Here is a 918645-nt window from a genome sequence, read left to right on the forward strand (position 1 = left end):
GCTGGCCGACTCGGTCAACCCCAAGATCGACGAGGCGATCAGCAAGGGCATCCCGGTCGTCGTCTACGACGTGAACATCAGCAACTGCAAGGCCATGTACATCTCGCAGGACGACGCCTCGATCGCCACCAAGATCCTCGACTACCTCAAGCAGGACAGCCCGAGCGGCGGCAAGATCGCCTACGTCAACGTCTCCGGGATCGCGCCGCTGGATTCGCGGGACGCTGTCTACCAGCAGTTCCTCAAGTCCAACCCGACCTTCACGCAGAGCGCGCGCTTCGGCAAGTACACCGAGTCGGTGGCGGCGGACACCGCCACCGAGGGCGCCGCCGCGCTGAAGGCCGCCCCGGGCACCACCCTGTCCTTCGCCGCCTACGACGAGCTGGCCAAGGGCACCCTGATCGCGCTGCGCCAGGACAACCTGTCGGACAAGGTCAAGCTGTACGGCGTGGACATCTCCACCGCCGACATCCAGCTGATGACCGAGCCTGCCAGCCCGTGGCGGGCCACCGCCGCAACCGACCCGGCCAACGTGGGCGCCATCGTGGCCCGCGCGGCCGTCGGGGCCGCCTCCGGGGTGACCATGCCGGAGAAGCTCACCATCCCGGCCGCGCTGATCACCCAGGACATGCTGCGCCAGCGCAACGTGACCAATATGAACGACCTGCGCGGGGCGCTGCCCGACCTGAACACGCCGAACATCCTCGGCGCCACCTGGATCCCGAAGATCCAGCCCGGTTCGTAGCCCCGTGAGTGGCGAGTGGTTCCCCGGGACCACTCGCCACTCACGACCCCTGACCAGCGGAGGGAGGCGGTCGAGGCGTGGAGACGGTGCTCGAGGTGCGGGACATCTCGAAGAGCTTCGGTCCGAACCGGGTGCTGCGCGGGGTCAGCTTCGGCGTCGAGAAGGGTGAGATCTACGGCCTGATGGGTGCCAACGGCGCCGGCAAGTCGACCCTGATCAAGATCCTCAGTGGGGCCGAGGCACCGGACGGCGGCCAGGTCCTGCTGGGTGGCCGCGAGGTCAGCTTCCCGGACCCGATCGCCGCGCACCGCCTCGGCGTGGGCACCGTGCACCAGAACCCGAACGACGGCGTGGTGCTGGACATGACGGTGGCCGAGAACCTGGCCCTGGACACCCTCACCGACGGCTCGTCACCGTTCGGGTTCAGCCGCCGGCGCACCGAGCGGCACGCGCTGGCGGTGGCCGACACGCTCGGCATGCGGCTGAGCCGGTCGGTGCTGCGGTCCCCGGTGCGCGAGCTGGGCGTGTCCGAACGGCAGCTGCTGGTGCTGGCCAGGGCGCTGTCGCGGAAACCGGAGATCCTGATCCTGGACGAGCCCACCTCGGCGCTCTCGGCGGACGAGACCCACCGGCTGTTCGAGCTGGTCGCGTCGCTGGTGGCCGGCGGGATGACGGTGCTGTTCGTGACCCACAAGCTGACCGAGTTCGACCAGCTCTGCGACCACGTCGGGGTGCTGCGGGACGGTGCGATGACCGGTGAGTTCCACCGGGAGGAGGGGCGGCTGTTCGACTGGCCGTCGGCACTGAAGGCACTGTTCGACCGGACCCCTGCCGAGCTGGGCCACGAGGAGCTGCCCGGCGGCCGGGACGTGCTGGCGCTGCGCGGCGTGCGGGTGTTCGCCGACTCCGCGCCGTTCGACCTGCGGCTGCGGCAGGGGCAGGTCACCGTGCTGCTCGGCCTGCTCGGCAGCGGCAAGACCGAGCTGCTGGAGTGGGCGTTCGGGGCCCGCGCGATCGTCGCCGGCGACCGCGAGCTGGACGGCGGCGGATTCGCGCCCGGACATCCCGGCGATGCGGTCCGCGCCGGGGTCTACCTGCTGCCGGAGTCGCGGCACGAGCAGGCCATCATCCCGGGTTGGCCGGTGTACTCACAGATGACGCTGCCGTTCCTGACGCGGTTCTCGGCGGGCACCCTGATGCGCACGCCGTCCGAGCGCAGGGCCGCGCAGACGATGATGGACGACATCGGCGTGGTCGCCCGCGACGCCTCCAGCCCGATCGAGACGCTGTCCGGCGGCAACCAGCAGAAGGTGATCATCGGGCGCTGGCTGCTCGGCACACCGAGGGTACTGCTGCTGGATGAGCCGTTCCGCGGCGTGGACATCAACGCCCGGCACGACATCGGCGAGACCGTGCGCACGCTGAGCAGTTCGGCGGCCGTGCTGGTCGCTACCTCCGACCTGGACGAGGCGCTCGAGGTCGGCGACCGGATCGTGGTGCTCAACCGCGGCGAGCTGGTCGCCGACCTGACCCGTTCGGCCGCCTCCCGGACCCGGGTGATCGAGGCGATGAGCGAGCGCCGGTCGACCCTGCTCGAGCCCGGAGAGCCCGAGCTGCCCGAGCGCCTCGAGACTGAACGTTCCGCCGCGGGAAAGGACCCGGAATGACGGCCCAGGTGGCGGTCGGGGAGCGCACCGCGTTCTCCGTCACGGATTTTGTGGTGCGCTACGGCGTGGTGCTGGTCGCCCTGGTGGTGGCGATCGTCTTCTCGTTCGTCATCCCGGGGTTCGCCACCCTGGACAACGCGGTGTCGATCCTGCAGACCCAGGCGGTGGCCGCCGTCGCGGCGCTGGGCATGACGCTGACCGCGGTGGTCGGCGACCTGGACCTGTCCGTCGGCGCGGTGGCCGGGCTCTCGGTGACGGTGGCCGCCGTGGTGATGATCCGGCTCGCGCTGACCGGGCCGAGCGCGATCGTGGCGTGCCTGTTGGCCGGCGCGCTGGTGGGCTGCGTGAACGCCGGACTGATCGTGGTGCTCAACGTGCCACCGCTGCTCGCCACGCTGGGCACCATGTTCACCGTCCAGGGGCTCAAACGCTGGCTGGTGGACGGCCAGACGCTGATCACCGGCATGACGCTGCCCAGCGGGACCACCGTCCGCGGCCGCTTCACGAGCGACTTCACCGGCATCGACGGCAACCAGGTGTTCGGGGTGCCGCTGTCGGTGTACCTGTTCGTGCTGATCGCGGTGCTGGTCTGGCTGTTCCTGGAGCGGACCCGCTACGGCCGGGTGTTCTACGCGGTCGGCGGCAACGCCGAGGCGGCCCGGCTGGCCGGCGCCCGGGTGCGCCGCTACCAGTTCGCCGCGTACGCGATCTCCGGGGTGCTCGCCGCGGTGGCCGGCATCATCCTGGCCTCGCGGCTGCGCCAGGGCGACGTCACCGCCGGCGACTCCGCGCTGCTGGACGCGGTGGCGATGACGCTCGTCGGGTACGCGGTGCTCGGCGCCAAGAAGCCGAACGCGCTCGGCACCGTGGTCGGCGCGATCTTCATCGGACTGATCCTGCAGGGGCTCACCCAGCTCGGGCTGCCCTACTACACGCAGGACCTGATCAAGGGGCTGGTATTGATCTTCGCACTGCTGATGTCGTTCTCGCTGCGCCGCCGGCGCCGGCGAGCGGGCTAGTCCGATGGCCGAACCGGTACTGACAACGGCGTCCGTGCCCGGCTACATCGCCGGGCGGGCGGCGCTGCGCGGGCTGGTCGACCCGGAGACGCTGAGCGTGTCCGAGGTGGGCGACGGGAACCTCAACCTGGTCTTCCGCTGTGCCGACGGTGCCGGCCGGCGGCTGGTGCTCAAGCAGGCGCTGCCGTACGTGCGCCTGGTCGGGCCGGACTGGCCGATGACCGAGGAGCGGGCCACCCGGGAGGCCGGCGCGATCCAGGCCCATTCCGCCGTCTCCGGCGACGTCTGCCGACTGATCGACTTCGACGCGGTGCGGCACGTACTGGCACTGGAGGACCTGTCCGACCACGAGGTGTTCCGCAACCGGCTGAACGACGGCGGCCCGCACGCCGAGATCGCCGAGCGGCTCGCCGAGTACGTGGCCGACGTGGCGTTCGGCACCTCGTTCCTGACGGTCGGCGAGGAGGAGTTCCGGCGCCGGGCCGCGGCGGCGGCGAACCCGGAGCTGTGCGCGATCACCGAGGACCTCATCCTCACCGAGCCGTACCTGGGCGCGGAGCGCAACTCGGTGCGCCCGTCGCTGGAGCCGGTGTTGGCCGCGCTACAGGCTGATGCGAGCTGGCTGGCGGCGGCGATGGCGATGAAGCGCCGGTTCCTGACCACCCAGGAGGCGCTGCTGCACGGTGATCTGCACACCGGCAGCGTGTTCGTCCGGGGTACCGGTGCCGAGCTGTCGGTGAAGGCGTTCGACTCGGAGTTCGCCTGCTACGGCCCGGTCGGCTTCGACCTGGGGCTGCTGTGGTCGAACATGCTCTTCGCCGGCGTCCGCGCCGCGGCACTGGGGGAGCCGGACCGCGCCCGGAGCCTGTTCGGCACCGTCGAGTCCAGCTGGCAGCGGTTCGTCGCGCGGAGCTGGCACCGGTGGGCGTTGCGCCGCGAGCCGGCGAAGTATCCGGACCCGTACCTGGTCGGTTGGCTGCCGGAGATCCTGCGGGACAGCTTCGGCTTCGCCGGTTGCGAGGCCGCCCGGCGGACCATCGGGTTGGCGAAGGTCAGTGACCTGGAGACGCTGGACGACGACGCCTACGAGGTCGCCGGCGCCGCGATGCTGCGGCTCAGCAGGACGTTGCTGGTCGAGCGCGGCACGCTGACCTTCGACGGTCTCTGCGAGGCCGCCCTGCGCGCGTAGTGGGGCGCGCACAGGCCCAGTGCCAACCGCACAGAGGCTGCACGGTCTGTGCGGCCCGCGGCAGCTCTGTGTCGGCGATGCATGTGCGGGTCGGACTCGGCGCGTCGCCGGGCGCGCGCTGGTCGTGGCCCCTGACCGGCGCGGCGTACCGGGCCCGGCGTGGCGTACCGGGCCCGGCGTGGCGTACCGGGGTCGGCGTGGCGTACCGGGGTCGGCGTGGCGTACCGGGCCCCGGCGCGGCGTACCGGGCCCCGGCGCGGCCGGGTGTTACCGAGCTGCACACGGTGCAGGTTTTCTACGCCGGAAACCTGCCTCCTGTGCAGCTCGGTAACAGCAGGCACCTCGTTGGGCACCTGGCGGTGCCGGTGCGGCGGCTCGGGCAGCCGGCAGTGCGGCGGCCGGGACCTGTGGTGCGGCGGTGGTGACCCGCGGCAGGTCTGTGTGGCCGGCCGGTTTGTGCTCGGCGGGCGGAGGAGGTAGGCACCGGGTTATGGATCTCGAGTTGGACGGCCGGGTGGCGCTGGTGACCGGCGGCAGCCGGGGCATCGGCTTCGCGGTGGCGCAGCGGTTGATCGACGAAGGCGCCCGGGTGGCGATCTGCGGCCGGGACGACGCCGCCGGGCGCGACGCGGCTGACCGGCTCGGCGCCGGCGCGACCTGGTTCCGGGCCGACGTCAGCGTCGACGACGAGGTGAAAGCACTGGTCGGGGCCGTGCTGGACCAGCTGGGTCGCCTCGACGTGGTGGTCAACAACGCCGGCCGTTTCACCGGCGGGCCGCTGCACGAGATCCCCGACCACGCCTGGCACGAGGGGTTCGATATCAAGACGGTCGGCGCCGAGCGACTGGTCCGCCACGCCAGGGACGCGCTGGTGGCCTCCGGGCGCGGCCGGGTGGTGAACGTCTCGGGCGTCACCGCCACGCTGGTGGTGCCCGGGGTCGCGGTGACGGCGGTGACCAACGCGGCGATGATCGCGCTGACCGCCTACCAGGCCCAGGACCTGCGCGCGCACGGTGTCACCGTCAACTGTGTGGTCCCCGGTTACACCCGGTCCGAGGTGTGGCAGGGCAGGATCGAGGCCTACGCGGAGCAGCACGGCCTCCCGGTCGAGGACGCCGCCGGGGCGGTCCTGCGCGACCGCGGCTTCGGCGAGGGCGCCCGCTGGGGCGAGGTGGACGAGCTGGCCTCGGTGATCGCGTTCCTGGTCTCCGGGCCGGCGAGCTACGTCAACGGCGCCACCCTGCGGGTGGACGGCGCGCAGCTGCAGAACATCTCCCAGCCGTGATCGCACAGCCCTGACCACCCGGCTCCGACCGAAAGCTGGACGCGCCGGATCGGGCCGGACAGGGCACGATCGCGGGATGGAGCAGCTGGTGAAGGTACGGCGGGACGGGCGTGTCCTGGTGATCGAGATGTGCCGGGAGAAGAAGCGGAACGCGGTCAACCGGGAGCTGGCCGACCAGCTGGACGTGGCCTTCAACCTGCTCGAGGACGATCCCGAGCTCTGGGCAGGCGTGCTGACCGGGTCCGCCTCGGTGTTCTCCGCCGGCAGCGACCTCACCGCGAACGGCGACTACTGGACCGACCGGGGCGGTGAGTACGCACTGATCCGGCGGCACCGGCGCAAGCCGCTGGTCGCCGCCGTCGAGGGGCCGGCCCTTGGCGGTGGGTTGGAGCTGGTGCTCGCCTGTGACCTGGTCGTCGCGTCGAGCACCGCCCGCTTCGGCCTGCCCGAGGTGAAGCGCGGCCTGGTGCCGGCCTGCGCCGGGCTGTTCCGGGGCCCGCGCGCGCTGCCGGTCAACCTGGCGCGCGAGCTGGCCCTGGTCGGCGACCCGATCGGCGCGGATCGCGGCTACGCGGCCGGCCTGGTCAACCAGGTCACCGAGGCCGGCGGTGCACTGGCCGCCGCGGTCGCGCTGGCCCAACGCATCTGCGCCAACGCCCCGGTCGCCGTGCAGTCCAGCCTGGTGGCGATGGACCGCTGGCTGGCCGACTCCGACGAGCTGGGCTGGCGGGCGACCGACGAGGCCACCGCCACGGTCCGCGCCTCCGAGGACCACCGGGAAGGCATCAACGCGTTCCTGGAGAAGCGCCCGCCCCAGTGGACCGGTAGGTGAGCGGCGACTCCCCTGGCGAGCACCCGCTGGCGACCAGGCCCGACTTGTACCCTGACCCGATGACCGGTCCGGGCGGCACGCGGCTGGGCCTGCGGGAGCGCAAGAAGCTGATGACCCGCCAGGCCATCCTGGCCGCGGCACAGGCGATGTTCGACGAGCGCGGGTACGACAACGTGACGGTCGCCGAGATCGCCGACGCGGTGAACGTCGCCGCGAAGACCGTGTTCGTCTACTTCCCGTCCAAGGAGGACCTGGTCTTCGACGGCGAGGCCGAGATGCGGGACCGGATCCTGGCCAGGATCAGGGACCGGGCACCCGGCGAGACACCGTTGCGGGCGATGGGCGCCCTGATGGCCGAACTGATGGCCGAGTCGGGTGCGGAGATCGTGGCCGACCTGGCCCGGTGGCGGCAATTGATGGGCGACAGCGCGGTGCTGCAGTCGCGGATGCGGCTGATGTGGGAGCGGTTCGAGGACGCGCTGGCCGTCCAGCTGGCCGGGGAGGCGGGCGAGGACCGGCACGCGCCCCGGCCGCGAGTGGCCGCCGCCGGGCTGATCCTGATCTTCCGGCTGGGTGCCTCGGAGGAGATCCTGCGCTACGTGCGCTCGCACCCGAAGGACTCGCAGCACGCGGCGGTGCGGGACTGGGTCGACGTCTCGCTCGGCCTGGTCGGCGAGGGCATCGGCGACTACGCCCGGCGCCCGGCCGACCCCACCGGCTCCGGCTGATCAAGCGGTGCGAATGAGCTGGTCACGTGTGGGGGACTCCGGTTCGCCCGCCTCGGCGACCTCGGTACGGTAATGGGTATGGCAACCCGGAAGGTGACGCTCTCGCTCGACTCGGTCGCGCTGGCGCTCGCCGAGCGGGCGGCCGCGCAGACCGGCCTCTCGGTGTCCGCGTGGATCTCCCGGGCGGCCCGGCGGGAGGCGGTGCGCACCGGCGTCGGACCGCTGGTCGACCAGCTGCCCGACGCACTGACCGACGAGGCGGAACTGGCCGAGGCGGAGAGGCACCTGCGTGCATCGGGGTGAGCTCTGGTCCTACGACCCGCAGAGCTCACCCCGCCAGCACATCGTCGTGATCATCTCCAGTGACGGGGTCAACCAGTCGCGCCGCCCGTGGCTGCTCGGCGCCCCGCTCGCCGAGGAGGACCCGCGCGACATCCTGGCCGTGCCGATCGAAGGCCACGGCTGGGTGTGCGCCGGCAACCTGAGCCGCTACTACCGGGGTTGGCTGCGCGAGCACGTCGGCACCCTCGACGGCCAGGCACTCGACGACCTCGATTCGGCACTGCGCGCCGCGCTCGAGCTGTAGGACGGGCTCAGAGTCCGAGCAGCAGGTGCACCTGTAGCTCGCCCACGATCGCGCCGAGAATCCCGCCGACCAGGATGAGCTTCCACTCGTCCTGCTGGAACGCCGGGCGCAGCACGCCTTCGAACTCCACCGGGGTGAGCGCGAGCATGGCGTCCACGATGGTCTTCTCCACCGCGAGCGCATCGGTCGCGTACGCCACGGCCGGCCTCATGGAGTCGCCGACCTGCTCGAAGGCCCGCACCGCGGCGTCCGTCTTCAGCTGCCGGTAGCGCTCGGTGCCGACCGTCAGCACCACCAGCGGCTTGGCCAGGCCGATCTGCCGGTCCACCACCCGCCCGATGTGCCGCTGCACCAGGGTGATCAGCCGGTCCGCCTTGGGGCCGGTGAGCATCGCGTCCAGCAGCTTGGGGACGGTCAGCACCTCCTCGGCGATCAGCTTGCCGTAGTCGGCGGCCACCTCCTTGCGCCGCTTCTGGAACATGCCCTGCCAGCGCACCCCGAGAATCCGCCGCTCCGCCCGCGGATAGAAGATCATCTTGAGTGCGATCCAGTCGGTGCTCAGCCCGATCAGGGCGCCGAACGCGGGCATGATCAGCGGCTCGTGGGTCAGCGCCCAGACGATGGCCTGCAACACCCCGATGATCAGGCCGAAGTAGAGACCGCTGCGGGCGATGAACCGCATCTCCGGGCGGGAGATGTCCCGGATCAGCCGGTTCAGCACGGCCCGGTCCCTGGTCAGGTTGGTGATCGCCATGTCGCGGACGTCGAGGTAGTTGTCCATGTCGGCCGCGAAGTCGTCCATGATCTCGGTGACTACCTTGGGCGTCTGGCCCTTGATCTGGTGCAGCACCAGGCGCTGGAGCGGCTCCGGCAGCATCTCCCAGATCTGCGGCTGGTACTTCGTCATCAGGTCGGCGCCGATCTCGCTGACCGCGCGGTTGAGCGGCTCGCGCAGTTCGGCCGCCAGCCGTTCGCTGTCCAGCCGGGCGAGAATCTGCTTCGGGTCGATCAGCCTGCCGAGCAGCAGGTCCATCGCGATGGAGGCCATCCGCCCCGCGTTGCGCGGGATGATGCCCTGCCAACCCAGCAGCGGCGGCTTGCCCTTGAACTCCACCGGCTTGAACATCATCTCGATGGCGACCAGCTTGGTGACGTAGCCGATCACCGAGGCCAGGATCGGCATGGACAGGTAGGTCAGCCAGTGATCCGCCAGGTCCTGACCCAGCTCAGCGAGCGTCACCGTTGGCCCCCGATCTCGGTGCCGGGACGACCGCGCGCCGACCGGCTGTCGAACGGCCCGCCCCAACCCCGCGACCGGCTCGATGTAACGCGCTAGCAGTATCAGATGCCAGGCGGTCCAACCACAGTCTCGAGGTGGCGCGGCGGCTCCCGGGCGTGTCGCGCCGATCGGGGGACGGTCAGCCGCCGGTGGTGAAGGGCAGCCGCTTGATGCCGTTGACGAAGAAGGAGAGCAGCCGCTCCGGCTCACCCTCGGTGCGGATCTCCGGCAGCCGGGTGTACAGCTCGCGCAGCATCACGGTGACCTCCCGGCGGGCCAGGTTGGCGCCGAGGCAGTAGTGCGGCCCGGGTCCGCCGAAGCCCAGGTGCGGGTTGGGCGAGCGGGTGATGTCGAAGCGGTCCGGGTCGGCGAAGACCGCCTCGTCGCGGTTCGCCGAGTTGTAGAACAGCAACAGCTTGTCGCCCCGGTGGAACTCCCGCCCGCCCAGCTCGCAGTCTGCGGTGACCGTGCGGCGGAACTGGATGACCGGGGTGACGTAGCGGACGATCTCCTCGATGGCCGGCCCGATCCGCCCGTCGTAGTCCGCCAACAGCAGCGCCCGCTGGTCCGGGTGCTCGGTGAACAGCCTGACGGCGTGCGCGATCACGTTCCGGGTGGTCTCGTTGCCGGCCACCAGGAGCAGGATGAAGAACGTGCCGACGTCGCGGGGGGCCAGTCGGTCACCGTCCGCGTTGGTGTTCACCAGCGCGGAGATCAGATCGTCCTGGGGGTGGCGGGTGCGCTCCTCGCCGAGGCGCCGCACCAGCCGGATGAGGTCGAGGCCGGCCCAGAGCAGCCGCGCGCTGACCGGGATGATGTGCCGCCGCCCGGGTGCGCCGTGCCGCATCAGGTAGTCCCGGCTGATCCCGGTGTACTCCGGGTCGCTGAACCCGATGATGATGTTGGTGCGCTCCAGCACGTAGTCGTACTGGTGCTCCGGGATGCCCATCATGTCGCAGATGACCTGGATGGGCAGCCGCTGCGCGACCTGGGTGACCAGGTCGCCCCGACCGACCGTGACCACGTCGTCCACGATGCGGCTGGCCCGGCGTTGCAGGTCCACCTCGAGCTTGGTGAGCAGCCGTGGGCTGAACGCCCTGGCCACCACCTTGCGGATCCGACTGTGCCTCGGGCCGTCCATATTGATCATGGAGTCGAAGAAGGGGGCGAGCCAGGGCGGCATGTCGAACACCGCGTTGGCGGTGGGCTCGCTGCTGAACAGCTTCGGGTTGCGGCTGGCCTCCGCCACGTCGGCGTGCCGGACCAGGGCGTAGACGCCGTCGTCCTTCCTCGCCAACGGCAGGTTGTTGATGAACGGTACGAAGCGCGGTTGGTCCAGCTGACGCAGCCGGGCGAACGCCGCCACCCGGTCGGCCTCCGGGCGGCCCCAGAAGGCCAGGTGGCCCAGGTCGAACTCGCCCAGCCCGGTCGGCGCGCTCACCCCGGTCATCGGGTCGGCCGGCCGACCCGGGCCAACGCCCGCCGGGCCCCGATCACTCTGGCGGCGGTGTGCTCGGCCTGCGCGTCGGGAGACATATGTCGACAATCGTCTCTCTGTGTCAGATTGGCAAGCTCGATTCGGTGAGCGAGTGGGTAGTCTGATGTGCACCATGCAGCCGCACGTCGACATCCAGGGCCGGGACGCCGAGGGGGAGGCCCCCGGAGATGACGCCGAGCGGCTGACCGCCCGGCTGCTGGACGCCGCGCTGGCCGAGTTCACCGCCTACGGGCTGAAGCGCACCAGCATGGAGAACGTGGCCGAGCGCGCCGGTCTGGCCCGCTCCACGCTGTACCGGCGGTTCAGCAGCAAGCAGGAGCTGGTCCGCGCGGTGGCACTGCGCCAGGTGCGCGCGCTGCTGGTCCACCTGGTGCACCAGGTCGAGCAGCTGCCCACGGTGGAGGAACGGCTGGTGGAGGCGTTCGTCGCCGGCGTGCAGCGGTCCCGCGCCGACGGTCTGCTCGCCAGGCTGCTGGAATCCGAGCCGGAGACCGTGCTGCCGTACTTCACCACGCACTCCGACGTGGGGCTGCAACTGGGCCGGAGCTTTCTCGCCGAGCAGCTGCGCCGCTCACCCGGGCCGAAGTCCGCCGGCGACCCGGAGGCCGCCGCCGAGGTCATCTTCCGGATCACCTCGTCGATCATGTTGTCCCCTCGGGCGCACATCCCGCTGGACACCGACGACGAGCTGCGGGCGTTCGCCAGGACCTACCTGGTCCCGCTGCTGCACCTGCCTGGCATCGGCCCGGCCTGAGCCCCCGTGGCCGAGCCGTCGTTCACGCTGGTCCAGCTGCGGTACTTCGCCGCCGCGGCCGAGCACGGCAGCATGACGAAGGCCTCCCGCGAGCTGATGGTGTCCCAGTCGGCGATCTCCACCGCGGTTGCCCAGCTGAAGAAGGAGCTCGGCGTGCAGCTGCTGCTGCGCCACCACGCGCGCGGCCTGGCGCTCACCGAGGCGGGCCGCAACTTCTACCAGGAGCTGCTCGGGTTCCTGGAGCACAGCGGCGAGCTGGCCGAGTCCGCCCGGCGCGCCGGTGCGACGGTGGTCGGCGACCTCGCGGTGGGCTGTTTCACCACGCTGGCGCCGTTCCGGCTGCCCGGCCTGCTCGCCGCATTCCGTGAGCAGCACCCCCGGGTGGGGGTCTCGGTGCTGGAGGGGGAGCACGCTCGGCTGAAGCGGGCGTTGCGGGTGCTGCGCGGCGCCGGCGTCGAGCCGGTGATCCGGCACCGCACCGCCGGCTACGAGACGGTGCGCGCGATGGTGGCGCACGGCCACGGGTTCGCGCTGCTCAACCAGCGGCCCAGCCACGAGATGACCTACGACGGGAGCCGGGTGGTGAGTCTGGCGCTGCGCGACGAGCTGGAGCCGCTGAGCGTGGTGCTGGCCTGGATGCGCGGCGCCCGGCTGACGCGGCGGGCGCAGGCGTTCTCCGCCGCCTGTCGCTCGAGGTACGCCCGACGGGCGCCCGAGCCGGGCTCGTAGGCGCGGCACCCCGCCGCCGGTGGGGAGGCCGGGCCGGTGCGCTCGGCCGGCCTGGCGGTCGTCGCCGACGTGGCCTGGCGGGTCACCGACCTGCGGGTGGACTGGCACGACGACCCGGTCGGCGAGCTGGCCCGCTGGTGGCGCTGTGGCTGCCCCAGCGCAACGACTATTTCAGCCGAGCCCTGGCACCCAGCTCGGCGCCGTCCTACGGCGTACCGGGCGACGAGTGGCCGCGCCTGCCCCGCACGGCACACACTGCCATTGCGCCGCACACAGGTCAGGTCGTGTGTGCGGCGCAACGACGCTGTGTGCCGTGCGACAACCTGGAGCCTCGGCGAACGCTGCGTCGCTTCCGGTAGCCGGAATCAACGATGGCGATCTCGCCGCCCGTTGAGTAGCTTGCCCCCGAAGGAACAACGACCGTTTCTCCTTGGAGTGGCTATGACGCCTGCCTCGACGCCGGTCAGTTTCGACTCGGTGCTGGACGCCTCCCCGCTCGGCCGCTTCCAAATCGGGGTGATCGTGCCCTGTGCGCTGGTAGCGATGATCGACGGCTTCGACACCCAGGCGATCGGGCTGGTCGCGCCGGAGATCGCGGCCGACTGGGGGGTCAAACCGGCGACGTTCGGCCTCGTGTTCGGCATCGGGTTGTTCGGCGGGCTCATCGGGGCGTTCCTGTTCGGCCTCACCAGCGACCGGTACGGGCGCAAGCCCAACCTGCTGATCGCCGTCGGGCTGTTCGCCGCGGTTACCCTGGTCACCCCGTTCGTCTCCACGGTGCCGGAGCTGTTGTTGGTCCGCTTCATCACCGGGCTCGGGCTCGGCGGTGCGTTGCCCGGCATCATCTCGATCACCTCGGAGTTCACGCCGCGGCGCATGCGGGCCACGGTCGTCGGGCTGATGTTCTGCGGTTTCCCGCTGGGTGCTGTGGTCGGCGGCGTCGTCGCGGCCAAGCTCATCCCGGTCCTCGGCTGGCAGGCCGTCTTCTACGTCGGCGGCGGCCTGCCGCTGCTCCTGCTGCCGTTGATCGCGGTCCGGCTGCCCGAGTCGGCGCAGTTCCTGGCGATGGCCGGCGACCACACCAGGCTGAGCCGGATCCTGCGGCGGATGAACAGCCCGGTGCGCGCCGAGGACATCGCGCCGGAAGTCGCGGCCACCCGCTCCCCGGTGGCCAGCCTGTTCACCGGAGGGCGGGCGACGGGCACCCTGCTGCTCTGGGTGACGATCTTCCTCAGCCTGCTGCTGGCCTACCTGCTGACCAACTGGATCCCCATCGTCGCCAGGCAGACCGGCGTCGGTGCCGCCAGTGCGATCCTCGCGGTGGCCGCGCTCAACCTCGGGGGCGTCCTCGGCTGTATCACCCTCGGCCGCCTCGCCGACCGCTCGCGGCGACCCACGGTGATCCTCGGCGTCGCGTACACCCTGGGTGGCCTCACCATCGCCTCGATCGGCCAGGCCGGTAGCTCCGCCGCCGCGTTGCTGGGTGCCTGTTTTGTGGCCGGGTTCCTGAGCATCGGCGCGCAGCTCTGCACCGTGGCGTTCATTGCCGGGTTCTACGACACCGCGCAACGCGCGACGGGCGTGGGCTGGTCGCTGGGTATCGGCAGGTTGGGCGGGATCGTCGGCCCGGTGCTGGGTGGGCTGCTGGTCGCCGCCGGGATGGGTGCACCGAGCCTCTTCCTGCTCACCGGGCTCGCCTCGGTGGGCTCCGCGGTCGCGCTGCTCACGTTGGGATGGTTGTCCCGGCGGGCCCACCAGGCCGGGTCCGTGCCCGCCGTCGCGCCCGTCGAGGCGCACTGAGCCAGGCAGCATTCCGCGCTGAGCGCGCCCCGGGCCGGTCACCGCCCGACGACTCTCGTTTCGACATGTGTCGGCAGTCGTGATAGTCGTTGGGCCGGCAGACGGGGGGACGGGCTGTGGGCGGGACAGCTGTGGTGTACCCCCTCGACGGGCCCACCACCGTGGAACGGGTGTGCACGGAGATCGGCGACTCGATCCACGCCGGGCACCTGCGGCCGGGCCAGGAGCTCTCGCTGCGTGAGGTCGCGGCGGGTGCGTCATCCGGCCCATCCACCATGCCACCCGCCGCTACCACTGCCTCGGCATCGAGGCACTGCGGCAGAACGGCGTCCAGAGCGGTGGACTGCTGCGTCACCTCGACCGGTGTCACCAGCTCATCGCGCTGATCCGGGCCCGCGACCCGCCTCGGCCAGGTCGCTCGCCCGACTGATCATCGACGACAGCGAGGTGCTCGCCCTGCGCAGCTTCGAGCTGGACGATGCCGGCACCGGCCGGCTGGTCGCTCAGCCGGCCGGCAGCTTGGCCACCAGGGTGAGCACGTCGTAGCGAGCCACCGACTCACCGTCGCCCCGGGTGACGTCGGCATCCCAGCGGACCTCGCCGTAGGCCGCTGTGTCCCGGGGGGTGATCTGCTTGGCGGTGAGGGTGACGGTCAGCTCGTCGCCGAACTTGGTGGGGGCCAGGAAGCGCAGGCTGTCCACCCCGAAGTTGGCCAGCACCGGGCCCGGGTCGGGGTCGACGAACAGGCCGGCGGCGAGGGATACGACGAGGTAGCCGTGCGCGACGCGTTCGCCGAAGAACGGGTTGGCGGCGGCGGCCTCGGCGTCCATGTGGGCGTAGAAGGTGTCGCCGGTGAACTCGGCGAAGTGCTCGACGTCCTCCTGCGTGACGGTGCGGGGCCCGGCGACGATGGTGTCGCCGATGCGCAGCTCCTCGAGGTGTTTGCGGAACGGGTGCACGTCGGTGACGTTGCGCGCCGAGCCGGTGACCCAGCGGCCGGTGATGGCGGTGAGGGTGTCCGGGTCGGCCTGGACGGCGGTGCGCCGCATGTGGTGCAGGACGCCGCGGATGCCGCCGAGCTCCTCACCGCCGCCGGCGCGCCCCGGGCCGCCGTGGACCAGCGCGGGCAGCGGTGAGCCGTGCCCGGTGGACTCGCGGGCGTCGCGGGCGTTGAGTACCAGCAGCCGGCCGTGCCACGGCGCCACCCCGAGTACCACCTGGCGGGCGAAGTCGGCGTCGGCGGTGACCACCGAGCCGACCAGGCTGCCCAGCCCCCGGGCCGCGTAGTCGATCAGCTGCTCGGTGGAGGTGTAGGGCAGCACGGTGGCGACCGGTCCGAACGCCTCCACCTCGTGCGGCTCGGCGCGCTCCGGGTCGGCGGTGAGCAGGACCGGCGAGAGGAACGCGCCGCGCCGAGGGTCCGCGCCGAGCACGTCGACCTTGTCCGGGTCGCCGAACACGATCCGCCCGGCGCCGGCCAGTGCCTTCACACTGCGCCGCACCTCCTCGCGCTGCTCCAGCGAGGCCAATGCGCCCATCCGCACACCGTCGGTCCCCGGCGCTCCGATGACGACCTTCGCCAGCTTGGCGGCGACCGCCTCGACGACCGCGTCCACCCGCTCGGCGGGGACGAAGGCGCGGCGGATCGCGGTGCACTTCTGGCCGGCCTTGGTGGTCATCTCGGTGACCAGCTGGTCGACGTAGAGCCCGAACTCGTCGGTGCCGGGGGCGGCGTCCGGGCCCAGGACGGACAAGTTGAGCGAGTCGGCCTCCGCGCTGAACCGCACCGCGCGGCGCACCACGGTGGGGTGCGCGCGCAGCTTGGCCGCGGTCGCCGCGGAGCCGGTGAACGAGACCATGTCCTGCTCGGTGAGATGGTCGAACAGGTCGCCGAGGCCGCCCGCGACGAACTGCAGCGTGCCCTCGGGCAGTACGCCGGACGCCACGACGAGCTCGACCAGCTTGGCGGTCAGGAACGCGGTGGGGCTCGCCGGCTTGACCACCGACGGCACCCCGGCGAGGAAGGCCGGCGCGAACTTCTCCAGCGGGCCCCAGACCGGGAAGTTGAACGCGTTGACCTGCACGGCGACCCCGGGCGGTGAGGTGAACACGTGCTGGGCGACGAAGCTGCCGCCCCTGCTCAGCGGCTCTAGGTCGCCGTCGATGTAGAGCGTGTCGTTGGGCAGCTCGCGGCGGCCCTTGGAGGCGTAGGCCAGCAGCGTCCCGATGCCGCCGTCCACGTCGAACTTCGAGTCACCCAGGGTGGCGCCGGTCTGCGCGGACACCGCGTAGAGCTCGTCGCGGTGCTCCCTCAGATACCCGGCCAGCGCCTTCAGCAGGCCGGCGCGCTGGTGGAAGGTCAGCTGTCGCAGTGCCGGCCCGCCGACCCGGCGGCCATGGTCGAGCACCCCGGCGAAGTCCACCCCGGTCGAGGAGATCCTGGCGATCTCGTCGCCGCTGACCGCGTCGTAGAGCGGTCGGCCCTCGTCGGTCGGAGCGTGCCAACCGCCTTGGACGTAGCTGCGCAGGGGGGCGTCGGTCATAACGATCCTCTCGGGGTCCGCTGCTCTCGGCGACGACGCATCCGCCGGAAACGTGCCCAGAAGCGAACGATCGTTCGGTCGATTCTGTCGAACGTTAGCACGGCTGGATTGCCGCGCCCAGTGCTTTGTCGACAGACAGGGAGGGTCCGCACAAGGAAGAGCCCCAGGGAGCGCCTGATGGATCATCCAGCCGGCTGCGCGGCGCCCAGATGCCGCCTCGCGGCGTTGTCGTCGCCGCCGATACAACCCCGGTGTCGGCGACTCCTCCGCCTTGCGAGGCGACATCTGGATCACCGCTCGCTGGGCATAGATCCATCAGACACTCCCTGGCGGACCGGAACGGGAGGCGTTCACCGGTCCGCCAGGGCTCGTGGTGCGGTACTGCCGATCAGATGCGCGGCCCCTGGCCGTTCGGGGCGCCGCCCGGCACGCTCGCCGCCGGGGTGGGCCCGGCGGCGGTGGTGGTGTCGGACTGGGCCCGCGCGGCCGGGACCGGGCCGGTGGCGGTGGTGGTGTCGGACTGGGCCCGCGCGGCCGGGACCGGGCCGGTGGCCGGCTCGGCGCCCGGGGTGCCGCCGGCCTGCTGGCGGGCCCGCATGCCCTCACGCTCGGCCGAGACCAGCCAGCGCTCCCAGCGCTGCCGCATCGGCACGATCAGGCCACCGCCGAGGCCGACCACGGCGATGCCGCCGACGGTGGCCAGCACGGTGATCAGTACCGGCATGGTCACGGTGACCGCGATGCCCATCTGGTTGAGGGCGGCGATCGCGGCGAGGCCGACGATGAACACCTGGGCCACCGTCGCGACGATCCGGGCGCTGCCCAGTCCGCCCATCGCGCCGCGGATCAGGTCGGCCACGGCGCCCGCGATCGCGGAACCGACCACGACGATGATCAGTGCGATGAACATCTTCGGCAGGAACCCGATGATGTCGGTGATGAGCACCGAGACCGGGTTCGGCCCGAACACGCCGAAGGCTAGTTGGAGGGTGAACAGCAGGACCGCGTAGTAGACGAGCAGCGCGGCGATGTCACTGGCGTCGTACTTGCTGCCCTGCATGGCGCGGCCGACGCCGCCGCGCTCGACCGCGCGGTCGAAGCCGACGCGTTCCAGGACCGCGTCGACCGCTTTCCGGAGCAGCTTCGCGACCAGCCACCCCACGAGCACAATGACGAGGAAGAGCACGAGGTGAGGTACAAAACTGACAACTGTGCTCACGCCGTTCTGTAACCATTGTGGCATGTCGTTAGCACCTCTCACGTGTTTGTCGACCACCGGCCGGCGGCCGTTGGTGGATCATGAGAATGGGACTACCCAGAATGAGCGGGACCGCCGCGGAATTAACTCCAAAGTGGAGCCGAGCCGCCTCGTCCCAGTTCCGCCTCAACCTCGAATCTTCATCGGAAGAGCCAACTTTCAGGTCACTGAAGTGGACTCTTGACATCCGGGATGCCCGGTCCGAATGATGAAGGGGTGTTCGTTCAGGGGCTCACCCGCCGTCGCCACCTCGATCTGGCGCGCCTGCGGTTCTGCTGTTGTCGCTGACCTGAGAACCCCTTTCCGCCCCCGTTCGCCCCGCTTGGTCGCGAACGGTCGGTAACGAACGACCCGACCATTCGAGGGACATGTCCGGGTACCGGAAGTCCGCTCGCCCCGTCGCGCTCTCTCCCGGTGAGGCGCTGACCCGGCGGCGGCACGTCGACCTGTTGCGGGTCGCGTCCAGTGGCTGTCGCTGACCACCGCGCAGCCGCCAGGCCACCCCGACCGGAAGGAACCGTCGAACAGATGACCACCACCGACCACCCGAGAACCACCGACACCCGCCACACCCCACCGAACTGGGCCGCTGCGCCGAGTCCCGCGACGCCGGCCGACTGGGTCGCCAGGGCCGGTGAGGTCGCCGAGCTGCTGGCGGTCGACGCCGCCGCCAGGGACCGTGCCGGCGACACGCCCTACGACGAGATCGCCCTGCTCAAGCAGTCCGGGCTGGTCACCCTGCTCGGGCCGAGCGCGCACGGCGGAGGCGGCCAGGAATGGCCGACCGCCTATCAGGTCGTCCGGGAGATCGCGGCCGCCGACGGCTCGATCGGCCAGCTGCTGGGCTACCACTACCTCTGGAACTGGGCGGCCCGGCTCGTCGGCACCCCGGAGCAGATCGAGGCCGTGGAGGCCGATGCGGCCCGCAACCAGTGGTTCTTCGGCGGCGCGGTCAACCCGAGGGACGCCGACGTGACCATCCGGGACGACGGTGACCGGCTGGTGTTCAACGGGCGCAAGTCGTTCTCCACCGGATCGAAGGTGTCCGACGTGACCGTGCTCGAGGGGGTGTTGGACGGCACGGACACGCACGTGTTCGCCATCGTGCCCAGCGACCAGCCCGGGATCACCTTCCACGACGACTGGGACAACTTCGGCCAGCGGCTCACCGAGAGCGGCAGCGTCACCATCGCCGAGGTCGGGGTGCCCTGGTCGGACGCCGCCGGGTTCGCCGACAAGGTGTTCCAGCCCAGGGTCTACAACACGCTCAACGTGCCGACGATCCAGCTGGTGTTCGTCAACTTCTACCTCGGCATCGCCCGGGGCGCGCTGCGTACCGCCGCCGCGTACACCCGCGAGCACACCCGGCCCTGGCTGCACGGCGGACAGCAGCGGGCCGTCGACGAGCCGTACCAGCTCGACCTCTACGGCGACCTGGCCTCGAAGCTGTGGGCGGTCGAGGCGCTGGCCGACCAGGTGGCCGAGGAGGGACTGGCGATCCACCGCGACCTGTGGAACGTCACCGAGCGCCAGCGCGGCGCGCACGAGGTCCGGGTCGCCGCGGTCAAGGCGCGGGCCACCGACGTCGCGCTGGAGGTGACCAGCCGGATCCTGGAGGGCACCGGCGCCCGGTCCACCACCTCGGAGCTGGCCTTCGACCGGTTCTGGCGCAACGTGCGCACGCACAGCCTGCACGACCCGGTGGCCTACAAACGCCGCGAGGTCGGCGCGTACCTGCTCCGCGACGAGCTCCCCGAGCCGACCTGGTACTCCTGAACCGAACCGGTGGCCGGCACCGCGTGCGCCGGCCACCGGTCCGCCATCTTGTGGCGGCAGTCACACTCATGCCATGCTCGGCCCCCTAGCCGGGGGCGGGACCACATGTCTGAGCTCGAGCCGAGGAACTTCCTGCAGCCCTGCCTGTTGCTGCTGCTGTGTGAGAACCCGGACCACGGCTACGAGCTGGCCGCGCGGCTGCGGCCGATGCACGACGGTGACGGCGACGCCGGCGGGATCTACCGGGCGCTGCGTGGGTTGGAGCGCCAGGGTCTGGTCCGCTCGGAATGGCACACCTCGCGGACCGGTCCCGCGCGGCGCACGTACCACGTGACCGGCGAGGGGATCACCGCACTGGAGTCGCAGGTCAACGGGCTCAAGAAGACCCACGCCGCACTGCACGTGTTCCTGGACCGCTACGACCGGCTGCCGCTGGCCGTCATCCCGACCCAGGACCGCGCTGACCACGGCCGCGCCGACCACGAGCGCGCCGACCACGAGCGCGCCGACCACGACCGTGCCGAACCGCGGCAAGGCTCCTTGGGCTCCTGAGCGGCTACCAGGTCTTTGTGTACCCCGTGGTCAGCTCGGGGCCCTTGGCGCGCCAGTTGGGCTCGGCGTCGACGCTGCGCAGGGTGATGTTGCGCAGCCGGCGGATCAGGCTGCCGTACGCGCTGCTCGCGGTGCCGGAGACCTTGCTGCCGGGTGGGGCGTCCATGAACGGCATGAACTTGTCCGGGAAGCCGGGCATGGTGCAGCCGATGCAGATGCCGCCCACGTTCGGGCAGCCGCCGACGCCGTTGATCCAGCCGCGCTTCGGCACGTTGCACTTGACCACGGGCCCCCAGCAGCCGAGTTTGACCAGGCAGGTGGTGTCGCCGTACTCGGCGGCGAACTCGCCCTGCTCGTAGTAGCCGCCGCGGTCACAGCCCTCGTGCACGGTGGAGCCGAACAGCCACTTCGGCCGCAGCGCCTCGTCCAGCGGGATCATCGGCGCGGCGCCGGTTGCCTGGTAGAGCAGGTACAGGATCGTTTCGGACAGGTTGTCCGGGTGGGTGGGGCAGCCGGGTACGCAGACGATCGGGATGCCGGCCTTGGACTTCCAGTTCCAGCCCAGGTAGTCGGGCACGCCCATGGCGCCGGTCGGGTTGCCCGCCATGGCGTGGATGCCGCCGTAGGTGGCGCAGGTACCGGCCGCGAGGATTGCCAGCGCCTTCGGTGCGAGCCGGTCGATCCACTCGCTCGTGGTCATCGGCTGCCCGGTGGCCGGGTCGTTGCCGAAGCCGCACCAGTAGCCCTCGGGCTTGACCGCTTCGTTGGGGATCGAGCCTTCGATGATCAGTACGAACGGTTCGAGCTCGCCGCGGTCGGCCTTGAAGAACCACTCGATGAAGTCGTTGACCCCGCCGATCGGCCCGTTGTCGAAGTCGATCAGCGGCCAGTGCAGGGCCACCTCGGGCAGGCCGGGCAGGGCGCTGAGCGCGATCTCCTCGATGCTGGGTTGGGTGGCGGCCGTCAGGGCCACCGACTCACCGTCGCAGCTCAACCCACCGTTGATCCACAAGATATGGACGACGGAGGGTGGCGCCTGGGGTTCGGTGCTCGCCGACATGGCGTCGCCCTCCTCGGCGCACTCTCGAGGACGCCGATCGCGACGGGATGGGTCACAAGTTCTAGTCACCCCGTTCAGTACGGGTAAGTGAGTCCGGTCGCTAGCGGTTGAGCACACTCAGCCCCTTGACGAAGTCGGCAACTACACCAGGCTCCAACCCTCCAGAATGTATTTGCGCGCCAAGAATTCGCCGAACAAGGCCATGATTGTCCGGTGTGCGGCCACCAGGGCCAAGAATTCGACGCCCGACACGTGCCTCGGCTGAATGCGGATCCCGCTGATCAGGATGGTGGACCGCTTGAAGTCGCCAATGAGCCCGCTCAGAGCGTCGAGACCGTCTGCGATATCCGGTGAATCGTCGTCGTTCGGAACAGGTTCCCGGAGGTAGATGCAGGTGCCCGCGGGCAGGTCGACCGCCGCGTCGAACGGTCGCTCGCCGGGCAGCAGGGTCTGGATCCCCATGAGGTTCAGCGCGGCGATGGTCATGGTGAGCCGGCTGCTGAGCATTTTCCGGTGGATTGCCTCAAACGATTCCCGGTCCAGCGGTAACCATTCGTCCACGGCGAGTGCGACGGCCGCGCGGCGAGTCTCGGCGGCAACCCGCTCCAGTTCGGTGGCCCGAACCGCCCGCCGGCATTTCTCCTCGTAGTCGTGACCGGAGGCATGCCCCGGAGTGAACAGTCCGAACACGGCATGCTCGCGGGTCGACTCATCGGCCCGGCCAGTGTCATGCCAACCGGGCGTCCAGGGAATCCAATGTCGATAAGGCATGAATGAGCCGATGCTGAGACTTGTCCGCCGATTGGGTCTAGGTGGCGGAGAACTGACTGTACCGCACGGAACCGGTGGATGCGGCGTGCTCAGCGGCCGCTCAGCCGTGGTCGGAAACTCAGCCCATCGGGGTCTTGACCTGCCCTTATCCTGACAACGTCACCCGCATCGTCGCTCCGGCGGCCCTTGTGGCGGGCCGGGGACCGGCGTATACATGGCTGCCACGGAACCTCGACGAGCCAAGGCCGGATCGGCAGAGAAGGTTCGTCCTCCCCGTCGGGGCTCCCAGCGCGAGCCACCGGGCACCCACGCCACGCACGACGCGACGAGAGTCCGCCGTGGGTCTGCCTCACCATGCGGCCGTCGCATGCTGAGGCCGAGACCGACCAACACGGCGCCTAGTGCAGCTTGGTAACCCGGGTGTTCGCGCTCGCGGGCGGTGCCTGAGATCCCCCTCCGGGCACCGCCCGCAACTATGTCCGGCCACCATTCCCCGGCTCCCCGGCGTTCCATTCCGCGGGAACCCTTTCGCTGAGCGGAAGGGCGTGCTGACGTCGGCCACGCCGCTTACGGATACTTCGCTCCACTCCGGTCGCGGGGAATTGGCGGAAGGTGGCCCCAGATGTCCACAGACTCGACGACGAGCGTGACCAACAGCCGGGAGCGCTACGCGCGATGGGTACTGCCGCTGTGTTGGTCGGCGGTGGCGCTGGAGGGGTTCGACCTGGTGGTGGTCGGCGTCGTGCTGCCGTCCCTGCTGCGGTTCCCGGCCTGGGGGCTCACCCCGAACACCGCGTCGCTGATCTCCGTGATCGGGCTGCTCGGCGTGATGGCCGGTGCACTGGCCACCGGCCCGGTCACCGACCTGATCGGCCGCCGCCGCACCATGCTGATCACGGTCGTGGCGTTCTCCGTGCTCACCCTGCTGTGCGCCGCCGCGCCGAACCCGTGGGTGTTCGCGGTGCTGCGGTTCCTCGCCGGCCTCGGCCTCGGCGGCGTGCTGCCGGTGGCGCTCGCGCTGGTGAACGAGTACGCCAAACCGGGGCGCGCCGGCGGTGCGATCACCACGATGATGACCGGCTACCACGTCGGCGCGGTGCTCACCGCGCTGCTGGGCATCGCGGTGGTGCCGACCCTGGGCTGGCGGCCGATGTTCGTGATCGGGGCGCTGCCGGCGCTGGTACTGGTCCCGGTGATGGTGCGCTACCTGCCCGAGTCGACCTGGTACCTGCGAGCCAGAGCCGCCGGTGCCCCGGCGGCCGCGGCTGGCGCGGCCGAGGTGCGCAACCCGGTCACCGCACTGTTCCGCGGCGGCTACCTGCTGCCCACGCTCGCGTTCTGGGTGACCTCGTTCATGGGGTTGCTGCTGGTCTACGGGCTGAACACCTGGCTGCCCGAGATCATGCGCTCGGCCGGGTACCAGCTCGGCGCTTCGCTGGCGCTGCTGCTGGTCCTCAACGTCGGCGCGGTGGTCGGGATGCTGATCGCCGGGCGGGTGGCGGACCGGATCGGGGTGCGGCCGGCGACCATCGCCTGGTTCGCCGCCGCGATGCTGTTCCTGGCGCTGCTCAGCATCAAGCTGCCCGGTGCCACGGTGTACCTCGGCGTGCTGTTGGCCGGGATCTTCGTCTTCAGTGCGCAGGTGCTGGTCTATGCCTTCATCAGCCAGCGCTACCCGACCTGGGTGCGCGGCACGGCGCTCGGCTCGGCCAGCGGCATCGGTCGGCTCGGTGCGATCACCGGGCCGCTGGTCGGCGGTGCGCTGCTGACCGCCGGCATCGCCTACCCGTGGGGCTTCTACATCTTCGCCGCCGTGGCGGGGGTCGGCGCGATCGCGGTGTCGGTCGTGTCCCGTCCGGAGCCTCAGCCGGCCGAGGTCTGACGACTGGTTCTCAAGCCGGGATCAGCGGTTCGACGGCTCTCAGCACGGGCGCGACCTCGTCGGCCAGCAACCGCATCATCGGCAGCTGCAGGTCGAGCCCGGTGCGGGTCGGCTGGGTCTGCACGATCAGCTCAGTGGCCCAGCGCAGCGCCGGGTCGGCCCGCCACCGGGTGAGCAGGTCGGCGCCGTGTTCGCCGGACCGGGCCACCCGGGACACGGCCACCCGGGGCCGGTCGAGGGCGGTGTCCCAGTAACGGGCCAGGTCGTCGAGCACCGTCGAGCCCTGGGCGTCGGCGGGCCGCCCGGAGATGACGCCCATCCCGTGCGCCGCCGCCGCGTCCACGCCGGCCGGTGAGCCGGTCGCCCACCACAGCCGGCGGCGCAGGTCACCGGTGGCGGGCAGGTGCTCGTCGCCGTCCAGCAGTGTGCAGAGCTCGTCGACCACCTCGGCGCAGCGGGCGTGCCGCGCCCCGTGGTCGAGCCCGAACGCGGCGGCCGCCGAGGCGTCACTGCCGGCCCCGATACCCAGCTGCAGCCGGCCGCCGGCGAGCAGGTCGGTCACGGCGGCGTCCTCGGCGAGGCGGCGCGGGTGTTCCAGCGGTGCGACGATGACCGCGGTGCCGAGCCGGATCGTCGAGGTGCGCTGGGCCACGGCGGCGAGCAGCACGAGCGGGGAGGGCAACACGCCCCGCAGTGCCCGGGTGTGGTGCTGGGCCACCCAGAACGAGCTGAACCCCAGCGCCTCGGCGGCGACCGCCATCTCGATGGTGTCGCGGTACACCTCGGCGGGCGCGCCCCAGTCCGCCACATGGGTCAGGTACCCGAGATCCACAACGCGAACGCTAGCCGGCGCGGTTGCCCTCCCCGCGGGCAGGGGCGCACCCGCTCAGCCGCGGAGTCGGGGATCCCAGCACGCCGAGGCCCTCGACACACCGCGGTAGGTGCTACCGTGAGAATCGTTCAACAATCTCCCGATAGTGGGCCGCGTGGCGAGATTGCCGGACCGGGTGTTGAGTCACCTGCTGAGCTGACCAGGAGGCCGGCGTGGACGCCGACGGGTTGGTAGCCGATCGGGCCCTGCTCGGCCGCACGAGCACGGCCGAGCGCGTCGCCGGCATCCTGCGCACCAGGGTCAGTGCCGGCTACTTCCCGCCGGGCACCCGCCTCGCCGAGGAGGACATCACCGAGGCGCTCGGGATCTCCCGCAACACGCTGCGCGAGGCGTTCCGGCTGCTCACCCACGAGCGGCTGCTGGAACACAAGCTGAACCGGGGCGTGTTCGTCCGCGTGCTGGACATGGCCGACGTGCTCGACCTGTACCGGGTCCGCAAGCACGTGGAGTGCTCGGTGGCGCGCACGGTCACCGAGCCGCCGCCGAACCTGGCGGACATCGCCGACGCCGTGCGCCAGGGCGAGCTGTCGCTGGGTGAGCAGGACTGGCGGGGGCTGGGCACCGCCAACATCCGGTTCCACCAGGAGATCGTCGCGGTGGCCGGGAGCCCTCGGCTCGACGAGCTCATGCGCGGCGTGCTGGCCGAGCTGCGGCTGGTGTTCCACGTGATGGCGAACCCGCGCTGGTTCCACGAGCCGTACCTGTCCCGCAACCGCGACATCCTGGCGGCGCTGGAGCGGGGCAACGGGGTGGAGGCTGAGCACCTGCTGGCGAAGTACCTGGACGACGCCGAGCGCCAGCTGGTCGAGGCCTACACGGCGCGCCGCCCGGCGTAGGCGCCCCCCGTCCCCCCGCCCACCATCCGCACACCCTCTTTCGGTGCCGCGCACCCACTGGAGCAGGTGTGCGGCACCGAAAGAAGGTGTAGCGGCGGCCCAGCGCTGTGTGCGGCGGACGGTTAGGCGGGGGCCGTCTGGTCGATCGCGTCCGGGTGCTCGTTCGTCAGGTCGTGGTGAGCCGTCTCCGGGGCGTACTTGAGCGCGATCAGGGTGAGCAGCAGCATGGCCACCACGTAGCAGGACACCGCGTACACGGTCCCGAACCGGGCGACCAGCGCGATCGACACGATGGGTGCGATGCCGCCGCTCAGGACGCCGGCGAGCTGGTACCCGGCCGCGCCACTGAACCGCAGCTTGGTCGAGAACAGCTCGGCGACGAACGCGGCCTGCGGGCCGTACATGATCGCGTGGGTGACCAGAGCGACGACGGTGGCCAGGATGATGACGACCACCGACCTGGTGGCCAGCAGCGGGAAGAACGCGAACGACCAGACCGCCGCGCTCACCGCGCCGATCGCGTAGATGGGCCGGCGCCCGTAGCGGTCGGACAATGACCCGAACAGCGGGATGAGGGCCAGCTGGCAGGCCGAGCCGATCAGCACCGCGTTGAGCCCGACGCTCCGGTCCATCCTCAGCGTGGTGGAGAGGTAGACCAGGATGTAGGAGGTGAAGGTGTAGAACGCGACGTCGGTGCCGATCCGCAGCCCCATCGAGACCAGCAGACCGCGCGGATGGTTCTTGATCACCTCGAGCAGTGGGAGCTTGGCCTGCTCGCCCTTGTGTTCCAGCTCGGCGAACAGCGGGCTCTCCGCGATGGTGGTGCGGATCCACAGGCCGACCAGCATCAGCCCGCCGGACAGCAGGAACCCGATCCGCCAGCCCCAGGACAGGAACGCCTGCTCGGACAGCAGCGCGTTGAGCAGCCCGAGCACGCCGGCGGCGAGCAGGTTGCCCACCGGCACGCCGATCTGCGGCCAGCTGGCGTTGAAGCCGCGCCGCTTGGGATCGCCGTGCTCGAGGGTCATCAGGACCGCGCCGCCCCACTCGCCGCCGAGCCCGATGCCCTGCACGAAGCGCAGCACGGCGAGCAGGATCGGGGCCGCGACGCCGATCGTGGCGTAGGTGGGCAGGACGCCGATCAGGAAGGTCGCGCCGCCCATCAGCAGCAGCGTGATGACCAGCACCTGCTTGCGGCCGGTCCGGTCGCCGAAGTGCCCGAAGATCATGCCGCCGAGCGGGCGGGCGATGAAGCCCACCGAGGCGGTGGTGAACGCCAGCAGGGTGCCCACCAGCGGGTCGAAGTGCGGGAAGAACAGCTTGTTGAACACCAGGGCCGAGGCGGTGGCGTAAAGGAAGAAGTCGTACCACTCCAGCGAGGTGCCGACCAGGCTGGCCACGATGACTTTGCGAGAGGCGACCTTCCGAGAGGCGGCCGTGGGCTCGTGGGCCGGGCTTGGAGCAGGGTCGGAGCTGGTCATGGCTACCTCGCTCGAACTGTGGTCGACGCTTCACCCGATGGTGGCTGTCACCGCGATGCGAGTCATGTTAGAGGATTGTTCAACGATTCATCAAGAGGTCAGTTCGGGTGGTGCCAGTCGGATGGGCCGGCGACTACAGTCGCGGCGTGACCGCGGGCTGGAGACGTTAGGTGCGCCCCGAACCCCCTGAGCCGTTGATCCCGAGCCTGGAGTCGGGCGAGCGGCTCAGCCCGCAGGTGGCGCGGCGGATCCGGGACCTGATCATGACCGGCGCTGAGCCCGGCCACGCCCGGCTGCGTACCGAGCACCTCGCCGAACGGTTCGGGGTCAGCGCGACGCCGGTCCGCGAGGCGCTGATGTCGCTGCACGGCGAGGGGCTGGTCGACTTCCAGCCCGGACGCGGTTTCAGCGTGGTGCCGATGAGCCGGCAGGACGTGCTGGACCTCTACGACGCACAGGCCTACCTCTCCGGTGAGCTCGCCGCGCGTGCCGCGGTGCGGCTGACCGACGCCGACCTGGAGACGCTCGCCGCGCTGCAGCGCGAGCTGATCACCGCGATCGAGCGCGGCGACCTGCGCGCCACCGAGAAGACCGACTTCGAGATGCACCGGCTGATCAACCGCTCGGCGGCCTCGCCCAAACTGACCTGGCTGCTCCGGCTGACGTTGAAGTACGTGCCGTTCGACCTGTACGACCAGATCCCCGGCTGGCCGGCCGCGGCGCGGGACGACCACCTGCCGATCCTGCGCGGGCTGGAACACCGCAGTGCCCGTACCGCGCGGGACGCGATGACCGCACACATCCGCAACGCCGGCGACCTGCTGGTGGAGCTCCTGGTGGAGCGCGGCGTGCTCTCCGACCCGGACACTGGGACCTCACAAACCTCGTGAGTGGCGAGTGGTCCCATGGGACCACTCGCCACTCACGGGCAACGCGCTAGTGCTGGTGGACGATGAGGCCTCGGACGTTCTTGCCGGCGAGCAGGTCGTCGTAGCCGGTGTTGACGTCCTCCAGGGTGTACCGGGTGGTGATCAGCTCGTCGAGCTTGAGGTCGCCGGTGCGGTACAGGTCGAGCAGGCGGGGGATGTCGGTCGTCGGGTTGCAGTCGCCGAACAGGCTGCCCTTGATCGTTTTCTTGTACAGGGTCGCCACCACACCGGGCAGCACCAGGGTCTGCTCGGCGAAGCCGGACATGGCGGTGAGCACGATCGTGCTCGCCTTGCCGGTCGCGTCGAAGGCCTCCCGGACCACCTCGGCGGTCATCTTGTCCACGGTCAGGATCGCCTTGTCCGCGCCGAGGCCCCTGGTCAGCTCGCGGGCCAGCTGTCCGGCCTCCGCGCCGGTGCCGACCGAGTGGGTGGCCCCCAGCCGCTCGGCCGCCTCCCGCTTGTTGGCCAGCGGGTCCACCGCGATCACGTACTTGGCGCCGGCGAACCGGGCGGCCTGTACCGCGTTCACCCCGATGCCGCCGACGCCGAAGACCAGGACGGTGTCACCGGGGCGGACGTCGGCCGCGTTCACCGCCGAGCCCCAGCCGGTGGGTACCCCGCAGCCGACCAAGGTGGCCGCGTCCAGTGGCAGGTCGGGCTCGATGCGCACCGCGGAGTTCTGCGAGATCACCCCGTACTGGCTGAACGTGCCGAGCATGCACATCGCGCCGTAGCGCCCGGCCGGCCCGGTGATCGGCCAGCGTGGCCCCGGGAGGTGCCCGCGCATGATCGCCGCACCCATGTCGCAGATCGCCTGCTGGCCGGTGGCACACCAGTGGCACGAGCCGCAGCTGGGGATGAACGAGCAGACCACGTGGTCACCCGGTGCCACCCGCGTCACCCCGGGGCCGATCTCCTCGACCACGCCGGCGCCCTCGTGCCCGAGCACCATCGGCAGCCAGCCCTCGAGGTCGCCCTGCATCACGTGCAGGTCGGAGTGGCACAGCCCGGCGTGCGTGTAGCGGATCAGCACCTCGCCCTCGGCGGGGCCGTCCAGGTCGAGCTCCTCGATCTCCAGCGGCTTGCCGATCTCGTGCAGGACGGCGGCGACGGTCTTCACGGGCTACTTCCCCTCGGGCGCGACGGCCCTCCGCGGTCTCCCCGGCCAGCCGGGTTCCATCTGGACCGGAGCATCGCGTATTCTATAGAATCCCGCAACCAGACTGGGGCCAGGCTCACGATCACGGTGGACCCGGTGGCCCGAAGTTCGCTGCGCAAGCAACGCGTTCTATAGAGAAAACCTGGGACACCGTCGTTCTGCGAAAGGCCGCGCGATGCCGACCACCGCACTGAGCTACGCCAGTGGCCCCTCCGAGACGCCGCTCATCGGCGCCACCATCGGCGGACAGCTGGAGCGCACCACCGAGGCGTTCGGCGACCGGGACGCCCTGGTCGACGTACCGAGCGGCCGGCGCTGGACCTACCGCGAGCTGACCGCGGCGGTCGACTCGCTGGCCACCGGGCTCCTCGGGCTGGGCATCGCGAAGGGCGACCGCGTCGGAATCTGGGCGCCGAACGTGCCGGAGTGGGTGCTCGTGCAGTACGCCACCGCCAAGATCGGCGCGATCCTGGTGAACATCAACCCGGCGTACCGCTCGCACGAACTGCGCTACGTGCTCAACCAGGCCGGCATCTCGGTGCTTGTCTCCGCGCCGTCGTTCAAGTCCTCGGACTACGCGGCGACGATCTCGGACGTGCGCCCGGACGCGCCGGCGCTGCGTGAGGTGGTGCTGCTCGGCTCGCCGGAGTGGGACTCACTGGCCGCCACCACCGCCGACGCGGGTGCGGTCGGCGCCCGGATGGCCACCCTGGACCGGGACGACCCGATCAACATCCAGTACACCTCGGGCACCACCGGGTTCCCCAAGGGCGCCACGCTGACCCACCACAACATCCTGAACAACGGCTTCCTGGTCACCGAGGTGCAGCGGTTCACCGAGGAGGAGCGGCTGTGTGTGCAGGTGCCCTTCTACCACTGCTTCGGCATGGTGATGGGCAACCTCGGTTCGATGGCGCACGGCTCGTGCGTGGTCATCCCGGCCCCGTCGTTCGACGCCGGGGCCACGCTGCTGGCGATCCAGGCCGAGCGTTGCACCGCGCTGTACGGCGTGCCGACGATGTTCATCGGCATCCTCGAGCACCCCGACTTCGCCGGCGCCGACCTGTCCTCGCTGCGCACCGGGATCATGTCCGGCTCGCCGTGCCCGGTGGAGTACATGAAGCGGGTCGTCTCCGAGATGCACATGGAGCAGATCACCATCAGCTACGGCATGACCGAGACCTCGCCGGTGTCCACGCACACCCGGGTGGACGCGTCCCTGGAGCGGCGCACCGCCACGGTCGGCACCCCGCAGCCGCACGTGGAGATCAAGCTGGTCGACCCGGAGACCGGGCTGACCGTGCCGCGCGGCGAGACCGGCGAGCTGTGTGCCAGGGGTTACCTGGTGATGCGCGGCTACTGGGAACAGCCGGAGAAGACCGCCGAGGCGATCGACGAGGCCGGCTGGATGCACACCGGCGACCTCGCCACCATGGACGACGAAGACTACGTCAACATCGTCGGGCGGCTCAAGGACATGGTCATCCGGGGCGGCGAGAACGTCTATCCCCGGGAGATCGAGGAGTTCCTGTACTCGCACCCGGACATCGCGGACGTGCAGGTGGTCGGCGTGCCGGACGCGAAGTACGGCGAGGAGCTGTGCGCCTGGATCCGGATGCGGGAGGGCCGCGCGCCGCTGGATGCCGCCGGGCTGCGCGAGTTCTGCACCGGCAAGCTCGCGCACTACAAGATCCCCCGCTACGTGTACCTGGCCGACGAGTTCCCGATGACGGTGACCGGCAAGATCCGCAAGGTGGCGATGCGCGAGGAGTCGGTACGCGCGCTCGGGCTCGCCGACATCGGGCCCACCGCCTGAACCGGCACCGGGCGGGACGCACGGGGCTTGCGGGGTGCACGGGGCTTGCGGGTGGGTGTTGTTACCGAGCTGCACAGGAGGCAGGTTTTCGGCGCCCACAACCTGCCTGGTGTGCAGCTCGGTAACAAGGTGCTCGGCGCACCGAAGCCTCACGCACGACTCCGCAGGAATCGCCGGCGAGTGATCAACGGGATATCACGGCTGTTCGGGGCCGCCCCTGCTCAGGTGGCCGACCAAGGGCGACTCCCTGCCAATGCCCCCGTCATCGGCCACCGAACCGGCCACCAGGCTGCCTGTGGTTACCGAGCTGCACACCAGGCAGGCCGCGGGCGCCGAAAACCTGCCTGGTGTGCAGCTCGGTAACAAGCGGTCGGCCCGGACGTCGCGCAGCCTGATCCTGCCGGCTGTGCCGAGCCCGCCGGCTGTGTCGGCGGTCCGCGCCGGCCCCGCTGGCTGAACCTGCGGTCCGCGCCGGCCCACCGCCTGAACCGGTACCGGGCGGCGATCAGTCCGGCAGCCGGGGCATCTCCAGGCCCTGGTCGCGGCCGAGCAGTACGCCCCGGGTGACCGCGGCCGACCCGAACCGCTCCCGGACGTGGTCCAGCGCGATGTCCAGTGCCATCGGCGGACCGTCGAACGGCAGCGCGAGCTGGACGGCGCCGCCGTCGTCCAGGTTGCCGACCGCGATACCGATCAGGGTCAGTCCGCGCTGCGCGACCAGCGGCCGCGCGGCGGCGTACAGCGCCCGCACCGCGCCCAGGATCGCGTCGGTCTGCGCGGTGGCGCCGGCCATGGTGTGTGACCGGGTGGCCCGGGTGAAGTCGTCGAAGCGCAGCCGCAGCATCACGGTGCGGCCCACCCGCCCGGCCGAGCGCATCCGCCTGGTCACCCGGTCGACCAGGCCGATGAGCACCGCGTCGAGCTCCTCCGGTGACCTGCGGCGCCTGCCGAGCGCGCGCTGCGAGCCGATCGAGCCCCGGCGCCGACCGGTCTCGACCCGGCGGGGATCGCGGTTGTGGGCGAGCGCGTGCAGCTGACGCCCCACGCCGCGACCGAGCAGCGACACCAGCGATGCCTCGGACAGCTCGGCAACCTGGGCGACCGTGGTGATGCCCCAGCCATGCAGCTTGTCGGCGGTCACCGCGCCGACGCCCCACAGCAGCTCCACCGGCAGCGGATGCAGGAACTCCAGCTCGCGCTCCGGCGCCACCACGAGCAGGCCGTCCGGCTTGGCGACCTGGCTGGCGACCTTGGCGAGGAACTTGGTCCGGGCCACCCCGACGGTGATCGGCAGGCCGACCTGGGCGGCCACCTCGCGGCGCAGCCGGTGCGCGATCTGCTCCGGCGGGCCGGCGATCCGGCGCAGGCCGCCGACGGCGAGAAATGCCTCGTCGATGGACAGCGGCTCCACCAGCGGCGTGGTGGAGCGGAACACCTCGAACACAGCCCGGCTCGCCTCGGTGTACGCGGCCATCCTCGGCGGCACCACGATGGCCCGAGGGCAGAGCCGCCGGGCCTGCCCACCGGGCATCGCCGTGCGCACCCCGTAGGCCTTGGCCTCGTAGCTGGCCGCCAGCACCACGCCGCCCCCGACGATCACCGGCCGGCCGCGCAGCCGGCGGTCGTCGCGCTGCTCGACGGAGGCATAGAACGCGTCGAGATCGGCGTGCAGGATGTCCGCCTCGCTCGACACGAACATATGTTCGCATCCGGGTCGGACAGTTCCCAGCTAGCCGGGGCGCCGAGCGCCGAACGGCACCGGCCGGGCAGCGGGCCCGGCCGGCGCCGACCGGTCAGGCGTCGGTGGAACTGCGCTGCTGTTGCGGCAGCTGCTGGCGCATCGGTCGAAGGGGCATCCGCTCCACCCCACCCACCGCGGGCCCACCCACCCCGGGCCCGCGAACCTCGGCTTTCACCGGGCCGGGTTCGTCAGGCTCGGGGTCGAGGACCCGCTCGCGCAGGGTGGCCAAGGTCTGGGTGAGCAGTCGGGACACGTGCATCTGGGAGATACCGAGCTGGGCCGCGATCTTGCTCTGTGTCATGTTCTCGAAGAACCGCAGCACCAGGATGGTGCGCTCGCGGGCCGGCAGTGTCTCGAGCAGCGGCCCCAGCGTCTGGTGGACCTCCACCAGCTCGAGCCCGGTGTCGTTGGTGCCGAGCAGGTTGGCGAGCGTGGCCTTGTCCTCGCCCTCCGTGAGTACCTCGTCCAGCGACTGGCTCGCGTAGCTCGCGGTCGCCTCCAACCCCTCGAGCACCTCGTCGAGACTGATGCCGAGCCTGCTGGCGATCTCGCTCGGTCGCGGGGCCCGGCCGAGGCCCTGGGCCAGTTCCTCGGTCACCCGGTTGATCGAGACGTGCAGGTCCTTGAGCCGGCGCGGGACCCGCATCGACCAGCTGTGGTCGCGGAAGTAGCGCCGCAGCTCGCCCTGGATCGTCGGGATCGCATAGGCGAGGAACTCGCGGCCGAATGCCGGGTCGAACCGGTCAACGGCGTTGATCAGCCCGAGCGTGGCGACCTGGACCAAATCCTCCAGCGGCACGCCGCGGTGGATGAAACGCCTGGCCAGGTGCTGGGCGACCGGGAGGTACCCGGTGATGAGCCGATCGCGCAGCACGCCGCGGCGTGGTTCGTCGGCGGCGAGCGCCGCGTGTTCGTGCAACAGCGGAACCAGGTGTGCGTACTCGGCGTCGCGAGGGTCCGGGACGGGCACCGCGCCGGCGCTCGCCTTGGCGGACGGGTCGCTCGGCGGTGGGGTTGGGGTGCCCCCGGAAGCGGCGCCGGTCATCCGCGCAGCGCTTTCTTGGTGAAGCGGATCCCCAACTCGGTGTGCCGCTCGCCGTCGGGCGCCGGGTCGGCCCCGGACTGGCTGACGACCTCGTCGACCAGCGTCTGGAGCACCCGCCACCCGAAGCCTCCGGTGTCGAAGACGGTGCCGGGACGGCGAGGGGGAGCGGTGACGGCGACCTGGATGCGGTCCGGGTCCACCGCGAACACGCAGCGCAGCGCACCGCCGGGGGCGGCGAGCCCGACCAGGGTCGCGCAGACCTCGTCGACCGCCATCCGGAGATCGGAGATCGAGTCGAGGTCGAAATCGGCACGGGCCGCGACCTCGGCCGCCACCGTCCGGACGATGGGAACCTGGTCAGCCTGTGCGGCGACCCGGACCTCGACCACGGTGCCGCCCGGTGCCGGGACCGGCCCCAGATCGTCGGACCGGCCCGTTGCGGTGCGGTCGGGCGGACCTGTTTCGGGGCGGTCGGGCTCTCCCGGGTCGTGGCCTCCTCGGCCGGTGGCAGGACTCACCGTCATCAGCGCGCCTCACATCGTTGAGGTGGCGCTCGGAGGCGGGGCCCGCACGGCCGTGTCCCAGGGACCCGGTCGCCGCGATGCCAGATGCACCCGAACGTCACACGAGCGATTGGCCGCAGCTGACTGTGTAACCAGGGCTACCCCAATCTTATCTAGTCCCCCCGACTCCGCGCCCGGTGAGGACCCGGCCGGCATGTCACGTCGGGAATGTCACGCCGGGAATGTCACGCCGGGAATGTCACGCCGGGAATGTCACGGCGCGTTCTCCGCCGAATGGTGCGTAGCGCGCGACCAGAACGGGTACGGCAAACCCGGGTAGCCCCGGCCGGGCTGCCGTCGGAGAGCGCGTGACCCCGAGGATGCTGAATATGGCGAGGGAGCCAGAGATCCCGTACGGCCAGCTCGGGGACCGCCAGGTGGAGCTCTGGACACAACTGGCGAGCAATGCCGTTGCCCTTGCCGCCGCCTCCGCCGCCGCCTCCGAGCGGGCGCGACTCCTCCTGGACCGGGCCACCCTGTGGGACCAACTCGCCGCCGTGAGCACACCAGCCTGCGGCCAGGTCTATCGGGACGCCGCCACCCAATGCCGGTCCGAGGTGCTCGAGGGTCGCCCCGGTGTTGATGTGGAGTCCGCGGGCTGAGCCGCGCGCCTGCCCCGGTCGGCGCCCCGGAACGGACGACCGCCCAGCTCACGCCGCGCCGAGGACCGGCCCGCTCGCGCCGATCTTCTTGGTCGTGGCCGCCTTGACCTGGTTCTTCACCGAGGCCTTCACCAGTGCGGCGACCGGCACCTTGACGGGCATCTCTGCCGGGACCGCGCCCTGGGCGGCGGTCACGGGTCGCTCGCCCGTGTAGGCCAGGTACCGCTCGACGCTGTCCCTGGCGGTGCGCAGCACTTCCTCGCGGCGCGCCCCGTCCATCATGTTGACGCCCATCGCCGCGAGGTCGGCGGCATTGGGCGTGAGCAGGGTGACCCGGGTGCCTCGGGACTCCAGACTCCCGAGCTCGCGGTGCAGCCGCTTGGTCACCGAACGCCGGAACCGCCGCTCCAGCCAGGCCAGCGGCGAGTGGGGGCTGTCCAGCTCGACCGAGGCCATCGGCGCCAACACGAACACCTCATCCAGGTCGGCGGCGGCCAGCAGATCGGCGTTGCACGGCGAGCAGACACCGCCGTCGATGTAGGGCACCGGTCCGATCCGGACCGGTGAGTACCAGGCCGGCACCGCACAGGACGCCATCACGGCCCTGGCGAGCGGCGCGGCGGGACTGTCCGGCCGACCGAACGGGACTCGAGCGCCGGTGTGGTAGTCCATCGCCACCACCCAGGTAGCGTCCGGCCACCGGTCCGAATGGCCGGCATCCTCGATCAGTTTGCCGATCCGGGTGGGCGCCCGCCGGCCTCGGGGCAGCAGCGCCGCGCACACCGCGGTCGGGCTGAACCGCAGTGGGCTCTTGGCCATCCGCGCCACCAGCGGAGCCGAGCCGAAGCCGAACTCGGGCAGCCCGGGCCAGCAGGGCTCGTCGAGCAGGTCGAAGGGCAGGCCGGCCGGGGGGCTCTCCGGCAGCGCGGTGAGCTCGTCGGTGACCTTCTCGCCGCAGTGCTGGCCGTACAGGTCGTCGATGGACACACCGGCGCGCAGCAGACCGGCGAGCACGGATCCCGCCGAGGTGCCCACCATCAGGTCGGCCTCGCGGGCATCCCACGACGTCGCCTTCTGCAGCGCCGCGAGCGCACCGAGCATCCAGGCCGCGCCCAGGAAGCCGCCGGCACCCAGAACCAGACCGCGCCGGCGGCTCATGACCCACATCCAGGCGTCCTCATGGGGCCCGAATACCCGGTGGAACGTGGGTAAAACCCGCTGGTCGTCGCCATGGCGGCCGACGGAACCCGTTGGACGTCCAACGAACTGGGCCGCTGTGTCGGCCGGCCCGAGCCGCTCAGCCGGCGCGCGGTTCGCCGGTATCGCCGACGTCCGGGATCGACGGTTCGCCGGTATCGCCGACACCGGGGATCGACGGTTCGCCGGTATCGCCGACACCGGGGATCGACGGCTCGGCGGGCTCCGCCAGTGCACGGAACCCGGTGGTGAGCACCGCCACCAGCGGCACCGCCAGCAGGGCACCCGCGATGCCCGCGACGACCACACCGCCCGCGACGGAGAGCACCACGGCGAGTGGGTGCAGCCGCACGGCCCTGCCGAGCAGCAGCGGCTGCAGCACGTTGCCCTCCATCTGCATGACCGCGATGACCACGCCGAGCGCGATGGCCGCCGTGACGGGCCCCTGTGCGACCAGCGCGATCAGCACCGCCACCGAGCCGGACAGCACCGCGCCGACGACGGGCACGAACGCGCCGAGGAACACCAGGGCGGCCAGCGGCACCACGAGCGGCACCCTGAGCAGCCAGAGCCCGACGCCGATACCCACCGCGTCGGCGACCGCGACGAACATGGTGGCCCGGGCGTAGCTGATCAGCGCAAGGAACGCCCGCTGGCCGGCGATGTCCACCCTGACCCGGTGGTGGTGCGGCACGACGCGCAGCAGGAAGGCCCAGATCCGGGCGCCGTCGTACAGGAAGAAGATCAGGACGAACAGACCGAGCAGCATCGCGGAGGCGACCTGGCTCAGCGTGGCCGCCGTGCTGAGCGCCCCGTTGACGATTGTCTCGGAGTTCCCGACCAGGGAGCGTCCCAACGCGTCCGGCAGGTCGTCCAACCGGTCCAGCGGGATGCGCAGCGGCGGGCCGGCGAGCAGCGGCTTGATGCTGAGCTGGTAGCTCTGGTCCAGCTGGCTGCGCAGGTCGGGCAGGCCGGCGAGCAGCGCGTTGACCACGAACGAGAGCAGCGCGACAAGCAGTGTGAGCCCGCCGACCAGCACGATCCCGGTGGCCAGGCCTCTGGGCAGCCGGGGTTGGGACATGGCCGTGCTGACCAGCGGGGCCAGCAGCGCGGCCAGCAGCAGCGCGATCGCCACCGGCACGACCACCAGGCGCAACTGGACGACTACGAAGACCACCGCGGCCAAGGCAGCGCCGACGAGCACGACCCGGGCGCAGAACTCGGCTGCCAGCGTCGGCCTCGTGGGAACTCCCTAGATAGAACGCCGACGGGCCGCTCCCCGAGAACGGCCCGCCGGCTCGCGGCCACTCCTCCGCTCCCCAGCGAAAAGTGGCAGGGTCCTGCCCAGGGGGTTTCCGGCCTCGTCGGGTTTGATGCGTGGGTCAGCCCAGAACCACTCGGATGGACGCCGGTGGAGCAGTCCGGCCGCCTCGGGTTCGCGGTCCGGCTGGGCGGGTATCTCCTGTTGTGCTGGCTGTCCCTCTCGCGGTGCTCGCTGCCCTGCTGAATGCCGCGGCGTCGGTGTTGCAACGGCGCGCTGGCAGCGACGAGTCCGATGATCGGGCGTTCTCCCTCCGGATGCTGCTCGACCTGCTGCGCCGACCGGTCTGGCTCTGCGGCATTCTGGCGATCTTCGCCGGCTTCGTCGCGCAGGCCGTTGCGCTGGCGGTCGGCAGCGTCGCCACCGTGCAGCCGGTGCTGGTGGCCGAGCTGCCGTTCACGATCATGCTCGCCTCGGTGGTGTTCCGGGTCCGTCCCCGCCGCTCGGAGTGGGTGGCCACGGCGCTGATGACCATCGGTCTGGTCCTGTTCGTCGTCTGCCTGGCGCCGGAAGGGGGTTCCCCGCTGGATGTCTCGCCGCTGGAGTGGGTGATCGGGCTCGCCGCCACCTTGGCGCTGGAGGCGACAGCGGTGCTGCTGGGTCGCGCCAGCAGCGGCCACCGCCGCGCGGCACTGCTGGGTATCGCGGCGGGCACCGGGTTCGGCCTGACGGCCGCGCTCACCGCCGCGGCCGGCGCCGCCTACCACGAGGGAGTGGTCGGGGTGCTGACAAGCTGGCAGACCTACGCGGTCGTGCTGATCGCGCCGCTGTCGCTGTTCCTGCTGCAGAACGCGCTGCAGGCCGGCAGCCTGGTCGCCTCGCAGCCGGGGCTGACCCTGACCAACCCGGTGGTGGCGATCATCTGGGGCATTGTGGTGTTCGGCGAGCGGGCGCGGGGCGGTGGCTGGCTCGTCGGCACCGTGTCCGGCGCGGTGCTCATCGGGGTCGGCACCATGATATTGGCGCGCTCACCGCTGCTCGCCGGCGAGCAGACCGACGCCGAGGCCACCCTCTAGGAGTTCTGCCCGGCAGCTTCCGCTCAACGCAAGGGTGGCTGACCGGTCGGCGGCCGCGAGCCGGCTGCCTGGGTCTGCGCTGTGTCGATCTGCCTGGGGTCCGTCTGCGGCGGGCGGGCCACGTCACCGCGCCAGGCGCCGGTCGCGGTGCCCTCGGACTCGATGAACCCCTTGAACCGGGCCAGATCACCCTCGGTCTGGCGGCCCAGCACCCCGAGCGCGGCACCGGCCTTTTCGATGATGCCCTCGGGCGCGAACTCCAGCTGCAGCATGATGCGGGTGCGGCGGTCGTCGAGCCGGTGGAAGGTCACCACGCCCGAGTGGTGCACACCGTCGACGGTGCGCCAGGCAATGCGCTCGTCCGGATGCTGCTCGGTGATCTCGGCGTCGAACTCGCGCTCGGCACCGGCAACCCTCGTCCGCCAGTGCGTCCTGGTCTCGGTGATCTGAGAGACCCGCTCCACGCCGAACATGAAGGCGGGGAAGCTCTCGACCTGGGTCCATTGGTTGTAGGCAGTGGTGACCGGGACGTCAACGTCGATGCTGTCCTGGATGCTCTTCAAGGCGCGATCTCTTCACGTTGTCGAGTGCGGCTACTGGCGTACCCGGCACCCGGAACCGAAAACGCGATGCCGTGCGGGCGGCGAGGCGCGGTGTGGGACTTACCGCGCGGATTACTAGTTTTCCCGAGGCCGAGTCTGGGTAGCTCTAGCGACATGTCGAACCGAGGCTGCGATGGCGGGTCGTCCGATCACCGCGCACAGCGGCGACCGGGTCGACCGGGTGAGCCGCTCGAGTCGGATCGGTGGCCTGAGGGCGAGTCCCGATTCGTCGTCCAACGCCACGGCCCGTCGAGTCTGCATTACGACCTGCGGCTCGAGGTCGATGGCGTGCTGGCCTCCTGGGCAGTGCCGAAAGGCCCGTCCTCCGACGCTGGTGACAAGCGGCTCGCGACGCGCACCGAGGACCATTCGCTGGGCTATCTGGACTTCGAGGGCCGGATGCCGCCGGGTGAGTACGGGGGCGGCACGGTGATGGTGTGGGACACCGGCACCTACCGCAATCTGGGCGACGAAGCGGTGTCCGAGGGTCTGCGGCGGGGGTACCTCAGGGTCTGGCTGGACGGCGGAAAGCTCTCCGGTTGTTATGCGTTGACCCAGATCAAGCTCCGTGGTGACCAACGTCACTGGCTGCTGGTGAAGATCGACGACGAGGCTCAGGACTCCGACCGGCACGCCAGTGGGGACCCCAGGCTCAACGGTTCGGAGCGCAACGGTTCCGGGCGCAAGGGCCGGCGCGAGTCGGTGTTAACCGGCTACGCCAACACCGGTTCCGCCAACTGGGACGGCTGAGAACCGACCGCCCGGCCCACCTGGCGCCGGCGGCCCACTTGCCGCCGGCGGTCCACTTGGCGCCGGCCGCCTACTTGGCGCCGGCGGGAGCCAGCGGAGTGGGCTTCGGCGGAGCGGGCAGGTTGCCGCCGCCACCTCCGCCGCCACCTTCCGGGCCGTGGGTCGACACCCAGATCAGGACCCGCTGGCCGGGGGACACCTGGATGCCGGGCTCGGGCCGCTGCTCGGTCACCACGCCGGCCACCGTGGGCGAATGCTCCGGATCCTGGTCCACCGCGAGCACCTGGGCGTCGAGCGCCACATCGTGAGCGGTGGCAGCGGCAAGACCCACCAGGGTCGGGACCACTGTGAACTGCTCGGATTGGGCCATGAGTAACGCGCGGTACCAGTTGCCGCACCGGGGCGGCAACGTCCGCGCTCCCTCCATCCCTGTGCTCTGCGAAGCCTGTACAGACAGGTGGAGTACCCGATCCGGGCCGTTGTTAAGGGTCGACGCGGCGATCGTCCCGCTCGCTGGGATTGCCGGTGGCGTAACCGCGGTACGGGCAGCCGGCTGGTTGACCGACTGCCCGTACCGACCCCTCGTGCTGACGCCGGGTGCCTAGACCCCCTAGACCCCCCTAGACCCTGGCGTCGACCCGGAAATCGCTGTGCCGCTCGTCGTGCTCCGGCGCGTACTCGGTAAGGGGGAGGACTCGGCTGGTCGCTGCGAGCTCCCGGGCGGAGGTCACCACCGGAGTCGGCCTGGTCACCGGAGCGGGGGCGGCAGTGGCCGGGACGGCCGCCGGCTTGCGCAGCGTCACCGCGAGCGCGATGCATGCCGCGGTGAGCACGGCGGCGGTGAGGAAGACCTCGCTGTAGGCCGCGGCCAGCACGTGCAGCTGGACCTCCTGGTAGTAGCCGGCGAGCGCGGCGCCGCCCTGCTGGACCAGCTGCTCGATCTGGGGGATCGAGGAGCTGCTCTGGACCAGGGCGCCCTGGTCCGCCGAGAGCTGCGCGGACTGGGTCGAGACCAGCGCACCCATACCGGCGAGGCCGATCGAGGACGACACCCGCTGGGCGATGTTGTTGATCGCGCTGCCGAAGCCGGTGAGCTCCGAGGGCAGCGAGTTCAGCCCGGCGGTCATGATCGGCATCATCGCCAGACCGTTGCCCACCGCGCGGACGATCGTCCACACGATCACGTCCTGGCGGGTCATGTCCACGTTGATCCCGGAGAGCAGGTAGGTGCCGTAGGCCGCGAAGGCCAGTCCGATGAGCGCCGGCCAGCGCGGGCCGAACAGGTCGTAGATCTTGCCGGCGACCGGCATCAGCACCGCCATCGCCAACGCCTGCGGCAGCATCAGCAGGCCCGCGTTCAGCGGGGTCTGTGCCTGGCCGTTCTGCAGGAACTGAGGCAGGTAGAACGACACCGCGAACAGCCCGATGGACAGCACGCTGATGATCAGCAGCGAGTTCACGAACGGCCAGTTCGCCAGCACCCGCAGGTTGATCAGCGGGTACTCGACCTCGTTCTCGATGACCGCGAAGAGCGCCAGTGAGAGCAACCCGCTGATGATTAGGATCAGGGTCGGGTAGGAGTCCCAGCCCCACTTCTGGCCCTTCGAGGTGGCCAGCAGCAGCGCGAACAGTCCGTAGCCGATGGTCAGGAAGCCCCAGCCGTCGAACGGGTGGGTCTCGCCGCGCGGCATCCTCGGCAGCAGGAAGTACGCGGCGACGGCGCCGAGCAGGCCGATCGGCACGTTGATGTAGAAGATCAGCCGCCAGTCCAGGTACTCGACGATGTAGCCGCCGAGGGTCGGGCCGATCGCCGGCGCGACGATGACGCCGAGGCCGTAGATGCCCATCGCGGAGCCGATCTTCTCCCGGGGGACGATCTTGTAGAGGATCGTCAGCGTCATCACCGGCAGGATGCCGCCGGGGATCGCCTGCAGCACCCGGAAGGCGATCATGCTGTCCAGGTTCCAGGCCAGGCCGCACAGCGCCGAGGTCAGCGCGAAACCGATCATCGAGAGCCGGTGCGCCATCGTGGCGCCGATGCGGTCGCCGAGCCAGTTGCTGATCGGCACGATCACGCCCAGCGCCAGGGTGTAGCCGGTGCTGACCCACTCGATGTCGTCGGAGGAGGCGCCGAGGTCCTTCTGCATGGTGGGGATGGCTGTGTTGACGATGCTGCTGTCCAGCACGGCCATGAAGCTGCCGATCATGAGGACGAGCATCGGAACCAGCCAGTGCATGGCCGGCGCATCGGCCCTGCGGGGAGTGGCGGTTGCGGTGGACATACTTCTACTATAAATAGAGTACAAGTCGTACTCAATTGGAAACGGTGAGTCCTTTGCCACATCTGCCCACGGCGGACCCCCGCGGTCGGCTCGGCGCCCGTCCCGCGGCACGGCCTAAACTGAGAAAGATGGCGACCTCGTCAGACTCGGCCACCGGCAGCGACGGCGCCCCCGATACCTACCGGAACAAGCCGCGCCGCCGCGGTGACGAGCTGAACGACGCCATCTACGAGGCGACCCTCGCCGAGCTGACCGAGGTCGGCTACGCGGAGCTGACCATGGAGCGGGTGGCCGCGCGGGCGAAGGCCAGCAAGGGCTCGCTGTACCGCCGGTGGCCGAGCCGCACCGAGTTGGTCGTCGACGCGATCCGTAGTCAGCAGCCGTCGCACTCCGTGCCCGACACCGGCGACCTGCGCGCCGACCTGCTCGCGTTGATGCACAAGGTCGCCGGCTACCTGGAGGGGCCGCGTGGCGAGGCGGTGCGCGGCCTGGCCGTCGAGGTCACCCGCAACCCGGAACTGCTGCGCACCCTGCGCGCCGAGGTGATGGACTCGGCGGTGCCGCCGATGCTGGAGGTGCTCCGCCACGGCGCGGTGCGCGGCACGGTGCGGCCCGGCGCGCTGACCCCGCTGGTCGCGCAGGTCGGGCCCGGCCTCATCCGGCAGCACTTCATGGCCTACGGGGCGCCGATCGCGCCGGAGTTCATCGAGGACGTGGTGGACCAGGTGATGCTGCCGCTGGTGGTCGCCCACGCCGACGGTGACGGGGCGGTCGCCCGGCCCGGTTCGGTGCGACGTTAGGTAGGAGCGCCGGTCCGGGGTGCGGCCCGGGGGCGCCGCCCGCGTTGAGTACCGCGTCAGCCGGCGGCCCGCAGCGAGGAGAGTGCGGTGCTCCAGGTGACGACCTGGTCCAGCACCGTGTTCAGGCCCTGGACGTGGTGCTCGCCGGGCTTGAACACGCTGAAGTTCTCGAAGTCGGTGAACAGTGACAGCGCCACCTGGGCCCGGACGTCGGCCAGCATCAGCTCGCCGGCGATGAGGCGCAGGTGTTCGACCGCGCGGGTGCCGCCGGCCGCGCCGTAGCTGACGAAACCGACCGCCTTGTTGTTCCACTCCTGGTAGAGGAAGTCGATGGCGTTCTTCAGTGCGCCCGAGGTGGAGTGGTTGTACTCGGGGGTGACCATCACGAAGCCGTCGAACGAGGCGATCTTCGCGGCCCACTCGTGGGTGTGTGGCTGGGCGTACTGGCCCAGCGAAGGCGGCATCGCCTCGTCGAGCAGGGGGAGCTTGTAGTCGAGCAGGTCGACGAGCTCGAACTCCGCGTCCGTGCGCCGCGCCGCGGTCTCGTAGACCCACTTGGCGACCGACTCGCCGTTACGTCCGGGGCGGGTGCTGCCGAGGATGATCCCGATCCTGGTCATCAGTGCTGGTTCTCCTTGCGGTCCGTCGTGCGCATGTACTTCCTGTGTGAAGGAAATACTGACGAAGGTACTTTGTCAAGGAAGTACTCTGTGGTTGTGACAGCCGATCCAGCACTCCCGCCGCTCAACGCCGACGAGGAGGTGTTCGTGCGGGCCTGGGGTCGCGCGTACCTGACTCTGGCGCGCTCGGTCGACGCCGACATGATCAGTGAGGCGCGGCTGACGCTGCGCGAGTACATGGTGCTGATGTATCTGTCGGAGGCTCCGGACCGGCGGCTGCGGATGAGTGAGCTGGCCGCCGTGAGCGACCTGTCGCTGAGCGGGATGACCCGGATCGTCGGGCTGCTGGAGGGCCACGGCGACGTCGAGCGGGTGAAGTGCGCCGAGGACGGGCGGGGCTGGAACGCGGTGCTCACCGACGCCGGCCTCGCTCACCTGAAAAGGGCGTACCCCACGCATCTGGCCAGCGTGCGGCGGCACCTGTTCGACCACCTCGAGGGGTTCGACGTCGGGTGCCTGGCTCGCGCGATGGAGCTCATCGCCGGCCCGGCGGGATGTGGGCCGACCGTCCGGGTCAGGGTCAACCGCGCCGGGGCCTGACGCGGGACCCTAGGGGTGCTCGCGGTGGCCGGCGGCGGACCGGTCGGGGCCCTTGGGTGGCTGGAACTGCTCGGCCAGCCGGAACATCTGGTCGGCGGTCATCGGCGGGGCGGTCAGCTCGGTGGTCGAGCCGGTGTGGCGGAACCCGTCCAGGGCGATGGCCAGATGCCGGCGCCAGGTGCCCGGCGCCACCGTCTCCGCGGCGGGGGTCACCCGGTGCATCGCGCACAACATGAGGGTGACGTCCTCGAGGTAGATGTCCGGCCGGATCGCGCCCTGACGCTGGGCACGGTCCAGTAGGTCCTGCAGGACGCGCTCGCTCTCCAGGCGGACCGCGTTGAGCGCCGGTGACTTGGCCATTCCCGCCATCATGAGGTCGGAGAGGCCGCGATCGGCGGCGCAGAACTGGGTGATCTCCTCGATGTAGGTGGCGAACGCGGTCCACGGGTCATCGATCAGGTGGGCACGCGTCGCGGCCTCGCCGACCATCCCGCCCATGTTGGCGAACACCGCCTCGTAGAGATCCTCCCGGGTGGGGAACCGCCGGTAGAGGGTGGCATTGCCTACCCCCGCACGCCGGGCGATCTCGTCCAGCGAGGCGTCCATGCCCTGCTCGCGAAGTACCTCGGTGGCCGCGTCGATGAGTAGCTGCCTGTTGCGCTGCGCGTCCCGACGCAGCCGAGGCGCGACGTCCGTGTCGGTCTGCATGACCCGCATCATAGCAATAAGTGTGGACTGCTCCCCAGTTCTGTGTGTACGGTCATGGACGTCGAACCGGGGAGAGCTCCCCGGTTTGACCGGGCACCGGATCGAACGCCGATGCGGGCAGGCAGTCAACGACTATCGACCGGGATGTGTCATGGAAGTCGTCGTTCCGAGTTCAGCGCCGACCGGGGCCTCCGGCCAGGCCCCCGGCGGCCGTTGGGTCGTGCCGCTCATCGTGTTGGTCGTCGGGATGTTCGCGACCGTGCTGGACACCACCATCGTCAACGTGGCGATCCCGGCGATCCAGAAGGACCTTGGCGCCAGCTCCGACGACGTGGAGTGGATCGTCACGGCCTACACGCTGGCCCTGGGCATGGTGGTGCCGCTGTGTGGCTGGCTGGGTGACCGCATCGGCCTGAGCAGGCTGTACGCCTTCGCGCTCGCCGGGTTCGCGGTGACGTCCGCGCTGTGCGGGCTGGCCTGGGACCTGCCCAGCCTGGTCGCGTTCCGGATCCTGCAGGCGATCCCCGGCGGCGTGCTGCCGGTGATCTCGCTGACCATGCTCTACCGGATCGTGCCGCCGGCGAAGATCGGCTCCGCGATGGGCATGTACGGGCTCGGCGTGGTGGTCGCCCCCGCGATAGGCCCGACCCTGGGTGGCTGGCTGCTCGAGCACACGACCTGGCCGGCGATCTTCTTCATCAACCTGCCGATCGGGTTGCTCGGCGCCGTCGCCGCCATGCTGGTCTTCCCGAGCATCCGGCCGACCACCTGGCCGAAGTTCGACTTCTGGGGCTTCATCACGATCGCCTACGGGCTGTTCGCCATCCTGCTGGCCAGCTCGGAGGGGCAGAGCTGGGGTTGGACCGGCTACCGGGTGCTCCTGCTGTTCGTCAGCGGCGCGCTGAGCCTGGCGCTGTTCGTGGTGATCGAGCTCGAGGTCGAGACACCGCTGCTGGACGTGCGGGTGTTCAAGTCGTGGAGCTACACCAACTCGCTGCTGCTGATCATCGTGGTGTCGATCGGGCTGAACGCGGTGCTGTTCTACCTGCCGCAGTACATGCAGGAGGGGCAGGGCCTCACCGCGCTGAACGCCGGCCTGACCCTGCTGCCCGAAGCGTTCGCGCTGGTCATCATGATGCCGATCGCCGGCAAGCTCTACGACCTGATCGGGGCGCGCTGGCCCGCGGTGGCCGGGCTGCTGATCTCGGCGTACGGCACCTACCTGCTGACCGACCTCACTCCGGCCACTACCCGGATGGAGATCATGGTGTGGACCTCGCTGCGCGCGCTCGGGGTCGCCCTGGCCATGATGCCGATCATGACGGCCGGCCTGTCCGCGCTGCCGCCGGAGTCGACGGGTGCCGGCAGTGCGTGGAGCAACGTCGGGCAGCGCGTCGCCGGCAGTCTCGGGTTGGCCGGGCTCGGCGCGCTGGTCAGCTCGCAGCAGAACCAGCTGCTGTCCGACCGGTCCGCGCTGCTGCCCGCCGGCGACACCGGTTCGGTGCCGGGCCTGCAGCAGCTGGTCGACCAGGGCGTGACCGGGCTGTACGGCCTCTACCAGCAGTTGCAGGTGCAGGTGCTCGCCTCGGCCTACGCGGACGTGTTCCTGGTCGCGACCGTGCTCACCGCCGCGGTGGTTCTGCTCGCGTTGATGTTGCCGTCGCGGACCAGCCCGGCGGTCGAGCAGCCGCCCCCGGCCAACGCCGACGTCGTGGCCACCGAGTTCAGCGAGTCGGTCGAGCCCACCGCCCTCGACACCGTCGAGCCCGCCGTCCTCGACACTCCCGCCGTCCTCGACACTGTCGAGCCGCCGGCCCGGGCCGCCGGGGAGAACAGGGCGCACGTGCCGGTCGCCGCGGGGGCCGGGCGCGGCGACTGAGGGGGGCGCCGGCCGCGACCCGAGATGGTCGCGGCCGGCGGTCCGAGGTCCATGTCAGGATGGGGTGTGACCACCTCGACACGCGAAGCCCGATCCGGTCTGGACCTGCGGTGGGTCGACGCAGACATCAAGCCGCAGGACGACCTGTTCGGACATGTCAACGGAACCTGGCTGCGCAACCACGAGATACCTGATGACCGGGCGCAGGACGGTGCGTTCCGGGACCTGCGCGACCGCGCGGAGGAGGACGTGCGAGCGATCATCGAGGAGGCCTCGGCCGCCGGCTCCCGCCGGATCGGTGATCTCTACACCTCGTTCATGGACGTCGAGCGGATCGAGTCCGCCGGCGTAGGGCCGTTGCGCCCGCTGCTGGCCGAGGTCGCCGAGGCCACCGACCGGGCCGGTCTCGCCGCGGTGCTGGGACGGCGCCAGCGGGAGGGGCTCACCGCCCTGTTCGGCGCGTCCGTGAGCACCGACGCCAAGGACTCCACCCGCTACCTGGTGCACCTGTCCCAGTCCGGGCTCGGGCTGCCCGACGAGGCCTACTACCGCGAGGACTCCTACGCCGAGATCCGCGCCGCGTACGTCACCCACCTGACCCGGCTCGCCGAGTTGGTCGGCCTGCCCGAGCCGGCCGAGCTCGCGGTCACCGTGATGGAGCTGGAGACCGCGCTGGCAGCGGTCTCCTGGGACCGGGTCACCAACCGCGACGCGGAGAAGACCTACACGCTGATGACATTGCGGGAGCTGCGGGAGCACGCACCCGACTTCGACTGGGACAGCTGGCTGACGGGCCTCGGCGTGCCGGAGAGTGCACTCGACGAGGTCGTCGTGCGGCAGCCCAGCTTCGTGGCCGATGCCGCGCGGCTGTGGACCGAACGCCCGCTGGAGCAGTGGCGGGCGTGGCTGGCCATCCGCACCGCCTCGGCCTGCGCCGACTACCTCAACGAGGCCGTCGTCGAGCAGGACTTCGACTTCTACGGCCGCACCCTGTCCGGTACGCCGGTGCTGCGCGAGCGCTGGAAGCGGGGTGTCGGGCTCGTCGAGGGTGCGCTGGGGGAGGAGGTCGGCCAGCTGTACGTGAGCCGGCATTTCCCGGCCACGTCCAAGCAGCGCATCGCCACGCTCGTCGAGAACCTGGTCGAGGCCTACCGCCAGAGCATCGGCGAACTGGACTGGATGGGCCCGGCGACCCGTGAGCGCGCGCTGGCGAAGTTGGCCCGGTTCACCCCGAAGGTCGGCTACCCGGACACCTGGAAGGACTACTCCGCGCTCGAGGTGCGGGCCGACGACCTGCTCGGCAACGTGCGCCGCGCCGGCATCTGGTCGACCGAGTTCGAGCTGGCCAAGATCGGCCAGCCGGTGGATCACGGCGAGTGGTTCATGACCCCGCAGACGGTCAACGCCTACTACCACCCCCGGCTGAACGAGATCGTCTTCCCGGCCGCGATCCTGCAGCCGCCGTTCTTCGACCCCGAGGCGGACGACGCCGCGAACTACGGCGGAATCGGCGCCGTCATCGGCCACGAGATCGGTCACGGGTTCGACGACCAGGGCTCGAAGTACGACGGCGACGGCAACATGAAGGACTGGTGGGACACGGCGGACCGGGTCGAGTTCGACCGCCGCTCGCAGGCGCTGATCGCGCAGTACAGCGCCCTGTCCCCGGCCGGTCTGCCCGGGCACAAGGTGAACGGCGCCCTCACCGTCGGCGAGAACATCGGCGACCTTGGCGGCCTGACCATCGCGCTGAAGGCCTACCGGATCGCGCTGGACGCCGAGGGGGTGGGCGAGCCGCCGGTGCTCGACGGGCTCACCGGCCTGCAGCGGGTGTTCTTCGGCTGGGCCCAGGTGTGGCGCGTCGCGACCCGGGAGGCGGAGGCGGTGCGCCGGCTGGCCACCGACCCGCACTCGCCGCCGGACCTGCGCTGCAACGCCGTCGTCACCAACCTCGACACCTTCCACGAGGCATTCGGTGTGGGCGACTCCAACGCCCTGTTCACCCCGCCGGCGGAGCGGGTCCGCATCTGGTGAGCACGCAGCGGTGACGCGCGGGGGCCGGGTGGCTCGCCACCCGACCCCCCGCGCAGCGTCGCCGGATCGGCCTACTGCGCCTTGATGACCAGGGTGTCGGCCCACTTGTCGTGCAGCGCCCGGCGCAGTGGCAGGTCGGTGAAGACGAAGATGCCGTCGACCAGTGTGAAGACGGCGACGACGAGCCCGAGCAGGTTGCCGAACACGTCGATGAACCCGAGCAGCCCGATCACCGCGGTGACACCCGGGTAGATCGCGGCCCGCTTCAACAGGGTGATCTGGTCCGGCTTGCCGCCGTCCGGCGCCACGAGCCGTGTCTTCATCACCAACTTGCCGAGCGTCTGACCGTTCCGGTAGTGGTGCATGTAGAAGTCGTAGCCCGCGTAGAGCAGGCCGGCGATCACCGTCGGCAGCGCGATGATCAGCGCCAGCCCGCCGAAGCCGAAGCTCGTGAAGAACAGCGCGGTGAAGATCGACGTCAGGATGAAGTAGGCGACCACGTAGAGCAGGCCGTCGATGATGCGGCCGACGAGGCGCTCCCACCATTCCGGGATCGGGCCGGGTGCACCGGGTGGGATCGGCAGCGGCTGCTGGCCGTACCCGGGCTGCTGGCCGTAACCGGGTTGTGGTCCGTAGCCGGGCTGCGGGCCGTAGCCGGGCGGTGCGTACCCGGGCTGCTGGCCGTAACCGGGTTGTGGTGCGTACCCGGGCTGCTGGCCGTAGCCGGGCGGGGGCTGTTGGCCGTAGCCCGGAGGGGGCTGGCCGTAGCCGGGCGGGGGTTGTTGGCCGTACCCGGCGGGAGGCTGGCCGTAGCCGGGTTGTGGTCCGTACCCCGGCGGCGGCTGTTGTCCGTAGCCGGGGGCCGGCTGCCCGGGACCCTGCTGTCCGGGACCCTGCTGCTGGCCGTATCCCGGTTGTTGCCCGTAGCCGGGTTGTTGGCCGTACCCGGGTTGTTGGCCGTACCCGGGTTGCTGGCCGTACCCCGGGGGCGGTTGCCCGTACCCGGGGGGCGGTTGCCCGTACCCCGGCGGGGGCTGTTGCCCGTAGCCCGCGGGTGGCTGCTGAGCGGGCTCTTCCGACGCCGGCGGGGCGCCGGGGCCAGGCTTTTGGCCGTGGTCCGGCGAGGGCTCCTGCCCTGGCTGTTCCTGCCCCCGCGGGTCGGAAGGTGACGTCATACGGCGCAAGGTATGGGTGTGCCGGGAGTAAAGTCCAGTGAAATCGCCAAGCCGTGATTATCGGCAATCAAGGGCGACCGATCGCCCCGCCTATTGCTTCCGCTATTCGCGAGAAGTTGGTGTTTCACGGCCGCCGACCTGTCCGCCGCCCCGCCGGGATAGCGCACATTGACCGGCCCGCCGCCGAGTTCAACCCCAGCGGCTGTTGATCATGACTGGGAGCCCGGTGTGGTTGAGCTCGGCGGAGGTGCCCGAGGGCCGCGACGGTCGTCACAGTAGGTAGGTACTTCCTTGACAAAGCAAACTCAGAACGATGTACTTCAGGCACAAAGTACTTTCGTCGACGTCGAGAGGGACCGACCGTGGCTGAAACCGAATCCCTGGTGACTACCGAGACGGCGAGACCGGGCAAGGCCTGGCACGTGACCCTCTGGGTGCTCCAGGTCCTGGTCGCCGCGATGTTCCTTCTCGCCGGCTACCTGAAGCTGGCCAGCTCGCCCGACATGGTGGCCCTGTTCGCGGGCATCGGGATCGGGCAGTGGTTCCGGTACCTCACCGGCACGCTCGAGATCCTCGGTGCGCTCGCCCTGTTCATTCCCCGGCTGCGTGCGCTCGGGGCGCTCGGGCTGGCCGGGGTGATGATCGGCGCCCTGATCACCGACCTGTTCATCGTCCACATCAGCCCGCTGTCGGCGCTGATCAACCTGGTCGTCGTGGTGGTCATCGCGTGGGGCCGCCGCCGCGAACTGGCCACCCTCCTGCCCACCAACTGACTCGCCACCCGAACCCGCCCGCCCGCCACAAGAACCTCGCCCGCTCACACAGCCCTGCCGGCCCGACACAGCCCGTCAACGGGCTGTGTCGGGCCGGTCGAGCTGTGTGAGCGGGTTTTGCCGTTGAGTTGCCCCGGTAGCTTCAGGTGGTGACGATTTCGCCCACCGGCGCGACGCCGGAGTACGAGCAATACCTGCGGCGGCTGCCGAAGGTCGAGCTGCACTGTCATGTCGAAGGCACACTGCGCCCGGGCACGGTGGTCGAGCTGGCCGCCAAGCACGGCATCGCGCTACCGACCACCCAGGTCGACGAGGTGTACCGGTATTCGACGATCTACGAGTTCCTGGAGATCTACCGGACGGTCAACTCGACGGTCATCGATCGGGAGGACTTCGCCCGGATTGCCTACGAGACGCTTCAGGACGGCGTCGAACTGGGCAACCTGAAGTACCGGGAGATGTTCTTCAACCCCACGCTGCACACGGCGCGGGGCATTCCGATGGCTACCGTGATCGACGGGTTGATCGAGGGCGCCAAAGCGGCTGAAACGGACTTCGGGGTGCGCTGTGCCTTCATTGCCGATGTCTATCGGCAGGATCCGCCGCCGGTCGCCCGCCAGATGGTGGAGGAGGTCCTCGCGCACCGTCGACCGGAGCTGATCGGGCTCGGTATGGACGCGGCGGAGGCGCCCGATCCGCCGGAGAAGTTCGTCGAGGCGTACCGGGTGGCCAAGGCCGCGGGACTCAGGCTGACCAGCCACTGCGCCGAGGACGGCCCGGCCGCGAACGTGACCACCTGCCTGGACCTGCTCGGTTGCGAGCGACTGGATCACGGCTACCACATCCTCGAGGACCCGGCGGTGGTTGCGCGGTGTCGGGACGAAGGAGTGACGTTCACGGTATGTCCCACCTCGACCGCCGTTGTGTATGGCTGGCCGGATCTCACCACTCACCCGATTACGAAGATGATCGATGCCGGGTTGCGGGTGATGCTCAACTCGGATGACCCGACGATGTTCCACACCGACATCGGCACCGAGTACGCCAAGTTCTGCGGCCAGAACAACTTCCGCCCGGAGCTCGTACGACAACTGGTAGTTCAGGGTGTCGAAGCCGCCTGGCTGGACGACATCGACAAGGCGGCCATGCGGCGGGCATTCGAAACGGAGATCGACGAGCTCGACCGGGAGTATGTCTCCTAAGGCCGCGGACGATTCACCGGCCCTCCTTCGGGATACCGCGGACGTCTGGCCCGGGTGGTTCTAAGATTTGATTCGACATTTCCATGGAATGGGCGCTAATCTTGCGCCTGAGTCGGCACGATGGCCGAATCGAAGTCCCAGTTAACATCACAGCCGTGGAGGGCCGCCGACGTGGCGCAGAAAGTCGTAGTGTCGTTGGTTGACGATCTGACTGGCAAGAAGGCGGATGAGACCGTCCAGTTCGAGTTGGACGGCAAGGGCTACGAGATTGACCTCTCGAGCAGTAACGCGAAAAAGCTGCGTGACGCGCTGGCCTCCTATGTGGAGGCCGCTCGTCGACCCGGCGGTCGCCGTCGGTCCGGGGCCGTGGCCACGGCGCGCCGGGCGTCGGTCGACCGGGAGCAGAACCAGGCGATTCGGGAGTGGGCGCGCAAGCAGGGCATGAAGGTGAATGACCGGGGGCGCATCCCGGCCGAGTTGCTCGAGGCATACCACAAAGCGAGTTGACCTCCGGTTTCACCCGCCGGAGAGGCGAGCAACGACGGGCCTTAGCGCGTAGCCGGGGCCCGTTTGTTGCGATCGCAACCAGGTCAGCGCGTATCGGCGAGTATCCCGAGGCCCTCGGGAACGTTGATCAGGGCGGCGTCGCTCGATCGCGATGGCGGCGCCGCTAGCAAACTCGGACTCGCGCAGGACGATAGGAGCAGCATTCATGGCATTGCCCACCCTTACCCCGGAGCAGCGAGCAGACGCGCTCAAGAAGGCCGCCGCCGCGCGCGCCGCCCGCAAGGAGCTGCGCGACAGGATCACCTCGGGTCAGGAGACGATCCCGGCGGTTCTGGATCGCGCGAAGTCGGACACCGTGGTCGGCAAGACGAAGGTTGTCGACCTGCTCAAGAGCCTTCCGGGATACGGTCCGGCCAAGGTCAGCGCGCTCATGGAGCAGACCGGTATTGACGTGTCCCGCCGTGCCGCGGGCCTCGGAGAGCGGCAGCGGCAGGCGTTGCTCGACGCTCTTCGCTGATCTCAGCCCGCCCGCCGCGGTCGTGCGGCGGGGCGGCGCCGCGCTCATTCGCACGTGAGCTGTGTGGTCCGCCCAGGTGGGATGGCACAGCGGTTCTCCGGCGAGCTGAATTGCTCGCCGGAGAACCGAACGCCGATATCCGGCTAATCGGAATGGCTGCCAGTCAGGTGTCGGCCGCCCGGGCTCCCTCGGTGAGCCGATCGGTGAGTCCCGGCACCAGGGCAGCCAGCCGCTGACCAGCAACTCATCCAGCGAGCGGACCGGGACGCCGGTGTCCTGGCAGCTACTCAGCCGGCCGGCATGCGCCCGGGCACGCGGTACTGTTGGGTAGAGCGGGAGCCGGCGTCGGCGGAGCACCGTCGATGCGGCCGGTGGGAGGAGTGCGCGTAGTGAGCCCCTTCACCAAGATCGCTATCGAAGCGGCGGTACTGATCATCGGGCTGATCGTGGTGGCGATTCTGCTCTCCTACCTTCTCGGCGCTTTCACGGTCAGCTGACCGGCCCGGTACCCCGGCCCGCCTCTACTCTGATCGGCGCAGCCAGTCGGGCGGTACCGCGGGAGGGCGATCCGATGCCGGGTCATGACGTGATCATCGTCGGCGCGGGCAGCGCGGGGGCGGTGCTCGCCGCGCGGCTGTCCGAGCGGGCGGACCGGCGGGTGCTGCTGCTGGAGGCGGGGCCGGAACACTGCTCGGCGGACACCCCGGCCTCGGTCGGCGGACCGTGCTTCTGGGCCGCCTGCGCGGAACCCGGTCGCACCTGGCCGGATCTTGTCGCGGTACACCGCGAGGGCCAGCAGCCGGCGGGGTACGCGCGGGGTCGCGGTGTCGGCGGCAGCTCGGCGGTGAACGCCATGGTCGGCCTGCGCGGCATCCCGGCGGATTACGACCGGTGGGCGAACGAGCTGGGCTGCGCCGGCTGGTCGTGGTCGGAGATGTTGCCGTGGTTGCGCCGGATCGAGGACGACGTGGACTTCGGCGGGGACGCTCTGCACGGCAAGGGCGGTCCACTGCCGCTCTGGCGCCCGCCGGTCGAGCAGTGGTCCGGCCTCGAGCGGGCGTTGCGGGTGGCGACCGCCGATCTGGGCTACCCCGGGTGCCCGGACACCCATGCCCCGGGTGCGACCGGCTTCGGCCCGGCGGCCCTGACCGTGCGCGACGGCCGCCGGGTGTCGACGAACGACGCCTACCTGGAGCCGGCGCGGAGCAGACCCAACCTGACGATCCTCGGTGACGTGCTGGTCGAGCGGGTGCTGTTGGAAGGTCGGCGGGCGGTGGGGGTGCGCACCGCGGCCGGCACCGAGTACCGCGCCCCCGAGGTGCTGGTGTGCGCGGGCACGATCCATTCGCCGGCGGTGCTGCTGCGCTCCGGCATCACCGACCTGTCGGTGGGCGAGAACCTCGTCGAGCACCAGCTGCTGCCGCTGGTCCTGGTGCTCAACGAGCGCGAGCGGGCCGACGCCGCCCAGGTGCGCACGGTGTCCGCCCTGCTGCGCTACAGCTCGGGGCTGGCCGACGCCGGCCCGAACGACATGCAGATGCTCGCGCTCACCCCGTTCGGTGTGCAGCCCCCGGAGTCCGGTCTCGCGGTGCTCGCGATCTGTACGACGAGGGTCTTCTCCCGCGGCAGGATCACCCTCGATCCGGCTGCCTCGGTGGCGGCGCCGCGGATCGACTTCCACATGCTCTCCGACCAGCGCGACCGGGTACGGCTGCGGGACGGGTTCCGCCGCGCGGTGGAGCTCGTGCGGCACCCCGCGGTGGCCGGGCTGGCCGACGCGGTGCTGGCCGGCCAGACTCCGCTGCCGGAGCTCGAGACGGACGCCGCGCTGGACGAGTGGATGGACAACACCGTCACGAACTACGTGCACGCGGTGGGCAGCTGCCGGATGGGCGCCGCCGACGACCCGGCCGCCGTGGTGGACACCGACTGCCGCGTGATCGGCTACCGGGGGCTGAGCGTGGTGGATGGCTCCGTGCTGCCGGACATCCCGCGCGCCAACACCCACCTCACCGTCGTCGCGGTCGCCGAACGCATCGCCGAACGCATTGCCGACCGGCTGGTGAGCGGCGCGAGCTAGCCGGGCTCCGACTCGCCCGGCGCGGGCCGGGCCACCGGCGCATCGCGGTGGACGTTCACGCGATCAGGCGCCTTGTCAGGTGACGGGGACCGCGGCAAGCTGACTAGCTGTGTCGAATCGATTCGATTCGACATGATGGCCCGCCGGCGGCGACCGATCGGGCAGGCACATCGGAGCGCGGGAGCACTCATGGACATGGACATCGGCCGGCGCCTGCGCGAGCTGCACGAGGACTACATCGTTCTGGTGAACCTCGCCGTCGAGGAGGGCCGCGAATGCGACATCGACGCGCTGGTGGCGAGCTACCCCGACGAGGCCGCGAGGTTGCTGACGGAAGCGTCGGTCAAGCCGTCGTGGACGGCGCCGCCGGGATGAGACGCTGGCCCGATGGTGATGATGGAAGCTGGGCGGCCGGCGCGGTTGGCGGGCGCCGACCTGCACCCCTTCGGTGGCCTGGATGTGTGGCAGCTGTTGTTGAACCGGGTCGCCGTGGGTGGCTCCCGCCCGTTCGTCACGTGGGCGCCGTTCGAGGGCGAGCCCCGGACCTGGACCTACGGTGAGTTGGCGCGGGACGCGGCGGCGGTGGCGGCCGGTTTGGCCGGTCGAGGTGTGCGCCGGGGCGACCGGGTGCTGATCCATCTGGAGAATTCGCCGGAGTTCGTGGTGTCGTGGTTCGCGTGTGCGGCGCTCGGGGCGGTCGCCGTCACCACGAACACCCGCTCGGTGGGTGATGAGTTGGCCTACTACGCCGGTGACTGCGGCGCGGTCGCGGCGATCACGCAGCCGAAGTTCGCGGACCTGGTGGGTGCGAGTGCGCCGGGGTTGCGGTTCGTGGTGTCCACGGACAACGACAGCGGTGCGCCGGCGGCGGTGACAGGTGATCCGTTCGCGGCGTTGGCGGGTGACCCGGACGAGTTGGCGGGGCGGGTGTGCGATCCGTTGGCGCCGATGAGTGTGCAGTACACGTCCGGGACGACGTCGCGGCCGAAGGGTGTGTTGTGGACGCAGGCGAACGCGTTGTGGGGAGCCCGGACCAACGCGGCACACGAGACCTTGCGCCCGGACGACTGTCAGCTCGTGTATCTGCCGCTGTTCCACACGAACGCGTTGGCGTACTCGATGTTGGCGACGTTGTGGGTGGGCGCCCGGTTGGTGTTGGTGCCGAAGTGGTCGAGCAGTCGGTTCTGGGACATCTCGCTGCGCCACGGGTGCACGTTCGTGTCGTTGGTGGGGTTGTCGCAGCGGTTCCTGCTCGGTTCCGAGGCTCCCGCCGGGCACCGGTATCGGCTCTTCGGCGCGGGGGTGTGTGACCTGCCCACCGATGAGCGGTACGGGGTGAAGACGATCGGTTGGTGGGGGATGACCGAGACGATCTCCACGCCGGTCATCGGTGATGCGTACCTGCCGAACCGGTCGTTGTCGATGGGTCGCCCGGCGGCGGAGTACGAGGTGCGGGTGGTCGGCGACGACGAGGTGACCCCGGTCGAGCCGGAGGGGACCGGGGCGTTGCAGGTGCGCGGGGTCCGGGGGCTGTCGCTGTTCGCGGAGTATCTGAACCAGCCGGAGGCCACCGCGGCCAGCTTCGACGAGCAGGGTTGGTTCCGGACCGGCGATCTGGTGACGGCCCACGCCGACGGGCACCTCTCGTTCGCGAACCGGGAGAAGGACATGCTGCGGGTCGGGGCGGAGAACGTCAGTGCCTCGGAGGTGGAGCGGGTCATCCTGGGGGTGCCCGGCGTGGCGGAGGCCGCGGTGGTGGGGCGCGCGGACGACAAGCTCGACGAGGTTGCGGTGGCGTTCATCCGGGCCGAGGATCCGACGGCGGCGGACCGGGTGCTGTCCGCGTGCCGGGGTCTGCTCGCGGAGTTCAAGGTGCCGCGCGCGGTGTACGTGGTTCGGGAGATGCCCCGCTCCACGTTGAGCAAGATCGACAAGAAGGAGCTGCGGACGGTCGCCCACGTTGACGGGGACCGGGAGGCCGCGCAGGCCCGGTGGATCACCAGTGCCGCCTCGGACCCCTCCGGGGACGCCGAGTAGGCCGGCCGCTACAGCAGTGTGTCGAGGGTGATGGGCAGGTCCCGGATGCGTTTGCCGGTGGCGTTGAACACCGCGTTGGCGATCGCCGCCGGCACCCCGACCATCACGAGCTCGGCCAGGCCCTTGATGCCGATCGGGTCCGCTGCCGGCTCCTCGCCGCCGAGGAAGACTGCGTCCAGCTCGGGGACGTCCGCGTTGACCGGCACCAGGTAGTCGGCCAGGTTCGCGTTGACGATGCGGCCGTCCCGGTGGTCGATCACCCCGCTCTCCAGCAGTGCCATGCCGATGCCGGCGACCATCCCACTCAGCGCCTGGCTGTGCGCGAGCTTCGGGTTGACCACCCGCCCGATGTCGTAGGCGGCGAAGATCCGTCTGATCCGCGCCAAACCGAGCATCTCGTCCACCGACACCTCGGCGAAGACCGCACCGTAGGCGTAGGAGGAGAAGCGCTTGTTCCCGTCGCCCGGCGCCCAGGACTGTTGGCTGTCCATGCCGGTGAGCCCGCGCCGGCGCAGGATCTGCTGGTAGGTCTCGGCGCGGGTCGGTGCGCCGGCCGCGGACAGCAGGCCGTTGCGCACCGACACCGCGTCCGGCCGGACCCCGTGCAGTGGTGAGGCGGGGTCGACGACGGCGGTCCGCACGACGCTGTCCCGCAGTGCGTTGCACGCGGTCAACACCGCCGAACCGACGCTGGCCAGCGTTTTCGAGCCCGAGTGCATCGGCGCCGCGGGCAGGGCGGAGTCACCGAGCGCGAAGGTGACCCGGGCGGTCGGCAGGCCCAGCGCGTCGGCGGCGATCTGGGTCATCGAGGTGTACGTGCCCGGGCCCATGTCCGCGGTGGCGCTGGCCACCACGGCGGTGCCGTCGGCGTTGATCCGGGCCATCGCGGTCGCCGAGGTGCGGTTGTTGGAGTGGGCGGCGGCCGCCATGCCCATACCGACCAGCAGGCCGTCCTCGGTGCGGGACCTCGGCGCCGCGGCGCGCCGCGACCAGCCGAACCGCTGTGCGCCCAGCTGATAGCACTCGGCGAGGCGCCGGGTGCTGAACGGCAGGTTGGTGAACTGGTTCACGGCCGGTTCGTTGCGCAGCCGCAGCTCGATCGGGTCGATACCCAGCTCGTGAGCCAGATCGTCCATCGTGGACTCGAGTGCGAAGGCGCCGGTCACCGCGCCGGGGCCGCGCATGAAGGTCGGCGCGTGCACGTCGAGCGGGACGAGCCGGTACCGCGAGCGCACGTTCGGGCACCGGTAGAGGAACTGGGACAGCTCGACGATCGAGTCCTCGTACCGGGTGTAGCGCGCGGTCTCGGTGCTGGCCTCGTGCACGATCGCGGTGACGTCGCCGGCCCGGGTGGCGGCGAGGCGGACGCGCTGGCGACTGGTCGGGCGGTAGCCGATCCCGCTGTACATCTGCCGGCGGGTGAGCACCAGCTTGACCGGCCGGCGCAGCTCACGCGCGGCGAACGCGGTCAGGATGACGTGCGGCCAGGTCCGGCCGGCGCTGCCGAACGCGCCGCCGATGAACGGGCAGATCACCCGGACGTTCCCCGCGGGTATCCCGAGCGCGGTGGCGACGTTGCGGGCGTTGCCCTGCACCCACTGTGTCTTGTCCCAGAGCGTGAGCCGGTCGCCGTCCCACTGCGCGATCGTCGACGGCAGCTCGATCGGGTTGTGGTAGTCGCGGGCGATGGTGAACGTGTGGTCGAGCACGGTGGGCGCGCCGCGCAGGGCGCCGTCGGGATCGCCCCGGTCGTAGTCGGGCGTCTCCGGCGCGGGTTGCGGCGCCGACCCCGGGGCGTCCATGTCGCTGCTGGCCGGCAGGCCCGTGTGCCGGACCTCGACCAGCGATGCGCCGTGCTGGGCCTGCTCCAGGCTGCTGGCGACGACGACCGCGAGGGGTTGGCCGAAGAAGTTGACCTGGTCCGCCGGGTAGCCCAGTTGGAACGCGCCGAAGTCGGTCAGGACCCGGAGCACACCGGGCTGCGCCATGGCCCTGTCGGTGTTGATCGTGGTGTCGCTGGCCCGGCTGACCGCGCTGCTGACGATCACCCCGTGGAGCAGGTCGGGCAGGTCGTGCTCGGCGGCGTAGGTGGCGCGGCCGGTGACCTTCAGCTGCCCGTCCACCCGGGACATCGGTTGGCCGACGGCGTTCTGGACGACAGCGTTCTGGACGACAGCGTTCTGGACGACAGCGTTCTGGCCGGCGGTGTTCTGGGGCGCCGCCGGGTCGATTATCGGGGACCCGGGCATCAGGCGGCTCCGGCGGCGACGGTGGCGAGCTGGCGGGCGACGGTGCGCTTGACGAGTTCGATCTTGAACCCGTTCCCGGTCAGGGCCTTGGCGCCGTCGGCGGCGTGTGCGGCGGCCTGGGTCCACAGTTGTCCCGACGGGGAGCCGCCGACCAGTGCGTTCTCGACCTCGGGCAGCCGCCACGGCACGGTGGCGACCCCGCCGACGGCCACCCGGGCCGCCCGGACCACCCCGGCCTGGATGTCCAGCGCCACCGCCGCCGACGACAGCGCGAACTCGTAGGACTGCCGGTCGCGGACCTTGAGGTAGCCCGAGCGGCTGGTGTGCGCCCCGGTGGGTACGTCGACGGCGACGATGAGCTCGCCGGGTCGCAGGTCGTGTTCCTGATCCGGCGTCTGGCCCGGCTGGCGGAAGAACCGCGAGATCGGGATGGACCGGTCGCCCCGGGTGGAGCGCAGCGTGACGGTGGCGTCGAGGGCGACCAGCGCGACGGCTAGGTCGGAGGGGTGGGTGGCCACGCACTCGGCGCTGGTGCCGAGCACGGCGTGGGTGCGGTTCTCGCCGCCGATCGCCGGGCAGCCCGAGCCGGGTTCGCGCCGGTTGCACGCGGCGGTGACGTCGCGGAAGTAGAGGCACCGCGGCCGTTGCATGATGTTGCCGCCGATGGCTGCCATGTTGCGCAGTTGTGCCGAGGCGCTGAGTTCGAGTGCTTCGGAGATGACCGGGAACTGGGTGCGGACCCTGGGGTCGGTGGCCAGGTCGGTCATGCGGACGAGTGCGCCGAATCGCAGTCGTTGGGGGTTGAGGTCGATGTCGCGGTAGGGCAGGGCGTTGATGTCGATGACGGTGGGTGGGCGTTCGACGGTTTCCCGCATGAGGTCGATCAGGGTGGTGCCGCCGGCGATGTAGCGCCCGCCGTTGGCACCGTCGGCCAGTGCCGCGGGTTCGTCGGCGGCCTTGGTGAATGTGAACGGGAACAAGGCTGCCCCTAGGTCTGCTGGGCGGTCTGCTCGACCGCGGTGACGATGTTGGTGTAGGCGCCGCAGCGGCAGATGTTGCCGCTCATCCACTCCCGGATCTCCGCGCGCGAGCCGCAGTGTTTCTCCGCGATGCAGCCGATGCCGGACATGATCTGGCCGGGGGTGCAGTAGCCGCACTGGAAGGCGTCCTGGTCGATGAACGCCTGTTGCAGCGGGTGCAGCCGGTCGCCGTCGGCGAGGCCTTCGATGGTGGTGAGCTCGGCGCCGTCGTGCATCACCGCTAGGGTCAGGCACGAGTTGACCCGGCGGCCGTCCAGCTGCACGGTGCACGCACCGCAGGCACCCTGGTTGCAGCCCTTCTTGGTGCCGGGCAGCTTGACCCGTTCGCGCAGCAGATCCAGCAGTGACGTGCGGTTGTCCACCTCGACGGTGCGTTCGGCGCCGTTGATCGTCAACGTCACGGTCGTCGCCGCCTCCGCCGGGGGCGCGGAACAGGACAGCAGCGACTCGGCGGCGACGATGCCACCCACCGCGGCCGACGCCCCGACGAACGTGCGCCGGTTCAGCGTGAAAGGGCCAGCATTGTGATCGGTCATCTCCTACGCTCTCCGAGTAGCTAAGCCCTCGCGGAAGGGGGATTGATGCGTCAACCCCTACCGTACGCGATCCACCCCGCCGCCGCCGCGACCTCGCCCATATCCGCTCGCCGACTCGTAGGCTGGGGACGGCGCCGCGGTGTACGCGGGGGAATGGGGTCTGCCAGGTGGGTCGCTCGCGTCCGGTACCGAACAGCTCGCACTGGGGTGCGTTCACCGCCTCCGCCGACGGCGACCGGCTGCGGATCGAGCCACACCCGCTCGACCCCGACCCGTCGCCGCTGCTGGCCAACCTGACCGACGCGGTGAGCCACCGCGCCCGGGTCGCCCGCCCGGCGGTCCGGCGCGGCTGGCTCGAGCGCGGGCCCGGCCCCGACCCGTTGCGCGGCGCCGACGAGTTCGTCGAGGTCGACTGGGACACCGCGCTGGACCTGCTCGCCGCCGAACTGGGCCGGGTGCGCGAGCGGTACGGCAACGCCGCGATCTACGGCGGCTCCTACGGCTGGGCCAGCGCGGGCCGGTTCCACCACGCGCAGAGCCAGCTGCACCGGTTCCTGAACTGCTTCGGTGGCTTCACCCGGTCGGTCAACACCTACAGCCACGGTGCGTCGGTGGTGGTGCTGCCGCACATCCTGGGCACCGCCGCGGCATGGGAGACGATCGCCGGCGGCACGTCCTGGCCGGTGATCGCCGAGCACACCGACCTGCTCGTCGCCTTCGGCGGGCTGCGCACGACCAATACCTGGGTGGCCCCCGGCGGCCGCACCCGGCACACCATCGGCGAGCACCTCGCGGCGGCCGGCCGGCGCGGGATGCGGGTGGCCAGCTTCAGCCCGCTGCGTGACGACCTGCCCCCCGACGTCGCCGGCGACTGGCACTCCACGGTCCCGGGCACGGACGTCGCCGTCATGCTGGCGCTCTGTTCGGTACTGGTGACCGAGGGGCTCGCGGACCTGGGGTTCCTGGACCGGTACACGGTGGGGGCCGAGTACTTCCTGGCCTACCTGCGCGGCGAGGTCGACGGGCAGCCCAAGGACCCGGAGTGGGCGGAGCCGCTGTGTGGCGTCGCCGCGGCTCAGCTGCGCGCGCTGGCCCGCCGGATGGCCTCGGGCCGCACGATGGTGCACGTCAGCTGGTCGCTGCAGCGCACCGAGCACGGCGAGCAGCCGGTCTGGGCGGGTATCGCGCTCGCCGCACTGCTCGGCCAGCTCGGGTTGCCCGGCGGCGGGTTCGGCCACGGGTACGGCTCGATGGCCGACGTCGGCGGCGGCCATGCCTCCTACGCGCGCCCGTCGCTGCCGCAGGGCCGCAACCCGGTGCCCGGTTTCATCCCGGTCGCCCGGGTGGCCGACATGCTGCTCGACCCGGGCGGCCCCTTCGACTACAACGGCCAGCGCCTGCGCTACCCGCACACCCGGCTGGTCTACTGGACCGGCGGCAACCCGTTCCACCACCACCAGGACCTGCAACGGCTGCGGCGCGCGTTCACCCGGCCGGACACCGTCGTGGTGCACGAGCCGTACTGGACGGCGGCCGCGCGGCACGCGGACATCGTGCTACCGGCGACCACCTCGGTGGAGCGCGACGACCTGGGTGTGGGGCGCGGCGACAGCCATCTGCTGGCCATGAAGCAGGTCCGGTCGCCGGTCGCCGAGGCCCGCGACGACTACGAGACCTTCTCCGCGCTGGCTCACCGGCTCGGGATCGCCGAGGAGTTCACCGAGGGGCGGACGTCCTCGGAATGGCTGGTCCACCTCTACGAGCGGTGGCGGGAGGGCATGACCGGGCAGGGCTACGCGGTGCCCGACTTCGCGGAGTTCTGGTCGGGCGAGACGCTCGAGCTGCCCGGGACCGACGAGGGTCGGGTCCTGCTGGCGGAGTTCCGGGCCGACCCGGTGGCGCACCGGCTGGACACCCCCAGTGGCCGCATCGAGCTGCGTTCGGAGACGGTGGCGGCCTTCGGTTACGACGACTGCCCCGGGTACCCGAGCTGGCTGGAGCCCCGGGAGTGGCTCGGCTCGCCGGCTGCCCGGCGTTTCGGGCTGCACCTGATCGCCAACCAGCCGACCTCCCGGCTGCACAGCCAGCTCGACATGGGCAAGCACAGCCAGAGCTCCAAGGTGGCCGGTCGGGAACCGGTGCGGCTGCACCCGGACGACGCCGCGGCGCGCGGCATCCGCGCCGGTGAGGTGGTCCGGGTGTGGAACGACCGGGGCAGCTGCCTGGCCGGCGCGGTGCTGACCGATGCCGTGCGGCGCGGGGTGGTCCAGCTGTCCACCGGCGCCTGGTTCGACCCGTCGTCGGAGCTGGCGACCTGCGCCCACGGCAACCCGAACGTGCTGACGGCCGACCGGGGCACCTCCCGACTCGCCCAGGGGTGCGCCGGGCAGCACGCACTGGTCGAGGTCGAGCCGGTGACCGCCGCGGTGCCCCCGGTCCGGGCCTTCGAACCGCCGCGCTTCGCCGTCCGCGCCGCCGTGGGCCGCCCGTCCGACGACGCCCGGTGAGCGGGTGTCGAACTTCCCACCCCAGCGCGACGAAGCCCGGATCACCGCCGCGAAGGCGAGCCTGAGCGGCGACTGGTGAGACCGCGCAATCCGTGAACCAGGACCCGGCCCGGTGCGCCCGGCCGGCCGAGAAGGAGCCGACGGTGACCCAGGCGATCACGCCCGACGACATCAGCAAGACCTACCAGACCATCGAGCCGTACGTCCGGCGTACGCCCGTGGTCCGCGTCGACCTCGCCGACCTGGATCCGTCGGCGCCGTCGCGGCCGGTCGGCTTCAAACTCGAGCAGCTGCAGCGCGCCGGGTCGTTCAAGGTGCGCGGCGCGTTCGCCAACCTGCTGCTGCGCGACGTACCCGAGCAGGGTGTGGTGGCGGCGTCCGGCGGCAACCACGGTGTCGCGGTCGCCTACGCCGCGCACCGGCTGGGGGTGCCGGCAAGGATCTACGTGCCGACCGTGTCCGCGCAGGCCAAGATCGACCGGATCCGTGAGCTGGGGGCGGATCTGGTGGTCGGCGGCGACCGGTACGCCGACGCGCTGGCCGCCGCCCAGGACTGGGTCGCCGACTCCGGCGCACTGAGCGTGCACGCCTTCGACCAGCGGGAGACGCTGTTGGGCCAGGGCAGCGTCGGCCTGGAGCTCGCGGGGCAGCTCGACGACCTCGACACGGTGCTGGTGCCGGTCGGCGGCGGTGGCCTGATCGGTGGGATCGCCGCCTACTTCGCCGGCCGGGTGCGGGTGGTCGGGGTGGAACCGGAGCTCGCCCCGACACTGAGTCACGCCCGCGCCGCCGGCCGGCCGGTGGACGCTCCGGCGGGCGGGATCGCCGCCGATGCGCTCGCGCCCCGCCGGGTCGGCGAGCTGGTCTTCCCCCTCACCGAGGCGTTCGTGGCCGACGTCGTGCTCGTGGCCGACGAGGCGATCCGGCAGGCCCAGCAGCGGTTGTGGCAGGCGCTGCGCACGATCGTCGAGCCGGCCGCCGCCGTCGGGCTGGCCGCGCTGCTCACCGGCGCCTACCGGCCCGAACCCGGCGAGACCGTCGCGGTCGTACTCAGCGGGGCGAACACCTCGCTCCCACCCGCCGGGCTGGCCTGACGAGCACACAGCGAGCACCGGCATTCCTGTGGGCGTTGTTCCTCGTCCTGCTCGGTCTCAGACACGACGGGCTGACCCGCTACACAGGGGGTGGGTCACCGTCGTACAGGCGTGGGTCACCGCGGCCATCCCGGCCTACCTGCTGCTCACCTATGGTGCGCTGCCGAGCGGGTCCGCAACGATCCTTGCCGTCTTCGGGGTGGTGGTCTTCGGGGCGCTCGTCCCGCTGACCAGACACCAGCCCCGCGGTGGGACGCACACTCCCAGCAAGCCGGCCGATCTGCCGGCGGTCCCGGCCAGCTGAACTCTCGTCCCATCTCGCGTTGTTCGATTCCGGCCCGGGCCAGTGCCCGGGTCGGAATCTTTTTGTGTCCTGAGCGCGTCGCGGCCCCGGTTGCGCGGGGTGCCCACCCGCGCCACACTGCGACCCGGCGCGCACTTGATCAAGGAGGCCTCGATGGCGGACCTGCGGGCGAAGGCCCCGATGTTGCTGGCCGGGCTGTTGGGCGGTGTCGGTGCACTCCACTTCGTCGCCCCGAAGGTGATGATCGAGACGATTCCGTCGTGGGTGCCGGCCAAGCGCACGGTGATCTACGCCAGCGGTGTCGTCGAGGTTGCCTGCGCGGTCGGCCTCCTCCGCCGGGAACCCTGGGCGGGCCCGGTCTCGGCGGCCACCCTGCTGGCGATCTGGCCGGCGAACATCCAGATGGCGCTGGACGCCGGCACCGGTCGCAACCCGGGCCCGGCGGACAGCAAGCTGCTCACCTGGGTCCGGGTGCCAATGCAACTGGCGCTGATCTGGGCTGCGGTGCAGGCCAAGCCGGGCAAGGCCGGCTGAGGCTGCCGAGGAACGCGCCGCGTCAGGGCCGCAGCTGCGCGGCCCTGGCGTGGACCGACTGGTACTCGAGGTAGTTCGCCAGCGCCTCGGGCCCGGCGCCGATGATCCCGGCCCGCAACGCCCGGCTACTCCTCAGGGACCTCGCGGCGCACCTCGTCCAGCCAGGCGCGGGCGGACATGTCCGACGGCGCCCGCCAGTCACCGCGCGGGGACAGCGACCCGCCCGCCGAGACCTTGGGGCCGTTCGGCAGCGCGGACCGCTTGAACTGGCTGAAGCTGTAGAACCGCTGCACGAAGACCTCCAGCCAGCCCCGGATCTCGCCCAGCGAGTAGGCGCGGCGGTGGTCCTCGGGGAAGCCGGGCGGCCAGTCGCCGCTCTTCGCGTCCCGCCAGGCGTGCCAGGCCAGGAAGGCGATCTTCGACGGCCGGAAGCCGTAGCGCAGCACGTGGAACAGCGAGAAGTCCTGCAGCGGGTACGGGCCGACCTTGGCCTCGCTGCTCTGCGCGACGCCGTCCTCGCCGATCGGCACCAGTTCCGGGGTGATCTCGGTGTCCAGCACGGACCGCAGTACGTCGCCGACCTCGTCGTCGAACTGCCTGGACGAGATCACCCAGCGGATCAGGTGCTGGATCAGGGTCTTCGGCACCCCGCCGTTCACGTTGTAGTGCGACATCTGGTCGCCCACTCCGTAGGTGGACCAGCCCAGCGCCAGCTCGGACAGGTCACCGGTGCCGGCCACGATGCCGCCGCGCTGGTTCGCCGCCCGGAACAGGTAGTCCGTGCGCAGCCCGGCCTGGACGTTCTCGAAGGTCACGTCGTAGACGGGTTCCCCGGCGGAGAACGGGTGGCCCAGCTCCTGGAGCATCAACCGCGCCGTGGGCGTGATGTCGATCTCCTCGAACGTCACACCCAGCGCGCGGCACAGCCGGATCGCGTTGCCCTTGGTGTGCTCGCCGGTGGCGAAGCCGGGCAGGGTGAACGCCAGGATGTCGCTGCGCGGGCGGCCCTGGCGGTCCATCGCGCGGGCCGCCACGATCAGCGCGTGGGTGGAGTCCAGACCGCCGGACACGCCGATGACGATCTTGGGCTGCCCGATGGCACGCAGCCGCTGCTCCAGCCCGGCGACCTGGATGCTGTACGCCTCGTAGCAGTCCTGCTCCAGCCGGTCCGGGTCGGCGGGCACGAACGGGAAGCGCTCGATCTCCCGGCGCAGGCCGATGTCGCCCGCCGGCGGGTCGAGGCGGAACTCGATCTGGCGGAAACTGTCGGTGCGCGGCGCGTGGTGGCGGCGGTTGTCGTCGAAGGTGCCCATCCGCAGCCGCTCGGAGCGCAGCAGGTCCAGGTCGACGTCGGCGACCGAGTGCCGCTCGCCCATCGGGAACCGTTCGGTCTCGGCGAGCAGCACGCCGTTCTCGTAGATCATCGTCTGGCCGTCCCAGGCCAGGTCGGTGGACGACTCACCCTCGCCGGCGGCCGCGTAGACGTACGCGGCCAGGCAGCGTGACGAGGCGGACCGGCAGAGCAGCCGGCGGTCGTCGGCACGCCCGACCGTGATCGGGCTGCCGGACAGGTTCGCCAGCACGGTGGCCCCGGCCAGCGCGGCCTCGGCGCTGGGCGGGATCGGCACCCACATGTCCTCGCAGATCTCGACGTGCAGCACGAACCCGGGCACGTCCGCCGCGGTGAACAGCAGGTCGGGTCCGAACGGCACCTCGATGCCGGCCGCACCGACACCGCCACCGACACCGCCACCGACACCGCCGCCGATCCGGATCGTGCCGCTGATGTCGTCGCCGACCGCGACCTGGCGGCGCTCGTAGAACTCCCGGTACGTCGGCAGGTACGACTTCGGGGCCACCCCGAGGACCCGGCCGCGGTGCACCACCACGGCGGTGTTGTAGATGCGGTGCCGGTACCGCAGCGGCGCGCCGACGACCAGCACCGGCAGCAGCTCGGCCGACGCCGCCACGACGTCGAGCAGCGCCCGTTGCACCTCGTCCAGCAGCGTGTCCTGTTGCAGGATGTCCTCGATGGAGTAGCCGCTGAGCGTCAGCTCGGGGAACACCGCCAACCCGACGCCCTCGTCGTGGCAGGCCCGCGCCGCGGCGATCACCGTCTCGGCGTTCGTCGCCGGGTCGGCGAGCGCGGTCCGGAGCGTGCAGGCGGCCACCCGGAGGAAGCCGTGGCGGTACGCGGAGCGGAAGTCCATGGGCCGGCGGCCATGCCTTTCTCTTCACGGGTGCTGTGACGGTACTGATCCTTCCTACAGTCTCCCGGATACCCGCGTTGGCGTGCCGCCGGAGCGTTCGGACGCGTCAGCCGCGCCGAATCGGGGTATCAGTCGGTGTGACGACGGGTGACGCGGAGGAGGGGTGCAGCGGCCTCCGGCGCGTCGTGCTCACCGATCCGGGCATCACCAGGATCCGCCGGGGACGCGGCTTCCAGTACCGGGGTGCCGACGGTGGGCCCATCGCCGGCCGGGCGGACCTGGCGCGGCTGCGGGCGCTGGCGGTGCCGCCGGCCTGGACCGAGGTCTGGATCTGCACCGCCGCCGACGGGCACATCCAGGCCGTGGGCACCGATGCGGCCGGGCGGCGGCAGTACCTCTACCACGACCGCTGGCGAGAGGCCCGGGACCGCGCCAAGTTCGACCGGGTGCTGCGACTGGCGCGGCGGTTGCCGGCGGTCCGCGAGGAGGTGGCGCGGCGGCTCGGCGCGGGCGGCGGTCTGCGGCCGGACCGGGTGCTCGCCGGCGCGCTGCGCATGCTGGAGCTGGGGGCGTTCCGGGTCGGCGGGGACCAGTACGCCCCGGACGACGACAGCGACGGCGAGGCCGAGGGCAGCTTCGGTCTGGCCACCCTGCGCCTCGAGCACGTCCGCCGGGTGCGCGGCGAGGTCCGGGTCAGCTACCCGGCCAAGGGTGGCGTGCAGCGGGAGATCGCCCTGCGGGACCCGCAGCTGCACCGGCTCGTCGGCTCGCTGCTGCGCCGCCGGGGTGCCGCGCCCGAGCAGGACCTGCTGGTCTACCGCAACGGCCGGGGGTGGCACGACGTCAGGGCCGAGGACGTCAACGGGTACCTCAAGCAGCTCGCCGGCGACGAGTTCACTGCCAAGGACCTGCGTACCTGGAACGCCACGGTGCTCGCGGCGGTCTCACTGGCCGGCGCCGACCCCGACCGGGTCCGCACGGCGCGCGGCCGCAAGCGGGTGCTCACCGCGTCCTACCGTGAGGTGGCTGAGCACCTGGGCAACACCCCGACGGTGGCCCGCCAGTCCTACGTCGACCCGAGGGTGGCCGGCGCTTTCGAGCTGGGCCGCACCGTCGAGCGCGCGGTACGCCGCGCCGCCCGCACCTCGGCAACCACCGAGGAGACCAGAGCGATCATCGAACCGGCGGTCATCCGACTGCTGCGAAGATCATCAACACGTTGAGGCGGCGGAAATGTACGGGCAGGCGCTCGGCGGCTGGCTGCGCGCTGCGAGCGGTAGCTAATTCGGGTATGGGATCGGGCCCGACCGGGTACCCCGTCATCGCTGCGGTGCCCGGGACCCCGGTGGCGTGGCCGTCCACCTAACGCAGGCCGAGTCGGGGTGCCGAAATGGTTGAGCCGGAGATCGTGGGACAACAGCCGAGGGCGGAGTTCGCGCACAAGAGCTGGCCGGCCCGACCGAAGGAGCTGGGCCCCATCCGCGCGGAGGTCCGCCGCTGGCTGGCGCCGCTCAGCCTCACCGAGAGCGCGCGGCAGGACCTGGTGCTGGCGGTGAGCGAGGCGGCGACCAACGCCATCGAGCACGCGCACACGCCGGCGGACCCGGGCGACACCGTGGAGCTGGCCTTCTGGACCGAGCCGCACTTCGTGTGCATCGAGATCGTGGATCATGGAGAGTGGCGGCCGCCGCCGGGTCGCCCGACCGGGCGGGGGCTCGGGATCCCGATCATGCAGCGGCTCGTCGAGTCCGTCGCGATCCACTACGACGCCAGGGGCACCCGGGTGCTGCTGAGCCACCCACTGCCCGGCGGAGCTCGCGTGGTTCCGTCGACCGGGGTGAACCTGCCGCTGATCTGAGCCGCATCGCCAGGTCCGTCACCGGGCCGCGTTCTTGATGAACTCGGAGGCGGCGCCCGCCGCCGGCACGGTGCCGCCGAAGTAGCTGCCCCGGACATGCCGCCGCGTTGCGCCATCGTCGGTGGCGCGCGCCGCGGCGTGCCACAGGAAGCAGTCGTGCAGGATCACGTCGCCGGCCTCGACGTAGACCGCGACCTCGCCGCGCACCTTCTCGAACCCGAGCGGCATCGGAAAGGGCGGCGGAACCTGGCTGTGGCCACCCGCCGGCCGCGCGGTCGCGGGGACCGGCACGTTGTTGATATTGCTGTACGGCGCCGGAGTGGACCACAGCTGACTGCCCGGCACGACCCGCAGGAACCCGTTCTGTGGGCTGGTGCCGTCGAGATGGAAGGTGAAGGCGGTCGCCGGCCACACGTCGAGGCTGGGACCCGCCTGCCAGTCGGAGTGCCACCCGATGCGGGTGTACCCGGACTCCTTGCCGGGGCGGGCGTCCTGGTACACGACCCCGGCGCGGTTGTCGTCGCCCAACCAGCAGCCCGGACCCAGGAGCTCGGCCATGATCGCCGTGAGTTGGGGGCTCGTGATCGCGGTACGGACGGCGTCGGACACCTCCGAGACGTGTTCCACGTAGTTCACGAAGAACTCGGCTTTTGCCGCTTCGTCGAGGAACGCGGTGGAGCCGTAGCGCTCGGACAGCCGCCCCGAGAGGACGCCTTCCTGCGCCGCGACGCATTCCTGTTCCATCTGGCCGAACAGCGCGTGGTCGAGTAGTCCGCGCACGACGACGTAGCCGTGCATCTGGTAGTACCAGCGGATGGCGTCGACGTCGGCCACGTCGAAGACACCGGTCTCGCCAAGAACGGTCATGACGGCCTCCAGTTCCAGTGCGCTACTCAGAATCGGAGTGAATCATATGGTTCAAAGCTGGTCAATGAGCGTGCTCGGAGATCTAACAGGGTGTTACCAGCGCGAAACGCCTGCGACACTCAGTCGGTCACTGCGTGATTGAACCGATCGATTCAGTCAGCTCTGAGAGGTTGCCTTGGTGGCGAGTGCCCTGGAGCAGATCGCCTCGGCGTTCGCCTGGGCGGCGAGGTGCACCCGCCGGTCGTCACCGGCGCTGAGCAGGTCCATCTGCAGGCCCCGCCACGCGGCGACCAGTTCACGGGCGAGCACCCGGGCCGGCCCCGGATCGACGCCGTCGCGCACCAGCGTTGCCGCCACATCAGCGGCGAAGTCGTCCGCCACGGTGTCCAGCCAGCCGCCGAACACCCCGGGTTGGCTCACCGCAAGACCGAATACGCTGAAGAAGAGCCGCACGAACGGGCGCGTCTCCAGTGCGGAGATTCCGTCCCAGGCGCGCAGGAGCCGTGTCTCGAGGCCGTCGTCGGAGTCGCGCAGGATGTCCGGGATCTCGGCGAACCGCGGAAACCTCAGGCGCGCGGCGCGGAGCGCATCCACGATCAGTTGCTCTTTCGAGCCGAAGTAGTACAGCAGCATGCGGTTGTTCGAGCCCGTTGCCGCGGCGATACCGCGCAGGGTCAGCCCGGCGATCCCGTTCTCCAGAATGTGGTCCACGACGAGTCCGAGCAACCGGTCCCGCTCGATGCCCCTTTCCACGCGCGCAGCATATAGCCGGTGTCTGCCGTGCTCGGCGGAGATGCGTGCGCGGCGACCAGCGGACGCCGCCCGCTCCGGACCGCGTGTCCGCTCGGGCCGTGGAACCAGAGCTCGGCCAGCGCATTGGTCCCGCTCATTCCGACGCCGAGGACATCGGCCGTCGTCCGCCGGTAGCTTTCGATCGCCTCCACGAGTTGGCGCACCCGCAACGCAAGCTGGTCCATGCCCACCTCGACGACTCCGGTGTCGGCCACGCTGCCGCGGCTGAGGGAGCGAGAGGGTATCAGATAGTGCGATCGTCGAACTAACGATGATCGGTACTCAATACGCTCAGGAGCTGACCGGGCGCCGGGCGCCGAACCAGGACCAGGCGAGCAACCAGGCGGAGCCGACCAGGAGCAGCATCGCGAGCGGGACGTGGATGTAGAGGGTCGGCCCGTGCCCGGTGAGCGCCTGGATGAAGGTGGCCACGAACACGACGGCCGCCAGGACGGTCGGCCACGGGGTGCCTCGGCTCGACCGCCAGACCCACGCGGCGGCGATCATAGTCAGCCCGGTGAGCACGTGAATCACCACGGCGCCGGCCTCGTGCAGCACCAGCCCCTCCTGGCTCTTCATCAGCAGCCGCCCGGCGCTGGCCCCTTGGCAGATCACGTTCAGGGTGCTCAGCAACGCCAGGTAGCGCAGTGCCACCAGCGGCAGGCCGGGCTTTGCGCTGTGAATGCGACTGGCTGAAACGGCGTGCGTGGACATCGTCCTCCTGTCGGTACCTCTCGCGGAGGCCCTGTCGTGTGCGAGCGCGTGAGCCGGGGACGGACCCCACCCGCGTGGACCCGTCCCAGCTGTGACACGGCGCCGCACCCGGTTCGGTTCGATCTCCGGTGCCCGAACCGGTGTGACGTGCGCCGCTGGGTTGGCATACTGGAACGGTGAGCGAGCGCTGGTCGCGCTACGAGTCGGTGATCGACGAGCAGATCCGCAAGGCTCAGGAGCGCGGGGACTTCGACAACCTCCCCGGCAAGGGTAAACCCCTGCCGGGGCTGGACGGGCCGGACGACGACCTGTGGTGGGTGCGCGGCTACATCCGCCGCGAGGGGCTCTCCGGCGATGCGCTGCTGCCCCTCACTGCAGCTGCGCAAGGAGATCGAGCGGCTGGACGACTCGGTCCGTGAGCTCACCGCCGAGCGGGCGGTCCGGGACACGGTCTCGGAGCTGAACCGGCGGATCGCGGAGTGGCTGCGGGCCCCGGTCGGTCCCGCCGTGCCGATCGGCCCGGTCAATGCCGACGATGTCGTGGCGCGGTGGCTCGCCGCCCGGTCCGTAGGGCGGGCCGGTGTGCCGCCGCCCGCCGCGGCTGCCCCGACGGAGCCCGAGAGCCCGGTCGGTCGGCGACCGTGGTGGCGCCGGCGCACCCGTCGCACACCCTGACGTCCCCGGTCACCATCCGACGGACAGTCGCGCCCAGCACCGGGCCGAGTAGGACCCGACGCGGTAACTTCTGTCCCGAGGGAAACCAAGGATCATGAACAGAGATCGATCACGCCTCGGCGGATGGGTCGGAAGGACCGGTATGGATATCGCGGGTGCATCTGCCATCGTCACCGGAGGGGCCTCGGGCCTGGGTGAGGCCACGGCTCGCCGGTTGGCGGCGAAGGGCGCGAAGGTCGTCGTGCTCGACCTGAACGAGGAGCTCGGCAAGGCTGTGGCCCAGGAGATCGGCGGTGAGTTCGCCAAGGCCGATGTCGCCGACGAGGCACAGGTCCAGGCCGCGGTGGAGGCCGCCTCGGAGATGGGGCCGCTGCGGGTCCTGGTCAACAGCGCGGGCCTTGGCAAGGCCGCCCGGATCATCGGCCGCGACCTGAGCCCGATCCCGCTGGAGCAGTTCGAGTTCGTGATCCGGGTGAACCTCGTCGGCACCTACAACTGCGCGCGGCTGGCCGCCTCCGCCATGGCGAAGACCGATCCGCTGGAGGACGGCACCTCGCGGGGCGCGATCCTGAACACCGCGTCCGCGGCCGCCTTCGACGGCCAGATCGGCCAGACCCCCTACTCGGCGTCCAAGGGGGGCGTCGTCGGCATGACGCTGCCGATGGCGCGCGACCTGGCCCGGCACGGCATCCGGGTCAACACGATCGCCCCCGGCCTGATCGACACCCCGATCTACGGCACGGGGGAGAAGGCCGACGCGTTCAAGGCCCAGCTCGGCCAGAGCGTCGTCTACCCGAACCGGCTCGGCTACGCCGACGAGTTCGCCTCGATGGCGCTGGAGGTGCTCACCAACGACTACATGAACGGCGAGACCATCCGGCTCGACGGCGCGATCCGGATGCCCCCGAAGTAGGCACCCCGCCTCCCGGGTGGGCGGCGGGGCCAGGCCCACCGGACCCCGCCGCCCGGCCCAGGTCAGGCCCGGTCCTCCTCGCCGGGGGTGCCCCGGGACAGGAAGGCCCGCAGGGTGGCCAGCCGGTGCTCCCGCGCGGCGGCCTCGACCTCAGCCGGCCCGGCGCCCGAGCCGATCAGCCGGAGCAGCTCGTCGTGCTCCGCGACCGAGTCGGCCGCGCGGCCGGGGATGAGGACGAAGCTGGAGTCCCGGATGGTGGCCATCCGGGCCCAGCCGCGCTCGACGAGCTCGGCCAGCTGGGGGTTCGGGCACGGCCCGCAGAGCACCCGGTGGAACTCGCGGTTGAGCGCGGTGAACGCCATCGGGTCGAAATCGCGCAGGCTGCCGAGAAGTCGCTGGTTGAGATCCGCGGCGCGGGCCAGCCCGACCTTGCCGAGCAGTGGCGCGGCCAATGCGGTCGCCGCGCCCTCGACGATGGCCAGTGTCTGCATGGCGTGCCGGTACTCGGTCGGGTTGACCCCGGTGACCCGGGCGCCGACGTTGCGCTCGAACTGCACGAACTGCTCCGCCTCGAGCCTGCGGACCGCCTCCCGGACCGGTACCGGCGAGACCCGCAGCTCACGGGCCAGCCGGTCGAGGACCAGTCGGTAGCCGGCGGAGTAGCTGCCGTCCACGATCCGTGACTTGATCACTTCGTAGGCGTGCTGCGACTTGCTGGGAGCCGCGGGCTCGCTCGGTGTTGTTGGTTCGCTCGCGGGCTCGCTCGGCGCTGGTGGTTCGCTCGCCGGCTCGCTCACTGCGTCCCCAGCCAATGCTGGTACCTGGCCAGCCAGCTGCCGCTGAGCGGGTAGAGCCCGTCTACCGAGGCGCCGGCGGCGACCTGCTCGGTGACGAACCGCTCCTGGCGCTCCTGCTCGACGGCGTCGGTGAGCACCTCCTCGGCGATCGCCGGTGGGATCACCACGACGCCGTCGTCGTCGCCGGCCAGGATGTCGCCGGGCAGCACCGTGGTGCCGCCGCAGGCGATGGCCACGTCGATCTCCCAGGGCACGTGCCGGCGACCCAGCACGGCCGGGTGCGCGCCGGCGTGGAACACCGGGATGTCCAGCTCCGCCACCGCCGCGGCGTCCCGCAGCCCGCCGTCGGTGACGATCGCCGCCGCCCCACGCACCTGGGCTCGCAGCGCGAGAATGTCGCCGATCGTGCCGGTGCCCCGCTCGCCCCGGGCGTCCATCACCAGTACCTCGCCAGGGCCGACCGACTCGATGGCCCGCTTCTGGGCGTTGAACCCACCGCCACGCTCGTCGAACAGGTCGGGGCGGTGCGGCAGGTAGCGCAGCGTCCGGGCGCGCCCGGTGAACCGGGAGCCCGGCCGGGCCGGGTGCACCCCGTCCACCGAGACGTCGTTCAGACCACGCCGGCGAAGCTGCGCGGACAGCGTCGCCACCGCAACCGAACCCAGCCGCGCCAGCAGTTCGTCCGGCACGGCCGAGGCCAGCACTCCGGCCGCCGGCCGAACCTCGGCGGGCACCGGGGACACCGCCCGCCCGACCGGGGCGACCGCCGTGCCCAGGGCATCCGCGCGCAGCGCCGCGTCGACCTTCGCCGGCGCGCCGACGGTGGCCAGCTTCGGGCCCTCGACGATCGTGGTGCGCAGCCGACCGGTGCTCACCGGACGCCCCGGTGCGAGGCTGTCGACCTGCACCTCGACCACTGATCCCGGGTGCACCACCGACGCCCCGGCCGGCGTGCCGGTCAGGATCACGTCGCCGCGTTCCAGGGTGGACAGCCGGGACAGGTCGGCCACCAGTTCGGCGAACGGGAACAACAGGTTCTCGGTGTCGTCGGACTGCGCCAGCTCGCCGTCGACCCAAGTGTGCAGCCGCAGCGCCATCGGGTCCACCGTGCGCGCGTCGAGCAGGGTCGGGCCGATCGGGGTGAACCCGTCGCCGCCCTTCGCGCGCAGGTTGGAGCCCCTGTCGGCGTAGCGCAGGTCGTAGAGCCCGAAGTCGTTGGCGGCGGTCACCCAACCGACGTGCGACCAGGCCAGCTCCGGTTCGACCCGGTGCGCCGGGGTGTCGATGACCAGCGCGATCTCGCCCTCGAAGACCAGCAGCTCAGTGCCGGACGGCCGCTCGATGACGCCGTCCGAGGCCGCCAGCGAGCTGCTCGGCTTCAGGAAGTAGGACCCGTGCGCCGGGGTGCGACCGCGCTGCGCGGCCCGGCTCCGATAGTTCAGATGTATCGCGATGACCTTGCCGGGACGAACACCCAGCTCGGTGCTGATCAGGTCGGTACCAGGGGACTCCACCACATAACCTCCTGGCCGACACTATATGGAATCATATACGATCCGGCCGAGAGGTGTCCGTCACGGTCCCGCACTCACCCGTGGAAGATCTGGTTCCAGCGCTTCTCGCCGGTCAGCTCCGGCAGCGCGTCGCGGTAGGTCCGGCGCAGCCGGGGGAACTCGCGGGCCAGTCGCAGGTGGTTGGCGAGCGCGGTGGACAGCAGCTTCCAGAAGACCCTCGGGTCCCGCTTACGGTACGCGACACCGCGGCCGTCCGAGGTGCCCACGGTGGCGCCGTCGAGGCGGGAGAGGAGGAACCAGCGCGCGTCCTGCGCGGCGATGTTCAGCTGCGGGCGGGAGTGGTGCTGTTCCTTGACCGGCATGAGGTTGTGCACCAGTCCGCTGACCAGGGTGGCGCCGATGGTGACGGGGTTGGTCGGCGGCTTGAGGAACCTCGCGGCGCGCACCCGGTCCATGGACGGCAGTGGCACCTGCTTGGCCGACGCCAGGACCCGGCCGTCGTCGAACTCCGACCGCTTCTTGCGCACCTCGCCCAGTGCCACCGGCAGCTGGTCGAACAGCGCCTCGGGCCCTTCGGCGAAGTCGTGCATGGCCAGTTCCTGCAGGGCGACCGTGGAGTACTCCAGCGACATCAGGTGCTTCAGGGTGTTCTTCATGCTGTCCCGGAAGAGGGCGCCGCCGTGTCGGTACGGGCTGTGCAATGCGGCGACCACGAGCCGGTTGCGCAGGTGGAAGTAGGCCTGCCAGTCGGTGGCGTCGTCCTTGTCCGACCAGGGCATGTGCCAGATGGCCACGCCGGGCAGGGTCGCCGTCGGGTGCCCGGCCTGCTGGGCGCGCAGCCCGTACTCGGTGTCGTCCCACTTGATGAACAGCGGCAGCGGCAGGCCGAGCTTCTCCACGATGACCCGGGGGATCAGGCACATCCACCAGCCGTTGTAGTCCACGTCGACGCGCCGGTGCAGGTCGAGTGACTTGGTGGCGTGCCGCAGCGGGTACTTGGCGAAGTTGTGGTCGTGCTTGACGTGCGGCGCGGGACCCCACTTGAACCTGTAGTGGTCCACCACCTCGCCCATCGTGTGCAGGTGGCTGCGGGCCTGCAGGTTCAGCATCTGGCCGCCGACGATCATCGGGTGCTCGGCGAACCGGGAGAACGCGATCGCGCGCAGCACCGAGTCCGGCTCGATCACGATGTCGTCGTCCATCAGCAGGATCTGCTCGCAGTCCGTGCTGGTCAGCGCCTCGTGCATGCCCCGGGAGAAACCACCGGAACCACCCAGGTTGGGCTGGTCGTGGATCCGCAGCCGGTCGCCAAGCACCTCGGCGGCGGCGCCGAAACCGGCCGCGTCGCGCACCTTGCGGTTGCCCTGGTCAGCAATGTTGATCACGCCGATGGCGGCCAGCACCAGCGGGTCCTCGCCGAGGGCGGTGAGTGCGGCGGCGCAGTCGTCCGGGCGGTTGAAGGTGGTGATGCCGATGGCCGCGTTCGCCCGCCCCGGCGCGTCGATGCCGGCGTACCAGCCGGCTTCGAGCATGGTCACCGGCTCGTCGTCGGTCGTGAGGTCGAACCAGTACCAGCCGCCGTCCTCGAACGGCTGCAGGTCCAGGACGAACCGACTCTGGTGCGGCCCGGCGCCGCCCGCATCGCCGAGCACGGTGCCGCGCACGTGGATGTGGCTGCCGTCGGCCTTCGACCGGTAGATGTCGATCCGGCACTCGGCGTCCACGGCCAGGCGCAGCTCGACGCTCTCCAGCCTCGTCCAGCGCCGCCAGTAGCTGGCCGGGAACGCGTTGAAGTAGCTGGCGAAGCTGATCTCGGACTGGGCCGGCAGCCGCAGCCGGGTACGGCTGTCCGCACCCGCCCGCGTCCGGTTGCCCTCGTCCTCGTCCAGATACAGCGCACGCACGTCCAGCGGGTCACCGGCGCGGGGCAGGATCACCCGCTGCAGCAGGCTGCCCGGACCGTCCCAATGGACCGGCGGTGCGGTGGTGCCGTCCGGGGTGGCGAACTCGGTCATGGTCCCTGCCCAGTCCTCTGCGGGTGTGCCCCTTCGGTGCCGTGCTCCCCGTGACGCTGATGTCGAACGCGCCACCTCGGGTTCACGGCACCGCAAACTAGCGGGCGGGCCGTCCTGTGGTGGACCTCACCCCCGGATGAGCGACGCCGCACCCTGGTTCCGCGGCGGCGGGGGCCCCTCATTCGTGTGGGCGGCACAGGTAGCCGGTGGTGAGTTCGGCGATGCTGTGGGCGGCCTGGTCGGTGTTGCCGCTGGGGCGCACGATGTGACTGAGGGCGAGTCGCACGGTGGCTTCGGCCGCCAGGGTCGTTTCGCGCGCGGACAGGTTGGGCCAGCGACTGAGGGCCGCGCCGGTCATGCGTGCGGTGGCGTAGTCGATGACCTGGGTGCCTTCGCTGGTCAGCAGCGGGAGGAAGTCTTCGCGGGAGGCGCCGGTGAGCACGGTGGACAGCACCGGGTCGACCTCGGCGGCGCGCAGCGCGGACAGTACGGCTGCCTCCCAGCCGGTGGCGAGATTGTCGGCGCTGATCAGGGCGGCCTCGACGCCGTCGAGGAAGCGTTGGGTGATGCGCAGGATGAGTGCTTCGGCCAACCGGGTCTTGTTGCCGAACTCGTAGTACAGGGTGCGCCGGCTGATGCCGACCTGGTCGGCGACGGTCTGCATCCGCAGCGAGGCCCAGCCGCCGGCGAACACCACGGCGGACGCGGCGTCGAGTACCTCGTCGCGCAGCTGGGAACGGACTCGTTCGGTGAAGGTCGCGGCCACGGTGCCAGTCTCGGACATTTGGCCCGTAGTACGCAAGTAATGCACACCGAATGGCACGGTATCCTGTGGTTGCACGAAAGCTAGTACTTGTGCAACACCGGCATGGCGTGGGACCTTATGTGCAGTGAGGTTGCTCGACGATGAGATGACGATCACTCGGGAGGACGCGGCGATGACCACCACCGACGACCAGGACACCGGCGGCTACCGGGCCGGCGGCTCCGAAGGCCAGGGCACCGGGCTGACCCAGCACTCCAGCGGCAACCCCGACCGCCCCTACGACGAGATCGACCTGTCGACCGAGGCGTTCTGGTCCGGGACGATGGACGAGCGTGAGGAGTCCTTCGCGGTGCTGCGCCGGGAGCGGCCGATCACCTGGCAGCCGCCGTTCTCCGACCAGTTGATGCCGGTCGAGGACGACTACGGGTACTGGGCGGTCACCACGCACCGGCACCTGACCGAGGTGACCAAGCGCCCGCAGGATTTCCTGTCCGGCCCGGGCATCGTGATGGACAACCTGCCGACCGAGTTCCTGGAGTCCGCGCAGTCGATCATCGCGATGGACCCGCCTCGACACACGAAGCTGCGCCGGCTGATGTCCGCCGCGTTCACCCCGAAGCAGATGCGCCGCATCGAGGACCAGATCAAGGCCAACGCCACGAAGGTGGTCGACCACCTCGTCGAGAAGGCGAAGGCCGCACCGGACGGGTGGGTCGACTTCGTCGCCGAGTGCGGCGCGCTCCTGCCGATGCACAACTTCAACGACATGATGGGCGTGCCCGACGGCGTCCGGCAGAAGACCTCGCACGAGATGTCGGTGATGATGTCCTGGGGCGATGACGAGATCACCGGGTCGACGCGGGAGGAGAAGTTCGCCGCGATCTTCAACGCGCTGACCTTCATGCACCAGCTGTCCAAGGAGACCGTCGACGAGCGGCGGGCCAACCCCACCGGCGACCTGTTCACCGCACTGGCCCAGGCCGAGGTTGACGGCGAGAAGCTCACCGATCACGAGATCGGGTCCTTCTTCGTGCTGTTGACCGTCGCCGGCAACGACACCACCCGCCAGTCCCTGGCCCACGGGCTACGCGGGCTGACCACCAACCCCGAGCAGCGCGCGTGGTTGACCGAGGACCTCGAGGGGCGCATGCAGACCTCGGTCGAGGAGCTGGTGCGTTGGGCGACACCGATCATGACCTTCCGCCGCACCGCCGCCCGGGACTGCGAGCTCGACGGCGTACAGATCGCCGAGGGCGACAAGCTGGTGATGTTCTACTCCTCGGCCAACCGGGACGAGACGGCGATCGAGCGCGCGCACGAGCTGGACCTGTCGCGCCACCCGAATCCGCACATCTCCTTCGGCGGCGGCGGCATCCACCACTGCCTGGGCAACCAGCTCGCCCGGTTCCAGATCCGCGCCCTGTTCATCGAACTGCTCACCCGCTGTCCCGACATCATCGCCGGCGAACCCGAGCTGTCCCCGGGGAACTTCTTCCACGTCGTGAAGCGGATGCCCTGCAAGCCCTTCGCCGACTAGCTCGGCTTCGGCTAGTGAAGACCGCGGTACTCGTTGTAGTGCCGGTAGGCCTGGACCACGGCCGGGATGGTGGGCGCCTTCGCGCAGAACTCCTGCTCGCTGTACTCGAGCACCGCGGGCGTGGCCGGCGCCGGCGGCGCGAGGGGCGGCACGGCGCCACTGCTCGCCGAGGTGGAGTTCGTCGATGCGGCGTCGGTGGCCGCCGGTCCGCCGCAGGCGCCGACGGACAGCGCCGCGATCACCGCGAGCGGAAGAAGGCGCGACAGCTGTGTGGTGTTGACGGTCATGACGCTCGGCCCCCTGAGTAGCGACGGATGCGGTGGCATCCGAGGACAACGGTGACCGAAGTGCCTTACGAACCGCTTGCACGCGGCTACCGGTAGGCCGGGATCCACCGGGCCGCACGGATCGCCTCGTCGACCTCCTCCTCGGTGAGCTTGGGTGCCACACCGTCCTCGACGGCCGCCCTGGCGACCGCACGGGCGACGGCGTCAGCGGCGTCGGCGAGGTGGGCCCGGTCCGGCAGCAGCGCGCCGTTCGGGTCGTCGTGGATGGTGGCGGCGGCCGCGACGGCCGCGGCGGCGACGGTGAGCATCGAGTCGGTCACCCTGGTGGCTTGCACCGCGGTCACCGCCAGCCCGATACCGGGGAAGACGTAGACGTTGTTGCACTGGGCGACCGGCATCTCGCCGCCGCCTTCGAGCCGCATCGGCGGGAACGGTGACCCGGTGGCGACCAGTGCCCGGCCGCCGGTCCAGTCCGCGAGGTCCTGCGGGCGTGCCTCGCTGCGGCTGGTCGGGTTGGACAGCGGCATGATGATCGGCCGTTCGACCTGCTCGGCCATGGCGAGCACCACTTCCTCGGTGAACGCACCGGCGGCGGTGGAAAGGCCGATCAGCGCCGTCGGCCCGACCGCCTTGACCACGTCGAGCAGCGACGCCTCGTGGCCATGGTCCGAGGTGGGCACCGCGTCCGGAGGTTGCGCGAGCCGCCGCTGCGCCGGGTCGAGGTCGGCGCGGTCGCTGGTGACCAGGCCCCTGATGTCCACCACGTAGACCCTGGCGCGGGCGTCGTCCTCGCTCAGCCCGTCGGAGACCATCGCCCGGACGATCTGTTCGCACACGCCGATGCCGGCCGAGCCGGCGCCGAGCATGACGACCTTCTGCTCGGCCACCCGCGAGCCGATCGCGGTCACCCCGGCGGTCAACGCGGCCAGTGCCACGGCGGCGGTGCCCTGGATGTCGTCGTTGAAGGTGAGCAGCTGGTCGCGGTAGCGGTCCAGGATCGGCAGCGCGTGCGGCGTGGCGAAGTCCTCCCACTGCAGCAGCACGTCCGGCAGCTCGGCCTGCACGGCGTCGACGAACTGGTCGACGAAGTGGAAGTAGTCGTCCCCGGTGACGCGGCGGTGCCGCCAACCCAGGTACATCGGGTCGTCCAGCAGCTCGGCGTTGTCGGTGCCGACGTCGAGCAGGATCGGCAGAGTGCGGTCCGGGGCGATGCCGCCGAGCGCGGTGTACAGCGAGAGCTTGCCGATCGGGATGCCCATGCCGCCGACTCCCTGGTCGCCGAGGCCGAGGATGCGCTGCCCGTCGGTGACCACGATGACGTCCACGTTCGGCCGCGGCCGGTTGCGCAGTATCTCGCCGATGCGTTCCCGGTCCGGGTAGGAGATGAACAGCCCGCGCGGGCGGCGGTAGATCTCGCTGAACCGCTGGCAGGCCAGCCCGACCGTCGGTGTGTAGACGATCGGCAGCATCTCCTCCACGTGCTCGGTCAGCAGCCGGTAGAACATTGTCTCGTTGAGGTCCTGCAGGGCGCGCAGGTTGATGTGCGCGGCGATGTCGGTGGCCTGGTCGCGGAACGCCGCGTACGCGCGGGCGACCTGCTGCTCCAAGGTCTCCACGGTGGCCGGCAGCAGGCCACGCAGGCCCAGCCGCGAGCGGTCGTCCTCGGTGAACGCGGTCCCCCGGTTGCGCACCGAATCCTCGAGGATCCGGAGGGCGGCCGCTCGCTCGTCCTTCATCGCCGCCGCGTTCCTTTCGTCCAGGGACCTGCCGGTCACCCCACTGGCGGCGGAGCACGGTCGGGCCGCCACCGTTCAACCCTGGCACGGGCGAGCTGGCGACCTCAAGATCGGCCCGGCGCGTTTCTCAGGCGATGCGGCCGCTGAGCTGGAGGTGGCGCGGGTCACCGCCCTCCTCAGTGATCACCTGGGTGGCCATGCGGAGGAACTCGGTGTAGGCCGAGGCGACCTCGGCGGGGTCGGAGGTGCCCAGGAGGGTGTGGGTGAAGGTGTCGAGCGGCCAGGTCAGCAGCTTGCCGTGGCGCGCGAGGTAGAGCCCGACCCGGCGGATCCGGTAGCGGTCCGGCGCGTCGAGCCAGGTGTAGGCGAGCAACTGCTGCAGCCAGTCCACCGTGCGTTCGTGGTTACGGGCGTGCATGACGGTCTTGACGTCGATCAGGGTGTCGCCGATGAGCAGGTCGCCGTCCGCCCAGTGCGGGACGAAGACCGGCCCGGCGATCCCCAGGGCCGCACCGGGTGCCGGGTTGCCGGCCAACTCGCGCAGCGCCCGCAGAGCCCCGCTGGTGTGCGCCCGGGTGGCGAGCGCCAGCAGCTCGTTCAGCGCGTGGGCCGGAGCGAGGTCGAGCAGCTCGGCGACGGTGTTCGCGGTGAAGTCGAGGTCGAGTCGGCGGGAGCGGTAGGCGCCCTCCCACGCGGTGAGCACCCAGCAGGCGCGCGCGAGGGTCGTCTCACCGCCGAGGCTGGCGGCCAGCTGGCCGGGCGGGGTGTGGCGGCTGAGGTAGTCGCGCAGGCGGGTCATGAACTCGGTGACGACGGCGCCTTCGCAGGGCGGGCTTGCCGGTGTGGGGCCGATGTCGAGCCATCCAGCGCGGGTGGGTCGCCAGTCACAGGCCCGCTCCTGTTGGGCCGGGGAGAGCTCGGTGTGGGTGGGGAAGCTGGCGGCGGCCCGGTGGACCTCCGGCCAGTCGGCCAGCTCGGCGGAGACGGTGCCGTAGAGCGCGTAGTACGGCGGCGCGTGCTGGGTGAGGAAGGCCAGCCGTTGGCCGAAGGCGCCGCCGATGTCGGCCCAGTGCCGGCCGTCGATGTCCTGGCCGGTGGGGCGGACCGGACGGCCCGCGCCGGTGAGTGCCTCGTCGATGCGCGCGGCCACATCGGCGGCGCCGGTCATCGTGGAGCGCATCCAGGAGCCCAGCGCACCGCTGCGCTGTTGCGACGTCAGCGACATGCTTCGGCCACCTGTGGATCACTGTGGTTCGGTTGATCACGACCCGTGACGGGTGCGGTGCACAGACACCCGCTCGCGCGTGGGGATAGCGGCAACGGTGGGGCCTCGCGGTCCTGGATGGGATGATCAGTCGACGGGGCTGAGGATGACGGCAACCTCGGTGCCGGCGACGATACCTCCCAAACCGGCCCCACGACGACTACCGGGGCACTCGGAGAGTCACAACCGCGGCCGGTGGTCGTTGCGCTAGCCTCGAAGCTCGTCGGGGCGGTAGCTCAGCTGGTCAGAGCAGCGGACTCATAATCCGTCAGGTCGTGGGTTCGAGCCCCACCCGCCCCACTCGTTTTGCCTGGTAGACGCACTGTGGGGCGATCACTGGTGATCGACTGAAGATCGAATCCTCCTCTAATCCCCCTCATCGGCAGGATCAGGGTGACGGACGCCGCTCGGCCATATGGCTAGAGCTGCACCCGAAGTTGATCATGATCTCTTAGCGTCATTCCATGATCAACTGGCTCCGCGCATTGTTTCGGCGCGGGCGCCACCATCGCGGTCGCGGTCGCGGTCGCGGTCGCGGTCGCGGTCGGCGGAACGGCATCGAGCTTCGCGGTCGGGGCGCGGTCCGCCGAGGTGGTGGGCGCCGCCGGTTGGGGTAGCCGGCGGGCCGACCATCCGTTACGCGGCGGTCCTCCACAGTGCGATCACCAACGCAGCCAGCATGCCGAACACGATGATCGCGCTGGTGTAGACCGGCATCATCAGGGTGGACGAGAGGTCCGGCGGCATCGGAACGGGTTGGTTGTGGGCGGGGAGCATCGTTGGCAGCAACATCGGGGCGTCGCTCCTGGGTTCTTAGCGGATCTTCGGGTGTGCGACACCGAGGGGCAGCCAGCCGCGATCGTCAACGACCTCGCTCCGGGGCTGACTGACCGGCGTGGGATCGGGCCGGTCAGCGGCGCGCAAGCCATCGTCTCGTTCTCCCACCCCGGGCGGTGTCGCAACGACGCCGCGTACGCCTCCCTCGCCGGAACCAGCCCGATCGAGGCCTCCAGCGGGCGCACCGTGCGCCATCGACTCAACCGCGGCGGCGACCGCGCACTCAACAAGGCCATCCACGTCATCGCCAACACCAGGATCCGCAGCGACCCCGCCACCCAGGCCTACGTGGCCCGGCGCACCACCGAAGGCAAGACCCCCAGGGAGATCCGACGCTGCATCAAGCGCTACATCACCCGCCAGCTCTACCGCACCCTCGCCACCGCGATGGCTCCCGCCACCGCCGCGCACAGCCTATGACTCATCCGGGCTGCTCACAGCGCCCGTAACCGAGCTCGGTAAGCGGTCATGTCCGGGTCGGGGGCGTGCTGGCCGGTCATAGCGGGGTAGAGCTCCTGGCTCAGTTCGTAGGCCAGCGCGTGCAAGATCGTGTGCCGGTCATGACCCTGGGCGAGAAGCCGCCGGGCGGCTTGCCACACCTCTGCCGGGGTGTCGTCCCAGAGTTGGTTGGCGATGACCCGGTGCAACACGACGTGCAGCCGAGGGTTGACGCTCGACCAACCCGTCCGACATCGGATCAGCGAGCACCGCTCGATACTCCCGATGCTCGGCGAGGATCAACAGTTCGCGCTGGTCCTCATCGGCTGGGTCAAGCTCGACTGCCTCGCCACCGTCGATGCTGGTCACGATGGTCGGGACACTGAACCGGCGACGCGCCAGCAGCTACCCCCTCACAGCGGGGTCAGCCAGCGCCGACGGGGCAACCCCCACGACGTAGCTCTCCGCGCCATCAGCGTCAACCGCAGCCGAGTCAAGGCCTTGATCGAGCCCGCGCAACCGGGGGCCGGGCTGCCGCGCGCGCTGCACCCGCCGAAGCTTCTTCCGCGAACGGTTCCCGCGACCAGCCGAGCTCACCGACCCACACTCTCAGATCCACCCCCACCATGACGAGGTCACACCCACACCGCCTCGAGATTGCTTCGGGGACTTGACATAGATAGAAGCGTCACAGTACGGCCGTACGAAACATCGAGGCTAGCGACCCATAGCGGCTCGCTCCGAAACGAAGCGAGTAGTAACCATGGTGGTAGCGGGGCCGGGGGGCCGTACGAATGTCCCGCATACGACGGCTGGTCGCCTGGGTCTCGGACACGTTTGCAGCTGGCCGGTAATCGCAGAGTGCCGCTGGCGGCCGGGCTTTGGTGGTGTCAGCGGTGAGGACATGGGCCACCTGTAAGGCAATGATGAGGGCAGTTCTTTCTGGTGTTCAGGTCGACGCCCCGCGGCGAGATGTGAGCGCCCCGGGGGAAATCTTTTCAACACGCCGGACGCCCGGCAATTCATTCGCATGACCTATACGCAGCCCACGCCGATGACGACGGATGCCGCTGAACGGCTCTGACCACATCGGCTTCTTCCTCGATGAGGCCGAGGTCATCTACTGGGGCCAGTGGCCCGACTGCTCGATATCACACGCTTCGCTATCACACCCGTGATCACAGCCTGATTCACTCACTGCCGAAAGGAACGCTATGCCTGAGGAACACCCGCCCATCGTTGAGGCCAACACGGAACCATCTGGGGGTGGTTGCCCCGTTATGAGTGGGCGCCTGAAGTACCCCGCTGAGGGTGGGAGCAACCGTGACTGGTGGCCCAACCAGCTCAATCTGAAGATCCTGCAGAAGAATCCCGCTGTGGCCAATCCGATGGGCGAGGACTTCGACTACGCCGCGGAGTTCGAGACCGTCGATCTGGATGCCCTGAAGAGCGACCTCGAGGACGTGATGACGACGTCGCAGGAGTGGTGGCCCGCCGACTACGGCCACTACGGACCCCTTTTCATCCGGATGGCGTGGCACGCCGCGGGCACGTACCGTATCAGCGACGGCCGCGGAGGTGCCGGGGCCGGCATGCAGCGGTTCGCGCCTATCAACAGCTGGCCCGACAATGCGAGCCTGGATAAGGCTCGCCGGCTGCTGTGGCCGGTCAAGAAGAAGTACGGCAGGAAGGTCTCGTGGGCCGACCTGATCGAGTTCGCCGGCACCTGTGCGCTGGAGTCGATGGGCCTCAAGACCTTCGGCTTCGGCGGCGGCCGGGTGGACCAGTGGGAGCCCGAGGGCGACGTCTACTGGGGTCCGGAGCACATGTGGCTCGGCGACGAGCGCTACACCGGCGACCGGGACCTCGAGAACCCCCTGGCCGCGGTCCAGATGGGTCTGATCTACGTGAACCCGGAGGGACCCAACGGCAACCCGGACCCGCTCGCCGCGGCCACCGACATCCGCGAGACCTTCCGCCGGATGGCGATGAACGACGTCGAGACGGTCGCGCTGATCGCCGGCGGCCACACTTTCGGCAAGACCCACGGTGCTGGCCCGGCCGACCTCGTCGGCCCCGAGCCGGAAGCCGCCCCGCTGGAGGAGCAGGGCCTGGGCTGGAAGAGTTCCTTCGGCACCGGTGTGGGCAAGGACGCGATCACCAGCGGCATCGAGGTTGTGTGGACGCCGACTCCGATCACGTGGGACAACAGCTTCCTGGAGATCCTGTACGGCTACGAGTGGGAGAAGACCAAGAGCCCCGCCGGTGCCCACCAGTGGGCCCCGAAGGACGGCGCCGGGGCGGGCACCGTGCCCGACCCCTTCGACCGGTCGGTGCGGCGCGCCCCGATGATGATGACGACGGACATCGCGTTGCGGGTGGACCCGGTCTACGAGCAGATCACCCGTCACTTCCTGGAGCACCCGGACGAGCTTGCCGACGAGTTCGCCCGGGCGTGGTTCAAGCTGACCCACCGCGACATGGGGCCCGTCGTCCGCTACCTCGGGGCGCTGGTCCCGCAGGAGGAGCTGATTTGGCAGGACCCGGTCCCCGCCGTGACGGGTGATCTCATCGGGGCCGACGACATCGCCACCCTCAAGGGACAGATCCTGTCGTCGGGGCTGACCGTCGCGCAGCTGGTCTCGACCGCGTGGGCGGCGGCGGCGTCGTTCCGCGGCAGCGACAAGCGTGGTGGTGCCAACGGCGGTCGTATCCGGCTGCAGCCCCAAAGCGGCTGGGAGGTCAACAACCCCGAAGAGCTCGCGCAGGTGGTGCGCGTCCTGGAGGGCATCCAGGAGTCCTTCCACTCCGCTCAGACCGGCAGCACACGGGTGTCGTTCGCCGATCTGGTCGTGCTCGGCGGCTGCGCCGCTGTGGAGCAGGCCGCCAAGCACGCCGGCCACGACGTCGAGGTGCCCTTCACACCGGGCCGCACGGACGCGTCGCAGGAGCAGACCGATGTGGAGTCCTTCGCCGCGCTCGAGCCGAGTGCGGACGGTTTCCGTAGCTACCTCGGGAAGGGTAACCCGCTTCCGGCCGAGTTCCTGCTGGTCGACAGGGCGAACCTGCTGACCCTCAGCGCTCCGCAGATGACGGTCCTCGTCGGTGGCTTGCGCGTCTTGGGTGCGAATCACAACCAGTCGCCGCTGGGCGTCTTCACCGAAACCTCCGAGGCGTTGACCAACGACTTCTTCGTGAACTTGCTCGACATGGGTACGAAGTGGGAGCCGGCGGACGACGGCACCTACGTGGGCAAGGATCGCGCTACCGGTGAGGTGAGGTGGACCGGCAGCCGCGTCGACTTGGTCTTCGGGTCGAACTCGCAGCTGCGTGCTGTGGCCGAGGTCTACGCCGCCGACGACGCGCGGCAGAAGTTCGTGCAGGACTTCATCTCTGCGTGGGACAAGGTGATGAACCTCGATCGGTTCGACCTCGCGTGATCACGACGCAGGAGGTCGGCCCCCGCGGGGACCGACCTCCTGCGGTACCCCGCGCCACATCCCGCGCTCCTGAATGAGTTGGATAAAGTTGGCGTCGAGCTGGTACGCCGTGGGCCACGCGTGTGCCGTCGGTGCCAACCCGAGCCACCTGCTCAGCGCTGCTGCGGCCAGTGCTGTGATAACCGGTGTCTGCCTCCTGGATCGCATGTCCGCGCCGCCTCGCGCGTCAGCTGACCGGGATGAGGGTCACGTTGAACAGATTCACCGCGACGTCGGTCGGTTTGATCTCCATTACGGAGACTCCGGCCATCAAGTACGCGGAATCGAGGACGTAATCGGTGTTGCTGTTGCCGCAGATCTCGCTGCTGCATCGCTACCACCAGCCAATGTTGTCGTTCGAAGCCAACTGCGCTCTGTAACGTCCCGGCGTGATCGCCTCGATGAGTCCGCCCTTCGGCTGCGGCCCCACCGAGTAGGCGCCGTTGGGCCCGTAGCCGGCTCCTCGTCAGGCAATGCCTGGGCCGAGGCCAGGAACGATGTCGCCAAGGCTGAAGGTGAGCGGGTGTTCAAGTTGCGCATAATCGTCGAACTCCTTGAACTCCAACGACGGCGGCACCCGCCAATCCCGGTACTGCGCCACCAGCCGCAGATGCTCGCTGCGGGTCTTCGGCCGCCGGCCGTAGTGCCGCAGCACCCCCGGATCGACGCCGAGCTGCTCAGCCAGCCGGGCCACCGCCACCGCCGGCGCGGCCGCGACGTCATCGGGCACGAACCCTTGGGGGCGTTGCTCGAGCACGACAACAGAACCGGGGCTGCGCTCGTCGCCACCCTGAACGGATGGTTCGCCTCCGGCCAAAACATGGCGCGCACGGCCTCAGATTTGCACGTCCATGTGAACACCCTCTATCAACGCTTCGACCGGATCGACCGTCTTCTCGGCCGGCACTGGCGCGAGCCGGAAGCGGGACTCCATCTCCAGCTGGCGCTCCGGCTGCATTCGCTCCGCACGGGCCAGCAGTGAGATTCTGCCGTATGGTGTTCCCGGCCGCGGTCACGGTCAGGGGTTTTGAGCTGGGACGTCGGCAGAAGCCGGTCGGCCGACCATCGCCGGAATGCTGCGTTTCTTCCCGGGTCCGCCGAGAGCGAAACCGTGTAAACGGTGTACGACTCGAGATCGCCGCGCTGATGGGGAACCAACATCGCGATGGGCTCGTCCTGCTCGAACCGGGTGGACGTGGCGCGAGTGAACTTCCAATTCATGGTGATCGGGCCCGTCCAAGGACGCTTCGGGCCGGTGCCGGTCGTTGCTCGTGCGCAGGTCCCCTGCTCACGACGGAACAGAAGCTGGAGCGGGAAATTCTGCGCAAGGCGGCCGCTCCTTGTTAACTTGTGACGACCTGCTTGATTACCTCGGACTTGGCTGAATTGTAGAGAGGGCTGGTGCTGTTGTACCTGGCCTGGATGTAATGCCAGTCGTGCGTTAATGAGTCCGTGGTGATTCGCGCGACGCCGGACTCTACGTCAACGACACCTAGCACCCTGCCGCCAGCGTTGTCGACGAATTTGACGCTTCCCGTCGCGGCACGTGGCAGGGTTGCGGTAAAGGTGACCGGTTGGCCTACCCTGGTCGTCGGAGACGAGGACTCCAGGTTGACGGTGGGAGTGACTGAGCGGCTACCGCCCGGCTCCGGTGCCGGCACCGGCGGCGGCACCGGCACTGCTTGTGTCAGCGCTCCGCCAGTCCCACCCGGTCCGGGAATGCCCTGGAGACTCGCGCAGGCTGGGCATTCCGACGCCAGGGCGGCGGTTGAGGTCGGGGCGGCCTGGGCGGTACCGCCCATCGTGAGAGCAGTCAAAGCGATCGGAACCGCCAATGTGCGCGGCATTTTGGTCATTGTGGTTCCCCTGTCGTCGTGGGCCCGGAACTATTTGTCCAGGCATTACTGTCCGCTGCCTGGCCGCTCTCCGAGGCATCGGTTTGAGTCGCCAGGTGTCGTCGACGCTGATGCTGGCCGGGGCTCGCTCCGCGTCCTAACATGTAATCTTTCTGCCAGGCGCCAGCGGCGAGATGGTGCTCGAGGAAGTGGGTCCGGTCGGCAGACCATCGCCGGTATGCTGCGTCCTCTTCCGGGTCCGCCGAGAGCGGAACCGTGTAAACGGCGTACGACTCGAGATCGCCGCGCTGCTGGGGAACCAGCATTGCGATGGGCTCGTCCTGCTCGAACCGGGTGGACGTGGCGCGAGTGAACTTCCAGTTCATCGTGATCGAGGCCGGGGTCCAGTCCGTTTCCACCAGCCCTTCCAGAGGCGAGAGCCCATCCTTGGGTGAATTCGCTGGTCCGCGGACGAGCAGGTTCACACCCGCAGGTGTACGAAACAAGTACGGAATATTGAACGTGAGGATCCCGTGTCCAAAGTGACTGGATACGCCCGTGGTGGGGGGATCGATCTGCACGCCGGCTGCGCCGTGGTCACCGTCCCAGCGGACGGTCACCGCGGACGGGCAGAGCAGTTCCCACCCGGAGGTGTTGGCCATCAGAAGAGGCAGGCAGCGGCGGGCGGACCGGCCAGGCGTGAGATTGATCCAGTCCCGCTCCCTGGCGGCCGGCCGCAGGGGCATCTCGCCCCCGAGCCGGTAGACCACCAGAGCCCGCTTCCCGGTGGCGGGGTCGGGCGCTTCTGCGGGGTCGCCTGCAGCGGAGGAGTGCTCTGGCACAGTCTTGTCTCCATTGGCGCGACAGGCGCTCGACCGGGGAAAGTTAGCAACAGAGACAAGCGCGGCTGATCTTAAGCCGCCATTCGGCGGGCACGCAATACCACCAATCGGCGCAACCGGCGACCCGCTCGGCCAGCTGGTCACTAAGGCGATCCCCGACCCGGCGAGTCTGGTCGAGCCGCGGCTGTAGAGGTCGATAGTGAGGCTGTTGTTGCAGGTAGAGGCCCTGGTCAACATTAGACGGCCGCCTTGTAGGCGGAAGGTCCTCGGTTCGACCCCGATCACCGGCTCCACGTTTCGCCAGAAGGTCATATCGAGGTGCTGGCGAGCAGGGTCGGCCCGGTGCTCTCGTGGCTCAGGCCACTTGTAGCGACCGTTTGGAGAGGCCCATCCAGAACCCGTCGATGGTGAAGTCGCGGGGTGCTTCGGGGTTCGTCGAGGCGCCGAGGGTCACGAAGAGTGGGATGAGGTGCTCGACGGTGGGGTGGGCGTAGGGCATGCCCGGTGCGCGTGTGCGGTAGTTCGCCAACTCGTCGATGTCGCCCCGGGCCAGTGTATTTGCGGCCCAGAGGTCGAAGTCCTGAGACCAGCCTGGCGTCGTTCTCCCGAGGAAGTCGTCGCGGGTCAGGAATGGCAGGCCGTGGGTGGTGAAGCCGGAGCCGATCACCAGCACTCCCTCATCGCGCAGTGATCGGACCCGCGCGCCGAGTGCCAGTAGTTGCGTTGGGTCTGAGGTCGGGAGGCTGAGCTGCAGTACCGGAATGTCTGCGTCCGGGTACATGATCTTCAGTGGTACCCAGGCGCCGTGGTCCAGCCCGCGGGTGCGGCTCTCGTGGACTTCCTCGCTGTCGCCGAGAGCGCCGAGCACCCGCTTCGCGAGCGCGGTCGCGGCGGGGGTGTCGTAGCGCATCCGGTAGTACACCGGGTCGAACCCGCCGAAGTCGTAGACCGGGGTGACGTGTGCGTCGCTGCTGGAGAGGGTCAGAGGTGCTGCTTCCCAGTGCGCCGAGACGATCAGGATCGCCTTGGGCTTGGGCATCGACCGTGCCCATGCGAACAGTTGGGCCATCCACACCGGGTCCTCGAACAATGGAGGTGCGCCGTGGCTCAGGTACAGGGCCTGTAGCGCCCCATCCTTGGGAGCCCAGTCGATGTGCTCACCCGCTTGCGCCACGTTCTTGAGGTGCAGCTCGAAGGGATGGATGGACATGAGTTCTCCGTAAGGTTGTCTGCGTCTGACGGTAGATACCGCCGCCCAGGTCGGGCAGGGCCCGGGTGGCGGCAAGAGGGCGTTGTCGGTGGGTGTCAGGCGGCGACGGTGCGGACGGCCGAGACGTCGAACTCGAGGACGATCTTCGCGCCCACGAGTACGCCACCGGTTTCGAGGGCGGCGTTCCAGCTCACGCCCAAGTCCTTGCGGTTGGGGGTTGTGGTGCCCTCGAAGCCGACCCGGGTGTTGCGTAGGGGTCGACGGCTGTGCCGGTGGATTCGAAGTCCACCGCGACGGGCTTGGTGACGCCCTTGATTGTGAGGTCACCGGTTACCCGGTAGCCCGCGTCGATGGCTTCGACGTCTGTGGATACGAAAGAGATCTCCGGGTAGGTGTCCATGTCGATGAAGTCGTTGCTGCGCAGGTGGGCGTCGCGGTCGGTGTTGCGGGTGTCGATGCTGGCCGTCTTGATGGTCACCGCGACCTTGGAGGCGGACGGGTTCTCGGCGTCAACGTAGGCGGAACCTTCGACCTCGTTGAACGAGCCGCGGACCTTGGTGACCATGGCGTCTCGGGCGACGAACCCGACCCGGGAGTGTGTGGGGTCGATCGTGCAGGTGCTGGTCGACGTGCTGGTGACGGTGGTGCTGGACATCGGGTGCTCCTCGGGGATCGCCGTGCTTGCATCAGGCGCGGTCACGATCTCTAAATCCCCATCAAGCGAAGGAGCCCGTCCGCTCAATTACACCGGATCTGCCGAACCCCACCCGCGTCTGTGGAGCCGGAGGCGATCGACACCTGTGTCAGGCCAGGCCGATTTGCTGGTAGAAGGTCTGGTTGTCCCAGAAGAGGAACTCTTCATCCATGACACGTTGGCTGTTCCAGATCCCGGTGGTGGCCATGTTGATGGCGTACTTTTTGCCGGTCGGCTGAATGAAACCGCCCTTGCCGTTCGGCATCGGACGGGTGAAGGTGCCGCGCATCACTCCGGTGGCCGCGGTCAGTTCGTTCATTGCGATCCGGATCGGGTGCACATCGATGCGGGTGTCCGGCGCCCAGACGAACAATGCGCTGAGATCGGCGATGTGCCGATCGATGCCGTCGGTGTAGTGCCCATCGGGCCAGTGAACGCGGATGTTCCGTGCGTGACTCTCACCGAGGCGCGACCAGTCCGCGTGTGAGAAGACGTCGAAATCCAGCTCGTCGAAGGTCTGCAGATGGGCCTGCTCCTCGGGGGTGAGGTTCGTGGGGAACGGCGGGTTCGGGACCGCAGTCGTGGCGGGGTCCGGATACGGCATCGGCGCGGCCAGGCCAGTGGCCGCCGAAGCCGGGTCGGTGCCACACGCGACGGCGGTGAGGGCGAGAGCTCCGAAAGCGGCGGCACCGCCGGTCTTGAGAAGCGAACGTCGGTCAATCATGGCGAATCCTTTGGTGGCGGTGGGTCAGTCGGGCACGGAAACCAGGCAGCCCACGCTGGACCGGGGCATGCACAAGCGGGACGCAGGGCCACACCGGGATGACTGCAACCGACAGTACAGTACCGATTCGAAAGCGCAAACTCACAGATAGTGCAATGCACGAGGTAGCATGGTTGCATGGAGACGCAAGGGACCGCAGCCGTCAATGCCGCCGAGGCGACGCAGGACGTGCAGCCGGCCTACGACGTCTTCGCCCGGACCTGCCCCTCGCGCCCCGCGCTGGAGCACGTGACCGGTCGGTGGGGCCTCCTCGCGCTCACCGCGCTGGACGCGGGCCCGCTGCGGTTCAACGCCCTGCACCGCCGGGTGGACGGGGTCAGCCAGAAGATGCTGGCTCAAGCCCTGCAGGCCTTGGAACGCGACGGCTTCGTCCACCGCAAGGTGCAGACCGCCTTCCCGCCGCACGTGGAGTACAGCCTCACCCCGCTGGGACGCCAGACTGCGACCAAACTGCGCGACCTCATCGAGCACCTGGAGTCGCGCATGCCCACAATCCTCGCCGCGCAGCTCAGCTACGAGCGTGGGAGCGGTGAGCCGTTGACAGCACCGAGTCCGTGAGAATGTGATTCGGACACCACCGGGGCCGGTGACGGGTGGTCCGGTGGCGGCGCCACTGGGGTCCGCCGGCCGGTGTGCCGGCTGAGCACGAACGTGGCGAAGCCTACACGACCTCAGTGGTTCAGTCCTTGGCATCACTGGCGACGACCAGCAGCCGAGGCTACAGCCACCGGCCCTGCGGGTGGCCGCCCGGCCGGCGCGCTGCAGCGTGCCCAGGATGGGTAGCAGGTGCTCTGCGGTTCAGCTGGCGGTGCTCGATCAGCACGGCGGGGGACACGGGGTCGGGCCATTCGCCGCGATCGGCTCCAGGACTCGCACCGCGTTCACCACCGCGGGCACATCGCTCGCCACGAACGCTTCCTCGCTCGTTCCACCGGCCGCGATCACGGTAACCCAACGGTTCCGCGTGGGGGTAACGACTGAGCTCGGCACCGGCGCAGCGTCATCGAAGGCTCCTGCCCGCTCTCGCCCCGGTGCGCGGCTGCCCTCCGCTTGGCTTGCATGCACAGCGTCTCGCGGGTTTGCCACTCGTGCCTGGGCAGCAGGGTGGGGCGACCGGTCAGCCGGGCTGCAGCGGAAGCTCGACGAGGATCGCGGTGCCTTCCCCCGGGGCGGCTGTCGCGCGTAGACCAAGACCCTTGTGTGAAGGGGAGGTCGAGGGCCTGATTGTGGCGGTTGCGAGGGTCGATGGTCTCGTTCGGCCGGACTCCGGCCGACATTCTCGAGCCAGTCGTCGAATTCGGGGTCATGCCACCTCGTTGTCCGCGACGGCCACGAACGGCCGGGTTGGTCTCCAATAGCGGCTCGAACAACTTGCTGTCGTGGGTGTTCGCGCCCGACAGCAGAGCGTGTAGCGGGAGCCCGTTCGCGTCGCACAGGATGTGATACTTCGAGCCGGCTTTGCCCCGGTCAGTGGGATTTGGTCCTGTTAACTCACCCCCCTTTTCGACCGCACCGACACCCCGTCGATACAGGCCCGGGACCAGTCCAACAGCTTTGCTTCGGACAGCTCATCCAGGACGAGTTGGTGTAGCCGGTCCCAAACCCCGGCGTCCTGCCACTCACGCAGCCGCCGCCATGCGGTGTGCCCAGATCCGCAGCCCAGCTGTGGTGGCAGGTCGCGCCACCGGCAGCCGGTGTCGAGCACGAACAAGATCCCCTCCCGGGCGGCCCGGTCATCGATCCGTGGTGTCCATCAGGCCCACGAGCCACTGCACGTGGCGGGATCAACGGCTCGATCAGCTCCCAGAGCCGATCCTCGACCAGCCGCTGCTGCTTCGTCCTCGCCACGACCGAAGACGATCAACTATCGGCGTCCGAAGATCACGTAGCGACACGCATAGTTTTGAGACCATGTCTAATCTAAGTACCAGACCGAGCAGGACGGCGACGGCCAGCAGGCCGTCGATCAGGGTGACGCGGCCCTCCGTGGTGAGGACCGGGTTGTCCAGCGCGGTGCCGGTGCGGGCCTTGCCGTAGGCCAGCACGAACATCACCACGGCGGTGACCCCGGTCCAGGCGATCCCGGCCGGGCTGTGGCGGGCATGGAAGCCAGCGACCAGGACCCAGCTCGACTGCGCCAGCAGATAGAGCGCCAGCGCCACGAACGCCCAGCCGATCAGCCGCATGGCTTTGCGCTGCCGGTCCTCGCCGGTGCCCGACAGCTCCCAGATCACCACGATGGAGGCCCCGATCTCGGTCAATGAGTCCAACCCGAATCCGGCCCCGCGACCGACCGCGCGATGCTCGCGGTAATGGCCAGAACCACGACCCCCACGATGTTCCAGCCCAGCGTGGCGCACTCCAGGGCGAAGCCCCGGCGAAGCAAGCGCCGACGGAAGTCTCCGCTGATCTGCACCGCATGAGTCTGACTGGCTCCCGGGCGCGCCCCTCGCGGATGCGGGCAGGCTCATCGGTCGTTCACAGCCGAGGCATAGGTAACGGCAGTTACGCTCGTTTGTGTGGTGGGACCCGGATCGGCTCGATGGGTGGTGTTGGTGGTGCGGATTCCCGCGACGCCCTCGCGGCATCGGGTGGCCGTGTGGCGCGAGTTGCGGCGGATCGGGGCGGTGCCACTGGGGCAGGGCGCGTGGGTCGTTCCGGACGTACCGGTCTTCGCCGGGGGCATCGCACGGGTGATCGAGTTGGCTGAGCGCGGCGGGGGCGAGGTGGTCGTGCTGGAGGCCACCGGGCGTGGCGAGACCGACGCGGCCCGACTGGCGCAGTTGTTCACCGCTGAGCGTCAGGACGAGTGGGCGGAGTTCCTCGGCGACTGCGCCAAGTTCGACGCCGAGATCGACAAAGAGATCGGCAAAGACAAGTTCACCATGGCGGAGCTGGAAGAAGAGGAGCACAGCCTGGAGCGGCTGCGCCGCTGGCACCGCGACCTCAAGGCCCGTGATGTGTTCGGTGCCCCCGCCGCCGCGGATGCCGATATCCAGCTCAAGCACTGCACCGAGCGGTTGGACGACTACACCCTGCGGGTGTTCGCCGCGCTGCACCAGATGTAGCCCGGCCACGGAGCCGCGTATCTGTCCGCTGTGAACCTTCCCGACATTCGATTGGACCGGTTGTGAACCCTGACCTGCAGTTACTTACTGAGATCAACGATTTCGCCCGGGCCACGCCGTGGCTGCACTCCGCGATGTTGATCCTGAGCACCTACGCCCTGGTGGTGTACGCGGTGCTCTGGGTCGGTACGTGGTGGGTCGCCCGCCAACAGACCAGCCCGCGCACGCTCGCCGCGGTCGTGTGGGCGCCGATCGGGCTCCTGGCGGCGTCAGTTGTCAGTGCGCCGATCGGCGCCGCGGTCGGCGAGAAACGTCCGTGCCGGACGCTGCCGAACCTTGAGGTGATCGGCAAATGCGGCAAGAGCTCCTCGTTCCCCAGCGATCACGCCGTCGCTGCCGGCGCAGTCATAGTCGGGCTGTTGTTGGTGACCCGCGGCCTGCTGGCCTGGGTCGGGGTACTCGCCGCGTTGCTGATCGCGTTCTCCCGGCTATACCTGGGTGTGCACTACCCGCACGACACCCTCGCCGGGCTGGCGTTGGGCGCGGGAGTAAGCCTGGCCGGCTGGCTGGTGCTACGCGGACCGCTCACCCGGATTGCCGCCCGGACCAGCGGTACGAAGAGCCCCACGCCGGTGTCGGGATAGTCGACGGTGGCTTTGGTGGCAAATCCCGCTCACCCTGGCCGGAGGACTCGTCTTGCTCTGGCTGGCGTTGCTGGTAGTGCTATGGCGCGCCAAGCCTGAGCAGGCCCGGCTTGCGGATGGGCTGCGCCTGCTGCCCGACGTGATCAGGATGCTGCGCCGCCTGGCTGCCGATCCTGAGCTGCCGCGCGGGGTGGGAGTCCGGCTCGGACTGCTGATGGCCTACCTACTGTCCCCAATCGACTTGATCCCGGACTCATCCCAGTACTGGGCTACGCCGACGACGCAATCGTCATCGCGCTCATTCTGCGCTCCGTCGCCCACCGAGCCGGGACGGATGCCCTCGGACAACACTGGTCCGGGACCCGAGAAGGGCTCGAAGCAGTCCTACGGCTCGCGGGTCTGTCCACAACCCGTGTCCGCGAGACAGCCATTCCACAACTGCCGCATCGCTGGCCACGAACTCTGGGGCGTCGCCGAAGCACATAGCTGGGAATCCCGAAACGGATCGTTTCGGACAGGACTGGGCGCGTGTCGGAAAGCGACAAACCCGGCTCAGGTGGGTCCGCTGAGCTGATCTTTAGCGGAGTAGTGCTCCGAACAGCCGGGTGCTCGGTCGAGTCAATGTGGGCGTCGGTGTTGAGCATGGGGGCGATGCCGAGGGCATCGATCGCGCACATCGCGTACACGTCGGTGCCGGTGGCGATGTGGACTCGGTGGCGGGTCGGGTGCGCGGAGAACGGATAGGCCACCTCGATCCGGCCGTGTTCGAGGCGGATCGCGTCGAGGTCATGCAACGCTGCCAGTACTTCGTCACTGGTACGCCCGGAGCCCGCGGTGGTGGCCGCCAGGTCCGCGGCTGTTGGTGGGTGCCCGGTCGTGGCGAAGTGGCGCAGGACCAGCTGGTGTACCGCCGCCTCGACCGGGTCCGGCGGCATCGCTCGCGCCCGCCACGCGCTGAGCAGGTCACCGGGCTCGTCGGTCGGAGGGTCGGAGGCGGCGGCGATGGCGTCGCGCAGTTGAGCTAGGGAGGGGACGGGTACGGGTTGGCCGTTTTCGTCGCGGTAGAGCCGACAGGCCAGCGCGCCGTCTGTGTGGTTCGCCGTGGTGAATGGGTCGGCCCCGTTGATCATCAGTGTTGGTGATCCGGTCATGCCAAACGCGGAGGCCTCCGTGGCGGTGCTGATCTCCCGAGTGGTGACCGGCAGGTCCGTGGCCTGTCCGAGCCGCTGGAGCATCGCGGTGAGGTTCGGGCACTGGGCAACGTGGAGGACTTCCAGGTTCACGATTGGTCACCGGCATGCTTCTCCAGCGCCGCCAGCAGTGAACAGCTGCGATCGGTCCGAGGCAGGCCGCACGTGCTGATGAGCTCGGTCAGGGAGTCGTGCATCCGCCGCAGGTCCGCGATCCGCGCCTCCAGGTCCGCCCGGCGGGCTTGGGCCAGTTCCCGGGCCGCGTCGCAGCCTTCTGGGCCGCCCCGGTCCAGATGCAGCAACTCCTCAACGTCGTCGAGGGTGAAACCCAGCTGCTGAGCTCGCTTGATGAACCCCAGCAGCGTCACCGCCGCTGCCGGATAATCCCGGTAGCCGCTCGCCGTGCGAGGCGGTTCGCGCAGCAGGCCACGCCGCTCGTAGTAGCGCAACGTCTCGGGGTTCACCCCGACCTGCCCGGCCAGCTCACTGGTACGCATTCCCACATGGTTAACCCCGTACCCACCTACGAGGTCAAGCCGCCGGCGCGATCACCCCACACCACATCCCAGAATCGGATTCTGGTGACTCACCTGGCGGGTCCGGGCCTGCTCGCGGACGGGTTTGTCCAGCCGGCTATGGGTAGCGGGTGTCGATGACGGTGGTGACGCGCCCGGTTTCGATGTCGTACACGTGGCCGGAGACGCCCATGTTCGGCGGGAGCAGGGGCGAGGTGAGCAGGTGCTCGACGTCGGCGCGGACGGTGACGTGCGGGTCACCGACGGCGGAGGCTTCCAGCGCGGCCTCGTCGACGCCGGTGGCCTCGGAGGCCTCGCGCCGGAAGCCGGGGTCGGCGAGGAAGCTGGTCCCGCATTGTGTGTGGTGGATGACGGCGACTTCGAAGCGGCTGTCGTCAGTGAGCTGTCCGCCGGACATGCGCTGGCCGAGGAAGGCGAGGTAGGCGATTTCCTCGATGACGGGCTGGGTGACCCGGCCCCCCGCGTTGCGCAGGACGGGGGCGTCGCCGAGCGTGAGCCCGAGGGTAATCGCGGGGTCGACCCTGTGGTCGAGGCAGGTAATGACGATCACTTGCGCGGCGGGCAGGCCGAGCGGCACGGGAGTGTAGGTGCGGGCAAACTGCTCATTGTGCTCAAGCAGCGGGATCATCCTGCTGGTCATGGTGGTTCCGTTTCTCCGTGATCCAAACTTGGTGGACGGTGTCCACCAGTTAGTGGACGCTGCCCACCTTATTTGAGTTGGTGGACGGCGTCCACTAACTTCTTGCGTGTGACGACCGACGGATCAGCGGGCGAGATACCTGAGACAACCGGGGTCAGGCGGCGGCGCCCGCGCGGCGCCGTGCGCCAGGGGCTGGTCGCCGCTGGGCTTGAGCTGGCACGGGCGGGCGGCCCAGACGCCGTCGTGCTCCGTGAGGCGGCGCGGATGGTAGGCGTGGTGCCCAACGCCGCCTACAAGCACTTCACCGACCGGGACGAGCTCCTAGCCGCGGCCTGTACGGCGGCAATGGGCGAGCTCGCCGCCCGTATGGCGGCCGGCGTCGGCCGCGTGCGTGGCAAGTACGGCGATCCCGCCGCGGCCCGACGCCGCCTGCACGCGATCGGCCGGGCGTACCTGGAGTTCGCCCGCGAGGAGCCGGGCCTGTTCGCGACCGCCTTCGCCCTACCCCAACAGCACGCCTACCGCGCCGCTGACAGCGAGACAGGGCAGCAACCGCTGCCCCTTGACCAGCTGCGCGCCGTACTCGACGAACTGGCCGACGCCGGCGTCCTCGGCCGGCGCCGTCGCGCCGGGATCGAGTACCCCATCTGGTCCACGGTGCACGGGCTGGCAGTGCTCACCGGGCAAGGTCCCCTACGTGACACCCCCGAAAGCACCCGCCATCACCTTGAGGAACTCACCCGCGCCTTCATCCAAGCCGGCCTAGCGTGAGCCAACACCTACTCGCCGCCCACGCCCAGCGACGGGCGAGCAACCATGGCCGATCCTGTCGAGCATGTCCGATTCCGCGACCGCCACCGAGACGACGACCGCGCCACCGCGCCAACCACGGTCTCGAGTTCGGGCCGTCCGCAACGGCGCTGTAATCGGCGTTTTCAGCGGCGGCTGACAGTTCTGCGCGCGGTGATAACTCAGCCCGTCGCGGACGCAGAGCAAGCCACCGGCTGATGGGCCGGAGCCGTCATCGCTGAGACAACGCCTCCGGCCCGCGCAGCCACTCTCCGCGACACTCAGAGAGAAGTGGCAGGTCAGCAGGCGCATTGTGTACCTATGCCGAGCTCAGGGCCAAGCGGCAGGCGTCCGAGGTCCGTACTTTGCTATCTGGTGGATGCGTTCTTCAGGTCACGGGTGGTGCGAGGCAGCGGAGCGGGGCTGCCGATGATCGCGTTGAGGTCCATCAGCGAGGCAACCACGTCCTGTTGAGCGGCCACCAACTGCTTGTGGAGCTGGTGTGGGTCCCGGTCGGGCGCGCTGAGGTGGTCGGTGATCCGGCGCAGGTTGCCCGCGATCTCGACCACGCGAAGCTGAGCTGGGGTCTCGATGCGTTCGCTTTTCTCCGTCACGTGGATCCATCCTGCCGCGGCTTGGGCGCCGCCGCGAAGACACCCGGGGGCCAGACGACGAACATTCCCAGCGGGTGGGACTGTGAATAACCGCGCCGGACTGTGACGGCTACCACAGCTGTGTCGCTGACGCACTGGGCGCCCCCTGAGGAGACAACACCTCTGAGCCTGTGCGACGCGCTGATGTGTGAAGCGCAGTGGCGTTTGGTGGGTGCCTATGAGTTGTCGAGTTCGATGGGGATCACCACGCCAAGGCCGGCGATTGACAAGGCCCGGTGGATGATGCTGGTTGAGCTCACCAGCACCGCGCTCAGCCCGGCTGCGTGGGTGTATAACACCCGGATTCCGACACTGGACATGAACGTCGTTTCGGTCAGATCGAGCACTACCCGCCCGTACTGGGTGGTGGCCTCGGTCAGTGCGGCGTCGAGTTGATCGAAGGTGGCGAGGTCGACATCCCCTTTGACCTGCAGGCGGACCGGTCGGGTCACTTCGAGCAAGATGATCGTCAGTTGTGGCGTCACCAGACGGACCTCCTGGGTTCCGTTCCAGCTGACCTCACGGCACCGTGCCGCGCGGGCCCCACCTTCCTGACCGCCGAGCAGCCAGGATCTGATCCGATCCTGGGTGGCAGGCTGGAGAAGGTGGCCGTCACGGCTGTGTGCTCAACCGGCGGAACACCCAACAATATTCGCCATCACCGGGGCCGCGCCCAACGAAACGATCAAATCACAGCGTCGACTTCACCGTCGGGCCACTCGCTACCAGGATGACCCGTGAGGTTGTGGGTGAGTGGCGCACCGTCGGCATCCGCGGGCCCCGGGGATCGGGGCACGGGCCCCGCGGATGCCGATGGTTAGAAATACCAGCGGCGTCCACCGACGCCGCGGCCGACTGACCCCAGCAGCAACAGCACCAGGCCGACGACGAGCAGGATGCTGCCGACGGTGTAGAGGATGGAGATGCCGGTCAGCCAACCAATGAGCAACAAGATGACGCCGAGCACGATCATCGTTTTCTCCCCAGATCGAGGTCCCGCGCGCTGCTCGCGCGAGTGAGCCAGAGGCTACAAACGCGACCCCGACCAAATGCACGGAACGGCCACGGCACGCCGATGGTGTCGCTCAGGTGAAACGGGGCATCACCGTCACTCTGATGGGCGCGTTAGATCCGTGCGGGAGTGGGCATCCCGGGGCAGCGGGCAACGAAGCTTCGCCCCACTGCATCTGGGGGGACGCGTGGTGATCACCGCGGTCCTTCAGACGGCCCTGACACACATCGACACCCTGGTGTGTGTCAGGGCTGACCCATCACACGCGGCCACCGGCGACGAGGGTCCCGATCGAACACGGCCGAGCGGATCCTCGGGAGATCACCCTATGACGGCTGATCGGCAGTGTTCGCCGCCGGAGGCGGCGCCAACGACTCGTAGCCGCGCGCCAAGCATCAGACACTCGCCACGCGCCTGGCCCAGAACGCCGCGGATATAGCCGAGGCGGAGGAACAAGCGGCAGCCGAGCTGGGCCGCCGCGCCGACGAGCTAGCCGCCCACGAGCTCACGCGGCCGAGCTGCAGAGGTCAGCAGGCCCGGGGGTCCGCGACGCACCAGCGCGCCCAGCAAGCCCACTGGCAGCGAGTCCACGACGACGCGGGGCCCGCGCAGAGCCAACCGGCGGGCGGGACTCGACCACTCCTCACATAAGAAAGGGGCCGGCCCAGCGAAATCGCCCGGGCCGGCCCACTAGAGGGGGACATCAAACTTGTCTTGACTCCGATGCACACCGAAACTCCGCGGTGACCACCTCCATCTCGACTGTTCCGCAACCTCTGGTGATCCCTTGCGAACCTAGCTTTGCACCCTGGTTTGTTCTGGCGCCTCCGCGTTGTCCGCTGACTTGCGTGGAAATTTCTAACAGCCCCCGCCGCGAGTGTCAACTCTGGGGTGATCGTCGACACAACCAGCCCTGGTTGATCATGAATCAGGGTCGTTGAACGTGCCACTCAAGCGATCAGATCACCAGGTCAGGGCGGTCAACCAGGGCGGTCCGGTCGGCGGAACGCCGCGGCCGCGCTGTGTAGGCGCGTATGACGCATGTGCACGCGGCGTCACTAGTGCCAATTCAGTCTGAAAAGGAAAGGGGGTCGGCCCCGCGAAATGGCCGGGCCGGCCCACTCAGAGGGATAAACTGCCCGAAGTCTGGCGTGCGGCGCGGAACCACCGACGACCGCCTCAATCGGACCGTTTCTCAACCTCCCACAATCCGTTGTGCACCACTGCTGTCGCGTCGCCTCGTGCGACGCTCTTCTGATGGTTCACTCTCTCTGACGGCGCATTTTTTAACAGCTGCGGCCGGCACCGTCAAGCCTCAGATTTGCGCGCATGGCGGGTCACGAGATGATCTTCGGCAGTTTGGACGGGTCGGTGGCCACCGGTCGATCGGCCGGGAAGACATAGGTGGTATCAGTCGGTGATGCCCAACGCGGCTACCGCGCTCCGGGTGGAGGTAATCACGATGATTCAAGTGTCCAGTGGGAGGCGGTCATTTCGGCCCGCCGGGCCGAGGCCTCCGCCCGGGATGGCTGCGATCGTCCTCGGTAAGGCGGAGACGGTGATTGGCAAGCACAGGGACCGCAGGACCGTCTGGTCCCGCTGGCCACTCCTGACGGTGTGGTGCTGCATAACGCCCTGGATTGCTGGTGCCGCTTCGCCGGTGGCCGCCGAGCGCGAGGCCGGCGGGAGTCGATTATCGGGAGGGTTGCATGACACAGGCCATTGAGTGGATCACCTACCTGGATGCGCGTCTCTACGACGAGGACGGGAACGTGATCGGGACGATCGAGGAGTTCCTGGTCGAGAGCGAGGACGGGACGCCTGCCTGGGCCGTCGTCGTCAGCGAAGCGGACGAGTCGACACGGTCGTATGTTCCGATGCGCGATGCCCGCGCCTCCGAGGACGGCCGGGGCCTGCAGGTCCCCGTCGACAGCGACACGCTCCGCGACGCGCCCAGGGCGCAGAGTGGCGGCGATCTGTCGCACGAGGAGGAGCGCCGGCTGTACAACCACTACGGGCAGAGCTACCCGGGTGATGAGGCCTCGGGCGAGGACGGCGGTGCGTCGGGTAAACGCGGCCTTCTCCGGCGCCTGCTACGCCGTGATCGGAGCTGACCTCACGGCCCCGGGGTGCCGTCGACACCGCCGGCCATTTCAGCCTCCGGTGTCGACGGCCTACCGCTCATTCCGGCGGTCAAGTTGTCCGTGGGCCGGAACTGTCCGGGGACGCATGTCGTACGGGGCCGGAACGTACTCGACCGACGGCCGGCGTCCCTTGGACTGGTCAGCTGCCAGCGCGATGAGCGTGCCACCGCTCATCGCTAGTGGGGGACTCGATGGCCCGAATGACGGCTTCAGAGTCGTCGATGTCGATGTAGCCGCCGAAGGGAATCCCGAAAAGGGCGCACCCTTCCCGCCGATGGATCACCGGTGATAACACGGGAGCCGTCCCGCTTCTCCAGCTGGCGCAACGCGTAGCCCCGCTGGTAGGCGAGCGCCTTCTGCTGGACCAGTGGTTGGAAGGTGGAGAAGATGAAGAAGAGCCACAGCAGGTCGAGCGGGCCCATCTGGATGTCTCCGTTCTGGCGTCAGGACGGCACCGCGGTCAGGTTCATGTCTGCTCGAGTTCTGAGGGGCTCGGTGTGATCCACCACGATATGAGGTCCGCTGGCACGTGCTCGTCGGAGCGGCCGGGGTCAGGATCGCGCCAGAAAGTCCTTTCGGTCGGCTTTCCATAGCCACGACCAGGGAAGGCTGCCTGGAAGGAGAAGAACAGACCATGTCAGGTGGCATCAATTCTTGGCCGGGGGCGCGCACCGCCCGGCTCCCGTTGCTTCCCGCGTCGGCCCCGCTGCGGCGTTGGTGGGGGGGTCTGGCGCTGATCTCCGGTCTACTACTCTGCGGCGCGGCGGGCTGCGGATCACCGACCGCCAGCCCGCCGAGCCCGGCCACACCGGCCACACCGGCCGTGCAGAGTCCACCCCCACAAGGTCGAGTCCTTCCACCACGCCCCGCGAACCTGCCCTTGACCGGCGTCAAGCCGTGCGCGCTGTTGAGCGGACCGCAGGTCAGCCGGCTGGGTGTGGCCGCCGGAGTCCCCTACGGCAACCCTGAGGAAGGAGACGCGGAATGTGTGTGGAGCACTCCCTCACCTGGCCCGACGGACACCTGGATCGCCCGCACCCTGGTTCACCAGAGCGCCGCGACCGCGCTGAGCGACCCCCACGCCCAGATCGTCCAGGTCGCCGGGTTTCCGGCGGTACAAACCAGCGACCCGACTGCCGACCCCAATCACACCTGCGAGTTGTACATCGACGTTGCCGACGGCCAAAGCCTGCTCGTCGCTAACGTCAGCGGACACGACACCCCCAACAGGCCCCCCTCCACCCGCCCGTTGGCCTGCCAGAAGGCAGCCGAGGCCGCTGACCTGATGATCCAAACGCTCAGGACCATGTCGCACTGACGCCAGACTGATCCTCGGGCATCGAACCCTGTCTGGAGGCCGGCTCGACAGATTCGCGCATACACGCTAATCAATAGAGACCCGGCGGGATCTCGCAGATCAGCGCCCGGTTATATTCCCAGCCCCACAGGATCACCGGCGCAACAAGTAGTGGCCTCCGGCCCAGAGGCATATTATCCCGATAGACGCGAACAACATATCCCACATGATCCGAGGAATCAGTGTCGCGCCGGCAAGGGCGGACGCGTCGCTGGTTCCCTGTGTGAGATAGACCGAGGACCAGTAGGCACCGCCGAACAGCATCCACCAGACCAGGCCAATGGCCACCGCTGCTTGTAGATAGGGCGAGCCGTTGAGCGCCGCCCAGCCGACGCTGAGGAAGGCGAGTGCGGTCACCAATAACGCGAGACTATTCTTGGCCTGGAATAACGCGACAAGAAGCAGGACCAGTGCCGCCCACAGCACTGACCACGCGTGCCCGTGTCGAATCACTGCGGCGCCGCCGAGCCCGAGCAATGGCGGAGCGGGATAGCCGGACAACAAAATCAATATTTCGCCGATCCCCCATCCTGTCTTGCTCAGGGTGGTTTCGCCGCCACCGCCATCTGTGAGTTCGAAGCCTTGGTGGCCGCGCCAAGTGACCATCGCCATCGCCATGTGTCCGCCCTCGTGCGCGACAGTGACCAGGGAACGAGCCCATGAGTCGGTGAACACGATGAAGATCAGCATGATGAATCCCAAGCCATAGGCCAGGGGTTGTCCGATGACCGGCACTGAGTCGACCGCGTTCACGCGCGGGAAGTTAGCAGTCCGGATAGTCAGCTGGTCGGCAATTAGGTGCGCAAAATTCTGGTGTCGCCTAAATGGATCTTCTAGGGAGATCGAAAACTAACTGATCAATGGTGTGATGGACCGTTGGCGAGCGATCGTCGTGTGACTAATGTGGTTATTGTTGTGAATGTGACAATTGCCGACCCTGTGTGCAACCCAGCTCGGCCCTAGACTAGAGCTTCGGGCCCGGGCTCACGCAGGCCGGGACCTGATAGCCGCGGCCACGGACGGTGCGCACCAGCTGTTCCGCGCCGGCAACCCGCAGCTTGCGACGGATATAGCCGACGTAGACCTCGACCACATTGGGTGCGACCGCGCACGGGGAACCCCAGACTAACTCGAGCAGCTCGGCCTTGCTCACCGCTACATCTGGGCGGCTCGCCAGTGCGTGCAGCACCGCGAACTCGCGAGGGCTCAGCTCGATCGGATAGCCCGCATAGCTGACTTCCTTGGTGAGCGGTTCGAGGATCAGGTCTCCCACCTGACACAGCCCGGGACGCAGGCGCGCCGCCTCTCGGCGGCGCAGCAGCGACCTGAGCTGAGCGACCAGCACGACGAACGAGAACGGTTTGACTAGGTAACCATCCGCGCCCAGGTCCAGCCCGTCGGCCTGGTCCACCTCGCCGTCCTTGGCCGAGATCAGCAGCACGGGAGTTCCCACGCCCTCGTCACGCAGCCGTTGGAGTACCCGGTACCCGGACAGCCCGGGAAGGATGATGTCGAGCAGGATGGCATCGAACGTGCTGGTCAGCGCTGCACCCAAGGCGGTGGGGCCATCGGCGGCGGTGACCACGTCGAAGCCCTCCGCGCGGAGACCTCGGCCAAGAGAAGCCCGGATCCGGGCGTCGTCATCGACAACCAGGACACGCTGCATAGGTAGGAACGCTACCCTAAGGCTCATCGCATCCTTGAGCTCCCCTACAATCTGTGCGCGTGACACGGAGAGGTGACACCGCGACCTGGCGTTACGTCCTCCGAGAGTGATGGGCGACCGCACAGCTTCGGTGGTTGCCTGGTCCGGCTTACCAGCTCGGTTACCGCCGCCCGTCCGGTGGTGGCCGTCGGACATGTGTTCCGTTGCGCCGGTCATACGTCAGGTGCCGTTGGCGAGCATTCTGCTGCTCGTCGTCTGGGGTATCGGTGAATGTACAGGCAGCCTTGCTCAGGTGTCGCCGCCGGCGTTCACCTCGGTGGTCGGCGCGACATTCGGCACTCAGTGGCGTCGTCGGTTGCGCCTGGGCGCCGGTGTGGCCGGCCTGATTCTCGGAGCAGAAACCTTGCTTCGTCGGAGAGGTCGGACTCGACTTAGATGCTGGACGCATCGGTAATCTCAGGCACCTTGCCCGTTCTGGCGAGCCTCGCCGGCGTACTTGCGTTTGGGTTCTTGCTGGTGCGCCCGTATCGCAACTGGTGGCGGATAGCCCTACCAGTCAGTGTGGGCGGCTCGATTCTGGCCGTTCTCATCGCCGATCTCGTTCTCGAGGTGTGGCAACCCTTTCCTGATCCGCTCCCATTTCGAGTTCTGTTCTGGGCAGGCTTCGGAGTGCTGGGGGTCGCGATGGGTGGAGCACAGTCGGTACCAGCGAATTGGCGCCGCCGCCTTGCGATAGTGCTCGCCATCATGCTCGTGATCGTGTTGTCCGCGGTGAAGATTAACGCTTTCTACGGCTACCGGCCCACCCTCAGAGCGGCGTTGGGCATCTCTGCGGAGAAGGAGGTGGACTTCGCCGCCCTCGCCGGTACTAAGCCGAGAGCGGTCACCGCTCCCGACCGTCCGCTGTCCCAGTCGTGGAGGCCACCCGTCGATATGCCACGCGCGGGCCAACTGACCCGAGTGACCATCCCGGGGACACGGTCCGGCTTCCGTGCTCGGCCCGCGTCGGTGTATCTGCCACCCGCGTACCTCGCATCCTCACGCCCACTCCTGCCCGTGCTGGTGCTCATCGCGGGGCAGCCCGGCGGCCCTCAGGACTGGCTGGTTGCTGGGACTCTGGCCAAGGTGATGGATGCGTTCGCCAACGCACACGCCGGCCTTGCGCCAATTGTGGTCGTGCCGGATGCGACCGGGTCGACGTTGGCCAATCCGATGTGTCTGGACTCTCGGCTGGGCAATGTGGAGAGTTATCTGGCCGACGATGTGCCGGGATGGGTTAGGAACAATTTGCAGATCGACCCTGATACGCGGCACTGGGCGATCGGCGGATTCTCCTACGGCGGCACCTGTTCGCTACAACTGGCGGTCCGCAGGGCTCGAACCTATCCGACGTTTCTCGACATCTCGGGCCAACGGGAGCCGACGTTGGGTAGTCGTACCAAGACGGTGCAAGCCGCGTTCGGAGGCGACGATTCGAGATTTCACGCGGTGAATCCATTGGACATCCTCATCGACGAGAAATTCCGATCGAGCGCCGGCATAGTTGCGGTGGGCGCCGACGACCGTGACTATGGGCCACAGGCTGAGCAGGTAACTGCGGCTACCCGCAACGCGGGCATCGCAATCCAACTAATGCGCCTGCCTGGTGGGCACTCCTGGACCATTGCCGCATCGGCGCTCCGCGCGGCACTGCCCTGGCTCGGGGCGCGCGGCGGACTCATACCGACGCCGTAGGGATCCTTCGATGTCTCACTGGGCTGGTGCACACCAACGGTTGCGGCCCGCAGGTTGACGCCGAGGCGTGAGGCAGAGTCATCCCGTCGGATCCGAGGTCCGGAGCGGACCAACCAAAGTCCGTGCGTGTTTTACGAGGCTGCTCTGGGCAACCTGATCTGGGCCGCCGTGATTGTGGTGCCCGAGATGGTCCCGATCACCCGAGCTTGACTGCCGACCTTGAACTGGTCTCGCGCGGCGGGGTGCTTTGTGGTTCCGAATTTGGTCGCGTCGGTAATGGTGACGGTGTACAGCTGGCCGTTTCTTGCACGCACGGTCCAGGTTGAGCCCGTTTCCGCGGTGATCTGGCCGAGGATGTGCGGTGTGGCCGTGCGGAAGGGGCGCTTCGCTCTGGCCGATGGTGTCGCGGCGTCTGGTGCCGCCGCTGGGTCGGATGCTGTCGCTGGGGCGAATGATGGCGCGGCGTCGGGGGCGGTGGGAGAGGATGAGCAGCCAGAGACGATAAGGGCGAGTGTTGCCCCAAGGACCGCCGGCCATATACATGGGCGTAAGTGGCTGAGGGCGAGCGTCGGACGTGGATGGGGGATTCGTCCCACCAGGTTCCTCCTTATCTTGCACTGCAACATATTGCTGACGGCCGAGGCGGCGATCGCCACCTGCTCACAATCCGCATCGGCTCGCCCGGGGACTTCCGGAGTGATCGCAAGCTTGGTTGCGCCTGAGCAAGGCGGTGCTCGCGGAGTGAGTCAGGCGGTCGGCCTGGACTGCGGGTGTCGGTGCCGGGACCGACGTGATCGGAGTAGCGGTGGCGGGCTGGGCGACGGGCCGGACCTCGGTGGCTGGGTTGCCGCCCCAGCGGGTGAACGGGGCGGTCTGTTCGCCCTTCATCAGGAAGGTGTCGGAGTCCAGGACGGTGCCCTCGCCCACGGTGACGCCGTAGTGCACGAAGGCGGCGACGCCCAGGACGGCCCCGGAGCCGATCACCGTGTAGTCGGACTTGAAGGTGCCGTCCTCGAGTGAGTGGCACTGGATGACGGCGCCGGCGTTGAGCACGACGTCGTCGCCGAGGGAGACCAGGGTCTTCTCCGGGATCCCGGCGCCGTCGTCGAACAGCCGCTTGCCGACCCGCACGCCGAGTAGCCGCCAGGACAGCCCACGGAACGGGGTGCCCGCGAACAGTGGCGCGGCGAGCACCTTCCAGAGCCGCTCGTGGCGCCAGAAGTAGGGGTCGTAGATGGAGACGAAGCGTGGGATCAGGCGGTGGAAGCCCATCACGGCCCGCTCGGCGAAGGCGGCGAAGAGCGCGTTGAACACCATCATCGCGAGGAGCCCGAGCGCGATGGAGAAGTTGCCGAAGCGGCGGTAGAAGCTGGCCGCCGCCGTCAGCAGCAGGAACACCGCGAAGAACTGCACCCAGCGGAACAGCAGGAACATGATCATGCTGGCGACGTTGCTGCGGGCCTTGGCCGCGAGGCGCTTGCGCAGCACCGCGGGGGCCTTGAGCTCGTCGAAGGCGGAGTCGCGGGCGACCGAGCGCGGGATCTCGAACGGCGGCGAGCCGAGCAGGCCGACGTTCTCCCGCACGGGTCCGTCGATCGGGACCATCACCTTGGTGCCGAGCAGCACGTTCTCGCCGATCCGGGCGCCGGCGGGCAGGGCGATGTTGTTGCCCATGAAGTTCCGCGCGCCGATCTCGATCCGCGACATCTTGAACGAGGTGCTCGAGAAGTCCGAGTTCATGATCTGCAGGCCGTCGGACAACATCGTGCCGGTGCCGACGGTCGTGAGCAGCGCCGAGTCGTGGGTGATCTCGGTGCCGAAGTTCGATCCGGTCTGCTCGACGACCCCGAGGCGGTAGCCGATGCCGCGTGTGTAGCCGACGGCGGCGGAGCTGTCGCCGAACATCAGCATGAAGAACCGGGAGTTGCTCAGCACGGTGATCGCCTGCGCGACGAGGTAGCGCAACCCGTAGAGCCGGTAGGTCTTGCCGGGGCGCACCAGTGGGCTGAGCAGCCGGGGCCCGATGATCATCGCGAGCAGGCTGAGCAGGCTGAACCCGAAGAACACGATCGCCGAGATCGCGGCCATCGACAGGTAGAACCGAGCCCCGGTGAGCTGCAGCTTCGTCGAGTCGAAGTAGATCGCGACCAGCGGGATCTTCGTGAGCAGGGTGACCACGACACCGGAGATGACCGGGACTCCGACCAGCGTGGCCAGCAGCTGCGCCGCGCTGAAGAAGAACCGTCGCGCGGTACGCATCCGGACCGGGTTGACCACCCGGTAGTCGGTGTCGGTCGGCTCCGCGGGCACGCCGTGCCAGGTCTCACCGGGCGGCACGACCTGGCCGGTGTGCAGCGACGAGCTGTGCCCGAGCTGCGCATCGTCGCCCATGGTGGTGCCGGTGTCGAGCACGCTCGTCTCGCCGACGAAGACGTCACGCCCCAGGGTCACCCGCCCGGTCCGCAGGTAACCGTTGACCGCGTGGTAGCCGGTGAACGAGACGCCCCGGCGGATGAGGGTGCCGGCGCCGATGGTGATCAGGTCGGTGGCCACCGGCACGGTGGTCGACAGGATGGTGGCACCGCGACCGATCTTCGCGCCGAGTGCCCGCAGGTAGAGCACGTAGATCGGGGATCCGGCGAACAGCACCAGCGGGTTGGCCCTGATCAGCGTCTTGACCGTCCAGAAGCGCAGGTAGTCCAGGCTCCACAGCCGGATGTCGCGTTCCTTCCAGCGCCCGACGAGGATCCACTTCGCCAGGATCGGCAGCACGCAGGCCAACAGGAACAGTGCGGCGGTGTAGACGCCGGACCGCTCGAACACGGCCAGTGGGGTGGCGCCGGCGGCGGCCCAGGTGAAGCCAACGTCGAGCAGCAGCGCGCCGAGGTAGGTGAAGGCCAAAAAGATCAGCAGCTGCAGCGCCCCGGTCATCAGGTACAGCGCGTTGCTGGTGCGCACCACGGTGCCAGTGCTGTTCGGGGCAGCGTGCTCGCCGGGCCGGAGGGCGGTGGTGCCGGAGACTCTGGTGCCCAGGACCGAGGCCAACTGCCGGATGCTCGGGTTCTGGTAGATCTCGCGCATCGACATCGAGCCCAGCGTGGTCTCGTTGAGCACCCGGGCCGAAAATCGGGCCATGAGCAGCGAGTTCGCACCCAGCTCCTGGAAGAAATCGCTCTCCACGGAGATCCGGTCGGCTCCGAGCGTTCGCGCCAGCGCACCGGCGAGGATCTGCTCGGTTTCGCTAGCGCAGGCGATGTAGGTCTGCTGGGGGGCAGTTCCCGGCGAGCGGGTGGTGGGTGCGGGTAGGGCCTTGCGGTCGGCTTTGTCCGAGGTGGTCATCGGGATGACGTCGAGGTGCTGTAGGTAGGCGGGCACCATGTAGGACGGCAGCCGTTCGCGCAGGTAGCCGTAGATGATCTCGGGGTCCAGCTCGGCGACCCCGGTGCGCAGGCTGTAGTAGCCGGCCAGCTCGGTGCCGTTCCCGGATCCCGGGTCCGGCTCGAACGTGTTGACCACCGCGGCGGCGATGCCCGGTACCCGCAGCAGCACCGACTCGATCTCGGTCAGCTCGATGCGGTAGCCGCGGATCTTGACCTGTAGGTCGATCCGGCCGTGGTACTCGATCTCGCCCTCGGCGTTGACCCGGCCGAGGTCACCGGTGCGGTAGATCCGGCCCGACGGGTTGTCGGCGATCCCGAGCAGGTCCGGGATGAACGCCTTCTCGGTCAGCTCGTCCCGGTTCAGGTACCCGGTGGCCAGGCCGACGCCGGCGATGCCGATCTCGCCGACCTCGCCGAAGGGCAGCACCCGGAACGGGTCGTCGCGGTCCAGCACGACGATGGCGTAGGTGGGCAGCGGGCGCCCGATCGTGACCGGCCGGTCGGGGTGCAGCACGGTCCAGGTGGCGGTCACGGTGGCCTCGGTGGGGCCGTAGACGTTGAGGAACCGGCGCCCGGGGCGGTGCCAGCGGGCGATCAGGTCCTGCGGGCAGGCCTCCCCGGAGACCAGCAGGAACCGCAGCTCCGGCAGGTCGTCCTCGATCGTGGCCAACAGCGTCGGCACCACACACATCGCGGTGATCCGCTGCTCGGTCAGGAACTGGTGCAGGTCCAACCCCAGCAGGCTCGGCCCGGCCGGCTTCGCCACCAGCGTCGCCCCGGCCATCCACGGCACCCAGATCTCCTCGACCGAGAAGTCGAACGCGATCGTCATGCCCTGATACACCCGGTCGCCGGTCTTGATGCCGTACATCTCCGCGGCCACCAGCACGAAGTTGCAGATGCTCTCGTGGCTGATCGCGACGCCCTTGGGCCGCCCGGTCGTGCCGGAGGTGTAGATCAGGTACGCCAGGTCCTCGACCGGCGGCTTCCGCTCGGCCTCGGTGAGCCGGCCGGTGTCCTGGCCACCGATGAAGTCGGCCGCCTCGTCCAGGTAGAGCACCTCGGGACCGAGCTGCTCCAGCCCCTCGACCAGGTCGCGGACATGCGAGAGCGAGAGCACGAACCGCACACCGGCGTCACTCGCGATGTAGCCGATCCGGTCGGACGGGAAGGCGACATCCAGCGGCACGTACGCGGCGTTGATCTTCAGCACCGCGAGCATGCTGATGTAGGAGTACACCGCCCGGTCGAAGAGCAGGGCGACCCGGTCGCCCGCCCCGGCCCCCTGGGTCAGCAGGTAACGGGCCAACTGGTTGGCCCGCTCGTTCAGCTCCGTGTAGGTCAGGTCGATGTCGCCGTCCTCGACGGCCAGCAGGTCCGGCGACTCGTAGGCCGCCAACCAGTCGACGAGCTCCTCGAACTCCTGATCCAGCCGCGCACCGGGCCTGGTCCGCTGCCCCTCCGGAAAGCCGGCGGCCACGAGCACGGGTGGACGATCAGCACCCGGGCCCAAAAGCAACTCAACTTCGCCAAGCAACGGGTTGATGACTCCTTGGTATAGAACAGCTGCACTTCGACGAAAGGGATGAACGCGGGCGGCGACCAGTGGCCCGGAGCCCTGGCACAGTGCTGGGGGAGAAGTCTGAGTGCGAGGACGTTTGCGTGGGGGATGGCGTCGAGCACCCGCGGGTCAGGCCACGAAATGCGTATCTCGGGATTCCGAGCCGCAACATCGCGGTTCTGGCGTGTGGCCGACCCGAGTCAGTACATTAACCCTCCCGGAGGCTCGCCGGATACATTGAGACTGCCCGAATCGGCAGTGCTGGCTCGACTAGGCGCAATCAGCATTACGCGACGCTAGGAAGTCCAACGTAAGCGCTCGACCAGCTCACGGTAATGACTTCGCAAACGCAGACGAGCGGCAACTCACAAGCGCCAACTGGTACCTCATTGGTGGCCGGTGGAGCTTCTTGGCGGATGGCTTACAGAACGTAGACCGCCGAACGGTCAACAGAACCGTCAGCGGTGGCGCCGTATCACAAACGGAGACTGTCTCCCTGACGGCGGTTCCGGCAGGTTGGTCAATAGGTTTCGGCTGTGGGCGCGGTGCGCGGCAACCATTACCCTTCCGCGTTCAGGTCCGGCCTCGGCGTGGGGAAGTGAGTCCGGCCTCCGGCGTGCTCGCTCCGACGCGGGCTCCGCCGGGAAGCCAGCACCGGAGGCGAGGCATGATCGTCACTGCGGCGAGGGCGTGCTCGACGGTGTCGAATAGTCGCAAGGTCTGCTGGAGGTGGGCGTCCAGTATTGCGCGCAGCACCTGCGTGTGGTCGTCACCGATAACAATTGCCAGTGGCCAGGGTTGGTTGGCCAACTTGACAGCCGCGTCGGCGAGTACGTCGAGTCCGGCAGGGCCTAGGAACGTTGTCTCGCGCATGTCCACGACGAGGCTGGTGGGCGGGCCCAGTAGGAGTTTGAGTCTAGACGCATCGGCCTTATTGATCGAGCCAGAAATTGTCAAAACGGTGCAGCCGTTTGCGACACGAGCCGACCACTGCATGCGATGGGCCTCCGTACCGCTTCGGGTCCTCACAACGGCTCCGGGGTGCCCGAGCCAGGGCGAGCAGCGCGCGTCGGGATCGCAGCGACGATGGCGGCATCTGTGTGGCTCGGGTGGGGATCGGATCGGGTTGCCGGCTAGGCGATCGACTGGTTGCTGTCGCCGTCGAGGAGTAGCTCGGGGATTTGGTGGAATGACCAGCCGTCGGCGGCTGGGGTCAGGACCCAGACCAGGTCGTAGCGATCGTTCGGCCAGGCTGTTGGTGGTGTGGGAGTGATGTTTTGTGGTGCGGTTGCGATGGCGGGCAGTTCGCCGTGTTGCCAGCAGATCAGCGTGGGTTCGGTACGGCCAGCTACTTCCTGGGCGAGCGCGGTTTCTGTCGTCTGCCACGAGTAAGGGCCCACCTGGGATCTAGTTTTGCCACGAGGATGGGACCAGGGGCTTGCCGGTGATGGGACCACCTGTTTGCCAGTAGTGGGACCACCCGGCGTGGCTCCCCGCCTTCCGGTCGTGCGGCCGTTGTGGTCGTCCGCATGTCCTATCGGGAGGTGTCCGTGATCGAGGTTAGAGAGATCCTTCGGCTGTGGTTGGAAGGCCGTTCGCTGCGCGCTGTGAGCACGTTGGCGGGGGTGGACCGCAAGACGGTCCGCCGGTACGTCGCTGCCGCTGAGGCGGCCGGGCTGGCCCAGGAGTGCGGCCCTGAGCAGCTGACCGATGAGCTGCTCGGGACGGTCCTGGGCGCGGTGCGACCGGACCGCCCACGCGGTGTTGGGGCGGCCCGGGAGTCCCTGGATGCCCATCGGGAGCAGATCGCGGCCTGGCTGAAACAGGGGCTGACCTTGGCCAAAGTCCATGTGCTGCTGGGCCGGCGCGGGGCGGTGGTGCCCTATCGCACGCTGCACCGCTACGCGGTCAGCGAGTTGGCCTTCGGCCGGCGCCAGCCCACGGTCCCGGTTGTCGACGGCAACCCTGGTGAGGAGCTACAGGTCGATTTCGGTCGACTCGGGCTGATCCCGGACCCAGTTCGTGGGGCACGGCGGGTCGCCCATGGGCTGATCTTCACCGCGGTGTATTCGCGGCACATGTTCCTTTACCCGACTCACCGCCAAACACTCGAAGAAGTGATCGCCGGGTTCGAGGCCGCCTGGGCGTTCTTCGGTGGCGTTTTCAAAGTCGTCATTCCCGATAATATGAAATCGATCGTCGATCAGGCCGATAACATCGAACCCCGGCTCAATGATAGTTTCCGCGAATACGCCCAAGCTCGGGGCTTCGTAGTCGACCCGGCGCGGGTCCGCCATCCTCGGGACAAACCCAGGGTCGAAAAATGTGTGCAATATGTACGGTCCAGCTTCTTCGCCGGGGAGGACTTCACCGATCTGAACGACTGCCGGGCCCGCGCCGTGTTGTGGTGCGCCCAGGTCGCCGGAACGCGTATCCATGGCACCACCTGCGCACGCCCAGCTGAGGTGTTCGACGCCGAGGAAGCACCCCTGCTGCTGGCGGCCCCCGCGCAGAGGTTCGCGATCCCGGTCTACACCAAACCCAAGGTCGCACCTGATCGGCATGTCGAGGTGGCCAGAGCGCTGTATTCGGTGCCCGGGGAGCTGATCGGGCAGCGGCTGACCGCTCGTGCTGATGGGCACACGGTCAAGCTGTTCCGCCGCGGCCAGCTGATCAAAGTTCATCTCCGGCAGGAACCGGGGCGGCGGCGCACCGACCCGGCGGATCTGCCCAGCGAGGTGTCCACCTACGCGATGCGCGACCTCGACGCGCTGGCTCGCCGCGCGACTGGCTATGGCGAGCACATCGGTGCCTACGCGGCCGCGCTGCTGGATCATCCGCTGCCCTGGACCAAGATGCGCCAGGTCTATCGGCTCCTCGGACTGGTCCGCCGCCACGGCGCTGACCGGGTCGAACAGGCCTGCAAGCGGGCCTTGGAGGTCGAGGCGGTCAACGTCGGGCTGATCGACCGGATGCTCACCCGGGGGCTGGAAGCCGACACCACCCGCGGCACCGCCACCGGCCAGCTGGCCATCCCCATCCCGGCCGCCGTTGATACCGCCGCCTCGAAGGTGGTGCCCGCCGCGCGACGGTTCGTCCGCGACGCCGGCGAGTTCGCCACCGGTGCCACCGGGCAGATGCGGCGCCCGTCGTGACCACCAACGCCCGTCCCAGCCCCGTCCCGCGCGGGTCCGTGCAGCGAGTCGAGGTATCCGGCGATCTCAAGGACCTGATGCGCCGGCTCAAACTCGGGCGGCTGCTCGACACCCTGCCCGAACGCCTCGCGTTGGCCCGCACCCAACACCTGCCGCATCACGAGTTCCTGGAGATGCTGTTCGCTGATGAGGTCACCCGCCGCGACCAACAAGCCACCCTGCTGCGCGCCCGCTCCGCGCACCTGGACCCGACCATGGTCCTGGAGGCCTGGGACGACTCCACGGCCGTCGCGTTCGACCGGACACTGTGGGCAGAGTTGTGCTCGCTGCGATTCCTCACCCAAACGAACAATGTGCTCATCATGGGACCCGTGGGAGTGGGGAAAACATTCCTGGCCAACGCCCTCGGGCATGCCGCGGTCCGCCGCAAATACACCGTGCACATCGAACGTGCCGACAAACTGTTCAAACGGCTACGCGCCGCCCGTCTCGATCACACCCACGAAGAGGAAATGCGGAAACTGCACCGGGTTGAACTATTGATACTCGACGATCTGGCATTGCACCCGCTGGGCACCGAGCAGACCAGTGATTTTTATGAGCTGATCGTGGAACGCCACCGCGAGGCCTCCACGATCATCACCTCGAACCGGGAACCCCCAGAGATGCTGACCATGATGGCCGACCCGCTGCTGGCCCAGTCCGCGATCGACCGGCTGCAGTCCGCCGCCTTCGAACTCATCGTCGAGGGCGAAAGCTACCGCCAGCGCCAACGACCACGCATCGGCCAACCCCTCGACGCCGCGCAGGAGGACAGATGACCGAGAAACGTTGACGTCAACGACGTCCCTACACGACGATCAGCACACGGCCCACGACCGCCGAAGTGGTCCCTAGCTGGTGACAAAACGGTGGTCCCTTACTCGTGGCACCTGACACTTCGTCGCCTTTGCTGAATCGGGTGTTGATGGGTATGTCGAGGCGGGCGGCGAGCGGAGTGACGGTCTGTCGCGTCCGTAGGCCTTCCCCGGCTGTGCCTCCAGCGGCGTAGATCGCGGTGGGGCGGGCCAGGCCGGGGCGGGGTAGTCCGTTTGGGGGTGCGAAGACTTCGAACAAGGCGCCGGCTCGTGTCCAGCCCCGCGCGGTCAGCGAGTGGACGTCGGGGTTGCCGGCCGCGTCAACTCCTTGTGGCAGGCCGGAGGCTGGCGGTTTCTCACCATGGCGAATGATCATGATCAGCGCGCCGCGCCCAGGCGGCGTGGGGGTCACGGTCCGTGTCGTCGGTCCCAGGCCGCACCCTTCGAGCAATGTCGCCACGGCGATGGCTCCGCCGCCGACGGTCAGGGTCCGGAGCAGGTCGCGGCGTGTTCGCCGAAATGGTTCAGTCATAGGTGAGTCCTCAGGCGGGTTGTGGTCTGCCCGAGCCGGCGGGTGACCGCGAGCGCGGCGAACCCCCTCGAGGGGCCACCCCGGTTGCAACGCCGATAGTCAGCTCACCAGTCAGCAGCCCGATCAGCACTGCCCTGCCGGCTGCGGCGAGCAGTGGCTCATCGCCCATCCCAGCCGCATCGGTGAGGCAGGCTTCTACAGGCACCGTAATATTTCTACACTAGTTGTAGATGTTAAGTGTGCAGGGGGCCGGGTAGTGGTGGAGGAGAACACCAACGGCGAGGCACAACCCACCCGCGCCGGGGTCAGTCCGCGTCGCCGCGCGCTGTGTTCGCATGTGGTGGCCGCGCTGTTTGCCGCCGCAGGGTGGGTGCGGCCTGAGGCCCGTATTTCAACGCCCTGGCGGGGCGCGGCGCGTTGTTCACCAACTCCCACGCCGTCGCCCACCCGAGCGAGCCGAACTATCTGGCGCTGTTCGCCGGGGACACTTTTGGCCTGACCAGCGACTATTGCCCGCGGACCCCTGGCTGGACCCACCCCGCCGGACTGCTCGCGGTGGACTACGAGGCGGCTATGCGGGCGAGATCGACTAAGGCGTCCAGGTCGCGGACGGTCTCGATGCTGCACACGGCGGCCAGGGCGAGCACGGTCAGGGCCAGAGCCAACAGCAGTCGCCGGCGCCGCGGCGGCGCGGTGGGCAGGGCCGCCACGCGCCGGGGCACCGGACCCATCCGGCATCGACGCGGTCAACGCACGGAACCAGATGGCTACTTTGGGGTTGAGGTCAGGTCGGGGTTGTCGTTCTCGGTGATCGGGACGCCGTCCGTCTTCGAGGTGCCTTCGACCGAGGAGACGAGGGAGTTGACGTTGGTGACCCCGCTGGCGTCACCGGATTTGAGCTTATCGAACGCGGCTTGGACGGTGTCGCCGATCTTGCCGAGCGGGGCTGCGATGGCCTTGCACAGTGTGGGGTTGGCCTTCACGTCCTGACTGGCCAAGCGGACCTCGCGCTTGATGAACAGCGCGGCCAGACCACCCTTGACGAAGGCGGTGATCCGTCCGCTGGCGCCCTTCTTAAAGGTCCCGGCCTGGTAGGGCTTGTAGAGGTAGCGGTGGAAGGCGCCGAACGCGAGGCCCGAGTGCAGAACGAACTTGGTCTTCGCGAATGCGATGGTGTTGCTGGTCGGGCAGCTCTCGTCGATCGGCGCAGCATCGGCTCCGTTGCCGGACGGGTCAGCGGGAAGTGAGCCGTCCTGCGCGGCGGAAGTGCTTGCCGGTGCCGCGGTTCCGCTGTGGGTACCCCCACCGCAGCCGGCGATTATCACCAGCGGCAGCAGCAGAACAACCAACATTCGGACAGCTCGGGTCATCGTCGTGGCCTCTTCATCTCGGGAGTTGTTTGGGTGCGTGAGTCGTGGATCCCGGGTGGCTCACCTCGTGGTCCGCGCGCTCGGGGCCGACGGCCCTTGAGTTTGCAAGTCGTTCTCAACCGTTGCCAGGGGATCAGGATGGACGCCGTGCTCCCCACGGTCACGGTTGCTTGCCGCTCTCGCGCTGGCTGTTGCGGCTCTGCGTTTGGACAGGTAACTGCTGATGAGCTGTGGTGTGAGTTCTACGGCCTGCATGAGGGTGAGGTGCGGGAGATAGGCGCGGGTGATGGCACGGCCGATCTTGGGGAGCGCAACGGGGTCGCGGTAGGCCAGGAACAGCGGTTCGTAGGTGGGGTTGAATCTGGCCTTGAAGGCAAGGAGAGATTTGAAGCCGTAGATGGGCTCGAGCACGGCCGCGAGTAGATCGAGTACTCGTTGTAGTCGGGCGGGTGGTTCGCCGCGGTCGAACCGGGCAAGGGGGGCACCGGACAAGCTCAGGACTTTCATGCCGTCTGTTTGGCAGTCCCGGGCCGCTGAGGCGATGAGGAACTCCATGATCCCGTTGAATGCCTCGGGGCGGCGGCGCATGAAGTCCAGGGTGTAACCAATGAGTTCGCCGTGTCGTCGTACCGGTAGCCAACTGGTGACCGCGTGCACGGTTCGGTCGTGATCCACGGCGATGAGGAGCTTGACCTCGTTGTCGGCGAGCTCGGCGACGCGACCGAGTGTGAACTCCATTTCGGGTACGCCTTTGCTCGCCATCCACTCCTGGGAGATGACCCGGACTTGATCGGTGATCACAGCGGGGGCTTCGGAGAACCGGCACCATTCGGCGTCAATACCAAGCTTCCGGGCGTTGTTGAACGCCGTTCGGACGTTCTGCCATCGTTTGCCGGTGAACGCCAGGTCGCCCAGGGTGAGGACGGCTTCTTCAGCTACTTGAACCGTTCGCCAACCGAGTGCTGTCGCGTGGGCGGCGACGTCGCCGCCCACGGCGTACAGGCATGGCGTCCAACTGTGATCCTGGCAGTAGCTGATGAATCCGTGCACCGCCCGCTTGTGGGAATCGTGGTCGCCGATCGGGTCACCGGTGGTGATGGCGACACCGCCGATGACCCGGTAGGCGATCGCGGCGGTCCGATCGTCGGTGAACCAATAGGAGTTCCCCGACCATGTCACCGGGTAGGACAGTGACGACCCGCCGGCGGAGAGTAGTTGGCGCACCTGGGTTTCAGACTCCGGTACCAGCGGCGGTGTTCGGGCGAAGGTGCTCAATGCGCCGGCCGCGAGCACGGCCCAGAACGCCACCCCGGTCCACTCGTAGAGCAGTGTGGTCACCGGATGTATGGGCAGGAAGATCGGATCGTTGGCGCCGAGGTAGCCCGGCGGGAGGAAGCGGGTGGGGAGGTCGGTCAGCACGTCAGTCAGGTGGGGGACCGGTTGATAGTCATCGCTCAACAACAGACTTCCGGCCACGTAGAGCGTGGAGACCGCGAGCAGGGTGTAGACGACGCGGCGGGCCCATGCCCGGTAGGTCCCGGAGGGGGCCCGGACCCTGAACTGGCCACGCGCCAGGAGCAGCAACACCACGATCAGTACTGGCTGTAGCAGGGGGAGCACGAACAACACCCAGGTGTTTAGGTGATGGCCGGGGCCGATCATCAACCGTTCACGTCGCGGGCTGGTGGCCGTGGCGACCGCCAGCACCACGCCCAGCGCGGTCAGAGCCAGGTTCAACCCGACCGCGGCGTACCAGGCGGCCCGCCGACCAAGGCGCAGTCCCTGCGCCGCGGCGAGCAACAACAGCACCGGCATCGCGGACATGAACGCGGGGCCGACGCCGTTGAGCCGCAAGAGTGCCTGCAGATGAGCGCAATCGCGGGCCATCAACGCATCCGCACAGATCTGCGCCACGGTGCCAGGGTCGGGTGGGGGTGAGGCGAAGACGAAACGCAACAATGACAGCGGCCCCACCCGCGTGTGGGCGAAGGCTGCGATCAACGGGCCGATAGCAGAGGCGGCCACGATCAATGCCACCAGCACCCGAGCCTCGGGCTTGGTGTAGTGCTGGCGAGCTTCGCGGTGGCCTCGCCATACCCACGCTCCGGCACCCAGGCCAACCACGCCGGCGCCCAGCCGCAACAGATCGCTGAGCAGTCCCGAGTACAGCGCGAGCATCGCCAGTCCTACGAGCAGCACTACCCGCAGCCGACGCTTCCACAAGGTGGAGAATGCGGCACTGGCCGCGAGCGCCAGGCCGAAGACCGCGCCCGCTGGGCCGACCGCGACCGTCCCAACAACCTGGCGACCCCAGCTGCCACCTTCTACGGCGATCAATGCGGTCAACCCCAGCCCCGCTATGACACCGATTATCTGTACGGCAACCAACAGTGCCAACGCCCGTAGGTTGCCTACTCTGCGTTCCACCGCGGGAACCACAGCGATTATCAGGAATGTCGTAGCCAGATAAGAGGGCAGCCCGCAGCACCACAACATCGAGCTCAACGGGAACCACCAATGCCCCAGCCGAACAGGGCCAAGGCCCGCACCGACCACGACGAGTAGTTCGGGTGAAGGACCGTGGGCGAGGCTGCCGCTGACCAGCGCGATGCTCCACAATGTCACCACCATGGCGACGGCCAGCGGAGCGCTTAGGGCGGCCGCGACCGTCCAGCGCAGCCAAGACTTCGGCCACCGGACGTTCGGACGGGGGTGGTCTGGGACCTTGGTGGTGGGTGACGTCGTTGTCGGGGTACTCATCACGCTCTGCAGCCAACCTCCCGCCCCGCTCGCGCGCTGTCGCCTGGTCTGCGCACGCGCACAGACTGTAGGGGAGAGGGTCCCCCCGAGCGGGCCGGGGTCGCAATGGGAATGATGAGAGACTGTCGCGCGACCGACCTGAGCGCCCAACTCCGTCGGGAGCGGCGGCAAGGCGGCCCAGTCCGAGGGCACTGCCGCGGCTACCATCGCCCCGACGGTGGGGGCTGGCCTGACTCGTCGGGAGGACGTCGGTGGCGCGCACAAGAGGATGGCTGCCCGTTGTTCTCGTCGCCGCACTGGTGGGCGCCGCCGTGATCCTCCTCGGTCTTCGGATAGTGCCCACTCCTCACACGCCCGGGCTCGGCGCAGCACCAGCACCGTCGGGAGCCGGCCACAGGGCTTGGAACGTCGTCGGGCTGGGAGACTCGATCACCTCCGGGCAAGGCTGCCCCGGCTGCGTTCCATTTGTCGACCTGTACGCGCAACAGATCACCCGAACAACCTCGTTACAGGCGACGGTGACGAACCTCGGCGTCGGCGGCTGGACGAGCAGTGACCTTCTCACATCGCTGTCGGACAGGGGCCCCAACTCGCAACACGTCCGTGACTCGGACATCATCATCGTGACGATCGGCGCGAACGACTTCTTTCCGATGCTCGACACCGCCCTGCGCGGCGATTGTGGCGGTGCGGACGGCCTATCGTGCTTCGGGTCCGCGCTCACCGGACTGCGCGACAACCTCACCGCGATCTTGCACCGCATCCAGCAGCTGCGCGCTGGCCAGCTGACCGCTGTGCGGGTCACCGGCTACTGGAATGTGTTCCTCGACGGGACTGTGGCCGCCCGAACCTATGGGCCTAGCTTTCAACGCAGCAGCTCGACGCTCACTCAGCACGTCAACGGTGTGATCCAGGAGGTGGCCCAGGAACTGGGGGCCCAGTACGTCGACCTATACACCCCGTTCAAGGGTGAGGCCGGCGACGACGACGACACCCCGTTGCTGGCCGACGACGGGGACCATCCCAACCAAGCCGGCCACCAAGAGATCGCTGACTCGTTGACGCAGGCCGGTTACGCGCCCCTGAGGATTGGCTCATGAACGAACGTGGCGTTGGGCATCCCGCGGTAGCCTCACCGCCGCGTGATGGGCCGCCCTGGTCGGGTGGTCTTCGTTCGTTAGACCGTGGCCCGGGTCCTCAGACGTGAATTGAGGGCTGGTCCGCACGGCGGGGAGGAGCCGGTTCGGCGTACATGCTGGATGCATCGATGCTCTCCGGCGTATTGCCCGGCGTCAGATCGTTGACCGGGGTGCTGGCCATGGGACTGCTGCTGATCCGCTCATCCCGCGCCTGGTGGCGTCGACCGGTGCCCGCTTGTGTGGTCGGCTCGGCGGCTGTCGTACTCGTGGCTGATCTTGGCCTGCGTCGGCGATCCCTACGACAACGCCGTCATCGAATCCTTCTGGGGCCGCATGCAGACCGAACTGCTCAATCGACAGCGCTGGAAAACCCGGATCGAATTCGCGAACGCGATCTTCGAGTACATCGAGGGCTTCCACAACCGTCGCCAACGCCACTCTGCCCTCGGCTGGATGGCACCCCTACAGTTCGAAAACACCCACCACCACCGCGCCCCAGACTCCTCACCCGTGTGTCCGTGAAACCGGGGGAACATCACCGACCTTGAGGCGGAATGACCGCCTGGGAAGGATGTCGTTGTGCCTGTAGCTCTTCCGCCGAGTTCCGGCAGCGCGCGGTCGAGCTGGCCCGGGTTCGGACCGGTTCGATCCGTGAGGTCGCCGAGAGCTTGGGGATCAGTGAGTCGTGTCTGCGTAACTGGATGTCGCGGGCCGACATCGATACCGGCAGCAAGCCGGGGTTGACCAGCGACGAGCACAAGGAGCTGGTTGAGCTGCGGCGAGAGATACGCCGGCTGGAGACCGAGAACGAGATCCTCAACGTGCCGCCGCGTGCTTCGCCCGGGAGAACGTCCTCCCAAAATGATCTACCCGGTGGTGCGGGAACTGGCCGCGGACAGTGTTCGCTCTAGTTATCGGCCCGGGCGCGCACCCTCCGTGATTCTATCTCTGGTGCGGGGGCGGGCGCCCGGGAGCTCCGAGCCGCCGGCACAACGTTCTCCGGCTGACTCCGGAGCCACTCGCTAATGATCAATCAGGTTCGTCGCTGCTGCAACGTCTTCCGCCTTGGCGGCGGCCTCATTGCGCACGGCTCGCTCAGAGGAGTCCGTCACGAGCTTCACGACGTTGGTCGGCTGATTTGCGCGGATGTCGATAGCCGACGGCGTGCGCTGGACCACATAGAACTCCCACCCGGCCCGCAATTTCGGCTTCGTGCGGCGAACGGCGTCGCTCGGGCGCGGACGCTGACACCGGCCGTGACGGGCCCTTCGTTGGGCTGCACTATCGGACCACTTCACTCAAGGGCATTACCGATGAGGACGGCCAGTCTTGTCGATCACCACGCCGCCGCGGAGGTCGGGCTCTCGCCCCAGGCTTTGCGACCCGTTGCACACTCTCTGGCGATACTACGAGTGCGCGGGCAACTATGACGCGACCGCGCACGCGCTACTGATCCACCGAAGCACGCTGCGCTACCGGCTGCGCAGGATCGCTGCCGGGCCGACTAGTTGTTGAGCGAGCCGCCCGGACCTGAACGCGGTGATCAAGCGCGGTCGTTTGATGTCGGGGCGTTCGGCGCCGCCGGCGAACAGCAGGTTGTCCAGCAGGCGGGGACCGGTCATCCCCCGCTAGGCGAGCATCGGCGTCGCGTAGGGGTTCTCGACGATTGCGCCACAGATCCAGACCTTGACGTGCGAGGTCACCATGGCGGGGACCATGGCACCTCCGAAGGTGTTCAGGTCGTACATCGAGACACAGATCTGGGGTCGGCGCAGGGCCAATTCGGTGACGCCTACCTCGAAGCGTGCCAGACAATCGATCAACGTTGTGGACGCGTCGGGCGCCGTCCAGGTCATGTCGGCGATCGCGCGAGCAGAGTCGCATCCGTTCTCGTCGAACGCCGTGGCCGACCACCTGTGCATGGCGTCGGTGACGGTCTCGGGTTCGAAGGCACCGTTCGGTGGACATGCGTCCTCGGGCTCGACCACCTGGAGGAGGGCGCCGTCGAACTGCTGTCGAGACAACACCGACGTCAGTTGCGAGATGTCGCGGACGGATCCGATGCACAGGCATTGCTCGCTCTCGTCGAGCCCGGCCGAAATGAAATCGAGCATCAGACGATATCGCTCGGACACCCCACGATAGAGTGCGCAGAGATGGTCATGGGGAAGCATTGCCTGCCCGCCAAAGGTCGCTCGGTGCTCTGGTTGTGGGCTCTCCGTCATCACACCGGCGCGCATTCTCACTCCGATCGCGGGGTCCAGGCTATCGGTCTGACCAGTGTCGTCGCTGTCGGAAATGTGGAACGCCGGGCGTCCATGAATTTCGGCAGACGGTCATCCCGGACGGTGAACGGTTGCGCGCGCAGGGAGTGAAGCGCATGGACCGGTCCGTTCCCGGACGGCCCTTCGGGGACCGGTCGCCCCGCTCGGCGCTCTCCGGTCGGAGCGGCCCGAGCGGGGCGGAAACTCAGAGGCCCGCCCTGTCACTACCCGCCCCTCGGCGCGGGACGCGGTCAAGGGCAGCTCGTTCGCCGAGGGCCAGCCGGCTGCGCGCCGAGGCGCACACGGGCCCGAGCCGGCGCCCGACCCCGTTAGAGGTGGCCGTGGCGGCCGTGGGCGAGGATCCCGAACACCGCTGACGGCACGGCCGGCGGCCCAGGGTCTGCTGGGTGTACAGCGCCGAGGATCACCTGGCCAGAACCGGCTCGGGCCGGGTGGGCAGCGCGGCCCGCAACGTCGGATAGCAGGCGAGCTCGCGGTCGAGCTCGGTGACGCGCAGGACCCGACTGACGCACCTCGATGCGGACACGATCCGGAGGCTCGTCCGGTCCGCGTGGGCTCGCTGCTGGGCGCGGTCCAGGACCCTCAGCCCGGCGGCGGACAGGAAGGTTACGCCGGAGAGGTCGAGGACCAGGGTCGAGGTGGTAGGTCACGTACCGCCCCGTGATCCCGCCGCGCTCGGTGAACCCACCGTGGTACTCGCCCGTACCCGAAAGGTGTGGCTCGGCGGTGAGGAAGAGCTGCTGGCCCTGGACCTGGCCGCGGCGGGCTGGTGGATGTGTTGTCGTCGAACGGTCGGGCAGGTAGTTCAGTACGTGTACCTGGCCGCCGCCCTCGACGGCGACCAGAGCCGGCCGCAGCGCACGCAACTCCCGCAGCGTCCGGCGACGCGGCTGAACCGGGGGAGCAGGTCGGTGCCGGTGATCCGCCAGCGGCGGACCGGCTCGTTGATCACTACAGCGGCCCAGTACACACCAGCCCGAAACCCGCGCGCCGGCCGGTTGCCCTCCACCTGCAGAGTCCAGCCCGGGTGCGGGACTTGACGCGGCGAGGACGAAGCGCACGCCGGCCGGACCGGCGACGATCGGGACAGCAGACGATTGTGGGAAGTCGTGACCGGCGCAGCCGAACCGCGCCACATTGTGATCATGCTGTATGAGCTGACGTCAGGTTGTCGGCGGAGGAGCGGTGAGGAGTGACGACGACGGTCGTGCCGGCAGTGCGAGAGACCGAGCGCAAGTACGAGGCACCGGGCGAACTGGAGCTGCCGAATCCAGCCGAGTCGCTGGGAGTCGCCGGTCGGGTCGAGGAGCTGGTGCTCATCGCGGTCTATTTCGACACCTCCGACCTGCGGCTGCTGCGAGCGGGGATCACGCTCCGGCGGCGTGAGGGCGGGTCCGACGCGGGATGGCATGTGAAGCTCCCCGCCGGCGGGGACAACCGTGACGAGCTGCGGCTGCCGTTGGGTGGTGGCCACCGGCCACCCGAGGCGCTGGTCGAGCTGACCCGGGTATACACCCGCGGCGCGGAGTTGGCGCCGGTGGCCGAGCTGACCACCCACCGACGAAGCTGGCGGCTGACCGGCGCGAACGGCGACGAACTCGTCGAACTGGTCGATGACTACGTCGTCGGACGCACGATGGGTGAGCAGACCAGGACGGAGTCCTGGCGGGAGATCGAGGTAGAGCTCGCCGACTACGGTGACGCCGGGCTGCTGGATCGCATCGAGAACTGGCTGCTCGGCCTCGGAGTGCGACGCTCGCCCTCGACGTCGAAACTCAGTCGCCTGCTCGCCGATCGGCTCCCACCGCCCCAGGGGACCGGGCACGACCGGGCACGACCGGGGTCGGCCGGAGATGTCGTGCTCGGCTACCTGCGAACCCAGGCTGAGTCGCTGCGCCGCTACGACCCGCTGGTCAGGCGGGACGCACCGGATGCGGTGCACCAGATGCGTGTCACGGCCCGACGTATGCGTAGCGCGCTGCAGGCCTTCGGACGAGTCGTCGAGCGCGACCGAACCCGGTCCCTGACCGGTGAGCTGAAGTGGATCGCGGGTGAGTTGGCCGGAGCCCGTGATTCCGAGGTGGCGGCCCAGCGGATAACGGCAACGCTCAGCCAGCTCCCCGACGAGCTGAAGCTGGGGCCGGTCCACGCCGAGATCGACCGGACGTTCGCGCGCAGACAGGCCGCTGCGCGCCAACAAGCACTTGGCGCTCTGGACAGCAGCCGCTACCTGGCCCTGCACGACGCGATCGACGTACTTCTCGCCGATCCGCCGCTGGCCGAACGTGCCCGGCGTCCGCCGAAAGTTGAGCTCCCCAGGAGCATCCGCCGGGTCTACCGCCGGGTGAGCTCACTCATGGCGCGGGCGTACACCCTGCCACCCGGGCAGGCTCGCGACATCGCCCTGCATGACACACGCAAAGCCGCCAAGCGGCTCCGGTACGCCATCGAGGCCGTTGAGCCTGCCTTGGGCAAACCGGCCAGTCGGCTACGCGAACAGCTGAAAGCGGTACAGGTCCTGCTCGGCGAGCACCAGGACACGGTGGTGGTCCGACCGGTACTGCGCGAGCTCGCCATCCAAGCGCAACTGGACGGCGGCAACGGCTTCACCTACGGCATCCTGCACGCAACAGAAGCCACTCGCGCCACCCAGATCGAGCAGTCCCTTCCCCGAGCCTGGAACCGGCTGCGCAAACGGAAGAACATCGCCTGGCTCTGCGGCCATCTCCGGTCGTAGGCGGTGAGACGTTAGACCACTGCCCGCGCCGTTCGCTGGGAGTACACGTGAATCTGACCAGTGTGTGGGTGCAGACCCTGGCCGACGGGCTGATCCGCGCCGACCTTATCGCCGGCATCCACACCCACCGCACCCCGGCCCTGGCCGGAAAGCCTCCACGCTGGCTACTCGACGTGGTGCTCTCGTCCACCACGGGCAGCGGCCAGGCAGGCAGCTGGACGGTGAGCCCCTTGCACCGCACCCTGACCCAAACCGCCGACGAACCTACCGACGCACCCCAACAGTTGGCCCGGCTACTTGCTCAACTCGAGGCCACCATCACCGCCGGAATCATCACCACCAGCACCAGCCCCGAAGCGTCCAGCCCTGATCGCACCGCCGAATCAGATACCGCGACCACCATGGTGCGATTCCGCTTCACCCCATTCGCTGCCGTCCAGGCAGGCGACCGGTACGACTCCGAATACCTCTAGCCGACGGACCGTCAGTCATGGTTGCTATCGGGATGGGGTCGCGCGGAGGTGGTCGAGGAACCAGTTCCGCGCTAAGCGAGCCACCTGTTCCAACGTCCCGGGCTCTTCGAACAGGTGCGACGCGCCCGGAATGATCTCCAGCCTTGTCTCGCCGCCCCGATGCCTAGGCCGGCGGTGGGCTCGCTCTGGGCGATCCAGTCGGTCAACGCGGTGACTCGCGCCGCGAGCAGGTCGATGTCGAACCGCGGCGCCGCGGTCGTCAAGTCGACCTGCTCCTCCCGCGGCGGGGCGCTGCTCTGGCTGTTTTCGGATCGGTCAGACCGCGAACGGATAGGTCTCGGGGACCTCACCGGTGTCCCAGAGGGCGGACCGCTCCAGCGGCTGGACGGCCCGGGTGTCATCGATGTGGATCACGGCGTCGAACTGTTCGGCTACCCGTGCCCGGAAGTAGTGGCTCTCCCGTTCAGTCTCGGGCCGGTAGATGACGCCGATCGCGCGTTCCAGGCGGGCCGCGCGAAGCAGCTCGGTCGCACGCGTGGCCCTTGCGAAGGAGAGCATGAACTCCTTGTGGCCGACCTGGTGGAACAGCTCTTCGACGCTGCCCGGCAACGCCGGGCGCACCCATTTGCGCTGCGCCTGCCCACCCCAGTCATCGGCAGCGGTGACGGTCCCGGTGTAGGTGGTGAAACCAAGATCGCGGCAGTCACCGGGGTGGCGTTCACGCACGAGCTGCCCCACGTTCAGCTCCCCCCGGGCCGACATCTCGGTTGCCCTGGCGTCGCCGAGGTGGGAGTTGTGCTCCCACACCACGATCTTCGCAGGGTCACCAAGTTGCCTGGTCAGGTGGCTCTGGACGGCGTCGAGGGTCTGTACCATGTGCCGGTCTCGCAGGTTCCACGACTGAGAGCGGCCGCTGAACATCGATCGGTAGTACTCGGCGGCGTCGCGGACGGCCAGGGCGTTCTGTTCGGCGTGGAAGGCCTCGTCCTCGCCCAGCAATCCGTCGCGCCGCGCGTACTGCACCGCGTGGCGCTGCAGGTCGGTCAGCTGCTCGATCACCTCCTTCTCACACGTCTCGCCGGCGCCCATGGCGGCGGCCAAGCCGTAGGTCTGACCGTCGTCGGTGCCGTAATGGTCGAAGCAGGCGTAGCGCTCCCGGGCCCGCTGGGCCGCCGCCGGATCCACCCGATCGAGATAGGTGATGACCTCGTCGATGGAACGGTAGAGGCTGTAGAGGTCCAGGCCGTAAAAACCGGCCTTGCGCCGCTCGTCGCCGACCCGGTCGTTGCGCTCGCGCAGCCAGCCGACGAAGTCGAGCACCGCGGCGTTGCGCCACATCCAGGCGGGGAAGCGCTGGAAGCCGCGCAGCGCCTCCTCGGCGTCGGCATCGTCGCCGCGGCCGCGGACGTAGCGGTTGACCCGGTAGGCGTCCGGCCAGTCCGCCTCGACCGCCACCGCGCAGAACCCCTTCTCCTCGATCAGCCGCCGGGTCATCTGCGCGCGGGCGGCGTAGAAGTCACCGGTGCCGTGCGAGGCCTCCCCAAGCAGCACAAAATGGGCGTCCCCGACCAGGTCGAACAGCACATCGTCGGACGGCACACCCTCGTCGGTCGCGATTGCGGTGGATCGGATCACGTCGGTGTCGCTGAGGGTCCGCTCCTCGGCCTGCGCCGGTACCGAGGTCGCCGCCGCGCGCAGCAGGTCGCGGACCTCCTCGTCGGTGACCTGGCTGAAGTCCCAGTACCAGGCGCCGACAGCGAGGAACGGCGCTGGCGTCGTCGCGCAGATGACCTCATCGACGATCGCCGACAGTTCCTCGCAGGTCGACTTCGGTGCCGCCGGCACCGCAACGACAATCCGACGCGGTTTGTGCTCGCGTAGCGCGATGATCGCCGCTTGCATGCTCGAGCCCGTCGCCAGCCCGTCATCGACCAGGATGACCGTCCTGTCCGCCAGCTCGGGCATCGGCCGCCCGTCCCGGTAGGCCTGCTGCCGCCGCAGCAGCTCCCGGCCCTCCTGCTCGGCCACCCGCTGAAGGACCTCCGAGGCAATGCCCAGACCGCGCACGACATCGTCATTGATCACGACCACACCGCCGCTGGCGATCGCGCCCATGGCCACCTCCTCCTGACCGGGCACGCCCAGCTTGCGGACCACGAAAACGTCCAGCGGGGCGCTCAACGCCCGCGTGACCTCGTAGGCAACCGGCACCCCGCCTCGCGGCAAACCCAGCACCACCACATCCGGCTGAGCCCGGTAGTGCTCGAGCAGGCCGGCCAGGGTGCGCCCGGCGTCGCGGCGGTCCCGAAACAATCTCTCCGCCATGCCAGTCCTCCAGAGGGGATTGAGCCGACCGGGGTCGGCCGATCCGGTCCGCGCCCACCGGCCCAACCGCTGTCTCGGAAACCAGCCCGAACCGCAGATCTGGCGGCCGGTCACCATGCCTGCGGCCCGAGGCCCCCCGTGCCCTAGCTGATAGCCGCGGACGCTGGTCTTGGCGAGCTCGGGTCAGTCTCACGCGCCCGGATCCCGTGATCCCCGTCCGGGAGGCCGAAATCAAAGGGCTGACTCTGCCTTGCCGGATTGAGCCGGGCCCTGGCGGGCAATCATCAGGATCCTGGCTCCCCGAGGTAGCGCCGGTCCGACAGCGAGGGCATCTTGTTCAGTGACTCGGATGCGTGCCGCAACCTCGATGCGAACCGGCGCAGGTTGAACCGTCCGGGCGATGCACTGATGGACAGGGCACCGATCGCGGTGCCGGTGTCACGATCCAGGATCGGTGCGGCGGCGCACACCAGACCCGTCCGGTACTCCTCGGACTCCATGGCCACCCCCTCGTCCTGGGCGCGCTCCAGATCGCGGCCGAGCGCTTCAGGGGTGACTCGAGTGTGTGCGGTGAATCGGCGGAGGCCGGCGGAGAGCAGGCTCGTGGTGGTCGCCTCCGCCGAGTGCGCCAGTATCGCCTTGCCGAGAGCGGTGCAGTGCGCGGGTCGCCGGGCCCCCACCGAGGTCGGGCACGGGGTCGCGCGGTGCTCGAACAGCTTCTCCAGGTACAGGATGGAGTCGTTGTCGAGGATGGCGAGATGGACCGTCTCATGCGTCTCGTGGGAGAGCTCGATCATGAACGGGATGGCGCGTTCGCGTAGCCCCCCCGGGCGGCACGCCCACAACAGGTTTCCCATTTCGAAGGTGTGTTCGGACAGGCAGTACCGGTCGCCCACCCGCTTGACGTAATGATGTGCCACCAGGGTCGCGAGAAGCCGGTGCGCGGTCGATTTGGGGATGCCCGCCACCGCGGCCAACTCGCTGACTCCGAGAATTGTCCTCGGACCGGCGAAAGCGTCCAGCAAAGCCAGCGCCCTACCCGGCGAGCTGCGCTGCCTAGCGCTCGTACTGGATATCACGACGGTGCTATCCACGGTCGTCAATCTCTCCACTGCGCGCCTCATTACGACCAGTTCAAGATCATGTAAACGACGATTTACATGACCATAGAGAGAGCCGGTCGTTGCGTCAAGGCTCGCCACGGCAAGAGCGTGGGACCGAGCCGCTCAGCCGGAGATGCTGGCCTGCAGGGCCGAGCCGAACAGCGCGATCAACCGGTCGAGCTCGTCGGCGCTCGGCGGCGCGACGTCCGGCTCGATCAGGACGCCCAACCCGAACAGCCCTACTCCCATGACCTGCGCCGCGATCAGTTTGGCGCGCAGCTGCGCGTCCGGGCCCGGCAGGACCTGCGCGAGCGGTTCGAGGAGTCGCCGGGTGAACTCGGCGGCGAACAGGACCTTGGCCTCCTCGAAGTCCAGCGAGCGAACGAGCGCGATCGCCGGGAAGTGAAAGGTGCGGTCCAGCCAGTAGGGGACCAGCATCGCGGCCAACCTTATGCCGAGTGAGTCCAGCGGCCCGTCGAGATCGGCTTTGTCGATCGTCGGGCCGCCCTCGTCGGTTGCGACCTCCCTGAAGAGCGACTCCTTGGAGCCGAAGTAGCGGACGATCAGGGGAGCGGTCACACCGACGTCGTCGGCGATGTCCTTGAGCCGGACCGCCGCGTATCCGGCCCGGGCGAACCGGTGGCCGGCGGCGAGCAGGATGTCATGGCGGGTCTGGTCGGCGTCCTTCCTGCGTCGGAACGGCGTGACTGCCCCGCCCTGTTCGGTCTCGTATCTGTCAGGTGCCGACATCGCCCCCGGCTCTCACCCTACGTAGTCGGTCGCTGCCGGCCAAGCTTAGTGCGGCTGGGTTGCGTGGACATCGACGAAGACGTCGCCGTCCCGCACCTGGGTCCGGTAGGTCGGCAGGTCGGTCGTTGCCGGATAGGTCAGTGCTTTGCCGGTCCGCAGGCAGAACCTCGCCATGTGCCACGAACACTCGACCTGTTCCCCCTCGACGTAACCATCGGCGAGTGACGACTCCGCGTGGGTGCAGGTGTCCGCGGTCGCCAGGAACTCACCGTCGACGTTGAACACCGCCACCGGCGGAACGGCCTCGACCACGACGGCCTCCCCGGGCTCGATGTCACCGACGCCGCACGCTCGTACCCACACCATGCCTATCGCCTCTCGGCATCAGCGGCGGTGTCCCCGCCGGTCGCGGTGGAACTGAGCTTCAACGGTCGGCCGTACGGTGGCCGCTCGGGGTCGGGCACCCTGTCCTGCTCGTCCAACAGAGCCGTGACCTCTCGGATGTCCTCCCCGGTCAGCTGCCACTCGGACGCGGCCACGTTCGACCGCAGCTGTTCCGGTGTGCTCACCCCGGTGATCACCGAACCGACCAGTGGGTTGGCGAGCAGCCATGCGATCGCCAGCTCGCCGACGGTGCGGCCCCGTTGCTCGGCGAACCGGATCAGCTCCGCGAGCGTGCGGTGGTTGCGCTCGGTGTCCATCACCGTGACGATCCCGCTGCCGGCCGCGCCCCGGCTGCCCGGTGGCGGTGGTTCGCCGAGGCGGTACTTGCCGGTGAGGAAGCCGCCGGCGAGTGGGTGGTAGGGGAGCAGGCTCAGCTCGTACTCGGCGCAGAACGGGAGCACCTCGGCGGTGGCCTGCCGGGCGAGCAGGTGATGGTAGTTCTGCACGGACACGAACCGGGCGGTGCCGAGCTCGCTCGCCACGTGTGCCGCCTCGGCCAAGCGCCACGCCGAGTAGTTGCACGCACCCAGTGCGCGCACCTTGCCGGCCGCGACGAGTTGGTCCAGCGCGGTCAGGATCTCCTCGGCGGGGACTCCCGGTTCGGGCAGATGCAGTTGGTACAGATCGATCCGGTCGGTGCCCAGCTGGCGCAGGCTCTGCTCGGCGTGCGCCCGGATCCGGTCACTGACCGACTCGGTGCCGACGTGGAGCAGGTTGAACTTGGTGGCGATCACCATCTCGTCGCGGCGCCGACCCAGCGCCCGGCCGATGAACTGCTCCGAGTGGCCCTGCCCGTACACATTGGCGGTGTCGACGAAGTTGACGCCGAGGTCGAGTGCCGTGTGCAGGACGCGGCGGGTCGCCGGTTCGTCGAGTCGGGGTGGGCCGAAGGTGTTGCCGCCCAGCCCGACGGCGGACACCTTCAGGTCGGAGGTGCCCAGCCGTCGGGGAGCAGTCGAGAAGTGCGTGGTCATGCCGTAGGGCCCCGGCTCCCGGTGTCACCGCCGTTGATGAACTCGATCAGTACCTGGTCGTGTTCCTCGGGCTTCTCCCACTGCGGCCAGTGCGCTGCATCGGCCATGTTGTAGAACTGTGCGCCGGGGATGAGCCCGGCCACATACTCGCCGTAGTCCGGTCCCTGGCCGGGGTTGAGCTCGGTCCAGAAGACGAGGACCTCGGGGCGGAACTTGCGCAGCTCCTCTTCCTCCCAGCGGGGCGTCAGCTGCCACTGCCGGCCGATCCAGTAGACGCGTTGCATCGACTCGTAGATGTCGGGGAACGAGTAGAGCCGCAGCCGGATGTCGACCATCTCGTCGGTCATCCGTTCCGGGCTGGCGACCAGCCACTCCATCCGCTTGCGCACCGTCTCGAAGGTCGGTTCGACCACCGATTTGACGGAGAGCTCCTGCAGCGCCGCGCCGCCGCCCGGTTGCTCGCGGAAGTCCGTCCGCTTGAGGTTCACCAGGCCGAAGCCGGTGTTGAGGATGAGCTTGCCGCACATGTGCGGGTACCTCATGCCGAACTCGAAGGTGATCATCGCGCCCATCGACTCGCCCTCGATGTGCGCCCAGCTCAGGCCGAGACCGGTCAGGAGGTCCGCGAGCGCGTCGACCTGCAGGTCCCAGCGGTGCTCGTCGCTGTAGGGCTGTTTGTCGGTGAAGCCGTGATAGAGGGCATCGACCGCGTAGACGTGGAAGCCGTGTGCCGCGAGGTTGTGCATGTTTCGCGCGTAGGTCTCGGCGTGCCCGCCGATGCCATGGATCAGGATGAGCGGCTCGCCCTCGCCACACGATCACCCGGTGCTGCCAGCGCTCGCCCTGCACGATCCGCGTCTGCGTACCGAGTAGTTCGGTGGCCACCGAACTCCACTCGGTGAGCGGCTTGCAGGTGATCGTCCGCGACAGTTCCAGCTTCTGCATGGCGGCAGACAAACGCACGCGGGCGGGGCGGCGGAACGAACCTGTTCCAGCAGGCGGAATCGTCCGGGTGGCTGACGCGGCCGCCAGTCCGGTTCCGCGAGATGGAACGCGTCGCTGGGCCGGGCCGCGTGGTTGCTCTCAGGATGAGCTGCGCCGGCGACCCGCTCCTACCGACACCGGGTCCGCATTCCCACCACTCTTCCGGCTCGTCGAGGCACAACCGCTCCACGGGCCGGATCCGGAGGACACCATGACCATTGCGACCGGGAAACTACGTCAGCTCGTGTCTCTCGAGCGCGGCGAGATCGACCGGAGCATCTTCAGCGACCCGGAGATCTTCGAGCTGGAGATGACGCAGATCTTCGGGCGCAGCTGGCTTTTCCTCTGCCACGAGTCGCAGATCCCGAAGAAGGGCGACTTCTTCGAGGCGCCGATAGGCCGCGACAACGTCCTGGTGGTGCGACAGCGCGACGGCGGCATCAAGGGCCTGCTCAACACCTGCGAACACCGGGGCAACGCCGTCTGCAGGGCGGAAGAGGGCAACGTCAAGAACTTCATGTGCACCTACCACGGGTGGACCTACGACATCGCCGGCAAGCTGGTCGGGGTCCCCGGCCTCGACGAGCTCTACCACAACGACCTGGACCTCTCCAGGAACGGACTGCGCGAGGTCGCCCAGCTGGAGGTCTACAAGGGCTTCGTGTTCGGGACCCTGGACCCGCAGGCGCCACCGCTGGCTGACTTCCTGGGCCGGACCGGTCGCGCCGGCCTGGAGTTCCTGGCCGGCCAGGGCGAGCTGGAGGCCGTGCCCGGCATCCAGAAGTTCGTCATCCCGTGCAACTGGAAGTTTGCTGTCGACAATCTCTTCGACTGGTACCACCCGCAGATCACCCACCTCTCGGCGTTCCAGACCGGGCTGCTGCCGTCGCCCCCGGACATCACCGGCAGCAAGATGAAGATCTCCGGCGTCGCCGCCCCGGACGGCTCCGAGCTGCAGATGCCCGGCGGCGTGGTCTCCGGCGACGCCGGCGACCAGCTGGTGTTCATCGATGCGTTCGGACACGCCATCGCCGGGCCCACAGTGGAGGCGTTCGGCGACTTCGGCGGCCTGATCGACCACTCCTGGCGGGACACCCCCGAGGCGCGGGCGAACCTGGGTCCCATGTCACGCAGGTCGATCGGGCACGTGAACCTCTTCCCGACCTGCTGGATCACCCCGGCGTTCAACCAGATCTCGATGCGGGTGCCGCGCGGGCCGATGGAGACCGAGATCTGGTGGTTCACCTTCGTGCCCAAGGCGGCCACCCCGGAGCAGCGGGCCACGATCATCCAGGGTGCCATCCACTCCTTCGGCCCCGCCGGGTTCCTGGAGCAGGAGGACGGCGAGAACTGGGCGCAGAGCACGATGCAGACCAGAGGGACCGCCAGCGCCAAGATCCCGCAGTTGCTCCAGATGAATCTGCGCCGGGGCAAGGTCGTGCACGACAGCGACGGGCTGGACCCGCCCTACATCGAGTGCTCGATCAACGAGCACGGCCAGTTGTGGACCTTCGCTTCGTGGGTGGAGTGGCTGACTGGCTGCGACTGGGACGAGCTGCGCGAGCGCACCACGCCGCCGGACGTGATCTGACCTCCCCCGAGCTGAGAGCAGGACAATGAGCATCGACAGAACCTTAAGGTGAGCAACGATCCGTTCACCCGGGTCGTCCGCCAGCACCAGGTGGAGCGCTTCTACAGTGACGAGGCGGCGCTGCTCGACGAGCACCGTTTCGCCGAGTGGGTTCAGCTGTTCAGCGACGACACCCACTATTTCATGCCGATCAGGCGCACCAGGCTGCGTCGGGAGTTGGCCAAGGAGTTCACCCAGCCCGGCGAGATCGCCTTTTTCGACGAGACCAAGCAGAGCCTGCTGGGGCGGGTGGCCAAGATCGCGACGGGCACCGCGTGGGCCGAGGATCCGCCGTCGCGGACCCGTCATCTCGTCACGAACGTCCGGATCACCCAGGACCGGGGCGACGAGCTGGACGCGGAGACCAACTTCATCCTCTACCGCACCCGCCTGAAGTCCGAGGAGACCACCTGGATCGGCTCCCGCCGCGACATACTGCGCCGCCACGAGGACTCGTTCCTGATCGCCAAACGGCTGATCCTGCTGGAGCAGACCGTGCTGCTCTCGCAGAACCTCAGCAACTTCTTCTGAGTGGGAGCCGGCATGGGGTGGTTGGACGGACAGGTCGCGCTGGTCACCGGCGGCGGGTCGGGGCTCGGGCGTGCGCTGGTCGAGCGATTCGTCGCGGAGGGTGCGCGCGTCGGTGTGCTAGAGCTGAACTCGGACAAGGCGAAGCAGCTCGCCGCCGTCCTCGGCGACTCGGGGGTGGTGACCGAGGGCAGCGCGACCAGCTGGGCGGACAACCGTAGGGCGGTGGCCGAGACGGTGGCCGCGTTCGGCCGGTTGGACACCTTCGTCGGCAACGCCGGGCTGTGGGACTTCGGCACCTCGCTGGAGGCGCTGCCGGCGGAGGCACTGCCCGGGGCGTTCAGTCAGCTCTTCGAGCTCAACGTGCTGGGCTACCTGCTCGGGGCGAAAGCGTCGATCGAACAGTTGCGCCGGACCAACGGCTCGATGATCTTCACCGGGTCGAACGCCGGGTTCTACCCGGGCGGCGGCGGGCCGCTCTACACCGCCTCCAAGCACGCGGTGACGGGGCTGGTGAAGCAGCTCGCCTACGAGCTGGCCCCGGAGATCCGGGTCAACGGCGTGGCACCCGGCGGGATGCCCACCGACCTGCGCGGACCGGCTGCGCTCGGGCTCGCCGACACCGCCTTCGGCAGCATGCCGGTGGACCAGCTGATGACCCGGATGGCGCCGCTGGAGCGGCCGATCAGCGCGGCCGACTACGCCGGTACCTACGTGCTGCTCGCCTCCCGGGAGAACTCCGCCACCACCACCGGCTCGGTGCACAACTGCGACGGCGGCCTCGGCGTGCGGGGCCGCAAGGCCGACGCCGCGCTCATGCAGGACCTGTTCGGTAGCTGACGCGCCTCACGAGGAGACAACCAATGAAGATCATGTCGCTGGGCTACCTGCGGGTGGAGTCCCCCGAGGCCAAGGAGTGGGCGTCGTTCGGTCCGGAGTTGCTCGGGCTGGCGCTGTCGGACGACACGTTGGACCGGCCGGACACGGTGTGCCTGACCAACGACGACCGGCCGGGCCGGTTGACGGTCAGCGCCGGCGAACGGAACCGGTTGGCGTGCGTCGGTTGGGAGGTGCCCAACGAGGAGGACCTGGCCGAGGCGGTGGCGCAGCTGGAGCGGGAGGGGGTGGCGGTCCGGCGCGGCAGTGCGCAGGAGTGCCGCGCGGCGCGGGTCCGCGAGCTCGTCGGCTTCACCGACCCGGCCGGTTTCCAACATGAGCTGTTCTACGGTCAGCTGGTGGTGCCGGGCTCCTTCCGTCCGGGCCGCGCGATGTCCGGCTTCGTCACCGGCGGCCAGGGCCTGGGGCACATCGTGCTGGTGGTGCCCGACCTGGCGGAGTCGTTGGAGTTCTACCGGCGGGTGTTGGGCCTGCGGGTCAGTGACGAGATCGACATGCATGGCAACCGCGTGGTGTTCTTCCACGTCAACGCCCGCCACCACAGCCTGGCGATCATGGGCATCCCCGGCATGCGCGGGTTGCACCACCTGATGTTGCAAGTCGACAGCGTGGACGACGTCGGCATGGCGCACGACATGTGCGCCGACCGGGGAATCCCGCTGGCAATGACACTGGGCCGGCACACCAACGACCGCATGTTCAGCTTCTACCTGCGCTCACCGAGTGGGTTCGAGATCGAGTACGGCTGGGGCGCGGAGACGGTCGACGACGAGGAGCAGTGGGTGGTGACGCACATGCAGAGCACCAGCATCTGGGGCCACCGCCCCGGCGACGCGCCGCCGCCCGGCTGCCTGGAGCCTGTCGAGGGCGGGCCGGCCTCGTGACCCCGGCGCTCGCGCGGGCGCCAGCCGTACCGGAACCACCGCCCGAGCACCCGTGGGTGCAGCAGCACCGCGTGCACCGCAAGGCCTACCTCGACGAGCAGCTCTTCGCCGAGGAGCTGACCCAGATCTTTCACCGGACCTGGATCTATGTGGGCCACGAGAGCGAGGTGGCCCGGCCGGGCGACTACAAGACGACCGTGATCGGCCGCCAGCCGGTGATCGTCACCCGGGACGGGACGGGCGGCATCCACGTGCTGATGAACCGCTGCACGCACCGCGCGGCCACGGTGTGCCAGGCGGCCAGCGGCAACTCAGCGTTCTTCCGCTGCGAGTACCACGGCTGGACGTTCCGCAACAACGGCGAGCTGGTCGCGCCCACGTTCAGCGCCGGCTACGCCCCCGCCGATTTCAGCGCGGCCGGTTTCGCACTGGCGCGGGCGCCCCGGGTGGACAGCTACCGTGGACTGATCTTCGCCAGCCTGGCGCCGGGCGGGGAGTCGCTGCGTGAACACCTCGGCCGCGCGGCCGAGTACATCGACCTGACCGTGGACCTCGCGCCGGCGGGCACCATCCGGCTAGGGGCGGGGGCCCATCGCTACAGCTACCGGGGCAACTGGAAGCTGCAGAGCGAGAACGGCGTCGACGGCTACCACCCGAACTTCGTCCATCGAGCTTTCTTCGAGACCAGCGGTCTCGGCGCGGGGTTGTTCGGGCCCGGCTCGACCGGACGGGCCGGTTCCCTCGGCCGGGGCCACGCCGTCCTCGACTTCCGCACGATGACGGCGCCGATGATGCGTGCCAGGCTGGCCACCGACGACGGGCAGCGTGCGCTGGAGCGGCTCGCCGAGCGCCTCGGCGACCGGGAACGGGCCACCGAGGTCCTGCTGGCCAACGGGACCCAGGGCTACAACCTGCTGGTCTTCCCGAACCTGCAGATCATCGGCTGTCAGCTTCGGGTGATCCACCCACGTGCGGTCGGCCTCACCGAGGTCGACCTGTACCCGTACCTGCACGACGGGGCGGGCGACGAGGAGAACACCGCCAGGCTGCGCACCCACGAGGCGTTCTACGGCCCTTCCGGCGGTGGCGGCCCGGACGACATCGAGATGTTCGACCGCGTCGTGCAGGGGCTCGCGGTCGAAGGCGTCGAGTGGCTGCCGTTGGTGCGCGGGTTGCGCCGCGAGGTCGTGGACGGCGAGGCACGGTGGGGACACATCACCGACGAACAGCCCCAGCGAGGCTTCTACCACCAGTGGTTGCAGCTGATGGGCGCGTCCCGATGACCACGACGAAACTGATGAGAAGGGCTGACGCGGAGGATTTCGTGTACGCGGAGGCGGCGCTGCTGGACGGTGGCCGGTTCGGTGAGTGGCTGGAGCTGTTCGCCGAGGACGGCATCTACTGGGTGCCGGCGAACGAGGCGGACAACGACCCTGAGCGGCACGTGTCGATCATCTACGACACCCGGGACGGGCTGGCCGACCGGATCGCGCGCTACCAGCTCGGCCGAGTCGTGCAGGAGGTGCCGTCCCGGACGCTCCACCTCGTCGGCAACGTGCGGGTGGTCGAGGACGCCGAACCGGACGTCGTCGAGGTGACCGCGGCCATGGTGCTCTACGAGGTACACGGCGCGCGCACCACGGTCCACCCGGCGCAGTGCCGCTACCTGCTCACGCCCGGCCCGGAGGGCTGGCGAATCGTGCTGAAGAAGGTTGCGTTCCTGGACAACGACCAGTACTTCCCCAACCTGGCGTACCTGTTCTGAAGAGAGGTCAACGATGGAGCACACCACGTCGGCGGTGCTCGTCGAGCCACGTCGGATCGATCTCCAGGCGTTCGCGCTGCCCAGGATCGGACCGGACGACGCGCTGCTGCGAGTTCAGGCCACCGGCATCTGCGGCAGTGACTGGGGGCCCTACACCGGCTCCTGGATGACCGATCTGCCGCCGCTCATCCTCGGCCACGAGGTGGTCGGCGAGATCGTCTCTATCGGCCAGGAGGCGGCGCGCCGCTGGTCGGTGCGGGAGGGCGACCGGGTGGTGGTGGAGGAGTCGATCCCGTGCCAACACTGCAGGCTGTGCCGGACCGGACGGGCGCATATGTGCGATCCGCTGCACACCGCCGACGGGCTGCGCTACGGCCTCACCCCGACGGGAATGGCGCCGCATCTGTGGGGTGGTTTCGGGGAGTACCTATACCTGCACCCGCGCTCGGTCGTGCACCGGATGTCGCAGTCCGTGCCGGTGGAGGTGGCGCCGCTGTTCATCCCGATCTCAAACGGCATCCGCTGGGTCGAGCGGGACGGCGGCTGCCGGGTCGGCGACACCGTCGTCATCCTCGGTCCCGGTCAGCACGGCCTCGGCTGCGTGCTCGGTGCCCGGCTGGCGGGTGCGGGCACCACGATCGTGGTCGGCACCGATCGGGACGCCCGCCGGCTGGAGGTGGCCGCCGCGCTGGGCGCCGACTACGTGGTCCGGACCGACGACGGGCCGCTCGTCGAGCAGATCTCGGCCCTGACCAACGGCGAGTTGGCCGACGTGGTGATCGACGTGACGTCCGGCGCGCCCGGCGCGCTCGCCGATGCGGTCGAGGTGGCCTCGGTAGGCGCAACGGTCGTCGTGGCCGGGGCCAGCGGGATGAGGCCGGCCTCGAACTTCGTGCCGGACAAGCTCTTCCTCAAGGAGATCACCCTCAAGGGCGTGTACGGCCACGACTGGCTCTCCGTGCGCCGGGCGATCGCGCTCATCGAATCGGGACAGCACCCGCTGGACACGCTGTGCACGCACACCTTCCCGCTCGCGGACGTCGACCTGGCGCTGCGCACGCTCGGTGGGGAGGCCGAGGACGGTGCGATCCACGTCACCGTGGTTCCCGACTGACGGCTCAAGGGCCGCCCAGCGAGCGGGCAGCCGTCCCGAATGGCGCGGTCAGCGGCCGTCGCGCGATGCCGCCCGCTCACAGTTCTCGCGAGGAAGGTGGTAGCGGTCGCACAGGGCATCGGCCACCTGCCGGCGACTGTCGCGGTTGCCCTGCCCGTCTGCCATACCGCCGCCTCGATCCGCACTCTGGGCGTCCTGCCGCTGTGGGCCCGGTTCGTCCCGCTGCCGCGGGTAGCGGTGGTCAGCGTCCGGGGGATAGAACTCCGAGCCGGACTGTGCGCGAGGTGCGGTCTCGGGGGCGGTTTGCGAGTCAGGCAGCGCTTGTTCGCTGGGGTTTGGAGCAACGTTCGGACCCGGGTCGGCGGCCTCGGTGGTTGCCTGTTTCGGGGCAGTCAAGGCTGGTGCGGGTACGGCTTCAGCGGCCGGTGGCGACGCCGGCGCGGAAGGGGCCGGCAGCGGCGGCGCGGGCGTTCCCACGCCGGCCGAGGTGAGCTGCGCCGGCTCCGAGTTGGCCGCCCGCGGCGAATGTGCGGTGAAGCGCATCGCGGTCACAATCCCGACACACAGCACGAGCACCAGAGTGGCGGTAGCGACAAGACGATAGGAGCCCATAGGAAAGCTCAACGAGCCACAGCGAGACGCGGGTACGGCGGCGGCACGTCACGGCGAGACGATTACGCGTTGCGTCAGTGGCCGCGGAACGCCTCGGCCAGCCACCAGGAGCCGCCGTCGTCGGCGAGCTTGGCGTCGATCACGAGTGGGGTGTCCCGGGGCCCGGCCAGCCAGTCGGTGAGTCCGCCCAGGTCGTCGGGGGTGCGCACGGTGAGTCCGGTACAGCCGAAGCCGGCGCCTACCGCGGCTAGGTCGGTGTCCGGGAAGCGCACGGTGGCCAGGTCGGCCTCGCTGGCCTCGGTGAAGTGGTGCACCTCGGCGCCGTAGCCCGCGTCGTTGTAGATCACCACGACCAGCGGCAGCCGCAACCGCACCGCGGTGTCCAGCTCGGCGACGCTCATCTGGAACCCGCCGTCGCCCAGCGCAGCCACCGGCAGCCGGTCGGGCCTGGCCAGCGCGGCACCGATGGCCGAGGCCAGGCCGAGCCCGATGGACTGGAACGCCTGGGTGAAGCAGAAGCCGAACTCGTCGGGTACCGACAGGTACGCGCTGGGGTAGCCCATGAAGTTGCCGGAGTCCACCGCGACGACCCGCGCGCGGGGCAGCAGCTCGTCCAGGTGCCGGCTCAGGGTGCGCGGGTCGATCCGGTCCGGGGTGCCGAGGTCGGCGTGCTCGACCTGGTTCCATTGCCCGGAAGCGGCGATCCGGGCCGCCAACGCCACGTCGCGGTAGCCCGCTTTCGGTGTGCCAGCGTCGAGCAGCGCGGCGACCTCGGTGGCGGTCTGGCCGACGTCACCGCATACGCCGAGGTCGACCGGCCGGTGCTGGCCGAGCGCCGCCTGGTCCAGGTCGACCTGGGCGACTCTGGCTTCCCGGCCGATCAGGCTGCCGTGCCGCATCGTCCACATGTTCAGCGCGCAGCCCCAGCCGACGACCAGGTCCGCGCCGGAGATCAGCTCCACGGCCAGCGGCGTAGCGAAACCGCCGGAGATGCCGAGCGCCCACGGGTCGTCGTGGAACAGCCCGTGCGCGACCGCCGACGTGGCCAGCAGCGCGCCGCACCGGCCGGCCAGCTCCCGCAGCGGCCCGGCGGCGGCCCTGGCACCTCGGCCGGCGACGAACACCGGCCGCTCGGCGGCAGCGATCAGCTCCGCGAGCGCCGAGGTCGAGGCCGGATCCGGGCGGACCAGGGCGGGGCCGGGGACCGGTTCGAGCGCCGCGTCGTCGTGCAAAGGGGCGGCTTGGGCCTGCACGTCCAGCGGCAGGTTGAGCACCACGGTGCGACGCTGCTGGTGGGCGGTGCGGTAGGCGCGCACGGTGTCAACGAGCGCGCTCTCCGGGCTGTGCACCCGCTCGGCGACCGCGCCGACGGCCGTGGCCAGGGCGTGCTGGTCGACCCGGAAGTTGGAGTGCACGGCCGAGGCGGCGGTGTCGGCGGTCAGCACGAGCAGCGGGGTGCGGCTCTTGGCGGCCTCGGCGATGCCGGTGAGGGCGTTGGTGTAGCCGCAGCCCTGGTGCGTGCTCAGCACCGCGACCTGGCCGCTCATCCGGGCGAACGCGTCGGCCATGGTCGCCGCGCCGCCCTCGTGCCGGGCCGCCACGTAGGGCACGCCGGCGGCCCGCAGCGCGGCGGTGACCGCGAAGTTCCCGCTGCCGACCACGCCGAATGCATGCCCCACACCGAGGCGGGCCAGCGTGCGGCCGACCAGCTCAGCCACGTTCACCCGCTCACCCGGCCTCTTCGACCAGCGCCAACACCCGGGCCGGGCTGCCGGAGCCGCCGACGATCGGCAGCGGGCAGACCACCAGCAGCGCCCCGGTGGCCGGCAGCTGGGCCACATTCCGCAGCTGGGTCAGCCCGCACTTGCCGGCGCCCAGGATCAGGCTGTGGCAGGGGAACGCCGGGTCCAGCTCCATTGCCCGGCCGGCGTCGGTGCCCACGGTCTCGACGCCGAGCCCGACGATCGGGGTCTGCTCGGCCAGCCAGCGCGCGCAGTCCGCCGCCACACCGGGGGTGTGCGAGCCGGTCTCGTCGACGTTCAGGAAGCGCTCCTGGTCGCCCGAGTGTTCGTCCCAGCCGGTCCGGTAGAGCAGCCAACCCCCGTCGGGCAGCGCGCCGTGCTCGGCCTCCCACGCCTGCACGTCCTCGATCCGCAGCAGGAAGTCGGGGTCCTTCGCCACCCGCTCCGAGGCGTCCAGCACCACCGCCGGCGCGACCAGCGTGCGCAGCGGCACCTGGGCAACGTCGAGGCCGTCGCGCCCGGTCACCCAATGGTTCGGGGCGTCCAGGTGGGTGCCGGTGTGCTCACCGGTGTGGATGTTGTTCCAGTACCACATCGGGCCGCGCTCGTCGTAGCGGCTGATCTCCTCCAGCTGGAAGTTGATCGTGTTCGCGAACGGCTCCGGAAGGCGCAGCACCGGCGTCGAGTCCGTCAGCGGTGCGGTCAGGTCGACCACCCGCACCGACGCGTTGGCGATGGCCGAGTTCAACTGGGCAAGCACTGACACGGGGGCCTCCTCGGTACAGCGGGGGAGTCGGATTCTGCCTCGTCCCGGTGCGCCGCGCGCGGGATCTGGCTGACCAGAGGGGACGGGGTGTGCGGCGGTCATAGGGGCGCGCGGGGCGCGTCGGCGTCCGAGGTCGTCGGCGCCGCGTCCGGGTCGGCGAGCACCGCCGTGGCGAGCGCGCCGGCGTGCAGCGCGCCGGTGCCGGCGTGGGCGAGCGCGGTGGCATTCATCTGGGCGATGGTGACCGGGGGTGAGTCAGAGCGGCGTAGCGGGTGAGATGGGTCGACGCGGTGCCGAGCTCGTGTTCGATGACGGTGAGCCGCTTGAAGTAGTGGCCGACGGCTAGTTCCTCGGTCATGCCCATGCCGCCGTGTAGCTGCACGGCGTTCTGGCCGACGAAGCGGGCGGCGCGCGCGATGGTCACCTTCGCCGCCGAGACCGCCCTGGCCCGTTCGGTGTCCTCGGCGTCCAGGGAGAACATCGCCAGATAGGTTGCCGCCGCGGCCTGCTCGACCTCCAGATACATGTCGACCATGCGATGTTGCAGCACCTGGAACCGGCTGATCGGCTGGCCGAACTGTGTCCTCTGCTTGGTGTACGACACCGTGTCGGCGAGCACCCTGCGCATGCAGCCGACGGCCTCTGCGCACACTGCCGCTGTGGCCTCGTCGACGGCCCGCTCGACAGTTGCCAGAGCGCCGTCACGGTTACCCAGCAGGGCGTCGTCGGGGAGCCGCACGCCACGCAGGACCAGGTCGGCGGCGACTCGGTCGTCGACGGTGCGGAGCGGATGGACCGTCATGCCAGGCGGGGGAGCGGTGGCGTCGAAGTCCAGTAAGAACAGCGAGATGCCGTCGCGGTCGGTGGAGCCGCCGCCGGTGCGGGCGGTCAGCAGCAGGTGGGTGGCCAGCGGCGCCGTGGTCACCACGGACTTGGCGCCGTCGAGCACCCAGCCGTCGCCGTCGCGGTGCGCCGTGGTGGCGACGTCGTCCAGGCCGGGGCCTGCCTCCATGGCCGCGAATGCGGTCAGCGCTGTGCCGGCGATGATGCGCGCGAGGACCTCGTCCGCGCGCGGTCCCCCACAGCGGTGTAGTAGGCCCGCGCCCAGCACGGCGGTGTCCACGTAGGGCTCCACCACCAGTGCGTTTCCCAGCGCCTCAGCGATGATCATCAGCTCGATGGGGCTGCCGCCCATGCCGCCGGCCTGTTCCGGCAGTGCGGCGCCGAGTAATCCGAGGTCGTCGGCGAGGGCTCGCCAGATCTCCGGCTGCCAGCCCGGTCCGGTCTTCACCGCGGCACGGCTGACGGCCAGGTCGTAGTGGTTGTGGAGGAACTTCACCAGGCCCTCGCGCAGCATTTCCTGCTCCGGGGTGAGTACGAATGAGCTCACAGCTTGAGCACCGCCTTCGCCAGGATGTTGCGCTGGATCTCGTTGCTGCCGGCGTAGATCGAGCCGGCTCGGTTGTTCAGGTAGAAGAGCGGCGCCACCGCTTGCCACTCCTGTCCGCTGAGATGGCCGTCGGGTGGCGGCGTGTAGTCCACCACCGGACCGCCCGGCGCGGTGGCGTGTGGCTGGTACACGCGCCCTTGCGGCCCGGCGGCCTCGAGCGCGAGCTCGCTGATTCGTTGGCTCAGCTCGGTGCCGAGGATCTTCAGCATCGACGACGCCGGCCCGGGGTTGCCGCCGGCCTGCAGCACCGCCAGTGCCCGGTACTCCAGCACCTCCAACACGTCGGCGCGTACCTGTGCGTCCGCGAGCCGCGCGGAGAAGGACGGATCTTCGATCAGCGGTCGCCCGCCCGGTCCCGGCTGGGTTGAGGCGTGTTCGGCGATCTCCGTCGCCTTCACCTGCAGTGCCGGGGCCACCGCGCCGCTGCCGCGCTCGAACACCAGCAGGTACTTCGCGACGGTCCAGCCGTCGTCGATCTCGCCGAGGACGTTCCCGACCGGCACCCGCACCTGTTCGAAGAACACCTGGTTCTGTACCTGCTCGCCGGAGGTCATCACCAGCGGTCGGACCGTGACGCCCGGTGTGGTCATGTCGACGAGCAGGAAGGTGATGCCGTGCTGTTTTCGATCTGACCGTGTCGTGCGCGCCAGGCAGAAGATCCAGTTCGCCTCGCCGGCGTGGGTGGTCCAGATCTTGCTGCCGTCGAGCACCAGGTCGTCACCGTCGCGTACCGCCGCCATGCTCAGCGCGGCCAGATCGGAGCCCGACTCGGGTTCGGAGTATCCCTGGCAGAAGAACACCTCGCCGGTGAGGATGCGCGGCAGGAAGAACTTCTTCTGCGCGGGCGTGCCGTAGCCGATGATCGCGTGCGCGACCATTCGGATTCCCATGGGCGACAGCGAGGGCGCTCCGGCCAGGATCGACTCGCGGCTGAAGATGTAGTGCCGGGTGAGGCTCCAGTCGCAGCCGCCGTACTCCACCGGCCATCCGGGTGCCGCCCAGCCCCGCCCGTGCAGGATGCGCTGCCAGGCCATGCTGGCCTCGTGGTCGGCGTACACGCTGGTCATCAACCGGCCCGCCCGTCGCAGCTCGGGCGTCAGCTCACGGTCGAGGAAGGCGCGCACCTCGTCCCGAAACGCCAGATCGACTGCCGACCAGCCTGTCTCCATGCGCACGCTCCTCTGGTTGGCCACAGCTGTGCACTTGATCGTTGTCACGCTGTTGTGTCTCGATGCGTGACCATGCCAGGTGCGGCGCAGAGCTGGTTCGAGTGGGTTCAGCGATGGTGCTCCGCCGGAGCCATGTGGTGTTACTGAGTGGTAGGCGCTAACTTCATAATTCGAGGTCGAGGTTCTCTGTGCCGGGAACGTAGGGATCAGGAGACATCGAGGTGTTGATGATGCGTTGGCTGCTCTTCGGGAAGGACCGCGTTCTCGGGGAACACCGGACGGTGGTGATCACGGAACTAGACCGGGGAACCGTTCGGGTTGTGTGTGGGTGCGACTGGCACAGCGAGGCGTTCGATGCCATCGGGTCGACCGGGCGGGCGGAGGCATTGGAGCGGGCCACCGAGGTGGCTGACGTTCACCAATGGGATGCCGACCTCCCGTGACCGCACCTGACGGTGCCTCGGCGGGGGTGTCCGCATTGGTCTCGGACCAGCGCTCTCAGGAGTCCCTTCGTTTCGTGGGTCATCGGGTCTATCGTGACCGGGTCCGCGACCAGCGGGATGACCGAGTGGGTCGCTCACTGGTTCGTAGCCCACGGTTGTGGTGGGGTGAGGTGATTGCGGCCGAGTACGGTCCCCGACGGCGCGGTCGGGGTGGCGCGGTTCGCGGTACGGACTCGTGACCCGGAGCTGGCCCACGAGCTGATCAGCGAGACCTACGCCCGGCACCGCCCACAGATCAGCGGGAGCAGTGACAGGTTTCGGTTCTCGCTGAGCACAGCGTTGGCGGGTCGCGTCGCCAGCGATGTCATGACGCATTCGATGAGCACCCGGGTGGCCTGCGAACCCTCGCTGCATCTCACGGTGGGGTGTCTGGCGGGCGGGTCCATGGCGATCGTTGCCGGGCGTGAGGAGCAGCGCTTCGGGCCAGGTGAGGTGTTGCTGTACCCGTACGGGACCGAGTTCGAGGCGCGGTGGAGCGGGATTGATCAGGGGGTGCTGCGTCTGGACTTCGGCAACGTCGCCCAGCTTGCCGCCCAGACGACGGGCACCGACGCGGTGGCGTTCCGCTTCCTCGGTATGCGCGCGGTCTCGCCGGCGATGGGCCAGTACTGGCGGTCGGTCGCGGCGTTGGTGCACCGAGAACTGGCCCCACGGCAGTTCACGACCATCCATCCCCTGGTGCTGGCCCAGACCGAGACCACGCTGGCCACCGCGGCGTTGACGGTGTTTCCCAACACGACCTTGACCACGGCGTTCGGAGTACCGGTGGGTCGCGTCGGGCCGGTGGCGCTGCGCCGGGCGGTGGCCTACATCGACAGCCACGCCGGCGAGGCCATCACCCTGCTCGACATCGCCGCGAGTGCCGGTGTCGGCGTGCTGGCACTGCGACACGCCTTCGCCCATCACCACGACACGACCCCGATGGGCTATCTGCGCCGGGTGCGCCTTGACCGCGCACACCGTGAGCTGCAGGCCACCGACCCAGGCGGGGACACCGTCGCCCAGATCGCGCGCAGGTGGGGGTTCGCCAATCCCGGCCGGTTCGCCGCCTTCTACCGCCGTACCTACGGCGCCAACCCTCGCTACACCCTGCGCGCCTAGATCCAGTAGCAGCTCAGTCGTGCCGGGACAGTGAGCCATGATCGCAAAGGAGCGACGCATCGGATGACCGCTGAGGTTGCCGACACGGGCACGCGGGGACGGGTTGAGTTCAGCACCACCGACCCGGACCTGGCGATCGACTACCTGCAGAGCGCGTACGGCACGAACATGACGGTCAGCGGCGCGCGAGGTGGATACGTGTACGCGCACTCGCGCCTCGACGGGGGCTCGTTCGCGATAGACGAAGCGGTGATGCCCCTGCGGTTCGACATCCGACAGGATCCGTTCAATGCTCTGGTCATCGGCACGATCCACGCCGGCAGGTTCGAACGCGAATGCGGTGGGATCACCGAACGCTTCCTGCCCGGTGATGTGTTCATCGACGCCGAGCCCACCCTGCCCGCCACCGTACGAATGCTCGACATCCGAGGTCAGACGGTGATGCTGGACCTCGCGGTCCTCGCCCAGGTCGCCGCCACCTCGCCCACCCGCACTCCTGGCCCGATCCGCTTCACCGGCTACCAACCTGTCTCTCCCGCTGTTGCCGAGCAATGGCGGCACACCGTCATCTATCTCGGCGAAATGCTCGGAAACACCGAAGCCGCGGCCCAGCCCCTCATCCGGGGAAACGCCGCCCGGCTGTTGGCGGCGACCGCGCTGACCACGTTTCCGAACACCGCCGTCACGGCTCTCACGGCGCAGGACCGCCACGACGCGACCACCGCGACCCTTCGCCGGGCTACCGCGTTCATCGAACAGCACGCGCAATCTGACATCAACGTGGCCGACATCGCCGCCGCCGCGAATGTCAGCATCCGCGCCGTCCAATGCGCCTTCCGGCGCCACCTGGACACCACACCCATGGCTCACCTGCGCGCCGTGCGTCTGGACCACGTCCACCACACCCTGCTGACCGCCGATCCCAGTCGCGGCGCAACCGTCACCGACATCGCCACCCGCTGGGGCTTCTACAACTACACCCGCTTCGCCGCCCGATACCGCCGCACCTACGGCGTCAACCCCCGCCACACCTTGCACAACCGGTGACCAGCACGCCGAGGGTCTCGGCGACGATCGCTCGGCGAATCCGTGAAGGGAACCGCTCTGTGGGCGCGGCCGGCGGGGAAGCCCTCGCGCTGGTCACCGGGCTCGGCCAGGCCGACCTGACCGGGTTGGAAGCACACACGCCGGATGTGCGCGACGGTGACGCGGTGCTGCTCGGAATCCGGGAGAACGACGAGCATGCCGACGAAGTTCGCGCGGTGGGGATCCCGGTGTGGGCCGCGCGGGAGATCATTCCTAACAGTTGACCACCCGGTTCGCACCCGCCCGCTTGGTCGCGCACCCTAAGAATCGGGCGGCTGTCAGCCAGCACCATCCGCACCCGGGGGGACCGGAATGACGACGACGCCGAGCGGAGCGGACCAGCCGTTCACCGACACGACCGCGTACGGGAACGGGCCACAGGACTCGGTGACCGACGCGACCGAGAACGCGGCGATCACCCACCACACCGTGGCCATCGGCGGCCGGGACATCCCGTACACCGCGACGGCCGGGCGCCTGGTGACGGTGGACCCGAGCAGCTCCCAACCCGCCGCGAAGATCTTCTACGTGGCGTTCACCGCCGATCAGCACGACCCCACCGAGCGGCCCGTCACGTTCTTCTACAACGGCGGGCCGGGCTCGTCCTCGGTGTACGTCATGCTCGGCTCGTTCGCGCCGATGCGGCTCAAGACGTCGATGCCCAGCTTCACCCCGCCGGCGCCCTACCGCCTCGAACCGAACCCGGACAGCCTGCTCGACCGCAGCGACCTGGTGTTCATCAACCCGGTCGGCACCGGCTACTCCGCCGCCGTCGCCCCCAAGGTCAACAAGGACTTCTGGGGCGTCGACCAGGACGCCGGCGCGCTGCGCCAGTTCATCAAGCGCTACCTGACCCGCTACGACCGGTGGAACTCGCCGAAGTTCCTGTTCGGCGAGTCCTACGGCACCGCCCGCAGCTGCGTGCTGGCCTACCAGCTGCACGAGGACGGCGTGGACCTCAACGGGATCACGCTGCAGTCCTCGATCCTTGACTACGCACAGGCCGGCAACCCGGTCGGCCTGCTGCCCACGCTCTGCGCGGACGCCTGGTACCACCAGAAGACCACCGTGACACCGCGGCCCGCCGACCTGCCGACGTTCATGGACCAGGTGGTCCCGTTCGCGCTCGGCGACTATGCCAGGGCGCTGGCGGCGTTCCCGGACGCCGACCCGGCCACCGTCACCACGCTGAGCCAGTACACCGGCATCTCCCCGGTCGTGCTGACCAGCTGGGAGGGCCTCAACGTGGCGGACTCCGACAGCCGGGGCACGCTGCATTTCCTGACCGCGCTGATGCGCGCCGAGGGCAGAGTGCTCGGCGCCTACGACGGCCGGGTGCTGGGCGTGAACACCGGCATCGCCGGGCGGCTGGACCCGCTGTCCGGCGGCAACGACGCCACCATGACCGCCGTCAACGGCGCCTACACCGCGATGTGGAACAGCTACCTCGCGGACGGGCTCAAGTTCACCTCGACCTCGGCGTTCACCGACCTGAACGACCAGGCGTTCCAGAACTGGGACTTCGCCCACACCGACCCGACCGGCGCGCAGAAGGGCAAGGACGCCGACGGGAACATCGTGCTCTACACCGCCGGCGACCTGGCCGCCACGATGGCGCTGAACGTGGACCTGAGGGTGCTCTCGGCGAACGGCTACTACGACTCGGTGACGCCGTTCTGCCAGACCCGGACCGACCTGGACCAGATGCCGCTGACCGACCCGGCGGTGCGGAAGAACCTCACGGTCAAGTACTACCCCTCTGGCCACATGATCTACCTGGACGGCGAGTCCCGCACCGCGCTCAAGGCCGACCTTGCGGCGCTGTACGACAGCGCGGTGGCCGACCGGCCGGCGGTGCACCGGATCCGGGCCCTGCAACGCCGGTGACGAGTGCCGACGACCTACGGGATAGCCACCCCCTGCTGCGTGACCGAGGCCGCCGCCGGTAGACGGTCGACCGGCGGCCTGGCCGCGCCGAGCAGGTGAAACAGCAACGGTCTGGCGCGGCGGATCTGAATCTCGCCCTGCAGATCGCGGTTGGTCACGCGGTCGCGTTGTGCAGGGTGTCGCGGGGGGTGACGCCGTAGGTGCGGCGGTAGCGCGCGGTGAACCGGCTGTTGCTGTAGAAGCCCCACCGGGCGGCGATGGTGGTGACGGTGTCGCCGCGGCTGGGGTTGGTGGTGAGCAGGTCGTGGTGGGCCCGGTCGAGGCGCACCGTGCGGAGGTAGGCCGCGGGTGTGGTGTCCAGGTGGCGGCGGAAGGCGAACTGGACGGCGCGGATGCTCACCTTCGCGGCGGCGGCGATGTCGGCCACGCTGATGTCGGTGTGGGCGCATTCTTCGATGAACGCAATCGCTCGGCGGACGGTGGCGCTGGTGGCGTCGCGGCGGTCCTGAGCGGTGGGGTCGACGAGAGCGGTGTTGGGAAACGTCGTCAGGACCGTGGCGGCGAGCAGTCGGGCGGCGTTGCCCACGATGAGCGGCTGGGTCGCGGCGCTCTCGTTTGTGAGCAGCTCGCGCAGGTAGGCAACGGTGTGACACCAGTTCTGGGCGGCCGCGGGCGAGGCGGGCTGGTAGCCGGTGATGTGAATGGGTCTGGGGATACGGGATGGTGAGGTGGCCGCGACCTGAGCGAGCATCGGCAGGTCTACCTGTACGAGCCGCAGTGCGACGTCGAATGCTCGCATGGTGGCGGGCAGATCGGGGTCGGCGTCGACGAAGATGTCGCCGGCACGGAACCGGTCGTCGTCCCCGCCGCATTCGCGCCCGAGCACGCCGGCGTCCACGTGAATGATGATCAGCGAGTTGAGAGGCTCCTGTCGAAAGCTCAGTGCCAGGGGCCACCACATGTCGTCGAGGGCGAAGGAACTGCCCTCGATACGAGAATGTCGGAACTGATCCCCGTCCCGAGCGCGACCGACCCGCAACTTCGTCAGCTTTGTCTGGTAGGCGGTGTTGATGTAGTCGATGGTCAGATCGGTGTCGCTCGTGGTGAACTCGGTCCGTTCCGCCGGTGCCAGGGCGGCTATCGGTGTGGTCATCCCTGTGTCGCTCCTTTGCGATCGTGGAGGCGCTCACCCGGAGCGCCGTGCGCACGTGCGCAGGGTGTGGCTGAGGTTGGTGCTTTAGGTGTGGCGGTAGTGGTCGGCGTCTGCCTCGCTGGGGCGTGCACCATGTGTACGCCACGAAAGGGGGAGATGCAGGTCACATTTGCTGGGTGCCGCCGGATGGTCGCTGTGCGGCGTCCAGCGGACGGCTTATGCGGTGAGAACCGCTCATTCCACCTTAGGCCGCGCGACTTGGTGACCGTCCGCACCGGGACGCCGAGCTGCGCTGGGCGCGTTGAGGCGGGTCGCGGCCAGTTCGCCGCTGAAGATGGCGGCCTCGACGCCGGCGTGGGCGAAGTAGTCGCCGGCCAGGTAGACGCCGGGCGGCATCTCGGCATGCAGTGAGTCCAGGGTGCCGTAGTGGCCGGGGTTGGCGATGGACAGCCCGCGCCGGTAGTGGAACAGCTCGACGAGGTCCGGTTCCGGTGCCGGGCCGTACACCTCGAGCACCGCGTTCAGCGCGGACGCCACGATGTCGGCGTCGCACATGCGTTCCAGCGGTGGGGTGTAGAAGTACACGCCGACGGCCTCGCCGCCCTCGGGAACCGCGCTGGGCTGGCGCTTGCTGAGTAGCACGCAGGCGCCCCAGTCCCGATCCATGTTCGCGGGCAGCGCCACGCTGGCACGGTGCTGTGGCCACGGGTTGCGCTGGTAGCAGACCTGGACGTGCGCGTAGTCGGAGTACAGGCAGTCGCGCAGTTTTTTCGTCGACTCCGGTTCGACCAGGTCTTCCAGTAGGTCGGCGGCAACCCCCGGCTCGGGCGCGACGATCACCGCATCCACCGGGTGCGGTTCGCCGCCCGCGGTGATGGTGAATCCCGCGCCGTCCTGGGTGATCTTGTCGACGGGGGTGGCCAGCCGCAGGTCCAGGCCCGGGGTGCCCTCGACGAGCCAGTCGCAGACTTGGCCGACGCCCTTCGGCGGCACCGAGAGTGCCAGCCGGTAGAACTGCTTGACCACGGCGTGGAACAGTGCGGGTGAGAGCCACCTCATCGGCACCGCGTAGAGGAAACCCATGTACGGCACGGTGATGTAGTTGGTGCCGCGCTCGCCGAGCACGCGCCGCGACCAGGTCTCCAGATTCTCGCCGCCGTCGAAGCGGGCCAGCTCGGCGCCGTCGAAGCACAGCTTCGGGCCGGGAGCGACGAGTTGCCTGGCCACCCCGGCGGCGATGCGCAGCTTGTCCCGCCAGGTCAGCACGGGCATCCGCAGGAAGCTCATCACCTGGTCGAACTTCGCGGTGTAGCGCCTGCCGTCGGCGTCGAGGATCTCGGTCTCGGCGTCCCACGGGATCAGCTCGTGGTAGCGGCCAAGCTCCTTGAGGATGGCGTTGGTGCGCGGGTAGATGCCGCCCATCAGGAACAGCGCACCCGAGCCGAGGCTGAACCCCAGCCGATCACCGAGATCGACGCAGGCTCGCCGGGACTGTCAGACGGCAGGGTGGATGATGGTGCGCTCGGTCTGAGCCGTGTCCGCCACATCAGCTCCACGAGCTCGTTCGGACCGCGGCGGAGCGGCCCCCGATCAGGCCTGTGCCTCGGCGGTCGGTGCGGTCTCGGAGGCCGACTCGCGGGACTCGGCCCGTGCTGCCTGTAGTGCTCCCCAGGACAGTGCCGCCATCCATCCGCCGAACCCGAGTAGCGGGATCCAGTACGAGATGAGTCCGTCGTAGGCGAACGGCCCGGTGTGGAAGAACAGCAGCACGTCACCGGGCGCGAGGAGCAGCGCCACCCACAGGCCGAGGTAGCCCAGCCACCGTGGGTACGCCGGTTGCGGGCTGTGGTCACCGAGGATCGCCGCCCCGGTGGCCAGTGCCTGCAGAACGAATGGAATGGCGGCCAGGAATGCCATGAACCAGCCGACGTCGTGCAGCAGCTGGGTGCTCTCAGGTGCCCGCTCCGGGCGGAACGCGGCCGCGGCGAGCAACACAATGAACAAGGTCAGCAGCACGTAGCAGGTCACCCCGGCCACCGCCTGCAGCGCCGCCATCACCGGCCGGGGTCCCTCGATGCGGTTCAGCTGGACCCATACCACCGACACCAGCGCCGCCCACCCGGCCGTGCCGACCAGCCCGATGAGGAGTCCGAGGCGGATCGTGAAGGTGCCGTCGCGGTAGAACGTAGCAATCTCGGCCGCGGTGGCGTCGGCCCTGGGCGCCGGGATATAGCCCGCGAGCAGCAGTGCGACGAGGATGAGCGCCACGCCGACGAGGCCTGCCCAGGCGCATGCGGCCTGGTTGCGAGTGTCCATGCGCGGAAACTAATGCCGGCGGCGAGCACAATCCAGATACACGATCAGGGCAGGCGGGGTGGCCCCGTCCAGGTCGAGCAGCGGACGCACAGCTTCGGGCATCTGGTGCCTGCGCGGACTTTTCGTTGCGGGCCCGGCGTGGTGGGCTGGTTGCGCTCGGTTAGGGTGCTGTTCACCCTCGGGTTGGTGGCCGGTGCGGCCAGAGCTTCGACGGGGCGGCGGATCTGGCTACCCGAGAAGATGCCGAAAGCGTAAGAGCTGGACTGAGTGATCATGCGGTCCAGCGCCCTCCGGCCCGCCGACCCGGAGGGCTCCGGCGGACCGCACAAGACGTTTGGTGGCCGTTCGACGCTCGGTGAGGAGACGCGGATGCTGGCACTGGTACTGATCGTTGCGGCGGCGGCCTGTCTTGCCGCGGCTCTTCTCTCTGGTTCGGTCCTGTTCAGCTGGATCGCGTTCGTCGTGAGTGTCGCGGGCATCGCCTTCCTCGCGGCGTGGTTGATCAAGAAGCGAACGCGGAGCTCGTCGGCCGAGGCGACCTCGCCCGAGGATGATCCCGGGCCGACCTCGCCAGAGTCCGAAACCGGGGCCGTGGAGCGGCCGACTCCCGCCGAGTCCGTGGACGAAGTTGTCCCTGTCCCCGACGCGGATGGGTTGGAGCCGGAGATCGGTCGGTCGGACACGGGTCAGGTATCGGCCACGACGCCCGAGAAATCCATGGTTCGGGTGATCCCGGGCCGCCGCCGGTTCCACGCGCAGGGATGCCGTCTTCTGGCGGGTCACCAGGCAGAAGAGATCTTCCTCGAGGAGGCACGGGACGAGGGTTTCACCCCGTGCACCGTGTGTGTCCCACGTCGCGACTCGTTGCTTCCGGCCTTGTCCTAGCCGGTTCTGCCGCCCGCTCCGATGCGAGTCAAAGATTGCGGAGCGGCGGTTCCCACTGACTGTGGCCAGCGCCGTGGTGCCGTGTCGGAGAAGACTGAGGGCAGGCTGATTGGCCAACTGAGGACCGCATCCTCGATGGTATCCAATCGTTGATAGGTATTGTGGATCTCGCTACGCGCCGACGACTTGGACCGGCCAGCCGCCGTGACGGTCGAGCAGTTGGAAGCCTGAGAGTCGCGGCCGCGCTGAGACTTGACCAGACATGCTGGGGTTCGTAGTGGGTGGCCCCCGCAGTGTCCGGCTGGTGCCGCGTACCCAGAGTGCTTGGGCCGGTTTTGTGCCGGGGGTGGTGTTTCGTCCCGTTGAACTAGTGGGCGGGTTGACTGAGCTCGCGGTCAAGGTGCTCGGCAGCGCCATCCGCCGTCCGGTGGGTTACTGGACGGCGGCGCGCGACGAGATGTACGGGGTGCTGCGGGTCTCGTGGTTCCCGATGACTCTGTCGGTGTTCACCTTCGGACTGATGGTCGGGATCCTGGGCCTGAACTTCACGTCGTTGTTGGGAGCCGCCAACCGCTACGGGCAGTACTTCTTCATCGTCAACGTCCGCGAGTTCACACCGTGGATCAACTCCATGGTGGTGGCCGGCATCGTCGGTGCGGCGGTCTGCTCGGACCTTGGTGCTCGAAAGGTCCGCGAAGAGCTGGACGCGCTCGACGTGCTCGGTGTCGATCCGGTCCGAGAACTTGTGCTGCCCAGGATCGTCTCGGTCACCATCCTGACGCCCCTGCTCATGATCGTCTCGCTGCTGATCGGCGTGGTCTGTGCGGTGGTCAGCTCGGTGACCTACGGGAACGTCCCGGCCGGCGAGTACTTCGCCACGGTGTACGCGAACCTGACCGTCGTCGAGCTTGCGGTCGCGCTGATCAAGAGCACCGTCATCGGGTTTGTCATCGGGATCGTGTGCTCCTACATGGGGCTGAACGCCTCGGGTGGCGCGTCGGGTGTGGGGCGGGCCGTGAACCGTGCGGTGGTCATCTCGTTCGCCCTGGTCTTTGTCGTCGATCTCGTCATCAATCTCATCGCGCTCGGGCTCTACCCCGAGATGCAGACCGTTCGATGAGGAAGGACCACGCCCTGACTGCCAACGAGACCGGCGAAATCCACGCTGGCGCGGATCGAGAGGGCGGCGCTCAGTCGTTCGAGGCGGTCGGCCGAGGTTTGTCCGAGAAGCTCACGAACATGGTCGAGATGATCGTGTTCTTCGGGCAGATCTTCGCCTCGATTCCGCGGACTCGGAAGTACGCCAGCGAGGTTCTCCGGCAGGCCGGAATTCTGATTCTCTCCAGCGGGCTGATCATCTGGTTCATGGAGCTGCTGATCGGTGCGGTCTTCGCGGTGGAGGGCCACTATCTGACTCGACAGTTCGGCGCCGCGGGTTATGTCGGAATCTTTCCGGCGCTGGGTGGCCTGCGGACCTGTGCGCCGGAAATGTGGGGCTGGATTCTGGCGGCTAAGGTCGGCTGCGGTCTGGTTGCCGAGATCGGTTCGGCCCGCATCTCGGATGAGATCGACGCGCTCGAGGTGATGGGTATCGAGTCGAGACCTTACCTGGTGGCTACGCGGTTGATCGCGGCGCTGATCGCTATGCCATTTCTCTACATCGTCGGTCTGGGACTGCTGTACGTGTCGTCCTGGTTCATGGTCGTGCATGTGCTGCACACGGTCTCCCAGGGCGGGTTCCTTACCGTGCTGTGGGCCTTCCAGAGCCCTCTCGACCTGCTGTTTTCGATGCTCTGGACGGTAGCGCTCGGCATCATCGTGGTGCTGGTTGGCTGTTACTACGGCTATACCGCCAAGGGTGGACCGGTCGGCGTCGGCCAGAACACGGCCAAGTCGATGGTCGTCAACATGGTTCTCGTCAGCGTGATCGGATTGCTCGCTCAGCAATTATTCTGGGGCGGTTTCCCGAATGCTCCTATTGCAAATTAGGTCCTTGTTTCTGTCCTCTCCGTCCCTCGGAGGATGCGTGAACGTGAACGTCTACCAGTGGCTCGGCCCAGATGAGTAGGAAGTTGCTCGGATTCGCGCTCGTCGCGGTCGTGGCGCTCGCCGTGGTTGCTGGGTTCGCCGTGAGCAAACTGCGTCAGGGCGATCAACTCATCGCGGTGCTGCCCAACGCGATCGGAATCGTGGAGGGTACGCCGGTCCAGCTCGATGGATTCGATGTGGGCCAGGTCACCGGGATCACCACCAAGAATAACAAGGCGATCTTGTCACTGGTGGTGGACAAGTTGCCCGAGCCGCTGCGCACCGGAACCACGGTGACCGTCGAATGGCGTTCCCTTCTCGGTGAGCGTTATGTACAGCTCCAGCCCGGCCCGACGACAAACCCCGTTCTGCCCAACGGGGCAATGATCGAGGCGGGCTCATCGCAGGTGGTCGTGGAAGACCTGCTGCAGGCGTTGGACCCGCCGACCCGCGCGCACCTGACCTCGTTCGTGCAGCAGCTCAACACGGTGATGGCCGGTCACCAGGGGGACTTCAACCAGACGCTCCAGGCCGCCGGCCCGTCGGTGCAGGCGCTCGGTGCGGTGCTCAACGCGGTCGGCTCGGACGGGCAGGCGATCAAGACCGTACTGGCCAACCTGCACCAGGTCAGCGCAGTGCTCGCGGCGCGGCGCGGCGGCCTGTCCTCGACGGTGCTGGATCTGAACCGGCTGACCAGCACGGCGGCGGTGCATCAGCAGCAGCTCAGCGATGGCTTGACGCAGCTGCCCGCGACCCTGGACTCGGCGAAGAAGGCACTGGACAAGGTGCCAGCGGCCACCGATGCGACCGTACCGCTGCTCCACGACCTTCGGCCGGCGGCGGACCGGTTGCCTGACGTGGCGCACAACCTGAGCCCGGTGCTGCGGGACCTGCAGCCCAGTCTGAAACTGCTGGGGCCGACTCTGGACGCGGCGGACCGGTTGTTGGACAGGACGCCAGACTTCCTGGACGAGGCCACCGACACGCTGCCCCAGCTGCGAAAGACCGTCGAGGGCGCGGGCCCGGCGCTGGCGTTCCTGCGGCCCTACACCCCGGAGATCATGGGCTTCGTCTCCAACTGGGGAAACTTCTTCTCCACCTACGACTCGGTCGGTCACTTCGCCTCGCCGATGGTGGTGACGGGTAAGACCGCACTGGACAACAACCCGAACGTGACCATTCCGGGCGAGAGGGCCAGGGCTCAGATGTCGCCCGGTCAGCTGGTCGATCAGCCTTGGACCGATGCGGACGGGAGTGGTCCCCGGTGACTACCCACATGGTGACAACGGTCCGCCGCCGCTGGGTTCCGGTACTCGCCGCCCTCGTCGTGCTCGCCCTGCTCGGCTGGCTGGCGACGGTGTACCTGCGCGACGACTCGCAGGCGAGCGTCACCGCGGTTTTCGTCGACTCGAGCCCGCTGGTGCCCGGCAACAAGGTGCAGCTCAACGGCGTCGAAGTGGGCACGATCAGCACCATCACACTGGTCAACGGCCAGGCGCACGTGCGGATGTCGCTGGACCGCTCGGTGCTTCCGCTGCACACCGACGCCACCGCCAAGATCCAGCCGGTGAGCCTGTTGGGGGAGCGGTTCATCGCACTGGGTCAGGGCTCGCCGTCCGCGCCGGTGCTGCCGGAACCGTTGGTGATACCGGTGACCCGGACCGGTTCATCGGTGGACCTCGACCAGCTGCTCAACACGCTGAACGACCCGACGTCGACGGCATTGGCCGCCATGGTGACCACCCTGGGTGAGGGCCTGGCCGGGCAAGGGGACAAGGCCGCGCAGGCGTTCAAGGCGCTCGCCCCGACCCTGCACCAGACCGACCGGCTGTCCACCCTGTTGGATCAGCAGAACGTGGTGCTGGACCACCTCATCGTCTCGGCGCAGCGCAACGCCACCGCGTTCGCGCAACCGCTGGACTCCCTGGTGACCGGCGCACAGCAGACACTCGGCGTGGTAGCGGCCAACCGACAGGCGATGAACGACACTCTGGTCGAGCTGCCCGGCACGCTGACCAGCGCACGGCGGACGCTGACCCAGCTGGGCAACACCGCGGACAACACCACGGACGTGCTATCCGGTATCCGGCCGTTGAGCGACAACCTGGTGCAGACAAGCCAGGAACTGAACGACTTCGCCGACTCGGCCCGCCCGGCCCTGCGTTCGTTGCCCGACCTGCTGGACAGGGTCAACCACATGCTGGACGAGGCCCGGCCGGTGGTGGACGACCTGGGCCCGGCGGCCAGCGACCTGAGCAGCGTGAGTGGATCGGTGCGCACCCTCAATGACCAGCTGTTCACCCACGCGCCCGGCGTACCCAGCGAGCTGGAGAATGTCATGACGGGGGCAGCCAACTGGGCGATGGCGACGAGCGGGTACGACGGGCTCTCCCACTACTTCCGCGCGGCGGTGGTCGTCACCCCGACGACGCTGGCGAACACCGGGCTGGGCACGCTGCCACCGATCGGCAGGCAGAACCCGGTCAACCCGGTCCCGAGGAACCCCAACGGACCGGATGTGCCCGGTTCCAAGGCACTGCCCATGATGCCGGCGTTGCCCAACCCCGACGGCGCGGACAACAGCAGCTACTCCACACCCAAGGACGCGCCCACGACAGCGCCGAAGGGCGCGGGCCAGCCGACGGATCCGCCCAGCGCCTCAGGACTGACCCCGACACAAGAGGGTGACATGTTCGATCAACTGCTGGGCGGGGGTAACTGAGGATGGCGCCCACCAAGGGCTCGGCCCGCCGTTTCCTGAGCGGACTCGGAACTCTCGCGGTGATGCTGGTGATCGGCTACGTGGCCTTCACCGCCAATCAGGGCCGGCTGCCCGGTACCCCGGTGACGACCGTACGGGCGGCCTTCGCTGACGTCGGCCAGTTGCAGGCCGGGTCCGAGGTTCGGCAGAACGGGATCACCATCGGCCAGGTCTCGGCGGTAGCGCTGGTGAACGGCCGGCCGGTTGTGACGATGGACGTGCACGGCGGGGTGTCGATGTACCGGGACGGCTATGCGGGCATCTGGGACCAGTCCGCGCTGGCCCAGAAGTTCGTCGAGCTGCGCGCCGGTGACCCCGCCAGCGGGCCGCTCGGCGATGGGACGCTGCCGGTGAGCCAGACCGAGTCCACCCACGACCTGGTCCAGGTGCTCGATGTCTTCGACCCCCCGACCAGGGCCGCGTTGGGCGACGCGCTACGCCAGCTGGGCGGTGGGCTGGCCGGTTACGGTCCCGGTCTGCACGGCTTCATCGGCACGGCGCCCGGCGTGCTGAGTGACGTGGGCCAGCTCAGCACGACGTTGGTCTCGGACCGAACGGACCTGCCGGGTCTCCTCCACACGTCGGACCGCTTGTCGAGCCGGTTCACCGGGCGCGAGTACCAATGGACCGAGCTGTTGCACCAGACCGATGAGACCCTCCGTGCGCTCGATGTGGACAACGGCCAGCCGCTGGGCGACACGGTGACCAAACTGCCCGGCACGCTGCGGGCAGTTCGCACCGCGTTGGATGACGCCGACCAGCCACTGACCGACCTCGCCTCGGCGGCCGGCGACCTACGGTCCGGAGCGCGCTCGCTCGGCCGCGCGACGCCGGACGTGCGCGGCGTGTTTCGCGAGGCGCACGCCCCGCTGGACCGGATCCCCGGCGTGTCCGATGACGCCAAGCCCGCCGTGGCCGACCTGAGCCGCACGTTCTCCGACGCCCAGTCGCTGACTCCGAAACTGGCTGACGCCTTGTCCTCGGTGGCTCCGCCGCTGAAGGTACTGGCGCCTTACGCGCCCGACTTGGGGACATTCGCGTTCGACCTCAGCAACCTGATCGTGAATCACGACGGATGGGAGCACCGGCTGCGCATCATGGCCGGCGCCCCGAGCCTTCCGACGCTGCTGGTCAACCAACTGAAGGACACGAACAACCCATACCCGACTCCCGGTCAGGCCATTCGGGATCGGGATCCCAACGGCGGCGAAATTCCGGGACGGTAGACCGTGCACACACCGAGCATTCTCATTCGCCGCCCCGTGCTGTCCGGTCTGGGCATGCTCGCGATCGCGGGCCTCGCCACCTTCCTGCTGTTCGACAAGTCGGCGATCCTCACCGCGCTGAGTCCTGGCGAGACACTGACTGTGCAGTTGGCCAGGGACTACAAGGTTGAGCCGTACGCCTCGGTGGTGAAGATCGCGGGCACGAAGGTTGGCGTCGTGCAGAGCATCGAGTCGAGCACGGACGACCCTTCGGACGGCCCGATCCGGATGCGGCTCAAGTTGCACAACGGTACCCGCGCCCTGCTGGGCACCGACCCCAGTGCCGAGATCCGGCCAACCACTGTGCTCGGTGGCACGTACTACGTGCAGCTCTATCCGGGCGGCAACAAGGGTGAGGCCGGCTCGGACACGATCCCGGTGCAGCGCACCAAGTTGCCGGTGGAGCTGGACCGGCTGCTCTCGGCGATCCCGCCGGATGCGCAGGATGGGCTGCGAGGCATGACGGAGCGGTTGGACAGCACCTTCAAGGCCGGCGTTGGCGGGCCGCTGAACCAGTTGTTGGTCGATGCCCCCGACACGCTGCGCCCGACCGGCGCGGTGGCGGACGCATTGCGCGGGGTCAACAGGGACACCGACCTGGCAACCATGGTGACGAACCTGAACACCGCGGCGCGGGTGCTGTCCGCGAAGCCCGGTCAGCTGAGCGCCGTGGTGGACTCGCTGGCCCGGACCTCGGCGGTGCTCGGCGCGAACGCGGGGCCGATAGATCAGACGCTCGCCACCCTGCCAGCCACGTTGGAGGCGACCCGGAACGGCGCCGACGACCTCTCGGTCACGCTGGACGAGTTGACCGACACCGCGCACGACGCCCGGCGCACGGTCAAGGCCCTGGATCCGCTGCTGCGCAAGCTGGAGCCGACGTTGGTCGACCTGCGCCCGGTGCTCGCCGACCTGCACCCGCTCCTGAAGGATGCCAAGCCGCTGGTCGGTGAGCTGGTACCGACTGTCAGTGCGGCCACCGATGTGCTCTCCGACCTCGACGGGCCGGTGCTGAAGCGGGTCAACGGCCCGATCCTGAACACGATCAACAGCGAATGGCACGGCTTGGCACCCAAGTACCCGCAGGGCGGTGGCGACGGCAACACGTTCTACCAGGAGCTGGGCTACATGTTCGCGCACATCGACGCCGGCGTGCAGTACCAGAGCGCCACCGCACACCTGCTCGGTTTCCAGCCGGGCGCCGGCAGCACCTCCGTCGAGGGCACCGGAGCCACCGGACAGCAGCTGCAGGACTTCTTGTCGGAGATGTACGGGCCGCCGCACCAGAAGGCACCCACGCCGATCGGGCCCGCGCTGCCGCGGGGCATCCCGCTGCCCGATCCCGGTCTGTCCGCACCGCCCCTGGCTGTCCCCGGGCTGCTCGAAGGAGCGCACAAATGAGCGCAATGCAGCGAAAGACGCTGGGTGCGCGGTGGCAGCGCCTGCGCACTGTGCCGGGCCTCGGTCGCGACGTCTCGGCGATGATCACGCTAGTGATCATCGGTGTGGTAGCGGCCGGGATCATTCTGGCCCAGATGAACCTGACCCCTCCCTGGGCGGAGCGGTTCACGTTCAAGATCGAGCTGGCCGATGCGGTCGGGGTGAGCCCCGGCAACTCCCAGGAGGTGCGCATCGCCGGGGTCAGGGTTGGGCAGATCGTGGCGAGCGCGCCCACCGACCACAACACCTCGTCGGTCACCCTGTCCATCGAGCCGGGACACCCGATCTACGACAATGCCCGCGCGGTGCTGCGATCGGTCAACCCCCTGAACCAGATGTACGTCACGCTCAATCCCGGCGGCCCGCCCGGCCACCTGCTCCCGGAGAGCGGCGTCCTGCCGGTAACTCAGACATCCCGTCCGATCCAACTCGACGAGGTGTTCAGCAAGTTCGACGACCGCAGCCGGGCAGCGCTCACGCAGCTACTGGCCGAGTCGGACAACGCTCTGGTCAACGCGCCGCAGACGCTGCCGGTGGACCTGAAGGCCGCGGACAGCTCGCTGTTGACGTTGAGGCCGGTGGTGCAGCGCCTGCAAACTCGCAGCGACAACATCCGCAAGCTGATCGGGGCGCTGTCCCAGGTCTCCTCCGCGCTGGGCGGCAACGATGCCCGGCTGACCAGCCTGGTGGACTCCACCCAACAGACCCTTGACGTGCTCGCTGCGCGGGACACCGATCTGGGCAACTCACTCCAACAGCTGCCGGGCACCACCGACGCGCTGCGCCATGCGCTCAGGAGCACCTCGGCGCTGACCCACCAGCTGAACCCCACACTCCGCGACATCCGCGCGGCGTCGGACAAGCTGCCTGACGCGCTGTCCTCACTGACCGACATGGTCGGGCCGCTGCACGACACCGTGGACGCGGCCCGTGACGTGGTGTCCAAAGCCCGGCCGCTGGTGTCCGACCTCCGCCCGATCGTCGGGGATCTACATGACTCGTTCGACGACCTGCGCCCGGTGGCCGGCTGTCTCGACGATGTGACCTCCAAGGTCGCGCCTTGGATATACGACCTGGGGGGTTTCGTCTACAACACCAACTCCCTGTTCAGCGTCACCGATCCCAACGGCGGGTGGGGACGCGGTCACGCCACCGTGGCACTGAACAGCCCGACCGGCACCCTGCGGCCCGGGGAGAAGGACACGAACACCTATCAACAGGGTGGTAGTCCGCTGGGTCCCTACCCGGCAATGGGAAGCGGTGACTGCCGGTGAACGTGCCCCGGATCTCCAGCTCGGTGTTCCGCACCGCGACACTGGTTGCGTTCGCGGTGGCCTGCGTGACGTTCGCCGGCTATCTCTACGCCCAGGCCGGTGGGACACTGCCCGGCTTCAACCGGACCTCCGGCTACACCGTCTCGTTCGACGTGGACCAGGTGGCCAACCTCGTCACCTACGCCGACGTCCAGCAGGCCGGCGTCCCGGTGGGCAAGGTGGACGCGCTGAACCGAGTTTCCCCTGATCGTGTCCGGGTCGTGCTGACACTGGAGCCGGTGGCCACCCCGATACACCAGGGCGCGACCGTGCAGATCAGCGAGAAGTCGCTGGCAGGGCAGCCGAATGTGGTTCTCGTCGACGGCACCGGCCCCGCCGTCCCGGACGGCACGGTGCTACCGGCCTCCTCGGTCAAGCCGTCGGTGCAGCTGCGCGACGTGCTGGCCAGCCTGGACAAGCCGACCCGGGACGCTCTCGGCGGCGTGGTGCGCTCGCTCGGCCAGTCCACCGACGGCCGCCAGACGGACGTGTCCTCGCTCGCCGAAGGGCTGGCCGACATCGGTGGCAACGGCGCCACCGCGCTGGACGCCATCGCCGGCCAGTCCGGCGACCTGGAACAGATCTCGCGGCAGCTCAACCAGATCTTCGACTCGCTGGACACCGGCCAGGGGCAGATCGCCCAACTGGTCTCCAGCGCCGACCGGCTCAGCGCCGCCACCGCCGGCCAGCGACCGGCGCTCGAGGCGACCGTCCGCAAGCTGCCCGGTGTGTTGGACAGCGCGACCACCGCCAGCGGCGGGATCTCACAGCTTTCCGGAGCGCTGTCCCCGGTGGCGGCCGACCTACGCCGCGCGGCGCCCGATCTCAATGATGCGTTGAACCGGCTACCCGAAAGCAGCGCCGATCTGCGTGACCTGCTGCCGACCCTGCATTCGGTGCTGGGCCACGCCCCGGCCACGCTGGACAAGGTGCCGGACTTCGGGTCCGAGGCTCGGGATTTCATCCCCCCGACCGTCTCATTGCTGCGGGACCTGAATCCGGCGCTGCGTTACCTGCGGCCGTACGGGTTGGACATTTCGCAGATCTTCACAGACTTCGGCGCGGCGTATCACCACTACGGCGAGGACGGCGGCTCCTACATCTATCTGAGGCCGTTCTTCACGACGGGCTCGGTTCGGCCCGATCCGATCAAGTACCCGGCCTTCCTGCAACCGTCCAACCCGTACCCGGCTCCGGGTGGGCTGAGGAACCTGAAGCCGTTTACCGGCCAGTACCCGAGGGTGGAGCGGGACGGCGGATGACAGCACCGCGAAAGCGAGCCCTGGCCACACGGCTGGCTGCACGCGCTTCCGGGCAGGTACTGAAAGTTGGCCGTGTCTTCCGCCCGACCCGGCGGGGCGCGGCGCTGGCGGTACTGATCGGGTTGCTCGCCGGTGGCCTCGTCGGTGGGCTGTTGCGGGTGCGGGTGGACACGGGCGCCGAGTCGTTCCTGCCGGCGAACGACCCGACGCTGGCCGCGGTCGAACAGAAGGCCCGGGACTTCGGCGGTGACCCGGTGATCGTATTGTTGCGGTTCTCGGCGTCCCGGGAGTTCCTCACCGATCACAATCAGCTGTTCGCGCTGCTCAAGACCGAGGGGCAGCTGGCCAAGTTGCCGGACGTGGCGACCGTGTACGGGCCGGCGACAGTGCTCAACCAACTCGCCGGCGCGGGCCAGGATTTCCTGGCCCAGATCGCTGGTACCCGCGACGGGATCCGCCAGGCGGCACAGCAGGCCGCCCAGAACGCAGGCAAGCCGTTGGCCGAGGTGACGGCTGCCGGCGCTGCCGCGGTAGCCCAGTTCGACCTGCGCTACGCGCCGCTGATGGTGCGTGGACTGCCGGTCGGGCTGCCCACCCTGAGCAACTCCCGGTTCGGTGCCGCGGTGATCTTCGGCCCGGACGGGCAGGCCAAGCCGGAGTGGCGGTTCATCGTGCCGAGGCCGGACACGGTGGCCGTTCTGGTTCGCCCGCGCGAGGATCTTGATCAGCGCGGCACGGCCGGGTTGGTGCAGGCGATCCGTGCCACGGTGGCCGGAGCCGGGCTGAACACCAGCGCGGTGACGGTCAGCGGGGTGCCGGTGGTGACCGAGGAGCTGACCGAGGAGATCGGTAAGGAGGGCCCGCTGATCGGCGCCCTGGTCGCGCTGGTGGTTCTGTTGCGCTTCCTGCTGGTTCCGGCACCGGGTGGGCAGTCGTGGCGGGAGTCACGGCGCGGCTGGTTGGTGGTGCGGCTGCGGCCGTTGCTGGCCTCTTTGCTGGGCGGTGCGGCGACCCTGGCGTTGTTCGGGTGGCTGGGTCATCCGCTGTCGTTCGTGGCTGTGCTGCTACTGCCGCTGCTTCTCGGTGTGGGCAGCTCGTTCCCGCTGTACCTGGCCACCGTGCCGAATCGGTGGCGGGTGGTTGTCATGTCGGCGGCCAGCGCGGCGGCCTTCCTGGCACTCGGGCTCGCACCGCTGCCATTCGTGCGTGACCTCGGCTACGCGCTGGCCGCGGGCATCCTGCTGACCGTCGGCGCGGGAGTACTGCTGGGCGCCCGCCCGACCTCTCCCGCCGCGCCGTCCACGGCGGTCCCGGCGACGCCGCCGCGCGGGCGCGGGGGGCTGTTCCGGATGGCTGCGCTCACCGCGGCGGCCGCCGTCGCCCTACTGGGCTGGGCGGTGCTGCCCAGGCTGTCGGTACAGGCGGACCCGGTGGCGCTGGCCAACGGACTGCCCGCATTGCGGGACGCAAAGTCGGTCGAGTCGGTGCTGGGCGCTTCAGGTGAGATCGGCGTCGAGCTGACCGGCCCGGACGTGGTGAGCCCAACCGCGCTGGCCTGGGCGCGCGGCGCGCGGGGCGCGCTCGCGGCCCGGCATGGCGATCAGTTGCGGCCGGTCGTCAGCTCGGCGAGCCTGCTGTCGTTCCTCGGGCCCTCGCCCACGCCGGCACAGGTCTCCTCGGCATTGCAGCTGCTGCCGCCCTACCTGAGCTCCGCGGTGATCCGGCCGGATCACCGCGTCTCCGTGCTCGTCTACGGTCTTCGGCTGCAGGACATGAGCGCGCAGCAACGTCTGCTGGCCGACGTGCGGGCAACGTTGCCGCCGCCGCCTGCCGGCTACCGGGTGGACGTGGTCGGTCTGCCGGTCGCCGCCGCACGTGGCTACCAGCTGTTGTTGGACGACAGGTACCCGGCGAACTTGGTGGGTATCGCTGTGGCCGGCCTGGTGCTGCTGCTCGGTCTGCGCCGGCGGACTGACGCCGGGCGGGCGGTGGCGGCGGCCGCGCTTGCCACCGGTTGGGGGTTGGCCGCGCTCTGGGCGTTGGGTATGCAGTTGAGCCCGCTCACGGTGGCGCTCGGCTCCCTGATTACCGTCACCGGTTGCGAGTTCGTGGTGCTGCTGACCGAGGCCGAACGGCATGCGCACCGCTGGCTGCGCCGCAGCGTCCTGTATGCCTGCGGGACATCGGTCCTCGGCTACCTCGTGCTGGTCACGTCGAAGCTGTGGCTGGTGCGCGAGTTCGGTGTGGTCCTCGCGGTCGCGGTGGTGCTGTCCTACCTGGCTGCTCGCCTGGTGGTGTGGCTCCGCCCACCGACCGCGCCGCTCGGAGGTGGTTCACCGGGCGGTGGTGCTGACGGGGCGTTGGATCGCTGGCCGGTAGCTGTGGAGGTGAACGCGTGAGAACACTTGTCACGAGGTTGTGGACCCGGCTGGTCGGACTGATTGGTTCGCTCGGAGCCTGGGTGCGCCGGCACCCGGTGATCCCCGCACACCGCCTGACTCAGGTCGCGGGACTCGCGCTGTTGGTGTTGCTGGCGATCGGCTCGGGCACCACCCTCATGCTGGACCGGATCGAGGCGATACCGGCGGGCGCGGCCTTCCGAGTTGATGGGACGCTGGTCACCGAGTCGCAGCTCTCGGACCGGGTCAAGCTGCTCGGCGCACTTTACGGGGTCACCCCGCCGACCGACCCAGCCAAGCTCGACCAGTTCCGCCGCGACAGCGCCAAGGCCGTGGTGGTCAGCGATGTGCTCGCCGACGCCTCGCGGGCCAAGGGCATCGTGATCGCCGACAAGACAGCCAACGACCAGCTGACCCAGCTGATCGAGACCACCTTCCCGCAGGGCCGCGACGTTTTCCTGCGGAAGCTGGCCGGAGTCGGGGTTACCCAGGAGGCAGTGCTGGGCGAGGTCAAGGCTCAGCTCGCCAACGCGCGGCTCTACGACCAGGTCACCAACGGCGTGCCGGTACCCACCGATCAGGACGTCGAGCACGCCTACCAGCAGCACAAGGCCGAGATGGCTGTGCCGGAGAAACGACACCTGCGCAACATCGTGGTCGCCGGCCAGGACCAAGCCACCCGGATCCGCGCCCAGCTCGCCGGTGGTGCCGATTTCGGCGCCGTCGCCGGGCAGTCGTCGATGGATGACAGCACCAAGGGCAAGGGTGGGGACCTGGGCACCGTGACCCGTGACCAACTGGACAAGAACTACGGTGACGCCGCCTTCACCGCCGCGCCGAACTCGGTGTTCGGCCCGGTGCAGACCCAGAACGGCTGGAACGTAGGCCAGGTGCTGGAGGTGACCCCAGCCGTTCCGCTGTCCCTCGGACAGGTCCGCGAGCAGTTGCGCGCGAGCGTGCTCGACCAGCGCAAGACGGACGCGTGGGACACCTGGCTGTCCGGGCAGCTGCGCACCGCACACGCGCGCTACGCCGACGCGTACCGCCCGGCGGACCCGGACTCGGCCACACCGGGACCGAACGCCGGCTCGTCATAGTCGGGGACCGATGAGCATGGTGTTGGGACTCGCCGTGGTGATGGCAATCGACTCGCTACTTCACTGAATCGCCGCTGCCGCATCAAGCTACTACCGGGTAGTATTTCGGTTCCTGGGTGCCCGGAGGCGATATGACGTTGGTGGTTGGCGCTCTCGTCCTGGCGTTGCTCATCCTTGAACGGCAGCTCATCACGACGACCGCGATGCTGTTCATCCTGGTCCTGCTGATCCCGTCGCTCGTGGTCGACCTGCTGATCCTGTTCGGTCCCGGCAACGACCAGCACCGCGACCCGATGAGCCAATACCGGTCGCGGCCGGGCCGACGCATTGCTCGGAGCCGTCCGGCACGGGGACGGCGGGCGGCCGGGCCGTTGCCCCACCTCCGGAGGCTTCGGCACGGCAACGATCAATGACGTCGCCCGGATCGGTCCGCCGGGACGGCCTGGTCAGACCCGTCGTTGTCAGCTGATAGATCAGTAACCCGGGCTTCTCCCGCCTGGCCCGTTGACCCCGCTCTGCTCAGGCCACGACCGGGGCGCCGGGCCAGCCCGCGCCCCGGTGCGCCGCGCTGACCCGGCCGGCGGCCCGGACGACGACGGCCCCCAGCTCGGCGAACAGGCCCTCGTGCACCCGGTCGTGCGGACCCCAGATGCTGAGCACCGCGAGCGGCCGTCGGGCGTGGTCGAGCACCGGCGCCGACACCCCGTACAGCGATGACTCGAGCTCGCCGGCGCAGATGCCGTAGCCGCGGGCCCTGGTCGCGGCGAGCTCGGCCGCCAGCGCCTCGGGATCGATGATGGTGGTGGCGGTGAAGGACCGCAGCTCGCCGCCGAGCACCCGGCGGGCCTGGTCGGCGGGCAGGAACGCGAGCATGGCCTTGCCGGTCGACGTCGCGTGCACCGGTACGAAGCGACCCAGCCAGCTGGCGGTCAGCACGGCGGTCGGCGTCACCTCGTCCACGTAACAGAGACCGCCGATGCCGGCCACAGCCAGCGCGGCGGTCTCCCCGGTCTCGCGGCAGGTCCGCTCCAGCTCGGGGTGGGCCGCGGCGATCAGCGCGTCGGGCCCGGCCCCGTTGCCGAGCTCTACCGTCGTCAATCCGATGGAGTACCGCCCGGTCGCCTCGTCCAGGGCCACCAGCCCCCGGGCCTGCAGCGTCTTGAGCAGCCGCCAGGCCGTTGCCCGGTTCAGCCCGCAGGCCCGGGCCAGTGCGGGGGCACTCGAGGTCTCGGGTGACGCAGCGGCCACCGCCTGCAGCAGGTCGACCGCGCGGTCCACCGACTGGATCCGAACGGAGGCAGCGGGCAGATGGTTACGTGCAGTCATTGCGCAACCTCCCAGTCACCCTATTGACGATCCGATCTGGCGTGTCTAGGTTCACATTGTTCCAAAGGAGTTCGCATCGTGCGACAACCACCACACTCCGGATACCCCCGCATTCAGGTGACCTCACGGCCGTCGCGCCGCGACGTGCTGCGGTTCGGCATGGCCGCCGCCGCCGGTTTCGCCGGGCTGACCAGCCTGTCGGCCTGCGCCGCTGTACCCGGCAAGCCGGATCCGAACAAGCCCCAGGTACGTGGTGGCAGCTACAGCCACGGGGCCACCGGCGGCGGTCTCAAGGACACCCTGGACCCGCACTTCCCGGTGACCAACCCGGACATCGCCCGTTGCCTGCAGCTCTACGAGCCGCTGCTGCGCTGGAACGCCAACTACGAGATCGAACCGTCCATCGCCGAGTCGATCACCCCGTCCCCGGACACCACACAATGGACGATCCGGCTTCGCGAGGGGGTGGAGTTCCACCACGGCAAGACCGTGACGGCCGAGGACGTGATGCACACCCTGGCTGTCGTCACCGACCCGAAGAAGACCGGGTCCGGCGGCACCGAGCTCGCCTCCATCCTCGAGTTGAAGAACTCGAAGATCGTCGATCCGAGGACGATCCTGCTGCAGCTCAACGCCCCGTACGCGGTGATCGACCAGCTACTCGCCGAGTACACGGTCGGGGTCATCCCCACCGACTTCGACGTCCACAAACCGGTCGGCACCGGCCCGTTCTCCTTCCGCCGCTTCGTGCCCGGCCAGCTCTCCCAGTTCGCCCGGTTCGACAACTACTGGGACGGCCCGGCCTGGGTAGACGAGCTGGTCATCTACGACTTCGCCGACGACGCCGCGAAGGTCAACGCGCTGCTCGCCGGCCAGGTGCAGAGCATCGACAACCTGCCCAACTACCTGGCCGGCACGATCGAGCAGCAGGGCGCCTCGCCGCTGGTCTCCGAGTCCGGCGCGTGGGTGCCGTTCACCATGCGGGTCGACGTGGCGCCGTTCTCCGACGTCCGGGTGCGCCAGGCGCTGCGCCTGGTCGTGGACCGGCAGCAGATGATCGACCAGGCGCTCAACGGCTTCGGCATCCTCGGCAACGACATGTACTCCCCGTTCGACCCGGCCTACGCCCGCGACATGCCGCAGCGCATCCAGGACATCGACCAGGCCAGGTCACTGCTGGCCCAGGCGGGCCACGCCGATCTCGACGTCGAGCTGGTCACCTCCACCGCGGTCGGCGCCGGCGCGGTCGAGTCCGCCAACCTGTTCGTCGAGCAGGCCCGCCGGGCCGGGATCACGGTCCGGCTGAACAAGGCCGACGCCAACGTCTTCTACGGCGACCGGTACCTGAGCTGGAACTTCGCCCAGGACTTCTGGAACACCCGGAACTACCTGCCGCAGGTCGCCACCTCCTCGGTGAAGTCCGGGACCTACAACGAGACCCACTGGGACGACCCCGCGTTCAACGCGTTGATCGACCGGGCCCGCCGGGAACCGGACCCGACCAGGCGCAACCAGCTGCTGCACGACGCGCAGGAGATCGAGTACCACACCGGCGGCTACATCATCTGGGGCTTCAAGCGCCAGCTCGACGCCTACTCGAACCTCGTGCAGGGTTTGACGCCGCACCGCTACCTGCCGTGCTCCGCCTTCGGGTTCAAGCACGCCTCCTTCGTCACGCCCCCAACGTGAGGCAACCATGACCGATCTGGCGACCACGGCCCCCGGCACCGAGGCGGCCACTCCGGCGCGCCCGAACCCGGCCGGCTCGGCGTGGCTCAAGTGGCTGGCCCGGCGGCTCGGCCTGGCCGTGCTGACGCTGTGGCTCTGCTCGGTGCTGGTGTTCTTCGCCACCGCCGCGCTCGGTGACCCGGTGCGCGCGATCCTCGGCAAGGACTACGCCACGAGCCCGGAGCGGGTGGCCGCGCTGACCGCCCAGCTCAAGCTCGACGAGCCGGTGATCACCCGCTACTTCCAATGGCTGGGCGGGCTGTTCACCGGCAACCTCGGGGAGTCGGTGGCCAACGGGCTGCCGGTCGGCTCGCTGGTCGGGGACCGGATCGTCAACTCGGCGGTGCTGGTGCTCGTGTCGGCGTTGGTGATGATCCCGATCGCGTTCGGCATCGCGTTGGTCTCAGCCAACTTCCGGGGCAAGCGGACCGACAGCGTCATCCAGATCATCATGATCACCGCGGCAGGGCTGCCCGAGTTCGTGGTCGGCATCCTGCTGGTCGCGATCTTCTCCACCACCCTGCTGCACGTGCTGCCCGCCGTCACCATCGCCGGCGGCGGCGCCCCGCCGTGGTCCAAACCGGCGTCCATGATCCTGCCCGTGGCCACCCTGGTAATCGCGGTCGCGCCGTACGTGGCCCGGATCGTGCGGTCCAGTCTGCTCGAGGTGCTCGACAGCGACTACGTCGAGCTGGCCCGGCTCAAGGGCGTCCCGGAGCGGGTGGTGCTGCGCAAGCACGCGCTGCTGAACGCGATCGTCCCCGGCATCCAGGTGATCGCGCTGCAGCTGGCCTGGCTGGCCGGGGGTGTGGTCATCGTGGAGTACCTGTTCTCCTACCCGGGAATCGGGGCGAGCCTGGTCGACTCGGTGCGCAACAGCGACTTCCCGATGGTGCAGGTGCTGGCCATGACGATCGCGGGTGTCTACGTGGTGGTGAACCTGATCGCGGACGTGCTGTCCATCCTGTTCACCCCGCGAGCAAGGACGGCGATCGCGTCATGAGCATGTTGACCACCGCGAACCTGCGCCGGATCGGCAGCCAGCGCCGGCTGGTCACCGGGCTCGTGATCACCGTGGTGATCGCCCTGATGGCCATCGTCGGGCCCTGGTTGGCCCCGCACGGCGAGAACGACATCGTCGGCAAGCCGTTCACCCACGAGGGCTCCTGGCTGGGCACCGACTACCTCGGCCAGGACGTGTGGAGCCGGCTGCTGGACGGCGGCGGTTCGATCCTGCTGATCTCGGTGCTGGCCACGCTGCTCGGCATGGTCGTCGGGATCATGATCGGCGTGGTGGCCGCGTACATCGGCGGCTGGCTGGACGAGACGATCATGCGGCTGAACGACGTGGCGCTGGCCTTCCCGCAGATCCTGCTCGCGCTGCTCGTGCTGACCGCCGTCGACCAGCCGTCCTGGTGGATGATCGTGCTGCTGGTCGGCATCTCGCACGCCCCCCGGGTGGCGCGGGTGTCCCGGGGCGTGGCGCTGGGCATCGTGTCCCGCGACTACGTCACCTCGGCCGAGGCGCTGGGGGAGAGCCGGCTGCGGGTAATCCTGGCCGAGGTGCTGCCGAACATGAACGCGCCGCTGCTGGCCGAGGCCGGGCTGCGGCTGACCTACTCGATCGGCATGGTCGCCGGCATCGGATTCCTCGGCTTCGCCACCAACCCCGGCGCGGCCGACTGGGGCCAGATGATCAACGAGAACCGGCTGGCGCTGCTGGTGCAGCCGTGGGGCGTGCTGGCGCCGGTGATCGTGATCGGCATCTTCACCGTCGGCACCAACCTGATGGCCGACGGCATCGCGCAGCTCGCCGGCCGGGGAGACTGACATGACGCTGACCGACGAGAACGTAGAGGCCGGCTGCACGGTCTCGGGCCTGCGGGTCGCGCTCACCGGCCGGGGGCTCGACGTCGTCGACGAGATCAACCTCGAGCTGCGGCCGGGCGAGGTGGTCGGGTTGGTGGGCGAGTCCGGGTCCGGCAAGACCACCGCCGGCACCGCGCTGCTGGCGTACGCCCGGCGCGGGGCGTTCATCGAGCGCGGCACGGTGGCGTTCGAGGGCACCGACGTGCTCGCGCTGCCCTGGGAGCAGATGCGCGAGATCCGCGGCATGAAGATCGCCTACGTGCCGCAGGACCCCGGCGCCGCACTGAACCCGGCGATCCGGATCGGCCGCCAGATCGTCGAGCTGCTCGAGCTGCACGGCATCGGCACCGCCGAGGAGCGCCTGGCCAAGGCGCGGGCGGGGCTGCTCGAGGTGGGCCTGCCCGACGACGACGAGTTCCTGGCCCGCTACCCGCACCAGCTCTCCGGCGGCCAGGTGCAGCGGGTGGCGCTGGCCATGGCGTTCCTGCCCCGGCCCAAGGTGCTGGTGCTGGACGAACCCACCACCGGCCTCGACGTGACCACCCAGGGCATGGTGCTGCAGACCGTCGGTGAGCTGTGCCGCAGCCACCGGGTGGCGGCGCTGTACGTCACCCACGACCTGGCCGTGGTGGCCACCATCGCCGACCGGGTCGCGGTCATGTACGCCGGGCGGATCATCGAGCTCGGGCCGCGCGACGCGATGTTCCGCCACCCCGCGCACCCCTACACGCGGGCGCTGCTGGACGCGATCCCGCACCTGTCCAGGGCCAGGGCGCTGACCGGCATCCCGGGCCGCACGCCAGGGCCGGGCCGCCGCCCCTCCGGGTGCCGCTTCAACGACCGCTGCGAGTACGTCGAGGACCGCTGCCGGGAGAGCGAGCCGCCCGACGTCCAGGTGGGCCCGGACCACACGGCGAAGTGCCTGCGGGTCGGCGAGATCGGCAGTTGGGACATCAACCGGGGCAACACGAACGACACCGACCCGGCGACCACCCGGGACATCATCCTGTCCGTCGAGGACCTGCGGGTGTTCTACGGGCACAAGGAGGTGGTGCACGGGGTCAGCTTCGACGTGGCCAAGGCCGAGGTGGTCGCGCTGGTCGGCGAGTCCGGCAGCGGCAAGACCACCATCTCGCGCTGCGTCGGCGGGCTGCACAAGCAGTGGACCGGCGAGCTGACCTTCGAAGGCCGCCCACTCGGCAAGGGCTCGCGGTCCCGAGTCAGCGAGGACCGCAAGCGGATCCAGTACATCTTTCAGAACCCGTACCTGTCGCTGAACCCGAGGCTGACCATCCAGCAGATCGTCTCGCGGCCGATGGAGCTGTTCGGCCTGGCCAAGGGCAGTCAGGCCCGGGACCGGGTGGTCGAGCTGCTGGAGGCCGTGGCGCTCGGGCCGACCGTGCTCAACCTGCAGACCAACCGGCTGTCCGGGGGCGAGCGGCAGCGGGTGGCCATCGCCAGGGCACTGGCGGCCGAGCCAGACCTGCTGGTCTGCGACGAGATCACCTCGGCGCTGGACGTCTCGGTGCAGGGCTCGATCGTGGCGCTGCTGGAGAACCTGCGGAAGACCCGGGGGATCAGCATGCTGTTCGTGACGCACAACCTGGCACTGGTCCGCTCGATCGCGGCCCGGGTACAGGTGCTCAACGCCGGCGAGCTCGTCGAGTCGGGATTCGTCGTCGAGGTGCTGGACACGCCGAAACACGAGTACACCAAGCGGCTGCTGAGCAACTCGCCGACGGTCGCCTGAGGTCCGAACCAGCGCTGTCGGTGAGGCGGCTGGCGTTCCCCAATCTTGACCATGCATGTCGCGCTGGACAGCTTCTTCACCCGGACACGCGACACCATCGCCGTCGATCCGGACGCGTCCCTCGCCGACTCGCTGACCGTGCAGCTGCAGGCCCTGTGCGCGCTGTTCCGGGACACCGCCTCGGGGCGGCTGATGCGGGAGCTGGCCGCATTCGCGCAGAACGATCCGGACGTACGCGACGCCCTGGAGGAGCACTGGCTGCGGCCCCGCCGCGCGGTGGCGATGCGCCTGGTGACCGAGGCCGCCGAGCGCGGTGAGCTGCGCGCGGACATCGACGTGGAGGCGGTGGTGGACCAGCTGTTCGCGCCGGTCTACCACCGCCTGCTGTTCGGGCATGCTCCGCTGCGCGAGGGGCTGGCCGCGGCCCTGGTCGGGCAGCTGCTCACCGGCTTGCGTCCGAGGAACTGAGCTTGGGGCGCGCGCGGCTGACGTGGTCGCCAGCATTCGGGGGGAGCCGCAGTGTCTCGACCACGCAGAGCAGCATGCAGGCCGCCAGGATGAAGAACGCCACCTGGTAGGCGCCGGTGCCCGAGGTGCCGGCGACCGGAACGCCGATGCGCAGCGCGAGCGCCCCGGCCGCCACCCCGAGGCCGGCCGCGAGCTGCTGCGTGGTGGAGGCCAGGGTATTGGCCGATCTGACCTCCGCGCGGTCGATGTCGGCGAACTGGATGGTGTTGTAGGCGGTGAAGCCGGTGGACCGGAAGACGCCGCTCACGCACAGCACCAGCAGGATCAGCCACAGCGGCGTGTGCGCGGTGATCAGTCCGCAGGCCACCAGGCTGGCGATGGTCCCGGCCACGCTGGCCAGCAGCGGGCCGCGGAACCCGAACCGGCGCATGAGCGGTGTGGTGAACGGCTTGATGCCGATGTTGCCGACGAACACGGCGACCACGACCAGCCCGGCACGGATCGGGCTCCAGCCGAACGCGTCCTGGAACAGCAGTGGCAGGAGGAACGGGACCGCGGTGATCATCGCGCGGAACACCGAGCCGCCGAAGGTGGACACCCGGTAGGTGCGTACCCGCAGGGTTCGCAGGTCCATCAGGGGGTGCGGGCTGCGCAACAGCTGCCAGATAGCCAGCACCCCGGCGGCCAGGCCGATGCCCAGCGCGACGGACACGGCCGCCCAGTTGATGTGCGCGTCCCCGACGTACTGGGTGCCGGCCACCAGCCCGGCCATGCTGATTCCGGTCAGCAGGAAGCCCAGCCAGTCCAGCGCGGATTGGTCGGTAGCGCGGTCGCTGGGCACCATCCGGGCGGCGAGCACCCCGGCGATCACGCCCAGCGGGATGTTCACCACGAAGATCCAGCGCCAGGACGCGTAGGCGACGACGAGGCCGCCGAGGGCCGGCGCGAGCACCGGGGCGATCAGGCCGGGCCAGGTCAGGTAGGCGATCGCCCTGACCAGGTCTCGCTTGTCGGTGGTGCGCAGCACGGCCAGCCGGCCGACCGGCACCATCATCGCGCCGCCGAGTCCCTGCAACACCCGCATCCCGATGAGCATCGGCAGGCTGGTGCTCAGGGCGCACAGTCCGGACGCGACGGTGAAGATCACGATCGCCGAGCCGAACACCGCGCGGGTGCCGAACCGACCGGCCAGCCAGCCACTCGCCGGGATGCCGACCGCGAGTGTGATCAGGTAGGCCGTCATCGTGGTGGAGATGGCAGGCGACGGCACACCGAACGAGGCCGCCATCCTGGGGGCAGCCGTAGCGATGATGGTGCCGTCCAGGTTCTCCATGAAGAACGTGCCGGCGACCAGCAGCGCGAGGCCGCGCCCGGGCCAGTTGTTCACGACTCCGTAGTTTCCGGGTCCGTCGACCTCGGCGCGCGCAGCGCGGCCCAGGCCCAGATGCCCAGGCCGATCAGCGGCAGGGCCGCGCCGAAAACGCACAGCGCCAGCCAGCCGAAGCGGTCGTACAGCAGGCCGGACACGGCCGAGGCGATCGCGCCGCTGACGAAGATGGTCGTCATGTACACGGTGTTGATTCTCGCCCGTGCGTTCGCCCGCAGTCCGTAGATCTCCCGCTGGCCGAACACCTGGTGGCCCTGCACGGCGAGGTCCAGCAGCACCCCGGCGAGGGCGAGCACAACCAGGTTGCCCACTCCGAAACCGGCCAGCAGCATCGCGCCGACCGCGAGGGCGATGGCGATACCGCTGCCGGACCGGCCCAGACCGCGGTCACCCAGCCAGCCGGCCACCGGAGCGGCGGCGGCACCGGCCGCGCCGACCAGCGCGAAGATGCCGATGCCGGTCTGGCTCAGTCCGTGCCGGCTGATCAGCTCGAAGGAGACCGACGTCCAGAACGAGCTGAACGCGCCGAACAGCAGCGCCTGGCAGGCCGCCCGGCGGCGCAGTACCGGCTCCTCGCGGACCAGCCGCAGGGTCGACGCCAGCAACTGGGGATAGGTGCTGGTGTGGTCAGGCTTCCAGCGCGGAAGCATCCGCACCAGCAGGATCGACACGCCCAGCATCAGCACGCCGGAGATCACGTAGATGGCCCGCCAACCCCAGACCGCCGCGACCAGGCTGGCCACGGTGCGGGCCAGCATGATGCCCAGCAGCAGCCCGGTCATCACGGTGCCGACGACGCGCCCGCGCTGGGCCTCCGGCGCGAGGTGGGCGGCGAGCGGGATGAGGATCTGCGCGACGACCGAGGTCACCCCGATGAGCACGGACATGGCGAGGAACAGCCCGAAGTTCGGCACCACGGCCGCCGCGCCCAGCGCGACCGCGGTCACCAGGAGGGTGCGCGCGGCGAGCGCCCGGTTTTCCAGCAGGTCACCGACGGGCAGCAGCACAAGCACGCCGAGGGCGTAACCGAACTGGGTGACCGTCACCACGAGCGCCGCGCTGCCCTGGCTGACCTTGAACGTCGTGGCGATCGGCGCGAGCAGGGGCTGCGCGTAGTAGATGTTGGCGACGGCCAGGCCACATGCTATGGCCAGGACCAGGATCACCCCGCGCAGGCCTCGCTGACCGAGAGCCGGATGTGCCTCGGTTGCCAGGGCGTCCACGTGATTTTCTCCTACCCAACGACGAGCCGATTAATGAACGACGCGTTCAGTATATGGCGCGGCCGCTGAGCTCGGGCGCTCCCGGTGAGTGGCATCACGCCGAGCCGCACCGCGAACGATCTTGTCTGGTCCGACGCGGCTACCTGTCGTTCAAGTGCTGTTTAATCGGGGCCGAAGTCATGTCAGGTACTCGGTACGTCGGGGAACAACGCCTGGCCCTTGACGAGCCACGAAATGCCGAACGCCCAACTGGCCGCGGTCTCGCAGTAGAACAACACGTGCCACTGACTGTAGAGATCGCTCCCCAGAACGAGCGGGCCCAGTCCCGCCACGATCAGTGCCACCACGATAACCAGGCCGCAGGCAACGTACACTCTGTTTCGAGACTTCTTGAGCGGTCGACCCGCAGTGGTCCCGCGAGTGAAGTAAAAGAGTGAGAGAATGGCCAGTATGCCGAAGAATAGGGCCGCGCAGACCAAATGGATCGTTGCGGTACTGAACAGGGAACGCGGCATGCCCTGCTTGGCGGTCGGAAACGTCGCGACACCAATCGCAAACGTACCGGCCGCGCTGGTCAGGATGTTGTCCGGCTGTCGGTAGTTGTAGAACCAGAGGAAGACGCCAATCGTCCAGAGTGCGCCGACGAAGATGTTTCCCGCGAAGGGTACATAGTAGTAGGCGCTGATAGATCCAAGAAACTCATGAGGCGGTAGAGCGATACCGACCACGAAGACCACAATAGGCAGAAGTAATCCGAAGTAACCGACTGCCTTTCGTAGGCCGGCGTACGAAAGCACGTAAACGTCCTCGCCGGCCGTATCGATCTCGGAGCCGCGAGGGGGCTGCTGGGGACACATGGGTATATCGAACCTACTGCGACGCACGGTGCGCAAGAGATCAGGATGTGACGGACGGCTCGCGTAAAACACCGAGGAGCGAGATCACGTTTCGGGGTGCCTCCGGAGACTGCTGATACCCGCCGGGCATCACAGACCGCGAAAAGGGTCTTGGACCACGACGGCCGACAGCCGAGACCCTGTCCTGGGAACTCAGTGCGTGGTTCTCGAGGGAAGGTGTTTCCTATGGCTTACCAAGCCCGAACTGCCCTGCTCGTGAACGGGCGGGAGGTAGTCGCCGATCACGACACCCGTACGACCCTGCTGGATTTCCTGCGCGAGGACCTCGCGTTGACCGGAGCCAAGAAGGGATGCAATCGGGGCGAGTGCGGGACCTGCACGGTGTTGGTGGATGGCCAACGGGTCAACGGCTGCATGCTGCTGCTCGCCGAGCTGGTCGGGCGACACGTCACCACCGTGGAGGGACTGGCCACAGGCAATCGACTGCACCCGGTACAGCAGGCATTCATCGATCAGGACGCATTCCAGTGCGGTTTTTGCACGCCTGGCCAGATCATGTCGGCGGTCGCTTGTGTGGCCGAAGGACACACCGGCAGCGATGACGAGATCAGGGAATGGATGAGTGGCAACATCTGCCGCTGCTCGGCCTACCCGCAAATCGTCGCCGCGGTGGCCCAAGCCGCGGCGCGGCCACCGAGGGCAGCCGAACTGACCCCACCGACCACGGAGCGGCCGGCATGATTCCCTTTCGATACTCCCGCGCCGATTCCGTCCGTGAGGCGTGCGTGGCCTCGAGCGGGCCGACGACGGCGGTGTTGGCCGGTGGCACCGAGCTGCTCAACTGGATGCGGCTCGGCGTCATCGCCCCAGCGCACCTGGTGGATATCAAGGCCGTTGCCGGGCTGTCCGACATTCGGGTTCGCGACGATGTAGTGCACATCGGCGCGCTCAACACCCTCAACGAGGTTGCCGCGCACCCCGAGGTTCGGGCTCGGTTCCCCGTCCTCACCGAGGCCATAACGCTGTCCGCGTCGGCCCAGCTGCGCAACCTCGCCACCATCGGTGGCAACCCGCTGCAGTCCACCCGCTGTCCCTACTACCGCCACGAGGGCCCGACGCCGTGCAACAAGCGCCGGCCCGGTTCGGGATGTGCCGCCCGCCGTGGCATCACCGACAACCAGGCGATCTTCGGCTGGACCGACGACTGCCTCGCCGTCCAACCGTCAGACCCGGCAACCGCGCTGGTGGCGTTGGACGCGGAGTTCCACACCGAGGCCCCGGACGGGGGTAGGCGCATCCCCGCGCGAGAGCTGCACATGTTGCCGGCCGAGGATCCGAACCGGCACCACATCCTGCGCCCCGGCGAGATCATCACCACCATCCAGATCCCAGGCAGCGCGGCATGCTCGGGGTACCTGAAGGTGCGGGAACGGGCCAGCTACGAGTTCGCCACCGTCGCGGTCGCCGCCGCGCTCGAGCTGGCCGACGGCGTGATCAGTCGGGCGCGCATCGCGCTGGGCTCGGTGGCGCTGCGACCGTGGCGCCTGGATGTCACCGAACAGCTGCTGGTCGGCCTGCGCCCGGAGTCAGCCCAGGTCGAAGCCGCTGTGGACGCCGGTTTCGCCGACGCTCGCGGCCTACCGGGTAACGAATACAAGATCATTCTTGCGCGCCACGCCACGTTGCGCGCCGTGCGAGAGGTGGCCAACCGATGAGCACGGTCGAGTTCTCTGCAGCGGAGCGAGCCGCCGGCCGAGGGCTGGGTGGTGACCTGGCCCGGCTGGACGGGCCAGCCAAGGTGACCGGAGCGGCCCGGTACGCCAGCGACCGCACGGGCGAGAACCTGCTCTGCGCGGTCCTGGTGGGCGCAACCGTGCCGTCCGGGCGGGTGGTCGGGCTGGACAAGCAACCGGCACTGGCCGTGGAGGGCGTGGTCGCGGTCATCGGCCCCGGCGAGCTGCCCCCACCCGGTCCGGGTTTCGCCGACCTCACGGTGCCCCCGTTGGCCACCCGGCACCTGCCACTGCGCGACGATGCGATCGTGTACTACGGCCAACCAGTGGCCGCGGTGATCGCCCAGACGCTGGAGGCCGCGGAGGAAGGGGCCACGCGACTCGGGGTCAGCGTGGCGGCGGCGAAGTTCGTGGTGCCTGACACGGCGCCGGACATGTCCGCCGAGGGCGGCTACGCGGGGCTGGGAGCACTGGACCTGCAGGTGGGGGCACCCGTCGAACCAGGCCCGGGATCGCACCACGTGTCGGCTACCTATGTGCAGCCCGCCCGGCACAACAACCCCATGGAGCCCTCCGCGGCGGTGGCCGAATGGGACGGTGACTGGCTCACCCTCTATGACGCCGCCCAGCACGTCTACGCCGTGCGCTCGGTGATGGCCGCCGTGTTCGACATCGACGAGGAGATGGTGCGCATCGTCTCGCCGTACACCGGCGGGGGGTTCGGGGCGAAGGCGTTCATCTGGCCGCACGAGATCCTGGCCGCGATGCTGGCCCGCCACCTCGGCCGCCCGGTCAAGCTCACGCTGACCCGCGCGCAGATGTACGACACGGTGGGCTACCAACCGTTGATGCGCCACGACGTCACGCTGACCGCCGGGGGTGACGGACGGCTGGTCGAGATCGGTCACGACGTGGTCAACACGACAGCCGTGACCGACGACTACGTCGAGTTCGGGTCGGCCACCGCGAGCGCGCTGTACGCCAGCCCGCACATCCACACCAGCCAGCGGGTGCGCCGGGGAAACGTCAACCTGCCCACCTTCATGCGGTCGCCGATCGATGGGCCGGGCACCTGGGCACTTGGGGTGGCCATGGATGAGCTGGCCCGCGCGGCGGGGCTGGATCCGCTGGAGTTGCGGCTGCGCAACTATGCCGAACGCGAGCCGTCCAGCGGCCGGCCTTGGTCGTCGAAGAAGCTGCGCGAGGCCTACGAGGAGGGCGCCCGTCGCTTCGGCTGGCACGAGCGCGCACCCGGCGGCACCACTGACGGCCGGTGGCGGATCGGATGTGGCATGGCCGACGCCACACAGGGGCAGTTCCGGTTCCCGTCCCAGGCCACGGTGAGCATCACCCCCGAGGGAAGGGTCAGCCTCTCGGTGGGCTTCACCGATATCGGCCAGGGGCCCGGCACAATCTTTCCGCAGGTCGTGGCAGGTGTGCTTGGCCTGGATCCGGCCGAGGTCGAACTGTCCTGGGGCGACAGCGCGTTGCCGTTCGCCGGCCCAACCTATGGTTCGGGCACCACGATCGGTGTGGGCGCCGCCGCCCTCGACGCGGCCACCAAGCTGCGCGACCAGCTCGCCCAACTGGCCGGCTGGCCCGCCGCACAGGTGCACTGCGACAACGGCGAGCTCCGCTACGGCGACCACCACGTCAAGCTGACCGAGCTGGCGGCCGATCTACCAGCGCCGCTCGCCGCTGAAGGTGCGTTCCGCCTGCCCGGAGACGCATGGGCCGACGCAGGCCCCGCCGAGTACGCCACCCGAACATTTGGCGCGGTGTTCGCCGAGGTCGGCGTCGACCCCGAGCTCGGACTGGTCCGGCTGCGCCGCGGCACCGGCGTCTACAGCGCCGGCCACATCGTCAACCCTCGCACCGCACGGTCCCAGATGATCGGCGGCCTCGTCTGGGGCTGGGGGATGGCCACACTCGAGGCCAGCCACTTCGAACCGACTCTGGGCCGTTGGCACTCACCCAACTTGGCGGGAGTGGCGTTGCCGGTGAACGCGGACATCCCCAGCGCCATCGATATCGCGTTCGTCGACGAATTCGACGAGCACGCCGGACCGCTCGGCGCCAAGGGCATTGGCGAACTGTCCGCCACCGGATTCGCCGCCGCGGTCACCAACGCCGTGTATGACGCGGTGAGCGTTCGGATCACCACGCTACCCATCCGACCCGCCGACATCATCAACGCCCTGCACGGACCAGCGCGCTGACAGCGTCAGACCGTGAACAAGTAGGACGGCCCATGCCAGGCACCGCGACGCTGACACCAGGACAATGGAAGAGTGACCGGCGCACAGCGTTCAGGAACGGCCCTCGCCGAGTTCCTGCGTACTAGCCGTGCGCGCGTGCAACCCCACGAGGCCGGCCTGGTCGATGACGGCCATCCGCGCCGAGTCGCTGGTCTTCGCCGCGAGGAGGTCGCGCAGCTGGCGAACATCAGCGTCGACTGTCTCGCCAGGCTCGAACAAGGCCGCGTGACCAGTGCGTCTGCCGGCGTTCTGCAAGCATTGGGCGCCGCGTTGTTGGCCGAGGTCAACGTCATGGCGCTGGCCCATGGCCCCGCCCATGTGGGTCACAGGGGCAGGATTGGCAGCGGGAGGTTACGCGAATCGGAAGGACGAAGATGCCACTCTTTACTGTCACAATGCGTGCCGGGAGAACGGCGGCAGAAAAGGATGCGATATCCGCCGCCATCCATGAGGCAAGCGTGAGTTCAGGCTATCCCGCCGATGATTTCTTCCAGAGGTTCATCTCTTTGGAGGAAGATGATCTTCGCATCAGTTCTCGCTATCCTGATCTGCGGAAGCCTCGCAGCAATCAGTTCGTGATGATCGAGGCCTTGCTCTCGTCTGGGACTGAGGAAATCAGGAAGCGCAAGCTCCTTACCGCGATGGTGTCTCGGCTGCAGGCGGCAGGAACGGACCCAGAGGACGTCATGGTCCTCTTTGGCGAGATCGACCGTTCGAACAGCTCCTTTGGCGGCGGCCGTTTTGCCCCGCCGGTCGACATACACACCACAGCGTAAGACCCATGCCGGTCTCCTCGTGGGGCCTGTGCTGCGCGCCGACGCGCCGAGCTCCTCGACCATGCGCCGGCCTAGATGTTTCCTCATCGAGCCCGCGGTGCGGGCCGGCCTGACCACCCGGGCCACCGTCGTCAGAGCCTCGATCGTGCATGCCGAGCGGGATCGGTTGGTGGCGGTGCTTTCCCCGCCCAGCGCTGTGAGCGGGCTTCCCCGACTTCTCCCGGCCCAGCGGATTTCCGGGCCTCGGAACAACGGTCGGTATGGCGGTGACCTGAGGCGCCAGACTCGGCGGCAGCTGAATCGGGCACGGGGGAGCACCCGCATGGCCAATGGTCGGCCGATCACACGGCGAAGGGACTCGGTTATGAGCGAGAATTGTCCGCACGAGGACTGGGACCCGATGGACCCGGCGGTCGGTGCCGACTACGTCGCGGCGTTCAAAGATCTCCAGAAGCGCTGCCCGGTACCGTGGAGCGACCAGTTCGGCGGCTTCTGGTCGGCCATGACCTATGCGGACATCGCCGACGTGTGCATGCACCCGGACCGGTTCCAGAACGCTGAGCAGTTCACCGTTCCGCACCTGGACCTGGGTATTCCGTGGCTGCCGCTGCAGAGCGATGCGCCGAGGCACCAGCAGTACCGTGGGGTGCTTCAGCCGAAGCTCGCGAAGCGCAGGATGCTGACGCTGGAGTCCGACATGCGGGAGTTGGCGCGCACCCTGTTGGAGCCGCTGGCCGAGCGCGGATCGTTCGACGGCGCCGCCGATCTTGCGCAACCGTTCGCCGGGCAGGCGCTCTGCCTCGCACTGAACTTCCCTCGGTCGTTCTGGAACACCTTCTTCGGCTGGAACCGGGGTATCACCAAGGCGATGCAGACCGCAGACCTCGCGCTGCTGCAGTCGGTGTTGGGCGACATCTCCGGGTACGTGGCCACCGAGGTGCGGGCCCGTAGGGACGACCCCGGCGACGACTTCCTGAGCACGCTGCTCGCCACCAGGATCGATGGCCGTGAGCTGACCGAGCAGGAGATCGTCGGCTACTACCTGCTGCTGATGAGTGCCGGGCACAACACGTCCGCGGACTCGCTGAGCCATGCGATCGTGCACCTGGCCAGGCACCCCGAGGATCGGGCTCGGCTGCGCGCCGAGCCGGAGATCCTGCCCAACGCCGTCGAGGAGATCGTCCGGTTCTACTCGCCGCTGCTCGCGCTCGGCCGCCGGGTCGGGCAGGACACCGAGCTCGGCGGGCGCGAGCTCAAGGCGGGCGACCAGGTCGCGGTGGTCTGGGCCGCGGCCAGCCACGACACCGACCACCTCGCCGACGCCGACGAGTTCCGTCTCGACCGGCCGGTGGCCAAGCACCTCAGCTTCGGTCTCGGCGCGCACTACTGTGTCGGCGCGGAGCTGGGCCGGCTGCAGTTGCGCATCGCGATCGAGGAGCTGTTGTCGCACTTCGACGCGTTCACCATCACCGGGGATCTAGTCAAGACCACTTGGCCGACCAACGGCTACCTGTCGGTGCCGCTGTCGGCGGCCCGGGCCACTGTGTCCAGCAGCCCGGCTCCCGGCGGCGGCGTGGCCGGGCGCTGAACCGTGCGCGTCGACTTTCACACCCACCTCGTGCCAGCGCTGCCGGACTTCGCCGAGCGGCACGGCGACAGTCGGTGGCCGAGCTTCGCCGTCGAGGGTCAGGTCGGCCGGCTCTCCCGGGACGGGCGGGTGGTTCGGACCGTGCCGCCCTCGTCCTGGTCGGCGGCCGCCCGGATCGAGGACATGGACGAGGCCGGGATCGACCGGCAGGTGCTCTCCCCGCTGCCGCCGCTGGTCTGCGACTGGGCGGAGCCGTCGGCGGCCGCCGAGTGGGCGGTGCGGCTCAACGACTCGCTCGCCGAGATGGTCGCCGCGCACCCGACCCGGTTCCACGGCCTGGGCACGGTGCCGCTGCACGACCCGAAGCGCGCGGTCGAGGTGCTCGAACAGGCACACGACGCCGGCCTTGCCGGCGTCGAGATCGGCACCACCGCTGGCGAGCTGGAGCTGGACCACCCTGAGCTGCGGGAGTTCTTCGCCGCCGCCGCCGAGCACGCCATGGTGGTGTTCGTGCACCCGTTGATCCTGGGCACCGAGGCCGGCTGGACCAGCCGGATCACCGGAGCCGAGGTCACCTTCGGCCTGGGCATGCCGACCGACACCGCCATCGCGGCCGCGAAGCTGGTCTTCGGCGGAGTCGTCGAACAGTCCCCGGAGCTGCGGATCTGCCTGGCGCACGGCGGGGGTGGGTTCGTCTGGGCGCTGACCAGGATCAGCCGGCTGTGGGACGCCCAGCACGACCGCCCGGTGCGCGACCTGGTGCGCAACGTCTTCGTGGACAGCGTGGTGTACGACCCGGCCAACGTGGCCTACCTGCGGGACGTGCTGGGTGCGGAACAGATCGTGTTCGGCACCGACTACCCGCTGCCCGCCCAGGACGACCTGCGCGGCGCGGTACTGGCGCGGCTGTCCGGGGACGAGGCCGAACAGGTGTGGGGCGGTAACGCCGCCCGGCTGCTCGACCGGAGTTGAAGGCCGATTCCGGTGGGCGGGATGAACGCGTTCCGGGACTCCGCGACCAGGGGATGGTGCACTGATGGCGTTGACTGAAGAGGGAATCATCCAGGTCCCGGGGCTGCACAGCCGGTGGGTGCGCCTGGCCAACGGGGAGCGTGCGCACTACATGACGGCGGGGGAGAGCGGCCCGGCCGTCGTCCTGCTGCACGGCGGCATCCCGGGCTCGTCGGGGACCGCCGGCTGGCGGCTGCTCGCGCCGGTGCTCGCCCGGGCCGGTTTCCGGGTGTACTGCCCCGACCAGCCCGGCTTCGGCCTGTCCGACCCCAGACCCGAGTACCGCCCGGTGCACGGCGTCTACTCGCACATCAACTTCCTGGAGCGGTTCGCCGAGGCGCTGTGCCTGGACCGGTTCTTCCTGGCCGGCAACTCGATGGGCTGCGCGAACACCGCGCACTACGTGGCCCGCTACCCGCACCGGGTCGAGCGGTTCGCGCTCATCGCCGGCCCGGTCGGCGACGTGATGCCGTTCCCCACGCTGGACAAGCTGCAGGTCCCGGTCGGGTGGGACGGTACCCGCGACACGATGGTCAAGATGATGAACTCGATCATCCACCACCAGGAGGCCGTCACCGACGACCTGCTGGACATGCGGATGCGCGCGGCCGACGCCCACAAGGAGGGCTGGATCGCCTGGCAGAAGGCGTTCCTGTTCGGTGAGCTGCCCGCCGACATCGCCTCGGCGTTGTCCACCAAGGGCCGGCTGGACACCTCCGAGATCCCGGGGATCTGCCTCTACGGCAGGGACGACGCGATCCTGCCGGTGGAGGACCTGGGCTTCAAGGTCGAGGACGCTCTGCCCAAGGTGCAGTTCTTCTATCCGGCGGACTGCGGGCACCAGGGCCAGACCGACCAGCCCGAGCTGTTCGCCGACGTGTTCGTCGAGTTCTTCCGCGACGGCACCGTCGGCCGGGCGACCGCGGACCGGGCCGGGGTGTCGACCCGCCGCCCGGAGATCGCCTCGCTGGTCGCTCCGGCCGAGCTCGCGTCGGCGACCAGGTGACGGCACCGGAGGGAGACAACGTGGACATCGTCAACAAGTTCGGCTACCTCGCGGTCGGCGTGAGCGACCTGGCCGAGGCCACCGAGTTCTACTCCCGCTTCGTGCGCCTCGACCTGACCGAGCAGGTTGGCGACACCGCCTTCATGACCGGCGGGCTGGAGCACCACTGGCTGCGGCTGGAGGAGGCAACGGGCAGGGCGTCAAGCGGATCGGCTACCAGGTCACCGACGAGAGCTCCTTCGCCGTGGCGCGCGAGCGGTTGCGGGACTGGGGGATCTCCTACACCGAGGGCGGCGACCCGAAGACGGAGCGGGTGCAGCGCTGGCTGCGGTTCGTCGACCCCGGCGGGTTCGAGATCGAGCTGTTCTCCGGCATGTACGAGCGGGGCGTGCCACCGGTCAGCAGCGGGGCCAACCTGCAGAAGTTCCTGCACGCCGGCTGGGAGGTGCGGGACTGGGAAACCACCACGCGCTTCTACCAGGAGGTGCTGGGCTTCAAGGCCTCGGACTGGATCGGCGACATGGCCGGGTTCTTCCGCGCCGGCGACCGGTACCATCACTCGCTGGTGCTGATCCGGGCACAGGAGCCGGCGTTCAACCACTTCTGCATCCAGGTCGAGTCGATCGACGACGTGATGCGGTTCCGGCACAACGCGGTCAAGCACGGCGTCGCGCTCAAGGACGACCTGCTGCGGCACGCCCCGTCCGGCTCGATCGGGGTCTACATCAAGGACGAGGCCCGCGGCTTCTCCGTCGAGTACTGCGTCGGCCACCCCCAGCTCGACGACGCCAGCCACAGCCCTCGGATCCTGCCGCTGGCGCCGGAGACGGTGGACATCTGGCGCTCCCCGCTGCCGGAGCTGCGCCGTCCGGCCCCGACGGTCACACCGTCTGTGCCGCCGCCCGCTCCGACGACTGTGCCGCCGTCCGTGCCGCCGTCCGTGCCGCTGCCGACCGCGGGGGACGACCTCGGCACCACCGCGTTCCTCGCCAAGGCGGCGGCGCACAGCAGCTGATTCAGGCCATCCCACCCTACGAAACGGAGGTAGTCGCGGTGCTCGATGTCCGTAGTGCCATGCGCCGGTCCGCCGGGTTCCACCAGGACCTGCCGGCCGTCGTCAGCGGCGGTCGGCAACTGACCTACGGGCAGGTGTGGCAGCGCGGGCTCCGGCTGGCCAATGCGCTGCTCGCGGCCGGCCTGCGGGCCGGTGACCGGGTGGCGGTACTGGAGGACAACTGCGTCGAGGCCGCCGACTTCTTCATCGGCGCCGCGGCGGCCGGCCTCATCCGGGTGCCGCTGTACCGGCGCAACTCCGGCGAGGCGCACCGGCACATGCTCCAGGGCACCGGTTGCAAGGTGGTCGTCGTCTCCGAGGAGTACGCGGACGAGCTGGCCGGGGTCACCGACGACATCGACGGCCTGACGGTGATCGTGCGCGACAGCGGCTACGAGGACTGGCTGGCGTCCTTCCCGGACGACGACCCAGATCCGGAGATCGGCCTGGATGACGTGTTCATCATCCGGCACTCGGCGGGCACGACCGGGCGGGCCAAGGGGATCGCGTACACCCACCGAGCCTGGCTGAACACCACGCGGGACTGGTTCTACATGCTGCCGCCGGTCGAGCTCGGCGACAAATGCCTGCACGTGGGGCCGATCAGCCATGGCTCGGGCTACCTGTTCCTGCCGGTCTGGCTGGCCGGCGGCTGCAACCTGCTGGACCGCAAGTTCGAGGCCGGCGACTTCTGCGCCCGGATCGCCCGCGACGAGATCAGCTGGTTCTTCGCGGTCCCCACGATGGTCGCGGACATCGTCGACTCGGTCGGTGGCAAGCCACAGACGCTGCCCTCGCTCAAGGCGGTGATGCTCTCCGCCGCGCCGATCAGCGCCCGCACGGCGCTCGCCGCGCATGAGGTGTTCGGCGACACCCTGTTCCAGATGTACGGCCAGACCGAGGCCGTGCCGGTGTCGTTCATGGGGCCCAAGGAGTGGTTCTCCGCCGGGCCCGACTCGCCGAGGATCCGCTCGGCCGGACGGGTCATGCCGTTCGCCGAGCTGGACATCCGGGACGGGGACAACAACTCGCTGCCGGTCGGCGAGACCGGGGAGATCGCGATCCGCTGCGACGGGCAGATGACCGGGATCTGGGGCGACGCGGAACAGAGCGAACGCCGGCTCCGGGACGGCTGGGTGCTCACCGGGGACATCGGCCGGCTCGACCGCAACGGCTACCTCTACGTGGTCGACCGCGTCGACGACATGATCGTCTCGGGCGGCTTCAACATCTGGCCGGCCGAGCTGGAGCAGGCCATCCAGAGCATCCCGGCGGTCCGGGAGGTCGTCGTGTTCGGCGTACCGCACGAGAAATGGGGCGAGGCACCGTTGGCGACGGTGGTGGTGGCCGCCGGCTGCGACCTCGACGAGGAGACCGTGATCGGCACCTGCAGACAGCTGCTCGGCTCGTACAAGAAGCCGGCCTCGGTCGCCTTCCGCACCGACCCGCTGCCGCGCAGCCCGGTCGGCAAGATCCAGCGCAAGGTGCTGCGCGAACCCTACTGGGCGGGCGAGGAGCGGCGGGTCCGTGGTGCTTGATGTCGATCTCGACGATCTGCTGTCCCCCGAGGCCATCGACCATCCGATGCGCTTCTACCGGCGGCTGCGCGAGACCGCGCCGGTCTACTGGAACCCGCGTTGGAACGGCTGGGTGGTCACCGGGCACCGCGAGGTGGCACAGGTCTTCCTGAACCACGCGAAGCTGTCCTCGGACCGGTTCGCCGGGCCCTTCGGGGCGAGCCTGAGCGGTGAGGCCTCGCAGTACCAGCAGCTGTTCTCGTTCCTGTCGAAGTTCTTCGTCTGGAAGGACCAGCCGTACCACACCAGGGTCCGGTCCCTGGTCAACAAGGCGTTCACGCCGCGCAGCGTGGAGGTGCTGCGCCCCCGCGTGCAGGAGCTGGTGAAGGAGCTCGTCGAGCCGCTGCGCGGCGGCACCGAGGTCGACTTCCTGGCCCAATTCGCCTTCACCCTGCCAGTGGTGGTGATCGCCGAGTTCCTGGGCGTGCCGCCGGAGGGGCGCTACCAGATGCGGGAGTGGTCCGACGACCTCGGCGCGGTGATCTTCGTCCGGGGCAACGACGCGGACCGGATGCGCAAGGGCGAGCAGGCGATGAACGAGCTGGTCGAGTTCCTCCGCCCGGTGGTCGCCGCGCGCCGGGCACACCCGCGGGACGACCTGCTCAGCCGCATGGTGCAGGCAGTCGACGGCGACGACGTCCTGACCGACGACGAGGTCATCGCCAACGCGATCCTGATGGTGTTCGCCGGGCACGAGACGACGATGAACCTGCTGGCGAACTCGATGGTCGTGTTCGACCGGTTCCCGGGCGAGTGGCGGCGGCTGCGCGCCGACCCGTCGCTGGCCAGGACCGCGGCGGACGAGATGCTGCGCTACGACGGCCCGATCCGGGCGATGGCACGTTGGGCCACCGAGCCGCTCGAGATCGGCGGCGAGCAGATCGCCGAGGGTGACCGGGTGCTGCTCGTGCAGGCCGCCGCGAACCACGACCCGGCCAGCTTCGCCGACCCGGAGCGGCTCGACATCGGCCGCCGGCCGAACCGGCACACCACATTCGGGCAGGGCATCCACATCTGCCTCGGTGCCCCGCTGGCGCGGCTGGAGGCGGAGGAGGCGTTCCTCGCGCTGTCGCGGGCGTTCCCCCGGTTCACCGTCCACGAGCAGGAGCTGCACTACAACCCGACCGTGGTCTCCCGCAGCCTCACCCAGCTACACATCACTTTTCACGAATGAACCCGCGCAGGAAGATGTCGCTGAACGCCCGGCCGATCTGGGCCCCGGTCATCGGCCCGTCCGGGGTGAACCAGCGGTGGGTCCAGTTCACCGCGCCGAGCACGGCGAACTTCAGCATCTGCGGGTCGACGTCGGGGCGGAACTCGCCGGAGCGCACACCTTCGCGCGCGATCTTCAGCAGTGCGTCGTCGTAGCGCCGGCTGCAGTCGCGCAGGTGCTTCTCGGCTTCGGACCCGTCGTCGGACAGCCGGCGCATGTCCTCCTGGACGTAGAGGTGGAGGTAGGGATAGTGCTGCTCATAGGACGCGGCGAGCGCTTCGATGACCCGAAGCATCCGGTCGGTCGGGGAGCCGGTCGCCTCGGCGGCGGCCTCGACGTCGGCCACGTTGGACTCGACGGCCTGGCGGACCAGTGCAAGGAAGATCTCCTCCTTGCTGGCGAAGTAGTAGTAGACGTTCGCCCGGTCGCTGCCGAGGCGCGTTGCGATGTCGCTGATGCTGGCCGCCTGGTAGCCCTTGGCGCGGAAGGCGTCGGCGGCGGCGGCCAGGATCTGCTCGCGCCGCTCCAGCCAGCTGGCGTTGCGTTCGCGGCGGGCCAGCGCCCGCCGCCGACCGATCCCGCTCGACTCGTCCGCCGCCGGCTCCGGCACGTGCTGTCCTCCAGGTGTGGCGATAGTGTCAACATGCTAGTTGACAGGTGGTCGATCTGATGCAGCGAGTATTCGTGCACGGCGCGGCGGTGAGCACCACCTGGGCCGATACCACCCGGAGTCTGCAGGACCTGATCTTCGACTGCGTCAGCGACGCGCTGCGGTCCGCCGGGATCGCCGCCGCCGACCTGGACGCGGTGGTCCTGGGCGCGCACGACCTGGTCGACGGCCGCGGTCTGACCAACATGGTCACCGCGCCCGCCGCCGCGGCCTACCTGAAGGACGAGACCCGCCTCGGCGACGACGGCGCGGCGGCCTTCGTGCTCGCCGACGCACGGGTCCGCTCCGGCTCGGCGGGCGCCTGTCTGGTGGCGGCCTGGGGCCGGGCCAGCGAAGGACCGGTCGACGAGATCTCCCACGCGCTGTTCGACCCGTTCACCACCCGTCCGCTGGCGATGACCGAGATCGGGGTCAGCGGCCTGCGCGCGACCAGGGCGCTGGTCGAGCACCCCGGCTACGCCGAGCACCGGGCCCTGGCCACCGCCCGCCGCGGCGCTCGCCCCGCCGACCCGGGCAGGACCTCGGCGCCGGCCTGGCCGCTGCGCACCGAGGAGCTGCCCTTCTGGAGCGATGTGGTCGCCGCGGTGGTGTTGCGCGCCGAGCCGTCACCGGTGGAGGTGATCGGCGTGGGGATGGGCACCGAGCCGTTCGAGCTGGGGGACCGGGACCTGCTCGGCCTGCCGGCGCTGCGGTCCGCCGCCGGCCAGGCGCTGCGTGAGGCCGGCTGCGGAGCCTCCGAGGTGGCGGTGCTGGAGCTGGACGGGCTCACGTTGTTCGACGAGGCCCTCGCCGTCGAGGCAGTGGGCGCCGCGGCCCCGGGCGGCGGCATGGCCGCGTGTGCCGGTGATCCGAGGCTGGATCCGGCCGGCGCGGCCGCGGTCGGCTACTGCGCGCCGGCCATGGGACTGGTCCGCATCGCCCGCGCCGGCCGCCGGCTGGTCGCGGAGTCGGCCCGGTACGCGCTGGCCAGCGGCTCGTCGGTGGTGGCTGCGCAGACCCAGGCCGCCGTGGTGCTGGGTGACTCCCGGCGGAGCAGAGAGGGTGACCGATGACCACGCAACCGTCGGATTCTGTCGACGAACCGGTGACCATCGACGGTCACTGGGACTTCGCCTACCGCTACTACGCCGGCGCCGCCGCCAGCCGCTTCTTCCAGGAGCTGCGGCTGAACCGGCGGATCATGGGGACGCACTGCCCGGACTGCGACCGGGTGCTGGTCCCGGCCCGGGGGTTCTGCGACGCCTGTTTCGTCGAGACCGACGACTGGCGCGAGGTCGGCAGCGAAGGGCGCCTCGACACGTTCACGATCATGACCTCGTCATTCCCCGGGCTGCCCGAGCCGCCGCTGGTGGTCGCGTACGTGACGCTGGACGGTGCGGGCACCGCGCTCCTCAACGCCGTCGAGGGGGTGGACCTGAGCGACATCGACGCGGCCGGGCAGTTCCTGCTGACGCTGCCCCGGGTTCGGGTCGTGTTCAAGGACAAGTGCCAGGGCCGGATCACCGACTTCGCATTCGAGCTCATCCCCGGGTCGACCACCGGGTCAGGTACGGCATGAGCCAGGGCGGCAACGAGCTGGCGATCATCGGGGTCGGCCAGACTCCCTACCGGCGCCGCCACGAGGGCTCGACGTCCGAGCTGGTGGGGGCGGCCGTGCGTGAGGCGCTGGCCCAGGCCGGGGTGTCCGCCCACGACGTCGACATCGTGGTCACCGGGTTCGCGCCCGACGGGCTGGCCGGGGAGAACTGCCCGGACAAGAGGTTCATGGCGGCCGCCGGTGCGATCGGCCGGTGGAGCATGCGGATCAACACCGGCGGCACCACGGGCATCGCGGCGGCGTACGCGGGCATGGATCTGTTGGAGGCGGGCCGCGGCGATATCGCGGTCATCGTCGGGGTCGAGCGGATGGCCCAGGCCCGCAGCGTGCCGGCGGTCTTCAACTCGATCTTCGATCCGATCTACGAGCGGGACACCGGGCTGTCCACGATCTCGATGTGCGCCCTGCGGGCGAGCCGGATGATGTCGCTCTGGGGGTACGACCGAGAGCTGTGGGCCGGCGTCGCGGAACGCAACTTCGCACACGCCGCGCGCAACCCGCTGGCCCAGATCCGACAGCCCTACAGCCAGGAGGAGGTGCTGGCGTCGAGGATGTTGAGCTGGCCGATCGCGCAGCTCGATGCCTGCCCGGTGTCGGAGGGCGTCTGCGCGATCGTCGTCGCGCGCGAGCAGGTGGTCACCGGGCACACCCGGGCGCGGGTCACGGGCCGCGCCTCGACCAGCGACACCTACAACATGGGGGACCGGTTCAACCGGCCGGTCGGCGACCTGGTCGAGATGGTCACGCTGAAGCGCTCGGCCCGGCGCGCCTACGACCTGGCCGGTCTGCGGTCCGGCCGGGACGCGGACGTGCTGGAGATCCACGCCCCGTTCAACAGCGCGGAGACCATGGCCTACGCGCCGCTCGGCCTGTGCACGGCCCCGGACGGCCCAGACCTGGTTCGCTCGGGCTTCGGCCGTTGGGGCGGCGACACGGTGATCAACCCTTCCGGTGGGCCACAGGCGGCGAACCCGGTCGGCGCCACCGCGCTCATCCGGCTCGCCGAGTGCGCCCAGCAGGTGATGGGCACCGCCGGCGAGCGGCAGGTGGCGGGTGCCCGGGTGGCGGTCGCGACGGGGCAGGGTGGGGCGAACCAGTTCTCCACCTGCACGGTCGTCACCGCCGCCTGATCTCGGTCTGATCCCGGCCTGATCGCGGTCCTGCCAGCCGGAACGACCGGCGGCCGGCCCCGGTGCGGGATGCCATCGTTGCCGGGTGAACGCGGGTAGCGAATACGCAGACATCGTGATCATCGGCGCCGGGCACAACGGGCTGGTCGCCGCCAACTACCTCGCGGATGCCGGCCGGGACGTCGTGGTGCTCGAGGCGGCGGCGACCGTCGGCGGCATGACGGCGTCCGGCACGGCGATACCCGAGGCTCCCGGGCACACGGTGAACTACTGCGCCGCGGACCTGCTGTTCTGGCAGAGCAGCCCGGTCCCGGCCGAGCTGCGGCTGGCGGACTACGGGCTGCGCACCATCGAGGTCGATCCGTCCTACGTCTACCTGCACCCGGACGGTGCGTCGATCGCGGTGTGGCGGGACCCGCGCAAGACGGCCGCGGAGATCCGGCGCTTCTCCGCGCGGGACGCCGAGGCCTACCTCGAGTACTCCAGGTTCCTGCACGCACTGTCCGAGCTCGCGCTGCCGGCCATGCTGATGAACCCGTCCCGGCCGGGGCTGGCCGGTCTGCGCACGGTGGCGCTGGGCGCACTGCGGCATCGCCGGGAGTTACGCCGGTTCGGGCGGTTCCTGCTGGCCTCCGGCGAGGAGACGATCGAGCAGCGCTTCGAGCACCCGGTCACCCGGGCCCTGCTCTACTGCCTCGGCGCCGGCGCGAACCCGATCGAGGCGGCCGGCACCTCGGTCACCCACCTGTTCCTCGCGTTCCTGCACCGCGGCGGCTCGACGCGCCCGGTCGGCGGCATGCAGGCCATCCCGGCGGCGCTGGCCACCCGGTTGACCTCGGTCGGCGGCCGCATCCGCACCGCCAGCCCGGTCGCCGAGATCCTCGTCCAGGGCGGCCGGGCGGTCGGGGTGCGCCTGGCGGACGGCCAGCGGGTGCGGGCCAGGCACGCCGTGCTCGCGACCTGCGACCCGCGCACCGCGCTCGGCGAGCTGCTGCCGGCGGGCACGCTGGCGCCCGAGCTGGCGAACCGGGTCCGGCACATCCCGTCCAGCAGCGCCGGCGCCGGGGCGATGAAGGCCGACCTCGCGCTGTCCGGGCGGCTGGAGCTGCGCCGGCACGAGAGGTGGCGCGGCGACGGCCTGGACCTGCGCCGCCCCGCCGCGCTGATCGGCACGCCGGACGGGATCAGGCGCGGCTACCGGCGCTCGGCCGCCGGGCTGGTGCCCGAACCGGAGGAGCTCGGCATGTGGCCGGTGCTGCTCAACGCCGTGGACCCGAGCCAATCCCCGGACGGACAGGACTCGCTCTACCTGTTCGCGACGAACCTGCCGCTGCACCCGGACGGCGGCTGGGACAACTGGGAGAAGCGGGCGGCGGACAACATGGTCAGCCGCGCCGCGGACTTCTACGACGGCATCACCGAGTTCGAGATCGGCCGCTGGGTGGAGACGCCCGAGGCGGCCGCAACCCGGACCCGCGCGACCAACGGGTCCGCGATGCACGTGGACCACCTGCTCCTGAGCCAGGGACCGCTGCGCCCGGCACTCGGGTTCGGCGGCATCGCGATGCCGGTCGATGGGTTGTTCCTCGGCGGGGCCGGTGCCCACCCGGGTGGCGGTGTGACCGGGATGCCCGGGCGGCTGTCGGCCCGGACGATCATCCGAGGGCGGCGTGGGGAGAGGTCAGCATGAGGTACAGCGCCGAGCGGACCGCGATCGTCACCGGGGCGGCGGTGGGCATCGGCAAGGCGATCGCCGCCAGGTTCGCGGACGAGGGCGTGCGGTTGGTGATCGCCGATCTGGACGCCGAGCTGATCGAGAAGACCGCGGCCGGCCTGGCCCGGGGCGGCCGGCCCGCGCCGGTGGCCCGGACCGGTGACCTGTCCGAGCGGGCCAACGCCGACGCGCTCGTCGCGGCGTGCCAGGAGGCCTACGGGCGGGTCGACATCCTGGTCAACAACGCCGGCGGCGGGGTGGTCCGGCCGACCCTGACGCACACCGAGGAGACGTTGCGCGCGACGGTGGACCGCAACCTGTGGACCACGATCTACTGCTCGCTGGCAGCCCTGCCGGTGATGAAGGCACAGGGCTACGGGCGGATCGTGAACATGGGTGCCGAGTCGGTGCGCAACGGCCTCTACTGGCACGCCGTCTACAACGCGGCGAAGGGCGGGGTGCACGGCCTGACCACCGGCCTGGCCCGGGAGTTCATCACCGACGGGATCACGGTGAACACCGTGGCGCCGTCGGCGATCCGGACCGAGGCCTACGACGCGTTCAACCGGCCGGAGGAGCTCGCCATGATCAAGAGGATGGTGGACCTCATCCCGGCGGGGCGGGCCGGCACCGTCGACGAGGTCGCCTCGATGGTGGCCTACCTGGCCTCCGACGAGGCCGGCTACGTGACCGGCCAGGTGGTCAGCGTCAACGGCGGCAGCTCGATGCTCTAGGGGCTTGCGAAGCGCGCTCTGTGACCAGTACGAACACGGGGCCCGTGTGGCACTGGGGCAGAGTTCTCTGGAGGTCTGCTGTTCCGTCCGCCCGCTCCTGCTTCTGTCGAGACGGCACGCTCACGCCTTCCGACAGGACGCGGGCCGTGACGCCCCGTCACCGACAGGGCGGTCCGGTGTCGGTCCTGCCGCGTCCATCGTCACCGAGACCAACGCCAGTTCGGTATTTTTCGCCGGGAACCAGACTCACGTCGACCTCGACGAAAGCCGCTCCCAGGTCAGCAGCCTGAGTGCCCCTAGCTGGGGTTTTGTGCTGGGAGCAGGCCCTCCAGCTCCGCCTTGATCTGCAGGGCCAGTGCCCGGGAGTACAGCCGGGACTCGTTCAGCGCGCCGCCCATGATCCAGAAGTGGTCCTGGGCGGTGCGCTTCCACATGTTCCGCATGAAGCCGTCCTCGTCGAAGCCCCAGACCGGCCCGACCTTGTCCGCCACCTCGTCGCCGAGCAGCCGGCGGATGGCCTCCTGCTGGTTCTGGTAACCGGTGGCCAGCACGACGAGGTCGGCCTCGACGGTCCGGCCGTCGCCCAGGCGCAGGCCGCCCTCGGTGAAACGGTCGATGTCCCTGGCCTGCACGACGCCGATCGCACCGTCCGTGATCAGGTCGGAGCAGCCGACGTTGATGTAGTAGCCGCCGCCCCGGCGCAGGTACTTCATGTGGAAGCCGGTGGCGTCCGGTTCGAAGTCCGTCTCGAAGCCGGCCGCGTTGAGCTTGTCCAGCAGCTCATTGTCCAGTCGGCAGGTGGTCTTGGTGATCCACTGGTAGGTGTCGCGCAGCACCGGGTAGGGGATCGCCGCCGTGATCAGGTCGATGTCCTCGTTCGGCGGGCCCTCGGAGTACAGCGAGTAGACCAGGGTGCCGCTGGGCACGAGGCTGACCACGCAGGTGGGGTTCCGCTGGACCATCGTCACCTGTGCGGCGCCGTTGCTCTGCAGTTCCTGGGCCACGTCGTGGCCGCTGTTGCCGGTGCCGACGACGATCGCGCGCCGGCCCCGGTACCGGACCCCGCTGCCGAACCGGCTCGAGTGCAGGACCTCTCCGCCGAAGTCGTCGAGCCCGGGCAGGGCGGGCCGGTTGGGTACCCCGCTGACGCTGCCGGTGGCCAGTACGAGGTGTGGGACGCGCAGCACCCTCAGGGTGCCGTCGGCCCGGGTGACCCGCGCCGTCCAGAGTTTCGCCAGGTCGTCGTAGTCGGCGCCGGCGAACTCGGTGCCGGTCCACACGTTGAGCTCCATGAACTCGGCGTAGGCCTCCAGGAAGCCGGCGAGCTTGTCCTTCGGTACGAAGGTCGGCCAGGTGGGCGGGAACGGCACATAGGGCAGGCTGTTGGCCCAGACCTCGTTGTGCAGCGTCAGCGAGTGGTACCTGGTCCGCCAGTTGTCGCCTATCCGGCCGTGCTTCTCCACGATCAGCGCGTCGACCCCGAACTGGCGCAGCCGGGCAGCCAGGATCAGGCCGGCCTGGCCACCGCCGACGACCAGCACCTCGGGGTCGCGGTCGGTGTAGGCCTGCTCCTTGACGCGCTGGTCCAGCCAGTTGTCCCCGGCGAAGTTCTCCGAGTACTCGACACCGGTCGGGCGGCGGTCGCCGATCTTCTCCTCGAAGCCGTGCAGCTCCTGCAGGCTGGTCAGCAGCAGCCACGCCCGGGACCGGTGCGGCCGCACCGGGTCGACCAGCAGCCGGACGAACCCGGTACCACGCCCCGCGGTCGTGTCGAAGTCGAAGAAGGCCTCGACGACCCGCTTGCCGGACCGCTTGAGCAGCCGAGGCGCGGTGCGGCCCTTCGCCGCGCGCACCGCCTTCGGTAGCGCCTCGGGTAGCAGGGCGGCCAGCGCGGCCGTGATGTCCGCCCGCCCGGCATAGGTGTTAAACCCCCAGGTCAACGCGAGCATGTCGCGCCAGTAGCCGTTCTCGAGGACACAGTCCGCGACCCGGGCCGGCTCGGCGAGCTCGAGTGCGGCGCCGAACTCGTCCAGCCACGCGGCGAACACCTCGTCGGCGGCGAGCGTGGGGTTGTCCAACACGGTCATGGCCGCGGGCTCCTTCTTGTGTGGGTTCGTGGAGTTTCGGTTGGTCACAGCGATCCGCCGCGGATTCGGCGCGGTTTCGGGGAGCGGAACGTTGTGCTTTAGGGCAATGTCGCATCGCGCAACCATGGCGAAAAGGGCAGAGAGGACATGTGCCGTGCCGGAGATTTTGGCGTGCAAGGTGGACGACCTACTCGATGGGCAGTCGTTGAAGGTCGACGGTGGTCCCGAGATAGCGATCCACCGGGTGGCCGGCGAGTTCTTCGCGACCGATGACTCCTGCACCCACGAGGAATGGTCGCTCGGCGAGGACGGCGACCTGGAGGGCCATGAGATCGTCTGCTGCCTGCATCTGGCCGCTTTCGATGTGCGCACGGGAGAGGCCACCCAGCTCCCGGCTACCCGACCGTTGAAGACCTATCCGGTGCGGGTTGCCGAGGGCGCGGTGTGGGTGGATCTCGGTTAGTGGCAGAACGGATGGTGGGTAGGACTACGTCCACAGATCCCGGCGGACCGTGTGGAGGTAGGGCAGCAGGAACAGCGGGCCCAGGAACGGCACGTTCACCAGCAGCCAGAATCCGAGTGCTCCGAAGTCCGAAGAGCCGAACCGGAGCGGGAAGTTCAGCAGCATGTTGGAGAGATAGATCATCCAGCAGGCGAAATACATCCAGTAGGAGATCAGGGTCCACTGCAGACCCCACTGCTTCATGCGGAGGAAACCCCACGCCGCCGCCAGCTTGATGGGCATGGCCATCAGCACCATGCAGATCTGCACGCTCTTCTCGCCGGAATCCGCGACTCCGCCGACTGCCGTGGAGTTGTAGTTGTACATGTAGCCGCCGTCGACCAGGCGCCCGTAGTCGATCCAGAGACCGCTGCCCAGTGCGGTTCCGTGTGCCGGGAAGAGATCGAGACCCCAGGCGAAGAAGTTCACGGACGTGTCGATCAGGATGAACCCACCGACGAGAGTGATCGCCCACGGCCGGATGCTCGCACCGTGGCGCTCCGCCTTCCGCAGAAGCAAGATTCCCCACAGCACGAGAACCGCGCCGATCGGGCCCAGCACCCAGGTTCCGCAGATGATGCAGCCGATGATGTACAACCGGTCGCCCTTGGCTGCGAGCGCCGCCGCATCCACCGCCGCGGCGGTTCCCGGCGGTGCCGTACTGGTTTCCGACACGGTATCAGTCACGTTGGACCATCCCATTCATCGTATTCCGTACCGAATGAACAACCACGGCACCAGGAAGGCGCCCTCGACGACCAGCCAGGCGAAGAACAGCACGTCCATGCCGACGGTGACCCGCCTGAGCGTGCTGAAACGCCGCTCCCGTTCCTTCTCGGCCGTTACCTGCTCGTCGGTGAATGTGGACTCGAACGGGGTGAGGTTGGATACCAGCAGGTACCAGAAGGCCGCCAGAGCGAGCAGCGCAAGGAGGGTCAGCCCGAGACGCCAACCGGATTCCAACACGGCATCCAGATTCATCGGTTCGTCGCCTTCATGAGTTGTTCGATATTTCCGTCGGCGCCGATCTTGTCCCGGACCGAGGGCGGCACGTGGCCTCCGTCGCCGATACCGCTGCCGTAGCCGTACTCGTGAACCTGCACGATCTGGATGACGATGGATGTCGCAATCCAGCCGCCGAGGAAAACCACGAGCAGGGCGATGGCGAGTTTCTCGCGGGCGGCCTTGTCCATTCGAACCCCTGATCGCGTCATGCCGGTACCTGTCTGCTGGTTGGGATCGTCGAGAATTCGTGGTCCGCACCCGGTGGTCGGTTGATCGACCTGAGCGTGAGTACGGTCATCACGATCAGCCAGATGAAGAACGCGATCGCCGGCAGGAAGAAGGCGAACGCCCCGTTCCAGGCGAGCGGGCCGGTCTGGAAGAAGGCCAGGGCGCCGCCGGGGACGTACAGCAGCGCGGTCCACATGCACAGGTAGGCCGACCAGCGAGGATATGCCGGCGCCGGACCGTCGTCAGCGAATATCGCCAGGCCCAGTGCCACGTTCCAGACGCAGAAGACCGCGAACGGCATGATGGAGATGACGAACCCCAGATCGCTCAGGGTCTGGATGAGCTCAGGTGAACGATCCGGGCGGAACGCCGCGACCACCCAGATCAACATCGCAATGATGACGATTGCTGTCGCCGCCACTGCACAGCCGACCTGTGTCTGCGGGAGAACTCCGCGATCGCGCTCGGTACGTCGCGGCTGGGCGGCCACGACCGCGGCCCAGGGAATCCAGAACATCGTGCCGACCATCATGATGATCGCGCCGAATCGGATCCCGGTGCGCCGCTCGGCAAAGATGTCGGCGATCACCGCCGCGTTGTCGGACGGGGACAGCGGAGGCAGGAATCCCGCGAAACCAACCCAGCCGACGGCGAATGCAATCATCGATACCGGTGCGCCCCAGGCGCAGAGGAGCTGTACCCGACGGGTCATCCCGGCCTCCGAACGGCGCATCGACTGAGGTTCACAGTCTGCGGACCGCCACTCCTGGGAAAGCCGTTTTGTACCGCTGCGTGGAACTGAAAATGCTCAGAACCCGCGGAACTGACAATGCGCGCGGTTCGGTTCTCGCCTATTCGTCGTGCTGGCCGAGTGCGCGTCGCTGCACGGGGGATCCCTCAGCGAGTGCCAGGCAGGCGTTCATCAGACCGGGCTCCACCCGCAGCCCGGTCCGCGCCCAGGTGCCGTCCGCCCTGGTGGTCGGGGTGTTCGGCGTCTCGGCGCGCATCCGCAGGTAGATCGACAGCACGTTGGCGGCGGACAGCTCGAGCGCAAGGGTGAGGAAATGGCTGCAGCCCTGGGTGCCCCCGAGGCGCTCCAACACCTGGCGCCGGTAGCCGCGCTTGAGGGTGAGCCCGCGCAGCCGCCCGAGCGGGGCCAGCGTCAGCGCGCACTGGTCGTACGGCTGCTGGTCGGAGTGCCCGGTGACCTCGGTGATGACCAGGTCGGGCAGAGTGATGGTGGCTTCCAGACGCAGGTCGTGGATCAGCTCGACGTCGGTGGAGTCGGCCACCGAGGTGCTGGTGTCGCGCAGGGTGCTGACGATCCGCAGCTCGGTGTCGGAGACGGGCACCACGGCCAGGTACTTCTCGCGGCGGGCGGTGCGCTGGTCGAGACTCGCGCGCCCCTCGGCCATCTAGAGCACCGCCACCGGGGCCACCGGGCTGCCGACCGCCTGGTGGATCGGCAGCGGCGCGACGACGAGCAGGAAGTCGTGGCGGCGCTGCTCGGCCAGCGCCGCCGCCAGGGCGTCGAGCTCCAGTAGTTCGAGGAAGTAGACGCCGTTGTCCCGGATCAGCGCGATGTGCAGCGGTGCTCCGCAGGACGGGTCGGTCGACGGCGACACCTCGACGCCGATGGTGTCCGCGCCGACCAGCGCGAAGCCGCTGTCCAGGATCCACTGCACGCAGTCGCCGTCCAACCCCGGCCAGGCCTCGGTGCCGATCGACGGGTCCGCGCGCCAGCTCGCCGGCCAGCCGGTGCGCACCAGCAGTGCGTCGCCGGGGCGGGGCTGCTCGTCACGCAGCGCCGTGCGCAGCACGTCGACCCCGATCGGGGTGCCCGGTGCGAGGGCGGCGTGCCCGGGCGGGACCGCATCCACGAGCAGGCCCCGACAGACGAACGGGCCCGCTTTGTCGATGCCGCAGCGCTTGGCGCCCTGGCTGGTGACCTCGTCGCTGCTGAAGCCTCCGTACATGACCCCGTCCCGCCAGACGTGCGCGAGGGCGTCGAGGTGGGTGGCGCCGTGACAGGCCAGCAGGATGGAGTCGTCGGCGAAGCCGAAGCCAGGCCGCTCGGGCAAGCCGGCCGCGTAGTCACCGCCGTCGCGGCTCATGAAGTGCACCGGTGGCGTGCGCATCCCGGCGATCGGGGTGTTGCCGGCGCCGATCGGCTGGGCCAGTGGGATGACTGTGCCCTGGCTGGCGCTGGCCAGCCCGCGCCGCACCGCGGGCCGGTCGACCAGGTTGAGCGCACCGCGCTCGTCACCCGGCGCGAAGCGGTTCGGCACTGGACCTCCGCGAGGTTTCGACTGTTCCGGACGCTATCAATGCACCTGTTGACAGTCAACGTACCCGCAATACGGGTATGGGTGTGCGGGATACCCCGCTGTAACTCCGGTCACCCTTTGCCAAGCTCACTGACCACGCGGAACCGCACGGTCCGCGCCGGGCGAGGTCCCCCGCGATGCGGCGGTGGTGGGCCGGAGGAGGTGCGAATGAGCGCATCCGCAGCGCTGATGTCGAATGAGCAGCTGGCGCGGGTCGTCCCCCTGGGCTCCGGTCCCCGGCGATGCGGCGCGGACGACCGCGCCAGTTCGGACGTCTCCGGCAGCACCAGCGTGCAGAAGGCGCTGGCCGTGCTCGAGGCGTTCCGGGGGCCCGGCTCAGTGCTCGGCGTCACCGAGGTCGCCCGACGCGGGGAGCTGTCCAAGAGCACCGCGCACCGGATGCTCGCGCTGCTGGTCGAGCAGGGTTACGTGGAGCGGGAGGGCAGCCGGTACGCACTCGGCCCGAAGCTGTTCGAACTGGGCAATGCGGCCTCCTACGCCAGGGCCCGCTCCTTGCGCGCGACCGCGATGCCCTACATGGTCGAGCTGCTGCAGGCCACCCATGCGACGGTGCACCTGACCGTGCTGGTGCAGGACGACCTGCTGTTCCTGGAGAAGGTGTACGGCCACCAGGGTGCGCGGGGGGTGCCCGCGGTCGGCGCCCGGGTACCGGCCGGCGGTACCGCGCCCGGCGATGCGATCCGGGCCTTCGCGTCACCGGCCGGCGTCCTCGGCCCGGTCGAGGACCGCCAGTGCGGCGAAGCGGTGAGCCGCCACGAGGCGCACCGGCTGGCCCAGGTCAGGCAGCGCGGCTTCGCCGTCCAGGACGGCGGCCTCTCCTCGTCGATCTGCCTGGCCGCACCGGTGGTGGCCCGCACCACGCGCACCGCGATCGCGGCCCTGTCCGTCGTGCTGCGCAGGAACCAGCACCGCTCACCCAGCCTCGGGGTCGAGCTGCAGAGCTGTGCCGCGCGCATCGCCGAAGTGCTCTGAACCCGATGAGGATCGTCGAGCACCGCTCGCCCGGTACCCATCGACTGCTGCACATCGAGGCCGACGGGTGCGTGGTGAACGTGACGATCGACCTGCACGACCTGAGCGGACGCCGGTTCACCTCGGTCGAGGTGGTGCCCGCCGAGCCGGACGACGACGGGGCCGTCTGGTCGCTGACCGGCCCGGCCACGATCGTCGTCCGCCGCGTCGGACGCCAGGTCCTCGCCGGGGACACGGCCCACCGCACAGCGCACGGCACGGCGCACGAGACCGCGCACGGCACGACTACCGCCGACCCCCACCACAAACTGGAGCTGTCGTGACCCTGCACCGACCGTTCATCCTCGACGACCGCGACCGCGGTCTGTTCCGGGTCCACCGCCAGGCGTTCGTGTCCGACGAGGTGCTCCGCCTGGAACGTGAGCTGATCTTCGACCGGACCTGGCTCTACGTCGGCCACGAGTCGGAGATCCCGGAGCCGAACGATTTCCACACCCGCCGGGTCGGCGGCCGGTCGATGATCTTCGTCCGGGACCGCAAGGGACAACCGAGGGTGCTGCTGAACACCTGCCGGCACCGGGGCGCCGAGGTGTGCCGGGAGCGGACCGGCAAGAAGAAGATCTTCACCTGCTTCTACCACGGCTGGGCCTACGACAACGCGGGCTCCCTGGTCAGCGTACCCGGCGGCGACTCCTACGGCCCCGGCTTCGACCGGACCGAGCTGCCGCTGCACCAGCCGAGGTGCGCGTCCTACCGGGGCTTCGTGTTCGCCACCTTCAGCGACCGGACCCCCGAGCTCGAGGAGTACCTCGCCGACGCCCGGTACCTGCTCGACCTGATCGCGGACCAGTCCTCGGACGGCATGGAGATCGTCGCCGGCACCCACAACTACTCCATGCGCGCGAACTGGAAGCTGCTCATGGAGAACAGCTGCGACGGCTACCACGGGATGACCGTGCACCAGACGTACTTCGAGATGATGATGAACCTCGGGGTGACGCCGCCGATGCCCGGTGCGAAGGGCGGGCCCGGCCGGGGCGTCGACCTCGGCAACGGGCACGCGGTGGCGGAGAGCCCCGAGCTGGGCATGCCGATCATGAACGACGAGGTGCTCGAGGCCACCCGGGCGCGGCGTCGGGACATGGTCGAGCGGTTCGGCGAGGCGCACGCCACCCAGATGCTCAACACCACCCGCAACACCATCATCTTCCCCAGCCTGGCCATCATCGACCTGAACTTCGGCATCCAGATCCGCACCATGTACCCGGTCGCGCCGGACCGCACAGAGATCACCGGCTGGCAGCTGATGCCGCGCGACGTCGCCGACCCGGTCAAGCCGTACCGGATCGACAACGCGCTGACCTTCTGGGGACCGGCCGGGCTGGCCACCCCGGACGACGTCGAAGGCCTTGAGCAGTGTCAGAGCGGGTTCTCCGCGATCAACGAGGTGGGCTGGTCGGACATCTCGCGGGGCATGAACACCGAGGAGCCCACCGTCGTCGACGAGCTGCAGATGCGGACCTTCTGGCGGCAGTGGAACGCCCAGCTGACCGGCGGCCACGCGGTGCGCGAGGGCAGCCCGTACGACGCCTCCTACCGCGTCTCGAACGCGGGCGGTGCCCGATGAGCGCGCCGGACATGGTGACCGTGCCCGCCGATGTGCTGGCCCGCATCGAGGTGGAGGACTTCCTCTACCGGGAGGCGGCGCTGCTCGACGAGTGGCGGCTGGAGGAGTGGCTGGACCTGTTCACCCTGGACTGCGTCTACGAGGTGCCGGCGACCGACCTGCCGGACGGCGACCCGGCCCGCACGTTCGCGCTGATCCACGACGGCCGCCCGATGCTCGAGCAGCGGGTGATCCGGTTGAAGAAGCCCACCGCACACGCCGAGTTCCCGCACTCGCGCACCCGGCGGCTGCTGACCAATGTCCGGCTGCTCGGCAGCACCGAGGAGGAGGTCATGGTGGGCGCCAACTTCCAGGTGATCCGGGTCCGCCGCGGCGTGCAGGTGTCCTTCGTCGGCCGCTATGAGTACGTGTTGCGACGCACCGGCGGCGGGCTGCTCATCCGGCACCGCAAGGCAATCCTCGACCAGGACACCCTGGACGCGCAGGGCAAGATCAGCATTATCCTGTGAGGCCACTGACGATGGAACTGCCCGAACAGACCCGCCCGGACGGCGCCGTCGCGGTCGTCACCGGGGCCGCCGGCGGGCTCGGCGTGGCGATCACCAGTGCGCTGTTGGCCACCGGGCTGCCGGTCGTTGCGGTCGACCTCGACGCCGGCCGGCTGGCTGAGCTGTGCGCGGCATCGCCGGCCGGGCAGGTGTACCCGCTGGTCGCTGACGTGGCCGACCCCGCGGCGGTGCGGGCCGCGGTTGCCGAGCTGACTGGGTTCGGCAACCCGCTGGTGCTGGTCAACAACGCCGGGATCACGGACAAGTCCGCGTGGCTGACCGAGCTGCCGGACGAGCTGTGGGACGCCGAGCTGGCCATCAACGCGAGCGCCCCGTTCTACTGGACCCGGGCCTGCCTGCCCGCGATGCGCGAGCAACGCTGGGGCCGGATCGTCAACATCTCCTCGATCGCCGGCCGGATGGGCGACCTCGGCCACGCGGGGTACGCCGCCGCCAAGGCCGCCGTGCTCGGGCTGACCAGGGCGACCGCGCTGGAGGGGGCACGGCTGGGCATCACCGCCAATGCTGTGCTGCCCGGGATCATCCGGACGCCTGCCTACGACAGGATCCGCCCCGACGTGCGCGAGCGGGTGGAGCGGGCGACCGCGATGAAGCGCGCCGGGCGGCCCGAGGAGGTGGCCGCGATGGTGGCCTTCCTGGCGTCGGCCGGCGCGTCGTTCACCACCGGGCAGGACTTCGCGGTGGACGGCGGGCTGGGCCTGTTCGTCTTCTGAACGTCGCGGGCGGCGGATCAGCTCGCGGTGATGAGGTCGTCGCGACCGGCCTCCGCGAGCAGCGCCCGGTAGATGGTGGACAGCGGTTCGGTCAGCGGCAACAGCTTCATCGCCTTCGCCGTCGAGCCGCTCATGCGGACCTGCCGGCGGGCCATCGCGTTCGGGAAGTTCAGCTTGCCCAGCCAGAACAGGTGGGCGTCGTCGCTGTTCATCAGCATGTCCACATTCGGCGTGGTGGCCGAGTCGGCGGCGGCGTTGTAGAACACCTTCCGGTTCGGGAAGTCCACCACGATCACGCAGTCCGGGGCGGTGTGGCCGAGCCGTACCACCAGGCCGCTGTCCTTGAGCGCCGCCTCGGCCCCGAACTCCTCGACGAACAGCTCGAACATCTGCCCGATATACGCGCACACCTCGCCGGAATCGCGGAAAAAGGCCATGCTGTGCTCCTCCGCTCCGGCCGACCGCACCGGGCCGCTGCCTCGGATGTTAGGAGCGGTTCGCGCCCGCAATCGCCGGTGGTGTCGCGGGCTGGAACAGCAAGCGGGCCGATCTTGTCGCCGGCACGGGTCAGGACGTGCCGCGCTGCGCCGCCCACGCCGCGATCTGGGTGCGGCTGGTGAACCCGAGCTTCGTCATGATCTTCTCGACGTGGCCCTCGACGGTCCGCTGCGACACGGTGAGCTCGAGGGCGATGCGCCGGTTGGTCAGGCCCTTGGCCACCAGCGCGGCGACCTCCCGCTCGCGCGGGGTCAGCGGGCTCGGCTCGTCCGTCGGGTCCTCACCGAGCGCGAAGGGCAAGGCCTGACCGAGCGACATCCGGATGCCGCGCCGGAACGCCGCCTCGAACGCGCGGCCGTTCATCCGGGAGGCAAGCTGGTGCTCGTACTCCTCGCGGAACCGGCCGAAGTCGAGGATGGAGCTGACCGTCATGCGCATCGGCGACCACAGCCGCTCGGTGGCGCCCAGCAGCGTCGCGGCGCGTTCGTCGCGGCCCTCCGCCACCTCGATCCAGGCGAGCACCTCCATGGCCAGCGTGGTGCCCAGTTGGTCCTCCAGGCCGCACTTGAGCTGCAGTGCTGCCCGTTCGAGCTCGATGGCCCGTGCGGTGTCGCCGGCACGGAGCGCGGCCAGCCCGCAGCCCCAGAGGGAGAATCCGCGCAGGTGCATCTCGTGGCGGGGTTCGGTCAGTGCCATGCAGCGCGCGTGGCAGAGCTCGGCGAGGGCGTTGTCGCCCAGCGCCGCGGCCAGCGCGACCAGCATGACCAGGGTGTAGGCCTCACCGAGGTTGTCCTGCTCGCGCTGGAACACCTCGAGCGACTGTTCGAACAGGGCACGTGCCTCGGGCAGCTGCGCGTCGGACATCTCCAGCATGCCGCCGACCATCGCCACGTAGCCGAGCTCGACCCGGTCGTCCAGTTCCTCGGCGATCGAGCGGGCCTCGGAGATCATCGGCCGGCCGCCGGACGCGCCCTGCAACGCGGTCAGGTAGGCGTTCACCCGCAGTGCTCGACAGCGGTGCAGGGTCGGCTCGGTGCCCTGTTTGAGCGCGGCGTCCAGCCAGTGCCGGCCCTCGGTCTGCCACCCCCGGATCAGCCAGTAGTGCTCCAGGGCCGACGCCATCATCAGCGCCGCGTCGGCGCCCTCGGGGGAGCCCTGGGAGGTGGTGAAGGCGGCCAGCAGGTTGCGGTAGTCGTCGCGCAGGCGGGTGACGATGGCCGGTTGCTCGGCCCCCAGCCAGCAGGCGTAGGAGTGCTCGGTCAGCGCCAGGTACCAGTCCCGGTGCCGTAGGTGCAGCTCGACGAGCTCGCCGGCCTCGGTGAGCTTCTCCTGGCCGAACTCGCGCAGGATCTCGAGCATGCGGTAGCGGACCCGCCCGGCGGTGTCCTCGCGCAGCAGGATCGACTTGTCGACCAGTGAGGCGATAGCGTCGGTGGTCTGCCCGATCGACATGCCGGAGCCGGCGCAGATGGCGGTGGCCGCGTCCAGGTCGAACCCACCGGCGAAGACGGACAGCCTGGCCCACATGGTCCGCTCCGGCGGCGAGCACAGCTCATGGCTCCACTCGACGGAGGCGCGCAGTGTGCGGTGGTGGTGTGGCAGGTTCCGGGTTGCGCCGTCGGTGAGCGAGGAGTGGTCCTTGAGGCGGCGCAGGATGGAGTCCAGCGGCAGCGACCGGACCCGGACCGCGGCCAGTTCGATGGCAAGCGGGATCCCGTCCATCTCTTGGCAGATGCGCACGACGGCCGGTGCGTTCTCCCGGGTGAGCCGGAATGTCGGGCAGCCGGCGGTGGCCCGTTCGACGAACAGGTTCACCGAGTCGAATCCAGTCAGCGCGTCCGGTGCGGTCTCGCTGTCCGCGTCCGGGAACGACAGCGGTGGTACCGGCAGGATGAACTCGCCGGTGATGCCCAGCGGCTCCCTGCTGGTGGTCAGCACGTGGAGCTGCGCGCAACGGCGGAGCAGGTCGTGGATGAGCGCGCTGCACGCCTCGATCAGGTGCTCGCAGTTGTCCAGCACCAGCAGTACCTGCCGCCCGGCCAGGTGCTCGACCAGCGCCTCGGGCAGTGGCACGTCGGGCTTGTCGCGCAGGCCCATCACGTCGGCGACCGCGTGCGGGACGGCCTCGTGGCCGTGCGTGTTGGCCAGCTCGACCCACCAGACGCCGCCGTCGGGATAGCTCTTGGTGAGGTCGCTGGCGACGCGCAGGGCCAGCCGTGTTTTGCCGACGCCGCCCGCGCCGGTGAGGGTGACGAGCCGGCTGGAGGCGAGCAGGCGGCGGGCATCCGCCACCTCCTGGCGACGGCCGATGAAACTGGTGATGTCGGCAGGGAGGTTCGTGTCGAGGGTCCGCGTCGTCGGGGATGTCACGGGAACTCCCAAGGGCTGTTCGGTGTGTGCCGCAGCCGCACCGGCCTTGATTTGACTACATTCCGCTCATGTTGTCAACGACAGTATTGACATCGGCGTTACGTTGCTCGGCTCGTGTTGCTCACATGGTCATCCGACCACACTGGCCCGCTGGGTGAGCTCGGTCAGGTGGCCGGTGGACCGGATGCCGGCACCGCCCGGCGAATCCCGGGTCGGCCCAATCCATCGGCGATGGAGCCAGCTGAGTCCGGCCACAGCGGTCCTGAGCTCGTCGCCATGCGTCCGGGCTCGCGAGCCCAGCCGACGCGGACTCGAAGTCCACGTCGGCTGGTCGACAAACCCCGATGCGCTCGTCAGTTCAGGGAGCGAGTCTTCGGTACGGCGAGTGCTCAGTCCATGCCGAGTGGTCCGGCGGACTCGCCGGAGAGGAACTGGCGGACGAACGGGTCCTCGGAGGCGAACGCTTCCTCGGCCTCGCCGTAGTGCACGACCTTGCCCTTCCAGATCAGCCCGACGTAGTCGCTGACCTTGCGCGCGGTCCGGATGTCGTGCGTCACCAACAGATACGTGCCCTTGTGCTCGGCGTGCATATCCAGAATCAGGTCGTTCAACAGGCTCGTCCGCACCGGGTCCAGACCCGAGTCCGGCTCGTCGAAGAACACGATCGAGGGGTCCATCACCAACGCACGGGCGAACCCCGCGCGCTTGCGCATACCACCGGAGACCTCGTTGGGCAGCTTCGCCCACGACTTCTCCAACCCCACCTCGGTGAGCCGCTTCATCACGATCTCGCGGATCTCGTCCTCGGACTTGTCGGTGTGCTTGCGCAACGGGAACGCCGTGTTGTCATAGACGTTCAACGACCCGAACAACGCCCCGTCCTGGAACAGCACCCCCATCCGCGTCCGCAGCTCGTAGCGCTCCTTCTCGGAGATCTGCCACAGATCCCGACCGAAGATCAACACCTCGCCGTCGTCCGGCTCCAACAACCCCACCAGATGCTTGATCAACACACTCTTACCGGTACCCGAAGGACCCAGGATCGTGGTGATCGCATCGTCCTGGAACATCAGATCCAGACCCGACAGGATCGAGGCGCTACCGAAGGACTTGTGCAGGTTGCGCACCTCCATGCTGTGCGCCGGCACGTCGATCGTGCTCACCCGGCCGCCGGTTGCTGTGTTGGTGTCCAACTGTGCTCCAGGTGTATCAAGCCTCGGGGAACGGATCCTGTGCTGACGTGATCGCGCGGGTCGTGACAACGTCTTTGCCGGGTTTGGAACGGTACATCCGCCGGGCACGCCGCTCACCTCTCCGTGGGGGTGTTTGGTTCGGCCCTGGGGGATACACCGCGCCTAGCGGACCACTCTGACTCTCCGCTCCAGGGGGACCGGCTTCACTGTGCGCGGACGTGCCTCGCTGACCAGGTCCGACAGCGGTGGATCACGCGGTCAACCGACGTGCCGAGCAGATCCACCGAAGGCGGTCCGGTAGGACTTACCCCCAGCGGGGGAGCCATCTTCCCCCTCGGGGTGCTGTGTTGTGCGTCTCCCCTCCATACCGTGAGCGCCGTCACGGACAGGATGCGTCCGTCGACGCGGAGTAACCGAGCGGCGCTGTAGCTGATGTTTCGTGAACGGCGCCGGTACGTGCTGTCGAGGAAGGCGTGATTTCGTGTCGACCAGCGCTGGGCCTGTCTCGCAGGGGAGCGAGTACGCGATCCCGAGACGTGATCAGGATCTGTGGGACCGTTCGGCCGATGTGTTCGCTCGGGTCCCCGGGCCGCTGCGTCGGGTCTTGATCCAGATCGGCCAGCTGGGCCAACTGCTCGCGAAGGTCGTGTCGTCGGGCGTTCGTCAGCCGGTCGGCTACTGGGGCGACGTCATCGAGGAGATGTACTCGATGCTCCGGTACGCGTGGATGCCGTCGGTGGTCGCAATCGGCGGGTTCGTGCTGGTCATGTCGAACTACGCGTACGCCCTCGTCACATTGGTCGGTGCGCAGAGCCGGGTGAGTACCTACCTGGTGATGGCCATCGCGCGGGAGATCGCGCCGTTCTGTACGGGGATGGCCGTCGCCGGGGTACTGGGTACCGCCTTGACCGCGGACCTGGGAGCACGGCGGGTCCGTGAGGAGCTCGACGCGCTCGAGGTCCTCGGCATCAACGTGGTCCGCTCGATCGTCCTGCCGCGGGTCGTCTCGATCACGTTCCTGGCTCTCGGCCTGGTCATCGTCGGACTCCTGATCGGGCTGGGCGCCGGCCTGGTAGCGGCAAGTGTTCTGAACAACACCTCGGTCGGCACGTTCATGGCCAACTTCCTGGCGATCATGACGACCGCTGAGCTCGTCGGCGTTGTGGTCAAGACTCTGCTGACCGGCCTGTTCATCGGAATCGTCTGCGCCCAGAAAGGGCTGGCCACCAGCGGTGGGCCCGAGGGCGTCGGCAGGGCGGTGAACCAATCCGTGGTGATCTGCTTCATCGCGGTCTTCATCATCAACTTCTGCGTCAATGCAGTGACCCTCGGGCTGAGTCCCGAGATGATGGTGAATCGGTAGGGGATAGATGGACCCGGCGGGAAGCGCGGGGCAGTCGGAATTCCGGGCTGAGAGTTCCGGTGCCGCGCGACTGTCCCGATGAATTCCCGCTTAGGCGTGCTGATTATCAGGGCTTTTTCTAACTCGCCCTAGTGCCGGCGAGAACTGCAGGAATTACTCTGAGTAGCCGCGAAGAACGCGGTGCGCAAACGGGTGAGTGTTACAGATCTGCGTCACCTGATGCAGACATTGTCGTTTAATGAGACAGAGGCTCGAAGGCCTTGCTTGAGAAGCATCGGGTTCGGATTGCTGGCGACAGAAGATTGCCGAACCGCAGTGTCGTGTGCTTGATGTGCGTCCCGAGATGATGGCGAATCGGTAGGGGTTGGTATGTCGGAGACTGATGCTCGCGTTGATGAGTCGGGTGGTGTGGAGCCTGGTGTGGCGGGTCGTCCGGTCGATCCTGAGCGCCGTCAGTTGGTTCGCGACTTCGGCGGGGCGATGATTTTGACCGGTAAGGCCTTGGGGTTGGTGCCGTTCACGCTGCGGTATTACCTGTCCGAGGTCGTCCGGCAGGCCGGGATTCTGGTGCTGTCCAGTTCGGTGGTCATCTGGATCTTGATGATGACGCTGGCCGCGGAGGGTTCGCTCGAGGGGCATTACATCCTGCGGCAGCTGGGTGCGGCGGACTACACGTCGATCTTCACCTCGACCGGTGAGTACTCGGCGCATCCGTCGTTGTTCGGTTGGGCGTTGGCCGCCAAGGTCGGTTGCGGGTTGGTGGCTGAGCTGGGCTCGATGCGTATCAGTGACGAGATTGATGCCCTCGAGGTGATGGGGATCAACTCGGTGGCGTACCTGGTCACGACCCGGATTCTGGCGATCTTGTTTGTGATGCCGTTCTGGTTGTTCGTGGCCTTCGGGCTGATGTTCCTGACCAGTCATATCTTCAGTGTGTACTTCTTTCACAGCGTATCGCCGGGTGGCTATGAGACGGTGTTCTGGACGTTCATGACGAAGCCGGACTTTTTCTCGGCGATCGGTTGCGCGATGTTGATCGGTGTCGGGATCATTTTTGTCGGGTGTTACTACGGGTTCACCGCGAGTGGTGGTCCGGTGGGTGTTGGTAACAACACCGCTAAGTCCATGGTGGTGAATCTGATCATTATCGGGATCATCGGTGTGATTGCTCAGCAGTTGTTCTTCAGTCATCTTCCTCGAGCTCCCATCGCAAACTGAGAATATCGCTCATCGAGAAGCGCGCCCGAATTGTCCGGACAAGGTGTCCGGCTACTCGGTGGCGGGCCAGCTGACTATCTGGGAATGGTCTGAATGATGAAACAACGTCGTTCTCTCGGCACGCTAGCCGCGGTAGTCGCGGTTGTCGGGCTCGGACTCTTTGCGGTGGTGACGCTGAACAGCGGCTATCACGTGAAGCTGGTGATTCCGTCGGCGGCGCAGCTGGTGGAAGGCTCGCCGGTCTGGGTGAACGGTCTACCCGCCGGCTCTGTCGAGGACATTTCCGTTCAAGATGGGAAAGCCGTCGTCGACGCGAGCATCGACAAGAGGTTCGCCCCGCTGCGAGAGGGCACGACCTCGTGGGTTGAATGGTATTCGGCGGTCGGCGAGCGCGTGATGTACCTGACGCCTGGCCCGGCGCAGAACGCGGCCATCCTCAGCGGTGATCTGTACGCACCGAAGGCGACCAAGCAGGCGGAGGTCGACCAGGTTCTCGCCGCGCTCGACCCGCCCACCCGCGTCAAACTCGACTCGCTGGTCAATGACCTGAGTGGGACCGTGGCGGGCCGGGAGGACCAACTGCGGGCGACACTGGATACTGCGGGCCCGGCAATAAATGCGCTCGGCGGGGTGCTCCAGGGACTGGGCCGGGACGGGCAGTCGATCAAGGATCTGGTATCCCAGCTGAATCAGGTCACGCAGATCGCGACCGAGCATCAGAGCGACATCGCCGCGTCCGTGCAGAACCTCACCACCCTGTCCGGTCCGGTGGCGGCTCAGCAGGCAAAGATCACCGAGGCCCTCAAGGAGCTCCCTCCGACGCTGCAGGTCGCGCAGGACACTCTCGGGGACGTGCCGAGCGCTGTGGACGCGACGGACCCGTTGTTGAAAGATCTCGAGCCGGCGGCCAGGCGACTGCCCTCGTTCTCGCGCAACCTGAACGGGGTCCTGGACAATCTGCGGCCCGCGATGGCTGACCTGCGTCCGACCCTGCACTCGCTGGACGACCTGCTCGGCAAGACCCCGGACCTGCTCGACCGGACGCATGATGTGCTGCCGCCGATCGCCCAGATCGCGCAGCGCTACTCGCCGGCCGTCGCGTTCCTGCGGCCGTACACCCCGGAGCTCGTCGGGTGGCTGCAGAACTTCGGGCAGGGCTTCTCGGGCTACGACGCACAGGGGCACTTCTGGGCGGCGACGCTGGCCGAGGCCGGTGCCAACTCGCTCGACGAGTACCCGGTCAACCCGCCCACGAGCAATCCGTCCAAGACACCTCAGCCAGGTGCGGCTGTCGGTCAGCCGTGGACCGACGCATCTGGAAGCAAGGAGAACTGATGATGAGGTGGCGCGCGTACATGTGCCTCGCCGCAGTCGTCGCGGCGCCGATTTCCGGGTGCTCATCCTCGAGTGAGGAGAACGCCAACACGATCACCGCGGTCTTCGCCGACGCGATGCCGATCGTCGCGGGCAACTACGTGCGTTTCTCCGGGGTCCAAGTCGGCGAGGTGGACGCGGTCAACCTGGTCGACGGCAAGGCACAGGTCGTGATCAAGCTCAAGGACCGGATCCCGCTGCACCGGGACGCGACGGCGAGCATCACGGCCAACAACCTGCTCGGCGAGAAGTACGTCGAGATCGACAACGGCGACGCCAGCGCACCGTTGATGCAAGAGCCCTACGTCATCCCGCTGGCTCAGACACGGACCCGCGTCGATGTCGCCGACGTGGTGAACTCGGTCGACGACCCGACGGGCAAGGCACTCGGGCTGATGCTCAGCTCCCTCGGCGAGGGTGTCGACGGCCACGGCAAGGAGGCGGCGGCCGCGATCGAACGGCTCGCGCCGTCGATGCAGCAGGTCCAGGGACTGTCGAAGGTGCTCAACGAGCACAACCAGCTGTTGGACAACCTCATCGACCACCTGCAGCCGGTAGCCGGTGCGCTCGAGGGGAACCAGGGCGCCGAGCTGGACAGGTTGGTGGACACGACCACGACCACGCTGGCCGCGGTGGCGAACCAGCGGGAGGCGACCGCGCAGACTCTGCGTGAGCTGCCCGGGACCCTGGTGCAGGCGCGGGAACGGTTGGCGCAGCTCGCCGGCGTGGCCGACCCGGCGACCGACACCCTCCGCGAGCTGCGGCCGGTGACCGACCAGGTCCGCGACATCAGCTCCGAGCTGCGGAAGTTCTCCGACGCGGCGGACCCGGCGTTGGGTTCATTGCCGCCGGTCCTCGACCGGGGCGCGGAGATGCTGAAGGAGGCCGCTCCGGTGGCGAGCGACCTCCGGGACGGCGGCGGCGGGCTGCGCGGCGTGGCGAGCGCGGCCAACGAGCTGAGCCCCAACGTGCTGGGCGACAACCTCACCCAGCTGATGGAGTTCATGAAGGGCTGGTCGCTGGCGACGTCCGACTACGACGCTGTCAGCCACTACTTCAAAGCCATCGTCCCGGAGTCCCCTCAGTCCCTGGGCCAGGGACTCATGGGCCCGGTCGGTCCGCTGCACGGAGCGAACCCCCTCGGGGGCCTACCGGTGCCCGCGCCTCCGCGCCCGGATCTACCCGGTCGCCACGGCGGCGACACCAGCGCAGGCAAGGACGCTCCCCGCGGTCCGAGCGGCAGCGCAACTGGGCTCTCCCAGGCGCAAGAAGGCGCCATGGTGGGCCAGATGCTCGGAGGGAAGTAATGGCTAAGCCCGATGCCCGTAAAGACGTACGGTCAGGCCTCGCGGGAGTCCTGGTCCTGGCCGTAGTCGCGGTGGCGATGCTGGTGACCGCGCAGGCTCAGTCCGGCCACTTCCTGCCGGTGAGAACCGTGAAGATGGCCTTCCACGACGTGCATACGCTGCAGGTCAACGACGATCTGCGCGTCTACAGCAGCCGCATCGGGCGGGTCTCGTCGATCGACTACATCGACGGCGAAGCCATCGTCACCGGTGAGCTGATCAGTGGGACGCCGGCCATCTACCGGAACGCCAGCGCGGAGGTGCTGAGCGTCTCCCCGCTGGCCCTGAAGTACGTGAACCTGGACCCGGGGACCCCGGACGCCGGCCCGCTGCCCGACGGCGAGCCCGTCCCGGCGAAACAGGACATCGACTCGTCGGACCTGCAGGATGTGCTCGAGGTCCTGGATCCGGTCACCCGCGCCGCGGCGACCAGCACCGTCCGCCAGGTCGGTCTGGGCCTGGCGGGCCACGGCCAGGATCTGAACGGGTTCGTCGGCAGCGCCCCGGCATTGCTGCAGGACCTGGCCCTGACGTCGAACACACTCGCGTCCAAGGACTTCGACCTGCCCGGCCTGATGGACAGTGTGGACCAGTTGTCGAGTCGCCTCGACGACCGGCAGGCGCAGCTGCGTTCCCTGATGGACACGGCCGGCACCACGATGGCCGCCCTCGGTGTGGACCAGGGCAAGCCACTGGAGGACACCCTGCGGACGGCCCCACCGACGCTGCGGGAGCTGAGGGGCGCGCTGGTCTCGCTCCGGTCGCCGCTGGCAGACCTGCGGACCACGATGGAGACGATCAGGCCCGGCGCCGGCGACCTCGGCCAGACGGTTCCGGATCTGCGCGGCACGTTCCGGGAGAGCGTCCCGGTGCTGGGCAAGGTTCCCGACGTCGCGGACCAGGCGAAGCCGGCAGTGGAGGACCTGACCGACACCTTCTCCGACCTGCGCCCCCTCGCTCCCAAGGTCGCGGACCTGCTGAACCACCTGGAGACACCGCTGGACGCCCTGGCGCCCTACGGCCCGGACATCGGCCAGTTCTTTTTCCGCGGCCACAGCTTCGTGTCGGAGGGACCGGCGCCGAACATCCGGTACGCGCGACTGGACGTGGTACTCGCGGCGCAGGAAGGCACCGGCGGTGTCTTCAAGTCCATGCCGTACCCCCGCGACGAGTACCCGAAGCCCGGTCAGGCCGACAAGGACCAGTCGCACAACGTGGTGCCGGCCGGCATCCTGCCCGCCTTGGGCTCCGGAGGTGGACGATGAACAGGCTCAAGAAGGTTTCCCGCGGGGTCCGGAGACGGGCGCGGGGCGCTTCGCCACTCAAGGTCGGGCTGATCGCCCTGATCGGGGTGCTCCTGTTCGGTGTGGTGGTCTTCGAGAAGGACTTCCTCATCACGAACCTGAGCTTCGGCAACACGATCAAGGCCGAGTTCCCGCACGGCTACAAGCTGCAGTCGTACCAGAGCAAGGTCAAGATCGCGGACGTCGTGGTCGGCACGGTGACCTCCTCGGAACCGACAGACCGCGACACGGCCATGGTCTCCATGAAGCTGGACAGCGGAACCCTCGACAAGCTGGGCGAGGCCCCGGCTGCGGCGATCACCGCGACGACGCTGCTCGGTGGCACCTACTACGTCGAGCTGATCCCCGGCGGCACCGGTCGTTTCAACGACACGCTCATCCCGCTGGACCGGTCGAAGACCCCGGTCGAGCTGGGCGACGTGTTGACGGCCTTCACCCCCGATGCCCTGAAGGCGGTTCCGGGCACCATCGGCCAGTTCGACGCGACACTGAAGCAGGGCGGTAGCGCCGCCATCAGGGACCTGTTGGCGGACGCCCCTTCGACGCTGGCGCCGGCCGGTGAGGTGCTCGCCGCATTCCGCGGTACGCGGCCGGACAACGACCTCACCGAGGTGGTGTCGGGCCTGCGGAACACCGCGGCGGGCATGCTCAAGAACGAGGGCCAGCTGGGCTACCTGTTCCAGGACCTGCGACGGAGCACCGGGGCGCTCGCCGCCGGGAGCCGCCCGTTCGCGGACTCCGTGCGGACCTCACCCGAGACGCTCCGGGCCACCCGCGCCGGGCTGAGCGACCTTCGGGGGACCCTGCACCGACTGACCACGACGTCGGACTCGCTGCGGCCGACGGCGCGCCAACTCGGCTCGCTGCTGGACAAGGCCGACCCGGTGCTCGACCGGGCCCGGCCGGTGGTGAGCGACCTCCGCGACGTGCTGGAGGACGCGCGACCGATGGTGGACCAGCTCAACCCGACCGCCGACAGCGCGACGGACGTGCTGGACAACATCCAGGGGCCGGTGCTCGACCGGGTCAAGGGCCCGATCGCTGACATGGTGCTCAACTCCTGGCAGGGCACCGGTGTCTACAAGGGCGGCGGCAGCCCCAACAAGTTCTACGAGGAGCTCGGCTACCTCGGCGTGAACGGCGCGCTCGCCTGGCAGACCCACGACGGGAACGGTGCGCAGGGGCGACTGGCCGCCGGCGGCGGTGCCCAGTCCGTGGGCGGTGCCGCGTTCCCGAAGACGCTGGAGGAGTACCTCGAGGCACTGGGCCTCGGTGGGCCGCCGGGGCCGCAGGCGGACCGCCCGGGTGCGAAGCCGGGCCCGTTGCCCTCCGGGATCAGCAACTCGAAGCCGCTGCCCGTGGTGCCGACCAACCCGCTGCCGCTGGAGGGGAACGCCTCCAACTCCCTACCCCTAGGACTTCCGCGATGAACACGTCCATGAGAAAGACCTGGGAGCGGATCCGAACTGTTCCCGGCCTTGGCCGCGACGTACTGGCGGTGACCGTGCTGATCGTCGGGGCCATGGTGTCGCTGGGCGTCATGTACCCGAAGATGACCACGGCGTTCCCCTGGCAGAACCGGCAGCACGTTCACGTGGAGTTCGCCCGGGTCCCGGGGGTGAACCCGGACAGCTCGCAGAAGGTCACGATGGCCGGTGTGATCGTCGGCCAGATCTCCGGCTGGGAGGTCAGCGACCACGGCACCGCAATTCTCGATCTCAACATCGACGGCACGAAAAAGGTCTACCAGAACGCGCGGGCCATCCTGCGGCCCAAGAACGTGCTCAACGACATGACCGTCGAGATCAACCCGGGTGGGCCGCCGGCGGCGCCGCTGGCCGAGGACGGCCTGATCCCGGAGACCCAGACCGACCGCCCCATCCAGGTCGACGAGATTCTCGACAACCTGGATGTCAAGACGCAGGCGGCGGTCACCAGCCTTCTGGTGCAGTCCGACGCGGCTCTGGTCCGTGCGCCCGACCAGCTGCCGGGCGGGCTGCGAGCCACCCAGGCGACGCTGGACAGCATCCGGCCGGTGATGCAGTCCCTCGACACCAGGCGGCAGAAGATCGCCACCCTGGTGACGAGCCTGGCCAGGATCTCGCAAGCTCTGGGGAGGAACGACGTGCGCGTCGCTCAGCTCATCGACTCCACCCAACAGACGTTGTCGGTTCTGGGCGACAACGACAACGACCTGCGGGACAGCCTCGACCAGCTGCCGGGGCTCAACGACTCGCTCCGCTCCGCGATGGACAAGGTCCAGCCGCTCACGACACAGGTCAACGCCACGGTCGACAATCTCGGCAACGCCTCCAAGGAACTACCGAAGTCGCTCGACCGGTTCGAGGACACCGTCGACGACCTCGACAGGACGGTGAAGTCCGCGAAGCCGTTCGTTGCGGAGGCCAAGCCCGTGATCGCGGACCTCCGCCCCTTCGTCGACGACGCGGAGCCGGCGTTCGACGACCTCGTCCCGGTGAGCAGGAGCCTGACCAAGGACAGCCAGACCCTGGTGACCTACATGAGCAACATCCAGGCGTTCGTCTACAACACGAGGTCGGTGTTCGGAGCCGGCGACGGCCCCCAGAAGGACATCATCCGAGGCCACTTCGTGTGCCGGGTGCCCGACTGCGCGGGCGTACTCCCAGGAAATGCCGGCGGGTTCGCCCCCGGCCCTCGGGACGGGACCAAGGGGATCAACCGATGAAGAGCCTCCCTGCCGGCCGGCTCAAGGCGCTGTCGATCGTGCTGTGCTTCTTCGTCCTCTGCGCCGGGATCTTCCTCTGGTTCCTCCAGGGCACCGCGACCCGCGTGCCGCTCCTGGAGAGCAAGGGGTACGTCTCGATCGTCAAGATCCGCGATGTCGACAACCTCGTACCCGCGAGCAAGATCCGCATGGCGGGTGTGGTCATCGGCGAGGTGCGCACCGTGAAGCAGCTCTCGGACGGCGTCCTGGTCGACTTCGCCATCGATCTCAAGGGCGTTGCCCCGCTGCACCAGGGTGTGAAGGTCACCGTCGGCAACAAGTCGCTGATCGGTGACACCTACCTGGACGTTGTCGACGGCACCGGTCCGGCATACCCGGACGGGGCCACGCTCCCGGACAGCGCGGCAGTGCTGAGCACCCAGCTGGACGACGTCATCCGGGACCTGAACCCCCCGACGCGGGTGGCGCTGGGCAGCATGATCAGGTCCGTCGGCGCGGCGACACAGGGCACCCAGGCCAACGTCAACCTGACCGCCACCGGCCTGGGCGGCCTCGGCGGACAGGGGCGCACCGCACTCGACGCGCTCGTGGCCCAAACCAGCGACCTGCGCGCGCTGGGTAGGAACACCGAGACGCTGATGAGGGCACTGGACACGCAGCAGGGGCAGATCGCCACACTCGTGTCCAACGCGCAGCAGATCACCAACGCCGTCGCCGGTCAGCACGAGTCGCTGGAGAGCAGCATGCGGTTGCTCCCCTCGGTCCTGCGGACGGCCCAGACGGCGTCGGGGAAGCTCTCCGAGCTGTCGGGCAATCTCGCCCCCGTCGCGGCGGGTCTGCGGGAGGCTTCCCCTGAGCTGAACACCGCCATGGTGAGGCTCAGGCCCACGACGAAGGACCTGCGTGACCTGCTTCCGGCGCTGTCCGGGACGTTGGACCGCCTGCCCGACACCTTGGACAAGATCGACACCCTGAGATCCGACGTCGGGGACATCGCCCCGGATGCCGTCGACATCCTCCGCGACGCCGATCCCATGGCACGGTACGCGGAGCCCTACGGGCCGGACCTGGCCGCGTTCTTCGCCAACTTCAACGCGGTGTTCAAGGGCAAGGACGAGGCGGGCATCCACTACGCCCGGCTGATGGTCCACATCAACGAGGCATCGTTGCAGTCGCCGCTCAAGACGTCGCTCGGCGCGGTGTACTACAACCCGATTCCCAAGGCGGGAGCCGGCTCGTTGCCCGGGCCGTTCAAGGGCCCGTACCCGCACGTGGAGCGAGACGGCAACTAGGAGCCGGTCCGAATGATTTCCTCGGGATTCACTGCGCTGATTTTCGCGGCAATCCTGTCCGCGATCGGTGTATGGGGCCGGCGTAACGCCGACAAGCTGGTCCTCTCCACCTTGTCACCCAGAGCCCAGAAAGCTAAAGAGCAGTCCATGCGGCGGGGGGCCATCGGTTGTCAATGTGGCGCCGCGGTGTTCTTCGGATTGGCGGTCATGGAGTTCGTCATCGCGTTCACGCACAGGTGAGGGGGCCGGCGGGGCGACGCGTGCGGCCGTTCGGGAGGGAGGCCCGAGGGCAGGCGCGGCGGCGAACGAAGATCGAGCGAGGCGCCGTGGTCGGTGGGCGCGGTACGGGCCGTTCTCGACCGAGATGATCCGCACAGAAGCATTGCGTCGCAGTTCAGCCGATGTTACATTTATTCATCGCTTGATGTGAGACTGTCACTAACCGTGGGGATCGCGTCACCTGGGACCACTCGCCGGCACGGCCGTGCCGGGGTATGCGGCACCGGCTCGGGTCGATCTTCCGGGAGTGCCGCGCTCACCGGGTCGCACGACGCAGGGATGACCGGCAGCCGCCGGTTTTCGGTTGATCGACAGGGAAAGTCCGCGCTACCGGAGGAGAGCGACCGACAATGGATCAGAAGACTAGCTTGAGATTCCAGCTCATAGCTACCTTGTGTGGCCCCGCTTTTCTGGTCACCTTTGTATTGTTTTGGGGCGTCCTCGGGCACAACATCCCGAACCCCTCGCCGGCGCTCAGTGCCGACGATCTGGCCGCCCGGTACGCCAACAACACCGGTCAGATTCGCCTCGGATTCATCATCTCGCTGATCACCGTGGTGCTCTACATGCCGTGGAGTTCCTATATCAGCGCCCGGATGGCCAAGATCGAGGGCTCGTACCCCGTTCTCGCCAACCTGCAGCTGCTTGGCGGGGGCCTCACAGTCATGGTTGTGTCCTTCAGCGCGACCTTCTGGGCGGTGGCCGCCTTCCGTCCCGAGCGTGACCCGGCACTGATCCAACTACTGACCGACACCGGCTGGTTGGTCATCGACCTGTGCTACGCATGCACGACCCTCCAGATGATCGCGCTCGCGCTCGCCGTGCTGTCCGACCGCAAGAACAAGGCGAATCCGCTGATGCCCAACTGGGTCTGCTACCTGACCATCTTCTGCGCGGTCAGCTTCTTCCCGGCGAGCCTGACCGGTGTCCTCAAGACCGGCCCGTTCGCCTGGAGCGGCGTCATGAGCTACTACTTCCCGTACTTCTGCTGGCTGTGCTGGGAGATCACCGCGAGCACCTTCCTCATCCGCGACGTCCGCCGTCGCATGGCAGAGGCCGAGAGCTCCCCGGTCGAGCCGGAGCAGCTGACGGCGTCACTTGCCTGATCGCTGAGCTTCCAGGGGCGTCTCCCTCCCGGATGCCGCGGCTCGGGTGGGAGGTCGCGCCCACCCGAGCCGCGGTGGCGGGTTGCTGATGGAGAGAGATCACATGAGTGTGGAGTCTGAGGTTGACCCGGTCGCGGTTCTGGAGCGGAGGCCCCGCCACCTGCCCGGGGTGGAGGGGGTCTGGGTCTTTGTCATCGCGGACATGACGGTCTTCGGTGTGCTCTTCGCCTGCTTCATGGTGGGGCGGCATCAGGACCCGGCCCTGTTCGAGGCCTCGCGGCATGCACTGAACCCGAACTTCGGCGGGGTCAACACCCTGATCCTGCTGACCAGTTCCCTGCTCGTCGTGCTGGCCCTCGACGCGGTGCGGAAGAACCGGGCACGGGTTGCCTCCCATTTCCTCGCCGGCGCGTTCTGCTGCGGAGTTGCCTTCATGGTGTCGAAGGCGATCGAGTACACCGAGAAGCTGAACGCGAACATCACGCTCCTCACGAACGACTTCTACATGTACTACTTCACGATGACCGGGATCCATCTCGCCCATGTCGTCGCCGGTAATGTCGTACTCTTCGTTCTCTGGTTCAAGGCCCGGGCGCGCACTTTCGATCCGGACAGCCCTACTGTCTTCGAATGCGGCGCGACCTACTGGCACATGGTCGACCTGCTCTGGATCATGCTCTTTCCACTCTTGTACCTGCTGAGGTAGGGAAATGGTTCACCTACGTAATCCGGCACTGATTGTCTGGGCCGCCCTGATACTGGCCACCGTTGCTTCGACGTGGTGGCTGGCGAAGGACGCATTCACCCCCACCGTGGCGACGGTGGCGATCATCCTGGTCGCGGCGCTGAAGATCAGGTTTGTCATGCGCTACTTCATGGAGCTGCGGACCGCGCCACTGCCGTGGCGGTTGGTGACCGATGCATGGTTACTGGCTGCAACCGGCGTGATCCTCGGTATCTATCTGTTCTGAGGTCCGCGCCGACCTGGGTGCGGGCGCCCAGGGCCGGTTCGGCGGTACCGGCGATCAGCCTCGGAGCCCACGTATCCCACGGCGGAACAGACCTTCGCGGCCGCTCTCGCGGCCGCGCAGCGGGTCGGTCCACCAGACGTCGTCCAACAGGTAGATGTTGCCGTCCTCGTCCCGGCGGACCTTCTCGCCGGTGAGCAGCCAGCCGTTGCTGAACGCTCGCGCGGTGTCCCGGGGCCGTTCCCAGTAGCCGGTCATCACGTTGGGCCCCCGGGCCACCAGCCCACCGGCCCGGCGGGCGACGGTCTCGCGACCGCGACCGTCGACAACCGCGAGCTCGACGCCGGGAACCGCACGGCCCATCGAGCCGGGAGCCGGCGCTTCGCCGGAACGTACCGAGCAGCCCAGTGCCGAGGTCTCAGGGGTGCCGTAACCCTCGAGCACCTCGCAGTCGAGTCTCGTGGCCAGCCGGTCGCGCACCCGGGGGGCAAGGTTCCGCCCGCCCGAGCAGAACACGGTGCGCAAGGTCGGGGGGACAGTAGCTACCGACGGCGCGTTGTCGCTGGTAGCAGCGCCGATCAGTAGGGGGAAGGTGCTGAGCACGGTCGCTTGGCTCGACTCGACGACGTGCAGCGGCGACGCGGCGTCGACGGTGGGGAGAGCCAGTGCGCAGCCTGCCGCCACCGCGGCCGTCAACCCGTAGGTCTGCCCGAGCGGCTGGCAGAGCGGGAAGTGCGTCGCCAGCGTGTCGCCGGCGGTCAATCCCAGCACTCCGGCGGCCGCCGCGGCGCTCCACGCGAGATTGTGGTGGCTGAGGACGACGCCTGTCGTCTCCTCGAGGTCGGTGGCCTTGTACGCGATCACCGCCGGGGCGTCGTCACGCACCGGTTCGGCGTCGATCTCCTCGATCTCTTCGGTCTGCTCGGCGCCCTCGGCGGCGTCGGTGAGCTCGCACAGCCTGACACCGGCGGAGGTGGCCGCCCGGAGGACCGCCGCCGGCGGACCGTGCGCCACGACGAGCAGCCGCGGCCTGGCGTCGAGGAGCCGCGCCGCGAGGACGGCACCCGGATGGGCGGGGTTCAGTGGAACCGCCACACCGCCGGCGAGCAGTGTCCCGTAGTAGGCGACCGCAAACCTCGGGATGTTCGGCATCGCAAGAGCGACCCGGTCACCGACCGTGACGCCGTCCGCGCGCAGGCGCTGACCGAACCGGCCCGCGGCGGCCAGCAGCTCACCGAAGCTGATGGCCGTCGACCCGGACCGGATGGCAGTCCGTTCCGAATGGTCACGGGCCGTGGTGCGCAACGTTGCGACGAGATTCGGCATGCTGTGGCGAGATCCTTCCCGGTCGACGGGCGACGGTGATCCCCGAATGACCGAACCCGGTGTGTGCGCAGTTTGCCATAGGATCTCGCTCGGCGTCCCACTCGGCTCGAGAGCTTCTATCCAGCGTGCCGCCGAATGATTTCGAATCCGCTCAGCTCAGGTCCGGATCAGGCCAGCATGATCATCGATTGATCGAATCGCGGTCGCCACGAGGATTAGGACCGCGATGGATGCCCGGAGTCGAAGGTGCGGTAGTGTACGGCTCATCGCAGTTCCGTGTACGCAATAGTGCGCGGCTGCTTCGGAGATTTGTCCACGCTCGGAGACCGGGTGCTGGAAATGGGTGATCCGGGTGCGACCGAGTTCGTGCTGATTGCCGCGGGAGCGGTGCGGAGCGCGGTTGCGGCGGTCTCGTGGCGTTGTCGGAGGGAGTAGCCGCATGCCTAGCTCACGCAGGCCCCCGGTCCGGATCGACCGGGGCTTCCTGGCACGAGGTGCGTCAGCCGGTTTCACCGCGCTGTTTCTCGGCGGTTGGCTGGCTCCGATCGTCGCCGGGTTCGTCCCCGCTCTCGGTGTGTCCTGGCTGGTACTGGTCGGGTTGGTCGGCTCCGCGCTGGCGGGGCGCCAGATCGGGGTGGCGGACTCGCCGGCGGTGCACGGAGCGGCCGCGGCGGTCCTCGGCTTCCTGCTGATGATCCCGGCCATCCTGGTCGTCGATCACGGAGTCGGACTGACGCAGCTCGCGTTGCCGATCCCGGGCGCGGCGGCGGTGGGCGCCGCGGCCGGCTGGCTGGCGTCGCGCGCGCGGGACGACGAGCACCGGGCTGTGACGCGGTGAGGCGCCCCGGTCTCCGGTTCCCACCGCCGCGGCGGTGGGCGACCTCGCCGCGGCTGCCGTCACCGGGCCCCAGGCGCCGGACGGCGGTGCTGACCGCACTCCTGCTGGTCGCCGTCGCCCTGGCGGCCCTCACCGGGTTGCTGCGGCTGAGCACCGACACCAGCGCCGAGTCCTTCCTCCCGGCCGGCGACGAGACCCTGCGGACGATGGAGGACGCGGCACGCTCGTTCGGTGGTGACCCGGTGATCGTGCTGCTCGAGTCGGCCCAGCCCCGCCAGCTCCTCGGGCCGGACAAGTTGTCGCTCCTGTTGGAGTTGGAGGGCCGGCTCTCGAAGACACCGGACGTGGCCGCTGTCTACGGGCCGGCGACGGTACTGAACCAGATCGCCAGGTCGGCGAAGGACCTGATGGCGACGCTGGCCGGCCGCCGGGACGGCGTCCGCATCCAGGCCGAGCAGCAGGCCGTCGCCGAGGGCAAGCCACCCGGGAACAGCAAGGCCGCCGGAGATGCCGCGGTGGCCGAGTTCGACCGGCGCTACGCGGCGTTGCTGGTGCAGGCACTGCCGGCCGGCCTGCCGACCCTGCGCAACCCGGGGTTCGTCAACACGGTGATCTTCGGAGGCGGGGGCGACCCGCAGCCGCGGTGGCAGTTCGTCGTTCCGTCGCAGGACGCGGTGGCGATCCTGGTGCGTCCCCGCGAAGACCTGGACCAGGCGGGTACCGAGCGGCTGGTGGACACGGTTCGCGCCGAGGTCCAGGACAGTCGGCTGAACCCGGAGCGGGTCACCGTCAGCGGCGCACCCGCGGTGGCCGCGGCGCTCGGCGCCCAGGTCCGGCGGGAGATTCTCCTGCTGGGCGGCCTTGCCATCGCACTGATCGTGCTCTGCTACCTGCTGTTGCCCTGGCACGGGCGCAAGAGCTACCGGCTGTTGCCGGTAGCCGCCACCCTGTGCTCGACAGCGCTGGTACTGGCCGGGTTCGGCTGGCTGGGGCGGCCGGTCTCGCTCGGCGTGGTGGCGTTCCTGCCGATTCTGATCGGGATCGGCAGCGATTTCCCGGCATATCTGATGCAGCGCGCCGAGCGCCGGCGGATCCTGGTGGCGTCAGTGGGCAGTGCAGCCGGGTTCGCGTCCCTGGCGGTCTCGCCACTGCCGTTCGTGCGCGACCTGGGACTGGCGCTGGCGGCCGGGGTGCTCCTCGCGGTCGTGGTCGCGCTCGCGTTCGGGCGGTTCCTGATCCGGGGCCTGGGCGAGACCGGACCTGACGAGGGCGGACCTGACGAGGGCACGGTCGCACCGGCAACGCGGATACCTGGGACGAGGCGGGCCGTCGGCCTGCTGCTGATCGCCGCCGTCGCGGGCTCCGGGTGGGCCGCGCTGTCAGAGCTGCACGTCGAGGCCCGGCCGGAACGCCTCGCGGCGGGCCTGCCGGCGGTGAACGACATCGAGCACGTCGAGCAGGTGATCAACACTTCGGGCGAGATCCAGGTGATGCTGAGCGGGCCGAACGTCCTCACCCCGGAGGCGCTGGGCTGGATGAGGCGAGCCGAGCAGACCGTCGTGGAGAGGGAGGGCGATGCGCTGCGCCCCATCGTCAGCGTGCCGGACCTGCTGCGGTTCCTCGGGCCGTCGCCCACCCAGGAGCAGATCAACGCCGCCATGGGGCTGCTGCCGGACTACCTGACCGGAGCGGTCGTGCGGTTCGACGCGCTGCGGTCGGTGCTGAGCTTCGGGTTGAAGCTGCAGGGGCTCGATGCGCAGCGGCAGCTCCTCGACGAGCTCCGCGCGGTGCTGCCGGAGCCTCCGCCCGGCTACCAGGTGGAGGTCGGCGGGATTCCGGTTGCGGCCGCGCGGGCCTACGCGCTGATCTCCGGTGACAGCTACCTGACGAACCTGCTCGGGATCATCGCGGCAGGCCTGGTGCTGCTGATCGGGCTGCCCCGCCGCTTCGATGCGCTGCGGGCGGTGCTCGCGGCATTGCTGGCCACCGGCTGGGGGCTCGCGGGGATCTGGCTGCTGGAAGCCTCGCTGACACCGTTGACCGTCGCGCTCGGTTCGCTCACCACGGTCACGGCCTGCGAGTTCACCGTCCTGCTGACCGACCGCTCCCGGCGCGGGTCGGCGCGGCTCGGTCGGACCGTCGCCGTGGCCGCGCTCGCCGCCGCGCTCGGCTACCTGGCCCTGACGGTGTCCGGCCTCGCGGTGATCCGGGAGTTCGGCCTGTTGCTGGCCGCTAGCGTGGCCCTCTCCTTCCTGGCCGCGCATGCCGTGGTCCGGCTGCTCCCCGACCGCGACGAGACCCCGGTGGGGCAGACGCCGGCCGTGCCCGACACCAGCGCCGAGGAGGTCCGGGTATGAACGTGCGTGGGCTCGGATGGGCGCAGCGCGTCGCCCTCGGCATCGCTGCCACGCTCCTGCTGCCCGTGGTCACAGTCGGGCTGCTCGTGCTGGTCGTCACCCGGCTCACCGACCTGCCCGAGGGGGTCGCCCTCCGAGTGGGGCACACCGACGTGAGCGAGCAGGAACTGCGCCAGCGGATGGACGCGTTCGAGGCCCTGTACGGAATCAAGGCGCCGAGTGGTGGGCCGGTCAGGGACGGCTTCATCCGGGAGTCCGCCAAGGCGGTCGCGGTGAGCATCGTGATCGACCAGGCCGCCAAGCAGCGCGGCATCGTCATCTCGGACGAGGCGGCGCGGGACGCCGTGGACCAGCTGATCGCGCGGAAGTTCGGTCCCGGCGGCCACGATGCCTTCGTCACGTTGCTCGGTGAGGTCGGGGCGTCCATGCGGAACGTCCTCGACGAGATCAAGCGGCAGCAGAGCTTCAACCAGTTGGTCAGCCAGGTCACCGGCGGTGTGTCCGAGCCGACCGAGGCGGACGCGCGGGCGCTCTACCGAGCCGACCCGACCGCCATGGCCCTTCCCGCACAGCGGCGGTTGACGAACATCGTGGTGAGCTCCGAGTCCGACGCCCAGATGGTCCTGCGGCGGGCCCGCTTAGGAACGGACTTCGGCACCCTGGCCAAGGCCCTCTCGCTCGACCGGGCAAGCCGCGATGCAGCGGGCGACCTGGGCTATGTGACGCGCGAGCAGTTGGAGGACCCGTACGGGCAGGCGGCGTTCGCGGCGCCGGCCGGTGCGTTGTTCGGGCCGGTGCGAACGAAGTCCGGTTGGAACGTCGGCAAGGTGGCGGAGATCCGCCCGGAGATCCCGCTGGCCTTCGAGCAGGTCCAGGAGCAGCTGCGGGACGGACTGCGCGGAGAGCGGCAGACGAAAGCCTGGAACGACTGGCTCGGCCGACAGCTCAGGGAAGCCGACGTGACCTACGCCGACAACTACCGACCGGTCGACCCGGACGGTGCCCCGACGCTGAGTCCGGCCGGTGCAGCCGCGGCAGGCCAGCTCGCGGAGCACCGGTGAGCCCGCCGGGTGGAGGCCGCTGTCCTAGCCCTCGCCGTAGTCGCGGAGGCGCTCCGCATACGTCTTGATGAACTCGGCGTAGCGCTCTCGTAGCTCGGTGCCCGGCCAGTCGGCCGGGAGAAGCTCCGACGGCAGGTAGGGATCCAGGAGGAGGTGTCGGAGGACCTCCGCCGTCGCCATGAACCCGTCGACCAGGGTGTCCGCCTTCTCGAGTGCTGTGCACAGGCGACGCGCCTCGGCGGCCCAGGCCGGTAGGTCCCACAGCTGCGCGACCAGCTCGGCCGAGTCCTTGTACTGGCTGACGAAGAACATGCACTGGTCGGCAACCGCGCCGTCGAACTCGCGGAGAAGGTTGTCCGGGCGGGTCCAGATGCCCTCGCGGAGCTCCGCCAGCCGGTAGGAGACCATGCTCTTGCGCAGCGAGACCCGCTCCGCGAGCGTCCGGGCCGGCGCCGTGACCACCGCCATCTCCCAGCTCCCGCTCCAGTTCCGGGACTGGGGTGAACCACTCTCGTCCTGCTGGACCTGACGCCGCACCAACCGTTCGGTCAGGCGGTACACACCGTTCTCGGCAACGACGTCGCCGTCGCGGACCATGCGCGTCAGCGCTACTCGGGTGGTGCGCTCGGCGATGCCGAAGAGTCCGCCGACTCTGACGAGTGCACTGACCGGCAGCGCGGGCGGGTGGTAGCCGAGCAGCGTGCTGAGCGCCACGGACCGGGCGGTGAGCGGCTTGATCGCGGGCAGGAGGCGCTCTTGCACCGCCCGAACATACCCGCCGCACTCGGTCCGTACCGGAGCGTAGCGGCCTCCGGCGCGTCATGATACATTCATGCATCACGCGATGCGTAGATGTGTCAGTCCTGGTCAGTGGAGACGAGGACGGTGCCACGAGCAGCTAGCTTCCAGGGAGGCTTGTTCACCGGTGAACGTCTCTGCCCCGCACCACACCACGATTGATCAGGCGCTGGCACAACAGAGCCTGCCGTCAGCGTTCCTGCTGCGTGCGGCCGCCCGTCCCGACCAGGTCGCGCTGCGCGCGTTCGGGTCGGAGCAGTACCTCACCCTCGGCTCCTGGTCCGCGCGCGCCCGTGCGTTCGCCGGTGGCCTGGCCGGGCTCGGGATCCGGCGGGGTGACACGGTCGCACTGCTGCTGACCTCCCGCGTCGAGTTTCACATCGCGGACATGGGCGCGCTGCTCCTCGGCGCCGTGCCCTTCTCGCTGTACGCGGCGTCGCCGGTCAGCCAGCTCAAGGAGATCGTCGAGAATGCCCGGCCCCGGGTGCTGGTCGTCGAGGCATCCCTGGCCGACAAGGCGCGCGAGCTGCGGGCCGCGTACCCGGCGCTGCGACACCTGGTCGTCGTCGAGGAGGACGCGACACTCGACGGCGAGCTCAGCCTCCAGGCGCTCGAAGCGAGCTGCCCCGCCGACTTCGACGTCCACCCGATTGCGGCGGCCGCCCGGCGCGAGGACATCTGCACCCTCGTTTACACCTCCGGCACCACCGGGCCGCCGAAAGGTGTGCAGTTCCGACACGGGGCGATGCTCGCCTGCCTGGACTCGATCCGGCAGCGCTTCGAGACCTCCGAGCGGGACCGGGCGATCTCGTACCTGCCGATGGCACACATCGCCGAACGGGTGTTCGGGCACTATGCGGCGTTCGTCTACGGCTACGAGGTCACCTCCCTGGGCGACCCCGCTCGCCTCGCGGCGGCGCTGCGGGAGATCCGGCCGACCCGGTTCTTCGGAGTTCCGCGCATCTACGAGAAGCTGCTCGCGGGGCTGCACCGCGCGATATCCGAGTCGGCTGACCGGGACCGCCTCCGCGCGGCGCTGTCGACCCGACTGGCGCGGGTGCGGTCCAGGCAGGAAGAGCTGCGTTGCGGGGAGGACCGGCCCGGAGCCGGGCCGGAGCCGGCAGAGGACCGGCACGCGGCGGCGCTGCTGCGGCCGCTCGCCGAGCTGACCGGCCTGGACCGGGCACATTTCCTCGCGGTGGCCGGCGCCCCGAGCTCACTGGGCATGCTCGAGGAGCTCACCGCGTTCGGCCTGCCGATCAACGAGTTCTACGGCTCCTCCGAGACGATCATCATCACGTCCAGCCCGCCGGAGCGGATCCGCCTGGGTACGGCGGGGCTGCCGTTCGCCGGCGTGCGAATGCGGCTGGCCGAGGACGGCGAGATCCTGGTCACCGGGCCGACCGTCACCCCCGGCTATCTCCGCGACCCGGAGCGCACCGCCGAGGCTCTCGACACCGAGGGCTGGTTCCATACCGGCGACATCGGGGAGCTGAGCCGCGACGGCTACCTGCGGATCGTCGACCGCAAGAAGGCCTTGATCATCAACAGTGCCGGGAAGAACATGTCGCCGGCCAACATCGAGCAGGCCATCAAGGGTGGGCAACCGCTGATCTCCCAGGCCTTCGCGGTCGGTGACCGTCGGCCGTACAACGTCGGACTGATCGTTTTGGACCGGGACGGCGTCGCCGGCTTCGCGCGGGAGCACAACCTGGGCGAGCAGACCTTCGAGCAGCTCAGCCGGCACCAGGAGGTACTGGACGCGGTGGCGCTGGCCGTCGAGTCCGGTAACCGGCGGCTCGCCCGGGTCGAGCAGATCAAGCGGTTCACCGTTCTCGACCACGACTGGCCGGTCGGCAGCGCCTACCTGACACCGACGGCCAAGCTCAAGCGCAAGGAGATCGAAATGCACTACCGGGATGTCATCGAGGCGCTCTATGTCTGAGTCGCGGCCCCGCCCGCCGTCGGCCCTGCGGCCAACCGACGACCTCCGGCACCGGCCCGCCGACGGGAGCAAGGGCCGGGACAGCCTGTACTTCAACCTGATGCTGCCGGAGCTGGAGCTCGGCATCTTCATTTACACCTGGGTCGACCAGAAGGGGACCGCGGGCAGGTTGGTCACCGCGTGGGGCCCTGACGAGAAGCCGGTCGCCTTCGAGATCGCCCACGGCATCTACATGGGCGATACCGATTTCGACGACTGGAACATCGCCGGGCTCGGGCTGCGTCACCCCGAGCCGCTGCGGACCGCCGAGGTGCGGTTCACCAGCGAACCGATCGACCTCACCTACGACTTCGAGGGCACCCACGAGGCGTTCGACTTCACTCGGAACCCCGGGGGTTGCCCGCAGTGGATGGCGGTGAACCGGTTCGAGCAGACCGGCCGTGCGCGCGGCGAGGTGCGCATCGGCGACCGGGTCATCCACTTCGACCAGCCGGCACACCGGGACCATTCCTGGGGGCGCCGCAACTGGAAGATGCCGCAACACTGGAAGTGGATCGTGGCCCAGACGCCATCCGGGAACGGGCTCAACCTGTTCCAGTGGGTGGTGCGCGGCGAGATCGGGACCAACGGCTACGTCCTGCGCGACGGCGAACCGGTCGGGCTGGTGGACGCGCGCTGCCGCGCCGTCTACGACGACGACATGACCAGCCGCGCCCTGCACGCGACCCTGGTCGACGAAGGGGGCGGCGAGACCGAACTGGTCCTGGAACGCTACGGCAACGTCGCCCTGCCAGTCGGATCGAACACCGTGCTCAACGAGGCCGCCTGCCGGGGCAGCATCAACGGTGAGGCCGGCTGGGGGCAGTTCGAGACCCAGTGGCCCGCCTCGTACGTCGAGAGCCTGGTCAGGACCGAGGCATGACGGGCGACATCGTGCCGTTCGACATCGCGGCCCTGGAGCGGTGGCTGAGCGCGGAAGGCCTCGGCGCCGGGCCGGTGCGGCCGCGGCGGATCGGTGACGGTCACTCGAACCTCACCTACGCCGTCGCTACCGGTGACCGGACCCTTGTCCTGCGTCGGCCGCCGCCACCGCCGATTCCGAGGGGCGCGCACGACATGGGGCGCGAGGCGAGGATCCTGCGGGCGCTCGCGGGTACCGCAGTCCCGGTGCCCCGGGTGCTCGCCGCGACCGAGGCCGGTGAGGTCATGGACGTGCCCTGCTACGTCATGGAGCACCTCGACGGTGCTGTCGCGACCGACACCCTGCCGGCCGGGCTGGACACCCCCGAGGACCGGCGCGCGGTGGCCCACGCATTCATCGACGTCCTCGCCGCGCTGCACACCGTGGACTGGCGCGGTTGCGGACTGGCCGACCTCGGGCGCCCCGAGGGTTTCCTCGACCGGCAACTTGACCGGCTGCCCCGCCTGATCGCCGACGAAGACGGAGCTCTCGCCGCGCCGTTCGGCGAGCTCAGGGATGAGCTGCGCGGCACGGTGCCGACCTCGGGCGAGCCCGCCCTGCTGCACGGCGACTTCCGGTTCGGCAACGTCATGCTCGCTACCGACCGCCCGGCCCGGCTGCTCGGAGTGCTCGACTGGGAGCTGGCCGGGATCGGTGACCCGCTGGCCGACCTCGGGTACACCCTCGCCACCTACGCGGTGCGGACCGAACCCCCCCATGCACTGACCGCGATGTCCGCGGTGACCCTCGGCGACGGCTTTCCCGACCGGGACGAGCTCGCCGCCCGGTACGCCGCGGCCACCGGGCGTGAGCTGTCGCGCCTGTCCTGGTACCAGGCGTTCCAGCTGTTCAAGCTCGCGGTTCTGTTCGAGTACAACCGGCGCAGGACCGGCCGCGGCGGAGGCGACCCCTACTACGGCGACCCGGCGCTGGTCGACGGGTTGTTGGGTGCCTGCCGCGGCGCCCTCGATCGGGACGTCCCGGCCGAGCTCACCACCTGTCCGAACCACCGGGAGCCGCACCGCGACGGCTCGAAATATCAAGGCTCAAGACAGTAAGGAACACCGATGTCGAAGGTTCTCTACGAGAAGCGTGACCAGATCGCCTACATCACCCTCAACCGGCCGGACAAGCGCAACGCCATCGACACCGAGACCGACGAGCTGCTGTTCGAGGCGTGGACCGAGTTCCAGGAGGACCCGGACGTTCGGCTGGCCATCCTCACCGGTACCGGTGACAAGGCGTTCTGCGCCGGCGCCGACCTGGCCGGTCACGTCGACGGCTGGCTGGACGGCGGTCCGGGGCTCGGGCGCGGCCTGCTCGCGCGCGGCTTCGCCGGCGGCATCACCCGGGGCCTGCACCACACCAACAAGCCGATCATCGCCGCTCTCAACGGCTGGGTCATCGGCGGCGGCATCGAGCTGGCGCTCGCCTGCGACATCCGGGTGGCCGCCGACGACATCCAGTTCGGCTTCTTTCACATGCAGCGCGGCATGCACTTCGGTGACGGCGGGATCGTCCGGCTGGTCAACACCTGCGGCGTCGGCATCGCCATGGAGCTGGAGCTGATGGGCGAACCGATCACCGCCCAGCGGGCCAAGGAGATCCACCTGGTCAACCGGGTCGTGCCGAGGGCGGACCTGATGGCGACGGTCGAGGACATGGCGGCCAAGATCCTGCGCAACCCCCGGGTCGCCGTCGAGTCCGCCAAGGAGACGATCCTGGAGGTCGTCGGCCGGCCACTGGACGACCAGCTGCGGTTGGAGTGCCTCTACAGCTACTCCACCATGGGCGATCCCGAGATCGTGGATCGCAAGGACGCCTTCCTGCAACGGCGCGACCGCGTGGGGCGGGGCTGAGGTGGCCACCGCGAGTGTCGCGGACGGGGTGCGGTTCGGTGTCAACCTGATGCCACAGCTGTGGGTCGACGGACCGGTGAGGTCCGGCCGGGCTCTGCTGGCGTACCGCTCACGCCTGTTCGACCGGATGACCGAGGCCGGTATCGACCACATCATGGTGGGTGACCACGTCATGTTCCACGGCGGAGTGGGCAACGACGGCCTGACCGATGCGGCCTCGGTGGTGACCGCGACCGAGGAGCTCGACGTCTACCTCGCCGTCTACCTGATGGTGCTTCGGCACCCACTGCTGGTCGCCCGCCAGATCCTGACGGTCGCCCAGCTCGCCCCCGGGCGGCTCTCCCTCGGCCTGGGCATCGGTGGTGACGACCGCCGCGAGGTCGCCGCCTGCGGGGTCGACCCGAGGAGCCGAGGCCGGCGGATGGACGAGTCGCTCGCCCTGGTCCGCCGTCTCCTCGACGGGGAGACCGTCACCCACGAAGGTGAGTTCTTCTCCCTGGCGGAGGCGCGGCTGCGCCCCACGCCGGAGCAGCCGATCCCGCTGGTGGTGGGCGGGCGCTCCGACGCCGCGCTCCGCCGCGCCGGCCGGCTCGGCGACGGGTGGCTCGGAATCTGGACCTCGCCGGCCCGGTGCGCCGAAGCAATCCGGGCCGTTGAACAGCACGGCGCGGAGGCCGGGCGGACCGACGTGGGGTGGCGCCACGGCATGACCTTCTGGTGCGGCTTCGGCACCGACCGCGCTGAAGCGCGCGGCAGGGTTGCGCCGGCCATGGAGGGCCTGTACCGGACCCCGTTCGACGACTTCGAGCGCTACATCCCGCATGGCACTGCCCAGGACGTGGCGGAGTTCGTCGCCCCCTTCGTCGATGCCGGCTGCACCACGCTCAACTTCATCCCGTTCGCCGGGAGCGACGAGGAGAGCATCGACGCGGTGGCGGAGACACGCAAGTTGCTCCGGAGCGGTTCATGACGGGTGCAACCGAGAACGCGGACGACCACACCGACCCGACGACGGGGGCATTCCTTTGCTGACCGACCGCCCGGTGTACGACGACGACCAGCGGCTGTTCCGCCAGTCCGTCCGCCGCTTCGTCGCACACGAGATCGCACCGCACTTCGAACGGTGGGAGGCCGAGGGCATCGTCGACCGCGACCTGTGGCGCAGGGCCGGCAGCTCAGGCATCCTCTGCGCCCAGGTGCCCGAGGAATACGGCGGCACCGGCGACTTCCGCTACAACGCGGTCGTCATCGAGGAGTGCTCGTACGCCGGTTTCGCCGGGCCGACCGGCAACTTCACCGCCCACAGCGACGTGAGTTGCGGCTACCTGATCGACTACGGCAGCGAGGAGATCCGGAAGACCTGGCTGCCACGCATGGTCAGCGGCGAGGCGGTCTGCGCGATCGCGATGAGCGAGCCCGCCGCCGGCAGCGACCTGCAGGGGCTGCAGACCCGTGCTGTGCGCGACGGCTCGGGGTCCGACGCGGACTACGTCATCTCGGGTCAGAAGACCTTCATCTCCAACGGCCAGCACTGCGACATCGCCGTCGTCGTTGCGAAGACCGATCCAGGGGCGGGATCGCGCGGCATGAGCCTGCTGCTGGTCGAGACGGATCGCCCGGGGTTCAGCCGGGGCCGCAACCTCGAGAAGCTGGGCCATCACAGCGCCGACACGTCGGAGATGTTCTTCGACAACGTCAGGGTCCCGGCCGCCAACCTGCTCGGGCGCGAGGGCGGGGCGATGGCGGCCATGATGTCCGAGCTTCCCCAGGAGCGGCTCATCATCGCGGTGGCCTCCATCGCGGCCGCTCAGCGGGCGTTCGACATCACAGTGGCGTACGTGAGCCAGCGCCGGGCGTTCGCCTCCGCGATCGGCGAGATGCAGAACACCCGGTTCAAGCTGGCCGACCTGAAGGCCGAGCTCAGCGTCGGCTGGGCGTTCGTCGACCAATGTCTCGGCGAGCTCGTGCAGGGCCAGCTGACGACCGACCGCGCCTCGATGGCCAAGCTGTGGGTCACCGAGATGCACGGCCGGGTCGTCGACCAGTGCGTCCAGTTCTTCGGCGGCTACGGGTTCATGCGGGAGTACGAGATCTGCCGCCTCTACGCCGACGCCCGGGTGCAGCGCATCTACGGCGGCACCAACGAGATCATGCGCGAGATCATCTCCCGCTCATTCTGAGCAACGGCGCACCAAGGAGCAGGTCATGGTTGACAAACGAGTCTGGTGTGGCGTGTGTGAAGCCTCCTGTGGCCTCATCGCGACCGTGGAGGACGGCAAGATCCGGCAACTGCGTCCGGACAAGGAACACCCGCAGTCCCTCGGCTTCGCCTGCCCGAAGGGCATCAACTTCCCGGACGTGCTCAACGACCCGGACCGCCTGCGCGAGCCCGTGAGGCGCAACGCCGACGGCACATTCACCGCCGTCGGGTGGGACGAGGCGCTCGACGACATCGGGGCCCGGCTGCGCTCCGTGATCAAGAAGCATGGCCGCGAGTCGGTCGGCATCGGGCTGGGCAACGCGAACGCATGGAACTACGGCGCGTTCCTCACCCTGTTCGGCATGGCCGCCGCGCTCAAGACCAAGCACTTCTACACGGCCAGCTCGGTGGACATCAACAACTACTGGGTCGTCAGCCAACTGCTCTACGGCAACAACCTGACCAACCCGATCCCGGACTTCGCCCGCACGGACTTCGCTCTCATCCTGGGCGCCAACCCGGTGGTGTCACACGGCTCGATGGCCACCGTGGGGCGGATCCGGGAGGTGTTGCTGGAGATCCCGAAACGAGGTGGTCGGGTCGTGGTCGTCGACCCACGCCGCACCGAGACGGCGCGGCTGTTCGAACATGTCCCGATCCGCCCGGAAGGTGATGTGTGGCTGGTCGCCGGACTGCTCAAGACCATCGTGGACCAGGGTTTGGCCGACCTGCCGACACTGCGCCGGCAGGCGACCGGGACGGAGTTCGCCCTGGACCTCGTGGCCGACGTCGACCTCGACCGGGTCGCGGCCGAGACGGGCATACCCCGGGAGACCGTCGAGAGCCTGGGACGCGATCTGGCGTCCGCCCGGTCGGCGTGCGTGTACGGCCGCTGCGGGGCATCGCTCGGCCGGTTCTCCACGCTGACGAAGTACCTGATCGACGTGCTCAACATCGCCACCGGCAACCTGGACCGCGAAGGCGGCCTGGTCTTCGCCCGCCCCATGGTCGACCTCGAGCTGATGGTCAAGTTGCTGCGCGCGACCGGTTACGACCGGTGGCGCACCAGGGTCGACGGCATCCCCGAGGTCATCGGCACCTCGCCGTGGGCGACCTTCCCACGCGAGGTTCTCACGCCAGGGCGCGGGCAGCTGCGCGCCATGGTCTGCGTCGCCACCAACGCGGCGACCACGGCGCCGGCCTGCGGCGACATGGCGCGTGCCTTCGAGGCGCTGGAGCTGTTCGTCTCGCTCGACCCGTACACCACCGACACGAACCGGCACGCCGACTACATCCTCCCGCCGACCCTGCTGTTCGAGCGCGAGGGCTTCCCGGTCTTCACCCAGTCACACAACGCGGTCCCGCATGCCCAGTGGACCGAGGCTGTCGCCACGCCACCCGCAGGGGTGCGCGACGACTGGCGGACCCTGGACGAGATCTGCAAGCGGATCGGCCTCGTGCCGTCCCCGGCTCCGGGCGCGCAGCTGATGGGGCGACTCGGGATCCGCCTGCCCCCGCACGTCGGGGTCGACCTGTTCATGCGGCTCGGGCCGGACGGCGACTTGTTCGGCCTGCGGCCCGGCGGCCTGAGTCGTAAGAAGCTGCTCAACCACGACGGTGCCGTCAAGCTCGGAAACGCCTCGCCGACAGGGGTACTCCGCACGCGCCTGCACACCAAGGACCGCATGGTCCACCTGGAGCAGCCACGCTTCGCCGGTGAGATGCGGCGACTCATCGCTTCCGCGACCGCCGACGCCGAATATCCGCTGCGGCTGTTCAGTATCCGGGAGTCGCGCTCGCAGAACTCGTGGCTGCACAACATCCCGCGGCTGATGTCCGGCAACCGCTCGTGCCGGCTGAGGATGCACCCCGACGACGCGGCAGCCCGGCTGCTCACGGGCAGTGCACAGGTGCGACTCCTCTCGCGCTGGGGTGAGATCGAGGTGGCGCTCGAGGTGACGGCCGACGTGATGCCCGGCTCGGTGGGGCTGAACCTGCACTGGGGGCACCAGGGCGGGTGGCGGGTCGCGGTCGAGGCGGGCGGCGCCCGCTACAACGACCTGGTGCCCAACGACGTGGAGATGCTCGACCCGATCTCCGGCAACGCCTGGGTCAACGGGATCGGCGTGGAGGTCACGCCGGTCGAGCCGGTTGCCGTGGGAGCCGCCACTCAGTGGGGGGACGCAGGGCGGCCGGAGCTCACACGCTGAGACGACAATCACTCGACGGGCGTTCGATCGTTACTCACTTCGAAGGAGGTCGGACCTCGCTCAACGTATTTGATCAAACGTCAGAAGTTGAGGACCTGCCTACTCCAGGGAGCCGAACGGAGATTCCCATGAAGACGCTCGATACCCGTCGGAACGGGCGCGCGCCGGTCACGGCGGAACGACTAGATCTTGCCGCGATGACCGAGACTATCGATCACGTCCGCAGGTTGCTGTCGCCAGGCTCGATGCCCGCGATTGAGGAGATCACAGATTTCGGTGCGGCTACCCGAGCGTTGAAGACCGCGTGGGATTGTGTCGACAGCGCCATTGCGGGCGACCTCGAAGTCGCATCGATGGCCGCCTCGGCGAGCGACCTGCTGGATCTCACCTGTCGACTCCGGCAAGCCGACAAGATCGTCGAGCGTGTTCAAGGAAACAGGATGACGAGCCAGCTCGCCGCCGTGCGGGAAACGCTCGGCCGATTCGGAGGAATCGAATCGGTCAGGCAGCTGGCTCAGGAATGTCCTCGTGCCGTCTCGCAGCTCGGGTTTGACCGCGGCATGCTCTCGCTGGTCGCCAACTCGGTGTGGACCCCGGTGTCAGCGCACAGCGATCGACAGCCGGAATGGGCCAAGGAACTGGTGGTGGACGGCCAGCGCTCACCGCAAGAAATCATATCGACGCTCCCCGAGTTCGACCTGGTCCGCCGGCAGAAGAGCATTCTCGTCACCGAGGTCCACCAGAACCCAAAGGTGTATAAAGAGGTTGTCGCGGCGTCGCAGTCTCGCTCCTACGTGGCCTCGAGGATAGTGGCCAACGGTAATCTCGTTGGATTCATACACGGCGATCGGTTCTTTCATCGTGAAGACGTCGACGACTTCGACTGTAGCTTGCTCGGAGTATTCGGTGAAGCGTTTGGCTTCATCTATGCTCGGGCGCTGATAATCGAGCGCTCGGCCGCGATCCAATCCCAGCTCGCCGCGCTGGCCTCCGGGATCAATCAGGCGGCGGCCGGTCTCAAGCGATTTGAGGATGATCTGCGTTCCGAGTCGGATATCAGACCGGGCGAGAACAGTGAAACGCCGGTACCCTTCGAGATACCGCTGCCGAACTGCGGACTCACTTCCCGGGAGATGCAAATTCTCCAGTTGATGGCCAACGGCGCGAGCAACGCTGACATAGCCTCCCGACTCTACATTGCCAACGGGACGGTCAAGTCACATGTGAAGCATGTTCTCCGGAAGCTCGGCGCGGCAAATCGTGCGGAGGCGGTTGCACGCTGGTTCAACAACGGGCCTCACGCTCAACGGCTGGAGTAACGAGGCGATCCGTGTCTCCGTGGTGTGGATCTCGTCCCGAGGGGGGTGGGAGTTGCCACCCGGGAGAGGCGCGCAAGGAACGAGCGGCGCCTACCTTGATGGCAGGGCCAGTCGCATCTGCAGGCGCGTGCGACTGGCCCTCTCCAACTACTTGGGTCTCGGCCGAGTTGGCGGTGATGTCACGCGGTCCGCCGCAGCTCCGTCCCATTGCTCGGCCGCCTTGACGATGGCGCCGCGAACTATTTCGTACAGCGGAGCCATTCCCTTGCGAAGGCGTTGGGCGTCATATCCGGCGATAATGGCCGCACCCAGTGCGTAGCTGTTCGTCATCTGGGCCAGGTCCAGCGATAGCGTTGCGGGATCACGCACCCCGGCGGCCGCGGCCACGGGTTCGATGACGGCGGCCAGCGTCGTGCCCGCCGCGTCGGTGGATTGACGGGCGAAGCTCAGTAGTTGTTCGTCGCCGTCCTGCTGAAGGGCTGCCGCTATTATTCGAAAATAGTTTGCATTCCGCGCCATGAGGTTGGGTGCTTGCTCGAAGTATTTCCGCATCCGAGGTTCCGGCTCGAATTGGGCGCCCACGGCGTCATCCAGTTCGGCAAAGAATCGGCGGGCGGCGCGGTCGAGCACGGCCGACAAGATCGCCGACTTGGCCGCGAAGTGATGATAGATGGAGCCGACTGGGAGTGCGGAGGCGGTGCAGATTGCGGCGACGGACGTGGCCGCATACCCGCGCTGACCGAACAGCGCCTCGGCAGCATCAAGGATTACCTCAGCTGAGGGGGAAATCCTGTCTCGATCGGGGGTCGAGCGGGCGGTCGACCTTTCCGGCGAGTCGGCCGTTCGGTAACCTAGGTTCACAGCGATCCTAGGTCGAACTCGTCGAGTGGTAGCGAGCGGGCAATGCGTGCGGCTGCCGTTCGTACCGGCTCGATCAAGGTCTGGCCGGATCCCGCGTTGGACGGATATGCCACCGATACCGCTGCTACGGCGTGCTCGCCAATTCGTACGGGCGCGGCGACACAATGCAACCCGCGAGCGGCCTCAGCGCGATCGTAGGCCACGCCCAGGTTCCGTATACGGGCGAGCTCGTGGCGAAGCAAATCCGGGCTCGTGATGGAGGCCTCGGTCCGCGCTGCCAGGTCGCGGTCCAGATAGCGATTGACGGTTTCAGCGGGTGCGTGGGCGAGCAGGGCCTTGCCCACGCCGGTCAGGTGAGCTGGCAGGCGACCACCGACCGTTGCGGGGCTGATGACGGAGCTCGTGCTCAACCGCTCCAAGTACAAGACCTCCTGTTTGCGCAGGACGGCGAAATGAACTACTTGGCGCGTCTGCAAGTGCAGCGATTCGAGGTGGGTCAGCGCGGCGTCGCGAAGGGCCACTTCGGGGGAGCGTGATCCGTAGGAGAACATCACGTCACCCATGCGGTATTCGGTGCCGCTGCGTTCGACCGCGCCCAGTTCGACGAGCATGGCAAGGACTCGATGAGTCGTCGACTTGGGTACACCACTGCGGCGACTGATCTGGCTGAGCGACAGCATGCGTGGTCCGTGGGTGAATGCGCCCAGTATCGCGAACGCCTTTCCCAGGATGGAGTCGGCGCGGAGGCCTGTATCCGACACCGAGCTCGCGGCATCTTGCACGGTCACCAATGAGGCCTCCTGCTAGAACGTTCCCTCTAGTGACGCACGTTACAGCTTGAGCTGCACCCGGCGCAAGGAGTCAGGCGGGAAGTCCGAGTTTGATCGTTCCGTGCGGGGAGAGGCGTTCCGAGGTTGGTGTTCTAGTGGCTAGAACGATCCCTCTAGTCGGTGCGGGCGGTCCGTAGGGTCCGGCTCGCCGCACGGCCGGTCGAAGGTCGGGGCGGCGAGCCGCCGATCCGAGAGGGAACAAGTGGACCCGAGATTCATCAGCCGGACCGTCGCCGCGAACAACCAGCGAATCCATCTGGTCGAGGCGGGGCAGGGGCCGCTGGTGCTGTTCGTGCACGGCTTCCCCGAACTCTGGTACTCCTGGCGTCACCAGCTGTCCGCGCTGGCCGACGCCGGCTATCGGGCGGTCGCGGTCGACCAGCGCGGCTACGGTCGCTCGTCGAAGCCGCCGCACATCCACGACTATCGGATCACCGAACTGGTGGCCGACCTGGTGGGCGTCGTCGAGGCGCTCGGCGAGACCACCGCGACGGTCGTCGGCCATGACTGGGGCGCGCCGGTGGCCTGGACAGCGGCCTGGACCCGGCCGGAGGTGTTCACCTCGGTGGTGGGGCTGGGCCCGTGGGGTGGCCGGGGGCTGATGTGCCTGCCGACCAGCCCGTTCGGCGAACGCCGACAGAGCGAGGTCTCGCGGTGGATCGCCGGGGACGACCTGATCTTCTATCACGAGTACTTCGCCGTGCCCGGAGTGATGGAGGCCGAGTTCGAACGTGACGTGCGTGGCTGGATCGAGGGCGCGCTCTACTCGATGTCAGCCCTGGCGCCGATACCCCCGCAGCTGGCCGAGCTCGATCTCGCGGCGTTGTCCGACGAGCAACTCGCCGAGGTCATCCGCGCCACTCCCATGTGCCTGCGCCCTGGCGCGGAGATGCGCGACGCGATGCTCACACCCCCGCCGGGTGCGCTCGATGCGGTGTTCACCGCGGCGGACATCGACTACTTCGTCGAGGCGTTCGAACGGTCCGGGATCACCGGGCCACTGAACTTCTACCGCTGCCTTGAACTGGACTGGGAACTGCTCGCCGGATACGAGGGCCGCCCGCTGGAAGTGCCGGCACTGTTCATCGGCGGCGACCGCGACATCGGCACGATGTGGGGCCAGACCGCCATTCGCGAACTCAGTACACACGCACCCAAGGCCCGCCTGTCGGTCGTGCTGGACAACTGCGGCCACTGGATCCAGCAGGAACACCCCGAGAAGGTCAACTCCCTGCTGCTGGAGTTCCTCGCCGGGCTCTGACCGGTAGCTGGGGCGACGGAGTCGAGGCTGTCCGGGCGCCGGCGAGGTGTGCCCGGCGGGCTCCGAACTTTGTGTTCTGGTGACTAGAACGTTCCCTCTATTCGGGGCAAGCCGTCCGTAGCGTCAGCCACGGGCACCGTCGGAGTCGATGAGGAGCTGAAAGTGCCGCGATACCTGATCATTGGGGCCAGCGCGGCCGGCTTTGCCGCGGCGCGGGAGCTCCGGCTCACGGGCTTCGCCGGGGAACTGACGGTGGTCGATCGGGACCAGCACGCGCCGTATGAGCGACCGCCCCTCTCGAAGCAGGTTGTGCCAGGGACCACCCCAGCGCTGACGCCCCTCGTCGACGCACAGACGCTCCGCGAGCTGGATGTCGAGCTGATCCGAGGCACCGGCGTGCGAGCGCTGGACCTCGTTGGGCATCGAGTCGAGCTCGCGGACGGGCAGCGGTTGAGCTTCGACGCGGTGTTGTTGGCCACCGGAGCTCGTCCTCGGACGCTCGCGGTGCCGGGCGCACAGCTGGAGGGTGTGCTCGCGCTGCGAGCTGCGGCTGACGCGTGGGAGTTGAGCGATCGGCTGGCCGAGGGTGGGCCGTTGATCGTCGTCGGGGCCGGCTTCATCGGGCTGGAACTTGCCTCGGCCGCTCGAGCCGCCGGAGTCGAGGTCACGGTGGTCGAAAAGGCAGCGGCGCCGTTGGCGGGGACGTTGGGATCGCGGCTGTCGGAGTGGTTGCTGGGCGTACATCGCGGCCACGGTGTCGAGGTGCTTCTCGGCGCCGAGGTCGAGGCGTTTGCCGGTCGCCGCCGCGTCGAGGAGGTTGTCCTGACGGACGGTCGGCGGTTGCCCGCCAGGACTGTGCTGGTTGGCATCGGGGCGGAGCCGGAGGTCGACCTCGGTCATCGGGCGGGACTGCGTTGTGCCGATGGGATCGTCGTCGACGGGTACGGGCGAACGAGCAATCCGTGGGTGTTCGCCGCCGGTGACGTGGCGTGCCAGCCGCACCCGCACCTGGCGGCACCTGGCCGGATCGAGCATTGGGACAGCGCGCTGCGCCACGGCGCGGCGGTCGGCGCGACCATGGCGGGTCGGCCGACTGCGCATTCCGAGATCCCCTATTTCTGGTCCGAGCAGTACGGCGGCCTTCTGCAGAGCTACGGCCGTCACCGTCCCGGAGATGAACTGGTAGTTCGCGGACAGATCACTAATGACCGGGCGGTTGCGGTGTGGCTCCGGTCAGGTACGCCGGTGGCGACGGTGGGCTTCGGTGCCGCCCGGGAGATACGGGCGATCAGGTCCCTTATTGAAACTGGTGTGCCGGTACCGGTGTCCGCGATCGCCGATCCGATGACCGATCTCAGGCAACTGAGCAATCGGGTGCTCACCTCCGTTCTCAGGGCCTTCTAGTACCTACCGATTGAGAGGACACCATGACCGGCATCCGCGCGCTGGGCTACATCGTTTTTCGAGGCCCGGTCGAGGAGTGGGCGAGCTTCGGCGCCGGCCTGCTCGGGGCCCAGGTCGCACGTCATGAGACCCATGAAGTTCGGCTGCGCACGGACGAGCGGGCCTGGCGCATCGCGATTGAGGCTGGCTTCGCGGCGGGACCAGACTCGCTGGTGGCGCTCGGTTTCGAGGTGGAGAGCTCGGCCGCGCTGAGCGAACTGGCCGAGTCACTCACGGCCCAGGGAATCGATGTGCGGGCGGACGACGAACTGGCCCGCCACCGTCAAGTTCGGCGCCTCATCGTGTTCGCCGATGGTGACGGCAACCAGTGCGAGGCGTACTACGGACACGAGATCGACCACACCCCATTCGTTTCGCCCCGAGGTATAGAGTTCGTCACGGGCGACCTGGGTGTCGGACATGCGTTCCTGTTCAGCGACGACGCGACCAAGTCGGTCGATTTCTACACGGAGCGTCTGGGCTTCCGGTTGAGTGACACCATTGATCTCGGCATTGCCGAGGGGATCTTTATGCATTGCAACCCCCGGCATCATTCGGTCGCGGTGGCCACAATCCCGGGCATGCAGCTGGGTATCGGGCACCTCATGTTGGAAGTGCGAAGCCTCGAGGCAGTGGGTATGGCCTTGGATATCGCCAACGAGCGTGGTGATGAAATCCAGATAACCATTGGTCAGCACACGAACGACCGCATGACGTCGTTCTACGTGACCACGCCGTCGGGATTCCAGATCGAGTACGGCTGGAACGGCCTGCTGATCGATGACGCCGACTGGATCGTCGGCCATCACCTGGCCATCAGCACCTGGGGCCACAAGTTCACGACCCCGTTGACCGTCCCGACCACCGGCGCCACGGCCTGACGCACGGCGTCGCCGACGCCGAGCTTTCTGACATCGCCGCACACCTGACTGAGGAGAAACAACCATGCCGGAGCTCGAGGGCAAGAAGGTTCTGATCACTGGAGCGGGGGCCTTGGGGGGTCTCGGCGCGGACACCGCCCAGCTGTTCGCCCAGGAGGGCGCCGAGGTGTTGGTCACGGGGCGCCACGCCAAACGGGGCCAACAGGTGGTGGAGAGCATCGCGGCGGCAGGGGGCACCGCTCGGTTCCTGCTCGCTGACCTGAGGGATCTCGACGACGTGGCGCAACTCGCGGACGAGGCGGGTGAGGTGGACGTTCTCGTGAACAACGCCGCCGGCTACAACGTCGAGTCCACCCTGAAGCTCACCGCCGACGACTACAGCCTGATGTACGAGACCATCGTGCGGGCCCCGTTCTTCCTGGTGCAGAAGCTGGCGCCGGGGATGATCTCCCGCCGCTCGGGCAGCATCGTCAATGTGAGCAGCACGGCAGCCTCGGTAGCGCTGCCCGGGGGAGTGTCGCTCTACGGTTCGGCGAAGGCCGCGCTGGACTCACTCACCCGGTATTGGGCCGCCGAGTTCGCCGAGAGCAATGTGCGGGTAAACGCGGTCGCAGTGGGCCCGACCAGCACTGACAACATCACGCGGACCTTTTCTTCGCTGGGCCCCGGGATGCTCGAGGCCATGGCGGCCTCCATTCCGCTGGGCCGCTGGGCATCGCCAAGGGAAATAGCCCAGGTTCTTCTCTTCCTGGCCAGTGAGCGTTCCAGCTTTGCCACCGGGGGCGTCTTTCCCGCCGACGGCGGCAAAGTCGCCGTCTAGCCAGCAAGGAGAGAACATGTTCGACATTTCCTCCGTAGACACCGAGGCCGGCCTGCTGGACCCGAGGATCTACACCGATGCCGAGATGTATCAGGTCGAGCTCGAGCGCGTCTTCGGACAGGCCTGGCTGTTCCTCGCGGCCGAGAGCCAGCTGCCCAAGCGGGGCAGCTTCGTCCAGACCTACATGGGCGAGGACCCGGTCCTCGTCGTGCGGCAGGGCGACGGCTCGGTTCGCGCCTTCCTGAACCAGTGTCGCCACCGGGGAATGCGGATCTGCCGAGCGGACGAGGGCGTAGCCAAGGCATTCACCTGTACCTATCACGGCTGGTCGTACGACCTGGCAGGCAATCTCATCAATGTGCCTCACGAAGGGCGGGCATACCGCAACGAGCTGGACAAGGCGCGGTGGGGAGCCCTGCGAGTCCCCCGCATCGAGCGATACAAGGGCCTGATCTTCGGTACCTGGTCGGCCGACGTTCCGGATTTTGTCGACTATCTGGGCGACGCGCGGTACGTCCTGGACGCCATGTTGGACCGGTACCCGGACGGAATCGAGCTTGTCCCGGGGGGCTCGCGATGGGTGATCGACGCGAACTGGAAGTTCGCCGCCGAGCAGTTCGCCAGCGATCACTACCACGCCGAGGTGTCGCACGCGGGCGGAGCGATTGGGCTGGTCGAGGACCCGCAGGTGGCCGCCAACTTGCTGAATGCCGACGGCCAGCCGGGCCGGCAGCTCACGGCCAATGGGCACGGCACCGGAACATTTCAACTTCCCGAGTTCATGTCCAGCCCGTTGGCGTCACCCGTGACGGCCGAGTGGGAACAGGAGCACCGCGAGGGCATCATCTCGCAGCTCGGGGAGAGCAGGGCGCGCGACTTCGTCCTGCACAGCACAGTGTTTCCGAATTTCTCCTGGCTGGGGTCGTGGAACACGATGCGGGTCTGGCATCCGCGTGGCCCGGGCCAGATGGAGGTGTGGTGTTGGACCTTCGTGCCCAAGGACGCGCCTCAGGAGGTCCGCGACAGCATTGCGCTGACCAGCCAGTTCGGATTCAGCCCCGCGGGGATCTTCGAGGGCGACGACGGGGAGAACTGGACCGAACTGCAAATGGTGCTCCGGGGGTGGAAGGCCCGCGGGAGCACCTTCAACGCCCAGATGGGCCTCGGTCACGACGAGTACGACGTCAACAACCATCCCGGTCGCAGTAGCGAGGTCTACAGCGAAACCGCCGCCCGAGGCTTCTACACGCGGTGGAAGGACCTGATGCTCGGGCGGAGCTGGGTTGAGATCGCGGCCCTGGATGTCGAGCGTGCCGCCCAGGTCAGGCAGGAGGTGCCTTCGGCATGACCGCCTTACCCGAGACCTTGGTTACCTCGGTCGGTCCAGAGCTGCAGCACCGGGTCGAGCAGTTCCTCTACGCCGAGGCGCAGCTGCTCGACGATCACGAGTTCAACGACTGGATCAAGTTGTTCACCGAGGGGGCGCACTACTGGGTGCCGACCCGCAACACCCGAACCAACCGGGAGCGAGGCAAGGAGATCGCGGCGCGCGGCGAGGGCGCTCACGTCGACGACGACATCGTGCGCCTGCGTGGCCGGGTCCGCCGCTCGACGTCCGGTCTGGCGTGGTCGGAGGAGCCGCCGTCGCGTACTCGCCGCCTGCTGACCAACGTCCGCATCCGACAACGAGATGCCGGCGTACTCGACGTGCGGCTCAACTTCTGGGTCTACCGCGGCCGACTGGAGCGCCACCAGGACTGGTTCGTGGGGGAGCGGTTCGACGTACTTGTTCCCGACGACGGGCCTTACGGCTACCTCATCGCTGACCGCAAGATCGTGCTGGACCAGTCCACCGTCCTCGCCCCGAATATGAGCGTCTTCCTGTGAGCGAGTCAGCCGCGACTATGCGCTGGGTACGCGCGTGTGGGCTGGCCGACCTGATTCCCGATGAGGGCTTTCGGCTCGACGTTTCACCGCCGGTGTCGATATTCCTCAGCGAGGGCGAAATGTTTTGCCTCGACGACACCTGCACCCATGAAACCTATTCGCTGGCCGACGGGTGGGTGGAGAACTGCGTTGTGGAGTGTGCATTGCATTTCGCGAAGTTCGACCTGCGCACTGGAGCCGTGTTGTCTCCGCCCGCCTCGGCCCCACTCGCGGCGCATGAACTGCGCGTTGAGGGCGACGACGTGCACGTTCTGCTGCCGTCGCACTACATGGTCAAGACGCGGATCGCCGATCTGCACTCCCGGAAGGCTGATTGATGGGCTGGTTGGAAGGTAAGGCCGCTCTCGTCACAGGAGGAGCGTCAGGTCTCGGCCGGGCCATCGCCGAGCGGTTCGTCCACGAAGGCGCCAGAGTGCTCGTCGTGGACCGATCCCGCGACAAGCTCGAGCAGCTCGGCGCTGATCTCGGCGGTCGACTGGTCACTTTCGCCGGTGACGTCACGTCGCCGGCCGATAACACCGGTGCCGTCGCGGCGGCGGTGGAGGCGTTCGGGCGGCTCGACGTCTTCGTCGGCAATGCCGGCCTCTGGGACTTCAACCGTCCGCTGCTGGGCAGCTCGATCGAAGACACCGCCCGGGCGTTCGACGAGCTGTTCGCCGTCAACGTCAAGGGCTACCTACTCGGTGCGCGCGCGGCGGCCGAGGCCTTGCGCCCAACCCGAGGCAGCATGATCTTCACCTTGTCGAACGCCTCGTTCTTCCCGAGGGGCGGTGGCCCGCTCTACACGGCGTCCAAGCACGCGGGGCTCGGGCTGGTCCGTCAACTCGCCTACGAGCTGGCTCCCGACGTACGCGTCAACGGCGTAGCACCCGGCGGTATGGCGACCGATCTGCGCGGCCCCAGTTCGCTCGGTCTGGACCGTCAGTCGATCAGCGACGCGATGCCGGTTCAGGAGCTGCTCCGCAAGCACATGGCACTCGAGATCTACATCGAACCCTCGGACTACGCCGGCACCTACGTCCTCCTTGCCTCGAGGGAGAACTCCAGCACCGTCACCGGCGCGGTATTCGACATCAGCTCGTTCGGAACACCGCAACGAGAAGCCACCCCGGAAGGACTGGTCGTGCTATGACGTCATCGCCCACCTATGAGGTCACCGCGGCGAGCACGAGCAATGTCGCGCAGACCGATCGGTACCGCATCCACTATCACGACGTGGGTACCGGACATCCCATCGTCCTGCTGCACGGAAGCGGTCCCGGCGCGACCGGTTGGAGCAACTTCTCGCCGAACATCGGCCACCTCGCGCAGAACCACCGAGTCATTGCCGTCGACATGCCCGGCTGGGGCCGGAGCGACACCCCGAACACCACCGTCGGCTGGGACCCCGTGTTGGACCTGATGGGATTGCTCGACCTTCTCGAGATCGACAGGGCCGCGCTGGTCGGGAACTCGATGGGCGGAATGACCAGCCTCGGCGCCGCGGTCCGGTTCCCGCAACGGGTCAGCCATCTCGTCACCATGGGAGCGCCTTGCCCCGGAGCGAATATCTTTTCGCCGACCGGAGTATCCGAGGGCATGAAGGTACTGCTCCAGGCAACCCGCGAACCGTCGCCGGAGAACCTGAAGCGGCTGGTCCAGATCATGTGCTACGACCAGAGCCTGGCCACCGACGAGCTGGCCGAGGTGCGCTACCAGGCGGCCATCGCCAACCGTGACCACCTCGACCACTTCTTTGCCATGTTCACCAATCCGAAGGTGCCGCCCTTCACCGAGTTCTTCCAACTCGGTTCCCGGGTTGCAGATATCACCGCGCCGACTCTGGCCATCCACGGGCGGGACGATCGCGTCCTGAGCTACGAGCACAGCCTGCGGCTCGTCTCGACCGTCGCCAATTCTCGGCTGGTACTGCTGAACCGCTGCGGGCATTGGGCCCAGATCGAGCACGCGGCCGAGTTCAACCGCCTGGTCGCCGACTTTGTCGGCAACTGACCGAGGGCCCGCTGAACAAACAGTGTCCCGACGCGCCCGCTAGGAGTCATCGATGACCGATCGCACCGCCAGTACAGCTGTCTCCCGCTCGGTGGTCGCGCTGGCCGCCGAACGGCTGATCACTGCCGCCAGGACCGTCACCGCTACCGCGCCGGTACGTGACGTGCTCGGCGCCACCGACATCGCGCTGGCCTACGACGTGCAGAAACTACTCACGGCCGCCCGACTTGCCGGGGGCGCCAGGATCGTCGGCCGCAAGGTCGGACTCACCTCTCCCGCCGTGCAGGCGCAGTTGGGCGTCGATCAGCCCGACTTCGGGGTGCTGTTCGACGACATGCTCGTCCCGGACGGCGGCGCGGTCGACATCGCGGCCCTGATCGCACCGAAGGTCGAGGCCGAGGTCGCCTTCGTCCTCAAGGCCGACCTGAACGGCGACCCCGAGTCGATCGACGCCGCGACCGCCGCCGCGGCCGTCGACTACGCGGTCGCCGCGCTGGAGATCGTCGACAGCCGCGTGGCCGGCTGGGACATCACGATCACCGACACCGTTGCCGACAACGCCAGCAGCGCGCGGTACGTCCTCGGTCCGACCCGCGTCACGCTCGCCGAGTTCGCGCCGGTCGACGTGACCATGACCCTGGACAAGAACGGGGTGCGGGCCTCGTCCGGCACCGGCGCCGCCTGCCTCGGCGACCCGCTCAACGCGCTGGCGTGGCTGGCCCGCGCAGCATCGGAGTACGGCAGCCCACTACGCGCCGGCGACGTGGTGCTCTCCGGCGCCCTCGGGCCGATGGTCACCGCCGAGCCGGGCAGCCACCTCGCCGCGGACATCTCCACACTCGGACGCGTCAGCGTCACCTTCAGCAAGGACGGTGCATGACCGCGGCCTGGACTCCCCGCGTACAAGCTCGCACATTCGACGAGGTCACCGCCGCCATCCGCCGTTCCCGCGCGGCGGCCGGTGAACTCCGTGTCGCTGACCGTGCGGAGCGCGACAGGGCGCTGCTCGCCGTGGCCGACGCCCTCGAGACGCGTATGCCGCGCCTCCCGGCCGACCAGCACACCCACGAGGCCTTCGCCGCCGAGCTGCGCGACTGGGCCGGCACCGCTGATCCGCTGGGGCCGATCCTGCGGGAGGAACAGCGCCGCGACGGAGCCCGGCTGCGCCAGCTGCGCGTCCCGATCGGCGTCATCGCGGTGCTGTTCGACGACGCACCGCACCACATGCTCCGGCTCCTCGGCCCGCTGCTCAAGACCGGCAACGCCGTGCTGCTGCGCGCCGCCCGGCACCATCACGCCGCAACCGAGACCCTGGTCGACGTTGTGCGCGGCGCGCTGGCCACGACGCGCGTCCCCCCTGACGCCGTCCAGCTGATCTCCAGCGAGCAGCGCTCGAGCCTGCGCTACCTCATCACCGCGCGCGGTGACGTCGACCTACTGATCCCGCTGGTGGGCCCCGGCCTGCGGGCCACGATCATCCCCGAAGCGACGGTGCCCCTGATCGAGGTCGCCCCCAGCAAGGGCCACCTCTACCTCGACGCCACCGCCGACCCGCAGCTGGCCGAGGACATCGTGCTGCACTGCCAGACCCAGCCCACCGGTTCCGGCCTGACCATCGACACCGTGCTGGTGCACCCAGACATCGCCGCCGAGCTGCTGCCACGGCTCGGTACCGCGCTGCGGCGCGCCGACATCCAGGTCCGCGGTGACAAGGCCGCCCGCACCGTCATGCCCGACTGGGGCCAGGTCGAGGACGGCGACTGGGCCACCATCCACCAGCAAGGTCAGCTGCTCGTCGCCGTGACACCCGGCCTCGACGCCGCGATCGCCCACATCGAACACAACGGCAGCGGTCACACCGAAGTGATCATCACCGACGACGGGCAGCACGCCCGCGAATTCTGCAGCCGCGTCGACGCCGCCACCGTCCTGGTGAACACAGCACCCGCCACCGACACGCCTCAGCACCGGTCGCTCGTGTACTCCACCCAGCGACTGGCCCCCCGCGGCCCCCTCGGTCCGACCGAACTGACCACCACCAAATGGATCACCAACCTCGATAGGGACATTCCACATGGCTAAGACCGTTGTCGCCGTCGCTTACGGCGGACCCGAGGTGCTGTCCGTGGTCGAAGCCGAGGTGCCCCCGCCCGGGCCGGGCGAGGTGACGATCGAGGTGCGCGCGGCCGGGGTCAACCCGATCGACTACAAGCCGGCCTGCTGGACCGGGTGAGGCAGGCGGCCCCCTCCGGAGCCACCGCGGTGATCGATGCGGTCGGCACCGACGAGGCGATCGACGTGTCGCTGGCCGTGGTACCCGATCTGAGCAGGATCGTCTCGATCGCCGGATTCCACCGCGCCGACACCGGCATCATGCTGATCGGCGACGGACCGGGGGCCGCGCCACGAGCAGGTCCCGGTCGACAACGCCGGTCCCGCCGACGACGGGCTCGGCGGCTCGGCCGTGATCTCCCCGCCGAGCGCCGGGTCGGTGTTCCGCATCGTCGAGTTCCCCCCGGACAGCGAGTGGGACGACGGCGGGGGAGTGCGCTCCCGGATGTTCCACAGCACGGCGTCGCTCGACTACGCAATCGTGCTGCGCGGCTCCATCTGGTCGGTCATGGACGCCGATGAGCGCGAGATGGCGGCCGGTGACGTGCTGATCCAACGGGGGACCAACCACTTCTGGTCCAATCGCTTCGAGCAACCGTGTCTCGTCGCCTTCGTACTGATCAGCGGCACCCTCAGCGGCACCGCCTGACCGCGTCCGGCCGGAAAGGAACCACGATGGCCAGCGTCATCGGCTGCATGAACCTCTCCCACTCGCCGTTCTGGAACATAACGCCGGCTCGCACGCCCGACGCGCCCGGCGGGCTGTTCAGTGCATCGGTCGAACGACTCCGCGAGGCCGCCGCCGAGCTCGCGCCCGACGCCGTCGTGGTGTTCGGACCGGACCACGCGCGCAACTTGTTCTACGACTGCATGCCGCCCTTCTGTATCGGGGTCGAGCGGGTCACCGGGGTGGGCGACTACGGAACGCCGAGCGGGGAGCTTCCGCTGGCCGCCCCGCTCGCGCGGGAGATCTTCGAGGGCGTCACGGATCAGGGCTTCGACCCGGCGGTTTCGCTCGACCTGGGCATCGATCACGGTCTGGCGCAGGTCTATTCGAAGCTGTTCCCGGCGCTCGACGTGCCGCTGGTCCCGGTCATCGTCAACTCCGGTTGTCCGCCGTTGCCGAGCTTCCGGCGGTGCTTCGACTTCGGGCACGCGGTCGGTCGAGCGGTCGAGAGCGCGGCCGGCTCCGCGCGGGTGCTGGTCATCGGGTCCGGTGGGTTGTCGCACTGGCCGACTTCCATCTCGGCGGAGGACCCGGAGATCGCGCCCGAGTGGCGGGAGTTCCTGATCCATGGCCGTCCCCGGATGGTCGAGGTCGAACCGAGCAGGCAGGAGCGCGCCATACAGCTCGCCGAGGGCGAGTCGACCGGCCAGGTCAACGCCGACTGGGACCGGACGCTACTGAGACGCATCGAACGTGACCCGGGCGTGCTCGGACGGCTGGACGAGGAGGACGTGGCGGGTGTCGCCGGCCCCGGGGCGATGGAGGTGCGCACCTGGGCGGCGGCGACGGCGGCCTGGGGCGGCCCGCTGACCTGGCTGGTTTACGAGCCCGTGCCCGCCTGGATCACCGGCATGGGCGTGGCCTCCAGCATCGCGCCGGCCGACCGCGAGGCGGCTGGCCTCACGTCTCGGTGGTCGACGTGATGTTGCCCAGGACGTGGTCCTCCATGGTCCTGCGGGCCAGCTCGCCGTCGCGGGCATGCAGGGCGCGCCGGATGTTCTCATGGTCCTGGTGCCGGCTGGCGACGCTGTGCAACGGATAGGCCAGCTCGGCGGTGTTGATCAGGAAGTCGCTACGGTCCCACATCCGCTGGCTCAGGTCCGCGATGATGGCGGAGTCCGCCATTGCGTGGATCCGAGCGTGGAACTCGCGGTTGCGGATCCGGTAGGCATGCGCCCGCTCAGTCGGGTCCTCCTCGTCCACGAGTACGCCGATCCGGGCGGAGATCTCGTCGAGCGCGCGAAGATCCGAGTCCGTCCGCCGGCCCGCCGCGAGCTCGGCGACCGCGCCCTCCATGCTTGCGAACAGGGCGAAGAAGTCCCTGACCTCCTGGGCATCGTAGGTGGCCACTCGACAGCCGACCTGCGGAATGATGGTTACCAGCCCGTCCGCGGACAGTAGGCGCAGCGCCTCCATGACGGGTTGTTTGCTGACCTCCAACTCGCGGCTCAGCTCCTCCACCGACAGCTTCTGGCCAGCTGTGTACACACCGTCCAGCAACCGGTCCTTGATCTCCTGGTGTGCCAGCTCGCCGAGGCGCATTGTGCTGCGCGCGCGTCGCCTGCTGTGCCCCACAGGCAGATCACCGGTACGTCCTTCTGAAACCACCGGGGAAATGTATCCCGACGTGGCCCGCCATCGAGGGTTAGCCAACTGGTCTCCTCTCTTGCGCGTCGTCCCTAAGCCACTTAATGTGCTAGTAGCAGGCTAGCATGCCAGATTCAGGGAGAGATCATGACTGTGCGGTCTGGAGTGCAGTATCTGGAGCGGTTGCAGAAGACGCCGCGAGAGGTGTAGCTGCGGGGCGAGCGAGTGGAGGACGTGACCGCTCATTCCGCGTTCCGAGCCCCGATCCAGCAGATCGCCCAGCTCTACGACATGCAACACGACCCCGCCTACGCCGACGTGTTGACCCGACCCGGGCCGAACGGGCCGGTCGGGACGTCGTTCGTGGCACCGACGTCCTACGACGACCTGGTCGGGCGCCGCGAGGCGTTCCGGGTGTGGTCGGAGGCGACGCTAGGGTTGATGGGTCGCTCGCCGGACTTCCTCAACACCACGGTGATGGCATTCGCCGAGGAACCGGGGGTGTTCGCCCAGCTCGGCCAGCGCTACGCCGACAACGTGGCGCGCTACTACGAGTACGTGCGGGACAACGACCTGTTCCTCACCCACGCACTGATCACCCCGCAGACCGACCGGTCGAGGAGCTCGGCCGAGCAGGCCGATGCGTTCCTGCACATGGGGGTGGTCGAGGAGACGGCCGACGGGTTGGTCGTGCGGGGCGCCCGGATGCTGGCCACGCTCGCGCCGATGGCCGACGAGCTGATCATCTACAGCCTGCCAGGGCTGCGGCCCGGCGACGAGCGCCACGCGGCGGTGTTCGCGATCCCGATCGAGACCCCGGGACTGCGGCTGATCTCGCGCGAGCCCTTCGACGACGGCACCCGCAACCGGTTCGACCACCCGCTGTCGGCACATTTCGAGGAAGCCGACTCGCTGGTGGTGTTCGACGACGTGCTGGTCCCGTGGGACCGGGTGTTCCTGCACGGCAGCGTCGAGCTGGCCAACAAACTCTACGTCGAGACCAACCTGCGCCAACACACCGCACACCAGACCGGTGTGCGGGGACTGGTGAAGATGCAGTTCATCACCGGCGTGGCGATGAAGCTCGCGCAGACCGTGAAGATCGACAGCTTTCTGCACGTCCAGCAGAAGCTGGGGGAGCTGGTCGCGGCCACCGAGACCTGCCGGGCTCTGGTCCGGGCAGCCGAGATCGATCATGAGACCTCGAGCTCGGGCAACTCGCTGCGCTGCGGGTTCCTGCCCTTGCAGACCCTCCGCATGCATCTGTCGGCGTCCTATCCCAAGGCCGCCGAGGTGTTGCAGACCCTGGGCGCCGGGGGCCTGCTGATGATGCCGTCGGGTGCAGTACGAGCGCTACTACGCCGGCGACCCGGTCCGGCTCTCCGCCATGAACTACCTGGGTTACGACAAGACCGACGCCTTCCACCTCGTCGACCGCGCACTGGCCCTGGGCGGCGACCCGCAAGAAGCCGTCGCGGAATCCCGCGGCCGCGCGCACCCGGCCGCCGGATGACCGGCGTCGCGCCCCCGCGCCCCGTGGTGGAGAAGGCGTCGGCCGCCGCGGTACCGGACGTGACGTTGCTGCGCCGCGCGCTGGGCCAGTTCGCAACCGGCGTCACCGTGATCACCACGGTGAGCCCCGACGGTGAGCCGGCCGGGTGCACCGTCAGCGCGTTCTGCGCATTGTCGCTGGACCCGCCACTGGTCCTGGTCTGCATCGACAAGGCCAGGGCCATGCATCAGCTTCTGACCACAGCGCCCGGCTACGTCGTCAATGTGCTGCGCGCCGACCAGCAGGACCTCGCCCTGCGCTTCGCCCGTCCCGGTGGCGACCGCTTCAGCGGGCTGTCCCTGCACCACGGCCGCCACGACATCCCGCACCTCCGCGCCGCGATCGCCCACCTGGAGTGCGACCGCCACGCTGTTCTGGACGGTGGGGACCACTCGATCATCCTCGGCCGGGTCCAAGGTCTGGCGGTCCACGACGGCGAGCCGTTGCTCTACACCCGAGGGACCTTCCTCAACCTCCCCAAGGCCCAGTGGGACCGCGCCCTGGCCGACGCCCCACCCGAATGGTTGCTCACCGCGCCCTGGTAGTGCGCGCCGTTGGACGACCTCGTTGTACGACCTCGCAGTGGAGCAGAAAGAGTGCCCATGCCGTCGCCGTCGTTGGACCGTGTCTCGCACTCGCCCCCGGAGAGCGCGCGCAAGCGGGACACCCCGGTGTGGGTGGCGCTGCGCGCGACCGAGCACCGGGTTCGCTACGTCCAGGTCGACCGATGGCGGACCCGGGTGCTCGAGGCCGGACAGGGCGATACTCTCGTGCCGCACGGCCCATGCGTCTGGCAGGCATCTCTCACGCGATGACGAGAGGCAGGAGCACCTCGTCAACCATCTCAGCGATGTCTTTCCTCGTCAGAACGTGAGTCTCGAGCAGTGCGCGCTTGATGATCAGTGCGTGGAGCACTTCAAGAACGACGGGTGTCAAACGCTCCGAAGATATCTCGCCGCGACCGGCGGCGTCCCGCAGTAGTTCGCTCAATGCGTCGAAGAGTGGCTGGAGAACCTCTGACTTGAATCGAGATAATAGTGGGGGATAGCGATGTGCTTCTCCCAGAAGGCTGCGGAATGCGTTACCCCTGACACCCTTCTGCTTTTTGGTCATGTGATGCGTGAACCCGATCAGATCGTCGCGGAGAATGCCCGTTCGCGGGTATCCGGCTGGGTCCATACCCAGCTTCTCCAATGTGTCGATCACCAGACAGGTCGTATCCGGCCACCGTCGGTACAGCGGGCTCTTACCGGTGCCCGCGCGCTCAGCGACGCTCTCGAAGGTGAGCCGGCCGAATCCGACCTCAGCCAGTTCGGCCAGGACAGCATCAGAGATCGCCTGCTCGACCTCGGCGGCACCCCGCCGCGTACGAACGGGGCGTTCGACGATCTGCGCGACGGCCCGCATATCGGCATTGTGACGGGTCGGCATCGCATCAGCATAGTTGAGCGCAATCGCGTTCTGGGCTCATCGGCGCCCCCGTGATGGTCGCCTGTGCCGGGCGGACGTTCGGGGAAGGTCTGTTGGCGTTCCCGCGGGGTCATCTCGGGGGCCGGCTCGGGCGTGGTGTCGACGGTCTGTCCGGGTCGCGGTGTGGACGATTCGGCGGAGCACGTGCGGGCTGTAGGGCATTTCCCCGTTGGGCGGCCCGTCGAACCGCGTCCAGTAGCTGGCTAGGTGCCGTGTCCTTGGTCAGGAAGCCGCAGGCGCCAGTGGCGAGAGCGGGGTAGAGGTGCTCGTCGTCATCGAAGGTGGTCAGCACGACGATGTGGGTTGCCGGGTGTGCCTGCAGGATGGGCCGGGTCGCGGCGGTCCCGTCCATGGTCGGCATGTGCAGGTCCATGAGGACAACGTCGGGTAGGCGTACGGCACGCTCACCGCGACGCGCCGCTGAACGGGACGGATTTATCTGCGGACCAAGAGGTTGGTTCTCCGACGTGCGAAAAGCCGCGAAGGCGGCCGGAGTCCCTCGCACTCAGATCCATACCGAAGAATTCGTCTGAACAACCCCCGACAGGTCACAGGAGAAGTTGACCTGAATCGTATAACCATCATAATTAATGGACACGGCGGCCGCGCTGGGGGGGCTAAGTGCGCCACCAGCCAGACCGCGGCCAATCCCACGGGTCCTAACACTGATCCTTGCGGGCCGGAAGTCAAGGACGAGCGCAGACCCGATCTGGCCAGACCGCTGACCACGTGGCGAAGCCGGGTGAGAACAAGCAGTAGTCGGGGCCGCGTCGGCAGGGCTGTCATCGACATCCAGATCGACATCCAGCTGGCCGTCGCGGGGTCCCAGCGGCAGTATGGCGGCATGATCGCAAGGATGGCGAAACGCTGAGCCCGCGGCTGCTCGCGCTGCTCACCGTCGCCACGGTGGTGCTGACCAGCTGCGGGTGGGGTGGCGGCGCGGCGGTCAACGGCATGGACCGGGCCGTGGCCGGCACGGACATCAATCCGCTGCCTCGGGACCAGGTCCGGGACGGCGGTGACCTGCGGCTGCCGCTGCTGGCCATGCCGAACAACTACAACTACAACCAGGTCGATGGGCGGCACGTGGACGTACTCGCCCTGGCCGGCGCGGTGCTGCCGGGGTTGTTCCGGGCCACCGCCGACGGCGGCCTGGCCGGCAACCCCGACTACCTCGCAGCGGCCGAGGTGACCTCCACCGCGCCGCAGGTGGTCACCTACACCCTCAACCCCAGAGCGACCTGGACGGACGGCACCCCGATCACCTGGCGGGACTTCGCCGCGTACTGGCACTCGAGCAGCGGCACCGATCCCGCCTTCCGGGCCGCCGGGACCACCGGGTACGACGCGATCAGCTCGGTGACCAGGGGCGTGGACGACCGGCAGGCGGTGATCACCTTCGACAGGCGGTACGCGGAGTGGCGCAACCTGTTCAACCCGTTCCTGCCGGCCGCGCTGACCTCCACCGCACAGGCGTTCAACACCGCCTGGCGGACCAGCCTCCCGGTCAGCGCGGGCCCGTTCGCCGTCGACACGATCGACCCGGTGGCCAAGACGATCACGCTCACCCGAAACCCGCGCTGGTGGGGCAACCGGCCGAAGCTGGACCGGATCATCTTCAAGGTCTACGAGCCGTCCGCCACGCCCGATGCACTGGCCAACAACGAGCTCGACTTCTACAAGATCGGCCCGAACGTGGACCTGCTGCGCCGGGCCGAACAGACCCCCGGGGCCGCCGTCCGGCGGGCGCCCTCCCGCTACTACACGCAGGTCGGATTCAACGCGGCGCCCGGCGCGCCGCTGGCCGACCCCCAACTGCGCGTCGCTGTGGCGCAGAGCATCGACCGGGCCGGGATCACCCGCCGCATGCTCGGGCAGATCGAACCGCAAGGGAGCCCGGACGGAAACCACCTCTACGCCCCGGGCACCGCTGCGTACCGGGACAACTCCGACGCATTGCCCTACGACCCCGCGCACGCCCAGCAGGTGCTCGAGTCCCTCGGCTTTGCCCGAGCCGGCGACGGCCGCCAGCGCGGCGGCACACCGCTGCGCCTGCGGCTGATCTACGGCGACGCCCCGAGCTATCCGGACATCGCGACGGCGGTGCGGGAACAGCTGGAACGGGTCGGGATCAGCATTGACCCGCGCCAGTACCCGTCCAACGAGATCTTCCCGAACCTCACCGGCGGGAACTTCGACCTGGCGCTGTTCAGCTGGTACGGCACCGCCAGCCCGCTGAGCGACTCGATGGACATCTACCGCTCCCCGGTCGGGGACAACCCTCGGCTGAACTTCGGCCGGGTGAGCAATGCCGAGCTGGACGCGCTGTTCACCCAGGGCATCGCCGAGCCGGACGAGGCCAGGCGGGCGGCCATCGGCAACCAGATCGACCGGCTGATCTGGCAGGAGGCGCACAGCGTGATCCTCTACGCCTGGCCCGGCGCGGTCGCCGTGCGGGCCAACCTGGCCAACTTCGGCGCCTTCGGGTTCGCCGATGCCGACTACCTCAACGCGGGGTTCGTTTTATGAGCCCACGTGTCGGAGTTGGGCTGAGCTCAAGGAACTGAGCAACGTCAGGGAAGCGGGGCGAGCTTCGCCCAGTTGGTCGCCGACTCGTACGCCTGCCCGACCCCCAGCAGCAGCGGCTCCGCGAACGGCTTGCCGATGATCTGCATCCCGACCGGCAGGCCGAGACCGGTGAACCCGCACGGCACGGACAGCGCCGGCAGCCCGGTGACGTTGGCCGGCGCGGAGAACCGGACGTAGCTGTCGGTGGCCGACTCGATGCTGCCGTCGGGCCAGGTCACCTTCGGGTCGTGCGCCGGCAGGGCCGGCGTGGTCAGCGTCGGCGCGATCAACACGTCGATGTCGGCGAACATGTCCCGCCACCGTTGCTGGATCAACGTGCGGGCCCGCAGCGCCTTGATGTAGTCGGTGGCCAGCACCAGCTCCCCGACCTCGAGGAACAGCCGCACGTCCTCGGTGTACAGGTCGGCCTTGTCCCGCAGCATCTCCTGGTGGTAGGCGCTGGCCTCGGGCAGCATGATCGCCCACTCGGTGGGCAGGACGTACTGGGGGAGCGGAATCTCGATCTCCCGGGTCCGCGCGCCCTGCCCGACCAGCACCGCGATCGCGGCGGCGACCGCCGAGGCCACCTGGGGGTCGACCCGCTCGGTGTAGTAGTTCGTCGGCACCCCGATGGTCAGCCCGGCGACGTCCAGTGTCGCGGTGAAGTCGGGCACCGGCACGTCCACGCTCGCCGGATCGGCCCGGTCGTATCCGGCGATCGCGTTCATCACCAGCGCCGCGTCGGCGACCGTGCGGGTCAGCGGCCCGACGTGATCCAGGGACCAGGACAGCGAAGCCACCCCGCGCCGGGACACCCGGCCATAGGTGGGCTTCAGCCCGACCGTGCCACACACCGACGCCGGAATCCGGATGGAGCCACCGGTGTCGCTGCCCATGCCGAGGAAGCACTCACCGGCCGCGACCGCCGCGCCCGAACCCCCGCTCGACCCACCCGGCATCCGATCCAGGTCCCACGGGTTGCGGGTGGTCGGGGTGACCGCGCCGAAGGCGAACTCATGGGTGTGCGTCTTGCCGACCATCACACTGCCCGCCGCGAACAGCTTCTCCACCACGGCGCTGTCCTGCGTGGGGATGTAATCGGCCCGCACCTTCGAGCTCGACGTGGTTGCGACGCCCGCCGTCTCGTACAGATCCTTGATGCCGACCGGGATCCCGTGCAACGGCCCGCGATAGTTCCCGGCGGCGATCTCCGCCTCGGCCCGCTCGGCGGCCTTGGTCGCGAGGTCGGGCGTCAGGGTGGCGAACGCGGTGATCTTGTCTTCGACCGCGTCGATCCGGGCGAGCACGGAGGCTGTGAGCTCCACCGGGGACAGCTCCTTCGCCTTGATCTTCTCGGCGGCTCCGGCGAGGGTCAGCTCATAAGGTTCCACGGTCACTCCCAGCGGGCGTTGAGGGCGGTGGCGGGGGGCGTCTCGCCGAGCTCGAGGGTGTCGAGCTGGTCGAGCATCGCGTACACCGCTTCCGCGGTGTGGCGGACGATCTCGACGCGTTCGGGCGGCAGGTCAACGCGCGCGGTGCGCAAGGCGTGCTCCAGCGCGTCGCCTTGGAACGTTCGGGGCATTCGATCTCCCATCACTCGGTCAGCGGGGGTTGCTGAGTGTGCCAGTCGGTCCGCTGCTGGTACGCCGCGCCGGCGCGCAGAATCGTGGCCTCGTCGAACGGCCGCCCGATGAGCTGCATGCTGATCGGCAGCCCTTCGGCGAAGCCGCACGGCACGGCGAGTCCGGGCAGCCCGGCGGCGTTCAGCGGCGCGGTCAGTCGGCTCAGTGTCGGCATGACCGCGCCCGGTACCGAACCGTACGGGGGCGCGGTGACCGGGAGCGTCGGCGTGGCCAGAATGTCCACTTCGGATAACGCGGATCGGAAACCCGCCACGATGCGCCGTCGCCGGTGTAGGGCGTCGACGTAGGCGGTGCCGGGGATCGCGGCGCCGGCGATCAGCCGAGTCCGGGTGTCCTCGGTGTAGTCGTGCGGCCGGATGCCCATCTCTTCTTGATGGATCAGCGCCGCCTCGACACCGACGATCGTGGTGATCACCTCGCTGGAGATCTCCACGTCCGGCACGGTCACCTCCACCAGTCGCGCTCCGGCGCTGACCAGGACGTCGAGCGCGGCCCGCACCGCGTCGCCGACCTCGGGCGTCAACCCGTCGAAGAAGTGGTTGGCCGGGACGCCGATCCGCAGCCCGTCGATCCCCGAGTCCAGCCCAGCGAGCACGTTGGTCACCGGCTCGTCGACCGAGTCCGGGTCGGCGGGGTCGAAGCCGGTGATGCTCTGGAACACCAGCGCCGCGTCCCGCACTGTGCGAGTGATTGGGCCGGTGTGGTCGAGCGACCACGACAACGGCGCGACACCGCGCTTGCTGACCCGCCCGAACGTCGGCTTCAGCCCGACCAGGCCGGTCAGCCCGGCGGGTATCCGGATCGAGCCCCCGGTGTCGCTGCCCATGGCGGCCAAGCACAGTCCGGCCGCCACTGCCGCCGCCGAACCGCCGCTGGACCCGCCCGGAATGGTGTCGAGGTTCCACGGGTTCCGGGTCGGCGCGGAGACCACCCCGAAGGCGAACTCGTGGGTGACCGTCTTGCCGACGAGCACCGCGCCCGCCGCCCGCAACAGGCCGGTGACCGCCGAGTCCTCCGCCGCGAGGTGCCCGGCCCGGACCGCCGAACCGCACAGCGTCGGCTTGCCCGCGACGTCATAGAGATCCTTGAGCGCCAACGGAACGCCGGGCAGGAGTCCCACCCGGTCGCCACGGCTGACCGCGGCTTCGACCGCCCGCGCCCGGGCGAGTGCCTCCTCGGCATATACCTCGACGTAGGACCCGAGCCGAGGGTCGTACCGCTCGATCCGTACCAGCACGGCCTGGGTCAGCTCCACCGGCGACAGGGTGCCCGCCCGGATGGCCGCGGCGGCCTCGGAGACGGTGGGCAGCAGGGTGTCCATCCGGGTCATGGCAGCACCGGTTCCAGGACGGCATCCAGCAGTTCCCGGGTGACGTCGGACCGAGGCGAGCCGAACAACTCGTCAACCGGTGCCTGTTCGACGATCTCGCCGTGGTGCAGGACCGCCGCCCGATCACACATGTGCTGAATGACTGCGAGGTTGTGGCTGATCAGCACCAGGGTCAGCCCCCGTTCGGCCTGGATCTCCCGCAGCAGCGCCAGAATCTGCCCCTGCACCGAGACGTCGAGGGCCGACGTCGGCTCGTCGAGCACCACCAGATCGGGTTCTGCCGCCAGCGCTCGCGCGATGCCCAGCCGCTGCCGCTGCCCGCCGGAGAACTCGTGCGGGTACCGCTGCGCCTGCTCGGCCTGCAGGCCGACCTTCTCCAGCAGTTCGATCACCCGCGCCTTCACCTCGCCCTTCGGATGCAGCCCGAACTTCCGCATCGGGTAGGCGACCTGCTCGCCGACCGACAGCCGGGGGTTGAACGCGGAACCGGAGTCCTGGAACACGATCTGCATCCGCCGCCGCAACGCGCGCAGTCGCGGCCGGGTCAGCGCCAGCACCTCGTAGCCATCGAACTCGATGTATCCGCTGGTCGGCTCCAACAGCCGCAGCAGCATCCGGCCGACGGTCGTCTTGCCGGAGCCGGATTCGCCGATCAGGCCGAATGTCTCTCCCCGCTCGACCTGGAACGAGGCGCCGTGCACCGCGACGAACTCGGTGCCCTTCCCGAACGCGCCCGGTGTCCGGTACACCTTCCGCAGGTCTTGCACATCGACCAGCACGTCACGCGCTGACACGGCGTACCTCCGAACGCAGGCGCAGCACGGAGCCCAGCAGCTTCTGGGTGTAGGGGTCCTGAGGCTTTTCCAGCACCGTCGCGACGTCGCCGGATTCCACGATCTTGCCCGCGTACATCACCGCGACCGTCCGGCACAGTCGCGCCACCACACCGAAATCGTGGGTGATCATCAGGATCGCGGTGCCCAGTTCCCGGTTGACCTCGGCCAGCAGGTCGATGATCTGCTTCTGCACGGTCGCGTCCAACGCCGTCGTCGGCTCGTCGGCGATGAGCAGGTCCGGGCCGCAGGACAGCGCCAGGGCGATCATCACGCGCTGCCGCTGCCCGCCGGAGAGCTGGTGCGGATAGCTGGACAACCGCCGCGACGCATCTGGGATCCGTACCAGTTCCATCGCTTCGAGTGCCTTGAGTTTCGCGTCGCGCTTGCCGACGCGCTGGTGCAGCCGGATGACCTCGACCAGCTGGTCACCGACGCGGAAGTAGGGGTCCAGTGCGGTCATTGCGTTCTGGAAGACCATGCTGATCTTCTTGCCGCGGATATCCCGCATCGCGCGGTCACTTTTGGTGAGCAGATCCTCGCCGTGAAAGAGGATCTGGCCGCCCGCGATGGTGGCGTTGCGGGAACCGAGCAGCCGCAGGATGGACAGACCGGTGACGGACTTGCCCGAGCCGGATTCCCCGACCACGCCGAGGATCCCACCCCGCTCGATCTCGAAGTCGATCCCGTCGACGGCCTTGACGGTGCCGTGTTCGGACGAGAAATGCGTCCGCAGGCCGGTCACCTTGAGTAGCGGATCCTTGGTCACGTGCGGCTCCCCGTCTGCTTGTGCGGGTCGAGGGCGTCCCGGATGCCGTCGCCGAGCAGGTTGAAGGCGATCGCCACGATGAAGATCATCAGTCCGGGGATGGTGGCGACGTGCGCATAGCCTTCAAGCAGCACCTGCCGCCCGTCGGAGGTCATCACCCCCCAGTCCGGCGCGGGCGGGGTGATGCCCACGCCGAGGAAGCTCAGGCCGGCGGCGAGCACGATCACCAGCCCGGCCAGGGTGGTGGCATAGACCACCAGCGGCGACAACACGTTCGGCAGCAACTGCTTGCCCAGGATCTCCACCTCGGTGAGACCGGCGGCCCGGGCCGCCTCCACGTAGTCCTTGGCGGATTCCTGGACGGTGGCGGTGTATACGACGCGGGCCATGTAGGGCACCAGGGTGATGCCGATGGCGAGCATGCTGTTGACCAGTCCTGGCCCGAGCACGGCGGCGATCGCGATGGCGAACAGCACGATCGGGAAGGCGAACACGACATCGAGCACGCGCATCACCAGCTCGCCCCACCGACCACCGGAGTACCCGGCCACCATGCCGAGCGCCAGCGCGACCACCCCCGCGCACAGCACCGGCACGATCGCCACGGACAGCGAGTATCGGCCGCCCCAGATCAGCCTCGAGAGGATGTCGCGGCCCTGGCCGTCCAGACCCAGCGGGTGGCCCGGGGTACCGGGCGGCAGTAGCCGCATCGTCGGGTCGCCGAGCAGCGGGTCGTACGGGCTGATCAACGGGGCGAAGACGGCAACCAGCACGACCAGGGTGAGCACCACCAGCGCGCCCACCGCCACCTTGTCCCGAGCCAGCGCCCGGGTTGCCAGCCGGAACTGGGACCGGTGCCGCCACGTCGTCGTCGGTGGGGTCCGCACAGTCGCGGTGGTCATCAGGCCGCCCTTCTGGTGCGCGGATCCAGCAGCGCCACCGCGATGTCGGTGATCAGGTTGACCACGACGAACACCAACGCGATGAACAGCACCCCGGCCTGGATCATCGGCATGTCGCCGGAGGTGATCGAGGTGTAGAGCTGCCCGCCGAGGCCCGGCCAGTTGAACACCACCTCGACGAAGATCACGCCGCCGAGCAGGTAGCCGGCCTGCAGGCCGACGATATTGACCACCGGCGGCAGGATGTTGCGCAGCGTGTGCTTCCAGATCACCAGCCGCTCCGGCACTCCGCTGGCCCGCAACATCTGGACGTGGTCGCCGTGCAGCGCCTCGACCATCGAGCCGCGCGCCATCCTGGCCACCACCGCGGTGGGCACCACCGCCGCGGCGACCGAGGGCAGCACGAGGTGCACCAGCACATCGTCGAACCCGCCAGGATTGCGCGTGTCGTGCATGCCTGAGGTCGGGAACCAGCCGAGCTTCAAGGCGAAGATGTTGATGATGACCAGCCCGGCCCAGTAGACCGGCACGCTCGCGCCGCCCAACGCGACGAACATCGAACCCCGGTCCACCACCGAGTACTGGCGCCGCGCCGCGACCATGCCCAGCGGTACCCCGATCACCAGGCAGATCAGCAGGCTGCCGCCGGCCAGGATCATCGTATTGCCCAGCTTGGGGAACAGGATGCTGGACACCGGCTGGCTCAGCGTGAGCGACTGCCCGAGGTCGCCGTGCAGCACCCCGAGGACCCAGTCCAGGTACTGCACGATGAGCGGACGGTCCAGCCCGAGCTGGTGGCGGACCTCGGTCACTCGTTCCGCCGTGGCCGCCTGGCCCAGCATCGTGCGCACTGGGTCGCCCGGCACCAGCTGCATGATCAGGAACACCAGGATCGACACGCCGATCAGCACCAGCACGGTGGTGAGCAGGCGGCGAACGAGGAATCCGATCACGACAGCCAGACCGTGTTGAGGTCGTACCACTCCTCGCTCGCCGACACGAAACCGTGCACCTTCGAGCTGAGGATGTAGGGCGCCTTGTCGTTCACGATCGGCGCGATCGCGGCGTCATCGGTGACGATCCGGTTGGCTTCCTTCCACTTCTCCACCGCACCGGCCTCGGTGGTCGCGGTGATCGCCTGCTGCATCACCTGGTCCAGCTGGGGGTTGCTGTAGCCACCGACGTTCGGCCCGTTGGGTGCCTTGAGCGAGGACGACGTGACGATGTAGAGCCAGTACGGCGTGGTCATGCCCCAGGACTGCTGCGCCCAGCCGACCCCGGTCGGGGTGCCCTGTGCCCACTTCGTCAGGTACGAGATCCACTCGGTGGTCTGCAGCTGGATCTGGATGCCGACCTTGGCCAGGTTCTGCTGGATGTACTCCGCCATCGGCACCGGGATGATCTGCCCGGAGCCGTCCACCGAGGTCATCATCGTGGTGGAGAAACCGTTGGGATATCCCGCCTGGGCGAGCAGCTGTTTCGCCTTGTCCGGGTTGTAGCCGTAGGCCTCGGTGTTCGCCACGTACGCCGCGTTCGCCGGCGCCTGCACGTCGTAGGCCGGTTTGACGGTGTCCTTGAGCAGGTTCGTGGCCATGCCCTGGCGGTCGATGGCCAGGTTGATCGCCTGCCGGACCTGCTTGTTCTTCATGATCGGGTCGTTGAAGTTGAACGACAGGAACCACACGTGCGGCGGGGCGCCCTCGGAGACCTGGAACCCGGACTGCTGCAGGCTGGCCACGCTGTCCGGCGGCGGCACGGCGATCATGTCCACCTCGTTGGCGCGCAGCGAGGCCACGCGGCTGGAGGGGTCGGGCAGCGGCCGGAACACCACCTTGTCCAGGTACGGCTTCGTGCCCCAGTAGGCGTCGTTGCGGGCCAAGGTGATCCGCTGGCCGCGCACCCGGTCGACGAACTTGAACGGCCCGGTGCCCACCGGATGCTCGCCCACGTTGTCGTTGCCGTACTGCTTGATCGACGCCGGGCTCATGATCCCGGTCGAGCCGCTGCCACCTTGGGAGAGCAGGCGCACGAACGGTTCGAACGCCTGCTTCATGGTCAGCTGGATGGTCATCGGGTCGGGTGTCGCGATCGACTTGAGCTGCTGCCAGACGAAGGTGGTCTGCCCGGCGGCTTTGGCGTCGTAGTACTGGAAGCTCTTGTCCCACATGCGTCGGATGTTGAACTCGACCGCGGCCGCGTCCAGCGGTGAGCCGTCGTGGAACTTCACGTTCGGCCTGATGTGGAAGGTGTAGACGGTGCCGTCGGGGGAGAGCTCCCAGGAGGTGGCCAGCCCGGGTCGCAACGCCGGCACCGCCGCCTGCGCCGATGGCTTACTCAGGTCCTCGTCCACGAGTGGCTCGAACATCTGCCGGTTGACCCGCCAGGAGACCCAGCCGCCGGCGCGCTGCGGGTCGAGGACATCGACCTCCGACTCGATGCCGATGGCGAGCGTGCCACCGCTGTGCGGCGCACCGGACGCACCCGAGCTCGCGCTGGGCCCGCCACACGCGGCGAGGAGCGCGAGGGCGATCACCACCGCGGACACATGCCGGAGACTCTTGCCGGACAACACCATGACACCGCCGTCGCTCGTCGAAGCAAACCTGCGGCTGGAACGCTAAGCACGCGATGTTGCGAGCGCTGTCGTACACCGCTCGACTTTGTTACGGGTCGACCGGCTATGTTGCGACTAAGTTAATGAAAAGCTTTTGATCAGCGGTTTTTAGTTCGTGGAAACTATTCCTCGAAGAACTGTCGGCGTGCCGAGGCGCTGCAGCAGCTCTTCGATCAACTCGCCGTCAGCAGTTTCGGCGAGCAGCTCCCCCTGGCACTGGTCGACGATTTCGGCGAGCCGCCGGTGCATGCTCTTGCCCCGCCGGGTCAGGAAGATGCGCACCTTCCGCCGGTCCTCGAGGTCGATCCGGCGGTACACGATGTTGTTCGTGACGAGCCGGTCGACGAGCTTGGTCAGTGCGGGCGACGCCAGTCCCGCGTACTTGGCCGCCTCGCTCATGGTGTGGCCGCCCTCGGCGAGGAAGTCAATCACCCGCCACTCCTCGACACCGCAGCCCTCGACTCCGAGCGCGACGCGCTGGCGCTCAACGACGTGGCGTTCGAGCGTGCTCAGAAGGTGGGCAAGGTCACGGGATCGCCACAAATCGTTCATTGCCTGGCCGTCCTTCGGCGGTTACGTTCGGCCCACTCTAATCACCATCTCGGCGATCAGCCCATACCTGCCAGAGGTGGCCTCATGCTGTCGAGGACCCCCGACCCAGGGCTCAACGTTGCGCTCGTCATCCCGCTGCAGGGACCGCTCGGCCTGATCGGGCCGGCGAGTGAGCTGTGCGCGCAGCTGGCCGCCGAAGAGATCAACGACGCGGGCGGCATCCTGGGTCGGGAGATCCGCCTCATCACCGTGGACGGCGGTGCCGATCCTTCGGTAGCGGCCCGGGAGGTGGGTGACCTTGTGTCCGCCGGCCAGGTCGACGCCGTGATCGGCGCGCACACCTCCGCGGTGCGGCGGGCCATCGTGCCGCGGATCGCCGACCGCGTGCCCTACGTCTACACCTCGCTCTACGAAGGCGGGGAACGCAATCCCAGCGTGTTCATGACCGGCGAAACACCGCGGTTGCAGCTACTGCCGGGGATGCGGCTGCTCGCCCAGGAACGCCATGTGCGGCGTTGGTACATCGTCGGCGACGACTACGTCTGGCCCCGCAGGACCGCGGCGATGGCGCGCGGCTACGCCAGAGCCAACGGGGGGCGGATCGTCGGCGAGAGCTATGTTCCGCTCGGAACCACAGACTTCGGTGCCGTGGTCGACCAGCTCGAGCGGTCCACCATGGACGGTGTGCTGGTGCTGTTGGTCGGTCAGGACGCCGTCCACTTCCATCGCGCGTTCGCGCAGCGCCGGCTGCACCACACCGCTGTCCGGCTGACGCCGCTGATGGACGAGAACATGTTGCTGGCCACCGGCGCCGAGTCGACGATCGGGCTGTTCGCCGCGGCTGGCTACTTCGACTCCCTGGCCACGCCGGAACAGTTGGACTTCGCCGGCCGCTACGCCCGCCGGTTCGGGCCCGACGCGCCGATGGCCGGCAACCTTGGCCAGTCCTGTTACGAGGGTGTGCGACTGCTGGATGCGCTCATCGCGCAGGCGCGGTCGCCCCAGGTGCGGGATATCACGGCGGTCGCCGATACCGTTTCCTACGAAGGTGCGCGTGGTCGGTTGCACCTGCGGAATCATCACACCGCGCAACGCATCTACCTCGCCGAAGCCGAGGCAATGGAGTTCTCGGTTGTCGCGGAACTGCCGCCGTGCGGCTGAGGTGCAAGTGCCGCTGACCGAGCCGGACATCAACAAGATCGGGATCGACCGACGTGGCCCGACACATCGACTGGGTGGCGCAGAGCCGGCAAGACCTCGTGGAGCGCATCTGCCGGCTCCTCGTGCCGCGACTTGGGCCGAACGAAGTGGGGTCAGGCGGTGAGTTGCGGATAGAGGTTGGTGATGTCGCCGGACATGGCGGCCTTGGTCTGCCGGGAGGTTTCGTCGGCGAGCACCTCGAACGCGCCGGCCTCGATCCCGTCCAGCGCCGCCTTGGCGATGTCGGCGGGGTTCTCCTTGGGTGAGGTCACCGCGGCGGTCATGTCGGTGTCGACGTAGCCCATGTGCAGCCCGGTGACGCCGATGCCGCGGTCGAGAAGTTCCAGTCGGATCGCGTTGGTCTGCAGCCAGAACGCGGCCTTGGTGGCGGCGTAAGCACCGTGCCACGCGACCCAGGAGAGCGCCGAGAGCGCGTTCAGGATGTGGCCGCCGCCGTTGCGCTCGATGATCGGGACGAAGGCGCGTGTGAGGTTGAGCGGGCCGAAGAAGTTGATCTCAAAGACGCTCCGGATGTCTTTCATCGGTGCGTCCAGGTAGGTGTCCGGGGAGCTGCTGCCGGCGTTGTTGATCAGCACTGTCACGTCGGGCGCGGCAGCCGCGAGCGCGTCGATCGAGGCCTGGTCGGTGACCTCGAGCGGCAGGGTCACGATCCGGTCGTCGGTGCTCGGCCTCGGGTCGCGGGCGGTCGCGTAGACCTTCCGGACGCCCCGGGTGAGTAGGTCGTCGACGATCGCCTTGCCAATTCCGCGGTTGCCGCCGGTGACGAGAACGACGGCGCCTTCGAGTGTGGTCATCTGCTGAGCTCCAAAGACTGATGGAAACCGATCTGTTTCTTCACCGTAAACCGATCTGTTCCCAAGTGCAAGCCGAGCCGGTACTCTCGGTGGCGTGACGACCCAGGCGACACCTCGCGAGCGGCTGCTGGAGGCGGCGGGCGAGCTGTTCCACCGCGACGGTGTGAACGTCGGTGTGGACGCGCTGTGCAAGGCGGCCGGGGTCTCGAAGAAGTCCATGTATCAGCTGTTCCGGTCCAAGGACGAGCTGATCGCCGAGAGCCTGGCCAACCTCGGCCCTCGGTACCAGCGCGCCCTCGAGCCGGGTGCGGAGGACGGGGGCACGCCTCGGGAGCGGATCCTGGCCGTGTTCGAGCGGCAGGATCGCCTGCTGGCCGGTGACGACTTTCTCGGCTGTCCGTTAGTCAGCACCGCGATCGAGCTGAAGAACCCCGAGCACCCCGGCAGTGTGGTCGCGCGGCATCTCAAGCAGCGGCTGACTGACTTCTTCGAGGCCGAACTGGACGCCGCCGGAGTAGCTGACCCGGAGTACCTGGCGGTCCAGTTGACGATGGTGTTCGACGGCGCCAGCGCCCGGGCCGTGGTACGGGCTCAGGCGCTCGGGGGTGTCGGTGTGGCCATGGCGGCGTCGTTGCTCGATGCCGCCGGCGTGCGGGCCGAGGAGCTGGCCAGCCAGGCCGGTTAGTTCGGAGTCGATCGGCGGCAACCTGCGCCGGTACAACGTCCGAGGTGGGCCGGGTGCTCGTGGCAGGTTGAGCCGACGGCGCGCCCCTCCGGACCCCGGCGGTGCGGGCGTTCGCCCGTAGAAACCCGGTGGTGTCCTGGGGCGTTCCCCGGGTCCGATCCGGTCGCGATCTGTGGAGGGTTGGCCGCGGACGCGTGATCCGGCCCAGTGAGCCGACCGTCACGCCGAGGCTTCGGCCCGCTGGCCGACCAAACACCGGAGGCAACCCGACCACATGAGCGAACAGATGAGTGTTCACGATGCTGTGGTGATCTCCGTGCCGGTAGCTCCGCCCGCCCCCGCCGGCGAGAGTCGGGCGGTGCCACGGTGACCCGGGTGCTGGTGGTGGACGACGACGGGCAGATCCTTCGCGCGCTGCGGAGCAACCTGACCGCCCGGGGCTACGAGGTGCTGACCGCCATCGACGGCGCCGGCGCGCTGCGGGCCGCCGCGGACGGTCGCCCTGACGTAGTGGTGCTCGCCCTCGCACTGCCCGACCTCGACGGATCCGAGGTGATCGCCGGGCTGCGGGGCTGGACCCAGGTGCCGATCATCGTGCTGTCCGGCCGAACCGACGCCGGCGACGAGGTGGACGCCCTGGACGCCGGCGCGGACGACTACGTGACCAAGCCGTTCGGGATGGCCGAGCTGCTGGCTCGGGTGCGGGCCGCCGTGCGCCGGGCGGCGGCGTCCCGGGTGGACGGCGAGCCGGTGGTGCGCACCGCCGCCTTCAGCGTGGACCTGGCGGCCAAGAAGGTGATCCGTGACGACGCCCAGGTACATCTCACGCCGACCGAGTGGGGCATCCTCGAACAGCTGGCGCGCAACCGGGGCAGGCTGGTCGGCCAGCGTCAGCTCCTGCACGGCATCTGGGGCCCGGCGTACGACAAGGAGACCAACTATCTGCGGGTATACCTGGCCCAACTGCGCCGCAAGCTGGAGCCCGATCCCGCGCACCCCCAGCACCTGATCACCGAGCCGGGCATGGGCTACCGCTTCGAGGGGTGACTACCCCCTCGGCGATGTCCGCGGCCTCCTCGAAGCCCCTGGCGTCCGGTGTGTTAGGGATGATTGAGCATCGGACATGAACGGAGCTGCGCTGATCATGACTCTCGGGCGGGATATCCAGGCTCGTCGTGGACGGCCCGGTCTGAGGGCACCGGTGGCGCTGGCGGGGGCCGTGCTTGCCACCGCTTGGGTGGTGCGGGACTACCGGGGGTGGCTGGCCTTGGGGCCTGGTGGGCTGCCCCACACCCCTCGTGGCTGGCTCGTCATGGCTGTGTTGCGGGCTCGAACGTGGCGGGTCGATCCGTTCGGCACCACCGGGTTGACGGGAACCGGCCACCTCGGTGACCCGCTGCCCGTGCGGGCCGGACCGCGACCGATGGTGGCGCACTATCCGATCCCGCACCGTCAGCTCGATCAATTCCCGGAGCCGGGGTTCGTCTCCGCGCTCACGATTGCCGCGTTTGTCGGTATCCGACAGACCTTGACCGAACGCCGGAGTTACTTCGAGAAGCACAACGACGCGGCGTTCACCGCGCCCGGCCTTCCGGTGCACCCCGACGACGAGATCTCCGGTGGCGAGATCGGCCACGTACACGCCGACGGTTCGCTGCACGTCGTGCTGGCCCCGGCCGACGCGGCCGCGGCCATCGAGCGCGGCTGGGGTCAGCTGCATCCGGCGAGCGGCCGCGCCGCGGGCCTGCCAGCTACGTACGTGCTGGTCTACGCGCCGCGCAACTCGGACGAGGTCGCGGTGGCCGAGCGGCTGCTCGACGCGGCCGCCGCGCACATGACCGGGAATCAACCGGCCCCCTCGGCTCGATGACTATGTAGCGCGAAGACGCCGGTCAGGATGGCGCCGGCGCTCAGTGCGCCGGCGCTGAGGGCGAGCCAACAGCGCGGCCAGCTACCGGCCGACCTGGACCTGGTCACCGCCACCGACCAGCTGGTCGGGCCGCTCTACTACCGGGTGCTGGTGACCGACGAGTCGGTCGACGCGGACTTCACCGACCGCCTGGTCGAGTCCTTCCTCCACAACTTCCCGCGGTGAGCCGGACGATGCTGGAAACCCGCCAGGCGACCGGCGGACCGACGGCAAGGCGCCGGGCGGTAGCGCCGGCAGCTGCTCAGAACCGGCGGTTGGCCAGCACGGGCACGGTCTTGCGGGCGGCGTCCACCTCGGCCGGGTCGACGTCCACCACCAGGAGGCCGGGCTTGTCGTCGAGCTGGTCGACGAGATTGCCGAGCGGGCCGGCGACCGCGCTCGCACCGATCCCGGTGGGGGCCCGGCCGGCGTCGCGGCCGACCGTCGCCGGGTCGGCCTGGTCGCAGGCGGCCACGAACGCGGTGGAGTCCAGTGCGCGGGCGCGCACCAGCAGGTCCCACTGCTCGCGCTTGCCCGGTCCGGCCCCCCAGGACGCCGGGGCGACGATGACCGTGGCACCGCGGCTGCCGAGCTCCTGGAACAGCCCCGGGAAACGCAGGTCGTAGCAGGTGGTCAGGCCCACGGTGAGGCCGTCGACGTCGACCGTGACCGGCACGGTTCCCGGCGCGACGGTGTCGGACTCGGCGAACCCGAACGCATCGAACAGGTGAATCTTGTCGTAGGCCGCCTCGACCCCGCCGCCGGTGGCCAGCAGGGTGTTGCGCACCCGCCCGTCGTCAGCGGGGGTGAACATGCCCGCCACCACGGTCAGGCCGGCGTCGGCGGCGAGCTCGCGCACCCGGGACCCCCAGGGGCCGTCCAGCGGCTCGGCGACCGGGGTGAGGGATACGCCGAAGCAGCACATGGTGGCCTCGGGGAACACCACCAAGCGCGCGCCGCTCGCGGCCGCGGCGCGGACCTGCTCCTCGACGAGACCGAGGTTGTGCCCCGGGTCCGGGGTGGACACGATCTGGGCGAGGGCGATGCGCACCGGCTGCCTCCGTTTTCCTGGGTGCTGTGCTGTATACGTATTGTATGCCCGTTACGCGTGAGTCCGGTCGCGATCGAGCGCTGCACTACCTGCGCGAGACGGTGCTGGTCGACCCGAGCGCCCAGGGCACGTTCCTCAACGAGGTCGAGCTGGCGAGTCGGATCGGGGTGTCCCGGACGCCGGTGCGTGAGGCACTGCTGCTGCTGGTTGCCGACGGCCTCATTGAGATGCTCCCCGGTCGAGGTGCGTACGTGCCGCCGATGACCGGCCGGCAGATTCGGGAGCTGATGGAGCTGCGCGGCGTCCTGGAGCGGCACGCGGCCAGCCGGGTACTGGCCGAGCGCGCGGTCCCGCTCGCCGCGCTGCGCGAGGTACTGGCCGAGCAGGAGAGCCTGGCCACCGGCGGGCACGACGGCGACCTCGAGATCGCGACGGCGTTCATCGACCGGGACATGGTCTTCCACCAGGCACTGGTCGACGCGGCCGGCAACACCATGCTCACCCGGACGTATGCGGGACTGCGGGTCCGGCAGCGCCGGGTCGGCGTGGCCGCGCTGTTCCGCTCGGCGAACCGGCAGCGCGCGGTGTGCGGCGAGCACGGGCGAATCGTCGAGGCGTTGGCCGCCGGCGACGAGCCCGCCGCGATGCGGGCGATCGACGAGCACCTGGCCCTCACGCTGCGGGTGTTGCTCGAGGCGTGACCGCCCCGGCCAAGTAGGCCTCGTCCTCGGCCGGGCGCGGGTCCCGCCCCAGGGCCAGTCCGGCGAGGGTCAGCAGGCACGCGACCAGTACGTACAACGCCACCGGCAGCCAGCTGGCGTAGTGGCCGTTCAGCGCGGTGAACGCCAGCGGGGCAAGGGCGCCGCCGAAGACCCCGGCGATCGTGTAGCCCAACGAGCTGCCGGTGTAGCGCAGCCGGGGGGAGAACTGCTCGATGATGAACGCGGCCTGCGGCCCGTACATCAGCGAGTGCAGTGCCAGCCCGACCACCACGCCGAGGACAAGCAGCGGGAACGAGCCGCCGCTGATCGCCGGGAAGAACACGAACGGCCAGACGGCGGCACCGGCGGCGGCCACCGCGTACAGCCCGCGCCGGTTGATCCGGTCGGACAGCGCGCCGGCCAGCGGGATCAGGCCCAGCTGCAGGACGGCGCCGATCAGGGTGGCCGCCAGCACCTGGCCACGGGAGAAGCCGTGGGTCGTGCCGTAGCTGAGCACGAACACGGTGAACAGCGCGTACGCCACATCCGGCCCGATCCGGCTCAGCACCGCGGTGAGCAGGCCACGCCGCTCGGTGCGGAAGATGTCCTTGATCGGGGTCTCGGACCGGTCGCCGGCGTCCTGGATCGCCCGGAAGACCGGGGTGTCCTCCAGCTTCAGCCGGATCCACAGGCCGAATGCCACCAGCACGCCGGAGAGCAGGAAGGTCACCCGCCACCCCCAGGACAGGAACGCGGCGTCGGACAGCGCGGCGGTGAGGCCGGCGAGCACGCCGTTGGAGAGCAGGTTGCCGGCGGGCGGGCCCACCTGCGCCGCCGACGCCCAGAACCCGCGCCGCTTCGGGTCGCCGAACTCGCTCGACAGCAGCACCGCGCCGCCCCACTCGCCGCCGACCCCGACACCCTGGGCGAACCGGAGCAGGACCAGCAGGATCGGCGCGGCGATGCCGATGGTGGCGTACGTGGGCAGTGCGCCGATCAGGAAGGTGGCCACGCCGATCAGCACCAGGGTGAGCACCAGTACCTGCTTGCGGCCGATCACGTCGCCCAGCCGGCCGAACACCACCCCGCCCAGCGGCCGGGACACGTACCCGACGGCATAGGTGGAGAAGGCCAGCAGGGTGCCGGTGAGCGGATCGGCGGCCGGGAAGAACAGCCTCGGGAACACCAGCGCGGCCGCGGCGGAGTACGCGGTGAAGTCGTACCACTCCAGGGACGTGCCGGACAGGCTCGCAAGGAAGGCTCTGTGCAAGGACCGGCGGTCCACAGGTGGGTTCGTGGGTGAGGTCATCGGGACTCCGTTTGGCTCGCCAGCGGTGTACCTCATTATGCTTGCTGTATACTCGCAGTATACGCAAGAGGCAGCCGGGGACGAAACGAGATGGAAACCATCGCCCGACATGCCCAACCACCCGCGGAGGCCACATGACCACGCTCGAGTTCGCCCTGCCCGATGGCTCCGCCCGCGCGGTCCGAGTGGCCAGGCTGTTCAACGCCGGCTACACCGGGCGGGCCCAGGACGAGGTGGCGAAGCACGTCGCTGAGCTGGCCGAGCTGGGCGTGCCGGCGCCGTCGGTCACGCCCGCCCTGTACCCCGTCGCGCCGTACCTGGCCGCGCAGGTGGATGCGGTGCCCGCGCAGCACGGCCGCACCTCGGGGGAGGCCGAGTGGGCGCTCGTGGTGGGCGAGGACCCGGCCGATCCACTGCTCACCGTGGCGTGCGACCACACCGACCGGGCCCTGGAAGTGCATGGCGTCGCCTGGAGCAAGAACGCCGGTCTGGACGTTCTCGGCGCCGAGGCCTGGCGCCTCGCCGACGTGGCTGATCACCTGGACGCCATCCGGCTGCGGGCCTGGGTCCAGCACCCATCCGGCGAGGAGCTCATCCAGGACGCCACCCTGGAGGCGCTGCTCCCGCCGGCGTACTGGCTGGACGTGCTGCATTCGTGCGGCTGGCTGGTGCCCGGCACGGTGCTGCTCTCCGGCACGGTGGCGATGGTCCCGGGGGTCGAGCAGTTCGCCGACGGCTGGCGGGTGGAGCTGCACGACCCGGTGGCGGACCGCACGCTGAGCCTGGCCTACACCGTCGACCAGCTGCCCGAACCGATCGGCTGAGCCGGTGCGCGAGGAGTTCGAGTTCTTCGACGCCGAGACCGTGCCCTGGCGGCCGGATCCGAGCGCGCCCGGCGTGGCGGAGCGGATCCTCAGCCGGGGCGACGACGGCATCACGCTGACCCGGATCGCCCGCTGGTCGCCCGGCCTGGACACCTCGGCCAAGGGCGTCATCCGCCACGAGTTCCACGAGGAGGTCTACCTGCTCGCCGGCGAGCTCACCGACCTCACGCTGGGCAGCACGTTCGGCGCCGGGCACTACGCCTCACGGCGGCCCGGCATGCCGCACGGCCCCTACCGGACTGGTCCCGGCTGCATGATGCTGGAGATCCGCACGGTCCCGGATCCGCGCCGGCACGCCGGTCCGGCCTAGCGGGCAGTCGGCCGGCGGCGCAGGTCGTGGCGTCACCGTAGGAGATGTTGTGGAGCGATGGTGGCCTGGTCGGCGATGGCCGCCACGAACGCGGCGGTGACCGGGTCCGGGCGGACTCGGGTGTACACGCACAGCTCGCGGTTGACGGGCGGGTCGGGCCGGAGCACGAGTCCGTCGAAACCTGGTGGGATGATGTTGCTGGGCACGAGGGTGAGCCCGAGACCGGCGCGGGCCATGTTGATGGCGGACGGGCCCTGTTCGGTGCGTAGGGAGATCTTGGGTTGGAAGCCGGCCGCGGCGCATGCCTGATTCAGGTGGTCCGACAGGCCGCTGTGTGCGGTGAAGTGCACGAACTCGCGGTCGGCGAGATCGGCCATGCGCACGTGGGACTGGCCGGCCAGCGAGTCGTCACCGCTCGCGCCGACGACTACGAACTCCTCGACACCGATCGGCAGGATGGGTCCCTCCCACTCCAGCGGGACCGGTCCTACCGCGAGGTCGGCCAGGCCCGCGTCCATGGCCGCGATGAGGTCGTGGGTGTGCCGGAACTCGACCAGGTGGGCACGTATCTCGGGATAGTCGCGCCGCAGCGCGGCCAGGGCGGCCGGCAGCACGCCGACGCTGATGGAGAACAACGTGCCGATATGCAGCTCGCCGGCGACGACGCCGGACGCCCGCTTGGCGGCGCTGCTCACCCGCTGCGCGTGGGCCAGGCTGGCCCGGGCGTGGGGGAGGACTGTTCGCCCGGCTGGGGTGAGGCGGATTTTTCGAGGCAGGCGTTCGAGCAGCGGGCCGCCCAGCTGGCGTTCCAGCGCGAGGATCTGGTGGGACAGGCCTGGCTGGCTGACGTGCAGCACGTCCGCGGCCTTGGTGAACGACCCCTCGTCGACCACGGTCACGAAGTACTCGAGCTGGCGCAACGAGATCGTCATGCACAGAACTTATCAACACTAGTCTAACTACTTGTTGGACACATGACGAGACGCCCGGCAGGCTCTGCCTGATCACAAAGCGTCGGTATGAGAAACAGGAGCAGCCATGCAACGGCTTCGTTTGTTGTGCCTGCACGGTTATCAGGGCAACAAGCAGATTCTGCGCCAACAGATGGATCCGCTGTTTCACGGGCTCGAGGCCGACTGTGTCCCGGTGGACGCGCCGTCCATTGCCGAGGGTGACTTCGGCTGGTGGCACGGCAATTTCACGTCTTATCGCGAGGGGTTCCGCGGCTGGCAGCGGACTCGGGACTGGTTGGTCCAGGTATTCGCCGGTGAACCGCGTTTCGACGGTGTGTTCGGTTTCAGTCAGGGCGCCGCTCTGGTCGGGCTGCTGCCCGGGATGCGCGCGCCGGACGGTCGGCCCACCGATGCCACCCCGCTGTCGTTCGACTTCGCGATCGCGGTAGGCGGGTTTCGCAGCCGAGCACCGGAGCATGAGCCGCTCTTCGCCGCGCGAGCCGGGTATCAACTGCCATCACTGCACATCATGGGGACGTCTGACCGGATCGTGCCGGCGGCGGACTCGCGTGTGCTCGCCGAGCGGTTCACGTCGCCGATCGTCCTTGAGCACGCTGGCGGTCACATCATTCCCGGCACTCCGTCGATTCGCGCGAAGGTCACCGATTTCCTTCAGGAGATGGCCGATCGCAGAAATTCCGCACAATTCACCGGACAGGAGTTGAAATGAAGTCCTCTCGTTCCGTTAGGGCAAGCCACGGGCCATCCTGACGGTCGGGCACGGCACGGCAACCGGCATCGAGGCCCCCGACCTGCAAGCGCTGGCGAAAACGCTGCCGGCTCGGGGGATCACGGTCGCGCTCGTCGAACAGCCCTACCGCGTTGTCGGTGATCCCAGCCTGTCCGGGCCGACGATTCTGGACACCGTGTGGCGGGAACTGTGGCCACGCTTCGAGTCCGCGCGGCTGCCGATGATCGCCGGCGGACGCAGCGCGGGCTCGCAGGTCGCCTGCCGGACCGCCCGGGACCTGAAAGCCCTTGCGACCCCTTCGGCCGTCCAGCGCAGTTCCCCGCGCTGCCAGCTGGCATGGAGTTGGTCGAGATCCACCAGGCCGATCACGTATTCCACGTCCCTACGACCGGCAGACGGCGCTCGAGGCGCTGACCACGGCGGTCGGGGACTGGCTGGACCAGCGACTCCGTCAGGTCGCGGCCTAGCGAACCCCCGATGGCGGCTGAAACGGAACTGGTGACGACCTTTGACTTAGAGTTATCCGCCCGGGCGGGTCCAGTTCGCACGCTTGGCCGTTATCAGATGGCGTCCCAGTAACGATAGGGAGGTGCGGACCATGCCGATCTCGACTTCGCTGACCCCTTTGCGGTGCAGCAGGGTGAAGTAGCGATACTGGGTGCGGTCGGCATGTGGGTCGGGTCCGCCGGCTTGCCATCGCAGGTATTGCTCGGCGTGGGCGCTGTAGCAGTGTCGCCGCTGGGGCGACACGTCCTGGCGGGTTAGCCAGGTATTGAACCTGGCGATCAACGCATCCAGCGTTGTGTGGTCTGGGATCTGTTCGAGGCGCGATGGTGGTTGTCGATCTGGGGCAGTGGCGCTTTCGAGTGTCATGCCCGCCCCCACGATGTTCGGAGTCCGGATCTATCCTGGTGGACGAGTGTGAGCTGCATCGATGGCTTCCGGCGGTGTCGGGTGGACAGGTCCGCCAGGGGCCAGGGCGGTCAAGGCTCATGAAGCGTGGGCCTCTGGGGCAACAGAGACAAGCCTCGTAGAGAAAACGATGTGTAAATTGCCGGCCGGTGTTTTCGCTTCCATCTGGCGTGAATGCGCGATCGTGCTGCTTGTCTTGCGCGTCCGCTGCACGGCGGCCTCAGTGTGGGCCGACGCAGAGCACATAGCCGCTGAACAGGTTGCCGAAAGACCGCCTGGCCCGCTCGTGGCGCCCCGGACCGTCCGGCAAACGATCCGTGGGTCGATCACCGTTGAGTCGTTCCGCTACAGAACCTGGTATTGCGCAGCGGATGCGTCGCATGCGACCCGCCTATAGTCCCTGCCCTGTTTGGTAAGGCTCAGCGATCCTGACCACCGGGTTGACCTGATTCGACGCGCGGCCACCCCAACCCAGTAGCGCGCGTGACCCCACAGGCCTTATCGAGCACCGCTCCGACATCGAGTGGCGTCTCGTCAGCGCGCCACGCGACATGCCGGTCCGGGCGTGCCCACTCACCGGTGATGCTCATCGAGTACGACAACCACCAGGGCATCTTCCTCGACAACGCCGAGCCCGAGCGCTTCCATGTGCACACCATCGTCCGGGAACCGCACGGCAACGACTACGGCAAAGATCTCCTCGCCCAGCACTACGCCCGCCATCACACGAGGTGAAGCGACGATCGAACCGCCGGTTCAGCGAGGTCGGTGGGTCCATCGGAAGATGGATGTGCTCGTCGCACCCGGGGCGCGTGCCGGGCTCGACTGGCTCGGACCGCTCGCGGACTGGTCGTCGTTCGGCCTGGTGGAGCGGTTCTCCGGGGCGCTCGAGCCTCGGCTGGCGACCTGGCTGGGTGGTGCGCTGGCCACGCTCGGCTGGCTGGTGCTGGCCTTGGCGGCAGTGACGGCGACCCACCTCGCCACCACCCGCGCGGAGCGGCGGCGGCGCGCGCTGGCCCGGTCGAGGCGCCGGTTGCCGCTGGCCAGCAAGGTGCTGTTCGCGGTAGTAGCGGTGGCCAGCCTCGTCGAGGTGGCCGCATTCGGCGGGAACTACCTGCTCTCCGGTCGCTACTACGTCTCGACCGACAACGCCACGGTCGACGGGGACAAGATCGGGATCAACGCGCCGACCACCGGCGTGGTCAGCAACTGGCTCATCGAGCAGGGCTCCGCGCTGCGGGCCCACCAGGTGGTCGGGCGCATCCGGTCGGTCGGCGGCGGTGCCCGGCCGGCGTGGCCGGTGTTCGCGCCCGGGGTCGGCACGGTGGTGGTCAACGACGTGGTCGGCGGGTCCTACGTGCGGGCCGGGACCGAGCTGGCCACCGCCTACGACTTGGCCCGGATCTACGTCACCGCCCGGGTCGACTCCACCGAGATCGCCTCGGTCCGGCCCGGCGAGCTCGTCGACATCACCGTCGACGCCTTCCCGGGCGTCGGTATGACCGGGGTGGTGGACGTCGTGCAGGGCTCGACGGCCGGGGAGTTCCACCCCGCGCTGGCCGACGGCGCCCTACCCGGCACCGCCCCGGCCGATGTCATCCAGTACGTCCCGGTGAAGATCACGCTGCTGGACACCGCCGGAAAGTCGCTGATCCCCGGCATGAACATCAGCGCCCGCATCCAGCGTTCCTGACCGGCCGAGGAGTGTGGCCGGCGCTCTATCGCTGGGGCGGTCCCGTCCGCGCGCCGCGCTCGGCGTACGCCAACTCGTCGCCCGCGATCGGGTCGTGGCAGGCCGAGCAGGTCAGCACCGGGTTGGTCGGCTCGCCGCACCGGGTGTGCACGAGCTCCCTCGGCGACCCGGAGCGACGGGTATCGGCCAACCGGGCGATCATCACCCACGCCGGGACCAGCTCCGAGGCGATCTCGGTCAGGTGGTACTCGAACCACGGCTTGTCCTCGCGGTACTGGTGGCGCTCCAGCATGCCGGCGTCGACCAGGCTGTTGAGCGGGTGGCGGATAGGGCGCGGCCCCGCCGAGATGGGGAGATCCGCGGCCGGAGATGGGGAACGCTACCGACGCGCCCGGAGGCGCTGCGCTCCTAACGTTCTCCCTGTTCACAGAACTACCGACCGAAAGAACAGGACGACGATGACCACCTTCGTGATCGAACGCAACATCCCCGGCGCGTCCCAGCTCACGTCCGAGCAGCTCCGCGAGATCTCCGCCAACTCCAACCAGGTCGTGGACGGGCTCGGCGTGGCCTACATCTGGCACCACAGCTACGTGGCGGGCGACAAGATCTACTGCGTGCACGAGACCGACGACGCCGACACCATCCGCGAGCACGCCAAGCGCGGCGGCTTCCCGGCCGACGTCGTGGTGGAGGTCGCGGCGGTGATCGGCCCCCAGACCGGCAAGGCCTGACCGCGCTCTAGACCCCGAGCCGGCGGGCGGCCGCGGCCGCCTCACCTCGGGAACGCACCTCCAGCTTGGCCAGGATCGCGGACACGTGGTGGTCCGCGGTCTTGGGTGAGATGACCAGCCGGTCGGCGATCTGGGCGTTGCTCAGCCCGTCGACCAGCAGGTCCAGCACGTCCAGCTGCCGAGCGGTCAGTCCGGCCGGGTTGGACCGGGTCGCCGCGGCCGGACCGCGGGGCACCCCGGCGACCCCGAGCTCGCGCAGCCGGGCCCGCACCCGGGTGGCCACCGCGCGCGCCCCGAGATCGTCCAGCACGGTGAGCGCGGCGAGCAGGTCCGCCGGGGAACCGGCGTCCCACGACCGCAGCGCCTGCTCATAGGGCTGGTCGGCGGGGGCGGGCGGGTCGGTGTCGGGTCCCGGCCACGCCAGATGCGGCAGGTCGGCGTCCGCCAGCCGGCGAGTCCACCGGCGCAGCGGGGCCAGGGCCGTGTCCCGGCCGGCGAAGTGCAGCTCCGCCAGGGTGGCCACGGTCGCGCCGAGCAGGCGGGGATCGGGGCGGCGGGTGACCCAGGACTGCTCGGCCAACGCCGCCACCACGGGAGCGAGCTTGCCGGGCTCGTCGAGACGGGTGGCTAGCCGCCACAGCTCGTCGAGGTGCTCGTTCTCGGCCGGGGCGCCCCGGCGAACGGTGAGCAGGCCGAGCACCAGGTGCGGCCACAGCCGGCCCAGTGGGATGTCGCCGGAGGCCAGCACGGCATGGGCGTCCTGCTCGGCCTCCGCCCAGCGTCCTTGCAACAGCCGCAGCCGGGCCTGCACCCCGCGTTGCCAGGCGGTGCAGATCGGGATACCGCGCTCGGTGCTCAGCCGCAGGGCGTCGACCAGCACATTGTCGGCGTCCTGGAGCCGACCGTCCTCCACGTCGAGGTGCGCGAGGTTGCTCATCGGTGCCGTGGCCAGCTCGTCGATCCTGTGCCGCAGACCGGTGTCCCGTGCCGCGAACAGCCCCGCCCGTGCGGCCATGTCGCCCTCGAGCAGGCGCGCGACGGAGAGTGCGACCGTGGCCGACGCCCGCAGCGGCGCGTCGTCGAGCTCATCGGCGATGGCTTCCGCCCGGGCGCCGAACCGCATTGCCTCGGTCGCGTCGCCGCGGTGCGCGGCCAGGTAGGCCCGGTTCGCCAGCGCGAAGCCGAACTCCCGGTGGTCCCCGGCGCCGTCCAGGATCTCCACCGCCGCCCGGTCGTGCAGGTCGGCCGTGGCACGGTCCGCCGCGTACCAGGCGAAGTCGGAGATCCACCGGTGGGCGGCCCCGACCGCCACCACGTCCGTCAGCTCCCGGCGCAGCTCCAGCGCCTGCGTGCGCACCTCGATCGCGTCCCGCAGCCGGTCGACGTAGTACAGCTCGTTGGACAGCGCCTCCAGGAGCGGGGCCCGCGTCGCAGGTTCGTCCCCGGCATGGCGCAGCGCGGTCTCGTAGAACGCGACCGCCTCGCGGTGTGCCCCCGAACGGGCCGCCCCGGCCGCCGCCGCGGGAGCGTGCCGCAGCACCCGGGGCCCGTCGCCGACCGCCGCGGCGTGGTGGGTGAGCACGCTGGGCTCGGCGCCGATCCGCTCCAGCGACTCCAGCATGCGCGCGTGCAACGTGGACTCCACACCCGGCGCGGTCCCGTCCAGCACCGCCGAGCGCGCGATCTCGTGGCGGAACGCGACGCCGGCCCCGCGCCGGTCGACCAGTCCGGTGGCGGCGAGCGTCTCGACCGTCGGGGCGGGCAGCTCCAACGCCGCGAGCAGCTCGCCGCTGACCCCGTCGGGGGCGCAGGAGAGCAGTTCCAGCCAGTGCCGGTCGGCCGCGGTGAGCCCGGCGGTTCGGGTGATGACGGCATCGCGGACGCTCTCCGGCAGCGGCGAGTCCGGTTGGGCCACGATCTGGCTGACGAAGAACGGGTTGCCGGCCGTGCGCCTGTGCACATCGTCGGCGTCCACGCCGTGGCCGGCCAGCAGCTCGGCCACGGCGGTCCGGCTCAGCGGGGCCAGCTGCAGTCGCCGCGCCTCCGGGGCGGACACCAGGTCGCCGAGGACCGGGCGCAGCGGGTGGTCCGGGCCCACCGCGTCCCGGTACGACAGCACCAGAAGCAGCGGCAGGCCGACGATCCGGCGGGCGAGGAACCGCACGAGGTCGAGGGTCGCCTCGTCGGCCCAGTGCAGGTCCTCCACGACCAGTACTCGCGGCCGGACTCGCAGGGCGGCCAGGACGGCGGTGAAGATCTCGTGCTGGACGGCTGACGCGCACAGCAGCGCGGACACCTCCGCGGCCAGTTCGTCGGCCACGTCGCGCAGCGGGCCGAGCGGGCGGGGTGTGCTGAGCGGGTCGCACATGCCCCACAGCGGTGGGCTGCTGCCTCGGATGTGCTCCGCGAACGCGCGCAGCAGGGCGGTCTTGCCGATGCCGGCCTCACCGGCGACGAGCACGAGGCTGCCTCGTCCCTCGGCGGTGCGGCGGGCGCGCTCGAGCAGCACCCGCAGGGGATGGTCCCGCTCCAGCAGCCGCACCCGCCGGATTCTAGGGAGCGGCCACCGGTCCGACCAGCGGGTTCTCCCTACGATGAGCCCGGTGGCACGGGCCCAGTCCTGCCGGGTTCAGATGTCGTCCTCGATGGGAGGCGCAGAGCCTGCTGGGGTTCGGCCGGCTCCGTCGAGCCCGCCGTGTCACGTGATCACCCCCACGTGATCGGCAGGGTGCGCAGGCCATTCGCCGGACCATTCGGCCGGAAGGTCAACTCTGACTCCGAGGCCGTCAGCTCCAGGTTCGGCAGGTTGTTCAACATCGCCGGCGGCCACCGACATCTCCATCCGGGCCAGTTGGTGCCCGAGGCAGTGGTGGATGCCGTGACCGAAGGCCAGGTGCGGACCGGGAACCCGCCGGACGTTGAACACGTCGGCGTCGGCGAGGAAGTCCGCGTCCCGGTTCGGCGACGGCGGTGGATGTCATTTCAGGGCGTCACGAGCGGCGTCTGGCAATACCGATGACGGCGGCCATGGTGGCTCTTGCGGATCTGTCTTTCTCCGGGTCGCTCCTTCGCTGACCATTCAGCGATAGGCCTCTTGTGTTGCGCATCTCTGCGATCCCGCCCATCAAAATTTGAGTTCCGACATTGAGAACGTCATGAGGAGCAAGCAGTTCCGGGGTCCGTCCGACATTGATGCCCTGTCGTTATTGATGGGTAAGATTGTGGGTGGTCTCCCGTGCAGCTCGTATTAGGAGGTCCGGCAGTATTGGTGGTGGGGTGCGGTTGACGATCATCGCGCAGATCGAGGCGACGGTCCCGCCCGGTAGTGTGATTCCGGCCGCCGCACAGAATATTCCGGGCAGTACTTCCTGGTGGTCGAGCGCAACCGCTGCGTGCTGCGAGAGGCTGTCGCGCACCCGTTTCCATTCCGGACGGGTATACCCTCTTGGCGGGTCACGATGGGGCTGGGCGGCGAGCACTATCCGGCCGGCAGCGGTGCGCGCGACGAACTCCTCGGTGGGAGCCATCTGCGGCAGCGGCCCCGACACATTGCCCGCTTTGGTCACGACCCGCATGGCGTTGTTGTGCAGGACGGTGACTGTGACCGCGCCCGCGCTGAGCCGGGCCAGGGTACGAGTCGGTGTGAGTGCAGCCCGGCGCAGCTTTGGGTGCGGCTGCCAGGATTGTCCGATCTGGGCGATTGTGTCGCCGACGTAGTATCGGTGCCCGTCGCGCTGCACCGCGCCGAGGTCGACAAGTTGCTCGAGGAGTCGGTGAGTAGTCGCCTTCGGCAACCCGGAATTGCGAGCAACCTCTGACAACCCCGCGCCGTTCGGGACACGGGACACCGTGTCCAGTACGTCGAACGCGCCCTCGAGGACACCTCGACCCCGTTGATCCGCATTGCCGCGCCCCACCGCTGACCCTGCCTGCCAATCGGCGCCGCTGCCGCCACCTGCGGTATTCCGCCCGATCCCGTTACCAGCTAGGTCCGCCGACTGCCCGCCGCCTGAGCCGAGCGGCCGGGCGGAAGGTACGAGGGCCGGAGAGGCAGATGCGTTCGGCATGGATACTTCACCTCTCTGGATCGCCAGCGTCGCCCGTGCCGTCTTTGCTTTCGTCACCGTCTCGAAGTGTGACGCGAAAATGTTCACGGTCTGCAGGTTAATGTATTGATTTGCGTCATTTCGCCGTTGAGTGATCCGATTGTGTCAATTCGGCGTCCTCTGGCCTGAACGACGGCAGGAGGCGGAAGTCCGTTAAATCCGCAGGAGGTCACCAGGGTGTAGGCTCCCATCATTGGGCTGATGAGGTGGTCACCAATAGTGAGGTGCGGCATAGGATAATCCGTCGCGATGACGTCGATGCTGTCGCATGTTGGGCCGGCGAGTACACATGGCTCGAGTGCCGGTGAGTGGGGATCCACCCGAGAAAGTGGATGCTCCCACAGCTCGTCCAGCGAGAGAATCGGCGGATGAACGTCTTCCCACGCCACATTCGAATACCCGCCATACACTCCGTCGTCCAGGTAGTACCACGGCACAGCCTGTCGCGTTCCGGCACCGATCACGGTGGTTATGAGGGTCATGCAGGATGCGACGACGTATCGCCCGGGCTCGGCGAGCACGGTAAGGCGATGTGCGTGCGGTGCGAGCAATGTCCTGATGGACTCGATGATGTCGTCCGCATTGCAGACTCCGTCGCGGTAGGCAACGGGAAAGCCACCACCGATGTCAAGAATCTCCAACTCGTGGTCGAGTCCGAGACGAATCTGGTCGATGAGTCGCAGGCAGCGGCTGATGGCCGTGCGATACGGTCGAGTGCTGTTGGTCTGGCTCCCAACGTGGAAGCTCAGCCCGTTCACTCGGACGCCGTTCTCGATCGCGTACGCGATGAGATCGACCGCGTCGGCGGGTGCCGCTCCGAACTTCGCGGACAGATCGACCTTGGCCTCAGGGTTACGGAACGACAGCCGCAACAGCAACTGGATATCGTCCGGTCGGCCGATGAACTTCTCGATCTCGCGGGCGTTGTCAACCACGAACGTGCGGACGCCGCGACGATAGGCGTCGTCGATGTCCGAGGCTCGCTTGATCGGATGGGTGTACAGGCAGGTACTCAGGTCCGAGCCGACCGTCTGGACGGAATCGAGCTCGGAGCGGGACGCCACCTCGAAGAAGCCCCCCGCCCCGTGCACGGCACGTAGTACCGCGCAATGGTCGAGCGCCTTGATCGCGTAGTGGAAACGGACGAAGGGGAGCGCGCTACGCAGGGCGCGGTACCGGGCAGCCGCTCGTTCAGGCTGGAGGACCAGCAGCGGGGTCCCATGACGGCGGATCAAGTCCGGCAGATCGACATTGCGGGCCCAGGCCCGCAGGTCGTGACGAAGGGCCGCGCGACGCGTCACGTCCATCAGGAATCTCCTTGCGGGCGGAGTCGAACCGGAACGATCAGTCTCCGGTGCCGCTCGAAGCTCAGAATGGCGACGGCGTAGAAGACGATGTCGGCCAGCAGCTTCCCCACGAGCCAGCCACTGGTGGTGTCATTCAGGACGGATGGCAAGAGATAGAGCAGGACAGTGCGGGCGCCCACATCCGCTATCTCGGCCAGTCCGAATTCGAGCACCGTTGCGCGCAACACACACCAGAACATTGCCAATCGCCGGCGTCGTGCCGGTCGGGGTGAGGCGCGGCGCCAAGTCGTCCATGAGCGAGCCGCCGAAAGACCGTAGTAGCCGACGCTCTCCGCGACCGTTCCCGCGATCGCGGCCGCGGCAAGTGAACCGGTCTGGCGGTATGTCAGGTGCGCGCCCAACAATGTTGCCGCAGTGCCCGCTACCTCGAGCGGGAGGTAACGGCGCAGCCAGGCCGTCATCCGGCGAGGAACCGTCGATCGAGTATCTAGTTCGACATCGCTATCCGTCATCGTTGATCCTCGTGACTTCCGGTGGGCCGCATCGAGTGTCTCGCTCGGCCCGCGTATGACGCCGATCAGAATTTGAATTCAATGGCTGATGTCATGCGGCGGAGGAATCCCGGCGCCTGGCTATCCCGAGGATGGTGGGTTGGCTCAGTCTGACATCGGTGGTCCGTGGCCCCCGTCATTCCAAAGTGATGATTCCTCGTGGGGGTACCGAATTGCAGCTGCCCGTAGTCGTCGACATTGACAGTCAAGGTCTGTTGGCCCGTTGAGCTATATATGGCTACGTATGCCTTCATGACTGAAGGGATCCCCTCTGGCCTGGCTGAACTATGTCGCTGTCTGGGCGCTCCCGGCTGCCCGCCGGTCATGAGCCGTCGGTCCCGTCGGCTCAGTGAGCGAATGCTTGTCCCACGTCGCGGCGAAGAGTAGGGCGAAGGACACCTCCGGGATGGGTAGAAATGCCCACAGTCGGGCGCTGGGTGGATCTGGAGGTCGCCCGGCGGAGTGCGTCGAAGTACGCAGACCGAGCGAGCCGCGGTACGTGGCCCTGCAGGCGCCGACGAACGACGGTGGGTGCCTCAGAAATTTCGGACTGGGAGCAGCGGTGGGATGCAACGGCGACGTAGCGATGCCACACCGATGAGCGGGACCTGCTGGCCGCTCACCGGACGTGAGACCGAGCTGGCCCGGGCGATCAACACGTTGCGTGATGACGGGGGTGTGGTGCTGGCCGGCGCGGCCGGGGTCGGCCGGAGCCGGTTGGCCCGCGAGATCCTGCGGGACGCCGGTCGGCGTGGACGCTCCGGCCACTGGATCGGTGCGACGGCGGCCGCCCGCGGTATCCCTTTCGGTGCGTTTGCGGTGCTGCTCGGCGGCGCCGACGGGTCGGTGGAGGTGCCGTCACTGGCCCAGGCGGCTGCGGCCCTACGTGACGAGGCGGCCGTGCTGGTGGTCGACGATGCGCACCTGCTCGACGACGCGTCGGCGGCGTTGCTGCACACCCTGGCCATTGAACGCTCGATCGCCCTGGTCGTGACCGTGCGCACCGGCGAGCTGGCCTCGGACGCGGTGACCGCGCTGTGGAAGGACGACCTGCTCGGGCGGCTGGAGCTGGCCCCGCTCGGGGAGGCGGACACCGCGACCCTGCTGCAGACGGTTCTGGGCGGTCCGCTGGATGCGGCGAGCGCGCGGCGGTTGCACGCCGCCACGGTGGGAAACGTGCTCTGGCTACGCCATCTGGTGCACGGCGAGCGCGCGGCCGGGCGGTTGATCGAGCGGGTCGGCCAGTGGCGATGGCCGGGCGAACCGGAGATCACCCCGGTGCTCGCCGACCTGGTGGAGACACGATTCGGCCAGCTCGACGCCGCCCATCGACTGGTGCTGGAGTTGCTGGCGTTCGGGGGGCCGCTGAGCGCTGAGCTGGTGGCAGGCTCGGCCGACCTGGCCTCAGTGGTCGAACTGGCCGAGCGCGGACTCGTCGCGACGGAGATGTCCGGGCAGCACGTGCGGCTGCGGCTGGCTCAGCCGCTCTACGGCCACGCCGTGCGCTTGCGTACCAGCCAGCTGCGGGCCTGGCGGGTGCGCGGACTGGTAGCCGAGGCGCTCGCCGGGGCCGCTCCTTGGCCCGGTGACACCACGCGCCGTGCGGTGCTCGCTCTCGATGGTGACTGCACGGTCGAACCGGCGCTGATGACCGAGGCCGCCGCGAGGGCGGCCTCGGCGGCCGACCTGCCGCTTGCCAACCGACTGCTGCGGGCGGCGTGCGACGGCGGTGGCGGATTCGAGCCCCGGCTCGCGCTCGGGCTTCTGCTGGCGTGGATGCTGCGCGTCGACGAGGCCGAGGCCGAGATCGCCGAGGCGATCCGGATCGCCACCGACGACGAGCAGCGGGTGCGGAGTACCTGTGCGAGGGCGATCATCCTGTTCTTCCAGCAAAACCGCCCGGACGAGGCGTGGACGCTGCTCAACGAGGTCGGGCAGGTCGGGCGGATCAACTCGGCCCACCTGCGCGGGGTGCGGGCCGCGTTTGCCGCCGCCGGCAACCGGCTCGATCAAGCCGAGGAGCTCGCCACGCCCATCCTCGACTCACCCGACGCGGCTCCGTTCGCCCAGGTCTGGGCCGGCTGCGCGCTCATGGTCCAACACGGCCTTGCCGGCCGGGCCGACCGGATCGTTGCGCTGGCCGATCGGCTGATCGACGTTGCTGCCCGGTCTCCGGAGACGGCGATCCTGGGGCTGAACCTGCGGTACCTGCAGGTCGTCGGACTCGGCTTGGCCGGTCTGCTCGACCGCGCGACGGACTGCATCGAGTCGTTGGCCGACATGTCAGGCGAGCACGCGGTGATGGCCAGGGACGCCGCGGCCGGGCGGCTCGCGTTGGATCGGGGCCAGGTGCGCACGGCGGCGCGGTTGTTCGAGGGCAGCCGGGCACTCCGAGCCAACGATGGCGGCGCCTGGACACCGGTCTTCGAGACCGCGATCGCACTTGCGCGGGGGATGGCCGGCGATGCGCTCGGCGCCCGGGAGGCGCTCTGCTCGGCGGAGGAGTTCGATCACCCGTGCGTTCGGCTGCACGAGCCGGAGCTGGCCCTGGCCCGTTCCTGGGTGAGCGCGGCCGAGGGTGCGGTCGGGGAAGCCATTGCGCATGCCGAGCACGCAGCGGAGCTGGCGGCGTCGTGCGGGCAGTTCGCCGTCGAGGTGCTCGCCCGGCACGCCTCCGTGTGCTTCGGCGCCACCGACCAGGCCGATCGACTCGCCGCGCTCGCCGCGACGGTGGCCGGACCGAGGGCGTCGGCGGCCGCTGAGCATGCCGACGCGCTGGCCGCCGACGACCCGGATGCGCTGCTGGCGGTCTCCGCCGAGCTCGAGCGCCACGATCTGCTGCTGCCGGCCGCCGACGCAGCCGCCCAGGCCGCCGTCCGCTTCCGGGCCCGAGGTGCCACCACTCAGGCCGCCTTCGCCGCGGCCAGGGCGAGCGGGCTGGCGCAGCACTGCGACTGTGCCCGCACCCCGGCGCTGCTGGCAGGCGTCGCACCGCTGCAGATCAGCAGCCGCGAGCGCGAGGTCGCCACGCTGGCGGCGACCGGGCTGTCCAACCGGGATATCGCCGGAAGGCTCTACGTCTCGGTACGCACCGTCGAGGGCCACGTCTACCGCGCCTGCACCCGGCTCGGGCTCACCGACCGGGCCGCGCTGGCCGCGCTGGTCAGCGACAGCTCGACCCCGATCGGCCGAGGTACCGGCCGAGTCACGGGCCGTGTGGATTGGTCCGGGGAACTCGTTCGACCCCGATGATCCGGGTTCTGTAGAACCGTACTCATCTAGAATGATGAAGGACCCGGGCACCCGCTCCATGATTCCTTCACACCTGGCCATGGGGTGCGCTAGCTTTTTCGCTGGTGGCCGGCGGCGGAGGGGCAACGAGCGAGGGCGCGCAGCGCGCGAGCGCGGCGGCCTCGCTGGTGGCCCGTGCACGCGAGGCGGTCAGCGCGCGGCGCTGGATGGAGGCGCTGGACCTCGGCTCGCAGGCGCTGGTCGCCGATCCGAGCCTCGACGACGCCGCGGCGGTCGTGGGCATCGCCCGACATCGGCTGGGCGGGCTGAGCCCTGGCGATGCCCAGCTCCGCCAGCTGACGGTCGTCGCGGTCGACATGTGCGCCTCGACCGCGATCGCCGCCGCGATCGGCCCGGAGCGGTACCGCGAGCTGATGATGGATCTCTACGGCGTCTGCGTCGAGGCGGTCGGGCGCTATGACGGCCGGGTCGTCAAGTACAGCGGGGACGGCGTGCTCGCGCAGTTCGGCCATCCGATTACCCACGAGGACGACGGACGCCGTGCGACGCTGTGCGCGTTGGCGATCCTGGACAGTGTCGAGCGCCGGGGCGCGCGCTGGGAGCAGCGCTATGGCACCAGGGCGATGGTCAGGATCGGTCTTGACACCGGCATCGTCGCGGTGGGGCCCGTCGATGCGAGTCCCTGGTCGATCGACGAGATCGCCGGCGACCCGCCCAACATCGCGTCCCGGGTGCAGGCAACCGCTGATCCGATGAGTGTCTGGGTCACCGAGGCCACCCGCCGGCTGATCGTGGGCTGGTTCAGGACCGAGCCCATCGGGCTCGTCGACCTGCGCAACTACCCGAGGCAGGTGTTGCTGCACCGGGTCCTGCAGGCGACCGACGCCGAGAACCGCCTCGAGGCGAGCACCCGGCCGCGCCCTCTCATGGTCGACCGCGTCGTCGAGCTGGAGCTCCTGCGTGGGGCCTGGAACCACGTCAACGACACCGGCGAACGTCGGGTCGTCGGGCTTACCGGGCCGGCCGGTATCGGCAAGTCGCGGCTGGCCGAGCACATGATCGCGGTGGCGGTCGCGTGTGGGGCGACACCGGTGACGCTGGCCTGCTCACCGCTGCACCGGGCAAGCCCGCTGCGTCCGGTGGTGCGGGCGCTGCGGCGCCAGTTCCGGATCACCGCCGAGGGCGAGGCCAGCGACGCCGAGGTGCTCGCCGCGGTGCACCGTCAGCTCGAGCAGCTGCCGGGATGCCGGCTGCCGGCCGAGGAGGTGGCGCCGATCCTGGCCTCGCTGCTGGGCGGGCCGACGGTCGTCGACGTGGAGCCCGATGTGCTGCGCCGGCGCGGTTTCGTCGCGCTGACCGATCTTTTCGAAGGGCTGGCCGCCCGGGGCCCGGTCGTGCTGCACGTCGACGACATGCATGCCGCCGACCCCTCGACCGCCGAGTTGCTCCTCCAACTGCTGGCCCGTCCGACCGCCGCGCTGCTGGTCATACTCGCCGGGCGCACCCTGCCCGACAGCGCCGCCTGCGACGCCGTCGTCGAGCTCACCGGGTTGGGAGCCGACGACGCCACGGCGCTCGCGCGCTCGGTCGCACCCGACCTCGACGACGGCACGATCGGCCGCATCGTTGAGCGCTGCGACGGTCTGCCGTTCTACGTCGAGGAGTTGGCCCACTCTGCCGTCGAGACGCACGCCGAGGTGCGCTCCGGGGTCATCGAGCTCTCCGCATTCGTCGCGGCCCGGTTGGACGAACTCGGTGCGCCGCTGCGCAGGCTCGCCGGGCAGATCGCCATCGCCGGCAGCGAGATCGACGTCGCCACCCTGGCGCGGCTGTCCGACCAGAGCACCGAGCGGCTCGGTGTCCAGATCGCCGAGCTGACCGCCCGAGGGGTGCTGCGACGGAGCATGAACGGGCGCCGCGACGTGGTGAGCTTCCGTCACGACGTGCTCCGCGAGGTTGCCTACCAGACGTTGCTCGCCGCCCGCCGTGGCGAGCAGCACCTGAAGCTGGCCCGGATCCTCGCCGAGCAGGTGCCCCGCACGGCACGACCCGACGACCTCGCGCGCCAGTACACCCTCGGCGGCGATCACGCGGGCGCGCTGGCGAGCTGGCTGGAAGCCGGCCGGGCGGCGACCGCGACCGGCGCGCGGCACGAGGCGATCGAGCTTTTCACCAACGCGCTGCGGGCGATTGAGCAGCTGCCGGCCGCCGCATCACTGACCGGAGCCGAGCTCGAGGCGCAGCTCAACCTCGGCACGGCGCTGTCCACGATCCACGGCTACACCTCGCCGCAGGCGCGCGCCGCGTTCGAACGGGCACGGGAGCTGGCCGATGCGCTGGACGACAGCACCGCGATCTTCCCGGCGTTGTGGGGGATCTGGAGCTACTGGTTCGTGCTCGGCGAGCACGACACCGCGCTGGCCCTCGGCGAGCGCTGCGTGGCGATCGCCGAGCAGGAGACCGCCGACGAGCGATTCCGCTGGACGGCCGCCGGGATCGTCGGTTACGAGCTGCTCTACCTCGGCGACTTCGCCGGTGCGCGGGACAAGCTGGAACTGGCCGCGCGCCACGTCGGCAGCGAGCCGGTCGCGGACTTCCCCAACGACCCGCTGGTGGTGAGCCATGCAGCGCTCTCCGTTGCGCTGTGGTTCCTCGGTGAGTACGAGCGCAGCGCCTCGGTCGCCGAGGCCGCGGCGGAGCGGGCCGGCGGGATGGATCCGGGCAACCGCCGGACCGCGTTGAATCGGGCCTGGGTGTATTGCATGCTGGCCTGGCGCGCCGAGCTCGCCGGCGACCCGGCGACCGCGATCGAGTTCTCCGACCGGGCGGTGGTGATCTCCACCGAACACGGCTACTCGACCTGGCTCGCGGCGGCCACCCTGCACCGCAGCATCGCCCAGTGCACGCTCGGACAGACCGACGAGGGCCTGCCGACGCTGGCCGCGGTGGTCAACGCCTGGCAGAGCGCCGGCCGAGACGCCGACGGTCACCAGCGGCACCCGGTGCTGATGACCCCGTACTTCGCCGGCCGCCTCGCCCAGATACGGCACGCAGTGGGCGATCACGAGGGCGCTGGCACGATCGTTGCGGCGCAGCTCGAAGCGACGGCGGCCAACGGCGAGCACTTCTGGGACGACCCGCTGCGCGCCCTGCGCAGGACCCTCGACAACTCGAAGGATCCGGTGTGACGATCCGCAACCTGCCCGATTACGTCGATGGCGGCGGCCGGCGGCAGGTCTGGCGCCCGCCGTACGGAGCGCGCAATGCCCAGCTGCTGGGGATGGTGGTGAAGGCCGACCGGACCGCCATCGACACGTTGCTCGACCGCGATCTCAACGCCCCTGCGGGCGGTGCCGTGGAGTACCGCTGCGCCCACCGCAACATCCTCGTGATGCTCGCCGACATCGTGAAGATGCGCTCGACCGACCCCTTCGACTCGCAACGCGGCTTCCTCGCCGAACGCGAGCTGTCGATCTGGTGTCTGGCGGCCGACCGGAACGCGGGGGAACGGCTGGTCTGCTACCTGCCCTACATCTTCACCGACTCCGGCCAGACGGTGTCCACCGGCCGTGAGGTCTACGGCTATCCCAAGGAGCTCGGCGCCTTCGACGCCGGATTCGCGGATATCTTCACGCCCACCGGGGCCACGACGAATATCGACGCGCTCGCGATCGAGAAGTTCGGGTGCGCAGCCAAGGCCGTGCCGCGCACGATGGTGTCGATCACCCGGAAGGCAGGGCCCGGCTCGCCACCGGTACCGGCCGAGCCGACTCCGCGCGAAGAGGTGCTGCGCAACCTGTTCCCCGGCGCCTTCTCCATCGACGACGACCGCGGGTTCGAGGTCAGCCCCAAGCCGCCGCCCTCGGCGACGATCACCGTGGGCAGCGCTACGCCGCCGGCCCGGCCGGCTCCGCCACCCCCGTACGCGCGGCCGGTCATCGAACTGCGACGCAGCTCGCCGCTGAACGCGGACCCGGACACACTGGCCGCCCAGCTCGCACAGAGCCCCACGCTGGTGTTTCTCAAGCAGTTCCGCGACATCTGCTGCCCGACGAAGGCCTGCTACCAGGCGATCGTCGAGTCGACGATCTCGATCAACCCGGCGGGTGCGACCTTCGAGCCGCTCGACCCTGCCCTGTTCAGCCTCACGGTGTCGACCTACGACAGCCAGCCGATCGCCGCTGAGCTAGGTCTGGGCCCGGGGCAGACCACGCTCACCCCCGACCGGGTATTCCTGGCGTCGCTGGACTTCGATTCGTTGACCGGCCTCGAGGTGTGGCGAGCGCCGACATGAGCAAGCCGCGCATCGTGATCCTCGGCGGCGGCGTCGGTGGCGTGACCACCGCCGTCGAGCTGTCCCGTGGCCACTGGCGGCAACGTTTCGACTCGATCACCCTCTACCAGCAGGGCTGGCGGCTGGGTGGCAAGGGCGCGAGCGGGCGCAGGGAGAGCGACCTGCGTATCCAGGAGCACGGCCTGCACATCTGGTTCGGCTTCTACGAGAACGCGTTCCGGATGCTGCGCGAGTGCCACCAGGAGCTGGACCGGCGCGCAGCCGACCCGACGCTCGCACAGGCGCGCTGGAAGCTTGCCAAGATGAGCGTGGACGACAGTTTCCAGGCCTGCGGGCCGATCACCCTGACCGATCACGACGGGTGCGACTGGAAGCCCTGGGTCGCCGACTTCTTCCGCTTCGACCACGACCGGCCCTGGTACGAGAACGACCCCCGGCTGCCCGGTCAGCGGCCTGAGGACTGGTCCGCGGTGTTCTTCGCTGCGCGCTGCCTGTTCCTCGCCGCCGACCTCGCGGCGTCGCTGATCGGGTCGAACTCCGGCCCGAGTGCGACGATCACGCCGGGCAGCGGCGGCCCGCCACCGGTGGCGGCCTCCATCGGGGCGCTGGAGGCGTTGCTCGGGGACGTCCGGGGTCTGCTGTCCGGTGGTCTGAGGGAGATCCTCGGCCTGGCCGGTGGCATCCTCGACGCCGCCGCGCGCGTCGGTGCGGCGGTGCTGGCCGGGAGCGTGATCGTCGACCTGGTGCTGCGGGCGGTCGACTTCGCCACCCAGCAGCTGCGCAACCGCGCCGACGAGTACCTGCGCGCGGACGACACCGTGCGCCGTGCCTGGTACGTCATCGACCTGATGCTCGCGATCGCCCGGGGGATGGTCGAGGACGACGTCATCAGCGCGAACGACTTCGGGCGGATCAACGACGTCGACTTCCGGTCCTGGCTGCTCGGCCACGGTGCCGCTAGGGAGAGCGTCGACTCCGCGCTGGTCCGCACCGTCGTCTACGACCTGGCCTTCGCCTACCGAGGGGGCGACCCGCAGCGTCCGGCGGCTGAGGCCGGCACCGCGCTGCGCGGTCTGCTGCGAACGTTCTTCACCTACCGCGGCGCACTGATGTGGAAGATGAACTCCGGCATGGGCGACATCGTCTTCGCGCCGCTCTACGAGCTGTTGGAAAAGCGCGGAGTCAAGGTCGAGTTCTTCCACCGGGTCGAGCAGGTGAACGCCTCACCCGGTGCGGCCGCCTCGCCCGGTCTGGTCGAGAGGATCGAGCTCGACGTCCAGGCCACCCTCCCCACCACGACCAAGGCGGGCAACTTCCTCAACCCCCGACCGCCGACCCCGCTGACCCCGACGGATCCGACGGACCCGGCCGGAGCATCGCCGGAGAGCACGGCGTCGCCCGAGGTCACGGCAATACAGAGCAACTTGGCACTGTGGCCGGCCACGCCCAGGGTGCCCCACACCGGCCCACAGCCGGAGCCCGAAGCGGCCGCGTATGAGTCGTGGCTGATGGACCCGGCGATCACCAAGGTCGCGGGGAAGACCCTCGTTCGCGGCGCCGACTTCGACGATGTGGTGTTCGCGCTGCCGATCGCGACGGTCCCGCTCATTGCACACGACCTGGTCTCGCACTCCAAAGCCTGGAGCGAGGCCGTCGAGAAGATCGAGACCGTGCCCACCCAGGCGCTGCAGCTGTGGCTGACCGAGCCAGCGTCGACGCTGTCCGACCACGCCGACGGTTCGGTCGTCGGCGGCTTCGCCGAGCCCTACGACACCTGGGCCGACATGGGCCACCTCAAGGCCCAGGAGAGGGTTGGCGCGGCCACCGTCGCCTACTTCTGCAACGTCCTCGTCGACACCCCGCCGCCGCCCCGGGGCCCGGATGCCAATGCATGGCTGAAGGACCAGGACGCGCTGGTGCGGGCGCAGGCGGTCCGATTCCTGCGCCGCGACATTCGCCACCTATGGGCGCACGCGCTGGACCCGGTGACCGGCGAGTTCGACTGGAACCGGCTCGTCGCGCCGCCGGGTGTCGTCGGCGAGGCGCGGCTGGACTACCAGTTCCTGCGCGCCAACGTGGAGCCCTCGGAGCGCTACGTGCTCTCGGTCCCCGGATCGAGCGCCCACCGCATCCACCCGGGCGACACCGGCTTCGGCAACCTCTACGCGGCGGGCGACTGGACCGCGTGCGGCCTGGATGCCGGGTGCGTGGAGGCGGCGACGATGTCGGGCCTGCTCGCGGCCAACGCGATCCTGGCGAAGGTCGGCGCGACGACCGAGATCCGGTACATCATCGGCTACGACGGACCGTGAACGGGAGAACCGAGATGCCCGAGGTACCGCAACATCCCATCGAACCGCTGACCGCCGGAATCACCGACGCAGCCCTGTCCGGCTTTCACGCGTTGGAGATGGTGGCCGGGGCGTTGGCCGAGAGCGTGCGCGCGCGGCCCTCGGCGCAGGGCAGCCGGCCCGCCTCCACCCAGGGCCGGGCCACGCCGCGTGGGCAGGCCGGCCCGGTGGCCCACCGGGCCCCTGACCCCGGCGCGTTGACCGAGGAACTGGTGCGGGTCTTCGCAGAGCTGCTCGGGCGTGCCGGTGAGGTCGCGCAGTCCGTCGCCCAGGCGCTCACACCCCCACCCGGTCCCAGGGAGAACTGCGAGCCCGACACCCCAACGGTGGCGCGGCTGGTGACCGATGCCCGTGGTGGCGACCCGGTCAGCGCCGAGTTCACGTACTGGAACACCGGTACGACCGCGCTGCGGGACGTGACCTTCAATGCCTCCGATCTGGTCGGCCACGCCGGCCGGATCTCCAACGAGGAGATCAGCTTCGAACCGCCCAGTATCGCCACCATCGCGCCCGGCGACGGGGTGACCGTGACGGTGAAGGTGGCGGGCAACAACTCCCGGGTGGCGGCCGATTACCACGGCGCCGTGACGGGTGACCCCGGCGCCGGCGCGGTACTGCTCACGGTGCGGTCGACAACCCGGCAGTGAGCGCACTCGGCCGCACCGCCTCCGCCGAGCAGGTCGCGGCCGTCCTGGAGCGCGAGGGTGCGCGTGCTCGCAACGGGCTGCTGGGGTACCTCCCGGAGGGTGGGCCGCAGGCCGCGTTCTACCAGATTGCCGCCGACTACCCCCGGCGCGCGGGTAAGGGGATGCGGCCAGCGCTGTGCCTGGCGACCTGCCGGGCCTACGGCGGCAGCACTGAGAACGCGTTGCCGGCGGCCGTCGCGATCGAGATGCTGCACAACGCGTTCCTGGTGCACGACGACATCTGTGACGACGCAACGCGGCGCCGTGGGGCGCCGGCCCTGCACGTCGAGCACGGCGTCCCGCTCGCCCTCACCGCCGGCAACGGGCTGGCCTGGCTGGCGTTGCGGCCGCTGCTGGACAACGTTGACCTGCTGGGCTCGGCGCTGGCGCTGGATGTATTGCGCGAGTTCGACCATCTCACAAGGCGCACGATCGAGGGCCAGGCGGTCGAGATCGGCTGGCGCGATGGTGGCTGCGGGGAGGCCGATATCGACTCATACCTGAGCGTCGTGCTGGCGAAGACGTGCTGGTACTCCGCCATCCACCCGTGCCGCATCGGGGCGCTGATCGGCTCCCGAGGTGCCGCCGATCTCGATGCAATCGCCCGCTTCGGGTTCTTCCTCGGGGCGGTATGGCAGATCCGCGACGACATCGAGAACGTCAGCCGCCAGGTACGGAGTGGCGCGGACTTCGGCGGGGACGTCATCGAGGGCAAGCCGACGCTGCTGCTCGTGTACTTGCTCGCGGCCCTTGACGCCGACGAGCGCGCCGAGATTCTTGCGCTCGTCGGGCCGGCTGGATCGACCAGCGGCCTGTGCGCCCCGGAACGCATCGAGCGCGTCGTCGGTCTGATGGAGAAGCACGGGGCGGTCGACTACGCGTGCGCGTTCGCGGACGGGCTCGCGGGAGCGGCCCTCGCGGAGTTCGACACCGCGATGGGTCACCTGCCGGACGGGCCCGACAAGGACTTCGTGCGCTCGCTCGTGCTCTACCTGCGTGACCCGGTCATCCGAGGCCGCTGAGTGGGGGCTCACCCAATGCCGTGGGGTAGTTCAGGGGACAGAGCGATGTTGCAACGCCTGGAGGTCGTTGACGTGGATACGTCGGCGGGCGGTGTCGAGCCAGCCGAAACCTCGCAGTTGGGCGAGCGCCTTGACGGTCGCTTCTCGGGAGCTGCCCACCCAGGTCGCGAGCTCTTCCTGGGAGAGTCCGAACGCGATGATGACCGAGCCGTCGGGCTGGGGCTCGCCGAACCGATTGGCGAGTTCGACGATGCGCGCCGCGACCCGGCCCACGGTGTCCAGCGCGGCGAACTCGATCCGTTTGCGGTCGGCGTCGCGCAGGCGTTGGCTGAGCAGCCGCAGCAGCGCGATCGCGGCCTCGGGCCTGGCGCGCAGGAACGCGTGCAGCTGGATGGGGCTCAGGGTGATGACCTGCACGTCGTCGATAGCGGACACGCTCGCCGAGCAACGGCCGTAGTCCAGCGCGGCGAGCTCGCCCAGTATCGAGCCGGGGCCACGGAAGGCGAGCACCAGATCGCGTCCGTCGCTGGCCAGCGCCGATACCCGCACTCGACCGTCGAGCAGGATGACCACCGGCGCGTCGACCTGCCCCTCGTAGAGCAGCATGCCGCCGGGTCGATAGCGTTGCAGGCGGCCCCGCTCCCGCAGCTCCGCCCGGGATTCAGGGTCCAGGATGGCGAGGAAGTTTCCCTCCTCCGCGCCGCTGCTGATGGGGTCCACGCACGCATCGTAGGAGCAGGCGGGTTGCGGGCACGATGCGAGCGCGAAGGCCTGTTCGGCGTCCGGTGAGTTCGGCGGCCCACCTGATGCACCGCCGTGCCCGGCCGCGCCGACGGTTACGGCGATCAGCGGGCAAGTGCTAGATCGTTGCGAGCGTGGCCGCGTCCGAGATTGACATCCGTTGCGCGTCGGTTGGGGCTCCAGCTCGGATGAGATCGCGATAGTCCCGGCCGAGCCGGACCGCCTCCTCGGCGGGGTCGTCCAGGCCGACCAGGCCGGCAGAGAGCGCGAGGTAGCGGAACTCGGTGCTCGTTGCCTTTGTCAGCGCGGGCCAGCGTTGCTCGGCGGCGTCCAGCACTGCGCGAAGCGTGTCCTGGTCGGCGGCGAGTTCGCGCCACGCGGCAGCGACCGCGTCGACCAGCGGCGCCGGGCCAGCGGACTCGATCGCCTGGTCCAGTCGCGCGGACAGTGCGGTGGTCCAGCGGTGCTGTAGCCCGAGAAACTGGTCGTGACTTACGGAAATGGGTGTTCGAGGCCGGCGGCGGGCTCGGTCCAGGATCGCGTTGAGCTCGCCATAGCTGGTGGTCGACCTTGTCGCAGTCATCGTCTTCCCCTCCTGATTCAGGCTCTCGCATGTCAGGTCGGGTGGCACCCGTCCTTTGGGCGTCCCTTGACCTGGGACAATGCTGGATCAGCGGGTTCTCGACGGCTACGTCCCGCTGCGCGCTCGGACCGCGTACTTCGACGCGCTCGGTGGTGCGGAAGTACGCAGGCGGGCCCGCTCGCCTGCCGATGGCGTCCCGCCGGTCGGTTGTCCTGCCAAGCCGCTCGCCCGCCAGTTGATGGAGATCCGCCTGTAGTAGCTACGAACGGGGCAACAGCCCGTCAAGGACGAGACCGAGCACCCGGGCGAGCTGATCGTCGGCCGGTTCGGTCCTGGTTGCCGCGGTCTCAGCCAGAATCGCGGCCAGTGTGGGTGCCTGCCATCGCCGGCGGCCCCCACGACCAGCACCATCAGGGGAATCAACCAGCTCTGCTCGTGCGCCTCTCCTTGACCCGGCGGTGCCGAGGGGTCCACCGGCGGCGCCGGGTGTGAAGTCTCCGGACTGAGCTCAGGAGCCTCCGGGCTGATCTCGGACGGCATGTCGCATAGCTCCGATTCGGATCCGAGGACTGTTCCCCACTTCCGCTGACTCCACACGGAAGTGGGGGGTGCTCCACACTTTTGCGCGAGCCAGCCCGGGTGGCCGTCCTGGCGAGCCTCTGGTGAACATTTCGGCACTGGGGGACAAATGGCACTTGGTGCCACTACGGTGATGGCATACCCGTTCGGGGCGAGGCTCCGTGAAAGGACGCACGACATGACTGAGCTTTATGCGAACGCCACCAAGTTCTACATCGATGGGAAGTGGGTCACGCCCACGTCGTCCGCCGTGCTGGACGTGATCAACCCGGCGACCGAGCAGGTCATCACCCAGATCGCGATGGGTGGCAAGAACGACGCCGACCTGGCCGTGGCCGCCGCCAAGGCCGCGTTCCCCACCTACTCCGCGACCAGCCGCGAGGAGCGCCTCGCCCTGCTGGAGAAGATCGCCGAGATCTACAAGCGCCGCTTCGCCGACCTGACCGCCACGGTCACCGCCGAGATGGGCGCGCCGACGTCGCTGGCCAACCAGGCACAGGTGCCGGCCGGCCTCGGACACGTCCTCACCGCCGTCGAGATCCTGCGCAACTACCCGTTCGAGCAGGTGCGCGGCACGACGATGTTGCGGCGCGAGCCGGTCGGCGTCTGCGCGATGATCACTCCCTGGAACTGGCCGGTGAACCAGATCATGTGCAAGGTGGCGCCCGCGCTGGCCACCGGTTGCACGATGGTGCTCAAGCCGAGCGAGATCGCTCCGCTGAGCGCTGTGCTGGTGGCGGAGATCCTGGAGGAGGCCGGTGTGCCGGCCGGCGTGTTCAACCTGGTGCACGGTGACGGGCCGAGCGTCGGCTCGGTGCTGTCGGCGCACCCGGACATCGACATGGTCTCCTTCACCGGGTCGACCCGGGCCGGCATCCTGGTGTCCAAGAACGCCGCCGACACTGTCAAGCGGGTCTCCCTGGAGCTCGGCGGCAAGTCGGCCAACATCGTGCTGCCGGACGCCGACCTCGCCAAGGCGGCCAAGGGCGCGCTCGTCGGCTGTTTCCCGAACACCGGCCAGAGCTGCAACGCCACCACCCGGCTGCTGGTGCACGAGGATCAGCGTGACGAGCTGGTCGGCCTGATCAAGAAGGCCGCCGAGGGCTTCACCACCGGAGACCCCCAGTCGAAGGAGACCGCGCTCGGCCCGTTGGTCAGCAAGACCCAGTTCGACAAGGTCCAGGGTCTCATCCAGGCCGGGCTGGACGAGGGCGCCGAAGCGGTCGTCGGCGGTGTCGGCCTGCCGGACGGGCTCGACAAGGGCTACTTCGTGCGGCCGACCGTGTTCGTCGGCGTCACACCGGACATGCGGATCGCCCGGGAGGAGATCTTCGGCCCGGTGTTGTCGGTGATCACCTATCGGGACGAGGACGAAGCCATCCAGATCGCAAACGACAGCGAGTACGGACTGAGCGGCGCGGTGCAGTCGGCCGACCCGGCGCACGCGTTCCAGGTCGCGTCGAAGATCCGCACCGGCATGGTCGGGCTCAACGGCGCCGGCCCGGACTTCACCGCCCCCTTCGGCGGCTACAAGCAGTCCGGCAACGGCCGCGAGTGGGGCGAGCAGGGCTTCGACGAGTTCACCGAGGTCAAGGCCATCATGGGCTACCAGCCCGCCTGAATGCCATGACCGAGGGAGGGCTGCGGGAGCGCAAACAGGAGCGGCAGCGCGCGGAGCTGGTCGCGGTGGGCATCCAGCTGTTCGCTCAGCGGGGGTTCGACGCCACCACCGTCGACGAGGTGGCCGAGGCCGCCGGGGTCTCCCGGCGGACCTTGTTCCGCTACTTCGGGACCAAGGGCGACATCGTCATGGACTGGGCGCGCGGAACCACCGCGATGCTCACCGAGGCGCTCCGCCGCCGGCCGCTCGACGAGCACCCGATGGTGTCGCTGCACGCGGTGTTCGCCGCGATGTGTGCGAGCTTCACCGACAGTCCGGCCGAGGTCCGTGCTGTGTCGGTGATGATCGAGCGCACGCCGAGCCTGCGCCCGTACAGCCTGCTCAAACACGCGCAGTGGGAGGACGCACTCGCCGTCGTGTTGCGGGAGAGATCCCCGGACATCGGCGAGCCGCGGTCCGCCCTGCTGGCCCGGATCGCGGTGGCGGCGTTCCGTACCGCCCTCGACGAGTGGATGCTCGCCGAGGGCGACGCCCCGCCGTTCGACGGCCTGGACCGCGCGTTCGGCGCGATCCGACAGGGCCTGCCGTAGCGGTTCCCGGCGCCCGACGACCCGGGTGAGCGTGGTGCCAGCGCTCACCCGGGACGGCCCAGTCCGAACGACAGGGGGTCGCGGCCATCTCGCGAGGTGGGTTCACCCGTCGGTTCGTCCCGCGATCTCGTCCTCGCAGTCCAGTCCCCGGTCGATGGGGTCCTGATAGTGCTCGATCTTGTCCTGGATGACGCCCTTGTCGGCCCGCAGCTGGTCCATCTGTGCCTCGATCGCCGCGCTCTGCCGCCGCAGCAGGTCCATCCGTATCGGGTGGTTGGCCAGGGTGCCACCCCCGAGGCGGACGAACTCCCGGACGTCGGACACCGGCATCCCGGTCCGGCGCAACGCCTGCACTAGCGCACGAACTGGACGGCCGCGGGCGGGTAGCTGCGGCGACCGTCCGGTGTGCGGTCGACGAGCGGCAGCAAGCCCTCGCGCTGTCGGAGGCGGACAGGTTGCGTCGGCCCAGTAGCAGGCTCAGGGCCTCCACCTCGTACCGGTCGGGGATGCCGAGCATGCACAGCGTGCCGTCCATCCGCAGCGCGCGCAGGTAGGGCGACGGGTCGTGCTTGGCCGAGGCGGTGTCCAGGATGAAGTCGAACCGGCCCGCTGCCTCGGCCATCGCGGTCTGGTCGGTCGAAACGATCACCTCGTCGGCACCCAGCCCCACCGCGGCGTCGCGCTTGCCCGGCGAGGTGGTGAACACGGCCACGTGCGCGCCCAGTGCCTTGGCGAACTTGACCGCCAGGTGCCCCAGACCACCCAGGCCCACCACCCCGACCGTGTCGCCGGCGCCGACATTCCAGTGCCGCAACGGCTGCCACGTGGTCACTCCGGCGCACATCAGCGGAGCCACGCCGGCAGGGTCCAGCTCGGCCGGCAGGTGGTACACGAACTTCTCCGTCACCACGTACTCCGAGGAGTAGGCGCCGCGCTGCCGGTTACCGTCGCGCCGGTCCGTGCCCAGGTAGGTGGTGGTCGGGTACCAGGCGCAGTAGGGCTCCTCATGCGCCAGGCACTGGGCGCACTCGCCGCACGAGTCGACGATGTTGCCCACCGCGACGGCGTCCCCGACCGCGAACCCGGTCACCGCCGTGCCCACCTCGGCGACCACCCCGACGAACTCGTGTCCCGGCACCAGCGGGAACTCCTCGGCCGCCGCGCCGTCCACGGCGTGCAGGTCGGAGTGGCAGACGCCGCAGTAGGTCACCCGCACCAACACGTCGTCGGGCCGAGGGTCCCGCCGGGAGAACCGCCACGGGGCCAGCTCCGATCCGGGGGTCCACGCCGCGTACCCGGTCACCTCATGCATGGTTCACTTCCCGTGCCTCGCCCCGTCTCGACATCGCGGCGACGTTAAGCGCTGGAGTGGACTCGAGCGCAAGTGTGATCCGAAGGGCTTCCACCAACCACTCGCCGATCCTCACGGGGGACACGTCGTCGCTGACCGGCCCACCCGGGACACCGGGCGGCGGGATGAGGCACAGTCATCACGTGTCCGGATCCGAGCGCGTCGTGCTGGTCGTCGACGGCAACTCGCTCGTGCACCGCGCGTTCCACTCTCAGGCCCGCACCGGGTTCCGCTCCGGGGAGGGTCGGCCGAGGTGGGCCGTGCGTGGGTTGCTGTCGCAGCTGGTGGTCGCGGTGGACCGGGTCGACCCGGATGCGGTGGTGGTCGGTTTCGACGACCCGGCGGTCAGTCTGCGCCGGCAGCGCTGGCCGAGCTACAAGGCCCACCGTGGCGACAAGCTGCCGGCGCTCGTCGAGCAGCTGGCCACCGCGGTGGACGTGGTCCGCGAGCTCGGGGTATCTGTAGTGGTGCCACCGGGACTGGAGGCCGACGACGTGCTGGCCTCGGTGGCCGGGCAGGCGCCACGGGCCGGTGCAAGCACCGTTGTCGTGACCTCCGACCGGGACGCGTTCGGGCTGATCGACGCGCACACCCGGGTGCTGCGGGTGATCAACGGCGGGGTGGAGGCCTCGCCGATGCTCACACCCGAGCGGCTGGTGCTGCTGCTCGGCGTGCGTCCGGAGCAGTACCCCGACTTCGCCGCGCTGCGCGGGGACCCCTCGGACAACCTGCCCGGGGTGCGCGGGATCGGCCCGAGGACCGCCGCCCGACTGCTCGCCGCGGTGGGCAGCGCCCAGGCCGCGTTCGCCGATCTCGAGGCCGGCGGTTGCCGTGTCACCGAGGCGGTGGGCCCAGCGGCGGCCGCCCGGTTGGCCGACCCGGCGGCGCGGCAGGCGTGGGAGCTCAACCGAGCGGTGATGGCGATGCGCACCGACGTCCCGGTCGACCTCGACACCGGCCGGCTCCCGTTGCCCACCGCTGTGGTGCGGGCGGCCTTCCTCACCCACGAGCTGCACTGGACTACCGCCACCGCGCTGCGGGTGCTCGCGCACGACGAATCGGTGACGCCCCGGCCGCCGATCACCCCGCTGGAGGTCGGCTGGCCGCCGACCCGCTCACCCCGGCGCTACCCACGCCTGCCGGCCAAGCCCGTCTCCAACCAGCTCAGCCTGTTCTGACGCGGTTGGCAGAGCGGCGGCGACTCGCGGGTCGTTCACCTTTTCGCCGAGTGCCGGCGGACCGGTCCCTCACTGGACGGGCGTGGCGCGAGCTGGCTCCAGAGCCAGCTCCGGGAAGTGCTTCGTGAGCGGTGGTGGAGCAGTTGTCGACCATGTATCCCGGAGCTGGCGACCTCGGAGATCCCGCCGGCCGGCGACCCGGAGGTGGATATGGAGGGTTGCCTGTCCGTCCCGTTCGAGAGCTATCCCACCCGGCGGGCGGCGACGGCCGAGGTCGCCGGCTTCGACCTGGCCGGCAACCGGCTCGCGCTGGCCGGCACCGGCACGCTGTTTCCAGCACGAGACCGGCCATCTGGACGGGCACCTCTACCTGGAGCAGCTGGTCGGCGAGTACGCCGAGGCGGCCCGGGAGCTGGTGCGCGAGCGCGGCTGGACCGGCCCGGGCCACAGCTGGCTGCCCGAGGTGCCGGCGGACACCCCGCGCCCGGTCGGCCGCGACTTCCCCACCAAGTCCGGCCGGGTCCGCGGCCCGCTCGTGGGTAGAGCTCATGCCTGTTGTTACCGAGCTGCACAAGAGGCCTGCCGCGGGCCGCGAGAACCTGCCTGGTGTGCAGCTCGGTAACAACCGCACTGGCGGTGGTGCGCGCGCGGTGGTGCGCGCGCCCGCTCTTCGCCCTCGGCACGGCGCGTCGGTTGAACGTGGTGGTGTGGGGCGTGCTGCTGACCGACTGAGCTGATCGTGATTGTGGCGAACGCGCTGCTCAGATAGGCCGAGCAGTTCTGTTCACCCATGTATACGGAATTCTTTAGTCTTTGCGGCACCCGCGATTTGGTCCATCTGGCGGTGCCTAACCATCCCCTGAAGGACAGCATTAGCGACGTCTTTCTCGCGCGGTTCCACCGGCCCGGTGCTCCCCATCTCAGTGGCCGGTTCCCGGAATGGCGCCGCGGACCGAACTCGGCGGGTGGTGCGGGATGAGTGCGGTGAGAAGGAACCTTCGCGTTGCGCCGACGATGCTCATTCCCCAGCCACGCCGGGAGCAGCTCTGCGCGCTGGGTTCGCACCTGATCGCGCCCACGGGTTCCCGGGGCCGCGGCTACCTCACCACGATGGCCCTGCGGGTCGTTCTGGTGGCCGCCGCCTACTACCTGGCCGCCGTGATCGGGCTGCAGCTGGAGCTCGTGCGCGGGCAGGTCACCCCGCTGTGGCCGCCCACCGGCATCGCCCTGGTCAGCCTGCTCGTGCTCGGCCCGGGGGTGTGGCCGGGCATCACCCTCGGCGCGCTGCTGCTCAACCTGCCACTCGGCCCGACCGTGCCGGCGGCGGTGCTGATCGCGGTCGGTAACACGCTCGCCCCGCTGGCCGGCTACCTCCTGCTGCGGCGGGCCGGCTTCCGCACCCAGTTCGACCGGCTGCGCGACGCGCTCGCCCTGGTCTTTCTCGGCGCGTTGGCCAGCACGTTGGTCAGCGCGAACGTGGGCGCGAGCGCGCTGGTGCTCGCCGGTGGGGTGCCGCAGTCCCGGTTCCTTGCCACCTGGTCGGTGTGGTGGACCGGGGACGCGATGGGTGTGCTGGTCGTCGCGCCGCTGCTGCTGGTCGCCCGCCACGGGCGGTGGCCCCGCGCGGTGCCCCGGTACCGCTGGGTCGAGGCGGCGGCGTTGCTGGTGAGTACGACTGTCGTCACCGCGGTTGTCGCCGATGGCACCTTTCAGCTGCTCTTCCTGGTGTTCCCGCTGCTGATCTGGGCGGCCGCGCGGTTCCAGGAGCGGGGCGCCACGGTGTGCGTACTGATCGTGTCCGTGGTCACGACCCATGCCGCGGCCATCGGCGCCGGCGAGTTCGGCCAGCACAACCTGATCGCGGACATGGTGGTCCTGCAGGCCTTCAACGGCTCCGCCGCCCTCACCGCGCTGCTGCTCGCGGCCCTCATCCACCAGCGCAACCAGGCACATCGCGACCTGCGGCACGCCTGCGCCCAGCTCGCCGAGCTGGCCGCCCGGCTGGATCAGCACTCTCTGCCCGGTGACCAGGTGCTCGACGCGCTTCGGCTGCCCCTGAGCATCGTGCGGCAGGCGTTGGCCAGGCCCGCGCTGGGGGACCGGGCCGAGCACGACCCGGAGGGAATCCGCACCTCGGCCTCGTAGGTTCGCCTTCTCCGGGTGTCAGGACGGCCGCCGCCAGGGGCGATCTGGGCGCGAAGACCGCGCTCAGGGCTTGCAGGACACGGCTTAGCCGCCGTGGTGCACGGCCTCCACGTTGTGGCCGTCGAGGTCGCGCAGGAATACGCCGTAGTACCCGGGGTGGTACTCGGGCCACTCCCGCGGAGCGTGCAGCACCTCGGTGCCCGCCGCCACGGCGGCGTCGTGCACCGCGTCGACGGCGTCGCGGTCGGCGGCGCGGAAGGCGACGTGCAGCTCGCGCGCCTCGGCACCGGCGGCCGGGGAGAGCCAGAAGTTCGGGGTACCGTCGGGGCCGGACAGCCCGACGACGAAGCTGTTCTCCAGCGGGAAGCGCACCACCTCGCGTATCCCGATCGCGGCGAAGGTGCGCAGGTAGTAGGCGAGTGACGCCTCGACGTCGGCGACCTGGACTCCGATGTGGTCAAGCATGTGCCGAGGTTAGTGGCGGTACCCGGCTGGATGGCGACCTGAAATAGTGGGATCCCGAGCCGCCCCGAGTACTCGGCGGCGCGCCGCGTGCGGTCGTCGAATGCGTCGGCGAACCGCCGGTTCAGGTGCCCCAGTCGGCCGTGTTGACCGGTTCGCGGCCGTCGAAGCGCTGCACCGGGTAGTGCGCGACCATCTTCGACCCGGGCGGGCCCATCTGCAGGTGTGTCCGCAGGTTGCGGCGGTGGAACAGCCGCACCAGCTCCTCGTCGTGGCGGCCGGTCGCGGCGTCGGCGAGCACGAACCGTTCGAGCTCCTCGTCGCCCTCCCACCAGGTTGTCGGTCGGTGGCCGAGGACCGGTCGAAGGTCGTCGAGGTCGGCGTCGACGACCGCGTCACCGAGCTCCGCCACGCGGGCCAGATGACGCGTCGTGCGGAAGGCCAGTCGGATGTCATGGGAGAGGAACGGGTCGTCACCGCGCATCACCCGCAACTGCTCCGTGAGATGTGCGTGGGTTGTGTCGCTTCGTCGCCGGCGCGGGGCGGGCACCTCGACGGTAGGGAGGTCGATCTCCAGGTACTCCGCGAGCGCCTCGGTGGCGTGCAGGTTGGTCTCGCTCGCCCACTGCATGTTGTTCATCAGGTCGGTGCCGGGAACCGGGTCGACGATGGCCGCCCCGAAGATCATCTCGTTGCTCAGGGCCGCGGCGAGGTGGTGGCTTTTCGCGGCCTCGATGTCCACCGCGCGGCCGGAGAGCTCCTCGTAGCGGGCGTAGATCTTGCGGAAGTCTCCGAACGGGATGAGGGTGTCGCGCATCCGCCACACCGTGAGGTCGACGACCGGGTCGCCGATGTGGCCGAACTCCAGGTCGAGCACCGCGGTCAGGTGGCCGTTCGCGTGGTGGAACTGCCCGCTGTCCCACAGCACCGGCGTCTCGCGGCCGTGGCTGCGCGGCGGGTTGCGGTGCAGCCAGCCGAGGGCGAACTCCAGGAACGGGTTCGGGCGCCGCTTCCGCAGCCGCCACAGCCGTTCGAGCTCGAAGTGCATCAGGGTGCCCGAGTCCTCGGGCTTCGCGGCCCGCAGCATGCCGGCCTCGGCGAACGGCGCGATGTCGAGGGTGTGCAGGTGAGCCAGCTGTTGCAGGTACTCGTCCACGACCGTGTCCCGCTCGGCCTCGGGAACGCCGTCGAAATCGGGCTTGCCCGGCACACACTCCATCGCGATGGCACGGATGTCCTCGAGCCAGCCGTGCACGGTCGGCACGGCGATACCGCTGCGTTCCAGCAACTGGTGGAAGGCGACCTCGCGCTTCAACGGCTGCACGGTGGTCTCGATGCGGTCGCCCCGCACGACGACCGCCATCGCCTCGCCGTCGCGCTCGGCCTCGACGAACCAGCACGGTCTCCAGCGCGTCTGCCTGTTGATCGACGTGACGGTCATGCCGAGGTTGCGCCGCAGTGACTCCGCGACGTCCCGGGGGTCGGGCACCCGCGCAGTGGTGGGGGCCGTCATCGGACGATCTCCTCGACGCGGGCCGCCGGGGCGTGGACCGCGATGATCTCGGCGCCGTAGCGGTGCAGCGCATCGATACCCCGCTCGATGTCGTCGCCGGGCGGGTCCACCACGAACCACGTGGCACCCGCGTCGGCGAACTCGCCGAGCCGGTGACGGTGGCGGTCCAGAGTGGCGTCGCGGTACCAGGTCACGCTGTCGGACGACTCCACCTGGACGGCGATAGCACCCGGATCGCGGCCCACCTCGGCGGCCAGGTCCCGGATCTCCGCCACCGCGGCGGACAGTGCCGCGGGTGTGTCGATCACCGCGGTGCGGGTGACGGCCGCCCCGGTCTCGTCGTTGATCAGCGGGGACCAGCCCTGGCCGAACCGCGCCACCCGACGTCGTACGACGGCGCTGTTGCCGCCCAGCCAGAACGGCGGGTGCGGATCCTGCAGCGGGCGCGGCATGGCCGTCTGTCCGTAAGCGGTGAAGTGCCGGCCCTCGTAGCCGTAGTTGTCTCCCGCCCAGATGCCGCGCATCAGCTCGACGGCCTCGGTGAACAACGCGCCCCGCTCGGTGAAGTCGACACCGAGGGCGGCGAACTCCGAGCGCAGGTAGCCGGAGCCCACCCCGAGCACCAGCCGCCCGCCCGAGAGCACGTCGACCGTGGCGGCGGCCTTCGCCGCGAGCAGTGGATTGCGGTAGGGCAGCACGAGAAGCAGCGTCATGAGCAGCATGCGTCGCGTGACGGCCGCGCAGAACCCCAGGGCCGCCAGCGGGTCGAGGGCGTCGTGGCCGCCGGTGCGCATCCACTTGTCCGACGGGGCCGGGTGATCGGTGAACGCGATCGCGGAGAAGCCCGCCTCCTCGGCGGCGCGCGCGAACCGCACGACGGCTTCTGGATCGAGGTAGGAGCGGTCGTAGCCCGCATGAGCGATCGGGTACTGAACGGTGAACCGCATCGGTCTCCTCCGCAGCCGAACAAATAGATGCCTATTATATCTGTATTTCGGCTCGGTGTCAGAGATCAACCCGGACCGTATGCGCCAACATCGGTGGCCGGTGACTAACAATGATCTGGTGCGGCGCATCTGGGTGGTAGGCACCTCAGGGTCGGGGAAGAGCACTCTGGCGGCGGTGATCTGTGAGCGGCTCGGAGTGCCGTGGATCCAGCTGGACGCGCTGTTCCACCAGCCCGACTGGACTCCACTGCCCGAGCCTGAGTTCCGGGCCGTTGTGGCGAGGATGATCGCCGGCGATGCGTGGGTGGTCGACGGCAACTACACCGGAACCCTCGATGATCTCGTGCTGGACCGGGCTGACACGGTTGTGTCCCTCGAGCTGCCTCGGCGCACCGTGATGCGCCAGGTCGTCTGGCGGACCGCGCGGCGGGTTGTCACCCGCGAAGAGCTGTGGAACGGCAACCGTGAGCGGCTGCGCAACATCTTCTCCCTGGACAGGGAACGGTCGATCATCCTCTGGGCCTGGACGTCACACGGCAAGGCGGGGCGGCGCGTCCGGGCGGCGCGTCAGGAGGCGAAGTACCGGGGGATCCAGTTCGTGCAGCTCGGGTCCCGACGCCAGGTCAACGAGTTCGTCGCCAACCTGGCCTCGTCCACCTCGGACCGGGACTGATCCCGGTGTGCGAGCCCTGGTCACACGGGTAGGACCTTCATCCCGCCGCGGCCGGCACCTAGATCGCCGCGCTGGCCAGGGCCCGGTCCTGGTGGGCGTGGCGGGATTGGCGCAGCCAGGACAGGGTGCGGTCGTCGTGCAGGCGCGCGAGCCGATGGGGTAGCTCGCGCAGGACCCGTTCGGTGCGGTCCTGCTCCAGGGCGTCGAGCAGCTCGTAGGTGAACGCGGTCTGTCCCTTGGCGTGCGCGGCCGCGCTCAGCTTGTGGAGCAGGGGACGGGTCACGACGGCGTCCTGGTAGTCGCCCAGGAGGTCTTGGAGCTTTTTGGCCTGCCGACGCAGGCGGAGGGCGGGTTTGCCGTTGATCGGGGTGAGGGTCTCGGTCATGTAGCGCACCTGCTTGTCTGCCTTGCGCGCCTCGTGCAGCGCCTCATCCCGCGCCGGCCCGGGTGCAGTCGCCTCGGCCTCGGCGAGTCGGCGATCGAGCCTGCGGACGGCCTTGGCCAGGTTCTTGGGCAGCTCGGTGTACGCGGGCCGCCCGGTGCGGTGGGTGAACGGCGGGTCGGCCAGCAACTGGTCGAGCATGCGCTGCAGGTTCCGGTAGCGGTCGCTGGCCAGGGCTGCCTCGATGGTGTCTTTGCCCTGCCTGGCCAGTCGGCCTAGTTCATGCTCGAGCTCGGTTTCGACCGAGCCCTGGATCAGGTCCTGGGGCAGCGCGGCGATCAGCCGGTCGAACTCTTTGATCATGGCTTCGGTGTCGTTTTCTTCACCGAGCTGCGCCCCGAGCCATTTGAGCTCTTCGGCCACCGGGCGGGTGGCTTCGGGGTCGAGAACGCGCGAGAAGCCGCGCAGGGTGGAGCGCAGCTGCCGGGTGGTGACCCGCATCTCGGTGACCGCCGTGGGGATGGCTTGGCGCACCCCTGGTTCTTGTGCCCGCAGGTGCTCGACCTGGGCGCGCAACGCGTCCAGCACCACCTCTCCCGCTGGGAGCGGGCTTGTGTGCACAGCGCTAGCGGCTGCTGAGCCACTAGAGGTAGTGGTGTGCATGGTGCCCTCCTGGTGCAATGCCGTGACGTCTTCTACTGGACCTGACACATGAGTGCTGCACTTCTGTTCCTGAGGGTCGACAGGTGTGACGCGGATCGCGGTCGTTCCCGCGGGGCGGCGGGCTCGCTGCCGCCGTCGTGGCCGATGCTCACGATCGACTTCCGTCCGAGCACGCGTGGTGGCGCGCCGTAGGCTGCGGCTATGAGCACGGACCGTGTGGGGTCGGCGCCGCGGCAGGAGCGCAGCCGTCGCACGCAGGCGGCGATCTTGGCGGCCGGTACGGAATTGCTGGAGGAAGGCGGATTCGAGGCCCTCGCTGTGTCCGCCGTGGCGGAACGGGCCGGAGTCTCGGTCGGCGGGGTCTACCGCCGGTTCGGCACGAAGGATCAGCTGCTGCTGGCCTTGCAGGAGCAGTTCACGACGGGCTTCCTGGAGGATTTCCAGGCCCGGCTCGCCGGGGCGGAGGACGAAACGGACGGCCCTGAGCTTGTCCGCATCGCGATGTCCGGCATGGCCGAGACTTTCCGTGTCCGCACCCGCCTGCTGCGGGTGTTCATCCTGATCAGTACCCAGTACGACGCGGTGTCCGCGGTCGGCTCGAAGGCCGCGCGGGCCGCGGGCATGTCCTTCCGAGCTCTACTCAGCCGTGCTGAGTGCGCGATCGTCCGGTCCGATTCCGAGGCGGCGATCGACTTCGTGTACCGCCTCGCCTATGCCGCCTGCGAGCACCGGGTGATCCACGCAGGCGAGCACTTCGAGTCGGACCTGCCGCTGAGCTGGCCAGCGCTGACCGACGAGCTGACGCTGACCGCACAGCTCTACCTGTTCGGGGGGCCGCGCGGGTAGCCGTTCCGGCTGGGTCGGCCCCGGTTGAGAGCCTGTGTCGGCCCGGTAGCTCTGTCGCGAGATGACGCGGGGCCATTGACACGCCCATAATGCGAATGTAAATTCGCATTCGCATTCACCTCGGGAACCCAGGCGATAGTTGTCCGCCGCTCGGCACCCGCCGACACCAGGGCGTCGAGGCGCTTCTCGATCGTGTCCCGCGGTCGACACATCCAGTTGGGGTGATCACATGGGCTTGCCATCAGCGTCGACGTACCCAGCCGCCACACGAGGACACACCGGTCTCGATCTCCGGCACCTGCGGCGCTGCCTTGGCCGCTTCACCACAGGAGTCACGGTGGTCAGCTACCGGTCCGGTGAGGGGATGCGGGGCGTCACGGTCAACTCGTTCACCTCGGTTTCGCTTGATCCTCCGCTGGTGCTCGTGTCCATCGCCCGCGGTGCCAAGGCGGCGGTCGCCCTGCGGGACGCGCCCTTCACGGTCAACGTCCTGGCGGCCGACCAGCTGGATCTCGCGTGGACCTTCGCCGGCAGGCCCGTCGATGGTGCCCGGGTGCGCTGGGACAGCCGGGTCGGTGGGGTGGCGCACCTGCGCGGTAGCGCGGCGTGGTTCGAGTGCGCGCCCTGGGACGCGATTGACGCCGGTGACCACGTGCTGTTCCTCGGCGCCGTCGTCGCACACGACCAGCGACAGGTCGAACCGTTGCTCTTTCAGAGCGGCAAGTTCCGCGCACTGGGTACGGAACTGGGCGCGGGACCGGGCCGTCAGGCCGACCCATTGAGCTGGATACAGCACAGGCTCCATGCGCAGCGGCTGACCGACGACGGCGCGCGGGCGGTCCTGAACCAGCTCTGACTTCGGCTGTCCGATCTGGCAGCCGGGACAAGGACAGGAGGACCATGAAGGTCACCTATATCCATCACTACCCGTACCGGCATCTGCCGGAGGACTTCGCAAGCCGGTATGCGGAGTCGGTCGTCACCAATCCCTATTTCGAACTCGTAGATCCCAAACTGGTACAGGAGGATCTGCGCAGCGCGCTCGACGAGGCGATGTACGCCGCGCGCGCCGGTTTCGACGCCCTGGCGCTGACCGAGCACGGCCAGAGTTCCTATGACATGAACCCGAACCCCGACCTCGGCGCCGCCGCGCTGGCATACGCCACGGAGCTGGAAGGAATCGAGACCGGGATCTACACGGTCGGCCGGTCGCTGGGCAAGAGCCGCGAGCCGTTGCGCGTCGCCGAGGAGCAGGCGTGGCTCGATTGCCTGTCCGGTGGGCGTCTCATCAGCGGTTTTCCGGTAGGACTGGCCTACGACGCGAACGTTAACGCCGGGGTGCCTCCGATCGAGACCCGCGCCCGCTACGACGAGAACTTCGAATTCATCCTGCGCGCATGGACCGAGCGCGAGCCCTTCCCGTTCAATGGACGCTTTTCGCAGTATCCGTCGGTCAATATCTGGCCCCGGCCGGTACAGCAGCCACATCCTCCGGTGAGCGTGACGGGCACCGGAAACCCGAATACGACCCGCTTCGCCCTGCAACGCGATCTCGGGTTCAACCTGGTCGTCCTGGGCGCCGCCGCGCCGAACACGGCACAGCGAATCTTCGACGACATGTGGCGCATGGCCGACGAACTCGACGTTGACGACAACCCGTACCGCGCGGCGTTTGCCCAGTCCGTTGTAGTGGGGGAGACCGACGCCGATGCCGAACGCCTCTACGCCAAGCACGTCGAGTACAGCATGTCGAGCGGGATCGGCCACATCCCGATGCACCGGCTCGCGCTGCCGGGCGGCATCAGCCCGCAGGGCCTGCGGGTGCTTCTCGGGCAGGCGATGGGCGCGCCGAGGGGCGGGCAGACGGCGCTGACCTACCGGGACCTGGTGGAGTCGGGAGCGGTGATCGCCGGGAGCCCGGCGACTGTGCGCGAGCGGCTCGCCGACCGGGCGCGCAACTTCCGCATCGGGCACCTGCTGGCGAACCTGCAGATCGGATCCATGCCGACCGAGCTGACCCGGCACAACATCGACCTGTTCGGTACCGAGGTGCTGCCTCACCTGCGGGGTATCTGGTCGGAGTACGACGGGGAAAACCGGTGGTGGCCCGAACGCCTCGGCGGCAGGCCTGTGTCCAGCAAGCAAGCCGACCTGACCGGAGCGCGACTGACATGACAACGACATCCCCGAATCAGGCGGCGACCGGCGAGATGGTCGTCGCGACGTGGAACAACCGGATCCGGCTGCGCTTCGCGGTCAGGGGGAGCGGGCCGGCGCTGGTCTACCTGCATCCGGCCGGTGGACTCTTCTGGGACGAGTTCCTCGCCCGGCTCACTCAGCACTACACCGTGTACGCCCCCATATTTCCCGGGACCAGCCCGGACGACACGTTCGCCATCCACGAGCTGGACGACATCTTCGACGTCGTGCTGGCCTACGAGCAGGCGCTACGTTCGCTCGGACTGGAGAACGTGCCCGTGGTCGGCCAGTCCTTCGGCGGAATGCTGGCCGCCGAGTTGTCGGCATGCTTCCCGAAGCTCTTCAGCAAAGTCGCCCTGCTCGATCCGGCGGGTCTGTGGAGCGAGGAGCACCCCTGGTCGCTGGACTTCATCTCGGCACCCCCGGAGCAGCTGCCGGGCCTGCTCTTCAAAGACCCGACGGCCGGGGGACCACGGTCGATGTTTCCTCCGCCGAGTGGGCCGGAGGAGGCACTGGACCAGGCCGTGGCGGCAATCTGGACCTTCGGCTGCATGGCGAAGTTCCTGTGGCCGGTGCCCGACCGCGGCTTGCGCAAGCGGCTGCACCGGGTCACCGCGCCGACGCTGATCGTGTGGGGTGAGGATGACCGCCTCATTCCGGTCGCCTACGCCGAGGAGTTCGGCCGCCTCATCCCGCACAGCCGGGTCGAAGTCGTCCCGGACTGCGGCCACATCCCCCAGGTCGAGCACACCGACCACACCTACGCGACGGTGACGGACTTCCTGGCGACGGCTACGCCGGCTTCGCTCTCTCCTCGCGCGCAATCTGAACGGGTCTAGCTCCACAGTTCCGGCAAATTGAAAGGGACTTGGCGTGTCGCAACCAGGGATCGAACTCGTTCGCGACTTGATCGCGCGGATCTTCAACGGGCACAATCCGGACCTTGCTCCGGAGGACTGGATCGCGTTCGTGCACGCCATTGGCGTTTTCACACCGCCGTGGGCCGAGTGACACGTGAGCTGCTGCGCTCTACCGAGTCGGGCACACCGATCACACGTACGCGACGGTGACGGACTTTCTGGTCGAGTGGCATTGGCGCTGATCGGTGCCGCCGTCACCCACCTGCGTCGCCACGAGACCCAGGCAGGGGCCGCCGATGGCGCTATTCCTTGGGTTCCATGTCGGTGCGTTCCGCTCTGCCCAGCTTGAGTATCGGGTTGCCGTCGTCCCAGGTCAGCCCGGCCACGAACATGGCGCGCTGGGTGGGCGTGGTGTAGGCGTGGAACAGGAGGAAGTCGTGGTGGTGCTCGTGGAGTACGTCCTGCCCGCCGGGGTTCTCATAGGCGTCGGCGAGCGTGTGTCGGTTGAGGAACTGGCCGCTGTGCTTGACGAAGCTGTCGCACAGTGAGGGCGCGGTCGCGTAGTTGATGAAGTAGCTGCCGCTGTTGTAGGCGTTGCCCGAATAGAACAGCACATAGTTTCCGCGGTGGCGGACGAGGGACGGCGCTTCCACGACGTGGGATTCGTCCGGGCGGTCCGAGCGGATCATGGCGCGCCGGTGCCCGATCGTTCTCGTGCCGTCAGCGTTGATCTGTTGTAGCCAGATCGTGGCGTCGCCGCCGTGGCTGGAGCTGTAGAGCAGGTAGTGCCTGCCGTCGGTGTCGGTGAACGGCTTGGGGTCGATGGCGTCCGCATCCCCCGGCCGACAGACCAGCGGCTTTGACGTGACCGCGTGGAACGGGCCCTCGGGTGAGCTCGACCGCGCCACGCCGATGCACTGCGCGTTTTGGCTGGCTGACCGGGCGGTGAAGTACAGCAGGTAGCCGTCGTCGCTGTGCGCGGTGACCTCTGGCGCCCACACGCTGCCCTCACCGGCGGCGGTGTCGGCCACCCAGGTGGGCAGGGTGGGCATGGCGTCACGGGGGTGATTCCAACCGCCGGTCAGGCTGGTCGAGCTCTCGACTGGAACGTGAAAGATCGTGGCCCCGTAGCGACTGGCCGTCGAGTAGGCGTAGTACACCTTGCCGACGGCCAGGACCGCTGGATCGGGGAAATCGTGCGGGATCGCCGGTTGAATCGGCGGTCGAAGTGTCATCGCGGTGGTGCTCGCGACCATCGCCACCACAGCCGGCACAGTGGTCAGCAGCCTTACCCATCCGCGTGCCGGCAACCTGGACATCACCTCGAACCTAGCGCGAGGCCGCCGTCGAGGTTGTTGCCGGGCATGCCCTGCTGGCCGAGCCCGGTAGCCGGACGCGGTGTCGCCGCCGGGCCCGCGATCGGAGCGGGGGGCTTGACATTATGCAGGTATTTACCTGCATAATGGTGACGTGAGCCTCGAAGAAAGAGCGATGGACTCGGTCTTCAAAGCGCTGGCCGACCCGACCCGGCGACTCCTGCTCGATCGTCTGCGCGAGCACAACGGCCAGACGCTGCGCGAGCTGTGTGACCGTCTGGAGATGGCGCGCCAGTCGGCGACACAGCACCTCGACCTCCTCGAGCAGGCCAACCTCGTGACCGTCGTGCGGCGCGGACGGGAACGGCTGCACTACCTCAACCCGGCGCCGATCCACGAGATCGAGGAGCGCTGGATCTCGGGGTTCGACAGGCCCCGCCTGCAAGCGATCAGTGCCATCAAATTCCAGGCAGAGGAGTACGCCATGACCGACGCAGCCACATCCGTACCGACCTACGTCTACGTCACCTACATCCGGGCGAGCGCGGAGCAGGTGTGGAAAGCCCTGACCGACGCTGACCTGACGGCGCGCTACTGGGGACACGCCAACGTTTCGGACTGGCAGCCGGGCTCGGCCTGGGAGCACCGGCGCGCCGACGGATCAGGCGTCGTCGATGTCACCGGCCGAGTGATCAAGGTCGAGCCCCCGACGCGCTTGGTGATCACCTTCGAAGACACCCCCGACCCCGAATCGCCAAGAGAACCGTCGGTTGTCACCTTCTTTGTCGAACCGCACCAGGACATCGTCCGCCTCACCGTGACCCACGAGAACCTCGCCAATCAGGCGATGCTCACCGGCATCTCGAGCGGATGGCCGGCCGTGTTGGCGAACCTCAAGTCGCTGCTCGAGACCGGCGACGTTCTCCCGCAGGCGCCCTGGGAGATGTCCCGCGCGCACGCCTGAGACCGCGGTCGCCACAGCCCGTCCCTGGCCAGAGAAACCGACCACAGAAACCCGCCACAGGAACACGACCACGGAAAGCAGAGGACATCATGGACACCGCCTCGCTCCGAGACGCCTATCGCGTGCTGCTGGATGCTGCGGCCACGGTGGCTGACGCCGGCGACACGACCCCCGCCCCGCCGGCGGGCGAGTGGAACGCCGACCAGATTCTGGCGCACGTCTCCCTCGTCAATGCCATCACCATCGCCGCCGTCTCGACTGTCGCCTCGGGGGCACACACGACGTACGACAACCGCATCGCGAGCGACACCTGGACCATCGAACACGCCATCACGCTCGCCGGCGGCAACGCGGGGCTACGGGACCGCATCCGTCTTCAGGGAGAAGCCCTCTGCGCACTCGGCGGACCGACGCTGAGCGAGGCCGAACTCGACACCCTGGTGCCCACTCGGCTCCTGTCCAACGACACACTCCTGCTCGATCAGCCCGTACCGCTGCGGGACCTCATCAGCGGCCTCGCGGATGTGGAGCTGCCCGGCCACGCGCAACAGCTCCTGGCCCTACTGACGGCAGGCACCATGGCCGAAGCCACAACGTGATCCCGCGCCGGCTGCCGGCTCGGCGTCAAAGGTGAACTTGCCGGAGTGGACATCGTCGGCAGTAGGCTTCACCCGCCCGCCCGATGATCAAAGGGGGAGGACCGTTGGGGGTAGCCGTGAGAGCGCCGTCGGCACTCCTACGAGTGAGGACGATTCAGGCGAAGGAGTTGCATCGTGGCGACTGAAAGCGTGTTGGCCGAGTACACCCAGGTCTACGACCCGCTCGGCCATTCCCTCGCACTGTCCTCCCTGGTCGCCGCTCTCCCGCTCGTGGTCCTGTTCGTGCTGCTGGGCGTGGTGCGGATGCGAGCCTGGCTCGCGTCCGTCATCGGCCTGCTCGTATCACTCGTCGTGGCGATCGCCTTCTACTCCATGCCGGCCGTCGATGCGTTGAACAGCGGCCTGCTCGGCGCCGCCTTCGGTTTCTTCCCCATCATGTGGATCGTCATCAACGCGATCTGGGTGTACAACCTCACGGTCGAAACCGGCCACTTCGATGTGCTCCGCCGATCCTTCGCCTCGATCAGCGACGATCAGCGGATCCAGGCGATCATCATCGCGTTCTGCTTCGGGGCCCTGATGGAGGCACTCGCCGGTTTCGGCACCCCGGTGGCCATCAGCTCCGTCATGCTCATTGCACTCGGCTTCCGCCCGCTCAAGGCCGCGACCGTCGCACTGGTCGCCAACACCGCACCGGTCGCGTTCGGTGCACTCGCGGTTCCGATCACGACACTCGCCACGGTGACGAAGCTGCCCGTTGACGACCTGGGCGCGATGGTCGGCCGGCAAACTCCGATCCTGGCGGTGTTCGTGCCGCTGGCCCTGGTCTTCATCGTCGACGGCAGCCGCGGGCTGCGCCACGTCTGGCCCGCCGCGCTGTTGTGTGGAGTGACGTTCGGGGTCTTCCAGTACGTCGCCTCCAACTTCTGGTCCATTCCGCTCACCGACATCATCGCCGCGCTCGCGTCCGCGCTCGCGGTGCTCGCCTTCACGCGCGTCTGGCATCCACGAGAGGGATACGTCGAGTCGTCAGCAAGCGACCCGGCAGCCGTTCACGAGGCTCACGCGGGAGCCAGGTCCCCGCTGGGCGGCGGCAACGATCCGGCCGCGGCCACTCGCACCCAGGCCACCGGCGACCGGACGGCTCCCGACGGTCGCGGCGAGGTTCTGAAGGCCTACGCGCCCTACCTCATCATCATCGTCGTCTTTGTGATCGCCACCCGCGTGCCCGTGATCACCGGTGTCGCTCCCACCAAACCCGGCGCGAGCGGCACTGGGCTGGAGGCCGCCACCTGGATCTACAACTGGCCGGGGCTGCACATCCTCAGCGACACCGGCAAGACCGTCGCCACCACCTTCAAGCTGAACGTGTTGTCCGCCGCCGGCACCCTGTTGCTGGTGTCCGGGCTGCTCACGATGCTGGCTCTGAAGGTCGGTGTGGGCCAGGCGGTACGGACCTACGGGCGCACCCTCGACCAGCTGAAGTTCGCCATCGTCACCGTGATGGCGGTGCTGGCGCTCGGCTTCGTGATGAACGAGTCCGGTCAGACCCAGACGCTCGGACTGTGGCTGGCTGGGGCCGGTGGCCTGTTCGCCCTGCTGTCACCGATCCTGGGTTGGTTGGGGGTCGCCGTCACCGGCTCCGACACCTCCTCCAACTCCTTGTTCGGCGCCCTTCAGGTCAGCGCGGCCGCGTCGGTGCACCTGTCCCCGACCCTGCTCGCCGCGGCGAACTCCTCCGGCGGCGTGCTCGGCAAGATGGTCTCGCCACAGAACCTCGCGATCGCCGCAAGTGCGGTCGGGTTGGACGGTCGCGAGGGCGAGATCTTCCGTCGAGTGCTGATCTGGAGCGTGGCATTCCTCGCGTTCATGTGCGTACTGGTCTACCTGCAGACAACCCCGCTGCTGTCCTGGATGGTCATCTGACGCTGTTGCCGGTTCAGGCAGCCTCGGACTGCTGTTCCTGGGCGCTCAGCACCTCGTCCACGATCCTCATGATCATGCTTCCGGAGCTGAGCCGGTAACCGAACTCCTCCCAGGACATCAGCTCACGGGACACCAGCTCACCGACCGGGCCGGGGTACAGCCGGGTGACCCGGAACGCCGCGAGCCGAATCCGCTTCCGTTCGTTGTGGTCCATCGATGGGTGCGGGTTCATGTCGGTACCCCGGTGGCGGAGACGTCGTCGCCGGTGGCTGGGTGCTGAACGGCTGTGCTGGGTAGCGTTGCGTGCACGGTGTTGCCCCACCGCGGGGTCCGCAGCGGCTCGCCCGGGTGCTCGGAAACGTCCTCGATCAGGCGCTGGGCCTCGACGTCTGAGGCCACCGCCAGCGTCACGTACCTCATCGTCTCCTCCGCTGTCGGGTTGTGACGGGGACGGCCGGGCCCACACCGGGCGAACCCGACGCCGATCGTCGCGACTCCGTGCTGCCAGTCACGGCTGAGCACGTCACCGTGGCTGGTCCTGGACTCTGGCGGCGGCAATCTTCTTCTCGCAGTCGGGGCAGGGCCGGTTGACGCTGCGGCCCGCCTGGGCGCTCGGCTTGCCACATGCCGTGCTGAGGTAGCCGGACCGATCCGGTATCCAGGAGCGGATGGCGTGGTCCCGGTCGTCGCCTGCGCCGGCGAACCAGCCGGATGGGCTGATGCCGGTGGGGACGCCCGCCCGGACGTGCGTGGGAATGGTGTCGAGGGTCATCGCGTTGAGTGCCTCTCTCGTGATGTCCAGCGCGCCAGAGGTAGGTTGGCTCTGGGTTGGCCACGTCAACGGCGGGGTACCCGTACCGGTGCTCCTGGCACGAGAAGAGTCGTCATCGGGGCTGTAGTCAGCGTTGCGGTAATGCACCCCTCTGTGCATCACCGACAGCCGCCGTCGCGCCCGGGTGCTAGCTGCAGTCCTCGGATTCCCGCTAGCAGGTATGGCCAAGGCCGCGGTGCGGGCTCCTCACACCGCGGCACAGCCACCTCGCGGAAGCCGAGGCACTGGACGTCCGGTCGTTGCGGGACCGAGGCAGTGCGGCTGAGGTCACTCGGTCCATGCCGAGCCGGTGATGATGGACACGAAGTCCGCACGCGTGAAGCCGGGTGCGAAGTGGGCGAGCACGTCGTCGTTCATGGTCCCGAAGGTGGTGTCGGGGCGGTCCTTCATCCCGTCGTAGAAGGCCTGCAGGATGTTGTTCTTGAAGTCCGGTCGCGGGTGCGCGGCCACGACGGCCGCGACCTCCTCGGCGGTGATCTGGTCGAGGTCCATCCCGAGCACGTCGGTCTCGACGCCGAGGCTGACGAGCGCCGTCTCCGGCTCCAGGTGGTTGGGGATGCCCGGAGTGGTGTGCAGCGCGATGCCCAGCCACACCGCGCGGGCCTCGGCGGCGCTGCGCCCGTGGTCGAGTAGGAAGTCCCGCGCCAGGTCGGCGCCGTCGACCTCGAAGCGCTGGTCGGTGCGCCGGTAGTGCTCGGTCAGGCCGAGGTCGTGGAACATCGCGCCGACGTAGAGCAGCTCGGGGTCGGCCTCGATCCCGCGGTAGCGGCCCTTGAGGCTAGCGAAGAGGAACACCCGGCGGGAGTGGTCGAACAGCAGTGGGGTGGCGGCCTTGCGGACCAGCTCGGTCGCCTCGCGGGCCAGTTCGGTGTCAGGGATATCGATCCCGGCGATCTTGTCAGTCATCTGCTGCGCCTTTCACGTAGGGTTTCCCTCTACGTCGAGCCTGCTCGCGCCACCCCCGTCGGGCCCCGCGTGGGCGGCCGAACTTCACACGATTACGGACAGACCGCTGTGCCTCGGGAGGACGTTCGTGGCTCGCACCACCGTGCACCGCGTCGGCATCGTCGTCTTCGACGGTGTGAAACTGCTCGACGTCGCCGGGCCGAGCGAGGTGTTCAGCGAGGCGAACCGGATGGGGGCCCACTACGAGCTGACGCTGTGCTCGGTGGGTGGCCGCGCGGTGTCGTCCTCCACCGGCATGACGATCCCGGTCGACGCCGACGCCACCGACCCTCGGCTGCGCTTCGACACGCTACTGGTCATGGGCGGTGACGTGTTCCCGGCGCACCCCGTCGACCCGGAGCTGCGCGAGGCCGTCACGAACGTCGCGCCACGGTCGGGCCGGGTCTGCTCGATCTGTACCGGGGCCTTCATCCTCGCCGCGGCCGGGCTGCTCGACGGCCGCCGCGCCACCACACACTGGCGGCACACCGGCGTGCTGAGCAGGGGTTACCCGGACATCACCGTGGAGCCCGACGCGATCTTCGTCCGGGACGGCACGACGTTCACCTCAGCGGGCGTGACGGCGGGGATCGACCTCGCACTCGCATTGCTCGAGGACGACCACGGCGAGCAGCTGGCCCGGCAGGTCGCGCAGTCGCTGGTGGTGTTCCTGCAACGCCCGGGTGGGCAGTCGCAATTCTCCCCGACGCTGAGCGGCCCCCGTCCGCACACCTCGGCGCTGCGCTCGGTGTTCGACGCCGTGGCCGCGGATCCGAGCGGCGACCACTCCACCCCCAAGCTCGCGGCGTTGGCGGCGATGAGCCCGCGCCACCTCACCCGCCTGTTCAACGAGGAGCTCGGCACGACCCCGGCCCGCTACGTCGAGTCGGTGCGTTTCGACGGCGCCAAGGCAGCGCTGGAGTCGGGCTACACGATCTCCGAGGCAGCCGAGCGGGCCGGCTACGGGAGTCCCGAGACGTTGCGCCGCGCGTTCGTGGCCCGACTCGGGGTGCCGCCGAGCGCCTACCAGCAGCGGTTCCGGTCCGCGCAGCGGCGGGACGCCGTCACGGGAGTGTCGCGGTCGCGGTGATCCCGTTCGCAGCTGTGTCAACAGCTGGCCGTGGCCGGCACCGCCCCCTGGGACCGGGGGACGGCGCCGTTGCCGGGGAGCGGGCTTTCGTGCGGGCGGGTACAGCGATTCACGCCACCTCACGGGCGCGCGGGAACCCGCGGTCACGCGCCGTGTCGGTGAGGAGCTCGCGGAGCTGGCGCCGGCCGCGGTGCAGGCGGGAGATCACCGTACCGACCGGAGCGCGCATCAAGTCAGCGATCTCCTTGTAGGCGAGACCCTCGACGTCGGCCAGGTACACCGCCATCCGGTGGTTCTCCGAGAGCTCCTGCATTGCCGCCCTGACGTCACTGTCCGGCAGTCGGTCCAGCGCCTCCACCTCGGCGGACCGCAACCCGGTCGACGTGTGCCCGGCGGCCCGCACGAACTGCCAGTCGGGGATCTCCTCGGTCGGGTGCACCACGGGCTGGCGCTGCCGGCGACGGCAGCCGTCGAGGTAGATGTTGGTCAGGATCCGGTACAACCAGGCCCTCAGGTTGGTGCCGGCCCGGAACGAGCCGAAGGCGGCGTAGGCCTTGAGGTAGGTCTCCTGCACGAGGTCCTCGGCGTCCGTCCGATTGCGGGTCAACCGCAGCGCTGTGCCGTAGAGCTGGTCCAGTAGCGGCATCGCGTCCCGCTCAAAGCGAGCTGTCCGCTCGATGCCCTCGTCCGGCCGCTCCCTCGATCGAGCCGCCGGTGCTGGCTGGCGGCCCGCAACCAAGGACCGCTGGTCGGGAGCAGCGCGAGCCCGAATGGGAAGCAGAGTCGCCAGTTGTCCCATGTCACACTCCCTAGTAGTCGTCGCGGGGCGCCGAGTCCGAGGTGCCGCCAGTCTCATGGGAAGACTGGCGATCCGCGGGGGATCTGTCGTCACCGTCAGCACCCACCAGCCCTACCGGCTAGCTGGAAACTCTGCCCGCCCGCCGGTGCCTTGACGTCGATGGTGATCAGCGTTTCTTCGCTCGCGGGACTGGAACGTCCACCCGCCGCTCGAGCACGGGAGGTAGACCACCTTCGGGCAGGATTGCCTGGTAGATCCGGCGCGGGAGAGCACCCAGAGGTCGTCGATCGAGGGCGCCGGCCCGTCGGCGATGTGGGCCAGCTGCCGCCGTTCTGCGGTGCGCCGGCGCCGACACCCCGTCGACAGCGGGGGAGCCAGGCCGTAAACTTCAGCCCGCTCGCCAAGAGCCCGGTCGCGCCTGGGCTACGTGCGAGATCGAATTGGGCGGCGCTGAACCGGGGTCCGCCGGGCCAGAACGCGGATCTCTGCGTGGAGGTGAGAATATGACGACCACCGCGCAATCCCAGCAGTTTTCTGACGGGGCTTTCGGTCAGCACCGTCATATTTGTGCGTTCTTCAACAGCTTCGACGAGCAGCACCGCGTGCTTCGCCCGTTCGTGATGGATGGTCTTGACCGAGGGGACAAGGTCTACCATTACGTCGACCCCGAGCGATGGGACGAACAGCTCAGGTGGTTGGCCGAGGCGGGTATCGACGTGCGCGACGCGATGGGCACCGGCCAATTGGAGGTGCGGCCGTGGCAGGACAGCACTCTCCGCGGCGACCGCTTCGACCTGGACACCTGGCTGGCGTCGTTCGAGCAGGTGCTCCAGTCCGGTCCCGCGGCAGGGTATGCCGTGACAAGAGTCCTCGGTCACATGGAGTGGGCGCTCGTCGATCTACCGGGTGTCGACGACCTGATCGAGTACGAGGTGCGGGTCAACTACTTGATTCCCAAGTACGAGGATGTAGTGATCTGCACGTATGATCTGGCGAAGTTCGGCGCCAGCGTGGTGATGGACGCCTTGCGGACGCATCCAGCCGTTATTATCGGCGGCCTGCTCCAGGAGAATCCGTTTTTTGTTCCTCCTGACCAGCTGTTGCTCGAGATCCGGGATCGGCGATCGGTTCGCAAGAGCGCGACCGCGGCGAAATAAATGCCTGCGGATACGGATGCTGAGATCCTCGCGTTACGAACCGTGCTCAGAGATCTCGTGGCGCTCTCCGCCATACCTACGGCGTGGGTCGGTAGGGAACCGGCTGAGGTGGTCGCCGGGCTTGCCGACACGCTGATCGGATTTTTGCCGCTCAACTTTGTTTTTGTCCGCTTGTGCGTCCCAGGTATCGCTGGCGGAGTCGACGCCACCCGGGGAGGGGCCTGGAAGACGTTCCCGGAATGGCTGGAAAGTCGTCTCGCTGAGAGCGGCCGGCTCCCAGGTAAGGAGATCGTTCCCGACATCGACGGTGGTGGTGGTGACCAGCCGTTCCGGGGGGTTGTCCTGCCCATCGGGGTGAATGCCGAGGGCGGTGTGGTTGCTGCGGCCTGTGATCGCATCGACTTCCCCACGGAGGTTGACCAACTGCTGCTCAGCCTTGCCGCCAATCACGCCGCCGCGGCATTTCAGAGCGCACGCCTCATCCACGAGCGCACGCTGGCCGAGGACGAGCTTCGCCAAGCCCAGAATGAGCTCGAGCGGAAGGTGGCCGAGCGGACAGCCGAACTGCACAGAAGTGAGGCCTACCTTTCCGAGGCGCTGAGGCTGACCCATACGGGTATTGCCGCGCTGGACGGCGCTACCGGAGAGGTAATCCACTCCTCCGATGAACACTCCCGCTTGTACGGCTTCGATCCGGAACAAGGGGTCCCCTCGCTCGAGGAGTTTCGCCGGCGGGTTCATTCGCGCGACCGTGCGGGGTGGAGCGAGGCGCTCGGGAGAGGATTCAGTGAAGCGGCCCACGTCGAAGGGGAGTTTCGAGTCCTCCCGCCACAGGGCCCGCTGAAACATCTCCGCGCAATCGTGCATCCCGTCTTTACCGCATCCGGTGAGCTCGACGAGTTCGTCGCCACCGTCGTGGACGTGACCGAGCGCAAGCGTGTCGAGGAAGACCAGCGGGCGCAACTGTGGTTCCTGGAGAGCCTGGACGGGGTCGACCGTGCCATCCAGCGGACCAGCGACCTCGAGGAGATGCTCAGCGGTGTCCTCGATGTCGTGCTGGAGACCTTCGGATGCGATCGAGCGTGGCTGGTCCATCCCTGTGACCCTGACGTTGGCTCCCATCGAGTGCGAATGGAGCGGACCCGGCCGCAATACGTCGGCGCCTCCGGAGTTGGCGTGGACATCCCGAATGACCCGGGCGTCGCCGGCGTTTTGCGGAGCGTGCTGGCCACGAGCGGTCCGGTGCGATTCGATCCCGAATCAGATCGCGGGCTTCCGAGACAGCAGGCGGAGCGTTTCGACGTCAAGTCCATGATTGCCATGGCTGTTCAGCCCAAGGTCGACGCGCCTTACCTGTTCGGACTGCACCAGTGCTCACACCCTCGGGTATGGAAGCCCCGGGAGGAGCGGCTGCTCCATGAGATCGGACGGCGGCTGGCTGACGCGCTGGACACGTTGTTGATCCTTCGTGACCTGCGCGAAAGCGAGCGGAAGCTCGAGGCGAGCCGGGCCGAGCTCGCCGCTTCGCGGGCACGGATCGTCACGGCCGCGGACGAGACGCGGCGACAGATCGAGCGCGATCTGCACGATGGAGTGCAGCAGCGGCTCGTCTCACTCGCGCTCACCCAGCGCACCGCGGAGGCCACGGTCCCGCCCGAGCTGCGCGAGTTGCGGGCGCAGTTGTCCCGAGTGGTCGACGGACTGGCCGAAGCGCTCGAGGAGCTGCAGGAGATCTCGCGCGGTATCCACCCCGCCATCCTCACCCAGGGCGGCCTTGCGCCCGCCCTGAGAACACTTGCCCGGCGGTCAACCGTCCCCGTGGAACTGGAGCTGGGCGTCGAGGTGCCGCTGCCTGGACCGGTGGAGGTGGCCGTCTATTACGTCGTGTCAGAAGCGGTCACGAATACCGCGAAACATGCGCACGCTTCCGCGGTGCGCGTCGCTGTCGAAGCTCGTGACGGCGTCCTCGAGCTCTCGATCCGCGACGATGGCTCCGGAGGGGCCGATCCGACGCGCGGTTCCGGACTGATAGGGCTCACCGACCGCGTGGACGCGCTCGGGGGGACGATCGACGTGGTCAGCCCTGTCGGGCAGGGAACGATGCTGCACATCAAGCTCCCCCTCGATGAGGCCTGATCAGGAGGACTCAGAGATCAAGATCCGCGGGGTTCAGCTCCGGCCCAGTCCCTTGAGCAAGGTGTCGACGGCGATGTCCGCGGCGCAGGCGGGTTCGTCGTCGGGGAACTGCAACGCAAGCAGATCGATGGTCGCGTGCAGCAGGGCCATGGCCATCCCGTCGGGCAGATCCGACCGGATGAACCCCTCATCCATGGCCCGCCGGATGAAGGCGGCTATTCGTACCTGCTGTTCGTTCATTCGGGCGTAGGACTCGGCGCTGCCGCGCATCTGCTCCGGATCGATTGGATAGCGACGAACCACCGCGATGATGCCCTCCACGAACCGGTGCAGAGCCACAGCCACCGGTGCGCTGTCCAACCTGGCGTCGGCGAGCACCGCGTCGATCGCCTCGAGCTTGGTCTGGAACACGCACTCTTCCAGCGCCTCTCGGCTTGCGAAGCGGCGGTGTACCAGGCGCCGACTGACTCCGGCCTCAGCGGCAATGGCGGTGATGCTCGTGCCGGAGTCCGCGGCCAGGAGCCGGGCTCCTGTCTCGAGGACCGCGTCAAGATTCCGTGCCGCATCTGCACGCATAATCGAAACGTACTCCATGTGGCACTTGTGCCGTTATCAGTCGCATCTCAGTCCATCAGAAGACTCTAAGAGCAACAATGATGTGCTGGTTCGACCGACGCCAGCACGATGCGGACGGCCCCCGTCGCCCCGCGCAACGGATGACCGGCAGTGACGCTGAGCCCGTTCATAGGCGGCCGCGGGGATAGTGGGTGGGGTCCCCGGGCGCGGCCTGGTCGCCAGGAGGCGGCGTTGCGGATGGTGGTTGCGGTCTGGGGCTCGGGAGGTGCGGTGATCGGCTGGAGACGACGAGATCGAGCCGGGTGCGACACCGGCGGGTCGAGTGATCGTGCCTGGAGCATTCCGGCGCCTCGCCACCCGGTGGCCGATGCACCGCGCCGGTCGTCACCGCACTCAGGTGGCGCCGCCGCGGCGGGAGGTGTTGAGCGGCTGGTCGCCGAGCTGCTGGAGGTGGCGGTGTGGACCAGTCAGGACGGCGCATGGCAGGAGCATGCGACGTTACTACTGGGCACCGGTGACGGGCATTGGGAAGCGGTTGGATTCAGCGAACCCGCTGCCGCCGTGCTGATCCCGAAACTGTGTGAGTTGCCTGGGTTCAACGTCGATCTGCTGCTGGAATTGATCGGGTCGCGCGAGCGGAGAGTGGTGTCGCTCTGGCACCGGATCCCTGACCGCGCCGTCCATGGATAGCACGGCTCCGCGGCTCTCTGTGTTCTGTCAACGGGGTCCCTGAGCCGCCGCGATTCGCTTGCGTTACTGCGATCGGGTGGTGCTGCTCAAGCTGATAATCCTCTGTGACAGCGATCTCCGTAATTAGGTCAGTCGCTCGCTCCGAGTGGGATCTGGGCCCGGGCCGGTGCCAAGAGTGGACAAGTTTGTGGTCGCGGGTTCTAGACAATACCGCCGGGCCGTAAATGGCTCGCTAACGGACGCGAGGAACATGATGGAGATCGGGTATAGGGTGCGGCTCGCTGACGTCGTCTCAGCCGGGCACGATGCATCGTGAAAGGTCCGGTTCGTCGCGCGCCGCTGTGGTCACGTCGCCCGAGTGAGCAGGCCACGCCTGCTTCGTCGTGGGCTCGGCGCGGCGAAACCGGGGTGGGGTTGGCCGATGACATGTTGCTCGCCGGATTCGGCGCAGGTGACCCCGCTGCCTCGCTGGCGTTCGTGCGTCGGTTCCAACGCACGGCGTTCTCCGTCGCGCTCCGCGTGATCGGCGACGCCGGGCTGGCGGAGGACGTCGCGCAGCTAGCCTTCGAGCGGGCCTGGCGCCAAACCGAGCGATTTGATCCTCGCCTCGGCTCGGTGCGCGCTTGGCTGGTCAGCATCGTGCACAACCTCGCCGTGGACACCGCGCGGGTCCGCCGTCCGCACCCGATAGACAAAGAGGACCTGGACTCACTGATCGCAGCCATCGCCGAAACCCCCGAGCAGTACGCGCTTGCCGCAGAGATATCCACCGAACTGCGCCAGGCGCTCGCCGCGCTACCTGAGGAGCAGGCCCGCGCCGTCGTGCTGACCGCCGTGCACGGGCTGACCGCGCGCGAGCTTGCAGAGCGCGAAGCGATCCCGCTGGGCACCGCGAAGTCACGCATCCGCGCGGCGCTGACGAAGCTGCACGAGACCGTAGCGACCAGCCGAGGCCACTCATGACTGAACTGAGCTGCGCGCAATGCCACGAACTCGCCTCCGAACTCGCACTGGGCGTGCTCGGCGGCCGCGAACGCGCTGATGCAATCGCGCACCTCAGTCGCTGCCCACGCTGTCAATACAAGGTCTCAGCGCTGGCCACCACCGCCGCCCGGCTGGTCGAGCTAGTACCCGAAACCGACGTACCGCCCGGGTTCGACCAGCGCGTGATCGCCGCGATCACGCCGCCCGCTCCAGAGCCGAGCCTCGCACGGCGAGGGCTCCCTGTCGCCGCACTGGCGCTCACCGGCGTCCTGCTGGCCGGCGGCGGTTGGGTCTTCGGCCAGCTCCTCCCCGTTCAGCCGGCGGGCTTGCCTGTCCGCAGCGTGAACGTACAACCCGTCGCGGACGTGATGGTGTCGCCATTGATAGCCGGCAACCGCGAGATCGGGGAAGCCTACGTCTATCCGAACGATCCCTCTTGGATCTTCGTCTCGATAACCGACGACCCCACCGGGTCCGGCTCGTCAGCCGTCAGCACGAGGCTGACCTGCGAGCTGGTCCACGATGACGGCTCGACTGTCACGCTGGGCAGCTTTCCGCTGCAACACGGACACGCCGACTGGGCTATCCGCACTCCGATCGACTCCAGTGGCGTCGATGGGGCCAAGCTCACGACCGATACCGGACTGATCTTGGCCAGCGCTCACTTCACCCCGGCAGCGGTCACGCCCAACACAGCGCTTGATGCCGACCGGCGACGCCGTAAATCCGACACCGACAACAGCGATGCCGACAGTTCCCGCGATAAGGATCAGGATAAGGATTCCGACCACAAGGATTCGCACGGCAAGGATTCGCACGGCAAGGATTCGCACAGCAAGGATTCGCACGGCAAGGATTCGCACGGCAAGGACTCGCACGGCAAGGACTCGCACGGCAAGAAGGCGCACGACAAATAGTCGACAAACGACAGCATCAAGTCCGCCCTGTCGGTACGCGCGGGCCTTGAGGATTCTTCGGCTACGCCACAGGTGTTAGCTGACTGGCTTTCGCCAGAAATCCTCGGCTACGGTTTAGTAACGCCCGCCGCCGCGCGACTCCGACACGCATTTGTGCCTCCAAGAACTCCAGCTCAGTTTATCATTGAGCAGTTCACCCAACCGGGGGTACCGGTGTTCAGGCTGAGGTGTTCACAGGCGAGGTAATCGACGGCTCGATCCCTCTCCGAACCTGGACGGCGCGATGCTCCGGGTCACAGCGAAGCGGGACTACCAACTCGTCAATCGGCTCTGACCTGCGGTCGATCTGTGATTTGGTGCCCGCGCCGCAGGCTCGGCAACACGTTACGACTCTTGTCTTGCCGCGCCTGACTCGAGGTCCAGGTGTCGACACCCGTGACATCAAGTTAGACCATCCGAGTGGCGCTGGAGCGCCTGATAATCCATTCAGCGGTTGACGTCCGTATCTAGTTCCGAGTGAGGCGCGGCAATGGCACTGACGGTGTCGGCCAAAGGTGGGCGATCGACTTTGGCGAACGTCTCCGAACACGTCACGAAATCGTTGACCCGCGGTTCAAGGAGCTTAAGTGGTGGCTACATCAGTCGACGTTGTCTCAGCCGGGCCTGCTGAATCTCCGACTAGTTCGGCCAAGCGTGCCGGCTCGACAGTCGGTGTCGAGGATGGCATGGCGGAGGTGCTGGCCGACCTCATGGGAGTCGAGCGGGTCTCGGTGGATAGCCACTTCTTCGATGTGGTCGGCGCCGACTCGATGGTGATGGCCCGTTTCTGCGCGCGGGTCAGGAAGCGGGCGGACCTACCGTCGGTGTCGATCAAGGACATCTATAGCTACCCAACAATTAGAAGCCTCGCGACCGGGCTCGCGCCCGCCGCGTCGGCCTCCGCTCTCGAGTCGCCGGCCGAGCTGTCGGCTGACTTGCCGCCCGAGTCACCGCCCGAGGCGCCCCCTGAGGCAGCGCCTCGGGTCGGCACGGCGGGGTACCTCCTGTGCGGGGTGCTGCAGACCCTGGCTTTCCTCGGGTATTGCTACCTGGTCGCGCTGGTCGCTGACCTAGGCGCCGGCTGGATCTCCGCTGGCTCCGGGTTGCTCGACGTCTACCTCCGGTCGGTCCTCGTCGGTGGCGCCGGCTTGCTAGGGATGTGCATCCTTCCGATCTTGGTGAAGTGGGTGCTCATCGGTCGATGGAGGCCCCAGGAGATCCGCGTCTGGAGCCTGGCGTATGTCCGCTTCTGGATCGTCAAGACGCTGGTTCGGCTGAACCCGCTGGTGTTGTCCGTCGGTTCGCCGCTCTACGCGCTCTATCTTCGGGCGCTGGGTGCGAAGCTCGGGCGACGTGTAGCGGTCTTCTCCCGGAACGTGCCCGTGTGCACCGACCTGCTCGCCATCGGCGCAGGTACGGTCATTCGCAAGGAGTCGTTCTTCCTCTGCTACCGGGCGCACTCGGGCTTGATCCAGACCGGCGCGGTGAGCATCGGCCGGGATGCTTTCGTCGGCGAGAAGTCCGTGCTCGAGATCAATACGTCGATGGGTGACGAGGCGCAGCTGGGCCACAGTTCGGCACTGCACAGCGGCCAGTCGGTACCGGAGGGCGAGCACTGGCACGGTTCCCCGGCACAGCGGACCGAGGTCAACTATCTGAGGATCGCGCGGGCAGCCCGAAGCTGGTGGCGCAAGGTCGTCTTCTGCATCCTGGCCCTGCTCAAGGTGTTCTTCCTCTACGTTCCGCTCGCGGAAGGGGCGGTGTATCTGCTGCTGCGCGCGGTGCCGGCGCTGGCCACGTCGGTGGGCGCTGCCACCGGGAACACCTCATGGCGGTTCGGCCTTACCGCGCTGGTCCTGTCCGTTGTGCTCTTCGCCGGTTCCGTGCTCGTCGGGCTGGTCATTGTCGGTGTCGTCCCCCGCGCGTTGAACATCTTCCTCGAACCGGGCAAGGTTTATCCACTGTACGGATTCCATTACAGGATCCATCGGGTGATCTCGCGCCTCAGCAACAAAAAGTTCTTCACGAACCTGTTCGGCGACAGCTCCTATATCGTCCACTATCTGCGCGGCCTCGGGTACAACCTCTCTCGGGTCGAGCAGACTGGGTCGAACTTTGGTATGGAGGTGGCGCACGACAACCCTTACTTGAGTTCTGTCGGCAGTGGAACAATGGTCGCTGACGGGCTGTCAATTGTCAATGCCGAATTCTCCAGCACGTCCTTCAGCGTGTCTCGGACGTCGATCGGGCCACGCAACTTCCTCGGGAACAGCATCGCCTACCCCTCCGGGGGCAGGACAGGCGATAACTGCCTACTCGCGACGAAGGTGATGGTTCCCCTGGACGGGGAGATCCGCGAGGGTGTTGGCCTGCTGGGCTCACCGAGCTTCGAGATTCCCCGGTCGGTGGAGCGTGATGGCCGGTTCGACCATCTGCTGACCGGAAACGAGCTGCCTCGGCGTCTCTCCGCGAAGAACAGGTACAACATCCGGACCATGGGCTATTACCTGTTCGTTCGGTGGCTGCACGTATTTCTGCTCACGAGTCTCGGCGTGGCCGCTATGGAGGTTCCTGGTGTCTTCGGGCAATTGGCGATCGCCGCATTCTTTGCGCTCAGTCTTGTGGTCAGCACGGTCTACGTTGTGCTGGTGGAGCGCGTCATGACTGCGTTCCGTGCGCTGAGCCCGAGCTTCTGCTCCATTTACGACGCGCGCTTCTGGTGGCACGAACGCCTCTGGAAGGTGCCCGAGATGGTGTATGTCCAAACGTTCAACGGCACCCCGTTCAAGGGGCTGATGTGGCGATTGATGGGTGCTCAGGTCGGCCGCAGACTCTTCGACGACGGCTGCTATTTCACCGAGCGCACGCTGGTCACCGTCGGGAACGACTGCACGCTCAATGCGGGGAGCAAAATCCAATGCCATTCGCAGGAGGACGGCGCCTTCAAATCTGACCGGTCCACGATCGGTTCGGGCTGCACCGTCGGGGTCGCAGCCCTCGTCCATTACGGAGTGACCATGGGCGACGGCGCGGTGGTGGCCGCCGACTCGTTCCTGATGAAAGGCGAGGAAGTCCCACCACAGGCACGGTGGGGCGGAAACCCGGCCAGGGAGATCCGCGATGCGGCGACCCCAGCGGTCCTCATGCTCCCGGTCCGACCTGCCCGCAGGCGCACGCCGGCCTGGACGGCGGCCGTGCTCCTCGGGGTGGTTGCCGCCGACCTGGCCATGCTCACCATGGGCGGCCGGGGAGCTCCGGTACCCGCTCGCCAGACCCTTCCGCTGCCCACGACGCCTTCGGTTGTGGTCAGTCAGCCGGCAGTCCGGGCCAGTCGGCAGGGTAGTGACCCAGTCGCCGAGGGCCCCGGCCCTCGTCCGTACGCAGCCCCCCGGGGTGAGCAGGCCGTTCGGGTCCGCGCCCCGGGACGCGGCGTGGGACCACGAGCCGTCCCCGACGCCATCCGTCAGCGGAACGTTGATCAATCAGCCCTGGCGCCCTCGGCGACAGGACCGCGGTCATCCGGGACTGAGGGTTCCAAGAAGAACAAGCGGCGGAAGCATTCCGGTGAAAAGGGCCAGCGGGCTGGAAAGCACGGCCAAGACACGGGTTCGACGCGGACATGAACGGCATCGAGGTGCGGGGTAGCAGCAGCGTGGTGACGGTAGGTGGAGGGGAAATTCCTATGGGAGCGTCGGTGGCGGCTGGGCGGGAGTTCTGGCTGAGCGTGTTGCTCGGCGGCGGGTTCACCGCGATTCCGCGGTGGGCCCCGGAGCCGGTCGCGGGGGTGCTCGAGTACGAGGTGGCGATTCCCGCCGATCTGGTCGCGGCGTTGCGACGGCGGGCCGAGGAGTCGGCGGTGTCGCTGAGCTCCGTGCTGCTGGCCGGGCACGCCAAGGTGTTGGCCGGGTTGTCCGGCGAGCGCGAGGTAGGCACTGGCTACGTCGCGGTGGAGGGCGGCCGTGTTCTGCCGTGCCGGCTGACCACCGAGCCGGAGTCGTGGCTGATGTTGCTGCACGAGGCCCAACGAGTCGAGTCGGAGCTGCTCCTGCACCAGGACTTCCCGGTGGAGGACCTCCGGCGCGAGCTGGGTCTGACCGGGCCGGCGTTCGAGACGGTGTTCGACCCGACCGCCAGCCTGGACGGCGGTGGCGGGGAGCTGGCGGGGGAGACCGTGTTGTGGGTGGGGGTCGCGCAACGCGGCGGCCAGCTCGTGCTGCGGCTGCGTTGTCGCGCCGACGTGCTGGACGCGGACCGCGCGGCCGGGATCGCCGGCTATCACCTCTCCGCGCTCGCCCTGATCGCCGCCGACCCGGACGCCGAGCACCGGCGGCAGAGCCTGCTGTCCGGCGAGGAGGTCCACTTCCAACTCGACGGGCTCGCCGGAGTTCGCCGGGAGCTGCCGGACCGACGGTTCCACGAGCTCTTCGAGCAGCGGGTGGCGGCGCACCCGGACGCCGTGGCGGCCGTGCACGGTGACCTGCACTGGACCTACCGGGAGCTCAACGCCCGCGCCAACCGGATCGGGCGGGCGCTGTTGGCGCGGGGGTTGGGCAGCGAAGATGTGGTCGCGGTGGTGACCGAGCGCAACCTGGACTGGATGGCCGCAGTCCTGGCGATCTTCAAGGCGGGTGGGGTCTACCTGCCGATCGAGCCGCATTTCCCGGCCGATCGGATCGCGGCCACGCTGTCGCGCGCCGAGTGTCGGCTGGTTCTGACCGAACCGGCCAGCACCACGACGCTCGAGAGCGCCCTGGTCTCACTGCCCGGTGTGCGGAGGCTCTTCATCGACGCGGTGGTCGGGGAGGACCACGCCGAGGGGGACCTGGGCGTGCGTGTGGGGGCGGACCAGCTCGCCTACATCTATTTCACCTCCGGTTCCACCGGTGAGCCGAAGGGTGCGATGTGCGAGCACGCGGGGATGCTCAACCACCTCTACGCCAAGATCGCCGATCTCGGGGTTGACCAGGGGCTGGTGGTGGCCCAGACGGCGCCGCAGTGCTTCGACATCTCGCTGTGGCAGCTGGTCTCCGCGCTACTGGTCGGTGGGCGGACCGTGCTGGTGGAGCAGGACGTGATCCTCGACGTCGAGCGCTTCGTCGACAAGATCGTTGACCGGCGGGTCGCCGTGCTGCAGCTCGTGCCGTCCTATCTCGAGGTTGTGCTCACCTACCTGGAGCAGCACCCTCGCGAGCTGCCCGACCTGCGGTGTGTATCGGTGACCGGCGAGGCGCTGAAGAAGGAGCTCGCTCAGCGCTGGTTCGCGGCTGAGCCGGGGATCAGGCTGGTCAACGCCTACGGGTTGACCGAGACCTCGGACGACACCAACCACGAGGTCATGGACAAGGTGCCGGAGGGGGAGCGGGTTCCGCTGGGGCGCGCCGTGCAGAACGTGCACGTCTACGTCGTGGACGAGTATCTCGCCCCGGTGCCGCTGGGCGCCCCCGGTGAGATCGTGTTCGCCGGGGTCTGCGTGGGGCGCGGGTACGTCAACGACCCGGAGCGCACCCGGCTGGCCTTCCTGGCCGATCCGCACCGCCCCGGCCAGCGGCTCTACCGGAGTGGTGACTTCGGCCGTTGGCTGCCCGACGGCAAGTTGGAGTTCCTCGGCCGCCGGGACACCCAGGTCAAGATCCGTGGCTTCCGCATCGAGATCGGCGAGATCGAGAACACCCTGTTGCGGGTGCCCGGTGTCCGCGACGGTGCGGTGGTGGTCGCCGAGCGGGCCGGGCGGGGCAAGCAGTTGGTCGGCTTCTACTCCGGTCCTCAGGCACTGGATGTGAACCTACTTCGGGAGCGGCTGGGTGAGTCGCTGCCCGGGTACATGGTCCCCCCAGTCCTGCACTGGCGGGAGAGCCTGCCGCTGACCGCGAACAGCAAGATCGACAAGAAGGCGTTGAACGCGCTGGCCGGGGATCTCGAGGTACTCGAGGAAGACCGCGGCGCGCCGAACACGTCGACCGAGCACCGGCTGGCGGCCGCATGGGCGAAGGTGCTGGGTATCCCGGCCGACCAGATCGGCCGCCGCGACCACTTCTTCGACCGGGGCGGCTCCTCGCTCGCCGCGGTGAAGCTGGCGATCGAGCTGAACCGCGCGGTGTCGCTCAAGGACATCACCGGCCACCCGATCCTGGCCGACCTGGCGGGGCTGCTCGACAGCGTCCGCCGGGTCGAGGACAGGCGCCAGCCGCCCACCGGACCGGCGCGGCCTCGCGCACAACCGGACAGTGCCCCGGCCGCGGCACCTGCCGTGCCGCACGCGGCGGACCTGCTCATTTCATCCTGAATGGAGTTGTGATGATCTCCCCTTTCCCCGCGTCGTTGCTCGACGTGAATCTGCAACCCGGCAAGCCGGCGATTGTGCGAGTGGAGGCCCCCTTCGGTGCGTCGCGTTGGGTGGCTGAACACCGGGACGCGCTGCGCACAATGCTCACTGATTACGGCTCGGTCCTGGTCCGAGGGCTGGGGCTGGGTGACCGGTCCGAGGTTGGCGGGGTGTTCGCCCGGTTGGCCAGCGACCGAATGGCCGAGAGGGAGTCCTTCGCGCCCCGGGAGTCCTACGCCGACGGCGTGTACTCCTCGACGAAGTGGCCGTCGAACCAGCAGATGTGCATGCACCATGAGCTGAGCTACCGGCTCGAGTTCCCAGGTCTGATGATGTTCGCCTGTCTCAGCGCGCCCAGCAGCGGCGGGGCGACCGCGGTGGCCGATTCGCCGAGCGTGCTCGATGCGCTGCCCGCCGATCTGGTCGCGCGCTTCGAGCGGGAGGGCTGGGTGCTCACCCGCAACTACAACGACGAGATCGGGGCGTCCTACGCCGAGGCGTTCGGCACCGAGGACCGCGCCGCTGTGGAGAGCTACTGCCGGGCCAACGCGATCGCGTTCGAGTGGCAACCCGACGGTGGGCTGCGCACCCAACAGCGTCGCTACGCCGTGGTGCACCACCCGGTCACCAGGCAGCGCTGCTGGTTCAACCAGGTCGCGTTCCTCAACGAGTGGACCTTGGACCCGGAGGTGCGCGAGTTCCTGGTGGACATGTACGGCGCCGACGGGTTGCCGTTCAACACCCGCTTCGGCCACGGCGACCCGATCGGTGAGGACGTGGTGGTGCTGCTGAACCAGGTCTACGCCGCCCACACGCTGCGCGAACCCTGGCAGGCCGGCGATCTGATGCTGGTGGACAACATCCGCACCGCGCACAGCCGCGAGCCGTTCGAGGGGGCGCGCGAGGTGCTCGTCGCGCTGGCTGACCCGGTGCACCAGGCCGACTGTGCACCGCGCGTCGAGGGGGCCGGGCGATGACCGTCACCAGTACCACCGCAACGGGGTCCGGGGCCGAGATGGGTGTGGCTGAGTCGGCACCGCCCGAGTCGATCGGTGTGCCGCCGTTCGCGGTGATCTCCGGCGGCCAGGTCCAGCATGCGCTGCGGGGTCGCGAGAACCAGGTCATGAAGTTGGTCGAGGACACCTACCGGGTGCACGGCGCCGGGGACTCGGTGAACCCGCCGTCCTACTTCCTGCGTTTCCCGGACCGCCCGACCTCCCGGATCATCGCGCTGCCTGCCTCGATCGGTGGACAGGTGCGGGTGGACGGCCTGAAGTGGATCTCCAGCTTCCCGGGGAACGTGGCGGCCGGGATCCCGAGGGCCTCGGCAGTGCTGATCCTCAACGATCACGACACCGGCTACCCGTTCGCCTGCCTGGAAAGCTCGATCATCAGCGCCACCCGCACCGCCGCGTCCGCGGCGTTGGCGGCGGACCGGCTCAGCAGCGGCCGGCCCCGCCCGAGGCGTGTCGGGTTCTTCGGAGTGGGACTGATCGCCCGCTACATCCACACCTTCCTGGCCGGCACCGGCTGGTCCTTCGACGAGATCGGCGTGCACGACCTGTCGACCGACAGCGCGGCCGGGTTCCGCGACTACCTGCATCGCGCGGACCCCGACACCCCGGTCACCGTGCACGAGGGCGCCGAGGCGCTGATCCGCTCCAGCGACCTGGTTGTCTTCGCCACCGTCGCCGGAACGCCGCACGTCAGCGAGCTGTCCTGGTTCGAGCACAACCCGCTGGTGCTGCACGTGTCGCTGCGCGACCTCGCCCCACAGATCGTGCTCGCCTCGACCAACATCGTCGACGACGTCGAACACTGCCTCAAGGCCGACACCTCGCCACACCTGGCCGAACAGCTCACCGGCAACCGGGACTTCCTGACCGGCACCCTGGACGACGTTCTGGCCGGCCGGGTCAGCGTGCCGACCGACCGGCCGCTGATCTTCTCACCGTTCGGCCTCGGGGTGCTCGACCTCGCGGTCGGCAAATACGTCTATGACGAGGTACTCCGCTCCGGCGAGCTGCACGTCGTCGACGACTTCTTCCACGACCTACGGCGGCACGGATGAGCAGCCGGGTGTCCTACCGCAGACTTCGGGGGTTCTCATGTCAGTGATTTCGTTTCCGCAGGAGTTCAACGAGGACGAGCTCTACGTCGACCTTCGGTCGATCTTCGGGCAGTCGCTCTTCCTGAAGTGCGAAGGCTTCAACTTCGCCGGCTCGATCAAGCTGAAGGCCGCGGCCCAGATGGTTGAGGCCGCCGAGCGGGACGGACAGCTGCGGCCGGGTTCGGTCCTGGTCGAGTCGTCGTCGGGGAACCTGGGCGTGGCGCTGAGCATCATCGCGGCGAGCAAGGGCTACGGGTTCCTGTGCGTGACCGACTCGCGCTGCAACCTGTCGACCCGCCGGATGATGGAGGCACTGGGCAGCCAGGTGCACATTGTTACCGAGCCGGATGCCCATGGCGGCCTCCTCGGCGCCCGGATCAACTACGTCCGCGCGGTGTGCGCCTCCGATCGCAGGTATGTCTGGCTCAACCAGTACGTCAACCCGAACAACTGGAAGGCGCACTACCGCACGACGGCGCCGGCGATCGCGACCGCGTTCCCCCGGCTGGACGTGCTGTTCGTCGGGGCGGGCACCACCGGGACTCTGATGGGCTGTGCGCGCTTCTTCCGGCAGTGGCGCCGTCCGGTGCGGGTCGTTGCGGTGGACGCCGTGGGTTCGGTGACCTTCGGTGGTGCGCCGGGACGCCGGATGATTCCCGGCCTGGGCACCAGCGTCCGCCCGGCCATGCTCGATGAGTCTTATGTGGACGAGGTGGTGCGCGTCGAGGAGGCGGACACCATCCGTGCCTGCCATCGTCTGGCTCGGAGCGGGTTCCTGTTCGGCGGCTCCACCGGCACTGTGGTCAGTGGAGCGACCAGCTGGTTGGCCCAGCACGACGCGCACGAGCTCGTCGCGGTGGCCATCGCCCCCGACCTCGGCGAGCGGTACCTGGACACCGTCTATCAGACCAACTGGCTGGAGGATCTCTACGGCGAGGACGTCCTGAGCCCCGGCGAGCTCACCGCCTGAGTCCCCAGGACCAGGTCGACGCGCGGTGCGCTAGACGGCGATCCGGTTGTCGGCGTGCGGGGTGTAGGAGTCCGGGCGGCGGTCGCGTAGGTGACCCATGCCGGCGCGGGCGGCGGTGAGGACCGTTTCGAGGTCGAAGTCGGCTGTCACCATCGACTCGGTCTGGCCGGTCGCGGCGACGATCTCGCCGGCGGGGTCCACGATTTTGGCATTGGCGGCGAAGCGCAGCGATCCGAAGGTGCCGAATTGGTTGGATGCCACCCAGACGACCTGGTTGTCGACGGCTCGGGCCCGGTCGAACAGGTCGAACTTGCGGGTCCAGCGGTCGAGCGCGGGGTCTGGATGGGGGTTGGTGGCGCTGATCGGCCAGGCTGACATCGACACGATGACCTGTGCGCCGTCGAGGGCAAGGGCGCGGGCGGCCTCGGGGAATGCTTTGTCGTAGCAGATTTGCATGCCGATCCGGCCGACCGGTGTGTCGAATGCCTCGAACTGGTTGCCGGCCCGGTAGGTCGCGCCTTCCCGCAGTGGTTGGTGGACCTTTCGGTAGGTGCCGAGTACGCCGTCGCCGGTGACACACACCGCGCTGTTGTAGCGCTGCCCGTCGTCGGCTTGCTCGCAGTAGCCGCAGGTCAGGACGAGGTCGCCGGCGATTGCGGCGAGCCGGGCGATTTCCGGCCCGTCCACGTGGAACGCGGGCGGCATTGGCGCGGTTCCGCCCAGGTCGGCAACGTAGCCACCGAGCGCGGCCTCTGGCAGGGCCAGCAGATCGGCCCCGGAGTCACGTGCTTGCTGCACGAGTCGTTCGATGCGGGCGTAGCAGGCCCGCAGGTCGCGGTCGAAAGGTGCGGTGACGGTAGCCAGGCGCACGGTGCCCATAGCTGTCCTCCAACAGGTTGGATTGGGGGCGGTGGGGTAGCTGGTCAGTTCGCGGTACGGGGGGCGACCCAGTCCTCGTCGCGGTCGAGATCGGGGTAGCTGCTGGCAGGTGTCCCGGCCAGCCAGTGCAGGCCGTCGGCGACCGCGCTGCCCCGGCGTGCTGTGACGATCTGCTCGAGGAGGTGCTCGGCATCGTCGGCGACTCCGGAGAATCGGCCCGAACCCCAGGTGTGTTGCCAGGGCAGTCCCAGGAAGTACAGGCCGGGCTGGCTCGTCACGCCGCGGTCGTGGGTGGGGTAACCGCGCCCGTCGAAGATCGGCAGCTCGATCCATCGGTTGTCCCGGCCGAACCCGGTGGACCAGATCACGGTGGTGATGCCGGCTTCGGCGAGGTCCAGCTCGTAGGGTTCGTCGGCCTCGGGACCTGGCTGCCAGACCGGAGCGCGGCGCTCCTCGACCGGGGCGTCGATGCCGTTCGCGTCGATGTAGGCATCGATGGAGTCCTTGATGCCCTCGGACACCGCGTCGGCACCGTTGAGGTTGGCGCGCAGTTCGGGGCCGAAGCTCAACGTCCCGTCGCCTGTGACGGCGGCGAGTCGACCGTGCAACCGCATCCCTTCGCGGGCGAACCTGCGCAGGTCGATGTCTCGGCCACCGTCGCGGCCGGTGACGTAGTGGTTGGTCTTGTGGCGAACTGTCTCGGTGTCGCTGAACTGCTCGATGCCCTTGGTGTAGGTGCCCATGTCCGACAGCCACGCCACGCAGTCCCGACCCCGGTAGAAGCGGGCCACGCGGGGCGCGGTACCGGTGGCGAGATGCACCTGGCGCCCGGCCAGGTGCAGGTCCTCGGCGATCTGGGAACCCGACTGCCCGGTGCCCACGACCAGCACGGCACCCTCGGGCAACTCGTCGGCGTTGCGGTACTGCGAGGAGTGCAGCTGATGAATGCCCTCCGGTAGCCGCTCCGCGACGCGCGGGGTGCGCGGCACCTGGTACGGCCCGGTCGCCACCACAACCTGGTCGGCCGTCAGGGTGCCCCGGTCGGTACGGATCTCGAACGTGCCGGCGGCGCGGGCCCGCAGCGCGGTGGCGCGCACACCTTCGACCAGCGGCGGGTTGAACGAAGCGACGAACTTCTCCAGGTACTCCACGATCTCGTCACGCACCATGAAGCCGTCCGGGTCGTCACCGGCGTAGCCGAATCCGGGAAGGGCGCACTGCCAGTTCGGCGTGACCAGGCAGAACGAGTCCCAGCGCCGGTCGCGCCATTCGTGTCCGGCGCGGTCGGCCTCCAGGACGACATGATCGATGCCTCGGTCGGCCAACCACCAGGACATCGACAGTCCGGCCTGCCCGCCGCCGATCACCACGACGGATCGGTGCATCCCAGCCAACTGGTCCTCGGTGGAGGTGGTAGCGCTCATCGGGTCGGTGTGGTGCGGGTCCTGGATAGACATCGGGATCGGCTCCTGATAGGGCTCCGGGTGCGCAGTGGCGTTGTGCCGCTGTGCCGCTGAGTACCAGTTCAAGGCCAAAGTGTTATGGAACGATGACATCCGGAACACCGACTCATTACCTAATCGCCGGTTTGTTGCATTAGCGTTTCTTGCTAGTGCCAGAAGGGTGGACACGGGCGCAGATCTCGCGAGATCAGGCCACCAGGCTCGAACGGAACCGGGCGGAGCTCCAGCGAGGTCCCGCACGGGCCGCGTTAGCGATCGGACGTGTTATCCCCAGGACTTCGGCGGGCCGGACGCAACGAGCAGGTAGGCCGCGCGGAAAGCGTGGCCGAGCTCGGTGGAGTAGGCGCGGCCCTGCTGGTGACAGGCTTGTATCTCGGTCAACAGGCGCGCCAGGACGTCGGCGTCGCGAACGCCGGCCCGCGGGGCGAGGGCGCTGTGCGCCTGGTCGAGCTGTGCGGGTACGCCCGGGCGGTAAGTGCCGGGTTGCAGTTGGCGCAGTGCCTTGAGAGCCGCCGCGTATGCGGTAACGAGCGGTTCGGGGTCCTCGGTGGGCTCGGTCACGGTGGTTCCTCTGGGGAGCGTTGCGGTCCTTACGCCGCGAGGCCCGGTGTCCACAGTCCGCGGCGACGTGCCGGCACTGTCGCACTTCGTCAGCGGTCACACGAGTACCGGACGCGTCGACTTGGTGAGCGATCGGCCAGAAAACGAAATTCACCGCATCCGCACCTGGCAACACCGTGCGAGGAGCGGACCGTCGAGCGCAGCCTTCGACCCGTGAACCAGACCGCCGAGCGTTCCGAAGGGCCACGCCCCGCGATCAGTTACCAAGTCACTTATACATCAATGTGCCCATCGGGATCCTGGGTGCCATCCTGGCGATGGTGATACTGCCCAACTTCCCCCGCGTCGCGGGCAGATCGTTCGACATGCCGGGGTTCGCGTGTATCGCGGTCTCGATGTTTGCGCTGCTGTTGGCGTTCGAAGAGGGCACGACCTGGGGCTGGACCGGCTATCGGGTGTTGATCCTGATCGCCGTCGGGGTCAATGCTCTCGCGCTGTTCGTGGTGATCGAGCTGCAGGTCAAAGAGCCGCTGCTGAATGTGCGGGTGTTTCGGTACTGGTCGTTCGTGAACTCACTGATACTGATCAGCATCATCTCGGTCGGCATATTCGCGGTCCTGTTCTACGTGCCGAACTTCCTTCAAGGAGCTCAGAGCCTGACTCCGATGAACAGCGGTTTGGTCTTGCTTCCGCAGGCGATGGTGATGATGGTGGTGGTGCCGTTGGCGGGTCGGCTCTACGACCGGATCGGTGCCCGCTGGCCGGCGGTCATCGGCCTGGCACTCGCGGCGGGGGGCACGTTCTTTTTCAGCGGGTTTCCTCCTCGCTCGGACTGGCCTTGTTAACTGCTGTTTCGACGGTTCAGCAGGCCCAGTTCTTGACCGACCGGTCCGGCTTGGTGCAGTCCCAAGGCCCAGGGAACCGATCCGCGCATCGTTGCGCTGGAGCAGCAGGGCGAGGCTGCCCTGATCCCGCTGTGGCAGACACTCAAAAATGAGGTTGAAGCACAGGCCTACAGCAACATTTTCCTCATCGTCGGCATGTTGACTATTGGTGGAGTGGTGATGGGGTTCTTCCTTCGCGCCAGCAAGTCCTCTGGTGACAGTGGACCGGTCGAGATCGGCTGAGTGACGATACTGCGTTCACGGTTGCCGAACGACTAGCGAAGCGGGTACGGAATGAGAGTCCTGAACGGTCTGGCGGTGGTGTTGGGCCCGGACGGCGGCGTCGCCTGCGTGCTGTTGGTCGCGGTGGCCGCGGTGGCGCTCTGCCTACTGTGCGCTGACGCCGCCACCAGGACGCCAACGCCGCCAGAAGGCGCCTCCACCGCGGATTTAGGCGCCGTGGGCGGGACATCGGCCACGGATGTCCCGGCGGCGGCCGACGGGTCAGCGTTCCGGACGCTGTCGACCCTCCAGTTGTGCGAGGCACTGCGGCGCAGTTATCTGCCCTGCCCGGATGACTTGTCGGAACAGACCGAATGGGCGCGGGTGGGGATGCGTGGAAATCTGCTCGACGAAATCGAACGGCGGGATCCCGCGGGCTTCAATCGCTGGCTGGTCAGCCAGCCCCACGCTGGCAGTGACCCTCGTCATTTTCTGAGCGTTCATGCGCTCGACGAGAGCGGATAGCCAAGTTACCTGGTCTCATAACTCGGCTGGGCGTATCGCTACGCTGCCTGTACCGCTGCCACGGGCGTGACCGCGGGCATGATGTCGGCCATGACTCGCACCGCCCGTCGGATGTTCGAGCTCCTGGAGCCGATCTGCCTGGTCACCTACTTCGCCGACGAGTGCAACGAGGAGCTGGCCGCGCTCGGCCACCGCATCTACTGGGACGGCTACTTCGCCAGCCGCGCCGCGCCGCTGGGGCGGGTCCCGGCGCAGGTCGTGCACGCGGCCTTCTACAGCTTCGCCGACGGGGAGGCCGCTCGGCACATCCCGAGTGCGTGGGAGACGATCCCGCCCGAGGCGTCCGTTGCCGCGCGGGAGCGGGGTAGCGCGGCCTCCGTCCGGCGGATCCTCGGTGACGAGCTGGCCGACTCCCCGGGCCTGGTGCGCGCGGCCGACCTGGCCACCAAAGCCGCGACGAGCGCGCCCACAGAAGGTCGGGTGATGTACGCCGGGATGCGCACCCTTCCGGTGCCGAGCGACCCGGTCGCCCGGCTGTGGCATTCCGCGACCATGCTGCGCGAGCACCGCTGTGACGGGCACGTCGCCGCTCTCGTCGGCGCGCGCATCGGCGGCACGGAGGCTCACGTGCTCAGTGCGCTGGATCTCGGTATCCACCCGCCGGAGTCGTTCGGGCGCATCCATCACCTGCCGAAGGAGCGGCTGGCCGCGGTCATGGACGGCTTGCGCGAGCGTGGGCTCGTCGACACCGACGGCCGGTTCACCGACGCCGGCCGCGAGACCAAGCAACGCATCGAAGCCCTGACCGACGAGCTCGCCGCCCCGCCGTACGACGCCCTCTCTCCCGCCGAGCTCGACGAGCTGGTCGCCGAGCTCCAACCCATCACCGCGACGCTGGTGGCCGCGGGGTCGCAGTGACGAGCAGCGACTGACGGGACGAGGAGTCCGCCGAGGTCTGATCGTTCGGGTGGGCCTCGCGGCGCCCCGGGCCCACTGCGAGGCACAGCTGATCGGCTGAGGCTCGAGGTGGGGCCCGGGTGGGGCGACGACGCTGTCGTTCTCATGCGGCAGTGGCGAGGACCTCGTTGAGCGCTTCGCTGGAGCTGGGGTGGTTGTAGATCGTGTCGCGCAGCTCGCTTGCGGTGACCTGGTGGCGCATGGCGAGGGCGACGAGGTTGATGAGCTCTTGGGAGTCGATGCTCAGCACTGCGGCGCCGAGTACGAGGTCGGTGTCGGCGTCGATGATGAACTTCATCAGACCACGGGTGTCCTCCATGATCCGGGAGCGTGGCATTGCGGCGATCTGCGCGACGGGCTTGCTGGCGATCTTGACGCGGTGTCCCTGTTGTCTCGCCCGGGTCTCGGTGAGGCCCACGGTGGAGAACGGCGGTGTCATGAACATGGTGTGCGGCACGGCTCGCCGATCCGCGGTGGAGCGGGCGCCGGCGCCGAGGAGCTGGTCGGCCACAACCCGGTTGTCGTCCAGGGAGATGTAGGTGAACTGCGGCCCGCCGTTGACGTCGCCGATTGCGTAGATGTGCGGCTGACTGGTGCGCAGGTACTCGTCGACCTCGACCGCCCCGCGCTCCGTGGTGCGGACCCCGGCGCGGTCGAGTCGAAGTGCCGCGGTCGCGGGAGCACGCCCGGTGGCGACGAGAATGGTGTCGACGTCCAATGTCTGGTCTCGACCGTCCCTCACGTAGTGGATGGTCGCGCCGCTGGCTCCGTCCCGGATCTCGGTGACCAGTGATCCGGGGAGCAGGGTGATGCCCTGTTCGCGGAGAATGTGCAGGGCCGCCTCGGCGACGTCCTCGTCCTCCCGGTCCATGAAGGCGGTGCGTGACTCGAGCACGGTCACCTCTGAGCCGAACTGCCGGTACATCGCCGCGAACTCCAGGCCGAGGTAGCCGCCGCCGAGGACGGCGAGTCGCCCGGGCAGTGTCGTGGTGCGGAGCATCTCGGCGCTGGTCGCGGTGTACCTGCTGTCGCGCAGGCCGGGGATCTCGGGGATGACGGGCTGGGCACCGGTGTTGATGACGATGTTGTCCGCGCGGATTGTGAGGCGGTCGTCGCCGGCGGTGACCTCGACGGTCTTCGGGTCGACGAACGACGCTTTCCCGGTGACGACCGTGACGGTGTCGATCTCGTCGAGCATCTGGAAGTTCTTGCCGCGCAGCAGCGTGGTCAGGTCGCTCACGGCGCCGACAGCCTGCTGGTACCACGCCTCGGCGCCGTCATCCGGTCGGCGGGTGTCGGCGCGGTGCACCAGCGCCTTGGTCGGCACGCAACCGACGTTGATGCAGGTTCCGCCGTACATCTGGTCGGACTCTTCGACCATGATCACGCTCTTGCCCCCTCGGCCCATCGTGGCGGCCAGGGTCTTGCCACCCTTGCCGAAACCGATGACAAGCAGATCGACCTGTACAGGTTGCTTCACGTTTCCCATGTCATCTAGGCTCCACCCGCTGGGCAGAGCCGACAAGGCTAATCAGTCTCATTTTCTATCGCGAGAGTCTCATGGATGCCGTCAGTCATCTGATCCGGCTGGCCCGTCTCGAGGGCAGCGTGGACAAGCGCTGTCTGCTCGCCGGCCGAGGGGTCCTCGACCACGCGACCCGGGTATCGACCGAGGTGCCGTTTCACCTGCTCCTCGAGGGAACTTGCACGCTGGAGCTCGCCGACCGCTCGGTCGAGCTTGCGGCCGGGGACATGGTCCTGCTCCCGCGAGGCCAGGCGCACGTCATCCGAGGCGGTACCGGTCGGCGGCGGGTGGTCCGCGAAGAGCAGGGAACGGCATTCACGACTGCCCGAACCGCGGGCAGCGGGAGTGTGATCGACCTGTTCTGCGGGCACTACACGTTCAGCCTGGGCGCCGGAGACATTCTGTTCGCCAGCCTGCCCGACGTCGTTCATGTCGCGCTCGGTGGTGAGGCCAACGAGCCGGCCCGGATGCTGAGCGCGCTGATGCGCCGCGAGGCGAATGAGGAGAGGCCGGGAACGGCCGCGATCCTCTCATCGTTGTGCAACGTTCTGCTGGCGATGGTGCTGCGCGCCACTCCCGAGCAGCGGCTCGCTGATCGGGCGTTGTGGACCGGGTTGGCCGACGAGCGAATTCGGGTCGTGACCGACGCCGTACTGCATGACCCCGGTAATAGTTGGACGATCGCCGAGTTCGCCGAGCTCGCCACGATGTCGCGGGCCACGTTCATCCGACACTTCAACCTCAACGCCGGGATGAGCGCGGGCGACTTCCTCACCAAGATCAGGATGATGACCGCCGCCGAGCTCCTCGCCAGCACCGACCACCCGGTCAGTGTGGTCGCCGCCAGGGTCGGCTACCGGTCTGAGTCAGCCTTTGGCCGCGCGTTCCGCCTCGCCACGGCCACCACACCGGCGCAGTTCCGGCGTCAGACGACGAACCGGCGATTGTCCGCCGCGTCGACGGCACCCGGCGGCGGGACCAGCGAGGGCGGGGCTGGTGGTGGCTCGGCAGTCCACCCGCCCGGAACCGCTGGTGGCAATGCTGTTGCGGTTGATCCGCACCACGGATGACCCGGGAACGGTGAACCTGGTCGTGAGCCTGCTGCCACGGCGCAGCACGGTCCTGGGCACCGTGGCGGTCGCCGCGCTCGAGGAAGCCGCGAAAATCTACCGCCGAGCCAGCGAGGCTCGGGGCGCCCGCTCACTGTTGCCCGGTTGACCCCGGTTGACGGAGCCGCGAGTGCCCCGGCGAGACAGGCCCACGGCAGGGCTGAGTGACCGTGCGGCGCCGGGAGCTCAGGGCGGACCGGGTCGCCGGTTTACACGACATTCATCGGGTCTTAGCCGTCAATGATCACGGATCGTCTACCGTCTCGTACAGGCAGATCAGCGGAGATCGGTTCTCGATCCTCCGACGTGTCGTTGGGCCAGCCCCTCGGCCGCCCGGACTCCGGCGGACCACGACTGCGTTGTCGTCCCGCGGGTCCCGACAGCCGTATTCACAGGACTGGAATGAGCTGCCGGCTGCACACGCTACAGGCCGGCCGACGTCGGGAAGGAGCTCCATGAGCCCCACACCAGATCAGCGGATGCCTTGCCCCCGCCAGTATCAAGAGGACCAGCTCGGCCTGGCGCGCGTCGCTGTGAATCCCCGGTCCCGCTGTGCCCTGACCGCATCTGAGGTGATGACGTCACCGGTGACCACGATCAAAGCCGATACCTCGATCCTCGAGGCGGCGGCGATGTTGGCCCGGAGCGGTCTCAGCGCGCTACCGGTACTCGACGACGACGGTGCCGTCGTGGGCATCACCACGGAAGCCGACCTCGCGCGTGATCAACTTTGCGTCACCAGGCAACGCGCAAGGGCGGGCCGGGAACGGATCCCGACGACGGTCGGTGAAGTGATGTCGAGGACTCCACTGATCGCTCCGCCGGGCTACGACCTGGCTGAGCTCGTATCGTTGATGCTCGTCGCGGGGACCAGCGTGGTACCTGTCGTCGACAACTGTCGCCTCGTGGGCATCATCAGCATGCGGGAGGTCCTGCGGATCGTCGGTTCAGGTCATTCCGACCCGCGGTCCGTACCGGCACCGTCCGACTCCTCGGCGGTCGTTCACGCCGAGTACCAGGGTCTGGCGATGGCCTGACGGCCGGCACCGTACCTCTCTCGAGCCGCGCGTTCGGACGCCGCTTGCTATCGCGGGCCGTAGAGGTCCAGCAGCAGGAGCTGTGCCGCCGTGACGCTGTGGGACCGTCCGTTGACGAACGCGACCAGGAACTGTCCGTCAGGAGTGCGTGCTGTGATCACTCCACGAGTGCCGCTTCGGACCTGCGGTCGCAGGAACCCGCCGAGGTGCTCGGCGGCGACGACCCGGTCGCCAATATCGAGCGCCGGCGCTCGCTCGTAGGGGTACTGCGTCGCCATACTGCTCACCCGCTCAGTTATTAGTGCGGTCCGCCGCTGGCCGAGCCCGGCTCATCCGGGGACCAGAGCACCGCTGAGGCGGCTCGGTGACGACCGCTCGAGTCCTGCCCGGTAGAGGGCGAACACCGCCCACAATGTCGCCTCGTCGAGGCAGGCGAGTACCTCCTCGCGCAGGCCGATGACGAGCAGCCGCGCGGGTAACCGTGTCATCGCGTCGGCCAGTACTTCGAACAGCTCAGGTTTGCCAGGAGTAGCCGCCGAAACGTCCACCGCCAGGAACTCGCGGCCGCGGGACGCAATGTCGATCTGCTCGCGTAGCGAGGCCAGCGATGCTGTGTCCGTCGAGCCGGTGATCGTGACCAGAACGCCACGCAGCGCGACCGCGGTGCTTCGCTGCACTGTCCTCACCCCTTGGGCATGTCAGTGACACGGGCCGGGGTCCGGGGCGTGGAGAGATAGTCCTCTCCGGTAGCTCACTGGTCAACCAGGAGTCCATGGTCATCTCGAGGCGGCCGACTCGTCCGCACCTGGAAGGTGCGGCGATAGGTGCTGGGTGAGACACCGATCGACGTCCGTAGGTGGCCGCGCAATGACGCCGCGGTACCGAGGCCGGCGACGTGGGCTATCTGGTCGACCGGCAGGTCGGTTGATTCCAGGAGGCGCCGCGCGTAGTCGACCCGCTGACGGGTCAGCCACTGGTTCGGGCTGGTGCCGGTCTCGTCGCGAAATCGGCGGGTGAACGTCCGGATGCTCATCGAGGCGTGTCTGGCCATACTCGCCAGCGTGAGACCGGTGTCGATCCGTTCCATCGCCCAGGTCCGGGTCGGTGCGGTCGACGCGTCCCCGTCATCGGGCACCGGCGCCTCGATGAACTGAGCCTGACCGCCCTCCCGCCAGGGCGCGACGACGCAGGCGCGGGCGACGGTGTTGGCGACGCTGCTGCCGAGGTCACGCCGGATGAGGTGCAAGCACAGGTCGATCCCGGCGGCCGCGCCGGCCGAGGTCAGCACGTCGCCGTCGTCGACGAAGAGCACGTTCTGGTCGAGCCGAACGGCGGGGAACTCGCGGGAGAAGTCGGCCGCGTGGTTCCAGTGGGTCGTTGCCGGTCGATCGTCGAGCAACCCGGCCAATGCCAGCAGGTGGGCGCCGGTGCAGATGGACATGATCCTGGTGCCGCGCCGTGTGTGTCGCAGCGCCTCGGTCACGGATTCGACCTGGAGCGGGTCCAGGTCGTCCAGTTCCACTGCCGGTACGACGACCGTGTCGGCGGATCGAACCGCACTGAGGTCGGCGGCCGGGTTGATCAGGAAGTCGGCGGTGGTCCGCACAGCCGCCGCGTGCGCCGAGGCGGTGACCACCTCGTAGAGCGGCCGCCCGGCCTGGTCTCGTGCCGCTCCGAACAGCCGGGCGGGGATCGAGAACTCGAACGGGATCACGCCGTCCAGCGCGATGGTGACGACGCGGTGCGGGGGACTGGCCGGGCTGCGTGTCATGGCCCGATCCTTTCACAAGATGGCTTTCCGGCCACTGTCGAGAAGTGGGTTCGAGTGTTGACCATGGAGATCATGCAGATCGGTTTGGGTTTCTTCGTGTCCGATGTGTCAGACACCGTGGCCTTGATTGAGCGGGCCGAGCGCGCCGGAGTGCCGGCCATCTGGGCGGCGATGCCGGTGACCAGCTACGACACGCCCACCTTGTTCGCCGCGGCACTGGCCCGAACTGAGCGGATCGTCGTCGGCACCGCGATCGTGCCGGCGTTCACGCGTCACCCGGTCGCTCTGCTCAGCCAGGCCGCGACCCTCGAGGCGCTCGCGCCGGGGCGGCTACGGCTGGGGGTGGGGACCGGCAATCTGGTGGTGACGGCGGCCGCGCTCGGTGCGCCGGTGTCGCAGCCGTTGGCGCGCGTGCGCGAGTACGTCAGCATTCTGCGCGCCGGGCTACGCGAGGGCGTGGTGCGCCACGAGGGCCGGTTCTACACCGTCGACGCCGACCTCCCCTCCGCGCCGGCGACCCCGGTCGTCATGGCCGCTCTGGGACCCAAGGCATTCGAAGCCGCTGGGGCGGTGGCGGACGCGGCGATGTCCTGGCACTGCCCGCCCGCCTACCTCGACGAGGTCGCCCGGCCGGCGCTGGCCCTCGGCGCCGCATCGGCTGGCCGGGACATCCCGCCCATCGTGCAGCAGGTGGCCGTCGCGGTGACCGAGGACCCCGCGGCGGCTCGGGAGTGGGCGCGCCCACACCTGGTCCCGTTCGTGAACTCGCCGGTGTACGCGAGCATGTTCGCCGCGGCGGGACTGCCACAGGGCGGCGACGGCAGCGTGACCGACGATCTGCTCGATGCACTGGTGATCTCCGGCTCGGAGGAGTCGATCACCGAGGAGCTGGCCCGCCGGGCCACCGTGGACGAGGTGTTCGCCACCCACATTCCCGGCCCGGATCCCCAGGGCGAGATGGACGTCCTCCTGCGCGCGCTCGCCACCGTCGCGGCGGGGTCTGAACTGCCGACCCGGAACAGGCCGGTGGCCGCGCCGCCGAAATCCACGGCCTGATTCCGCCGTGCGTGATCCACAATCTCTGTCGGACGTTCACCGACGAGGAGAACCCGATGCCTCCAGATGGAGGGCGACTCGATCGGCGGTGACCTCCTCGACAACCTCGCGGCGCTCGGCGTGGCACCCACCGACATCGACACCGTGCTGTTCTCGCACCTGCACCCCGACCACGTCGGCTGGGCGGCCGACGCGGACGGCTCGGCGGTCTTCCCGAACGCGGTGAACGTGCTGACCGAGCAGGAGTTGGCGTTCTGGTTCACCAGCCCCGAGGCGGCCGCCACCGGGGTAGCGCCCGACGACGCGCAGGCAGCGGTGGTCAAGGAGCAGGTCAGGGTTGTGGGGGACGGGGACTCCAGACCCCACGCGAGTTCGGGCCCCTGGAGGACTGAGAGATGGGCTCGCATGCCGGCGGCGATCCCGCCGACTGGCGGTATCCCACGTCCCGGCAGGCCCGCCAAGCGGCGGAACTCCCCTGAGAAGCCGGTTTATCTGTCGCGCATCGGGTACGCGGTGTGCGAGTCGGCTACACCCCGGCGGTCCGCAAACCCCGCTTGGAGTTGCACAATGCGGAACAATCGTTGCGAAGAATGTGGCGCGAACAACATGGATCATTGGCCATGGTGCTCGCAGTACACACCATTGCGCCGATGCGTGCCGAAGCTGCCCGCGACGTCCATCGGATAGATCCACGGTGACCTGTCGCCCCGGCTCGCCACTCCGCTGTCCGGTTGATTGCCGCCGGGCGCACGAAACTGATGGCACTACTCGAACAGGTCGCCAATATCGAGCTGAATTTGTCTTTTCGCGGTAGGTCGGAGCGTGCGCAATTCCGCCGACTTCGACCAGCTCGTCCACACAGTGACCCGGATCTGGGCCAACGGCATCCTGCTGCGCTGCCCGAGCTCGCCCGCCGTTCGCGGCGATTGACGCCGGACTGACGATCACGCAGACTGAGGCAATCCTTCGCTGACTTGCAGATGAGTTCAAGTTGCGAAGTGGAGCCAGGCCACCGAACGCAGGGGAGCGTACTGATGGTCTCATCGGCAGTGGGGCCCAGCGGGAACTCAGCCGGGACCGCTCAGGTCGACCTCCATGCGAAGAGCACGCATCGCAAGCTGCTGGCCGCGGGCCTGATCGGCAGCTCGATCGAGTGGTACGACTTCTTTCTCTACGGTACGGCCGCGGCCCTGGTGTTCCCGCACGTGTTCTTCCCGAACACGACAGCGCTGATGGGCACGCTGCTGTCCTTCAGCACGTTCTGGGCCGGGTTCGTGGCGCGCCCGCTCGGCGGTGTCATCGCCGGACACTTCGGCGACCGGCACGGGCGCAAGCCGGTGGTAGTGGCCTGCGTGTCCGCGATGGGGCTGGCGACCTTCCTCATCGGATGTCTGCCCGGTACCGCGACGATCGGGGCGGTCGCGCCGATCCTGCTCGTCGTGCTGCGTTTTGCGCAAGGCATAGCCTGCGGTGGCCAATGGGGTGGTATCGCGCTGCTCCTGACCGAATCCTCGAGCCCCAAACGCCGCGGCTTTGCTGGAACATTCGGTCAGATGGGTGTCCCACTCGGGGTGATCCTCGGCAATGTGGCGTTCCTGATGGCCACCGCCGTGATGTCGAACTCGGCGTTCCTGAGCTGGGGATGGCGGATTCCGTTCTTCTGCAGCGCCCTGTTGTTCCCGGTGGTGCTCTACATACAGACCAGGGTCGAGGACACGCCTGAATTCCGTCAGTTGCAACGAGAGGCGGCCGGGAATGGGCAGCCGAAGGTACTCCAGGCGCCGCTGACCGAGGCAATCCGCCACCAGTGGCTCACCATTCTGCTGGGTTGCGGGTTGCTCGCCGCTACGAACTGCGTGTTCTACATCAGTATCGCGGGTGTTCTCAGCTACGCCACTGCGGAGCTGGGTATGAACCGAAGCGAGCTGCTCGCGGTCTCATTGCTCAGCTCGCTGATCAGCACGGGATTCATCCTGTGGGCGGGCGCAATGTCCGACCGGATAGGGCGCCGCCCGATGATTCTCATCGGAGCCGTGGCGCTCATCGTGTGGGCCTTCCCCTACTTCTGGCTGGTGAACACGGCGAGCCTGCTGCTCTTCTTTGTGGCTGTGGCCGTGGGTGGGGTGTTCCAGTCGATGACGTACGGCCCACTGGCGGCCTACCTGGGCGAGCTGTTCGAGCCTCGCGTCCGCTTCTCCGGCGCCTCCCTGGCCTATCAGTTGGCGGCGATCACGATCAGCGGCGCGACCCCGCTCATCATGACCGCGCTCATCGCCCGGACCGGCTCGACCACGTTGGTGTCGGTCTTCATCGCATTGATGGGCCTGATCACGTTCGGCTGCGCGTGGGCGCTGCGGGAGACCAATCCCGCCGAGGTCCGGAAGGACCCTCAAGCCCTGCCCGGGGTGCGGCTGCCAGGCTGACCCAAGCTGACGACTGCCTCGTCGGTGTGTGGTCGGTCCAGCGCATGAGTCCATGGCTCGCGCCCGGGCCAGTGGTAGGTCATGCTGCGCTCCCCGGGTCGGGCGACCGCCGTGTAGAGCGTCCCGAAGCCACGGTGGAAATCGGTCGCGTACAGCGGTTCCCGGAGCAGTGCCGCGGTGACGGCGTCGACGTCCGCCCCGGTAGCGAGGAACTCGTGGAGAAGGGCCAGCCGTTCCTCGCTGCGGATGGCGTCGCAGTAGGGGCGCCACTCCACCACCTGCTGGTGGTTGGTCACCGCCCTGGCGTCGGTGGTCCATGCCGGCCGGTCGGGGCCCACGTGGACGGTGGCGACGCGGCCGGTCTCGTCTGTCACGGTGACGTTGTAGGACATGTGGACCGGAATCCGTAGCAAAACCGCGACGGCATCTTCGACCCTGTCGCAGGTCTGCAACAGGTACCGCAGCACCAAGGGGATGCCGAACCCCTCACCGACCTGGGGGCGGCCCCCGAAGGTCAGGGACACGGCCAGTCCGGCATCGTTGACGCCGTCGAGCAGCCCCCAACCGCAGTCCTCCGTACCCACGACGCGGCGCCCGAGATACCCGGTGTTGGCAACGGTTGCGTCGAACAACCGGAAGTCCCAGTCGTAGTTGCGGACAAGTGCCGGCCCACCGGTCGTGACCACCGCCTGCGAGCAACCGGTCAGAAACGGCGGCGGGTTCCACAGCGTCAAGATCGTCGCGGCCGACGGTGACCCACCGGCCAACTCGACCAGCGCGGCCCAGGCCGGCTCCAGCTCGGGCATGTGCCGCCTGAGCTGCGTCCGCGCCGCGGCCGCGCTGTCGCGGTCGGCGATGCGCCCGTCGGAGGACCACCACCGCTCCAACGCCGGACCCAACCGTGCCCAGTGCGTGGCGAAGGCAGGACCTGGATCGACCTCCGTAAGGGATCGCCACGTCACCTCGACTCCACCGAGAGGCAACTCGGGCCGGGGCATCGTGTCCCAGGTGCCGACGAACTGGCGCCAGTTGTCCGGGTCGGCCCAGTTCTGGCTGGCCGCCCACCGCATCCAGCCGCGCCAATCCGTCTGCTGGGGCAATCCCGGCACGTCCTCGCGGCGTAACGCGGGCCGGTTCGATCCGTCAGTCGTCATGAATGCTCTCCACCCGCCCCCGGCATGGGGCCTGCTCCGGACACTCGCGCCCCGGTCCGAGGCCTGGATCCATGGGTTCCCGGCGGGGCGGGATCCACACCTGAAACCGGGGTGACGAAAAACGCTCGCACGGTGATCGAGTTGGCCAGTGCAACGGGTGAACATCAATTTCCGACATAACCAGGTACCGCGTTTGCTCGTCCGGAACGTGGGTACCGCGCTGGGCCGGTCGGGTGATGCTCGGGATGCAGCCGTTGGACGTCTTGCGCACTGTAAACGCCGCTCCTACGGTTGCAGTCCGAACGCATCAGATCGGCAATTTGCCCCGGACCCAGGCTGTGTCGTTCTCACGGCACAGCCGGGAGATGAGGCTTATTCCGATCCGCGTCACACGATCGCGGTGAAGACACCCGCCGCGCCCGGGGCCATGTGCCAGCTGACCATGATGCTCTACCGGGCATTTGCCACGACCGAGTTTTACAGCCATTGATGACCACGACAATCCTCGACCGCGACGGCTATCACGACCAGGGAGCTCTTTCATGTCTGGGTACAACATTATTGCTCGCGGTCCGCGCGATCTCGGCCTCGGTGGCGCTGGACTCCCGCGCGCCAACCGTGGCCGCATCGCCGCACTGTCCGGGGCGGCCGGGTGACCAGGTGAAACGCGGCGACTTCCGCCAGTCTGCCGCGTGTCGCAATGCCGACCCGGAGCTGTTCTTCCCGATCGGCGACGGCAGACTCGCGCGGAGGCAGATTGCCGCCGCGAAGGCGGTGTGCGGCCGTTGCTCGGTGGCCGCCGATTGTCTGGTCTGGGCGCTGCGCACCGGACAATCGGAAGGCGTGTGGGGCGGCCACACACCTTCCGAACGCCGCAGACTGCATTCTCGTCGAGTGATCGCGGGGATAGGGCGTTCCGGCTCGATCTAGGCGCCGGGACCAAAGGGGCCCATGGGTCGAACGCAATACAGAGCCCACTCCGTTCGTACCAACGAGCGGGCGGCGCGTGGAATCCGGAGACGGGGCGCGCGGGGCAGACATTTTTTCACCCGCACCCGAACCGATGAGAGGTAATGGTACAGATGGCCCAGTCCAAGGACACAGTCCGCAAAATCGACACCACCGGCCCCCCGGGAGTCGTCGGCAGCGTCGGCGAGCGTGGTGATACGGAAGTAACGGGCCCGGCCGGCGCCGTGGGTGTGAAAGGCCCGGTCGGCGCAATCGGTGAGCGCGGGGAGAAGGGCGACAAGGGCCCGAAGGGCATGGCGGGGGAAGCCGGTGAACGCGGCGAGAAGGGCGTGAAGGGCCCGGCCGGCGCGCCCGGTGAGCAGGGGGACAAGGGCGACAAGGGCCCCAGGGGGGCCGTCGGACCTGCCGGCGAGCGTGGTGAGAAGGGCCCGGGCGGGCCGACCGGTGAGGTCGGTCCCAAGGGTGTGGTGGGGTCGACCGGTCGACCGGGGGACGAGGGTGACAAGGGCCCTGTCGGCCCTGTCGGTCTGGCCGGTGAGCGCGGCGATCAGGGTCCTCCCGGGTCGCGGGGCGAACAGGGGATGCAGGGGCAGGTCGGTCTACCGGGCGAGCGCGGCACACCGGGTGAACGTGGCGAGCGTGGCGAGCAGGGCCTGATGGGCGAACCGGGTCCGCGGGGTCTGGCCGGCGGAAAGGGTCAGCGTGGTGTCATCGGCGAGACCGGTGAGCAGGGCGAGAAGGGTGTGCAGGGGCAGCAGGGCAAGCCCGGCGAGGACGGTGTCCAGGGCATCCCCGGTCCGCAGGGCGAGCAGGGCGCGCAGGGCCCGGCGGGGAGGCCCGGGCCGACCGGGTTACCAGGAGTGCAGGGCCCGCCAGGTTCGGCGGGACCCGCTGTGCTGCACCGGCCGGAACCGGTCGATCTGGCGCGCAACGTGATCCGTGCGGCGACGGACCTGTCGGTGCGAACCGTGATCGACCCCCGGGCCGGCTACCGGTACCTGGTGACGTTGACTTCACGGCTGGTGAAGCTGCAGGCCGGCGTTGTGTTGCGTGTCGTGCTCACCGCGGCCGAGGAGTCCGACACCTCGTCACACCGTTCGAACATGCGCTCTATCGCCTAGGAAGTACCACCGCCGCCGTCTGACGGCACGGAGCGCGGAGGAGACCGACCGTGGGAGCCACCCGAAATGTGCTGCCCGACAGGGAAGTGTTGGGCGAACTGATTCGGGAGCTCGACACCGCGGCGCCCTACGACCTCGTCGACGTGTGTGAGGAGTGGCTGAGGCGTTGGCTGGGTGCGCGGTGGAGCACCTTGCTACTGGCCGACTACAGCCAGACCGTGCTGGAACCGGTTCCCGGTCGAGGGGCCGGGGCTCCCTCCGGTAGGCGCTACGCCGTGCGGGACGGCGCCGCCGGAGCCTCCTACCGCGAACAGCGGGTCGTTCGAGAGCCCGACGGCGCGGGAGCCGGGCATGACCTGATGTTGTGTGTGCCGGTGACGATCCGCACGGAATGCCTCGGCGTGCTTGTGGTGGGACTTCCGACGCAGACCGAGGACAGCGTCGCGGACGTCCTGGTCGGCGTCGCGACGGTGTTGGCGCACGTACTCGCCGGCGCCCGCCGCTACACCGACCGCTTCGAGGCCCTTCGCCGGCGGAAAGATCTCGGGCTGGCAGCGGAAATCCAGTGGGAGCTGCTGCCGGTGCTGGCCTACGAGCTGCCCGTGTTCTCGATCGCCGGAGCGTTGGAGCCCACCTATGAGATCGGTGGGGACACCTTCGACTACGCCGTCAGCGCGTCGCGACTGACGATCTCCATAACCGATGCGGTCGGCCACGGCCTGCGCGCAGCGTTGCTGGGCAGTCTGGCGGTCGCCGCAATGCGCAACACCCGTCGTGGAGGTGGCGAAATCCTCGCGCAGGCAGCGGCGGCCAACCAGCATCTCAGTGAGCAGTTTCCCGGCCCGAGCTTCGTCACGGGACAGCTACTCGAGATTGACGTGTTCGAGGGGTCGGCTCTGGTCATCAACGCCGGTCACCCGAGGCCACTGTTGCTGCGCGACGGCGCGGTCGTCCCAGTGCCGCTGGCCCCGGATCTGCCGTTCGGGCTGTACAGCGACACCGTGTACCGGACGCAGCGATTCACACTGCGGCACGGGGACCGCCTCCTGCTCACCACCGATGGGATCACCGAGGCGCACTTCGCCGGCGGGTCCGCATTCGGAGTGGACCGGGTCGCGGAGCTGCTGACCGCACAGGCGCACCATTCGCCCACCGAGTTCGTCCGCCAGCTCACCGCCGCTGTGCTCGAATTCCGGAACGGTGAACTCTCCGACGACGCCACCGCGGTCTGCCTCGACTGGCATTGACGGTCGACACGGCCGCGAGGCGAACGGGTGCGTTTACGGAGCCGACCCGCGCAACGAGGTCCGCTGACGACCCTGGGCATCGAAGTTGTCCGGGTGCAGCCAGCTGGCGAATCGGTCCCGAAGGCCCGGCCACTCGCTGTCGGTGATCGAGTACCAGGCGGTGTCGCGGTTGCGACCCTTTACAACCGCCGCCTGGCGGAACGTACCTTCGTAGCTGAATCCAAGGCGTGCCGCGGCGGACCGCGAGGCGGCGTTGAGGGCGTCGCACTTCCACTCGAGCCGACGGTAGCCCAACTCCTCGAACGCGTGGCTGGCCAGCAGGTACTGCGCCTCGGTCGCGGCCCGGCGCCGCTGCAGCAGCGGCGAGTAGTGGACGTGACCGATCTCGATCACGCCGATCTCGGGCTGCATCCGCATAAGGCTCAGCACGCCGACGCAGCGCTGTTCCCCGCCCGGCGCGGCCCGGTCGGTGTCTGTGTTGTCCACGACCGCGTAGAACAGCGGATCATCACTGCCGCACACCTGCTCGACCCAATGCCGGTAGTCAGCGAGCGTGTCGAACGGTCCATACGGCAGGTAGGTCCAGCTCTCGCCCCGCGCATCGAGCTGATCGGCGGTGAACAGCTCCTCCGCGTGCCGGTGTGGGTCGAGCCGCTCCACCCGGCAGTACCTTCCTTTGAGCACCGCCGCGGTGGCGGGTGGTCGCGGCATCCATCCCGGGACCGGGTGCCCAACCGGCTGGCCTAGCTCGTTCATCCGCACCCGTCGATCCTCGGGCACCGATTGGCTAGCTTGAAGTGCCACTTCCGGGCCGGTACGCAAGGCCACTGGGTAGGTATCCAGGAGGCGCTCGGGAGCTCCGGTGAGTACCGCGGCCAGCTTCCATCCCAGGTTGTAGGCGTCCTGGACGCTGGTGTTGAGTCCTTGGCCGCCGGTCGGCGGATGAACGTGGGCGGCATCGCCGGCAAGAAGACCCGCCCGACCCGGTAGGAATCGGCCAGGCGCGCGCTCATGCTGTAGGCCGAGGCCCACGACACCGATCGGACCACGATGTCCCGGCGGCCGGTCCGCGCGGCCAGCAGTGCCGTGAGCCCGACAGCGGAGAGGTCGACCTCACCGTCCAGCGGAATCGGCGCCTGGATCTGGAACAGGTCGGTCCCGGCCAGGGGACAAACCCCGATCTCGTCCGGTAGCTCGTCCCATCGGTGCCGGACAGCCGCGCGGTCACACCGCCCTCGTCCTGGTCGAACCCGGTCAGTTCATGGCCGTAGCGCGGGGTCCGGCCGAGCTCGGCCAGGCGTTCACGCAGGACGGCCTCCGTCAGGAACTGCGGAACGAGCAGGCCGGCCTGGTAGGGCTGGGCTCACCAGGTGTGGGCTCGGACTGCCCGACCGGTGTGTCGTGGGCGCCGCCCTCGCGGTGGACCCGTCGGAGCCGAGGGTAGGGCCCGCCGGCGGCGGCGAGTCGGTCGAGGACGCCCAGATCCTCGAACACCTCCTGACTGCGCGGCTGGATGTGATCGACGGCAAGGGCCAACCCCGCGGCGCCGGCACCGCAGATCACCACGTCGGTCGTTGAGTTAGGCGGAGCCGGTTCCCGGTGGGTTGTCATGTCAACCCTACGCTAGCTCGCCACCGGATCGGAGGGAAGTCCAGCCGCACCGCTGACCGAGGTTCATCGTCAGGGGTACGGGCGTGCGACCGTTGGCTGGGGTGCGGATCAGTGGCGTTCCTCGAGGCCGACCGCGTCGCGCAGCTTGGTCACGGCCGTCTCGAGATCGCTGTCGTCGACGGCGCGCGAGTCCATCAGCGCGGCGAGCGCCTCGGCGATCACGTTGAGCTTCTCCTGCGAGGCTTCCTCGCCGCGGCGGGCGGCGTTCTCCAGCAGCGCGAGCAGCAGGAGCGTGATGACACTCGACACGGTATGGATCACCGCCTGCCAAGCCTTCAGATCGACCCACAGCGGCATGCTGACCAGCCAGAGGAGAACGAGTGCCAGGCAGGCGTAGAAGAACGGCGGGCGGCTGACCCACAGGCAGGCGGCCTCGACAAAGCGCTCGAAAGGCGAACGCCGATCGTCGGTCCCGCGGTCTTTCGCGGCGGGGCGGTCGCTGTCCTCACGCATGTTCGGCAGCGTATCGGGGAGGCGCCGGCCGGTCACGGCGATCGCGGCCGCACCGGAGCGTCACACGGGGCGGATCGGGCGAGTGGTGCACCGTCGCCGGAGCGGTACGTTCCCGCATCGCACCGGCGCGTAGGCTCCACGCACAGAACACCCCCGCACTGATGCGAACAGTCGAGGGCCGACGGTTGGGGTCGAGATGGCGAAATCTACGGCCGGTGTGTCCGCCGGAGACACCGAGATCGGGCAGCGCGTACGCACCGTGCGCCGCCGCCGGGCGCTGCGCAACCGGTTCGGGGTGGCGTAGTGGTCCGGCAGGATTATGACGAGTACGTGCGGCTGGTCAAGATGTTCCGCATCGCCAACCGCAATGTGACCTCCGGCGACGCGCATCTGAAGATCCTCGCGGACGTCGACGAGGCGGCGGCGGAGTACGTGGACGGCTCGGCCATGGACCCCTCGGCCCACATGGGTCGGGAAACGGTGCTGCTCGAGTGGCTCCGGAAGCGCTGGGCCTGAGCTCCACCACTTACGGTCTCTGGCCTGGGGTCGCGGTGGCCGCGACGCTGAGTCGGACGATCTCCTCGATCAGCTCCTCGCGGCCCAGCGCGATGTGGCCGGCGAGCCAGCTGGTCACCGCGTGGGTGATGCCGGCGACGAGGATCAACGCGGCCAGCTCGGTGCGCGGGTCGTCCCGGCCCAGCCCAAGGACCTCCTCGGCGAGCAGCCGGGTGTAGCTGTGGATGGCCTGTTCGCGCCGGGCCTGGAGCGCGGGGTGGCCGGGGGCCTCGACGTAGAGCCGGGCGACGCGGGGGTCGTCCATGGTGGCGATGAGCAGCTGGATCGTCGCGCGGGCCCGGTCCAGTGGTGCGTCACCCGCTGTCCGTAACGCCGTCCGGATGGCACCGCCCAGGGTGCTGAACATTCCATCCAGCGCCTCGACCAGTACGGCGTCCCGGTCGGTGAAGCTCTCGTAGAAGTAGCGCCTGGTCAGCCCGGCCCGCTCGGCGACCGCCTGCGCGGTCACCGTGCTCACGCCGCCCTCGCCGACCAGGTCGAGGCACGCGGTGACCAGGCGCTGCCGCCGTTCGGTCCGGCGCTCGTCAGCGCTCACGCCGCGGTAAGGCCGTACGACACCCGTCACAGTGCCCAATCTTGACACAGTCATGTACCTACTTCTACCGTGCAATCTTGATACATGAGTGTGTCAACTTTGCCGAGAGGGGTCGACATGGCGTGCTGTCTGGCGGTTGCGCTGGTGATCGCGGTGGTGCGGGCCGCCTGGTTCCGGCTGTTCCCCGCACGCCGCCCCGCCCGGGCCGGCTTCGCCCCGCCGGCCCGTCGGCCGGCCCCCGGTCCGGTCCCCGCGAGTGTGGCTGGGGCCGCCTCGGCCGATTTCGGGGCCGGCGCTGTGGTTGTCGACGGCGCGGTGGCCGTAGTCGGGCCGTCGGGGAGCGCGCCGGGGGAGCGTGTCGGCCGCCCGGCCCCGAACCGGCTGGCCTCGGTTCGGGGCCGGCCCGGGTCCCCGCTGGTCGATGGCGTGCTGGGGGTCGCCGGCTACGCCGCGACGGCTGAGGTTGGCCTCGCTACCGGGCTCGTGCACCTGGCGGCGTCGCGGCAGGAGCGGCTGGTGGTCACGGTCGCGGTGCTTGCCGTCGCGGCGGTGCTGTGGGCGAGTCGACGGAGCCGGGGACGCGGCAACCCGGTCGGCGGCGGCCTTGCCGGTCCGGCCAGCGGCTGGGTCGACCGGACCGGCGGCCGTCTCGGCCCTGCCGTCGGCCCTCCGGCCGAGCGGGAGCGGCGGCGGGGTTCCGGCCTGGTCGTCGCGGGTGTCGGCTGGTCGGTGGCAAGCGTCCTCGACATGCACCTGCTCGGCCCGCTGGCCCTCGGCACCGTGCAGCGGCGGTGCTCCGATGACCTGCATTGCTCCGGGCACCCGACCGCCCCGGGCATGGCCGAGATGCCCGGGATGTCGCCGGTGGACCTGCCCGGGATGTCAGCCGGGATGTCGACCGTGGCCGGGCACGGGTTCGGTCCGGCCGAGCTTGTGCTGCACGGCCCCGGCCTGATGGCCGTCGTCCTCGGCTGCCTGCTGGCCCTCGGTGCCGAGCTGCGCCGCCCCGCCCACAGCCCCCTGTCCCCGCGCCCCCGGCGTGCCACGTGAGGAACGAGATGACCACCGAGATCGCACCCCAGCCCGACCAGGGCCGCACCGTCCGCCATGCGACCGTGTTGCTGCCCCAACCCCGCGGCGTCGTCCCCCCGGTGACCGCGCGTCGGATGCGCCGGGCGCTGTTGGGCTACGCGGCGGCCTGGCTGCTCGGGCTGCTGCCCGCGCTGCTGGGCGCCGGCCCGGCGTTCGTCGCGCTGGGTCTCGGGGTGGTGCTGCCGGGCGGCGGGCTGCTCGCCACCGGCCACCCGCTGTGGGCGCTGGCCGCCGCCGTGGTGTTCGTGCTGTCACTGGCGGTCTGGTGGTTCGCCGCGCCGGTGGTGCTGCCGCCGCTGGTGTGGCTGGCGGCGGCCGTCGTCTCGGCGTGCACAGCCGGTGCGCAGCCCGTCCCGATGTGGCGGGTGGCGGTCGTCGCCGCAATGGCCCCGGTGCTGCTCGTAGCTGCCCACCTGGTGCACCGGGTACGGCACGCGGCCCAGGTCCGCACCGGCCGCGCTCTCAACGCCCGGCTGGCAGGGGTCCAGTTCGCCGTCACCGGCCCGCCCGCGCTGGCCACCGACCTGCCCGTGGCGGAGAGCAGCCCCGAGGACCTGGCCCGGCTGCGGTACGCGCTCGACCTGGCGCTGCAGCCGCTCGAGGAGTTCGACGGCTTCACCCACCTCGACCAGTACCGCGAGGCCGCGCTGCGCTACCAGCTCAACGCCCTGAGCTACGGCGTGGCGATGTCGCAGTTCACCCGTACCCCCGCGTTCACCGGGTACCTCGCCGAGGCCCAGGCCAACGCCATCACCAAGATGCTCCAGCGGCGGGTGTGGGGCTACTGGGCGCGGGAGAACGCCTGGGGCAACCTGTCGCCGCGCCGCGACCCGGTGGCCAACCGGGAGAACATCATGCTCACCGGCTTCCACGGCCTCATGGTGGGCATGTTCGAGACGCTCAACGACGACCGGTTCTCCCGGACCGGTGGGCTCACCTACCGCTGGTCGGACACCGAGGCCTACGCCCACGACTTCGGCGCGCTCGCCGCGTCGATCCACCGCAACATGGCCGGCTCGGACTACACGCTGTTCCCGTGCGAGCCCAACTGGGTCTACAGCATCTGCAACACCTACGGGCTGAACACCCTGGTCAGCCACGACCGGCTGCACGGCACCGGGTACGTCCCGGACATCATCGGCCGGCTGCGCGATGCCTACGAGACCGAGTTCCTGCGGCCCGACGGGCGGATCATCGGCATCCGCGCCGGCCACCTCGGCCTGTCCTGGAACTTCTGGGCCAGCCCGTCCATCCAGCTCAACACGGCGTACTGGCTGCACGCCGGGCTGCCGGAGATCGCGCAGCGCACCTGGTGGCTGCTGCGGGAGAACCAGTTGACCCTGGACGGCGCTCGCCTGGCCCTGCCGTTCTCGAGCAGCAACCGGCTGGACCCCGGTGACTACACGCTGGGGCGCGACACGTTCGGCCTGGTCGCGGTCACCATGGCGGCCCGGGAGATCGGCGACGAGGAGTACGCGGCCGCCGCCCAGGCCACCCTGGACGAACGCGAGCCGGTCGCTTCGGCGGACGGGGCGCACCGGTACGCCGAGGCCTCGGGGCTGGCCAACCTCTACGGCGTGCTCGGCCGCTTCGGCCGGTCCAGCGGCATGCGCGACCTGCTCACCCACGGCGCCCCGGAGGCCTGGCGCACCGGACCCCACCTCGCCGGCGCCGCGTACCCGGACGTGCTCGTCGCCCGCGCGGTCACTGACGGCCGCGCCCTCGACCTCACCCTGCTGCCCGGCGGCGGACCGGTGCGCACCGCGCTCGCGCTGGACCGCCTGACCCCGCACCGCACGTACACCACCAGCGGCGCCCTGGCCGACACCGTCACCGCCGACGCGGACGGGCATGCGCTGGTGGAGGTCGACCTCGGCGGCCGACTGGAGATCCGGGTGCACTGACACGGCGGCGCCGGGCGGGCGACACTGGTGCGGCCACCTGCTCCTCGGCACAAGAAATCGACACAGGAAAATCGACCCAGGGAAATCAGCACCGAGAAAGAGGTCGTTGCGGGATGTCGTCGCGGGCGCACGCTATCGCTCCGGTCGCCGAACGGGTCGAGCGCGACCTGCTGGATCTGTCCTGGATCCCTCCGACGTGCTCACCGCCGCCGAGCACGCCGCGAGATGGCGGCCACAGGGCTATGTCGAGCTCCATGTGGAGCAGGGCCCGCAACTGGAGGAGCGCGACGTACCGATTGGCGTTGTCACTGCCATCGCGGGCATCGAGCGTTTGCTGGCGACATTCATCGGACGACCGGACCACGCCGGGACGATGCCGATGGGCGACCGGCGGGATGCGTTGGTCGCCGCGGCCGAGGCGGTGCTGGCGGTCCGCCGGACCGGGTGCGGTGCACCGGTGCACGGAGTGGCCACAACGTCGCGGTTGGTATCGGAGCCCGGCTCGCCGAACGTGGTGCCGGGCACGGTGCGGATGCACGCCGAGATGCGCAGCGTCGATACCGGATGGCTGTCCACCGCCCAGCGCCGGCTCACCGAGGAGATCCGGGAGAAGGCGGCGACCTTCGACGTCGATGTCGAGGTCACGTGGTCGCGCGACAACGAGTGTCGACTCGCCGACGCCTCAATACAGGGGGTTCTCTCCGCCGCGGCGGACTCGCTCGGCATCGACTGGGCACCGCTGCCCAGCGGTGCGACCCACGATGCGGTTCACCTGTCGCGGCTCTGCCCGATGGGAATGATCTTCATTCCGTCGCGAGCGGGTCGCAGCCACTGTCCCGAGGAGTGGTCCGAGCTGGGCCACGTCGTCACCGGGATCCAGGTACTCGCGGCGACGCTGATCGAGCTCGACCGCGCTGGCGCCCGCGGCAATAGAGTGTGAGCCACATCACATTATTACGGCGAGTGTTCGGCCCCCTGCCGTTATCGGGCTGTGACCTGCCGGTTTGCCGGGTGAGCTGATCACGGTCCCCACGACGGGTGGATCGGGGTCGTGGCGCCCGGTAACGCGTGGACCGACGTCCCCGAAGAGTGATGCAAGGGCTCCCCAGCTCCCCAGCTCCCCGAGCTCCCCAGGAGTAGAACGTGCACTCATCGCTGAATTCGTCACGGATCTTCACCGCCGGTCACGCCGTGGTCGGGACCGGCAACCGGCTGACAGCCCTGGTCGACGCTGAGGTCGACGCCCCGGGGGTCCCGCTGGCCCGCGCGTCGGCGTAGGCATGTCGCTGCCGGTCTATTACTACGTGCTGGGCACCCCGCTGGGTCTGCTCGGCCTGATCCGGTGGGGATGCTGGCTGGTCCGCCGCATCCCCGCCGCGCTCTACCGGCCGATCACCGGTTCCTTCCACCTCCCGATGACGATCGTCGTCCCGGTTTATCAGGAGGACCCGGAGGTCTTCACCGCCGCCATCGAGTCCTGGCTGGCCAACGGGGTCGAGGAGGTCATCCTCGTCATCGACGTGTCCGACGACGTCTGCCGCGAGGTGGCCAGCCGTTACCCGGTGCGGGTGCTCGTCACCGACGTACCCGGCAAGCGCGACGCGCTCCGTCGAGGGTGGACCGCCGCGCGCACCGAACTGGTGGCCCTGGTCGACTCCGACACCGTCTGGGCCCCGAACGTCGCGGCCGAGGTGTGCAAGCCGTTCGCCGACCCGCGGATCGGTGGCGTCGGCACCCGGCAGAACGTCTACGGGTCGAAGGGCTTCCTGGCCCGGATCACCGACATGTTCCTCGACCACCGGTACTTCGACGAGAACGCCAGCCAGAGCCTGCTCGGTCGGGCCGTGTCGTGCCTGTCCGGGCGCACGGCGATCTACCGGCGCGCGCTGCTGCTGGACATCGAGCACGAGTTCATGAACGAGACGTTCTGGGGCGTGCCCTGCCTGTCCGGCGACGACAAGCGCCTGACGACGTTGATCCTCGAGCGCGGCCACCTGACCTACATGCAGCGCACGGCCGAGGTCTGGTCGACGTTCCCCAGCAAGTGGAAGATCTTCTTTCGGCAGCGGTTGCGGTGGGCGCGCAACACCTGGCGCTCGGACCTGCGCGCGCTGTCCCGGCCGTGGGTATGGCGCCACCCGTTCCTGGCATACACGATGGTCGACAAGGGGATCAGCGGCTTCACGCTGCTGTTCGGGCCAGCGTTCATGATCTACTCGTTGATCGTCCACAATTGGGTCTTCGCGGGCGTGCTCGCGCTGTGGTGGCAGGTCAGCCGGTCGGCGAAGTTGCTGCCGCACCTGTGTCGGCGCCCGTCGTCGTTCTTCCTCGTGCCCGGCTACCTGGTGGTGTCGTGGCTTATGGCACTGATCAAGCTGCAGGCGCTGTTCACGATCCGCAAGCAGCGCTGGCTCACCCGGGCCGTGGCGGTCCAGGACGGCGCGGTCGTGCGGACCGGGCCGCCCGCCGAACCGGCGGAGGAACTGGCGGGCCAGACGGCCGGGTCGCGGTCCGCCGGGTCAGAGATGGTGCCGGTCGGCCTGCCCGCGCAGCGCACCTCCCGGACTCCATGGCCGCCCCTGCCCGCCGCGCAGCCCCGGCCGCCCGCGCCGGGCCCACCGCGCCACGAGCTGTCCGAGCCGGTGCGGCCCCGACCCGGGCAGGCTGTTCGGCCCCCGACGGGTGGTCACGGCCGGTCGATGCCGCCGCCGGTTTCGGAAGAGCACGAGGTCGGTCGGTCCGGTGCAGGTGAGTCCGTACCGGGGCTGCGGCCGGTGGCTCCCCGGCAGCGCACCGGTCCGCCGCCGCGGCCACACCCAGCCCCTCGGCCGGACCCAGCCGAACCGCCACCGGATGGGCCGAGTGCGGGGGAAACGGCAGCGGCACCGCGTCCACGAGCGGCACACCGGCGGGAGATCCGGGCATGAGGCGCCGCCGATCGGTCCACCGGCTCGTCAGGGTCGTTGCGCTGGCGATCGGGCTCGTGGTCCTCACGCCCTCGGGGATGGCAGTCGCGGCCCAACCGCGACCGGTCGCGGTCCAACTGCCGAGGGCGCCGACCCAGGGGGCGGACCCCTCACCCTCACCACCAGGCGGCTCAGGTTCGGATACCGGTTCAGGCTCGGGGTCCGGATCGGGCACGGGGTCCGGTTCGGGATCGGGTTCCGACTCGGGCACAGGTTCGGGAACCGATCCACAACCCCAACCCTCGCCGGAGCCACAACCCCAGCCCGAGCCTCAGCCGCAACCCCAACAACCGGTCACCGCGACACCACCGGCGCCACCGCCGGACCCGGCGGCCGAGGCTGCCGCGGCGGCGGCCGAGGCGGCGGCGGCGGCGGAGGCCGCGGCCGAAGCGGAGCGGGCCGCGGCGGAACTCGCCCGCGAACGGGCGGCCGCCGCGGCGGAGGCGGCGGCCGACCTGGCCGCGGCCCAGCGGCGTACCACCGAGGCGTGGCAGGGCAGAGGACGTCCGCAACGGATGGTCGTCGTCCGGGACCTCAGCGTCGAGGTGGTGAGCGGCGGCCGGCTGACCGCGCAGGTACCGAGGTCGCCCGGGCCGATGACGCTGTCGGCACTGGACCGGCTGGTGCCCAACGGCTGGGTGACCGTGACCGACGGCACCGCCCGGCTCGCGGCCGTGGTCACCCTGACCCCGGGTACCACCCTCGACATCGGCGGGGTGCGAACCCTGCGCCTGGCCGGCGGGGCGAACCCGGCCGAGGCGGCGTCGATCTACACCGGGAGCGGCCGGATCACCGGGCGCGGCGTCACGGTCACCTCGGTGGACCCGGCGACGGACCAGCCGATGGCCCCGGGTGCCGGCCGGCCGTTCATCGTGGTCGCCGGCGGTGGCCGCCTCGACGCGACCGATTCCACGTTCAGCGATCTCGGCACCCCCGTGACCGATCCCGACAACCGAGGCGGCGTGCAGTTCAACCCGGGCAGCGGCGGCTCGCTGGAGCGCACCTCGTTCCTGCGCAACACCGTCGGCCTGCGGCTGGCGGCATCCCGGGGCATGCGCCTCGACGGCGTCACGGTCAGCGACTCGGTGTCCGACGGGTTGGTACTGGAGGGCGACCTCGGCACGACGCTGCACGGAATCCTCGCCGAGCGCAACGGCGGCAACGGCGTGTTGGTCAAGGGGGACACCTCGGACCGCCCGATCACGGGCATCACCACGGCGGGCAACGGTGCGTACGGGCTCGCGGTCATCGGGCAGACCGCGCCGCGGATCACCGGGGTCGTCACCGCCGGGGACAAGACCGGCGGCCTGCGGCTGAACCGCTCCCGCCAGGTGCTCGTCGCCGACTTCACCGCGACCGACCAGCCGATCGCGGTGTTCACCCACGTCGGCAGTACCGGTCTGGAGTTCGACCGGCTGCGCATCACCGGCGGCCGGCGCGGCGTGGTCATCGAGAAGACGACGACCGGAGTCGAGCTGAAGGACACCTTGATCAACCACGCCTCCTCGGTCGGAATCTCGATCGGCGGGCACAACGTCAGGCTCGACAAGGTCTCGGTGGCCGGCTCCGGGACCGGGGTGCGGATCGAGCGCGGCGCGGGTGGGATCACCGCGAGCGGGCTGACCCTGGCCGGTGGGGACAACGGGTTCGTGGCCAACCCGGGCAGCGCGGGGGTCGTGCTGCGCGATTTCGTGACCAATGGCATCGGCACCGACGCGGTGCGGACCTACAGCCCGGGCGCGCAGATCACCGGCGGCCGGATCACCGGCGCGGACACCGGGATCGTCAGCGGGGCGGCCACCACCATCGCCGACACGGCGATCACCCAGGTCGGCGTGGGGCTCAGCGCGCGCGCCGGCGCCGCGGCGGTGGCAGACCGGGTCGACATCGCGGCCCTCACCGTCGGGATCGACGCCGCGCCCGGGATACCCGTGCAGCTGCGTGACTCCAAGGTGCACGCGCTGCAGGCCTTGCGTGGCGAGGTGGCGCTGCTCGGCTTCAACGACCTGAGCCTGCCGCCGCTCAACCTCCTCGGCGCGATCGGCGTGCCGCTGGTCATCCTGGCGGTGCTCCTGGAGCTGGTCCACTCACTGCGTCAGCGCCGGTACGGCCGCGGCGGCGGCCGCTGGCTCCCACCAGTCCTCGCCGGAGCAGGTGCCTGATGTGCGTTCCGTCCGCCCGCCTCGCCGCCCGGGCAGTCCTGGCGGTGCTCGCCTGCTGCCTGCTGGCGGGCGGGTGCTCGAAAGCGGAGCCGCCGTTCGTGCCCCGCGCGGTCGCGGCGGCCACCCCGACGGACCCGGCCCGGCCCTGCACCCGTGAGGCACAACCGGGCGGGCAGACCGCCGCCCCGAGGGCACCGTCCGGGGTTCGCGCGGGCTTCGCCGCCGGGGTGATCACGGTCAGCGCGGGCCAGGGCGTGACCCTGCGGACGTTGAGCCGCGCCGTCGGCAACCCGGCCGCACTGCGCGAGGTCGGCCCGGGGGAATGGCTGCTCGGTGCCGACCTGGTCATCGCCAAGGGAGCGTCCGTCCGGATCGCCGCGCCCGAGGCGCGCTGGCTCAAGCTGCGCAGCGAGGCGGGCCGGTTCGTCTCGGTCAAGGTGTTCGGCGGGTTGGACATCCGGGGCAGCTGCGTGACCTCGTGGGACACCGCCGAGGGCCGGGCCGACACCGGGCTCACCGACGGCCGCGGCTACCTGTTGGCCCGGGACGGCGGGCAGCTGACCATCGACAGCGCGGAGCTGCACTACCTCGGCTACAGCGCTGTCGAGTCCTACGGGCTGGCCTGGCGCACCGCGGGCACCGGCGGGTCGATCACCCACAGTCTCGTGTCGGACCTGTACTACGGGCTCTACACCTATCAGGTCGACGGCCTCGTGGTGCAGGACAACGAGTTCCACCACAACGTGGTGTACGGCATCGACCCGCACACCGGCTCACGCAACCTGCGCATCGAGCGCAACGTCGTGCACGACAACGGCAAGCACGGCATCGTCCTCGCCGAGGAGTGCGTCGACAACGTCGTCAGCGACAACGTCGTCTACCGCAACGGGCACCACGGGATCGTGCTCTACCAGCGTTCGGACCGGAACACGGTGGAGAACAACGACTCGTTCCTCAACGCGGCGCAGGGGATCAACGTCAACGAGTCCTCGGACAACGTGGTGCGGGGCAACCGGGTCTACCAGAACACCGAGTCGGGGATCGGAGTCGGCCAGACCGCGCAGGGCAACGTGCTCGAACGCAATGAGGTCCGGGCCAACCAGCAGGACGGCGTGCGGCTGGTCAGCGAGGCCACCCAGAACGCGGTCCGAGGGAACGTAATCGGGGACAACGCTCGGTACGGGATCTACGTCGACGGCGACGGCGGGTTCGACGTGGCCGCCAACACGATCTTCGGCAGTCGGGTCGGGGTGCTGCTCAAGGGCACCGACAAGCAGCCGCGCGGCGACAACGAGATGCGCCACAACCGCGACGCGGACGTCAAGGTGCAGTGACGGCCGCTGTGTTCGGCGGTGATCACCGTGGCCGCCAGGAGATCCAATCATCGGTCTGGGGCGCCCGGGAGGTGAAGGTGAACGAGGAGAAGGTGCCGCGGTAGGCGGTGGGTGATCGGTGGTAGGCCTGCGCCGAGGTCGGGTCCGGTGTCCAGCTGATGGGGCTCGCGCCGTCGGGGTCACGCACGGCGTGGGGGTCGTGGTGGGCCAGCCAGTCGCGCGCGCGGGAGATGAACTCCGCCGCGTCGACGCGGGATGCGGGCTCGGCCGTGGTGTATCCGAGCACGCCGAGGACCACGGCCGCATCGGTCCCGCGTACCAGTGCGCGGTGGCGGCGCGTGGTGGAGCGGACTTCGAGTCGATCCGCGTTCTTCGGGACGTGCTCGCCGACGAGCCGGGCGGGATAAGGGCTCACGGTGACCTCCAGGGAGGGTCCCAACCAGAAGGCTCCGGTTGAGGGGTCGGGGGATCCCCACCGCGTTGGGCGACGGTCATCGTGGGGCTGGGGTCCCTGATGATGCGGCGCCGGGTCGAATGGGTTGACACCGACGTTAGCGTTACCTTTCCGTGATACCCAAGGGACGCGGCGACGGATTTCTAAACCGCACGACCGGGTGATGTCCGCCACCAGGTCTCACCCCGGCGCACCCCGCAACAGTGGCGCGGGGGCGTCTGGGCACAGCGCGAGTACCTCGGTGAAGCCGTCGAGCAGGCAGCGTTCGAACAGCTCCGGCTCGGTGAAGGAGGCGGTGTCGAGGTTGGCCGCCACACAGGCTGTCTTGCCGTGGCTGAGCAGTGTGATCATGGCGGCGCACCCCGGCAGGGGCCCGTAGAGGTACATCCGTTCGATCTTGGCGCCGGCCAGGTAGGCGTCGCGGCTGATCCCGGGGATGTTGCTGGCTTGCAGGTCGTTCGCCTTGGTCAGTGGGCCGGCGATCCGGGCGGTCAGCGAGCCGGGCAGTCGGGCCATGAGTGGCGATATGACCCCAACCGCGTCGAGGGCTGGTTCGCCGCGGGCGGCGAGAACCAGCGCACGGACCTGCTCGATGCGGGCCCGGGGATCCGCGGTGGAGACCGGTGCGGCGAACCGCGCGGCGGTGATGCGGTTGCCGCCCTGGGGTTCACCGGGTTTGCGCAGCGAGATGGGGATCGTCATCGGGATGCTGTCGATCGGGCTGCCCATGGCGGCGTGGTAGCGGCGGTACGCCCCGAGCAGCGCGGCCAGGAAGGCGTCGTTGACCGATCCGCCCGCGGTCTTGCCGGCCGCCCGCAGGTCCGCGAACGGCACGTCGAGCGCGGTGAACCGCCAGGACAGGCTGCGCTTGGCCAGCAGTGGCGAGCCGGCGGCGGACGGCGGGGTGAGCACGCGGTAGAGCGACCGGCTGTAGCTCGCCGCAAAGCGGAGAGCCCCCACCGGGTCGGTCAGCGAGCTCACCGCGATGGAGCCCGCGTCCCGCACCAGACCGGGGACCGCCCGCACATCGCGGCGTGCCTGTCCGACCAGCGCACCGAGCGGGCTGGTCGGTTTCTCGTCGGTCCGGCGGGGCTGCGACTTCGCCGGGTGCGGGCCACGGGTAGGGGGATGGAGCTGCTCGAGCAACTGGATCGCGCTGAGCCCGTCGGTGGCGGAGTGGTGCACCTTCAGCAGGTAGGCGGCCCGCCCTCCGGGCAGCCCTTCGTACAGCAGCGCCTCCCACGGGGGCCGGGTGCGATCGAACGGGGTCATTGCGACCTGCGCGGCCGCCAGCAGCAAATCCGGCCACCCAGCGCCCTCGGGCAACCTTGCCCGGCGGACATGAAACCGCAGGTCGAACCCCGGATCGACGGTCCAGCGCGGTGCACCGAGCGCCAACGGCGCCTCGACCACCCGCTGCCGGAAGCGGGGCGCCATGCGCACTCCCCACTCGTGCGCGGCCAGGAACCGCTCCCACTCCGGGACCGAGTCCAGCTCCTCGAGCACGAGCCCCGTGGAGCGCAGCGTCCGGTCCACCTCGACCCGCCACATGACGGCCTCGGCGGCGTTCATCTCGTCGCTGACACCCCAGCCCAGCGGAGAATCCACGTCGCTCCGAGCGGAATCGCCACGCTCGCCCCAGCTTGCCACTCCGACAACCGTAAGGAGGGCACGGCAGCCCGGACACCGCCGGAGGTAGCTAGTTGCCCGATCGGCTCCGGCAGCTGAGCGTCCCCGGCCCCGTCGTCGGGTGGTGCTCGGCAAGCCCGTTGGCGTCGATGCTGCAATGATCGGGAGTCATGGTCGAGTCGTACGACGTGGTGATCGTGGGCGCCGGTTTCGCCGGCTTGACGGCTGCTCGGGAGCTCAGCAGGCGCGGTTACTCGGTGCTGCAGCTGGAGGCACGGGACCGGATCGGCGGGCGTACCTGGACCGACGACCGGTTCGGCCGGGAGCTGGAGATGGGCGGCACATGGGTGCACTGGCTGCAGCCGCACACCTGGAGCGAGATCACCCGCTACGACCTGGACATCGTCGCCAGCCCGACCGCGCGGGAGGTGCTCTGGATCGCCGGCGGGCGGGTCCGCGCGGAGTCGCCGGAGGACTTCCACGCCCGAATCGCGCCCGGGCACGACGGGCTGCTCGGGGACACCCTGAAGTGGTTCCCGCGCCCGTACGAGCCGCTGGCCAACCCCGACCTGGCCGAGATCGACGGTTTGTCCATCGTGGACCGGTTCGACCAGCTCGACCTCTCCGCCGAGGACCGCGAGCTGCAGGTCGGCATGTGGTCCGAGCACTTCAACGCACCGCCCGAGCTGTGTGCGTTCACCCAGGCGCTGCGGTGGTGCGCGGCGGCGTCCGGCAACCGGCAGCTGATGGACGAGGCCACCGCGACCTACCGGATCGCAACCGGCACCCGGTCACTGGCCGAGGGAATCGCCGCCGACTCGTCGGCCGACCTCCGACTCGGCCAGGTGGTCCGGCGGATCGAGCAATCCGCCGGCGCGGCGGTCGTGCGGACGGCCGATGGCATCGGCTACGCGGCTCGCAGCGTGATCGTCACCCTGCCGCTGAACGCGCTGGCCGGCATCGAGTTCACCCCCGAGCTGCCGCCGCTGGTCGGTGCCGCGGTCACCGAGCGGATGGCCAGCCGAGGCCTGAAGACGTGGATCAAGGTCCGCGGCGAGGTCGAGCCGTTCACCGCGTACGCGCCGCCGGGCAACGGGCTGACCTGGCTGCGGCCGGAGTTCCCGGCGACCGAGGGCACGGGCGGCGACACCGTCTTCGTCGCCTTCGGGCCGGACTCCGGCGCACTCGACCCCAATGACCTGGCCGGCGTGACGAAAGCGGTGCACAGCTGGCGGGACGACCTGGAGGTGCTGGAGGTGACCGGCCACGACTGGGTCGCCGACGAGTTCTCCCGGGAGACCTGGCCGATGCTGCAGCCCGGCCAGTTGACCCGCTCGCTGGCCGCTTTGCAGGCCGGTCACGGCCTGGTCCGGTTGGCCGGCTCGGACTACGCGAACGGCTGGGCCGGCTTCATCGACGGCGCCATCGAAAGTGGTCTGCGCACCGCCGCGGCCGTGCACCGGACCTTCCGGTCGAACCGCCACCCCTGACGTCGTTCGCGGCACCCGGGCGGCCCCCGGCACCCGGGCGGCAACGGCACCGCGGGCGGCACCCGGGCGGCCCGGCTACGCCGGGCGTCGGCGAGCCGCCATGGCGTTGCCGAGGGCGAGCAGGACGCCGGCCGCGAAGATGATCGTGCCCATCACGTTGACCTGCGGCGGGAGACCGTTCCGCTGTGCGCTCCAGATCCACAGCGGGAACGTCTCCACGTTGCCGGCGGTGAAGTTGGTGACCACGAAGTCGTCGATGGAGATCGCGAAGGCGAGCAGCGCCCCGGCCGTGACGCCGGGCAGGATCATCGGCAGGGTGACCAGCCAGAAAGTGCCGGCGGCGCTGGCCCCGAGGTCCTTGGCCGCCTCCTCCACCGACCGGTCCAGGGTGAGCACCCGGGACCGTACGGTCACCGCGACGAACGACAGCGAGAACATCACGTGCGCGATGATGATGGTCAGGTAGCCCAACGGGATGTCGAGCTGCACGAAGAAGGTCACCAGCGACATACCCATGACGATCTCGGGCGTCGAGATCGCCGCGAACTGGACCAGGTTGCTGGTGCCGGCACCCCGGAACCGGTACCGGCCCAGTGCCACGCCGAGCAACGTGCCCAGGGCCGTTGCGATCAGCGTCGACACGACGGCGATGATCACTGAGGCCTTCAGCGCGTTCGTCAGGCCGGACAGGTCGAACACGTGCGCGTACCACTCGAGCGTGAAGCCGTGCCACCGGTTGTTGTAGCGGCCCTGGACGTCGTTGAAGCCGAAAAGGATCATGACGCCGATGGGCAGGCAGAGCCAGACGATGACGGCCCAGGTGTAGCCCAGGAGCAGCCGGTCGCCCAGCTTGGTCCGTGACCTGGGCGGCCTGGGCGGCTGGACCGGAGCGGGGGAGAGGACCGTGGTCATCGCGCCGCCGCCTCCAGAACCGTCTCGGTGCCCAGCGCCCGTGCGTAGGCGAAGATGCCGACCAGCAGGGCGAGCATCAGGGTGGCCGACAGAGCCGTGGCCGTGGGGTAGTCCCGGACGGTGAGCGCCTGGTCCTGGATGATGTTGCCGATCATCGTGTTGTCCGGCCCACCGAGGACCTCCGAGTTGACGTAGTCGGACGCCGCCGGCACGAAGTTCATCAGCACGCCGGCGAACACCCCTGGCAGCGACAGCGGGAGGATCACCTTGAGGAAGGACTGCGTGCGGCTGCTGTAGAGGTCGTAGGAGGCCTCCACAACCCCGGGGTCGACCCGCTCCAATGCCACGTAGATCGGCAGCACCATGAACGGCAGGTAGTTGTAGGTGAGACCGCCGACTACGGCCACCGACGTCTGCAGCACGTGGAAGTCCGCTGGCAGCAGGCCGGCGTCCTTCAGCGGCCCGAGCACCATGCCGTTGTCGGAGAGCAGGAACTGCCACGAGATCGTCCGCAGCACGAACGAGACGAAGAACGGCAACAGGATCAGGAACAGGTACGTCGACTTGCGCGCGCCGCCCTTGAAGGCGATCCAGTACGCCACCGGGTACGACAGCGCGATACCGAGCACCGTCGCGGTGCCGCCGTACTCCAGGGACCGGATGAACTGCGGGTAATACGTCGACAGGGCATCGCTGTAGTTCTGCCAGTGGAACGTGAACTGGTACCCGTCCGCCTCGTTCCCGGTCATCAGCGAGAACTGCAGCAGGATCAGCGTCGGAATGACGAAGAAGATCGCCAGCCAGAGTCCACCGGGCAGCATCAGGGCGTAGGGGGTGAACCGCGCGCGAAGGCTCCCCATGGTTCAGCCCGAGGAGATCGGCAGGAAGGTGTTCTGGTACGTCTTCTGCTCGTCGGCGCTCTTCAGGCTCGGGTAGCGCTTGAGCTTGGCCAGGTCCGCCGCGGTCGGGTACACGAGCGGGCTGGTCAGGATCTCTTCGAGGGTCTTCTTGTCGTCCCCGGTGGAGGCCGCCGCGTGTTTGGCGATGAGGTCCTTGGTGGACGGCACCGGCGTGACGTAGTTGATGAACTCGGTGAGGTCCGCCGCGACCTGGGGCCGATAGAAGTAGTCCATCATCATCATGGCGTCGACCGGGTTGGCGGCGGTCTTCGGGATCATCATGTTGTCGGTCCAGATCGTGCCGCCCTCCTCGGGCACCACGAACTGCAGGTTCGACCCGTTGGACGCGTTCTCCTGGAAGATGTCCCCCGACCACCCCTGGCAGATCCACAGGTCACCGTTGGCCAGCGACTTCGTGTAGTCCTGCGCGACGTAGGCCCGGACCAGTGGCTTCTGCTCGCGGAGCTTGGCCGCGGCCCTCGTCCAGTCCGCCGGCGTGGACGTCTCCGGGTTGACGCCCAGCAGGAGCATGCCGAAGTTGCCCAGCTCCTGCGGGTCCTTCATCATGCCGATCTTGCCCGCGTACTTCGGGTCCCAGAGCTGGGCGATCTTGGTGATCGGCTCTTTGACGTACGCCGGGTTGTAGGCGATCCCGGTGTAACCCGAGGTGTAGGGGATCGAGTAGACGTTGCCCTTGTCGTACGCCTCGTTCCGGTAGATCGGGTCGGCGTTCTGGGTGTAGTTGGGCAGTCTCGAGTGGTCCAGTGGTGCCAGGTAGCCGAACTCGACGAGCTTGTCCAGCTCCATGCCGTTGGTGACGACCATGAGGTCGTACCCGATGGGCTTGTCGGCGGCCAGCTGCGGCTGGATCTTGCCGTACCACGACGGGTCGTCCTGGATGACCTCCTGGTAGTTGACCGTAATGCCGGTCTCCTTGGTGAAGGCCTTCAGCGGCGCCTGGTCCTTCGGCATGTAGAGCGCCCAGGTGGCGAAGTCCAGGTGGCCGTTCTGCTTCTTGTCGGCCCAGTACTTGGCGACGGCGTCCTGGTCGGCCGGGGCCTGCTTCGCCCCCTTCACGCCGCAGGCCGCGAGCGTGAGGCCGGCCGCGCCCAGCCCGGCACCGACGCCGAACAGCTTCATGACGTCGCGGCGGTCGTAGCGGCGCTGGCTGAGGCCGCGCAGCAGGGCGGGGTCGATCTTCCGGTCCATGCTCATGCTCCGATCGCGTAGGAGTGCCGCGGCTCCCACGAGAGCCAGACGCTGTCCCCCCGGACGGCGACGTCGTCCGCCGACGTGGCGTTCTGGGTGAACACCGTGACGTCGGCGCCGGTGGAGGTCCTGACGTTGTAGTTCGTGGACGTGCCGAGATAGACGACCTCGGTGACGACACCGCGGACCGCGCAGCCGGAGCCCCTCGGTGCCTGGGCGGAGATGCCCATCTTCTCCGGCCGGACGGTGAGCTCGAGTTCGCCGCCCGGTGCACAGTGGCCGCCCGGGACCGGGACGAGGATCCGCTCGTCCGGGCCCGCGACGATCACGGCGGTGCCCTCGGAGACCTCGTGGACCCTGCCGGCGAGCAGGTTGGAGGTCCCGATGAAGCCGGCGACGAACTTGGTGGCCGGGTGCTCGTAGATCTCCCGGGCGGTGCCGAGCTGCTCGACGATCCCATTGCTCATGACCGCGATCCGGTCCGACATGGTGAGTGCCTCGCCCTGGTCGTGGGTGACGAAGACAAAGGTGATCCCGACCTCGCGCTGGATGCGCTTCAGCTCGACCTGCATCGCCTGGCGCAGCTTCAGGTCCAGGGCGGCGAGCGGTTCGTCGAGCAGTAGGGCGCGCGGGTTGTTGACCAGCGCGCGGGCCAGTGCGACCCGCTGCTGCTGGCCGCCGGACAGCTCCTTGGGGCGGCGTTTCTCCCGGCCAGCGAGGTCGACGATCTCCAGCATCTCGCCGACCCGGCGGGTCACCTCGTCCTTGGCGATGCCCTTGCGCCTGAGACCGAAAGCCACGTTGTCGGCCACGCTCATGTGCGGGAACAGCGCATACGTCTGGAACACCATGTTCACGTCGCGCTTGTTCGGCGGGACGCCGGTGACGTCGTTGCCGTGCAGGTAGACGATGCCTCCCGTCGGCTCGTCGAACCCGGCTATCATCCGCAAGGTCGTCGTCTTGCCGCAGCCGGACGGACCCAGCATGGAGAAGAACTCGCCTTCGACGATCTTCATGTCGACGGTCTTGACCGCCTGTACCACCTCGCCGTGCGAGGTGAACGACTTCGTCAGCCCGACGAGTTCGATGGCGGGGAGCACACCTGACCGCACCGCTGTCGCGGCGTCCTGGATCTCCGTCATTACCACGTTCCTTCGCGGACCGAGGGGGAGTGGGGTGCTAGTCGCACTGACTTTTGCAGATTTTGACCGCAGGATCAATGGATTCCGTTGTTAGCATCTCGTTTCACAACGAAATCAATTGTAAACTGCCTCAAGATTAACTGATGTCACGTTGAGGGGCAATCCGTGTCCACGCGATCGGCGGACCGGATCAGCACGGCACCTCGTCGGTTCCTGAGGGTGCCACAACCGGTGTCCGCGCGGTGCTCACTTCGGGTCCGTCGCGGTCGCGGACGTACTGGTATCAGCCTCCGCTATATTGACAAACGACTATTAAGGTTGGCTGAGATCCGGACAACGAACGGGAAGCGCCGAAACCATGAATCTCGGGCTCGAACCTCAGGTGTCCCGTGTCTGGCCCCGGCTGAGGGGTCGGCGCTCGTCCATCGCGGCGCAGTTCGGCGAGGACCGCGCCGACCTGCTGCACTGGGCGCTGACCACGGCCGACCCACTCGCCGACGCGGTCGTCGAGGAGATCCACGAACGGGGCAGGGGAGTCCGGGCCGACCTGGCGCGCGGCATCGCCGAAGGCCTGGACTCGCTGGCCGATCCGTCGCCGGCCGTCGCCGCGCTGCTGACCCAGGCCGAGTCGCTACCCGACTACGTCGACGACAAGCTGCTCGAGGAGGGGCCGCTGCCGCAGTACACGATGCCCAATGCGGTGCACGCCATCTCCCTGTCCGCGGGCGCGCTGGTGCGGGTCTACGAGTCGCCCTCCATCGCCACGGTGCTGGCCCTCACCGGGCGGCTGGTGGACGGCGCCGGGCGCCGGCTCGAGGAGACCGGCAAGTGGGTCCGCACCGCGACGCTGCCCGGTGCGATGCGCCGGGGCGCTGACGGGTACGTCGCCACCCTGCAGGTGCGGATGCTGCACGCCCACATGCGCCGGCTGGCCCGGAGCCGGGGCTACGACGAGCCCGCCTACGGAGCGCCCATCAACCAGGTCGACCTGGCCCGCACCTGGATGGACTTCACCATCACCTCCTACCGCGCCGAAGCTGTCATGGGCTTCGACCTCAACGCCGCCGAGCAGGACTCCCTCTACCGGTACTGGTGGTACATCGCCCACGTGCTCGGGGTGGACGCCCGCCTCGTGGAGGGCATCGCGAACAACGACCAGGCCCAGCGGGTGGACGACCTGCTGCAGGCCGTCACCGGCCCGCCGGCCCCCGAGTCCTCGGCGCTGGCCCACGCCACACTCACCGCGATCGCCGGAACGCTGCACGAGATCGTCTCCGTGCCCGAGGGTATGGCGTTGCGCGCCATGTACGCGCTCGCCCGCCTCTTCCACGGCAACACCACCGCCGACGAGCTGGGCCTGCCGCGCGCCGCCGCCGCCGAACACCTGCTGACCCCCGCGTTCCGCGCCATCCGCGAGCGGCGCTCCCGCCTGCGCCGCAACGCCGACGCGTGGCACAGGGAGCAGTTCACGCATCTCGATGAGGCCCGCACGGCCAACTCCGACACCGCCGAGGCCACCGGCTACGAGCACGAAGCCGCCGTGTCCTGACCGGGTGGTCCGCTCCCACCAGCCGTCCGTGACCAGTCTGTGACCTGGCTGAATTGCTGTGCCCGGAGCGTTAGGACTTTGTGACCCTGGCTGTGAAACGCGCGGGCCCCCCAGGCCGAACTACGAGGTGGACGGGACCGCGGGTGCGTCCCGCGAGTTGACCGCTGTAGGCGCGCGACCCAGAGGTCGACCGGATTTCTGGGATCCCTGTCAGCGAAGGGACACAGATGCCTCTCACGACGAGGTCGGAGACCGAGATCTTCGAGCGCCGCGAGTCCGTTGTTCGGAGCTACTGCCGGGGCTTCGACGCTGTGCTGAGTACCGGCCGGGGGAGCGTGGTGCGCGACACCTCGGGTCGGGAGTACCTGGACTTCCTTGCCGGGGCAGGGGCGTTGAACTACGGACACAACGACCCGGACCTCAAGGCGGCCCTGCTCGACTACGTCGCGGGGGACGGCATCGCGCACGGGCTCGACCTGTTCACCGAGGCCAAGGGCGCGTTCCTGGAGTCCTTCAGCGAGCTCGTGCTCGAGCCGCGTGGGATGGACCACCTCGTGCAGTTCACCGGGCCGACCGGGACCAACGCGGTGGAGGCCGCACTGAAGCTGGCCCGCAAGGTGACCGGCCGCACGAACGTCATCGCCTTCACGAACGGCTTCCACGGGGTGTCCGCCGGCGCGCTGGCCGCGACCGGTAACAGCACCAACCGGGTCGGCCCGGTGATCCCGCTGCCCGGAGTGTCGCGGCTGCCCTTCGACGGCTACCACGCGAACCTCGACACTGCGGAGCTGCTGGCCGCGATGTTGGCCGACCCGTCCAGCGGCATCGACGCACCGGCCGCGATCCTGCTGGAGACCGTCCAGGGCGAGGGTGGCCTGAACGTCGCATCACCGGCGTGGCTGCGCCGGGTCGCCGAGCTGGCCCGCGAGCACGGTGCGCTGCTGATCGTGGACGACATCCAGGCCGGCTGCGGACGCACCGGCACGTTCTTCAGCTTCGAGCCCGCCGGGATCGTGCCCGACCTGGTGGTGCTGTCGAAGTCGCTGTCCGGTTTCGGCCTGCCGATGTCGGTATTGCTGGTACGGCCGCAATGGGACCAGTGGCAGCCCGGCCAACACAACGGCACGTTCCGGGGCAACGGCCACGCCTTCGTCACGGCCCGGGCCACGCTGCTCAAGTTCTGGTCCGACGACACGTTCACCGATGCGGTGGCGCGACGGTCCGCGCTGGTCAGCCGGCTGCTCACGGACCTGGCCGGTCAGGTCCCCGGCGCACGGCTCAAGGGCCGAGGCATGATGCAGGGCATCGACGTCGGCCCACGGCTGTCGGCCGAGGTCACTCGAGGCTGCGCCCGGAACGGCCTGATCATCGAATCGGCCGGCCCGCGCGACGAGGTGATCAAGGTGTTCGCGCCGCTGACCACCCCGGACGGCCAGCTCGAGCAGGGCCTGCGCATCCTCGCCGACACCACGCTGGCAGCTGCCGGGGGGTCAGGCTCCGCCGTCCCGGGCTGACCGTCCAATCGCTCGAGCGACGCTGAGCCGTCACCCAGGAGTGATCCCGGTGGCCGGCAGGCTGACCCAGCCCCGGGTGAATGGTGAGCGCAGCCGCTGTGCCCGCGACAGGTCCACCCCGACGGTCGGCTGGCGGGCGAGCAGTTCCTCGAGGGCGACCCGGGCCTGCAGTCTGGCGAGGTGCGAGCCGATGCAGAAGTGCACCCCGCTGGAGAAGGCGAGGTGGCGGGGAATGCTCCGGGTGATGTCCAGTCGGTGGGCGTCGCCGCCGAACTCGCGCTCGTCGTGGTTGGCGGACCCGTAGAGCATCAGCACCTTCTCGCCCTCGGGAATTCGCACGCCGTGCAGGGTCACCGGCCGGAGCGTGGTGCGGGCGAGCGCCTGTACGGAGCTCTCCAGCCGGAGGAACTCCAGTAGCGCGTTCGGGATCAGGGCGGGGTCGGCGACCAGTTGTTCGCGTTGGCGGTGGTGCCCGTCGAGCAGCATCACCCCGTGTGAGATCAGGTTGCCGGTGGTGTCGTTCCCACCGGCCACCATGGCGAAGCAGAAGCCGAGGATGTCCCAGTCGGTGAGCCCTTCGCCGGCCACCTCCGCGACCACCAGGGCGCTGATCAGATCCTCGCCCGGGTCGGCGCGCCGCGCGGTGATCACCTCGCTGAAGTAGCCGAACATCTCGGCGACCGATTCGATGGCGGTCTGGGTGTCGACCTGGAAACCGTTGTTCTGCAGGCAGGTCAGCGCGCTGACCCACGGGTTGAAGCGGACCCGGTCCGCTTGGGGCACCCCGAGCAGGTGCGCGATCACGAAGTTGGGGATCGCGGCGGAGTAGTCGCGGTGCAGATCGACCGGCTCGTGGTCGGCGACCCGCCGTTCCAGCTCGGCGATCCGCTGTCGGGCGAACTCCCGGATCAGCTCCTCGAGGTCGGTGACCCGCCTCGCGGTGAACCCCTTGCTGACGAGCGCGCGGAGCTGGCCGTGCCGGGGCGGGTCGAGCATCACCAGGGTGGGCGCAAGTCCGAGGGTGCCGATCTCGTCGGGATAGAAGGTCAGACCCTGCGCGGAGGAGAAGCTGCCGCTGTCTCGGACGGCGTGCCAGATGTCGTCGAACCGGGACAGCGCCCAGAACGGCGGGTCGCAGTGGCGGTGCACCGGGTCGTGGTCGCGCAGCTCGCGGTACGCCGGATAGGGGTCGAGCTGGAACGAGTCCGCGAAGGGGTCGTAGCGCGGCGCTGACGCGATGTCGGGCACGGGGACTCCTCGATCTAACGGCTCACGTTAGTAACGGAGGCCGTTAGTATGGGCCCGTGCCACGCGACGCCACAAGTACAAGGGAGCGATTGCTGCGCGCCGGTGAGCATCTGCTCGCCCGCAAGGGCATCGACGGTGCGCTGACCCGCGACATCGTGACGATGGCCGGGCAGGCGAACGACTCGGCGGTGCACTACCACTTCGGTTCGCGGCGCGGGCTGCTCGGTGCGATCGTGGACCGCCATATTCGGCGGATGGAGGAACAACGCAAGCCGGCGTTGGCGGCGCTCACCGCCGATGCGGACCTCGGCGCGGTGCTGGCGGCGGTGGTCGAGCCGATGACCGCCGAGTTGACCGATCAGAGTGGCCGCGACTTCCTGCGCATCGTCGTGCAGCTGGCCGGCCAGGCCGGGGTGCGCACCGGAGAGGTGCCCCATCCGCTCGCTGGTACCGCGCTGGCCGAGCAGTTGGCGCTGTTGCACAGACGCAGCACTGAGCACCTCGCCGAGCCGATCGCACGGGAACGGATCGCGATCGCCATCGTCATGCTGACCGCCGCGCTGGCCGACCGCGCGCGACACGTCGACGAGCGGTTGCCGATGTTGCTCGAGCACGACGCGTTCGTCGCCAACCTCGTCACCATGCTCACCGCCGCGCTGGCCGCGCCGGAACCAGCCCGGCCCGGGCGGGATACGGTCTAGCGCCCCGCGCCGGAAATCTGCGCAATAATTCCGGCGCCCAGATGACGCCTGGCGGCGTTGCCGCCCTGGCGAGTACCCCGGTATGAGCCGCGGGCGGCGCCTTGCCAGTCGCCACCTGGATCCCCGGACTTATCACACGAATTTCCGGCGCAGGACACTAGCTCGACAGCGACCTGAACGTGCCGGACATGTCCGACGCCGCGGCCTGCGCGTTGCGGCAGGCGATCACGTGGGTGATCCCGGACTGGTTCGGGCCGCCGTACTGTGCCCAGAGCGTGGTGCCTGGCGCAACGGTCACGAGGTAGACGCAGTAGGCGCCCGGGTCCAGGTTCGGCGGCCTGTACTCCACGGTGGGCAGGTTGTTGATCGACGCGGCCGGAGTGCCGCCGGGAGTCGGCCCATGGAGCAGTCGCGCCAGGTATTCGCCTCCCCAGCGAGCCGCCACGAAGGTCTTCCATACGCACGACGGCCCGCCGCGCGCGTCGCCGGCCGGTTGCTGCGCGCCCGGGTTCAGCCCGAGCTGGTGAACCTGGGCGCTGGTCAGTAGCGCGCACGGCGCGAGATCACCGCTGACCTGCATGGGCTCAGCGGGCAGCGACCGTGCCACGGCCAGCGGAGTCACGGACAGTGTCGATCCGCCCTCCTGCCGACCCGGACCAGCCGGGGCGTACCCCGTCAATGCAACCAGGGTCAGGACACAGCACGCCGTCGCGAACCCCGCCGCTATCGGTGACCATCTGCGCCGCATGGAATCCCCGGCTTTCTTCGGCCCATCCCATTCTGTTATAGCTCACATTCGAGCTCGAGCGGGGAAATCAAGGGCAATGCGCGTCGCGACGGTCAGTTCCCGGCCGCCGCGTTCCTGAGAGCACCGCCGTGCTGCCCGAGCTCCGCTCTGTGTCGCGGTGCTAGCTTGTGATCAAGGTCAAGGGTTCTCGAGGTGAACCCTCCGGGGGGAGAGGGGATCAGCCGGTGCGTCGTCGTGCCCGAAAGGCTCTGGCCGTCCGTACCGCCGTCGTGGCTCTGACGCTGGTGGGCGCGGTCGCGTGCGGTCGAACCGCGCCGGCGGACCAACCGTCCCAGGCTCAGCCATCGGAGGCCGACGCTGCGACCGTCCCGGCTCAGCTCGCCGTTCCCGCTGGCCAACGACTCGTGGCCACGCTGACGGTCGATCGTGGCTCACAGGTGTATGCGTGCACCAAGGGCGCATGGACTCTGAAGGAGCCCGCCGCGGTCCTCACGTCCGGCACCGAGCAGGTCCTGCACACCGCGGGGCCGCAGTGGATCTCAACGAGCGACGGCAGTGCTGTCACTGGAGCGGCGAGCGCCACGGTGGCCGTCCCGGGCGCGGTACCCGAGCTGCTGCTGAAGGCCACCGCACACCGGGGCAGCGGACTGTTCGGGGACGTCTCCTACATCCAACGGCTGGACACCCACGGCGGCGTCGCACCGGCGGGGGCATGTACGGACGGCACGCAACAAGCCGTCGGGTACACCGCGCAGTACCGCTTCTACACGCCGGCGCAATAGGTTCGAACGGCTCCGACACCGCGCCGGGCTCATGGTGCGGGCACGACAATTCCCGCGTCGAGCCGTTCATAGTTGCGGGCGAAGCGAAGAACCTCCTCGACGCAGGCGGCCAGCCGCAGTAGCGCCGCATCCGAGCCTCGACGGCCGACCAGCTGGATGCCCATCGGGAGCCCGGCCGGGCCGAAACCCGCGGGCAGACAGACCGCCGGGGTCCCGGCCAGGCTCCACCGGGTGCAGAACCGGGGGTCGCCGTTGTCGCCCGCGAGCGGCGCTTCACCCGCCGCCGGTACCGTGACCAACGCGTCCAGCCCGGCAAGCTGAGCGTCCAACTCCGCCAGCAGCTCGCGGCGCCGAGCCAGCGCGGACGCGTACACCTCCTCACTGACCAGGGCGGCGTCGCGGATGAACTCGGCCACCTCGGCACCGAGCAGATCCGGTCGCTGCATGCCCAGCCGCCGCAGGCTCCGATAGCCCTCGAACTCCGAGATGGTCCGGTGTAGCGCCAGCGCTTCCTCGCCGCACAGCGGGGTGACCAGTTCTTCGACCTTCGCGCCATGGCCGTCCAACAGGGCCACGGTGCCGGCGAACAGGTCTTGCATGGGTTCGGTCACCCCGGACCAGTCACCGGTCCGCACCAGGCCGAGCCGTGCCCCCCGCACGCCGGGTGGACGCTGCTCGGGAGTTTCCCGGTAGCCCAGCCGCCCTCCGGCCATCACATCAGCGGCGACACCGGCGAGCCGAACCGTGCGCGCGAAGCTGCCCACGGTGTCGAACGACGGGGCGAACGGGAACAGCCCGTCCACCGGGATGGCGCCGTGGCTGGGCTTGACACCCACCACACCACAGTAGGACGCCGGCCTGATCACCGAGCCGTTGGTTTGGGTGCCGATGGCCAGCGGGACCTCTCCGGCGGCCACCGCTGCGGCCGAGCCGGACGAGGACCCGCCCGGACTGTAGGCCAGGTTCCACGGATTGCGGGTCATGTTCGCCTGGTAGTAGGCGAACTCGGAGGTGACGGTCTTGCCCACCACGACCGCGCCCCAGCGCTGCAGTGCGGCGACCGCGGCCGCCGTCTCGGTGGCGATGCGCGCGGCAACGGCAACGGTACCCAGCGCGGTCGGCAGCCCGGCCACGTCGAAAAGGTCCTTCACCCCGAGCAGGACCGGATCAGTCGGCTCGTCAGCGACCCCGCCGGCGGCCCCGACACAGGCGAAGGCGCGGAAGCGGAGGTCCTGTCCGGCGACCCGGCGCAGATGGTGGCTCATGGGGCTCATCCGCCGGCGGCCCGTTGGGTGGTGAACTCGGCGCGCACGTCGCTCATCAGCTGAGGCTTGGCGAGCAGGTCGATTCCGGTCATGGTCATGGCCTTCGCGGCGTCGATGATGCATGCGGTGGCCTCCGGCGAGGCCGACGCGGCGTGAAATTCGTGCGAATGCGGCGCGACGTCGGTCCCGGTCATGGCCATCTGCGGCTGGATGGTCGGCACCAGCCAGCTGATCGCCCCGGTGTCGCCGGACCAGGCCCCGGAGAGCTCTTCCCTCGGCCGTACCTCGCGTCCGAGCCCGGCCAGGTTGTCCGCGAACGCCGCCGCCAGCACCTCGTTGCTCAGCAGTGGTTGGGCGCCCTCGGCCCGGGTCCGCCAGCTGCGTTCCAACCGGGTGCCGGTCATCAGCGCCGCACCCTCCAGACACCGGTCGAGGCGTGGCACGACCTCGTCGAGCGTGGTCCCGTGGTTGGCCCGGACCATGATCCGCGCGGCGGTGTGATCGGGAATGACCTGCGGCAACGTGCCGCCTTTGTCAATGATGCCGTGCACACGCACATCGCCCGGCAGTTGTTGGCGCAGCGCGTTGATGCCTTGGAAGGCCAGCAACATCGCGTCGAGCGCGTTGACGCCCAGTTCGGGACGAGCGGCGGCATGGGCGGCCCTGCCGAAGAACTCGAACGTCGCCATGACCGCGCCGACGGCACGGGAGTGTGCGACGTTGTACATCCCTGGGTAGATCAACATCATGGCGTCGACGTCGGCGAAGAAGCCCTCGCGTTCGAGGATGTACTTGCCACCGCTGCCTTCCTCACCCGGGGTCCCGAGCGCGATCACCGTCCCGTCGAGTTGATCGATGACCGAGGCGAGCGCGATCGCCGCGCCCACCCCGGCCGCCGCCACCACGTTGTGCCCGCAACTCTGGCCGTAGCCGGGAAGTCCGTCGTACTCGCAGAGGTAGGCCAGCCTCGGTCCAGCCGAGCCGGCGGTGGCTCTGAAGGCTGTCGGCAGCGAGCCCAGGCCCCGCTCCACCCGCAGGCCATGGGCCTGCAGCAGGTCGGTGATCCACCCGCTGGCCTTGACCTCCTCGAAGGCCAGTTCGACGTCTGCGTGCATCTTCGAGCTGAGCTCCACCAGCTCGTCACGCAGCTCGTCGACGACCTCGCCGGCGCGCGCCTTCAGAGCGTCGACATCGCTCATGCGTGATTCTCGTACCAGTGCTGCGCGATCTCGCCCCGCCGCGCGAACCACACGCCGGGGAACGACTTGGCGTAGGCGATGAAGTTGGCCAGTGCCTGCGCCCGTGCGGGATGGCCGACGAGGCGCATGTGCAGCCCGATCGACATCATCTTCGGGTAGGTCTCGCCCTCTTTGTACAGCCGGTCGAAGTCGTAGCGCAGATGCTCTTCGAACTCACGCGGCGGGCCGACCAGCCCGGCGGCGAAGCCGCCGTCATTGGCGACGATGTCATAGGGGATCACCAGGTGCTTCTTGCCGTGGACGGTGGTCCAGTAGGGCAGGTCGTCGTTGTAGGCGTCGCAGTCGTAGGTGAAGCCGCCCTCTTCGACCACCAGCTCCCGGGTGTTGACGCTGGGTCCGTAGCGGCAGTACCACCCGACCGGACGTTCCCCGGTGGTCTCCTCGATCGACGCGATCGCCTTGGCGATGTGGTCGCGTTCCTCCTCCCGGGTCAACAGCGTGACGTCCTCCCACCGGTAGCCGTGGGAGATCACGTCGTGCCCCCGTGCGCGGATCTCCCGGGCGGCATCCCGATTGCGCTCCAGGGCCACGGCGCAGGCGTAGAACGTGCTCTTCACCTCCAGTTCGTCGAAGATGTCCATGAGCCGCCAGAAACCGGCGCGCGAGCCGTACTCGTACATCGACTCCGAAGCGAGGTCCCGCTCGCCCGCCGGCCAGGGGTAGTAGGGCGCTTCGTGGTAACCGCGTTCGGTCCGGGGGTCGCCGTCACCGATCGCGAGCTCGGAACCCTCCTCGTAGTTCACCACCAACGAGATCGCGATGCGCGCATTGCCCGGCCAGGTGACCTTCGGGGGGTTGCCGTTGTATCCGACCAGGTCGCGGACCGGACCAGGAATCGGGGTATCAATGGTCATCGAGTCCTCCTCAGGGAGCTCATGCGTGGTGGTCGAACCAGTGCTGGGCAATCTCGCCTCGGGTGGCGAACCACACCCCGGGGAATGACTTGGCGTATTCGATGAAGTTGTACAGGCCCTGCGCGCGTCCCGGACGGCCGACGAGGCGCATGTGCAGGCCGATCGACATCATCTTCGGGTGGGTCTCACCCTCCTTGTACAGCCGGTCGAAATCGCTTTTCAGGTAGTCCTCGAAGTCCTTCGGTGATCCATAGGAACTCTGGAACTTGATGTCGTTCGCCGCCAGCGAATAGGGAACCACCAGGTGCTTTGTGCCGTGGACGGTGGTCCAGTAGGGCAGGTCGTCGTTGTAGGCGTCGCAGTCGTAGGTGAACCCGCCCTCCTCGACCAGCAGCTCGCGGGTGTGGACGCTGGGTCCGTAGCGGCAGTACCACCCGACCGGACGTTCACCGGTCGTCTCCTCGATCGAGGCTATCGCTTTGCGGATGTGCTCCCGCTCCTCGTCGCGGCCCAACAGGACGACGTCTTCCCACCGATAGCCGTGGGACACCACATCGTGGCCGCGCCCTCGGATCTCCTTGGCCGCGTCCCGGTTGCGTTCGAGGGCAACCGCGCACGCGTAGAAGGTGCTCTTCACGTCGAGTTCGTCGAAGATGCTGATCAGGCGCCAGAAGCCCGCTCGTGACCCGTATTCGTAGAGGGATTCCAGCGCCAGGTCCCGTTTTCCGGCCGGCCAGTCCGGTGTTCTGCCCTGTTCACCGGTCGGGTCGCCGTCGCCGACCGCGCGCTCGGAACCTTCCTCGTAGTTGACCACCAGGGAGATCGCAATCCGGGCGCCACCCGGCCAGGTCACCTTGGGCGGCTTTCCGTTGTATCCCACGACATCTCGCTGGGGACCCGCAATGGTGTTTTCGGTAGCGGTCACGCGAACCTCTCGGATAGGCCTGGGAATGGGGTGGTCTGTTCGTCTCCGACCCAGCACGGGATCAGGCGCTGGGTGCCGAACCGGAGACGAACAGCGCGAGCCTGTTGCTCGTCAGATGGGCATAGGAAAGTAGCCGTGGGACCTCGTCCCTACCGCGCAGCAGTGTCTCCACCAGCAAGATCGGTGAACCGATGGGAATGTCGAGGAGGCCGCTGGTCCGCTCGCCGGAGGCGATGGACTCGATGGTGAAGTCACTGCGCCCGACGTCCTGATCGAACAGCTCCTTGAACAGCGGTCCGTAGGCGAGGGGATGGTGGGTGGAACCGGTCACCGCCTGCAGGGTGCTCTCGCTGGTGTGGTCGACGGTGATGTAGGTGGTCCTCGCGCCGACGGTCTCCCCGTCCAGCAGGATCAGCTGGTCGAGCATGAGTACCCGCCCGTCGCGTGGTGAGAGGGCGTTGTGCACCGGCTCGGGCGGAACCACCATCCGGCGCTCGAGCTGGTAGATCACCGTCCTTTCCTGATCACCAAGGCCAGCTGGCGTCGGGCCATCGATCGGGATCACCTCGTCCATGACCGGTATTCGAATGATGTCGCGCGCAACCCGCGTTCCCACCCGTCGTTCACGGGTCAGCAGTCCCTCGTCGGCGAGCATTCGCATCGCCTCACGCACCGCGCCACGACTCTCCCGCATCGAGCGAATGAGACGGAACTCCACCAGCTGTTCATGCTGATCCATCGCGCCGGTACGAATGGCGGTCCGGAGAATGTTGTAGACCCTGCGGGCGGGGCGTTGGGTCAGTCGGGAACTGTCGATCGGCAGGGGTGGGAACTTCTCCGAAGTCGGAGTCACTGGACTCAGAACTCCATCAGATTGTCGCGGAAATGCTCGTGGCCGTACGCCGAGCGGGTGAGCCCGCGACGTTGCAACGCCGGGACCAACCCGTCGGTGATCTCGCTGATGTATCGGCGATGCACTGTGGCGGTTCCGATCAGGAAGCCGTCGCCACCGACCTCGTCCATGACGTCCTCCATCTGCCCGGCTACCCGGTCCGGCGAACCGACCAGCCCGGTGTAGCCGAGGCTGAAACCGCTCGCCAGTTCCCGCAGCGTGCGTCCCTGCCCCTGGCGGGCGAACTGAGCCAGGGTGCCCTGCTGACCGTTCGTGCTGACCTCGCCCAGTGGCTGGTCGAGGTCGAACCGGGCGAAGTCGATCCCGGTGATGCTGCCCATCAGCGCCAGACCGGGCTCCACGTGTGCCGCGGCGGCTGCCGCCTCGTGATCGGCGCGAACCTGAGCTTCGGCGTCTGTGGGGGCGACGGTCGGCGAGATGAGGAAGAGCACCTTGCACTGATCGGGATTCCGGCCCTGAGCGGCCGCGCGTTCCCGGATGTCGTTCCGGAAGGCCTTCATCTGGGGGACGGTCTGCGCTGATCCGATGATCGTGTCGGCGTTCTTGGCCGCGAACTCGCGTCCCTGTGGGGAGCCGCCGGCCTGCACGATGACCGGGTGGCCCTGCACCGGGCGAAGTGCGTTCAGGGGACCTCGCGTCTTGAAGAACTTGCCATCGTGATCGACGGTGTGGACCTTGGCGGGGTCGGCGAATACGCCCTTCTCGCTATCGGCGACGACCGCGTCCGGCTCCCACGAGTCCCAGAGCTTCCGCACCACCTCGATGAACTCGTCCGCCATCTCGTACCGAGTGTGATGGTCGAGATGCTCGTCCAGGCCGAAGTTCTGCGCGGCACGGGAACTCGTCGAGGTCACCAGATTGCAGCCCACCCGGCCGTCGGACAGATGATCGAGCGTCGAGATCAACCGGGCCAGCAGGAACGGCGGATAGAACGAGGTCGACACGGTCGGTACGACGCCCAGACGCGACGTGGCCTGCGCCAACAGCGGAACGAGCGGCATCGGGTCGTGCTTGGGAGCTCGGAGCGCGTTCTTGAGGTAGAAGTCGGTCGACCCGCCGTAGTCATCCGGGACGAACGACGAGTCCTCGAGTAGCAGGTAGTCGAAACAGGCTCGTTCCATGGCCCGGGCGAGGTCGAGGATCAGTCCCGGTTTCATCCAGTCCTGTGCCACGTTCCCGGCCCATTGGTCCATCCACCCGTGCACACCGAACCCGCCGCCGAGGAACCAGCCCAGATGAAACTGCCGAGCCGCCATTACCGCATCCCTTCGTGAATTTGCGTCGTGCGCCCCGCACGGGTCAAGTGGTCTGCCTCGGTTTGAGGTACTCGTACCGCGCGTAGGGGTCCGGGGTGTACGTCACCCCGGTGACATGCGGGTTCGTCACGACCGTCCGACCCTCGACGGCAACCGGAATCGCACCTACGGCGGTAGCCATGTCCTCTTGGATCGTCTTGTACGCGGCGGTGCGCGCGGCGACATCGCCGGAGTCGCGGAACTCGGCGTGCAGCTTGTCGACCTCGGGGTTGGCGTAGTGCGACCAGTTCAGGTCGCCGGTCGACTTGCCCCAGAGATCGATCGTCGTATCCGGGTCGTCCAGCCAGATGACACCGTCGGTGATCAGCATCCCGCTCATGTCGTTCGCGGTGTGGTGGATGCGGCCCTGTTGCAGATCGATGAGCTGTACCGGCGGTCGCGGTTGCAGCTTCGTCTTGATACCGACCGAGGTCAGCGAGCTGGAGATCAGTCGGGCGACGTCTTCGTAGTACGCCACCCCGGTGCCGTACCAGATGTCCAGCACAAAATCGGCAGGTGTGCCCGAATCCGCGAGCAGCTGTGTGGCCTTGGCGGGATCCTTCTTCTGGTAGACCGCCCACGCCGGGTCGATCTGGGGTGCCTGCGGGTTGACGATGCTCGTCGCGACGCTGGCACGTCCGGCGAAAACCACTTTGGCGATGTCGTCGTAGGGCACCGCGTAGGCGATCGCCTGGCGGAGCGCGACGTTGCTCAGCGGACCGGCATCGAGCGAAAGATCGGCACGGAGGATGTTCGGTGTCTGACCGTGCAGCACGGTGAATCCGCTGCTCTGCAGCTGGTCGAACTGCCGCGCCGCCAATCCCTTGGCCGCGTAGTCGATCTGCCCGCCCTTCATGAGCGACACCAGATCGGCGCCGCCGAGAATGCGCAGCACCACGGTGGTGAATGCCGGTTCCGAGCCGGACCAGTGGTTCGGTACCGCCTTCAGCACCACCTGCTGGCCGGGCTGGTGGCTGTCGACGTAGTAGCGCCCGGTGCTGGCCACGTTGTTCTGCATCCACTTGGCGGCATACGGATCGTCCGGGCTGGCGTGCGACTTGACGACCTTGGAGTCGACGATGCCGAATTGCTGGAACCGGAATGACGCGAGTGCCACCGGGACCGCCGTGGGCGTACCCGCGGGGTTCGTGGTGGTGACCTCGATGGTCCTCGGGTTGATGACCTTGAACTGGTTTGCGTGGTAGAGCCCCGCTACGCCGGCCTGGAACTGACCGTTGCCGGGAATCATCACCATTCGCTCGAGGCTGTAGCGGACATCCTCGGCGGTCATCGGGTTGCCGCTCGGATAGAACTTCACCCCGTCGCGGAGCTGGAAGGTGATCTTCGGCCCGTCCACCGTCCACGACGTCGCCAGTTGCGGGGTGACGTCCAGGCCGAAGCCGTTGAGCGTGCCGTTGTCGCCGGGGGTGAACTTGAACTGGAGCAGGCGCTCATAGATGTTGACGCCGATCTCCTGGTTCTCGTCGACACCGAGCGTGTTGGCCGGATCCAGGCTGGTGTAGTCCGAGGTCCACGCGTGCACGAGTTGGTTCGTCGGGGCCTTGACGTTCGCCGCCGACCCGCTGGTGCCGCCGCTGGTCGAGCAACCGGCCAGCACGAGGGCGGCCAGACCGGCCACGCCGGCCATGCCGGTCAGTGCGGCGCGCCGGCTGACGAGTGGACCTTGCGGCAGCGGTGTCGGGTCCTGGGTTCGCAGGGGAGACCGTTGCCCGCTGTATGGACTGCGCAGTTCCATGGGATCTCTTCCGGTCGGGTCGGGAAACGCGAGGCTGTTCGGCGGGAGCGTCACACCACGAGGCTCTGGCGCTGTGCCAACGCTGGTGGGCAGGCAACCGCACGGTGCGGACCGAACGGGATCAGTGCGGGCTTGGCCTGGTGGCAGGGCTTCTCGGCCAACGGGCACCGCCCGGCCAGTCGACAGGCGTCGGGAAGGTCGACCGGGCTCGGTATCTCACCGGCCAACCGGAAACGCTCGCGAGTCACACCCCACCGGGCGGTCGGCGCGGCCGAGAGCAGCGCGCGGGTGTACGGATGGATCGGGTCCGCGAAGACGTCTTCGGTGCGGCCTTGCTCGACGATCCCGCCCAGGTACATCACCGCCACCCGGTGCGAGACCCGGCGGACCACCTGCAGATCGTGGGTGATGAACAGGTAGGCGAGACCCAGCGTCTGTTGGAGGCCTTGGAGCAGCTCCAGGATCTGGCCGCGGACCGACACGTCCAGCGACGAGGTGGGCTCGTCGAGGATCAGGACCTGGGGTTGCGCGGCCAGTGCCCGAGCGATACCGACGCGTTGGCGCTGGCCCCCGCTGAGCTGATGCGGATGGCGATCGAGGTGTTCGTCGGCCAGTCCCACCATGGCGACGAGCTCACGGCCGCGCGCGGCTCGCTGCGCGCGGCTCATCTTCAGCTGCAGCTGCAGCGGTTCCTCGATGGCCTGGCGCACCGTCATGCGTGGGTTCAGCGACGAGTTCGGATCCTGGAAGACCAGTTGGATCCGGCGGTAGACCCGGGCCAGGCCGGCGGGGCCGAGTTGGGTGATGGACCTGCCGTCGAGTTCGATCTCACCGGCGCTGGGCTCGATCAGCCGCACGATGCACCGGGCCAGCGTCGACTTGCCGGAGCCGCTCTCACCGACGACGGCGAGTGTCTCACCGGGGAACAGATCGAACTGCACGTCATCGATCGCATTGAGTCGTTTGCGCGGGTGTCCGACCTCGAAGTGCTTGCGCAGCCCGTTGACCCGTAAGATGGGATAGGGGTTGGTGTTCACGCGTCGTCCACCAATCGGCTGGCCGCGAGCAGTTGCTGCGTGTATTCGTGGCGTGGCGCGGTGAGCACCTGTTCACAGCTGCCTGTTTCGAGTACCTCGCCCCGACGCATCACCACGGCGTAGTCGCAGGTCTCCGCCACCACGCCGAGATCGTGAGTGATCAGGCACGTGGTCAGGTCGGACTCCCGGCAGAGTTCGGTGATGAGCGCGATGATCTCGGCCTGGATGGTCACGTCCAGACCAGTGGTCGGCTCGTCCAGGATGAGCAGTTCCGGCTTGCACACCAGCGCCATCGCGATCATGACCCGCTGTGCCATACCGCCGGAGAACTCGTGCGGGTACTGGCGCACGCGTCGCTCCGGGTCGGGGATGTGCACCAGCCGCAGTGCCGCGATGGCCGCGTCTTTGGCGTCGTTGCGGGAGAGGCCCTGGTGCAGGCGGCACACGTCAGCGATCTGGCGGCCCACCGTGAAGATCGGGTTCAGAGCGGCCCTGGCATCCTGGAACACCATGCTGATCCGCGCGCCGCGAATATCACGCAAGGTGCGCTCGTCCAGCTCTGCCAGGTCCTGGCCGTCGAACAGGATCCGTCCGGACGTCCGCACAAAGCTGGCGGGTTGGATCTGGAGCATCGACAAAGCGGTCAGCGACTTTCCGCTACCGGTCTCACCCACGATCGCGGTGATCGCACCGCGGGCAAGGGAATACGTGATGCCCTTCAGGACGGGGGCCTGATCGGCCGAGGTGGAGAAGTACCCGCCGTAGTTGTCAATTTCAAGAATCGGTTCACGGACAGGCGATGAGTGACGCGCGGCGGGGTCGAACGCGGTGTCGGCGCTCATCGACGCCGCCTCGGGTCGAACCGGTCACCGAGTCCGTCGCCGAGAAGATAAAGACTCCCGGTCATTCCCAGAATGGCCATCCCTGGGAAGAATGACACCCACCATTGGCCGGTGATGATTCCGTCCTGACCGTTGGCGATCATGCTGCCCCATTCGGGAACCCCCGGCTGCAGGCCGATACCGAGGTAGCCGAGGCTGGCGGTGATCAGGGCGACCCACGCGGCGTTCACCGCGGTGAAGGCAAGGAGCGGGCCGATGCTGTTGGGGAGCAGATGTCGGAAGGCGACGCGCCACGAGCGGCAGCCGACCATTCTCGCGGCCTCCGCGAACTGCCACGTCTTGCGCGACATGACCTCGGCTCGGGCCAGGCGCAGATAAGACGGTAGGCCGACGAATGCCAGTACCACGATAATGTTCAGGATTCCCGGTCCGACGGCGGACACGATGAGCATCGCGAACAGCAGGGTGGGAAAGGCATTGAAGGTCTCGATCGCGCGCATGATCGCGCCGTCCCAGAACTTGCCGTAGTAGCCGCCGATCGTGCCGAGAATGGTGCCGAGCACCAACGCGAGACCGACCGAGGCGACGGTGATCGCCAGGTCGTACCGGGTGGCCACCATCGTTCGGGAGAAGACGTCTTCGCCGAGACGATCGGTGCCGAACAGGTACGGGGTACCGGGTTTCACCAGCACGTCACCGCCGACGCCCAGCGGATCGAACGGCGTCCAGAAGTACGAGATGATCGCCACCACGAGGTAGCCGGTGAGCAGTCCGACACCGATGCGGAAGCCCAGTGCGCCGGCCGGCGGGGGTCGCCTGCGCGTCTTGGCGACGGGGCCGGCGGTCCCCGTGTTGCCACCGGACCCGGAGGGTTCCGCCACGCCCGCCGCCGAGCGGGTGGTTGGGGTCATGCGCGCGTCCTCGGGTCGATGGCCAGGTACAGAAGGTCGACGATCAGATAGCAGACGACGAACAGGACAGCCGCGTAGATGACGAAGCCCTGCAACGCCGCGAAATCGGAGTTCTGAATCGCCTGCAACGCATAGGCGCCGACCCCAGGCCAGCCGAACACGGCTTCGACGAGTACCGCGCCGGAGAACAGATACCCGACCGTCGTGCCGATCATGGTCAGCACCGGCAGCAGGGCGTTCCGCAGCGCATACCACCAGACGGTGGGACGCCGGTGCCCCATCGCCACCGCGGTGCGGACGTACTCGGATTCCAGAGCGTCGACCATGGACGCTCTGGTGACCCGTGCGATCGGGCCGAGCGCCCCATATCCCAAAGTCAGCGAGGGCAGAATCAGCTGACGGGCGGCCTGCCACCACAGCGAGAGGTTGCCGGCGAGCAGACTGTCGACGAGCAGGAATCCGGTCACCGTCGGCGGTCCGGGCACATTCACCGGAAGACGCCCCACCGGTCCGGGCAGGATTCCCCAGGATACGAAGAAGAGCCAGAGCAGGATCAGCCCGACCCAGAAAGCCGGCAGTGCCATACCGCCGAGAGAGAAGACGCGAACCGTGAAGTCCGGCCATTTGTCGCGCTTGACCGCCGCAACGACGCCGAGCGGAATTCCGATGACGATCCCCAGTGCCAGCGCGATGGTACCCAGTTCCAGCGTGGCGGGCATCCGCTCGAGCAAATCCGACCCTACGCCGCGGCCGGTGGTGAAGGACGTACCGAGATTCCCGTGTAACAGATCTTTCAGGTACGTGAAGTACTGATTGATCAATGGCTTGTCGAGCCCGAGCGACGCGCGGACCTTCGCTCGCAATGCAGCGTCCGCCTGCGGCGGGGCGTAGAGATTCGTCGGATCCCCGGAGAACACTCGGCCGACAAAGAAGGTGATGGTCATCACGCCGGCCGCGACGGGAATGATCCAGACCAGGCGCGTGAACACGAGTCGTGCTGTCCGCATTTCCTCATGAAAGTTCACCATTGTTTCGCCCAACCGGCTCATGAGTGAAGGGCTGATTACGCGGAAAATCGCCTGGAGTCCCCTCCTCCGCCGAGGGCGCCCTCGGCGCAAAGCTGCACGTCAGAGGGGTATGAGGTGGTGCGCCGGCAGCGCACGGCCGGCTCTCCGGTCGCAATACGCCGGTCCAGGACGCGCAAAACGGGGCGTTGCCGCGGGACAAGAACATCCACTTCCACCAGACACTCCCTAATACTGCAACGGCAGTTAGGTGAGTGCGTAGCCTCGTTTTCGGTAGTGGCTGACGCGGGCTTGGTATTGGCGTTGTCGCCGCCAGTGGGACCAGTGCCAGATGTGGTCGACGGCGTGTGCGTGTTGGAGCGCGAGGGGGACGAGCAGGCGGCGGATTTCCGGTAGCGTGAAGCTGATCATGTGTTGTTCGCTGGGGTTGGTTCCCCCTTTGTGAGCTGGCTTTTCACCGCGACCAGCCAGGCCAGGGCGAGCATGGACAAGGTGATGTGGGCATACCAGGCCCGCCAGCTGCGCACTTGGTAGTGATCAAGTCCGGCCTCGTTCTTGGCCTGTTGGAAGCATTCTTCGATCCGCCAGCGTGACCCGGCGGTCCAGGCCAGATCGAGCAAGGTTGATCGGCGGGGCCCGAAACAGACGTAGTAGGCGATCTCACCGGGCACCTGGCCGGGCTCAGTGATCTTGCGGCGGGCCAGCAGCCAGTGCCCGCGCCCGGGCGCCCAACTGATGCGGATCGGGACCCGTGCCCAGTCATACTCGCGGGGCCCGTGCGCGCCGGCGCCGACCGACAGTCGCCGCCACGCCCGCGCCGGCAGGGCGGCGATCAACTCGTCCGCGCGGCGCTGCCCAGCGTCGCTGGTGATCAGGGTGTCGTTGCACTTGGTGGCCAGCACATAGGGCGCATCATGCTGTTCTAGCCACACCCGCAGGTACTTGACCTGGCCATAGGCTTCGTCGGCGGTGACCCATGAGAACGCCACGCCGGCGTCGATGGCACGCCCCAGCATCGCCATCGCTTGGCGGGGTTTGGTGGCGAACTCCACCTCGTCGGGTATGCCCGCGCCCTGGCAGCGTGCCCGATCGGCGGTCCACGACTCAGGCACATACAACTCGCGGTCGATCAACGCATGCCCTCGGGGCGAGGCGTAGGCCAAGAAGGTGCCGATCTGACAGTTCTCTACCCGCCCCGCGGTCCCGGAGTACTGCCGCTGGACCCCGGCCGAGCGGGTGCCCTTCTTGAGGAACCCGGTGTCGTCCAGGATCAACACCCCACCCGGATCTCCGAGGCGCTCGACCACGTACTCACGCACATCATCACGGACCCCGTCGATGTCCCAGTCGGCCCATCGCAGCAGCCGCTGCATCCCATCCGGAGACGCCTCACCAGCGCGTTCGGCCAGCGTCCACCCGTTCTTTCGCTCCAAACCGGCAACGAGCCCGGCCACATATTCCCGCATCCGAGCCCTCGGCTCGGCCCGCGCGAACCGGCCCGCTACCCGCGCATGCAACCGATCCAACTCCACCGCCGCAACATCAACCACCACACCAGCAATGATCTACCACATGTCAAGCAACTGCCGTTGCAGTACTAAGCAGCTACCGCGGTCTGCACCGGTGGGACTTTCAGGTGCCAATCAGTCTGACGCTGGTAGGCGTCCGCGACTTTCAGAACGGTGCCTTCGGCGAACGGCTTGCCGATGATTTGCATCGACAGTGGCAGTCCGGACGAACTGAATCCGCACGGCACCGCGAGGGCCGGCAACCCTGCCAGGTTCCACGGCCCGGTGAAGCTCACACTGCGCAGCTGCAGTTCCGGGGACATCTCGTCGCTGCGTGGCGCCGGTGTCGGCCAGGTCGGCGTAATCAACACGTCGTAGGACACGAAGAGCTCGGCGAGCGCACGTCGGAAGAACGACCGAAACCGCTGGGCCTGTGTGTAGTCGCCCGCTGTCAGGAACGCGCCGCGCACCAGCGCCCGGCGGGTGTAGCGACCGTAGTCGTTCCACCGGTTCACCAGGTTGTTCCGGTGATAGGCATAGCCCTCGGCGACCAGGGTTATATGGTTGGCGTTCTTTGCCTGCTCGGCATAGGGCACCACGACATCACTCGCCTCCGCGCCGCTGCCCTTGAGGATATCGAGCGCGGCGAATACGGCGGTCCGTACTTCGTCGGTCACCTCGGGGGAGTCATAGAAGTACGGCATCGGGACGCCGACACGTAGGCCCTGCACGTCACCGGTCAACAACTCGGAGTATTTCGGGATCGGTACCTGCGCGGCATACGGGTCGCCGGGGTCGTACCCGGCCATGACCTCGAGCATGACCGCGCAGTCGTAGGCGCTGCGCGCCATCGGACCCACACTGTCCAATGTGTAGCCCAGCGGCGCCACGCCATTCTTCGGCACCCGGCCGAAGGTCACCTTCAGACCCGTGTGTCCGTTCTGGGCCGCCGGACCACGCACCGAACCGCCGGTGTCGGTGCCCAGGCCGCCCAGCGATAGACCCGCGGCCACCGCAATCCCCGTGCCGGAGCTCGACCCCGCCGGCGTGTGGTCGAGGTTCCACGGGTTGCGCGGAATCGGGAATCCCTTGTCCGGGTCGGGCAGCCCGATGGCGAACTCGCTGGTGGTGGTCTTGCCCAGGACGACCGTGCCGGCGGCACGCAGCCGAGCCACGACTGGGGCGTCCACGCCTTTGCCCCACTCCGGATCCAGAACCCGTGAGTTCGCCGTCGTCGGGGCGTCGTCGGTCGCGATGATGTCCTTGACCGCCAGCGGGATCCCCTGCAGCGGACCCCGATCCACTCCGGCGGCGAAGTCCGAGTCCGCGGCTTCAGCCGCCTTCAGCGCCGACTCACCGCTCACCGCGACGAACGCGCCCAGCGACTCGTTCTGCGCGGAGATCCGGTTCAGAAAGCCCTCGGTGAGTTGTACCGAGCTCAGCGAGCCGGCGCGCAACGCAGCGGCGGCGTCCTTGACGGTCAGCGGCAGTTCCTGCGGCATCTCTGCTCCTGTTGTGTCTGGGATGCGGGGCTGACGTTCATTCGGCGGCGGGATCGAATGACACCGCCGGTGCCTCGTGCTCGAGTTGTGGCAGGTAGAGGCCGTCGGCCTGAGACCGCAGAATCGGATAGCTTTCGGTGAATATGGCGAACTCTTCTTCGGATACGGTGAGGTTCGCGGTTTCGAGGAGCATCTTCACAGCCGCATTAGCATCAGATGCCACGCCGTTCTCCTTATGGCTGGGCGAAAGCGACCGATTCCCAGGAAACTGGGTCGGCGTCATCTCATTCGCAATTACTGGTCTATCGGCTCGTTCGAGCGGTGCGTTGAGTCGCTGCTGAACGGGTTAGGTGAGGACCAGCCAGCAGGCGCGGGCCCTGTGCTCGGTCGGGTTGACTACCTTGTGCGGTGTTGTCGAGGGAAACATGAATGAGTCTCCCTCGCTGACTTCGCGCGCGGTGAAACCGACATGGAAGGTCAGTGTTCCCTCGATAACGTATACAATTTCGCGTCCGTTGTGCCGCAGGTACTCGGAGTATCCCGCCTTCGGCTCGAAAACGAGGTGCAAGAATGAGAGACCGTCGGATTCCCTAGGGCTGATCCGGTCCCAGCGGATGCCGTTCTCGAGCTGAATTGTCGGTGCTTCGACCGCCTTCTGCACACAGATCGACGAGTCGTAGCTCACCGAGCTGGACAGGCCGTGCGCGGCGTCGGTCTGTGGCGTCTCCAGCACTGGCGCGAACAGCGCGCTCAGCGGGATATTCAGCTCGGTGGCGATCTCATGCACACGTTGGATCGATGGGCGGGTACGTCCCGTTTCGATCTGGGACAGGGCACTGGCGCTGATGCCGAGCGCGGAGGCCAGTGCACGCAGTGACTGCCCGTTCCGCTGCCGTATCTCCCGCACCCGTGCGCCCACAGCGAAGTCTGACGGATCCGGGACCTGCTCGGCCGCGCTGGTCATCGTGCCCCATTCCGACGCGCCAGTGCCATCTTCGAATCATCCAGTCGAGGCCCCGGCTCGGGATGGTTGTCCAGCCACCACTGCGCGATCTCGGCCCGGGTCGCGAACCACACCTCAGGAAACCCCTTGGCATAGTCGATGAACTTGTCGAGCGCACCGATCCGGCCCGGTCGGCCGATCATCCGGCAGTGCAGCCCCACCGACATCATCTTAGGGTGCGTCCGCGCCTCGTCGTAGAGCACGTCGAAACTGTCCTTGAGGTACTCGAGAAACTGTCCGTGGGTGGTCGGGCCGTTTGCCTGCCAGAACCGGAAGTCGTTGTTGTCCGCCGTGTAGGGCACGACGAGGTGCCGGTGGCCCTCGACGTCGACGAAGTACGGCACGTCGTCGTTGTAGGCGTCGGAGTCGTAGCTGAAGCCCCCCTCTTCGACGATCAGCGCGCGGGTTCGCTCGCTGGGGCCGTACCGGCAGTACCAGCCGCGCGGACGCTGCCCGGTGGTGCGCTCCAGCGACTCGACCGCGCGCCGGATGTGTTCGCGCTCCTCCTCTTCGGAGAGTCTGAACACCTCCTCCCACCGGTAGCCATGGCTGCATATCTCGTGCCCGGCCGCCACCGCGGCCTTGGCCACGTCGGGCGCCTGCTCGAACGCAACCGCGCAGGCGAAGAACGTGGCCGGCACGTCGTGTCGCGCGAGCACGTCGAGGATGCGCCAGACACCGACCCGTGATCCGTACTCGAACATCGACTCCATGGCCAGGTTCCGGATGTCCGGCGGCAACGGGTAGGAGCCCCACTCGGTCAGTGGCTCCTGGTCGGGGTCCCCGGACGCGAAGGAGCGTTCGGACCCCTCCTCGTAGTTGACGACCAGGGAGATCGCAAGCTTCGCGCCGCCGGGCCAGGGCAGGGTCGGGCTGTGTGCGCCGTAGCCGACGATATCGCGAGAACCTGCCGCCATCCCGAGCCTTCCGCCGTGCGTGCGAGTCGTGCGTGCGAGCTTCGATAGACGTTGAAGTCCTGCTTCAAAAGTGTCAAGTGAAGCCGAACGTCTGCGACCTGAAATTAACACTGCGCCGGCTCGCTTAACACTCTGGAGTGCTGCTGAGATCTCTGGCGCACTGGCTGAACCCTCGTCGACGGCCGCTTCCGCATGATTGGAGCGTCGCGAACTGACGCTCGACCCTAGGGCGACTCGATCAGTCGTACGTGGCAGTTCTACCCCGTATGACCTGCAAGTATCCCCGGCGTTGGCACGCGGCGTGCGAGAAGGGCAGACACTAATGTCCACTTTGGACAGGAGACTGGGCTGCCGGCCGGGCAAAACCGAGGGCGAATGTTACGGCGAGGGGTCGTGTGGAAACGGCGCGTTTCGGCTGTCCAGTGAAACTTGACATGGCAATCACGGCGCGACACGGTCGGGTGACGCTGCGGGGGGCAGATGAAGTCGCACATCTTCACCTAGAACCCAGTCAGGACCGCGACGGTCCGGCGTGAGAGGCAAGAAATGCACAGGGAATGTTCCGCGGCGTGCCCGGCATGGTGATCGTGGTGCTCACCACCCAGGGCCACTCGGTGGACCGGGCGTGCGAGCAGCACCGCACCGCCGAGGGCATCCGATGACGGCCCGAGAACCGGCGTTCCCCATTCGGGAGGCGGCCGTGCGGTACTGGCTGGCCAAGGCCACGGCGGCGAGTGAGCCGCTGCTGGCACACGCCGGTGCGGCAGCGCACCCCGGACCGGTCGGCACCAGGACCGCCGTGCTCGAGGACACCGTGCTCGGCGGCTTCATGCCCTGCTGGCCGGAGGACCTCGGGGACAGCAGGGTGATCCACCACCTGCCCGACGCAGGCTTCTTCCTGGCGTTGCTGGAGCGGGCCTACGAGCCCGTGCTGGCGAAGCGGCCCGAGCTGCGGTCGCTGCTCTACGACGGCAGCAGGATCGAGATCGCCTTCACCAACGACGTCCTCCAGGCGCAGCTGCGCGGCGAGTGGGAGCCGTACAGCATGATCCGCCATCACGCGCTGATGCTCTTCCACGGGCTGCTCTGGCTGGACGAACCGGCGCGCGGCGGCTGGGCGGCGCTGTACCAGGCGGTTGCCGGGTACACGGTGAGCCGACCCGGCGGGCCGCCGCCACCGGATCGGCTGGCCGAGGTCGAGGCGGCCGCGTTCGCCGACTTCGAGCGGCTCGCCCCGCGTACCAGCGATCCCGTCGAGGCAGCCGACCTGCTTGACGACGACCGCGCGCTGGCCGCTGTCGTGGAGTACCAACTGCTCGCCTCGACGGCCGTCTTCCTGCTCTGGCGGGACTACCAGAACCAGCCGGAACAGCGGCGCCTGTCCTGGCAGCACCACGAGTTGGCCGACGGCTACGGCCGGCCCGACTACCTGACCCGGCGTTGGGCGGCGATCCTCGCGCCCGCGGTCCCCGACCCGGTGGGAGGCCCCCGATGACCACGTTCGACCTGCTGATCCGCAACGCGGTGATCCCGCAAGACGGCACCGACAGCCCCGAGCCGCGCACCATTGCAACGCGCGCCGGCCGCATCGCGGCGATCGCCGGCCGGGACGAGGACCTCGGTAGCGCCACCCGGACCCTGGACGCCGAGGGCCGCTGGGTGATCCCCGGGGCGATCGACTCGCACACTCACATCGGCCAGCTCGCCCCGGAGTTCAGCCACCTGCCCGGGATGTCCGAGGCGGACAACTACACCTACGAAACGCGCGCGGCGATCGCCGGCGGATGCACCACCGCGCTGAACTACGCGCCGTTCGGCCAGGGCTCGGTGGTGGAGGCATACCAATCCGGGGTGGCCGCCGCGACCGCCCAGTCCCGGATGAACGTGCTGTTCCACGGCTACGTGATGAACGACAAGCAGCTCGCCGAGCTGCCCGATGCGGTCGCCGCCGGCATGCGCACGTTCAAGATGTTCATGCCCTACCGGGGCGCGGAGGCGTGTGCCCTCGGTGGCATCGGCAGCCTGGACCACGCTCAGCTGCGGCTGGCGTTCCAGGCCATCGCGGCGCACGGCTGCCAGGCGCTGGTGCACGCCGAGGACGGCGACATCGTCGCCCACTGCACCGCCGAGGAGACCCGCGCCGGCATGCCCGACCTGGAGTCCTACGAACGCGGCCGGCCGGTCGAGGCCGAGGGTGACGCCACCTGGACCGCGCTCTACCTGGCCGAGCGCGCCGGCTGCCCGGTGTCGATCGTGCACGTGTCCAGCCTGGAAGCGATACGCGCCCGCCGGGCGCTGGGCTACCCGGCCGCCTCGCTGGAGTCCTGCCCGCACTACATGTTGCTGCACACCGGCCTGCCGATCGGCCCGGCGGGCAAGGTGGCGCCGCCGCTGCGCGGCCCCGAGCTCGCCGACCAGATCACCAGCGCGGTGCTCGCCGGGGAGATCGACTTCTTCGGCTCGGACCACAACGTGTGGCCGGCCGAGGCGAAACCCAACCTCATCGACGGCCGCGCCGGACTGCCCGGGGTGGGGTTGCTGCTGCCGCTGCTGCTCAGCCACCTGGTATTCGAGCACGGCCTGAGTATGTCCCGCGCGGTCGCCCTGACCTCGACGAACGCGGCGCGCAAGTTCGGGCTGACCGGCAAGGGACGGGTCGCGGTCGGGGCGGACGCCGACCTCGTCGTACTGGACACCGGGCGGCGCATCATCCGCGCACAGGACCTGCACTCGGCGGTCGACTACTCGCCGTACGAGGGCATGGAGCTGCGGGCCTGGTCGCACGCCACCGTGCTCGGCGGCCGCGTGGTGTACGCCGGCGGCGAGTTCGTCGGCGACGACGTGCGCGGCGAAATCCTCAACCACCGCTACACGACAGCGGCCTAGAGCCCAACTCCCGCTACGCGACAGCGGTTTAGCGCAACCCCCACCGAAGATCCCGGCAACGGCGCCGATCCCGACACCATCAGGAGCGACTGCTGTGACCACTACCGCGGTAACAACAACAGCACCCACCCAACCGAGCCCCCGGCTGTACAACGAGGATCTTGCACCGACCACGGACCGACGCTGGGGCGCCTTCAGCATCACCTCGGTCTGGTTCGCCTGCATGCACAACATGGGGCAGTACACGATGGCCGCCGGGATGATGTTCGTCGGGCTGAATCCGTGGGCGGTGATCGCCGGCTGCTTCATCGGTTTCTGCGTCACGTTCGTCGGCAGTCAGCTGATCGGACTCGCCGGCCAGCGCTACGGCATCTCCTACCCGGTGCTGGCCCGGGCCAGCTTCGGCGTCTACGGCGCGAACCTGCCGGCACTGATCCGGGCGGTGGTGGCGGTTGCCTGGTACGGCATCCAGACCTACCTCGCCTCCCGTGCGGTGATCGTGCTGTTGCTGATCATCAGGCCCTCCTGGGTGGCCCTGGACCAGGGCGGCTGGCTCGGGCTGTCCCCGCTCGGCTGGATCGCCTTCCTCGGACTGTGGGCGCTACAGCTGGTGGTCGTGACGCACGGCATCGAGCGGGTGCGCAAGTTCCAGAACTACGCCGGCGCGACGATCTCCGTGGTGATGCTGGCCACCGGTATCGTCCTGCTTGCCAAGGCAGGCTGGCACCTGGACTTCGCCGCATTGGGCAAGCCGATGTCGGTGGGGGCGACGATCAACCACATGTTCACCGACGCCGGCATGTGGATCGCCTGCTACGCCACCCTGATGCTCAACATGTGCGACTTCACCCGGATGTCGCCCAGCCGGCGCGCGGTCACCTTGGGCAACTTCTGGGGCCTTCCGGTCAACGGCGTGGTGTTCATGGCGCTCATGGTGGTCAACACCGTCGCGGCGAGCACGCTCTACCACAAGGCTTTCACCGACCCGGCCGAGCTGCTCTCCGCCACCGGCAACCACGCACTGATCGCGATCGGCGCGCTGGTGTTCATCTTCGCCACGATCGGCGTGAACGTGGTGGCGAACGTCGTCTCGCCGGCCTACGACCTGGCCAACGCATTCCCTCAGAAGATCAACTTCACTCGCGGCGCACTGATCACCTGTGTGCTCGCGTTGCTGGTGATGCCCTGGAAGCTCTACAGCTCCACGGTCGCCATCACCTACTTCCTGGGCACGCTCGGCGCGGTGCTGGGCCCGCTGTTCGGCGTGATCGTGACCGACTACTACCTCAATCGCCGGGGCCGGCTGTCGGTGCCCGATCTGTACAGCGACCGCCCCGACTCGCCGTACTTCTTCCGGAACGGCTGGAACCCGCGCGCCGTCGCGGCCTTTGTACCGGCGGCGCTGATCAGCGCCGCGCTGACGCTGGTCCCGGCGCTGTCGGGGGCATCGGCCTACGGCTGGTTCGTCGGAGTCGGCGTGGCCGCGCTGCTCTACCGGCTGTTCAGCCTGCGGTCCGCGCCAGCTCCGGCCGTCGAGCCGCTGGTCGGCGCGCTGGCCACCGACTGACCCACCGAACTGTGACAGGAGAACCACCGTGTGTGGACCAATGCTGGTGGACGCCGGCACCAAGGAACGGATCGCCGCGTTCAACGCGACCTTCCGGACTGTCTCGGCGAGCCCGTTCGGCGCCGACGACGAGATCGGCATGCTCAACCTGATGACCCCGAAATCCTGCCGTGAGGTGTTGCGGCAGGCCGACGCCGGCAAGATCGTCGACCTCGCGTTGGACTACTTCGTCGGCATGCCGTCCTGGGCGGCGGGCGGCGATCCGCCGTTCCAGATGTGGATGACGCACACACCGGGCGGCACGGTGGTGGACGACGTCATGGGCGTCGGGCGGTCGCAGAACGAGCAGATCACCTACTCCGGCGACGCGTTCTCGATGTACACCCACTGCGGCACGCATCTCGACACGCTCAACCACTTCGGCTACGACGGCGAGGTGTTCAACCACTTTCACCACCACGACCACCTGGGCAGCCGGGGCTGGACCAAGAACGGTGCGGACAAGCACCCGCCGGTGGTGGCGCGCGGCATCATGCTGGACATCCCGGCGCTGCTCGGGGTGGAGATGCTGCCGAGCAGCTACGGAATCACCGGCGCCGAGCTGAACAGTGCGCTGCGGCGGCAGAAGCTGGAGCTGCGACCCGGTGACGTGGTGCTGGTGCGCACCGGGCGGATCAAGAGCTGGCCGGACCCGATCGCCTACATGGTGGACAGCCCCGGACTGAACCTGGACGGGGCGAAGTTCCTGGCCGAGGCCGGCGCGATGATGATCGGCGCCGACACCGTGAGCTTCGAGCAGATGCCCACCGAGGTCGAGGACAACTGGCAGGTGGTGCACACCTACCTGCTGGCGGAGTGCGGCATTCCGATCATGGAGGTGGTGGACTGCGAGGCGCTGGCCGAGGAGGGCATCGACGAGTTTGCCTTCGTGGGCGCCTGCATGAAGCTGCGCGGTGCCACCGGCTCGCCGATCCGGCCGCTGGCCATGCCGTTCGCCGCCAGGTAGGACGCGCCGCGACCAATGCTCTCACCGTGCCGGTCGGGAGGGAGGGAGGGAGGGAGGGAGGGAGGGAGGGAGGATGGAATACCCCACCCGGGTGTGTGGTTCCGTAAGTAGTCAACAGTTCAACTACTTACGGAGGGTGTCGTGCAGTTCGGAATCTTCACCGTCGGTGACCTGACGCCAGATCCCACGGCCCGTGTGGAACCGAGCGAGTTCGACAGGATCCACGCGATGGTCACGCTCGCCCGCAAGGCCGAGGAGGTCGGGCTGGACGTGTTCGCGACCGGCGAGCACCACAACCCCCCGTTCGTCCCGTCCTCGCCCACGACGCTCCTGGGCTTCATCGCGGCACAGACCTCGCGGCTGCTGCTGTCGACCTCGACGACCCTGATCACCACGAACGACCCGGTCAAGATCGCCGAGGACTATGCGATGTTGCAGCACCTCGCCGGCGGCCGGGTGGACCTGATGCTCGGGCGGGGCAATACCGGCCCGGTATACCCGTGGTTCGGCCAGGACATCCGCAACGGCATCGCGCTGACTGTGGAGAACTACGCCCTGCTGCGCCGGTTGTGGCGCGAGGACGTGGTCGATTGGGAGGGCAAGTTCCGCACCCCGCTGCAGGGGTTCACCTCCACCCCGCGCCCGCTGGACGGCGTCCCGCCGTTCGTCTGGCACGGGTCGATCCGCAGTCCGGAGATCGCTGAGCTGGCCGCCTACTACGGCGACGGCTTCTTCGCCAACCACATCTTCTGGCCGAAGGAGCACACCGAGCGGATGGTCGGGCTCTACCGGCGTCGGTTCGAGTCCTACGGTCACGGCCGGGCCGACCAGGCCATCGTCGGGCTGGGCGGGCAGGTGTTCATGCGGAAGAACTCGCAGGACGCGATCGCCGAGTTCCGGCCCTACTTCGACAACGCACCGGTCTACGGACACGGCCCGTCGTTGGAGGACTTCATGGCTCAGACCCCGCTGACCGTGGGCAGCCCACAGCAGGTGATCGACAGGACGCTGAGCTTCCGCGAGTACGTCGGCGACTACCAGCGCCAGCTGTTCCTCCTCGACCACGCGGGACTACCGCTGAAGGCCGCGCTCGAGCAGCTCGACCTGCTCGGTGAGGAGGTCGTACCGGTGCTGCGCAAGGAGTTCGCCGCACTGCGACCCGCCGACGTGCCGGAGGCGCCGACCCATCGGAGTCTGAAGGCGGCACGGGACGCCGAGGCAGGGACGGAACTCGTGTCGCGCTGACCCGACGGGCGTTGTGTGGTCAGTCGGTGACGGGCGCTGTCGCCGTCCCGGCGCGGATGTCCGCGCACGGTTCGGGCGGCGGAGGTGAGAACCTGCGCGAAGGTCACGTAGCGGCCGGTCGGCAGCGCCACCGGCTGGGCGGCGGTGCCACGCCGTCAGCGGCCTGTCGGGCGATTTCGTCCGCGTCGCGGGTCCTGTTTGCCGCGATCCGAGGATGATGCCCGGCATGAGCACCGACGAAGGCGTCGCGCAGCAGTGGCTTGACGAGGCCGTGGAAGCGTTCCACACAGCGCTCGACGCCCACACCGACACTGACGCCGAGATCGCGCACGGCCGGGCCGGCCACTGGGTGAACGACAACGTCTACGCGATCGTGCGGGCGCTGCTCGCGACGGGCTGGAAGCCGCCGCCGGGCCGAGATACCGAGGGCTAGGGAATGTCGGCTGCGTCTATGCCGCCAACCCGGAGTTACCTGGTTCGCCGCCTCCGACGGCTAACGCCAGGGGCGCACGATCATTGCTGCGACAGGTGCATTCAGGGGCCTCGGTGAGTTTACCCACCCGCTACCTGGTTGTTCGTAGCCAGAAATAGCGGGGAGAGGGATCGCCATATATTGAATGTCGATCAGGTGTCAACCAGAGAATGAGAAGGTCATAAGGCCTTTATGGATATCACCGGAGCGAGGTGCTCACGATCTTGTCAAATTCGGGGTGCGTGGTCACACTGTCCGCCGCGTATGGCGCGGGTGGCGAGCTAGTCGGTCCGGCTGTTGCGGAGCGCCTCGGGGTGCCGTTTGTCGATCGCGCGATCCCGGCGCGGGTGGCCAGTGAGCTGGGATTCTCCCTCGAGCATGCATTGACACGTGACGAGCAGGTCAAAGGATGGCTGCACCGGATGCTGGCCTCCGCCGCCCCGATGGCCAGTGACTCCCTGATCAGTTACGACACGGAGGCGTCGCGGACGGTGCTGCTGCGGGACACGGAGTTCGTCGCGTGCACGGAGAGAGCGATCCGCGCCACCATCGCGGAGGGCGGGGGTGTGATCCTCGGCCGGGCGGCGGCGGCGGTGTTGCGCGATCACCCCCATGCGCTGCATGTCCGGCTGGACGGCGACCCGGGGCGGCGAGCCCGGCGGGTGATGCGGGCGCTCGATGTGACCGAGGCGCATGCGCGTGACTCGCTCCAGCGCAACGACGCCGCCCGCACCGCGTACGTGCGTCGTTTCTACCGCGTCGACCCGGCGGATCCCGCCCTCTATCACCTGTTGCTCGACAGCACCCGGCTGCCTCTCGACACCTGCGTCGAGATGATCTGTACGGCAGCCAGCGGGAAAATCACCCCGGCCGGGTAATGGCGACCGGCACGCTCATGGAGCGTGCCGCGGCGCGTCCGACCGGGGTCGACCGTCGTCAGCGGAGGGGATCGAACGGCGCCAGCTCGGCGGGCCGCCGTCCGGTGGTGACGGTCTCGGCGAGTAGCTGCCCGGTGATCGGGCCGAGGGTGATGCCCCACAACCCGTGGCCGCCGGCCGCGAAGACGCGTGGCGAGCGGGTGCCTCCGATCAGCGGCAGGCCGTCCGGCGTGCACGGCCGTGAGCCGACCCACTCGTCGGTGCGGGCATCGAAGTCCGCGTCACGGAGCAGGGGCCGGACGGCGTCGGCGATCGCCCGGGTGCGGCGGGGATCCAACGGCGCTCCCGGCGCGCGGAACTCCATCATCCCGGCGATCCGCAGGTGGTCGCCGATCGGTGTGCAGGCGAGGCGCTGGGCGGGGAAGTACACCGGCCCCGAGGGGACGTGGTCGATCGGGACGGTGAAGCTGTAGCCGCGCCCGGCCTGCACGACTGTGCGGACACCGAACTTCCGGGCGAGGTCGCCGAGCCACGCGCCGGTCGCAAGGACGGCGGCATCGAAGGAGTCGGTGGTGCCGTCGGCCGCCACCACCTCCACGCTGCCGGGTCGGTCCCGGACGTCGGTGACCGCGACACCCGCGCGGATCTCACCACCGCGCACGCGGACCGAGTCCGCGAGCCGGTGGACGTAGTCGCCGGGATCGACGAAGCGCTGGCCATGCAGCCGGATCGCGGCGCCGATGGCGTCGGAGAGCGACGGCTCGGCGGCACGGGCCGCCGCGCCGGTCAGGACGTCGAACTCGATGTGCTGGCCGGCGGCGTCGATGTGCCGGATCTCGTCGAGCAGTACGGTCCGCTCGTTCTCGGTGCGGTAGGCGGCGAGGAACGACTTGGCATCGACGGTCCGGGCGGTGAGGCCACCGTCCGCCAGCGCGTCGAAGCCAGCGAGGGCCCGGCGGTTGATCGGGACGAGTGCCGCCATCGCGGTCTGCCATCGTGACGCCGTGCTGTGTCGGACGAAGCCGACCAGGAACCTGATGAGCCGGGGATCGGCCCTCGGCGGCACGTAGACGGGAGAGGACGAACTGAGGAGGGCGCGCAGCCCGTAGCGCAGCACCGCCGGCTCGGGCAGCGGCGTTGCGATCGCGGGGGTGAGCCAGCCGGCGTTGCCCCAGGACGAGCCCGCGGCCACCCCCACACGGTCCAGGACGGTGATGGACACGCCGCGCTCCTGGAGGAACCACGCCGTGGCGAGGCCGACCATGCCGGCGCCGATCACCGCGACACGTCTCGGCGGGGGCACGCTGGGGATCATCGGGCGCTCCTCTCACCGGTGGTGGGCACCCGTGAGTCTCACGCACCTCGGCCGCGTCCACGCGGCGGGCGCGGCGACTCACCTCGCCAAGGTGTTGCTTTTTCTGTGATGTGGAGCACACTGACGTTCGCGCTCGAAAGGTCCTGCCACTCGTCGCTGGGGAGCGGACAAGTGGCCTCCAGGCCGGGGTCGCCGCTCGGGGCGGTGGCCCCGGCCCCTTGGTGTGCCGATCGGCGTGGAGCCCCCGTGTTCGCCTCCGGACGCAACGGTGCGGGTGGGTCGTGGGGAGCGCGACCCACCCGCACCTCGAAGTGAGGTGGTGACGGCATCCGGTGTGTCCGTCCTGCTCCGCTCGCCACCTCTTGTTTCCGCGTCGTTTCGCAGGTCTGCACGCTGACACAGAACCGCCCGTCCCGCGAGAACCGGACACGCCGACTTTGACCTCGACCGGCCAGAAAACGAAAGGAATCGAAACCGCCGTATCACTGTGGCGGGCGGCATGAGCTGGGTGAATGGCGTGATGCGGGTGGCTCACTCGGGTTGCATCGGCCCCTGGCCTTCGTATCGGGGGCGCTCGGGACTAAGGTCGACAGCCCCGCGTTGGGAACGGCGCGGGGGACAGCTGATCAGCGGGAACGGTGCCGGTCGCCGACCCCGCCACACATCCGCACCTGAGCCGAACGTCCGGAGCGCCAGACCGCGCGACGACCGCAGCAGAGGAGCGACCCAGCGATGACGACATCCGCCGCGCCGGCGGCGCCGGGACGGATCGAGTTCAAGACGACCGACCCGGCCCGCGCGATCGACTACCTCAGCAACGCCTACCGAGCGACTCTGCGGGTCAGCGGTTATCGGGACGGATACCTGTTTCGGCACTCCCGCGCCGACGGGGGCTCGTTTGCCCTGGACGAGGTGCGGATGCCGGTGGATCTGACCGTCCGCCAGGAGCCGCTGGAGTCCCTGGTCATCGTCCAGATCGATGCCGGCAGGTTGGAACGCGAGTGTGGCAACGTCAGCGAGCGGTTCGTGTCCGGCGATGTCTTCGTGGACGCGGAGCCCAGTCTGCCCGCCACCCTCCGACTGCTCGAGGTCGAGACGCAGACGGTAGTGCTCGACCTGTCCGTGCTCACCCAGGTCGCCGCCGCCTCGCCCACCCGGCTCGCCGGCCCGATCCGGTTGACCAGTTTCCAGCCCAGGTCGGCCCTGGCCGCGCTGCAGTGGCAGCGCACGGTCACCTTCCTGCGCGACCTGCTCGCCAACACGGAGGCCGTGGCACAGCCGCTGATCAGGGGCAATGCCGCCCGGCTGTTGGCGGCGACGGTCCTGGCCACGTTCCCCAACACCGCCGTCACCGACCCGACGACGCAGGATCGCCAGGACGCCACCAGCAGCACCGTCCGGCGCGCTATCGCGTTCATCGAACAGCGCCCCGAGGCGGATATCGGCGTCGCCGACATCGCCGCCGCCGCGAACGTCAGCATCCGAGCCGTGCAGTTCGCCTTCCGCCGCCAACTCGACACCACGCCGATGGCCTACCTGCGTGCGGTGCGGCTGGACCACGCCCATCGCGACCTGCTCGCCACCGATCCCGACCAGGGCGACACCGTCACCGGTATCGCCTCCCGCTGGGGCTTCTACAGCAGCAGCCGCTTCGCCACGCAGTACCGCCGCGCCTATGGCATGAGCCCCCGCGACACGCTGTCGTGTGAGGGGCTGGAGATCCACTAGGCACGCCCTGTCTAGCACGGGCCGCCGCCGCGGACGAGGCCTGCGGCCGCCCGCGTGGCACGGGTGGCGACGTCGCCGTCGGACGGGCGGGCATCGCTGAGGAACCCGTCGGTGTCCAGCGTTGCGTAGCCGTGGGCGAGGGCGCTGACCTGCTCGAGCAGTTGCAGGGCTTCGCGGGGCCCGGCGGGGTGAGCGTCCTGGGCGAGGTCGAGGAGCAGGGCCATGAGCTCCCGGCCTGCCTCGGCCAGGTCACTGTCGTGCAGGTGCCGCAGCCCCGGGGCGAAGATCACGTCGAATCCGGCGCCGCGGGTGGAGACAAAGCGCACGTAGGCGCCGGCGGTGGCCGCGAACCGGTCGACCGGATCGGGCCCCGCCGCCGCGACCGCGGCACGCATCGCCGCGGTGAGCTCGCCGGCGGCCCGGGTCGCGACCGCGGCGAGCAGTGCGTCGCGGTCCCGGAAGTGGCGGTAGGGGGCGGCGGTGCTCACCTTGAGCCTGCGGGCGAGCTCGGCCACGGAGAACCCGGCCAGTCCGCTCTCGGAGAGCAGCCCGAAGCTCTCGGCGACCAGCGCCGACCGCAGGTCCCCGCGGCGGCGCCCGCGCGCACGGTCGGGCTCGGCACCCGTGACGACCATCCGGCCACCTTCCCTTGCACTGAAGTAAGAGCCCTCTTACTATAGAAGTGATAGATCACTTACTTCAATGAGGGACAGAGGATCGTCATGTCGGGGATCGACGGCAAGGTTGTGGCCATCACGGGCGCGAGCAGCGGGATCGGTGAGGCGCGCCCGCCGAACGGCGGGGCAAAAGGTGACGCTGGGAGGTAACGCTGCGTCACCGACAGGGCGGCCTGGTGTGACCCTGGCACGTCCAGTGTCACCGAGACCGACGTTCAGTCCGGTATTTTTAGCCCAGATCCAGACTCAGGTTGACCTCGACGCATCCCCGCTCCTCGGGTCAGCGGCCAGAGTCGATCTGCCGATCACCGACTGTCACTGTCGCGGCGTGCTCATCTGAGTAGTGCGTTGGCCAGGATGACGACCAGTCCGAGCGCGGCGTCCGCGACTCCGAGCGCGGCGGCCTGAAACGGTCGGTAGCCGGCCTTGCTGGCGCCGAAGATCCCCAGGCTGAGCAGGATCGCGACGTTGGTACCCAGCACGGTGCGGATCGCGCCGAGCAGCGGATGCGCCGCCGCCAGGGAGGCGAGCAGGATGAGCACCGCCGGTACGCCCGCCGCAATCAGTGACCACTCGTGGCTGAGGATTCGCACAACGGGGTGCGGGGAGCTGTCGCGCTGACCGCGACCCGCGACGAATGCGGCGTAGGACCGGACGAGTCCGGTGCTGACGAGCGTGATGAGGATCCACGCGACATCCCCGACGGGGTTCGGTGTCTGCCCTTGATGGTCGAGTGCCGCGACTACGGCGCTCGTCATCACCAGGCCGGTGAGCGCACCGTTGAGCCACCGCGGTGTGTTGTTCACCTGGCTCGTCTTCTGTTCCGGCGAGCCCGGGGTGATCCCCGCGTCCGGCACCATCATCTCCTCTGTCGTTCTCGGTCAGGTCGCCCGTGCACACTCCGGCCGGGCAGGCGTCACACTATTTGGTCACCTAGATTTTGCTCGCGGCGCTTGCGTTACTCGCCAGTCATGTAGACCGTCGTGGGTAAGCCCGGCTGGAACACTGCGGTCCGCGGTTGAAGCTTGCACATGGTTGTGCGTTCGGGCGTGTTTACCACTCTTGGTCGGGATGGATGGGACTGCTATGTCGGTAGAGCTCGCGACGGCCGCGCGGCCGAAGGTCTATCAGCCGGTGACTGGGCTGGCTGGCCGTGAGCGCGCGCAGGTTCCGGGTACCGGCCGGGGCGCCGCCGCCGGCGTCGGCCAGGACTGGGGAGCAACCGAGGAGATGAACTCGGTCGAGGCTGTGATGTGGCGGGCCGAGGCCGGCGGCGTCGTGCGTTCGCCTCTGCTGGCGCTCGAGCAGCTCGACAGCGTGCCGGACTGGGACCGGTTCCTGGCCGTGCACGAGCGGGGGGTCCGGATGGTGCCCCGGTTGCGCCAGCGGGTGGTCGAGGCTCCGCTGGGTCTGGGTACACCGCGCTGGAGCGTGGACCCGGAGTTCGACCTGCGCTTTCATGTGCGGCGTGCCAGGTTGCCCGATGGTGGTGGCTGGCCGGCGCTGCTGGAGGCCGCCGCGCAACTGGCGATGAGCCCGTTCGACCGCGCCCGCCCGCCCTGGGAGGCGGTGCTGTACGAGGGCCTGCCCGACGGCCGTGCCGCCTACGTCCTGAAGATGCACCACTCCGCCACCGACGGGTTGGGCGCGGTCCAACTGCTGAGCCTGCTGCACTCGCCTCAGCGCGAACCCGACCCGGCCCAGTCGCGGCAGGAGGTCGTACCCGCGGGGCAGACCAGCGGACTCGGCGTGCTCGCCCACCAGGTGCGCAGTGACGTCGCGGCGCTTCCCTCGGCCGTACTCGGGGCCGGCTCCGTCGCGTTCGGAGCCCTGAGCAACCCGGTGCACACGCTCCGCTCGGCCTCCCGGTACGGATCCTCGTTGATGCGGGTACTCACTCCGCCGGATATCGCGGCTTCCCCGCTGTTGGCCGGGCGCGGCCGACGGTGGCGGTTCGCCGCGGTGGATGTACCGCTGCCGGAGCTGCGGGCGGCCGCGAAGACCGCCGGGGGCACGGTCAACGACGCCTACCTGGCCGCGTTGCTCGGCGGGTACCGCCGTTACCACGCCGCGCTGGGGGTACCGGTCGAGACAATCCCGATGGCGATGCCGATCTCGGTGCGGAGGCCGGGCGACCCCGGTGGTGGGAACCGGATCACCGGAGCCCGGTTCGGTGCTCCGGTCGGTGTCGCTGACCCGAAGGCTCGCATCGCGCGGATCCGCGCGCTGACGCTGGCGGTCCGCGGCGAACCCGCGCTCGGCAGTATCGGACTGATGTCGACGGGGCTGGCCCGGCTGCCCGGCCAGGTCAGCACGCAGATAGTCGCGGCGATGACCAAGGCCAACGACCTGCAGGCCAGCTTTCTCCCCGGGCCACGTGACAGCAGGTACCTCGCCGGTGCCCGCCTCGAGCGGGTCTACCCGTACGCGCCGCTGCCCGGTTGCCCGGCGATGATCACGCTCGTGACCCACCGCGATGTCGCCTGCGTCGGCGTCAACTTCGACCCGGTTGCGTTCACCGAGCCCGAACTGTTCACCGACTGCCTGCTCGAGGGGTTCGCTGAAGTCCTGGCGCTGCATTGCCCGTCCGCCAGACCGATCGCCCGAACCTGATCCGGGGGCGACGGCCGAGGCGCTTCTGATCCGAACGGATCCGTTGCTCCCGCAGACCGAACGGCGAGCCGGGGGGTGGCCGTTCGCGAGGATCCTGTCGCTATGACTGATGGAGGAGTGCGGGAAACCTCTCCGGTGGCGTCGCACCGGGACGCCGGCGAGCGCCTCGGGGGCGCCGTGGGCGATGCTGACCGCGGCGTGCTGGACGCGCGGCGGGAGGCGTTCGCGGTCCCGGCGGAGATCGCGTACTTCAATACCGCGAGCCTGTCACCGCAGCTGCACGGGGTTCGCGTCGCGGGGGACGCGGCGTTGGAGCGCCGCGCCCGGCCATGGAGCATTTCGTCGGGGGACTGGTTCGCCGACGTGGAGCGGTTGCGGGCGTTGTTCGGCGGGCTGGTCGGCGCCGATGCCGAGGGAGTGGCGCTGGTCCCGGCGACGAGTTACGGATTCGCCGTGGCGGCGCGGAACGTGGCGTTGCGGGCGGGGGAGCGGGTGGTGGTGCTCGCGGATGAGTACCCGTCCGGCATCTACACCTGGCGTGCCGCGACCCGCGCGGTCGGCGCGCGGATCGTGACGGTGCGCCGCGAGACCGGCCAGACGTGGACCGAGGCCATCCTGGAGGTTCTGGATGAGCGGGTCGGTGTGGTCAGTGTGCCCAATGTGCACTGGACGGACGGTGCGCTGATCGATCTCACGGCGGTCAGCGCGCGTGCTCACGAGATCGGTGCCCGGTTGGTCATCGACGGCAGCCAGTCGATCGGTGTGATGCCCTTCGACGTTGCGGCGCTGCGGCCCGACTTCGTGGTGACGGTGGGTTACAAGTGGTTGCTGGGCCCGTTCGGAGTGGGGTACCTCTATGTCGGCGAGCAGCACCGCGAGGGCGAACCGATCGAGCAGAACTGGATCGTGCGCGACGGCTCACAGGACTTCGCGCGCCTGGTCGACTACCGCGACGAGTACCAGCCCGGTGCGCGCCGTTTCGATGTCGGGCAGCGCACCAAGTTCGAGCTGCTCCCGATGGCCATCGCCGCGCTGGAACAACTACATGCCTGGCAGGTCCCTCGGATCGCGGCCGCGCTCTCGGAGCTGACCGCGAGGATCGCCGCGCGGGCGGGCGACCTGGGATTGGATCCGCTTCCGGCGGCGCGGCGGGGACCGCACATGTTGGGGGTGTGGCTGCCCGAATCGGTGCGCACCGGCATCGTGGCGGCGCTGGCCGAGGCGAACTGCTTCGCCTCGGTCCGTGGGGAGTCGCTGCGCATCGCCCCACACCTGCACAACACCGACGCCGACGTCGAGCGACTGGTGACCGCGCTCGCCGCGGCCACGCCGCGGTGAGGCCAGCAGTTCCACTATGTGTGGCTGCGCGACAACAGCTGGTCCGGCGACTCGCGGGTGACCCAGACCGGCGAGCGGCAACTGTTCACCGCCGACATCCGTGCGGACATTGCGCCGGTCAGTGTCCAGTTCGAGCCGGCCGAGGGGCTGCGTATCGAGTGGAACGACGGCCACACCGCCACCTACGCGACAAGCTGGCTCCTGCGCCACGACTACTCCCAGCGGGCGCGCACCGGGCGGCGGCACACACCGCGGTTGTGGGACGCCGGGCTCGGCGCGCTGCCGGCCTTCGCCCATCGGGACGTCGTCGGGACGGTCGAAGGACAGCTCGCCTACCTCGACGCGCTGCGTGACATGGGCGCGGCGATCGTCCGCGAGGTCCCCACCGTCGCCGGCGAGGTGGAGCGCTTCGCGCAGACACTCGGCCCCGTCCGTGAGATCGCCTTCGCCCGCGTCCACGACGTACGGCACGACCCAGCGGGGTACAACGTCTCGCACACCGCCGGCGAGCTCAAGCCGCACACCGACCTGCCCAGCTACACCTGGCCGCCGAGCGTTCAGCTCCTGCACTTCCTGGTCAACCGGGCCGACGGGGGTGAGAGCACCGTCGTCGACGGCTGGCGGGTACTGGCCGATCTCCGCAAAGAGGACCCTGACACGTTCCGCACGCTCACCCAGGTGCCGGTGCCCTACCAGTTGTTCAGCGACACCGAGGACACCCAGGCCGCCGCGCCGATGGTCCAGCTCGACACCGAGGGCGCGGTCCGTACCTTCCGCTTCTCCAACCAGCTCGCCCTTCCCCTGGACGTCGCCTTCGAACAGGTCGAACCCTTCTACGCGGCCTGCCGCCGACTCGGCGCAATGATCGACAGCGACCGCTACAAGCTGACGTTCAAGGCCGACGACGGCGACCTGCTCACCCTCCACGGGCACCGCGTGCTCCACGGCCGACGGGCCTACGACCCCGCCAGTGGCCCTCGCCACCTGCAAGATGTCTACCTGGAGTGGGACGATCTGATGGCTCGGCGCCGCGTGCTGCGGGGCGAGCACAAGCCCCTGCCCGCCACGGCAGCCGCACTGGAGGCCACCGCGTGAAGACCGTGAGTTTCACCCAGATGTCCGACGGCACCGCCGAGGACTATGCGCTGCTGTCCGAGATCGAAGCCGCCGAGCTCGCCCGCTTCCCGGACCGCGTGCTGAGCTGGCTGCGGTCCATGGACGTACCCAGCGGCTACCAGGTCACGCGCCTCGAACACTGCCTCCAGTCGGCTACCCGGGCGCACCGGGCGGGTGAGGACGAGGAGACCGTCGTGTGTGCGCTGCTGCACGACATCGGCGACATCATCGCTCCGGCAAACCACTCCGAGGCGGCCGCCGCCCTGCTGCGGCCCTACATCTCCGAGCGGAACTACTGGATCGTCAGGCACCACGGGTTGTTCCAGGGGGTCTACTACTTTCAGCACATCGGCGGTGACCCCGACGCGCGCGAGGAGTACCGCGACCACCCGCACTACCAGGCCACAGCGGACTTCTGCGCCCGCTACGACCAGAACTGCTTCGATCCCGACTACGACTGGGAACCGTTGGAGTTCTTCGAGCCGATGGTCGCCAGGGTGCTCTCGCCGGCTCGGCTACCCGAGCCCAACGACCCCCAACCGGCCATCCCGACAGCTCGCGGGCCGGAGCGGAGCTCGTGAACCCGACGGCCTGACTGCCCTGGTGAACCAACCCCCAGTGGTTCACCAGGGCACGCCGGCCGCGGCTAGCTCTGGCTAGCTCAGAGGTGGTTGTTGTTCGCCACGCTCGGGCAGATGCCCGCGGGCCGCGAGGCCTGCGCACCCAGGACGTTGGTGGTGACGTCCTGTGCACCCAGGTTGCCGCCGACCAGCTGGTGGCCCTTGTTGCTCTGGTGGATGGTGTCGTTGGCCGTGCAGTTGGTGCTGCCGTCGCCGTCGCCCGCCTCGTGAGCACTGGCAATGCCCACCCCGCAGAGCATGGCGAGAGTGGCCGCCGAGGAAACGACGATGATCTTCTTCAGCACGCGATTCTCCTTCTTGAAATGACTACTCTCCGTGAACCAGTGCCGGCCGCGGGGGAGCGTGTACGCAGTGATCAACGTGGCTGGTGGGTCTGAAGGTACGCAGGTGAAGGATGACTACTCGATCGTTTGGGGGGTCCGCTCACCCGGCGTCAGAAACCCGGTCGCGCACACGGTGGGTGATCAGAATGCTGCCGAGGCGGGATGGTCGGCCTTCGTGCCACCGGTCCGGGCCGAGCGCCATGTTCGGAGAGTAGCCAATCGGCGACTCCCGGCATGGTGACCTACTCCGTTCAGCCCCCTTCCTGTCCGGCCGAACCGGTCGTCGGCTCGAACGACCTGCTGGCGCAACCACCCGAATGCCAGTGGCTCGGCGTCTGTCTGCGGTAACGGACCGAAGCCAGTCTCCGACCTGCGGGTATGGAGGTTCTAGCGGGCGCGGATCTGAGGTCGGTGTCGGTACAGCGGGCGGCGGACGTGTCCGTGTTGGTCCTCGACAATCACGAGTTGTTCTCGACGGTGCTGATGATGGCTCTGCGTGCGCGGGGGCTGAATGCGCACCGGGCGGACCTGACCCGGATCGAGGCGGTGCTGCTGCAGGCGGAGCAGCTGCCGGCCGGGCTGGTGCTGCTCGATCTGAACCTGGGTCGCGACGGGCAAGGTCGACAGGTCAACGGTGTGCACCTGGTCAGGGCATTGCGGGCCCGGCGGTGGGCGGTGCTGGTCGTGACCGACCATGGCGACGAGGACCGGGTCGCGGCGGCGATCGCGGCCGGCGCGGCCGGCGTGGTGGCGAAGTCCGCCTCGCTGCGGAACCTGTTGATCATGGTGCTGGCCGCCTCGGCCGGGCAGCCGGTGATGACCGAGTCCGAGCGTCACGCCTGGTTGACCCGCGACCGCGGCTACCGGGCCCGGCAGCACGAACGGGCCCGGCGGTTCGAACGGCTCAGTGCCCGCGAGCGGGAGGTGCTCGAGTTGATGGCACAGGGGCGTCGAGCCACCGCGATCGCCGAGCACTTCGTGGTCTCGCTGACCACCGTGCGCACCCAGATTCGCGCGATCCTGGTCAAGCTCGAAGTCAACTCGCAACTGGAAGCGGTCGCGCTGGCCGCTGATGATCGCTGCTGACCACGATCGCTGCTGACCACGATCGCTACTGGCCGCTACTCGTGATCCGCGTCCGCAACCGCGGTGCCTGGGGTCACCGATTCCGGATGCGGCGCGGTGTTGCGCAGGGTGGCGTCGATCGTGGGGCGGTCCGCGGCGCGGGCAAGCAGCGCCCCGGCAATCTGCTCCAGCAACTGGTTGAACACCGCGATGTGCTCCGGCGCTTCGATCCGGACCGCGGCGGCGACGTCCGAGCTGAACATGTTGAACATGGCCCGCAGCGTGGCCGCACCGGTGGTTGTGAGCTCGACGAGCACGCTGCGCCGGTCCACCGGATGTCTGCGCCGGGAGGCCAGGCCGGCGTGCTCCAGCCGGTCTACCAGTGCGGTCACGCTGGGAGAGGCCAAGCCGATGCGTTCGGCCAACGCGGACGGAGTCCGCGCTCCGTGGTACCACAACTCCGACAGGGTAATGAGTTCAATGTCCGACACACCCAGGCTGTCGGCCACGGCCCGCCGGTAGATCTCGGTTGCGCCGACGACCTTGCGGACCCGTGCTGCCACCTGATCCATGTGCGCCTCGCCCGCTCAAGTGGGGACGACGTCCAGTAGTGAACGGCCAACTTGAGGCTATCAAATAACGCGATCCTCGAATCGACGATGGTCGGTGGTCCGTCTGCGCCGGGCCGTGGCGGGCGGTGCGGTGTCGGCGCGGTCACCGGCAGGTTTCGGGTGGCGGATTGTCACTGTCGCAGCGCGGGGTAACTGTGAGGTTGTGCCCTTGTCGGGGTTGTCGGCTCTGCCGAGACTGCCAGGACGGCGGATTTCGAGCGGGGAGCGGATGTCATGGGTGTGGTGCCGATCATCGATATCTCCGGGCTCTCCAGCGGCGACGCCGTCAAGCGCTCCGAGGTGGCCGCGGCGTTGGACAGGGCATGCGTGGAGATCGGCTTCTTCCAGGTCGTCGGGCACGGGATCGACGACGGCCTGATCCAACGGATGTACGACGTCTCCAGGGCGTTCTTCGCGTTGCCTGCCGAGAAGAAGCACGCGGTGGCCCAACCTGACAAGACACGATCCGCGGCTACAGCTCGATCGGTGAGCAGGCGTTGAACTACAACGACGACCCCACGGCGCCGGGTGACCTGCACGAGAAGTTCGACGTCGGGCCGGTCGATGTGCCGACGGGGTCGAGCTCGGCGGCGGGTCAGTTTTTGTGGATGTGCACGGTGACGTTCATGCCGGGGGAGAGGGCGACGCCGCCGGTGTTGGTGAATTCGATCTTGACTGGGATGTATTGGTCGACTTTTTGGGGGTTGCTGGGGTCGGTGTCGGGGCTGGGGAAGAAGCTGAATGGTCCGGCGGCGGAGTTTTGGATTTCTTCGACGATGCCGGTGACGGGGGTGTGGGGGAAGGCGTCGATGGAGATGTCGACGGGTTGGCCGGGGTGGACGTCTTTGATGTCGGTTTCGGCGACTCGGGCGGTGACGTAGATGTCCTTGAAGTTGTAGGCGGTGGCGAGTTCGGTGCCGCTGTTGACGACTTCGCCGTTGACGGAGTTGTTGACCGCGACGGTGCCGTTGCCGGGGGATTTGATGGGGTGTTGGGGTTGGGGGCCGGCGCCGATGCCTTTGATCATGCCGAGGATTTGGTTGGTGTGGACGGTGGAGCCGTCGGTGATGGTCCAGTGGGTGATGGTGCCGGTGGCGGGTGCGTTGATGTCGACTTTGTCGCCGTCGACCTGGGCGTTGTCGGTGGAGACGTATTTGCTGGTGTCGAGGAAGTAGGTGCCGGAGAAGGCGGCGGTTTCGAGCAGGCTGACCACGGCGATGGCGGTGAGGGCGATTTTGGTGGAGCGGCGCCAGCGGGTGGGGGGTCGTGGGGTCGGGGTGGTGCTGGCCGGTTCGCGTCGGGGAGCGGTGAGCACCGCGCCGTTCGACTCCCCGCTGTGCCGGTGCCCGTTGCTGGGCGTGGCATCTGGGCCTTCCATCGGCCTCCCACCGTGACCTGGTGCGCCCGTCCGGCCGGCGGCCCCGACAGGAGTACTTAGCGACGCAAACGAATCATACCTCCGGATCGACCTCCGGGTGGGCTCGCGGCTGTGATGAGGTATGCATTGCTAATTAGTTAGCCGAAGAGTTCGCTGGAATCATGACACGTGCGGGCTACAGCGCCTCCGGCCCTGTGGTGGTGACCAGGTCGGGGACCAGGACCGACAGGGGAGCCACGGCCGGATCCGGGTTGCCGCCGCGGTCCGTCACCGAGTTGGAGCCGCCCGGTTCGTGGGGGCAGGCCACCCCGGAACCGCCGGTGCGGCGGCCGCCGCCGCCGAGCCCGCGCCCCGGCGGGTCGTCTCCCGCGCCGGCCACGCAGGTCGCGCACTGGGGTTTGCCGCTCGCGGTCGTCGTGGTGGGCATGTTCATGTCGACGCTGGACACGAGCATCGTGAACGTGGCGATTCCGACGATGCAGGAGCAGTTCGGCGTCAGCACCACTGACATTCAATGGGTGAGCACCGCGTACACGCTGTGTCTGGGTGTGATCGTGCCGACCAGTGCCTGGTTGGGGGAGCGGCTCGGCCTCAAGCGGCTGTACCTGATCGCGTTGGTCTCGTTCTCGGCGTTCTCGGCCCTGTGCGGGATGGCGGGCGGCCTGAACAGCATGATCTTCTTTCGGATCCTGCAGGCCATCCCGGGCGGTGTGTTGCCGGTGACCTGCCTGACGATCCTCTACCGGATGGTGCCCAAGGAGAAGCTCGGCGCCGCGATGGGCATGTACGGCCTCGGCATCGTGGTTGCGCCCGGTGTCGGCCCCACTCTGGGTGGCTACCTGGTCGAGTACGTGGACTGGCGGCTGATCTTCTACATCAACGTGCCGGTCGGCATCCTCGGCGCGATCGCGGCCATGGCGGTGCTGCCCCGCGTCCCGGGTGTCGCGGGCCGGCGGTTCGACCTGCCCGGGTTCGGGTGCATCGCGGTGGGGCTGTTCTCGCTGCTGTTGGCCCTGTCGGAGGGTCAGGACTGGGGCTGGACCGGCTACCGGGTGCTTCTGCTGCTGGCTGTCTCGGTGAACGCTCTCGCGCTGTTCGTGGTGATCGAGCTGCAGGCCAAGGAGCCGCTGCTGAACGTGCGGGTGTTCCGCCGGCGATCATCGGCCTGTTCCTCAACGGGGTGGGCACGTTGGACGGGCGGGCTTTCCGCATTGCCGGCGGCGCTCTCCAGCGCGGGTAGTGCTTTCAACACCCTGACGCAGCGGGTCTCCTCCGCGCTCGGGCTCGCTGTACTCACCGCACTGGCCACCGTCCAGGAGGCCCAGTTCATGGCCGACCGCTCGGCACTGCTGCCCGCCGAAGGCCCCTCGGTCGCCCCGCCGATCCTCAGGATGGAACAGAGTGGGGGCCAGGCCGGTCTGATCGCGTACTGGGACGAGCTGCGCAACGAGGTGGAAGCGCAGGCCTACAGCAACGTATTCCTCATCGTCGGCATCGTCACTCTCGCCGGGTTGGGACTGGCGATCTTCCTTCGCCATGGAAAGCCCATCGGTAATGGTGGTGAACCGGTTGAGATCGGCTGAGTCGACCCCTGTCCGCAATTCAAGCTGAGAACGCGTTAATCACGGAGGCCTACGATGCAAGGTCCACGCGCCACACCCGACGACACCACGTCCGACAACACCACGCCGGTGACCGTGCCGGCGCACTGGGTCGAGTCCGAGCAGCGGGACGGCGCTGACGCGGCGCCCGGTTCGTCGCTCGCGCCCGGTCCGGGGCGGACCGACAGCGAGGACGCGGTCCCCGACGAGGCCGCGACGGAGGAGGCTGACCCGCCGGCGAAGAAGAAGATGAGCCGCGCCCGCCGGATGGCGATCCTGATTGCTGTCGTCGTCGTTGTACTCATTGCGGCCGGAGGTGGTGGTGCGTACCTGGTGTATTCGAGCCAGTTCGTCACCACGGACAACGCCCAGGTGGACGGTGACAAGGTTGCCATCAATGCCCCCAGTACCGGCACCCTGACCGGTTGGGAGATCACCCAGGGCACCGCCGTTCACACCGATCAGGTGGTCGGGCGGATTCAGATCCTGGGTACCGGGCCCCAGCACACCATTAAATCTCCCGGCACTGGCACCGTTGCCGTCAACGACGCCGTGGAAGGTCAGTACGTCACCGCCGGCACCGAACTGGCCACCGCCTACAACTTCAACGACATCTACGTCACCGCGCGTGTCGACGAGACCGACGTCAACGATGTGCATCCCGGTCAACTTGTCGACATCAGCGTCGATGCCTACTCAGGTACCCCGGTGACCGGTACCGTCGAGGATATCCAGAACGGTGCGGCGACCTCGTTCTCCGACTTCCCGCAGAGCAACACCACCGGCAACTTCCAGAAGGTGACCCAGGTTATTCCGGTCAAGATTGCATTGACCAACACCAACGGTCTCTCGCTGGTACCCGGCATGAATGTCACGGTGCACATCCACAAGAACTGAACACACGACACACGCTCTAGCCACGCCTGGCGCGGTGGTCGTTGTGGATCGACCCGATACGGGCGAGGCCGTCGCGGATCGCGGACTCGCCGAGGCTTCCGTAACCGAGGACCAGAGCGGGTGGCGCCGAGTCGGGGTCGGCCCAGTGCCAGGAGGCTCCCTCGAGGAGTAGTCCCTGCTCGCGGGCGGTGTCGACCAGTCGCCGTTCGTCGCTCCCGGCGGGCAGCTGCACGTACAGATGCAGCCCCGCGGCCACGCCCGTCGGCACCGCGTCGGGGAGGAACGTCGACAGAGCCTGGATGGCCGCGTCACGTCGGCGTCGGTAGACAGGGCGTACCCGGCGAAGGTGTCGGGCGAACCCGCCGCTGTCGATGAAGTGCGCGAGCGCGAGTTGTTCGAGCAGGGGGCTGCCCATGTCGGCGAAGAGCTTCTCGCTCATGAGCTCGTGGACGAGCTGGGTCGGCGCGGCGAGCCAACCGAGTCGCAGTGCGGGGGTCAGTGTTTTGCTTGCGCATCCCGCGTAGACGATGTGCCGGGGAGCGAGGCCCTGCAGCGCGCCGATCGGGGTGCGGTCGTAGCGGAACTCCGCGTCGTAGTCGTCCTCGATGATGAGCGCGTCGTGCTGGCGTACCCACGAGAGGAGCTCACCGCGGCGCGCCGGGCTGAGGACGGCGCCGGTCGGGTAGGAGTGTGCCGGGGCGACCAACACCGCGCCGACGTCGAGGGCCGCGAGTTGTCCCACCTTGATGCCGTCCTCATCGACGGGGACCGCTATCGGTTGGAGGCCCGCCGCCGAGATTGCGTGCCGGTGGAAGCCGAAGCACGGATCCTCGACCGCGATCGCTCGTACGCCCCGCGCCCGGAGTACGCCGCAGAGCAGGACGAGCGCTTGGGTGAAGCCGGCGGTGATGAGCACATTGGCCGGACCCGTGATGACACCGCGCACCCGGCCCAGATAGCTCGCGAGCGCCGCCCGCAGCGGCAGGGCACCGAGTGGGCCGGGGTAGCCGAGCTCGGCGTTCGGCAGGGCGGTCAGCGCCGCGCGGTAGTGCCGCTGCCACTCGAGCCGGGGAAAGTACGCGGGATCGGGCAGGCCGCCGATGAAGCGGGCGGTCGGGGTGGGCCCGGCATCGGGGGAGGCGGCCGGCGGCGCGGACGTGGCGACCGGCAGCACGCGGGTGACGGAGCCCTGACGTGCCTCGAGGTATCCATCCGCGACGAGGTGGCCGTAGGCCTCGACGACGACGCTGCGGGCGACACCGAGGTCGTCGGCGAGGGTTCTGGAGGGAGGCAGCCGGGTGCCGGCGGATATCCGCCCGTCCTGAATCGCGCCTCGGAGCTCTCGCTCGAGCTGCTCCCGCAACCCGCGCGGCTGGGCACGATCCAACCCGACCAGGATGTCCGGCGGGAAGCCATTGGTTTGCTTCTGAGCTTCCGAATTGGACCTGGACACATTCCAATCATAGGCCCAGAGTTGATGTTGTGATTCCGTCAGCTGCTCGCGCGTCCTGGTTCGTGCGCCCGGTGCTGACACCGTGGGCGTCCGGCCCCGCCACCGCGGTGACCAGCTCCGTGGTGGTGAGCGTGACCGATTTTGCGAGCCACCGTCGCCGCGACCTCGCCGGCGTCGCCCTGGTTGGCCTGCGCCTGCGGATGGGTTGGTACGCGATGCCGGGAGCCGTGGGGCTGTGGTTGTGGTCGCTGCCGCTTCAGGCCAGGAGCGGGTCGATCTCGGTCTGGACCAGCGGAGATGATCTGCGTCGCTTCGTCGGACTGCCGCTGCACGTCGAGGTGATGCGGCGCAACGCCCGCCGGGGCACGGTCAGGGCCACCACCTGGAACGCCGAGGAGTTCGTCAGCTCCGAGGTGCTCGACCGGGCCCGGCAGTGGATCGTGAGCAAGGACTGAAGCTCCTCGCCGGCCGGTGCCGCCGGTGCCGCCGGTGCCGCTGATGCCGTGGCCTATCCGCTGGCCTGCGCGGGGTCGTCGGCGGCGATGTCCGACGGTGCGCAGGCGAGATAGCCGAGCACCATGAAGCCGGCCAGACAGAGCACCCCGGCGGCGTGCGCCCATCCTGAGTCGCCGAGCACGAGGAGTCCGGCGCCCAGCAGGAGGCAGCCGACCGCAAGCCACCCGCGCAGGAGCGGTCCTCGAGCGGTGTGGGTGGTCCGCGCGATGTGCTGTGCGGGGGTTGCGGCACCCGGGTCGAAGCGCCCGCGCAGCACCAGGCCGAACAGCAACGCCAGGGACGGGAAGAGGATCACCGCACCCGCGAGTACCGCGATGACCACCGCGACCATGGTGGACTCGGGAGAAGCTGCCTGGGCCACCGTCAGCCCGGGTAGTAGTACGGGCTGCTGGGCAAGTGCCCATCCCGCGATGATCGCGGCTACCGCGAGCGCGGCGGTCGCTCGAGGCAGCACCGTGTGTTGGTGCCACAGGAGCGGCAAGGTGGCTATCCCGGCCAGCCCGGATGTGATGACGGCGGCCAGTCCCGGCCAGTGGACGAGACCGTTGAACAGCGGCGGCGCATCGGTGCGCAACACGGCCAGCCCGACGAGTGAGACGGCACCGGTGATCAGTCCGGTGCCCACCGCGCGAGCTCGGAAACGGCGGGCGAGATCGGGCTCTCCGATGCGGACCGCGTCGGAACTCAGGTAGACGGCGGCGAGGAAGGCCGCGACCAGAACGGCCAGCACCCCCACCAGGATCGATGTCGGGTTCAGCCAGCTCGTGATCAGGTTCCCGGCCGCGTTGCCGACCGGCACCCGGCGGGAGGCGATCCCGCCCACCGCCGCGCCCAGCGCGAACGGGGTCAGGATCGAGGACAGCGCGAAAACAGTGTCGATCACCCGTCGTTCCCGGGGGACCGACGTGCCGGACTGCAGGGCATAGGCCGCGCCCCGGAAGACGATCCCGATCGCGGCGAGGAAGAACGGCACGCTCAACGTGGACAGGATCGAGCCGAACGCGGTCGGGTAGGTGGTCCACAGCACGGTGAGCACGAAGATCAGCCATACGTGGTTGGCCTCCCACACCGGGCCGATCGAGTGGTGAGCATGGTCGCGGAGGCGCACGGCGTCCGGTCCGCGTCCGGCGAGCAGCTGCCACAGCCCGGCGCCCATGTCGGCCCCGCCGAGCACCGTGTAGAGCGCAAGGCCGACCAGTACGAAGATCATCGCCAGGTAGGAGAGGAGCATGGCTCAGCGCTCCGGGCTCGTCGCGGGCGCGGGCGGTTCGAGCAGCGGTAGCGGCGCCGAGGCCAGTCGGCGCAGGATCCACACCACGGCGACCACCACACCCCCGTACACGGCGGCCAGGGTGGCGTACCCGACCGGAATCCCCGCCGCGCCGGTCACCGCCTCGTTCGTGCGCATCACCCGGTAGACCACCCACGGCTGTCGGCCGACCTCGGTGGTGACCCAGCCGCTGAGTAGGGCGAGAACCGAGAGCGGACCGGCCAGCGCCACGGCCCGGTAGAACCAGCGTGACCTGGGCAGGCGCTTGTCCCGTACCCGCGACACGAGGTAGATCACGCCGAGCAGCGCGAGCGCGGAGCCGAGGCCGACCATCAGCTGGAACGCGATACGAACCACGTTGACCGGTGGGATCTCATCGGCCGGGAACGCGTTCAGGCCGAGGACGGTCGCGCTCGGGTCGTGGTAGGCCAGCAGCGAGAGCAGCCTGGGGATGGCGACGCCGAAGTGCACCTCGCCCGCGCTGTACCAGCCCAGTAGGTGTTCGGGCGCTCCGCTGGTGGTCTGGCCGAGGCCCTCGAGCGCGGCGAGTTTGATCGGCTGGCTCTCAGCCACCGCTCGGGCGGCCCAGTCGCCGATGACGATCTGGGCCGGCGATGCCAATGCGGCGATCGTCAGCGGGATCGCCAGCGCCGTGCGCTCGTAGCGCCCCCACCGGCCCCGCGACCGGCCCACCGCGTAGCAGCCGGCCAACACGAACCCCGTCACCATGTAGCCGGCCAGATACATATGGATGAGCTCGTGCCAGAAGTACGAGTTCTCGAAAAGTGCCTCGAACGGCCGCACATCGACGACCTTCCCGTCGCGCAGTGCAAAACCCGTCGGATGGTTCATCCACCCGTTGACAGCCATGACGGTCAGCGAACCGGTGAAGCCCGCGATCGCCATCGGGATCCCACTGGCGAAATGCATCTTCGAGGACAGCCGCGTCCAGCCGTAGACATAGATGCCGGCGAAGATGGCTTCCAGGAAGAACGAGAAGCCCTCGATGGCGAAGCCGAGGCCGAACACACCGCCGAAGGTTGCGGTGAATGCCGGCCACAGCAGCCCCATCTCGAAGCTCAGGATGGTGCCGGTGATGACCCCGACCGCGAACAGCGCGACCATCACCCTCGTCCACCGGCGAGCCAAGGTCCGGTAGAGCTCGTCGCCGGTACGGAGATAGCGCCACTCGACGAAAAGGATCATCGCGGGAAAGGCGATCCCGAAACAGACCAGCGGGATGTGCACGGCAAAGGACAGGGCCTGCATCTGCCGCGCCTGCAACAGATAGTCCTGGTCGACCGCTACCAGGCCGGCGGCCGTGACAACCGCGATTGAGCACATCCCATTGCTCCTTGTCGGGGGCTGGTGACCCAGCCAGAAGGCGCGGCCGGCCGGAGCGCCTGCCCCATCCTTGTCACGGACCGGCATTGGTCAAGGCCCCCAAAGGATTCTCACGGCCGGGTGAGGTGACCCCAGTCGACGGCACACATCCCCGTGCCGCCGCACACCGGTTGGACGTTGTGTGCGGCGGCGTGACGGTGTGTGCCGTCGGATTGGAACGAACAGTCGTTCCCGGTGTGCTCGGATGGCGCCGCTCGGTCATGTCGTCGAAGTACGGAGGGAGCGGGGAAGTTGTGGCGTGCGGTGGTCGACTGGGCTTTTGATCCCTTTCTGGCTTACTTGGCGGGTGCGGACGACGAGTCGGCTGACCCGATGGACCGATTGCGTACCTTTATCCGCTGTTTCATCGAATACTCGGCCACCAGGCCTTACCTGGGGAGTCTCGCTACCCTGGAAGGTGCTGCCCCCACCGATCGGCTGGACTATCTGTACGACAACTACATCGGCCCTGTCAGGTCGCGTTCTGCCGATGCTCGAACAGCTGCGGGCAGCCGGGAGGATGAAGCCGATTCCGTCGGAAGTTCTGTTCTTCCTGATCACTTCGGGAGGTACGGCCCCCTTCGGGCAGGCTGGAATGGCCGCTCGGACGGAGATCGCACTGGACCCGGAGAATCCGACCCAGGTACGTGCCTACGCCGAACACGTCGCCGAGGTCCTGATGAGCGATATCGCCACGGGCAGCTGAGGTCTGCCGGAGGGGCGCGTTCGCCGGGCCCGGAACGAGCAGAAGGATGTCCGCCCGCCGCTGAGAGCGGCGACCGCCGTGGGTTTCGTCGATGAACTGCCCGGCTTCGGCCCGACCCGGGTGACCAGGTTGCTGGCGCAGTCCGGAGTCGACCTCGACGGACGGGCCGCTGGGCTGGGTGACCTGCAGCGCGCGAAGCTCGTCGAAGGTCTTGATGGCTAGCGCCACCGCCCCTGATAGCTAGCGCCACCGCCGCCGTGACCCCCTCACCGCGGCGGCGGTGGCGTCCCCGGGGCGAGTCGTCTCGCCGGGGTGCCGAGTCAGCGTCCGGAGGCTCAGAGCAGCGCGCGGAACACCAGGTCGGGTTCTTCGTACCGCGCCTCCCGCACGGCGTAGAGCGACTCGATCGCGGCGGCCCGGCCGGGGAAGTCCGCGACCATGGTCGCCACCTCCTCCTGGGACGGGGTGAGGCAGGCGGCCTGGAGCAGGGCGGGTACGAGCACGGCGGGGTCGGCATCCATCGGGTCTCCTTCGGTCTGAGGGAACGGGGTCAGGCGGCCAGCGCCTGGGCGACCAGGTCCGGCACCCGCAGGTGCCAACTGGTGCGCTGCTGGTAGGCGTGGCCGGCGGCGAGCACACCGGCCTCGTCGAACGGCCGGCCGATGATCTGCATGCCCAAGGGCAGCCCGTCGGTGGTGAATCCCATCGGTACCGACATGGCCGGGTTGCCCAGCGCGTTCCAGTACTGCGTGTGCAGCGAGTCGATGATGTCGTCGAAGGACAGCTTTTCCAGTTTCAGCCCCCCGCACGCGCTGGTCGGGGTGACGATCAGGTCGACCTCGGTGAACAGCTCGGCCACCTTGCGCTGTCCGACCCGGCGCACCCGCTGTGCCTGCACGTAGTCGCCGGCCGGGATCAGCGCTCCCGCCGAGACCGCCATCCTGGTGCCGGCGCCGTAGTCGTTCCACCGGGTTCGCAGGTCGGGGCGGTGATAGGCGTACGCCTCCGCCGCCATGCCGACCATGGTGGCGGCGGTCAGCTCGGGGTAGAGCGGCAGCTCGATCGGCGTCACGGTCGCCCCGGCCGCGCGCAGCTCGGCGGTTGCGCCGTCCAGCACGGCGGCCAGCTCCGGCACGGTCAACGTGGAGTGGTCCAGCAGCGGGTCCACCCCGATCCGGATGCCGGCCAGGGAACCGGTCAGTCCACCGGTGTAGTCGTCCACCGGGCGGTCCACCGAGGTGGCGTCGCGCGGGTCGTGCCCGGCCAGCACCGCCAGCATCGCCGCACAGTCGGCCGCGCTGCGGGCGAGCGGACCGATGTGGTCGTAGCTGTAGCCCAGCGGGACGCAGCCGTACTTGGGTACCCGGCCGAAGGTCTGTTTGAGCCCGGTGACACCGCAGTTGGTGGCCGGGAACCGGATACTGCCGCCGGTGTCGGTGCCCAGGCCGCCCAGGAACATGCCGGCCGCGACCCCGCCGCCGGTGCCCGAGCTGGAGCCGCCCGGGTAGTGCTCGGGGTTCCACGGGTTGCGCGGGATCGGGAACGGCTTCTCCGGGTCGGGGATGCCGATCGCGTACTCCATCGTGCTGGTCTTGCCGGTGATCACCGCCCCGGCGCCGCGCAGCCGGGCCACCACGGGTGCGTCGCCCTGCGCACCCCAGGCGCGGTCCAGGATCAGGCTCTGTGCGGTGGTCTCGCCCTCGTCGGTGGCGATGATGTCCTTCACACCGAGCGGGATGCCGTGCAGTGGGCCCTTGTCGATGCCGGCGGCCAGCTCGGCGTCGGCCGTCGCGGCGGCGGCCAGCGCGGTCTCGTCGAAGCGGGACAGGTACACGCCGAGCTCGGCGTCGTGCGCGTCGGCCACCGCGAACGCGGCCTGGGTGAGCTCGACGGACGTCGTCTGCCCGGCGCGCAGCGCCGCCGCGGCGTCGGTGATGGTCAGGTACATGGGATCTCCTCGAAACCGATCGGTCGGGCCCGGATCAGGCGGCGGCCGGCATGGGTGGGCGGCGGAGGTGGTGCTCGGTGGCTTTCTGGTACGCCGAGCCGAGGGTGAACAGCGTCGCCTCGTCCCGGGGGTGCCCGACGAGCTGCAGGCTCAGCGGCATGCCCTCGAACATCCCCGACGGCAGCACCAGGGCGGGGCTGCCGGTGAGGTTGAACGGCGCGTTGGTCTGGCAGGTGGCGGTCAGCCACGGCAGGTGGCGGCCGCCCACGTCGGAGATCATGGACGGCGCGATCACCGGTGGCAGCGCGGTCATCCCGGGTGTGACCAGCGCGTCGCAGCCCCGCATCGCGGCTTCCAGCTCACGTTGGAACAGCGGGCGCAGCCGTAGCGCACGCAGATAGTCCGACGCGCTGACGAACGGGGCCGCGCCGAGCAGCGAGGCGCCCATCTCGTCGCGGTCCTCGATGCCGTCGAAGTGCTCGGAGTGCAGTGAGAGCATCTCGGCGTAGATGATCGTCCAGCCGGTCAGCGGAGCCATCTCGAAGCTGGGCAGTTCGACGTCCACGATCTCCACGCCCAGGTCGGCCAGCTCGACGAGCGCTGTCTCGTAGGCCGCACCGACCTCCGGGTGCATGTTGGACTCGAGGTAGCCGCCGCGAGCTCTGGCCACCCGCATGCCGGCGACGTCGCGGTCCAGCGCGGCCACGAACGGCGTCGCTTCGGCCGGCAGCGCGGTCGGGTCCAGCGGGTCCGGGCCGGCGATCACGTCCAACATCAGCGCGCAGTCGGCCACACTGCGGGCCATCGGGCCGGCGTGGTCCATCGTCCAGGACAGCCCCATCACACCGTGCCGGGGCACCCGGCCGTAGGTGGGCTTGATGCCGGTCAGCCCGCAGAACGCGGCCGGGATGCGGATGGAGCCGCCGGTGTCGGTACCGATGGCCAGCGGCACCTGGCCGACCGCGACGGCCGCCCCGGAACCGGAGGAGGAGCCGCCGGTGGTGCGGCGCGGATCCCACGGGTTGCGGGTCGGACCGAAGGTCTTGTTGACCGCGCCGCCGCAGGCGAACTCGAACGTGGCCAGCTTGGCCAGCAGCACACCGCCCGCTTCGGCCAGCCGCGCGGCGAGCACGGCGTCGGTGGTCGGCACATGCCCGGCGTACAGCGCGGAGCCGCCGGTGGTGCCGATGCCCTCGGTGGCCACGATGTCCTTGAGGCCGTAGGGCACGCCCTCCAGCGGGCGGGCAGTGCCGGCGGACCAACGTGCGTCGGACTCGGCGGCCTGAGCGAGTGCCCGCTCGGCCAGCGGTGTGATGATCGCGTTCACCGCCGGCTCGGTGGCCTCGATCCGCGCCAGGCAGGCCCGAGTGGCCTGGGTGGGCGTCGCGGTGCCGGCCGCGAAGCGGTCCAGCAGCTCGGCCGCGGTCGCATCGGCCAGGTCGGTGGACTGGGTGGGGGCCGATTCGGTGACGCTCACGACCGGCCTCCCCGGGCGATCCAGGCCAGTGCCGTGGCCGGCTCGCAGACCGGTTCGGTCGCCGACTCCACGAAGGGCAGCGGCAGCGCGCGGAGCCGCTCCAGCATGGGACGGCCCTCGGTGTGGGTGCCGTGCGCCTGTGCGAGCCGCTCCGGGGTGAGAGTGAGATCTTGGTACGCGGCGAGCAGCGCGAGCTGGTCGATGGGTGGCAGTGGCACGGGTTCCTCCTCGGTGAGTGGTGGTGCTGGATGTGGTGAGGTTGAGAGCGGCAACGTCTCGCGGATCGAGACGGTGAGCAGCAGGCCGCCGACCAGCAGCGCGGCGGCCCCGAGCAGCGCGGCGTGGATGCCGCCGACGGTGATGCCGAGCGCGGCGAGCAGGCCGCCGGCGAGCATTCCGACGTCGCTGGCGATCCGGTACGCCGCGATCGCGGCCTCCGGGTGACGGGCCAGGTCGACGGCCATCGCGACCGGCAGCACCCAGGTGGAGCCCACGGTCACGCCGACCGCGAGCGCGGCAATGGTGAAGGTCAGCAGGTCGTGTACCACGGTGCCGAGCGCGGTGACCGCGACGGAGCCCCAGCCCAGCGCGGCGGCCAGTGGCACCAGCCGGCCCCGCCGGTCCGCCCAGCCCGCGCCGAAATGCATGGCGCCGACATCGGTGACCGCCAGCGCGAACAGTGCGACTCCCAACCCGAGCGGGCCCATGCCGAGCCGCGCCCCGAGCAGCGGGAGCAGGGTCAACGCCAGCCCGGAACGCACCGCCTGGCCCAGTCCGGCGAGGACCAGTACCGACCACTCCCGCCGGCCGCGCACGTCCAACCCGCGCGGTAGGCCGAGCCTGGGCGGCGGCCCGGCCGGCAGTCGGGGCACCAGGAACCAGGCCACCGCGGCGCCGGCCAGGTTGACCGCCCCGCACACCGCGAACAGCAGCCGCAGCCCGTCCGTGCCGGGCACTTGCGCGGCGATCAACCCGCCACAGATCGGGCCGGAGGCGATGCCGAGGAACCAGACCGCGTTGAACGTGCCGATCGCGCCGCCGCGACGGCCCGGGTCGACCAGCCGCACCGCGAGCACGACGCCGCCGCCCATGAACAGCGCGGTGCCGAAACCCTGCAACACGCGGGCCAGGCCGACCAGCAGCCAGTTCGTGGTGGCCGCCGAGAGCAGCGAGCCGATGCCGAACACCACCATCGACGCGGTCAGCGCCGACGCCGAAGCCAGTCTCGGCACGAACCGGGTGCCGAAGAAGTCCACCAGCAGCAACGACAGGCCCATCGAGGACACCACGAACGCCGCCCACGCCGTCGTCCCGCCCAGCCCTACCACCAACAGGGCGGTGAACGGCGCGGTGACCCCGGATCCGACGCCCGCCAGCAGCACCACACTGTGGAACCGCCGCCGGGCGGTGGGGAGGGCCGCCTTGTTCACGACTGGGAGACGGCGCGGGGTGCCGGTGCCGGCGAGCAACCGCCGGGCGTGACGCCGGCCGCCGCCTCGACCACGGCGCCGGCCCGGAAGGTCAGCGCGTCAGCCCAGTGCGACGCCACGATCTGGATCGACGTCGGCATCCCGGTCGGGTCGTCCACCCCGCTGGGCACCGCAAGCGCCGGGTGCCCGGACAGGTTCAGCGGGCAGCAGTTGGCCACCATGGTGGTTCCCCTGCCGAGCAGCTCCGGGTCCTCGGCCGGACGGTCCAGCAGCACCGGCGCGACCTGCGGCGTGGTCGGCGTGACCAGCAGGTCGAACTCCTCGAAGGCGGCGTCGAGCTGTGCGGTGAGCGCCCGACGCAGGTTGGCGGCCTTGGCGAAGTAGGTCGAGAAGTAGCTGTCGTGCAGGTAGCGCCCGCCCAACAGCCACACCTTGAAGAACGGCGGGAACGAGTCCGCCTCCAGCCGCCGGACCAGCCCGAACGCATGGGTGCGCTCGACGTCCATCTCGCCGAGGTGGCTGTAGCCGGACCCGTCGGACTGCGCGTTCAGCCACGCCATGTGCAGCAGCAGGGTGGTCTCGATCGCCCAGGCGTCCGACCAGAGCGGGACGGAGACCGGGGCGAGGGTGGCTCCCTCCGCGCGCAGCGCCGCGCAGGACATCTCGAACGCCGCCAACACACCGGGCTCACACAGCGCCGGGTCCTGCGCCTCGGTGATGACGCCGATGCGCAACCCGGCCACCCCCATGCCCAGCGTGGCTGCCGCCGCGGTCGGCGCCGGCCTGCCGCGCACCCACTGCGGGTCCCGGTCGGAGTGGCCGCTCATCACGTCGAGCATCCGGGCGGTCAGGCCCACGGTGCTGGCGATCGGGCAGACCGAGTCGATCGTCTGGTCCATGTAGGTCAGCCCGTGCGAGGGCACCAGGCCCTGGGTCGGCTTGATGCTGACCACGCCGTTGAACGACGCCGGGATGCGCGCCGAGCCGCCCTCGTCCACCCCGACGGCCAGGTCGACCGCCCCGGAGCGCACCGCCGAGCCCGATCCCCCCGACGAGCCGCCCGCCGACCGTGTCGGGTCGACGGCGTTGCGCGCCGGCCCGTACCAGCTGGACTCCCCGGTGCCCGACGTGGAGAAGTCGTCGAGGTTGGTCTTGCCCACGATGTCCGCGCCGGCCGCCAGCAACCTGCTCACCACCACGGCGTCGGTGGTCGGCGTGTAGCTCAGCGTGCGGGAGGAGTTGGTGATGGGGACGCCGGCCACCGCCAGGTTGTCCTTAACCCCGACCGACAGCCCGGCCAGCGGACCCTGCTCGGCACCGTTGACCCGACAGCGCCGGATGAACGCGTGGAACGGGTCGTCGGCGTCGCTGGGCGGCCCGCCCGGGTCCCGGTCGGTGTACACCAGCGGCGGTGCCGGCGCGCACAGTTCGTCGATGCGGTCCACCCCGACGAGGGTCTGGTCCAGGATCGCGGCGTACTGCTCGGCCTCCCTCGGGGTCAGCGAGAGGTGCTCGGCGGCTCCGAGCGCGGCGACCTGGTCGGCGGTCGGGCGGCGGACGAAACCTCGGATCCGTCCTCGGGGCATGGCCATGGCGGTCTCCTTCCTTGGAGGTTCGGGCGGTCAGCTGTTGGACGACGAGCCGCCGACGGACAGCTGGGTGAGGTCGGCGAACCAGGACTGCGGCTCGACGAAGCCGTGCACGGTCGACGCCAGTACCCTGGGGTTTCGGTCGTTGACCACGACCAGCCACGGTGAGTCCTTGCCCAGGATCGCGGCGATCTGGGCGTAGATGTCCGACCGTGCCGTCGGGTCGAGCACCGTCTTGGCCTGCTGCAGCAGCGCGTCGACCTTCGGGTTGGAGTACTTGCCGGCGTTGGGCCCGGAGCCGGTGCCGAACCAGCTGCGCCAGAAGCCTTCCTGCTGGTAGGACAGCGAGATGTTCAGCGCGTTCGCGTCATCCGGGATCCTGCCGACGAAGAAGTCGTTCAGCATCGCCGCCCACTCGATGGGCTTGAGCTGCACGGTCACCCCGACCGCGGCAAGGTCGGCCTGCAGCGCGGTGTTCATCGGGGTGGGCACCATGTTGCCGGAGCCGCTGGTCGGGTACGACAGCGTCATGGTGAAGCCGTTCGGGTAGCCGGCCTGCGCCAGCAGCTGCTTGGCTTTCGCCGGGTCGTAGCCGTACACGTCGTTGCCGGTGCGGTAGGCGGCGTCGGCGTGCGGCACGAAGCCCAGCGCGGGTTCCGCGGTGCCCTTGAGGATGTTGTCCACCAGCGACTGGCGGTTGATCGCCCAGTTCAGTGCCTCGCGCACGGTCGGGTTGTTGAACGGCGGCTTGGTCAGGTTGTAGACCCACGGCCAGATGTGGTTGTAGGAGTTGGTGAGGACCTGGAAGCCCTGGTTGCGCAGGTTCGGCACGTCGTCCGGCGGCGGCACCTCGATCCAGTTGACCTCACCGGAACGCAGCGCGGCCACCCGGGCGGTGGGATCCGGGATGGGCCGCAGGATGACCTTGTCCACCTTCGGTGCGCCGTTCCAGTAGTTCTCGTTGCGGTCCATCACCAGCCGCTGGCCGCGCTGCACCGACTCGAACTTGAACGGGCCGGTACCGACCGGCTTCTCCGCGAATCCCTGGTTGCCCTCGGCCTTGATCGCGGTGGGGCTGCCGAAGTAGACCGTCGCCAGGTCCGTGGGCAGGTAGGACCACGGGCCGTTGGTGTTGATGCGCAGGGTCAGGTCGTCGATCTTGGAGTAGTTCTTGATGCCCTGCACCGACAGTCCGCCCTGGGCGTTGAGCTCCTGGTAGAAGTTCGGGCTGGCCTTGTCCGTGTAGCGCTGCAGGTTGAAGATCGCGGCGTCGGCGTTCCACGGGGTGCCGTCGTGGAAGGTCACGTTCGGCCGCAGGTGGAACGTCCAGCTGGTCAGGTCGGCGTTGGGCTCCCAGGACGTCGCCAGGTCGGGCACGATCTTGGGGATCTGGTTGCCCTGGGTCAGGTCGAACTTGGTCAGGCCGTCGTAGAGCTGGTTGGCCACGAACCGCAGGCCCTCGTAGCCCTGCCCCTGCGCCAGCCCGGTGTCCAGTACCGGGATGTCCGACGCCGTCATGCCGATGATCAGGGTGTTCTGGGTGCCGCCCGAGGAGGTGGCGCTGCCGCCACAGGCCGCGAGCAGCAGCCCGAGCACGGCCGCCAGCGCGGTGAGCAGGATGCCGCGATGTCGGCCCGGGGGCCGCCGCCGCTGCGGTCGATCGGCGAGGAAGTTGCTGGGCACGGGGGATCCTCTCGGGTGGTTCTTCGGGCAGGGGCCATCGGCCGGCGGCCCAGTGGGTCCCGGCGTTGCGTGGGGCGGGACGGGTCAGCCGGGCACGGCGGCGGCCGGCTGGGGCTGGGCGGTCACATGGACGCAGGCCGCGGCGTGTTCGGGGGTCACCTCGGTCAGCGGCGGCCAGGAGCTGGCGCACACCTCCTCGGCCACCGGGCAGCGGGTGCGGAAGCCGCAGCCGGACGGCGGGTTCGCCGGGCTGGGCAGCTCGCCGGAGAGCACGATCCGCTCCCGTCCCTGGCCGGGCGTCGCGGACAGCAGCGCGGTGGTGTACGGGTGTTGCGGGCTGGCCCAGAGCTGCTTCGCCGGCCCCACCTCGACGACCCGGCCCAGGTACATCACGGCCACCCGGTCGGAGATGTGCTCCACCACCGCGAGGTCGTGGGAGATGAACAGGAACGCCACGCCGGTCTCCCGCTGCAGGTCGGCGAGCAGGTTGAGCACCTGCGCCTGCACGCTCTTGTCCAGCGCGGACACCGCCTCGTCGCAGATCACCAGGTCCGGCGCGGTAGCCAGCGCCCTGGCGATCGCGACCCGCTGCAGCTGTCCGCCGGAGAGCTCGTGCGGGAACCGGGTGCTCTGCGCCGAGGTCAGCCCCACCCGGTCGAGCAGCCGCAGCACCCTGGGTCCGCGCTCGGCCCGTGGCACCCCGTGCGCGCGCAGGTTGAACTCGATCGAGGAGCGCACGGTGAGCCGGGGGTTCAGCGAGGTCTGCGGATTCTGCGGCACCACCTGCAGCCGGGCCCGCAGCGCCCGCAGGTCGCGGCGGCCCAGCCCGGCCATCGACCGGCCGTCGAAGGTGACCGTGCCCTCGTCCGGTGCCAGCAGGCCGAGCAGCATCTTGCCGGTGGTGGACTTGCCGCACCCGGACTCGCCGACCACGCCCAGCGTCTCGCCCCGGTGCACGGTGAGCGAGACGTCGGCGACCGCCCGCACACCGTTGCCGAAGGTCTTGGTCAGGTGCTCGGCGACCAGCAGCGCCGGTGCCTCCGGTGTGGTCGTGGCCATCACGCGGCCCTCCCGGGTGTCGGGGTCGCCGGGTTGACCACCGGGCACGCCGCCGAGCGGTCCGGTCGAACCCTGCGCAGTGGCGGGTCCTCGCCCCGACACGCCGGTCGCGCCTTCGGGCAGCGCGGCGCGAACGCGCAACCGGCCGGGAACGCGCCCACCCCGGGGGGCGAGCCCTCGATGGAGCGCAGCGTGCCGCGCGGGATGTCCGGTGCGGGCAGTGAGTCGAGCAGTCCCTGCGTGTAGGGGTGCCGGGGGCTGGCCAGCACCTCGCGGGCGGGGCCCTCCTCGACCAGCCGCCCGGCGTACATCACGCCGATCTGGCCACCGAAGTCGCCGGCCACCCCGACGTCGTGGGTCACCATCAGCACCGCGGTGCCCAGGCGCTCGCGCAGTTCGGCAAGCAGCTCCAGGATCTGCGCCTGCACGGTCACGTCCAGCGCGGTGGTGGGTTCGTCGGCGATGAGCACCTGCGGGTCGCAGGAGACGGCGATGGCGATCACCGCGCGCTGTCGCATGCCGCCGGACAGCTCGTGCGGGTAGCTGTCCGCGACCCGCTTCGGGTCCGGGATGCCGACCATGGCCAGCAGCTCCTCGGCCCGTCTGCGGCCCGCCCGTTTGACCCGCTCGATGCCGTGCACCGCGAGCACCTCGGTGAGCTGGGCCCCGATCCGGCGCAACGGGTCCAGCGCTCCGGTCGGGTCCTGCGGGATGAGCGCGATCTGGCCGCCGCGCAGGCTGCGCAGCGCTGGCTCGGGCAGCCCGAGCAGCTCCTGGCCGTTCATCCGCACACTGCCGCCCAGCTCCGCCGCCGAGCCGTAGAGCTGCATGATCGACCTGGCGGTCACCGACTTGCCGCAGCCGGACTCGCCCAGCAGCATCAGCGTCTCGCCCCGGCGCAGCGTGAACGAGACACCGCGCACCACCTCGATCCGTCGCCGGTTGGCCACGAACGTGGTACTGAGGTCGGTGACCTCCAACGGGGCGAGCGCGGTGTCCGGCTCGGCCTGGTTCACGCCCGAGAGGCCCGTCGAGGCGGTCATGCCCTGGCCTCCCCGCGCACGTCGAGCAGGTCGCGCAGACCGTCGCCGAGCACGTTGAACGCCACCGAGGCGACCAGGATGGCCAGCGCGGGAATCGCGGCCAGGAATGGCGCGGTGTAGATGTACTGGGTGTGGTCGCTGACCATCAGGCCCCATTCCGCGGTCGGTGGTGACACCCCGAGGCCGAGGAAGCTCAGTCCCGCCGCGTACACGATGGACAGCCCGATCAGCGCGGTGCAGTAGACGACGACCGGCGGGGCCACATTGGGCAGCACCTGGCGCAGGGCGATCGCACCCCTGGTTGCGCCGCTGGCCCTGGCCGCCTCCATGTAGTCCAGGTCGACCAGCCGGCCGGTCTCGGTCTCGGCGACCCGGGCCACCGGCGGCACCAGGATGACGGCCAGCGCAATGATCGAGTTGGAGATGCCGGAGCCCAGCGCGGCGGCGATGGCGATGGCCAGCAGGACGGCCGGGAAGGCATAGAACACGTCCAGCGTGCGCATGATCAACCGGTGTCCCCAGCGCCCGGACAGGCCGGCGGTGACTCCCAGGGTGGTGCCCACGGCCGCGGCGAACAGCACCGGCACCAGCCCGGCGAGCAGCGACAACCGGGTGCCGTCCACCAGCCGGGCGAACACGTCACGGCCCTGCCCGTCGGTGCCGAGCAGGTGCCCGTGCGTGCCGGCCGCGAGCAGCCGCTGCGCCGGGTCGCCGACGTTCGGGTCGCCGACCAGGAACGGGCCGAGCACGGCCACCAGCACGATCAGGCCGACCACGCTCGCCGCGATGGTCGCGGACAGGCTCATCCGCCGGCGCGAGCGGACGCCGCGCGGGGTGGCGAGGGCGGATTCGCGCACCGAGTCGGGCACGGAGCCGGGCGGTGCCTCGGTCACTGTGGTCATGGGCATCTCCTGGCGGAAGGTCAACGGGGCGGGAGGTCTCACTGGCTAGTGCGAGGTGCGGATCCGGGGGTCGACCAACCCGTGCAGGGCGTCGACGATGAGGTTGAGCAGCACAAAGGCGAAGGCCGAGACCAGTACGCCGGCCTGGATCACCGGCAGGTCCCGCTGGCTGATCGACTGGTAGACCAGCAACCCGATGCCGGGCCAGGCGAACACTGCCTCGACGAAGATCACCCCGCCCAGCAGGTAGCCGATCTGCAGGCCGGCCACGGTGAGCAGGGACGGCACCGTGTTGTGGAACGCGTGGCGCATGACCCGGCGCCGGGACAGCCCGCGCGCGGTCAGCGCCTCGATGAAGTCCATGCTCATCACGTCCAGCACCGACGAGCGGAACATCCGGGCGATAATCCCGGCCGGCACCAGCGCTGCCGTGACCGCCGGCAGGATCAGGTGGTTGAACAGATCCACGAAGCCGCCGCCGGTGCTGGGGTTGTACATGCCGCTGACCGGGAACAACCCGGCGCCCGCCGCCAGATAGATGATCAGCAGCAGGCCGATCGAGTACTGCGGAACGGAGATCGAGAACAGTGCGAAGCCGTTGCCGATCCTGGCCAGCGGGCCGGTTCGGCGCAGCGCGGTGAGCGCGCCCACGGCGATGCCGACGACCAGTGCCAGGACCGCGGCGGCCAGAGTCAGGATGAGGGTGTTCTTCAGCGCGTCGAACACCATCGGCGCGACGGCGGAGCGCCGCGCGATGCTGGTCCCGAAGTCGCCGACCACGGTGTGCCCCAGCCAGGACACGTACTGCACCGGCAGGGGCCGGTTCAGGCCCAGCCGCTCGGTCAGCGCCGCCCTGGCCTCCGGCGTGCCGGTCGGCCCGAGCAGTGACGCGACCGGGTCACCTGGGATGATCTTGACGGTGATGAAGATGACGAGGGAGACACCGAGCAGGATCGGGACCGCCATCAGCATCCTGCGGCCGAGGTAGCCCAGCATCAGGCGTCCCGACCGCGGAGCGGTCCCTGCCGGCACTGCCAGCTGTGCCGGGGGAGCTGCACGGTGAGCGTCATCCGGTCGCCGCGCACCCGGGCGAAGGCGTACTCCAGCGGGCACCCGGTGTGGTCCCTGACCAGCCGCTCGAACAGCAGCAGCGGCGCGCCGGCCGGCACGTTGAGCAGCTCGGCGACCACCTCGTCGGCCAGGATCGCCTCGACCGCCTGGTCGGTGACGCCGAGTTCGAAACCGGCCAACTCGTAGACCGAGTACCACTCCTCGACCTGTTGGCCGAGCACGACGACGTCCAGCAGCGGCGGCGGCACGTAGGCGGTGCAGGCGTAGTACGGCTCGTCACCGACCAGCGTCAGGTACTCCACGACGCCGCACTCGCTGCCCTGCGGGATGCGGAGCCGCTCGGCGACCCTCGGTGCGGCGACCTCCCGGCTGGTGCTCAGGATCCGGTGCGAGACCGTCCCGCTGTCCCCGGCGGGTTCGGGCCCGTGGATGTAGCTGAAGCTGTGCCGGACCTTCGAGGCGACGGATAGCGTCCCGGTACCCGGTACCCGCTTGACCAGTCCCTCGTCCCGCAGCAGCGCGAGCGCGTCCCGCACCACCTGGCGACTGGCCGAGAACGAGAGCATCAGCTCCGCCTCGGCGGGCAGCGCGCCGGCTGGGAACTCCCGGACCACGATCGCCGCGCGGAGCAGATCGCGCACCCGGCGGGCCGCTCGCGACCGGCGCCTGGTGCGCGGGTCCATCCTGGCCTGTGTCATGCCCACTACAGTGGGTAAGTGGCGTGTATACCGAAAGAGTGTCAGGGTAACGCCGCAGTTAAGCCGGAAGTATCCCGACGGAACCTGCCCTGACCTCGACAGACGTGTTTACCGGGACTCATAACGCCGGGAGAACTCCGCTGCTACGCCGGGACTTCCGGGTGTTCGCCAGGGCCGATGCGCCGTTTGGCCTAATAGTCCGGCCCGCCGAGCCTCTGGTGGATCATCAGCCGGCCACGTGCTCGGCACAGATCAACCAGACGTACCTGACCGGCCCGCCGCTGACCGGCGGAAGGACGATCCGAATGTATTCCCGAGCATATTCAGCGTTCAGCTGTGCGGCACAGCGTTCAGCTGTGCGGCCGGTTCGGCCGAAGCCGGTCAATGCGGACACACTTGTCCTACGCGGCGTGGTCTACCAATGGCAGCGGAGCGCATTGAAGGGCAGCTTGTTGACGCAGTCGGCGCAGCAGCGCTGCGGCCGGCTGAGGTGGACGTCGGGAATGACCGAGTACCGACACAGGGCGGGGTACCCGACACTCGCGCCCACCGAGCTGGCGAGCGTGAGCTCAGGCTCGAGCACCGCGTGATCCAGCCCGTCCGCGCCGGTGATCCAGTGGAAGAAGACCGCCCGCTCGTCGGTCTGCTCCGTCCGTGCCGTCGTCATGAGACCCCGCACTCCCTGAATCGATCAACTTGGAGGGGGAGGTTAGGGGTGCCGATGACACCGAATGTGACGACGAAGTGACAAGACGTGAACGCCCATCGCTGACCGGCGCGGGGGCGTCCCCGGCGTGGAACCGCTGCGGCCGGCGCGATCAGGCGGTCGATCGTCGCTTTCGCCGTGTTCAGCATGGCGGTTTGTTATCGGCGACCGGAGGCGAGGGATGATCTGCGCCAGAGCACGATGAACTGTTCGGCGGGACACCCGATCAGATCGAGAAGCCGGTCGTCCTCGAACCCGGGCATCATGCGCAGTCGGGAGATGAGCTCGCCCGCGATGGCGTCGTTGAAGGCCACGGGATGCCAGTCGTCATCAGTGGTGTGGAGCAGAAAGCAGGCGTTTTCCTGCCAGGACCCACGAGAGCTTGTCCGCACGAGGACCTCTGTGAGTTCGTCACACAATTTACGCACATCAATGGACATCGGCGCAGCTGGCTGAGGCTGGAAGAACCGTTTCAGCGTCGAGGTGAACGGCCGCACCGTGGGTGTGGCATTGAGGCCGCGCGAGTCAGATACATTGCCCATGCTCGCCTCCGCCCTAATGCGTCGGACCGCCGTTGTGTGTCTCTGTTATACAGCTGTATGAGTCGACTGATGCGGAGGTGAGCGTCAACTCCAGGTAAATTGCTAGGCGCAAGAAGAATGGTTCCTGGGGCGCGAAGTCTCTCGATTCGGACCTGGCGGAGGAGCGGACGCCGGTCGGCATGGGTTCGGCGCCACCGAGCTGTCTCGGGCCCGCACCGGTTCGAAAGCAGGCTCTTCGGGTGGTGCCCGGATGAGGCCCGGCGGCGTACCCTCTCGGCCATGGACGCGGCGTCGCGTGTGCTTGTGATTGCCAACCGGACTGCTGACTGCCAGGAGCTGATCGAGCAGCTCGTGGCCCGACATCGGGTGGGCCCGATCGCGGTGACCATGTTGGCGCCCGCCGTGTGGGAGGTCCAGGACCCCCATGGCGGTACCGAGTCCGCGTGCCGGCGGCTGCGGGCGGCGAGAAGGCTGCTGCAGGCCAGCGGTATCGAGGTCTCGTGCGTGACCGGGGATCCCGATCCGATGACGGCGTTCGAGCGGGAGTGGCAACGCGGTCGGTATGACGAGGTCATCGTCTCCACATTGCCGGCCCATCTGTCGAAATGGCTGCGGATCGACCTTCCACACCGGGTCGGGCATGCCGTCCCCGGCGTGCCCGTCACGCACGTCATCGCGTCCGCGGCGGTCGCTCCGTCGCGGGTTTGACGTAGCGGCCGCATCCGCCCCGGGCGGAGAGCGGCGCCCTGCCTCCAGCTGCACGGCGGCGCCGGCTATATGGACGAGTACGAGATCGCCCGGTTGTGGCGCGACACGAGAGTGCAGCGGATCCTCGCCGGGTCCAGCGAGGTGATGCGCCATATCGTGGGCCGATCCATGCGACTGGACCGGTGAGTTTCGCCCAGCGCGCCTCGGCTGCAGGAGGAGAACACATGGCGACGGTGGACGACGACGTCCTGATCAGCCGGATGGCACCGTTGGCTGACCCGCTGACCCGGTTCTTCTGGACCAGTGGCGCGGACGGGCACCTGAGGTTCCTGCACTGTGCGTCCTGCGGGTACTTCAGCCATCCGCCCGGGCCGCGCTGCGCTCGTTGCCTGAGCGCCGAGCTGTCCCCCCGGGCCGTGTCCGGGCTGGGCACCGTGCATACGTTCACCGTGAACCACCAGCAGTGGGTGCCGGGCCAGGCGCCCTACGTGATCGCGATCGTCCGGCTCGATGAGCAGGAGGATCTGCGGCTGACAACCAACGTGTGCGGGTGCGACTGGGCCGAGGTCACGGTCGGCATGCGGGTCCGGGTGTGCTTCCTGCACCGCAACGACGTCTGGTACCCGCTGTTCGAGCCCGTCCAGGAGGCACGGTGAGCCGGCATTTCGAACACGACTCGGTGATCAGCGGCATCGGTCAGAGCACGGTGGGGCGACGGCTGGGTCGTTCCGACCTGGACCTGACCGTGCAGGCGTGCCTCGCCGCTGTGGCCGACGCCGGGCTGACCCGCGCTGACATCGACGGGCTCTCGACCTATCCGGGCGGCTACAGCGCCAGCACCGCCGGCTACGGCGGGCCGTCGCCCTACGATGTGCAGGACACGCTGCGGCTGGACCTCAACTGGCATCAAGGGGCCGCCGAGGTGCCCGGGCAGCTCGGGGCACTGGTGGCGGCGTGCACCGCGGTCTCGGTGGGGCTCGCCCGCCATGTGCTGGTCTACCGCACGGTGACCGAGTCGTCGGCGCAGGGCGCTGGGGGCCGGGCCTCGGTACTGCCGGCCGGGCCCGGGACGGCCAGCGGCACGGGGACCTGGATGCTCCCCTTCGGGGGCGTCTCCGCTGTCAACTGGCTGGCGCAGGTGGCGACCCGGCACTTCCACGAGTTCGGCACCACCCGCGAACAGCTCGCCGCGATCCCGATCACCGTGCGCCAACATGCCTCGCTCAACCCGGCGGCGGTGTTCAGCACGCCGCTGACGAGGGAGGACTACCTGGGTGCGCGGATGATCTCCAGCCCGCTCTGCCTCTTCGACTGCGATGTGCCCGTCGACGGCGCGACCGCGCTGGTCGTGTCCGCGGCCGACTACGCGCCCGATGCGCCCAGCGGGTCCGCGCGGATCGAGGCATTCGGGACGGCGCTGCGCGGCAGGCCGTCCTGGGACCAGTACGGCGACCTCACCTCGATGGCGGCCCAGGGTGCCGCCAGCCACCTGTGGAGTCGTACCGAGCTCAAACCGGGCGACGTCGACATCGCCCAGCTCTACGACGGGTTCAGCATCCTGGCGCTCGCCTGGCTGGAGGCACTCGGGATGTGCGGCCGCGGTGAGGGCGGGGCGTACGTCGAGGGAGGCGAGCGCATCGCGTTGACCGGCGAGCTCCCGATGAACACGGCGGGTGGGCAGCTCTCCGGTGGGCGGCTGCACGGCTTCGGCTTGCTGCACGAGGCGGTGGTGCAGCTGCGGGGCGGTGCCGGCGCCAGGCAGGTGGCCGGCGCGGAGGTGGTGGTGGTCGCCAACGGCGGTGGCCCGATCGCGGGGGTGGCGTTGCTGACGGCGGACCGAGGCTGAGACACCGCCCGGGTGGGGGCGCGGGTGGGGGCGTGCTCAGACGAAGAGCACGGTGGCGGCCTTCACCGCACACTCGTGCGTGGTCGCGACGGGGACGGACCGGAACACGCGGGCCTCCCTGTTGTCACACACGTACTCAGCCTAGAGCTAGGCCTAGAGCCGTTAGGCGCGAGTGGTGCCGGCGCTGTCGGTGAGCCGACCGGCCAACCGCAGGAACGCGGCCACCTCGTCCTCCGTGGCGGTCTCGAGGAGATAGCGTCGAACGGCATCGGCGTGCGCCGGCGCGGCCGCCCGGACGGCATCGATCCCGCCGGCGGTCAGCACGATCTGGACTCCGCGCGCCCCGTTGTCGGTCGTGCGCTCGACCAATCCCCGTGTCTGCATCCGCGACAGCTGGCGCGACAACCTGCTCTTGGACCAGAACATCTCGTTCGCCAGGCGCTGCTGCCCCATCCGCTGCTCCGGGGCCTCGACAAGGCGCATGAGCACACTGTGATCAGCCGGCGACAGGTCGGAGAACGGCCTGAGCGCCGCGGCGACTCTGAAGCGGAGGATGTCCGCCACGAGCAGCACAGCACGCCAGGCTTCGCGTTCGGCCGGCGTGAGCGGGTCGGTCACACCGTGAATCCTAAGTGGTGCCGGCACGGGTAACTCGGTGGAGGCCGGTTACCCCGGCTACGCACGGGCATGGGTGCGAGGCCAGCCGTTCAGTCGGCGAAGAACAGCTGGGTGGGCGCGGCGACCAGGATGCGGTGGCGGTCGGATTCGTCGGGAGCCCAGTCGGCGAGCAGGTTGAGCAGCTCGCCGGTGTCGCGCTGGCCGTCGGGGAGATGCGGCCAGTCGGAGCCCCAGATCAGCCGGTCCGCCCGGGCGCTCACCAGTGCGCGGCCCAGCGGCGCGACGGAGGACAGTGGCTTGTCCTTGGCGATGCGGTAGGGGCCGGACAGCTTGATCCAGCAGTAGCCGCCGCGAAGGATGTCGAGCAACCGTTCGAAGTCGGCCTGGGTGAGCCCGTCGGACTCGAGCATGTAGCCCATGTGGTCGATGACGAAGTGGTGCTCGAGGTCGGCGAGGTAGGGCAGCAGATCCCGGATGACGGTGCCCGGTGTGTAGAACTGGATGTGCCAGCCGCGCGGGGTTGCCCGGGCGGCCATCCGCCGGACGTAGGCCATGATGTCCTCGACCGGCCAGTCCCGGCGGGCGAAGAGATCCAGTCGGATCGCCCGCGCCCCGAGCTCGTGGTACTGGTCCAGCTCGGCCTCGGTGGTGTCCTCCTCGATACGCACCACAGCGCGGCAACGTGAGCCGAGTTTACGCAGCACGTCGAGGGTGAGGCTGTTGTCGTTGCCGTAGTAGGTGGGGGCCACGAGCACCATCCGCTCGATGCCGAGCACGTCGCAGACCTGCAGGTATGCCTCCAGCGTTCCGTCGGGGAAGGTGTACTGCGGGTTGGGGACCGCGGGGTAGCCGGGCTCGAACACGTGGAAGTGCGAGTCGCAGGCGCCGGCCGGCAGCGGGAAGACGGGCCGGGTGTTGGACTCGGCCTCCCGCATCGGGGTGCACACGGAGAACTTCGGGTTCACGGTCGTTGCCGTCCTCACGGTGTCGTCGGGTGGGGTCGCTCAGTGCCGGGGTTCGGTGAAGGCGGCGGCGCGGGACTTCGCCGCGGCGAACAGCAGGTCGGTGTCGAACCCGGTGAGGTGTAGCGGGCTGACGCCGAGTGCGGGCAGCGAGTCCAGGACGGCCTGGTCGGCGATGCCGCCGACCATGAACAGCTTGTCGTGGCGCTTGCACGCCTCACCGACGGCGGCGATCGCATCGCGCAGGGCGGGGTGGCCGTACTGGCCGGGCACACCGAGCTCGGCGGTCAGGTCGTTGGTCCCGATCGCCAGCATGTCCACCCCGTCCAGCGCGGCGATGGCCTCGGCGTTGCGGATGCCTTCGGGGGTCTCCAACAGGATCTGCACGATCGTGGCGCGATCGAGCGCGGGATTCAGCTCCCGTGCCGGGGTCGGGCGCATTCCGTGCTGGGGCACCATGGCCAGCTGGGAGCGTTGTCCGCCGGGTGGGAACCGGCAGGCCCGGCTGATCAGCTCGGCGTCGGCGACTGTCTCGACGCGGGGAGCGATGATCCCGTGCGCCCCGCAGTCCAGGAGCCGCCCGATGGTGCCGTACTCCCGTTCGGGGATCCGCGCGAAGGGTGTCAGACCCAGGTCGGCCGCGGTGGCACAGAGCGTGCCCGCCACGTCCAGCGACATCGTCGAGTGCTCGAGGTCGATCATGATTCCGTGGTGGCCGGTCGACCCGGCGATGCGCACCACGTCGGCGGTGCGGCTGGAGCGGATGCCCAGCAGCAGGGTCGGTGCGCCCGCGCGCAACCGCTCGAGGAACGGGTTGGACCGCACCTGACCGCTCGCCTCAACCATGGAACAGATCGCCCTTCTCTGGACGGAGCTACGTGAGTCCGTGCGTTCCGTACGGCGGGTGGTGCTACCGACCCCCGGCGTAGTCGACCCCGTCCAGGCCGGGAACGGTGATCCGGGTGGGGTCGTTGTCGCGGGCCACGAGTTGCGCCACCGCGAAGTCGGTCACGCAACCGGAGAGCAGTTGGCGGGGGTCCTCCAGGACCACCCGCAGTCGGGTCACCATCGCCAGCATGTCCTCGGCGGAATGGATCTTCGGCATGTCGCTGACCTCTGTGAGCCCGGTGGCGAGATCGGGTGCCTCGGTGCCGCCCGGGACGTAGCGCGGGTAGCCGTCGAACATCGCCGGGCCGAGCTCCTGGGTGGCGTGGATGCCGTTCCAGATCGTGCGGAACGTCGGCTCGAGTGCCTTGACCTCACTCAGGTCACCGTTGACCGGGGTGGCGAATACGCGAACGTGCGGCGCCATGTACAGCCGTTCCAGGGGGAGCTTGTGCCCGGACGCACCGAGGATCATGGCGGCGACGCTGCTGGTGTTCCAGGTGACGCCGGCGGTGGGGCGGCCCTGCCTGCCGGCGATGATGACCATGGCCCGGTTCCAGTCGATGTCGTTGCCGCCGAACCAGCGCAGTACCCGGAAGGCGATGTCCATCCCGGCCAGGAAGAACGTGGCGATCATCATGTGGTTCATCGGTACGGCCGGCTGGCTCCCGCCGGTACCGGCGAGGTAGTCCTCGCGCAGGGTGTGGACATTGAGGTAGCTCTGGTCGGCCAGTGCGGTGCGCAGGTAGTCCTCGGTGCGCCGACAGGTGTGGTCGATCATGTCGGCGATGGCCTGTTCGCGGCCCCGGTAGGCCTCGACGGCAATGGTGTCGCGCCACAGTTCGACGCTGTTGGCCGCGCGCGCGACCTCGACCTGTGCGAGCAGCCGTCGGCCGTCGGCCTGCCACGAGTCGTCGCCGCGCAGTGCGCGGATCTGGACCAGTGAGGCCAGCGCCGGGCCGAGGTGGGAGATCCCGGCCAGCTCCTTGAACCCTCGGGTGGACAGGCGGAAGCCCTCGACCTGCGGGTCCTGCCCACCTCCTGGGTAGAGCGCGAGGTCCGCGCCGGTGGCCACGATCAGTGGGTCGTTGTCGGTGCGCTCGGCGGTGGCCTCGGCCAGGTGCCTGCCGATGCTTACCGGGCTGGCGGTGTAGGTGGTGAAGAGCTCGACCAGTTCGGGGCTCTCGTGGCTGGCCATGCGTGGCCCTTCCGCGGTGTGGTGGGTGGTTCGGTCGGCTACGCGGTGAAGGAATAGATGACCGTCTCGGTGCTGAACCGGACGTCGGCGGTGAGGCTGTTGGAGACGGCCACCAAGGTGTCACCGCCGTCGGGGTACACCGCGACGTCGGTGCCCCCGGAGGTGGGGAACTGCTCGACGACCTCAAGCTTGCCGTCGACCCATTGGTAGAGCTGCGACTGCAGGGAGGTCGTCGGGTTCTCGCGGGTGCCGGTCAGGAAGTTGACCCGGACCAGGTAGAGACGCCCGTTCTGCTCGATGACGGCCAGTTCGCGGCCGCCGGCCCCGGCCAGAACCTGGTGCTGCACGAACCGGCCGCCGGCCCAGCGGAGGAGGACGGAGTCGCCGCCGAGCACGGCGCAGGCGAGATAGGTCTCGCCGTCCACGGTGAAGTCGGCAAAGGCTCGCCCCTCGGTCTCGACGAGCGTCTGGTGCCCGACGAACCAGGTGCCGTCCCATCGGTACAGCCGGGACGGGTCAACGTTGTCGGCGTGGGCCAGGAAGTGTTGGCCGTCGAGCTCGAGGGCGTGCCAGTTGTAGGCCCACTGGGACGGGATCTCCTGGAACGGCCGGAACTGCGTCCCGTCCCACTCGAAGATCACCGACGGCCGGTTGCTGTCCTTGTGCTGAGGTAGGGACACGCCCTGCGCGAGGCCGAGGAAGTGGTGACCGTCGATCTCGAAGTAGCGCCACTGCTTCGCCGCGAACGCCGGAACCGACTGGAACTTGACGAACCGCTGGCCGTCCCAGGTGTAGATGGCCGAGTCGATCTCATAGTTGTACGGGCCCCGACCGGACCGGATGCTCGCGACGGCCAGGAACGCCTCGTCGCCGATCCGGAAGAACTCCGCGTCCTCCCCGCCCGGGGCCGGGATCCGCTGGTGCTCGACGTAGCAGTCGCCCTCGCGGCGCAGCAGGAGCAGGTCGGTGTTGCTGTCACCGCCGTTCATGCCGGGCGGGGTGCCCGTCGCGTCGGAGGACAGCTGCGGGATCGCCAGGAACGAGCGGCCATCGAGTGTGAACGGCGCGACAGCGCGCGCGCCCGAGGTGGGGATCCGGATCCGCTCTGTCAGGTGCTGATCGGTCATCGGGCACCCCTTCGAGCCTTGGTATACATGTAAACCCAGTATGTTCACCCTTCGATTGATGTCAACCGCTGTGCTGGGAAGCGCGGCGTTCAGTTCTTGTGGATGTGCGGTGATCGGGGACCCGGAGACCAAGAGCCGCATCCGGGTGGCCGCCGAGGTCGAGGAGCGGAGGAACTACGAGGGGGTCGGCTCACGCTGAACGAGAGCGTCGGCATAGCCTGCGGCTTCTTCATTGCCTGCCTGCATCGGATGGGCCTGATCACGCTCACCCACACGCCCAACCCGATGGGTTTCCTTACCGAGATCTGCGGCCGGCCCAGCGGCGAACGGCCCTACATTCTCTTCCCGGTGGGGTACCCGGCGGGCGACGCCGAGGTGCCCGACCTGCGCCGCAAGAGCCTCGCCGAGGTGCTCGTCCAGGTGCCGCCCGCCTAGGGGCGGCAGGAAACGGGGCAGCCCTCGGGGACTGACGTCAGCCGAGACGCCCGGACACCCGGACCAGCAGCGCGTTGAGCAGGTTGATCTCCTCGGGGCCGACAACGGACACCAGGTCGTCGTGCTCGCGCTTCACCAGGACGGTCCATTGCCGCACCGCCTGGCGGCCGCGGTCGGACGCGAACACCAGCACCCGCCGCCGGTCCGCATCGTCGACCCGGCGCAGGACGAGATTGGCCGAGACCATCCGGTCGACGACCTTGGTGAGAGTTGGGGCCTGCACCATCGCGAACTCGGCGATCTCGGTCATCGTGTGCCCGACGTCGCCGTCGAGCAGCGACAGCACCCGCCACTCCTCGATCGTTGCGCCGTTCGACTTCAGTACTTCCGTGAGCCTCTGCACCACGCTCCGCTCGACGAGCGTGAGCAACCGGGCGAAGTCAAGATCCTGCGTTTGGGTCACCGGAAGTGTCGTCATTGCCCTGCCGTGGGACGCATCGTGAGGTTGTGACGGCAGCGTACTGGAGCCACCACGGCTGAGGCCATGGGAGATACCTCATTCGATGAAATATTCCTGTAGCAAGGTTTCGCTACCATCGCGCGCATGCTGGAGGCAAGCCCGCCTGGCTCCCTGGTGCGGCCGGGGGAGGCAGACACGCTGAACGTCGCCATCGTGGTGCCACTGCAGGGACCGGCCGGGATCTTCGGCCCGTCCTGCGAGTGCTGTGCCCAGCTGGCGGCCGAGGAGGTCAACGCCGGGTCCGGCGTGCTGGGCAAGGAGATGCGCCTCACGCTCGTCGACGGCGGTGCGTCGCCGTCGGAGGTCGCGGACGAGGTCGATGCCCTGGTCACGGCCGGCTCGGTCGACGCGGTGGCGGGCTGGCACATCTCCGCCGTGCGCGAGGTCGTCGCCCCGCGCATCAACGGCAGGGTGCCCTACATCTACACCGCGCTCTACGAAGGTGGTGAGCGTGGCGACGGTGTCTTCCTCACCGGGGAGACGCCGAACCGGCAGCTGGGGCCGACGCTGCGGTGGTTCGCCAGTGAGCTGGGCCTGCGGCGTTGGACGATCGTGGGCGACGACTACATCTGGCCGAGGGCGTCCGCCGCCTCGGCCCACCGCTACCTGGCTGAGCTGGGTGGCGTGGTGTGCGACGAGATCTATGTGCCGCTCGGCACGGAGGACTTCGAGGCGGTGCTGGACCGGGTCGTGGCCAGTCGCTGCGACGGTGTCCTCATGCTGCTGATCGGCAACGACGCGGTGGCTTTCAACCGTGCGTTCTGCCGCGCCGGGCTGGATCGGGACCACATCCGGTTCAGTTCGTTGATCGAGGAGAACGTGCTGCTCGCGACGGGTGCGGAGAACACCAGGGGACTGATGACCTCGGCCGGCTACTTCGAAGACCTGCCGACGGCGTCCGGGCTCGACTTCGCGGCGACCTACTTCCGCCGCTTCGGTCCGGGGGCGCCGGTGCTCAACAGCCTGGGCGAGTCCTGCTACGAGGGCGTCCGGCTGCTCACCGAGCTGCTGCACCGGGCCGGCGAGGTGGACGTGGCGCGCATCCAGGCGATGGCCGAGGGCCTGGAGTACGAGAGCCCCCGGGGAACGGTCCAGGTGCGGGACCGCCACCTCATGCAGCGCGTCTTCCTCGCCGCCGCGGACGGGCTGCAGTGGGACGTGCTCCAGCAGCTCTAGCCGCCGGGGCGCGCGCCTCAGTTAACGCACACGTTACCCATGCAGTCTTGCCTATCACTTCACTAGGAAATAATTTCCAAATGAAGTGTTGAGAGGCAGTAGTGTCCGTGTCAACGGCGCGGCGTGCAGCTCACCCACGTGCACGTGCCCAGCGGCCGCACACCGGCTGGCGGGGGCAGGAGCCGGTAGCCCTCGAGCTCCGGGACCACGTATCGGAGGCATTGATGAGTTCAGATGTGCAGTTGCCGGATGTGGCGGCGGCGGCCGCGGCGACGGCGGCGAGCAGGACGACGCGCAGCTACAACGCGGCGGTCGCCAACGAGACGCTCGAGGACTACTCGCTGCGCTACGCGCCGCGGTCGTTCCGACGCTGGTCGGAGTTCACCGTGGCGAACACCGCGATCGGCGGGATCGCCTACCTCGCCGATTTCGCCATCGGCGCGTCCATCGCCATCACGCACGGCGCCATGAACGCTATCGCGGCGGTCCTGGTCGCGGCGTTGGTGATCTTCGTGACCGGTATCCCGATCGCCTACTACTCGGCGAAGTACTCCATCGACATGGACCTGCTGACCCGTGCGGCCGGGTTCGGCTACCTGGGCTCGACGATCACCTCGATCGTCTACGCGAGCTTCACCTTCATCTTCTTCGCCCTCGAGGGCTCGATCATGGCCCAGGCCTTCAACGTGGGCTTCGGGCTCCCGCTGGTGATCGGGTACGTCGTCGCCTCGCTCGTCATCATCCCGCTGGTCGTGTTCGGGATGACCCTGTTGTCCAAGCTGCAGGTGTGGACGCAGCCGGTCTGGCTGGTGCTGATGTTCGCCCCGTTCGTCTACGTCGGGTTCAAGGACCCGGGCAAGTACGCGGCGTTCACGCACTGGGGACCGCAGGGCGGAAGCGGGGCAAGTTTCGGCTGGCTGGGCTTCGGGCTCGGGATGGGGGTGGCGCTCTCCCTCATCGCGCAGATCGGCGAACAGGTCGACTACCTGCGGTTCATGCCGATCAAGACGGCACACAACGCCAAGCGTTGGTGGGCCTCGGTGATCCTCGCCGGCCCCGGCTGGGTCATCCTCGGGGCGGGCAAGCAACTCGGCGGGGCGTTCCTGGCCTTCCTGGTCTCCGGCGCCGTCGGTCTCACCCAGGCGGGCGAGCCGATCCAGGAGTACATCGGCGGCTTCGGCACCTTCCTGTCCGCCGGAGCGCTCGGCCTGGCCGTGTTCTTCGTGGTGCTCTCCCAGGTGAAGATCAACGTGGTGAACGCCTACTCCGGTTCACTGTCGTGGTCGAACTTCTTCTCCCGGGTACTGCACTACCACCCCGGCCGGGTCGTGTGGATCTTCTTCAACGTCGGCATCGCCCTCACGCTGATGGAACTGGGTGTGTTCGGCTTCCTGAACGCCGTCCTGGGTTTCTACTCCAACGTGGCCATCGCGTGGATGGGCGCACTGGTCGCCGACCTCGTGGTGAACAAACCGCTCGGCTTGAGCCCGCCCATGGTCGAGTTCAAGCGGGCGCACCTGTTCAACTTCAACCCGGTCGGCTTCGGCTCGATGGTGATCGCCTCGGTCGTGTCGATCCTGGCCTTCTTCAACGTCTTCGGTGCCTACGCCCAGGCGTTCTCACCGTTCCTCGCGCTGGCGATCGCATTCGTGCTCTCCCCGGTCATTGCCTTCGCGACGAAGGGGCGCTACTACATCGCACGGGCGGACACGTTGCCGGAGCCGCTGGTCGTCGACGGTCAACTCTCCACCGTCCTGCTCGAATGCACCGTCTGCGTGACCGAGTTCGAGCGACCGGACATGGCGAGCTGCCCGTTCCATCAGGGTGCGGTCTGCTCCCTGTGCTGCAGCCTCGACAAGCAGTGTCACGACATGTGCAAGACCACCACGCGCGGCGGCAACGGAACTCGCAAGGTGGACATCTCGATCACGCCGACGCCGAACTGACGCAAGGGGACCGTCTTGCCCGAGCTCATCTACCCGCTCGACTCGAACAAGAGCTTCATCGACCAGGAGAAGATCGGCCACAACCGTTGGCACCCGGACATCCCGGCCGCCGCGACGGTGAAGCCCGGTGACTCGTTCCGGGTGCACTGCCGGGAGTGGTTCGACGGCGCCATCCACAACGACGACTCCGCCGACGACATCCGGGACGCGCCCCTGTCCACCGTCCACGTACTGAGCGGACCCTTCGCGGTCGAGGGTGCTGAACCGGGGGACCTGCTCATCGTCGACATCCTCGACATCGGTCCGATTCCCCAGGAGGACTCGGGCCCGTTGGCGGGTCAGGGTTGGGGCTACACGGGCATTTTCCCGACGAACAACGGCGGCGGCTTCCTCACCGAGCAGTTCCCGGACGCCTACAAGGCGATCTGGGACTTCCGGGGGCAGACCGCAACGTCCCGCCACATCCCGGGCGTGTCGTTCACCGGCATCGTCCATCCGGGACTGATGGGTACCGCCCCATCAGCGCCGTTGCTGGCGAAATGGAACCGACGCGAAGGAGCGCTGCGCGCCACCGACCCGGAGCGGGTTCCCCCGCTCGCGCTGCCGCCGGAGCCCTCGGACGCCGTGCTCGGCACCCTGACGGGGCCGGAGTTCGACCGGATCGCGGCGGAGGCGGCCCGGACGGCGCCGCCTCGGGAGAACGGTGGCAACCAGGACATCAAGAACCTGACCAAGGGCTCCCGGGTGTTCTATCCGGTGTTCGTCCCCGGCGCGAAGCTGTCCGTCGGTGACCTGCACTTCTCGCAGGGCGACGGTGAGATCACCTTCTGCGGGGCCATCGAGATGGGCGGCTTCATCGACCTGCACGTGGATCTCATCAAGGGCGGCATGGAGACCTACGGGGTCTCCGAGAACGCGATCTTCATGCCGGGCAACACCGACCCCCAGTACAGCGAGTGGCTGGCCTTCTCCGGCATCTCGGTCACTCTGGACGGTGAGCAGCGCTACCTGGACTCCCACCTGTCGTACCAGCGGGCCTGCCTGCACGCGATCGACTACCTCACCAAGTTCGGCTACAGCCCCGAACAGGCGTACCTGCTGCTCGGCGCGGCGCCGATCGAGGGACGGCTGTCCGGCGTCGTGGACATCCCGAACTCGTGCGCGACCGTCTACCTGCCCACCGCGATCTTCGACTTCAACGTGCAGCCGAGCGCCTCCGGACCGGTGCGGATCAATGCCGGCCCCGGCGCGCCGAGGTCGCCCATGATCAGCTGATCCGCGACGCCGCGGCCGCGTGCCGCTCAGGGGGGCTCGGCGTCGTTTCCGCGGTGCGCGATGCTTGGGCGGTGTTGACCGATGTCGAGCCGTTCGGGCTGGCGCTGCTCCTGGCGGCCGCGGTGGTGTCGTTGGCGCTGTTGTCCAACCGGATCAGTGGGCGATTGCGGATCCCGGCCCCGGCGATCTTCATGGTGGCAGCGGCGGCGGCCTCGGACCTGATCCCGGCCCTGCAGAAGCTCGCGATCGGCACCGTCGAGCAGATCGTCACAGTGGCGTTGATCGTCATCCTGTTCGACGGCGGGATGCACATCGGGGCACGCAAACTCCGGGTGGCGCTGGGCACGATCCTGAGCGTGGGCGTGCTCGGCACATTCCTGACAACGGGTGCCATGGCGTTCCTGGCGCACAGCCTGTTCGGGTTCAGCTGGCCGCTGGCGCTGCTCCTCGGCACGGCGCTGGCACCCACCGACCCGGCGGTGGTGTTCTCGGTGCTCGGCAACCAGGAGATCAGCGGCCGGGCCGGTGTCATCATCGAGGGCGAGTCCGGCGCGAACGACCCGGTCGGCATCGCTCTGCTCGTCAGCCTGCTCACCGCCGCCTCCGGCACGGCCTGGCACCAGTTCGGAACCGCGCTGGGTGAGTTCGCCCTGCAGATGCTGATCGGCGCTGCCGTCGGCCTGGCCGGCGGGCAGCTGCTGTCGATCGCGATGCGCCGGCTGCAGCTTCCCAGCGAGGGCCTCTACCCCCTGCGGACACTCGCCATCGCGATCGGCCTCTACGGCGCCGCGACCGTGGCACACGGCTCCGGCTTCCTCGCGGTATTCGTCGCCGGGATCATGATCGGCGACATCGCCGCCCCGTTCAAACGTGAGATCGAGCGATTCCACACCTCGCTGGCCAGCCTGGCCGAGATCATCGCCTTCGTCGTCCTCGGCCTCACGGTGTCACTGTCGGATCTGTTCAGCACCAGGGCATGGCTGATCGGACTGATCCTCGCGCTGTTGCTGGCGTTCGTCGTGCGGCCGCTGGTGGTCGGCCCGCTGCTGCTGGCTACCCGCCTGCGAGCGGGGGAGAGGGTGTTCGTGCTCTGGGCCGGGCTCAAGGGGGCGGTGCCGATCCTGCTGGGCACCTACATCCTCGCCGCCGGCTCGCCACAGAACATCCTGGCCTACGAGGTCATCTTCATGGTCGTCGCCTTCTCCGTCATCGTCCAGGGCGGCCTGGTGCCCACCGTCGCCCGCTGGTGCGGGGTCACGATGGAGCGGGTCGAACCCCGACCCTGGTCACTCGGTATCCGGCTACGGGACCAGCCGGAGGGCGCCCGCCGCTACCAGGTCATCGCCGACGCGCCCGCCGACGGCCGATCCGTCCGTGAGCTGCACCTCGGCGACGAGATATGGATCAGCCTCATCGTCCGCGACGGACGCTCAGTACCCGTCCGCGCGGACACCGCGCTACAGGCCGGCGACGAAATCCTGGTCCTGACCGACCCCTCGAGCGAAGCCGACATCAGCTCGATCTTCACCGGCCACAGCGGCGACAACCGGCCCTGAGCCATCGAACCCACGGGCCTAGTGCCCGGCGTCCGAAGTCTTTTGCCGATCTCCGGCGCCCAGATGGCGCCTCGCGGCGTTGTCGTCGGGGCCGATACAACGACGGTATCGGCCCTCCGAGGAAGACAGAGCCTTGCGATGCATCCATCTGGATCACCGAATATCTGGCAAGGACTTCGGACGCAGGGCACTAGACGGTCCGCTCGCGGCCGGCCCTGACTCAGGGCCGGCCGCGCCGAATCGCTAGGACGACCCTGAACAAGGCATGCGCTGCCCGGCCTCGGCGGGTCTCCCGGTTTCGACAAGTCCGGTCAGGGCCTTCGGCAGTGGGCCCCGGTGCAGGACGCCGAGGCGTTGGGTGGCGCGGGTGAGGGCGACGTAGAGTTCGGCCGCGCCGCGTGGGCCGTCGGCGATGATCCGTTCCGGTTCCACGACCAGGACGGCGTCGAACTCCAGCCCCTTCGTCTCCGAAGGCAGCAGAATCGGCACCGCGCCCGGCACTGTGCTCGTCCTCCCGGCCGCCCCTCCCGCTGGCCCGATCACGACGCTGGTGCCCTCTCGGCCGGCTTCGTCCCGCACGAACTCCTCGATGGCCGCGGCCAGGTCGTCCTCGGTGACCTGCCTGGACCATGGCTGGACGCCGCACGCGCGGACCGACTCCGGTGGCTGGACCCCGGGTGCGAACTCGGCGAGCAGCGCGGCGGCGACCGTCATGATCTCCGCCGGCGTGCGGTAGTTGACCGTCAGCGACCGGTACACCCAGCGTCCGGGCACGTACGGCTCCAGCATCGTGTCCCACGATGTTGCCCCGGCCGCCGACCGGCGTTGGGCGAGGTCGCCGACCACCGTGAACGACCTGGCCGGGCAGCGCCGCATCAGCACCCGCCAGTCCATCTCGGACAGCTCCTGGGCCTCGTCGACCACGACGTGCCGGTAGGTCCAGTCCCGGTCCGCGGCGGCACGCTCGACGAGCTCACGGGTGTCGTGCTCGACGAACCGGTCGGCCAGGTCCTGCGAGTAGAGCAGGTCCGTGGCGAACAGGTGGTCCTCGTCGTCCATCGAGTCCTCGCGCCTGGCGAGCATGTCCAGCGCAGCATCGGCGTACTCCGCCTCGGCCTTCCGCCCCTGCTCGGCGGCCCGCTGGGCGGCCTGGTCGGCCGCCTTGTCGCGACCGAGCAGGTCGACCAGTTCGTCGAGCAGCGGCACGTCCGACACGGTCCAGGCGGTGCCGTCGCCGCGTGCCAACGCCGGGTCCGCACCGGCCGCCCGCAACCGTTCCGGGGACGTGTACAGCGGTCCCAGCAGCGCCTCCGGCGTGAGGATCGGCCAGAGTTCGTCGAGGACGGCGGTGAACCTGTCGTCGCCGGCGAGCTCTTTGAGTAGCACGCCCCGCAGGCGCTCCCACTCCGCGCGGTCCTCCCGGGTGAGCCAGCCCTGGCCGATCCGGGATATCGCCCGCTCGGTGAGCACGTACGCGATGATCTCGATGAACACCGCGCGGGCCTCGTTGTGCGGCCGCCCGCTCGCGCGCGCCTCCTCCCTGGCCCACTCGCAGATCTCGCCGTCGATCTGCAACGGCACCCCTGCCAGGGTGATCGGCAGCGGATCCTCCGGCAGCCGCTGCCGGTGGGCGACGGCCGCCGCGAGCACGTCGAGCATCTTCAGCGAGCCCTTGAGCCGCGCGGCCTCCGGGGTGTCCTCGGCGGTGACGTGCAGGCCGGGCACCAGGTCCCCGGTGGTCATGAACACCACGTCGGACTCGCCCAGCGACGGCAGGACGCGGCTGATGTGGTTCAGGAACGCCGGGTTGGGCCCGACCACGAGCACACCGTGGCGTTCGATCCGCTCCCGCTGGGTGTAGAGCAGGTACGCGACGCGGTGCAGCGCCACCACGGTCTTCCCGGTGCCCGGGCCACCCTCGATCACCAGCACGCCCGGGTGATCGTGCCGGATGATCTCGTCCTGCTCGGCCTGGATCGTCATGACGATGTCGCGCATCCCGTCACCGCGCGGGGCGTTCACCGCCGCGAGCAGTGCCGTGTCTCCCCGAACGTCACCGTCCGCGGCGCCGTTCGGGCGGCCGAACACCTCGTCGGTGAAATCGACCACCTTGCGCCCTCGGGTGTGGAACTGGCGGCGCCGGCGCATGTTCTCCGGGTTCGCGCCGGTGGCGACGTAGAAGGCGCGCGACGCCGGTGCCCGCCAATCCAGCAACAGTGGGTCGTAGTCGTTCTCCTCGTCGAAAATGCCGATCCGGCCGATGTACGAACGTTCGCCCGAAACGGCGTCCAGCCGGCCGAAACACAGCCCGTTGTCCGCGACGTGCAGCCGCTTCGCCTGCTTGGCCGACGCGCGCACCTGGACGTCCCGTTCCATGGGTGACCCGCCCGTTCCTCCCAACGCCGCCACGTACTCGCGCTCCACCCGTGCGCGCTCGGCGTCGAGCCGCGCGTAGAGCCCGGCCACGTAAATCCGCTCGGACCGCAATTCCTCTTCGTAACCCTGAGTTGACAAAAGCCCCTCACAGCGCTTAATCTGAGTCTTGATTCGGCGGTTTCTCCATTGGCTTATGGAGTGCACGCCGACTTTTTATTGTCCACCTCTTGTCAAGCCCCTTCGCGCGTTGCCGCCCTGTTCGGGGCTTCCCGGAATACCCGCGCCGGGCACGTTGTCGCGCATTCCATCACAACGGCCCGCCTTTTCGGCCGCACACCGCGCGCTCAGCTCGCGCCAGCGCCGAACCACCTCGGCAGCTGACTGAGCAGAGCGGTCTGATCTTCGCCGACCCAGGCCACGTGACCGTCCGGCCGCAGCAGCACCGCGGGCACGTCGAGCTCCTCACTGACGTCGACGACGTGGTCGACCCGATCCGCCCACCCCGCCACCGAGAGCCGGCCGGTCTGGTCGAGCAGCAACCCGCGACCACCGTGCATCAGTCCGTAGAGGCGCTCCCGCTTCAACTCTACGTCCCGCAGCCGCCGGCCGACGAGTGGATGCTCGTCGCCGAAGTCGTAGCGGATCCCGATCGCGATGATCTTCTCGGTCAGGTAGCGGTTCACCTCCTCGAAGTCCATCAGCTCCGACACCAGCCGGCGCACCGCCGCCGGACCCGGCTCGACGGACATCAGCACGGTCTGCGCGCGGGTGTTGTCCAGCACGGCGGCGGCGACCGGGTGCCGTTCGGTGTGGTAGCTGTCCAGCAGCCCCTCCGGTGCCCAGCCGCCGACTTCGGCGGCCAGCTTCCAGCCCAGGTTGAACGCGTCCTGGATGCCGAGGTTGAGCCCCTGCCCACCGACCGGCGGGTGGATGTGCGCCGCGTCGCCGGCCAGCAGCACCCGGCCGACCCGGTAGCGCTCGGCCTGCCGGGTGGCGTCGCCGAAGCGGGACAGCCAGCGCGGTGAGTGCACGCCGAAGTCGGTGCCGGCGACCGCCCGCAGCTGCCGCTTGACCTCCTCGAGGGTCGGCGCGACGGTGCGGTCCTCGGCCAGCCCGGCGGCGGGCACGACGACGCGGAACACCCCGTCCCCGATGGGCCCGGCGCCGAACCACAGCCGGGTCTTGCGTACCTCGGCCACCACGGCGGCCACCGTCTCCGCCGGCTCGCCCACCTGCATCTCGCCCAGCAGCGTCTCGATCCGGGTGGGCTCGCCGGGGAAACCGACGCCGAGCAGCTTGCGCACCGTGCTGCGGCCGCCGTCGCAGCCGACGAGGTAGCGGGCCTGAAGTCGGGTCCCGTCGGTGCCGATACTCGTTCCGCTGGCGCTACTCTCGGCGCCGATACTCGTTCCGCTGGCGCTACTCTCGGCCAGCTCAACGGTCACCCCGTTCTCATCCTGGCTCAGCCCGACCAGTTCGCAGCCGCGCCGGATCTCGACGCCGACCTCTCCTGCGTGCTCGGCCAGCAGGCGGTCGGTGAGGGGCTGCGGGATGCCGAGGACGTACGGATGCGCGGTGTCCAGCCGCTCCGGCGACGGCTTGGTGATGCCGGCGAAGAAGCCACCGACCGGGTACTGCTTGCCGAGCGCGAGGAACCGCTCCAGCAGACCGCGCTGGTCCATCACCTCGACGCTGCGCGCGTGCAGGCCGAGCGAGCGGACAACCCTGGTCGGCTCCGTGTCCTTCTCCAGCACGACCACGCGCACGCCGTGCAGCCGCAACTCGCTGGCCAGCATCAAGCCGGTCGGTCCGCCGCCGACCACGATCACGTCAATCATGAAATCCCCCCAGGCCATCGCGTTCGAGTTCACTGTCGTCACAGTTGTGCGATCCGACTCCCATTTCCGCAGGTCTTGGCTTCGGCGCGCAATTCTGCGGCACGACCCGGGGCTTGCCGCAAGCCCCCCGGTGCGCTATAAGTTGAGAATGGGAAGGGACGGGTGCCCTTCCGCTATTCGGCGCCTTCTCACGCTCAGGAGCAGCGTGCCCCGCACTCAGGGCCTTCATCTCGGATCTCCCCATTCAGCGGTACTGGCCGTGGCCAACTCGCGTGTCGTCTACAGCTGCGTCTGACCGCCGTTGATCTGATCGTCTGTCAGTGAATGACAAAATAGACGGTGCTGTTCCTGCGGCAGGGATTCAACGAGACCACCATCGACCAGGTCGCCGCCGCGGTCGGCATGTCCGGGCGCAGCGTGTTCCGCTACTTCGCCACCAAGGAAGACATGGTTCTGGGAGACATGCTCCCCGTCGGCCACGACCTGGCCGCCGCGTTGGAGGCCCGGCCGGCCGAGGAGTCGCCCTGGGAGGCATTGCGTCGAGCACTGGACGAACCCCTGGCCGCCCTCAACACCGACGGCGGCAGGGCGCTGGCCAGGGCCACCATGCTGGCGACCACCCCCGCGCTCCGGGCCGCCGCGCAACAGAAGCACGCTCAGTGGGAGCAGTTGCTCGTGCCCCGCGTTGTTCAGCGCATCGAGGGGCCCGCGGCCACTCGGGAACTGCGCGCCCACGCGATCGTCTCGGCCGCGCTGTCCTGCCTGGAGGTGGCGACCGGGATGTGGGTGAAATCCAGCGGAACGAAGGCACTGGGCACCCTGCTGGACACGGCCATCCAGGCCGTTCGGAGCTGAGGCGCTGCCTGTCGGTCAGTCCAGGTAGTCCGGGGGCCAGTCGTCGGCCGCGAGCAGGCGGCGCAGCGAGTCCAGGTCGCGGCGCGCCTGTGCGTCTTCGACGGCGGTGACCGCTCCGTCGTAGGGGCGCCTGGCGGTTTCCAGGTAAGCCCACTCGCCGTCGGGCCGTGATGGCCGGCGCCCGAGCTCGTAGTGCCACCGCACCAGCCGGCCGGTCTCATCCGAGCCGATCAGCTCGACCGCCTTGGGCGGCACACCGTCAGCGTCCACCTCCACGGGCAGCGTCACCCGGTGACTGCCGTCCGCGCCGTAGAACGGCACCTCCCGCGCGCTGGCCACCAGACCGCCCTCGCTCCCGCGACCGTGACTGAGGGCGCCGGTGCCCGTGAGTTCCTCCCGCATTCTCAACCCAGACCCGCACGCACGGCCAGACCTCAGAGCCGTCCAGGACACCTAGTGCCGCGCCGTCCGTGGTGCGGCGGCTGGAAGTTGGCTGGCTTCGGCGGCCGGCCAGCGGAGCGGATCGGGGCCGAGAAGGACCAGTTCGGCGACCTGCAGCGCACACCACGGCGACACCTGGCGTTCGCCCGCGAGGATGTCGGCGGTGAAGGTCGTCCACTGCAGCCACTCGGCGCTGTCGACCTCGTCCGGGTTCGGGGTCGGGGTTGTCGGACTGGCCAGGGCGGTGAACACGGGGCACAGCTCGTTCTCCACCGTGCCGTCCGCCATGGTGGCGCGGTAGGAGAAAGTCGGGAGTACCAGCGTGAGGTCGATCGGACTGATCCCCAGCTCCTCGCGGGTGCGCCGCTCGATTGCGGACTCGAGCGGCTCGTCGGGCGCGGGGTGGCCGCAGCAACTGTTCGTGACGACACCCGGCCAGGTGTGCTTGGTGTAGGCGCGGCGCGTGAGGAGAAATCGGCCCGCCTCGTCGAAGAGGTAACAGGAGAAGGCCAGGTGTAGGGGAGTGTGACCGTGATGTACATATCTCTTGGGTCGCGTGCCGACCACCTCACCGTCGGGTCCGCACAGTACGACTCTCTCGTCGGCACTATTACAGACGGCCATGTCACACACCTGCCGCGAACGAAGGGTTGCGGACCGGGCTGAGCACAACCGAATACTGCCAAGATCGCCGGACGGGGCCAACCGGGGCGGGTGGCGGGGGCGGCCGACAGGCCAACCGCGGCGCGGGTGAACGTTGGCCGATATGACGGCGGCGGTCAGACTCGGTTCAGACGCGCGAGCAACCGTGCACGCGGGCGGCCTCATACAGGTCGTCGCGGGCGGACGGGTGGGGTCGAGTCAGTTCGGCAAGCGCCCAGTGCAGATCGCGGCTGCGAATCATCCTCAGGAGGACGACGCCGCCCGCTGTTCCGCCGGCGAGCAAGGCCCCGGCTAAGCAGGCAACGAGCGGCAAGGTACCCAACGAGACCTGCCCCTATCGATGGAGGTGAGCGACGCTCTGACCTGTTCAACGTAGCGTCGCCGGGCGAGCTCCGTTACCTACTAAAGTGGAACAGGTTCCCTCAATTGTGCGGCCAGCTGCCCAGGGGTGCCGTCGGTGCAGTCACGGCTGGGGGTGGGCGTGCCTAGGGGGCTCCCGGTGCCGGTGAGGTAGACGTGGCGGACGGGCGGGACCGCGGCGAATCAGGTAGTCGGGGGAGTGGCACGAACGAGGCCGGGTCGGCCGGTCGAGGTGTGCTCGGTGCGGCCGGCGGCGCCGCGCTCAGCCGAGCTATCTCGGGTGTGCTCGGTGCGGCCGGCGGCGCCGCGCTCAGCCGAGCTATCTCGCGGTCGAGCACGCCACGCAGCTCCGCGAGCCGTGACCGCGTACACGAGTCCGTTTCCTGCAGCTCGCTGGCGCGTTTCCGCCCCGTGCGGGTCAGCTCGGCGGCGGTGCGCCGGGCCTGCGTGGTGGTGTGGTCCGCGCGCGTCCGGGCATCGGCCAGGAGCCGATCGGCGTCGACCTGGCACTGCGCGGTGATGCGCTCCGCCTGCCCGCGAGCATCGGCGAGCAGCCGGTTGGCTTCAGCACGATCGTCAGCCGCCGCGCTCTCCAGCGCTGCCGCAACGTGGCGGGCCTGCGCGGTGATGCGGCCAGCCTGCCCGCGAGCATCGGCCAGGAGCTGATCAGCGTCGGCGCGACGGATCGCCACGGTCCGCTCGAGAGCGGCGACGGTCTCCTCCCGGCGGGACGCCATCTCAACGGCGAAGTCCCGCTCGATCCGTGCGCGCTCGTCGGCCGCCTGAGTGTTCAGTTCGTGGCGCTGCGCCTCGCTGTGTTCCCTCAGTCGTACCACCTCGGCCGATGCCTCCGACCGGATGCGCTCCGCGTGACCGCGTGCGGCCGCGACGAGTTCCTCGGCCCGTGCCGCCGCATCCGTGCTGATCCGCTCGGCCTCCTGGTGTGCCGGGGCCAGCAATGCCCGCAGCCGTGCCTGGTCGGCGGCGAGCTGGTTGCGTTCGTAGTCGAGCCGCTTGCGTAGCTGCTCATTGCGGCGCCGGCCGATCTCGGCCTGCGCCACGACCGCGCGGGCTTCCTCCCGCGCCGATGTGCGCAGCTGGGTGACCTCCTCCGTGGCCAGCTCGAGCATCACGCCCATCCGCCCGCTCAACCCTTCGGCCGAATTCGGCGACGCGACCAGCCGGTGCAGCTGATCGCGCAGCCGGTCCTTCTCCGCGCTCTCCCGCTCGACCCGGCGAAGCAGTTCGTCGCGGTGTTCGACCACGGCGTCCCGATCGGCGGCGAGCATGAGAATCTGGGCTCCCAGATATCGCACGTACTCATCGACCTCGCCGGGGTTGTAGCCCCGGCGGGTCACGGAGAACTCCCCGCCTGGAGCGGGCGAGCTGGTATCCGCGAGCGCCATGTCACCACCGTAGCTCTGCCTGCTCGCCCGGCGACACATCCGAATACGCGTTCCACGCGTCTGCCGCGGCAACGTAGTCATCGGGCAGCAGTCGGGAACAGGTGGTGCTCGATCTGGTGGCTGAGGTTGCCGAATGATGTGCATCAACGGCGGCCCGTCGAGGTTGCTCGAGCCGAGCAGTCGGCGCAGGTACCACTGCCCGCGGGTCTCGCCCTCGAGCTGGTCCTCGGTGAACGTCTCCGCGCCGGAGGCCAGCCCGGACAGCAACGGGAACGCAAGGTAGTCCTTGGCCAGCTGACCGGATACCTTCTGCCACAGTCCGGCGAGCTCGGTCTTCGCCACCGACCACGGCTTGGTCCCGGCGGGGACCTTCTCCAGCGCGATTTCGTAGATCGCGATGCCGTACTCGAACCCGAGCGCGAGACCGATGTCGTAGATCGGCTGCAACAGGTAGATCGGCTTCCACGGCTGCTCGGGGTCGATCCGCATCACCGCGTAGCCGAGGTCGCGGTCCTTGCCGAGCACGTTGGTGAAGGTGTGGTGGACGTAGTTGTGCGAGTGCTTCCATCCCTTCGCGGTCGGCGCGAAGTCCCCCCGGTACCGGCAACCCAGGCCGGCGGGAACAGTGACACCAGCAGCAGCCCGCGCCCGCTCACCTCGAGCCCGCGTTGCACCGCGATGACGCGGCGATGTACCGGGCGTCGGACTCACCGAGATCGTCGATCACCGAGGCGCGGGGCTCCATAAATAGGGGTGGACGTCGCCCCGCTGACCAGCTGGGGCGACGTCCAAGCCGCACGAGTGATCGGGTTACCATGCGTGCACAGTGCGCCGTGTTGCTCGGTCTCGGCGTCGGCATACGAGGACCGTGTGCTGACGCAGGCCCGCGGCGCTCGCCTTATCGCGGCGGAGCTTCGCGTGGGTGCCCGGTGCTACCCGTGCTGGGAACGCCAGCCGGGAGGACGGACCTTCTCTGCTGATCCGGCCTTGGCCTGTCGGCGTTCTGTACCTCAGGTCTACTCCGGTGTGCTCCACGACACAAGGGCAAAGCCGTAGGTCGATTCTCCGGCCGCGCCCATGTGTCGTGGAGGGTAGAGGTAACCATCGGGGGTTCTTCCCAGCTCAGTGGCGCTTTCTTCCCGCCCCGGGTCCATACTGGGGCACGGGGCGGCCGGGCGTCCTGCCTGACCGCGACCCCGGAGGTCACCATGGGGATACTGCATCCCAGACCAGGGCCGCATCCGGTGCACACCGTGCACCGAGTCGGGGCTGCCGCGATCGGCGTCTTCCTCATGTGCTTCGGTGCGCTCGGCTTCCTGCGGGGACTGGCGTTCCTGGCCACCGAGGGCCCGACGGTGCTGGGGTTGTCCTCGAACGGCCTGCTCGCAGCCATCTCGCTGATCGTGGGACTCGTGCTGCTCGTGTCCGCCGTGGCGAAGGGGCCGACGGCGTCCACCACGTCGATCGTGTTGGGCGTGCTGTTCCTGTTGTCCGGTATGGCGAACAACCTCGTGCTCGGGACCCGGATGAACCTGCTCGCGTTCCGGCCGGCGAACATCGTGTTCAGCTTCGCCGTCGGTGCCGTGCTGCTGATTCTGGGCTCCTACGGCCGCATCACCGGTGGGCTCCCGCTGGACAACCCCTACCATCGGGACGCGCCGGGGGATTCGACGGCCGAACAGCAGCGTGACTGGATGCCCGACGCGACGGCGGCCGGGGAGCTCGCCGAGGCCGAGCGCGCCTATGCGTTGCACTACGCGACAGCCGAGCAGCTCGAGCGCCTCGCCGTGGTCCACGGGTACCGTCCCCTCCCCGAGCGCTACCGAGCGTGGCAGGACAGCGGGCACCCCCGGACGCCCGAGCAGGGATCCGGAACTGAGCCCGCCGGGCCGGTCAGCGAGGCCCGCTGATGGCGCGGCCGAACACCGTCGCGCGCGACACCCGCGTACATCCCTGGGTCGGAGACACGTTTCGGGCCGGAGCGCTGTGGGTGCGGGTCGAGCGGGTACTCAGCAGTCGGATAGTGCTGCGCCTCATCAGGCCCGGGATCGGGGAGCGGACCGTCGCGGTGGCGGTCCCACTGCCGGATGCGCTCGTGCCCACGCACTGGTCCCGAACGGATCTGGCTTGGGCCCGCGCCCACGTGGTCACCAGAAACAACCTCTGAGCCTTCGCCCGTTGCGCGTGGTCAGCTCCAGCCGCGCCGCCGGCGTGCGGACGTCACCCGCGTTCGGTGGGTTCGCCGATCGGTGATCCGGGTGCGTTCGCCGGGTCGGTCCCGCCGCTGGTGCTCCCGCTCGAGTGCGGCGCGGCGGCGAGGACCGCCCCGTTGGGCCGCTGTGGCTCGCCGGTGAGCCGGTTGAGCGGGTAGGGCAGGGGCTCGAGCGGGTGTCGGCGAAGCTGGACGACCTGGTAAACGATCAGCACGATCAGCAGCGCCAGCAGTGCGACCGAGCCCCACAACGTGCCCCAACCGAGCCCGCCCTCGTCGGTCGGTTTGGTCAGCGAGTCACCGCCGGCCGCACCCAACGGGCGGGTCAGGACGAACGCCACCCAGAACAAGAGCGTGCCGTTGATGTTGGTCAGGTAGTGCGCGGCCACGATCGCCACCATGACGCCGGCGATGATGAAGAAGGCGTTGCGGAACCCCAGGCCGGTGTCGTCGGACAGCCAGTCACCGCTGGAGGTGCCCAGGGTGTTCGAGACCAGGATCGCGACCCAGTAGAGGATCTCGCCCTTGCGGCTGGCGATGTTCTCCACGTCGTAGGTCTGCCCGGTGCGCCACCACACGAGAAAGACGATCACCAGGAGGCTGGTGAGCAGGACCGCGCCCCACGCGTAGCCGATCCCGTTCTGGGCGCTGCCGTGACCGAACCCGCGGTTGGAGAGGTCCGAGATCTCCGTCCCCACCATGCTGGTGCCCAGGACCACCGCCCAGAAGAGGGCCGAATGGAAGCGCTTGGCCCTGACCTGAGCCACCACGACGACCAGGAAGAACACCAGAAAGATCAGCGCGGTGGTGACGTAGCCGACCTGGAGGGTGATCCCGAACAGGTCTCCGGCGGTTTCGCCCAAGGTCACCGCGATGATTTTCAAGATCCAGAACAACAAGGTCACATGGGGGAGCTTGCGCAGCACATAGCGGGCCGGAACCTCCGGACCGGCCGGCCCGGGCACCGTTGCGGACATGGTTCTCCAATCGAGGTTGATGCCGCGCGAGAGGCGGATGCGCAGCGCTCGATGACCTGACCGGTCCAGCGGCCCTGGTTGCTCTCGATTTGTGAGTCTTTGTGAGTCAAGGCCTCGAGCCTGGCCGCGAGAATACCGACCTCGCTTTTGGTTCCGCGGCGAACCCCACCAGTCCCATCAGTTTCGCGCACCGGGTTGAGGGAATTACCCGGAAAGCGGGTGTGCGCAGCGATAAATCATTCTTTTTGCCATGCGCATACCGTTAGTTAACCAACGGCTAACCCAGGGTCGGGTATCTGCGGGGCCCCTGTCCGATCCCGGGACCGCAACGGGACGGAGTTACGCCCCGGGCACGCCGCCCGGGCGGCGTGGCCGGCTCGTCGGGCGGGTCGGCTCGGTACAGGTCAGCGCGGCGACCGCGAGGCCGAATGTCATCAGAGCGAACAGTGGTTGTGCCGCGCTGGGCAGAATCAGGGTGAGCATGCACGAGACCGTGACGAACAGGCAGTAGGTGTCGTCCATGGCCCGGCCTCCCCGGAGAGGGCGAGGGCGCGGGACGCGCGGCTTCGGCTCCCCGCGCGCATTGTGGTACCACTCAAGCAGCGCTGAACAGCGCCGATTCGGTGGTGTTGACGCGCCTTTGCTCAGCGGCCTCGCCGGGTCGGGACCGGTCACCTCGAATGGGAGAGGACGACGCTCCGTGGTCTAGTCGGGCTTGTGCGTGAGCTGGTGACGGATTTGCACGGCGCCCGTTAGTTCCTCAGCCCTGCGGGTGATCACGAGCGGCCCGTCCTCGGTGATCGCGATCGTGTGCTCTGAGTGGGTGGTGCGGGAGCCGTCGGCCGAGCGGATCGTCCAGCCGTCCGCGTCGTAGACGACCCGGTTCGTGGTGCGGGCGAACCAGGGTTCGAGCGCGAGCGTCAGGCCGGGGCGTAGGAGCAGGCCGCGCCCGGGACGGCCGTCGTTGGATACGTGGGGATCCTCGTGCATGGTCCGCCCGAGCCCGTGGCCACCGAACTCGAGGTTGATCGGGTAGCCGTGCCGCGCGGCGGCGGCGCCGATCGCGGCGGAAATGTCACCGAGACGGTTGCCCGGCTGCGCAGCGGCGATGGCGGCTTCGAGGGCTTCCTGGCTGGCTCGGACGAGCTGTACGTCCTCCTCGGCCGGGGTGCCCACGATGATAGTGAGTGCGGAGTCGGCCACCCAGCCGTTGATGCCCAACGCCAGGTCCATGCTCAGGACATCGCCGTCGCGCAGGGTGTAGTCGTGCGGGAGCCCGTGCAGGACCGCGTCGTTGACCGAGAGGCAGATGACGTTGCGGAACGGGCCGCGGCCGAAGGACGGGGAGTAGTCCCAGTAGCAGGATTCGGCACCGCGTTCTTCGAGCAGGTGGCGGGCGTGGTGTTCCAGGTCGAGCAGGTTGACCCCTACTTCGGCGCGCCCGGCCAGCTCGGTCAGCACGTGGGCGACGAACCGTCCGGCGACGTGCATTCGCTCGATCTCACCGGTGGTCTTGAGCTCAATCACTGTCACGCCTCCACATCTGGGATAATAATACCGGTATTACTATCACAGGTATGGTGCGGCACGTTCCTGGCCTGAGTCGGCGCGGAACGTGCCGTCCACCCGGGCCCGGCTCAGGCGCTGTCGCCCGTCGCCTCCTGGAAGCGCGCCTCGTCGGGGTTGGAGTTGGGCATCCCGGTCCCGGTGGTGAGCAGGGTGCGCAGGCTGTCGCCCGCGTACAGGCTCCAGGCGCCCGAGCAGGCCTCGTAGCACTCGTGGTCGGGATGCAGACCCACGTGGGTGAACCGGAGCGTGGTCGCGCTGTCGTGCTCCGAGAGCTCGAACCGGATCTCGGTACCGGTCCACTCGTCCGGGTCCGCGACGAACTGGACGCGGCCCTCGATGACCCGCCACACGACCAGCTCGTCGGGGACCATCTCGGTCACTCGCAGCTTCGAGTAGTGCACGCCGGGGACCTCGAAGGAGAACTCGTCACCGACCTGCATGGTGGCGCCCTGGATGTCGGTCATCCACCAGGCCCTCGGGTCGTTCACTGCCGCGAAGACCTCGGCCGGCGGGTTGGCGACGGTGAAGGACGTGGTGTAGCCGTGCTCGGTCATGGCTGCCTCCGTTGGCGATCCGGTTGTCCGGGGAACCCGGTTGACCACCGACGAACGGCGCCGGCCCGGTTCGACATCGGCCGCGGACTTCTTTTCGGTCAGGTCGCCAGGTCGAGCTCACCGAGACGTTCCGCCAGGTAGCAGCGCTCGGCGTCGGTCGGCGCGAGCTCCATCACCTCCCGGTAAGGGCAGTCCGGCGTGCCGCGGCGGTGGGCGTTCCAGCTCTGTAAAACCCGTTTTTGCCCCTGACCAGCGAGGTCATCGCCCGCCGGGCCCCGGATCCGCACGGCTGCCCACGCTGTCGGTCACGGCAACACCGTCGGCGGCCCCGCCGGCAGTCCCGGCGGGTACAAGGGATGCAGCTCGGATGGCAGCGGTAGCTGCTGAGCAACCCTCGGGTTGGCCCGGTCTTCCCGGTTTCGTGTCAGGGTTGGATGTTCTGCAGGTCCTCGAGAAGGCTCGGGTGCGTCGGCTTCCAGCCGAGCACCTCTCGGGTGTGGGTGCTGGATGAGGGCTGGTCGATCGCGAAGATCGGGCCGAGGGTGCCGTAGGTTTCCTGTGCCACCGCCTCGACCGGCAGCCTCAGTCGCTGGCCGATGACCGCTGCGATGTCACGGACGGCGTCGCCCTCGTCGGCCACGGCGTGCCAGGAGGTCCCGGCCGGTGCCAGCTCCAGGGCCAGTCGGAAGAGGACGGCCGCGTCGACGACGTGCACCGCCGGCCAGCGCTGGGCGCCGTCGCCCGGGTAGCCGGACACGCTGGTTCGGCGCGCGATGTCGGTCAGCATGCCGGCGAATCCGCCCTTGCCCCCGTTGTGGACCGTGCGCGGCATGCGCACGGCCGTGCTCCGGACCCCGCGCGAGGCCAGGCCCAGCGCAGCCATGACCGCGCGCCCGCGACCGCCCACCGGCCCGTCGGTCGACGGCGGGTCGGTCTCGGTGGAGACGCGGCCCGGCACGTACGGCGTACCCGAGACCGTGACGAAGGGGCGGTCGCTGCCGACGAGCGCCTCGCTCAGGGTCGCGATGGCGGCACTCTCCTCGGCGACCCCCCGCGCGAGCGCGTCGGCGCTGCTGAAGTCGTTGCCGAATGCCAAGTGGATCACTCCGTCGGCCTGGGCAGTGCCGGCGCGGAGAGTGTCCAGGTCGGCGAGACCTCCCCGGAGGGACTCGGCGCCGGCCGCCTCGACGGCCAGCGTGGACGCGTCGGAGCGGGCGAGCGCGAGGACGGTGTGGCCGTTGCCGAGGAGCTCGGCGACGACGGCGGAGCCGATCAGGCCGGTGCCACCGGTGACGAAGACGCGCATGCAACTCTCCTGGAAGTGATGGGACTCTTGTCCCATGACATTACCAGAGTGATAGGACATAGGTCCCATCACCTATGATGGACTGATGGCTCGCTGGGAACCAGGGGCGCGCGAACGGCTCGTCGTAGCTGCCGTCGATCTGTTCACCGAGCAGGGGTACGACGCCACGACGGTCGCGCAGATCGCCGAGCGCGCCGGGGTCACGAAAAGCACCTTCTTCCGGCACTTTCCTGATAAGCGCGAGCTACTGGTGGCCGGACAGGAGACGCTGAGCCGGCTGCTGGCCGAGGGCATCGCCGAGGCACCGGAGGGCGCTAGCCCGCTCGAGGCGGTCGCTGCCGGTCTCGAGCGCGCATCGAGCGCGATGGGCCCGATGAACCGCGAGCTTGGCCCCCGTCTGAAGGCGGCCGTGGCCACCAGCGCCGAACTCCAGGAGCGTGACGCCCTCAAGAGCGTCGGCCTCGCGGCCGCCATGACAACTGCCCTCGTTGCCCGCGGCGTGCCCGACCCGACCGCACATCTCGCGGGCGAGATGGGTGTCCTCGCGTTCAAGCGAGGCTACGCCGAGTGGTCCAAGGGCGAGCGTGACCCCAAGGACGAGCTTGCGCGGTACACCGCCGCGGCGCTGGACGAACTGCGGGCAGCGAGCACGACGCTGGGCTGACCACACAGAGCTCACCCGCTCATCGGCATGACAGTGGGTTTCGCGCGGGAGGGGACCGCGCGGGAGGGGACTATGCCCGGCTCGGTGTACGGGTCAGGCGCTGCGGCGGGTGGGTGTTCGATTGGTAATCCAGGTGGCGAGTGCCTCGGTCAGGCCGGTGGTGTCGTCGCCGGCCCAGCCGATGTAACCGTCGGGGCGTACGAGGACGGCGCCGGCGGGGAGCTCGGGTGTCGGGTCGGCTTGGATGATGAGGGGGGCGTGCGGGCTGTCGGGCAGCTCGGGCCGAGGCAGGTCGGCGAGCAGGAGGGCGATCGCGCGTCCGGGGTGCAATAGTTCGGCCAGCCGTCGCGGGCCGGCGTCGGTGGCGAGGGTGGTCTCGGGTGCCCGGACGCCCAGCAGCGGGTGCTCGGGTCCGGGTAGCCGGTAGCGCAGGGCCAGCCCGGACATCAGCCCAGATAGCCGCGCGACGACGTCGGGGAGTCGGGCGAGGTCGAGCATGAGTTCGCGCAGGGCGCTCGACTCGGGTGCGACGGGGTTCATGATTGCCCGCTGGGCCAGGGTCAGTTGCAGGACATGGGCGGCGGCCGGGTGTCGTTCGGCGTGGTAGCTGTCGAGCAGCCCGGCGGGGGCGTCGCCGCGCAGGTGGGTGGCCAGTTTCCAGCCGAGGTTGACCGCGTCCTGGATACCGAGGTTGACTCCTTGGCCGCCGTGGGGGGAGTGGATGTGCGCGGCGTCGCCGGCGAGCAGGATCCGGCCGTGGCGGTACTGCTCGACCTGGCGGGTGGCGTCGGTGAACCGGGACCCGGCCAACACCGCGCGCACGTGCACCCGGTCGCCGTGGGTGGCCCGCAACGCGTCGGAGACCTCGTCGTGGGTCACCGGGCCGCCGCCGGTCTCGTCGAGGTCGGCGGTGGTGCGCCCGAACACCATGCGGAACCGGCCGCCCTCGAGCGGGTGCAGCAGCGTCGAGCGGTCGCCGGCGTGGTGTAGGTAGTCAGAAAAGTGCAGGCCCGGAGCGGGGGTGGCCCCGGTGAGCTCCAGGTCGACCACGGTGGACCGGCTGGTGGCGGGGTGCCCGGGGAACGGGATGTCGCACAGGCGACGCACGGTGGAGTGCGCGCCGTCGCAGGCGACCAGGTAGCGGGCCCGCCAGCGGCGGCGCTCGGTCGTGATGTCGACACCGTGCTCGTCCTGGGCGACGGCGACGACCTCGTGACCGCGCTCGACCAGCGTGCCGTGGTCGGTCAGCCGGCGCTCGAGGCGGTGCGAGGTTGGATGCCGCCGGCCCGAGACTGGGGGTTGGGCTGCTCGGCCTTCTCCACCACGATGGTCCTCGCGCCGGCCAGGGCCAGCTCGAAGGCCAGCATCAACCCGGTCGGACCGGCCCCGACGACGAGAACGTCGGTGTCGGTCTCCCCGTCCTCTCGCGGCGTTTCGTGGCTCGTGGACACAGCTGCGCACGGTAGTAGCTGGCCAGCCCCACCCGTTCAGAACCCGCGTCCATGAGACACCTGGGAGATCATCGTCGACCGGCGGAGCTGTCAGATATCGGTCGTCCCGCTCGATATGTCTATGAGATAGGGCGGGTGAACTCGGCTCGCCATCGTGGTGGTCGTGCAGTGTCCTCGGGGCGTTCGATGGAGATCGGGTGCAGGCCGTGGTTGGCGAACGATTCGATCTCGTCTCGGGAGAACGGCCATGGTGGCCGGTTGGGCAGCGGATCGCGGTCCTGGCGCATGTTTTCAATGGCCAGCAGGGTGCCGCCCGCAGTGACCAGGTTCGCCACAGCGGCGATGGCTTGATCGCGCAAGCTGACCGGTAGCGCTTGGATGTTGATGATCTCCACTACCAGGTCGAATGCCTGCTGCCACTCAGGTGGCAGGTGCAGCATGTCGGCGGTGCGGTAGTCCACCGGTGAGTCCGGGTAGCGCTCCTGGGCAGTGCGGATCGCGGTGTCGGAGATGTCAAACGCAGTGGTGCGAAAACCCTGGGCAGCGACGAACTGCGCGTCAACGCCGAGGCCGCACCCCACGACTATCGCGGCCCGCTCGGCGCCCGGACCTTGCGCCTGCAGCCAGTCGCGGAGCAAGGGCAGCGGCTGGGCGCGGTCCCAGGGCATGTTGATCTCGCCGCGCCGACCTCCGGCGTACAATGTCTCGAACCAAGCGGTGGGCTCACCGGCCTGCACAGCTCGGGCAGCCAGGCGAGCGCTCTCGGCGTCCCAGTCCCGAGTCAGAAATGCCGCGTCGCCGAGGTCAACCTCGTCAGCCATGTGTCGCTTCCCCTCACGCTGCCGTGCTCGCCGCGGGGATGCTATGCGGCGTGCAGCCACGGGCGCCGGGGATCAGGTCCCAGCCGGTGGAGAGTTCCTGGCGACCCGGTTGATGTTCGGGCCGGCCCAGCCGCGGCGTCCAAGAAATCTCCCAAGATCCGCTGAGAGTCTGGGCTGGTGCGATCGTCCGGTCGCCCCGGGCGAGGGACGTAGGTGCCGGTGCCCGGTTCGGTTGGCTGGTGGAAGGCGTTCATGACGACGATCAATGGTCTGCCCGCGCACGTGTTGCTGGTGCATGTGGTGGTGGTTCTGATCCCGCTCAGCGCGGTGCTCCTGGTGCTCGTGGCGGTGTGGCCCTCGGCCCGGCGGCGGCTGGACGTGCTGACCGCGGTGCTTGCGGTGCTCGCGCTCATCGCCGTCCCGATCACCACCGCGGCCGGCGACTGGTTGGAGCAGCGGCTGCCCCGTACCCCCTTGCTGCGCGTGCACACCGAACTGGGGGACACGATGCTGCCGTGGGCGATCGCCCTCGCCCTGGTCGCTGTGCTGGTGCTGGTAAGGAGTCGGCGGCTGGCCAGGCGCGCTTCGGCCGGTGGTGAGCCGGCGAACGTGGAGATCAGGGACCCGCACCAGCACCAGCACCAGCGCCCGGGCCGGCGCGAACAGTTGACCGGCATCGCGGTGGCTGTGGTGGCCGTGGCCGTGGCGGTGGGGTCGATGGTCACGGTGTACCGGATCGGGGACTCCGGTGCACAGGCCGCCTGGACCGGACAGTTCAGCGCCCAACCCCTGCCGCACACCAAGGTGCCGGCCGCCCCGAACCGTTGAGCAGTCGGCTGAGAGGGTCAGCCTCGGCCGCCCGTGCACCGGTTCGCGCTCCTGCGAGACCATGGGAGCGTGCCCCCGGACGAAGCGACACCCGTACGGCTGCTGCTGGTCGAGGACGACTCGGAGCTGCGGCGGATGTTGTGCGAACTGCTCACCGGTGAGGGTTACCAGGTCGACGAGGCGGCTGACGGCCAGCGGGGTCTGCACCTCGCGCTGGCCCGGACCTACGACGTGATCACCCTGGACCGGCGGCTGCCTGCGCTGGACGGGCTGGACCTGCTCACCCGGCTGCGCCGCCGCGGCGTGACCACCCCGGTCCTGGTGCTGTCCGCGCTGGGCAACCCGGCCCACCGGGTCGAGGGGCTGGACGCGGGCGCCGAGGACTACCTGGCCAAGCCGTTCGACATCGACGAGTTCCTCGCCCGGTTGCGGGCCCTGCGTCGGCGTCATCTGGACGTCGCGCGCTCGTTGCCGCTCAATGACGGGTGGCTCGACCTGGACACCCGGCTGGTGCACGCCGACGACCGCGAGCCGGTGCGGCTGTCCGAGCGGGAGTGCGCACTGTTGGCCACCCTGGCGAGCAGGCCCGGCCAGGTCTACCCGCGCCGGGATCTCCTTGCCATCGTGTTCGAGGACGCGGCGAGCGAGGTAGTGGTCGACACGTACGTGCACTACCTACGGCGCAAGCTCGGGCGGCGGATCGTCGCCACCGTGCGCGGCCGTGGCTACCAACTCGGTCGGCCGTGAGGTCGCGGCTCCTGGTCTTCGCCCGGCGTCTGCCGGCGCGAGGGGAGTTCGCCACCCTGCACCCTGATCAGTTGCTCGTCCGGCGCGCGGCCCTGCGGATGGGGAGCATCGTGGCGCTCGCCGTGGCCGTCGTCGCGGCGGTGTTGACCGTCGCGGTCCTCTTAGTACTACTGCGCGACCAGCGAGCGGCGGCGTCGACCCTGCTCGCCGACACCGTGGCGCGCGCCGATGACGTCGGTGACCCGCCGTCCGGGATGTGGCTCGCGATCCGATCCGGTCAGGGCACGGCGGTCACCAGGGGCATGCCGCCGGGGTTACCGGATCGCGCCGCGCTCGACCTCGTCTCCCGGACCGGCGGCGTCGATGTCCGTGATGTCCGCCTGGACGGCGCCCGGTTCCGGGTGCGCACCGAGGCCGTGCACGGAGTGGTTGTGCAGGCGATACTGGATCTGGCCTCGGACCGGGCTCAGTCGGGGTCGGTGCTGCGGACGCTGCTTGTGCTCGGTGGGCTCGGGCTGCTCCTGGCCGGGCTCGCCGGTATCTGGGTCGGCCGGCGTGCCGTTCGCCCACTCGCCACCGCGTTGGCCCTGCAGCGCAACTTCGTCGCGGACGCCAGCCACGAACTGCGGACACCGGTCACCCTGCTGCACACCCGGGCCCAGCTGATCCAACGGAGACTCCGCAGCGGACTGACCGACGCCACTCTGCCGAGGGAGATCGACGGACTGGTCGAGGACTCGCGCCGGCTCAACGCCATCCTGGAGGACCTCCTGCTCTCCGTCGACCAGCGCAGCGAACCGCCCACCGCGGTGGACCTCGTCGAGCTCACCGCGCAGGTTGCCGGGTCGGCGGCCAGCTATGCGCACGAGCAGGGCGTCGACATCTCCTCGGCCCCCGGGTCCGCCGTCCAGGTGCTCGGATCAGCCGTGGCGTTACGAAGGGCGATCACCGCGCTCGCCGACAATGCCATCCGCCACGCTGCCGGCTCCGTCTCGCTGTGTGCGAGCGTTGCGGGGCGAAGCGCGATCGTCGACGTGCGGGACGACGGCCCCGGCCTCGAGGTCGGCGTCCAGCCGCTGCACTTCCGGCGGTTCGCGTCCGGACCGGCGACCGAGACCGACGGGCGCCGGCACTACGGACTCGGTCTCGCGTTGGTGAACGACATCGTATCCCGCCATCACGGCACCGTGGCCGCGGTCGCGGTCGATGACGGCACGCTCATCCGGATAACTCTGCCGGCCACTCCCTCGACCACTCTCCCGGCCACTCCCGCGGCCACTCCCGCTCAGCGGGCCGGAAGCGGCGAGTAGCCGACCGCGTCGCGTGGCGTTGCCCCGGCGGACGTGCATCAGGCGATGAGGGCATGGCGGTTGTCGGTGGTGCGGCGGGTGGCCGCGCGGGGCCGAGGGGTGAGGACGGCCGGGCGTGGTTGGGTCGGGTCGACCGGGTCGATGGGGTCGTCCGGGTCCAGGCGGGCGAGCGTGGTGCGCAGGGTGGTGATGGCCGCGGCGAGCGTGTGTTGGTCGGCCGCGGAGAGGTGTTGCCGGGTGGCGGTGCGCTGTTGGACGTCGATCGTGGCGATCGTCCGGTGTGCGCCGCGCAGGGTGTTGAGAGTGCGGTAGTGCGGCAGTGCGGTGAGTTCGGTGAGGGCGTCGAGCCGGGTGTGCAGCTCCCAGGTGAAGCGGTGCAGGGGGAGCGTGCCGGCGGTGTAGGAGTCGATGGTGTCGCGCAGTCCGTCGGTGACGAATCGGCGCAGGGGCGAGTGCGTGAGGGAAGACATCGGTGATCCAGTCCGGAGGGACGGGGGCGTTCCGCGCGCAGGCGGGCACGACCAGGGACACGGGTGATGAACCTGGTCTCCGCGGCACGTTCACACCGAGACCTTCAGTGCTCGGGCCCGAGGGCGACCGGCGGACTACGACACACCGACGCTCGTGGCTGAGCACCGAGGACGATAAGGGTTGAGCGGTGCGGCGGTCAACGAAACCGCGAAACTCGATCCGGCGAACCGGGTCTCGACGCTCGCGCCGCGGTCGTCCGGATCCCGCTGGATGGGGCGACCAGGACTGGCGGCAGAGGGGGCCGGGGCGGGCCTGGGCTCGTCGGCTGGGGTGGTGGCGCGGCGCGGTTGGCGGGGGTGGCGTGGCGCGGTTGGCGGGGGTGGCGTGGCGCGGTTGGCGGGGGTGGCCTGGCTCGGCTGGCTGGGGTGGCCTGGCGCGGTTGGCCGGGCCAGTGCGGGCGGTCGGCTGGGTGGCGTGGCGCCGTTGACCGGGCCCGTGCGGCCGGTCAGGGCCGTGGTCGGGCGCCGGGTCGTGGCCACCGGTCCGGGTGGCCACGAACGTGGCCATGGTCCGTGCGCGTCCTCTGCCGCCCCGTTGGATCGGCGCGTTCGGCGGCCGCCGCGGTGGCCACGGCGATGGCTACGGCGGTGGCTACGGCGGTGGCTACGGCGGTGGCCAGCGCGGTGGTGATGGCCGCCTGGTGGCCGTTCGCCGAGGTCGCTCCGGAGGTCCGCGGAGACCTCCCCGGGGCGACGTCCGACGGCGTCCAGGTACCCGATCCGCGCCGGTGTCCCGGGACCGTGCGGCGCCTGGTCGGCGGTTGCCCGCCACCTTCGCGGTGGGTGGCCCGTCCTGCACCGCGGCCCGGGAGTCGGGCCACCCAGGAGGGCGGCAGGCCGGTGCCGATAGCCGTGCCGGATCGGCCCCCGGGTGGCCTGGCGACCGACCCGCGCGCACGTCCCTCGGCGGTATCCGGGTGCTCGGAGCAGGGTCCGTCACCGAGTCCGGTGCGGGTCCGGCGCGACCGGCTCGGCCACCAATTGCCGATTGAGGTTGGTACTCGCGTGGATCTTTGGTTATCCTCGTCCCAGAGGTCGGCTTACGCCGGTCTCGCCGACCGGCAGTCCCGCCCACTTTGTGGAGTTTGCATCTGGGTGAGACCGCCTCTGCGTGTGTCGTACCGCGGTTGGTGTTGGGCTCGGTCGTTCCTGGGTGCCGTAGTGCCCCGGGGTCTGGTGGCGTACGCCGCGAATGTCTAGACCGCTCAGAAGCAGTGCCCCTCGGTGGTACCCCCGGTGTTGTCCTCCCGCTGGGTGCCGGTGAGGCGCAATCGAAGTTTCTGAGTTCCCCCTGACCTGCGGAGAGACTCTGTGATCGCCTCGGTGGCTTCGACTGGTGGACGGTGCGTTCGCGCCGTGCTGCCCGTCGTGTCGCGGGTGCTGTTGCGGTTGCCGCTGTCGGGGATGGTGGTTGGCGCCGCGCTGGTCTGGATGGCGGCGGCGCTGTTCTCCACCTCACCGGCGGGAGCCTCGGTGGCGGTGGCTGAGTCGCCGGCGGTGCACCTTGTGGCCCAGGTCCGGCAGTCCGGTTCGCCGGCCGGCGGGCTCCTGAGCGCCGCTGTGGACGGGAGCGGCGCGTTGAGCTCCTGTGCCGATGGCTCGGCCGGTACGTCCGGTTCGTGTGACTCGCCGGCGGTTGTCGGCGTACGGGCGGCCGCATCCGGTCCGGGTTCCTCGGGCGGTTCCGGTTACGTCGCTCGGTCGCGTACGCACAACTCCTCCGTTAACCCGACTGGGTCGCCGAGCGACTCCGGGTTCCTGGACTGGCTGCGGAACCTGCTCGGGGTGTCCAGCGGTTCCGGTGCCTCCGGCGCGGGTGCCTCGGGTGGCGCCCGCGGCCACGCCGTCGGAGTGGCCTCACACTCGGGTGGCGCGGCCGCGGCCAAGCCGGTGGCCACCGGCCAGCCTGATGGCCACGCCGGCCAGAGCCCGGATGGCCGGGTGGCCGCGGCCACGGTCGGCACGTTGGCCGACAAGGTGACCGGTGAGTTGGCCGACGGGATGGCCGAGGGTGTGGACCGTCAGAACGCCGCGAAGCTCGTCAGCCGGACGGCCGCGAGGTTGGTCGGTGCGGACGGCGCGGGACGCTCTGCCGCCGCGGTCGCTGACCGGGTCGGCGCCGCAACGGGTGGTTGGGTCGAGCAGCTGCTCGACCGGGTGCTGTCCGGAGTCGGCAAGCTGGTCGGGTCGCTGGGTTCGATGAGCGGCACCGGCGGTCAGTCCGGTACCGGCACCGCATCGGGGACCGGGCAGACGAGCACGGTGGCCCAGGGGCAGAACGGGTCGGTCGGGCAACCGGCCGTGCCGGAGGCGAACGCGGGTCGGATGTCGGCCTTGCGGGCGGCGATTGACGACCCGTCGACCGCCGCCGATGTGTCGCCGGCGCAGCTGGCTCAGGCCGGTGTCTCGGCCGCCGATGTCGCCAAGCTTCTGGCGGCCGCCGGACAACCGAGTCAGCAGCGGAGCCGGTCGAACTCCTCTTCTCCACCTGCCGGGTTGAGCGGTGCGGGACTGTCGGGTCCGAGCGTTGAGCAGTTGCTCTCCGGCGCGGTGGATCTGGTGTCCGGGGTTGTGACCACGGTGGGTGGGCGGGCCGCCGGGCAGCGGACGCACGCCGCGCTGACCCAGGTGACTGATCAGGTCGAGTCGGCGCTGGCGGCGAGCGCGGCACTGAACAACGGCACCAACGGTGCCGGGCTCGGCGGGGTTGCGGGTGGCCGCCAGCCCGCTGTGGCGGGCTCGCGGCCCGAGCGGGACGCGGGTCCGACGACGACCAGCCGACCCCGCGGCGACGGTGATTCCGGCGCGGTCGCGGAGCTTGTGTCGCGCGTGACGGGTTGCGCCGCGACTGGCGCTCCGGGCTGCGTGGACGACGTGGTGGGCCCACTGTCGCGGTTCGTGGAGTCGTTGAGCGGGCGGGGCCCTCCGGCCGCCGCGAGCACCGACACCAGCACGTCCAGCGGCCAGACCGACCGCGGCAGTTCCAACAGTGCCGGCTCCAGCAGTACCCAGGCTTTGAGCGACCAGGTTGAGAGCGCGAGGTCGCAGCTCTCCCCGGCGATCGCCAAGCTGATCGACAACATCGTCTCCAGCGCCACCCGGATGGCTGCCCAGGCCAAGTCCGCCGCGGCGACACCCCAGCGAGGCTCCCGGCCTTCGTCGACGACCGTCCTCCCCGGATCGACCGACACCGGCTCCGGACAGCTCAGCGGCGGGCTCGTCCGCTTCATCGGGAACGTGCTCGCCGAGGTCGGCCAGTTCCTGGGCCAGCTCGGCACTCAACCTGGCACCACTGTCCCGGGCGGCAACCCGACGGGAAGCCAGGGCAGCGGCAACCAGGGCAGCGGCAACCAGGGCAGTGGTGGGGCCGGCCAGTCCAGCGGCGGGTCCGGCCAGCCCGGTCCCAGCGTGGACCAGCTGGCGCAGGGGATCACTCAACTGGTCCAGAGCTGGCTGGAGCAGAACGGGCTCATCGGCTCTGACGGTTCCGGTTCCAGCGCTGACCAGGGTGGGTCGGCGTCGAGCTCCGATGCCGGGTCCGGGCAGGGCCACCGCCACTGGGACGACTCAGGCGACTCCGACCACACCGGTCCGCGCCACCACCGCGGCGACCACCAGCACGGTGACCGGGACGGCGGCGATCAGGACCGCGGTGACCAGGGCCGCGGTGACCAGGGCAGCGGCGGGTCCGGCCAGTCCGGTTCCGGCGTGGATCAGCTGGCCCAGGGCGTCACGCAGCTGGTCCAGAGCTGGCTGGCGCAGAACGGCCTGACCGGACCGCCGAGTGGCGCCTCCGGTTCGGGTGCGGGTACCTCGGGCGCGGCCGCGACGCCCAGCGGTGACGGTTCGACCGGGAACGGCTCGAGTGACAGCCGCCTCGGTGGCGTGGTGCGGCTGGTCGACGCGGTGCTCTCGCAGATCACCCAGTTCCTGGGCCAGCTCACCGACGCCGGCTCCGGGGCGGGCGGCGGCAGTGCATCCACCGCGGCGCCCACCCCGCCGACGGGCGCGGGCCGCGTGTCGGGGATTCCGCCGCGCCAGCAACAGTCCGGCGCGGACGGCACGAACGGCGCGGACCCGTCCGGGGTAGCCGGCACGGACCGGTGGACACCGGAGGAGACAGAGCCGAGTGCCGATCAGTGGCTCGTCAGGCGGCTGGCTCAGGCCGGTGACAACGCCCCCAGTTCGGGTGCGGTGCCCTCCGCCCCGACCCGCCGGGGCCCGGGGGTGGACCAGCTGTTCTCGACGCTCGTCGATTTCACCTCCGGTGTCGTGGGTGCAATGGGCGGACAGGACGCCGGCCAACGCACCCACCGCGTGCTGACCGGTGTGGCCGACCAGGTCGAGTCGGCGATGGCAACCGGCGCGGCGCTGCAACGCGGCGCGGGCGGCGCGGGCCTGGACGGTTCGGGCAGCGCCGGCCAGCAATGGGGCGTCCCCGGCCCCCGGTCGGTAGCGGAGATCGCCGGCCGGGGCGACAGCGGTTCGGGGTCCACGGACGCGACGACGACCGACACCCCCGGCATCAGCGGCTGCGACCTCGACGCCGGCACCGGTTGCCCGGTCGCGGCTACGGCCAGGTCCACCGTGCTGGCGGCATTGCGCGGTCGGGGTCCTCCGTCGCTCGTGAACCTCCGCAACAACAGCAACACCAGCAACCTGGTCGAGAGCGCGCTGTCGCGGCTTTCCCCGACGATCACGTCGCTGATCGAAGACTTTGTGCCAGGCCTGACGCGGCCTGAAGCGTCGAAGGGCGGCCGGTCCGGCTCGGCGCACCAGCAACACTCGGGCAGCTCCGACTCGGATACCGACTCCGACGAGTCCGACAGCGGCCCCACGAACCGGCATCCGCACTGGGGTTTCCCCGGCAACGGCAGCCAGACCGCCCGAGGGCAGGCAGCTGGGGCATCCCAGTTGAGAGGTGTGGACCAGCTGGCGCAGGGGATCACAGACCTGGTGCGGGAGTGGCTGGCCAGCAACGGCCTCGGCGCTCGCTCGGGCTCCGGGTCCGGCCAGAACTCGGCTACCGGGTCGTCTGGTCTGACCGGCGGTGGTGGGTCCGGTTCGGCTGTGGACCCGGCACAGCAACTGGTCTCGTCGATCTTCGACCTGGTGTCCCAGATCGTGTCGGCGGTGGCCGGCCCGGCCGCGGGGCAGCAGACCCGGGCGGCGTTGTCGCAGGCCCTGGCCTCCCAGACCACCCAGGGCCGCGCCGGGCAGCAGGGCAGTCCGGGCACGCAGGGGAGCCAGACCGGCCAGGGGCAGCAGCAGTGCGGGGTGACCTGCAGCGCCGGTCAGCCGAACTCGACGGGCTTCCAGTCCTCGCTGGCGACGCGCCCGCCGCCGTCGTTGTTGCCCACCAGCGACGCCAACGGCGACCTCGGCGGCACGGACAATCCGTACGAGTTGGCGTCGTGGTGGGGTCCGCTGGACTCCCCGTCGGCGGCGAACCAGGCGCTGAACGATCGGTTGGCGGTCGTGAAAGGCCAGCAGTCGCTGACCGCCGCCCAGGCCAAGGTCAAGTCGGGGGCGATGACGCAGGCCGACTACGACAAGGCCGCCGCGGCGCAGAAGACCCTGTCGACCAAGGCCGACAGCGAAGCCGCCCAGCTGACCCCGTACACGTCCGGCCTGATCAACGACGTGGTCACCGGCCAGCAAAAACTGGCCACCAGCCAGACAGCACTGGACGCGGAGAAAGCCCAGGTCGCCGCGGGGAAGGTCACCCAGGCAACGTACGACCAGGACCAGGCGGCGTTCCGGGCCAACCAACAGCAGGTGAACGCGCAGACCGCCGCGCTGGCCGAAGCGACCGGTCACGATCCGACCACCGGTCTGCCCACCGGCGGGTCCGGCTCCTCCGCCGGCTGCGGCGCAAGCGGCGCATTCACCAGCTGCGTCACTTCCGCCCCCGACACTGCCCCTGACAACACGCAGGCCTCGGCGCGGGACGCGTGGTGGGGCGGCGGCCGGTCCTCAACACAGGATGTGTGCCTGGGGCTGACCGGGGTGTCCGGTTGCCGTACGTCGTCGGGCTCGGGGGACACCACAGCGTCGGCCTCCTGCGCGATCGACGGCGGCTGCCAGACCGCGACCAGGAACGGCACCCAGTCGGCGTCCACCTCCTGCGGGGCCGGCGACTGCAACACCACCTCCCAGGCCGACGAGACGCGGGCGACCACGTTGTGCCAGGGCGCGGGAGGCTGCCACGCCACCAGCACCACCCCGACCGCCGACCCCACCGGCGGCTCCGGCGGTAAGCCCGACCCGGCGGACAAGTCCACCTCGAGCGGGGCGTGCACCGGCAACTGCGCGGTCGACACCGACACCAACTCCATCCTCGCCTACGCCGGGTGCCAGACCGGCACCGGCACCTGCGACACCGACTCCACCGGACACACGTCCACCACCAGTGGGGACACGACCGGCACGACCGGCGCTCCGGCGGGCACCGACCCGGCGAAGACCGGTGGGGACGCCTCCGGCTCGGCGCACTGCGCGACCAAGACCGGCGGATGCAGCACCTCGTCCGGGGCGGACCCGACCGGCACCGACCCGACCGGCACCGACAACACCTGGGACGGAACGGACCGGGGGAACCGCTGGGACCGGTACACCGACCAGAACGGCCGGGACGGCGGCAACAACGCCGACTCCAGCACCGCCAACACCGCCGACTACCGGTACAGCGCAAACACCGGCGGGGACAGCGCCCCCGGCGCCGGCACCGGCAGTAACACCGGCGGCGCGAACACCGGCAGCACCGGCACCGCGACCACCGGCAGCACCGGCACCGCGACCGGGGCGGGCGGCAACCGCCCGAGCGCGGCGGACACCAACGCCGACACCAGCGCAGCGCTGACCGGCGCGGGCACCGGCGGCCCGCAAGCCCAGGCCAGCGTGCAGTGCGCAACCGACGCGACCGGGTGCACGGGCAGTGCGACCACCGACACCGGCGCGAACAGCACCCACACGGACACCGTCCCCACCGCCGCGACCGGGACGCCGGGCACCGCGACCGCACAGTCCGGTGGCACCGCCAGCCCAGCTCCGGCCGCCACCCCCTCCGTGAACCCGGCCGACCCGACCCAGGGCGCGGCCGTCACCCCGGCCACGGCCGTCACCCCGGCGCCGGTGCAGACGACCACAGTGAAGCGGGCCACCACCGGCCAGGCCTCCTGCACGGTGGCCGGCGGCGGCTGCCAGAGCCAGTCCGGTTCGGTGGCCACCAACCCGGACACCACCGACACCGCGTGGGCCGGCCTGTTCGGCAACGCCACCGGGTCCGGTACCGGACAGAGCACCGGCTCGAGCGGGGCGTCGGTGTCGGTGACCTGCCAGCCCGGGCAGACCGGGTGCTCCGGCAACGGGTCGTCGAAGACCTCCTCCACTGGATCCGGTGACGTGACCATCGACCCGTCCACCGGAGCGGGCTCCCGGGCGGCCGCGAAGACCTCCACCGGGTCGTCGACCTGCACCGCGACCGACGGGAACTGCCAGTCCCAGTCGAACTCCGCAACGCGGTTCACCCAGCCCACCCTGACCGCCGCCACCAACCCCGCCGCCAACCCGGCCGGCGCCGCCGCAAAGACCGCCGTCGAGACCGCCGCTGCCAAGACCGGCCAGGCCGGGGCGAAGCCGACCGTGTCGGGCGGGTTGGAGAGCGTGTCCGACGCCTCCGCCTCGGTGCACTGCGCCGCCGGCTCGACCAGCTGCTCGGGCACCGCCGGTTCCGAGGCGACCGGGGCGGACGCGGCGGTCGACAACGGCCGGGCGAAGTCCTCGACGGGCAGCGGCGAGTGCACGGTCAAGCAGGGTGGCTGCGACGCCTCGACCGACTCGCTGGCCAGCTCCTCGCCGGCGGTGACCCTGCCCGGGCAGAAGGCGGCGGCCACCGGGCCCTCGGCGGTGTCCACCTCGACCGCCTCGGTGGACTGCTCGACCGGGGCCGCGGGGTGCTCGGGGACGGCGACCTCGTCGGCCACCAGCTACGACCCGGCCGCCGGCGCCCCGCGCACCACGACCGGCACGGCGTCGTGCACGGCCGGCGGCGGGTCGTGCACACCTCAGACGGTGTCCGCGGCCTCCACCGGCCCGGGCGCCACCACCTACCTGGCCGGCGATCAGAATGGGCAGGGCGCCCAGTCCGGCTCGGGCCCGTCGGCCGCCTCCGCCTCCGGTGCGGCGCTGACCTGCGACACCCAGTCCAGCTGCACCGGGACCGTGACCAGCTCCGCGACCGGCACCGACCCCGGCGTGTCGCCCGACCCGCGCGGCTCGACCGGCACCGGCACCTGCCAGGGCGCGGTCGGTGGCTGCCAGGCCGTCACCAACTCCGGTGCCTCCGCCGGCCCGGACGCCTCGAAGGTCGCTCCGCTGGTGAACGCCCCGTCCACCACCAACGCGACCACCACGTCCGACAGCATCGGCAACCAGGCCACCCAGAGTGGTCAGGGCGCAACCCAGGCCTCCCAGGGCGGCAGCGGCTCGAACGGCGGCGGCACCGGCACCGGCTCCGGCGGCCAGCAGCCGGCCACCCCACCGGCACCCGCCGGCTCCCCGGGCGCCGGCGCGAACGTCGCCCCCACCGTGCCCGGAGCGTCCAGCTGGTCCAATGCCACCGCCACCCTGAACTGCCAGGCCGGCGCGGGCGGGTGCACCGGCACCGTGCACTCCACCGCGGTCGGCAGCGACGGCCCGAAGACGGCCACCGGCGCCACCGGATCCCGCGGCCCCCCGGCCGGGCAAGCCTCCACCTCCGGTAGCTGCACCAGCCAGGCCGACGCCCAGGGCGGCTGCCAGGCAGTCAGCAACTCCACCGCCGGGTCCGGCCAGGTCGTGGCCGACACCATGGCAATGACCAACCAGAACGCCGCCACCCAGGCAAAGCAGCAGGCCCAGCAAGCCCACCAGGCCGCCGACCAGGCCAAGCAGACCGCTGACGCCCCGGGCGCGACCGCCGCCCAGCGCAAGGCCGCGACCGACGCAGCCGCCACCGCCAAGCAGGCCGACCAGGCCGCGACAGCGGCAGCGAAGACGGCCGCCGCGCCGGTGACCAACGCCCCGCCGACGCTGTCGCAGTCGCAGGCCACCGCGCAATGTGTCACCACCGGCTGCACCGCTGCCACCACCGGTGACACCTCCGGCATCCCCGGCGTCTCCCACACCGACGCCACCTGTACCGCCGGCCAGGGGGGCTGTGCGGTCACCAGTGACGCGACCGTGACGCTGATGCGCGACTCCGGCCAGCGCACCGCCGGTGACAAGAAGAACCCTGCCGGCGACCCGATCCCGGGCTCCTCCGGCAGCGCTGAGACCGGCTCGAACGCCGTCTGCCCCGACGCCGGGTGCACCGCGAAGGTGACCGGCAAGGTGACGGCCAGCGTCGAGCAGGGCGGCCGGCACAGCACCAGTACCGGGGACGGCAACACCGCCTGTGCCGGCTCCGGTCCGTGCCAGGCCGGGATCCGGGTGACCACCAGCACCGCGGTGACAGCGCCCGGGGTGAAGTCGCAGTTCGCCGCCACCTCCGCGAACGTGGCGGTCAGCTGTGACAACGGCACCGACGCGGGCTGCCCGATCCACGCGGCCAGCCAGAGCGATGTGGTCGGTTCCAAGGACGTGCACGCCAAGACCACGGCCACCTGCGCCGGCGGCACCGGCTGCCTGGTGGGCACCGGCGGCACGGCCTCACCGGACCTCGCGCAGGTCAGCTACCAGTGCGGCGGCGCCGGCGGCTGCACCGGCCACAGCGAGGGCAACGCCAAGATCGGCGCGGCCAGCGGCAACGCCAACAGCGACTGCACCGCCGCCAAGAACGGGCAGTGCGCCGGGACCACCCTGGTCGGTGCCTCCTCGGACGGCAGCGCCATGGCCGGCGCGAGCTGCCAGGGCACCGAGGGTTCGAAGTGTCACTACCACTTCGACGGCACCGCCTCCGACTCCGCCGCGGACCGGCGCTCCGGTGCCTGGGCCAAGGCCTACGCCCACGGTTCGGAGGACGGCGAGATGGGCGGCGGCGTCGTCCAGGTGCAGGCGAAGGCGTTCGCTCAGGGCGCCGACGCGCAGGCGCAGGCAGTGTGCATCGGCGCGAAGAACTGCACCTCGCCGTACTCCGCGCACGCCGAGGCGCACGACCGTCAGGGCCAGAAGGCCAACCCGAAGCAGCCGAACATGCCCAGCGGCTACTGGTCCGCCGACGGCTCGGGCACCTGCTCCGGCAACGGCAAGGGCGGCTGTGGTGTCCACGCGTGGGCCAACGCCGGCCCCGGCGGCAGCGGCGGCGCGAAGTGTTCCGGCGACTGCTCGGGCTTCAAGCTCGAACAGGCCGGCGCCAGCGCGTTCACCAAGACCGGCCCGTCCTGGAACGAGATCTTGGCCGCTCGCGCCGCCGCCGCGGCCCGGGCGGCCCACAAGACGCAGGACATCGATCAACTGGTCAAGGGGCTGGGTCCTGACCAGTCCCTCATCGGTTACAAGAAGAACAAGGACGGCAGCTACACGATCTACACCAAGGACGCCGGTGGCACGCCGCAGACCCGGACCTGCCCTGCCTCCGAGTGCAAGCCCGGCGACACGGTCAACGGCGGTGGCGGGTCGATCACCTTCCCGGCCCAGGGCAACCCACAGACGAGTAGGACGTCGGCGCCGGGACACGACAACCACACCTGCGACGCGAACGTCGGCTGTGCGCTCAACGGTGACAAGAAGGGCAACGGCGGGTACTGGATCGAGGGCAACGGCACGGTGCACGACGGCATCACCGGGTCCACGATGGGCTTCAAGGACTCCCGGCCGGCCGGCAACGACACCCCGAGCCAGAACTCGGGCAGCTTCGGCAACACCAAGGGCGCGCCGTTCACCTTCAGCTGCAACGGCGGCTGCAAGGGCGACGTCAGCAACGTCGACCTGGGCAAGGGCAAGTTCACCGACCACATCGACCTGGCCGGCACCCCGAACCTGCTGGTCGGCCGCGACGGGCTGGGCAACCTGGGCGACTACAGCCACGCCGGCGCGGGCACCATCACGCTGCAGGGCCGCGACGGCAAAATGATGGACCCCATCACGTCCACCGCGAAGGACGGCCTGGCCCCGGACGCGTGGGGACAGATCACCCAGAAATACGGCTACACGCCATGGGACGCCGACACGCTGGGCAAGGTGCTCGGCCCCGGTGACTCGCTGATCGGCTACCAGAAGAACACCGACGGCAGCTACACGGTCTATACGAAGGACCCGAAGGGCACCCTGCAGACACGGCAGTGCGCGGCCACCGAGTGCAAGCCGGGCGACACGGTCAACGGTGGTGGCGGGAAGATCAACTTCCCGGCGCAGGGCAACCCGAGGGCAACCCACCCGTCGGCGCCCGGTCACGAAGACAGCGCCTGCAGCGCGAACGTCGGCTGTGGGCTCACCGGCGGCGACGACGGCGACGGCCTGTGGTGGCTCAACGGCAACGGTCAGGTGCACGACGGCGTGACCGGCTCCACGATGAACTTCAAGGACTCCCGACCGTCGGGCAGCAACACCCCGAGCCACAATGCCGGCAACCTGGGCGGCACCGGCGGCGCGCCGTTCACCTTCACCTGCAACGGCGGCTGTACGGGCGACGCGAGCAACGTCGACCTGGGCAATGGCAAGTTCACCGACCACGTCGACCTGGCCGGTTCCCCGAACCTGATGACCGCCCGCGACGGCTACGGCAACCCGGGCTACTTCAGCCACGCCGGCCAGGGTGTGGTCACTCTGCAGGCGGGCAAGGACGGCAAGGACGTCATCACCTCCGACGGCAACGGCCTGCGCCCGGAGGATGACTGGTCGACGATCGTCACCCGCGGCTCGGACGGCACGCCCGGCCTCTACCACGTCACCGGCGGCCAGACCTTCGACATCAAGACGACCGAGGGCTACGAGATCAAGCAGACCGACAAGGACCGGATGGAGGTCCTCGCCCACGGCGACCCGGCGGCCATCGCGGAGATCCAGTTGAAGGCCCAGCTGGCCGGCATCAAGGTGAACACCGTCTACGAGGTCGGCGCGGACAACGACGGGAAGATCATCACTCCGGACGGCGACGGCAAGGGCGGCACCGTCGACTGTGTCGGCATCTGCACCTACACCCGGCCGCACGACCAGGCGCAGACCGAACCGTGCCAGTACCGCTGCACGATGCAGTTCCAGCTGGCCACCGGGGAGGGCAAGGCCCCGCTGGGCACCGGCATGGTCAAGATGGTCGGACCGGACAACCAGTCGGTGACCGTGACCGACCCGTACGGCAACAAGTCCACCGGCAGTGGCGTCACCACGATCGTGCAGAACAACGGTGCAGGTGGCGGCCAGTGGTGCACCAGCGACAACAAGTGCACCAGCACGAACACCCAGGGCCACACCCGGACGTGTACCGGCAGCCCCGGTGGCGAGTGCGGCGAGTACGTGCTCAATCCGATCACCGAGGGGCCCTACAAGGGCAAGAACACCGGCACGGGCTGCAACCCGGGCGACGGTGGAAAGTGCTCCGGCACCGTCTCGGCCGACGTCCCGGACCTGGGTTGGCGCGGCAACAACACAGACGGCTCGCTGAACCTGTTCACCGACCAGAACGCGCGGCGCACCCCCACCGACCTGCCGATCGACCAGTACCTCAAGGCCAACGACGACCGGTACAAGCAGGACGGCATGGTGCCGATGCTGACGCCGGACCAGTACAACGCGATGAGTCCGAAGGACAAGCAGGACTACCTGGACTCGGTGAAGATGGGCCAGCCGGTCTCGGACACCGACCGAGGTCTGGCGATCATCCAGATGGGCTCCTACGCCTCCACCGCGAACTGGACCGTGAACAAGGTCAACGGTGAGCGGAAGGACATCGACGCGGCGATCGCGGCGGCGGACAACGGCACCGCCACCACTGCCCAGCGCAACCTGCTGCGCGACACCGGTCGCCTATACACCGACTTCAACAATGCACAGCGGGCGCTGACCGGCGCCGAGTCGGCCGTCGGCCCGGCGCTGATCGACGGGCACCGGCCGATCAACACCTCCGCCCAACAGATGGCCCTCGACCCCAAGTTGATGGACCAGATCAACAAGATCCCGGGCAACACGCCCACCAACGACCGGGACCAGCAGATGCGGGATCTCGGCAAGCTCACCGGCCTGCCGAACGGCGTCACCGCGGACGGCAAACCGGCTGGCCCGGACGGCAAGGCTCTGCCCGACCCGACCCCGGACCAGGTAGCCCAGGCGGGCGCCGCGCAGGTACTGCGGCTGAGCATGATCCCGCGATGGAACGACCACGACGATGCCGTTGCGGCCAACCAGAACCGGATCATTGATATCAACAACGGTGCGCCGGCGTCCAACAAGGAGCGCACCCAGCTGAACGACCAGAAGGACCGTCTGGACGCCGAGGGGAAGAGCCTGCAGAAGACCCAGGACGTCTACAACGCGCTCGCGCCCGCCGCCACGCCGCCGGACGCCGCGACCATGGCCAAGCTGCACGCCTACGACATGGCCGTCGCGAACGTCTCCGACGACCCCGCCTGGGGCGACAAGATGAGCTACCTGCTCGGGCTGCAGCAGCGCGCGGGCGACGCCGCCGCCACGGCGAAGAAACACGGCGACCAGGACCTCGAGCAATCGCTGGTGAAGGTCAGCGGCATCGGCGGCGTGGGCTACGACGCGGTCATCCGGGACCCGGTGTTCCGTTCGACGGACAACCGCTACTCCGACCTGCGGATGCCCTCGACCGGCGCCTCCGACCTGTACTTCTCGATGCGCTCGGCGAAGTACGCCGACGACTGGAGCAAGTACCACGGCGACTACGACTGGTACTTCAACTCGATGGGCGCCAAGCCCGTGGACGGCCAGCCGCAGGAACAGTTCCGGGGCAAGACCGTGGCCGACCGGCGCGCCGAGTTCGCCGCCGAGGGCAGCCCACAGGCGGTGAACCAGAAGCTGTTCGGCAACCAGGACATGACTCAGGCCGATTACGACCAGTTGTCGGAGAAACAACTGAGTAGAGCCAAAGAAGTCGCCGGGCAGGACGGCAAGATCTACAAGAAGAGCTATGTGCACCAGGACAAGGACGGAGTGATCAGCTGGATCACGCTTCCGGTCGCGCAACCCAAGAACGGCCAGGGCGAGATCATTGACCCGGAAGGCAACCACTACAAAGACCTGACCAGCTTCCAGGAGAACAACGAGATGTTCTCCGCCGACGACAAGTTGCTCGGCGCGAAGAACATGACCAGTACCAGCGGTGCTGTCGACGCCGGCACGTTCGACGGCCATAAGACGCCGGGGTGGAAGAGCGGCGGTGGCTGGGCTTCCTTCGGTCTCACCCTCGTCGGCGGGGTCATGTCGTTCATCCCCCCGGTAGCTCCGGTCGGTTGGGCGATGGTGGGTGCCGGCATCGGCACCGGGGCCGCCGTCTCCGGGGCGAGCCTGTACCAACGAGCGAGCGTCGGGCAGTCCTGGACGCCGTGGTCCGGTGGCGCCGCGACGATGGAATGGATCAACATCGGCGCCTCGGCGTTTGCTGTGGGCGGGATCGGGGTGCGGCTCGCGTCCGAGCTCGGCAGCACGGTGAGTACCGGGGTGATGGCCGCCGGGCGTGCCTCCGAAATCGGCTCCGGTCTGGTGTTCACCGGCATGTATGGCCAGCAGGTCGCCGGCGCCGTCGACCGGTGGGGCGCGGCGGGGCCGAAGGAGCGCGACGAGATAGCCACCGGTCTGTGGCAGAGCAGCGCGTTGATGGCTGTCGGTGGCGCACACCTGGTGGCGCGCGGTGCCGGGGCGGCCAATGACTTCCGGATCGGCCGGATCGCGGCCGGACCGGAGCTGCGGCCGGAGATCTCTCCCGGTGTCGAGCGGCCGTTGATCGACCGGATCCAAGAGGTGGTCAACCCGTACCGGACCGTCGACGTGCAGACGGTCGCCGATCACCTGTCCCAGAACGGCCGGACGGTGACCGCGGACCAGGTGCGCGGGGCCGTCGCGGATGCGCCGGCGGGCATGGCCCGCCACCGGGTCAGCAGCGATGGGACGGCCCTCGATCCGACCCGCCCGCCGCCCGCCGGCCGGAGTGTCACCGGTTCCGCCCCGAACCGGAGCCGGAGCGGTGCCCAGGACGGCGACTACGCCAGGCCGAGGATGGAGCAGGAGATCGGCGACCACGTCGGCGCCCGGAAGTCGGAGCCGGTCCAGGGTGAGTCCGGTGACCCGGCGGTCAGCGACTCGGGCCGTCCGACGGGCACCGACCCGGCTCGCCCCGGCGGTAGCGACCCGGTTCGCCCCGGCGGTAGCGATCCGGTTCAGCCGGTCAGCACCGGCACCGGCTCGGCCGGTTCGGTCGGCACCGGCGGCACCGGTTCGGTCAGCCAGGGCACGACCGGCGGCCGGCCGCAGGCCCAGGGCGGCGGTCAGCTGGCCGCGGACGTTCCGGCCCAGGGGCACGGCAACGGCCCGCGGCCCGACGGTGCCGCCCCACAGCCGCTGCCGGGACAGACCGGTGGCTCGGGCAACCCGGCCCCGGCTCGTGACCCACCCGCGGCCGTCGGCGACCCCATCGGCCAGCAGACCGGCGGCCAGCAGACCGGCGGGCAGCAGACCGGCGGGCAGCAGACCGGCGGGCAGCAGACCGGCGGGCAGGGTGGCGGCCAGCAGCCCGGCACCGTGCAGCCGGCGAGCGGCCCGGCCGCACCCAGCGGCCAGCACAGCACGCCACCGTCCCCGACCAGCGATTCCGGCCCTCGGCCGGTCACTCCGGCCGTGAACCGTCCCGCCGCTGGCTCGACCGGTTCCGCTGACCAGGGCTCGAACGGCTCCAACGGCTCCGGCGCCGGGCGGGACAACAACGGCGGCCCGCACCCACCCGCCAAACCCGACCCCGCGCCCCCGACCGGCCCGAACAACACCCGCGCGGGCGGCGGCAACGGCCCCGGCGGCGACGGGGCCCCGCTGTCCGACGGCCTCTCCGGGGGTGGCCAGGGCGCTCGGCACGGTCCGGGCCAGGACCAAGGTGGCACCGGTCCGGCGGTGCCGGACAGCCCGCTCGACTACTCGCCGAGCCACGGCCCTCCGGGCGACCGGACCACGACCAAGCCCAACTCGAGCGAGGAGGCTCTGCCAGGAACAGGTAGCAGCAGCGAACGTCCCTTTAACCGCGCGGACGAGCAGTCCGGCGGCCCCCAGGAAACCGAGCCACCTCTCGGCCCGGAGCAGAACTGCGCATGTGAGGCGCAGGATCGCGCCAAGGCGTCGGACCCGAGCGCGGTCAACCCGGACGAGGTGCGGCCGGCGACAGCGAACGACCAGGACACCGGCCAGGTGCAGAAGCACCTGGAGGAGACTTACAACGGTCGTACCGAGCTGACCACGAACGACCAGCTCGATCGGGGCATGGCGGAGGCGCCGGAAGGCACCGGCGTGTTCGTGTGGTCCGACGAGGGCGGCGTGGCCCACCTGGTCTACGGGCGCAAAACCAAGACCGGGGTGGAGTACTACGACGGTCACCAGGTCCTGCTCAAGGCGCCGGAGAACACCCGGGCCGCCATGGTGGTCGACTCCGGCAAGGCGCCCGCGCCGAACCTGGCGGAGGAGATCGGTGAGCATGTCGGGGCCGCCGAGCACACCCCCAGTCGACCCGCGGTACCGCGTGACGAGCCGGCCCGCGCCACTGGCCACGCCGACGGAGCGATCGTGGGTCGGGGAAGCACCGGGACGTCGGACGCCCCGGCGGCCGCGCGGCCCGCGCCGGAGCCCCGACCGGCATGGGTGCCCCGGTGGTTGTCGCGCTCGGTGAATATCGCGGCCCGCGCCTCGGCCGGCTATGTCATCGGCTTAATCCTGGGGTTCTCCGCCCACCCCGTGCCGGTCGCGGAACCCGCCCCGGTGGCGAGCCCGCACGGTGTCGCGTACGAGATGGCCGGGCGTGAGGTGGGCGGGCGTACCGGCCCGATCGATGGGCACTGGTCCCGTTCGCCGGACCAGGGTGGGGACAGGTCGAGCGAGCAGCGGTCCCCCAGCCAGCGTGCGGAGATCCGGAAGGCGGCCCCGGAGCTGCGGTCGGTGTCCGACGGCTCCCCGGGCCGGACCCCGACGCCTGGGGCCCCGATGCCCGCGTCCGCGTTCGTCCATCAGTTGCTGACGTCGGTGTGGGAACGGCGCTGGGACGACGAGGCCGATCAGCGCTCGGCGAGCTGGCGAACGATGGGTCACCTGCTGCTGCAGGTGGTTATCGGGCCGGTGACCCAGGTGCGGGACTACCGGTTCGAGGACAAGATCTGGAAGTCGAATGCCAAGCTGGCGCGGGACGACGGCGAACTGCACGCCGCTGAGCTGGACGCCAAGCGGACTGTCGACGAGCTGACCGAGGTTCGGCACCAACTGTTGGCGCAACAGGCCGAGCTGACCGACAGCCACGGCACCGCGGCCGACATCGCCGCCCGGCTCGCCGAGTTGGACCAGGCATTGACGCGGGCCCGCCAGGCCGCCGACCAGGTGTGGCGCCTGGTGCACCTGCCCAGCTCCCGGTCCGGGGGCGAGGGCGCGCACGAGGAGTTGCTCGAGCACTACCAGGATCTGGTGGAGCAGGAGCAGGACCTGGCCGAGCAGCGGCGGGAGGTGGCCGAGCAGGTCGCGCGACGGCAGCGGGCGGCGGAGACCATCGACCAGCTGTCCAACTCGATCGTCTGGGCCGGGCAGCAGCGGGAGCAGCTGCGCCAGGTCCGTGCGGCGCTGGGATTGGCCCCGGGCAGCCAAACCGGGACCGCCGGTTCGCAGTCGGTCCACGTCGGGTCCGTGCTCGCGGTGCACCGGGTACTGAGCGTGCTGACCCGCCCCGAGGTGGGGCTGTCGGACGAGGCATGGCAGCGGCTGCTGGCGGACGTCATCGCCGGAAAGCTGGGGCGCTTCGACGCGGAGTGGCTGCTGCGCGCGGGGAACGGCGACTACCGCGGATCGAGCCTGGCGCCGGCCGAGCGGGAACAGTTGCGGGCCGCCCTGCAGCGCTACCGGGCCCTGCCGTACGACCAGCGCGGCCCGACCGCCGCCGAAGCGGCCCAACTCGGGCAGCTGGTCCGGGACTGGGTCACCGGGTCGGTGCCGCCGCGGGTGATCGACAGCCTGGTGCGACTGGAGCGGGCTTCCGAAGGCAAGGACAGCACCCTGTCGAAGGGTGAGCTGACCACCATCGAGCGCCTGGTGGCGACCGGTGCCCAGCAGCGGCGGATCGTGGGCTGGTGGGCGTTGGGTCGGTTCGCCAGGGAGCACAAGCTCGGCTGGGCGCCGTGGACCACATGGTCGGTCGGCAAGGCGTTGGACGAGCTGCGCGGCTCGGATCCGCCGGCCGCGGCGAACCCGTCCGACACCGGCACGACCCCCGCCCCCGCATCGAGCAGCTCGGCCTCCAGCGCCGGCTCGGGTGAGAACGGCCCGGCACCGGAGTCCTCGACAACCGTCACCAGCGGTCCTGGCAGCGGCGGCGGGGCGGCGGTCGGCGGTTTGGCCAAGGACGCCGAACGGGCGTTCCTGGACGCCCTGCCCGCACTGCTGGCCGTCGCCCGGGTCCAGGGCGGGGACGTCCAGCTGCCGTTCGCCCGGGGGCCGCCGGTGGTCCTGCTCGACAGCGAGCTCGCCACGATGGTGCTCGGCGAGCGGTGGGCTGACCTCCCTCACAGGTTGATCGCGTTCGGGTGGCGCCATCCGGTGCACGCGCCCGACGGCGTGGTCGTGATGTTCCTCGACACCTGGAACGACCTGATCACGCTGACCCGCCAGCGCGCGGTGACGGCCGAGTGGTGGCAGCACCTGGCCGAGCACGAGGCCGGGTTCCACCTCGGACACCCCGAGCTGGTCGCCGGGCGGACCCACACCGGTGACGAGTCCGACCTGGTCGCCGACCTGCCGTTGGCGGCCCGGATCAAGTTCGCCCTCGGCGCGGTACGGGGCGCGCGCATCACCGACCTGGCCGGACTGCTGGGAGTGAGCACCGCCGAGATCGTCGCCGCGGTCGACTCCTGGTCCGGGTTGGCGATCTCCGAGCGCGGTGTGGTCGCCGCCGTTCCGGCGGGCCAGTCGGCCCTGCCCCGGGACGCCATGCCCCGGAACACCGCTGCCGCGCCGAACTGGCGATCGCTGCTGCGCGAGGCGATGGGCTTCCGCAACCAGGACTCGATCTACCTGCCCGGCGAGCTGGCCGACGCCCACCGCGCCGGGGTGCGACCGGTCCAGGTCGGCACGCCCGAGGCGATGGAGCTGATGGCCGAGGGCGGTCTGCTCAAGTGGGTCGTCCGTGCGGACGGCAGCCTCTGGGTCGCCCGCCCGTTCGGCACCCGGCCGGACGGGGCGGCCGTGGAGATCACCCACGCGGTCGTCGGCGGCGGCGGCGAGGCGCTCGGCGCCGGTGAGGTGTGGTTCCTGCCCGACACCACCGACGGTGTCGGCATCAACGTGCTCAGCGGGCACTACCACGCCACCAACGACGCCGAGGACAACGCCGACGCACTGCGGATCGGTCGCGCCGCGTTCGCCCGCTACGGCGTCGGCATCGCGTTCGACTTCGTCTTCGACACCGACACCGACACCGGCACCGGCACTGGCTCGGGCGGGCCGCTGGCCTTCGGTGGCTTGGGCAACCAGGAGGTCAAGGACTTCCGATCGACCCTGCCGTTCCTGGTACCCAACGGCCGCCCACTGGGCGCGGACGAGCTGCCGTTCTCCGCTCGCGGTCCGCCGGTGCTCGTGCTCGACGCCGGGCGGGCCACCCCGTTCCTGGCCGAGGCCGGCCTGGCTGACCTGCCTGGGCGGTTGATCGCGTTCGGCTGGCGGCACCCGAGGTGGGCGCCCCAGGGCATCGTGGTGATGTTCGACAGCCGGGTGAGTGAGCTCGCCGCGCTGGCCCCGGTGCTGCCCGCCGGTTGGTGGCAGGGCGTGCTCGACCACGAGCTGGGGCACCTGGACGGCCGGTGGCACCAGTCCGACACCGCCCACGACCTCGACGCCGAGACGCTGTTGGAGGGGTTGCGGCAGGCCCTGGCGCGCACCGCGGTCCCGGGTGCGCCGTCGGGTTACCGGCCGGCGACGCGGACCGGGTTGGACCAGTGGCTCCCGGAGGAACTCGACGCGCTCGCCCGGCTTCCGCTGCCCGAAGCGGTCCGCGAGATCTGGCGCATCCAGGGCATGGACGGGCTGCCCGGCGTGGTGCGCCCGGCCGACCGGGCCCGCTTGACCGCATCCGGGTACCTGCCCTTCTACCGGGGCATCCGGGGCCGCGACGCGGCGAGCAGGGCGACGGAGTTCCGCACCGCGCCGGACCCGTTCGTCGGCTACGCCGGTGACCTGCGCGGCCACGGGCACAACTTCTCGACCGAACCGGTGACCGCCGAGCGCTATGCCGGCATCCGACCGGCCGGGGCCGACGCCGGGGTGGTGATCAACGCCTACCTGCATCCGGGTGCCCGGCGGATCGACTACCGCGACCTGGTGGTCGCCCAGCTGCGGGAAGAGGCATCGGTGCGGAACGGGAGCCCGGGGCTGGCCGGGCTGCTGGCCGACGCGGGCGCGTGGGCGGCGCTGCACGGCTACGACGTGGTGATCGGCCTGGGCGAGAGCACCCTGGCCGACCGCCACCACCTCGTACAGAACCGCGGCGCGGTGTCCGTCGAGGTGGCCCCCACCCCGGCTCCGGCGCCGGCCGCCGTGTCGTGGCTGCGCCGGATGTTCGGCGCACAGCGCGGGCGGATGCTCTCGTCGCTGCCGGCGCCGCTGGTGGGTGGTCACGCCGCCGGTTGGTTCGGCGACGCGGTGCACGCGGTCCTGACCGGTGGCCTTGTCGTCGCCGGTGTGGTGGTCGCGGCGCTGGTGGTGCGGGCCGGGGTGCGGATGGCCGCGCGGGCCTGGGGCAACCGAGGGCCCACGACGGCGACGATCGGGCACGCCGCGGGGCGCGTACTGGGCTGGGTGGCCAAGGGCGTGGGGGTCGCCGCGGTGGGCCTGGTGCTGATGGTCACCACACCGGGTACGGCTCTGGCCACCACCCCGGGCAGCGCGGCGACGGTGCACGGAGCCGAGGTGTCGATCTCGGCGTCGGTGCCGGCCGACTCCGGTGCGAGCACCGCCGGAGCGGACGCCGCGGGGCGCGGGTTCGCCGCGGTCGGCCATGACACCGTCGCCGACCTGATGCGGGCGCTCGGGGTCAGCTTCGCCGAGCTCAACGACGCCAACGGTGGCCGGTTCCACAGCCCCGACCAGCGCATCGGCGGGCACTGGGTGACCGCCCCGAAGTCCTGGTCCGGGGTGTGGCGCGCGCTGCCCGGCGACTCGCTGTGGCGGATCTTCAGACAGCGGTTCGACGACCCCGCCGGCTATCAGCGGGCAGTTGCCGCGCGGACCCAGCCGAACCTGCTGAACGTCGGTGAGCCCATCCGCGTTCAGCCGGCCCCCACACCCGACACCCCCGGCCAACCCGCTCAGCCGGGCCGGCCGGAGCAGCCCGGCCCCCACCAGCCGGGTACCACCACACCCACCCCCACGACTACACCGACGCCGACCACCACGCCGAAGCCGACGACCGGCCCGGCACCGACGACCGCACCGACGACCCCGCCGACGGCCCGGGGGCCGCCCTCGTCGGACGGGTCCTCCTTCTCCCAGTTCATGGAAGCCGTCGGCGAACTGTTCGTCGGCGGAGCCCTGGTGCTGTTCGTCGTGCGCACGGTGCGTGGGGTGTGGCGCGGCCGGAGCGCGGCCGCCGGGGCGTTGCGCGCGCTGCCGGGGGCGCTGCGCCGGGCACCGGGGCGGTTCGTCCGCGGCGTCCGAGGGCTGCCCCGCGCGCTGGGCGAGGCGCCCGAGCGGGTCGTCACGGGGTTGCGGGAGCGCGGTTGGGACTCCGCGATCCCGCGGGGACCGAAGCGGACGGTCCTCGACGTGGTGGCCGTGGCCGGCATCGGGGTCGGGATCGGCCTGGTCACGGTCGGGACCGTGGCAGCCGCGGTCGGTGGCGCGGTTGTGCTGGGCGGAGCTCTGGTACTGCGGGCCAGGACGCACTGGTTGACCGCGCCCACCTCGGGCACCCCGGCGCGCGCCAGCCCCGCGGCGCGACGGGTGATGCGCGCGGCCGCCGGTCTGCTGACCCTGGCCGGCGGCGTCGCACTCGCACACTTCCTCCCGGTCTGGATCGCGGCGGCCGGGACCTGGGCGGTGGCCAACCCGGACAAGATCCGCAGCCTGGTAGCGGCACTCGCGGTGAGCGCTGCCATCAACTACCGCACCGTGTGGCTGCGCCGCACCACGAACGCCGAGAAGGGACAGTTCACCCGGCCGGTGTTCGACGCGCTGTGGTCCGCGGGGGGCGCGTTGCTGGTCACCGTGTCGTTCACCCTGATCAAGGCGATCCCGGCGGTGGGGGACCTGGCCGACGTGAACGTGTGGTTCGCCGCCGGGGTGGGCGCGGCGGCCGGGTTGCTCGGCTCGGCGATCCAGCGGCGGACCGCGGGCGGGCAGCGCACCTGGAACGGGGTGCTGGCGGCGGTCAACGCCATCCCCACCACCGTGGTGATGGCTGCGCTGTCCACCAGTTCGGCGCCCGCCTCGTGGGGCGCCTACATCTCGGTCGGCGTCGCCGCGACGCTGCTGGTGGCACCGAGCACGCTGATCACCGACTGGACGGTGTGGCAGGTGGGCCGGGGGCTGGGCTGGCTCAGCGACAGGAGACTGCGGAAGCTGGACGAGAAGGGGGAGAAGCCGGCGACCCTGAAGCACAACGCGAAGATCAAGAAGGAGAACGAGAAGGCAGCCGACCTGAAGCGGTGGGGACCGCCGGACTACCGGACTGTGCTGCACAAGATGCCGGACGCGATCTTGGGTGCGCTGTTCACCTACCTGATCGTCCGCCCGCTGGTCGGTGTGCCGGAGACCTGGCCGGTCACCGCGGCCAGGGTCGTGGTCGTGGTCGGTCTGCTCGCGGTGTCCTGGCGTCACCGCAACGTCTGGGACGCCGCCGCCAAGCTGCTCGGCTACTCCAGCGACCGGACGCTGACCCCGAGGGGGCGCCCGCTGCTGCCGATCGCCCGGGTGCGCCAGCGGATCGGCCCGGTCGAACGGCAGGCCCAGGCGATGCTCGAGGAGCTGACGGGCGAACAGCTCGCCGACGGGCACCCGCTGGACGACGCGACGGCCGAGCAGGTCGCCGAGGAGCTGGTCGCGGCCTTCGTGATCGAGCCGGCGGTCCCGGGCAGCCTGTCGCGGCTGCTCAAGGAGCCGGCGCTGCGCGAGCTGGCGCGGAAGACCATCGACGAGTACCTGAAGCGCCACCGGGAGCAGCAGCGGCTCAACGGCCTCGTCCTGTTGCTGATGGCCAGCAACCGGCACGCCTTCCTGGGCGCCGCGCAGCGCGCCGAGGGACGGGCCGGGCGGGTGCTCGCCTTCCAGCACAAGGTCTTCGAGGTGCTGCTGCGCACGGACAACCTGGAGAAGCTGCGGCTGCCCACGGACAGCGCCCAGCTGTTGCGCGGCGAGGTGGAGAACCTGCTGCGCGACGCGCTGGACAACGACAAGAAGGAGCGAAAGAAGTACCTGACCAACCACCTCGTCCCGTTGCGCCACGCCAGCCGGGACCGCTTCCTGCACGGGTCACCTGAAGACCAGAAGCTGCTCAAGGCCCAGGAGCAGCTGTTGATCGCCGAAGGCCAGCTGTTGCGCCAGCAGCAGCGCAAGGTCGACCACCGGGGTCCCGTCGCCGCCCGCGACTTCCTCACCGACCGCCGCCGCGGCATCCTGCGGGCCATCGTGCGGGAGCAGGCGCGGCTGCGCGCGCTGCGGGAGACGGCGTCCCCGGTCCCGTCGGAGATCGCGAAGCTGGAGGAGCTCATCACCGGCCTGCGGCGCATCGACACCGCGCTGCGCTACACGCTGGCCTCCGTCGCGTTGGCCGACGAGGTGGAGCTGCACCGCAACGAGCGGACGAAGTGGATCAGGGCGTTGGGTGCGGCGGTGTCGAGCGGAACCCCGATGGACCGCGGCTCGGCACTCGGCCTGCTGCTCCACATCACCGGCAGCGACACCCCGATCACCGTGGCCGACGCCGCCACCTGGAGCGGCCGGCCCGAGGATGAGGTGCGTACCCAGCTGGAGCAGCTGGTTGGCCTCGGTGCGCTGGGCCGCGACGAGGCTGGGGTTGGCTACAGCGCGGAGGACCGGCTGCTGCAGGCGTGGCGCGGCACCGACCCGATGCTGCGGCACGCGCTGCGGACCAACCCGACGGTCCTGCCGGTCGGCCGTGAGCTGGAGCCGCTCACCCGGACCGACCTGGACATGGGTCGGACACCCGACGAGGCACGGCTGGCCTACGCCCGGCTGCTGGAGATTCTGGCCGGCCTCGAGCGGGTCGTGCTGCGCCACCACTCGCTGGGTCTGGTCGACGACCTGATGCAACGCTGGAACCGGCGCTGGGCCGCCGACTACGAGGCGACCCGACCGCTGGGCCGGGTCAGCGACACCCCTCAGACCACTCCGGTCGGGAGTGCGCACGGCACCGGCGCGGGCACCGCGGGAGCATCGGGGGCCGGGTCGGCGCCGGCGAGGAGCCAGCGGGCACAGGTCCGGGAGCTGCGCAACGAGCTGCGCGCGCTGATCGCCGAGGCCAGGGCGGCGGAGGCGGCGTCGCGGCGCTCCGAACCGGCCGCGCAGCGCCCGCGCGGTGGCGTCGACCCGGATCCCGCGCCCACCACCGGCCCGCGGCCGGGCCGGCTGGACCAGGAGTCTGACGCCCAACGCCAGGCGCGGCTGGAGCACTACGCCAGGTGGAGCGAGTGGGAGCAGGTGTACCGGCGGCTGAATGAGCTGGTCACCCGGATCCGCAAGCAGGACTACGACACCCCGGCGGCGCTCCCGCCGATGATCAGCCGCCAGCTGGCCAAGGCGGACAGGTTGCTCGCGGTCGGTCCGGGGACCGCGGGACCCGGGGTCCCCGCCCAGATCAGGATCAGCTGGGCGCTCCGCGCGGTGCGCGAGGCCGACCACGTCCTAGCGGAGGCCCAGACCCGGTTGGGCGCCAACCCGGACAGCCCCGAGGTGCGCGCCCACTATGCCGACGCGCTGGCCCAGGCGAACGTCGCGCTGGCCATGGTCTACGACGCCACGGTCGCCGCGACCCAGGAACAGATCACCAACGCCTTCCTGCCCCGCCGTCACCTCGACAAGGCCCGGGGCGTGATGGCGAGGCTGCTGCAACGCGACCGGGAACACCTGCTCGCCGAGCCCACCGGCGCACCGCCGGCGGAGCGCGGCAGCCGGGTCAGCCGCGGCACGGCGGAAACGCGCGAGGGCGAGGATGAGCGCGGTGCGGGGTCGGCGCCGTTCGTGCTGAGGGCGGCGGGACCCGACCGCCAGGTGGCCGCCGGGCTCAGCGATGCCGGCGGCCGGCCCCAGGAGGACGGCGTCGAGGCGCACTACGACCCGGCCACCGGTGAGCTGACCGTCGTGCTCGGTGACGGCGTCGCGGGTTCGCACTCCAACCGGGCGTCCCGGGCGGCGGTGAAGGCCGCAATGGATCACCTGCTGGAGATGCTCGTCCATACCTCCTACACCGGACGCCACGAACTGGCCCATGCCCACGCCCTTGCCTGGGCCCGGTTGGCAGCGCTGCAGGAAAGGCTCGCCGGCGCCTACTCCCAGCCCGCCACCACCACTCTGACCCTGTCGGTGAGACCCGACGCGGGGACCGACACCACCACCGTGACCGGCGCCGGGCTGGGCGACACCGTGCTGTTCTGGCTGCCCGAGCGGCGCACCGGCGGCGCGCCCCGGCGGCTCAATGGCGTGCACCTGGACGCCGACGGCCGGCTGACCACCTGGCTGGGCGTGGATGGCCCGCACACCGCGGCGCAGACGTTCCAGGAAACGTTCGGCACCCCGGGCGTGCTGGTGGCGGCGACCGACGGCTTCTACACCCCCTTCGGCTCAGGCGGCGCCGACCCGGCCGAGCAGCTCTGGTCGTTCAGCCAGCGACTCGACCGCGGTGACCCGGAGGCGATGGCCCGGCGGCTGACGCAGGAGGCGAGGGCGCGCGGCGGCGAGGACAACATGACCGTCGTGGTGATCCCGGTGAACCCCGAGACCGGAGCGAGCCCGACCGCGCGCGGGCCCCTTGCGGGTCTGCTCGGGCGGGCCCGCGGCGCTCTGGCCGGTCTGCGGCGGGGCTGGTCCGGTGGTTTCGGTCGCCGGGGCACCCGGGGGGACACCGGCGGCCACCGCGCCGGGCCGGTCGCCGAAGGCGGGGTGACTGACGACGAGCTGGCCGCGTTCGTCGGGGTCGCGCCCCAGCTGTTCGCGCTGGGGCGGCCGTTGCGGACCGGTGAGCTGCCGTTCTCCGGGCGGGGCCCACCGTGGCGGGTCGTGGACGCCGCGCTGGCCCGCCCGTTGCTGGCGGAGGCCGGACTGGGCCGGCTGCCGGCGACGATGGTCGCGTTCGCGGTGCCGGTGCCCGGTGTGGGCGATGTGGTGTTCGTGTTCGAGCACACCGTGGCCGCGCTCGCCGAGCTGGCACCGGCGCTGCCGGCGGACTTCTTCACCCGGCTCGAGGCGCACGAGCGGCAGCACCTGGGCGGCCCGTGGGCCGGCGCGGAACACGACGACGACGCTGCCTGGGTGCTGGACGCCCTACACAGGGCCCGGTCCGCCGCCGACATCGCCACGTCCGGGACCCGACTGCCGCCGGGTGGGCTGCGCAAGCCGCACGGCGGCGCCCAGGAACAGTGGTGGATCGGCGGCCTGATGACCGGCGAGCCGATGACCGCCGCCGACCACCGGATGCTCGCCGACCGGCTGGCGCGGCGACTGGACCAGACGATCCCGCCGGACACATTCACCGGGCAGGCCGCGCTGCTGCGGGAGATGGTGCTGATCACCATCCGGCTGCTGGGCGGGCAACCGGTCGACCCGAGGTGGCGGGTAGGCCCATTCGAGCTGAACTGGCTGGACCAGGCCGCCTCGGTCTGGCTCGCCGACCCGCTGCTCGGGTTGGCCCCGACCGCGGGGCACACCAGCTCCGACCGGGTGACGCGGATCTACGCCACCGACGAGCTCGGCGCGCTGCACGAGCTGATCAAGGCCGAGCTGGCCCCGACCGCAGGGTTCAGTCCGGCGCAGGCGCACGTCATCGCGGTGCTGGCCGAGCGCCTGGTCGACGGGTGGGAACACTCCGGGGAGCCCTGGAAGCGCCGACCCGGCTGGTTGACCTCCCGGGCGCGCACCGAGCTGGCCCGGCTGGCCACGCGCAACCCGTCGGCCCGGGTGCTGCTGGTCTGGGACTACGAGCGGACCCGAACCGAGATCGACGCCAACTTCGCCGGGCAACCGGAGTGGCGGGAGCTGGTACGTCGCTACGCCGCCGAGTTCCATGACGCGGCCCGCGAATACGCGGGGGTGCCCACGCTGGGCAACCGGGAGCTGCACGCGGAGTACGACAACGCGCTGGCCGGGCTGCGCCAGCTGGTATCCGGCGACCCGGACCTGACCCGGGGGCAACGGCGAGCCCTGCTGGCGGCGCTGCGCCGGCGGGCCCGAGCCGAAGGCGGGCCGCACCGGTGGGCGATCGAGACCGAGCTGCGACACCTGCGGGCCCAGACCGAGCGGGCCGGGATCTGGCCGACCGACTCCGAGCTGGTCTACCTCGCCCTGCGCAACGTGACCTGGGCGCGGCACACCGACGCCCCGGCGCTGCGGCAGCTCCGCTGGTCGGCCACCGACATCCTGATCGGCACCGCATCCCCGGAGCTGGGTCCGCTGCTGCGGCCCGAACCACCGGCCAGCTCGACGCTGGTGCGCCTCGACCCGGGGCAGGCCACGACGCGGGACACCGGCGCCGGCGGCGCGGTGGCGATCGGTGGCCTGACCGAGGGGCAGCGGCGACTGCTGTTGCGGGTGCTGCCGTGGTTGGCGCCGCACCTGCGGCCGTTGGCTGAGCTGACCGACCTGATGCCACGCGCGCCGCCGGGTGCCCCACCGGCGTGGGTACTGGACCTGGCGGCTGATCAGGTCACGGCGGTGCTGGTCACCGCCTCGGCCGCGGCCGAGGCTCCGTTGACCGTGCGCGAGCTGGCCCAGGTGAGCGACATCCTGGCGCGCTTGGTGATGTTCGGCTGGCGGGACGGCTCTCCGGCGGTGGCCCGGGTGGTACCCGAGGCCGCCGGCGGCGTCGCGGTGCTGACCCGCCCGATGCTCACCGAGCTGCTGCGGCACCGGGCCGAGGGCAGGATCACCCGGGCCGAGCTGGCGACGTGGTGGACCGGGTTGCTGGGCCACGAACAGGATCTCCACCTCGCCCGCGACGAGCACACCGGGCCCCGCCACGATGCACACGCGGCCCCGCTGTCCCAGGTGGTGCTGGTGGCCCGACTGCGCGCCGCGGCCGCACGACTGGCTACCCACCCGGTGCTCGGCGCGCTCGGCGCCGACCCGCTGCCGGCCGGGGCCCCGCCGGTCGCGCCCGCCGCGTCCTACGGCGAGTACTTCGGCAACCCGGACTTCCGCGCCTCGGCGGACGACCGGCGCCGTTACCTGGCCGCCCCGCCCGTCACCGCGTACCAGGACGCGGCGGTGCACCGCACACTCGACCGGCTACGGGGCGAAGGCGGACTCGCGGCCAGGATCCCGGTCGCCGACCTGCACGCGGTGCTCGTGTACCTGACCGCGACGTTCCGTGAACCCAACGCGGCACTGCGTTCCGGGCGCGGCGAGGACATTGCCCGCTACGAGACCTTCATCCGGGTCGCGGTGTCCGGGTTCAACCAGCTGCGGGCCGTGACAGGCGCGAGGACCTACCGAGGCATCTGGCTCGGGCGGGACGACATCGCGCGGCTACCGGACACCCACCCGGTCGGCGGCCTGGTGGTCGACGCCGGTCTGGTCAGCACCGAACTGCCGGACGAGCAGCCGCGCGGCACCGACCCCACCACGGCGCTGCGTACCCAGTACTACGCCGACAGCCCGGTCACCATCGAGGTGCTGTCCCGGACCGGGCGGGACTCCTGGTGGTTGGCCCGCCGTTTCGGCGGCGGCCGGTTCCAGGAGCTCACCTTCATCCCCGGGTCCACCTTCCTCGTGCGCGACCTGCGGATCACCCACACCGAGACCGGCCAGCTCACCGCCCACCTGGTCTGGGAGGACGTGAGCCACCTGCGTCCACCGGGTGCGGAGACACTCGCCGACCTGCACGCCCGGTTGGTCGCCGCCCGTGCCGAGCTGCTCGAACTGGCCACCGCCGACGCCACCGACCCGTCCCTGCCGGCACGGGCACAACGCGCACTGGAACGGGCCGCGAGCCTGCCGGGCCTGCCCGGCGACGACATCCCGGGTGAGGCGACTCAGGCCTGCGCGAACTGCGGCGGCACCCTGGCCCCGGGCGAACGGTTCTGCGAAGCCTGTGGCACCCCGCTCGGGGCCCCGATGGACAGTCCGTGGTGACGCTGGGTGTCCGCGCTAGCGTGGCGCGGTGATGCGGCGCGGAATCCCGTACAAGCTCGCGGCTCTGCTCAGACGCCGCGGCGAGACGATCGCCGTGACCTGCGTCGTGCTGCTCGTGGCCGGCCTGGGGATCGGTCTGCTCGTCTCGTCCCTGGTGCACCGGCAGCCGCCGTCGGGCCCGCCACCGGCCGCCAGCGCCGCACCGCCGGCAACTCCGCCCAGCGCGGCGGTCAGCCTCGCCGGTTGGAAGCTCAGCGTTCCCGAGGCGAACGACAACGGTGACGCGACAACCATCCAACCGGCGGTCCTCAAGGCGCCCTGGCTGAGCGCAACGCCGGACGGTGGGCTGATGTTCTGGGCGCCCGCGTCCGGGGCGACCACCAAGAACTCCGAGAATCCGCGCACCGAGCTGGACAGTCTCACCAACTTCGCCGCCGGCACCGGCCCGCACACCCTGGCCGCCTCGGTGACGCTGCTGCAGGTGCCCCAGGACGGCGGCGGCATCATCCTGGGCCAGATCCACGGGGCCGGCGACATCAGCTCGGTGCCCTACGTGATGCTGCGGTTCCAGGATGGACAGGTCAAGGTCGTCGTCAAACAGGTCAAGGACGGCAACGCGCACGTCAACTACCCGCTGCTGGACAACGTGGGGCTCAACAGCCGGTTCGATTTCACCATCACCGATCTGGGCAACGGCAGCCTCGCGTTCTCCGCGTCCCACGACGGCGACACGCGACAGGTCGAGGCGCCGGTCCCGGCTCAGTTCAAGGGCCAGACCGTGCGGTTCCAGGCCGGGGACTACCAACAGGCCGACAGCCCGGGCGGAGCCCAGGACGGCGGGCGGGTCATCTTCCACCAACTCGCCGAACAGTCCACCGCCCCCGCACCGCCGGGGTAGACCCTGTCCCGGCCCGGGGTCGGAGATCGGGTCGGACCGCCGCCCGGGGGCGTATGGTCCAGCACCAGAGTGGATCTCCGAGTGGATGACGGGGTAAGAGAATGGCGGAAGCCACCGAACCACGGTCCGCGCCGGCCGCCGGTCACTCCGACGTGGACCTGGCCGACTTCTGGGCGGCGAGGACACTGCGGTCGCACCTGGCGCGCTCGGTCGTGGTGCTCACGGTCGCCGTCGTCTTCCTGACCTTCTGGATGATCGGGCTCACCTCGAGCCTGCTCGGGGGGCTGTCCTCGGTCGGCCTCCAGGCACTCGTGCTCCCGGCCGACATCTCCTCGATGTTGGCGTTGGTCGGCCTCGGCGGCTTCATGATCTTCCTGTTGACCTGGATCGCCAGCCTGTTCGCGCCCGTCCGGGAGGCCGTGGCCGAGAGCAACGTGCTGCTCGAGGACTCGGCCGGCCGGGGCACCTCGGTGTTCGAGGCGATCCGGGCCACCGTCACGCCCCGCTGCCCGCCGTTCACCCTCGAGGTGGACGAGCTGGGGAGTCACCCCTCGTTGTTCGTGAGCAACGGGCGGGAGTGGGCCGTGGTCGTCGTCCAGGAGATCGGCCCGGACCTGCACGTCAGTTGGACGATGTGGCGCAACCGCTCGACGATGGCGCTGGTGGGGCGCATCCTGGGCGAGATGTTCAACGGTGCGCGGCCGGACGACCCCGAGCTGCTCCGCGCCAGCTCGTGCGCCGCGCTGGGCCAGCTCCTGCACGCCGCGACCAGGCGCGCCACGGCCTGACCGCGTCACGGCCTGACCACGCTCCGGGCTGACCGCGCCACGGGCTGACCGCGTCACGGCGCCCGCCTCCGACCTCGCCGCTGGCCGAGGAGGTCGGAGGCAGACACCGGCTCAGTGCGCGGTGGCCTTCTCCGCGCCGACACCGGTCAGCGACCTGACCTCCATCTCGGCGAACTTGCCCGGGTTGCCCTTGTCCTTGCTCAGGACCGTGCCGAGGTAGCCGAGTAGGAACGACAGCGGGATCGAGACGAGGCCGGGGTTGTCCAGCGGGAACCAGCTGAAGTCGACGCCCTGCAACATCGACGGGCTGCGGCCGGTCGCCGCGTCCACCGCCTTGCCCGACACCACCGGCGAGAAGATGATCAGCACCACGGTGATCCCGAGCCCGCCGTAGATGCTCCACAGCGCGCCGGCGGTGTTGAACCGCTTCCAGAACAGCGAGTAGAGGATCGTCGGCAGGTTCGCCGAGGCGGCCACCGCGAAGGCCAACGCCACCAGGAACGCGATGTTCTGCCCGTTGGCGAGGATCCCGCCGAAGATCGCAACGATCCCGATCACGACAGCGGTGATCCGGGCGACCTTGACCTCCTCGTCCTTGCCGTCGACCTTCCCGCGTTTGATCACGTTGGCGTAGATGTCGTGGGCGAACGACGCCGACGCGGTGATCGTGAGCCCGGCGACCACAGCCAGGATCGTCGCGAACGCCACCGCCGCGATGACCCCCAGCAGCAGCGTCCCACCCAGCTCGTAGGCGAGCAGCGGCGCGGCCGAGTTCGCCCCACCCGGCGCCTTCTTGATCTCGTCGGGGCCGACGAGCGCACCCGCGCCGTAGCCGAGCACGAGGGTGAACAGGTAGAACAGGCCGATCAGGCCGATCGCCCAGACCACCGACTTGCGGGCCTCCTTGGCGGTGGGGACGGTGTAGAAGCGCATCAGGACGTGGGGGAGCCCCGCCGTGCCGAGGACCAGTGCGAGGGCGAGGGAGACGAAGTCGAGCCGGGTCAACCCACTCTTGCCGTACTGCTTGCCGGGGTTGAGCAGCGCCTCGCCCGCCTTGCCGCCGTGCGCGACCGCGTCGCCGAGCAGGGCGGAGAGGTTGAAGCCGTACAGCGCGAGCACCCAGAGCGTCATGACGCCGGCCCCTACGATGAGCAGGACAGCCTTGATGATCTGCACCCAGCTGGTGCCGCGCATGCCGCCGATGAGCACGTAGGCGATCATCACCGCGCCCACGATCGCGATCACCGCGGCCTGGCCGGTCTTGTTGGTGATGTTGAGCAGCAGCGCGATGAGACCGCCGGCGCCGGCCATCTGGGCGAGCAGGTAGAAGAACGACACGGTGAGCGTGGAGGTCGCCGCGGCGGCCCGGACCGGGCGCTGCCGCATCCGGAACGCGAGCACGTCGCCCATCGTGTACTTGCCGGTGTTCCGCAGCAGCTCGGCGACGAGCAGCAGCGCGACCAGCCAGGCGACCAGGAAGCCGACGGAGTAGAGGAAACCGTCGTACCCGTTGAGCGCGATGGCGCCCGCGATGCCGAGGAACGAGGCCGCCGAGAGGTAGTCGCCGGAGATCGCGATGCCGTTCTGCTGGCCGGTGAAGCCACCGCCCGCCGTGTAGAAGTCGGACGCGCCGCGGGTCGCGCGCCTGCTGACCCGCACCACGATCACCAGCGTGATGATCACGAAGACGCCGAAGATGCCGATGTTGAGCAGTGGGTTGCTGCCCTCCACGCCGGCGGCGGCCAGAACCGTCATGCCTGCTCCCCTTCGAGCTTGTCGCGGAGCTCGCCGGCCAGCGGGTCGAGCCTGCGGTTGGCGTAGCGGACGTACCAGGCGGTGATCCCGAAGGTGGACACGAACTGCAGCAGCCCGAACACCAGGCCGACGTTCACGTTGCCGAAGAGCTTGATCGACATCACCGAGGGGGCGTAGCTGCCCATCAGCACGTAGAGCAGGTACCAGGTCAGGAACAGCCCGGCGACCGGGAAGACGAAGGTGCGCAGCCTCCGCCGTAACTCCTGGAACTCGGGGGCCGCCTGGACCGCCTCCCAGTCCTGTGCTCCCATCGGTGGCCCACCCGACGACGCGGATTCTGTGGTGCTCACGGTGCCTCCTTGCACTCGCCCGTGCCCTTGGGTAGGACAGCAAAGGGGCCGAGGCGCGCGAGCGGAAGTGGCCTACGACACGTCGCCGGACCGTGCGACAAGCGGTCGACGAACGGTCCCGGATACCGTCGAACGGTCAGCGGCGCTGGCGGGAACGTTCCGTCTCGTCGAGGTGCAGCCGCAGCATCGCCGCCGTTGCCCAGGCCGGCGGCCGACCGCGCAGCGACACCAGCACCATCGTCAGGAAGGCCAGCGGAACCGACCACAGTGCGGGTTGCCCGAGCAGGGTGGCCGCGAGCCCGGGTGGTGTCGCCAGGAAGAAGCTCGCCCCGATGACTCCGGCGGAGGAGACCAGCCCGACCACCATCCCGACGACAGCGCCGCGCGCGGTCAGCCGTGCCCACCAGATGCCCAGCACGAGCAGCGGGCAGAAGGTGGAGGCGGCCACCGCGAACGCGGAGGTGACCAGCGCCCCGACGTCGAGGTGCGCGGCCGGCAGTGCGAGTGCCACCACCAGCACGGCCGCACCCAGCGTGGTGAGCCGCAACCGACGCACGGTGGCGCCCGGCAGCAGGTCGTGCGACACCGCGCCGGAGAGGGCGAGCAGCAGCCCCAGCGACGTTGCGAGGAACGCGGCGAACGCGCCGGCCGACAGCATCGCGGTGAACAGCGAACCGGCCCACCCGGAGTCGACCCTGGCCGGCAGCGCCACGACGACCGTGTCGGTGCCGCCGGCGAGGTACAGCTCGGGCAACAACACCGCGCCCAGCACCCCGTACACCGCCGGGAACAGGTAGAACACGCTGAGCAGGGCCACCGTGATCGCCGCGGTCCGGCGCGCCCCGCGACCGTCGGAGCTGGTGTGGAACCGGACGATGATGTGCGGCAGGCCCATGGCGCCGAGCACCGTCGCCATCAGCAGCGACAACGTCGAGAGCAGCGGGTAACCGGAGTCGTTCGGATCGAGCAGCGGGCGGGACCAGCGGTCGCCACCCGGTGGCAGCGCACCGTCGACCTTCGGCACGGCGGCGCCCGCCGGGAACGTCCAGGTGCTGCCCGCCACCGCCTCGTACCGACCGGGGCGGAGCACCTCGGCGGCCCCGCCGGAGATCGAGACCGGCGTCGGCTCGGTGATCGTCAGCTCGACGTCGAGACGGAACTCCACCGGCGCCGCGCGGTCGAAGCGGGTGAACTCGACCGGGGCGAGCGCGTCCCGCCGGGTGTCCGCCCCGACGTGGCTCACCAGCCAGATCGCCGGGATGATGAACAGCAGCAGCTTCAGCCCGAACTGGAACGCCTGCACGTAGGTCGCGGCCCGCATCCCGCCCAGGGCCAGGGTGATGCTCACCGCCGCGCCCGCGACGACGACCCCGACCCAGTACGGCGTGCCGGTGACGACCGTGAGCACCAGTCCGGCCGCCTTGAACTGCGGCACGAGGTACAGGGTGGCGATGACGAGCACCACGACGGCCGAGAGCTTGCGCAACCCGGCGGAGCCGAGCCGTGCCTCGGCGAAGTCGGGCACCGTGAGCGCACCGGTCCGTCGCATCGGGGCGGCGACCAGCGCGAGCATCGCGATGTAGCCGGCGGTGAAACCGACCCCGTACCAGAGCGCGCCGATCCCGTCCTTCAGCACCAGGCCGGCCACCCCCAGGAAGGACGCGGCGGACAGGTACTCACCCGACACGGCGGCGGCGTTGAGCGTCGGCGAGATCCGCCGCGAGGCGACCAGGAAGTCGGAGGTGCTCCGGATGGCGGCGACCCCCCGGGCGCCGATCAGCAGTGTGACCAGCACGACCAGCACGATCGCGGCGGCGATCACGGCAGGCCCCGGTGGCGCTCGACCCGCTCCGCGCGGCGCAGCTGCCAACCCGCGAGCAGCACGAGCGCCGGGTAGGGCAGCACGGCCACCGCGAGCCAGGACACCGGCACCCCGGCGACCCGGACCTCGTCGAGCCCCGGGAACGCCGCCAGTACTACCGGCAGTCCGATGATCAGCAGCGCCAGCAGTGCCACCGCGACGACGGCGCGCCGCAGCTGCGCGCGGTGGATGCGCCGGGCGCGCTCGAGGTCCGCCGGGGCGAGGTGCGGAAGCTCGGCCCGGACGCCGGTGCGGCGCCGGGCCATCGCGAGCCGGGTCTGCGGGCTGGTGACGGTGGCCCTGCGCTGGCGGGTCACCGGCGCTCCCGGCCCGTCGGTGGCGCCGCGCCCGCGTCGAACTCGCCCCTGGTCGCGGCCTCGAGCAGGTGCTCGCGCAGCTCGCGGGCGTGCCGGCGGCTGACCGGGACGTCCCCGACGTCGGTGTGCGCGAGCAACCCGCCGCTGATGTCGCTGCGCAGCTCGCGCACGGCGGCCACCGCGAGCAGGTAACTGCGGTGCACCCGGACGAACCCGGCGGGTTGCCAGTGCTTCTCCAGCTGGGAGATCGGGATGCGGACCAGGTGCGAGCCGGACGGGGTGTTCAGCCGCACGTAGTCGCCGTGCGCCTCGGCGAACCGCACGTCGTCGCGCCGGACGTACCGGGTGCGCCCGCCGAGCTCCACCGGGACGGCGGCCAGCGCGTCCACGCTGGCCCGCGCCGGGGTGGCGCCGGTGTCCGAGGCGATGAAGCGCCGGACCCGGTCGAGTGCCGCGCGCATCCGCTCCCGCCCGACCGGTTTGAGCAGGTAGTCGACGGCGCCGATGCCGTACGCCGACGCCGCGTGCTCCTCGAACGCGGTGACGAACACGATCACCGGAGGGTCGGTCATCCGGGTGAGCAGCGACGCCAGCTCCATCCCGTCCATCGCGGGCATCGAGATGTCCAGGAACACCACGTCGAACGGACTGGCCTGGATCAGCCGCAGTGCGGTGATCGCGTCCGGGGCGGTCGCGACGTCGGCGACGTCCGGCGACTCGAGAAGCAGCCTGCGCAGCTCGTCGAGGGCGGGGGCGACGTCGTCGACGGCGAGCACCCGCAACCCGCCCGCCGCGCGGCCGCTCACTGCGCGACCACCCCGGGTTGGAAGCGCGGCACCCGGAGCACGACCTTGGTGCCCGCGCCGTCGGCGGTCTCGATCACGAGCCCGTAGCCGGGGCCGAACACGGTGCGGAGCCGGCGGTCGACGTTCATCAGCCCGAGGCTGCCCGGCCGGCCGCGCCCGGCGAGCACGTCAGCCGCGTAACCCGGCGCCATGCCCGGCCCGTCGTCCTCGACAGTGATCACGCACTCGGTCCCTTCGGCCTGCCCGCTCACCTGCACGAACCCGCCGGCGCCGGTGAGCTCCACCCCGTGCCGCACGGCGTTCTCCACCAGCGGCTGCAGGGCGAGGTACGGCAGGGCGACCGGAAGGATCTCAGGTGCGATGCGCACCTGCACGCGCAGCCGCTCGCCGAGCACCGCGCGGGCCAGCGCGAGGTAGGCCTCGATCGCCTGGAACTCCCCGGCGACGGTCGTGTAGTCGCCGTGCCGGGCGAGGCTGTGCCGGGTGTACGCGGCGAAGTCGAGCAGGAGATCGCGTGCCCGTTCGGGGTCGGACTCGACGAACGACGCGATCGCGGTGAGGCTGTTGTAGACGAAGTGCGGCGAGATCTCCGCCCGCAACGCGCGCAGCTCGGCCTGTTCGGCGACGTCGGCGGAGGCTTCCAGCCGGGCCCGGTCGAGCGCCTCGCCCAGCAACGCGGCAGCCTCGAGCGAGGCGGCGTTGGCCACCTCGCCATCGATGACGAGCGCGCCGACGAACTCGTCCCGGGCGTGCAACGGCAGCACGACGAGGCGCCCGCGTGCCGCCCGCGCGTCCGTGCGCAGCACCCGCTGCAGGTGCTCGGCCGCCGCGGCCTGGTCCGACGGGTGACCGGACCAGGTGGGTACACCGCTCAGCCCGCTCAGCCCGACCGCGTCCGCACCGAGCAGCCGCCGCAGCCGGCGCGCCGCGGCGAGCGCGCCCGGCCCGTCCAGACCGGCCCGGACCGAGGCGGCGACCCGGCGGCCCTCCGCGACAGCCGCCATCGCGTCCGGTCCGAGCCGAGCACGAGCACCGCGCCGCCACCAGCCGCTCCGTCGCGGCCGGCCGGGCTCGGGGGCTGCTGCCATGATCGCCTCCGTCGAGACAATCTACATCTCGACGGGCCCCGCGCCGCCCGAGGTGGGGCGGGATTTCGGCAGGAAGTAGGCGAGCGGAACCGCGGCGAGGACGCACAGGCCGACGATGAGGAAGGCGTTGCTGTAGCTCTGTGTGATGACCTTGTCCTGGAGCTCCGTGAACAGTGGGATCAGTCCGCTGGGGCCCTGGCTCTGCATCTGGGCGATGCGCGGGTCGACGCCCGTTCCGGATGGTTGCAGCAGCGCGCTGCGGCTGGCGAACAGCTGGGCCTGTTGGACCGTGATGAGTGCGGTGATCGCGGCGAGCCCGATCGCGGCGGTGACGCGCTGGACCAGGGTGGTCATCCCGCTGCCGGCGCTGGCGATCCCCGGGGGCAGCGAGGACATCCCGCCGGTCATGATCGGCATGAAGCACAGGGACAGCCCGGCCCCGGAGATCATCAGCCGGACGAAGATCTCCGGCCGGCTCATGTCGGTGTTGATTCCGACCATCATCAGGTTGCCGATCGCGTTGATCGTCATCCCGAGCATGACCAGGTAGCGTGCACCGATCTTGTCGAACATCCAGCCGGCTAACGGTGTCAGCACGGCCATGACCAGCGCCTGGGGCATGACGGTCAGGCCGGTGTTCCATGGCGTGATGCCCTGGACGTTCTGCAGGAACTGCGGGATCAGGTAGATCGAGGAGAACAGTCCGGTGTAGACGATGGCCATGAGTAGCAGCGAGATGACGAACGGTCGGTAGGTGAAGGTGCGCAGGGTCAGCAGTGGTTCTTTGACCTGTAGCTCGATCACCACGAACAGGGCGAGCAGGTTGAAGCCGGCGGCGACGAGTATCAGGATCGGGTAGCTGGTCCAGCCCCACTGTTGGCCCTCGGACACCGCGAGCAGCAGCGCGAAGCACGCGGTGCCGATGCAGAGGAAGCCGGGCAGGTCGAAGGGTCGGCCGGGGGTGGCGGGGAATTTGGGCAGGACGAGCATGGCGGCGATCGCGCCGAGGATGCCGATCGGGACGTTGATGTAGAAGATCAGGCGCCAGTCCACGTACTCGACGAGGTAGCCGCCCAGGGTGGGGCCGACGCCGGGGGCGAAGACGATGCCGAGGCCGTAGAGGCCCATGGCCGCGCCGAGCTTGGATGGCGGCACCATGCGGTAGAGGATGGTCAGGCAGGTGACCGGGATGACCCCACCGGGGATGGCCTGCAGGATCCGGTAGAAGATCATCATGTTGAGGTCGGTCGCGGTACCGCAGAGCGCGGAGAACAGCGAGAACAGCAGCAGCGCCGCCAGGTAGGTCCGGCGCAGTCCCAGTCGCTCACCCAGCCACGCGCTGGTGGGGACCACCACGCCGAGGCACAGCGTGTAGGCGGTGGCGATCCACTGGATGTTGTCGGGGGAGGCGCCGAACTGGCCCTGCATCACGGGGATCGCGACGTTGACGATGCTGGTGTCCAGGACGGACATGAACATCCCGACCACCACGACCGCCAGCGGCAGGCCCCACTTCGTGGTCCTGTCGGACGGCGGTGGCGGAGCGGGTGGGGTGACCCTGGTCGGCCGGGTCGGCGTGCGCACGGCTGCACGCGGTCGCGTAGCGGCTGCCGTCGCCGAACCGACCGGTGCCGTCGGCGCCGCCTGGGGCCCGTCCCTCCGATCGCTCACCCGGTTCCGACTCCCTCAACGATCGTGTGACAACGCGGTCCGGCCGGATCTCCCGTCGAACCCGGCATCGCTAGTGCTAACAAGTTGTAACGGCCTAGCCGGCTACTTCATGCCCGCACTAACTGGAAACTGAGTTCCGATTAAGCTGGAGTTGGTGGGGGGCTTCGGCTTCCTGGTCATCGTGTTCGTCGCGGGCGGCCCGGTCAGCTTTTCATCGGCAAGGCGTTCGGCGTCGGAGGTGACCCGGCAGGCGGGCTGACCATGCCCGGCGGGCTGACCGGGCCACTCCTTGACCAGGCCGTCGGAGCCGACCAGGCCGCTCACGGGACCCCCGGACTCGGAACACCAGCCCGCCGTCGCGTGGGCACCGGCGGCGTTCCAGGGGAAGATGCATCCGGCGACCGCCCGGCAATGGTCAACTCGACGAAATTCTGGTCAACTTCATGATCAAACCAGAAATACGTCGAGTTGACCATGAAACGCGAGGTCGCGCGGGTCCGGCTGTTCGGACAGGGGCGAGACGCGCGCCGGAACCACTCGCCCAGGACGTCAGCGCGGCTCTGCTCGGCCAGGGGCAGCGGGCCAGGAAGTGAGACTGCGCACCCGCACCCACCCGGAGCTGGTGACGCCCCGGTCACCAACCAGCAGTGGTAACACCAGGCATGTTCTGGCCGGCCCGTAGGTATACCCAGCAGCGTCGAACCCGCCGCTGACTCCGGCGGAGATGGACGTGGCCATCCGCGGCCAACGGACGCCCTCGGCCGCCCCGCCCAGGGACTCACGGGTCGCGGACGGACCACGCGCCCGCAGCCGTCAGGACGCGCGGAACTCGGCCGGACGCTCCGGCGGTGCCTCGGCCAGCGCCGTGCGAACACCCTCGGCGTCGTAGTCCTTGCCGTAGACGGGCGTCCCCGGCTGTTGGCGCCACGAATCGTCGAGCGTGCCACCGTCGACCGGCTCGAAGCCGAGCTGGTCGACCAGGTCGAAGACCAGCTGCTTGGCCGGGCCGTCCGCGCCGGCGACCGGCAGCGCGATCCGCCCGTCGGTGCCCGACGGCGCCCCCCGTTCGAGCAGGTGCTTCCAGAAGATGCCGTTGAAGACCTTGAACACCGGCGCGCCGAGGTGGTCGGCGACCCACACGCTCTCCGGCGTGCCGTTCTCGATCGCGTCGATGCGGCCGTCCCGCTGTTGGGGGTAGTAGTTGTTCGTCTCGATCACCGGGGCGCCGGTGATCGCCTTGCTGACGATGCCGGGGGCCAGGTCGGGCACGTTCTTCTGCGGGATGCTGACGATCACCACATCCGCATCCGCCGCCGCGTCCTCGGCCCACACCGCCGTCGCGCCGGTCTCGGCCGCGAGCTCCGCCAGGGTCTGTGGGTCGCGCGAGTTGGCGACCCGTACCTCATGGCCGAGTCGCGCGAGCTTACGGGTGAGTGTGCCGCCGATCATTCCCGCACCGATGATTCCGATCCTCATACCTGCGCCAACCCCGGGTGACCGGGTCGCATTCCCGGCGGCCGGTACCCGCCGGGGAGCCGAGGAAGGGCGTCCCGTCCGCACTGCGAGATTGCTCACGCCCGACTACCGGGTTTGGTTCGGTGCCTCGCTGGGTACTTCGAGTTGTTGCGCGATTACGCGAGGTCGAGCTGCCGCTGTTCCCGCGGGACGGTGGTTAACTGCTGGGAGAGGCTGGGGCTTGCGGCGTGGAGGATGCAACGCAGTGACCGGTACGGACGTGATCAGCGGCGTGGCCGAGCAAGGGTTTCGCGGCTATGTGCAGGTCATTGCCGATGAGCTGGGAGTCAGGCCGGAGGATGTCAGTCACGGGCCACGCCCGCTGGCGAGCGCGTATCTGGCACTGCGGGAACGGCTACCCGGTTTTGCCAGGCGCGACGTCGCCGTGGTCTGGGACGCTCGCCATGGTTGGGCGGTCGGGGTGGAAACAAGCTCCGGCGAGGACTTGATCATGCTGGCCTACCTGGGCGAGAACCTGTTGCCTGAGCCGAGTGAGGTAGTGGTGTTCGTCAAGACGCTGCTGGCGGGGCAGCGTTCCGGACAGTTGAAGCCGCCCATCGTTCGGTCCTGTGACCCGGGGGACCGATTGGCCAGCTATGTTCAGCGAGGCTGAGCAGCGTTGCGACAGCCCCCGGCGCCGGACGCGAGCAGTTGTCGCGAGCCGCAACGGCGTCGGGGTCCCGCCTGCAGCGTGCCCGCGAGACGAGCCGGTGGCGACGACTGATCACGCTCGACTGATCAAGCTCAGAGTGGAGAAACGATGACAGATACGCAGCCGCAGCGACCACGCAGCTCCCCGCGCGGGCGGTTGGATGACCTGGATACGGAGTTCACCCCCGCGCCTGCCGGGCCCGCTGCGGGACCGGATCACGCGGCGCGTGGTCTCCCCGCTGACGCGGTGGCGGTGCTGGAGATCCGGCGAGGTCCCGACGCTGGTCAGCAGTTCGTCCTGAACCCCGGGTCCGTCATCGTGCTCGGCCGGGACCCTCGGTGCGACGTGGTGCTGCCGAACGTGACCGTGTCGCGTCGGCACGCCGAGATCCGGCCCGGCCCGGATGGCTTCACCCTGGCTGACACCGGCTCGCTCAACGGCAGCTACCTCAACGGCCAGCCCATTGACACCGCCGTCCTCAAGCACGGTGACGACGTGGCGATCGGCGTCTTCCGACTCACCTTCCGTACTGGCGACCGCACCGGCCCATCCGTGGCGCGCTCCGCGCAAGGGGCCCCGCCGCGTTCGGTCGAGGCGGGGTGCGCGACGGTCTGACGCTCCGCTCAGGTCGGTCGGACAGCCTGGAGCCCGAACAGGGCTCCCTGGTTTGTCGGCGAGCAGGACTGCCGGCTCGGGGCCGGGCACCGACACCGGGGGAGAAGCGCCGAGCAGGGCCGCCTGCCCGACCGCGGTGTCGATGTCCGGGACGGCGAAGTACACGATCCACAGTGACGAACGCGCCGATGGCGAACCGGGCGGTGCCGGGCGGAGGGTCGAGACGGAGTGCCCGGCGAGCGTCCAGCTGGTGGCGGCGAAGTGCCCTGCCTCACCGGCGGACCCCGGGCAGGCCACCAGCTAGATCACGCCGCGCGCCGCCCCGCTGGCGGCCAGCACGTCCGTGAACGACATCGCGGCCAGGCCTCGGCTGCGCAGCAGGCCGGCGGCGGCTTCGACCCTCCGCTGCTTGGTGTCGCGGGGCATCTGAACTCCTCCCGAACTCGTACGCTCATCCTAATCGCGCGTCCCGGTCGCCGGGTTGTTGAGAAACCTGAGATCGGGGTTCCGCGCGCGACACAGTTGGCCTGGTGTTTCCGTACCGGGAGGCCGCACAATCCGGCCTTCGGGCGAGTCCGCCCCGGGCCGACGGGGATGCCGGCGCGGGTGGTGCTGTCCCGGCGGGCGGGTGCCGAGTCAGGTACGTGGGGGGCGTGTGTTGGATCGCAAGTTATGGGGGGCGCTGCTGTGTGCCTTGGTGCTGCTGCTGGCCGGCTGTGGCACCGGCCAGACGACACCGAGTACTGGTCAACCGGTGCGGGGCGGCGTGGCCACCTTCGCCCTGCCGGCCAACACCACCCCGAACTACATCTTCCCGTTCATGCCCGTCGAGTACTTCAGCGTCACGACCATCTCGGACCTGCAGTACCTCCTCTACCGGCCGCTGTACTGGTTCGGTGACCAGGGCAAACCGGTGCTGAACGACCGGCTCAGCCTCGCGGACTTCCCGAAGTTCGCCGACGACAACCGCACCGTCACGGTCCCATTGCGGCCCTACGCCTGGTCCGACGGCTCCAAGGTGACCAGTGACGGGGTGGCCTTCTGGATCAACATGATGAAGGCGGAGAAGACCAACTGGGCGGTCTACGTCGCCGGCGGGATCCCGGACGACATCGACTCGATGACCGTCGACTCGCCGAACCAGGTGACCTTCCACCTGAACAAGACCTACAGCGCGCAGTGGTTCGTCTACAACGAGCTCTCCCAGATCACCCCGCTGCCGAAGGCCTGGGACCGCACCGCGGCCGGGCCGAGCGACTGTACCCACCACGTCGAGGACTGCGCGGCGGTCTACAGCTACCTGACCGAGCAGGCCAAGAGCCTGAACGAGTACGCCACCAACCCGCTCTGGCAGGTGGTGGACGGGCCGTGGAAGCTGAGGTCGTTCAACGCGGACGGCAACGCGAGCTTCGTGCCGAACCCGTCCTACGCGGGCCCCAACAAGCCGCACCTGGACCAGTTCAACCTGGCGCCGTTCTCCGACAACGCTGCCGAGTACAACGTGCTGCGCTCCGGCAACAACGCGGTGCAGGTCGGCCTGCTGCCGCCGGAGGACGCACCGGCGAAACCGGATGGCCAGTGGGTCGGCCACAACCCGCTGGAGAGCAACTACACGCTCGACCGGTGGATCAGCCTCTCGACGAACTACTTCGTGATCAACCAGCACAACCCGACGGTCGGCCCGACCTTCTCCCAGCAGTACTTCCGGCAGGCCCTGGAGTCGCTGGTCGACCAGGGGGCGATCATCAGGGCGGCCGTGCACGGGTACGGCTCGACCACCAACGGCCCGGTGCCGACGACGCCGGACAACCCGTTCGCCAGCGACCGGACCGAGCCCAACCCGTTCACCTACGACCCGGGACGGGCCGGGAAGCTGCTGGCCGACCACGGCTGGAGCACGCCGCCGGACGGGGTGGGCACGTGCCAGCGGCCGGGTACCGGTGCCGACCAGTGCGGCCCCGGCGTGGCGGCCGGCGCCCGGCTGGAGTTCCAGATGCAGTACGCGTCCGGTACCCCCCAGGTCAGCCTGGCCATGCAGCAGCTGCAGTCCTCGGCGACCAAGGTCGGCATGCGCATCGACCTGCAGGGCGCGCCGTTCAACACGGTGATCGGGACCGCGATCCCGTGTGACACCGGCAAGGCGGACTGCAACTGGCAGATGGGCAACTGGGGCGCGGGCTGGGTCTTCGCCCCGGACTACTACCCGACCGGCGAGGCCATCTTCCAGACCGGGGCGGGCTCGAACGAGAGCAACTTCTCCGACCCCAAGCTGGATGCGCTGATCGCGGCGACGCAGCACAGCGACTCCCCGGCGGCCATGCGGGCCTACACCGAGTACGGCTCGATCACCCTGCCGGGGATCTGGCAGCCCAACTACGACTACCAGCTGACCGAGATCGCGAACAACCTCAAGGGCGTGACCCCGCAGAATCCCTATCTGAACATCACGCCGGAGGACTGGTACTACGTGAAATGACCGCCACTCCCACCACAGAGGTAGTCGATCCATGTTCGGATTCATCACCCGGCGAGTGCTGCAGTCCATTGTCGTGGTGCTGCTCGTCACCGTTATCGTGTTCATCCTGCTGCACCTGCTGCCCGGTGGGCCGGCCCGCGCCCAGCTGGGGCCGAGGGCCACGCCACAGGCCGTTGCCAACTTCAACCACCAGATGGGCTATGACCGGTCCGTCCCGGTGCAGTACTGGAACTGGTTGAAGGAGCTGGTCACCGGGAACCTCGGATTCTCGGTGAAGTTGAACCAGTCGGTGCTCTCGCTCGTCGGTGAGCGGCTGCCCAAAACGCTGATCCTCACCATTCTGTCCACGCTGTTCGCGCTCGTCGTCGCTATTCCGCTCGGCGTCGTGCAGGCGGTGAAGCGCAACCACGCGATGGACTACACCATCACCTTCTGGGCATTCGTCTTCTACGCGACCCCACCATTCTTCCTCGGCGTCGTGCTCATCGTGGTGTTCTCGGTGTACCTGCCGATCCTGCCGGCGGAGGCGCCGCAGAGCTCGTCGATCGGCGTCATCCTGTCCCAGCCCGCCGGCCTCGTGCTGCCGGTGCTGACGCTGGCCCTGCTGACCATCGCGCAGTTCTCCCGGTACATGCGCTCCTCGGTGATCGAGAACCTGGCCGAGGACTACGTGCGGACCGCGCGCTCGAAGGGTGCCGGGGAACGGGTCGTGCTGGTGCACCACGTGCTGCGCAACTCGCTGATCCCGGTGGCCACGCTGCTCGGGCTGTCGCTGCCGGCGATCTTCTCCGGCGCGCTGATCACCGAGGCGGTCTTCAACTTCCCGGGGATGGGCGAGCTGTTCTGGACCGCCGCGCAGACCCAGGACTACCCGATCATGCTGGGCATCACCGTGCTGGTCGGGCTGGCCACCGTCACCGGGTCGCTGCTCGCCGACCTCGCCTATGCCGCGCTGGACCCGAGGGTGAGGTTCGCATGAGTGCCCCCGACATGAGTAAGCCAGACCTGAGTGCCCCCGACATGAGCGCCTCCGACATGAGCGCCCGGGACGGGACGCCGCGGACCCGGAGCTTGTTCGCGCAGACGGTGTCCACCTTCCTGGAGAACCGCCTCGCCGTGGTCGGCCTTGCCGTCGTGGCGCTGTTCATCCTGTTCTGCTACGTCGGCCCGCTGATCTACCACACCGACCAGGTGCACATAGACCTCGAGTCGGCCACGCTGCATCCCTCGGCCAGCCATCCGCTGGGCACCAACGAGGTGGGCTACGACCAGGTCGGGCGGCTGATGGTGGGCGGGCAGACCTCGCTCGAGGTGGGCGTCGCCGCGGGCCTGCTGGCCACCTTCTTCGGCACCCTGTGGGGCGCGGTCGCCGGGTACGCCGGTGGCTTCGTGGACGGCGTGATGATGCGCATCGTGGACGCCATGCTCGCGGTGCCGGCACTGTTCCTGCTGCTGTTCCTGGCCTCGATCGCGCGGCCGACCGTGGGCCTGTTGATCCTGGTCATCGCGCTGATCTCGTGGCTCGGCCCGGCCCGGCTGGTACGTGGCCAGGCGTTGACCCTGCGCACCCGGGACTACGTGCGGTCGGTGCGGCTGATGGGCGGCAGCCCGATGCGCGCGGTGCTGCGGCACATCGCACCCAACGCGATCGGGACAGTGGTGGTGAACGCGACGTTCCAGGTGGCCGACGCCATCCTCACCGTCGCCGCCCTGAGCTTCCTCGGCCTCGGTATCCCGCCGCCCGCCGCGAACTGGGGCGACATGCTCTTCAACGGCATCAACTACACCTACGACGGCTACTGGTGGCTGATCTACCCGCCGGGCCTGGCGATCGTGCTGGTGGTGGTCGCGTTCAACCTGATCGGCGACGCGCTGCGCGACTCGTTCGAAGTCCGGCTGCAGAGGAGGTGACCGGAGATGGAACCCGTCGTTGAGCTCATCGACCTGCACACCGACATCGCGATGCGCAAGGGGACCGCGCACCCGGTCGGCGGGGTGTCCCTGACCGTCGGCAAGGGCGAGACCCTCGGCATCGTCGGGGAGTCCGGGTGCGGCAAGACCATGACCGCACTGTCGATCATGCGGTTGCTGCCGAACGGCGGCCGGATCGCCGGCGGCTCGATCCGCTTCGGCGACCTGGACCTGGCGACGGCGGACGACGATGTGATGCGCACGGTCCGGGGCAACCGGATCGGCATGATCTTCCAGGATCCGATGACGTCGCTGAACCCGTGCCTGACGATCGGCGACCAGGTGGCCGAGACCGTGCGGCTGCACCGGGACGTCACCCGGGCGCAGGCCAGGGAACGGGCCCGGGAGGTACTGGACCTGGTCGGGCTGCCGAGAGCGGCGGAGCGGCTGGACTCCTACCCGCACCTGCTCTCCGGCGGGATGCGGCAGCGGGTGGTGATCGCCATGGCACTGGCCTGCGAGCCCGAGCTGCTCATCGCCGACGAGCCGACCACCGCGCTGGACGTCACCATCCAGAAGCAGATTCTCGAGCTCATCGACGAGCTGCGCGGCCGCCTCGGCATGGGGGTGATCCTGGTGACCCACGACCTGGGTGTGGTCGCCGGGCACACCGACCGGGTGGCGGTGATGTACGCCGGCAAGGTGGTGGAGACCAGCGGCACCCGCGAGCTGTTCGACAACCCCAGGCACCCCTACACCGAGGCGCTCTTCCGTGCGCTGCCGGAGAACGTGGACCACGAGCACCGGCTCTACGCCATCCCCGGTCTGCCACCGGACCTGTCCGACCCGCCGACGGGCTGCCGGTTCGCGCCGCGCTGCACGTATGCCACCGACGAATGCCGCGACGCGGAGCCGGAGCTCACCACCGACGGCCACCCGTTCGCCTGCTTCCATCCGCTGGGGGCGAAGGAGCGGCGGGCGGCGAACCCGGTGACCGATCCGGTCGACGCCACGACGAGCAAGCCGCTGCTCGAGGTACGCAACCTGGTCCGGGACTTCCCGGTGACGGCCAAGGGCGTGCTGCAGCGCAAGGTCGGGGCGGTCAGCGCGGTGGCCGACGTGACCTTCACCGTCCGGGCCGGGGAGACGTTCGGGCTGGTCGGCGAGTCCGGCTGTGGCAAGAGCACGGTCGGGCGGCTGCTGGTCGCCGCCGACACCCCCACCTCCGGGTCGATCACCTTCGACGGCACGGAGATCACCGGCAAGTCCGACCGGGCGTTGCGGGAGCGGCGCCGGGACTTCCAGCTGATGTTCCAGGACCCCTACGCCTCGCTCGATCCCCGGATGCGGGTGCGCTCCATCCTGCGCGAGCCACTGGTGATCCAGCACCGGGGCTCGGCGAAGGAACAGGAGCAGGCGGTCGGCGAGCTGCTCGACGAGGTCGGGCTGGCCCGCACGGCGCTGGAGAAGTACCCGCACGAGTTCTCCGGCGGGCAGCGCCAGCGCATCGGCCTGGCCAGGGCACTGGCTCTGCGGCCGAAACTGATCGTGGCGGACGAACCGGTGTCGGCGCTGGACGTGTCCGTGCAGGCCCAGATCCTCAACCTAATGCGCGATCTGCAGGTCGAACACGACCTGACCTACGTGTTCATCTCGCACGACCTGTCGGTGGTCCGCTACATCGCCAGCACGATCGGCGTGATGTACCTGGGCAAGCTCGTCGAGGTCGGCCCGGCCGAGCAGGTGTACACCTCGCCCGTGCACCCGTACACCCGTGGCTTGATCGATACGATTCCGCTGCCCGACCCGACCCGGGAACACCAGAAGGCCCACGAGGGTGTGCGCGGGGAGTTGCCCTCGGCGATGGACCCGCCGTCCGGCTGCCGGTTCCGCACCCGCTGCCCGCTGGCCGACGACCGGTGCGCGGCGGAGGAGCCGCTCATGGTGAAGTTCGACGAGCAGGGTCACCAGGCGGCCTGCCACCACCCGCTGCAACAGCCGCTCCCGGTGCCCGCCGTCCGGGCGAGTTAGTGTCCGACCGAGGGCGCTCAGGACCTATAGCGTCCTGAGCCGCCCTGAACAATGCATGCTCTACTGCGCGACGCCCAGTCGGCACCGACCGCCGCACGACGCGGCAGTCACGGTCGGTGAGCAGCCGACTGGCTTAAGACCTGGTCTCAAAACTCAGGGTGTGTCGCTGCGTAACCTGCCGGTCCTGTTCGTCGATCGTGGGCAGTCGTGGCGAAGACGACGCAGCAGCGGCGGGTCGAAGACCGGCTCTGGGAGCTGATCGAACCCCTGATCCCGTCCCGACCAGCGCCGCACGGTCCGGGTGGGCGGCCCCGGATCGATGACCGTGCCGCGCTAGAGGGGATCTTGTTCGTGCTCGACTCCGGCTGCCGCTGGCGAGACCTACCCGAGCAGCTCGGATGCGGTTCCGGGCACACCGCGTGGCGGCGGTTACGTGAGTGGCAGGACGCTGGCGTGTGGGACCGGCTGCACCAGCTCGTGCTCGACGAGCTGTCCGACATCGACGAGCTCGACTGGACCAGAGGCTGCATCGACGCGGTGTCGGTGCGGTCGAAAAGGGGGGCGAGCTGACCGGTCGCAGCCCCACTGACCGGGGCAAAGCCGGCTCCAAGTACCACGTTCTGTGCGACGCGAACGGGCTACCGCTGCACGTCATGTTGTCGGCGGCAAACACCCACGACAGCATGCTGTTTGAGCCGCTGCTGGACACGAACCCGACCGTGCGCGGCCACCACGGCCGGGCGGGCCGGCCACGATTCCGACCGGACAAGCTGCACGCCGACAAGGGCTACGATTACCGCCGCTGCCGCCGCTACCTGACCCGCCGCGGTATCAAGGTCCGTATCGCCCGGCGCGGGATTGAGGACAAGTCCCGCCTCGGCCGGGTCCGCTGGGTCGTCGAACGCACCATCTCCTGGCTGCTGCGGTTCAAACGCCTCGGGCTGCGCTACGACCGGACCGAACGCACCACGCTGGCGCTACTCACGCTGGCCTGCACCGTGATCAACGTCCGCCGGCTCATAAAGATCGAGCTCTGAGACCAGGTCTAACGCATCCGGCACCATCGACGGGATGAACGAGCACCCTCGTCGGGAAGTGATCAGCCATCGGTGGGGCCGCCTCTTCAGAGGCGTTCGATGCGGTCGGCCTGCGGGCCCCGGTCGCTCTGACGCACCGCGTACCGGACCCGGTCACCCTTCTGCAGCGGCTCCGACCCCATGATCACGGACACGTGGGCGAAGAGATCGTCGCCGCCTGCGTCCGGGGTGATGAAGCCGAAGCCGCGGTCGCCGTCGTAGCGCGCGACGACGCCCTCGCCGCCTCGTGCGGGCACGTCCCGCGCCGCCGGCCCTGCGGCCGCGGCAGGTGCCGACCGCTGCGGCGCCGTCTGGGGCTCGGCGCCCCGGACCAGGTGCACGTCGCGGGCCTGCGGGCCCTTGTCTCCACTAGCCACCTCGTAGGCGACGCGGTCGCCCTCCGCGAGCCACGTTAGCCCCTCGGCCAGGGCCCGGGCGTGAACGAAGACGTCCCCGGCGCCGGAGTCGGGGTTGATGAAGCCGAAGCCCTTGTCCTCGTTGTACCAGGCCACCGTGCCGTCGGCACCGTCCGCGGTGCCGGCCGCAGCGGGTGGGCCGGCCCCCGGTCCCAGCGGGATCACGTGCCCGGCCTGCGGGCCGCGCTCGCCTTCGACGATCAGGAAGGCCACCCGCTGCCCCTCGGTGACCACGCCGCCGGTCACGATGGCGGAGCTGTGCACGAAGATGTCGGCGCCGCCGCCGTCCGGCGACGCGAAGCCGTACCCCTTGCCCGGCTCGTACCAGTTGACGGTGCCGAGCAGGCCCACGGCACTGCCGGTGGCCGCATCGGCGGTGACGCGAACGCGCAGCGCCTGGGGCCCGCGGTCGTTCTCGCCGACCTCGAACATGACGGCCTGACCCTCGCGGAGCACTTTCGCGCCGCCGTCCCCGACGATCTCGGAGGCGTGCACGAACACGTCCGGCGAGCCGTCCTCGGGCGCGAGGAAGCCGAAACCCCGTTCGGCGTCGAACCAACGGACGGTCCCCTGCGGCATCGAAGGCTCCAGGTCGAGAGGGCGGGCACTGGCCCCCAGTCTCTCTGACAGACCTCGCGGTCCGTCGGGCCGGGTCCACAGGCGGGCGGTGCGGAGCCAGGGGCGGGCCGTTGGTCCACCTAGCGACACGCCGAGTTTTGAGACCAGGTCTAATCTAAGCCGCTGACCTGAGAGGCAGGATGCGTCGAGGTCGACCTGAGTCTCGATCTGGGCCTGCGGCGTTCGCGATCGCCTGGTTACGCCCGATATCCAGGCGATCTGCGGCCTTGCCAGCCGCCGCTTGGATCACTGGAGCCGGCGCGAACCTCCGACTCAGGACACTAGCCGGGCCCGGGCTCGGTCCAGCGCACTTCGGGCAGCAGGCGCAGGGCGTGCAGCGCGGTGGCTAATTCGCTGGCCTCGGCGGGGTGTTCCACGGCCCGGCCGGTGTGCTCGGCGATCCGATGCAGCCGGTGGCGCACGGTGTTCGGGTGGCAGTACATCTGTTCGGCGGTCTCCCGCGCCGAGCCGCCGGTGCGCAGCCAGGCGTCCAGGGTGTCCAGCAGAAGGTCCTGCTCGTCACGGGGCAGGGCCAGCAGCGAGCCGAGTACGGTGCGGGCGAGCTGCACGGCGGCCTCCGGGGCGGCGGCGACCAGGGCGGCCAGCGGCGTCGCGGCGAACCGCTGTACCCGACGCCCCCTGGCGTCGATGCTGCTGAGCGCGGTCTTGGCGAGGTAGACGGCGCGCGGGGTGTGTTCGAGCGCCGCGTACACCGGGCTGATGCCGATCCGGGTCGTGGTGCCCTTCTCCAGCGACGCAACCAGCGGATCCAGCTCGGTGGAGGGCAGTGAGACGATGCCCACCTGTAGCTGGGGGAGCAGTCGCCAGGCCGACCAGATGTCCAGCTCGCGCAGTCGCGCCGCGATGCCGGGCAGTGACTCGGTGCCGATCTCGGTCACCTCGGCTGCCACCGCGACGAATGTCCCGGTGCGGGGCATGCCGAGCTTCTCGGCGATCTCCCACATCGCCCCCTGGTCCATCCCGCCACTGGTGATCAATGCCTCCACCATCGCGGAACGCTGCCGCTCGCGTTGCTCGACGAGCTCGGCCGCGGTCTCCCGGTAGGCCTCGGTGGCCGCCGCGGAGAACTCGTCGGCCTTCCACCACAGCACCGTGGCGGTGTCCGTCAGATCGCGCTCCGACCAACACTTCTGGTTGATCACCTCCTCGGCGACGACCTCCCAGAACAGCGCGAAACCGATCCGGTAGCTGCGCAGCATCTCCGCCATCGGCACGCCTTGGCGGGCGCGGCGCCGCCCGGTGTTGCGGGAGGCGGACAGATCCTCGGGCGTGTCCCCGACAATCGACGCGAGCAGGTACTCCATGTTCTGCCGGACGGACTCGCCGAGTGAGCCGCCTTCCACCGCCCGGGTGTCCAGGTAGAGCGGCACGGACTGCTCGATGCGCGCCACGATCGCCGCGCACACCGCCGGTATCCGCGCGCGCAGGTTTGGCTCGACGGCGATCAGGGCTGGCGTCGGTGCCGGAGTGAACACGCGACCCAGGATGCCGCACGCCGCCGGGCGGCGGCCGACCCGACCCGGCGGAGAGTGCGCGGCCACAACGAGAGGCCGCCGCGGTTGTGCGCCGGTCCTGTCCGACGCTCCGAACAGGCGAAACTCTCGCTCACCCGCCGCCGCGCGCCCTACCGTCCCTAGCGCCACAACCCTGTCCAACCCTGAAAGGACAACCAATGGCTAACGCGATACAGGCCGAGGCGCCACCGGGGAATACCGGCGCAGTCCTCGTGCCGAAGTTCGGCAAGGGGCTGCGGGTCGCGCGAGGCGCGGCAACCCGGCCGTTGCAACAGGCCGGTGACATGCTCGAACTGCTGATCGAGGTCCTGCGCAGCGCGGTGACCCATCCGACCGGCTACTGGGGCGACGTCCGCGAGCAGATGTACGACATCTTGAAGCTCTGCTGGCTGCCCATGATCATCTCCTGCACCGCGTTCGGCTTCGGCGCACCTGGTCTGCAGGGTGGAAATATCTTCCTGCTCTTCGGTATCCCGGAGCGGCTCGGCTCCTTCTTCCTGATGGCCAGCGTCCGTGAGTTCGCGCCGTGGATCAACGCGATGGTTGTGGCCGGTGTGATGGGCACGGCGATCACGGCGGACCTCGGAGCGCGACGCATCCGGGAGGAGTTCGACGCCATGGAGGTCCTCGGCGTCGACCCCATCCGGACGATCATCCTGCCCCGAGTGATCGCGCTGACGATCATGACCGGCCTGATGGACGTGGTGGCGCTGTGCTTCGGCGTGTTCGGCGGGCTGCTCGCCGCGTGGGAGCTGGACGCCAACACCAACGCCTACTTCGGCAACTTCTGGAACAACGCCACGACGACCGACATGTGGTGCAGCGTCGTCAAGACCGCGCTGTTCGGCCTGATCATCGGCGTGGTGTGCTGCTACAAGGGCTACCGGGCCGAGGGTGGCCCCATCGGTGTGGGTCGCGCGGTCAACCAGGCCGTGGTGATCGCGTTCGCCGGGATCTGGATGTTCAACTTCGCGTTCACGACGCTCATGTTGGGGCTCAACCCCGACATGCAGGTCTACCGGTAAAGGGGCGCGCGATGACAACGACAGAAAAGCCCGCTCCGGCCCCCGTCCGGCCCGGAGACACCGAGGCCGGCTCACGTGCCGGTATCAAGGACGTTCTCGCCTCGGTCGGCGACATCGCCCGGTTCAGTGGTTCGGTCATCCGGTCCCTGCCCGATGTCCGCCGGTATTCGAGCGAGGTGCTGCACCAGGCCGGCATCCTGGTGCTGACCAGCGGATTGATCATCTGGGTGATGCAGGGTGTGATCGGCTTCGAGTGTGGTCTGGAGGCCAGCTACACGCTCAAGCAGATCGGTGCCCCGATCTACTCAGGGGTGTTCAACGCCTGGTGCTCGCTGCGCGAGATGTCGCCCTACATGTGGGGCTACATCTTCGCCGCGAAGGTGGGCTGCGGACTGGTCGCCGAGATCGGCTCCATGCGGATCGCGGACGAGATCGATGCCATGGAGGTCATGGGCATCAAGTCGCGCAGCTACCTCGTCGGCACCCGGGTGCTCGCCGTGTGGATCTCCATCCCGTTCCTGTACACGGTCGGGGTGGGCATGACCTATATCGCCGCGTACCTGGTGACTGTGGTCAACCTCGGCGGGGTCTCCTCCGGCGGGTACCTCTACATCTTCTGGCTCTATCAGAACCCCGCCGACTTCGCGTACTCGCTGCTCAAGGTGATCGTGATGGGCACCGTGATCACGTTCGTCGGCTGCTACTACGGCTACCACGCCCGCGGCGGTTCGGTCGGTGTCGGCCGCAACACCGCCAAGTCGATGATGCTCAACATGGTGTTGATCCACATCGTCGGCGTGCTGGGCACCCAGCTGTTCTGGGGGCTCGCGCCGAACGCACCGATCGCGAACTGACCGCGTTCGGCGCCGGACGCACCGAGCTCTGGACGGGCAGGCCCATCCGGGTCTGCCCGTCCAGGGCAGGTCAGCGGCAGGTCAGCGGAGGTTCGGCGCCGGTCAGCGGCGCAGGGTGAGAGCCGGCGCCTCCCCGAACCTGGCGCGGTACAGGGCGGCGAAATGCCCGTGGTGGGCAAACCCCCAACGGGCCGCCACCTCGGTGACAGTGGTGCTGTCCGGGTCGGCGTCGAGCAACTCGGTATGGGTCCGGCGCAGGCGCTCCTGGCGCAGATAGCGCATCGGGGAGATGCCGGTCGACCGGGCGAACGCCGCCTGCAGCGCCCGCACGCTGACGTGCACCTCGCCTGCCAGTTCGCCCACCGTCCAGGGGTGGTCGGGGCGGTTGTCCAGCAGTTCCATGGCGTCGCGGACCACCCTGGGCGCCGCCGCCCGGGCCGGCCGGTTCAGCTCCACGGTGTAGTTGTGCCGCTGCGCGAGCAACAGGCTGTCGACCAGGAGATTCTCCAGGGTCCGCGTGGTCAGCGGGTGCAGTGACCTGCCGTTGCTGAACTCGGCCTCGTTCAACACCAGCCGGAGCGCGTCGAGCCAACGCCGGGTCGTGGCGGACGTCAGGCTCATCGCCGGGGCGAAGCTGATGGGCTCGGTGATCTCACGGTCGAGGTGGCGCTCGAGCTCCCGGTCCAGGCTGGACTGCGGCAACATCACGCACAGCTGCGCGCAGCCGCCGCTCCACAGCAGTTCGCCCGCGGTGCCCGGACTCAGCACCGCCGCGACCGTGGGGGTTGATTGCACGACGTAATTCCGGGCGCGCCACACCGTGCGACCGCTCAACGGAATATTGACGTGATAAAAGGCGGTCTCACTGTTCGTTATCTGGATGTCTGCGCCGAAACGCACATAACTTGTGGTGACCGCGCCGATATCGAGCGCATTCATGTGCATCTCGAATACGTCGCCGGTCCTGGCCACCCGCATCTGGAGCGGGATGCGGGGGAGTACCCGCTCCAGTACCTCCGTGGCCTGGCCGATGTCTTTCGTGCGTGCGACCGGGTAGGCGGCAAGTACCTCATGGGTCAAGTCTGTGATCACCGCCACGTTGCCGCCTCCGCACGTCCGAGGCGCATCGACCGAAGCGCCGCCATTGACGTTATGCCCCCGATTTGTGGATCTGTTCAGGGGGCCCACCTACCGGCGCCGGCCAATGTCGAGTGCGCAAACGTGACGGAGGTGAGCGCTTTCCGGATCGCGGCCCTCGTGCGGCCCGATTTGGATGACGGCACCGGCTCGGCCGGCGTTGTTGTTGAACTGGTGAGGAGATCGAACGAGATGAGCACGACCCTGGGGGAGTCCATGCCGGGACCTCGACCGTGACCGGTCGGCGGGAACGGATGGGACGGGTGTTCGAGCGGGTCCGCACCGAACCCGGGTTGGCCCGCAACACCGTTGTTGTCGTCGCGTTGATCGCCATTGCGGGCGTCGTGGGCGGCGTCATCCTGGGCAACCAGCGGTTCGTGGCGCCCTGGAGCAACCGGTTCGTGGTCACCGCGGACTTCGCCGCTGCCCCCGGCATCAGTCCCGGCAACGGGCAGGAGGTGCGCATTGCGGGTGTCAACGTCGGCAGCATCGTGGCGGCCGAGGTGGGAGAGGCGGGGCAGGCTCGGCTGCGGCTGTCCCTCGAACCCGGTCATCGCCTGTACGAGAACGCAACGCTGGTACTGCGGCCGAAGAGCCCACTCAACGAGATGTACGTGACGATCAACCCCGGCGCGCCGCCGGCTCGCCAGGTCACCTCGGGCTACGAGTTCCCGGTCACCAACACCGAGCGGCCGGTCCAGGTCGACGAAGTGCTCGACCACCTCGACCCCGACGCCCAGCGCATGCTGACCTCGCTGCTCGCCGAGTCCGATGTGGCGTTGACCAGCGCGCGAGCCGATCTGCCCTCGGGGCTCGACGGAACCCGGACGGTCGCGAACGACCTCAAGCCGGTGGCTCAACAGCTCGCGATGCGTCGGGAGCTGATCCGGCGGTTGATCACCTCGCTCGGCCAGATCGCCCAGGCGGTCGGCGGTGACGACCAGCGCCTGCGTGCCCTGGCCGGTGGACTGCAGACGACGCTGCGCAGCTTCGGCAGCCACCAGCCGCAGGTCGACCGGACCCTGGCCGAGCTGCCCGGCCTGATCGCTGCGCTGAAGCGCTCCACCACCGCCGTCCAGGGACTCTCCGGCGAGCTCGACCCCACCCTGCGTGATCTGCAGCATGCCTCGGACGAGCTGCCCGGCGCCCTGCACGACCTGCGCGGCACCGCCGACAAGCTGGACACCGCGGTGGATTCCGCCGGGCCGTTCCTGCGTGCCGCCCGCTCCGTGGTGGCCGACCTGCGCCCGTTCAGCGACGAGCTGAACACCGCGCTGCCGGAGCTGCACGCGGCCACCCGGCACCTCGACCCGGTGACGAACGCCCTACTGCCCTACCTGACCGACGTCGCCGCGTTCACCGTCCAGACCCGGTCGATCACCAGCACGGAGGACGGCAGCGGCGGCATCCTGCGAGCCAACGTGCCCATCGACGTCAACTCCCTGCCGCCGGTGCTCGGTACCGCCAACAACGGCATCAGGCCGATCCCGGCGCCACCCGGCCTCGACCGGCCCTCCGGTCTCGACCGCCCCTCCGGCCTGCTGCACGGGGTGGTGCCGGGCGGGAACTGAGCCGCGACCGACGCCCGGAGCCTGTGTGCTGTGACTCGAATCCAGATCGACGGACGCTAGCTCGGGGGGAAGCGGTAGACCTTCTCCGGTGTCAGGCGAACGATCACGCGCTCGGCCTCGGGTTCGGGTGGCGGGGTCGTGCCCAGGTATTTCTCGTACATCCTCGTCAGGAGGATCTTCTCCGGGTCGTCGGTGATCTGTACGGTGCCGCGAACCTCGACGTAGCTCCCTTTGTTCGTGGCATCGACCACCAGCAGGCTGATCCGGGGGTCACGGGTCATGTTGCGGGTCTTCCGCCGCCCCTTGATCGTGCTGAACAGCACCGCATCGCCGTCCCGACCGACGAAGACGACGGAGGTCTGGGGCCGGCCGTCGGGGTTGAGGGTGGCCACGGTTGCGGCGTTGGTTCCGTCGATCAGTGCACGTGCCGTGTCGTCGAGCAGGGCGGTCATCGCCAGGTCCTCTCGTCTGCCGTCGCGCGAAGGTGTCGAGGGAAGAGACCGGCGTGCGCCGGGAAAGGAATCGCGGCCGGGCACGCGATTCTTTTCCGCCGCGGCCGCGGTCTGTACCGTCGAGGCCTGGCGTCCGCCGGGCCGAAACTCGCCAAGGATGGGGACGCGAGCAGATGCCGGACGCCCGCGAGTTCGTCGCTGACACCGAGCAGTTCCGGGGCGAACTGGTGGCGCACTGTTATCGGATGCTCGGGTCGCTGGCCGACGCCGAGGACCTGGTCCAGGACACCTACCTGCGGGCCTGGCGTGCCTATGACCGGTTCGAAGGCCGGTCGTCGGTGCGTTCCTGGCTGTACCGGATAGCCACGAATGTCTGTCTGACCGCCCTGCGGGGGCGCGGGCGGCGGGCGTTGCCCTCCGGCGTCGGTGCGCCGGAGCCCGATCCGAACGCGCCGTTGGCGGCGGCTGGGCCCGACCTCTCGTGGCTGCAGCCGATCCCCACCTCGCTGGTTGACCCGGCGGCGGCCGATCCCGGCGCGATCGTCGCCGCGCGCGAAGGTGTGCGGCTGGCGTTGGTGGCCAGCCTGCAGTACCTGCCGCCCCGCCAGCGTGCGGTGCTGATCCTGCGGGACGTGCTGGCGTTCTCGGCCGCCGAGGTCGCGGAGCTGCTGGACACGAGCAGCACGGCGGTCAAGAGCACCTTGCAGCGCGCCCGGGCTCGGCTGCACGAGTTGTCCCCGACGGCCGACGACGTCACCGAACCCGCCGAACCCGAGCTCCGCGCGGTGCTCGAGCGCTACATCACGGCCTTCGAGAACGCTGACACGGCGGCCCTGCAACAGCTGCTGCGGGCGGACGCCATCCTGGAGGGCACGCCGTCGCCGACCTGGTTCGCCGGCCGCCGGACCTGCATCCCCTACCTGCGGGACCGGGTGCTGGGGTCACCCGGCGACTGGCGGCTCGTGCCCACCAGCGCGAACGCGCAGCCCGCCGCGGTGGGCTACTACCGCGACGCCGCCGGCGAGTACCGGGCCTTCGGAGTCGTGGTGCTCACGGTCACCTCGGCGGGCATCGCCCGGATCACCGTGTTCGGCGACCCCGCCCTGGTGACCGTCTTCGGGCACCCGCCGGCCCTGACCCCGGTCGCGCGCCGGGTTTGACCGGGCTCACCCCCGCTGGCTGTCGTGCTCTCCGGTGCTGTGGCGCCGCCACTCGTCGGTCCCGCGACCGAGCTCGACGGCGTGCGCCAGCCGGAGAGTGGTCGTGAGCCACAGCAGGATGTCGTGCAGCCTCAGCCGGTTCGGCCGGGCATCGCCGAGCAGCGCCGCAGTGGCGGACTCCAGCGCCGCGAGGGCCGTGTCGTTGGCCCGCAGCTCGCGCTGGACCGCCGCCTCCACACCGCTGTCGCCCTCCTCGAGGTGGGAGAGCAGCGCGCGACGGGTGGTGCGGGTCAGATGCGGGACGAGGTCGGGACGCCGGTGGTGCAACGCCGCGAAGACGTGCGCGGAATGGTTCCCGCTGGTCCGCCCGATCTCGCGCAGGGCGGCGCCCACCGTGCCGGGCTCGCCGAGCACCGACAGCTCCTCGTCGGGCAGCTCCCAGAAGACCCGGCCGCCGGCCCGCTCCTCGGCGGCGTCGGCGAGCGGGCGCGCGCGGGTGAGGGCGTCGCGGACGGCGACCCAGTCGGCGCGGTCGAGCCTGCCGTGCAGCCCCTCGCCGATCAGCACATCGGTGTCGCCGGGCGGTCCCACCGGCTGGGTGTCGAACCGGGCCCAGCCGAACGCCGGCACCTGCACCCAGCGGCCCGTCGAGTCGCCGAGAGGCCGGAAGCGCAGCGGCCGGCGCCCTCGGGCGTAGCCCAGGACGGCGGCCAGCGCGGTGTCGAAGGGCATCGGGTCGGGCCCGGTACTGGGCAGTCGCAGCGCCGGTCCGCTGCCCTCCACCCCCGCGTCCACGACGTCATCCTGCAGGACGCGGCCTTCGACACCCCATTCGGCGCGCCAGGACTCGGCACGCCAGGAGCTCAGGCTGATGCGGCGTACCGCCAGAAGTCCCGCATTAGGCGAGGAGCAGCCGGGAGAAGGCGTACCAGTCGTCCACGGTGCCGGCCAGCCCGCCGCCGCCGGAGGGGAACGCGGGCAGGCTGCTCCACTGCCCGTCGGGCCCGTCGGCGAGCTCAAGGCCGCCCGCCGCACCGGTTCGGTAGTAGCTGGTGAACCGGTCGCGCTTCTCGGCCGGGACCACGAATGCGGTGTCCACCATGCCGAGCGGCACGAACACCCGCTCGCTGAGGAACTCGGGGAACGTAGCGCCGGAGACCCTGGCGACCAGCACCCAGGACGTCGGAGCAGGTGCCGTACAGCCACGCGTCCCCGGGCTGGTGCAGCATCGGAATGCGGGACAGCGCCGCCATCCAGTCGTCCGGCGCCTCGAAGGCCTGTGGCGCGCGGCCGTCCTTCTGCACGCTGAACAGCCGCTCCACGGCCGGCAGCGTGAAGTCCGACGGGAATCCGTAGCCGGCACGGGAGGTGAGCAGATCGAACACGGTGATCGGCCTGGCCGCCGGGACCACGTCGTCTCGAGATGGCTCGCAGTTTGCGGTCTCGTCACACAGACCCAGCCCAGGTCGCACAGAGGTTGCAGTGTCTGTGCGGGCTGGGCTGGGTCTGTGCGAGCCGTGACTTCGGCCGGACCGACGGTGGCGACCGACGTGCGGCCGCCACCGGGGACTGGTCAGTAGTAGTGCCGTCTGCCACCAACACCCCGGCCGACGGCGCCCAGTACAGCCAGGACGGCGCCGACGATGAGGAGGATGATTCCGACGGTCGTCAGGATGGAGATGTGCAGTAAGAATCCGGCGATCAGCAGGATGAGACCGAGAACGATCATGGTACCTCCGGTTTGCGGTGCCCCCCGCCCACCTAGAGTGATCACATCGAGTAGCTAGCGCTACGTAACTGGCGGATACCCCGATTCCCGTGGTTTCAATCGGGAGTCGTTTGGGTCAGGTGCGGGCCAGCCGAGGCTCGTCGGCCCGCACGATGGTGCCGAGCACCTCGTTGAAGGCCTCGGTCGAGCTGGGATGGGTGTAGATCGCGTCGCGGAGTTCGGCCACCCTGATCCGGTGCCGCATGGCCAGCGCGACGGTGTTGATGAGCTCCTGGTCGCCGCTGGTCGGCCACCCCCTGGTTCGGCGGACCTGGGCGGCATGGCCAGCCAATTCGCACCGCCGCGACCTCGGCCACCTGGTCGCGGCGCTCGAGCGGCCCGTCCGGGTCGGACCGCGCGCGTGATCAGCGACCGCGCAGTACCCGCATGGAGCGGGCCGGCACCGGCTGCTCGCTACCGGCCCCGGCCGGCTCCTGGCCGGCGGTCAGCCCGGGGTCGGCGGTGTCGATGACGGTCTCCCACCGCTGGCCGTAGTCCTCGTCGGGCAGCGTGAAGGTGATCTGTTCGTGGTAGGCGTTGATGAGCAGCAGGAACGAGTCGTCGACGACCGGCTCGCCGAGATCGTCGTGGTCGGGGATGCCCTTGCCGTTGAGGAAGACCGCGACGGTGCGGGCGTAGCCGGTGTTCCAGTCCTCGTCGGTCATCTGCCGGCCGTCCGGGCGCAGCCAGGCGATGTCGTCGATGTTGGAGCCCTGGATGGGCCGGCCCTGGAAGAACCGCTGCCGGCGGAAGATGGGGTGCGCGGCGCGCAGCGCGGTCAGCCGCGCGGTGAACTCGGTGAGTGCCTCGTCGTCCCGGGCCCGCCCGGCGTCGTCCTCCTGCCCTTTGTCGTGGCGGTCCCAGTCGACCCAGCTGAGCTCGTTGTCCTGGGCGTAGACGTTGTTGTTCCCGTTCTGGGTCCGTCCCCGCTCGTCGCCGTGGGCGATCATCGGTACGCCCTGGGACAGCAGCAGGGTGGTCAGGAAGTTGCGTTTCTGCCGTTCCCGCAGCTCCCGGATCTCGGGATCGCGGGTGGGTCCCTCGGCACCGCTGTTCCACGAGCGGTTGTGGCTCTCGCCGTCCGCCCCGTCCTCGCCGTTGGCCTCGTTGTGCTTCTCGTTGTAGGAGACCAGGTCGTTGAGGGTGAACCCGTCGTGCGCGGTGATGAAGTTGATCGAGGCGATGGGTCGGCGGTTGTCCGACTCGTACAGGTCCGAGGAGCCGGTGAACCGGGAGGCGAACTCGGCGAGGCTGGCCGGTTCACCCCGCCAGAAGTCCCGCACGGTGTCGCGGTACTTGCCGTTCCACTCCGTCCACAGCGGCGGGAAGTTGCCCACCTGGTAGCCGCCGTCCCCGACGTCCCACGGCTCGGCGATCAGCTTGACCTGGCTGACGATGGGATCCTGGTTGACCAGCTCGAAGAACGCGGACAGCCGGTCGACGTCGTGGAACTGCCGGGCCAGCGAGGAGGCGAGGTCGAACCGGAACCCGTCGACGTGCATCTCGGTGACCCAGTAGCGCAGCGAGTCCATGATCAGGCGCAGTGACTCGTGGTGGCGCACGTTGAGGCTGTTGCCGGTGCCGGTGGTGTCGAAGTAGTGCTTCTCGTCGCCGTCGACGAGGCGGTAGTAGGCCTGGTTGTCGATTCCCCGGAAGGACAGCGTCGGGCCGAGGTGGTTGCCCTCGGCGGTGTGGTTGTAGACCACGTCGAGGATCACCTCGATGCCGGCGCGGTGCAGCGCCCGGACCATGGTCTTGAACTCCAGCACCTGCTGGCCCCGGGTGCCGAAGCAGGAGTAGTCGTTGTGCGGGGCGAAGAAGCCGATCGTGTTGTAGCCCCAGTAGTTGGACAGGCCCTTGTCGGCGAGGGTGGAGTCGTGCACGAACTGGTGCACCGGAAGCAGCTCGACCGCCGTCACCCCGAGCGTGCGGAGGTGGCGGATCATCGCCGGGTGCGCCAGTCCCGCGTAGGTGCCGCGCACATCCTCGGGGATGCCCGGGTGCCGCATCGTCATCCCCTTGACGTGCGCCTCGTAGATCACCGTCTGGTTGTAGGGGGTGCGCAACGGGCGGTCGTTCGCCCAGTCGAAGTAGGGGTTGATTACCACCGACTTCATCGCGTACGGCGCGGAGTCGGTGTCGTTACGGGCGTCCGGGTCGTCGAACCGGTAGGAGAACAGCGCCTCGTTCCATTCGATGTGCCCGTCGATCGCCTTGGCGTGCGGGTCGAGCAGCAGCTTCGACGGGTTGCACCGTAGGCCGGCGGCCGGGTCGTAGGGCCCGTGCACCCGGTATCCGTAGCGCTGTCCCGGTCCGACCCGGGGCAGGTAGCCGTGCCAGATCAGCCCGTTGCGTTCGGGCAGCTCGACCCGGGTCTCGACGTCCCGGTCGTCGAACAGGCAGAGCTCGACCCGGTCGGCAACCTCGGAGAAGATCGAGAAGTTGGTCCCGCCACCGTCGAAGACGGCACCGAGGGGATAGGGCGAACCCGGCCAGATGTGCACCAAACCTCCACAGGAACTAGGCGCTCCGTCCAGAGGCGCCGCGTCTACTTACCCGCCCCTGGGGCCGATGACACGGCGATGGATGACGGAGATTAGTGAATCCGAGGACCTGACGGGGTCAGTCCGGCTGTGGGCCGCCGCCCCCCGGCCCGCTGCTGGCCCTCGGGGCAGCGCCGCCGAGGCGGTACCGCAGCGCGAGGGCGAGCTCGAACCGGGCCCTCGGGTCGTCAAGCTGCACACCCAGACGCTCGCGCAGGCGGGCGACGCGGTAGCGGACGGTCTGCGTGTGCAGGCACAGTTGCTGGGCGATCGCCTGTGGCCGGCCGGGATGGTCCAGCCAGGCGGTCAGGGTGTCGTACAGCAGACGTTCCCGCTCCGCCGAGGAGTCCCGCAGCGGTGCGAGCCGGCGCGCCGCGAGCTCCTCCGCCGCATCGGGCGCCGCGTGGACGATGATCGTCACCAGCTCGTCGGACCACCTCACCAGACCCTCGCGGGCGAGCGTGCCGGTGGTGACGAGGCTGGCGAGACGTCTCGCGCGCTCGAACGACCGGGACAGCTCGCTGGTTCTGACGGTGGGACCCAATGCCGCGGGCAGCTGACCGAGCGCGTTCTCGAGTGCCTCGGCCGGGCCCACCGCGATGACCGCACCGTCGTAGGTGCCCACCAGCACGTCACTGGGGCGGGTGGGGTCCAGGGCGCTGTCGCCGTACAGCACGGCCACCGCGAGCTCCTCGCACCAGTCCCACTCGAGCTCGCGGGCGGATTCCTCGGTGGCCCGGCCGGCCAGCAGGTCCTCGATCAACGACTGCCGCTCGCGAGCTTGGCGGTGGTAGGCGGTCTCGACCGCCTGGGTGTACCCCTCGATCGAGTCGGAGGTGAGCACGTCGATGTAGGCGACCTGGACGTCGGCCAACAGCAGCGCCACCTCGCCACCCAGCTCGAGCTCGCGCACCGCCCGGCGGATGTGCGCCCAACCGACCCGCGCTCCGATGCGATATGCCGTCGTCAGCCGCTCGAGCGGTACGCCGGCGTACGCGGCCGCGGCGCCGAACGCCCGGTGGGTCTCCGCGTCGGAGTCGGTGCCGCGGCGGCCCTCCAGGCGGTGCAGTACCCGGCGGAAGGTGGCATCGATGACCTGGCGGCGGACCGCGGCGTCGGCGCGGTCGACCAGTTCCGGGAACTCGGCCATCACGGCCGCGTCGGTCTCGTCCCGCATCGCCTCCCGCTCGTCCCGTAGCCGAGTCAGTAGCGCCCTCATAGCATCGGTATGAGAGAGGGCGGAAATTTCCTCGTCCAGGTCCGTAGAGAGCACCCTCCCATAGTAGTTAACCTCTAGATAACGCGCACTTGATCGCTGGGGCACTTGATCGCTGGGAGCTGTGCCGGCAGCGCCGGTCGGGGCAAGGATGAGGGCCACGTGAGTGAGCAACGCGACGACGTTTTTCTCGACCATTTCGTAGAGATCGAGAACGACCCGCTGGAGTCGATCTTCCGCCTGACGTCCTTGGCGAAGTATGACGACTATTTCGTCTACGAGAACGCCGGCGTCTGGACATTCGCCGGCGGCGTGCTCGCGGAGCTCTGGATCGACAGCGAAGGGGTGCACCTCAACTCGCCGGAGGTCCAGCGGGACGTCAGCTGGAGCGGCGATCCGTTCGCGCAGGTCCAGCTCCTGTTCGATGAGCTGCCCTATCTCCGGTGGTGCGCCTACGGCTGGGCCGCGTTCGAGCTGACCTATGCACGAGCGGGCGGCCCGGGGAGTCGGACCGGCGGTGAGCGGCTGTTGCATCTGGTCGTGCCGAGGACCGAGGTCCGCATCACGGGTGGCGGGGCGCGGATCCGGTCCGTCGACGAGGTCGAGCTCAAGGTCGTCGAGGAGGCCCTGCTGGACTGCTCGGTGACCCACCGGCCGGGTTCCTACGCCCCGGTCGACGTGCGAGGTCACGGGGCGCGCGAGTACGAGGCCTCGGTCGAGCGCGCGGTGCGTGACATCAAGGACAGGGTCCTGGACAAGGTGGTGCTCTCCCGCACCGTTCCGGTGGCCACGGAGCTCGATTTCGTCGAGACCTTCATCGCCGGGCGCCGGGCGAACAACCCGGCCCGCTCCTTCCTGATGTCCCTGGACGGCCTGGACGCGCTCGGCTTCAGCCCCGAAGTGGTCGTCCGGGTGGAGAACGGCGTGGTCATGAGTCAACCCTTGGCGGGAACCCGGGCCCTCACCGCCGACCCGGCGGAGAATCTGCGGCTCCGCAAGGAGCTGCTGGCCGACCCCAAGGAAGTGTTCGAGCACGCCGTCTCGGTCAAAGCCGTGTACGACGAGCTGGAGCAGGTGTGTGACGCCGACTCCCTGGCGGTCGGTGAGTTCATGAACGTCCGGGAGCGCGGCTCCGTGCAGCACCTGGCCTCGCGGATCTCGGGACGGCTGGCCACCGGGCGGCGTGCGTGGGACGCCTTCGACGCCGTCTTCCCCGGCGTGACGGCGTCGGGCGTCCCGAAGGAGGCGGCGCTGGCGCACATCCGGGAGCACGAGCCCCAGCCGCGCGGCCTCTACGGCGCCGCGGTCGTCACCTTCGACCATGAGGGCACCCTCGACGCGGCCCTCGTGCTCCGCGCGATCTACCGACAGCACGGACTCACCTGGCTGCGCGCCGGCGGCGGGATCGTCGCACAGTCGGTCCCGTCCCGGGAGCTCGAGGAAACCACCGAGAAGCTCGGCAGCGTCGCCCGTTTCCTCGTGCCCAGCGTCATCCCGGCCGCACCCGAGGTAGCCGGGGCAGGTTCGTCGGACTGACCCCGTCGCTGTGAGTGGTATTGGTCGCTCTGGCGACCAATACCACTCACAGGGCAGTTGAGTAGCCGCAACTCAGTTCGCGGTGAATTTGGCACATTTTCGCCGGCTCTCTCGCCGCCGATTTCTCCCGCACCGGCAGGGCGCGGTATCGCATCCGCCGCCGATGTGAGCCAGGTCGCCGCCGGCTTTCCGGGAGTAGGTACAGTCCTGCCTCCCGCGCTCCGTATCGGGCCGCCGTGGGGACGGTACCGCCCCGGCCGCCCAGGGTAGTTGCACCCGGTCGGACCTGCTACGGCGAGCAATCCGGGGCCTCGGTCGGAGCTACGCGGCAAGGTAGGTCATCTCGCGCGCCGACATCAACCTTTTACTACTAAAGACGGTATTTCGTGGTCCGATCGCCGATTGGCGAAACGGCCAAGTGCCGGTCGGCGACTCAATCCATGCGACCGCGTGGCACTACGCGCAGGTCGTTGACCGGGGTGAAGGGGTAGGGGCCCCGGCAGTGAGCTACGGCACAGCTACGGAGGGGTTCAGTGATGAGCGGCGACGTCTTTTCGCGGCCTTGCATTTCGGCAGAGCCGTCCTGACGCCGCGCGCGGCAAGAACCCACTGGAGAGATGGCGGAGTGAGCACGATGGGGGAGAACAAGCACGGTGCGCGGGCGGCGAGGGCGGTCGCCAGCCCGGTCGCACCGTTGGTGTGGAAGTTCGGCGGGACCTCGGTCGCCGACCACGCGCGGTTGCGGGCGGTGGCCGAGCGGATGGTCGCCGCCCAGCGCTCCGGGCGCGGCGTCGTGGCGATCCTCTCAGCAATGGGCAGCTCCACCGACGAGCTGGCGGAGATGGCCTACAAGATGTCCGCGCGGCCGCCGCTGCGTGAGCTCGACGCCCTGCTCTCGGTAGGCGAGTCGATCTCGGTCGCGCTGGCCTCGATGGCGGTGGCCGAGCTCGGGTCGCACGCGGTGTCACTCAGCGGCCCGCAGGCCGGTATCCGTACGGACGGCCAGCACGGCAACGCGCGGCTGCGGGAGATCCGCCCGGTACGCATCCACGACGCACTCGCGCGGGGGGCGATCGTGCTGGTCACCGGGTTCCAGGGCATGTCGCAGGACGGTGATGTCACGACTCTGGGCCGAGGTGGCTCGGATGCGTCGGCGGTCGCTCTCGCGGCGGCCCTCGGTGCGACCGAGTGCGAGATCTTCACCGACGTGCCGGCGGTGTTCACCGCTGACCCGAGGGTGGTGGCGGACGCGCGCCCGCTCGCGTCGATCCGCCACGAAGAGATGCTCGAGATGGCCGAGGCGGGCGCCGGGGTGATGCAGCCGCGGTCGATCGAGCTGGCTGTGGCGCACGGTATCGACATCCACCTGCGGTCGAGCTTCAGCACCGAGGCGGGCACCTGGATCCGCCGCGAGCCGGCCGAGCTCGAGGGAGCCGGGTCCTGGGACGTCGCGGGTGTCGCGCACCGCTACCACGAGACCCTCTACGCGGCCAGGGACATCGACATCGCGGCCGTTGCCGTGGCTCTCGCCGAGCGTGGCGCCTGCCTCGGAACCGTGCTGCCCGACCTGGCCGGTCTGCGGTTCACCGCACCCGGAGCCGATCCGGCCGAGGTCATCGGCGCTCTGGATGCGATCGGGGCATCCGTGAAGGTCGACCAGCAGCTCGGTGCGGTCAGCGTGGTGAGCCTCGGGATCGCCCGCCGCCCCGAGGTCGTGGTCCGCACGCTGGCCGCGCTCCGGGACGCCGGCATCGAACCGAGGCTGGTGACCACCACCCCGGGCCGGGTGTCGGTGCTGGTCGACTCGGAAGTCGTCGACGACGCGGTGCGCCTGCTGCACGCGACGTTCATCCCGGCGGCCGTCGGGGCCCGGGTCCGAGCGGCCGGCTGACCGATCGTGACCCCGAGCACTGCCACAGAGCACTGCCACCGGGCACTGCGCCACCGGGCACTGCGCCACCGAGCACTGACCAGCTGATTACGCGAGAAAGGAGCCGTTGTGTCCACGCTGTTGGGGGAACCGAACCGGATACCCGGCCCGGGTGCTGATCGTCCACCCGTGCTCGTGGCCGCCGGCTTTCCGGAGGGACAGCGGACGAGGCCCGGTGCGCGGCTGGATCAGGAGTTCGAGGAGCTCGTCGACTGGTTGGCGGCCTACGAGTCGCCGGATCTGCTGGCCGTCGAGGACGGCGACATCGACCTGACCTACACCGAGCTGAACGAGCGGGCCAACCAGTTGGCCCGTTACCTGCTGACCCAGGGGGCCGGGGCGGGCGACCGGGTCGCCCTGCTCTTCGACCGGGCGGTGTACTCCTACATCAGCATGCTCGCGGTGCTGAAGATCAACGCCGCGTACGTGCCGCTGGATGTCGGCTTCCCGTCCGACCGGATCGGCTACATCGCGGGTGACGCCGGTGTGCGCTTCGTGCTCTCGCTCTCGCATGTCCGCGACCTGGTCGAGGGGCTGGAGCAGCTCGGTCCCGAGGTGCTCTACCTGGACGAGGCGGCCGACTTCATCGGTGGCCAGGACACCGGCCGGCTCACCGAGGCCGAGCGGAAGCCGCCGGTCGAGGACCTGGCGTACCTGATCTACACCTCCGGCACGACCGGGCGGCCCAAGGGCGTCGCGATCAGCCACGAGAGCATCTGCAACTTCGTGCTGGTGGCCGCGGAGATGTACGGCATCAAGACCGGCGACCGGGTGTATCAGGGCATGACGATCGCGTTCGACTTCTCGGTCGAGGAGATCTGGGTGCCGTGGATGGCCGGGGCGACGCTGGTGGCGAAGCCGGCCGGGCCGAGCCTGTTGGGGTTGGACCTGCACCAGTTCCTGACCGAGCAGCGGATCACCGCGATGTGTGTGGTGCCGACGCTGTTGGCCACGATCGAGGACGACCTGCCGGAGCTGCGGTTCCTGCTGGTCTCCGGTGAGGCCTGCCCGCAGGACCTGATCGCCCGCTGGCACCGCCCCGGGCGCCGGTTCCTCAACGTCTACGGCCCCACCGAGGCCACCGTGACCGCCACCTGGACCGTGCTGCACCCCGACCGGCCGGTCACGATCGGGCGCCCGCTGCCCACCTACGCCATCGTCGTGCTGGACCGCGACGACCCGTTCCGGGTGCTGCCCTTCGGTGAGATCGGCGAGATCGGCATCGCCGGCGTCGGCCTGGCCACCGGGTACCTGAACCGCGACGACCTGACCGAGAAGGCGTTCATCCCGGACCTGCTCGGGATCGCCGACAACCCGTCGGGCCGGATCTACCGCACCGGTGACCTGGGCCGGGTCAACGCCGAGGGCGAGGTCGAGTACCACGGGCGGATCGACCTGCAGGTCAAGATCCGCGGCTACCGGATCGAGCTGACCGAGATCGAGTCGGTGCTGCTGCGGGTACCGGGCATCGCCGCCGCGGTGGTCAACACGTTCGAGCCGGACCCGGGATCCGGGAACGGCACCGAGCTGGCCGGCTACTACAGCCTGCGCACCGGTGTCGCCGAGCTGGACCCCGAGATCATCTACGGCTACCTGCGCGAGCGGCTGCCGTCCTACATGGTGCCCGCCTACCTGCAGCACCTCGACGTCATCCCGATGACCACCTCGGACAAGGCCGACCGCAAGGCCCTACCCGCACCCACCACCCGCCGCAGTGCCCCGGGCGGCGACTACGCCGCGCCGGCCACCGACGCCGAGTACGTCCTCGCCGACGCGCTCGCCTGGGTCCTCGGGGTGGACCGGGTGTCGGTGGAGAGCAACTTCTTCGAGGAGCTGGGCGCGAACTCGCTGCTGATGGCGCGGTTCTCCGCCCGGGTGCGGCGGGAGACCGCGCTGGGTTCGATGTCGATGCGCGAGATCTACCAGAACCCGACCGTGCGCCGGCTGGCCTCGGTCCTGGGCACCGCGGGTACCTCGGGGGCGGTCGGTGCCGCGGCTGGGGGCGAGGAGGCCGCCGGGCCGGGGGCTGTGGTGCGCACCAGCAGTGCGCGGTATCTGTTGTGCGGGGCGTTGCAGCTGCTCTGCTTCGTGGCTTTCATCTATGTCAGTGCGTTGCTGGTCGCGCTGGCGTTCCGGTGGTCGATCGCGGGCGGGACGCCGCTGAATGTGTTCCTGCGCTCCGGCGGTTTCGTCGGCGGGCTCTTCCTCGCCGCGTGTGTGTTGCCCATCCCGGCCAAGTGGTTGCTGGTCGGCCGGTGGAAGGAGCGGGAGATCAGGCTGTGGAGCCTGGGCTACCTGCGGTTCTGGATCATCAGGACGCTGTTGGGGGTCAACCCGTTGCTGCTGTTCACCGGGTCGCCGATCTACCCGCTCTACCTGCGGCTGTTGGGTGCCAAGATCGGTAAGGGGGTCACCATCCTGTCCCGGGCGGTGCCGGTGACCACGGACCTGATCACCATCGGTGCCGGCACGGTCATCCGCCGGGGTGCCTCGCTGAGCGGCTACCACGCCACCAACGGCAAACTCGAGCTCGGCCGGGTCACCCTCGGGCGCGACGTGTTCATCGGCGAGGCCAGCATCCTCGACATCAACACCACGATGGGCGACGGCGCGCAGCTCGGACACAGCTCCTCGCTGCGCACCGGGCAGCGTGTTCCCGCCGGCGCAAGCTGGCACGGCGTACCGGCCGAACCGACCACCACGAACTACCGGACGGTCGAACCGGCCAGGGTGGGCTCTGTCCGGCGGTTCCTGTTCGGCCTGGCCCAGCTGGTCGCCACCGTGGTCGTGGTGCCGGTCATCTCCGGTGTGGTCATCACGCTGCTCACCGCGATCCCGCTGGTCGCCGACTACTTCGACCCGGCGAAGCTGCAGCTGACCGGAGCACGGTTCTACCTGTCGATGGCGGCGATCTCGGCGATCGTGTTCTTCGGCTTCACCCTGCTCGGGATGCTGGCGATCGTGACGCTGCCCCGGTTGCTCAGCCCGATGATCCGCCCCGGGAGGGCCTACCGGCTCTACGGCCTGCGCTACATCGTGGCGCGAGCGATCATGAGCCTGGGTAACTCCCGGTTCTTCATGATGCTGTTCGGCGACAGCTCGGTCGCGGTCGGCTACGCCCGCGGTCTCGGTTACCAGCTCGGCGTCGTGGAGCAGACCGGGTCCAACTTCGGTACCGAGATCAGTCACGACTCGGCGCTGCTGACCAGCGTCGGGACGGGCACGATGCTGTCCGACGGTCTGGCGATCATGAACTCGGACTACTCGAGCACGTCGTTCATGATGTCGCGGATCGAGATCGGCGAGCGCAACTTCATGGGCAACAACATCTCGCTGCCGGCGGGGGCCAAGATCGGCCGCAACGTGCTGCTCGGTACCAAGGTGCTGGTCCCGATCGACGGGCCGGTTCGGGAGAACGTCGGCCTGCTCGGCTCGCCGTCGTTCGAGATCCCGCGCTCGGTCGCCCGCGACACCGAGTTCGACCAGCTGAAGAGCCCGGCGGAGCTGCCCCGGCGCCTGCGGGCGAAGCTGCGGCACAACCTGGCCAGCATGCTCACCTTCCTGCTGTTCCGCTGGGTGCAGTTCTTCGCGGTGGTGGTCCTGATGACGGTCGCCGCGAGCCTGTACGGGCGGTTCGGCGAGGCCGCCGTCGCCGGCGGGTTCGTCGCGGTGCTCGTGTTCAATGCGCTGTTCGCCGCGCTGGCCGAACGCGCGGTCCTCGGCTTCCGCCGCCTGACCCCGCGCTTCGTCTCCATCTACGACCCGTACTTCTGGCGCCACGAGCGGCTCTGGAAGGTGCTCGCGCCCCCGGTGTTCGCCGGTACCCCGTTCCGGACGCTGGCCTGGCGGCTGCTCGGCGTGCGGGTCGGCAAGCGGCTGTTCGACGACGGCGCCGGGATCCCGGAGAAGACCCTGGTCACCCTCGGCGACGACGTCGTCCTCAACGCCGGCGCCGTCATCCAGTGCCACTCGCTCGAGGACGGCATCTTCAAGTCGGACTACACGGTGATCGGTGACGGCGCCGTGCTCGGCGTCGCCGCCTTCGTGCACTACGGCGTGACCATGGGCGAGGGCACCGTGCTCGACGCCGACGCCTTCCTGATGAAGGGCGAGATGACCGCGCCGTTCACCCACTGGGCAGGCAACCCGGCCACCGAGTCGCGGTCCCGCTCCCTGCCCCGGTGAGGAGCCGGCCTCAGCCGCGGAGGAAGTACAGGACCGTCATCGTGACGGCGATGCTCAGGACGACGCCGCGCAGCAGCCGGGAGGGGAGGCGGCGGGCGAGGTGGGCGCCCCCGAGCCCGCCGGCCAGCGCGCCGAGCAGCACGGCGAGGAGCGGGATCGGGTCGCCCAGCACGTCGGCGGCGATGAGGAACAGCACGGTCGCGACGGTGTAGATGGTGGCGATCTGGGCGACGCGCATCGGGTTGCCGACCGCGGTGTCCAGCCCGAGCCCCACGCTCCACAGGGCCAGCATGAGGATGCCTACGGCACCGCCGAAGTAACCGCCGTAGATCGCGAGGACGAACTGGCCGACCAGGACGGCCCGCGAGCTCAGGGCCAGCGGGCGCTGGAGTGCTTCGCCGAGCAGTCGGGTGAGGCGGCGCCCGAACGCGAGGACGACGGTCGCGAACGCGAGCAGCCACGGCACCGCGACGGCGAACGACACCGCGGGCAAGGTCAACAGCAGCCCGGCGCCGATCAGGCCGCCGACCAGGCTCATCGCGGTCAGTGACCTCTTGGACGTGGCCTCGACCGTGGTGATCTCGCGGCGGAAGGTCCAGGCGCTGGCCAGTGTGCCGGGCAGGAGCGCCACGGTCGTCGACGCGTTCGCGGTGACAGGGGGCAGGCCGGCGACGACCAGGGCGGGCAGCGCCACGAACGTGCCGCCGCCACCGACCGCGTTCAGCGCCCCGGCCACGACACCGGCCAGCAACAGACCCACGACCTCGAGCACCCGTCGAGCATCAGACTCGGACCGCGCGCGCACAATGCGCGATCGGCACACCCAGCATCAGGCCCTGCCTTAGGCTGACGCACGTGCGCTACGACCTGGTCGACCTGCGGCTCTTTGTCCACATCGTCGCGGAGGGCTCCATCACCGGCGGTGCTGAACGCATGCATCTGAGCCTGCCCTCGGCGAGCGCCAGGGTGCGCTCCCTCGAACACCACGCCGGGGTGGCGCTGCTGGTGCGTGGGCGCCGGGGAGTGCGGCCCACCCCGGCCGGCACGGCGCTGGCCCGCCACGCACGTGACGTGCTCACCCAGACCACGCGGTTGGAGGGCGCGGTCGCGAGCTACAGCCGGTCCCCGGTCGCCCCGGTGATCCTGCTGGCCGGCAGCTCCGCGATGCACCGGCTCGTACCGCAAGCGCTGATCTCGTTCCTGCGTGAGCACCCCGATCTCGACGTCGCCGCCGCCGAGCAGCGCACCCCCCGGACCGTGCGGATGCTCGCCGACGGCGAGGCGGACCTCGGCATCGTGCTCGACGAGGAGGCGCACGGTTGCGGCCTCGAGCTCAACCCCCTCGTGGACGACTCGCTCGTCGTGATCGGCCAGGCCGGCGGGGTGCTCTCCGGGCGGACCGAGGTGGGCTACCAGGAGGTCGCCGAGCACCCGCTCATCGGGCTGGACGCGGGCTCCGCCCTCCAACGCTGGATCGAGGTCAGTCTCGGCCCGCTCGCGCCGGTGGTGCGCTACGGCACCGTCGTCGCCGACCTCAACACCCTCGTCGCCCTCGCGGCCGCCGGCGTCGGGCTCGCCGTCGTGCCACGCCTCGCGGTCGACCCCGGCGAGCAGTTCGAGATCTGCGACCTCCAGGACGCCTGGGCACGCCGACATCTCTCGCTGTGCTGGGGCTCGACCGTGCGGAGTTCGCCAGAGGCCACTCGGGCGCTCGCGGAGCACATCCAGCGGTGTGCCCGGGACCGGGATCGGGACCGGCGGGGGTGAGGCGGCGGCGGTTCGGCGGACAGCCGCTGGACGGCGTCTCAACCGGCCGGGGGAGATGTGGTTTGCCGAGCGTCAGCGGGGGAACGCAGGCCCGGACGACAGCGTTGGAACGGTGCGGGACCAGTGCCATGCGACCGCGTCGCGGTGGCGCGGCGTGAGAAGGTGGCTCTCCCGATCAACTCCGGCGCCCGCGCCTGATCCACGACCCGACAGCGAGGACACTGACCGCCGTGAGCATCCGTCATCCGTTCCGCTCCGACCGCGCCGCCGACCCCGACCCCGACCCGGACGGACTCCCACCGGAGCCCGAGACCAAGGGTGTCAGCGGCAGGGTGCTCAAGGCGGCGGTGGAGCGCGCGCTGCGGATCCAGCAGCCCGCGGTGGCCGCGCACATCGCCAAGGTCCGGCGGAACTCCCCGGGTGCCACCCCGGCCGAGGTGATCGCCGCGCTCGACAAGCAGTACCTGCTCACGGTCGGTGGCACCGGCGCGGCGGCCGGCGGGATCGCGGTCGTTCCGGGAATCGGCACAGCCGCGTCGCTGACCACCGGTGCGGCCGAGGCAATCGCCGCGCTCGACGCCTCGGTGCTCTACACCTTGGCGGTGGCGGAGGTGCACGGGCTGCGGATGGAGGACGTCGAGCGCCGCCGCACGCTGGTGCTCGCGGTCGTCCTCGGCGAGGGTGGCACCAAACTCATGCAGAAGGTCACCGGCGGCTCCACCCCGTGGGCCAGGACGCTGGCCGATGCGCTCCCGCTGCGCAAGCTCGGACCGGTCAACCAGACCCTGGTGCGCTGGTTCGTCAGGCGCTACGCGGCCCGCCAGGGTGCGCTGGCCTTCGGACGGGCGCTGCCGCTCGGCGCCGGTGTGGTGATCGGCGCGGTGGGCAATGTGGTCACCGCGCGGGCGGTGATCCGCTCGACGGAGCGGGCGTTCGGCCCGCCTCCACCCCACTGGCCGGACACGCTGGCCGCGCCGACGGAGGGGGCCGCGATCGAGGCCGACGGGGCGGAAGGTCGCGCCGGCTCGAGCGGCGGCCCGCGCGGGTGAGACGCTCGGCGGAGCGTTGACCACTTCCATTATATTAGGTTAGGCTCGCCTAATATAGTCGTCACGCGGAAGGAATGACCCCGAGCCGATGAGCTTCCCCACCGGCGTTTCTGATGGATCGGGGTCGGGCACCGGGCGGGCGGGCAGTCCCGGCGACCGGCCGCTCCGGGTTCGTGTGCTGTACGGCAGCGAGACGGGCAACGCCGAAGGGGTCGCCCACGATCTGGTGGCGGCGGTCCAGGGGCGGGGCATCGACGTCTCGGTGACCATGCTCGACGACGCCTCGCCGGACGAGCTGCCCGGCGGTGGCTGCGTCCTCGTCGTCACGGCGACGAACGGCGACGGCGACATGCCCTACAACGCCGACCGGTTCTGGCGGGCACTGGCCGCGGAGTCCGCGCCGCGACTGGACGGGGTGCCCTTCTCCGTCCTCGGCCTCGGTGACACGGGCTACTTCGACTTCTGCCAGGCCGCGGTGGACCTGGACCGGCGGTTCGAGGAGCTGGGCGCGGCGCGGCTGCGGCCGCTGGTGAAGTGCGACGTCGACTTCGAGGACGAGGCCGAACGGTGGACGAGCGAGATCGTGAAAGTGCTGGCCGTGGTGGCCGCACCCGCCGGCATGGGGGAGACCGTCCGACCACCCGAGCCCACAGCGGGGCAGCCGGATCGGCACCGCCCCGGCCGCCTGGCCGCGCACCCTCTGTGGTTGCCGCGCACCCACCGCGGTAGGTGCGCGGTAACCACATGGGGTGTGCGGTCGAAGTTGTCCATCAGCTCGAGGGGAATTGTGATGGCGATCACGACTCGAGGTGAGGTAGACAGGATGGCAGGGCGGCGCGGTGGGATCTCGTCCCGCACCGGACAGCCTGTAGCCGCCTGTTGATCTGTCCCGGCAGGTGCGCCTGGACGGGCAGCCACCTCAGCAAGGGAGGTGCCGCGTGCGGCGTATCGGAGCGGACCAGATCGCGTACGTTCTGACGGGCATGCCATACCCGGCGTCCTTGTGGCAGGTCGTGGCCTGGGCGGACTACAACGGCGTGAGCGGCCAACTTCGCGAGATCATGCGGAATCTGCCGGCGAAGACCTACGCGAGCCTGCGGGACGTCGTCCTGACGATCGAGAAGCAGACGGCCCCGGGCGAGTCGGCCACCTAAAGCGTGTCCTGCCGTGCCTGACAGGATGATCGGGTAACACTCAGCGTGTTCCGGCGGATACAACCGCCGACGCCCGTCATCACCAGTACCGCGCTGGTCGGGTTCACGAGGGAGAACCACCACGATGATCCGCCGACTTGCCATCACCACCGCCCTCGGCGCCGCCGCGGCCGCGGCCCTCGTCGCCGGCGCCGGGTCCGCCGTGCCCACCGGCAGCCCACACCTGACACTGGCCGCCGCGAGCTCCCCACTTCTCGCCGACAACGACAACCACGGGCCGCGCCCCGGCCCGCCCGGTCACGACAACCGCGGCCCCGGCGGCCGCCCCGGCCCGGGCCACGGTCCCGGCTGGGACGGCCGCGGCGGTCCCTGGGACGGCCGAGGTGGCCCCGGCCACGGCGGCGGCTGGGACGGCAACGGAGGCGGCTGGGACGGCCACCGCTGGTGGGTGAGCCCTGAGCGGTGCCGTGCCGGGCACGGCCACGTGGACAGTGTCCGCGATCGCGGACATAACTTCTTCTGCCGCGGTGGCCGGTTCAACGGCTTGCCGGTCCGGCCGTGAGCCGGTAGTACTCGTCAGAGCCCGGCCGCCTCGGCCGGGTTGACCGTTCCCCGAGCGCGTGCCCGCCGTGGCCAGACCACGGCGGGCACGCGCTCGTCGGTTATGCCGTCATCCAGTGAGGCTCCGCCTCGGACCGCCGAGGTGACGCTGGGGCTAACGCGGCCCCCGCGTTCCCATCCCGACCACCGACCGAACCCCAGCCCGGTACCAACAACTCAAGTCGCTCAGTGGAAACCGGGGCTGGTCAACTCTGCCCAAGTGTCAACGTTTCCACGCTCAAGGATCTCTATGCCCCCGGTGCGGATCCGGGACGCTCGTACGCCGCGTCGAAGAACTCCAGCTCGAGCACGACCGCGCGGGTGAAGACCGCGGCCAGGCGCTCCCGGGCGGTGTCGTCGAGGTCGGCGGTGACGCGGTCGAACTCCGAGCGCAGGAACCGCACCCAGGTGGCGAACGCCGGGCCCCGGTGCAGGTCGATCCACTCGCCCGGGATCGGGGCGTGCGGCGCATCGGCCCCCGGGCGGTCGGCCCAGTCCAGGTAGAGCCACTCGGCAACGAGCAGCACAGCCAGGCAGGTGGGGTAGTCGGCGCCGGCGCGGGCGGAGTCCATGAGCTCGAGGAAGCCCCGGGTGGCCCCGGCCAGCCGGGGCGTGGCGCGGTCGGCGGGCGCGACGTCGAGGGCGTCCAGGGTGCGGGTGAAGAAGTCGTTCTCCGGCCCGGCGATCAGCCCGAGCTGTCGCGCGAGCACGATCCGGGGCTCCGCTCGGTCCGCGCCGGCGACGGCGGCGCCCAGCAGCGCGACGAACGCATCCAGGAACTGGTTGTCCTGCACGAAGTAGGTGCGCAACACGGAGGGTTCCACGGCGCCGCGCCACAGTTCCTCGACGAACCGGTGGGCCACGGCAGCGTCCCACGCGGTGGCGGTACGGCTCCTGAGCTCGGCGCTGAATGACACGGCCGCTGACCCTATCCGAGCTGAGACGTGGCGCGGCACGCGTAGTTGGGCCGCCGTGCGTCCGAGCCCGCCGTGCGTGCTCGGCCGCCGCCGCCGTGCGTGCTCGGCCGCACAGACCCAGCGCCAGCCGCACAGAGGCTGCATGGTCTGAGCGGCCAGCGGCAGGTCTGTGTCGGCGGTACGTGTGCTCGGTCGGTGGCACCCCGCGCGTCGTCGAGCGCGCGCGGCGGGCCGGCGTGGCGTCGCACGGCGGGCGGCGTGGCGTCGCACGGCGGGCGGCGTGGCCGGGTGTTACCGAGCTGCACACGGTGCAGGTTTCTTGCGCCGGAAACCTGCCTCCTGTGCAGCTCGGTAACGGCGTGCAGCTCGGTAACAGCGGGCACCTGGCTGGGCACCTGGCGGTGTCGGTGCAGTGGCGGCGTGGGCCCGGCGGGCGTAGGCCCGGCGGGGGTGGTGCGGCGGCGTCGGGTGACGGCGACAACCGGGCTGCCGCGGCCGAGGCCCGAGGGATCGGCGCTCAGGGCCGCAGCGAGTGCAGCACCATGGACTGCGCGGTCCGGATGAGCTCGCCGATCGGCCCCCGCTCGGGGTTCCACCACTCGGCGGCCCAGTTGAGGGCGCCGAGCACGATCATCCGCCCCACGGCGGGCTCGACGTCGGCCCGCAGCTGCCCGGTCGACTCGAGCTCGGCGACCAGGGTGCGCCAGATGTCGTTGTAACCCGCGATCTCGGCCAGTGCCCGCCGGCCGACCTGCTCGGGCAGCTGGTTCCCGTTGCGGATGATCGCCTTCGCGTAGTCGGAGATCTCCAGTTCGTGGCGCAGGTGGGCCTCGACGGCGGTCGAGATCCGGTCGACGGGCGTCGCGTTCGCCGGCAGCGCGGCGAGGGCGTCGGTGAGATGGGCCCGCATGGCCGCGGCGCCGACGAACATCACCTCTTCGATGAGGTCCTCGCGCGACGGGTAGTAGTAGTAGATCGCCGGCGCCTGCACCGCCGCTTCCTCGGCGATGTCGGACAGGCGGGTGCCGGCGAAGCCCTTGCGCGCGAGCACCAGGGCGGCCGCGTCGAGCAACCGCTCGCGGGTGCGACTCGACTTCGGCCCCGAGCTCTCGGGTTCGGTCGTGTCAGTGGTCCTCTGTGGCACAGGGTGATCGTAGGAGACCGACCTCCGGTCTGCCCCGAGCCGCCTCCTGGTCAAGGGCGCGCACGCTGGGCGATGTCCCGGCCGATGATCTCTTTCATGATCTCGGTGGTGCCCCCGTAGATGGTCTGGACCCGGCCGTCGACGAACGCGCGGGCGACCGGGTACTCGAGCATGTACCCGTAGCCGCCGTGCAGCTGGACGCACTGGTCGGTGACGCGCTTCTGCAGCTCGGAGAGGTACCACTTGCCCTTCGCCGCGTCGACGACGGTGAGCTCGCCCGCGTTGAAGGCGAGGACGCACCGGTCGACGAAGGCTTCGGCGACGTCGAGCTCGGTGGACATTTCGGCGAGTACGAAGCGACTGTGCTGGAAGTCGCCGACGGCCCGGTCGAACGCGGTCCGCTCGAAGCAGTAGCGCACGGTGGCCTCGTAGACCTCGCGGGCGACCGTGTAGGCGGAGGCGATGATGCCGAGGCGTTCCTGCGGGAGGTGGCTCATCAGGTGCGCCATGCCGTGGCCCTCGGTGCCGATCAGGTTCTCGGCGGGCACCCGGACGTTGTCGAAGTACAGCTCGCCCGTGTCCTGGCCGTGCAGGCCGACCTTGTCGAGCTTGCGGCCCCGGGTGAAGCCCGCCATGCCCCGTTCCACCACGAGCAGGCTGAACCCCCGCGAACCGGCGTCCGGGTCGGTGCGGGCGGCGACGATGACGAAGTCCGCGCTGGTCGCGCTGCTGATGAACGTCTTCTGCCCGGTGAGCAGCCAGTCCGCGTCCGGCCCGGTCCCGTCCCGGTGGGCGGCTGTCCGGATGCCCTGCAGGTCGCTGCCGGTGCCCGGCTCGGTCATCGCGAGGGCGCCGAGCAGGTCGCCCCTGGTGAACGGCACCAGCCAGCGCTTCTTCTGGTCCTCGGTGGTCAGGTCGAGCAGGTAGGCCAGCACGAGATCGTCCTGCAGCCCCAGTGTCATGTTGAACGACGTCGCGCCGACCCGGGCGGCCTCCTCGTTGACGACCATCCGGTAGCGGTAGTCGGTCTCGCCGGCGCCGCCGTACTCCTCGGGCACGGCGAGGCCGTAGATGCCCTGCGCCGCGGCGGCCCGGAAGACCTTGGGGTCGATCAGCTTGGCCTGCTCCCAGCCCAGGAAGTAGGGGGTGACCTCGCGGGCGAAGAACTCGCGCACGGTCTCCCGGTACTGCTCGTGGTCGTCGGTGTAGAGGGCACGTCTCATGGGTGGGCAGTTCCTTCTCAGGTCGGCGTACGCCCCGAGGCTCGTCCGGACGGGGTGTGCGGGTATCGGCCTTGGGTGTGTTTAATCGAATATAGAATATGGGCCTCAGCTCGGCCAGATCGTCCGTTGCGACCGGGGTGCCGCGCTTGACAGCGCGCGCGGGACCGTGGTGTTCTACGGGCGAATTAATTTGGGTTAAAATCCGGCCTCCACCGACCGGCGCACGCGCGGCGGCGGCCGGTGGAACGGTCCTCGCCCGGGCGCGGGTTGGGGAGGACTGGTGTATATTTGAATCTAGATTAAATGCCTGAACGTCCCGCCACGTGCTCCGAAGGGAGTTGTCATGACTCTGGCCGACGCACCGTTGCCGCCTCCGGTCGACGCGCCGGGGCGCGCGGGCATCCCCTACCAGGACCTGATCCGGCCGTTGCAGGTGCACGGTTCGCTCTACACCGACCCGGCGATCTTCGCCGACGAGCTGGCGAAGATCTGGTACCGCACCTGGGTCTACGTCGGGCACGTCAGTGAGATCGCGGAGCCGAACGACTACGTGCGCAAGAACATCGGCCCGCAGGACGTGGTGATGACCCGGGACGCCGCCGGGGAGGTGCACCTGTTGCTCAACCGCTGCGCGCACCGGGGCAACCTGGTCTGCGAGGCGGACAGCGGCAACTCGAGCTCGTTCCGGTGTCCGTACCACGGCTGGACCTACCGCAACACCGGCGAGATGGTCGGCTACCCGCTCGTGCAGGGGTACGGCGGGAAGAAGCAGTTCAGCCTCGGGCTCGGCCGGGTGCCGAGGGTCGCGGTCTACCAGGGCTTCGTCTTCGGCAGCTTCGCCGAGGAGGGGCCGACGCTGCGCGAGCACCTCGGCGAGGCCGCCGGCGAGATCGACCGGCTGGTGCGGCTCTCGCCGGAGGGTGAGATCGAGATCAGCGCGGGCTGGCTGAAGCACCGGGCCCGGGCGAACTGGAAGTTGCTGGCGGAGAACGAGACTGACGGCTACCACCCGCAGTTCGTGCACTCCTCGATCTTCAGCGTGGCGCAGAGCGGGATCGGCGCGCTCTACGGCGACAAGTCCACCGCGGTGACGCGGGCGCTGGGCAACGGGCACAGCGAGAACGACCTCCGCCCGGAGTTCCGGCGGATCGGTACGCCACTGGGCTGGTTCGGCACCACCGAGGCGCGGATGCCGGACTACTCGGCGAAGATGCGGTCGCTGCACGGCGACGCGGCCGAGGAGATCCTGATCGACGGCGGCCCGCACGTGATGATCTTCCCGAACCTGTTCATCGCCGAGATCCAGATGTTCGCGATCCAGCCGCTGGCGGCGAACCTGACCGTCCAGCACGTCACCGCGGTGCAGTTCAAGGGCGCGCCGGACATGAACCGGCGCATGTTGCAGCAGTGCGTGGGTTCGGTCGGTCCGGCCGGGCTGCTGCTGGCCGACGACACCGAGATGTACGAGCGCAACCAGGCCGGGGTGGCCGAGCTGCGGCCCGAGTGGCTGGACGTGCGCAGAGGCGCGCACCGGGAGTACGTCGACGAACGCGGGCTCACGGTCGGCGGCGCGACCGACGAGACCGGGATGCGCGGCTTCTGGGCGCACTACAAGCAGCTGATGACCGAGGGACGGGCGTCGTGACGAGCACCGTGCCGAGCACTGTGACAAGCACCGCGGCGACCGGGTCGGTACCGACACCGCTGGACATCCGCGACATCGAGCAGTTCCTGTACCGCGAGGCGAGGTTCGCCGACGAGCACGACTACGACGCGTGGGAGTCGCTCTGGACCCACGACGCCCTGTACTGGGTGCCGGCCGGCGCGGACGACAGCGACCCGATGACCCAGATGTCGGTCATCCACGACAACCGCAACCGGATCTCCACCCGGCTCAAACAGCTGAAGACCGGTCGCCGGCACGCGCAGATCCCGATGTCCCGACTGCGCCGGGTGGTGTCCAACGTCGAGATCATCGGCACCGACGGCGCCGAGACGACGGTGGAGGCGAACTTCGTGCTGGTCGAGTCCCGCGAACGTGGCCGCGAGGTGTGGGCCGGGCGGTACACCTATCGGCTGCGACTGGTGGACGGCGAACTGCGCCTGGCCTACAAGAAGGTTGCGCTGGTCGACAACGCCCGCGTCCTGCCGACCCTGGCCTTCCTGATCTGACCGGCTGATCTGATCGCCTGACTCCGGCGGCCGCGGGGCGCGGCCTCAGTAGGACGGGGCACGCAGCGCCGCCGCGGGGAACTCCGCGCGAATCCGGTCGGTGACGATGCGCGCCGAAGCCACGCAGCCGCTCTGCCCCGCGCCGGCCCACTCGCGGACTCCGTCGCCGACGTTCCACAGGTTGCCGATCGGGGTCGTGGGCGGCAGGTCGCGGCCGGCGATGGCGCGCTGCGCCGGCCACTCCTCGCCGGCGCAGATCTGCACGGACAGCACCCTGGCGTCGCCGAACTCCGGGAAGTTCTCCAGCAGGTCGCGCTTGAGCAGGGCGATCTCGGCCTCGGTGTCGAACTCGCCGGTCGCGGGGTGCGGCGTGCTGGCCCCGGCGTAGAGGTACCAACCCGGTGGCGCCAGCGCCGGCGACGTCGCGGTGAGGTGCGAGGCGTAGGCCAGCCGGCGGGTGGAGCCGAAGAAGACCAGGCCGTCCAGGTCGGTGATGTGCTGGCGGCTCGCGAAGTTGACAGTGATCAACGTACTGGGACGGGACTGCGCGCGGATCTCGTCGGCGTAACCCGGGGGGAGTGCGCCGTCACCGCACATGCCGACGGTGGCCACCGGGCCCGCGTTGCTGACCGCGAGCCGGACCGCCACCCGGACGACCTCACCGGCCCGGCGGACGAGTGCACCGTTCACCGCGCCGTTGTCGTCGAAGGTGAACGCGGTGACCTGGCTGTCGAGCCACAGCACGCCGCCGGTCCGCTGGAACTTCTCCGCCAGGGCCCGCCACGGCCCGATCGAGCCCTCCGGGTGGGTGCCGTAGGTGCTCAGCGCGTCCTTCTTGGTGAAGTAGTCGAAGAACAGCGCGGCCTCCACGTCGGACGGCTCCGCGGCGAACATTGCGCTGGTGAGGCTGCGAACCAGCCGGTGCACGGCGGGGCCGGCCCTGAGGCTGGTGAGCCAGTCGCTCGTCGTGACCCCCCGCGCCGGGCGGAGCGAGCCGAACCGGCGGGCGACCGCGCCGACGCCGATCAGCGCGCCCCGGAACGCGAACCCCGCCGGCCCGCTCATCAGTGGAATGTCGCGGCGGCCCAGTCGCAGTGCGAGCGGGCGTCTCGCCGGCCGGACCCCCATGTCGACGCCGACCTCGTCGAAGAGCCGGCCGTTCTCCCCGCCCAGCTCGGTGACCACCGCCCCGGTGTTGACGACGAACCCGTCGATGTCGACCGTGGACGCGCGCCCGCCGACCCGGTCCCTGCTCTCGACCAGCAGGGTCCGGTAGCCGTAGTGGTTGAGCCGGGCGGCCGCCGCCATCCCGCCGGCCCCGGCGCCGATCACCAGGGCGTCATAGCTGCTGTGCGGGGCCACGTGGGTGACCGAGTCGAGTTGACCGGACGTACTCGCGCTCATGGCACCCTCGATCCGCCGGGGAGACGCAGACCGCCTTAATCTAACGCTGTTTGACGATCGGGGCGAGTGGAGATCAGAGCACCGGGACGGGTCGGCTGCGTGAACTGACCGTCAGCGCCAGGCGTGCCGTGCCCTGAAATGGTGGTGCCCCGGCGACCCATTCTTGGTCGCCGGGGCACACCGAACCCCGCGACCGCTCCCCGGCTGCGACGTCCTCGCATGCTGGTCAACGAGTCGGCCGGGTGCCGCGTCACGGCTCAAGGACAGACTCGCCTCGGAGGTGTGAGCGCCCTGGAACCGACCTTACGCAGCGTGTTCGAAAACGATCGGATGCGGCGGTGTCCGGGGCGGGGGAGCCCGACCGGTTGCGTGGGCCGAACGCGTTCACCCGGCACGATCACTCCGCGTAGGTCTGCCAGCTCAGGCGGCCGAGGAACTCTTCGCTCGAGTCGTTCAGCTCATCGAGCGCATGCTCCAGGCGCCGGTTGAACCGGACCGTCATCTCGTCGACGGCGCGCAGCGTGCTGGCGACCGTCGGTTGGGCGCGCAGCCGCGCCAGCCGGTCCTGACCTCGACCCATCAGTTGCGCGTAGACACCGCCCGGTGTCACGGAGCTCATCCGGGGCGGCCGACCGGCCCAGAGGTCCGGACTGATGAGTGTGGACACAGCGACCTCGCCGGCTCCGAGCGAGGCCAGCAGCGGCCCGCGTAGCAGCGCGAACTGTGGGCCGATCGCACGCGCCGCCTGCGCGCGGAACTGCCGGACGTCGCCCGAGGCTGGCAACTGGACCATGGCTGATTCGCCCTTCCGCGGGGCGAGTCGGATCGCGACCAGCCCTGTTTTGTGTAACCCGCCGCCGCGACTGGATATGCCCCGGTATCTACCACTCTCACCCTTCTGTGTTGAGGCGGTGTTGACGTCTGATAAACGACCGGCCGGGACAATCCGCGGAACGCGGCTCCTCGCCCTACCCGCACGGTCTAATTACACGAATGTAACTCGTTCGGGAAGGGGTGATATCCGCCCAGATGAGTGATCTTGCGCACTTATTGTGGTCAAAGTTGTGTGGATCAGCGCTCGTGCGGGTAAACCGGCAGCAACAAATACTTACCGCTGGTCGCTGGGGAGCGGATCGAGCGGACGCGAAAGCCGGGCCCGGTCGTCTCGGGGGACGATTCGGGCCCGGCTTGTCCGGCTCCTGGCCCAGCATGTCGAGCCCCAGCTTTTCGAGGCCCCAGCGCTCCGACCGCCGTCCGGCGGGGTTCAGCTGTCCGGTGCGACCGCCTGGCGGGCGACGATGTGGCTGGCGTTCGCGTCGAGCCCGACACCGGTGCGGTCATCCACCACCATCGGGACCGGCCCCGGCGCGGATCGGATGGACGCGTGGTTGCTCGCCCGGTAGACATCTGTGGTCGCACCGTCACCGGTCGCGTAGAGCATGCCGCGCCACGCGGCGGTGACGAGCGGGCCGGCCGCGTTGCTGGAGCTGTAGTCCGGCGCCGCCCACAGCTGCTTCCCGGTCCGGGCGTCGACGCCGACCGCGGCGCGACCCTCCCGCCGAGCGTCCGGGGCGAAGCAGATGGTGGTCGCCACCCCGTCATAGATGCAGCGGCTGGACGGAATGGGCGGCACGGTCAGCTTCGCGACCGGCGCACCGGTGTCCGCGTTCAGTAGTTGGAAGGTCGGCTGGGTGGGGGAGTCGGCCTGCTGGCCGATGGCCGCGACCAGGGTGGGGCCGGCCGGCGACACGTGCAGTCCGTAGCCGTGCAGCTGAGTCCAGCGGGTCCGGCCGTCCGCGACCGCCAGCCCACTGATGTGTTCGGTGGCACCCCGGGGCGCGTCGACCTCGGCGCCGACGACGGTCTCGCCGACGAGCGCACCGGCGGCGAACCCGTCGCGGGTCCACACGGTCCGGCCCGTGCCGACGTCGGCCGCGAGGACCACGTGCGACAGCCCGTCGGTGACGGCCAGCACTACGGTCGAGCCGGCCGCGCCGAGGACGGACGCGGAGACCCGGGACGCGGCACCGGACGCCCAGTCCGGCAGGCCGACCAGGACGTCGGTGACCGCGCGGTCCCCGGTGGCGATGCTGGCCAGTTCGACCGCCCTGCCGGTGGGGAGTGGGGGATTGTTCGTCGCGCCGCTGGTCGGTGCCGGACTGTTGGTCGACGTCGGGCCGCCGGCCGGGGGCGGTGGGGCGCCGGTGTTGGGCGCCGCGGCCGCGGTGGGGGCGGCGCCGAAGAGGGGCATGGAGCTGTTGTCCGAGCTGGGTGGCGCCGCACGGTCACTGCTGCCGGCTGGGACCGGACGGTCCCCGGTACCCGGTGGCGCGGGACCGTCGCTCGCGCTCGGCGGCGTGGCGTCCGCGCCGCCGCTCGGCGGGGCGCTGCCCGGTGGCGTGGACCCGTCGTTGCCGGCGGCCGGTGCCACCCCGGTGTACACCGGGGCGGCGGCCTGGACGAAGAACGGCCAGAGGACGACCTTGATGTTGTTGATGGTGGTCAGCACCGGGGGGCCGCCGGTGGGCCCGGCCACCGACGCCGGGTGTTGCGGGCCGACGGTCGCGGTGGTCTGCCCGCTGACGGTGTCCACGACCCGCACGCCGTCGGCGCCACCGAGGTAGGCGGTGGTCCCGTCCAGTGCGACCGGGAGCTGACGCTGGTACGCGTCCTGGTCGTCGGGGACCGCCGGTGCCGGTCCGATCTCCACGGCCGGTCCGAACGCGACCGGCCCCACGGTGGGCTGGTCGGGGCCCGAGCACGAGGTCAGGCCCAGTGCGGCGGCGAACACCGCGATCGCGGTGACAGCTCTACCGGGTGGTCTGCCGCGGCTCACGATCGTTCGCCTCCGTCGTCGGACCCACCGTTGGACGTCCTCGGGGGCAGATCCTCTCACTCCGCCGAATGCCCGACGCGGGACCCCGTCCGCCGGGTCACCCGGGTCAGGTCAGGGCCGAGGACTCCCGCCGCGAGGAGGGGATCGGTGGTCGGTGGGCGGGTAACCCTGGGTGGGGGCGTGCGGTGGTCTGAGTGACCCGATCCGTCGCCTCGGCGGCGGCGCGGTGGGGTGCGCCCGGAGCCGGTCCGGCGGGTCGAGCGGCGGGAGGATCGTGCCCTGGTGGAGGTGCACCGTGCGGGTGGCCAGTCTGGTCAGGGCCGGTTGGTGGGTGGTCATCACGACGGTGCGCCCGTGTACCAGGCGGGTCAGCGCGCGGACCACCAGCTCCTCGGCGTGCGCGTCGAGCCCGGTGGTGGGTTCGTCGAGCAGCACGACGGGTGCGTCGAGGAGCAGTGCGCGGGCGATCCCGACCCGTTGGCGCTGCCCCCCCGAGAGCCCGACGCCGCCGGCGGACACCTCGGTGTCGAGCCCGTTGGGCAGCTTGGCGGTGAACTCGGTGACCAGCGCCGCGTCCGCGACCCGGGCGATCTCGGCGTCGGACGCGTCCGGACGGCCGAACCGGATGTTGTCGGTGAGCGTGCCGGAGAACAGGAAGGTGTCCTGCAGGAGGATCGCGATCTGGCTGTGCAGCCACGCCTCCGGCGCCTGCGACAGCGGGACACCGTCGAGGAGCACGTCGCCGCCGGAGGGGGCGTACAGCCCGGAGATCACCGCCAGCACGGTGGACTTGCCGGCCCCGTTGTGCCCGAGCAGCGCGATCCGCTCACCGGGACGGATGGCCAGGTCGAGGTTGTTGAGCACCGGCCCCCGGCCGTAGTCCAGGACCACCCGCCGCAACTGGATCGAACCCGCGACCCGGTCCGGGAGTGGTCGGCCGGCCACCTTGACCGGCCGCTCCTGTTCGAGGATCGCGGTGACCCGCTCGGCCGAGGCCGCACCCTGGGTGAAGGTCAACGACAGTTTCGACAGCGACCGCATCGGACTGAGCATGTCGCGCAGGTAGCTGGTGACCACGACCAGCACGCCGATGGTCCACCAGCTGGCGATCACCCCGTAGCCGCCGACGAACAACAGTGCGGCGGCACCCAGCGCGGCAACGGTCTCCAGCAACGGGGTGAACCGGGCGCGCAGCTCCACGGCGCGCAGGCCGGTCTCGAGCACCGCGCTGTTCTCCGCGCCGAAGCGGTCGTCGTGCAGGCCCTGGCGGCCGAAGACGTGGATGGTGCGGATGCCCTGCAGGGACTCGGCGACGAATCCGGTCATCAGGCCCTCGGCGGCGCGGCGGCGGCGCGCGGACGTGCGGGTCAACCGGCTGTAGCGGCTCGCGGTGAAGAACACCAGCGGGGCCGCGCACAACGCGATCAGGCCCAGCCGCCAGTTCACCGACAGCAGCACGATGGAGAACCCGGTCAGCGACACCACACCCGGTATGAGTGTGGAGAACAACCCGACCAGGCTGTCCTCGATCCGCGCGGTGTCGCCGCCGATCCTGCTCATCAGCTCGCCGACCGCGTGCCGGTCGTGGTACCTCATCGGAAGCCGCTGCAGGTGCCCGAAGAGATCGGAGCGGATGGCCGAGGTGATCCGTTCGCCTGCGCTGTTCAGGATCCGGTCGCCGAGGTAGTCGAACACGCCGGACAGGCTGGTGATCACCAGCACGGACAACGAGGCCACGGCGAGCACCTCAACCCCCGAGGGCCCGAACAGGTACGCCACCGCACCCAGTTTTCCGTCGATCTGCTTGCCCTTGAACAAGTTGTCGATCACCAGCGCCAACGGCCACGGGGTCGCCAGGTCCGCGACCAGCTCGCCGAACCGCATCCCCACCCCGAGCAGCAGAGCCCGTAGCTCCGCGCGGCCGTAGGCCCGGAATCCCCACAGCTGGCGGAGCAGACCGATATCGGGATACCCCGAAACGGCCCGGTTACCGTGCCCCGACGTGGTGCTCCCGCGGCCGGCTGACGAGTGCCGGCCGCGTGATCGTCGCGGCGGCAGAGCCGAACCTTGGTCCACGTCTCAGCCTAACGAGCGGGGATCTCTTCCGACGCGAGCGGGCACTCTCCCTCGGCGGCGGTCGGGGGAGCTGTCCCTACGTCCGGATCGGGGGTTCGCCCGCCGGGGTTGGCGGGGCTGCCCGATCGATCTCGCCGCTCGCGCGACCGATCCTTGGCGGGTGCGAATCGCGATTGCCCGCGCTAGGGACTGTCGCGCGCGAACAACGAGAAGAGTCAACGATGACGGTTCTGGCGGTTGTGGGTGCCACCGGTGCGGTGGGTTCCACGATGATCGAGATCATGGACGCACGGCAGTCGGTGCCGTGGTCGGAGATCCGGCTGGTCGCGTCGGCCCGCTCGGCCGGCAAGGTGCTGCGGGTGCGCGGTGCGGACATCACGGTGCGGGAGTTGGCGCCGGAGGTGTTCGACGGCGTGGACGTCGCGGTGTTCGACGTGCCGGACGAGGTCAGCGCGGTGTGGGCGCCGGTCGCGGCGGAGCGTGGTGCGGTCGCGGTGGACAACTCCGGGGCGTTCCGGATGGACCCGGACGTGCCGCTGGTGGTCCCCGAGGTAAATGCCGCGGCCGCGTCCGTTCGGCCGAAGGGCATCATCGCCAACCCGAACTGCACGACGCTGTCCATGGTGGTCGTGCTGGGCGCGCTGCACCGGGCGTTCGAGCTGCGCGAGCTGGTGGTGTCGTCGTACCAGGCCGCGTCCGGCGCCGGTCAGGCCGGCATCGACCAGCTCTACGCCGAGATTGCCGCGGTGGCCGGCAAGGAGGTCGGGTTGCGCGGCGGGGACGTGGCCGAGGTGCTCGGCGGCGCCGGGCTGGACTTCGGGCCCGGTACGAGCTCGCCGTTCCCCGCGCCGCTGGCGCTGAACGTGGTGCCCTGGGCCGGCTCGCTGAAGGACGACGGCTGGTCGTCGGAGGAGCTGAAGGTCCGCAACGAGGCGCGGAAGATCCTCGGCATCCCCGGCCTGAAGGTGTCCGCCACCTGCGTGCGGGTCCCGGTGGTGACGACGCACGCGGTGGCCGTGCACGCCACCTTCGCCTCCGAGGTGTCGGTGGACGAGGCCCGCGCGGTGCTCGCCTCGCAGCCCACCGTCGTGCTGCGCGACGACCCCGCGACGGGACAGTGGCCGACCCCGCTCGCGGTCGTCGGCGGCGACCCGACCTGCGTCGGGCGGATCCGCCAGGCACTGGACTTCCGCAACACCCTCGAGCTGTTCATCTGCGGCGACAACCTGCGGAAAGGCGCCGCCCTCAACACCTATGAGATCGCGGAGGGACTGGCCGCGGCCGCGCCGGAAGTTCTCGCCGCCTGAGTTCGGTCGGCTACGCGTCGAGCACCTGGCCCTCGCGGCGGACCACCGGCGGCTGGACCGACCACGGGAAGTTGATCCACTTGTCGGTGTGCTTCCAGACGTACTCGCAGTTGACCTCGGAGCGGGGCTTCTCGTAGATCACCGCGCAGCGCACCTCGGCGACCTGGTCGGCGCAGAAGTCGCGGACCAGCTTCAGGGTGGCGCCGGTGTCCGCGACGTCGTCGGCGACCAGGACCGTGGCGCCGGTCAGGTCGACCGCGTTCGGTACCGGCGGGAGCACCACCGGCATGTCGAGTCGCTCGTCGACGCCGGTGTAGAACTCGACGTTCATCACGTGCAGGTTCTTGACGTCCAGCGCGTAGCCCAGCGAGCCGGCGACGAACAGACCGCCGCGCGCGATCGACAGGATCAGGTCCGGGGCGAAACCGTCGTCGGAGATCGTCTGGGCGAGCTGCCTGCTCGCGGTGCCGAACAGTTCCCAGGTGAGCTCTTCGCGCTCCATCGTGCCTCCCGCGTGGTGCGACATGTCAGAACCCCGAGCTCCGCCGTGAACATGCGCCTCGTTTCATGATCTTCATCCCGGTCCCGAGCCTACCGAGTGCCAGCCCGGGGGGCATCGCCGATGCGTGCGGTCAGGAGTGTCGGCGGTCGGCAATACGGTCTGCCCATGGCGTATGACTTCCAGGTCACCATCGACTCGACCGACCCGCACGTGCTCGCCGACTGGTGGGCCGACGCCCTCGGTTGGGAGGTGGAGCCGAGCGACGAGGCGTTCATCCTCAAGATGGTCGAGCAGGGCCAGGCCAGCCTGGACGACACGGCAACCCATCGCGGCGCGCTGGTGTGGAAGGCCGGGGCGGCGATCCGCCATCCCGACGGTACCGACCGCGCGCCGCGCGTCCTCTTCCAGCTCGTACCCGAGCCCAAGACGGTCAAGAACCGGGTCCATCTGGACGTTCGCATCGGTACCGACGGTATCGATGCGGTGGCCGAACGGCTGACCGCCGAGGGGGCGACGCTCCTGCACCACGGCAAGCAGGGGCCCTACACGTGGGTCACGCTCGCTGATCCGGAGGGCAACGAGCTCTGCCTGTCGCGGTGAGCGCTGCCGCACGGGAGTTGCCGTAGTCCACGACGTCGAACGCGGCAACGACGGCTTCCTCGACGGGCCGCGAACAACGCCCTGAAGTCAGTGCCCGCCGCCGTGGCCGCCGCCACCGCCCTTGCCGCCGCCGCCGTGCCCGCCGCCGCCGTGCCCGCCGCCGCCGTGGCCGCCGCCGCCATGCCCACCACCGCCGTTGTGCCCACCACCGCCGTTGTGCCCACCGCCGTGGCCGCCGCCGCCGTGGCCGCCGCCACCGCCGTTGGGGCCCGCGCCGCCGTTGGGGCCCGCGCCGCCGTTGGGGCCCGCGCCGCCGTTGTGGCCGCCGCCCCTGCCGCCGCCGTGCCCGGAACCGCCGCCGGGGTTGGCGCGGTGGCGGCCGCCACCCGCGTGCTGCGTCGGCGGACCGCTCCGGTGATGGCCTCGAGTGGCGCCCGAGCCATCGCCGCCGGCGTGCCGACCGCCCGACCGCCCCTGGTGCTGGCCGCTCGATTGGTGCACCGGGCGACTGGTGGCGTGGCCACCGCTGCCGCGTGGCCCATCGGGCAGGCGGGGAGCGCTCCACTGGTGGTAGTCGGCCGCCTTGTTGCCGGGCTGGTCGCGCGTGTCGAGCGCGGCACGGCTGAACTGCGAGCCCTGGCCCGAACCGGTCGACGCACGCATGGTCCCGATGTTCAGTCGTTGACCTGGTGAGAGCACCCTGATGGCCGGCAGTCGCGCCCCGGGCACCGGATCGGCACCGGGCACCGTTCCGAGTGCGACCGGGAACGGGATCGGCGGCGCCCCGGTCGCGATCGCCTGGGCGACCACCGTGATCGCGCCCAACGCGCCGACCGTCAGTACAGCCGCGGTCGCGGCGGTACTGGTCCAGTCCATCGGGTTCGCCCGTCTGACCAGTCCGTCCACTCGCGGCAGCAGCAACTCACGCGAGAGCACGTCGTCCAGATTCAGAAACCGTGGCGGCATCGGTTGTGAAGACACTGATCCCTCGATCGCGTAGCCAGAGAATTGTTGGCCGTGCTCATCAATCGTCATTGGTCAGCTCGGCCGCGGCAGCATTCAATAGACCGAGTGCTACACCGGACAGCCGCCGAACGGGTGGAGGCCGTGCGGCGGTATGCCGTCGTCCAACGAGTGGCAATCGGAGGCAGGAGGGCCGCCAACAGGTCCGCCTCCGGTTGCCGGGCACCCTTCCTGAGTGGGTTGCCACAAGATGGCATCGGCGTCGTTGGCCGCGGCCGGGTCACCGCGGTCGGTCGGAGGCTGGAGATCAAGTACCGCTGACCCGCTCCACTGCCTGACGTGATCGACCGTGCCGGGCCGCTGAGGTCGTCGCCGAGGCCCTCCTGGGTACATCGACCCCGCTGACCTGGTATTTCCGCTGCCGAATGATCGAGCACCGGACGCGCTCGACCTCGTGGAAAGGGGATCCCGCGCCCGGATGGCCACCGACAGGGGGCCGGATATCGCCGGCGGCGCTTTCGACCAGCGCTTGTCCGCCGGTCTCCGTGCCGCGGTGCGGAGAAGGGGTCGCGTATCCGCTACCCGGTGATCGCGGCAAAGCTACCGCTGGTCGCACACCGCGGTCAGGGCCGTTGGTAGCGGAGCAGGACGACCCCGTTACCGAACGTCCTGGTCTCGACGAGCCGGAGGCTGACCTTGTCATCCGCCGGCTGGAACATCGGTCTGCCCCGCCCGATGAGGACCGGGTGGACGTAGACGCGGTACTCGTCGACCAGGTCGTGCCGCATGAACGCCGCCCCGAGGTCGGCGCCGCCGAGTGCCAGGTCGCCACCGGGCTGTGCCTTGAGCGCTTTGATGTCGTCGACGACGAGGTCGCGGACCACGGTGGTGTTCCAGTCGGCCCTCTCCAGGGTCTTGGAGAACACGATCTTCGGCATGTCCCGCCAGATGCGCGCGTACTCGACCGCGGGCCCGGTGCTCTAGGGATCCGCGTCCGCCGTCGGCCAGAACGCGGCCATCAGCTCGTGGGTGACCCGCCCGCTCAGGAAGGCGCCCATCGGGGCGAGCAGTGCGTTGAAGTGGCTGTGCAGCTCGTCGTCGACCTGGTGCCAGTCGAGCTCGCGGTCCGGCCCTTCGATGAATCCATCGAGAGACACCGACATCATGTAGACGATCTTTCTCAACGCTGTCCTCCACGGTTGACTGTCACATCTCAACACGCCGTCCCGTCCGATGGGCATGACTGTTGGGTTCAGACGCTGGGTGCTGTGGTTCGTCGTGGTGGGTGCGGCGCTCACGGCGCCCTGGCGGGCTCGCCAGCACACCGCCGGCCGTAACGTGCCACTATCCGGCTGAACGCGACCACGACGACGGCTGGCCACGACGACGGGAGTGCATTGATGCGCGCGGTGCAGGTAGCTCGGCTCGACGGACCGGACGCGGTGGAGATCGCCGAGGTGCCGGAGCCGGTGCGCGCCGAGGGCCAGGTCCTGGTCGAGGTGAAGGCGGCCGGGGTCAACTTTCCCGACCTGCTCCTGACCAAGGGCATGTACCAGTACAAACCGGAGCTGCCGTTCGTGCTGGGGGGCGAGTTCGCCGGCGTCGTCCGCGAGGCACCGGCGGGTTCGGAGTTCGCGCCGGGGGACCGGGTCGCCGGCACCAGCACCACCGGCGCGTTCGCCGAGGTGGTCGCGCTACCGGAGACCTTCGTGTTCCCGCTGCCGGACAACCTCGACTTCGCCGCCGGCGCCTGCCTGCCGATGAACTACCTCACGATGACCTTTGCCCTGATCACTCGGGGCCAACTGCGCAAGGACGAGACCGTGCTCGTGCACGGAGCGGCCGGCGGCATCGGCACCGCGACGATCCAGCTCGCCGCCGCGCTCGGTGCCCGGGTGATCTCGGTGGTGTCCACGCCGGAGAAGGCCGAGTTCGTGAAGTCCATCGGTTCGCACGAGGCCGTGCTGGCCGACGGCTTCAAGGATGCGGCGAAGGAGCTCACCGGCGGCCAGGGCGTCGACATGGTTATCGACCCGGTCGGCGGTGACCGGTTCACCGACTCCCTGCGCAGCCTGGCTCCGCTCGGCCGGCTGCTGATCATCGGCTTCACCGCCGGCGACATCCCGACGGTGAAGGTCAACCGCCTGCTGCTGAACAACGTCGACGTCCGGGGCGTCGGCTGGGGCGCTTACGCCCTGCCCCGGGCGGGGTACATGCGCCAGGAGTGGGACCGGCTGGTGCCGTTCCTGACCAGCGGCGTCGTCGACCCGCCGATCAGCGGCAGGTTCCCGCTCGAGCGGGCCGGCGAAGCCGTTGCGCGGCTCGGTGACCGCACGGTGCTCGGCAAGGTCGTGATCGAGCCGTAGGCCGGGTGCTCCTCCGCTCCCGTCCGGGACGGTCGTGACTTCACGTCGGCTTGCGTTGCCACGCTCCCGAGCGCTCGCCTTGTTCATTGGTGGAAGTGGGTTGCGCCGAGTCCGCGGCGATTGTGTCGGATCATTCCGATCTGGAATTGGCGACGATCGGTGAGAAGTTGTTCGCGGCGGCGTTGTTGAACAATGGGCGGACGTCCACGTATCCGCCGGACCCGACGGCCCTTTGCTCTGCGTAAGGATACGCAACAACTGGGCCGGGCCAGTGCGGCCGTTGCGTATACCTACGCAGAGCTGAGCTCTCGGGATGCCGGGTTGGTCGATCTCCAGCGCGGACCGCGGCCCTCAGGCACTGACGGCGGCGAGCTTCGTCCTGCGGTTGTGGACCTTGTCGTCGCTCTGGATGCACCCGTCGCGCAGCCACACCCGTCGCGTGCAGTACTCCGCGACCTCATCCTCGTGGGTGATCACGATGATGGTGCAGCCCGCGGCGTTGAGCTCGGTGAACAGCTCCATGATCTCGACGGTCGACTTGGTGTCCAGGGCACCGGTCGGCTCGTCGGCCAGGATGATCGAGGGGTCGTTGATCAGGGCCCTGGCGATGGCCACCCGCTGCTTCTGACCGCCGGACAGCTCGCTGGGCACGTGCCGCAGCCGGGTGCCGAGCCCGACCCGCTCCAGCGCGGCCTTCGCCTTCGCCCGCCGGCTGCGGACCCCGTTGTAGATCAGCGGCAGCTCGACGTTGCGCATCGCGTCGGTGCGCGGGATGAGGTTGAACGACTGGAACACGAACCCGATCCGCTGGCCCCGGGTCTTCGCCAGCTGCCTCTTCGACAGCTTCGTGACGTCGGTGCCGTCGAGCAGGTACCGCCCGGAGCTCGGTGCATCCAGGCAGCCAAGGATGTTCATCAGGGTGCTCTTGCCGGAGCCGGAAGGGCCCATGATGGCGACCATCTCGCCGGCCTGGATCGTCAGGTCGATGCCGTGCAAGATCGTCATCTCACCCTCGGCCATGCGAAAGGACTTGGTCATGCCCTCGAGCTCGATCATCCCACTCCTTTGTTGAAGCGCCGCCACTCGCTGCGTCTAAGTCATTGCTCGGCGCGTCCGACAACGACAATAGGTGATCGCCACTGAGAGATCGCTGGGACCAGTACAAAGGGGTCACTGGGACCAGTACGAATGGTCGTGCCCAAGCAACACGTGTGAAATTCGACACCGAAAAACTTGTTGTAATATTGAATTACCGTTGACTTAAGAATTAGCTGTGAGTATTAGACGATCTTCGTCAAGTGTGAATTGGGTAACATCAGATCTCCACCATCTCGCGCTCCTGGCCGGCCGCCGGACGGCCCCCCTTCAGGAAGAAGGTGAGCACCAGCGCGATCAGTGAGCCGACCGTGGTGACCAGGAAGATGTTGCTGTAGCTCTGCGCCATGACCTGGGTCTGCAGTTGTTGCCACAGCGGCAGCAGTCCGGCCTGCCCCTGTTGCTGCATGTCCTGCACCTGGGGCAGTACGTCGGGTCCGCTGCTGGTCAGCAACGAGGAGCGGTCGGCATAGAGCTGGGCCTGTTGAACGGTGGACAGTGCGCCCAGCGCGGCAACCCCGAGCGCATTGCTGACCCGCTGGGCGATCTGGCTGATCGCGCTACCGGAGTTGATGATGCTCGCGGGCAGTGCCGCCAGACCGACCGTCATGATCGGCATGAAGGCCAGTGCGAGGCCGGCGGCTCGGATCACTGTCCAGACGACCATTTCCGTGCGCGTGGTGTCGGCGCTGACTTTGATCATCAAGTAGCTGCCGATCAAGCTGATCAGCACTCCGATCATGGCCGGCCAGCGAGCTCCGATCCGGTCGTAGATCTGCCCGGCGAACGGCATGATCAACGCCATCGCCGCTGCCTGGGGTAATACGACCAGACCGGTATTCATCGGTGTGATTCCCTGACCGGACTGCAGGAACAGCGGCACGTAGTAGAGCACCGCGAACATGCCGGTCGACATGACGGCGATCAGCAACAACGAGTTGACGAACGGCCAGTGCCGCAACGCCCGGATGTCCAGCAGTGGCTGCGCGACACTGAGCTCGATCACCGCGAACAGGGCGAACGTGTTGACGCTCACCGCCAGCAGGATCAACACCCGGTAGCCGGTCCACCCCCACTGCTGCCCCTCGGACACCGCGAGCAGCAGGGAGAAGGCGGCGGTGGCGATGCACAGGAAGCCCGGTAGGTCGAACTTGCGGCCCTTCGCCCCGGCGAACTTGGGCAGCACGAAGATCGCCGCGATCGCGCCGAGAATGCCGACCGGCACGTTGATGTAGAAGATCAGCCGCCAGTTCACGTACTCGACCAGGTAGCCGCCCAGTGCCGGCCCGACACCCGGTGCGAACACGATGCCGAGGCCGTACATGCCCATCGCCACCCCGAGCTTCCTCGGCGGCACCAGCTTGTACAGGATGGTCAGGCAGGTGACCGGGATGACGCCGCCCGGGATCGCCTGCAGGATCCGGTACACGATCATCATGTTCAGGCTGTCCGCCGTGCCGCAGAGCGCGGAGAAGAACGAGAACCCGAGCAGTGAGATCAGGTACAGCCGACGGAGGCCGAGCCGTTCACCCAGCCACGCGCTGGTCGGCACGACGATGCCGAGACACAGGGTGTACGCGGTGGCAACCCAGGAGATCTGGTCCGGCGAGGCGCCGAACTGGCCCTGCATCGTCGGGATCGCCACGTTCACGATGCTGGTGTCCAGCACGGACATGAACATGCCGACCACGACGACGGCGAGTGGCAGACCCCACTTGTCCGTATGGGTCGACGCCTCGGCTGGCCTCGGGGCGGGCTTTCCCGGCTCCGCCTCCCGTCCGGGTGGTTCCGGAACCGTTGGTGGGGCGGTACCTGTCAGCGGCGCCGGTGCCTTCATTTCCAGGAGATCCTCAGGGGTCTCCGACATCACCTGACACTCGAGCGCAACAGCGACAAACAGGTCATACAACGACAGAACCATTTGCGGCCCTAATTAGCAATGCAAAGCTGATACAGCACTGATAGGCCGGACAGCCCGGGAATAAACCAGGCGTGTGATCTCCGGGCCCGACCGTTCCGGACCGAGCGCTTCGGCCGTCGGGGATTGGTGTCAGGCCTGGCGCCCGGTGTTCAGACTCGACCGAGCCGGGGGTCCTGACTGAGCTTGGACAGCAGATGGCGGAGTCCGCCGTCCATCATTGCCGCGATATCGGGCCGGACGGAGTCGAACATCACCCCGGTGAGCGCTTCGATCGTGGGCGTCGCTCGGTGCAGGGTCTGTTCGCCGGCCGGGGTGAGGGTGAACGCGATCGGCATGCCTCGCTGCGATGTCGTCCTGGCGAGCAGGCCCTTCTCGACGAGCTGCCGGGTCAGTCCGCCGGCGGCCGGTGGCGTGATCTGAAGTCCGCGTGCGAGATCGGCCCGGTTCACGCCGGGGTGGCTCGCAACGAAGGTGAGCGCGGTGAACTGACCGGCACTGACCTCGTGCGCGGTGAGGGCGCGGTGCATCTGACGTTCGACAAGGTGCCCGAGCTTCGTCACAACGCAGGTCAGCGGCTCGGGAGCGGCGGCTGTGGGGCTAATCGTGGTCATCGCACCCTGAGCTGCCAGCCGCGACATGCCGCGAAACTCTAATGGTCAACTTTCCCGGGCAGATCTCCCGTTCAGCCACGATATCTGCCCCTTTTGGTTCGAAACCGGCCGGTCGCGCGGGAGATCTCCCGCGCAGGCTCCGACCCGGGCGTTTGCGGTTCGGCGAAATGGATACTCCTGCCCGAAGAGGCCGACTTCGGGTGGGGGGAGCCGACGACATGCAACGCGGACGCCTGGTGCCGGCGGACAGGTCGCGGCGCGGTCTGCTGGTGGCGCTCGCGTTTGCGCTGGTCGCCGGGGCGGTCCTCACCTGGGTCGACGCGGGCGCTTCGCACGGCACCCCGGCGGTAGTCGTGCCGACTTTCACCGCGCAGGCCGAGCAGGCTGGCCCAGCTCCGGTCCAGGCGCGCGCCACCCTGCTGCCGGCCGACTGCGCGGAGGTACTGAACGGCCCGGTGGACGCCGCGGGACTGCTGGCCCAGCCCACCGGGAGCGTGGCCGTGCACACCGTGCTGGGCGTGCCGTCCACGTCGGTGGGCCTGCTGGAGCGGATGAACTGCGGATACCAGCGCAACGGTGCCACCGGTGGGGCGGGCGACCCGATGCTGCAGCTCGGCCTGGCCGCGTTCAGCGATGGGTCGGCGGCCGACGAGCAGCGGCTGCGCAACGTCGCCGCCGAGCGCGGCGACACCCTGGCCGCGGCGCCCATCGCCCTCGGCGAGGCTCATGCGGTGCTGCTCACCGAGCCGGCCCGCACGGTGCTGATGACCGCCTACGACCGCTACACGGTGACCGCGAGCCTCGACCGCGGTGTGTTCCCACCCGCCCAGGAAGGTCCCGTACTGGTCGACCTGGTCCGGCGGGTGCTGCCCAACCTGGCCCCGCCGCCGGCCGCCCCCGCAGCGCCGCCGGCCAGCCGCGCCATGCACTAGCTGGACGTCTGCTGTTGTGTCTGCCCGCTCCAACTTCTGTCGCGACGGGACGCCCACCCCTTCCGAACAGGCCACAGGACACCACTCTCACGCTGGCGGTAACGCCCCGTCACCGACAGGGCAGCCCGGTGTCGCCCCCTGGGCGCGTCCATCGTCACCGAGGACCAACGTCAGTCCGGTAATTTTCGCTGCGAACCAGACTCACGTCGACCTCGACGCAGCCCACGCCCAGGTTCAGCAGCCTGACTCAATCTGCCAGTCACCGACTGTGACCTCCCGCCCGCGCAGCGCGGCAGAGCATGCAGTGTTCAGGACACTAGCCGCCGATGGGAGTGCTGGGGGTGTAGCGCACCGGGACGTGGGTGGGGCCGGAGATGAAGTTGGACGCCAGCCAGGTGGGCTCGCCGGTCAGTTCGAGGTCGGGGAAGCGGGTCAGCAGCTGGGTCATCATCTCGGTGATCTCGATGCGCCCGAAGTGCGAGCCAAGGCAGAAGTGCGGCCCGCCGCCACCGAACGCGACGTGCTCGTTGGGCGTCCGGTCGAGCACCAGCTCCTCGGGCCGGTCGAACACGGCGGGGTCGCCGTTCGCCGCTCCGTAGTAGACCGCCACCTTGTCACCGGCGGCGATCCGGGTGCCGCCCAGCTCGGTGTCGCGCACCGCGGTCCGCCGCATGTAGATCACCGGGCTCTGGAAGCGCAGCAGCTCCTCGACGGTCGTCGGCATCAGCCCCGGCATGTCGGCGCGCAGCCGGGCCAGCAGCTCGGGCCGGCGCAGCAGGTTGACCGTGGCGCCGCCGATCAGGTTGCGCGTGGTGTCACCGCCCGCGTTGAGCAGCAGCAGGAAGAACGAGGAGAACTCCTGCTCGGTCAGCCGCTGCCCGTCCACCTCGGCGACCACCAGTCGGCTGGCCAGGTCGTCCGCCGGCTCGGCCAGCTTCTGCTGGCGAACCTGCGCCGCGTAGCCGGTGATCTCGCCCATGGCGGCGAACCGCTGCTCGTCGGTGACCGCGTCGGGTGCGGAGTGCATGATCTCGGTGAGCACGTAGAGCCGCTCGCCGTCCGCCCTGGGGATGCCGAGGAGCTCGGCGATGACGTAGGAGGGCAGCTTGCCGGCGATGTCCTCGACCAGGTCGCACTCGCCGCGCTCGCAGACCTCGTCGAGGATCGCGCGCACCGTGTCGCCGATGGAGTCGGTCCACAGGGCGGCGCGCTTCGGGGTGAACAGGCCACCGACCAGCCGCCGGTAGAACGAGTGCTTCGGCGGGTCCATCACCAGGATCATGGTGCGGAAGAACTCCAGCTCCTCCGGCGGGAATTCGTTGATCATGATGCCGCCGGCGGCGCTGGAGAAGATGTCCGGCTGCTTGCTGACCTGGCGGACCAGGTCGTAGCCGGTGACCGCCCAGAAGCCGGGGCCGCCCGGCTCGTCGTGCCAGAACACCGGGGCGTTCTCGCGGAGCCAGCGGTACTGCTCGACGGGATGCCCGTCGGCGAAGGACTTGGAGCTCAGCAGGTCGATTCCGGTGGCCACTGCGGTCATGGCGGGTCTCCTCGTGATCGGTGTGGTGGGGGAGGGGCGTCAGGTCGATCGGGCGGCTATTCGAGTGCGGTCATTCGAGTGCGGTCATTCGAGTGCGGCGATCATGACGCGGGTGATCTCGTCGACGATCTGGTCCCGGTCGAGGTCAACGGCGCCGCGCAGCCACATGCTGGCGGCCTGGGTGACCCCGGCGACGATGATCAACGCAGCGAGTGCGCGGCGGCGGTCCGCCACGGTCGCCGCCGGCATCGGGGTCGAGCCCGGGCGCAGGTGTTCGACCAGCAGGCGCGTGTAGGAGTCGAACGCCAACTCGCGGCGGGCGCGCAGGGTCGGCTGGCCGGGTGCCTCCACGTAGAGCCGGGCCCGGCGGGCGTCCCGCTGGAAGAAGTCGATCAGGAGTCTGACGATGGTGTGCGCCCGCTGGTGCACCGAGGGGCCGACCGACCCGAGCGCCTCGAGGATCTCGGCCAGCAGCTCGGTGAAGATGTCGTCGATGACCTCGGCGAGCAGGGCGTCGAGATCGGTGAAGCTCTCGTAGAAGTAGCGCTTGGTCAGCCCGGCCCTGGCGCTGACCGCCTCGACGGTGACCTCGGCGACGCCCTGTTCACCGACCACGTCCAGACAGGCCGACTTGACCCGGGCACGCCGCTCGGTGCGCCGGTCCTCGGCGCTGACGCCGCGGTACGGCCGAACGGTCACGGCGCCTCCCCGGAAAGTGACACGGCCTCGTATCACCCAGCACTTTCTAGTAGTTGACACGGCTCCGTGTCAACTAGTGCGCGCTCCTGATCTCGTCAGTCCCGGTCAGGACCGCTCCGGACCGAGCGGGCCGGGTTCAGCGGGCCGGGTTCAGCGGGCCGGGTTCAGCGGAGCCCGACGACGATGTGGTCGTCGCCCACCTGCCAGAGCGGGGCGGCGGCGGTATAGCCGGCGGCGCGCAGCAGGTCCACGTGGTCGGTGACGCTGAGCTGGTTGCTGCCGTGGTGGCGTTCGACGTCATCGGGCCCTGAGCCGGTCCGGGTCCCGGGCAGGTCCCGCTCGGCGGTCAGGGCGTCGAGCCGGTCATCGGCCGCCACGGCGGCCCACCAGCTCGGCCAGTCCTCCCGGTCGGCGACCCCGGCGCGGGCGGCGCGGCCCGCCTTGACGGCGTTGCCCAGTGCGGTGAGGCCCTGGTCGGCGAGCGTGAGGGTGGTCGCCGTTGGCGAGGACTCCGCCGGGGGCGGTGCGGGCGGCCAGGGTCCGGTACAGCTCCGCGAGCTGGTCGCGGCGCATCCAGTGCAGTGCCGTGGTGGACACCGCCGCGTGGATGGTCGGCGGCAGCGCGTCGGCCCAGCCCGGGTCGGCGAGGTCGGCCCGCAGCCAGGTGGCGACCGAGCCGTAGTGCGCGGCGGCGAGCCCGAGCAGCAGGGGACCACCCCGATGAAGGTGGCGCCGGGCATCCGGGTGGCGAGCCGGGCACTCACGGCGAGCACCCCTGGCACCTGCACTGCCACGCGGCGGACTCGGGGTGGGCGCGTGGCTGGGCGGCCGCGATGGCCACCGCGCTGGCCGTGGTGCTGGGGAACCCGATGTTCGACCGGCTCGGCGTCTGCTCCGCTCCGGAGTGCGATCGGGTGTTCGTGGACGTCTCCCGCAACGGCACCAAGCGCTTCTGCTCGACCGCCTGCCAGAACCGCGTCAAGGCCGCCGCCTTCCGGGCGCGGCAGCGCGAGCTGACGGTCTAGGAGCGCCCTGAACAATGCATGCTCTGCTGCGCGGCGCCCAGTCGGCGCCTCGCGGCGTTGTCGTCGCGGCCGATACAACAGCGGTATCGGCGACTCCGAGGACGACACAAGCCTTGCGATCCATCCGACTGGATCACCGCTCGCGACGAGCGGCATTATTCAGGACCCTCCTAGTTCCCCCCGCAGGAAATCTGCGCAATAATTCCGGCGCCCAGATGACGCCTGGCGGCGTTGCCGCCCTGGCGAATACCCCGGTATGAGCTGCGGGCGGCGCCTTGCCAGACGCCACCTGGATCCCCGGACTTATCACACGAATTTCCGACGCGGGACACTAGCGGGGCTCCCCCGAGGGCTGGATGCCGAGGAGCGGCTCGAAGGTGCCGGTGAAGAAGTCGTCCATCGGCCCGCGATCGGCGAGGACCTTGGCGTGCAGCAGCGCACCCTCCCAAGCGCGGACCAGTGATCGGGCGAGCAGGTCGATGTCCCGCCCGGCCGGCAGCTCGCCCACTTCCACGGCGTCGCGCAGGGCGCCGGTCACCGACTCGATCCAGTGGGCGAACGCCCCGTGGACGGCCGCGCGAAGCGCCGGGCTCTCGAGCGTGGACTCGGTCGCGAAGTTCCCGAACATGCAGCCGTAGTTCACGCCGACCCGCGCGACATCATCCTGGAGGAACTCGAAGTGCGCCCGCAGTCGCGCGAGCGGCGGCGTCGCCTGGTCTTGCAGCCGGACCATCTCCCGACCCGCGCCGTAGCGCCGGAGCGCTTCGAGCGCCATGTCCTCCTTGCTGCCGAAGTAGTTGTAGAACGAGCCCTTCGGGAGGCCGGCGGCGTCGGTGATGTCCTTGACGCCGCTGCCCTGGTAGCCGCGTCGGTGGAACTGGTCCACGGCCGCGGCCACGACGTTCTCACGGAGGCTTGGCCTCGGCATGGTGACTCCTCCGGGAAAGATGGCCAGTCGTCTACGAAGACTCTACCTCGCACCGGAGCGGCTTGACAGCTCTTAAAACAGCCGGTCATATTAGAGCCCGGACAAGGGCCGTCCGGCAGTGCGTTAGTGAGGAGCACGTGATGGCAGCGATCGCCGGAGCCGCACACCAGGTCACGCAGGCCATGCGTGCCGAGCTGAGCCCGGAGCAGATCGGTCATCTCCGGCACTTCGAGAACCTGCTCAACCAGCCACCGAACGACTGGTCACTGATGGGGGGCAAGGGGCTCGGGCAGGACGACTTCGGGGGCTACCGGTTCCAGCTCGCCTACCTGTCCTACGCCCTGGCGTTGACGCACGCGCACCGGCTCCCGGCCGCCCCCGGAGTCTTCAAGCCGCTGTTCGACCGGGCGATCCAAAAGATGCTGCTGCCCGAGGTCTGGATCTACTGGAAGGACACCAGCCGGGGTGGTGCCGCGTTCAACCAGCACCTGAGCGGGTCCTACCACGAGGAGTACAACCCGGTCGTCCGCGACAACATCATGTACAGCGCCTACGTGCAGTCGATGGCGCTGCTGTTCAACTACCTGTTCGACGACGACAGCTACGCCCGCCCCGGAGCGTTGACCTTCAGCTTCTACACCCCGTTCTGGGGCGGCGAGGAGAAGCGGTTCGAGTACGACCAGAACACCCTCAACGAGCACATCTACTGGCTGATGGTGGAGAACGGCTACCTCGGCGTCCCGTGCGAGCCGAACTGCGTCTACCAGATCTGCAACCAGCCCGCGATCCTCGGGTTCCGGATGCACGACATCCTCACCGGCGCGTCGGTCGCCACCGAGGTGACCGAGGGCTACGAGCGGGCCTGGTCGGAGTTCGGCAGGCTCGACGAGAACGGCCACTACAACATGATGATGGCCCAGGACAGCAAGGCGCTGGTGCCGAACCGGGGCAGTTGGCCGTGGGTGGACGCCTGGTGCGGGGCCCTGATGAACATGTGGAACCGCGACTTCGTCCGGGCCAACTACCCCGACCAGCTGGCGAACCTGATCCGCGAGGGCGTGGGCGGGGCCCTCTCGGTCAACCCCGGCGAGCCCTTCCTGCTCGCCGGGAACCCCGTGGTGGGCGACGCCTGCGACCACGGCTGGGTCTCGGCCTGGGCCTCGGAGATGGGCGACGCGGACACACTGCGCGGCCTGCTGACCCACGCGGACCGGTTCATGGCCCCCAGGTGGCGCGACGGCGGCCTGTACTACCCCCGCAACGACGAGCGGACCGACGCCGAGGGCAACCGCACCGAGATGGAGCCGATGGTCGGCAACGTGCTGCTGGCCTACGCGCGGCTCAACGTCGAGGACGGCTTCTGGAAGCTGTACAACGAGCCGTGGGATCGCGGGCACTTCGCCGAGCCGGCACTGACCGGGGTCGCGCCCGACGTCGACGTGACCAGGGCGTACTTCGACCGCGACGGGCGTGAGCTCGTGTTCACCCTGCGGCGCAGGGACGACCGGGAGGGCGACGGTGTTGTGGTGCTGGGCAATGTCGACTCAGCGGGGAAGGGCTGGACGCTGTCCGAGGGTGGCCGGGTGATCGCACGCGGCGGCCGGGACATCGAGGTGGACGCCGGTGCCGGTGAGGTCCGCCGCGGCGAGGACGGCTACCTGCTGGTGTGCCCGGACGGAGGTCCGCACCGGTACTCGATGCACTTCGACGGGCGGCCGGGCGAGGGGGCGCGGTCATGAGTGCGGTCGTCCGGCCGGCGCGCGGGTCGATGGTCGGTGCCCGGTTCAGCCTGACCGACCACAACGGGACCCCGGTCACGAACGAGAGCTATCGAGGACGCTTCCTCGTGGTGTTCTTCGGCTTCACCCATTGCAGAGTGGTGTGCCCGCGCGCGCTGACCACACTCTCGGCGGTCCTGGACGAGCTCGGCTCCCGGGCGGACCAGTTCCAGGGGCTGTACGTCACGGTCGATCCGGACCGGGACACCCCCGCGACCATGAAGGCCTTCCTGGAAGCGAACTACCCCCATTTCACCGGTCTGACCGGCACGGCCGACCAGATCGACGCCGCGAAGAAGGAGTTCCGGGTGTTCGCCAGGCGAGTGGCGGATCCGGAGGAGCGGGACGAGTACGTGGTGCCGCATTCGGCCATCACCTACGTGCTGGACCGTTCCGGGAGCTTCCTGACCCACTTCACCGAGTCGACCGGGGCGGACGAGTTGGTGCGACGCCTCGAAGGCGTGCTCGCCGCCGGGGGCCCGCTGTGAGCGACCTGCTGGACCAGGTACTGGTGGCGCACGGCGGACTCGACCGCTGGCGGGAGCTGACGAGCGTCCGAGCGACGATCGTCAGCGGGGGTGAGCTGTGGGCGATGAAGGGCCTGGTGCAGGACCAGGAGCCGCGGCGGATGTCGGTGTCACTGCACGAGCAGTGGGCGTCGGTCCAGCCGTACGGATCGCCCGACCAGCGCACCGACTTCACCCCGGGCCGCATCGCCATCGAGAAGCTCGACGGGCGGGTGGTGGCCGAGCGGACCGATCCCCGGGCGTCGTTCGCCGGGCACGAGCTGCTGACGCCGTGGGATGCGCTGCACCGGGCCTACTTCAACGGCTACGCGCTGTGGGCCTATCTCACGTCGCCGTTCCTGCTCGCGATGCCCGGGTTCGCCGTGGTCGAGATCGAGCCGGTGGAGGAGAACGGCGAACGCTGGCGCGGACTGCGTGCGACGTTCCCGCCCACCATCGCCGGGCACAGCACGGAGCAGGAGTTCTACTTCGGCGAGGACGACCTCCTGTTCCGGCGCAACGACTACCGGGTGGACGTGGCCGGCGGATTTGTCGGCGTCCACTACGTCTACGACATGGTGGAGGTGGCCGGGATCCGGCTGCCGTCGAAGCGGCGGGCGTACCGGCGGGAGACCCCCGACGGGCCGGTCCTCGACCAGCTGATGGTGTCCATCGACCTCACCGACATCCAGTTCAGCTGACGGGGCTGTCGAGGAATCCGCCCGACTGGTGCGCCCAGAAGGACGCGTAGATCCCGCCGGGGTTGTCCAGCAGCTCGCGATGTGAGCCCATCTCGACGATCTCGCCGTCGTCGAGCACGATGATCCGGTCCATCTTCTGGATCGTGCTGAGCCGGTGCGCGATCACGATCGTCGTGCGCCCCTCCATCAGCGTCCACAGGGCGTCCTGGATCAGCACCTCGCTCTCGCTGTCCAGCGCGGACGTGGCCTCGTCCAGCAACAGGATCGGCGCATCCTTCAACATCGCCCTGGCGATCGCGATGCGCTGGCGCTGGCCGCCGGACAGCTTCACGCCGCGCTCCCCGACGAGGGTGCCGAAGCCGTTCTCCAGGGTGCTCACGAACTCCATCGCGTTGGCCCTGGCCGCGGCCAGCTCGATCTGGGACGTGGAGGCGTCGAGCTTGCCGTAGGCGATGTTCTCGCTGATGGACCGGTGGAACAGCAGCGGTTCCTGCGGCACGTAGGCGATGCTCGCGTGCAGGTCGGCCTGGGTGATGTGGGCGATGTCCTGCCCGTCGATCACGATGCGCCCGCCGTCGACATCGGAGAAGCGCAGCAGCAGCCGGGTGAAGCTGGTCTTGCCCGCGCCGGAGTGCCCGACCAGGCCGACCTTCTCACCTGGCTCGATGTGCAGGTTGAGGCCCTCGAACAGGGCGCCCTCGGAGCCGGTGTGCCGGAAGGTGACGTTGTCGAAGGTGATCGCACCGGGACCGATGCGGACCTGCTCCGGCTCCGGCGGGTCCTGCACCACGGCCTCGGCCGCCAGGATCTCGATCATCTCGCTGGCGTCGCCGAAGGCACGGTTGTAGGTACGCAGGCTGTTGTTGCTGAACTGGAACAGCTGCTGCACCACCGACGCCGCGTAGTTCACGATCAGGAACACGGTGCCGACGTTCGCCTCGAGGGACACCACGCCGTAGATGGCGACCACCAGCGAGACCACCGAGATGAGGCTGGTGATCCCGCTGAAGTAGGCCATCTGCCGCATGTGCGCACCGGCCAGGCGCATCAGCGTGCCCTGCGTCCGCTCGGTGGCCTGGGCGAACCGGGTCCGCTCGTGCCCTTCCCTGGCGAAGCTCTTGATGGCCATCACGTTGGTCATGGCGTCGGCCAGGTTGCCGGTCTGCGCGCTCTCGGCGGCCGCGTGCTGGCCACCGATCCGGCGGACCGGCCTGGAGATGAGGACAGCCGTCACGATGTAGACGAGGGAGAACACCGCCAGCACGATCGAGAACAGCGGCGCCTTGAAGGCCATGATGGCGCCGATGCCGCCGAGCACGCAGACCAGCGGCAGCATCAGGAACATCGTGGTGTCCGCGATGCGGATGTAGCTGCCCATCAGCTTGGTCGTCTGGGAGACCAGCGACCCACCGAAGGTGTCGGCGTGGAAGTCGGCCGACTGCCCGATCAGGTGCGAGAAGCAGCGCTGCGCGAGGTCGCGCTCGACCTTGGCCTCGAGCCGCCACGCGAAATGGTCGACGACCCGCCAGGCCACCATGCCGCCGAGCAACATGGTGATCGCGTACGCGACGAGGCTGGTGTGGAAGCTGGCCCACAGCTGGTGCGGCTGGTAGTCGCGGCTGCTCAGCCGGTTCAACACGTCGGACACGATGAGCGGCGGGACGAGCGAGTTGGTGAGCACCGTCAGTGGCACCGCCAACAGGCAGCCGACGACCAGGCCGGGGTAGCGCCAGGCCGCCCGCCAGTAGAAACTCAGGATCCTCCCGATGGGGAGCGTTTTCTTCATGACTGATCGCCCCCTCATGACGTGGTCAGGCCAGGGATGTGTGCGTTGGGATTGGACTCCCAGGCTAGGCGGGCGGCGGACGCGCTTCCACCGAGTTTCACCCGCCCGCGACCACCGGCTGGAGGGAGATCGGCACCGGTCCCCGCGAGGATCGCAGCGCAGCGACCGCGGCCCGGAGTTCGGCGAGCTCGCGGCGCAGCGCCTCGATCGTCGCCCGCCAGTCTCGGGTCGCTCCGCCTTGGCGATCGACACAAGATGGCCGGCGCGGGCGCACAATACACATACGGGGGACAACCAGCTGAAACGCGACCGCGGCGATCCGGCGATGGAACCGTGTCGGGTAGGGCGTGGTCAGCTGCGCGCCCCGGTCGGCGAACCGATCGTGCGCACCGAAGCGAAGCAATGGAGGACCCGTGTTCGGATGGAACGTCCCGGCGCCCGATGAGGCGATGTTGGTGTCCGGCGGCAAGAACAGTGGTGAAACCCCGTTCCGGGTGGTGACCGGGCATGGCGCGTTCGTGCTGCCGTTCTTCCGCAAGGTGCGGTTCCTGACGCTGTCGATGGTGGAGGCCGAGGTCGAGGAGCGTTGCGTGACCGGGCAGGGCATCACGCTGAACGTGCGGGCGGTGATCGCGTTCAAGGTGGGCAACGACGCGGAGAGCATCGTCAACGCCGGCCAGCGGTTCCTGTCGGACCAGGGGCAGATGTCGGTGCTGACCGGGAGGATCTTCGCCGGGCACCTGCGGTCGATCATCGGTTCGATGACGGTCGAGGAGATCGTCACGCAGCGCCAGCGGTTGGCCACCGAGGTGTTGGACGGGTCGAAGGAGGAGATGGCGAAGATCGGCCTGGCGGTCGATGCCCTGCAGATCCAGTCCATCGACGACGGCGACCTGGGCTACATCACCGCGATGTCGGCGCCGCACACCGCGGCGATCCAGCGCCAGGCGCAGATCGCGCATTCCCAGGCCCGGCAGGCGGCCGCGGAGGCGGAGCAGGACTCGCAGCGCAAGCAGGCCGAGTACGGCCGGCAGACCGCGATCGTGCAGGCGCAGTACAAGGCCGAGGTGGACCGGGCGCAGGCCGCCGCCAACCAGGCCGGGCCGCTGGCCCAGGCGCAGGCCCAGCGCGAGGTCCTCGCCGCCCGGACCGAGCTGGCCCAGCGCGAGGCCGAGCTGCGCCAGCAGCAGCTGGTGGCCGAGGTCGTCAAGCCGGCCGAGGCCGAGGCGGAGCGGGTCCGGCTGCTGGCCAGGGCCGAGGCGGAGCGGATGCGCATCCAGGCCGAGGCCGCTGCCTCGCACAACCGGGTCGCCCTGGACCGGATGCTGATCGACCAGCTGCCGCAGATCGTGCACGAGGCCGCCGCCGGCCTGCAGGGTGCGAACGTCAACATCCTCAACGGTGCCGACGGCATCAGCGAGCTCGCGGCCAGCCTGGTCGGCCAGGGCCTCACCATCTTCGAGTCGCTGCGCAAGAACATCAGCGACCCTACGGCCAAGGGCGGGTCGGCCACCGAGTCCGAACCGGCCACGCCCGCCGGCAACGGCACCCGCCAGATCGGTTCGGGACTCCCCAGCTGACCTGGCCGTGGCGGCGGCAGGCGCCGGTATTCCCCGCGAGGCGGTTCTGGACATCACAGGCCCGGGCCCGGCCGGCGGGGAATCCAGGCGGGGCCTCGGCCGTTGAAGCAACTGTTCAGGTCGGGCGACGTGTGTCCCCGGGTCCTACAAAAGAAAAGCCGCCAGGGAAGATCGTTCGGCTGAAGCCCTGGTGCGCCACGCGCCGCGAGGCGACCACCGCCCGACCTGAGCCCATACGTGACAGCACAGCGAACCGCCGAGGGCGCCCTCGGCGGTTCGCTGTGCTGTGTCGGCAGGCGCCCCTGCGCCTACGTGTTGATCGTCCGGCACACGTCCGGCGGCCCGGCGGTGCCGGCCTTCAGGCGGTGCCGCAGCACCGTGACCCACCACAGGAACCCGATCGCCAGCACGACCAGCACGGTGACCGCGTTCTGGTTGTTCTCGGCCGGCACCGTGAGGGCCGCGATGACCGCCAGGCACCAGATCAGCCCGAGCCCGACCACCGGGTTGAGCCAGCGGCCCAGGTCGAAGACGCCGTCGGTGGCGGCCGGGATCGTCCGGCGTTTCTCCGCGATCGCCGTGGCGAGCATCGTCAGGGCATAGGTCAGGTAGTAGGTCAGCCCGACCATCGCGTAGATCTTGCCGACGAGCCCGGCGTTGAGCAGGTTGAGCCCGATCGCCACCACTGCCACCAAGACGATCGCCTGGATCGGCGCCCTGGTGCGGGTACCCACCGACTGCAGGCGCTTCGACCCGGGCAACATGTTGTCGCGGGACAGCGCGTAGGTCATCCGGGTGGCCACCGCCATGTTGGCGATGAGGCAGGCGAAGATCGAGGCGAACGCCACCACGATCATCAGTGCCCGGGCGAACGGCCCGATCTGCACGGCGACCAACTTGAGCACCGGGTTCTCCGAGCCGGTGAGGAACGTCGCCGGGCTCGACGGCAGCGCGATCGCGAGCAGCGCGAACACCACGAAGCCGATGATCCCGGAGACCACCACAGCGCGGAACATCGCCTTCGGCGCGGCCTTGCGCGGGTTGATCGTCTCCTCGGCGAGGTCGGCCGCGCCCTCCCAGCCGAGCAGCACATAGACCGGCAGCAGCGCGGCCAGCGCGATGCTCCCGAGCGTGATCGGGCCGCCGCTCAGTGGCGTCGTGTCGGTGAGGATCCGCAGCCCCTGGGTGTGGCCGAAGAAGACCAGCACGCCCGCGAGCAGGGCGATCACCAGCAGCACCGTGCCGACCAGCTCGATCGAGGCGCCGATGTTGTTCACCCTGGTGGCGATCTTCACCCCGATGATGTTGAGCGCCGCGACGATCACCGTGCAGCCGATGGACAGCGCCTGGATCTGCCGGGTGGTCGGGTTCGCCCAGATCTCCGGGGCGAACACCGAGCCGATCGCGGCCGCGGTACCGGCGGTGCCGGCGAGGAACGAGATGAGCGCGATCCAGCCGGTGAACCAGCCGAAGTTGGGCCCCACCAGCCGGCTGGACCACTGGTAGGCATACCCGGTGATCGGCATCCGGCCGGCGAGGTGCGCGTAGACCGCGACCAGGGTGAGCACCATCGGGATGACGAGCAGCCACAGCAGGACTGCGGCGCCGCCGATCCGGTTGAACGGGTCGAGGAACAGCGTGACGATGCCGGTGTTGATCGAGACCATCGAGAAGGCCAGCGCGAACGCGGTGAACGGGCTCATCGTGCGGCTGAGCTGCTGGCCGTAGCCGAGTGCGGCGAGGTCGGTAGCGTCGGATTCGGCCTGACGGCCGGAGAGGGTCGTCCGGCTCGCGTCGTCGGTGGCGGTCATGACACGCCCACCGTCCCGTACTCGGCCTCGACCTCGGTGAGGACGTCGTCGAGCACGTCGAGTGACCTGGCGAGCAGCTCGCGGCTGATGTCCAGCGGCGGTTTGATCTTGATCAGGTTGCCCAGCCCGGCGTACCGGCTCTCGCCGAGGATCACCCCGCGCTCCTGTGCCCTGACGAACACCGCGTGCGCCTCGGCCGTGGCGGGCTCCTTCGTCGCGCGGTCCCGCACCAGCTCGATCGACACCATCAGGCCGGGGGACCGCACGTCGCCGATCAGCGGGTGGCGGCGCTGCATCTCCAGTAGGCGGTCGGTGGCGTACCTGCCGTGCTCCGCCGCCGTCGTGCACAGGTCGTCCGCCATGACCGCCCGGACGGTGGCGAGGCCCGCCGCGATCGAGATCGGGAACTGGCCGAAGGTGAGCTGGTCGTCGCCGGCGAGGAACTTGGCGAACCGGCGCTTGGCGAGCACCCCGGCGAGTGGGAAGCCGCCGCCGACGCCCTTGCCGAACACGAGTACGTCCGGCTCGATGTCGTAGTAGTCGCTGGCCCACATCGCGCCGGTGCGCCCGAGCCCGGTCTGCACCTCGTCGATGATGAGCATGATGCCGAACTCGTCGCAGATCTCCCGGATGCCCCGGTGCCAGGGCGCGCTGAACCCGTTGTGGCCGCCGTTGCCCTGGATCGGCTCGTAGACCAGTGCGGCGACCGGACCCTCGGTGCCCTTGACCAGGATGTCGCGGATGAGCCCGAGGGTGAGCTCGGTGTCCTGCTCGGCCGTCAGCCCGGCGCGCGGGCGGTAGAGGTCGGGCCGGGGCAGGCGCAGGAACTGTGGCTGCAGCGGGCCGAAGACGTTGCCCGGGTGCGGCCAGCTGGCGGCCATGGTGGCGATCGAGCGGCCGTGGTAGCTGTCGTGCAGGACGGCGATGTGCTTGGCGTCGGGCCGGTTGCGCATCGCGAGCTTGAGCGCCATCTCGACGGCCATCGAGCCGTGCAGGGTGAAGCCGACGCGGTCCAGGCCGGTCGGGGCGATGGACACCATGAGCTCGGCGAGCTCGAGCAGCGCGGGGGTGTGGAAGGTCGGGCGGGCGTGCGTGAGCTGCCGGGTCTGCTCGATCGCCGCCTCGATGACCCGGGGGTCGTTGGCGCCGAGGTTGTTCGACCAGGCCTGCGCGGTGCAGTCGATGTACTCCTTGCCGGTGTCGTCCCAGACCAGCGAGCCGCTCGCCCTGACCAGGGTGAGCTTGTCGGGGTCACCGCCGGCGGGCTCGTGCAGCAGCGCCTCGCGGCCTCGGGCGTGGAGGTCGGTGTACTCGGTCAGCGTGTCTGTCACGGGTCCTCTTCTCGGGTCAGCGTCGATGCGCGTGGCCGGAGTCTAGGAAGCGAAAGGCACCTGAGAGAAAGACCGAATTTCGTACACTTCATAGATGCAGTCTATGAATGTGGAGCTCCGCCACCTGCGTGCGTTCATCGCCGTCGCGCAGACGGCGAACTTCACCCGGGCCGCTGAGCAGCTGCTCATCTCCCAGCCGTCGCTGAGCTACACGATCCGCCAGCTCGAGGGTTACCTCGGGTTGAAGCTGTTCGCCCGCACCACCCGCGCGACCGTCCTCACCCCGGACGGCGAGCAGTTCCTCGTCGAGGCGAAGGCGGTGATCAAGCGCTTCGACGCGGCGATGGAACGCACCGCGCGGATGGCCCGCGGTGAGCTCGGGCGCCTGCGGGTCGGCTACCTCATCGGGGCGGCCGTCGACCACGTCCCCGCGATCCTGCGCGCGTTCACCGAGCACTATCCGGACGTCAGCCTCGAGCTGATCGAGTACGACTTCGCCGCACCGAACGGCGGGCTCGACACCGGCGACACCGACATCGCCATCGTGCGGCCGCCGCTGCACGACATGTCCGACCTGGTGGCCACGACGCTGCTCACCGAGCCCTGTGTCGCGTGCGTGCCCGCCCACCATTCGTTCGCCACGCTGCCCAGCGTCACCGTGGCGCGGCTGCTGGACGAGCCCATCGTGGCCGCTCCCGGTGACAATGCCTGGCGCGACTACTGGATCCTGTCGGCGTACCGCGACTCGCCGGCCAACATCACCTACGAGGCGGCCACCTTCGAGGCGGAGATGCAGTCCGTCGCCCTCGGTCGCGGCTTGTCGATCGTGCCGGCCTCGGCCGCCGGGCTCTACGCGCGCCCCGGGGTGCGGTTCGTCCCGATCGAGGGTTTGGTCGAGTGCGAGGTCGCGGTCGTGCACCACCGCGACGCCCCGGGCGCCGCCGCCAACTTCGCCCGCGTCGCCGGCCGGGTGGTCGCGGCCGCCGCCGCGAGCTGAGGGGTTCAGGCCGGTAGGGGGTCGTGAGTGGCGATGGTCGCTCTAGCGACCATTGCCACTCACGGCCTGCTGGGGAACAGGGCGCGCGTGACCGGGGGTACGGCCTCGGCGACGCAGCAGCCGGCACGGTCCAGCAGCATCTTCGCGGTGCTCGACCACGTCTCACCGCGCTCCGGCTCCGGTGGTGCCGGTGCCTCCGGCTCGGGCAACTGGTTCGGTCCTGAAGACGTTCGACATCGAGCTGCGTCCGCACCCTGGACCATCTCGAGGCCGCCGGCCTCGCGGTGCGCCGCCCGGTCCCCGGCGACCGGCGGATGCACGCCGTTGGGCTGACCACGAGGGGGCGGGAGACGTTCGCGGCCGCACACGTGGCCGCCCGGGACGCCGCCGCCGGGCTGCTGGCCCACCTCGAACCCGCGGAGCGGGACCAGTTCATCGACACACTCGAGCGTTTCACCTACCCGCCCGGACCGTCACCCGGAGACTCTGGTTAGCGATCCTTGGGGTGTGGAAACCTTGACGCTGAGGCAGAGGTTTCCGGGCGTCCACCGTTGCGGTAACGCCGCGTTACCGACAGGGCGGCTCGGTCTCGGCCCTGGTGCCCCGATCGTCACCGAGACCAACGTCAGTCTGGTATTTCTCGACGAGATCCAGACTCAGGTTGCCCTCGACGCACCCCGCCCCTCAGGTCAGCTGCCTGAGTCGATCGGCCGATCACTGACTGTGACTGTCGCGGCGTAGCGGCGGGCAGCGGCCTGTCGAGCACCACCTCGACGGTTCGAGGCGAGTCTCACTGGGAGGGTCCTGAATAATGCCGCTCGTCGCTACCGGTGATCCAGTTGGATGGATCGCAAGGCCTAGTCGGGGATGCCGATCGCGCGTTCCTTGCGGCGGCGCTGCTGGGCGATCACCGCGATGAGCAGCAGGCTGCCCTGGGCGACGTTCTGCCAGAACGTGTTGATGTTCAGCACGTTCATGCCGTTCTCCAGGAAGCCGAGCAGCACGATCGCCAGTGCGGCCCCGAGCACCCCGCCCCGGCCGCCGCGCAGCGAGGCCCCGCCCAGTGCGGCCACGGTGACCGCCTTGAGCTCCAGCCCGTCGACCGATCCGGTCTGCTGCCCGAAGCCCTGGCGGGCCATCAGGATCACGCCGGCGATCGCGGCCACGAACCCCACCACGAGGTACACCGCGAGCACATACCGGTTGATGTTGACCCCGGCCAGCCGGGCCGCCGTCGGGTTGCCGCCGATCGCGTACACGTTGCGGCCGATGTCGGTGTAGAGCAGCAGGAACGCCAGCGCCAGCCCGACGATGACCAGGATGAACAGCTGGGTCGGCAACCCGGCCACGCTGCCCCGCTGGATGAAGACGAAGATCGCGTTGGACGCGAAGCCGCTGCCGATCGCACCACCGTCGGAGAGCACCTGCCCGATGCCCTTGAACGCGGCCAGGGTGGCGAGCGTGGCGATGAACGGGTTGACCCGGCCGTAGATGATCAGTAGTCCGTTGGCCAGCCCGCAGAGCAGGCCGATCAGCAGCGCGCTGAGTACCGCGAGTGCTCCGTTCTGGCCGGTGTGCGTCCAGACCAGTGCGCCGACCACCGAGCTGAGGCCGACGATGGAGCCGACCGAGATGTCCAGCCCGCCGACGATGATCACCAGTAGCTCGACCAGGCCGGTCAGCCCGAACAGGATGATCGTCCCGGTGACCGCGATACTCAGGTTGCCCCAGGTCAGGAATGCCGGCTGCCGCGACGTCACGAATGCGGCGATGATCACGATCACCGCGAGCAGGATGAGGTTCTGCACCCGGTCGGCGTTGGTGAGCAGGCCCAGTACCCGGGCCAGTGGTCGACGGTCCCCGGCGGGGGTACCCGCCGGGGCCTCGGTCTCCCCGGTGGCTGAGCTCGGGGTCGCCGGCTCGGCCGGGGAGTTCTCGGCCCCGGAATTGGCGGGGGAGCTCTCGGCGGAGTTGGCGGCGGTCACGGTGTCAGGATCGGTCACGTGGTCGCTCCGGAGGTCTCGGTCTGCAGTCCGACGACGAGGTCGGACAGGTCGTCGGCCATGGCCAGCGCGAGGATGCCTTCCTCGGTGGCGCCGGCGCGCGGGAGCTCACCGGTGATCCGGCCGTTCTGCATGACGATGATCCGGTCGGCCAGCCCGAGGACCTCGGGCAGCTCGGAGGACACCATCAGGATCGCGATGCCGGCCGCGGCCAGCTCGTGGATGATCGCGTAGATCTCGGACTTGGCGCCGACGTCGACGCCGCGGGTCGGCTCGTCCAGGATCAGCAGCGCGGGGTTGCGCGCCAGCCACCTGGCCAGCACGACCTTCTGCTGGTTGCCGCCGGAGAGGTTGGCGACCGGGTACTCCATGCCGGGAGTGCGGACCCGCAGCCGGTCCAGAAAGGTGGCCACGGTGGCGCGCTCGGCCTTCCGGTTGATCACTCGGAACCGGCGGATCCGGTCGTAGATCGCCGTCGCGGTGTTCTCCCGCACGCTGCGCTGCAGGAACAGCGCCTCTGCCTTGCGCTCCTCGGGGGCCAGTCCGATGCCGGCGCGGACCGCGTCCCTGGGGGAGTGGAACCGGCGCACCCTGCCCTGGAAGGTGACTGTGCCGGCGGTGACCGGTTCGGCCCCGATCAGCGCCCTGACCAGCTCGGAGCGCCCGGCGCCGATCAGCCCGGCCAGCCCGACGATCTCGCCGGCGCGCACCTGGAAGCTGATGTCGGCCACGTCCGCCGAGGACACCCAGGCCACCTCCAGCACCACGTCGCCGGGCGTGGGGCGGGGCACCTCGTCGTGGTACAGGCTGGACAGGTCGCGGCCGACCATCATCCGGATCAGCTCGGCCTCCGAGGTACCGGACACCGGCCGGGTGCCCACGTGCGAGCCGTCGCGCAGCACCGCGATCCGGTCGCCGAGGGCGAAGACCTCTTTGAGCCGGTGGCTGACGTAGATCACTGCCACGCCCCGCTCGCGGAGCCGCCGGATCAGGGTGAACAGCAGCTCCACCTCGAAGTCGGCCAGCGACGACGTCGGCTCGTCGAACGCGATCACGCGGGGCTGGTCGGTCAGCGCGCGCAGGATCTCCACCAGCTGGCGCTGTGCCGGGGTGAGTTGCGAGCCGAGCGTCTCCGGGTGCAGCACCTGCTCGAAGCCGTTCGCCGCGATGAGCTCGGCGGCCTTGGCCACCAGCTCGCCTTTGCGGAACAACCGGCCGCGTGCCGGCAGTGCGCCGACGTAGATGTTCTCCGCCACGCTGACGTGGGGGATGATCTCCGGCTCCTGCGCGACGACCCGGACGCCGGCGGCCCGCGACGCGGTCGGGTCGGCGAAGGTGACCGGTTTCCCGTCCAGCTCCACCGTGCCGCCGTCGATCGGCAGCGCCCCGATGAGCACCTTGAGCAGCGTCGACTTGCCGGCGCCGTTCTCGCCCATCAGCGCGGTGACCTCGCCGGCCCGGAAGTCGACGCTCACCTCACGCAGCGCGTGCACCGGGCCGAACTGCTTGTTCACCCCGATCATGCGCAGGGCCGGCTCGCTCCCGGGCGTGGCGGCCGCCTCCGGCACCGCGGGCTTCACAGGGTCTGTCGCTGGGCCTGTCACCGGTATCCCGACAGCCCGCTCAGGTGCACTTCAGGCTGGTGGAGGCGGCGTTGGCGGCGTCCACGATCTGCGTCTTGGCGATCGTCTTCGGCGGCAGCGGGGTGCCGTTGCGGATCTTGGCGACCAGGGTGCGGACCGCGTCGCCGCCAACGTCGTGCCCGTCGATGTACAGCGCGGAGTGGAAACCGTCCGCCGCGGCGCCCGGCTGCCACGACTTGCAGGCGATGTAGGCCCCGAGCCCGACGCCGACCACGTTGGCGGCCGGCACCTTGGCGTTGGACAGTGCCTGCAGCACGCCGGAGACGTTCTCGTCGTTGCAGCCCATCACGATCCAGTTCTTGACCGAGGGGTTGCCGGTGATGATGCCGGAGGCGGTGCTCTGTGCCCCGTTCACGCTGTTGTCGGTGCCGACGTCGATGACCTTGCCGGCGCCGCCGCCCTTGGTGAACTGCTCCTTCTCACCGCGAACCCGGTCCTGGCAGACCGTGAGGTCCTGCTTGGACGCGTAGATCACCGCGGTGTCGGCGGCGGTCCACCCCTTGGGGGCGGCCTCCTTCGCCGCCTCGGTGCCGACCTTGGAACCCATGTCGAAGCCGTCGAAGCCGACGAACGGCACGGCCGCGCCGGCGCTGTCGGAGATCGAGTCGTCGGCGGAGACCAGCGGGATGCCGGCGGTCGTGGCCGCGCCTGCGACCTGCGGGCCGATCTTCTGGTCGGGCACCACGATGGCGATGCCGTTGACCTTCTGGGCAATCGCCGAGTCGGTCTCGGTGACCGCCTTGTTCGCGTCCTGCCCGAGGTTGACGACCTTCAGGCTGACCGTCGACTCGGGGGTGGAGAGCTCCTTGGCGGCGGCCTGGGCGCCGGCGGCCTCGTCGATGAAGTACTGCTGGTCGCCCTGCTTCTGCAGCAGGGCGATGGTGATGTTGCCGCTGACCGGGCCGGCGCTCTGTGCGCCTGAGCTGGCCTGCTGACCGCTGGAGCACCCGGCGATCAGCAAGGTCGAGGCGCCGAGGGCGCACGCGATGGCGGGGATCCGGGACGGTCTCATGGAGTGCTCCTTTGCACCGAGCGCACCGAACAAGCGCGTGCTCACGGGTGAGTGTTGCCGAGCAGCATCACCGATGACCATGGGTAAAGTCAACATTTCTCAACAAAGAAGCTCGGCCATCACCGGTGTTTTCGCTCTGAAATGTTCGATCTTGTTGACTTTGTGGCCTGGGCATGGCCATCATGTGCTCATGAAGACGTCCAGGCGCGCACCTCGCGACCCCGCCCCCCGGGTGCGCTGATGCTGGCTCGGCAGCGCCAGCAGCTGATCCTGGACGAGGTGGCCCGCAGCGGTGCGGTCAAGGTCGCCGACCTGGTGGCCGAGCTCGGCGTGTCCGACATGACGGTCCGCCGCGACATCAGCGAGCTGGCCGGCCAGGGCCTGGTGGACCGGGTGCACGGCGGCGCCGCGCAGCCCCGGATGGCCAGCGTGCACGAACCGGCCTTCGCCACCAAGGCCACCCAGCAGGTCGCGGCCAAGATGGCGATCGCGCAGGCCGCCGCCGCGCTGGTCTCACCGGGCATCTCGTTGGGCATCTCGGCGGGCACCACGACCCACGCGGTCGCCACCGAGCTGCTGGGCGTCCCGGACCTGACCGTGATCACCAACTCGCTGCCGGTGGCCGACGAGCTGCACCGGTTCCGCCAGGTCGAGCAGACCGTGCTGCTCACCGGGGGGATGCGCACCCCGTCGGACGGGCTGGTCGGGCCGCTCGCGGTGGCCGCGCTGCAGGGCATCCACCTGGACCTGCTGATCCTGGGGGTGCACGGCATCGACGCCCGCGCCGGCCTCACCTGCCCGAACCTGCTGGAGACCCAGACCAACCGGGCGCTCATCGAGGCGTCCCGCCGGATCCTGGTGGTCGCCGACCACACCAAGTGGGGTGTCATCGGGTTGCAGACGACGGCCCGGCTGACCGAGGTGGACGTGTTGGTGACCGATGACGGGATCGACGACGCCGCGCGTGACGAGTTGGCCGGGCTGGTCGGCGAACTGATCGTCGCTGAGACGTGAGCGAGCTTGCGAGCTCACCATCAGACACAGCAGTGGCGCGAACGCGGCCGACGAGCGCCAGCGAGGAGGACTCGTGAGTGGGGTGAGTGTGGGATCGACGCCCGGTGCGGGCCGGGGGGCCGCCGCCGAGAGTTCCTCCGTCCAGGTCCGGAAGTTGCCGATTCGGCTCTCCGACGGCCGTGAGCTGATCTACTTCGACGACCGCGAGCCGTACCCCAGCCGAACAGAAACCGACAATCGCGGCCTCGAGCGGCCGGACACCCACTCGGAGATCCGCCTCGACGTGCTGACCGGCGAGTACGTGGCGATGGCCGCGCACCGGATGGACCGCACCTACCTGCCGCCGGCCAACGAGAACCCGCTGGCCCCGACCCGCCCCGGCGAGCCACCGACCGAGATCCCGGCGCCCGACTATGACGTGGTCGTGTTCGAGAACCGGTTCCCGGCCTTCTCCGGCGGCACCGGGCGCTGCGAGGTGGTCTGCTTCACCTCCGACCCGAGCGCCAGCTTCGCCACCCTCAGCGAGCGGCGGGCCCGCACCGTGATCGAGGCCTGGGCGGACCGCACCGAGGCACTGTCCGCGCTGCCGGGCACCCGCCAGGTGGTGTGCTTCGAGAACCGGGGCGAGGAGATCGGGGTGACGCTGACCCACCCGCACGGTCAGATCTACGCCTACCCGTACCTGCCGGCGCGCACCCAGTCACTGCTGCGCCAGGCCGGCGCGCACCGGGCCGCCACCGGGGGGTCGCTGCTGGCCGACGTGCTGGCCGACGAACAGCGCGCCGACGTGCGGATGGTGCTGCGCGGCGAGCAGTGGAGTGCCTACGTGCCACTGGCCGCGAAGTGGCCGCTCGAGCTGATCCTGGCGCCGCACCGGGACGTGCGCGACCTCGCCGAGCTGACCGGTGACGAACGCGCCGAGCTGGCCGTGGTCTACCTGGACCTGCTGCGCCGCGTGGACCGGTTCTTCCCCGGGGTGGACCGGACCCCGTACATCTCGGCGTGGCACCAGGCACCGGTGGGCGAGGACCGCGAGCTGGGCCGGCTGCACCTGCAGCTGTTCTCGGTGATGCGGGCGCCGGGGCGGCTGAAGTTCCTGGCCGGCTCGGAGTCCGCGCTGGGCGCCTGGATCAACGACACCACCCCGGAGCGGATCGCCCGCCGGCTGCGCGAGGTGGCCGAGTCGTGAGCGAGCTGGTGAGCGGACCGACGTGGCACCCGCCGTCGACCGCCGCGTCGGCGAAGACGGCGTCCGCGCTGTTCACCGCCGCGTTCGGCGGTGAACCGTCCGGTGTGTGGGCCGCGCCGGGGCGGGTCAACCTGATCGGCGAGCACGTGGACTACGCCGGCGGTGTCTGCCTGCCGTTCGCGCTCGGGCACCGGACCTGGGCGGCGGTGCGGCCCCGCTCGGACGGTCAGCTGCGGCTGGTGTCCGGACAGCTGGACGAGCCGTGGACCGGCGCGCTCGCCGATGTCGCGCCGGGACACCCGGCCGGCTGGGCGGCGTACCTGGCGGGCACCGCCTGGGCACTCGGCGAGGAGGGCCTGCTGAGCCGGGGTTTCGGCGGGATCGACGCCGCGGTGCACTCCGACGTGCCGGTCGGGGCCGGGCTGTCCAGCTCCGCGGCACTGGAGTGTTCCCTCGGGGTGGCGCTGCTGGACCTGTTCGGCGGCGGCGCAGGGGCCCTCGACTCGCCGGCCCGCTCCGGTCTGGTGCGGGCCGGGGTGCGCGCGGAGAACGAGATCGCGCTGGCCTCCACCGGCGGCATGGACCAGGCGACGGCGGTGCACGCCCGTGCCGGGTACTGCCTGCGACTGGACTGTGCGACCTTCGAGACCCGCCAGCTGCCATTCGCCCCGGCCGGCCACGGCCTTGCCATCCTGGTGGTCAATACGAACGCCCCGCACCGGCTGGTGGACAGCCAGTACCAGGACCGGCGGGCCGCGGTGGACCGGGCGGCCGCGCTGCTGGGGGTACCGGCGCTCGGTCGGCTCGAGTCGGTGGCCGAGGCGCGGTCCGGGCTGGCCGCCGTCGGCGAGGAGGATCCGGTGCTGTTGCGCCGGGTGCGGCACGTGATCACCGAGTCGGCGCGCGCCCGGGCGGCGGCCGACCTGCTCGAAGCCGGCCGGGTGGCCGAGCTCGGGCCGCTGCTGGACGCTTCGCACACCTCGCTGCGCGACGACTACGCGCTGAGCTGCCCGGAGTTGGAGAGCGCGGTGGACGCCTCCCGGGCGGCCGGTGCACTGGGCGCGCGGCTGGTCGGTGGCGGGTTCGGCGGCTCGGCGATCGCGCTGGTCGGCGCCTCGGCGGTCGGTCAGGTGGTGACCGAGGTGCGCGCGGAGGCGGCCCGGCGCGGCCTCACCGAGCCCAGTTTCCTGCTCGCCGAGCCGTCCGCCGCCGCCGGGCGCGGCTGACTCGTAGCGCCGTGCTCCCCGGGACGCGGGTCGGCGCCCGCGCCGGGTCGCCGAGCCGCTCGCGCGCGGCCGGGGCTCAGCGGACCTCGAACGGGTCGCTGGTGCCGGTTCCGGTGCTGCCGCCCAGGTAGCGGATGCGGAACGTGCCGCTGGTGCCGAGCGGGATGTCCCAGGTGACCGTGGCCGTCGAGAGCGTGGCCGTCGAGAGCGTGGCCGTCGGGAGCGCGGCTGTTGAGGCCCGCTGGCCCCGGGTCCAGCGGAACCGGGTGTCCCAGTCCCCGTCGTCGGCCACCGCCCGCCAGCCGCCGTCCGCCTCGGCGCGCTGAACCTCGAGGTAGCTCTCCCCCCGGCGCAGGTCGCCGTTCGGGTCGCCCGCCACGAACACCGCGCTGGCCCGCTCGCCGGCCCGGTAGCTCGGCCGGGGTTGGCGCCACACGTCGCCGAGCCGCGCGCCGCCCTCGGTGGCCGGGCGCGGGGTGTGCCGGGACGGCCGGGGAGTGAGCCGGGGTGGCGTCTCACCGGGTGGCACCGGGTTGCCGGCGACCAGCGCACCGGCCAGCTCCGCCACGCTCTGGGCCACCGCGGGCAGCTCCCAGCGCCCGAACAGGGTGCTGCCGCCCTCGTACTGCTGGCTGTCGTACTCCTCCGGGGTGGTCAGGTAGTGCAGGTAGCCGTTGCTGTAGCCGGCTACCAGCACCCGGTCCAGCTCGGCGCCGACGATGCCGGCCACCACCCGGCGCAGCCGCAGCCCGGCCACGATGCTGACCTCCGCTGGCACCCCGACCAGGTACAGCGGCCCGATCCGCAGCAGCTGCAGCGGGGCGTGCTCGGCGACCAGCGGGCGCAGCCGGTTCAGCCGGCGCACGCCGAGCACCAGACCTTTCGGCGCCTGCGTCTCGCGCAGCTCGGCGGAGAGCCGGTAGAGCACCCGGGCGGACAGCGCGTCCCACAGCCGGTTGCGCCCCTCGTGGAACCCGGGGAACCCCGGCCCGTCCTCCACGCTGCCGGCCAGCGCGGCCGCCCCGACCGCCGGCCAGCCGGTCCGGTGCGTGCGGCCGTCCCCGGTGAACTCCGGTCGCACCGTCACGCCGGACAGCCGCACCGTGCTCAACCGGTGGTCAAGTCCGCCGGTGACCACGGTGCCCGGCTCGCCGGCCAGCGCCTCGGCGGCGGTGTACTGGCGCAGCCCGATCAGCCGGGTGTTCTCGAACTCGTCCTCGGTGGGTCCGCTGCCCGGGTGCAGATTCAGGTTGGGCGACAGGTCGCCGGCGTTGGTCTGGGCGAACGCGGCGATCCAGTCGGGCGGCTCGGCGCCGCGGTAGTCCTGCCCGTGGGTGACCCGTTCCCAGTGGTAGCTGGCGTAGCCCTTGTTGTCCGAGCTGATCAGCCGGTTGCGGTTGGTCATGCTGGTGTTGTGCACGGCGAACCAGGTGATCGCGCCGACGCCGCGGCCGGCCCGCTCGATACGCAGCACGGTGACCAACGGGTCGACGCCGTCGGGGAAGTACTCGCGGTCGGCCGCCGGGTTGCGCTCGAACGCCGGCCTCGACCGGTTCGCGCTGGCGTCGCGCAGCTCGCCCTGGGTGAGCACCAGGGTGGCCGGGGCGACGTCGGCGTGGGCCCGCTCGACCGCCTCGAGGATGCCGTCCACGATGGCCGCGAACGTCGTGGGGCGGAACCCGCCGGTGGTGCTGTTGTAGAGCAGGTGGTGCGAGTAGCCGCCGGGCCCGCAGTGCGTGTGCGTCGCGGTGAGCATCACGTTGTCCGCGGCGTAGGTGTCCCCGAAGCGGGTGCGCAGCCGGTCCAGCACGGCCCGCCGGATGCTCTCGAAGATCAGCGGCAGCTCGGCGATCACCAGCAGCACCCTGCGGCCCGTCCCGGCGTCCGGTTCGTCCCCGGCGCTCGGCTCCGCGAAGATGAACGCCCGGGCCCGCAGCCGGGTGTGGATGCCCTCGGTGCGCTGGTCGGCCTTGCCGTAGCCGAGCATGCCCACGCCGGCCGGCTCACCGGTCACGTCCGCGATGCCCCGCCCGACCAGGTATTCGTCATCCGCCACCCGATCATCTTCCCGGTACGGCCGGCCTTGGGTGGCGGCCGGTGGCGGTAGGTTGCGGTCGACGAGTCGGCGAGTTGTCTTGCGGAGGAGACCTGATGGCAGTGGACCAGGTCGGGTACCGCGACGTCGTGGGTTTTCGGACCGCCGTACTGGAACGCGGCTCCGGCGACCCGGTGATCTTCGTGCACGGGAACCCGGACTCCGCCGACGAATGGGCACCGTTCCTGGACCGGGCCGGTGAGCTGGGCCGGGTGATCGCACCGGACATGCCGGGGTTCGGCCGCTCGGTACGCCCCGGGCTGGTCGACTTCGCCACGCTCAAGCTGTGGTTCCGCGCCTTCGTCGACGACCTGGGCGTGGACCGCTACCGGCTGGTGGTGCACGACTGGGGATCGGTGGCGCTGGCGGCGGCCGCGCTGCGCCCCGAACAGCTGGAGAAGCTGGTGGTGATCGACGCGGTGCCGCTGTCCGCCGCCTACCGCTGGCACTGGCTGGCCCGGGTGTGGCGGCTCCCGGTCCTCGGCGAGCTGGCCGCGTACGGCATGCGTCGCTCGACCCTGAAGCAGATCAGCAGGCTGTCCAGCCCGCGCCCGGGCCCGATGGACGACGCCTTCCTGGACGACACCACCCGGTACCTGGACGCCGGCATGCGCCGCGCCATCCTCGGGCTCTACCGCTCGGCCGACCCGGGGGTGCTCAGTGCCGCCGGGGTCGCGCTGGAGGAGGTGCGCTGCCCGTCGCTGGTGCTGTGGGGCGACGGCGACCCGTACCTGGGCACCGACGAGGCGTACCGGTACGGCGCCGCGCTGCCGAACTCGACGGTCGAGCTGGTACCCGGTGTCGGGCACTGGTGCTTCCGGGAGGACCCGGGTGTGATCGACCGGGTGGTCAAGTTCCTCGGTGCCGGCTGAGCGGGGCCCGGCGCGAGGCCGGGGGCCCGGCTGAGCTGGGCCGGGGGCGCCGTGGTCACCGCCGCGTGGTAGCAATGGCCGCGCACGGATGGCCGCGACCGCGCCGTGGAGCTGACCCGGACGACCGGGCATTGACGAGGAGGAACCGGTGACCCAGAGCGCGCCACCGGTGGGCCTCGTCGCCGGCACCGAGGACTCCACCCCGCTGCTGTTCAGCGTTGCACTGGCGCCGGACTCGTACCTGCAGCTCGACGACGTGGTGGTCACCGTCCGCCCGGTTCCCGGGGTCGGGCCGGTGCTGACCTCGGGGATCGTCACCCAGGTCCGCGCCCGGCACGAGGGCGCCACCTACGGCTCGGACGTGTTCCTGATCAACGAGGGTGTGCTGCCGGCGCACGTCCAGGAGATCGCCGAGATCACCACGACCCGGGTGGACCCGGAGTGCTACGTGCCGCCGCGCCCCGGCGAGCCGGTGCACCGGGCCACCGGTGAGGAGCGGGCCAGGGCGCTCTACTTCGACCGGATGGAACGCAAGGTGCCGGTCGGCATGGGCCGCGACGGCGAGCCGATCTACCTCAACCTGGAGTTCCTGGACGGCACCCGGGGCGGGCACGTCTCGATCAGCGGCATCTCCGGGGTGGCCACCAAGACCAGCTTCGCGCTGTTCCTGCTGTACTCGATCTTCCGCAGCGGGGTGCTCGGCAACCGCGCGGTGAACGCCAAGGCCCTGATCTTCAGCGTCAAGGGCGAGGACCTGCTGTTCCTGGACCACGCCAACCGCCGGCTGGCCGACGAGACCACCGGCGCCGAGCTGGTCGACGCCTACGGCCGGCTCGGGCTCCCGGCGGAGCCGTTCGCCTCCGCCGGCTTCTACGCCCCGCCCACCCCGGAGGACCCGACCGGGCGCCCCTTCGTCACCGGCCGGACCAGCGGCATCAGCCCGTTCTGGTGGACGCTGCGCGAGTTCTGCGCCGAGGAGCTGCTCCGGTTCGCCTTCGCCGACGCCGAGGACGAGCGCAACCAGTACACCTCGGTGATCCACCAGGTGACCACCCGACTGCGCTACGACGCGATGGCCGCCGGGATCGACGGCGCGGTGAGCATCGAGGGCCGGCTGCTGCGCACCTACGCCGACCTGGTCGGCTTCATCTCCGACAAGCTCACCGACGAGGACGCCTCGGTGCGGGCGCCGTGGGCCGGCCCGGTCACCGGTACCGGCACCATCAACGCGTTCCTGCGCCGGCTGCGCTCCAGCCTCGGCCCGCTGCGCACCGTGGTGCGCGGTGACCTGACCGACACCCCGGGGCGGCGGATCAGCACCGAGGGCCAGCAGGTCACCGTGGTCGACCTGCACAACCTGCCGGAGCGGGCGCAGCGGTTCGTGGTCGGCGTGGTGCTGGCCGCCGAGACCGCCCGCAAGGAGGCCGCCGGGCCGGGCGGACTGCTCTTCACCATGATCGACGAGCTCAACAAGTACGCGCCCCGGGAGGGCAGCAGCCCGATCAAGGAGGTGCTGCTGGACGTCGCCGAGCGCGGCCGCTCGCTGGGCATCATCCTGATCGGCGCGCAACAGACCGCCAGCGAGGTGGAGCGGCGGATCGTGGCCAACTCCTCGATCAAGGTGGTCGGCCGGTTGGACCCGGCGGAGGCCAGCCGCCCGGAGTACGGCTTCCTGCCGCCGTCGCAGCGCGGCCGGGCGACGTTGGCCCGGCCGGGCACCATGTTCATCTCCCAGCCGGAGATCCCGGTGCCGCTGGCCGTGGAGTTCCCGTTCCCGGCCTGGGCCACCCGGCTGTCGGAGAGCGCCGGGGAACCGGTCCGCGTACCGGCCACCGGCTCAGCCGGTGCCAACGGCGCGGCCGGGGTGAACGGCGCCGGCAACGGCGCGGTCCGTGACCCGCTGCGCCGGCTCCCGCCGGTGGACGACGAACCGCCCTTCTGACCCCCGGCTCGCCGCCGCCGAGCGGCCGGCGCGCCGCCGAGCGGCCGAGCGGCCCGAGCGGCCGGCGCGCTGCCGCGCCGGAGTGCGGCCTGTTGTTACCGAACTGCACAAGAGGCAGGTGTTTCCATGATCGAACCAGCCTGGTGTGCAGCTCGGTAACAACAGGCCCGCGCGGGTCAGCGTCGGCGCCGCGGTGACGGCGCTGCCGCCGACCCCGGCACGGCGCCGGCTGCTCAGCGGCCGGCGCCGAACTCGCGCAGGATGCCGGCGTACGGCTTGGCCGGCGGCGCCGCGAACTCGCCGGTGGAGCCGGTCCGCAGCCCCATGGTGACCAGCGACTGGACGGTCAGCACCGCTGCCTGCACGCCGTCCACCACCGGCACCCCCAGCTCCTCGCCGATCCGGGCGCACAGCGCACTCATGCCCGCGCAGCCGAGCACGATCGCGTCCGAGCCGTCGGACTCCAGCGCCGCCCGGCACGCCTCGGTGATCGTCTTGACCACGTACGGGTCGGAGTCGATCTCCAGCACCGGGATGTCACAGGCGTGTACGCCCAGGCAGAACCGGCGCATGCCGTACCGGTCGGCCAGGTCCCAGGCCCGGCCTCGGGTGCGGGCCAGCGTGGTGACCACGCTGAACCCCCGCCCGAGGAAGCTGGCCGCGTGCATGGCCGCCTCGGCGATGCCGACCACCGGCCCGGCGGCCAGCTCGCGGGCCGGATCCAACCCGGGATCGCCGAAACAGGCGATCACGTAGCCGTCCGAACCGAGCTGCTCGCCGCGCGCGATCTCGGCGAGCAGTCCCGGTACCGCGAGCGCCTCGTCGTAGTGGCTCTCGATCGAGGCCGGACCCATGGCCGGGGAGACCGCCCGGACCACGGTGTCCGGCCCCGCGACCGCTCGGGCCGACCGTTCGATCGAACCGGTCATGTCCCAGCTGGTGTTGGGGTTGATGACGGTGATGAGCACCTAACTCGCTACCTCCGCAGGTTCGGGCCTGACCACCGCTGACCGGCGGCCGATGGCCAGGTACACCAGCAGACCCACCAGCATGCCGATGAACCAGGTGTACTGCACGACGGTTTTCATACCGGGACCGCCGGTCCACAGCACCGGGACCATGGCGATCGCGGCGGCGATCCCGGTGGCGATGATCGCCGCCGGGTGGTAGCCGCCCTTGTACCAGTAGCTGCCGGTCGGCGAGATGCTGAACAGGTCGTCGACCACCACGTGCTGCTTGCGGACCAGGTAGAAGTCGGCGATCAGCACCCCGAACAGCGGGCCGATGAAGGCACCGAGGGTCTCCAGCGTGTAGTGGATCACTTCCGGGTTGTTGTACAGGTTCCACGGGGTGATCAGCACCGAGCCGACCGCCGCGATCATGCCGCCGGCCCGCCAGCTGATCTTCTGCGGGTTGACGTTGGAGAAGTCGAAGGCCGGCGAGATGAAGTTGGCCACGATGTTGATGCCCACGGTGGCGATGGCGAAGGTCAGCGCGCCGAGCACGATGGCGAACACGCTGTCGATGCGGGCCACCGTGTCCACCGGGTCGGTGATCAGCTGGCCGAAGATCGGCAGCGTGAGCGACGCGGTGACCACCACCAGGATGGAGAACACCAGGAAGTTCACCGGCAGCCCCAGGAAGTTGCCCTTCTTGACCGCCGCGAAGGACTTCCCGTAGCGGGAGAAGTCACCGAAGTTCAGCATCGGCCCGGAGAAGTAGGACACCACCAGCGCGATCGCCCCGAGCATCACCGGCACGGCGGCCCACCCGGTGTACTTGACCTCGCCGAGGTTGAGGTCGATCGCGCCCCAGCCGGCCCGGTGGATCAGGTACCCGGCCAGCAGGAACATCACCACGTAGACGGCCGGGCCACAGAAGTCGATGAACCGCCGGATGGACTCCATGCCGGTCCAGAACACCGCGGCCTGCATGACCCAGAGCACCGCGTAGGTGCCCCAGCCCATCGTCGAGAGGCCGGCGAAGCCGTGCTGGTTGACGTCCGCGTAGGGCATCAGGGCGGGGAACAGCTTGAGCAGCACGATGTTCAGCGCGGAGGAGGCCAGGTAGGTCTGGATGCCGTACCAGGCGACCGCGATCAGGCCGCGGATGATCGCCGGCACGTTCGCGCCGAACACCCCGAACACGCTGCGGCAGATGACCGGGTACGGCACCCCGGTCAGCTGGCTCGGCTTGGCCACCAGGTTGCAGAAGAAGTTGACGATGCCAATGCCGATCAGCAGCGCGATCAGCACCTGCCAGCTGTTCAGACCCAGCGCGAACAGGCTGCCGGCGGTGACGTACCCGCCGACGCTGTGCACGTCCGACATCCAGAACGCGAAGATGTTGTAGCTGCTCCACGACTGCTTGCGCAGCGGGGCGAGGTCCTCGTTGGTCAGGCGTGGGTCGTAGCCGGGCTTGATCAGTCCGCCACCGATGGGTGCTCCGGCCGCTTCGACGAGGTCGTCGTGGCCGGCGGTGGCGTGCGGGGGTCGTAGCCGTTCCTGCGCGTGCGGCGCTTCAGTCATGGCAACTCCTGTGGCCCTCAAGAATGAGGCCTACGGACGACGCGGCCGCTGCTCGTCAATAGCCCTGCGTGCGCCTCTGGTGAGGCGAAACCGGAAACTCCGGGTGCCAGAAACCGTAAGCTCGCAGTGTTACGCCGCCGTCACGCGAATCGTATATTTTGCCGCGTCAGACGGGGTGCCAGTGCCCTAGTCGGGTGCGAACAGGCCGCGGTCGCGGGGCAGCGCGTGCAGCGAGGACCGCAACCGGTGGTGGTGGTCGCGGGCGATCCGCAGCAGCGCCGGGGTGTCCCGGGCCAGGAACGCGGTGAGCAGCCCGTCGTGGTCGGCGTGCAGGGCGGCCCGGTCGGCCTCGGTCACGTGGGCCATCGGCTGCAGCGGCTCGGTGATGTTCCACGCCGACTCGTACATGCCGAGCAGCCGGCGCATCCCGCACGGGCGGACCAGCGCCCAGTGGAAGCGGCGGCTCTCCCGGTGATAGGCGCGCACGTCCCGGGTGGCGACCGCCTCGTCCAGCGCGTGGTGTGCGGCGCGCGCCTCGGTGTCGTCGTCCGGGCCGGCCTGGGCGACCGCCGAGGTGAGCGCCGCCGTCTCCAGCACCTCCCGGACCAGGTACAGCTCGTGCAGCTCCTGGGTGGTCAGCTTGGCGACCGCGTAGCCGGCGTTCGTACGGTGCTCCACCAGCCCCTCGCCGATCAGCGTCTTGAGCGCCTCGCGCACCGGGATGCGGCTGACCCCGAACACGGCGGCCACCTCGTCCAGCGGGATCGGGGTACCGGGCGGCACCCCGCCGTCGAGCAGGCAGCGGCGCAGCTCGTCCAGGATCGCGGCCTGTGGCCGGCCCGGGCCCTCGTTGGTCAGGCGGGCGATCAGCACGGAGCGGGTCCGGCGCGCTGGCATGGCTCCTCCGGGACACCTGGTCGGAGTACGCAGGGTAAGCGGGGTGGCCGCCGGCTTCCACCACGGCCCGCGCGCCCGCGCCCGGTCCCGGACCGGCGAATCGGGGAACCTGGGCTCGGGCCGATTCCCGGCGGCGCATACCGTGAGCGCCCTATGCGATTCCTGCACACCTCCGACTGGCATGTCGGCAAGACGCTCAAGGGTCGCTCGCGGCTGGACGAGCAGCGTGACGTGCTGCGCGAGATCGTCCAGATCGCCCGGGCGCAACAGCCGGACGCGGTGCTCATCGCCGGCGACCTCTACGACAGCGCGGCGCCCAGCGCCGGTGCCCAGCGGCTGGTCATCGACGCACTGATGGCGCTGGCCGGTACCGGTGCCGAAGTGCTCGCGATCGCCGGCAACCACGACCACGCGGCTACCCTGGACGCCTACCGGGCACTGGCCGGCGCCGCCGGGATCACGCTGATCGGCTCGGTCCGCACGGCCGATCGCGGCGGGGTCATCCGGTTCCGGGCGCGCTCCAGCGGGGAGCCGGTCGTCGTCGCGGCGCTGCCGTTCCTGTCCCAGCGCTACGCGGTGAAGGCCGCCGAGCTGGTCGGCCAGACCCCGGCGCAGAACGCCGGCGGCTACGACCAGATGGTGCGCGACGTGCTCGGCACCCTGACCGCCGAGTTCGCCGACGACTCGGTGAACCTGGTGATGGCGCACCTGACGGTGACCGGCGGTGCGTTCGGCGGCGGTGAGCGGGCCGCACAGTCGATCTTCGAGTACCACGTGCCGGCCAGCATCTTCCCGCCCGAGGCGCACTACGTGGCGCTCGGCCATCTGCACCGCCGCCAGGCACTGCCCGCCCCCTGCCCGGTGCACTACTGCGGCGCACCGCTGGCCGTCGACTTCGGCGAGCAGGACAACACCAGCGTCCTCTGCCTGGTGGAGGCCTCACCCGGGCTGCCGGCGAAGGTCACCGACATTCCGCTCACCGCCGGGCGGCGGCTGCGCACGCTGCGCGGCACCGTGGCGGAGCTGGGTGCGCTCGCCGACTCGGTCGGCGAGGACTACCTGCGGGTGTGGGTGCGCGAGCCGGCCCGCGCGGGGCTGCGGGACGAGGTGCTGGACCTGCTGCCCGATGCCCTGGAGGTGCGCATCGACCCGGAGTTCGCGGCGGCCGTGAGCGGATCCCGCCCGGCGTCCGGCCCCGGTGTGGAGCGGACCCCGGGGGAGCTGTTCTCCGACTTCCTGGCCGCCCGCCAGGTGGCCGATCCCCGGGTCGAGGCGCTGTTCGCGCGACTGCACGACAAGGTCACCGGCTGATGCGCCCGGTAGTCCTGCAGATGCACGGGTTCGCCGCGTTCCGCGAGCCGACCACCGTCGACTTCACCGGCACGGAGTACTTCGCGCTGGTCGGTCCGACCGGGGCCGGCAAGTCGACGGTGATCGACGCGATGACGTTCGCGCTGTACGGCTCGGTGCCGCGCTGGGACGACCGGCGGACCGTCTCGCTGGCCCTGTCGCCCACCGCGAACCGGGGCACCGTGCGGCTGCTGTTCGACATCGGGCCGGCCCGCTACGTGGTGGCCCGGGAGCTGCGCCGCGCGGCCAGCGGCGCGGTCACCGTGCGCAACGCGAGCCTGGAGCGGCTCGTCGACCCGGCGGCGCTGGGCGGCCCCGACGACGAGACCGAGGTGCTCGCCGCCGACTCGCTGCCGGTGTCCAAGGCGGTCGAGGAGCTGCTCGGGCTGCCGTTCGAGCAGTTCTGCATCTGCGTGGTGCTGCCGCAGGGGGACTTCGCCCAGTTCCTGCACGCCAAACCCGCTGACCGGCAGAAGACGCTGACCCGCATCCTCGGCCTCGGCATGTACGAGGTGATGGCCAGGGAGGCGGCCGGCGAGGCGAAACTGCAGGCCCAGCGCGCCGAGCTGCTGGCCGAGCAGCTCGCCGGGCACGCCGACGCCACCGAGGAGGCGGCCCTCGCGGCCGCCGAGCGGGAGGCGGCGCTGGCCGCGCTGGTCGAGCGGGTGGGCAGGGCACTGCCGGAGCTGGCCGACCGCGACGCCGGGGTGCTCGCCGCCGAACAGACCGCCCAGCGGCTGCGCGACGAACGTGCCGCGCTGACCCGGCTGGGCGCCCCGGACGGCCTCGCCGAACTGGCCCGCCGGGCGCGGGAGGCGGAGTCGGAGGTGTCAGCGGCGCGGCGGCGGCTGGCGGCGGCCGAGGCCACGGACACCGCCGCGCGGGAGCGGCTGGCGGCCGCACCGGACCGGGAGCCGCTGCGCCAGCTGCGCCGCGACCACGCCGAGCTGGCCGCGCTGACCGCCAGGCTGCCCCAGCTGCGGACCGAACGGGAACAGGCCGGGCAGCGCACCGTCGTCGCGAGCGAGACCGCCGCCGCCGAGACGGCCTCGCTCGAGGCCGCGCGGTCGGACCGGGATCGGCTCGCCGGCGTCGCACAGACCCTGCGCGGACAGGTGGACCGGCTCGCCGACGAACGGGCCCGGCTGACCGGGTTGCGTGCACCGGACGGGGTGGCGGAGCTGGACAAGCACCGCCGGGCCAGCGCCGAGCAGCTGAGCATGGCCCGCCGTGAGCTGGCCGAGGCGGAGGCCGGGGACACCCGCGCCCGGCAGGCGTTGGCCGACGGGCCGGACCGGTTCCGGCTGGCCCAGGCCCGCCGGGAACACACCGAGCTGGCCGAAGCGGAGAGCGCCCGCCTCGGCGCCACCGCGCGCCTACAGCGGGCCACCGCCGAGGTGCACACGGCCGAGGCGGCGCTGGCCGACGCGGAGCGGGCGTTGGCCGGTGCGGAGGCGGCCAGGGCGGCGGCGGACCGCGCCGACCTGGTGGGCGCACTGCGTCCGGGCCTGTCTCTGCACGAGAACTGCCCGGTGTGTGAGCAGCGGGTCACCGAGCTGCCCGCCCCGGTGCCGGCCGCCGACCGCTCCGCCGCGGTGCGGGCCGTCGAGCTGGCCACCGAGCGGCGCAACAGGGCGGCCTCGGCCCAGCGTGGTGCCGCCGACGCGGCGCACCGGGCCGCCGCCGACCTCGATGCGCTGGCCGCCCGCCTGGACGCGCTGCGCGCCGCGCTGGCCGACGCCCCGGACAGCATCGAGCAGGTCGAGAAGCTGCTGGCCACGGCGGACGAGCTGGCCGGCGCCGCGCTGGCCGCCGAGCACCGGGGCCGGCGGGCCCGTGAGCACCGGGACGCGGCCGAGGCCGAGTACGCCGAGGTGGGCCGGCGGCTGGCCGCCTCGGCCGCCCAGCTGCGCGCGGCGCGGGACCCGCTGGTGGCACTGGGCGCCCCGGCCGTCGATGCGGTGGTTGACGCGACCACAACCGACACCGATTCGGCGGCCGCCCACGACCTCGCGGCGTCCTGGCGGATACTCACCAACTGGGCCCTCGACGCGGCGCGGCGGCGCGGCGGCGAGCTGTCCGACGCGCGCGCCGAACTGGCCGGGGCGGAGCGGGCACACACCGAGGCGCAGCGCGCACTCGACGACGCGGTCGAGCGGTCCCAGCGGCTGCGGGCCGCCGAAACCGAGGCGGTGCGCGCCGAGCAGGACGCGCACGGTGCGCTCACGGCGGCGCAGCGCCGAGGCGACGAGCTGGCGGCCGCGCTGCACGGCCAGCCGGCCGACGCCGAGGTGGCACAGCGCCTCGCCGCGCTGGACCAACTGGCAGAACAGGTACGAGGTGCCGACGCGGCGCTGCGCACCGCGCGAACCGCCCTTGCGGACGCGTCCGCAACCGCCGAGCAAGTCGCGAGCACGGTGGAGCGGGGCTGGCAGGCGCTGCGCGCGGCGCGGGACCCGCTGGTCGGGCTCGGCGCGCCGGCCCCGGACGGCCCGAGCCGGAGCGGGGACGACCTGGTCGGCGCCTGGGCCGCACTGACCAGCTGGGCCTCGGCCGCCGCCGCCGACCGGGACGAGCTGCTGGGCGGCGCCGAACAGGCGGTGACCAGGGCACGGGACGGCAGGGACGCCGCGCACCGGGCGCTCGCCGACGATCTGGCCGCACACGGCGTGCCGCTGCCCCCCGGAGCGCCATTGGCGTCGGCGGCGTCGGCGGCCGCGTCCACCGAGCTGGAACGGGCCCGCGGTGCCAGGGCGCGGATCGCCGAGCGCCTGGCCGAGGCGGCCGGGCTGGAGGCCGACCGGGTGGAAGCCGAGGCGGCCGGCCAGGTGGCCAAGATGCTGGCCGCCCTGCTGCGTTCGGACGCGTTCCCGCGCTGGCTGGTGGCGTCCGCGCTGGACGCCCTGGTCGCTGACGCGTCCCGGAGCCTGGCCGCGCTGTCCGGCGGCCAGTTCGAGCTCGCGCACACCGACGGCGAGTTCCTGGTGGTGGACCACTCCGACGCGGACTCCCGGCGGCCGGTGAAGACGCTGTCCGGCGGTGAGACCTTCCAGGCCAGCCTGGCACTGGCGCTCGCGCTGTCCGAGCAGCTGGCCACGCTCGCCTCGGCCGGTGCCGTCCGGCTGGACTCGATCTTCCTCGACGAAGGCTTCGGCACCCTGGACGAGGCGAACCTGGAGATCGTCGCGGGCACCCTGGAGAACCTGGCCTCGCTCGGTGACCGGATGGTCGGCGTGATCACCCACGTACCCGCGCTGGCCGAGCGGGTACCGGTCCGGTTCGTGGTGAACCGGGACCAGCGCACGTCCTCGATCACCCGCGAGGAGGTGGCCGGGTGAGCGCCCCGAGCGCGATGCGCTGGCGGGTGGAGAGCTGGGATCCCGGTTACGGCGCGAGCACCGAGGACCAGGCGGAACTGGGGCGCTCCGACGCACGGGTCACGCCGGACGTGGAGGTCCCCGAGGCGCGGTGGCGCGCGATCGACCCCGATCCGAAGGCCGCCGGCTGGGCCGCCGTGCTGTTCGTGGACGGGGTCCGGCGGATCGACGCGATGGCCTGGATCTCCGAGCCGGACGGTGGCGCCGATGGCGTGGCGGCGGACGGCTCGGAAACTGGCGCGGCGGGAAGCGGCGCCGCGGGAAGTGGCGCGGCGGCGCTGGCGCTGTGTGCCTCCTACGCGGCCGGCGTGGTGCGCTGCCGTCCCGGCGGAGCCGACCTGGTGGCCGCCGAGGTCCGGCGCGGCCTGTTCAGCACGGCCGAGCACGCCACCGACGTGGTCACCACCGCCGGGCGCTACCAGCGGGTGCACACCGCCCAGCGCGGCGAGCCGGTCGCCGACCTCAGCCTCGCCGTGCAGCGCGCGCTCGGCGACGTGGAGGCAGTCGTGGCGGCGACCGCCCGCAACGCCGTGGCCGGCTCGAACGGCACAAACGGCTCGAACGGCTCGAACGGCACAAACGACGGGGACGACCTGCTCGTGCTGGACGGTCCGCTGCGGGGCCGCCAACACCTGCCGAGGGTGCTCGGGTTCATCAAGACGCACCGCAGCGAGTACCTGCCGCCCGCGCTGCACCGGGTTGTCGGCACCCTCGCGCCCGGTCAGCGCACGCCCGTGTTCGGCCTCGGCACCAGCTGGCAGCGGCACACCTGGTACCTGAAGCTGCCCGGTTCGGCGGCGCCCTGGGCCGGCGTGGTCCGGGTGGAGTGTTCGGCCGAGCTGTCGGTGGCCCAGGTGGTCGAACTGGCCGACCGCAGTGCACCCATGCTCTGCCGCTACGCATCGACCGAGTACAAGGACTCGCGCGCGCCGCAGAACCTGTACCCGATCGCCGGTCTGGAGCGCGCCCTGCGCCGTCGCCTGGGTGACCAAGCGCTCCTCTATCGGGCGATCCGCAGGGCTAGCGCGGGATTGAATTCAAGTTAAGGTGGCCCCCGTGACTGAGATTTCCTTCATCGACCGAGTGGCCATCGTGACCGGTGCCGGCGGTGGCCTCGGCAAGACTTACGCACTCGATCTGGCCGCGCGTGGCGCGGCTGTGGTCGTCAACGACCTTGGCGGGTCCACGGCGGGGGTCGGCAGTGATGCCTCCGCCGCGCAGAAGGTGGTCGACGAGATCACCGCGAAGGGTGGCAGCGCGGTCGCGTCGCATGACTCGGTGTCGACGCCCGAGGGTGGCGCGGCGATCGTGGCGACGGCGTTGGACTCGTTCGGCAAGGTCGACATTGTGATCAACAATGCCGGGATCTTGCGGGACAAGACGTTCGCGAAGTTGGAGAACCAGGACCTCGAGGCTGTGTTGGATGTGCATCTGCGGGGTGCGTTCCATGTGAGTCAGCCGGCGTTTCGGGTGATGAAGGAGAACGGTTACGGCCGTTTTGTCTTCACTGCCTCGAATGCGGGGGTGTTCGGGAACTTCGGGCAGACCAATTACGGTGCGGCGAAGATGGGTCTGGTGGGGTTGTCGAATGTGTTGGCGATCGAGGGTGCGAAGGCGGGCATCAAGAGCAATGTGATCTGTCCGATCGCGCGTACTCGGATGACGGAGGACATTCTGGGTCCGTTGGCCGAGAGTGTGGAGCCGGAGCTGGTGACGCCGATGGTGGTGTATCTGGCCAGCGAGGCGTGCGGGTTGACGCATGAGGTGTTCTCTGCCGGTGGTGGCCGGTACGCGCGGGTGTTCGTGGGGTTGGCGCCGGGTTGGTTCGCCGGTAAGGGCGTGGAGGTGTCGGCCGATGATGTGGCCGCGCACATCGACGACATCCGCAACCAGGACGGCTACATCGTGCCCAGCTCGATCGCCGACGAGCTGCAGGCCCTGCTACCGCTGCTGCAGGGCTGACCGACCGCGCGGCGGGCCGGGACTCGACGGGTCCCGGCCCGGGCCGGCGGCCCGAACCCGGTGAGCGCCGCGACGGCCGGGGCCAACACGGTGAGCGCCGCGACGGCCCGGGGCGAACACGGTGAGCGCCGCGACGGCCCGGGGCGAACCGGGTGAGCTGATGGCCCGATCCTGTCGGCCCGGGCTCCCCGCTGGCGGGCCTTCCGGCGCCCCTTTGCGTCACGAAGTGCCTCCGCCGGCGGTGTCGCCCCCGCCGGTCACTCAGCTGGCGCAACCACGGCTGGGCCGAACTGCTCTTGCGGCCGGGTCGCCGGCTCGCAAAGCTGATCAGTACACCGGCGCGAGGAGTACGGATGGATGTGGTGGAGTTCCGGCCGACGCCGGACCAGTACGCCTGGACCTTCGGCGGCGTGCCACCGGTGGCCACGGTCAAGCCGGGCACGCTGCTGAAACTGTGGACCGAGGACGCCTTCGCGGGCCGGCTGCGCACCGTCGACGACCTGCCCAGCATGAACCTGAACATGCCCGACGTGAATCCGCAGACCGGGCCGTTCTACGTCGAGGGCGCCGAGCCGGGGGACACCCTCGCGGTGCATTTCGTCTCGATCGAGCCGGCCAGGGACTGGGCGGCGTCCTCGACGATCCCGTTCTTCGGTGGGTTGAGCAGCACCGACCGCACCGCGATGCTGCAGGACCCACTGCCCGAGCGCACCTGGATCTACCACCTGAACCGGGCCAGGGGCACGGTCACGTTCGCCGCCCGGGGGGGCGAGCTGCAGATCGACCTGCCGATCGACCCCATGCACGGCACGGTGGGGGTGGCCCCTGCCGCGCGGGAGGTCCGCTCCTCGCTGGTACCGGACACCTTCGGCGGCAACATGGACACACCCGAGATGCGCGCCGGCGTGACCTGCTACCTCGGGGTGAACGTCGAAGGCGCGCTGTTCTCCATCGGCGACGGGCACTACCGCCAGGGCGAGGGGGAGTCCTGCGGTACCGCCGTCGAGGGCGCCATGAACACCACCCTGCTGGTCGAGCTGATCAAAGGCGGTGCCGGTGGCGTCACGGCGCCGGCGTGGCCGCGCATCGAGTCCGACGACGCGATCATGGTGGTCGGCTCGGCGCGCCCGCTGGAGGACGCGTGGCGGGCCAGCCAGGTGGAGATGGTCGGCTGGCTCAGTGAGCTGCTCGGCCTGGACCGCCTGGACGCCTACCAACTGCTCACCCAGATCGCCCTGTGCCCGCTGGCCAACGTCTGCGACAGCAACTACAGCGCGGTGACCAAGGTGGAGAAGGCCCTGCTGCCGCCGGTACGCGCCTTCGACGGCATGCACAGCTACCTGCGCGAGCAGGCCGCCACCGCAAGCTAGCCAGCTGACCTCACCCGACGAGGAGGACATTCCATGGACCTGGGACTGAGGGGCCGCCGCGCCCTGGTGACCGGTGGCAGCAAGGGCATCGGGCGGCGGATCGCCGAGACGTTCGCCGTCGAGGGCGCTGACGTCGCGATCTGCGCCAGGGACGCCGCCGAGGTCAAGGCTACGACCGAAGCGTTGTCCGCCCACGGCACCCGGGTGATCGGCGAGTCGGTGGACGTCGCCGACGGCGATGCGCTCGCCGCCTGGGTGACGGACTCCGCCGAGCAGCTCGGCGGGGTCGACATCGTGGTGGCCAACGTCAGTGCGCTGGCCATCCCGATCACGCCGGAGAACTGGAAGCTCAGCTACGAGGTCGACCTGATGCACGCCGTCCGGATGGTGGACGCCGCGATGCCGTACCTGGAGCGCAGCGACGCCGGGTCGATCGTGACCGTGTCCAGCGTGTCCGGCCGCGAGATCGACTTCACCGCGGGACCGTACGGCACGTTCAAGGCGGCGCTGATCCACTACACCCAGGGCATCGCGTACCAGCTCGCCGGCAAGGGCATCCGGGCGAACACCGTCTCGCCCGGCAACACCTTCTTCGAGGGCGGGGTCTGGGACAACATCGAGCACAACAACCCGGAGCTGTTCGCCGAGGCGCTCGGGTTGAACCCGACCGGCCGGATGGCCACCCCGGAGGAGATCGCCAGGGCGGTGGTGTTCGTGGCCAGCCCGGCCGTGCCGTTCATGTCCGGCACGAACGTGGTGGTGGACGGCGCGCTGAGCCGAGGAGTGCAGTTCTGAACCCCCTCGATCGCGGATGTGAGAGCGCGTGCGTGCAGGGTCACGACTAATCCCTCGCCGGCCCGGGTAACGTCGCCCCGTGCGCGCGCCGATCCCGCTGGCCCGAACCCTGGGCGCCATCGTGGCGTCCGGGGTGATGCTGGCCGCGATGCTGTCGCCAGGGGTCGTCGGGCTCGGCGTGCTGACCAACCAGCTCGCCGACTCCGCGCACCGGGTCGCCGCCGGCGTCGAGAACTCCCAGCTCGCCGCCGACCAGATGCCGCTGACCACCACGGTGCTGGACCGCACCGGCGCGCCACTGGCCTACCTGTACGACCAGTACCGGCTGCCCGCCACCTTCGACCAGATCGCGGACAGCATGAAGGCCGCGATCATCTCCATCGAGGACCGCCGCTTCTACCAGGAACAGGGCATCGACCCACTGGCCACCCTGCGCGCCGCACTGCACAACACCTCGGGCGGGCCGCTGCAGGGGGCCTCCACGATCACCCAGCAGTACGTGAAGAACTACCTGATCAACGTGGTGGACCGGGACGACCCGGCGGCCCAGGCGGCGGACCGGGCCGACACCATCCTCCGCAAGATCCGCGAGGCCCAGATGGCCATCCGGCTGGACCGGGTGACCGCCAAGAACGACATCCTCACCGGTTACCTGAACCTGGTGGAGTTCGCCGGCAACATCTACGGCGTCGGCGCCGCCGCCGCGGCCTACTTCCACACCACCCCGGCCCAGCTGACCGTGCCGCAGGCCGCGCTGCTCGCCGGCATGGTCAACAACCCCAACCTGTACAACCCATACACCCACCCGCAGCAGGCCCTGTCCAGGCGCAACCTGGTGATCGACGCGATGGTGTCCACCGGGTCGCTGCCGGCCGCGTCGGCCGCCGTCGCCAAGTCCGCGCCGCTGGACGTGGTGCCCAACGGCCCGACCGTGCCCGGTGGCAACTGTTTCTCCGCCGCCCCGGATGCCGGGTTCTTCTGCGACTACGTGGTCCGCTACCTGCACACCGCCGGGTTCACCACCGATCAGCTCGACACCGGTGGCTACACCATCGCCACCACGATGGACCCGGGCGCCGCCGCGGCGATCAAGGCGGCCGTCGAGCACAACGTGCCGGCCGCGCAGGACGGGGTGGCCAACACGTTCGCGCTGATCAGGCCCCAGGACGGCGGCCACCAGGTGCTGGCCATGGTGGCCAACCGGAACCTGGGTACCGACGCCAAGGCCGGCGGCACGGTGACCAACATCGTGGCCAACGCGAGCAACGTGTTCGGCGCCGGGTCGTCGTTCAAGATCTTCACCACCGCCGCCGCGCTGGAGCAGGGCATGGTCAGCTTCGACTCCGTGCTGCCCAACCCGAACTCGGACTGCTTCGTCCCCGAGCGGGCCGACCGCAACACCAAGTGCTACCCGGTGTCGAACGACGGCAACTACGCCGACCCGATCAGCCTGCAGAGCGCGCTGGCCACCTCACCGAACGTGGCGTTCGTGGCCCTGGAGTCGAAGGTCGGCACGCCCGCGGTGGTACGGATGGCCGAGCGGCTCGGGCTGCGCCAGACGATGCGCACCAACGCCGCCGGCGGTACCCCGATCACCGCACCGGGCAACCCGCTGGCGTCCAGGCCGCAGTACAACCAGCCGCAGTCGAAGTACTACCAGGGTCTGCTCTCGTTCACCCTGGGGGTCAGCCCGGTCAGCACGCTGGAGATGGCGAACGTGGCCGCCACCCTGATGGACGGCGGTACCTGGTGCCCGCCGACACCGGTGCTGGCGGTGACCGACCGGTGGGGCCGGCGGCTGTCGGTCGCGCAGCAGCCGTGCGAGCAGGCGGTGTCGCGGGGGCTGGCGGACACCGTGCTGGCCGGGCTGAGCAAGGACACCACCGGCGGTACCTCGGCGGCGGCGGCCTCGGCGGCGCGCTGGACCCGCCCGGACATCGGCAAGACGGGCACCACGAACGACAGCGAGTCGGTGGCGTTCGTCGGCGGGGTGAACGGCTACGCGGCCTCGTCGATGCTCTTCGCCGACGGGCCGCGTCCCCGCACGCTGTGCCCGGGCCCGCCGGTCCACCTCGGTGAGTGTGGGCACGGCGCCTTCGGTGGCACGGTCGCGGCGCCGCCGTACTTCAAGGCGATGACCAAGATCCTCGCCGGCCAGCCCAACCAGCCCATCCCCGGGCCGGACCCGAAGTACCAGGGCGGCGCGGGCAGTGGCGACAGCTGCGACAACAGCGATAGCAGTGACAACTGTGATAGCAGCGACAACAGCGACTGTCACCATCACAAGAAGAAAAAGAAGAAGAAGCACGACGACAACAGCGACAACAGCGACAACAGCGACAACAGCGACAACAGCGACAACAGCGACAACTGCGGCCACCGGACACTGCCCGCCGGCCCGGTCCTGCAGCAGGTGGTGGCCCCGTACACGGTCGGCCAGCAGGACACCAGTGCCGCCCAGATCCTGAGCCAGGCCGGCTACCCGGTCCGACCGGTGCAGATCCCGTCGGCGGCGCCGCAGGGGCAGGTCATCGGGCAGACCCCGCAGGGCAACGTGGCCGCGGGCACCCCGGTCACCGTCTACACCAGCTCCGGGGCGCCGCCGGTGCCCAGCCCCACCCCCTAGCGCGGCCTCGCGGCCGGTGTCGCGCCTCGCGAGTGCTTCCGGCGCGTGCCTCGCCCGGTCTGGTCACCCCGTCTGGTCACCCCGACCCCGCGCGGCTCCGCGTTCATGGTCAACTCAACGTATTTCTGGTTTGATCATGAAGTTGACCAGAAATACGTTGAGTTGACCATTGTCGGACTGTCGCCGGGATGCACCACCTCCGGGACGCCGCCGGTGTCCACACCGACGGCCGGCTGGTGTGCCGAGTTTGGGAGCGTGAGGGGCCAGACCGGGCCCGTGGGCCCGGTCAGTGGCGGTCTGGTCGGCTTCCGACGGCCCGGTCAGTGAGAGGCCTGGTCAACCCGCGGGCCTGGTTAGCCCGCCTGCCGGGTCAGCGCCGTCGGCCGAACGCCTTGCCGATGAAGGAGCCGACCAGGCCGCCCACGACGAACACGATGGCCAGGAAGCCAAAGATATCCGCCGGATGATCTACAGGAGGCCGACCGCCTCGATCTGCTGGTTGGCCGAGTGGATCCGGCGCGCCCCTCGCCCCGGTCCGGTCAGCCGGACCCGCTCGACCTGACGTTCATGGTCAACTCAACGTATTTCTGGTTTGATCATGAAGTCGACCAGAATTTCGTTGAGTTGACCATTGCCGGACTGTCGCCGGGATGCAGGCCACCGGGCCCCGATCGCCAAGATCGCCACCGCCGCTGTACTGCGAGTTGCTGGTGGGCGCGTTGTGGGCAGCGAAACCGCCGGCCGCCGCTACGCCGCGACAGTCACAGTCGGTGACCGGACGATCGGATCGGCCACTGGCCTGAGGGGTGTGGATGCGCTGAGGCCAACATGAGTCCGGATCTCGGCGAAAAATGCCGGACTGACGTTGGTCTCGGTGATAATGGGCGCGCGAGAATCCACACCGAGCCGCCTCGTCGGTGACGCGGAGTTACCCCGCCGGCTGGGTGGTGCAGTGCCAGCGCGGCGGCCTGTTGGCCGTGAGCGCCCCGATCAACTCGCCTGCCGGGTTAGCGCCGACGGCCGAACGCCTTGCCGATGAAGAAGCCAACCAGGCCGCCCACGACGACGCCCCGCCAGGACCGCGAGGTCGAACTAGGTGAGGCCCAGCGCGGCGGCGATCTCCGGGTAGCCGGCGCCGGCCTGTCCGGCGTAGAACGCGTCGGCGTCGGCGCGCTCGTCGGCGCTGTTGCGCACCTTGGCCAGTACGTAGAGCCGGGCCAGGTGGGCGGCGGCCCGCTCGGACTCGGGGATCTGTGGGTCCACCGGGCCGAACGGGGCCTGGTCGGCCCGGAGGCCGGTCAGCCGCCGGGCCCAGCGCCAGGCCAGCTCGGCCACCTCCCGGTCGAGCTCGCTGCGCTCGCTCTTGCTGAGCTCCCGACACTGCTTCGCCGCGCTGGCGCTGCCCTTCGCCATGCGTCAACTGTCGCTCTCCGGAGCCGGTCGGGCAAGAGGAACAACCTCGCGAGCCACAAATAAACGGTTCTGTGGCTCTGTCGTAACCGTGACCCAGATCGCTCGTTATAACTTCCGGAGCCCGGGTTGGCCCGCTGACGCCGACAATCGGTTCAACGCGAAGGGACGTGCGTGGATATCCCCTCGCGGTACACAGACACCCGGTTGGGCGGTCTGGTGGCCACCGTGATCGGCCGAATGCGCGATTCCTTCGTGACGGCCGGCCGAATCCTGGTGATGTCGGCGTCGTCGCTGAGGTACCTGGTCTCGGGTCTGGTCAAGGGTGAGTTCCAGTACAAGGAGTTCATCTCGCAGGCCTGGTTTGTGGTCGGTGTGTCGGTGATCCCGACCCTGTTGGTGGCCGTCCCGTTCGGCGTGATCATCTCGATCCAGATCGGCAGCCTGGCCCAGCAGGTCGGCGCGACGTCGTTCATCGGCGCCGCCAACGGGCTCGGCGTGATCCGGCAGGGCGCGCCGATCGTGGTCGCGCTGCTGCTGGCCGGCGCGGTGGGCTCGGCGATCTGCAGCGACCTCGGCGCCCGCACCATCCGCGAGGAGATCGACGCGCTCGAGGTGCTGGGCATCTCGCCGATCCAGCGGCTGGTGGTGCCCCGGATCCTGGCCACGATGCTGGTCGGTGTCCTGCTGTGCGGCGTGGTCGCGTTCGCCGGCGTGCTCACCGGGTTCCTGTTCAACGTGCTCGCCCAGGGCGGGACGCCGGGTAGCTACATCGCCTCCTTCGCGGCGTTCGCCCAGCCGGCCGACCTGGCACTGGCCGAGGTCAAGTCGGCGCTGTTCGGCCTGCTGGTGGCGCTGGTGGCCTCCTACAAGGGCCTCAACGCGAAGGGCGGCCCGAAGGGCGTCGCGGACGCGGTGAACGCGACCGTGGTGCTGTCGGTCGTCCTGCTGTTCGCGGTGAACGTCGTCATCACGCAGATCTACTCGGCTCTCGTGCCGCAGCGGCTGGGCTGAGGGGAACGAGCAATGAGCAGCGCACTGCCGAAGCCGGCGCGGATGCTGGGTAACGCCGTTCGGCGTCCGTACCTCTCGCTGGCCGGGATGGGTCACCAGGCGACGTTCGTGGGCCGCTCGTTCGGGGCGATCCCGCTGACCCTGCGGTACTACTCCGGCGAGGTGTTCCGGCTGCTCGGCGACATCTGCTGGGGCAGCGGCGCGATCGTGGTCGGCGGCGGCACGATCGGCGTGATGGTGCTCCTGGCCGTGTTCACCGGTGCCTCGGTGGGCATCGAAGGGTTCAACGCGCTGGACATCCTCGGGCTCGCGCCGCTGACCGGCTTCGTCTCCGCGTACGGCAACACCCGGGAGATCGCGCCGCTGGTCGCGGCGGTGGCCTTCGCCGCCCAGGCCGGCTGCCGGTACACCGCGCAGCTGGGCTCGATGCGCATCTCCGAGGAGATCGACGCGCTGGAGTCGATGGCGATCCGGCCGCTGCCCTACCTGGTGACCACCCGGATGATCGCCGCCTTCCTGGCCATCATCCCGCTGTACCTGATCGGGATGGGCGGCAACTACCTGGCCACCCAGCTGGTGCTGGACCTGGGTTTCGGCCAGTCCTCGGGTACCTACCTGCACTACTTCCACGAGTTCCTGGTGCCCATCGACATCTTCTACTCGGTGCTCAAGGTCGTCGTCTTCGTGGTGATCGCCACCTTGATCCACTGCTACTTCGGCTTCTACGCCTCCGGTGGGCCGCAGGGCGTCGGCCAGGCGTCCGGCCGGGCCATCCGCACCAGCATCATCGCCATCGTGCTGTCCGACATGCTGATCACCATGGCGCTCTGGGGTTTCGACCCCGGCGTGCGGATCTCGGGCTGACGGGGAGCTGACCCAGTGCCTTATGTAGCCGACGCCACGGGCCGGGGAGTGCCGGTGGGCACCCTCGCCCGCCGCGGTGTGCTGGCGCTGCTGCTGGTGGTGGCCGTCATCGCGTTGTTGCTGATGCAGTACCGGGGGGTGTTCCGGTCCGTCTTCCCGGCGACCGCGCTGGTCAACGACATCGGTGACGGGGTTACCCCGGGCGCGGACGTGAAGCTGCGCGGTGCGCTGGTCGGCTCGGTCAGCGCCGTGGGGGTGCGACCCACCCCGGACGGGCAGACGAAGCACGAGATCGTCCTGCAGCTGCGTCCGGACATGGCCGCCGGCATCCCGGCCGGCGTGACCGCCCGGGTGGTGCCCACCAACGCCTTCGGCGCCCCGTCGGTGGAGCTGCTCGACCCGACCACCCCGACCGACAGCACGCTGGCCCGCAACGCGGTGATCCGCGGTGACGAGTCCCTGGGGACGTTGCAGCTGCAGACGGTGATGAGCCAGCTGAACAAGGTGCTGCGCGCGGTGCACCCGGCCCAGCTGAACGTCGCGCTGACCAATATCTCGCAGGGACTGCAGGGCCGGGGAGCCAAGATCGGCTCGATCATCTCCCGGCTGGACCCCTACCTGACCACGCTGAACGGGCACACCGATGACTTCACGGCGGACCTGTCGCTGCTGGGCACCGACCTGCAGTCCCTGGCGGACGCGGCACCCGCGCTGCTGGACACCGTGGACAACGCGGTGGTGACCACGAAGACCGTCGTGGACAAGGAACACAAGCTGGCCGACACGCTGAGCGGTGCCACCGACGCCACCGACGACCTGGACGGGTTCCTCTCCGACAACGACGACCGGATCATCCGGCTGGTGCGCGACGGCAGTGACATCGCCGGCACGCTCGCCCCGCAGCGTGACCTGATTCCGCGGTCGCTGATCAACCTCGGCAAGGGTGCCGTCACGTTCGGGATCGCCATCAACCCCAGGTCCAAGGGCGCACTGAACCTCCAGATCTCGCTGACCCCGTTCGCGCCGTACACGGCGGCCGACTGCCCGCGCTACCCGGGCCTGAACGGGCCGAACTGCGGGGACAAGGTGCCACCGCCCGGCGCGCTGCCCAAGGCGTTCCCCTTCTACCAGGGAATCCCGCCGCCCCCGCCGCTGCTGCCGAAGAGCTCCGGGAACGCCTACCCGCAGTCGGGTGGCCCGGAGTCGCTGCCCGGTATGTTCCCGAGCTTCAGCCCGTCCAGCTTCCACCAGCGGCCCGCGACCGGCGGCACCGTCGGGCCGGTCGGTTCGCCGACCGAGACCCGCACCATCGACGCGCTGCTGGGCAACCCGGACGGCGGCGCGGCGGGGGTGCTGCTGCTCGGCCCGATCGTGCGCGGCGCCACGGTGGTGGTGAAGGCGTGAGCGTCCGGGCCGAACTGATCAAGCTGATCGCCTTCGCGCTGGTCGCGCTGGCGGTGTTCTGGCTGCTGTGGTCGACCCTGCTGAACGTGACCAGCGGCGCCACCCGGGACTACGTCGCGGACTTCACCGACGTGTCCGGCCTGCACGAGGGTGACAACGTCCGGATCGCCGGGGTACGGGTCGGCCGGGTGGACGCCATGAAGCTGGTCGGCACCCACGCCGAGGTCACCATGGAGGTGCAGGCCGACCAACCGGTCTTCCAGAACACCCGGGCGGTCATCCGGTACCAGAACCTGATCGGCCAGCGCTTCATCTCGCTGGTCCCCGGCGACGGGGCGGCGCGGCCGCTGCCCGACGGCGGGCGCATCCCGATCGACCACACCGCACCGTCGTTCGACCTGTCCGCGCTACTCAACGGCTTCCAGCCGCTGTTCACGGTGCTGCAGCCGGCGGACGTGAACAAGCTGTCCGACTCCATCGTCGCGGTGCTGCAGGGCTCCGGGCCGGAGATCGTGCCGCTGCTGGACCAGACCACCCAGCTGACCAACTCCATCGCCGACCGGGACCAGGTGATCGGCGCGGTGATCACCAACCTGAACACGGTGCTGGACCAGCTGGCCGGCAAGGGCCCCGAGCTGGACACGCTGATCGCCCAGTCCCGGCGGCTGGTGGACGGCCTGAACTCGAAGACCGACGACATCTTCGGCTCGCTGGACAAGGTGCGCGAGTTCACCGGCAACGCCGACGACCTGCTCTCCGACATCCGCCCGGACGTGCACACCGACATCCGCAACGCCAGCCGCGCGGCCGAGACGTTCGTCGGGGCGAAGCAGGACCTGAACAACACGCTGAAGGCTTTCCCGCCGTTCCTCGGTGGGCTGGCCCGGATCACCCAGTACGGCTCCTGGGTCAACCTCTACGCCTGCAGCATCTCGATCGACATCCCGCCGGTCGTCTCGGTCAACCTTGACCTGCTGAAGCCCTTGCTCGGCGAAACCCACACCGAGGTGTGCCGATGAGCCCGCTGTTCCGGCCGCTGCGCGAGCGCAACCCGTTCTGGCTCGGGGTGGTCGCCGCCGCCGTGATCGTGCTGCTGGTGCTGGGCACCCTCAGCTTCGGTGCGCTGGGTATCGGCCAGGCCCGCTACGCCGCCGAGTTCGCCCAGTCCGGCGACCTGCGGGTGGGCGACCCGGTGCGGGTGGCCGGGATGGACATCGGCGAGGTCACCAAGGCCGGGCTCGAGGGTGACCACGTGCTGATCGCCTTCCGGATCCAGCGGGACATCAAGGTCGGTGCCGACTCCACGGCCAGCATCAAGCTGGCCACCCTGCTCGGCGGCCGCTACCTGGAGCTGACCCCGGCCGGTGGCGGCGAGCTGCCGCACGACCGGATCGTGCTGGCGCACACCTCGGTGCCCTACGACCTGCAGACGGTCATCCAGAAGGGCACCCCGCTGCTCGAGGACCTGGACTCGTCGAAGCTGCGGGCCGCGCTGGCGTCGGTGTCGAACAACCTGCGCGGGGACGGCCCGAAGGTCAGCGCAGCGCTGGACGGGTTGTCCCGGCTGTCCGCGGTGGTCGTCTCCCGCCGGGACCAGGTCGCCCAGCTGATCACCAACGCGGACGCGGTGACCACGCTGGTGAACCAGCGCAGCGACAAGCTGTTCGCGCTGATGGGGCAGTCGGACTCACTGCTGCGCGAGCTGCTGCACCGCCGTGACGTCATCCGCGGCACCCTCACCGACCTCCACTCACTCACCGACGAGCTGCGCAAGACCATCTCGGAGAACAAGTCGCAGGTCGGTTCGCTGCTGGACAACGCCCGGGAGCTGACCGAGGTGCTGCGCAAGCAGGACGACGCGGTGGACCGGGCGGTGGAGCTGATCGCCCCCGCCAGCCGCTACCTGAACAACGCCTTCGGCAACGGGCCCTACGCGGACATCTACCTGCCCTACTCCCTCGTCCCGGACAACCTGCTGTGCGCGGTCCACGCCGTCTCGGGGTGCAAGTGATGTCTCCGACGTTGCCGAAGGCACGGCCGCCGCGGCGTACCGGACAGCGGGTGCGCACCGCGCTGGCCGCGCTGCTGGGGCTGGCCCTGGTGTGCGGCACGGTGTCCGGCTGCGGGGTGTTCGGCAGCGCACCGATGCACATCAGCGCCCAGTTCCAGGACGCGGTGGGCCTGTTCGTCGGCAACGACGTGTCGGTGCTCGGGATCAAGGTCGGCAAGGTCACCGCCATCCACCCGGAGGGCACCCACGTGGTGGTCGACCTCGCCATCGACCCGGACGTCAAGGTCCCGGCCGACGCCGGCGCGGTGACCATGTCGCCCTCGGTGGTCACCGACCGGCGGGTGGAGCTGACCCCGGTCTACCGGTCGGGGCCGACCATGCGCGACGGCGACCTGATCCCGGCGGACCGCACGCACACCCCGGTGGAGGTCGACCGGTTGTACGCGGCGGCCGACAAGCTGACCGGCCAGCTGAACTCCGCGCAGGGCGGCAACCCCGCGCTGGCCGACGCGCTCACCGTGGCGGCCGACACCTTCCGGGGCAACGGCGACAAGGTGCACCAGGCGGTACACGGGCTGGCCGCCGCCGTCGGAGTCGGTGCCGACCAGCGCGACCAACTGGTCAACCTGATCAAGGACGTGGACCAGCTGACCCTGACCGCCGCGCACAACGACGACACGGTCCGCCACTTCTCCAAGAACCTCACCGACGCCACCTCGCTGCTGGACGAGCAGGGACCGCATCTGCGCAAGACGCTGGACAACCTCAACGAGCTGCTGAAGCAGACCAACGCGCTGATCTCGGACAACCGGGACAAGGGCGAGGACACCCTGCACAACGTGCGGGTCACCGCGCACACCCTGGCCGGGCGGAGCCGGGAGCTGGCCGAGGCGGCGGATGTGCTGCCCACCCTGTTCCAGAACCTCTACAACATCGTGGACTTCGGCCGGGGCGCCGCGCGGGCGCACGCCGGGCTGGATCAGATCCTGCTCGGCAGCCAACTGCTGCAGACGGTCTGCCAGCAGGCCGGGTCACCGCTGCTGTGCAGCTTCGGTGGCAAGGGCAAGGCGCCCGACAGCAGCCTCGCCAGCCTTCTGCTGGGCGGTGCCCGATGACCCGCCGGCGCGGACCGGTCGCGGTGCTGGCCGCCGTCCCGCTGCTCGGCGCGTTGCTGGCCGGCTGTGGTGGCGTGAGCGCCACCGACCTGCCGATCCCGGGCGGCGGTGTGGACGGGCCGAGCTACCGGCTGAACGCCGTGTTCGCCGACGCGCTGAACCTGCCCGGCGGTGCGCACGTGAAGCTGAACGGCGACGACATCGGCCGGGTGGAACAGATCATCGCCAAGGACTACACCGCGCGGGTCACCATGGCGGTGCGCACGGACGTGAGCCTGCCCCAGGGCAGCACCGCCGAGCTGCGCCAGGCCACCCCGCTCGGTGAGGTGTTCGTCGCCATCCACCCGCCGGCACACCCGCCGCCCGGCCGGCCGCTGCGCGACGGCGACACCATCGGGCTGCCGGACACCGAGGCGGGGGCCAGCGTCGAGGACCTGCTGGCCTCGCTGTCCACGCTGGTCAACGGGGGCGGTCTGGCCCAGATCCAGACCATCGTGCAGGAGCTCAACGCGGCCACCGACGGTCGCGCCCCCCAGATCGCGCACCTGCTCGGCCAGACCACCCAGACCATGACCACGCTGAACGCCCGGACCGCGGACATCGACCGGGTGCTGGCCGCCTCGCAGCGGCTCACCGACACCCTGGTGGCGCGCCGCGACACCATCGACAAGGCGTTCGCCGACTTCACCCCGGCGATCAAGGTGCTGGCCGATCAGACCGACCGGTTCACCAAGGCGCTGCACAAGGCCGGCAAGGTCAGCGACACCGGCGACCACATCATCGACGAGAGCGGGTCGGACATCCGGTCGCTCACCCGTGACCTGGGTCCGGTGCTGGACGGGTTCGCCAGGATCGGCCCGAACCTCAGCCCGTCGCTGCGCGACCTGGTGGCGCTCGGCAAGTCGATCGAGCAGGTCACCAAGGGGGAGTCGTTGGCCGGTAACGCCAGCCTGTCGCTGCTGCCGCTGCCGATCGCCATCCCGCAACCCGGGGACAACCTCCCAGGGCCGAACGACTTCGTCGACGGTGAGCAGTCCTTCGCCCAGCACCTGGAGCACCAGTTCAGCACACTTGGCGGGCTCCGATGATGAAGACGCGGTCGCTGGTGACGATGCTCGCGATGCTGGTCCTGCTGGCGGTCGGACTGAGCTACATCCTCATCGCGGTGGTCCAGATCGACCCGTTCAACCGCCCCATGCGGATCACCGTCAATGCGGCCCGCTCCGGGGGGCTGCTGGACCACTCCCAGGTCAGCTACCGGGGTTTCCCGGTCGGTCGGGTCAGCGCGATCGGGCTGCGCCCCGGTGGTGTCGAGATCACCGTGAACGTCGACGAGGGCACCCGGATCCCGGAGGACACCGACGTCGCGATCGCCGACCTCTCCGCGGCCGGCGAGCAGTACCTCGACTTCCGGCCGCGCAGCGACCACGGGCCGTACCTGGCCGACGGCGCGGTGATCGACCAGCGCGACACCCGGACCCCGGTCCCGTTCTCCCAGGTGATCTCCAACGTGAGCACGCTGGCCCTGCAGGTCGAACCGGCCAAGGTGACGGTGGTGATCGACGAGCTGTCCCGCGCGTTCAACGGCACGGCACCGGACATCCAGCGGGTGCTGGACGGCGGGGACTTCCTGCTCGCCGGCCTGGAATCGGTACTGCCGCAGACCGTCAACTCGCTGCACAACGGCCGGATCGTGCTGGGCACGGTGTCCGACCTGCGGGGTGACCTGGTCCAGTTCAGCCACGACGGCCGCGACCTGACCGCCACCCTCAAGGACGCCGACCCGAAGATCCGCGACCTGCTGAACGACGCCCCGGATACGCTCAAGCTGCTGGACGACGTGGTGGAGAAGGGCGGGCCGTCGGTCGGCGCGCTGCTCGGCGACCTCGGCACCACCGGCCACGTGGTGGCCATGCGGCTGCCGGCGATCTCGCAGTTCCTGCCCGGGCTGGTCAAATTCGGCCCGCTCGTCGCCGCGATCGTGAAGGACGGCAAGATTCAGGTCCTCGGCGACGTCTACCCCCGGACGTCGTGCGACTACGGCACCCCCCGCCGGCCACCGACGATCGGTGGCAGCCCGGAGCCGCGGATCTACCGGTACTGCAACCAGACCGGCCCCCGGTTGCAGCAGCGCGGCTCGGCGAACGTGCCGAGACCGGACGGCGACCACACCGCCGGGCCCCCGCCCGGTGCGAACCCCGAGCAGCGGGCCCGAGGGCCCGAGGACTCCGGGGACAACTGACCAGCACGACTGACGAGCACCACCTGGAGGTCCCGGTGAAGGAAGCGGACACGGCGACGGTCGAGCCGACCACGGCTACCCAGGACTCGGACCAGCCCTCGGCCGCCGAGCCGGCCCCGGCTGAGAAGGCAGCTCCGACCGGCGACGCGGCCCCGGCCAAGAAGCCGGCCCCGGCTGAGGGGGCTGCGGCTGAGGGGGCCGCGGCTGAGGGGGCCGCGGCGGCACCGGCGGGCGGCGTGACGGAACCGGCCAAGGCGGGCCGGTTTCCCCTGCGGCTGCCGTTGCCGGCGGCGATCGGGGTCGCTGTGGTGCTGGTGCTCGCGGTGGCGGCCGCCGTCACCTTCGGGCTGCTGCTGCAGCGCCGGGTGGCCACCGACCGGGCCGGTGCCGAGGCACTGGCCACCGCCAAGGCCTACGCGGTGACCGTGACCAGCTACGACTACCAGAACCTTGACCGCAACTTCGCCGACGTGCTGGACGGCGCGACCGGTGAGTTCAAGGACCAGTACACCGGCGCGAGCCAGACTCTGCGCCAGCTGATCGCCAACGCGAAGGCCACCGCGAAGGGCAACGTCCTGGGCGCCGGGATCAGCTCGGAGAGCCCGGAGCAGGTCGAGGTGGTGGTCTTCGTGGACCAGACGATCACCAACGCGGCCACTGCGCAGCCCCGGGTCGACCGCAACCGGGTGATCATGACGCTCACCCCGCACGACGGACGCTGGTTGGTGGGCAAGCTGGAGCTCACGTGACCGATGCCGTGCGCGCGCGCGGCCTTGCGAGTCTGCGCGCGCTGCTCGACCCGGCGCGCCTGGACCGGGAGCCGGACGACTCGGCGGGTTACCTGGACCTGCTCGGAGGCTCGCCGGGTGACGGTGCCGGTCAGCCCCGCACCCCTGCTCAGCGCGCCATGCAGAGCAGCCTGGTCGCGGCCGTCTACCAGCGCGGCTGGCGCAACGGGCTGAACCTGGCGATGGGCCTGAGCGGGCCGAGCGCGGACGAGGAGCGCCGGGGCGCGGTGCGTGCCCTTGAGCTCGACGGTGAGCAGCGGGTGCTCGACGTGGCCTGCGGGCCGGGCAACTTCACTCATGTGTTCGCCGGGGCGCTGCGGGGTGACGGGTTGGCGGTCGGGCTGGATGCGTCCGCGCCGATGCTGGCCAGGGCGGTGGCCGAACACGTGGTGCCGAGGGTGGCGTACCTGCGCGCGGATGGCCGCCGGATGCCGTTCCCGGACGCGAGCTTCGACGCGGTGTGCTGCTACGCGGCGCTGTACCTGGTGCCGGAGCCGTTCACCGTGCTGGTGGAGATGTTGCGGGTGCTGGCGCCGGGCGGCCGGATCGCGCTGATGACCAGCTACCGCGGTTCCTGGGAGCCTCAGCGGGCGGCCCGTACGGTGCTCGGCTGGGCCAGCGGCATGCGGATGTTCGACCGGGACGAGCTGACCGGGGTGCTGCGGGCCAGTGGTCTGGTGGACATCCACCAGCAGCTCAGCGGGGTGGTCCAGTTCGTCAACGGCCGCCGTCCGCTGTCCTGATCGACCTGCCGACCTCGGAGAGGTACCCGGTCGGCGCGCGGCGGCCCGGTCGTTTTCCTGGGCCGTGCGCCCGGTTAGCCCGCCGCGCGCCCGGTTGATCGCACCGGGCTGGCCCGGGGGGAGCGAGGTCCGGCGGACAGGTGCCCGAGCCGGCCCCACTAGACTCCGTCGGCGTAGTGCCCCGACCAGCCCGCCACGACCAGCCCGCAAGGGGGAGCCATGGCAGACCAGGAAACCGCCGAACCGGACGGCTTAGTTGCCGAGTCCGAGTTGGCCGAGCACGTCGGCAAACACCAGTCGCCGGACGGCGCGCCGCTGAACCCGCTGATCGACCTGTCCCGCGACCCCACCCCGGGCAAGCCGGACCACGCCCGCCCCGACGACGACTGAGACCGCCGGCGGCACCTCTGGCGGCGGCCCCGTCCGCCGGCGGTTACGTAGTCCCACGGATGTGTCGGGTACCCCTCGCCGCGAGGCTGATGGGCATGGCGAACAACTCACCTTCCGCACTCAGCGCCGCTGACCTCGCGGCGGCCACCCCGCCCGACCGCGACCGCTATGCCGACCTGCTCCGGCTGTTCTCGATCGGCATGGTTGCCGTCGGGCACTGGGTGGTCGCGCTGCTCACGCTCTACGGGGCCGGCTCGGTCAGCACATCGATGCCGGTCATGCTGACCACCTGGGTGTGGCAGGTGATGGCGCTGTTCTTCTTCGTGGGCGGCTTCGCGCACGCCAGGGCGCTGCTGCACCGGCCGCTGATCGGCGAGTTCGTCCGGGCCCGGATGTCGCGGCTGCTGCCGCCGGCGGTGGCGATGCTGACCGTCTGGGCGGTGCTCGCGGCCACCCTGGACGTCTCCGGGCTGGCCGCCGGGGAGCTCGCCGCCGGCCTGCACCGGATCACCGTGCCGCTGTGGTTCCTCGGTGTGTACCTGCTCATCGTGCTGGCCGCGCCGACGATGATGCGACTGCACCTGCGCTTCGGACTGTGGCCGGTGGTCGGCACGCTCGCGGTGGCCGCGGCGGCGGTCGACCTGGTCGCGCTGGGCGCCGGTGTGGCGCTCGTCGGGTACGCCAACATGCTGTTCGTCTGGTTGGCGGTGCACCAGATGGGCTACGGCTACGCGGACGGCACGCTGCTGCGTGGTGGTCGGCGGCTCGCGGCGGCGCTGGCAGTCGGCGGCCTCGGCGCCACGGTGGCGCTCGTCTTCGGTACCTCGGTCTACCCGGTGTTGATGGTCGGCCTGCCCGGCAACGAGACGGCGAACTCCTCGCCGGCCACCCTTGCGTTGTTCACCCAGAGCCTGTTTCTGGTCGGCGTCGCACTGCTGTTGCGCCCGGCCGGCACCGCGCTGGTCGGGCGACCCCGGGTGTGGTTCGTGGTGGCCAGCGGCAACACGGTGATCATGACCATCTTCTGCTGGCACCTCACCGCGTGCTACCTGGTGCAGGGTGCGCTGCTGCTCGCCGGCGTGCACCTGCCGGCCGCCGACACCCCGATGTGGCTGCTCGTTCTGCCCGGCTGGCTGACCGCGTGCGCGCTGATCTGCGCCGGGCTGGTCGTCGTCTGCCGCCGTTTCGAGCGCCCCCGCCCGCCGGCCGCGGTGCGCACCGGTGCCGCGGTGACCGGTGTGGTCGCCGCCGCGCTGGGCCTGTTCGCCGTGTCGGAGACCGGGCTGGACGGGCTGGTCTCCTGGCGGGCGGGGACGGCGGCCGGTGCCGCGCCGCTACCCGCCTCGGTGGCGCTCGCGCTGGTCGCGCTCGGCGTGCTGCTGCTGCGCGGCCGCCGCCGGTCCGTCCGGTTGGCCGCGGAACACCCGCGCTGACCCCCCGGCCCGCGCACGCGCAGACGGGCAGGGTTGTTACCGAGCTGCACACCAGGCATGTTCTGGCCGCCCGCGGCCTGCCTGGTGTGCAGCTCGGTAACGTCAGGCGGCCGCTGACCCCGGCGCGCGGGGCGCTGGGGTCAGTCCGGGAGTTCGAGGCCGAGCGCGGCGGCACGGGCGGTGGCCTCGGCCGGGAAGATGTTGCGCAGCACGAACGGATCGGTGCCGAGCACCCAGTCGGGGGCGAGCGCCGCGGAGTACCGCTCGAAGTAGAGCAGCTGCTTGGTGAACAGGGTCAGCTCCGGGGGAGCGGAACCGGAGTGCTGGCGCGCGGTGGCCACCAGCATCTCGGTGATCCCGCGGGAGTTCAGCCGGGCGATCGGGGCGTCCAGCAGCGGGCCGAACACCGCGCCCAGCGCCCAACCGAGCTGGGCGTCGGTACCGCCCGAGGAGTCCAGCACCCCGCACCGGCGCAGCCCGCGGGCCACCCGCTCGAAGTCGCGGTCGAACATCATCGTGTAGAGCATCTCCCGCAGCAATTCCCGCCAGCTCGGCGCGAGCTCGCCCATGATGCCGAAGTCCAGGTAGGCCAGCCGCCCGTCGTCGGTGATCCACAGGTTGCCGGCGTGCGCGTCACCGTGGAACGGCCCGTGCAGGATGGCCGCCTCCAGCCACGCCTTCACCCCCCGGCGCAGCGGCAGCTCACCGTCCAGACCGAGGGCCGCGAGCTCCTCCGGGTTGTCCAGCGGGCAGCCGTAGAGCCGCCGCATGCAGATCACTCCTGGTCCGCACCACGGCCAGTAGACCTCCGGCACGGTGACGCCGGTGTTGTCGCCGAAGGCGCCGACCGAGGCGGCGAACCGCTCCTGGTTGCTCGCCTCCAGTGCGAAGTTCAGCTCCTTGCAGGTGACCTCGTGCAGCTGCTCGACGATGCCGACCAGACTGACCAGCCGGACCAGCTCGACGCGGCCGTCCAACAGCTGGGCCAGCCGGTACATGATGCGCAGGTCGGTGACCATCCGCCGGTGGATGCCGGGGCGGCGCACCTTGAGCACCGCCGCGCGGCCGTCCGGCAGCACGCAGGCGTGCACCTGGGCGATGGACGCGGCCGACAGCGGCACGTCGTCGAACTCGGCGAACAGCTCCGAAACCGGCCGGCCCAGCGCGGTGGCCACCAGTTGGCGTGCCTCGGCGGCCGGGAACGGGGGCATGTCGTCCAGGCAGCGCAGCGCCGACGTGCTCAGTGCCTCGGGCCACATCCCGGGCGAGGACGCGATCAGCTGCCCGAGCTTGACGAACGTGGGCCCCAGCCGGCCGAACGCGGTCACGGCGCCGTCCGCCAGCGCCTCCGGCCAGGTCTGCGCCTCCGGCCAGGTCTGAGCCTCCGGCCAGGTCTGAGCCTCCGGCCAGGTCTGCGCCCCCGACCACGTCTGAGCCTCCGGGGTCCGGCCGGGGGAGTGCGGCAGCCGGTCGCCGCGCCAACGCCGTGCCAGGTCCAGCAGCCAGCGCAGTCCGGCGGTGAGCAGGCAACTGGCCAGCACCACGCAGACCACCACGATCCGGGCCAGCTCGGCCGGGCCGAAGCGGGCCAGCGGTGGCCGGGTCACGTCGAGTGCCCCGGCCGGTGGGCCGGCCGCGTACGGGCCGGCGAACCCGGCCGTCACCGGGAGCCCGACCCCGCTCAGCGCAGCCGGCGGCGCCGGGACGGGGGCGCCGGGCTGGTCGGGGTGAGCGCCGGGATCAGCAGCTCGCCGAGGAAGTCCGTGAGGTCGCCGGGCGGTTCGATGAGGATCAGTGAGGCGGTGATCCGCACCAGCCACTGGGCCAGCGCCACCGGATCGCGCCTGGCCAGGTTGCCGGTGCCGATGGCGAGGCTGACCAGCGGCACGAACGCCGTGGTGGCCCGCTCCATCAGGTCCGGCACGTCGCGGGCCACGAACGAACCGATCAGGTCCCGCTCGTCGGCCAGCATCTTGGCCAGCACCGGGTGCGCCCGCGCCTCCCGCACCAGGGTGGCGAGCAGGTCGACCACCGATCGAGGGCCGATCGGGAAGCTGATCCGGCCGGGCAGTGAGCTGAGCAGCCGGTGCGAGTCCCTGGCGGCCAGCAGCATCGCCTGCTGCTCGATGTTGCCGACCTGGCGGTACACCGTGGTGCGGTTGACCCCCAGCTCCTGGGCCACGTCCTGCACCGAGGTACGCCGTACGCCGTAGCGGGCGAAACACCGCGAGGTGGCGTCCAGGAACGGGTCGAGCGATGCCGGCGGCAGCGGCGGGAACCCCTGGATGGACTCGGGGAGAGGTAGTACGGAGGGGGAGTCCACCGGTGGCTCCTCCCGGTCGGTCGTCGCAATTTCTCTCATGACAACCCTAGTCGAGTAACAGAGACAATCGAGTAGCAGTGCGGCGCTTGCGCCTCGATGCAACTATAGAGCAGTATTGTTGCACTGTGGCCATTTCGGCGGTACGCCAATCGAGCGGACCGGGTGAGGTCAGGAGGCGAGTTACTGATGACAGAGACGTCACAGGAACCGGTGCGACAGGTGTCCAAGCGGGAGAAGACGGCGGAACGGCTGCTCAGGTCCTCGGCCGCCCGCTCCTACGATCCCCAGGTCGACGTCGACTGGTCGGCGCCGATCGATCCGGACAAGCGCTTCCTCCCCGAGCACCGGGTGTCCCTGTTCGGCACCGAGCTCTGGGAGCGGATGACCCCCGAGCAGCGCTACGAGCTGGGCAAACACGAGATCATCAGCATCACCAGCTTCGGCATCTACGCCGAGGTCGCGCTGATGCACCTGTTGCTCAAGGTGGCCACCCAGGGTGACCCGACGTCCCGGCACGCGCAGTACGCGCTCACCGAGGTGGCCGACGAGTGCCGGCACTCCACCATGTTCGGCAGGGGCATCGAGAAGTCCGGTGTCGGCCCGTACCTGGCGCCGCGGTGGTTCCGCGGCCTGCTCAACCTCAGCCTGCTGCTGCCGATCGGTCCGGCCACCTACGGTGGCACCCTGCTGGTCGAGGAGGTCACCGACCGGCTGCAGCGCGAGTCGATGGCCGACGAGGACATCCAGCCGACCATCCGGATGATCAACAAGATCCACGTGCTCGAAGAGGCCCGGCACATCTCGTTCGCCCGCGCCGAGGTGAACCGGAGGGTGCCCAAGATGGGCCGCATCGAGCTGGCCGTCAACCGGGTGGCACTGGCCCTGGCGGCACCCTCCCTGGTCCGGCTGATGCTGCATCCCGACGTGTACCAGGGCGTCGGGGTGGACCCGAAGCAGGCCAGGAGGGCCGCCATGGCGAACCCGAACTACCAGCAGAGCATTCGCTGGATGGGGGAACGGATCGTCGCCTTCCTCACTGAGGCGGGCATGATCTCCGGAGTCGTGACGAAGGCACTCTGGCGCCGCTCGTTCCTGCTCGGCCCGGACCGCTGAGCGCGACGCCGGAAACGGGGAGGACCACGATGAACGCACCCACCGCCGAGGCCGCCGAGGGGGCGGCCCAGAGCCCCCCGGTCGACACCGAGGTGGCCATCATCGGGACCGGCTTCTCCGGTCTCGGCATGGGTATAGCGCTGGTCAAGGAGGGCCGGCACGACTTCGTCATCCTGGAGAAGGCGCACGACGTCGGCGGCACCTGGCGGGACAACAGCTACCCCGGCTGTGCCTGTGACATCCAGTCGCACATGTACTCGTTCTCCTTCGAACAGAACCCGGGCTGGTCGCGGATGTTCTCGCCGCAGCCGGAGATCTTCGACTACCTGCGCGGGGTCGCCGACAAGTACCAGCTGCGCCGGCACATCCGCTTCGGCGTCGAGGTGACCGGCGCCCGCTGGGATCCCGAGGCGGCCCGCTGGACGCTGCGCGCGAGGTCGGCCACCGGCGAAGCGGTGGAGTACCGGGCCCGGTTCCTGGTGGCCGGGGTCGGCGCGCTGCACATCCCGAACGTGCCCGAGCTGCCCGGCATCGAGAGCTTCGAGGGCACGGCGTTCCACTCCGCGCGGTGGGACCACGAGTACGACCTGGCCGGCAAGAAGGTGGCCGTGGTCGGCACCGGCGCCAGCGCGATCCAGTTCGTGCCGGAGATCGCCGGGCAGGTCGAGTCGCTCACCCTGTTCCAGCGCAGCGCGCCGTGGGTGCTGCCCAAGGCCGACCGGCCGGTACCGGAGCGGGTCCGCACGCTGTTCCGGCTGTTCCCGCCGGCGCGCCAGCTCTACCGCGCCGGGGTGTACTGGCTCAACGAGTCCCTCGCGGTGGGTTTCAACGGCCACCCCGGGCTGCTCCGGATCGCCGAGCGCCTCGGCCGCCGCTCGGTGGCGCGCCAGGTCAGTGACCCGGTGCTGCGCAAGAAGCTGATGCCGAGCTACACGCTGGGCTGCAAGCGGGTGCTGATGTCCAACACCTACTACCGGGCGCTGGCCGGCCCCAACGCCGACGTGGTGACCAGTGGCATCACCGAGGTGCGGGCGCACAGCGTGGTGGACGGCGACGGCGTCGAGCACGAGGTCGACGCGATCATCTACGGCACCGGCTTCCACGTCACCGACTCGTTCGACTACCTCGACATCAAGGGCCGCGACGGCCGCGACCTCGCCGCGCAGTGGCGTAGCGAGGGCATCCAGACCCACCTCGGCATCACCGTGAACGGGTTCCCGAACCTGTTCTTCCTGCTCGGCCCGAACACCGGGCTGGGGCACAACTCGGTGGTGTTCATGATCGAGGCGCAGGTCCGCTACGCGCTGTCCGCGATGAAGCTGGCCGGGCGGCACCGGGCGGCGGCCATCGAGGTCCGCGAGTCCGTGCAGGCGAGCTTCAACGACGAGATCCAGCGGCGGCTGGCCAAGGGTGTGTGGAGCACCGGCGGCTGCACCAACTGGTACCTCGACGCCAAGGGCGTGAACCGCACGCTGTGGCCCGGGCAGACCTGGCGCTACTGGTTGGCCACCCGCAACATCGAACCCAGCGACTTCGAGCTGGTCAGTGCCAGCGGCCCGACCGGCGGCCAGTCCGCGCCGGCCGCCCTGGCGAGCAAGGGAGAACTGGCATGAAGAACTTCACCGACCGCGTTGCGGTGATCACCGGGGCAGGCTCCGGGATCGGCCGGGCGCTGGCCCTCGACCTGGCAGGGCGAGGTGCCCGGTTGGCGCTGTCCGACGTCGACGAGGTTGCGGTCGCCGATACCGCCGCGCGCTGCGAGAAGCTCGGCGTGCAGGCCCGGGGTTACCAGCTGGACGTGTCCGACCGGGCCGCGATGACCGCGCACGCCGATCAGGTGGTTGCCGAGTTCGGCCGGGTCAACCTGGTGGTGAACAACGCCGGCGTCGCGTTGATGGCCACCGTCGAGGAGATGAGCTACGAGGACTTCGACTGGATCGTCGGGATCAACTTCTGGGGCGTGGTGCACGGCACCAAGGCGTTCCTGCCGCACCTGATCGCCTCCGGCGACGGGCACCTGGTCAACATCTCCAGCGTGTTCGGGTTCGTCGGGGTGCCGACGCAGAGCGCCTACAACGCCACCAAGTTCGCGGTGCGCGGCTTCACCGAGGCGCTGCGCCAGGAGATGCTGCTGGAGAAGCGTCGGGTCGGGGTCAGCTGTGTGCACCCCGGTGGGATCCGCACGAACATCGCCAGGGACGCCCGTGCCCCGGAGAACAGCACCTCGCAGCAGCGGGCCAACGACTTCTCCCGGATCGCGCGGACCACCCCGGAGCAGGCCGCGAAGACCATCCTGCGCGGGGTGGAGCGCAAGCGGGCCCGCATCCTGATCGGCCCGGACGCCTACGTGTTCGACGCGGCGCCCCGGCTGCTCGGCTCCGGCTACCAGCGGCTGAGCACGGTGGCGATGACGGTCGCGCGGCGCTTCGGCGTCTCGATCGGAGGTATCTGATGGCGGAGACGCCCACCGTGCACGAGCCCGGCCAGGGCGAGGAGGAGCACGGCGACGTGGGCTACGCCGGCCCCGCCACCGTGCTGGTCGGGGAAGCCGAGGTGGCGGTGCAGGTGGACCTGCGCGGCAACTTCCAGCCGATCGACGGCTTCTTCCACTGGTACGGCCGCGTGGCGGCGAACCCGGAGCTCGACGAGCTGATCAAGGGCAACCGGGCCGACGTCGTGCTGCGCACCCCGCACAGTGAGCGGCCCGGCGAGCTCTCCGACCCCGACCTGTGGGGGCGGTTCCGGATCAGCGGGGAGAGCACCCCGCCGTTCGATCTCGACCTCGACGTGGCCGAGGAGTCCTGAGGCCGAGGCGCGGCGACTGAGCACCCCGGGTGCCCGAGGACGATCTACAGCTGGGAAGCTCGCGCGATGACCGACGGCGCGCCCGCATCCGATCCTGGTGCCGTCCTGCTGCTCGGCGGCCGCAGCGAGATCGGGCTGGCGGTGCTGCATCGGCTGGTGGCCGGGGGCACCAGGACGGTGGTGCTGGCGGCGCGGCGCGCGGATCAGCTGGACGAGCAGGAGCGGGCGCTGCGCACCGAGGGAGCCACCTCGGTGCACCGGGTCGAGTTCGACGCCGACGACCTGGCCGGGCAGCGCGCGGTGCTGGACCGGGCAGTCGGCCTCGCCGGCCCGCTGGACGTCGTCGTGGTGGCCTTCGGGGTGCTGGGCGACCAGGCCAGGGCGGAGCGGGACGCGGCGCACGCGGCGGCCGTGGTGCACACCGACTACACCGCGCACGTCGGCGTGCTCACCGAGCTGGCCACCCTGTTGCGCGCCCAGGGCCGGGGCACCATCGTGGTGTTCTCCTCGGTCGCCGGGGTGCGGGTGCGGCGGGCCAACTACGTGTACGGCTCGGCGAAGGCCGGCCTGGACGGGTTCGCCAGCGGGCTCTCCGATGCGCTGGCCGGCAGCGGGGTGCGGTTGCTTCTGGTGCGCCCGGGTTTCGTGATCGGGCGGATGACCGAGGGCATGTCCCCGGCGCCGTTCTCCAGCACCCCGGACCAGGTCGCCGACGCCACCGTGCGGGCGCTGGGGGCCGGCCGGGGAGAGGTGTGGGTGCCGGCGGTGCTGAGAGTGATCTTTGCCGGGTTGCGGCTGCTGCCCAGGGCCATCTGGCGGCGAATGCCCCGGTGAGCGCGGTCCACCGCGGTGCGCGGCCGTGCAGTGGTCGGACGTCCGACATTTTCTCCGGCGGCTTTCTGGTGAATTGTGTGCTTCGCGGTGACCTTCGCCTGGTATCAAGGTGACCATGCGTATGGCGGCGGTCCGGTGGGCCACCCTGATGGCCGTCCTGGCCGTGGTGGTTGCCGGCTGCGCAAGTGCACCGGCGGCGGCCGCCCCCGCCCCGTCGGCACCGACGAACCGGACGGTCACGCTGGCCTCGTCGGTCGGCCCCCGCAACGCCATCGTGCACCGGCCGAGCCGGCTGCCCGCCAACTCGCCGCTGGTCGTGGTCATCCACGGTGCGTACGGCAGCGCCGAGCAGATGCGTTCCTCGCTCGGTTGGGACGCCCTCGCCGACAAGGACGGCTTCGAGGTGGCGTACCCGAACGGCTTCGGCAAGTTCTGGAACGCCGGGTACTGCTGCGGCATCGCGCACACCCGCAACGTCGATGACGTGGGTTTCCTGCACGGGCTGGTCGGACAACTGGTGACCCAGGACGGGGTCGACCCGCGCCGGGTGTACGCGGTGGGCATGTCCAACGGCGCGATGATGACCTACGCCTGGGCCTGCGCCCGCCCGGAGGACCTGGCCGGGATCGGCCCGGTGGCCGGTGCGCTGGTGGCCCCGTGCCAGCCCGCTCCGGCGATCACCGTGGTGGCCGTGCACGGCACCGCCGACCGCAATGTGCCGATCAACGGCGGGGTCGGCCCGAGAAGCGTGTCGCACTACCCCTATCCATCGCTGGCCGTGTCGCTGGCGCCGTTCGTGGCCGCCGACGGCTGCGCCCCGATGCCGAAGCAGGTCGACCGCCCGCCGGTACGGGTGAGCACCTGGACCTGCTCGGGGGAGCGCAACGTGACCCTCGCCGTGGTGGCCGGGCTGGGGCACGACTGGCCCGGCTCGCGGCCGCCGTCCGCCATCAAGCGGGTCGTGCGCCAGACGCCGCCGTTGGATGCCACCACGTTCCTGTGGTCGCACCTGCGCACGTCGGCGCTCAGCTGAGGGGTATCAGTCGCCGCGGCCGCGGATCGGGTGGTCCGCCGGCACCTCGATGACCGCGATCCGCACGCCGTCCGGGTCGGCCACCCACATCTCCTCCAGCCCCCACGGCTCGCGGCGGGGCTCCCGGACCACCTTCACGCCCCGGTCGAGCAGCTCGCGATGGGTGGCGGCCAGGTCGCGCACCTGCAGCCACAGCGCGATCGAGGAGCCGGGCGGCTCCTCGGCCCGCCCGGACAGCTCGAGCAGGCCGCCGCCCCCCAGGAAGAACACCGTGCCCCGCTCCGGCCCGGTGCCGAACTCGCGGTAGACCGCCAGCCCCAGCTCGTCGCGGTAGAACGCGCGGCTGCGCTCCGGGTCGGTGGGGTGCAGCAGCAACCGGCTGGTCAGTACGTCCATGCCGTACAGGGTGCAGCTGAAGTGCCCCGGCGGGAAAGCCGGGGCGCACCTCAGAGCGAGTACGCGCCGAACCGGGCCCAGGCCACGATCAGCGCGAGCACGATCAGCACGACGTTGCCCGCGACGAACGGGTACTCCTTGCGGCGGCCGTGCGTGATGGCCGCGCCGATCATCAGCAGTATCAGGCCGACCGCCGCCAGCGGGACGAACACGGTGGCGATCCCGGTCAGCGCCGGCAGGATCAGCCCGATCGCGGCGAGCACCTCGAGCGCCCCGATTGCCTTCACGCCGTTGTCCGGGTAGTCGTCCACCCAGCCCATCTGGGCTTGCAGGTCAGCCTTCGGGCGGATCAGCTTGATGAGCCCGGCCGCGACGAAAACCACGGCCAGCAGGATCTGCAGTATCCACACCAGGGTGGCCATCGGGGTACCTCCACGTCGAGTGGTTGATGGTGCAAGAGGTTAGTGACGCGATCATGGAAAATCGTCACCTGACCGGGAGGTACCCGCGGGGAGGCTCGCCGGGCGGGGCGGGCGCGGACCCCCGGCCGGGGTTTCCGCCGGCGCCCGGTGCCGGCACCGTGGACGCCGCCGGTCGCGGCGCGGACTACCATCGAAACCGTTGAGGCACCTACGGGTCAACGCCAGGTCCGGGCGGCCCGATCATGGAGGAAATGCGTGACTGAAGTGTCACAAGTGTCACCAGTGTCACCAGTATCGCCGGACGTGCGTTCGCTGGAGGACGTGACCAGGGACGCGGTGGCGCGCGCGATGGGGGCGGTGCTGCCGCCCGAGCTGGCCGACGCCGACCCGGTGGTGCGCCGCTCCGACCGTGCCGACTTCCAGGCCAACGCGGCGCTGTCGCTGGCCAAGAAGATCGGTGCCAAGCCCCGTGAGCTGGCCGAGTCGATCGCCACCGCGCTGCGCGAGCAGACCGGCGGGCAGTTGGGCGTGGAGCTGGCCGGGCCCGGCTTCCTGAACCTCACCGTCACCGACGAGGCCGTCTGGTCCCAGGTGGCCGCACGGCTGGCCGACGACCGGCTGGGCGTGGGCACTCCGCAGCTGGGCCGGCGCACGGTGGTCGAGTACTCCTCGCCGAACATCGCCAAGGAGATGCACGTCGGCCACCTGCGCACCACGATCATCGGTGACGCGCTGGCCAGGCTGCTGGAGAACCAGGGTGCCGAGGTGATCCGGCAGAACCACCTCGGCGACTGGGGCACCCAGTTCGGCATGCTGATCCAGTACCTGGACGACCACCCGGACGCCAAGTGGCGGGCCGAGGACCTCGACGACGGCGACCTGGGCACCGTCTCGGCACTGGACGGCCTGTACAAGCTGGCCCGGGCGCAGTTCGACACCGACGCCGAGTTCGCCGACCGGGCCCGGCGCCGGGTGGTCACCCTGCAGGCCGGCGACGAGGCGACGCTGGCGGTCTGGCGCGAGCTGGTGGCCGAGTCGGAGAAGGCGTTCCAGGTGATCTACGACTACCTGGGCGTCTCGCTGACCACGGAGCACTCCGCCGGCGAGTCGAGCTACAACCAGTACCTGGACGGGGTGGCCGCCGAGCTGGAGCAGGCCGGCGTCGCGGTGATCTCCGACGGCGCGCTGTGCGTGTTCTTCGACGGGATCACCGGCGCGGACGGCTCGCCGGTGCCGCTGATCGTGCGCAAGAGCGACGGTGGTTACGGCTATGCCGCCACCGACCTGGCCACCATCCGCTACCGGATCCGCGACCTGAAGATCAACCGGCTGCTCTACGTGGTCGGCTCGCCGCAGGCCCTGCATTTCCGGATGGTCTTCGAGACGGCGCGCCGGATGGGCTGGCTGACCGACGAGGTCGAGGCGGTGCACGTCGGCTTCGGCAACGTGCTCGGTCCGGGCGGCAAGCCGTTCAAGACCAGGGCCGGTGGCACCGTGCGGCTGATCGAGCTGCTGGACTCGGCGGTGCAGCGGGCCAGGGCGGAGATCGAGACCAAGCCGCACACGCTGAGCCCCGAGGAGCTGGAGACGGTCGCCCACCAGGCCGGCATCGGCGCGGTGAAGTACGCCGACCTGTCCACCTCGCGCACCAAGGACTACACGTTCGACCTGGACCGGATGGTGTCGTTCAACGGCAACACCGGGGTGTACCTGCAGTACGCGAACACCCGGATCAGGTCGATCCTGCGCAAGCTGCCGGACGGCGGCGAGGAGCGGTCGAAGGTGTCGGCCGACGGGCCGCTGGCGCCCAGCGAGCGTGCGCTGGCACTGCTCAACGACCAGTTCGCGCCGACGCTGACCGAGGTCGCCGAGACGCTGGAGCCGCACCGGCTGTGTGGCTACCTGTTCTCGCTGGCCAAGGCGTTCACCGAGTTCTACGAGGCGTGCCCGGTGCTCACCGCCGAGACCGACGAGCTGCGGGCGAACCGGGTGGCGCTGTGTCAGCTGACCGGGGCCACCCTCACCGAGGGGCTCCGACTGCTCGGCATCCCCTCGCCCGAACGGATGTGACCATCCAGCTTGCCGACTGGTCGGTGCTGCGCTCGGTGCGCACACTGGCCGAGACCGACGAGTACCTGGTGCTGGACAAGCCACCGGGGGTCTCGGTCACCGGCGAGCGGCACGAGACCGACCTGGTCCGGATCGCCAGGGCGGCCGGCGAGCACCTCATCCCGGTGCACCGCATCGACAAGGTCACCTCGGGTGCCGTGCTGCTGGCCAAGACGCAGGCCGCGCACGGCCCGCTGACCCGCCAGTTCACCGTGCGGACGGTGCGCAAGTCGTACCTGGCGATCACCCGCTCGGTCGGGTTGCCGGCGCAAGGCACTGTGGAGCTGCCGCTGAGCGTCGGCCGGAAGAACCGGGTGCGGGTTGGCGCGCCCCGCGAGGACATCGTGTTCGACCCGGAGGCCGGCCGCTGGTCGGTGCCGGAGGCGTCGGTCCGCCCGCGCAGTTTCCCGTCGCTGACCACGTTCGACCGGGCCTGGCAGGGCGAGCGGCACACCGTGCTAGCGCTGTACCCGACCACCGGGCGCCGGCACCAGATCCGGGTGCACCTGGCCTGGATCGGGCACCCCATCGCCGGTGACCCCCTGTTCCCGGCGGAGGAGGAGGGCGCGGACGGTGCGGTGCGCACCTGCCTGCACGCCTGGCGGCTCTCCTTCGACGACTCGCGGGGGGAGCGGGTGACGGTCCAGGCCGCCCCGGAGGAGGACTTCTGGGCGCCGGTAACCACCGAGCTGGCCGCGCCGGACCGCGCCGGCATCCTGCCGCACTGACGGCCGGGTGGTCTGCGTCGAGGTCGACGTGAGGCTGGTTCTCGGCGAAAATTTCCGGACTGACGTTGGTCTCGGTGACGATGGACGCACCAGCGTCGACGCTGCGCCGCCCGGTCGGTGACGCGGCGTTACCCCCAGCGTGACGGCGCAGCGCCTAAGTCCGATTACCACGCGACCGGCCGTGCCACTTCCACCCCCCAGGAAGACCTAGTGTCCTGAGTCCGAAATCTCTCCGCCGTTTCCGGCGCCCAGGCGGCGTCCGGCCGCGTTGGCGGAGCGCCTGGATATGCCCGATATCCAGGCGCTCCGCGCCTTGCCAGCCACCACCTGGATCACCGGATCCGACGAAGGACATCGGACTCAGGACACTAGAGTGAGCCGATGGCGACGCGGCCCAAGTCGGTGCACCCCTGGCACCAGCTGCTCGATGCGTTGCTGACGCAGCAGGCGGAGCTGTCCGCCGAGATCGCCCACCGGATGCAGCGACAGCTGTCGGTGTATCAGGAGCTCGCCGCCGAGACCTTCGAGCGCTACGTGGCGATGGCCGTGGAGTGCACCATCCGGCTGGCCAGGGCCGACCCGCCGCGGTTGAGCGAGCGGCAGACGCTGGTACTGGAGCAGGTCGGCGAGGCCCAGGCCCGGCTGGCCGTGCCGGTGGACCAGATGTTGCTGGCCTGGCGCATCGGCGCCGACGTGCTGGTGGAGCGGGGCAGCGCGGAGGCCGCCCGGATCGACCTCGGCGACCGCCAACTGCTCGCCTTCGTGCGGGGCGCGCTGGCCGCCTCGGACGTGGGCATGATCACCACGGCGCGGGCGCACCGGCGGGCCGAGCTGGAACAGGACCGGGAGGCTCAGGACCGGCGCGCCTCGTTCGTCCGGGCGGTGCTGTTCGGCGGCGGCGAACCGGCCGAGCTGCGGGCCAGGGCGAAGAGCTACGGGTTGGACCCGGCCCGGCGGTACCTGGCTGTGCGGGCGCGGCCGGCGCCGGACGCGCCCTGGCGCACCGTGGAGCAGGCGGTGGGTCTGGCCACCTCGGCGCGGGAGAACCGGGGGATGAGCGTGCTGGTCGACGGCGATCTCGCCGGGTTCCAGCTGGACCCGCCGGGTGACGCGGCGCCGGGCCGCGCGGGCGTCGGCCCTTCGGTGCCGCTGGACCGGCTCGCCGAGTCGTTCCGGCTGGCCACCCGTGCGCTGGACACGTTGCAGGCGTTCGAGATGGCCGGAACCCGTGATCTCGCCGACCTGGGCCTGCGGCCGGCGGTGGCCGGCGACCCGGACGTCGGCGCGGCGCTGCGCCGGCGCTACCTGGAGCCACTGGCCGAATCCGGCTCGGCCGCCGAGATCACCGCCACCCTGCGGGCGTACCTGGCAGCCGGGTCCCACGTGGAGACCGCCGCCGAACGGTTGCACATCCACTCCAACACACTGCGCTACCGGCTGTCGCGGTTCGAGGAGCTGGCCGGGGTGAGCCTGCGGGACCCGTTGGTGCCGTTCGAGCTGTGGTGGGCACTGGAGCGCGCGTTCATCGATCCGGCGTGAGGCGTTCGCAGCACCGGCTCAGACCCGGCGAGGCGATGATCCTGGACGCCAGGCGGGGTTCGTCCGCCCCGAGCTGGCGACGGCCATGGCAGCCCTGCGGTGCGAGGCGGCCGGCGGTCGGATCGTCCGCCGCGAGCCGGTACTCGGCATCGAGCCGGACGCCGACGGAGTGACCGTGCGGACCCGGGAGCGGAGCTGGCGGGTCGGCCAGGCGATCGTCACCGCGGGTGCGTGGAGCCGGCGGCTGCTGCCGTCGGCTGCTGCCGTCGGCGGCGCCGGAGCTGGACGTACAGCGGTTGGTGATGACCTGGTTCCCGGCCCGGGACCTGAGCCGGTTCTCGGTGGCGGAGTTCCCGATCTTCATCCGGCAGACCGGCGGCTACGACATCTCCGGCTGGCCCAGCCTGGACGGGGCGAGCGTGAAGGTCGCGGTCAACTACGGCTACGACGAGGTGGCCGACCCGGACCGGCTCGACCGCGGCGTCGAGGACCGGCTGCTGGCGACGATCCGCTCGGCGGTCGCCGACCTGCTGCCCGACCTGCTCCCGGACCCGGTGCGGGTCGGCGCGTACATGGACGGTTACACCAGCGACCACCACGCGGTGGTCGGCCGTGCGCCGGGACTGCCGAACACGCTGCTCGCCTGCGGGTTCTCCGGCCAGGGTTTCAAGATGTCGCCGGCGATCGGACTGGCGCTCGCCGAGCTCGCCCTCGACGGTACGACCAGACTCGCGATCGACCACCTCGACCCGGCCCGGCCGCTCGGCGCCGGGACCGTACGCAGGACGGTGGCCAGCGACCTCATGTCGCTGGCCCCACTCAACTGACCCTTCGGGAGGACACACTTCATGGACGCGCGGGTCGCCGTGATCGGCGTCGGCAGCATCGGCTCGATGGCGCTGTGGCAGCTGGCTCGCCAGGGCATCGACGCCATCGGTTTCGAGCGGTACGCGCCGGGACACGACCAGGCAGCGGCCGGCGGGGAGTCCCGGATCTTCCGCACGGCCTACCTGGAGGGGCCGCAGTACGTGCCGCTGCTGGTGCGTGCCAGGGAGCTGTGGCGGGAGTTGGAGCAGGAGTCCGGCCAGTCGTTGCTGAACCTCAACGGCGGGCTGATGATCGGCCCCGAGGACTCGGACTCGATGCGCAACGTGCTGGTGTCCGCGGACCGCTTCGACCTGCCGCACGAGGTGCTGGACACCGCCGAGATGGGCAGGCGCTACCCGCAGCACCGGATGCTGCCCGGCGAGATCGGGTTCTTCGACGAGTGGGCCGGGGTGCTGCGGCCGGAGTTCGCCGTGCTCACCGCGGCCCGGCGCGCGCAGGCGCTCGGTGCGCGGGTGGTGTCCGGCGCCAGGGTCACCGCCGTCGAGCCGTTCGACTACGGCGTGCGGGTGCACGTCGGGGACCGCGTCTACACGGTCGAACAGGCCGTGGTCACCGCCGGGCCGTGGACCGCCCATTTCGCGCCGGAGCTCGCGCGGCACGTGACGCCGAGGAAGCTGGTGATGACCTGGTACCCGGCGTTGGACGTCGACGCCTACCGGCCGGAGCGCTTCCCGATCTTCATCCGGGAGTCCGGCGAGGTGCACATCTTCGGCATCCCGACCCTGGACGGCGGTTCGGTGAAGGTCGCGCCGCACGCCCCCTACGGTGACCTGTCCGACGCCGACGACCTGGACCGCAACGTGGCCGAGGGTGACCTGGACGCGATCAACCGGGTGGTGGCGGAGCTGATGCCCGGCCTGGTGCCGACGCCGGTGCGGGTGTCGGCCTACCTGGAGGCGTACACCACCGACGGGCACGCGCTGGTCGGCCAGCTGCCGGGCGCGGAGAACGTGTGGCTGCTCGGGGCGTTCTCCGGGCACGGGTTCAAGATGGCGTCGGCCTTCGGGCAGGTCGCGGCCGACCTGGTGGCGAACGGCAAGACCAGCCTGCCGATCGAGCATCTGGACCCGGCGCGGTTCGCCCGCTGACCGAGCCCGTTTGGAGCTGCCTACAACCCGGTACGACCGAATCTCGGAGCCACCGACATGGTGTTGCTGCTCCGAACAGCCCACCCTGATCGGTATGAGCAGCGCCGGCGTCGTCGCCACCCCCGTTCCCACCGGCCTGCCCGATCCCGGCGAGCCGGTGCCGAGGCTGGCGCTGCCGACGGTCGGGCTGTTCCTCGGCGGCCTGGTGGTGTGGCTGCTGAGCAGCTGGGCGGCGCTCGGGCTCGGCTGGTCGCTGTGGCTGACCATCCCGGTCAACGCCGTGGTCAGCTTCACGATGTTCACCGTGCTGCACGACGCGGTGCACTACTCCATCAGCCGCCGGCGCTGGGTGAATGCGCTGCTCGGCCGGCTCACGGTGCCGTTCGTGGTGCCCTACGCGGCCGCGCCGCTGTTCGGGTTCATCCACATCGAGCACCACCGCAACACCAACGAGGACCTCGACGCCGACCCGGACGCCTGGGCCACCGACGGCCCGTGGTGGCAGCTGCCGTTCCGCTGGCTGACCATCGACGTCTGGTACGCCACGTTCTACGTCAAGCACCTGGGCCGCCGCTCCGGCCGGGAGATCGCGGAGACCGCCGGCATCATCGCGCTCTTCATCGCCGGCATCACCGCCGCCGCGCTCACCGGCACCCTGTGGGCCGTCGCGGTGATCTACCTGATCCCGGCGCGCATCGCGCTCGGCGTGCTGGCCTGGTGGTTCGACTGGCTGCCGCACCACGGCCTCGAGGTCACCCAGCGGGAGAACCGCTACCGGGCCACCCGGATCCGGACCGGCATGGAGTGGCTGCTCACCCCGATGCTGCTCTACCAGAACTACCACCTGGTGCACCACCTGCACCCGTCCATCCCGTTCTACCGCTACATCAAGGCCTGGAAGCGCAACGAGGAGGCCTACCTGCAGCGGGACGCCGCGATCATGACGGCGTTCGGGCGCGACCTCACCGTCGAGGAGTACCGCGTCTGGCGCGAGCTGGACTCGACGCTGGCCAGGATGCGCCCGGTCGAGGTGCCGGAGGGGTCGGCGGCCAGCCACGCCGAGTTCCACCGGCTGCCGGTGGCCGCCCTGGACCGGCCCACCCCGGACAGCGTGGCGATCACCTTCGACGTGCCGGCCGAGCTGTCCGAGCTGTTCCGGTTCGAGGCCGGCCAGCACGTCACCGTGCGGACCGACCTGGGCGGCGAGGGGGTGCGGCGCAACTACTCGATCTGCGCGCCGGCCACCGGCGGGGCGCTGCGGATCGCGGTCAAGCAGATCCCGGGCGGGGTGTTCTCCAGCTACGCCGCGACCCAGCTGCGCGTCGGCGACGAGCTGGAGCTGATGACGCCGACCGGGCGGTTCGGCCCGCCGCTGGACCCGGCGCAGGCCAAGCACTACGTGGCGATCGTGGCCGGTAGCGGGATCACCCCGGTGCTGTCCATCCTGGCCACCGCGCTGGAGATCGAGTCGGACAGCCACTGCACCCTGATCTACGGCAACCGCAGCAAGGCCTCGACGATGTTCGCCGGCGAGCTGGCCGACCTGGAGGCGCGGTTCGCCGATCGGCTGGAGGTCATGCACGTGCTGTCCGGCGAGCCGCGCCGGGGCGCCAGCCCGTACACCGGCCGGATCGACGCCGCGCTGCTCGGCCGGCTGCTGGCCGACCGGGTGGCGGCGTCCGAGGTCGACGACTGGTACCTGTGCGGGCCGCTCGGCCTGGTGGACACGGCTCGGGGCACCCTGCTCGAGCACGGGGTGCCCATCGAGCGGGTGCACGCCGAGCTGTTCCACGTGCCGGCCGGGCCGTCGACCACCACCGGTGTGGCCAGTTCGGTGACCGTGCGGCTGGACGGCAGGGAGGACGTCGTCGACCTGGTCGCCGGGCAGTCCGTGCTGGACGGGGCGCTGCGGGTGCGGTCGGACGCGCCGTACGCCTGCATGGGCGGCGCGTGCGGCACCTGCCGGGCGAAGCTGGTCAGCGGCACCGTGGAGATGGACCACAACTACGCACTCGGCCAGGCCGACGTGGACGCCGGCTACGTGCTGACCTGCCAGTCGCAGCCCACCAGCCCCGAGGTCACCGTGGACTACGACGGCTGAGCCCGTGAGTGGCGAGTGGTCCCCTGGGACCACTCGCCACTCACGACACTCGGAAGGCCGCTCGGCGCTGCCCGGTGACCGCGTCCCGCGATCGTTCGCCCGCCCAGGATTGACACCGCCGCGGACGGGGTAGCCGACCTCCGATCACGGAGGTACGAGAGACATGAGCAGCACCCATGAGGCCGGTCCCGAGCTGACCGAGCAGACTTGCCAGCACCTGCGGGAGGAGCTGGACGTGCTCCGGGAACAGCGCGCCGAGCTCGGCCCGCTGTCCGACGACGAGGTCGGGGATCGCGGGGACGCCGCCGAAGCGCTGCGCCGCGCCGACGACGCCGCCCGGATCGACGCACGCATCACGGAGATCAACCGACTGCTGGCGTCCGGCTCGCCGGGCCCCGGGCCGGGTATCGAGCCGGACGGCGGGCTACCCGACGGCAGCACCGTCACCCTGCGCTTCGACGACGGGGCCACCGCGACCCTGCGCGCCGCCGCGCTCCCCGAGTCGGTCCCCGACTCCGAGCGTGACAACGCACTGAGCCTGGACAGCCCGCTGGGCCGGGCCCTGGCCGGGGCCTCGGCGGGCGACACGGTCAGCTACGACACGCCGGGCGGCGAACGTCAGGCGGAGGTCGTCAAGATCGAGCCTCCGGCCTGAGTCCGCCGTTGGGTGCGCCATGCGCACGGCACACACCGCCGACGCGCGGCACACACAGTGGACGCTGTGTGCGGCGGCTACGCGCTGTGTGCGGTGGCTCGGGCGGTCACGAGGGGTGGTGGGCCAGACCGCCGAGGGTGTCGGCGAACGCCTCCAGGGCACCGCGGGCGAGCTCGGAGTCGCGGTCCACCAGCCAGCCGAGCACCAGGCCGTCGATCATGTTCATCAGCATCCGGGTCAGGACCGGCAACGGCAGCGCCCACTCGACGCCCGCCCGGGCGGCGATGTCGCGCAGCCGCTGGGCGCTGCGCGCGTAGTAGACCTGGTACTGCCAGCGGGCCAGCTCCTCGAGCCCCTCGGTGCGCAGCGCGTAATGGGTCAGCTCGTAGGTCACCTGCTGTTTGCCCGGCTCACGCTCGACGACGTCCCACAGCGCCCCCAGGTCGGCCCGGACCAGTGCGGCCACGCCGGCGCCCTCGGCCAGGTCCGGCGCCCAATCCCCGGTCAGCTCGTTGATGATCGAGATCAGCACCTCCTGCAACAGCTCCTGCTTGGAGTCGAAGCAGTAGTGCACGCTGGCCAGACTGGCGCCGGCCTCCGCCGCGACGGCCCGGGTGGTGGTCGCGGCCACCCCGTCGCGGGCCGCCACCCGCACGGCCGCGTCGATGAGCTGCTCGCGCCTGACCTTGGCCTGTACCCGCGCCACCCGGCCGCCACCTCTTCCCGCTGACTCCCGCTGAGTCTGTCCCGGCACACTCTACGACAAAAGTGGGTCAACTGACTCAGACGGTTGACTCAGAAGTGGTCCGACCCGCACTCTGTGCGGCGTGGAACACAGCGAAGAAAGCAGTGCCGAACCCGGCGAGTTCGGCTACCGGCAGGAGCTGCGCCGGGTGTTGCACCTGTTCGCGGTCTTCTCGGTCGCGTTCTCGGTGGTGTCGATCACCACCGGGATCTTCCTGAACTTCGGCTTCGGAATCACCCACCTCGGGCCGGTGAGCATCTGGCTGTGGCCGATCGCCGCCGTGGGGCAGACCCTGGTCGCGCTGATCCTGGCCGAGCTGTCCACCCGGATCCCGCTGGCCGGCGCGAACTACCAGTGGGCCGCCCGGCTGGTCGGGCCGCGTTACGGCTACCTGGTCGGCGCGCTGGGCATCATGTACAGCGCGGTCGGCATGCCGGGGATCATGCTGCTCGGCGCCGCGCCGCTGCTGGTCACCGCGCTCGGCGGCGACCCGTCCGACAGCCGGCTGCTGTTCGCCGTCGCCGTCGCGCTCATCGTCGCGGCGTACGGGATCAACATCGTGAGCGTGCAGCTGGCCGCCCGGGTGAACAGCGTCGCGGTCATCACCGAGATCATCGGCACGGTGGTGCTCGCGGTGGTGCTGTTCGGGCTGTACGTCGGGCACGCCAGACCGGTCAACCACGGCTTCGACATCCTGGCCCAGCACACCCTGCAGCCGGGCCAGTCGCTGTTCTACGGCATCGTGCTCGCCTCGCTGATCGGGGTGTACACCCTGGTCGGCTTCGAGGCGGCGGCCGACATGGGCGAGGAGACGGTGGACGCCCGGCGCACCATCCCGAGGGCCATCCTGCTCTCGGTGATCGTCTCCGGGGTGCTCGGGATGATCACGCTGATCGGGTTCACGGTCGCCATCCCGGACGCTGCCACGATCAGCTCGGCCGAGGTTCCGCTGGCCGCGATCAGCACGTACTGGATCGGGCCGGTGGCGACCTCGGTGTTCCTGCTGATCGTGGTGTTCTCCATGTTCGCGCTGACCGTGGTGGCGGCCGCCGCGAGTGCCCGGTTGATCTACGCGATGGCCAGGGACAACATGCTGCCGGCGTCGAAGCTGCTGCGCGGGGTCAGCACGAGGCGGCAGACCCCGCTGCCGGCCCTGGTCACCTCGCTGGTGATCTGTCTGGCGCTGATGAGCTACGGCTACCTCAACGGGAACGCCTTCGGCACCCTGGTGGGCGCGACGGCGCTGATCCCGTACGTGGTCTACTTCCTGACCGTGATCGCCTACGGCGCCCGGCGACACCGCCTCGACCGGCTGCCCGGAGCGTTCCACCTGGGACGGTGGGCGACGCCGGTGTTCGTCGCGGCCCTGATCTGGCTGCTCGCCGCCGTGGCCGTGCTGGTGCTGCCCAGTGAGTTCCGCAGCGCGGTCTGGGTCACCGTCGGTGGGCTGGTGCTGGCCGCGATCTGGTACGCCGTCGGGCTCCGCGCCCGGCTGCGGGACGGTGCCGCTGGGCCGCCCAGGCTGCCGGACGCGGCGGTCCCACCATCGACCGTCCGGCCATCGACGAACGTCACCGAGGGGAGCGCGAGTGAGTAGGGCAGTGCAGGGGGAGTGGCGCAACTGGGCGGGCAACCAGCGCGCCACGCCGAGCCAGGTGGTGACGCCGGCCAGCGTGGCCGAGCTGTCGGCGGTGATCGGGGCGGCGGCGCGGGCCGGCCGGCGGGTCAAGGCGATCGGCTCCGGGCACTCGTTCACCGGCGTCGGCCTCACCGACGGGGTGCAGGTCAACCTGGCGCGGCTGTCCGGCCTGCGCGCACTGGACAGCGCGACCGGCCTGGTCACCGTGGAGGCCGGTTTGCCGCTGCACCGGCTGAACCGGCTGCTGGAGGACGCCGGCCTGGCACTGAGCAACCTTGGTGACATCGACCGGCAGACCGTCGCCGGCGCCCTGTCCACCGGCACCCACGGCACCGGGCGGAGCCTCGGCGGCCTGGCCACCCAGGTGCGCGCCCTGGAGCTCGTACTGGCCGACGGCTCGGTGGTGCACTGCGACGCGAACCAGGACGCCGAGCTGTTCAGCGCGGCCCGGGTCGGGCTCGGCGCGCTGGGCGTGGTCACCGCCGTCACGCTGGCCACCGAGCCGGCCTTCGCGCTGCACGCGGCCGAGCGCCCCATGTCGCTGACCCAGGTGCTCGGCGAGCTGGACGAGCTGGTCGCGACCAACGAGCACTTCGAGTTCTACTGGTTCCCGCACACCGACAAGACACTGACCAAACGCAACAACCGGCTGGCCGCCGGTGAGCAGCCGCGGCCGTTGGGCCGGCGCCGGGCGTTCCTCGAGGACGACGTGATCGGCAACGGCGCCTTCCGGCTGACCTGCGAGCTGGGTCGGGCGGTGCCGGCACTGGTGCCCCGGATCAATCAGTTCGCGGCCCGGTTCATGGGCGACCGGGAGTACTCCGACGCCTCGCACCGGGTGTTCTGCTCGCCGCGCCGGGTGCGGTTCGTGGAGATGGAGTACGCGGTGCCGAGGGCGGCGGTGCGGGACGCGATCGCCGGCGTGCAACGGGTCACCGAGCAGCCCGGGATGAAGGTGTCGTTCCCGATCGAGTTGCGGTTCGCGGCGCCGGACGACATCCCGCTGTCCACCGCGAGCGGGCGGGAGTCGGCCTACCTGGCGGTGCACATGTTCGCCGGCCAGCCCTACCAGCGCTACTTCGCCGACGTGGAGGCGGTCATGAGCGGGCTGGACGGGCGGCCGCACTGGGGCAAGATGCACAACTGCGACGCGGCCACCCTGCGCACCCGCTACCCGCGCTTCGACGAGTTCCTGGCGGTGCGCAAGCGGGCCGACCCGGCCGGGGTGTTCAGCAACGACTACACCGACCGCGTACTCGGTCCGGTCGACGGGGGCAGCAACTGATGACGGGCATGGTGGACGAACTGAGAACGCCGGCGCTGCTGGTCGAGGCCGGCGCGCTGGAGGCCAACCTGGCCACCATGTCCGCCGCGCTGCCCGGCGAGCGGCTGCGCCCGCACATCAAGGCACACAAGTGCACCGCGCTCGCCGCCCGCCAGTACGCCGCCGGGCACCACGGGTTCACCTGCGCCACCGTCCGCGAGGTCGAGGGCATGGTCGCCGCCGGGCTGGGCGAGGACCTGATGCTGGCCAACGAGGTGCTGGACACCCGCCGGCTCGGCGCGCTGGTGGCCGACGGCGCCAGGGTCACCCTCGCGGTGGACTCCGCCGAGACCGTGGCGGCGGCCGCCGACGGCGGGCTGCGTGAGGTGATCATCGACGTCAACGTCGGGCTGCCGCGCTGCGGGTGCCCGCCGGACCGGGCCGGTGCGCTGGCCGGGTTGGCGCGGGAGCGTGGGCTGCGGGTGCGCGGCGTGATGGGCTACGAGGGCCACCTGATGATGGCCACCCCGGCGGCCGAGCAGGTCCGGCTCACCGAGGAGGCGATGAAGCTGCTGCTGGCGGCACACGCCGACGTGGGTGGCGACCTCGTCTCCGCGGGTGGCACCGGTACCTACGCGGTGAACACCTGGGCCACCGAGATCCAGGCCGGCTCGTACGCCCTGATGGACACCGCGTACGGCTCGCTCGGTCTCCCGTTCGCCCAGGCGCTGTCCGTGCTCGGCACGGTGATCTCGGTGTCGGACGGCTGGGCGGTGGCCGACGTGGGGCTGAAGTCACTGGGCATGGACCACGGCAATCCCAGCATCGCGGGTGCCGCGGTCTGGTTCTGCTCCGACGAGCACATCACGTTCGCCCCTGAGGTCCCCGGCTCGGTGCGGGTGGGCGACCGGGTGCGGGTGCTGCCCGCACACGTCGACCCGACGGTGGCGATGCACGAGGCGATGTACCTGGTGGACGGTCAGCAGGTGCTCGAGCGCTGGCCGGTCGACCTGCGCGGCTGGTGACCCGTGAGTGGCACGTGGTCCGAGAGGACCACTTGCCGCTCACGAGGTGCTCACCAGGGCAACTGGCCGTCGTCGTTGAAGAAGCCGCCGCTCGGTCCGTCGTCGGGCAGGGTGGCCAGCTCCACCACGATGCGCGCGCCCTGTTCCGGTGTGCGCGGGCCGCTGTGGCCGTTCAGGTCGGTGGCGATGTGCCCCGGCGTGGCTGCGTTGATCTTGAAATGCTGATGGTCGGGGCTGCGCCGGAAGGCGTTGGCGTACTGCACCGTGAGCATGGTGACCGCGGCCTTCGACGACGCGTACGCCAGGTTGTTCGGCGCGCCGGCGAACTTCGCGTCCGGCCCGGCGTTGTAGGTCAGCGACGCCGTTGTGCTGGACACGGTGACGATCCTCGGGGCGGGTGCCTTGCCCATCCGCGGGAGCATCGCGTTGGTCACCGCGAGCACGCCGAACACGTTCGTCTCGAAGGTGGCCCGCAGGTCCTCGACGGTGGTCTCCAGCGCGGGCGGCGCCACCAGGATGCCGGCATTGTTGACCAGGACGTCCAGCCGGCCGTACCGGGTCTGTACCTCCTCGGCGGCGGCCTGGATGCTGGCCGCCTCGGTGACGTCGAGCTGGATGGCGTGCGCCGCCAGTCCCTGTGCGACCAGCTCGGCGGCGGCCAACTCGCCACGTGCGTGGTCCCGGCTGCCGATGAGCACGGTGGCGCCGAGCCGGCCGAGCTGGCGGGCCACCTCCTTGCCGAGGCCCTTGTTGGCGCCGGTCACGAGCGCGGTGAGCGGGTCGGTCATCGTGGCTGATCCTGTTCTGTCGGGGGTTCCACGAGGAGCTGGAACATCGCCTCGAGCCGGCGGGACAGCGCGGCCTCGTCGGCGGTGGCCAACGCCGGGCTGTTCAGCACCTGCTGCATGAGCCGGACCCCGGCCAGCACGGCGAGGAACAGGGCCGCACGCTCGCCCGCCTGCGCGCCGGGCAGCAGGGCGACCAGGTGGCGCTGGAAGTGTCTCTCGATGCCGGCCCGCAGGATCTCGGCCGCCCTCGGGTTGGCGACCGAGCGCACCATCAGGAGGAACCCGTCGACGGATCGGGGTTCGGCGGCCACCAGGGACGCCGCCGCGAACCGGCTCAGCGTCGTGATGTCGTCGGCGATCAGGGTCCGGTCGCTGAAGGTGACCTCGACGACCTCGGCGAACAGCTTCTCCTTCGACCCGAAGTAGCGGTTGACCAGCATCGCGGTCACTCCCGCCGCCTGCGCGATCTCCCGCACCCCGACGCCGTCGTAGCCGGCCCGGGTGAACGCGACGAGGGCGGACCGCAGGATCGCCTCCCGGGTGGCCGCCGCATTGCGCCGGTGTCTGACCGGGGGGTCCGCGGTCTCCGTGAGCGGGTCGCTCCGAGTCATGTCTACCACTGTAGATTGCCGCGTCCAGAAGACAAGTCTACAGTTGTAGATACAGAGCGGTGCGCAGGTTGGAAGAGGTCAGAGATGGACTTGAGGCTGCTCGGGAAGCGCGCGCTGGTCACCGGTTCCAGTGCGGGGCTGGGCGAGGCGACCGCGGTGCTGCTCGCCGAGGAGGGCGTCGAGGTCGTGGTGCACGGCCGCAACGAGGGCCGGGCGAACGCGGTGGCGGCGGTGATCCGCACCAAGGGCGGCCACGCTGAGGTGGCGATCGGCGACCTGGCGACCGACGCCGGCGCGGACGCCGTGGCCGACGCGGCACTGGCCGGCGGTGCCGTCGACATCCTGGTCAACAACGCCGGCGGCTACGAACACCGGAGCTGGAGCACGCTGACCGCACAGGACTGGATCGACACGTACCAGCACAACGTGGTGGCCGGCGTGCGGATGATCGAGCGCCTGGTGCCCGCGATGCGCGAGCGCGGCTGGGGACGGGTCATCCACATCGGCGGTGGGCTGGCCATCCAACCGATCGCCGCCCAGCCGGACTACAACGCCAGCCTGGGTGCCCGGCACAACCTCGCGGTGTCGCTGGCGCGCGAGCTGAAGGACTCCGGCGTCACGTCCAACGTGGTGGCACCCGGGGCGATCCTGGTGCCCTCGGTGCGTGAGCTGCTCGTCGGCGCGGCCGAGAGCTACGGCTGGGGCGAGAGCTGGGAAGAGATCGAACGCGGCGCCGTGCGGGACATGGTGCCCAACGACGTGGGCCGGCTCGGCCGGCCCGAGGAGATCGCGGCGGCGGTGGCATACCTGGCCAGCCCGCTCGCCGACTACGTGAGCGGCGCGGTGCTCCGCGTCGACGGCGGCACCATCCGCTCGGTGAACTAGGACGGGGACAATCATGGTTAGGACATGGCTCATCACCGGGAGCTCGCGCGGTTTCGGCCGGGAGCTGGCCAAGGCGGTCCTGGAGAACGGCGACAACCTGGTCGCGACCGCGCGCCGGCCCGAGCAGCTCGCCGAGCTGGTGGGCACGTACGGCGACCGGGTGCGCACGGTCGCGCTGGACGTTACCGACCCCGTCGCCGCCCGCGCGGCGGTGCAGACCTCGCTCGACGAGTTTGGCGGGCTGGACGTGGTGGTGAACAACGCCGGCTACGCGAACAGCGCGCCGATCGAGGAGATGGCCGACGACGACTTCCGCGCGCAGATCGAGGCGAACCTGTACGGCGTCGTCAACGTCACCAAGGCGGCCCTGCCGGTGCTGCGCACCCAGCGCTCCGGGCACATCCTGCAGTTCTCCTCGGTCGGTGGCCGGGTCGGTGGCGCGCCGGGCATGGGCGCCTACCAGACCGCGAAGTTCGCGGTGGAGGGCTTCTCCGAGGTGCTCAACGCCGAGGTGAAGCCGCTCGGGATCAAGGTCGTCATCATCGAGCCCGGCGCGTTCCGGACCGACTGGCAGGGCTCGTCGATGCGGATGGCGCCGGTGGGCGCCGACTACGAGCAGACGGTCGGCGCGATGCACCGGTTCCGGGAGTCCTCCGACGGCAAGCAGGCGGGCGACCCGGCCCGCGCCGCGAGGATCATCATCGACATCGTCGCGCTGGACGAGCCGCCGCTGCGGCTGTTGCTCGGCGCCGGTGCGGTCGAGGCCGTCGACAAGTCGTCCCGCTCGCGCGCCGAGGAGGCCGAGAGGTGGGCCGAGGTGAGCCGCTCGGCGGACTTCCCGGCCGGTGAGTGAGTGCCTGTGAGTGGTATTGGTCGCCCGGGCAACCAATACCACTCACAGGCTCATTTCTGCAGCGGGTCGCGGGGGAGGCCGAGGAGACGCTCGGCGATCTGGTTGCGGACGATCTCCGAGGTGCCTCCGGCGATGGTCAGGCAGCGGGACATCAGGTACGCCCAGGTGGCGTGGTCGGCACCGCCGGTGATCGCGGCGGCGCCGGCGAGCCGCCGGGCCAGGTCGGCCACCCGCTGGTCGTGCTCGGCGGACAGCAGCTTGGCCAGGTTGCCCTCCGGCCCCGGGCCCGCCCCGGTCACCGCGCGGGCCGCCTGACGCACGCTGAGCAGCCGTTTCGCCTGGTCTTCGGTCAACAGGGCGGCCAGCTCCGGCTCGAAGCGGGCCCCGTCGGGGTGCTCGGTGACCCGGTCCACCAGGTCCCGCGCGGTCATCCCGATCAGCCCGGCGCCGCCGCCCAGCGACACCCGCTCGTTGCCCAGCGTGGCCCTGGCGACCGTCCAGCCTTGGCCGACCTCGCCCACCACGTCCTCGTCCGGGACGAACACGTCGTCGAAGAACACCTCGTTGAACAGGGACGCGCCGGTCAGCTCGCGCAACGGCCGGACGGTCACCCCGGGGGCGGACAGGTCGATGGCCATCATGGTGACGCCGGCGTGCTTGGAGCCCGACGAGTCGGTGCGCACCGTGGCGAAGCCCCACCGGCTCCACTGCGCGCCCGAGGTCCACACCTTCTGACCGGTCACCCGCCAGCCACCCTCGTCGCGCACCCCACGGGTCGAGATCGCGGCGGCGTCCGACCCGGCACCCGGCTCGCTGAACAGCTGGCACCAGATCGTCCGCCCGGCCAGCGCGTCGGCGATCCACCGGTCGGCCTGTGCTGGGGTGCCGTGCTGGGTGATGGTCAGCGCCACCCAGCCGGTGATGCCCAGGTTCGGCGTCCGCACCTTCAACCGGGCGAACTCCTCCTCGATGACGAGCTGCTCCACCGCGCCGGCGTCCCGGCCCCACGGCCTCGGCCAGTGCGGCACCAGGTACCCGGCGGCCACAAGCGCGTCCCGGCGCTGCTCCTTGGCCAGCCCGCGCACCTCGGTGGCCACCGCCGCGGCCTCGGCGCGGTACTGCTCGGCCTCCGCCGGCAGGTCCAGGGTGGCGCGCCGGCGCACCCCGTCCCGCACCAGCCGCAGTACGTCGTCGGTCGCCGCGCCGGCCCCGTCCAGCACGGTGCTCAGAGTCAGCGCGCGGCGCAGGTACAGGTGCGCGTCGTGCTCCCAGGTGTAGCCGATACCGCCGTGCAGCTGGATGTTCTGCTCCGCCGCGCGGACCGCGCCCGGCAGCGCGCGGGCGGCCGCCACGGCGGCGGCCAGCTCGGCCTCCCGGTAATCGGTGCCGGTCTCGGTGCCGCTCGTGCCGGTGTCGTCGGCGCGGGCCGCGTCCCAGGCGGCGGCCGCCGCGAGCTCGGCGTCCACCAGCAGGTTGGCGCAGTGGTGCTTGACCGCCTGGAAGGTGCCGATGGTTCGGCCGAACTGCTCGCGCTGTCCCGCGTAGCCGACGGCGGCGTCCAGACAGGCGTAGCCGATGCCGGCGGCCTCGGCGGCGGCCAGCGTGCGGGCCAGACGTACCGACACCGCCCGGCCACCAGCGAGCCGACCCGCCCCGGCGGCCCCGAGATTGTCGGCCCCGTCGACCCGCACCCAGGCCACCCGCCGGGTCGGGTCCAGCCCGGCCACCGGCTCGACCCGGACACCGTCGGCGGCCCGGTCCAGCACGATCAGGTCGGCGCCGGCGGGCACCAGCAGGACGTCCGCGAGCCCGCCGCCGAGTACCAGCCAGCCGCGCTGCGGGTCGGCGGCGGCCAGCCCCACGGCAGCCGTACGCGCTCCGCTGGCCAGCTCGGGCAGCAACGCACCGCGCAGCTCCGGCGAGGCGGCCTCGGCGAGTACCGCGCTGGCCAGCACGGTCGGCAGGAACGGGCCGGGGGCGACGGCACGGCCGAGCTCGGCGAGCACCACCGCCAGCTCGGGCAGCCCGTACCCCTCGCCGCCGTACTCCTCCGGCAGGTGCAGACCGAGCCAGCCCAGTTTGCCCAGCGCGGCCCAGAACGGTGGCAGCGCCTCGGCGTCGGCGTCCAACAGCGAGCGCGCGGCCGCCGTCGCCTTCGTATCGGCCAGGAACGACCGGGCGACCCGGGCCAGCTCACGGTGGTCGTCGGTGATCGCCAGGGCCGGGCTGGACACAGTGTTCGCCACCGTGCTCCCTCAGGCCTTCAGCAATGCGTCGGCAAGTTCGTTCGGCCGGGTGAAGCACGACTCGTGGCTGCCGGGCACCTCCAGCGCGCTCACCCCCAGCCGGTCCGGGAACCGCGGCGCCCAACCCAGCTCGCCGGGTGGCAGGGCGATGTCCTCGGTGCTGTAGACGTAGCTGGCCCGCACGCCGAGCGAGGTCACCGGCGGCACGTCGAGGCCGTCGGTGAAGTAGCCCAGCGGCTGGGGGACCAGCAGCGAGTGCACGAGCCGCTGCACCGGCTCCTTGGCGTCCTGGATGAACGTCGACTGCCAGGCCTCGAACGGCAGGGTGACGCCGTTGACGCACGAGGCCTCGGCGAGCTGCTCGAACATCTCGGCGTGCTCCGGCGGGATCTCCTCCAGCAGCGGTCGGCCGTCGGCTGGGACGAACGCGTTCCAGTAGATCAGCCGGCGGATCCGGTCCGGCAGCTGGTGGGCGGCGCCGGTGATCGGGTAGCCGGCCCAGCTGTGGCCGACCAGGGTGATGTTGCGCAGGTCGCGGCGGCGGATCTCGGCGACGAGGTAGTCGACCGCGTCGGACAGCCGCAGGTCCCGGGGGTCGTCCCCGTCGGTCAGTCCCGGCATGGTGAGGGAGATCGCGCGGTGACCGGAGGCGCGCAACCGCTGTGCCACCGGGCGCCAGGCCCACCCGCCGTGCCAGGCGCCGGGGATCAACACAAAGGTCTCGGGCATCGCTGTTCCTCCGGGCGCCGGACCGTGCGCTGAGACTCGGCCACGAGTGACGAAGCTCATCATGTGTCGCTGACGATCTCTGGTCAACGGCTGGCGGTTTTTTGTGAACTCACCGGTAACTTGCGCGGACGTGGTCTTCGCCCCGCGCCCGGACTCCGGGAAATGCCATTGTTGCCGGAGTTCCCGGCGGCCTGGAGGGCATCGGTCGCGGCGGCGGTGAGTGCGCCCGGCGGAAGAGTGTGCGGTTGGCGGGCCGGTCGCCTCTCGGCGAGAAGGATCGGTGCGGCTCCAGCCGTAATGCGGTATTCCGCACCGTCAATAGGGTGAGGCCCGGGGGACCCGCGCCCGCCAACCAGTCTGTTCAACGCGGCCCCGATCTACGTTGTTCCCGGCTGCCTGAGGCGGACCGGGTTCCGCACGAGTGAGGCGCCGGGTGAGACGCCGGGTAAGACGCCGAGTGAGACACAGGCGACACGCCCGGCCTGCGTGGCGGCTGGCGCGACCGCGCCGGCTCGGGCAAACTCCCATCCGCGACTGCCGATCATTCCGGATGTCATGAGGCCGTTGGGGAAGACGTTCCTCGTCGACATCGGAGGTCAGCAGTGAGCACACGTGGAGTGATCTACGTCCACTCGTCGCCGACTGCGGTGTGCCCGCACGTCGAGTGGGCGATATCTGGCGTGCTCGGGAGCCAGATCACGCTGCGCTGGACGCCCCAGCAGGCAGCGCCAGGCACGCTGCGCGCGGAATGCAACTGGCGTGGTCCAGCCGGTGGCTCCGGAGCTATTGCCGGCGCGCTGCGGGCCTGGCCGGTGGTGCGCTTCGAGGTCACCGAGGAGCCCAGCGAGGGTGTGGACGGGCAGCGGTTCTGTCACGTGCCCAACCTCGGGCTGTGGCGCGGCAGTACCAGCGCCAACGGCGACATCGTGGTCGGCGAGGACCAGCTGCGGTCGGTGATGTCCGGCCGGTCCCAGGTGCGCGGGCGGATGCACGAACTGCTCGGCACCGCCTGGGACGAGGACCTGGAGCCGTACCGGCTCGCCGGTGACGGCGCGCCGGTGACACTGCTGCACCAGGTCGGCTGACCGCCCGCCGGGTCGGCTGCCCCAGCGCCTGATGACGCCACCCGATATGTAAAGCTCTCGCGGTGGCCAGACGTGGAGACCGGCGCTGGGCGGTGACGCTGGTCGTGGTGCTGCTCGTGCTGGTGGGCGCCTTGATCGGGGTGGCCGGGCTCCGGCTGGCGCAGATGCGGGCGGTGCCGCTGGCCGCGCCGCGCGCGCTGCCCGCCTCCGGCGCCGGGTCGACCAGCCTGGAGGTCAGCAACGATGCCTGGGCGTACTCCTCCGGGCCCGCCGTGCAGGACGTGCTGAGCCGCTACTTCGACGCGATCAACACGAAGAACTACGCGGCGTGGACGGCCACGGTCACGCCGGCCCGGGCCGGTCAGCAGACCGAGGCGGCCTGGCAGCAGGGCTACGCCACCACGGTGGACGGCACCATCCGGCTCAGCCGTATCGACGAGGTCTCGCCGGGCCACCTGGTCGCGCTCGTCTCGTACCTGAGTGTGCAGCGGCCTGAGGACGGCCCGGAAGGTCTGAAGACCAGCCGGATCTGCTGGCGGGAGTCCATCCCACTGGTCGGCAACCCGCTCCAGATCGACGTCGGCAAGTCGGGCAGCACCCTGCGCGGCGCCTGCTAGCCCAGCAGGCGCCGCGTTCAGAGCCTCAGAACCTCAGAGCGGGATGTTGCCGTGCGCACCGCGTCCGGCGGGTGCCTCGGCCAGTGCTTCGACGAGGCGGCGGCGGGTGTCGCGGGGTTCGATGACCTCGTCCACCACACCGAGCTCCAGTGCCCGGTTGACGCCGCCGGCGAGGCGTTCGTGCTCCCGCGCGAGCTGCTCGTGCAGGGCCTCCCGCTCGTCGGCCGGGGCGGCGGCCAGCGCGCGGCGGTGCAGGATGCCCACCGCCGCCTTGGCCCCCATCACGGCGACCTCGGCGTCCGGCCAGGCGAAGACCGCCGTGGCGCCCAGCGAGCGCGAGTTCATCGCGATGTAGGCACCGCCGAAGGACTTGCGGGTGACCAGCGTGACCCGGGGGACCACCGCCTCGGCGAACGCGTGCAGCAGCTTCGCCCCCCGCCGCACCACGCCGTCCCACTCCTGCCCGACCCCGGGCAGGTAGCCGGGCACGTCCACCAGCACCAGCAGTGGCACCCCGAACGCGTCGCACATCCGGACGAACCGGGACGCCTTCTCCGCCGAGATCGAGTCCAGGCAGCCGCCCATCCGCAGCGGGTTGTTGGCCAGCACCCCGACCGTGCGGCCGCCGAGGCGACCGAAGCCGATGACCATGTTCGGCGCCCACTTCGGCTGCAGCTCCTCGAACGCGCAGCCGTGCGGGTCGACCGGGTCGTCGTCCAGCACCGCGCGGATCAGCGGGCGGACGTCGTATGCGCGCTTGCGCTGCTCCGGCAGCAGCGCCCGCAGGTCTTGCGGTTCGCCGAGCGAGCGGACGTCGAAGATCCCGGGGCGGGTCAGCATGGTGGTGATCCGCCGGGTCCGGTACAGCGCGTCGAGCTCCGAGGTGGCCACCACGTGCACCACTCCGGAACGTTTGCCGTGTGCGCTCGGCCCGCCGAGGGCCTCCATGTCGATGGTCTCGCCGGTCACGCTGCGGACCACGTCCGGGCCGGTGACGAACACCCGGCCCTCCGGGGCCATGATCACCACGTCGGTCAGCGCCGGCCCGTAGGCGGCACCGCCGGCGGCCGGGCCGAGGATCACCGAGAGCTGCGGCACCCGACCGGAGGCCCGCACCATCGCGGCGAAGACCTGGCCGACCGCGTCGAGGGCCTCCACACCCTCGGCGAGGCGGGCACCACCGGAGTGCCACAGTGCGATCACCGGGCGGCGCAGCCGGACCGCCGCGTCGATGGCCTCCACGATGCGCCGGCAGCCGTCCGACCCCATCGCACCGCCCATCCTGGCGGCGTCGGAGCAGTACGCGATCACCTTGGCGCCGTTGATCCGGCCGTGCGCCGCCAGGACACCGCTGGTGTCCCTGGCGTGCATCGGCACCAAGGTGCCCTCGTCGAACAGCGCCGCCAGCCGGACCTCAGGATCCCTGGGGTCGACCGGTGCGGCCTTGTTGTCAGCCGCACTGTCAGCCGTTCTATCAGCCTTGGTATCAGCGGTGACGGTGACGGGCGGGCGGATATCGACCGCTGTCATCTGCGAGCTCCTTCAGTGGGAGTGAGCTAGCTGGCTTGACGGCCCCTATGCCGAGGTGAACGCGAGCGCGACGTTGTGCCCGCCGAATCCGAACGAGTCGTTCAGCGCGGCGGTCAGCTCGACCTTGCGCGCCTCACCACTCACCACGTCGAGCTGGACACCCGGATCGACGTTCTCCAGGTTGGCGGTGGGCGGGATCAGCCCGTCCCTGATGGAGAGCAGGGCGGCGATGCCCTCCACCGCGCCGGCCGCGCCGAGCAGGTGGCCGAGGCTGCCCTTCGGTGCGGTGAGGATCGGGTGGTCGCCGATCGCCTTGCGCACCGAGACCGCCTCGCCGACGTCCCCGACCGGGGTCGAGGTGGCGTGGCAGTTGACGTGCCCGATGTCGGCCGGTTCCAGTCCGCCGCTGCGCAGCGCCGCCTTCATCGCGCGGGCCTGGCCGCTGCCCTCCGGGTCCGGCGCGGTGATGTGGTACGCGTCGGAGGAGGTGCCGATGCCGGCCAGCCGGCCGTGCACGGTGGCACCCCGGGCGGCGGCGTACTCGGCGCGCTCCAGGACCATGATCCCGGCGCCCTCACCCAGCACGAAGCCGTCCCGCGCCGCGTCGAACGGCCGCGAGGCGCGTTCCGGGTCGTCGTTGTGGCTGATGCACATGGCGCGCATCTGGGTGAACCCGGCCAGCGGGATGCCGGTGATGCAGGCCTCCGCGCCGCCGGCGATCACCACGTCCACCTCGCCGGCCTTCAGCATCCGCCAGGCCCAGGCCAGCGCCTCGGCGCCGGAGGCACAGGCTGACACCGGCGCGTGCACGCCGCCGCGGGCCTTGAACTCCAGGCCGACGTGCGCGGCCGGCCCGTTCGGCATCAGCATCGGGATGGTGAGCGGGCTGACCTTGCGGACGCCGTCGTTCTCCAGGATGTCGTCCTGGGTGAGCAGGGTGACCGCGCCGCCGATGCCGGTGCCGACGATCACGGCCAGGCGCTCGGGCTCGACCTCGGGGGCGCCGGCGTGCTGCCAGGCCTCCCGGGCGGCGATGATCGCCACCTGCTCGCAGCGGTCCAGCCGGCGGGCCTCGACGCGCTTGAGCACCTCACTGGGCTCGACGGCGAGCTGTGCGGCGATCTTCACCGGCAGCTCGAAGCGCTCCACCCACTCCGCCTCGATCCGGGACACCCCGGACTTACCTGCCAGCAGGGCCTCCCAGGTCGACGCCACGTCCCCGCCGAGCGGGGTCGTGGCGCCGAGCCCGGTGACAACGACGTCGTTGTTCGAGGTCACTTCGACTTTGCGATGTAGTCAACCGCATCGCCAACGGTCTTCAGCTCGGCCAGCTGGTCGTCCGGGATCTTCACGCCGAACTTGTCCTCGGCCTGCACGGCGATCTCGACCATGGACAGCGAGTCGATGTCGAGGTCGTCGACGAACGACTTGTCCGCGGTCACCTCGGCGGCGTCCACTCCGGCGATCTCTTCGACGATCTCGGCGAGACCAGAGAGGATGTCTTCGTTGCTCACGTGGGTATCCCTTTCCTGAATGAAACCTTGGCGGATGGAATCTTGGCGGATCTTGCCCGCCGAGTCTGATTGGTGTGGGTGTCGGGAGTGGCGTCGGGGTCGGTCCGGTCGGCTACGGGCAGACCACCACCTGACCGGCGTAGCTGAGGCCTGCACCGAAGCCGACCAGCAGCACGACGTCGCCCCGGGAGATCTCACCAGCCGCCCGCATGTGGTCGATGGCCAGCGGGATGGACGCCGACGAGGTGTTGCCCGAGTGCACGATGTCCTGTGCGACCCGCATGTCCTCCCTGGCACCGGCCTTGCGCAGCCGCCGGGCGACCGCCTCGACGATGCGCAGGTTGGCCTGGTGCGGGACGAACACGTCGATGTCCGCCGGGGTGAGCCCGGCCAGCTCGATGGCGCGCAGTGCGATCGGCGCGATCTGGGTGGTGGCCCAGCGGAAGACGGTCTGGCCCTCCTGGCGGATGCTGCTGCTGGCCTGCTCGATCCGGATCACCTCGTGCATCTCGCCGTCGCTGCCCCAGACCAGCGGGCCGACGCCGATCTCCTCGGCGGTCTCGGCCGGACCGAGCACCGCGGCGCCCGCTCCGTCGGCGAAGATAATGCAGGTGGACCGGTCGTCCCAGTCCAGCCAGTCGGACAGCTTCTCCGCGCCGATCACCAGTACGTTGCGCGACGAGCCGGCCCGGATCAGGTCCGAGGCCATGCCCATCCCGTAGCAGAACCCCGCGCACGCGGCGTTGAGGTCGAACGCGCCCGGCGCCGAGATGCCGATCTTGTGCGCGACCTGGGCGGCCGCGTTGGGGATCGGGTTGGGCATGGTGCAGGTGGCGACCAGCACGGTGTCCACGTCGGCCGGACCGAGCCCGGCGTCGGCGATCGCCTTGGAGCCGGCGTCCGCGGCCATGTCGACCAGCAGGGTGTCCTTGTCGGCGATCCGCCGGCTGACGATGCCGACCCGCTCACGGATCCACTGGTCGTTGGTGTCCACCCGCTTGGCCAGGTCGTCGTTGGTGACGATGTGGTCCGGCTGCGAGCTGCCCCAACCCAGGATGCGGGCGCCGGGTGCGGCCGGGATCAGCCGCAGCGACTTGCCAGCGCGGGTCATGAGGAACCTCCGGTGTGTTCGGCGAGCAGCCCGGCGACCTTGTCGAGATCGTCAGGGCTCTTCAATGGCAGCGTGGCGGTGCCCCGCAGTTCGCGCTTGACCAGCCCGCTGAGGGTGCCGGCCGGCGCCAGTTCGACGACCGCGCCCACCCCGAGGTCGCGCAGTGCGGCCATGCACAGGTCCCAGCGCACCGGCAGCGTCACCTGGGCGACCAGCCGGTCGCGCAGGGCGGCGCCGGAGCCGACCTCGGTGCCGTCGGCGTTGGACAGCATCGGGCGGGACGGGTCGGCGAAGTCCAGCTTGTCGGCGTAGCCGCGCAGGGCCTCCTCGGCGGGCGCCATGAACCGCGTGTGGAACGCGCCGGCCACCGCCAGCGAGATCACCCTGGCCCGCTCCGGGGGGTTGGCGGAGAGCTGCTCCAGCGCCCCGATCGGCCCGGCCGCGACCACCTGGCCCGCGCCGTTCTGGTTGGCCGGGTCCAGGCCGAGCTCGGCCAGCCGGTCGAGCACCTCCTCCGGCTTGCCGCCGAGCACCGCACTCATACCGGTGCTCTCCAGCGCGCAGGCGGCCGCCATCTCCCGGCCACGGACCGCGGCGAGCTCCACGGCGGCGTCGGCGCTGAGCGAACCCGCGATGGCCGCGGCGGCCAGCTCACCGACCGAGTGCCCGGCGGTGGGGCAGCCGGCCAGCGCCAGCTCGCCCGCCTCGTCGCCGCCCAGGGCGGCGAGCAGCTGTTTGTAGGCGAGCAGGGCGGCAGCCACGATCAGGGGCTGGGTGACCGCGGTGTCCTTGATCTCGTCCGCGGTCGCGGTGGTCCCGAGCTGCGCCAGGTCCAACCCGGTGCTTTCGGACCAACGCGCCACGGTCGACGCTGCGTCGGTTTGCTCGGCTCTCGGGCCGGTGAGCCAGGGACCGAGCATTCCGGGTGTCTGAGACCCCTGTCCGGGGGCGAGCACGGCAATCACTCGGCACAGCCAACACTGTCACCGGCTCCCGTGGGGGTGACGACGCATACCAACTCCGCCGGCGCGCTTTGGAGGTTTCCTCCAAACATGACCCTGTTCACACTGGTAATGGCAAAGTGAATTTGTAGGGTCAAGTAGGTATCGCCGCTGCTCAGGATGCGCGTCGGGGTCACTCGGGCGGATTCAGCCGACCCATGATGAGCGCGATCCGGAGTACAAGCGCGTGCCGAGGATCGGTGGGATCGAGGCCGGTGACATCAGACACTCGGCGTAACCGGTAGCGCACCGTATTGGGATGGACGAACAGCGCGCGGGCACAGGACTCGAGTGCGCCCCCGCCGTCGAGGTAGCTGGCCAGTGTGCGGCCGAGCTCGCCGCCGGCCGAGGTCAGCGGCTGTACGACCGAGGTGATCAGCTGCGCCTTCGCCCACGGATCGCCGGCCAGCGCGCGTTCCGGCAGCAGGTCCTCGGCGCGCACCGGCCGGGGCGCGGCGGGCCAGCCGGTCACCGCGCGCAACCCCTGCAGCGCGTCCCGCGCGCTGGCGTGTGCGGCGGCCAGGGTGGGGGCGGTCGGCCCGATGACCACCGGACCGGGGCCGAACGTCTCGGTCAGCCGCTCGGCCGGGCCCAGCCCGGCGGCCCCGTTGCCGACCGCCGGGCCGGACCCAGAGCCGGTGCCCGAGCCGCTCGCGGTCACGGAGGTGCCCGACAGCCCGGGCAGTGCACCGGACAGCAGCGCGACCAGCCGGGCGCCCTGCACGCCCAACAGGACCGAGCGGCCGAGCCGGGTGGCGGTGCGGCGCATCGCGGTCAGCGGCTCGGGCTGGTTCTCCGGCGGCGGGCTGCCGACCAGCACGGTGACCGGCTGCTCGGCGTCCCAACCCAGCGCGGAGGAGCGGGACACCAGCGCGTCGTCCACCTCGCCCCGGACCACCCCGTCGACGATCAGCGCCTCCAGCCGGGCGTCCCAGGCCCCACGGGACTCCGCCGCGCTGGCATACACCGTGGCGGCCGCGAACGCGATCTCCCGGCCGAACCGCAGGATCCCCTCCACCAGCAGCTGGCGTTCCCGGTCGTCGCCGGCCAGCAGCGGAAGTTGATGTTCGAACGTCTCGATGGCGACCCGCACCAGCTCGACTGTCTGGCGCAGGCTGATCCGGCGGGCCAGGTCGCGGGGGGCGTTGCGGAAGGCCTCAGCGGTGAGCCGGATAGTCTCGCCGGGCTCACCGAGCCACGTCGCGAAGTTGGTGACACCGGTCTGGGTCACCAGTAGCACACCGGCCCGCTGGTCAGCGGAGAGCCGGCGGAACCAGGGCAGCCGCTCGGACATGGCGGTGACGCTGGTGATGGCCAGGCTGCCGGAAGCCTGCTCGAGGCGGCGCCGGGTCCGGTCGGACACAGTCGTCCCGGACACCGCGCGCGCCGTTCTCACATCCGGCAGCATGGCACGAAATGCGGCCGTTGGTGGCGAACCATACGGCGGCTCAGGTCGATCTGCGCACCAAAGCGCGACGATTGCCCATGCCATCCCGAGAGGGTGGCCGGGGCCTCGGCGAAATCGGTGCCGGGCCCCGAAGGCAAGCCGACCGGGCCTGCCTCGGGGAGAGGAATGATCGTGGTCAGCCTAGTGGCGTGACCTTGGTTGCCTGGGGGCCTTTCTGGCCCTGCTCAACGTCGAACGAAACGCGCTGCCCCTCATCCAGGGTGCGGTAACCGCTGCTCTGGATGGATGAGTAGTGCACGAATACGTCCGCGCCTCCACCGTCGGGAGCGAGGAAGCCGTAGCCCTTCTCGCTGTTGAACCACTTGACGGTGCCTTCTGCCATTCTTGACTCTCCTCGTACTGAAATTCCGGGCGCTTGCCCCGGATATCGCGCCGACCCGCAGCGTTCCTGACGCGGGCTGGGATGCAATCCCCGGCCGAGTACCCCCCGGACGAGAAAGAGCAACGGCGGCAGAGTACCGCGCCTGGCCCGAATGGGGGAGGGCCTTCGCCAGGTGGGGTGATTGGAGCTGAAGTGCAATGCCTTCGGACTAATCCCGAGTGGGCCCCGCGGCGGTCGCCGAGTCGCCTGCACAGATCCGAATCCGAGGCTCCCGGATCCGGATCTGTGCAGGTCAGCGAGCTAGCGTCGGCCTGGTCCGACATCGCGCACCGGCTCGATAGTCATTCCCCGGGACAATTCCCCGAGGCTCCCGGGCGCGAATAGCCGACGGCCGGCTCAGGCGACTCCCGGATCCGAGGTCTGCGGTGCGGCCGCTTTCGGATCGTCGATGCGGTACTTGCCCGCAGCCGACACCAGGGTGGCCCGGTCCAGTTCGCCCCGATCCACCAGAGCGGCGAGTGCCTGAACCGTGATCGACTCTGCATCCACCGCGAAGTGGCGCCGTGCCGCCGGACGGGTGTCGGAGAGACCGAACCCGTCGGTGCCCAGCGAATAGAAGTCGGCCGGCACCCACGGGCGGATGAGGTCCTGCACCGCGCGCATCCAGTCCGACACCGCGATCACCGGGCCGGCGGTGCCCTCCGGGTCGGCCAGCGCCCGCCTCAGGTACGGCACCCGGGGCTCGGCGTCCGGGTGCAGCAGGTTGTGCTGCTCGCACTCCACGCCGTCGCGGCGCAGCTCGCCCCAGGACGTCACCGACCACACCTCGGCGGACACCGACCAGTGCTCGGCAAGCAGCTCCTGTGCCCGCAGCGCCCACGGCAGGGCGACCCCGGAGGCCAGCAGGCGCACCCGCCGGTCGAACTGCTCCGGCGCGGCCTGGTACCGGTACAGGCCCCGCAGCAGCCCGTCCACGTCCAGGTCCGCCGGCTCCGCGGGCTGCACGTACGGGTCGTTGTAGAGGGCCAGGTAGTAGAAGACGTTCGGGTCGCGACCCGCCCGGGCCTCGTCGTCGCCGTACATCCGGTCCAGCGCGTCGCGCACGATGTGCCCGATCTCGAACGAGAACGCCGGGTCGTACGCCAGCACCGCCGGGTTGGTCGCCGCCAGCAGCAGCGAGTGCCCGTCGTTGTGCTGCAGGCCCTCACCGGTCAGGGTGGTCCGTCCGGCGGTGGCCCCGAGCAGGAAGCCCTTGGCCATCTGGTCGGCGGCGGCCCAGATCCCGTCGCCGGTGCGCTGGAAACCGAACATCGAGTAGAAGATGTACAGCGGGATCATCGGTTCGCCGTGGGTGGCGTACGAGGTGCCGGCCGCGGTGAACGAGGCCACCGAGCCCGCCTCGTTGATGCCCTCGTGCAGCAGCTGGCCCTGCTCGCTCTCCCGGTAGGCCAGCATCAGCTCGGCGTCCACCGAGGTGTACAGCTGGCCGTGCGGGTTGTAGATCTTCTGGGTCGGGAACATCGAGTCCATGCCGAACGTGCGCGCCTCGTCCGGGATGATCGGCACGAACCGGGCGCCGATCTCCTTGTCCTTGATCAGGTCCCGGAGCAGCCGGACGAAGGCCATCGTGGTGGCCACCTCCTGCTTGCCGGAGCCGCGCCGGACCACGTCGTAGACCTTGTCCCCGGGCAGCACCAGAGGCTTGGCCGTCACCTTGCGGTTGGGCACCGCACCGCCGAGCAGCCGGCGCCGCTCCAGCAGGTACTGGATCTCCGGGGAGTCCTTGCCAGGGTGGTAGTACGGCGGCAGGTACGGGTCGCGCTCGAGCTCCGCGTCCGAGACCGGGATGCGCTGGGTGTCCCGGAACGCCTTCAGGTCGTCCAGGGTCAGCTTCTTCATCTGGTGCGTCGCGTTGCGGCCCTCGAAGTGCGAGCCCAGCCCGTAACCCTTGATCGTCTTGGCCAGGATCACGGTCGGCTGGCCGTTGTGTTCCACCGCGGCCGCGTACGCCGCGTGCACCTTGCGGTAGTCGTGGCCGCCCCGCTTGAGGTTCCAGATCTGCTGGTCGGACATGTCCGAGACCAGCGACTTCGTCCGGGGGTCACGGCCGAAGAAGTGGTCCCGGACGTAGCCGCCGTCGTTGGCCTTGTAGGTCTGGTAGTCGCCGTCCGGGGTGGTGTTCATCAGGTTGATCAGGGCGCCGTCCCGGTCGGCGTGCAGCAGCGCGTCCCACTCCCGGCCCCAGATCACCTTGATGACGTTCCAGCCGGCGCCCCGGAAGTAGGACTCCAGCTCCTGGATGATCTTCCCGTTGCCGCGCACCGGCCCGTCCAACCGCTGCAGGTTGCAGTTGATCACGAAGGTCAGGTTGTCCAGGCCCTCGGTGGCGCCCACGTGGATCAGGCCGCGCGACTCCGGCTCGTCCATCTCGCCGTCGCCGAGGAACGCCCAGACGTGCTGCTGGGAGGTGTCCTTGATGCCCCGGTCGTGCAGGTAGCGGTTGAACCGGGCCTGCATGATGGCGTTGAGCGGGCCGAGGCCCATGGAGACCGTGGGGAACTCCCAGAAGCCCGGCATCAGCCGGGGGTGCGGGTAGGACGGCAGCCCGTGGCCCGGCCCGCCGTGCGAGATCTCCTGGCGGAAACCGTCCAGCTGGTCCTCGGTCAGCCGGCCCTCCAGGAACGCCCTGGCGTAGATGCCGGGCGAGGCGTGCCCCTGGATGTAGACCTGGTCGCCGCCGCCGGGGTGGTCCTTGCCCCGGAAGAAGTGGTTGAAGCCGACCTCGTACAGGGTCGACGAGGAGGCGTAGGTGGAGATGTGGCCGCCGACGCCGACGCCGGGGCGCTGGGCCCGGTGCACCATCATCGCGGCGTTCCACCGGATCCACCGCCGGTAGGCCCGCTCGGACTCCTCGTCACCGGGGAACCAGGGCTCCCGCTCGGTCGGGATCGTGTTCACGTAGTCCGTGCTGGTGAGCGCGGGCACCCCGACGTGGCGCTCGCGGGCCCGCTGGAGCAACCGGAGCAACAAATAACGCGCGCGCTGCTGTCCGGACGTGTCGAGCATGCCGTCGAAGGAGTCCAGCCACTCCTCGGTCTCGTCCGGGTCGACGTCGGGCAGGTAAGCCGCCAGCCCGTCGCGGATGACATGGACTCTGTTCTGGCCGGTCACGGGGGTCTCCCTGAGTTATCGGTCCGCCCCGCCGGGGCTGTTCGGTGCTCCGGTGGGGCCTCTGGCGAGGTTGCTAGTTGCCACGGTGAATACCATCGTGCCCCCTGTGGGGGGAACCGCGCAGGGCGGTATCGCACTAATACGTCAAACGATCTCGGTGCGTCCGGTTGCGGTGAGGGGATCGAACGTGTTCGGATTCCGCATCCGAGAAGTGGGCAAACTCGCACGCGGAGATCGCGAGTCGAGCAAAAGAGAAACTGGGAGGGACACATCGTGGTCGCCGCCGCGGGAGACGCCGGCAAGGCCGACATCGCCGGGAGGCTCGGCATTGAACCCGGCATGGTGGTTCAAGAGCTTGGCTGGGACTCAGACGTCGATGACGAGATCCGCAACGCGGTCGAGGAGCGCTGTGGGGATGACCTGGTCGACGAGGACTCCGACGAGGTGGTCGACGTCGTTCTACTCTGGTGGCGGGAGGGCGACGGCGACCTTGCGGATGCACTGGTCGACGCCGGCACCCCGCTGACCGACAGTGGAGTGGTCTGGGTACTGACACCCAAGACGGGTCGCCGAGGTCACGTGGAGCCCAGCGAGATCGCTGAGGCCGCACCGACCGCCGGGCTCTCCCAGACGTCGAACGTCAGCGTCAGCGAGGAGTGGGCTGGTGCAAGGCTGGTGGCGCCGAGGGCGGCCAAGTCCCGGCGCTGACAGTCCGCGACTAGGCTTTCGATGGTCACGTCGATCGACGTGACTTAGTGCTGCGCTGAGGAGGCAGGACGTCCATGGCACCCCAGGTCGGGTCCGAGGCACCCGATTTCACTCTGCGGGACCAGAACAACGAGGAGGTGACGCTGTCCAGTTTCCGGGGCGAGCGGAACGTCCTCGTGGTGTTCTACCCGTTCGCGTTCTCCGGCATCTGCACCGGTGAGCTCTGCGCGGTGCGTGATGACATCGGCAGCTTCCAGAACGACGACGTGCAGGTACTGGCGGTGTCGGTCGATCATCCGTTCGCACTGAAGGCGTGGTCGCAGGCGCAGAACTACGACTTCCCGCTGCTGTCGGACTTCTGGCCGCACGGTGCCGTGGCGAAGGCCTACGACGTGTTCGAGGAGAGCCGGGGGATGTCGGTACGCGGCACGTTCCTGGTCGACAAGTCCGGCATCGTCCAGTTCGCCGAGGTCAACGGGCCCGGTGAGGCGCGCGACCAGGGCGCCTGGAAGAAGGCACTGGCTTCGGTCTGAGCTAACCTCGGTCTCTGACCTGGCCGGTTCGGCCCGGTCAGAGACCGAGACGTCAGGGTCCGGGCGCGTAGCTCAGCGGGAGAGCACTCGGTTTACACCCGAGCGGTCGCAGGTTCGAACCCTGCCGCGCCCACCAGTATTGATGCAGGTCAGTGAGTGTTATCTCTAGATCTTTTGGCAGCCGTGCCATGAACATGCCAGATGCGTTTGACAACGTTCGGCGGGCCGGCACCTGGACCGACCGCTAGCGTCCGGACCGTCACCGGTCGGCCCTCACGAACGATCACTTCCACTTACTGCTCGGTGGACGTATCTGGTTCGAAGGACTCGGAGTGTCCACCGTGGTGCTGGTCGTGTCGGTTGATCTGCGCGATGGCCTGCCCGGTCCATGCCGCCGCGTTGGTGGCCGCGGCCACCAACGCCGTCCGGCGCGAGCTGCCCGCCCGGACCGGTGGCCACCGTCGCCGTGCCTGGTGAACGAGATGGGCTGCTGGACGCAGCGACAATCTCCCCTGTGTGCGCGGCCCGCGGGCCCTACGGGCGCGAATCAGCGTTGATCGGGCCTACGGCACGCGGGCATGATCAGCTGCGGCGGCTGATCCATCGACGCAGTCTCCGGGTGACCGCGACCGCGGCGTGGCCTCGCCTGCCGACGGGCTGTTGCTAGCCCGGGTGAGCGTCGCCTGCCAGTCGGCGCGAGTAGTAGCTTTTGAGGTCTGCAGCGTCGTGTTTGCGGGCGTGGTCGACCTCGAGGGCGCTCCAGCGTCGCGCCCAGATGATCGTGTTGTGCCTGATCCAGTAGTGCGAGCGGCAGGGGCAGTCCCAGTTCCCGACTGAAGGCGTGAGTGAGATGGCGTCGCCGTCGTAATACAGCCGCCACTGCGCGGGGCTCAGCGGCAGCACGACGCGGTGGCCGCAGCCGCAGGGACACAGGTGGGCGGTGGTGGCATAGGTCATCGAGACGTACAGGATCCCGGGCTGGGCCTCGGCCGGGATGAGCTCCACGAACTTGGGCTCGAGGACGTCCGCAGGACTCACGCGGCGGGGTCTTCCTGGACGTGGTCCTCCGCGGTCTGGTCGTGGTTGAGCAGGTGGTTGCCGTCGATGGTGTAGGCGCTGGAGAGCTCGTGCTCGAAGTTCAGGTAGAACCCAAGCGACTTCTTCCACCGGATGACGGCCATCACCGCGTTGAGCATGTTCAGATCCGCGATCTGGATGTTCTGGTCGTAGTCGGCGTCGGCCTCGTCGGCGAAGGAGATCCTGTCGTTGTCCCAGATGTGCTCGGTGTTCCCGGGTAGGCTGGCGGTAGTTCGCACGATCCCGCCGAGGGACTGGCCAGCCTGGTAGATGCCCATGCCAGTGTCTATGAAGGGCACGCCGAAGCTCTGCAGCGCGCGCAGAATCAGCTTCTTCGCAGGCCCGGCGTCGATCGCCACGAACACGAAGTCCAGCTCGCGCAGCTGGTCGATGTTCGACTCGTCAACGTGGACCGGATGGGCGATCACCCGGCGATGCATGGCGTCGTAGATGGTCTGGAAGTGCTCGACCTTGCGGGGCGCCGCGCGCAGCTGCTCGAGCGTGGGCGCCCCGGGGGAGCGAAAGGCGTTGTGGGTCAGCAGCTGGTCGCGGTCGTAGAGCCGGATCTCGCAGACGGGAGTCTTCGCCAGCAGGTCCAGGATGTAGGAGCCGGTTCCCCCGAGCCCGATGATGGCCACCCTGTGCCCGGCCAGCTTCTCGGTGACCATGCCGATCCGGGCCCGGCTGGTGGCGGAGTCGATATAGCGGAACACCGACTCGTCCTCCTCGGCCGGCACGGGCGGGAAGGTCCGGGTGGTCGCGTCCGGGTCGAGGACCTGGGCATAGCCCAGCAGCATGTCCGCGTAGGTGGCCATCTTGGCGTAGTAGTCGGGGTAGGTGGGGTCGGGCTTGTGGGAGAACCCGCATCCGGCGACCAGTCCGCTGCTGAGTTCGATTGGGCCGTCCTGGTGGATGAGCTCGACGAGCCGCTGGCCCTGCGCGTCGCACGGCTGCTCGTCGGGCCGCTCGCCGATGAAGAACACCACGTGGGTGTCCGGAGCCATGGTCTGGTCCCCGGCCAGGGCCAGCGAGGACACCAGCGTGCCGTACGCCACCGTCCGCTCGGCGGTGGCGTACGGCACCCGCACCAGCAGGTGGCCGGCCTGGATGTCCAGGTCGTACCCCTCCTCGCGCAGCCGCAGCAGGTCGGCGCTACGACTTAGAGGTCGGCGTGACATTGAAAACCGTCCCCGACTTCTTGACCTCGACCGACTGGCCCGGGGCCAGGCTGCCCTCGTGCGGCTGCTTGGCCTTGCGGAAAGTCACGGTGAACCGCATCCCGGGCGCGGGCGGCTGCGGGTAGGCCAGGTTCACGACCCGTTCGTAGGTGAGCCGATCGGACTCGACCGTGTGCTGGACGGCGTTGACGACCACCACGAACTCGTGGCTGCGGCGGCCCGCCTCCACGGCGGGCTCGACGTGCACGGACATGGGCACCTCTCACTGTGTCGGTCCTACTAGTGACCGGGCGTGCCGGCCTTGAGAACCACGGTAACATAATCGAAAGGTTATTGTTGTACAAATATCGGTACAAAGCGTATCATTGCAGTTCAGGGCGTTGCGGCTGGCAACACGGGGGCGATCCCTTACGGTGGCGACACGCTGGTGTGACCGGTGGAGGGGAGGGGCGCGTTGGAGGACGTTGTCGACGTTGACGAGCTACGTCGACGTGTCGGGGACTACCGCCGCGAGCGTGGACTGAGCTTGCGCGCGGCCGCGGCGGAGTCGGGCGTCCCGCTCAACACGCTGTCCCGGGTGGAGAAGGGTCAGCTACCGGACCTGCCCAACTTCGGGCGGCTGATGACGTGGGTCGGGCTCGACCCGGCCGCGGTGTTCGGCAACGCCCAGCGTCAGCGGCCGCAGAGCACACCGGACGCGATACGGGCCAGCCTGCACAGCGACCCGCACCTAACCGAGCAGGCCGCGAACCAGATCGCCGAGCTTGTCAGCAACCTCTACGCGAACCTGGCCACCGCGCCGTCGCAGGCGCAGCTGCACCTGCGTGTCACCAAGACCTTCACCCCGCCCGCCGCCCGTCAACTCGGAGACCTCCTCGACGACCTCCAGTCGGCGTTGCTCGCCGACGACGCCATCGGCACCAACTACGGCTGGAGCGAGGAGGACTAGGCGACAGTGCGACGAGGCTTCAAGGCCCAAGCCGAGCGTCATGCCGCCCAGCTACGTGACGCGGTCAACTGCTCGGACCGGGAGACGATGTGCTTGCCCAAGCTCGCGGCACACCTCAAGGTCGAGGTCGTTGCCGGCCATCGCGCGCTCGGTAGCGCCGACCCGTTCTATGCGCTGCACCAAGAGCAGCCCGGGGCCTTCTCGGGGGCTACCTTCCACTTGCCCGACGGCCGGATCGTCGTGGTGTACAACCCCATCGTCTACGAGACGGGAGATCTGCTGAGCGCCCGCGCGGCCCAGACCCACGGGCGGACCCGCAGTGACGTCGCCCACGAGCTGAGCCACCTCGTCCTCGGACACGATCTCCGCGAGATCAAGACCATCGCCGGTCACCCGTTCTTCACCTGCGACCCCGAGCAGGAGCAAGAAGCTAACTGGCTCGCCGGCTGCCTGCTCCTTCCCCGGCCAATGCTGGTGGCCGCGGCACGAAGAGGCGAAGCCGACGATCATGTCGCCGCACAGCACCACGTCACTATCGAGATGGCGCGCTGGCGCATGAGCGTCAGCGGTGCGCGCATGCAGGCCGCCCGCGGCCGTGCTCGACCGGCATAGTTGATGCTGCCTGCGAGCCGCAGGCGGAGGTAGGCAGCCAGGCCATCACAGGCTGGCGCATAGGCACCTCAAGCAGGAGAAGCAGCTTGTCCGCCGCGAAGCGCCGATCTCTTAATCCGCTGCTCGACCATTGCCGAGCTGGCCGCATTTCTTAGTTAAGCGCACCGTGTGCGGCAGTGCGGGCCGGCTTTGCCCTCCCGCACGGCTTGCGCCCCTGTCTCCGGTGCCGGGCGCGGCCGACAGACTAACCAAGGGCGGCGACGGTTAACCCTCGGCTTCGCCGTCTGTCCCGTTCCCAACGTCGGAAGCGCGGCCTGCGCGGCGGGTCGATCAGGTTTTGTCGAGCCAATTGGCGTCGCCGGGGAGGACGTGGTTTCGGGGGTCGGGGTGAGGAATTTGGTGGAATTGACAGCGTTCTTGGGTGTGTTTGAGGTGGACGCGGGGGCCCCCCTTCGCGGGGGTCCACTTCCTCGTATAGCACGCTCGGGTCCCCGGTGAGGTGGACCAGTTCTGCCCCGCAGTCGGGGCAGCGGGACCGGTGGTGCTCGACAGGGGGGGCCATGTGGTGATCGGTCAGGTTAGGTCGGCCACGGTGGTTGCCGGGTGTCGAGCCAGATCGTGTGACAGCTATCTGCCGGTCGTGGTCGTAGCGCCACTCCTGAACCACCGGTGAGCAAGGCACGTCGTCGCGGTGCGCAGGTTCCATGGGCGCGCACCGACCGGCGACGGAGCGTCCTGGGGGGCGGCGGAGTCCATGGGTCGGCCGAGGCCGAACTGCGCCGAGTGCGAGGCACTCGGGTCATCCGCGAACGCGATGGGTGGCTTGGAGCTGGTCGTCAGAAGCATTCCTTTCCTAGGTGTGGTGTCGGGTGGAGGGCCGGTGAAGGGCCAGGAGTGGCTGCACCGGCCGCTCACCGGAGTGAGGTCAGCCCCGGCTGTCCGGAGCTAGCTGCTGGTCGGTGTGGCGTCGATGACGGGGTGTTGTGAACCTGCCCAGCAGCGGCCGACGGTTGTCCAGGGTTCGGGTGGGGTTTGGTCCGGGTGCGGGGCGGCTGCGCCCTGTCCGTGCCAACCGTTGGGGACGCGGACCATGCGCAGGAAGTCGGGATGGTCGCCGTAGAGCACGACCACGCGCACGTCCGGCCCGGGTTCGGGGTCGCGCAGTGGCCGCCAGTGCGGTCGATCTGGTCCGAGCAGTGTGCGGTGGCAGCGGCAGTGGTTCACCTGCCGCACCAGGGCGGCGAATTCGCGGGACATCGTGGGACGGCTCTTTCTGACGTAGAGTGAGTGGATCATGCTCGGAGCCACTCGCGGATGCGGAGTGCGAGCGCGGACCGGAGCGTGTGGCTCGGGCAGGTTGCGGCCGCTCGCTGTTGGTTTAGACGTGCGCAGCGCTGGCACCCTCGGGTGGCCGGCACGCTGATCGGTGCTGGGACAAACCGGGCGCCGCAGAGCGACTCGTAGGTCGCACCGGGGCTGCGCACGGCTGCCGCCGCCTGGTCGAGAGTCACGCAATGCTCGGCGTAGTCGCGGTTGGAGGTCACCCAGATCACCAGCATCGACACTGGTTCTGTGGACGGGTTCGGCGTAACGCCGTGCTGGGTAGGCTGAGTCGATACACGCTCGGACCGTTTTCCTCCGGACTCGGGGGAAGTTGCGTACGGTGACTCGAGGCCGTTGTCGTGGGCGTGTCTGGAGGTTTGGGCGCACTGTCGGCTGGTCAACGCCACTCCCTGCGGTCGGTGGTGGCGACTAGCCAACGGCGGAGTCATATTTGCTCGCAACGATGAGCAAATCGGATCGGCTCGTGGAGGAGAGGGCTTGCCGGATAGAGCCAGCGACGGCGGGGATCGACCACGGCGGCGTGCCGGGCGACCACCGAAGCCACAGGATGGGTCCAGTTCGTTTCTCGCGCGGTTTGGTGTTGAGCTGCGCGGGTTGCGGACACGACGCGAGCTGACCTTGCATCAGCTCGCGGACATGACGGGGTACTCCGGCCAGCACATCGGTGCGGTGGAACGCGGCAGAGTCGTTCCGTCCGAAGCCATGGTTGCCGCCTGCGACGCCGCGCTGCTGGCGAACGGGCGACTGACGGGCATGCTCGCGGCGGTGATCCGCGAACAAGCAGTGATCCGCGACCAAAGTCAGTCCGCCCGTCGCGCCAAGAACACGGCAGGTCGAAACCAGACCAGCGCTCTTTCGGCCGCCGATCGGGAGACTAATTTGGACCTGGATTGGGACCGACTCGGCGCGGTGGGTCGTCGTACCTCTCCGGTCACGCCGGCGGTCGTGGACGACTTGGAACAGATCACTGACCGGCAGCGGCACCTGTACCACGAGTTGTCGTCCGCGGAGATGCTGGTGCACGTGCAAGCCCAACTCGGGCTGCTGACCGCACTGTTGGAAGGCCACCAGCTTTCGTCACTGCGCCGCCGGATCGCGTCCGCCGCTGGCGAGGCGGCCGGGTTCGCCGCGTGGTTGTGGTTCGACCTGGGGGAGAACTTCAACGCCGACCGCGCCTATGTCTACGCCCGCGCCGCGGTGGGAGAGGCCGAGGACTCAGGGCTCGGGGCTTACGTCAAGGGCTACCAAGCTCTAGTGGCCGCTCACACTGACGGTCCCCGAGCGTCGTTGGTTCACCTTGGCGAGGCGAGGGAAACAGCGCCTCGATCTCTGTCCGGGACTACTCGTTCATGGTTGACGATCCTCGAAGCCGAGGCACTCGCCGACACCGGTCAATCAGCGGCGGCCAGGCGAGCCATTGCAGAGGCCTACGACTGCCTGAGCGATCCACGCCCGGAAGGGGCCGATCCCTGGATGTATGACTTCGATCAGAGCAGCCTCGCCGCGCACACCGGCTCGTGTCATCTCGCGCTGGAGCAACCGAAACTGGCCGCTGAAGCCTTCACCAATGCCCTGCGGCTGCTGCCGCCGAGCTGTGACCGGCGAGGAGCGAAGATCCAAATTGGTCTGGCTCGAGCGCAGCTGGCCTGTGGGAATGCAGACGAAGCATTACGGCTGACGACTTCGGCTCTGGACACGTTCGCCCACCGTGGTTCGGTGGCCGGTCTGCGTCGTGTCCGCCAGGTACGCGATGCCTTCGCACGGGCGGGGGTGGGTTCCGCGGTGGATGCGTTGGAGGAACAGGTCCGCTCGCTGCAACGGCCCACTGGATGAACGCACCCTCGGCCGCACCTGAATCGAACGAGCCGAACTCTGAGACGCAGGCAGCGTCACCGTTCGTGCAAGGGCGGCCGGTCGACGCAGTGTCCATCGCGGATGGGCGCGTGTATTGGATCGAAGGGCGCGCGGAGGGCGACATTCTGCTCTTGTGGAGCGCCGGGAGGGTGGCCGAGGCGTTGCCGGCGGGAACGCACGTCGCATCCGAGGTTCATGAATACGGTGGCGGCGCCTACCAGATTCATGACGGTGAGATCTGGTTCGTGCGGGCCGAGGATCAACGGATATGGCGCACCGACCACGGCTCGCTGCGCCCAGTTACTCCCGAGCCGTCGCAGGGGCAATGTCGACACGCGGACCTTCACATCGGTCCCCAGGGACAGTTGGTATGCGTACGGGAACGCCACCACGACGGCGAGGTCCTCAACGAGCTCGTGACGATGCCCGCCGATGGCACGGCAATCCCACAGGTGATCGCGCAAGGCTGGGACTTCTACTCCTCACCCCGCATCTCGCCGGTCGGGACCCAGCTGGCCTGGATCACCTGGAAACCACCGCTTATGCCTTGGGACGGCTCCTGGCTCTGGACCGCCACTATCAGCCCCGACGGCCAACTGGGCCCGCAGACTCTCGTAGCCGGTGGTGTAGAGGAGTCGGTTACTCAACCGTCGTGGAGCCCGGACGGAATCCTGCATTTCTTGTCCGACCGCGATGGCTGGTGGAATCTCTACCGCCACAACGATGGCGCCACTGAACAGGTCGTGACGGTTGAAGCTGAAATGGGGCCGGCTCCGTGGGAGTTCGGCTACACCACCTACCAACTCCTCAGCGACGACCTCGTCGCGGCGATCGTGCAGCAAGGCCCTCGAATCTGGCTGGGGCTCTCGAGCGCTGACCGAGGCACGCCAGCAAGAATCGACCTGCCCTATACCTCGATCAAGCCCTACCTCGCCGCCGAAGACGGTCAACTGGCGATCATCGGCTCCACGCTGACTCAAACTCCCACAGTCGTCCTCGTAGAACACAGCGGCGCACGAGTCCAGGAACTCTCCCAGCTAGGCCGCGCCCTCATCACCAGCTCCAACGCCACACCAGAGCGGCTGCGGTTCCCGACCCGCGACAATTCCTACGCTCACGCCGTGCTCTACCCGGCCGGCCCATCAACACCCGCCGTGTCGGCGATCGCTCCGCTGCTGGTCCGAGCCCATCCCGGCCCCACCTCGAACACCAACCTCCGCCTTGATCCGTGGATCAGCTTCTTCACCGGCCACGGATTCGCCGTGCTCGACGTCGACTACCGCGGCAGCACCGGCTACGGACGGGCCTACCGCAACGCCCTGCGCGGAAACTGGGGCGACCTGGATGTCACCGACTGCGTGGACGCCGTCCGCTACCTCACCGCCAACCGGCGCACCGATCCGGCACGGGTGGCGATCTGCGGTTCGAGCGCTGGCGGCTACACCGCGCTGCGAGCCATCGCCACAACCACCACCTTCGCCGCCGCCGCAGTGCGCCACGCCCTCATCGACCCCGCCACCTGGACAGACTCGGCGCCGAAATTCCAAGCTCATCATGCCGAGCTGCTCATCGGACCGCCCTCTGACCAGACGACCTATGACGAACGTTCCGTGCTCTCGCGCACCGACGCCGTGACCGCACCGGTGTTAATCATCCATGGCGACGCGGACACTGTCACACCTGTCTCTCAAGCCCGAAAGCTCGCCGACATGCTCGGCGAACGCGCCACATTGATCACCTTCGCCAACGAAGGACACGGACTGCGGCACCCCGACCACAGCTCGCAAGCACTCTCCGCCGAACTCGATCACCTACGACGGAACCTGCCGCGGTAGTACAGGACTGATGAGGCCGACCGGGGTCAAGATCGAGGACAGAGCGCGCCGCGCGAACGCCGGAGACACATTCGCATCCGAACGTGTCACCGCGCGGCTCCACAACAGAAATGACGAACAGGAACTCGCCCGACGAGCAGGCCCAGTCGGTGCGAAGGACCCAGCGGCGGCACGTCACCTGGCTCAGCTGCTCGCTCAACGTAACGACGATTCGGCACTGCTGGAACGCGCGACCGCAGGCGATGAGTACAGCCGCCGACAGTTACCCGTGGTGCTCGCACGCCTTGGGAACACGGCCGAACCGGCGGAACTCGCCGTCGACACGGGCGATGTCGGCGTTCAGGGACTTCTCGCCGAGCTCCTCGGCTCGCAGAACAACCTCGACGAACTGACCCGCCGCGCTGAGAACAAGCGGCAGCGTCGGTACTGGCCCGGAAACTTTTCGAGATCGGCGGCCACGAAGCGCTCGCCCGGCGAGCCGACGATAAGCAAGACGCGTTCGCCGGATGGGACTCGCCGCACGCCTGTACCAGGAGGGGAACGAGGCCGAGTTGACCAAGCACAGCGCGGAGGGCGACCCCCTCGCGGCAGAATGGCTGGCCCGGCTCCTCGGTGACGGCGGCGACGAGGCCAGGTTGGCCGACGAGGCCAGCGCCGGCAACCCTAACGCCGGCAGGGTCCTGGAGACGCTGCGCACGATCCGTAGGCCCACCTCCTCCTAGCATGAGATTCAGCGGGCACGATCGGCCTGTGCCCAAACAGCGCCGCCTTGAGACCCACTGATGATGGGAACCGAGGCCCAGCATCCCGAGCTGCGCTCGGATACTCGCTGAGCGTGTCGGGTCTCCTGAGTCGGAGCCAGTAGTGAGCCCACAGTCGGCCGGTGGGGAACCGGCGGTTGATCGGCGGACAGTTGGATGCTCGATCACGCCAAGTTCGGCCTACCGCTCCTTTCTGTTGTCACATTGCCATCGCATGTCCAGTCCGGACTCGGCGGCAAACATGTTCGTGCCCCCGATTTCTCGGTGCAGCCGACTAGCGTGGCCGTAGCTCAGCTACCTGGCCGACCTGCCAGCGTGGCCGCAGCGGGAGCGTCGCTATCCTGGAGGTCGCGTGGCAGGCACGTTGTCGTTTCGGCTAACAGTCGATCATGTCTACCAGCGGCGATTTGACACCACGGCGCTGGCTGAGGCGCTTGGGTCAAGTCACTGGTATCTGCTCACCCGGCGTCCCACTGTCAGGATCGTTCCGGGCTCAGCTCGCCTTGATGATCAAATATTGACTATCGACGTTGTCACAAGAGATCACCCCGGTGCCGCACGAAACATCCACAGCCTGGGCTACGACTTCAAGCAAGCCGGAGCTAGAAACTTTCGCTTGCACAATGACGGCGCATATTTCTCCATGCGAATGGGTGACGAACTGATTCATGGCGATGCCTGGGCTCTAGCCTCATTTCTGTCCGGCGCCGACCCAACGTTCGCTAGGCAGGAAGTCCTCTACGTAGGGGAATCTTTCGGCGATGGCGGCTCAAGTAACTCGTGGAAACGCACACGGCAACATGAGAAGCTGCAGCGAGTATACGAAGATCACGTCGACGCCGACTGTGAGATCTTCGTTGCTCCACTCTCTCTCGACCGCAGTTCCTGGTCAACCGACGACCACATACCCGACACCGAGCAGGGCCCAGACCTCGAGGCTTACTACCAGACTTTTTTCGACTGGGACGGCAAGCTACTCAAGCCAACAGTCGACCTCATCGAGCACAGCCTGATAGCGTACTTCGTCCCACCTTACAACGAAAAGCTCACACGCTGGCAATCTAGCGACCCAACTGAGGTCATGCGCAAGATGCGATCAGCGGGTTTCCGACTCCTTCATGTTCACTTGAGCGGATGGTACGGCCTCGCGCGATTCTACTCTGAGCGCGAGCCAAGTCTGGTTCGCAGTCATTCAGTTTCATTCGATCTCCCACCCAAGATCGATACAATCGAGATGCGACGCCTCCGCGACAAGAAGGGGGTGCATGATTTCGGCATAGCGTCTGCTTTGGTGAACGAAGGGCGAGAGTTCTTCGCCAACCTTGCCGAAGAAACAGGCGTGACCTTGAAAGTATTTGGCTCCGAGGCGCCCGCAGTACGTCGCCCACCAGGAGCCGATCTGTCCGATTTGCTGGCGTCAACTCGAGTACTGTACCGCCGTCGATCAAAGAAGCTTCATCGAAAGATTCGCGAAACTATCAACTCCGAACGGGAGCGGGCAAGAAAAGCTCAGGAACCGGAAAACTACTCTGGCAAACCGAGCTACTCCCCTTCGACAGGTTCGATCGATGTCGCCCGCCACGAGGACGGAACAATAGCGCGACTTAGCCTTCACGATCCAGAGACTGGATCATTAGACTCGACCCTAATCTTCGGTAATCCGAAAATGGGGAAGTCCAACCTTCTAACGTTAGTTATGCTTGAGGCGATCATGACGGGAACGTTTTATATTGTTCCCTCGGATCCCCTCGATCGCAACCAGTTCAAGACCCGATGGCGCGAGGCGTGTGATCCTGATTGGATCGCCACCAGCGTCGAGCACACGCTTCACAACCTTGACTCGGCACGCCGAATCATCGACGTGCGACTCACTAAAGGGATCTACACGGTTCCGTCTAAAGAAGTCCCTGCCATCCTCTTTCCGGTCGATGACGCCGACGTGATCCTGCATAATCCGCACGGGGCGGCAGTTGTCAGTGACATCTTGGCCCGCGGCGGACCTGCTGGTGTCGGGCTAGTCCTCGTCGTCTCCGATATTGACGCCGTGAAGTCAAATCCAACCTTGATGCGCGACCTCATGACTTGCGCGAATAAATCAAGCTTTATGCCGAACGGGTACTACGTGCTGGCGGATCTGGCCGCCCGTTTCGGTCCGGAGCGCGGCGAAACGTGGCACGACGACGCCCTATCGCTTGTGCTGTACGAGGATTCTAACAACGCTGTACTAGGTTTCCTGACAGGCATCGCCGATGCGAGCCTCACCGCCGACCAGGCGAAGTCCACCCTGACGACGGCTCTGGAATCAAACCAAATCACACCAATTATGGAGTGGGAGATGGTCGACGACGATCCGGAGTCGTGGTCCAACTTCGACATAAACGCGACTCGCTGGCTTCTGCGGCACCACGAAGATGCGTGGGTGCTGATCCGAATGATCTCGAATAGTGGACACGGGTCGGCGCAAGGACCTGAGATGTTCGAATGGGCGAAAAGCGTAATTGACTACCGTTACAGTGCCACGCTCACCCCTTGGAAGCTTGGACCATCGGTGCGCGGTACTAGGATTTCCGTGTTTTACGCCGACATTATTGGACCTGTGGTTAGCAAAGATACGTCAGAGTCCGACAAGCGGGCGATGATGCGGCTACATTGAGATAACCGGCCACAGAGTGCGGACGCGCCTCGCGCACGACCACCACTGTTCAACCGTCTCATCTGGCATTGCAACGTGCGGTCGGCCAACCTCGGAGCGCGCGGAAGGCTGCCATGTCTTGGCACGGTCTAAGAGGCCCGAGACACGGGGACCTGACTCTTATCACTTAGTGCACTTCACAGCACCAGACAAGTCGAAACGCGAACGGCAGGACGACGACGCGAACGATCCAATGGTCCAATGGTTGGTCAATCCCTCCGTCGGAGCGCCCAAACACCGTTCCCGGACGACCACTGGCCTCTGGAATTCGCGTCGGTCGCACGCTCAGGCGGTGCTGGCTGGGATGCGGTCCCAGCCGGGTGCGGCGGTCTGCATGCTTACGCCGGGGGTCCAGGACCGCACCTGAGAGCGTTCCAACCTCCCCGGGTGGCTGCCTCCACCGCCGGAGCCTCCGAATGCGTCCTTGCCGGTGTTCTCGACCCAGATGAGCGACTTCCTCTCGGCGGTGAGCCACTGTTCGAGCCAGTCTGCGTCGGCGAGGAGTTCGTTCTGGCCGGCGTTGACCGTGTGCCGAACGGTCACGACGAGTTGGCCGGTGTGGTCGGTCCAGCCGTTGCGCCCGTTCCAGTGGAGCTCGCCGGGAGCGAGCCCGAAGAACTCGGGGGCGGGCATGTCGAGGGAGATGGTCTTCTGGTCCTCGGGGGCGTAGCCGTACTCGCCGAGGAGGTGCCAGGCGGCGGGCTGGGTGGGGACGGAGAGTGGCTCGGTCCGTTCGTGGCGCATCACGTGGAGGTCCGCTCCGTGGTGGTGGCCGAAGGGGAATTCGCCGACGTACCCGCGGGACATCTCGGGGTTGCGGGCGACGGGCTCGCCGAGGAGATCGCGTCCTTCGAGTTCGCTGATGGCGGTAGCGAGATCTTGGGTCGCGACCAGACAGGTGCGGAGGTGGGTCCAAATGCGCCGGGTGTGCTTCGTGGTGTCGGAGTCGTTGTTCCAGTCGTAGGTGCCAGACAGCACGATGTGGGGGCGGCTGTCGAAGTCGGCTTCGTTGACTGCGATGTTTGGGAGGTCGGTATCGTCGGCGACCCACTCGACGTCGGTCTTCGCGACGGGGCGCGCCCAGTCGTAGCCGGGTACCCATGGGCGTGGGGTCGGGTCGGCGGGGGCGAACTCGACAAAGGTCGGGTCGACCTGCCGGGAGATGTCGGTGTGCGGGCCTGGCACGGCGGGCGCCGGCGGGTCCCAGCTGTTGGGGGTTTTGGGGGCGTGGTCGGAGACGATGCCGATGAGGCGGTTCAGCGCTATCCACTGGTACTTCTTGCCGATGCGTTCAATCCATGCGGGCTTGGACCGGCCAATGCCGAACTTGTCGACGACGTACCGGTCGAAGGGCGCGTGGAGTTGAGGTTGGTACCCGAGGCGGATGACTTCGGCGACGACCCACCGCGCGGCGGCGGGGAGATCAATGCCGGGGCGGTCCCGGAGTTCGGGGCTGAGCTGGTATTTGAAGAAGTCGTCGCCGGTGGCCGAGAAGACCAGCTTCGGGTAGCTGTCGGTGTCATACGCGGCGATGTCTGTGTCGGTGGGCCAGGTGAGAGGCCAGTCGCTGGTGTACGGCGGCCGGAACTGGTCGACGGTGACGCCGGCGGGGAGGGCTCCGCGGTCGTTGGCGGCTTCGAAGATGCTGCGGGCGGCGTCACGCACGGCGGCGTTCGGAGTAACCGCCGACGGCACGGAAAAGATGTTGTTCCACACCACCTCGGCCGCGGCAGCGAAATCCTTTTGGGCGCCGTTCGCAAGGAGAGCCGCGTACGCGATCTCGCACGCTCGTTCGACGACCCACTCGTCGTCAACCACCGTGAACCGGTCCAGCAGCCGTTCCGCCTGGCCCGGGTGGCGGGTCAGGAGGCGGACGGCGGCGATGGTTGCCGGGTCGCGTACGCGGCGGTCGCTGGCACTGGTGGCCCACAGGAGCGCGGTCACCCACAGGCGAGTGGTTTGTTCACCGACCTGGTCCAGCGGCTTCTCCCTGGCCCACCGGATGAGCCGGTCGACAGCTCCGCTGGTGCCGTGGGTGAAGTGGAACCAGCTGAGCAGAAACGAGTCGCGGGCACCCATGTTCAGGCCGGTGAGTATCTCGTGGAGGTAGTCGGCGTTCAGGGGGTGGTCGGGGCGGGCGGCGAGACGGAACAGTGTCGTCAACGCGTCGGAGTGCACGTCGGCCTGGTGGAGCGCTTCGACGATGACGTCGCGGGTAGCGTCGGTGATTGAGGTCCCGTTGCGCCATCCGGTTCCGGCGATGACCGCTGCGGCGATGGCGTCGTCGTCACCGATTTCAGCGCGGAACTCGGTGAGTTCGAGCCCGAACCGTTCCGCGACCACGACGGACGTTGCTTCGAGAAGGCCCAGGTCGATCGTGCCGCCGAGGCCGATGACCCTGCCGAGGCGACCGCCGAGCTCGGCGGTGATGCCGGCGGCGTCGGTGACCTCGGACAGGGCGTCGGAGACGATGAGGTGGTGTCCGAGGCGTTCGAACGTGATGGCGATGATGTCTGCGCCGTGGGGGCTGCCGTCGGGGACGACGTCCTCTTCGACGAGCCCTTGGGCGATGAGCGCGTCGAGAAGTGACTTCTCGACGCTCTGGACGGACCAGATCGGTGCCAGCTGGGCTTGGGCCAGGGCACGAGTCAGCCACGGATCGTCGCCGCCGCCGGCGATGGCTGAGGCGAGGGCGTGCATGGCCTGGTGGACGACGCGGTCGGACGGTGAGGCGTCGATCCGGTCGCTGACGATGTTGTTTGCATTGTCGAGGACCATCTGGGTCAGCTCGTCGAGGCCCATGGTGGCTTGGTCGAGGGAGAACCGGTTGTTGTTCTTGAGAGCTTCGCAGACCAGGCGCAGGTACAGCGGGTTGTCGAACTCGCCATGGATGGGCGGCGACGTCGGCGGTTCGAGGCTGTAGAACGCGGCGTACTCGCTGACCGCTTCGAACTCGACCCCTTCGAACCCGGTGTGCTCGAACCGCGGCAGGGTGAGCCCGGGTGGGAGAACCTGGCCGACGTAGTGCGTGCGGGCGGTGAGGAGAAGCCGGACGTTCGGGTATCGGCCCACTGTGGTGATGAGCCGTTCGAGGTTGTCACGCCACGTGGACCGTGGGCGGGTGTCGTTGAGCGCGTCGATGACGATGAGGGTCGGGACGCCTGCGACGCGGGCGCTCTCGTCGAGGAGGGCGATGGCCTCCTCACCGGTGAGGTCGGACGGCATCTTGAGCACGTCGCGTAGGTGGGTCAGCGGGTCGCGGTCGGTGAACCAGCGGCCGTGCATCATAACGCTGGGGCGGTCCTGGCCGAGGCGCCGGACGACCGCGTCGATGGCGAGGTAGGTCTTGCCGATGCCGGCGGCACCAGTCATGAGCGCGACCTGGGCGGCAGCGAGCCGACCGACCGGGCTGATGAGAAGTCCGGTGGCGTCAGCGAGCTTCGCGCCGAGCTCGCGCAGGGTGTCGACGGCTGCCGCGGGGAACGACAGCAGGTACTCGGCTTGGAACTGCCGCCAGCTCTGGGTGTCCCAGTTGCCGCCGTTGGGGTACTTGGCGTCCATCGCTGCGACTTCGACAGCTTCTTGGTCGCTGACGATGTTCGAGGCCTCGTCGAGTGCTTGAGCGAGGTCGTCGAGTCCGGTGGTCGTGCGCGAGGTGTGCCAGACGGCTAGCCTGTCAGTGACCTTGGTGGCGGCGTCGACGGCTGTGTCCAGGTCTGCGGCGAGCACTTCGTTTTTGGCGCTGCGCATGCGGCGGGCGGAGTCGTTGACCTTATCGATCTGGTCGCTGACTACCGCCCACCACTCGTCGTCGGAGCAGAGTGCTGCGATGGACCTGGCGGCCGGCACCTCGACGTTCAACTCGGGCATGTACCGGGGCCGGGCAGCGTCCATCGCCTCCTGCAGCCTGTCTTTCCACCACTGGGCGGCGAGGACGTCGGCGTCGAACCAGTACCGGCGCTGGATGCCGTTGCTGTCGAGGCGTTCGAGACGGGTGACGATGTTTGTCGCCCACTCGAACTCGAACTTCACCGTAATGCCGCGCACGGTGGCCATGAATTTCCAGCCCTCGAGCCAGCCTCCCGGGTCGTTGATCTTCTCCAGGAGTGACTTGCCTCGGCCTCCGGTGGGGCCAGTCGGATCAGCAGGGATGGCGATCGTGTACTTGGTCAGGTTCGGATGCTGCTCCAGGACAGCCTTGACGGACTTGTCGAGCTGGGCCTTGTCGACGTCGGCGTGGGTCGTCCAGTACTTGGCCTGCCAGCCGTGCTCGGTGCCGTCGGGCAGCGTCCAGTAACACTCGACGCCGCCGTCACCGCCCGCTCCATGCAGCGAGACGAACTTGGCGTCGGCGGTGGGCGGCTCCTGTGCCACCTGTCGGCAGATGAACTGCTCGTACCCGTCGCGTTGCCCGCCGGGGCCGAGTGACCGAATCCGCGTGAACTCGATATCGGGGATGTTCACGGGCGTGTCCTTCGGGATGATGCGGTCGGGGCGCGGGAGAAACGCTACCGGTCCCGCCTCGACGCTCGCGATGCGCGACCTGGCCGCCGGTGGAGAACCCCAGTGAGTCAACCACTCGGTGGCCGAGCGCGGAGATGAGTCCGGCCAGGTCCTCTACGACGTATTCGGGCTGGTACGCCTCGGGCCCGAGATCACGACTGCTCTGTCCGCACCCGCGCATGTCGAACAGGACAACGTGCCGTCTCCGGGACACCGGCAGCAGCCCAGGAAGCAGGTAACTGTGATCCCAGCTCGGTCCGCCATGAATGACGAACAACGGCGGGGCGGACGACGAGCCGTAGGCCAAACTGACCGCTATGGAAGCGTTCCGCTTGGTCGCCGACCGGTCAGCTGGCAAGTGGCTTAGCTGACCATGCCACTCCGCCCCCCGGTGCAGCTTCCGCGCCGCAAGCTACGCCACCTCGACTCGTACGCCCAGACCTCACCAGAGTGCGACATCACTGCCGCACGGGAGATAGCCATGGCGCCGCAGACCGAGCACGCCGGTCACGTGGTGCGCCGCACCTGCAACGCCGGTCGACCGGTGCGGCGAGTCGGACACACCCAATCAGGATGCCTGTAGCGCGCTCCGCGGTCGTCGGCCACATGGGCGGCCCCGCTGTAGCCAAATCGGGCTGCGGGCGGCGCGCCCGGCACCTTGGCGAACCCGCTAGCCGGACTGCTCCCGTCCCCTCACCGGCCATGACCAGGCGTTGCCGTGGCAGCGATGCTGACCTCGTTCCGAACCACCGCTTCGAAGCCGCCGCGTTGTGCTGGTCGCCCGGAGGGGTGGGATTAGACGATTCCGCCACGGGGCCTGTTTCGTCCGCTTAACGTGTCGCGCCGAGGGAAGGGGTCATATGAGTCGTGGTATTCATACCTACTCGGATCGCGCGGGTGGCCTTATTTCCAGGAAGAGAGTGCGATCGCGGGTACCCGTCACCGGCCTGGCGGTCCTGGTGTGCGTAGCTGGCGCTATCGCGATTCCCAGAAACGCCATCGCCTTCATTGACCTGTCGCAGTCGGCTCATAATTCCCTCGCTCATCCGGACGGTTCATGGACTGTCACAGCACCGGGTGCGGTCTTTGGTCAGGTCTTCTGCACGGGCAACTACGTTGATCCTGAGATCGTTGCTCGAGGTGTGGGAACTGCCGTTCACTATGCCATCAAGTTTCAGTGCTCTGATCCGGTGAGCTACAGCATTCAGCTGGGCGTGGATGACTTTTACGATGCTGGTCCCGGACCCGGGAACCCCGTGACCAGGCACGCTGGCGGGCCAGGAGTGGAACGCCACGGCGTCTCGGCGGAGCCGTACGCGGAGGGGTTTTCAACCCCATGCATCAACAACCAAAACAGCGGGTGGGAGATCTTCGACAGATCAACCCTCGGTGATCAGCAGAAGCACAACGACCGCAGCGACCGCGTCACGGTGGGATGCCGGGTCTGACCGTGTTGGCGGGTACCATTAACCGTCGGACGCGACAGAAGGGCTGGTGGGAGCCGGGTATGGTCGATCTGAACATGCCAGAGGACCTCAACTACGAGGAACGCCGAGCATGGCTCAAATGTACTGGCGCCGCCCTCATTGAGGAGACCGGCGAGCCGAGCGGCCAAGTAACGTTCAGGAACGCACAGGGCCGGAAGAGTTTCGCTTTGTGGTGGACTGAAGAGGAGTACCACGGTCCCTACGAGGCTGCTGAGGGCGAGCACCAGGACAGCGCCTCGGACCGGGAGTCATCGCGTAGGGACGCCCCCACGCCCAAGCCAACCGCCGAGTCCTGAAACCACCCAGTCGGCTCGGTAACTGTTCCATGGTACGAGGTTGGCCCCGTGGAGTGGGTTCGACTTGGGTGAACAGGTCCGCGACCTGTCGCGGAGCGATCTGCGAGCAGAGACTCGACGCGGTTCAGGTTCAGCGGCCAACGCCAGGGGCAGCGAGCCGGTGTAGATGAGCGCGCGAGGCTGACGGGCGCGCCCGAGACCTGGCGGGAGCGCTTCTGCGTGCGCTGACCCGTGAGGCAGGCTTTGCGGCTGCTGCAACGTCTGAACCGCCGACGGCGGCGGCCTTGCATCCGCATTGCGAGCGGGGGTGGCGGGTGTCGCACGATCGGCGAGGCCAGATTCCACACGGGCGAATGTCGATCACCTAGCGGTCGGGCTGACGGGAGTTGCCGTGCTTAACACGAAGCACCAGTCGGGCCCGATCCAGGTCCGCGGCGAGCGGCTGTGGTGCGGCGACGATGACCGACACGAGTCGGTGGAGAAACTGTTGCGACTGGTGGACGCTGTCGGGCAGCTGCTGGGGAGAAGTCACAGACGGTGGCCGAACAGATCCAGCGGTTCCGGAGCGCCTGGGAGGCCGCTGGGCACAGCCGTGAGCCGCGTGTCTCGGTCAGTCGCAGCATCTTCCCGATCGTCGACGACCTCGATACGCCGCTGTTCTGGCAGCAGCGCGACAACATCGACCAGGTCGGCTGGCTGGACGGCGGCAACGCGCGGTTCGGCGGGACGTATGCGGGGGAGCCGGACAAGTTGGTCGCCGAGCTCGCGGAGGACGAGGCGAGCGCCGCCGCCGACACGCTGTTACTCGCTGTGCCCAACCTGCTGGGCGTGGAGTACGACGCCCGGTCGGTGCGGCTTCTATTGATCGTTGGTGTGGTCGTCTCCGATTATGTCTGTGGTGCTGGGCAGGGGTTCGGTGTCGACCTCGGCGAGGTTGGTGCGCAGTAGTTCGTAGGTGCGTGTGGCCGCGTCCTGGCGGCCCAGGCTGGCCTGCAGTTGGATGATCTGTTGGTAGATCGGCTCGTTGTATTTGTCGGCTTGGCGGACTCGTTCGAGAACGTCGAGGGCCTGATCAGGCTCGCCGTTCTTGACGAAGGTGTCAGCGAGGTGAGTAGCGACGTCGACCACATCGCGTAGGACATCTTGGCGGGGGGCTTCGATCCACTCCCCGGTGAGTCCTTCGCCGAACTCGCCTCGGTAGTTGGCGAGGATCTGCCGGTAAGTGGGGATCCGCTGGACCGCGGTGTCGGTGTGGAGTCGTTCCTTGAGCGCGGTGACTTGGTTCCAGTAGTCGACCCGGAAGACGTCGGGGTCGAGCTTGCAGCGGCCGGTTCCGAGGGTGATCAGGGGCAGGGTGACCGCGCCGACGGTTTTGGTGGTGATCAGTTTGCGGAGTCGGCTGAGCACGGTGTTGACGGCGTTGGTCGGTCGCTCTGTGCGGATGTCGCTTGCCCAGACGTCGGCGGCGATTTTCTCGCGGGTGACTCCGTCAGGGTGCAGAGCGAGGTAGACGAGTACCTCTCGGCATCGGGAGCTGTGGACGGGGATTTCGCAGACCGTGGCGGGCTTGCCAGGGTCGACGGCGGGCACGGTCCAGCACAGTCGGGGCGGGCCGAGCACGTCGAGGGTGAGCACCCCCTCGCCTCTGTCGCCCGCCGCCGGCTCCGGCGGATCAGCCACGCTGGCCGCATGGGCAGCGTGGACGATGTCGTCGCTCGGCTCGGTCTCGGCGGGCCTGCTGGCCGGCAATGTGGAGGGCTCGCCGTCCGCCGTGGCCTCGTCCTCGTCGCTGGCGGTGGTTTCGGGATCGTCGTCACTGGCCAGCCTGTCGTCCGAGTCCGAGTCCGAGTCGTGTTCGGAGTCGTCGTAGGCGTCGAGATTCGGGATGAGGTCGCCTGGCGGTATCGCGATGTCCGCGCGGGTCGGAACCTGGTCGGTGGACAGTTGATCCGTCTCGTCGGTGGAGGTGTCCGACGTGCTGGGTGGGGCGAGTTGTGCGAGTGCGCCGACGGTGGCGTGGGCGGGGAAGTTGTAGGCGTAGGCCCCGTGCAGGTGTTCGGTGCTGGCGCCGCGGGTGGCGGTGACGTAGTTGTCGTCGTTGATCCCGAAGCTGTGTCCGCTGGCCCAGCCGCCGCCGATGATGAGCGCGGTGACTGGCCGGTCGGTGGCCCGGAGTAGCAGCTGGCCGAGTTCTTTGCTGTCGCCTGGGTGGGAGGGTGCGTGGGCCAGGATCAGCAGTGTCAACGCCTCGCTCGCCCCGGCAGCGCCGTTCTCGCCGTTCTCGCGGTTGTCGCCTGTCCTGGCCGGGTTGTGGTTGAGCACGTCGTCGAGGACTTCTAGGGCGTCTTCCAGCTCGGGCACGATGTGCAGTTCGTGGGGGATTCGGTCCAGTTCGGTGGTGTCTAGCAGCTCGACCGCATCGCGGCGCGGGATGATGACGCGCCCGTCCTCGGACAGGACTTCGAGGATCATCGCCCGGACTACGGCGGGGGCGTTGTCGCCGTGGATACCGATGCCGCCGGTGTTGTGGACCTGGATGTCGGCGCGTTGCCCGGTGGCGGTGAATTGTCCGACGACCAGCACCGCCGCGGCCGGTTCACTGGCCGCGCCGGCCTGCTCGGCGCCATTCCGCCTTGTGTCTTCCTGCGCGGCGGCCAGCACTTGCGGGGACGTGAACGAACCGTCGTTGCTCACCGAGTAGTTGCCCGGGGTGGGCTGCCCTGGCGGGGTCACGGACGGTGAGCTGGGCGGCTGGGTTGGCCCGGTTTGGGGGTTCGGGCGGGTTGCGGGACGGTGTCGCCGCCGCGTCGGGCGCTGGTGGGCCGGGCCGGTGGTGGGGTCGCGTTCTTCGGTCTTGGCCTGTTGCCCGGCCGCCTCGATCCGCAGACCGATGGCGGTGTTATCGGGCAGGTCGCCGCGTCGTCCGCTTCCGGGCTGGTAGCCGCGGCGGTGCTGGATGCGGTTGCGCTCGACCGATTTCCCGATCTTTTTGACCGCACGGGCGCCGAGCACTCCGCCGCCGCCGACAATGGCCACCCCTCCTGCGGCCCCACCGATTGCGCCCCATGGCACGCCGGAGTCGGATCGGTGGCGATCGGCGCCGGCCCCGGCGGGTTCGGTCGCTGGCTGCGATGACCAGCTGGCCGGCCCGTCGCCGTTAGCGCCGGGGATACCGGTCGCCGGAGTCGGCGGGGTCGGCGGGGTCGGCGCCGCCGGTGGTAGAGGGGTCGGGTCCACGGGCGGTTGCGGTTGTCCGCCCTCGGCCCCCGGGACCCCGATGCTGCCAGGGTCACCGGGCACGGTCAGCCCCGTGCTCGACGGGTCGGGCAGGGTGTGCGGGCGGTGCTCGGCCCGTGGCGTGAGTGCCCCGTCATTGGCCCCGGACGACGCTGGCGGTGGTTGCGGTGCCGGTGGTTGTGGTGCCGCGGCTGGCGGCGGTGCTGGGTTCACAGCTGGCGGGGGCTGGGGCGGCGGCGTGGTCTGGGGAACCTGTTGCCAGGGCGGCACCGAGGCGGCCGGCGGTGCGAGCGGCGGCGGTTCGAGCACCTCTGCGGGCGGTGTGTTCAGTGGTGTCCAACCGCCGCCCGCGCCGCCGCTGGCCGGCAGCGTGCCCGGAGTGTCGAGCCAACGCCCGTTAGGCAGCAGGTACGGGCGGGCGTCCGGTGCCAACCCCAGCGGGCGCACGTAGGGATCGAACGGGCCACGAGGGCCCGGCTGGTCGTAGCCGTAGCCGTAGCCGTTGCTGTTGTTTGCATCGGTGCCGCTGTGAGGGTTGCCGTTCTCGCCGGTGGCTGAGGGCAGGGTGGGCGGCGATACCGGATGGCCGGAGGAGCCATTCAGACCGCTGCTGTAGCCGCCGCTCTGGCCGCCGGAACCGCCGCCGGCCGCGCTGGGCAGAGTGGGCGGCGCGACAGCACCCCCGCCCCCACCGGCGGCACTGGGCAGGGTCGGCGGCGCCGGATGCCCGGGATCAAGCGGCGCCCACGAACGCGGGGCTAGAGGTCGCGGTGGATGCGGCGGCGGGGCGCCGGTGGTTTTGCCGGTCAGCGGTGAGGTGGTGGCCGCTTCGCCGGGGTGATAGGTCGGCAGCTTCTTCGCCGCGGCGGTGAGGTCGGCCCGGGTGTCGCCGATCTTGCGGGTCGCGTCGAGCACGGCGTCACCCTTGATCTTGTGGCCCACGGCGAGCGTGGCGAGGGCTTTGTCGTGCTCGACCCGGATGGTGTAGAGGGCGTCCGGGTCGACAGAGCCGCCGGTTGCGTAGGCACGGTTGACCCGATCGACCATCTTGTCCGCCGCGTTGGCGAACATGATCGCGTCGGCGGCCTTGCCTTGGGCAGCGCCAAGACGGTGCGCGTAGTCGTCCACGGTCGCGGCGCCGCGCTCGGCATCGCCTGCATGGGCGGCCACGAACCGCGCCAGACTGGCCAGGCGGGCATGGAAGGAGTCGGCGGCATCGCCCGACCAGTGCTGAGTTCGGACTCGTTTGAGCGCGTTGAAGACCTCATCGCCGGTCTGGCCTTCCGCGGCCAAGGCGGTGGCGTAGTCGTGGCAGGCCTGCGGCTCACCTGGAATCAGCTCGTTCACCGTGCGGGTATCACCCAGCCCCGGCGCCCCACCGCCGTGAGCCCCGCCCGCGCCGGACCCGACCCGGTCCCAGCCGTAGCGCTCGGAGCGGTTCCCACCCAGCCGGTCCTCGGAACCCGCACCCGCCGGTGGGTCACCCTGACCGCCGCCGTTGCGGTCGGTGTCGGTGTCGGCGGTGTTGTTCATGTCGCGGCCTCGGTGACCGTTCCCTCCGTGGGACTCGGTGACTCGATGCTCGCCGTTGTCCTGCTCGTCGCGACCCTGACCGTCGCGGCTTTGACCGTTTCGGCTCTGGCCGTTGCCCCGTTGGACTTCGTCATCCCCGCCGTGGTCGCTGCGCCAGTCATCCCATCCGTGGTTGTCGTGCCCGTGGTTGTCGTGGCCGGAGTTACCTCGGCTGGGGTAGGTCATGACGGGTCCCCGTTCAGCGCGTTGCGGATGCTCGACGTCGGGTCGGTGTAGGCACCGGGGGTGGTGTGGCTGACCAGGCGGGTGTCCCCGTCCTGTGGGGTGTGGGGGCGCTGGCGCCAGTCCGGCGGGCGGGGCTGGGCGGGGGTGCCGTGTCCCGGGGCGTCGTTGCCTTGGCCGGTGCCGCGTTGGCCGGTGCCGGTCTGGCCGTTGCCCTGCCCGCCGTGCGCGCCGGTGTCGGGGGTGTTGTCCGGGCCAGGTGTGGGGGCGGGTGTGGTGCGGTGCTCGGGCCCGCCGTTGCTCGCACCACCGTCGCTCGAGCCCGCGTTCCCTCCTCGGTTGGGCGGCGCGGGGTGGGTCGGATTGGGGGTCTCGGTGTGGGGCTTGTCGGCGAACAGGTCCCGGTTCTTCTCCTCCTGGCCGAGGTAGCTGGCGGTGGTGGCCGCCAGCGCTTTGCGCATCGCGTCGATCTCTTTGAGGACCCATTGGGCGGTGTTGTTGCTGACTTGGGCGTACTCGGCGACCTCTTGGGCGGTACGGGCGTCGCCGAACGCCTTCGCGTTCGGTGGGGTGGGGAATCGCCACTTGGCCGCTATGTTGGCCACGATCTCCAGATCAGCGGCTGCCTGCCGCATTCCCTCTCGGTCGATCCGCCACCCACCCGGGGCCGGGCCCGACGCGGGGAACGCCGGTAGGTGAGCGAGCGGTGTGGCGCCTGGTGGGCGGTGTATCGGCTGCATGGTGTGGCTCCCTGGATGCTCGAACGAATTGACTGGATGGCACAACCTGCGGCGGGCGTGGCGGATGGACGGAGCACGAACGTGCCCCGGGCCGCTTCGGTGGGAGGGGCGAATGGCCCGCGTTCCGACATGTGGGCGACTGACCCACACCGGGCATGCCGGCGGTGCGAAACCACCAGGTAACGGCCACTCAATCCCACCAGTTTGGTGACCTTTAATCGCCCTCGCCCCGCGCGGTGCCCGGCGGGACGGCGGCCCGCGCCCGCACAGCCGGGCGACCGGCACGCGCGCCCTAGGTGAATGCCCGACAGCTCGTTGGGAGCACGCGGCACTCCCGCTTGGCCGGGGAAATGTCTGACTGACCGACCCGGCCGCAGAGCACGCGATAGCGGCCCACGATCCCACCGTGGCGACCCGCGACGCTCCGGGCTGTTTGTGAATCGCCACTCAGGTCGTCGCGCACGAAATGCAACACCGTTAGTTGTCAAGCCGACTATTGATAGCGCGATGTGATAGCTCCAGGCTAAGTACAGTGCGCACCGGCTAAAGAGGGCCCGTGATTTCTGATAAAATAGCACTGAATTGGCAACGATGCTCTGCGGACTCGTCAGAGAATTCGACCCGAATGGGTGAGCGGTCGTGGTTGTGGCGGGGCGGGTTGCTCCGGCGTAGTTACTAGTTGGTAGAGCGTCCTGCTCAATGAGGGTGCCCACGTCTTTCGCCTGGATGACCTGATTCCCGCCCACGTATAGAGCTACGTGCGTGATCGTCGGTCCGCCGTAGAACACCAGGTCACCCGGTGCAAGCGGCTCCTGAGCGGGCAGGCGGGGCCCGGCCTGAAACTGCTGGTCAGCGGTGCGGGGCAAGGTGACGCCGGCTGCGGCGTAGGCAGCTTTCGTCAGCCCGGAACAGTCGAAACCTGTTGCCCCATTGCCGCCCCAAATATAGGGGCGTCCGATTTGTGCACGGGCGTAGTTGATGGCGGCTGCCACGGCACCGGAGCCGCTGCGTCCGCTCTTCCCACCCTGTGGCCCGTTGCTTGCCTGGTTGGCGGCCGTGGTGGCGTATCGGCGGGCTTGTGCCAGGACGTCGGTGACGTACTGATTTGAGTGGTTGTAGGAAAATATGGCGTTGCTGAGCGTGGCCGGAGTGCCCGCGCCGCTGTCGCACAGATAGGCCGCCGCGGTGTAGATCGCGTCGTGGGGGTTGTAGGGGCTGGGCGGGGACGCCCCGCCGGGTGGGACCGGATGCCGGGCGGTCACGGCGGCCCAGGTGGCGGGCTGGAACTGCATAATCCCGACACTGCCCGCGGCGTTCGCGCCGCCGTGGACCCCCGGCAGAGTTGAGCGGCCGTGGTCGGTTTCGATCTTCCCGATGGCGGCCAGTACCGACCAGTCCAGCCCTGGGCAGGTCCGTGCCGCGCCGACGTAGAGGGCCAGGTAGTCGCTCGGGATGTCGGCCACCCCGACCGGTGATCCGCCCACCACTGTGCCGCCCGGGGTGTCGTCCGGGCCGGTGGGGGTGATCGCGGCGAAGAGCAACGAGATCAGCGCGGTCAGCAGCGCCAGAGGCAGCACCACTACGGCCAGGACCCCGACGGCCGCGGCTGTACCCGCCTGCGCCGTCACCACAAGCCCCGACCTGCCGGGCCCATCTGGTCGGCCTCGCCGGGGTGGTTGTCTCCAGAGTCGTCGTGCTCAGAGTCCCCGTCGCCGTAGCCGTCGTCCGGGTCCTCGATCTCGTCGCGGTGGGGGTCGCTGAGTTCGACGGTGGCGTAGTCGCCGGATTCGGCGAGCGCGGCCAGATAGGCCGGATCGGTGGTGATCAGGTCGTCTTCGATCGCGCTCGCGGTGGCCTGAAACGCCACCCAGGTGCCCGCGCACAGCAGCCCTTGCCCGACCCCGGCACGCAGCAGGAATCCGCGCATGCCGGCCGAGAGGTCGAATACCCGCACGATCTCGTCGATGGTTTGCGGGGCTTGGCGTAGCAGTACTTGGGTCACGCTGTTGGTGATGACAGCCAGGCCGAGATCGCTGCCGAGGACGTCGGCGATGTCTTGGGACACGAAGGTCAACCCGCACCAGTGTTTGCGGGCGGATTTGGCCATGCGGTGCAGCCACCGCGCGGCCGCGGGTTGTTGCATGAACAGCCACGCCTCGTCGACCACGACCACCCTCGGTCGGCGGTGCGCGGGGTCGGAGACCTCCCGCCAGATGTGGTCGAGCACTAGCAGGGTGGCCGCGGGTCGTAGTTCTTCAGGGAGTTCCCGCAGGGAGAACGACACGAGATGCCCGGCCGCGGTGGTGGTGGTCGGCGCGGCGAACAGCCCGGAGAAGGCGCCGTGGGTGAACGGGCGCAGCCGCGCCGCCAACGCCCGCCCGGCCGGATCCGGATGCGTGTCCAGCTGGGCGGTCAGGTCGGCGAGCAAGGGCGCTGGGCGGGTCCAGGTGGTCGGGTCGGCTTGGGTGATGCCCGCGTGTGCATAGGTGGTGGTGATCGCCTCGTCCAGCACCGCCCGGGTCGCCGGATCTGGTTCGGCGCCCAGCAACACGGTGATGAAGGTGTGCAGGAACAGCCCGCGCCGGGTGACGGCGTCGGCCGGGGCGTGGCGGCGCCCGTTCGGACGGGTGTGCAGCGGCAGGTCGAGCGGGTTGAGCGTGACCGCGGGTGCACCGAGGCGAATGACGGTGCCGCCCACGGCGTGGGTCAGGCGGGTGTATTCGTCCTCAGGGTCGACGACGAACGCGGTCACGCCGCGGTAGAGCAGCCGCAACAGCTCCAGCTTGGCGAAATAGGACTTGCCGGCACCGGAGCGGCCCAGGATCACCGCGTTGTGGTTCTCTGCGGTGAATCGGTCCCAACAGACCAGCCCGCAGGATTGCAGGTTGAGCCCGTAGAGGACCCCGTCCGGCGCGGCCGCGGATACCGGGTTCGGGGCGGGCAGGTCCGGGGAGGTGAACGGGAACGCCGCGGCCAGTGCGTCGGTGTCCATTGTCCGGCGGATTTTCAACTCGTCCAGGCCCAAGGGCAGGCAGCTGGTCCAGCCTTGCCATTGGCGATACGAGGCCGGGCGGGCGGTAAGCAGCAGCGACCCGGCCAGCGCGCGGACGGCGGCGACCTCTTGGGCCAGCGTCTCCGGGTCCGGGGAATGCACGGCCAGGTAGAGGCCAACTCGGAATAGGCGCCCTTCGCCGCGGGCGATGCGGGCGGCCAGCTCGTAAGCGTCCTCGGTGGCCGCCTCGATCAACGGGTCCGGGAGCTGCCCGTGCTCGGCCTTGTGGGTGCGGCCGGACTCAAACCGGGCCAACTGCTTCCGCAACCGATCCGCGGCGGTGGCGGGGTCGACCGGGTCGATATGCACGCTCACGTCCAGCCGACCGGGGTAGCCCAGCAGCGGGTCCAACCAGCCGGGGTATGCCTCGGACGGGTAGCCGGCCACGGCGAAGACCGCGACCATCCCGGCCTCGGTCGCCACCACCCGCGCGCCCAGCAACACCTCATCCGGGCTGAACCCCGCCGCGCCCGCCAACCCACCGGTGTTCTCGGCTGTGGCCTGCCGCGGGTAGCCGGCGTCTTCGGGACCGATGTCCGGGTCGGTGTTTCGACGGAAGACCTCAGCCAGCCACTCCAACCCGCCCGCCACCGTGTAGCGGGCGGCCCCGCGGCGCGTCACTGGTCGCCGCCCTCATCGGCGGGCTTATCGGGCCTGTCCATGTCCGCTGGCTCGGCGGGAGCTGTGTTGTAAGGGTCATCGGGCTCGTAGGGGGTGTAGGGGAAGGTGGCCTCCTCGAGAACTGCGTGGGTTTGTTTGGCGTTCAGGCCGGTGACGGTGATCCCGGCTGGTGCGAGCAGCTCGGTTGCTTCGGTCAGTCGTCGGGCGAGGCGGGTGAGCGCGATCCGGTCGGCGCGGACTTGGGCGCTGCCCTGGTCGCGGCTGGGCGTGCGGGCTGGTTGCGGCTCGCGCAGTACCAGCACGACGTGGCGGCGCAGCAGCTCATGGGACTGGGCCAGCTCGGTGAGGTAATCGGCATGGTCGAGGGCGGCGTCAGCGAGTGCCGGGTGGGTCATATCGGTGGCGGCCTGGTGCAGGTCGGTGACCAGGTCGTCCACGTCCAGGGGGACGGCGCGGATCAACACCTGCACCGGCGTGGTGAGTGAGTGCAGGTAGCGGGCGAATACGGCCACCAGCGCGTCCTGCTCAGCCGGGGTCCGCAGCGCGAACGACACCGTGGACACCGCGGCGAGCACGGCCAGCCCGTCCGGGCCAAGGTCGACCACGCCGGCGGTGGCGGCCTGGCCGACCCCGCGGGCGGGCAGCCACGGCCGGCGCACCGGGCGCCGCACCGCACGCAACAGCACCCCGCCCGGGTCCGCACCCTCCCACATGCCCGCGACCACCGAGCTGTGACCTGCTGGATCCGGGTCGGTCTCAGGTGCGAGGCGGCGGGTCCGGGCTCGGTGCGCCACCGCGGCGGCGACGAACCGGTCCAGACTGACCCCGTCACGCTTGCCCAACGCCAGGGCCACAGCCGTGGCCGCGACCGGCACCGCGAACACCACGAACGCCCCCAACCCCACCGCGTGTTGGGTCGCGCTCCACAGCAGATACAACACCAGCCCGGTGACCCCGAAGATCACCACCTGCCGGGTGGTGAGACCAGCAAGGATCTTGTCTTCCAAATCGACGTCCGCGGGGATCGCGACCGCGTTCAACCGATCCATCACCATCTCCGTTCCAGGAAGAGACAGCCACCAGCCCCGCGTCCGGCAACCACCCCTCGAGGAGGGGATATGCAGGTATCGGCGAGCCGCCCGAGCAGGCCGGGCGCGGGATGAGGCGGATAGGGGAGGGGGGTTAGCCGCGTGATTCGCCGCGGCTGACCCGCGGCGCTGGCCGGGTTGTGTACGGCGGGGGGACGGGCGGGTTCGGGTGGGCGCGTCGGCTCCGCGAGCTGGGCTCGGGGACGTGTCGCCACGGGTGCGTGCCCACCGCGACACCACCGACCTGCCCCGGCCGGTTCGCGCCGGGCCGCACGACCCGCCGGTCCCGCACAGGTGTGCGCGCTGCCCGCTGCGCCCCTGGCGCGCGGGTGGGAGTCGGGGGCGAGGTGGTTCGCCTCGGCTGGGCCCGGCTGGGCCGCGAACCCGCACGCGGGTCAGGTGTCGCAGTCGGCACTGCCGGTGACGTGCGCGCGGCACTGGTCCGAGGCTGTGCGCGGCCACGGGTGCCGGTCTCGGGCGTGCGCGCGGCCGTGCGCGTGGCCGCCCGAGTCGGTCGGAGTGTGTTCTGTCGGGTACTTGGTCCGCGCCCCTGGCTGGTGCGGGTTGGCTGATGGGCCTGATCCCGCTCGCCGGCTGTCGTCGGCGGCGCCCCGGTGCGCGCGGACTTCGGCACCGGCTCTCGCGTGCGCGTTCGGTTGGTGGCACCGCCGCGGGTGTTGTGGGACTGATTGGGTCGCGGACCTGGGCCTCTGGGTCCGGTCCGGTTTCGCTGCGTCCCTTGCCCCGGACCAGGTCCACCCGGCCCACCGGGCGGGCCACCTGGCGGACCGCCGGGGTGGCGCCCTGCGGGGCCAGTCGGGCCAGGCCCAGAGCCACCGCCGCGCCGGGCGCGGCCGGCCGCCGTCGCTGTCATGCCCACGGCCTTGCCGGCGATCTTGGCCTTGACCAGGCCGAAGGTTTTGTATGCCGCGTAGGTGCGGATCAGGTTGCCCAGCAGGGACCGGCCCTGGCCGAGCTTGGCGGCCGAGAGCATCCAGAACGGCAGCTTGACCATGATCCCGACCACGCCCAGCAGCAGGAACAGGTTCAGCACCGGCGCCAGGGGGTCGGCGGCGATCTGGCTGTGGTTGAACGTGGGCATCCCACCCGGAGTGAACAGCGCCCGCAACGCCACCGTCAGCACGAGTGCCTGCCCGATCTGCCCGCCCAACAGCGCGCCGAAGGCCCGCCACCACCACCCCGCCAGCCGCTCGGTCTGGGGCAGGGCGTGACACGCCAGCGCGAGCGGCGCGGCAACCAGCAGGTTCGCCAGCAGCACCACCCGCACCACCGCGCCGATCACCAACGCGACGATCAACACCAACAACGCGGCCACCACGAAGACCACCCACAAGCTGGTGCCGGGCAGCATCACCGCGGTCAGGGTCTGGCGCATCGCGACCGCCGCGCTGGCGGGATCGACGCCGGCGCCGAGCAACGCCCGGCTCAACGCGTTCGCCAGATCGGTGGCCATACCGACCACCCACAGAGACAGGTTCGACAGGGCGAACCCCATCACCAGCCGCGGCAACAGTTCCCGCAGCGTGTAGCGGGTCTGCACGGTCTGATACATCATCACGATCAGCCCCGCGGCCAGCACGAACAGCACATACGCACTCACCGCGATCACCCGCGTGGACTGCCACAACGCCACCAGTCGTGGCATCCGCTGCGGGGTCGGGGTGCTGAACACCATCCGCCCCAGCAGCTCAACCAGCGGATTGACCCCACCGACCACCACCCACCGCAACATCCAATCCATCGCCCGGGTTGCCTGCTGCTCCAACCACCCCGGCTGATCCCCACCCGCCCCCGCGTCAGAGCCACCCGCACCGGGCTGACTTGCGCCCGGCGGACCGACACCAGGTTGACCGGTCCGAGGTTGCCCGTCGGCCGGTGTGCCGGCGGCACCGGGAGCCAGAAGGTCCGGTTCCGGGCTCGGGGTCGGGATCGGGGCGCCAGGCGGTACCGCCGGCAGAGCCTCGGTGGCCGTGCGGCCACTCGGGCGGCGGTCCAGGTGGCCGGACGTGGCCACGGCCGGGCCATTGGCCAGCGTGGCCACACCGGGCCGGTGGTCAGCCGACACGGCCAGTCCCAGCTCGCCGGCCACCCCAGCCGCATTGTCGGCCACTCTGGCCACCGGCCAGCCCGGCGCCGCTGTGGCCGGCACCGAGGTGAGAGGGGAACGACTGGTGGCCAGCCCGACCGTGCTGTCCGTGCCGCCGACGGTCAGCATCATCAACAGGACAATGAGTGCGGTGATTACCGCGACGACCGCGACCGCGGACGGAGTCGGGTCGCTCGCGCTACGAACCCCACAGGCTGGCGTCGGCTGGGCGGCGGGCGTGGCCGCAGGGTGACTCGGGGCGGTGCGGGTGGTTGTGTGGTGGGTCATCGGGAGCCCCCGACCAGCTGCTGAAGGATTGTCACGAACGCCGGGGCGAGCATGGTGAACACGAACCCCCACGCACCTGACTTGATCGTTTCCTTGGCCTTCGCGACCTGTTCGGGTTCACCATTGGCAGCCGCCAGTCGGATGCCCCCGATCGCGAGCATGGTCGCGGTCAGGGTGCCCAGGATGCGGAAGATCCAGGTCCGCAGGTTCGCCAGGAACTGCTCCAGCGACACCCCGCCCGAGGAGTCCTGAGCCAACACCACAACACCCCGCATCCCACCCCACGCGGGTACCGGTCCGGCCGGGGTCACACCCGCGAGCAACAGCCACCGCCCCACCCCGACCGCGAGCACCACCACCGCCCCGGCCAAGACAGTTGCCAGCAGCAACTGCCCCGCCACGCGCAGCACCAGAGCAGCCCGGCGCGGCTTCGTCGGGCCCTCGGCGATGGCCGCGAGCGGCTTCGTGACCGGGTCGATATTCGGGAGTGCGTCTGCCGGTGCGGTCAGACGAGTAGCCGGGTCAGCCTCGGCATGTGTGGCCGCCGGAACGGGTCCACCCGCGGGGAGAGCGGCCGCGGTCGCTTGGCCGGCGTCCACGCCGTGGCCGTTCGGGCGCGGGCGGCCATGGCGGCCGGCCTCGCCGGCCTGGCCGCCGGGGTGCCGGTGGCCAGTCCGGCCAGTCCGGCGGTCGGCGTGGCCGCTGGCCGCCACGGCCTGGCCGTTGGATGAGTGCCGGGTGGCCGCAGCGGTATCGGCCCGAGTATCGGCCTGCGTGTGGGTGGGGTCGGGGTGGGGCGTGCTCATCGTCCGGTCTCCTGGTGCTGGCCGTTGCCGTGTGCGGCGGGGTGGGTTGATCCGATGGCCGGGTCACTGCCCTCATCACTGCCCTGACCGCTGGTCGGCTCCCTGGTCGGGTCGACGGGCTCACGGCCGGTGGGGTCGGGTTGGTGGGTGGTGTCGCGCAGGGAGCGGGCGGCGCGGTAGGCGGCCATGAGCAGTCGGCGGCGGATTCGCCGGTCGCGGGAGTCGTCCAGGTCGACCCGGCGTAGCTCGGCGAGGAATCCGCCGAGGACGGCGGCTTCGAGGTCGGCGATGTCGCCGCTGTAGTGGCGCGACAGCGCGGCGACGATGCGCACTAACTCGGGCAAGGCCAGGCCCGCGCAGCCCACGGTCCAGGCCGCTTGCTGGCGGCCCCGGGTGCGGGCGCGCCGGACCAGGTAGCACCAGATCGCTGCCCGGGTCTGCGGGCTGACCGCAGGGCTGGCCAGCAGTACCCGCAGCTGGTGCAGGGGCAGCGAACGGTCCGGAAGGTCGGTGAAATGGCGCGGGTGGATGGCCAGTGGCGCCGGGCCGGTGACCAGCAGCCCGAACACCCGCTCGCAGGTCTCCAACACCGACCCCCGCCGCCGACTCCCATACCCGGACCGCGGTGGTCGCGGGGGTGGGCCCTGCTGGCCGGCGGGGACCAGATTGGTTGATTCGTATGCGGGCATGCGCGCTCCCGAATGCCGAGAAAAAGGAGGGACCACCCCATGGGGCCACACGCCGTAATTCACATCTAATTCAGAATTACTTCACCCCGTCAATGTCGTACTTCGAATTATTTAATGACTGCTTCACGGATACTTCAGCACGTACTTCACGGATACTTCACGGCTCAGCTGACAGGAGTCATCCAAGATTTTCCAGACAAGCCGCGAACTCGCACTTCACGCAGCTCAAGGGCATACTTCACGTGTCTCGAACCCCTCGCGTGGAACCGATGAAGTGCTCTCTGAATTAAAAATGAATCACGCCGCCGGCTACACATATAGCCGTACCGCGCACCACTCGCCGGCGGCGGCTGTGAAGACCTCCGCCTACGGGGGCGTGGAACCCTCTCTCGGTTCTCTTTCCTTGCGAAAGGTCGTTTCGACGATGCTCCCGATTTATTTTTCACATGGCGCGGGTGTTCTGGGATTGCTCACCGACTCGGCTTACCCGGCCCAGCCCGGTGACGCGGGCGGATGGATGGTCACCGCGAACGACTGGGCCGCGCACCTGATCACCCAGGTCGCCGCGTGGAGTGGCCCGACCAGCACCAGCGGACAGGCACTGCTCGGCGTCTGCGGCGGCGGGTTGTTGACCGGCGCGCTGATGCTGGCCGCCGCCGCGGCGGGTCGGGTGTTGGAGCGCTACCACCGCGCGCAGCGGGCGGTGTGGGTGGAAATCACACCACCACCGGCGATGCCCGCGCAGGGTGGGCTGGCGATGTGGCGGATCCTTGCCGGCTGTCTGCGCCGGGCCCGGCGCGGGTTCCCGCCACCGGTGTTGGCGGTGGAGTGGTTCGCCGACCCCGCCGGGGTCCGCGCCGGGATATGGGTGCCGGCCTCGATCTCGGCCTCCCAGGTCGCCGACGCGCTAACCCGAGTCTGGCCGGGTTCAAAGCTCACCCGTACCCACCCGCCGGTGTGGCATTACACCCCGCACCTGATCGAGCTGACTCCCTCCCGTGGCCGGTGGGCCCCGCTGATCGACCCCACCCCACGACCCGGCCCCCGCACAGTGGGGGAGGAGCCGTTGCGGGCGGTCCTGGACGCGCTCGCCCACCGCGGGCCCGGCGAACAGGCCAGCGTGCAGCTGGTCATCACCGAAGCCACCGGCCTGCGGGCCTGGCTCGCCCGCACCCTGCCCGCCACCCGGGCCGGACGGCGCCGCGGAATCGTCGGCGGGCTGGTGCGGGCGGCGGCGCCCGCGCTGCTGGGCACCCTCGCCGGAGCACTCGCCGCGGCCATCGTGGGCCTGCTCGACTTCCTGGGTCCCAGCCCGTTCAGCACCCGCACACCCACCGCACGCGTCACCAGTCGCGCCAGCATCGGATTCGCCGGATCCGAGAGCCGTGCGATTGATCCTGGTCTCGCCGCGGCGCGCAGAGCCGCCGAGATCAAGCGCGCCAGTGCGCACCTGCACGCGACGCTGCGGGTGGCGGTGTCCACCGCCGGCCCTGAACCCGCCCCCGGCCGGCGCGGGCGCCGAGGCCGGCGTCGGGGCGGCGCGGGCGCCGCGGCGGCGATCGCCGCCGGGTTCGACCTGGCCACCACGCACACCCCGCTGCGCGCGCGCCCGGCCCGCTGCGCCGAGACGGTCTATCTGCGCACCCCCGGAGACGGATTCCCCGTCACACTGGCCGAGCTGGCCGCGCTGTGGCACCTACCCACCGAGCCGCTGCTCTACCGCATCGCCGCACCCACCGCCGGTGACCGCGGCCCCGGCCTGGGCCACTCCCGGATCACCCCGAACAGCCACCGCCCGAACACACCCCCACCCCGCACCCCGCCGGCTGAGCCCGGCGACACCCCAAGCAACCCAGCGGCCAGCCCGCCGCCACCGACCCGATCCGGCGGTGCGGACCGCGCGACGGTCCGCGAATTGCCTGCCCGACCGGGCGCCGGGACCCGCCCCAGCGGGCCCCTCAGCCCCACGCGCCCGCCGACGCCGACCCGCTCCCGACGCGTCCAGCCCGGCGCCCCCCGCGGCGAGCAGCTCGGCGAGCAGATGGGCGAGCAGCGCCGCGAGCGCAGGCACGGGGGTGAGTGGCAATGAGCGCCGTCCTGGACGCCGCCTACGGCTGGCCGGCGCCGATGGATCGGGACGCGCCGAAGGTACTGGGACTGTCGCGGGACGGGCGCCGCGAGCTGATCGGCCTCGACGTCGCTGATGCCCGCTACCACCTGCACGTGCAGGGCGTGACCGGAGTCGGCAAATCCACCTGGCTGACTGGCTACGTCATCGCCGAAGCGATCGCCGGGCGCGGGGTGGCCCTGATCGACTGCATGGGCGATCTGGCCCAAGGCGTGCTCGATCGACTGCCGCGCTGGTGCGCTGAGCGGCTGGTCATCCTCGACGCGGCCGAAACCGCGGCGCCGCCGGCGTTCAACCCGCTCGCCCCCGACACGATGGGCGCCGATCCGGAGTGGTCGGCCGAGCACGTCACCGGAGTGTTCCGGGCCCTGTACGCCAAATCATGGGGCCCGCGCATGCACGATTACATGCGCGGCGCCTGCCTCACCCTCGCCCCACGCCCCGGCTCGACCGTGTTCGACATCCTGACCCTGCTCACCGACCCGGCGTTCCGCGCCCACGTGCTCGCCACGGTCACGCTGCCCCGGGGGCTGGGGACGTTGTGGGAAGAGTTCGACTCCCTCAGCCCCGGCGCCCGCGCCCAGGTGTGCGGGCCGCTGATCTCCCGGCTACGTGGGGTGCACTCGCGCCGCTTCGCCCGCGACCTGCTCGCCAGCCCAACATCCACATTCGACCTCACCGAGATCCTGGACGGCGGGATCCTCATCGTCCGGATCCCCAAGGGCGAGCTGGGCGAGGAAACGTCGCGCCTGATCGGGTCGCTGCTGCTGGCCGGGCTGTGGGCCCACACCACCCGCCGCGCCTCCCGCACCCCCGAGCAGCGCCCCGACGCCTCGATCGTGGTCGACGAAGCGCACAACATGCTGCACCTGCCCATCGGGGTCGAGGAGGCACTCGCCGAGTCACGGGGCTACCGCACCAGCTGGGTCCTCGCGCACCAACACCAATTCCAGCTGCCCCGCCATGTCGCCGCGGCGATCTCGGCGAACTGCCGCAACAAACTCCTCTTCAAGATCAGCCCCGAAGACGCCGGCACCCTCGCACCGCACTTCGCGCCCTACCTGAGCGCACACGATCTGTCCGCCCGACCCGCGTATCAGATCAGCGCCCGCACCGTGCACCACGGCCAGGACCAACCCCCGTTCACCCTCGATGCCCTCCCACTGCCCGCGCCAATCCCGGGCCGCGCCGAATGGCTACGCCGCCGCGTGCGCGCACGGATCGGACTCACCAAGGCCCACCGCGAGGCCGAACACAAGCACGCGGTCATCCAGCGCAGCCTGCGGGCGGCCAGTGCCCGAGTCCCCACACGGCCACCGGCCGTTTCGGCGCCCACCGGGCCGCGCCGCCGCCCGCGGGACGGACGGACCGTTGATCGGTCGGGCTGGTGAGCCGGCGATACCGACAGCGCGCGCCGCCACTGCGGGTCCATCTCGCCCCCGATTGTGCCCGCCCCACCCCACCCACTCAGTCAGCAGGGAGCACAACCATGCGAACCAACCCGACCACCCCCACACAGCACCCGCACGCCCACCCAGCCACCACCCCCACGACCACGACCACCGGTGCGGACAGCACGCCCGGAACTGATCAGCCGACCACCGACACCCGCGGGGTCCGGGTTGCGGTATGGGCGCTGCTGCGCACCCTGATCGGCTCCCTCGCGCTCGGGGTCGTCACGGCCGGGGCCATTGCCCTGCTCATCGGCAACCCCCACGACCGCGTCACCGCCACGGCGGCGGACAGGGCCGGCAGCGAGCCGCGGGTGGCCACGTCGCCCCAGGTGCGTCCCGTCGCATTCACCACCGCGCTCACCGCCTCGGCCGGGCTGTCCCGAACCGGTCCGGTGCCAGTGTCGGCATCGGTGGCCGGTCTGGTGTCCCACCAAGAGCGCGGTGGCTGCGCGCGGACCGATCTCGACTCCGACTCCGACGACCAGCCCGGCCTGATGGTCCAGGCGGGCCCACTCGGCGTCGCGGTCGGACTCGACGACTCCCCCCGCGGCGGCTGTGACCGGTCGGACTGGTCCGGGCGCGCCGAGTCCTCCAGCTCGCACGACACCGCCAAGCACTGCGGCGAGCGGGCCCGCGACTGCGCGCAAGACTGCACCTGCCGCGACAACGGCCCGAACTGGGCGCCGAGCGGCTGGAACGACAGCTGGGGCAACGCGCCCGCGCGACGCTCGACCTACCCCAACAGCTACAAACCTGGCTACGGCCCTGGTTACGGGTACGGCGTCCCCAACGGTGCCCGGAGCGGATACGGCCCCGGCTACCCGAACGGATACGGCCCACCCAGCCGCTACTACGGACCCGGCTACCCGCCGGCCGCCGATCCCGGCGCCACCGGGAGCTGCCACTACTACAACCCCGGCGACACCGGCAACCTGCCGCACGGCGGCGTGGTGTGCACCCCAACCGGCCAATAGCCCACCGAACCCGCCGCGTCCGGGCCACGACGATCTCGGCCGCAACTAACCGAAGCAAGCGCACCAGATCGAGCGGCGCAACCCGCCAGCCCGAGCGGTAGGTGAAGTAATTCATTCACTCCCGCCCAGCGCCCGGTGAAGTAACGGGTTGGGTCCGCCGCTTGGACCGCCAGTTAGTCCGCTGGTGGGTCCGCCGCCTAGACCGGCGGACCCAGCAGCGCACCCCGTCCCCGCGTATCCGCAGCTCACACCACGCAGGAGCCTCGATGCCCGGCGCCCGACTAACCCACAGGGTCACCCAGTCCCACATAAATCCACAGACGAGTGCCCCCGAACATCCTCGGTCCCCGACTCCAGATCCAGTGTTGTCTCCCGATCCAAACCCAGCCACCCACCGAGCACCCCGCTCCGCCGACTCCGGGCCAGCGGCCCGGCCCCGTCGGCCCGCCCGCCCGGACCCGGCCCAACCCGTCACCCGCCGACCAGCCGGTGCCCGCCCAGCCGGCGGGGACCGGGGCAGGCTGGCCGACGCGATCACCGAGGGCGCCCGGCTCACCAACCGGGACCGCCAGGTGCTGGCGCTGCTGGCAGACCACCGGGTGATGACCGCCGAACAGTTGGGCCGCTTCGTCTATCCCAACATCCACCGAGCCCGACACCGGCTGCACCTGCTCACCACCCGCCGGGTGCTGGCCCGGTTCCGCCGGCTCACCCCGGATGCCGGGTCGCTGCCCTACATCTACACACTCGGACAACTCGGCGCCGCGATCCACGCCGCCGCCCACGGTCGGCCACTTCTTAAGCCCAGCGACATCGCCGACCGGATCATCCGGCTCCAACAATCCGCATCACTGAACCACCGACTCGGAGTCGTTGACTTCTTCACCAGGCTGCACGCCGCCGCGGCCCGCATCCCCGGCGCCGAGCTCACCGAATGGTGGCCCGAACACAGAATCGCGGCCGCCTGCGGAGACCTCATTCGGCCAGACGGTTACGGGGAATGGGTCGAACCCCGGCTTGGCACCGAAGTGGTCCGCACCGGGTTCTTCTACGAACACGACACCGGCACCGAAAAACTAGCCACCCTGATCGACAAGATCGACCGCTACAGCGCCCTCTCCACGACCGACATCGCCTGGCCCATGCTGTTCGAGCTGCCCAACCCCGCCCGGGAACACAATCTGCACCGCCTGATCAAGGCCCGCTACGGCCCCCGCGGCCCCGCCACGCTGATCGCCACCACCCACGCCGGCTACCTGGTCGAGCCCGCCAACCCCGCCGGCCCAATCTGGTGGTCGCCCGCCACCTCCGGGCACCGCCGTCAGCTGTCCACCCTCGACCAGAACACAACCGTCCCCACCATCGGCGGCGGGCCGACCCGATGACCAGCCAGTCGCCGGACATACCCCGCCACCTCCCACACGGTCCGCGCTGGCATTCAGCCACCCGGCCAGGACAGCGCTACCAGCCGCGCACGCTAAGCGCCGAGTTGGAGCGTGGAGCTGGTCGGTGGCCGGCGTGAACGCCCGGAGGAGGGTGAAAGCCACCCGGGGACTGGGCGACGCGCCGCAACGACTGGTCAGCCTCGCCACAGGTGCCGCTTACGCTGATGTATCAACCCGCACGCTACGAAGGTACATCTCCCAGGGCAGGCTGACCGGCTACCGCGTCGGCCCCCGTCTGGTCAAGGTGGACCTGAACGAGCTGCGGAACCTCGCTCGCCCCATCCCGTCAGCTGAGCAGGCAGGGATTGGGCAGGCCAATCGACAGGGCGTGCGGTGAGCACAAGCGCCGCTCCAAGTCAGCGCGAGTTCACCCTTGCCGTCCAAGGCAGGACCAACTCTGTTACCCCGGGGTCGCCTTCGGCCCGATCGATGGCATCAGCAAGGAGGATTACCAACAGGTCTGGTAGTGGGGCCTGGTCGGGATACAGAACAGCGACTTGGCTCGTCACACCGGGGTGTCGAACCTCGAACCCGCTGATTAAGAGTCAGCGTTCAGGGGTGTCGGACCGTGCCGCGAGGTGTCGCGTTGTGCCGTTTGGACTGCTCAGGTGCGGTGGGGTGTGTCGGGGAGTGCCGGATGGTGTCGTCATGTGCTGGTCTTCTCGGGCGCGGCTCGGGCGCGGCTCGGGCGCGGATTGAGGGTCGCGGTTGTCCAGGGAGGTAGGGGGCATCGCCGTCGCTCTTGGTACCCCGTGGTTCACCGCGCTCCCGCTTGCACTCGTCATTCACTCACCAACCACTCTCTGTCCGATCCGGCTCGCTTGTCGGGGTTGGGGGAGCCCGGTGCTCGTGGCCGACCTGTCCGGCTGCGGCGGTGGTATGAAACTGACAGAGACGCTTGACACCCCGGCCTCTTGATCACTAAGGAGACCGGGCGAGGGGGATGTCTGAGAACCGGTGGGCTCCGCTGCTCGGACAGGCCTGGGTCATGCGGGGATACCCGCTCGCCCCCTCCGGGCGCGTGTGTGGCGGGCCGAGGGATCCGGCGGATCCGGGTCGTTCGGCGGTATGCCCGGGACGGTGCCTGGGCACACTCTGATTCTGCCGGCCGCGCGGTTGCGTCTGGCCCGGTCGAGGAGGTGAAGGCTCGTGACTCAGTCACAAATTGTCCTTGTCGGGGTGGACGGCTCCCCCGAGTCCGGCACCGCCCTGAAGTACGCGGTGGCCGAGGCCAACCGGCGGGGTGCCCGACTGCGCGTCGTATCTACCTACTTTCCGGAGTACTCGGTGCACGGGCGCACTCAGCCACTGACGGTGTCCGAGACGGCGATCGAGGCCGACGTCGAGGCATAGACCCGGCGCATGGTCGAGGAAGCGCTGGCCGGCGATGCCCAGCCGCCGCCGGTGGAGATTGTGGTCGCGGCCGGACCTGCCGCCGGGGTGCTCATCGATAAGTCCGGCGAGGTCGATGTGCTGGTACTGGGTCACCGCGGTCGCGGTGGCTTCGCCAGCATGCTGCTCGGCTCGGTCGGTCTGCAATGCGTGTTGCATGCCCACTGTCCCGTGATCGTGGTTCGCCCGACCGGGGTAACGGAGTCGGCCCCGATCGCCGAGCCGGGCGCGGGCGGCACCACCGAGTCGGTGGACGCCGCCCCGACCGCGGAGCCCGCGCGCTGACCGGACTCGAACCCCGGGCTGGTGGTGCTTCTGCGAAATCGTCCTGCGTACCCGCGCCGTCTGCGCCCCGAGATCCTCGCCTGTGGGTGCCACGAACCCTGTGCAGCTCATGCGACCTACTGATCGAGGCCGCGTACGCCGCGATAGTCGGGAACGCCTGGTAGCACGCGTACGAGCCGACGTTGACGATCGCCCGCGACCTCTGGGGGATCATCGCGCGCATTGCCTCGCGGGAGTGCAGGAACGCCCCGGTCGCGTTGACGGCGAGGACCGAGTTCCAGTCGTCGAGGGTCATGTCGACGACGTTCCTTGTTGATGATGATGCCAGCGTTGTTGACCAGGATGTCCACTGGCCCGGGAGATCGACTCCCTGGACCCGGCTCACCCGCTCGCGCCGATCCGGAAGCGCAGGCAGCTCGACGCCACCGAGGACGACTACATGCTGGGCAGCGCAGCGCTCCAGTCTGTTCACGCCGAGCTCGCTCAGCGTGTGCACCGCACGGGGTGAGTGGTTGCGTGGACGCCTGAAGGCGATCCGAGTTCGAGCGTCGGGGCGGGAGAGATTAGCGAACGGTGCCGGTGATGTTGCACAGGGTGGGTGTGTAGGTGCGGCTTTCCGCCAGCGAGCGGTCCCAGGGCAGGGTGACGCTCACCCGCTCCCTCGAGCAGCACCCAGGGGTCGCGCTCGGCGGTCAGCTCGACACGGAGGTCGTCGTACGCGGCCTGCACGGCGAGCCGGGCCTCGTTGACGCGCTTGCCCGCCTCTGCCTTGGCCTGCGGGGGCAGCGCGCCGATTTTCCGCCGGGCGGACAGCACGGGCGTCCGGTCCCCCAGCGTCCGAACCACTGACCTGTCGCTCGCGTACGTCGAAGAGAACTTTCCGCACAGTTGCGGGGAATCTGGCGCTCGAATCGCGCACCTGGTTAGCCAGGATGCGAACTGCGCCTCGAACGTGGTCCGGAGGCATGCGTTCGCGCCGTTGACACTGCTACCCGTGAGCTCCACTATCCACTAGCCGAGGCCAGGAGTGCACCACCAGTGCAGCGCCCGGAGGGAGCGCCACATGAGATCGCGGGAGCCCGTCCCCACCCCCGCAGTGGCGACCGTGCCTCACTGGAACATCGACCAAGCAAACGGTCTCTTGATTCACCGCGCGGTCTGCCGTTCTGGTCTGCTCGACGAGTTCCGTGCTCAGTTGAACAGCTACTTCTACCCAGCGCGCGTGGAAACCCTCAGTCACAACGCCGACCTGAAGACTTCCCTGCTGAGCGCTGTCCGTCTGGAAAACATCACCATGGGTTTCGTGCGCTTCGGCTCGGAGGCCATGGTCGATCCGGGGGCGTTGGGTGCCTACCACATCAACGTGCCGCTCGCTGGGCAAGTGGCGTCGGAGTGTGGACCCCGGCAGGCTCTCGCAACACCTGGTCGCGGTGCGGTCTTCACGCCCCGGGAGCACACAGTGCTGCCTTGGTGGAGTGCTGACGCCGCGCAGCTCTGTATCAAGATCGCCAAGACTTCAGTCGAGGATGAGCTCGAGGCCTTGCTCGGTCATCCGATCCCCAGAGACATTCAGTTCGATCTTGCACTTGATCTGACAACCGCTCCTGCGGTCAGTTGGCTGGCCACGATTCGGTTCCTGATTGAGGAGATCGACCGGGAGGACGGTCTGCTCGAGCGGTCCAGCAGTCATCGCGCATACCTGGAACGTCTGATTATCGCGGGACTGCTTCACACGCAGGGACATGACTATCTCGAAGAGCTGCTAACCCCGGTAGCTCCTGCGCGTCCGCGCACAGTCAAGAGGGTCATGGACTTGATCGAGTCTAATCCCCAGGTGAACTACACCTTGTCCGAATTGGCGCGTCACGCAGGCGTCGGCGCCCGTAGGTTGCAGATCGCGTTTCAGGAGACCCTGAACACGACCCCTACCCAGTATCAACGAAAGATCAAGCTCGAGCAGGCTCGCGTCGACCTGCTCGGCGGCAACGGCAATGTGTCGGAGGTGGCTTATCGATGGGGGTTCAATCATCCTGGTCGTTTCTCCATGCGTTACCAGAGTGAGTTCGGGGAATCGCCGTCGCAATCCGTCGCGCGGGCCCGGCGTCGTGGGTAACTCGTGTTTTGGCTGGGCGAGGACGTGATCCGGCCAGGACCGACGCAGGGCGCCGATCCCTCGCCGAATCCGTCGCGGCGGTCCTTGTATTGAGCCACGGCACAGGTGACGTTCTGAGGCCCGCCCACGTGGCGTTCGTCGATAGCATTACGCCTCATCTTCTGAGCAAGTTGACCGTGCCCACCAACTTCGGGTGTAGCAACGACCCAAGATGCGCGGGGTCGATCCCCCCGAGGGAGCGGACCACGCAAGATCTGCACGACTGGCTAATCCCTGTGCGTGAACCTGCATTCAGAGTCGCAATACGACTTATGCTTGCTTCAGTTGCGTCTTATTGTCTCTTTAGATCTGCGAAAGCGAACCGGTGCTGGCAGGGTGCCAGTGCGAAGTCGGACGGTGCGACGCCGTGATTTACGTGGTGCCCTTCAATGTTAATATAGATGCGATGATATGACCGCGAAAATACTGCGTCAGTCGCAACCCGCGACCCCGATCGATACCGATACCTTCCGTTCGGTGATGGGTACGCTGTGTCAGCAAGTCACCGTTATCGGCACCCGCACGGCCGACGGCCAGCTCCATGGAACAACGGTGACGGCGTTCTGCTCGCTGTCTCTTCGGCCGCCCATGGTCAGCGTCGCGTTAGACCGTGAAAGCCGCCTACTCGGGCATCTCGTGAACGTGCGTCGGTTGTCGGTCAGCCTGCTCAGCCACGATCAGGACTCCGTGGCAAAGTTGTTCGCCACCAGGTCCGACGATAAGAACAGCAGCGCGAGTTGGACGATCGGTCCCGGGGACCTTCCCTATGTAGACGGTGCCTCCGCATGGCTCACCTGCGATGTTGTGGAATTCGTCCAGGACGGTGATCACAACGTTCTGTTCTGCGTCGTCACCCACGCATCCCACTCAGGTGAACTTCGGCCGTTGGTTTACAGCCATCGGATGTTCGGAACCAACTCGGCTGTGATGAAGGACAAAGGGCCTGCCGGTGAGTAGCTGTGCTGAGTGGCGGCGTCCGTGGTGAGCCAGGTACGCGGGGTCGTCTCGCACACCAAGGGCAAGCCGGTGGCGGTGGAGACGATCACGGTGCCTGATCCCCGACCCGGCGAGGCGGTAGTGAAGGGGCAGGCCTGCGGGCGCTGAAGCCAGATCCGAACAGCCGTGAGCCGGGTGCTTACGAGCCTGCACCCAGGCATGAACTGGGACGTCGTCGCTGCTGAAACAGGTTGGGATCTGCGCGCGGTGGAGCAGACTGCGGAGACTGCGCCGCCGACCCGGTCTGAGTTGCAGGTTCTGCGTCGGCTGCACCCTCTCGGGTCGTAAGTCACGGTGGGCGCCACCCCCCGTCCGGCGTAGTAGACGCAGTGCTGTCCGCACACGGATGGCTTCCCCGCCCCGGCTCCACGGGCAGGCATGTCCGGATCTATAACAATTCCCCGAACGCCGCTCTACCGGTTCGCGTTTTGTACTGCGGCCGTCGCAACGCGGCTGGAACAAATCCTTCACTCGCCTAGTGTCTGGATCCAGAGTAGAGCTGGTAACCGGAGGAAATTATGACCGACATTCTTGATCGCCCTAATGCGGCCCGGACCGGTGCCGGTATCGCAGCTGATGCGGACGTGGTTGCCCGGGCTACCTCCCTTGTTCCGCTGATTAGGGAGCACGCGGAGAAGTCCTCCGAGGATCGCCGTGTGGTGCCCGAGGTCGTCGCCGCACTCGAGGAGGCCGGACTGCTCAAGCTTCTCGTGCCCCAGCGGCTCGGAGGTGTGGAGACGAATCTCCGGACGATGATGGAGACCGTCGCCGAGGTAGGTCGCGGTGACGGCTCGACTGCCTGGGCGGTCGCCCTGCTCAACGTCTGCTCGTGGTTCGCGACGACGTTCTCCGACGAGGCACAGCAGGACATGTTCTCGGCCCCGAACGCGAAAGCCTGTGGCATCTTCTCCCCGCCGCTAAAGTCAGAGCGGGTCGATGGCGGGTACCTCGTCAGCGGCCGCTGGGGTTACTCGTCCGGCTCGTTCGCCGCGACCTGGGCCACTCTGGGGATCGGCCTGGACAACGGCGACCCGCGCGCGCTGGCGCTCATTCCGTCGAGCGCGTGGACGATCGAGCCGACCTGGTTCGTCACCGGTATGAAGGGCTCGGGCAGCGACACCATCGTCATCGAGGACTACTTCGTGCCCGATCACCGCATCCAGCGGTTCACCGACATGGTGGAGGGACAGTTCAGGACAACGCATAAGGCCGACGAGCAGAACTCCAACATGGCCTTTCTCCCCGTCGCCGCGCTCGTTCTGGTCGGCGCGCAGGTGGGCCTGGCCCGTCACGCCATGGAGCGGACGCTTGCGAACCTGCCGAAGAAGAACGTCGCGTACACCTGCTACACGAACGCTCGGAACTCGCCGACCCACCAGGTGGGTGTCGCCGAGGCGGCCACGCAGTTCGACCAGGCCGAGCTGCTGATGCAGCGCGCCTGCGCGGACATTGATGGTGCCGCGTCGCGCGGAGTGCAGCTGGACAAGCTCACCCGCGCTCGGGTGCGCATGGACACCGGCGTTATCAGCGAGCTGGTCAAAGACGGCCTGGACAGGTTGATGACCGCGAATGGTGCGTCTTCGTTCGCGGACGCGAACGTTATGAGTCGGATCTGGCGCGACTCCGAGATCGCCGGCCGGCACGCTCTCGTGATGCCAGAGCTGGGCAAGGAGGCATACGGGCGGATGTTGCTCGGCGCCGACGAACCTCTCACCCTCGACGTCTGAGTTGGTCTCGCTGAGCCCGTACTCGCTCACCCGGAGCCTCCGACGTCATGGGGCGACCGGTGATGCCCGTCCCACCCAATAGAAGGAACCGACTATGGCACCGTCAACGAGTGCGACCTCGACCCCCATATCGGTCCCAGCGGGTTGCCCTGTCAGCCACATCGCGGACAGCTTCGATCCGTTCAACGAGCCGTATTTGGCCGATCCGTACGCGTTCTGGCGGATCGCCCGTGAGCAGGCGCCGGTCTTCCACAGCCCGCGGCTGGGCTACTGGATCGTCAGCCGCTTCTCTGACGTCCGCGAGGTTTTCCAGGACACCGACACCTTCTCCGCGTCGATCTCCATCACCCCGCTCAAGGAACTCTGCCCAGCCGCGGTCGAAGAACTGGTCAAGGCCGAGATGGCGATGGGGCCGAGCCTGGTCAACGAGGACCCACCGGTCCACACTAAACGTCGTCAGCACGTCCGCAATGCACTGGTAGCTCCTCGGCGGATCGAGGCGGTGCGACCCCGGATCCGGGAGCTGGCCAACCGCTACATCGACGGGTTCATCCGGCGAGGGCATGCCGATCTCGTCGCCGACTTCGCCTGGGAAATCCCCGCCCTGGTGGCCTTCGCGGTCATGGGTGTACCCGACGAGGACGTGGAGCGCGCCAAGGAATTCTCCGGTCGTCTGGCCCTGTTCACCTGGGGCTATCCGTCGGATCAGGATCAGACCCAGCTGGCCGCCGGGATGGGCCAGTACTGGACATACGCAAAGGAGCACGTCCAGCGCCGTCTCACAGAGCAAACGGACGACTACATCAGCGAACTGATCAGATCCTGGCGATCCGACGGCAACGAGGAACTGTTCGACGAGAACTACCTGATCACCACGATGATGAACTTCCTGTTCGCCGGACATGAGACGACCACCAACGCCACCGCGAACGGCATGCGGGCACTGCTGGAGAACAGTGCCCAGTGGGACGCGCTATGCGCGGACCCGTCACTGGTGCCCAACGCGGTCGAGGAGATTCTGCGCTACAGCTCCTCGGTCATCGCATGGCGTCGTGAGGTGGTCAAGGACGCTGTGATCGGGGACATCACCATTCCAGCCGGCTCTAAGGTCCTGGCAGTCACCGGTTCGGCGAACCACGACGAGTCGGTCTTCCCCTTACCTGAGAGGTTCGACATCACGCGGCGCAACGCCAGGAAGCATTTCGCGTTCGGCAACGGCCGTCACCTTTGCCTGGGCGCCCCACTGGCCCGGGTGGAGATGCAGATCTTCCTGGAAGAGCTGAGCCGTCGGCTGCCCCACATGAGGCTCGTCGAGGACCAGACTTTCAGCTACTCGCCGAACACCTCGTTCCGGGGCCCGGACCATCTCCTAGTGGAGTGGGACGTCCGGAACAACCCGGTCGAGGCTGACTGGACCTGATCGATGACAGCGGTGTGAAACAGGAGCGAGATGGTTGTCGAACACGCATACCTCAAGATCACGGCCGGCCGGGAGCAGGAGTTCGAGGCAGCTTTCCTTGACGCTGAGCCCGTCCTGACCGGTGCGACCGGATGTCTCGAAGCGGCGCTGTTCCGGGACTCCGAGGAGCCGGCTTCGTACCTTCTCCGGGTGCGCTGGGCAACATTGAAGGACCACCTCGAGGTATTCCCCGCGAGCGACGCCGGCGCGGAGTTCGCGACCAAGATGGCGCATTTCTTCGCCGAGGTGCCCGCGGTTCGCCACTTCGATGACATTGCGGTACGAGGCTGAACACGATGAACTTCACCTCGGACGCCGTCGCTGCCGCTGTCGAGGCGAGCTTTGCCGCGTCACCCGATCCGCGGCTCCCATCCCGCCATGCGAGCACGAACGGCCGCATGAGTACCAGCCCGAGGTGTGCTCCTGGTACTGCAAGGCGCTACCGAACACCGCTGTCCGCCTGGATATGGCCCGGGTTGTGACCTAGCACTTGCACACGGGAATACCGTGCACCTTGATCACAGAAAGTCCGGCCGCGGCGCGCGTCTACGGCACGTAACCGGTATGGAACATCGCTTTCCAAGCGGCTCCCGTCCGGCCTCGGGCCGATCTGAACCTGGTCAGGCACCGGTTCGGCCCCGGTGGGCTCTACTTGCTGGAGGAACCGGAGGCGGCGCTGTCCGCGCGCGGTTGCATGGCGCTGGTGGTGCGGATCGCGGAACTGGTCGCCCAGGGAAGCCAGTTCGTGGTGGCCATGCACTCGCGGATCCTGCTCGCGGTGCCCGGCGCCGGGATCCTGCAGATCGACGGGCACGGCGCGATCGAGCAGGTCGGCTACGACGACGTCGAGCCGGTCATCCTGACTCGCGGATTCCTTGCCAGCCCCGACCGGTTGCTACGCCACCTGCTCACCGACGAGTGACGCCTGCCGCCCCGTTCTGCTCGCGGGTTAATGGCCGGGCGCAACCCCACTCGCGCCATGGCAGTGGAGCGTCCCAAAAACGACCGGCAGTGCGAGGATGCCGCGCGGGTTTCGGACGCTCCTGGCCGGGCGTGTCGGCCAGCGCACGGCGCTGATGATTTCGACGAGATAGCCGCGCGGACGCTCGTCGAACGACGCGCTGAGTGGGAACGTATACCGGACCCGTTGACAGGGCTGCCGGAGTTGAGTTGCCAGGTGCTGCACGGTGACTACAGCTCGGCGAATCTCCTGTTCGATAGCGAGGCTCTCGCGGCAGTGGTGGACTTCAGTCCGCCTGGATTAGCTGCGCGCCGGTGCGGCCCTGGCCGCCGGCGGCTGGAAATGGCCCGCGCTGTGGCCATTGCGTGCCGCTGTCACCGCTCTGGCCGGTCCTTTCGTGGCCAACCCAACCGGATTTGACCAACCCTGGCGATTTACTCGCCAGGCGCACCGCCGATCTTCATATCGATCAGACCTGGTTCGGTACCGGCTACTTCGCCCACGGCCACACCCAGACCACCGAGGACACCCCGGTAGACGTTGCGGGGGATCGTTCCCTGATCGACCTAGTTCCCTGGGGTGGGGTCAGTGGGTGGTTGCGGGGGCGGCGCCTCGGTGCCGGGAGTGTGGTCCTTGGCCTGTTGGGCGAGTTTGTCGATCTGCTCGTCGTGTCCGGCGACCTTGCCTTTGGCGATCTCGCTGACCTTGTCGATGGCCTGGTTGACCTTGTCGGGGTGTTTACCCAGCAGCTGCATGGCCTTGTCCTTGAGCGAGGTGAAGTCCATCGGATCCTCCGTTGTTGTTGTGAATGGCGGCGGACAGATTGGCGGGCGGCGGGCTTGCCGCATCGCCGCTGTCGTCGGTGCTGGTGTGGGCTAGTGGATTCTGAGGCTTGTGCAGTCGAGTCTTCGCGAAGTCGTACTGGGCTCTGGCCTCGGCCACCCGCGCGCTCGTCTGCCCCAACGCTTCCTGGGCGCGGCGCAGCTGCTCTTCTGGTGAAGGCGTCGGGCGCAGCATTTCCTCGACAGTCATGTCCATGATCGCGGCCAGTGCCACCGCCTCATTCAGCCGGATCGGGCGCTCTCCGCTTTCCGACCGCGCTAGCTCGCCAGGGGTCATCGCGGCGCCGGCGGTGGCAAGCACTGCGTGGCGGCCAGCGACTCCAGCGGGATCCCGATCTCCCCGCGCAGCGCTCTGACCCGGGCGCCGAACACCGCCTCAGGCGAAGGATCGCTGTGTTGCATAGATCACACGCTACGACCCCAGCCCCGGCACCACCAGGTCCACCACGGGGACAGACACGAGTGGTGGGATGCTGAGTAAGGTGCCTGCTCAGCTGCGTGCGGCTGCGGAGGGCGGTCACAGTCGACGTACCGCAAGCCTCACAGAGGTCACTGGCCGTGCTTGGCGCGGTGGATCAAGCCGCCGCCGCGGTGGTTGTGCTGAGTCGGATCTGACCGTGCAAGCCCTTCAGCACCTGCTGGTCGGCATCGAGGCATGCCATCGGGCCGGTGTGTCCCATTCGCCGCGACTGGAGGCGGATCTCCGCGCGGCGGCGGTCACGCCGGCGGGCGGCAGCGGCGCAGGTCGACCTCCGGTTCGTCGAGGAGATCATCCGGTCTCCGTGCCGGGCCGGCGGGGAGACACCGTGGTGGACCGTGACGAACATGTCCGGCCGGATCCCGACGTCGAGACATTGGGACGACTGCGCCGGTGCGGCTGCCGGAGGACCCGGAAGCCACCGTCACCGCCGGCAACGCGTCGGGCCAGAACGACGGCGCCGCGATCCGCATCGTGACCACCCCCGAGCGGGCGGTCGAGCTGGGTCTTCGCCCGTTGGTGCGGCTGGTATAGCGCCGCACCTCGGATCACTTTCCATGAGCATCCCTGTTCCGAAAGAGCGGATTATCATCTGGCGTACGGATCCGCGAGACGGGCCATGTCGGAGTCCCTAGTAGGGAGCCCGAATTTATGTCTTGCTCCTCTGTGCGGCGGTTCACTTTTTTCGCGGTGGCGACGCTGATCGGGAACGGCACGGTCCGGGGCTGTCTGCTGAGCGTGGTCGTAAGCGAATACTTCCCGGATGGGGTCACCTTTCTGGCAGGCCTGGCGCATCCAGGCCCACGGCCGGATGCTGGCCTGTGCGACAACGCTGCAGCCATCGGGCCGGCGTGCACCCGTGAGGGAACTGGCGTCGTGTGAGGCCACCGGGTCGGCGGCGGACTGATCGAGCACCGCATTGGGCATCGCGACACACCCTTCTTCCAAGTCCGGCTGCCCCGGGTGGGCAGTGGGAGTACGTGGGGGAATGGCAATCCCGTCTCGCCCGGGAGCCGCGATCGCGGGATCACCGCCAGGCCTGGGATGCAGCACGCGGGCGACGAGCCGCGACGGTGGGGATTGGGCTGTTGGGGTTGGGTCGGGTGGTGTAGCTGAGGTAGTCGACCTCCGGGGTGCCGGGGGTCGAAGATCGGCCCGCTCGACTCGGGTCCTTAACGCCGATCTCAGTCAGAGGTTGCCGGCGTACCCGGGCGACTCCGGGCCTTGGAGGGCGGCACGGCGCAGAGCCGTGCGTCCGTCGTGTGGTTGGCGGCGTAGGCCGGCGACCACACCGACAGAGCTCCGCCCGCGCCGCAGTCCCCACCGGATTTCCTCGAACGAGTGCCACGCCGTCCCCGAACTGGCATCCGACGATTTCGAGACAGAAAGATCAAGATGAAGTGACTAACCGAGGAATCGGCACCCAGCAAGATCATCCAGGGAGGGGTGGCAGGTCGTCGGGTTGCAGTGAATTTTTGCAGCATTGAACTCCTTTTTAATCTAGGGTCGTGGCGTGGTCGATGGACAGCGGCATGAGGTAGGGGACGGGGCGCTGCATCCTGGCTTGGTCGGAGCGAGCCGGGTGCGTCTGATGAAGGCGCTGCGGGCAAGCGACTGTGGTCTGGACGTGCGGGAACTCGCCGAGTTGTGCGGGTTGCACATCACCACCGCGCGGTTTCACCTGGACATACTGCGTGAGGTAGGGCTGGTGGTGGCCCATTCCGAGCGTGGTGGGGGACGTGGGCGTCCACGGCTGGTTTACCTGCTCGCCGAGCGGCGGCGTGGGCAGGACCTGGCGGGCTACGAGCTTCTCGCGACCATGCTGGCAGCTCACTGGGACGAGTCACCAGGGGAGCGTGCGCGGCGAGCTGAACGAGCCGGTCGGGAAGCGGCCCTCTCGCGGGCCACCCCGCGCGACAGCGCCGAGAGCCCAAGTCTGGAACAGGCCGCGAGCCAGGTCAGTGCGCGGTTCGCGCAGCTGGGCTTTGAACCCGAGGTCAAGCGTGAGGGTCGGCAGGTGCTGATCCGGTTGCATAGATGCCCGTTCCGATCAGTGGCCGAGAAGAGCCCCGAAGTGGTGTGCTCACTGCATCTGGGCTTGATGCGCGGCGCGCTGGAACAGATGGGCGCACCCGTCGGGCGCACCAGTCTGGAGCCGTTCGTGCGGCCGCACCTCTGCATTGCACGCCTGGAACCAACCGTTCACGCGGGTTCCAACCGTGCCGGGGCGACGTCCCCGGGGACCCCTCGGCCGACGGTGAACCGACGCTCGCGCGGTCTGAAGTGACTGCCCCTCGACTGAACTCCGCCGACCAGGCGCGGGCTAATGGTCTGTACACCGGGCCGGTGGGGCACGGGGGAGCGGCCGGGGCCGAGAGCGTCGTCGCACTGATCCGGGAGAGCTGGGCGAGGGTGGAACCCGAGTCCCACGACCTGGCGAAGCACTTCTATGCACTGCTGTTCGAACAGGCCCCCGAGACGCGCGAGCTGTTCCCGATCAACATGCAGGTCCAGCGTGGGCGACTGTTACGCGCGGTAGTGCACGTGGTGCACATGGTTGACCAGCCCGATCAGCTGGCTCCGTTCTTGGCCCAACTCGGCCGCGACCACCGCAAGTTCGGTGTGCTGGCTCGCCACTATGCTGCGCTCAGCCAGGCGTTGATCAGCGCGGTTCGCCAGTTCAACGGCCCGGCCTGGTCGCGGGAGACCGAGCAGGCCTGGGTGCAGGCGTTCGAACTGATCACCGGGTTGATGTCGCGGGCGGCGGAGGCCGAGACCGGGCCGGCGAGCTGGCTGGGCAGGGTGATCGCCCATCGCCGGCTGAGCTGGGATGTGGCGGTGGTACGGGTGCAGACCGGTGCACCCATTCCTTACCAGGCCGGGCAGTATCTCAGCGTGGAGACGCCGAGGCGGCCGCGGCTGTGGCGGTACTTTTCCCCGGCCAACGCGCCCCGCGAGGACGGCATCTTGGAGTTCCATGTCCGTGCGGTTCCCGATGGTTGGGTCAGCCGGGCGATCGTCGCGCACACCCAGGCGGGGGACACGTGGAGAATCGGCCCCCCGATGGGGCAACTACCGTTTCACCGCACCCCGGGCCGAGGGCTGCTGCTGGTTGCCGGTGGTACCGGGCTTGCCCCGATCAAGGCGATGCTCGAACAGCTGGCCCAGCAGTCCGACAGTCCTCGGACCGAGCTGTTCGTCGGTGGGCATGGTTGGTCGGATCTCTATGACTTCGCCAGCCTTCGCGAACTGTCTTACCGCAACTCCTGGTTGAACGTGATCCCAGTCGTGGAATGCGAGGAGCCCGGTGCGAGCGCGGAGCTCGGCACCTTGGCCGACGTGATCACCCGTTACGGAGCCTGGGTCGATCGTGATGTGGTGGTCTGCGGCTCGCCGGCCATGATCCGCGCGACCGTCTCGCGCATGCTGGTCGCGGGCACCCCGCTGGATCACATCCATTACGACCCGTTCGTCATGGACTGATTGCCCGCGCCGCTCATGCCGGCCTGGTAGCCGCTGGCGGGGCGTCGGGCGCCGCTCGTGCCGAAGATCTTCCTGGTGGATCCTCGCCGTTGCATGGTGGCTGCTGCGGGGCCGCCGGAGTGCTCGTCACGCCGAGGGCGGCGCTGGGTGTCAGCCCCCTTGCCCAGACGGGAGAACGATCAGATGGCTATCGACTTCACCCTCAGTGAGGACCAGCGGAAAGTGCAGCTGCTGGCGCGTGATTTCGCCGTGAACGTGCTTGCCCCGGTGGTCCGCGCGGCTGATGCGGAACCTGACCCGCTCAAGGCGTTCCAGATGACCAAGCCGGCCTATGTGGAGGCGTACAAGCGTGGTATCGCGTTCGGGATGCTTCCCAAGGAGTACGGGGGAGGTGGGTTGACTAACGTCGAGCTGATCCTGGCAGCTGAGGAGATCTGCGCGGTCGACCCGGGTTTCGCCTGCACCGTCCTGGTCAATGGGCTGGCTCTGCTGCCGGTCTGGTACTGGGGCAACGAAGAACAGAAGAAGCGGGTGATGTCGGCCGCTACGTCGGATTCATCTGGGGAGTGGATCGCCGGGTACGCCGCGAGCGAGCCACCGGGGCAGCCTGGTGGGACCGCGAACTTCGACGCGCCGCTGCCGCACCCGGTCGGGATCGGTGTCATCGCGCGTCGCGACGGCGACTCCTTCGTCCTCAATGGGCGCAAGTACTGGCCGTGCAATGTTGGCGGCTGGGACGGCCAGGGCGCCAACATCAACCTGGTGGTGGTGCGGACCGACCCGGACAAGGGTGGCACCGAGGGTCTGTCTGCCGTGCTTGTCGAGCGGGGCACGCCGGGAGTCACGTACAACATCATCGATAGCTTCGGACACCGCCTCACACCCAACTCGGAGATCATCTTCGAGGATGCGCGGATCCCGGCGGAGAACCTGGTCGAGGGGACCTACGGCAATGGTGATCTGCTGATCAACCGCAACTTCGCCTGGTCGGGACCGGTGGCCGGGATCGCCGCCGTGGGCGTTGCCAGGGCGGCCTACGAAGCGGCGCTGAAATGGGCCAAAACCTACACCGCCGGCGCACCGCATCCGATGATCCACTTCCAGAACGTAGGCTACGTGCTCGGCGATGTCGCCGCCAGGATCGAGGCCTGCCGCTACTTCTGCTGGAAGGCCGCGCACTACATCGACGGCCATGACTACCATGGCGAGCTGATCGGCGCGATGAACAAGACGTTCTGTACCGAGACTCTGTTCGACAGCGTCTACAAGTGCATGCAGGTCGTGGGCGTCAACAGCGCGGACAAGAAGCACATGTTCGAGAAGTACCTGCGGGAGGCCGCAATTTTCCCGATCTATGACGGCGGGAACTTCGGCATGCAGCGCCGCCGGGTCCACGGTGTGCTGGCGAGTCCGACCTTCAACCCGCGTGCCCTGATGGACGACGAGTTCGTCGAGTTCACCAAGGAGATGGAGACCATCGACACCATCACCGAGGTGAACAGGCCAATGCTCAGTCAGGCTTGATCGAGGCGGGGTCGCTCTGATCGGGCGTCACGGACCCGCCGGGACTCTCGATCAGGGCCATCCCAGCCCACTTCTAACAGTGAGGATGTAGGTGAGCCCCGCGGCGGTCGTCCTGACCCAGCCTCTAACTGACTTCGGGTCTTTAACGGGATGTGTCGGTCGGTCCGCCGCGGGGCTCGCTTGCACTCACCAAACGTGGCGGTTGTGACTTCATAGGAGCCTGTGCCAGCAGGCACCCATCACTGTTTTGTCCGCTCGCCGGGTTGGTGCGTGCCGCCCTGCCCGGTCGAGAGAACAGGACGGTCATCCCCACGATGACACAGCACGATGCCACGACACAGCTCCCCACCTGTGACACGGCCGTGGCTGTTGGCCGCCGTTGAGGATGCAGACGACCGCGTCGTTCAGTGTGCCGATGTCGGGGTCGTGAGCAGGCCCCGTCGGCGGGTGCCGGACGGGGCCTGGTCGTCGGGGTGGCGCGGTGGTCGTCAGGGTGGCGTGGTCGTGATCAGTCGGCGGTGACTTCGGCGACGGCGGTGCGGGTGGAGGACTCGTCGACGATGGCCTTGTCCGCGGCGAACGCGGCGACCAGCGCCTGGACGGCGAGGTTGTTGACCGCGCGTGGGTAGCCGCGGCTGGTTTGGTGGATTAGCGCGGTGGCGTCGTCGGAGAACAGGGTGTCGGACCGTCCGGCGAGTGCGACGTGATGTCGTAGGTAGCTGCTGGTCTCCTCGCCGGTCATCGGGGGCATGGCGTAGCGCAGTCCGATTCGCTGGTCCAGTGCGGCGAGGACGCCGAGTTTCATCCTTCGCCGCAGGGTCGGCTGGCCGACGAGCAGGCAGGCGAACGGGCTGGTGGAGTCCATGTCGTGGTTAGTGAGCATGCGGATCGACTCGAGCTGGGCGTGATCGAGCAGGTGGGCTTCGTCGATGACCACGACGGGGGTGCGGCCGCGTTCGACCTGCTCGACCGCGAGGGCGTCGACGGTCTGTGGGACCAGGGTGGCGTGGTGGGTCAGGGGTCGCTGCCCGAGGGCGGCGACGATCTGGTGGTGGATGCCGCGGACCCCGACGGTTGGGTTGGGCAGGTAGATGATGGTGTGTCTTGTGGGGTCCAGGGCGGCGAGCGCGGCGCGGACGGCGACGGTCTTCCCGGCCCCGACCTCGCCGGTGATCACTCCGATCCGGTGTTCGGTGACGCACCAGCCGATTCGGGCGACGGCCTCGCCGTGGCTGGCGTGGCGGTGCAGCATCCCGGGGGCGAGGTCGCGGCCGAACGGGGTGCGGGTGAACCCGAAGAAACCTTGCAGCCGGTCGATCACGACGCCACCTCCCGGTTGATCTCGCCGGCGCTGAGCTCGGTGCCGGTGAGCAGGTCGAGCTGACCGGGCAGCTCGACGGCGGCGTTGCTCAGCGCGGCGTAGTTGACGCCGTGGGCGAGCTCGGTCTGGTGCGCGTCGGCGATCAGGCGGGCGTAGTCGATCCCGGTCGCCGCGGGCGCTTCAGGTGGGGTTTCGGGTCGCGCCTTGACATGTGAGTGGCGGCCGATGCGGTGCGGGATCGCTGTCCCGGCTGGGACACCACGCACCCGAACCTGCACTGTGGTGAGGTCGAACGGGTCGAACACCAGCTCGACGCGGTGCCCGACCAGGATCGGGTCGACCTGGTAGGTGTTGCCCTGCAATGACACCAACGCGGTCTTGGTGACCGTGCGGTGGGCCTCCCAGAGGAACGCCTCGGCCAGCGCGGCGGGTGCGGGGAGCGGGAACGGGCCGCCGGCGTGCCAGCGTGCCAGCGGTGGGTGCCCGGTCTCGGAGTGGACTCGGCGGTGATAGACGGTCTCGACCCAGGCGGTGAACAACAGGTTCAGCTCGTCCAGATCCGCGACCAGGTGCCGGCCGGGCTCGCCGGTGAGCTTCCCGGTGATCTCGACGAGGAACTGCTCGCGGACGGTCCGGAAGAACCGCTCGATCTTCCCCCTGCCCTGCGGTCGGCCCGGGGTGGAGTGGATCAACCGGATCCCGAGTGTCGCGCAGGCCCGCAGCAGCCAGGCATCGACGAACGCCGACCCGTTGTCGACATAGACCCCGTCTGGGACGCCGCGCGAGCCCAGCGCCGGGCGCAGCGCCGCGGCCAGGCGCACGGTGTCCTCGGCGAACCCGAACCGGTGCCCGACGATCGCCCGGGAGTGGTCGTCGAGGAACGCGAACAGATACGTCTTGCGGCCGCCGACGGTCGGGCCGTGCAGGGCGTCACCGGTCCAGAGCTCGTTGGGCCGGTCAGCTTCGAACCGGCCGAACACCGCCTCGCTCCCGGGTCCGCCAGCGGCGAGCGCCCCGAGCGCGGCGGCGATCCGCGGGTCCTGGGCGAAGTGGCGTTGCAGGGTTCGTTCCCCGGGCGCCCACCCCATCTGAGAGCGCAGGATGCGCCGAACCTGAGTCGCGGTCCGGGACGGGTTCTCGCGCTTGAGCGCGACCGCCATCTCGATCACCTCGACCGGCAGCCTGGGTGCGGACTGGCGCGGGTCAGGCACCAACGCGTCGAACCCACCCCGGCGCCACGCCCGGATCCACCGGTCCAGCGTGTCGCGGGAGATCGTGCGGCGCCGCCCGGCTGGGTCGAGGTGTTCACGCGCGGCGATCTCACGGACCAGCCGGCCCCGGGCCTTGCTCGACAGCCGCGGGTCAGCGGCCTCGCGGATCAGCTGATAGCGGAACAGCCCGATCGCTCGGGCCCGCTCCGCTCGTACCGCTATTTCGTCGTGTCTCACTGCCATGGGTGAGCCACCTCCTCGTCACGCTCGTCGGACAGAACAAGCGGCGAGCCTCACCGAGGAAGATCACCCAGCATCAGGGGCAACTCGTGTTGATCAGCCCCGCCCGGTCAGAGCGGGCCAGCCCGGCAGCAGCAACCGGCCTGCCGAGACCGCGGCGGCTACCTGCCAGACCGGCACCTCGACGACGGAGAACCGGGTCGCAAGCGCCGCGGCAGCGGCGGTGAGCGCGGCGATCGCGTCCGCCCACGCCGACCCGGCCGGCCCAGGCAGAACCGGATCCGACGCCAGCGCCCGGCACCACCGGGTGAACACCGCGCGGACCCCGTCGACCCGGGCGGCGAAGCGCCGCAACCAGCCACGCACCGTCTCCGGCGGCCGGGCCAACAACGCCGCGATCCGGCGGTGCCCGACACCGGTCGCCTTCGCCGCCAACGCCGCCCCGATCACCGCGGCGGTGTCCGCGCGGCGGACCAGCACCACCACCGGGAGCAGCACATGCGTCGCCCGGCAGCCGGTGCACCGTGATCGCCGCGGCACCATCCGAACCGGGCTGTCCGGCCCGCGGACCGTCCGGGCGCGAGCCCGGCCCCATCCGGCCAGCACGCCCGCGCATCCCGGACACACCAACTGCCCCGATCGGAGACGTTCCTCGACCGCGACCACATCGGTCTCTACCGTGAGCATCGCGCCTCCGAGCGCAACCACACGGCCCTCCCGCACGCTTCCGGCCAAGGACACAGCGGGAGGGCCGTGGCCTACCCCGACCCGAAGATCGTCACGGTGACGGCGCCGACGAACACGGTCAACACGACTCGCCCGAACCAGACCGGATCTGCAAGCTCAACGGCGCAGACCCGGCACTCCGTCGTCATCCCCAGCGGCGGCTGACACCGTGGCCACCGAAAACACCACCACAACCCTCGAGGTCGTGGGCGGGGTGGATACCCACAAAGACACCAACACCGCCGCCGTGATCGATACCGCCGGCCGAACATTGGGCGTCGCCCAGTTCCCGACCACCCCGGCTGGCTATGCGTCGCTACTGACCTGGCTGCGCTCGTTCGGCACCGTGACACTGGTCGGGATCGAGGGCACCGGCGCCTACGGAGCGGGGCTTGCCCTGCATCTGCACCTGGCCGGTGTGGCGATGGTCGAGATCGACCGCCCGGAACGCAAAACAAGGCGTTGGCAGGGCAAGTCCGACCCGATCGACGCCGAGGCCGCCGCCCGGGCCGCGTTGACCGGGCGCCGCACCGGCACCCCGAAACTACATAACGGCCAGGTCGAAGCACTCCGGGTGCTACGCGTCGCTCGCCGCGGCGCGGTCAACAACCGCGCCGATGCCCAACGCCAGATCAAGACGTTGATCGTGACCGCCCCCGACTCCCTACGCAGCCAACTACGCCGGTTGAGCAACCGTCGCCTCATCGAGGTCTGCGCCACCCGCCGCCCCGACCGCGTCGCCGCGGCCGACCCCGCCGTCGCTACCGTGATCGCGTTACGGTCGCTGGCGCGGCGTCACCAACAACTCACAGACGAGATCAACGAGCTCGACTCGCTGATCGCCCCGCTGGTCGAGGTGATCAACCCGAGGTTGTACGCACTGCTCGGCGTCGGCCCCGACGTGGCCGGGCAGCTGCTAGTCACCGCCGGGCAAAACCCCGAACGACTGCGCTCAGAGGCAGCCTTCGCCATGCTGTGCGGCGCCGCCCCACTCCCCGCCTCATCCGGGCGCACCCACCGCCACCGACTCAACAGAGGCGGCGACCGCCAGGCCAACGCCGCGCTCTACCGAATCGTGCTCTCCCGGCTGCGCTGGGACCCCCGCACCCAGGCCTACACCGAACGACGAACCACCGAAGGAATGAGCAAGAAAGAGATCATCCGATGCCTCAAACGCTACATCGCCGAGATCTACACCGCACTCACCAGCACAAAAGACCCTGAACTAGCCGCTTGACATCGGAGCATCCCTCAGATGCCCAGGGCAGCGCGCAAGCTGGGAACGTGACGGCGCGCGACGGGGATGGCCTCGCGACCGTGGTGCTGGGTGCTCACGGTCAGCGTGCCTTTGCTGAGGCCCTGCTCGACCTCGCGAACCCGCCGCACATTGACCAGGTAACCACGGTGAACACGGACGAAGCCGAGCGGTTGCAGTTCACGTTCGAGGTTGTCCAGGCCACGGGTCAGCGCCCGGAGACGGCCGCGGTCGGTTACCAGCCACACGGTGTGCTGGTCGGCTTCGGCGTACCTGATCTCTGACGGCCCCAAAATGATCATCCGATTGTCGCAGAGCCCGATCACACTGTGGCGTACCACGCTCGTTGCCTCCGATGCCGCTGGCGGGAGATCCCCGGCCGCGGCATCCAAGGCGATGAGCAGCAGGCCCAGTAGCTCGTCGCCGGACAGTATCGGGCGGACCTCGAACACGAGGTGCTGATCTGGCAAATTAAGCTGGCACTGCCCTAACCATTTCGGATCGACCGCGGCCTGTGTGCTGGCTTCGCGGATGACCGATCTGAGGCTGAGTGCTACCGTGCGCGATCGGCTTCGCGTCTGAAGGGCGGGACCGGTAGACGGGATCGCTGCCAGCACCTCGGCCCGATCGTTGGCGGCGACTACGCTGCCGCCTACGTCCACCGCCAGTATGGGCACGCGACGATCAACCGCCTGCTCGGCCTCGAAGAAGGCTTTTGCCAGCTCTGTTCCCTCGCGCAGGGCCTGCTGCTCGAGCGCGGCGCGCAGTGCTGCTACCGCTTGTTCCATGTGTGCGCAGGTTGCCGGCGAGACATCTTGTCTCCAGAAGGAGATGTTGAGAGCGGCGATGGGCTCCGCCTTGACCGGGTCGACCAGTGCCACTCCATGGCAAGTCCAGTCATGCAGACTCTCACACCAGTGCTCGGGCCCCCGTACGGACACCGGGTAGGCCGAATCCAGTGCCGTTCCCATCCCGTTCGTGCCTGTCGCGGACTCGGACCAGGTAAATAGGGGCGCAAGATGACTCTCCGTGGCGCGCCGGTGCGCAACCCCGACACCCCAGGTGCCCAGGATGCGGCCCCCGGCATCGGTCACGGTAGTCACCGCCCCGTCGGTCCGGTCGGCTAGCACCGCTGCGATCCCACCCAATTGAGTCAACGCACTGTGCCGCGACGGTGCAGTGGTGCTCAGTCCGATTGCCGCCGGCGGGCTCGTGTGCAACGGGTCGACTCCATACACATCCCGGCAGCGATACCACGACAGCAGGATCGGCGTCGGCACGCCCTCGACCCTGTTGGAGCCCCCGACGAACTGCTCCCACGCGACCTTGGTCCGACGCTCGCGCTCCCCGAGGCTTCTCATCATCGGTTCCAGACCAACCTGTCCGTCCCGGTCTCCGCGAACTGCGGCACGTGCAACAGCGACTATTTAGAGTACGAGACTCCGTTTTAATCCGATACGGCCAGTGGGACGACGCGCTGGGTGGCCAGATCCCGTGCGATGTCTACCTGGACGGGTCTGCGTGATCCTTCCGTCGGAAGGTGACATGGTCGACCGATGGGCGGACCTCGGTGTCGGCTGCCGCTGAAATGGGGGTTTGGAGCGATCAAGCGCGCGGTCGTCACTCCGGCTGAGCGCTAGGCAACGCCAGGCCCTTCCCCGGGGACTACGTTGCTGGTTTGAGACGCGCAGCTCTCCCACGAGCATTGGAAATGAACTGCAGATGACCGGGCAGGATCGACGTCCTCGTCGGGCTGGCTCTTGATGACCTGGACAGCGGACATGTTGATGTTGAGTCCGTGTTGCGTCTCGTCGCGCGCCGGGCGTGGGGCGAGGGATACCGCGAAGCCATGAACCTCACCGATGAGGTCACCGATCACCAGAACCGCAACAGCGGCCCCGACACCGGGCCGCGATAGATCCCTCGCACATGGGGGTGTCCCGGTCAGCCCCACGGGGGTCGCCCACTGCGGAGTGGCTCAGGGCTGACCGGGGCGCCACACCCGGGACAGCGGGTGATCACGTGGACCTGTGCGGTACAGCGTGACTGAGGAGTTCCCCCGGTTGTTGATGAACACAGACTTCAGCGAGCCCGGGCACCCTGAGAAGAATGACGTCAAGTGACACTCTGCTCATCCAGGGTCACTCAAAGTTACACACGTGTCGTTAAGTCGACATCGACTGCTCACTGATCACCTGTAGGCATTACTAGTCACAGACACCGGGTGGGAGCTCGACAACGTGGACGAAGTCGGCCATGACGCATGAGATCATCACCTAGGCGAACATGGCGGTGTACCTGCGATCGGATTCCGCTGCTGGTGTTCGGTTCCTGGCCGGTATGCGGGATTGCCGGGGTGGTCCGACGCGACCCGCAACTCTGGTTTAGACCCTGGCAGCGCGCCAACTCCTACCCCGTCGCCGCACCCGCTGACGGTTCGACCGTGTAGGTCTTCCCACTGGTCCATGACGAGACCGCGCGACGCTGTGTGTGCGGCGTCCCATGAGTTAGGTGCTCTGTTCGTCATCGCTCGGTCCTGCTGTCCGCGATCATGAGAACAACGATCAGCGGCACGGTGCCGAGAACGACCACTCCGCCCAGCATCATCGCGGTAGCGTCGATCCCGAATCCGACAATGAGCATGAGTATCGCCATTGAGATCATGCCGAATGCGACGCGTACCCAGGCCTGGCATGTTGATCGTGCGCGAGTGGGCGAGACTCGACGCGTGTCCGGCCTCATAGCTCGTCGCGCGGGCTTCGGTGCTCGACCAGCGGTGGGCTCGCTCAAGAGGTGAGCAAGCCTTGGATCGTCGGCGAATAGTCCGAGTTCGATGCGGCGTAGATCGCGCTGCTCCTTCCATGACAAGGCGGCCACGATTCATCGACCCGCACAAATCCGGGGTGCCCGGACGCGGTATGCAACGCGAGCTGGGGTGCGCGGCGTTGAAACCCGGGTCGGGCGTCCACTCTCCGGGCCCAACACGACGCGCCGCCTGCGCGGGCCGTTGGGCAGCGCGCCTGGCTCGACCAGCAACACCGCGACCGCGACGGAGAAACCCAGCCCACCCACCGCGGTCAACCGTCCTTCCCGCATCTGCCTGAGTCCTCCGGCTGATCACCTCAAGTATATTTATCGCTCTACGATACATATGCATCGTGTTGCGATGCAATTGGCATGCACCGGCTGCGGCGGCGCCGGGCACTGCACGGTTGACGCAGGCGGACTACAGCCGTCTATTGGAGGTTCGCGCCACGCTGCGCAGGTTCGAGCACGGGAGCCGACAAAGCGCCAGAAGGGTCAAGCTAACACCCCTCGCTGTTGGGCAGGCGTCGCTCCGGCTACCGGGCCCAGGTACGTCCGGGATCTACTCCGACTCGGTGGCGGACCCCAGCAGCTTGGTCCTGGCATGCAGCACGTCGCCGATGAACAGGTCGTACACGACCACGCCGATGACACCGCCGATCAATGGGCCGACTATGGGGACCCACATGTACGCGCTGAAGGCGCCGGGCACCGTGCCGGGGACTGCGAGCTGGCCCCAGCCGCCGAGCCAGGCGAACAGCCTCGGTCCGAGGTCGCGGGCCGGGTTGATCGCGTAACCAGCGTTCGCGCCGAAGCTCATGCCTATCGCGGCCACGACGAGACCGATGATGAACGGCCCGAGGTTTGCCTTCACGCTCAGGTTGCGCGGATCGATGACGGCAGCGATGCACAGCACCAATAGCGCGGTACCGACAATCTGGTCGAGAAGTGGCCCCCACTGAGACCCGTGGAAGGCCTGAGAGGGGAAGGTGGCGAAGATCGAGAAAGTGGCATTGGTGTGCCCGTTGACCAGCGCCGGCGCCGGGTTGGACGCGGCAGCCGCACTGTCATAGGCCCGGATCGAATCGTGGTAGACCCAGAAGACGATCGCGGCACCCACAAAGGCCCCGACGAGCTGGCTGATCCAATACGGGATGACCTTGGCCCAAGCAAACTTTCGGCGGACGGCGAAGGCAAGCGTCACCGCGGGATTGATATGCGCTCCGGTGACACCGCCGGCGACATACACGGCGAGAACGACGGCGAGCGCCCAGCCCCAAGTGATAAGCAGCCAGTCGCCGGCGGCCAGGAAGATCGTGGTAGGCGTCTGCGTCCGCCCGGAGGAGGGCAGCGCGGCCACTGCCATCGCCACGACACCGTCGCCGAACAAGATCAGCACGCAAGTGCCCAGGAATTCGGCAAGGCATTCGCCCCACAGTCCACCCAGCCGGTCGGGTCTACCCCCACGTGCGAGAAGCGGCGGAATGCTATCGGTCATGAAAGGTAGTATCGCTAAACGATATACTTTGTGCTAGATGTATCCGGGTAGTTGGCCCGCTTGCCACCATGCCTACGGCCGACCAGCCCATCGATGGCTGTGGAGCAGCGGGCGGCTGCCTGCTCGCCGAAGACCCCGATCGGGGCGCCCGGCGCGACCATCAAGCCATCCCGAAGGAAGGAAAGTCCTTGATCATGATTGTGCCCGCCTGCAGCGTCGGTGACCCCGGCAAGATCGGTGGCGCCTGTGCGCAGACCACGAGCAGCTCGACGCCGCAGATCAACACAGCGCATAGCATCCACAAGCGGGCTAACCTCGTTCAGGTCGATGGTGGGGTTCCCCGGTGCTGCCATCTGCGTCCGCCGGTCTCCTTGGCAAGTTCCCATCCGTCCAAACATCGGATGTCCGGCGAGGAGACTGGTGGCGTTCCCACGCTGTCGCTGCTCAGGTGGTCGTGCGGAGGTAACGTCGGAACAGCCCGATCGCGGCTCGAGCGTCGTTGACCTGGGCTTCACTTGCTCCGCGCAGCGTCATCTGGGCGTAGTAGGTGTCCTCGGTGTAGCTGTTGCCCTGTTCACGCTGGCCGTGTTGCCAGCGCAGGAGGCGCTCCACGATGTCGGGGCGCCGCTAGCATTGATCGAATGGGATGTGGTGGCGAGCCAACCAGACGATGAAGCCGGCGACGGATGCGTCGACCGACGCCGGCGGTGCGACCGCGCCGGACGCGCACCAGAAGGAGTTCGGTTTCTTCAACAACCGCACCACCGCGCCGGACTTCACCAGACCGACCATCAACCACCACCACTCATCAACAGAGCTGTCACGCCACACGATCCGTTCCGGTTCGGTCAGCTCCGCGACTTCGCCGACCCGCTCAACAGCCTGGCGTTCGTGGTCGGGGCCTGGTCGAGCCCGGGAACGGTAGCAGCGTCATGTTGACGCCCCCTTTGCTCGATGCGGTCTGCGACTTCGATGAGGCCCGTGGCGATCTCTAGTGATGTCCGTGGCCAGTGATGCGGTCACCGCGCAGGCGGGACACCGGCTTCAACACCGGCTTCAGTACGGCGGGCAGCTCGACCAGCAACACCGCCACCACCGCGGTGAAGCCGAGGGCGCACAGCGCAATTGTCAGGTCCTCCCACATGAATTGGCACTCCTTTCGTCCGGACGACCGAAGACGCCCTGTATATCGTGAGACGATACACATCTATCGCGCTACGATTCAAGATCTCGTGGCCTGCGAGACATCGACGCCATTGGAAGCAGGCGGGCGGGCTGAGCCGGTGAAGAGGGGGACGTGAAGAGGGGACGCATGGAGCAGCTCTCGCAGCGTGACTACACCTACTTGCTGCGGTTCCGCTCTGACCTGCGCCGGTTCGAGAGCTGGAGTCGGGATCAGGCGCGTCGGGTCGGGCTCACTGCGGCGCAGCATCAGCTGCTGCTCGCAGTTAAGGGTCACCCCGATCATCGCGATCCCACGATCCGGGAAGCGGCGAAGTACCTCAACACGCGCCACCACAGCGTGGTCGGGCTGGTCGACAGAGCGGAACGCGCCGGCCTGTTGTGGCGTTCCCGGGACGAGTCCGACGGCCGGGCCGTACGCCTGGTGCTCACCGAGCTCGGGGAGGAGCGCATCGCTCAGCTCACCCAGCTCCATCTCGCTGAGCTGGCCCGACTAGCCCCAGTCCTGCAATATCTCCTCGCCGAACCCAGCGACGCCAGCCGCTAGCCCCACCGCGGCTCCGCGCCCGCGGGATAGGGCGGTCCGCCGGGGTAAGGCGCCGAGCTGACCGATGGCCTGCCCCTGCTTCCGCCGCCACCGCACATTTGCGCCGGGGCCTCGTCCGCCTTCCGAAATACATCGTGGCACGAGACGATCCGGTCGGGGCATGCGATGCCCGCTGGCCGGGGTGGCTGGTAACCCGTGTGCGCATCGCGGGCACTCGAGGCACGACCTGGGATAGCTGAGAAGGTGATCCTCGACTTGGTTGATCGGCGTGGTGGCTCTCGCTCTGGTGGGGGCCGGAACCAGTTTGCGGGTGGTGTGGCAGTTCGAACGAGGTCTGGTGTTCCGGTTCGGGCAGGTCCGCCCGGTAACTCGGGGTCCTGGGCTGGCGGCGATCGTCCCGTGTATGGATCGGTTGCGGAGAGTCAGTATTCAGATCGTGACCATGGCGGTGCCGGCCCAGGATGGAACTACCCGTGACAACGTCACGGTGCGGTGGACGCCGTGGTGTATTACCGAGTCGTTGATCCGGTACAGGTTCTGGTCAAGTGCAAGGACTATCACTCGGTCATTCGTCAGGTTCGCGTTGCCCTCGTTGCGTCGATCATCGGTAAGCGCGACCTGGATGATCTGCTATCCAGCCGAGAGCGACTCAATCAAGGCTTTCGGGCTGATGATCGACAGTCCGGCGCTGGGCTGGGGTGTCCAGATCGACCGGGTCGAGATCAAGCACGTGGTGATGGCCGAGCACCCCGCCGCGCTGCAGCTGCGGCTCCTCGAGACGGTGTTCGAACTGGCCGCCGAGCGAAATTCCACTCTCGCGCTGCCCCTCCCGGTGGAACTGCTGTGCTTCCTCGAACGGGAAACCTCGGAGACCGCCACGCGAGACGCCACCGCGTCGACCCCGTCGCAGTCGTCAGCGCCAATCAGAGCAGCGCCGCATGCCCTCTGGTGCTCCCGCCCGGGCGGTGATCAACGGCGCCGCGATCAATCGGTCACGGCGGAGGCACATGGCGATCGGCGTTCCGCATCATCGCTGATCGCGTCCTGGTGCGGCGCTGCGGAACGCGGCGTGGCCGCTGGCCTACTCAGCTGGGGTCGGGGGAGCGCCAGCGGGCCCAGCCGGCGGCAGCGGGCCGTGCACGCCGTAGGCCCAGCACCCGCTCGCTGATGCGTTCCTCCTGCAGGTCCTTCTCTCGGCCTTGGAGGAGTTGGGTGACGGTGATCAGCCCGAGGAGTGTGGTGGGGTCGGCGCGGTCGACCACGGGTGCCCGGGCGACGCTGTGCTCGGCGAACAGGTTGGCTACCTCGCGCAGGGTGTTGTCCTGGTACACGACCAGCGGCTCCCGGACCATCACGTCGCGGACCAGTCGCTCGTCGTCGTCGCCGTATGTCAGGTCGAGCATGTCACGGCGGCTCACCACGCCGGCTAGGCGACCGTCCTCGAGCACCGGATAGAGGCGTTGGCGGTGCTGCCGGTCCTTGGTCCGCACATGGTCGATGGAGGTGAAGTCGGCGAGTGCGTCGCGCAGCGATCGCTCACCGGGCAGCGTGATCACCTCAGTCCACATGGCCTCGCGGGCGAACAGCACCTCCAGCGGGTCGACGGAGTACTCGCGGGTCAGGTGGAAGCCCCGGCGGGCCACCTTCTCAGTGAGCACCGAGCGCCTGAGCAGCAACGCGGAGACCAGATGGGCGATCGTCGCGGCAACCACGATCGGCAGCAGCGCGTCCCAGAGATGGGTGAGCTCAAGGGAGAACACCACCCCGGTGAGCGGGGATCGCATCACGCCGCCAAGTACGGCGGCCAGCCCGAGTAGCGCCCAGAAGCCCGGCGTCACCGGTGGGAACAGCAGGCCGACCAGTGCCCCCAGCGCGGCGCCGATCATGAATGTCGGCGCCAGCACGCCGCCTGAGGTACCGGAGCCGAGGGAGATCGACCAGATCAACGTCTTGACCAGCAGGATGCCGACAATCAGGGTCAGGGTCGCCTGGCCGTGCAGCAGCTCGTTGATCACGTCGTAGCCCACGCCCAGCGCGCGAGGTTCGATCAGGCCACCGGCGCCGATGACAAGGCCGCCGAGCGCGGGCCACCACATCCAGTGCAGCGGCAGCCGGCCGAACAGGTCCTCGGACAGATACACCAGGCCGGTGGCGACAATGGCCACGACCGCGCCGGTGACCCCGATGACGACGCCGCACGCCATCACCAGCGGATTGAGCGCCAAGGTGACGTCGGGCAGGCCGAAGATGGGCGCGATGCCGAGCAGCGACCAGCGGCACAGGGTCGCGGTGGCCACCGCCAGTGCGGTCGGCAGCAGGCTGCGCGGGCGCCACTCGAACAGCAGCAGCTCGACGGCGAGCATGATCGAGGCGAGCGGGGCGTTGAAGGTCGCCGACATGCCCGCGGCCGCGCCGGCGACCAGCAGCGTCTTGCGCTGATCAGCGGTCAGCCGCAGGAACTGCGCGATCACCGAACCGACAGCGCCACCAGTCATGATGATCGGCCCCTCGGCGCCGAAGGGCCCGCCTGAGCCGATCGAGATCGCGGCGGATACCGGCTTGAGCACCGCCACCTTGGGTGCGACCTTGCTGCCGCCGACGAGGATCGCCTCGATGGCCTCCGGCATGCCGTGACCGCGGATCTTCTCTGACCCGTAGCGGGCCATCAGCCCGACGATCAGCCCGCCGAGCACCGGCACGCACAGCACCACCCACCAATGCGAGTTGTGAGGTGCGACCAGTGCGGTGCTCAGACGGCCGAAGAAGAACAGGTTGGTGAACAACCCGATCAGCCGCAGCAGCGCCCACGCCACCAGGGCGGCGATCGCGCCGATCGGGAGGGCCAGTGCGCAGATCGGCAGCACATCGGGGCGCAGCTCGAAGTCGCCGAGGTGGCGGGGCCGGCGCGGCGGCTCAGCGGTCGTGGCGCCGTGGAACACGCGGACGCTACCGCGGCGAGAGATGCCCGACCGGCTCACAGTGGCCACGACCCGTTCGCCTGCCCGGATCCCAGCGTCGCGGCGGTGGCGGTGAACCGGCGCGCTCCGGCCGCGACCCGGTGGCGCCACCACGGCGACATCTCCTGCAGTACCGCGCCCAGCGCGGCGTGCCGGCCGTCCAGCACCTCCTCGACCACGGCGCGCCCGGCCCCGGTCAGCTCGAGGGTGACGACGCCGCGGTTGCCTACCTGGTGCCCGCGCACCAGGTAGCCGGGGTGCTCCAGCTTGTCGGCCAGGCGGGTGATCGACGAGGCGTTCACCTCGAGGACGGCGGCCAGCCTCGAACACGACACGCTGCCCAGCTCATACAGTGCCAACAGGGCCCGGAACTGGGAGAACGTCACCCCGGACGGTGCCGTGTGCGCGGTGCTCCAGGCCATCCGAACCAACACGCGGGTCATCGCCTCCAACGCGGCGACCTCCACCTCCAGATCCGCCTCGTACCGCCGCGAGGACGGTGGAACACGGTCGGGTAACGGGTCGGACTTGGTTTGCATAAAGCAACCCTTGCGAAGCGCAACGGTCTGGGTCAAGGGTCGGGCCACGGAGGTGGGTGAACTCTCACGCTTGGCCGCGCGAGGGACATAGCTCGTCGGCATCTGGCCGGGACCCGAAGGTCGAGCTTGAGTTCGGGCCCCACGCGTCGGCTCACATGCGGCTGATGCGGAGGCAGGAACTCACGCACGCCCGTCGGAAGCGCGCCCCGCTACGCGCGTTTTCGGCGAGCTGCTCACCTGTCCAACTGCATCGCGGCACGATATGATGCTGTTCGCGTGCGATGCGTGCTGGACAGAGCGACTGGCGGTTCCGGAAGCACATCGCGAACAGGAGCGGAGATGGTGACCGCCCGTGGAGTGGCAACGTGAACGACTGGGGCCCACGACGGGAGAAGCCGCCGCGCCGGCCATGAGTGTTGATCGCGCCCGTGTGACAACGCCAGAACGATACAGCGGCTTGCCTGCCCCTGTGCCAGATACGACCGCAGCGGAGGTGATTTTTCATTAGGGGTGCGTTTCACCAGCGTGTACCAGCCGACTCACACACACCCAAGCTCGTGAGTGGCAGCTTCCAGGAGTGGCTGAACGAGTTGCGCTGGCCACAGCAGGAGATGCCCGACATCGTGCTCGCGCTGGGCGAGGCGGTGTCCAACGCCTGTGAGCACGCCTACCCAGTCGGGCTCGACGGGGTGATCAGCATCCGGGTTGAGTGTCTCGCTGGCCCGAACGGCACCCGGCGCCTGATCCTGACCATTGCTGACACCGGCGCGTGGCGCGACCCACCAGCGCGGATCCACGATCGGCGGCACGGGATGGCGATCATGCGCGCCACGACGGACTTCATGCACCTCGACGGGACGGCCGCCGGCACCCGCATCAAATTAATCAGTAGACCCGCCCAGCTTGTGGATCACTAAAGATCCGACACTCGATCCCGGTTTCGCGTCGCCTCTCACAGGGCGGGACAAGGTCACCGGTGCACCCGATTCCCACGAAGCGCCCGCCGGATTCCCGGCTCAACTACACCGCGCTCAATGACACGATCCGCTACACCATGTGGTCGGTGTTCCGGGTGCAACCCGGTCGCCTTGGTAACGATCGCGTCGGGGTCGCTGAACAGGCCGGTGAGTTCGTCGCGGCACTGGCGGCCCAGGGGGTCGTGGTGCGGGGGGTCTACGACCTGGCCGGGCTGCGGGCCGGTGCGGACTACCTGATCTGGTGGCACGCGGCGGAACTCGAGCCACTGCAAGCCGCCTACGCCGACCTACGCCGCGACACCGCGCTCGGGCGGGCCAGCGTGCCGGTGTGGAGCCAGGTCGCGCTGCACCGGCCGGCGGAGTTCAACAAGAGCCACATCCCCGCCTTCCTGGCCGACGAGCATGCTCGGCGATACCTCTGCGTGTACCCGTTTGTACGGTCCCGCGAGTGGTACCTCATGCCTGGGCAGCAGCGGCGCCGGCTACTCGCCGAGCACGGCAGGATGGCCCGCGACTATCCCGACGTGCGGGCCAACACGGTGGCCAGCTTCGGCCTCGGTGACTACGAGTGGATCCTGGCCTTCGAGGCCGATGAGCTGCATCGGATCGTCGACCTGATGGCCCACCTTCGAGGAAGTGACACCCGCCGCTACGTCCGCGAAGAGGTGCCCTTCTACACCGGCCCCCGCCTCGACATCGCCGAGCTCGTCACGGCGCTAGCTTGCGGCTGAGCGACTACGAGCAGCGCCTGATCAAGGTGCACCAGTATCAAACCGAGCACCCTCGGCAACCTTAGAGCCAGGCCTATCTGGCGGTACTGCATGAGATGGACAAGCCGACAGTGCTCCTGGTTGCTGGCTCTAGCGACGACCCGACGCTTCACCCTGGGGGACCGTCCTGCTGCAATCGCTATGGGATAGGTGGCCCCACTAGGTGGGTGGCACCATGCCGGGCAGTCACTCCCACCCGCCACACAGTGCGCAGGGCTTGAGCTCGTAGCCCTGCACCTGCCCGATCAGGATCATGGCGCGTGGGTGTGCGACCGCGCCGTCGCCTTGACAGATGGGGCAGAGAGTGCGCCCACACGAACGTGCACCGTGTCGCGCGCTATATCGTGCGAAGTATAAATGACCGCTCAGGGGCGTAATTACCCATCTGTGCTGCCGCCCCCGACCACCGTGATCGCCCGAGTCGCCAAAGGTCGTCTTGCCGCCGTCGCGACCGATGCCGTGACCGCGCCCCTCTCCGGACAGCCGTGCCCTGACCGGCTCGAGGCACGGGCTTACTCTGGGGATAGGCGCTCCAGCACGTCCTGCACCGAGCCGCGCACGGTGAACAGGTCGAGTAATCCGGCCAGCTCTAATGGCCTGCTCACCAGACGTGAGCACACCAGAACGAACTCTGTCGCCTGACCCACCGCTTTCGCGCGTGCCTGGATCAGGGCGCCGATACCGGCGCTACCGCAGAACAGCATGCCGGACAGATCGACGATCAGCCGCTCGGGTGAGCCGTTGAGGCCCGTCGGCCAAGGCCTCACCCATCCTGGGCGCGGTGAGTCCATCCAGCTCTCCGAAGACCCGGACCACCACGGCATCACCTGGTCCACGCTGCACCTCGGTGGCAACCAGCTCCTCGATCGAGGCATCCGCCGCCGCTTCCTGACCTGAGCCAGATTCCGGTCCCATCTCTCAGAATTAAGACCGCGCTGGCCGAGCGCGCGTCCTCGGCAACCGGGAACACCAAATCGGCTCGAGGTCGTGGTGACCGGCGGCGGCGCCGGGCCTGCCCGGCGGCTTCAAGCCTGGGCGGGCTCAGCCGGCGGGTGGCGCGGAGCGCTGCGCGGCGTCCCGGCTGCGGTTGCCGGCGTGCGGCGCGGCGGGGTCTGAGTGATGTTGCGCGGCCATCGTGTCTGCTTGGTGGAGGGTTTCGGCGATGCGTTTGATGGCGTTGAGCCGCGTGTTCCACCGGTTCGCGGCCGCGGTCATGGTCCGCGCGACCGCATGGAGGCGGTTGGATTGGATGGTGTAGGCGACCCTCCCGTCGTTGAGTGACCTACCCGGCGTCTCGCAGCACCGCGAGGTGTTTGGAGACGGCTTGCCGGGTGAACGGGAGTTCCGCGGCCAGCGCGGTCGGGGTTGCCTCACCGAGGACGACGGGCACGTCGAGCAGGCGTGCGGCCGGGTTCAGTCACCGCCGCCCACAGCTGCTCATCGCCCGACTCGCTCATGCGTGGTTGTCGGCACGCCGCTCGGCGGTTAGTGCGGCGACGATCTGTTTGATGCGCATGATCGATCCTCTTTCAACTGGGGACAGTGACATCGTGCTGACCGATCACCACGACATAGCGTGATCTGGCCACGGGCTAGACGTTGACGAGCGCAATGAGCGGGGCCACAGGATTAGCGAATGCCCCCTGTTGTGGGGCTGTCATTCGCCATGTGGGTTCGGCGCTGCTTCGGGTCCGGCCTGGTACGGAATCACTTTCATCCGTTCAGGGCTTCGGCCGTGACGATGTCTAGAGGCGCGATCACGCGGCGGCGGAACTAACCAAGCCCGCGGGGTTTGTCGCGGCACTCACCGGGTGTAGTGCCGGCTGCGCGGCGAGCGAGCAGCACGAACTGGACGTGCAGAATATCCAGATCTCTGTACAGGATAGGCGGTTGTGGCCGTGTGTCAGACACACACTGGTGCTGACAGGCCGGTTCATAGGCCGGGGGTCAGATATCGGGCGGGATCACCGCCGGGGTGGGGCGTGGTGGCCAACCATCGGTTGAACCCGGCGGGGTCTCGTCGTTCGATCTCGTCGAGCAGGTGTCCCCGGATCGCTATCGTTCTCCATTCGGTGTGTCTCGCTGAGTTCTCGGTGCAGGGCGGGTAGCTGCTGCGCAAAGCCGCGCACAACTGCGGGGTCGATAAGGCCCGGTAGGCGCTGCCATTTCCTGTGGCGGCGAAGCATCCGCGAGGTATTGGGTTCCCATTGGCGATTTCCGTGGTGGTGATGGCTCTGCGTGGTGGCGGACTTGCGGTGCTGTCAGCGAGCAGGAGTCCGATCGCTACCGCCGCGGTGGCAATTAGCACTACACAGGCGAGGCCAGCGTGGGGGCCCAATTCCACCGCTACGTTGTTGAGGGTCATGTCACCGGACACCCGTAGGGATGCGTCGGCGACCGATAGTGCGCGACGACGTCCCTGCGGGGCTCTCATCGCCACTGATATGCGTGGGGAGTGCGTGCCGAGGCCCAGGCCTTGTCCGGGGCGGTCGCGTCATCAACTGCCTATCGCCTTTGATCGTGCAGGTCTCGCGGTAGCGGGTGGACAACCGGGGCGGGTGCTCGGCCGGGTTTGTGCTGTTGGCGGCTCTTGTCGGGCCTTTACCTCGGCGTCCGGCAACGTATTCGGGCCAGGCACGCTGAGCATTATCGTGAGCAGCACCTCAGCTAAGACCTTCCACTGGTGGTGGGTGTGCGGTGGGAACGGCTGGACCGCCTTGGGCGGGCCTGCCAGATCTCGCCGCTCGGCGTGCTGCGGCTCGATTTGTGCTGTTCGTCGAGCGGATCTTGGCTGTGCGTTCCGAGTGCGATTGCGATCCACTACACACCTCCGCGGAGTTCTCCCGCTGGGCAGAAGCCCGTCGATCAGAGCAAATCTATCGTATCACGATATTTATTCCGACGATGTCGATCGTGGGCCTGACGGGGGTCTCGCTCGTAGGACGGCGGTTGGGTAGAAGAACGTTGGCCAGGTGGGGTCGTAGAGGTAGGCGGCAGTTACGGGGGACGTCTGGATGGCCCAGTCGACCCGCAGCACCGGTTGGGGAGACAGGTAAGAGCAAGTAGATGCGAGTGGATCTATGCCCGGGTATCGGGCACCTCCGAGCTGAGTTCGCGGAGTCGCGGCGAGCCCGAGATCGGTGGCCGCGGAAATTTCGGCCTGGGTCGCCAATGCGCGGCCGCCAGTCGATCGTCGAAGCGGGTGACAAGCGCAATTAGGGGCCAGGCGTTAACCGGCTGGTGGCCGTAATGTGATTGGGCCGTTTAGGGAAACAACCGCGTCCTTCAATGTTGGCTCGGAGCCAGGTGGGCCAGACACGCGGTCGGTTCGGCGAAGGGCTCGAGGTCGGCGACAGTCACCGGTGCGTGAAGTTCAGCCAGCGCGCCTTTCATGAGCCCCAGATGTAGCGCGCAGACCAGATCGCGGTGAGGCTCGGCGAGCTCGATGAATGGGCAGTGTCGCAGTCGGATGCGGCTGGTTGATTGGTGTTCGTCAGCGACGGGTTCAGGCGCGAAGTCCAGATCGCCGAGCATCGTGATGAGCCGGACGATGGCTTCGTCGCGGTCGACCTGGTGAAAGGGTGCCGCTCGAGGGATGAGGTGCGCACCCCAGGCTCGGCCGGCGGCCATGGCCGCGACTGACCCGTCGCTGCTGGCGGACAGGTGACTAAGCAGCATTTCGGCCAGGATCTGGTAGCGCCGAGTGTCTCCGAGGGCCTGGCCACCGCGGGCTCGATAGACCACCCGGGGCCGGCCCGGGCCGGTTGGCTCGCTGAGCAGGCGCACGACGACGCCGTCGGCTTCTAGGGCGTTGAGGTGAAAGCGCGCGGTGTTGAGATGGATGCCCACCTCCGTGGCGATCTCGGATACTCCTGGTGCTTCAGCTGCGCGCTGGATCGCCGCTAACACCTGCTGACGACGCGCTCCGCGCGGATCATGCTCGGTCATCAGGTCGTTCTCCCCGTCCGCTGCGGCGGCACGGAGCCGACGTGTGAAGTATCGACCGGTAGCGCGCCTAGTTTCGCCGCACCGCCAGGGCTGCCTAAGGGTGCGTCACGACCGGGCAGTGTTACGGCGAAGAAGTTCGCATTGTCGGCGATGTGCACGCTCCACTGCTCCGGTAGATCGTCCTCGTAGTAGATCGCTTCGACCGGGCAGACCGGCTCGCAGGCACCGCAATCGATGCACTCGTCGGGGTGGATGTAGAGCGCGCGACCCCCCTCGTAGATGCAGTCGACCGGGCATTCCTCCACGCAGGAGCGATCCTTGAGGTCGACGCACGGCAGCGCGATCACGTAGGTCACGGCTCCTCCTGATCCGCAGCGTCACGGCATCCGCAGTGTCACGGCTAGATTACACGATTGTCGGTTGTGAAAATAGGTCAAAACTGGTCTACTGGCCCGTGCTGGGTCCCGGCGGCGCGAGGTCCTGCACAGCACGTGGATTGGAGAGCAATGTGACGTCGGCATCGGGCATCAGGGGTGCGAGGACTGACCCGATGACTCAGGTTCGATGGGTGTCACGAAGTCGCGTAGGTGACCTTGTCGGGCCGGTTCGCAGCAGACCGGCCACGTGGACCACGCCGAGGCATCAGAACTTGCCAGGCAGTCACCAAGCACGGGAGGGCGGCCGGTGACCCTGAGCGTGATCGACGTAGTCCGGGTCGCTACCCCGTTCGTGTGGGTGGGCGCGGTGCTAGCGATTTCGTTCCTCGAGACGCCGTTGAAGTTCCGCGCGCCTGGTATCACGGTGCCATTGGGTTTGGGAATTGGGCGATTAGTCTTTCGAGCACTCAATATTGCTGAACTTGCGCTCGCGGTACTGCTCAGCGCGGCCATGCTTGCCAGTGCTCCCGGTAGATACGCGACGGCGGCACTGATTGCGCTGTGGGTGCTGCTGCTCTGCCAGACCGCTGTCATCAGGCCCCGGCTCGATCGGCGTACTCGACGTGTTCTGAACGGCGAGAGACCGGCGCGATCGCCGCTCCACCTTGGCTACGTCGCTCTCGAGTTGATCAAGGTCGCGGTCCTTCTCGTCCTTGGGGCACTGCTCACCGCCGGTGTGACGTCGTGATCATCGATCCGCTCCGCGGGGGACCGGCGTGTCGACGTGGAACGGCGGCCCTTATCGAGAGAGGTCGCGGGGCCTACGCGTAGACCACAAGATTCGCGACCGGAGGAGGGCTGGTGAAGATCTGTGTCGACACCAACAAATGCCTAGGCAACGGGTTATGCGAGGCAGCCGCCGAGGACATCTTCGAGGTTGGCAAGGACGCTGTGGTGCGTGTGCTCGTCGACGCCGCGAGCGAGGACAGACGAGCCGACATCGAACAAGCGGTGGAGGACTGTCCCGTGGGTGCCCTGAGCATCCAGGATTGATGGCTCAAGCCCCCCGGCCAACCCGGTCCGGCGAGGCCTCTGACCCGCACCGCCAGTGCACCGGCTGTGCTCAGCCCGAGCTGTGCTCGGCGGATAGCGCCGTCGCGCTGGCGAGCCCGGTGACTCGGAAGGCCGGCGCGGCGAGGGCATCCGCAAGACCGGTTGTAACGATTCTCACTTGTATTAATAGGATGACGGTGGTGGACTCTCGGTACGGCACTCGTTGGGTGTCGAGCCCGCGGGGCTCCCGGTGGGCTTTCGGCTAGGCGAGGAGGGCTCGTCGTGGCTTCGACGTCGGAGATCCACATCAGCGGGACCAGCGACGATCCGTCGGTGGTCGCGCAAGCGGGGCTGCGGGATCGCGGCGATGAGCTGTTCTCCGAGCTCGCCGCGAAGGTCGAACTCGCCACGGCGTTGCGGCTGTCCAGTTTTGATCGAGAGGCGGCGAGCACCAGGTTGGTGACGTTCTGCACCGAGCGGGTGCTGAGTCATCTCGAGGTGACCGATCAGGTGCTGTATGCGGTCGCGGCCGGTGCGGCCGAAACACGGTTGCTGGTGCGCGCGCTGCGCATCCAGCACCGAATGATCGCCAGTGAAATCGAGAGCCTGCGCCGAGCGGACAGTGGCGCCGAGGTGATGGTCGCTGCCGCGCACGCGCTGCTCACGTTGCTCGAGGAGTGCTTACAGATCGAGAAACTCGTCCTGCTGCCGGCGATAGCGACGTTGCCCGGAGTCGATCTGACAAGTCTCATGGAGGACGCCGAGACGCTTCTTCGGGGCGGCGTCCTAGCCAGGCCCGAGGTTCTCGACGTCCGCGAAATCCCGCACGGCCAGCGCCACCCGCGCATCTTCGCCATGTACGCCCGCCTCGCCCCCGGAGAGTCGTTTGTCCTGGTCAACAACCATGATCCGAAGCCGCTGCGCCGTGAGTTCGAGGCCACGTACCCCGAGCAATTCTCGTGGGAGTACGAGCAGTCCGGTCCCACCAACTGGCGAGTCCACATCGGGCGCCGCCCGGTCCGGGCGTGACCGCCAAAGGCGGGGATGTGGCGGCTGCGATGACAACCGACGCATCCGCGAACCTGGAGACCGGTGCCACGGCTCGCGCATTGTGTGACGTGCACGCGATCCTTGCTGCCGGGAGCGTCCCGCCGGGCATTGTCTGGAAGATGGCTGAGGCTGGTCGCCAGCTCGACGCCAACCTGGTGAGCCTTCCGGCTGGTCGGGTGATCGATACCCACACCGAGTGTGATCTCGACGTGCTGGTGATAGTGATCGCCGGGACTGGAATGCTCACCACTGACAACGGGCTGGTGCCACTCACGGTCGGTGAGCTGGTCTGGCTGCCCCGCGGCTGCACCCGCAGCCTCGCGGCGGGGACGCACGGCCTGTCGTACCTGACCGTGCACCAGCGCCGAGCGGGCATGCGGATCCGGGTCGGACAATGACCGTTGACGCGCCTACTGGCGACATCACCAATCGAGCCGACATCGCGGGCCTGGTGACCGCGTTCTACCGGCGAGCGTTCGCCGATGAACTCCTCGGGCCGATTTTCATCGACATCGCCCAGGTAGATCTGGTCGCTCATCTGCCTGTGATGTGCGACTTCTGGGAGTCGGCGCTGCTGCACACTCACCGTTATCACCGCAATGCATTACGCCCCCACCTTCAGCTCAACGCCAAGATCGAGCTCACCCCGGCACTTTTCCGGCGATGGCTCGAGTTGTGGTCGGCCACCGTCAATGAGCGTTATCGAGGAGAGACGGCAGAGCTGGCCAAGGTTCAGGCCATCCGGATCGCCGGGGCGCTCAACCGCCGGCTGAGCCGTACGGTCAGCGACCATGTGGCGATCCGCCGCTGTCGGGGGAGCGGGTCGTCGTGACCACCGTGGGTCCGAAACCGGAATCGATCGTCGCGCACCGGAATCCGGTGCGTCGACCGGTCAAGGGGACGTCGCTGGTGCGGTACCTGCGCACCACCGATCCGAAAGACATCGGGATCCTGTACATGGTGACCGCGTTCGCGTTCTTCATGGCCGGTGGGGCGATGGCGATGTTGTTGCGCGCCGAGCTGGCCCGGCCGGGAATGCAGTTCCTGTCCCCGGAGCAGTACAACCAGTTGTTCACCATGCACGGCACGATCATGCTGCTGCTCTACGCCACGCCGATCTTGTTCGGCTTCGCGAACTACATCCTGCCGCTGCAGATCGGCTCGCCTGACGTGGCGTTCCCACGGTTGAATGCATTCTCCTACTGGCTGTTCCTGTTCGGTGGGCTCACTGTGTTGAGCGGATTCCTCACCCCGGGCGGGGCCGCCGATTTCGGTTGGTTCGCATACACCCCTCTGTCCAACGCGACGCACTCCCCGGGAGTGGGCGGCGACCTGTGGATCATGGGTCTAGTGGTGGCCGGCCTGGGCACCATCCTCGGTGCGGTCAACATGTTGACCACGGTGATCTGCCTTCGGGCGCCGGGCATGACGATGTTCCGGATGCCGATCTTCACCTGGAATATCTTCATCACCTCGATCCTGATCATTATCGCGTTCCCGGTGCTCACGGCGGGGTTGCTGGGCCTCGAGGCCGACCGACACCTGGGCGCGCACGTGTTCGACCCGGCTAACGGTGGCGTCATCCTCTGGCAGCACATGTTCTGGTACTTCGGCCACCCCGAGGTCTACATCGTCGCGTTGCCGTTCTTCGGGATCGTCACCGAGGTATTCCCGGTGTTCAGCCGCAAACCGCTGTTCGGCTACAAGACAATGATCTACGCGACCATCTCAATCGCGGGCCTGTCGTCCGCGGTGTGGGCGCACCACATGTACGCCACCGGCGCGGTGCTGCTGGTGTTCTTCTCGTTCACCAGCTTCCTGATCGCGATCCCGACCGGGATCAAGTTCTTCAACTGGATCGGCACCATGTGGAAAGGACAGCTGACCTTCGAGAGTCCGATGCTGTTCGCCATCGGGTTCGTGCTCACGTTCCTGTTCGGCGGCTTGACCGGGGTGCTGTTGGCTTCGCCGCCGGTGGACTTCCACGTCACCGACACCTACTTCGTGGTCGCGCACTTCCACTACGTGCTGTTCGGCACCATCGTGTTCGCCACCTACTCCGGCATCTACTTCTGGTTCCCGAAGATGACTGGCCGGATGATGAACGAGACGCTGGGTAAGGTGCACTTCTGGCTCACGTTTTTCGGCTTCCACGGCACGTTCCTGGTGCAGCACTGGCTGGGTGCCGAGGGCATGCCCCGCCGCTACGCCGACTACCTGCCCACCGACGGGTTCACCACGCTGAACACGATCTCCTCTATTTCCTCCTTCGTGCTCGGCGCCTCCATCCTGCCGTTCGTCTACAACGTGTTCCGCAGCTACCGCTACGGCCGGGTAGTCACCGTGGACGACCCGTGGGGCCACGGCAACTCGCTGGAGTGGGCCACCTCGTGCCCGCCGCCCCGGCACAACTTCACCGAGCTCCCCCGGATCCGCTCCGAGCGCCCGGCCTTCGAGCTGCACTACCCACACATGGTGGCCCGCATGCGCGCCGAAGCCCACACCGGAAACGGCGCGACCGCCGCCGAAGTAGTAAGCGAGCGCGCCGGGCGCGAGCAGCAACCCGATGAGGGCCCGAAATCGAGATGAATGCCGGCCGCCTGGGCCCTGGCGCCTCGCCGTTCACATCAGCCGTCGTTGCTGTTGGGGCGCTTTACCAGGATCACCCCGACACGCACACCGGGGGCCAGCTTCGCCGAACCAGTCAACGCTTGAGCATGGCGATCGAACTGGTGAGCCTTGTCAAGCATGAGCGGAGCGAGCGCTGTGCGTTGCGTTCGGCGGCAGGGTTCCGGATGCTGCCTCGGCTGTCCTTTATCTCGGGTGTGACGCCGGCTTGCTGGCCTTCGGCAGTCTGAGGCGGTCGTAGTTGGCTGGGCATGCCCGGTGCCGCCGGTGGTCGGGTGAGGCATCGTTGGTGGTGCCCGGCCCTCGGGACCAGGCAACAGCACGCTGCGCGGCGGAATCGGTCCTGTCAGCTTCCGAACCCTGGATTCCTCACCGCCACAACGGGTGGCGCGGCGGGGCCTAGGGAGGCACCACGCTCCTGGAGCGCCAGCCCGTGTGCGCTCGGTAGGCAGGCCAGCGGCACAAGCCCTGGTCGACAGAGCTACACAGAACCAATTTATATCGTGTTACGATATTGATGTCCGGATGGACGCGGCGCTCAGACCGCGTCGAACGGACACACACCCAAGGAGGTGTGCCATGCTCAGCGACCGCGAACGCGTGACGCTGGATGAGATCCAACATTAACTCGTGACCGAGGATCCCCAGTTCACGGCAGCTTTCAACCGCAACGCGCGCGGCCTGGCAGTGCGCGGACTGGCTTCATGTCGGACCGCCCTGACCGTCATGATCGTGATCGCGTTGCTGCACAGCGTGCTCACGATCGCCGTGCACGCGGCCGGTCCCGCGCTGTTGTTCACCGTCGCGGCCGGCTGCCTGATCTGGCTTGGGCGCGGGCACCACGCCCGCGACGGACACCAGGTTGAAAATCTATGCTGAGCAATTACGAACGAGAGACGCTCGATGATCTGGGGCGCCAACTCGACGCCGAAGACCCAGGCCTGCTGATCGCCCTCGCCTGCGCGTCGGGGGTGTTGCTCACCTGGCGCGGCCTGAGCCGCGGGGCATTGGCCGGTAACTGCGCCCACTAGCAACGGGAGCGGGAGCGCATCGCGCCGCACTGGAGCGGCCCCATCAGTTGATCTACCACAGACCCCAGCTTCGAGAGGACCAATCATGACCACGCAAGCGCCGATCGAACCGACGGCAGCGAAGGAGCCAGAGGAACGGAACACACCCCAGCGGACCCTGGTCCGGGACCTGATGACCACCAATGTGATCTCGGTGCGCCCAGACACCGCCATCGCAGAGCTGGCCGAGCTGATGTGGTCAAAGGCGATCCGAGTGGTGCCGGTGCTGGACGCCGAGGATCGGCTGGTCGGCGTCGTCTCCGAGCACGACCTGCTGAAGACGGCGAGCCTGGGGGACCCGCGTCGACCGATACCCCCGCTGAACGGCCGGTGGCATCGAGGCGGCGGCGCTTGGCACCGACCGAAGACGGTGTTCACCATGATGTCCACCCCTGTGGTGACCGTGGCTTCAGACACCAGCGTCGCTGAGGCGGCCCAGATCATGTACGAGCGCCACCTCGGCTGCCTGCCGGTGGTGGATACCGACCACTCGGGCACCCAACGCATGGTCGGGGTTATCGGGCGGTCCGAGCTGCTGAGAGTGTTCCTCCGTGACGACGAGGAGCTTCGCGAGGAAATCGTCGCCGGCCTGACCCGACTGCGTCTATCCGACTCGACCCGAGTGCGCGTACGCGTCGAGCAGGGCGTGGTGACGTTGTCCGGCAACTTACCCACCAGACGCGAAGCGCGGCTGGCGACCGAATTCGTCGAACGACTCGAAGGGGTCGTGTCGCTGGCGCATCGGCTAAGCTACGACCTCGACGACCGCCGCTGAGCACCTGACGGCTTGAAGATCGCCAACCCGACCGCGCTGCCCCGAATCCCGACCGACGAGCTTGGAGTGCTACCGGAGCGGGGTCGAGATTGTGAGCGGTACAGCCGTTGCGCCGATCTTGGGTGGCAGCGGCCGCCTTTACCCATGGTTGGCACATGGTGTCCGTCGCGGTGTCGCCGAGAAGCTGCCCGAGGTGGCGCCCCCGAGGCTCGGGCATAGCCGGTCAGAGGGGTATCTGCAAATGTGTCGTTGCGGTCGAGGTCGCGCTCCGTCTTGTCCTCGGGGTACTGCTCAGCGCCGGTGTGGCGCGATGATTATCGATCCGCTTGGCGGAGTTGCCGGCGTGTCGAGCAGGGACAGCTGGCCCCTATCGAGAGACGGCGCGGGGCCTACGCGCAAGCCGCAAGAACGGCTGTCCGTTATGTCGGGTGTGACGCCGGCTTGCCGGCCTTCGGCAGTCTGAGGCGGTCGTAGTTGGCTGGGCATGCCCGGTGCCGCCGATGGTCGGGTGAGGCATCGTTGGTGGTGCCCGGCCCTCGGGACCAGGCAACAGCACGCTGCGCGGCGGAATCGGTCCTGCCAGCGTCCGAACCCTGGAGGGGATGATGAGGACTTCCTCTGACGACTAGTCTTCCCCGGCTGTGTGGTCTCGGGGTGGGCAGACACGTGTGGGCGATATGCCCGCGGGGTGGGCGCCCGCCGATTACCCCTCCGATTCCTAGGTGCGGCAACTGCCTCGCTTGGATGAGGCTCTGCAGCGGTAGCGGAAGTTTCGCCGTGAACAACTCTCCGAATGCCACGAAACGGTGCAGCGGCCAGCTGGCGCCGAACGTGCACTTACCGGTATTGAGCGGGCACTGAACCGGGTGCGTACCGCGGACTATGACAGTTGCGATGCCTGTGGTGCCGATATCGCTCACGCGGTGCTCGTGGCGGTTCGTGAGGCAACGTTGTGCCCGACCTGTCGTCGACTCGCTAAGGACGCCGACAGGCCTGACTCCTGACGGTCACCGGCGGGCGAAATGCCTGGTCAGCACCCGCTCGGGCGTCGTCACCGCGATGACGTGCGCGGCATCGGCAGGCGCCACGTTATCGGGGCGCCGGCCCGGGCGTGCTCGGTGGGGAGACCAGCGGCACAAGCCCTGGCCGGCAGAGCTACATACAACCATTTTATATCGTGATACGATACTAAAGTCCGGATGGAGCGGCGTTCAGACCGCATCGAACGGACTCGCACCCGAGGAGGTGTGCCATGCTCAGCGACCGCGAACGCGAGACGCTGGACGAGATCCAACTTCGACTCCTGACTGAGGATCCCCAGTTCGCCGAGGCCTTCGACCGCAAGGCGCGCGGTCTGACAGCGCGCAAGCTGGATGCCCGTCAGGCCACCCTGACCGTCATGATCGTGATCGCGTTGCTACTCAGCGTTCTCATGATCGTCGTTCAGGCGGCCGGTCCCGCGCTGTTGTTCATCGTCGCGGCCGGCTGCCTGATCTGGCTTCGGCGCGGGCATCGCATCCGCGACGGGCGCCAGGGCCCGTAGCTGGGCGCACGCCGGGCCCGGGCCGCGCGGAAGCGACACCTCCGTCGCGCCCGGACCCGAATCGACCGCATTCCCGGGCTGGCGGGTCTAGCCGTTCACACTATTGATGGATCTCACGGCTTCGGCCCGAATGAATTGGTCGGCGAGGCCTCGAGTAGGTATCGGAGGAATGAAGATGATCGCCTTATCTGTTGCGCTCCTTATCGCGGTTGTGGCTCTTGGGCTGATGGGGGCCGGGGCGAGTCTGCGGGTGGTTAAGCAGTTTGAGCGGGGTGTTGTTTTCCGGTTCGGGCGAGTCCGGACTGGGGTCCTCGGCCCAGGGCTGGCGGTGATCGCACCGTTCGTTGACCGTATGTACAAGGTCAATATGCAGGTGGTGACGATGCCGGTGCCAGCCCAGGACGGGATCACCCGCGATAACGTCACGGTGCGGGTCGATGCGGTGGTTTATTTTCGGGTGATCGACCCTGTGAAGGTGATCGTGGATGTGCAGGACTACGAGTCGGCGATTCGTCAGGTTGCGTTGGCGTCGTTGCGTTCGATCATTGGTAAGAGCGATCTGGATGATTTGTTGTCCAACCGGGAGCGGCTCAATCAGGGCCTGGAGTTGATGATCGATAGTCCGGCGTTGGGGTGGGGCGTGCACATCGACCGGGTCGAGATCAAGGATGTCGCGTTGCCGGATTCGATGAAGCGGTCGATGTCGCGCCAAGCTGAGGCCGAGCGGGAACGACGGTCTCGGGTGATCACCGCTGAAGGTGAGTTGCAGGCGTCGGAGAAACTCGCCCAGGCGGCTGAGGTGATGGCCGAGCACCCGGCGGCGCTGCAGCTGCGCTTGTTGCAGACCGTCGTGGAGGTTGCCGCGGAGAAGAACTCCACCCTGGTGCTGCCATTCCCGGTGGAACTGCTGCGTTTCCTGGAACGCGCCACACCCCCCGAAACCAGCACCGAAAACGGCGCCGGGCTCAACACGGCGTCCACCGGCGAGGCCGACCGGTCGACCAGCGCGGTGGTGAGCCGGGTGACTCCCGCCACCGAGACCTCGGCGGAGGTGCCGGCGGAGAGGGCGGGGGGGACTGTGCGGCCCGCGTGGACCAACGGCGGCTACCTGGCAGGTTTGTCGGCTAAAGAAGCGGGTGAACCTAGCGAGTTCGCGGACCAACGAGCCGAGGTGCGCCCGGTCACCGCACTCGACCGATGAGCGCGCGTGCGGTTCGGGCTCCCATCGTGGTGGGGGTCGACGCCGGCGGAGCCGCCGCGGAGGCGGTGGTCTGGGCGGCCGCGGAAGCGGCGGCCCAGCACTGTCCGCTACGGATCGTGCACGCCTTCCACCAACCCGCCGTCGTCGACCCTCACGGTGTTCTCCTGTCGCTGGAGGGCATTTCCTGCCTCGCGCGAGAATCGGCTGAGCGGACTCTGCAACGAGCGCAGGCCCGGGTCAGGTCGATTGCGCCGGATATTGAGGTGTTGCCACTTCTGCTGTGGGGGGCGGCTGCGCGGGTGCTACCGCGCGAAGCCGCCGATGCCCAGCTGCTAGTGCTGGGCAACCGCGGCCTGTGCGGAGTGCGGCGCCTGCTCGCCGGGTCGGTCTCGATTCAAGTCTCAGCACGCGCACGCTGCCCAGTGGTGGTGGTCCATCCGTTCGATGATGGCGTGAGCCTTGGCTGCTCTCCGCCGCGCGTCGTGGTTGGCGTCGATGCCACACCCTCGTGCGCACCGGCGATCGGGTTCGCCTTCCAGGCCGCCCGACAACGTGGGGTCGGACTCACGGCGGTGCATGCCTGGTCACCCGATACTCCCGCGGACGTCGAGGCGGTTCGCGGTGACCCCATGCTGGCCGAGTACCTCGGCATGTGCTCGGTGGAGCACACGCTCGCGTGCTGGCGAGACCTATATTCCGAGGTACCGGTCGTCATCAAGGTGGTCCAGACCGATCCGGCCGGTGCACTGATCGCCGAATCCGCCGGCGCGGCGCTGGTCGTAGTGGCCTCCGCCGGCAGGGCACGCCTCCTGGGCACGCCGCGGGCTTCGGTGGGCCGGACCGTGCTGCGCCACGCGCACAGTCCGATCGCGATCGTCGGCCACCACTACACACCAATCGACGCCGCACCCCCCCGGCCAGCGGCCACCGCCCAGATCCGCCATCGGCCACTGCGACGACGGAAACGAACCTGACCCATATTGCGGGGGCGCCGCATGCGTTGAGGCCAGGCCCGCTGCGGGACAGCAGCCACGCGTCTCGGCCACGTGAGGCTGGCACCAACCTGATGGAGGCAGTTATGGCACGCACGCACGACCACTCGACGAACCCCACGATCCCGACCGACGCGGTGCTGGTCGGGGTGGACGGGTCCGCCCACGCCCTGGCGGCCGTCCGCTGGGCAGCGGCGGAAGCCGCCTCGCGGGGGGCGCCGCTGGCGCTAGTGCACGCCGCGCCCTACCTCGATGTTCGAGCCCGCCCGACACCGCAGGTCAGACATGCCACCGGAGTGCTGGCCCGTGCCCGTACCGAGGCCGAACGCTACATCGACAGGGCGGCGGTGCGCACCGACCTGGAGACCGGAGAACCGGCGCGGACGCTGAGCGACCTGTCCGCCCGAGCCGCGCTGCTCGTACTCGGCCTCACCGGGACCGGCGGGATCGACGAGATCTTGCTCGGCTCCACCACGACGACGCTCAGTGGCCATGTCCGCTGCCCTCTCGTCGGAGTGCGGCGATGGCCGTTACCAGCTGAGCGGGACAGGTTCGTCCTGCTCGGGCTCGATTCAGTGGAGGCCGAGGCCGACGCCATCGAGGTCGCCTTCGATCTCGCCCGTCGGCGAGCCCGCGAGCTGCTCGTGCTGCACGCCCGCTTCGGCGCCCCCGGCACACACGATCTACCCAACGATCGTGCGGTCAGACGCGAGCGGAACCTGCTGGCCTGGAATCTGCGGGTCTGGCGTCATCGGTACCCCGACGTCCGGGTGAGCTACGCGTTGCCCGCCGGGCTGGCCTCGAGCGAGCTACTCAAGCGCTCCGCTCACGCCGAGGCAATCGTGGTGGGCAGCCGCAAACGCCACCCGGCGGCCCGGGTTCTGCTCGGATCGACCAGTGGAACGCTCCTGCGCTACAGCCCCGTCCCGGTCATCGTCATCGGCCTGGACGCAGCCGTGAGATGGCGCCCCGCCGCGTGGATAGCGGACCCAGACAATGCACAGCGCTCAGCGACACCTGGCGCCGGCCCTACCCGGCATCGGTCCTTGAGTGCTCCGCAGGGATCGACTGAGACACAAAATGATCAGCGATGAGTTGCCGCGGACCTGCGGGAGCGCGACCCAGTTACCAGGACGAGATCCACAGGGTCGGATTGTCTGTGTGAACCATCGCGGCGGGTGCCTCGATGCAACGGACTCGACACGCCGCGCCTGCGCCTCAGCACGCAGACGCACCGAACGTCCGTCCGGCAGCCTGCACAGTTCGCCCGTGCGTATGTATCCATCCAGCCTCAAGGAGGCGTGTCCGGTGATCGATCGCAACGAAATGCGCGCCCGCATCGATGACCCACCCCGCGGTGACCTGGCGGGGTGGCCGCGCACGGTGTCCTACTGGTGTCAACGCGGTCACCTCACCCGGCCAGCCTGGTCCGCCAACGCAACGCCGCCCGAATTGTGGGAGTGCCGCCACTGCGGACTCCCCGCCGGCCGAGACAAATCCCGTCCTCCCCAGCCGAAACCGGTGCGTCGCGACATGACGCCGTTGGCCTACCTACTGGAACGCCGCAGCGAGGCTGAGCTCGACGCGCTGCTGGAGGAGACCTTGGACAGGCTTCGAGCCCGCCGTCAGCCAAGGTGGGCGACCGAGCCCGCCACAGCAGCCTCGCGAACTTGCGGTGAGCTATGGAACCCCCGGTCATGACCGCGGCAGCTGAGAATCCCGATTCCGCGGACCGAGGCCAGCACGCGCCCCATGGGCGGGAATCTGGCACCCACTATCCCGCCCTCATCGATCCCGAGCTGGCGCTCGCGAGATGGGAGAACGAGGGCGGCCGCACCCCGGAGCCGACTCCCAGTAGAGGCCGGCGAGCACGCGGTCACTGAGCACGCGAACCGCTGCTCCGCGTAGAACACCTCTTCGAGGCGGCACCAACAATGACGAGAAGAGCCGAAAGAAATGCAGAGAAACTCACATGTACGAGTCGAAAGGGTCTACGTCGAACGCGGACCGTGCGACGACATCCGAGTGCTGGTCGATCGCCTGTGGCCGCGCGGACTGAGCAGAGCCCGGGCCGACCTCGACGACTGGTGCAAAGGCGTCGCCCCGTCGGCGGAACTGCGCACCTGGTACGGCCACGACCCCGACCGGTTCGCCGAGTTCGAGCGCCGCTACCGGCGGGAACTCGATGATCCCGAACGGGCCGATGCGCTGCGCTACCTCCGCGAGCTGGCCCGGTGTCGGACGCTGACCTTACTCACCGCCACTCGAAAGCCTGAGATCAGCGAGGCCGCCGTGCTCGCGGACGTGCTCAACGCCGAGCAAGCGACCGAGTGATGCCACGACAAATATCGTGTTACGATAAGAGTTGCTAGTCCGAAATGCGCACCGGCGGCGCGTACGCCCATTCTGCCCTCGCCCTCCACGCCAGGGGCGAGGGAGATAGGGAAAACAGCGGAGCATCGATGATCCCGCAAAGCTCCGGTCACGCAAAAGTTGACCCAGCGGCGGGCCATAGATAAATGGATATCGATGACGATAGGCACAACGCGAGAGGAAAAGGTCGTTCGAGCTTGATTCACGCCTTGTATGGCCGCCGAAGGGAGGTGGGATGTGCTCAGTGACCGCGATCGGGCGACTCTGCGCGAGATCCAGCGCCAGTTCCTCGCTGAAGATCCCGGATTCGTGCGGGCCTTCGGCAGCAGCACACAGCGACGGCCAAGCGCGGCGTACCGGCTGAGCGACCAGGACCGTCTGACCTACACGGTGCTGATGTGGCTCGACACCACGCTGGGTGTGCTGTTGCTGTTGGTCGGGTCTGTCGGAGGCGCCGTGCTGTTCGCCGCCTGCGCCGCAACGTTCTTGCTGACGCTGCGCCGAGCCGACGCCACCCCGCCATGGACCTGAACCCGCGCGTCCGTTCGTCCCGACCGGCCCACCGGACCGATCCGCAACACCCTGCTGAGCAGAACCAAGCCAGGACCGGGGCGGCCACCCTCTCGATCACCCAGCCGCTCGAAGGATCCCATCACACCGAACATGCGAGGAGAATGATGGCCGCGGCACCAGGACCGAGTGCGGGAATCCGCGACGGATCGACCAGGAAGCGGCCGATCCCGCGAGCGCTGCCGTTGCCCGGGGCTCACCTCTCCCTTGCCGAGGATTACGAGCGACGCACCGAAATGTTCCCCGGCTGGCGCGACCGGTTGGTGGGCATGCTGGCGCCCCGGCGCGGGGACACGGTGATCGATGTGGGCTGCGGATCGGGTTTGAATTTCCCCGCCCTGCAGGCCTGGGTCGGACCGGGTGGGCGAATCATCGGGGTCGACGATTCGCCGCGACTGCTCGCGGTCGCCGCCCGCCACGTCACCGGGCGAGGCTGGCGCAACGTAACGCTGATCAACTCCCCAGCGGAGCAGGCCGAGCTTCCCGACATCGACGCCGCCCTGTTCTGCGCGGCGCACGAGGTGCTGCAGTCCCCGGCAGCGCTGAGCCATATCTTCAACCACGTGCGCCCCGGCGCGTCGGTCGTCGCCGGCGGATGGAAATGGCCCGCGCGGTGGCTTTGGCCGCTGCGTGTCCTGGTCACCGCGCTGCAGGGTCCCTACATTGCCGATTTCACCGGGTTCGATCGACCCTGGCGGCTGTTGGCCGATCAGGTCACCCACCTACAGGTGACCGAGGTGGGCTTCGGCGCCGGGTACCTCGCCCGTGGCTGTGCTCGCGCCTCCCACACCGCGCCAACCTCCGGCCCGCCACACCGGCCGTCGGCGGGGCGCTCCACCAGCCGGTTCGTCAGCCAACGCACTCACGCCGCACACGGACGCGCACCAGCCGCTGGCTAGGGCTCGCTCTTGGCAGAGAAAGGAGAGGATCATGGCCTCAGCAACGGGGCATCCCACGGCTATCAGCGATGGTTTGATCAGCCAAATTCGGGACGTCGACCCTTCGGAAGTTCAGGAATGGGTGGAGTCGCTGGACGGGTTGGTCGATCACAGTGGGCGCGGCCGGGCCCGCGCGGTGCTCCTGAGCGTCTTGCGGGCCGCCCGCGAGCGGCGGGTCGGGGTGCCGAGCCTGGTGGGCACCGACTACGTCAACACGATCTCGCCGGAGTTCGAGCCGGTGTTCCCCGGCGACGAGTTCATCGAGCGGCGTCTGCGGGCGTATGTCCGGTGGAACGCCGCGATGATGGTGCACCGGGCGCAGCGGCCCGGGGTTGGCGTCGGAGGACACATCTCCACTTACGCCTCAGCGGCCTCGCTCTACGAGGTGGGTTTCAACCATTTCTTCCACGGCCATGGCGCCGAGGGAGGCGGTGACCAAATCTACTTCCAGGGCCACGCATCCCCGGGGATCTACGCGCGGGCATTCCTCGAGGGGCGGCTGTCCGAGGACCGCCTGGACGGGTTCCGCCAAGAGCTCTCGCATGCCGGATCCGGTGGCGGCCTACCCTCTTATCCCCATCCGCGGCTGATGCCCGATTTCTGGCAGTTCCCCACGGTCTCGATGGGTCTCGGGCCGCTGAACGCGATCTATCAGGCCCGGTTCAACCGCTACCTGCGGGCTCGGGGGATCGCCGACACCAGTCGCCAGCGGGTGTGGGCCTTCCTCGGCGACGGAGAGATCGACGAGCCAGAGTCCTTGGGCGCGATCGGCCTGGCGGCCCGCGAGGGTCTGGACAACCTGACCTTCGTGGTCAACTGCAACCTGCAGCGCCTCGACGGCCCGGTGCGGGGCAACGGGAAGATCATCCAGGAGTTGGAGTCATTCTTCCGTGGCGCGGGCTGGAATGTCATCAAGGTGATCTGGGGCCGAGAGTGGGACCCGCTGCTCGCCGCGGATACCGACGGTGTGCTGGTCGAGTTGATGAACTCCACCCTGGACGGGGACTACCAGACCTACAAGGCCGAGTCCGGGGCGTTCGTGCGGGAGCATTTCTTCGGCCGCGACTCGCGCACGGCGGCGATGGTGCGGGACCTGACCGACGAGCAGATCTGGGGGCTCAAACGCGGCGGGCACGACTACCGCAAGCTCTACGCCGCCTACCGTGCGGCCGCCCAGCACACCGGTCAGCCCACCGTGATTCTTGCCAAAACCATCAAAGGCTGGACGCTCGGCTCACATTTCGAGGGCCGCAACTCTACCCACCAGATGAAGAAGCTCACCGGCGAGGACCTGCGGGGCTTCCGCGACCGGCTCTACCTCGACATCCCGGACTCGGCGCTGGATGAGACGCTGCCGCCGTACTACCGCCCGCGGGAGGGCTCCGACGAGCTCGCCTACTTGCATGAACGCCGCCGCGCGTTGGGCGGCTATCTGCCAGCCCGCACGGTGAACAGCACACCGCTGGTGCTGCCCGGCGACCCGGTATATGAGGTGGCCCGGCGCGGATCCGGTCGCCAAGAAGTGGCCACCACAATGGCCTTCGTCCGGCTACTCAAGGACCTGATGAAAGACCCGGAAATCGGGCACCGATTCGTGCCGATCATCCCGGACGAGGCCCGAACCTTCGGTCTGGACGCGCTGTTCCCGTCCAAGAAAATCTACTCCCCGCATGGGCAGAACTACCTGTCGGTGGACCGCGAGCAGCTGCTGAGCTACCAAGAGGACATTGCGGGGGTCCTGTTGCACGAGGGCATCACCGAGGCCGGCTCGGTGGCGTCCTTCACCGCGGCCGGCACCTCCTACGCCACCCACGGCCAGCCGATGATCCCCGTCTACGTGTTCTACTCGATGTTCGGGTTCCAGCGCACCGGAGATGGGCTGTGGGCCGCTGCGGATCAGATGACGCGCGGGTTCCTGCTCGGCGCGACGGCGGGGCGCACCACGCTGAACGGCGAGGGTTTGCAGCACCAGGACGGGCACTCGTTGCTGCTGGCCTCCACGAACCCGGCGTGCATCGCCTACGACGCGGCGTACGGGTTCGAGCTCGGCCACATCGTGCGCGACGGGTTGCGACGCATGTACGGCCATGCCCGACCAGGCGAAGACCCGAACGTCTTCTACTACCTCACCCTCTACAACGAGCCGATCCTCCAGCCACCACAACACGACGACGTCGACATCGACGGCATCCTGGCCGGAATGCATTGCTACCGGCCCGCACCGGACGGCGCCGGGCCCCGGGCGCAAATCCTCGCCTCCGGGATCGCCGTGCCATGGGCACTGCAGGCTCAGCGATACCTACACACAGACTGGGGTGTAAAGGCCGACGTGTGGTCGGTGACCTCCTGGACCGAGCTGCGCCGCGAAGCTCTCGCCACAGACGAGTGGAACCGCCGCCACCATGACCGACCCCGCAGAATCCCGTACCTCACCCGCCGGCTCAAGAACCGGCCGGGACCGATCGTCGCGGTGTCTGACTGGATGCGCGCGGTGCCCGACCAAATCGCGCCGTTCGTGCCCGGAACCTGGACCTCGCTAGGCACCGACGGGTTCGGCCGGTCCGATACCCGGGCCGCCCTGCGCCGCCACCGCCAGATCGACGCCCCCTCGATCGTCTTGCGAGTACTGGGGGAGCTGGTCGATCGGCGAGAACTTGACCGCGGGGTGTTGAGCCACGCGATCGAGGCCTACGACCCAGACGACCTCCCGAGTACCGCGGGCCGCAGCGAAGGGCCGTCCCGATGACGAGATCCGCGGATCGGGGACGACGGCCCACGCCGGGCGCGGGGTCCTGGGCGGCTCTCTCGCCCAACCTTGATCGCAAGCTCCTGGCCGTGCGCCGGAGCGGAATGAGGATGATCCCATGATTGACCCACCCACGTTCGCCATAGTTGGTGCGGGGTTGGCTGGAGCGAAGGCCGCCGAGGCGCTGCGCGCCGAGGGCTTCGAAGGCCACGTCGTGCTGCTCGGGGCGGAGCCGCACCGACCGTATGAGCGGCCGCCGCTGTCCAAGGCGTACTTGCAGGGCTACGCCGAGCGCGACACGGTTTTTGTGCACCCGCCCGGGTGGTACGCCGAGCACAAGGTGGACCTGCGGCTCGACTGCACCGTGACCGCGATCGACCGCGCCGCCCACGAGCTCGTGACCGGTGATGGCGGCCGGCTGCGCTACGACAAGCTACTGCTCACCACCGGTGCCACCCCGCGCCGGCTGCGCGTACCTGGCTCCGGCCTCGCGGGCGTGCACTACCTGCGGAACCTCGACGACAGCGACCGGCTCAGGTCCTCGCTGCGTCCCGGGGCCCGCGTTGTGATCATCGGAGGGGGTTGGATCGGTCTGGAGACCGCCGCTGTGGCTCGCGCCAACGGAGCCGAGGTCACCGTGCTCGAGCAAGCTGAGCTGCCGCTACTCCGAGTCCTGGGCCCCGAGATAGCGAGATCTTTCGCCGATCTGCACACCGACCACGGCGTCAGGCTGCGCTGTGGGGTAACCGTCACCGCCATCCAGCCCGGCGTCGATCCCTCGACCGCCGGCGCTGTGTTGCTCCGCGATGGCACCAGGCTAGCCGCCGACGCGATTGTCGTCGGTGTGGGCGTGATCCCGAACGTCGAGCTAGCGAGATCCTGCGGCCTGAACATCGACAACGGCATTCTGGTCGACGAGCACTTGCGCACATCCGATAACGACATCCTCGCCGCCGGCGATGTTGCCAACGCCTACCACCCACGGCTACACCGCCAGGTCCGCGTCGAGCATTGGGCCAACGCACTACACCAGCCGGCCACCGCGGCCAAGACCATGCTCGGGTACGCCGCGAGCTACGAGCGCCTGCCCTACTTCTTTACCGACCAGTACGACCTCGGCATGGAGTACACCGGATACCTCGACCCCGACGGATACGATCAGGTCGTCGTCCGCGGTGACATCGCCAACCGGGAATACATCGCGTTCTGGCTGCGCGACGGGCGAGTACTGGCCGCGATGAACGTCAACGTCTGGCATGTCACCGAGCCGATCAAGCAAATCATCCAGTCCGGCCAGCGGCTGGACCCTACCCAACTCGCTCGAGTCGACCTGCCGCTGGCACAGCTCGCGGTCGGCTGATTGCCTCGGTGAGCATCTAGCCCCAGCCAGCCCAGCCCACGTCAGGCTAGACCGGAGCTGCCTGCCGAGGCCCGGGCAAGACCAGCCACAGGGCTCCCGTGCGGGCTCGGTTTGTCACGCTGGCGGCCGTCTGCGCTACTCAGGGCCGAGAGCCTGCTCTGGCCAATCTGAGCAATCTTGGCATCGGCCCGGCCGCCTGTCCGCCGCCGGTAGCGTCCGCGCCTAGCTCGAAATGGTCGCGATTGATCAGTTCGACCGCGCGCGGGGCGTGGCACGACCTGGATAGTCAGCTCAGCGACGTCCCCGAGCGGTCAGTGGGTCGTCGGTACCGGCCAGGAAGAATGACCGTCGTCCGGCCGTGTCAACAGCAGGCACCGGGCAATCCCGGGCAGCCGCTGGGGCGGGAGCAATCGGTTCTGGGCGAGGTTCGCGCGGAGCTTCTGTGTGGGAGGTCGGAAACACGGGCTGGGAATGGAGCGCGTGAGCCACGACGGTCCGCGCGTCCTGGTTGCTCAACCTGAATTGTCTTGCTAGATCTCCGGTGCGCCGTCCTGCTCGCGCCAGCGCGACAGCTACGAACAACAGACCCAATGGCTGCGCCGGCAACGCCGCCGCCAACCCGGCAGGCAACATTGCATGGAGATCCTCTGCTTCAGCTTCGGCCCCGCGGAATGGCGAAACGTGCTCCCGCCTGCCGCGCCGGAGCGCGCCCATCCGATTGCGCAGCGGAAATCGCACTGAATCACCTCTGCTAGCTGTAGGGAATGATAATTCGACATCCCGTGATGTGAGGCCATACCGTCGTCCTTTGACGGGGCACCGGGGGTCCCAGGGCGGCCGGACCAGGAACGGCGATCATGCCCTCTCCGTCACATTCAATTGCCCTATACTTCGGCTGGGCGTCCGGCGAGCATCAGTAAAATTCGCAGGGCGAGCATTGTGCCCCGCAGGGGGAGGAGAACCGCGGCCGCAGCGGGCGAATCTCGACCGCCGAGCTGGCCACATCCGGCAAGTCGGCACTGAGATTCTGCCCTCAGCCCCCTCTCGTAGACACCACTAGCGAGGCTCGAGCGCGGCGAGTCTCCGACGCAGGGTCTTCAGCTCATCGAAGCGGGCAGTGACATCACCCAGGATGGCCACCATCCCGGCCATGCGGCCTTCGACGTCCTTCAGCGGCACGATGGTGAACTCGATCGAAATGCGTTGGCCGTCCCGCCGGAAGCTTGGCACGCTCAGCAGCTCGCCGGTCCCGTAGCGGCTCTGGCCGGTCCGTATCACCTCGGAGAACCCTCGCCAATGGGCGAGGCGCAGCCGCTCCGGGATGATGAGGTCTAACGACTGACCGATCGCCTCCTCGGCGGGGTGGCCGAAGATGCGTTCCGCTCCGGGATTCCACAGCGTGATCACCCCGGCCCGGTCGGTCGCGATGATGGCGTCCGACGCTCCGGCGAGGATCGCGCGGGCAAGGACTTCGATGTCGTGCGCCATTGCGTTCGGCACCCTTCTCACCCCGACGGCCGGCCCCAGAACAACACCAGACGAGCCGTGTGAACGGATCGTCATCTACAACACTGCCTCGCCCACCCAATCGGCAGCACTGGATGCGATCGGCTGACTTACCCACGCTGGGATTGCCGACACTCAGCAACGCCGGAGGAGGTCATCAACGTTGCCGCGTTCCGCGGGACGATGTGTCACATTCTTGGACTCACCTTGAGCACGCCAACCCAGCAACGCGGCATTGGTACCGGAGCCACGACATCACGATGTCGCCGGACCTCGGCCGCAGCACCGTGGTGATGGCCGCGCGTGCGATCGGGCGCCGCGACGTTGCAGCTCAGGGAGTCGGCCGAGCCGACTTCGCCGCTGCCCGCCGCTCACTCTGAGCCGCCAATGACGTCCTGCTCGGGCCATCCAAGTAGTCGTGCGCCAAGTACGGCCGCGTGGACGGTGAACCGTTGCGCCGGGTCGGTGGGGTCATAACCGGTCAGGGTGGCGATCCGCTCGAGCCGGTAGCTGACCGCGCGGACCGACAGATGTAGCCGGCGCGCGGTCTCGGTGACTACGCAGCCGGTGGCGAAGTAGGCGTCGAGGGTGTTCAGCATCGGTTCGGCGCCGCCGCGCGCGTTGGCCAGCGGGCTGACCACCGTATGCACCAGGTCGGCGATCGCGGGCTGGTCGCGCAGTAGCACCCGGTAGATCAACAATTCGTTCGCGTGGATGACCGTGGTGTCCAGTTGCAGCCGTATCGCCATGGTGAGTGTCTCTCGGGCCTCCTCGTAGGAGTGCGCGATCCCGTAGGCGCCGGGGTAGGGCCGGCCCACCGCGATCCGCCACGGGCGACCCCGGGGGGAGCGGCTGAGCTCGGCGTTCATCAGGGTGCCGAGATTTTTCATGCCGGACGGCAGGCCGGCGCCGGTACGCCGCGTGGTGTCGGCGGGCGCGATGACCACGATCCAGCCTTCCTTGGTTGTCACCAGAATGTCGCGATCACCGAGCCACTGCACCGCGGCCCGCTCTAGCGACCCGGTTGCGCCTTGGGTGTCGGTCAGTCGGCCTGTGGGTGCGGCGAGGGCGACTTGGTGCGGTTGGCCCATGTCCATCCCGAACGGTTCCGCTCGTTCGGCGAGGCCCCCGATGTCGGCGTCGCCACGTAACAGGTCCTCGATCAGCTCATGGCGCGTTGTCTCCTCGTGGCGCATCATGTCGCGTCGCGCGGCGGTGTAGCCCTCGGCCAGGCTGGCGACGGCGCGGTCAACCGCCCGCAGCACGGCCTCGGCGGCATTCCGGACGACCTCGCTGTCCTTGGAACGAACCACGGTCGGCAGCTCGCGCCACAACCGCCACGCCGCGGACAGGTACAACTGCACTGCGTTGCCCGCCGAGACACCCAACTCGGCTGCTCGCCGACCCAATAGCTCCACAGCGTCCAGCTCGAGCGCGAGTGGCTTGCGCCCGGTGGTGGCGGCGTCGGCCAACAATGACAGGTAGTCGCCCAACAGCTCCACCGGGACACCGCCCGCCGCTCGGCTGGCATCCGCGGCCACCTCGGCCAGCCATGCATCCTGCCCCGCCCAGCGTTCGCCCCGAGCATCGGTCCCGGGCTGGACTGTGTCCCTCGCCATCTTCGTCACTCCCATCCTGGCCCACTAAAGCATCTCTGGCTGCCGACCGTGGTCGGCAGAACTTGCCGATGCTCGGCAGCCTCGCACACCAAAACCTGGCCTACCTCAGCCGATGACCAGGCTATTGACGAGCGACAGTGTGGAGGTAGGGGAGCGACCCTGCAAAAAACGAGCAAAATGTGAAGGAGCGGCAATGAGTGGCCAGGCCCGGGTACGGAGCGACGATGCCTTCTCGGCCCGGACGGATGCGTCGATCTTCCGGACGGCGGCACAGCGGCTGCGAAGCAGGGGGAACTTCCAGGACCGCCAGTTGTCCTCAGCGACCGGCCTGCTGATGGATGCGTTGGGCCATGCGCTCGCCCGTGACGCCGCCTCCGTCCCGGCACCGGTACGACGAGCCGCGCTGCGTCTGGCCCGACACATCCAGCCCGGCCCGCCGCCACCCGCCGCCGGTCACGCAGCGCGGCCCCACCGGGGAAACGGCACCAACGACACGGCGGTAAGGGGCCGACAGATTCCCTTCGTCGAGTCGATCAGGCTCGGACGGATGGGGTGATGGCCGCGACTCTGGCTGGGCCGACCCCGCGTCTGACAGCAGCGGACGACGCAGTCCGTCTCGTTGTCAGGCCTGTCCATTCGGCCGGGCCTGAGAGGCCGGTGATTCTGAGTGTATCTGCCGATCAGATGCGAGCCATGCAGCGCAGTATCCCGAAACTGCTCAGGGATGCCCGACGTCAGCTGGCTGGCCGGCGCGACCGCACCACGGAAGTCGCGATTGTGCTCGACCTGTCCGCGGTCCCGTCGATGCCGAGCTGCGCGCCCCTGCTGTGCCTGATTCGGCTACTGCGCCGGGTCTCTGGCTCTACCTCGCAAGTCACCGTGACCGGGGTGACTCCGGCGATCCGGGCGGGATTGATCGCCGGCCTCCCGGCCGGTGTCACCGTCGTGGACCAGACCGGGCGGCGCTGGCCGGCCTAGCCCGGCGGACACGGCGGGCGAGTCCACCCCGCGCGCAGCATCAGGCCGAGACTGCGGTCACCGGGGCCCAGCCTCAGCCACTTTCCTCTATCGAGGAAGGTGGCTGCGGAAGCTCATCATAATCCCTCTTCGAAGCTCAGAGCATCAGGAGAAATCGTTGATTTTGTTTCTTGCTCTTATCGTCGCCTCTGCCGTGGCGGGAATCGGTATGCTCGTGGAAATGTTTCGGAGTAACAAAACATTTCTGGGTGCGGTTGGGGTAATGGTCCTGAGTGGGACGGGAGTAGCGGGATCCGCATATGGAATTCTTAACAGCTTGTGACCTTAGCTAAAGCCGTGCCGGCGGGCCGCCTTTTGGGCGAACCGACGCAGGCGCACTCGGCGCAGCCATCGCACAGCGTTGAGCACCACGACGCCTCGGTCGTTATTGGCACTAAGCGCCGACCGCGCCAATCAGTTCGCGGTGATGGTGGTTTGGCGTGGTAACTGCCTTGCCCGCGGCGAGCCCTCGAGTGGCAGCGCGCCTTTCGCCGGCACAACTCGCCGAGTTCCACACTCGCACCCCCCCTGCTAATGCCCTAGCTGCGCATCGACAAGCGGTGACGCTCGGTAGCACGGGTCATCGGGCGAGCTCGCGCCGGTTCGGCAGCCAGCGCCGACGCCACCGGGTGATTGGACTTACCCGCGGCTCGACCGTCGAGGCTATGTCGGCCTTGAGAGGGGCGAGCTTCGCGCCGATTTCGCCGATGGTCGACTGCGGTACGCCGAGCCCCGCCAACGTGTCCACCAGGTGACCGACCACACGGTCGAAATGCTCCGGGGTCACGTTCAGCCCAGCGTGGGCCTCCCGCATGGAGCGGCCCCGGTAGATCTCCGGACCGCCGATGGCCGCAGCGATGAAACCGCGTTGGTGGGCTCTGAGCCGCTTCAGATCCGTCTGCGCGAAGTAACTGCGGAGTTCCTCGTCGGCGAGTACACGACCGTAGAACTCGTCTACAGCCGCCGCGACCGCATCCGGCCCACCGATAGTGTCATAGATGCTCATCCGCCATTTGTACGAGTCACACGTTGCATTCGGACGGTCGGAGATCACGTCTGGGTGAGGAACTCCGCTCACCCAGGCGTGACTCACTGTGAGCGTTCGGCAATCTCGCTGTAGCCGGAGAAATGCTGTCCTCGGCAAACTGGGGCCGCCGTTGGGCGAGGAGGGAGTCCGATTCGGTTTGGCAAAACCCTGAGCACGCACCCAACCTGAAGGGCGACCGCTCCCTGTGCTCGCCATCGCCGACCTCGTCCGCTACCGCCGCGCAACTGGCTTGCGACTGCGGAGCGCAACTCGAACGGGCGCTCAATGCCATCGCCGACGAGGGCTGCGGCGCAGTTGTCTACCTGCGTGGCCACGAGGGCCGAGGAATCGGGCTCGGCCACAAGACCCGGGCCTATGCCCTGCAGGTCGGGCCGGACACGATAGAGAGGCGAACATCACCCAAGGACTCCCGGTGGACTCACTCGCGCAACTACGGCAACGGCGCCCAAATCCTCAGGAACCTGGGCATCCGCCGCTTGCGACTAATCACCAAGAACCCGGCGAAATACGGCAGCCTGGACGGCTACAGATTGGAAATCGTCGGCCGGGAAGCCTGGCCACCGGCGAAACCCCACACAACATCCGCTATCTGCGCACCAAGCGCGACCGCATGGGTCACCACCTCACGATCGCCGCGAGCCCTGTGACACAGCCCTAACAACCCAGATGAGTCCGCCATCCCGATTAGCTGCCGGGTCAGAGGGACATGCCGTACTCAGGTTGCCTGTTCTCGGCAATGTGACCGGTGCAGGTATGGCCGACCACACGCCTATCCGCGGTGCGGAGGCGGCGGCAACAGTGGTGCTACGCGGCCGATACCGGCAGCGGCACCATCTCCGATCAAATGTGCCCAGGGGGGCGATTCACGTGAGCGTCTCGCTAATTGGCATCTCGCGCGGTGGTTATCCGGATCGCTATAACGGCAGTGGTCGATGATGGAGCAGGTCTCCGCGACACGGAGCGAGCTGCTCGCTCGCCGAGCACGAATCAAGCTTGCGGTTCAAGGACGCGACCTGTTGAAGGAGCGGCGCACCGCGCTGATCAGCGAGTTCGACCGCCTTGGAACGTCCGTGCTGGAATCGATCGACCTTCTCGACCGGGAGGTCGCGGGGGCGGGACAACTCCTGGGAATCGCGATCGCGGACGATGGACGCGAACCCTTCAACTCAGCGGCGTTCGCCGCCGAGGACGGCATAGCGGTCAGTGTTCGCACGCGAAGCGTGGCCGGCGTGCAGATCGTCGAGATCGAGAAGGGTGAGGTCGCCCGGGCACGCACCAGCCGGGGCTACAGCCTGGTGGCGACGAACGCACGGACCGATGCGGTTGCCGAGAGATTCGAGTCCGTTCTCGACAAACTCCTGAACGTCGCGGGGCTGGAGCTTTCGGTACGACGTCTCGCCGAGGAGATCGCTCGAACGACCCGGCGGATGAACGCGCTCGAGCACGTCGTAGTCCCGAGGCTCGAGGCCGAGAGGGTGCGTATCTCGTTGGTCCTGGAGGAGCGTGAACTGGAAGACCGCGTCCGGCTGCGACGGATGCGCGCCCGAGGTCACCGCGACGGGGTGCGACCATGACAAGTCCCCACGAACTTCCCTACGCGGGCGCGCTGGACGCCGTCAGACGGATCGAGACCGCGCTGACCGAACGCGACGCAGCCCGCGATGGCCTGGATGCCGAGCTGAACGCCGCCCACATGGAGGCCGAACGCTTGCTGGCCGCGGCGCGCATCGCTGGTAGGCGAGCAGGGGAAGATCGACGTATTGCGATACTCACCCGAGCTCGCGCCGATGCCCAGGCCATCCGATCTGGCGGTGAGACCGAAGCGCGCCGGCTGGGCATCCGCATGTCGGAGGCGCGCGACGTGCTGGCAGCCGAACTCTTGCCGCTCCTGCTCGTCGAGGAGCCGTGATCGAATGCTCGTTCCGATGACGAAGGCACGCATCCTCGGCCCCCGGTCAATCGCTGAGTCGGTACTCGGCAAGCTGCAGCGGCTCGGACTCGTCGAGCTCGCCGATGCGCGCACCGCGCATGCATTACGCGGGCTGGATTGCGCGGGGACCTGGGCGGCCCGACACGAGGAACTCGCCGCGGTCCTGGCCCAAACCAAGAGGCTGCTCGACGCGCTGTCGGGTGAGCCGCGCTCGGCGGGTGCGACCCACCCGCCCGGCCGGCCACTGGATCTGCCCGCGCTGCAAGCTGAGCTGGCGAGCCTTTCCCTCATCTTCGAGGAGGTCGATGCGCGGCTGGGCGCGCTGCGCGATGAGCGTCTGGTCCTTCCCACCTATCTCGAGCCGCTCCGGTTGCTGCTGCCGCTCGTGCCCGTTCTCGCCGACCTCGATGTCAAGGAGTTGGACCTGATCGGGTTGGCCACGGTGGCGATCGTCCTGAACACCGATGATGAGCGGCTCGTCGAGACCCTCCGCCTCGAGCTCGCGGAGAAACTCGGCACTCGCTACGAGCTGGCCTCGACACGCATCGAGCAGGGGGCGATGGGATGCCTCGTGGTGTTTCCGGTGGATTCGACGGACGCGGTGCGGACGATCCTCGGCGGCTCGGCGGTCCGTAGCGTCGCGCTGCCCGAACCGTTCGAAGGCCTGGCTCTGAACGCAACCGTCGAGGCGATGCAACGTCGTCTCGTCGAGGTTCCCCGAGACATCAGGGATGCCGAGGCGGAACGTCGAGCGCTGCTGGCCCCACACGCCGACCGGCTCGCGGCCACCCACGCCGCCATCCGTAGTGAACTCGACCTGCTCAGCGCAATGGGATCGTTAGGCGCGACGCAGCGCACGTTCGTTGCCGAGTGCTGGATCCCCCGGCCACGTCTGGAGCAGTTGCGACGTGAACTCGCCCGCCAGTTCGGGACCGCGGTGCTCGTCGAGGACACCCGGTCCTCCCCGTATGACCCACAGGCCCCGGTGCTCATGCGCAACGCGGGCCTGTCCCGACACTTCGAGTCGCTCGTCCGGTTCCTGGAGTTGCCTCGGGCCGGTTCCGTCGATCCGACCCTGCTCATGGCGATGCTGCTGCCGTTGATGTTCGGCGCGATGGTCGGGGATATTGGCTATGGCGCGATCCTGCTCGTACTCGCGATCTTCGCCCGGCGCAAACTCGCCCCCCGCGCCGCGCCCGCGCCCGAGGTGGCCAGTCTGATCTGGGTGTTGCTCCTGGGTGCGACCTGGTCGATCCTTTTCGGGGTTCTCTACGGCGAGGTGTTCGGCGACCTGGGCACGCGAGTCCTCGGTGACTGGGCATTGTGGAGGGAGCGCCCCTCCGCTCGGGCGCTTGAGCCACTGTTGCTGTTCGCCGTGGCGATAGGGGCGGCTCACGTCGTTCTCGGGCTCGGACTCGGCGCCTGGCAGGCGATTCGTTTCCGGGAGCATCGGGTGTTGCTCGACAAACTCGGAGCGATCCTCGCCCTGGCCGGCCTGTTCGGCCTGGCCGGGTGGACCGTGGGCGGCTTGCCGGCCGGTGCCTTTATGCCATCGGTGGCCTCGATCGGGCTCGGGCTGGTCGTGGTGATGTCGTTGCATGGTGCGCTCGGCATCGTGACCGGCGCGCTGGATTTGCTGGGCCGGATCGGGAACATCCTCTCCTACCTGCGGATCGCCGCCGTCGGTCTGGCATCGGCGCATTTGGCGAACGTCGCGAACGAGCTCGGATCGGTCGGCCCGATCTGGCTGGGCCTGTTCGTCGCGACCTTCTTCCATGGCCTCAACCTGGCTCTGGCCGCATTCAGCCCCATGATCCAGGCGCTGCGCCTGCAGTACGTGGAGTTCTTCGGCGCATTCTTCGTCGGCGGCGGCCGAGCATTCACACCATTCGGACATGACACGCTAGTGAAGGAGCAAGAATGGGAACCAGCTTGACCGCGATCGGAGCGGGGCTTGCAGTCGGGCTCGCCGCTCTTGCCACCGGGTATGCGCAGGCGCGTATCGGCGCGGCCGCGATGGGGTTGATCGCTGAGAAACCAGAGATGACCGGCCGCGCGATTCTTCTCGTGGCGATCCCCGAGACGCTCGTCATTCTCGGGTTCGCCGTCGCCGCCATGCTCATCGTGCTGCCCTGAGCCGGCCATGGCACTCGACGATCTGCTGCGCGCCATCGAAGTAGAGGCCGACGAGGAACGTCTTCTCGCCGACCGGGAGAGATCCGCCGCTGCGGCCGCGATCGTTGCGGCGGCCAAGCAGGAGGCGGCCGCCGTCGAAGCACAGCTCGCCGGTGCGCCGGAGGGGGCGGCGGCGGAGGCGGAACGAGAGCGCGCCCTGGCCCGCCTCCTGGCTGCCGACACCGTTCGGGTCGCCCGCGAGGAGGCGTTCGTCTCGCTGCTCGGCCGGATCCGCGAAGAGCTCGCCGCGTTGCGTGAATCCGACGGCTACCCGGCTGTGTTTCGAGCGCTCGTCGGTCAGAGCCGCGCCGCGCTGCCGCAGGGACAGGTGCTACGCGTCGATCACCGCGACGCAATCCTCGCGGCGGAGATGGCCGGTGACCTGCAGGTGGATGCGACTCTCGACAGCTGGGGCGGCGTGGAGCTCGCGGGTGATGACGGTCGGACCATCCGCAACACGCTCGAGGAGCGCCTCGTCAACGCCGACCAGCTGCTGCGTGGACGGTTCGCACACTGGCTGGACACCGGCACAGGGCCGGCACCGGTGGGTGTCCCGTGAGGTGGATCCGTCGCGCCGACTTCGACTACGGCAACACGCGGGTGCGCGCGCGCAGGAGGGCATTCCTGAGCGTCGCAGCCTACGAACGCCTCCTCGGCGAGGACATCGCAGGTGTGCTCCGCGCGCTGGAGGACACCCGCTACACGCCCCATCCCGAGGCGGTTCGGCGCCTCGGCGGGCTCCAAGCCCTGCATCTGACGGTGCGCTCCGAACTGGCTGGCTCGTTGGAGGAGATGCGCTCCTTCTACTCCGGGCGCGCTCGGTCGCTGGTCGATGCCCTGCTCTCACGTTTCGACCTGCAGAACGTCATCTCCGTGCTGCGCGCGCGATCACGCCCGGACACCTCGGTTGAGGACGCGCTGGCTGCGCTCACACCGATGGGCTGGCTCCTCGAGCCGCTCGCCCGCGAGATCATGCGCCCGCATGAACTCGCCGGCGTCGTCGACCTTCTCGCCCGGTCGATGCCCGACCGGGAGCAGGCCGGCGCGCTGCGGGCGGCGTTCAGCGAGTACGAACGCACCGACGATCTGCCCGCACTCGAGCGGGCGGTCCTCGCCGAGGACGCCGCACGCCTCGCTGACAGGCTCGGCTCAGCCGGGCCGGACGGTGCGACCCTGCTGCGATCCAGACAGCGGGAGACCGACGAGCACAACCTGCTCGTCGCGCTGCGCCTGCGAGATGCCATCGCATCCGGCGCCGAGGACACCCCGCCGCAGGCGGACACCGCGCTGGTCGGCGGCACCATCCCACCCACCGCACTAGCGATGATCGTGCAGGCTGCGCCATCCGCGATCGTCGCCGCGGTCGGGAGACTGGCCGGCGGGATCTGGCAGACCGGGCTCGAACAGTGGACGAGCACCGGCGACCTCAACGCCCTTCAGCGGAACTTCGAGCGACAAGCTGTCGCCGACGCGACCGCGCTGTTCGTCATCGGGGATCCACTCGCGATCGACGTTCCGCTCGCCTTCACGACTGCCACACAGGTCGAAGCGCGGAACCTGCGCCTGCTCGGCGAGGCGGCCGTGAGGGGCATCCCGCCCGAGATCGTTCGTGCCGAGCTGATCTGGCCGGACGGGCGAGCATGAGCCGCCTCCTGGTGCTGACGACGCGAGAGCTGGCAGTCGGCTACCGCCTCGCCGGCGCCACCACCGTCGAGGTCAACTCGACGGCGCAGACTCAGGCGACCCTCGAGGAACTGCTGGACAACGAGGACGGAGTCATCGCGGTCCACGCCCCGTACTTCACCGCGCTGCCGCTGCCGCTGCGGCGCCGGCTCGACTCGCTCCGCGCCCCGCTCGTCGTGGCGCTGCCGGCGGGCACAGCCGCCGAACAGGTCGGAGACCGCAGACAGCGACTGCTGGAACTGCTGCGTCAGGCGATCGGCTACGAGATCACGTTCGGCGACGAAAGGACGGCCAAATGACGGTCACCACGGCCCTCGACGAACAGGTCGGAAACCGCCACGGCGCCACGCCCGGCGAGATCTGGCGCATCGCCGGGCCGGTCGTGGTCGCGCGTGGCCTCGACCGGGTGCGCCTGTACAACGTGGTGCGCGTCGGGCGGGAGGCACTCCCCGGCGAGGTCATCCGGCTCGACGGCGAGCTGGCCACGATCCAGGTCTACGAGAACACCAGCGGACTGCGCGTCGGTGAGCCGGTACTGGATACCGGCCGACCGTTGGAGGTCGAGCTCGGACCCGGGCTGCTCGGCCGCATCTTCGACGGCACCCAGCGTCCGTTGGAGGTACTCGCCCGTGTCGGGGACGATCCGTTCGGAAAACCGCTGCTCGCACGGGGAGCCGACCTGCCAGCACTCGATCGTGGCCGTACCTGGACCTTCGAGGCGCGCGTCGCCCCGGGTGACTCCGTGATCGCCGGGGACATCCTCGGAGTGGTCGCCGAGACGACGGCGCTACAGCATCGGGTGCTCGTCCCACCGCACATCTCCGGGGTGGTGACGAACGTCAGCTCCGGACCGCGCAAGCTGGAGGACCCGGTTGCGTGGATCGATGACATACCGGTCACCATGCTGAGCCGATGGCCGGTACGCGATCCACGGCCCATCGCCGCCCGGCTCGTCGCATCGACTCCACTCATCACCGGCCAGCGGGCGATCGACGTTCTCTTCCCGATAGCCCGTGGAGGTGCCGCGACGATCCCCGGCGGCTTCGGAACCGGCAAGACGGTTCTGCAGCAATCCTTGGCGAAATGGTCGCACGCCGACGTCGTCGTGTACGTCGGCTGCGGTGAGCGCGGCAACGAACTCGCCGAAGTGCTGCAGGAGTTCCCCCAACTGACCGACCCGCGCACCGGGGCATCGCTGATGGAACGCACCATCCTGATCGCGAACACCTCGAACATGCCGGTCGCCGCGCGGGAGGCGTCGATCTACACCGGAGCCACCGTCGCGGAGTATTTCCGTGACCAGGGCTACCACGTCGCCCTGATGGCCGATTCGACAAGCCGCTGGGGCGAAGCGCTGCGCGAAATCTCCAGCCGGCTGGAGGAGATGCCCGCCGAGGAGGGGTACCCGGCGTACCTGTCGTCGAGGTTGGCCGAGTTCTACGAGCGCGGCGCCGCGGTTCGCTGCGCCGGCTCGCAAGGACGCGAGGGCTCAGTGACCATCATCGGCGCCGTGTCGCCCGCGGGTGGGGACTTCTCCGAGCCGATCACCCAGCACTCCCTTCGGCTGGCGGGCACGTTCTGGGCGCTCGAGACGTCGCTGGCCAGGGCACGGCACTTCCCGGCGATCGACTGGAACCGCAGCTACACGCTCTATGACCTCACGACCTGGTTCGAGCGCGAGATCGCCCATGACTGGGAGGAACACCGTGCCTGGGCGAGTCAGCTGCTCCAACGCGACGCCCAGCTCCTCGAAGTGGTGCAGCTCGTGGGCGCCGACACGCTCGCCCCGCCCGAGCGTGTCCTGCTCCGAACAGGGCGCCTCCTGCGCGAGGACTTCCTGCAACAGTCGGCGTTCGACGAGCAGGACGCCTACTGCAGCCCGCCCAAGCAGGTCGCGATGCTCAGGGCGATCCGAGCAGCCGACGCGGCGATGAGGGCGGCGGTGGATCGGGGTGCGCCGGTCGAGAACGCCACCGCCTCGCCGTCGGTGACGGCGCTCGCCCAAATGCGGTTCTGGGTGGCGGCCGAGGCCGAGCAGCACGCCAGAACCCTAGTGGAGCGTATCGAGACCGAACTGGAGAACCTGGGATGACGCAGCTGTACACCGCCGAGCACCGCACCGTGGCCTACGTCTCGGGCCCGCTGCTGGTTGCCGAACACGCAGAACAGGTCGCCTACGACGAACTCGTCGACATCGTGACGCCCACAGGGGAGCTGCGCCGAGGCCAGGTACTCGAGATCGCGGGCGACCGGATGGTCGTCCAAGTCCTCGGCGGTACCCGCGGGCTCGACATCACTTCGACCGCCGTGCTTGTCCGGGCGCGGTCCGCGCAGCTGGCGGTCGGGCACGACCTTGTCGGCAGAGTCCTCGATGGCATGGGCCGGCCCATCGACGGCGGACCCCCGGTTCTACCCGCCGCGCAGCGCGACCTCAACGGACACCCGGTCAACCCGGTCGCACGCGCCTACCCGGCCGAGTTCATCGAAACCGGTCTCTCGGCGATCGACGGCCTGCACACCCTGGTGCGAGGCCAGAAGCTTCCGGTCTTCTCCGGATACGGCCTGCCCGGCCTCGAACTCGCCACCCGGATCGCGCACACGGCGCGCGTGTGTGGGTCAGATGACGGCTTCGTCGTCGTCTTCGCCGCGATCGGCGTGACCGATCGGGAGGCCGCCTTCGTCCGCAGCCGCTTCGCCGAAGGAGCCGCGCTCGAACGATCCATCGTCTTTGTGAACCGTGCCGACGAACCCGCGGCGGAACGGCTCATCTGCCCCCGCGCCGCCTTGACCGCCGCGGAGTACCTGGCCTTCGAACTCGGCCTCCACGTCCTCGTCGTACTCGTCGACATGACCAACTACTGTGAGGCGCTGCGCGAGGCGGCTGCTGCCCGCGACGAGGTGCCCGGCCGACGCGGCTACCCCGGCTACATGTACTCCGACCTTGCATCGCTCTTCGAACGCGCCGGGCGCATCCACGGCCGCCCCGGCACCGTCACGCAGCTACCGGTTCTCTCGATGCCCGACGACGACGTAACGCACCCGATCCCAGACATCACCGGCTATATCACCGAGGGCCAGATCGTGTTGTCCCGAGAACTCGACCGGCGCGGGATCTCACCACCGATCGACGTGCTGCCCTCCCTCAGCCGCCTCATGAACGCCGGGATCGGCGCCGGGAGCACCCGTGAGGACCATCGAGGCGTTGCGGACCAGCTCTCCGCCTTCCTCGGCCGCGGGCAGGAGCTTCGCCGCCTCATCTCGATCGTGGGCGAACAAGCCCTATCCGACGACGACCGCCGCATCCTGACCTTCGTCGATCAGTTCGAACAGCGCTTCGTCGGCCAGGGTGAGCGGCGGCGCTCGATCGAAGAGACCCTCGATCTCGCCTGGGACCTGCTCGCACCGTTCCCGGCCACCGAACTGCGACGGGTCAGGCCCGAACTCATCGAACGACACCACCAGCCTTCACCGCGATGAACGGACGCGGCGAGACGACGGACCTGAACACCTCCCCGGACAGGCCGGTCTCAGCTCGGGCGCTCGCCCCAACATTGATCTGCTGCGCGAACACGGCAGGTGGTTCGACACCGCCTTCCCCGCGGCTGTCCGATGAGCCGGTGATGCCGATGCGCCCAGCCGGCCTTCCGCACCGGCGCCGCGGCGGCCAGCTGTTGCCCCGGCTCGTGAGCCCCATTCGGGAGGAGCCGCCCCAGTCTGTGCACGATCCGGCCGGCCGACACGACCGAGGGATGACTCAGACCTGCATCCGTTGCAGTCGAACCATCGGATGGATCGAGGCGCCACCAGCCTGTCAGCATCACACTCGACGACGGGCCATCGGCCACTCGATGTCAGCCAGGGCGGGTGGCGCGCGACCAGTTCGTGGAGGTCGTGTGGGTGCATCGCGCTGCGGTGACGCCCCCATGAGTGGTGGGGTCAGCCAGTCAGCATTGGCGCGCCTCCATGGCTCCGTTGCCAGCAACAGTGGCCACGCCTGGATCGCGGTGCTCGTTGGGAAGGTGTGTGGGATGCAGAAGATGTCGTTGACAGCCCTGATGCGGGAACAATTACTGGCTGCGCACTCGGCCTCGACCGGGCGAAGCGCGAAGACCGTGTTCGGCGGGCATGAACGGGTGCTCCGCCAGACGGTGATCGCGATGGTCGGCGGTCAGGTGCTGGATGAGCATGACAATCCCGGGGAGGCGACTTTGCACGTGCTGCACGGACGGGTTCGGCTCGCCACAGCGGAGGCGTCCTGGGATGGATCCCCGGGTGACCTGCTGATCATTCCCCAACCCCGCCACAGCTTGACCGCGCAAGAGGACGCGGCGGTGCTGCTCACCGTGGCGAAGACCTGTCGCGTTACGCCCAGTCGCAGGCCCCGATGACACGCCACGTCCTCCACTTTCCGACCGGCGGCTCGATGCGGTAGTCACCAAGTTTGGAGGAACGTGCGGTCGGCACGTTGATGGCTACTCTCCCGTGAGCCACTCAAAGAGTGCTGCCTGACGTTCCTCCCCGTTTCCGGCCATTCGCTCGGGGTGCCATTGGACCCCGAGGAGTCCTTCGCCTTCGATTACCTCGACCAGACCGTCGTCGCTCCAACCAGAGGCCTCGATGCCACGACCGACCTCGACGATTCCCTGGTGGTGATGGGAGTTGACGGCAATGTTGGCGCCCAGAATTCGTCGCGCGAGCGAGCCCTCCTTGGTAGTCAGCGAGTGACCGGCAGCCGCGTATCCATCTGCGACGCCCTGCGCGTGGTGCCCAAAGTAACCCGCCGCGGGCAAATCCTGAATGAGGGAGCCGCCGTGGGACACAGCGATGAGCTGCGCCCCACGGCAGATCGCCAGTACCCGGATACCCCGTCTCCTCGCGCGCTGGAGGATCGCCATCTCGACCTCGTCGCGCTCGGGGTCCAAATCCTCCAAGCTGGCTACCTGCTTCTGGCCATACATTGAGGGATCGATGTCGCCGCCGCCCACCAGCAGGACGCCGTCAATGCCCGACATCGTTGACTCCAACCGGCCGGCTGCGCCCCCGACGGCGGGGACAAGCACTGGGCATCCGCCCGCGGCTAGGACACAATCGACATAGCTTCGATGCATCGCCACTTGATGGAGGTCGTTGACCCCCATCACTATTCCGATTCGCTTCATCGAAATTCCCTGATCAGAGTGCGAGCAAACGGTTTTCGCGCTCGTAGCTGGCAACCGAGAGGTGCGGTGCCGCCGCCAGCAGGAGTTGGCCATAGGCTTGCAGGGAACGCCCTCTCGCCCAGCTTGTGGTAAAGGTCCACATCGTCGTCGGGAGGCAAGGCTTCGACGACGATCTCGACGGCGGATTGGTTCGTGGGTGCTTCCCAATTCTGGGAGCTGGACAACGTCTGGGAGCTGGCACAACGCAGTCTCATGCCACGTTCACGCTGATGGGCAAAGACGACGCGGTTGGACACTGAAACTCCTCTTCCTCGCGCGCGCACCAATGTCGGTCGCGGTAGGCGCGGGGCCAAGCCGGCAGAACGTGCTTGATGTCCTCCAGTTTGCCCCCATATCGTCGGCCGCGCCTTGCTAGTGTTGAGCCAACTTAAGGGCTCCGACCTTGCGAGGGTCCGGCAGTCTGCACTCCCGTTTTTCAAAATGTTGTTACTGCAGAGCGTGAACAGGATGCCTACCCGACATCGAGATCCGCCAGACTCCTCACTGGGCAGCGCTCTCACCGATGCGAAAGAGAGTGTCGTGTCGATGCGCGGTCAGACTGATACGGCGGGATAAGGCCGCATGGCCGGAAGTTCATGGGGGACATTCGCGTTGTCGACGGCACGTGAAAACTGACCCCCGCGCGGCATGCCGTCAGGGGGTCAGTTTTCGGCTGCCGTTGACACGCGTCTGGAGAATCGAGCATTTGCCGCAGGCGTCCAGTCGTGCCCAGCGTCGGCGCAAACCGTGGTTGCCGCGGTCAGCGCGGTCATCGAAAGTGGGCGGTTAACACACCTACTTCGTGGTCGCGCACTTCCACCGCGTGATCTCCCACTGAGGTGGCCGAACACGCCTGGCCCGAGCAGCAGCCCGATGAGGACCCGAGATCGTGATGAACACCGGCCTCCTCAAGTCCGGTTCTCGCGTCCGTTCGGGTGCACCTCGCTCCAGGTCGGGACAGCAAGGGCTGTCCCCATGCGACCCAGCTGACCGCGATGCAGCGCGCTCAGTCGCCCCAAGACCTGATCGCCCGTTGTGGTCAACAGCGCCCGCACCACCCTGCCATCGCGCGGATCCGCGGTTCGCGCAACGAGCCCCTGGCCCTGTGCCCGGTTGATGAGTTCAACGACGCTGTGATGGCGCAACTGCAGCCGGTCGGCGAGCTCTCGTATGGTCGCCCACTCCCGGCCGGGGAATCCCTTGAGCGCTAGCAGCAACTGGTACTGCTGAGGGGTCAACCCGGCCTCGCGCACGGTCTCCTCGCTGAAGCGCAGGTAGCGACGGATACCAAATCGGAATTGGGCCAGTGCCTCGAAATCCTGCTTCGTCAACGGCGCCGGTGCAGCGTCGTCCTCCTCCCTCGCCATGGGAGATACGACACCACTAGCACCACTCGGCCCGACCATGCACCCAGTCTATCGTATTGCGATATAGATGAGTGGTTGCGGAAGTTTGCGCGGGTCGCATTCTTGGACTGTCGAAGCTGGCGCGGTGGAGGTGATCGTGCGCGACCTGCAGGTTCAGGAACGGCTGACCGAGCAGATCGCCGACCGGCTCCAGGGTGTCGGAGAGGTGATCGAGGCCGAACACCTGTGCACGTCGCTGCGCGGGATGTGCGCCACCGTCGCGAGGAGTGTCACCGCGACGCTGGACGGTCTTTGAAGACTCCCGCCCGCGCCACGAGTCCCTCGCGCTCTCCGGTGCTGGCGCCTGGATTTCCCGCACCGCTTCTGACGCCGGACAAGTCACGTGAGGACGCCGCGGAGGTCGCCGTCGTTCCCGGGGCGCGGGTCTTGTCCCAACTGGCGCAGTCCGATCAGCTCCTCACCAAGCCCGGCCGGTCATCTGGTCCGAGGCGCTCCAAGTCCCCGCTGGCTCCCATCCATCCTCTGAGCGTGAGGGCCGACCTGACTCAGTTATATCGTGTTACGATAGAAAGACAGGCTGACACAACCGTCGAGGAGGTGCCCGGCCTGTGAAGGACCCAGGAGGTGTGTCGTGCTCAGCGACCGCGGCCGCGACGTTGGAGCAGTTCCGGCGACAGTCGCGGGCCGATGATCCACAATCCGACAGCCCCTCAACATCCGGCGCCAGCGCGACCAGGCGCGCGTCGCAAACCGAGCGATCGACGTCGCTCGACACTTGTGGCGCTGATGTGGATCACCGGCGTGCTCAGTGTGCTGCCGCTGATAGCCGAAGCGGCCGGACTCTCACTGATTCTGGTGGGGTCGCGGTCACGCTGGAGCTGATCATCCGTGTCGACAACAACGCCGGACAATCTCTTAAGGAGAAGCGATGAAACCGACCCAGCGCCTGCACGAGGTGGGCCAGAGCCTGTGGCTGGACAACATCACCCGTGGCCTGCTCGAGCGGGGCACCCTCGCCCGCTACATCAGCGAACTCTCGGTATCTGGGCTGACGTCCAATCCCACGATCTTCCACAAGGCCATTGAGGGCAGCTCTGACTACGACACTGACATTGCCACCGCCCCAGCGGCGAGCGGCAATGAGGAGAAGGTGTTCTTCGAGCTGGCCTTGAGCGATCTGCGGCGAGCGGCCGACTTGTTCGCGCCGACACACCGCCGCAGTAACGGCATCGACGGGTGGGTGTCGCTGGAGGTCTCGCCCCTGCTGGCCCGCGACGCACAGGCCACCATCGCCCAGGCTCAGGCGCTTCACGCCCAGGCGAACCGGTCCAACGTGTTTATCAAGATTCCCGGCACCCCTGAGAGTCTGCCCGCTATCGAAGAGTGCATTTCTTCCGGGGTGCCCATTAATGTAACGTTGTTGTTCTCGGCCAAGCAATACCAAGAAGCGGCACAGGCCTACCTGCGGGGCATTGAGCGGCGAGTGCGAGCCGGGCTGAACCCCGCTGTGGCGTCGGTGGGCTCAGTCTTCGTGAGCCGATGGGACACTGCGGTCGCTGACCGAGTGCCCGGTGAGCTTCGTGACCGTCTGGGCATTGCGGCAGCCGGGCAGACCTATCGCGCCTATCGGGAACTGCTCGACTCGCCTCGCTGGGGACGCCTGGCGAACGAAGGGGCCCGACCACAACGGCTGCTGTGGGCCAGCACCTCAACCAAGAATCCCGACGCGGCTGATGTGTTGTACATCGAGGCCCTGGCTGCCCCATTCACCATTAACACTATGCCGGAGGCGACCTTGCTGGCTTTCGCGGACCACGGACATGTAGCCGACTTGATGGCCCCCGACGGGGGAGATGCCGAACGGACCCTGAGGACCTACACCGAGATCGGTATTGACCCGCAAGCCCTGGCCGGGCAGTTGCAGCGGCGCGGAGCAGCGTCGTTTGAGAAGTCGTGGGTGAACCTTTTGGCCAGCATCACCGCCAAGCGCGAGAAACTGACCACAAGCGGCAGCTGACATGCGGCCAGCCTCCGCCCTCCGACCCAATCCGGAATCAACGCGATCATTGGCAGCGTGAACTGCTTATGGCGCGCCCGATCGCAGATGCGCTGCAGACCCCAGAGCCGGCCTCACCGGCATTCGCTCTCGGGAATCGGCATGTCGGGCACGGCGCGGGGGTGTCTATCGGCTGACCCCCGGGGACTTCGAGACCGGCGACTCGTGCGGGCCGCGGTGCCTTGTGTCGTCGTGGGACTTGGGAGGAGGTAATCGTGTTGATCGCCGCTCCTGATCAGACCACTCTGCGCCAGCACGCTCGCCTGGTGCAGCCACCACTTCCGGCCAGCCCAGGAGCTTCGCGCCGAGCACCGCGGCGTTGATGGTGAAGCGCTGCGCGGGGTCGGTGGGGTCGTGTCCGGTGAGTGTTTTGATCCGGTCGAGGCGGTAGGTGACCGCACGGACGGACAGGTGGAGTCGGCGCGCGGTCTCGGTGGTGACGCTCCCGGTGGCGAAGTAGGCGTCGAGGGTTTTGAGGAGCGGTTCGGCCCCGCCGCGGACATTGGCAAGTCTGCCCAGTACCGAGTGGACGAGGTCGGTGATGGCGGGCTGATCGCGCAGGAGCACGCGGTAGATCAGCAGGTGCTCGGCATGGATCACTGGGGTGTCCAGGTGCAGCCGCACCGCCATCGTCAATCCCTCGCGTGCCTCCTCATAGGAGCGCGCGATCCCGTAGGAGCCCGGGTACGGCCGCCCGACGGTGACCCGCCATGGCTGCCCACGGGTCGAGCGGCTGAGCTCAGTGAGCATGAGATCGCCGAGTCTCTTCGGCGGTCCGGGCAGGTCAATGTCGGCAGGTGCCACGACGACGATCCGCCCGTCCTTGGTCGCTACCAGTACGTCACGGTCACCGACCCGATGCACGATGGCGCGTTCCAGAGCGGCGATCGCCGGTGTGGCGTCGTCGAGTCGGCCGGTTGGCGCGGCGAGTGCGACCTGGTGGGGGAGGGCCATGTCCAGTCCGAAGGGTTCGGCGCGTTCCACGAGCCTGCCGACATCGGCGTCGCCGCGCAGCAGATCCTCGATGAACTCGTGGCGGAGCGTTTCTTCCCACCGGACCATCTGCCGGCGGGCCTCGGTGTATCCCTCGGCCAGGCTCGCAACCGCCTCATCGACCACGCGGAGGACCGCCGCGGCGGCGACCCGCACTGCCTCATTGTCGCGCGAGCGGATCACCATGGGGAGCTGTTGCCACAGCCGCCGGGCCGCGGACAGATACAGCTGGACCGCGGTGCCCGCCGATACGCCCAGCTCAGCGGCCCGCCTGCCCAGCAGGCCCACGGCCTCGAGCTCGGCGGGGAATGGCGTACGCCCTGAGGTCGCAGCCTCTGCCAATAACGGCAGGTAGTCCCCGAGCAGTTCCACAGGGACTCCGCCGGCATCTCGGCTGGCGGACTCGGCCACCTCGTTCAGCCACGCGGTGTGAACGCTTATCGTCCCGGCTGATGTCCGTGTCTGGTACCCGTCGCTGGTGCCGGTCACGGCTACTGCTCCGCTTTGCTGGCATCGAGTCGCCCCTGACACCGGACCTGCCCCGGCGTGGTTGCCTCGCCTCCTGGCTGAGGTTCGGTCGTCGACCGATCCGGTAGGACCGACCCCGTGCAGACTCGCGCGGTTTGGGAGGGCAGAGCTGTTCACGAGGCAACCAGGTGGTATGCGCCTGCGGGTGGCTTTGCGGTCGTTCCTCGGCGGTGATGGACGATCGCGATCGGAACGTGAGCGTGGCGCAGGACGGCCTGGCGAACTGAGTCGAGCACGGTCCCTCGGCTGTGTCCCCGACCCCGCGAACCGACGATGAGATCGCCCTCCAGGCCCTTGCACTCGTGCTGACTGTGCACGACACGCCTCCTCGCGGTGGCCTCAACCCGTCATATCCGAGTGCCGGGCGGCACAGGCGTATCGTATCACGATATAATTTGCCATGCGGGGTTCGGTGCCTGACACCAGCCGTGCCCGAAAGCTCGATGCTGCCGGCCCACGGCAAATGCCGCCTCGACCTTGTTGCCGAGGGCAACCGCTGCCTCCCGGCTGCAGGGAGAGCATCGTAGGAAGCGTCCAGGCCCCCCTCCTGGAAAGGGCATGCGGAGCGGGCTTTGCCTTGCCGGTCCGCATGCCCGCACCCGCGCGGCGACTGCCGATGATCGATGGCGCCGCTGGTCCGTTGAGGTCACCTGACGTGCAGGGCGGTCGTGATGCCTGCCACCCCGTGATGAGGTCGGTACGGGCATGGGGCTGGCGGGCCGATATCCGCCTCGAGGATGGAGAAGCACGTGGGTGTGCGTCGGTGGCTCGGATCGTGGCCTGTCTATCGTCAACTCACCGGAGCCGACTCGCTTGGCCGGGGTGCGGCCGCGGAGTCACCCCAGTCGACCGCCCTGCGGCCGCGGATCGCCACCGCGGACCGGATCGTCAAGTCCGTCTGTCCGTATTGCGCCGTCGGCTGCGTGCAGAACGTGTACGTCACCGATGAAGAGGTCGTCCAGATCGAGGGCAACCCCGACAGCCCGATCTCGCGGGGGCGACTGTGTCCGAAGGGATCGGCGAGCTAGCAACTGGTCACCGGCCCGCAGCGGGAGCGGAAGGTGCGCTATCGCGCCCCTTATGCCACAGACTGGAGCGAGCTCGAGCTGGACACTGCCATGGACATGGTCGTCGACCGGGTGCTGGATGCCAGAGCCAAAGGCTGGCAGGACCGCGACGACCAAGGCCACCGCCTCGGCCGCACGATGGGCATCGCCAGCCTGGGCGGAGCAACACTCGACAACGAAGAGAATTACCTGATCAAGAAGCTGTTCACGGCTTTGGGGGCGATCCAGATCGAGAACCAGGCCCGTATTTGACACTCCGCCACGGTTCCCGGTCTGGGAGCCTCCTTCGGGCGCGGCCGCGCCACTGGCTACCAACAGGATCTGATTAACTCCGATTGCATCGTGATCATGGGCTCGAACATGGCCGAGGCGCACCCGGTGGGGTTCCAGTGGGTGATGGAGGCCAAAGCCCGAGGGGCTCGGGTCTTCCACGTCGACCCGCGGTTCACCCGGACCAGCGCGGTGGCCGACGCGCACGTGCCGCTGCGCGCCGGCAGCGACCTCGCCTTCCTCGGCGGGGTGATCAACTACATCCTGAGCAACGAGTTGGACTTCCGCGAGTACGTACTCGCCTACACCAACGCTTCGTTCCTGCTCCGCGAGGATTTCCTCGACACCGAGGATCTCGACGGGCTGTTCAGCGGCTACGACGCGGACTCCGCGACCTATGACCCCACGACCTGGCGCTACCTGGGGGCAGGCCCGATCGACACGGCCACGCTGCATGCACGAGGGGACGCGCACGGTGCGGGTGGTCCGAGACTGGATGGTGTAGTTGGGGACATCGCCTCGGATCCGACGTTGCGGCACCCGCGATGCGTCTACCAGGTCCTCGAGCGGCACTTTGCCCGGTACACCCCGGACATGATCGAGCAGGTGTGTGGCACCCCTCGGGAGCAGTTCCTCGAAGTGTGTGAAGCTTGGACCGCCAATTCCGGGCGGGATCGCACGGGCGGCGCTGGCCGACAGCGTCGGGTGGACCCAGCAAAGCGTCGGGGCGCAGTACATCCGCGCGGGGTCGATCATCCAGCTGCTGCTGGGCAACGTCGGCCGTCCCGGTGGCGGCATCCTGGCGCTGCGCGGCCACGCGAGCATCCAGGGCTCCACCGATATCCCGACGCTGTTGAACCTGCTTCCCGGCTATCTCGCGATGCCTTCCCGCTGACGCTCACCCGGACCTGCGGAGCTACCTGAAGAGCATCTGCGGCGACAACCAGAAGGGCTTCTGGTGTCACGCCGACACCTACATGGTGTCGCTGCTCAAGGAGTATTGGGGCGAGAGGGCCACGCCGGAGAACGACTTCTGCTTCGACTACCTGCCCCGGATCAACGGAGACCATGGCACCTACCGCACGGTCATGGACATGATCGACGGGAAGGTCTTCGGCTATTTCCTGCTCGGCCAGAATCCGGCCGTCGGCTCGGCGCACGGCCGACTGCAGCGCCTGGGGATGGCCAACCTGGACTGGCTGGTGGTCCGCGACCTCACCATGATCGAGAGTGCCTCGTTCTGGAAGACTCACCGGAGATCGAGACCGGTGAGATCGTCGCCGAGCGGTGCCGCACGGAGGTGTTCTTCTTCCCGGCGGCCTCTCACGTGGAGAAGGACGGCTCGTTCACCCAGACCCAGCGGATGCTGCAATGGCGGGACAAGGCGGTGGAGCCCACCGGCGATCAACGCTCAGACCTGTGGTTCTTCTATCACCTGCGCCGTCAGCTTAGGGAGCGGCTTGCCGGGTCGAGCGATGATCGGGACCGGCCGCTGCTGGACCTGGCCTGGAACTACGAGGTGTACGGCGACGAGCCATCCGCCGCGGACGTCCTGGGGCACATCAACGGACACGACCTGACCAGCGGCCGGCTGGTCGACGGCTACCACGACCTCAAGGCGGACGGGACCACGTCGTGCGGCTGCTGGATCTACAGCGGCGTCTACGCCGGCGGGGTCAACCGGGCGGCGCGGCGTGCCCCGCGCGATGAGCGGGATCAGACCGCCCTCGGGTGGGGGTGGGCATGGCCGGCCAATCGGCGGATCCTTTACAACCGGGCCTCCGCCGATCCGCAAGGGCGCCCCTGGAGCGAACGCAAGGCGCTGGTCTGGTGGGACCCGGAACGGGGCGAATGGACCGGCCACGACGTCCCGGACTTCGAACGGGACAAACCGCCGACCTACCTGCCTCCTGACGGGTCCGTTGGCCCGCGGGCGCTACGTGGCGACGACCCGTTCATCATGCAGGCCGACGGCAAGGGTTGGCTCTTCGCGCCCCGGGGGCTGGTCGACGGCCCGATGCCCACGCACTATGAGCCGCACGAGTCGCCGGTGCGCAACCTGCTCTATACCCAACAGGGCAACCCGACCCGCACGGTCTACCGACGGCAGGACAACCCCTCCAACCCGTCCCCGCCGGAGGCGCACTCCGAGATCTTTCCCTATGTGCTCACCTCGTCCCGGCTCACCGAGCACCACACCGCCGGCGGCATGAGCAGGTCGTTGCCTTACCTCGCGGAACTGCAACCCGCGCTGACCGTCGACGTTTCCCCTGAGCTCGCCGCCGAGCGTGGGCTGTCCCATCTCGGCTGGGCGCACGTCGTCACCACTCGAACCGCGGTTGAAGCCCGGGTGGTGGTCACCGACCGGATGGCTCCGCTGCGAGTCCAGGGCCGGACCGTGCACCAGATCTGGCTGCCCTACCACTGGGGAGGTGTCGGGCTGGTGACCGGGGACGCGTTCAACGACCTGCTCGGCGTGGCCCTCGACTCGAACGTACTCATACAGGAGAGCAAGGTCGCGACCTGCGACATCCAGCCCGGCCGACGTCCGCGTGGGCCTGCGCTGCTCAACTACGTCGCGGGCTACCGGGACCGGGCCGGCGTCACCACCGAGACCGGCACGCATGTGGCCACCGCCGGCGCCGTCACCCACATCGAACAGGAGCCGCGACCGTGAAGCGCACGAACAGCCTGCACGGGCCGTTGGACGACGTCGCCGCCGACGCCGGCCACGGCGAGCATCCGCCGCGGGTCGGGTTCTTCACCGACACCTCGGTCTGCATCGGCTGTTTGTCCCACCGGCGCGCTGTTTCGCACCGAGTTCGGCACCGTCGTCGTGCAGCAGGACATCTGCAATGGCTGCGGCTACTGCGTCTCCGGCTGCCGCACGTGGATCCTCACCGCCTTCGGCCCTGGTGTCGGGGTTACGGCGATCTCCGAGCTGGTCCCGGCCCGCTGGCGCCGGACCGGGCTCGGTCGGCTGCTGCACCACCTCGTCGGTCCGGCTGGGCTGTCCTCGGCGCCTGGTCGCGCCCGGGCTTGCGTCCTACTCCGCGGTGCTGCTCTCGCACACCGCTGTGCCCGCGTGGAACGAGGCCCGTGGACTGCTCCCGTTCGTGTTCACCGGCTCCGCGGCGGCCAAGTCCGGCGGCCTCGGAATGGTGTTCGCGCCGGTCGACGAGGCAACCCCCGCCCGGTTGTTCGCGATCTACGGCCCGGTGACTGAACTCGCCACATCGCGGGTGATGCAGAGCCGGCTCGGCCTGGTCCGGGAGGTCTATGTCACAGGTCATGCTCACCAGCTGCGCCGCCTGTCCGAGCGGCTTACCGCGGCTGGCCTGGCCGGCACCCTGCTCGCCGGACGGCGCAGCCGAACCGTCGCCGTGGCCTCCGGGCTCGCGTTGGCCGCGGGCAGCGCACTGCAGCGGTTCAGCGTGTTCGAGGCCGGCGTCGCATCTGCCAAAGACCCGAAGTATGTCGTCGTCCCCCAACGCGAACGCCTTGACCAACGACGGGCTCACCAACATGAATCATGAGCCATCCGCACCAGGGGTGATCAAGGGACGATCTGGCGCTGTCCGGCCGCCTCGTTGTCAGTTCACGGACGACGGGTGATTGGTCTGTTGGTGGTTGCGTCGGTACGGGACGGCGCGGACCAATGACACCGCCATCACTTGCCCGTCCGGCAGCAGATACTGCCGGCGTTCGCCCTGTTTTGCCCCCAGCAGGGACCTCCCCAGTGGTGAGCGGGGAGAACAGATCTCGATGTCGCCGACGGCTCCCTGCTCCCGGTCGGCCAGCAGTACGGTTTCCGTGCCCGGACAGTCCGCATACTCAATAGTGATCACCATTCCGGGCTCGGCGACACCGTCATCAGGGGGCTCATTGCCGACGATGGAGCTCTGGAGGGTTTCCTGCAGTCTTCTGATTCGCTGGTCACGGGCTCCTAACTCCTCCAACGAGAGGGCTTCGACGCGGTCCCAGCGTTCTTCCCCAGCCGCCCCCCGCCGCGGACTCGACGCCTGCCCCGCACGCTGTGCAATGAGCGTGGTGAGCTCGTCCTTGAGCCGCTGGTGCGCGTCGGGTGTCAGCCACGCCCTGTGGATCTCGGTCATTGCTTGGCTCCTCTTGTCAGTGGGAACGGCCCGGCATGGTGCGACTGGGTCCTGTCAGACCCGCGAGAGGGGCAGGTCCAGGCCCGGCGTGTATGAGCCCAGCGGGCCGAGGCGCTGTTCATGGGGACAGGGCTGTACCCGGTGAGCCGCGTATACATTTGAGCTTGCCCGACCCGGGTGTTCACTTCATCGACAGCGGCCGGCTAACTGGGCCCCGGCGATTCTGCCGAAGGTCGGCAAGATACGGGCGGGTACGTCGGGTTCGCCTGGTCGGGAGCTCGGAGCTTCGATCCTTCCCGAGGTATGTATCGCATCACGAATGAACTGGCGGGTTGACTGCCCCGCGGGTGGCGAGTTGGGTGGCCCCGGGAGGCCAATATGGCTGAGATCGCGCCGCAGCCGATCGTGACCGCGCCTGGAGCGCGGCGGGTGGCGAAGGGCGCCGCACTGCTGCGTTTCCTGCACACCACGGATCCGAAAGACATCGGGATCCTGTACATGGTGACCGCGTTCGCGTTCTTCATGGCGGGCGGTGCGATGGCGATGTTGTTGCGTGCCGAGCTGGCCCGGCTGGGAATGCAGTTCCTGTCCCCGGAGCAGTACAACCAGTTGTTCACCATGCACGGCACGATCATGCTGTTGCTCTATGCCACGCCGATCTTGTTCGGTTCGGCGTGCTGGGCTGGGAGGTGGCCGACATTTACGCCGCCCTGCACCGTGACCACGGAGTGGACCTGCGCCTGAGCGTGAAGGTGGCAGAGATCACCGGCAAGGGCCGTGGGGTCACCGGGATTCGGCTGGCCGATGGCAGCCTGGTTGAGGCGGACGCAGTGGTGGTGGGGGTCGGTATCACTCCGGACACCGAGTTGGCTCAGGCAGCAGGCTTATCGGTCGATAACGGTGTCGTCGTCGATGACTACCTGGCCACCAGTGACCCCGACGTGTTCGCCGCCGGGGATGTAGCCAACGCCTACTATCCGCGCTTGGGCACTCACCTGCGTCTCGAGCATTGGTCGGCCGCGCTCAACCAGGGACCGGTGGCGGCGGCCAACATGATCGGCCGCCGACCTGGATACGGTCTCGGATCCGCGGATGGCCGTCGACGAGGCCAGCGTGGCGTTGGTGAGCGTGGATCAGGAGCTGCGCTGTGTGTTCGTCCTCGGCCCAGATCGGATCGAGACGACCGTGAGCGCCTTACTTACCAAGGCTCCGGCGTGGTGAACCGGGCCAGTTGCAGAACCAGGTGCCGGCGGTCGAGCCGGTGCGGTGGGCGAAACGTGGCGCGGGCCCAGATGGTGTCGGGGTCGGTGCGCAGCGCGGCGACGAAATGGGCCACCGTGGCTGGGGCAGGCGCCACCTGACCGGGCAGGTAACGCGACACGGCAAGGCGCTCGTCGCCGCCGAGGGGCAGCAGGATGGCTGACCAGCCGCTGTCCTGTTCCCAGCACAACCGTGCCGGCGCCCAGCCCGACCTGTCCACTGCCTGGAGGGTGATGCTGCCCCACAGCGTCGGCGAGTTCGGCTCCTGCGCGTGGAGCGCGTGCACGAGGAAGCCGCGTTGGTCAACGCGGCTGGAAACTGTGGACAGGTAGCCGATCACCAGCATGCGGTAGTCAACGTCAACGCGGCCCTCGAAGCCCTCGGCGCGTAGCGCCTCGGCGGCCTTCGCACCGGCCAACCCCGCACCAACTGTGGTGAACGTGGATGGGTCACTCATGGGATCGTCCTCATTCCGCTCCGCCGCTTCCGCTCGGGCCGCTTCCGCGCGGCCGCGAGCTTGCGGTCAAGGGTTTGGGTGAGTGCGGCCCAGGACGCTTGGAAGGTCGTTAGGCCGTCTCGTTCGAGCTTGTCGACGACGTCGTCGTAGTCGATGCCGATGTCGGCGAGCTTTGCCATTACCTCGGCCGCGTCGCGGTAGCTGCGGCGGATGGTGTCACCGAGGACGACGCCGTGCTCGGCCACCGCGGCCAGTGTTGCCTCGGGCATCGTGTTGACCACGCCCGCGGTGATCAGATCGGTGACGTAGCGGGTGTCGGAATAGGTCGGGTCTTTCACCCCGGTGGAGGCCCACAGCGGCCGCTGCGGCCGCGCCCCGTCCTGGGCGAGCGTGTGCCAACGGCCGGTGCTGAAGACCTGCTCGTACATCTGGAACGCCAGCCGGGCGTTGGCGATCGCGGCGCTGCCTCGGATCGCCCTCGCCTCGGTCGAGCCGATCACGTCGAGACGCTGGTCGATCTCGGTGTCGACACGGCTGATGAAGAACGACGCGACCGAGGCGAGCCGGGTCAGGTCATGCCCGGCCGCGCGGGCGGCCTCCATGCCCTCGAGGTAGGCGTTCATCACCTCGCCGTAGCGTCGCCGAGAGAAGATCAGCGTCACGTTGACGCTGATGCCCTCGCTCAGGCACCGCGTGATCGCCGCCAACCCGGCGGTCGTGGCCGGAATCTTGATGAACAGGTTGGGCCGATCGACGAGCGACCGCAGTTGCCGGGCCTGCGCAATCGTCTTCTCGGTGTCGTGCGCGAGGCGAGGATCGACCTCGATGGACACCTCCCCATGGATGCCGTTGCTGGCGTGATAGGTCGGGCGTAGCACGTCGCAGGCCCAGCGCACGTCGAAGGTGGTGAGCTTGCGCAGGGCGTCCTCAACGTCTGCCCCCCGTGCCGCCAGGTCGCGGATCTGGCGGTTGTAGTGGTCGCTGCCGTTGATCGCCTTCTGGAAGATCGTGGGGTTCGTCGTGACGCCCACGACGTGGGAGTCGTGGACGAGGCTTGCGAGGGTGCCAGTGCTCAGCCGGGCACGGCTGAGGTCATCGAGCCAGATCGCCACCCCGGCCGCGGTCAGCTCGGCGAGCGGGTCAGCCATTACCACCGGCCGGTGGCGCCGAGGCGGAGGTGATGAGGGCGCGCGTGGGGTTGTCGAGGTCATGGCTTGCCCGTCCGGCGGCCGTGGTGATCGAACGCGGTGGCGAGCCTTGCGAGGGCCAGCGCGCCCACGAGCAGCCCGAAATCGCGCAGCGCAATGTCGTAGTGGCCGCCGATGAGCAGCAGGTTGACGATGATGCCAGCCAGCCAGGCGGCGACGACGTAGCCACCGATGCGCGGTAGCACCGCGACGAGCAGGCCGGCGAGGATCTCCACGACGCCGACGGCGAGCATCGTCTGGTGGGCGGTGCCCGGGATCAGATCGTTGATCTGCGGTGCCAGGTAGTGGTCCCAGTCGGTGAGCAGTTCGAAGAATTTGTCCAACCCGAACAGGATCGGCGCCACGGTGAACACGGTGCGCAGCAGCAGGAAGGCTTGATGGGCGGCTGGGCGGGGCGTGGCATCGGCGGGTGCGGCGGGAACGTCGTGGTGGGTGGTCATGCTTCCTCCGATTGATCGTGTCGCCTAGAAGCGGGTGGGCCGGTGGATGACTTCGTGTCGCTGGTCGGTGGCGTCAGCGCGCTGGCCGAGCCGGCGCGGCGCGCGTTGTACTGTGTCGCCGCGCAGCCGATGCCCGTGAGTCGGGATGAGGCCGCGCAGATGCTGGGGTGCCGCGGATACCGCGCGGAGTTTCATTGCGGACGAGGGACTGCTCGGTGGCGAAGGATGCGCCGAGGCGGTAGGCCGTAGTTCCGCGCGGCCCGGACCCCGCGTACACCCAGTTAAGGGCCGTGGTGCCCGGTGCGCGCGGCGAAGCCAGATCAGGCAGCAGGCCGCTAAGGTGAACAACAGTGCTGGACCGGCCGCCTGAACGACGATGATGAGCACGGTGAGCAGCAACGCGATCACGATCATGACGGTCAGGGTGGTCTTACGGGCATCCAGCGTGCGCGCGGTCAGGCCGCGCGCGTTGCGGTCGAAGGCCTCGATGAACTGGGGATCCTCAGTCACGAGTCGCTGTTGGATCTCCTCCAGCGTCACGCGGTCGCGGTCGCTGAGCATGGCACACCTCCTTGGGTGTGTGTCCGTTCGACGCGGTCTGAACGCCGCCCCATCCGAACCTTAGTATCGTAACACGATATAAAGTGGTCGTGTGTAGCACCGTTGGCCAGGGCTTGTGCCGCTGTTCTCCCTACCGAGTACACACGGGCCGGCGCCCCAGGAGCGTGGTGCCTCCCGAGGCCGCGCCGCCACCCGTTGTGGCGGTGACCACGCCCGCGCGGGGGCCGGATGCGGACCAGGGGCGACGGGCACAGCGGGACGGTCACGGCGGGCGTAGCGTCCACCAACGGCTGACCGCCCCAACACGACAGCCGCGGCGGACTAGTCGTCGGGAGAAGTCCTCATCATCGCCTCCAGGGCTCGTTGCCTGGTCCCCGATGGCCGGGCACAACCAACGATGCCTCATCCGGCCACCGGCGGCAGCGGGTATGCGCAGCCACTTGCGACCGCCTGAGGTTGCCGCAGGCCGGCAAAGGGCCATCGACCGGGTACACCCCTCGGCGGCGGCGCAGACCGGTCCGCCGAGGCGCGGTTCCACGTTCCGCGCGAGCCAGATCGATTCATGCGCACCACGTCGGCAGGAGCATCATCCAAGGACTCCGACCCCTCGCTCCTTCATGGCCGAGTTCACCTCAGTCGCGTCGCGCGAGGTGACCGACCGGGACACGTTGTGGCCCGGTTGCTCGCTGTAAGTCGCGCCCGGCACCGAGGTAATCGCGAGCACGCAGACGCCGATACCGCGCTGTGGCACCTATTCCGGCACTTCAGCACAGCGACAACCTGGGACCCGCGATAGCGGCAGCGCTTCGTGCGGGATGAGTATGCCGCGGCCCTACGGTCGTGGTGAGGCCAGCAATGCCTCGGCCACGGGTCACGACACGTGTCCCTCCGGGGGACCATCGCTCCAGGTCGGAAGGGTCAGGACGGCATGCATCTGTCCTAGCTGTTCCCGGTGCAGCGCGCCCAGGCGGGCCAGCACGTCCTGTCCCTGCGGGGTTAGGAACACTCGAACCGCTCGGCCATCGTCGGGGTGTGTGCCCCGCTCGACCAGGTCTTGGCCCTGTGCCCGGTTGATGAGTTCAACGACGCTGTGATGGCGCAACTGCAGCCGGTCGGCGAGCTCTCGAATGGTCGCCCACTCCCGGCCGGGGAATCCCTTGAGCGCTAGCAGCAACTGGTACTGCTGAGGGGTCAACCCGGCCTCGCGCACGGTCTCCTCGCTGAAGCGCAGGTAGCGACGAATACCAAATCGGAATTGGGCCAGTGCCTCGAAATCCTGCTTCGTCAACGGCGCCGGTGCAGCGTCGTCCTCGTCCTTCGCCATGGGAGATATGACATCACGAGCGCCGTTTGGTCCGGTCATAAGAGCCATTTTATCGCATTGCGATAGAAAGGCGCGGCTAGCGGGTCGTGGGCCGACGGCGGGCCTCGTCCACGCCCGCGACGCCTCGGTCGGCGGGATCGTGGTTCTGGCGATCGTGGCGATCGTTGTCAATGATGGCTACTGGAAGATCGTCGGGGTTGGTCGTGACGCTCAACGACGTCGGTGTGCTGGATCAGGCGGACGGGGTTGCCTTCGGTCCGGACGTGCGGCCGAGGTCGTCGAGCCAGATCGCCACCCGGGCTGCGGTCAGCTCGGCAAGAGGGTCAGCCATGACGGGAACCGGGCGGTGTCGACGGGATGGATGTGGCGAGCGCGAGACTCGATGTTATCCAGGTGCTCTTTCAACCGGGCCGGCGGGTGCTCAATGGGATTCGCGCCGAGAACGCCCACATCAGCGGCCTGGTGACGATCACCTCGATCCGCTGCGGTTTCGCCGGTCGCAGCATGCCGAAACTGATCGGGCAGCAACTGGGCATCCCGGGCACGGACGAGATCCCACCCGGGCGCGATGCTGTTCATGGGCTTCACCTCCAGCCACGCGAAACGAATGTTCCACCCGCGGCGTACCGAGACCGCAGAGATACTCAGCCCTGATCAGTCGCCAGCGACCTCGACATTTCAAGACGCAGCGCGACGAGGAGGCCAGCACATACAAGGTGGTCGGGCACAACGAACAGATGCCGTTTCTGTCCCGTCTCCAAACCTAGACCACGACCGCCTACGGGCAATGGCTGCGGAAGGGCACAGGTGTTCTTTCTGCGCCAAGACTTCGACACCGTGGAGAACCCGCTTCTGGCAGACGGCCGAGTCTTCCCCCAGCCGCAGCCGGAGTGCCTTTCCTCGGGTTCGGCCCGTCCGCACAACACTACGCACGGAGGAACCAGGAGATGGACAGCCCGCTGACCTGACACCTGGGGCTTGCCGAGATTTCCAGGTTTTGGTTCATTCCTGCTCAGTTGTTGCTGAATCTGCCCAGCCCGTACATCGGTGCTCCGGACCTTCTGGTGGGCTCAGCGACGCGGCAGATGCAGCCTCGGTCCAGTTTGCGATCATGGCTTGCCCGGCAGAACCGTGTCGCGGTCGCGTCGTGCGATGAGCTGTCGTGCCCGCATGCCTCACACGCCCGCACCATGGTATCGCCGCCGAGTTGCTCGGACTCCGGGAATCGGTCATTTAGCTTGGTCGTCATATTGCCGACCTGACTCCGTCGGCACGGCCGACGGGGACTTGGAACTCTTGGCGCGGCATATCGAAGAAATGCTCTCGAGCCAAGACAACGTCAGTCTACGCCACCACCAGCCGACCCGGACGCGCGTTCACAGGCGGTCTCCGGCCATCCTTCATGCGATCATTCCGCGCGCTCGATGCGCCGCAGGCCGTCCTGCCACGGCCGGGGCAGTGACTTCAGCGGAGCGCACCGTTAGTTCGACTCGGCGAACGTGCCGACAGTCGGTAGGCTTGGCCTTGTCCCTTCCTGTGCTCACGGGTGCTTGAACGCTACCTCGCCCGCGAGGTCTTCTACCTGCTAATACGGGCGACAACAGGTGGAGGTCGCGGGTGGCCCTCAGAGTCAACTCAGCGGTGTCCGTGTTCCGCAGACGTGCGCCTCGACAGGGCTCGCTGCTGACCTTCGGCAAGCTAGCGCGTTCTTGTTGGCTGGTGTCAACCCCTGCCGGGTCGCTCGGGTTGGGGCATCGTTGACGGAGGTCCCGGGCGTGGCGTGTGGGTTGGCTGCGGGCCGCGCGGGCCTATTTGTGCCGAGGCAGGGGCGCACAACTCGCGGGTCGCGCATTGCCTCGGAGAGGCATTGAGGAGATTGGTGTGCCCTGGAGGTATCGGCTTGACCTGGAGGTGACTCAGCGTGCGTGTGTCGCGTTACACGGTCCCCATCGCGGAGAACCCGGAAATGGCGCCTCGCACGGCCAACGTCCAGGCGAGCAACCAGAAACTCGAACTAAAGACGGTGGCACACAGACGCGACTTATGTCGCCGGCCTGCAAAATGGACGCCGCCTATCTACGCGACTGTGTCGTAACCCGATTTGGCCAATGAATACCGAAACAGCCGAGCAAGCAAAGTTATGGCCGGGACCGGACTAGCCGGTGTGTCCGCATGGGGCGCACTCAGCAGCGGCTGCGGTAGGGGGCCCGGTCGGCACAGTGCCTCACGCCTCAGCGACATGTCGCGCGTGCGGGGCATTGGGCGCCGGACTGTCGTCATCAATCGCGCCCGACCGATTCAATTTGGCTCGAGAGACATGACAAATTCGCCTTGCCTGGAGATACGTGGCGAGTGTAAATCTCCAGCGCGGGAGCGCCGCGCGTTAAGAATGTGATCCGATGGAGTGAATACAAATGGAAGATCCGGAACGGGCCATCGAATGGGCCGTGCGGTGCGACGATGGTTGGAACACTCAGCAGCGGGATGAGGCTCCGTTGCAGCGAGCGGACCGAAATTTCGCTGAGTTGCTCCAGGAGTTGCGGGTAGCGCAGACCGGTGGACAGATTCTGTTCGGGTTCTTGCTGGCCTTGTCCTTTACCGACCGGTTCGCTGGCATCGACGCGTTTCAGCGGGCGGTGTACCTATTCACGTTGCTGGCGTCGGCGGTGACGACGATGCTGCTGGTCGCGCCTGCGGCGGCGCACCGGCTGATGTTCCAGTACGGTCGCAAACGTGAACTAGTACGGCTCGGGCATCGACTCCTTGTGTCCGGCCTGGCTGGGCTAGCGGTGACGATGACGGCAGGGATTCTGCTGGTCGTCGATGTTTCGGTGGGTCGGGCTGCGGCGGTGGTCGCGGCGGGGCTGCTGTTGCTCAGCTTCTCGATGCTCTGGTTCGTAGTGCCGCTGCGGGCTCGGCAGGTAGCGCGCAAGACTGTCGTCCAGCCATTCGTGACGCCTGGTGCAGCACTGCCGCGCGATCTCAAGCGCCACCTGCAGCCGACGCGCTACGACGAGCCGAGGTGCAACTCTTGCTCTCGATCGCCGTGGGTGAGCGCCAAGCGCTTCGACAATCGTCGGCCGTCGACGTCCCACTTGGGCGGGGCCCAATTTCCCACCTTGCTCGAGTCCGCAGCGGGGCAATGGCATCGGTAGCGCGCCGGCCTCCCAGGTCTATATCGCACCGCGGTAAGAGTGTGTGGATAGCCGGCCCTGCACGTCCTAAGCGATGGACCAACTGAATGTCCAGCCGGCTGATACGGCTCACCGACTCAGACACGGGAGGAGAGACCATGACTACGGCGTCCGCCCGCAGCGCGGTGATCACGACCGGTGGGGCGCCACCAGCCAGATGTCGACCCGTCGGAACTCAGGGCCGGCGCGAGTCGGTGGACGCTGTGGTGGGCCCTGGTGACACTCGCGCGGAGCCCGATGCGGTCCGCCGCGAATCCACCGCGGCTGATCAGTCCAGCGACGGGTTCGACCCGTCCCGCCCGCACGACGGCGGCCCGCTTCTCGTTGAGGACCTTTCGTGACACGCGCTCCCGTGGTGCGCGCTGTGCTGGCGCTTGCCTTGCTTGTGCTGTCCGGTTGGGTCGTCCTGACCCAGCCACCCCGGCTCGGTCTGGATCTGCGCGGCGGTACGCAGATTGTGTTGCAGACCCTGAGCACCCCGACCGTCACCGCGGATGCCGCTGCCACAGGCCGCGTCTTGGAGGTGCTGCGCGAGCGGGTTGACGCACTTGGCGTGGCCGAGCCGACGCTGGCTCGCTCGGGGCAGCAGAGGATCATCGTCGAGCTGCCCGGTCTTCAGGACCCCGTGGAGGCCGCTGAGGTCCTGGGCCGGACCGCGCAGCTCGCGATCCACCCCGTCATCGGTGTCGGCTATCCGTCGGGTGACCCGACGAGTGCTGGTGGGCGATCCGTGCCCGACGAGAGTGGTGTGCCGCTCCGCCTGGGGCCAGTGGCCATCGCCGGTGAGGATGTCTCAGGCGCACGAGCCCAGCCTGCCCAGGGCGGAATCGGTTCTGTTGTGGCGGTGACTTTCGCCGGGGCTGACTCGTGGCGTCAGCTCACCGCTCGGGCCGCGTGCGCGGCGGCCGGCGAGCCGGCGCGGCGCATCGCGATCGTGCTCGACGACCGAGTGATCTCCTCCCCGCAGCTCGATCCGTCGATCGGCTGCGGGGTCGGCATCGTGGGCGGATCCACCGAGATCAGTGGCCAGTTCAGCCGGGAACAGGCACGTGAGCTCGCGGTGCTGATCGAGGGCGGTGCCCTGCCGGTGCCGGTGGAGATCATCGAGCAGCGCACCGTCGGGCCGACGTTGGGCAAGGAGGCGATCGCCGCCAGCGCCCAGGCCGCCGCGATCGGGGTGGCATTGACCGGGGTGTTCCTGCTGGCCGTGTATCGCTTAGTCGGTCTGGCCGCCGTCCTGGGGCTCGGCGGGTACGCGCTGGTGTCCTACGCCGCGCTCACTGGACTCGGCGCGACCCTGACGCTGCCGGGCCTGGCCGGTTTCGTGCTCGCCATCGGTATGGCCGTCGACGCGAACGTGCTGGTCGCCGAGCGCGCCCGGGAGGAGTACGGCCGTCACCCGGGACGGCTGCAGCGGGCCACGGACAAGGGCTTCCGCGCTGCGCTGCCCGCGATCGGCGACTCGGCGGTGACGACGCTGCTCGCGGCGGCGTTGCTGTTCGGGCTGGCGTCGGGTCCGGTGCGCGGTTTTGGGGTCACGCTCATCATCGGTGTGGTTGTGTCACTGTTCTCCGCCCTGGTGCTGTCACGGGTGATCACGGAGTGGGTCGTGCGCCGTGGCCCGGTGCGGCGGCGCCCGCAGGTGTCGGGGATCGCCTCGGTCGGGCCGGTGCGCCGCAGGTTGGAGAGCGCGAATCCGGAGCTGCTGCGCCGGCGTCGTCGTTGGCTGGCGGCTTCTGCCATGGTCGTGCTGGTCGCAGGTGCCGGTGTTCTGGTGCGCGGGCTGGAGCTCGGGGTCGAGTTCACTGGTGGCCGGCTGATCGAGTACGTCACCGCGCGGCCGCTGGATCCGGAGGCCGCACGGCAGGCCGTGGCGGACGCCGGGTTCCCGCGGGCGGTGGTACAGAGCTCCGGCGACGGTGGTATTTCGGTCCGGGCGGGTGCCGTGACCGATACGGAAGCGGCCCTGATCCGCGAGGCGATCGCAACCTCCGCGGGTGGTGCGCAGGTGCTGCGTGACGAGCTCATCGGGCCGAGCCTGGGGGAGGAGCTGCGCCGCGGCGCGCTGATCGCGCTCGGGGTGGCGCTGGCCGCGCAGCTGATCTACCTGGCCGTGCGGTTCCGGTGGACGTTCAGCGCCGGTGCGGTTGCCGCGCTGGTCGCGAACGTGGCTGTCGTCGTCGGGTCCTTTGCCTGGCTCGGCAGACCACTGGACGGGGTGTTCCTGGCCGCGCTGCTGACCGTCATCGGATACTCGGTCAACGACTCGGTAGTGGTGTTCGACCGGGTCCGGGAGGTGTGGTCCGGGCGGCCGGCGGGTTCCCGGCGCCCACCGTTTTACCGGGTCGTCGGCCGGGCGGTGCTGTCGACCCTGCCGCGGACGATCAACACGGGCCTGTCGACGATGGTGATCCTGGCGGCGCTGCTGTTCCTGGGCGGTGACAGTCTCGCCGACTTCGCCCTGGCGCTGCTCATCGGCATCGTGGCCGGTACCGCTTCGACGATCTCTGTCGCGGCACCGCTGACGATCGAGCTGGAGAACCGGTGTCCGTCGACTCCGACCCGTCGCCCGGACCGGGCGCGCATGGACCGCGGCGCGGTCGTGTGACGCCGATGACGACCCTCGCCCGACCATCCGCCCATGCCGAGCGCGCCGCGCTGTACCGGCCCGAGCTGAAGGGCCGTCGGGCGCTCGCGGGGACCCTGGTCATCGTGCACCACGTGTGGACGTCTTCTTCCTCGCGTCCGGGTTCCTGCTCACTCACTGCGCGCGCCACCGACTGAAGTTCCATCGCGCTGGGTCCGCTGTGGGGACGGATGGCCGCCCGCTTGCCGCCGTCGCCCTCGCGGTGCCGCTCACCACGATCGTGGTCTTGATCCTCTCGACGGGATGGATTTGGCGAGGGCGAAGAACGCCGCGCGTGACCGCAGGTCCTCGCGCAGCGTCCCCAGCAATGTCGAGGTGATGGTGCTGGCGCCGCCCGCGCGGACACCACGCACGGTCATGCACATGTGCTCGGCCTCGATGACCACCCCGACACCGCGCGGGTGCAGCTGGGCCTGCAGCCAGTCGGCGATCTGCTTGGTCAGCCGCTCCTGCACCTGGGGGCGACGGGCGAACAGCTCGACCACTCGTGCGAGCTTGGACAGCCCAATGATCCGCTGCCCCGGCAGGTATCCGACATGGGCGGTGCCCAGGAACGGCAGCATGTGGTGCTCGCAGATCGACTGTACCGGGATGGCGCGGGCGAGCACCAACTCGTCGTATTCCTCCTCGTTGGCGAAGGTGGTGAGGTCGAACGAGCGTGGGGTGAGCATCTCGGCGTAGGCGCGGGCCATCCGTGCGGGCGTCGCGGCCGTCGCGCCGGACTCCGTGGACACCCCGAGCGCCGCTAGGAACGCGGCCGCGGCGCGCTCCGCCTCGACGAGATCGATGCCCTCGGACGGGGCCACCACGCGCAGTGGCGTCCGGAACCCGACCAGTGCAGCCTCGGTCATGATGTCCGCCCAGAGCGGCGACGCAGGCTGACCGCGGGGGCGAGTCTTGCGAGGGCCAGCGCGCCCACAAGCAGCCCGAAATCGCGCAGCGCAATGTCGAAGTAATCGCCGATGAGCAGCAAGTTGACGATGATCCCGGCCAGCCACGCGGCGACCACATAGCCACCGATGCGCGGCAGCACCGCGACGAGCACCCCAGCCAGGATCTCGACCACGCCTACGGCCAGCATCGCCTGGTGCGCGGTACCGGGAATCAGGCCGTTGATCTGCGGAGCCAGGTAGTGGTCCCAGTCGGTGAGCAGCCCGAAGAACTTGTCCAGCCCGAACACCACCGACGCCACTGTGAACACCGTGCGCAGCAGCAGGAAGGCGTGGTGAGCGGCCCGTTCGGACCCGGCATCGGCGGCTGGGGCGGGCGTCTCGCGGTGGATGGTCATGGTGGCCTCCGGCTCTATAGGACGATATCGTGAACGTTAGAACGCTCAGAGTGTTACGTCAACACATGTGTCCTTTAGAAGGAGGTGGATCCGTTGGATGACTTCGTCGCGCAGGTCAGCGGGATCAGCGCGCTCGCCGAGCCGGCCCGCCGCGCGCTGTATCTGTACGTGGTCGCACAGCCGGAGCCGGTGAGCCGAGACCAGGCCGCCGCGGGCGTCGGACTGCCTCGGCACACCGCGAAGTTCCACCTGGACAAGCTGGTCGCCGACGGGCTGCTTGACACCGAGTTCCGGCGGCTGTCTGGTCGGCGCGGTCCGGGTGCGGGTCGCCCAACGAAGCTGTACCGGCGCTCCGCCCGCCAGGTCGCGGTCACGCTGCCCCCGCGGCGCTACGACCTGGCCGGCCAGATCCTGGCCGGCGCCGTCGAAGAGGCGGCCCGCGACAACGCGCCGGTGTGGGACGCGGTGCAGCGGGCCGCGGCGGCGGTCGGGCACCGCCTTGGTGCCGCCGAGGATCTAGGGGGTGGCGAAGGTGCGGCGTCGCCGCTGGATGAGGTCGCCACGGTGCTCGCCGCGCATGGTTACGAGCCACGCGTTCAGGGCGACGCCGTGGCGCTAGCGAACTGCCCCTTCGAGGCATTGGCGCGCGAACACAGTGACCTCGTCTGCGGGATGAACCTGCGCCTCATCACCGCGCTGCTCGACGAACTCGGGCATCCCGACGTGCAGGCCACCCTGCAACCGTCACCAGAGCGGTGTTGCGTGATGCTGGTGGGCAGGTCGGGCTAGGTCCTCGGCTCGGGGCGTGCTCATTCGGCGATGTCGTTTGTCGCGGCCGGCGGGGCCGTACCGACATCCTGGAGGTCGGGTGCGCCCGCGCGGCTCAGCACCGAGGCGCCCAGCTAGCCTCGGTGGACCAGTTACTCGAGTGCCCGGCCAACGATCGAGGGTGCGTCAACGCCGCACGGGCCGGACATAGGACATCTGTCAAGCACCTGCATGCCCTGGCGGCTGGATCCGGCTACATGGCCGTCAACGGTAACGAACACCGACGCTGTGAAAAGCTAGTCCGACTTGCCTCGCTTCCCGGCCGGAAAGCGACAAAGATAAATGATGATCAACTCTGACGACTCGGCCGCGATCGGTGCGACGGCGGCAGGATTCATCGTCTGGTTGGCTCGCCAAAACGCGCCACACGAGCAACGGGAGTACAGCCCTGCCAACGTGGAACAGTTCCTGCGCTGGCGATGCGATCAGCAGGCCAACGGGTCTGCGGATGACGAGGACTCCTACGCCGCCCAACTGGAGCAGCAAGGTGTGCCCGAAGTCCGGGTCGCCGAAGCACGCAGCGCCATCGCATTGCTCCGCCAGTACCTGCGGAGCGCCGGTGAAGGTTAGGCGCCGGCCATCTGCGTGATGTAGGTGGCCAGATTGTGGGCTAGCACTGGATCGGCTGACTCTGCCCCTAGATCATGTACATGCGCCGCACCGTGGATCATCGCGCAGACCTATCCGGTCAACGGCGACGCCCACGGTGACATCATCTGCCACGTCGGCTACATCGCGATCTACCGTGGCACTGCGCGCCAGGCGGTCAAGCACATTCTGGCTTCGGGTCCCCCGGGAGCAGAGCCGCCCCGGCGACATGGTCATCTGCAACGACCCGTTCACCACCGGCAACGCGCACGCGGTGGACGTCGGGGTGGTCCGGCCGATCTTCGCCAGCGGCCCGGCCGGTCCGGATGATGAGCCGGAACTGATCGCCTGGTGCTGGTCGGAGGCGCACGGCAACGACTTCGGTGGCTGCGCGCCAGGCAGCATGGCCCGATGGCTACCGAGGCCAACGGGCGGGCCATGCGGCTGCCCGGTGTCAAGCTGGTCGACCAGCGCCGATGCTGGTCGACGACATCTGGCGGATCATTGAGGCCAACATCCGGGTGCCCGAGTTGGTGCTCAATGACATCCGCTGCTTCATCGCCGCCTGCAACCGCAGCGACGAGCGGGTGCAGGACCTGGTCGCCCGCTACGGCCTGGGATCTGGCACGGCGCTTGTCGTTGGTTGTCCTGGGCGCCTCGGTCGGGTGTCGGCCTTCAGCTGGGCCGGTTGTCGTGCGACTGGCGCGCCAGCGCGGCAGCGATGGTCTCCGGGTGGGTCGCGCGGTCCCGCAGCCTCGAGGCGATGCGTTTCAAGACGGCGGTGAATTCGGTGACATCGTCGGGGTTCGCGAACTGGACTGCGGCGTCAATATCTGCGGTGAACAGGGTAAACATCGCGTCCATGGCGGCGCGCCCCGGCGCGGTGAGTTCCACCAGAACGCTACGGCGGTCGGTGGGATGGCGCTGTCGGGACACTAGTCCAGCCCTCTCGAGCCGATCGAGTAGTGAGGTGACGGTGGGCGAGGCTAGTCCGAGGCGCTTCGCCAGGGATGACGGGGGCAGCGGGCCCCGGTGGAGCAGCTCCCCGAGGGCAGATGCCTCCGATCCTCCCACTCCGAGTGCGGTCGCCATGACCCGCCTGAATTCGTCGGTTGCCACGACTACCTCCCGCAGTTGCACGGCAAGCCGTTCCATCTGGCACACTCACAAGCTAGATCTAATTCGAGGGATTCAAATACCGCGTTGGACTACATGCTTTCATTCTACCCTCACTTTAAGTGAGTAGGTCTCGCAACTCTGCGACAGGTGCACCAGCCCCGTTTCGGTCGGCCTCGCGTTGCATGTGCACGGCGACTGGGTCGATGCAAACGTTGCCGGTGCTCGATCTGGTTGCGCTGACGGTACGACTGCATGCTGAACTCATGCGCGGAACACGTTCCCAAATGAATGACGAGGTCGCCGCGTCGGATATGGCCGGCACGCAAGGATGATGTCAACCGGCGCGGGTTCGACTCGCGCATTCGATAACGCATCTCGATGCGCGCGAGTGATCGCCCAGACAATGCGAAGGACGAGAACATCAGGCTTACCGTCGGTCATCGGGAGCATCCGTGTGCGTCCCGTTCCTGTGCGGATGGTTCCAGCCTGACGACCTTCGGAGAAGGGATTTGCGCGGCATGCTCTACTCGATTATAAAGCGCCCAACAATTATCAGGACTCGTTGCGGCTCATGCGGCTGAGCAATCTCGTCGCCCATACGGACGCCCACAGCCGCCAGACTCCCCACCTGCGGCACTGGAAGCGCACGCAGCAACCGCAACAGCGTCGACCGCGAAGCCTCGACACGCAGGCCTTGTGCGAGCCTGGCGGCGGGCCGCCCGCCCAATGCCAACGCGATGGTCTCCAGGGTTTGCCGCAGTAACAGAGTCCGCCGGCCATACGGTGCGACCAGTTCGGGGAAGCGCTCGGCGAAGGTCTTGCGGCTGCATGTCGAGCTGTCGCACAAGAACCGGCGAGCCCTCAGATGGATCGTCAGGTCCTGGCCGCCGACGGCCATGTCGGGCCAGCCGCCGCTCGTATCGGTGATGGATCCGGGCGGAGAAGACCCCGCAATCCGGACACGCTGCCTTCCCGTCTTCGGAGGCCACCGCGATCCGGACCGACTGGCCCCGCGTGAACACCCGCTCGACCCGCAGACCAGCAAGATGGGGGAACAACACGTCAGACCGAGATCACTGCACGCCCCGTCATATTTCGCGACATCACACCAAGTGCAGCGCTACGTGACCGGGGCGTCACGGAATGTGTGCCAGAGCCAGTTTTCACGTGCCGTCGACAGCGGGGTCGCGACTCGGCGATCAACCCATCAGGTGTGTACGCGGAGCTTGAGGAGCAGGCCTGTATCGAGCGTCTGCCAGACCGTGGTTGACGTCGAAGCGGCGAATCCCGTGTCCGTTAACGCCATCCGTTCTGGGGTGTCCGTGAGGTGAGCTGTGAGGTCGCCCTGGAAGCCGCGATCAGCAGCGGATGAGTTTCGAGTCTCGGTCTCACGGACACTGGACGACGTCGTCGGTCAGTGGTTTGGGGAACTCGTGGGGGATGTCCAGGCTGATCTCGGCCACCGCTCCTGGGTGCGTTCTTTGAGGTAGCGCTCGTCGCGTTGTTCGGTCAGCCGGGATGGCTTCCAGATACTCGAGGGGATGCCCGCGTCAACTTCCAGCGAACCGGTACTGCCATCGGCCCGACACCGGGTCGGGTGTGTCGCCGACGCATTCGTAGACCCCGCCATGTTGTGTTTCGTCCGTCTCGGGCCACCACAGACGGGGCAGCGGCGCGTCAAGGCTGGGGTAGTCGCGCTCACGGCCATCGGCCGGGCCGCCGATGAAAGCGACACGAAGAGTCATGCCCCACCTCAGAAGGGATATCAATGGCTGTCCGGGGGCGCCGGCCAGGACCTGGGCATGGTCGAGATCGCGGCCAGTCGACAAAGCCCAAAGCTGACAGATCGTCTGCGTGTGTTCGGGCCCGGCTAGCTGCGGCGCACCGCCCGGCGTGGGCGGTTGCTGGTGGCCCACCGCCGCGCCGGGGAGCTCAATCCGGCCAAGGCCGCGTCGAGTCGGGGGTGGTGTCCTCGCGGCTGATCCTCGCAGCGGGCTGGGCCAGCTCGATGTTCTCCCCATCGACGTCAACCTGCGTCTTGAGTGCCCGGGCCGGTTGCCCCGGCTGAGCCGCGAGGCACCGGGTTTGGGACACCTTTGCGTGAAGCGCCATGCTGACCGAGCCTTTCGCGGGCACGATGTCCAGGCTGGTTGGTGGGTGTTGATCAGCTGGTGTGGACGATGAGCACGTCGATACCTGATCGCCGTGCCACGGCCTGGGGTATTGAGCCGAGGATCCGTCCGGTCAGGGTGTTGAGCCCGACGTTCCCGATCACCAACAAGTCGGCTCCGTGGTCATTGGCAGCCCTGTCGAGTACTTGCACCGCGCTCCCGTGCACCGCGAAGGTCTCGATCTTGCTTGCCCCGCTTGAGCGAGCCCGCAGTGCCGCGTCACGCAGTGCACTCTCTGTGGGGGCTGACCCGACGACCAGGTATGCCTCGGACGCTTTGAGCGCGTTGGACGCTCTCGCCACATCCCGGTTATCCGCTGGCTCGTAGGCGGTCACTATGACCAGGTCGGCGTCGTTGTCCCCGGCTATCGTCGCGGCGCGATCTACCGCGCGCAGCGAAGTATCGGAACCGTCAGTGCCCACCAGAACCTTCTTGTAGAAACCCATCCGGAATTCCTCCTTCACGCAAACTGAAGACTGATACTCCCGCGCAACACGTTAATATTATTCGGCACTCAACCACCAATTCGGCACGACAACCCGTGACGAATGCAAGGTTCAACGTGGCCATTCTTTCGACATACCGACGGCAGCGCCTGGTAGACCCACCGCGTGGTCTCCACGTAGAGCCATGGCCAGCGGCAGCCGGCTCCGGGGCCCGCGTGCGCGCGGGTAGCGCGGGTAGCGCCACCGCATCAACTGTCCAACCTCATCGAGGTCAATCAGTTCCACCGTTCGTGCGGCACACGCAGTCGATCAATCTCGACCGGCAACGTCACCCAATGGCCACCGTCCTGACGGTAGCAGGGCACACCCCATACATTGATCACTTAACGCACCTCTGCTCGATCCCATTCATGAACTCGAGGCGCCGGTGCCCTACGAGACTCAACGGTCTCAACCGGGGCATGAAAAATCAACTCCTTAACCTGCTATAAAATGCGGCTAGCGTCACAACACAAACGAGTGATTTGGCGAGTGGTGACCCGGCGAAAGACACGGCGATGTAAAGTCGCGTTAACTCCCGGGGAGATCAAAGCAGTTCTGGGGCGCATCGACCGCCTGTGGTGACGGCTACTTGATCAGACCCGTGGGGTCGCCCGCACTCTGGCTGCCTCGTGCTCAGGGTGTCTCAATGGTCATGTTCCGCGCGACCGCGCGGGAGGCGGACCTAGGCAGTCACAGCCCAGGTTAGGCACCGAACGACCTCATCGTCGTCGGTGCGACGCGGTATCGGGTGTGCGCGGGCCGGGCGGGACCGCCAGGCTCAGTGTCGGCGATCCGGAGGGCATCTCGGGCACGCTGCTCCACGTTGCCACCGACTGGCTCGGGCACTTGCCTCACGTCGCGGCCACCGTGGTGGCGTTGGTTCAGGCGGGCGCGAACCTCGATGCTCGGTTCCGTGGTTCACCGGCGTGGTGATCCACCGCTCATGCCGCCTGCGTGGGGGCGGGAGGCAGCGAATGTGATGATCACGTAGGCCGTAGAAGACCAGCGTGATCAGCTCGCGGGCGGCGGCCACGACACCAATGTGGCGGCCGCGCCGCTCGCCGATCCGGTCCGTGATCTGCCCCAGCCGGGTCTGGGCACCGACGCGTTGCACCGCCTCGACCGCCGCCCAGCGGACCAGTGTTGAGCCCTGTTTATCTGTGGCCACCGTGGTGTCAAGGCCGCGCGACCCCTCGTTGACTCACTTGTTTTTGGATCTTCTTCGATGGCCGTGGGGCGCGCGTTTAGCTCGGTGGCGGCTGTCCAGGCTCGGGCAGCGCCCGACCGCGCAGCGGCCGCAGGGCCTTGACAGCGAGACCGAGCGGCGCACCCTGGCCGCCGGCGAAGAAGATCTTCGTGGGTTGTTGCTTCAGCTGGTAGGCATCGTCGGCTCCCTCGAGTCGGGCCTGGCTCGTCTACCCCGGTGTGTGTCGGGCGCCCCTGCTTATCTAGGTCCTCGACCACTTGGGGTCGGCGACAAGATGGCGATTGGGGTGACTCAACTCGGGTTGCGGCCGCTCACTCTTGGTCGGCTGTCCGGTGAGGAACCGGCAGCTACAGGGTTGCTGGGAGCTGACCGCGGGTTCATCGGTTGGTCGGGCGCGGCGACTTGCCCGGGGTGTTGGGCGGATCAGGCGGCGGGTGCGAGAACCTGGTCGCCCAGGTTGCGCAGGGTGTGGTGGCAGCGGCGGGCGAGCTTGCGGGCGACCGACAACAGCGCCAACTGGCCATCCAGGCGGGCCTTGACCTGCTGGAAGTAGGCATGATCGGGCGAGCTGGGGCGTCCGGCGTACACGGCGGACTCATACAGTGCCCAGCGCAGCAGAACCGGGCCTTGTCGGGCCAGATGCCCAGCGGTGCGACGGCCGGCGGAAGAGTAGACAGTGACATCCAGCCCGGCGTGGCGCACAGCGTCATCGGAGCTGCGGAACCGGCGAGTGTCTCCCATCTCAGCCCAGATCGCCACCGAGGTCAGCGGCCCAACGCCGTAGTGTGCGGCCTGCAACGCCTTGCACGCGGGCTGCCGCCGGGCGATCCAGTGGATCTGTTCACGCGCGTTGCCCAACTCCTCGGAGAGCCGATCGACCTGTCGCATACCGGTGTCGATTGCGATGCGGGTCGCCGGGGATAAGTGCGCCGCGGCGATGCGTTCCCGTCCGGCCGCCGACATCGCTTTGACGTCGAGGTCTACGACGCCCATGTGATAGAGACCGGCTTGTACCCGCTGCAACCAGCCGGTGCGCTCATCGAGCAGGTCCTTATAGAGGCGGACCAGTGCGCGAGCCTCCAGCACCGGCTCCGGTGGGATCCACGACTCCGGAATCCGGCCTTCCAACAGCAGGTCCCGCAGCAGCTGGGCGTCGGTACGGTCGGTCTTGGCGCGCCGTTTCGGGCCCCGACGCGCCGCGGTCTCGGCCGGCTCCGCCATATGGGCCTCGATGCCGGCCCGCTGAAGTTCCTCGACGACGTAGCGCCAGCCCGTGCAACCTTCCAGAGCGAACGCCACGCCGGCACGGCCGCTGAACCGGCCTAACCATCGCCTCAAGGTTTCCCGGTCTCCCGGCGCGATCTTGCCCCGGAGCACCTCCCCCGAATCGAGATCTACATAGTCGAACGTCAACTGCGATCGATGAATGTCGATCCCGCCCACCACCGACATGACAACCTCCCCAACCGGCTCACCGTTGGACGAACAGGCCGCCGGCGGCGGCCGCCACATTCCATCTTGGTGATCCGGCCGCGGTGCACGGTGGTGTCGGACTCGTGATGTTTCGGGGTCAACCCGCTCCACGAGGCCAGCTGCTGGGGGCGGGCGAAGCGACCGATGTCGCCGATCTCGGCGACGAACACCGCCCCCAACAGCGGCCCGACACCGGGGATGGCCTGGATCGCTTGGTAGCCGGGGTCGGTCCGCAGCCGGCCGGTGACCAGCCGGGCGAAGGTGTCGATCTCGAAGTCCAGCGCGGTGATCACCCGAAGCAGCGAGTCGACCCGGGACCGGGACTCGACCGCCAGCGTCGTCGCGGCGAGCAGCTGCTGCCCGCCCGGCCCGAACAGATCACTCATCAGCACCTGCACGCCCGCGCCAGCGAGCACGGCGTGGACCTGGTTCTTGATCCCCGAACGCAACCCGTCCAGCTTCGCGCGGTGGCGCACCCAGCCGCGCAGCTCCCGCGTCGCGGGCGGGGCGATCCACGCCTCGGGCAGCCGACCCATCCTGAGCAGATCGGCTAGGTCCGCGGCATCACGTTGATCGTTCTTCACCCGGCGGTAGGAGAACATCTTCACCCCCAACGGGTGCGCCAGGTGCACCGTGGCGCCCAACTCGGCCAGGGCGTCCGCAGCCCAGTACCAGCCATACGTGGCCTCGAGCACCACCTCGGGTGCTTCCCCGGCACGGACCATCACCTGCCGCAGGTACCCCGGGTCGTTGGAGATCCGCACCGTCTCCAACGTCTCACCGGTCTCGGTCATCCGTACCAGCACCGACCGACGCCGATGCAGATCCATTCCGACGATCTGCTTGCCCTCGTAGAATCCGCTCACAGGGGCCTCCTCGAATCGATGGCGTGAGCGCCTCGAGCATGAGCCGAGGGTCAACGAGGAGCGGAGGCCCCGCCCTTCATCGCATCAGAGGGATCATCTCGGCCAGGTAGCCGGAGTGCGCGAGCCCTTGGGCACCAGCCGGGGTTCGAACGTTCCCGCTCGGTCGCGCGGCACGTCCAGGCCTACTTCGCCGACCTCAGTGGCCACGGTCTTCGGGCTGGTGCCGGAGCCCCTATGTTTGCGCTACGTGACCGGTGTGTCACGAAATATGTGCCAGAGCCAGTCTTCAGTCGGAAGCGACAGCTCGTCGTAGGCGGGCGTGCCCGTGTTCGGTGACCTACGTCGGGTGCACGACGTGCCGTACCGGCTTCTGCCCGGACGGCCTTTGGGCCCGTGTGACTGGGCAACCGCTATCAGACCACGTGATCAGCTGGCGAGGCCGCTTGCGACGCAGTCGGCAGCGACGAGCGAGGCGGCATTCTGCAAGTGCGGCACCACCATCGGGATGCGGATCGTTGGTAGCCGAACTTCGGGTGCTGCCAAAGAGAGGGCCGCGAGAGTGCTTCCGTCGGTTCCTGTCACTGGGACTGCGACAGCGTGAACGCCTAGGTCGATCTCGCCTATGCTGATCGCGTAGCCGCGGTGGCGGATTTGCCGGAGATCGTCTAGTAGGCGGTCGGGGTCAGCGAGAGTGCGTTCCGTGACTGCCTCGAGCCGGTTGCCGACCAGTTGTCGCACTTCCTCGTCGCTCAGGCTGGCTAGCAGGACTTTGCCGCCGGCGCAGGCGTGTGCCGGGTTGCGGGTTCCAGCGCGCAGGGCCACGCGCAGTCGGTGCTGATCCTCGGCGCTGGCGAGGAACAGGACGTCGGGGCCGAGCAGGATCTCCAAATTGATCGTCTCTTTGAGATCGCGGCACAACGTCTGCATGTGCGGTGTAGTGACGGCGCGCAGCATTCGCTCGAAACTGACCCGGCGAGCCAGGCGGAGCACTGCTGGACCGGCTACGTACCGGGTGGACCCTGGTGGCTGGCGTACGAAACCGTGTGCTCGCAGTGACGAGAGGATGCGGTGCGCAGTCGCGCTTGACACCCCCAGGGCGGTGGCGACGTCGACGACGCGCAGCTCGACGCCATCGCCGAGCAGCTCGATGACCTGCAGGGCGTTGGACACAGACGACAGCCCGCCATCGGGGTGAACCTTCCGCATAGCGTAAAGAATGCCAGGAAACTTACGCGTCCGCACCTTTGAACCTAACCTCGGTGACTGGTCTCGCACCCGCCCTCGACGAGGAGGTCTCCCGCATGACTGACCAGGCCCACGCTGACCCGTTGTACGACGCCGAACACCACTCGGTGTCCCGGTTGGCCTTCGACAGCGCAGAGCTGTACGAGCGAGAAATGAAGGAGGTGTTCGGCAAGAGTTGGCTGTATCTGGGACACGAGTCGCAAATCCCTAACAGGCGAGACTTCTTTACCACTCAGATGGGAGAGGAGTCGGTGATCGTCGTCCGCGACTCGACGGGCACCGTCAGGGTGCATATCAACGCCTGTCGGCACCGAGGCATGCAGGTCTGCGGGGCAGACCGTGGGAACACCCCGGCCTTCACCTGCTCGTACCACGCTTGGACCTACGACACCTCCGGGCGTCTCATCGGTGTGCCGAAATACCGGAGCGTTTACCACGGCGAGCTGGATAAGTCAAAGCTGGGACTGGTCTCGGTCCCGCGGGTAGAGATGTACAACGGCCTAATCTTCGGCTGCTTCGATCCCGACGTGATCCCGCTGCCCGAGTATCTCGGTGACATCACATACTACATCGACCACTGGCTGGATCGCCATGAAGGCGGAATCGAAGTCGTCGGCGTGCAGCGTTGGCTCATGGACACGAACTGGAAGGTAGGGGTCGACAACAACTGCGGCGACATCTACCACGTCTTCTACACGCACAGCTCGATCGGTCACCTGGCGCGGATGCGCGGGCAGTTGAAGGTAGGCCAGGAGATTCAGCGAGACATTTCCGACGCATCAATCTGGTTCGACGCGAGCGAAACCAATCCGACAAAGCAGGTCGTTACCGAGTCGGGTCATCCGGTGATGGTCTTCGACGGCAATTTCGAAGACACTACCCGAGACGATGCCGTGATCGAATTCGACAACGAGACTCGCGCTGAGGTCGAACAGCGCCTCGGTAAGGTGCGCGCGAACATGGCAGCCACTGTCGGCGTGGTGTACCCGAACTTTGGTTGGATCGTCATCGGTGGCCAGAACACGTTCCGGGTCTACCAGCCGCGTGGGCCTCACCAGACCGAGATGCATTCGTATTGCTTCGTCCCCACCAAGGCGCCGCAGGCGGTCAAGGACGCCATGCGGAAGCAGCTGGTACAGGAGATGGGGCCGGCGGGCACGTTCGAGATGGATGACGGAGCAAACTGGACATCAATCGGCCAGTCCAACCGGACCTCCCTGACTAGCCGCGAGCGCTCGGACCTGAGCATGGGGGCTGGGCACGAGTATGACGATCACCCGGATTTCCGCGGTCGCGTAACCGACGGTCCGAGCGATATTTGCCACCGTGCCTTCTACACCCGTTGGGCTGAAGATGTGAGCCGGGGGGGCCAGTGACAATGTCGTCCACCAACGTTCGCGTCCCGATCGAAACCCACTACGCTATCGAGCGGTTCCTCTACATGGAAGCCGACCTGCTGGACCGACGCCGATACCGCGAGTGGCTGGATCTGCTTGCGCTAGATGTGCAGTACCTCGTGCCAACTCGTTACAACCGCATGTCGTCGGCGAGCAATGAGCAGTGGGATCCAGACGAGGAGATCGACACTCTTCCGTTGGTCGAAGAGGACCATCAGAGTCTCACACTTCGAATCGAGCGGTTCTTCCTTGGTTCTGCCTGGAGCGAGATCCCGCCGTCGCGTACCCGGCACCTGGTAACAAACGTAATCGTCGAGGCCCACGAAGGGGCGGGCGATGCGGAGAGTTTTATGGTGCGGTCCAACTTCCTCGTCTACCGAAGCAGATTGTCGGGCCGGCGGGGCGAGAATGAGGACTTCATCGTCGGCTCTCGGCGAGATGTCATCCGTCGGTCCGGCGAGGACTTCCGAATCGCCAATCGGGTCGCCATCATCGACTCGGTTGTGTTGAATACCCATAACCTCAGTTTTTTCCTCTGAGCCGCCTCGCCGAGTAGTAGGGACTGGGCCCGAACCATGCCGACAACACTGACCGACCTCGTCAACAGCACCCATCCAATGGCTGTGGTCGAACAGGTCCTCGATGTCTGGGAAGAAGACAACGAAGGGCAGAGCCGACGTCAAGAGTGGCTTGGTCGCCTGGAGTCATTCCGTGCTACCGGTTCAGAAGACGAGGTGAACGAGCTGGCACGGCTTCTATACACAAGCTTGATCGGCTTCGGCGAGGAGCTCCCAGACATGAGCTGGGTGCACGTCGCCATCATCTGTGACGACCTGCTCCGGCTGGGAGTCCCCGGATGACCCCCCTGAGGGACGGCATGCGCGAAGTGGCCGTGGTGGCTGGTGGTGCCAACGAGATCGGTCTCGCGATCGGTCGCCAACTGGTCAAGCGTGGCCACAGCGTCGTGCTCGTCGACCTCGACGAGGTCGCCCTGGAGCACGCCGAGCAGGAGCTGAAATCAATTGGTGGTCAAGTGATGACGTTAGCCGGCGACGTCGCCGACGCGGACATCATGGCAGCGCTCGGTAACGAGGTGACTCAGAGTTTCGGCCCCCCGGAAGTGGTATGCGCAACGACCGAGGTGATGGGTCCGGTCAGTGAGCTCTGGGAACTGCCGCCGACAGGATGGGAGAACACCTTCAGGAGCAACGTCGGGGCCGTCCTGTCCCTCATCCGGACGTTTGCCCCGCAGATGCGCGCCGCCGAGGGTGATAGGCACTTCGTCATTATCGGATCAAGTGCGGGCTTCCTGCCTATGCCCTACATGAGCGTCTATCACGCGACGATGCATGCATTGTTGGCGATCAGTCAGGGGCTGGAACTCGAGCTGGAGCAGGAAGCCGCCAACGTCCAGGTCCATCTTGTGTCCCCTGGGGCGGTCAAACCACCACAGCTTCTGGCCGTGAGCTCGTCACCGCTCGGCTCCAGCACTGCGGAGGACAACGCACGTGCTGCCCAGTTGCTGGCCAAGTATCGGGAATGGGGCGACAGCCAGCCAGCACGCGAAGTTGCCCAAGCAGTGTCGGAGGCTCTCGACTCGGGCGAGTTCCACACCTTCGCAGATGTTCGCCTACCGGAGTTGATTCGGGGCCAGTACGAAGCCGTCGCGCGAGGAGACCGGCCGCGGGCGCCGTCCTGGGCCTGAGGGAAAACCGGTCTTGTCACTTTGCGCCGGCTACAACAGACCCAGACGGAATAAGGAGGCGATATGAGAACCGTTATCAATCCCGCGTGGGATCGTCCCAATATCGGTGGCGCCTCGCCCACGCCCACGGGTGCCAGACACGACGGGGCCTACATCGCGGCCGAATTCGACAAGACCTACATCCCGGAGCAGAGAAAATGAGCGAGATCGCGGTGGCGCGGCTGGCCAGTGTCCGCTTCAACACGACAAATCTGTCAAACCAGGCCCAATTCTACACCGACCGATGGGGGCTGGAGCCGGCGGAGACGCACGACGGTGCGATCTACTTCCGCGCCGACGGCCCGAAGCATCATGTGCTCAGCCTCCACGAATCGGACGTGAACGGCCTAAAGAGCCTCGTCTTAGAGGTACCGCGCGGCGAAGACCTTGAGATATTGCACGGACGACTGCTCGCCGCCGGAGTCCCAGTCGAGCGCGGAATCACCAGCGACTTCGAGGCCGGGACCGGACTCGGAATGAGCTGCGTCGACCCGGACGGCAACGTGGTCGAGATCGTGACTGGTTTCGCGAAAGCCACAGGATCGTATGGGCATCGGGACATCAAACCCCAGGACGTCAACCACGTCGTCCTGGAGTCCAGTGATCCCGCCCGCTTGGAACGCTTTTACATAGACATGCTCAACTTCCGACTGACCGAGCGGATCAACGGTGTGATCAGCTTCTACGCGTGCAACACCAATCACCACACGGTGGCGATCGCTCAATCGAGGGACGAACAGAACGGGCTGAACCACGTCGCATTCGAATTGCAAGACTGGGAGGCCTGGTCACGAGCGCTGTACTACGCCGGTGAGCGGGGGCTCACCCGGGTCGCAGGCCCCGGACGCCACGGACCAGGGCACAACCTGTTCTGCTACTACCGAGATGAAGACCGCAACGTCGTGGAATACACAACCGAAATCGAGCAGATTAACGACGACGCGCCACCCATCTTCCACGACGACCCCTCGCAATTCGATGTCTGGAAGTCGGATCTTGGGTACGACGGACGCCAATGACATATACGCCGGGTCGACCACCGAATCTGGTTCCCTAAACTATGAGGAGATCAAACTGCGATGGCGTTGTTTCTGAGCACCGACGACGTGGCGAAGGTCTGGCAGATGCCACAGGCGATCGACGCCATGCGAGAGCTCTGCCGAACCGAGGCTCGCGGAGAAACCATTTCGGCCGAGCGGATCCATATGCCATTGCCGAACGGATTCATGCGAATCCTGCCGGGCGCGCTGACTGATGTCGGAGTGTTCGGGTTCAAGGAGTTCAGGGCCGGATCGTCGGGTACCCAATACTCAGTCAGTCTCTTCGATCTAGAGACCCTCGACGCGCTGGCTTACGTAGATGCCGAGAACATCACGACCATGCGGACCGGCGCGCTGGCCAGCGTAGGCCTCGACGTGATGGCACCGGAAGATGCGCAAACCATCGGACTCATCGGCTCGGGGAAGGAAGCCTTCGCGGCATTGCAAGGAATGAGCCTCGTCAGGCCGAGCGTCAAGTCTGGGTGGGTGTACAGCCCTACCCCGGAGCGCCGGGAATTGTTCGCCAAACGTGCACGGACGGAGCTCGGTATCGCGCTCGAAGTGGCGACGACACCCGAGGAAGCGGTCGGCGAGGCCGACCTTGTCACCTCGGCGACGAACTCCCGGGGTGCCGAGGTGCTGCGAGGTGAATGGGTCAAGAACGGAGTCCACGTAACGTCGATCGGATCCACGGCTCCCGACCAGCGTGAAATTGACGCTGCGATGTGGGACCGGATGGACCACGTGGCGGTCGACACCATGCGGCTCCTCCACGAGTCGGGCGACGCGATCACCGCCGCGGAGCTAGGCGTCCGTCTCGACTCTGCCCGAGTCACGGATATCGCCTCGGTAGTTGCCGAGAAGCGACCAGGACGCAACAGCAGCCTGGAATCGACAATGTACAAGTCAGTCGGCTCGGGACTACAGGACATCGCTGCTGCCTACCGCATTTACACCGACGCCCGGAATATGGGCCTCGGTAGGGAAGCCCCAGCGCTCTCCAGCCCGCCGCTGCCCCGATAATCTCTCCGGCCGGTGACCCAATGACCACGGACAACATCGTCACGCAGGCACATCAACTTTCGGTCCGCACGATAGACCGCGTAGGTCTCGATGCCTGCTCCATCACACTAGAAGTACCCACCGGCGCCGTAGATGATTTCCGGTATCGACCAGGGCAGTTCATTACCCTGCGACTGTGGATCGACGACGCATGGCACGCCCGATGCTATTCGGTGTGCGACTGGGACCAAGGTCCCGGGTTGCTCCGCATCGGTGTCAAACAGATCCCAGACGGTATTGTCTCAGGGTGGATTAACAACACTTTAATGCCAGGTGACCTGGTATGGTGCCTACCCCCGAGCGGAATCTTCACTCCCACCAACCTCGAAGTGCCTCTAGTCCTCGTCGCCGGGGGAAGTGGGATTACGCCCATCCTTGCAATTGCTAAAGCCGCCTTGGCGGAAGGTTCTCCGGACGTCGCGCTGTGCTACGCCAACCGCTCCCAGGAACACGTCATGTTTCGCGAGGAGATCGACGAACTGGCACGATGCTTCCCGCAGCAGTTCCACGTCAGATGGTGGATGGACGACGTTGACGGGCTAATGTCGCCTGAGGCGGTCAAGGGGATGACGTCGGGCAGCAGCCATTCGACAGAATTTCTTATTTGTGGCCCCACTCCGTTCATGGCGTTAGTCACTGACGCTATTGCTGATGCAGGTATTGACCGCCACCGCATTCACATCGAGAAGTTCAACTCCCTCGAGGGCGATCCCTTCGTCGTGGTATCACGCGATGAATCGACCACCGGCGAACAGGCCGAAATCTCGGTGACGTTGTACGGCGAGTCCCACACCGTACCCTGGGACACGAGCCAGAATCTCCTCGTCGCGCTGGAGACAGCTGGCCTAGGGCCAATACCGTTCAGTTACGGTTTTGGATGAGGTAGTTCGGTGAGTGCTGGGGGCCGGGCCAGGCACCGTGGTGGGCACGTTTGACGTGCCACTTGGGCATCTTTCGCTTGATGACCCTGGGTGCCGCCCGCAGTCGGCGGGCGGGGTTGAGCCGCCGAGCGAGTCGGCGCAGCGCGGTGCCCCAGACGTGGTTGGTGGCCTGGACGTTGTCAGGGGGGAAAGCGCCCGCGAGGGGCGACAGACTGGCGGGCGATGCGCAGGGCTGCGACGAAGCTGACCCGGTCGGGGTCGCGCCCGCTGTGCTTCGCGGTGTCGGTCATCAGGGTGCGGATCGCGTAGTGGCAGCACAGGTGCCCCCAGATCTCCTGCTGCACCAGGTCGGGTGACTTTGAGCGCAGCACGGTGCGGGGTCCGCGTTGGTGGGTCTTGAGCTCGTCGAGGATGAGTTCGATCTCCCATCGCTGGTTGTAGGCGGCGGCGAGGTCAACGGCGGAGACCTCGCCGGGGTCCAGCAGCGTGGTGAACAGTCGATAGCTGGTGTCGTTGCCTCGGCCGTCGTCGACCGTGTAGTCCACCGCCCGAACCAGCATCGGCTCGCTCTCACGGTCCGTACTCTTGCGCAGCATCGCCAGCCAGGAGCCGTCGTCGAGGTCACGCACGTGCTTGGCCTTGGGTCCGAAGGCATCGGTTCGGATCCGCCAGAGCAGGTCCGCGCCGGTCCCAGAGGCCTGGCGCCACAAGCCGTAGGAGAAGAAGCCACGATCGGCGAGCAGCAGCATCCCGGGCTCCAGCCGAGGCAGCAGCCGCTCGGTCAGGGTGGCCTCGGACTCGGAGTAGACGCCGATCTCGGCGGCGAACACCGCATGCGTGCCGCACTCGGCCAACGCCACGATCCTGGCCTGCGGAAACGCTGCCTGCTCGCCCTTGCTCACCCCGGGCCGGCCGAAAAACTTCGCGTTCTCGACGGTGTCCGCTACGTCCAGGCAGGTTCCGTCGATGGCGACCATCCGACGCCCAGCCAGCCATGACCCGGCCATCATCGGGGTCGCGAGAGGCTCGGCGACCCGAGCAAACAACGCCGCCATCGGCTCCGGACCGAGGCGCTGCCGGGCCTGAAAGATCGCCGACTTCGACGGCGGGTTGTAGCTGGCCTCCCATCCCGACGCCCACGCCAGCCCATCGGTCAGCTGACTGAGCACGTCCTCATACGAGCCCTCGGAGTACAGCGCCATCCCAATCGCGAAGTACGCCATCACTCGCGCCGGCAACGTGCGATTGCGCTGCTCGGTGCGGCCAGCCTCGGCGATTACCTCATCGACCAACTCCGGTGGAAACACCCGGGTCAGCACCCCCACCGAGACCAAATCCGACAAGCGACGATCCGAGACGGGCTTCTTCCACCCAGCACGAGGCACATCAGCAAACTACACCGATGTAAGCCTAACTGAACGGTATTGGGCCTAGGGCCCCCCTTCTCTTGCCGAGAAGGAAGATGCAGTTCGTGTGCATGCCGACTCGTCGAAGGTGAAGTCCGGATGATCGCCAACAACGCACTGGAGGCGGAAGACCTCGCGGAGAATCTAATCCTAGCCTGCCAGTCAATGTCGGTTTCCTCCGCCGTGTCAATCGAGTTCGAATGATCACTGAAAAGAGAAACCAAGGATGGACGCCGACGGGCCCGGCTCTAAGTCCTTTGGCTACACGAACATCGTCGGCAATTCCAGATGCACATCACGCAACTCTGCCGGATCCCCTCCCTTGGTGGACTGCATGGTCGGTGCACCGTCGCTCGGATGCAGTCAGGATGACGATCGTCGACGAGGTGACCAATCACCGACGAGTCGACCTGCGTATGGTTGCAGAAAATGGCAGCGGCAAAGTATGAAAATTACCGAGCGATTCGTGAGGCCCTTCGCGGGCCAGGCAGCGAGCAGAAAAGTATGAGTACTACCATCAAGACGATCGTATTCTCTGAGTACGGTGCTCCGTCGGTTCTCCACGCCCTGCATGTCGACGAGCCGCATGCAGGGCCCGGGATGGTTCGAGTCCGCGTCAAGACCGCCGGTGTCAATCCGTTCGACTGTAAACTTCGGGGCGGAGAGTTTTCCGATTCCATCCCAGCGACCTTCCCTCAGACTATAGGCAATGAATTCTCCGGGATAGTAGATGAGATTGGCGAGGGCGTTTCAGGCGGTGAAATCGGCAGACAAGTTCTCGGATTCACGTCAGCCTCGGCTTATGCAGAGGTAGTCGTGGTGCCCGCCGACCAGCTTACAGCCAAACCGAGCAGTATGGCATGGGAGGTCGCCGGCGCCCTGTCAGTTGCAGGGCAAACGGCGTATCACTCTCTTCAGGACCTTAACGTCACCGCCGGAGAGACACTACTCATCCATGGGGCGAGTGGCGGAGTTGGGACCGTCGCGGTCCAGTTAGCCCGAGCAGCTGGTGCCACGGTCATTGGTACCGCAAGTCCCGACAACCACGACTATCTGCGCTCCCTGGGCGCTATCGCGATCGACTACGGAGAGGGCCTCGTTGCCAGGGTTCAGGCAAGAGCTCCGGAACGAATCGACGCCGTCCTAGACCTTGCCGGAGGTGATTCCGCCACTGCTGCATCTTTGGAGCTTGTGGAAGACAAGATGCGGATCGGAACAGTTGCCGATGAGACGGCCGCCGACAGGTACGGTATACGGCGACTCCGCCCCGGACGCTCTGCACGAAGCCTTGCAGCACTGGCCGATCTGCATACACAAGGAGTTCTCAAGATTCCGATATCCGCAGTCTATCTACTCGTGCAGGCGTCTGCCGCCCACCGTGAGCTCGAAACGGGCCATCGCCCAGGCAAGATTGTCCTCACGACTAGCTGACCAGGAACATGTACACGTATACCAATTCGATGCAGAATATTGACACCTATGCACTACGAGCTTAACGTCCGAGAAGATGGTCACGACCCTCGTGCCCCTTCCGGCAATAAAGACAGCCCTCAACGTGGTCCCTGTCCACCAGAACTCGGCCTGGCGCTCCACAGGCTTCCTGTGTCCATCCCTCTACACCAGAAGTGAGATATTCCGTGACCGCTATCGTCTCAGGCATCGCCAGGCTCGCCGACGGCACGTTGTTTCGCACAGGCGCATACGTCAACGGGCAGTGGGTCACCGAGGGCACCGCCGGCGTCGTCACGGTGCGCAACCCGTCGACGAACGACGTGATTGCCGAACTCCCTTCGCTGGGACGAGAGCAGGTCGCCAGTGCCATCGAAGGTGCACACCGCGCACTGCCTCATTGGCGAGCGCTGTCTGGGAAGGAACGGTCCCAGATCCTTCGTCGATGGTTCAATCTAGTCACCGAGAACAGTGAGGACCTCGCCGCGATCATCACGCTCGAAGAGGGCAAACCCCTTGCAGAAGCGCGGGGTGAGATCGCATACGCAGCCAGCTTTATCGAGTGGTTCGCCGAGGAAGCTAAACGTGTGCGCGGAGACATCTTCGCCGCGCCGAACGCGACTCGACGCATCGTGGTCCTCAAGGAGCCGATCGGAGTGTGCGCGGCGATCACACCATGGAACTTCCCAGCGGCGATGATCACGCGTAAAGCCGCGCCGGCACTCGCCTCCGGTTGCACCATGGTAGTCAAACCAGCCAAGCAGACACCGATAAGTGCGCTTGCGCTCGCAGAACTCGGTGAGCGAGCCGGCATCCCAGCAGGCGTATTCAACGTCGTCATCGGCGACGCGCGAACAATCGGCGCAGAACTCACCAGCAACCCGACGGTCCGCAAGCTCACCTTCACTGGATCGACCGAGGTGGGCCGCATACTCATCGAACAGTCCGCCTCGACCGTCAAGAAGGTGTCGATGGAACTGGGCGGCAACGCACCCGTCCTCGTCTTCGACGATACCGATCTGGACACCGCGCTCCCCGGGGTACTCGCGGCGAAGTACCGCAACACCGGCCAGTCCTGCATCGGCGCGAACCGCGTCTACGTTCAGGCGGGCATTTACGACCAGTTCGCCAGTGAATTCGCCGATCGTGTGACAAGGTTGCTGGTCGGTGACGGGTTCGATCCAGAGGCCAGCATCGGTCCGCTCATTGATACGGCCGCGATCGCCAAGGCCACCGAGCACGTCGAGGACGCCGTCTCACACGGCGCACGCATCCTCACCGGTGGCAAGCCAGACGCCGTCGGCGAGCTCTTCTTTCAGCCCACCGTGCTCACCGAGGTGTCCCAAGCGATGCTGGTCGCCCGCGAGGAGACATTCGGCCCAATCACACCACTGATCCGGTTCACTGACGAAGCCGACGTCGTCCGCATGGCCAACGACACTGAGTTCGGCCTCGCCGCCTATCTGTTCACCAAGGACGCCGAACGTATTTGGCGCGTTTCCGCAGCCTTGGAGACCGGCATGGTCGGCATCAATACCGGCCTGATAAGCAACGAAGTCGCTCCGTTCGGCGGTGTCAAGCAATCCGGAATCGGCCGAGAAGGGTCGGTCTACGGAATCGATGAATACCTCGAAATAAAGCACCTTTCGTGGGAAGGTGCCGGCGCTCTCTGAGCGCGTCTTTGCTCGCGCATTTCACTCAAGGAGTTGAACAGTATGCCCGCCTACACTCGAGGCGAAGCCCGTGACTGGGCCCGCGAGACGCTCATTGGAGCCGTCAACTGCACTATCCCATCGTTTACTCAAGATCTCAAGAGTATCAACGAGCAGGCCATTCGCCATGACGCACGTCTTGCTAAGCAACACGATTTCGCAGGAACGCTCACCGTCTCAGAAGTAAACATCACCCCCGATGAATACATCAACTTTCTCGAAGTTGTCGTCGATGAAGTTGGCCCCGGAATGCACGTCGTTCACCACGCAAGCTGGAACACATTGGAAGACAGCGTCGCTGTCACAGAGCGTGCTGAGGCAGCCGGGGCCGAAGTCGTACTGCTGTCGTACCCACCGAACTTCTATCCTGAGTCTGAGCAGGAAATCTACGACTACACCAAGACGTTCTGCGACAGCACCAACCTGGCCGTGATCCTGTTTCCTCACTATCTGTGGGGCTTCGGGCCTCGCATTCACCAGTCCGATTTTCCGGTTCGTCTCATGCGCCGCCTACTAGACGGCTGCCCGAACATCGCGGTGATCAAGGCCGAAGGGGGGTATCCGAGCATTCAAGGGCCTATCGAATGCTATCGAAACTTCGGTGACGAGGTCATCATATCGGTCCCCATTGAGAATGACCTTATCCCGCTGTCGCAGCTCATGCCCATCCAATACTCGGCCACGTCCAACCATGAGTACCTCGGAGACCTTATCCCGAAGGTTATGAATTTGCTTCGGGACGGTAAGTGCGACGAAGCGTCCGAGTTCTACTGGAGTACCCACGCGGCACGAACCGCCTTCCAGGCGGTGTCGCAGAAGCTAAATGGTGGTTACTTTCTCAACCGCCAGGCGTGGAAGTTCGAGGGATGGCTGCAGGGTTACAACGGAGGCCCGCTGCGACTGCCGACAACGCGTATCCATGACGGAGAGATGCTCCAGCTCCGCAAGGGTCTACTGGACTCGGGCCTGCAGCCGAGCATGGATCCGTTCCGTGATTTCTTCATTGGCCGCAATCCAGCTTGAGCTGACAGGTCGTTCAGACTATAGAGAGCGGATCATTAAAACCGGCTTTCCTTGCTTGCCCCAGCGGATCGTGTAAACCGACGCGGTGGGGAAGATATCACAGGAATTGGCAAAACTGCGCAGCGTCAGCACGATCGGTACCCATGGGCGGGCTACACGCCCAGCCTGGGAACGTGCGAAAGGAGCGAGTGAGATGGGTTCAACCGTAGGAGCACGCGGTGTGCTCGTGACCGGGGGGTCTTCCGGGATTGGTCGCGCGATTGTGGAATCACACTGCGCGTTGGGCGACCGGGTGGTGATTCTTGATCGCGATGAGCCCACTCGGCCTCTGCCTGACGGAGCGCAACTGGTCTTGGGGGACGTCACGTCGCCAGCGGACAACGCCGCCGCGGTGGAGGTACTGCTCAACACTGCGGGCCGAGTCGACCATTTCGTCGGTAACGCCGGCATTCACGATGGAGGGTTTTCTTTCACGGGTGCCTCAAGTGACGATCTGATGCAGATCATGCGCCGGGTGCTCGACGTCGACGTGATTGGCTATGCTCTCGGTGCGCGTGCGTGCGTGGAATCGTTGGCAATGACTGGCGGTTGCATGACGTTCACGCTCTCCGATGCATCCTTCATCGTATCTGGGAATGGTGCTGGGCTTGCTTACTCGACAGCGAAGCACGCAGCGCTCGGTTTGGTCCGTCATCTCGCCGCGGAGCTGGCGCCGCGAGTCCGGGTGAATGCGGTCGCCCCCGGCGGTGTTCTGACCTCGTTACGGGCTCGCGCCGCCGATGGTAGCGAGTCCCCGTTTTTTGCTGATCCCGAAGCCATCAGGCAGTCGATAGTTGCCCTCAACCCATTGGGTGTGGTGATGACACCGGAGCAGTTGGCACCGTTGTACTTGTTTCTAGCCTCGGATGAGGCCGCAGGGATGACGGGTGAGGTTCTGCGTCCCGATGGGGGCCTGTCTGTTCGGACCGGAGGCTAATCTCCCGCTCGGTGGGAGTGCTGTTAACGCCTGAAACCTGTGGCGCTGTCTCGCCCCGCGGTTCTGACCGGCTATTCGAGGAGAGTTCGCAGTGACGAGAGTAACCCCTGCCTCTCGGCATGCTGAGGTGCCGGAGGCACAGCGCCGCGTCTTGGCTGTGTTGGTCGTGTCGCAGGTCCTCAGCGGTGCCGGACTTGTCGCCGGTATCACTGTCGGTGCGTTGCTCGTACAGCAGATGCTCGGTTCGACCAGCCTCGCAGGCCTGCCAGCCGCCATGTACACCGCGGGCTCGGCGCTCGCTGCCCTGGTGGTTGGTCGCATTTCGCAAGTTCACGGTCGGCGTCCCGGTCTGGCGGCGGGATACCTAGCAGGTGCCCTCGGAAGTGCTGGTGTGGTGGTCGCCGCGGTAGTGAGCAGTCCGGCTTTGCTCTTCATCTCGTTGTTCGTCTATGGCGCGGGCGCGGCGACGAATCTGCAGTCCCGATATGCCGGCGCCGACCTAGCTATCTCCGCGCGCCGAGGTCGTGCCGTAGCCACTGTACTGGTCGCCACGACCCTCGGCGGCGTCGTCGCCCCCATTCTGACCGCACCGTCCGGTCACCTCGCCACCGGCCTTGGTATTCCAGCGCTGGGCGGCCCTTTCCTCCTCTCAGGTGCTGTCTACGCACTGGCGGCACTAGTCCTTATTGTTTGGCTTCGTCCGGATCCTCTGACGCTCGCGAGTAGTCTCGCAGCAAAAGCGGGCGATGACGGCCCGAGTCCGGCCCGCTTAGCTCCCGCATCCGCCAGAACGTGGCGTGCGGGGTTTGCGATAGGCGTGTTGACAATGATCCTGTCCCAAGTCGTCATGATCGCGGTGTCGACGATTACTCCGCTCGAAATGCATAATCATGGCCATGACACTGCAGCAATAGGTCTCGCCATCGCGATCCATATTGCTGGAATGTATCTTCCCTCGCCTGTGACCGGCTGGCTCGTCGACCGATGTGGGCCGACCAAGATTGCTGCTACGTCCGGGGTTGTCTTCCTCGCCTCCGGGATATTCGCCGCTACCGCGCCTTCTCAATCTGTCGCTGTCCAGGCGATTGCATTGGCGCTGTTGGGTATTGCGTGGAATCTCGGGATGGTTTCCGGTACCGCACTGGTCGCCGGAACTGTCCCGCTCGCCACGCGGGCGAAGACGCAGGGCATGGTCGATCTGTCGATAGCGATCGCCGGTGCCACGGGTGGCGCGGCCTCGGGCGTTGCCGTCGCAATCGCTGGCTATCCGGCATTCGCCCTTGTCGGAGGGATTATCGCGCTCGCCATCGTGCCCGCAACCGTTCTCTCCGCACGTATCCGCTGAGACGAGAAGAGACGAGGAGGGAGCCTGGGGTGAAGACGACTGTTATCGCCGATCATGCCGCTGGGGCGGGCGGGATGATGTTGACCGAGCGTTCTGAGACCCAGGCTGCGGGAAACGACGTCCTCGTCGAGACCTACACGTCGAGGTTCAAGCCGAGTGAGATGCCATCGCGGTCGTGCTGGACGCACCGCCTCGGCGGCGCCTGGACGGCGTCGGTCCTGGCGTACACGCTGCGAGTGGTCGGAAGTCGCGGTCGGACCGACGGTGATCCAGCCTGCGCGGGACGGCGGTACCTACGTCGGTGGCATCGGACGCGCAACGACCATCGGCCCGCACGCGACTTCACCGCGCAGGGGCTCGTCGACGCAGCGCCAATCCGCTCGACGACTTCGACGGTGTCGATCTGGTCTTCGATGTCGTCGGCGCAGTGATGGTGGCGGTCCGCGACGCTCAGCCGGCGCCGAGGAACACTGGCCACCATCGCCTGCCGGCGGGAGGCGCGGACCGGCACGACTTGGCGATCGACTTGATCGCCGTGGCCGCTCCTGCCCAGTTGTGCGGGTCGTCCAGGGCCGTTGCGCGACGGGGGTCCGTGGACCGTAATCGGCACCGTCGCTACCTCGTCGGTGCCGTCGCAGCGACCCGGGCCCGCGTCCCGGGCAAGGACACACGGTCACCCGGGTGCGCCTGGGAGTCGTGGGTAGCAACGAGGACCCGTCCCGTCGATGGCGGGCCGGGCACGAGATTCGTCACCGAGAGAGGTAGTCAGATGAAGGCAATCGTGGTAACTGACCGGACCGCGGGAACGGCGGGAATGACGCTGACAGAGCGGCCCGATCCTGATGCGGCACGGCTGGCCGATCTGGAGGGCGCGAACTACGGCGATGTCGTCGTTGACGTCTATGCGTCGGGATTCACCGGGAATGAGCTGGAGTGGCCCTCCACCTGGGTCGATCGCCTCGGGCGTGACCGAACGCCGTCGATCCCCGGGCACGAGGTGGCCGGAGTGGTCACCGCTCTTAGCTACGGGGCCGCCGGGCTGTCGGTCGGGCAGCGTGTGTTCGGCGTGACGGATTGGACCCGCGACGGCACGCTGGCAGAGCGTGTCGTTGTCGAGGCGCGCAACCTCGCACCGCTGCCGGGCGACATCGACTTCACTGTGGGTGCCGGCGTCGCTATGACAGGCCTGACAGCCTGGCAAGGACTTATCGAGCACGCGCGTCTTCAGTCGGGCCACAGCGTCCTTGTGCACGGTGCCGCTGGCGCGGTCGGTTCGATGGCGACACAGCTGGCACGCCAGCACGGCGCGTACGTCATCGGTACCGGACGCGCTGCTCACCGTCAGACCGCACTCGCGTACGGCGCACACGAGTTCCTCGACCTCGAGAACGACACGCTGGAGGATGTCGGCGGAGTTGATCTCGTTTTCGACGTCTTCGGCGGCGAGATCGGGAAGCGGTCCGCGAGTCTGGTCCGAGCCGGGGGAACGCTGGTGAGCGTCGCCGGTCCACCCGAGGCGCGACCGGCCGAGGGTCTGGCGGTCGACTTCGTGGTCGTGCCCGATCGCGCACAATTGGGCGAGATCACTCGACGGGTGCGAGACGGACGGCTGCAAACGAACATCGGCCGGGTCGCGAGCCTCGACGACGCCGTAGGCGCATTCAACACGACAGAGCGAATCAACGGAAAGACCGTGATCCGCGTACGTCCGTAAGGGCCCGTCTCCGTGATCATCTGGCCCAGCAGCACACCCAACCCGGCTAACACCCACTGCTGCCTGTGACGGAGGAACGTTTCCGGGTGGCGGGTGCAGGGGCTTGGGGAGCCCCTGCACGTCCGCGCTGTGAACAGCGTCAGCGTCGCCCACATGGCCTGACCGGGATGAACGGAGGTGATCATGTCCGACCGTGACGGCGCGACCTCGACTCGGCGGCAGGCGTCTGCGCCGACCACAGTCCTGCTGGTGGTCACGGTGCTGGTCACCGCGCTCAACCTGCGGCCGGCCGTGGTGGCGGTCGCACCTCTGATCGACCAGATCCGCTCCGATTTGGCCATCAGTTCCTCCGCTGCGTCCCTGCTGACCACTTTGCCCCTGCTGTGTTTCGGGATCGGTTCGCTGCCGGCGGCGGGCCTAACCCGCCGACGCGGCATGACGACGGTCCTTCTGGGCGCCATGATCGTGCTCCTGGTGGGCATCGTGGTTCGTCTCGTGCCGTCGGCCTGGTTCCTGTTCGCGGGCACGATCGTCGCCGGTCTGGCGATCGCTCTCGGCAACGTCCTGGTCCCAGCACTGATCAAGCGGGACTTCACCGGCAATGCGGTGGGCAGGTTGCTCGGCGCCGAAACCATGATGATCAGCGCCGGAGGCGCGATCTCGGCGGCGCTGATGGTTCCGGCTCAGCGGGCCCTTGGCTGGTCGTGGCGCCCGATATTGGCGCTGTGGGCGATCGTGGCGGCTGCCGCTGTCGCCCTGTGGCTCGTACTGCGCGCACGCAGGACCCCTCAGACACCGCCTATGATCCCAGTGCTATCGACCGCGGTGGTCCCCGGAATGTGGCGATCGGCGATGGCCTGGCAGGTGACGCTCCTCATGGGGCTGCAGTCGCTGCACTTCTACGCCGTGACGACCTGGGCACCGACATTGTTCGTCGAGCACGGCTACTCTTCGGCGCAGGGCGGGCTGTTGCTGGCGGTGGCCGGGTTCATATCGCTGCCAGCGAACTATGTCACGCCGGTCCTGGCCGGTCGCCGATCGACCCAGCACCACCTCGTCGGGGCGTTGATCGTCCTGCTTGGAACCGGCTACGTCGGCATCCTGGCCGCACCCGGTCTCGCCGTGGTCTGGATGGTTGTCATCGGGCTGGGCCAGGGTGTCGGACTCAGCCTAGGCCACTCGTTCTTCGCGCTACGCACTCGCGATGCGGAGGCAACCTCGCAGCTGTCCAGCATGGCCCAAGGCGCCGGCTATTGCGTCGCCGCGCTCGGGCCGCTCGGGGTCGGCGTTTTGCGCGATCTCTCGGGCGGCTGGGACGTCCCACTCGTCGCACTAATGATCATGCTCATTCCGATGGCGGTAGCGGGTTTCGCTGCCGCGCGGGATCGCTCGGTAACGCCGGAAGGAGCGAGGCCATGACCCCTCGCGCATCGCACCCCGACACCCGCGCCGACGGGACCTACGACCGCGACCAGAACTATCTCGCCACCCGCATCACCGCGGACGGCCGCAGCGGCTACCCCGTCGAAGCAGGCCGCTACCGGTTGATCGCCGCGTCCGCTTGCCCATGGGCTCACCGGGCGATCATCGTCCGAAGGCTGCTGGGCCTCGAGCCGGTCCTGTCCATGGGGCTGTGTGGCCCGGTACACGACGAGTTGTCCTGGACTTTCGACCTCGACACCGGAGAGCTGGACCCGATACTCGGCATTGCGCGGCTTCGCGATGCTTATCTGGCCCGTGACCCCAACTACTTGCGGGGTATCACGGTTCCAGCGATCGTCGACGTGCCGACCGGGCAGGTCGTGACCAACGACTTCAAGCAGATCACTCTCGATCTCTCGACCGAGTGGACCGCCCACCATCGCACCGGCGCGCCGGACCTCTACCCCGAGAAGCGGTGGGCCGAGATAGACGAGTTGAACGAGGTTGTGTTCCGGGAGGTCAACAACGGGGTCTACCGCGCGGGTCGGGCCACCATCCAGAGCGCATACCAGGATGCCTTCCGAATCCTGTTCGGGCGTCTGGATGCTCTGTCCGATCGGCTTGAGCGCCGGCGGTTTCTAGTGGGCGACACGATCACCGAGGCCGACGTTCGGCTGTTCACAACCCTGGTCCGGTTCGACGCCGTTTACTACAGCCACTTCAAGGTCAACAGGTCCACCCTGAGGTCAATGCCGACGTTGTGGGCCTACGCCCGCGACCTGTTCCAGACTCCGGGGTTCGGGGAGACGGTGGATCTCGACCAGGCGAAGCAGCATTACTACCGAACTCAGGCCGAGCTCAACCCCTCGGGGATCGTTCCGGCCGGACCGGCTGACCCAGGATGGTCGACACCTCACCACCGCGAACAACTCGGTGGAAGGCCCTTTGGCGATGGGTCTCCGCCGCGACCCATCGCCGACGGAACGGATCATCGTTAACGGCGAGCCCAGAGACTGGGCTGGCCCTCGGTGACGTCGTCGATCCGAAGGGGTCGAGGATGTCCTCGCCGACGACGGCGGGGCGCGTTCTCCAGTGACACCCCGATCTGATTGGTACCCGTTGCCGAGTCCGAAGTGGACCCAGATTTCGTGTTGAAACCGCGTTAGCGTCAACCGCCTGGGCCGGGCGTGTTGGGGCGGGTTGACGCGATGTCGTTGTGTGTACTGGACAAGGGGAATGTGCGGGATGAAGGCGATCGTGGTGTCGGATCAGGCCGCGGGTACGGCCGGGATGACGTTGGCGGAGCGTCCGTTGCCGGAGGCGGCGGGCAACGATGTGCTAGTCGAGGTTCGCGCGTCCGGGTTCACTCTGGGGGAGCTGGACTGGGACGGGACGTGGACCGATCGTCTTGGTCGTGACCGGACGCCGTCGATTCCCGGGCACGAGGTCGCGGGTGTTGTGTGTGCTCTCGGCTGTGGCACGAGGGGTTTGTCGGTGGGCCAGCGGATGTTCGGTCTTGCGGACTGGACTCGTGACGGCACGTTGGCGGAGTACGTGGCGGTGGAGGCGCGCAACCTTGCTCCGCTGCCGGGCGATCTGGACTTCACGGTGGGCGCGAGTCTCCCGATCTCGGGTCTGACCGCGTGGCAGGGTTTGTTCGTGCACGGCCGCCTTCAGGTGGGTCAGAGTGTGTTGGTACACGGCGCTGCGGGCGGTGTCGGGTCGATGGTGACGCAGCTTGCGCGTGAGGCGGGAGCGTATGTGATCGGCACCGGGCGCGCCGCTGATCGGGAGACCGCGCTCGACATCGGTGCGCACGAGTTCGTCGACCTGCAGGACGACTCGCTGGCGGACGTCGGCGAAGTGGACCTGGTGTTCGACATTTTAGGTGAAGAGATCCAGAAGCGGTCCGTGTGCCTGATGCGCTCGGGAGGCACGCTGGTGACGATCGCCGGTCCGCCCGAGGCGCGGCCGGCGGATGGTTTGGCGATCGACTTCGTCGTCGAGGCCGACCGCACCCAGCTGAGTGAGATCGCCCAGCGCGTGCGGGAAGGGCGCCTGCGCACGTTCATCGGGAATGTCGCGTCGCTCGACGACGCCGTGGTCGCATTCAACCCGACCGAGCGGGTCAAGGGCAAGACCATCATCTGCGTTCGTCCCTGAAGACGGCAACGTGATCACCCGGACGGGGTGGCCCGCCCGGTCCGGGATTGATCGACAAATACCTTGGTGACGGTGCCGCCCGAGCTGGTGCAGCTCAAGATTCCCAGAGATTCCTCCAGGCGGGACACCAGCGGGCAGAGAGAACCACGTCATGACACCTGATTCCCGATTCCGGCTCGTCCCGATGGTGCCCCGCGACCCGAACGAAGCCGGGCGCACCGCATCCACGCTGGAGCTGTTCTTCGACCTGGTCTTCGTCGTCGCAGTGGGCACCGCTGCCGCGCAGCTGTACCACGCGCTCGTCGAGGGCCATGTGCTCGACGGGATTCTCAGTTACTGCTTCGTGTTCTTCGGTCTTTGGTGGGCCTGGATGAACTTCACCTGGTTCGCCACCTCCTTCGACACCGATGACTGGTTGTACCGGGTACTCACCATCCTGCAGATGGGAGGCGTTCTCGTCTTCGCCTCGGGTATCGGCCCCGCGTTCGACGAGCACGACTACTCGGTGCTCATCGTCGCCTATGTCGTCATGCGCGTGGCACTCGTCGCCCAGTGGCTCCGCGCGTCCCAGTCCTGGGCTTCCACACGACGGACCACGCTCATCTACGCAGTGGGCATCTCACTGGTCCAGATCCTGTGGCTTGTCTGCCTGCTGCTTCCCGCCGGGATGGTCACCGTCGCGCTGGTTGTGCTCCTCGCCGCGGAACTTGCCGTACCGATCATCGCCGAGCGCACCGGAACCACACCTTGGCACCCAAACCACATCGCCGAGCGCTATGGGCTGTTCACCCTCATCCTTCTCGGTGAGAGTCTGCTGGCTTCCGCCAACGCGATCATCGACGCCGTGCACGACACCGAGTCGCTCGGCCCGCTCATCGGCATCGCCGTGCTCACTCTCACCGCCACGGCGGCCATGTGGTGGATGTACTTCTGGCCGCCCCATCACCACGCCATCAAGGACGTCGCCGGTTCCTTGTCCTATGTGTACGGGCACTTTTTCATCTTCGCCGCCGCCGGCGCGTTCTCAGCCGGCATCGAGGTCGAGATCGACGTCCTCACCGCGCACACCACACTTCAGCAGTCCTACGCGGCCTTCGCATACACCCTTCCGCTGGCTGTGTTCGTCCTCGCCGTCTGGGTCCTCGCGATCAAGCCCCACGCCGACCGTGTCGTCAACACCGTTCTGCCTGTGGCTGGGCTTCTCACCCTCGTCGACCCCCTCATCCCCATCCCCTTCGCCATCACAGCCGCTGCCCTCGGCGGGGCCGTTGCCGTACTCGTCTGGCGCCCACCGGCCGACAGGTCCGATCGGTGCAACTGGTCCGACACGCCGAGCGCAGCTCGGGGGGAAGGACCAGAGCAGTGACCGACACTACCGAGCATGTGCCGGATCGAATTGACCAGCAGCAACTCGCTAAGCAACTCGTGGACGCGGCCCGGGCCGAGGCGATCGAGCTCGTCGGCCCGGACGGGCTGCTCACGGGGTTGACCAAGACGGTGCTCGAGACCGCCCCGGGAGGCCGAAATGAGCGAGCACCTGGGCTAGTGCGCCACGAGGCGCTGGATGACCTTGCAGCGGTGGGAGGTCGTTGCCGGTGGCTTGTCGTGGCAGGCCGCTTGAAAGCGGGAGGCAGCCTGAGCTCGGAGACGCGGGTGAGGGTGGAAAGCAGCCTCGACGAGGCCGGACGCGTTAGCACTGCCACATGGTGCGGGTTCGGTTAGCGAGATGGAACGGTGCACGTGAGAAACCAGTGTTGTAAAGCCAAGGCAATCACCAGGTCAAATCTGGCGGATATGGCGTGGGTTGGCGGTGCGTACCCGTCGCGGTGGTTGATCCGTGGCGGCGGGGAACTCCTGATGCCGGTCGTGGCCTTCCGGTAAGGAGGTGGCCGGGAAAGCCCACGGCGTACCCGCAACGATGCCGCAGGGGCAAAGCTGGGCGCCTCGTTCATCGAGTGGTCACCAGTGAACGTGGGAACAACCCGGTATCACTCCCTGGCTCGGCTTGCCTGACAGGGTGCGGGACAGGTGCGTCGTCTACCGAAGGCGTTGGGTTGGGCGGACCCGTCGTAGTTCTCCGAGGCCGGGAAAGCCGGCCGCATGGGGAAGGACGGCAGCAAGTTCGAGCGACGGATGGGCTGGCAATGCCAGGAGGTCGTCGGTGAACACCGACGCGCCGATATGTTTCCTAGACCAAGCCCGCCTCCAGAGTGGGGGCCCTCAAGGGCAGCCGAATTTAGTGCGGCCGGGCTGATTCCCGACCGACGGATTCGCGGCATGGTCGCTACCTCGGTGGACAGCGGTATGCGCATGGTGGCCACCTGCCGCCGGTCGCGTTGTTCGCCCAATACGGGAGTGGGTGAGACGGTGAAGGCACTGGGCCCCTCGTTGACCGCCGGCGGGATCGTGCTGGTCCTCGTTGGCGTGCTCGCCTGGACCGGGGCGCTCGCCTGGTTGGGAAATCTCCCCGGTGACATTCGAATAGTAAGTGGAAAATCGCTGATGAAGAAGGTGGCGATCTGGATCCCATCGGGTCACCCTAGATCTGCTTCGGGGTTCGATCGATTCCCATTCCCGTTCCCCGGTCTGGCCAGGAAACGTCGACCCGTTCGCCCGCGTTGTGCCTCCGGACAGTATTCGGTCGCACGAGAATATCTAGGGCTCGCGCTACGTCGCGCTGGACCTGCGCATCTCGTCTGGGCAGCAGGTCGGGACTGTTCCAAGATCGGTGTTTCCGGCCCGACACGCCGGGCCGTGGTCCGGCGGGATGGGCACTGTGAGTGATGACATCTGACGTTGTGAGCACAGAGAAGAAGATCAAGGGGTCGGACCGGGGGCTGTCGCCGGAGCAGGCCGCCGCAGCAGCGATGGTGGCCGAGGCTCGGCAGCGTGGGCTGGAGCTCACTGGTCCAAACGGGCTGTTGAAGCTGTTCACCAAGAACGTTCTGGAAACGGCGCTTAATGAGGAGATGACCGAGCATCTCGGGCACGAGAGGCATCGTGCCGATGCTGGTCGTGAGTCGACGAATGTGCGCAACGGCACCCGATCGAAGACGGTCATTTCTGACGCTGTCGGTGAGGTGCGGATTGAGGTTCCTCGCGATCGGGAAAGCGCGTTCGAGCCGCAGATTGTGAAGAAGCGTCAACGGCGACTCACCGATGTGGACGAGATCGTGTTGTCGCTCTATGCGAAAGGGTTGACGACCGGGGAGATCTCGGCGCACTTCTCCGAAATCTATGGCGCGTCGGTTTCGAAAGAGACGATCTCACGGATCACCGACAAGGTCGTGGCCGAGATGCAGGAGTGGGCCAGTTGGCCGTTGGACGCGGTGTACGTGGCGATCTTCGTTGATGCCATCGTCGTCAAGGTGCGGGTTCTGGCGCACGTTGCGTGATTTGTGCTGGTTGGTATCAGCAGGCGTGGAGGACTCGCGTGCGCAGGAGGTCAAAGTTGGCGCGGCCGAACATCTGTCGCTTCAGCATTTTGATCTTATTGACGGTGCCTTCGACCCGGCCGGAGCTGTGCTGCAGGGTCAACCCGGCGTGGACGGCGGCCTCGTCGCGGCGCAGGTTGCGGGCGAAGGACGCCATCGGTGTCAGGGTGTCCTGCTCGACGGCGACGATCCATTGTCGGAGGTCTTCGCCGCGCAGCTCGGTCATCATGGTGGCGAATCCTCGGACGTGAGTGGTGAGCCGGTCGAGCTCGGTGTCTGTCTCCCGGATCTGGCTCAGATGCTGAGCGTGCTCGGGGCGGAGCCGGTCTGGGTGGGTCATGATCCAGCTCGTGACCTCGCGGACGGTTGGGGGTTTCGGGCCGGGTAGCGCGGCGTGTCCTCGACCGTCGCGGAATTGGCGTAGGTAGCGCTGGACGGCCAATTCCCCGCCCGGATAGCCGAGTTTCTTGATCTCCCGGAACAGGCCGGTGGCGTTGCGTTGACCCTCGTTCCACCTCTGGTGCAGATACTCGATGTGCTCATCGACGAGGTGCGCGCGTTGCTCGGTCTTGGCGGTGAGGTCCTCGACCGAGCGCGCTTGGATGAGCTTGCGGACTGTGGCCGGGTGTAGGCCCAGCTGGCGACCGATCGCCACTTTCGACAGGCCCTGCTCCCAGAGTTCGTGCACCGCCGAGCGCTGTTCCCGCATCCGGGTGACGATCTTCTTCTCCGGAACAGACCGGATCAGCGGTGGCGCCGCCCCTGGTCCGGCGGCTGTCGCCGAAGATATGCCCGCGCAGGTGACAGGGGTGAGGTGGGCGCGGTGCGCGTTGACCGTTTTCTCCACGGCGTGGCCCAGGTTGCGCCATAGGTGCCACCGATCGGCGACCTGCACGGCGTCTGGCGCGCCCAGTCGGGCTGCTTCGGCATAGGCGCCTGCGCGGTCACGGCAGATCACCTCCACCCCGGGATGATCGAGTAGCCAGGCCTCGAGGGTCGCGGTCTCGCGGTCGGGCAACAGGTCGACCGGGCGGCCGCCAATCATGTCGATCACGACGGTGCCGTAGACATGGCCGCGGCGTAGAGCGAAGTCATCAACGCCGAGCACCGGTAACTTTCCGACGTGTGGGTCCGGCAGGCCGCGCAACAGCCGCAGCAAGGTGTCGCGGCTGGTCGGCATTCCCAGCCGCGCGGCCAGTCGAGTTCCCGCTCGTCCGGCGAGCGCGACCGCGATGGCGGTCAGCGCCGAGCGCAGCAACGACGTGTGCCGCAACCGCGGACCGGTCAACGCCGCGGGCTGCTCAACGAAGGTGCGCGCCGCGCACCTCGGGTTGTCGCAGAAGAACCTGCGGACCCGCACCCGCAGCACCACCGCCCGATCCGCTATCGGAACATCATCCAATCGCCGCTGATAGCGGCTGTGCACGCGGGCCGAACCATGCCCGCACCGCGAGCACTCCGCCCCGGCCGCGCGGACACGAACGTCCAAAATTATCCCGGCGCCGCCGGCGGTCACGGCCTCGATGACCACCGACTCCAGATGCGGCAGCAACACCTCAAGATCACATTGCCGTGATCTTTCGCGAGACCGATCCACAAATTCCTACGACACGCCGAGTACAGGGCCGATCACGCAACGTGCGCCAGAACCAAGGTGCGGGACGGGCAGGTCGCTAACCGGCCCATCTACGCCGCTATCGGCGTAACCGTGGACGGCCGCAAGGACGTGCTCGGGTTGTGGGCCGGCACCGGCGGCGAGGGGGCGAAGTTCTGGATGAGCGTGCTGGTCGATCTGAAGAACCGGGGTGTGGGTGACGTGTTCTTCGTGGTCTGCGACGGTCTGAAGGGCCTGCCCGAGGTGGTCGAGAACGTATGGCCACTGACCATCGTACAGACGTGCATTATCCATCTCATTCGGAATACGTTCCGGTTGACCTCACGCAAAGACGCCGACGCGATCAAGCGGGACATCAAACCAATTTACACGGCACCCAATCCCGATGCCGCGCTCGTCGCGTTGGACGAGCTCGAGGAGAAATGGGGGAAGAAATACGGTGCGATGATCCGACTGTGGCGCGGCGCGTGGAACGAATTCGTGCCGTTCCTGGACTACGACATGGAGATCAGGAAAGTGCTCTGTTCGACCAACGCGATCGAATCACTGAACGCACGATACCGCCGGGCCGTGCGAGCACGCGGACACTTTCCCAGCGAACAGGCCGCGCTCAAATGCCTGTACCTTGTGACCCGCAGCCTGGACCCCACCGGCACAGGCCGCGCACGATGGACGATGCGCTGGCAACCCGTGATCAACGCCTTCGCCATCACCTTCAGTGACCGCTGGCCGGCCGCTGAAACCTACTAACCAAACCGCCGGAAACACCGATCATGGGATAGACCCAGCAGGTCCTTGGAGAGTTCGCGTGGTCAGATTCGGTGTTCGGTGAGGATGTCGGCGCTGAGTTGTTGGGCGGTTCTGGCTCGGTCGATGTTGGAGAGGAACACGGCGACGTAGAGGGCGTCGAGCACGGCAATGTGCGCGATCCGGCTCGTGATGGCTTCCACGCGGAAGTCGGTTTCGCGGGAACCGGCGACGAGGGCGACGTCGACCAGCTCGGTGAGTGGGGAGTTGAAGAAGCTGGTGATCGCTACGGTCGCGGCGCCGGCGGCGCGGGCAGCGGTGACTGAGCCGAGGGTTTCGCGGGTCTGGCCGGTGTGACTGAAGCAGAGGCAGACCGCTCCTGGGCTCAGTAGCCGCGCGCTGACGTGTTGGACGTGCGCGTCGTGGGGCGCTTCGGCAGGTAATCCGGCGGTTCGGAAGCGATACCCCGCGTCTTGGGCAAGCGGTGAGGAGGTACCGACGCCGACGCATAGGAGTTGCCGTGCGTCCCGTAGAAGCGCTACAGCGGTGGCGAAGGCGGCGGGGTCTACGGTGTCGGCGGCGGCGGTGACCGCGGCCGCGGTGCTGGTCAGGACCTTGGTAAGGATCGTTGTGGGCGCGTCGCCAGCCATGACGTCTTCGTGCAGGCCGCGTTCGGGTGGGATGGTTTCGGCGGCCAATCGGATTTTGAGGTCGGTGAAGCCACGGAGGCCAATGTCTTGACAGAACCGCACGACGGTGGCGACGGAGGTGTTGGTGCGTTCGGCGATGTCGGTGACGGTGAGGTGGATGACGTTGAGGGGGTCATCCAGGATCATCTGACCGATGCGGCGGCCGCGCTCGGTCATAGCGGGCACGCGGGCCCGGATGTGTGCCAGCACCGACCCATGGGTCGAATCCGATGAAGCGGCGGTCACGGGTCGAATGATGACATGCCTTTCTCGTCGACTGATTGATCCGACGGCAGTGGGGCGGAGACATCCGTTGGCCGTCGTCGCCTCTTCGTTCTGTTGATGGCTGATCAGCTGTTCATGATCGGGCGGCCCATGGGCAACGGTTTGCCTCCGGTCTCGGTCGACGTTGCGTCCGCGTAGAGGTACACGGCGAGGGCCACGAAGGCGAACACCACCACACCGTCGGCGTGCGTGGCCCCAGTGGCACCGCTGAGTAGCCCGATGATCAGCAGCGCAAGTGCGATATCGACCAGTACGAACTAGATCACCGAGTAGCGCTGACGGTCGGCGGGTGGGTCAGTACGCGGTGCACGGTGGCCTTGAGGTAGCCGTGGGTGGTCAGTTGCAGCATCTCGCCGAGGTTGACCACCAGCGCACCGGGCAGCGGCGCGACGTCGACGAGGTCTCCGCCACGCTCGACCTGCAGACCGCCCACGGTGTCTTGCAGCACGAAGGTAAGCAGCCCGGAATCACGGTGTATACCCACTCCCTCGTTGGTGTCGTCGGTGCCCGGGGGCGGGTATCGGATCGCTTTGATGGTGGCCTCGGGGCCGGGATCAACTTACGCGTCGAAGCGGTCCTCGGGCAGGCCGAGGCAGGCGGCGATCGCCCGCAACATCCCGTGGCCGAGGGTGTTCATCTGGTCGCGCCAGGCCAGCATCGTGGTCTGAAACGCCGGGAGTCTGGCGGGCCATTGGTTTGGGCCGAGTAGCCGCTTCCACGGTGGGTCGCCCGCGGTAAGGGTGGGGGTGGGGCGTTCCGGGCCGAGGTCGATCTCCTCGCGCAGGTCGGCGCGGCCGTTGGTGAGTTCCCCGCCCAGGGGGGTGTAGCCGCGAAAGTGCGGCGAGTTGCCCGTGGCGATTGCCACCCGCTCGGCGTCGGGCAGAGCGAAGAAGGCTCGTGTCACGGCCTGGACCTGCTGGTGTAGTCCGTCGTCGATGCCGTGGCCGATCAGGTAGAAGAAGCCCACCTTGTGGCAGGTCTCGCGAACCTGCTCGACGAACCGTGCTCGGGCGACCGGGTCGGCGTCACCGTCGAATTCACGAAGGTCCAGCACCGGCAACGCCATTTCCTCAGCGGCTAGCGTCCTCGGCGCGGGCAGAAGACGGGGTTGTTTTGGCGTCGGGGATGGGGTTCACGGCCACAGCCGCTCGGTGGCCAGTCGGGCGCCGGCGGCGAGGGCGTTCAGCTTGGCCCAGGCTAGTGCTGGATCGACCGCCAGGAAGGTTGCGAAGGAGGCGAATCCGCAGTCGGTGGCGGGCAGGACGCGTTCGCGGCCGAGCAGGGAGGCGAACTGGACGATGCGGTCGGCCACCAATTCCGGGTGTTCGACGTAGACGCTGGAAGTGTCGATCACGCCGGGCATGATGACTTTGTCCTCGGGCACCGTGAGGTCTTCGAAGACGCGCCATTCGTGGGCGTGGCGGTGGTTAGCTGCCTCGAGCACCAGCCCGTGTGGGCGTAGCTGTAGAACGGTGGCGATGATGTCGCGCAGCTCGACGTCGCGGTGGTGGGGGCCTTGGTAGTTGCCGTAGCACAGGTGGACCCGAATCCGGTCGGGGTCGATGTCGCGCACGGCGTGGTTGATGGCCTCCACGTGAACCGCGGCGCGGCGCTGGAACCCCGCGAGGTCGAGGTGGGTGTAGAGGATGTGACGACCCATCGCGAGATCTGGGGCGTCGATTTGCAGGATGAATCCGGCGTCAGTGATTGCTTGGTACTCCTCGCGCATGGCCTCAGCCAGGGCGAACAGGTAGTCATCGGGGGTGGCGTAGTGCTCGTTGGGCAGATAGAGCGCGATGACGCCGGGCGAGGCCGCGTTCAGGAACGGCTCGACGGTGGGCTCGGTACCCAGAGCGGCGCGGAAGTTGTCCATGTCGGTCTGCAGTTCCGCGCGGCCGGTGTAGGTCACCTCGCCGACACAGGTGGGGGTGGCAGTCGCGAGCCCGGCCAGTGAGGACTGGGCCATACCGGGATAGTCGTCGAGGTCGGCGATGCTCAGCCCACCGCCCTCGGGCACCGGGGCCTCCTTGAACCCGGACAGTCGCTCCTTGGCGTAGGTCGCGTAACCGATCTTGCTCATCTCGCCGTCGCTGACGACGTCGACACCGTTCTCGATCTGCGTACGCACTGTGACCGCGACCGCGGCGGCGATCGCGGCGGGCAGTGCCTCGACCGCGGCCGCATCCAGAGCGTGGTTCTCGCGGGCCAGGATCATCTCGGCTAGCTCGCCGGGGCGGGGCAGGCTGCCGACGTGAGTGGTGAGGATGCGCTCGGTGCTGCGTCTCATCGATGTGGCTCCAGGTTAGGGATGGCGATACGTCCGGCAGGCCCCGACCATCGGGCGGACGACCGCGCTCGGGGTGCCGATCTAGCGGCACAGGTGGCGAAACTAGGGCCGCGATGAAGCTCATTACCAAACACTCGGTAAACAACGGAATGAAATTTCATTACATCTGGTCCGGAGCAGGTTGAAGATCAATTCCGCCCGAGCTAGCGTGGAGCCGCGATGCGGTGCGGTCGGCGGAAGACACCGCTTGCCTCTCTCGACTGATCGGGGTAGCAGCATGACCACTGCACGACCAGGACCGAGCCCGACCTTGACCGGGCTCGATGTCGAAGCATTCACCCGCGAGGGCTACGTGCCGGTGCCTGACTTCCTCTCTGACGCCCAGCTGCGGAGGCTGCGTGGCTGGATGAGTGAGATCGAGGCCTGGCCCGCCGACGGGGACGGTTGGTTCCAGCACGACGAGCTGGGCGAGCGAGGGGTGGTGCGTACCCGCACCGAGAACTTCTCCCCCTTCCACGACGGGTTGCGCGCGCTACTGACCACCGGCGCACTACCGGCAATGGCCGGACAGCTACTGGGGGAACCCGCGGTGCTGTACAAGGAGAAGGTCAACTACAAACACCCGGGCGGCGCGGGGTTCGCCACACACCAAGACGCACCCGCCTACCCACACTTGCCGGTCAGTGTGAGTTGCCTGCTCGCGGTGGACGACGCCACCGTGGAGAACGGTTGCCTGGAACTCGCCGCGGGAATGCATCAGCAGCTGCTACCCACCGACGACGATGGGTGCGTCCGCCCTGACATCACCACCGCCCTGACCTTTCGGTCGCTGCCGGTCTGTCAGCCGCCGCTGGGGATGACGACGGAGTGCCGGGTCTGCGCCGTTGAGCTTGCAGATCCGGTCTGGTTCGGGCGAGTCGTGTTGACCGTGTTCGTCGGCGCCGTCACCGTGACGATCTTCGGGTCGGGGTAGGCCACGGCCCTCCCGCTGTGTCCTTGGCCGGAAGCGTGCGGGAGGGCCGTGTGGTTGCGCTCGGAGGCGCGATGCTCACGGTAGAGACCGATGTGGTCGCGGTCGAGGAACGTCTCCGATCGGGGCAGTTGGTGTGTCCGGGATGCGCGGGCGTGCTGGCCGGATGGGGCCGGGCTCGCGCCCGGACGGTCCGCGGGCCGGACAGCCCGGTTCGGATGGTGCCGCGGCGATCACGGTGCACCGGCTGCCGGGCGACGCATGTGCTGCTCCCGGTGGTGGTGCTGGTCCGCCGCGCGGACACCGCCGCGGTGATCGGGGCGGCGTTGGCGGCGAAGGCGACCGGTGTCGGGCACCGCCGGATCGCGGCGTTGTTGGCCCGGCCGCCGGAGACGGTGCGTGGCTGGTTGCGGCGCTTCGCCGCCCGGGTCGACGGGGTCCGCGCGGTGTTCACCCGGTGGTGCCGGGCGCTGGCGTCGGATCCGGTTCTGCCTGGGCCGGCCGGGTCGGCGTGGGCGGACGCGATCGCCGCGCTCACCGCCGCTGCCGCGGCGCTTGCGACCCGGTTCTCCGTCGTCGAGGTGCCGGTCTGGCAGGTAGCCGCCGCGGTCTCGGCAGGCCGGTTGCTGCTGCCGGGCTGGCCCGCTCTGACCGGGCGGGGCTGATCAACACGAGTTGCCCCTGATGCTGGGTGATCTTCCTCGGTGAGGCTCGCCGCTTGTTCTGTCCGACGAGCGTGACGAGGAGGTGGCTCACCCATGGCAGTGAGACACGACGAAATAGCGGTACGAGCGGAGCGGGCCCGAGCGATCGGGCTGTTCCGCTATCAGCTGATCCGCGAGGCCGCTGACCCGCGGCTGTCGAGCAAGGCCCGGGGCCGGCTGGTCCGTGAGATCGCCGCGCGTGAACACCTCGACCCAGCCGGGCGGCGCCGCACGATCTCCCGCGACACGCTGGACCGGTGGATCCGGGCGTGGCGCCGGGGTGGGTTCGACGCGTTGGTGCCTGACCCGCGCCAGTCCGCACCCAGGCTGCCGGTCGAGGTGATCGAGATGGCGGTCGCGCTCAAGCGCGAGAACCCGTCCCGGACCGCGACTCAGGTTCGGCGCATCCTGCGCTCTCAGATGGGGTGGGCGCCCGGGGAACGAACCCTGCAACGCCACTTCGCCCAGGACCCGCGGATCGCCGCCGCGCTCGGGGCGCTCGCCGCTGGCGGACCCGGGAGCGAGGCGGTGTTCGGCCGGTTCGAAGCTGACCGGCCCAACGAGCTCTGGACCGGTGACGCCCTGCACGGCCCGACCGTCGGCGGCCGCAAGACGTATCTGTTCGCGTTCCTCGACGACCACTCCCGGGCGATCGTCGGGCACCGGTTCGGGTTCGCCGAGGACACCGTGCGCCTGGCCGCGGCGCTGCGCCCGGCGCTGGGCTCGCGCGGCGTCCCAGACGGGGTCTATGTCGACAACGGGTCGGCGTTCGTCGATGCCTGGCTGCTGCGGGCCTGCGCGACACTCGGGATCCGGTTGATCCACTCCACCCCGGGCCGACCGCAGGGCAGGGGGAAGATCGAGCGGTTCTTCCGGACCGTCCGCGAGCAGTTCCTCGTCGAGATCACCGGGAAGCTCACCGGCGAGCCCGGCCGGCACCTGGTCGCGGATCTGGACGAGCTGAACCTGTTGTTCACCGCCTGGGTCGAGACCGTCTATCACCGCCGAGTCCACTCCGAGACCGGGCACCCACCGCTGGCACGCTGGCACGCCGGCGGCCCGTTCCCGCTCCCCGCACCCGCCGCGCTGGCCGAGGCGTTCCTCTGGGAGGCCCACCGCACGGTCACCAAGACCGCGTTGGTGTCATTGCAGGGCAACACCTACCAGGTCGACCCGATCCTGGTCGGGCACCGCGTCGAGCTGGTGTTCGACCCGTTCGACCTCACCACAGTGCAGGTTCGGGTGCGTGGTGTCCCAGCCGGGACAGCGATCCCGCACCGCATCGGCCGCCACTCACATGTCAAGGCGCGACCCGAAACCCCACCTGAAGCGCCCGCGGCGACCGGGATCGACTACGCCCGCCTGATCGCCGACGCGCACCAGACCGAGCTCGCCCACGGCGTCAACTACGCCGCGCTGAGCAACGCCGCCGTCGAGCTGCCCGGTCAGCTCGACCTGCTCACCGGCACCGAGCTCAGCGCCGGCGAGATCAACCGGGAGGTGGCGTCGTGATCGACCGGCTGCAAGGTTTCTTCGGGTTCACCCGCACCCCGTTCGGCCGCGACCTCGCCCCCGGGATGCTGCACCGCCACGCCAGCCACGGCGAGGCCGTCGCCCGAATCGGCTGGTGCGTCACCGAACACCGGATCGGAGTGATCACCGGCGAGGTCGGGGCCGGGAAGACCGTCGCCGTCCGCGCCGCGCTCGCCGCCCTGGACCCCACAAGACACACCATCATCTACCTGCCCAACCCAACCGTCGGGGTCCGCGGCATCCACCACCAGATCGTCGCCGCCCTCGGGCAGCGACCCCTGACCCACCACGCCACCCTGGTCCCACAGACCGTCGACGCCCTCGCGGTCGAGCAGGTCGAACGCGGCCGCACCCCCGTCGTGGTCATCGACGAAGCCCACCTGCTCGATCACGCCCAGCTCGAGTCGATCCGCATGCTCACTAACCACGACATGGACTCCACCAGCCCGTTCGCCTGCCTGCTCGTCGGCCAGCCGACCCTGCGGCGAAGGATGAAACTCGGCGTCCTCGCCGCACTGGACCAGCGAATCGGACTGCGCTACGCCATGCCCCCGATGACCGGCGAGGAGACCAGCAGCTACCTACGACATCACGTCGCACTCGCCGGACGGTCCGACACCCTGTTCTCCGACGACGCCACCGCGCTAATCCACCAAACCAGCCGCGGCTACCCACGCGCGGTCAACAACCTCGCCGTCCAGGCGCTGGTCGCCGCGTTCGCCGCGGACAAGGCCATCGTCGACGAGTCCTCCACCCGCACCGCCGTCGCCGAAGTCACCGCCGACTGATCACGACCACGCCACCCTGACGACCACCGCGCCACCCCGACGACCAGGCCCCGTCCGGCACCCGCCGACGGGGCCTGCTCACGACCCCGACATCGGCACACTGAACGACGCGGTCGTCTGCATCCTCAACGGCGGCCAACACCCTGACCTCGGATAACGCGCCGCCGGTGTACCGGCGGGAAGCGTGTCGCTGGGCGGGTCGCTAGGCAATCCGGGCGGCAACGCAGCTCTCCGGGTGACGGTGCTTGTCGCCGGCGGGCTCGCGGAGTACGCATGGCATACGGAACTTCGGCGGGCCACGGTCGCGGCGGAGGAGAAGCCTCGACCCCCCTTGCTGAAGCTCCCAGTAGGAGTGACCGGGCACCCACGCCACGCACGACGCGACGGACGCGACGCCGTGCGGTTTGCGACAGCCCACGACGGGCGTGAGCTGCCGCCGAGACCAGCAGACACGGCGCATTGTGCACCGCTTGGTCACCCGATACTCCTGCTGACGGACGGCGCCCAAACCCTGCCGGCGCCGTCCGTCCCCACATCCGGCCCGACCGCCATGCGCGAAAGGGATAGAGGCGAAATCCCATGTCGACGCCCACCCGCGACCCCAGGCCACCAGCGCTCGAACCGCCGCGCGGTCTCGGCGGTCGCGGCGCTGATCCGACAATCCCGAATCAGCGCAAGCACGCCGTGCAGCGTGCGGCGGGAGGAGACCCGGGTCGGCTCCGGGGGTCCGGTTGCGCCCAGCCGGGTCTACCGATGTTGACCAGCGCATGCTGGTGATCGGCTACCTGTCCACGGTCGCCAGCCGGCTCGACGAGCGCGGTTTCCTGGTGCGTGCGCTGCACGCGCAGGGGCCGAGCTCGCCGACGCTGTGGGGTGAGCTCACCCTGGACCCAGCCCACCCCGCGCGCCCGTCGGGCTCAGGCTGGGCACCGGTGCGGTTGCGCTGGGACCAGGACAGCGGCTTCTCCGCCACCCTGCTCCCCGGCGGCGGTGAGGACGGTGAGGGCGGTGAGGGTGGTGAGGAGCGCCTCGCGGTGTCGCGCTACCTGCCCGGGCAGCTGGTGCCCGCCCCCGTCACGGTGGCTCACTTCGTCGCGGCGTTGCACACCGACGCCGCCACCGTCTGGCCTGCGCGACGTTCCGCCCACCGCGCCCGGTTGACCGCCGGTGGCTGATCGTGCAACTGGCCCGGTTCGCCATGCCGGAGCCTTGGTGAACATCGACATTTTCCGGCCGCCGTGGGCATCGGTCCCGGCTCCGCTCGCCGGCGGTGGGCCAGGGTGCCGGCGGTGGCCAGGACCACCGGTGCGCCCAGCGTCCGTCCGCTAGCACGATCAGCTAGCGAGGCCTCGGCGCTGGTGCGCAACCGGCGGTGGATTTAGGCTGATTGCTTGACGCCCCGGACCCCGGCGGATTCCGCCATTGGCCGGAAGGGGTCTTGGCCATGTCCGACCGTACGCGGCGTTGGGGTGTGGCCGGCCTGTACGCGGTCCCCGATTCCCCCACTGTGGCCGCCCCGTCGTGTTCATGTGCCCGTGAGGTTGTGTCCGCGCCAAACGGGCGGGTCGTCGTGGTGCGAGTGACAGGAGAGATCGATCGATCTAGCGAAGCGTCGCTACGCGCGGAGCTGGATCACGCCTGGCCTCGCCGACCTGCTCACCTGGTCGTAGATCTGAGCGGCGTCACCTTCTGCGACTGCGCGGGTTTTGCCCTACTCGCCGACGCCGCCGTGCGGGCGGTCGTGGGCCGGATCGGGTTCTCCGTCACCGGGCTCTCCTCACAATTACAGCGCCACTCAGGGCTGATCTGGGCCAGCGACCTGCCGGTACGCCATCGCAGCGTCGCGCATGCGGTGATGGCCTTTCGAGCCAGCCAGCCGGCCTGTGTAGGGCAGGTCGCCGATTCCGGACAGACCCCGGAGGGGGACAGGCCAGCGCGGTGCCGACAACATCGGTCGGGTGCCTGACGCCGGCGACGGCTTTGGTGGTGGTGTGTTGATCCCGGTGCCATGTCCGCCGCTCCTGTCTGCTCTGACCCGTTTGTCGCGGATGTTGGTCGATGCCCCATGACCACGTTGTCGCGGAGGGATCGCCGGGTCCTTCGCCGTATGGAGCGTTCACTGCGTGAGGACGATCCGCAGTGGGTCAGCCTGTTCAGCGAGATCAGCGCGAACCAGCCTCAGGTGCTCGGGACCCGGTTGTGCGTGGTGTTCCTGTCGCTTGCGGCGGCACTCATCCTGGCTTCCGTCGGACTCGACGATCGAGAGATGTATCTTGGAGGTCTGACCGTCCTGGGGCTGTTACCGCTGGTCGTCGTACTGGTGATGCTGGCTGACAGGGGCCCACCGTGATGCAAGCTGGAAGCCGCCGCCGGGCCGCGACGCGCAGGCCTGATGGCGAATCCTCCAAGCCCTTCTTGACGAAGTGACGGTTAGATCCCTCGACACCGGCCAAGGACTTCGACAGCTCCAGGTACGTGCGACGAAGTTGGCTGCCTCTGACATAGGCATGGTCTACACCTACCCATCGAAGAAGTCGCTCGCTTCGATCAAGGCGAAGATCAGGCTGCTGACCCGCCGGAAGGCTCATCGCACGCTCGCAGACCTCCTGCGTCGGCTCAACCCGACGATCAGGGGCTGGTGCACCTACTTCCAGCACGGGGTATGCCGGTGATCCAATCGCGGAGCCGGTGCCCGCCAGATCCGCCATGCCTGTCAGCGCCCGGCCCCGTCCCGTTAGGACGGACGGATGCTGACCCGCTGGCATACGAGTGGTTGGCCCACGCGGGACGTTTGAGCCAGCGGCCGGTGGGGCACACTTCGCGCTCATATTCCTCGACTTGCCACTCGTCGCTGGGGAGCGGATTGGTGGCGGCCCTCTCAAACCAGCGGCGCCGGGAGCGAACAATCCAGTCGGCCGTTGCCGCCTGACCGCCGCTAGGTCTGGGCGCCGATTCGCTGGGGAGCGACCCTGAACTTGCTACCCACCAGACGGTCTGATCGCCATCGGCCATTCCGGTTGAGCGGGCACCACGGTGATCCGCGCAGCTGCGCAACGCATGGGCCGCGTCGAGTGTCAGGCCAGGTAGGCGGCGAGGGTGTAGGAGGCGTTGCGGTCCAAGCTGTGGCGGGACCGGTCGTAACGCCGAGTGGTTCGAGGGTCGCGGTGCCCGGCGAAATCCTGCACGTCGCGCAGGGACGCCCCGGCGTCCAGCGCCAAAGTGATCGCGGAGTGCCGCAGCGAGTGCGGCGACAGCGCGGCCCAGTGCTCGATCCCGCCGGCGCGGGCCAGGCGGCGGACCACATGCCACAGCGCGGCCTGATCCAGCCGGCCACCGGTACTGGTGGCCAACAGCGGCCCGGTCACGTCCGCGCTGGCCAGGTTCGTGCTGGCCACGGGTGGCCGACCGGCCACTCGGTCAGCGGTGGTCGCCGCGGGGCCACGGTCGTGGCCGAGGTCGGCCACATCGGCCCGGGCCAGCTCGTCGACGCGGAGCCCCTGGTGTAGCAGTACCCGGATCGGGGCCGCGGCGCGAAGCCGGGTCGGGCCGGTGTCTGTGTCCGCGGCGGCGAGCAGCGCGCGGGCCTGGTCGCGGTCCAGGCCGACCGTGGTGGTGTGGTCGGGGTCGACCCGGGGCCGGCGCACGGCGGCGGCGGGGTTGGCGGTGACCAGGTCGTGTTCGCCGAGGTGGCGGTACCAGCTCGACACCGCCGACAGCCGGCGGGCCACGCTCGAGGAGGCGGCCCCGGCATCCAGCAGGCCTCGGGTCCACAGGTCGACGTGGATGCGTCGGACGGATAGGACGTCGATTCGGCGGTCAGTGAGCCAGGCGAGCCAGGCGGCCAGGTCGGCGGCGTAGGCGCGGCGGGTGCGGGCCGAGCGGTAGCCGGCCAACCAGGTCGCGGCCATTACCCGTTCCCGGGTCGGCCAGCCGGCCAGCACCGGGTGCTCGACATCGAGCGTGGCCAGTAGCTCGCCGGTCACCTCGTGGCCAGCGACGGTTGCCGGCGAGGGTAGCTCGTTGACCGCTGGACCGCCGGCGGCCACCGTGGTGGTCAGGGCGGTAGCCACGACCCCCCTAGTCGCCATCGTGGCCGCAACCTGTCCCGGATCGTTCATGGCCATAGTCTGGCTGTGGCCCCCGACAGGGCGGTCAACATTCAGTCACCCGGGCAGGGCATGACGAACGGGTCGGCTCCGCCGCAACGGGGCGGAGGACGATCCGAGTTCCTCACCTCAGGTGAGGAGGCTGTGGCGGAAGCCGTGCGCGACGGCCTCGGCGCGGTCTCCGACGCGGAGTTTGCGAAACATCCGGCGAGCGTGGGTTTTGATGGTGTCCTCTGTGAGGAACAGCGCTCGGCCGATCTCGGCGTTGCTTTTGCCTTCGCTCATCCCCAGCAGTACCTGGTGCTCGCGCTCGGATAATCGCGAGGGGTCTTTGGTGGGTGTGGCCGGTGCGGTGCGCAGCGTGGTGGGCGCGGTCAACGCGTGTGCCAGGGTGGCGACCAGGCTCGGGCGGGCCGCGTCCCATCGCAGGTAACCGCGGGCGCCGAGGGCCACGGTCGCGGCGATGGCGTGGGTGTCGTCCGGGGCACCGAACATGAGGACGTTCGCGTCGGGATGCGCGGTGAGCAGTGCCCGCAGCGTGATCAGGCCAGCCCGTTGTCCGGGGTGAGTGCCCAGCAACACCAGGTCCACGGTTCGTGCGTTGTAGTGGGCCAATACCTCGCTGCTGGCGGTGCCGCAGCCATTGATGCGGCTTCCACCGCCCAGCGTGGCCAACACCGTGGCCAGCCGGTCCCGCACCTCAGGATCGTCCTCGCAAATCAGTACCGACCTCACTCACAGCCCCCTGTCCAGCCAGCGCATAGCGTCCCTCGGCCGAACCCGGCCGTACTTGCTCAACGACCACTACCCACCGTGGTTGTTATATCTGTGACTAGTCACACCTGCAGGTGACTAGCGGCCCCGCCGACGTTGAACGGAATGACAATTATGTAACTTGTGGTGACACCCTGTGATCCGGCCATGACTTAACATCATTCTTCCCGGCGTGGTCGGCTTCGTTGAAGCCTGTGTTCATCATCAATCGGGGCCGCCGCTGCAGCGGCGGCTGGGTGAGCGGGGTCGTCCCCGTGGCGCTGGGGAGCACACGCGGCCGACCCCCAATCCCCCCAGTCACGCCGCCCGCACTGGGCACAGCGTCCCGCCACAGTCGCAGGAAGGACTGACAGCCCGATCTCGATGATGGGGTGTCGTGATCTTTTCGGCACCCGCGTCGTTAACCTGTGGCCGCCGCCGGTCTCCGTGGCTGGTTCCCATCCGTCCGAGCATCGGATGTCCGGTCAGGGGACCGGCGGCGCCGTGACTGCGTCGCTGCTCATTCGGATGTGCGCAGGTAGCGGCGAAACAGTTCGATCGCGGCTCGGGCCTCGGCCACCTGGGCGTCGTTCGCTCCACATTGGTTCAGCTGGGTGTAGTAGGCGTCTTCGGAGTAGCTGTTGCCCTGGTCCCGCTGGTCTTGTCGCCAGCGCAGGAAGCGCTCCAGGATGTCGGGGCACTGGTGGCGATCGTTGAGCGGCGGCCGTTGGCGCGCCAGCCAGACGATGAAGCCGGCGACTGTCGACTCAACCGAGGTAGAGGTCAGGGGTGCGGCACTCGGCATGGTTCTCCCGGCGGGTGTGCGGAATCCGAACATGCCAGGTTAGTCGCCGCGTAGGACCACGGCGGCCTCGTTCACTCGGCGGCGCCATGACCGACTATCCGCAGCTGGCACGGCGCGAGCGGCGGCCCGGCTAGCTGGAATGCGTCCCCGCCGTGCGGGGTGTGATGCTGGCGCGGTGCTTCGCTGTCTCATCATTGACGACAACCCTCGCTTTCTGGTCGTGGCGCGTGCCGTGCTTGAACGTGACGGGATCACGGTCGTAGGTGTGGCGTCGGGCACGGCCGAGGCGCTTGCGCGCGCGGAGGAGCTCCGGCCGGACGTCACACTGGTGGACATCCATCTCGGCGACCAAAGTGGCTTTGACCTGGTGCGGCGACTTCATGGCACGGCGAGCCTGGCCGGGTCGCGGACAGTCCTCATCTCGACCCACGCCGAGGAGGACTACGCCGACCTGATAGCCGCAAGCCCCGCGATCGGGTTCTTGCCCAAGACCACCCTGTCCGCGCGCGCCATTCGGGACCTGCTCGGGCCATCGGATATCTCCCCCGCAAACCCGACGAAGTAGGCACCGGGCATGGGCTCAACGCAGTCTCGTTTGCGGTGGCTACCTAGTGGGTCGACCGTGTCGCGCCGACCGTCGTCGCCGGGCCCGTGACGTGTTCGCTGCGACACCGCCACGGCACCACCGTCACGATCGGGGGCGTTCCCCGTGGTCGCCGCGAGGGTGCCTTGGGGCAGCCAGCCGGCGACCTGTTTACGGTGATCATCCGCGCCGAACTGTAGCCCGTCGACCGATCACCACGAGCCGTCCTTGCTACGGGAAGTGGACCAGCGTGAACCCCCCAGGACCAGCAGCGGGTCCTTCGACGTGGTTGGTGGCTGACGAGCTCTTACGCCGTCGTCTTCTCAGCTCACGCGGCGGCTGGTTCCCGGCTACACCTGGACCCCCCACAGCAGCTCACACGGCTCCGGGCGGTCGCCGCGCGGCGCTGGTGAGGGCCGCGTTCGACCTGATCGCTCAGAAGGGCCTGGAGGGGTTGCGGCTGCGTGACGTTGCCGCGGTCGTGGGCTTGGACCACTCGACGTTGCATCACTACTTCCCCACCAAAGAAGACCTGATCGTAGAGGTGGTCGGCTACGCGACCGGGCAGCTCGCTACGACAATGCCGCCCGAGGGCACCCCGCCGAGCAGGTGATGCGACATCTGCGGCTGATGGGCCAGGCGATTCAGGACCGCACGGAGCTCTTCATCGTGCTGTGCGAGCTGAACCTGCGCGCGAACCGCGATCCCGCCATCCGGGCGATCATCGACCGCAGTGATCAGGACTGGCAAGGACCCATCGAGACCCGCCTCGCGCAGCTGGCATGGCTGCCCGGTTTCGATGCCGCGCTGGTCACCTCGTTGATCATTGCCGCGATCAAGGGAACGATCTTCAACCTGGCCACCGCGCCCGAGATTCTCGGGCAGCTCGAGCGGCTGCTCAGCCAGGCGCTGGCCCGATGACGGACGGGGACAACAACGTGGAGCACGCAGTCACCCAGATTTCCGACTACCTACCCGGGACTTGGACGATCGACCCGGCGCACAGCACGGTGAGCTTCCTGGTGCGCCATCTGCTGGTACACCAGGTCCGAGGCACATTCAGCGCGTTCTCCGGTCGGATCGTGACCGGAGAACGGCCGGACTCGTCCTCGGCAACCGGCAACGTCGAAATGGCCTCGATGGACACCGGCGACCCGCGCCGGGACAGGGGCACGTTCGCCAAGGACCCGTTCGACATCGCCCACCACCCCGTGATGACGTACCGCTCGACCGCAGTCAGCTCCGACGACGAGGCATGGCGTCTCGACGGCGAGCTCACCGTGCGAGGAGTTACTCGGGCGGTGGCGTTGCAGGTGCAACCGCCGCGGTTCTTCCGCGATGAGAGCGGACAGCATCGGGTCCGTTTCACCGTGACGGGCCGCATCGACCGGCAGGCGTTCGGCGTGCGGTTCCCCATTCCGCTGGATCGCTTCGGTGTGCTGGCCGGCAACACCATCGCCCTCGACCTGGTCATCGAGGCCGCGCTGACCGCGGACGACCCATCATGATCTTGGTAACCGGGCCGACGGGCAATATCGGTCGTCATGTCGTACGCGGGCTCCTGGGCGCCGGTGAACCCGTGCGGGTAGTCACCCGCAATCCGAGCACCGCCTCGGTGCCGGCCGGCGCCGAGATCGCCGCCGGCGACCTGACCGATGAAGAGTCACTGCGTGAGGCGTTCACCGGCATCGAGCGGATGTTCCTCTATCCGCCGGCCGACTCGACCACCGGCACCGCGGCACTGACCAAGCTGGCCCGCGAACAGGGCGTGCGGCACGTGGTGCTGCTGTCCTCGCAGACCGTTCTGCACCCCAGTTCAGGGCTGATCGGGCAGATCCACCGCATCGCCGAGCAGGAGGTGACCGACTCCGGCCTGGACTGGACCTTGCTTCGCCCCGGGTCGTTCGCCACCAACACCCTGAACTGGGCGTGGTCCATACGCGCCGATGGGGTGGTGCGCGGGCAGTTCCCCGGTGCCTCGACCAATCCTGTGCACGAGGCCGACGTCGCCGCGGTCGCCACGATCGCGCTGCGCACCGAGGACCACATTGGCGTCACGTACCACCTGACCGGGCCGGCGGCGATCACCCAGCTCGAAGAGATGCGGCAGATCGGTGACGCCATCGGGCGCACGCTGCGTCTCGAGGAACAGACGACCGGGCAGGCCCGCGCGCAGCTGGCCGGGTTCGCCTCGCCGGCGATGGTCGAGGCGATCATCGGCTACTACGGTGCGGCCGCCGAGTCCGGCGAACCAGCCTCCGTGGTACCCACCGTCGAACACATCACCGGCCGACCCGCCCGGACGTTCGCCGAGTGGGCACGGGAGCACGCTGACGACTTCCGCTAACGCAAAACTCCGGTACGACCCGACGGCTCTGCCAACCGGCGGCGGCGTAGTCATCGACAAGGGCGGGGCTGGACGGGACGCAGGCCCGGGAAGAGTCAGCCCGGACGCGACAGGTTGGTTAGGAGCGAACCCGATCGGCGTCTAGAAGATCATGTCTGCAGACCCGATCTCCTACCGGTGTCGTCGGTTGCGCGGCTGTCGTCGGTTGCGCGGCCGCCGCGCAGCGGATGGTCGGTGCCGATCAGCGGGCCGAGGTGGCGCAGTTTGTCGGGGTTGACGATGGAGCGCACGGCCTGGACGGAGCCGTCGAGGATGTCGATGGCGAGCACGTTGAGCAGCCGGCCCTCGTCGTCCAGCAGCAGCGCGCCGGGCTGCCCGTTGACCTGCACCCGCTGAACGTGCAACCCGAAGTCGCCGATCGCGCCCGACAGTGCGGTCAGCAGCCGCATCACCTTGCCCCGGCCGTTGACCGGGCGCGGCAGCGACGGGCCGTTGCCACCGCCATCGCCGTAGGCGACGACGTCGGCGGCCAGCATGGAGACCAGCGGCTCGAGCTCGCCGTCCCCGATCGCGTCAAAGAATCGGGCGGCCAGTTGGTCGCGTTCGGCCGCGTCGGCGTCGAAGCGGGGCTTGCGCGCGGTGATGTGCCGGCGGGCCCGGGTCATCAGCTGCCGGCAGCCGGCTTCGCTGCGGTCGAGGATTCCGGCGATCTGCGGGTAGTCAAACTCGAACACCTCGCGGAGCAGGAACACGGCCCGCTCTGTCGGCGTCAGCGTCTCCAGCAGCACCAGGAAGGCGATCGACAGCGTGTCGGCCAGCTCGACCCGCTCGAACTCCGGTATCGCCTCGGTCGAGACGAGGGGTTCGGGCATCCAGGGACCGAGATAGGTCTCCCGGCGCACCCGCGCCGAGCGCAAGTGATCGATACCAAGCCGGGTGACCACGGACGACAGGTAGGTCTTCAACGAGCTGATCTCGACGCCGCGTTCCTGAGCGCGGCGCAGCCGCACGTACGCCTCGGAGACGACGTCCTCGGCGTCGGCAACGCTACCGGTCATCCGGTAGGCCAGCGAGAACAGCAGCGGACGCAACGCAATGAACTCTTCGGTCAACGGCTCGCCGCCGTCCATCACCGGCACCTTCCTGTCTGCGTCTGGGTCCCCTGCAACGCCTCGTCCTCAAGACGAGGCAGCCCCCGCAGCTGTGACAGGGGTCGCGGGAAGGAGTGTCACAGCCGGCCGCCCTCCGTCGTCTCAGAGGCTGCACGGACCGGTTCGACGCGCAAGGAGACGTGTGACATGACCCACCAGGTAGTGATCATCGGGGCAGGCTACGCGGGGCTACCGGCCGCACGACGCCTTGCTCGCCGGGTTCGATCGGACGAGGTCACCGTCACGCTGATCAGCGCGTTCGATGATTTCGTCGAGCGGCCGAGGCTGCATCAGCTCGCCGTCGGGCAGCCCATCGAGCTGGTTCCGCTGGCCCGCTTCCTGAAGGGCAGCGGGGTCAAGCTGGAGGTGGCGTCGGTGACCGGCATCGACCTGGATCGCAACGAGCTGCGCACCACCGACGCGCGGGGCACCCAACGGGCCGTGCACTACGACACGCTGGTCTACGCGCTGGGCAGCAACATCGACGTCACCTCGGTCTCGGGGGTCGCCGAACACTGCGTCCGCCTCAGCGGCGTCTCGGCCGCGCTCGAGCTCAACACCCCGCTCGCGGGCCTGGCCGCCAGGGGGGCCGACGTCGTGGTCTGCGGCGGCGGACTGACCGGGATCGAGATCGCGACCGAGATCGCCGCCACGTACCCGACGCTGCGCACCCACCTGGTCAGCTCCGGCACCCCCGGCGGCTGGCTGTCGGACAGGGCCCGCCGCTACCTCGCCGCCACCTTCGACGAGCTCGGGGTCACGGTCGTCGGCGGCGCGCGCGTCCAGCAGGTCGAGTCTGATCACCTGGCGCTGACTGACGGCCGCACCGTGCCGTTTGAGCTGTGCGCATGGGCCGGCGGGTTCACCGTGCCCACACTGGCCCGCACCGCAGGCCTGACGGTCAACGCGGACAGCCGCGCGCTGGTCGACACGACGCAGCGGTCCGTGTCGCATGAGAACGTGTATGTCATCGGCGACGCCGCCGCCGTCGCCGGCACCTGGGGTGACCAGCTGGCCATGGGCTGCCGCACCGGTGGATTCACCGGACCGCAGGTGGCCGACACCATCGCCGCCCGCCTCGCCGGTCGGGAGCCGAAGAACTTCACCTTCCGCTACATCCACGAGTGCATCAGCCTCGGCCGCCGCCACGGCCTGGTGCAGTTCCTCAACCCCGACCAGACCCTCAAGGACAGGATCCTGACCGGGCGCGCGGCGATCGTCTACAAGAACGCGACCCTCAACGGGGCCAAGGTGCTGTTCCGCCACAGCGGTCCGATGCTGGCCCGCCGCCGCGCCGTCCCCGCATCCGCGGGGGACATCGCCATGCGATCGACGGCGCGGTGATGACTCCCACCGGCGCGGGTGGCCGCGTGCTGCTGGAGATCCGCGACAGCGTCGCGCACGTGACGCTCAACCGCCCCGACAAGTTCAACGGACTAGACCGTCCGATGCTGGACGCCCTGGTGGTGACGGCGGGCCGGATCGCGGCGGATCGGTCCGTACGCGTCGTGATCCTCGCCGGCGCGGGCGCAGCATTCTGCGCCGGTCTCGACATCGCCTCCTTCGGCACCTCGCCCGCGTTGCTCATCCGGGCCGGGCTGAAGCTGCCGGGCCGGCGGACGAACCTGTTCCAGCGGTGCTGCTGGGTCTGGCGCGAGCTGCCCGTCCCGGTAATCGCGGTGCTGCAAGGGCACTGCTTCGGCGGTGGACTGCAGCTCGCGCTCGCCGCCGACTTCCGCTTCGCCGCGCCCGACTGCGACCTGTCGATCATGGAAGGCCGGTGGGGGCTGATCCCGGACATGACCGGATCGGTGACGTTGCGCGAGCTCGTCCCGATGGACGTGGCCAAGCGGCTGATGATGACCGCCGAGACTTTCGACGGCTGGCAGGCCCGCGAGTTCGGCCTCGTCACCGGCGTGTCCGACGACCCGCGCAAGGACGCCGAAGCGCTGGCCGCCCAGCTCATCGCCCGCTCTCCGGACGCGCTGACCCTGGGCAAGCGGCTGCTCCACCGCACCTGGAACCAGTCCCCGCGCCGCGCCTTCTGGACCGAGCTGGTGTTCCAGATCCGGCTGCTGCGCGGGGCGAACCACCGCATCGCGCGCGCCGCGCACCGGGCCAGGGAGCGCCCCTGGTTCATCAACCGCCGGGTCCGCTGAACCCGGCGCACACGCGTCCACGTCGCCGACGGGTCACGGCGATCAGACCAGGCACGAACGCAAGCGGGCTGGGGGCACGGTGGTGAGCTTTCAGGTGCTGGGCCGGTGCAGGTCCTCGTTGACGGGCAGGGGCCCTTACGGCGACTCGCCCCCTTCGACGTCGTGATACCCGTGCCTCACGCGCCAGCACGCGTCGCGCCGTGGCGCCGGGTGTTCTACGGGTGGTGGATGGTGGCCGGCCTCGCTGTCACCGAGATGGTCTCGTGGGGCGTGCTCGTCTACGCCTTCTCGGTGTTTGTCGTGCCGATGCGCGCCGAGCTCGACTGGTCGACGGCTCAGCTCAACGGTGCGTACACCACGGGAATGGCGGTCTCTGGTCTGGTCGCCGTCCCTGTCGGGCGTTGGCTGCAGCGCCACGGCGCCCGATGGGTGATGACTGCCGGCAGCTTGTTCGGGCTCGCGGCGCTGCTGGTGTGGGCACACGCCGTGTCCCTGGTCACCTTCTACGCGGCGTTTGCCCTGGCTGGGCTGGCCATGGCTGCCACCCTCTACGAACCGGCATTCGCCGTCACCGCGGCCTGGTTCAAGATCCATCGTGACCGCGCCGTGCTGGTGCTCACCATCGCCGGCGGCTTGTCCGCCACCGTGTTCGTCCCACTTACCGGCGTCCTGATCAGCGCGTACGGCTGGCGCACCACCCTGGTGCTTCTCGCGGTGGTCGTGGGCGTGGTAACGGTACCGCTGCACGCCGGGTTGCTGCGGCGCTGGCCTTCTGACGTGGGAGCACACCCCGATGGGCGCTCCACCGACGTCGAGGCGGCGGCACAGCCGGACACTGTCAGCGGGGCGATCACCCGGCGCGCGTCGTTCCGTTGGTTCACTCTCCACCTGACCAGCCATACCGCCGGGAAGCTCGCGGTGACCGTCATCCTCGTTTCCTACCTGACCGACCGCGGCTACTCGCTGTCCCAGGCCACCGTCGCGGCCGGCGCCGTTGGCGCTTTCCAGGTCCTCGGGCGGCTGACCTTCACGGCGTTGCAGCGATGGTTCCCTCCACAGCGCACGGCGATTCTGATGTTCATCGCGCAGGCCCTCGTCCTGCCCGCCCCGCTGCTCACCACCGGCCACACAGCGGCTGCCACCGATGTCATCATCACGTTGGTCGTGTTCTTCGGCCTCGGATACGGATTGCCCGACCTACTGCGCGGCACCCTGCTCGTGGACTACTACGGCCCGAGCCACTACCCCGGCATCAACGGAGTCGTCGCGATCGTCGTCGTCGGCGCGCGGGCCCTCGGCCCCCTACTCGCCGGCCTCGGCATGACCGTCGTCGGTGACCACTCCGCCACCCTGGTCGGTGCGGCGATCCTGATGGTGATCAGCGCCTACGCCCTACACCGCGCCCACCACGCGTTCACCAACGAGACCGCGAGCCGCTGAGGAGCTCGACACGCACCGCGTTGCTGGCCGAACTCAGCTAGGACGCGCACTCTGTTCACCGACCCGGCCCACTTCACCGTGCGCCGCCCATGACGCCGCCCCGACAGTTGCCCGCCGCGCTACGCGAGCGGCTGTGCGAAGCACCCATCCCGACCAGCTCAGTAGCTCCTACCAGGTCCGCGTCGTGGCCGGCGGCGCACTCCAGCCGCTCAGTCAGGGGAGCGCACCCGGTGACAGGATTCCAGGTCGGTCCACTCGATGCCGCTCACCGGGACTCGCCGCCTTGGGAGATTCGGCGGGGCAGCTGGCGGCCGTAGGCCAGGCCGTCGCGGATGTCCTGGTCGACCTCGTACTCGGTGCAGTCATTGCCGATCGGCGCGGGTTCGGTTTGTGTGGAGGGGCGGCTGCCGCAAGCCCGGACCAGTTCAACACCTCAGCTAAGAGCCACCTGTCGGTGATCCGCACTGACGCGGGACGTGGCATGACGCAGCAACTGGTAGACGGCGGCGAGCGCCGCTCGGATGGGGATGGCGTACCCGTGGCCCTCGGGTGCACCGTCCGAGGTCAACTCGGTCGCTACGGTCACCCCGATGACCTGTCCGCTCACGTTCACCCTCGGCCCACCCGATTCGCCCGGCTGGACCCCGTTGTATGCCTCGATGAGTCCAGTTAGGCGCCGGGTCTGACCGGTGGTGGACTCGATGCTCTGCTGCAGGCGAGTGACCGGCCCCCACTGAGTACGCCCACCGCGATGAGTTGGGGGTGGGCGCATCAGTGTGTGCTTGGTCGCGGCTATTTCAGCAACGGCTTGCCCAGGGGTAGCGGCTTGCCGCCCGTGGCCACGCCCATGGCGTCGAGGAACAGGTAGATGCCGAGCCCGGTGAACAGGAACACCAGGAGTAGTGCCAGGTCGATCAGGGCGAACAGCACGGTGAACGCCATCGGCAGTCGTAGCGAGGCCAGAGTCAGCCTTACCACGATCACCAGCCAACTGAGCGCGAACACCGACACGGGGCAGCTGTGTACCGCCACACCGGCGGACCCGGAGGTCCAGCCGGACTCATCGCTGACGGCGGGGCGGCCAGGATCGGCTCAGCGGGTCTCGTAGAGGTAGTTGGAGATGATGCCCTCGTCGTTGAACACCTCGAGGATGCTGGCAGCGATCTGGTTGGGACTGACCGAGCCAGCGTTGTTCACCATGATGACGAAGGCCAGTCGGTGACCGTTCTTGGTGTCGATGTAGCCGGCGAGGTTCTGAGCCACGAGTTCCAGCGTCTTGCCGTCGGGGCTCGGCAGGACCGTGGTGCCGGGTTTGGTGAAGACGTGCCCCTTGGCCGGCAGGTTGGTGCCCGTGGTGACCATGGAGCCGTCGACGCCCAGTACCGGCAGCGCTGCGTGGAAGTCGGCGGCGACCGGGGTTGTCGACATCTTGGTCAGCAGCTGGACGAAGGCCCGGGGCGTGGCCCGGCTGTCGGGTGAGCCGCTGCCGTTGGTCGGGAAGTCGAACTGGTCGCCGCTGATGCCGTAGTCGTCGATGAGCGTCTTGCGCTCGTTGGCCAGTGCCCCCTGGATGGTGTCCTGGCCGCGCGACTGGCCAAATAGGCTGAGCAACAAGCTGGCGCCCTGGTTGAGGCTGACCTTCAGGACGAGCTTGGCATCCTGCGACAGCGTTGGTGAGGTGAATGCGGCCACCTGCGTGTCGGCCGGGTAATCGGTGCCGGGCGGCGGCACCGAGACCGGGTTGAGAGCAACGGCGGGGGCCGAGACCGTCACGCCCTGGCGCTGCAGCGCCTCGATGAAGGCGGTGCGGGCGTAGGCGTCGGGGTCCTCAATTCGGAAAGTGTGGATCATCGAGGTCCCACCGGTGACCGGCATCTTGTAGTCCCGCTCGATCGATCCGCTGATCGTTCCTTTGCACCCGGGTTGGCCGAGACACGTGATGAGGTTGTCGTCGGAGAGCTTCACCGTCTCCACGCTGCCCGGGGCGCCGGTGGTCACGGTGCTTTCCACGGTGAAGGCCACGGTCTTCGGCCGGTAGTCGATTCTTGCCGGGCGGCCCGGCTGGGTCGGGGTGATGGTGACGTCGACGAGGTTCTCGTTGACCAGCATCGGGGTGATGAGCTGGTTGCCGTTCGGTACCCGGTACGGCGTGAAGAAGCGATCGTCGATGGCCACCTCGCCATGGACGGCCGTGATGCCGGAAGCCTTCACCTGGGCGGCCAACTGATCGAGGGCATACAGCGGGCTCTGCGGGGTGAGCTGGGCCGTACCCAGGGCGTTGGCGTCGCCGTGGTCGAAATCGGTCACCTGAATCGTGTTGGCGTTGATGCGCCTGCCACCGAAGGTGAGGTCGCCCTTGGCCACCAGAATCAGGTTTCCGTTGAGGACGCCCTTTCCATCGACGCTCCCCATTCGGTAGACCGGGGTGACCTCGCGGTGGTCAGCACCCAGACCGTTGAGGGCCGTGCCCACCGAGAACAGCTTGCGGGTCGAGCCGGTGAACGACATCCGGTCGGCGTTGAAAGAGAAGAAGGATTCGCCGGTCTTCAGGTCGGTGGCCAGCAGGCTCCATGTCGCGTTGCGGTACCGGGGCTTGCTCATCACCGCCTTGATCGGGTCCGGAAGGCCGGAGTCCGCCACGCTCGTCGCCGGTGGCGTCGGGCTCGTCGAGGCACCCTCGCTGTTCCCCTGGTTCGGCTCGGTACCGCACGCGGCCACCAGCAGTCCGATGGTGAGGGCAAGACCGAGAACGAGCCGACGGGGATCGGGGCGGGGTGGCATCGGGCCCTCCATAAATTCATCCAGCATCAATGTGGATACAGTTCTTAGTCGGAGGCGGTGGGCATGGGCGCGACGACGGCCGGGTTGTCCAGCGACGGACGCGACCAGGGTGGGTCGACGCCTCCGGACTCGGGCCGCAGTCCGATCTCGCGGAGTTGGTTGGCGGCCATCATCCCGGTGAATATCGGGTTCGGGTTGGCCCCGCCGACGCCAATCTCGACGAGGGCGTCCGCGTAGCGCTCGACGAAGTCGCTCGGCCGGATCGGCCTCCCGTCGTTGGTGATAGCGAGCGCGGCCTCCTGGAGTGCGGTTGCCTGGTCGAGGAGCCGGTCGAGGTACGACGTAGCCTCAGGTGCAGGACCCCGCTGTCGCTCAGGTGCACGATCACGTGCCCGGCGCAATGACCCTGGCTGCGCAGCACCCGGACCGCGCCGTCGGCGAAGCTCCAACCGGTGAACCGTGCGGATCCGATCCGGATGCGCTGCAACGGCAGCTGCTCGTAGGTGCGGGTCGCGGCGGCGAAGGGACGCAGCGGCTGGAACATCGACACGATCTTGTTCCCCGCCGAGGACGGGGGTGCGGGTAACGGGACCACGCCCGTGACCCGGGAAAATGAGTTCACCCAGGACGAGGCCGGATCCCGCATCTGGTCGAGGTCCCGGACGGGGACGTAGTGCTCGACCGGGACGCCCAGCTCGTCGGCGAGGTCACTGTTGCCGATGTGGTCGAGGTGACCGTGGGTGGTCAACACGACCGCGCGGGACCAGTCCCCGACGCGGCGGGTCGCGGCCTTGAGTGCCGCACGAAAGGCCGTCGTCACTCCGGTGTCGACCACGACCAGGGTGTCGCCGACGCGGTGGACCAGAGCGTTGGCGACGTCCGGCTGGTCGGCTGCGAAGTCCAGCTCCTGGCCTAGGACCAGGAGGGTACGGTCGTCGATCTCGAGCAGCTCACCGAGCATCGTTGTCTCCTGTCTCCTGTCTCCGTGTCTGGGTCACCCAGTCGCTCGACGCCCGAGGTAGGAAGTCCCCGGGGAAGTCCCGAGTGTTGGTAGAGGCCAGACGTTTAGCGCGGCAGGGCGGCCGGATTCGACTCCTGTGACCGCCGCTCGTGGAGGCTGAGTCGGCCCCGTGTCGCCGCTACGACGATGACTGCCACCGCACCGAACCCGACCAGCTCCGGCAGCAGGCCGTAGTCATTGAGCAGCGGGGCGGGGAAGAGCGGCGCCACGACCTTGTTGGCGAATGTGTTGAAGGACGCGTGCATGAGCATGGTGATCAGCAGGCTGCCCTGGGCGTTGTTGAACACCCACGTCATGACGATGGTCAGCAGGGTGATCATGACGGTGAACATGACGATGTTCGGCACGGTGGGCGGCGTCCACACCCCGCTCCAGAACAGGGGGAAGTGCCAGAAGGCCCACAGCACGCCCAGGAGGGCGCCGCCGCCCAGCGGCCCGCACGCCGCCTGCAGGCGGGGTAGCGCGAAGCCGCGCCAGCCAGGCTCCTCGCCCAACGGCCCGCCGAGGACGAACGTCGAGACGAACGCTTGTAGCGGCTGGTCACCCGCAGCTCTGCCTTTCGCTGAGGTCCATCGCGGTCCGGGGTGCCGGCCTCGCTCACAGGCACCCGGATGCTGCCCAGGGCAGGGTGCGCAACAGCGTCCAGTCCGGCAGCACCCCTTGGCGACGATCTCGCGGCACGGCCAGGTTTCACGTAAACAGACCGCTCGGCAACCTCCAACGCCCCGTACATGTGACACCTGACATCCGGTCCAGGGTCCGACCTTCGTGCTGGAGGACCGCTCCGCGCGGGTACGGGGCGGCGTGGTCAGTGGCGGCCGAGCGCGGTCGCGACGGCCGCCGTCGTTCATGCCCCTGGCGGATCGGGACCCGCCACGCCGCGTCCGTGGGTTCGCGTTCGGCCCCGGCGGTCTCCCCGGGGCGAGGGTGGCGTCAGAGACGATGTTGGATCAGTCGTCCGGCTCAACGTCGACGAGGAAGTAGGTCCCCGCCGTCAGTCAAACGCACCCACGCCTCCCGACCGGCGGCTACCGAACTTGCCGCTGGTGGCCTTCTATAGCTCGGGCACCGTTGTGCTTGTGAAGTGCGTGGAGGGGCGTGCGCCAAAGGGAACTGGCGGCGGAGGTATAGGCGGGGGCCTTTATCGTTGCGTGCGGTGTTGGGATGCTTGGGTGGGAGGGCCACCACGATGAGCGCAGTGTCGGATGTTCGGGCGACGATCGCCGCGCAGGCGGCGGCGGTTGCCGCCGCTTGGTCGCCGGGGGGTGCGCCTGCGAGTTGGTGGTTGACCGCGGAGACTTTCCGCGCGATCGCGGAGGACGAGCTTCTGCTGGACCTCGCGGCCGCGATACCGGTGGATCGGCTGCCGGCGTTGCTGCTCAGTGCCGCGATCCGCTACCGGGTGGCTCGGGAGCGTCCTGAGCCGCTGGCCGACTACTATCCGCGACCGGGGGTGGCACCGCGGCGACCGGGCGACGCTGGGTTCCGGGTGGCGTTGCGCGAGTTCGCTCGGACCGAGGCCACTGAGCTGGCCGCGCTGTGTAGTCGGCATCGCTATCAGATGAACGAGGTCGGCCGTTGCCTGGATGTGCTGCCGGTGCTGGCGGCGGTGTCCTCCGGGGACTTGCGCCCGATCGCGCTGGTCGACCTGGGGACTGGGGCCGGGCTGGGTCTGCATCTGGACCGCTACGCCTATCGCTACCGCCTGGCCGACGGCGATGAGCTGGTCGCCGGCGACGAGGCGAGCCCGGTGCGTTTGAGCTGCCAGGTGCGCAGCGGACGCCCGCCGGTGCCGTCCGGCGGGCTTGTGCTGGCCCATCGGGTCGGGGTGGATACCGAGCCGCTCTGCCTGGCTGACCAGGACACGGTTGACTGGTTGGCGGCCTGTGTCCCGCCCGAGCTCGGAGCGGTCACCCGGTTCGCGGCCGCTGTCGCCGTGGCCCGGGCGCACCCCGCGCCCACCGTCCGGGGTGACCTGCTCGAGGTGCTTGCCGGGGTTCTGGCTGACCTGCCGGCCGATGTCCTGGTCTGCCTAGTGGACACCTATGTGCACGTGTTCTTTACCCCGGAGCGGTTGGCGGAGTTCCACCGGCTGATCGAGCGGGTCGGTCGGGAGCGCGATCTGGAATGGATCTCTGTCGACCCGCTGGTACCGCTCGGTCCGGAGGCCACCGCCACCGTGCAGGGGTTGGACGTGCCACCCCAGTGGCGACGTGACAACCGCGAGGGTGGGGTGTTCGGCGCGATAGGGCGGATCAGTGTGCGTGGCGGGGCGTGGACCGGCGCGGTGCTCGGCCGGGCGCACCCCGGCTCGGCGTGGCTGGACTGGACGGCGAACTGAGCAGAGCCTGGTGGCTACATCGCTCGTATGGCGTGCCTCGGCGCGGCTTAGCCTGAATCCGCGGAGCGGATGTTCTGGGTGATCTTGCTGGTGGCGTAGATCGCTTCGGCGGGTTCGGCTCGGTGTGGGACGTGCGTGGTCCGCTGGTCTACCCAGCTTTTCCACTGCTCGGGCTTGTTTGGACGGATCAGGGTCAGGCAGTGGCGGGTGGGCTGTGGCCGAGGATGTCGTTCCAGAGCGAGAGCCATGCTGGCGCCCAGGGCCAACGGGTGGGCAGGTGCAGGATCGGCTGTCGAGCGGGTCGGGCGAGTCTTGCCGGGACGGTGATGATCCGCCCTCGCAGCGTGGATCCGCGCGCCAGGGTGTAGCGGTCGCCCGCGAGTGTGCCCATGGCGTGCAGCAGGTTGTGCGCGATCGCGGCGCAGAGTACCCAGGCGGAGTTCGCGCCGAACCGTCCGGAAGGCATGTGGGCCAGAGGTCCGTCGATCAGGTCGGCGAACACGGTTTCGATGATGGCGTGGCGGCGGTGGACGATGTCGGCCTCGGTCGTGGGCAGGTCTGTGTTGGTGAAGAAGGGGTGATACCGCCAGACCGGGAACAAAGCGTCGGGGTAGCGGGCGTCTTTGACCCGGCGCACCACTAGATGATCGATTCCAAGGTTTAGTGGTCATAGGCCAGTAGCGAGCGTTTGATCGGCTGGTTGGTGCGGTCGTTGTGCCAGATCGCCGCTGTCAGTGCCAGGATTCGTTGGACGATGCGGACCCAGACTCCGGCGGGGGTGTGGCCGCCGTGTTGTTCGAGGTTGAGTTGGCCTTTGAAGGTGTCGTTGATGGACTCGATGACCTGGCGTAACGGCTTGAACAACGCTGTTCCGGGGCGGGGTTGTTCACCTTTGCGAGCGGGTCGCAGCAGGTGGAGGCCGGCGTGGGCGAGTTCAGCTTCGAACTGGCGGCCGTAGTAGTTGCGGTCGGCGATCACGGTCTGTCCGGCCCGTGTGGGCGCGGTCAGTTCGGGATCGGTGTCCAGGATTGCCAGCAGGGTGTGGCGTTCGTCGGCCTTCGCGCCGGTCACGGCGAACCCGACGGGCAGCCCGTGCAGCGTGCACAACAGGTGCAACCGCAGGCCCCAGAAGAACCGTGAGTGCGAGGCGCAGTACCCGTATTCGGCCCACCCAGCCAGGTCGGAGCGGCGTACCGCGTCGCGGGATCGGGCGCACTCGACCGGGGTCGAATCGACGACCCACACGTCGTCGGTCCACAACGTGGTGTCGCGGGCCAGCACGCCTACCAGCCATCCGATCGTGGCTCCCAGGCCGCGCAGGCGCTTGTTGTAACCGGGCTGCTGGGGCAAGTAGCGGAACAGATGTCCCAGGTGGGCGCGGGTGTAGCGCAACCAACGGGCCTCGCTGGTATGTCCGAGCAGGGCCTGCATCACCGCCAACGTGATCAGCTCAGAGTCAGTGATCTTCGGTGCGATCCCGACCTTCGGGCGCCATGGCGCCCGTTCCGGCGTGGCCTTCAGCAGATCATCGGTTCGCACGTAGAGTGCCGTCGCGAGGGTGTCCAGGTCAGCGTCCACGAGAGCCTCCTGCTCATCTGGGTAAGCACGCTGATCCTGGGCACCCTCCACCACAGCTCACCCAACGCCGCGCCGGACCGACCCCTTGGAATTGGTCATCTAGTCGGGTGGTGATCCGGTCTTTGCTGGCGGCGAAGACATCCCACGCGGTCTTGGTGTCAAGCGGCGGGCTCGTGAGTCCCGGTTTCAGGTGGCGGGAAGGCGATCTTCTCGTTGTAGGTCTGGTCCGTGTCGAGGCAGTGGTGCAGGCAGCCGATGAGGCGGTTGAACAGGTTGCGTTGGGCGGCGATGTGGCGATCACCGGCGGTTCTGCGCCGGTCGTAGTGGGCTCTGGCGCCGGGTGAGGCGGTCAGGCCGGAGAAGGCCCAGCTGTAGCCGACGGCGGCGAGGCGTTGGTTCTTGACCCGTCGGTGCATCACGGCCAGGCTCTTGCCGCTGGCGCGGGTCACGGGCGCGGAGCCGGCGTAGGCCTTGAGGGATCGAGCGTTGGCGAAACGGGATCGGTCGTCGCCGATTTCGGCGAGCACCCGTGCGCCGGTGAGAGATCCAACTCCTGGCAGGCTGGTGATGATTGCGGCGTCCGGGTGCTTGTCAAAATGGGCTATCGTCGCTGCGTCGAGCTGTTCGGCGTTCGTGCTGGCGGTGTCGAGGTGGCGTAGCAGCGCGACCGCTTGCACGCCGAAGGCGTCCTCCACCACCGGTGGGTGATGCAGGTACTCGGCGCGTAGCACAGTCTGCAGTCGCTCGGCTTCGGCGTCGATACCGCGACGACGCCCAGCACGGACCAGCAGTGCCCCCGCTTGCCGACCAGGTTTCCGTCCGGATCGACCAGGGCCACGTCGTGGTGGTCTTCAGCCCAGTCGAGGCCGCACAGCACGTTCACGATGTTCTCCGTTCAGTTCGGGGAGCTGTTGTGGTCCGCAGCCTGTGCGGGGTACGCGCCGCCCTAATGGCAGGGCTCGAAGGCCCGACATCCCACCAGCCGTTCGTGACCCCAGCGCACCGCCAGGGCCCTCGATCTGCGCTGGAGCTTGCAGGCTCCCGTGCTGGTCAGAGGTAATCCCTACCGGCGGCTCGAACCACGACCATGATCGGGAAGCGATGCTTCAACAGGTGATATGCCACGCCGTTGTGAGCCGGAAGCAGTGCCAGCCCCGCCGGTCTTCGCCGACGAGTTGAACTACGCGCGGTGTAGTGAGGCATGGACTGGCACTGCTTCTTGATGAAGCACCCCAACAACGCCTCGGTCTACATCGAAGGCTCACGGCCCTGCGCTTGAGTAGGAGTCGCCTGGGGTGCCGCTATCGGTCTTACCTGCCCATTAGGCGGTGTAGGAGACCTCAGCGACTTCGGCGTCGGATATCCAGGCTCCGGTGTCGGGGTCGTGGACGGCGTTCGGGTAGCGCACCGGGGTCCATGCGGTGTCCGGGATGGAGTCGATGGCCCGCTGGATGGCCCGGTTCTTGTTCATGACCAGGGAGAACTGTGCTTTGCCGCGCAGACAGGCGCGTACTACGGCGCGGCTACCGAAGGCCGAATCGCCGCGCACCAGAATCGTCGCACTCGCCTGGATGGCGCGGGCGGTGGCGATGGCCTGGGCGACCATGCGCCCCGCACCCTTGCCAGAACCGGCCTTACCCGCCCGCAGCCGCATCCGGCGATCACCGGCGCGCTGGTAGGGGTACTGATCGTGGTGGCCAGCGGCGAGAGCCCCTTACGCAGCACCTGCTTGCCACAGATCTTGGTGTGACCGAGGAGGCGCCCTGTTTGGCGTGCCCGTAGACCGGACGCAGCAGCGAGTCGATGTCGATGAACGCCTGCTGGCCGATACCGGCAAGCAGTTCGGTGCGCCCGGCCAGCGCGACCAGGTGCTCGCGCAACGCCGACTCCAGCTGGCGGGCATGTCCGAAGCTGAACTCCCGTAGCAGCGTGCCCAGCGTCGAGGGCGCGTAGACCTTGTCGAACAGGATCGGCATCCCACCCGCGCGCGGCACATCGAGGTCGTCGATGCTGTCCGCTCCGGCGCACATCCCGGCGATCACACCCAGCAACTTGTCTACCGGGTTCGCCGCGCCGGAACGAATCCGACACGTCTTGATCGACACCTTCTCGGCGATGATCTCCGGTAGGCGGGTCTGTTCGGCCAGCCCGAGCAAGGGCACCAACCCCGCGTGCGACACAAGATTGTCCTCATCAAAGCGCGCGGAATCAGCGGTGAATCTATGCGACACTCGCCCTGAATGTGCCTCTCTCGAGCCGGGCTGTTCGGTGCCTAGGAACACCCATCATCCCAGCTCAGGAGGCACTTTCCTCATATTACGTGCGGCTCGTCGACGCAGCCCGTCTGCGGATCCAGGCTTAGATCTCGTCGGGCGTACTCCCTCGATTGAGTCGTTGGCGGGGGTGGGCACGACCGCGATTGGGGTGGCGCTGATCCGTGCCCGGGAGTCGGCTCGCGAGGATCGCCTGTGTTCGCCATCTGGGCTGCCATCGCGGCCGACCTGACCGCCAAGATGCCGCTGGTCGGCTACGCCTACTAGTGGACCAGCCGCATCAACGGCCCCGGCCTGGGCTGGTTCACTGGTTTTGTCGCTCTGATGGGCTGGGTCTGTGGGATGATCGGTGTCGGCTACGTCCTGTCCGGGTACCTCGGCGGCCTGTTCGGCTGGGCCATGAGCCAGACCGCGCAGATCCTGGTGGCCATCGGCGTCGTCGCCCTCTCTGGTGATCAACATCTACGGCGTGCGGTTCGCCACCACGGTCAAAAACATCGGGGTCGGCCTGGTCGCGGAGCGGGCGGTGACCCTCCGGACCGCGATGTGCCACGTCGCCCGGGGGCGACGAACAGGCGCGCCGGATGGACGTGTGTCGCGGACGTTCAGCGGGTCGGCGCGCCCCGAGCAGCGTGCATCTCGCCAACTCCGCCGCCGGCCTGACCAAGAAGGTGCCCGAGGGCCAAGGCATCTCCTACAACCACACCTGGGTGGCGCCGCGCGACACCACGGTCGCGGTAGTGGCCCGCGGATACGCCGACGGTCTGCCCCGGCTTCTGTCCAACCGGTGCGAGGTCTGGATCGATGGGCACCGGTGTCCCATCGTGGGGTCGGGTGTGCATGGATCAGACCGTGGTCGACCTCGGGCCGGGCAGTGGCGGAGGGCGACCGTGCGGTCCTGTTCGGCACGGGATCCCGCGGCGAGCCTACGGCCCTGGACTGGGCCCGGGCCGCGAGCACCATCGACTACGAGATTCTCACCGGCATCCGCGGTCGGCGGATTCGGCGCTACGTTGGCGCGGACCGCCTGGACCCAACGGTCGCCGGCGCTTTCCACGCGACAGAGCCGACAGGGAGGACAGCCGTGACAGCTTTGGTGGTCGGCGTGCCGACGGAAATCAAGGACAGTGAGAATCGGGTGGCTATGCAGCCCGACGGCGTCGTGGAGCTGACCCATCACGGGCACCAGGTGCTGGTCCAGGCCGGCGCCGGCGCGGGCTCACGGTTCAGCGACGAGGAGTTCCGGGAGGCGGGCGCCACCGTCGTCGACGGCGCGGACGAGGTGTTCACCCGCGCCGACCTGATCGTCAAGGTCAAGGAGCCGATCCCGGCTGAGTACCACCGGTTCCGCGAGGGACAGCAGCTGTTCACCTACCTGCACCTGGCCGCCGACCGCGGGCTCACCGAGTTCCTCCTGGAGCGGCGGATCGATTCGATCGCGTACGAGACGGTGCAGACCCCGGACGGGAGGCTGCCGCTGCTGACCCCCATGAGTGAGGTGGCCGGGCGGATGGCGGTTCAGGCCGCCGCTCACCACCTGGAGAGCCCGGCAGGCGGTGCGGGGCTGCTGCTCGGCGGCGTCCCCGGAACCCCGGCCGCCAAGGTCACCATCATCGGCGGCGGCGTGGCTGGCACCGAGGCGGCCAAGATCGCCGTCGGCATGCGCGCCATCGTCCGGGTCTTCGACACCAACCCGATGCGGCTAGCGTACCTGTCGGACATCTTCGGGGGCCGGCTCGACCTGGTCGTGCCCAACCGGGCCCGGCTCAGCGCCTACATCGCCGACTCCGATGTGCTGATCGGCGCGGTCCTGGTGCCGGGCACCAAGGCACCGAAGCTGGTCAGCCGGGGGATGATCGCCAGCATGCGTCCCGGCAGCGTCGCGGTGGACATCGCCATCGACCAGGGCGGGTGCTTTGAGACCAGCCGGGCGACCACCCACTTCGACCCCACCTACGTGGAGGAAGGCGTCGTGCATTACTGGGTGGCGAACATCCCGGGGGCCGTGGCCCGAACCTCGACCCTGGCACTGACCTCGGCCACGCTGCCCTACCTGGTCACCGTGGCCGGCGAAGGGGTAGGTGGCGCGGCGCTGAGTCACCGGGCACTGACCGCCGGCCTGAGCACCGTCGGCGGGGCGCTGGTCAGCGAACCGGTCGGGGCCGCCCACGACCTGCCACACACCGACCCGGCGGTCGCCCTTGCCCGCAGCCGCCTCGGCTGACCCGGTCGCCTGAACGGCCAGACACTCGGGTGGTTCTCTGGACAGGCGCATCCCGATCTCCCGTTCTGCACCAGCGCCAGTTGTGCGAGCCCAATCTGCACATCCGCCTCCCACCCGGCGACCGGATCAACCTGCTCGTCCCCCCCGGCCAGGAGATACACGCCTCTGCCCGCGACCCTCGCCCGGATCAGCGGTACTCAGGGTTGGTGAAGTCGAACCGGCAGCCGGCGTCCCACTCGGAGCGCTGGTTGCCATACGCCGGGACCCCACCGGCGTTCTTCAGCATTCGCGCGAGGTGCATCAGGTTCCAGGTTATGAACGTGGTGTTGCGGTTGGTGAAGTCGTTCTCCGGCCCACCGGAGCCGGGGTCGAGGTAGGACGGGCCCGGTCCGGCCTCCCCGATGTCAGGTGCCACGAGTAAGGGACCACCGTTTTGTCACCAGCTAGGGACCACTTCGGCGGTCGTGGGCCGTGTGCTGATCGTCGTGTAGGGACGTCGTTGACGTCAACGTTTCTCGGTCATCTGTCCTCCTGCGCGGCGTCGAGGGGTTGGCCGATGCGTGGTCGTTGGCGCTGGCGGTAGCTTTCGCCCTCGACGATGAGTTCGAAGGCGGCGGACTGCAGCCGGTCGATCGCGGACTGGGCCAGCAGCGGGTCGGCCATCATGGTCAGCATCTCTGGGGGTTCCCGGTTCGAGGTGATGATCGTGGAGGCCTCGCGGTGGCGTTCCACGATCAGCTCATAAAAATCACTGGTCTGCTCGGTGCCCAGCGGGTGCAATGCCAGATCGTCGAGTATCAATAGTTCAACCCGGTGCAGTTTCCGCATTTCCTCTTCGTGGGTGTGATCGAGACGGGCGGCGCGTAGCCGTTTGAACAGTTTGTCGGCACGTTCGATGTGCACGGTGTATTTGCGGCGGACCGCGGCATGCCCGAGGGCGTTGGCCAGGAATGTTTTCCCCACTCCCACGGGTCCCATGATGAGCACATTGTTCGTTTGGGTGAGGAATCGCAGCGAGCACAACTCTGCCCACAGTGTCCGGTCGAACGCGACGGCCGTGGAGTCGTCCCAGGCCTCCAGGACCATGGTCGGGTCCAGGTGCGCGGAGCGGGCGCGCAGCAGGGTGGCTTGTTGGTCGCGGCGGGTGACCTCATCAGCGAACAGCATCTCCAGGAACTCGTGATGCGGCAGGTGTTGGGTGCGGGCCAACGCGAGGCGTTCGGGCAGGGTGTCGAGCAGCCGCCCGAGTTTGAGCCGGCGCATCAGGTCCTTGAGATCGCCGGATACCTCGACTCGCTGCACGGACCCGCGCGGGACGGGGCTGGGACGGGCGTTGGTGGTCACGACGGGCGCCGCATCTGCCCGGTGGCACCGGTGGCGAACTCGCCGGCGTCGCGGACGAACCGTCGCGCGGCGGGCACCACCTTCGAGGCGGCGGTATCAACGGCGGCCGGGATGGGGATGGCCAGCTGGCCGGTGGCGGTGCCGCGGGTGGTGTCGGCTTCCAGCCCCCGGGTGAGCATCCGGTCGATCAGCCCGACGTTGACCGCCTCGACCTCCAAGGCCCGCTTGCAGGCCTGTTCGACCCGGTCAGCGCCGTGGCGGCGGACCAGTCCGAGGAGCCGATAGACCTGGCGCATCTTGGTCCAGGGCAGCGGATGATCCAGCAGCGCGGCCGCGTAGGCACCGATGTGCTCGCCATAGCCAGTCGCGCGGCGAGCCAGCGCGTCGAGGTCGCGCATCGCGTAGGTGGACACCTCGCTGGGCAGATCCGCCGGGTCGGTGCGCCGCCGCCCCGGTTCCTGCCGGAGATGAACTTTGATCAGCTGGCCGCGGCGGAACAGCTTGACCGTGTGCCCATCAGCACGAGCGGTCAGCCGCTGCCCGATCAGCTCCCCGGGCACCGAATACAGCGCTCTGGCCACCTCGACATGCCGATCAGGTGCGACCTTGGGTTTGGTGTAGACCGGGATCGCGAACCTCTGCGCGGGGGCCGCCAGCAGCAGGGGTGCTTCCTCGGCGTCGAACACCTCAGCTGGGCGTGCGCAGGTGGTGCCATGGATACGCGTTCCGGCGACCTGGGCGCACCACAACACGGCGCGGGCCCGGCAGTCGTTCAGATCGGTGAAGTCCTCCCCGGCGAAGAAGCTGGACCGCACATATTGCACACATTTTTCGACCCTGGGTTTGTCCCGAGGATGGCGGACCCGCGCCGGGTCGACCACGAAGCCCCGAGCTTGGACGTATTCGCGGAAACTATCATTGAGCCGGGGTTCGATATTATCGGCCTGCTCGACGATCGCTTTCATATTATCGGGAATGACGACTTTGAAAACGCCACCGAAGAACGCCCAGGCGGCCTCGAACCCGGCGATCACTTCTTCGAGTGTTTGGCGGTGAGTCGGGTAAAGGAACATGTGCCGCGAATACACCGCGGTGAAGATCAGCCCATGGGCGACCCGCCGTGCCCCACGAACTGGGTCCGGGATCAGCCCGAGTCGACCGAAATCGACCTGTAGCTCCTCACCAGGGTTGCCGTCGACAACCGGGACCGTGGGCTGGCGCCGGCCGAAGGCCAACTCGCTGACCGCGTAGCGGTGCAGCGTGCGATAGGGCACCACCGCCCCGCGCCGGCCCAGCAGCACATGGACTTTGGCCAAGGTCAGCCCCTGTTTCAGCCAGGCCGCGATCTGCTCCCGATGGGCATCCAGGGACTCCCGGGCCGCCCCAACACCGCGTGGGCGGTCCGGTCGCACCGCGCCCAGGACCGTCCCGAGCAGCTCATCGGTCAGCTGCTCAGGGCCGCACTCCTGGGCCAGCCCGGCCGCCTCAGCGGCAGCGACGTACCGGCGGACCGTCTTGCGGTCCACCCCCGCCAACGTGCTCACAGCGCGCAGCGAACGGCCTTCCAACCACAGCCGAAGGATCTCTCTAACCTCGATCACGGACACCTCCCGATAGGACATGCGGACGACCACAACGGCCGCACGACCGGAAGGCGGGGAGCCACGCCGGGTGGTCCCACTACTGGCAAACAGGTGGTCCCATCACCGGCAAGCCCCTGGTCCCATCCTCGTGGCAAAACTAGATCCCAGGTGGTCCCTTACTCGTGGCAGACGACATCCCCGATCCACCCGGAGTCGGCCTGCGGCGGAATGGTGTAGCCGAGGTGCTGCAGGCTGTAGAGGATGTTCATCGCGCAGTGCTTCACCCCGTCCTCGTTGCCGGTGATCAGGCAGCCACCGACCCGGCCGTAGTAGGCGTACTGGCCGGCGTCGTTGAGCAGGTGGGAGCAGGCGTAGAGGCGTTCGATGACCAGCTTGGTGATCGAGCTGTTGTCACCGAGCCAGATGGGGCCGGCCACTACCAGGATGTCCGCGGCCAGTACCCGCTCGTACAGTGCCGGCCAGTCGTCGCGCTCCCAGCCGTGTTCGGTCATGTCCGGCCACACACCGGTGGCGATGTCGCGGTCGATCGCGCGGACCACCTCGACCCGCACGCCGTGCTTGTCCATGATGTTGCGGCTGACCTCGATCAGGCCCTCGGTGTTGCTCACCTCGGGCGAACGCTTGAGGGTGCAGTTGACGAACAACGCACGCAGGTCGTCGAAGCGGTACTCGGTGTTGGTCATGACGGGAGTGCTCCTCGGAGTGGATGTTGGATTCGGGCGATCCGAGCAGTTCGGCATCCTGCGCCAACACAGCTGACCTGGCCGAGCATCTCGGTGAGCGCTGCGAACGCGAGCTTCGCGTCGGGGCGCTCACCGGGGCCTCGTCATGGTGCTAGCCGGACAGGGTCAAGGTCGGGCTTCGAGGATGAGGTTCATCGGTGTCTGGGCGACGCGCCGGAAGCGTGTGTAGCCCGCCTGTTCGATCACTTTCCGCAGGCTCGCCTCGCCAGCTTGGGCGCCCAGGCCGAGGCCGACCGGCTGGGAGAGCGAGTTCGGCGTGCAGATCGCCGAGGACGCGGTGTAGAGCAGGGCGGCCATCGGGTTCGCGGTCAGGTTGGCGTGGTGGTCGTCGAGCGCGAACGGTTCGACCAGCAGCAGCGTGCCGTCCGGATTGAGGTGCTCGCGGGCGTAGCCGGCGATGCTGACCGGGTCGCCCATGTCGTGCAGGCAGTCGAAGAAGCAGATCAGGTCGAACCGTCCGGGGTAGCTGGTGGCGTCGGCAACCGTGAAGGTGATCTGGCCGGTGACGCCGGCCTCCGCGGCCCGCTCGCGGGCGACCTCGATGGACTCGGGGTGGTAGTCGAAGCCCGAGACCCGTGAGTTCGGATAGGCCTGGGCGATCACGACCGCCGAGGCGCCGTGCCCGCAGCCGATGTCGGCCACGGTGGCACCGTCACGCAGCTTCGCCTCGACCCCGTCGAGGGCCGGGAGCCATTCGGTGGGCAGATAGGCCCGGTAACCGGTGCGGAAGAACCACTCGGTGCCCGAGAACAGGCAGGGATGATGCTCACCCCAGGCCAGCGCCCCGTCCCCTCGGAACGCGGAGGTGATCTTCGCCCCGTCCAGGAACAGCGAGGCGAACGCGTTCATCCCCCGGGCGACGAACACCGGCGAGGTGTCATCCGCCAGCGCCGCAACCGCCTCAGCCGACAGCCCATATCGCCCGGCGGCCGGGTCGTAGTCGACCAGTCGCCCGGCGACCTGGCCATCCAGCCACTCGCGGACCAGCCGGGGATTCGTGGCGGTGCGGCTGGCCAGCGCGTCGGCGGTCAGCGGCCCGGCCTCGGCCAACGCCCGGTACAGGCCGAGCTCATCACCGAGCCACACCCCGAAACACAGCGCCCCGCCGGTCATGTAGCCGATCATCTGGCCCATGAACTGCTCGAGCCTGGCCTCATCGATCGTCGCGGTCATCTGCCTACCTCCCGGACCTCCGACAACATGACGGCAGAACAGTCCCGACCCGGGAGAGGCGCGTTACAGCAGACCAACGACTGGGATTGAACTGCTTTCGCTGCCAGCTACTCGGCCAGCCAACGCCGATACAACCCGACCAGCTCGTCGACAGCCCGCGTAGGCAGATCCTCCGCGGTGGCCCGGCCCAGACAGTCAATGGTCGCCCGTAGCTGGGCCAGATACTCGCCGCAGTGGCGACAGTCGGCCAGGTGCGCCTCGAGCCGCGCCCGCTCGCGCTCGGACAGCGCACCCTCCAGGTAGTCCGACATCAGCTCCACCGCCTGCTGGCAGACCAGCGAGCGGCCGCGACGACGGAACCAAAACTGCCTCACGGACGCCTCCCACACTCATCTTCCAGCATCGCGCGGACCCGGGCCCGCCCGCGATGCAGCAGCACGCGCAAGTTCCCCTCACTGACCCCGAGCACCAAGCACACCTCCACCGCGGACAGCCCCTCGACGTCGCGCAGCAGCACCGCCTGCCGCTGCCGGACCGGGAGATCGGCCAGGCAGACCCGGGCCCGGCGGGCCAGTTGCTGCGCAACCACACGGTTCTCGACCTCGTCGGCCCACGGCGCCGGCGGTCTGACCCACGCCCCGTCAGGGCCGAACCGGTCAGAGGCCACCACCGCCCCGGAGTCGGCGACCTGTTCGGACCAATGCTCGCGCCGCCCGGCCGACCGCGCCCGGTTCGCCAGGATGTGAAACAACCAGGTCTTCACGGTCGAGCGGCCCTCGAAGCGCTCCAGACCGCGCACCACCGCCAACCAGGTGTCCTGCACCGCCTCCTCGGCCACCGCCCGGCTATCGAGCATCGAGCAGGCTAGCCGCAACAGGCCCGGCTGATACCGCCGGACCAGGGCGGCAAACGCCGCTTCCTCGCCGGCCCGCAGCCGCCCGAGCAGATCCCGATCAGGATCCTCCACCCCAGCAGACCCTAGCGGCGCTCTGTTCCGCCGGTTGTCACGCAGTAGGGTGTCAGCTCGTTCCTGAGGAGGACACCGCGCTCAGCGCGAATCGGATGACCACGGCGGCCGCCATCGACGCCGAGGAAAATGAGAGTCGCTACGCGCCACTTGGTGACTACATCGTCAACTTCGAGATCTTCAAACACGACGCCGACCCGGGCCAGTACGTCGTCGGCCTTCCCAACGACCGCTGCCAGGGGCTCCTACCCACCGGAATTCGCCGCGTCCTGCGTCCGGACGGTGTGCTGTCGTGGGTCAACCAGCCGGGTGCCGAGAGCCCCCGGTCCGCGGACATCTCACCGCTGGATAGCGCCGCGCTGCTGCGCTCTGTTACCGAGGTGGTTCGGCAGCTCGTCCCAGGTGCTCATCTCGTTCTCGATCTCCGTGTCGTCGGCGGTACCCGCGGCTCTCGGCCGGCGAGCTCGGGGTCAGGTACAACGCCGAGATCCGCCGGGTGCGGCGGCTGACCTTCCACCCTCACGCTGTGGCTGATCACGTAGCGCAGTGGCCTGGCCGGCGGCCTGTCGCGGGCGCCGGCTCGACGGGGTTCACGCCGGAGCATGACCGCGGCCGGGTGTTTCGTGGACACGGTGTTGATCGCCGATGGCGGGCAGATGCTGTCGGGCATGGCGACGTTGCCGTTGCGGGCGAGCCGAGTGTCGAGGCTTAGGCGAGGACGGGCCTGTGCCGCACGGCGCCTGCTGGTCGAGGAATCGGTGGAGGTGGTCAGCGAGGTCGGCGGTGTCGTGGTCGGCGCCGTTGATGAAGCTCGATCGGCGGCGGCGGAGGAAGGGTGTCCCGAGCAGGTAAATGCCGGGTGCGCCGCACACCAGTCCGCCGTCGTGGCGGATGCGCCCGACACGGTCGAAGACGTGAAGGCCCAGCCAGGAGTGGTCGGGTCGGTAGCCGCAGGCCCAGATGATCGTTCCGATCGCGCCTCGGCGGAGATCGACGGCCAGGGTCGGGGGCGCGGCGACGTGGGTAGGAGCAAACCGCTGTGGGGGGTCGAGACAGTCGTCGAAATCGGCGGCGGTCGCCCAGGCATCGAAGGTGTCGAGGAGGCGGTTCATCTTCAGATCGGCGAGCTTGCCGACGTGGGCGATTGAGCCGGCGAACTGAGCCACGCCGTCGTGGATCCGGCCGAGCCGTCCGACGACGCGCACTCCCTGGGCGGTGAGCGTGTTCAGATCGATCGTTGCCTGGTCGGGGGTGCCGATCAGCTGCGGTGATGGGACATGGCGTGCCCGGACGATGTCGTCGACCTCGTCGTAACGCTGGTCGAGCACACCGGCGGCCTCCATCCACCAGAAGATGTCGCGGCCCCGGTACAGGCGGGGCAGCCGCACGTGCTCGCCGACGGCCAGCGTCACCGCCCGGCCCGAGCGTTGGATCTCCTCCGCCAGTTGTGTCCCGGTGGCCGACCCGCCGACCACGAGCACCCCGCGATCGGCCAGCTGGTCGGGGCCGCAGTAGGTCATCGGGGTCAGCGTCGTGATCCGCGGTGGCACCGCCTGGTCCATTTCCGGGACGAGGGCGCGGTTGCAGGGCCCGCTGGCCAGGACGACCGTCGGGCAGTGCCACACGCCCTGTGTGGTGGCCACCTCGTAGCCCGAGCCGGCGGCACGTACCGCCTTCACGGTGGTCTGGGTCCGTACCGGGGTGGAGATCGCCTTGGCGTAGTCGCTCAGGAAGCCGATCACCTCGGGCATCGACAGAAAGCCGTCTGGGTCATTCCCGCCGTAACGCTGTCCCGGCAGGCGTGTCTGCCAGTTCGGGGTGAGCAGGCGCAGCGACGGCCAGCGCTCGGTCCGCCATGAGTTGGCCACCTCACCGCGCTCGAGTACGACGTGGTCGATCGAGCGTTCGGTGAGGCGGCGACTCATGGCGAGCCCGGCGTGGCCTGCCCCGATGACCACCGTGGTCGTGTGCATCTAGTTGACCGTGACGGTGACGTCCGTCGGGTTGACCACGAGGTCGTAGACCGCGGACCGCTTCTGGGACTGGGCCACGAGCGCCTCGACGTCCGCCGGGGAGGCATCGGCTTCGACCGCGAAATGGACCTTGATCGTTTGGAACCCGTTGCGGACGTCGGGGTCGGCGCCCAGCACGCCGAGCAGGTTGAGCTCGCCTCGCACGGTGGCGGTGACGGCACGTAGCTGGATACTGCGCATCTGGGCGACGGCGGCGACGCCGGCGGTGAGGCAGCCGGCCAGCCCGACGAGGACTAGCTCGGTAGGCGTGGGGCCATGGTCTTCGGACGCGAAGCACTCGGGATGATCGAGGTCATAGTGGAAGACGGCCTTGTGGGACTGCTCCGCGCCGAGGCCCCGAAACCCTTCCACGGTGGAGTGGCTGTGTGTGCCGCTCACCCACGTGCAACTGGCCCGCCATTCGAACTCGGCGGCCGTCGGGTCGGCGCTGAGTGCCTCCCGGGCGTCAAGCAGGGCCTGCAGGTTGATGCCGTTGTCGACCGGGGTCGTGGTGATGGTCATGGGGATTCTCCTCCTTTGATCATCTCGGGTACTTATTGGGTGGCCGGCTTGGCGAAGGTGGCGGCCATTGCCGGCGAGAAGTCGACACCGACCCACGGTTCGTCGCCCAGCACCCAGCCGTCGTGCCCGGGGGCGATCGAGTAGGCGTCGCCGGGGTTGATGTCGATCTCGCTGCCGCCGTCCTGGTGGACCCGCAGGGTCCCGGAGATGGCGTAGCCGTCGTGCTGTACCTGGCAGCTGGGGGTCCCCGCGATCGGTTTCACGCACTCCGACCAGCGCCACCCGGGCTGCATTGTGGAGCGGCTGAGTGTGCACGATCCGACGGTGACGACCTCGACGCGGCCCTTCGGGAACTCCCGCACCTCGGTTGCGGAGTCGATGCTCTTGCTCTCGGCCATGGTAAAACTCCTTCCGGTTGGGGCGCCTGTTGCGCCCGCTCAGGCATCTTCGGGCAGGCGTCTTCAGGCCCGCTCTCGGAACGCTTCAGTCCCGCTCTTGTCCTGGGGAGTTGCGGACAGCCGTAGGTAGGGTGCCGCGTGTGCGGTTCAAGGTGCTGGGCCCCTTGCAGGTGATGCGGGACGTCGAGGCCGTTGAGCCCGGCAGCCCTAAGCTGCGGGCGCTGCTCATCGACCTGCTCGTCCACCACGGCGAGGTCGTGTCCCGCGACCAGCTGATTGAGGACCTGTGGGCCGGCAGCCCGCCGAGTACCGGCCTGGGTGTGTTGCAGAACTACGTGTCGCAGCTGCGCAAGGCGCTCGGTTCCGGGCTGCTCGCCACGCGGGGCCAGGGCTATGCCCTCGACATCGACCCCGAGGCCCTCGACAGCGTCCGGTTCGAGCGGTTCCTGCGGGAGGCACGCGCTGCCCGGGCCGCCGGCGATCCCGACGTCGCCGCTGCCCTGCTACGGGAGGCCCAAGCACTGTGGCGCGGCCCGGCCCTGGCAGATGTGGCCGGTGAGCCGTTCGCCCTGCCAGAGATTGCCCGCCTTGTCGAGTTGCGGGCCGCCGCGGCCGAGCTCGAGGTCGAGGTGGAACTCGATGCGGGCCGCCACCGGGAAGTTGTCGCCCGCCTGGAGCGGCTCCTGGCCGACCATCCACTGCGGGAACGGCTCTGGGTGCTGTTAATGCTCGCCCTGTACCGGTCGGGGCGCCAGGCCGACGCCCTGCGGGCTTACCAGCGGGCTCGCAAGCTCCTGGCCGATGAGCTCGGGCTCGAGCCGGGCACCGAGCTGCGCGAGCTCGAATCGGCCATCCTCCGCCAGCGGCCCGAACTGCTGGGCAGGACCGACCCCGTGGTTCCCGCCCCGGCCGCCCGGGCCGGACCGTGGACACCGGCAGCTGCGGTGCCCGTCCCGCCAACTTTGGCGAGAGCCATCGTCGGACGGGCCAAGGAGCGCGGTTTCATGGCCGAGTTCGTCGACGAGGTCCGCACCGGACGCCGCGATGGCCTGCTTCTCCTGCACGGCGAACCGGGCATCGGCAAGACCCGCCTGCTCACCGAGCTCGCCACCGGCCTCGCCGCTGCCGGGGGCCGGGTGCTGTCCGGCCGGGCCTACGAGGCGGAACGGGGCCGCCCCTACGGTGCCTGGATCGACGCCATCCGCTCGGCGCCGGTGCCGCCCCTGCCGGACTGGCTCCGCTCCGACCTCGCGCCGCTGCTGCCCGAGCTGTCCGGCGCGCCGTCCGATCTGGAGGACGAGCGCCGCCTCTACGACGCCGTCGCCTCGCTGCTTGCGCTGCTGGCCGGGGCCAGCCCGCTCGTCGTCGTCCTCGACGACATCCACTGGCTCGACGAGGCATCCGCCGGGCTGCTCCACTTCACGATCCGGGCGCTGGGCGGGAAGGGGGTCGTGTTCGCTGCCGCCGCCCGAGCCGGGGAACTTGAGGTCAACCCTACCGTCCGTCGGCTGGTGCGGGATCTTGATCGCCACGGCCATCTCGCCTCCATGGTCGTGCCACCGCTCCCGCCGGACGCCGTCCGGACACTCACCGAGTCGGTGGCGGCCGGCGTCGACCCGTCTCCGGTGGTGGCGGCCAGCAATGGCAACCCGCTGCTCGTGGTGGAGATGGCCCACGCCTTGGCCCGGGGCGAGGGCGTCGTCTCGGACCGGGTTGAGGCCCTTATTGGCGACCGTCTGGGAAGCCTCGGTGACGTCGCCGGCTCCCTGGTGCCGTGGCTGGCTGCCTTCGGGCGCGACGTCGCCCCCGGTCTGCTGGCCGACCTCGCCGACCTGCCCACGGTTGACCTGCTTCCCCCGCTTGAGGAGCTCGAGCGGCACGGCATCCTGCACGCCACGCCCGACGGGACGTACGACTTCGGCCACGACCTCATCCGGGAGGTTTCGTACCGCCGGCTCACGGCTCCCCGTCGCCGGCTGCTGCACCACCGGATCGCGGCGGTACTCGACGGGGTGCCCGACCCGGACCTGATCCTCGCCGCCGACGTCGCCCGCCACGCCGACGAGGGCGGGGACAGCCTCGTCTGCGCCGCAGCCTGCGCCCGGGCCGCGCGGCGGTGCTTGTCTGTGTTCGCCTACGCCGAGGCCGAAGTGCTCCTCGAACGTGGCCGCCGCCACGCCGCCCGCCTGGCTCCCGACGACCGCATCCCGGTCCAGGTTCAGCTCCTGCAGCTCTTCCTGCACCCCGGCCTGCGTCTGCGCCAGCCCGGCGACCTCGCCCGTGACCTCGCCGAGCTATCCGCCGCCGCGCAGCGACATGGCCGGGACAGCGACTTCGCCAAGGCGCTGCACCTTCTCGCCCGGGTGTACCACCTCAGCTGGGGCGACATCCCCCGGGCCCGGGCGCTCCTGCTGCGGGCCGCCACGGTCCTGGAAACGGCGAGCGGGCGGCCCGACCTGGAGCCGTTGTTGGAGAGCGCCCGCTGCCTGGCCCTACTGGAGATGGACATGCCCCGCACTCGGCGGGTCTTCGAGGACCTGGCCGCCATCGGCCCGGTGATCGTCGGGTCGATGCGCTACCAGTGGGGGCTGGGGCTCGTTCTGTGCTGGGCGGGCGACGCCGCCGGCGCCAGAGCGGCCTTGCGGCAGGCACGCACCTTCGCCGCGGACGGCGGCGACCACTGGGCCGAGTTCGAATGCTCGGCCCGCCTGGCCATGCTCGAGGTCGAGACCGGCGCCGCGCGGACCGCCGTCGAGCTGGCCTCCGAGCTGGTACCGCTGGCCCTCAGGCTCGGCCCGGGTGGGAGCGAGGAGGCGTTCGCCGCCGCCGTCCTCGCCCTCGCCCGCCTGTCCGCGGGCGACCCGGGGGCTGCCGGTGAGGTGGACGCCGCCGTCGCCCGCCTCGACCAGATCGACGCCCGGTACCTGATGCCCGAGGTCCTGAACGTCTCGGCGCAGATGGAGTACGTGCGGGGTGACCTCGCCCGGACCCGGGTGCAAGCGGAGCGCGCGCTTGCGCTGGCGGTGTCGGTGGACCGGCCGCTCGAAGCCGGACGGGCGCACGCCGTGCTGGCCTGTGTGGCGGCCCGCGGTGGTTCCCGCGAGGATGCCGTAGGCCACATCGACGCCGCTCGAGACGCGGGCAGCGACCAGCTGAGCGCCGACGCGGACTCGTGGCTGCGGGACGCGAAGAGGATGCTGGCCCCGAAACTTGGATGAGCGAGGAGGAAGACACCATGGCCGTCGTCATCGTTGAGGAGAAGTTCGACCCCCCGATCGACCTGTCACAGGGCAGCCCCGTGGCCGACAAGGTGTCGCCCTGCCTGCCGGTCTACGACGTGCACTGGCTGAGCTCCTACATCGCCCGCGACGGCACCCGCTGCGTATGCGTCTACGAGGCGCCCGACGCCGAAGCCGTCCGACGCACCTACCGGGCCGCCGGCGTCGCCTTCGAGAACGTCTGGACGGCGAACCCATTACACCGCAAGGAAGGCGCCGCCCAGGATTAGCGCACCGCTGACCCGCCGGTTGAGGTAGTCGCAGCAGTTGTCGGCAGAGGGCCGCCGCCGGCGGTGGCGCCGAGGAACACTACTGCGCCGTGTGGTTCCCAGCGGGTCTGTCCCACGGTGGCGGTGATGTGCACGGGCTGGCCGGTGGTCTGATCGGTCGAGTCGATGCGGCCGTCCGATCCGGATCGCGTCGAGTTCATGCAAGGCGGCCAGTACTTCGTCAAGGGTTCGCCCGGTGGCCGCCAGGTTTGCGGTCGTTGGCGGGTGCCCGGCTGCGGCGAAATGGCGCAGGACCACCTGGACCGCTGATTCTCCAGCGCGGCCAGCACTGAGCAGCTGCGATCGGTCCGACGCAGGCCGCACGTGTTGATGAGATCGGTCAGGGAGTCGCGCGTCCGCCGTAGGTCGACGATCCGCGCCTCCAGATCCGCCCGGTGGCCCGTTCTGGTTGAGCTCTGTGCTGATGCATCGGCGGTTGAAGCGCGTGGTCGGTCGATGGGCTGGTGACGGCTGACTCGGCGTTTCGGTAGCGATAGAAGAGGAGGACGATGTACGGCTTGGGATTCTCGGTTTCGTCACCGATCCCGTTCGTGGGGCCGGTGGGCCGTTGCCGAGGTGTCGAGCACTCGCGCGGTTGGGAGAAGATCATGACTGATTTGGCTCCGACGCCGATCAGTGGTGCGCCCGTACCCGGCGCGGCGGGCGGGTAAGGGGACGTCTCTGCTGCGGTTCTTTCATACGACGGATCCGAAGGAAATCGCGATCTTGTATTTGGTGACGTCGTTCGGGTTTTTCATGGTGAGTGGGGCGATGGCGCTGCTGATGCGCGCTGACTTGGCTCGTCCGGGGACGCAGTTCCTGTCGCCGGAGCAGTACAACCAGCTGTTCACCATGCACGGCACGATCATGCTTGCTGTACGCGACGCCGATCCTGTTCGGTTTCGCCAACTACATCCTGCCGCCGCAGATCGGTTCGCCCGATGTCGCGTTTCGCCGGCTGAACGCCTTCTAGTACTGGCTGTTCCTGTTCGGCGGGCTGATGGTGCTGTCGGGGTTTGCGGTCCCTGGTGGTGCGGCCGACTTCGGCTGGTTCGCCTACCAACCGCTTGCCGCGAGCGCGCACTCGCCCGGGGTCGGCGCGGACCTGTGGTTCATGGGTCTGGTGATTGCCGGTCTGGGCACGATCCTGGGCGGGGTCAATTCACCACTACCGTGGTCTGCCTGCGCGGTCCCGGGATGACGATGTTCCGAATGCCGATCTTCACCTGGAACATCTTTGTCACGATGATTCTCGTCCTGATCGCGTTCCCGGTTCTCACCGCGGGCTTGCTGGGGGCCGAGGTCGACCGGCACCTGGGCGGACATGTGTTCGACCCTGCCAACGGCGGGGCGATCCTCTGGACCTCGCGCTTCAGCTCACGGCTGAACTGACGTCCCGCCGTCGGTCAGCCGCAGATGGATGATCCGCCGGTCGCGGAGGTCGGGCTGGCGGCTGACCAGACCCCGCCGGATCAGTCGGGCGACCATGCCGGTGATGTTGGTCTTGTCGCAGCCCAGGAGCGTGGCGAGCGCGTCGAGGGAGGGTTGATCGCGCTCGAGCACGCAGAGCAGTTCGACCTGTTGGGCGGTGACCCCGGCGTCGCGGGCCACTGCGGCGAGGATCACCCGCATCTGCCGGGTGGAAGCACCTTTGGCCCTGGTCACCGGGGCCGCGCGGGGTATCGGTCGAGCGAGGCCGAGGTCGTCGACTTCGACGCGGTTTTCGCCACCAATGCCAGAGCGGGTTTCCTCGCCCTGCACGAGGGAGCGCGGCGGGTGCGCGACGGCCGCAGGTTGGTCGCGGTGTCCGCCGGGTTCATCGTCACCGGTCAACCGGGTACCGGGCTCTACGGTGCGAGCAAGGCGGCGCTCGAGCAGCTCGTCCGGGTGCTGGCGGTCGAGCTGCCTGGGCCCCCGCCAGATCACGGTCAACAGCGTGTTGCCCGGGCCGGTGCGCACCAACGCACTGGCGGCACTGCCGCCCGCGGTGATCGAGCGGATGGTCGCCGACGTGCCGCTCGGCCGCCGGGCCGAACCCGAGGACATCGCCGACATCGTCGGATTCGTCGTCTCACACCAGGCCCGTTGGATCACCGGACAGTCGGTCCACGCCGGAAGGGGGCGCGTTCTGACCAACAGCCGGCACGGACGGGACGAACCGGTGAGCGCGGATCAGCGCGAACTGACGTAGGACTGGGTCGGAGATATGCGTCGGATCAGTTGATTGGTTCAGTGCCTGTCGTGCATCCGAGGGCGTGGATTTGGGGGTGTCGGTGTGCCCAGGGTCGGCTGGTTTCGAGTTGGCTGGCGAGCTGGAGCAGGGTGGCTTCGTCGCCGTAGCGGCCGAGGAGGTGTATGCCGATCGGGAGGCCGTTGGTGTTCCAGAACAGGGGTAAGGACATCGCGGGGTTGCCGGTGATGTTCGCTACGACCAGTGGGTAGGCCACTGTCCGCGCGCCGCGCTGCGCGGCGCGTAGTGGTTCCTGTCGGGTGGAGGTGATCTCGCCGATGAGGGCGGGGGGTTCGGACATGGTGGGGGTGAGCCACCCGTCGAACGTCGTGAGGAATGCCGCGACGGTGCGGGAGAACCTCTGAAGCTTTTCGACGGCGAGTAGGTAGTCCGCGGCGCTGACCCGGTGGCCGGCTTCCCAGTAGGCGCGGGTGAGCGGGTCCAGCTCGTCGGGTTCCGGTTCGCGGCCCTGGTGGCGGATCCAGTAGCGCACGATCCATGCGGTCGCGGCTTCGAATACTGTGCCGATCGCGGCGCCGACCACCTGATCGAGGCCGGGAAGGTCCGCCTCGACCATCTCATGGCCCAGCGACGCGCACAGTGCGACCGCGTCGTCGAGAGCGGCCACGCAGTCCGGGTGGCCAGGTGCTCCGCCAGGGGTGCGGGAGGTATAGGCGATGTGCAGCCGGCCGGGGTCGGCGCCGACCTCGGCGGCGAAGGGTCGGGTCTGTGGCGGAGCGGGGTAGGGGTCGCCTGGGGTGGGTCCGGCGGTGGCGTCGAGCAACGCGGCGCTGTCGCGGACCGAGACTGTCAGTGCGTGTTCGACGGCCCAGCCGCCGATCGCGTCGCCGTATTCGGGGCCGAGTGGGTTGCGGGCCCTGGTGGGTTTGAGCCCGAACAGCCCGCACGCCGAGGCGGGGAATCGTAGTGATCCGCCCAGGTCGTTGCCGTGCGCCATGGGCACCATGCCGGAGGCGACGGCGGCGGCCGATCCGCCGCTGGATCCGCTGGTGGAGTAGGCCGGGTTCCACGGGTTGCGGGTGGGGCCGTGCAGTATCGGTTCGCATGTCGGGGCCATCCCGAATTCGGGGGTGTTGGTCCGGCCGAGGATGACCAGCCCGGCCCGGCGAAGCCGGATCACTAGTTCGGAGGTGTAGCGGGACACGTTGTCACGCAGGAACATCGAGCCCTCGTGGAACGGGGTGCCCTCGATTTCTACGATGAGGTCCTTGAGCAGGAAGGGCACCCCCGCGAACGGTCCAGTCGGCGTGGCCGCGGCGATGGTGGCGCGGGCGTGGTCGAACAGTGGCGTGACCACCGCGTTCAGTTGTGGGTTGAGCCGCTGGATACGTTCGATTGCCCCTTCCACCAGCTCAGCCGCCGGGACGTCGCCGCGGCGCACCAGTTCGGACTGGCCAGTGGCGTCCAGGCCGGCCAGCTCGGTGGCGGCGGTCATCGGGTCACCGACTTCCCGGCGACGGCGTGATGCACCTCGCCGAGCGGCTCGATCCGTGGCCTCGGCAGACCGGCGGCCGCCAACGACCCCAGGAACTCGGGGCCGATGCTGAAGCCTTCGAAGACCTCGCGGGTCGGGCAGGCGTCGTAGACCGTGATCCCGACTCCCGTGACGACGCAAGCGTGCAACTCGAACGTGTCAGGTGGGAAGCCCTGCCGCAGCAGGTCGTAGGCCGGTAAGAGCGCGGTGGGATGGCCGTCGAAGTGGTAGGCGCTCAGGAACATGGTCGCTCTCCTCGCACGGGTCGTCGTCGTGGTCCTGCATGGGGGCCGCTGGGTCCGACCTCGCACCTCGCGAGGAATGAACTAGCGCCGTCCTGATGACGGCCGGATCGGACCCGGCCGCGGACCTGACCGGAGGTGCACGATGACCGCTGCCGCTGAGGTGGGGGAGCGCACGCCCGATGCCGTGATCGGCCAGCTTGTCGACGACCTGGCGGGCTCGCTGGGAGTGCTGCTCATTGCGCTGGGGACCCGCACCGGGTTGTGGACCGCGCTGGTCGGGGCCGGGCCGCTGGGCCCGGCTGAGCTCGCCGCCCGGACCGGGGTGGCCGAGCCTTTGGTCCGGGAGTGGTGCCGGGCCCAGGCCGCGGGCGGCTACTTGACCTACCGGCCCGACGAGGAGACGTTCGCCCTGCCTGAGGCGGTGGCGCAGGCGTTCGTGCACGGTCCGGGCCTGGGAATGGTGGACGCCGCCACCGACATGTTCCGCTCGCTCGGCGCGGGCTTCGACGAGTTCGCCGCGGCATTCGGCGCGGGCGAGGGGTTCGGCTGGCACCGCCACGACACGTTGTTTTGGCGGGGCAGCGACGCATTGACGCAGGTCGCGCTGCCGGCCGAGCTGATTGGTGCGGTGCTCGACCAGCTCGGTTCGGTGACCGCCGCGTTGGCCGCCGGCGGCGCCGTGCTTGACGTCGGTTCGGGCTACGGGACACCGACGCTGGCGGTGGCGCGGCACTTCCCGGCGTCGCGGGTGCTGGGCGTGGACTACCACGACGCGTCCGTGGCCCACGCGCGGCAGGCCGCCGAGGCGGCCGGGGTCGCCGACCGGGTGCGGTTCGAGGTCGCCTCGGCGACCGACATACCCGGCGGCGGCTACGAACTGATCACCTTCTTCGACACGCTCCACGACCTGGGTGACCCCGTCGGCGCGCTGCGCCAGGCCCACGCCGCGCTGGCCCCGGATGGTGCGGTGGTGCTGGTCGAACCGCTCGCGGGCGACCACGTCGAAGACAACCTGAACCCGACGGGCCGGATGTTCTACGCGGTGTCCACGTTGATCTGCACCCCGAACGCGGTCTCCCAGACGGCGGGAGCCCACGGCGATGCGCCGTTGGGGACCCAAGCCGGGGAGGCCCTGCTGCGCGATACGGCGGCGGCAGCGGGCTTCACCCGCGTCCGACGGGTGCCGGTCGAGGCACCGCTGAACCTGGTGCTGGAGCTGCGGCCCTGACCGGTCGATAGTCGTTGCGCGGTAAATGTCGATCAAGTAGTTACGGGGACGTGTTTCCGTGCGGAGGTGGCTGCGGCGCGGTGAGCACGACGTGCGCCGTCATGGGGGCGGCGACCGGTCCCGAACCGAGGCGGGTTGTCATCTCCGCGGCGACCAGCTCGGTGACGGTGCCGAGATCGGCGCGTTGCTCGATCTCGGCGCGCAGCGGTGTTCCTGTGCAGAAGCCCGTCGCGACGTCCGCCGCCGATGCCGCGCGCCCTTCGAGCGTGATCGTCTCGATGACGGAGGGGCTCATGCCCGCGGCGGTCAAATCGGCTTCGATGGTCCGCGGGTCGGTGTAGCCGTGCGGCACGCGCACCAGGAACGTGGGCGGATTCCCGGGGAACGCTCGTTCGAGCCCGGCCATGAGTGCCCGGCCGAAGCCGTGGGTTTCGATGGTGTCCCAGGTATTGAACAGGAGGTGACCGCCTGGGCCGAGGACCCTGCGCATCTCAGCGAACGCTGCCCGTTTGTCGGGGAAGAACATCACTCCGAACTGGCAGATGACCAGGTCAAACCGGCCGGAGTCGTAGGGCAGGTGCTGCGCGTCGGCCTGTTGCCAGCTCGCCTGCGGGACCCGTAGCGAGCCGAATTCGACCATCGCGGTATTGAGGTCCGTGGCCGTCACCGCGGCCGCGGAGATCTCGGCGATCAGCTCCCGGGTCAGTATCCCGCTGCCCGCGGCGAGCTCCAGGACCCGGACCGGTGCGAGCCGGGCGGCTCGACGGGCCAGGTCGACCGCGAACGGGTGGAACACCGCCGGCCCGAGGCATCGGTCATAGGCGTTCGGCATTGAGTCGGCCCAGACACTCGTGGTGTCGATGTCCATGCGGACAACCTACGGGCCGGAGCGACCGAAAGGCGTGCGGCGAGGCTCCCGGTAAGAAGTCCACGTGCAGGTCCCGCCGCATCAGAGTCGCCAGTGTCTGGGGTGGTCGGGGTTGTAGGAACAGTGGGTCCCGGTGTGCATGGTCGTCTTGAAATGTCCGGCGAGTGCGGGGTGCACTCGGTCGATGCGGCGCAGGGCATCGCGGATGCGCGCGGAGACGGTCTTGCGGGCTCGCTCGGTGTCGTCGCCGAGTCTGCGTGCTCGTCCGCCCAACCCGCTGGCGACTCGCAGCTGTGTGAGCAGCGCGGTCCGCTCCGCTCGGGCACGCCGGGCCCGGTGCTCGTCGCGCCAGCGTTCGGCCTCGTCGATCTCGGTATCCAGCTCGCCGAGCCGGCTGCGGAACTCGGCAACCGCGCGGCGGTCGAGGACAGGGTCGGCGCCGGCGGGTGGATCCTCGCGGCCCAACAGCGTGAACACGTGGACCGGACGATCCGGTGAAGCCAGCAGCGTCGCGAGGTCGCGTAGGCCTTTCGCGTCAGGTAACCAGACCTCGCGCGCACCGAAGCGCAGCCTCCACATGCCGTCCTCGAGCTGGAAGGTGTCACCGTCACCGGCCGCCGCCGACTCTGGTCGGAGTCGGGCCAGCTCGGCGCTGCTGAGCTGGGCCCAGGCGCAGGCACCGAGCCGCTCGTAGTGCGCGATTGCGTCGGTGAAATGTTTGCTCGCGACCTCCGCTCGACCCAGCGCGGTCGCCAGCACGCCGAGGTAGTGATCCACCACGCCGTGGTAGCTGGCGCATCCACCGACCACGGCGTGCCGGCCTGTGTGCGGCACGAAGGTGTCGTAGCACCAGGCGCGTTGCGCGTCTGTGCCGACGGCCGCGAACACCGTGGCCGTGACGGAGACCATCTCGAGGTCGTGCTTGGCCGGGACGGACTGTACGGAGAATCCGTGCATCGTCTCCCGGGCTGTGTCGAGGTTCCCGGACAGCACGAGCGTCCAGGCTTTGAGTAGAGGGAAGATCGGCCACAATGGGTCGGCGGCGGGCATGAGTTCGGTGATCGCCACGGACGTGCCGCCGATGGCGGTCAGCGAGCCGCGCAGCGTCCCGTAGCAGCCGTGCGCGTCGGGTAGTCCGATTGCCATCCCGAGCTCGAGCGCTTCATCGGCCAGCGCCTCGGCTTCGGCCACGCGTCCGGCCACCGCCGCGAGCGTCGCTCGCCTGCTCAGCGCACCCCATCTGCCTCTGGCGTGGCCCAGCCGGTCGGCGAGCCGGGTGTAATGGGCCAGCTCGGCCGGCCCTTCGGGGTCGCCATCCTCGATCAGGGCCGCGGCACGCAGCAGCACCGCCTCCGCGGCCAGGTCCTGGTCGCCGGCTCTCTGGGCGGCATCCGCCATCTCGAGCAGCACCGGCAGCCGTTGCCCGGCGGTGCCCGGTGCCCAGATGACATCGTGCTGAGCCAGCAGGGCGTGCGCCAGCGCGGCGGGCTCCCCGGACGCGCGGGCCAGCCTGACGGCGTCTTGCGCGGCCCCGGCCGCCGTCGGGTCGAGGCAGCCGGGGGCGGCATGTCGCAGCGTCCGGGCCAGCGCCGCCAGTACCCGGGAGTGGGTGGCGCGGGCGTCCGAGCTGTCCTCAGCGGCCAGTAAGGCGCGGGCCTCCTCCAGTATTCCGATGCAGGCGGGGTCGACGGTGCCCGATCGAGCGCCCAGGGCCGCGATACCCAACGCCGCCTCGGCCAACGCGGCCGGGTCTGGTAGCCGACGGGCTAATGGTGCCGCGCGGAGGTAGGCATCGCGGGCGGCGTGTGGGTTGCCCGCACGGTTCCACGCGCCAGCAAGCGAGGTCAGCAGCTCGACCCGTCGGGGGGTGTCGCTTTCGACGTCGCGCAGCAGGTTCAACGCGGTGGTGTAGTGGTGTGCCGCGTTCTCGTGCCCGAGTCGGCCCGTCGCCTCCTGGGCGGCCAGCACCGAGTAGTGCAGCGCCTGTTCGGTGGCGGCCGGCCCGGCCGCCACGAAATGCGCCGCGACACGGGCGGCGCCGCCGACCGCGGCGGGGTCGGCCCCGTGCGCCGACAGCGTATGCAGTGCGTGGCCCACACCGGCGTGCAGCTGCCGCTGTCTGCCGGCAGGGGTCCGGGCGAGGACGGTTTCCCGATAGAGGTCGTGCGCGAAGCGGAATCTGCTGGCTTCGGTGACCAGCACCCGGGCGCGCCTGGCCTCCTCGAGCAGGTCCCCGATGTCCGGCTCGATGTTCGGTACGGCCTGGGCCAGCAACTCGGGTACCACCTCGACGCCGGCGATCGCGGCCACCTCGAGCAACTCCAGACACGGTCGGGACAACCGCTCAACCCGCACGCGCAGCGTCTCGTGGATCGAGTCGGGGACGATCTCCGCGTCCGCCGACCAGCTACCGTGGGCGATCATCAGCCTGGTCAACTCGCGCACGAAGAACGGGTTGCCCCCACACCGTCGTCGGATTGCGTCGGCCAGCTCGGCGCTGGGCACCGGGCCGGCCACCGCCGCCATCAGCGCGGAGACCCCGTCCACGTCGAGGCCTGCGAGCGGCAGCACCGGACCGGCAGCGGCAAGCTCACGAAGCAGCGCACCCGCCTCGCCGTCCCGGTAGGCGCCCAAGAACAGCACGCGCTGGGCGGCCATGGTTCGGCCGAGGAACTCCAGCAGACGCAGGGACTGGTCGTCGGCCCAGTGCAGGTCGTCGAGCACGACCAGTACCGGTGTGGTTGTGGCCAGCCCAGCCAGCGCCCGGCCGACGGCATCGAAGAGCCGGAAGCGGGCCTCCGGAGCTTCGGTCGCGTCGCTGGGGGTCGTCGTCTCAAGCAGCCGGGTGGCGTCGCCGAGCCCGTCAAGTGGGAGCCCCCGCATTACCTGGGTCCACAACCAGTACGGTGGCGCGCCTGGGCCCTGCCAACCGATCCCGCGCAGGACGCGAGTCCCGGCCGCCGCCGCGAGTCGGGACTGCGCGGCAAGCACCGCAGACTTGCCGATGCCCGGCTCTCCCGTCACCAGCAGCACCCCACCGGTGCCGACCGACGCCTCGGCGAGGGCGGCTCCGGTGGTTGCCAGAGCTGCATCGCGGCCAACGAGCCGCTGACCAGTGTGAATTGTGCTCATCAGGTGCTCATCATTGACCGATCAGGGCCGCGGCTCCAACACCAGATCAGCGGTGCATCCACCGGGACACGGTGGACGCCAGTGAATCCCGCTTCGGCGGCGACCTGCCGCAGCAGGGCCTCGCCGGCGCGACGCCGTCAAGCAACTGCTGACAGAGCCCGGCCCACCGATAAGCGTCGTGATTGCTGCATTCGTGAAGCGCAGCTCTTCCGGGATGTCCTGGACATGATCATAGCGTCGCTTGATCGGCGCCCACGAGCGTTGACGCTCATCTACGTCCATCCGAAAATGGGGGACGCAATTGTTTCGAGCGGACGATTCCGCGAGGTCCGGTCGTTGACTCCAATTTGCGGCCCCACAACTCTCGATCGCTGCATCAAGATCTACATCAGCTGGACCTAATAGAGCCCAGCGGCACTGGGTGGGCGGTGACGCCGAGAATGTGGATGCCGCGGGTGTGGACGAGCGAAGTAAGGGTAGCATCACCACGTTGTGTTCCTACGTTGGAGTGTCTGCGACGACCTCGGGGTACTGCCCAGCCGCCAGGAGTGCATTTAGGTCGGTCGTTCGTCGAAGGGCCGCTGTATGACTAGCCGAAGCGATGGGTTGAAAGCCCGTCTGGAGCAGCTCAACCGTCGACGGGAGAAGGCCCTCGAACGTGAGGACCGACAGGCCCTGGGGCGGCCCAGGCGGGGCGAGCCAGTACGTCGCGCGGTGATGCTGTCGCGCCTGCATTTCGGGCTGAGCGAGTGGTGCCACACCACGGCTGACGAGCTGGGGCTATCGCGTGTCACCGGTCAGGACGTGCTGCGGATGCTGGTCGTCCGGCTGCTCACCGATCCCGCGCTGGCCAGCCAACTGCGCGCCGACCTGGTTGCCCACCGCGCTCGCCGCTGACTGTGCGCGCCGTCCCGTTGTTGGGTGGTCCCCCTTCGCGCCGATTCCGTCAGACGGTTTGCGTGCGCTCGCTCAGCCCGGCTCGGGTGGGGCCAGTAGTCGGCCGGCGAGCTCGCCGCGGCTACGCACGCCAGCCTTGTCGAAGATCGACTTGATGTGGTCGTGGACGGTGTGCTCGGTGAGGTTCAACGCACCGGCGATGGCCCGGTTTGACTGGCCACGCAGGATTCGGGTGGCCACCTCGTTCTCGCGTCGGGTCAGGCCGTACACCGCGAGCTGGACGGCGGCGGTGGTGTGTGGGCGTGCGGGTTCGAGCACCACGGTGAGCCGATCGGTGCCCGAGGGTCCCTGTAGGCGGGAGGCGTGGACGTCGAGCCAGCCGCCGCCGGGTGCGGACAGTGGCGCGCGGCAGGCGCGACGGTGGGGCGTTGCCGCGCTCGATCGCGGAGAGGGTGGCCACGACCGCTTGTACGGCGATGGGCAGTGTGCCGCCGGGGCCGGGGCCGGGGCCGGGGCCGGGGCCGGGGCCGGGGTCGAGCAGCGATAGCAGGTGCTCGGCCTCCGGCGTGCTGGCCACCGGTGTGACGTCGTCGGTGACCAGCAGTACGCCGGGCTGGCGGTTCTCATCGCGGGCGGGACCTGGGGAGCCGAGCTTGCCCAGGCGGAGGGCGTGCGCGATGTGCGGGCTGAGGCGGGCGAGTACCGGGCCTCCCTCTGGGAGAAGCCGGACCTGTTTCCTGAGTTATCCCGTGTACGCGCCTCTCTGTGTTCCGGGCGACGTTCGGCGTTGCCGGAACACCATCGGGGTGCGATGGCCCCTTGTTGCTCTCGTCCCGAGCCATGGGTTGACGATCACCGTTTAGGGGTGATTCGCCACCCGCCCGGCGGTTCCGGCCCGGCGGGCTCGGCGAGATCGTGAGCGGCCGGCGCCCGCCACTCATCTAGTGACCCCAAGAGGGGCCGAGGTGGAGGCTTTGATGTCCAACACCAGTGTGTTGATCGTCGGCGCGGGTCCTGTGGGGCTCACAGCGGCCGTTGAGCTGCGTCGGCGCGGTGTGGAGTGCCGCGTGGTGGACCGGCTGACTGCCCCGATCCGCTACGCCAAGGCGGTGGGCGTGCAGCCACGCACCCTGGAGCTGTGGGAGTCGGCGGGAGTGTTGTGGCGTGCCCTCGACGCCGGCACGCCGATGCGCGGGCAGGTCGTCTACGTGGACGGCGAGCAGGCGGCACGCATAGACCTGGCGCTGCCGCCGGAGGTGCCGTACAGCTTCCTGGCGCTGCCGCAGTACGAGACGGAGCGCGTGCTGGCCGAACGTCTCGGTGAGCTCGGCGGCCGGATAGAGCGGGGCGCCGAGCTGGTTGGCTTCGAGCAGGACGCCGACGGCGTCACCGCGTTGCTGCGGGGGCCGGACGGGGAATCGGTAGTGCGTGCCGACTACCTCGTCGGCTGCGATGGGGCGCACAGCGTGGTGCGCAAGGGTCTCGGGGCGGCGTTCGCCGGGGATGCGTTCCCCGAGCAGTACATGCTCGGTGACGTCGAGGTCGACTGGCACCAGCCACCGGGCTACGGCGTCCGCTGCACCCGGCGCGTGGACGGCGGCCCGGACGACATCCTCGTGGCGGTCCCGCTGCCCGGCCGGCGCCGCTACCGGGTGTCCATGCTGGTGCCCGACGATCTTGCCACCGCGCACCCGCGCGGCACGGTGGAGCACGGCTTCGAGGCCGGCCCGAAGCCTGAGCTGCACCACCTGCAGGCCGTCCTCGACCGGCTCGCCCCCGAGCCCACCCGCGCCTCGAACCTGCGCTGGTCGTCGATCTTCAGGATCAGCCACCGGATCGTCGACACCTACGGCCGCGACCGAGTGTTCCTGGCCGGGGATGCCGCGCACATCCACCCACCGACCGGCGCCCAGGGCATGAACACCGGCATTCAGGATGCGGTGGCGCTGGGCTGGCGGCTCGCCCTCGCGGTGCGGGACATGGCGGCTCCGGGGCTGCTGGACAGCTATGACGCCGAGCGGCGGCCGATCGGGGAGGAGGTGGTGAGCCGGACCGTGCGACACGCTCGGGCCGGTTTCGAGGCCGACGACCCGGAGACGATGCGGATGCGCGAGGCCCAGCTGCTGATCGCCTACCCGGACAGCACGTTGAACGGCGAGGGTGCCAGCGTCGAGGCGCTCAAGGGCGGCCCGCGCCCCGGCGAGCGCGCTCCGGACTGCCGGGAGCTGTGCCGGTCGGCCGTCGCGTTCCCACTGCGGCTGCACGAGCTGTTCAGCGGCCTGCGGCCGGCGCTGCTGCTCTACATCGACGACAGCGACCAGATCTCGGAGCTGGCCCTTGCCGCGGCGGCGGCCCGGGAGGCGGCCCGTGACCAGCTCGACGTGGTGCTCGTGCTCGCGGCCACCGCCGCCGTCCCCGACGAGGTCGCGGACGCGCCCCTGGACGGCGTGCCCGCCGCGGTCGTGTGGGACGCGGCGGGTGAGTTCCAGGCCGCGTACGGCGCGGTGGGCGGATGCTGCCACCTGGTGCGGCCCGACCAGTACGTCTCATTCCGGGCCGGGCGGGCCCGCGCGGACGAGTTGGCCTCCCACCTCGCTCTGCTCATCACGCCTCGCTGACCGCGGAGGAGCTGGCATCTGCACGATCCCGGCTTGGCCGGGAAATTCCCAAACACGCGTCTGATCAACCACGGTGACGATAGAAGGAGTCTCGCCATGATGACCTCCGACGCCGATCCACAGGCGCGTACTTCCCACACGGGCCTTCTCGCCTGTCACCCGCTGGTCTTCTTCTTCGTCATCGCATATGCCGGCGCATGGCTCGTGGAATTGCCAGTCGTGCTCTCCCAAACTGGCACGGCCTCCTGCCATTTACCATCCCTCGGCCTGTGCTGGCGCTGACGATCGCCGGGGCTACTTTCGCAGGCCCTACTTTATCGGCGTTCATCATGACAGGGGTACCCAAGGCAAGCCAGGCATACACCGCTTGCTGCGTCGGTACGTACTGTGGCGGGTAAATTTTCGGTGGTACCTGTTTATTCTCCTGGTCATCCCCGCTGTTGAGGTGCTCGGCGCGATCGTCCTGCCGGGGGTTCTGGGATCGTATCAATCACTCACGCTCTCGCTGGTTCTGTCCTATCCCCTTGCCTTGTCTCTACGCTCATCCTCGGAGGGCCGCTGGGTGAAGAGCCTGGCTGGCGCGGGTTTGCACTACCGCGCTTGCAGGAATTGCACGGTCCCTTGGTCGGAAGCCTCATCTTGGGAGTGCTGTGGGCCTTGTGGCATTTTCCGCTGTTTTGGAGCGGGGTCTGGACGCCGCCCACCATTGCCTACATGGTCATGTTCATTGTCATGACCACCGCGCTGACCGTCATCATGGTGTGGGTCTTCAACAATGCGAAGGGCAGCCTGCTCGTCACCATGTTGATGCACGCGTCTTTTAATACGTTCGCCAACAGGATAGTGTCGCCACTTTTTTCCGCTCCCATTCTGAACGAGTACGGACTTCTGCCGGTACTGGTGGGCTTTAGCGCGGTGGCGTTGCTCCTTGTCGTCCTGACCCGAGGCCGCCTGGGCTACCAGCACTACCGGCAAGAAATGCCCGATCCGGCCGCGGCCGCAACGACAAGATGAGCCTCGAACTCCAGGCCTATCGGCGCGAGAGCCCTACCGTCGGCGAGATCGAGGAGATCGCGCGCTGTGTTGCCCGGGAGGAGATCGCCGGGGTTGCCGGCGGGCCGCGGGGCTCAGTTCGGGGCTCAGTTCCGTACGGTTCAGCGAGTTCCAGCGGCGTCACGGATGTCGCTGACCAGCAAAGGAGGGACAACGGACGCTGTGTAAACGGTTGAGCGGAGATCTGAAAAGCCGTAGGTCGGCGCGCGCCGGTTGGCCGAGGCGAATCCGCCGCGTATCTATGCGATCTCGCCATGGCGGTGCGAGGTTCGGCATGGGTTTGGTCCGTTGGGCAGCTGGAGCATCTCTGTGCAGGGGCTGCTGGCAGAGCTGATTCTGATCGCCGTGATAGCGTCGTCGTCGAGTTTGTCTAATGTGGATGGTCGGCAGTGTGCTAACAGTGTGACAACGGCAGGACTGGGATATCCCACCAGCTTGCGACACGACGTGACACGACATCGGTAGTCGGACCAGCCAAAATAACATTCCGTAGTGTCGAGCGGCAGAACTCGACAGGATCCCGAGAGGACTCATAATCCGTCAGGTCGTGGGTTCGAGCCCCACCCGCCTCACTCGTTTTGCCTGGTAGACGCGCTGTGGAGCGATCACTGGTGATCGACTGAAGATCGAATCCCCCTGTAATCCTCCTCATTGGCGGGATCAGGGTGACGGACGCCGCTCAGCCATTTGGTTGGCGTTGTAGCCGAAGTTGATCATCGTCGCTTAGCGTCGGGGTGCGTGATCATTTTGCTTCGCAGTAGCTCGGACCTGCCGTGGTGAACGTCTGGACGGTACACGCCACCCTGGCGGAGGAGGTTCGCCCGACGCAGGCGATCTACCGCGACGAGAAGGCGGCCTGCAACGACGCGGCGGCGTTGTCCCGAGATGATGGCGTGCTCGCGGCGAGCGTTGTCCGCTTCACCCTTGACGAACTCGGCACCCGTGCCAACGTCGCCATCTTCGTGGCCGGCGAGCGGCACTGCTGCGTCGCCACGACGGCCCGCCGCCCGGTGCGCGACCGCGCCGAGCGGTGGGACTCGTTCCTCATTCGGGAGCGGATCCGCCGGTGATCCGGAGCTCGTCGGCGTCGAGCTCGGCTTGGACACGGAGGACGACCTGGACGTCGACGACGCTGTTGGCCTGCATGCGCAACAGTTCGCCGCGCCTGATGGCGAGCAGTGCCAACTGCAGGTTCTTTTCCTCGTCGCCCCGGTCGGTGAGGTCTTCTTCGTGCACAGCGTCCTCAATGTGGTGTAGGTGCTGCTCGTATTCGGCGCGAAGCCGGTCGACGACCGATCCGGGCAGGTCACACTCGGCCGCAAGCCGGGGAAGGGCATCGAGCGCGGATTCCACGATGCGGCGCTCGGCGCAGAGAATCTCGTCCTCGACCCGGTTGTCGTGCGCGTACCGACCATGTCGGAGGACTGCCGGTAGCGTCAGCCCCTGCCCGATCAAGGTGACCAGGATGACGCCGAAGGTGATCACAATGAGGAGGTCGCGCTCGGGGAACCCCGCACCGTTTGTTGTGGTGAGTGGTATTGCGAGCGCAGCGGCGAGGGACACCGCACCGCGGAACCCTGACCAGGCGAGGGGAAGTCGCTGACGAGCAGGGATGCGCCGCGACCGCTGGGCGGGACGTCTGTCGATGAAGCGGACCAGGTAGGGCACCGTGTTCATCCATACCAGGCGGGTACCGATCACTACCGCGGCGATGAGCAGAGCCGCGAGCGCCGCGAGCCCCAGCGACCAGGAGGTCAACGCCTGCACGGCCGACCGGAGCTGGAGTCCAACCAGAACGAACAGGGCACCGTTGAGCAGGAAGGTGGCAACCTGCCAGAAGGCATGGGCTTGGACGCGGGTGCGAGCACGGATCGTCCGGGGGCCCAGCCGGCTCAGGACCAGCCCGCACACCACGACCGCCAGCACACCTGAAGCGTGGATCTCCTCAGCAAGCAGGAAAGCCGCAAACGGCGTAAGCACGCTGACCCCGTTCTCGATCAACGGGTCATGGGCGACGCGACGCGCGCGAATCGCTAGCCAGGCGAGCACGACCCCGATGGCCACGCCACCGCCGTAGGACAGCGCCACATCGCCGAGAACACCGAGCGGGTCGAACTGCTCCTGCCCGGTCGCGACCGACACGGCAACGGCGAAGATGACCAGTGCCGTACCGTCGTTGACCAGGCTCTCGGCGCGCAGCATGGTCAGCTGGCGGTGTGGGAGCCCGCGGGCGACCGCAGCCACGACGGTCGCATCGGTGGGCGCGACCACGGCGCCGAGGACAAACGCGACTGGCCAGCTCAACCCGATGACCAGATGGGCGGCGGTGGCGACGGTTGCGGCGGTGGCCACGACGAGGAACACCGCGGAGAGCACGAGCGTGCGAAGGTCGGAGCGGATCGAGCGCACCGAGGTGGTTAGCGCCTCCCAGTAGAGCAGCGCGGGCAGGAACAACAGCACGACCAGCTCCGGCGGGAGCCGGACGGCGGAGGTAGCGGGCAGGAAGCTCAGTGCAACGCCGCCGGCGGTGAGCAGGACCGGCCCGTTCGCCCCCGTCCGGCGAGCGACCAAGCTCAGCCCGACGACCGCGAGGCCAACGAGAACGAAGACAGTCAGTGCCGTGGGGTTATACATCTAGAGGGCCAGGCCGCCGTCGACGATCAGTTCGGCGCCTGTCATGAATGGGCAGTCCGCGGAGGCGAGGAACAACACGGCTCGTGCGATCTCCTCCGCTGTGCCGCGTCGACCCAGCGGGGTGGCCGCAGTAACGGCCGCGATCTGCTCTCCCGGCATGACGTCGATCATGGTGGTGCTAATGAAGCCCGGAGCGACGGAGTTCACCCGCACGCCGTACGGACCCAGCTCGGCGGCGGCGCACTTGGTCATGCCACGGACCGCCCACTTGGTGGTCGAATAGCCGATCTGGTTGGCATAGCCGCGGTGGCCGCCAATCGAGGACAGGTTGACGATGGAGCCGGAACCGGCCCGCTTCATCGGTCCCGCGACCGCCCGCATGCCGAGGAAGACGCCCAGCTGGTTGACGCGGTAGTGGCGGTCGAAGTTCGCCACGCTGGTCTCGCTGATGTCGGGGCCGGGGTCGAGCACGCCGGCGTTGTTGACGAGCAGCGTGATGTCGCCGAGCTCATCGCGTACCCGGGCGACGAGCTGGTCCCACGCTTGCTCGGAGCTGACGTCGTGGCTGAGGTATCGGCAGTCGCCGTCGAGGTCGTCGGCGAGGGCGCGTCCGTGCTTTTCCGAGCCTCCGGCGATCACGACGGCGGCACCGGCGCGGGCGAGGGTGGTGACGACGGCGGCGCCGATGCCACGGCTGCCCCCGGTGACGACAGCGATTTCCCCGGTCATGTCTGTTGCCGGTGTGGTGGTGGACGTGGCTGGGTTCGTGGTCATGAGAGTCCTCCCCAGGGAGTCAGCGAGTCGAGGAAGCCGGTGAGTGCCGAGGTGACCGCCTCGGGTTGTTCCTCGGTGACGAGATGGCCGGAGTCGGCGATGGGTGTGAAGGTCGAATGCGGCAGTCGTTCGTGCATGGTGTGCGCGTGGTCGACGGTGATGCCGTTGTCTCCCTCGCCGTGCAGGATCAGGGCGGGCGCGGCGATCTGGGCGAGGTCGGCGACCCGGTCCGGCTTGTCGATCCACGAGCGGTACTCGCCGTAGAGTGCGCGCGCGGGCCGCCGGCGCAATTTCGACGTCCAGCGCTCGACGAGTTCGGGCTGCTCGGCGAGCGCACGCTTGCCGAAGATGACCGGCCTGAAGGCTTCGATGACGTGCTCGGGGATTGCCCCGCCGGTGTCGAGTGGCTCCAGCAGAGCGCCGAAGGTGCGCCGCTCCTGCTCGGTATAGGCGTCGGCCTGGGTGGCGACCAGGACGAGCCCCGCGACCCGCTCGGGATGGCGCAGCGCCAATTCGATGGCCATGAACCCGCCGACGGACATGCCGAGGAGGACGAACCGATCCACGCCGGCACGGTCGACGACATCGAGGCAGTCGGCACTGAGGTCGTCGAGCGAACGCTCGGTGCCGTAGCGGGAGGTTCCGGCACGGCTGGTGTAGGCGATCGTGCGGTATTGGTCGGCGAGGGCGGCGGTCTGCGGGAGGAACATCGTGCGGTCGAGCAGAGTGCCGTGGCTGAAGACCACGGCCGGTCCGGTGCCCGCGTCGGCGACGTCGTAGTCGGGTAATAGCCCGGGTGTGGGCTCTGGCGTCGGTGCCATCAGTCCTCCTGCTGGGGTCGGTTCAGCTGTTGCCGGTTGCGGAAATCCAGTTGGCCGCGGCGGCGGGGCCGAACACGGCTCGGGTGTCGTTGAGCGGGCGGTCGGCGGTCTCCGGCAGGCCCTTGGCGAGGACGAGCCCGACCGGGAGGGCGATCGCCACCAGGTACAGCGCGGGCGCGACCGGGCTGCCGGTGCCCGCCGCCAGCGCCGTGGCGACCAGCGGGGCGGTGCCGGCGATCGGCCCGACGCCGAGGCTGTATGCCAGGGCGGCGCCGCTGGAGCGGGTGCGGGCCGGGAACAGCTCCACCAGCACGATCGAGGACATCACGTTGAGCCCCGCCTGCGGGACCGCGAACAGGCACATACCGAGCAGGGCAAGACCTGGCGAGCCCGACCCCACCAGCAGCAGGACCGGCACGGCGAGCACGGCGAGCGCCAGCGCGCCGCCGACGTAGATCGGCCGCCGACCCACTCGGTCGGAGAGCCAACCGGCCAGGGGACACAGCCCTACGTAGACCAGCAGCGCCGCCGAACAGACGAGCAGGGCCGTCGTGCGGGGGCCGCCGACCGACATCGCGGTCGCGAAGTAGGTGGCCAGGTAGTAGAAGCCGACCCCCGTGACCGAGGCGCAGGCGAACGCGATGAGCAGGTCGTGCCGCCCGGACCGCACCGCCTCACGCAATGGCCTGCTGGCCACGGCGTGCCGGCGGCGCAGTTCCCGGTAGACCGGGGTCTCGTCGAGCCGCAGCCGCAGGTAGAGCCCGGCGAGCCCGAGCGGGGCAGCGAGCAGGAACGGCAACCGCCAGCCCCAGGACTGCATCTGGCCCGGGTCGAGCAGCGACTCCAGCAGGAGCACGGACCCGGTGCCAGCGACGATCGCGAGGCCGCCGGATGCGGAGATGAGGCTGGCCCGCGCGCCGCGCCTACCCGCGGGGGCGTACTCGGCGAGGAAGGCGGACGCGCCGGTCCACTCGCCGCCGGCCGAGAGGCCCTGCACGCACCGCAGCAGGATCAGCAGCACCGGCGCCCAGAACCCGATCGTCGCATATGACGGGAGCAGCGCGATCAATGTCGTGGCCCCGCTGATCCCGACCACGGCGACGGACAGCGAGATCCGCCGTCCGTGCCGGTCGCCGACCGACCCCAGCAGGGCGCCGCCAAGTGGGCGGAAGATGAAAGCGACCCCGAACACGCCCAGCGAGGCGAGGAGGGAGATGACTGGGTCGGTCGTTGGGAAGAAGACGTGGCCGAGGGTGACGGCGACGGCGCCATAGACGGCGAAGTCGAACCACTCGGTGAAGTTGCCGATCAGAGTGGCTGCGATGACCGCGCGAGGGCTGGGGGAAGAGCTCATCAGGCGCTCCGTGGGCAGGGGTGAGCAGGTGGACGGTAGGGCGGTCACCCCGCGGCGACGCTCATGCCGCCGTCGGCCATGACGATCGAGCCGACGAGGTAGCTCGCCTGGTCCGACGCCAGGAATGCGACGACCTGCGCCATCTCCGACGGCTGGGCGGCGCGGCCGATCGGCGTCGCGCTGCCGTGCTCGGCGAGGAAGCCGGGCCCGTCGTCGTGGATGTCGTCGAGGATGTTGGTCACGGTGTCGCCGACGCCGACCGCGTTGACCCGGATGCCGTGCTCGATCGCCTCGAGCGAGAGGGCTCGGGTGAGCTGGGCCAGCGCGCCCTTCGAGGCCGCGTACGCCGCGATGGTCGGGAACGCCTGGAAGCACGCGTACGAGCCGACGTTGACGATCGCGCCCGACCCCTGGGGGATCATCGCGCGCATCGCCTCGCGCGAGTGCAGGAACGCCCCCGTCGCGTTGACGGCGAGGACCGAGTTCCAGTCGTCGAGGGTCATGTCGACGACGTTCTTGTTGATGATGATGCCGGCGTTGTTGACCAGGATGTCCAGCCCGCCGAAGCGTTCCCGGGCGAGCTCGACGGCCCGCCGTGCGCTGTCCTCGTCGGTGACGTCGGCGGTCAGGGGTGCGATCGCCGGGCCGGCGAGCTCTTCGACGGCTTTGTTCCGGTCCTCGGCGACGACCCGGACGCCGCGCTCGACGAGGAGGTCGACCGTGGCCCGGCCGATCCCGCTGGCGGCGCCGGTGACGATCGCGACCTTGCCGGAGAGGTTGTCGGAGGTGAGGGCAGGTGAGGTGCTCATGACTCGCTTTCCGTGAGAGGGATGTGGTGGCGCGGCCGATGGTCGGCCCGCGGTAGTTGGCCAGCTCCGGTCGATCAGGACGACAGCGGTGCGGTCTCGCTGCCGTGGGCCGGCTTCCAGCCGGCGACCGGGGTGAAGTAGTGCAGGTCGAAGACGCGCTCGACGATGCCCCAGCGCCCGTTCCGCCGCTCGAACCGGTCGCGGTAGATCCCGCCGACCTGGGTCGGGCCGAGCTCGACGTTGGTGACGAAGCAGTCGAGCGCGGTCGTCGCGGTGGCGGAGTCGCCGTCGATGTCGATCACGGCGTTCGACATCCAGTGGTGCATCCGGGGGCTCTGCTCCCAGAGCAGGTGAGCGGCCTTGACGATCCGGTCGATCCCGGCGAAGTCGCCGAACGGTTCGCCGAGGCGCAACTGCGCGTCGTCGTGCCAGATCCCGCGCAGCAGGTCCACGTCGTGCAGGTCGAAAGCGTGGGCGTAGCAGGAGATGAGGCGCTCGATCTCGCGCCGGCTCTCCAGGAGTTCGACCCGGAGGCCGAGGTCTGTGGTGGTCACTGGTCCACCCTCCTTGTGGGCACCGGCAGGGTGCTTGTTGTTGGGATCCGGCGAGAGCCGGGGTGACGGCCTGTGGTGGTCGCCCTTTGAGGGCCGCGATGACACTGCCGCCCCCGGTTCTTGCGGGGCCGTGGACCGGCAACAGAGGGACGCGCCGTAGAGCGCCAGTCAGTGACCGCCCGGTGATCGGCTTCCTCGCCGGGTCGTCGCTGCCGCTGTGAGGAGAGCTGATGTTCCTGCCCGAATGCCCGTTCTATGTCGGTATCGACTGGGCCGCCGAGACCCACGCGGTGTGTGTCCTCGACGCGGCCGACAAGATCACCGCCGAGTTCACTATCGCGCACACCGCCGAGGGCTTCGCCGTGCTGCTGGGCCAGCTGGGTCGGCTGCGCCCCGACCGGATGGAGGTGCCGGTCGCGATCGAGCGCCCCGACGGGCGACTGGTCGATGCCCTGCTCGAGGCCGGGCACCCGGTCGTGCCGGTCAGCCCGAACGCGATCAAGACCTGGCGAGACGGGGAAGTGCTGTCCGGCGCCAAGTCCGACGCCGGCGATGCGGCCGTGATCGCGGAGTACCTGCGGCTGCGCGCGCATCGACTGCGCCCGGTGACCCCTTACCGCGCCGAGACCCTGGCGCTGCGCACTGTGGTCCGCACCCGAGGTGACATCGTCGCGGCCAGGGTCGCGGCGACCAACCAGCTCACCGCGCTGCTGGATGCGCACTGGCCTGGCGCCAAAGCGATCTTCGCCGACGTCGAATCGCCGATAGCGTTGGCGTTCCTGACCCGCTACCCCACCGCCGCCCACGCCGCGCACCTGGGCGAACAGCGCCTGCGCGGGTTTTGCGTCAAACATGGCTACTGTGGGCGCCGCCACCCCGCGCAGCTGTTGGCCCGACTGCGCGCCGCGCCGGCGGGCACTACCGACCCCATCCTCGTCGAGGCCATCGGTGACGCGGTGCTTGCCCTGGTCGGGGTCCTGCGCGCACTCGGTAGCGCTCGTAAGGACCTGGACCGCTCGGTGACCGCCCACCTCGGGGAGCACCCGGACGAGAAGATCTTCACGTCGCTGCCACGGTCGGGTCAGATCAACGCCGCCCAGGTGCTCGCCGAGTGGGGCGACTCCCGGCAAGCCTACGACGGCCCCGAGGCCGTGGCAGCCCTCGCTGGGATGTGCCCGGTGACCACCCAGTCCGGCAAACACCGCGCGGTGCACTTCCGCTGGGCCTGCAACAAACGCTTCCGCACCGCGATCTCGACCTTCGCCGATAACAGCCGCCACAGCAGCCCATGGGCGGCGAAGATCTACGCCGACGCCATAGCCCGCGGTCACGATCACCCGCACGCCGTGCGAGTACTGTCCCGCGCCTGGATCAGGGTCATCTACCGCTGCTGGCTCGACGACGTGCCCTACGACCCCGCCCGACACGGCAACGCCGCCGGTCCACCCCAGGCGGCCTAACCACGAACCCACCGCGACCCGAACACCGCGGTGGCCGCCCCAGCGCGGGCAGGGCACCGCCCTGCCCGCGGCTTCACCCTGCCCAGGCCCGGCAGGGGCCCGCGAGTCCAGGACCGGCGAAGCCGGCCCCGCAGGGGCGCGCAGCGTCCTTGACGCGTGGGGGGCCGGGCCGTACACGCGGCCACCGCAAACCCGACCACGGCCAACCGCAGACGAGTCGGAGGTTGACACAGAGGGTGTCATTCGTCGTCCCTTCTGGGCGTGCGGGATCGGCCCGCGCCGCGGGCTGTGGTTACTTCGAGTAGTCGATGACGCCGCGGATGATCTTGCCGTCGCGCAGGTCCTGATAGCCGTCGTTGATCTGGTCCAGGGTGTAGCTGCTGGTGATCAGCTCGTCGAGCTTGAGCTGCCCGGCGTCGTAGAGGCGCAGCATCCGGACGATGTCGTACTGCGGGTTCGAGGAGCCGAACAGGGTGCCCCTGATGGTCTTCTGGTTGAAGACCATGTCGGAGCCGGACACGTGCACGGTGAGCAGCTCCGGGTTGGCGACGCCGGTGACCACGACCGTGCTGCCCTTGCCGATGACGTTGAAGGCGTCGGTGATGACCTGCTCGGTCATCACGCCGACGACGCAGATCGCCTGGTCGGCGCCTTCGCCCCAGGTGAGCTGGTTGACCGCGGTCGCGGCCTCATCGGCGGTGGCGAAGACGTGGGTGGCGCCGAACTCCTGGGCGGTCTCGCGCTTGAACGACACCGGGTCCACGCAGATCACGTGCTTCGCGCCGGCGTGGGCGGCACCCTGCACGGCGTTCATGCCGACCCCGCCGAGGCCGTAGATGACCGTCGTGTCGCCCGGGCGCACCGCGCCCGCGTTGACGGCGCTGCCCCAGCCGGTGGGCACGCCACACCCGACGAGCACGGCCTTGTCGAGCGGCAGCCAGTCGTCGACCTTCACGCACGACAGCTCGGAGACCGTGGAGTACTCGGCGAAGGCGCCGAGCATGCAGAACGCGCCGATGTCGCCGAGCTCGTCGTCGTGCATCCGGAAGGTGCCGTCGGGCATGGAGCCCTCGAGGATCGTGGCGCCGGAGTTGCAGAGGTTCTGCCGGCCGGTCGAGCAGTAGCGGCACACGCCGCAGGACGGGATGAAGCTGCACACGACGTGGTCGCCGGTCTTCACCCTCGTCACGCCAGGGCCGACGCGTTCGACGATCCCGGCGGCCTCGTGCCCGCCGACGATCGGGAACCGGACGACGTTGTCGCCGTCCATCATGTGCAGGTCGGAGTGGCACAGGCCGGCGGCGGACATCTTGAGCAGGACCTCGTTGGGGCCGGGCTCGTCGAGCTCGACCTCCCGGATCTCGAAGGGCTTGTGGTAGCCGGTCAGGACGGCGGCTCGGGTCTTCATGGTTTCTCCTGGTGGGTGTGATCAGCGGCGGTCGTCGGCGGGGTCAGCCGTAGAAGGTCCAGACGGACTTGGTCTCGAGGTAGCCCTCGAGGCTGTCCGGCCCGAGGTCGCGGCCGTACCCGGACTGGCGGAAGCCGCCGAAGGGTGCGGCGGGGTCGGTGAGCCCCCAGCCGTTGACGTAGACGGTCCCGGCGCGCAGTGCCTTCGTCGCCCGGTGGGCGGTGTTGACGTTCCGTGTCCAGACGCCGGCGGCCAGGCCGTACTCGCTGTCGTCCGCCCGGCGCAGGACCTCGTCGGTGTCGTCGAACGGCAGCACGGTCAGGACGGGGCCGAAGATCTCCTCGCGGGCGCAGGTCATGTCATCGCTGGCGTCGGAGATGACCGTGGCCGGGTGGAAGTAGCCGTCCCTCGGCACCTCGGGGCCCATGTGCACGGTCGCGCCCTGCTCGCCGGCGAGCCGCACGTGGCCCTCGACGCGCTCGCGCTGGGCGGCGTTGACCAGGGGACCCAGCTCGGTGTCGGCGTCCAGGCCGTGCCCGGGGCGCAGCCCGTCGGCGATCGCCCGGAGCCGCGCGACGACCTCGTCGTGCACGGAGCGGTGCACGAACAGCCGTGACGGTGCGCTGCAGGTCTGGCCGGAGTGCCAGAAGATGCCGCCGGCCGAGCCCGCGACGGCCGCTTCGAGGTCGGCGTCGGCGAAGATGATGTTCGCGCTCTTGCCGCCCAGCTCGAGGGTGACCCGTTTGACCTGGTCGGCGGCGCGTCGGGCGATCCGCTTGCCGACGGCGGTCGAGCCGGTGAACGTGATCTTGTCGACGTCCGGGTGGTCGACCAGTGCCTGGCCGGCGACTCCGCCGAGTCCGGGGACCACGTTCAGCACGCCCGGCGGCAGGCCGGCCTCGACCGCGAGCTCGGCGAGCCAGAGCGCGGAGTGCGGCGTCTCCTCGGACGGCTTCAGGACCACGGTGCACCCACTGGCCAGCGCCGGCGCGAGCTTCCAGCCGCACAGCAGCAGCGGGAAGTTCCAGGCCGTGATCGCACCGACGACGCCGACAGGGTCCTTCTCGGTCCGGATGTGGATCCCCGGGT

829 protein-coding genes, 2 tRNA genes and 27 pseudogenes (2 of these 858 only partly in view) are annotated in these 918645 nt (G+C 69.0%); 475 read left to right on the top strand and 383 right to left on the bottom strand.

Translation table 11 applies throughout. The annotated features are described in order from the left end of the window. From ACTXG6_RS15555 to ACTXG6_RS15600, 10 genes are all read left to right on the top strand, one after another. A protein-coding gene (locus ACTXG6_RS15555) for a sugar ABC transporter substrate-binding protein (RefSeq protein WP_445188512.1) crosses the window boundary here: on the top strand, positions 1-745 show its 3' portion. Its footprint begins 395 nt before the window's first position; only the last 745 of its 1140 coding nucleotides appear in the window; its start codon lies off the left edge, out of view; it ends in the stop codon at positions 743-745. A 77-nt stretch (positions 746-822) separates the two neighbouring features. Next, complete coding sequence (locus ACTXG6_RS15560) at positions 823-2412, top strand: sugar ABC transporter ATP-binding protein (RefSeq protein WP_445188513.1); 1590 nt, start codon at positions 823-825, stop codon at positions 2410-2412. Continuing rightward, on the top strand, positions 2409-3431 hold the full coding sequence (locus ACTXG6_RS15565; protein WP_445188514.1) for an ABC transporter permease: 1023 nt from the start codon (positions 2409-2411) through the stop codon (positions 3429-3431). Before ACTXG6_RS15560 ends, ACTXG6_RS15565 begins: the two co-directional genes overlap by 4 nt. 4 nt (positions 3432-3435) lie before the next feature. Then, positions 3436-4620: an S-methyl-5-thioribose kinase gene (mtnK, locus tag ACTXG6_RS15570; protein ID WP_445188515.1), complete on the top strand. Its 1185-nt coding sequence runs from the start codon at positions 3436-3438 to the stop codon at positions 4618-4620. Between the two features lie 77 nt (positions 4621-4697). Next, positions 4698-5045, top strand: a complete 348-nt coding sequence (locus ACTXG6_RS15575) for a hypothetical protein (protein WP_445188516.1) — start codon at positions 4698-4700, stop codon at positions 5043-5045. A 65-nt stretch (positions 5046-5110) separates the two neighbouring features. Then, entirely contained in the window at positions 5111-5905 is a 795-nt protein-coding gene (locus ACTXG6_RS15580) for an SDR family NAD(P)-dependent oxidoreductase (RefSeq protein WP_445188517.1), read from the top strand. A gap of 76 nt (positions 5906-5981) precedes the next feature. Continuing rightward, the gene (locus ACTXG6_RS15585; protein ID WP_445188518.1) at positions 5982-6737 is read left to right on the top strand and encodes an enoyl-CoA hydratase-related protein; all 756 of its coding nucleotides are present in this window, start codon (positions 5982-5984) and stop codon (positions 6735-6737) included. Then, positions 6734-7465: a TetR/AcrR family transcriptional regulator gene (locus ACTXG6_RS15590; RefSeq protein WP_445188519.1), complete on the top strand. Its 732-nt coding sequence runs from the start codon at positions 6734-6736 to the stop codon at positions 7463-7465. The genes ACTXG6_RS15585 and ACTXG6_RS15590 overlap by 4 nt, the downstream gene beginning before the upstream one ends. 78 nt (positions 7466-7543) lie before the next feature. After that, complete coding sequence (locus ACTXG6_RS15595) at positions 7544-7768, top strand: hypothetical protein (RefSeq protein ID WP_445188520.1); 225 nt, start codon at positions 7544-7546, stop codon at positions 7766-7768. Next, complete coding sequence (locus tag ACTXG6_RS15600) at positions 7755-8051, top strand: hypothetical protein (protein ID WP_445188521.1); 297 nt, start codon at positions 7755-7757, stop codon at positions 8049-8051. The genes ACTXG6_RS15595 and ACTXG6_RS15600 overlap by 14 nt, the downstream gene beginning before the upstream one ends. Positions 8052-8058: 7 nt before the next feature. On the opposite strand, the gene ACTXG6_RS15605 is transcribed toward ACTXG6_RS15600, so the two are convergent. Continuing rightward, complete coding sequence (locus ACTXG6_RS15605) at positions 8059-9291, bottom strand: DUF445 domain-containing protein (RefSeq protein ID WP_445188522.1); 1233 nt, start codon at positions 9289-9291, stop codon at positions 8059-8061. A gap of 178 nt (positions 9292-9469) precedes the next feature. Continuing rightward, positions 9470-10780, bottom strand: coding sequence for a cytochrome P450 (locus tag ACTXG6_RS15610; protein ID WP_445188523.1), 1311 nt, complete (start codon positions 10778-10780; stop codon positions 9470-9472). 151 nt (positions 10781-10931) lie between these two features. On the opposite strand from ACTXG6_RS15610, the gene ACTXG6_RS15615 reads away from it, so the two are divergent. The 4 genes from ACTXG6_RS15615 (at position 10932) to ACTXG6_RS15630 (ending at position 14657) form a co-directional block, all read left to right on the top strand. Continuing rightward, positions 10932-11582, top strand: coding sequence for a TetR/AcrR family transcriptional regulator (locus ACTXG6_RS15615; protein WP_445188524.1), 651 nt, complete (start codon positions 10932-10934; stop codon positions 11580-11582). Between the two features lie 6 nt (positions 11583-11588). Next, entirely contained in the window at positions 11589-12311 is a 723-nt protein-coding gene (locus tag ACTXG6_RS15620; protein ID WP_445188525.1) for a LysR family transcriptional regulator, read from the top strand. Positions 12312-12752: 441 nt separating this feature from the next. Continuing rightward, positions 12753-14111, top strand: coding sequence for an MFS transporter (locus ACTXG6_RS15625; protein WP_445190018.1), 1359 nt, complete (start codon positions 12753-12755; stop codon positions 14109-14111). A gap of 363 nt (positions 14112-14474) precedes the next feature. Beyond that, on the top strand, positions 14475-14657 hold the full coding sequence (locus tag ACTXG6_RS15630) for a hypothetical protein (protein ID WP_445188526.1): 183 nt from the start codon (positions 14475-14477) through the stop codon (positions 14655-14657). Here ACTXG6_RS15630 and paaZ read toward each other — a convergent pair. Together paaZ and ACTXG6_RS15640 are read right to left on the bottom strand one after the other, a co-directional pair. After that, complete coding sequence (gene paaZ, locus ACTXG6_RS15635) at positions 14615-16654, bottom strand: phenylacetic acid degradation bifunctional protein PaaZ (RefSeq protein ID WP_445188527.1); 2040 nt, start codon at positions 16652-16654, stop codon at positions 14615-14617. The genes ACTXG6_RS15630 and paaZ overlap by 43 nt on opposite strands. A 388-nt stretch (positions 16655-17042) precedes the next feature. Beyond that, positions 17043-17897: a mechanosensitive ion channel family protein gene (locus ACTXG6_RS15640; protein WP_445188528.1), complete on the bottom strand. Its 855-nt coding sequence runs from the start codon at positions 17895-17897 to the stop codon at positions 17043-17045. Between the two features lie 383 nt (positions 17898-18280). On the opposite strand from ACTXG6_RS15640, the gene ACTXG6_RS15645 reads away from it, so the two are divergent. The 3 genes from ACTXG6_RS15645 to ACTXG6_RS15655 all read left to right on the top strand — a co-directional run bounded on the left by ACTXG6_RS15645 (position 18281) and on the right by ACTXG6_RS15655 (position 20240). After that, positions 18281-18391, top strand: coding sequence for a putative leader peptide (locus ACTXG6_RS15645; RefSeq protein ID WP_445188529.1), 111 nt, complete (start codon positions 18281-18283; stop codon positions 18389-18391). 49 nt (positions 18392-18440) lie between these two features. Beyond that, positions 18441-19688: an acyl-CoA dehydrogenase family protein gene (locus ACTXG6_RS15650; protein WP_445188530.1), complete on the top strand. Its 1248-nt coding sequence runs from the start codon at positions 18441-18443 to the stop codon at positions 19686-19688. Between the two features lie 105 nt (positions 19689-19793). Beyond that, positions 19794-20240, top strand: a complete 447-nt coding sequence (locus ACTXG6_RS15655) for a PadR family transcriptional regulator (RefSeq protein ID WP_445188531.1) — start codon at positions 19794-19796, stop codon at positions 20238-20240. 4 nt (positions 20241-20244) lie between these two features. Here ACTXG6_RS15655 and ACTXG6_RS15660 read toward each other — a convergent pair whose 3' ends face one another. Both ACTXG6_RS15660 and ACTXG6_RS15665 read right to left on the bottom strand, forming a co-directional pair. Then, positions 20245-21300: a hydrogenase expression protein HypE gene (locus tag ACTXG6_RS15660; protein WP_445188532.1), complete on the bottom strand. Its 1056-nt coding sequence runs from the start codon at positions 21298-21300 to the stop codon at positions 20245-20247. A gap of 141 nt (positions 21301-21441) precedes the next feature. Further along, a complete protein-coding gene (locus ACTXG6_RS15665; protein ID WP_445188533.1) occupies positions 21442-21990 on the bottom strand; it encodes a hypothetical protein in 549 nt (182 codons plus the stop codon). A gap of 703 nt (positions 21991-22693) precedes the next feature. Here ACTXG6_RS15665 and ACTXG6_RS15670 point away from each other — a divergent pair. Next, positions 22694-23953 (top strand): MFS transporter, encoded by a 1260-nt coding sequence (locus ACTXG6_RS15670; protein ID WP_445188534.1) that lies wholly within the window; start codon positions 22694-22696, stop codon positions 23951-23953. Positions 23954-23963: 10 nt separating this feature from the next. Here the strand turns inward: ACTXG6_RS15670 and ACTXG6_RS15675 are convergent, their stop codons facing one another. Continuing rightward, complete coding sequence (locus ACTXG6_RS15675; protein WP_445188535.1) at positions 23964-24785, bottom strand: LLM class flavin-dependent oxidoreductase; 822 nt, start codon at positions 24783-24785, stop codon at positions 23964-23966. A gap of 212 nt (positions 24786-24997) precedes the next feature. Here ACTXG6_RS15675 and ACTXG6_RS15680 point away from each other — a divergent pair, with 212 nt between their 5' ends. After that, a complete protein-coding gene (locus ACTXG6_RS15680; protein ID WP_445188536.1) occupies positions 24998-25681 on the top strand; it encodes a GntR family transcriptional regulator in 684 nt (227 codons plus the stop codon). Positions 25682-25803: 122 nt separating this feature from the next. On the opposite strand, the gene ACTXG6_RS15685 is transcribed toward ACTXG6_RS15680, so the two are convergent. After that, complete coding sequence (locus ACTXG6_RS15685; RefSeq protein ID WP_445188537.1) at positions 25804-27081, bottom strand: MFS transporter; 1278 nt, start codon at positions 27079-27081, stop codon at positions 25804-25806. A gap of 251 nt (positions 27082-27332) precedes the next feature. Here ACTXG6_RS15685 and ACTXG6_RS15690 point away from each other — a divergent pair, with 251 nt between their 5' ends. Beyond that, positions 27333-28052 carry a GntR family transcriptional regulator gene (locus ACTXG6_RS15690; protein WP_445188538.1) on the top strand — a complete coding sequence of 240 codons (720 nt, stop codon included), beginning with the start codon at positions 27333-27335 and terminating at the stop codon, positions 28050-28052. Positions 28053-28098: 46 nt separating this feature from the next. On the opposite strand, the gene ACTXG6_RS15695 is transcribed toward ACTXG6_RS15690, so the two are convergent. Next, positions 28099-29211 (bottom strand): Zn-dependent alcohol dehydrogenase, encoded by a 1113-nt coding sequence (locus ACTXG6_RS15695; RefSeq protein WP_445188539.1) that lies wholly within the window; start codon positions 29209-29211, stop codon positions 28099-28101. Positions 29212-29425: 214 nt separating this feature from the next. On the opposite strand from ACTXG6_RS15695, the gene ACTXG6_RS15700 reads away from it, so the two are divergent. After that, a complete protein-coding gene (locus ACTXG6_RS15700; protein ID WP_445188540.1) occupies positions 29426-31066 on the top strand; it encodes an AMP-binding protein in 1641 nt (546 codons plus the stop codon). 505 nt (positions 31067-31571) lie between these two features. Here ACTXG6_RS15700 and dinB read toward each other — a convergent pair. The 3 genes from dinB to ACTXG6_RS15715 form a co-directional block, all read right to left on the bottom strand. Then, the gene (gene dinB, locus ACTXG6_RS15705; protein WP_445188541.1) at positions 31572-32765 is read right to left on the bottom strand and encodes a DNA polymerase IV; all 1194 of its coding nucleotides are present in this window, start codon (positions 32763-32765) and stop codon (positions 31572-31574) included. Positions 32766-32859: 94 nt separating this feature from the next. After that, positions 32860-33852 (bottom strand): RNA polymerase sigma factor SigF, encoded by a 993-nt coding sequence (locus tag ACTXG6_RS15710; protein ID WP_445188542.1) that lies wholly within the window; start codon positions 33850-33852, stop codon positions 32860-32862. Further along, positions 33849-34376, bottom strand: a complete 528-nt coding sequence (locus ACTXG6_RS15715; protein ID WP_445188543.1) for an ATP-binding protein — start codon at positions 34374-34376, stop codon at positions 33849-33851. Before ACTXG6_RS15715 ends, ACTXG6_RS15710 begins: the two co-directional genes overlap by 4 nt. Positions 34377-34744: 368 nt before the next feature. On the opposite strand from ACTXG6_RS15715, the gene ACTXG6_RS15720 reads away from it, so the two are divergent. Beyond that, on the top strand, positions 34745-35017 hold the full coding sequence (locus ACTXG6_RS15720) for a hypothetical protein (protein ID WP_445188544.1): 273 nt from the start codon (positions 34745-34747) through the stop codon (positions 35015-35017). A gap of 48 nt (positions 35018-35065) precedes the next feature. On the opposite strand, the gene ACTXG6_RS15725 is transcribed toward ACTXG6_RS15720, so the two are convergent. After that, positions 35066-36184, bottom strand: coding sequence for a patatin-like phospholipase family protein (locus ACTXG6_RS15725; protein WP_445188545.1), 1119 nt, complete (start codon positions 36182-36184; stop codon positions 35066-35068). 130 nt (positions 36185-36314) lie between these two features. Beyond that, entirely contained in the window at positions 36315-37391 is a 1077-nt protein-coding gene (locus ACTXG6_RS15730; RefSeq protein WP_445188546.1) for an AI-2E family transporter, read from the bottom strand. A 290-nt stretch (positions 37392-37681) separates the two neighbouring features. On the opposite strand from ACTXG6_RS15730, the gene ACTXG6_RS15735 reads away from it, so the two are divergent. Further along, on the top strand, positions 37682-38551 hold the full coding sequence (locus ACTXG6_RS15735) for a DMT family transporter (protein WP_445188547.1): 870 nt from the start codon (positions 37682-37684) through the stop codon (positions 38549-38551). A 23-nt stretch (positions 38552-38574) separates the two neighbouring features. On the opposite strand, the gene ACTXG6_RS15740 is transcribed toward ACTXG6_RS15735, so the two are convergent. Continuing rightward, positions 38575-39114 carry an SRPBCC family protein gene (locus tag ACTXG6_RS15740; RefSeq protein WP_445188548.1) on the bottom strand — a complete coding sequence of 180 codons (540 nt, stop codon included), beginning with the start codon at positions 39112-39114 and terminating at the stop codon, positions 38575-38577. Between the two features lie 153 nt (positions 39115-39267). On the opposite strand from ACTXG6_RS15740, the gene ACTXG6_RS15745 reads away from it, so the two are divergent. Beyond that, the gene (locus ACTXG6_RS15745; RefSeq protein WP_445188549.1) at positions 39268-39903 is read left to right on the top strand and encodes a DNA polymerase ligase N-terminal domain-containing protein; all 636 of its coding nucleotides are present in this window, start codon (positions 39268-39270) and stop codon (positions 39901-39903) included. Between the two features lie 70 nt (positions 39904-39973). On the opposite strand, the gene ACTXG6_RS15750 is transcribed toward ACTXG6_RS15745, so the two are convergent. Both ACTXG6_RS15750 and ACTXG6_RS15755 read right to left on the bottom strand, forming a co-directional pair. Then, positions 39974-40249 (bottom strand): PASTA domain-containing protein, encoded by a 276-nt coding sequence (locus ACTXG6_RS15750; RefSeq protein ID WP_445188550.1) that lies wholly within the window; start codon positions 40247-40249, stop codon positions 39974-39976. Between the two features lie 274 nt (positions 40250-40523). Continuing rightward, a complete protein-coding gene (locus ACTXG6_RS15755) occupies positions 40524-42185 on the bottom strand; it encodes a DHA2 family efflux MFS transporter permease subunit (RefSeq protein ID WP_445188551.1) in 1662 nt (553 codons plus the stop codon). A gap of 128 nt (positions 42186-42313) precedes the next feature. Between ACTXG6_RS15755 and ACTXG6_RS15760 the strand changes: the two genes are divergently transcribed. After that, positions 42314-42985, top strand: coding sequence for a TetR/AcrR family transcriptional regulator (locus tag ACTXG6_RS15760; protein ID WP_445188552.1), 672 nt, complete (start codon positions 42314-42316; stop codon positions 42983-42985). Between the two features lie 56 nt (positions 42986-43041). Here ACTXG6_RS15760 and ACTXG6_RS15765 read toward each other — a convergent pair whose 3' ends face one another. Further along, the gene (locus ACTXG6_RS15765; protein WP_445188553.1) at positions 43042-43605 is read right to left on the bottom strand and encodes an NADPH-dependent FMN reductase; all 564 of its coding nucleotides are present in this window, start codon (positions 43603-43605) and stop codon (positions 43042-43044) included. Between the two features lie 90 nt (positions 43606-43695). On the opposite strand from ACTXG6_RS15765, the gene ACTXG6_RS15770 reads away from it, so the two are divergent. After that, on the top strand, positions 43696-44205 hold the full coding sequence (locus tag ACTXG6_RS15770) for a MarR family winged helix-turn-helix transcriptional regulator (protein WP_445188554.1): 510 nt from the start codon (positions 43696-43698) through the stop codon (positions 44203-44205). Positions 44206-44214: 9 nt separating this feature from the next. On the opposite strand, the gene ACTXG6_RS15775 is transcribed toward ACTXG6_RS15770, so the two are convergent. Continuing rightward, the gene (locus ACTXG6_RS15775; protein ID WP_445188555.1) at positions 44215-44913 is read right to left on the bottom strand and encodes a TetR/AcrR family transcriptional regulator; all 699 of its coding nucleotides are present in this window, start codon (positions 44911-44913) and stop codon (positions 44215-44217) included. A gap of 151 nt (positions 44914-45064) precedes the next feature. Here ACTXG6_RS15775 and ACTXG6_RS15780 point away from each other — a divergent pair, with 151 nt between their 5' ends. Beyond that, positions 45065-46792, top strand: a complete 1728-nt coding sequence (locus tag ACTXG6_RS15780; RefSeq protein WP_445188556.1) for a DHA2 family efflux MFS transporter permease subunit — start codon at positions 45065-45067, stop codon at positions 46790-46792. 66 nt (positions 46793-46858) lie between these two features. Next, positions 46859-48826 carry a M13 family metallopeptidase gene (locus ACTXG6_RS15785; RefSeq protein WP_445188557.1) on the top strand — a complete coding sequence of 656 codons (1968 nt, stop codon included), beginning with the start codon at positions 46859-46861 and terminating at the stop codon, positions 48824-48826. Positions 48827-48897: 71 nt separating this feature from the next. On the opposite strand, the gene ACTXG6_RS15790 is transcribed toward ACTXG6_RS15785, so the two are convergent. Then, positions 48898-50001: an RDD family protein gene (locus ACTXG6_RS15790; RefSeq protein WP_445188558.1), complete on the bottom strand. Its 1104-nt coding sequence runs from the start codon at positions 49999-50001 to the stop codon at positions 48898-48900. Between the two features lie 362 nt (positions 50002-50363). Between ACTXG6_RS15790 and ACTXG6_RS15795 the strand changes: the two genes are divergently transcribed. The 7 genes from ACTXG6_RS15795 (at position 50364) to ACTXG6_RS15825 (ending at position 57117) form a co-directional block, all read left to right on the top strand. Then, positions 50364-50774: a DoxX family protein gene (locus ACTXG6_RS15795; protein ID WP_445188559.1), complete on the top strand. Its 411-nt coding sequence runs from the start codon at positions 50364-50366 to the stop codon at positions 50772-50774. A 149-nt stretch (positions 50775-50923) separates the two neighbouring features. Then, positions 50924-51976, top strand: a complete 1053-nt coding sequence (gene add / locus ACTXG6_RS15800) for an adenosine deaminase (RefSeq protein ID WP_445188560.1) — start codon at positions 50924-50926, stop codon at positions 51974-51976. A 171-nt stretch (positions 51977-52147) separates the two neighbouring features. Continuing rightward, the gene (locus ACTXG6_RS15805; protein WP_445188561.1) at positions 52148-52483 is read left to right on the top strand and encodes a histone-like nucleoid-structuring protein Lsr2; all 336 of its coding nucleotides are present in this window, start codon (positions 52148-52150) and stop codon (positions 52481-52483) included. Positions 52484-52688: 205 nt separating this feature from the next. Further along, the gene (gene mihF / locus ACTXG6_RS15810) at positions 52689-53000 is read left to right on the top strand and encodes an integration host factor, actinobacterial type (RefSeq protein ID WP_445188562.1); all 312 of its coding nucleotides are present in this window, start codon (positions 52689-52691) and stop codon (positions 52998-53000) included. 571 nt (positions 53001-53571) lie between these two features. Continuing rightward, positions 53572-55080 (top strand): GMC family oxidoreductase, encoded by a 1509-nt coding sequence (locus tag ACTXG6_RS15815; protein WP_445188563.1) that lies wholly within the window; start codon positions 53572-53574, stop codon positions 55078-55080. A gap of 189 nt (positions 55081-55269) precedes the next feature. Further along, on the top strand, positions 55270-55455 hold the full coding sequence (locus tag ACTXG6_RS15820; protein ID WP_445188564.1) for a hypothetical protein: 186 nt from the start codon (positions 55270-55272) through the stop codon (positions 55453-55455). 12 nt (positions 55456-55467) lie between these two features. Next, a complete protein-coding gene (locus ACTXG6_RS15825) occupies positions 55468-57117 on the top strand; it encodes an AMP-binding protein (protein WP_445188565.1) in 1650 nt (549 codons plus the stop codon). Positions 57118-57125: 8 nt separating this feature from the next. On the opposite strand, the gene ACTXG6_RS15830 is transcribed toward ACTXG6_RS15825, so the two are convergent. Genes ACTXG6_RS15830 through ACTXG6_RS15840 form a run of 3 tightly spaced genes read right to left on the bottom strand, consistent with a single transcriptional unit; the run spans position 57126 to position 60942 of the window. Then, on the bottom strand, positions 57126-59366 hold the full coding sequence (locus ACTXG6_RS15830) for a xanthine dehydrogenase family protein molybdopterin-binding subunit (RefSeq protein ID WP_445188566.1): 2241 nt from the start codon (positions 59364-59366) through the stop codon (positions 57126-57128). Further along, a complete protein-coding gene (locus tag ACTXG6_RS15835; protein WP_445188567.1) occupies positions 59366-60346 on the bottom strand; it encodes an FAD binding domain-containing protein in 981 nt (326 codons plus the stop codon). Before ACTXG6_RS15835 ends, ACTXG6_RS15830 begins: the two co-directional genes overlap by 1 nt. Positions 60347-60354: 8 nt before the next feature. Further along, entirely contained in the window at positions 60355-60942 is a 588-nt protein-coding gene (locus tag ACTXG6_RS15840) for a (2Fe-2S)-binding protein (protein ID WP_445188568.1), read from the bottom strand. 167 nt (positions 60943-61109) lie between these two features. Between ACTXG6_RS15840 and ACTXG6_RS15845 the strand changes: the two genes are divergently transcribed. The 3 genes from ACTXG6_RS15845 to ACTXG6_RS15855 all read left to right on the top strand — a co-directional run bounded on the left by ACTXG6_RS15845 (position 61110) and on the right by ACTXG6_RS15855 (position 65381). Continuing rightward, on the top strand, positions 61110-63449 hold the full coding sequence (locus ACTXG6_RS15845) for a molybdopterin-dependent oxidoreductase (RefSeq protein WP_445188569.1): 2340 nt from the start codon (positions 61110-61112) through the stop codon (positions 63447-63449). A 143-nt stretch (positions 63450-63592) separates the two neighbouring features. Further along, positions 63593-64543 (top strand): threonine/serine dehydratase, encoded by a 951-nt coding sequence (locus ACTXG6_RS15850; protein ID WP_445188570.1) that lies wholly within the window; start codon positions 63593-63595, stop codon positions 64541-64543. Between the two features lie 457 nt (positions 64544-65000). Next, complete coding sequence (locus ACTXG6_RS15855; protein ID WP_445188571.1) at positions 65001-65381, top strand: DoxX family protein; 381 nt, start codon at positions 65001-65003, stop codon at positions 65379-65381. 125 nt (positions 65382-65506) lie between these two features. Here ACTXG6_RS15855 and ACTXG6_RS15860 read toward each other — a convergent pair whose 3' ends face one another. After that, positions 65507-67591: an NAD(+) synthase gene (locus ACTXG6_RS15860; protein WP_445188572.1), complete on the bottom strand. Its 2085-nt coding sequence runs from the start codon at positions 67589-67591 to the stop codon at positions 65507-65509. 137 nt (positions 67592-67728) lie between these two features. On the opposite strand from ACTXG6_RS15860, the gene ACTXG6_RS15865 reads away from it, so the two are divergent. Together ACTXG6_RS15865 and ACTXG6_RS15870 are read left to right on the top strand one after the other, a co-directional pair. Next, positions 67729-68814, top strand: coding sequence for a DNA topoisomerase IB (locus ACTXG6_RS15865; RefSeq protein WP_445188573.1), 1086 nt, complete (start codon positions 67729-67731; stop codon positions 68812-68814). Between the two features lie 167 nt (positions 68815-68981). Then, on the top strand, positions 68982-69449 hold the full coding sequence (locus ACTXG6_RS15870; protein ID WP_445188574.1) for an ATP-binding protein: 468 nt from the start codon (positions 68982-68984) through the stop codon (positions 69447-69449). 18 nt (positions 69450-69467) lie between these two features. On the opposite strand, the gene ACTXG6_RS15875 is transcribed toward ACTXG6_RS15870, so the two are convergent. From ACTXG6_RS15875 to ACTXG6_RS15885, 3 genes are all read right to left on the bottom strand, one after another. Further along, the gene (locus ACTXG6_RS15875) at positions 69468-70316 is read right to left on the bottom strand and encodes a phytanoyl-CoA dioxygenase family protein (RefSeq protein WP_445188575.1); all 849 of its coding nucleotides are present in this window, start codon (positions 70314-70316) and stop codon (positions 69468-69470) included. 156 nt (positions 70317-70472) lie between these two features. After that, positions 70473-71069: a TetR/AcrR family transcriptional regulator gene (locus ACTXG6_RS15880; RefSeq protein WP_445188576.1), complete on the bottom strand. Its 597-nt coding sequence runs from the start codon at positions 71067-71069 to the stop codon at positions 70473-70475. 330 nt (positions 71070-71399) lie between these two features. Continuing rightward, complete coding sequence (locus ACTXG6_RS15885; protein ID WP_445188577.1) at positions 71400-71822, bottom strand: hypothetical protein; 423 nt, start codon at positions 71820-71822, stop codon at positions 71400-71402. A 176-nt stretch (positions 71823-71998) separates the two neighbouring features. On the opposite strand from ACTXG6_RS15885, the gene ACTXG6_RS15890 reads away from it, so the two are divergent. The 3 genes from ACTXG6_RS15890 (at position 71999) to ACTXG6_RS15900 (ending at position 73410) form a co-directional block, all read left to right on the top strand. After that, entirely contained in the window at positions 71999-72241 is a 243-nt protein-coding gene (locus ACTXG6_RS15890; protein WP_445188578.1) for a DnaJ family domain-containing protein, read from the top strand. Next, positions 72177-72497: a hypothetical protein gene (locus ACTXG6_RS15895; RefSeq protein WP_445188579.1), complete on the top strand. Its 321-nt coding sequence runs from the start codon at positions 72177-72179 to the stop codon at positions 72495-72497. Before ACTXG6_RS15890 ends, ACTXG6_RS15895 begins: the two co-directional genes overlap by 65 nt. 142 nt (positions 72498-72639) lie before the next feature. Beyond that, complete coding sequence (locus ACTXG6_RS15900; RefSeq protein ID WP_445188580.1) at positions 72640-73410, top strand: SDR family NAD(P)-dependent oxidoreductase; 771 nt, start codon at positions 72640-72642, stop codon at positions 73408-73410. 62 nt (positions 73411-73472) lie between these two features. Here ACTXG6_RS15900 and ACTXG6_RS15905 read toward each other — a convergent pair whose 3' ends face one another. The 4 genes from ACTXG6_RS15905 to ACTXG6_RS15920 all read right to left on the bottom strand — a co-directional run bounded on the left by ACTXG6_RS15905 (position 73473) and on the right by ACTXG6_RS15920 (position 78520). After that, positions 73473-74207, bottom strand: coding sequence for a GntR family transcriptional regulator (locus ACTXG6_RS15905; RefSeq protein ID WP_445188581.1), 735 nt, complete (start codon positions 74205-74207; stop codon positions 73473-73475). After that, on the bottom strand, positions 74204-75724 hold the full coding sequence (locus ACTXG6_RS15910) for a fumarylacetoacetate hydrolase family protein (protein ID WP_445188582.1): 1521 nt from the start codon (positions 75722-75724) through the stop codon (positions 74204-74206). The genes ACTXG6_RS15905 and ACTXG6_RS15910 overlap by 4 nt, the downstream gene beginning before the upstream one ends. Before the next feature lie 71 nt (positions 75725-75795). Beyond that, positions 75796-77736 (bottom strand): glycosyltransferase, encoded by a 1941-nt coding sequence (locus ACTXG6_RS15915; RefSeq protein WP_445188583.1) that lies wholly within the window; start codon positions 77734-77736, stop codon positions 75796-75798. Between the two features lie 178 nt (positions 77737-77914). After that, on the bottom strand, positions 77915-78520 hold the full coding sequence (locus ACTXG6_RS15920) for a TetR/AcrR family transcriptional regulator (RefSeq protein ID WP_445188584.1): 606 nt from the start codon (positions 78518-78520) through the stop codon (positions 77915-77917). A gap of 154 nt (positions 78521-78674) precedes the next feature. On the opposite strand from ACTXG6_RS15920, the gene ACTXG6_RS15925 reads away from it, so the two are divergent. Then, positions 78675-80039, top strand: a complete 1365-nt coding sequence (locus ACTXG6_RS15925; RefSeq protein WP_445188585.1) for a cytochrome P450 — start codon at positions 78675-78677, stop codon at positions 80037-80039. Positions 80040-80050: 11 nt separating this feature from the next. Here ACTXG6_RS15925 and ACTXG6_RS15930 read toward each other — a convergent pair whose 3' ends face one another. From ACTXG6_RS15930 to ACTXG6_RS15940, 3 genes are all read right to left on the bottom strand, one after another. Next, positions 80051-80326 (bottom strand): hypothetical protein, encoded by a 276-nt coding sequence (locus tag ACTXG6_RS15930; RefSeq protein ID WP_445188586.1) that lies wholly within the window; start codon positions 80324-80326, stop codon positions 80051-80053. Between the two features lie 86 nt (positions 80327-80412). Then, on the bottom strand, positions 80413-82062 hold the full coding sequence (locus ACTXG6_RS15935) for an NAD-dependent malic enzyme (RefSeq protein ID WP_445188587.1): 1650 nt from the start codon (positions 82060-82062) through the stop codon (positions 80413-80415). 127 nt (positions 82063-82189) lie between these two features. Further along, positions 82190-83287: a hypothetical protein gene (locus ACTXG6_RS15940; protein ID WP_445188588.1), complete on the bottom strand. Its 1098-nt coding sequence runs from the start codon at positions 83285-83287 to the stop codon at positions 82190-82192. A gap of 264 nt (positions 83288-83551) precedes the next feature. On the opposite strand from ACTXG6_RS15940, the gene ACTXG6_RS15945 reads away from it, so the two are divergent. Next, a tRNA-Ile gene (locus tag ACTXG6_RS15945) sits at positions 83552-83626 on the top strand. A 336-nt stretch (positions 83627-83962) separates the two neighbouring features. Here ACTXG6_RS15945 and ACTXG6_RS15950 read toward each other — a convergent pair. Next, positions 83963-84118 (bottom strand): hypothetical protein, encoded by a 156-nt coding sequence (locus tag ACTXG6_RS15950; protein ID WP_445188589.1) that lies wholly within the window; start codon positions 84116-84118, stop codon positions 83963-83965. A 36-nt stretch (positions 84119-84154) separates the two neighbouring features. Between ACTXG6_RS15950 and ACTXG6_RS15955 the strand changes: the two genes are divergently transcribed. Then, on the top strand, positions 84155-84583 hold the full coding sequence (locus ACTXG6_RS15955; RefSeq protein WP_445188590.1) for a transposase: 429 nt from the start codon (positions 84155-84157) through the stop codon (positions 84581-84583). Between the two features lie 14 nt (positions 84584-84597). Here ACTXG6_RS15955 and ACTXG6_RS15960 read toward each other — a convergent pair whose 3' ends face one another. Next, positions 84598-84888 carry a DUF1841 family protein gene (locus tag ACTXG6_RS15960; protein WP_445190019.1) on the bottom strand — a complete coding sequence of 97 codons (291 nt, stop codon included), beginning with the start codon at positions 84886-84888 and terminating at the stop codon, positions 84598-84600. A 927-nt stretch (positions 84889-85815) separates the two neighbouring features. Here ACTXG6_RS15960 and katG point away from each other — a divergent pair. Further along, positions 85816-88041 carry a catalase/peroxidase HPI gene (gene katG, locus ACTXG6_RS15965; protein WP_445188591.1) on the top strand — a complete coding sequence of 742 codons (2226 nt, stop codon included), beginning with the start codon at positions 85816-85818 and terminating at the stop codon, positions 88039-88041. Between the two features lie 505 nt (positions 88042-88546). Here the strand turns inward: katG and ACTXG6_RS15970 are convergent. Further along, the gene (locus tag ACTXG6_RS15970) at positions 88547-88837 is read right to left on the bottom strand and encodes a DUF4158 domain-containing protein (protein WP_445188592.1); all 291 of its coding nucleotides are present in this window, start codon (positions 88835-88837) and stop codon (positions 88547-88549) included. Between ACTXG6_RS15970 and ACTXG6_RS15975 the strand changes: the two genes are divergently transcribed. Continuing rightward, a complete protein-coding gene (locus ACTXG6_RS15975) occupies positions 88826-89062 on the top strand; it encodes a helix-turn-helix domain-containing protein (RefSeq protein ID WP_445188593.1) in 237 nt (78 codons plus the stop codon). The two genes, ACTXG6_RS15970 and ACTXG6_RS15975, sit on opposite strands and share 12 nt — an antisense overlap. On the opposite strand, the gene ACTXG6_RS15980 is transcribed toward ACTXG6_RS15975, so the two are convergent. From ACTXG6_RS15980 to ACTXG6_RS16005, 6 genes and pseudogenes are all read right to left on the bottom strand, one after another. Then, positions 88948-89301 carry a DUF6065 family protein gene (locus tag ACTXG6_RS15980; RefSeq protein WP_445188594.1) on the bottom strand — a complete coding sequence of 118 codons (354 nt, stop codon included), beginning with the start codon at positions 89299-89301 and terminating at the stop codon, positions 88948-88950. The two genes, ACTXG6_RS15975 and ACTXG6_RS15980, sit on opposite strands and share 115 nt — an antisense overlap. A gap of 122 nt (positions 89302-89423) precedes the next feature. Next, positions 89424-89936 (bottom strand): Ig-like domain-containing protein, encoded by a 513-nt coding sequence (locus ACTXG6_RS15985; protein WP_445188595.1) that lies wholly within the window; start codon positions 89934-89936, stop codon positions 89424-89426. Beyond that, positions 89933-90757, bottom strand: coding sequence for a DUF6065 family protein (locus ACTXG6_RS15990; protein WP_445188596.1), 825 nt, complete (start codon positions 90755-90757; stop codon positions 89933-89935). Before ACTXG6_RS15990 ends, ACTXG6_RS15985 begins: the two co-directional genes overlap by 4 nt. A 355-nt stretch (positions 90758-91112) precedes the next feature. Beyond that, the gene (locus ACTXG6_RS15995) at positions 91113-91967 is read right to left on the bottom strand and encodes a dioxygenase family protein (RefSeq protein ID WP_445188597.1); all 855 of its coding nucleotides are present in this window, start codon (positions 91965-91967) and stop codon (positions 91113-91115) included. Between the two features lie 95 nt (positions 91968-92062). Beyond that, a pseudogene (locus ACTXG6_RS16000) lies at positions 92063-92622 on the bottom strand (YceI family protein). A gap of 148 nt (positions 92623-92770) precedes the next feature. After that, entirely contained in the window at positions 92771-93385 is a 615-nt protein-coding gene (locus ACTXG6_RS16005) for an ester cyclase (protein WP_445188598.1), read from the bottom strand. A gap of 177 nt (positions 93386-93562) precedes the next feature. On the opposite strand from ACTXG6_RS16005, the gene ACTXG6_RS16010 reads away from it, so the two are divergent. Continuing rightward, positions 93563-94003, top strand: coding sequence for a winged helix-turn-helix transcriptional regulator (locus ACTXG6_RS16010; protein WP_445188599.1), 441 nt, complete (start codon positions 93563-93565; stop codon positions 94001-94003). A 752-nt stretch (positions 94004-94755) separates the two neighbouring features. Here the strand turns inward: ACTXG6_RS16010 and ACTXG6_RS16015 are convergent. Then, positions 94756-95293, bottom strand: a pseudogene (locus ACTXG6_RS16015) (IS5 family transposase); the annotation flags it as partial. After that, positions 95242-95706: a hypothetical protein gene (locus tag ACTXG6_RS16020; RefSeq protein WP_445188600.1), complete on the bottom strand. Its 465-nt coding sequence runs from the start codon at positions 95704-95706 to the stop codon at positions 95242-95244. The pseudogene ACTXG6_RS16015 and the gene ACTXG6_RS16020, both read right to left, overlap by 52 nt. A 297-nt stretch (positions 95707-96003) precedes the next feature. On the opposite strand from ACTXG6_RS16020, the gene ACTXG6_RS16025 reads away from it, so the two are divergent. Next, positions 96004-96513, top strand: coding sequence for a Chromate resistance protein ChrB (locus ACTXG6_RS16025; RefSeq protein ID WP_445188601.1), 510 nt, complete (start codon positions 96004-96006; stop codon positions 96511-96513). Positions 96514-96575: 62 nt separating this feature from the next. Then, positions 96576-97157, top strand: coding sequence for a phosphatase PAP2 family protein (locus ACTXG6_RS16030; RefSeq protein WP_445188602.1), 582 nt, complete (start codon positions 96576-96578; stop codon positions 97155-97157). 269 nt (positions 97158-97426) lie between these two features. Here the strand turns inward: ACTXG6_RS16030 and ACTXG6_RS16035 are convergent, their stop codons facing one another. Then, positions 97427-97834 carry a hypothetical protein gene (locus tag ACTXG6_RS16035; RefSeq protein ID WP_445190020.1) on the bottom strand — a complete coding sequence of 136 codons (408 nt, stop codon included), beginning with the start codon at positions 97832-97834 and terminating at the stop codon, positions 97427-97429. Here ACTXG6_RS16035 and ACTXG6_RS16040 point away from each other — a divergent pair. After that, on the top strand, positions 97781-98182 hold the full coding sequence (locus ACTXG6_RS16040; protein ID WP_445190355.1) for a hypothetical protein: 402 nt from the start codon (positions 97781-97783) through the stop codon (positions 98180-98182). The genes ACTXG6_RS16035 and ACTXG6_RS16040 overlap by 54 nt on opposite strands. Positions 98183-98436: 254 nt before the next feature. On the opposite strand, the gene ACTXG6_RS16045 is transcribed toward ACTXG6_RS16040, so the two are convergent. Both ACTXG6_RS16045 and ACTXG6_RS16050 read right to left on the bottom strand, forming a co-directional pair. Then, the gene (locus ACTXG6_RS16045) at positions 98437-98844 is read right to left on the bottom strand and encodes a MerR family transcriptional regulator (protein WP_445188603.1); all 408 of its coding nucleotides are present in this window, start codon (positions 98842-98844) and stop codon (positions 98437-98439) included. Between the two features lie 136 nt (positions 98845-98980). After that, the gene (locus tag ACTXG6_RS16050; RefSeq protein ID WP_445188604.1) at positions 98981-99523 is read right to left on the bottom strand and encodes a carbonic anhydrase; all 543 of its coding nucleotides are present in this window, start codon (positions 99521-99523) and stop codon (positions 98981-98983) included. A gap of 180 nt (positions 99524-99703) precedes the next feature. Here ACTXG6_RS16050 and ACTXG6_RS16055 point away from each other — a divergent pair, with 180 nt between their 5' ends. Beyond that, on the top strand, positions 99704-100294 hold the full coding sequence (locus ACTXG6_RS16055) for a TetR/AcrR family transcriptional regulator (RefSeq protein WP_445190021.1): 591 nt from the start codon (positions 99704-99706) through the stop codon (positions 100292-100294). A gap of 386 nt (positions 100295-100680) precedes the next feature. Here ACTXG6_RS16055 and ACTXG6_RS16060 read toward each other — a convergent pair whose 3' ends face one another. From ACTXG6_RS16060 to ACTXG6_RS16070, 3 genes are all read right to left on the bottom strand, one after another. Then, a complete protein-coding gene (locus ACTXG6_RS16060; RefSeq protein ID WP_445188605.1) occupies positions 100681-100926 on the bottom strand; it encodes a hypothetical protein in 246 nt (81 codons plus the stop codon). Between the two features lie 215 nt (positions 100927-101141). Continuing rightward, positions 101142-101450: an STAS domain-containing protein gene (locus ACTXG6_RS16065; RefSeq protein ID WP_445188606.1), complete on the bottom strand. Its 309-nt coding sequence runs from the start codon at positions 101448-101450 to the stop codon at positions 101142-101144. Positions 101451-101782: 332 nt separating this feature from the next. Continuing rightward, complete coding sequence (locus ACTXG6_RS16070) at positions 101783-101938, bottom strand: DUF6131 family protein (protein ID WP_445188607.1); 156 nt, start codon at positions 101936-101938, stop codon at positions 101783-101785. Positions 101939-103686: 1748 nt separating this feature from the next. Between ACTXG6_RS16070 and ACTXG6_RS16075 the strand changes: the two genes are divergently transcribed. Continuing rightward, positions 103687-104091 (top strand): PRC-barrel domain-containing protein, encoded by a 405-nt coding sequence (locus tag ACTXG6_RS16075; protein ID WP_445188608.1) that lies wholly within the window; start codon positions 103687-103689, stop codon positions 104089-104091. A gap of 239 nt (positions 104092-104330) precedes the next feature. On the opposite strand, the gene ACTXG6_RS16080 is transcribed toward ACTXG6_RS16075, so the two are convergent. After that, entirely contained in the window at positions 104331-104543 is a 213-nt protein-coding gene (locus ACTXG6_RS16080) for a hypothetical protein (protein WP_445188609.1), read from the bottom strand. A gap of 212 nt (positions 104544-104755) precedes the next feature. Here ACTXG6_RS16080 and ACTXG6_RS16085 point away from each other — a divergent pair, with 212 nt between their 5' ends. After that, a complete protein-coding gene (locus ACTXG6_RS16085; RefSeq protein WP_445188610.1) occupies positions 104756-105439 on the top strand; it encodes a DUF3558 domain-containing protein in 684 nt (227 codons plus the stop codon). 132 nt (positions 105440-105571) lie between these two features. Here ACTXG6_RS16085 and ACTXG6_RS16090 read toward each other — a convergent pair whose 3' ends face one another. Further along, entirely contained in the window at positions 105572-106231 is a 660-nt protein-coding gene (locus ACTXG6_RS16090) for a M50 family metallopeptidase (RefSeq protein ID WP_445188611.1), read from the bottom strand. Between the two features lie 211 nt (positions 106232-106442). Next, positions 106443-107144 (bottom strand): response regulator transcription factor, encoded by a 702-nt coding sequence (locus tag ACTXG6_RS16095; protein WP_445188612.1) that lies wholly within the window; start codon positions 107142-107144, stop codon positions 106443-106445. Positions 107145-107579: 435 nt separating this feature from the next. Here ACTXG6_RS16095 and ACTXG6_RS16100 point away from each other — a divergent pair, with 435 nt between their 5' ends. Further along, positions 107580-108878, top strand: coding sequence for an alpha/beta hydrolase (locus ACTXG6_RS16100; RefSeq protein WP_445188613.1), 1299 nt, complete (start codon positions 107580-107582; stop codon positions 108876-108878). Positions 108879-109538: 660 nt separating this feature from the next. Here the strand turns inward: ACTXG6_RS16100 and ACTXG6_RS16105 are convergent. Together ACTXG6_RS16105 and ACTXG6_RS16110 are read right to left on the bottom strand one after the other, a co-directional pair. Further along, a complete protein-coding gene (locus ACTXG6_RS16105; RefSeq protein ID WP_445188614.1) occupies positions 109539-113744 on the bottom strand; it encodes a Pls/PosA family non-ribosomal peptide synthetase in 4206 nt (1401 codons plus the stop codon). A 1208-nt stretch (positions 113745-114952) separates the two neighbouring features. Beyond that, on the bottom strand, positions 114953-115219 hold the full coding sequence (locus ACTXG6_RS16110) for a hypothetical protein (RefSeq protein ID WP_445188615.1): 267 nt from the start codon (positions 115217-115219) through the stop codon (positions 114953-114955). 129 nt (positions 115220-115348) lie between these two features. Here ACTXG6_RS16110 and istA (ACTXG6_RS16115) point away from each other — a divergent pair, with 129 nt between their 5' ends. Continuing rightward, positions 115349-116974: an IS21 family transposase gene (gene istA / locus ACTXG6_RS16115; protein WP_445186888.1), complete on the top strand. Its 1626-nt coding sequence runs from the start codon at positions 115349-115351 to the stop codon at positions 116972-116974. After that, positions 116971-117795 (top strand): ATP-binding protein, encoded by an 825-nt coding sequence (locus ACTXG6_RS16120; RefSeq protein ID WP_445183324.1) that lies wholly within the window; start codon positions 116971-116973, stop codon positions 117793-117795. Before istA (ACTXG6_RS16115) ends, ACTXG6_RS16120 begins: the two co-directional genes overlap by 4 nt. Before the next feature lie 1128 nt (positions 117796-118923). On the opposite strand, the gene ACTXG6_RS16125 is transcribed toward ACTXG6_RS16120, so the two are convergent. The 3 genes from ACTXG6_RS16125 to ACTXG6_RS16135 form a co-directional block, all read right to left on the bottom strand. Beyond that, entirely contained in the window at positions 118924-119085 is a 162-nt protein-coding gene (locus ACTXG6_RS16125; RefSeq protein ID WP_445188616.1) for a hypothetical protein, read from the bottom strand. Positions 119086-119130: 45 nt separating this feature from the next. Continuing rightward, positions 119131-119712: a hypothetical protein gene (locus tag ACTXG6_RS16130; RefSeq protein ID WP_445188617.1), complete on the bottom strand. Its 582-nt coding sequence runs from the start codon at positions 119710-119712 to the stop codon at positions 119131-119133. Positions 119713-119793: 81 nt separating this feature from the next. Further along, entirely contained in the window at positions 119794-122493 is a 2700-nt protein-coding gene (locus ACTXG6_RS16135) for a bifunctional lysylphosphatidylglycerol flippase/synthetase MprF (protein ID WP_445188618.1), read from the bottom strand. A gap of 251 nt (positions 122494-122744) precedes the next feature. Between ACTXG6_RS16135 and ACTXG6_RS16140 the strand changes: the two genes are divergently transcribed. Beyond that, positions 122745-123593 (top strand): SGNH/GDSL hydrolase family protein, encoded by an 849-nt coding sequence (locus ACTXG6_RS16140; protein ID WP_445188619.1) that lies wholly within the window; start codon positions 122745-122747, stop codon positions 123591-123593. 97 nt (positions 123594-123690) lie between these two features. Here ACTXG6_RS16140 and ACTXG6_RS16145 read toward each other — a convergent pair whose 3' ends face one another. Further along, a complete protein-coding gene (locus ACTXG6_RS16145; RefSeq protein ID WP_445188620.1) occupies positions 123691-123813 on the bottom strand; it encodes a hypothetical protein in 123 nt (40 codons plus the stop codon). A 104-nt stretch (positions 123814-123917) separates the two neighbouring features. Here ACTXG6_RS16145 and ACTXG6_RS16150 point away from each other — a divergent pair. Beyond that, positions 123918-124154 (top strand): annotated as a pseudogene (locus ACTXG6_RS16150) (IS3 family transposase); the annotation flags it as partial. Between the two features lie 32 nt (positions 124155-124186). Then, positions 124187-124543, top strand: coding sequence for a transposase (locus tag ACTXG6_RS16155; RefSeq protein ID WP_445188621.1), 357 nt, complete (start codon positions 124187-124189; stop codon positions 124541-124543). Between the two features lie 111 nt (positions 124544-124654). On the opposite strand, the gene ACTXG6_RS16160 is transcribed toward ACTXG6_RS16155, so the two are convergent. Then, positions 124655-124810, bottom strand: a complete 156-nt coding sequence (locus tag ACTXG6_RS16160; RefSeq protein ID WP_445188622.1) for a hypothetical protein — start codon at positions 124808-124810, stop codon at positions 124655-124657. Positions 124811-125018: 208 nt separating this feature from the next. Here ACTXG6_RS16160 and ACTXG6_RS16165 point away from each other — a divergent pair, with 208 nt between their 5' ends. Further along, complete coding sequence (locus ACTXG6_RS16165; RefSeq protein ID WP_445188623.1) at positions 125019-125147, top strand: helix-turn-helix domain-containing protein; 129 nt, start codon at positions 125019-125021, stop codon at positions 125145-125147. On the opposite strand, the gene ACTXG6_RS16170 is transcribed toward ACTXG6_RS16165, so the two are convergent. The 3 genes from ACTXG6_RS16170 to ACTXG6_RS16180 form a co-directional block, all read right to left on the bottom strand. Then, positions 125105-125254 (bottom strand): hypothetical protein, encoded by a 150-nt coding sequence (locus tag ACTXG6_RS16170; protein ID WP_445190356.1) that lies wholly within the window; start codon positions 125252-125254, stop codon positions 125105-125107. The two genes, ACTXG6_RS16165 and ACTXG6_RS16170, sit on opposite strands and share 43 nt — an antisense overlap. A gap of 6 nt (positions 125255-125260) precedes the next feature. Then, entirely contained in the window at positions 125261-125872 is a 612-nt protein-coding gene (locus ACTXG6_RS16175) for an MEDS domain-containing protein (RefSeq protein ID WP_445188624.1), read from the bottom strand. Between the two features lie 448 nt (positions 125873-126320). After that, positions 126321-126548 (bottom strand): STAS domain-containing protein, encoded by a 228-nt coding sequence (locus ACTXG6_RS16180; protein WP_445190022.1) that lies wholly within the window; start codon positions 126546-126548, stop codon positions 126321-126323. A gap of 561 nt (positions 126549-127109) precedes the next feature. On the opposite strand from ACTXG6_RS16180, the gene ACTXG6_RS16185 reads away from it, so the two are divergent. After that, complete coding sequence (locus tag ACTXG6_RS16185; RefSeq protein ID WP_445188625.1) at positions 127110-128654, top strand: CYTH and CHAD domain-containing protein; 1545 nt, start codon at positions 127110-127112, stop codon at positions 128652-128654. A gap of 68 nt (positions 128655-128722) precedes the next feature. Beyond that, complete coding sequence (locus ACTXG6_RS16190) at positions 128723-129127, top strand: hypothetical protein (RefSeq protein ID WP_445188626.1); 405 nt, start codon at positions 128723-128725, stop codon at positions 129125-129127. Positions 129128-129442: 315 nt separating this feature from the next. On the opposite strand, the gene ACTXG6_RS16195 is transcribed toward ACTXG6_RS16190, so the two are convergent. From ACTXG6_RS16195 to ACTXG6_RS16220, 6 genes are all read right to left on the bottom strand, one after another. After that, the gene (locus ACTXG6_RS16195; RefSeq protein ID WP_445188627.1) at positions 129443-131452 is read right to left on the bottom strand and encodes an erythromycin esterase family protein; all 2010 of its coding nucleotides are present in this window, start codon (positions 131450-131452) and stop codon (positions 129443-129445) included. A 284-nt stretch (positions 131453-131736) separates the two neighbouring features. Then, positions 131737-132477 (bottom strand): IclR family transcriptional regulator, encoded by a 741-nt coding sequence (locus ACTXG6_RS16200; protein WP_445188628.1) that lies wholly within the window; start codon positions 132475-132477, stop codon positions 131737-131739. A gap of 201 nt (positions 132478-132678) precedes the next feature. Continuing rightward, positions 132679-133305: a TetR/AcrR family transcriptional regulator gene (locus tag ACTXG6_RS16205; protein WP_445188629.1), complete on the bottom strand. Its 627-nt coding sequence runs from the start codon at positions 133303-133305 to the stop codon at positions 132679-132681. Between the two features lie 45 nt (positions 133306-133350). Further along, a complete protein-coding gene (locus tag ACTXG6_RS16210; RefSeq protein ID WP_445188630.1) occupies positions 133351-133671 on the bottom strand; it encodes a bifunctional 3-phenylpropionate/cinnamic acid dioxygenase ferredoxin subunit in 321 nt (106 codons plus the stop codon). Positions 133672-133673: 2 nt separating this feature from the next. Next, positions 133674-134723 carry an aldo/keto reductase gene (locus tag ACTXG6_RS16215; protein ID WP_445188631.1) on the bottom strand — a complete coding sequence of 350 codons (1050 nt, stop codon included), beginning with the start codon at positions 134721-134723 and terminating at the stop codon, positions 133674-133676. Then, positions 134720-135517, bottom strand: coding sequence for an alpha/beta fold hydrolase (locus ACTXG6_RS16220; protein ID WP_445190023.1), 798 nt, complete (start codon positions 135515-135517; stop codon positions 134720-134722). Before ACTXG6_RS16220 ends, ACTXG6_RS16215 begins: the two co-directional genes overlap by 4 nt. Positions 135518-135918: 401 nt before the next feature. On the opposite strand from ACTXG6_RS16220, the gene ACTXG6_RS16225 reads away from it, so the two are divergent. The 7 genes from ACTXG6_RS16225 to ACTXG6_RS16255 are packed head-to-tail and all read left to right on the top strand — an operon-like array spanning position 135919 to position 142525. Then, positions 135919-137298, top strand: a complete 1380-nt coding sequence (locus ACTXG6_RS16225; protein WP_445188632.1) for an aromatic ring-hydroxylating oxygenase subunit alpha — start codon at positions 135919-135921, stop codon at positions 137296-137298. A 48-nt stretch (positions 137299-137346) separates the two neighbouring features. Next, positions 137347-137868, top strand: a complete 522-nt coding sequence (locus ACTXG6_RS16230) for a 3-phenylpropionate/cinnamic acid dioxygenase subunit beta (RefSeq protein WP_445188633.1) — start codon at positions 137347-137349, stop codon at positions 137866-137868. Positions 137869-137880: 12 nt separating this feature from the next. Continuing rightward, positions 137881-138705 (top strand): 3-(cis-5,6-dihydroxycyclohexa-1,3-dien-1-yl)propanoate dehydrogenase, encoded by an 825-nt coding sequence (hcaB, locus tag ACTXG6_RS16235; RefSeq protein WP_445188634.1) that lies wholly within the window; start codon positions 137881-137883, stop codon positions 138703-138705. 23 nt (positions 138706-138728) lie between these two features. Continuing rightward, the gene (locus tag ACTXG6_RS16240; RefSeq protein WP_445188635.1) at positions 138729-139646 is read left to right on the top strand and encodes a VOC family protein; all 918 of its coding nucleotides are present in this window, start codon (positions 138729-138731) and stop codon (positions 139644-139646) included. A 56-nt stretch (positions 139647-139702) separates the two neighbouring features. After that, on the top strand, positions 139703-140929 hold the full coding sequence (locus ACTXG6_RS16245) for an aromatic ring-hydroxylating oxygenase subunit alpha (RefSeq protein WP_445188636.1): 1227 nt from the start codon (positions 139703-139705) through the stop codon (positions 140927-140929). 14 nt (positions 140930-140943) lie between these two features. Further along, on the top strand, positions 140944-141411 hold the full coding sequence (locus ACTXG6_RS16250) for an aromatic-ring-hydroxylating dioxygenase subunit beta (RefSeq protein ID WP_445188637.1): 468 nt from the start codon (positions 140944-140946) through the stop codon (positions 141409-141411). Positions 141412-141424: 13 nt separating this feature from the next. Further along, positions 141425-142525 carry a zinc-dependent alcohol dehydrogenase gene (locus ACTXG6_RS16255; protein ID WP_445188638.1) on the top strand — a complete coding sequence of 367 codons (1101 nt, stop codon included), beginning with the start codon at positions 141425-141427 and terminating at the stop codon, positions 142523-142525. Positions 142526-143211: 686 nt separating this feature from the next. Here ACTXG6_RS16255 and ACTXG6_RS16260 read toward each other — a convergent pair. The 5 genes from ACTXG6_RS16260 to ACTXG6_RS16280 all read right to left on the bottom strand — a co-directional run bounded on the left by ACTXG6_RS16260 (position 143212) and on the right by ACTXG6_RS16280 (position 148264). Then, positions 143212-144861 (bottom strand): thiamine pyrophosphate-binding protein, encoded by a 1650-nt coding sequence (locus ACTXG6_RS16260; RefSeq protein ID WP_445188639.1) that lies wholly within the window; start codon positions 144859-144861, stop codon positions 143212-143214. 4 nt (positions 144862-144865) lie between these two features. Continuing rightward, complete coding sequence (locus ACTXG6_RS16265) at positions 144866-145645, bottom strand: cyclase family protein (RefSeq protein ID WP_445188640.1); 780 nt, start codon at positions 145643-145645, stop codon at positions 144866-144868. A 98-nt stretch (positions 145646-145743) separates the two neighbouring features. After that, positions 145744-145875 (bottom strand): hypothetical protein, encoded by a 132-nt coding sequence (locus tag ACTXG6_RS16270; protein WP_445188641.1) that lies wholly within the window; start codon positions 145873-145875, stop codon positions 145744-145746. Continuing rightward, positions 145872-147035, bottom strand: coding sequence for an acyl-CoA dehydrogenase family protein (locus ACTXG6_RS16275; protein ID WP_445188642.1), 1164 nt, complete (start codon positions 147033-147035; stop codon positions 145872-145874). Before ACTXG6_RS16275 ends, ACTXG6_RS16270 begins: the two co-directional genes overlap by 4 nt. Further along, entirely contained in the window at positions 147032-148264 is a 1233-nt protein-coding gene (locus tag ACTXG6_RS16280; RefSeq protein ID WP_445188643.1) for an acyl-CoA dehydrogenase family protein, read from the bottom strand. Before ACTXG6_RS16280 ends, ACTXG6_RS16275 begins: the two co-directional genes overlap by 4 nt. Positions 148265-148881: 617 nt before the next feature. Here ACTXG6_RS16280 and ACTXG6_RS16285 point away from each other — a divergent pair. The 4 genes from ACTXG6_RS16285 (at position 148882) to ACTXG6_RS16300 (ending at position 152841) form a co-directional block, all read left to right on the top strand. After that, on the top strand, positions 148882-149868 hold the full coding sequence (locus ACTXG6_RS16285) for an AraC family transcriptional regulator (RefSeq protein ID WP_445188644.1): 987 nt from the start codon (positions 148882-148884) through the stop codon (positions 149866-149868). A 30-nt stretch (positions 149869-149898) separates the two neighbouring features. Further along, positions 149899-150915, top strand: coding sequence for a helix-turn-helix domain-containing protein (locus ACTXG6_RS16290; protein ID WP_445188645.1), 1017 nt, complete (start codon positions 149899-149901; stop codon positions 150913-150915). Positions 150916-150974: 59 nt separating this feature from the next. After that, complete coding sequence (locus ACTXG6_RS16295) at positions 150975-151178, top strand: hypothetical protein (RefSeq protein ID WP_445188646.1); 204 nt, start codon at positions 150975-150977, stop codon at positions 151176-151178. An 88-nt stretch (positions 151179-151266) separates the two neighbouring features. Further along, positions 151267-152841 (top strand): S10 family peptidase, encoded by a 1575-nt coding sequence (locus ACTXG6_RS16300; protein WP_445188647.1) that lies wholly within the window; start codon positions 151267-151269, stop codon positions 152839-152841. 14 nt (positions 152842-152855) lie between these two features. Here ACTXG6_RS16300 and ACTXG6_RS16305 read toward each other — a convergent pair whose 3' ends face one another. The 4 genes from ACTXG6_RS16305 to ACTXG6_RS16320 all read right to left on the bottom strand — a co-directional run bounded on the left by ACTXG6_RS16305 (position 152856) and on the right by ACTXG6_RS16320 (position 156310). After that, positions 152856-152999, bottom strand: coding sequence for a hypothetical protein (locus ACTXG6_RS16305; protein WP_445188648.1), 144 nt, complete (start codon positions 152997-152999; stop codon positions 152856-152858). Beyond that, entirely contained in the window at positions 152996-153994 is a 999-nt protein-coding gene (locus ACTXG6_RS16310) for a helix-turn-helix transcriptional regulator (protein WP_445188649.1), read from the bottom strand. Before ACTXG6_RS16310 ends, ACTXG6_RS16305 begins: the two co-directional genes overlap by 4 nt. Positions 153995-154228: 234 nt before the next feature. Then, positions 154229-155452 carry a protoporphyrinogen/coproporphyrinogen oxidase gene (locus ACTXG6_RS16315; protein ID WP_445190024.1) on the bottom strand — a complete coding sequence of 408 codons (1224 nt, stop codon included), beginning with the start codon at positions 155450-155452 and terminating at the stop codon, positions 154229-154231. A 132-nt stretch (positions 155453-155584) separates the two neighbouring features. Beyond that, positions 155585-156310: a hypothetical protein gene (locus tag ACTXG6_RS16320; protein WP_445188650.1), complete on the bottom strand. Its 726-nt coding sequence runs from the start codon at positions 156308-156310 to the stop codon at positions 155585-155587. Positions 156311-156577: 267 nt separating this feature from the next. Here ACTXG6_RS16320 and ACTXG6_RS16325 point away from each other — a divergent pair, with 267 nt between their 5' ends. The 12 genes from ACTXG6_RS16325 to ACTXG6_RS16380 all read left to right on the top strand — a co-directional run bounded on the left by ACTXG6_RS16325 (position 156578) and on the right by ACTXG6_RS16380 (position 171173). Continuing rightward, on the top strand, positions 156578-157195 hold the full coding sequence (locus tag ACTXG6_RS16325) for a hypothetical protein (protein ID WP_445188651.1): 618 nt from the start codon (positions 156578-156580) through the stop codon (positions 157193-157195). Between the two features lie 370 nt (positions 157196-157565). Continuing rightward, positions 157566-158315, top strand: a complete 750-nt coding sequence (locus ACTXG6_RS16330; protein WP_445188652.1) for an MlaE family ABC transporter permease — start codon at positions 157566-157568, stop codon at positions 158313-158315. After that, complete coding sequence (locus tag ACTXG6_RS16335) at positions 158312-159184, top strand: ABC transporter permease (protein WP_445188653.1); 873 nt, start codon at positions 158312-158314, stop codon at positions 159182-159184. Before ACTXG6_RS16330 ends, ACTXG6_RS16335 begins: the two co-directional genes overlap by 4 nt. A 71-nt stretch (positions 159185-159255) precedes the next feature. Next, a complete protein-coding gene (locus ACTXG6_RS16340; RefSeq protein ID WP_445188654.1) occupies positions 159256-160491 on the top strand; it encodes an MlaD family protein in 1236 nt (411 codons plus the stop codon). Beyond that, positions 160488-161945: an MlaD family protein gene (locus tag ACTXG6_RS16345; protein WP_445188655.1), complete on the top strand. Its 1458-nt coding sequence runs from the start codon at positions 160488-160490 to the stop codon at positions 161943-161945. The genes ACTXG6_RS16340 and ACTXG6_RS16345 overlap by 4 nt, the downstream gene beginning before the upstream one ends. Before the next feature lie 2 nt (positions 161946-161947). Further along, positions 161948-163210: an MlaD family protein gene (locus ACTXG6_RS16350; protein WP_445188656.1), complete on the top strand. Its 1263-nt coding sequence runs from the start codon at positions 161948-161950 to the stop codon at positions 163208-163210. A 3-nt stretch (positions 163211-163213) separates the two neighbouring features. Continuing rightward, complete coding sequence (locus ACTXG6_RS16355) at positions 163214-164650, top strand: MlaD family protein (protein ID WP_445188657.1); 1437 nt, start codon at positions 163214-163216, stop codon at positions 164648-164650. Beyond that, the gene (locus ACTXG6_RS16360; protein ID WP_445188658.1) at positions 164647-165963 is read left to right on the top strand and encodes an MlaD family protein; all 1317 of its coding nucleotides are present in this window, start codon (positions 164647-164649) and stop codon (positions 165961-165963) included. The genes ACTXG6_RS16355 and ACTXG6_RS16360 overlap by 4 nt, the downstream gene beginning before the upstream one ends. Continuing rightward, on the top strand, positions 165960-167264 hold the full coding sequence (locus ACTXG6_RS16365) for an MlaD family protein (RefSeq protein WP_445188659.1): 1305 nt from the start codon (positions 165960-165962) through the stop codon (positions 167262-167264). Before ACTXG6_RS16360 ends, ACTXG6_RS16365 begins: the two co-directional genes overlap by 4 nt. Further along, positions 167261-169663 carry an RND transporter gene (locus tag ACTXG6_RS16370; protein WP_445188660.1) on the top strand — a complete coding sequence of 801 codons (2403 nt, stop codon included), beginning with the start codon at positions 167261-167263 and terminating at the stop codon, positions 169661-169663. The genes ACTXG6_RS16365 and ACTXG6_RS16370 overlap by 4 nt, the downstream gene beginning before the upstream one ends. Further along, positions 169660-170760, top strand: a complete 1101-nt coding sequence (locus ACTXG6_RS16375; protein ID WP_445188661.1) for a peptidylprolyl isomerase — start codon at positions 169660-169662, stop codon at positions 170758-170760. Before ACTXG6_RS16370 ends, ACTXG6_RS16375 begins: the two co-directional genes overlap by 4 nt. A 116-nt stretch (positions 170761-170876) precedes the next feature. Beyond that, positions 170877-171173 (top strand): hypothetical protein, encoded by a 297-nt coding sequence (locus ACTXG6_RS16380; protein ID WP_445188662.1) that lies wholly within the window; start codon positions 170877-170879, stop codon positions 171171-171173. A gap of 106 nt (positions 171174-171279) precedes the next feature. On the opposite strand, the gene ACTXG6_RS16385 is transcribed toward ACTXG6_RS16380, so the two are convergent. Next, positions 171280-172086 carry an IclR family transcriptional regulator gene (locus tag ACTXG6_RS16385; protein ID WP_445188663.1) on the bottom strand — a complete coding sequence of 269 codons (807 nt, stop codon included), beginning with the start codon at positions 172084-172086 and terminating at the stop codon, positions 171280-171282. 78 nt (positions 172087-172164) lie between these two features. On the opposite strand from ACTXG6_RS16385, the gene ACTXG6_RS16390 reads away from it, so the two are divergent. From ACTXG6_RS16390 to ACTXG6_RS16410, 5 genes are read left to right on the top strand one after another with little or no spacing between them, the layout of a single operon-like run. Further along, a complete protein-coding gene (locus tag ACTXG6_RS16390; RefSeq protein ID WP_445188664.1) occupies positions 172165-173775 on the top strand; it encodes an ABC transporter substrate-binding protein in 1611 nt (536 codons plus the stop codon). Between the two features lie 7 nt (positions 173776-173782). Further along, positions 173783-174817 carry an ABC transporter permease gene (locus ACTXG6_RS16395; RefSeq protein ID WP_445188665.1) on the top strand — a complete coding sequence of 345 codons (1035 nt, stop codon included), beginning with the start codon at positions 173783-173785 and terminating at the stop codon, positions 174815-174817. Beyond that, on the top strand, positions 174814-175644 hold the full coding sequence (locus ACTXG6_RS16400) for an ABC transporter permease (RefSeq protein WP_445188666.1): 831 nt from the start codon (positions 174814-174816) through the stop codon (positions 175642-175644). The genes ACTXG6_RS16395 and ACTXG6_RS16400 overlap by 4 nt, the downstream gene beginning before the upstream one ends. Before the next feature lies 1 nt (position 175645). Further along, positions 175646-177433, top strand: a complete 1788-nt coding sequence (locus ACTXG6_RS16405; protein WP_445188667.1) for an ABC transporter ATP-binding protein — start codon at positions 175646-175648, stop codon at positions 177431-177433. 51 nt (positions 177434-177484) lie between these two features. Beyond that, positions 177485-177901 (top strand): TetR-like C-terminal domain-containing protein, encoded by a 417-nt coding sequence (locus ACTXG6_RS16410; protein WP_445190025.1) that lies wholly within the window; start codon positions 177485-177487, stop codon positions 177899-177901. On the opposite strand, the gene ACTXG6_RS16415 is transcribed toward ACTXG6_RS16410, so the two are convergent. The 3 genes from ACTXG6_RS16415 to ACTXG6_RS16425 all read right to left on the bottom strand — a co-directional run bounded on the left by ACTXG6_RS16415 (position 177876) and on the right by ACTXG6_RS16425 (position 181308). Continuing rightward, positions 177876-179288: an MFS transporter gene (locus tag ACTXG6_RS16415; RefSeq protein WP_445188668.1), complete on the bottom strand. Its 1413-nt coding sequence runs from the start codon at positions 179286-179288 to the stop codon at positions 177876-177878. The two genes, ACTXG6_RS16410 and ACTXG6_RS16415, sit on opposite strands and share 26 nt — an antisense overlap. Beyond that, positions 179285-180511, bottom strand: coding sequence for an MFS transporter (locus ACTXG6_RS16420; RefSeq protein ID WP_445188669.1), 1227 nt, complete (start codon positions 180509-180511; stop codon positions 179285-179287). The genes ACTXG6_RS16415 and ACTXG6_RS16420 overlap by 4 nt, the downstream gene beginning before the upstream one ends. 182 nt (positions 180512-180693) lie before the next feature. Then, positions 180694-181308 (bottom strand): DUF998 domain-containing protein, encoded by a 615-nt coding sequence (locus tag ACTXG6_RS16425; RefSeq protein WP_445188670.1) that lies wholly within the window; start codon positions 181306-181308, stop codon positions 180694-180696. A gap of 315 nt (positions 181309-181623) precedes the next feature. Between ACTXG6_RS16425 and ACTXG6_RS16430 the strand changes: the two genes are divergently transcribed. From ACTXG6_RS16430 to ACTXG6_RS16480, 11 genes are all read left to right on the top strand, one after another. Beyond that, entirely contained in the window at positions 181624-182109 is a 486-nt protein-coding gene (locus ACTXG6_RS16430) for a (2Fe-2S)-binding protein (RefSeq protein ID WP_445188671.1), read from the top strand. Beyond that, positions 182106-183083 (top strand): FAD binding domain-containing protein, encoded by a 978-nt coding sequence (locus tag ACTXG6_RS16435; RefSeq protein ID WP_445188672.1) that lies wholly within the window; start codon positions 182106-182108, stop codon positions 183081-183083. Before ACTXG6_RS16430 ends, ACTXG6_RS16435 begins: the two co-directional genes overlap by 4 nt. Beyond that, a complete protein-coding gene (locus tag ACTXG6_RS16440; protein WP_445188673.1) occupies positions 183080-185320 on the top strand; it encodes a xanthine dehydrogenase family protein molybdopterin-binding subunit in 2241 nt (746 codons plus the stop codon). The genes ACTXG6_RS16435 and ACTXG6_RS16440 overlap by 4 nt, the downstream gene beginning before the upstream one ends. Positions 185321-185455: 135 nt before the next feature. Beyond that, on the top strand, positions 185456-185821 hold the full coding sequence (locus ACTXG6_RS16445; protein ID WP_445190026.1) for a helix-turn-helix domain-containing protein: 366 nt from the start codon (positions 185456-185458) through the stop codon (positions 185819-185821). Then, complete coding sequence (locus ACTXG6_RS16450; RefSeq protein ID WP_445188674.1) at positions 185734-186135, top strand: tautomerase family protein; 402 nt, start codon at positions 185734-185736, stop codon at positions 186133-186135. The genes ACTXG6_RS16445 and ACTXG6_RS16450 overlap by 88 nt, the downstream gene beginning before the upstream one ends. Before the next feature lie 364 nt (positions 186136-186499). After that, positions 186500-187723, top strand: coding sequence for a cytochrome P450 (locus ACTXG6_RS16455; RefSeq protein WP_445188675.1), 1224 nt, complete (start codon positions 186500-186502; stop codon positions 187721-187723). 3 nt (positions 187724-187726) lie between these two features. Continuing rightward, on the top strand, positions 187727-188695 hold the full coding sequence (locus ACTXG6_RS16460) for an amidohydrolase family protein (protein WP_445188676.1): 969 nt from the start codon (positions 187727-187729) through the stop codon (positions 188693-188695). 64 nt (positions 188696-188759) lie between these two features. Further along, positions 188760-189740, top strand: coding sequence for an alpha/beta fold hydrolase (locus tag ACTXG6_RS16465; RefSeq protein ID WP_445188677.1), 981 nt, complete (start codon positions 188760-188762; stop codon positions 189738-189740). A 244-nt stretch (positions 189741-189984) separates the two neighbouring features. Beyond that, positions 189985-190755 (top strand): VOC family protein, encoded by a 771-nt coding sequence (locus ACTXG6_RS16470; protein WP_445188678.1) that lies wholly within the window; start codon positions 189985-189987, stop codon positions 190753-190755. 38 nt (positions 190756-190793) lie between these two features. Then, positions 190794-192332 carry a class I adenylate-forming enzyme family protein gene (locus ACTXG6_RS16475; protein ID WP_445188679.1) on the top strand — a complete coding sequence of 513 codons (1539 nt, stop codon included), beginning with the start codon at positions 190794-190796 and terminating at the stop codon, positions 192330-192332. Then, entirely contained in the window at positions 192322-193545 is a 1224-nt protein-coding gene (locus ACTXG6_RS16480; RefSeq protein WP_445188680.1) for a cytochrome P450, read from the top strand. Before ACTXG6_RS16475 ends, ACTXG6_RS16480 begins: the two co-directional genes overlap by 11 nt. Here the strand turns inward: ACTXG6_RS16480 and ACTXG6_RS16485 are convergent. Then, positions 193529-194194 carry a TetR/AcrR family transcriptional regulator gene (locus ACTXG6_RS16485; protein WP_445188681.1) on the bottom strand — a complete coding sequence of 222 codons (666 nt, stop codon included), beginning with the start codon at positions 194192-194194 and terminating at the stop codon, positions 193529-193531. The two genes, ACTXG6_RS16480 and ACTXG6_RS16485, sit on opposite strands and share 17 nt — an antisense overlap. 59 nt (positions 194195-194253) lie before the next feature. Here ACTXG6_RS16485 and ACTXG6_RS16490 point away from each other — a divergent pair, with 59 nt between their 5' ends. From ACTXG6_RS16490 to ACTXG6_RS16510, 5 genes are all read left to right on the top strand, one after another. Continuing rightward, positions 194254-195306, top strand: a complete 1053-nt coding sequence (locus ACTXG6_RS16490) for a hypothetical protein (RefSeq protein WP_445188682.1) — start codon at positions 194254-194256, stop codon at positions 195304-195306. Beyond that, a complete protein-coding gene (locus tag ACTXG6_RS16495; RefSeq protein ID WP_445188683.1) occupies positions 195303-195812 on the top strand; it encodes a Zn-ribbon domain-containing OB-fold protein in 510 nt (169 codons plus the stop codon). The genes ACTXG6_RS16490 and ACTXG6_RS16495 overlap by 4 nt, the downstream gene beginning before the upstream one ends. Further along, complete coding sequence (locus ACTXG6_RS16500) at positions 195809-196981, top strand: thiolase family protein (RefSeq protein WP_445188684.1); 1173 nt, start codon at positions 195809-195811, stop codon at positions 196979-196981. Before ACTXG6_RS16495 ends, ACTXG6_RS16500 begins: the two co-directional genes overlap by 4 nt. A gap of 85 nt (positions 196982-197066) precedes the next feature. Beyond that, positions 197067-198671: a phytoene desaturase family protein gene (locus ACTXG6_RS16505; protein WP_445188685.1), complete on the top strand. Its 1605-nt coding sequence runs from the start codon at positions 197067-197069 to the stop codon at positions 198669-198671. Next, a complete protein-coding gene (locus tag ACTXG6_RS16510; RefSeq protein ID WP_445188686.1) occupies positions 198668-199429 on the top strand; it encodes an SDR family NAD(P)-dependent oxidoreductase in 762 nt (253 codons plus the stop codon). The genes ACTXG6_RS16505 and ACTXG6_RS16510 overlap by 4 nt, the downstream gene beginning before the upstream one ends. 296 nt (positions 199430-199725) lie before the next feature. On the opposite strand, the gene ACTXG6_RS16515 is transcribed toward ACTXG6_RS16510, so the two are convergent. After that, positions 199726-201516: a flavin-containing monooxygenase gene (locus tag ACTXG6_RS16515; RefSeq protein ID WP_445188687.1), complete on the bottom strand. Its 1791-nt coding sequence runs from the start codon at positions 201514-201516 to the stop codon at positions 199726-199728. A 154-nt stretch (positions 201517-201670) separates the two neighbouring features. Here ACTXG6_RS16515 and ACTXG6_RS16520 point away from each other — a divergent pair, with 154 nt between their 5' ends. Continuing rightward, complete coding sequence (locus tag ACTXG6_RS16520) at positions 201671-201979, top strand: non-heme iron oxygenase ferredoxin subunit (RefSeq protein ID WP_445188688.1); 309 nt, start codon at positions 201671-201673, stop codon at positions 201977-201979. 24 nt (positions 201980-202003) lie between these two features. Here ACTXG6_RS16520 and ACTXG6_RS16525 read toward each other — a convergent pair whose 3' ends face one another. The 6 genes from ACTXG6_RS16525 to ACTXG6_RS16550 all read right to left on the bottom strand — a co-directional run bounded on the left by ACTXG6_RS16525 (position 202004) and on the right by ACTXG6_RS16550 (position 205539). Then, positions 202004-202693 (bottom strand): hypothetical protein, encoded by a 690-nt coding sequence (locus tag ACTXG6_RS16525; protein ID WP_445188689.1) that lies wholly within the window; start codon positions 202691-202693, stop codon positions 202004-202006. 27 nt (positions 202694-202720) lie between these two features. Beyond that, on the bottom strand, positions 202721-202999 hold the full coding sequence (locus ACTXG6_RS16530; RefSeq protein ID WP_445188690.1) for a hypothetical protein: 279 nt from the start codon (positions 202997-202999) through the stop codon (positions 202721-202723). After that, positions 202996-203211 (bottom strand): hypothetical protein, encoded by a 216-nt coding sequence (locus ACTXG6_RS16535; RefSeq protein ID WP_445188691.1) that lies wholly within the window; start codon positions 203209-203211, stop codon positions 202996-202998. The genes ACTXG6_RS16530 and ACTXG6_RS16535 overlap by 4 nt, the downstream gene beginning before the upstream one ends. Before the next feature lie 17 nt (positions 203212-203228). Then, complete coding sequence (locus tag ACTXG6_RS16540) at positions 203229-203840, bottom strand: hypothetical protein (RefSeq protein WP_445188692.1); 612 nt, start codon at positions 203838-203840, stop codon at positions 203229-203231. A gap of 262 nt (positions 203841-204102) precedes the next feature. Further along, positions 204103-204666: a DUF2889 domain-containing protein gene (locus tag ACTXG6_RS16545; protein ID WP_445188693.1), complete on the bottom strand. Its 564-nt coding sequence runs from the start codon at positions 204664-204666 to the stop codon at positions 204103-204105. Next, the gene (locus ACTXG6_RS16550; protein WP_445188694.1) at positions 204667-205539 is read right to left on the bottom strand and encodes a cyclase family protein; all 873 of its coding nucleotides are present in this window, start codon (positions 205537-205539) and stop codon (positions 204667-204669) included. Between the two features lie 207 nt (positions 205540-205746). On the opposite strand from ACTXG6_RS16550, the gene ACTXG6_RS16555 reads away from it, so the two are divergent. Genes ACTXG6_RS16555 through ACTXG6_RS16575 form a run of 5 tightly spaced genes read left to right on the top strand, consistent with a single transcriptional unit; the run spans position 205747 to position 209480 of the window. Continuing rightward, complete coding sequence (locus tag ACTXG6_RS16555) at positions 205747-206571, top strand: IclR family transcriptional regulator (RefSeq protein ID WP_445188695.1); 825 nt, start codon at positions 205747-205749, stop codon at positions 206569-206571. 5 nt (positions 206572-206576) lie between these two features. Next, a complete protein-coding gene (locus ACTXG6_RS16560) occupies positions 206577-206894 on the top strand; it encodes a hypothetical protein (RefSeq protein ID WP_445188696.1) in 318 nt (105 codons plus the stop codon). Further along, the gene (locus ACTXG6_RS16565) at positions 206891-208198 is read left to right on the top strand and encodes an aromatic ring-hydroxylating oxygenase subunit alpha (RefSeq protein WP_445188697.1); all 1308 of its coding nucleotides are present in this window, start codon (positions 206891-206893) and stop codon (positions 208196-208198) included. The genes ACTXG6_RS16560 and ACTXG6_RS16565 overlap by 4 nt, the downstream gene beginning before the upstream one ends. Next, positions 208195-208707 carry an aromatic-ring-hydroxylating dioxygenase subunit beta gene (locus ACTXG6_RS16570; RefSeq protein ID WP_445188698.1) on the top strand — a complete coding sequence of 171 codons (513 nt, stop codon included), beginning with the start codon at positions 208195-208197 and terminating at the stop codon, positions 208705-208707. The genes ACTXG6_RS16565 and ACTXG6_RS16570 overlap by 4 nt, the downstream gene beginning before the upstream one ends. Further along, entirely contained in the window at positions 208704-209480 is a 777-nt protein-coding gene (locus ACTXG6_RS16575; protein ID WP_445188699.1) for an SDR family oxidoreductase, read from the top strand. Before ACTXG6_RS16570 ends, ACTXG6_RS16575 begins: the two co-directional genes overlap by 4 nt. Positions 209481-209497: 17 nt before the next feature. Here the strand turns inward: ACTXG6_RS16575 and ACTXG6_RS16580 are convergent, their stop codons facing one another. From ACTXG6_RS16580 to ACTXG6_RS16590, 3 genes are all read right to left on the bottom strand, one after another. Then, positions 209498-209917, bottom strand: a complete 420-nt coding sequence (locus ACTXG6_RS16580; protein ID WP_445188700.1) for an SCP2 sterol-binding domain-containing protein — start codon at positions 209915-209917, stop codon at positions 209498-209500. A 130-nt stretch (positions 209918-210047) separates the two neighbouring features. Next, on the bottom strand, positions 210048-212348 hold the full coding sequence (locus tag ACTXG6_RS16585; protein WP_445188701.1) for an ATP-binding protein: 2301 nt from the start codon (positions 212346-212348) through the stop codon (positions 210048-210050). 389 nt (positions 212349-212737) lie between these two features. Next, the gene (locus tag ACTXG6_RS16590) at positions 212738-213481 is read right to left on the bottom strand and encodes an ABC transporter ATP-binding protein (protein WP_445190027.1); all 744 of its coding nucleotides are present in this window, start codon (positions 213479-213481) and stop codon (positions 212738-212740) included. A gap of 664 nt (positions 213482-214145) precedes the next feature. Here ACTXG6_RS16590 and ACTXG6_RS16595 point away from each other — a divergent pair. The 12 genes from ACTXG6_RS16595 to ACTXG6_RS16650 all read left to right on the top strand — a co-directional run bounded on the left by ACTXG6_RS16595 (position 214146) and on the right by ACTXG6_RS16650 (position 226501). Further along, entirely contained in the window at positions 214146-214904 is a 759-nt protein-coding gene (locus tag ACTXG6_RS16595) for an MlaE family ABC transporter permease (protein ID WP_445188702.1), read from the top strand. A 369-nt stretch (positions 214905-215273) separates the two neighbouring features. Next, positions 215274-216122, top strand: coding sequence for an ABC transporter permease (locus ACTXG6_RS16600; protein WP_445188703.1), 849 nt, complete (start codon positions 215274-215276; stop codon positions 216120-216122). A 96-nt stretch (positions 216123-216218) separates the two neighbouring features. Further along, positions 216219-217457, top strand: a complete 1239-nt coding sequence (locus ACTXG6_RS16605) for an MlaD family protein (RefSeq protein ID WP_445188704.1) — start codon at positions 216219-216221, stop codon at positions 217455-217457. Continuing rightward, entirely contained in the window at positions 217457-218803 is a 1347-nt protein-coding gene (locus ACTXG6_RS16610; protein ID WP_445188705.1) for an MlaD family protein, read from the top strand. The genes ACTXG6_RS16605 and ACTXG6_RS16610 overlap by 1 nt, the downstream gene beginning before the upstream one ends. Then, positions 218803-220107, top strand: a complete 1305-nt coding sequence (locus tag ACTXG6_RS16615; protein ID WP_445188706.1) for an MlaD family protein — start codon at positions 218803-218805, stop codon at positions 220105-220107. Before ACTXG6_RS16610 ends, ACTXG6_RS16615 begins: the two co-directional genes overlap by 1 nt. Then, a complete protein-coding gene (locus ACTXG6_RS16620; RefSeq protein ID WP_445188707.1) occupies positions 220104-221576 on the top strand; it encodes an MlaD family protein in 1473 nt (490 codons plus the stop codon). The genes ACTXG6_RS16615 and ACTXG6_RS16620 overlap by 4 nt, the downstream gene beginning before the upstream one ends. Positions 221577-221584: 8 nt before the next feature. After that, positions 221585-222853, top strand: a complete 1269-nt coding sequence (locus tag ACTXG6_RS16625) for an MlaD family protein (protein WP_445188708.1) — start codon at positions 221585-221587, stop codon at positions 222851-222853. Then, positions 222850-224145: an MlaD family protein gene (locus tag ACTXG6_RS16630; RefSeq protein WP_445188709.1), complete on the top strand. Its 1296-nt coding sequence runs from the start codon at positions 222850-222852 to the stop codon at positions 224143-224145. Before ACTXG6_RS16625 ends, ACTXG6_RS16630 begins: the two co-directional genes overlap by 4 nt. 12 nt (positions 224146-224157) lie before the next feature. Next, positions 224158-224385, top strand: a complete 228-nt coding sequence (locus ACTXG6_RS16635; RefSeq protein WP_445188710.1) for a hypothetical protein — start codon at positions 224158-224160, stop codon at positions 224383-224385. A gap of 407 nt (positions 224386-224792) precedes the next feature. After that, positions 224793-225530: a hypothetical protein gene (locus ACTXG6_RS16640; protein ID WP_445188711.1), complete on the top strand. Its 738-nt coding sequence runs from the start codon at positions 224793-224795 to the stop codon at positions 225528-225530. 103 nt (positions 225531-225633) lie between these two features. After that, complete coding sequence (locus tag ACTXG6_RS16645) at positions 225634-226236, top strand: cytochrome c oxidase subunit 3 (RefSeq protein WP_445188712.1); 603 nt, start codon at positions 225634-225636, stop codon at positions 226234-226236. 4 nt (positions 226237-226240) lie between these two features. Beyond that, positions 226241-226501: a cytochrome C oxidase subunit IV family protein gene (locus ACTXG6_RS16650; RefSeq protein WP_445188713.1), complete on the top strand. Its 261-nt coding sequence runs from the start codon at positions 226241-226243 to the stop codon at positions 226499-226501. 54 nt (positions 226502-226555) lie between these two features. Here ACTXG6_RS16650 and ACTXG6_RS16655 read toward each other — a convergent pair whose 3' ends face one another. Next, on the bottom strand, positions 226556-227824 hold the full coding sequence (locus tag ACTXG6_RS16655) for a class I adenylate-forming enzyme family protein (protein ID WP_445188714.1): 1269 nt from the start codon (positions 227822-227824) through the stop codon (positions 226556-226558). 439 nt (positions 227825-228263) lie between these two features. On the opposite strand from ACTXG6_RS16655, the gene ACTXG6_RS16660 reads away from it, so the two are divergent. The 3 genes from ACTXG6_RS16660 to ACTXG6_RS16670 all read left to right on the top strand — a co-directional run bounded on the left by ACTXG6_RS16660 (position 228264) and on the right by ACTXG6_RS16670 (position 232080). After that, positions 228264-228662: a hypothetical protein gene (locus ACTXG6_RS16660; protein ID WP_445188715.1), complete on the top strand. Its 399-nt coding sequence runs from the start codon at positions 228264-228266 to the stop codon at positions 228660-228662. 86 nt (positions 228663-228748) lie between these two features. Then, positions 228749-231019 (top strand): RND transporter, encoded by a 2271-nt coding sequence (locus tag ACTXG6_RS16665; protein ID WP_445188716.1) that lies wholly within the window; start codon positions 228749-228751, stop codon positions 231017-231019. After that, positions 231016-232080 carry a peptidylprolyl isomerase gene (locus ACTXG6_RS16670; protein ID WP_445188717.1) on the top strand — a complete coding sequence of 355 codons (1065 nt, stop codon included), beginning with the start codon at positions 231016-231018 and terminating at the stop codon, positions 232078-232080. The genes ACTXG6_RS16665 and ACTXG6_RS16670 overlap by 4 nt, the downstream gene beginning before the upstream one ends. Positions 232081-232104: 24 nt before the next feature. On the opposite strand, the gene ACTXG6_RS16675 is transcribed toward ACTXG6_RS16670, so the two are convergent. Further along, complete coding sequence (locus tag ACTXG6_RS16675) at positions 232105-232842, bottom strand: PaaX family transcriptional regulator C-terminal domain-containing protein (protein WP_445188718.1); 738 nt, start codon at positions 232840-232842, stop codon at positions 232105-232107. A 163-nt stretch (positions 232843-233005) separates the two neighbouring features. Here ACTXG6_RS16675 and ACTXG6_RS16680 point away from each other — a divergent pair, with 163 nt between their 5' ends. From ACTXG6_RS16680 to ACTXG6_RS16715, 8 genes are all read left to right on the top strand, one after another. Then, positions 233006-234823 (top strand): AMP-dependent synthetase/ligase, encoded by a 1818-nt coding sequence (locus ACTXG6_RS16680; RefSeq protein WP_445188719.1) that lies wholly within the window; start codon positions 233006-233008, stop codon positions 234821-234823. Next, positions 234816-235745 (top strand): DUF7064 domain-containing protein, encoded by a 930-nt coding sequence (locus ACTXG6_RS16685; RefSeq protein WP_445188720.1) that lies wholly within the window; start codon positions 234816-234818, stop codon positions 235743-235745. Before ACTXG6_RS16680 ends, ACTXG6_RS16685 begins: the two co-directional genes overlap by 8 nt. Further along, positions 235742-236842, top strand: a complete 1101-nt coding sequence (locus ACTXG6_RS16690) for a phosphotransferase family protein (protein ID WP_445188721.1) — start codon at positions 235742-235744, stop codon at positions 236840-236842. The genes ACTXG6_RS16685 and ACTXG6_RS16690 overlap by 4 nt, the downstream gene beginning before the upstream one ends. 9 nt (positions 236843-236851) lie before the next feature. Then, positions 236852-237643, top strand: coding sequence for an enoyl-CoA hydratase/isomerase family protein (locus ACTXG6_RS16695; RefSeq protein WP_445188722.1), 792 nt, complete (start codon positions 236852-236854; stop codon positions 237641-237643). Position 237644: 1 nt separating this feature from the next. After that, positions 237645-238613, top strand: a complete 969-nt coding sequence (locus tag ACTXG6_RS16700) for an LLM class flavin-dependent oxidoreductase (RefSeq protein WP_445188723.1) — start codon at positions 237645-237647, stop codon at positions 238611-238613. Positions 238614-238686: 73 nt separating this feature from the next. Further along, positions 238687-239823: an acyl-CoA dehydrogenase family protein gene (locus ACTXG6_RS16705; protein WP_445188724.1), complete on the top strand. Its 1137-nt coding sequence runs from the start codon at positions 238687-238689 to the stop codon at positions 239821-239823. A 25-nt stretch (positions 239824-239848) separates the two neighbouring features. After that, entirely contained in the window at positions 239849-242053 is a 2205-nt protein-coding gene (locus ACTXG6_RS16710; protein WP_445188725.1) for a molybdopterin-dependent oxidoreductase, read from the top strand. Positions 242054-242181: 128 nt separating this feature from the next. Continuing rightward, positions 242182-243372: a response regulator transcription factor gene (locus tag ACTXG6_RS16715; RefSeq protein ID WP_445188726.1), complete on the top strand. Its 1191-nt coding sequence runs from the start codon at positions 242182-242184 to the stop codon at positions 243370-243372. A gap of 147 nt (positions 243373-243519) precedes the next feature. On the opposite strand, the gene ACTXG6_RS16720 is transcribed toward ACTXG6_RS16715, so the two are convergent. Both ACTXG6_RS16720 and ACTXG6_RS16725 read right to left on the bottom strand, forming a co-directional pair. After that, positions 243520-244233 carry a TetR/AcrR family transcriptional regulator gene (locus ACTXG6_RS16720; RefSeq protein WP_445188727.1) on the bottom strand — a complete coding sequence of 238 codons (714 nt, stop codon included), beginning with the start codon at positions 244231-244233 and terminating at the stop codon, positions 243520-243522. Continuing rightward, complete coding sequence (locus ACTXG6_RS16725; protein ID WP_445188728.1) at positions 244230-245021, bottom strand: IclR family transcriptional regulator; 792 nt, start codon at positions 245019-245021, stop codon at positions 244230-244232. The genes ACTXG6_RS16720 and ACTXG6_RS16725 overlap by 4 nt, the downstream gene beginning before the upstream one ends. A 244-nt stretch (positions 245022-245265) precedes the next feature. On the opposite strand from ACTXG6_RS16725, the gene ACTXG6_RS16730 reads away from it, so the two are divergent. The 14 genes from ACTXG6_RS16730 to ACTXG6_RS16795 all read left to right on the top strand — a co-directional run bounded on the left by ACTXG6_RS16730 (position 245266) and on the right by ACTXG6_RS16795 (position 257169). Beyond that, positions 245266-246324: an alpha/beta fold hydrolase gene (locus ACTXG6_RS16730; protein WP_445188729.1), complete on the top strand. Its 1059-nt coding sequence runs from the start codon at positions 245266-245268 to the stop codon at positions 246322-246324. 162 nt (positions 246325-246486) lie between these two features. Beyond that, a complete protein-coding gene (locus ACTXG6_RS16735; protein WP_445188730.1) occupies positions 246487-247728 on the top strand; it encodes an NAD(P)/FAD-dependent oxidoreductase in 1242 nt (413 codons plus the stop codon). 23 nt (positions 247729-247751) lie between these two features. After that, entirely contained in the window at positions 247752-248648 is an 897-nt protein-coding gene (locus tag ACTXG6_RS16740) for a VOC family protein (protein WP_445188731.1), read from the top strand. A gap of 64 nt (positions 248649-248712) precedes the next feature. Next, positions 248713-249468 carry an SDR family NAD(P)-dependent oxidoreductase gene (locus ACTXG6_RS16745; RefSeq protein WP_445188732.1) on the top strand — a complete coding sequence of 252 codons (756 nt, stop codon included), beginning with the start codon at positions 248713-248715 and terminating at the stop codon, positions 249466-249468. Between the two features lie 16 nt (positions 249469-249484). Beyond that, positions 249485-250816 carry an aromatic ring-hydroxylating oxygenase subunit alpha gene (locus tag ACTXG6_RS16750; protein WP_445188733.1) on the top strand — a complete coding sequence of 444 codons (1332 nt, stop codon included), beginning with the start codon at positions 249485-249487 and terminating at the stop codon, positions 250814-250816. After that, complete coding sequence (locus ACTXG6_RS16755; RefSeq protein WP_445188734.1) at positions 250813-251355, top strand: aromatic-ring-hydroxylating dioxygenase subunit beta; 543 nt, start codon at positions 250813-250815, stop codon at positions 251353-251355. Before ACTXG6_RS16750 ends, ACTXG6_RS16755 begins: the two co-directional genes overlap by 4 nt. Continuing rightward, positions 251352-251732: a non-heme iron oxygenase ferredoxin subunit gene (locus ACTXG6_RS16760; RefSeq protein WP_445188735.1), complete on the top strand. Its 381-nt coding sequence runs from the start codon at positions 251352-251354 to the stop codon at positions 251730-251732. The genes ACTXG6_RS16755 and ACTXG6_RS16760 overlap by 4 nt, the downstream gene beginning before the upstream one ends. Beyond that, positions 251732-252547 carry a 3-(cis-5,6-dihydroxycyclohexa-1,3-dien-1-yl)propanoate dehydrogenase gene (hcaB, locus tag ACTXG6_RS16765; protein WP_445188736.1) on the top strand — a complete coding sequence of 272 codons (816 nt, stop codon included), beginning with the start codon at positions 251732-251734 and terminating at the stop codon, positions 252545-252547. The genes ACTXG6_RS16760 and hcaB (ACTXG6_RS16765) overlap by 1 nt, the downstream gene beginning before the upstream one ends. Next, entirely contained in the window at positions 252544-253407 is an 864-nt protein-coding gene (locus ACTXG6_RS16770; protein ID WP_445188737.1) for an alpha/beta fold hydrolase, read from the top strand. The genes hcaB (ACTXG6_RS16765) and ACTXG6_RS16770 overlap by 4 nt, the downstream gene beginning before the upstream one ends. 52 nt (positions 253408-253459) lie before the next feature. Further along, positions 253460-254287 (top strand): 2-keto-4-pentenoate hydratase, encoded by an 828-nt coding sequence (locus tag ACTXG6_RS16775; RefSeq protein WP_445188738.1) that lies wholly within the window; start codon positions 253460-253462, stop codon positions 254285-254287. Then, entirely contained in the window at positions 254284-255489 is a 1206-nt protein-coding gene (locus tag ACTXG6_RS16780) for an aldehyde dehydrogenase family protein (protein ID WP_445188739.1), read from the top strand. The genes ACTXG6_RS16775 and ACTXG6_RS16780 overlap by 4 nt, the downstream gene beginning before the upstream one ends. Continuing rightward, the gene (locus tag ACTXG6_RS16785; RefSeq protein WP_445188740.1) at positions 255482-255640 is read left to right on the top strand and encodes a hypothetical protein; all 159 of its coding nucleotides are present in this window, start codon (positions 255482-255484) and stop codon (positions 255638-255640) included. Before ACTXG6_RS16780 ends, ACTXG6_RS16785 begins: the two co-directional genes overlap by 8 nt. Positions 255641-255871: 231 nt before the next feature. Beyond that, entirely contained in the window at positions 255872-256168 is a 297-nt protein-coding gene (locus ACTXG6_RS16790; RefSeq protein ID WP_445188741.1) for a cupin domain-containing protein, read from the top strand. Between the two features lie 26 nt (positions 256169-256194). Beyond that, positions 256195-257169: a 2,3-dihydroxyphenylpropionate 1,2-dioxygenase gene (locus ACTXG6_RS16795; RefSeq protein ID WP_445188742.1), complete on the top strand. Its 975-nt coding sequence runs from the start codon at positions 256195-256197 to the stop codon at positions 257167-257169. Here the strand turns inward: ACTXG6_RS16795 and ACTXG6_RS16800 are convergent. After that, on the bottom strand, positions 257147-257788 hold the full coding sequence (locus ACTXG6_RS16800; RefSeq protein WP_445188743.1) for a GntR family transcriptional regulator: 642 nt from the start codon (positions 257786-257788) through the stop codon (positions 257147-257149). The genes ACTXG6_RS16795 and ACTXG6_RS16800 overlap by 23 nt on opposite strands. Before the next feature lie 279 nt (positions 257789-258067). Between ACTXG6_RS16800 and ACTXG6_RS16805 the strand changes: the two genes are divergently transcribed. Next, on the top strand, positions 258068-259930 hold the full coding sequence (locus ACTXG6_RS16805) for a 4-hydroxyphenylacetate 3-hydroxylase N-terminal domain-containing protein (RefSeq protein ID WP_445188744.1): 1863 nt from the start codon (positions 258068-258070) through the stop codon (positions 259928-259930). Between the two features lie 259 nt (positions 259931-260189). Here the strand turns inward: ACTXG6_RS16805 and ACTXG6_RS16810 are convergent, their stop codons facing one another. Further along, on the bottom strand, positions 260190-260816 hold the full coding sequence (locus ACTXG6_RS16810; protein WP_445188745.1) for a TetR/AcrR family transcriptional regulator: 627 nt from the start codon (positions 260814-260816) through the stop codon (positions 260190-260192). Positions 260817-260925: 109 nt separating this feature from the next. Then, positions 260926-261228: a response regulator gene (locus tag ACTXG6_RS16815; RefSeq protein WP_445188746.1), complete on the bottom strand. Its 303-nt coding sequence runs from the start codon at positions 261226-261228 to the stop codon at positions 260926-260928. Between the two features lie 533 nt (positions 261229-261761). Between ACTXG6_RS16815 and ACTXG6_RS16820 the strand changes: the two genes are divergently transcribed. After that, on the top strand, positions 261762-263384 hold the full coding sequence (locus ACTXG6_RS16820; protein WP_445188747.1) for an ABC transporter family substrate-binding protein: 1623 nt from the start codon (positions 261762-261764) through the stop codon (positions 263382-263384). Positions 263385-263428: 44 nt separating this feature from the next. On the opposite strand, the gene ACTXG6_RS16825 is transcribed toward ACTXG6_RS16820, so the two are convergent. The 9 genes from ACTXG6_RS16825 to ACTXG6_RS16865 form a co-directional block, all read right to left on the bottom strand. Continuing rightward, complete coding sequence (locus tag ACTXG6_RS16825) at positions 263429-264814, bottom strand: amidase (RefSeq protein WP_445188748.1); 1386 nt, start codon at positions 264812-264814, stop codon at positions 263429-263431. A gap of 2 nt (positions 264815-264816) precedes the next feature. After that, positions 264817-265005 (bottom strand): hypothetical protein, encoded by a 189-nt coding sequence (locus ACTXG6_RS16830; RefSeq protein WP_445188749.1) that lies wholly within the window; start codon positions 265003-265005, stop codon positions 264817-264819. Between the two features lie 11 nt (positions 265006-265016). Next, a complete protein-coding gene (locus tag ACTXG6_RS16835; RefSeq protein ID WP_445188750.1) occupies positions 265017-266396 on the bottom strand; it encodes an amidase in 1380 nt (459 codons plus the stop codon). Next, positions 266393-267190 carry an ATP-binding cassette domain-containing protein gene (locus ACTXG6_RS16840; RefSeq protein ID WP_445188751.1) on the bottom strand — a complete coding sequence of 266 codons (798 nt, stop codon included), beginning with the start codon at positions 267188-267190 and terminating at the stop codon, positions 266393-266395. Before ACTXG6_RS16840 ends, ACTXG6_RS16835 begins: the two co-directional genes overlap by 4 nt. Beyond that, positions 267177-267998: an ABC transporter ATP-binding protein gene (locus ACTXG6_RS16845; protein WP_445188752.1), complete on the bottom strand. Its 822-nt coding sequence runs from the start codon at positions 267996-267998 to the stop codon at positions 267177-267179. The genes ACTXG6_RS16840 and ACTXG6_RS16845 overlap by 14 nt, the downstream gene beginning before the upstream one ends. Further along, a complete protein-coding gene (locus ACTXG6_RS16850; protein ID WP_445188753.1) occupies positions 267995-268900 on the bottom strand; it encodes an ABC transporter permease in 906 nt (301 codons plus the stop codon). The genes ACTXG6_RS16845 and ACTXG6_RS16850 overlap by 4 nt, the downstream gene beginning before the upstream one ends. Then, positions 268900-269853 carry an ABC transporter permease gene (locus ACTXG6_RS16855; protein WP_445188754.1) on the bottom strand — a complete coding sequence of 318 codons (954 nt, stop codon included), beginning with the start codon at positions 269851-269853 and terminating at the stop codon, positions 268900-268902. The genes ACTXG6_RS16850 and ACTXG6_RS16855 overlap by 1 nt, the downstream gene beginning before the upstream one ends. Then, positions 269850-271469 (bottom strand): ABC transporter substrate-binding protein, encoded by a 1620-nt coding sequence (locus ACTXG6_RS16860; protein ID WP_445188755.1) that lies wholly within the window; start codon positions 271467-271469, stop codon positions 269850-269852. The genes ACTXG6_RS16855 and ACTXG6_RS16860 overlap by 4 nt, the downstream gene beginning before the upstream one ends. Before the next feature lie 153 nt (positions 271470-271622). Beyond that, on the bottom strand, positions 271623-272066 hold the full coding sequence (locus tag ACTXG6_RS16865; RefSeq protein WP_445188756.1) for a MarR family winged helix-turn-helix transcriptional regulator: 444 nt from the start codon (positions 272064-272066) through the stop codon (positions 271623-271625). Between the two features lie 84 nt (positions 272067-272150). Here ACTXG6_RS16865 and ACTXG6_RS16870 point away from each other — a divergent pair, with 84 nt between their 5' ends. Beyond that, entirely contained in the window at positions 272151-273227 is a 1077-nt protein-coding gene (locus ACTXG6_RS16870) for a substrate-binding domain-containing protein (RefSeq protein WP_445188757.1), read from the top strand. Positions 273228-273379: 152 nt separating this feature from the next. Here the strand turns inward: ACTXG6_RS16870 and ACTXG6_RS16875 are convergent, their stop codons facing one another. Continuing rightward, entirely contained in the window at positions 273380-274081 is a 702-nt protein-coding gene (locus tag ACTXG6_RS16875; RefSeq protein ID WP_445188758.1) for an SDR family oxidoreductase, read from the bottom strand. Between the two features lie 94 nt (positions 274082-274175). On the opposite strand from ACTXG6_RS16875, the gene ACTXG6_RS16880 reads away from it, so the two are divergent. The 4 genes from ACTXG6_RS16880 to ACTXG6_RS16895 all read left to right on the top strand — a co-directional run bounded on the left by ACTXG6_RS16880 (position 274176) and on the right by ACTXG6_RS16895 (position 276861). Then, the gene (locus tag ACTXG6_RS16880) at positions 274176-274766 is read left to right on the top strand and encodes a TetR/AcrR family transcriptional regulator (RefSeq protein WP_445188759.1); all 591 of its coding nucleotides are present in this window, start codon (positions 274176-274178) and stop codon (positions 274764-274766) included. A gap of 366 nt (positions 274767-275132) precedes the next feature. Continuing rightward, positions 275133-275813 carry a response regulator gene (locus ACTXG6_RS16885; protein WP_445188760.1) on the top strand — a complete coding sequence of 227 codons (681 nt, stop codon included), beginning with the start codon at positions 275133-275135 and terminating at the stop codon, positions 275811-275813. A gap of 265 nt (positions 275814-276078) precedes the next feature. Then, positions 276079-276636 carry a luciferase domain-containing protein gene (locus ACTXG6_RS16890; RefSeq protein ID WP_445188761.1) on the top strand — a complete coding sequence of 186 codons (558 nt, stop codon included), beginning with the start codon at positions 276079-276081 and terminating at the stop codon, positions 276634-276636. A gap of 27 nt (positions 276637-276663) precedes the next feature. After that, entirely contained in the window at positions 276664-276861 is a 198-nt protein-coding gene (locus ACTXG6_RS16895) for a TetR-like C-terminal domain-containing protein (RefSeq protein WP_445188762.1), read from the top strand. Between the two features lie 76 nt (positions 276862-276937). Here the strand turns inward: ACTXG6_RS16895 and ACTXG6_RS16900 are convergent, their stop codons facing one another. Then, the gene (locus tag ACTXG6_RS16900) at positions 276938-277726 is read right to left on the bottom strand and encodes a carbon-nitrogen hydrolase family protein (protein ID WP_445188763.1); all 789 of its coding nucleotides are present in this window, start codon (positions 277724-277726) and stop codon (positions 276938-276940) included. Positions 277727-277770: 44 nt separating this feature from the next. On the opposite strand from ACTXG6_RS16900, the gene ACTXG6_RS16905 reads away from it, so the two are divergent. After that, entirely contained in the window at positions 277771-278427 is a 657-nt protein-coding gene (locus ACTXG6_RS16905; RefSeq protein ID WP_445188764.1) for a GntR family transcriptional regulator, read from the top strand. On the opposite strand, the gene ACTXG6_RS16910 is transcribed toward ACTXG6_RS16905, so the two are convergent. Further along, the gene (locus tag ACTXG6_RS16910; protein WP_445188765.1) at positions 278399-279736 is read right to left on the bottom strand and encodes an MFS transporter; all 1338 of its coding nucleotides are present in this window, start codon (positions 279734-279736) and stop codon (positions 278399-278401) included. The genes ACTXG6_RS16905 and ACTXG6_RS16910 overlap by 29 nt on opposite strands. Before the next feature lie 134 nt (positions 279737-279870). Here ACTXG6_RS16910 and ACTXG6_RS16915 point away from each other — a divergent pair, with 134 nt between their 5' ends. Continuing rightward, on the top strand, positions 279871-280560 hold the full coding sequence (locus ACTXG6_RS16915) for a DUF2848 domain-containing protein (protein ID WP_445188766.1): 690 nt from the start codon (positions 279871-279873) through the stop codon (positions 280558-280560). Between the two features lie 4 nt (positions 280561-280564). Beyond that, positions 280565-280930, top strand: coding sequence for a cupin domain-containing protein (locus ACTXG6_RS16920; protein ID WP_445188767.1), 366 nt, complete (start codon positions 280565-280567; stop codon positions 280928-280930). Positions 280931-280962: 32 nt separating this feature from the next. On the opposite strand, the gene ACTXG6_RS16925 is transcribed toward ACTXG6_RS16920, so the two are convergent. Continuing rightward, complete coding sequence (locus ACTXG6_RS16925; RefSeq protein WP_445188768.1) at positions 280963-281862, bottom strand: LysR family transcriptional regulator; 900 nt, start codon at positions 281860-281862, stop codon at positions 280963-280965. Positions 281863-281968: 106 nt separating this feature from the next. Between ACTXG6_RS16925 and ACTXG6_RS16930 the strand changes: the two genes are divergently transcribed. Next, a complete protein-coding gene (locus tag ACTXG6_RS16930) occupies positions 281969-282613 on the top strand; it encodes a hypothetical protein (RefSeq protein WP_445188769.1) in 645 nt (214 codons plus the stop codon). 540 nt (positions 282614-283153) lie between these two features. On the opposite strand, the gene ACTXG6_RS16935 is transcribed toward ACTXG6_RS16930, so the two are convergent. Continuing rightward, a complete protein-coding gene (locus tag ACTXG6_RS16935) occupies positions 283154-283507 on the bottom strand; it encodes a hypothetical protein (RefSeq protein WP_445188770.1) in 354 nt (117 codons plus the stop codon). 522 nt (positions 283508-284029) lie between these two features. Between ACTXG6_RS16935 and ACTXG6_RS16940 the strand changes: the two genes are divergently transcribed. Together ACTXG6_RS16940 and ACTXG6_RS16945 are read left to right on the top strand one after the other, a co-directional pair. Beyond that, a complete protein-coding gene (locus ACTXG6_RS16940; RefSeq protein WP_445188771.1) occupies positions 284030-284281 on the top strand; it encodes a DUF3500 domain-containing protein in 252 nt (83 codons plus the stop codon). A 49-nt stretch (positions 284282-284330) separates the two neighbouring features. Beyond that, complete coding sequence (locus ACTXG6_RS16945) at positions 284331-285239, top strand: efflux RND transporter periplasmic adaptor subunit (RefSeq protein ID WP_445188772.1); 909 nt, start codon at positions 284331-284333, stop codon at positions 285237-285239. Positions 285240-285264: 25 nt separating this feature from the next. On the opposite strand, the gene ACTXG6_RS16950 is transcribed toward ACTXG6_RS16945, so the two are convergent. Then, positions 285265-285531, bottom strand: coding sequence for a hypothetical protein (locus ACTXG6_RS16950; protein ID WP_445188773.1), 267 nt, complete (start codon positions 285529-285531; stop codon positions 285265-285267). A 166-nt stretch (positions 285532-285697) separates the two neighbouring features. Between ACTXG6_RS16950 and ACTXG6_RS16955 the strand changes: the two genes are divergently transcribed. Further along, positions 285698-285973, top strand: coding sequence for a DUF4242 domain-containing protein (locus tag ACTXG6_RS16955; RefSeq protein WP_445188774.1), 276 nt, complete (start codon positions 285698-285700; stop codon positions 285971-285973). Between the two features lie 7 nt (positions 285974-285980). Here the strand turns inward: ACTXG6_RS16955 and ACTXG6_RS16960 are convergent, their stop codons facing one another. Both ACTXG6_RS16960 and ACTXG6_RS16965 read right to left on the bottom strand, forming a co-directional pair. Beyond that, positions 285981-288515 carry an ATP-binding protein gene (locus tag ACTXG6_RS16960; RefSeq protein ID WP_445188775.1) on the bottom strand — a complete coding sequence of 845 codons (2535 nt, stop codon included), beginning with the start codon at positions 288513-288515 and terminating at the stop codon, positions 285981-285983. Positions 288516-288671: 156 nt separating this feature from the next. Continuing rightward, a complete protein-coding gene (locus ACTXG6_RS16965) occupies positions 288672-288866 on the bottom strand; it encodes a hypothetical protein (protein ID WP_445190028.1) in 195 nt (64 codons plus the stop codon). Here ACTXG6_RS16965 and ACTXG6_RS16970 point away from each other — a divergent pair. Then, entirely contained in the window at positions 288780-288992 is a 213-nt protein-coding gene (locus tag ACTXG6_RS16970; RefSeq protein WP_445190357.1) for a hypothetical protein, read from the top strand. The two genes, ACTXG6_RS16965 and ACTXG6_RS16970, sit on opposite strands and share 87 nt — an antisense overlap. Positions 288993-289176: 184 nt before the next feature. On the opposite strand, the gene ACTXG6_RS16975 is transcribed toward ACTXG6_RS16970, so the two are convergent. Genes ACTXG6_RS16975 through ACTXG6_RS16985 form a run of 3 tightly spaced genes read right to left on the bottom strand, consistent with a single transcriptional unit; the run spans position 289177 to position 291898 of the window. After that, a complete protein-coding gene (locus ACTXG6_RS16975; RefSeq protein WP_445188776.1) occupies positions 289177-290127 on the bottom strand; it encodes an IclR family transcriptional regulator in 951 nt (316 codons plus the stop codon). Next, on the bottom strand, positions 290124-291386 hold the full coding sequence (locus tag ACTXG6_RS16980) for a type III PLP-dependent enzyme (protein WP_445188777.1): 1263 nt from the start codon (positions 291384-291386) through the stop codon (positions 290124-290126). The genes ACTXG6_RS16975 and ACTXG6_RS16980 overlap by 4 nt, the downstream gene beginning before the upstream one ends. Continuing rightward, complete coding sequence (locus tag ACTXG6_RS16985; protein WP_445188778.1) at positions 291386-291898, bottom strand: hypothetical protein; 513 nt, start codon at positions 291896-291898, stop codon at positions 291386-291388. The genes ACTXG6_RS16980 and ACTXG6_RS16985 overlap by 1 nt, the downstream gene beginning before the upstream one ends. Positions 291899-292534: 636 nt before the next feature. Here ACTXG6_RS16985 and ACTXG6_RS16990 point away from each other — a divergent pair. The 6 genes from ACTXG6_RS16990 (at position 292535) to ACTXG6_RS17015 (ending at position 303542) form a co-directional block, all read left to right on the top strand. After that, positions 292535-295189: a LuxR C-terminal-related transcriptional regulator gene (locus tag ACTXG6_RS16990; protein ID WP_445188779.1), complete on the top strand. Its 2655-nt coding sequence runs from the start codon at positions 292535-292537 to the stop codon at positions 295187-295189. Positions 295190-295293: 104 nt separating this feature from the next. Continuing rightward, positions 295294-298377: an ATP-binding protein gene (locus tag ACTXG6_RS16995; RefSeq protein ID WP_445188780.1), complete on the top strand. Its 3084-nt coding sequence runs from the start codon at positions 295294-295296 to the stop codon at positions 298375-298377. Further along, the gene (locus ACTXG6_RS17000) at positions 298374-299483 is read left to right on the top strand and encodes a hypothetical protein (RefSeq protein WP_445188781.1); all 1110 of its coding nucleotides are present in this window, start codon (positions 298374-298376) and stop codon (positions 299481-299483) included. The genes ACTXG6_RS16995 and ACTXG6_RS17000 overlap by 4 nt, the downstream gene beginning before the upstream one ends. After that, a complete protein-coding gene (locus tag ACTXG6_RS17005) occupies positions 299480-301795 on the top strand; it encodes an FAD-dependent oxidoreductase (protein WP_445188782.1) in 2316 nt (771 codons plus the stop codon). The genes ACTXG6_RS17000 and ACTXG6_RS17005 overlap by 4 nt, the downstream gene beginning before the upstream one ends. A gap of 14 nt (positions 301796-301809) precedes the next feature. Continuing rightward, positions 301810-302481, top strand: a complete 672-nt coding sequence (locus tag ACTXG6_RS17010) for a hypothetical protein (protein ID WP_445188783.1) — start codon at positions 301810-301812, stop codon at positions 302479-302481. Continuing rightward, entirely contained in the window at positions 302478-303542 is a 1065-nt protein-coding gene (locus ACTXG6_RS17015) for a polyprenyl synthetase family protein (RefSeq protein ID WP_445188784.1), read from the top strand. The genes ACTXG6_RS17010 and ACTXG6_RS17015 overlap by 4 nt, the downstream gene beginning before the upstream one ends. A 30-nt stretch (positions 303543-303572) precedes the next feature. On the opposite strand, the gene ACTXG6_RS17020 is transcribed toward ACTXG6_RS17015, so the two are convergent. Both ACTXG6_RS17020 and ACTXG6_RS17025 read right to left on the bottom strand, forming a co-directional pair. Further along, complete coding sequence (locus tag ACTXG6_RS17020; RefSeq protein ID WP_445188785.1) at positions 303573-304262, bottom strand: Crp/Fnr family transcriptional regulator; 690 nt, start codon at positions 304260-304262, stop codon at positions 303573-303575. Positions 304263-304401: 139 nt separating this feature from the next. Continuing rightward, positions 304402-304866 (bottom strand): hypothetical protein, encoded by a 465-nt coding sequence (locus ACTXG6_RS17025; RefSeq protein WP_445188786.1) that lies wholly within the window; start codon positions 304864-304866, stop codon positions 304402-304404. Positions 304867-304945: 79 nt separating this feature from the next. Between ACTXG6_RS17025 and ACTXG6_RS17030 the strand changes: the two genes are divergently transcribed. The 3 genes from ACTXG6_RS17030 to ACTXG6_RS17040 all read left to right on the top strand — a co-directional run bounded on the left by ACTXG6_RS17030 (position 304946) and on the right by ACTXG6_RS17040 (position 307656). Further along, on the top strand, positions 304946-305122 hold the full coding sequence (locus ACTXG6_RS17030) for a hypothetical protein (protein ID WP_445188787.1): 177 nt from the start codon (positions 304946-304948) through the stop codon (positions 305120-305122). A 501-nt stretch (positions 305123-305623) separates the two neighbouring features. Then, on the top strand, positions 305624-307066 hold the full coding sequence (locus ACTXG6_RS17035; RefSeq protein WP_445188788.1) for an aldehyde dehydrogenase family protein: 1443 nt from the start codon (positions 305624-305626) through the stop codon (positions 307064-307066). A 5-nt stretch (positions 307067-307071) separates the two neighbouring features. Next, on the top strand, positions 307072-307656 hold the full coding sequence (locus ACTXG6_RS17040) for a TetR family transcriptional regulator (protein WP_445188789.1): 585 nt from the start codon (positions 307072-307074) through the stop codon (positions 307654-307656). A gap of 102 nt (positions 307657-307758) precedes the next feature. On the opposite strand, the gene ACTXG6_RS17045 is transcribed toward ACTXG6_RS17040, so the two are convergent. After that, positions 307759-308010 carry a hypothetical protein gene (locus tag ACTXG6_RS17045; RefSeq protein ID WP_445190358.1) on the bottom strand — a complete coding sequence of 84 codons (252 nt, stop codon included), beginning with the start codon at positions 308008-308010 and terminating at the stop codon, positions 307759-307761. 106 nt (positions 308011-308116) lie between these two features. Then, positions 308117-308968 (bottom strand): annotated as a pseudogene (locus tag ACTXG6_RS17050) (NAD(P)-dependent alcohol dehydrogenase); the annotation flags it as partial. 182 nt (positions 308969-309150) lie between these two features. Here ACTXG6_RS17050 and ACTXG6_RS17055 point away from each other — a divergent pair. The 3 genes from ACTXG6_RS17055 (at position 309151) to ACTXG6_RS17065 (ending at position 312330) form a co-directional block, all read left to right on the top strand. Continuing rightward, positions 309151-310185, top strand: coding sequence for a 5'-3' exonuclease (locus ACTXG6_RS17055; protein ID WP_445188790.1), 1035 nt, complete (start codon positions 309151-309153; stop codon positions 310183-310185). A 606-nt stretch (positions 310186-310791) separates the two neighbouring features. After that, positions 310792-310917, top strand: a complete 126-nt coding sequence (locus tag ACTXG6_RS17060) for a hypothetical protein (RefSeq protein ID WP_445188791.1) — start codon at positions 310792-310794, stop codon at positions 310915-310917. Between the two features lie 252 nt (positions 310918-311169). Beyond that, on the top strand, positions 311170-312330 hold the full coding sequence (locus ACTXG6_RS17065) for an MASE1 domain-containing protein (protein WP_445188792.1): 1161 nt from the start codon (positions 311170-311172) through the stop codon (positions 312328-312330). 84 nt (positions 312331-312414) lie between these two features. Here the strand turns inward: ACTXG6_RS17065 and ACTXG6_RS17070 are convergent, their stop codons facing one another. The 3 genes from ACTXG6_RS17070 to ACTXG6_RS17080 all read right to left on the bottom strand — a co-directional run bounded on the left by ACTXG6_RS17070 (position 312415) and on the right by ACTXG6_RS17080 (position 315252). Continuing rightward, positions 312415-312795, bottom strand: a complete 381-nt coding sequence (locus ACTXG6_RS17070) for a VOC family protein (RefSeq protein ID WP_445188793.1) — start codon at positions 312793-312795, stop codon at positions 312415-312417. A gap of 121 nt (positions 312796-312916) precedes the next feature. After that, a complete protein-coding gene (locus ACTXG6_RS17075) occupies positions 312917-314305 on the bottom strand; it encodes a phosphotransferase (protein ID WP_445188794.1) in 1389 nt (462 codons plus the stop codon). Then, a complete protein-coding gene (locus ACTXG6_RS17080; protein WP_445188795.1) occupies positions 314302-315252 on the bottom strand; it encodes an LLM class F420-dependent oxidoreductase in 951 nt (316 codons plus the stop codon). Before ACTXG6_RS17080 ends, ACTXG6_RS17075 begins: the two co-directional genes overlap by 4 nt. A gap of 100 nt (positions 315253-315352) precedes the next feature. Between ACTXG6_RS17080 and ACTXG6_RS17085 the strand changes: the two genes are divergently transcribed. Continuing rightward, positions 315353-315925 carry a hypothetical protein gene (locus ACTXG6_RS17085; RefSeq protein WP_445188796.1) on the top strand — a complete coding sequence of 191 codons (573 nt, stop codon included), beginning with the start codon at positions 315353-315355 and terminating at the stop codon, positions 315923-315925. A 58-nt stretch (positions 315926-315983) separates the two neighbouring features. Here the strand turns inward: ACTXG6_RS17085 and ACTXG6_RS17090 are convergent, their stop codons facing one another. Beyond that, positions 315984-316895, bottom strand: coding sequence for a CHAD domain-containing protein (locus ACTXG6_RS17090; protein WP_445188797.1), 912 nt, complete (start codon positions 316893-316895; stop codon positions 315984-315986). Between the two features lie 276 nt (positions 316896-317171). Here ACTXG6_RS17090 and ACTXG6_RS17095 point away from each other — a divergent pair, with 276 nt between their 5' ends. The 5 genes from ACTXG6_RS17095 to ACTXG6_RS17115 all read left to right on the top strand — a co-directional run bounded on the left by ACTXG6_RS17095 (position 317172) and on the right by ACTXG6_RS17115 (position 321026). Then, positions 317172-317816 carry a TetR/AcrR family transcriptional regulator gene (locus tag ACTXG6_RS17095; protein WP_445188798.1) on the top strand — a complete coding sequence of 215 codons (645 nt, stop codon included), beginning with the start codon at positions 317172-317174 and terminating at the stop codon, positions 317814-317816. A gap of 229 nt (positions 317817-318045) precedes the next feature. Continuing rightward, entirely contained in the window at positions 318046-318672 is a 627-nt protein-coding gene (locus ACTXG6_RS17100; RefSeq protein ID WP_445188799.1) for a flavin reductase family protein, read from the top strand. Between the two features lie 44 nt (positions 318673-318716). After that, positions 318717-319991: an LLM class flavin-dependent oxidoreductase gene (locus ACTXG6_RS17105; protein ID WP_445188800.1), complete on the top strand. Its 1275-nt coding sequence runs from the start codon at positions 318717-318719 to the stop codon at positions 319989-319991. Further along, positions 319988-320854, top strand: a complete 867-nt coding sequence (locus ACTXG6_RS17110; RefSeq protein ID WP_445188801.1) for an alpha/beta fold hydrolase — start codon at positions 319988-319990, stop codon at positions 320852-320854. The genes ACTXG6_RS17105 and ACTXG6_RS17110 overlap by 4 nt, the downstream gene beginning before the upstream one ends. Positions 320855-320888: 34 nt before the next feature. Then, the gene (locus ACTXG6_RS17115; RefSeq protein ID WP_445188802.1) at positions 320889-321026 is read left to right on the top strand and encodes a hypothetical protein; all 138 of its coding nucleotides are present in this window, start codon (positions 320889-320891) and stop codon (positions 321024-321026) included. Positions 321027-321177: 151 nt separating this feature from the next. Here ACTXG6_RS17115 and ACTXG6_RS17120 read toward each other — a convergent pair whose 3' ends face one another. Next, positions 321178-322110, bottom strand: a complete 933-nt coding sequence (locus ACTXG6_RS17120; RefSeq protein WP_445188803.1) for a glycoside hydrolase family 43 protein — start codon at positions 322108-322110, stop codon at positions 321178-321180. 256 nt (positions 322111-322366) lie between these two features. Here ACTXG6_RS17120 and ACTXG6_RS17125 point away from each other — a divergent pair, with 256 nt between their 5' ends. The 3 genes from ACTXG6_RS17125 to ACTXG6_RS17135 all read left to right on the top strand — a co-directional run bounded on the left by ACTXG6_RS17125 (position 322367) and on the right by ACTXG6_RS17135 (position 325680). Continuing rightward, positions 322367-323155 carry an ArsR/SmtB family transcription factor gene (locus ACTXG6_RS17125; protein WP_445188804.1) on the top strand — a complete coding sequence of 263 codons (789 nt, stop codon included), beginning with the start codon at positions 322367-322369 and terminating at the stop codon, positions 323153-323155. An 89-nt stretch (positions 323156-323244) separates the two neighbouring features. After that, positions 323245-323754 carry a hypothetical protein gene (locus tag ACTXG6_RS17130; RefSeq protein WP_445188805.1) on the top strand — a complete coding sequence of 170 codons (510 nt, stop codon included), beginning with the start codon at positions 323245-323247 and terminating at the stop codon, positions 323752-323754. 174 nt (positions 323755-323928) lie between these two features. After that, positions 323929-325680, top strand: coding sequence for an L-lactate permease (locus ACTXG6_RS17135; protein ID WP_445188806.1), 1752 nt, complete (start codon positions 323929-323931; stop codon positions 325678-325680). A gap of 13 nt (positions 325681-325693) precedes the next feature. Here ACTXG6_RS17135 and ACTXG6_RS17140 read toward each other — a convergent pair whose 3' ends face one another. The 4 genes from ACTXG6_RS17140 to ACTXG6_RS17155 form a co-directional block, all read right to left on the bottom strand. Beyond that, positions 325694-325912: a hypothetical protein gene (locus tag ACTXG6_RS17140; protein ID WP_445188807.1), complete on the bottom strand. Its 219-nt coding sequence runs from the start codon at positions 325910-325912 to the stop codon at positions 325694-325696. Continuing rightward, positions 325909-326100: a hypothetical protein gene (locus ACTXG6_RS17145; protein WP_445188808.1), complete on the bottom strand. Its 192-nt coding sequence runs from the start codon at positions 326098-326100 to the stop codon at positions 325909-325911. The genes ACTXG6_RS17140 and ACTXG6_RS17145 overlap by 4 nt, the downstream gene beginning before the upstream one ends. A 103-nt stretch (positions 326101-326203) precedes the next feature. Continuing rightward, positions 326204-326452, bottom strand: coding sequence for a hypothetical protein (locus ACTXG6_RS17150; RefSeq protein ID WP_445188809.1), 249 nt, complete (start codon positions 326450-326452; stop codon positions 326204-326206). A gap of 327 nt (positions 326453-326779) precedes the next feature. Then, entirely contained in the window at positions 326780-327418 is a 639-nt protein-coding gene (locus ACTXG6_RS17155; RefSeq protein WP_445188810.1) for an HD domain-containing protein, read from the bottom strand. 127 nt (positions 327419-327545) lie between these two features. On the opposite strand from ACTXG6_RS17155, the gene ACTXG6_RS17160 reads away from it, so the two are divergent. Then, a complete protein-coding gene (locus tag ACTXG6_RS17160) occupies positions 327546-328547 on the top strand; it encodes a GlxA family transcriptional regulator (protein WP_445188811.1) in 1002 nt (333 codons plus the stop codon). A gap of 109 nt (positions 328548-328656) precedes the next feature. On the opposite strand, the gene ACTXG6_RS17165 is transcribed toward ACTXG6_RS17160, so the two are convergent. After that, positions 328657-329346, bottom strand: a complete 690-nt coding sequence (locus ACTXG6_RS17165; RefSeq protein ID WP_445188812.1) for a sigma-70 family RNA polymerase sigma factor — start codon at positions 329344-329346, stop codon at positions 328657-328659. A gap of 503 nt (positions 329347-329849) precedes the next feature. On the opposite strand from ACTXG6_RS17165, the gene ACTXG6_RS17170 reads away from it, so the two are divergent. Beyond that, on the top strand, positions 329850-330503 hold the full coding sequence (locus ACTXG6_RS17170; protein ID WP_445188813.1) for an MEDS domain-containing protein: 654 nt from the start codon (positions 329850-329852) through the stop codon (positions 330501-330503). A gap of 108 nt (positions 330504-330611) precedes the next feature. Further along, a complete protein-coding gene (locus ACTXG6_RS17175) occupies positions 330612-332639 on the top strand; it encodes an ATP-binding protein (RefSeq protein ID WP_445188814.1) in 2028 nt (675 codons plus the stop codon). Between the two features lie 33 nt (positions 332640-332672). On the opposite strand, the gene ACTXG6_RS17180 is transcribed toward ACTXG6_RS17175, so the two are convergent. Then, positions 332673-333233: a TetR/AcrR family transcriptional regulator gene (locus ACTXG6_RS17180; protein ID WP_445188815.1), complete on the bottom strand. Its 561-nt coding sequence runs from the start codon at positions 333231-333233 to the stop codon at positions 332673-332675. Between the two features lie 213 nt (positions 333234-333446). On the opposite strand from ACTXG6_RS17180, the gene ACTXG6_RS17185 reads away from it, so the two are divergent. The 8 genes from ACTXG6_RS17185 (at position 333447) to sbnA (ending at position 345247) form a co-directional block, all read left to right on the top strand. Next, positions 333447-333905, top strand: coding sequence for a hypothetical protein (locus ACTXG6_RS17185; RefSeq protein ID WP_445188816.1), 459 nt, complete (start codon positions 333447-333449; stop codon positions 333903-333905). A gap of 414 nt (positions 333906-334319) precedes the next feature. Then, positions 334320-334868, top strand: coding sequence for an RNA polymerase sigma factor (locus tag ACTXG6_RS17190; RefSeq protein ID WP_445188817.1), 549 nt, complete (start codon positions 334320-334322; stop codon positions 334866-334868). Beyond that, positions 334865-335806, top strand: coding sequence for a zf-HC2 domain-containing protein (locus tag ACTXG6_RS17195; RefSeq protein WP_445188818.1), 942 nt, complete (start codon positions 334865-334867; stop codon positions 335804-335806). The genes ACTXG6_RS17190 and ACTXG6_RS17195 overlap by 4 nt, the downstream gene beginning before the upstream one ends. 725 nt (positions 335807-336531) lie before the next feature. Further along, positions 336532-339468, top strand: coding sequence for a Pls/PosA family non-ribosomal peptide synthetase (locus ACTXG6_RS17200; protein ID WP_445188819.1), 2937 nt, complete (start codon positions 336532-336534; stop codon positions 339466-339468). Positions 339469-339527: 59 nt separating this feature from the next. Then, positions 339528-342128 carry a non-ribosomal peptide synthetase gene (locus tag ACTXG6_RS17205; RefSeq protein WP_445188820.1) on the top strand — a complete coding sequence of 867 codons (2601 nt, stop codon included), beginning with the start codon at positions 339528-339530 and terminating at the stop codon, positions 342126-342128. Between the two features lie 11 nt (positions 342129-342139). Beyond that, positions 342140-343144, top strand: a complete 1005-nt coding sequence (locus tag ACTXG6_RS17210) for a TauD/TfdA family dioxygenase (protein WP_445188821.1) — start codon at positions 342140-342142, stop codon at positions 343142-343144. A gap of 38 nt (positions 343145-343182) precedes the next feature. Then, positions 343183-344238 carry a 2,3-diaminopropionate biosynthesis protein SbnB gene (gene sbnB, locus ACTXG6_RS17215; RefSeq protein WP_445190029.1) on the top strand — a complete coding sequence of 352 codons (1056 nt, stop codon included), beginning with the start codon at positions 343183-343185 and terminating at the stop codon, positions 344236-344238. Between the two features lie 37 nt (positions 344239-344275). Next, entirely contained in the window at positions 344276-345247 is a 972-nt protein-coding gene (gene sbnA / locus ACTXG6_RS17220) for a 2,3-diaminopropionate biosynthesis protein SbnA (RefSeq protein ID WP_445188822.1), read from the top strand. A 30-nt stretch (positions 345248-345277) separates the two neighbouring features. Here the strand turns inward: sbnA and ACTXG6_RS17225 are convergent, their stop codons facing one another. From ACTXG6_RS17225 to ACTXG6_RS17235, 3 genes are all read right to left on the bottom strand, one after another. Next, the gene (locus ACTXG6_RS17225; RefSeq protein ID WP_445188823.1) at positions 345278-346126 is read right to left on the bottom strand and encodes a carbon-nitrogen hydrolase family protein; all 849 of its coding nucleotides are present in this window, start codon (positions 346124-346126) and stop codon (positions 345278-345280) included. Positions 346127-346170: 44 nt separating this feature from the next. Continuing rightward, on the bottom strand, positions 346171-347583 hold the full coding sequence (locus ACTXG6_RS17230; RefSeq protein ID WP_445188824.1) for an MSMEG_0569 family flavin-dependent oxidoreductase: 1413 nt from the start codon (positions 347581-347583) through the stop codon (positions 346171-346173). A 270-nt stretch (positions 347584-347853) separates the two neighbouring features. Beyond that, positions 347854-348150 carry a hypothetical protein gene (locus ACTXG6_RS17235; RefSeq protein ID WP_445188825.1) on the bottom strand — a complete coding sequence of 99 codons (297 nt, stop codon included), beginning with the start codon at positions 348148-348150 and terminating at the stop codon, positions 347854-347856. Positions 348151-348434: 284 nt separating this feature from the next. Between ACTXG6_RS17235 and ACTXG6_RS17240 the strand changes: the two genes are divergently transcribed. The 3 genes from ACTXG6_RS17240 (at position 348435) to ACTXG6_RS17250 (ending at position 350699) form a co-directional block, all read left to right on the top strand. After that, entirely contained in the window at positions 348435-348995 is a 561-nt protein-coding gene (locus tag ACTXG6_RS17240) for a hypothetical protein (protein ID WP_445188826.1), read from the top strand. A 333-nt stretch (positions 348996-349328) separates the two neighbouring features. Continuing rightward, positions 349329-349781, top strand: a complete 453-nt coding sequence (locus ACTXG6_RS17245; RefSeq protein ID WP_445188827.1) for a hypothetical protein — start codon at positions 349329-349331, stop codon at positions 349779-349781. Between the two features lie 90 nt (positions 349782-349871). Further along, a complete protein-coding gene (locus ACTXG6_RS17250) occupies positions 349872-350699 on the top strand; it encodes an SCO6745 family protein (protein ID WP_445188828.1) in 828 nt (275 codons plus the stop codon). Between the two features lie 142 nt (positions 350700-350841). On the opposite strand, the gene ACTXG6_RS17255 is transcribed toward ACTXG6_RS17250, so the two are convergent. Further along, on the bottom strand, positions 350842-352218 hold the full coding sequence (locus tag ACTXG6_RS17255) for an FAD-dependent oxidoreductase (RefSeq protein ID WP_445188829.1): 1377 nt from the start codon (positions 352216-352218) through the stop codon (positions 350842-350844). Positions 352219-352298: 80 nt separating this feature from the next. Between ACTXG6_RS17255 and ACTXG6_RS17260 the strand changes: the two genes are divergently transcribed. From ACTXG6_RS17260 to ACTXG6_RS17270, 3 genes are all read left to right on the top strand, one after another. Beyond that, a complete protein-coding gene (locus tag ACTXG6_RS17260) occupies positions 352299-353333 on the top strand; it encodes an AraC family transcriptional regulator (protein ID WP_445188830.1) in 1035 nt (344 codons plus the stop codon). A 22-nt stretch (positions 353334-353355) separates the two neighbouring features. Continuing rightward, positions 353356-353481 carry a hypothetical protein gene (locus tag ACTXG6_RS17265; RefSeq protein ID WP_445188831.1) on the top strand — a complete coding sequence of 42 codons (126 nt, stop codon included), beginning with the start codon at positions 353356-353358 and terminating at the stop codon, positions 353479-353481. Positions 353482-353947: 466 nt separating this feature from the next. Continuing rightward, positions 353948-354409, top strand: coding sequence for a CBS domain-containing protein (locus tag ACTXG6_RS17270; protein ID WP_445188832.1), 462 nt, complete (start codon positions 353948-353950; stop codon positions 354407-354409). 47 nt (positions 354410-354456) lie between these two features. Here ACTXG6_RS17270 and ACTXG6_RS17275 read toward each other — a convergent pair whose 3' ends face one another. From ACTXG6_RS17275 to ACTXG6_RS17285, 3 genes are all read right to left on the bottom strand, one after another. Further along, positions 354457-354687, bottom strand: a complete 231-nt coding sequence (locus tag ACTXG6_RS17275) for a hypothetical protein (RefSeq protein ID WP_445188833.1) — start codon at positions 354685-354687, stop codon at positions 354457-354459. Positions 354688-354738: 51 nt separating this feature from the next. Then, a complete protein-coding gene (locus ACTXG6_RS17280; RefSeq protein WP_445188834.1) occupies positions 354739-355086 on the bottom strand; it encodes a hypothetical protein in 348 nt (115 codons plus the stop codon). Between the two features lie 74 nt (positions 355087-355160). Further along, positions 355161-356180 (bottom strand): GlxA family transcriptional regulator, encoded by a 1020-nt coding sequence (locus ACTXG6_RS17285; RefSeq protein WP_445188835.1) that lies wholly within the window; start codon positions 356178-356180, stop codon positions 355161-355163. Positions 356181-356243: 63 nt separating this feature from the next. Between ACTXG6_RS17285 and ACTXG6_RS17290 the strand changes: the two genes are divergently transcribed. The 3 genes from ACTXG6_RS17290 to ACTXG6_RS17300 all read left to right on the top strand — a co-directional run bounded on the left by ACTXG6_RS17290 (position 356244) and on the right by ACTXG6_RS17300 (position 359659). Further along, a complete protein-coding gene (locus ACTXG6_RS17290) occupies positions 356244-357236 on the top strand; it encodes an LLM class flavin-dependent oxidoreductase (protein ID WP_445190030.1) in 993 nt (330 codons plus the stop codon). Positions 357237-357302: 66 nt separating this feature from the next. Continuing rightward, on the top strand, positions 357303-357923 hold the full coding sequence (locus tag ACTXG6_RS17295; protein WP_445188836.1) for an MBL fold metallo-hydrolase: 621 nt from the start codon (positions 357303-357305) through the stop codon (positions 357921-357923). 311 nt (positions 357924-358234) lie between these two features. Further along, a complete protein-coding gene (locus tag ACTXG6_RS17300) occupies positions 358235-359659 on the top strand; it encodes an MFS transporter (protein WP_445188837.1) in 1425 nt (474 codons plus the stop codon). On the opposite strand, the gene ACTXG6_RS17305 is transcribed toward ACTXG6_RS17300, so the two are convergent. Beyond that, positions 359626-360813, bottom strand: coding sequence for a C45 family autoproteolytic acyltransferase/hydolase (locus ACTXG6_RS17305; RefSeq protein ID WP_445188838.1), 1188 nt, complete (start codon positions 360811-360813; stop codon positions 359626-359628). The two genes, ACTXG6_RS17300 and ACTXG6_RS17305, sit on opposite strands and share 34 nt — an antisense overlap. Before the next feature lie 660 nt (positions 360814-361473). On the opposite strand from ACTXG6_RS17305, the gene ACTXG6_RS17310 reads away from it, so the two are divergent. The 3 genes from ACTXG6_RS17310 to ACTXG6_RS17320 all read left to right on the top strand — a co-directional run bounded on the left by ACTXG6_RS17310 (position 361474) and on the right by ACTXG6_RS17320 (position 364150). Then, positions 361474-361743, top strand: a complete 270-nt coding sequence (locus ACTXG6_RS17310; protein ID WP_445190031.1) for a WhiB family transcriptional regulator — start codon at positions 361474-361476, stop codon at positions 361741-361743. Between the two features lie 152 nt (positions 361744-361895). Further along, positions 361896-362903 carry a hypothetical protein gene (locus tag ACTXG6_RS17315; protein ID WP_445188839.1) on the top strand — a complete coding sequence of 336 codons (1008 nt, stop codon included), beginning with the start codon at positions 361896-361898 and terminating at the stop codon, positions 362901-362903. Between the two features lie 50 nt (positions 362904-362953). Continuing rightward, positions 362954-364150, top strand: coding sequence for a PP2C family protein-serine/threonine phosphatase (locus tag ACTXG6_RS17320; RefSeq protein ID WP_445188840.1), 1197 nt, complete (start codon positions 362954-362956; stop codon positions 364148-364150). 33 nt (positions 364151-364183) lie between these two features. Here ACTXG6_RS17320 and ACTXG6_RS17325 read toward each other — a convergent pair whose 3' ends face one another. The 3 genes and pseudogenes from ACTXG6_RS17325 to ACTXG6_RS17335 all read right to left on the bottom strand — a co-directional run bounded on the left by ACTXG6_RS17325 (position 364184) and on the right by ACTXG6_RS17335 (position 365492). Then, on the bottom strand, positions 364184-364861 hold the full coding sequence (locus tag ACTXG6_RS17325) for a GNAT family N-acetyltransferase (protein WP_445190032.1): 678 nt from the start codon (positions 364859-364861) through the stop codon (positions 364184-364186). Between the two features lie 180 nt (positions 364862-365041). Further along, positions 365042-365182: pseudogene (locus ACTXG6_RS17330) on the bottom strand (FAD-dependent monooxygenase); the annotation flags it as partial. Then, positions 365160-365492 (bottom strand): FAD-dependent monooxygenase, encoded by a 333-nt coding sequence (locus ACTXG6_RS17335; protein WP_445190033.1) that lies wholly within the window; start codon positions 365490-365492, stop codon positions 365160-365162. The pseudogene ACTXG6_RS17330 and the gene ACTXG6_RS17335, both read right to left, overlap by 23 nt. Before the next feature lie 59 nt (positions 365493-365551). Between ACTXG6_RS17335 and ACTXG6_RS17340 the strand changes: the two genes are divergently transcribed. Further along, positions 365552-365728, top strand: coding sequence for a hypothetical protein (locus tag ACTXG6_RS17340; RefSeq protein WP_445188841.1), 177 nt, complete (start codon positions 365552-365554; stop codon positions 365726-365728). A gap of 141 nt (positions 365729-365869) precedes the next feature. On the opposite strand, the gene ACTXG6_RS17345 is transcribed toward ACTXG6_RS17340, so the two are convergent. Further along, positions 365870-366274: a low affinity iron permease family protein gene (locus tag ACTXG6_RS17345; RefSeq protein WP_445188842.1), complete on the bottom strand. Its 405-nt coding sequence runs from the start codon at positions 366272-366274 to the stop codon at positions 365870-365872. Positions 366275-366577: 303 nt separating this feature from the next. Between ACTXG6_RS17345 and ACTXG6_RS17350 the strand changes: the two genes are divergently transcribed. Then, the gene (locus ACTXG6_RS17350; protein WP_445188843.1) at positions 366578-366790 is read left to right on the top strand and encodes a hypothetical protein; all 213 of its coding nucleotides are present in this window, start codon (positions 366578-366580) and stop codon (positions 366788-366790) included. Between the two features lie 10 nt (positions 366791-366800). Here ACTXG6_RS17350 and ACTXG6_RS17355 read toward each other — a convergent pair whose 3' ends face one another. Further along, the gene (locus ACTXG6_RS17355) at positions 366801-367385 is read right to left on the bottom strand and encodes a TetR/AcrR family transcriptional regulator (protein WP_445188844.1); all 585 of its coding nucleotides are present in this window, start codon (positions 367383-367385) and stop codon (positions 366801-366803) included. Between the two features lie 117 nt (positions 367386-367502). Here ACTXG6_RS17355 and ACTXG6_RS17360 point away from each other — a divergent pair, with 117 nt between their 5' ends. The 7 genes from ACTXG6_RS17360 (at position 367503) to ACTXG6_RS17390 (ending at position 376843) form a co-directional block, all read left to right on the top strand. Then, entirely contained in the window at positions 367503-368435 is a 933-nt protein-coding gene (locus tag ACTXG6_RS17360) for a hypothetical protein (RefSeq protein ID WP_445188845.1), read from the top strand. Between the two features lie 8 nt (positions 368436-368443). After that, positions 368444-370381, top strand: a complete 1938-nt coding sequence (locus ACTXG6_RS17365) for a linalool dehydratase/isomerase domain-containing protein (protein ID WP_445188846.1) — start codon at positions 368444-368446, stop codon at positions 370379-370381. Positions 370382-370577: 196 nt separating this feature from the next. Next, the gene (locus ACTXG6_RS17370; protein WP_445188847.1) at positions 370578-371321 is read left to right on the top strand and encodes a M20/M25/M40 family metallo-hydrolase; all 744 of its coding nucleotides are present in this window, start codon (positions 370578-370580) and stop codon (positions 371319-371321) included. Positions 371322-371524: 203 nt separating this feature from the next. Beyond that, on the top strand, positions 371525-371659 hold the full coding sequence (locus tag ACTXG6_RS17375; protein ID WP_445188848.1) for a hypothetical protein: 135 nt from the start codon (positions 371525-371527) through the stop codon (positions 371657-371659). 2 nt (positions 371660-371661) lie between these two features. Next, complete coding sequence (locus ACTXG6_RS17380; protein WP_445188849.1) at positions 371662-373308, top strand: glycosyltransferase; 1647 nt, start codon at positions 371662-371664, stop codon at positions 373306-373308. A 554-nt stretch (positions 373309-373862) separates the two neighbouring features. After that, on the top strand, positions 373863-375509 hold the full coding sequence (locus ACTXG6_RS17385; RefSeq protein ID WP_445188850.1) for a right-handed parallel beta-helix repeat-containing protein: 1647 nt from the start codon (positions 373863-373865) through the stop codon (positions 375507-375509). Next, the gene (locus ACTXG6_RS17390) at positions 375509-376843 is read left to right on the top strand and encodes a right-handed parallel beta-helix repeat-containing protein (RefSeq protein WP_445188851.1); all 1335 of its coding nucleotides are present in this window, start codon (positions 375509-375511) and stop codon (positions 376841-376843) included. The genes ACTXG6_RS17385 and ACTXG6_RS17390 overlap by 1 nt, the downstream gene beginning before the upstream one ends. A gap of 22 nt (positions 376844-376865) precedes the next feature. On the opposite strand, the gene ACTXG6_RS17395 is transcribed toward ACTXG6_RS17390, so the two are convergent. After that, positions 376866-377258, bottom strand: coding sequence for a hypothetical protein (locus tag ACTXG6_RS17395; RefSeq protein WP_445188852.1), 393 nt, complete (start codon positions 377256-377258; stop codon positions 376866-376868). 219 nt (positions 377259-377477) lie between these two features. Next, a complete protein-coding gene (locus tag ACTXG6_RS17400) occupies positions 377478-378905 on the bottom strand; it encodes a wax ester/triacylglycerol synthase domain-containing protein (protein WP_445188853.1) in 1428 nt (475 codons plus the stop codon). A gap of 191 nt (positions 378906-379096) precedes the next feature. Between ACTXG6_RS17400 and ACTXG6_RS17405 the strand changes: the two genes are divergently transcribed. Continuing rightward, positions 379097-380416 carry a flavin monoamine oxidase family protein gene (locus tag ACTXG6_RS17405; RefSeq protein WP_445188854.1) on the top strand — a complete coding sequence of 440 codons (1320 nt, stop codon included), beginning with the start codon at positions 379097-379099 and terminating at the stop codon, positions 380414-380416. Between the two features lie 75 nt (positions 380417-380491). Here ACTXG6_RS17405 and ACTXG6_RS17410 read toward each other — a convergent pair whose 3' ends face one another. The 4 genes from ACTXG6_RS17410 to ACTXG6_RS17425 are packed head-to-tail and all read right to left on the bottom strand — an operon-like array spanning position 380492 to position 384578. Beyond that, complete coding sequence (locus ACTXG6_RS17410) at positions 380492-381328, bottom strand: ABC transporter permease (protein WP_445188855.1); 837 nt, start codon at positions 381326-381328, stop codon at positions 380492-380494. Beyond that, positions 381325-382188: an ABC transporter permease gene (locus ACTXG6_RS17415; RefSeq protein WP_445188856.1), complete on the bottom strand. Its 864-nt coding sequence runs from the start codon at positions 382186-382188 to the stop codon at positions 381325-381327. The genes ACTXG6_RS17410 and ACTXG6_RS17415 overlap by 4 nt, the downstream gene beginning before the upstream one ends. Before the next feature lie 3 nt (positions 382189-382191). Beyond that, positions 382192-383436: a polyamine ABC transporter substrate-binding protein gene (locus tag ACTXG6_RS17420; protein WP_445188857.1), complete on the bottom strand. Its 1245-nt coding sequence runs from the start codon at positions 383434-383436 to the stop codon at positions 382192-382194. Positions 383437-383438: 2 nt separating this feature from the next. Then, a complete protein-coding gene (locus ACTXG6_RS17425; RefSeq protein ID WP_445188858.1) occupies positions 383439-384578 on the bottom strand; it encodes an ABC transporter ATP-binding protein in 1140 nt (379 codons plus the stop codon). 382 nt (positions 384579-384960) lie between these two features. Between ACTXG6_RS17425 and ACTXG6_RS17430 the strand changes: the two genes are divergently transcribed. Together ACTXG6_RS17430 and ectB are read left to right on the top strand one after the other, a co-directional pair. Then, positions 384961-386127: an oxygenase MpaB family protein gene (locus ACTXG6_RS17430; protein WP_445188859.1), complete on the top strand. Its 1167-nt coding sequence runs from the start codon at positions 384961-384963 to the stop codon at positions 386125-386127. 227 nt (positions 386128-386354) lie between these two features. Further along, positions 386355-387641 carry a diaminobutyrate--2-oxoglutarate transaminase gene (gene ectB / locus ACTXG6_RS17435; protein ID WP_445188860.1) on the top strand — a complete coding sequence of 429 codons (1287 nt, stop codon included), beginning with the start codon at positions 386355-386357 and terminating at the stop codon, positions 387639-387641. Positions 387642-387671: 30 nt separating this feature from the next. On the opposite strand, the gene ACTXG6_RS17440 is transcribed toward ectB, so the two are convergent. Further along, complete coding sequence (locus ACTXG6_RS17440) at positions 387672-388889, bottom strand: cytochrome P450 (protein WP_445188861.1); 1218 nt, start codon at positions 388887-388889, stop codon at positions 387672-387674. A gap of 89 nt (positions 388890-388978) precedes the next feature. Here ACTXG6_RS17440 and ACTXG6_RS17445 point away from each other — a divergent pair, with 89 nt between their 5' ends. Further along, positions 388979-389590, top strand: coding sequence for a TetR/AcrR family transcriptional regulator (locus ACTXG6_RS17445; protein WP_445188862.1), 612 nt, complete (start codon positions 388979-388981; stop codon positions 389588-389590). Positions 389591-389747: 157 nt separating this feature from the next. On the opposite strand, the gene ACTXG6_RS17450 is transcribed toward ACTXG6_RS17445, so the two are convergent. Next, complete coding sequence (locus tag ACTXG6_RS17450) at positions 389748-390338, bottom strand: DUF3558 family protein (RefSeq protein WP_445188863.1); 591 nt, start codon at positions 390336-390338, stop codon at positions 389748-389750. A 284-nt stretch (positions 390339-390622) separates the two neighbouring features. On the opposite strand from ACTXG6_RS17450, the gene ACTXG6_RS17455 reads away from it, so the two are divergent. After that, a complete protein-coding gene (locus ACTXG6_RS17455; RefSeq protein WP_445190034.1) occupies positions 390623-391120 on the top strand; it encodes a DUF3455 domain-containing protein in 498 nt (165 codons plus the stop codon). A 29-nt stretch (positions 391121-391149) separates the two neighbouring features. Here the strand turns inward: ACTXG6_RS17455 and ACTXG6_RS17460 are convergent, their stop codons facing one another. The 16 genes from ACTXG6_RS17460 to ACTXG6_RS17535 form a co-directional block, all read right to left on the bottom strand. Then, complete coding sequence (locus tag ACTXG6_RS17460) at positions 391150-392385, bottom strand: amidase (protein WP_445188864.1); 1236 nt, start codon at positions 392383-392385, stop codon at positions 391150-391152. A 5-nt stretch (positions 392386-392390) separates the two neighbouring features. Next, positions 392391-393584: a M20 family metallopeptidase gene (locus ACTXG6_RS17465; RefSeq protein WP_445188865.1), complete on the bottom strand. Its 1194-nt coding sequence runs from the start codon at positions 393582-393584 to the stop codon at positions 392391-392393. Next, entirely contained in the window at positions 393581-394498 is a 918-nt protein-coding gene (locus ACTXG6_RS17470) for a polysaccharide deacetylase family protein (protein WP_445188866.1), read from the bottom strand. Before ACTXG6_RS17470 ends, ACTXG6_RS17465 begins: the two co-directional genes overlap by 4 nt. Before the next feature lie 19 nt (positions 394499-394517). Beyond that, on the bottom strand, positions 394518-395378 hold the full coding sequence (locus ACTXG6_RS17475; RefSeq protein WP_445188867.1) for an allantoinase PuuE: 861 nt from the start codon (positions 395376-395378) through the stop codon (positions 394518-394520). Positions 395379-395484: 106 nt separating this feature from the next. Continuing rightward, entirely contained in the window at positions 395485-396276 is a 792-nt protein-coding gene (locus tag ACTXG6_RS17480) for a GntR family transcriptional regulator (RefSeq protein WP_445188868.1), read from the bottom strand. 5 nt (positions 396277-396281) lie between these two features. Then, positions 396282-397592: an NtaA/DmoA family FMN-dependent monooxygenase gene (locus ACTXG6_RS17485; RefSeq protein ID WP_445188869.1), complete on the bottom strand. Its 1311-nt coding sequence runs from the start codon at positions 397590-397592 to the stop codon at positions 396282-396284. 43 nt (positions 397593-397635) lie between these two features. Next, the gene (locus ACTXG6_RS17490; protein ID WP_445188870.1) at positions 397636-399387 is read right to left on the bottom strand and encodes an ABC transporter substrate-binding protein; all 1752 of its coding nucleotides are present in this window, start codon (positions 399385-399387) and stop codon (positions 397636-397638) included. A 50-nt stretch (positions 399388-399437) separates the two neighbouring features. Beyond that, complete coding sequence (locus tag ACTXG6_RS17495; protein WP_445188871.1) at positions 399438-400424, bottom strand: ABC transporter ATP-binding protein; 987 nt, start codon at positions 400422-400424, stop codon at positions 399438-399440. Continuing rightward, positions 400421-401266 (bottom strand): ABC transporter ATP-binding protein, encoded by an 846-nt coding sequence (locus tag ACTXG6_RS17500; RefSeq protein WP_445188872.1) that lies wholly within the window; start codon positions 401264-401266, stop codon positions 400421-400423. Before ACTXG6_RS17500 ends, ACTXG6_RS17495 begins: the two co-directional genes overlap by 4 nt. After that, positions 401263-402177 carry an ABC transporter permease gene (locus ACTXG6_RS17505; protein ID WP_445188873.1) on the bottom strand — a complete coding sequence of 305 codons (915 nt, stop codon included), beginning with the start codon at positions 402175-402177 and terminating at the stop codon, positions 401263-401265. Before ACTXG6_RS17505 ends, ACTXG6_RS17500 begins: the two co-directional genes overlap by 4 nt. Beyond that, complete coding sequence (locus tag ACTXG6_RS17510) at positions 402174-403166, bottom strand: ABC transporter permease (protein ID WP_445188874.1); 993 nt, start codon at positions 403164-403166, stop codon at positions 402174-402176. Before ACTXG6_RS17510 ends, ACTXG6_RS17505 begins: the two co-directional genes overlap by 4 nt. Positions 403167-403609: 443 nt before the next feature. Then, entirely contained in the window at positions 403610-404755 is a 1146-nt protein-coding gene (locus ACTXG6_RS17515; protein ID WP_445185328.1) for an IS701 family transposase, read from the bottom strand. Positions 404756-404799: 44 nt separating this feature from the next. Next, complete coding sequence (locus tag ACTXG6_RS17520; RefSeq protein WP_445188875.1) at positions 404800-406212, bottom strand: amidase; 1413 nt, start codon at positions 406210-406212, stop codon at positions 404800-404802. Positions 406213-406249: 37 nt separating this feature from the next. Beyond that, the gene (locus ACTXG6_RS17525) at positions 406250-406435 is read right to left on the bottom strand and encodes a hypothetical protein (RefSeq protein ID WP_445188876.1); all 186 of its coding nucleotides are present in this window, start codon (positions 406433-406435) and stop codon (positions 406250-406252) included. Between the two features lie 123 nt (positions 406436-406558). Next, positions 406559-407176 carry a helix-turn-helix domain-containing protein gene (locus ACTXG6_RS17530; RefSeq protein ID WP_445188877.1) on the bottom strand — a complete coding sequence of 206 codons (618 nt, stop codon included), beginning with the start codon at positions 407174-407176 and terminating at the stop codon, positions 406559-406561. Then, positions 407173-408132, bottom strand: coding sequence for an allantoinase PuuE (locus ACTXG6_RS17535; protein WP_445188878.1), 960 nt, complete (start codon positions 408130-408132; stop codon positions 407173-407175). Before ACTXG6_RS17535 ends, ACTXG6_RS17530 begins: the two co-directional genes overlap by 4 nt. Positions 408133-408790: 658 nt before the next feature. Here ACTXG6_RS17535 and ACTXG6_RS17540 point away from each other — a divergent pair. The 7 genes from ACTXG6_RS17540 to ACTXG6_RS17570 all read left to right on the top strand — a co-directional run bounded on the left by ACTXG6_RS17540 (position 408791) and on the right by ACTXG6_RS17570 (position 416186). Next, on the top strand, positions 408791-409627 hold the full coding sequence (locus ACTXG6_RS17540; protein ID WP_445188879.1) for a hypothetical protein: 837 nt from the start codon (positions 408791-408793) through the stop codon (positions 409625-409627). Then, the gene (locus tag ACTXG6_RS17545) at positions 409624-411018 is read left to right on the top strand and encodes a dihydroorotase (RefSeq protein WP_445188880.1); all 1395 of its coding nucleotides are present in this window, start codon (positions 409624-409626) and stop codon (positions 411016-411018) included. The genes ACTXG6_RS17540 and ACTXG6_RS17545 overlap by 4 nt, the downstream gene beginning before the upstream one ends. A 94-nt stretch (positions 411019-411112) precedes the next feature. Next, positions 411113-412585: an NCS1 family nucleobase:cation symporter-1 gene (locus ACTXG6_RS17550; protein ID WP_445188881.1), complete on the top strand. Its 1473-nt coding sequence runs from the start codon at positions 411113-411115 to the stop codon at positions 412583-412585. Positions 412586-412613: 28 nt separating this feature from the next. Then, the gene (locus ACTXG6_RS17555) at positions 412614-413591 is read left to right on the top strand and encodes a cyclase family protein (protein ID WP_445188882.1); all 978 of its coding nucleotides are present in this window, start codon (positions 412614-412616) and stop codon (positions 413589-413591) included. Between the two features lie 141 nt (positions 413592-413732). Next, on the top strand, positions 413733-414836 hold the full coding sequence (locus ACTXG6_RS17560) for an LLM class flavin-dependent oxidoreductase (RefSeq protein WP_445188883.1): 1104 nt from the start codon (positions 413733-413735) through the stop codon (positions 414834-414836). Positions 414837-415062: 226 nt separating this feature from the next. After that, positions 415063-415269 (top strand): hypothetical protein, encoded by a 207-nt coding sequence (locus ACTXG6_RS17565; RefSeq protein ID WP_445188884.1) that lies wholly within the window; start codon positions 415063-415065, stop codon positions 415267-415269. A 281-nt stretch (positions 415270-415550) separates the two neighbouring features. After that, the gene (locus tag ACTXG6_RS17570) at positions 415551-416186 is read left to right on the top strand and encodes a cytidylate kinase-like family protein (protein WP_445190035.1); all 636 of its coding nucleotides are present in this window, start codon (positions 415551-415553) and stop codon (positions 416184-416186) included. Positions 416187-416244: 58 nt separating this feature from the next. Here ACTXG6_RS17570 and ACTXG6_RS17575 read toward each other — a convergent pair whose 3' ends face one another. Continuing rightward, complete coding sequence (locus ACTXG6_RS17575; protein WP_445188885.1) at positions 416245-417501, bottom strand: NAD(P)/FAD-dependent oxidoreductase; 1257 nt, start codon at positions 417499-417501, stop codon at positions 416245-416247. 732 nt (positions 417502-418233) lie between these two features. On the opposite strand from ACTXG6_RS17575, the gene ACTXG6_RS17580 reads away from it, so the two are divergent. Further along, entirely contained in the window at positions 418234-419229 is a 996-nt protein-coding gene (locus ACTXG6_RS17580) for an AraC family transcriptional regulator (protein WP_445188886.1), read from the top strand. 11 nt (positions 419230-419240) lie between these two features. On the opposite strand, the gene ACTXG6_RS17585 is transcribed toward ACTXG6_RS17580, so the two are convergent. Together ACTXG6_RS17585 and ACTXG6_RS17590 are read right to left on the bottom strand one after the other, a co-directional pair. After that, entirely contained in the window at positions 419241-419864 is a 624-nt protein-coding gene (locus ACTXG6_RS17585; protein ID WP_445188887.1) for a TetR/AcrR family transcriptional regulator, read from the bottom strand. 374 nt (positions 419865-420238) lie between these two features. After that, the gene (locus ACTXG6_RS17590; protein WP_445188888.1) at positions 420239-420763 is read right to left on the bottom strand and encodes a hypothetical protein; all 525 of its coding nucleotides are present in this window, start codon (positions 420761-420763) and stop codon (positions 420239-420241) included. Between the two features lie 277 nt (positions 420764-421040). Here ACTXG6_RS17590 and ACTXG6_RS17595 point away from each other — a divergent pair, with 277 nt between their 5' ends. The 4 genes from ACTXG6_RS17595 to ACTXG6_RS17610 all read left to right on the top strand — a co-directional run bounded on the left by ACTXG6_RS17595 (position 421041) and on the right by ACTXG6_RS17610 (position 425554). Next, positions 421041-422519, top strand: coding sequence for a wax ester/triacylglycerol synthase domain-containing protein (locus ACTXG6_RS17595; RefSeq protein WP_445188889.1), 1479 nt, complete (start codon positions 421041-421043; stop codon positions 422517-422519). 102 nt (positions 422520-422621) lie between these two features. Next, on the top strand, positions 422622-423857 hold the full coding sequence (locus ACTXG6_RS17600) for an aminotransferase class V-fold PLP-dependent enzyme (RefSeq protein WP_445188890.1): 1236 nt from the start codon (positions 422622-422624) through the stop codon (positions 423855-423857). Positions 423858-423875: 18 nt separating this feature from the next. Then, entirely contained in the window at positions 423876-424952 is a 1077-nt protein-coding gene (locus ACTXG6_RS17605) for a TauD/TfdA family dioxygenase (protein ID WP_445188891.1), read from the top strand. Beyond that, the gene (locus tag ACTXG6_RS17610) at positions 424949-425554 is read left to right on the top strand and encodes an HD domain-containing protein (RefSeq protein WP_445188892.1); all 606 of its coding nucleotides are present in this window, start codon (positions 424949-424951) and stop codon (positions 425552-425554) included. The genes ACTXG6_RS17605 and ACTXG6_RS17610 overlap by 4 nt, the downstream gene beginning before the upstream one ends. 80 nt (positions 425555-425634) lie before the next feature. On the opposite strand, the gene ACTXG6_RS17615 is transcribed toward ACTXG6_RS17610, so the two are convergent. Then, entirely contained in the window at positions 425635-425898 is a 264-nt protein-coding gene (locus ACTXG6_RS17615) for a hypothetical protein (protein ID WP_445188893.1), read from the bottom strand. Between the two features lie 417 nt (positions 425899-426315). Between ACTXG6_RS17615 and ACTXG6_RS17620 the strand changes: the two genes are divergently transcribed. After that, a complete protein-coding gene (locus tag ACTXG6_RS17620) occupies positions 426316-427023 on the top strand; it encodes a LuxR C-terminal-related transcriptional regulator (RefSeq protein WP_445188894.1) in 708 nt (235 codons plus the stop codon). Positions 427024-427058: 35 nt separating this feature from the next. Here the strand turns inward: ACTXG6_RS17620 and ACTXG6_RS17625 are convergent, their stop codons facing one another. Beyond that, entirely contained in the window at positions 427059-427574 is a 516-nt protein-coding gene (locus tag ACTXG6_RS17625; RefSeq protein ID WP_445188895.1) for a MarR family winged helix-turn-helix transcriptional regulator, read from the bottom strand. Positions 427575-427847: 273 nt separating this feature from the next. On the opposite strand from ACTXG6_RS17625, the gene ACTXG6_RS17630 reads away from it, so the two are divergent. After that, positions 427848-428114, top strand: a complete 267-nt coding sequence (locus ACTXG6_RS17630) for a 2-oxoglutarate and iron-dependent oxygenase domain-containing protein (RefSeq protein WP_445188896.1) — start codon at positions 427848-427850, stop codon at positions 428112-428114. Positions 428115-428208: 94 nt separating this feature from the next. Here the strand turns inward: ACTXG6_RS17630 and ACTXG6_RS17635 are convergent, their stop codons facing one another. Then, positions 428209-428991: an efflux RND transporter periplasmic adaptor subunit gene (locus ACTXG6_RS17635; RefSeq protein ID WP_445188897.1), complete on the bottom strand. Its 783-nt coding sequence runs from the start codon at positions 428989-428991 to the stop codon at positions 428209-428211. Positions 428992-429166: 175 nt separating this feature from the next. Then, entirely contained in the window at positions 429167-429418 is a 252-nt protein-coding gene (locus ACTXG6_RS17640) for a hypothetical protein (RefSeq protein WP_445188898.1), read from the bottom strand. On the opposite strand from ACTXG6_RS17640, the gene ACTXG6_RS17645 reads away from it, so the two are divergent. Together ACTXG6_RS17645 and ACTXG6_RS17650 are read left to right on the top strand one after the other, a co-directional pair. Then, positions 429417-430574, top strand: a complete 1158-nt coding sequence (locus ACTXG6_RS17645; protein ID WP_445188899.1) for a DHA2 family efflux MFS transporter permease subunit — start codon at positions 429417-429419, stop codon at positions 430572-430574. The two genes, ACTXG6_RS17640 and ACTXG6_RS17645, sit on opposite strands and share 2 nt — an antisense overlap. A 54-nt stretch (positions 430575-430628) precedes the next feature. Next, positions 430629-431489 carry an efflux RND transporter periplasmic adaptor subunit gene (locus ACTXG6_RS17650; protein WP_445188900.1) on the top strand — a complete coding sequence of 287 codons (861 nt, stop codon included), beginning with the start codon at positions 430629-430631 and terminating at the stop codon, positions 431487-431489. A 16-nt stretch (positions 431490-431505) separates the two neighbouring features. On the opposite strand, the gene pdxR is transcribed toward ACTXG6_RS17650, so the two are convergent. Beyond that, positions 431506-432942 carry a MocR-like pyridoxine biosynthesis transcription factor PdxR gene (gene pdxR, locus ACTXG6_RS17655; protein WP_445188901.1) on the bottom strand — a complete coding sequence of 479 codons (1437 nt, stop codon included), beginning with the start codon at positions 432940-432942 and terminating at the stop codon, positions 431506-431508. A 131-nt stretch (positions 432943-433073) separates the two neighbouring features. Between pdxR and ACTXG6_RS17660 the strand changes: the two genes are divergently transcribed. After that, positions 433074-433397, top strand: a complete 324-nt coding sequence (locus ACTXG6_RS17660) for a hypothetical protein (RefSeq protein ID WP_445188902.1) — start codon at positions 433074-433076, stop codon at positions 433395-433397. A gap of 53 nt (positions 433398-433450) precedes the next feature. Here the strand turns inward: ACTXG6_RS17660 and ACTXG6_RS17665 are convergent, their stop codons facing one another. Both ACTXG6_RS17665 and ACTXG6_RS17670 read right to left on the bottom strand, forming a co-directional pair. After that, entirely contained in the window at positions 433451-434689 is a 1239-nt protein-coding gene (locus ACTXG6_RS17665; protein ID WP_445188903.1) for a cytochrome d ubiquinol oxidase subunit II, read from the bottom strand. A 3-nt stretch (positions 434690-434692) separates the two neighbouring features. After that, positions 434693-436072, bottom strand: a complete 1380-nt coding sequence (locus ACTXG6_RS17670) for a cytochrome ubiquinol oxidase subunit I (protein WP_445188904.1) — start codon at positions 436070-436072, stop codon at positions 434693-434695. A gap of 823 nt (positions 436073-436895) precedes the next feature. Between ACTXG6_RS17670 and ACTXG6_RS17675 the strand changes: the two genes are divergently transcribed. Continuing rightward, entirely contained in the window at positions 436896-437039 is a 144-nt protein-coding gene (locus ACTXG6_RS17675) for a hypothetical protein (protein ID WP_445188905.1), read from the top strand. Positions 437040-437152: 113 nt separating this feature from the next. On the opposite strand, the gene ACTXG6_RS17680 is transcribed toward ACTXG6_RS17675, so the two are convergent. The 13 genes from ACTXG6_RS17680 to ACTXG6_RS17740 form a co-directional block, all read right to left on the bottom strand. Continuing rightward, positions 437153-437338: a hypothetical protein gene (locus tag ACTXG6_RS17680; RefSeq protein ID WP_445188906.1), complete on the bottom strand. Its 186-nt coding sequence runs from the start codon at positions 437336-437338 to the stop codon at positions 437153-437155. A gap of 29 nt (positions 437339-437367) precedes the next feature. Continuing rightward, a complete protein-coding gene (locus tag ACTXG6_RS17685) occupies positions 437368-438765 on the bottom strand; it encodes an amidase (RefSeq protein ID WP_445188907.1) in 1398 nt (465 codons plus the stop codon). A 34-nt stretch (positions 438766-438799) separates the two neighbouring features. Continuing rightward, positions 438800-440242: an amidase gene (locus ACTXG6_RS17690; protein ID WP_445188908.1), complete on the bottom strand. Its 1443-nt coding sequence runs from the start codon at positions 440240-440242 to the stop codon at positions 438800-438802. Further along, positions 440239-441672: an MFS transporter gene (locus tag ACTXG6_RS17695; RefSeq protein WP_445188909.1), complete on the bottom strand. Its 1434-nt coding sequence runs from the start codon at positions 441670-441672 to the stop codon at positions 440239-440241. Before ACTXG6_RS17695 ends, ACTXG6_RS17690 begins: the two co-directional genes overlap by 4 nt. Further along, positions 441669-443264 (bottom strand): amidase family protein, encoded by a 1596-nt coding sequence (locus ACTXG6_RS17700; RefSeq protein WP_445188910.1) that lies wholly within the window; start codon positions 443262-443264, stop codon positions 441669-441671. The genes ACTXG6_RS17695 and ACTXG6_RS17700 overlap by 4 nt, the downstream gene beginning before the upstream one ends. 30 nt (positions 443265-443294) lie before the next feature. After that, positions 443295-444944: an ABC transporter substrate-binding protein gene (locus tag ACTXG6_RS17705; RefSeq protein WP_445188911.1), complete on the bottom strand. Its 1650-nt coding sequence runs from the start codon at positions 444942-444944 to the stop codon at positions 443295-443297. A gap of 84 nt (positions 444945-445028) precedes the next feature. Further along, positions 445029-446003: an ABC transporter ATP-binding protein gene (locus ACTXG6_RS17710; RefSeq protein ID WP_445188912.1), complete on the bottom strand. Its 975-nt coding sequence runs from the start codon at positions 446001-446003 to the stop codon at positions 445029-445031. Further along, a complete protein-coding gene (locus tag ACTXG6_RS17715) occupies positions 446003-447046 on the bottom strand; it encodes an ABC transporter ATP-binding protein (protein ID WP_445188913.1) in 1044 nt (347 codons plus the stop codon). Before ACTXG6_RS17715 ends, ACTXG6_RS17710 begins: the two co-directional genes overlap by 1 nt. After that, a complete protein-coding gene (locus ACTXG6_RS17720; RefSeq protein ID WP_445188914.1) occupies positions 447043-447948 on the bottom strand; it encodes an ABC transporter permease in 906 nt (301 codons plus the stop codon). The genes ACTXG6_RS17715 and ACTXG6_RS17720 overlap by 4 nt, the downstream gene beginning before the upstream one ends. 45 nt (positions 447949-447993) lie before the next feature. Next, complete coding sequence (locus tag ACTXG6_RS17725; protein WP_445188915.1) at positions 447994-448944, bottom strand: ABC transporter permease; 951 nt, start codon at positions 448942-448944, stop codon at positions 447994-447996. Continuing rightward, a complete protein-coding gene (locus ACTXG6_RS17730) occupies positions 448944-449717 on the bottom strand; it encodes a GntR family transcriptional regulator (RefSeq protein ID WP_445188916.1) in 774 nt (257 codons plus the stop codon). Before ACTXG6_RS17730 ends, ACTXG6_RS17725 begins: the two co-directional genes overlap by 1 nt. A gap of 415 nt (positions 449718-450132) precedes the next feature. Next, a complete protein-coding gene (locus ACTXG6_RS17735; RefSeq protein ID WP_445188917.1) occupies positions 450133-450384 on the bottom strand; it encodes a hypothetical protein in 252 nt (83 codons plus the stop codon). A 197-nt stretch (positions 450385-450581) separates the two neighbouring features. Next, positions 450582-450965, bottom strand: coding sequence for a hypothetical protein (locus tag ACTXG6_RS17740; protein WP_445188918.1), 384 nt, complete (start codon positions 450963-450965; stop codon positions 450582-450584). Between the two features lie 279 nt (positions 450966-451244). On the opposite strand from ACTXG6_RS17740, the gene ACTXG6_RS17745 reads away from it, so the two are divergent. From ACTXG6_RS17745 to ACTXG6_RS17760, 4 genes are read left to right on the top strand one after another with little or no spacing between them, the layout of a single operon-like run. Further along, on the top strand, positions 451245-451673 hold the full coding sequence (locus tag ACTXG6_RS17745; protein WP_445188919.1) for a hypothetical protein: 429 nt from the start codon (positions 451245-451247) through the stop codon (positions 451671-451673). A gap of 12 nt (positions 451674-451685) precedes the next feature. Beyond that, on the top strand, positions 451686-451859 hold the full coding sequence (locus ACTXG6_RS17750) for an acyl-CoA dehydrogenase family protein (RefSeq protein WP_445190036.1): 174 nt from the start codon (positions 451686-451688) through the stop codon (positions 451857-451859). A gap of 38 nt (positions 451860-451897) precedes the next feature. Continuing rightward, the gene (locus tag ACTXG6_RS17755) at positions 451898-452329 is read left to right on the top strand and encodes a Zn-ribbon domain-containing OB-fold protein (RefSeq protein ID WP_445188920.1); all 432 of its coding nucleotides are present in this window, start codon (positions 451898-451900) and stop codon (positions 452327-452329) included. Then, positions 452326-453519: a thiolase family protein gene (locus tag ACTXG6_RS17760; RefSeq protein WP_445188921.1), complete on the top strand. Its 1194-nt coding sequence runs from the start codon at positions 452326-452328 to the stop codon at positions 453517-453519. The genes ACTXG6_RS17755 and ACTXG6_RS17760 overlap by 4 nt, the downstream gene beginning before the upstream one ends. 162 nt (positions 453520-453681) lie before the next feature. On the opposite strand, the gene ACTXG6_RS17765 is transcribed toward ACTXG6_RS17760, so the two are convergent. The 5 genes from ACTXG6_RS17765 to ACTXG6_RS17785 all read right to left on the bottom strand — a co-directional run bounded on the left by ACTXG6_RS17765 (position 453682) and on the right by ACTXG6_RS17785 (position 458309). Then, entirely contained in the window at positions 453682-454137 is a 456-nt protein-coding gene (locus tag ACTXG6_RS17765) for a MarR family winged helix-turn-helix transcriptional regulator (protein WP_445188922.1), read from the bottom strand. 89 nt (positions 454138-454226) lie between these two features. Beyond that, the gene (locus ACTXG6_RS17770; protein WP_445188923.1) at positions 454227-455102 is read right to left on the bottom strand and encodes an amidohydrolase family protein; all 876 of its coding nucleotides are present in this window, start codon (positions 455100-455102) and stop codon (positions 454227-454229) included. A 39-nt stretch (positions 455103-455141) separates the two neighbouring features. Further along, positions 455142-455945, bottom strand: coding sequence for an HpcH/HpaI aldolase family protein (locus tag ACTXG6_RS17775; protein ID WP_445188924.1), 804 nt, complete (start codon positions 455943-455945; stop codon positions 455142-455144). Positions 455946-456009: 64 nt separating this feature from the next. Next, positions 456010-457182 carry a DUF5624 domain-containing protein gene (locus ACTXG6_RS17780; RefSeq protein ID WP_445188925.1) on the bottom strand — a complete coding sequence of 391 codons (1173 nt, stop codon included), beginning with the start codon at positions 457180-457182 and terminating at the stop codon, positions 456010-456012. 38 nt (positions 457183-457220) lie between these two features. Then, entirely contained in the window at positions 457221-458309 is a 1089-nt protein-coding gene (locus ACTXG6_RS17785; RefSeq protein ID WP_445188926.1) for a hypothetical protein, read from the bottom strand. Positions 458310-458558: 249 nt separating this feature from the next. Here ACTXG6_RS17785 and ACTXG6_RS17790 point away from each other — a divergent pair, with 249 nt between their 5' ends. Continuing rightward, positions 458559-458744: a hypothetical protein gene (locus ACTXG6_RS17790; protein WP_445188927.1), complete on the top strand. Its 186-nt coding sequence runs from the start codon at positions 458559-458561 to the stop codon at positions 458742-458744. A 37-nt stretch (positions 458745-458781) separates the two neighbouring features. Here ACTXG6_RS17790 and ACTXG6_RS17795 read toward each other — a convergent pair whose 3' ends face one another. After that, entirely contained in the window at positions 458782-459207 is a 426-nt protein-coding gene (locus ACTXG6_RS17795; protein ID WP_445188928.1) for a MarR family winged helix-turn-helix transcriptional regulator, read from the bottom strand. Positions 459208-459348: 141 nt separating this feature from the next. Between ACTXG6_RS17795 and ACTXG6_RS17800 the strand changes: the two genes are divergently transcribed. From ACTXG6_RS17800 to ACTXG6_RS17815, 4 genes are all read left to right on the top strand, one after another. Further along, entirely contained in the window at positions 459349-460440 is a 1092-nt protein-coding gene (locus ACTXG6_RS17800; RefSeq protein WP_445188929.1) for a substrate-binding domain-containing protein, read from the top strand. A gap of 224 nt (positions 460441-460664) precedes the next feature. Beyond that, positions 460665-462386: a purine-cytosine permease family protein gene (locus ACTXG6_RS17805; protein WP_445188930.1), complete on the top strand. Its 1722-nt coding sequence runs from the start codon at positions 460665-460667 to the stop codon at positions 462384-462386. Positions 462387-462401: 15 nt separating this feature from the next. After that, positions 462402-463661 (top strand): formamidase, encoded by a 1260-nt coding sequence (fmdA, locus tag ACTXG6_RS17810; protein ID WP_445188931.1) that lies wholly within the window; start codon positions 462402-462404, stop codon positions 463659-463661. Positions 463662-463732: 71 nt separating this feature from the next. Further along, positions 463733-465217: a potassium/proton antiporter gene (locus tag ACTXG6_RS17815; RefSeq protein ID WP_445188932.1), complete on the top strand. Its 1485-nt coding sequence runs from the start codon at positions 463733-463735 to the stop codon at positions 465215-465217. A 243-nt stretch (positions 465218-465460) separates the two neighbouring features. Here ACTXG6_RS17815 and helR read toward each other — a convergent pair whose 3' ends face one another. Further along, complete coding sequence (gene helR, locus ACTXG6_RS17820; protein WP_445188933.1) at positions 465461-467731, bottom strand: RNA polymerase recycling motor ATPase HelR; 2271 nt, start codon at positions 467729-467731, stop codon at positions 465461-465463. 206 nt (positions 467732-467937) lie between these two features. Beyond that, positions 467938-469431 (bottom strand): FAD-dependent monooxygenase, encoded by a 1494-nt coding sequence (locus tag ACTXG6_RS17825; protein WP_445190037.1) that lies wholly within the window; start codon positions 469429-469431, stop codon positions 467938-467940. 339 nt (positions 469432-469770) lie between these two features. On the opposite strand from ACTXG6_RS17825, the gene ACTXG6_RS17830 reads away from it, so the two are divergent. After that, positions 469771-470286, top strand: a complete 516-nt coding sequence (locus ACTXG6_RS17830) for a TetR/AcrR family transcriptional regulator (protein WP_445188934.1) — start codon at positions 469771-469773, stop codon at positions 470284-470286. Between the two features lie 15 nt (positions 470287-470301). Here the strand turns inward: ACTXG6_RS17830 and ACTXG6_RS17835 are convergent, their stop codons facing one another. The 3 genes from ACTXG6_RS17835 to ACTXG6_RS17845 all read right to left on the bottom strand — a co-directional run bounded on the left by ACTXG6_RS17835 (position 470302) and on the right by ACTXG6_RS17845 (position 473681). Then, positions 470302-470625: a hypothetical protein gene (locus ACTXG6_RS17835; RefSeq protein ID WP_445188935.1), complete on the bottom strand. Its 324-nt coding sequence runs from the start codon at positions 470623-470625 to the stop codon at positions 470302-470304. A 114-nt stretch (positions 470626-470739) separates the two neighbouring features. Then, complete coding sequence (idi, locus tag ACTXG6_RS17840; protein ID WP_445188936.1) at positions 470740-471351, bottom strand: isopentenyl-diphosphate Delta-isomerase; 612 nt, start codon at positions 471349-471351, stop codon at positions 470740-470742. Positions 471352-471875: 524 nt separating this feature from the next. Continuing rightward, positions 471876-473681 (bottom strand): hypothetical protein, encoded by a 1806-nt coding sequence (locus ACTXG6_RS17845; protein WP_445188937.1) that lies wholly within the window; start codon positions 473679-473681, stop codon positions 471876-471878. Positions 473682-474409: 728 nt separating this feature from the next. Here ACTXG6_RS17845 and ACTXG6_RS17850 point away from each other — a divergent pair. Together ACTXG6_RS17850 and ACTXG6_RS17855 are read left to right on the top strand one after the other, a co-directional pair. Then, positions 474410-475066, top strand: a complete 657-nt coding sequence (locus ACTXG6_RS17850) for a DUF4383 domain-containing protein (protein WP_445188938.1) — start codon at positions 474410-474412, stop codon at positions 475064-475066. Continuing rightward, positions 475066-475323 (top strand): hypothetical protein, encoded by a 258-nt coding sequence (locus ACTXG6_RS17855; protein WP_445188939.1) that lies wholly within the window; start codon positions 475066-475068, stop codon positions 475321-475323. Before ACTXG6_RS17850 ends, ACTXG6_RS17855 begins: the two co-directional genes overlap by 1 nt. A 53-nt stretch (positions 475324-475376) precedes the next feature. Here ACTXG6_RS17855 and ACTXG6_RS17860 read toward each other — a convergent pair whose 3' ends face one another. The 6 genes from ACTXG6_RS17860 to ACTXG6_RS17885 form a co-directional block, all read right to left on the bottom strand. Then, entirely contained in the window at positions 475377-476345 is a 969-nt protein-coding gene (locus ACTXG6_RS17860; RefSeq protein WP_445188940.1) for a COG4705 family protein, read from the bottom strand. A 339-nt stretch (positions 476346-476684) separates the two neighbouring features. After that, positions 476685-476867 (bottom strand): hypothetical protein, encoded by a 183-nt coding sequence (locus ACTXG6_RS17865; protein WP_445188941.1) that lies wholly within the window; start codon positions 476865-476867, stop codon positions 476685-476687. Positions 476868-477050: 183 nt separating this feature from the next. Beyond that, positions 477051-477872 (bottom strand): type I methionyl aminopeptidase, encoded by an 822-nt coding sequence (map, locus tag ACTXG6_RS17870; protein ID WP_445190038.1) that lies wholly within the window; start codon positions 477870-477872, stop codon positions 477051-477053. Between the two features lie 110 nt (positions 477873-477982). Continuing rightward, positions 477983-478468 carry an SRPBCC family protein gene (locus ACTXG6_RS17875; RefSeq protein WP_445188942.1) on the bottom strand — a complete coding sequence of 162 codons (486 nt, stop codon included), beginning with the start codon at positions 478466-478468 and terminating at the stop codon, positions 477983-477985. A gap of 98 nt (positions 478469-478566) precedes the next feature. Then, positions 478567-478755, bottom strand: a complete 189-nt coding sequence (locus ACTXG6_RS17880) for a hypothetical protein (protein WP_445188943.1) — start codon at positions 478753-478755, stop codon at positions 478567-478569. A gap of 137 nt (positions 478756-478892) precedes the next feature. Further along, positions 478893-479774: an SDR family oxidoreductase gene (locus tag ACTXG6_RS17885; RefSeq protein ID WP_445188944.1), complete on the bottom strand. Its 882-nt coding sequence runs from the start codon at positions 479772-479774 to the stop codon at positions 478893-478895. Positions 479775-479859: 85 nt separating this feature from the next. On the opposite strand from ACTXG6_RS17885, the gene ACTXG6_RS17890 reads away from it, so the two are divergent. Beyond that, on the top strand, positions 479860-480438 hold the full coding sequence (locus ACTXG6_RS17890) for a TetR/AcrR family transcriptional regulator (protein ID WP_445188945.1): 579 nt from the start codon (positions 479860-479862) through the stop codon (positions 480436-480438). A gap of 93 nt (positions 480439-480531) precedes the next feature. Here ACTXG6_RS17890 and ACTXG6_RS17895 read toward each other — a convergent pair whose 3' ends face one another. The 3 genes from ACTXG6_RS17895 to ACTXG6_RS17905 form a co-directional block, all read right to left on the bottom strand. After that, positions 480532-481686, bottom strand: a complete 1155-nt coding sequence (locus tag ACTXG6_RS17895; protein ID WP_445190039.1) for an FAD-dependent monooxygenase — start codon at positions 481684-481686, stop codon at positions 480532-480534. Further along, complete coding sequence (locus ACTXG6_RS17900; protein ID WP_445190040.1) at positions 481683-481889, bottom strand: FAD-dependent oxidoreductase; 207 nt, start codon at positions 481887-481889, stop codon at positions 481683-481685. The genes ACTXG6_RS17895 and ACTXG6_RS17900 overlap by 4 nt, the downstream gene beginning before the upstream one ends. A 119-nt stretch (positions 481890-482008) precedes the next feature. Next, positions 482009-482626, bottom strand: a complete 618-nt coding sequence (locus ACTXG6_RS17905) for a class I SAM-dependent methyltransferase (protein WP_445188946.1) — start codon at positions 482624-482626, stop codon at positions 482009-482011. A gap of 303 nt (positions 482627-482929) precedes the next feature. On the opposite strand from ACTXG6_RS17905, the gene ACTXG6_RS17910 reads away from it, so the two are divergent. The 3 genes from ACTXG6_RS17910 to ACTXG6_RS17920 all read left to right on the top strand — a co-directional run bounded on the left by ACTXG6_RS17910 (position 482930) and on the right by ACTXG6_RS17920 (position 485595). Next, a complete protein-coding gene (locus ACTXG6_RS17910; RefSeq protein ID WP_445188947.1) occupies positions 482930-483538 on the top strand; it encodes a DUF2231 domain-containing protein in 609 nt (202 codons plus the stop codon). 69 nt (positions 483539-483607) lie between these two features. Then, entirely contained in the window at positions 483608-484285 is a 678-nt protein-coding gene (locus ACTXG6_RS17915) for a response regulator transcription factor (protein ID WP_445188948.1), read from the top strand. Beyond that, complete coding sequence (locus ACTXG6_RS17920) at positions 484282-485595, top strand: sensor histidine kinase (RefSeq protein WP_445188949.1); 1314 nt, start codon at positions 484282-484284, stop codon at positions 485593-485595. Before ACTXG6_RS17915 ends, ACTXG6_RS17920 begins: the two co-directional genes overlap by 4 nt. A gap of 38 nt (positions 485596-485633) precedes the next feature. On the opposite strand, the gene ACTXG6_RS17925 is transcribed toward ACTXG6_RS17920, so the two are convergent. Continuing rightward, positions 485634-486065 (bottom strand): hypothetical protein, encoded by a 432-nt coding sequence (locus tag ACTXG6_RS17925; protein ID WP_445188950.1) that lies wholly within the window; start codon positions 486063-486065, stop codon positions 485634-485636. Positions 486066-487481: 1416 nt separating this feature from the next. Here ACTXG6_RS17925 and ACTXG6_RS17930 point away from each other — a divergent pair. The 3 genes from ACTXG6_RS17930 (at position 487482) to ACTXG6_RS17940 (ending at position 517274) form a co-directional block, all read left to right on the top strand. Then, positions 487482-515588, top strand: coding sequence for a hypothetical protein (locus ACTXG6_RS17930; RefSeq protein ID WP_445188951.1), 28107 nt, complete (start codon positions 487482-487484; stop codon positions 515586-515588). A 31-nt stretch (positions 515589-515619) separates the two neighbouring features. Beyond that, positions 515620-516486, top strand: a complete 867-nt coding sequence (locus tag ACTXG6_RS17935; protein ID WP_445188952.1) for a polysaccharide lyase family 7 protein — start codon at positions 515620-515622, stop codon at positions 516484-516486. 101 nt (positions 516487-516587) lie between these two features. Then, entirely contained in the window at positions 516588-517274 is a 687-nt protein-coding gene (locus tag ACTXG6_RS17940) for a hypothetical protein (protein ID WP_445188953.1), read from the top strand. 111 nt (positions 517275-517385) lie between these two features. Here ACTXG6_RS17940 and ACTXG6_RS17945 read toward each other — a convergent pair whose 3' ends face one another. From ACTXG6_RS17945 to ACTXG6_RS17985, 9 genes are all read right to left on the bottom strand, one after another. After that, positions 517386-519029 (bottom strand): solute symporter family protein, encoded by a 1644-nt coding sequence (locus ACTXG6_RS17945; protein ID WP_445188954.1) that lies wholly within the window; start codon positions 519027-519029, stop codon positions 517386-517388. Next, positions 519026-519379, bottom strand: a complete 354-nt coding sequence (locus tag ACTXG6_RS17950) for a DUF485 domain-containing protein (RefSeq protein ID WP_445188955.1) — start codon at positions 519377-519379, stop codon at positions 519026-519028. Before ACTXG6_RS17950 ends, ACTXG6_RS17945 begins: the two co-directional genes overlap by 4 nt. A 136-nt stretch (positions 519380-519515) precedes the next feature. After that, positions 519516-521201, bottom strand: coding sequence for a sodium/solute symporter (locus tag ACTXG6_RS17955; protein WP_445188956.1), 1686 nt, complete (start codon positions 521199-521201; stop codon positions 519516-519518). After that, positions 521198-521557, bottom strand: a complete 360-nt coding sequence (locus ACTXG6_RS17960; protein WP_445188957.1) for a hypothetical protein — start codon at positions 521555-521557, stop codon at positions 521198-521200. Before ACTXG6_RS17960 ends, ACTXG6_RS17955 begins: the two co-directional genes overlap by 4 nt. Further along, positions 521554-522363: a LytR/AlgR family response regulator transcription factor gene (locus ACTXG6_RS17965; RefSeq protein WP_445188958.1), complete on the bottom strand. Its 810-nt coding sequence runs from the start codon at positions 522361-522363 to the stop codon at positions 521554-521556. Before ACTXG6_RS17965 ends, ACTXG6_RS17960 begins: the two co-directional genes overlap by 4 nt. After that, a complete protein-coding gene (locus ACTXG6_RS17970; protein ID WP_445188959.1) occupies positions 522360-523451 on the bottom strand; it encodes a sensor histidine kinase in 1092 nt (363 codons plus the stop codon). Before ACTXG6_RS17970 ends, ACTXG6_RS17965 begins: the two co-directional genes overlap by 4 nt. Positions 523452-523472: 21 nt before the next feature. Further along, on the bottom strand, positions 523473-525035 hold the full coding sequence (locus ACTXG6_RS17975) for a DHA2 family efflux MFS transporter permease subunit (RefSeq protein ID WP_445188960.1): 1563 nt from the start codon (positions 525033-525035) through the stop codon (positions 523473-523475). 189 nt (positions 525036-525224) lie between these two features. Further along, positions 525225-525446 (bottom strand): hypothetical protein, encoded by a 222-nt coding sequence (locus ACTXG6_RS17980; protein WP_445188961.1) that lies wholly within the window; start codon positions 525444-525446, stop codon positions 525225-525227. A gap of 489 nt (positions 525447-525935) precedes the next feature. Beyond that, positions 525936-526598, bottom strand: coding sequence for an NADPH-dependent F420 reductase (locus ACTXG6_RS17985; RefSeq protein WP_445188962.1), 663 nt, complete (start codon positions 526596-526598; stop codon positions 525936-525938). A gap of 244 nt (positions 526599-526842) precedes the next feature. Between ACTXG6_RS17985 and ACTXG6_RS17990 the strand changes: the two genes are divergently transcribed. Beyond that, positions 526843-527250 (top strand): DUF6292 family protein, encoded by a 408-nt coding sequence (locus ACTXG6_RS17990; protein ID WP_445188963.1) that lies wholly within the window; start codon positions 526843-526845, stop codon positions 527248-527250. 147 nt (positions 527251-527397) lie between these two features. Next, the gene (locus ACTXG6_RS17995) at positions 527398-527904 is read left to right on the top strand and encodes an FHA domain-containing protein (protein WP_445188964.1); all 507 of its coding nucleotides are present in this window, start codon (positions 527398-527400) and stop codon (positions 527902-527904) included. Between the two features lie 300 nt (positions 527905-528204). Here the strand turns inward: ACTXG6_RS17995 and ACTXG6_RS18000 are convergent, their stop codons facing one another. After that, positions 528205-528330: a hypothetical protein gene (locus ACTXG6_RS18000; RefSeq protein WP_445188965.1), complete on the bottom strand. Its 126-nt coding sequence runs from the start codon at positions 528328-528330 to the stop codon at positions 528205-528207. A gap of 232 nt (positions 528331-528562) precedes the next feature. Between ACTXG6_RS18000 and ACTXG6_RS18005 the strand changes: the two genes are divergently transcribed. The 5 genes from ACTXG6_RS18005 (at position 528563) to ACTXG6_RS18025 (ending at position 535359) form a co-directional block, all read left to right on the top strand. Further along, positions 528563-530380: an ABC transporter substrate-binding protein gene (locus ACTXG6_RS18005; RefSeq protein ID WP_445188966.1), complete on the top strand. Its 1818-nt coding sequence runs from the start codon at positions 528563-528565 to the stop codon at positions 530378-530380. 31 nt (positions 530381-530411) lie between these two features. Continuing rightward, the gene (locus ACTXG6_RS18010) at positions 530412-531359 is read left to right on the top strand and encodes an ABC transporter permease (protein WP_445188967.1); all 948 of its coding nucleotides are present in this window, start codon (positions 530412-530414) and stop codon (positions 531357-531359) included. Continuing rightward, a complete protein-coding gene (locus ACTXG6_RS18015) occupies positions 531356-532291 on the top strand; it encodes an ABC transporter permease (protein ID WP_445188968.1) in 936 nt (311 codons plus the stop codon). Before ACTXG6_RS18010 ends, ACTXG6_RS18015 begins: the two co-directional genes overlap by 4 nt. Before the next feature lie 6 nt (positions 532292-532297). Next, positions 532298-534322 (top strand): ABC transporter ATP-binding protein, encoded by a 2025-nt coding sequence (locus ACTXG6_RS18020; protein WP_445188969.1) that lies wholly within the window; start codon positions 532298-532300, stop codon positions 534320-534322. Positions 534323-534529: 207 nt separating this feature from the next. Beyond that, a protein-coding gene (locus ACTXG6_RS18025; protein ID WP_445188970.1) for an IS5 family transposase occupies positions 534530-535359 on the top strand; the annotation gives its coding sequence in 2 pieces (ribosomal slippage) (positions 534530-534872 and positions 534872-535359; 831 coding nt in all). Between the two features lie 86 nt (positions 535360-535445). Here the strand turns inward: ACTXG6_RS18025 and ACTXG6_RS18030 are convergent. Both ACTXG6_RS18030 and ACTXG6_RS18035 read right to left on the bottom strand, forming a co-directional pair. Continuing rightward, complete coding sequence (locus ACTXG6_RS18030) at positions 535446-536393, bottom strand: cold-shock protein (RefSeq protein ID WP_445188971.1); 948 nt, start codon at positions 536391-536393, stop codon at positions 535446-535448. Positions 536394-536713: 320 nt separating this feature from the next. Continuing rightward, complete coding sequence (locus tag ACTXG6_RS18035) at positions 536714-537928, bottom strand: PucR family transcriptional regulator (RefSeq protein WP_445188972.1); 1215 nt, start codon at positions 537926-537928, stop codon at positions 536714-536716. Between the two features lie 197 nt (positions 537929-538125). Between ACTXG6_RS18035 and ACTXG6_RS18040 the strand changes: the two genes are divergently transcribed. Further along, entirely contained in the window at positions 538126-538992 is an 867-nt protein-coding gene (locus ACTXG6_RS18040; protein ID WP_445188973.1) for an MlaE family ABC transporter permease, read from the top strand. Between the two features lie 11 nt (positions 538993-539003). Then, on the top strand, positions 539004-539846 hold the full coding sequence (locus ACTXG6_RS18045) for an ABC transporter permease (protein ID WP_445188974.1): 843 nt from the start codon (positions 539004-539006) through the stop codon (positions 539844-539846). Between the two features lie 102 nt (positions 539847-539948). Here the strand turns inward: ACTXG6_RS18045 and ACTXG6_RS18050 are convergent, their stop codons facing one another. Next, a complete protein-coding gene (locus tag ACTXG6_RS18050) occupies positions 539949-541034 on the bottom strand; it encodes an AraC family transcriptional regulator (RefSeq protein ID WP_445188975.1) in 1086 nt (361 codons plus the stop codon). Between the two features lie 182 nt (positions 541035-541216). Between ACTXG6_RS18050 and ACTXG6_RS18055 the strand changes: the two genes are divergently transcribed. Then, complete coding sequence (locus ACTXG6_RS18055; protein WP_445188976.1) at positions 541217-542554, top strand: MlaD family protein; 1338 nt, start codon at positions 541217-541219, stop codon at positions 542552-542554. 56 nt (positions 542555-542610) lie between these two features. Here the strand turns inward: ACTXG6_RS18055 and ACTXG6_RS18060 are convergent, their stop codons facing one another. Next, positions 542611-543006, bottom strand: coding sequence for a PPOX class F420-dependent oxidoreductase (locus ACTXG6_RS18060; protein ID WP_445188977.1), 396 nt, complete (start codon positions 543004-543006; stop codon positions 542611-542613). Between the two features lie 53 nt (positions 543007-543059). On the opposite strand from ACTXG6_RS18060, the gene ACTXG6_RS18065 reads away from it, so the two are divergent. Next, positions 543060-544166 (top strand): sigma-70 family RNA polymerase sigma factor, encoded by a 1107-nt coding sequence (locus ACTXG6_RS18065; protein ID WP_445188978.1) that lies wholly within the window; start codon positions 543060-543062, stop codon positions 544164-544166. A gap of 6 nt (positions 544167-544172) precedes the next feature. Here the strand turns inward: ACTXG6_RS18065 and ACTXG6_RS18070 are convergent, their stop codons facing one another. From ACTXG6_RS18070 to ACTXG6_RS18095, 6 genes are all read right to left on the bottom strand, one after another. Next, positions 544173-544961 (bottom strand): hypothetical protein, encoded by a 789-nt coding sequence (locus tag ACTXG6_RS18070; protein ID WP_445188979.1) that lies wholly within the window; start codon positions 544959-544961, stop codon positions 544173-544175. Between the two features lie 103 nt (positions 544962-545064). Further along, on the bottom strand, positions 545065-545340 hold the full coding sequence (locus tag ACTXG6_RS18075) for a serine hydrolase (RefSeq protein ID WP_445188980.1): 276 nt from the start codon (positions 545338-545340) through the stop codon (positions 545065-545067). A 399-nt stretch (positions 545341-545739) separates the two neighbouring features. Next, positions 545740-545895 (bottom strand): DUF6131 family protein, encoded by a 156-nt coding sequence (locus tag ACTXG6_RS18080; protein WP_445188981.1) that lies wholly within the window; start codon positions 545893-545895, stop codon positions 545740-545742. A gap of 115 nt (positions 545896-546010) precedes the next feature. Further along, positions 546011-546226 (bottom strand): hypothetical protein, encoded by a 216-nt coding sequence (locus ACTXG6_RS18085; RefSeq protein ID WP_445188982.1) that lies wholly within the window; start codon positions 546224-546226, stop codon positions 546011-546013. A gap of 73 nt (positions 546227-546299) precedes the next feature. Continuing rightward, positions 546300-548438 carry a glycogen debranching protein GlgX gene (gene glgX, locus ACTXG6_RS18090; RefSeq protein ID WP_445188983.1) on the bottom strand — a complete coding sequence of 713 codons (2139 nt, stop codon included), beginning with the start codon at positions 548436-548438 and terminating at the stop codon, positions 546300-546302. Positions 548439-548556: 118 nt separating this feature from the next. Next, positions 548557-549654, bottom strand: coding sequence for a PucR family transcriptional regulator (locus ACTXG6_RS18095; protein WP_445188984.1), 1098 nt, complete (start codon positions 549652-549654; stop codon positions 548557-548559). 201 nt (positions 549655-549855) lie between these two features. Here ACTXG6_RS18095 and ACTXG6_RS18100 point away from each other — a divergent pair, with 201 nt between their 5' ends. The 3 genes from ACTXG6_RS18100 to ACTXG6_RS18110 all read left to right on the top strand — a co-directional run bounded on the left by ACTXG6_RS18100 (position 549856) and on the right by ACTXG6_RS18110 (position 557344). Next, a complete protein-coding gene (locus ACTXG6_RS18100) occupies positions 549856-551229 on the top strand; it encodes a salicylate synthase (RefSeq protein ID WP_445188985.1) in 1374 nt (457 codons plus the stop codon). A gap of 634 nt (positions 551230-551863) precedes the next feature. Continuing rightward, positions 551864-553120 carry an aspartate kinase gene (locus ACTXG6_RS18105; protein WP_445190041.1) on the top strand — a complete coding sequence of 419 codons (1257 nt, stop codon included), beginning with the start codon at positions 551864-551866 and terminating at the stop codon, positions 553118-553120. 108 nt (positions 553121-553228) lie between these two features. Further along, on the top strand, positions 553229-557344 hold the full coding sequence (locus ACTXG6_RS18110; RefSeq protein ID WP_445188986.1) for a Pls/PosA family non-ribosomal peptide synthetase: 4116 nt from the start codon (positions 553229-553231) through the stop codon (positions 557342-557344). A gap of 10 nt (positions 557345-557354) precedes the next feature. Here ACTXG6_RS18110 and ACTXG6_RS18115 read toward each other — a convergent pair whose 3' ends face one another. Then, positions 557355-558116, bottom strand: coding sequence for a sulfite exporter TauE/SafE family protein (locus ACTXG6_RS18115; protein ID WP_445188987.1), 762 nt, complete (start codon positions 558114-558116; stop codon positions 557355-557357). Between the two features lie 83 nt (positions 558117-558199). Here ACTXG6_RS18115 and ACTXG6_RS18120 point away from each other — a divergent pair, with 83 nt between their 5' ends. The 5 genes from ACTXG6_RS18120 to ACTXG6_RS18140 all read left to right on the top strand — a co-directional run bounded on the left by ACTXG6_RS18120 (position 558200) and on the right by ACTXG6_RS18140 (position 561876). Continuing rightward, on the top strand, positions 558200-559111 hold the full coding sequence (locus ACTXG6_RS18120) for a LysR family transcriptional regulator (protein ID WP_445188988.1): 912 nt from the start codon (positions 558200-558202) through the stop codon (positions 559109-559111). A 230-nt stretch (positions 559112-559341) separates the two neighbouring features. Further along, complete coding sequence (locus ACTXG6_RS18125; RefSeq protein ID WP_445188989.1) at positions 559342-560160, top strand: hypothetical protein; 819 nt, start codon at positions 559342-559344, stop codon at positions 560158-560160. An 88-nt stretch (positions 560161-560248) separates the two neighbouring features. Then, a complete protein-coding gene (locus tag ACTXG6_RS18130; protein ID WP_445188990.1) occupies positions 560249-561043 on the top strand; it encodes a flavodoxin domain-containing protein in 795 nt (264 codons plus the stop codon). Positions 561044-561098: 55 nt separating this feature from the next. Further along, positions 561099-561314, top strand: a complete 216-nt coding sequence (locus ACTXG6_RS18135) for a DUF2795 domain-containing protein (protein WP_445188991.1) — start codon at positions 561099-561101, stop codon at positions 561312-561314. Positions 561315-561438: 124 nt separating this feature from the next. Continuing rightward, positions 561439-561876: a hypothetical protein gene (locus tag ACTXG6_RS18140; RefSeq protein WP_445188992.1), complete on the top strand. Its 438-nt coding sequence runs from the start codon at positions 561439-561441 to the stop codon at positions 561874-561876. Between the two features lie 286 nt (positions 561877-562162). On the opposite strand, the gene ACTXG6_RS18145 is transcribed toward ACTXG6_RS18140, so the two are convergent. The 3 genes from ACTXG6_RS18145 to ACTXG6_RS18155 all read right to left on the bottom strand — a co-directional run bounded on the left by ACTXG6_RS18145 (position 562163) and on the right by ACTXG6_RS18155 (position 565198). Further along, positions 562163-562831, bottom strand: coding sequence for a TenA family protein (locus ACTXG6_RS18145; RefSeq protein ID WP_445188993.1), 669 nt, complete (start codon positions 562829-562831; stop codon positions 562163-562165). Positions 562832-563348: 517 nt separating this feature from the next. Beyond that, positions 563349-563975, bottom strand: coding sequence for a TetR/AcrR family transcriptional regulator (locus ACTXG6_RS18150; RefSeq protein WP_445188994.1), 627 nt, complete (start codon positions 563973-563975; stop codon positions 563349-563351). Between the two features lie 50 nt (positions 563976-564025). Beyond that, a complete protein-coding gene (locus ACTXG6_RS18155; protein WP_445188995.1) occupies positions 564026-565198 on the bottom strand; it encodes an acyl-CoA dehydrogenase family protein in 1173 nt (390 codons plus the stop codon). Between the two features lie 343 nt (positions 565199-565541). On the opposite strand from ACTXG6_RS18155, the gene ACTXG6_RS18160 reads away from it, so the two are divergent. Together ACTXG6_RS18160 and ACTXG6_RS18165 are read left to right on the top strand one after the other, a co-directional pair. Beyond that, positions 565542-566843: an aromatic ring-hydroxylating oxygenase subunit alpha gene (locus ACTXG6_RS18160; protein WP_445188996.1), complete on the top strand. Its 1302-nt coding sequence runs from the start codon at positions 565542-565544 to the stop codon at positions 566841-566843. Further along, on the top strand, positions 566840-567370 hold the full coding sequence (locus tag ACTXG6_RS18165) for an aromatic-ring-hydroxylating dioxygenase subunit beta (protein ID WP_445188997.1): 531 nt from the start codon (positions 566840-566842) through the stop codon (positions 567368-567370). Before ACTXG6_RS18160 ends, ACTXG6_RS18165 begins: the two co-directional genes overlap by 4 nt. 45 nt (positions 567371-567415) lie before the next feature. Here ACTXG6_RS18165 and ACTXG6_RS18170 read toward each other — a convergent pair whose 3' ends face one another. From ACTXG6_RS18170 to ACTXG6_RS18185, 4 genes are all read right to left on the bottom strand, one after another. Continuing rightward, positions 567416-568774 (bottom strand): NAD(P)-binding protein, encoded by a 1359-nt coding sequence (locus ACTXG6_RS18170; protein WP_445188998.1) that lies wholly within the window; start codon positions 568772-568774, stop codon positions 567416-567418. Positions 568775-569171: 397 nt separating this feature from the next. Then, positions 569172-569567, bottom strand: a complete 396-nt coding sequence (locus ACTXG6_RS18175) for a hypothetical protein (protein ID WP_445188999.1) — start codon at positions 569565-569567, stop codon at positions 569172-569174. A gap of 471 nt (positions 569568-570038) precedes the next feature. Further along, positions 570039-571610, bottom strand: coding sequence for a hypothetical protein (locus ACTXG6_RS18180; RefSeq protein WP_445189000.1), 1572 nt, complete (start codon positions 571608-571610; stop codon positions 570039-570041). A gap of 111 nt (positions 571611-571721) precedes the next feature. Further along, the gene (locus tag ACTXG6_RS18185; protein WP_445189001.1) at positions 571722-573494 is read right to left on the bottom strand and encodes an ABC transporter ATP-binding protein; all 1773 of its coding nucleotides are present in this window, start codon (positions 573492-573494) and stop codon (positions 571722-571724) included. A 413-nt stretch (positions 573495-573907) separates the two neighbouring features. Between ACTXG6_RS18185 and ACTXG6_RS18190 the strand changes: the two genes are divergently transcribed. Then, positions 573908-574993, top strand: coding sequence for an aspartate-semialdehyde dehydrogenase (locus ACTXG6_RS18190; protein WP_445189002.1), 1086 nt, complete (start codon positions 573908-573910; stop codon positions 574991-574993). A 10-nt stretch (positions 574994-575003) separates the two neighbouring features. Here the strand turns inward: ACTXG6_RS18190 and ACTXG6_RS18195 are convergent, their stop codons facing one another. Then, positions 575004-575495, bottom strand: a complete 492-nt coding sequence (locus ACTXG6_RS18195) for a phosphoribosyltransferase (protein WP_445189003.1) — start codon at positions 575493-575495, stop codon at positions 575004-575006. 165 nt (positions 575496-575660) lie between these two features. Here ACTXG6_RS18195 and ACTXG6_RS18200 point away from each other — a divergent pair, with 165 nt between their 5' ends. After that, positions 575661-576095: a VOC family protein gene (locus ACTXG6_RS18200; RefSeq protein WP_445189004.1), complete on the top strand. Its 435-nt coding sequence runs from the start codon at positions 575661-575663 to the stop codon at positions 576093-576095. An 87-nt stretch (positions 576096-576182) separates the two neighbouring features. Here ACTXG6_RS18200 and ACTXG6_RS18205 read toward each other — a convergent pair whose 3' ends face one another. The 3 genes from ACTXG6_RS18205 to ACTXG6_RS18215 form a co-directional block, all read right to left on the bottom strand. Continuing rightward, a complete protein-coding gene (locus ACTXG6_RS18205; protein WP_445189005.1) occupies positions 576183-577031 on the bottom strand; it encodes a hypothetical protein in 849 nt (282 codons plus the stop codon). A 650-nt stretch (positions 577032-577681) separates the two neighbouring features. Further along, positions 577682-577996: a dihydrofolate reductase family protein gene (locus ACTXG6_RS18210; protein ID WP_445189006.1), complete on the bottom strand. Its 315-nt coding sequence runs from the start codon at positions 577994-577996 to the stop codon at positions 577682-577684. A 42-nt stretch (positions 577997-578038) separates the two neighbouring features. Further along, positions 578039-578242, bottom strand: a complete 204-nt coding sequence (locus ACTXG6_RS18215) for a dihydrofolate reductase family protein (protein ID WP_445189007.1) — start codon at positions 578240-578242, stop codon at positions 578039-578041. Between the two features lie 216 nt (positions 578243-578458). Here ACTXG6_RS18215 and ACTXG6_RS18220 point away from each other — a divergent pair, with 216 nt between their 5' ends. Further along, entirely contained in the window at positions 578459-579424 is a 966-nt protein-coding gene (locus tag ACTXG6_RS18220) for an NADPH:quinone oxidoreductase family protein (protein WP_445189008.1), read from the top strand. Between the two features lie 351 nt (positions 579425-579775). Here ACTXG6_RS18220 and ACTXG6_RS18225 read toward each other — a convergent pair whose 3' ends face one another. The 3 genes from ACTXG6_RS18225 to ACTXG6_RS18235 all read right to left on the bottom strand — a co-directional run bounded on the left by ACTXG6_RS18225 (position 579776) and on the right by ACTXG6_RS18235 (position 583051). Continuing rightward, positions 579776-580480 (bottom strand): ABC transporter ATP-binding protein, encoded by a 705-nt coding sequence (locus tag ACTXG6_RS18225; RefSeq protein ID WP_445189009.1) that lies wholly within the window; start codon positions 580478-580480, stop codon positions 579776-579778. Positions 580481-580739: 259 nt separating this feature from the next. Beyond that, complete coding sequence (locus tag ACTXG6_RS18230; RefSeq protein ID WP_445189010.1) at positions 580740-582356, bottom strand: DHA2 family efflux MFS transporter permease subunit; 1617 nt, start codon at positions 582354-582356, stop codon at positions 580740-580742. Positions 582357-582589: 233 nt separating this feature from the next. Then, positions 582590-583051, bottom strand: a complete 462-nt coding sequence (locus tag ACTXG6_RS18235; protein ID WP_445189011.1) for a MarR family winged helix-turn-helix transcriptional regulator — start codon at positions 583049-583051, stop codon at positions 582590-582592. A gap of 218 nt (positions 583052-583269) precedes the next feature. On the opposite strand from ACTXG6_RS18235, the gene ACTXG6_RS18240 reads away from it, so the two are divergent. Continuing rightward, positions 583270-583983, top strand: coding sequence for a hypothetical protein (locus tag ACTXG6_RS18240; protein WP_445189012.1), 714 nt, complete (start codon positions 583270-583272; stop codon positions 583981-583983). Between the two features lie 316 nt (positions 583984-584299). On the opposite strand, the gene ACTXG6_RS18245 is transcribed toward ACTXG6_RS18240, so the two are convergent. The 3 genes from ACTXG6_RS18245 to ACTXG6_RS18255 all read right to left on the bottom strand — a co-directional run bounded on the left by ACTXG6_RS18245 (position 584300) and on the right by ACTXG6_RS18255 (position 586599). Next, positions 584300-585523, bottom strand: coding sequence for a cytochrome P450 (locus ACTXG6_RS18245; protein ID WP_445189013.1), 1224 nt, complete (start codon positions 585521-585523; stop codon positions 584300-584302). 84 nt (positions 585524-585607) lie between these two features. After that, the gene (locus tag ACTXG6_RS18250) at positions 585608-586222 is read right to left on the bottom strand and encodes a TetR/AcrR family transcriptional regulator (protein ID WP_445189014.1); all 615 of its coding nucleotides are present in this window, start codon (positions 586220-586222) and stop codon (positions 585608-585610) included. Positions 586223-586386: 164 nt separating this feature from the next. Beyond that, the gene (locus ACTXG6_RS18255) at positions 586387-586599 is read right to left on the bottom strand and encodes a hypothetical protein (protein ID WP_445189015.1); all 213 of its coding nucleotides are present in this window, start codon (positions 586597-586599) and stop codon (positions 586387-586389) included. A gap of 122 nt (positions 586600-586721) precedes the next feature. Between ACTXG6_RS18255 and ACTXG6_RS18260 the strand changes: the two genes are divergently transcribed. Both ACTXG6_RS18260 and ACTXG6_RS18265 read left to right on the top strand, forming a co-directional pair. After that, on the top strand, positions 586722-586904 hold the full coding sequence (locus ACTXG6_RS18260; protein WP_445189016.1) for a hypothetical protein: 183 nt from the start codon (positions 586722-586724) through the stop codon (positions 586902-586904). Positions 586905-587055: 151 nt separating this feature from the next. After that, positions 587056-587247: a CGNR zinc finger domain-containing protein gene (locus ACTXG6_RS18265; RefSeq protein WP_445189017.1), complete on the top strand. Its 192-nt coding sequence runs from the start codon at positions 587056-587058 to the stop codon at positions 587245-587247. A 331-nt stretch (positions 587248-587578) separates the two neighbouring features. Here ACTXG6_RS18265 and ACTXG6_RS18270 read toward each other — a convergent pair whose 3' ends face one another. Beyond that, complete coding sequence (locus ACTXG6_RS18270; RefSeq protein ID WP_445189018.1) at positions 587579-588175, bottom strand: TetR/AcrR family transcriptional regulator; 597 nt, start codon at positions 588173-588175, stop codon at positions 587579-587581. Between the two features lie 140 nt (positions 588176-588315). On the opposite strand from ACTXG6_RS18270, the gene ACTXG6_RS18275 reads away from it, so the two are divergent. Genes ACTXG6_RS18275 through ACTXG6_RS18285 form a run of 3 tightly spaced genes read left to right on the top strand, consistent with a single transcriptional unit; the run spans position 588316 to position 591160 of the window. Continuing rightward, entirely contained in the window at positions 588316-589914 is a 1599-nt protein-coding gene (locus tag ACTXG6_RS18275) for a linalool dehydratase/isomerase domain-containing protein (protein ID WP_445189019.1), read from the top strand. Beyond that, a complete protein-coding gene (locus ACTXG6_RS18280) occupies positions 589911-590441 on the top strand; it encodes an SCO family protein (RefSeq protein ID WP_445189020.1) in 531 nt (176 codons plus the stop codon). The genes ACTXG6_RS18275 and ACTXG6_RS18280 overlap by 4 nt, the downstream gene beginning before the upstream one ends. Further along, the gene (locus ACTXG6_RS18285) at positions 590438-591160 is read left to right on the top strand and encodes a hypothetical protein (RefSeq protein ID WP_445189021.1); all 723 of its coding nucleotides are present in this window, start codon (positions 590438-590440) and stop codon (positions 591158-591160) included. Before ACTXG6_RS18280 ends, ACTXG6_RS18285 begins: the two co-directional genes overlap by 4 nt. Here the strand turns inward: ACTXG6_RS18285 and ACTXG6_RS18290 are convergent. Next, positions 591153-592946: an ABC transporter ATP-binding protein gene (locus tag ACTXG6_RS18290; protein ID WP_445189022.1), complete on the bottom strand. Its 1794-nt coding sequence runs from the start codon at positions 592944-592946 to the stop codon at positions 591153-591155. The two genes, ACTXG6_RS18285 and ACTXG6_RS18290, sit on opposite strands and share 8 nt — an antisense overlap. A 413-nt stretch (positions 592947-593359) precedes the next feature. On the opposite strand from ACTXG6_RS18290, the gene ACTXG6_RS18295 reads away from it, so the two are divergent. Beyond that, the gene (locus ACTXG6_RS18295; protein ID WP_445189023.1) at positions 593360-594526 is read left to right on the top strand and encodes a flotillin family protein; all 1167 of its coding nucleotides are present in this window, start codon (positions 593360-593362) and stop codon (positions 594524-594526) included. Between the two features lie 308 nt (positions 594527-594834). Here ACTXG6_RS18295 and ACTXG6_RS18300 read toward each other — a convergent pair whose 3' ends face one another. Further along, the gene (locus tag ACTXG6_RS18300) at positions 594835-596337 is read right to left on the bottom strand and encodes an APC family permease (protein ID WP_445189024.1); all 1503 of its coding nucleotides are present in this window, start codon (positions 596335-596337) and stop codon (positions 594835-594837) included. After that, positions 596334-597668: an aspartate aminotransferase family protein gene (locus ACTXG6_RS18305; protein WP_445189025.1), complete on the bottom strand. Its 1335-nt coding sequence runs from the start codon at positions 597666-597668 to the stop codon at positions 596334-596336. Before ACTXG6_RS18305 ends, ACTXG6_RS18300 begins: the two co-directional genes overlap by 4 nt. 103 nt (positions 597669-597771) lie before the next feature. Here ACTXG6_RS18305 and ACTXG6_RS18310 point away from each other — a divergent pair, with 103 nt between their 5' ends. Continuing rightward, a complete protein-coding gene (locus ACTXG6_RS18310; RefSeq protein ID WP_445189026.1) occupies positions 597772-598665 on the top strand; it encodes a LysR family transcriptional regulator in 894 nt (297 codons plus the stop codon). A 59-nt stretch (positions 598666-598724) separates the two neighbouring features. On the opposite strand, the gene ACTXG6_RS18315 is transcribed toward ACTXG6_RS18310, so the two are convergent. Then, positions 598725-598874, bottom strand: coding sequence for a hypothetical protein (locus ACTXG6_RS18315; protein ID WP_445189027.1), 150 nt, complete (start codon positions 598872-598874; stop codon positions 598725-598727). Positions 598875-598979: 105 nt separating this feature from the next. Between ACTXG6_RS18315 and ACTXG6_RS18320 the strand changes: the two genes are divergently transcribed. Then, on the top strand, positions 598980-599159 hold the full coding sequence (locus ACTXG6_RS18320) for a hypothetical protein (protein ID WP_445189028.1): 180 nt from the start codon (positions 598980-598982) through the stop codon (positions 599157-599159). Between the two features lie 363 nt (positions 599160-599522). Here the strand turns inward: ACTXG6_RS18320 and ACTXG6_RS18325 are convergent, their stop codons facing one another. From ACTXG6_RS18325 to ACTXG6_RS18335, 3 genes are read right to left on the bottom strand one after another with little or no spacing between them, the layout of a single operon-like run. Further along, positions 599523-600668 carry an ABC transporter permease gene (locus ACTXG6_RS18325; RefSeq protein WP_445189029.1) on the bottom strand — a complete coding sequence of 382 codons (1146 nt, stop codon included), beginning with the start codon at positions 600666-600668 and terminating at the stop codon, positions 599523-599525. After that, positions 600665-602248, bottom strand: coding sequence for a sugar ABC transporter ATP-binding protein (locus ACTXG6_RS18330; RefSeq protein ID WP_445189030.1), 1584 nt, complete (start codon positions 602246-602248; stop codon positions 600665-600667). Before ACTXG6_RS18330 ends, ACTXG6_RS18325 begins: the two co-directional genes overlap by 4 nt. 43 nt (positions 602249-602291) lie before the next feature. Further along, entirely contained in the window at positions 602292-603323 is a 1032-nt protein-coding gene (locus ACTXG6_RS18335) for a substrate-binding domain-containing protein (RefSeq protein ID WP_445189031.1), read from the bottom strand. A 240-nt stretch (positions 603324-603563) separates the two neighbouring features. Here ACTXG6_RS18335 and ACTXG6_RS18340 point away from each other — a divergent pair, with 240 nt between their 5' ends. The 3 genes from ACTXG6_RS18340 to ACTXG6_RS18350 all read left to right on the top strand — a co-directional run bounded on the left by ACTXG6_RS18340 (position 603564) and on the right by ACTXG6_RS18350 (position 606752). Next, a complete protein-coding gene (locus tag ACTXG6_RS18340; protein ID WP_445189032.1) occupies positions 603564-604337 on the top strand; it encodes a DeoR/GlpR family DNA-binding transcription regulator in 774 nt (257 codons plus the stop codon). A gap of 154 nt (positions 604338-604491) precedes the next feature. After that, positions 604492-605526, top strand: coding sequence for a galactose-1-phosphate uridylyltransferase (gene galT, locus ACTXG6_RS18345; protein ID WP_445190042.1), 1035 nt, complete (start codon positions 604492-604494; stop codon positions 605524-605526). Then, positions 605523-606752 carry a galactokinase gene (locus ACTXG6_RS18350; protein ID WP_445189033.1) on the top strand — a complete coding sequence of 410 codons (1230 nt, stop codon included), beginning with the start codon at positions 605523-605525 and terminating at the stop codon, positions 606750-606752. The genes galT and ACTXG6_RS18350 overlap by 4 nt, the downstream gene beginning before the upstream one ends. Before the next feature lie 76 nt (positions 606753-606828). Here ACTXG6_RS18350 and ACTXG6_RS18355 read toward each other — a convergent pair whose 3' ends face one another. Next, a complete protein-coding gene (locus tag ACTXG6_RS18355; RefSeq protein WP_445189034.1) occupies positions 606829-608808 on the bottom strand; it encodes a neutral/alkaline non-lysosomal ceramidase N-terminal domain-containing protein in 1980 nt (659 codons plus the stop codon). 95 nt (positions 608809-608903) lie between these two features. Here ACTXG6_RS18355 and ACTXG6_RS18360 point away from each other — a divergent pair, with 95 nt between their 5' ends. Further along, positions 608904-609719, top strand: a complete 816-nt coding sequence (locus ACTXG6_RS18360) for an alpha/beta fold hydrolase (protein ID WP_445189035.1) — start codon at positions 608904-608906, stop codon at positions 609717-609719. Between the two features lie 148 nt (positions 609720-609867). Then, on the top strand, positions 609868-611661 hold the full coding sequence (locus ACTXG6_RS18365) for an ATP-binding protein (protein ID WP_445189036.1): 1794 nt from the start codon (positions 609868-609870) through the stop codon (positions 611659-611661). 233 nt (positions 611662-611894) lie between these two features. On the opposite strand, the gene ACTXG6_RS18370 is transcribed toward ACTXG6_RS18365, so the two are convergent. From ACTXG6_RS18370 to ACTXG6_RS18380, 3 genes are all read right to left on the bottom strand, one after another. Continuing rightward, positions 611895-612629 (bottom strand): aspartate/glutamate racemase family protein, encoded by a 735-nt coding sequence (locus ACTXG6_RS18370; protein WP_445189037.1) that lies wholly within the window; start codon positions 612627-612629, stop codon positions 611895-611897. After that, positions 612630-614189, bottom strand: coding sequence for an NCS1 family nucleobase:cation symporter-1 (locus ACTXG6_RS18375; protein WP_445189038.1), 1560 nt, complete (start codon positions 614187-614189; stop codon positions 612630-612632). A 186-nt stretch (positions 614190-614375) separates the two neighbouring features. Then, entirely contained in the window at positions 614376-615086 is a 711-nt protein-coding gene (locus ACTXG6_RS18380; protein ID WP_445189039.1) for a GntR family transcriptional regulator, read from the bottom strand. A 153-nt stretch (positions 615087-615239) separates the two neighbouring features. Here ACTXG6_RS18380 and ACTXG6_RS18385 point away from each other — a divergent pair, with 153 nt between their 5' ends. The 7 genes from ACTXG6_RS18385 (at position 615240) to ACTXG6_RS18415 (ending at position 626566) form a co-directional block, all read left to right on the top strand. Further along, entirely contained in the window at positions 615240-616397 is a 1158-nt protein-coding gene (locus ACTXG6_RS18385; protein WP_445189040.1) for an exonuclease SbcCD subunit D, read from the top strand. Then, on the top strand, positions 616397-619774 hold the full coding sequence (locus tag ACTXG6_RS18390; protein ID WP_445189041.1) for an AAA family ATPase: 3378 nt from the start codon (positions 616397-616399) through the stop codon (positions 619772-619774). Before ACTXG6_RS18385 ends, ACTXG6_RS18390 begins: the two co-directional genes overlap by 1 nt. After that, entirely contained in the window at positions 619771-620859 is a 1089-nt protein-coding gene (locus tag ACTXG6_RS18395) for a hypothetical protein (protein WP_445189042.1), read from the top strand. Before ACTXG6_RS18390 ends, ACTXG6_RS18395 begins: the two co-directional genes overlap by 4 nt. A 10-nt stretch (positions 620860-620869) precedes the next feature. Next, the gene (locus tag ACTXG6_RS18400) at positions 620870-621775 is read left to right on the top strand and encodes an SDR family NAD(P)-dependent oxidoreductase (protein WP_445189043.1); all 906 of its coding nucleotides are present in this window, start codon (positions 620870-620872) and stop codon (positions 621773-621775) included. A gap of 353 nt (positions 621776-622128) precedes the next feature. Next, positions 622129-623145: an acetamidase/formamidase family protein gene (locus ACTXG6_RS18405; RefSeq protein ID WP_445189044.1), complete on the top strand. Its 1017-nt coding sequence runs from the start codon at positions 622129-622131 to the stop codon at positions 623143-623145. Between the two features lie 33 nt (positions 623146-623178). Beyond that, positions 623179-623940, top strand: coding sequence for an SDR family NAD(P)-dependent oxidoreductase (locus tag ACTXG6_RS18410; protein WP_445189045.1), 762 nt, complete (start codon positions 623179-623181; stop codon positions 623938-623940). 79 nt (positions 623941-624019) lie between these two features. After that, positions 624020-626566, top strand: a complete 2547-nt coding sequence (locus ACTXG6_RS18415; RefSeq protein WP_445189046.1) for a transglycosylase domain-containing protein — start codon at positions 624020-624022, stop codon at positions 626564-626566. Between the two features lie 1092 nt (positions 626567-627658). Here the strand turns inward: ACTXG6_RS18415 and ACTXG6_RS18420 are convergent. Further along, a complete protein-coding gene (locus ACTXG6_RS18420; RefSeq protein ID WP_445189047.1) occupies positions 627659-627979 on the bottom strand; it encodes a hypothetical protein in 321 nt (106 codons plus the stop codon). A gap of 276 nt (positions 627980-628255) precedes the next feature. On the opposite strand from ACTXG6_RS18420, the gene ACTXG6_RS18425 reads away from it, so the two are divergent. The 12 genes from ACTXG6_RS18425 to ACTXG6_RS18480 all read left to right on the top strand — a co-directional run bounded on the left by ACTXG6_RS18425 (position 628256) and on the right by ACTXG6_RS18480 (position 639980). Next, the gene (locus tag ACTXG6_RS18425) at positions 628256-628990 is read left to right on the top strand and encodes an ABC transporter permease (RefSeq protein WP_445190043.1); all 735 of its coding nucleotides are present in this window, start codon (positions 628256-628258) and stop codon (positions 628988-628990) included. 12 nt (positions 628991-629002) lie between these two features. Continuing rightward, positions 629003-629854: an ABC transporter permease gene (locus ACTXG6_RS18430; RefSeq protein WP_445189048.1), complete on the top strand. Its 852-nt coding sequence runs from the start codon at positions 629003-629005 to the stop codon at positions 629852-629854. A gap of 54 nt (positions 629855-629908) precedes the next feature. Continuing rightward, complete coding sequence (locus ACTXG6_RS18435; protein ID WP_445189049.1) at positions 629909-631258, top strand: MCE family protein; 1350 nt, start codon at positions 629909-629911, stop codon at positions 631256-631258. Beyond that, positions 631255-632277 (top strand): MCE family protein, encoded by a 1023-nt coding sequence (locus ACTXG6_RS18440; protein WP_445189050.1) that lies wholly within the window; start codon positions 631255-631257, stop codon positions 632275-632277. Before ACTXG6_RS18435 ends, ACTXG6_RS18440 begins: the two co-directional genes overlap by 4 nt. Then, the gene (locus ACTXG6_RS18445) at positions 632274-633269 is read left to right on the top strand and encodes an MCE family protein (RefSeq protein WP_445189051.1); all 996 of its coding nucleotides are present in this window, start codon (positions 632274-632276) and stop codon (positions 633267-633269) included. Before ACTXG6_RS18440 ends, ACTXG6_RS18445 begins: the two co-directional genes overlap by 4 nt. Continuing rightward, a complete protein-coding gene (locus tag ACTXG6_RS18450; RefSeq protein WP_445189052.1) occupies positions 633269-634384 on the top strand; it encodes an MCE family protein in 1116 nt (371 codons plus the stop codon). Before ACTXG6_RS18445 ends, ACTXG6_RS18450 begins: the two co-directional genes overlap by 1 nt. Further along, positions 634381-635472, top strand: coding sequence for an MCE family protein (locus ACTXG6_RS18455; protein ID WP_445189053.1), 1092 nt, complete (start codon positions 634381-634383; stop codon positions 635470-635472). Before ACTXG6_RS18450 ends, ACTXG6_RS18455 begins: the two co-directional genes overlap by 4 nt. Further along, complete coding sequence (locus tag ACTXG6_RS18460) at positions 635472-636626, top strand: MlaD family protein (RefSeq protein ID WP_445189054.1); 1155 nt, start codon at positions 635472-635474, stop codon at positions 636624-636626. The genes ACTXG6_RS18455 and ACTXG6_RS18460 overlap by 1 nt, the downstream gene beginning before the upstream one ends. A gap of 35 nt (positions 636627-636661) precedes the next feature. Beyond that, positions 636662-637375, top strand: a complete 714-nt coding sequence (locus ACTXG6_RS18465) for a hypothetical protein (RefSeq protein WP_445189055.1) — start codon at positions 636662-636664, stop codon at positions 637373-637375. After that, positions 637372-638157, top strand: coding sequence for a class I SAM-dependent methyltransferase (locus ACTXG6_RS18470; protein ID WP_445189056.1), 786 nt, complete (start codon positions 637372-637374; stop codon positions 638155-638157). Before ACTXG6_RS18465 ends, ACTXG6_RS18470 begins: the two co-directional genes overlap by 4 nt. A 219-nt stretch (positions 638158-638376) precedes the next feature. Beyond that, positions 638377-638547: a hypothetical protein gene (locus ACTXG6_RS18475; RefSeq protein WP_445189057.1), complete on the top strand. Its 171-nt coding sequence runs from the start codon at positions 638377-638379 to the stop codon at positions 638545-638547. Positions 638548-638642: 95 nt separating this feature from the next. Further along, positions 638643-639980, top strand: coding sequence for an acyltransferase family protein (locus ACTXG6_RS18480; protein ID WP_445189058.1), 1338 nt, complete (start codon positions 638643-638645; stop codon positions 639978-639980). A 140-nt stretch (positions 639981-640120) separates the two neighbouring features. Here ACTXG6_RS18480 and ACTXG6_RS18485 read toward each other — a convergent pair whose 3' ends face one another. Next, positions 640121-641644 carry an ABC1 kinase family protein gene (locus ACTXG6_RS18485; protein WP_445189059.1) on the bottom strand — a complete coding sequence of 508 codons (1524 nt, stop codon included), beginning with the start codon at positions 641642-641644 and terminating at the stop codon, positions 640121-640123. Positions 641645-641661: 17 nt separating this feature from the next. Continuing rightward, on the bottom strand, positions 641662-642303 hold the full coding sequence (locus tag ACTXG6_RS18490) for a TetR/AcrR family transcriptional regulator (protein ID WP_445189060.1): 642 nt from the start codon (positions 642301-642303) through the stop codon (positions 641662-641664). Positions 642304-642489: 186 nt separating this feature from the next. On the opposite strand from ACTXG6_RS18490, the gene ACTXG6_RS18495 reads away from it, so the two are divergent. The 6 genes from ACTXG6_RS18495 to ACTXG6_RS18520 all read left to right on the top strand — a co-directional run bounded on the left by ACTXG6_RS18495 (position 642490) and on the right by ACTXG6_RS18520 (position 648088). After that, on the top strand, positions 642490-643416 hold the full coding sequence (locus ACTXG6_RS18495; protein ID WP_445189061.1) for an AurF N-oxygenase family protein: 927 nt from the start codon (positions 642490-642492) through the stop codon (positions 643414-643416). Positions 643417-643445: 29 nt separating this feature from the next. Next, entirely contained in the window at positions 643446-645029 is a 1584-nt protein-coding gene (locus ACTXG6_RS18500) for a flavin-containing monooxygenase (RefSeq protein ID WP_445189062.1), read from the top strand. Further along, positions 645026-645868 carry an SDR family NAD(P)-dependent oxidoreductase gene (locus tag ACTXG6_RS18505; protein WP_445189063.1) on the top strand — a complete coding sequence of 281 codons (843 nt, stop codon included), beginning with the start codon at positions 645026-645028 and terminating at the stop codon, positions 645866-645868. Before ACTXG6_RS18500 ends, ACTXG6_RS18505 begins: the two co-directional genes overlap by 4 nt. Then, complete coding sequence (locus ACTXG6_RS18510; protein WP_445189064.1) at positions 645868-646221, top strand: DUF4873 domain-containing protein; 354 nt, start codon at positions 645868-645870, stop codon at positions 646219-646221. Before ACTXG6_RS18505 ends, ACTXG6_RS18510 begins: the two co-directional genes overlap by 1 nt. Before the next feature lie 66 nt (positions 646222-646287). Continuing rightward, complete coding sequence (locus ACTXG6_RS18515) at positions 646288-647055, top strand: SDR family NAD(P)-dependent oxidoreductase (RefSeq protein WP_445189065.1); 768 nt, start codon at positions 646288-646290, stop codon at positions 647053-647055. Between the two features lie 115 nt (positions 647056-647170). Then, a complete protein-coding gene (locus tag ACTXG6_RS18520; RefSeq protein WP_445189066.1) occupies positions 647171-648088 on the top strand; it encodes an extracellular catalytic domain type 1 short-chain-length polyhydroxyalkanoate depolymerase in 918 nt (305 codons plus the stop codon). 6 nt (positions 648089-648094) lie between these two features. Here ACTXG6_RS18520 and ACTXG6_RS18525 read toward each other — a convergent pair whose 3' ends face one another. Further along, complete coding sequence (locus ACTXG6_RS18525) at positions 648095-648484, bottom strand: glyoxalase superfamily protein (RefSeq protein WP_445189067.1); 390 nt, start codon at positions 648482-648484, stop codon at positions 648095-648097. A gap of 50 nt (positions 648485-648534) precedes the next feature. Then, entirely contained in the window at positions 648535-648906 is a 372-nt protein-coding gene (locus ACTXG6_RS18530; protein ID WP_445189068.1) for a DoxX family protein, read from the bottom strand. Between the two features lie 282 nt (positions 648907-649188). On the opposite strand from ACTXG6_RS18530, the gene argS reads away from it, so the two are divergent. From argS to ACTXG6_RS18565, 7 genes are all read left to right on the top strand, one after another. Next, the gene (argS, locus tag ACTXG6_RS18535) at positions 649189-650976 is read left to right on the top strand and encodes an arginine--tRNA ligase (RefSeq protein WP_445189069.1); all 1788 of its coding nucleotides are present in this window, start codon (positions 649189-649191) and stop codon (positions 650974-650976) included. Continuing rightward, complete coding sequence (locus ACTXG6_RS18540) at positions 650973-651743, top strand: RluA family pseudouridine synthase (protein WP_445189070.1); 771 nt, start codon at positions 650973-650975, stop codon at positions 651741-651743. Before argS ends, ACTXG6_RS18540 begins: the two co-directional genes overlap by 4 nt. 381 nt (positions 651744-652124) lie before the next feature. Further along, the gene (locus ACTXG6_RS18545) at positions 652125-653282 is read left to right on the top strand and encodes a PucR family transcriptional regulator (protein WP_445189071.1); all 1158 of its coding nucleotides are present in this window, start codon (positions 652125-652127) and stop codon (positions 653280-653282) included. Positions 653283-653509: 227 nt separating this feature from the next. After that, positions 653510-654109 (top strand): FAD-dependent oxidoreductase, encoded by a 600-nt coding sequence (locus ACTXG6_RS18550; RefSeq protein ID WP_445189072.1) that lies wholly within the window; start codon positions 653510-653512, stop codon positions 654107-654109. 21 nt (positions 654110-654130) lie between these two features. Beyond that, on the top strand, positions 654131-655258 hold the full coding sequence (gene solA, locus ACTXG6_RS18555) for an N-methyl-L-tryptophan oxidase (RefSeq protein ID WP_445189073.1): 1128 nt from the start codon (positions 654131-654133) through the stop codon (positions 655256-655258). Between the two features lie 94 nt (positions 655259-655352). After that, the gene (locus ACTXG6_RS18560; protein ID WP_445189074.1) at positions 655353-657359 is read left to right on the top strand and encodes a fatty acid desaturase; all 2007 of its coding nucleotides are present in this window, start codon (positions 655353-655355) and stop codon (positions 657357-657359) included. Positions 657360-657522: 163 nt separating this feature from the next. After that, positions 657523-658014: a GreA/GreB family elongation factor gene (locus ACTXG6_RS18565; RefSeq protein ID WP_445189075.1), complete on the top strand. Its 492-nt coding sequence runs from the start codon at positions 657523-657525 to the stop codon at positions 658012-658014. Between the two features lie 106 nt (positions 658015-658120). Here the strand turns inward: ACTXG6_RS18565 and ACTXG6_RS18570 are convergent, their stop codons facing one another. Further along, positions 658121-658720, bottom strand: a complete 600-nt coding sequence (locus ACTXG6_RS18570; RefSeq protein ID WP_445189076.1) for a TetR/AcrR family transcriptional regulator — start codon at positions 658718-658720, stop codon at positions 658121-658123. 121 nt (positions 658721-658841) lie between these two features. Here ACTXG6_RS18570 and ACTXG6_RS18575 point away from each other — a divergent pair, with 121 nt between their 5' ends. The 3 genes from ACTXG6_RS18575 to ACTXG6_RS18585 are packed head-to-tail and all read left to right on the top strand — an operon-like array spanning position 658842 to position 662687. Further along, on the top strand, positions 658842-660356 hold the full coding sequence (locus ACTXG6_RS18575; RefSeq protein WP_445189077.1) for an APC family permease: 1515 nt from the start codon (positions 658842-658844) through the stop codon (positions 660354-660356). After that, positions 660349-661683, top strand: a complete 1335-nt coding sequence (locus ACTXG6_RS18580) for a D-arabinono-1,4-lactone oxidase (protein ID WP_445189078.1) — start codon at positions 660349-660351, stop codon at positions 661681-661683. Before ACTXG6_RS18575 ends, ACTXG6_RS18580 begins: the two co-directional genes overlap by 8 nt. Beyond that, positions 661683-662687, top strand: coding sequence for an alanine racemase (locus ACTXG6_RS18585; protein ID WP_445189079.1), 1005 nt, complete (start codon positions 661683-661685; stop codon positions 662685-662687). Before ACTXG6_RS18580 ends, ACTXG6_RS18585 begins: the two co-directional genes overlap by 1 nt. A gap of 50 nt (positions 662688-662737) precedes the next feature. Here ACTXG6_RS18585 and ACTXG6_RS18590 read toward each other — a convergent pair whose 3' ends face one another. Continuing rightward, complete coding sequence (locus ACTXG6_RS18590) at positions 662738-663475, bottom strand: SDR family oxidoreductase (RefSeq protein WP_445189080.1); 738 nt, start codon at positions 663473-663475, stop codon at positions 662738-662740. After that, the gene (locus tag ACTXG6_RS18595) at positions 663472-664086 is read right to left on the bottom strand and encodes a TetR/AcrR family transcriptional regulator (protein ID WP_445189081.1); all 615 of its coding nucleotides are present in this window, start codon (positions 664084-664086) and stop codon (positions 663472-663474) included. The genes ACTXG6_RS18590 and ACTXG6_RS18595 overlap by 4 nt, the downstream gene beginning before the upstream one ends. An 84-nt stretch (positions 664087-664170) precedes the next feature. Between ACTXG6_RS18595 and ACTXG6_RS18600 the strand changes: the two genes are divergently transcribed. Then, entirely contained in the window at positions 664171-664971 is an 801-nt protein-coding gene (locus tag ACTXG6_RS18600; RefSeq protein ID WP_445189082.1) for an SDR family NAD(P)-dependent oxidoreductase, read from the top strand. 13 nt (positions 664972-664984) lie between these two features. Further along, positions 664985-665824 carry an oxidoreductase gene (locus ACTXG6_RS18605; protein ID WP_445189083.1) on the top strand — a complete coding sequence of 280 codons (840 nt, stop codon included), beginning with the start codon at positions 664985-664987 and terminating at the stop codon, positions 665822-665824. Positions 665825-665874: 50 nt separating this feature from the next. Here ACTXG6_RS18605 and ACTXG6_RS18610 read toward each other — a convergent pair whose 3' ends face one another. Continuing rightward, positions 665875-668070, bottom strand: coding sequence for an acyl-CoA dehydrogenase (locus tag ACTXG6_RS18610; protein ID WP_445189084.1), 2196 nt, complete (start codon positions 668068-668070; stop codon positions 665875-665877). 9 nt (positions 668071-668079) lie between these two features. Next, a complete protein-coding gene (locus ACTXG6_RS18615) occupies positions 668080-668799 on the bottom strand; it encodes an alpha/beta fold hydrolase (RefSeq protein ID WP_445189085.1) in 720 nt (239 codons plus the stop codon). Positions 668800-669401: 602 nt separating this feature from the next. Here ACTXG6_RS18615 and ACTXG6_RS18620 point away from each other — a divergent pair. Continuing rightward, positions 669402-669884 (top strand): DUF3145 domain-containing protein, encoded by a 483-nt coding sequence (locus tag ACTXG6_RS18620; protein WP_445189086.1) that lies wholly within the window; start codon positions 669402-669404, stop codon positions 669882-669884. 62 nt (positions 669885-669946) lie between these two features. Next, the gene (locus ACTXG6_RS18625) at positions 669947-670501 is read left to right on the top strand and encodes a hypothetical protein (RefSeq protein ID WP_445189087.1); all 555 of its coding nucleotides are present in this window, start codon (positions 669947-669949) and stop codon (positions 670499-670501) included. A 33-nt stretch (positions 670502-670534) separates the two neighbouring features. On the opposite strand, the gene ACTXG6_RS18630 is transcribed toward ACTXG6_RS18625, so the two are convergent. The 8 genes from ACTXG6_RS18630 to aceE (ACTXG6_RS18665) all read right to left on the bottom strand — a co-directional run bounded on the left by ACTXG6_RS18630 (position 670535) and on the right by aceE (ACTXG6_RS18665) (position 680618). Further along, the gene (locus tag ACTXG6_RS18630) at positions 670535-672031 is read right to left on the bottom strand and encodes an acyl-CoA carboxylase subunit beta (RefSeq protein ID WP_445189088.1); all 1497 of its coding nucleotides are present in this window, start codon (positions 672029-672031) and stop codon (positions 670535-670537) included. A gap of 45 nt (positions 672032-672076) precedes the next feature. Next, entirely contained in the window at positions 672077-673309 is a 1233-nt protein-coding gene (locus ACTXG6_RS18635; RefSeq protein WP_445189089.1) for a beta-ketoacyl-[acyl-carrier-protein] synthase family protein, read from the bottom strand. Continuing rightward, complete coding sequence (locus ACTXG6_RS18640) at positions 673306-673545, bottom strand: acyl carrier protein (RefSeq protein ID WP_325697897.1); 240 nt, start codon at positions 673543-673545, stop codon at positions 673306-673308. Before ACTXG6_RS18640 ends, ACTXG6_RS18635 begins: the two co-directional genes overlap by 4 nt. 112 nt (positions 673546-673657) lie before the next feature. After that, on the bottom strand, positions 673658-674656 hold the full coding sequence (locus ACTXG6_RS18645; protein WP_445189090.1) for a beta-ketoacyl-ACP synthase III: 999 nt from the start codon (positions 674654-674656) through the stop codon (positions 673658-673660). Further along, entirely contained in the window at positions 674653-675621 is a 969-nt protein-coding gene (locus ACTXG6_RS18650) for an ACP S-malonyltransferase (protein ID WP_445189091.1), read from the bottom strand. The genes ACTXG6_RS18645 and ACTXG6_RS18650 overlap by 4 nt, the downstream gene beginning before the upstream one ends. Positions 675622-675790: 169 nt before the next feature. Continuing rightward, on the bottom strand, positions 675791-677065 hold the full coding sequence (locus ACTXG6_RS18655; protein ID WP_445189092.1) for a PucR family transcriptional regulator: 1275 nt from the start codon (positions 677063-677065) through the stop codon (positions 675791-675793). Positions 677066-677240: 175 nt separating this feature from the next. After that, positions 677241-677447, bottom strand: coding sequence for a cold-shock protein (locus ACTXG6_RS18660; protein ID WP_028922377.1), 207 nt, complete (start codon positions 677445-677447; stop codon positions 677241-677243). Between the two features lie 396 nt (positions 677448-677843). Continuing rightward, positions 677844-680618: a pyruvate dehydrogenase (acetyl-transferring), homodimeric type gene (gene aceE, locus ACTXG6_RS18665; RefSeq protein ID WP_445189093.1), complete on the bottom strand. Its 2775-nt coding sequence runs from the start codon at positions 680616-680618 to the stop codon at positions 677844-677846. Positions 680619-680891: 273 nt separating this feature from the next. Here aceE (ACTXG6_RS18665) and ACTXG6_RS18670 point away from each other — a divergent pair, with 273 nt between their 5' ends. The 3 genes from ACTXG6_RS18670 (at position 680892) to ACTXG6_RS18680 (ending at position 681995) form a co-directional block, all read left to right on the top strand. Then, positions 680892-681326 carry a DUF3052 domain-containing protein gene (locus ACTXG6_RS18670; protein ID WP_445189094.1) on the top strand — a complete coding sequence of 145 codons (435 nt, stop codon included), beginning with the start codon at positions 680892-680894 and terminating at the stop codon, positions 681324-681326. Positions 681327-681400: 74 nt separating this feature from the next. Beyond that, on the top strand, positions 681401-681859 hold the full coding sequence (locus ACTXG6_RS18675; RefSeq protein ID WP_445189095.1) for a peroxiredoxin: 459 nt from the start codon (positions 681401-681403) through the stop codon (positions 681857-681859). A gap of 61 nt (positions 681860-681920) precedes the next feature. Then, positions 681921-681995 (top strand) — tRNA-Val (locus ACTXG6_RS18680). 527 nt (positions 681996-682522) lie between these two features. On the opposite strand, the gene ACTXG6_RS18685 is transcribed toward ACTXG6_RS18680, so the two are convergent. Genes ACTXG6_RS18685 through ACTXG6_RS18695 form a run of 3 tightly spaced genes read right to left on the bottom strand, consistent with a single transcriptional unit; the run spans position 682523 to position 684367 of the window. Further along, positions 682523-682897, bottom strand: a complete 375-nt coding sequence (locus ACTXG6_RS18685; RefSeq protein WP_445189096.1) for a DUF6527 family protein — start codon at positions 682895-682897, stop codon at positions 682523-682525. Beyond that, positions 682894-684114 (bottom strand): ThiF family adenylyltransferase, encoded by a 1221-nt coding sequence (locus tag ACTXG6_RS18690; protein ID WP_445189097.1) that lies wholly within the window; start codon positions 684112-684114, stop codon positions 682894-682896. The genes ACTXG6_RS18685 and ACTXG6_RS18690 overlap by 4 nt, the downstream gene beginning before the upstream one ends. Continuing rightward, a complete protein-coding gene (locus tag ACTXG6_RS18695; RefSeq protein ID WP_445189098.1) occupies positions 684089-684367 on the bottom strand; it encodes a multiubiquitin domain-containing protein in 279 nt (92 codons plus the stop codon). The genes ACTXG6_RS18690 and ACTXG6_RS18695 overlap by 26 nt, the downstream gene beginning before the upstream one ends. Before the next feature lie 201 nt (positions 684368-684568). Here ACTXG6_RS18695 and ACTXG6_RS18700 point away from each other — a divergent pair, with 201 nt between their 5' ends. Together ACTXG6_RS18700 and ACTXG6_RS18705 are read left to right on the top strand one after the other, a co-directional pair. Next, entirely contained in the window at positions 684569-685063 is a 495-nt protein-coding gene (locus ACTXG6_RS18700; protein ID WP_445189099.1) for a helix-turn-helix domain-containing protein, read from the top strand. Positions 685064-685069: 6 nt separating this feature from the next. Next, positions 685070-685675 carry an ImmA/IrrE family metallo-endopeptidase gene (locus ACTXG6_RS18705; protein WP_445189100.1) on the top strand — a complete coding sequence of 202 codons (606 nt, stop codon included), beginning with the start codon at positions 685070-685072 and terminating at the stop codon, positions 685673-685675. A 945-nt stretch (positions 685676-686620) separates the two neighbouring features. On the opposite strand, the gene ACTXG6_RS18710 is transcribed toward ACTXG6_RS18705, so the two are convergent. Continuing rightward, entirely contained in the window at positions 686621-686932 is a 312-nt protein-coding gene (locus ACTXG6_RS18710; RefSeq protein ID WP_445189101.1) for a hypothetical protein, read from the bottom strand. A 564-nt stretch (positions 686933-687496) separates the two neighbouring features. On the opposite strand from ACTXG6_RS18710, the gene ACTXG6_RS18715 reads away from it, so the two are divergent. From ACTXG6_RS18715 to ACTXG6_RS18730, 4 genes are all read left to right on the top strand, one after another. Next, complete coding sequence (locus ACTXG6_RS18715) at positions 687497-688852, top strand: helix-turn-helix domain-containing protein (protein ID WP_445189102.1); 1356 nt, start codon at positions 687497-687499, stop codon at positions 688850-688852. 89 nt (positions 688853-688941) lie between these two features. Further along, entirely contained in the window at positions 688942-690708 is a 1767-nt protein-coding gene (locus ACTXG6_RS18720) for a S9 family peptidase (RefSeq protein WP_445189103.1), read from the top strand. Between the two features lie 551 nt (positions 690709-691259). Continuing rightward, positions 691260-691430 (top strand): hypothetical protein, encoded by a 171-nt coding sequence (locus tag ACTXG6_RS18725; protein ID WP_445189104.1) that lies wholly within the window; start codon positions 691260-691262, stop codon positions 691428-691430. Between the two features lie 391 nt (positions 691431-691821). Beyond that, the gene (locus ACTXG6_RS18730; protein ID WP_445189105.1) at positions 691822-694122 is read left to right on the top strand and encodes a hypothetical protein; all 2301 of its coding nucleotides are present in this window, start codon (positions 691822-691824) and stop codon (positions 694120-694122) included. Between the two features lie 324 nt (positions 694123-694446). On the opposite strand, the gene ACTXG6_RS18735 is transcribed toward ACTXG6_RS18730, so the two are convergent. Together ACTXG6_RS18735 and ACTXG6_RS18740 are read right to left on the bottom strand one after the other, a co-directional pair. Then, entirely contained in the window at positions 694447-698625 is a 4179-nt protein-coding gene (locus ACTXG6_RS18735) for a hypothetical protein (protein ID WP_445190359.1), read from the bottom strand. 82 nt (positions 698626-698707) lie between these two features. Further along, a pseudogene (locus ACTXG6_RS18740) lies at positions 698708-699022 on the bottom strand (alpha/beta fold hydrolase); the annotation flags it as partial. A gap of 1149 nt (positions 699023-700171) precedes the next feature. On the opposite strand from ACTXG6_RS18740, the gene ACTXG6_RS18745 reads away from it, so the two are divergent. Together ACTXG6_RS18745 and ACTXG6_RS18750 are read left to right on the top strand one after the other, a co-directional pair. Next, the gene (locus tag ACTXG6_RS18745) at positions 700172-700447 is read left to right on the top strand and encodes a hypothetical protein (RefSeq protein ID WP_445189106.1); all 276 of its coding nucleotides are present in this window, start codon (positions 700172-700174) and stop codon (positions 700445-700447) included. 537 nt (positions 700448-700984) lie between these two features. Next, positions 700985-701395, top strand: coding sequence for a hypothetical protein (locus tag ACTXG6_RS18750; RefSeq protein ID WP_445189107.1), 411 nt, complete (start codon positions 700985-700987; stop codon positions 701393-701395). Here ACTXG6_RS18750 and ACTXG6_RS18755 read toward each other — a convergent pair. From ACTXG6_RS18755 to ACTXG6_RS18785, 7 genes are all read right to left on the bottom strand, one after another. Continuing rightward, complete coding sequence (locus ACTXG6_RS18755; protein WP_445189108.1) at positions 701306-705217, bottom strand: AfsR/SARP family transcriptional regulator; 3912 nt, start codon at positions 705215-705217, stop codon at positions 701306-701308. The genes ACTXG6_RS18750 and ACTXG6_RS18755 overlap by 90 nt on opposite strands. Before the next feature lie 221 nt (positions 705218-705438). Beyond that, the gene (locus ACTXG6_RS18760) at positions 705439-706074 is read right to left on the bottom strand and encodes a hypothetical protein (RefSeq protein WP_445189109.1); all 636 of its coding nucleotides are present in this window, start codon (positions 706072-706074) and stop codon (positions 705439-705441) included. Next, positions 706032-707810, bottom strand: coding sequence for a C40 family peptidase (locus ACTXG6_RS18765; RefSeq protein ID WP_445189110.1), 1779 nt, complete (start codon positions 707808-707810; stop codon positions 706032-706034). The genes ACTXG6_RS18760 and ACTXG6_RS18765 overlap by 43 nt, the downstream gene beginning before the upstream one ends. Continuing rightward, positions 707804-709636, bottom strand: a complete 1833-nt coding sequence (locus ACTXG6_RS18770) for a VirB4 family type IV secretion system protein (RefSeq protein WP_445190044.1) — start codon at positions 709634-709636, stop codon at positions 707804-707806. Before ACTXG6_RS18770 ends, ACTXG6_RS18765 begins: the two co-directional genes overlap by 7 nt. Before the next feature lie 212 nt (positions 709637-709848). Beyond that, positions 709849-710901 carry a PrgI family protein gene (locus ACTXG6_RS18775; protein ID WP_445189111.1) on the bottom strand — a complete coding sequence of 351 codons (1053 nt, stop codon included), beginning with the start codon at positions 710899-710901 and terminating at the stop codon, positions 709849-709851. A 133-nt stretch (positions 710902-711034) separates the two neighbouring features. Next, positions 711035-713179, bottom strand: a complete 2145-nt coding sequence (locus tag ACTXG6_RS18780; RefSeq protein ID WP_445189112.1) for a hypothetical protein — start codon at positions 713177-713179, stop codon at positions 711035-711037. A 152-nt stretch (positions 713180-713331) separates the two neighbouring features. Beyond that, positions 713332-713745: a pilin gene (locus ACTXG6_RS18785; RefSeq protein ID WP_445189113.1), complete on the bottom strand. Its 414-nt coding sequence runs from the start codon at positions 713743-713745 to the stop codon at positions 713332-713334. A 192-nt stretch (positions 713746-713937) separates the two neighbouring features. On the opposite strand from ACTXG6_RS18785, the gene ACTXG6_RS18790 reads away from it, so the two are divergent. After that, a complete protein-coding gene (locus tag ACTXG6_RS18790) occupies positions 713938-714066 on the top strand; it encodes a hypothetical protein (RefSeq protein WP_445189114.1) in 129 nt (42 codons plus the stop codon). Positions 714067-714137: 71 nt separating this feature from the next. Here the strand turns inward: ACTXG6_RS18790 and ACTXG6_RS18795 are convergent, their stop codons facing one another. Further along, positions 714138-714731 (bottom strand): hypothetical protein, encoded by a 594-nt coding sequence (locus ACTXG6_RS18795; RefSeq protein WP_445189115.1) that lies wholly within the window; start codon positions 714729-714731, stop codon positions 714138-714140. A gap of 616 nt (positions 714732-715347) precedes the next feature. Between ACTXG6_RS18795 and ACTXG6_RS18800 the strand changes: the two genes are divergently transcribed. The 5 genes and pseudogenes from ACTXG6_RS18800 (at position 715348) to ACTXG6_RS18820 (ending at position 722508) form a co-directional block, all read left to right on the top strand. Continuing rightward, positions 715348-716919, top strand: a complete 1572-nt coding sequence (locus ACTXG6_RS18800; RefSeq protein ID WP_445189116.1) for a hypothetical protein — start codon at positions 715348-715350, stop codon at positions 716917-716919. Further along, positions 716916-718349, top strand: coding sequence for a type IV secretory system conjugative DNA transfer family protein (locus ACTXG6_RS18805; protein ID WP_445189117.1), 1434 nt, complete (start codon positions 716916-716918; stop codon positions 718347-718349). Before ACTXG6_RS18800 ends, ACTXG6_RS18805 begins: the two co-directional genes overlap by 4 nt. A gap of 98 nt (positions 718350-718447) precedes the next feature. Further along, complete coding sequence (locus ACTXG6_RS18810; protein ID WP_445189118.1) at positions 718448-719386, top strand: hypothetical protein; 939 nt, start codon at positions 718448-718450, stop codon at positions 719384-719386. A 365-nt stretch (positions 719387-719751) separates the two neighbouring features. Then, positions 719752-720771 carry a replication-relaxation family protein gene (locus tag ACTXG6_RS18815; protein ID WP_445189119.1) on the top strand — a complete coding sequence of 340 codons (1020 nt, stop codon included), beginning with the start codon at positions 719752-719754 and terminating at the stop codon, positions 720769-720771. A 1209-nt stretch (positions 720772-721980) separates the two neighbouring features. Then, a pseudogene (locus ACTXG6_RS18820) lies at positions 721981-722508 on the top strand (universal stress protein). Positions 722509-722644: 136 nt separating this feature from the next. Here the strand turns inward: ACTXG6_RS18820 and ACTXG6_RS18825 are convergent. Together ACTXG6_RS18825 and ACTXG6_RS18830 are read right to left on the bottom strand one after the other, a co-directional pair. Continuing rightward, positions 722645-723004 (bottom strand): annotated as a pseudogene (locus tag ACTXG6_RS18825) (SDR family NAD(P)-dependent oxidoreductase); the annotation flags it as partial. A gap of 130 nt (positions 723005-723134) precedes the next feature. Further along, positions 723135-723342: pseudogene (locus ACTXG6_RS18830) on the bottom strand (phenylalanine--tRNA ligase subunit alpha); the annotation flags it as partial. Positions 723343-723571: 229 nt separating this feature from the next. Between ACTXG6_RS18830 and ACTXG6_RS18835 the strand changes: the two are divergent. The 8 genes from ACTXG6_RS18835 to ACTXG6_RS18870 all read left to right on the top strand — a co-directional run bounded on the left by ACTXG6_RS18835 (position 723572) and on the right by ACTXG6_RS18870 (position 730223). Then, positions 723572-724621 carry an AraC family transcriptional regulator gene (locus ACTXG6_RS18835; RefSeq protein ID WP_445189120.1) on the top strand — a complete coding sequence of 350 codons (1050 nt, stop codon included), beginning with the start codon at positions 723572-723574 and terminating at the stop codon, positions 724619-724621. A 450-nt stretch (positions 724622-725071) separates the two neighbouring features. Further along, positions 725072-725617, top strand: a complete 546-nt coding sequence (locus ACTXG6_RS18840) for a flavin reductase family protein (protein ID WP_445189121.1) — start codon at positions 725072-725074, stop codon at positions 725615-725617. A gap of 9 nt (positions 725618-725626) precedes the next feature. Then, positions 725627-725764 carry a hypothetical protein gene (locus ACTXG6_RS18845; RefSeq protein ID WP_445189122.1) on the top strand — a complete coding sequence of 46 codons (138 nt, stop codon included), beginning with the start codon at positions 725627-725629 and terminating at the stop codon, positions 725762-725764. Between the two features lie 410 nt (positions 725765-726174). Then, positions 726175-727383, top strand: a complete 1209-nt coding sequence (locus ACTXG6_RS18850; protein WP_445189123.1) for an acyl-CoA dehydrogenase family protein — start codon at positions 726175-726177, stop codon at positions 727381-727383. A gap of 196 nt (positions 727384-727579) precedes the next feature. Next, positions 727580-728803 (top strand): cytochrome P450, encoded by a 1224-nt coding sequence (locus ACTXG6_RS18855; protein WP_445189124.1) that lies wholly within the window; start codon positions 727580-727582, stop codon positions 728801-728803. A gap of 30 nt (positions 728804-728833) precedes the next feature. Next, positions 728834-729133, top strand: coding sequence for an antibiotic biosynthesis monooxygenase family protein (locus ACTXG6_RS18860; RefSeq protein WP_445189125.1), 300 nt, complete (start codon positions 728834-728836; stop codon positions 729131-729133). A gap of 361 nt (positions 729134-729494) precedes the next feature. Further along, a complete protein-coding gene (locus tag ACTXG6_RS18865) occupies positions 729495-729764 on the top strand; it encodes a hypothetical protein (RefSeq protein WP_445189126.1) in 270 nt (89 codons plus the stop codon). Between the two features lie 57 nt (positions 729765-729821). Then, positions 729822-730223, top strand: a complete 402-nt coding sequence (locus ACTXG6_RS18870) for a phosphotransferase (protein ID WP_445189127.1) — start codon at positions 729822-729824, stop codon at positions 730221-730223. Between the two features lie 146 nt (positions 730224-730369). On the opposite strand, the gene ACTXG6_RS18875 is transcribed toward ACTXG6_RS18870, so the two are convergent. Both ACTXG6_RS18875 and ACTXG6_RS18880 read right to left on the bottom strand, forming a co-directional pair. Continuing rightward, positions 730370-730588, bottom strand: a complete 219-nt coding sequence (locus tag ACTXG6_RS18875; RefSeq protein WP_445189128.1) for an antitoxin — start codon at positions 730586-730588, stop codon at positions 730370-730372. Continuing rightward, positions 730542-730859 (bottom strand): hypothetical protein, encoded by a 318-nt coding sequence (locus ACTXG6_RS18880; RefSeq protein ID WP_445189129.1) that lies wholly within the window; start codon positions 730857-730859, stop codon positions 730542-730544. Before ACTXG6_RS18880 ends, ACTXG6_RS18875 begins: the two co-directional genes overlap by 47 nt. 500 nt (positions 730860-731359) lie before the next feature. Here ACTXG6_RS18880 and ACTXG6_RS18885 point away from each other — a divergent pair. From ACTXG6_RS18885 to ACTXG6_RS18900, 4 genes and pseudogenes are all read left to right on the top strand, one after another. Next, positions 731360-731654, top strand: a pseudogene (locus ACTXG6_RS18885) (acetyl-CoA C-acyltransferase); the annotation flags it as partial. A 1060-nt stretch (positions 731655-732714) separates the two neighbouring features. Further along, complete coding sequence (locus tag ACTXG6_RS18890) at positions 732715-733410, top strand: helix-turn-helix transcriptional regulator (protein ID WP_445189130.1); 696 nt, start codon at positions 732715-732717, stop codon at positions 733408-733410. Further along, complete coding sequence (locus ACTXG6_RS18895) at positions 733407-734606, top strand: FAD-binding oxidoreductase (protein WP_445189131.1); 1200 nt, start codon at positions 733407-733409, stop codon at positions 734604-734606. The genes ACTXG6_RS18890 and ACTXG6_RS18895 overlap by 4 nt, the downstream gene beginning before the upstream one ends. 183 nt (positions 734607-734789) lie before the next feature. After that, positions 734790-736130: an acyl-CoA dehydrogenase family protein gene (locus tag ACTXG6_RS18900; RefSeq protein WP_445189132.1), complete on the top strand. Its 1341-nt coding sequence runs from the start codon at positions 734790-734792 to the stop codon at positions 736128-736130. A 508-nt stretch (positions 736131-736638) separates the two neighbouring features. On the opposite strand, the gene ACTXG6_RS18905 is transcribed toward ACTXG6_RS18900, so the two are convergent. From ACTXG6_RS18905 to ACTXG6_RS18915, 3 genes are all read right to left on the bottom strand, one after another. Continuing rightward, positions 736639-737451, bottom strand: a complete 813-nt coding sequence (locus ACTXG6_RS18905) for an ExeA family protein (RefSeq protein ID WP_445186883.1) — start codon at positions 737449-737451, stop codon at positions 736639-736641. Next, positions 737448-738905, bottom strand: a complete 1458-nt coding sequence (locus ACTXG6_RS18910) for a DDE-type integrase/transposase/recombinase (protein WP_445186884.1) — start codon at positions 738903-738905, stop codon at positions 737448-737450. Before ACTXG6_RS18910 ends, ACTXG6_RS18905 begins: the two co-directional genes overlap by 4 nt. 93 nt (positions 738906-738998) lie before the next feature. Next, positions 738999-739589: a hypothetical protein gene (locus ACTXG6_RS18915; RefSeq protein WP_445186885.1), complete on the bottom strand. Its 591-nt coding sequence runs from the start codon at positions 739587-739589 to the stop codon at positions 738999-739001. A gap of 208 nt (positions 739590-739797) precedes the next feature. Here ACTXG6_RS18915 and ACTXG6_RS18920 point away from each other — a divergent pair, with 208 nt between their 5' ends. Further along, positions 739798-740865, top strand: coding sequence for an IS110 family transposase (locus ACTXG6_RS18920; RefSeq protein ID WP_445189133.1), 1068 nt, complete (start codon positions 739798-739800; stop codon positions 740863-740865). A 14-nt stretch (positions 740866-740879) separates the two neighbouring features. Here ACTXG6_RS18920 and ACTXG6_RS18925 read toward each other — a convergent pair whose 3' ends face one another. The 5 genes from ACTXG6_RS18925 to ACTXG6_RS18945 form a co-directional block, all read right to left on the bottom strand. Continuing rightward, positions 740880-742163 carry a LytTR family transcriptional regulator DNA-binding domain-containing protein gene (locus ACTXG6_RS18925; RefSeq protein ID WP_445189134.1) on the bottom strand — a complete coding sequence of 428 codons (1284 nt, stop codon included), beginning with the start codon at positions 742161-742163 and terminating at the stop codon, positions 740880-740882. A 2087-nt stretch (positions 742164-744250) separates the two neighbouring features. Next, positions 744251-745186 (bottom strand): MIP/aquaporin family protein, encoded by a 936-nt coding sequence (locus ACTXG6_RS18930; RefSeq protein ID WP_445189135.1) that lies wholly within the window; start codon positions 745184-745186, stop codon positions 744251-744253. Positions 745187-745630: 444 nt separating this feature from the next. After that, the gene (locus ACTXG6_RS18935) at positions 745631-745798 is read right to left on the bottom strand and encodes a hypothetical protein (RefSeq protein ID WP_445189136.1); all 168 of its coding nucleotides are present in this window, start codon (positions 745796-745798) and stop codon (positions 745631-745633) included. 15 nt (positions 745799-745813) lie between these two features. Next, positions 745814-746017 (bottom strand): hypothetical protein, encoded by a 204-nt coding sequence (locus tag ACTXG6_RS18940; protein WP_445189137.1) that lies wholly within the window; start codon positions 746015-746017, stop codon positions 745814-745816. 160 nt (positions 746018-746177) lie between these two features. Continuing rightward, positions 746178-746330, bottom strand: a complete 153-nt coding sequence (locus ACTXG6_RS18945; protein WP_445189138.1) for a hypothetical protein — start codon at positions 746328-746330, stop codon at positions 746178-746180. Between the two features lie 153 nt (positions 746331-746483). On the opposite strand from ACTXG6_RS18945, the gene ACTXG6_RS18950 reads away from it, so the two are divergent. Together ACTXG6_RS18950 and ACTXG6_RS18955 are read left to right on the top strand one after the other, a co-directional pair. Next, complete coding sequence (locus ACTXG6_RS18950) at positions 746484-746915, top strand: MarR family winged helix-turn-helix transcriptional regulator (RefSeq protein WP_445189139.1); 432 nt, start codon at positions 746484-746486, stop codon at positions 746913-746915. A 268-nt stretch (positions 746916-747183) separates the two neighbouring features. Beyond that, positions 747184-747843: pseudogene (locus ACTXG6_RS18955) on the top strand (SPFH domain-containing protein); the annotation flags it as partial. Positions 747844-748000: 157 nt separating this feature from the next. Here ACTXG6_RS18955 and ACTXG6_RS18960 read toward each other — a convergent pair. Further along, a complete protein-coding gene (locus ACTXG6_RS18960; RefSeq protein WP_445189140.1) occupies positions 748001-749854 on the bottom strand; it encodes a chloride channel protein in 1854 nt (617 codons plus the stop codon). A gap of 35 nt (positions 749855-749889) precedes the next feature. Then, a complete protein-coding gene (locus tag ACTXG6_RS18965; protein WP_445189141.1) occupies positions 749890-750411 on the bottom strand; it encodes a MarR family transcriptional regulator in 522 nt (173 codons plus the stop codon). Positions 750412-750914: 503 nt separating this feature from the next. On the opposite strand from ACTXG6_RS18965, the gene ACTXG6_RS18970 reads away from it, so the two are divergent. Both ACTXG6_RS18970 and hemQ read left to right on the top strand, forming a co-directional pair. Then, positions 750915-751328 carry an ATP-binding protein gene (locus ACTXG6_RS18970; RefSeq protein WP_445190045.1) on the top strand — a complete coding sequence of 138 codons (414 nt, stop codon included), beginning with the start codon at positions 750915-750917 and terminating at the stop codon, positions 751326-751328. A gap of 68 nt (positions 751329-751396) precedes the next feature. Continuing rightward, complete coding sequence (gene hemQ, locus ACTXG6_RS18975; protein WP_445190046.1) at positions 751397-752119, top strand: hydrogen peroxide-dependent heme synthase; 723 nt, start codon at positions 751397-751399, stop codon at positions 752117-752119. A gap of 551 nt (positions 752120-752670) precedes the next feature. On the opposite strand, the gene ACTXG6_RS18980 is transcribed toward hemQ, so the two are convergent. The 4 genes from ACTXG6_RS18980 to fdxA form a co-directional block, all read right to left on the bottom strand. Next, the gene (locus ACTXG6_RS18980) at positions 752671-752994 is read right to left on the bottom strand and encodes an STAS domain-containing protein (RefSeq protein ID WP_445189142.1); all 324 of its coding nucleotides are present in this window, start codon (positions 752992-752994) and stop codon (positions 752671-752673) included. Between the two features lie 205 nt (positions 752995-753199). Continuing rightward, positions 753200-753373, bottom strand: a complete 174-nt coding sequence (locus tag ACTXG6_RS18985; RefSeq protein ID WP_445189143.1) for a hypothetical protein — start codon at positions 753371-753373, stop codon at positions 753200-753202. 2070 nt (positions 753374-755443) lie between these two features. Next, positions 755444-756106 carry a helix-turn-helix transcriptional regulator gene (locus ACTXG6_RS18990; RefSeq protein ID WP_445189144.1) on the bottom strand — a complete coding sequence of 221 codons (663 nt, stop codon included), beginning with the start codon at positions 756104-756106 and terminating at the stop codon, positions 755444-755446. After that, on the bottom strand, positions 756106-756462 hold the full coding sequence (fdxA, locus tag ACTXG6_RS18995; RefSeq protein ID WP_445189145.1) for a ferredoxin: 357 nt from the start codon (positions 756460-756462) through the stop codon (positions 756106-756108). Before fdxA ends, ACTXG6_RS18990 begins: the two co-directional genes overlap by 1 nt. 334 nt (positions 756463-756796) lie before the next feature. On the opposite strand from fdxA, the gene ACTXG6_RS19000 reads away from it, so the two are divergent. The 19 genes from ACTXG6_RS19000 to ACTXG6_RS19090 all read left to right on the top strand — a co-directional run bounded on the left by ACTXG6_RS19000 (position 756797) and on the right by ACTXG6_RS19090 (position 774782). Continuing rightward, positions 756797-757231, top strand: coding sequence for a hypothetical protein (locus ACTXG6_RS19000; protein WP_445190047.1), 435 nt, complete (start codon positions 756797-756799; stop codon positions 757229-757231). 113 nt (positions 757232-757344) lie between these two features. Continuing rightward, positions 757345-757536, top strand: coding sequence for a ferredoxin (locus tag ACTXG6_RS19005; protein ID WP_445189146.1), 192 nt, complete (start codon positions 757345-757347; stop codon positions 757534-757536). Between the two features lie 333 nt (positions 757537-757869). Beyond that, entirely contained in the window at positions 757870-758565 is a 696-nt protein-coding gene (locus ACTXG6_RS19010; RefSeq protein ID WP_445189147.1) for a DUF2249 domain-containing protein, read from the top strand. Between the two features lie 29 nt (positions 758566-758594). Beyond that, positions 758595-758984 carry a cupin domain-containing protein gene (locus ACTXG6_RS19015; RefSeq protein ID WP_445189148.1) on the top strand — a complete coding sequence of 130 codons (390 nt, stop codon included), beginning with the start codon at positions 758595-758597 and terminating at the stop codon, positions 758982-758984. After that, the gene (locus ACTXG6_RS19020; protein WP_445189149.1) at positions 758981-759418 is read left to right on the top strand and encodes a group III truncated hemoglobin; all 438 of its coding nucleotides are present in this window, start codon (positions 758981-758983) and stop codon (positions 759416-759418) included. The genes ACTXG6_RS19015 and ACTXG6_RS19020 overlap by 4 nt, the downstream gene beginning before the upstream one ends. After that, on the top strand, positions 759415-761175 hold the full coding sequence (gene ctaD / locus ACTXG6_RS19025; protein WP_445189150.1) for an aa3-type cytochrome oxidase subunit I: 1761 nt from the start codon (positions 759415-759417) through the stop codon (positions 761173-761175). Before ACTXG6_RS19020 ends, ctaD begins: the two co-directional genes overlap by 4 nt. Before the next feature lie 669 nt (positions 761176-761844). Then, complete coding sequence (locus tag ACTXG6_RS19030; RefSeq protein WP_445189151.1) at positions 761845-762093, top strand: hypothetical protein; 249 nt, start codon at positions 761845-761847, stop codon at positions 762091-762093. Then, a complete protein-coding gene (locus ACTXG6_RS19035; protein ID WP_445189152.1) occupies positions 762087-762245 on the top strand; it encodes a DUF3040 domain-containing protein in 159 nt (52 codons plus the stop codon). The genes ACTXG6_RS19030 and ACTXG6_RS19035 overlap by 7 nt, the downstream gene beginning before the upstream one ends. 85 nt (positions 762246-762330) lie before the next feature. Then, positions 762331-763059, top strand: a complete 729-nt coding sequence (locus ACTXG6_RS19040) for a CBS domain-containing protein (protein ID WP_445189153.1) — start codon at positions 762331-762333, stop codon at positions 763057-763059. Positions 763060-764311: 1252 nt separating this feature from the next. Further along, a complete protein-coding gene (locus tag ACTXG6_RS19045; protein WP_445189154.1) occupies positions 764312-764602 on the top strand; it encodes a DUF3040 domain-containing protein in 291 nt (96 codons plus the stop codon). 175 nt (positions 764603-764777) lie between these two features. Next, the gene (locus tag ACTXG6_RS19050; protein ID WP_445190048.1) at positions 764778-765803 is read left to right on the top strand and encodes a slipin family protein; all 1026 of its coding nucleotides are present in this window, start codon (positions 764778-764780) and stop codon (positions 765801-765803) included. 26 nt (positions 765804-765829) lie between these two features. Continuing rightward, positions 765830-766777, top strand: a complete 948-nt coding sequence (locus ACTXG6_RS19055; RefSeq protein WP_445189155.1) for a universal stress protein — start codon at positions 765830-765832, stop codon at positions 766775-766777. A gap of 104 nt (positions 766778-766881) precedes the next feature. Then, positions 766882-767889 (top strand): universal stress protein, encoded by a 1008-nt coding sequence (locus ACTXG6_RS19060; protein ID WP_445189156.1) that lies wholly within the window; start codon positions 766882-766884, stop codon positions 767887-767889. A gap of 232 nt (positions 767890-768121) precedes the next feature. Further along, positions 768122-768496 (top strand): RNA polymerase-binding protein RbpA, encoded by a 375-nt coding sequence (locus ACTXG6_RS19065; RefSeq protein ID WP_445190049.1) that lies wholly within the window; start codon positions 768122-768124, stop codon positions 768494-768496. Between the two features lie 255 nt (positions 768497-768751). Then, positions 768752-769129: a DUF488 domain-containing protein gene (locus ACTXG6_RS19070; protein ID WP_445189157.1), complete on the top strand. Its 378-nt coding sequence runs from the start codon at positions 768752-768754 to the stop codon at positions 769127-769129. Positions 769130-769405: 276 nt separating this feature from the next. Continuing rightward, positions 769406-769699, top strand: a complete 294-nt coding sequence (locus tag ACTXG6_RS19075; protein ID WP_445189158.1) for a DUF3040 domain-containing protein — start codon at positions 769406-769408, stop codon at positions 769697-769699. Next, positions 769690-770637: a class I SAM-dependent methyltransferase gene (locus tag ACTXG6_RS19080; protein WP_445189159.1), complete on the top strand. Its 948-nt coding sequence runs from the start codon at positions 769690-769692 to the stop codon at positions 770635-770637. The genes ACTXG6_RS19075 and ACTXG6_RS19080 overlap by 10 nt, the downstream gene beginning before the upstream one ends. 31 nt (positions 770638-770668) lie before the next feature. After that, entirely contained in the window at positions 770669-773422 is a 2754-nt protein-coding gene (gene aceE / locus ACTXG6_RS19085; protein ID WP_445189160.1) for a pyruvate dehydrogenase (acetyl-transferring), homodimeric type, read from the top strand. A gap of 118 nt (positions 773423-773540) precedes the next feature. After that, entirely contained in the window at positions 773541-774782 is a 1242-nt protein-coding gene (locus ACTXG6_RS19090) for an NAD(P)/FAD-dependent oxidoreductase (RefSeq protein WP_445189161.1), read from the top strand. Positions 774783-775838: 1056 nt separating this feature from the next. On the opposite strand, the gene ACTXG6_RS19095 is transcribed toward ACTXG6_RS19090, so the two are convergent. Both ACTXG6_RS19095 and ACTXG6_RS19100 read right to left on the bottom strand, forming a co-directional pair. Beyond that, a complete protein-coding gene (locus ACTXG6_RS19095) occupies positions 775839-776270 on the bottom strand; it encodes a PAS domain S-box protein (protein ID WP_445189162.1) in 432 nt (143 codons plus the stop codon). Between the two features lie 389 nt (positions 776271-776659). Next, positions 776660-777907 carry a PucR family transcriptional regulator gene (locus tag ACTXG6_RS19100; protein WP_445189163.1) on the bottom strand — a complete coding sequence of 416 codons (1248 nt, stop codon included), beginning with the start codon at positions 777905-777907 and terminating at the stop codon, positions 776660-776662. 193 nt (positions 777908-778100) lie between these two features. Between ACTXG6_RS19100 and ACTXG6_RS19105 the strand changes: the two genes are divergently transcribed. Further along, positions 778101-778463 (top strand): hypothetical protein, encoded by a 363-nt coding sequence (locus ACTXG6_RS19105; RefSeq protein WP_445189164.1) that lies wholly within the window; start codon positions 778101-778103, stop codon positions 778461-778463. A 137-nt stretch (positions 778464-778600) separates the two neighbouring features. Beyond that, positions 778601-778885, top strand: a complete 285-nt coding sequence (locus ACTXG6_RS19110) for a hypothetical protein (protein WP_445189165.1) — start codon at positions 778601-778603, stop codon at positions 778883-778885. A 619-nt stretch (positions 778886-779504) separates the two neighbouring features. Here ACTXG6_RS19110 and ACTXG6_RS19115 read toward each other — a convergent pair. Continuing rightward, the gene (locus ACTXG6_RS19115; RefSeq protein WP_445189166.1) at positions 779505-779930 is read right to left on the bottom strand and encodes a group I truncated hemoglobin; all 426 of its coding nucleotides are present in this window, start codon (positions 779928-779930) and stop codon (positions 779505-779507) included. A 122-nt stretch (positions 779931-780052) separates the two neighbouring features. Between ACTXG6_RS19115 and ACTXG6_RS19120 the strand changes: the two genes are divergently transcribed. From ACTXG6_RS19120 to ACTXG6_RS19170, 11 genes are all read left to right on the top strand, one after another. Next, positions 780053-780619 (top strand): hypothetical protein, encoded by a 567-nt coding sequence (locus ACTXG6_RS19120; RefSeq protein ID WP_445189167.1) that lies wholly within the window; start codon positions 780053-780055, stop codon positions 780617-780619. Positions 780620-780904: 285 nt separating this feature from the next. Next, complete coding sequence (locus ACTXG6_RS19125) at positions 780905-781546, top strand: V-type ATP synthase subunit D (RefSeq protein ID WP_445189168.1); 642 nt, start codon at positions 780905-780907, stop codon at positions 781544-781546. Beyond that, positions 781543-781881, top strand: coding sequence for a hypothetical protein (locus ACTXG6_RS19130; protein ID WP_445189169.1), 339 nt, complete (start codon positions 781543-781545; stop codon positions 781879-781881). Before ACTXG6_RS19125 ends, ACTXG6_RS19130 begins: the two co-directional genes overlap by 4 nt. Before the next feature lie 4 nt (positions 781882-781885). Then, positions 781886-783838: a V-type ATP synthase subunit I gene (locus ACTXG6_RS19135; RefSeq protein WP_445189170.1), complete on the top strand. Its 1953-nt coding sequence runs from the start codon at positions 781886-781888 to the stop codon at positions 783836-783838. Beyond that, a complete protein-coding gene (locus tag ACTXG6_RS19140) occupies positions 783823-784038 on the top strand; it encodes a hypothetical protein (protein ID WP_445189171.1) in 216 nt (71 codons plus the stop codon). The genes ACTXG6_RS19135 and ACTXG6_RS19140 overlap by 16 nt, the downstream gene beginning before the upstream one ends. A 7-nt stretch (positions 784039-784045) precedes the next feature. After that, positions 784046-784636: a hypothetical protein gene (locus ACTXG6_RS19145; protein ID WP_445189172.1), complete on the top strand. Its 591-nt coding sequence runs from the start codon at positions 784046-784048 to the stop codon at positions 784634-784636. Next, complete coding sequence (locus tag ACTXG6_RS19150) at positions 784633-785721, top strand: V-type ATPase subunit (RefSeq protein ID WP_445189173.1); 1089 nt, start codon at positions 784633-784635, stop codon at positions 785719-785721. The genes ACTXG6_RS19145 and ACTXG6_RS19150 overlap by 4 nt, the downstream gene beginning before the upstream one ends. Next, on the top strand, positions 785718-786059 hold the full coding sequence (locus tag ACTXG6_RS19155; protein WP_445189174.1) for a V-type ATP synthase subunit F: 342 nt from the start codon (positions 785718-785720) through the stop codon (positions 786057-786059). The genes ACTXG6_RS19150 and ACTXG6_RS19155 overlap by 4 nt, the downstream gene beginning before the upstream one ends. Next, complete coding sequence (locus tag ACTXG6_RS19160) at positions 786056-787852, top strand: V-type ATP synthase subunit A (protein ID WP_445189175.1); 1797 nt, start codon at positions 786056-786058, stop codon at positions 787850-787852. Before ACTXG6_RS19155 ends, ACTXG6_RS19160 begins: the two co-directional genes overlap by 4 nt. Further along, a complete protein-coding gene (locus ACTXG6_RS19165; protein WP_445189176.1) occupies positions 787849-789237 on the top strand; it encodes a V-type ATP synthase subunit B in 1389 nt (462 codons plus the stop codon). The genes ACTXG6_RS19160 and ACTXG6_RS19165 overlap by 4 nt, the downstream gene beginning before the upstream one ends. A 551-nt stretch (positions 789238-789788) precedes the next feature. Beyond that, entirely contained in the window at positions 789789-790148 is a 360-nt protein-coding gene (locus ACTXG6_RS19170) for a cupin domain-containing protein (RefSeq protein ID WP_445189177.1), read from the top strand. A gap of 84 nt (positions 790149-790232) precedes the next feature. On the opposite strand, the gene ACTXG6_RS19175 is transcribed toward ACTXG6_RS19170, so the two are convergent. Continuing rightward, the gene (locus ACTXG6_RS19175) at positions 790233-791012 is read right to left on the bottom strand and encodes a gamma-glutamyl-gamma-aminobutyrate hydrolase family protein (protein ID WP_445189178.1); all 780 of its coding nucleotides are present in this window, start codon (positions 791010-791012) and stop codon (positions 790233-790235) included. Between the two features lie 854 nt (positions 791013-791866). Then, positions 791867-792325 carry a MarR family winged helix-turn-helix transcriptional regulator gene (locus ACTXG6_RS19180; RefSeq protein WP_445189179.1) on the bottom strand — a complete coding sequence of 153 codons (459 nt, stop codon included), beginning with the start codon at positions 792323-792325 and terminating at the stop codon, positions 791867-791869. Between the two features lie 124 nt (positions 792326-792449). Here ACTXG6_RS19180 and ACTXG6_RS19185 point away from each other — a divergent pair, with 124 nt between their 5' ends. Together ACTXG6_RS19185 and tal (ACTXG6_RS19190) are read left to right on the top strand one after the other, a co-directional pair. Further along, positions 792450-792620, top strand: a complete 171-nt coding sequence (locus ACTXG6_RS19185) for a GTP cyclohydrolase I (RefSeq protein ID WP_445189180.1) — start codon at positions 792450-792452, stop codon at positions 792618-792620. A gap of 633 nt (positions 792621-793253) precedes the next feature. Beyond that, positions 793254-794342, top strand: a complete 1089-nt coding sequence (gene tal / locus ACTXG6_RS19190; protein WP_445189181.1) for a transaldolase — start codon at positions 793254-793256, stop codon at positions 794340-794342. Positions 794343-794507: 165 nt separating this feature from the next. Here the strand turns inward: tal (ACTXG6_RS19190) and ACTXG6_RS19195 are convergent, their stop codons facing one another. Then, positions 794508-795863, bottom strand: a complete 1356-nt coding sequence (locus ACTXG6_RS19195) for a PucR family transcriptional regulator (protein WP_445189182.1) — start codon at positions 795861-795863, stop codon at positions 794508-794510. A 152-nt stretch (positions 795864-796015) separates the two neighbouring features. Continuing rightward, entirely contained in the window at positions 796016-796219 is a 204-nt protein-coding gene (locus ACTXG6_RS19200; protein ID WP_445189183.1) for a universal stress protein, read from the bottom strand. A gap of 420 nt (positions 796220-796639) precedes the next feature. On the opposite strand from ACTXG6_RS19200, the pseudogene fdh reads away from it, so the two are divergent. From fdh to ACTXG6_RS19215, 3 genes and pseudogenes are all read left to right on the top strand, one after another. Further along, positions 796640-799916, top strand: a pseudogene (gene fdh / locus ACTXG6_RS19205) (formate dehydrogenase). Positions 799917-800027: 111 nt separating this feature from the next. After that, positions 800028-800123: pseudogene (locus ACTXG6_RS19210) on the top strand (4Fe-4S dicluster domain-containing protein); the annotation flags it as partial. Positions 800124-800316: 193 nt separating this feature from the next. Beyond that, positions 800317-800775 carry a hypothetical protein gene (locus ACTXG6_RS19215; RefSeq protein WP_445189184.1) on the top strand — a complete coding sequence of 153 codons (459 nt, stop codon included), beginning with the start codon at positions 800317-800319 and terminating at the stop codon, positions 800773-800775. A gap of 57 nt (positions 800776-800832) precedes the next feature. On the opposite strand, the gene ACTXG6_RS19220 is transcribed toward ACTXG6_RS19215, so the two are convergent. Beyond that, positions 800833-801354, bottom strand: a complete 522-nt coding sequence (locus ACTXG6_RS19220) for a GreA/GreB family elongation factor (protein WP_445189185.1) — start codon at positions 801352-801354, stop codon at positions 800833-800835. 378 nt (positions 801355-801732) lie between these two features. Here ACTXG6_RS19220 and ACTXG6_RS19225 point away from each other — a divergent pair. After that, a pseudogene (locus ACTXG6_RS19225) lies at positions 801733-802029 on the top strand (cbb3-type cytochrome c oxidase subunit I); the annotation flags it as partial. 14 nt (positions 802030-802043) lie between these two features. Next, positions 802044-802328 (top strand): annotated as a pseudogene (locus ACTXG6_RS19230) (FAD-dependent oxidoreductase); the annotation flags it as partial. A 224-nt stretch (positions 802329-802552) separates the two neighbouring features. Here ACTXG6_RS19230 and ACTXG6_RS19235 read toward each other — a convergent pair. From ACTXG6_RS19235 to ACTXG6_RS19265, 7 genes are all read right to left on the bottom strand, one after another. Continuing rightward, positions 802553-803071 (bottom strand): DUF6292 family protein, encoded by a 519-nt coding sequence (locus ACTXG6_RS19235; RefSeq protein ID WP_445189186.1) that lies wholly within the window; start codon positions 803069-803071, stop codon positions 802553-802555. Next, a complete protein-coding gene (gene tal, locus ACTXG6_RS19240) occupies positions 803068-804219 on the bottom strand; it encodes a transaldolase (protein WP_445189187.1) in 1152 nt (383 codons plus the stop codon). The genes ACTXG6_RS19235 and tal (ACTXG6_RS19240) overlap by 4 nt, the downstream gene beginning before the upstream one ends. 59 nt (positions 804220-804278) lie before the next feature. Further along, positions 804279-804719, bottom strand: coding sequence for a hypothetical protein (locus ACTXG6_RS19245; protein WP_445189188.1), 441 nt, complete (start codon positions 804717-804719; stop codon positions 804279-804281). 24 nt (positions 804720-804743) lie between these two features. Further along, complete coding sequence (locus tag ACTXG6_RS19250; RefSeq protein WP_445189189.1) at positions 804744-805280, bottom strand: DUF3040 domain-containing protein; 537 nt, start codon at positions 805278-805280, stop codon at positions 804744-804746. 871 nt (positions 805281-806151) lie between these two features. Next, positions 806152-806604: a MarR family winged helix-turn-helix transcriptional regulator gene (locus ACTXG6_RS19255; RefSeq protein ID WP_445189190.1), complete on the bottom strand. Its 453-nt coding sequence runs from the start codon at positions 806602-806604 to the stop codon at positions 806152-806154. Between the two features lie 306 nt (positions 806605-806910). Further along, positions 806911-807183, bottom strand: a complete 273-nt coding sequence (locus ACTXG6_RS19260; protein ID WP_445189191.1) for a hypothetical protein — start codon at positions 807181-807183, stop codon at positions 806911-806913. Positions 807184-807616: 433 nt separating this feature from the next. Continuing rightward, the gene (locus ACTXG6_RS19265; RefSeq protein WP_445189192.1) at positions 807617-807853 is read right to left on the bottom strand and encodes an RGCVC family protein; all 237 of its coding nucleotides are present in this window, start codon (positions 807851-807853) and stop codon (positions 807617-807619) included. 1165 nt (positions 807854-809018) lie between these two features. On the opposite strand from ACTXG6_RS19265, the gene ACTXG6_RS19270 reads away from it, so the two are divergent. Beyond that, positions 809019-809759 carry a DUF6328 family protein gene (locus ACTXG6_RS19270; RefSeq protein WP_445189193.1) on the top strand — a complete coding sequence of 247 codons (741 nt, stop codon included), beginning with the start codon at positions 809019-809021 and terminating at the stop codon, positions 809757-809759. Positions 809760-810135: 376 nt separating this feature from the next. Then, positions 810136-812406 carry a protein translocase subunit SecD gene (gene secD / locus ACTXG6_RS19275; protein ID WP_445189194.1) on the top strand — a complete coding sequence of 757 codons (2271 nt, stop codon included), beginning with the start codon at positions 810136-810138 and terminating at the stop codon, positions 812404-812406. A gap of 248 nt (positions 812407-812654) precedes the next feature. On the opposite strand, the gene folE is transcribed toward secD, so the two are convergent. Both folE and ACTXG6_RS19285 read right to left on the bottom strand, forming a co-directional pair. Then, on the bottom strand, positions 812655-813296 hold the full coding sequence (gene folE / locus ACTXG6_RS19280) for a GTP cyclohydrolase I FolE (RefSeq protein WP_445189195.1): 642 nt from the start codon (positions 813294-813296) through the stop codon (positions 812655-812657). Then, the gene (locus ACTXG6_RS19285) at positions 813293-813733 is read right to left on the bottom strand and encodes a hypothetical protein (protein ID WP_445189196.1); all 441 of its coding nucleotides are present in this window, start codon (positions 813731-813733) and stop codon (positions 813293-813295) included. Before ACTXG6_RS19285 ends, folE begins: the two co-directional genes overlap by 4 nt. Before the next feature lie 93 nt (positions 813734-813826). On the opposite strand from ACTXG6_RS19285, the gene ACTXG6_RS19290 reads away from it, so the two are divergent. The 4 genes from ACTXG6_RS19290 (at position 813827) to ACTXG6_RS19305 (ending at position 815934) form a co-directional block, all read left to right on the top strand. Continuing rightward, complete coding sequence (locus ACTXG6_RS19290) at positions 813827-814522, top strand: helix-turn-helix transcriptional regulator (protein WP_445189197.1); 696 nt, start codon at positions 813827-813829, stop codon at positions 814520-814522. Positions 814523-814846: 324 nt separating this feature from the next. Next, the gene (locus ACTXG6_RS19295; protein WP_445189198.1) at positions 814847-815131 is read left to right on the top strand and encodes a hypothetical protein; all 285 of its coding nucleotides are present in this window, start codon (positions 814847-814849) and stop codon (positions 815129-815131) included. Positions 815132-815306: 175 nt separating this feature from the next. Further along, on the top strand, positions 815307-815657 hold the full coding sequence (locus ACTXG6_RS19300; RefSeq protein WP_445189199.1) for a hydantoinase B/oxoprolinase family protein: 351 nt from the start codon (positions 815307-815309) through the stop codon (positions 815655-815657). Beyond that, the gene (locus ACTXG6_RS19305; RefSeq protein WP_445189200.1) at positions 815626-815934 is read left to right on the top strand and encodes a hydantoinase B/oxoprolinase family protein; all 309 of its coding nucleotides are present in this window, start codon (positions 815626-815628) and stop codon (positions 815932-815934) included. Before ACTXG6_RS19300 ends, ACTXG6_RS19305 begins: the two co-directional genes overlap by 32 nt. Here ACTXG6_RS19305 and ACTXG6_RS19310 read toward each other — a convergent pair. From ACTXG6_RS19310 to ACTXG6_RS19340, 7 genes and pseudogenes are all read right to left on the bottom strand, one after another. Then, the gene (locus ACTXG6_RS19310) at positions 815825-816304 is read right to left on the bottom strand and encodes a MarR family winged helix-turn-helix transcriptional regulator (RefSeq protein WP_445189201.1); all 480 of its coding nucleotides are present in this window, start codon (positions 816302-816304) and stop codon (positions 815825-815827) included. The two genes, ACTXG6_RS19305 and ACTXG6_RS19310, sit on opposite strands and share 110 nt — an antisense overlap. 487 nt (positions 816305-816791) lie before the next feature. Beyond that, positions 816792-817166: a hypothetical protein gene (locus tag ACTXG6_RS19315; protein WP_445189202.1), complete on the bottom strand. Its 375-nt coding sequence runs from the start codon at positions 817164-817166 to the stop codon at positions 816792-816794. Positions 817167-818432: 1266 nt separating this feature from the next. Next, positions 818433-818885 (bottom strand): universal stress protein, encoded by a 453-nt coding sequence (locus tag ACTXG6_RS19320; protein WP_445189203.1) that lies wholly within the window; start codon positions 818883-818885, stop codon positions 818433-818435. Between the two features lie 1672 nt (positions 818886-820557). Beyond that, positions 820558-821586, bottom strand: a complete 1029-nt coding sequence (locus ACTXG6_RS19325; RefSeq protein WP_445183406.1) for an IS110 family transposase — start codon at positions 821584-821586, stop codon at positions 820558-820560. After that, a complete protein-coding gene (locus ACTXG6_RS19330) occupies positions 821544-822473 on the bottom strand; it encodes an IS110 family transposase (RefSeq protein ID WP_445189204.1) in 930 nt (309 codons plus the stop codon). The genes ACTXG6_RS19325 and ACTXG6_RS19330 overlap by 43 nt, the downstream gene beginning before the upstream one ends. A gap of 117 nt (positions 822474-822590) precedes the next feature. After that, positions 822591-822701: pseudogene (locus ACTXG6_RS19335) on the bottom strand (transposase); the annotation flags it as partial. 198 nt (positions 822702-822899) lie between these two features. Continuing rightward, entirely contained in the window at positions 822900-823643 is a 744-nt protein-coding gene (locus tag ACTXG6_RS19340; protein WP_445189205.1) for an IclR family transcriptional regulator, read from the bottom strand. Between the two features lie 131 nt (positions 823644-823774). Between ACTXG6_RS19340 and ACTXG6_RS19345 the strand changes: the two genes are divergently transcribed. From ACTXG6_RS19345 to ACTXG6_RS19380, 8 genes are all read left to right on the top strand, one after another. Further along, positions 823775-825094, top strand: a complete 1320-nt coding sequence (locus ACTXG6_RS19345; RefSeq protein ID WP_445189206.1) for an aromatic ring-hydroxylating oxygenase subunit alpha — start codon at positions 823775-823777, stop codon at positions 825092-825094. Between the two features lie 2 nt (positions 825095-825096). Then, entirely contained in the window at positions 825097-825654 is a 558-nt protein-coding gene (locus ACTXG6_RS19350; RefSeq protein ID WP_445189207.1) for an aromatic-ring-hydroxylating dioxygenase subunit beta, read from the top strand. 36 nt (positions 825655-825690) lie between these two features. Next, the gene (locus tag ACTXG6_RS19355; RefSeq protein WP_445189208.1) at positions 825691-825975 is read left to right on the top strand and encodes a hypothetical protein; all 285 of its coding nucleotides are present in this window, start codon (positions 825691-825693) and stop codon (positions 825973-825975) included. Continuing rightward, positions 825972-826820: an SDR family NAD(P)-dependent oxidoreductase gene (locus ACTXG6_RS19360; RefSeq protein ID WP_445189209.1), complete on the top strand. Its 849-nt coding sequence runs from the start codon at positions 825972-825974 to the stop codon at positions 826818-826820. Before ACTXG6_RS19355 ends, ACTXG6_RS19360 begins: the two co-directional genes overlap by 4 nt. A 63-nt stretch (positions 826821-826883) precedes the next feature. Then, on the top strand, positions 826884-827021 hold the full coding sequence (locus ACTXG6_RS19365; protein WP_445189210.1) for a hypothetical protein: 138 nt from the start codon (positions 826884-826886) through the stop codon (positions 827019-827021). Beyond that, on the top strand, positions 827018-827878 hold the full coding sequence (locus ACTXG6_RS19370; RefSeq protein ID WP_445189211.1) for a VOC family protein: 861 nt from the start codon (positions 827018-827020) through the stop codon (positions 827876-827878). Before ACTXG6_RS19365 ends, ACTXG6_RS19370 begins: the two co-directional genes overlap by 4 nt. A 60-nt stretch (positions 827879-827938) precedes the next feature. Beyond that, positions 827939-828922, top strand: a complete 984-nt coding sequence (locus ACTXG6_RS19375) for an ornithine cyclodeaminase family protein (RefSeq protein WP_445189212.1) — start codon at positions 827939-827941, stop codon at positions 828920-828922. 20 nt (positions 828923-828942) lie between these two features. Then, entirely contained in the window at positions 828943-829842 is a 900-nt protein-coding gene (locus ACTXG6_RS19380; RefSeq protein ID WP_445189213.1) for an FAD-binding oxidoreductase, read from the top strand. 179 nt (positions 829843-830021) lie between these two features. Here ACTXG6_RS19380 and ACTXG6_RS19385 read toward each other — a convergent pair whose 3' ends face one another. Beyond that, positions 830022-831227, bottom strand: a complete 1206-nt coding sequence (locus tag ACTXG6_RS19385) for an IS4 family transposase (RefSeq protein WP_445183392.1) — start codon at positions 831225-831227, stop codon at positions 830022-830024. 39 nt (positions 831228-831266) lie between these two features. On the opposite strand from ACTXG6_RS19385, the gene ACTXG6_RS19390 reads away from it, so the two are divergent. The 15 genes and pseudogenes from ACTXG6_RS19390 to ACTXG6_RS19460 form a co-directional block, all read left to right on the top strand. Continuing rightward, positions 831267-831452 (top strand): 2Fe-2S iron-sulfur cluster-binding protein, encoded by a 186-nt coding sequence (locus ACTXG6_RS19390; protein ID WP_445189214.1) that lies wholly within the window; start codon positions 831267-831269, stop codon positions 831450-831452. Between the two features lie 300 nt (positions 831453-831752). Continuing rightward, entirely contained in the window at positions 831753-832679 is a 927-nt protein-coding gene (locus ACTXG6_RS19395; RefSeq protein WP_445189215.1) for an NADP-dependent oxidoreductase, read from the top strand. Positions 832680-832885: 206 nt separating this feature from the next. Then, the gene (locus ACTXG6_RS19400) at positions 832886-834370 is read left to right on the top strand and encodes an NAD-dependent succinate-semialdehyde dehydrogenase (RefSeq protein WP_445189216.1); all 1485 of its coding nucleotides are present in this window, start codon (positions 832886-832888) and stop codon (positions 834368-834370) included. A 42-nt stretch (positions 834371-834412) separates the two neighbouring features. After that, positions 834413-835432: a dihydrodipicolinate synthase family protein gene (locus tag ACTXG6_RS19405; RefSeq protein ID WP_445189217.1), complete on the top strand. Its 1020-nt coding sequence runs from the start codon at positions 834413-834415 to the stop codon at positions 835430-835432. Between the two features lie 193 nt (positions 835433-835625). Further along, complete coding sequence (locus ACTXG6_RS19410) at positions 835626-836408, top strand: SDR family oxidoreductase (RefSeq protein ID WP_445189218.1); 783 nt, start codon at positions 835626-835628, stop codon at positions 836406-836408. Between the two features lie 127 nt (positions 836409-836535). Further along, positions 836536-837753, top strand: a complete 1218-nt coding sequence (locus ACTXG6_RS19415; protein ID WP_445189219.1) for an MFS transporter — start codon at positions 836536-836538, stop codon at positions 837751-837753. A 29-nt stretch (positions 837754-837782) separates the two neighbouring features. Continuing rightward, positions 837783-838184 carry a hypothetical protein gene (locus tag ACTXG6_RS19420; RefSeq protein WP_445189220.1) on the top strand — a complete coding sequence of 134 codons (402 nt, stop codon included), beginning with the start codon at positions 837783-837785 and terminating at the stop codon, positions 838182-838184. A gap of 338 nt (positions 838185-838522) precedes the next feature. Further along, on the top strand, positions 838523-839467 hold the full coding sequence (locus ACTXG6_RS19425; RefSeq protein WP_445189221.1) for an NADP-dependent oxidoreductase: 945 nt from the start codon (positions 838523-838525) through the stop codon (positions 839465-839467). 183 nt (positions 839468-839650) lie between these two features. Next, complete coding sequence (locus ACTXG6_RS19430) at positions 839651-840886, top strand: MFS transporter (protein ID WP_445189222.1); 1236 nt, start codon at positions 839651-839653, stop codon at positions 840884-840886. Further along, positions 840883-841887, top strand: coding sequence for a glutathione S-transferase family protein (locus ACTXG6_RS19435; RefSeq protein WP_445189223.1), 1005 nt, complete (start codon positions 840883-840885; stop codon positions 841885-841887). The genes ACTXG6_RS19430 and ACTXG6_RS19435 overlap by 4 nt, the downstream gene beginning before the upstream one ends. Before the next feature lie 247 nt (positions 841888-842134). Continuing rightward, positions 842135-843052 carry an NADP-dependent oxidoreductase gene (locus ACTXG6_RS19440; RefSeq protein ID WP_445189224.1) on the top strand — a complete coding sequence of 306 codons (918 nt, stop codon included), beginning with the start codon at positions 842135-842137 and terminating at the stop codon, positions 843050-843052. Positions 843053-843236: 184 nt separating this feature from the next. Next, positions 843237-844418, top strand: coding sequence for a low temperature requirement protein A (locus tag ACTXG6_RS19445; protein WP_445189225.1), 1182 nt, complete (start codon positions 843237-843239; stop codon positions 844416-844418). Positions 844419-844447: 29 nt separating this feature from the next. Continuing rightward, positions 844448-844595, top strand: a pseudogene (locus ACTXG6_RS19450) (IS256 family transposase); the annotation flags it as partial. Between the two features lie 767 nt (positions 844596-845362). Further along, positions 845363-845836 carry a DUF2905 family protein gene (locus ACTXG6_RS19455; RefSeq protein WP_445190050.1) on the top strand — a complete coding sequence of 158 codons (474 nt, stop codon included), beginning with the start codon at positions 845363-845365 and terminating at the stop codon, positions 845834-845836. Positions 845837-845850: 14 nt separating this feature from the next. Then, positions 845851-846426: pseudogene (locus ACTXG6_RS19460) on the top strand (transposase); the annotation flags it as partial. A gap of 37 nt (positions 846427-846463) precedes the next feature. On the opposite strand, the gene ACTXG6_RS19465 reads toward ACTXG6_RS19460, so the two are convergent. After that, a complete protein-coding gene (locus ACTXG6_RS19465) occupies positions 846464-848041 on the bottom strand; it encodes an ISL3 family transposase (RefSeq protein WP_445183634.1) in 1578 nt (525 codons plus the stop codon). A 96-nt stretch (positions 848042-848137) separates the two neighbouring features. Here ACTXG6_RS19465 and ACTXG6_RS19470 point away from each other — a divergent pair. Then, a pseudogene (locus ACTXG6_RS19470) lies at positions 848138-848851 on the top strand (IS256 family transposase); the annotation flags it as partial. A 62-nt stretch (positions 848852-848913) separates the two neighbouring features. Here the strand turns inward: ACTXG6_RS19470 and ACTXG6_RS19475 are convergent. From ACTXG6_RS19475 to ACTXG6_RS19490, 4 genes are all read right to left on the bottom strand, one after another. Continuing rightward, positions 848914-849783 (bottom strand): MurR/RpiR family transcriptional regulator, encoded by an 870-nt coding sequence (locus ACTXG6_RS19475; protein ID WP_445189226.1) that lies wholly within the window; start codon positions 849781-849783, stop codon positions 848914-848916. 301 nt (positions 849784-850084) lie between these two features. Then, positions 850085-850357, bottom strand: coding sequence for a 2OG-Fe(II) oxygenase family protein (locus ACTXG6_RS19480; protein WP_445190051.1), 273 nt, complete (start codon positions 850355-850357; stop codon positions 850085-850087). Between the two features lie 24 nt (positions 850358-850381). Beyond that, the gene (locus ACTXG6_RS19485; RefSeq protein ID WP_445189227.1) at positions 850382-850888 is read right to left on the bottom strand and encodes a 2-oxoglutarate and iron-dependent oxygenase domain-containing protein; all 507 of its coding nucleotides are present in this window, start codon (positions 850886-850888) and stop codon (positions 850382-850384) included. Positions 850889-850954: 66 nt separating this feature from the next. Further along, the gene (locus ACTXG6_RS19490) at positions 850955-852109 is read right to left on the bottom strand and encodes a cobalamin-independent methionine synthase II family protein (protein ID WP_445189228.1); all 1155 of its coding nucleotides are present in this window, start codon (positions 852107-852109) and stop codon (positions 850955-850957) included. Positions 852110-852386: 277 nt separating this feature from the next. On the opposite strand from ACTXG6_RS19490, the gene ACTXG6_RS19495 reads away from it, so the two are divergent. The 8 genes from ACTXG6_RS19495 (at position 852387) to ACTXG6_RS19530 (ending at position 858776) form a co-directional block, all read left to right on the top strand. Next, positions 852387-853082 carry a phytanoyl-CoA dioxygenase family protein gene (locus ACTXG6_RS19495; RefSeq protein WP_445189229.1) on the top strand — a complete coding sequence of 232 codons (696 nt, stop codon included), beginning with the start codon at positions 852387-852389 and terminating at the stop codon, positions 853080-853082. A 71-nt stretch (positions 853083-853153) separates the two neighbouring features. Further along, a complete protein-coding gene (locus ACTXG6_RS19500) occupies positions 853154-853744 on the top strand; it encodes a hypothetical protein (RefSeq protein ID WP_445186885.1) in 591 nt (196 codons plus the stop codon). 93 nt (positions 853745-853837) lie between these two features. Then, positions 853838-855295, top strand: coding sequence for a DDE-type integrase/transposase/recombinase (locus ACTXG6_RS19505; RefSeq protein ID WP_445186884.1), 1458 nt, complete (start codon positions 853838-853840; stop codon positions 855293-855295). Then, the gene (locus ACTXG6_RS19510) at positions 855292-856104 is read left to right on the top strand and encodes an ExeA family protein (RefSeq protein WP_445186883.1); all 813 of its coding nucleotides are present in this window, start codon (positions 855292-855294) and stop codon (positions 856102-856104) included. The genes ACTXG6_RS19505 and ACTXG6_RS19510 overlap by 4 nt, the downstream gene beginning before the upstream one ends. Positions 856105-856871: 767 nt before the next feature. After that, the gene (locus ACTXG6_RS19515) at positions 856872-857279 is read left to right on the top strand and encodes a DUF6292 family protein (protein ID WP_445189230.1); all 408 of its coding nucleotides are present in this window, start codon (positions 856872-856874) and stop codon (positions 857277-857279) included. Between the two features lie 269 nt (positions 857280-857548). Further along, positions 857549-858070 carry an STAS domain-containing protein gene (locus tag ACTXG6_RS19520; protein WP_445190052.1) on the top strand — a complete coding sequence of 174 codons (522 nt, stop codon included), beginning with the start codon at positions 857549-857551 and terminating at the stop codon, positions 858068-858070. A gap of 99 nt (positions 858071-858169) precedes the next feature. After that, on the top strand, positions 858170-858454 hold the full coding sequence (locus tag ACTXG6_RS19525) for a DUF3040 domain-containing protein (RefSeq protein WP_445189231.1): 285 nt from the start codon (positions 858170-858172) through the stop codon (positions 858452-858454). 157 nt (positions 858455-858611) lie between these two features. Further along, the gene (locus tag ACTXG6_RS19530; protein ID WP_445189232.1) at positions 858612-858776 is read left to right on the top strand and encodes a group II intron maturase-specific domain-containing protein; all 165 of its coding nucleotides are present in this window, start codon (positions 858612-858614) and stop codon (positions 858774-858776) included. A gap of 402 nt (positions 858777-859178) precedes the next feature. Here ACTXG6_RS19530 and ACTXG6_RS19535 read toward each other — a convergent pair whose 3' ends face one another. The 3 genes from ACTXG6_RS19535 to ACTXG6_RS19545 form a co-directional block, all read right to left on the bottom strand. After that, positions 859179-860174 carry a tyrosine-type recombinase/integrase gene (locus ACTXG6_RS19535; protein WP_445189233.1) on the bottom strand — a complete coding sequence of 332 codons (996 nt, stop codon included), beginning with the start codon at positions 860172-860174 and terminating at the stop codon, positions 859179-859181. Positions 860175-860339: 165 nt separating this feature from the next. Continuing rightward, positions 860340-860945, bottom strand: coding sequence for a response regulator transcription factor (locus ACTXG6_RS19540; protein WP_445189234.1), 606 nt, complete (start codon positions 860943-860945; stop codon positions 860340-860342). A 538-nt stretch (positions 860946-861483) separates the two neighbouring features. Next, on the bottom strand, positions 861484-861768 hold the full coding sequence (locus tag ACTXG6_RS19545) for a hypothetical protein (protein ID WP_445189235.1): 285 nt from the start codon (positions 861766-861768) through the stop codon (positions 861484-861486). Between the two features lie 175 nt (positions 861769-861943). Here ACTXG6_RS19545 and ACTXG6_RS19550 point away from each other — a divergent pair, with 175 nt between their 5' ends. The 5 genes from ACTXG6_RS19550 (at position 861944) to ACTXG6_RS19570 (ending at position 864698) form a co-directional block, all read left to right on the top strand. Next, on the top strand, positions 861944-862333 hold the full coding sequence (locus ACTXG6_RS19550) for a response regulator (RefSeq protein WP_445189236.1): 390 nt from the start codon (positions 861944-861946) through the stop codon (positions 862331-862333). A gap of 427 nt (positions 862334-862760) precedes the next feature. Further along, complete coding sequence (locus ACTXG6_RS19555) at positions 862761-862964, top strand: TetR/AcrR family transcriptional regulator (protein ID WP_445189237.1); 204 nt, start codon at positions 862761-862763, stop codon at positions 862962-862964. Then, on the top strand, positions 862964-863272 hold the full coding sequence (locus ACTXG6_RS19560) for a hypothetical protein (RefSeq protein ID WP_445189238.1): 309 nt from the start codon (positions 862964-862966) through the stop codon (positions 863270-863272). Before ACTXG6_RS19555 ends, ACTXG6_RS19560 begins: the two co-directional genes overlap by 1 nt. Then, entirely contained in the window at positions 863269-863859 is a 591-nt protein-coding gene (locus ACTXG6_RS19565; RefSeq protein WP_445189239.1) for a YceI family protein, read from the top strand. Before ACTXG6_RS19560 ends, ACTXG6_RS19565 begins: the two co-directional genes overlap by 4 nt. Next, a complete protein-coding gene (locus ACTXG6_RS19570) occupies positions 863856-864698 on the top strand; it encodes an NAD(P)H-binding protein (protein WP_445189240.1) in 843 nt (280 codons plus the stop codon). Before ACTXG6_RS19565 ends, ACTXG6_RS19570 begins: the two co-directional genes overlap by 4 nt. A gap of 149 nt (positions 864699-864847) precedes the next feature. Here the strand turns inward: ACTXG6_RS19570 and ACTXG6_RS19575 are convergent, their stop codons facing one another. After that, positions 864848-865828, bottom strand: a complete 981-nt coding sequence (locus ACTXG6_RS19575; RefSeq protein WP_445189241.1) for an RNA polymerase sigma-70 factor — start codon at positions 865826-865828, stop codon at positions 864848-864850. 168 nt (positions 865829-865996) lie between these two features. On the opposite strand from ACTXG6_RS19575, the gene ACTXG6_RS19580 reads away from it, so the two are divergent. The 3 genes from ACTXG6_RS19580 (at position 865997) to ACTXG6_RS19590 (ending at position 869448) form a co-directional block, all read left to right on the top strand. Next, positions 865997-867193, top strand: coding sequence for an NAD(P)/FAD-dependent oxidoreductase (locus ACTXG6_RS19580; RefSeq protein WP_445189242.1), 1197 nt, complete (start codon positions 865997-865999; stop codon positions 867191-867193). After that, complete coding sequence (locus ACTXG6_RS19585) at positions 867193-868008, top strand: crotonase/enoyl-CoA hydratase family protein (protein ID WP_445189243.1); 816 nt, start codon at positions 867193-867195, stop codon at positions 868006-868008. The genes ACTXG6_RS19580 and ACTXG6_RS19585 overlap by 1 nt, the downstream gene beginning before the upstream one ends. A 171-nt stretch (positions 868009-868179) precedes the next feature. Further along, positions 868180-869448, top strand: coding sequence for an MFS transporter (locus ACTXG6_RS19590; RefSeq protein WP_445189244.1), 1269 nt, complete (start codon positions 868180-868182; stop codon positions 869446-869448). A gap of 792 nt (positions 869449-870240) precedes the next feature. On the opposite strand, the gene ACTXG6_RS19595 is transcribed toward ACTXG6_RS19590, so the two are convergent. The 4 genes from ACTXG6_RS19595 to ACTXG6_RS19610 all read right to left on the bottom strand — a co-directional run bounded on the left by ACTXG6_RS19595 (position 870241) and on the right by ACTXG6_RS19610 (position 874101). Beyond that, the gene (locus tag ACTXG6_RS19595) at positions 870241-870459 is read right to left on the bottom strand and encodes a hypothetical protein (protein ID WP_445189245.1); all 219 of its coding nucleotides are present in this window, start codon (positions 870457-870459) and stop codon (positions 870241-870243) included. 81 nt (positions 870460-870540) lie between these two features. After that, positions 870541-872229 (bottom strand): D-alanyl-D-alanine carboxypeptidase/D-alanyl-D-alanine endopeptidase, encoded by a 1689-nt coding sequence (gene dacB / locus ACTXG6_RS19600; protein WP_445189246.1) that lies wholly within the window; start codon positions 872227-872229, stop codon positions 870541-870543. Positions 872230-872398: 169 nt separating this feature from the next. Next, on the bottom strand, positions 872399-873190 hold the full coding sequence (locus ACTXG6_RS19605) for an MBL fold metallo-hydrolase (RefSeq protein WP_445189247.1): 792 nt from the start codon (positions 873188-873190) through the stop codon (positions 872399-872401). Positions 873191-873294: 104 nt separating this feature from the next. Continuing rightward, on the bottom strand, positions 873295-874101 hold the full coding sequence (locus ACTXG6_RS19610) for a CPBP family intramembrane glutamic endopeptidase (protein ID WP_445189248.1): 807 nt from the start codon (positions 874099-874101) through the stop codon (positions 873295-873297). A gap of 434 nt (positions 874102-874535) precedes the next feature. Between ACTXG6_RS19610 and ACTXG6_RS19615 the strand changes: the two genes are divergently transcribed. Further along, on the top strand, positions 874536-875591 hold the full coding sequence (locus tag ACTXG6_RS19615) for a DUF2332 family protein (protein WP_445189249.1): 1056 nt from the start codon (positions 874536-874538) through the stop codon (positions 875589-875591). 193 nt (positions 875592-875784) lie between these two features. On the opposite strand, the pseudogene ACTXG6_RS19620 reads toward ACTXG6_RS19615, so the two are convergent. The 4 genes and pseudogenes from ACTXG6_RS19620 to ACTXG6_RS19635 all read right to left on the bottom strand — a co-directional run. Beyond that, positions 875785-876234 (bottom strand): annotated as a pseudogene (locus tag ACTXG6_RS19620) (IS1380 family transposase); the annotation flags it as partial. Positions 876235-876251: 17 nt separating this feature from the next. Further along, a complete protein-coding gene (locus tag ACTXG6_RS19625; protein ID WP_445189250.1) occupies positions 876252-877169 on the bottom strand; it encodes an IS982 family transposase in 918 nt (305 codons plus the stop codon). A gap of 158 nt (positions 877170-877327) precedes the next feature. Then, positions 877328-877867, bottom strand: a complete 540-nt coding sequence (locus tag ACTXG6_RS19630; protein ID WP_445189251.1) for a transposase — start codon at positions 877865-877867, stop codon at positions 877328-877330. A gap of 626 nt (positions 877868-878493) precedes the next feature. After that, positions 878494-879400: pseudogene (locus ACTXG6_RS19635) on the bottom strand (IS1380 family transposase); the annotation flags it as partial. A 626-nt stretch (positions 879401-880026) separates the two neighbouring features. On the opposite strand from ACTXG6_RS19635, the pseudogene ACTXG6_RS19640 reads away from it, so the two are divergent. The 3 genes and pseudogenes from ACTXG6_RS19640 to ald form a co-directional block, all read left to right on the top strand. Next, a pseudogene (locus ACTXG6_RS19640) lies at positions 880027-880212 on the top strand (alanine racemase C-terminal domain-containing protein); the annotation flags it as partial. Positions 880213-880316: 104 nt separating this feature from the next. Next, a pseudogene (locus ACTXG6_RS19645) lies at positions 880317-880394 on the top strand (hypothetical protein); the annotation flags it as partial. Positions 880395-880535: 141 nt separating this feature from the next. After that, positions 880536-881666: an alanine dehydrogenase gene (gene ald / locus ACTXG6_RS19650; protein WP_445190053.1), complete on the top strand. Its 1131-nt coding sequence runs from the start codon at positions 880536-880538 to the stop codon at positions 881664-881666. 187 nt (positions 881667-881853) lie between these two features. Here ald and ACTXG6_RS19655 read toward each other — a convergent pair. The 7 genes and pseudogenes from ACTXG6_RS19655 to ACTXG6_RS19685 form a co-directional block, all read right to left on the bottom strand. Continuing rightward, positions 881854-882069: pseudogene (locus ACTXG6_RS19655) on the bottom strand (flavodoxin family protein); the annotation flags it as partial. Positions 882070-882185: 116 nt separating this feature from the next. Continuing rightward, on the bottom strand, positions 882186-883010 hold the full coding sequence (locus ACTXG6_RS19660) for an ATP-binding protein (protein ID WP_445183324.1): 825 nt from the start codon (positions 883008-883010) through the stop codon (positions 882186-882188). After that, positions 883007-884632 carry an IS21 family transposase gene (gene istA, locus ACTXG6_RS19665; RefSeq protein ID WP_445183323.1) on the bottom strand — a complete coding sequence of 542 codons (1626 nt, stop codon included), beginning with the start codon at positions 884630-884632 and terminating at the stop codon, positions 883007-883009. Before istA (ACTXG6_RS19665) ends, ACTXG6_RS19660 begins: the two co-directional genes overlap by 4 nt. 155 nt (positions 884633-884787) lie before the next feature. Next, positions 884788-885297 (bottom strand): annotated as a pseudogene (locus ACTXG6_RS19670) (flavodoxin family protein); the annotation flags it as partial. A gap of 165 nt (positions 885298-885462) precedes the next feature. After that, complete coding sequence (locus ACTXG6_RS19675) at positions 885463-886530, bottom strand: methyltransferase domain-containing protein (protein WP_445189252.1); 1068 nt, start codon at positions 886528-886530, stop codon at positions 885463-885465. A 107-nt stretch (positions 886531-886637) separates the two neighbouring features. Beyond that, positions 886638-886904, bottom strand: a complete 267-nt coding sequence (locus tag ACTXG6_RS19680) for an anti-sigma factor family protein (protein ID WP_445189253.1) — start codon at positions 886902-886904, stop codon at positions 886638-886640. After that, positions 886901-887497: an RNA polymerase sigma factor gene (locus ACTXG6_RS19685; RefSeq protein WP_445189254.1), complete on the bottom strand. Its 597-nt coding sequence runs from the start codon at positions 887495-887497 to the stop codon at positions 886901-886903. The genes ACTXG6_RS19680 and ACTXG6_RS19685 overlap by 4 nt, the downstream gene beginning before the upstream one ends. Positions 887498-887592: 95 nt before the next feature. Between ACTXG6_RS19685 and ACTXG6_RS19690 the strand changes: the two genes are divergently transcribed. Further along, positions 887593-888006, top strand: a complete 414-nt coding sequence (locus ACTXG6_RS19690; RefSeq protein ID WP_445189255.1) for a hypothetical protein — start codon at positions 887593-887595, stop codon at positions 888004-888006. Between the two features lie 81 nt (positions 888007-888087). Here ACTXG6_RS19690 and ACTXG6_RS19695 read toward each other — a convergent pair whose 3' ends face one another. The 3 genes from ACTXG6_RS19695 to ACTXG6_RS19705 are packed head-to-tail and all read right to left on the bottom strand — an operon-like array spanning position 888088 to position 890429. Beyond that, positions 888088-889470 (bottom strand): flavin-containing monooxygenase, encoded by a 1383-nt coding sequence (locus ACTXG6_RS19695; RefSeq protein WP_445189256.1) that lies wholly within the window; start codon positions 889468-889470, stop codon positions 888088-888090. After that, positions 889471-890031: an OsmC family protein gene (locus tag ACTXG6_RS19700; RefSeq protein ID WP_445189257.1), complete on the bottom strand. Its 561-nt coding sequence runs from the start codon at positions 890029-890031 to the stop codon at positions 889471-889473. It abuts the gene before it with no gap. A gap of 32 nt (positions 890032-890063) precedes the next feature. Then, positions 890064-890429 (bottom strand): cupin domain-containing protein, encoded by a 366-nt coding sequence (locus ACTXG6_RS19705; protein ID WP_445189258.1) that lies wholly within the window; start codon positions 890427-890429, stop codon positions 890064-890066. A gap of 140 nt (positions 890430-890569) precedes the next feature. Between ACTXG6_RS19705 and ACTXG6_RS19710 the strand changes: the two genes are divergently transcribed. The 4 genes and pseudogenes from ACTXG6_RS19710 to ACTXG6_RS19725 form a co-directional block, all read left to right on the top strand. Continuing rightward, positions 890570-893647 (top strand): BTAD domain-containing putative transcriptional regulator, encoded by a 3078-nt coding sequence (locus tag ACTXG6_RS19710; RefSeq protein WP_445189259.1) that lies wholly within the window; start codon positions 890570-890572, stop codon positions 893645-893647. Next, the gene (locus tag ACTXG6_RS19715; RefSeq protein WP_445189260.1) at positions 893644-893937 is read left to right on the top strand and encodes a nickel-binding protein; all 294 of its coding nucleotides are present in this window, start codon (positions 893644-893646) and stop codon (positions 893935-893937) included. Before ACTXG6_RS19710 ends, ACTXG6_RS19715 begins: the two co-directional genes overlap by 4 nt. Before the next feature lie 165 nt (positions 893938-894102). Continuing rightward, positions 894103-894246 carry a hypothetical protein gene (locus tag ACTXG6_RS19720; RefSeq protein WP_445189261.1) on the top strand — a complete coding sequence of 48 codons (144 nt, stop codon included), beginning with the start codon at positions 894103-894105 and terminating at the stop codon, positions 894244-894246. A gap of 338 nt (positions 894247-894584) precedes the next feature. Further along, a pseudogene (locus tag ACTXG6_RS19725) lies at positions 894585-895350 on the top strand (cbb3-type cytochrome c oxidase subunit I); the annotation flags it as partial. A 3-nt stretch (positions 895351-895353) separates the two neighbouring features. Here ACTXG6_RS19725 and ACTXG6_RS19730 read toward each other — a convergent pair. Further along, entirely contained in the window at positions 895354-895608 is a 255-nt protein-coding gene (locus tag ACTXG6_RS19730) for a MarR family transcriptional regulator (RefSeq protein ID WP_445190054.1), read from the bottom strand. On the opposite strand from ACTXG6_RS19730, the pseudogene ACTXG6_RS19735 reads away from it, so the two are divergent. Together ACTXG6_RS19735 and ACTXG6_RS19740 are read left to right on the top strand one after the other, a co-directional pair. Then, positions 895558-895821, top strand: a pseudogene (locus ACTXG6_RS19735) (hypothetical protein); the annotation flags it as partial. The gene ACTXG6_RS19730 and the pseudogene ACTXG6_RS19735 sit on opposite strands and share 51 nt — an antisense overlap. Positions 895822-895912: 91 nt before the next feature. Beyond that, a complete protein-coding gene (locus ACTXG6_RS19740) occupies positions 895913-896167 on the top strand; it encodes an SDR family oxidoreductase (protein ID WP_445189262.1) in 255 nt (84 codons plus the stop codon). Positions 896168-896192: 25 nt separating this feature from the next. Here ACTXG6_RS19740 and ACTXG6_RS19745 read toward each other — a convergent pair whose 3' ends face one another. Both ACTXG6_RS19745 and ACTXG6_RS19750 read right to left on the bottom strand, forming a co-directional pair. Next, positions 896193-897662, bottom strand: coding sequence for an amidase (locus tag ACTXG6_RS19745; protein WP_445189263.1), 1470 nt, complete (start codon positions 897660-897662; stop codon positions 896193-896195). Continuing rightward, positions 897659-897946: a hypothetical protein gene (locus ACTXG6_RS19750; protein ID WP_445189264.1), complete on the bottom strand. Its 288-nt coding sequence runs from the start codon at positions 897944-897946 to the stop codon at positions 897659-897661. Before ACTXG6_RS19750 ends, ACTXG6_RS19745 begins: the two co-directional genes overlap by 4 nt. A gap of 142 nt (positions 897947-898088) precedes the next feature. On the opposite strand from ACTXG6_RS19750, the gene ACTXG6_RS19755 reads away from it, so the two are divergent. Continuing rightward, the gene (locus ACTXG6_RS19755) at positions 898089-899174 is read left to right on the top strand and encodes a class I SAM-dependent methyltransferase (protein WP_445189265.1); all 1086 of its coding nucleotides are present in this window, start codon (positions 898089-898091) and stop codon (positions 899172-899174) included. 40 nt (positions 899175-899214) lie between these two features. Here the strand turns inward: ACTXG6_RS19755 and ACTXG6_RS19760 are convergent, their stop codons facing one another. Both ACTXG6_RS19760 and ACTXG6_RS19765 read right to left on the bottom strand, forming a co-directional pair. Further along, on the bottom strand, positions 899215-900042 hold the full coding sequence (locus tag ACTXG6_RS19760; protein WP_445189266.1) for a class I SAM-dependent methyltransferase: 828 nt from the start codon (positions 900040-900042) through the stop codon (positions 899215-899217). A gap of 81 nt (positions 900043-900123) precedes the next feature. Then, positions 900124-903174, bottom strand: a complete 3051-nt coding sequence (locus tag ACTXG6_RS19765; RefSeq protein WP_445189267.1) for an ATP-binding protein — start codon at positions 903172-903174, stop codon at positions 900124-900126. Positions 903175-903888: 714 nt separating this feature from the next. Between ACTXG6_RS19765 and ACTXG6_RS19770 the strand changes: the two genes are divergently transcribed. Continuing rightward, positions 903889-904071, top strand: coding sequence for a hypothetical protein (locus ACTXG6_RS19770; protein WP_445189268.1), 183 nt, complete (start codon positions 903889-903891; stop codon positions 904069-904071). A 72-nt stretch (positions 904072-904143) separates the two neighbouring features. On the opposite strand, the gene ACTXG6_RS19775 is transcribed toward ACTXG6_RS19770, so the two are convergent. Further along, on the bottom strand, positions 904144-904392 hold the full coding sequence (locus ACTXG6_RS19775) for a response regulator transcription factor (protein WP_445189269.1): 249 nt from the start codon (positions 904390-904392) through the stop codon (positions 904144-904146). 656 nt (positions 904393-905048) lie between these two features. Between ACTXG6_RS19775 and ACTXG6_RS19780 the strand changes: the two genes are divergently transcribed. The 4 genes from ACTXG6_RS19780 (at position 905049) to ACTXG6_RS19795 (ending at position 908812) form a co-directional block, all read left to right on the top strand. Continuing rightward, positions 905049-906689, top strand: a complete 1641-nt coding sequence (locus ACTXG6_RS19780) for an FAD-dependent monooxygenase (RefSeq protein ID WP_445189270.1) — start codon at positions 905049-905051, stop codon at positions 906687-906689. Between the two features lie 96 nt (positions 906690-906785). Next, positions 906786-906971, top strand: a complete 186-nt coding sequence (locus ACTXG6_RS19785; protein ID WP_445189271.1) for a hypothetical protein — start codon at positions 906786-906788, stop codon at positions 906969-906971. A 261-nt stretch (positions 906972-907232) separates the two neighbouring features. Continuing rightward, complete coding sequence (locus ACTXG6_RS19790) at positions 907233-907703, top strand: CPBP family intramembrane glutamic endopeptidase (RefSeq protein ID WP_445190055.1); 471 nt, start codon at positions 907233-907235, stop codon at positions 907701-907703. A gap of 815 nt (positions 907704-908518) precedes the next feature. Next, positions 908519-908812, top strand: a complete 294-nt coding sequence (locus ACTXG6_RS19795) for a hypothetical protein (protein WP_445189272.1) — start codon at positions 908519-908521, stop codon at positions 908810-908812. Here the strand turns inward: ACTXG6_RS19795 and ACTXG6_RS19800 are convergent. The 6 genes from ACTXG6_RS19800 to ACTXG6_RS19825 all read right to left on the bottom strand — a co-directional run bounded on the left by ACTXG6_RS19800 (position 908787) and on the right by ACTXG6_RS19825 (position 914688). Further along, on the bottom strand, positions 908787-910376 hold the full coding sequence (locus tag ACTXG6_RS19800) for a Na+/H+ antiporter (protein WP_445189273.1): 1590 nt from the start codon (positions 910374-910376) through the stop codon (positions 908787-908789). The genes ACTXG6_RS19795 and ACTXG6_RS19800 overlap by 26 nt on opposite strands. Continuing rightward, a complete protein-coding gene (locus ACTXG6_RS19805; protein ID WP_445189274.1) occupies positions 910377-911150 on the bottom strand; it encodes an SDR family NAD(P)-dependent oxidoreductase in 774 nt (257 codons plus the stop codon). Then, positions 911147-911896, bottom strand: a complete 750-nt coding sequence (locus ACTXG6_RS19810) for an alpha/beta fold hydrolase (RefSeq protein ID WP_445189275.1) — start codon at positions 911894-911896, stop codon at positions 911147-911149. The genes ACTXG6_RS19805 and ACTXG6_RS19810 overlap by 4 nt, the downstream gene beginning before the upstream one ends. Before the next feature lie 97 nt (positions 911897-911993). Beyond that, positions 911994-913325 (bottom strand): MFS transporter, encoded by a 1332-nt coding sequence (locus ACTXG6_RS19815; RefSeq protein WP_445189276.1) that lies wholly within the window; start codon positions 913323-913325, stop codon positions 911994-911996. A gap of 44 nt (positions 913326-913369) precedes the next feature. Beyond that, positions 913370-914134: an SDR family NAD(P)-dependent oxidoreductase gene (locus tag ACTXG6_RS19820; protein ID WP_445189277.1), complete on the bottom strand. Its 765-nt coding sequence runs from the start codon at positions 914132-914134 to the stop codon at positions 913370-913372. Between the two features lie 74 nt (positions 914135-914208). Continuing rightward, entirely contained in the window at positions 914209-914688 is a 480-nt protein-coding gene (locus tag ACTXG6_RS19825) for a nuclear transport factor 2 family protein (protein ID WP_445189278.1), read from the bottom strand. Positions 914689-914918: 230 nt separating this feature from the next. Here ACTXG6_RS19825 and ACTXG6_RS19830 point away from each other — a divergent pair, with 230 nt between their 5' ends. Next, complete coding sequence (locus ACTXG6_RS19830; protein ID WP_445185136.1) at positions 914919-916148, top strand: IS110 family transposase; 1230 nt, start codon at positions 914919-914921, stop codon at positions 916146-916148. Between the two features lie 292 nt (positions 916149-916440). Here ACTXG6_RS19830 and ACTXG6_RS19835 read toward each other — a convergent pair whose 3' ends face one another. Further along, positions 916441-917556: an NDMA-dependent alcohol dehydrogenase gene (locus ACTXG6_RS19835; RefSeq protein WP_445189279.1), complete on the bottom strand. Its 1116-nt coding sequence runs from the start codon at positions 917554-917556 to the stop codon at positions 916441-916443. 43 nt (positions 917557-917599) lie between these two features. Further along, positions 917600-918645, bottom strand: partial view of an aldehyde dehydrogenase family protein gene (locus ACTXG6_RS19840; protein WP_445189280.1) — the 3' portion only. 448 nt of this gene lie beyond the right edge of the window; 1046 of the gene's 1494 nt are visible here — the last part of the coding sequence; the start codon falls outside the window, past its right edge; the stop codon is at positions 917600-917602.

The organism is Pseudonocardia sp. Cha107L01 (genome assembly GCF_052566575.1).

Bases quoted from the DNA above. Each gene is read 5' to 3' on its own strand.
- ACTXG6_RS15565 (WP_445188514.1), top strand. From the start codon at position 2,409: ATGACGGCCCAGGTGGCGGTCGGGGAGCGCACCGCGTTCTCCGTCACG.
- mtnK (WP_445188515.1), top strand. From the start codon at position 3,436: ATGGCCGAACCGGTACTGACAACGGCGTCCGTGCCCGGCTACATCGCC.
- ACTXG6_RS15575 (WP_445188516.1), top strand. From the start codon at position 4,698: ATGCATGTGCGGGTCGGACTCGGCGCGTCGCCGGGCGCGCGCTGGTCG.
- ACTXG6_RS15580 (WP_445188517.1), top strand. From the start codon at position 5,111: ATGGATCTCGAGTTGGACGGCCGGGTGGCGCTGGTGACCGGCGGCAGC.
- ACTXG6_RS15585 (WP_445188518.1), top strand. From the start codon at position 5,982: ATGGAGCAGCTGGTGAAGGTACGGCGGGACGGGCGTGTCCTGGTGATC.
- ACTXG6_RS15595 (WP_445188520.1), top strand. From the start codon at position 7,544: ATGGCAACCCGGAAGGTGACGCTCTCGCTCGACTCGGTCGCGCTGGCG.
- ACTXG6_RS15610 (WP_445188523.1), bottom strand. From the start codon at position 10,780: ATGACCGGGGTGAGCGCGCCGACCGGGCTGGGCGAGTTCGACCTGGGC.
- ACTXG6_RS15615 (WP_445188524.1), top strand. From the start codon at position 10,932: ATGTGCACCATGCAGCCGCACGTCGACATCCAGGGCCGGGACGCCGAG.
- ACTXG6_RS15625 (WP_445190018.1), top strand. From the start codon at position 12,753: ATGACGCCTGCCTCGACGCCGGTCAGTTTCGACTCGGTGCTGGACGCC.
- paaZ (WP_445188527.1), bottom strand. From the start codon at position 16,654: ATGACCGACGCCCCCCTGCGCAGCTACGTCCAAGGCGGTTGGCACGCT.
- ACTXG6_RS15640 (WP_445188528.1), bottom strand. From the start codon at position 17,897: ATGCCACAATGGTTACAGAACGGCGTGAGCACAGTTGTCAGTTTTGTA.
- ACTXG6_RS15645 (WP_445188529.1), top strand. From the start codon at position 18,281: ATGTCCGGGTACCGGAAGTCCGCTCGCCCCGTCGCGCTCTCTCCCGGT.
- ACTXG6_RS15650 (WP_445188530.1), top strand. From the start codon at position 18,441: ATGACCACCACCGACCACCCGAGAACCACCGACACCCGCCACACCCCA.
- ACTXG6_RS15655 (WP_445188531.1), top strand. From the start codon at position 19,794: ATGTCTGAGCTCGAGCCGAGGAACTTCCTGCAGCCCTGCCTGTTGCTG.
- ACTXG6_RS15660 (WP_445188532.1), bottom strand. From the start codon at position 21,300: ATGTCGGCGAGCACCGAACCCCAGGCGCCACCCTCCGTCGTCCATATC.
- ACTXG6_RS15670 (WP_445188534.1), top strand. From the start codon at position 22,694: ATGTCCACAGACTCGACGACGAGCGTGACCAACAGCCGGGAGCGCTAC.
- ACTXG6_RS15700 (WP_445188540.1), top strand. From the start codon at position 29,426: ATGCCGACCACCGCACTGAGCTACGCCAGTGGCCCCTCCGAGACGCCG.
- dinB (WP_445188541.1), bottom strand. From the start codon at position 32,765: ATGTTCGTGTCGAGCGAGGCGGACATCCTGCACGCCGATCTCGACGCG.
- ACTXG6_RS15710 (WP_445188542.1), bottom strand. From the start codon at position 33,852: ATGACCGGCGCCGCTTCCGGGGGCACCCCAACCCCACCGCCGAGCGAC.
- ACTXG6_RS15715 (WP_445188543.1), bottom strand. From the start codon at position 34,376: ATGACGGTGAGTCCTGCCACCGGCCGAGGAGGCCACGACCCGGGAGAG.
- ACTXG6_RS15720 (WP_445188544.1), top strand. From the start codon at position 34,745: ATGGCGAGGGAGCCAGAGATCCCGTACGGCCAGCTCGGGGACCGCCAG.
- ACTXG6_RS15725 (WP_445188545.1), bottom strand. From the start codon at position 36,184: ATGTGGGTCATGAGCCGCCGGCGCGGTCTGGTTCTGGGTGCCGGCGGC.
- ACTXG6_RS15745 (WP_445188549.1), top strand. From the start codon at position 39,268: ATGTCGAACCGAGGCTGCGATGGCGGGTCGTCCGATCACCGCGCACAG.
- ACTXG6_RS15755 (WP_445188551.1), bottom strand. From the start codon at position 42,185: ATGTCCACCGCAACCGCCACTCCCCGCAGGGCCGATGCGCCGGCCATG.
- ACTXG6_RS15760 (WP_445188552.1), top strand. From the start codon at position 42,314: ATGGCGACCTCGTCAGACTCGGCCACCGGCAGCGACGGCGCCCCCGAT.
- ACTXG6_RS15765 (WP_445188553.1), bottom strand. From the start codon at position 43,605: ATGACCAGGATCGGGATCATCCTCGGCAGCACCCGCCCCGGACGTAAC.
- ACTXG6_RS15775 (WP_445188555.1), bottom strand. From the start codon at position 44,913: ATGCAGACCGACACGGACGTCGCGCCTCGGCTGCGTCGGGACGCGCAG.
- ACTXG6_RS15780 (WP_445188556.1), top strand. From the start codon at position 45,065: ATGGAAGTCGTCGTTCCGAGTTCAGCGCCGACCGGGGCCTCCGGCCAG.
- ACTXG6_RS15790 (WP_445188558.1), bottom strand. From the start codon at position 50,001: ATGACGTCACCTTCCGACCCGCGGGGGCAGGAACAGCCAGGGCAGGAG.
- mihF (WP_445188562.1), top strand. From the start codon at position 52,689: ATGGCATTGCCCACCCTTACCCCGGAGCAGCGAGCAGACGCGCTCAAG.
- ACTXG6_RS15815 (WP_445188563.1), top strand. From the start codon at position 53,572: ATGCCGGGTCATGACGTGATCATCGTCGGCGCGGGCAGCGCGGGGGCG.
- ACTXG6_RS15820 (WP_445188564.1), top strand. From the start codon at position 55,270: ATGGACATGGACATCGGCCGGCGCCTGCGCGAGCTGCACGAGGACTAC.
- ACTXG6_RS15825 (WP_445188565.1), top strand. From the start codon at position 55,468: ATGGTGATGATGGAAGCTGGGCGGCCGGCGCGGTTGGCGGGCGCCGAC.
- ACTXG6_RS15830 (WP_445188566.1), bottom strand. From the start codon at position 59,366: ATGCCCGGGTCCCCGATAATCGACCCGGCGGCGCCCCAGAACACCGCC.
- ACTXG6_RS15840 (WP_445188568.1), bottom strand. From the start codon at position 60,942: ATGACCGATCACAATGCTGGCCCTTTCACGCTGAACCGGCGCACGTTC.
- ACTXG6_RS15855 (WP_445188571.1), top strand. From the start codon at position 65,001: ATGGCGGACCTGCGGGCGAAGGCCCCGATGTTGCTGGCCGGGCTGTTG.
- ACTXG6_RS15860 (WP_445188572.1), bottom strand. From the start codon at position 67,591: ATGGACTTCCGCTCCGCGTACCGCCACGGCTTCCTCCGGGTGGCCGCC.
- ACTXG6_RS15870 (WP_445188574.1), top strand. From the start codon at position 68,982: ATGGTTGAGCCGGAGATCGTGGGACAACAGCCGAGGGCGGAGTTCGCG.
- ACTXG6_RS15875 (WP_445188575.1), bottom strand. From the start codon at position 70,316: ATGACCGTTCTTGGCGAGACCGGTGTCTTCGACGTGGCCGACGTCGAC.
- ACTXG6_RS15885 (WP_445188577.1), bottom strand. From the start codon at position 71,822: ATGTCCACGCACGCCGTTTCAGCCAGTCGCATTCACAGCGCAAAGCCC.
- ACTXG6_RS15895 (WP_445188579.1), top strand. From the start codon at position 72,177: ATGCGCTGCTGCCCCTCACTGCAGCTGCGCAAGGAGATCGAGCGGCTG.
- ACTXG6_RS15900 (WP_445188580.1), top strand. From the start codon at position 72,640: ATGGATATCGCGGGTGCATCTGCCATCGTCACCGGAGGGGCCTCGGGC.
- ACTXG6_RS15915 (WP_445188583.1), bottom strand. From the start codon at position 77,736: ATGACCGAGTTCGCCACCCCGGACGGCACCACCGCACCGCCGGTCCAT.
- ACTXG6_RS15920 (WP_445188584.1), bottom strand. From the start codon at position 78,520: ATGTCCGAGACTGGCACCGTGGCCGCGACCTTCACCGAACGAGTCCGT.
- ACTXG6_RS15925 (WP_445188585.1), top strand. From the start codon at position 78,675: ATGACCACCACCGACGACCAGGACACCGGCGGCTACCGGGCCGGCGGC.
- ACTXG6_RS15930 (WP_445188586.1), bottom strand. From the start codon at position 80,326: ATGACCGTCAACACCACACAGCTGTCGCGCCTTCTTCCGCTCGCGGTG.
- ACTXG6_RS15935 (WP_445188587.1), bottom strand. From the start codon at position 82,062: ATGAAGGACGAGCGAGCGGCCGCCCTCCGGATCCTCGAGGATTCGGTG.
- ACTXG6_RS15940 (WP_445188588.1), bottom strand. From the start codon at position 83,287: ATGTCGCTGACGTCGCAACAGCGCAGCGGTGCGCTGGGCTCCTGGATG.
- ACTXG6_RS15950 (WP_445188589.1), bottom strand. From the start codon at position 84,118: ATGTTGCTGCCAACGATGCTCCCCGCCCACAACCAACCCGTTCCGATG.
- katG (WP_445188591.1), top strand. From the start codon at position 85,816: ATGCCTGAGGAACACCCGCCCATCGTTGAGGCCAACACGGAACCATCT.
- ACTXG6_RS15980 (WP_445188594.1), bottom strand. From the start codon at position 89,301: ATGAATTGGAAGTTCACTCGCGCCACGTCCACCCGGTTCGAGCAGGAC.
- ACTXG6_RS15985 (WP_445188595.1), bottom strand. From the start codon at position 89,936: ATGACCAAAATGCCGCGCACATTGGCGGTTCCGATCGCTTTGACTGCT.
- ACTXG6_RS15995 (WP_445188597.1), bottom strand. From the start codon at position 91,967: ATGTCCATCCATCCCTTCGAGCTGCACCTCAAGAACGTGGCGCAAGCG.
- ACTXG6_RS16005 (WP_445188598.1), bottom strand. From the start codon at position 93,385: ATGATTGACCGACGTTCGCTTCTCAAGACCGGCGGTGCCGCCGCTTTC.
- ACTXG6_RS16010 (WP_445188599.1), top strand. From the start codon at position 93,563: ATGGAGACGCAAGGGACCGCAGCCGTCAATGCCGCCGAGGCGACGCAG.
- ACTXG6_RS16035 (WP_445190020.1), bottom strand. From the start codon at position 97,834: ATGTGCGCGATCGATGCCCTCGGCATCGCCCCCATGCTCAACACCGAC.
- ACTXG6_RS16045 (WP_445188603.1), bottom strand. From the start codon at position 98,844: ATGCGTACCAGTGAGCTGGCCGGGCAGGTCGGGGTGAACCCCGAGACG.
- ACTXG6_RS16050 (WP_445188604.1), bottom strand. From the start codon at position 99,523: ATGACCAGCAGGATGATCCCGCTGCTTGAGCACAATGAGCAGTTTGCC.
- ACTXG6_RS16070 (WP_445188607.1), bottom strand. From the start codon at position 101,938: ATGATCGTGCTCGGCGTCATCTTGTTGCTCATTGGTTGGCTGACCGGC.
- ACTXG6_RS16075 (WP_445188608.1), top strand. From the start codon at position 103,687: ATGACACAGGCCATTGAGTGGATCACCTACCTGGATGCGCGTCTCTAC.
- ACTXG6_RS16080 (WP_445188609.1), bottom strand. From the start codon at position 104,543: ATGGGCCCGCTCGACCTGCTGTGGCTCTTCTTCATCTTCTCCACCTTC.
- ACTXG6_RS16085 (WP_445188610.1), top strand. From the start codon at position 104,756: ATGTCAGGTGGCATCAATTCTTGGCCGGGGGCGCGCACCGCCCGGCTC.
- ACTXG6_RS16095 (WP_445188612.1), bottom strand. From the start codon at position 107,144: ATGCAGCGTGTCCTGGTTGTCGATGACGACGCCCGGATCCGGGCTTCT.
- ACTXG6_RS16100 (WP_445188613.1), top strand. From the start codon at position 107,580: ATGCTGGACGCATCGGTAATCTCAGGCACCTTGCCCGTTCTGGCGAGC.
- istA (WP_445186888.1), top strand. From the start codon at position 115,349: ATGTCCTATCGGGAGGTGTCCGTGATCGAGGTTAGAGAGATCCTTCGG.
- ACTXG6_RS16135 (WP_445188618.1), bottom strand. From the start codon at position 122,493: ATGAGTACCCCGACAACGACGTCACCCACCACCAAGGTCCCAGACCAC.
- ACTXG6_RS16145 (WP_445188620.1), bottom strand. From the start codon at position 123,813: ATGGCCAGCACCCCGGTCAACGATCTGACGCCGGGCAATACGCCGGAG.
- ACTXG6_RS16155 (WP_445188621.1), top strand. From the start codon at position 124,187: ATGACCGCCTGGGAAGGATGTCGTTGTGCCTGTAGCTCTTCCGCCGAG.
- ACTXG6_RS16170 (WP_445190356.1), bottom strand. From the start codon at position 125,254: ATGACCGGTCCCCGCCTGCTGGACAACCTGCTGTTCGCCGGCGGCGCC.
- ACTXG6_RS16175 (WP_445188624.1), bottom strand. From the start codon at position 125,872: ATGCGCGCCGGTGTGATGACGGAGAGCCCACAACCAGAGCACCGAGCG.
- ACTXG6_RS16195 (WP_445188627.1), bottom strand. From the start codon at position 131,452: ATGGCGGAGAGATTGTTTCGGGACCGCCGCGACGCCGGGCGCACCCTG.
- ACTXG6_RS16205 (WP_445188629.1), bottom strand. From the start codon at position 133,305: ATGTCGGCACCTGACAGATACGAGACCGAACAGGGCGGGGCAGTCACG.
- ACTXG6_RS16210 (WP_445188630.1), bottom strand. From the start codon at position 133,671: ATGGTGTGGGTACGAGCGTGCGGCGTCGGTGACATCGAGCCCGGGGAG.
- ACTXG6_RS16215 (WP_445188631.1), bottom strand. From the start codon at position 134,723: ATGACCACGCACTTCTCGACTGCTCCCCGACGGCTGGGCACCTCCGAC.
- ACTXG6_RS16225 (WP_445188632.1), top strand. From the start codon at position 135,919: ATGACCATTGCGACCGGGAAACTACGTCAGCTCGTGTCTCTCGAGCGC.
- hcaB (WP_445188634.1), top strand. From the start codon at position 137,881: ATGGGGTGGTTGGACGGACAGGTCGCGCTGGTCACCGGCGGCGGGTCG.
- ACTXG6_RS16240 (WP_445188635.1), top strand. From the start codon at position 138,729: ATGAAGATCATGTCGCTGGGCTACCTGCGGGTGGAGTCCCCCGAGGCC.
- ACTXG6_RS16250 (WP_445188637.1), top strand. From the start codon at position 140,944: ATGAGAAGGGCTGACGCGGAGGATTTCGTGTACGCGGAGGCGGCGCTG.
- ACTXG6_RS16255 (WP_445188638.1), top strand. From the start codon at position 141,425: ATGGAGCACACCACGTCGGCGGTGCTCGTCGAGCCACGTCGGATCGAT.
- ACTXG6_RS16270 (WP_445188641.1), bottom strand. From the start codon at position 145,875: ATGAATGCCACCGCGCTCGCCCACGCCGGCACCGGCGCGCTGCACGCC.
- ACTXG6_RS16280 (WP_445188643.1), bottom strand. From the start codon at position 148,264: ATGGAGACAGGCTGGTCGGCAGTCGATCTGGCGTTTCGGGACGAGGTG.
- ACTXG6_RS16300 (WP_445188647.1), top strand. From the start codon at position 151,267: ATGACGACGACGCCGAGCGGAGCGGACCAGCCGTTCACCGACACGACC.
- ACTXG6_RS16310 (WP_445188649.1), bottom strand. From the start codon at position 153,994: ATGACCACACCGATAGCCGCCCTGGCACCGGCGGAACGGACCGAGTTC.
- ACTXG6_RS16320 (WP_445188650.1), bottom strand. From the start codon at position 156,310: ATGGACACTCGCAACCAGGCCGCATGCGCCTGGGCAGGCCTCGTCGGC.
- ACTXG6_RS16335 (WP_445188653.1), top strand. From the start codon at position 158,312: ATGAGGAAGGACCACGCCCTGACTGCCAACGAGACCGGCGAAATCCAC.
- ACTXG6_RS16340 (WP_445188654.1), top strand. From the start codon at position 159,256: ATGAGTAGGAAGTTGCTCGGATTCGCGCTCGTCGCGGTCGTGGCGCTC.
- ACTXG6_RS16350 (WP_445188656.1), top strand. From the start codon at position 161,948: ATGGCGCCCACCAAGGGCTCGGCCCGCCGTTTCCTGAGCGGACTCGGA.
- ACTXG6_RS16360 (WP_445188658.1), top strand. From the start codon at position 164,647: ATGAGCGCAATGCAGCGAAAGACGCTGGGTGCGCGGTGGCAGCGCCTG.
- ACTXG6_RS16370 (WP_445188660.1), top strand. From the start codon at position 167,261: ATGACAGCACCGCGAAAGCGAGCCCTGGCCACACGGCTGGCTGCACGC.
- ACTXG6_RS16385 (WP_445188663.1), bottom strand. From the start codon at position 172,086: ATGACTGCACGTAACCATCTGCCCGCTGCCTCCGTTCGGATCCAGTCG.
- ACTXG6_RS16395 (WP_445188665.1), top strand. From the start codon at position 173,783: ATGACCGATCTGGCGACCACGGCCCCCGGCACCGAGGCGGCCACTCCG.
- ACTXG6_RS16400 (WP_445188666.1), top strand. From the start codon at position 174,814: ATGAGCATGTTGACCACCGCGAACCTGCGCCGGATCGGCAGCCAGCGC.
- ACTXG6_RS16405 (WP_445188667.1), top strand. From the start codon at position 175,646: ATGACGCTGACCGACGAGAACGTAGAGGCCGGCTGCACGGTCTCGGGC.
- ACTXG6_RS16410 (WP_445190025.1), top strand. From the start codon at position 177,485: ATGCATGTCGCGCTGGACAGCTTCTTCACCCGGACACGCGACACCATC.
- ACTXG6_RS16435 (WP_445188672.1), top strand. From the start codon at position 182,106: ATGATTCCCTTTCGATACTCCCGCGCCGATTCCGTCCGTGAGGCGTGC.
- ACTXG6_RS16440 (WP_445188673.1), top strand. From the start codon at position 183,080: ATGAGCACGGTCGAGTTCTCTGCAGCGGAGCGAGCCGCCGGCCGAGGG.
- ACTXG6_RS16450 (WP_445188674.1), top strand. From the start codon at position 185,734: ATGCCACTCTTTACTGTCACAATGCGTGCCGGGAGAACGGCGGCAGAA.
- ACTXG6_RS16455 (WP_445188675.1), top strand. From the start codon at position 186,500: ATGAGCGAGAATTGTCCGCACGAGGACTGGGACCCGATGGACCCGGCG.
- ACTXG6_RS16465 (WP_445188677.1), top strand. From the start codon at position 188,760: ATGGCGTTGACTGAAGAGGGAATCATCCAGGTCCCGGGGCTGCACAGC.
- ACTXG6_RS16490 (WP_445188682.1), top strand. From the start codon at position 194,254: ATGCAGCGAGTATTCGTGCACGGCGCGGCGGTGAGCACCACCTGGGCC.
- ACTXG6_RS16495 (WP_445188683.1), top strand. From the start codon at position 195,303: ATGACCACGCAACCGTCGGATTCTGTCGACGAACCGGTGACCATCGAC.
- ACTXG6_RS16500 (WP_445188684.1), top strand. From the start codon at position 195,809: ATGAGCCAGGGCGGCAACGAGCTGGCGATCATCGGGGTCGGCCAGACT.
- ACTXG6_RS16510 (WP_445188686.1), top strand. From the start codon at position 198,668: ATGAGGTACAGCGCCGAGCGGACCGCGATCGTCACCGGGGCGGCGGTG.
- ACTXG6_RS16515 (WP_445188687.1), bottom strand. From the start codon at position 201,516: ATGACCGTGTTGGACAACCCCACGCTCGCCGCCGACGAGGTGTTCGCC.
- ACTXG6_RS16530 (WP_445188690.1), bottom strand. From the start codon at position 202,999: ATGAATCTGGATGCCGTGTTGGAATCCGGTTGGCGTCTCGGGCTGACC.
- ACTXG6_RS16535 (WP_445188691.1), bottom strand. From the start codon at position 203,211: ATGGACAAGGCCGCCCGCGAGAAACTCGCCATCGCCCTGCTCGTGGTT.
- ACTXG6_RS16545 (WP_445188693.1), bottom strand. From the start codon at position 204,666: ATGGCCGAGGGGCGCGCGAGTCTCGACCAGCGCACCGCCCGCCGCGAG.
- ACTXG6_RS16555 (WP_445188695.1), top strand. From the start codon at position 205,747: ATGAGCGCATCCGCAGCGCTGATGTCGAATGAGCAGCTGGCGCGGGTC.
- ACTXG6_RS16560 (WP_445188696.1), top strand. From the start codon at position 206,577: ATGAGGATCGTCGAGCACCGCTCGCCCGGTACCCATCGACTGCTGCAC.
- ACTXG6_RS16570 (WP_445188698.1), top strand. From the start codon at position 208,195: ATGAGCGCGCCGGACATGGTGACCGTGCCCGCCGATGTGCTGGCCCGC.
- ACTXG6_RS16580 (WP_445188700.1), bottom strand. From the start codon at position 209,917: ATGGCCTTTTTCCGCGATTCCGGCGAGGTGTGCGCGTATATCGGGCAG.
- ACTXG6_RS16590 (WP_445190027.1), bottom strand. From the start codon at position 213,481: ATGGAGGTGCGCAACCTGCACAAGTCCTTCGGTAGCGCCTCGATCCTG.
- ACTXG6_RS16600 (WP_445188703.1), top strand. From the start codon at position 215,274: ATGTCGGAGACTGATGCTCGCGTTGATGAGTCGGGTGGTGTGGAGCCT.
- ACTXG6_RS16605 (WP_445188704.1), top strand. From the start codon at position 216,219: ATGAAACAACGTCGTTCTCTCGGCACGCTAGCCGCGGTAGTCGCGGTT.
- ACTXG6_RS16610 (WP_445188705.1), top strand. From the start codon at position 217,457: ATGATGAGGTGGCGCGCGTACATGTGCCTCGCCGCAGTCGTCGCGGCG.
- ACTXG6_RS16615 (WP_445188706.1), top strand. From the start codon at position 218,803: ATGGCTAAGCCCGATGCCCGTAAAGACGTACGGTCAGGCCTCGCGGGA.
- ACTXG6_RS16620 (WP_445188707.1), top strand. From the start codon at position 220,104: ATGAACAGGCTCAAGAAGGTTTCCCGCGGGGTCCGGAGACGGGCGCGG.
- ACTXG6_RS16625 (WP_445188708.1), top strand. From the start codon at position 221,585: ATGAGAAAGACCTGGGAGCGGATCCGAACTGTTCCCGGCCTTGGCCGC.
- ACTXG6_RS16630 (WP_445188709.1), top strand. From the start codon at position 222,850: ATGAAGAGCCTCCCTGCCGGCCGGCTCAAGGCGCTGTCGATCGTGCTG.
- ACTXG6_RS16635 (WP_445188710.1), top strand. From the start codon at position 224,158: ATGATTTCCTCGGGATTCACTGCGCTGATTTTCGCGGCAATCCTGTCC.
- ACTXG6_RS16645 (WP_445188712.1), top strand. From the start codon at position 225,634: ATGAGTGTGGAGTCTGAGGTTGACCCGGTCGCGGTTCTGGAGCGGAGG.
- ACTXG6_RS16650 (WP_445188713.1), top strand. From the start codon at position 226,241: ATGGTTCACCTACGTAATCCGGCACTGATTGTCTGGGCCGCCCTGATA.
- ACTXG6_RS16655 (WP_445188714.1), bottom strand. From the start codon at position 227,824: ATGCCGAATCTCGTCGCAACGTTGCGCACCACGGCCCGTGACCATTCG.
- ACTXG6_RS16660 (WP_445188715.1), top strand. From the start codon at position 228,264: ATGCCTAGCTCACGCAGGCCCCCGGTCCGGATCGACCGGGGCTTCCTG.
- ACTXG6_RS16670 (WP_445188717.1), top strand. From the start codon at position 231,016: ATGAACGTGCGTGGGCTCGGATGGGCGCAGCGCGTCGCCCTCGGCATC.
- ACTXG6_RS16685 (WP_445188720.1), top strand. From the start codon at position 234,816: ATGTCTGAGTCGCGGCCCCGCCCGCCGTCGGCCCTGCGGCCAACCGAC.
- ACTXG6_RS16690 (WP_445188721.1), top strand. From the start codon at position 235,742: ATGACGGGCGACATCGTGCCGTTCGACATCGCGGCCCTGGAGCGGTGG.
- ACTXG6_RS16695 (WP_445188722.1), top strand. From the start codon at position 236,852: ATGTCGAAGGTTCTCTACGAGAAGCGTGACCAGATCGCCTACATCACC.
- ACTXG6_RS16710 (WP_445188725.1), top strand. From the start codon at position 239,849: ATGGTTGACAAACGAGTCTGGTGTGGCGTGTGTGAAGCCTCCTGTGGC.
- ACTXG6_RS16715 (WP_445188726.1), top strand. From the start codon at position 242,182: ATGAAGACGCTCGATACCCGTCGGAACGGGCGCGCGCCGGTCACGGCG.
- ACTXG6_RS16740 (WP_445188731.1), top strand. From the start codon at position 247,752: ATGACCGGCATCCGCGCGCTGGGCTACATCGTTTTTCGAGGCCCGGTC.
- ACTXG6_RS16745 (WP_445188732.1), top strand. From the start codon at position 248,713: ATGCCGGAGCTCGAGGGCAAGAAGGTTCTGATCACTGGAGCGGGGGCC.
- ACTXG6_RS16750 (WP_445188733.1), top strand. From the start codon at position 249,485: ATGTTCGACATTTCCTCCGTAGACACCGAGGCCGGCCTGCTGGACCCG.
- ACTXG6_RS16755 (WP_445188734.1), top strand. From the start codon at position 250,813: ATGACCGCCTTACCCGAGACCTTGGTTACCTCGGTCGGTCCAGAGCTG.
- hcaB (WP_445188736.1), top strand. From the start codon at position 251,732: ATGGGCTGGTTGGAAGGTAAGGCCGCTCTCGTCACAGGAGGAGCGTCA.
- ACTXG6_RS16770 (WP_445188737.1), top strand. From the start codon at position 252,544: ATGACGTCATCGCCCACCTATGAGGTCACCGCGGCGAGCACGAGCAAT.
- ACTXG6_RS16775 (WP_445188738.1), top strand. From the start codon at position 253,460: ATGACCGATCGCACCGCCAGTACAGCTGTCTCCCGCTCGGTGGTCGCG.
- ACTXG6_RS16780 (WP_445188739.1), top strand. From the start codon at position 254,284: ATGACCGCGGCCTGGACTCCCCGCGTACAAGCTCGCACATTCGACGAG.
- ACTXG6_RS16785 (WP_445188740.1), top strand. From the start codon at position 255,482: ATGGCTAAGACCGTTGTCGCCGTCGCTTACGGCGGACCCGAGGTGCTG.
- ACTXG6_RS16795 (WP_445188742.1), top strand. From the start codon at position 256,195: ATGGCCAGCGTCATCGGCTGCATGAACCTCTCCCACTCGCCGTTCTGG.
- ACTXG6_RS16800 (WP_445188743.1), bottom strand. From the start codon at position 257,788: ATGCGCCTCGGCGAGCTGGCACACCAGGAGATCAAGGACCGGTTGCTG.
- ACTXG6_RS16810 (WP_445188745.1), bottom strand. From the start codon at position 260,816: ATGCCGACCCGTCACAATGCCGATATGCGGGCCGTCGCGCAGATCGTC.
- ACTXG6_RS16815 (WP_445188746.1), bottom strand. From the start codon at position 261,228: ATGGACCTGCACATGCCGACCATGGACGGGACCGCCGCGACCCGGCCC.
- ACTXG6_RS16830 (WP_445188749.1), bottom strand. From the start codon at position 265,005: ATGCCCCGAACGTTCCAAGGCGACGCGCTGGAGCACGCCTTGCGCACC.
- ACTXG6_RS16835 (WP_445188750.1), bottom strand. From the start codon at position 266,396: ATGACCCGGATGGACACCCTGCTGCCCACCGTCTCCGAGGCCGCCGCG.
- ACTXG6_RS16850 (WP_445188753.1), bottom strand. From the start codon at position 268,900: ATGACCACCGCGACTGTGCGGACCCCACCGACGACGACGTGGCGGCAC.
- ACTXG6_RS16865 (WP_445188756.1), bottom strand. From the start codon at position 272,066: ATGAACGATTTGTGGCGATCCCGTGACCTTGCCCACCTTCTGAGCACG.
- ACTXG6_RS16870 (WP_445188757.1), top strand. From the start codon at position 272,151: ATGCTGTCGAGGACCCCCGACCCAGGGCTCAACGTTGCGCTCGTCATC.
- ACTXG6_RS16875 (WP_445188758.1), bottom strand. From the start codon at position 274,081: ATGACCACACTCGAAGGCGCCGTCGTTCTCGTCACCGGCGGCAACCGC.
- ACTXG6_RS16890 (WP_445188761.1), top strand. From the start codon at position 276,079: ATGGCTGTGTTGCGGGCTCGAACGTGGCGGGTCGATCCGTTCGGCACC.
- ACTXG6_RS16895 (WP_445188762.1), top strand. From the start codon at position 276,664: ATGGCGCCGGCGCTCAGTGCGCCGGCGCTGAGGGCGAGCCAACAGCGC.
- ACTXG6_RS16905 (WP_445188764.1), top strand. From the start codon at position 277,771: ATGCCCGTTACGCGTGAGTCCGGTCGCGATCGAGCGCTGCACTACCTG.
- ACTXG6_RS16910 (WP_445188765.1), bottom strand. From the start codon at position 279,736: ATGACCTCACCCACGAACCCACCTGTGGACCGCCGGTCCTTGCACAGA.
- ACTXG6_RS16915 (WP_445188766.1), top strand. From the start codon at position 279,871: ATGACCACGCTCGAGTTCGCCCTGCCCGATGGCTCCGCCCGCGCGGTC.
- ACTXG6_RS16925 (WP_445188768.1), bottom strand. From the start codon at position 281,862: ATGACGATCTCGTTGCGCCAGCTCGAGTACTTCGTGACCGTGGTCGAC.
- ACTXG6_RS16930 (WP_445188769.1), top strand. From the start codon at position 281,969: ATGCAACGGCTTCGTTTGTTGTGCCTGCACGGTTATCAGGGCAACAAG.
- ACTXG6_RS16935 (WP_445188770.1), bottom strand. From the start codon at position 283,507: ATGACACTCGAAAGCGCCACTGCCCCAGATCGACAACCACCATCGCGC.
- ACTXG6_RS16945 (WP_445188772.1), top strand. From the start codon at position 284,331: ATGGATGTGCTCGTCGCACCCGGGGCGCGTGCCGGGCTCGACTGGCTC.
- ACTXG6_RS16950 (WP_445188773.1), bottom strand. From the start codon at position 285,531: ATGCTGGAGCGCCACCAGTACCGCGAGGACAAGCCGTGGTTCGAGTAC.
- ACTXG6_RS16955 (WP_445188774.1), top strand. From the start codon at position 285,698: ATGACCACCTTCGTGATCGAACGCAACATCCCCGGCGCGTCCCAGCTC.
- ACTXG6_RS16980 (WP_445188777.1), bottom strand. From the start codon at position 291,386: ATGGACGTGACGCGTCGCGCGGCCCTTCGTCACGACCTGCGGGCCTGG.
- ACTXG6_RS16985 (WP_445188778.1), bottom strand. From the start codon at position 291,898: ATGACGGATAGCGATGTCGAACTAGATACTCGATCGACGGTTCCTCGC.
- ACTXG6_RS16990 (WP_445188779.1), top strand. From the start codon at position 292,535: ATGAGCGGGACCTGCTGGCCGCTCACCGGACGTGAGACCGAGCTGGCC.
- ACTXG6_RS17005 (WP_445188782.1), top strand. From the start codon at position 299,480: ATGAGCAAGCCGCGCATCGTGATCCTCGGCGGCGGCGTCGGTGGCGTG.
- ACTXG6_RS17010 (WP_445188783.1), top strand. From the start codon at position 301,810: ATGCCCGAGGTACCGCAACATCCCATCGAACCGCTGACCGCCGGAATC.
- ACTXG6_RS17025 (WP_445188786.1), bottom strand. From the start codon at position 304,866: ATGACTGCGACAAGGTCGACCACCAGCTATGGCGAGCTCAACGCGATC.
- ACTXG6_RS17030 (WP_445188787.1), top strand. From the start codon at position 304,946: ATGCTGGATCAGCGGGTTCTCGACGGCTACGTCCCGCTGCGCGCTCGG.
- ACTXG6_RS17035 (WP_445188788.1), top strand. From the start codon at position 305,624: ATGACTGAGCTTTATGCGAACGCCACCAAGTTCTACATCGATGGGAAG.
- ACTXG6_RS17040 (WP_445188789.1), top strand. From the start codon at position 307,072: ATGACCGAGGGAGGGCTGCGGGAGCGCAAACAGGAGCGGCAGCGCGCG.
- ACTXG6_RS17070 (WP_445188793.1), bottom strand. From the start codon at position 312,795: ATGCTTGACCACATCGGAGTCCAGGTCGCCGACGTCGAGGCGTCACTC.
- ACTXG6_RS17075 (WP_445188794.1), bottom strand. From the start codon at position 314,305: ATGACGGCCCCCACCACTGCGCGGGTGCCCGACCCCCGGGACGTCGCG.
- ACTXG6_RS17080 (WP_445188795.1), bottom strand. From the start codon at position 315,252: ATGCGGTTCACCGTTCAGTACCCGATCGCTCATGCGGGCTACGACCGC.
- ACTXG6_RS17095 (WP_445188798.1), top strand. From the start codon at position 317,172: ATGAGCACGGACCGTGTGGGGTCGGCGCCGCGGCAGGAGCGCAGCCGT.
- ACTXG6_RS17100 (WP_445188799.1), top strand. From the start codon at position 318,046: ATGGGCTTGCCATCAGCGTCGACGTACCCAGCCGCCACACGAGGACAC.
- ACTXG6_RS17105 (WP_445188800.1), top strand. From the start codon at position 318,717: ATGAAGGTCACCTATATCCATCACTACCCGTACCGGCATCTGCCGGAG.
- ACTXG6_RS17110 (WP_445188801.1), top strand. From the start codon at position 319,988: ATGACAACGACATCCCCGAATCAGGCGGCGACCGGCGAGATGGTCGTC.
- ACTXG6_RS17120 (WP_445188803.1), bottom strand. From the start codon at position 322,110: ATGACACTTCGACCGCCGATTCAACCGGCGATCCCGCACGATTTCCCC.
- ACTXG6_RS17125 (WP_445188804.1), top strand. From the start codon at position 322,367: ATGGACTCGGTCTTCAAAGCGCTGGCCGACCCGACCCGGCGACTCCTG.
- ACTXG6_RS17130 (WP_445188805.1), top strand. From the start codon at position 323,245: ATGGACACCGCCTCGCTCCGAGACGCCTATCGCGTGCTGCTGGATGCT.
- ACTXG6_RS17140 (WP_445188807.1), bottom strand. From the start codon at position 325,912: ATGAACCCGCACCCATCGATGGACCACAACGAACGGAAGCGGATTCGG.
- ACTXG6_RS17145 (WP_445188808.1), bottom strand. From the start codon at position 326,100: ATGAGGTACGTGACGCTGGCGGTGGCCTCAGACGTCGAGGCCCAGCGC.
- ACTXG6_RS17150 (WP_445188809.1), bottom strand. From the start codon at position 326,452: ATGACCCTCGACACCATTCCCACGCACGTCCGGGCGGGCGTCCCCACC.
- ACTXG6_RS17155 (WP_445188810.1), bottom strand. From the start codon at position 327,418: ATGACTGACAAGATCGCCGGGATCGATATCCCTGACACCGAACTGGCC.
- ACTXG6_RS17165 (WP_445188812.1), bottom strand. From the start codon at position 329,346: ATGGGACAACTGGCGACTCTGCTTCCCATTCGGGCTCGCGCTGCTCCC.
- ACTXG6_RS17170 (WP_445188813.1), top strand. From the start codon at position 329,850: ATGACGACCACCGCGCAATCCCAGCAGTTTTCTGACGGGGCTTTCGGT.
- ACTXG6_RS17180 (WP_445188815.1), bottom strand. From the start codon at position 333,233: ATGGAGTACGTTTCGATTATGCGTGCAGATGCGGCACGGAATCTTGAC.
- ACTXG6_RS17195 (WP_445188818.1), top strand. From the start codon at position 334,865: ATGACTGAACTGAGCTGCGCGCAATGCCACGAACTCGCCTCCGAACTC.
- ACTXG6_RS17200 (WP_445188819.1), top strand. From the start codon at position 336,532: ATGGCGGAGGTGCTGGCCGACCTCATGGGAGTCGAGCGGGTCTCGGTG.
- ACTXG6_RS17205 (WP_445188820.1), top strand. From the start codon at position 339,528: ATGGGAGCGTCGGTGGCGGCTGGGCGGGAGTTCTGGCTGAGCGTGTTG.
- ACTXG6_RS17210 (WP_445188821.1), top strand. From the start codon at position 342,140: ATGATCTCCCCTTTCCCCGCGTCGTTGCTCGACGTGAATCTGCAACCC.
- sbnB (WP_445190029.1), top strand. From the start codon at position 343,183: ATGGGTGTGGCTGAGTCGGCACCGCCCGAGTCGATCGGTGTGCCGCCG.
- sbnA (WP_445188822.1), top strand. From the start codon at position 344,276: ATGTCAGTGATTTCGTTTCCGCAGGAGTTCAACGAGGACGAGCTCTAC.
- ACTXG6_RS17225 (WP_445188823.1), bottom strand. From the start codon at position 346,126: ATGGGCACCGTGCGCCTGGCTACCGTCACCGCACCTTTCGACCGCGAC.
- ACTXG6_RS17230 (WP_445188824.1), bottom strand. From the start codon at position 347,583: ATGTCTATCCAGGACCCGCACCACACCGACCCGATGAGCGCTACCACC.
- ACTXG6_RS17245 (WP_445188827.1), top strand. From the start codon at position 349,329: ATGAGAGTCCTGAACGGTCTGGCGGTGGTGTTGGGCCCGGACGGCGGC.
- ACTXG6_RS17250 (WP_445188828.1), top strand. From the start codon at position 349,872: ATGACTCGCACCGCCCGTCGGATGTTCGAGCTCCTGGAGCCGATCTGC.
- ACTXG6_RS17260 (WP_445188830.1), top strand. From the start codon at position 352,299: ATGGATGCCGTCAGTCATCTGATCCGGCTGGCCCGTCTCGAGGGCAGC.
- ACTXG6_RS17270 (WP_445188832.1), top strand. From the start codon at position 353,948: ATGACGTCACCGGTGACCACGATCAAAGCCGATACCTCGATCCTCGAG.
- ACTXG6_RS17275 (WP_445188833.1), bottom strand. From the start codon at position 354,687: ATGGCGACGCAGTACCCCTACGAGCGAGCGCCGGCGCTCGATATTGGC.
- ACTXG6_RS17285 (WP_445188835.1), bottom strand. From the start codon at position 356,180: ATGACACGCAGCCCGGCCAGTCCCCCGCACCGCGTCGTCACCATCGCG.
- ACTXG6_RS17290 (WP_445190030.1), top strand. From the start codon at position 356,244: ATGGAGATCATGCAGATCGGTTTGGGTTTCTTCGTGTCCGATGTGTCA.
- ACTXG6_RS17295 (WP_445188836.1), top strand. From the start codon at position 357,303: ATGGAGGGCGACTCGATCGGCGGTGACCTCCTCGACAACCTCGCGGCG.
- ACTXG6_RS17305 (WP_445188838.1), bottom strand. From the start codon at position 360,813: ATGACGACTGACGGATCGAACCGGCCCGCGTTACGCCGCGAGGACGTG.
- ACTXG6_RS17315 (WP_445188839.1), top strand. From the start codon at position 361,896: ATGGCCCAGTCCAAGGACACAGTCCGCAAAATCGACACCACCGGCCCC.
- ACTXG6_RS17325 (WP_445190032.1), bottom strand. From the start codon at position 364,861: ATGCCGCGACCACCCGCCACCGCGGCGGTGCTCAAAGGAAGGTACTGC.
- ACTXG6_RS17345 (WP_445188842.1), bottom strand. From the start codon at position 366,274: ATGCGTGAGGACAGCGACCGCCCCGCCGCGAAAGACCGCGGGACCGAC.
- ACTXG6_RS17360 (WP_445188845.1), top strand. From the start codon at position 367,503: ATGGCGTGCTGTCTGGCGGTTGCGCTGGTGATCGCGGTGGTGCGGGCC.
- ACTXG6_RS17365 (WP_445188846.1), top strand. From the start codon at position 368,444: ATGACCACCGAGATCGCACCCCAGCCCGACCAGGGCCGCACCGTCCGC.
- ACTXG6_RS17380 (WP_445188849.1), top strand. From the start codon at position 371,662: ATGTCGCTGCCGGTCTATTACTACGTGCTGGGCACCCCGCTGGGTCTG.
- ACTXG6_RS17385 (WP_445188850.1), top strand. From the start codon at position 373,863: ATGGTCGTCGTCCGGGACCTCAGCGTCGAGGTGGTGAGCGGCGGCCGG.
- ACTXG6_RS17390 (WP_445188851.1), top strand. From the start codon at position 375,509: ATGTGCGTTCCGTCCGCCCGCCTCGCCGCCCGGGCAGTCCTGGCGGTG.
- ACTXG6_RS17405 (WP_445188854.1), top strand. From the start codon at position 379,097: ATGGTCGAGTCGTACGACGTGGTGATCGTGGGCGCCGGTTTCGCCGGC.
- ACTXG6_RS17410 (WP_445188855.1), bottom strand. From the start codon at position 381,328: ATGACCACGGTCCTCTCCCCCGCTCCGGTCCAGCCGCCCAGGCCGCCC.
- ACTXG6_RS17415 (WP_445188856.1), bottom strand. From the start codon at position 382,188: ATGGGGAGCCTTCGCGCGCGGTTCACCCCCTACGCCCTGATGCTGCCC.
- ACTXG6_RS17420 (WP_445188857.1), bottom strand. From the start codon at position 383,436: ATGGACCGGAAGATCGACCCCGCCCTGCTGCGCGGCCTCAGCCAGCGC.
- ACTXG6_RS17425 (WP_445188858.1), bottom strand. From the start codon at position 384,578: ATGACGGAGATCCAGGACGCCGCGACAGCGGTGCGGTCAGGTGTGCTC.
- ectB (WP_445188860.1), top strand. From the start codon at position 386,355: ATGCCTCTCACGACGAGGTCGGAGACCGAGATCTTCGAGCGCCGCGAG.
- ACTXG6_RS17450 (WP_445188863.1), bottom strand. From the start codon at position 390,338: ATGCGGCGCAGATGGTCACCGATAGCGGCGGGGTTCGCGACGGCGTGC.
- ACTXG6_RS17460 (WP_445188864.1), bottom strand. From the start codon at position 392,385: ATGAGCCACCATCTGCGCCGGGTCGCCGGACAGGACCTCCGCTTCCGC.
- ACTXG6_RS17465 (WP_445188865.1), bottom strand. From the start codon at position 393,584: ATGAGCGATGTCGACGCTCTGAAGGCGCGCGCCGGCGAGGTCGTCGAC.
- ACTXG6_RS17470 (WP_445188866.1), bottom strand. From the start codon at position 394,498: ATGACCATTGATACCCCGATTCCTGGTCCGGTCCGCGACCTGGTCGGA.
- ACTXG6_RS17485 (WP_445188869.1), bottom strand. From the start codon at position 397,592: ATGGCGGCTCGGCAGTTTCATCTGGGCTGGTTCCTCGGCGGCGGGTTC.
- ACTXG6_RS17490 (WP_445188870.1), bottom strand. From the start codon at position 399,387: ATGGAACTGCGCAGTCCATACAGCGGGCAACGGTCTCCCCTGCGAACC.
- ACTXG6_RS17500 (WP_445188872.1), bottom strand. From the start codon at position 401,266: ATGAGCGCCGACACCGCGTTCGACCCCGCCGCGCGTCACTCATCGCCT.
- ACTXG6_RS17505 (WP_445188873.1), bottom strand. From the start codon at position 402,177: ATGACCCCAACCACCCGCTCGGCGGCGGGCGTGGCGGAACCCTCCGGG.
- ACTXG6_RS17520 (WP_445188875.1), bottom strand. From the start codon at position 406,212: ATGCCGCAGGAACTGCCGCTGACCGTCAAGGACGCCGCCGCTGCGTTG.
- ACTXG6_RS17530 (WP_445188877.1), bottom strand. From the start codon at position 407,176: ATGACCAGCGCGGCCGAGCAGGTCCCGGATCCGTCAGACTTCGCTGTG.
- ACTXG6_RS17535 (WP_445188878.1), bottom strand. From the start codon at position 408,132: ATGGCGGCAGGTTCTCGCGATATCGTCGGCTACGGCGCACACAGCCCG.
- ACTXG6_RS17540 (WP_445188879.1), top strand. From the start codon at position 408,791: ATGACGGCCCGAGAACCGGCGTTCCCCATTCGGGAGGCGGCCGTGCGG.
- ACTXG6_RS17545 (WP_445188880.1), top strand. From the start codon at position 409,624: ATGACCACGTTCGACCTGCTGATCCGCAACGCGGTGATCCCGCAAGAC.
- ACTXG6_RS17565 (WP_445188884.1), top strand. From the start codon at position 415,063: ATGAGCACCGACGAAGGCGTCGCGCAGCAGTGGCTTGACGAGGCCGTG.
- ACTXG6_RS17575 (WP_445188885.1), bottom strand. From the start codon at position 417,501: ATGATCCCCAGCGTGCCCCCGCCGAGACGTGTCGCGGTGATCGGCGCC.
- ACTXG6_RS17580 (WP_445188886.1), top strand. From the start codon at position 418,234: ATGACGACATCCGCCGCGCCGGCGGCGCCGGGACGGATCGAGTTCAAG.
- ACTXG6_RS17585 (WP_445188887.1), bottom strand. From the start codon at position 419,864: ATGGTCGTCACGGGTGCCGAGCCCGACCGTGCGCGCGGGCGCCGCCGC.
- ACTXG6_RS17600 (WP_445188890.1), top strand. From the start codon at position 422,622: ATGACTGATGGAGGAGTGCGGGAAACCTCTCCGGTGGCGTCGCACCGG.
- ACTXG6_RS17620 (WP_445188894.1), top strand. From the start codon at position 426,316: ATGGAGGTTCTAGCGGGCGCGGATCTGAGGTCGGTGTCGGTACAGCGG.
- ACTXG6_RS17625 (WP_445188895.1), bottom strand. From the start codon at position 427,574: ATGGATCAGGTGGCAGCACGGGTCCGCAAGGTCGTCGGCGCAACCGAG.
- ACTXG6_RS17630 (WP_445188896.1), top strand. From the start codon at position 427,848: ATGGGTGTGGTGCCGATCATCGATATCTCCGGGCTCTCCAGCGGCGAC.
- ACTXG6_RS17635 (WP_445188897.1), bottom strand. From the start codon at position 428,991: ATGGAAGGCCCAGATGCCACGCCCAGCAACGGGCACCGGCACAGCGGG.
- ACTXG6_RS17645 (WP_445188899.1), top strand. From the start codon at position 429,417: ATGTTCATGTCGACGCTGGACACGAGCATCGTGAACGTGGCGATTCCG.
- ACTXG6_RS17640 (WP_445188898.1), bottom strand. From the start codon at position 429,418: ATGCCCACCACGACGACCGCGAGCGGCAAACCCCAGTGCGCGACCTGC.
- ACTXG6_RS17650 (WP_445188900.1), top strand. From the start codon at position 430,629: ATGCAAGGTCCACGCGCCACACCCGACGACACCACGTCCGACAACACC.
- ACTXG6_RS17665 (WP_445188903.1), bottom strand. From the start codon at position 434,689: ATGCTCCTCTCCTACCTGGCGATGATCTTCGTACTGGTCGGCCTTGCG.
- ACTXG6_RS17670 (WP_445188904.1), bottom strand. From the start codon at position 436,072: ATGTGCTCAATCGCGGTTGTCACGGCCGCCGGCCTGGTAGCGGTCGAC.
- ACTXG6_RS17680 (WP_445188906.1), bottom strand. From the start codon at position 437,338: ATGGATGCCGACCCCGCCGTGCTCGTACCCGCCCTGCTCCAGGCCGCC.
- ACTXG6_RS17685 (WP_445188907.1), bottom strand. From the start codon at position 438,765: ATGTACCTGACCATCACCGACGCCGCGGCGGCGCTGCGCGCCGGGCAG.
- ACTXG6_RS17700 (WP_445188910.1), bottom strand. From the start codon at position 443,264: ATGGCCATGCCCCGAGGACGGATCCGAGGTTTCGTCCGCCGCCCGACC.
- ACTXG6_RS17710 (WP_445188912.1), bottom strand. From the start codon at position 446,003: ATGGCCACGACCACACCGGAGGCACCGGCGCTGCTGGTCGCCGAGCAC.
- ACTXG6_RS17715 (WP_445188913.1), bottom strand. From the start codon at position 447,046: ATGACCGCCTCGACGGGCCTCTCGGGCGTGAACCAGGCCGAGCCGGAC.
- ACTXG6_RS17720 (WP_445188914.1), bottom strand. From the start codon at position 447,948: ATGACCACAGTGACCGAGGCACCGCCCGGCTCCGTGCCCGACTCGGTG.
- ACTXG6_RS17725 (WP_445188915.1), bottom strand. From the start codon at position 448,944: ATGCTGGGCTACCTCGGCCGCAGGATGCTGATGGCGGTCCCGATCCTG.
- ACTXG6_RS17730 (WP_445188916.1), bottom strand. From the start codon at position 449,717: ATGACACAGGCCAGGATGGACCCGCGCACCAGGCGCCGGTCGCGAGCG.
- ACTXG6_RS17735 (WP_445188917.1), bottom strand. From the start codon at position 450,384: ATGACGACGGCACGGACGGAGCAGACCGACGAGCGGGCGGTCTTCTTC.
- ACTXG6_RS17740 (WP_445188918.1), bottom strand. From the start codon at position 450,965: ATGGGCAATGTATCTGACTCGCGCGGCCTCAATGCCACACCCACGGTG.
- ACTXG6_RS17745 (WP_445188919.1), top strand. From the start codon at position 451,245: ATGGACGCGGCGTCGCGTGTGCTTGTGATTGCCAACCGGACTGCTGAC.
- ACTXG6_RS17755 (WP_445188920.1), top strand. From the start codon at position 451,898: ATGGCGACGGTGGACGACGACGTCCTGATCAGCCGGATGGCACCGTTG.
- ACTXG6_RS17775 (WP_445188924.1), bottom strand. From the start codon at position 455,945: ATGGTTGAGGCGAGCGGTCAGGTGCGGTCCAACCCGTTCCTCGAGCGG.
- ACTXG6_RS17780 (WP_445188925.1), bottom strand. From the start codon at position 457,182: ATGGCCAGCCACGAGAGCCCCGAACTGGTCGAGCTCTTCACCACCTAC.
- ACTXG6_RS17785 (WP_445188926.1), bottom strand. From the start codon at position 458,309: ATGACCGATCAGCACCTGACAGAGCGGATCCGGATCCCCACCTCGGGC.
- ACTXG6_RS17790 (WP_445188927.1), top strand. From the start codon at position 458,559: ATGGGCCTGATCACGCTCACCCACACGCCCAACCCGATGGGTTTCCTT.
- ACTXG6_RS17800 (WP_445188929.1), top strand. From the start codon at position 459,349: ATGCTGGAGGCAAGCCCGCCTGGCTCCCTGGTGCGGCCGGGGGAGGCA.
- ACTXG6_RS17805 (WP_445188930.1), top strand. From the start codon at position 460,665: ATGAGTTCAGATGTGCAGTTGCCGGATGTGGCGGCGGCGGCCGCGGCG.
- ACTXG6_RS17825 (WP_445190037.1), bottom strand. From the start codon at position 469,431: ATGATTGACGTGATCGTGGTCGGCGGCGGACCGACCGGCTTGATGCTG.
- idi (WP_445188936.1), bottom strand. From the start codon at position 471,351: ATGGCCGTCTGTAATAGTGCCGACGAGAGAGTCGTACTGTGCGGACCC.
- ACTXG6_RS17855 (WP_445188939.1), top strand. From the start codon at position 475,066: ATGGCGCGGCCGAACACCGTCGCGCGCGACACCCGCGTACATCCCTGG.
- ACTXG6_RS17860 (WP_445188940.1), bottom strand. From the start codon at position 476,345: ATGTCCGCAACGGTGCCCGGGCCGGCCGGTCCGGAGGTTCCGGCCCGC.
- ACTXG6_RS17865 (WP_445188941.1), bottom strand. From the start codon at position 476,867: ATGGACGACACCTACTGCCTGTTCGTCACGGTCTCGTGCATGCTCACC.
- ACTXG6_RS17875 (WP_445188942.1), bottom strand. From the start codon at position 478,468: ATGACCGAGCACGGCTACACCACGTCCTTCACCGTCGCCAACCCGCCG.
- ACTXG6_RS17885 (WP_445188944.1), bottom strand. From the start codon at position 479,774: ATGCGCGTCTTCGTCACCGGTGGCACCGGCCTGATCGGCTCCGCCGTC.
- ACTXG6_RS17890 (WP_445188945.1), top strand. From the start codon at position 479,860: ATGGCTCGCTGGGAACCAGGGGCGCGCGAACGGCTCGTCGTAGCTGCC.
- ACTXG6_RS17925 (WP_445188950.1), bottom strand. From the start codon at position 486,065: ATGTCTTCCCTCACGCACTCGCCCCTGCGCCGATTCGTCACCGACGGA.
- ACTXG6_RS17935 (WP_445188952.1), top strand. From the start codon at position 515,620: ATGCGGCGCGGAATCCCGTACAAGCTCGCGGCTCTGCTCAGACGCCGC.
- ACTXG6_RS17940 (WP_445188953.1), top strand. From the start codon at position 516,588: ATGGCGGAAGCCACCGAACCACGGTCCGCGCCGGCCGCCGGTCACTCC.
- ACTXG6_RS17945 (WP_445188954.1), bottom strand. From the start codon at position 519,029: ATGACGGTTCTGGCCGCCGCCGGCGTGGAGGGCAGCAACCCACTGCTC.
- ACTXG6_RS17970 (WP_445188959.1), bottom strand. From the start codon at position 523,451: ATGGCAGCAGCCCCCGAGCCCGGCCGGCCGCGACGGAGCGGCTGGTGG.
- ACTXG6_RS17985 (WP_445188962.1), bottom strand. From the start codon at position 526,598: ATGAGGATCGGAATCATCGGTGCGGGAATGATCGGCGGCACACTCACC.
- ACTXG6_RS17995 (WP_445188964.1), top strand. From the start codon at position 527,398: ATGACAGATACGCAGCCGCAGCGACCACGCAGCTCCCCGCGCGGGCGG.
- ACTXG6_RS18000 (WP_445188965.1), bottom strand. From the start codon at position 528,330: ATGCCCCGCGACACCAAGCAGCGGAGGGTCGAAGCCGCCGCCGGCCTG.
- ACTXG6_RS18010 (WP_445188967.1), top strand. From the start codon at position 530,412: ATGTTCGGATTCATCACCCGGCGAGTGCTGCAGTCCATTGTCGTGGTG.
- ACTXG6_RS18015 (WP_445188968.1), top strand. From the start codon at position 531,356: ATGAGTGCCCCCGACATGAGTAAGCCAGACCTGAGTGCCCCCGACATG.
- ACTXG6_RS18020 (WP_445188969.1), top strand. From the start codon at position 532,298: ATGGAACCCGTCGTTGAGCTCATCGACCTGCACACCGACATCGCGATG.
- ACTXG6_RS18030 (WP_445188971.1), bottom strand. From the start codon at position 536,393: ATGCCGCAGGGGACCGTCCGTTGGTTCGACGCCGAACGGGGTTTCGGC.
- ACTXG6_RS18040 (WP_445188973.1), top strand. From the start codon at position 538,126: ATGGCTAACGCGATACAGGCCGAGGCGCCACCGGGGAATACCGGCGCA.
- ACTXG6_RS18045 (WP_445188974.1), top strand. From the start codon at position 539,004: ATGACAACGACAGAAAAGCCCGCTCCGGCCCCCGTCCGGCCCGGAGAC.
- ACTXG6_RS18060 (WP_445188977.1), bottom strand. From the start codon at position 543,006: ATGACCGCCCTGCTCGACGACACGGCACGTGCACTGATCGACGGAACC.
- ACTXG6_RS18080 (WP_445188981.1), bottom strand. From the start codon at position 545,895: ATGATCGTTCTCGGTCTCATCCTGCTGATCGCCGGATTCTTACTGCAC.
- ACTXG6_RS18095 (WP_445188984.1), bottom strand. From the start codon at position 549,654: ATGCGGGACGAGACCGACGCGGCCGTGATGGCCGAGTTCCCGGAACTG.
- ACTXG6_RS18105 (WP_445190041.1), top strand. From the start codon at position 551,864: ATGGGGGAGAACAAGCACGGTGCGCGGGCGGCGAGGGCGGTCGCCAGC.
- ACTXG6_RS18130 (WP_445188990.1), top strand. From the start codon at position 560,249: ATGAGCTTCCCCACCGGCGTTTCTGATGGATCGGGGTCGGGCACCGGG.
- ACTXG6_RS18140 (WP_445188992.1), top strand. From the start codon at position 561,439: ATGATCCGCCGACTTGCCATCACCACCGCCCTCGGCGCCGCCGCGGCC.
- ACTXG6_RS18155 (WP_445188995.1), bottom strand. From the start codon at position 565,198: ATGAGACGTGCCCTCTACACCGACGACCACGAGCAGTACCGGGAGACC.
- ACTXG6_RS18160 (WP_445188996.1), top strand. From the start codon at position 565,542: ATGACTCTGGCCGACGCACCGTTGCCGCCTCCGGTCGACGCGCCGGGG.
- ACTXG6_RS18170 (WP_445188998.1), bottom strand. From the start codon at position 568,774: ATGAGCGCGAGTACGTCCGGTCAACTCGACTCGGTCACCCACGTGGCC.
- ACTXG6_RS18175 (WP_445188999.1), bottom strand. From the start codon at position 569,567: ATGGTCCAGTTGCCAGCCTCGGGCGACGTCCGGCAGTTCCGCGCGCAG.
- ACTXG6_RS18185 (WP_445189001.1), bottom strand. From the start codon at position 573,494: ATGCGGTTCGGCGAGCTGGTCGCGGACCTGGCGACCCCGTGGCCGTTG.
- ACTXG6_RS18190 (WP_445189002.1), top strand. From the start codon at position 573,908: ATGACGGTTCTGGCGGTTGTGGGTGCCACCGGTGCGGTGGGTTCCACG.
- ACTXG6_RS18195 (WP_445189003.1), bottom strand. From the start codon at position 575,495: ATGGAGCGCGAAGAGCTCACCTGGGAACTGTTCGGCACCGCGAGCAGG.
- ACTXG6_RS18200 (WP_445189004.1), top strand. From the start codon at position 575,661: ATGGCGTATGACTTCCAGGTCACCATCGACTCGACCGACCCGCACGTG.
- ACTXG6_RS18210 (WP_445189006.1), bottom strand. From the start codon at position 577,996: ATGCCGAAGATCGTGTTCTCCAAGACCCTGGAGAGGGCCGACTGGAAC.
- ACTXG6_RS18220 (WP_445189008.1), top strand. From the start codon at position 578,459: ATGCGCGCGGTGCAGGTAGCTCGGCTCGACGGACCGGACGCGGTGGAG.
- ACTXG6_RS18225 (WP_445189009.1), bottom strand. From the start codon at position 580,480: ATGATCGAGCTCGAGGGCATGACCAAGTCCTTTCGCATGGCCGAGGGT.
- ACTXG6_RS18230 (WP_445189010.1), bottom strand. From the start codon at position 582,356: ATGAAGGCACCGGCGCCGCTGACAGGTACCGCCCCACCAACGGTTCCG.
- ACTXG6_RS18235 (WP_445189011.1), bottom strand. From the start codon at position 583,051: ATGACCACGATTAGCCCCACAGCCGCCGCTCCCGAGCCGCTGACCTGC.
- ACTXG6_RS18240 (WP_445189012.1), top strand. From the start codon at position 583,270: ATGCAACGCGGACGCCTGGTGCCGGCGGACAGGTCGCGGCGCGGTCTG.
- ACTXG6_RS18245 (WP_445189013.1), bottom strand. From the start codon at position 585,523: ATGACCGCAGTGGCCACCGGAATCGACCTGCTGAGCTCCAAGTCCTTC.
- ACTXG6_RS18265 (WP_445189017.1), top strand. From the start codon at position 587,056: ATGGCCACCGCGCTGGCCGTGGTGCTGGGGAACCCGATGTTCGACCGG.
- ACTXG6_RS18270 (WP_445189018.1), bottom strand. From the start codon at position 588,175: ATGCCGAGGCCAAGCCTCCGTGAGAACGTCGTGGCCGCGGCCGTGGAC.
- ACTXG6_RS18275 (WP_445189019.1), top strand. From the start codon at position 588,316: ATGGCAGCGATCGCCGGAGCCGCACACCAGGTCACGCAGGCCATGCGT.
- ACTXG6_RS18280 (WP_445189020.1), top strand. From the start codon at position 589,911: ATGAGTGCGGTCGTCCGGCCGGCGCGCGGGTCGATGGTCGGTGCCCGG.
- ACTXG6_RS18290 (WP_445189022.1), bottom strand. From the start codon at position 592,946: ATGAAGAAAACGCTCCCCATCGGGAGGATCCTGAGTTTCTACTGGCGG.
- ACTXG6_RS18300 (WP_445189024.1), bottom strand. From the start codon at position 596,337: ATGACCGCCACCGACGACGCGAGCCGGACGACCCTCTCCGGCCGTCAG.
- ACTXG6_RS18310 (WP_445189026.1), top strand. From the start codon at position 597,772: ATGAATGTGGAGCTCCGCCACCTGCGTGCGTTCATCGCCGTCGCGCAG.
- ACTXG6_RS18320 (WP_445189028.1), top strand. From the start codon at position 598,980: ATGCACGCCGTTGGGCTGACCACGAGGGGGCGGGAGACGTTCGCGGCC.
- ACTXG6_RS18335 (WP_445189031.1), bottom strand. From the start codon at position 603,323: ATGAGACCGTCCCGGATCCCCGCCATCGCGTGCGCCCTCGGCGCCTCG.
- ACTXG6_RS18340 (WP_445189032.1), top strand. From the start codon at position 603,564: ATGCTGGCTCGGCAGCGCCAGCAGCTGATCCTGGACGAGGTGGCCCGC.
- ACTXG6_RS18360 (WP_445189035.1), top strand. From the start codon at position 608,904: ATGGCAGTGGACCAGGTCGGGTACCGCGACGTCGTGGGTTTTCGGACC.
- ACTXG6_RS18375 (WP_445189038.1), bottom strand. From the start codon at position 614,189: ATGACTGAAGCGCCGCACGCGCAGGAACGGCTACGACCCCCGCACGCC.
- ACTXG6_RS18380 (WP_445189039.1), bottom strand. From the start codon at position 615,086: ATGCCAGCGCGCCGGACCCGCTCCGTGCTGATCGCCCGCCTGACCAAC.
- ACTXG6_RS18385 (WP_445189040.1), top strand. From the start codon at position 615,240: ATGCGATTCCTGCACACCTCCGACTGGCATGTCGGCAAGACGCTCAAG.
- ACTXG6_RS18390 (WP_445189041.1), top strand. From the start codon at position 616,397: ATGCGCCCGGTAGTCCTGCAGATGCACGGGTTCGCCGCGTTCCGCGAG.
- ACTXG6_RS18405 (WP_445189044.1), top strand. From the start codon at position 622,129: ATGGATGTGGTGGAGTTCCGGCCGACGCCGGACCAGTACGCCTGGACC.
- ACTXG6_RS18410 (WP_445189045.1), top strand. From the start codon at position 623,179: ATGGACCTGGGACTGAGGGGCCGCCGCGCCCTGGTGACCGGTGGCAGC.
- ACTXG6_RS18420 (WP_445189047.1), bottom strand. From the start codon at position 627,979: ATGGCGAAGGGCAGCGCCAGCGCGGCGAAGCAGTGTCGGGAGCTCAGC.
- ACTXG6_RS18425 (WP_445190043.1), top strand. From the start codon at position 628,256: ATGTCGGCGTCGTCGCTGAGGTACCTGGTCTCGGGTCTGGTCAAGGGT.
- ACTXG6_RS18430 (WP_445189048.1), top strand. From the start codon at position 629,003: ATGAGCAGCGCACTGCCGAAGCCGGCGCGGATGCTGGGTAACGCCGTT.
- ACTXG6_RS18445 (WP_445189051.1), top strand. From the start codon at position 632,274: ATGAGCCCGCTGTTCCGGCCGCTGCGCGAGCGCAACCCGTTCTGGCTC.
- ACTXG6_RS18450 (WP_445189052.1), top strand. From the start codon at position 633,269: ATGTCTCCGACGTTGCCGAAGGCACGGCCGCCGCGGCGTACCGGACAG.
- ACTXG6_RS18455 (WP_445189053.1), top strand. From the start codon at position 634,381: ATGACCCGCCGGCGCGGACCGGTCGCGGTGCTGGCCGCCGTCCCGCTG.
- ACTXG6_RS18460 (WP_445189054.1), top strand. From the start codon at position 635,472: ATGAAGACGCGGTCGCTGGTGACGATGCTCGCGATGCTGGTCCTGCTG.
- ACTXG6_RS18475 (WP_445189057.1), top strand. From the start codon at position 638,377: ATGGCAGACCAGGAAACCGCCGAACCGGACGGCTTAGTTGCCGAGTCC.
- ACTXG6_RS18480 (WP_445189058.1), top strand. From the start codon at position 638,643: ATGGCGAACAACTCACCTTCCGCACTCAGCGCCGCTGACCTCGCGGCG.
- ACTXG6_RS18495 (WP_445189061.1), top strand. From the start codon at position 642,490: ATGACAGAGACGTCACAGGAACCGGTGCGACAGGTGTCCAAGCGGGAG.
- ACTXG6_RS18500 (WP_445189062.1), top strand. From the start codon at position 643,446: ATGAACGCACCCACCGCCGAGGCCGCCGAGGGGGCGGCCCAGAGCCCC.
- ACTXG6_RS18505 (WP_445189063.1), top strand. From the start codon at position 645,026: ATGAAGAACTTCACCGACCGCGTTGCGGTGATCACCGGGGCAGGCTCC.
- ACTXG6_RS18510 (WP_445189064.1), top strand. From the start codon at position 645,868: ATGGCGGAGACGCCCACCGTGCACGAGCCCGGCCAGGGCGAGGAGGAG.
- ACTXG6_RS18515 (WP_445189065.1), top strand. From the start codon at position 646,288: ATGACCGACGGCGCGCCCGCATCCGATCCTGGTGCCGTCCTGCTGCTC.
- ACTXG6_RS18520 (WP_445189066.1), top strand. From the start codon at position 647,171: ATGCGTATGGCGGCGGTCCGGTGGGCCACCCTGATGGCCGTCCTGGCC.
- ACTXG6_RS18525 (WP_445189067.1), bottom strand. From the start codon at position 648,484: ATGGACGTACTGACCAGCCGGTTGCTGCTGCACCCCACCGACCCGGAG.
- ACTXG6_RS18530 (WP_445189068.1), bottom strand. From the start codon at position 648,906: ATGGCCACCCTGGTGTGGATACTGCAGATCCTGCTGGCCGTGGTTTTC.
- ACTXG6_RS18545 (WP_445189071.1), top strand. From the start codon at position 652,125: ATGGCGACGCGGCCCAAGTCGGTGCACCCCTGGCACCAGCTGCTCGAT.
- solA (WP_445189073.1), top strand. From the start codon at position 654,131: ATGGACGCGCGGGTCGCCGTGATCGGCGTCGGCAGCATCGGCTCGATG.
- ACTXG6_RS18560 (WP_445189074.1), top strand. From the start codon at position 655,353: ATGAGCAGCGCCGGCGTCGTCGCCACCCCCGTTCCCACCGGCCTGCCC.
- ACTXG6_RS18565 (WP_445189075.1), top strand. From the start codon at position 657,523: ATGAGCAGCACCCATGAGGCCGGTCCCGAGCTGACCGAGCAGACTTGC.
- ACTXG6_RS18585 (WP_445189079.1), top strand. From the start codon at position 661,683: ATGACGGGCATGGTGGACGAACTGAGAACGCCGGCGCTGCTGGTCGAG.
- ACTXG6_RS18590 (WP_445189080.1), bottom strand. From the start codon at position 663,475: ATGACCGACCCGCTCACCGCGCTCGTGACCGGCGCCAACAAGGGCCTC.
- ACTXG6_RS18595 (WP_445189081.1), bottom strand. From the start codon at position 664,086: ATGACTCGGAGCGACCCGCTCACGGAGACCGCGGACCCCCCGGTCAGA.
- ACTXG6_RS18600 (WP_445189082.1), top strand. From the start codon at position 664,171: ATGGACTTGAGGCTGCTCGGGAAGCGCGCGCTGGTCACCGGTTCCAGT.
- ACTXG6_RS18605 (WP_445189083.1), top strand. From the start codon at position 664,985: ATGGTTAGGACATGGCTCATCACCGGGAGCTCGCGCGGTTTCGGCCGG.
- ACTXG6_RS18615 (WP_445189085.1), bottom strand. From the start codon at position 668,799: ATGCCCGAGACCTTTGTGTTGATCCCCGGCGCCTGGCACGGCGGGTGG.
- ACTXG6_RS18630 (WP_445189088.1), bottom strand. From the start codon at position 672,031: ATGACAGCGGTCGATATCCGCCCGCCCGTCACCGTCACCGCTGATACC.
- ACTXG6_RS18645 (WP_445189090.1), bottom strand. From the start codon at position 674,656: ATGACCCGCGCTGGCAAGTCGCTGCGGCTGATCCCGGCCGCACCCGGC.
- ACTXG6_RS18655 (WP_445189092.1), bottom strand. From the start codon at position 677,065: ATGCTGCCGGATGTGAGAACGGCGCGCGCGGTGTCCGGGACGACTGTG.
- ACTXG6_RS18660 (WP_028922377.1), bottom strand. From the start codon at position 677,447: ATGGCAGAAGGCACCGTCAAGTGGTTCAACAGCGAGAAGGGCTACGGC.
- ACTXG6_RS18675 (WP_445189095.1), top strand. From the start codon at position 681,401: ATGGCACCCCAGGTCGGGTCCGAGGCACCCGATTTCACTCTGCGGGAC.
- ACTXG6_RS18690 (WP_445189097.1), bottom strand. From the start codon at position 684,114: ATGTCACGCCGACCTCTAAGTCGTAGCGCCGACCTGCTGCGGCTGCGC.
- ACTXG6_RS18695 (WP_445189098.1), bottom strand. From the start codon at position 684,367: ATGTCCGTGCACGTCGAGCCCGCCGTGGAGGCGGGCCGCCGCAGCCAC.
- ACTXG6_RS18710 (WP_445189101.1), bottom strand. From the start codon at position 686,932: ATGTCCCGCGAATTCGCCGCCCTGGTGCGGCAGGTGAACCACTGCCGC.
- ACTXG6_RS18745 (WP_445189106.1), top strand. From the start codon at position 700,172: ATGGTCGATCTGAACATGCCAGAGGACCTCAACTACGAGGAACGCCGA.
- ACTXG6_RS18755 (WP_445189108.1), bottom strand. From the start codon at position 705,217: ATGAACAACACCGCCGACACCGACACCGACCGCAACGGCGGCGGTCAG.
- ACTXG6_RS18760 (WP_445189109.1), bottom strand. From the start codon at position 706,074: ATGCGGCAGGCAGCCGCTGATCTGGAGATCGTGGCCAACATAGCGGCC.
- ACTXG6_RS18770 (WP_445190044.1), bottom strand. From the start codon at position 709,636: ATGGTCGCGGTCTTCGCCGTGGCCGGCTACCCGTCCGAGGCATACCCC.
- ACTXG6_RS18775 (WP_445189111.1), bottom strand. From the start codon at position 710,901: ATGGATCGGTTGAACGCGGTCGCGATCCCCGCGGACGTCGATTTGGAA.
- ACTXG6_RS18780 (WP_445189112.1), bottom strand. From the start codon at position 713,179: ATGATGCTGACCGTCGGCGGCACGGACAGCACGGTCGGGCTGGCCACC.
- ACTXG6_RS18800 (WP_445189116.1), top strand. From the start codon at position 715,348: ATGGTCACCGCGAACGACTGGGCCGCGCACCTGATCACCCAGGTCGCC.
- ACTXG6_RS18805 (WP_445189117.1), top strand. From the start codon at position 716,916: ATGAGCGCCGTCCTGGACGCCGCCTACGGCTGGCCGGCGCCGATGGAT.
- ACTXG6_RS18810 (WP_445189118.1), top strand. From the start codon at position 718,448: ATGCGAACCAACCCGACCACCCCCACACAGCACCCGCACGCCCACCCA.
- ACTXG6_RS18835 (WP_445189120.1), top strand. From the start codon at position 723,572: ATGAGATCGCGGGAGCCCGTCCCCACCCCCGCAGTGGCGACCGTGCCT.
- ACTXG6_RS18840 (WP_445189121.1), top strand. From the start codon at position 725,072: ATGACCGCGAAAATACTGCGTCAGTCGCAACCCGCGACCCCGATCGAT.
- ACTXG6_RS18850 (WP_445189123.1), top strand. From the start codon at position 726,175: ATGACCGACATTCTTGATCGCCCTAATGCGGCCCGGACCGGTGCCGGT.
- ACTXG6_RS18860 (WP_445189125.1), top strand. From the start codon at position 728,834: ATGGTTGTCGAACACGCATACCTCAAGATCACGGCCGGCCGGGAGCAG.
- ACTXG6_RS18870 (WP_445189127.1), top strand. From the start codon at position 729,822: ATGGCAGTGGAGCGTCCCAAAAACGACCGGCAGTGCGAGGATGCCGCG.
- ACTXG6_RS18875 (WP_445189128.1), bottom strand. From the start codon at position 730,588: ATGGACTTCACCTCGCTCAAGGACAAGGCCATGCAGCTGCTGGGTAAA.
- ACTXG6_RS18890 (WP_445189130.1), top strand. From the start codon at position 732,715: ATGAAGGCGCTGCGGGCAAGCGACTGTGGTCTGGACGTGCGGGAACTC.
- ACTXG6_RS18900 (WP_445189132.1), top strand. From the start codon at position 734,790: ATGGCTATCGACTTCACCCTCAGTGAGGACCAGCGGAAAGTGCAGCTG.
- ACTXG6_RS18910 (WP_445186884.1), bottom strand. From the start codon at position 738,905: ATGGCAGTGAGACACGACGAAATAGCGGTACGAGCGGAGCGGGCCCGA.
- ACTXG6_RS18915 (WP_445186885.1), bottom strand. From the start codon at position 739,589: ATGCTCACGGTAGAGACCGATGTGGTCGCGGTCGAGGAACGTCTCCGA.
- ACTXG6_RS18930 (WP_445189135.1), bottom strand. From the start codon at position 745,186: ATGACCGATAGCATTCCGCCGCTTCTCGCACGTGGGGGTAGACCCGAC.
- ACTXG6_RS18945 (WP_445189138.1), bottom strand. From the start codon at position 746,330: ATGTGGGAGGACCTGACAATTGCGCTGTGCGCCCTCGGCTTCACCGCG.
- ACTXG6_RS18965 (WP_445189141.1), bottom strand. From the start codon at position 750,411: ATGCAAACCAAGTCCGACCCGTTACCCGACCGTGTTCCACCGTCCTCG.
- ACTXG6_RS18985 (WP_445189143.1), bottom strand. From the start codon at position 753,373: ATGACCGCGGCCGCGAACCGGTGGAACACGCGGCTCAACGCCATCAAA.
- ACTXG6_RS18990 (WP_445189144.1), bottom strand. From the start codon at position 756,106: ATGACCGAGCATGATCCGCGCGGAGCGCGTCGTCAGCAGGTGTTAGCG.
- ACTXG6_RS19015 (WP_445189148.1), top strand. From the start codon at position 758,595: ATGACAACCGACGCATCCGCGAACCTGGAGACCGGTGCCACGGCTCGC.
- ACTXG6_RS19020 (WP_445189149.1), top strand. From the start codon at position 758,981: ATGACCGTTGACGCGCCTACTGGCGACATCACCAATCGAGCCGACATC.
- ACTXG6_RS19035 (WP_445189152.1), top strand. From the start codon at position 762,087: ATGCTGAGCAATTACGAACGAGAGACGCTCGATGATCTGGGGCGCCAA.
- ACTXG6_RS19040 (WP_445189153.1), top strand. From the start codon at position 762,331: ATGACCACGCAAGCGCCGATCGAACCGACGGCAGCGAAGGAGCCAGAG.
- ACTXG6_RS19045 (WP_445189154.1), top strand. From the start codon at position 764,312: ATGCTCAGCGACCGCGAACGCGAGACGCTGGACGAGATCCAACTTCGA.
- ACTXG6_RS19050 (WP_445190048.1), top strand. From the start codon at position 764,778: ATGATCGCCTTATCTGTTGCGCTCCTTATCGCGGTTGTGGCTCTTGGG.
- ACTXG6_RS19060 (WP_445189156.1), top strand. From the start codon at position 766,882: ATGGCACGCACGCACGACCACTCGACGAACCCCACGATCCCGACCGAC.
- ACTXG6_RS19065 (WP_445190049.1), top strand. From the start codon at position 768,122: ATGCGCGCCCGCATCGATGACCCACCCCGCGGTGACCTGGCGGGGTGG.
- ACTXG6_RS19070 (WP_445189157.1), top strand. From the start codon at position 768,752: ATGCAGAGAAACTCACATGTACGAGTCGAAAGGGTCTACGTCGAACGC.
- ACTXG6_RS19080 (WP_445189159.1), top strand. From the start codon at position 769,690: ATGGACCTGAACCCGCGCGTCCGTTCGTCCCGACCGGCCCACCGGACC.
- aceE (WP_445189160.1), top strand. From the start codon at position 770,669: ATGGCCTCAGCAACGGGGCATCCCACGGCTATCAGCGATGGTTTGATC.
- ACTXG6_RS19090 (WP_445189161.1), top strand. From the start codon at position 773,541: ATGATTGACCCACCCACGTTCGCCATAGTTGGTGCGGGGTTGGCTGGA.
- ACTXG6_RS19095 (WP_445189162.1), bottom strand. From the start codon at position 776,270: ATGGCGCACGACATCGAAGTCCTTGCCCGCGCGATCCTCGCCGGAGCG.
- ACTXG6_RS19100 (WP_445189163.1), bottom strand. From the start codon at position 777,907: ATGGCGAGGGACACAGTCCAGCCCGGGACCGATGCTCGGGGCGAACGC.
- ACTXG6_RS19105 (WP_445189164.1), top strand. From the start codon at position 778,101: ATGAGTGGCCAGGCCCGGGTACGGAGCGACGATGCCTTCTCGGCCCGG.
- ACTXG6_RS19110 (WP_445189165.1), top strand. From the start codon at position 778,601: ATGCAGCGCAGTATCCCGAAACTGCTCAGGGATGCCCGACGTCAGCTG.
- ACTXG6_RS19115 (WP_445189166.1), bottom strand. From the start codon at position 779,930: ATGAGCATCTATGACACTATCGGTGGGCCGGATGCGGTCGCGGCGGCT.
- ACTXG6_RS19120 (WP_445189167.1), top strand. From the start codon at position 780,053: ATGCTGTCCTCGGCAAACTGGGGCCGCCGTTGGGCGAGGAGGGAGTCC.
- ACTXG6_RS19125 (WP_445189168.1), top strand. From the start codon at position 780,905: ATGATGGAGCAGGTCTCCGCGACACGGAGCGAGCTGCTCGCTCGCCGA.
- ACTXG6_RS19130 (WP_445189169.1), top strand. From the start codon at position 781,543: ATGACAAGTCCCCACGAACTTCCCTACGCGGGCGCGCTGGACGCCGTC.
- ACTXG6_RS19135 (WP_445189170.1), top strand. From the start codon at position 781,886: ATGCTCGTTCCGATGACGAAGGCACGCATCCTCGGCCCCCGGTCAATC.
- ACTXG6_RS19140 (WP_445189171.1), top strand. From the start codon at position 783,823: ATGGGAACCAGCTTGACCGCGATCGGAGCGGGGCTTGCAGTCGGGCTC.
- ACTXG6_RS19145 (WP_445189172.1), top strand. From the start codon at position 784,046: ATGGCACTCGACGATCTGCTGCGCGCCATCGAAGTAGAGGCCGACGAG.
- ACTXG6_RS19155 (WP_445189174.1), top strand. From the start codon at position 785,718: ATGAGCCGCCTCCTGGTGCTGACGACGCGAGAGCTGGCAGTCGGCTAC.
- ACTXG6_RS19160 (WP_445189175.1), top strand. From the start codon at position 786,056: ATGACGGTCACCACGGCCCTCGACGAACAGGTCGGAAACCGCCACGGC.
- ACTXG6_RS19165 (WP_445189176.1), top strand. From the start codon at position 787,849: ATGACGCAGCTGTACACCGCCGAGCACCGCACCGTGGCCTACGTCTCG.
- ACTXG6_RS19170 (WP_445189177.1), top strand. From the start codon at position 789,789: ATGCAGAAGATGTCGTTGACAGCCCTGATGCGGGAACAATTACTGGCT.
- ACTXG6_RS19175 (WP_445189178.1), bottom strand. From the start codon at position 791,012: ATGGCCAACTCCTGCTGGCGGCGGCACCGCACCTCTCGGTTGCCAGCT.
- ACTXG6_RS19180 (WP_445189179.1), bottom strand. From the start codon at position 792,325: ATGGCGAGGGAGGAGGACGACGCTGCACCGGCGCCGTTGACGAAGCAG.
- tal (WP_445189181.1), top strand. From the start codon at position 793,254: ATGAAACCGACCCAGCGCCTGCACGAGGTGGGCCAGAGCCTGTGGCTG.
- ACTXG6_RS19220 (WP_445189185.1), bottom strand. From the start codon at position 801,354: ATGACCGAGATCCACAGGGCGTGGCTGACACCCGACGCGCACCAGCGG.
- ACTXG6_RS19235 (WP_445189186.1), bottom strand. From the start codon at position 803,071: ATGAGTGACCCATCCACGTTCACCACAGTTGGTGCGGGGTTGGCCGGT.
- tal (WP_445189187.1), bottom strand. From the start codon at position 804,219: ATGGCTGACCCGCTCGCCGAGCTGACCGCGGCCGGGGTGGCGATCTGG.
- ACTXG6_RS19245 (WP_445189188.1), bottom strand. From the start codon at position 804,719: ATGACCACCCACCACGACGTTCCCGCCGCACCCGCCGATGCCACGCCC.
- ACTXG6_RS19250 (WP_445189189.1), bottom strand. From the start codon at position 805,280: ATGCTCAGCGACCGCGACCGCGTGACGCTGGAGGAGATCCAACAGCGA.
- ACTXG6_RS19255 (WP_445189190.1), bottom strand. From the start codon at position 806,604: ATGGCGAAGGACGAGGACGACGCTGCACCGGCGCCGTTGACGAAGCAG.
- ACTXG6_RS19260 (WP_445189191.1), bottom strand. From the start codon at position 807,183: ATGAACAGCATCGCGCCCGGGTGGGATCTCGTCCGTGCCCGGGATGCC.
- ACTXG6_RS19265 (WP_445189192.1), bottom strand. From the start codon at position 807,853: ATGACGACCAAGCTAAATGACCGATTCCCGGAGTCCGAGCAACTCGGC.
- ACTXG6_RS19270 (WP_445189193.1), top strand. From the start codon at position 809,019: ATGGAAGATCCGGAACGGGCCATCGAATGGGCCGTGCGGTGCGACGAT.
- folE (WP_445189195.1), bottom strand. From the start codon at position 813,296: ATGACCGAGGCTGCACTGGTCGGGTTCCGGACGCCACTGCGCGTGGTG.
- ACTXG6_RS19285 (WP_445189196.1), bottom strand. From the start codon at position 813,733: ATGACCATCCACCGCGAGACGCCCGCCCCAGCCGCCGATGCCGGGTCC.
- ACTXG6_RS19295 (WP_445189198.1), top strand. From the start codon at position 814,847: ATGATCAACTCTGACGACTCGGCCGCGATCGGTGCGACGGCGGCAGGA.
- ACTXG6_RS19305 (WP_445189200.1), top strand. From the start codon at position 815,626: ATGCTGGTCGACGACATCTGGCGGATCATTGAGGCCAACATCCGGGTG.
- ACTXG6_RS19310 (WP_445189201.1), bottom strand. From the start codon at position 816,304: ATGGAACGGCTTGCCGTGCAACTGCGGGAGGTAGTCGTGGCAACCGAC.
- ACTXG6_RS19315 (WP_445189202.1), bottom strand. From the start codon at position 817,166: ATGGCCGTCGGCGGCCAGGACCTGACGATCCATCTGAGGGCTCGCCGG.
- ACTXG6_RS19320 (WP_445189203.1), bottom strand. From the start codon at position 818,885: ATGGGTTTCTACAAGAAGGTTCTGGTGGGCACTGACGGTTCCGATACT.
- ACTXG6_RS19325 (WP_445183406.1), bottom strand. From the start codon at position 821,586: ATGTCGGTGGTGGGCGGGATCGACATTCATCGATCGCAGTTGACGTTC.
- ACTXG6_RS19345 (WP_445189206.1), top strand. From the start codon at position 823,775: ATGACTGACCAGGCCCACGCTGACCCGTTGTACGACGCCGAACACCAC.
- ACTXG6_RS19350 (WP_445189207.1), top strand. From the start codon at position 825,097: ATGTCGTCCACCAACGTTCGCGTCCCGATCGAAACCCACTACGCTATC.
- ACTXG6_RS19355 (WP_445189208.1), top strand. From the start codon at position 825,691: ATGCCGACAACACTGACCGACCTCGTCAACAGCACCCATCCAATGGCT.
- ACTXG6_RS19360 (WP_445189209.1), top strand. From the start codon at position 825,972: ATGACCCCCCTGAGGGACGGCATGCGCGAAGTGGCCGTGGTGGCTGGT.
- ACTXG6_RS19365 (WP_445189210.1), top strand. From the start codon at position 826,884: ATGAGAACCGTTATCAATCCCGCGTGGGATCGTCCCAATATCGGTGGC.
- ACTXG6_RS19370 (WP_445189211.1), top strand. From the start codon at position 827,018: ATGAGCGAGATCGCGGTGGCGCGGCTGGCCAGTGTCCGCTTCAACACG.
- ACTXG6_RS19375 (WP_445189212.1), top strand. From the start codon at position 827,939: ATGGCGTTGTTTCTGAGCACCGACGACGTGGCGAAGGTCTGGCAGATG.
- ACTXG6_RS19380 (WP_445189213.1), top strand. From the start codon at position 828,943: ATGACCACGGACAACATCGTCACGCAGGCACATCAACTTTCGGTCCGC.
- ACTXG6_RS19395 (WP_445189215.1), top strand. From the start codon at position 831,753: ATGAGTACTACCATCAAGACGATCGTATTCTCTGAGTACGGTGCTCCG.
- ACTXG6_RS19405 (WP_445189217.1), top strand. From the start codon at position 834,413: ATGCCCGCCTACACTCGAGGCGAAGCCCGTGACTGGGCCCGCGAGACG.
- ACTXG6_RS19410 (WP_445189218.1), top strand. From the start codon at position 835,626: ATGGGTTCAACCGTAGGAGCACGCGGTGTGCTCGTGACCGGGGGGTCT.
- ACTXG6_RS19425 (WP_445189221.1), top strand. From the start codon at position 838,523: ATGAAGGCAATCGTGGTAACTGACCGGACCGCGGGAACGGCGGGAATG.
- ACTXG6_RS19430 (WP_445189222.1), top strand. From the start codon at position 839,651: ATGTCCGACCGTGACGGCGCGACCTCGACTCGGCGGCAGGCGTCTGCG.
- ACTXG6_RS19435 (WP_445189223.1), top strand. From the start codon at position 840,883: ATGACCCCTCGCGCATCGCACCCCGACACCCGCGCCGACGGGACCTAC.
- ACTXG6_RS19440 (WP_445189224.1), top strand. From the start codon at position 842,135: ATGAAGGCGATCGTGGTGTCGGATCAGGCCGCGGGTACGGCCGGGATG.
- ACTXG6_RS19445 (WP_445189225.1), top strand. From the start codon at position 843,237: ATGGTGCCCCGCGACCCGAACGAAGCCGGGCGCACCGCATCCACGCTG.
- ACTXG6_RS19455 (WP_445190050.1), top strand. From the start codon at position 845,363: ATGGTGGCCACCTGCCGCCGGTCGCGTTGTTCGCCCAATACGGGAGTG.
- ACTXG6_RS19485 (WP_445189227.1), bottom strand. From the start codon at position 850,888: ATGGCGTTGCCGGTGCTGGACCTTCGTGAATTCGACGGTGACGCCGAC.
- ACTXG6_RS19490 (WP_445189228.1), bottom strand. From the start codon at position 852,109: ATGAGACGCAGCACCGAGCGCATCCTCACCACTCACGTCGGCAGCCTG.
- ACTXG6_RS19495 (WP_445189229.1), top strand. From the start codon at position 852,387: ATGACCACTGCACGACCAGGACCGAGCCCGACCTTGACCGGGCTCGAT.
- ACTXG6_RS19500 (WP_445186885.1), top strand. From the start codon at position 853,154: ATGCTCACGGTAGAGACCGATGTGGTCGCGGTCGAGGAACGTCTCCGA.
- ACTXG6_RS19505 (WP_445186884.1), top strand. From the start codon at position 853,838: ATGGCAGTGAGACACGACGAAATAGCGGTACGAGCGGAGCGGGCCCGA.
- ACTXG6_RS19515 (WP_445189230.1), top strand. From the start codon at position 856,872: ATGCTGGTGATCGGCTACCTGTCCACGGTCGCCAGCCGGCTCGACGAG.
- ACTXG6_RS19520 (WP_445190052.1), top strand. From the start codon at position 857,549: ATGTCCGACCGTACGCGGCGTTGGGGTGTGGCCGGCCTGTACGCGGTC.
- ACTXG6_RS19525 (WP_445189231.1), top strand. From the start codon at position 858,170: ATGACCACGTTGTCGCGGAGGGATCGCCGGGTCCTTCGCCGTATGGAG.
- ACTXG6_RS19530 (WP_445189232.1), top strand. From the start codon at position 858,612: ATGGTCTACACCTACCCATCGAAGAAGTCGCTCGCTTCGATCAAGGCG.
- ACTXG6_RS19545 (WP_445189235.1), bottom strand. From the start codon at position 861,768: ATGCCGAGTGCCGCACCCCTGACCTCTACCTCGGTTGAGTCGACAGTC.
- ACTXG6_RS19560 (WP_445189238.1), top strand. From the start codon at position 862,964: ATGCGACATCTGCGGCTGATGGGCCAGGCGATTCAGGACCGCACGGAG.
- ACTXG6_RS19565 (WP_445189239.1), top strand. From the start codon at position 863,269: ATGACGGACGGGGACAACAACGTGGAGCACGCAGTCACCCAGATTTCC.
- ACTXG6_RS19570 (WP_445189240.1), top strand. From the start codon at position 863,856: ATGATCTTGGTAACCGGGCCGACGGGCAATATCGGTCGTCATGTCGTA.
- ACTXG6_RS19575 (WP_445189241.1), bottom strand. From the start codon at position 865,828: ATGGACGGCGGCGAGCCGTTGACCGAAGAGTTCATTGCGTTGCGTCCG.
- ACTXG6_RS19580 (WP_445189242.1), top strand. From the start codon at position 865,997: ATGACCCACCAGGTAGTGATCATCGGGGCAGGCTACGCGGGGCTACCG.
- ACTXG6_RS19585 (WP_445189243.1), top strand. From the start codon at position 867,193: ATGACTCCCACCGGCGCGGGTGGCCGCGTGCTGCTGGAGATCCGCGAC.
- dacB (WP_445189246.1), bottom strand. From the start codon at position 872,229: ATGCCACCCCGCCCCGATCCCCGTCGGCTCGTTCTCGGTCTTGCCCTC.
- ACTXG6_RS19605 (WP_445189247.1), bottom strand. From the start codon at position 873,190: ATGCTCGGTGAGCTGCTCGAGATCGACGACCGTACCCTCCTGGTCCTA.
- ACTXG6_RS19610 (WP_445189248.1), bottom strand. From the start codon at position 874,101: ATGAACGACGGCGGCCGTCGCGACCGCGCTCGGCCGCCACTGACCACG.
- istA (WP_445183323.1), bottom strand. From the start codon at position 884,632: ATGTCCTATCGGGAGGTGTCCGTGATCGAGGTTAGAGAGATCCTTCGG.
- ACTXG6_RS19675 (WP_445189252.1), bottom strand. From the start codon at position 886,530: ATGACCGCGACGATCGATGAGGCCAGGCTCGAGCAGTTCATGGGCCAG.
- ACTXG6_RS19690 (WP_445189255.1), top strand. From the start codon at position 887,593: ATGACCACGGCGGCCGCCATCGACGCCGAGGAAAATGAGAGTCGCTAC.
- ACTXG6_RS19695 (WP_445189256.1), bottom strand. From the start codon at position 889,470: ATGCACACGACCACGGTGGTCATCGGGGCAGGCCACGCCGGGCTCGCC.
- ACTXG6_RS19700 (WP_445189257.1), bottom strand. From the start codon at position 890,031: ATGACCATCACCACGACCCCGGTCGACAACGGCATCAACCTGCAGGCC.
- ACTXG6_RS19705 (WP_445189258.1), bottom strand. From the start codon at position 890,429: ATGGCCGAGAGCAAGAGCATCGACTCCGCAACCGAGGTGCGGGAGTTC.
- ACTXG6_RS19715 (WP_445189260.1), top strand. From the start codon at position 893,644: ATGAGCGAGGAGGAAGACACCATGGCCGTCGTCATCGTTGAGGAGAAG.
- ACTXG6_RS19720 (WP_445189261.1), top strand. From the start codon at position 894,103: ATGCGGCCGTCCGATCCGGATCGCGTCGAGTTCATGCAAGGCGGCCAG.
- ACTXG6_RS19730 (WP_445190054.1), bottom strand. From the start codon at position 895,608: ATGCGGGTGATCCTCGCCGCAGTGGCCCGCGACGCCGGGGTCACCGCC.
- ACTXG6_RS19745 (WP_445189263.1), bottom strand. From the start codon at position 897,662: ATGACCGCCGCCACCGAGCTGGCCGGCCTGGACGCCACTGGCCAGTCC.
- ACTXG6_RS19750 (WP_445189264.1), bottom strand. From the start codon at position 897,946: ATGTTCCTGAGCGCCTACCACTTCGACGGCCATCCCACCGCGCTCTTA.
- ACTXG6_RS19755 (WP_445189265.1), top strand. From the start codon at position 898,089: ATGACCGCTGCCGCTGAGGTGGGGGAGCGCACGCCCGATGCCGTGATC.
- ACTXG6_RS19760 (WP_445189266.1), bottom strand. From the start codon at position 900,042: ATGGACATCGACACCACGAGTGTCTGGGCCGACTCAATGCCGAACGCC.
- ACTXG6_RS19765 (WP_445189267.1), bottom strand. From the start codon at position 903,174: ATGAGCACAATTCACACTGGTCAGCGGCTCGTTGGCCGCGATGCAGCT.
- ACTXG6_RS19780 (WP_445189270.1), top strand. From the start codon at position 905,049: ATGTCCAACACCAGTGTGTTGATCGTCGGCGCGGGTCCTGTGGGGCTC.
- ACTXG6_RS19785 (WP_445189271.1), top strand. From the start codon at position 906,786: ATGATGACCTCCGACGCCGATCCACAGGCGCGTACTTCCCACACGGGC.
- ACTXG6_RS19800 (WP_445189273.1), bottom strand. From the start codon at position 910,376: ATGTATAACCCCACGGCACTGACTGTCTTCGTTCTCGTTGGCCTCGCG.
- ACTXG6_RS19805 (WP_445189274.1), bottom strand. From the start codon at position 911,150: ATGACCACGAACCCAGCCACGTCCACCACCACACCGGCAACAGACATG.
- ACTXG6_RS19815 (WP_445189276.1), bottom strand. From the start codon at position 913,325: ATGAGCTCTTCCCCCAGCCCTCGCGCGGTCATCGCAGCCACTCTGATC.
- ACTXG6_RS19820 (WP_445189277.1), bottom strand. From the start codon at position 914,134: ATGAGCACCTCACCTGCCCTCACCTCCGACAACCTCTCCGGCAAGGTC.
- ACTXG6_RS19830 (WP_445185136.1), top strand. From the start codon at position 914,919: ATGTTCCTGCCCGAATGCCCGTTCTATGTCGGTATCGACTGGGCCGCC.
- ACTXG6_RS19835 (WP_445189279.1), bottom strand. From the start codon at position 917,556: ATGAAGACCCGAGCCGCCGTCCTGACCGGCTACCACAAGCCCTTCGAG.